Annotated in this window: 753 protein-coding genes, 8 tRNA genes, 1 other RNA gene, 20 pseudogenes and 3 riboswitches (2 of these 785 cut by a window edge); of the genes and pseudogenes, 418 read left to right on the top strand and 364 right to left on the bottom strand. The window is 73.5% G+C overall.

Going from position 1 to position 922,746, the window contains the following annotated elements; genetic code table 11:
* On the top strand, positions 1-261 hold the 3' end of the coding sequence (locus DMB38_RS10380) for an acyl-CoA dehydrogenase family protein (RefSeq protein ID WP_125934929.1). Its footprint begins 897 nt before the window's first position; 261 of the gene's 1,158 nt are visible here — the last part of the coding sequence; its start codon lies beyond the left edge, outside the window; its stop codon occupies positions 259-261.
* A 27-nt stretch (positions 262-288) separates the two neighbouring features.
* Positions 289-1,179: an acyl-CoA thioesterase II gene (locus tag DMB38_RS10375; RefSeq protein ID WP_101424411.1), complete on the top strand. Its 891-nt coding sequence runs from the start codon at positions 289-291 to the stop codon at positions 1,177-1,179.
* A gap of 57 nt (positions 1,180-1,236) precedes the next feature.
* Here DMB38_RS10375 and DMB38_RS10370 read toward each other — a convergent pair whose 3' ends face one another.
* On the bottom strand, positions 1,237-2,058 hold the full coding sequence (locus DMB38_RS10370; RefSeq protein ID WP_125934928.1) for a phosphatase: 822 nt from the start codon (positions 2,056-2,058) through the stop codon (positions 1,237-1,239).
* Positions 2,059-2,149: 91 nt separating this feature from the next.
* On the opposite strand from DMB38_RS10370, the gene speB reads away from it, so the two are divergent.
* Positions 2,150-3,121, top strand: a complete 972-nt coding sequence (gene speB / locus DMB38_RS10365; protein WP_125934927.1) for an agmatinase — start codon at positions 2,150-2,152, stop codon at positions 3,119-3,121.
* A gap of 130 nt (positions 3,122-3,251) precedes the next feature.
* Here speB and DMB38_RS10360 read toward each other — a convergent pair whose 3' ends face one another.
* Both DMB38_RS10360 and DMB38_RS10355 read right to left on the bottom strand, forming a co-directional pair.
* On the bottom strand, positions 3,252-4,154 hold the full coding sequence (locus DMB38_RS10360) for a helix-turn-helix transcriptional regulator (protein ID WP_164715957.1): 903 nt from the start codon (positions 4,152-4,154) through the stop codon (positions 3,252-3,254).
* An 84-nt stretch (positions 4,155-4,238) separates the two neighbouring features.
* Positions 4,239-4,499, bottom strand: a complete 261-nt coding sequence (locus DMB38_RS10355; RefSeq protein ID WP_101424414.1) for a DUF397 domain-containing protein — start codon at positions 4,497-4,499, stop codon at positions 4,239-4,241.
* A 150-nt stretch (positions 4,500-4,649) separates the two neighbouring features.
* Between DMB38_RS10355 and DMB38_RS10350 the strand changes: the two genes are divergently transcribed.
* The 3 genes from DMB38_RS10350 to DMB38_RS10340 all read left to right on the top strand — a co-directional run bounded on the left by DMB38_RS10350 (position 4,650) and on the right by DMB38_RS10340 (position 10,854).
* Complete coding sequence (locus DMB38_RS10350) at positions 4,650-5,198, top strand: ATP-binding protein (RefSeq protein WP_240662102.1); 549 nt, start codon at positions 4,650-4,652, stop codon at positions 5,196-5,198.
* Positions 5,199-5,475: 277 nt separating this feature from the next.
* Positions 5,476-9,237 carry an ABC transporter ATP-binding protein gene (locus DMB38_RS10345; RefSeq protein WP_240662100.1) on the top strand — a complete coding sequence of 1,254 codons (3,762 nt, stop codon included), beginning with the start codon at positions 5,476-5,478 and terminating at the stop codon, positions 9,235-9,237.
* 198 nt (positions 9,238-9,435) lie between these two features.
* A complete protein-coding gene (locus DMB38_RS10340) occupies positions 9,436-10,854 on the top strand; it encodes a S28 family serine protease (RefSeq protein WP_125934925.1) in 1,419 nt (472 codons plus the stop codon).
* Between the two features lie 99 nt (positions 10,855-10,953).
* Here the strand turns inward: DMB38_RS10340 and DMB38_RS10335 are convergent, their stop codons facing one another.
* On the bottom strand, positions 10,954-11,859 hold the full coding sequence (locus DMB38_RS10335) for a LysR family transcriptional regulator (protein ID WP_125934924.1): 906 nt from the start codon (positions 11,857-11,859) through the stop codon (positions 10,954-10,956).
* 88 nt (positions 11,860-11,947) lie between these two features.
* Here DMB38_RS10335 and DMB38_RS10330 point away from each other — a divergent pair, with 88 nt between their 5' ends.
* Positions 11,948-12,901, top strand: a complete 954-nt coding sequence (locus tag DMB38_RS10330) for an EamA family transporter (protein ID WP_125934923.1) — start codon at positions 11,948-11,950, stop codon at positions 12,899-12,901.
* Here DMB38_RS10330 and DMB38_RS10325 read toward each other — a convergent pair.
* From DMB38_RS10325 to DMB38_RS10295, 7 genes are all read right to left on the bottom strand, one after another.
* Entirely contained in the window at positions 12,873-13,328 is a 456-nt protein-coding gene (locus DMB38_RS10325; RefSeq protein ID WP_125934922.1) for a carboxymuconolactone decarboxylase family protein, read from the bottom strand. The two genes, DMB38_RS10330 and DMB38_RS10325, sit on opposite strands and share 29 nt — an antisense overlap.
* 34 nt (positions 13,329-13,362) lie before the next feature.
* Complete coding sequence (locus tag DMB38_RS10320) at positions 13,363-14,259, bottom strand: sigma-70 family RNA polymerase sigma factor (protein ID WP_125934921.1); 897 nt, start codon at positions 14,257-14,259, stop codon at positions 13,363-13,365.
* Between the two features lie 113 nt (positions 14,260-14,372).
* Positions 14,373-15,356 (bottom strand): hypothetical protein, encoded by a 984-nt coding sequence (locus tag DMB38_RS10315; protein WP_125934920.1) that lies wholly within the window; start codon positions 15,354-15,356, stop codon positions 14,373-14,375.
* Positions 15,341-15,973 carry a hypothetical protein gene (locus DMB38_RS10310; protein ID WP_240662098.1) on the bottom strand — a complete coding sequence of 211 codons (633 nt, stop codon included), beginning with the start codon at positions 15,971-15,973 and terminating at the stop codon, positions 15,341-15,343. The genes DMB38_RS10315 and DMB38_RS10310 overlap by 16 nt, the downstream gene beginning before the upstream one ends.
* A gap of 253 nt (positions 15,974-16,226) precedes the next feature.
* A complete protein-coding gene (locus DMB38_RS10305) occupies positions 16,227-17,024 on the bottom strand; it encodes a sugar phosphate isomerase/epimerase family protein (protein WP_125934918.1) in 798 nt (265 codons plus the stop codon).
* Between the two features lie 282 nt (positions 17,025-17,306).
* Positions 17,307-18,227, bottom strand: coding sequence for a helix-turn-helix domain-containing GNAT family N-acetyltransferase (locus DMB38_RS10300; protein ID WP_125934917.1), 921 nt, complete (start codon positions 18,225-18,227; stop codon positions 17,307-17,309).
* A 129-nt stretch (positions 18,228-18,356) separates the two neighbouring features.
* Entirely contained in the window at positions 18,357-19,400 is a 1,044-nt protein-coding gene (locus DMB38_RS10295; protein WP_125934916.1) for a LacI family DNA-binding transcriptional regulator, read from the bottom strand.
* A 248-nt stretch (positions 19,401-19,648) separates the two neighbouring features.
* Here DMB38_RS10295 and DMB38_RS10290 point away from each other — a divergent pair, with 248 nt between their 5' ends.
* The 3 genes from DMB38_RS10290 to DMB38_RS10280 are packed head-to-tail and all read left to right on the top strand — an operon-like array spanning position 19,649 to position 22,838.
* The gene (locus tag DMB38_RS10290) at positions 19,649-20,818 is read left to right on the top strand and encodes a Gfo/Idh/MocA family oxidoreductase (RefSeq protein ID WP_125934915.1); all 1,170 of its coding nucleotides are present in this window, start codon (positions 19,649-19,651) and stop codon (positions 20,816-20,818) included.
* The gene (locus DMB38_RS10285) at positions 20,815-21,990 is read left to right on the top strand and encodes a dihydrodipicolinate synthase family protein (RefSeq protein WP_125934914.1); all 1,176 of its coding nucleotides are present in this window, start codon (positions 20,815-20,817) and stop codon (positions 21,988-21,990) included. The genes DMB38_RS10290 and DMB38_RS10285 overlap by 4 nt, the downstream gene beginning before the upstream one ends.
* Positions 21,987-22,838, top strand: a complete 852-nt coding sequence (locus DMB38_RS10280; RefSeq protein ID WP_125934913.1) for a sugar phosphate isomerase/epimerase family protein — start codon at positions 21,987-21,989, stop codon at positions 22,836-22,838. Before DMB38_RS10285 ends, DMB38_RS10280 begins: the two co-directional genes overlap by 4 nt.
* A 110-nt stretch (positions 22,839-22,948) precedes the next feature.
* On the opposite strand, the gene DMB38_RS10275 is transcribed toward DMB38_RS10280, so the two are convergent.
* Positions 22,949-23,545 carry a DUF937 domain-containing protein gene (locus DMB38_RS10275; protein WP_125934912.1) on the bottom strand — a complete coding sequence of 199 codons (597 nt, stop codon included), beginning with the start codon at positions 23,543-23,545 and terminating at the stop codon, positions 22,949-22,951.
* Positions 23,546-23,827: 282 nt separating this feature from the next.
* On the opposite strand from DMB38_RS10275, the gene DMB38_RS10270 reads away from it, so the two are divergent.
* Positions 23,828-26,044, top strand: coding sequence for an ATP-dependent RecD-like DNA helicase (locus tag DMB38_RS10270; RefSeq protein ID WP_125934911.1), 2,217 nt, complete (start codon positions 23,828-23,830; stop codon positions 26,042-26,044).
* Between the two features lie 169 nt (positions 26,045-26,213).
* Entirely contained in the window at positions 26,214-27,503 is a 1,290-nt protein-coding gene (locus DMB38_RS10265) for a citrate synthase (protein WP_125934910.1), read from the top strand.
* Positions 27,504-27,882: 379 nt separating this feature from the next.
* On the opposite strand, the gene DMB38_RS10260 is transcribed toward DMB38_RS10265, so the two are convergent.
* Together DMB38_RS10260 and DMB38_RS10255 are read right to left on the bottom strand one after the other, a co-directional pair.
* Positions 27,883-28,110, bottom strand: a complete 228-nt coding sequence (locus DMB38_RS10260; protein ID WP_125934909.1) for a cation transporter — start codon at positions 28,108-28,110, stop codon at positions 27,883-27,885.
* A 96-nt stretch (positions 28,111-28,206) separates the two neighbouring features.
* Positions 28,207-28,875 carry a TetR/AcrR family transcriptional regulator gene (locus DMB38_RS10255; RefSeq protein ID WP_125934908.1) on the bottom strand — a complete coding sequence of 223 codons (669 nt, stop codon included), beginning with the start codon at positions 28,873-28,875 and terminating at the stop codon, positions 28,207-28,209.
* A 132-nt stretch (positions 28,876-29,007) separates the two neighbouring features.
* On the opposite strand from DMB38_RS10255, the gene DMB38_RS10250 reads away from it, so the two are divergent.
* Positions 29,008-31,323 carry an MMPL family transporter gene (locus DMB38_RS10250; RefSeq protein ID WP_125934907.1) on the top strand — a complete coding sequence of 772 codons (2,316 nt, stop codon included), beginning with the start codon at positions 29,008-29,010 and terminating at the stop codon, positions 31,321-31,323.
* Between the two features lie 43 nt (positions 31,324-31,366).
* Here the strand turns inward: DMB38_RS10250 and DMB38_RS10245 are convergent, their stop codons facing one another.
* The gene (locus DMB38_RS10245; RefSeq protein WP_047015878.1) at positions 31,367-31,567 is read right to left on the bottom strand and encodes a MerR family transcriptional regulator; all 201 of its coding nucleotides are present in this window, start codon (positions 31,565-31,567) and stop codon (positions 31,367-31,369) included.
* A gap of 232 nt (positions 31,568-31,799) precedes the next feature.
* On the opposite strand from DMB38_RS10245, the gene DMB38_RS10240 reads away from it, so the two are divergent.
* The 5 genes from DMB38_RS10240 to DMB38_RS10220 all read left to right on the top strand — a co-directional run bounded on the left by DMB38_RS10240 (position 31,800) and on the right by DMB38_RS10220 (position 39,608).
* Positions 31,800-33,293, top strand: coding sequence for a CoA-acylating methylmalonate-semialdehyde dehydrogenase (locus DMB38_RS10240; RefSeq protein ID WP_125934906.1), 1,494 nt, complete (start codon positions 31,800-31,802; stop codon positions 33,291-33,293).
* Between the two features lie 294 nt (positions 33,294-33,587).
* A complete protein-coding gene (locus DMB38_RS10235; protein WP_125938934.1) occupies positions 33,588-35,195 on the top strand; it encodes a von Willebrand factor type A domain-containing protein in 1,608 nt (535 codons plus the stop codon).
* Between the two features lie 230 nt (positions 35,196-35,425).
* Positions 35,426-36,544, top strand: a complete 1,119-nt coding sequence (locus DMB38_RS10230) for a helix-turn-helix domain-containing protein (RefSeq protein WP_125934905.1) — start codon at positions 35,426-35,428, stop codon at positions 36,542-36,544.
* 175 nt (positions 36,545-36,719) lie between these two features.
* Positions 36,720-37,451: a VTT domain-containing protein gene (locus tag DMB38_RS10225; protein WP_125934904.1), complete on the top strand. Its 732-nt coding sequence runs from the start codon at positions 36,720-36,722 to the stop codon at positions 37,449-37,451.
* An 84-nt stretch (positions 37,452-37,535) separates the two neighbouring features.
* Positions 37,536-39,608 carry an APC family permease gene (locus tag DMB38_RS10220; RefSeq protein WP_125934903.1) on the top strand — a complete coding sequence of 691 codons (2,073 nt, stop codon included), beginning with the start codon at positions 37,536-37,538 and terminating at the stop codon, positions 39,606-39,608.
* An 82-nt stretch (positions 39,609-39,690) separates the two neighbouring features.
* Here DMB38_RS10220 and DMB38_RS10215 read toward each other — a convergent pair whose 3' ends face one another.
* The 3 genes from DMB38_RS10215 to DMB38_RS10205 form a co-directional block, all read right to left on the bottom strand.
* A complete protein-coding gene (locus DMB38_RS10215; protein WP_125934902.1) occupies positions 39,691-41,022 on the bottom strand; it encodes a hypothetical protein in 1,332 nt (443 codons plus the stop codon).
* A gap of 178 nt (positions 41,023-41,200) precedes the next feature.
* Positions 41,201-41,929 carry a cupin gene (locus DMB38_RS10210; protein WP_125934901.1) on the bottom strand — a complete coding sequence of 243 codons (729 nt, stop codon included), beginning with the start codon at positions 41,927-41,929 and terminating at the stop codon, positions 41,201-41,203.
* A 276-nt stretch (positions 41,930-42,205) separates the two neighbouring features.
* Positions 42,206-43,066, bottom strand: a complete 861-nt coding sequence (locus tag DMB38_RS10205; RefSeq protein ID WP_125934900.1) for a polysaccharide deacetylase family protein — start codon at positions 43,064-43,066, stop codon at positions 42,206-42,208.
* Positions 43,067-43,463: 397 nt separating this feature from the next.
* On the opposite strand from DMB38_RS10205, the gene DMB38_RS10200 reads away from it, so the two are divergent.
* Both DMB38_RS10200 and panD read left to right on the top strand, forming a co-directional pair.
* Positions 43,464-44,603, top strand: coding sequence for a site-2 protease family protein (locus tag DMB38_RS10200; protein ID WP_125934899.1), 1,140 nt, complete (start codon positions 43,464-43,466; stop codon positions 44,601-44,603).
* A 182-nt stretch (positions 44,604-44,785) separates the two neighbouring features.
* Positions 44,786-45,205, top strand: coding sequence for an aspartate 1-decarboxylase (panD, locus tag DMB38_RS10195; protein WP_047015869.1), 420 nt, complete (start codon positions 44,786-44,788; stop codon positions 45,203-45,205).
* An 86-nt stretch (positions 45,206-45,291) separates the two neighbouring features.
* On the opposite strand, the gene DMB38_RS10190 is transcribed toward panD, so the two are convergent.
* Positions 45,292-45,837 (bottom strand): YceI family protein, encoded by a 546-nt coding sequence (locus DMB38_RS10190; RefSeq protein ID WP_125934898.1) that lies wholly within the window; start codon positions 45,835-45,837, stop codon positions 45,292-45,294.
* Positions 45,838-45,949: 112 nt separating this feature from the next.
* Between DMB38_RS10190 and DMB38_RS10185 the strand changes: the two genes are divergently transcribed.
* Positions 45,950-46,519, top strand: a complete 570-nt coding sequence (locus tag DMB38_RS10185; RefSeq protein ID WP_125934897.1) for a MarR family transcriptional regulator — start codon at positions 45,950-45,952, stop codon at positions 46,517-46,519.
* A gap of 111 nt (positions 46,520-46,630) precedes the next feature.
* Here the strand turns inward: DMB38_RS10185 and DMB38_RS10180 are convergent, their stop codons facing one another.
* Positions 46,631-47,593 (bottom strand): M28 family metallopeptidase, encoded by a 963-nt coding sequence (locus tag DMB38_RS10180; RefSeq protein WP_125934896.1) that lies wholly within the window; start codon positions 47,591-47,593, stop codon positions 46,631-46,633.
* 221 nt (positions 47,594-47,814) lie between these two features.
* Between DMB38_RS10180 and DMB38_RS10175 the strand changes: the two genes are divergently transcribed.
* From DMB38_RS10175 to DMB38_RS10150, 6 genes are all read left to right on the top strand, one after another.
* Positions 47,815-48,561: a polyphosphate--glucose phosphotransferase gene (locus tag DMB38_RS10175; protein ID WP_125934895.1), complete on the top strand. Its 747-nt coding sequence runs from the start codon at positions 47,815-47,817 to the stop codon at positions 48,559-48,561.
* Positions 48,562-48,645: 84 nt separating this feature from the next.
* Complete coding sequence (locus tag DMB38_RS10170) at positions 48,646-50,424, top strand: BCCT family transporter (protein WP_125934894.1); 1,779 nt, start codon at positions 48,646-48,648, stop codon at positions 50,422-50,424.
* A 148-nt stretch (positions 50,425-50,572) separates the two neighbouring features.
* Positions 50,573-52,807 carry an MMPL family transporter gene (locus tag DMB38_RS10165; protein WP_125934893.1) on the top strand — a complete coding sequence of 745 codons (2,235 nt, stop codon included), beginning with the start codon at positions 50,573-50,575 and terminating at the stop codon, positions 52,805-52,807.
* A 5-nt stretch (positions 52,808-52,812) separates the two neighbouring features.
* Positions 52,813-54,165 (top strand): sensor histidine kinase, encoded by a 1,353-nt coding sequence (locus tag DMB38_RS10160; protein ID WP_125934892.1) that lies wholly within the window; start codon positions 52,813-52,815, stop codon positions 54,163-54,165.
* A gap of 1 nt (position 54,166) precedes the next feature.
* Entirely contained in the window at positions 54,167-54,817 is a 651-nt protein-coding gene (locus DMB38_RS10155; RefSeq protein ID WP_125934891.1) for a response regulator transcription factor, read from the top strand.
* 102 nt (positions 54,818-54,919) lie between these two features.
* Positions 54,920-55,630: a S1 family peptidase gene (locus DMB38_RS10150; protein WP_125934890.1), complete on the top strand. Its 711-nt coding sequence runs from the start codon at positions 54,920-54,922 to the stop codon at positions 55,628-55,630.
* On the opposite strand, the gene DMB38_RS10145 is transcribed toward DMB38_RS10150, so the two are convergent.
* Positions 55,617-56,534, bottom strand: a complete 918-nt coding sequence (locus DMB38_RS10145) for an alpha/beta hydrolase (RefSeq protein ID WP_125934889.1) — start codon at positions 56,532-56,534, stop codon at positions 55,617-55,619. The two genes, DMB38_RS10150 and DMB38_RS10145, sit on opposite strands and share 14 nt — an antisense overlap.
* 133 nt (positions 56,535-56,667) lie before the next feature.
* On the opposite strand from DMB38_RS10145, the gene DMB38_RS10140 reads away from it, so the two are divergent.
* The gene (locus DMB38_RS10140; RefSeq protein ID WP_125934888.1) at positions 56,668-58,734 is read left to right on the top strand and encodes a BTAD domain-containing putative transcriptional regulator; all 2,067 of its coding nucleotides are present in this window, start codon (positions 56,668-56,670) and stop codon (positions 58,732-58,734) included.
* 6 nt (positions 58,735-58,740) lie between these two features.
* On the opposite strand, the gene DMB38_RS10135 is transcribed toward DMB38_RS10140, so the two are convergent.
* From DMB38_RS10135 to DMB38_RS10095, 9 genes are all read right to left on the bottom strand, one after another.
* The gene (locus DMB38_RS10135) at positions 58,741-59,226 is read right to left on the bottom strand and encodes a pyridoxamine 5'-phosphate oxidase family protein (RefSeq protein ID WP_125934887.1); all 486 of its coding nucleotides are present in this window, start codon (positions 59,224-59,226) and stop codon (positions 58,741-58,743) included.
* 105 nt (positions 59,227-59,331) lie between these two features.
* Complete coding sequence (locus DMB38_RS10130; protein ID WP_125934886.1) at positions 59,332-60,726, bottom strand: MmgE/PrpD family protein; 1,395 nt, start codon at positions 60,724-60,726, stop codon at positions 59,332-59,334.
* A 41-nt stretch (positions 60,727-60,767) separates the two neighbouring features.
* Complete coding sequence (locus DMB38_RS10125) at positions 60,768-62,045, bottom strand: aminotransferase class I/II-fold pyridoxal phosphate-dependent enzyme (protein WP_125934885.1); 1,278 nt, start codon at positions 62,043-62,045, stop codon at positions 60,768-60,770.
* Positions 62,042-62,746 (bottom strand): HAD-IA family hydrolase, encoded by a 705-nt coding sequence (locus DMB38_RS10120; RefSeq protein WP_125934884.1) that lies wholly within the window; start codon positions 62,744-62,746, stop codon positions 62,042-62,044. The genes DMB38_RS10125 and DMB38_RS10120 overlap by 4 nt, the downstream gene beginning before the upstream one ends.
* 68 nt (positions 62,747-62,814) lie before the next feature.
* Positions 62,815-63,372: a CGNR zinc finger domain-containing protein gene (locus tag DMB38_RS10115; RefSeq protein ID WP_047015857.1), complete on the bottom strand. Its 558-nt coding sequence runs from the start codon at positions 63,370-63,372 to the stop codon at positions 62,815-62,817.
* 66 nt (positions 63,373-63,438) lie between these two features.
* Positions 63,439-64,035 carry a flavodoxin family protein gene (locus DMB38_RS10110; RefSeq protein WP_125934883.1) on the bottom strand — a complete coding sequence of 199 codons (597 nt, stop codon included), beginning with the start codon at positions 64,033-64,035 and terminating at the stop codon, positions 63,439-63,441.
* 138 nt (positions 64,036-64,173) lie between these two features.
* The gene (locus tag DMB38_RS10105; RefSeq protein WP_125934882.1) at positions 64,174-65,160 is read right to left on the bottom strand and encodes a DUF3500 domain-containing protein; all 987 of its coding nucleotides are present in this window, start codon (positions 65,158-65,160) and stop codon (positions 64,174-64,176) included.
* Between the two features lie 88 nt (positions 65,161-65,248).
* A complete protein-coding gene (locus DMB38_RS10100; protein WP_125934881.1) occupies positions 65,249-67,180 on the bottom strand; it encodes a ricin-type beta-trefoil lectin domain protein in 1,932 nt (643 codons plus the stop codon).
* Positions 67,181-67,371: 191 nt separating this feature from the next.
* Positions 67,372-67,911: a hypothetical protein gene (locus DMB38_RS10095; RefSeq protein WP_125934880.1), complete on the bottom strand. Its 540-nt coding sequence runs from the start codon at positions 67,909-67,911 to the stop codon at positions 67,372-67,374.
* A 199-nt stretch (positions 67,912-68,110) separates the two neighbouring features.
* Here DMB38_RS10095 and DMB38_RS10090 point away from each other — a divergent pair, with 199 nt between their 5' ends.
* The gene (locus tag DMB38_RS10090) at positions 68,111-70,492 is read left to right on the top strand and encodes an excinuclease ABC subunit UvrA (RefSeq protein ID WP_125934879.1); all 2,382 of its coding nucleotides are present in this window, start codon (positions 68,111-68,113) and stop codon (positions 70,490-70,492) included.
* Between the two features lie 30 nt (positions 70,493-70,522).
* Here the strand turns inward: DMB38_RS10090 and DMB38_RS10085 are convergent, their stop codons facing one another.
* The 3 genes from DMB38_RS10085 to DMB38_RS10075 all read right to left on the bottom strand — a co-directional run bounded on the left by DMB38_RS10085 (position 70,523) and on the right by DMB38_RS10075 (position 74,708).
* The gene (locus DMB38_RS10085; protein ID WP_240662094.1) at positions 70,523-71,122 is read right to left on the bottom strand and encodes a tropomyosin; all 600 of its coding nucleotides are present in this window, start codon (positions 71,120-71,122) and stop codon (positions 70,523-70,525) included.
* 242 nt (positions 71,123-71,364) lie between these two features.
* Positions 71,365-72,756: a lyase family protein gene (locus DMB38_RS10080; RefSeq protein WP_125934878.1), complete on the bottom strand. Its 1,392-nt coding sequence runs from the start codon at positions 72,754-72,756 to the stop codon at positions 71,365-71,367.
* Complete coding sequence (locus DMB38_RS10075; RefSeq protein ID WP_125938933.1) at positions 72,753-74,708, bottom strand: FAD/NAD(P)-binding protein; 1,956 nt, start codon at positions 74,706-74,708, stop codon at positions 72,753-72,755. The genes DMB38_RS10080 and DMB38_RS10075 overlap by 4 nt, the downstream gene beginning before the upstream one ends.
* A gap of 201 nt (positions 74,709-74,909) precedes the next feature.
* Between DMB38_RS10075 and DMB38_RS36065 the strand changes: the two genes are divergently transcribed.
* The 3 genes from DMB38_RS36065 to DMB38_RS10065 all read left to right on the top strand — a co-directional run bounded on the left by DMB38_RS36065 (position 74,910) and on the right by DMB38_RS10065 (position 78,510).
* Complete coding sequence (locus DMB38_RS36065; protein WP_164715956.1) at positions 74,910-75,047, top strand: hypothetical protein; 138 nt, start codon at positions 74,910-74,912, stop codon at positions 75,045-75,047.
* A gap of 128 nt (positions 75,048-75,175) precedes the next feature.
* Positions 75,176-76,195 carry a YbhN family protein gene (locus tag DMB38_RS10070; protein WP_240662092.1) on the top strand — a complete coding sequence of 340 codons (1,020 nt, stop codon included), beginning with the start codon at positions 75,176-75,178 and terminating at the stop codon, positions 76,193-76,195.
* Positions 76,196-76,356: 161 nt separating this feature from the next.
* A complete protein-coding gene (locus DMB38_RS10065; protein ID WP_125938931.1) occupies positions 76,357-78,510 on the top strand; it encodes an APC family permease in 2,154 nt (717 codons plus the stop codon).
* 143 nt (positions 78,511-78,653) lie between these two features.
* Here the strand turns inward: DMB38_RS10065 and DMB38_RS10060 are convergent.
* Positions 78,654-78,726: transfer RNA gene (locus tag DMB38_RS10060), tRNA-Arg, on the bottom strand.
* A 294-nt stretch (positions 78,727-79,020) separates the two neighbouring features.
* Here DMB38_RS10060 and DMB38_RS10055 point away from each other — a divergent pair.
* From DMB38_RS10055 to DMB38_RS10025, 7 genes are all read left to right on the top strand, one after another.
* Positions 79,021-80,913: a GTPase domain-containing protein gene (locus DMB38_RS10055; RefSeq protein ID WP_125934877.1), complete on the top strand. Its 1,893-nt coding sequence runs from the start codon at positions 79,021-79,023 to the stop codon at positions 80,911-80,913.
* 1,038 nt (positions 80,914-81,951) lie between these two features.
* Complete coding sequence (locus DMB38_RS10050) at positions 81,952-83,733, top strand: GTPase (RefSeq protein WP_346429502.1); 1,782 nt, start codon at positions 81,952-81,954, stop codon at positions 83,731-83,733.
* A gap of 118 nt (positions 83,734-83,851) precedes the next feature.
* Entirely contained in the window at positions 83,852-84,355 is a 504-nt protein-coding gene (gene ssb / locus DMB38_RS10045) for a single-stranded DNA-binding protein (protein ID WP_125934876.1), read from the top strand.
* A gap of 428 nt (positions 84,356-84,783) precedes the next feature.
* A complete protein-coding gene (locus DMB38_RS10040; protein ID WP_164715955.1) occupies positions 84,784-86,196 on the top strand; it encodes a thioester domain-containing protein in 1,413 nt (470 codons plus the stop codon).
* 284 nt (positions 86,197-86,480) lie between these two features.
* Complete coding sequence (ettA, locus tag DMB38_RS10035; protein WP_047015847.1) at positions 86,481-88,145, top strand: energy-dependent translational throttle protein EttA; 1,665 nt, start codon at positions 86,481-86,483, stop codon at positions 88,143-88,145.
* Position 88,146: 1 nt separating this feature from the next.
* Positions 88,147-88,632: a thioesterase family protein gene (locus tag DMB38_RS10030; RefSeq protein WP_125938930.1), complete on the top strand. Its 486-nt coding sequence runs from the start codon at positions 88,147-88,149 to the stop codon at positions 88,630-88,632.
* Positions 88,629-89,387, top strand: coding sequence for a hypothetical protein (locus tag DMB38_RS10025; RefSeq protein WP_125934874.1), 759 nt, complete (start codon positions 88,629-88,631; stop codon positions 89,385-89,387). Before DMB38_RS10030 ends, DMB38_RS10025 begins: the two co-directional genes overlap by 4 nt.
* Positions 89,388-89,511: 124 nt before the next feature.
* On the opposite strand, the gene DMB38_RS10020 is transcribed toward DMB38_RS10025, so the two are convergent.
* The 11 genes from DMB38_RS10020 to DMB38_RS09970 all read right to left on the bottom strand — a co-directional run bounded on the left by DMB38_RS10020 (position 89,512) and on the right by DMB38_RS09970 (position 107,270).
* Positions 89,512-90,474: an ABC transporter ATP-binding protein gene (locus DMB38_RS10020; RefSeq protein WP_125938929.1), complete on the bottom strand. Its 963-nt coding sequence runs from the start codon at positions 90,472-90,474 to the stop codon at positions 89,512-89,514.
* 31 nt (positions 90,475-90,505) lie between these two features.
* On the bottom strand, positions 90,506-93,391 hold the full coding sequence (locus DMB38_RS10015) for a hypothetical protein (protein WP_125934873.1): 2,886 nt from the start codon (positions 93,389-93,391) through the stop codon (positions 90,506-90,508).
* 59 nt (positions 93,392-93,450) lie between these two features.
* Positions 93,451-97,221, bottom strand: a complete 3,771-nt coding sequence (locus DMB38_RS10010) for an FtsX-like permease family protein (protein ID WP_125934872.1) — start codon at positions 97,219-97,221, stop codon at positions 93,451-93,453.
* 132 nt (positions 97,222-97,353) lie between these two features.
* A complete protein-coding gene (locus DMB38_RS10005) occupies positions 97,354-97,758 on the bottom strand; it encodes a globin (RefSeq protein ID WP_125934871.1) in 405 nt (134 codons plus the stop codon).
* Positions 97,759-97,817: 59 nt separating this feature from the next.
* Entirely contained in the window at positions 97,818-98,885 is a 1,068-nt protein-coding gene (locus DMB38_RS10000; RefSeq protein ID WP_125934870.1) for an ABC transporter permease, read from the bottom strand.
* The gene (locus DMB38_RS09995; protein ID WP_125934869.1) at positions 98,882-99,607 is read right to left on the bottom strand and encodes an ABC transporter ATP-binding protein; all 726 of its coding nucleotides are present in this window, start codon (positions 99,605-99,607) and stop codon (positions 98,882-98,884) included. The genes DMB38_RS10000 and DMB38_RS09995 overlap by 4 nt, the downstream gene beginning before the upstream one ends.
* Positions 99,608-99,698: 91 nt before the next feature.
* Positions 99,699-100,973, bottom strand: a complete 1,275-nt coding sequence (locus DMB38_RS09990; protein ID WP_125934868.1) for an ABC transporter substrate-binding protein — start codon at positions 100,971-100,973, stop codon at positions 99,699-99,701.
* A gap of 2 nt (positions 100,974-100,975) precedes the next feature.
* On the bottom strand, positions 100,976-101,965 hold the full coding sequence (locus DMB38_RS09985; protein WP_125934867.1) for a hypothetical protein: 990 nt from the start codon (positions 101,963-101,965) through the stop codon (positions 100,976-100,978).
* Positions 101,962-103,434 carry a hypothetical protein gene (locus DMB38_RS09980; protein WP_125934866.1) on the bottom strand — a complete coding sequence of 491 codons (1,473 nt, stop codon included), beginning with the start codon at positions 103,432-103,434 and terminating at the stop codon, positions 101,962-101,964. The genes DMB38_RS09985 and DMB38_RS09980 overlap by 4 nt, the downstream gene beginning before the upstream one ends.
* Positions 103,435-103,458: 24 nt before the next feature.
* Entirely contained in the window at positions 103,459-105,921 is a 2,463-nt protein-coding gene (locus tag DMB38_RS09975; protein ID WP_125934865.1) for a tetratricopeptide repeat protein, read from the bottom strand.
* Positions 105,918-107,270 carry a serine protease gene (locus DMB38_RS09970; protein WP_125934864.1) on the bottom strand — a complete coding sequence of 451 codons (1,353 nt, stop codon included), beginning with the start codon at positions 107,268-107,270 and terminating at the stop codon, positions 105,918-105,920. Before DMB38_RS09970 ends, DMB38_RS09975 begins: the two co-directional genes overlap by 4 nt.
* A 90-nt stretch (positions 107,271-107,360) precedes the next feature.
* Between DMB38_RS09970 and DMB38_RS09965 the strand changes: the two genes are divergently transcribed.
* The gene (locus DMB38_RS09965) at positions 107,361-107,660 is read left to right on the top strand and encodes a trypco2 family protein (RefSeq protein ID WP_125934863.1); all 300 of its coding nucleotides are present in this window, start codon (positions 107,361-107,363) and stop codon (positions 107,658-107,660) included.
* Between the two features lie 176 nt (positions 107,661-107,836).
* On the opposite strand, the gene DMB38_RS09960 is transcribed toward DMB38_RS09965, so the two are convergent.
* The 8 genes from DMB38_RS09960 to DMB38_RS09925 form a co-directional block, all read right to left on the bottom strand.
* On the bottom strand, positions 107,837-108,832 hold the full coding sequence (locus DMB38_RS09960; protein ID WP_206337673.1) for an FHA domain-containing protein: 996 nt from the start codon (positions 108,830-108,832) through the stop codon (positions 107,837-107,839).
* Positions 108,833-108,860: 28 nt separating this feature from the next.
* On the bottom strand, positions 108,861-110,216 hold the full coding sequence (locus tag DMB38_RS09955; protein ID WP_125934862.1) for a VWA domain-containing protein: 1,356 nt from the start codon (positions 110,214-110,216) through the stop codon (positions 108,861-108,863).
* A gap of 123 nt (positions 110,217-110,339) precedes the next feature.
* A complete protein-coding gene (locus DMB38_RS09950) occupies positions 110,340-111,710 on the bottom strand; it encodes a PP2C family serine/threonine-protein phosphatase (protein ID WP_125934861.1) in 1,371 nt (456 codons plus the stop codon).
* A gap of 11 nt (positions 111,711-111,721) precedes the next feature.
* Positions 111,722-114,319, bottom strand: coding sequence for a serine/threonine-protein kinase (locus DMB38_RS09945; protein ID WP_206337672.1), 2,598 nt, complete (start codon positions 114,317-114,319; stop codon positions 111,722-111,724).
* A gap of 28 nt (positions 114,320-114,347) precedes the next feature.
* Complete coding sequence (locus tag DMB38_RS09940; protein WP_125938926.1) at positions 114,348-115,652, bottom strand: hypothetical protein; 1,305 nt, start codon at positions 115,650-115,652, stop codon at positions 114,348-114,350.
* Positions 115,653-115,742: 90 nt separating this feature from the next.
* Entirely contained in the window at positions 115,743-116,744 is a 1,002-nt protein-coding gene (locus tag DMB38_RS09935; protein ID WP_206337671.1) for a glutamate ABC transporter substrate-binding protein, read from the bottom strand.
* Positions 116,745-116,764: 20 nt separating this feature from the next.
* Entirely contained in the window at positions 116,765-118,270 is a 1,506-nt protein-coding gene (locus DMB38_RS09930; RefSeq protein ID WP_125934860.1) for a hypothetical protein, read from the bottom strand.
* A 296-nt stretch (positions 118,271-118,566) separates the two neighbouring features.
* Positions 118,567-119,103 (bottom strand): HNH endonuclease, encoded by a 537-nt coding sequence (locus DMB38_RS09925; RefSeq protein ID WP_047015830.1) that lies wholly within the window; start codon positions 119,101-119,103, stop codon positions 118,567-118,569.
* Between the two features lie 332 nt (positions 119,104-119,435).
* On the opposite strand from DMB38_RS09925, the gene DMB38_RS09920 reads away from it, so the two are divergent.
* The 7 genes from DMB38_RS09920 to DMB38_RS09890 all read left to right on the top strand — a co-directional run bounded on the left by DMB38_RS09920 (position 119,436) and on the right by DMB38_RS09890 (position 127,397).
* Positions 119,436-120,446 (top strand): mechanosensitive ion channel family protein, encoded by a 1,011-nt coding sequence (locus tag DMB38_RS09920; protein WP_125934859.1) that lies wholly within the window; start codon positions 119,436-119,438, stop codon positions 120,444-120,446.
* A gap of 166 nt (positions 120,447-120,612) precedes the next feature.
* On the top strand, positions 120,613-121,818 hold the full coding sequence (locus DMB38_RS09915; protein ID WP_125934858.1) for an ROK family transcriptional regulator: 1,206 nt from the start codon (positions 120,613-120,615) through the stop codon (positions 121,816-121,818).
* 108 nt (positions 121,819-121,926) lie between these two features.
* The gene (locus DMB38_RS09910) at positions 121,927-123,273 is read left to right on the top strand and encodes an ABC transporter substrate-binding protein (RefSeq protein WP_125934857.1); all 1,347 of its coding nucleotides are present in this window, start codon (positions 121,927-121,929) and stop codon (positions 123,271-123,273) included.
* A complete protein-coding gene (locus DMB38_RS09905; protein ID WP_125934856.1) occupies positions 123,273-124,220 on the top strand; it encodes a sugar ABC transporter permease in 948 nt (315 codons plus the stop codon). Before DMB38_RS09910 ends, DMB38_RS09905 begins: the two co-directional genes overlap by 1 nt.
* Positions 124,220-125,149 (top strand): carbohydrate ABC transporter permease, encoded by a 930-nt coding sequence (locus DMB38_RS09900; RefSeq protein ID WP_125934855.1) that lies wholly within the window; start codon positions 124,220-124,222, stop codon positions 125,147-125,149. Before DMB38_RS09905 ends, DMB38_RS09900 begins: the two co-directional genes overlap by 1 nt.
* Complete coding sequence (locus tag DMB38_RS09895) at positions 125,146-126,411, top strand: 6-phospho-beta-glucosidase (RefSeq protein ID WP_125934854.1); 1,266 nt, start codon at positions 125,146-125,148, stop codon at positions 126,409-126,411. The genes DMB38_RS09900 and DMB38_RS09895 overlap by 4 nt, the downstream gene beginning before the upstream one ends.
* The gene (locus DMB38_RS09890; protein ID WP_125934853.1) at positions 126,402-127,397 is read left to right on the top strand and encodes a BadF/BadG/BcrA/BcrD ATPase family protein; all 996 of its coding nucleotides are present in this window, start codon (positions 126,402-126,404) and stop codon (positions 127,395-127,397) included. The genes DMB38_RS09895 and DMB38_RS09890 overlap by 10 nt, the downstream gene beginning before the upstream one ends.
* Positions 127,398-127,421: 24 nt before the next feature.
* Here DMB38_RS09890 and DMB38_RS09885 read toward each other — a convergent pair whose 3' ends face one another.
* Positions 127,422-130,562 (bottom strand): beta-N-acetylglucosaminidase domain-containing protein, encoded by a 3,141-nt coding sequence (locus DMB38_RS09885; protein ID WP_125934852.1) that lies wholly within the window; start codon positions 130,560-130,562, stop codon positions 127,422-127,424.
* A gap of 606 nt (positions 130,563-131,168) precedes the next feature.
* On the opposite strand from DMB38_RS09885, the gene DMB38_RS09880 reads away from it, so the two are divergent.
* From DMB38_RS09880 to DMB38_RS09865, 4 genes are all read left to right on the top strand, one after another.
* Positions 131,169-131,390: a hypothetical protein gene (locus DMB38_RS09880; protein ID WP_047015821.1), complete on the top strand. Its 222-nt coding sequence runs from the start codon at positions 131,169-131,171 to the stop codon at positions 131,388-131,390.
* 135 nt (positions 131,391-131,525) lie between these two features.
* Complete coding sequence (locus DMB38_RS09875) at positions 131,526-133,718, top strand: 4-alpha-glucanotransferase (protein ID WP_125934851.1); 2,193 nt, start codon at positions 131,526-131,528, stop codon at positions 133,716-133,718.
* On the top strand, positions 133,711-135,366 hold the full coding sequence (locus tag DMB38_RS09870) for an alpha-L-fucosidase (RefSeq protein WP_125934850.1): 1,656 nt from the start codon (positions 133,711-133,713) through the stop codon (positions 135,364-135,366). The genes DMB38_RS09875 and DMB38_RS09870 overlap by 8 nt, the downstream gene beginning before the upstream one ends.
* 55 nt (positions 135,367-135,421) lie before the next feature.
* Positions 135,422-135,646 carry a hypothetical protein gene (locus DMB38_RS09865; RefSeq protein WP_018834246.1) on the top strand — a complete coding sequence of 75 codons (225 nt, stop codon included), beginning with the start codon at positions 135,422-135,424 and terminating at the stop codon, positions 135,644-135,646.
* A gap of 150 nt (positions 135,647-135,796) precedes the next feature.
* Here DMB38_RS09865 and DMB38_RS09860 read toward each other — a convergent pair whose 3' ends face one another.
* The gene (locus DMB38_RS09860) at positions 135,797-136,594 is read right to left on the bottom strand and encodes a VOC family protein (RefSeq protein ID WP_047015818.1); all 798 of its coding nucleotides are present in this window, start codon (positions 136,592-136,594) and stop codon (positions 135,797-135,799) included.
* Between the two features lie 94 nt (positions 136,595-136,688).
* Positions 136,689-137,216: a DUF1203 domain-containing protein gene (locus DMB38_RS09855; RefSeq protein ID WP_125934849.1), complete on the bottom strand. Its 528-nt coding sequence runs from the start codon at positions 137,214-137,216 to the stop codon at positions 136,689-136,691.
* Positions 137,217-137,341: 125 nt separating this feature from the next.
* Here DMB38_RS09855 and DMB38_RS09850 point away from each other — a divergent pair, with 125 nt between their 5' ends.
* The 7 genes and pseudogenes from DMB38_RS09850 to amaP all read left to right on the top strand — a co-directional run bounded on the left by DMB38_RS09850 (position 137,342) and on the right by amaP (position 142,255).
* Positions 137,342-138,751 (top strand): RNA polymerase subunit sigma-70, encoded by a 1,410-nt coding sequence (locus DMB38_RS09850; RefSeq protein ID WP_125934848.1) that lies wholly within the window; start codon positions 137,342-137,344, stop codon positions 138,749-138,751.
* A gap of 271 nt (positions 138,752-139,022) precedes the next feature.
* Positions 139,023-139,804 (top strand): annotated as a pseudogene (locus DMB38_RS09845) (SDR family oxidoreductase).
* Positions 139,805-139,972: 168 nt separating this feature from the next.
* Complete coding sequence (locus tag DMB38_RS09840; RefSeq protein WP_125934847.1) at positions 139,973-140,455, top strand: Asp23/Gls24 family envelope stress response protein; 483 nt, start codon at positions 139,973-139,975, stop codon at positions 140,453-140,455.
* Between the two features lie 42 nt (positions 140,456-140,497).
* On the top strand, positions 140,498-140,701 hold the full coding sequence (locus DMB38_RS09835; RefSeq protein WP_125934846.1) for a hypothetical protein: 204 nt from the start codon (positions 140,498-140,500) through the stop codon (positions 140,699-140,701).
* Positions 140,702-140,708: 7 nt separating this feature from the next.
* On the top strand, positions 140,709-141,089 hold the full coding sequence (locus tag DMB38_RS09830; RefSeq protein ID WP_125934845.1) for an Asp23/Gls24 family envelope stress response protein: 381 nt from the start codon (positions 140,709-140,711) through the stop codon (positions 141,087-141,089).
* On the top strand, positions 141,086-141,649 hold the full coding sequence (locus DMB38_RS09825; protein WP_125934844.1) for a DUF6286 domain-containing protein: 564 nt from the start codon (positions 141,086-141,088) through the stop codon (positions 141,647-141,649). The genes DMB38_RS09830 and DMB38_RS09825 overlap by 4 nt, the downstream gene beginning before the upstream one ends.
* Positions 141,650-141,655: 6 nt before the next feature.
* Positions 141,656-142,255: an alkaline shock response membrane anchor protein AmaP gene (gene amaP / locus DMB38_RS09820; protein WP_125934843.1), complete on the top strand. Its 600-nt coding sequence runs from the start codon at positions 141,656-141,658 to the stop codon at positions 142,253-142,255.
* 138 nt (positions 142,256-142,393) lie between these two features.
* Here the strand turns inward: amaP and pepN (DMB38_RS09815) are convergent, their stop codons facing one another.
* The 3 genes from pepN (DMB38_RS09815) to DMB38_RS09805 form a co-directional block, all read right to left on the bottom strand.
* Positions 142,394-144,976: an aminopeptidase N gene (gene pepN, locus DMB38_RS09815; RefSeq protein ID WP_125934842.1), complete on the bottom strand. Its 2,583-nt coding sequence runs from the start codon at positions 144,974-144,976 to the stop codon at positions 142,394-142,396.
* Positions 144,977-145,124: 148 nt separating this feature from the next.
* Positions 145,125-146,162 (bottom strand): aspartate-semialdehyde dehydrogenase, encoded by a 1,038-nt coding sequence (locus DMB38_RS09810; protein ID WP_125934841.1) that lies wholly within the window; start codon positions 146,160-146,162, stop codon positions 145,125-145,127.
* Between the two features lie 217 nt (positions 146,163-146,379).
* Positions 146,380-149,706 (bottom strand): S8 family serine peptidase, encoded by a 3,327-nt coding sequence (locus DMB38_RS09805; protein ID WP_125934840.1) that lies wholly within the window; start codon positions 149,704-149,706, stop codon positions 146,380-146,382.
* A gap of 366 nt (positions 149,707-150,072) precedes the next feature.
* Between DMB38_RS09805 and DMB38_RS09800 the strand changes: the two genes are divergently transcribed.
* The gene (locus tag DMB38_RS09800) at positions 150,073-151,845 is read left to right on the top strand and encodes a TIGR03767 family metallophosphoesterase (protein ID WP_125934839.1); all 1,773 of its coding nucleotides are present in this window, start codon (positions 150,073-150,075) and stop codon (positions 151,843-151,845) included.
* A gap of 127 nt (positions 151,846-151,972) precedes the next feature.
* On the opposite strand, the gene DMB38_RS09795 is transcribed toward DMB38_RS09800, so the two are convergent.
* The 3 genes from DMB38_RS09795 to DMB38_RS09785 all read right to left on the bottom strand — a co-directional run bounded on the left by DMB38_RS09795 (position 151,973) and on the right by DMB38_RS09785 (position 157,325).
* The gene (locus tag DMB38_RS09795) at positions 151,973-153,055 is read right to left on the bottom strand and encodes a hypothetical protein (RefSeq protein ID WP_125934838.1); all 1,083 of its coding nucleotides are present in this window, start codon (positions 153,053-153,055) and stop codon (positions 151,973-151,975) included.
* Between the two features lie 144 nt (positions 153,056-153,199).
* Complete coding sequence (gene pepN / locus DMB38_RS09790; RefSeq protein WP_125934837.1) at positions 153,200-155,803, bottom strand: aminopeptidase N; 2,604 nt, start codon at positions 155,801-155,803, stop codon at positions 153,200-153,202.
* 37 nt (positions 155,804-155,840) lie between these two features.
* Positions 155,841-157,325, bottom strand: coding sequence for an amino acid permease (locus DMB38_RS09785; protein ID WP_125934836.1), 1,485 nt, complete (start codon positions 157,323-157,325; stop codon positions 155,841-155,843).
* Positions 157,326-157,676: 351 nt separating this feature from the next.
* On the opposite strand from DMB38_RS09785, the gene DMB38_RS09780 reads away from it, so the two are divergent.
* The 4 genes from DMB38_RS09780 to DMB38_RS09765 all read left to right on the top strand — a co-directional run bounded on the left by DMB38_RS09780 (position 157,677) and on the right by DMB38_RS09765 (position 160,953).
* Positions 157,677-158,294 carry a biotin transporter BioY gene (locus DMB38_RS09780; RefSeq protein WP_125934835.1) on the top strand — a complete coding sequence of 206 codons (618 nt, stop codon included), beginning with the start codon at positions 157,677-157,679 and terminating at the stop codon, positions 158,292-158,294.
* A 24-nt stretch (positions 158,295-158,318) separates the two neighbouring features.
* Entirely contained in the window at positions 158,319-158,804 is a 486-nt protein-coding gene (locus tag DMB38_RS09775) for a ribose-5-phosphate isomerase (RefSeq protein ID WP_125934834.1), read from the top strand.
* 51 nt (positions 158,805-158,855) lie between these two features.
* Positions 158,856-159,665: a DNA-formamidopyrimidine glycosylase family protein gene (locus DMB38_RS09770; protein WP_125934833.1), complete on the top strand. Its 810-nt coding sequence runs from the start codon at positions 158,856-158,858 to the stop codon at positions 159,663-159,665.
* A 145-nt stretch (positions 159,666-159,810) separates the two neighbouring features.
* On the top strand, positions 159,811-160,953 hold the full coding sequence (locus DMB38_RS09765) for a PP2C family protein-serine/threonine phosphatase (protein ID WP_125934832.1): 1,143 nt from the start codon (positions 159,811-159,813) through the stop codon (positions 160,951-160,953).
* 66 nt (positions 160,954-161,019) lie between these two features.
* Here DMB38_RS09765 and DMB38_RS09760 read toward each other — a convergent pair whose 3' ends face one another.
* Complete coding sequence (locus DMB38_RS09760) at positions 161,020-162,213, bottom strand: cation:proton antiporter (protein ID WP_125934831.1); 1,194 nt, start codon at positions 162,211-162,213, stop codon at positions 161,020-161,022.
* A 300-nt stretch (positions 162,214-162,513) separates the two neighbouring features.
* Here DMB38_RS09760 and DMB38_RS09755 point away from each other — a divergent pair, with 300 nt between their 5' ends.
* Positions 162,514-163,323 (top strand): ABC transporter ATP-binding protein, encoded by an 810-nt coding sequence (locus DMB38_RS09755; protein WP_125934830.1) that lies wholly within the window; start codon positions 162,514-162,516, stop codon positions 163,321-163,323.
* Positions 163,320-165,866: an FtsX-like permease family protein gene (locus tag DMB38_RS09750; RefSeq protein ID WP_125934829.1), complete on the top strand. Its 2,547-nt coding sequence runs from the start codon at positions 163,320-163,322 to the stop codon at positions 165,864-165,866. Before DMB38_RS09755 ends, DMB38_RS09750 begins: the two co-directional genes overlap by 4 nt.
* Positions 165,867-165,981: 115 nt before the next feature.
* Here the strand turns inward: DMB38_RS09750 and DMB38_RS09745 are convergent, their stop codons facing one another.
* Positions 165,982-167,121, bottom strand: coding sequence for an acyltransferase family protein (locus DMB38_RS09745; protein ID WP_125934828.1), 1,140 nt, complete (start codon positions 167,119-167,121; stop codon positions 165,982-165,984).
* A gap of 622 nt (positions 167,122-167,743) precedes the next feature.
* Between DMB38_RS09745 and DMB38_RS09740 the strand changes: the two genes are divergently transcribed.
* Positions 167,744-167,938, top strand: a complete 195-nt coding sequence (locus DMB38_RS09740; RefSeq protein ID WP_018834270.1) for a hypothetical protein — start codon at positions 167,744-167,746, stop codon at positions 167,936-167,938.
* 108 nt (positions 167,939-168,046) lie between these two features.
* On the opposite strand, the gene DMB38_RS09735 is transcribed toward DMB38_RS09740, so the two are convergent.
* Positions 168,047-168,117, bottom strand: a tRNA-Gly gene (locus DMB38_RS09735).
* A gap of 234 nt (positions 168,118-168,351) precedes the next feature.
* Here DMB38_RS09735 and DMB38_RS09730 point away from each other — a divergent pair.
* The 5 genes from DMB38_RS09730 (at position 168,352) to clpX (ending at position 173,867) form a co-directional block, all read left to right on the top strand.
* Positions 168,352-168,425: transfer RNA gene (locus DMB38_RS09730), tRNA-Pro, on the top strand.
* 185 nt (positions 168,426-168,610) lie between these two features.
* Positions 168,611-170,020, top strand: a complete 1,410-nt coding sequence (gene tig, locus DMB38_RS09725; protein WP_125934827.1) for a trigger factor — start codon at positions 168,611-168,613, stop codon at positions 170,018-170,020.
* Between the two features lie 963 nt (positions 170,021-170,983).
* The gene (locus DMB38_RS09720) at positions 170,984-171,586 is read left to right on the top strand and encodes an ATP-dependent Clp protease proteolytic subunit (protein ID WP_107086199.1); all 603 of its coding nucleotides are present in this window, start codon (positions 170,984-170,986) and stop codon (positions 171,584-171,586) included.
* Between the two features lie 79 nt (positions 171,587-171,665).
* Positions 171,666-172,358 carry an ATP-dependent Clp protease proteolytic subunit gene (locus DMB38_RS09715; protein WP_027770125.1) on the top strand — a complete coding sequence of 231 codons (693 nt, stop codon included), beginning with the start codon at positions 171,666-171,668 and terminating at the stop codon, positions 172,356-172,358.
* 216 nt (positions 172,359-172,574) lie between these two features.
* Positions 172,575-173,867, top strand: a complete 1,293-nt coding sequence (clpX, locus tag DMB38_RS09710; protein WP_047015791.1) for an ATP-dependent Clp protease ATP-binding subunit ClpX — start codon at positions 172,575-172,577, stop codon at positions 173,865-173,867.
* Positions 173,868-173,974: 107 nt separating this feature from the next.
* Here clpX and DMB38_RS09705 read toward each other — a convergent pair whose 3' ends face one another.
* The gene (locus DMB38_RS09705; RefSeq protein ID WP_125934826.1) at positions 173,975-175,081 is read right to left on the bottom strand and encodes a hypothetical protein; all 1,107 of its coding nucleotides are present in this window, start codon (positions 175,079-175,081) and stop codon (positions 173,975-173,977) included.
* Positions 175,082-175,244: 163 nt separating this feature from the next.
* On the opposite strand from DMB38_RS09705, the gene DMB38_RS09700 reads away from it, so the two are divergent.
* Positions 175,245-177,863, top strand: coding sequence for a valine--tRNA ligase (locus DMB38_RS09700; RefSeq protein ID WP_125934825.1), 2,619 nt, complete (start codon positions 175,245-175,247; stop codon positions 177,861-177,863).
* 49 nt (positions 177,864-177,912) lie between these two features.
* Here DMB38_RS09700 and DMB38_RS09695 read toward each other — a convergent pair whose 3' ends face one another.
* On the bottom strand, positions 177,913-178,893 hold the full coding sequence (locus DMB38_RS09695; RefSeq protein WP_125938924.1) for a hydroxyacid dehydrogenase: 981 nt from the start codon (positions 178,891-178,893) through the stop codon (positions 177,913-177,915).
* Positions 178,894-179,044: 151 nt separating this feature from the next.
* Between DMB38_RS09695 and DMB38_RS09690 the strand changes: the two genes are divergently transcribed.
* The 8 genes from DMB38_RS09690 to rodA all read left to right on the top strand — a co-directional run bounded on the left by DMB38_RS09690 (position 179,045) and on the right by rodA (position 187,961).
* Complete coding sequence (locus DMB38_RS09690; protein ID WP_125934824.1) at positions 179,045-180,628, top strand: folylpolyglutamate synthase/dihydrofolate synthase family protein; 1,584 nt, start codon at positions 179,045-179,047, stop codon at positions 180,626-180,628.
* Positions 180,629-180,719: 91 nt separating this feature from the next.
* Positions 180,720-181,100, top strand: a complete 381-nt coding sequence (locus DMB38_RS09685) for a DUF4233 domain-containing protein (protein ID WP_125934823.1) — start codon at positions 180,720-180,722, stop codon at positions 181,098-181,100.
* 101 nt (positions 181,101-181,201) lie between these two features.
* Positions 181,202-181,615, top strand: coding sequence for a nucleoside-diphosphate kinase (gene ndk / locus DMB38_RS09680; protein ID WP_125934822.1), 414 nt, complete (start codon positions 181,202-181,204; stop codon positions 181,613-181,615).
* 250 nt (positions 181,616-181,865) lie between these two features.
* Positions 181,866-182,885, top strand: a complete 1,020-nt coding sequence (locus DMB38_RS09675; protein WP_047019910.1) for a rod shape-determining protein — start codon at positions 181,866-181,868, stop codon at positions 182,883-182,885.
* 55 nt (positions 182,886-182,940) lie between these two features.
* Positions 182,941-183,972, top strand: a complete 1,032-nt coding sequence (gene mreC / locus DMB38_RS09670) for a rod shape-determining protein MreC (RefSeq protein ID WP_125934821.1) — start codon at positions 182,941-182,943, stop codon at positions 183,970-183,972.
* 4 nt (positions 183,973-183,976) lie between these two features.
* Entirely contained in the window at positions 183,977-184,696 is a 720-nt protein-coding gene (gene mreD, locus DMB38_RS09665) for a rod shape-determining protein MreD (RefSeq protein ID WP_125934820.1), read from the top strand.
* Positions 184,693-186,765, top strand: a complete 2,073-nt coding sequence (mrdA, locus tag DMB38_RS09660; protein WP_125934819.1) for a penicillin-binding protein 2 — start codon at positions 184,693-184,695, stop codon at positions 186,763-186,765. Before mreD ends, mrdA begins: the two co-directional genes overlap by 4 nt.
* Positions 186,762-187,961: a rod shape-determining protein RodA gene (gene rodA / locus DMB38_RS09655; protein ID WP_125934818.1), complete on the top strand. Its 1,200-nt coding sequence runs from the start codon at positions 186,762-186,764 to the stop codon at positions 187,959-187,961. The genes mrdA and rodA overlap by 4 nt, the downstream gene beginning before the upstream one ends.
* A gap of 51 nt (positions 187,962-188,012) precedes the next feature.
* Here rodA and DMB38_RS09650 read toward each other — a convergent pair whose 3' ends face one another.
* On the bottom strand, positions 188,013-188,570 hold the full coding sequence (locus DMB38_RS09650; RefSeq protein WP_125934817.1) for a DoxX family protein: 558 nt from the start codon (positions 188,568-188,570) through the stop codon (positions 188,013-188,015).
* Positions 188,571-188,698: 128 nt separating this feature from the next.
* On the opposite strand from DMB38_RS09650, the gene DMB38_RS09645 reads away from it, so the two are divergent.
* The 4 genes from DMB38_RS09645 to DMB38_RS09630 all read left to right on the top strand — a co-directional run bounded on the left by DMB38_RS09645 (position 188,699) and on the right by DMB38_RS09630 (position 193,568).
* On the top strand, positions 188,699-190,330 hold the full coding sequence (locus tag DMB38_RS09645; RefSeq protein WP_125934816.1) for a CYTH and CHAD domain-containing protein: 1,632 nt from the start codon (positions 188,699-188,701) through the stop codon (positions 190,328-190,330).
* Between the two features lie 90 nt (positions 190,331-190,420).
* Positions 190,421-192,388, top strand: coding sequence for a TIGR03960 family B12-binding radical SAM protein (locus tag DMB38_RS09640; RefSeq protein ID WP_125934815.1), 1,968 nt, complete (start codon positions 190,421-190,423; stop codon positions 192,386-192,388).
* A 320-nt stretch (positions 192,389-192,708) separates the two neighbouring features.
* A complete protein-coding gene (locus DMB38_RS09635; RefSeq protein WP_125934814.1) occupies positions 192,709-193,020 on the top strand; it encodes a hypothetical protein in 312 nt (103 codons plus the stop codon).
* A 128-nt stretch (positions 193,021-193,148) separates the two neighbouring features.
* Complete coding sequence (locus DMB38_RS09630) at positions 193,149-193,568, top strand: rodlin (protein WP_125934813.1); 420 nt, start codon at positions 193,149-193,151, stop codon at positions 193,566-193,568.
* A gap of 192 nt (positions 193,569-193,760) precedes the next feature.
* Here the strand turns inward: DMB38_RS09630 and DMB38_RS09625 are convergent, their stop codons facing one another.
* Positions 193,761-194,222 carry a hypothetical protein gene (locus DMB38_RS09625; RefSeq protein WP_125938923.1) on the bottom strand — a complete coding sequence of 154 codons (462 nt, stop codon included), beginning with the start codon at positions 194,220-194,222 and terminating at the stop codon, positions 193,761-193,763.
* A gap of 177 nt (positions 194,223-194,399) precedes the next feature.
* On the opposite strand from DMB38_RS09625, the gene DMB38_RS09620 reads away from it, so the two are divergent.
* The 7 genes from DMB38_RS09620 to obgE all read left to right on the top strand — a co-directional run bounded on the left by DMB38_RS09620 (position 194,400) and on the right by obgE (position 204,398).
* Positions 194,400-194,954 (top strand): GNAT family N-acetyltransferase, encoded by a 555-nt coding sequence (locus tag DMB38_RS09620; RefSeq protein ID WP_047015776.1) that lies wholly within the window; start codon positions 194,400-194,402, stop codon positions 194,952-194,954.
* A 205-nt stretch (positions 194,955-195,159) separates the two neighbouring features.
* Positions 195,160-195,942, top strand: a complete 783-nt coding sequence (locus DMB38_RS09615; protein ID WP_125934812.1) for a TIGR03936 family radical SAM-associated protein — start codon at positions 195,160-195,162, stop codon at positions 195,940-195,942.
* 223 nt (positions 195,943-196,165) lie between these two features.
* Entirely contained in the window at positions 196,166-200,395 is a 4,230-nt protein-coding gene (locus DMB38_RS09610; protein WP_206337670.1) for an Rne/Rng family ribonuclease, read from the top strand.
* A 201-nt stretch (positions 200,396-200,596) separates the two neighbouring features.
* On the top strand, positions 200,597-201,946 hold the full coding sequence (locus tag DMB38_RS09605) for a phospholipase D-like domain-containing protein (RefSeq protein WP_125934811.1): 1,350 nt from the start codon (positions 200,597-200,599) through the stop codon (positions 201,944-201,946).
* Between the two features lie 193 nt (positions 201,947-202,139).
* Positions 202,140-202,463, top strand: a complete 324-nt coding sequence (gene rplU / locus DMB38_RS09600) for a 50S ribosomal protein L21 (RefSeq protein WP_101424543.1) — start codon at positions 202,140-202,142, stop codon at positions 202,461-202,463.
* 13 nt (positions 202,464-202,476) lie between these two features.
* Positions 202,477-202,734, top strand: coding sequence for a 50S ribosomal protein L27 (gene rpmA, locus DMB38_RS09595; RefSeq protein WP_027770102.1), 258 nt, complete (start codon positions 202,477-202,479; stop codon positions 202,732-202,734).
* Positions 202,735-202,952: 218 nt separating this feature from the next.
* A complete protein-coding gene (obgE, locus tag DMB38_RS09590) occupies positions 202,953-204,398 on the top strand; it encodes a GTPase ObgE (protein ID WP_125934810.1) in 1,446 nt (481 codons plus the stop codon).
* 191 nt (positions 204,399-204,589) lie between these two features.
* On the opposite strand, the gene DMB38_RS09585 is transcribed toward obgE, so the two are convergent.
* On the bottom strand, positions 204,590-206,701 hold the full coding sequence (locus DMB38_RS09585; RefSeq protein ID WP_125934809.1) for a hypothetical protein: 2,112 nt from the start codon (positions 206,699-206,701) through the stop codon (positions 204,590-204,592).
* Between the two features lie 350 nt (positions 206,702-207,051).
* Between DMB38_RS09585 and proB the strand changes: the two genes are divergently transcribed.
* The 5 genes from proB to DMB38_RS09560 all read left to right on the top strand — a co-directional run bounded on the left by proB (position 207,052) and on the right by DMB38_RS09560 (position 212,391).
* Positions 207,052-208,173: a glutamate 5-kinase gene (proB, locus tag DMB38_RS09580; RefSeq protein ID WP_125934808.1), complete on the top strand. Its 1,122-nt coding sequence runs from the start codon at positions 207,052-207,054 to the stop codon at positions 208,171-208,173.
* A 272-nt stretch (positions 208,174-208,445) separates the two neighbouring features.
* Positions 208,446-208,931 carry a hypothetical protein gene (locus tag DMB38_RS09575; protein WP_125934807.1) on the top strand — a complete coding sequence of 162 codons (486 nt, stop codon included), beginning with the start codon at positions 208,446-208,448 and terminating at the stop codon, positions 208,929-208,931.
* 178 nt (positions 208,932-209,109) lie between these two features.
* Entirely contained in the window at positions 209,110-210,417 is a 1,308-nt protein-coding gene (locus tag DMB38_RS09570; protein WP_125934806.1) for a glutamate-5-semialdehyde dehydrogenase, read from the top strand.
* A gap of 207 nt (positions 210,418-210,624) precedes the next feature.
* Complete coding sequence (locus tag DMB38_RS09565) at positions 210,625-211,107, top strand: hypothetical protein (RefSeq protein WP_125938921.1); 483 nt, start codon at positions 210,625-210,627, stop codon at positions 211,105-211,107.
* Positions 211,108-211,308: 201 nt separating this feature from the next.
* Positions 211,309-212,391 (top strand): hypothetical protein, encoded by a 1,083-nt coding sequence (locus tag DMB38_RS09560; protein ID WP_125934805.1) that lies wholly within the window; start codon positions 211,309-211,311, stop codon positions 212,389-212,391.
* A 153-nt stretch (positions 212,392-212,544) separates the two neighbouring features.
* On the opposite strand, the gene DMB38_RS09555 is transcribed toward DMB38_RS09560, so the two are convergent.
* Entirely contained in the window at positions 212,545-213,621 is a 1,077-nt protein-coding gene (locus tag DMB38_RS09555; protein WP_125934804.1) for a M48 family metallopeptidase, read from the bottom strand.
* A 240-nt stretch (positions 213,622-213,861) separates the two neighbouring features.
* On the opposite strand from DMB38_RS09555, the gene DMB38_RS09550 reads away from it, so the two are divergent.
* From DMB38_RS09550 to DMB38_RS09525, 6 genes are all read left to right on the top strand, one after another.
* A complete protein-coding gene (locus DMB38_RS09550; protein ID WP_164715954.1) occupies positions 213,862-214,041 on the top strand; it encodes a hypothetical protein in 180 nt (59 codons plus the stop codon).
* 5 nt (positions 214,042-214,046) lie between these two features.
* Positions 214,047-214,637, top strand: a complete 591-nt coding sequence (gene nadD / locus DMB38_RS09545) for a nicotinate-nucleotide adenylyltransferase (RefSeq protein ID WP_206337669.1) — start codon at positions 214,047-214,049, stop codon at positions 214,635-214,637.
* Positions 214,638-214,734: 97 nt separating this feature from the next.
* The gene (locus DMB38_RS09540; protein ID WP_125934802.1) at positions 214,735-216,423 is read left to right on the top strand and encodes an LCP family protein; all 1,689 of its coding nucleotides are present in this window, start codon (positions 214,735-214,737) and stop codon (positions 216,421-216,423) included.
* A 112-nt stretch (positions 216,424-216,535) separates the two neighbouring features.
* Positions 216,536-216,967: a ribosome silencing factor gene (gene rsfS, locus DMB38_RS09535; protein WP_047015762.1), complete on the top strand. Its 432-nt coding sequence runs from the start codon at positions 216,536-216,538 to the stop codon at positions 216,965-216,967.
* Positions 216,960-217,595 (top strand): histidine phosphatase family protein, encoded by a 636-nt coding sequence (locus tag DMB38_RS09530; protein ID WP_047019905.1) that lies wholly within the window; start codon positions 216,960-216,962, stop codon positions 217,593-217,595. The genes rsfS and DMB38_RS09530 overlap by 8 nt, the downstream gene beginning before the upstream one ends.
* A gap of 95 nt (positions 217,596-217,690) precedes the next feature.
* A tRNA-Ala gene (locus DMB38_RS09525) sits at positions 217,691-217,763 on the top strand.
* A 12-nt stretch (positions 217,764-217,775) separates the two neighbouring features.
* On the opposite strand, the gene DMB38_RS09520 is transcribed toward DMB38_RS09525, so the two are convergent.
* Complete coding sequence (locus DMB38_RS09520; protein WP_125938919.1) at positions 217,776-218,726, bottom strand: helix-turn-helix transcriptional regulator; 951 nt, start codon at positions 218,724-218,726, stop codon at positions 217,776-217,778.
* Between the two features lie 107 nt (positions 218,727-218,833).
* Here DMB38_RS09520 and DMB38_RS09515 point away from each other — a divergent pair, with 107 nt between their 5' ends.
* The 9 genes from DMB38_RS09515 (at position 218,834) to DMB38_RS09475 (ending at position 230,995) form a co-directional block, all read left to right on the top strand.
* Positions 218,834-220,327 carry an MFS transporter gene (locus DMB38_RS09515; protein ID WP_125934801.1) on the top strand — a complete coding sequence of 498 codons (1,494 nt, stop codon included), beginning with the start codon at positions 218,834-218,836 and terminating at the stop codon, positions 220,325-220,327.
* 246 nt (positions 220,328-220,573) lie between these two features.
* Positions 220,574-220,807: a hypothetical protein gene (locus DMB38_RS09510; protein ID WP_026276023.1), complete on the top strand. Its 234-nt coding sequence runs from the start codon at positions 220,574-220,576 to the stop codon at positions 220,805-220,807.
* A 39-nt stretch (positions 220,808-220,846) separates the two neighbouring features.
* Positions 220,847-220,919 (top strand) — tRNA-Ala (locus DMB38_RS09505).
* A 173-nt stretch (positions 220,920-221,092) separates the two neighbouring features.
* Positions 221,093-223,939: a leucine--tRNA ligase gene (gene leuS / locus DMB38_RS09500; protein WP_125934800.1), complete on the top strand. Its 2,847-nt coding sequence runs from the start codon at positions 221,093-221,095 to the stop codon at positions 223,937-223,939.
* Between the two features lie 197 nt (positions 223,940-224,136).
* The gene (locus DMB38_RS09495; RefSeq protein WP_125934799.1) at positions 224,137-224,898 is read left to right on the top strand and encodes a hypothetical protein; all 762 of its coding nucleotides are present in this window, start codon (positions 224,137-224,139) and stop codon (positions 224,896-224,898) included.
* Between the two features lie 112 nt (positions 224,899-225,010).
* On the top strand, positions 225,011-225,865 hold the full coding sequence (locus DMB38_RS09490) for a DegV family protein (protein ID WP_047015757.1): 855 nt from the start codon (positions 225,011-225,013) through the stop codon (positions 225,863-225,865).
* Between the two features lie 607 nt (positions 225,866-226,472).
* A complete protein-coding gene (locus DMB38_RS37660) occupies positions 226,473-227,165 on the top strand; it encodes a ComEA family DNA-binding protein (RefSeq protein WP_346429501.1) in 693 nt (230 codons plus the stop codon).
* Positions 227,166-227,310: 145 nt separating this feature from the next.
* A complete protein-coding gene (locus DMB38_RS09480; RefSeq protein WP_125938917.1) occupies positions 227,311-229,947 on the top strand; it encodes a ComEC/Rec2 family competence protein in 2,637 nt (878 codons plus the stop codon).
* Positions 229,948-230,110: 163 nt separating this feature from the next.
* On the top strand, positions 230,111-230,995 hold the full coding sequence (locus tag DMB38_RS09475; RefSeq protein ID WP_125934798.1) for a YceI family protein: 885 nt from the start codon (positions 230,111-230,113) through the stop codon (positions 230,993-230,995).
* 31 nt (positions 230,996-231,026) lie between these two features.
* Here the strand turns inward: DMB38_RS09475 and DMB38_RS09470 are convergent, their stop codons facing one another.
* Entirely contained in the window at positions 231,027-231,296 is a 270-nt protein-coding gene (locus DMB38_RS09470; RefSeq protein ID WP_125934797.1) for a hypothetical protein, read from the bottom strand.
* A gap of 60 nt (positions 231,297-231,356) precedes the next feature.
* Between DMB38_RS09470 and holA the strand changes: the two genes are divergently transcribed.
* Positions 231,357-232,370 carry a DNA polymerase III subunit delta gene (holA, locus tag DMB38_RS09465; RefSeq protein ID WP_125934796.1) on the top strand — a complete coding sequence of 338 codons (1,014 nt, stop codon included), beginning with the start codon at positions 231,357-231,359 and terminating at the stop codon, positions 232,368-232,370.
* A 267-nt stretch (positions 232,371-232,637) separates the two neighbouring features.
* Here holA and rpsT read toward each other — a convergent pair whose 3' ends face one another.
* A complete protein-coding gene (gene rpsT / locus DMB38_RS09460; RefSeq protein WP_027770079.1) occupies positions 232,638-232,904 on the bottom strand; it encodes a 30S ribosomal protein S20 in 267 nt (88 codons plus the stop codon).
* A gap of 192 nt (positions 232,905-233,096) precedes the next feature.
* On the opposite strand from rpsT, the gene lepA reads away from it, so the two are divergent.
* The 4 genes from lepA to hemW all read left to right on the top strand — a co-directional run bounded on the left by lepA (position 233,097) and on the right by hemW (position 241,310).
* Positions 233,097-234,962 (top strand): translation elongation factor 4, encoded by a 1,866-nt coding sequence (lepA, locus tag DMB38_RS09455; RefSeq protein WP_125934795.1) that lies wholly within the window; start codon positions 233,097-233,099, stop codon positions 234,960-234,962.
* A gap of 180 nt (positions 234,963-235,142) precedes the next feature.
* Positions 235,143-237,038: an AMP-dependent synthetase/ligase gene (locus tag DMB38_RS09450; RefSeq protein WP_164715952.1), complete on the top strand. Its 1,896-nt coding sequence runs from the start codon at positions 235,143-235,145 to the stop codon at positions 237,036-237,038.
* Positions 237,039-237,577: 539 nt separating this feature from the next.
* A complete protein-coding gene (locus DMB38_RS09445; protein ID WP_125938916.1) occupies positions 237,578-240,001 on the top strand; it encodes a SpoIIE family protein phosphatase in 2,424 nt (807 codons plus the stop codon).
* A gap of 88 nt (positions 240,002-240,089) precedes the next feature.
* Positions 240,090-241,310: a radical SAM family heme chaperone HemW gene (hemW, locus tag DMB38_RS09440; RefSeq protein WP_125934793.1), complete on the top strand. Its 1,221-nt coding sequence runs from the start codon at positions 240,090-240,092 to the stop codon at positions 241,308-241,310.
* A gap of 410 nt (positions 241,311-241,720) precedes the next feature.
* On the opposite strand, the gene DMB38_RS09435 is transcribed toward hemW, so the two are convergent.
* The 5 genes from DMB38_RS09435 to DMB38_RS09415 form a co-directional block, all read right to left on the bottom strand.
* Positions 241,721-241,918 carry a hypothetical protein gene (locus tag DMB38_RS09435; protein ID WP_125934792.1) on the bottom strand — a complete coding sequence of 66 codons (198 nt, stop codon included), beginning with the start codon at positions 241,916-241,918 and terminating at the stop codon, positions 241,721-241,723.
* Complete coding sequence (locus DMB38_RS09430) at positions 241,915-242,334, bottom strand: recombinase family protein (protein WP_125934791.1); 420 nt, start codon at positions 242,332-242,334, stop codon at positions 241,915-241,917. The genes DMB38_RS09435 and DMB38_RS09430 overlap by 4 nt, the downstream gene beginning before the upstream one ends.
* 96 nt (positions 242,335-242,430) lie before the next feature.
* Positions 242,431-243,684 carry a helix-turn-helix domain-containing protein gene (locus DMB38_RS09425; protein WP_276314949.1) on the bottom strand — a complete coding sequence of 418 codons (1,254 nt, stop codon included), beginning with the start codon at positions 243,682-243,684 and terminating at the stop codon, positions 242,431-242,433.
* Positions 243,685-243,826: 142 nt separating this feature from the next.
* Positions 243,827-244,651, bottom strand: a complete 825-nt coding sequence (locus DMB38_RS09420) for a DUF3097 domain-containing protein (RefSeq protein ID WP_125934790.1) — start codon at positions 244,649-244,651, stop codon at positions 243,827-243,829.
* A 10-nt stretch (positions 244,652-244,661) separates the two neighbouring features.
* Positions 244,662-245,366, bottom strand: coding sequence for an MBL fold metallo-hydrolase (locus DMB38_RS09415; RefSeq protein ID WP_125934789.1), 705 nt, complete (start codon positions 245,364-245,366; stop codon positions 244,662-244,664).
* A gap of 141 nt (positions 245,367-245,507) precedes the next feature.
* On the opposite strand from DMB38_RS09415, the gene hrcA reads away from it, so the two are divergent.
* From hrcA to DMB38_RS09375, 8 genes are all read left to right on the top strand, one after another.
* A complete protein-coding gene (hrcA, locus tag DMB38_RS09410) occupies positions 245,508-246,533 on the top strand; it encodes a heat-inducible transcriptional repressor HrcA (protein WP_125934788.1) in 1,026 nt (341 codons plus the stop codon).
* Positions 246,534-247,667 (top strand): molecular chaperone DnaJ, encoded by a 1,134-nt coding sequence (gene dnaJ, locus DMB38_RS09405; protein ID WP_047015746.1) that lies wholly within the window; start codon positions 246,534-246,536, stop codon positions 247,665-247,667. It begins immediately after the preceding gene.
* A gap of 154 nt (positions 247,668-247,821) precedes the next feature.
* The gene (locus tag DMB38_RS09400) at positions 247,822-248,916 is read left to right on the top strand and encodes a nitronate monooxygenase (RefSeq protein WP_047015745.1); all 1,095 of its coding nucleotides are present in this window, start codon (positions 247,822-247,824) and stop codon (positions 248,914-248,916) included.
* A complete protein-coding gene (locus DMB38_RS09395) occupies positions 248,913-249,662 on the top strand; it encodes a 16S rRNA (uracil(1498)-N(3))-methyltransferase (RefSeq protein ID WP_125934787.1) in 750 nt (249 codons plus the stop codon). The genes DMB38_RS09400 and DMB38_RS09395 overlap by 4 nt, the downstream gene beginning before the upstream one ends.
* Positions 249,663-249,852: 190 nt before the next feature.
* Positions 249,853-253,167, top strand: a complete 3,315-nt coding sequence (locus DMB38_RS09390) for a S41 family peptidase (RefSeq protein WP_240662087.1) — start codon at positions 249,853-249,855, stop codon at positions 253,165-253,167.
* A gap of 76 nt (positions 253,168-253,243) precedes the next feature.
* Complete coding sequence (locus DMB38_RS09385) at positions 253,244-253,603, top strand: histidine triad nucleotide-binding protein (RefSeq protein ID WP_047015743.1); 360 nt, start codon at positions 253,244-253,246, stop codon at positions 253,601-253,603.
* Between the two features lie 16 nt (positions 253,604-253,619).
* The gene (locus tag DMB38_RS09380; protein WP_125934786.1) at positions 253,620-254,525 is read left to right on the top strand and encodes a ribonuclease Z; all 906 of its coding nucleotides are present in this window, start codon (positions 253,620-253,622) and stop codon (positions 254,523-254,525) included.
* 177 nt (positions 254,526-254,702) lie between these two features.
* A complete protein-coding gene (locus tag DMB38_RS09375; protein ID WP_240662085.1) occupies positions 254,703-255,785 on the top strand; it encodes a PfkB family carbohydrate kinase in 1,083 nt (360 codons plus the stop codon).
* A gap of 68 nt (positions 255,786-255,853) precedes the next feature.
* Here the strand turns inward: DMB38_RS09375 and DMB38_RS09370 are convergent, their stop codons facing one another.
* Positions 255,854-256,204 carry a cytidine deaminase gene (locus DMB38_RS09370; protein ID WP_125934784.1) on the bottom strand — a complete coding sequence of 117 codons (351 nt, stop codon included), beginning with the start codon at positions 256,202-256,204 and terminating at the stop codon, positions 255,854-255,856.
* Positions 256,205-256,293: 89 nt separating this feature from the next.
* Here DMB38_RS09370 and DMB38_RS09365 point away from each other — a divergent pair, with 89 nt between their 5' ends.
* The gene (locus tag DMB38_RS09365) at positions 256,294-257,730 is read left to right on the top strand and encodes a hypothetical protein (RefSeq protein WP_125934783.1); all 1,437 of its coding nucleotides are present in this window, start codon (positions 256,294-256,296) and stop codon (positions 257,728-257,730) included.
* Between the two features lie 84 nt (positions 257,731-257,814).
* Here the strand turns inward: DMB38_RS09365 and DMB38_RS09360 are convergent, their stop codons facing one another.
* The 6 genes from DMB38_RS09360 to DMB38_RS09330 all read right to left on the bottom strand — a co-directional run bounded on the left by DMB38_RS09360 (position 257,815) and on the right by DMB38_RS09330 (position 264,141).
* Positions 257,815-259,131 (bottom strand): hemolysin family protein, encoded by a 1,317-nt coding sequence (locus tag DMB38_RS09360; RefSeq protein ID WP_125934782.1) that lies wholly within the window; start codon positions 259,129-259,131, stop codon positions 257,815-257,817.
* Positions 259,128-259,625: an rRNA maturation RNase YbeY gene (gene ybeY, locus DMB38_RS09355; protein ID WP_047015737.1), complete on the bottom strand. Its 498-nt coding sequence runs from the start codon at positions 259,623-259,625 to the stop codon at positions 259,128-259,130. Before ybeY ends, DMB38_RS09360 begins: the two co-directional genes overlap by 4 nt.
* Before the next feature lie 4 nt (positions 259,626-259,629).
* The gene (locus DMB38_RS09350) at positions 259,630-261,747 is read right to left on the bottom strand and encodes a PhoH family protein (protein WP_125934781.1); all 2,118 of its coding nucleotides are present in this window, start codon (positions 261,745-261,747) and stop codon (positions 259,630-259,632) included.
* A 250-nt stretch (positions 261,748-261,997) separates the two neighbouring features.
* Entirely contained in the window at positions 261,998-262,258 is a 261-nt protein-coding gene (locus DMB38_RS09345; protein WP_125934780.1) for a hypothetical protein, read from the bottom strand.
* Between the two features lie 96 nt (positions 262,259-262,354).
* Positions 262,355-262,765, bottom strand: a complete 411-nt coding sequence (locus DMB38_RS09340) for a hypothetical protein (RefSeq protein WP_125934779.1) — start codon at positions 262,763-262,765, stop codon at positions 262,355-262,357.
* Between the two features lie 443 nt (positions 262,766-263,208).
* Entirely contained in the window at positions 263,209-264,141 is a 933-nt protein-coding gene (locus DMB38_RS09330; protein ID WP_125934778.1) for a LysR substrate-binding domain-containing protein, read from the bottom strand.
* A gap of 61 nt (positions 264,142-264,202) precedes the next feature.
* On the opposite strand from DMB38_RS09330, the gene DMB38_RS09325 reads away from it, so the two are divergent.
* Together DMB38_RS09325 and era are read left to right on the top strand one after the other, a co-directional pair.
* A complete protein-coding gene (locus DMB38_RS09325) occupies positions 264,203-265,213 on the top strand; it encodes an aldo/keto reductase (protein ID WP_125934777.1) in 1,011 nt (336 codons plus the stop codon).
* A 174-nt stretch (positions 265,214-265,387) separates the two neighbouring features.
* Positions 265,388-266,317 carry a GTPase Era gene (gene era / locus DMB38_RS09320; protein WP_047019898.1) on the top strand — a complete coding sequence of 310 codons (930 nt, stop codon included), beginning with the start codon at positions 265,388-265,390 and terminating at the stop codon, positions 266,315-266,317.
* 114 nt (positions 266,318-266,431) lie between these two features.
* On the opposite strand, the gene DMB38_RS09315 is transcribed toward era, so the two are convergent.
* Positions 266,432-267,127, bottom strand: a complete 696-nt coding sequence (locus DMB38_RS09315) for a hypothetical protein (protein ID WP_047015731.1) — start codon at positions 267,125-267,127, stop codon at positions 266,432-266,434.
* 181 nt (positions 267,128-267,308) lie between these two features.
* Positions 267,309-269,075, bottom strand: coding sequence for a 2-isopropylmalate synthase (gene leuA, locus DMB38_RS09310; protein WP_125934776.1), 1,767 nt, complete (start codon positions 269,073-269,075; stop codon positions 267,309-267,311).
* A 288-nt stretch (positions 269,076-269,363) separates the two neighbouring features.
* On the opposite strand from leuA, the gene DMB38_RS09305 reads away from it, so the two are divergent.
* The 9 genes from DMB38_RS09305 (at position 269,364) to DMB38_RS09265 (ending at position 280,023) form a co-directional block, all read left to right on the top strand.
* On the top strand, positions 269,364-270,494 hold the full coding sequence (locus DMB38_RS09305; protein ID WP_125934775.1) for a M4 family metallopeptidase: 1,131 nt from the start codon (positions 269,364-269,366) through the stop codon (positions 270,492-270,494).
* Positions 270,495-270,504: 10 nt separating this feature from the next.
* Positions 270,505-270,771, top strand: a complete 267-nt coding sequence (locus DMB38_RS09300) for a protealysin inhibitor emfourin (protein WP_125934774.1) — start codon at positions 270,505-270,507, stop codon at positions 270,769-270,771.
* 229 nt (positions 270,772-271,000) lie between these two features.
* Positions 271,001-273,067, top strand: a complete 2,067-nt coding sequence (locus tag DMB38_RS09295) for an MMPL family transporter (RefSeq protein ID WP_125938914.1) — start codon at positions 271,001-271,003, stop codon at positions 273,065-273,067.
* Between the two features lie 162 nt (positions 273,068-273,229).
* Positions 273,230-274,591 carry a histidine kinase gene (locus DMB38_RS09290; RefSeq protein WP_125934773.1) on the top strand — a complete coding sequence of 454 codons (1,362 nt, stop codon included), beginning with the start codon at positions 273,230-273,232 and terminating at the stop codon, positions 274,589-274,591.
* Positions 274,588-275,292: a response regulator transcription factor gene (locus DMB38_RS09285; RefSeq protein ID WP_047015725.1), complete on the top strand. Its 705-nt coding sequence runs from the start codon at positions 274,588-274,590 to the stop codon at positions 275,290-275,292. Before DMB38_RS09290 ends, DMB38_RS09285 begins: the two co-directional genes overlap by 4 nt.
* A 101-nt stretch (positions 275,293-275,393) precedes the next feature.
* Entirely contained in the window at positions 275,394-276,086 is a 693-nt protein-coding gene (locus DMB38_RS09280) for a FadR/GntR family transcriptional regulator (RefSeq protein WP_047015724.1), read from the top strand.
* 186 nt (positions 276,087-276,272) lie between these two features.
* The gene (locus DMB38_RS09275) at positions 276,273-278,171 is read left to right on the top strand and encodes a sialidase family protein (RefSeq protein ID WP_240662079.1); all 1,899 of its coding nucleotides are present in this window, start codon (positions 276,273-276,275) and stop codon (positions 278,169-278,171) included.
* A gap of 118 nt (positions 278,172-278,289) precedes the next feature.
* On the top strand, positions 278,290-279,036 hold the full coding sequence (gene recO, locus DMB38_RS09270; RefSeq protein WP_125934772.1) for a DNA repair protein RecO: 747 nt from the start codon (positions 278,290-278,292) through the stop codon (positions 279,034-279,036).
* Positions 279,037-279,150: 114 nt separating this feature from the next.
* Positions 279,151-280,023 (top strand): isoprenyl transferase, encoded by an 873-nt coding sequence (locus DMB38_RS09265; protein WP_125934771.1) that lies wholly within the window; start codon positions 279,151-279,153, stop codon positions 280,021-280,023.
* Positions 280,024-280,057: 34 nt separating this feature from the next.
* Here the strand turns inward: DMB38_RS09265 and DMB38_RS09260 are convergent, their stop codons facing one another.
* The 4 genes and pseudogenes from DMB38_RS09260 to DMB38_RS09245 all read right to left on the bottom strand — a co-directional run bounded on the left by DMB38_RS09260 (position 280,058) and on the right by DMB38_RS09245 (position 283,308).
* On the bottom strand, positions 280,058-280,483 hold the full coding sequence (locus DMB38_RS09260) for a Fur family transcriptional regulator (protein WP_047015720.1): 426 nt from the start codon (positions 280,481-280,483) through the stop codon (positions 280,058-280,060).
* A 187-nt stretch (positions 280,484-280,670) separates the two neighbouring features.
* Positions 280,671-281,492: pseudogene (locus DMB38_RS09255) on the bottom strand (metal ABC transporter permease); the annotation flags it as partial.
* The gene (locus DMB38_RS09250) at positions 281,492-282,262 is read right to left on the bottom strand and encodes an ATP-binding cassette domain-containing protein (RefSeq protein ID WP_125934770.1); all 771 of its coding nucleotides are present in this window, start codon (positions 282,260-282,262) and stop codon (positions 281,492-281,494) included. The gene DMB38_RS09250 and the pseudogene DMB38_RS09255, both read right to left, overlap by 1 nt.
* 26 nt (positions 282,263-282,288) lie before the next feature.
* Positions 282,289-283,308, bottom strand: coding sequence for a metal ABC transporter substrate-binding protein (locus tag DMB38_RS09245; RefSeq protein WP_206337665.1), 1,020 nt, complete (start codon positions 283,306-283,308; stop codon positions 282,289-282,291).
* A gap of 197 nt (positions 283,309-283,505) precedes the next feature.
* Between DMB38_RS09245 and DMB38_RS09240 the strand changes: the two are divergent.
* Positions 283,506-284,887, top strand: a pseudogene (locus DMB38_RS09240) (glycine--tRNA ligase).
* Positions 284,888-285,121: 234 nt separating this feature from the next.
* Positions 285,122-285,355, top strand: coding sequence for a hypothetical protein (locus tag DMB38_RS09235; protein WP_125934769.1), 234 nt, complete (start codon positions 285,122-285,124; stop codon positions 285,353-285,355).
* Here DMB38_RS09235 and DMB38_RS09230 read toward each other — a convergent pair.
* Together DMB38_RS09230 and DMB38_RS09225 are read right to left on the bottom strand one after the other, a co-directional pair.
* The gene (locus DMB38_RS09230; RefSeq protein WP_125934768.1) at positions 285,344-286,048 is read right to left on the bottom strand and encodes a TetR/AcrR family transcriptional regulator; all 705 of its coding nucleotides are present in this window, start codon (positions 286,046-286,048) and stop codon (positions 285,344-285,346) included. The genes DMB38_RS09235 and DMB38_RS09230 overlap by 12 nt on opposite strands.
* Positions 286,049-286,243: 195 nt before the next feature.
* Positions 286,244-287,293, bottom strand: a complete 1,050-nt coding sequence (locus DMB38_RS09225; RefSeq protein ID WP_125934767.1) for an aldo/keto reductase — start codon at positions 287,291-287,293, stop codon at positions 286,244-286,246.
* Positions 287,294-287,417: 124 nt separating this feature from the next.
* Between DMB38_RS09225 and DMB38_RS09220 the strand changes: the two genes are divergently transcribed.
* Positions 287,418-288,557 (top strand): MBL fold metallo-hydrolase, encoded by a 1,140-nt coding sequence (locus tag DMB38_RS09220; protein ID WP_164715951.1) that lies wholly within the window; start codon positions 287,418-287,420, stop codon positions 288,555-288,557.
* 43 nt (positions 288,558-288,600) lie between these two features.
* On the opposite strand, the gene DMB38_RS37455 is transcribed toward DMB38_RS09220, so the two are convergent.
* Positions 288,601-292,119, bottom strand: coding sequence for a BTAD domain-containing putative transcriptional regulator (locus DMB38_RS37455; protein ID WP_276314948.1), 3,519 nt, complete (start codon positions 292,117-292,119; stop codon positions 288,601-288,603).
* A 179-nt stretch (positions 292,120-292,298) separates the two neighbouring features.
* Between DMB38_RS37455 and DMB38_RS09210 the strand changes: the two genes are divergently transcribed.
* Positions 292,299-294,032 (top strand): MFS transporter, encoded by a 1,734-nt coding sequence (locus DMB38_RS09210; protein WP_125934766.1) that lies wholly within the window; start codon positions 292,299-292,301, stop codon positions 294,030-294,032.
* Positions 294,033-294,253: 221 nt separating this feature from the next.
* Positions 294,254-295,951 carry a serine/threonine-protein kinase gene (locus tag DMB38_RS09205; RefSeq protein WP_125934765.1) on the top strand — a complete coding sequence of 566 codons (1,698 nt, stop codon included), beginning with the start codon at positions 294,254-294,256 and terminating at the stop codon, positions 295,949-295,951.
* A 7-nt stretch (positions 295,952-295,958) separates the two neighbouring features.
* Here DMB38_RS09205 and DMB38_RS09200 read toward each other — a convergent pair whose 3' ends face one another.
* The gene (locus DMB38_RS09200; protein ID WP_125934764.1) at positions 295,959-296,138 is read right to left on the bottom strand and encodes a helix-turn-helix transcriptional regulator; all 180 of its coding nucleotides are present in this window, start codon (positions 296,136-296,138) and stop codon (positions 295,959-295,961) included.
* A 120-nt stretch (positions 296,139-296,258) separates the two neighbouring features.
* Between DMB38_RS09200 and DMB38_RS09195 the strand changes: the two genes are divergently transcribed.
* The 6 genes from DMB38_RS09195 (at position 296,259) to dusB (ending at position 301,111) form a co-directional block, all read left to right on the top strand.
* Positions 296,259-296,528 (top strand): hypothetical protein, encoded by a 270-nt coding sequence (locus DMB38_RS09195; RefSeq protein WP_240662078.1) that lies wholly within the window; start codon positions 296,259-296,261, stop codon positions 296,526-296,528.
* A 5-nt stretch (positions 296,529-296,533) separates the two neighbouring features.
* The gene (locus tag DMB38_RS09190) at positions 296,534-297,886 is read left to right on the top strand and encodes a putative T7SS-secreted protein (RefSeq protein WP_240662075.1); all 1,353 of its coding nucleotides are present in this window, start codon (positions 296,534-296,536) and stop codon (positions 297,884-297,886) included.
* Positions 297,887-297,940: 54 nt separating this feature from the next.
* Positions 297,941-298,432 carry a hypothetical protein gene (locus tag DMB38_RS09185; protein ID WP_125934762.1) on the top strand — a complete coding sequence of 164 codons (492 nt, stop codon included), beginning with the start codon at positions 297,941-297,943 and terminating at the stop codon, positions 298,430-298,432.
* A complete protein-coding gene (locus DMB38_RS09180) occupies positions 298,425-299,249 on the top strand; it encodes a hypothetical protein (protein ID WP_125934761.1) in 825 nt (274 codons plus the stop codon). Before DMB38_RS09185 ends, DMB38_RS09180 begins: the two co-directional genes overlap by 8 nt.
* On the top strand, positions 299,246-299,845 hold the full coding sequence (locus tag DMB38_RS09175; RefSeq protein WP_125934760.1) for a hypothetical protein: 600 nt from the start codon (positions 299,246-299,248) through the stop codon (positions 299,843-299,845). Before DMB38_RS09180 ends, DMB38_RS09175 begins: the two co-directional genes overlap by 4 nt.
* A gap of 135 nt (positions 299,846-299,980) precedes the next feature.
* Positions 299,981-301,111 carry a tRNA dihydrouridine synthase DusB gene (gene dusB, locus DMB38_RS09170; protein WP_125934759.1) on the top strand — a complete coding sequence of 377 codons (1,131 nt, stop codon included), beginning with the start codon at positions 299,981-299,983 and terminating at the stop codon, positions 301,109-301,111.
* A gap of 215 nt (positions 301,112-301,326) precedes the next feature.
* Here the strand turns inward: dusB and DMB38_RS09165 are convergent.
* A pseudogene (locus tag DMB38_RS09165) lies at positions 301,327-302,112 on the bottom strand (LysR substrate-binding domain-containing protein); the annotation flags it as partial.
* A gap of 74 nt (positions 302,113-302,186) precedes the next feature.
* Here DMB38_RS09165 and DMB38_RS09160 point away from each other — a divergent pair.
* Both DMB38_RS09160 and DMB38_RS09155 read left to right on the top strand, forming a co-directional pair.
* Complete coding sequence (locus DMB38_RS09160) at positions 302,187-302,903, top strand: class I SAM-dependent methyltransferase (protein WP_125934758.1); 717 nt, start codon at positions 302,187-302,189, stop codon at positions 302,901-302,903.
* Between the two features lie 149 nt (positions 302,904-303,052).
* Positions 303,053-303,532, top strand: coding sequence for an NUDIX domain-containing protein (locus DMB38_RS09155; protein WP_125934757.1), 480 nt, complete (start codon positions 303,053-303,055; stop codon positions 303,530-303,532).
* A gap of 39 nt (positions 303,533-303,571) precedes the next feature.
* Here the strand turns inward: DMB38_RS09155 and DMB38_RS09150 are convergent.
* A pseudogene (locus DMB38_RS09150) lies at positions 303,572-304,110 on the bottom strand (DUF6879 family protein).
* A gap of 88 nt (positions 304,111-304,198) precedes the next feature.
* On the bottom strand, positions 304,199-304,468 hold the full coding sequence (locus tag DMB38_RS09145; RefSeq protein WP_125934756.1) for a hypothetical protein: 270 nt from the start codon (positions 304,466-304,468) through the stop codon (positions 304,199-304,201).
* Positions 304,469-304,795: 327 nt separating this feature from the next.
* On the opposite strand from DMB38_RS09145, the gene DMB38_RS09140 reads away from it, so the two are divergent.
* A complete protein-coding gene (locus DMB38_RS09140; RefSeq protein ID WP_346429500.1) occupies positions 304,796-305,092 on the top strand; it encodes a hypothetical protein in 297 nt (98 codons plus the stop codon).
* Positions 305,089-307,242, top strand: coding sequence for a tetratricopeptide repeat protein (locus DMB38_RS37450; RefSeq protein ID WP_125934754.1), 2,154 nt, complete (start codon positions 305,089-305,091; stop codon positions 307,240-307,242). The genes DMB38_RS09140 and DMB38_RS37450 overlap by 4 nt, the downstream gene beginning before the upstream one ends.
* Before the next feature lie 74 nt (positions 307,243-307,316).
* Here DMB38_RS37450 and DMB38_RS09130 read toward each other — a convergent pair whose 3' ends face one another.
* Positions 307,317-307,883 (bottom strand): dihydrofolate reductase family protein, encoded by a 567-nt coding sequence (locus DMB38_RS09130; RefSeq protein WP_125934753.1) that lies wholly within the window; start codon positions 307,881-307,883, stop codon positions 307,317-307,319.
* Positions 307,884-308,101: 218 nt separating this feature from the next.
* Between DMB38_RS09130 and DMB38_RS09125 the strand changes: the two genes are divergently transcribed.
* Together DMB38_RS09125 and DMB38_RS09120 are read left to right on the top strand one after the other, a co-directional pair.
* Positions 308,102-311,755: a chondroitinase-B domain-containing protein gene (locus tag DMB38_RS09125; RefSeq protein WP_276314947.1), complete on the top strand. Its 3,654-nt coding sequence runs from the start codon at positions 308,102-308,104 to the stop codon at positions 311,753-311,755.
* 205 nt (positions 311,756-311,960) lie between these two features.
* Complete coding sequence (locus DMB38_RS09120; protein WP_240662684.1) at positions 311,961-313,247, top strand: discoidin domain-containing protein; 1,287 nt, start codon at positions 311,961-311,963, stop codon at positions 313,245-313,247.
* A 13-nt stretch (positions 313,248-313,260) separates the two neighbouring features.
* On the opposite strand, the gene DMB38_RS09115 is transcribed toward DMB38_RS09120, so the two are convergent.
* Complete coding sequence (locus DMB38_RS09115; protein WP_125934751.1) at positions 313,261-315,249, bottom strand: glycogen debranching N-terminal domain-containing protein; 1,989 nt, start codon at positions 315,247-315,249, stop codon at positions 313,261-313,263.
* A 571-nt stretch (positions 315,250-315,820) separates the two neighbouring features.
* On the opposite strand from DMB38_RS09115, the gene ppdK reads away from it, so the two are divergent.
* Complete coding sequence (gene ppdK, locus DMB38_RS09110) at positions 315,821-318,685, top strand: pyruvate, phosphate dikinase (protein ID WP_125934750.1); 2,865 nt, start codon at positions 315,821-315,823, stop codon at positions 318,683-318,685.
* Positions 318,686-318,786: 101 nt separating this feature from the next.
* On the opposite strand, the gene DMB38_RS09105 is transcribed toward ppdK, so the two are convergent.
* The gene (locus DMB38_RS09105) at positions 318,787-319,518 is read right to left on the bottom strand and encodes an NAD(P)H-binding protein (RefSeq protein ID WP_125934749.1); all 732 of its coding nucleotides are present in this window, start codon (positions 319,516-319,518) and stop codon (positions 318,787-318,789) included.
* Between the two features lie 263 nt (positions 319,519-319,781).
* On the opposite strand from DMB38_RS09105, the gene DMB38_RS09100 reads away from it, so the two are divergent.
* Positions 319,782-321,971, top strand: coding sequence for a serine/threonine-protein kinase (locus DMB38_RS09100; RefSeq protein WP_125934748.1), 2,190 nt, complete (start codon positions 319,782-319,784; stop codon positions 321,969-321,971).
* 15 nt (positions 321,972-321,986) lie between these two features.
* Here the strand turns inward: DMB38_RS09100 and DMB38_RS09095 are convergent, their stop codons facing one another.
* The 3 genes from DMB38_RS09095 to DMB38_RS09085 all read right to left on the bottom strand — a co-directional run bounded on the left by DMB38_RS09095 (position 321,987) and on the right by DMB38_RS09085 (position 325,083).
* The gene (locus DMB38_RS09095) at positions 321,987-323,150 is read right to left on the bottom strand and encodes an alkaline phosphatase PhoX (RefSeq protein WP_125934747.1); all 1,164 of its coding nucleotides are present in this window, start codon (positions 323,148-323,150) and stop codon (positions 321,987-321,989) included.
* Between the two features lie 221 nt (positions 323,151-323,371).
* Positions 323,372-324,124, bottom strand: coding sequence for a glyoxalase (locus DMB38_RS09090; protein ID WP_164715950.1), 753 nt, complete (start codon positions 324,122-324,124; stop codon positions 323,372-323,374).
* Positions 324,125-324,276: 152 nt separating this feature from the next.
* Positions 324,277-325,083, bottom strand: a complete 807-nt coding sequence (locus DMB38_RS09085) for a CbiX/SirB N-terminal domain-containing protein (RefSeq protein ID WP_125934746.1) — start codon at positions 325,081-325,083, stop codon at positions 324,277-324,279.
* A 159-nt stretch (positions 325,084-325,242) separates the two neighbouring features.
* Between DMB38_RS09085 and DMB38_RS09080 the strand changes: the two genes are divergently transcribed.
* Entirely contained in the window at positions 325,243-327,348 is a 2,106-nt protein-coding gene (locus tag DMB38_RS09080) for a molybdopterin oxidoreductase family protein (RefSeq protein ID WP_125934745.1), read from the top strand.
* A 25-nt stretch (positions 327,349-327,373) separates the two neighbouring features.
* Here DMB38_RS09080 and cutA read toward each other — a convergent pair whose 3' ends face one another.
* Positions 327,374-327,694, bottom strand: coding sequence for a divalent-cation tolerance protein CutA (gene cutA / locus DMB38_RS09075; protein WP_125934744.1), 321 nt, complete (start codon positions 327,692-327,694; stop codon positions 327,374-327,376).
* Complete coding sequence (locus DMB38_RS09070) at positions 327,691-328,470, bottom strand: TSUP family transporter (RefSeq protein WP_125934743.1); 780 nt, start codon at positions 328,468-328,470, stop codon at positions 327,691-327,693. Before DMB38_RS09070 ends, cutA begins: the two co-directional genes overlap by 4 nt.
* A gap of 107 nt (positions 328,471-328,577) precedes the next feature.
* Here DMB38_RS09070 and DMB38_RS09065 point away from each other — a divergent pair, with 107 nt between their 5' ends.
* From DMB38_RS09065 to DMB38_RS09025, 9 genes are all read left to right on the top strand, one after another.
* On the top strand, positions 328,578-329,372 hold the full coding sequence (locus tag DMB38_RS09065) for an ElyC/SanA/YdcF family protein (RefSeq protein WP_240662683.1): 795 nt from the start codon (positions 328,578-328,580) through the stop codon (positions 329,370-329,372).
* 317 nt (positions 329,373-329,689) lie between these two features.
* The gene (locus DMB38_RS09060; protein ID WP_125934742.1) at positions 329,690-331,108 is read left to right on the top strand and encodes an FAD-dependent oxidoreductase; all 1,419 of its coding nucleotides are present in this window, start codon (positions 329,690-329,692) and stop codon (positions 331,106-331,108) included.
* Complete coding sequence (nirB, locus tag DMB38_RS09055; RefSeq protein WP_125934741.1) at positions 331,105-333,720, top strand: nitrite reductase large subunit NirB; 2,616 nt, start codon at positions 331,105-331,107, stop codon at positions 333,718-333,720. Before DMB38_RS09060 ends, nirB begins: the two co-directional genes overlap by 4 nt.
* The gene (nirD, locus tag DMB38_RS09050; RefSeq protein WP_125934740.1) at positions 333,717-334,100 is read left to right on the top strand and encodes a nitrite reductase small subunit NirD; all 384 of its coding nucleotides are present in this window, start codon (positions 333,717-333,719) and stop codon (positions 334,098-334,100) included. The genes nirB and nirD overlap by 4 nt, the downstream gene beginning before the upstream one ends.
* Before the next feature lie 104 nt (positions 334,101-334,204).
* Positions 334,205-335,485 (top strand): deoxyguanosinetriphosphate triphosphohydrolase, encoded by a 1,281-nt coding sequence (locus tag DMB38_RS09045; protein WP_125934739.1) that lies wholly within the window; start codon positions 334,205-334,207, stop codon positions 335,483-335,485.
* A 388-nt stretch (positions 335,486-335,873) separates the two neighbouring features.
* Complete coding sequence (locus DMB38_RS09040) at positions 335,874-337,139, top strand: FAD-dependent oxidoreductase (RefSeq protein ID WP_125934738.1); 1,266 nt, start codon at positions 335,874-335,876, stop codon at positions 337,137-337,139.
* A 141-nt stretch (positions 337,140-337,280) separates the two neighbouring features.
* Positions 337,281-337,733, top strand: coding sequence for a GNAT family N-acetyltransferase (locus DMB38_RS09035; protein WP_047015679.1), 453 nt, complete (start codon positions 337,281-337,283; stop codon positions 337,731-337,733).
* A 425-nt stretch (positions 337,734-338,158) separates the two neighbouring features.
* Positions 338,159-339,379, top strand: a complete 1,221-nt coding sequence (locus DMB38_RS09030) for a histidine kinase (protein ID WP_125934737.1) — start codon at positions 338,159-338,161, stop codon at positions 339,377-339,379.
* 270 nt (positions 339,380-339,649) lie between these two features.
* Positions 339,650-341,914, top strand: a complete 2,265-nt coding sequence (locus tag DMB38_RS09025) for a LuxR C-terminal-related transcriptional regulator (RefSeq protein WP_125934736.1) — start codon at positions 339,650-339,652, stop codon at positions 341,912-341,914.
* Positions 341,915-342,072: 158 nt separating this feature from the next.
* On the opposite strand, the gene DMB38_RS09020 is transcribed toward DMB38_RS09025, so the two are convergent.
* The 3 genes from DMB38_RS09020 to DMB38_RS09010 all read right to left on the bottom strand — a co-directional run bounded on the left by DMB38_RS09020 (position 342,073) and on the right by DMB38_RS09010 (position 346,156).
* Positions 342,073-343,845, bottom strand: coding sequence for an FAD/NAD(P)-binding protein (locus DMB38_RS09020; RefSeq protein ID WP_125934735.1), 1,773 nt, complete (start codon positions 343,843-343,845; stop codon positions 342,073-342,075).
* Between the two features lie 209 nt (positions 343,846-344,054).
* Positions 344,055-345,245, bottom strand: a complete 1,191-nt coding sequence (locus tag DMB38_RS09015) for a benzoate/H(+) symporter BenE family transporter (RefSeq protein ID WP_125934734.1) — start codon at positions 345,243-345,245, stop codon at positions 344,055-344,057.
* Between the two features lie 110 nt (positions 345,246-345,355).
* Positions 345,356-346,156: a class I SAM-dependent methyltransferase gene (locus DMB38_RS09010; protein WP_052770279.1), complete on the bottom strand. Its 801-nt coding sequence runs from the start codon at positions 346,154-346,156 to the stop codon at positions 345,356-345,358.
* Between the two features lie 193 nt (positions 346,157-346,349).
* On the opposite strand from DMB38_RS09010, the gene DMB38_RS36720 reads away from it, so the two are divergent.
* The 7 genes from DMB38_RS36720 (at position 346,350) to DMB38_RS08975 (ending at position 353,148) form a co-directional block, all read left to right on the top strand.
* The gene (locus tag DMB38_RS36720; RefSeq protein ID WP_164715949.1) at positions 346,350-347,369 is read left to right on the top strand and encodes a Gfo/Idh/MocA family oxidoreductase; all 1,020 of its coding nucleotides are present in this window, start codon (positions 346,350-346,352) and stop codon (positions 347,367-347,369) included.
* The gene (locus tag DMB38_RS09000; protein WP_125934731.1) at positions 347,359-348,216 is read left to right on the top strand and encodes a sugar phosphate isomerase/epimerase family protein; all 858 of its coding nucleotides are present in this window, start codon (positions 347,359-347,361) and stop codon (positions 348,214-348,216) included. The genes DMB38_RS36720 and DMB38_RS09000 overlap by 11 nt, the downstream gene beginning before the upstream one ends.
* Positions 348,213-349,508: a M20/M25/M40 family metallo-hydrolase gene (locus DMB38_RS08995; RefSeq protein WP_125934730.1), complete on the top strand. Its 1,296-nt coding sequence runs from the start codon at positions 348,213-348,215 to the stop codon at positions 349,506-349,508. Before DMB38_RS09000 ends, DMB38_RS08995 begins: the two co-directional genes overlap by 4 nt.
* Entirely contained in the window at positions 349,505-350,611 is a 1,107-nt protein-coding gene (locus DMB38_RS08990) for an Ldh family oxidoreductase (protein ID WP_125934729.1), read from the top strand. The genes DMB38_RS08995 and DMB38_RS08990 overlap by 4 nt, the downstream gene beginning before the upstream one ends.
* Complete coding sequence (locus DMB38_RS08985; RefSeq protein WP_125934728.1) at positions 350,601-351,560, top strand: Gfo/Idh/MocA family oxidoreductase; 960 nt, start codon at positions 350,601-350,603, stop codon at positions 351,558-351,560. Before DMB38_RS08990 ends, DMB38_RS08985 begins: the two co-directional genes overlap by 11 nt.
* Complete coding sequence (locus DMB38_RS08980) at positions 351,557-351,964, top strand: hypothetical protein (protein WP_125934727.1); 408 nt, start codon at positions 351,557-351,559, stop codon at positions 351,962-351,964. The genes DMB38_RS08985 and DMB38_RS08980 overlap by 4 nt, the downstream gene beginning before the upstream one ends.
* A gap of 296 nt (positions 351,965-352,260) precedes the next feature.
* The gene (locus tag DMB38_RS08975; protein WP_125938906.1) at positions 352,261-353,148 is read left to right on the top strand and encodes an AfsR/SARP family transcriptional regulator; all 888 of its coding nucleotides are present in this window, start codon (positions 352,261-352,263) and stop codon (positions 353,146-353,148) included.
* A 136-nt stretch (positions 353,149-353,284) separates the two neighbouring features.
* Here the strand turns inward: DMB38_RS08975 and DMB38_RS08970 are convergent, their stop codons facing one another.
* The 4 genes from DMB38_RS08970 to DMB38_RS08955 all read right to left on the bottom strand — a co-directional run bounded on the left by DMB38_RS08970 (position 353,285) and on the right by DMB38_RS08955 (position 357,898).
* Entirely contained in the window at positions 353,285-354,547 is a 1,263-nt protein-coding gene (locus tag DMB38_RS08970; RefSeq protein ID WP_240662070.1) for a nucleotide sugar dehydrogenase, read from the bottom strand.
* Positions 354,548-354,558: 11 nt separating this feature from the next.
* The gene (locus DMB38_RS08965) at positions 354,559-355,674 is read right to left on the bottom strand and encodes a DegT/DnrJ/EryC1/StrS family aminotransferase (protein WP_125934726.1); all 1,116 of its coding nucleotides are present in this window, start codon (positions 355,672-355,674) and stop codon (positions 354,559-354,561) included.
* Positions 355,671-356,861: a DegT/DnrJ/EryC1/StrS family aminotransferase gene (locus DMB38_RS08960; RefSeq protein WP_125934725.1), complete on the bottom strand. Its 1,191-nt coding sequence runs from the start codon at positions 356,859-356,861 to the stop codon at positions 355,671-355,673. Before DMB38_RS08960 ends, DMB38_RS08965 begins: the two co-directional genes overlap by 4 nt.
* 107 nt (positions 356,862-356,968) lie before the next feature.
* A complete protein-coding gene (locus DMB38_RS08955) occupies positions 356,969-357,898 on the bottom strand; it encodes an SRPBCC family protein (RefSeq protein WP_164715948.1) in 930 nt (309 codons plus the stop codon).
* A 176-nt stretch (positions 357,899-358,074) separates the two neighbouring features.
* Between DMB38_RS08955 and DMB38_RS08950 the strand changes: the two genes are divergently transcribed.
* From DMB38_RS08950 to dnaG, 3 genes are all read left to right on the top strand, one after another.
* Positions 358,075-359,145 carry a phosphotransferase family protein gene (locus DMB38_RS08950; protein WP_164715947.1) on the top strand — a complete coding sequence of 357 codons (1,071 nt, stop codon included), beginning with the start codon at positions 358,075-358,077 and terminating at the stop codon, positions 359,143-359,145.
* Between the two features lie 149 nt (positions 359,146-359,294).
* On the top strand, positions 359,295-359,906 hold the full coding sequence (locus DMB38_RS08945) for a TetR/AcrR family transcriptional regulator (protein WP_206337664.1): 612 nt from the start codon (positions 359,295-359,297) through the stop codon (positions 359,904-359,906).
* Positions 359,907-359,986: 80 nt separating this feature from the next.
* Positions 359,987-361,942, top strand: coding sequence for a DNA primase (dnaG, locus tag DMB38_RS08940; protein WP_125934722.1), 1,956 nt, complete (start codon positions 359,987-359,989; stop codon positions 361,940-361,942).
* Between the two features lie 25 nt (positions 361,943-361,967).
* On the opposite strand, the gene DMB38_RS36060 is transcribed toward dnaG, so the two are convergent.
* A complete protein-coding gene (locus DMB38_RS36060) occupies positions 361,968-362,141 on the bottom strand; it encodes a hypothetical protein (protein ID WP_164715946.1) in 174 nt (57 codons plus the stop codon).
* 292 nt (positions 362,142-362,433) lie between these two features.
* Here DMB38_RS36060 and DMB38_RS08935 point away from each other — a divergent pair, with 292 nt between their 5' ends.
* Together DMB38_RS08935 and DMB38_RS08930 are read left to right on the top strand one after the other, a co-directional pair.
* Positions 362,434-363,525: an RNA polymerase sigma factor gene (locus DMB38_RS08935; protein ID WP_125934721.1), complete on the top strand. Its 1,092-nt coding sequence runs from the start codon at positions 362,434-362,436 to the stop codon at positions 363,523-363,525.
* A gap of 337 nt (positions 363,526-363,862) precedes the next feature.
* Entirely contained in the window at positions 363,863-365,296 is a 1,434-nt protein-coding gene (locus DMB38_RS08930; protein ID WP_125934720.1) for an alpha-amylase family protein, read from the top strand.
* Positions 365,297-365,445: 149 nt separating this feature from the next.
* On the opposite strand, the gene DMB38_RS08925 is transcribed toward DMB38_RS08930, so the two are convergent.
* Complete coding sequence (locus DMB38_RS08925) at positions 365,446-366,486, bottom strand: LacI family DNA-binding transcriptional regulator (RefSeq protein WP_125934719.1); 1,041 nt, start codon at positions 366,484-366,486, stop codon at positions 365,446-365,448.
* A gap of 148 nt (positions 366,487-366,634) precedes the next feature.
* Here DMB38_RS08925 and DMB38_RS08920 point away from each other — a divergent pair, with 148 nt between their 5' ends.
* The 7 genes from DMB38_RS08920 to DMB38_RS08890 all read left to right on the top strand — a co-directional run bounded on the left by DMB38_RS08920 (position 366,635) and on the right by DMB38_RS08890 (position 378,586).
* Complete coding sequence (locus DMB38_RS08920) at positions 366,635-367,912, top strand: extracellular solute-binding protein (protein WP_125934718.1); 1,278 nt, start codon at positions 366,635-366,637, stop codon at positions 367,910-367,912.
* 27 nt (positions 367,913-367,939) lie between these two features.
* Positions 367,940-368,878, top strand: a complete 939-nt coding sequence (locus DMB38_RS08915; RefSeq protein WP_125934717.1) for a sugar ABC transporter permease — start codon at positions 367,940-367,942, stop codon at positions 368,876-368,878.
* Positions 368,875-369,786, top strand: coding sequence for a carbohydrate ABC transporter permease (locus DMB38_RS08910; RefSeq protein WP_125934716.1), 912 nt, complete (start codon positions 368,875-368,877; stop codon positions 369,784-369,786). Before DMB38_RS08915 ends, DMB38_RS08910 begins: the two co-directional genes overlap by 4 nt.
* 111 nt (positions 369,787-369,897) lie before the next feature.
* Positions 369,898-371,589, top strand: coding sequence for a glycoside hydrolase family 13 protein (locus DMB38_RS08905; RefSeq protein WP_125934715.1), 1,692 nt, complete (start codon positions 369,898-369,900; stop codon positions 371,587-371,589).
* Between the two features lie 171 nt (positions 371,590-371,760).
* Positions 371,761-372,411 carry an SLATT domain-containing protein gene (locus tag DMB38_RS08900; protein WP_125934714.1) on the top strand — a complete coding sequence of 217 codons (651 nt, stop codon included), beginning with the start codon at positions 371,761-371,763 and terminating at the stop codon, positions 372,409-372,411.
* 20 nt (positions 372,412-372,431) lie between these two features.
* Positions 372,432-376,565, top strand: coding sequence for an FtsK/SpoIIIE domain-containing protein (locus DMB38_RS08895; RefSeq protein WP_125934713.1), 4,134 nt, complete (start codon positions 372,432-372,434; stop codon positions 376,563-376,565).
* Positions 376,562-378,586, top strand: coding sequence for a metallophosphoesterase family protein (locus DMB38_RS08890; RefSeq protein WP_125934712.1), 2,025 nt, complete (start codon positions 376,562-376,564; stop codon positions 378,584-378,586). The genes DMB38_RS08895 and DMB38_RS08890 overlap by 4 nt, the downstream gene beginning before the upstream one ends.
* A gap of 124 nt (positions 378,587-378,710) precedes the next feature.
* Here DMB38_RS08890 and DMB38_RS08885 read toward each other — a convergent pair whose 3' ends face one another.
* Both DMB38_RS08885 and DMB38_RS08880 read right to left on the bottom strand, forming a co-directional pair.
* Positions 378,711-380,288, bottom strand: coding sequence for an FGGY family carbohydrate kinase (locus DMB38_RS08885; RefSeq protein WP_125934711.1), 1,578 nt, complete (start codon positions 380,286-380,288; stop codon positions 378,711-378,713).
* A gap of 132 nt (positions 380,289-380,420) precedes the next feature.
* Positions 380,421-380,741, bottom strand: coding sequence for a YtxH domain-containing protein (locus tag DMB38_RS08880; RefSeq protein ID WP_125934710.1), 321 nt, complete (start codon positions 380,739-380,741; stop codon positions 380,421-380,423).
* Between the two features lie 181 nt (positions 380,742-380,922).
* Between DMB38_RS08880 and DMB38_RS08875 the strand changes: the two genes are divergently transcribed.
* A tRNA-Asn gene (locus DMB38_RS08875) sits at positions 380,923-380,995 on the top strand.
* 220 nt (positions 380,996-381,215) lie between these two features.
* Positions 381,216-381,289, top strand: a tRNA-Ile gene (locus tag DMB38_RS08870).
* Between the two features lie 346 nt (positions 381,290-381,635).
* Here DMB38_RS08870 and DMB38_RS08865 read toward each other — a convergent pair.
* The 3 genes from DMB38_RS08865 to DMB38_RS08855 all read right to left on the bottom strand — a co-directional run bounded on the left by DMB38_RS08865 (position 381,636) and on the right by DMB38_RS08855 (position 385,578).
* A complete protein-coding gene (locus DMB38_RS08865; RefSeq protein ID WP_125934709.1) occupies positions 381,636-383,318 on the bottom strand; it encodes a carbohydrate-binding module family 20 domain-containing protein in 1,683 nt (560 codons plus the stop codon).
* A 589-nt stretch (positions 383,319-383,907) separates the two neighbouring features.
* Complete coding sequence (locus DMB38_RS08860) at positions 383,908-385,059, bottom strand: phosphotransferase (RefSeq protein WP_125934708.1); 1,152 nt, start codon at positions 385,057-385,059, stop codon at positions 383,908-383,910.
* A 156-nt stretch (positions 385,060-385,215) separates the two neighbouring features.
* Entirely contained in the window at positions 385,216-385,578 is a 363-nt protein-coding gene (locus DMB38_RS08855; protein ID WP_125934707.1) for a MerR family transcriptional regulator, read from the bottom strand.
* 110 nt (positions 385,579-385,688) lie between these two features.
* Here DMB38_RS08855 and DMB38_RS08850 point away from each other — a divergent pair, with 110 nt between their 5' ends.
* Positions 385,689-386,603 carry an NmrA/HSCARG family protein gene (locus tag DMB38_RS08850; protein ID WP_240662069.1) on the top strand — a complete coding sequence of 305 codons (915 nt, stop codon included), beginning with the start codon at positions 385,689-385,691 and terminating at the stop codon, positions 386,601-386,603.
* A gap of 71 nt (positions 386,604-386,674) precedes the next feature.
* On the opposite strand, the gene DMB38_RS08845 is transcribed toward DMB38_RS08850, so the two are convergent.
* Positions 386,675-387,325 carry a Rid family hydrolase gene (locus DMB38_RS08845; RefSeq protein ID WP_125934706.1) on the bottom strand — a complete coding sequence of 217 codons (651 nt, stop codon included), beginning with the start codon at positions 387,323-387,325 and terminating at the stop codon, positions 386,675-386,677.
* Positions 387,322-388,848: an FAD-dependent oxidoreductase gene (locus DMB38_RS08840; RefSeq protein WP_164716191.1), complete on the bottom strand. Its 1,527-nt coding sequence runs from the start codon at positions 388,846-388,848 to the stop codon at positions 387,322-387,324. Before DMB38_RS08840 ends, DMB38_RS08845 begins: the two co-directional genes overlap by 4 nt.
* 339 nt (positions 388,849-389,187) lie before the next feature.
* Between DMB38_RS08840 and DMB38_RS08835 the strand changes: the two genes are divergently transcribed.
* The 3 genes from DMB38_RS08835 to DMB38_RS08825 all read left to right on the top strand — a co-directional run bounded on the left by DMB38_RS08835 (position 389,188) and on the right by DMB38_RS08825 (position 391,321).
* Positions 389,188-390,405, top strand: a complete 1,218-nt coding sequence (locus tag DMB38_RS08835; RefSeq protein ID WP_346429499.1) for a hypothetical protein — start codon at positions 389,188-389,190, stop codon at positions 390,403-390,405.
* Between the two features lie 87 nt (positions 390,406-390,492).
* Positions 390,493-390,975 carry a hypothetical protein gene (locus DMB38_RS08830; RefSeq protein ID WP_125934703.1) on the top strand — a complete coding sequence of 161 codons (483 nt, stop codon included), beginning with the start codon at positions 390,493-390,495 and terminating at the stop codon, positions 390,973-390,975.
* Between the two features lie 34 nt (positions 390,976-391,009).
* Positions 391,010-391,321 (top strand): hypothetical protein, encoded by a 312-nt coding sequence (locus DMB38_RS08825; RefSeq protein ID WP_125934702.1) that lies wholly within the window; start codon positions 391,010-391,012, stop codon positions 391,319-391,321.
* A 23-nt stretch (positions 391,322-391,344) separates the two neighbouring features.
* Here DMB38_RS08825 and DMB38_RS08820 read toward each other — a convergent pair whose 3' ends face one another.
* The 6 genes from DMB38_RS08820 to DMB38_RS08795 all read right to left on the bottom strand — a co-directional run bounded on the left by DMB38_RS08820 (position 391,345) and on the right by DMB38_RS08795 (position 397,439).
* Complete coding sequence (locus DMB38_RS08820; protein ID WP_125934701.1) at positions 391,345-392,913, bottom strand: AMP-binding protein; 1,569 nt, start codon at positions 392,911-392,913, stop codon at positions 391,345-391,347.
* A gap of 320 nt (positions 392,914-393,233) precedes the next feature.
* Positions 393,234-394,406 carry a lactonase family protein gene (locus tag DMB38_RS08815; RefSeq protein WP_125934700.1) on the bottom strand — a complete coding sequence of 391 codons (1,173 nt, stop codon included), beginning with the start codon at positions 394,404-394,406 and terminating at the stop codon, positions 393,234-393,236.
* Between the two features lie 176 nt (positions 394,407-394,582).
* A complete protein-coding gene (locus DMB38_RS08810; RefSeq protein WP_125934699.1) occupies positions 394,583-395,200 on the bottom strand; it encodes an MBL fold metallo-hydrolase in 618 nt (205 codons plus the stop codon).
* Positions 395,197-396,282, bottom strand: coding sequence for an S-(hydroxymethyl)mycothiol dehydrogenase (locus DMB38_RS08805; protein ID WP_125934698.1), 1,086 nt, complete (start codon positions 396,280-396,282; stop codon positions 395,197-395,199). The genes DMB38_RS08810 and DMB38_RS08805 overlap by 4 nt, the downstream gene beginning before the upstream one ends.
* A gap of 94 nt (positions 396,283-396,376) precedes the next feature.
* A complete protein-coding gene (locus tag DMB38_RS08800) occupies positions 396,377-396,805 on the bottom strand; it encodes an NUDIX domain-containing protein (RefSeq protein ID WP_125934697.1) in 429 nt (142 codons plus the stop codon).
* A gap of 139 nt (positions 396,806-396,944) precedes the next feature.
* The gene (locus DMB38_RS08795; protein WP_125934696.1) at positions 396,945-397,439 is read right to left on the bottom strand and encodes a GNAT family N-acetyltransferase; all 495 of its coding nucleotides are present in this window, start codon (positions 397,437-397,439) and stop codon (positions 396,945-396,947) included.
* Positions 397,440-397,499: 60 nt separating this feature from the next.
* On the opposite strand from DMB38_RS08795, the gene DMB38_RS08790 reads away from it, so the two are divergent.
* Positions 397,500-397,835, top strand: a complete 336-nt coding sequence (locus DMB38_RS08790; RefSeq protein WP_125934695.1) for a hypothetical protein — start codon at positions 397,500-397,502, stop codon at positions 397,833-397,835.
* An 11-nt stretch (positions 397,836-397,846) separates the two neighbouring features.
* On the opposite strand, the gene DMB38_RS08785 is transcribed toward DMB38_RS08790, so the two are convergent.
* Complete coding sequence (locus tag DMB38_RS08785) at positions 397,847-398,725, bottom strand: sigma-70 family RNA polymerase sigma factor (protein WP_346429498.1); 879 nt, start codon at positions 398,723-398,725, stop codon at positions 397,847-397,849.
* Between the two features lie 127 nt (positions 398,726-398,852).
* Here DMB38_RS08785 and DMB38_RS08780 point away from each other — a divergent pair, with 127 nt between their 5' ends.
* From DMB38_RS08780 to DMB38_RS08770, 3 genes and pseudogenes are all read left to right on the top strand, one after another.
* On the top strand, positions 398,853-399,503 hold the full coding sequence (locus tag DMB38_RS08780; protein ID WP_206337662.1) for an HAD-IA family hydrolase: 651 nt from the start codon (positions 398,853-398,855) through the stop codon (positions 399,501-399,503).
* A gap of 276 nt (positions 399,504-399,779) precedes the next feature.
* A pseudogene (locus DMB38_RS08775) lies at positions 399,780-400,313 on the top strand (DUF1080 domain-containing protein); the annotation flags it as partial.
* Between the two features lie 182 nt (positions 400,314-400,495).
* Positions 400,496-401,803, top strand: a pseudogene (locus DMB38_RS08770) (PQQ-dependent sugar dehydrogenase); the annotation flags it as partial.
* 224 nt (positions 401,804-402,027) lie between these two features.
* Here DMB38_RS08770 and DMB38_RS08765 read toward each other — a convergent pair.
* Complete coding sequence (locus tag DMB38_RS08765; protein ID WP_125934692.1) at positions 402,028-402,915, bottom strand: sigma-70 family RNA polymerase sigma factor; 888 nt, start codon at positions 402,913-402,915, stop codon at positions 402,028-402,030.
* 134 nt (positions 402,916-403,049) lie between these two features.
* On the opposite strand from DMB38_RS08765, the gene DMB38_RS08760 reads away from it, so the two are divergent.
* Positions 403,050-403,493: a carboxymuconolactone decarboxylase family protein gene (locus tag DMB38_RS08760; RefSeq protein ID WP_125938900.1), complete on the top strand. Its 444-nt coding sequence runs from the start codon at positions 403,050-403,052 to the stop codon at positions 403,491-403,493.
* Positions 403,494-403,660: 167 nt separating this feature from the next.
* Here DMB38_RS08760 and DMB38_RS08755 read toward each other — a convergent pair whose 3' ends face one another.
* From DMB38_RS08755 to DMB38_RS08735, 5 genes are all read right to left on the bottom strand, one after another.
* On the bottom strand, positions 403,661-405,478 hold the full coding sequence (locus DMB38_RS08755; protein ID WP_240662682.1) for a SulP family inorganic anion transporter: 1,818 nt from the start codon (positions 405,476-405,478) through the stop codon (positions 403,661-403,663).
* A gap of 68 nt (positions 405,479-405,546) precedes the next feature.
* A complete protein-coding gene (locus DMB38_RS08750; RefSeq protein WP_047015629.1) occupies positions 405,547-405,891 on the bottom strand; it encodes a metalloregulator ArsR/SmtB family transcription factor in 345 nt (114 codons plus the stop codon).
* 1,185 nt (positions 405,892-407,076) lie between these two features.
* Complete coding sequence (locus tag DMB38_RS08745) at positions 407,077-408,108, bottom strand: LacI family DNA-binding transcriptional regulator (RefSeq protein WP_125934690.1); 1,032 nt, start codon at positions 408,106-408,108, stop codon at positions 407,077-407,079.
* A gap of 49 nt (positions 408,109-408,157) precedes the next feature.
* Positions 408,158-409,846 (bottom strand): discoidin domain-containing protein, encoded by a 1,689-nt coding sequence (locus DMB38_RS08740; RefSeq protein ID WP_240662067.1) that lies wholly within the window; start codon positions 409,844-409,846, stop codon positions 408,158-408,160.
* 186 nt (positions 409,847-410,032) lie between these two features.
* On the bottom strand, positions 410,033-411,145 hold the full coding sequence (locus DMB38_RS08735; protein ID WP_125934688.1) for a DUF1996 domain-containing protein: 1,113 nt from the start codon (positions 411,143-411,145) through the stop codon (positions 410,033-410,035).
* Between the two features lie 333 nt (positions 411,146-411,478).
* On the opposite strand from DMB38_RS08735, the gene DMB38_RS08730 reads away from it, so the two are divergent.
* The 3 genes from DMB38_RS08730 (at position 411,479) to DMB38_RS08720 (ending at position 414,338) form a co-directional block, all read left to right on the top strand.
* Entirely contained in the window at positions 411,479-412,087 is a 609-nt protein-coding gene (locus DMB38_RS08730) for a class I SAM-dependent methyltransferase (RefSeq protein WP_125934687.1), read from the top strand.
* Positions 412,088-412,211: 124 nt separating this feature from the next.
* Positions 412,212-413,195, top strand: a complete 984-nt coding sequence (locus DMB38_RS08725) for a hypothetical protein (protein WP_125934686.1) — start codon at positions 412,212-412,214, stop codon at positions 413,193-413,195.
* A 234-nt stretch (positions 413,196-413,429) separates the two neighbouring features.
* Entirely contained in the window at positions 413,430-414,338 is a 909-nt protein-coding gene (locus DMB38_RS08720) for a DUF4232 domain-containing protein (RefSeq protein ID WP_240662066.1), read from the top strand.
* Between the two features lie 229 nt (positions 414,339-414,567).
* Here DMB38_RS08720 and DMB38_RS08715 read toward each other — a convergent pair whose 3' ends face one another.
* From DMB38_RS08715 to DMB38_RS08705, 3 genes are all read right to left on the bottom strand, one after another.
* Positions 414,568-415,065, bottom strand: a complete 498-nt coding sequence (locus tag DMB38_RS08715; RefSeq protein ID WP_125934685.1) for a dihydrofolate reductase — start codon at positions 415,063-415,065, stop codon at positions 414,568-414,570.
* Positions 415,062-415,859, bottom strand: coding sequence for a thymidylate synthase (locus DMB38_RS08710; protein ID WP_125934684.1), 798 nt, complete (start codon positions 415,857-415,859; stop codon positions 415,062-415,064). Before DMB38_RS08710 ends, DMB38_RS08715 begins: the two co-directional genes overlap by 4 nt.
* Before the next feature lie 115 nt (positions 415,860-415,974).
* Positions 415,975-417,411 (bottom strand): MFS transporter, encoded by a 1,437-nt coding sequence (locus tag DMB38_RS08705; RefSeq protein ID WP_125934683.1) that lies wholly within the window; start codon positions 417,409-417,411, stop codon positions 415,975-415,977.
* A gap of 95 nt (positions 417,412-417,506) precedes the next feature.
* Here DMB38_RS08705 and DMB38_RS08700 point away from each other — a divergent pair, with 95 nt between their 5' ends.
* Together DMB38_RS08700 and DMB38_RS08695 are read left to right on the top strand one after the other, a co-directional pair.
* The gene (locus DMB38_RS08700) at positions 417,507-418,118 is read left to right on the top strand and encodes a MarR family transcriptional regulator (protein WP_240662065.1); all 612 of its coding nucleotides are present in this window, start codon (positions 417,507-417,509) and stop codon (positions 418,116-418,118) included.
* Positions 418,119-418,544: 426 nt separating this feature from the next.
* Positions 418,545-420,161 carry a carbohydrate binding domain-containing protein gene (locus tag DMB38_RS08695; protein ID WP_125934682.1) on the top strand — a complete coding sequence of 539 codons (1,617 nt, stop codon included), beginning with the start codon at positions 418,545-418,547 and terminating at the stop codon, positions 420,159-420,161.
* A gap of 15 nt (positions 420,162-420,176) precedes the next feature.
* On the opposite strand, the gene DMB38_RS08690 is transcribed toward DMB38_RS08695, so the two are convergent.
* The 3 genes and pseudogenes from DMB38_RS08690 to DMB38_RS08680 form a co-directional block, all read right to left on the bottom strand.
* The gene (locus DMB38_RS08690) at positions 420,177-420,704 is read right to left on the bottom strand and encodes a DUF1772 domain-containing protein (protein WP_125934681.1); all 528 of its coding nucleotides are present in this window, start codon (positions 420,702-420,704) and stop codon (positions 420,177-420,179) included.
* A gap of 3 nt (positions 420,705-420,707) precedes the next feature.
* Entirely contained in the window at positions 420,708-421,067 is a 360-nt protein-coding gene (locus tag DMB38_RS37445) for a heavy metal-associated domain-containing protein (RefSeq protein WP_125934680.1), read from the bottom strand.
* Positions 421,068-421,215: 148 nt separating this feature from the next.
* Positions 421,216-421,476 (bottom strand): annotated as a pseudogene (locus tag DMB38_RS08680) (nuclear transport factor 2 family protein); the annotation flags it as partial.
* 141 nt (positions 421,477-421,617) lie between these two features.
* On the opposite strand from DMB38_RS08680, the gene DMB38_RS08675 reads away from it, so the two are divergent.
* Complete coding sequence (locus tag DMB38_RS08675; protein WP_240662063.1) at positions 421,618-422,175, top strand: TetR/AcrR family transcriptional regulator; 558 nt, start codon at positions 421,618-421,620, stop codon at positions 422,173-422,175.
* A 235-nt stretch (positions 422,176-422,410) separates the two neighbouring features.
* Here DMB38_RS08675 and DMB38_RS08670 read toward each other — a convergent pair whose 3' ends face one another.
* Complete coding sequence (locus DMB38_RS08670; RefSeq protein WP_125934679.1) at positions 422,411-423,421, bottom strand: lytic polysaccharide monooxygenase; 1,011 nt, start codon at positions 423,419-423,421, stop codon at positions 422,411-422,413.
* A 314-nt stretch (positions 423,422-423,735) separates the two neighbouring features.
* Here DMB38_RS08670 and DMB38_RS08665 point away from each other — a divergent pair, with 314 nt between their 5' ends.
* Both DMB38_RS08665 and DMB38_RS08660 read left to right on the top strand, forming a co-directional pair.
* The gene (locus DMB38_RS08665; RefSeq protein ID WP_125934678.1) at positions 423,736-424,428 is read left to right on the top strand and encodes a haloacid dehalogenase type II; all 693 of its coding nucleotides are present in this window, start codon (positions 423,736-423,738) and stop codon (positions 424,426-424,428) included.
* Positions 424,429-424,832: 404 nt separating this feature from the next.
* Positions 424,833-426,647, top strand: a complete 1,815-nt coding sequence (locus DMB38_RS08660) for a 2TM domain-containing protein (RefSeq protein ID WP_125934677.1) — start codon at positions 424,833-424,835, stop codon at positions 426,645-426,647.
* An 88-nt stretch (positions 426,648-426,735) separates the two neighbouring features.
* Here the strand turns inward: DMB38_RS08660 and DMB38_RS08655 are convergent, their stop codons facing one another.
* Positions 426,736-427,755 (bottom strand): glycoside hydrolase family 6 protein, encoded by a 1,020-nt coding sequence (locus tag DMB38_RS08655; RefSeq protein ID WP_125934676.1) that lies wholly within the window; start codon positions 427,753-427,755, stop codon positions 426,736-426,738.
* A 196-nt stretch (positions 427,756-427,951) separates the two neighbouring features.
* On the opposite strand from DMB38_RS08655, the gene DMB38_RS08650 reads away from it, so the two are divergent.
* From DMB38_RS08650 to DMB38_RS08625, 6 genes are all read left to right on the top strand, one after another.
* Complete coding sequence (locus tag DMB38_RS08650) at positions 427,952-428,326, top strand: DUF6401 family natural product biosynthesis protein (RefSeq protein ID WP_125934675.1); 375 nt, start codon at positions 427,952-427,954, stop codon at positions 428,324-428,326.
* Positions 428,327-428,446: 120 nt separating this feature from the next.
* On the top strand, positions 428,447-429,499 hold the full coding sequence (locus DMB38_RS08645; RefSeq protein WP_125934674.1) for a Dyp-type peroxidase: 1,053 nt from the start codon (positions 428,447-428,449) through the stop codon (positions 429,497-429,499).
* Positions 429,496-430,293 carry a family 1 encapsulin nanocompartment shell protein gene (locus DMB38_RS08640; RefSeq protein WP_125934673.1) on the top strand — a complete coding sequence of 266 codons (798 nt, stop codon included), beginning with the start codon at positions 429,496-429,498 and terminating at the stop codon, positions 430,291-430,293. Before DMB38_RS08645 ends, DMB38_RS08640 begins: the two co-directional genes overlap by 4 nt.
* Positions 430,290-431,054 carry a potassium channel family protein gene (locus tag DMB38_RS08635; protein ID WP_125934672.1) on the top strand — a complete coding sequence of 255 codons (765 nt, stop codon included), beginning with the start codon at positions 430,290-430,292 and terminating at the stop codon, positions 431,052-431,054. Before DMB38_RS08640 ends, DMB38_RS08635 begins: the two co-directional genes overlap by 4 nt.
* 148 nt (positions 431,055-431,202) lie before the next feature.
* Positions 431,203-431,649, top strand: a complete 447-nt coding sequence (locus DMB38_RS08630; protein WP_125934671.1) for a hypothetical protein — start codon at positions 431,203-431,205, stop codon at positions 431,647-431,649.
* 156 nt (positions 431,650-431,805) lie between these two features.
* Positions 431,806-432,180, top strand: a complete 375-nt coding sequence (locus tag DMB38_RS08625; RefSeq protein ID WP_240662061.1) for a DUF6221 family protein — start codon at positions 431,806-431,808, stop codon at positions 432,178-432,180.
* A 12-nt stretch (positions 432,181-432,192) separates the two neighbouring features.
* On the opposite strand, the gene DMB38_RS08620 is transcribed toward DMB38_RS08625, so the two are convergent.
* The gene (locus DMB38_RS08620; protein WP_125934669.1) at positions 432,193-432,624 is read right to left on the bottom strand and encodes an SseB family protein; all 432 of its coding nucleotides are present in this window, start codon (positions 432,622-432,624) and stop codon (positions 432,193-432,195) included.
* Between the two features lie 165 nt (positions 432,625-432,789).
* Between DMB38_RS08620 and DMB38_RS08615 the strand changes: the two genes are divergently transcribed.
* Positions 432,790-433,452: an arsenate reductase ArsC gene (locus tag DMB38_RS08615; protein WP_240662059.1), complete on the top strand. Its 663-nt coding sequence runs from the start codon at positions 432,790-432,792 to the stop codon at positions 433,450-433,452.
* A 350-nt stretch (positions 433,453-433,802) separates the two neighbouring features.
* Entirely contained in the window at positions 433,803-434,378 is a 576-nt protein-coding gene (locus DMB38_RS08610) for a TNT domain-containing protein (RefSeq protein WP_240662057.1), read from the top strand.
* An 82-nt stretch (positions 434,379-434,460) separates the two neighbouring features.
* Here the strand turns inward: DMB38_RS08610 and DMB38_RS08605 are convergent, their stop codons facing one another.
* Positions 434,461-435,021 (bottom strand): XRE family transcriptional regulator, encoded by a 561-nt coding sequence (locus DMB38_RS08605; protein WP_125934667.1) that lies wholly within the window; start codon positions 435,019-435,021, stop codon positions 434,461-434,463.
* A 74-nt stretch (positions 435,022-435,095) separates the two neighbouring features.
* Between DMB38_RS08605 and DMB38_RS08600 the strand changes: the two genes are divergently transcribed.
* A complete protein-coding gene (locus DMB38_RS08600) occupies positions 435,096-435,914 on the top strand; it encodes an AzlC family ABC transporter permease (protein WP_346429497.1) in 819 nt (272 codons plus the stop codon).
* Positions 435,911-436,231: an AzlD domain-containing protein gene (locus DMB38_RS08595; RefSeq protein ID WP_125934665.1), complete on the top strand. Its 321-nt coding sequence runs from the start codon at positions 435,911-435,913 to the stop codon at positions 436,229-436,231. Before DMB38_RS08600 ends, DMB38_RS08595 begins: the two co-directional genes overlap by 4 nt.
* A 95-nt stretch (positions 436,232-436,326) precedes the next feature.
* Here the strand turns inward: DMB38_RS08595 and DMB38_RS08590 are convergent, their stop codons facing one another.
* The gene (locus tag DMB38_RS08590; RefSeq protein WP_125934664.1) at positions 436,327-436,890 is read right to left on the bottom strand and encodes an EF-hand domain-containing protein; all 564 of its coding nucleotides are present in this window, start codon (positions 436,888-436,890) and stop codon (positions 436,327-436,329) included.
* Positions 436,891-437,109: 219 nt separating this feature from the next.
* Between DMB38_RS08590 and DMB38_RS08585 the strand changes: the two are divergent.
* From DMB38_RS08585 to DMB38_RS37655, 3 genes and pseudogenes are all read left to right on the top strand, one after another.
* A pseudogene (locus tag DMB38_RS08585) lies at positions 437,110-437,721 on the top strand (N-acetylmuramoyl-L-alanine amidase); the annotation flags it as partial.
* 121 nt (positions 437,722-437,842) lie between these two features.
* Positions 437,843-438,325 carry an SRPBCC domain-containing protein gene (locus DMB38_RS08580; RefSeq protein ID WP_164715943.1) on the top strand — a complete coding sequence of 161 codons (483 nt, stop codon included), beginning with the start codon at positions 437,843-437,845 and terminating at the stop codon, positions 438,323-438,325.
* A 147-nt stretch (positions 438,326-438,472) separates the two neighbouring features.
* Positions 438,473-439,396 (top strand): annotated as a pseudogene (locus DMB38_RS37655) (glycosyltransferase family 39 protein); the annotation flags it as partial.
* 824 nt (positions 439,397-440,220) lie between these two features.
* Here the strand turns inward: DMB38_RS37655 and DMB38_RS08570 are convergent.
* The 5 genes from DMB38_RS08570 to DMB38_RS08550 form a co-directional block, all read right to left on the bottom strand.
* Positions 440,221-441,234, bottom strand: a complete 1,014-nt coding sequence (locus DMB38_RS08570; protein WP_240662055.1) for a metal-dependent hydrolase — start codon at positions 441,232-441,234, stop codon at positions 440,221-440,223.
* Positions 441,231-441,533 carry a hypothetical protein gene (locus DMB38_RS08565; protein WP_125934661.1) on the bottom strand — a complete coding sequence of 101 codons (303 nt, stop codon included), beginning with the start codon at positions 441,531-441,533 and terminating at the stop codon, positions 441,231-441,233. The genes DMB38_RS08570 and DMB38_RS08565 overlap by 4 nt, the downstream gene beginning before the upstream one ends.
* 238 nt (positions 441,534-441,771) lie before the next feature.
* The gene (locus tag DMB38_RS08560; RefSeq protein ID WP_125934660.1) at positions 441,772-442,743 is read right to left on the bottom strand and encodes a DUF6454 family protein; all 972 of its coding nucleotides are present in this window, start codon (positions 442,741-442,743) and stop codon (positions 441,772-441,774) included.
* 331 nt (positions 442,744-443,074) lie between these two features.
* On the bottom strand, positions 443,075-444,391 hold the full coding sequence (locus tag DMB38_RS08555) for a hypothetical protein (RefSeq protein WP_240662053.1): 1,317 nt from the start codon (positions 444,389-444,391) through the stop codon (positions 443,075-443,077).
* Positions 444,392-444,514: 123 nt separating this feature from the next.
* Positions 444,515-445,519, bottom strand: a complete 1,005-nt coding sequence (locus DMB38_RS08550) for a multicopper oxidase domain-containing protein (RefSeq protein WP_125934659.1) — start codon at positions 445,517-445,519, stop codon at positions 444,515-444,517.
* Positions 445,520-445,771: 252 nt separating this feature from the next.
* Here DMB38_RS08550 and DMB38_RS08545 point away from each other — a divergent pair, with 252 nt between their 5' ends.
* The 5 genes from DMB38_RS08545 to DMB38_RS08525 all read left to right on the top strand — a co-directional run bounded on the left by DMB38_RS08545 (position 445,772) and on the right by DMB38_RS08525 (position 455,260).
* Entirely contained in the window at positions 445,772-448,153 is a 2,382-nt protein-coding gene (locus DMB38_RS08545; RefSeq protein ID WP_240662051.1) for a ThuA domain-containing protein, read from the top strand.
* Positions 448,150-450,081 carry a family 16 glycoside hydrolase gene (locus tag DMB38_RS08540; protein ID WP_125934657.1) on the top strand — a complete coding sequence of 644 codons (1,932 nt, stop codon included), beginning with the start codon at positions 448,150-448,152 and terminating at the stop codon, positions 450,079-450,081. Before DMB38_RS08545 ends, DMB38_RS08540 begins: the two co-directional genes overlap by 4 nt.
* Before the next feature lie 207 nt (positions 450,082-450,288).
* Positions 450,289-451,206, top strand: coding sequence for an NADP-dependent oxidoreductase (locus DMB38_RS08535; RefSeq protein WP_346429496.1), 918 nt, complete (start codon positions 450,289-450,291; stop codon positions 451,204-451,206).
* 213 nt (positions 451,207-451,419) lie between these two features.
* A complete protein-coding gene (locus DMB38_RS08530) occupies positions 451,420-451,812 on the top strand; it encodes a hypothetical protein (RefSeq protein WP_240662049.1) in 393 nt (130 codons plus the stop codon).
* 10 nt (positions 451,813-451,822) lie between these two features.
* A complete protein-coding gene (locus tag DMB38_RS08525; protein ID WP_125934655.1) occupies positions 451,823-455,260 on the top strand; it encodes an NACHT domain-containing protein in 3,438 nt (1,145 codons plus the stop codon).
* 86 nt (positions 455,261-455,346) lie between these two features.
* Here DMB38_RS08525 and DMB38_RS08520 read toward each other — a convergent pair whose 3' ends face one another.
* Positions 455,347-456,318: a DMT family transporter gene (locus tag DMB38_RS08520; protein ID WP_125934654.1), complete on the bottom strand. Its 972-nt coding sequence runs from the start codon at positions 456,316-456,318 to the stop codon at positions 455,347-455,349.
* Positions 456,319-456,454: 136 nt separating this feature from the next.
* Between DMB38_RS08520 and DMB38_RS08515 the strand changes: the two genes are divergently transcribed.
* The 6 genes from DMB38_RS08515 to DMB38_RS08490 all read left to right on the top strand — a co-directional run bounded on the left by DMB38_RS08515 (position 456,455) and on the right by DMB38_RS08490 (position 462,982).
* Positions 456,455-457,060: a hypothetical protein gene (locus tag DMB38_RS08515; RefSeq protein ID WP_125934653.1), complete on the top strand. Its 606-nt coding sequence runs from the start codon at positions 456,455-456,457 to the stop codon at positions 457,058-457,060.
* A gap of 71 nt (positions 457,061-457,131) precedes the next feature.
* Positions 457,132-457,680, top strand: a complete 549-nt coding sequence (locus DMB38_RS08510) for a DinB family protein (protein ID WP_125934652.1) — start codon at positions 457,132-457,134, stop codon at positions 457,678-457,680.
* 715 nt (positions 457,681-458,395) lie between these two features.
* Complete coding sequence (locus DMB38_RS08505; RefSeq protein WP_125938894.1) at positions 458,396-459,619, top strand: extracellular solute-binding protein; 1,224 nt, start codon at positions 458,396-458,398, stop codon at positions 459,617-459,619.
* A gap of 188 nt (positions 459,620-459,807) precedes the next feature.
* Positions 459,808-460,764 (top strand): sugar ABC transporter permease, encoded by a 957-nt coding sequence (locus tag DMB38_RS08500; RefSeq protein ID WP_125933412.1) that lies wholly within the window; start codon positions 459,808-459,810, stop codon positions 460,762-460,764.
* Positions 460,761-461,696, top strand: coding sequence for a carbohydrate ABC transporter permease (locus tag DMB38_RS08495; protein ID WP_240662047.1), 936 nt, complete (start codon positions 460,761-460,763; stop codon positions 461,694-461,696). The genes DMB38_RS08500 and DMB38_RS08495 overlap by 4 nt, the downstream gene beginning before the upstream one ends.
* Before the next feature lie 179 nt (positions 461,697-461,875).
* Positions 461,876-462,982, top strand: coding sequence for a peptidoglycan DD-metalloendopeptidase family protein (locus tag DMB38_RS08490; RefSeq protein WP_240662045.1), 1,107 nt, complete (start codon positions 461,876-461,878; stop codon positions 462,980-462,982).
* Positions 462,983-462,985: 3 nt separating this feature from the next.
* Here DMB38_RS08490 and DMB38_RS08485 read toward each other — a convergent pair whose 3' ends face one another.
* From DMB38_RS08485 to DMB38_RS08450, 8 genes are all read right to left on the bottom strand, one after another.
* Entirely contained in the window at positions 462,986-463,201 is a 216-nt protein-coding gene (locus DMB38_RS08485) for a Trm112 family protein (RefSeq protein ID WP_125934651.1), read from the bottom strand.
* On the bottom strand, positions 463,198-464,292 hold the full coding sequence (locus DMB38_RS08480) for a DMT family transporter (protein ID WP_125934650.1): 1,095 nt from the start codon (positions 464,290-464,292) through the stop codon (positions 463,198-463,200). The genes DMB38_RS08485 and DMB38_RS08480 overlap by 4 nt, the downstream gene beginning before the upstream one ends.
* 3 nt (positions 464,293-464,295) lie before the next feature.
* Positions 464,296-465,087 carry a methyltransferase domain-containing protein gene (locus DMB38_RS08475; RefSeq protein WP_125934649.1) on the bottom strand — a complete coding sequence of 264 codons (792 nt, stop codon included), beginning with the start codon at positions 465,085-465,087 and terminating at the stop codon, positions 464,296-464,298.
* Complete coding sequence (locus tag DMB38_RS08470) at positions 465,084-466,472, bottom strand: condensation protein (RefSeq protein ID WP_125934648.1); 1,389 nt, start codon at positions 466,470-466,472, stop codon at positions 465,084-465,086. Before DMB38_RS08470 ends, DMB38_RS08475 begins: the two co-directional genes overlap by 4 nt.
* Positions 466,473-466,524: 52 nt before the next feature.
* Positions 466,525-471,219, bottom strand: a complete 4,695-nt coding sequence (locus tag DMB38_RS08465; RefSeq protein WP_125938892.1) for an alpha-(1->3)-arabinofuranosyltransferase family protein — start codon at positions 471,217-471,219, stop codon at positions 466,525-466,527.
* Positions 471,216-471,941 carry a class I SAM-dependent methyltransferase gene (locus tag DMB38_RS08460; RefSeq protein WP_125934647.1) on the bottom strand — a complete coding sequence of 242 codons (726 nt, stop codon included), beginning with the start codon at positions 471,939-471,941 and terminating at the stop codon, positions 471,216-471,218. The genes DMB38_RS08465 and DMB38_RS08460 overlap by 4 nt, the downstream gene beginning before the upstream one ends.
* Before the next feature lie 5 nt (positions 471,942-471,946).
* A complete protein-coding gene (locus DMB38_RS08455; RefSeq protein WP_125934646.1) occupies positions 471,947-473,239 on the bottom strand; it encodes a glycosyltransferase family 4 protein in 1,293 nt (430 codons plus the stop codon).
* A gap of 143 nt (positions 473,240-473,382) precedes the next feature.
* Positions 473,383-474,393, bottom strand: coding sequence for a DUF3068 domain-containing protein (locus tag DMB38_RS08450; protein WP_125934645.1), 1,011 nt, complete (start codon positions 474,391-474,393; stop codon positions 473,383-473,385).
* 123 nt (positions 474,394-474,516) lie between these two features.
* Here DMB38_RS08450 and DMB38_RS36055 point away from each other — a divergent pair, with 123 nt between their 5' ends.
* On the top strand, positions 474,517-474,660 hold the full coding sequence (locus DMB38_RS36055) for a hypothetical protein (RefSeq protein WP_018840808.1): 144 nt from the start codon (positions 474,517-474,519) through the stop codon (positions 474,658-474,660).
* A 217-nt stretch (positions 474,661-474,877) separates the two neighbouring features.
* On the opposite strand, the gene DMB38_RS08445 is transcribed toward DMB38_RS36055, so the two are convergent.
* Positions 474,878-476,935 (bottom strand): SpoIIE family protein phosphatase, encoded by a 2,058-nt coding sequence (locus tag DMB38_RS08445; protein WP_125934644.1) that lies wholly within the window; start codon positions 476,933-476,935, stop codon positions 474,878-474,880.
* 119 nt (positions 476,936-477,054) lie between these two features.
* On the opposite strand from DMB38_RS08445, the gene DMB38_RS08440 reads away from it, so the two are divergent.
* The 6 genes from DMB38_RS08440 to DMB38_RS36690 all read left to right on the top strand — a co-directional run bounded on the left by DMB38_RS08440 (position 477,055) and on the right by DMB38_RS36690 (position 482,978).
* Positions 477,055-477,543, top strand: coding sequence for a GNAT family N-acetyltransferase (locus DMB38_RS08440; protein ID WP_125934643.1), 489 nt, complete (start codon positions 477,055-477,057; stop codon positions 477,541-477,543).
* Positions 477,544-477,644: 101 nt separating this feature from the next.
* Positions 477,645-478,430 (top strand): IclR family transcriptional regulator, encoded by a 786-nt coding sequence (locus tag DMB38_RS08435; protein ID WP_125934642.1) that lies wholly within the window; start codon positions 477,645-477,647, stop codon positions 478,428-478,430.
* A gap of 130 nt (positions 478,431-478,560) precedes the next feature.
* The gene (locus tag DMB38_RS08430; RefSeq protein WP_125938891.1) at positions 478,561-479,397 is read left to right on the top strand and encodes an SMP-30/gluconolactonase/LRE family protein; all 837 of its coding nucleotides are present in this window, start codon (positions 478,561-478,563) and stop codon (positions 479,395-479,397) included.
* A 7-nt stretch (positions 479,398-479,404) separates the two neighbouring features.
* Positions 479,405-480,292, top strand: coding sequence for an aldo/keto reductase (locus DMB38_RS08425; protein WP_125934641.1), 888 nt, complete (start codon positions 479,405-479,407; stop codon positions 480,290-480,292).
* A 158-nt stretch (positions 480,293-480,450) separates the two neighbouring features.
* On the top strand, positions 480,451-481,881 hold the full coding sequence (locus DMB38_RS36695; RefSeq protein ID WP_240662043.1) for a hypothetical protein: 1,431 nt from the start codon (positions 480,451-480,453) through the stop codon (positions 481,879-481,881).
* Positions 481,770-482,978, top strand: coding sequence for a glycoside hydrolase family 172 protein (locus DMB38_RS36690; RefSeq protein ID WP_240662041.1), 1,209 nt, complete (start codon positions 481,770-481,772; stop codon positions 482,976-482,978). The genes DMB38_RS36695 and DMB38_RS36690 overlap by 112 nt, the downstream gene beginning before the upstream one ends.
* Before the next feature lie 76 nt (positions 482,979-483,054).
* Here DMB38_RS36690 and DMB38_RS08415 read toward each other — a convergent pair whose 3' ends face one another.
* From DMB38_RS08415 to DMB38_RS08375, 9 genes are all read right to left on the bottom strand, one after another.
* Positions 483,055-484,245 carry an aldose epimerase family protein gene (locus tag DMB38_RS08415; protein WP_125934640.1) on the bottom strand — a complete coding sequence of 397 codons (1,191 nt, stop codon included), beginning with the start codon at positions 484,243-484,245 and terminating at the stop codon, positions 483,055-483,057.
* A gap of 51 nt (positions 484,246-484,296) precedes the next feature.
* Positions 484,297-485,538, bottom strand: a complete 1,242-nt coding sequence (gene mmsB, locus DMB38_RS08410; protein WP_125934639.1) for a multiple monosaccharide ABC transporter permease — start codon at positions 485,536-485,538, stop codon at positions 484,297-484,299.
* Entirely contained in the window at positions 485,535-487,088 is a 1,554-nt protein-coding gene (gene mmsA, locus DMB38_RS08405) for a multiple monosaccharide ABC transporter ATP-binding protein (protein ID WP_125938890.1), read from the bottom strand. The genes mmsB and mmsA overlap by 4 nt, the downstream gene beginning before the upstream one ends.
* Before the next feature lie 17 nt (positions 487,089-487,105).
* Entirely contained in the window at positions 487,106-488,230 is a 1,125-nt protein-coding gene (gene chvE / locus DMB38_RS08400; RefSeq protein WP_125934638.1) for a multiple monosaccharide ABC transporter substrate-binding protein, read from the bottom strand.
* Positions 488,231-488,235: 5 nt separating this feature from the next.
* Positions 488,236-489,288: a hypothetical protein gene (locus DMB38_RS08395; protein WP_125934637.1), complete on the bottom strand. Its 1,053-nt coding sequence runs from the start codon at positions 489,286-489,288 to the stop codon at positions 488,236-488,238.
* A gap of 76 nt (positions 489,289-489,364) precedes the next feature.
* Positions 489,365-490,381: an alcohol dehydrogenase catalytic domain-containing protein gene (locus DMB38_RS08390; RefSeq protein ID WP_125934636.1), complete on the bottom strand. Its 1,017-nt coding sequence runs from the start codon at positions 490,379-490,381 to the stop codon at positions 489,365-489,367.
* On the bottom strand, positions 490,374-491,525 hold the full coding sequence (locus DMB38_RS08385; protein ID WP_125934635.1) for a mandelate racemase/muconate lactonizing enzyme family protein: 1,152 nt from the start codon (positions 491,523-491,525) through the stop codon (positions 490,374-490,376). Before DMB38_RS08385 ends, DMB38_RS08390 begins: the two co-directional genes overlap by 8 nt.
* Before the next feature lie 90 nt (positions 491,526-491,615).
* The gene (locus tag DMB38_RS08380) at positions 491,616-492,722 is read right to left on the bottom strand and encodes an aldose epimerase family protein (RefSeq protein WP_125934634.1); all 1,107 of its coding nucleotides are present in this window, start codon (positions 492,720-492,722) and stop codon (positions 491,616-491,618) included.
* A 59-nt stretch (positions 492,723-492,781) separates the two neighbouring features.
* A complete protein-coding gene (locus DMB38_RS08375) occupies positions 492,782-493,684 on the bottom strand; it encodes a GDSL-type esterase/lipase family protein (RefSeq protein WP_125934633.1) in 903 nt (300 codons plus the stop codon).
* 226 nt (positions 493,685-493,910) lie between these two features.
* Between DMB38_RS08375 and DMB38_RS08370 the strand changes: the two genes are divergently transcribed.
* Positions 493,911-494,405: a DUF3145 domain-containing protein gene (locus DMB38_RS08370; RefSeq protein WP_125934632.1), complete on the top strand. Its 495-nt coding sequence runs from the start codon at positions 493,911-493,913 to the stop codon at positions 494,403-494,405.
* Positions 494,406-494,470: 65 nt separating this feature from the next.
* Here the strand turns inward: DMB38_RS08370 and fabF are convergent, their stop codons facing one another.
* The 5 genes from fabF to DMB38_RS08345 all read right to left on the bottom strand — a co-directional run bounded on the left by fabF (position 494,471) and on the right by DMB38_RS08345 (position 499,460).
* Entirely contained in the window at positions 494,471-495,736 is a 1,266-nt protein-coding gene (gene fabF, locus DMB38_RS08365; protein ID WP_125934631.1) for a beta-ketoacyl-ACP synthase II, read from the bottom strand.
* Between the two features lie 109 nt (positions 495,737-495,845).
* Positions 495,846-496,094, bottom strand: coding sequence for an acyl carrier protein (locus DMB38_RS08360; RefSeq protein WP_101424732.1), 249 nt, complete (start codon positions 496,092-496,094; stop codon positions 495,846-495,848).
* An 80-nt stretch (positions 496,095-496,174) separates the two neighbouring features.
* Positions 496,175-497,209 (bottom strand): ketoacyl-ACP synthase III, encoded by a 1,035-nt coding sequence (locus tag DMB38_RS08355; RefSeq protein ID WP_125934630.1) that lies wholly within the window; start codon positions 497,207-497,209, stop codon positions 496,175-496,177.
* Positions 497,206-498,156 (bottom strand): ACP S-malonyltransferase, encoded by a 951-nt coding sequence (locus DMB38_RS08350; RefSeq protein WP_125934629.1) that lies wholly within the window; start codon positions 498,154-498,156, stop codon positions 497,206-497,208. The genes DMB38_RS08355 and DMB38_RS08350 overlap by 4 nt, the downstream gene beginning before the upstream one ends.
* An 89-nt stretch (positions 498,157-498,245) precedes the next feature.
* Entirely contained in the window at positions 498,246-499,460 is a 1,215-nt protein-coding gene (locus DMB38_RS08345) for a helix-turn-helix domain-containing protein (protein ID WP_125934628.1), read from the bottom strand.
* Between the two features lie 111 nt (positions 499,461-499,571).
* Here DMB38_RS08345 and DMB38_RS08340 point away from each other — a divergent pair, with 111 nt between their 5' ends.
* Together DMB38_RS08340 and DMB38_RS08335 are read left to right on the top strand one after the other, a co-directional pair.
* A complete protein-coding gene (locus DMB38_RS08340; RefSeq protein WP_125934627.1) occupies positions 499,572-500,243 on the top strand; it encodes a pirin-like bicupin family protein in 672 nt (223 codons plus the stop codon).
* A gap of 325 nt (positions 500,244-500,568) precedes the next feature.
* Complete coding sequence (locus tag DMB38_RS08335; protein WP_240662039.1) at positions 500,569-502,149, top strand: right-handed parallel beta-helix repeat-containing protein; 1,581 nt, start codon at positions 500,569-500,571, stop codon at positions 502,147-502,149.
* Here the strand turns inward: DMB38_RS08335 and DMB38_RS08330 are convergent.
* From DMB38_RS08330 to DMB38_RS08305, 6 genes are all read right to left on the bottom strand, one after another.
* A complete protein-coding gene (locus DMB38_RS08330) occupies positions 502,086-503,498 on the bottom strand; it encodes a UDP-glucose/GDP-mannose dehydrogenase family protein (protein ID WP_164715942.1) in 1,413 nt (470 codons plus the stop codon). The two genes, DMB38_RS08335 and DMB38_RS08330, sit on opposite strands and share 64 nt — an antisense overlap.
* Before the next feature lie 63 nt (positions 503,499-503,561).
* Positions 503,562-504,584, bottom strand: a complete 1,023-nt coding sequence (gene galE, locus DMB38_RS08325) for a UDP-glucose 4-epimerase GalE (protein WP_206337660.1) — start codon at positions 504,582-504,584, stop codon at positions 503,562-503,564.
* Between the two features lie 52 nt (positions 504,585-504,636).
* Positions 504,637-506,511 carry a glycosyltransferase family 2 protein gene (locus tag DMB38_RS08320; RefSeq protein ID WP_125934626.1) on the bottom strand — a complete coding sequence of 625 codons (1,875 nt, stop codon included), beginning with the start codon at positions 506,509-506,511 and terminating at the stop codon, positions 504,637-504,639.
* A gap of 118 nt (positions 506,512-506,629) precedes the next feature.
* The gene (locus tag DMB38_RS08315; RefSeq protein ID WP_125934625.1) at positions 506,630-507,652 is read right to left on the bottom strand and encodes a UDP-glucuronic acid decarboxylase family protein; all 1,023 of its coding nucleotides are present in this window, start codon (positions 507,650-507,652) and stop codon (positions 506,630-506,632) included.
* A gap of 327 nt (positions 507,653-507,979) precedes the next feature.
* The gene (locus tag DMB38_RS08310; protein ID WP_240662037.1) at positions 507,980-509,869 is read right to left on the bottom strand and encodes an ATP-binding cassette domain-containing protein; all 1,890 of its coding nucleotides are present in this window, start codon (positions 509,867-509,869) and stop codon (positions 507,980-507,982) included.
* A 108-nt stretch (positions 509,870-509,977) separates the two neighbouring features.
* A complete protein-coding gene (locus DMB38_RS08305; protein ID WP_125934624.1) occupies positions 509,978-510,898 on the bottom strand; it encodes an NmrA/HSCARG family protein in 921 nt (306 codons plus the stop codon).
* A gap of 105 nt (positions 510,899-511,003) precedes the next feature.
* Between DMB38_RS08305 and DMB38_RS08300 the strand changes: the two genes are divergently transcribed.
* The gene (locus tag DMB38_RS08300) at positions 511,004-511,573 is read left to right on the top strand and encodes a TetR/AcrR family transcriptional regulator (protein WP_125934623.1); all 570 of its coding nucleotides are present in this window, start codon (positions 511,004-511,006) and stop codon (positions 511,571-511,573) included.
* A 180-nt stretch (positions 511,574-511,753) separates the two neighbouring features.
* On the opposite strand, the gene DMB38_RS08295 is transcribed toward DMB38_RS08300, so the two are convergent.
* Positions 511,754-512,443, bottom strand: a complete 690-nt coding sequence (locus tag DMB38_RS08295) for a class I SAM-dependent methyltransferase (RefSeq protein ID WP_125934622.1) — start codon at positions 512,441-512,443, stop codon at positions 511,754-511,756.
* Positions 512,444-512,593: 150 nt separating this feature from the next.
* On the opposite strand from DMB38_RS08295, the gene DMB38_RS08290 reads away from it, so the two are divergent.
* Complete coding sequence (locus DMB38_RS08290; protein WP_125934621.1) at positions 512,594-514,126, top strand: alpha/beta hydrolase; 1,533 nt, start codon at positions 512,594-512,596, stop codon at positions 514,124-514,126.
* Between the two features lie 57 nt (positions 514,127-514,183).
* Here DMB38_RS08290 and DMB38_RS36050 read toward each other — a convergent pair whose 3' ends face one another.
* Positions 514,184-514,354, bottom strand: coding sequence for a hypothetical protein (locus tag DMB38_RS36050; protein WP_164715941.1), 171 nt, complete (start codon positions 514,352-514,354; stop codon positions 514,184-514,186).
* Between the two features lie 51 nt (positions 514,355-514,405).
* Entirely contained in the window at positions 514,406-515,245 is an 840-nt protein-coding gene (locus DMB38_RS08285) for a serine hydrolase domain-containing protein (protein ID WP_125934620.1), read from the bottom strand.
* Between the two features lie 86 nt (positions 515,246-515,331).
* On the opposite strand from DMB38_RS08285, the gene DMB38_RS08280 reads away from it, so the two are divergent.
* The gene (locus tag DMB38_RS08280) at positions 515,332-515,745 is read left to right on the top strand and encodes a MerR family transcriptional regulator (protein WP_125934619.1); all 414 of its coding nucleotides are present in this window, start codon (positions 515,332-515,334) and stop codon (positions 515,743-515,745) included.
* The gene (locus tag DMB38_RS08275; RefSeq protein WP_125934618.1) at positions 515,733-516,755 is read left to right on the top strand and encodes an aldo/keto reductase; all 1,023 of its coding nucleotides are present in this window, start codon (positions 515,733-515,735) and stop codon (positions 516,753-516,755) included. The genes DMB38_RS08280 and DMB38_RS08275 overlap by 13 nt, the downstream gene beginning before the upstream one ends.
* Before the next feature lie 241 nt (positions 516,756-516,996).
* On the opposite strand, the gene aceE (DMB38_RS08270) is transcribed toward DMB38_RS08275, so the two are convergent.
* Positions 516,997-519,744, bottom strand: coding sequence for a pyruvate dehydrogenase (acetyl-transferring), homodimeric type (gene aceE / locus DMB38_RS08270; protein WP_125934617.1), 2,748 nt, complete (start codon positions 519,742-519,744; stop codon positions 516,997-516,999).
* A 363-nt stretch (positions 519,745-520,107) separates the two neighbouring features.
* Between aceE (DMB38_RS08270) and DMB38_RS08265 the strand changes: the two genes are divergently transcribed.
* The 4 genes from DMB38_RS08265 (at position 520,108) to DMB38_RS08250 (ending at position 523,450) form a co-directional block, all read left to right on the top strand.
* Entirely contained in the window at positions 520,108-520,548 is a 441-nt protein-coding gene (locus DMB38_RS08265; protein WP_047015555.1) for a DUF3052 domain-containing protein, read from the top strand.
* A gap of 181 nt (positions 520,549-520,729) precedes the next feature.
* Positions 520,730-521,215, top strand: coding sequence for a peroxiredoxin (locus DMB38_RS08260; protein WP_125934616.1), 486 nt, complete (start codon positions 520,730-520,732; stop codon positions 521,213-521,215).
* 262 nt (positions 521,216-521,477) lie between these two features.
* On the top strand, positions 521,478-522,626 hold the full coding sequence (locus tag DMB38_RS08255) for a DUF475 domain-containing protein (protein ID WP_047015553.1): 1,149 nt from the start codon (positions 521,478-521,480) through the stop codon (positions 522,624-522,626).
* Positions 522,627-522,715: 89 nt separating this feature from the next.
* Positions 522,716-523,450 (top strand): Tellurium resistance, encoded by a 735-nt coding sequence (locus tag DMB38_RS08250; protein WP_125934615.1) that lies wholly within the window; start codon positions 522,716-522,718, stop codon positions 523,448-523,450.
* A 15-nt stretch (positions 523,451-523,465) separates the two neighbouring features.
* On the opposite strand, the gene DMB38_RS08245 is transcribed toward DMB38_RS08250, so the two are convergent.
* On the bottom strand, positions 523,466-524,254 hold the full coding sequence (locus tag DMB38_RS08245; RefSeq protein ID WP_125934614.1) for a TerD family protein: 789 nt from the start codon (positions 524,252-524,254) through the stop codon (positions 523,466-523,468).
* 203 nt (positions 524,255-524,457) lie between these two features.
* Here DMB38_RS08245 and DMB38_RS08240 point away from each other — a divergent pair.
* From DMB38_RS08240 to DMB38_RS08225, 4 genes and pseudogenes are all read left to right on the top strand, one after another.
* Positions 524,458-525,641, top strand: a pseudogene (locus DMB38_RS08240) (HpcH/HpaI aldolase/citrate lyase family protein).
* A 101-nt stretch (positions 525,642-525,742) separates the two neighbouring features.
* Entirely contained in the window at positions 525,743-528,919 is a 3,177-nt protein-coding gene (locus DMB38_RS08235) for a phosphoribosyltransferase (RefSeq protein ID WP_125938885.1), read from the top strand.
* Positions 528,916-529,725 carry an HAD family hydrolase gene (locus DMB38_RS08230; RefSeq protein ID WP_125934613.1) on the top strand — a complete coding sequence of 270 codons (810 nt, stop codon included), beginning with the start codon at positions 528,916-528,918 and terminating at the stop codon, positions 529,723-529,725. The genes DMB38_RS08235 and DMB38_RS08230 overlap by 4 nt, the downstream gene beginning before the upstream one ends.
* Positions 529,722-530,399 (top strand): O-methyltransferase, encoded by a 678-nt coding sequence (locus DMB38_RS08225; protein WP_125934612.1) that lies wholly within the window; start codon positions 529,722-529,724, stop codon positions 530,397-530,399. The genes DMB38_RS08230 and DMB38_RS08225 overlap by 4 nt, the downstream gene beginning before the upstream one ends.
* Here DMB38_RS08225 and DMB38_RS08220 read toward each other — a convergent pair.
* The 3 genes from DMB38_RS08220 to DMB38_RS08210 all read right to left on the bottom strand — a co-directional run bounded on the left by DMB38_RS08220 (position 530,377) and on the right by DMB38_RS08210 (position 532,727).
* Complete coding sequence (locus tag DMB38_RS08220) at positions 530,377-531,039, bottom strand: DUF4383 domain-containing protein (RefSeq protein WP_125934611.1); 663 nt, start codon at positions 531,037-531,039, stop codon at positions 530,377-530,379. The two genes, DMB38_RS08225 and DMB38_RS08220, sit on opposite strands and share 23 nt — an antisense overlap.
* Before the next feature lie 112 nt (positions 531,040-531,151).
* Positions 531,152-531,376: a zinc ribbon domain-containing protein gene (locus DMB38_RS08215; RefSeq protein WP_125934610.1), complete on the bottom strand. Its 225-nt coding sequence runs from the start codon at positions 531,374-531,376 to the stop codon at positions 531,152-531,154.
* A gap of 79 nt (positions 531,377-531,455) precedes the next feature.
* Positions 531,456-532,727 carry a hypothetical protein gene (locus DMB38_RS08210; RefSeq protein ID WP_125934609.1) on the bottom strand — a complete coding sequence of 424 codons (1,272 nt, stop codon included), beginning with the start codon at positions 532,725-532,727 and terminating at the stop codon, positions 531,456-531,458.
* Positions 532,728-532,867: 140 nt separating this feature from the next.
* Here DMB38_RS08210 and DMB38_RS08205 point away from each other — a divergent pair.
* A tRNA-Val gene (locus DMB38_RS08205) sits at positions 532,868-532,942 on the top strand.
* 177 nt (positions 532,943-533,119) lie between these two features.
* On the opposite strand, the pseudogene DMB38_RS36685 reads toward DMB38_RS08205, so the two are convergent.
* Both DMB38_RS36685 and DMB38_RS08200 read right to left on the bottom strand, forming a co-directional pair.
* Positions 533,120-533,338 (bottom strand): annotated as a pseudogene (locus DMB38_RS36685) (site-specific integrase); the annotation flags it as partial.
* 219 nt (positions 533,339-533,557) lie between these two features.
* A complete protein-coding gene (locus DMB38_RS08200; protein WP_125934608.1) occupies positions 533,558-535,081 on the bottom strand; it encodes an FG-GAP and VCBS repeat-containing protein in 1,524 nt (507 codons plus the stop codon).
* 196 nt (positions 535,082-535,277) lie between these two features.
* Between DMB38_RS08200 and DMB38_RS08195 the strand changes: the two genes are divergently transcribed.
* On the top strand, positions 535,278-535,475 hold the full coding sequence (locus DMB38_RS08195) for a hypothetical protein (RefSeq protein ID WP_125934607.1): 198 nt from the start codon (positions 535,278-535,280) through the stop codon (positions 535,473-535,475).
* Positions 535,476-535,519: 44 nt separating this feature from the next.
* On the opposite strand, the gene DMB38_RS08190 is transcribed toward DMB38_RS08195, so the two are convergent.
* From DMB38_RS08190 to DMB38_RS08135, 12 genes are all read right to left on the bottom strand, one after another.
* Positions 535,520-535,942: a hypothetical protein gene (locus tag DMB38_RS08190; protein ID WP_125934606.1), complete on the bottom strand. Its 423-nt coding sequence runs from the start codon at positions 535,940-535,942 to the stop codon at positions 535,520-535,522.
* A 416-nt stretch (positions 535,943-536,358) separates the two neighbouring features.
* Positions 536,359-537,201, bottom strand: coding sequence for an AfsR/SARP family transcriptional regulator (locus DMB38_RS08185; RefSeq protein ID WP_125934605.1), 843 nt, complete (start codon positions 537,199-537,201; stop codon positions 536,359-536,361).
* Between the two features lie 15 nt (positions 537,202-537,216).
* Positions 537,217-537,819 (bottom strand): TetR-like C-terminal domain-containing protein, encoded by a 603-nt coding sequence (locus tag DMB38_RS08180; RefSeq protein WP_125934604.1) that lies wholly within the window; start codon positions 537,817-537,819, stop codon positions 537,217-537,219.
* 139 nt (positions 537,820-537,958) lie between these two features.
* Positions 537,959-539,392, bottom strand: a complete 1,434-nt coding sequence (locus DMB38_RS08175) for an FAD-dependent monooxygenase (RefSeq protein WP_125934603.1) — start codon at positions 539,390-539,392, stop codon at positions 537,959-537,961.
* Positions 539,393-539,493: 101 nt separating this feature from the next.
* Positions 539,494-541,113, bottom strand: coding sequence for an AMP-binding protein (locus DMB38_RS08170; protein ID WP_125934602.1), 1,620 nt, complete (start codon positions 541,111-541,113; stop codon positions 539,494-539,496).
* Positions 541,114-541,270: 157 nt separating this feature from the next.
* Positions 541,271-543,502 (bottom strand): MMPL family transporter, encoded by a 2,232-nt coding sequence (locus DMB38_RS08165; protein WP_164715940.1) that lies wholly within the window; start codon positions 543,500-543,502, stop codon positions 541,271-541,273.
* A gap of 57 nt (positions 543,503-543,559) precedes the next feature.
* Positions 543,560-544,558 (bottom strand): alpha/beta hydrolase, encoded by a 999-nt coding sequence (locus DMB38_RS08160; protein ID WP_125934600.1) that lies wholly within the window; start codon positions 544,556-544,558, stop codon positions 543,560-543,562.
* Entirely contained in the window at positions 544,512-546,032 is a 1,521-nt protein-coding gene (locus DMB38_RS08155; protein ID WP_125934599.1) for an FAD-dependent monooxygenase, read from the bottom strand. The genes DMB38_RS08160 and DMB38_RS08155 overlap by 47 nt, the downstream gene beginning before the upstream one ends.
* A 5-nt stretch (positions 546,033-546,037) precedes the next feature.
* Positions 546,038-547,021: an NAD-dependent epimerase/dehydratase family protein gene (locus tag DMB38_RS36045; protein ID WP_164715939.1), complete on the bottom strand. Its 984-nt coding sequence runs from the start codon at positions 547,019-547,021 to the stop codon at positions 546,038-546,040.
* Positions 547,018-548,280 (bottom strand): nucleotide sugar dehydrogenase, encoded by a 1,263-nt coding sequence (locus tag DMB38_RS08145; protein ID WP_125934597.1) that lies wholly within the window; start codon positions 548,278-548,280, stop codon positions 547,018-547,020. Before DMB38_RS08145 ends, DMB38_RS36045 begins: the two co-directional genes overlap by 4 nt.
* 42 nt (positions 548,281-548,322) lie before the next feature.
* Positions 548,323-549,942 carry a class I adenylate-forming enzyme family protein gene (locus tag DMB38_RS08140; protein WP_125934596.1) on the bottom strand — a complete coding sequence of 540 codons (1,620 nt, stop codon included), beginning with the start codon at positions 549,940-549,942 and terminating at the stop codon, positions 548,323-548,325.
* A 27-nt stretch (positions 549,943-549,969) separates the two neighbouring features.
* Positions 549,970-550,920 carry a UbiA family prenyltransferase gene (locus DMB38_RS08135; RefSeq protein ID WP_125934595.1) on the bottom strand — a complete coding sequence of 317 codons (951 nt, stop codon included), beginning with the start codon at positions 550,918-550,920 and terminating at the stop codon, positions 549,970-549,972.
* A gap of 529 nt (positions 550,921-551,449) precedes the next feature.
* Here DMB38_RS08135 and DMB38_RS08130 point away from each other — a divergent pair.
* Complete coding sequence (locus DMB38_RS08130) at positions 551,450-552,676, top strand: PP2C family protein-serine/threonine phosphatase (RefSeq protein ID WP_125938884.1); 1,227 nt, start codon at positions 551,450-551,452, stop codon at positions 552,674-552,676.
* Positions 552,677-552,730: 54 nt separating this feature from the next.
* Here the strand turns inward: DMB38_RS08130 and DMB38_RS08125 are convergent, their stop codons facing one another.
* Positions 552,731-553,378 (bottom strand): glycoside hydrolase family 25 protein, encoded by a 648-nt coding sequence (locus DMB38_RS08125; RefSeq protein ID WP_125934594.1) that lies wholly within the window; start codon positions 553,376-553,378, stop codon positions 552,731-552,733.
* Positions 553,379-553,680: 302 nt separating this feature from the next.
* Between DMB38_RS08125 and DMB38_RS08120 the strand changes: the two genes are divergently transcribed.
* The 3 genes from DMB38_RS08120 (at position 553,681) to DMB38_RS08110 (ending at position 555,053) form a co-directional block, all read left to right on the top strand.
* Positions 553,681-554,007, top strand: coding sequence for a hypothetical protein (locus DMB38_RS08120; protein ID WP_240662035.1), 327 nt, complete (start codon positions 553,681-553,683; stop codon positions 554,005-554,007).
* Positions 554,004-554,210, top strand: coding sequence for a hypothetical protein (locus tag DMB38_RS08115; RefSeq protein ID WP_047015535.1), 207 nt, complete (start codon positions 554,004-554,006; stop codon positions 554,208-554,210). The genes DMB38_RS08120 and DMB38_RS08115 overlap by 4 nt, the downstream gene beginning before the upstream one ends.
* An 87-nt stretch (positions 554,211-554,297) precedes the next feature.
* Positions 554,298-555,053: an MBL fold metallo-hydrolase gene (locus DMB38_RS08110; RefSeq protein ID WP_125934593.1), complete on the top strand. Its 756-nt coding sequence runs from the start codon at positions 554,298-554,300 to the stop codon at positions 555,051-555,053.
* A 41-nt stretch (positions 555,054-555,094) separates the two neighbouring features.
* On the opposite strand, the gene DMB38_RS08105 is transcribed toward DMB38_RS08110, so the two are convergent.
* Positions 555,095-556,498 carry a pyridoxal-dependent decarboxylase gene (locus DMB38_RS08105; protein WP_125934592.1) on the bottom strand — a complete coding sequence of 468 codons (1,404 nt, stop codon included), beginning with the start codon at positions 556,496-556,498 and terminating at the stop codon, positions 555,095-555,097.
* A gap of 383 nt (positions 556,499-556,881) precedes the next feature.
* Between DMB38_RS08105 and DMB38_RS37440 the strand changes: the two genes are divergently transcribed.
* Complete coding sequence (locus DMB38_RS37440; RefSeq protein WP_125934591.1) at positions 556,882-557,853, top strand: hypothetical protein; 972 nt, start codon at positions 556,882-556,884, stop codon at positions 557,851-557,853.
* 28 nt (positions 557,854-557,881) lie between these two features.
* On the opposite strand, the gene DMB38_RS08095 is transcribed toward DMB38_RS37440, so the two are convergent.
* Complete coding sequence (locus DMB38_RS08095) at positions 557,882-558,484, bottom strand: VTT domain-containing protein (RefSeq protein WP_125938882.1); 603 nt, start codon at positions 558,482-558,484, stop codon at positions 557,882-557,884.
* A gap of 226 nt (positions 558,485-558,710) precedes the next feature.
* A complete protein-coding gene (locus tag DMB38_RS08090) occupies positions 558,711-560,786 on the bottom strand; it encodes an MFS transporter (protein WP_125934590.1) in 2,076 nt (691 codons plus the stop codon).
* Between the two features lie 215 nt (positions 560,787-561,001).
* On the opposite strand from DMB38_RS08090, the gene DMB38_RS08085 reads away from it, so the two are divergent.
* Both DMB38_RS08085 and DMB38_RS08080 read left to right on the top strand, forming a co-directional pair.
* Positions 561,002-562,183: a peptidoglycan-binding domain-containing protein gene (locus DMB38_RS08085; protein ID WP_125934589.1), complete on the top strand. Its 1,182-nt coding sequence runs from the start codon at positions 561,002-561,004 to the stop codon at positions 562,181-562,183.
* 2 nt (positions 562,184-562,185) lie between these two features.
* On the top strand, positions 562,186-562,851 hold the full coding sequence (locus DMB38_RS08080; protein WP_125934588.1) for a nitroreductase: 666 nt from the start codon (positions 562,186-562,188) through the stop codon (positions 562,849-562,851).
* A 35-nt stretch (positions 562,852-562,886) separates the two neighbouring features.
* Here DMB38_RS08080 and DMB38_RS08075 read toward each other — a convergent pair whose 3' ends face one another.
* On the bottom strand, positions 562,887-563,621 hold the full coding sequence (locus DMB38_RS08075) for an SDR family oxidoreductase (protein ID WP_125934587.1): 735 nt from the start codon (positions 563,619-563,621) through the stop codon (positions 562,887-562,889).
* A 141-nt stretch (positions 563,622-563,762) separates the two neighbouring features.
* Entirely contained in the window at positions 563,763-564,137 is a 375-nt protein-coding gene (locus DMB38_RS36430; RefSeq protein WP_276314990.1) for an ATP-binding protein, read from the bottom strand.
* Between the two features lie 506 nt (positions 564,138-564,643).
* On the opposite strand from DMB38_RS36430, the gene DMB38_RS08065 reads away from it, so the two are divergent.
* Positions 564,644-565,531, top strand: coding sequence for a helix-turn-helix transcriptional regulator (locus tag DMB38_RS08065; RefSeq protein WP_125934585.1), 888 nt, complete (start codon positions 564,644-564,646; stop codon positions 565,529-565,531).
* On the top strand, positions 565,518-565,721 hold the full coding sequence (locus tag DMB38_RS08060; RefSeq protein ID WP_125934584.1) for a DUF397 domain-containing protein: 204 nt from the start codon (positions 565,518-565,520) through the stop codon (positions 565,719-565,721). Before DMB38_RS08065 ends, DMB38_RS08060 begins: the two co-directional genes overlap by 14 nt.
* A gap of 77 nt (positions 565,722-565,798) precedes the next feature.
* Here DMB38_RS08060 and DMB38_RS08055 read toward each other — a convergent pair whose 3' ends face one another.
* Positions 565,799-566,392 carry a DUF2087 domain-containing protein gene (locus DMB38_RS08055; RefSeq protein WP_125934583.1) on the bottom strand — a complete coding sequence of 198 codons (594 nt, stop codon included), beginning with the start codon at positions 566,390-566,392 and terminating at the stop codon, positions 565,799-565,801.
* Complete coding sequence (locus tag DMB38_RS08050) at positions 566,389-567,897, bottom strand: amidase (RefSeq protein ID WP_240662033.1); 1,509 nt, start codon at positions 567,895-567,897, stop codon at positions 566,389-566,391. The genes DMB38_RS08055 and DMB38_RS08050 overlap by 4 nt, the downstream gene beginning before the upstream one ends.
* A gap of 114 nt (positions 567,898-568,011) precedes the next feature.
* On the opposite strand from DMB38_RS08050, the gene DMB38_RS08045 reads away from it, so the two are divergent.
* Both DMB38_RS08045 and DMB38_RS08040 read left to right on the top strand, forming a co-directional pair.
* Positions 568,012-568,635, top strand: a complete 624-nt coding sequence (locus tag DMB38_RS08045) for a TetR/AcrR family transcriptional regulator (RefSeq protein ID WP_125934582.1) — start codon at positions 568,012-568,014, stop codon at positions 568,633-568,635.
* Between the two features lie 99 nt (positions 568,636-568,734).
* Positions 568,735-569,397, top strand: a complete 663-nt coding sequence (locus DMB38_RS08040; RefSeq protein WP_125934581.1) for an HAD-IA family hydrolase — start codon at positions 568,735-568,737, stop codon at positions 569,395-569,397.
* A 961-nt stretch (positions 569,398-570,358) separates the two neighbouring features.
* Here DMB38_RS08040 and DMB38_RS08035 read toward each other — a convergent pair.
* Positions 570,359-570,940 carry a TMEM165/GDT1 family protein gene (locus DMB38_RS08035; protein WP_125934580.1) on the bottom strand — a complete coding sequence of 194 codons (582 nt, stop codon included), beginning with the start codon at positions 570,938-570,940 and terminating at the stop codon, positions 570,359-570,361.
* 192 nt (positions 570,941-571,132) lie between these two features.
* Complete coding sequence (locus DMB38_RS08030; protein WP_240662031.1) at positions 571,133-571,981, bottom strand: ABC transporter permease; 849 nt, start codon at positions 571,979-571,981, stop codon at positions 571,133-571,135.
* A gap of 186 nt (positions 571,982-572,167) precedes the next feature.
* Between DMB38_RS08030 and DMB38_RS08025 the strand changes: the two genes are divergently transcribed.
* The 5 genes from DMB38_RS08025 (at position 572,168) to DMB38_RS08005 (ending at position 576,661) form a co-directional block, all read left to right on the top strand.
* Positions 572,168-572,830, top strand: coding sequence for an HNH endonuclease family protein (locus DMB38_RS08025; protein WP_125934579.1), 663 nt, complete (start codon positions 572,168-572,170; stop codon positions 572,828-572,830).
* 196 nt (positions 572,831-573,026) lie between these two features.
* Positions 573,027-573,764: a hypothetical protein gene (locus DMB38_RS08020; protein ID WP_240662029.1), complete on the top strand. Its 738-nt coding sequence runs from the start codon at positions 573,027-573,029 to the stop codon at positions 573,762-573,764.
* Positions 573,761-574,450, top strand: coding sequence for a hypothetical protein (locus tag DMB38_RS08015; RefSeq protein ID WP_240662027.1), 690 nt, complete (start codon positions 573,761-573,763; stop codon positions 574,448-574,450). Before DMB38_RS08020 ends, DMB38_RS08015 begins: the two co-directional genes overlap by 4 nt.
* Positions 574,451-574,565: 115 nt before the next feature.
* Positions 574,566-575,255, top strand: a complete 690-nt coding sequence (locus DMB38_RS08010) for an ankyrin repeat domain-containing protein (RefSeq protein ID WP_125934577.1) — start codon at positions 574,566-574,568, stop codon at positions 575,253-575,255.
* A gap of 170 nt (positions 575,256-575,425) precedes the next feature.
* The gene (locus DMB38_RS08005) at positions 575,426-576,661 is read left to right on the top strand and encodes a hypothetical protein (RefSeq protein ID WP_125934576.1); all 1,236 of its coding nucleotides are present in this window, start codon (positions 575,426-575,428) and stop codon (positions 576,659-576,661) included.
* On the opposite strand, the gene DMB38_RS08000 is transcribed toward DMB38_RS08005, so the two are convergent.
* Positions 576,647-577,057, bottom strand: coding sequence for a DUF2000 domain-containing protein (locus DMB38_RS08000; protein ID WP_125934575.1), 411 nt, complete (start codon positions 577,055-577,057; stop codon positions 576,647-576,649). The two genes, DMB38_RS08005 and DMB38_RS08000, sit on opposite strands and share 15 nt — an antisense overlap.
* A gap of 79 nt (positions 577,058-577,136) precedes the next feature.
* Here DMB38_RS08000 and DMB38_RS07995 point away from each other — a divergent pair, with 79 nt between their 5' ends.
* Both DMB38_RS07995 and DMB38_RS07990 read left to right on the top strand, forming a co-directional pair.
* A complete protein-coding gene (locus tag DMB38_RS07995; RefSeq protein ID WP_125934574.1) occupies positions 577,137-577,979 on the top strand; it encodes an AraC family transcriptional regulator in 843 nt (280 codons plus the stop codon).
* Positions 577,980-578,098: 119 nt separating this feature from the next.
* Positions 578,099-578,716 carry a TIGR03086 family metal-binding protein gene (locus DMB38_RS07990; RefSeq protein ID WP_125934573.1) on the top strand — a complete coding sequence of 206 codons (618 nt, stop codon included), beginning with the start codon at positions 578,099-578,101 and terminating at the stop codon, positions 578,714-578,716.
* 95 nt (positions 578,717-578,811) lie between these two features.
* Here the strand turns inward: DMB38_RS07990 and DMB38_RS07985 are convergent, their stop codons facing one another.
* From DMB38_RS07985 to DMB38_RS07935, 11 genes are all read right to left on the bottom strand, one after another.
* The gene (locus tag DMB38_RS07985; RefSeq protein WP_125934572.1) at positions 578,812-579,651 is read right to left on the bottom strand and encodes a DUF899 family protein; all 840 of its coding nucleotides are present in this window, start codon (positions 579,649-579,651) and stop codon (positions 578,812-578,814) included.
* Between the two features lie 99 nt (positions 579,652-579,750).
* Positions 579,751-581,001, bottom strand: coding sequence for a SpoIIE family protein phosphatase (locus tag DMB38_RS07980; RefSeq protein ID WP_125934571.1), 1,251 nt, complete (start codon positions 580,999-581,001; stop codon positions 579,751-579,753).
* 253 nt (positions 581,002-581,254) lie between these two features.
* Positions 581,255-582,784 (bottom strand): UDP-N-acetylglucosamine 1-carboxyvinyltransferase, encoded by a 1,530-nt coding sequence (locus DMB38_RS07975; protein WP_125934570.1) that lies wholly within the window; start codon positions 582,782-582,784, stop codon positions 581,255-581,257.
* 38 nt (positions 582,785-582,822) lie between these two features.
* On the bottom strand, positions 582,823-583,626 hold the full coding sequence (locus DMB38_RS07970; protein WP_125938878.1) for an ECF transporter S component: 804 nt from the start codon (positions 583,624-583,626) through the stop codon (positions 582,823-582,825).
* Between the two features lie 145 nt (positions 583,627-583,771).
* Positions 583,772-585,433 (bottom strand): ABC transporter ATP-binding protein, encoded by a 1,662-nt coding sequence (locus DMB38_RS07965; RefSeq protein ID WP_125934569.1) that lies wholly within the window; start codon positions 585,431-585,433, stop codon positions 583,772-583,774.
* On the bottom strand, positions 585,430-586,647 hold the full coding sequence (locus DMB38_RS07960) for a CbiQ family ECF transporter T component (RefSeq protein ID WP_125934568.1): 1,218 nt from the start codon (positions 586,645-586,647) through the stop codon (positions 585,430-585,432). Before DMB38_RS07960 ends, DMB38_RS07965 begins: the two co-directional genes overlap by 4 nt.
* Positions 586,644-587,372: an SCO2322 family protein gene (locus DMB38_RS07955; RefSeq protein WP_240662025.1), complete on the bottom strand. Its 729-nt coding sequence runs from the start codon at positions 587,370-587,372 to the stop codon at positions 586,644-586,646. Before DMB38_RS07955 ends, DMB38_RS07960 begins: the two co-directional genes overlap by 4 nt.
* Positions 587,369-588,700, bottom strand: a complete 1,332-nt coding sequence (locus DMB38_RS07950; protein ID WP_125934567.1) for a prenyltransferase/squalene oxidase repeat-containing protein — start codon at positions 588,698-588,700, stop codon at positions 587,369-587,371. The genes DMB38_RS07955 and DMB38_RS07950 overlap by 4 nt, the downstream gene beginning before the upstream one ends.
* A gap of 168 nt (positions 588,701-588,868) precedes the next feature.
* Positions 588,869-588,945: riboswitch (cobalamin riboswitch) on the bottom strand.
* Positions 588,946-589,105: 160 nt separating this feature from the next.
* A complete protein-coding gene (locus tag DMB38_RS07945) occupies positions 589,106-590,176 on the bottom strand; it encodes a prenyltransferase (RefSeq protein ID WP_125934566.1) in 1,071 nt (356 codons plus the stop codon).
* The gene (locus tag DMB38_RS07940; RefSeq protein ID WP_125934565.1) at positions 590,173-590,898 is read right to left on the bottom strand and encodes a methyltransferase domain-containing protein; all 726 of its coding nucleotides are present in this window, start codon (positions 590,896-590,898) and stop codon (positions 590,173-590,175) included. The genes DMB38_RS07945 and DMB38_RS07940 overlap by 4 nt, the downstream gene beginning before the upstream one ends.
* Positions 590,899-591,103: 205 nt before the next feature.
* Entirely contained in the window at positions 591,104-592,435 is a 1,332-nt protein-coding gene (locus DMB38_RS07935; protein ID WP_125934564.1) for a glycosyltransferase family 4 protein, read from the bottom strand.
* Positions 592,436-592,596: 161 nt separating this feature from the next.
* On the opposite strand from DMB38_RS07935, the gene DMB38_RS07930 reads away from it, so the two are divergent.
* Positions 592,597-593,217 (top strand): TetR family transcriptional regulator, encoded by a 621-nt coding sequence (locus DMB38_RS07930; protein ID WP_125934563.1) that lies wholly within the window; start codon positions 592,597-592,599, stop codon positions 593,215-593,217.
* 106 nt (positions 593,218-593,323) lie between these two features.
* Positions 593,324-594,118 (top strand): maleylpyruvate isomerase N-terminal domain-containing protein, encoded by a 795-nt coding sequence (locus DMB38_RS07925; protein ID WP_125934562.1) that lies wholly within the window; start codon positions 593,324-593,326, stop codon positions 594,116-594,118.
* 136 nt (positions 594,119-594,254) lie between these two features.
* Here the strand turns inward: DMB38_RS07925 and DMB38_RS07920 are convergent, their stop codons facing one another.
* From DMB38_RS07920 to DMB38_RS07910, 3 genes are all read right to left on the bottom strand, one after another.
* Positions 594,255-595,148 (bottom strand): hypothetical protein, encoded by an 894-nt coding sequence (locus DMB38_RS07920; RefSeq protein ID WP_125934561.1) that lies wholly within the window; start codon positions 595,146-595,148, stop codon positions 594,255-594,257.
* Positions 595,149-595,359: 211 nt separating this feature from the next.
* Positions 595,360-596,268: an N-acetylmuramoyl-L-alanine amidase gene (locus DMB38_RS07915; RefSeq protein ID WP_125934560.1), complete on the bottom strand. Its 909-nt coding sequence runs from the start codon at positions 596,266-596,268 to the stop codon at positions 595,360-595,362.
* Between the two features lie 30 nt (positions 596,269-596,298).
* Positions 596,299-596,979, bottom strand: a complete 681-nt coding sequence (locus DMB38_RS07910) for a class I SAM-dependent methyltransferase (RefSeq protein ID WP_125934559.1) — start codon at positions 596,977-596,979, stop codon at positions 596,299-596,301.
* Between the two features lie 192 nt (positions 596,980-597,171).
* On the opposite strand from DMB38_RS07910, the gene DMB38_RS07905 reads away from it, so the two are divergent.
* Entirely contained in the window at positions 597,172-598,617 is a 1,446-nt protein-coding gene (locus tag DMB38_RS07905) for an MFS transporter (RefSeq protein ID WP_125934558.1), read from the top strand.
* A gap of 99 nt (positions 598,618-598,716) precedes the next feature.
* On the opposite strand, the gene DMB38_RS07900 is transcribed toward DMB38_RS07905, so the two are convergent.
* Positions 598,717-599,907, bottom strand: a complete 1,191-nt coding sequence (locus tag DMB38_RS07900) for a CapA family protein (protein WP_125934557.1) — start codon at positions 599,905-599,907, stop codon at positions 598,717-598,719.
* A 405-nt stretch (positions 599,908-600,312) separates the two neighbouring features.
* On the opposite strand from DMB38_RS07900, the gene DMB38_RS07895 reads away from it, so the two are divergent.
* Entirely contained in the window at positions 600,313-601,191 is an 879-nt protein-coding gene (locus DMB38_RS07895; protein WP_125934556.1) for a MaoC/PaaZ C-terminal domain-containing protein, read from the top strand.
* Between the two features lie 46 nt (positions 601,192-601,237).
* Here DMB38_RS07895 and DMB38_RS07890 read toward each other — a convergent pair whose 3' ends face one another.
* Positions 601,238-602,470, bottom strand: a complete 1,233-nt coding sequence (locus tag DMB38_RS07890) for a hypothetical protein (protein WP_240662023.1) — start codon at positions 602,468-602,470, stop codon at positions 601,238-601,240.
* 485 nt (positions 602,471-602,955) lie between these two features.
* Here DMB38_RS07890 and DMB38_RS07885 point away from each other — a divergent pair, with 485 nt between their 5' ends.
* The 3 genes from DMB38_RS07885 to DMB38_RS07875 are packed head-to-tail and all read left to right on the top strand — an operon-like array spanning position 602,956 to position 605,860.
* Positions 602,956-603,897, top strand: coding sequence for a Nif3-like dinuclear metal center hexameric protein (locus tag DMB38_RS07885; RefSeq protein WP_125934555.1), 942 nt, complete (start codon positions 602,956-602,958; stop codon positions 603,895-603,897).
* Positions 603,894-604,637 carry a C4-type zinc ribbon domain-containing protein gene (locus DMB38_RS07880; RefSeq protein WP_125934554.1) on the top strand — a complete coding sequence of 248 codons (744 nt, stop codon included), beginning with the start codon at positions 603,894-603,896 and terminating at the stop codon, positions 604,635-604,637. Before DMB38_RS07885 ends, DMB38_RS07880 begins: the two co-directional genes overlap by 4 nt.
* Positions 604,637-605,860 (top strand): bifunctional RNase H/acid phosphatase, encoded by a 1,224-nt coding sequence (locus DMB38_RS07875; RefSeq protein ID WP_125934553.1) that lies wholly within the window; start codon positions 604,637-604,639, stop codon positions 605,858-605,860. The genes DMB38_RS07880 and DMB38_RS07875 overlap by 1 nt, the downstream gene beginning before the upstream one ends.
* A gap of 32 nt (positions 605,861-605,892) precedes the next feature.
* Here DMB38_RS07875 and eda read toward each other — a convergent pair whose 3' ends face one another.
* On the bottom strand, positions 605,893-606,543 hold the full coding sequence (eda, locus tag DMB38_RS07870) for a bifunctional 4-hydroxy-2-oxoglutarate aldolase/2-dehydro-3-deoxy-phosphogluconate aldolase (RefSeq protein WP_125934552.1): 651 nt from the start codon (positions 606,541-606,543) through the stop codon (positions 605,893-605,895).
* A gap of 143 nt (positions 606,544-606,686) precedes the next feature.
* Positions 606,687-607,484, bottom strand: coding sequence for a peroxide stress protein YaaA (gene yaaA / locus DMB38_RS07865; protein WP_125934551.1), 798 nt, complete (start codon positions 607,482-607,484; stop codon positions 606,687-606,689).
* Positions 607,485-607,717: 233 nt separating this feature from the next.
* On the opposite strand from yaaA, the gene DMB38_RS07860 reads away from it, so the two are divergent.
* Positions 607,718-609,685 (top strand): right-handed parallel beta-helix repeat-containing protein, encoded by a 1,968-nt coding sequence (locus DMB38_RS07860; RefSeq protein ID WP_125934550.1) that lies wholly within the window; start codon positions 607,718-607,720, stop codon positions 609,683-609,685.
* A gap of 74 nt (positions 609,686-609,759) precedes the next feature.
* Here DMB38_RS07860 and DMB38_RS07855 read toward each other — a convergent pair whose 3' ends face one another.
* The 5 genes from DMB38_RS07855 to DMB38_RS07835 all read right to left on the bottom strand — a co-directional run bounded on the left by DMB38_RS07855 (position 609,760) and on the right by DMB38_RS07835 (position 617,774).
* Positions 609,760-610,791 carry a chitinase gene (locus DMB38_RS07855; protein ID WP_125934549.1) on the bottom strand — a complete coding sequence of 344 codons (1,032 nt, stop codon included), beginning with the start codon at positions 610,789-610,791 and terminating at the stop codon, positions 609,760-609,762.
* A 128-nt stretch (positions 610,792-610,919) separates the two neighbouring features.
* Positions 610,920-611,651 (bottom strand): chitinase, encoded by a 732-nt coding sequence (locus DMB38_RS07850; RefSeq protein ID WP_206337803.1) that lies wholly within the window; start codon positions 611,649-611,651, stop codon positions 610,920-610,922.
* Positions 611,652-611,749: 98 nt separating this feature from the next.
* Positions 611,750-612,259 carry a hypothetical protein gene (locus DMB38_RS07845; protein WP_125934547.1) on the bottom strand — a complete coding sequence of 170 codons (510 nt, stop codon included), beginning with the start codon at positions 612,257-612,259 and terminating at the stop codon, positions 611,750-611,752.
* Positions 612,260-612,338: 79 nt separating this feature from the next.
* The gene (locus DMB38_RS07840; RefSeq protein WP_125934546.1) at positions 612,339-616,826 is read right to left on the bottom strand and encodes a DUF6531 domain-containing protein; all 4,488 of its coding nucleotides are present in this window, start codon (positions 616,824-616,826) and stop codon (positions 612,339-612,341) included.
* Between the two features lie 105 nt (positions 616,827-616,931).
* The gene (locus DMB38_RS07835) at positions 616,932-617,774 is read right to left on the bottom strand and encodes a phosphotransferase (protein WP_125934545.1); all 843 of its coding nucleotides are present in this window, start codon (positions 617,772-617,774) and stop codon (positions 616,932-616,934) included.
* 379 nt (positions 617,775-618,153) lie between these two features.
* Between DMB38_RS07835 and DMB38_RS07830 the strand changes: the two genes are divergently transcribed.
* From DMB38_RS07830 to DMB38_RS07820, 3 genes are all read left to right on the top strand, one after another.
* Complete coding sequence (locus tag DMB38_RS07830; protein ID WP_125934544.1) at positions 618,154-618,987, top strand: methyltransferase domain-containing protein; 834 nt, start codon at positions 618,154-618,156, stop codon at positions 618,985-618,987.
* Between the two features lie 102 nt (positions 618,988-619,089).
* A complete protein-coding gene (locus DMB38_RS07825) occupies positions 619,090-620,223 on the top strand; it encodes a tryptophan dimethylallyltransferase family protein (protein ID WP_164715938.1) in 1,134 nt (377 codons plus the stop codon).
* 81 nt (positions 620,224-620,304) lie between these two features.
* Positions 620,305-621,294: a squalene/phytoene synthase family protein gene (locus DMB38_RS07820; RefSeq protein WP_164715937.1), complete on the top strand. Its 990-nt coding sequence runs from the start codon at positions 620,305-620,307 to the stop codon at positions 621,292-621,294.
* Positions 621,295-621,400: 106 nt separating this feature from the next.
* Here the strand turns inward: DMB38_RS07820 and DMB38_RS07815 are convergent, their stop codons facing one another.
* Positions 621,401-621,610, bottom strand: a complete 210-nt coding sequence (locus DMB38_RS07815; protein ID WP_206337659.1) for a hypothetical protein — start codon at positions 621,608-621,610, stop codon at positions 621,401-621,403.
* A 283-nt stretch (positions 621,611-621,893) separates the two neighbouring features.
* Between DMB38_RS07815 and DMB38_RS07810 the strand changes: the two genes are divergently transcribed.
* Positions 621,894-622,472, top strand: a complete 579-nt coding sequence (locus DMB38_RS07810) for a dihydrofolate reductase family protein (RefSeq protein ID WP_125934540.1) — start codon at positions 621,894-621,896, stop codon at positions 622,470-622,472.
* On the opposite strand, the gene DMB38_RS07805 is transcribed toward DMB38_RS07810, so the two are convergent.
* Entirely contained in the window at positions 622,454-623,164 is a 711-nt protein-coding gene (locus DMB38_RS07805; protein ID WP_125934539.1) for a helix-turn-helix domain-containing protein, read from the bottom strand. The genes DMB38_RS07810 and DMB38_RS07805 overlap by 19 nt on opposite strands.
* A gap of 655 nt (positions 623,165-623,819) precedes the next feature.
* Between DMB38_RS07805 and DMB38_RS36675 the strand changes: the two are divergent.
* From DMB38_RS36675 to DMB38_RS07790, 3 genes and pseudogenes are all read left to right on the top strand, one after another.
* Positions 623,820-624,060, top strand: a pseudogene (locus tag DMB38_RS36675) (hypothetical protein); the annotation flags it as partial.
* A gap of 101 nt (positions 624,061-624,161) precedes the next feature.
* Positions 624,162-624,491, top strand: a complete 330-nt coding sequence (locus tag DMB38_RS07795) for a hypothetical protein (RefSeq protein WP_125934538.1) — start codon at positions 624,162-624,164, stop codon at positions 624,489-624,491.
* 421 nt (positions 624,492-624,912) lie between these two features.
* The gene (locus DMB38_RS07790) at positions 624,913-625,443 is read left to right on the top strand and encodes a hypothetical protein (protein WP_125934537.1); all 531 of its coding nucleotides are present in this window, start codon (positions 624,913-624,915) and stop codon (positions 625,441-625,443) included.
* 405 nt (positions 625,444-625,848) lie between these two features.
* On the opposite strand, the pseudogene DMB38_RS07780 reads toward DMB38_RS07790, so the two are convergent.
* Positions 625,849-626,174 (bottom strand): annotated as a pseudogene (locus DMB38_RS07780) (transposase family protein); the annotation flags it as partial.
* Between the two features lie 242 nt (positions 626,175-626,416).
* Between DMB38_RS07780 and DMB38_RS07775 the strand changes: the two are divergent.
* The 11 genes and pseudogenes from DMB38_RS07775 (at position 626,417) to DMB38_RS07730 (ending at position 638,849) form a co-directional block, all read left to right on the top strand.
* Positions 626,417-626,827: a hypothetical protein gene (locus tag DMB38_RS07775; RefSeq protein WP_125934535.1), complete on the top strand. Its 411-nt coding sequence runs from the start codon at positions 626,417-626,419 to the stop codon at positions 626,825-626,827.
* A 54-nt stretch (positions 626,828-626,881) separates the two neighbouring features.
* The gene (locus tag DMB38_RS07770; protein ID WP_125934534.1) at positions 626,882-627,331 is read left to right on the top strand and encodes a hypothetical protein; all 450 of its coding nucleotides are present in this window, start codon (positions 626,882-626,884) and stop codon (positions 627,329-627,331) included.
* A gap of 324 nt (positions 627,332-627,655) precedes the next feature.
* A pseudogene (locus DMB38_RS36040) lies at positions 627,656-627,915 on the top strand (transposase family protein); the annotation flags it as partial.
* Entirely contained in the window at positions 627,907-628,401 is a 495-nt protein-coding gene (locus DMB38_RS36425) for a hemerythrin domain-containing protein (protein WP_125934533.1), read from the top strand. The pseudogene DMB38_RS36040 and the gene DMB38_RS36425, both read left to right, overlap by 9 nt.
* 313 nt (positions 628,402-628,714) lie before the next feature.
* A complete protein-coding gene (locus DMB38_RS07760; RefSeq protein WP_125934532.1) occupies positions 628,715-629,089 on the top strand; it encodes a hypothetical protein in 375 nt (124 codons plus the stop codon).
* A gap of 282 nt (positions 629,090-629,371) precedes the next feature.
* Complete coding sequence (locus tag DMB38_RS07755; RefSeq protein WP_125934531.1) at positions 629,372-629,707, top strand: zinc-ribbon domain-containing protein; 336 nt, start codon at positions 629,372-629,374, stop codon at positions 629,705-629,707.
* Between the two features lie 466 nt (positions 629,708-630,173).
* Positions 630,174-630,599, top strand: a complete 426-nt coding sequence (locus DMB38_RS07750; RefSeq protein ID WP_125934530.1) for a hypothetical protein — start codon at positions 630,174-630,176, stop codon at positions 630,597-630,599.
* A gap of 152 nt (positions 630,600-630,751) precedes the next feature.
* A complete protein-coding gene (locus tag DMB38_RS07745; RefSeq protein WP_125934529.1) occupies positions 630,752-630,937 on the top strand; it encodes a hypothetical protein in 186 nt (61 codons plus the stop codon).
* Positions 630,938-632,572: 1,635 nt separating this feature from the next.
* Positions 632,573-635,431 carry a BTAD domain-containing putative transcriptional regulator gene (locus DMB38_RS07740; RefSeq protein WP_125934528.1) on the top strand — a complete coding sequence of 953 codons (2,859 nt, stop codon included), beginning with the start codon at positions 632,573-632,575 and terminating at the stop codon, positions 635,429-635,431.
* Between the two features lie 107 nt (positions 635,432-635,538).
* Positions 635,539-637,158: a helix-turn-helix domain-containing protein gene (locus DMB38_RS07735; protein WP_125934527.1), complete on the top strand. Its 1,620-nt coding sequence runs from the start codon at positions 635,539-635,541 to the stop codon at positions 637,156-637,158.
* Positions 637,159-637,409: 251 nt separating this feature from the next.
* Positions 637,410-638,849 carry a hypothetical protein gene (locus tag DMB38_RS07730; protein WP_240662809.1) on the top strand — a complete coding sequence of 480 codons (1,440 nt, stop codon included), beginning with the start codon at positions 637,410-637,412 and terminating at the stop codon, positions 638,847-638,849.
* 283 nt (positions 638,850-639,132) lie between these two features.
* On the opposite strand, the pseudogene DMB38_RS36670 reads toward DMB38_RS07730, so the two are convergent.
* Together DMB38_RS36670 and DMB38_RS07720 are read right to left on the bottom strand one after the other, a co-directional pair.
* Positions 639,133-639,261: pseudogene (locus DMB38_RS36670) on the bottom strand (NADP-dependent oxidoreductase); the annotation flags it as partial.
* A gap of 54 nt (positions 639,262-639,315) precedes the next feature.
* Positions 639,316-639,411 (bottom strand): annotated as a pseudogene (locus tag DMB38_RS07720) (IS5/IS1182 family transposase); the annotation flags it as partial.
* Between the two features lie 756 nt (positions 639,412-640,167).
* Between DMB38_RS07720 and DMB38_RS07715 the strand changes: the two are divergent.
* Both DMB38_RS07715 and DMB38_RS07710 read left to right on the top strand, forming a co-directional pair.
* Positions 640,168-641,487, top strand: coding sequence for a hypothetical protein (locus tag DMB38_RS07715; protein ID WP_125934526.1), 1,320 nt, complete (start codon positions 640,168-640,170; stop codon positions 641,485-641,487).
* Positions 641,488-641,569: 82 nt separating this feature from the next.
* Positions 641,570-642,838, top strand: a complete 1,269-nt coding sequence (locus tag DMB38_RS07710) for a S1 family peptidase (protein ID WP_125934525.1) — start codon at positions 641,570-641,572, stop codon at positions 642,836-642,838.
* A 122-nt stretch (positions 642,839-642,960) separates the two neighbouring features.
* Here DMB38_RS07710 and DMB38_RS36665 read toward each other — a convergent pair.
* The 5 genes and pseudogenes from DMB38_RS36665 to DMB38_RS07685 all read right to left on the bottom strand — a co-directional run bounded on the left by DMB38_RS36665 (position 642,961) and on the right by DMB38_RS07685 (position 646,283).
* Positions 642,961-643,368: pseudogene (locus DMB38_RS36665) on the bottom strand (IS630 family transposase).
* Positions 643,365-643,739: a winged helix-turn-helix domain-containing protein gene (locus DMB38_RS07700; protein WP_125934524.1), complete on the bottom strand. Its 375-nt coding sequence runs from the start codon at positions 643,737-643,739 to the stop codon at positions 643,365-643,367. Before DMB38_RS07700 ends, DMB38_RS36665 begins: the two are co-directional and overlap by 4 nt.
* A gap of 319 nt (positions 643,740-644,058) precedes the next feature.
* Positions 644,059-644,460: RNase P RNA component class A (rnpB, locus tag DMB38_RS07695), an RNA gene on the bottom strand.
* Positions 644,461-644,615: 155 nt separating this feature from the next.
* Positions 644,616-645,332: pseudogene (locus DMB38_RS07690) on the bottom strand (DMT family transporter); the annotation flags it as partial.
* 120 nt (positions 645,333-645,452) lie between these two features.
* A complete protein-coding gene (locus DMB38_RS07685) occupies positions 645,453-646,283 on the bottom strand; it encodes an AraC family transcriptional regulator (RefSeq protein ID WP_125934523.1) in 831 nt (276 codons plus the stop codon).
* A 68-nt stretch (positions 646,284-646,351) separates the two neighbouring features.
* Between DMB38_RS07685 and DMB38_RS07680 the strand changes: the two genes are divergently transcribed.
* Both DMB38_RS07680 and DMB38_RS07675 read left to right on the top strand, forming a co-directional pair.
* Entirely contained in the window at positions 646,352-647,821 is a 1,470-nt protein-coding gene (locus tag DMB38_RS07680; RefSeq protein ID WP_125934522.1) for an aminotransferase class V-fold PLP-dependent enzyme, read from the top strand.
* Positions 647,822-647,883: 62 nt separating this feature from the next.
* A complete protein-coding gene (locus DMB38_RS07675; protein ID WP_125934521.1) occupies positions 647,884-648,762 on the top strand; it encodes a MerR family transcriptional regulator in 879 nt (292 codons plus the stop codon).
* An 898-nt stretch (positions 648,763-649,660) separates the two neighbouring features.
* Here DMB38_RS07675 and DMB38_RS07665 read toward each other — a convergent pair.
* Positions 649,661-651,337, bottom strand: a complete 1,677-nt coding sequence (locus DMB38_RS07665) for an RNB domain-containing ribonuclease (RefSeq protein ID WP_125934520.1) — start codon at positions 651,335-651,337, stop codon at positions 649,661-649,663.
* Between the two features lie 202 nt (positions 651,338-651,539).
* Here DMB38_RS07665 and DMB38_RS07660 point away from each other — a divergent pair, with 202 nt between their 5' ends.
* Positions 651,540-653,051, top strand: a complete 1,512-nt coding sequence (locus tag DMB38_RS07660) for an arylsulfotransferase family protein (protein WP_240662019.1) — start codon at positions 651,540-651,542, stop codon at positions 653,049-653,051.
* 19 nt (positions 653,052-653,070) lie between these two features.
* Here DMB38_RS07660 and DMB38_RS07655 read toward each other — a convergent pair whose 3' ends face one another.
* Positions 653,071-653,613, bottom strand: a complete 543-nt coding sequence (locus DMB38_RS07655) for an MOSC domain-containing protein (RefSeq protein WP_125934519.1) — start codon at positions 653,611-653,613, stop codon at positions 653,071-653,073.
* A gap of 141 nt (positions 653,614-653,754) precedes the next feature.
* Here DMB38_RS07655 and leuE point away from each other — a divergent pair, with 141 nt between their 5' ends.
* The gene (leuE, locus tag DMB38_RS07650; protein WP_125934518.1) at positions 653,755-654,426 is read left to right on the top strand and encodes a leucine efflux protein LeuE; all 672 of its coding nucleotides are present in this window, start codon (positions 653,755-653,757) and stop codon (positions 654,424-654,426) included.
* A 148-nt stretch (positions 654,427-654,574) separates the two neighbouring features.
* On the opposite strand, the gene DMB38_RS07645 is transcribed toward leuE, so the two are convergent.
* Positions 654,575-655,732 carry a beta-1,3-glucanase family protein gene (locus DMB38_RS07645; protein ID WP_125934517.1) on the bottom strand — a complete coding sequence of 386 codons (1,158 nt, stop codon included), beginning with the start codon at positions 655,730-655,732 and terminating at the stop codon, positions 654,575-654,577.
* A complete protein-coding gene (locus DMB38_RS07640; RefSeq protein WP_125934516.1) occupies positions 655,729-656,697 on the bottom strand; it encodes a glycoside hydrolase family 16 protein in 969 nt (322 codons plus the stop codon). Before DMB38_RS07640 ends, DMB38_RS07645 begins: the two co-directional genes overlap by 4 nt.
* Positions 656,698-656,841: 144 nt before the next feature.
* Here DMB38_RS07640 and DMB38_RS07635 point away from each other — a divergent pair, with 144 nt between their 5' ends.
* Positions 656,842-657,873 (top strand): LacI family DNA-binding transcriptional regulator, encoded by a 1,032-nt coding sequence (locus DMB38_RS07635; RefSeq protein ID WP_125934515.1) that lies wholly within the window; start codon positions 656,842-656,844, stop codon positions 657,871-657,873.
* Positions 657,874-657,936: 63 nt separating this feature from the next.
* On the opposite strand, the gene DMB38_RS07630 is transcribed toward DMB38_RS07635, so the two are convergent.
* Positions 657,937-658,410 (bottom strand): DUF3574 domain-containing protein, encoded by a 474-nt coding sequence (locus DMB38_RS07630; RefSeq protein ID WP_125934514.1) that lies wholly within the window; start codon positions 658,408-658,410, stop codon positions 657,937-657,939.
* Between the two features lie 166 nt (positions 658,411-658,576).
* Here DMB38_RS07630 and DMB38_RS07625 point away from each other — a divergent pair, with 166 nt between their 5' ends.
* The 3 genes from DMB38_RS07625 to DMB38_RS07615 all read left to right on the top strand — a co-directional run bounded on the left by DMB38_RS07625 (position 658,577) and on the right by DMB38_RS07615 (position 660,995).
* Complete coding sequence (locus DMB38_RS07625) at positions 658,577-659,758, top strand: hypothetical protein (protein ID WP_164715935.1); 1,182 nt, start codon at positions 658,577-658,579, stop codon at positions 659,756-659,758.
* 163 nt (positions 659,759-659,921) lie between these two features.
* Complete coding sequence (locus DMB38_RS07620) at positions 659,922-660,128, top strand: hypothetical protein (protein WP_125934512.1); 207 nt, start codon at positions 659,922-659,924, stop codon at positions 660,126-660,128.
* A gap of 138 nt (positions 660,129-660,266) precedes the next feature.
* Entirely contained in the window at positions 660,267-660,995 is a 729-nt protein-coding gene (locus DMB38_RS07615; RefSeq protein WP_125934511.1) for a DUF2382 domain-containing protein, read from the top strand.
* 17 nt (positions 660,996-661,012) lie between these two features.
* On the opposite strand, the gene DMB38_RS07610 is transcribed toward DMB38_RS07615, so the two are convergent.
* Positions 661,013-662,089, bottom strand: coding sequence for a Ku protein (locus DMB38_RS07610; RefSeq protein ID WP_240662017.1), 1,077 nt, complete (start codon positions 662,087-662,089; stop codon positions 661,013-661,015).
* Between the two features lie 31 nt (positions 662,090-662,120).
* Between DMB38_RS07610 and ligD (DMB38_RS07605) the strand changes: the two genes are divergently transcribed.
* Positions 662,121-663,044 carry a non-homologous end-joining DNA ligase gene (gene ligD / locus DMB38_RS07605; protein WP_125934510.1) on the top strand — a complete coding sequence of 308 codons (924 nt, stop codon included), beginning with the start codon at positions 662,121-662,123 and terminating at the stop codon, positions 663,042-663,044.
* A 376-nt stretch (positions 663,045-663,420) separates the two neighbouring features.
* On the opposite strand, the gene ligD (DMB38_RS07595) is transcribed toward ligD (DMB38_RS07605), so the two are convergent.
* The 3 genes from ligD (DMB38_RS07595) to DMB38_RS07585 all read right to left on the bottom strand — a co-directional run bounded on the left by ligD (DMB38_RS07595) (position 663,421) and on the right by DMB38_RS07585 (position 665,929).
* Positions 663,421-664,425: a non-homologous end-joining DNA ligase gene (ligD, locus tag DMB38_RS07595; RefSeq protein ID WP_125934509.1), complete on the bottom strand. Its 1,005-nt coding sequence runs from the start codon at positions 664,423-664,425 to the stop codon at positions 663,421-663,423.
* Between the two features lie 27 nt (positions 664,426-664,452).
* Entirely contained in the window at positions 664,453-664,809 is a 357-nt protein-coding gene (locus DMB38_RS07590) for a group 1 truncated hemoglobin (protein ID WP_125934508.1), read from the bottom strand.
* 100 nt (positions 664,810-664,909) lie between these two features.
* Positions 664,910-665,929, bottom strand: coding sequence for a DUF4429 domain-containing protein (locus DMB38_RS07585; protein ID WP_125934507.1), 1,020 nt, complete (start codon positions 665,927-665,929; stop codon positions 664,910-664,912).
* A 130-nt stretch (positions 665,930-666,059) separates the two neighbouring features.
* Between DMB38_RS07585 and DMB38_RS07580 the strand changes: the two genes are divergently transcribed.
* Positions 666,060-667,682, top strand: coding sequence for an alkaline phosphatase D family protein (locus DMB38_RS07580; RefSeq protein WP_125934506.1), 1,623 nt, complete (start codon positions 666,060-666,062; stop codon positions 667,680-667,682).
* Here DMB38_RS07580 and DMB38_RS07575 read toward each other — a convergent pair.
* The 3 genes from DMB38_RS07575 to DMB38_RS07565 are packed head-to-tail and all read right to left on the bottom strand — an operon-like array spanning position 667,603 to position 672,214.
* The gene (locus DMB38_RS07575) at positions 667,603-669,105 is read right to left on the bottom strand and encodes a hypothetical protein (protein WP_125934505.1); all 1,503 of its coding nucleotides are present in this window, start codon (positions 669,103-669,105) and stop codon (positions 667,603-667,605) included. The two genes, DMB38_RS07580 and DMB38_RS07575, sit on opposite strands and share 80 nt — an antisense overlap.
* Entirely contained in the window at positions 669,106-670,818 is a 1,713-nt protein-coding gene (locus DMB38_RS07570; RefSeq protein ID WP_240662016.1) for a lipopolysaccharide biosynthesis protein, read from the bottom strand.
* A gap of 13 nt (positions 670,819-670,831) precedes the next feature.
* Positions 670,832-672,214, bottom strand: a complete 1,383-nt coding sequence (locus DMB38_RS07565) for a glycosyltransferase family 4 protein (RefSeq protein ID WP_125934504.1) — start codon at positions 672,212-672,214, stop codon at positions 670,832-670,834.
* A 122-nt stretch (positions 672,215-672,336) separates the two neighbouring features.
* Between DMB38_RS07565 and DMB38_RS07560 the strand changes: the two genes are divergently transcribed.
* Positions 672,337-672,822, top strand: a complete 486-nt coding sequence (locus DMB38_RS07560; protein WP_125934503.1) for an adenylyltransferase/cytidyltransferase family protein — start codon at positions 672,337-672,339, stop codon at positions 672,820-672,822.
* Here the strand turns inward: DMB38_RS07560 and DMB38_RS07555 are convergent.
* Complete coding sequence (locus DMB38_RS07555; protein WP_206337658.1) at positions 672,782-673,507, bottom strand: CDP-alcohol phosphatidyltransferase family protein; 726 nt, start codon at positions 673,505-673,507, stop codon at positions 672,782-672,784. The two genes, DMB38_RS07560 and DMB38_RS07555, sit on opposite strands and share 41 nt — an antisense overlap.
* 179 nt (positions 673,508-673,686) lie before the next feature.
* Here DMB38_RS07555 and DMB38_RS07550 point away from each other — a divergent pair, with 179 nt between their 5' ends.
* Positions 673,687-674,673, top strand: coding sequence for a hypothetical protein (locus DMB38_RS07550; protein WP_125934502.1), 987 nt, complete (start codon positions 673,687-673,689; stop codon positions 674,671-674,673).
* Between the two features lie 125 nt (positions 674,674-674,798).
* Here the strand turns inward: DMB38_RS07550 and DMB38_RS07545 are convergent, their stop codons facing one another.
* The gene (locus DMB38_RS07545) at positions 674,799-675,542 is read right to left on the bottom strand and encodes a bifunctional DNA primase/polymerase (protein WP_125934501.1); all 744 of its coding nucleotides are present in this window, start codon (positions 675,540-675,542) and stop codon (positions 674,799-674,801) included.
* A gap of 455 nt (positions 675,543-675,997) precedes the next feature.
* Between DMB38_RS07545 and ddaH the strand changes: the two genes are divergently transcribed.
* Entirely contained in the window at positions 675,998-676,816 is an 819-nt protein-coding gene (gene ddaH / locus DMB38_RS07540; RefSeq protein WP_346429495.1) for a dimethylargininase, read from the top strand.
* 5 nt (positions 676,817-676,821) lie between these two features.
* On the opposite strand, the gene DMB38_RS07535 is transcribed toward ddaH, so the two are convergent.
* Both DMB38_RS07535 and DMB38_RS07530 read right to left on the bottom strand, forming a co-directional pair.
* Positions 676,822-677,793 (bottom strand): small ribosomal subunit Rsm22 family protein, encoded by a 972-nt coding sequence (locus tag DMB38_RS07535; RefSeq protein WP_206337801.1) that lies wholly within the window; start codon positions 677,791-677,793, stop codon positions 676,822-676,824.
* A 122-nt stretch (positions 677,794-677,915) separates the two neighbouring features.
* On the bottom strand, positions 677,916-679,556 hold the full coding sequence (locus tag DMB38_RS07530) for a hypothetical protein (RefSeq protein WP_125934500.1): 1,641 nt from the start codon (positions 679,554-679,556) through the stop codon (positions 677,916-677,918).
* A gap of 141 nt (positions 679,557-679,697) precedes the next feature.
* Here DMB38_RS07530 and DMB38_RS07525 point away from each other — a divergent pair, with 141 nt between their 5' ends.
* Positions 679,698-680,840, top strand: a complete 1,143-nt coding sequence (locus DMB38_RS07525; RefSeq protein ID WP_125934499.1) for a glycosyltransferase — start codon at positions 679,698-679,700, stop codon at positions 680,838-680,840.
* A 58-nt stretch (positions 680,841-680,898) separates the two neighbouring features.
* Here DMB38_RS07525 and DMB38_RS07520 read toward each other — a convergent pair whose 3' ends face one another.
* The 4 genes from DMB38_RS07520 to gmd all read right to left on the bottom strand — a co-directional run bounded on the left by DMB38_RS07520 (position 680,899) and on the right by gmd (position 685,406).
* Complete coding sequence (locus DMB38_RS07520) at positions 680,899-681,738, bottom strand: glycosyltransferase family 2 protein (RefSeq protein WP_125934498.1); 840 nt, start codon at positions 681,736-681,738, stop codon at positions 680,899-680,901.
* Between the two features lie 9 nt (positions 681,739-681,747).
* Complete coding sequence (locus DMB38_RS07515; RefSeq protein WP_125934497.1) at positions 681,748-682,206, bottom strand: hypothetical protein; 459 nt, start codon at positions 682,204-682,206, stop codon at positions 681,748-681,750.
* Complete coding sequence (locus DMB38_RS07510; protein ID WP_125934496.1) at positions 682,206-684,329, bottom strand: DNRLRE domain-containing protein; 2,124 nt, start codon at positions 684,327-684,329, stop codon at positions 682,206-682,208. Before DMB38_RS07510 ends, DMB38_RS07515 begins: the two co-directional genes overlap by 1 nt.
* 63 nt (positions 684,330-684,392) lie before the next feature.
* On the bottom strand, positions 684,393-685,406 hold the full coding sequence (gmd, locus tag DMB38_RS07505) for a GDP-mannose 4,6-dehydratase (RefSeq protein WP_125934495.1): 1,014 nt from the start codon (positions 685,404-685,406) through the stop codon (positions 684,393-684,395).
* A gap of 47 nt (positions 685,407-685,453) precedes the next feature.
* On the opposite strand from gmd, the gene DMB38_RS07500 reads away from it, so the two are divergent.
* Complete coding sequence (locus tag DMB38_RS07500; protein ID WP_125934494.1) at positions 685,454-686,443, top strand: GDP-L-fucose synthase; 990 nt, start codon at positions 685,454-685,456, stop codon at positions 686,441-686,443.
* 158 nt (positions 686,444-686,601) lie between these two features.
* Here DMB38_RS07500 and DMB38_RS07495 read toward each other — a convergent pair whose 3' ends face one another.
* From DMB38_RS07495 to DMB38_RS07475, 5 genes are all read right to left on the bottom strand, one after another.
* Positions 686,602-688,050: a sugar transferase gene (locus tag DMB38_RS07495; RefSeq protein ID WP_240662014.1), complete on the bottom strand. Its 1,449-nt coding sequence runs from the start codon at positions 688,048-688,050 to the stop codon at positions 686,602-686,604.
* Positions 688,051-688,342: 292 nt separating this feature from the next.
* A complete protein-coding gene (locus DMB38_RS07490; protein WP_125934492.1) occupies positions 688,343-689,884 on the bottom strand; it encodes an alpha-N-arabinofuranosidase in 1,542 nt (513 codons plus the stop codon).
* Between the two features lie 51 nt (positions 689,885-689,935).
* Positions 689,936-690,841 (bottom strand): carbohydrate ABC transporter permease, encoded by a 906-nt coding sequence (locus DMB38_RS07485; RefSeq protein ID WP_125934491.1) that lies wholly within the window; start codon positions 690,839-690,841, stop codon positions 689,936-689,938.
* Between the two features lie 3 nt (positions 690,842-690,844).
* A complete protein-coding gene (locus DMB38_RS07480; RefSeq protein WP_125934490.1) occupies positions 690,845-691,777 on the bottom strand; it encodes a sugar ABC transporter permease in 933 nt (310 codons plus the stop codon).
* A gap of 39 nt (positions 691,778-691,816) precedes the next feature.
* A complete protein-coding gene (locus DMB38_RS07475; RefSeq protein WP_125934489.1) occupies positions 691,817-693,220 on the bottom strand; it encodes an extracellular solute-binding protein in 1,404 nt (467 codons plus the stop codon).
* A 149-nt stretch (positions 693,221-693,369) separates the two neighbouring features.
* Here DMB38_RS07475 and DMB38_RS07470 point away from each other — a divergent pair, with 149 nt between their 5' ends.
* Positions 693,370-694,398 (top strand): LacI family DNA-binding transcriptional regulator, encoded by a 1,029-nt coding sequence (locus tag DMB38_RS07470; RefSeq protein WP_125934488.1) that lies wholly within the window; start codon positions 693,370-693,372, stop codon positions 694,396-694,398.
* Positions 694,399-694,422: 24 nt separating this feature from the next.
* On the opposite strand, the gene DMB38_RS07465 is transcribed toward DMB38_RS07470, so the two are convergent.
* The 3 genes from DMB38_RS07465 to map all read right to left on the bottom strand — a co-directional run bounded on the left by DMB38_RS07465 (position 694,423) and on the right by map (position 697,100).
* On the bottom strand, positions 694,423-695,415 hold the full coding sequence (locus DMB38_RS07465) for an aldo/keto reductase (protein WP_125934487.1): 993 nt from the start codon (positions 695,413-695,415) through the stop codon (positions 694,423-694,425).
* A gap of 49 nt (positions 695,416-695,464) precedes the next feature.
* The gene (locus tag DMB38_RS07460) at positions 695,465-696,121 is read right to left on the bottom strand and encodes a biliverdin-producing heme oxygenase (RefSeq protein ID WP_125934486.1); all 657 of its coding nucleotides are present in this window, start codon (positions 696,119-696,121) and stop codon (positions 695,465-695,467) included.
* A 118-nt stretch (positions 696,122-696,239) separates the two neighbouring features.
* Positions 696,240-697,100: a type I methionyl aminopeptidase gene (gene map, locus DMB38_RS07455; protein WP_047015409.1), complete on the bottom strand. Its 861-nt coding sequence runs from the start codon at positions 697,098-697,100 to the stop codon at positions 696,240-696,242.
* Positions 697,101-697,179: 79 nt separating this feature from the next.
* Here map and DMB38_RS07450 point away from each other — a divergent pair, with 79 nt between their 5' ends.
* Entirely contained in the window at positions 697,180-697,413 is a 234-nt protein-coding gene (locus tag DMB38_RS07450) for a hypothetical protein (RefSeq protein WP_125934485.1), read from the top strand.
* Positions 697,414-697,557: 144 nt separating this feature from the next.
* Here DMB38_RS07450 and DMB38_RS07445 read toward each other — a convergent pair whose 3' ends face one another.
* From DMB38_RS07445 to DMB38_RS07435, 3 genes are all read right to left on the bottom strand, one after another.
* Positions 697,558-698,898 carry an MFS transporter gene (locus tag DMB38_RS07445; protein WP_125934484.1) on the bottom strand — a complete coding sequence of 447 codons (1,341 nt, stop codon included), beginning with the start codon at positions 698,896-698,898 and terminating at the stop codon, positions 697,558-697,560.
* 86 nt (positions 698,899-698,984) lie between these two features.
* Positions 698,985-699,593: a hypothetical protein gene (locus tag DMB38_RS07440; RefSeq protein ID WP_125934483.1), complete on the bottom strand. Its 609-nt coding sequence runs from the start codon at positions 699,591-699,593 to the stop codon at positions 698,985-698,987.
* A gap of 766 nt (positions 699,594-700,359) precedes the next feature.
* Positions 700,360-701,517 carry an alkaline phosphatase PhoX gene (locus DMB38_RS07435; protein ID WP_164715934.1) on the bottom strand — a complete coding sequence of 386 codons (1,158 nt, stop codon included), beginning with the start codon at positions 701,515-701,517 and terminating at the stop codon, positions 700,360-700,362.
* A gap of 181 nt (positions 701,518-701,698) precedes the next feature.
* Between DMB38_RS07435 and DMB38_RS07430 the strand changes: the two genes are divergently transcribed.
* Positions 701,699-703,450, top strand: coding sequence for an NAD+ synthase (locus DMB38_RS07430; RefSeq protein ID WP_125934481.1), 1,752 nt, complete (start codon positions 701,699-701,701; stop codon positions 703,448-703,450).
* Between the two features lie 549 nt (positions 703,451-703,999).
* Positions 704,000-704,311: a MerR family transcriptional regulator gene (locus DMB38_RS07425; protein WP_125934480.1), complete on the top strand. Its 312-nt coding sequence runs from the start codon at positions 704,000-704,002 to the stop codon at positions 704,309-704,311.
* Positions 704,312-704,433: 122 nt separating this feature from the next.
* Here the strand turns inward: DMB38_RS07425 and DMB38_RS07420 are convergent, their stop codons facing one another.
* From DMB38_RS07420 to DMB38_RS07410, 3 genes are all read right to left on the bottom strand, one after another.
* Positions 704,434-705,471, bottom strand: a complete 1,038-nt coding sequence (locus DMB38_RS07420) for an endonuclease/exonuclease/phosphatase family protein (RefSeq protein WP_125934479.1) — start codon at positions 705,469-705,471, stop codon at positions 704,434-704,436.
* A gap of 125 nt (positions 705,472-705,596) precedes the next feature.
* On the bottom strand, positions 705,597-706,313 hold the full coding sequence (locus tag DMB38_RS07415; protein WP_125934478.1) for a TetR/AcrR family transcriptional regulator: 717 nt from the start codon (positions 706,311-706,313) through the stop codon (positions 705,597-705,599).
* A gap of 29 nt (positions 706,314-706,342) precedes the next feature.
* The gene (locus tag DMB38_RS07410; RefSeq protein WP_125934477.1) at positions 706,343-707,908 is read right to left on the bottom strand and encodes an MFS transporter; all 1,566 of its coding nucleotides are present in this window, start codon (positions 707,906-707,908) and stop codon (positions 706,343-706,345) included.
* A gap of 228 nt (positions 707,909-708,136) precedes the next feature.
* Between DMB38_RS07410 and panB the strand changes: the two genes are divergently transcribed.
* Together panB and DMB38_RS07400 are read left to right on the top strand one after the other, a co-directional pair.
* Complete coding sequence (panB, locus tag DMB38_RS07405; RefSeq protein ID WP_125934476.1) at positions 708,137-709,018, top strand: 3-methyl-2-oxobutanoate hydroxymethyltransferase; 882 nt, start codon at positions 708,137-708,139, stop codon at positions 709,016-709,018.
* Positions 709,019-709,204: 186 nt separating this feature from the next.
* Complete coding sequence (locus tag DMB38_RS07400; protein ID WP_125934475.1) at positions 709,205-709,528, top strand: hypothetical protein; 324 nt, start codon at positions 709,205-709,207, stop codon at positions 709,526-709,528.
* Between the two features lie 12 nt (positions 709,529-709,540).
* Here the strand turns inward: DMB38_RS07400 and DMB38_RS07395 are convergent, their stop codons facing one another.
* The 3 genes from DMB38_RS07395 to DMB38_RS07385 form a co-directional block, all read right to left on the bottom strand.
* Positions 709,541-709,780 (bottom strand): hypothetical protein, encoded by a 240-nt coding sequence (locus DMB38_RS07395; RefSeq protein ID WP_125934474.1) that lies wholly within the window; start codon positions 709,778-709,780, stop codon positions 709,541-709,543.
* Between the two features lie 152 nt (positions 709,781-709,932).
* Positions 709,933-710,637, bottom strand: coding sequence for an NADPH-dependent F420 reductase (gene npdG / locus DMB38_RS07390; protein ID WP_125934473.1), 705 nt, complete (start codon positions 710,635-710,637; stop codon positions 709,933-709,935).
* 40 nt (positions 710,638-710,677) lie between these two features.
* A complete protein-coding gene (locus tag DMB38_RS07385; protein ID WP_125934472.1) occupies positions 710,678-712,726 on the bottom strand; it encodes a hypothetical protein in 2,049 nt (682 codons plus the stop codon).
* 240 nt (positions 712,727-712,966) lie between these two features.
* Here DMB38_RS07385 and DMB38_RS07380 point away from each other — a divergent pair, with 240 nt between their 5' ends.
* From DMB38_RS07380 to DMB38_RS07360, 5 genes are all read left to right on the top strand, one after another.
* Positions 712,967-713,380, top strand: coding sequence for an HIT family protein (locus DMB38_RS07380; RefSeq protein WP_125934471.1), 414 nt, complete (start codon positions 712,967-712,969; stop codon positions 713,378-713,380).
* Between the two features lie 59 nt (positions 713,381-713,439).
* Positions 713,440-714,312, top strand: coding sequence for a hypothetical protein (locus DMB38_RS07375; protein ID WP_125934470.1), 873 nt, complete (start codon positions 713,440-713,442; stop codon positions 714,310-714,312).
* A gap of 389 nt (positions 714,313-714,701) precedes the next feature.
* Positions 714,702-715,436: a phosphatase PAP2 family protein gene (locus DMB38_RS07370; RefSeq protein ID WP_125934469.1), complete on the top strand. Its 735-nt coding sequence runs from the start codon at positions 714,702-714,704 to the stop codon at positions 715,434-715,436.
* Entirely contained in the window at positions 715,437-716,063 is a 627-nt protein-coding gene (locus DMB38_RS07365; protein WP_125934468.1) for a TetR/AcrR family transcriptional regulator, read from the top strand.
* A 65-nt stretch (positions 716,064-716,128) separates the two neighbouring features.
* Positions 716,129-718,195, top strand: a complete 2,067-nt coding sequence (locus DMB38_RS07360) for an AAA family ATPase (RefSeq protein WP_125934467.1) — start codon at positions 716,129-716,131, stop codon at positions 718,193-718,195.
* A gap of 57 nt (positions 718,196-718,252) precedes the next feature.
* On the opposite strand, the gene DMB38_RS07355 is transcribed toward DMB38_RS07360, so the two are convergent.
* From DMB38_RS07355 to DMB38_RS07315, 9 genes are all read right to left on the bottom strand, one after another.
* Positions 718,253-718,909, bottom strand: a complete 657-nt coding sequence (locus DMB38_RS07355; RefSeq protein WP_125934466.1) for a DUF11 domain-containing protein — start codon at positions 718,907-718,909, stop codon at positions 718,253-718,255.
* A gap of 200 nt (positions 718,910-719,109) precedes the next feature.
* Positions 719,110-722,241: a bifunctional [glutamine synthetase] adenylyltransferase/[glutamine synthetase]-adenylyl-L-tyrosine phosphorylase gene (locus DMB38_RS07350; protein ID WP_125934465.1), complete on the bottom strand. Its 3,132-nt coding sequence runs from the start codon at positions 722,239-722,241 to the stop codon at positions 719,110-719,112.
* Positions 722,242-722,374: 133 nt separating this feature from the next.
* Positions 722,375-723,298, bottom strand: coding sequence for an EamA family transporter (locus DMB38_RS07345; protein WP_240662013.1), 924 nt, complete (start codon positions 723,296-723,298; stop codon positions 722,375-722,377).
* A complete protein-coding gene (locus DMB38_RS07340) occupies positions 723,282-723,842 on the bottom strand; it encodes a MarR family transcriptional regulator (protein ID WP_125934464.1) in 561 nt (186 codons plus the stop codon). Before DMB38_RS07340 ends, DMB38_RS07345 begins: the two co-directional genes overlap by 17 nt.
* A gap of 97 nt (positions 723,843-723,939) precedes the next feature.
* Positions 723,940-725,301, bottom strand: coding sequence for a glutamine synthetase family protein (locus DMB38_RS07335; protein ID WP_047015385.1), 1,362 nt, complete (start codon positions 725,299-725,301; stop codon positions 723,940-723,942).
* 434 nt (positions 725,302-725,735) lie between these two features.
* Entirely contained in the window at positions 725,736-728,057 is a 2,322-nt protein-coding gene (locus DMB38_RS07330) for a hypothetical protein (protein ID WP_164715890.1), read from the bottom strand.
* Between the two features lie 80 nt (positions 728,058-728,137).
* Positions 728,138-731,257 (bottom strand): alpha-N-acetylglucosaminidase, encoded by a 3,120-nt coding sequence (locus tag DMB38_RS07325; protein ID WP_125934463.1) that lies wholly within the window; start codon positions 731,255-731,257, stop codon positions 728,138-728,140.
* 147 nt (positions 731,258-731,404) lie between these two features.
* Positions 731,405-732,055, bottom strand: a complete 651-nt coding sequence (locus tag DMB38_RS07320; RefSeq protein ID WP_125934462.1) for a response regulator transcription factor — start codon at positions 732,053-732,055, stop codon at positions 731,405-731,407.
* On the bottom strand, positions 732,019-733,311 hold the full coding sequence (locus DMB38_RS07315) for a sensor histidine kinase (protein WP_125934461.1): 1,293 nt from the start codon (positions 733,309-733,311) through the stop codon (positions 732,019-732,021). The genes DMB38_RS07320 and DMB38_RS07315 overlap by 37 nt, the downstream gene beginning before the upstream one ends.
* 309 nt (positions 733,312-733,620) lie before the next feature.
* Here DMB38_RS07315 and glnII point away from each other — a divergent pair, with 309 nt between their 5' ends.
* On the top strand, positions 733,621-734,640 hold the full coding sequence (gene glnII / locus DMB38_RS07310) for a glutamine synthetase (protein WP_125934460.1): 1,020 nt from the start codon (positions 733,621-733,623) through the stop codon (positions 734,638-734,640).
* A gap of 100 nt (positions 734,641-734,740) precedes the next feature.
* Positions 734,741-737,329, top strand: coding sequence for a hypothetical protein (locus DMB38_RS07305; RefSeq protein ID WP_125934459.1), 2,589 nt, complete (start codon positions 734,741-734,743; stop codon positions 737,327-737,329).
* A 24-nt stretch (positions 737,330-737,353) separates the two neighbouring features.
* On the opposite strand, the gene DMB38_RS07300 is transcribed toward DMB38_RS07305, so the two are convergent.
* Positions 737,354-739,042 (bottom strand): alpha/beta hydrolase, encoded by a 1,689-nt coding sequence (locus DMB38_RS07300; RefSeq protein ID WP_125934458.1) that lies wholly within the window; start codon positions 739,040-739,042, stop codon positions 737,354-737,356.
* 280 nt (positions 739,043-739,322) lie between these two features.
* On the opposite strand from DMB38_RS07300, the gene DMB38_RS07295 reads away from it, so the two are divergent.
* Positions 739,323-740,762 (top strand): FG-GAP-like repeat-containing protein, encoded by a 1,440-nt coding sequence (locus tag DMB38_RS07295; RefSeq protein ID WP_164715933.1) that lies wholly within the window; start codon positions 739,323-739,325, stop codon positions 740,760-740,762.
* 58 nt (positions 740,763-740,820) lie between these two features.
* On the opposite strand, the gene DMB38_RS07290 is transcribed toward DMB38_RS07295, so the two are convergent.
* Both DMB38_RS07290 and DMB38_RS07285 read right to left on the bottom strand, forming a co-directional pair.
* The gene (locus DMB38_RS07290; RefSeq protein ID WP_125934456.1) at positions 740,821-741,213 is read right to left on the bottom strand and encodes an MmcQ/YjbR family DNA-binding protein; all 393 of its coding nucleotides are present in this window, start codon (positions 741,211-741,213) and stop codon (positions 740,821-740,823) included.
* 82 nt (positions 741,214-741,295) lie between these two features.
* The gene (locus DMB38_RS07285) at positions 741,296-742,042 is read right to left on the bottom strand and encodes a uracil-DNA glycosylase (protein WP_125934455.1); all 747 of its coding nucleotides are present in this window, start codon (positions 742,040-742,042) and stop codon (positions 741,296-741,298) included.
* A 170-nt stretch (positions 742,043-742,212) separates the two neighbouring features.
* On the opposite strand from DMB38_RS07285, the gene DMB38_RS07280 reads away from it, so the two are divergent.
* The 4 genes from DMB38_RS07280 to DMB38_RS07265 all read left to right on the top strand — a co-directional run bounded on the left by DMB38_RS07280 (position 742,213) and on the right by DMB38_RS07265 (position 746,635).
* Positions 742,213-742,464, top strand: coding sequence for a hypothetical protein (locus tag DMB38_RS07280; protein WP_047015375.1), 252 nt, complete (start codon positions 742,213-742,215; stop codon positions 742,462-742,464).
* Between the two features lie 277 nt (positions 742,465-742,741).
* On the top strand, positions 742,742-743,803 hold the full coding sequence (locus tag DMB38_RS07275; protein WP_125934454.1) for a MoxR family ATPase: 1,062 nt from the start codon (positions 742,742-742,744) through the stop codon (positions 743,801-743,803).
* Entirely contained in the window at positions 743,800-745,707 is a 1,908-nt protein-coding gene (locus tag DMB38_RS07270) for a hypothetical protein (protein WP_125934453.1), read from the top strand. The genes DMB38_RS07275 and DMB38_RS07270 overlap by 4 nt, the downstream gene beginning before the upstream one ends.
* A gap of 88 nt (positions 745,708-745,795) precedes the next feature.
* A complete protein-coding gene (locus DMB38_RS07265) occupies positions 745,796-746,635 on the top strand; it encodes a class I SAM-dependent methyltransferase (protein WP_125934452.1) in 840 nt (279 codons plus the stop codon).
* 102 nt (positions 746,636-746,737) lie between these two features.
* Here DMB38_RS07265 and DMB38_RS07260 read toward each other — a convergent pair whose 3' ends face one another.
* Positions 746,738-747,961 (bottom strand): helix-turn-helix domain-containing protein, encoded by a 1,224-nt coding sequence (locus DMB38_RS07260; RefSeq protein WP_125934451.1) that lies wholly within the window; start codon positions 747,959-747,961, stop codon positions 746,738-746,740.
* 114 nt (positions 747,962-748,075) lie between these two features.
* Between DMB38_RS07260 and DMB38_RS07255 the strand changes: the two genes are divergently transcribed.
* Positions 748,076-748,990 carry an SGNH/GDSL hydrolase family protein gene (locus DMB38_RS07255; RefSeq protein ID WP_125934450.1) on the top strand — a complete coding sequence of 305 codons (915 nt, stop codon included), beginning with the start codon at positions 748,076-748,078 and terminating at the stop codon, positions 748,988-748,990.
* 142 nt (positions 748,991-749,132) lie between these two features.
* Here the strand turns inward: DMB38_RS07255 and DMB38_RS07250 are convergent, their stop codons facing one another.
* Positions 749,133-750,062: a LysR family transcriptional regulator gene (locus tag DMB38_RS07250; protein ID WP_125934449.1), complete on the bottom strand. Its 930-nt coding sequence runs from the start codon at positions 750,060-750,062 to the stop codon at positions 749,133-749,135.
* Positions 750,063-750,168: 106 nt separating this feature from the next.
* Here DMB38_RS07250 and DMB38_RS07245 point away from each other — a divergent pair, with 106 nt between their 5' ends.
* Positions 750,169-751,563 carry a hypothetical protein gene (locus DMB38_RS07245; RefSeq protein ID WP_125934448.1) on the top strand — a complete coding sequence of 465 codons (1,395 nt, stop codon included), beginning with the start codon at positions 750,169-750,171 and terminating at the stop codon, positions 751,561-751,563.
* A gap of 55 nt (positions 751,564-751,618) precedes the next feature.
* Here the strand turns inward: DMB38_RS07245 and DMB38_RS07240 are convergent, their stop codons facing one another.
* From DMB38_RS07240 to glnA, 3 genes are all read right to left on the bottom strand, one after another.
* Positions 751,619-754,054, bottom strand: a complete 2,436-nt coding sequence (locus DMB38_RS07240) for a hypothetical protein (RefSeq protein ID WP_125934447.1) — start codon at positions 754,052-754,054, stop codon at positions 751,619-751,621.
* Between the two features lie 99 nt (positions 754,055-754,153).
* Complete coding sequence (locus tag DMB38_RS07235) at positions 754,154-755,584, bottom strand: SWIM zinc finger domain-containing protein (protein WP_240662011.1); 1,431 nt, start codon at positions 755,582-755,584, stop codon at positions 754,154-754,156.
* 189 nt (positions 755,585-755,773) lie between these two features.
* A complete protein-coding gene (gene glnA / locus DMB38_RS07230) occupies positions 755,774-757,189 on the bottom strand; it encodes a type I glutamate--ammonia ligase (protein WP_047015365.1) in 1,416 nt (471 codons plus the stop codon).
* 273 nt (positions 757,190-757,462) lie between these two features.
* On the opposite strand from glnA, the gene DMB38_RS07225 reads away from it, so the two are divergent.
* Entirely contained in the window at positions 757,463-757,939 is a 477-nt protein-coding gene (locus DMB38_RS07225; RefSeq protein WP_125934446.1) for an RDD family protein, read from the top strand.
* 192 nt (positions 757,940-758,131) lie between these two features.
* On the opposite strand, the gene DMB38_RS07220 is transcribed toward DMB38_RS07225, so the two are convergent.
* The 4 genes from DMB38_RS07220 to lipB all read right to left on the bottom strand — a co-directional run bounded on the left by DMB38_RS07220 (position 758,132) and on the right by lipB (position 761,115).
* Complete coding sequence (locus tag DMB38_RS07220) at positions 758,132-758,827, bottom strand: DUF4191 domain-containing protein (protein WP_018837591.1); 696 nt, start codon at positions 758,825-758,827, stop codon at positions 758,132-758,134.
* Between the two features lie 126 nt (positions 758,828-758,953).
* Positions 758,954-759,187 carry a hypothetical protein gene (locus DMB38_RS07215; protein WP_125934445.1) on the bottom strand — a complete coding sequence of 78 codons (234 nt, stop codon included), beginning with the start codon at positions 759,185-759,187 and terminating at the stop codon, positions 758,954-758,956.
* Positions 759,188-759,332: 145 nt separating this feature from the next.
* Positions 759,333-760,271 (bottom strand): lipoyl synthase, encoded by a 939-nt coding sequence (lipA, locus tag DMB38_RS07210; protein WP_047015362.1) that lies wholly within the window; start codon positions 760,269-760,271, stop codon positions 759,333-759,335.
* Between the two features lie 61 nt (positions 760,272-760,332).
* Positions 760,333-761,115 carry a lipoyl(octanoyl) transferase LipB gene (gene lipB / locus DMB38_RS07205; RefSeq protein WP_125938869.1) on the bottom strand — a complete coding sequence of 261 codons (783 nt, stop codon included), beginning with the start codon at positions 761,113-761,115 and terminating at the stop codon, positions 760,333-760,335.
* 237 nt (positions 761,116-761,352) lie between these two features.
* Here lipB and DMB38_RS07200 point away from each other — a divergent pair, with 237 nt between their 5' ends.
* Positions 761,353-762,981, top strand: coding sequence for a regulator (locus DMB38_RS07200; protein ID WP_125934444.1), 1,629 nt, complete (start codon positions 761,353-761,355; stop codon positions 762,979-762,981).
* Between the two features lie 262 nt (positions 762,982-763,243).
* On the opposite strand, the gene DMB38_RS07195 is transcribed toward DMB38_RS07200, so the two are convergent.
* Positions 763,244-764,680 carry an NAD(P)/FAD-dependent oxidoreductase gene (locus DMB38_RS07195; RefSeq protein ID WP_125934443.1) on the bottom strand — a complete coding sequence of 479 codons (1,437 nt, stop codon included), beginning with the start codon at positions 764,678-764,680 and terminating at the stop codon, positions 763,244-763,246.
* 253 nt (positions 764,681-764,933) lie between these two features.
* On the bottom strand, positions 764,934-765,827 hold the full coding sequence (locus DMB38_RS07190) for a TIGR01777 family oxidoreductase (RefSeq protein WP_125934442.1): 894 nt from the start codon (positions 765,825-765,827) through the stop codon (positions 764,934-764,936).
* Between the two features lie 55 nt (positions 765,828-765,882).
* Between DMB38_RS07190 and DMB38_RS07185 the strand changes: the two genes are divergently transcribed.
* The 3 genes from DMB38_RS07185 to DMB38_RS07175 all read left to right on the top strand — a co-directional run bounded on the left by DMB38_RS07185 (position 765,883) and on the right by DMB38_RS07175 (position 768,102).
* Positions 765,883-766,425 (top strand): N-acetyltransferase, encoded by a 543-nt coding sequence (locus tag DMB38_RS07185; RefSeq protein WP_125934441.1) that lies wholly within the window; start codon positions 765,883-765,885, stop codon positions 766,423-766,425.
* Positions 766,426-766,524: 99 nt separating this feature from the next.
* On the top strand, positions 766,525-767,046 hold the full coding sequence (locus tag DMB38_RS07180; RefSeq protein WP_125938868.1) for a DUF4240 domain-containing protein: 522 nt from the start codon (positions 766,525-766,527) through the stop codon (positions 767,044-767,046).
* Between the two features lie 90 nt (positions 767,047-767,136).
* Positions 767,137-768,102: an SDR family oxidoreductase gene (locus DMB38_RS07175; RefSeq protein WP_125934440.1), complete on the top strand. Its 966-nt coding sequence runs from the start codon at positions 767,137-767,139 to the stop codon at positions 768,100-768,102.
* On the opposite strand, the gene DMB38_RS07170 is transcribed toward DMB38_RS07175, so the two are convergent.
* Positions 768,084-769,079 carry a WYL domain-containing protein gene (locus DMB38_RS07170; protein WP_125934439.1) on the bottom strand — a complete coding sequence of 332 codons (996 nt, stop codon included), beginning with the start codon at positions 769,077-769,079 and terminating at the stop codon, positions 768,084-768,086. The genes DMB38_RS07175 and DMB38_RS07170 overlap by 19 nt on opposite strands.
* Positions 769,080-769,145: 66 nt before the next feature.
* Between DMB38_RS07170 and DMB38_RS07165 the strand changes: the two genes are divergently transcribed.
* The gene (locus DMB38_RS07165; RefSeq protein WP_125934438.1) at positions 769,146-770,693 is read left to right on the top strand and encodes a sodium-dependent transporter; all 1,548 of its coding nucleotides are present in this window, start codon (positions 769,146-769,148) and stop codon (positions 770,691-770,693) included.
* Positions 770,693-770,800: a methionine/alanine import family NSS transporter small subunit gene (locus DMB38_RS07160; RefSeq protein WP_078563802.1), complete on the top strand. Its 108-nt coding sequence runs from the start codon at positions 770,693-770,695 to the stop codon at positions 770,798-770,800. The genes DMB38_RS07165 and DMB38_RS07160 overlap by 1 nt, the downstream gene beginning before the upstream one ends.
* 195 nt (positions 770,801-770,995) lie before the next feature.
* On the opposite strand, the gene aceE (DMB38_RS07155) is transcribed toward DMB38_RS07160, so the two are convergent.
* The 4 genes from aceE (DMB38_RS07155) to DMB38_RS07140 all read right to left on the bottom strand — a co-directional run bounded on the left by aceE (DMB38_RS07155) (position 770,996) and on the right by DMB38_RS07140 (position 777,178).
* Complete coding sequence (gene aceE, locus DMB38_RS07155) at positions 770,996-773,689, bottom strand: pyruvate dehydrogenase (acetyl-transferring), homodimeric type (RefSeq protein WP_125934437.1); 2,694 nt, start codon at positions 773,687-773,689, stop codon at positions 770,996-770,998.
* Positions 773,690-774,264: 575 nt separating this feature from the next.
* Complete coding sequence (locus DMB38_RS07150; protein ID WP_125934436.1) at positions 774,265-774,888, bottom strand: GntR family transcriptional regulator; 624 nt, start codon at positions 774,886-774,888, stop codon at positions 774,265-774,267.
* A gap of 135 nt (positions 774,889-775,023) precedes the next feature.
* A complete protein-coding gene (locus tag DMB38_RS07145; protein WP_125934435.1) occupies positions 775,024-776,406 on the bottom strand; it encodes a copper amine oxidase in 1,383 nt (460 codons plus the stop codon).
* Positions 776,399-777,178 carry a hypothetical protein gene (locus DMB38_RS07140; protein ID WP_240662010.1) on the bottom strand — a complete coding sequence of 260 codons (780 nt, stop codon included), beginning with the start codon at positions 777,176-777,178 and terminating at the stop codon, positions 776,399-776,401. Before DMB38_RS07140 ends, DMB38_RS07145 begins: the two co-directional genes overlap by 8 nt.
* A gap of 199 nt (positions 777,179-777,377) precedes the next feature.
* Between DMB38_RS07140 and DMB38_RS07135 the strand changes: the two genes are divergently transcribed.
* Positions 777,378-781,418: a hypothetical protein gene (locus DMB38_RS07135; RefSeq protein WP_125934434.1), complete on the top strand. Its 4,041-nt coding sequence runs from the start codon at positions 777,378-777,380 to the stop codon at positions 781,416-781,418.
* A 112-nt stretch (positions 781,419-781,530) separates the two neighbouring features.
* Here the strand turns inward: DMB38_RS07135 and sucB are convergent, their stop codons facing one another.
* The 6 genes from sucB to DMB38_RS07105 all read right to left on the bottom strand — a co-directional run bounded on the left by sucB (position 781,531) and on the right by DMB38_RS07105 (position 790,365).
* On the bottom strand, positions 781,531-783,393 hold the full coding sequence (gene sucB, locus DMB38_RS07130; protein WP_125934433.1) for a 2-oxoglutarate dehydrogenase, E2 component, dihydrolipoamide succinyltransferase: 1,863 nt from the start codon (positions 783,391-783,393) through the stop codon (positions 781,531-781,533).
* 53 nt (positions 783,394-783,446) lie between these two features.
* A complete protein-coding gene (gene lpdA / locus DMB38_RS07125; RefSeq protein WP_164715932.1) occupies positions 783,447-784,835 on the bottom strand; it encodes a dihydrolipoyl dehydrogenase in 1,389 nt (462 codons plus the stop codon).
* Positions 784,836-785,023: 188 nt separating this feature from the next.
* Positions 785,024-786,613, bottom strand: coding sequence for a leucyl aminopeptidase (locus DMB38_RS07120; protein ID WP_125934431.1), 1,590 nt, complete (start codon positions 786,611-786,613; stop codon positions 785,024-785,026).
* Positions 786,614-786,947: 334 nt separating this feature from the next.
* Positions 786,948-787,715: an adenosylcobinamide-GDP ribazoletransferase gene (locus DMB38_RS07115; protein WP_125938866.1), complete on the bottom strand. Its 768-nt coding sequence runs from the start codon at positions 787,713-787,715 to the stop codon at positions 786,948-786,950.
* 139 nt (positions 787,716-787,854) lie between these two features.
* Positions 787,855-788,946 carry a nicotinate-nucleotide--dimethylbenzimidazole phosphoribosyltransferase gene (locus tag DMB38_RS07110; RefSeq protein ID WP_125934430.1) on the bottom strand — a complete coding sequence of 364 codons (1,092 nt, stop codon included), beginning with the start codon at positions 788,944-788,946 and terminating at the stop codon, positions 787,855-787,857.
* A gap of 216 nt (positions 788,947-789,162) precedes the next feature.
* A complete protein-coding gene (locus tag DMB38_RS07105) occupies positions 789,163-790,365 on the bottom strand; it encodes a bifunctional adenosylcobinamide kinase/adenosylcobinamide-phosphate guanylyltransferase (RefSeq protein WP_164715931.1) in 1,203 nt (400 codons plus the stop codon).
* A gap of 105 nt (positions 790,366-790,470) precedes the next feature.
* On the opposite strand from DMB38_RS07105, the gene DMB38_RS07100 reads away from it, so the two are divergent.
* The gene (locus DMB38_RS07100) at positions 790,471-790,686 is read left to right on the top strand and encodes a hypothetical protein (RefSeq protein WP_125934429.1); all 216 of its coding nucleotides are present in this window, start codon (positions 790,471-790,473) and stop codon (positions 790,684-790,686) included.
* An 80-nt stretch (positions 790,687-790,766) separates the two neighbouring features.
* Here the strand turns inward: DMB38_RS07100 and DMB38_RS07095 are convergent, their stop codons facing one another.
* Positions 790,767-791,318, bottom strand: a complete 552-nt coding sequence (locus DMB38_RS07095) for a DUF3043 domain-containing protein (RefSeq protein WP_047015342.1) — start codon at positions 791,316-791,318, stop codon at positions 790,767-790,769.
* 318 nt (positions 791,319-791,636) lie between these two features.
* Here DMB38_RS07095 and DMB38_RS07090 point away from each other — a divergent pair, with 318 nt between their 5' ends.
* From DMB38_RS07090 to DMB38_RS07075, 4 genes are all read left to right on the top strand, one after another.
* On the top strand, positions 791,637-792,446 hold the full coding sequence (locus DMB38_RS07090; RefSeq protein WP_125934428.1) for a PspA/IM30 family protein: 810 nt from the start codon (positions 791,637-791,639) through the stop codon (positions 792,444-792,446).
* A gap of 37 nt (positions 792,447-792,483) precedes the next feature.
* A complete protein-coding gene (locus DMB38_RS07085; protein WP_125934427.1) occupies positions 792,484-792,762 on the top strand; it encodes a hypothetical protein in 279 nt (92 codons plus the stop codon).
* An 85-nt stretch (positions 792,763-792,847) separates the two neighbouring features.
* Entirely contained in the window at positions 792,848-794,329 is a 1,482-nt protein-coding gene (locus DMB38_RS07080; protein WP_125934426.1) for a histidine kinase, read from the top strand.
* Positions 794,326-795,048, top strand: coding sequence for a response regulator transcription factor (locus DMB38_RS07075; protein WP_125934425.1), 723 nt, complete (start codon positions 794,326-794,328; stop codon positions 795,046-795,048). Before DMB38_RS07080 ends, DMB38_RS07075 begins: the two co-directional genes overlap by 4 nt.
* 49 nt (positions 795,049-795,097) lie before the next feature.
* Here the strand turns inward: DMB38_RS07075 and DMB38_RS07070 are convergent, their stop codons facing one another.
* Both DMB38_RS07070 and nadA read right to left on the bottom strand, forming a co-directional pair.
* Entirely contained in the window at positions 795,098-795,973 is an 876-nt protein-coding gene (locus tag DMB38_RS07070) for a GNAT family N-acetyltransferase (protein WP_125934424.1), read from the bottom strand.
* Positions 795,974-796,026: 53 nt separating this feature from the next.
* The gene (gene nadA / locus DMB38_RS07065) at positions 796,027-797,211 is read right to left on the bottom strand and encodes a quinolinate synthase NadA (RefSeq protein ID WP_125934423.1); all 1,185 of its coding nucleotides are present in this window, start codon (positions 797,209-797,211) and stop codon (positions 796,027-796,029) included.
* Between the two features lie 307 nt (positions 797,212-797,518).
* Here nadA and erpA point away from each other — a divergent pair, with 307 nt between their 5' ends.
* On the top strand, positions 797,519-797,872 hold the full coding sequence (gene erpA, locus DMB38_RS07060; protein ID WP_018837629.1) for an iron-sulfur cluster insertion protein ErpA: 354 nt from the start codon (positions 797,519-797,521) through the stop codon (positions 797,870-797,872).
* 126 nt (positions 797,873-797,998) lie between these two features.
* Here the strand turns inward: erpA and DMB38_RS07055 are convergent, their stop codons facing one another.
* Both DMB38_RS07055 and DMB38_RS07050 read right to left on the bottom strand, forming a co-directional pair.
* Complete coding sequence (locus DMB38_RS07055) at positions 797,999-799,735, bottom strand: hypothetical protein (protein ID WP_125934422.1); 1,737 nt, start codon at positions 799,733-799,735, stop codon at positions 797,999-798,001.
* Positions 799,736-799,820: 85 nt separating this feature from the next.
* Positions 799,821-800,072, bottom strand: a complete 252-nt coding sequence (locus DMB38_RS07050; RefSeq protein ID WP_125934421.1) for a hypothetical protein — start codon at positions 800,070-800,072, stop codon at positions 799,821-799,823.
* 146 nt (positions 800,073-800,218) lie between these two features.
* Between DMB38_RS07050 and DMB38_RS07045 the strand changes: the two genes are divergently transcribed.
* Entirely contained in the window at positions 800,219-801,208 is a 990-nt protein-coding gene (locus tag DMB38_RS07045; RefSeq protein ID WP_125934420.1) for a carbohydrate kinase family protein, read from the top strand.
* A 96-nt stretch (positions 801,209-801,304) separates the two neighbouring features.
* Here the strand turns inward: DMB38_RS07045 and DMB38_RS07040 are convergent, their stop codons facing one another.
* Positions 801,305-802,690, bottom strand: a complete 1,386-nt coding sequence (locus DMB38_RS07040) for a cysteine desulfurase/sulfurtransferase TusA family protein (protein WP_125934419.1) — start codon at positions 802,688-802,690, stop codon at positions 801,305-801,307.
* A gap of 249 nt (positions 802,691-802,939) precedes the next feature.
* On the opposite strand from DMB38_RS07040, the gene coxB reads away from it, so the two are divergent.
* From coxB to DMB38_RS07020, 4 genes are all read left to right on the top strand, one after another.
* Complete coding sequence (coxB, locus tag DMB38_RS07035) at positions 802,940-803,938, top strand: cytochrome c oxidase subunit II (RefSeq protein WP_125934418.1); 999 nt, start codon at positions 802,940-802,942, stop codon at positions 803,936-803,938.
* Positions 803,935-805,686 carry a cytochrome c oxidase subunit I gene (gene ctaD, locus DMB38_RS07030; RefSeq protein ID WP_125934417.1) on the top strand — a complete coding sequence of 584 codons (1,752 nt, stop codon included), beginning with the start codon at positions 803,935-803,937 and terminating at the stop codon, positions 805,684-805,686. Before coxB ends, ctaD begins: the two co-directional genes overlap by 4 nt.
* The gene (locus DMB38_RS07025) at positions 805,683-806,081 is read left to right on the top strand and encodes a cytochrome c oxidase subunit 4 (RefSeq protein WP_047015330.1); all 399 of its coding nucleotides are present in this window, start codon (positions 805,683-805,685) and stop codon (positions 806,079-806,081) included. The genes ctaD and DMB38_RS07025 overlap by 4 nt, the downstream gene beginning before the upstream one ends.
* Before the next feature lie 114 nt (positions 806,082-806,195).
* Positions 806,196-807,449: an Ig-like domain-containing protein gene (locus DMB38_RS07020; RefSeq protein ID WP_206337655.1), complete on the top strand. Its 1,254-nt coding sequence runs from the start codon at positions 806,196-806,198 to the stop codon at positions 807,447-807,449.
* Positions 807,450-807,510: 61 nt separating this feature from the next.
* Here DMB38_RS07020 and DMB38_RS07015 read toward each other — a convergent pair whose 3' ends face one another.
* Positions 807,511-807,924, bottom strand: a complete 414-nt coding sequence (locus DMB38_RS07015; RefSeq protein ID WP_047015329.1) for a hypothetical protein — start codon at positions 807,922-807,924, stop codon at positions 807,511-807,513.
* Between the two features lie 146 nt (positions 807,925-808,070).
* On the opposite strand from DMB38_RS07015, the gene DMB38_RS07010 reads away from it, so the two are divergent.
* The 6 genes and pseudogenes from DMB38_RS07010 to DMB38_RS06985 all read left to right on the top strand — a co-directional run bounded on the left by DMB38_RS07010 (position 808,071) and on the right by DMB38_RS06985 (position 815,277).
* Positions 808,071-808,691 (top strand): heme-copper oxidase subunit III, encoded by a 621-nt coding sequence (locus tag DMB38_RS07010; RefSeq protein WP_125934416.1) that lies wholly within the window; start codon positions 808,071-808,073, stop codon positions 808,689-808,691.
* A gap of 63 nt (positions 808,692-808,754) precedes the next feature.
* Positions 808,755-809,566 (top strand): annotated as a pseudogene (locus tag DMB38_RS07005) (c-type cytochrome).
* Positions 809,563-810,636, top strand: coding sequence for a Rieske 2Fe-2S domain-containing protein (locus DMB38_RS07000; protein WP_125934415.1), 1,074 nt, complete (start codon positions 809,563-809,565; stop codon positions 810,634-810,636). The pseudogene DMB38_RS07005 and the gene DMB38_RS07000 overlap by 4 nt, the downstream one beginning before the upstream one ends.
* Positions 810,633-812,267: a ubiquinol-cytochrome c reductase cytochrome b subunit gene (locus DMB38_RS06995; protein ID WP_125934414.1), complete on the top strand. Its 1,635-nt coding sequence runs from the start codon at positions 810,633-810,635 to the stop codon at positions 812,265-812,267. The genes DMB38_RS07000 and DMB38_RS06995 overlap by 4 nt, the downstream gene beginning before the upstream one ends.
* A gap of 127 nt (positions 812,268-812,394) precedes the next feature.
* The gene (gene trpD / locus DMB38_RS06990) at positions 812,395-813,462 is read left to right on the top strand and encodes an anthranilate phosphoribosyltransferase (protein ID WP_125934413.1); all 1,068 of its coding nucleotides are present in this window, start codon (positions 812,395-812,397) and stop codon (positions 813,460-813,462) included.
* 113 nt (positions 813,463-813,575) lie between these two features.
* Positions 813,576-813,693, top strand: a riboswitch (SAM riboswitch).
* A 192-nt stretch (positions 813,694-813,885) separates the two neighbouring features.
* Entirely contained in the window at positions 813,886-815,277 is a 1,392-nt protein-coding gene (locus tag DMB38_RS06985; protein WP_125934412.1) for an aminotransferase class V-fold PLP-dependent enzyme, read from the top strand.
* A gap of 141 nt (positions 815,278-815,418) precedes the next feature.
* Here DMB38_RS06985 and DMB38_RS06980 read toward each other — a convergent pair whose 3' ends face one another.
* From DMB38_RS06980 to DMB38_RS06955, 6 genes are all read right to left on the bottom strand, one after another.
* A complete protein-coding gene (locus tag DMB38_RS06980) occupies positions 815,419-816,669 on the bottom strand; it encodes a glycerate kinase (protein ID WP_125934411.1) in 1,251 nt (416 codons plus the stop codon).
* Between the two features lie 49 nt (positions 816,670-816,718).
* Positions 816,719-818,143: an SLC13 family permease gene (locus DMB38_RS06975; RefSeq protein ID WP_125934410.1), complete on the bottom strand. Its 1,425-nt coding sequence runs from the start codon at positions 818,141-818,143 to the stop codon at positions 816,719-816,721.
* Positions 818,144-818,233: 90 nt separating this feature from the next.
* Positions 818,234-818,926: a response regulator transcription factor gene (locus DMB38_RS06970; RefSeq protein ID WP_125934409.1), complete on the bottom strand. Its 693-nt coding sequence runs from the start codon at positions 818,924-818,926 to the stop codon at positions 818,234-818,236.
* On the bottom strand, positions 818,926-820,341 hold the full coding sequence (locus tag DMB38_RS06965; protein WP_125934408.1) for an ATP-binding protein: 1,416 nt from the start codon (positions 820,339-820,341) through the stop codon (positions 818,926-818,928). The genes DMB38_RS06970 and DMB38_RS06965 overlap by 1 nt, the downstream gene beginning before the upstream one ends.
* A gap of 3 nt (positions 820,342-820,344) precedes the next feature.
* Positions 820,345-820,659 carry a hypothetical protein gene (locus DMB38_RS06960; RefSeq protein ID WP_125938863.1) on the bottom strand — a complete coding sequence of 105 codons (315 nt, stop codon included), beginning with the start codon at positions 820,657-820,659 and terminating at the stop codon, positions 820,345-820,347.
* 280 nt (positions 820,660-820,939) lie between these two features.
* Positions 820,940-821,221: an Lrp/AsnC ligand binding domain-containing protein gene (locus tag DMB38_RS06955; RefSeq protein ID WP_047015320.1), complete on the bottom strand. Its 282-nt coding sequence runs from the start codon at positions 821,219-821,221 to the stop codon at positions 820,940-820,942.
* Between the two features lie 177 nt (positions 821,222-821,398).
* Between DMB38_RS06955 and DMB38_RS06950 the strand changes: the two genes are divergently transcribed.
* The 6 genes from DMB38_RS06950 to DMB38_RS36660 all read left to right on the top strand — a co-directional run bounded on the left by DMB38_RS06950 (position 821,399) and on the right by DMB38_RS36660 (position 827,574).
* A complete protein-coding gene (locus DMB38_RS06950) occupies positions 821,399-822,757 on the top strand; it encodes an NYN domain-containing protein (protein WP_125934407.1) in 1,359 nt (452 codons plus the stop codon).
* 306 nt (positions 822,758-823,063) lie between these two features.
* Positions 823,064-824,086: an NlpC/P60 family protein gene (locus DMB38_RS06945; protein ID WP_125934406.1), complete on the top strand. Its 1,023-nt coding sequence runs from the start codon at positions 823,064-823,066 to the stop codon at positions 824,084-824,086.
* Between the two features lie 201 nt (positions 824,087-824,287).
* Entirely contained in the window at positions 824,288-825,328 is a 1,041-nt protein-coding gene (locus DMB38_RS06940) for an NlpC/P60 family protein (protein ID WP_125934405.1), read from the top strand.
* A gap of 193 nt (positions 825,329-825,521) precedes the next feature.
* Positions 825,522-826,772, top strand: a complete 1,251-nt coding sequence (locus tag DMB38_RS06935) for a hypothetical protein (RefSeq protein WP_125934404.1) — start codon at positions 825,522-825,524, stop codon at positions 826,770-826,772.
* Between the two features lie 65 nt (positions 826,773-826,837).
* Positions 826,838-827,431 (top strand): XRE family transcriptional regulator, encoded by a 594-nt coding sequence (locus DMB38_RS06930; protein ID WP_125934403.1) that lies wholly within the window; start codon positions 826,838-826,840, stop codon positions 827,429-827,431.
* Between the two features lie 17 nt (positions 827,432-827,448).
* A complete protein-coding gene (locus tag DMB38_RS36660) occupies positions 827,449-827,574 on the top strand; it encodes a DUF6126 family protein (protein WP_222439496.1) in 126 nt (41 codons plus the stop codon).
* A 28-nt stretch (positions 827,575-827,602) separates the two neighbouring features.
* Here the strand turns inward: DMB38_RS36660 and DMB38_RS06925 are convergent, their stop codons facing one another.
* Positions 827,603-828,844 (bottom strand): glycosyltransferase 87 family protein, encoded by a 1,242-nt coding sequence (locus tag DMB38_RS06925; protein WP_125934402.1) that lies wholly within the window; start codon positions 828,842-828,844, stop codon positions 827,603-827,605.
* Between the two features lie 104 nt (positions 828,845-828,948).
* Here DMB38_RS06925 and DMB38_RS06920 point away from each other — a divergent pair, with 104 nt between their 5' ends.
* Positions 828,949-830,172: a glycosyltransferase family 4 protein gene (locus DMB38_RS06920; RefSeq protein ID WP_240662009.1), complete on the top strand. Its 1,224-nt coding sequence runs from the start codon at positions 828,949-828,951 to the stop codon at positions 830,170-830,172.
* A gap of 147 nt (positions 830,173-830,319) precedes the next feature.
* Here the strand turns inward: DMB38_RS06920 and DMB38_RS06915 are convergent, their stop codons facing one another.
* On the bottom strand, positions 830,320-832,140 hold the full coding sequence (locus DMB38_RS06915) for an AMP-dependent synthetase/ligase (RefSeq protein ID WP_125934401.1): 1,821 nt from the start codon (positions 832,138-832,140) through the stop codon (positions 830,320-830,322).
* 144 nt (positions 832,141-832,284) lie between these two features.
* Here DMB38_RS06915 and DMB38_RS06910 point away from each other — a divergent pair, with 144 nt between their 5' ends.
* From DMB38_RS06910 to DMB38_RS06885, 6 genes are all read left to right on the top strand, one after another.
* Positions 832,285-833,046 carry a metallophosphoesterase gene (locus tag DMB38_RS06910; RefSeq protein ID WP_125934400.1) on the top strand — a complete coding sequence of 254 codons (762 nt, stop codon included), beginning with the start codon at positions 832,285-832,287 and terminating at the stop codon, positions 833,044-833,046.
* Between the two features lie 49 nt (positions 833,047-833,095).
* The gene (locus DMB38_RS06905; protein ID WP_125934399.1) at positions 833,096-833,578 is read left to right on the top strand and encodes an SRPBCC family protein; all 483 of its coding nucleotides are present in this window, start codon (positions 833,096-833,098) and stop codon (positions 833,576-833,578) included.
* Positions 833,579-833,586: 8 nt separating this feature from the next.
* On the top strand, positions 833,587-834,900 hold the full coding sequence (locus DMB38_RS06900) for an ArsA-related P-loop ATPase (RefSeq protein WP_125934398.1): 1,314 nt from the start codon (positions 833,587-833,589) through the stop codon (positions 834,898-834,900).
* 165 nt (positions 834,901-835,065) lie between these two features.
* The gene (locus DMB38_RS06895; protein WP_125934397.1) at positions 835,066-835,518 is read left to right on the top strand and encodes a DUF5304 family protein; all 453 of its coding nucleotides are present in this window, start codon (positions 835,066-835,068) and stop codon (positions 835,516-835,518) included.
* Positions 835,519-835,591: 73 nt separating this feature from the next.
* Positions 835,592-836,533 carry an ROK family glucokinase gene (locus DMB38_RS06890; RefSeq protein ID WP_125934396.1) on the top strand — a complete coding sequence of 314 codons (942 nt, stop codon included), beginning with the start codon at positions 835,592-835,594 and terminating at the stop codon, positions 836,531-836,533.
* Positions 836,534-836,695: 162 nt separating this feature from the next.
* A complete protein-coding gene (locus DMB38_RS06885; RefSeq protein ID WP_125934395.1) occupies positions 836,696-837,478 on the top strand; it encodes an endonuclease/exonuclease/phosphatase family protein in 783 nt (260 codons plus the stop codon).
* Between the two features lie 150 nt (positions 837,479-837,628).
* Here DMB38_RS06885 and DMB38_RS06880 read toward each other — a convergent pair whose 3' ends face one another.
* Both DMB38_RS06880 and DMB38_RS06875 read right to left on the bottom strand, forming a co-directional pair.
* Entirely contained in the window at positions 837,629-838,306 is a 678-nt protein-coding gene (locus DMB38_RS06880) for a hypothetical protein (RefSeq protein WP_125934394.1), read from the bottom strand.
* Positions 838,293-839,105, bottom strand: a complete 813-nt coding sequence (locus DMB38_RS06875; protein ID WP_125934393.1) for an alpha/beta fold hydrolase — start codon at positions 839,103-839,105, stop codon at positions 838,293-838,295. The genes DMB38_RS06880 and DMB38_RS06875 overlap by 14 nt, the downstream gene beginning before the upstream one ends.
* Positions 839,106-839,306: 201 nt before the next feature.
* Between DMB38_RS06875 and DMB38_RS06870 the strand changes: the two genes are divergently transcribed.
* From DMB38_RS06870 to DMB38_RS06855, 4 genes are all read left to right on the top strand, one after another.
* Positions 839,307-840,083 (top strand): lysophospholipid acyltransferase family protein, encoded by a 777-nt coding sequence (locus DMB38_RS06870; RefSeq protein WP_125934392.1) that lies wholly within the window; start codon positions 839,307-839,309, stop codon positions 840,081-840,083.
* A 36-nt stretch (positions 840,084-840,119) separates the two neighbouring features.
* The gene (locus DMB38_RS06865) at positions 840,120-841,358 is read left to right on the top strand and encodes a DUF5931 domain-containing protein (RefSeq protein ID WP_125934391.1); all 1,239 of its coding nucleotides are present in this window, start codon (positions 840,120-840,122) and stop codon (positions 841,356-841,358) included.
* Positions 841,359-841,884: 526 nt separating this feature from the next.
* Positions 841,885-842,529 carry a response regulator transcription factor gene (locus tag DMB38_RS06860; RefSeq protein ID WP_047015302.1) on the top strand — a complete coding sequence of 215 codons (645 nt, stop codon included), beginning with the start codon at positions 841,885-841,887 and terminating at the stop codon, positions 842,527-842,529.
* A 157-nt stretch (positions 842,530-842,686) separates the two neighbouring features.
* Entirely contained in the window at positions 842,687-843,715 is a 1,029-nt protein-coding gene (locus tag DMB38_RS06855) for a 6-phosphofructokinase (RefSeq protein WP_125934390.1), read from the top strand.
* Between the two features lie 158 nt (positions 843,716-843,873).
* Here DMB38_RS06855 and DMB38_RS06850 read toward each other — a convergent pair whose 3' ends face one another.
* A complete protein-coding gene (locus DMB38_RS06850) occupies positions 843,874-845,775 on the bottom strand; it encodes an anthranilate synthase family protein (protein ID WP_240662679.1) in 1,902 nt (633 codons plus the stop codon).
* 374 nt (positions 845,776-846,149) lie between these two features.
* Here DMB38_RS06850 and DMB38_RS06840 point away from each other — a divergent pair, with 374 nt between their 5' ends.
* Both DMB38_RS06840 and DMB38_RS06835 read left to right on the top strand, forming a co-directional pair.
* Positions 846,150-847,511 carry a 3-deoxy-7-phosphoheptulonate synthase class II gene (locus tag DMB38_RS06840; RefSeq protein ID WP_125934388.1) on the top strand — a complete coding sequence of 454 codons (1,362 nt, stop codon included), beginning with the start codon at positions 846,150-846,152 and terminating at the stop codon, positions 847,509-847,511.
* Between the two features lie 108 nt (positions 847,512-847,619).
* Positions 847,620-847,949, top strand: coding sequence for a (2Fe-2S)-binding protein (locus DMB38_RS06835; protein ID WP_125934387.1), 330 nt, complete (start codon positions 847,620-847,622; stop codon positions 847,947-847,949).
* Positions 847,950-847,971: 22 nt separating this feature from the next.
* Here the strand turns inward: DMB38_RS06835 and bfr are convergent, their stop codons facing one another.
* Positions 847,972-848,448 (bottom strand): bacterioferritin, encoded by a 477-nt coding sequence (bfr, locus tag DMB38_RS06830; protein ID WP_125934386.1) that lies wholly within the window; start codon positions 848,446-848,448, stop codon positions 847,972-847,974.
* Between the two features lie 159 nt (positions 848,449-848,607).
* Between bfr and DMB38_RS06825 the strand changes: the two genes are divergently transcribed.
* A complete protein-coding gene (locus tag DMB38_RS06825) occupies positions 848,608-849,222 on the top strand; it encodes a sulfite oxidase-like oxidoreductase (protein WP_125934385.1) in 615 nt (204 codons plus the stop codon).
* Positions 849,223-849,240: 18 nt separating this feature from the next.
* On the opposite strand, the gene DMB38_RS06820 is transcribed toward DMB38_RS06825, so the two are convergent.
* From DMB38_RS06820 to thiO, 5 genes are all read right to left on the bottom strand, one after another.
* A complete protein-coding gene (locus DMB38_RS06820; RefSeq protein ID WP_125934384.1) occupies positions 849,241-850,167 on the bottom strand; it encodes a deoxyribonuclease IV in 927 nt (308 codons plus the stop codon).
* Between the two features lies 1 nt (position 850,168).
* Positions 850,169-852,085, bottom strand: coding sequence for a Stk1 family PASTA domain-containing Ser/Thr kinase (pknB, locus tag DMB38_RS06815; RefSeq protein ID WP_125938860.1), 1,917 nt, complete (start codon positions 852,083-852,085; stop codon positions 850,169-850,171).
* A gap of 144 nt (positions 852,086-852,229) precedes the next feature.
* Entirely contained in the window at positions 852,230-853,102 is an 873-nt protein-coding gene (locus DMB38_RS06810) for a thiazole synthase (protein ID WP_276314944.1), read from the bottom strand.
* Positions 853,103-853,107: 5 nt separating this feature from the next.
* Entirely contained in the window at positions 853,108-853,368 is a 261-nt protein-coding gene (gene thiS, locus DMB38_RS06805; RefSeq protein WP_125934383.1) for a sulfur carrier protein ThiS, read from the bottom strand.
* Positions 853,365-854,633: a glycine oxidase ThiO gene (thiO, locus tag DMB38_RS06800; RefSeq protein ID WP_125934382.1), complete on the bottom strand. Its 1,269-nt coding sequence runs from the start codon at positions 854,631-854,633 to the stop codon at positions 853,365-853,367. The genes thiS and thiO overlap by 4 nt, the downstream gene beginning before the upstream one ends.
* Positions 854,632-854,744, bottom strand: a riboswitch (TPP riboswitch). (Overlaps the previous gene by 2 nt.)
* 197 nt (positions 854,745-854,941) lie before the next feature.
* Between thiO and DMB38_RS06795 the strand changes: the two genes are divergently transcribed.
* The 5 genes from DMB38_RS06795 (at position 854,942) to DMB38_RS06775 (ending at position 859,572) form a co-directional block, all read left to right on the top strand.
* Positions 854,942-856,129, top strand: a complete 1,188-nt coding sequence (locus DMB38_RS06795) for an FAD-dependent oxidoreductase (protein WP_240662677.1) — start codon at positions 854,942-854,944, stop codon at positions 856,127-856,129.
* Between the two features lie 121 nt (positions 856,130-856,250).
* Positions 856,251-856,616, top strand: coding sequence for an Rv2175c family DNA-binding protein (locus DMB38_RS06790; protein WP_125934380.1), 366 nt, complete (start codon positions 856,251-856,253; stop codon positions 856,614-856,616).
* 74 nt (positions 856,617-856,690) lie between these two features.
* On the top strand, positions 856,691-857,389 hold the full coding sequence (thiE, locus tag DMB38_RS06785; RefSeq protein WP_125934379.1) for a thiamine phosphate synthase: 699 nt from the start codon (positions 856,691-856,693) through the stop codon (positions 857,387-857,389).
* Positions 857,390-857,480: 91 nt separating this feature from the next.
* Entirely contained in the window at positions 857,481-858,398 is a 918-nt protein-coding gene (gene metF, locus DMB38_RS06780; RefSeq protein ID WP_125934378.1) for a methylenetetrahydrofolate reductase [NAD(P)H], read from the top strand.
* Positions 858,399-858,438: 40 nt separating this feature from the next.
* Positions 858,439-859,572 carry a hypothetical protein gene (locus DMB38_RS06775; protein WP_125934377.1) on the top strand — a complete coding sequence of 378 codons (1,134 nt, stop codon included), beginning with the start codon at positions 858,439-858,441 and terminating at the stop codon, positions 859,570-859,572.
* Between the two features lie 70 nt (positions 859,573-859,642).
* Here the strand turns inward: DMB38_RS06775 and DMB38_RS06770 are convergent, their stop codons facing one another.
* Positions 859,643-861,190 carry an NAD(P)/FAD-dependent oxidoreductase gene (locus DMB38_RS06770; protein ID WP_240662008.1) on the bottom strand — a complete coding sequence of 516 codons (1,548 nt, stop codon included), beginning with the start codon at positions 861,188-861,190 and terminating at the stop codon, positions 859,643-859,645.
* 501 nt (positions 861,191-861,691) lie between these two features.
* Here DMB38_RS06770 and DMB38_RS06765 point away from each other — a divergent pair.
* The 3 genes from DMB38_RS06765 (at position 861,692) to DMB38_RS06755 (ending at position 863,923) form a co-directional block, all read left to right on the top strand.
* Positions 861,692-862,168, top strand: a complete 477-nt coding sequence (locus tag DMB38_RS06765) for an SAV_6107 family HEPN domain-containing protein (protein WP_240662007.1) — start codon at positions 861,692-861,694, stop codon at positions 862,166-862,168.
* Positions 862,169-862,492: 324 nt separating this feature from the next.
* Positions 862,493-863,284, top strand: a complete 792-nt coding sequence (locus DMB38_RS06760) for a methyltransferase (protein WP_125934376.1) — start codon at positions 862,493-862,495, stop codon at positions 863,282-863,284.
* Positions 863,285-863,512: 228 nt separating this feature from the next.
* A complete protein-coding gene (locus tag DMB38_RS06755; RefSeq protein ID WP_125934375.1) occupies positions 863,513-863,923 on the top strand; it encodes a DUF3040 domain-containing protein in 411 nt (136 codons plus the stop codon).
* Positions 863,924-864,252: 329 nt separating this feature from the next.
* Here DMB38_RS06755 and DMB38_RS06750 read toward each other — a convergent pair whose 3' ends face one another.
* The 4 genes from DMB38_RS06750 to DMB38_RS06735 form a co-directional block, all read right to left on the bottom strand.
* On the bottom strand, positions 864,253-866,646 hold the full coding sequence (locus DMB38_RS06750) for a DUF3488 and transglutaminase-like domain-containing protein (RefSeq protein ID WP_125934374.1): 2,394 nt from the start codon (positions 866,644-866,646) through the stop codon (positions 864,253-864,255).
* Position 866,647: 1 nt separating this feature from the next.
* A complete protein-coding gene (locus DMB38_RS06745) occupies positions 866,648-868,027 on the bottom strand; it encodes a DUF58 domain-containing protein (RefSeq protein ID WP_125934373.1) in 1,380 nt (459 codons plus the stop codon).
* Entirely contained in the window at positions 868,027-869,061 is a 1,035-nt protein-coding gene (locus DMB38_RS06740; RefSeq protein WP_125934372.1) for a MoxR family ATPase, read from the bottom strand. The genes DMB38_RS06745 and DMB38_RS06740 overlap by 1 nt, the downstream gene beginning before the upstream one ends.
* 146 nt (positions 869,062-869,207) lie before the next feature.
* A complete protein-coding gene (locus DMB38_RS06735) occupies positions 869,208-869,768 on the bottom strand; it encodes a carbonic anhydrase (protein ID WP_125934371.1) in 561 nt (186 codons plus the stop codon).
* A gap of 295 nt (positions 869,769-870,063) precedes the next feature.
* Between DMB38_RS06735 and rsmH the strand changes: the two genes are divergently transcribed.
* From rsmH to DMB38_RS06655, 16 genes are all read left to right on the top strand, one after another.
* Positions 870,064-871,026: a 16S rRNA (cytosine(1402)-N(4))-methyltransferase RsmH gene (gene rsmH, locus DMB38_RS06730; protein WP_125934370.1), complete on the top strand. Its 963-nt coding sequence runs from the start codon at positions 870,064-870,066 to the stop codon at positions 871,024-871,026.
* A gap of 22 nt (positions 871,027-871,048) precedes the next feature.
* Positions 871,049-871,642: a septum formation initiator family protein gene (locus DMB38_RS06725; protein WP_125934369.1), complete on the top strand. Its 594-nt coding sequence runs from the start codon at positions 871,049-871,051 to the stop codon at positions 871,640-871,642.
* Positions 871,639-873,681 carry a penicillin-binding protein 2 gene (locus tag DMB38_RS06720; protein ID WP_125934368.1) on the top strand — a complete coding sequence of 681 codons (2,043 nt, stop codon included), beginning with the start codon at positions 871,639-871,641 and terminating at the stop codon, positions 873,679-873,681. The genes DMB38_RS06725 and DMB38_RS06720 overlap by 4 nt, the downstream gene beginning before the upstream one ends.
* Positions 873,682-873,794: 113 nt before the next feature.
* On the top strand, positions 873,795-875,462 hold the full coding sequence (locus DMB38_RS06715; RefSeq protein ID WP_125934367.1) for a UDP-N-acetylmuramoyl-L-alanyl-D-glutamate--2,6-diaminopimelate ligase: 1,668 nt from the start codon (positions 873,795-873,797) through the stop codon (positions 875,460-875,462).
* A complete protein-coding gene (gene murF / locus DMB38_RS06710; protein WP_125934366.1) occupies positions 875,459-876,886 on the top strand; it encodes a UDP-N-acetylmuramoyl-tripeptide--D-alanyl-D-alanine ligase in 1,428 nt (475 codons plus the stop codon). The genes DMB38_RS06715 and murF overlap by 4 nt, the downstream gene beginning before the upstream one ends.
* Positions 876,883-877,953: a phospho-N-acetylmuramoyl-pentapeptide-transferase gene (gene mraY, locus DMB38_RS06705; protein WP_047015277.1), complete on the top strand. Its 1,071-nt coding sequence runs from the start codon at positions 876,883-876,885 to the stop codon at positions 877,951-877,953. The genes murF and mraY overlap by 4 nt, the downstream gene beginning before the upstream one ends.
* A gap of 28 nt (positions 877,954-877,981) precedes the next feature.
* The gene (murD, locus tag DMB38_RS06700) at positions 877,982-879,418 is read left to right on the top strand and encodes a UDP-N-acetylmuramoyl-L-alanine--D-glutamate ligase (RefSeq protein WP_125934365.1); all 1,437 of its coding nucleotides are present in this window, start codon (positions 877,982-877,984) and stop codon (positions 879,416-879,418) included.
* 455 nt (positions 879,419-879,873) lie between these two features.
* Positions 879,874-881,265, top strand: coding sequence for a putative lipid II flippase FtsW (ftsW, locus tag DMB38_RS06695; RefSeq protein WP_240662006.1), 1,392 nt, complete (start codon positions 879,874-879,876; stop codon positions 881,263-881,265).
* Between the two features lie 43 nt (positions 881,266-881,308).
* Positions 881,309-882,403, top strand: a complete 1,095-nt coding sequence (gene murG, locus DMB38_RS06690) for an undecaprenyldiphospho-muramoylpentapeptide beta-N-acetylglucosaminyltransferase (RefSeq protein WP_125934364.1) — start codon at positions 881,309-881,311, stop codon at positions 882,401-882,403.
* A gap of 40 nt (positions 882,404-882,443) precedes the next feature.
* Positions 882,444-883,265, top strand: a complete 822-nt coding sequence (locus DMB38_RS06685; RefSeq protein WP_125934363.1) for an FtsQ-type POTRA domain-containing protein — start codon at positions 882,444-882,446, stop codon at positions 883,263-883,265.
* A 241-nt stretch (positions 883,266-883,506) separates the two neighbouring features.
* Entirely contained in the window at positions 883,507-884,721 is a 1,215-nt protein-coding gene (ftsZ, locus tag DMB38_RS06680; RefSeq protein ID WP_125934362.1) for a cell division protein FtsZ, read from the top strand.
* Positions 884,722-884,754: 33 nt separating this feature from the next.
* Positions 884,755-885,501, top strand: a complete 747-nt coding sequence (gene pgeF, locus DMB38_RS06675) for a peptidoglycan editing factor PgeF (RefSeq protein WP_125938856.1) — start codon at positions 884,755-884,757, stop codon at positions 885,499-885,501.
* Entirely contained in the window at positions 885,501-886,298 is a 798-nt protein-coding gene (locus tag DMB38_RS06670; protein WP_125934361.1) for a YggS family pyridoxal phosphate-dependent enzyme, read from the top strand. The genes pgeF and DMB38_RS06670 overlap by 1 nt, the downstream gene beginning before the upstream one ends.
* Positions 886,299-886,419: 121 nt before the next feature.
* Complete coding sequence (gene sepF, locus DMB38_RS06665) at positions 886,420-887,058, top strand: cell division protein SepF (RefSeq protein ID WP_125934360.1); 639 nt, start codon at positions 886,420-886,422, stop codon at positions 887,056-887,058.
* 63 nt (positions 887,059-887,121) lie between these two features.
* Complete coding sequence (locus DMB38_RS06660) at positions 887,122-887,409, top strand: YggT family protein (protein WP_018837714.1); 288 nt, start codon at positions 887,122-887,124, stop codon at positions 887,407-887,409.
* Positions 887,410-887,473: 64 nt separating this feature from the next.
* Positions 887,474-888,712, top strand: coding sequence for a DivIVA domain-containing protein (locus tag DMB38_RS06655; protein ID WP_125934359.1), 1,239 nt, complete (start codon positions 887,474-887,476; stop codon positions 888,710-888,712).
* Positions 888,713-888,931: 219 nt separating this feature from the next.
* Here DMB38_RS06655 and ileS read toward each other — a convergent pair whose 3' ends face one another.
* Both ileS and DMB38_RS36655 read right to left on the bottom strand, forming a co-directional pair.
* Positions 888,932-892,102 carry an isoleucine--tRNA ligase gene (ileS, locus tag DMB38_RS06650; RefSeq protein ID WP_125934358.1) on the bottom strand — a complete coding sequence of 1,057 codons (3,171 nt, stop codon included), beginning with the start codon at positions 892,100-892,102 and terminating at the stop codon, positions 888,932-888,934.
* Positions 892,103-892,526: 424 nt separating this feature from the next.
* Positions 892,527-893,024, bottom strand: coding sequence for a hypothetical protein (locus DMB38_RS36655; RefSeq protein ID WP_240662005.1), 498 nt, complete (start codon positions 893,022-893,024; stop codon positions 892,527-892,529).
* A gap of 49 nt (positions 893,025-893,073) precedes the next feature.
* Here DMB38_RS36655 and DMB38_RS36650 point away from each other — a divergent pair, with 49 nt between their 5' ends.
* The 4 genes from DMB38_RS36650 (at position 893,074) to DMB38_RS06630 (ending at position 896,949) form a co-directional block, all read left to right on the top strand.
* Positions 893,074-893,544, top strand: coding sequence for a TraR/DksA family transcriptional regulator (locus DMB38_RS36650; protein ID WP_240662004.1), 471 nt, complete (start codon positions 893,074-893,076; stop codon positions 893,542-893,544).
* 115 nt (positions 893,545-893,659) lie between these two features.
* Positions 893,660-894,328 (top strand): signal peptidase II, encoded by a 669-nt coding sequence (gene lspA / locus DMB38_RS06640; RefSeq protein ID WP_125934357.1) that lies wholly within the window; start codon positions 893,660-893,662, stop codon positions 894,326-894,328.
* A 58-nt stretch (positions 894,329-894,386) separates the two neighbouring features.
* Entirely contained in the window at positions 894,387-895,328 is a 942-nt protein-coding gene (locus tag DMB38_RS06635; RefSeq protein ID WP_125934356.1) for an RluA family pseudouridine synthase, read from the top strand.
* A gap of 22 nt (positions 895,329-895,350) precedes the next feature.
* Positions 895,351-896,949 (top strand): Na+/H+ antiporter, encoded by a 1,599-nt coding sequence (locus DMB38_RS06630; RefSeq protein ID WP_125934355.1) that lies wholly within the window; start codon positions 895,351-895,353, stop codon positions 896,947-896,949.
* Here DMB38_RS06630 and DMB38_RS06625 read toward each other — a convergent pair.
* Entirely contained in the window at positions 896,908-897,987 is a 1,080-nt protein-coding gene (locus DMB38_RS06625) for a mechanosensitive ion channel domain-containing protein (RefSeq protein ID WP_125934354.1), read from the bottom strand. The genes DMB38_RS06630 and DMB38_RS06625 overlap by 42 nt on opposite strands.
* 758 nt (positions 897,988-898,745) lie before the next feature.
* On the opposite strand from DMB38_RS06625, the gene DMB38_RS06620 reads away from it, so the two are divergent.
* Both DMB38_RS06620 and DMB38_RS06615 read left to right on the top strand, forming a co-directional pair.
* On the top strand, positions 898,746-899,123 hold the full coding sequence (locus DMB38_RS06620) for a hypothetical protein (RefSeq protein WP_125934353.1): 378 nt from the start codon (positions 898,746-898,748) through the stop codon (positions 899,121-899,123).
* Between the two features lie 356 nt (positions 899,124-899,479).
* Positions 899,480-900,085, top strand: a complete 606-nt coding sequence (locus tag DMB38_RS06615; protein ID WP_125934352.1) for a dienelactone hydrolase family protein — start codon at positions 899,480-899,482, stop codon at positions 900,083-900,085.
* Positions 900,086-900,140: 55 nt separating this feature from the next.
* On the opposite strand, the gene DMB38_RS06610 is transcribed toward DMB38_RS06615, so the two are convergent.
* The gene (locus DMB38_RS06610; RefSeq protein ID WP_125934351.1) at positions 900,141-900,938 is read right to left on the bottom strand and encodes a thioredoxin domain-containing protein; all 798 of its coding nucleotides are present in this window, start codon (positions 900,936-900,938) and stop codon (positions 900,141-900,143) included.
* 62 nt (positions 900,939-901,000) lie between these two features.
* The gene (locus tag DMB38_RS06605) at positions 901,001-901,642 is read right to left on the bottom strand and encodes a hypothetical protein (protein WP_125938854.1); all 642 of its coding nucleotides are present in this window, start codon (positions 901,640-901,642) and stop codon (positions 901,001-901,003) included.
* Between the two features lie 185 nt (positions 901,643-901,827).
* Between DMB38_RS06605 and dnaE the strand changes: the two genes are divergently transcribed.
* A complete protein-coding gene (dnaE, locus tag DMB38_RS06600) occupies positions 901,828-905,370 on the top strand; it encodes a DNA polymerase III subunit alpha (protein ID WP_125934350.1) in 3,543 nt (1,180 codons plus the stop codon).
* Positions 905,371-905,463: 93 nt separating this feature from the next.
* Here the strand turns inward: dnaE and DMB38_RS06595 are convergent, their stop codons facing one another.
* Entirely contained in the window at positions 905,464-905,649 is a 186-nt protein-coding gene (locus DMB38_RS06595) for a hypothetical protein (protein ID WP_125934349.1), read from the bottom strand.
* Between the two features lie 5 nt (positions 905,650-905,654).
* A complete protein-coding gene (locus tag DMB38_RS06590) occupies positions 905,655-905,840 on the bottom strand; it encodes a hypothetical protein (protein ID WP_125934348.1) in 186 nt (61 codons plus the stop codon).
* A gap of 236 nt (positions 905,841-906,076) precedes the next feature.
* Between DMB38_RS06590 and DMB38_RS06585 the strand changes: the two genes are divergently transcribed.
* Positions 906,077-907,345 carry an NYN domain-containing protein gene (locus tag DMB38_RS06585; protein WP_125934347.1) on the top strand — a complete coding sequence of 423 codons (1,269 nt, stop codon included), beginning with the start codon at positions 906,077-906,079 and terminating at the stop codon, positions 907,343-907,345.
* A 76-nt stretch (positions 907,346-907,421) separates the two neighbouring features.
* On the opposite strand, the gene DMB38_RS06580 is transcribed toward DMB38_RS06585, so the two are convergent.
* The 6 genes from DMB38_RS06580 to DMB38_RS06555 form a co-directional block, all read right to left on the bottom strand.
* On the bottom strand, positions 907,422-908,096 hold the full coding sequence (locus DMB38_RS06580; RefSeq protein WP_125934346.1) for a hypothetical protein: 675 nt from the start codon (positions 908,094-908,096) through the stop codon (positions 907,422-907,424).
* Between the two features lie 77 nt (positions 908,097-908,173).
* Positions 908,174-909,139 (bottom strand): ABC transporter permease, encoded by a 966-nt coding sequence (locus DMB38_RS06575; protein WP_240662003.1) that lies wholly within the window; start codon positions 909,137-909,139, stop codon positions 908,174-908,176.
* Positions 909,136-910,131 (bottom strand): ABC transporter ATP-binding protein, encoded by a 996-nt coding sequence (locus DMB38_RS06570; RefSeq protein WP_125938853.1) that lies wholly within the window; start codon positions 910,129-910,131, stop codon positions 909,136-909,138. Before DMB38_RS06570 ends, DMB38_RS06575 begins: the two co-directional genes overlap by 4 nt.
* Positions 910,132-910,423: 292 nt before the next feature.
* Positions 910,424-910,921: a Cys-tRNA(Pro) deacylase gene (gene ybaK / locus DMB38_RS06565; RefSeq protein ID WP_101425045.1), complete on the bottom strand. Its 498-nt coding sequence runs from the start codon at positions 910,919-910,921 to the stop codon at positions 910,424-910,426.
* A 17-nt stretch (positions 910,922-910,938) separates the two neighbouring features.
* Positions 910,939-911,676, bottom strand: a complete 738-nt coding sequence (locus DMB38_RS06560; RefSeq protein WP_125934344.1) for an LON peptidase substrate-binding domain-containing protein — start codon at positions 911,674-911,676, stop codon at positions 910,939-910,941.
* A gap of 30 nt (positions 911,677-911,706) precedes the next feature.
* Positions 911,707-913,308, bottom strand: coding sequence for an oxidoreductase (locus tag DMB38_RS06555; protein ID WP_125934343.1), 1,602 nt, complete (start codon positions 913,306-913,308; stop codon positions 911,707-911,709).
* A gap of 161 nt (positions 913,309-913,469) precedes the next feature.
* Between DMB38_RS06555 and hisD the strand changes: the two genes are divergently transcribed.
* The 8 genes from hisD to hisF are packed head-to-tail and all read left to right on the top strand — an operon-like array spanning position 913,470 to position 919,324.
* Positions 913,470-914,813, top strand: coding sequence for a histidinol dehydrogenase (gene hisD, locus DMB38_RS06550; RefSeq protein WP_125934342.1), 1,344 nt, complete (start codon positions 913,470-913,472; stop codon positions 914,811-914,813).
* A complete protein-coding gene (locus DMB38_RS06545) occupies positions 914,810-915,916 on the top strand; it encodes a histidinol-phosphate transaminase (protein WP_125934341.1) in 1,107 nt (368 codons plus the stop codon). Before hisD ends, DMB38_RS06545 begins: the two co-directional genes overlap by 4 nt.
* Positions 915,913-916,506: an imidazoleglycerol-phosphate dehydratase HisB gene (gene hisB, locus DMB38_RS06540; protein WP_047015249.1), complete on the top strand. Its 594-nt coding sequence runs from the start codon at positions 915,913-915,915 to the stop codon at positions 916,504-916,506. The genes DMB38_RS06545 and hisB overlap by 4 nt, the downstream gene beginning before the upstream one ends.
* A complete protein-coding gene (locus DMB38_RS36035) occupies positions 916,506-916,670 on the top strand; it encodes a hypothetical protein (RefSeq protein WP_047015248.1) in 165 nt (54 codons plus the stop codon). Before hisB ends, DMB38_RS36035 begins: the two co-directional genes overlap by 1 nt.
* 38 nt (positions 916,671-916,708) lie before the next feature.
* A complete protein-coding gene (gene hisH / locus DMB38_RS06535) occupies positions 916,709-917,377 on the top strand; it encodes an imidazole glycerol phosphate synthase subunit HisH (protein WP_125938852.1) in 669 nt (222 codons plus the stop codon).
* Positions 917,377-918,117, top strand: coding sequence for a bifunctional 1-(5-phosphoribosyl)-5-((5-phosphoribosylamino)methylideneamino)imidazole-4-carboxamide isomerase/phosphoribosylanthranilate isomerase PriA (gene priA, locus DMB38_RS06530; RefSeq protein ID WP_125934340.1), 741 nt, complete (start codon positions 917,377-917,379; stop codon positions 918,115-918,117). Before hisH ends, priA begins: the two co-directional genes overlap by 1 nt.
* Positions 918,117-918,539 (top strand): RidA family protein, encoded by a 423-nt coding sequence (locus DMB38_RS06525; protein WP_125934339.1) that lies wholly within the window; start codon positions 918,117-918,119, stop codon positions 918,537-918,539. Before priA ends, DMB38_RS06525 begins: the two co-directional genes overlap by 1 nt.
* Positions 918,536-919,324 carry an imidazole glycerol phosphate synthase subunit HisF gene (hisF, locus tag DMB38_RS06520; protein ID WP_125934338.1) on the top strand — a complete coding sequence of 263 codons (789 nt, stop codon included), beginning with the start codon at positions 918,536-918,538 and terminating at the stop codon, positions 919,322-919,324. The genes DMB38_RS06525 and hisF overlap by 4 nt, the downstream gene beginning before the upstream one ends.
* A gap of 21 nt (positions 919,325-919,345) precedes the next feature.
* Here hisF and DMB38_RS06515 read toward each other — a convergent pair whose 3' ends face one another.
* Together DMB38_RS06515 and DMB38_RS06510 are read right to left on the bottom strand one after the other, a co-directional pair.
* Positions 919,346-920,449 (bottom strand): ABC transporter substrate-binding protein, encoded by a 1,104-nt coding sequence (locus tag DMB38_RS06515; RefSeq protein WP_125934337.1) that lies wholly within the window; start codon positions 920,447-920,449, stop codon positions 919,346-919,348.
* Between the two features lie 51 nt (positions 920,450-920,500).
* The gene (locus tag DMB38_RS06510; RefSeq protein WP_125934336.1) at positions 920,501-921,130 is read right to left on the bottom strand and encodes a TetR/AcrR family transcriptional regulator; all 630 of its coding nucleotides are present in this window, start codon (positions 921,128-921,130) and stop codon (positions 920,501-920,503) included.
* 114 nt (positions 921,131-921,244) lie between these two features.
* Here DMB38_RS06510 and DMB38_RS06505 point away from each other — a divergent pair, with 114 nt between their 5' ends.
* The gene (locus DMB38_RS06505) at positions 921,245-922,417 is read left to right on the top strand and encodes a thiolase family protein (protein WP_125934335.1); all 1,173 of its coding nucleotides are present in this window, start codon (positions 921,245-921,247) and stop codon (positions 922,415-922,417) included.
* A gap of 58 nt (positions 922,418-922,475) precedes the next feature.
* Here the strand turns inward: DMB38_RS06505 and DMB38_RS06500 are convergent, their stop codons facing one another.
* On the bottom strand, positions 922,476-922,746 hold the end of the coding sequence (locus DMB38_RS06500; RefSeq protein WP_125934334.1) for a dihydrofolate reductase. 341 nt of this gene lie beyond the right edge of the window; only the last 271 of its 612 coding nucleotides appear in the window; its start codon lies off the right edge, out of view; the stop codon is at positions 922,476-922,478.

Below are 922,746 nucleotides of genomic sequence, written 5' to 3'. Positions count from 1 at the left end.
GCCATGGAGGCGTACGTCGACCGCGCGCTGGAGGCGCACGACGCGGGCGATCTGAGTGTCGCCGACGCCGCCGCCGTCAAGCTCTTCTGCACCGAGCGCGCCGCCGTCGTCATCGACAAGTGCCTGCAACTCCACGGCGGCTACGGCTACATGAACGAGTACCCCATCTCCCGCCTCTACGCCGACACCCGCGTCACCCGCATCTACGGCGGCACCAGCGAGGTCATGCGCTCCATCGTCGCCAAGTCGATGGGCCTGTAGGGCCGCGGGCTCTGCGAGACTCGCACCATGGACGACGCCGCGCTCACCGCACTGGTCGACCTGCTGGACCTGGAGCAGATCGAGCAGGACATCTACCGCGGCCACTCCCGCGCCGCCGTCGTCCCGCGGGTCTTCGGCGGGCAGGTCGCCGCGCAGGCGCTGGTCGCCGCGGGACGGACCGTGCCCGCCGACCGGCCGCCGCACTCGCTGCACGCCTACTTCCTCCGCCCCGGCGACCCCGGCGCGCCCCTCGTCTACACCGTCGACCGCATCCGCGACGGCCGCTCCTTCACCACCCGCCGCGTCGTCGCCGTCCAGCACGGCCAGCCGATCTTCAACCTGTCGGCGTCGTTCCAGCTCCACGAGGAGGGCCTGGAGCACCAGGTGCCCATGCCGCCGGCGCCCGACCCCGAGACGCTGCCCACCGCCGAGGAGGCGATGCCGCGCTACGCCGTCAACTTCCTCGACCCGGCCCTCGCGCGCCGGCTGCTGGAGGCGCGCGCCGCGGTCGACCTGCGGTACGCCGAGCCGCCGCCGTGGGGCGGTGAGGCCGGGGTGCCGCGGGAGCCGCGCTCGCAGGTGTGGTTCCGTACGAACGGCAAGCTCGCCGGCGCCATCGACACCCCGCTGCTGCACGTCTGCCTGATGACGTACGTCTCCGACATGACCCTGCTCGACTCCGTGCTGCTCGCGCACGGCCGCGGCGGCTGGGCCGTCGGCGACGTCGTGGGCGCGAGCCTGGACCACGCGATGTGGTTCCACCGGCCGTTCCGGGCGGACGAGTGGCTGCTGTACGACCAGGAGTCGCCGACGTCGCAGGGCGGGCGCGGGCTGAGCACGGGGCGGATCTTCACCCGTGACGGGCGGCTGGCGGCGTCGGTGATCCAGGAGGGCGTGATCCGGGTCCCGCGGACCTGACGGGCGCGGGGACCCGGCCCGTACGGACCGGGCGCCGCGCGGCCGGGACCGGCCCCGCTACGGCAGTTCCAGCCCCGCCGCCGCCAGCAGGTACGCCGTCATCGGCGCGTACGCCGCAGGATCCGCGACGTGGTCGTCCAGCGGCACCGCCACCGCGAGCGTGCCCTCCGCCTCGCCGAGGAACAGCGCCGGGTCGTTGCAGTCCGCGTACCCCACCGCGTGCACACCGCGCTGCGCCGCGCCGCCCGCCCAGCCGTGGTCGGCGACCACCAGGTCGGGCAGCGGCTCGCCGGCCCGCTCCAGCGCGTCGAGGATCTGCCGCACCGGCTGCGGCGCGTGCGTGTGCCACAGCGTCGCGCCCCGCTCCAGCACGGCCACGTCGCAGAACTGCTGGACGTTGCCGTACGTCCCGTCGTCGCCCTCGCCTGTCCGCAGCCCCGGCGGCACCGTGACGATGTCGCAGCCCGCCGCGCGCAGCGCCGCCGCCGTGCTGCTGTGCACCTCCAGCAGCCCGCCGGGGTGGCCCGTCGCCAGCAGCACCCGCTGCCGGCCCGCGGCGGCCTTGCGCAGCTCGGCCGCCATCCGGTCCAGGCCGTCGACGGTCAGCTCCGGGTCGATCCGGTCCTGGCCCTGGGTGTGCGCGGGGTCGGCGACGACGCCGACGCGCTCGGCCATGACGGCGAGCACGTCGCGCTCGTCGGTCCAGCGGTCGCCGAGGTCGAGGCCGAGCCAGAAGCGCAGGTTGCCCTGGCTCAGCTCGCGGTAGTGGCGCAGGTTTCCCTCGCGGGGCGTGGCGACGTCGCCCGCGATCCGGGTGCGTACGAGGTGGTCGACGAGGGCGGGGCGGCTGGGTGCGTCAGGCAGGGACATGAGGGCCATGGTGTCATTGTCACCCGGACACATGTGCGGGGGCGCAGGTGTCCACTCTGTACAGCGGCCACCGTGCTGCCCTGCGCTTATCGTCGAAGGCATGAGCAGCACCGGCACTCCTCGCGGCCCCGTCGACTCCTCCCGCGTCCCGCGCTACGCGGGCCCCGCCACCTTCGCCCGGCTGCCCCGCCTGGACGAGGTGGGGCGCACGGACGTCGCCGTCGTCGGCGTCCCCTTCGACAGCGGCGTCTCCTACCGCCCCGGCGCCCGCTTCGGCGGCAACGCGATCCGCGAGGCGTCCCGGCTGCTGCGCCCGTACAACCCGGCGCAGGACGCCGCGCCCTTCGCACTGGCGCAGGTCGCGGACGCGGGGGACATCGCCGTCAACCCGTTCGACATCGGCGAGGCGGTGGCCACCGTCGAGGGCGCGGCCGACGAACTGCTGGCCACCGGCGCCCGGCTGATGACCCTCGGCGGCGACCACACCATCGCGCTGCCGCTGCTGCGGGCCGTCGCCCGCCGGCACGGGCCGGTCGCGCTGCTGCACTTCGACGCGCACCTGGACACCTGGGACACCTACTTCGGCGCCGCGTACACCCACGGCACGCCGTTCCGGCGCGCGGTGGAGGAGGGCGTGGTCGACACCGCGGCGCTCTCGCACGTCGGGATCCGCGGGCCGCTCTACGGGCGCAAGGACCTGGACGACGACGAGAAGATGGGCTTCGGCATCGTCACCTCGGCGGACGTGATGCGCCGCGGCGTGGACGAGGTCACCGACCAGTTGCGGCAGCGGATCGGGGACCGGCCGCTGTACGTGTCCGTCGACATCGACGTCCTGGACCCGGCGCACGCCCCGGGCACGGGCACCCCGGAGGCCGGCGGGCTCACCTCGCGCGAGCTGCTGGAGATCCTGCGCGGGCTGGCCGGCTGCCGGCTGGTCTCCGCGGATCTGGTGGAGGTGGCGCCCGCGTACGACCACGCCGAGATCACGTCGGTGGCGGCGTCGCACACGGCGTACGAGCTGACGACGCTGATGGCGCGGCAGATCGCCGGTGAGCGGGACGCGGGTTAGCGCAGGACGCGAGCCGGAGAAGGACGCGGGCCGGAGCACCACGGACCAGGCGCCGCCGCGCCTGATTCCCTGATGCCGTGTGCGCAACCCTGCCGGGCGGGCCGTGGGTGCCCGGGGTGCCGGGAGTCCGTCAGAACTCGTCGGCCAGGCGCTCCAGTATCCGCATGCTGCCCGCGTGCGTCTCGGCAGTGGCGCAGAGCCGGTCCATGACCAGCTTGTAGTTCTCCACCTCGTCCGGCTTGTCCAGGTAGAGCGCGCTGGTGAGCTGCTCCAGATAGACGACGTCGGGCAGGTCGGGCTCGGTGAAGCGCATGATGTGTATCGGCCCGCCGGCCGCCGCGAGGCCGCCGATGTCGAAGGGCGCGATCTGGATGGTGATGTTCTTGCGGGTGCCCATCTCCAGCAGGTGCCTGACCTGGCCCCGCATGACGTCCGGCCCGCCGAGCGGACGGCGCAGCGCGGCCTCGTCGACGACGACCCACAGCTTCGGCGCGTCCGGCCGGTCCAGCACCTGCTGGCGGCGCAGCCGCACGTCGACCTTGCGCTGGATCTCCTGCTCGGGCGCGCCCGCGTTGGCCAGCAGCGTGACGGCGCGGGCGTACTCCGCGGTCTGCAGCAGCCCGGGGACGAACTGGACCTGGTAGTTACGGATCAGCCCCGCGGCCTCTTCGAGGCCGAGCAGCGTCTCGAACCAGCCCGGCAGCACGTCGCCGTACTTCTGCCACCAGCCGGGGGAGCTGGCGCGGCGGGCGAGGGCCAGGAACTCGGAGCGCTCCTGCTCGTCCGTGACGCCGTAGAGGCTGAGGAGGTCGGAGACGTCGCGCTCCTTGTACCCCACGCGGCCGAGCTCCAGGCGGCTGATCTTGGCGTGCGACGCCCGGATCGCATCACCGGCCGCCTCACGGGAGACGCCGGCGGCCTCCCGGAGCCGACGCAGGTGTGTGCCCAGCAGGATGCGGAGAACCGTGGGCCCTCCGTGCTGCTGAGAGAGTGCCCTGCGTACCGATGACGTCTGCTCCGGTGACGCTGACATCTGGCCTGCCCCTGTCCCGCGGTGTGGTGAATCGACCGCTCAGTCTCTCACTGTGGAGGGTGCGGTGTACAGCTACTACGGAGTTCAACCAGGGCCCCTCGCCGCGCTGTTGACGATCAGATCGTCGAACTGGCCGTCCTTCGCGCCGAGCAGGAAGGCGGTGATCTCCGCCTGTGTGTAGATGAGGGCCGGTCCGCCCGGATCGCGCGAGTTGCGCATCGCAATGTCCCCACCGGGGAGTCCGGCGACCTCTACGCACTCGCCGTTCGGATTGCTGAAGCGACTCTTCCGCCAGGTGATTCCCGCCAGTTGATCCGCCGGTACACCGTTCATGACCTGCTGCATCCTGTCTCCTTCTGTGATCGCGACTCCAATGTACGTGCACCTGTTCTTGCGAATGAAATTGCATCCGTACTTGCAGCGGCAAGTGCACATCGATCACTATGGCATCGCAACCTGTTTCATCAACGTGCACGTGAGACTGGGGAGTTGGAGATGACCGCACCGGCTGAAGGGTGGGTGACCGCCTCCGAGTTCGCAGCGTGCACGCTCGAGGACGACCCCCGGTCGATATCCATCGCCCGCAACGTCGCCAGGGCGACGCTCCGCGGGTGGCAGTTGGAGGACCTGGTCGACGACGTCGCCTCGGTCGCCTCCGAGCTGGTGGCCAACGCACTGCGGCACGGTCTCTGCGAACCGTCCTGGAGCCAGGCCCCCCACCCGGTCGTCCTCAGCCTGCTGCGCCGCGGCTCGGAGGTCGTGTGCGCCGTCTTCGACCCCGGGACCGGCGTCCCGCGGGTGTGCGTCGCCGACCCCTTCGCGGAGTCCGGCCGCGGGATGCAGATCGTGGAGTGCCTCAGCGACAGCTGGGGCTGGAGCGAGCCGGGCCCCTACGGCAAGGCGGTCTGGGCCCGCTTCTCCGCGGGCGGCAGGGCCGCGGCCCCGGCGGAGGAACACGGCGTCGAGCAGCCCCTCACCCGGTTACTGGTACTCGTCGAGGTGCTCACGGGCAGCAGCCCGCCCCAGTTGCAGGCAGTGGCCTGACCTGCGCCCGAGCGCCCGCAGCCGCAGGCGGGCAACATTCCGTACGCATCCGAGAAACAAAAACCGGCGCCCGTAGGTTGTGGATCCTGGACCAGGACCATCGACACTGAGGCGGAGGCGGCCGGTGGCGGAACCATCGGGGAAGATCCCTGCGGCACGGACCCCATCGGACGAGACCCCCGCGAACGGGAACACAGCCGGGCGGAAGCCTTCGCGGAAGGCACCCGAGGGCTGGGCCCGGCGGCTCCTCCGGCACTGTCTGCGCTATCGCCGCAACGTGCTGCTCTCCCTCGGCGCCTCCCTCGCCGGGATGGGCATCATGGCCCTCGTCCCGCTCATCCCCAAGCTGATCATCGACGACGTGATCGTCTCCGGCGACCGGGCGCTCGCGCCCCTGGCCGCCCTCATGGTCCTCGCCGCACTCGCCGTCTACGGCCTCACCTATGTCCGGCGCTACTACGGCGGCCGGCTCGCCCTCGACGTGCAGCACGACCTGCGCACCGAGATGTACGACGCGATCGTCCGGCTCGACGGGCGCCGCCAGGACGAGCTCTCCACCGGCCAGGTCGTCGGCCGCGGCACCACCGACCTGCAGCTCGTCCAGGGCCTGCTCTTCATGATCCCGATGATGATCGGCAACGTGCTGCTCTTCGCGGTCTCCCTGGTCGTCATGATCGTGCTCTCCCCGACGCTCACCCTCGTCGCCCTCGGCGTCGCCCCCGCCCTGTGGTGGATAGCCAACCGCAGCCGCACCCGTCTCTTCCCCGCCACCTGGTACGCCCAGCAGCAGGCCGGCACCGTCGCCTCCGTCGTGGACGGCGCCGTCGGCGGTGTCCGCGTCGTCAAGGGCTTCGGCCAGGAGCGGCAGGAGACCGGCAAGCTCCGCGCCATCAGCCGCAAGCTCTACGCCGCCCGGCTGCGCACTGTCCGCATGAACGCCCGCTACACCCCCGCCCTCCAGGCCGTGCCCTCCCTCGGCCAGGTCGGGATGCTCGCGCTCGGCGGCTGGATGGCCACCCGCGGGCAGATCACCCTCGGCACCTTCGTCGCCTTCTCCACCTATCTCGCGCAGCTCGTCGGCCCGGTCCGGATGCTCGCGATGATGCTCACCGTCGGGCAGCAGGCCCGCGCGGGCGTGGAGCGGGTCTACGAGCTGATCGACACCGAGCCGGAGCTGTCCGACGGGCCCGGCGCCCACGAGCTGCCGGCCGACGCCCCCGCCGACGTCGAGTTCGACGCCGTGACCTTCGGCTACGACCCCGGCCACCCGGTCCTCGACGGGCTGACCCTGCGCGTCGAGCCCGGCGAGACCATGGCCGTCGTCGGCGCCTCCGGCAGCGGCAAGTCGACGCTGTCGATGCTGATACCCCGCTACTACGACGTCGCACCCGACGGCGGCGCCGTCCGCATCGGCGGCCACGACGTACGCGACCTCACGCTGCCCTCCCTGCGGGCGGCCATCGGGCTCGTCCCCGAGAACAGCTTCCTCTTCTCCGAGTCCATCCGGGACAACATCGCCTATGGCAAGCCCGACGCCACCGACGAGGAGATCCGCGCCGCCGCCCGCGCCGCGCAGGCCGACGGCTTCATCACCGCGCTGGGCAACGGCGCCGCCGCGGCCTCCGCCGACGGTGCCGGAGCGGCGGACGGCACCCCCGGCACCGGCCTCCCCGAGGGCTACGACACCGTCGTCGGCGAGCAGGGCATGACCCTCTCCGGCGGCCAGCGCCAGCGCATCGCGCTGGCCCGCGCGATCCTCACCGACCCCCGGCTGCTGCTCCTGGACGACGCCACCTCCGCGGTCGACGCCCGCGTCGAGCACGAGATCCACGAGGCGCTCCGCAGCGTCATGGCCGGCCGCACCACCCTGCTCATCGCCCACCGCCAGTCCACCCTGGCGCTCGCCGACCGCATCGCCGTCCTCGACGGCGGCCGGCTGGTCGACGTCGGCACCCACGAGGAGCTGCAGGCGCGCTGCCCGCTCTACCGGCGGCTGCTGACCGACCCGGACGAGCTGGCGGACCGCGAGCGCGACCCCGCGGGACAGGTCGCCGCCGACACCCACGCCAGCGTCGACGGCGTCACCCCCGACCTGTGGGTGCGCAAGGAGACCGGCGAGAAGAGCGCCGAGGGGGGCGGCAACTCCACGGCCTCCGCAGGCGATCCCTCCGGTTTCGCCGGCATGCTCGCCGGCTCGCCCGGCAGCCCTGAGCTGCTGGCCAAGGTCGCCGCCCTGCCGCCTGCCACCGACACCCCGGACGTGGACGAGGACCAGGCCGAGGCGCCCGAGGTCTCGTACGGCCTGCGCCGGCTGCTGCGCGGCTTCGGCGGCCCGCTCGCCATCGCCCTGCTCTTCGTCGCCGGCGACGCGGTCGCCGGACTGCTGCTGCCCGTGCTCATCCGGCACGGCATCGACGACGGCGTCCAGCGGCTCTCCCTCGGCGCCGTGTGGACGGCCGCGGGCCTGGCCCTCGCGGTCGTGCTCGGCCAGTGGGCCGCCCAGGTCGGCGCCACCCGGCTCACCGGCCGCACCGGCGAGCGCGTGCTCTACGCCCTGCGCGTCAAGATCTTCGCCCAGCTCCAGCGGCTCGGTCTCGACTACTACGAGCGCCATCTCACCGGCAAGATCATGACCCGGATGACCACGGACGTGGACGCCCTGTCCACGTTCCTGCAGACCGGCCTGGTCACCGCCGTCGTCTCGCTCCTCACCTTCTTCGGCATCCTGGTCGCGCTGCTGGTCATCGACCTCCAGCTCGCCCTGATCGTCTTCGCCACCCTGCCGCCGCTGATCGTCGGCACGTTCTTCTTCCGGCGGCAGAGCGTCAAGGCGTACGAACTGGCGCGCGAGCGCGTCAGCGTCGTCAACGGCGACCTCCAGGAGTCGGTCGCCGGACTGCGCATCGTGCAGGCGTTCCGCCGCGAGGACGGCGGCGCCGCCCGGTTCGCCGAGCGCAGCGACGGCTACCGCAGGGCCCGCGTACGCGGCCAGTGGCTCATCTCCGTCTACTTCCCGTTCGTGCAGCTCCTCGCCTCCTTCGCCACCGTCGGTGTGCTGTGGGCCGGTTCCGACCGGGTGGCCGCGGGGACGCTCACCGCGGGGGCACTCGTCGCGTACCTGCTGTACATCGATCTGTTCTTCGCCCCCGTGCAGCAGCTCTCCCAGGTCTTCGACGGCTACCAGCAGGCGGCCGTCGCGCTCGGCCGCATCCAGGAACTGCTGCACGAGAAGCCGTCCACGCCGCCGCCCGCGAAGCCGCGGCCGGTCGGGCAGCTGAGCGGCGAGATCGCCTTCGACGACGTGCACTTCGCGTACGACGGGCAGACGGAGGGTGCCGCCGAGGCGGCGCTGACCGGGCTCGACCTGACGATCCCGGCCGGGCAGACCGTCGCGTTCGTCGGCGAGACCGGCGCCGGGAAGTCGACGCTGGTCAAGCTCGCCGCCCGGTTCTACGACCCGACCCGCGGCGCCGTCCGCGTCGACGGCACCGACCTGCGCGAACTCGACCTCACCGGCTACCGCCACCGCCTCGGCGTCGTCCCCCAGGAGTCCTACCTCTTCTCCGGCACCGTGCGCGACGCCATCGCCTACGGCCGCCCCGACGCCTCCGACGCCGAGGTCGAGGCCGCCGCGCGGGCCGTCGGCGCGCACGACATGATCGCCTCGCTGCCCGGCGGCTACCTCCACGACGTCGCCGAGCGGGGCCGCAATCTCTCCGCGGGCCAGCGCCAGCTCATCGCCCTGGCCCGCGCCGAGCTGGTCGACCCCGACATCCTGCTCCTCGACGAGGCCACCGCCGCGCTCGACCTCGCCACCGAAGCCGCGGTCAACAGCGCCACGGACCGCCTCGCCGGCCGCCGCACGACCCTCGTCGTCGCCCACCGCCTGACGACGGCGGCCCGCGCCGACCGCGTCGTGGTCCTCGACCACGGGCGCGTCGCCGAGGACGGCACGCACGAGGAACTGCTCGCCCGCGGCGGCCGGTACGCGGAACTGTGGCGGACCTACGCGGGCTCGGTGGAACCCGCGGCGGCGTAGCCGTCCGCACCATCGCCCCGGGTGGTTCCGCATCATCGCTCGGCCCTGCCTTCCCTCTCCCCGACCCTTCATTCCGCTACTCAGAGTAATCGAAGCAGCGCAATGCGTGGAAAGTTATCCACAGGGGGCTCGGCGTCCTTCTCCGGCGTGGCCAACGCGGCTAGGTTCCGAGGGTCATTGTGAACCCGGGGAGGGAAGATGCGCAGGAAGCTCGGATGGCTGCTGAGTCTGGCCGTGCTCACCGGCACGGCGGGGCTGGGCAGTTCGCCGGTCGGTGCCGCCACCGCGGACGAGGCCGACATCAAGGACCGGCTCCTCTCGATCAAGGGCATGAGCCTGATCGAGGAGAAGCCGGTCGACGGCTACCGCTACTTCGTTCTGAACTACACACAGCCCGTGGACCACCGGAAGCCGGACGGCCAGACCTTCCAGCAGCGGATCACCGTGCTGCACAAGGACACCGACCGGCCCACGGTCTTCTCCACCGGCGGCTACAACGTCTCCACGACGCCGTCGCGCAGCGAGCCCACGCAGATCATCGACGGCAACCAGGTTTCGATGGAGTACCGGTTCTTCACCCCGTCCCGGCCCGATCCCGCGGACTGGAAGAAGCTCGACATCTGGCAGGCCGCCAGCGACCAGCACCGCATCTTCCGGGCGCTGAACGACATCTACGACGAGAACTGGCTGGCCACCGGCGGCAGCAAGGGCGGCATGACCGCCACGTACTACGAGCGCTTCTACCCGCGTGACATGGACGGCGTCGTCGCCTACGTCGCGCCGAACGACGTGGTGAACCAGGAGGACTCGGCCTACGACCGGTTCTTCGAGCGGGTCGGGACAAAGGAGTGCCGCGACGCGCTCAACGCCGTGCAGCGCGAGGCGCTGGTGCGGCGGGACGCGCTCTCCGGGAAGTACGCGGCGTGGGCCGCGGAGTCGGGCGCGACGTTCACCACGATCGGCAGCCTGGACAAGGCGTTCGAGGCGACCGTCCTCGACCTCGTGTGGGGCTTCTGGCAGTACAGCTCGGCCGCCGACTGCGCCGACGTGCCGGACGCCGCCACCGTCTCCGACCAGGAGCTGTACGACTACGTCGACGCCATCGCCGGCTGGTCCTTCTACACCGACCAGGGGCTCGCGCCGTACACGCCGTACTACTACCAGGCGGGCACCGAGCTGGGCGCGCCCACCATCCAGTTGCCGCACCTGAAGGACCTGAGCCGCTACGGCTACCAGCCGCCGCGGAACTTCGTCCCGCGCGACATCGACATGCGCTTCAAGCCGTCGGTGATGAACGACGTCGACAAGTGGGTGCGCCAGAACGCCGACCGGATGCTCTTCGTCTACGGCGAGAACGACCCGTGGGGCGCCGAGCCGTTCCGCCTCGGGAAGGGCGCGCACGACTCGTACGTCTACACCGCGCCCGGCGCCAACCACGGCGCCCGGGTCAGCCAGCTCCCGGAGGCGCAGCGCGCCAAGGCCACCGGGCGGATTCTCGACTGGGCCGGCGTCGAGGCCGAGGCCGGCACCACGAAGGCGAAGCCGCTGGCCGCGTACGACAGCGGGCTGGACAAGGTGACGAAGAAGGAGCTGCGGGAGCAGTCGCTCCGGCCGTGATCCCGGGCCGCTGAGCCGCACGAAGCCGCGCCCGCGGGTGTCATCGCCCGCGGGCGCGGCCGCGCGGCCCGGACGTACGGGAGCGGTGGCCCCCTGCCGTCAGCCGACCCGTTCCTTCCACTCCCGACGCAGCAGCCGCACCGCCTCCCGGATCGCCGGCCGGCGTGCGGCGCCCGTACGCCACAGCGCGTACACCCGCCGCACCGGCACCGGCTCCAGCGGCACCGCGACCACCCCGGCCGGCAGCGGACCGCGGCCCAGCCGCGGCACCAGCGCGATGCCCAGGCCGGCCGCGACCAGCGCGAGCTGGGAGGCGTACTCGGCGACCTGGTAGGCGAGATCCGGCTCGTGGCCTGAGGTGCGCAGGGTGCGTACGAGCCAGTCGTGGCACGTCGAGCCGGGCGGCTGGCAGATCCAGCGCTCGCCCACGAGATCCGCCCGGACGAGCCCGTCGCGCCCGGCGAAGGGGTGGCCGGCCGGGACGCAGATGTCGCACAGGTCGTCGCCGATGGACGCCAGCTCCATCCCCTCGGGGGTGGGCAGCGGGGCGATGTCCCAGTCGTGGGCGACGGCGAGGTCGGCCACCCCGCGGGTGACCATGCCGGGGGAGAGGTGCGGGTCGGCCTCCAGCATGCGGGTGTCGAGCGCCGGGTGCTCCGCGGCGAGGGCGGCGAGCGCCGCGGGCAGCAGCCCGCGGGCGGCGGTCGCGAAGCAGGCCACCGTCAGCCGGCCCATGGGCCGGCCGCGGCGCTCCTCCAGCGAGGTCTCGGCCTCCTCGACGATCGCGAGCAACTGCTCCGCCGTGGCGGCGAGGTGCTGGGCGGCGTCGGTGAGCGTCACCCTGCGGCCGCGGCGCTCCAGCAGCGGCGTGCGGGTCTCGCGCTCCAGCTTGGCGATCTGCTGGGAGACGGCGGACGGCGTGTAGCCGAGGGCGGCCGCGGCGGAGCCGACGGAGCCGTGGACGGCGACGGCGTGCAGCGCGCGGAGCCGGGACAGATCGAGCATGGCCACTCCCAGATTTCAGCGTTCCTACATCCAATCATGAAGTAATACGTGCTGGTGCTTCACGGTCGTCCGGCCCGATCCTGGGTGCATGCGCCCGCTGCACATCGCACTCGCCGTCCTCGTCGCCTTCTTCTGGGGCCTGAACTTCGTCGTCATCGAGGTGGGGCTCGACCACTTCCCGCCGCTGCTCTTCACCGCCCTGCGCTTCCTGGTCGCGGCGCTGCCCGCGGTGTTCCTCGTCGGCCGGCCGCAGGTCGCGTTCAAGTGGATCCTGGCGGTCGGGCTGGTGCTGGGGGTGGCGAAGTTCGGGCTGCTGTTCGTCGGCATGGAACAGGGGATGCCGCCGGGGCTGTCGTCGCTCGTACTCCAGATCCAGGCGGTCTTCACGGCGTGCATCGCGGCGGCGGTACTGGGGGAGCGGCCGGGGCGGGTGCGGCTGGCCGGCATGGGCGTCGCGCTGTGCGGGGTGGCGCTGGCCGCGGTGGACGAGGGCGGCTCCGGGCCGCTGGGGGCGTTCGCGATCGTGCTGGCGGCGGCGTTCTGCTGGGGCATCTCGAACGTCATCATGCGCAAGGCCGCGCCGCCGGACGGGCTGCGCTTCATGGTGTGGGTGTCCTGCGTGCCCGTGCTGCCGCTGCTCGCGCTGTCGCTGGTGTTCGAGGGACCGGAGCGGGACTGGGAGGCGCTGCGGTCGCTGGACTGGGCGGGCGCCGGCGCGGTCGTCTACATCGCGTGGATCGTCACGATATTCGGCTTCGGCGTGTGGGGGTACCTGCTGCGTACGTACGACGCCTCGACGGTGGCGCCGTTCTCGCTGCTGGTGCCGGTCGCGGGGATGTCCTCGGCGGCGCTCTTCCTGGGCGAGGAGATCACGGGGCTGCGCTGGGTGGCGGCGCTGCTGCTGGTCGGCGGGGTGGCCGTGACGTCGCTGGGCGGCGGGCGGCGTGGTGCGCGCACGCACGGGAGCGGGGGCGGGGACCGCCGGGGCGGCCCCCGCCCGCCGCGGGACGACGTCAGGCCGGCGCGGGTGCCGGCCGGTTGACGAGCGCCACGTTCATCCAGAAGCCGGCCGCGGCGAGCAGCAGCATCAGCGTGGCCATCGCCTTGCCGTCGTAGTGCTTCGCGACCTCGGCGTACAGGTCGTCCGGCACGCGCTCCCCGCCGTGCGCGGCGGGGCGGAAGACGGCGTCGGTCAGTGCCAGCGCGGCCCGCTCGGCGCCGGTGAAGCACGGCGCGTCCCGCCAGGTCGCCACGGCGGCGATCCTGTCCTCGGACTCGCCCGCCGTACGCAGGTCGACGGAGTGCCGCAGTACCTGGTAGGTGCTGCCGACGATCTGGCCGGCACGGAGATACACCAGGCTGACGGTGGCCGCCGGCACCGAGCCGTTGCCGAGGGCCTTCGTCATCGTGCCGGCCAGTTCCTGGATCTCGGGCAGGTGCGCGTTGGCGTCGGGGATCCGTGAACCCACGGTGTCCTCCCTCGTGGTCGGGAAACCTGTCGCCCTATGAGCCCTCGCGCACCGGCGATGTGACGGGCGGCCTGGAGATTCCGGCGACGGCGGCGAAGCGGCGGACCAGCTCGGGGTCGCGGATCCCGTCGATGGCGGCGATCCGGTCGCCCGCGACGGTGAAGACGAGCACCGCGAACGGCCGGCCCTCGATGGTGATCAACCCGCCGACCGCGCCGTCGACCACCACCGGGTGCAGCCGGCCGCCGTACGGGCCGCGGGCCTGCCCGGCCACGGCCGCCGCGCCGCGGACGACGACACGCCGGCCGTCGTCCCCGAAGCCGGTGGTCAGCACGACGTCGGGGTCGAGAATCCGGACCAGGGCGTCGAAGTCACCGGCCCGTGAGGCCGCGTAGAAGGCGTCGACCACCTTGCGCTGCCGTGCCAGGTCCGGTTCGGGCGACGGCGCTTCGGCGCCGTTCATCCGTCGCCGTGCCCGGCTGGCCAGTTGCCGTGCCGCGGCCGGCGTGCGGCCCAGGATGCGCGCGATCTCGTCGTACGGCAGCGCGAACATGTCGTGCAGCACGAACGCCAGCCGCTCGGCCGGACCGAGCCGGTCGAGCACCACGAGCAGGGCCAGCCCCACCGAGTCGGCCAGCAGCGCTTCCTGCTCGGGGTCGAGCGCGCCGTCCGGGGGCACGGCCGGCCCGGTCGCGCGCGGCTCATCCCGCCGCCGGGAACGGAGGATGTGCAGGCACTCCCTGGCCACGACGGTGGTCAGCCAGCCGCCGAGATTGCCGATCCCCTCCCCGCCGGAACGCCAGAGCCGCAGCCAGGCGTCCTGAACCGCGTCCTCGGCCTCGGCCGCCGATCCCAGCATCCGGTAGGCCACGGCACGCAACCGCGGCCGGTGCTGCTCGAACCGCTCGGCCAGCCGCTCGGTCTCCTCCATCGCTCACGTCATCCCCTCGTCGAGACTCGGAGATATGAGCCCGCCGGGGCGGCGGATGTGACACGGGCCGGCGCGCCGCCGCGGGCGACGGCCGCCGGCTCCGGCTCAGCCGCTCAGCGCACCACCGTCTGGATCTCCTTGACCGTCACCGGGATTTCGGTGGTCGACTGGCCGTCGGGGAAGTCCTCGTGCACGGGCGTCCCGTCCGGGCTCCCGGTCGGGTTCCAGTTGACGTTCCAGGTGAGCGAGGCTTCCAGCTCGTACGTCCCCTCGCCGGAGGACTTGCGGTACGTGATGTTGCAGCCGGCGTCCTCGGTGTCCACGGCGAACCCGCCGCCCTTGCGCACGAGGTCGTACTCGCAGACGTTCGGATCCGCGTACTCCGTGCCGGCCTCCAGCCGCAGCCGCTGCGGGGTGGCGACGGTGGTGGCGGCGATCCGCTCCATGCCCGGCGGGTCGATGAAGGCGGTGACCCAGACGCGCTGCAACTCGGCCGGGTCGAGCACGGCGAGGGTCTCCAGGTTCACCACCTGGCGGTCGGCGTTGGGCTTCAGGTCCACCGGCGGGGCGGGCAGCTCGGTCTCGTTGTACGCGAGCGCCGCCAGGGTCTCCGGGTCGATCACGTCGGTGTTCGGCTCCGCGGGCTCCTCGGGCCCGATGAACATGAAGGACTTCGTCGCCGGGCACTCCTCGGCCGTCACTCCACCCTCCTTCGGGTAGGACAGCTCCCACCAGAGCCCTTCCTTGTCCTTGCGGAGGTCGAAGGTGCTGTCGTCGGTGACGAGTTCGGAGATCGCCGAGGTGGCGTTGTGCTCGGCGTTGTAGGTCTCGTGGACGTAGTCGTCCATCTGGTCCGGCGTGTAGCGCGGCTCGTACCAGCACGACGGCGGCGACCAACTGCCGCCGATCGGCGTCATGGGCGAGGTCTCGCCGGAGCCCGGGCTGCTGTGGGTGAAATCCACCCGGGAGCCGATCTGGTCGGAGCCGCCCTGGCCCGTCCCGTCGCCCGCGGTCGCGGGTCCGGCCGCCGCGAGGGCGAGGGCCGCGCCGGCTATGGACACCGCCGCCGTACGCCTGGTGCTCAGGAGGTTCCGCACTGCGCTGCTCCCTGTTCGTCGGACTCGTGGACCATCTGCCAGCGGCCGTCTGCCGTCTTGCGCATCGTCGAGACGTGCCGGATGAAGTCGTCGGCGCTCGGCTCGGTCTTCAGCACCTTGCCGGAGTCGGCGATCTTCGCGTACGAGTTCGTCTGGTCCTCGCAGTACACGACGGACGCCACGTCGCCCTTCCGCGAGGTGACTTCGCGGTCGTAGTAGCGCACGGTGCCGGAGACCGTCTTGCCGTCCTTGACGAACTCGTCGATGCCCGCGCGCCAGCCCAGCAGGGCGTCGCCGCCGAGGTACCGCTCCAGGACGTCCAGGCGCGGGTCCTGCTTCGCGTAGCCGAGGCGTATCGACTGCACGGCGTAGCCGTGGTCGCGCAGGATCGCGTCCTCGGCGGCGTCGCCCGTCGGCTCGCTCTCCACCTCGACCTTGACGTCGTCGGGGAAGTCGAACTCCGGTGCGTCGGCGCCGTCGTCCGCGGCCGGGGACGGCGAGGCGGACGAGGACTCCTCCGACTCCGTGGCGGTTTCCTTCGCGCCCGTGATCCGGTCCGGTTTGTCGTCCGACGACCCGCACGCCGTCAGCAGCGTGACCGCCGCTGCCAGTGCCACGGCACTCGCCGGTGCGCAGAGCTTCATGACGGATCGAACCCCCGTTTCCCCGTGTGCATGTGCAAGTCGCGCCTCAGCGTAGGCAGCGGCGCAAGGATTAGGCCAGTCGGCCCCTTGGTTTCACAACCGTCCTGTGACACAAGGCCGTCGGGGACCCGGCTCCGGCATCCGTGCCGAGGTGCAACGTTGCGCGATCACCCGCGGTCGCGGGCCGCCCGCCGGTGCCGGGCGCGCGCCGGGGAGGGCCGCCTATTCAGGCCACGTCGGCCAGCAGCCGGAGCAGATGCTCGCGGCCTCCGGCCAGCAGCGGCGCGAGCTCCCGGGCCTCGGGGAACCAGCGCTTCTCGTACTCCCAGCAGAGCCAGCCGTCCCAGCCCGCCTCCGTGAGCACCGCCAGGCACTCCGCCAGCGGGACCGTCCCCTCGCCCAGCGCCAGCGGCGCCAGCTCCTCCCGCGACGCCGCGTCCTTGACCTGCACGTAGCCGAGGTACGGGGAGAGCGCCGCGAAGGACTCCTGCGGCTCCTCGCCGCCGAGCCAGGTCTGCATCACGTCCCACAGCGCGCCGGTGGACTTGTGCCCGACGCCGTCCAGGATGCGGGCCACGTCCGCGCCGGTGCGGTGCGAGTCGTGCGTCTCCAGGAGCACGCGCACGCCGAGGTCCGCGGCGTACGGGGCCACGGCGGCGAGCCGCCGCGCGGCGGTGGGGTCCGCCTCCACGGCCGGCTGCTCCCCGCCGCGCGGGAAGACCCGGACGTGCGCGGCGCCCAAGTCCCGGGCGAGCGCCAGCAACGCGCGGATCTCGGTGACCACCGGCTCGTCGTCCCCGGCCGCGGCGACGCCCGCGTAGCCCGCCACCGTCAGGATCTCCACCCCGGCCGCGGCGAACTCCTCGACCACGTCGGCCCGCTCCCCGATCCCCAGCCCGGTGTGCACGGGCTCCTCGGGGTGACACCGCAGCTCCACGCCCTGGTAGCCGCTGTCGCGGGCGAACCGGGCGACCTCGGCGACGGGGAGCTGAGGCATGCCGAGGGTGGAGAAGGCGAGTCGCATGCCGTGAGTCGATCAGACCCCACCGCACCTGGCAACCCCGCAGCCACCTCCCCCGGAGCCCCGTCCGCGCCCGGGCCGTACGTCTGCCCACGCCCGGCCGCATCCGGCCGCCGCGCGCCCCGGACCCGGACGTTCGGCCGCCCGGCGGAAGCACCCTCGGTACGCCCTCGCCCCCCATAGCCGGACGCCCGCGCTCACCCCGCCCCGATCCGATCCGCCCTGCCCTGCCCGGCCACCGCCACCACCGCGGTCGCGCCCGCGGCGGCCATCCGGCTGAATCCGTCAGAGCGTCAGCCGCCAGTCCTGGCCCACCAGGTCGGCCCCGTAGCTGTGGTGCGGCTTCTCGGCCACCAGCTCGAACCCCGCCCGCTCGTAGAGGCGGCGGGCGGATTCCAGCACCGAGTTCGTCCACAGCACCAGCTCGCGGTATCCCGCCTCACGGGCGAAGCGGACGCACTCGTCGACCAGCCGCGCTCCCAGCCGGTGTCCCCGCACCTCCGGGTCCACCAGCAGCAGCCGCAGCCGCGCCGTCTCCGGAGCGTCGTCCCGCACGCACATGACCGTGCCGACCGGGCGGCCGCCCAGGTCCGCTATCCAGGTGCGCTCGCACGACGGGTCCCGCTGCGCGGCGTGGTCCGCGACGATCCGGGCCACCAGGGCCTCGAAGTCCGCGTTCCACCCGTACTCCTGCGCGTACAGCTCGCCGTGGCGCTTGACGATCCAGCCCAGCTCGCCGGGGCCCGGCTCGCGCAGCTCGGCCTCCTCGACCGGGCTCGGCACGACCGACTCCGACAGCAGCTCCCGCACCGTGCTCATGGCGGCCGCCAGCCGGGCGCGCCGTTCCAGCGGGACCTGCGCCAGCAGCGTCCCCACCTGCTCGCGCGAGCGCTCTTCCAGCAGATGCGCCGCCTCCCGCCCCCGCGGCGTCAGCTCCACCCGCTGCCGCCGCGCGTCGGCGGCCGACGGCCCGCGCGTGATCAGGCCGTCCTTCTCGAACTTGCCGAGCAGCCTGCTGAGGTACCCCGCGTCCAGCGTGAGCGCCCCGCGCAGGTCCGCGGCGTCGGCCTGCCGGGCATAACTCAGCTCGTAGAGCACGCGGGCCTCGGTGAGCGTGTACGGCGTGTGGAGCTGGCGGCTGTAATCGAGGGCGCCGATCAGATTCGTATAGAAGCGGTTGAACGAGCGGATGTCCTCGACGGTCACGGGAACCCCACCTCCTGGCGCGCACATTTCTTTGACTGAGTCAAAGATACCCCCATGCGCCGACCCCGTGCAGAGTTATCCACAGACCGTGTCGAGCGGTCGGATGATCGACCTGACGCCCGGCTTCCGCTACGCCCGCGGGGCGGCCGTCGATGCCCGCGCCACCAGCTCCGCCGGCACCATGTAGCGCCCGTCCGCCGGCGACTCCTCCCGCCCCAGCGCCAGCCGCGCCGCCCGCGCCGCCGCCTCCTGCAGCGGCAGCCGCACCGTCGTCAGCGCCGGCGTCGCGTCCGCGCTGAACGGCAGGTCGTCGAAGCCCGCCACGGAGATGTCGCCGGGGATGTCCAGACCTTTCTCGCGGAGCGCCGCGCAGATGCCCAGCGCCACCGCGTCGTTCGAGCCGACGATGGCCGTCAGGCCCGGCTCCCGGTCCAGCAGTTCGAGCGCGCCGTCGTAGCCGGACTTCCGGGAGTACGGGCCGTGCACCGTCAGCCGGCCGAGCTCGCCGGCGTCGCCGCCGAGACCGTGGGCGGCGAGCGCGGCCCGGTGGCCTTCGAGGCGGTGCCGGGTGGTGGTGCGGTCGGCGGGGCCCGCGACGTAGCCGATGCGGCGGTGGCCGAGGGAGATCAGGTGCTCGGTGAGCCGGCGCCCGCCCTCGCGGTTGCCGAACTCGACGGCGAACGCGGAGCCCTCGGGCGCGGCGCTCGCCGGCCGGCCGAGGAGGACGACCTGCGTGCCGTTCGCTGCGAGCCGCCCCACCTTCGCCGCGCTGGCCGCGGCGTACTCGGGCGTCTCGACGGCGCTTCCGGTGATCACGACGGCGGCGGCGCGCTGGCGCAGCAGGAGCGTGAGGTAGGTCAGCTCGCGCTCCGGGGAGCCGCCGGTGTTGCAGACGACCGCCAGTTTCTCGCTGCCCAGCTCGGACTGCACGGCGCTGGCCATGATGCCGAAGAAGGGGTCGGCGACGTCGTTGACGAGGACGCCGACGAGGTCGGAGGTGGCGGCGGCGAGCGCGCTCGCGGGGCCGTTGATGACGTAGTCCAGCTCGTCCACGGCGGCGAGCACGCGCGCGCGGGTGGCCTCGGCCACCGGGTAGTTTCCGCTGAGCACCCGGGAGACGGTCGCGGCGGAAACGCGGGCGCGTGCCGCGACGTCCGCGAGGGTGACTGCCATCGCTCTGCCTCCCGTTGGGTACGACGTTCCGGCCCGGTGGCCGGAATCCCCCGGGGCCCGCGCGGGCCCCGCCCGGCGCCGGTCGCCGGTCCGAACTGTGAGCGGAAGTCTTGCACGTCGCGGCGCCCGCGTCGCGAGAGTGGCAGGAGTGTGCACGCCTTTGTCCGTACCCGGTCGGGCTCTTGCGCTGCAGGCCGGGCGGGGATAGCTTTCTCCCGGGGCAGAAAGCGCTTACTATGGGAGACCAGATGCCACGTAGGACGCTGCGTATCGCCATGAACGGCGTCACCGGCCGGATGGGGTATCGGCAGCACCTCGTCCGTTCGATTCTTGCCATTCGCGAGGAAGGCGGGCTGGATCTCGGCGGTGGCGACGTGCTGTGGCCCGAGCCGGTCCTGGTGGGTCGCAGGGAGCACGCGCTGGAGGACATCGCCCGCCGGCACGACCTGCCGGAGTACACCACCGACCTCGACGCCGTCCTCGCGGACGACTCCGTGGAGCTGTACTTCGACGCCCAGGTCACCTCCGCCCGCGAGGAAGCGGTGAAGAAGGCCGTCGCGGCCGGCAAGCACATCTATGTGGAGAAGCCGACCGCCACCTCCGCCTCCGCCGCCCTCGAACTCGCCCGGATGGCCCAGGACGCGGGCATCAAGCACGGCGTGGTGCAGGACAAGCTGTTCCTGCCGGGGCTGCTGAAGCTCAAGCGCCTCATCGACGGCGGCTTCTTCGGCCGCATCCTGTCGGTCCGCGGCGAGTTCGGCTACTGGGTCTTCGAGGGCGACTGGCAGCCGGCCCAGCGGCCCTCCTGGAACTATCGCGCGCAGGACGGCGGCGGGATGGTGCTGGACATGTTCCCGCACTGGGAGTACATCCTGCACGAGCTGTTCGGCCCCGTACGCAGCGTGCAGGCCCACGTCACCACGCACGTGCCGCGCCGCTGGGACGAGCACGGCGAGGCGTACGAGGCGACGGCGGACGACGCGGCGTACGGCATCTTCGAACTCGCCGCGCCCGGCGGCCCCGTCGTGGCGCAGATCAACTCCTCCTGGACGGTCCGCGTCCACCGCGACGAGCTGGTCGAGTTCCAGGTCGACGGCACCGAGGGCTCCGCCGTCGCGGGCCTGCGCGGCTGCCGCGTACAGCACCGGGCGGCCACGCCGAAGCCGGTGTGGAACCCCGACCTGCCGGTCTCGGAGAGCTTCCGCGACCAGTGGCAGGACGTGCCGGACAACGCCGGGCCCGCCGGGTTCGCCAACGGCTTCCGCGCCCAGTGGGAGCTGTTCCTGCGGCACCTGATGCTCGACGAGCCGTACCACTGGGACCTGCTCGCGGGCGCGCGCGGGGTGCAGCTCGCCGAGCTGGGCCTCAAGGCCGCCGCGGAGGGGCGGCGCGTCGAGGTGCCGGAGCTGGCCCGATGACGACGATCCGGCTGCCCAGGCCCGGGGGCGTGCTCGAGGCGTACGAACCGCGCGCGGAGCCCGCTCCGGCGCTCGCGACCGGCGGCCCGCGCCCCTCCTCCCGTACGGTCTTCGCCGCCGCGCACGTCGTCGCCGACCCGTACGCGGACTCCAGCCCCGGCGACCCGGACAGCCCCGCCGCGGTCGACTGGGACGCCACCCTCGCATTCCGCCGCCACCTGTGGTCCCACGGTCTCGCCGTGGCCGAGGCCATGGACACCGCGCAGCGCGGCATGGGCCTCGACTGGACCCGCGCCGCCGAACTGATGCGCCGCTCCGCCGCCGAGGCCAGGGCCCACGGCGGCCGCGTCGCCTGCGGCGCCGGGACCGACCAGCTCGCGCCCCGGGGCGCGACCCTCGCCGGCGTGCGCGCCGCCTACGAGGAGCAGCTCACCCTCGTCGAGGACGCGGGTGCGCAGGCGGTGCTCATGGCCTCCCGCGCGCTGGCGGCGTGCGCCCGCGGGCCCGAGGACTACGTGGAGACGTACGGCGCGCTGCTGCGGCAGGCGCGCGAGCCGGTGATCCTGCACTGGCTGGGCGACATGTTCGACCCGGCGCTCGCGGGGTACTGGGGCAGCTCCGATCTCGACGCCGCCACCGGCACGTTCCTCGACGTCATCGCCCAGCACCCGGACAAGGTCGACGGCGTCAAGGTCTCCCTCCTCGACGCCTCGCGCGAGGTGGACCTGCGCCGCAGGCTGCCGCGCGGGGTGCGCTGCTACACGGGTGACGACTTCCACTACCCCGAGCTGATCGAGGGTGACGAGCACGGCTTCAGCCACGCCCTGCTGGGTGTCTTCGACCCGCTCGCCCCGCTGGCCGCCGAGGCGGTTCGGACCCTCGACACCGGCGACGCGGCCGGCTTCCGCAAGATCATGGACCCGACGGTGCCGCTGGCCCGCCACCTCTTCCAGGCCCCGACGCGCTTCTACAAGACGGGCGTGGTGTTCCTGGCCTGGCTCGCCGGCCACCAGAGCCACTTCACGATGGTCGGCGGGCAGCAGTCGGCCCGCTCCCTGCCGCACCTCGCGCGCGCGTACGAACAGGCCGACGCCCTCGGTCTGTTCCCCGACCCGCAGCTCGCGGCGGAGCGCATGACCTCCTTCCTCGCCGTCCACGGAGTCGCCCTGTGAGCACCGGACAGCCGGCCGGCGGGCCGGCCCGCCTCAGCCTCAACCAGGAGACCATCAGGCAGTGGTCGCTCCCCGAGCTCGCGGACGGCTGCACGGCGGCCGGGGTGCGCGGCGTGGGGCTGTGGCGCGCGCCCGTCCAGGAGTTCGGGGTGGAGGCCGCGGCCAAGCTGTTCCGCGACGCCGGGCTGACGGTGACGAGCCTGTGCCGCGGCGGGTTCTTCACCACCGGCGACCCGGGGGAGCGGGCCACGGCCCTCGACGACAACCGCCGCGCCATCGACGAGGCCGCCACGCTGGGCACGGACACGCTCGTGCTCGTCTCCGGCGGCCTGCCGGCGGGCAGTCGCGATCTGCACGGCGCACGGGAGCGCATCGCGGATGCCCTGGGCGCCCTCGCGCCGTACGCGGCGGAGCGCGCCGTGCGGCTGGCGATCGAGCCGCTGCACCCGATGTACGCCGCCGACCGGTGCGTGGTCTCCACCCTGGCCCAGTCGCTCGACCTGGCCGAGCGCTTCCCGGCGGACCGGGTGGGCGTGGTGGTGGACACGTACCACCTGTGGTGGGACGACACGGTCGCGGCGCAGATCACGCGCGCGGGGGAATCCGGCCGGATCGCCGCCTTCCAACTGGCGGACTGGGTGACGCCGCTGCCGGAGGGGGTGCTGCTGGGGCGGGGCCAACTGGGCGAAGGGAGCGTCGACCTGCGCTGGTTCCGGGAGCGGGTGGACGAGGCGGGGTACGCGGGCTTCGTCGAGGTCGAGATCTTCAACCCGGGGCTGTGGGCGCGCGACGGCGCGGAGGTGCTGGCGGAGATCGTCGAACGGTACGAGCGGCTGGTCGTGCGCTGAGCGGCCGGCCGGTGTGCCGTTGACGGTGTGTCGTCGGGTCGCGGCGGCCGGTCCGGGCGGCGGCGGGTTCCGGGCCGCTCGTCGGATACGGGCCGGTCCCCGCCGTGCCGTCAGGCGCGGTGGCGCCCGCCGCCGTAGGACTGCCCGCCGCCGAAGAGCCGTGCCAGCGCGCCGAGCGTCCCGCCCGGCCTGCGGGTCGCCTGCTGCTCCTCCCTGAGCATCTCGGCCAGCCCGTCCGCCCCGACGTTGCGGTTCCGCGCGGCCCGGGAGACGGCGGCCATGGCGACCGGGGTGAGGATCTTCAGCGCCCGGGACACCTGCGCCATGGGGATGCCCGTGCGCTGCGAGACCGCGCGGGCCACGGGCATGCTCGTCCTGCCGACGATCGTCGCCAGCATCCCGCCGCCGAGGGCACTCCCGGCGAAGGTCCCGGCGCCCGCCGGCGCGGTCGCCCCCTTCGCCGGGCGCGCGCCCGCTGCCGCGCCCGCGGGCGTCGCCCCCTGAGCCTCGTCGAGCGCCTGCTCGACCTCGTGCGCTCCGTGCGGAGTGGCGGCCTCTTCGGCGAGCGAGCCGGTGAGGGCGGCGACCGTCTCGCCGACGACCCGCTTCGCGCCCCGGCTGCCGGTGCCCAGCTCGGTGGCCACCTGGTGCAACTGCTCCGTGCCGAGGTCGTCCAGGACGGATTTGTGTACCGGTCTGTCCCTCATGCCGGAAACGTTACGGCCGATCACCGATGTCGGCACGTCGGGTTACAGATCGATAAAGTGCCGAAGCCGTGCAACCCTTCGCCGTCGATCGGGGTCGTATAGGGCATCAGGCTTCCCGGGGGGAGTACCAGGGGGGTGGGGGAGCCTTCGGAGGGGGACACGCGAGGGGGCCCGGCCGCAGAGGCCGGGCCCCCTCGCTGCGCCCGTCACGGGTTGTCCACAACCGGCGAGTAGTCCACAGGCCGGTCCGCGATGTCGGGGCCCGGCGATAGCGTCTTTCCCATGACGCAACTGGCGGTGGTGGAGGGGGTCCTCGAGCGGATCACGTACGCCAACGAGGACAACGGGTACACGGTCGCCCGCGTCGACACCGGCCGCGGCGGCGGCGATCTCCTCACGGTCGTCGGCGCCCTCCTCGGCGCCCAGCCCGGCGAGTCGCTGCGCATGGAGGGCCGCTGGGGCTCCCACCCGCAGTACGGCAAACAGTTCACCGTGGAGAACTACCGAACGGTCCTCCCCGCCACCGTCCAGGGCATCCGCCGGTATCTCGGCTCGGGGCTGATCAAGGGCATCGGGCCCCGCATCGCCGAGCGCATCGTCGACCACTTCGGCGTCGACACCCTCGACGTCATCGAGGAGGATCCCGCCCGGCTCGTCGAGGTCCCCGGCCTCGGCCCCAAGCGGACGAAGCTGATCGGCGCCGCCTGGGAGGAGCAGAAGGCGATCAAGGAGGTCATGCTCTTCCTCCAGGGCGTCGGCGTCTCCACGTCCATCGCCGTGCGGATCTACAAGTCGTACGGGGACGCCTCCATCTCCGTGGTGAAGAACGAGCCGTACCGGCTGGCGGCCGACGTCTGGGGCATCGGCTTCCTCACCGCCGACCGGATCGCCCGCTCCGTCGGCATCCCGCACGACAGCCCGGAGCGGGTGAAGGCCGGCCTTCAGTACGCGCTGTCGCAGTCCTCCGACCAGGGCAACTGCTTCCTGCCCGAGCAGCAGCTCATCACCGAGGCGGTCAAGCTGCTCCAGGTCGACACGGGCCTGGTCATCGACTGCCTGGACGAGCTGGTGAAGGAGGAGGGCGTCGTCCGGGAGACGGTGCCCGGGCCGGCCGGTCAGGAGGCCGTGCAGGGGATCTACCTCGTGCCGTTCCACCGCGCGGAGGTCTCCCTGGCGGCCCAGTTGCTGCGCCTGCTGCGCACCGAGCGGGACCGGATGCCCGCCTTCCAGGATGTCGACTGGGACCGGGCGCTGAGCTGGCTCGGCGGTCGCACCGGCGCGGAGCTGGCGCCCGAGCAGGAGCAGGCGGTCCGGCTGGCGCTGACGGAGAAGGTCGCCGTGCTCACCGGTGGCCCGGGCTGCGGCAAGTCGTTCACGGTCCGCTCGATCGTGGAGCTGGCCCGGGCCAAGCGGGCGAAGGTGGTGATGGCGGCGCCCACGGGCCGCGCGGCCAAGCGGCTGGCGGAGCTCACCGGCGCCGAGGCGTCCACGGTCCACCGGCTGCTGGAGCTGAAGCCGGGCGGCGACGCCGCGTACGACAGGGACCGCCCGCTCGACGCCGACCTGGTCGTCGTCGACGAAGCCTCGATGCTCGACCTGCTGCTGGCGAACAAGCTGGCCAAGGCGGTGCCGCCGGGGGCGCACCTGCTGCTCGTCGGCGACGTCGACCAACTGCCGTCCGTCGGCGCCGGGGAGGTGCTGCGCGACCTGCTGGCCGAGGGCGGTCCGGTGCCCGCGGTCCGGCTGACCCGGATCTTCCGCCAGGCCCGGCAGTCCGGCGTGGTGACGAACGCGCACCGCATCAACTCCGGGGTCCAGCCCCTCACCCAGGGCCTCGCCGACTTCTTCCTCTTCGCCGAGGACGACACGGAGGCCGCCGGCCGGCTGACGGTGGATGTGGCGGCGCGTCGGATTCCGGCCAAATTCGGCCTCGACCCGCGCCGCGATGTGCAGGTCCTCGCCCCCATGCACCGTGGCCCCGCGGGCGCCGGCGCGCTCAACGGGCTGCTCCAGGAGGCCGTCACCCCGGGCCGCCCCGGGTTGCCGGAGAAGCGCTTCGGCGGCCGTACGTTCCGCGTCGGCGACAAGGTCACGCAGATACGGAACAACTACGAGAAGGGGAGCAACGGGGTCTTCAACGGCACCGTCGGCGTCGTCACCGCCCTGGATGCCGACGAGCAGCGGCTGACGGTGCTCACGGACGAGGACGAGGAGGTGCCGTACGACTTCGACGAGCTGGACGAGCTGACGCACGCGTACGCCGTCACCATCCACCGTTCGCAGGGCAGCGAGTATCCGGCGGTGGTGATCCCCGTCACCACCGGCGCCTGGATGATGCTCCAACGGAACCTGCTGTACACGGCCGTCACCCGGGCCAAGAAGCTGGTCGTGCTGGTCGGCTCCCGCAAGGCCCTCGGCCAGGCGGTGCGGACCGTTTCCGCAGGCCGGCGTTGCACGGCGCTGGATCATCGGCTGCGTGGGCGAGTGGGTCTCCCATAACGCGCTCCGACAGGGCACGATGGTCCGTATGTGGCACGCAGTGCCGTATGTTGATCCGGCAGCCGACCCCGAGTGCACGGAAGAGCTCCGCATGGGGGAAGCTGGAGGGTAGTCAGGGCACCTCAAGCACACCTCAAAGAAGAGGCACGATACGTCGGGTGAGGACAGAGTGAGCGACAAATCTGCAGTACTTCGGTACGGCGACGGCGAGTACACCTTCCCGATCGTCGACAGCACCGTCGGTGACACCGGCGTCGACATCGGAAAGCTGCGCTCCCAGACCGGGCTGGTGACCCTGGACAGCGGCTACGGCAACACCGCGGCGTACAAGTCGGCCATCACCTATCTGGACGGCGAGCAGGGGATTCTGCGTTACCGCGGCTACCCCATCGAACAGCTCGCCGAGCGCAGCACGTTCCTGGAAGTCGCGTACCTGCTGATCAACGGTGAGCTGCCCAGCGTCGACGAGCTGTCGGTGTTCAAGGGCGAGATCACCCGCCACACCCTCCTGCACGAGGACGTCAAGCGCTTCTACGACGGCTTCCCGCGGGACGCACACCCGATGGCGATGCTGTCCTCCGTGGTCAGCGCGCTGTCGACCTTCTACCAGGACAGCCACAACCCGTTCGACGAGCAGCAGCGGCACCTGTCGACGATCCGGCTGCTGGCCAAGCTGCCGACGATCGCGGCGTACGCGTACAAGAAGTCCGTCGGCCATCCGGTGGTCTACCCGCGCAACGACCTCGGGTACGTCGAGAACTTCCTGCGCATGACCTTCTCGGTGCCCGCCGCCGAGTACGACCTGGACCCGGTCGTGGTCAGCGCGCTCGACAAGCTGCTGATCCTGCACGCCGACCACGAGCAGAACTGTTCGACCTCCACCGTGCGGCTGGTCGGCTCTTCGCAGGCCAACCTCTTCGCCTCCATCTCGGCGGGCATCAGCGCGCTCTGGGGGCCCCTGCACGGCGGCGCCAACCAGAGCGTGCTGGAGATGCTGGAGGGCATCCAGGCCACGGGCGGCGACGTCGACACCTTCATCCGCAAGGTGAAGAACAAGGAAGACGGCGTGAAGCTCATGGGCTTCGGGCACCGCGTCTACAAGAACTTCGACCCCCGGGCGAAGATCATCAAGGCGGCGGCGCACGATGTCCTCTCCGCGCTGGGCAAGTCCGACGAGCTGCTGGACATCGCCCTCAAGCTGGAGGAGCACGCGCTCGCCGACGACTACTTCGTCGAGCGCAAGCTGTACCCGAACGTCGACTTCTACACCGGCCTCATCTACCGCGCCATGGGCTTCCCGACCGAGATGTTCACGGTGCTCTTCGCGCTCGGGCGGCTGCCGGGCTGGGTCGCCCAGTGGCACGAGATGATCAAGGAGCCCGGCTCCCGGATCGGCCGTCCCCGGCAGATCTACACCGGTGAGGTGCTGCGAGACTTCGTCCCGGTCGAAGAGCGCTGAGCTGCCGGCCACCCGCACGCCGGCACGACGCACGAGAACGCGAAGGCGCCCCGTCTGCGATCCCCCCACGGATCAGTCGACGGGGCGCTTCGCTCTCCCGGCCCCGGTAAGGGCCGGGCGCCTTCATGCCGCCGGGACGCCGCCGCGGGAGGGGCCGCTCAATGCTCCTCGCACGTGCCGTCCCGGCCTCGTGCACGTCGACTCCGCCGGGTGTCGACGTCACCCGAATAGACACGCGAATGGCGCCGATGGTTACCCCCCGATCAGTGTGATCTAAGTCACTCGCCCAGGGTCGCGCAACCGGCGGCTCCGCGCGCCGACGCCGCCCCCGCGTCGCGCGTGCGGATGCGGGGGCGGCGTTCGCCGCGGACCGTACGGCTCAGGCCGTGCCGGTCAGTTCGTACCCGGCCTCGTCGACCGCGGCGCGCACCTTCTCCTCGTCGAGCGGGGCGGCGGAGGTGACGGTCACCTCGCCGGTGGCGGCCGCGGCCTTGACCGAGGAGACGCCGTCGAGTTCGGAGATCTCGGCGCTCACGGCGCCCTCGCAGTGGCCGCAGGTCATGCCGGTGACCTTGTAGACGGTGGTGACGGAGGTCTGAGCGCTCATGGGAGTCTCCCTTGTCGACGGTGGGCGCAGCCGTGTCCTGCTCCCTGCACTCCACAGTATACCCCCTAGGGGTATTTTCCCGCGCTGATCCCGCGGTCAGCCCGGCGGGGCTATGGCGTCGGTGCCGACGACCGGCGCGAGGTAGCCGAACAGGGCCCGCTTGATCTCCCCGCGGTACGGCTCCCGTTCGGCCTCCCCGGCGGTCATGAACAGCTCCAGACCCGCCTTGAAGATGCTGAACGACATGGCGGTGGTGCGGGCGATCTCGGTGCCCGAGAGCTCCGGGGCGCGCAGGGTGAGCATGCCCTCGACGGCGGCCACGATCGTCGTGTGCACCGCCTCGTGCTCCTCCGCGACCAGGCCCGGGGCGTCCGCGCTCTGCAGCAGCACCTCGAAGCCGGGGTTGGCGGCGCAGAAGTCGATCACCGGGTCGAGGGCGGCGTCGAGCATCGCGCCGAGCGGGAGTGCGGCGTTGGCGGGGGTGAACGCCTCGCTGTTCGTCTCCTGGAGTTCGTGGTTGTAGCGGCGGCCCAACTCGACCGCCACCGCCTCCTTGTTCGGGAAGAACTGGTACAGCGTGCCGGGGGAGACGCCGGCCTCGCGGGCGATGGCGTTCGTGGACGCGGCGGCGTATCCGCTGCGGGCGAACACGGCCGCGGCGGCGTCGAGCAACTGCTGCACGCGCCGCTCGCCGCGCGCCTGCCGGCGGCGGGGCGGCCGGTCGGCGGGGGCGTGTCCGCCGACGGCCGGTGCTGGATTCGACACGGCTATCCACAGCCTCCGGGTAGGAGTTGACAAACACGAGCGACCGCTCGCATTCTGAGTGAACGCGAGCGCGGACTCGTATTCCGGCTCGTGTCTCATTCTATTGCGCTGTGCAACGAGAGGGCGGGTCCGATGGCCGAGGGCACGAACGGGGGGACGGCCGGGGTGAGCCGCTGGACGCGGTTCGTCACGGCGCGGCCCAGGCTGTCGCTGCTGCTCGCGCTGGTCTTCACGGCGCTGGCCGTGGTGGCCGGGAGCGGGGTGGCGGACCGCATGAGCGGCGGGGGGTGGCAGGATCCTGCGTCCGAGTCGGCGTACGCCGCGGACGCGCTGGACGAGCAGTTCCCCGGCGCCCGGCCGAACCTGCTGCTGCTCGTGGACAGCGGCCGGCCGGACGGGGTGGACGACCCCGCCGTCGCCGCCGAGGCGGAGCGGCTGGCCGGGCGGCTGGCGGCGGTGGACTCCGTCGAAGGGGTGACGTCGTACTGGGCGGCGGCCCGGGCCGCAGGACAGGCGGAGGCCGGCCCGGCCGAGGGCGCGGCAGGCGCGGGCGAGGCGCGGGGCGCGGCGGCCGCGGCCGCCGGACTGCGGTCCGAGGACGGCAGCGAGGCGCTGATCGCCGCGCGGATCACCGGGGACGAGACGCGCAACAGCGAGGTCTTCGACGAGCTGGCACCGGACTTCCGCGGTGAGCACGGCCCGGTCGAGGTGCGCCTCGGCGGGCAGGCCGCGATCTACGACGAGTTGCAGGGCACCATCCAGGAGGACCTGCTGCGCGCCGAGATCATCGCCCTGCCGGTGACGCTCCTGCTGCTCATCGTGGTCTTCGGCAGCGCGGTCGCCGCGCTGCTGCCGCTGGCCGTGGGCATCATCGCCATCCTGGGGACGAACGCGGTGCTGCGCGGCATCACCGAGTTCGCGGACGTGTCGGTCTTCGCGCAGAACCTGACCACGGCCCTCGGCCTCGGACTCGCCATCGACTACGCACTGTTCATCGTCCGGCGCTACCGGGAGGAGCTGGCGGCGGGCGCGGATCCGCTCGGCGCGGTGGGCACCACGCTGCGGACCGCCGGCCGCACGGTGCTGTTCTCGGCGCTGACGGTCGCGGTGTCGCTCTCGGCGATGCTGCTCTTCCCGCAGTACTTCCTGCGCTCGTTCGCGTACGCCGGGATAGCGGTGGTGCTGCTGGCCGCGGTGGCGGCGCTGACGGTGCTGCCCGCCGCGCTGGTGCTGCTCGGCCCGCGGGTCAACGCCTGGCGCATCCTGCCCAAGCGGGGCGGCGGGGTGCCCGGCGGCGCCGAGAGCGGCCGCGGCTGGGCGCGGCTGGCCAAGGTCGTGATGCGCCGGGCGCCTGTCTTCGCGGTGCTCACGACCGGCGGGCTGATGCTGCTCGGACTGCCGTTCCTGGGAGTGCAGTTCGGTACGGCGGACGACCGGCAGCTTCCCGGGTCGGCCGAGTCCCACGTGGTGCAGGAGCACATCAGGGACGGCTTCCCCGGTACTCCCGGCGGGACGATCGAGATCTACGTCGAGGGCGGCCCGGCCGCCGCGGAGCTGGCCGCGTACCAGGAGCGGATCGCCGCGCTGGACGGGGTGGAGCGGGTCGACGGCTCCGCGATGAACGCCGGGGCCGGCTATCTGACCGTGACCGCCGAGGGCGAGGCGGTGGAGGCGTCCAGCCAGGACCTGGTGCGCGACATCCGGGACTTGGGGCCGCCGTTCGAGGCGTCGGTCGCCGGCTCGGCCGCCGACCTGGTGGACGCCAAGGACTCCATCCAGTCCGTCCTGCCCTGGGCAGCCCTCATGATCGTGCTGGCCACGCTGATCCTGCTCTTCCTCCTCACCGGCAGCGTGCTCATACCGTTCGTGGCCGTCGTGCTCAACGCGCTGAGCCTCACCGCGATGTTCGGCGCCATCGTGTGGGTCTTCCAGGACGGCAACCTGTCCGGGGTGCTGGACTTCACCGCCACCGGCGACATCGAGACGACGCTGCCGGTGCTGATGTTCTGCGTCGCCTTCGGCCTGTCCATGGACTACGGCGTCTTCCTGCTCTCCCGCATCAAGGAGGAGTACGACCGCACCGGGGACCGGGACGGGGCCGTGGTCTTCGGGCTGCGGCGGACCGGCGGGCTCATCACCGCGGCCGCGGTGATCCTCGCGGTGGTGATGTTCGCGATAGGCACCTCCCGGGTCACCAACACCAAGATGCTGGGCATCGGCCTCGCGCTCGCGGTGCTGATGGACGCGATGGTGGTGCGCGGGCTGCTGGTGCCGGCGGTGCTGAAGCTGACCGGGGCCGCCACGTGGTGGGCGCCCGGGCCGCTGCGCCGGTTCCACGAGCGCGTCGAGCGCAGCGGATTCGGCGAAGGCGGGCCCCGGGCGGCCGGTCAGGAGGAGGAGCGGCCGGCGGAGAAGTCCGACGACCTCACGCCTATCGGCGGGCGGTGACACCCGCCGGCCCGGGGAGCCGGCCCGGCCGCGGGGCGGGGCGTCACCGGCGGCCGCGGCGGGTGCGGCTGCTGGGCCGCTGGGCGACCCAGGCGCGCACCGTGTCCGGGTACCAGTAGGGCTTGCCGTGCTCGACGACGTCGGGCGCCGGCAGCATCCCGTGCTTCCGGTACGACCGCACGGTCTCGGTCTGCACGCCGATGTGTGCCGCGATCTCCTTGTACGACCACAGACTGTCCGTCATCTCTGTACCTCCCGGCGGGGCGCCGGGGCAGCGCCCCTGGTGATCAGTGACCCTGTGCCCGCCGGGAGACCCCCTCCGACCCTCGCCGGGGGGTTGTCGAGCACCTGTGGTGGGGAACCGACGTAACCGTGACATTGGTGACGAGACACGCACGCGGCGTGATCGACGCATGATTGACACGGCTCCTCGGCGGCGGTTAGACCGAAACCGTTGCTGGACGAAGGGATTGCCCATGAAGACCATCGGCCACTGGATCGGCGGCAAGGCAGTCGAGGGCGCGTCGGGACGGTCGGGGCCGGTCTACGACCCCGCCACCGGGGCGCAGGCCGCCGAGGTCGCGTTCGCCTCCGCCGCCGAGGTGGACGCCGCCGTCGCCGCCGCCCGCGAGGCGTTCGCGGAGTGGGGCGTGTCGTCGCTCGCGCGGCGCACCGCCGTGCTGTTCCGCTTCCGCGAACTGCTCGCCGCCCGCCGCGAGGACGTCGCCCGGCTGATCACCGCCGAGCACGGCAAGGTGCACTCCGACGCCCTCGGGGAGGTGGCCCGCGGGCTGGAGATCGTCGAGGTCGCCTGCGGCATTCCGCAGTTGCTCAAGGGCGAGCTGTCCACGCAGGTCTCCACCCGTATCGACGTCGCCTCGATCCGCCAGCCCGTCGGCGTGGTCGCGGGCATCACGCCGTTCAACTTCCCCGCGATGGTTCCGATGTGGATGTTCCCGCTGGCCATCGCCTGCGGCAACACCTTCGTGCTGAAGCCCAGCGAGAAGGACCCGTCGGCCTCCGGGCTGCTCGCGGAGCTGCTCGCCGAGGCGGGACTGCCGGAGGGGGTCTTCAACGTCGTCCACGGAGACAAGGAGGCCGTCGACCGGCTGCTGGAGCACCCCGACGTCGCCGCGCTCAGCTTCGTCGGCTCCACCCCGATCGCCCGGTACGTCTTCACCACCGGCACCTCCCACGGCAAGCGCGTCCAGGCGCTCGGCGGCGCGAAGAACCACATGCTGGTGCTCCCCGACGCCGATCTGGACGCGGCCGCGGACGCCGCGGTCTCGGCGGCGTACGGGTCGGCGGGGGAGCGCTGCATGGCGGTCTCCGCGGTGGTCGCGGTCGGGGACACGGGCGACGAGCTGGTGACGAAGATCGCCGAGCGGGCGCGCAAGGTCCGTATCGGCCCCGGCGACGACCCCGACTCGGAGATGGGCCCGCTCATCACCCGCGAGCACCGCGACAAGGTCGCCGGCTATGTGCGGGGGGCCGCGGCGCAGGGCGCCGAGGTGGTCGTGGACGGCACGGGCTACACCGTTCCCGGCCGCGAGGACGGCCACTGGATCGGGGTCAGCCTGCTGGACCGGGTGCCGGTGGAGTCCGAGGCCTACCGGGACGAGATCTTCGGGCCGGTGCTGTGCGTGGTGCGGGCGGAGACGTACGAGGAGGGCGTGCGGCTCGTCAACGGCTCGCCGTGGGGCAACGGCACCGCCATCTTCACCCGCGACGGCGGCGCCGCGCGCCGCTTCCAGCTCGAGGCCACCGCCGGGATGGTCGGCGTGAACGTGCCGATCCCGGTGCCCGTGGGCTACCACTCCTTCGGCGGCTGGAAGGACTCCCTCTTCGGCGACCACCACATCTACGGCGAGGACGGCGTCCGCTTCTACACCCGGGCGAAGGTCGTCACGACCCGCTGGCCCGACCCCGCTGACGGCGGCGTCGACCTGGGCTTCCCGACGTCCCGCTGAGACCGGTGCCGCCGTTGGGGAGGCAGATCGTGCGGCCGGGGGTACTTTGCGGGTAACGGTGCGACATGTCTGCGGCATCGGGATCCGGACGGTCCCGGTGTTCCGCACCGCCTCCACCATCAACCGTCGTGTGTGCGAGGAGCTGATGCCGTGTCACTGATGCCCCGGGCCGGGATCCGCGAGTCGACGGAGTAACGGCACCGAATCGCCCCCTCCTTCGTCACAGTCCCGATGAGGACGGCACGAGGGAGGGGCGCGATGAGACGCGCGGTGCTCACAGGACTGGCAGGAATGATGACGGTGCCGCTGTTGCTGACGGGCTGCAGCGGGGGCGGGGGCGATACGAGCGACAAGCAGGTGTCCCATGACCGGGCCGGCGGCGGGAGCGCGCCGCTGCCGGCTCCCGCGGCGCCCTCCGCGGCCCCGGGGGGTGCGTACGACGCCGCGCCGGAGGCCGCGGGCAAGGAACGGGCGGACTCCTTCGTACCGGAGCCCGACATGGTCTCCACCTTCGCGCTCGACGTGGACACCGCCTCGTACAGCTACGCCCGCCGCACGATCGACAGCGGGGCGCTGCCGCAGCCGGACACCGTGCGCCACGAGGAGTTCATCAACAGCTTCAGCCAGGACTACCCCGCGCCCGAGGACGACGGCTTCTCCGTCACCGCCGACGGCGCCCGCACGGCGGACGACCGCTGGTCGCTGATGCGCGTGGGGCTGGCGACCCGCCCGGAGAGCAACGAGTACGGCACGCAGGCGCGCCGGCCCGCCGCGCTGACCTTCGTCGTGGACGTCTCCGGCTCGATGGCGGAGCCCGGCCGGCTCAGCCTCGTACGGGAGGCCCTGCACACCGCGGTCGACGAGCTGCGCGACGACGACGCGCTGGCGCTCGTGGCGTTCAGCGACGAGGCCCGTACGGTGCTGCCGATGACGGCCGTCGGCGGGGCGGAGGACCGTATCCACGACGCGGTCGAGGAGTTGCAGCCCACCGAGAGCACCAACCTCGAGGCGGGCGTGGCCCGCGGCTACGACGAGGCGGTCGACGGCCACCGCAAGGGCGCCACCAACCGCGTCGTCCTGCTCTCCGACGCCCTCGCCAACACCGGCGCCACCGACGCGGAGACGATCCTCGACCGCATCGCCGCGGCCCGGGAGGACTACGGCATCACCCTCTTCGGCGTCGGCGTCGGCAGCGAGTACGGCGACGCGCTGATGGAGCGGCTGACCAACCAGGGCGACGGCCACACCGCCTACGTCTCCGGGACCACCGAGGCCCGCAAGGTCTTCGTCGAGGACCTGCCGCGCAACGTCGACCTGCGCGCCCGGGACGCCAAGGCGCAGGTCGTCTTCGACGCGGACGCCGTCTCCGACTACCGGCTGATCGGCTACGACAACCGCCAGGTCGCCGACGAGGACTTCCGCAACGACGCCGTCGACGGCGGCGAGGTCGGCCCCGGCCACACCGTCACCGCGCTCTACGCCGTCCGGCTCGCCGAGGGCGCCTCGGGCAGCGTCGCGACGGCCACCGTGCGCTGGCTCGACCCCGACACCCGCGCCCCGCACGAGGAGTCCAGCACCGTCGACGCGGGCGCCCTCACCGGCGACCTGTGGGGCGCGGCCCCGCCCCGGCTGCAGCTCACCGCGCTCGCCGCCTACTTCGCCGACGCCCTGCGCGGCGGCTCCGGCGCCGGCACCACCCCGACCCCCACCCCCGAGCCGTACGAGGACGGCAAGGAGAAGGAGGGCGCCGGTACCACGGGCGCCGGGTACCTGCCGCTGCCCGGGGCACCCACGGTCGACGACCTCGCCGGCCACGCCGAGGACCTGGCCGCCGAGACCGAGGACCCGGCCGTGGGCGACCTCGCCGAGACCGTCCGGCGGGCGGTCGAGCTGACGGGCTGAGGCAGAGGCTCCGCGGACGCGCCGGGAGGCCGGCGGACCGGCTCCGCGGACGAGGCGGCAGGCGGACTCGCCGGCCGGGCCGGGGCGGCGGGAAGCGGGTTCCCGCCGCCCCGGCCGCGTACGGGCCGCGCTTTCCCGCCCGAACCGCCGTGACGTACTCTTGGCGCCACATTTCCGGGACCCGGCAGCGACCGCGGTGTCCCGTCTCCAGGATCCGGCAACCGGGAGCGGTGGTGGCGCGAACGCGCGTGGCGGGGTCACCCCCCGATGTCCTCGTCGGCTACGCGGACCTGCTGGCCGACGTGTCCGCCACCGGCCGGCTGCTGCGCCGCCCCGAGCTGGACGCCCTGCGCGAGCTGGGCGAGCAGGCCGCCGAGTCGGGACGCAGCCTGCGCGAGCTGGTCGCGGGACACCTCGCCGAGACCCGCCGTACCTGGGCCGCCCTGCCCGGCGTGGCCAGGGCCGCGAGCGCCGCCGAGCGCGCCCGCAGCGGCGACGCCGTGCTGGCCGCGGTCGAGGCGGCCGTGAGCGCGCTCGGCGAGGGCCACGAGCGCGCCCAGCGGCTCGCGGTCCGGCAGGAGGAGGCCGAGCGCCGCGAGTTCGTCGACGACCTGCTCTACGGCCGCAGCGACCTCGGCCGGCTCGCCGAGCGCGCGGAGCGCTTCGGGCTGCGGCTGGCCCGCGCCCACGCCGTCGCGGTCGCCGCCGGCGAGGAGCCCTTCGCCGACGTCCACCCCCTGGTGCGGCGCATCGAGCGGGAGCTGCTGGGCCGCTTCGTCGAGCGCGACGTGCTGCTGACCACCAAGGAGGGCCGGCTCGTCTGCGTCGCCGGCAGCAGCGAGCGCGCCCTGCTCGACGCCTTCGCCAAGGTGGCCCTGGAGCCGGGCAGCGGCTATGCCGGCGCCACCCGCGTCGCCATGGGCCGCGAGCACGCGGGCCCCGGCGGGGTCGTACGCAGCTACGAGGAGGCCCTCGGCGCGCTCGACATGGCCGCCGTGCTCGGCCTCGCGCAGCCCGTGCTGCGGGCCGCCGAGCTGCTGGTCTTCCCCGTGCTGCTGCGCGACCGGGCCGCGATGGCCGATCTGGTACGGACCGTCCTCGGCCCGCTGACGCAGGCCCGCGGCGGCGCCGAGCCGCTGCTCGCCACGCTGCAGACGTGCGCCGCCGCCGGCTACGTCAACGCCGAGGCCGCCCGGCGGCTGGGCGTGAGCGTGCGGACGCTGTCGTACCGGCTGGACCGGATACGCACCCTCACCGGCTACGACGTGGCGGACTCCCTGCACCGCTACACCCTGGAGACCGCCGCCATGGGCGCCCGGCTCCTCGGCTGGCCGGAGGAGCCGGTCTAGCCCCGCGCCGCGGCGAGCCCGCGGCCCTCCCACCAGGCCCCCGCCGCCGCTCCCGCCCGCCTCCCCGCCCCTGCGCGCCGCGTCCGGAACCGGACGCACCCGGCTTGCGTTCTCCCCCGTAGGTGGCCCACTCTTCTCCCTGCCGCCCGTCCCAGATGTCTGGAGTCCCGAACCCATGAACACGCTCGCGCTCGGACCCGGATGGCTGGATCCCGACTTCCTGATCGACAAGTTCGGCGTGCTCGGCGTGCTCGTGATCGTCTTCGCCGAGTCCGGGCTCCTCATCGGGTTCTTCCTGCCGGGCGACTCGCTGCTCTTCACCACGGGCCTGCTGATCACCTCGGACGTGCTCGACTTCCCGCTGTGGCTGATGTGCGTGCTCATCGCCGTCGCGGCCGTCGTCGGCGACCAGGTCGGCTATCTCTTCGGCCGGAAGGTCGGCCCGGCCCTCTTCAACCGCCCGGACTCCAGGCTCTTCAAACAGGAGAACGTGCAGAAGGCGCACGAGTTCTTCGAGAAACACGGCCCGAAGTCGCTGGTCCTCGCCCGCTTCGTGCCCATCGTGCGCACCTTCACCCCGATCATCGCCGGCGTCAGCCGGATGAACTACCGGCAGTTCGTCGTCTTCAACGTCATCGGCGGCGTCCTCTGGGGCGTCGGCGTCACCCTTCTGGGCGCCGCCCTGGGCCGGATCGACTTCGTGCACGAGAACATCGAGGCGATCCTCATCGGCATCGTGCTGCTGTCGGTGCTGCCGATCGTCATCGAGTACCTGCGCGCCCGCAGCCGCGCCAAGAAGGCGCCCCCGGCGGGCCCTTCCGCGGACGAGCCGGAGGGCCACCCGGCCACCCCCGCCGCCGACGGCGGCGACGGCGGGCCGCAGCGCGGGCGGCACGCCCGGCGTTAGGGTCGCGTCAAAACATCGGCGCCGTCCTGGACAAAGCGCACTTCGCTGCCCAGAGCGGTATTTCGGATCACTTACGATCGCCCCGTGCCCAAGCTGACCGAACTGCCGAAGCGCATACTGATCGGCCGCGCGCTTCGCAGCGACCGGCTCGGCGAGACGCTGCTCCCCAAGCGCGTCGCGCTCCCGGTCTTCGCCTCCGACCCGCTCTCCTCGGTCGCGTACGCCCCGGGCGAGGTGCTGATCGTCCTGTCGATCGCCGGCGTCGGGGCGTACTCGTACAGCCCCTGGATCACCGCGGCCATCGTCGTGCTGATGGTCGTCGTCGTCGCCTCGTACCGCAAGACGGTGCACGCCTACCCCAGCGGCGGCGGCGACTACGAGGTCGCCACCACCAACCTCGGCCGCCGCGCCGGCCAGGTGGTGGCCAGTGCGCTCCTCGTCGACTACGTGCTCACCGTCGCGGTGTCGGTCTCCGCGGGCGTGGAGAACCTGGGCTCGGCCTGGGGGTTCGTCGCGGACAACAAGGTGCTCTGCGCGCTGATCGTCATCGGCCTGCTGACCACCATGAACCTGCGCGGCGTGAAGGAGTCGGGGACGCTCTTCGCCATCCCCACCTACGTCTTCGTCGGCAGCGTCCTCATCATGATCGTCTGGGGCGCCTTCCGCGCCCTCGTCCTCGACGACACGATGCGCGCCCCCACCGCCGACCTGGAGGTCCACAGCGAGCACGCGGGCGGCCTCGCCGGCTTCGCGCTGATTTTCCTGCTGCTACGGGCCTTCTCCTCCGGCTGCGCCGCGCTGACCGGCGTCGAGGCGATCAGCAACGGCGTGCCCGCCTTCCGCAAGCCCAAGAGCCGCAACGCGGCGACGACGCTGGCGATGATGGGGCTGCTGGCGATCGTCATGTTCGTCGGCATCATCGTCCTCGCGCTCCACACCGACGTGCGGATGGCCGAGCGGCCCGCCGAGGAACTGCTGCGGAACGGCGAGGCGGTCGGCTCCGGCTTCATCCAGAACCCGGTGATCGCGCAGGTCGGCGCGGCGGTCTTCGGCGACGGCTCGCTGCCGTTCGTCGTCCTGGCGGCGGCCACGGCGCTCGTGCTGTTCCTGGCCGCCAACACCGCGTACAACGGCTTCCCCGTGCTTGGCTCGATCCTCGCCCACGACCGCTTCCTGCCGCGCCAGTTGCACACCCGCGGCGACCGGCTGGCGTTCAGCAACGGCATCCTCTTCGTCGCCCTGCTCTCCGGGGCCCTCGTCTACGCGTTCAAGGCCGACTCCACCCGGCTGATCCAGCTCTACATCGTCGGCGTCTTCGTCTCCTTCACCTTCAGCCAGACCGGCATGGTGCGGCACTGGAACCGCGCGCTGTCCGCCGAGCACCGGCCCGACGAGCGCCGCCGCATCCTGCGGTCGCGGGCGATGAACGGCTTCGGCGCGGTGTTCTGCGCGCTGGTGCTGGTGGTCGTGCTGGTCACCAAGTTCAGCCACGGCGCGTGGATCGCGCTGGCCGGCATGCTCTTCTTCTACGTGGTCATGGCCGCCATCCGCCGCCACTACGACCGTGTCGCCCAGGAGGTCGCGGTCGCCGAGGGCGAGGCGGACGACGCGATGCCGCGTCCCGGGCACATGCACTCGATCGTGCTCGTCTCCCAGTTGCACCGCCCGACGATGCGCGCCCTGGCGTACGCGAAGCTCGTACGTTCCGACAAGCTGGAGGCGCTGACCATCGGGGTCGACGCCGAGGAGACCAGGCAGCTCCAGCAGCAGTGGGTGGACAGCGAGCTGGACGTGCCGCTCACCGTCATCGAGTCGCCGTACCGCGAGATCACCAGGCCGCTGATCGAGTACGTCAAGCGGCTGCGCCAGGAGAAGCCGGACACGGTGATCAGCGTCTACATCCCGGAGTACGTCGTCGGGCACTGGTACGAGCACCTGCTGCACAACCAGAGCGCGCTGCGGCTGAAGGCACGGTTGCTGTTCACGCCGGGTGTGATGGTGACGTCGGTGCCGTACCAGCTCGGCTCCAGCGAGCGCGCCAAGCGGCGGGCGCGGCGGAGCGCGGAGTGGCAGGCACCGGGCGCGGTACGGGGTCCGGCGCCGGCGGCGGCGCGGAAGCGGCGGGAGCCTTCGGGGCGGGAGTCGGCGGACCGGTAGCCGGGGCGGTGGCCGTCCGTCCGCCTCGGGTACGGGCGCCGTCCGGCCGGGCCGGACCTGTCGTGCGGCCGTCCCGCCGTGTTCAGAAGCCGCCGAAGCCGCCGTCCCCGAACCCCCCGCCGCCGAAGCCGCCGTCCCCGAAGTGGCCACCGCCGAAGCCGCCGCCGAAGTCGCCGGGGTCGAAGTCGGCGCCGGCGGGGTCCCCGTCCGCGTGGCCGCCCTCGCCCATGCCGTCCGCCGCCGCCCAGCCGCCCGCGGCGTACACCGCCTGCCCCAGCATCGTGCCCACGAGCAGCCCCGGGAGGAGGCCGCCGCCGAAGTAGCCGCCCGCCCAGGGGGCGTACGCCGGGCCGGCGTTCCAGTACGGCTGCGGGCCGCGGGAGGTGTGGACCGTGCGGACCATCGGCTCCTCGCCGGCGGCCAGCAGGTTCGCGTCCGCCGCGCACGCGGGTACGGTGCGCGCCGCGGAGCCCGGCGGGGTCCACTCCACGTCGTCGGTCGAAGGGCCGTGGCGGGGGTCGAAGAAGCACGGCGGGCGGCGCTCGGGGAGGGCGACGCCGGTACGGCGGGCCTCCAGGGTCGCCAGCGCGAACCACCCCTCCTCGAGTGCCTCCGTCACGCCGCGTACGTCGCCGGGGGCGCCGGCCGCGTCCATCCGGGACTTGGCCTTCTCGTACGCGTCGAGCGCCTTCTGGTAGTCCGCGCGCATCGCGTCGTCGGCGGCCGGGTCGGCGGGGTCGAAGGCGATACGGGTCATCGCCTCGCCGTAGGCGGTGATGTCCTCGTCGACGACGGTGCGCAGCCGCGCCAGCTCCGTCCTGGCCCGCTCCACGTCCCGCAGCCTGGCGCGCTGCCGGACGAAGAGGACGGCGCCGACGAGCAGCAGGAGCACGACGCCGACCGTGAGCGCCCCGGTACCGCCGATGCCCGTGCTGTCGCGCCAGCCGGACGGGGCGCTGCCGCCGGCCTGCCCGGCGGCGTCGTCGGCGAAGGTGACGAGCTGGCCGGTGGCGTCGCCGGGGTGGGCGCCGACGGCGGCGCGGCGGAGATTGTCGACGGCGCGGGCGGAGAGCACGCGATCGTCGGCGGCGGCGCCGAAGCCGTCGCCGAGGCGGACGGCGTAGACGCCGGCGATGCCGGTACGGGAGCGGAGGTTCGGCAGCACGTCGCGGGCGGCGACGTCCGAGTCCGCGGGGAGCACGGCGACGAAGACGGGGCTGTCCTCGTCCTTGATCCGGGCGGCGAGCGCGTTGGCCTGATCGACGGACATCTGGCCCCGGACGTCGGGGTGCACGTACACGGGCCGGTCGCGCAGCGCCTTGGCGGCGTCGCCGACGGGGTCCTGGGCGTGCGCGGGGGATGCCGTGAGGAGCGCGGCGAGCAGGGCGAGGAGCGGGGCCAGGAACCGGTGCATACCTGACATTCTTCTCGCGGGAGGGGCGGGCGCCACCCGGGTCGCGGCCGTTGCCGCGGTGTCAGAGGGGGCGCCTACCCTAGGGCGGGGTGTGCGGGGGACGTGGGGTGGGGGCGGCGCGGTGGTGAGGACCGCGGTCTCGGTCCGCCGTTATGTCCCCGCCGTTACGTGCCCGCCGTCACGTGCCCACCGTCACCGCGCCGTCCAGGTCGCACGCCTGGAGCCGGCCGCACATCCCGTACCGCGACTCCGCCCCCGTCCGCTGCACCGACGCCGACCGCAGATGGGCGCCGTCCGTGTGGAGCGCGGTCAGGTGCGCGTCCGTCGCCGCCGCGGCGGCGGCCGGACCCCGTTCCCAGCGCTCGCGCCAGTTGTCCAGGTGCGGCCGGACCAGCTCCACCGCCCGCGCGTGGAACGCCTCCAGCGGTGCCGGATCGCCCGCCCGCGCGGCCCCGGCCAGTTCGGCGAAGCCGGCCAGTGCCAGATCGCGGCGTGCCTGCGCGGACTTCTCCGGCTCCGCCGGGTCGAGCGCGGCGGCGCGGGCGTAGGCGTCGTCGTCGTACAGGACGTCGGACGGGAAGGGGAAGACGGCGTCGCCGGCCTCGGGCAGACCGGCGTTCTGCATGAGGACGAGGATGTCGAGCCGGCCGTCGGCGTTGACGAGCCGGTGGATGGTGCCCGGCGTGAACCAGACGACGGCGTCCTCGACCAGCTCGGTCTCGGCGTACCCTGAGGCGGTCAGGGTCTGCACGGCGCCGTGGCCGCCGAGGACGACGTACGCCTCGGTGCAGGCGAGGTGCAGATGCGGGGTGCCGCCGCGGAGGCCGTCGGGGGCCTGCCAGTCGTAGACGCGGAGCCGGGAGACGCTGACGCCGCCGGGGAGGGGCGGAAGTGCGGGATCGGCCATGGCACCAGCATGACGCAAGCGCTTTCTACGGGCCAGACCCCCGAGCCGTCCGATCTGCCGCACGGCCGCGCCGCGCCACGGGGGGCGGGTCCGCGGGCGTTGTGCCGGCGGGCGGTTCTGTCGGTGGGGGGCCTACCCTGGGGCGGGTGTGCGCGGGATATGCGGGGATGTGCCGGGTGTTCTCTGTGTGCCGTGTGTGCGGTGCGTGCCCTGTGCGCCACGTGGGAACCGGTGTGCCCGTGATGTCGGGAGTGGCCGGGGCGGGCTTTCGCTGGGCTACGCCGGCTGCACCAGCGTGTATCCCTCGTCCAGCAGCCGCGGCAGGTAGTACTCCAGCGCCCGTACCGTCGCCCACCTATTGCCCCCGCCGTCGTGCGCCAGCACGATCGCGCCCGCGTGCGCCTTCCTGAGCACGGTCCTCTCGATGAACGCCTGGTCCCGGTGGTCCCAGTCGAGCGTGTCGATGTCCCACTGGAAGGGCTCCATCTGCAGTTGCGCGCAGATCTCCAGGCTCGGCCCGTGCCACATCCCGTACGGCGCCCGCGCCACCCGCGGCGGCGCACCCAGTTCCTTCGCCACCAGCTCGCAGGTCTGCTCCAGTTCGGCGCGCACCCGCGGTGTGCTGATCAGGTCGAGCTGCGGGTGGGTGTAGGAGTGGTTGCCGACGACGTGGCCTTCGGCGGCGATCCGGCGCAGCACGTCGCGGTTCCAGGGGATGTTCTCCCCGATGACGAAGAACGTCGCGCGTGCCCCGTGGCGGCGCAGGATCCGCAGGATCTCCGGCGTCTGGGTCGCGTGCGGGCCGTCGTCGAAGGTGAGTGCGATCTTCTTGCCGGTCTCCCGGAGTGTGGTGTGCGCTGCCGCGCGCACCGCGACCGGCCGGGTGGGTCCGACGATACGGGCCATGCCGCCCGACGTCGTCATCGGCGCGGTGCCGGTGCGGCCGGCGGCCGGGCGCAGCCCGTACGAGGCGCGGCGGAGCGGCTTGCCGTCCGCCAGGCCCGTCCGGACGGCCGCCGTCCCCGATCTGGGGGCGTGCGCGTCGGGGGCGAGGGCGAGCTGGTACGCGCCGAGCAGGCCCAGGCAGAGCGCGGTGCGCCGGGACACCCCTCGCTTGGGGTATTTGTCGTATTTCATGACCAACTGCTCTCACGAGGTGGAGCCAGGGCCGGTCAGTGACACGGGGCGCCGCGCCGAAGCACCGGATCGGGCCCCGGCGAGTGGCGGGGAGATCCGGAACGCGGTAGTCACGGGGGCGCCTTGTGCGTGTCGTCCCTCCGCGGGGGCCGTCTGCGCGAGCGTCGTCCGGCGACGGCCGCCTGGCCGCGGCCGGGCCCCTGGCGGCGGCCCCCGCCGGGGCGGCGCCGCCCGTCCGCTACGCCGAATGGCCCAGGACGCGCCCCTTCGACAGCGTGCCGGAGCCGGGACCGGGCTTCACTGGAAGCGTCGATAACGGAGCCGGAGCCGGGAGCGTGGCCGTCACGAGGGCCCGCCGGACCGTCCCCGCGCCGAATGCGAGCTGAGGAGAGACGCCGTGCGGGCGACGTTCACGCTGGGGCGCATCGCCGGGATCCGGGTCGGGGTCCACTGGAGCGTGGTCCTGATCTTCGGCATCATCCTGGTCGGCCTCGCGCAGGGCCAGCTACCGGACTCGGATCCGGGCCGCCCCCGGGCGCTGTACTGGGCGGCGGGCCTGGTGGCCGCCCTGGTCTTCTTCGTCTCCCTCCTCGCCCACGAGCTGGCGCACGCCGTGGTCGCGCGGCGCAACGGCGTCGACGTGGAAGACCTCGTGCTCTGGCTGCTCGGCGGGGTGGCCCGGCTGAAGTCGGAGGCGTCGAGCCCGGGGGCGGAGCTGCGGATCGCGGGGATCGGCCCCCTGGTCAGCCTCGTGCTGGGCGGACTCTTCGCGCTGGGCACCTGGCTCCTCCACCACGCGTCCGCGCCGGAACTCGTGGTGCAGGTGATGGGCTGGCTGGCGGGCATCAACCTGCTGCTCGCCGTCTTCAACTCCCTGCCGGCCGCGCCGCTGGACGGCGGGCGGCTGCTGCGCGCGCTGCTGTGGTGGCGTACGGGGGACCGGCTGCGGGCGACCGCCGGCGCCACCGCGGCGGGCCGCGCGCTGGGCTGGCTGCTCATCGTGCTGGGCTTCGTGTGGTTCCTGAGAGGCGGCGGGTTCAGCGGCCTCTGGCTGGCGCTGATCGGCTGGTTCCTCATCGGGGCGGCCACCGCCGAGAGCAGGCAGGCGCAGTTGCGCGGTGTGCTCTCCGGTGTCCCCGTACGGAACGCCATGACGCCTGACCCGGTCGTGGTGCCCGCGAGCCTGGACGTCGCGCACCTGCTGGACAACCCGCTGTACCGGCACTCGGCGTTCCCCGTCCTCGGCGGGAACGGGGAGCCGGTCGGTCTGGTGACGCTGCGCGGCGCCCGGCACGTACGGCCCGACCACGGCGGGACGGTGACCGTGGGCGAGGTGATGGTGCCGCTGGCGGAGCTCGTCGTCGTCGGACCGGACGACTCCCTGGCCGATCTGCTGCCCCGCATGTCGCCGGGGCCCGAGCACCGCGTCCTGGTCACCGAGGAGGGCAGGCTCGTCGGGATCCTGTCGCTGTCGGACATCAGCCGGACGGTGAGGTACCTGGCCGAGACCACGCCCCGCGCGCGACAGGGCCCCTGACCGCGGGCCGCCGGCTCCTCGTCCGCCGTGGCCGTGGACGCCGTGCCGGTGCCAGTCTGTGCCCGGTGCCAGGCCGTGCGGTGGTGTCGCTCACAGTTCGCAGGCCGCGGGACCGGTGCGGTGCGGCGGCGCGGTTACCCTGGCGTCGCTCCCGTACCCCCCGACCGCAGGCGAGGCCGCACGTGTTCCGGACGATGCTGAAGTCCAAGATCCACCGCGCCACCGTGACCCAGGCCGACCTGCACTACGTCGGGTCCCTCACCGTCGACGAGGACCTCATGGAGGCCGCCGACCTGCTGGCCGGCGAGCAGGTCGACGTCGTGGACATCGACAACGGCGCCCGGCTCACCACCTATGTCATCCCCGGCCCGCGCGGCAGCGGCGTGATCGGCATCAACGGCGCGGCGGCCCGGCTGGTCAGCCCAGGCGACCTGGTGATCGTCATCAGCTACGCGACGGTGGCCGACGCGGAGGCGAAGGCGCTGCTGCCGCGGATCGTCTTCGTGGACGGCGACAACCGCCCCGTCCGGCACGGCTCGGACCCGGCCGAGGCGCTGCCCGGCACGGCAACGGTGCGGGGCGACTCCGTGGCCGGCGACTGAGCGGAAGTCACCGGCGAGGGGTCGCCCCGCACCGTGAGGGGCACAGCGGGCGGCGCCGCGGCCGCCCGCCGTCGTGTGCGTCGGCCTCAGGAACGGCCCGCCTCGATGTCCAGCGTGATCTTGATCTTGTCGCTCACCGCGGCACCGGCCGTGCCGCCGGTCACGCCGAAGTCGCTGCGGTTGATCTCGGTGCTCGCGGAGAACCCGACGACCGTGTGGCCCTCCTGCATGCCCGGCCCGAAGCCGCCGACCTCGGTCTCCAGGGTCACGGGGCGGGTCACGCCGCGCAGGGTCAGGTCGCCGTCGATCAGGTAGACGTCGTCCTTCACACGGATCCCGGTGGACTTGAAGGTCATCTCCGGGTACTTCTCGACGTCCAGGAAGTCCGCCGTGCGTACGTGGTCGTCACGCATGTCGTTGCGCGTGTTCACCGAGGAGGTCTGGATGACCGCGGTGACCTCGGACTGCAGCGGGTCCTCGTGGGTCACGATGGTGCCCTCGACATGGTCGAACGTGCCGCGGACCCGCGTGACGCCCAGGTGCCGGACGACGAACGAGACGTCGGAGTGCACCGGGTCGATGGTCCAGGTGCCGGTCTGGTAAGCGGGGATCCGGTCGGCGTGAGTGGTCATGGGGATATGCGCCTCTTCCGTAGCGGTGCCCACCACTGGGCAAGTGGTTGAACTTTCACTAAAAAGCGTAGCACTCTCTGGTTGAGGACTCAACTATAGGTATGCTGGACACATGAACGACGTACGCTGGCTCTCCGAGGACGAACAGCGGATATGGCGCCTCTTCATGGACGCGGTCCGTGACTTCAACGCGCATCTGGACCGCCAGTTGCGGCGTGACTCCGGGATGCCCGTGGCGTACTACGAGATCCTGGTGCACCTCTCCGAGGCCCCCGGGCGCAGCCTGCGCATGAGCCAGCTCGCCGAGCTGTGCCGCTCCTCGCGCAGCCGGCTGTCGCACGCGGTGGCGGCCCTGGAGAAGGCGGGGTATGTCTCCCGCTGCACCACCGACGCCGACCGCCGGGGGTCCGTGGCGCAGCTCACCGACGCCGGGTACGGCGTGCTGGAGGCGGCGGCGCCGGCGCATGTGACGGAGGTGCGCAAGCACCTCTTCGACGTACTCACGCCGGAGCAGCAGCAGCAGCTCGGTGAGATCAGCGGTGCGGTGAAGAACGGGTTGCGGCCGATCTGCGCGCAGGCGCGGGCCGAGGACGGTGAGGACGCCGAGGAGGCGGAGGTCACTGTGGAGGCCACCGCGGAGGGCGCCGCGGGCAAGGCGCGGGAAGCCGTCGCGGAAGCCTGACGCGCGCCGCCGCGTCCCGCCCCTCGGCCCGCCGCGGCGCCGGCCGCCGCGCGGGTGCCCGCCCCGCCGCCGGGGAGCGTGTCCGGAGCGGAGCGGGCAGGTGCGTACGCCTTACCCGGAGAGCGTCCATACCGCGTGCGCGAGCGCGTCGCTGTTCCGGTCGAGCGCCGTGTCGTTCACGTTCGACGTGGTGTCGCACGAGGAGTGGTAGCACCGGTCGAATGCCTGACCGGCCGTGCCGCCCCACTTCGCCGCCTGCGCCGAGGACTTCGTCCGGCTCGCGCCCGTGAAGAGCCCGCCGACCGGCACGCCCGCGCTCTTGAACGCCGCGTGGTCGGACCTGCCGTCGCCCTCGGTCTCGATCTCGGTGGGGACGCCGAGGCCGGCGTAGTAGTCCTTGAAGACCTTCTCGATCTGCGGGTCGTCGTCGTAGACGAAGTAGCCGGGGTTGGGCGAGCCGATCATGTCGAAGTTCAGATAGCCGGAGAGCGCGGCGCGGTCGGCGGCCGGCAGGTTGCCGACGTAGTACCGGGAGCCGACCAGGCCCAGTTCCTCCGCGCCCCACCAGGCGAAGCGCAGGTGCTCGCGCGGCTGGAAGCCGGACCGGGCGACGGCAAGCGCGGTCTCCAGGACGGCGGCGGAGCCGGTGCCGTTGTCGTTGATGCCGGGTCCCGAGGAGACCGAGTCAAGGTGCGCGCCGGCCATGAGGACCTGGTTCGCGTCGCCGCCGGGCCAGTCGGCGATGAGGTTGTAGCCGGTGCCGCCGCCGGCGCTGAACTGCTGGATCCTGGTGGTGAATCCGGCGGCGTCGAGCTTGCCCTTCACGTAGTCGAGCGAGGCCCGGTAGCCGGGGCGGCCGTGGGCCCGGTTGCCGCCGTTGGCGGCGGCGATGGACTGGAACTGCGACAGGTGCGCCTTGACGTTCGCGACGGGTATGTCCGGCGCCTGCTCGGGCGCGACGCGCGCCGCGGGTTCCGCGGCGACCGCGGCCGGCACGAGCAGCGCGGTCAGCAGACCGCCGGCGAGGAGCGCGGCGGCCGGCCGCGACCTGAGGCGTGCACGACGGAGGGGCATGGGTGCTCCCAACGGTGGGGGATTGTCGTGCACATGAGGCTGGCGGAGCTGTTGAGGCCGCGTCAAGAACCCATCCGGTCGCGCAAAACCGGTTATCGGACAGGTGGTGTACGCGGCCACCCGCCGTCGTACGCAGTCGCGCCCGGTCCCGCACCGGTTCGTACGACCCCTCCGGCCGTCCTCACCGGCGCCGGGCCCCCGTCCCCGTATCGTCTCTGGCTATGAACATCATGGGAGTCGACATCGGCGGCTCGGGCATCAAGGGCGCCCCGGCCGACCTGGACACGGGCACCCTCGCGGAGGAGCGGCACAAGGTGCTCACGCCGCACCCCTCGGGCCCCGACGCCGTCGCCGACGGCGTCGCCGCGGTCGTCGAGCACTTCGCCGGGCACGAGGGCCCGGTCGGCGTCACCTTCCCCGGCGTCATCACCGACGGCGTCGTACGCACCGCCGCCAACGTCGACAAGAGCTGGGTCGACGTCGACGCCGCCGCCCTCCTCGGCAACCGCCTCGGCCGCCCCGTCCACATCGTCAACGACGCCGACGCCGCCGGCATCGCCGAACTGACCTTCGGCGCCGCCCGCGGCCGTACCGGCACCGTCATCGTGCTCACCTTCGGCACCGGCATCGGCAGCGCCGTCTTCACCGGCGGCCGGCTCGTCCCCAACACCGAGCTTGGCCACCTGGAGCTGCACGGTCACGAGGCGGAGAAGCGTGCCTCCGCCAAGGAGCGCGAGGACAAGGAGCTGAGCTGGAAGCACTGGGCCCACCGGGTGCAGCGCTATCTCGCCCATCTGGAGATGCTCTTCACGCCCGAACTCTTCGTCATCGGCGGCGGCGTGAGCCGCAAGGCGGACAAGTTCCTCGACGACATCACCGGCATCCGCGCCGACGTCGTCCCCGCCGAGCTGCAGAACAACGCGGGCATCGTCGGCGCCGCGATGGCCGCCGCCGCGGCCGCGCGCTGACCCCGCCGGTCCCCGGCGCTCCGGCCGCTCTCCCCTATGGTGAGTGGGTTCTGCACACGGAGCGTAGGGAGAAGGTGACCGCACGTGCTCGACGAACGGGTGGAGACGCCCGCGGAAGGCGGCGGCGCACCGGGGCGCTCACCGCGTACCGACGCGGTGGTCTTCGGCGTCGCCGCCGCGCTGACGCTGGCGTTCGTGATCTGGGGCGCGGTGGCGACGGATTCCCTGGAGGACGTCTCCACGTCCCTGCTCAACGACACGATGCACTACGGCGGATGGGCCTTCGTGCTCGCCGCCTCCGGCTTCGTGATCTTCGCCCTGTGGCTGGCGTTCAGCCGCTACGGCCGCATCACCCTCGGCCGGGAGGGCGAACCGCCGGAGTTCCGCACGGTGTCGTGGGTGGCGATGATGTTCAGCGCCGGCATGGGCATCGGCCTGATGTTCTACGGCGTGAACGAGCCCCTCGCGCACTTCGCCACCCCGCCGCCCGACACCGTCTCCGCAAGCGCCGGTGCCGCCTCGCGGATGGAAGTCGCGATGGCGACCACCCTCTTCCACTGGACGCTGCACCCCTGGGCCATCTACGCCGCCGTCGGCCTCGCCATGGCGTACAGCGTCTTCCGCCGCAACCGCCGGCAGACCATCAGCGCCGTCTTCACCCCGCTCATCGGCCCGCGGCACGCCAACGGCGCCGTCGGCAAGGTCATCGACATCCTCGCCATCTTCGCCACCCTCTTCGGCTCCGCCGCCTCGCTCGGGCTCGGCGCGCTGCAGATCGGCAGCGGCGTCAGGGAGGTCGGCTGGACGTCGGAGGAGGTCGGCGAGGGGCTGCTGATCCTCGTCATCGGCGTGCTCACCGCCGCGTTCGTCGCCTCCGCGGTCTCCGGCATCGAACGGGGCATCCAGTGGCTGTCGAACATCAACATGGTGCTCGCCGCGCTGCTCGCCGTGTTCGTCTTCATCGCGGGGCCGACGGTCCTGATCCTCGACCTCATCCCGACCTCGATCGGGTCGTTCTTCGCCGACCTGCCGCAGATGATGGCGCGTACGGAGGCCAGCGGCGGCTCGGACGTCGCCGGCTGGCTGTCGGGCTGGACGGTCTTCTACTGGGCGTGGTGGATCTCGTGGACGCCGTTCGTCGGCATGTTCATCGCGCGCATCAGCCGGGGGCGCACCATCAGGCAGTTCGTCGGCGGCGTGATCTTCGTGCCCAGCGTGGTCAGCCTCCTGTGGTTCTGCATCCTCGGCGGCACGGCGATGCAGCAGGAGGCCCACGGGGCGGGCATCACCGAGGAGTCGACGCAGGAGGGGCAGTTGTTCGCGGTGCTGAACGCATACCCGATCGCCGGCGTCACGACGCTGCTGGTGATGGTCCTCGTCGGCATCTTCTTCGTCTCCGGCGCGGACGCGGCGTCGATCGTGATGGGCGCGCTGTCGCAGAAGGGGACACTGGAGCCGACGCGCATGGTGGTCGTCGTCTGGGGTGTGCTCACCGGCGCGGTCGCCGCCGTCATGCTGCTGGTCGGCGGCGGCGGGGACGCCGCGCTGACCGGGCTGAAGAACCTCACGATCCTCGTCGCGGTGCCGTTCACGCTGGTGATGATCGGGCTGTGCGTGGCGCTCATGCGCGACCTGCGGCACGACGAGCTGATCGTCATCGGCGAGCAGGGCGAGCAGGCGGTCGAGACGGCGGTACGGGCCGGACACCGGCACTACGACGGGGAGTTCGAGCTGCAGATCCGCGGACTCGCGCGGCGGCTGCGCGGCGGCCGGGGCCCGGGCCGGGACCGCGGCGACGGGGAAGGCGGGGGCGACGGCGGGGACACGGCGCCGGACCCCGAGGACGGCCGGCCCGCGGACTGAGCAACGGGGCCCGGCGCCCGGTGCGTACGAGCCGGCAGCCCGGCCCGTACGCACCGGGGCGCCCGGCGGGGGTCAACCGACCGGTGGACCCCCGGTTCCACCGGTCGCGGCTGTCGGGGGCAGGGGCGCGCTCGCGAGCATTTCCGGTATGAGAAATCTCCCCGTTCGCACAGCCCGCTGGAGCGCCCGGCATCCGTGGCGCGCGATCGCCGGCTGGTTCGTCTTCGTCGCCCTCTGCCTGGGCACCGGCATCGCCGTCGGCGGCAACCCCGCCACCACCGAGGACTTCCGGGTCGGCGAGGCCGGCCGCGCCGAGCAGATGGCGACGGAGGGCGGTCTGGAGCGCAAGCCCACCGAACACGTCCTCATCCGCGCCGAGTCCGGCCGCTCCCTCGACCACGCCGCCGCCCGCGCGGCCGCCCGGGACATCACCGACCGGATGGAGCGGCTTCCCGAAGTGGCGTCCGTCGCCGCGCCCGTACGCTCCGCCCACGGCGAGGCGCTGCGGGTGCCGGTCGTGCTGAAGGGGGCCGAGCTGGACGGGAAGAAGAACGTCGGGCCCTTGCTGGAGCAGACCGGGAAGGCGGCCGCGGCACACCCCGGCGTCGTCATCGAGGAGACCGGTTCGCCCGCGATCAGCAAGGGAGTCAACGAGCAGCGCGGCGAGGACCTGGCGCTCTCCGAGCGCATCTCGCTGCCCGTCACGCTCGTCACGCTGCTCGTCGTCTTCGGGTCCTTCGTCATGGCCGGCGTGCCGCTGCTGCTGGCGCTGACGTCGATCGCCGCGGCGCTCGGCCTGTCGATGCTCGCCTCCCACCTGCTGCCCGACCCCGGCGTCGGTACCAACCTGATCCTGCTCATCGGCCTCGCCGTCGGCGTCGACTACACGCTCTTCTACCTCAAGCGCGAGCGAGAGGAGCGCGCCCGCGCCGAAGGCAGGCTGTCGTCCGCCGCCCTCGTCGAACTGGCGGCGTCGACGGCCGGACGCGCCATCGTCGTCTCCGGCCTCGCCGTCATCGTCTCCACCGCCACCCTCTACCTCGCCACCGACGTCATCTTCTCCTCCCTCGCCACGGGCACGATCCTCGTGGTGGCCATGGCCGTCGTCAGCTCCCTGACGGCGTTGCCCGCGCTGCTCGTGACCATCGGCCGCCGCACCGAGCGGCGGGCCGCACGCCGGGAGGCGCGCGGGGCCACCCCGCGCCGGCGCCGGCAACGCCCCGAGCACGGCAGGGTCTTCGCCGCGCTGCTGCGGCCCGCGCAGCGGCGTCCCGCCGCCACCCTGATCGTCTCCGCGGTGGCCATGGCCGCGCTCGCCGTGCCCGCGCTCGGCATGAAGCTCGTGGACCCCGGCAAGGACACCTTCTCCCGCGACATCCCGGCCATGCAGACGTACGACCGGCTGACCGCCGCCTTCCCCGAGCTGAAGGTGGAGCACGAAGTCGTCGCCCGGGCCGCCGCGGAGCGCGCCCCCGAGGTGCGGCGGGCGCTGGCCGGGCTGGGCCGGCGGGCGTCGGCCGACCCGCTGTTCGTCCGGGACGCCGAGCCCGCGGTACGTACCTCACCGGACGGCCGGACCAGCGTGCTCGTGCTCTCCGTACCGCACTTCGCCAACTCCCGGCCCGCGAAGGACTCGCTGCGGCATCTGCGCGACGAGCACCTGCCCGCGACCGTCGGGCGGCTGGCCGGCGTCGAGACGGCCGTCAGCGGGGACGTCGCCCGCGGCACCGACTACGTGGAGGACGAGCGCGACAAGCTGCCGCTGGTCATCGGAGCCCTGCTGCTGCTCACCTTCGTGATGACGGTGATCGCGTTCCGCTCGGTGGTGATCGGGCTGCTCGGCGTCGTGCTGAACCTGCTCTCCGCCGCCGCCGCGCTCGGCGCGCTCGTCCTCGTCTTCCAGGGCACGTGGGCCGAGGGGTTGCTCGACTTCGACTCGATGGGCGCGATCGCCTCCCGGGTGCCGCTCTTCCTCTTCGTGATCCTCTTCGGCCTCTCGATGGACTACCAGGTGTTCGTGGTCAGCCGGATCAAGGAGGCCCGGGACACCGGGATGCCGGCGCGGGAGGCGGTGATCGCGGGCATCGGGGCGTCGGCGAAGGTCGTGACCAGCGCCGCGGTCGTGATGGTCACCGTCTTCGCCGGGTTCGTCGCCCTGCATCTGACCGAGATGAAGCAGATGGGCTTCTGCCTCGCGCTCGCCGTGCTGCTCGACGCGGTGGTGATCCGGTTGATGGTGCTGCCCGCGGCCCTGCTGCTCCTCGGCGAGCGGGCCTGGTGGCGGACGCCGCGCCGGCCCGCACCGCTCCCGGCGGCGGTGGTGCCGGTGCCGGTGGGCGGCGCGGACGGGGAGAGGGCCCGTACGGCCCGGAACGTACGCTGAACAGCATGCTTCCTCGGCCACGGCGCGGCGACCCCCTCTGGATCTGGATGCTGCACGGCTGGGACGTCTTCTCCTGGGCGATCATCGGCCTGCTGACACTGGTCACGATCCTCGGAGACGTCCCGGCCGGGGACCGGTACGGGTCGCTCGCGCCCGTGGCACTGCTCGCCCTCGGCTACGCGGTCGTGCGCAGCCGCCCCGGGAATCCGGTGCGGCTCGCGTACGGCTATCTCGTCCTGCTGATTCTCGTCCTGGGGTGGCTGTCGTGGCTCCGCGACGGCTACGGCGTGCTCTACACGGTGACGCTGGCCCAGTTCGTGATCTTCGTGGACGGCCTGCGGGGCGCCGTCGTCAGCAGCGCTCTCGGCGCCGTCGCGATCACTCTCGGCGGTGCGCTGCGCGAGGGCTGGGGCGTCGGCAGTCTCGCCACCAACGCCCTCTCGTCCGTCGCGGTCTACGCCGTCAGCGTCATGATCGCGCTGCTGACCCCCCGGGCACTGGCGGTACGCGACGAGCGCGCCCGGTTGCGCAGCCGGCTGGCCGACGCCGAACAGCAACTCGTGCGGGCGCAGAAGCGGCAGGGCGCCGCCGAGGAGCGGGAGCGCATCGCCCGGGAGATCCACGACACCCTCGCGCAGGGCTTCGCTTCGATCGTCGTACTCGCCGAGGCGGCGCGCGCCGGGCTGGCCGCCGAGCCCGCGAAGAGCGCGCAGCAGTTGCTTTCCATCGAACGCACCGCCCGCGAGAACCTCGCCGAGGCCCGCGTCCTCGTCGGCGCCGCCCCGCGCAGCGGTGTCGCCGCCGGTTCCGTCGCCACCACGCTGCGGCGCACCCTCGACCGCTTCGCCGAGGACACCGGGCTCGTGGTCGAGGCCCAACTGCCTGACGTCGACTGCGACCAGCCGACCCGGATCGCACTCCTGCGCTGTACGCAGGAGTCGCTGGCCAACGTGCGCAAGCACGCGGAGGCGTCGACGGTCGGGGTGGTGCTGACGGCGGGCCCGGAGGGCATCGAGCTGGAGATCACCGACGACGGGAAGGGGTTCGTACCAGGGGCGGCGGGGCCGGGCGCGACTCGCGGCGGCGGCGCCGGTGTCGACGACGGCGAGGCGGACGGCGCCGTGCCTGCCGGGGGCTTCGGGCTGGACGGGATGCGCCGGCGGCTCGCCGAGTTCGGCGGCGAGCTCACCGTGACCAGTTCCCCCGGTGACGGCACCCGCATACTCGTCACCGTGCCCGCCGCCGCGCCCACCGCGGACGGCGCCCTCCCGGACGGGACCCGTGCGGCCGGGGCCGCCGCCGTCACCGCCGCCGGCCCGACGGGCGCCACCGGAATCGCCACGGACGGACAGGTCTGAGATGCCGACACCCGTACATGCCACTCCGCTCCGCGTCGTCCTCGCCGACGACCACATCGTGATGCGCGCGGGCCTCGTCGCGCTCCTCGCCGCCGAGCCCAGCATCGAGGTCGTCGGCGAGGCCGGCGACGGCCGCGAGGCCGTCGCCCTCGTCGCCCGCCTCGATCCGGACGTCGCCCTGCTCGACCTGCGGATGCCGCAGCTCGACGGCGTCGGCGCCACCGCCGCGATCGTCGCGGCAGCGGCGCGTACCCGGGTGCTGATCCTCACCACGTACGACACGGACAGCGAGATCGAGCGCGCGGTCGAGGCCGGTGCCACCGGCTATCTGCTGAAGGACGCCACCCGCGCCCAGTTGGTCGACGCCATCCACGCCGCCTCCCGCGGCGAGACGGTCCTCGCGCCCCGCGTCGCCCAGCGCCTGGTGGCGAAGATGCGCAGCCCCGCGCCGGTGACGCTGACGCCGCGTGAGTCCGAGGTACTGGCCGGCGTGGCCGAGGGGCTGTCGAACGCCGAGATCGGCAAGCGCCTGTTCATCGGCGAAGCCACCGTGAAGACCCACCTGCTGCGCATCTTCGCCAAGCTCGACGTCAGCGACCGTACCCGCGCCGTGGTCGTCGCCCTGGAGAGCGGCCTGCTGCCGAGCCGCTGAGGCCCGGAGCTTACGGGCCGCTCCCGGCACGCCCCCTTCCTGCTTCCGCGCGGCGCGCGCACAATGCGGTCGACACCGTCGCCGCCCGGAAGGCAGGGACCCGTGAGCCGACGCCGTACCGCACCCCCGTTACGCACCACCGCCACCGCCGCCGTCCTCGCCGTGCTCGGCGCGCTGCTGACCGTGCTCGCCCCGCCCGCGTCGGCGTCCGACGCGGCGCGGCCCGCCGCGGCGACCGCGATGCGCGGCGGTGAGGCGCTGTACGGGCCCTCGTACGCCTGCACGCTGGGCTTCAACGCCGTGAGCGGCGGCACCTCGTACGGCATCATCGCCGGCCACTGCGCCGACGTCGGCAGCACGTGGGCCGTCGAGGCGGAGGGCGGCCGCGTGTCCGTCGGCGTGACCTCCGGGTCGGTCTTCCCCGGCAGCGACTACGGCGTCGTCCGCTACACCAACACCTCCGTGTCGTACCCCGGCGAGGTCAAGGGCAGCGGCGGCGCGCCGGTGGACATCACCGGCGCGGCCGACCCGGCGCCCGGCATGCCGCTGTGCCACTACGGGCGGGTCGGCGGCTACCGCTGCGGCACGGTGCAGGCGGTCAACCTCACCGTGAACTTCCCCGGCGGGACCGTCTCGGGACTCTTCCGCTCCACCATCTGCTCCGAGCCCGGCGACACCGGCGGACCCGCGTTCTCCGGCGGCCGGGCGGTCGGCATCATCGTCGGCGGCAGCGGCGACTGCACCAGCGGCGGCGTCACGTACTACCAGCCCGTCAAGGAGATCCTGTCCGCCTACGGCCTCACGCTGTCGTAGCCGCGGAGGTACGGGCGAGGAGGTCGCGCAGCGCCGCGGCCACCTCGTCCGGGGCCTCCTCGGCCATGAAGTGGCCGCAGTTCACGGTGGCGTGCCGCAGGTCGGGGGCCCAGGCGCGCCACCGCGCGGCGGCGTCGAAGCCGAGCGCGGCGCCCCAGTCCTGCTGGAGGACGGCGACCGGCATGCGCAGCAGGTTGCCGGCGTCGCGGTCGGCGGTGTCGTGCTCGACGTCGACGCCCGCGGAGGCGCGGTAGTCCGCCACGATCGACGGCACCGCTTCGCGGGACGCGGCGAGATACGCCGCGCGCACGTCGGTGGGGACGGCGTCCCCGCCACCGGACCAGATGTCGAGGAAGTGGCCGAAGAACGCGTCCGGGGCGGCGGCGATCATCTCCTCGGGCAGGCCGGGCGGTTGCGCCATGAGGTACAGGTGGAAGCCGACCGCGGCCGACACCCCGTGCATCACGTCCCACATGTCGAGCGTCGGCAGCACGTCCAGGCACGCCAGGTGGGTCACCGCGTCCGGGTGGTCCAGCCCCGCGCGGAACGCCACCAGCGCGCCGCGGTCGTGGCCCGCGAGCGCGAAGCGCTCGTACCCCAGCGCGCGGGCGAGCGCCACGACGTCCTCGGCCATCGTGCGCTTCGCGTACGTGCCGCCGCCGGGCCCGCCCGCTGCCTCGGCCGGCTTGTCGCTGGCGCCGTAGCCGCGCAGGTCGGGGCAGATGACGGTGTGGTCGGCGGCGAGCCGGGCGGCGACGTGCCGCCACATGAGGTGGGTCTGCGGGAAGCCGTGCAGCAGCACGACGGGGCTGCCGCCGGGGTTGCCGCCGACGGCGGCGCTGAGGGCGACGCCGTCGGCGACGGGGACGCGCCGGTAGTCGAAGCCGGGGATGCGGGGTGACATGGGGGATTCCCTTCGTGGCCGATCGTTGCCCCCAGCGTGCGCGGCGCGGATGAGCAGCGGATGAGCGCGCTGTACGGTGGCGCCCGGCGGGTCCCGGGCGGGTCCCGGGCCGGGTCTGGAGAGGTGGTCGGCGGTGCGGGTCCTTTTCGGCGTGCTGGGTCCTGTGACGGCCTGGGACGTCGACGGGGCCGGGTCCTCCGGCCCCGGGGGCGGCGGCGCGGAGGACGGAGTGATCGCGCTGAAGGGGCCGCGGCACCGGGCCGTGCTCGCCCGCCTGATCGTCGCGCGCCGCCGCGTCGTCCCGGTCGGCCTGCTGGTCGAGGACCTGTGGACCGACCCGCCCGCGGACGCCGTGGGCGCGGTACGCACCTTCGTCGCCGCGCTGCGCCGCGCCCTCGAACCCGGCCGCCCGCCGCGCGCGCCCGCGCGGCTGCTGGTCACGCAGGGCCCGGGGTACGCGCTGCGCGCCGCACCGGACGCCGTCGACGCCTGGCGCTTCGAGAGCGCGGTGGCCGAGGCGAGAGACCTGCCGCCGGGGGAGGCGGTGGCGCGCCTCGAAGAGGCGCTGGGCTGGTGGCGCGGCCCCGCGTACGCGGAGTTCGCCGACCTGCCGTGGGCCCGTACCGAGCGCTCCCGCCTCGCCGACCTGCGCCTGCACGCCGTCGAGTCGCACGCGGAGGCCCGGCTGTCGCTGGGCCGCGCCGCCGAGACCGCCGCGGACCTGGACGCCCACGTGGCGGAGCACCCCTGGCGCGAGGACGCCTGGCGCCTGCTGGCGCTGGCCCTGTACCGCGCGGGCCGCCAGGCCGACGCGCTCGCGGTGCTGCGCCGGGCGCGTACGACGCTGGGCGGGCAGTTGGGCGTGGACCCGGGTCCGGCGCTGCGGCGGCTGGAGACGGACATCCTGGCGCAGGCGGACCACCTGGAGGCGCCGGGCGGGGGCGACGAGGCGCGGCGGGTGTGGGCCGAGGCGGCGGCCGCGTACGACCGGGCCGTCGCCGGCGGGGCGCGGGCGCGGCTGGAGTCCACGGTCGGGCTGCTGCGCAGCCTCGCGGTCACCGGGGGCGGCGGGCTCCAGGCCGCGCGGCGGCACCGGGTGGCGGCCGTCGAGGCGGCCGAGGAGTCGGGCGACCCCGAGCTGACCGCCCGGGTGATCGGCGCGTACGACGTGCCCGCCGTCTGGACCCGCGTCGACGATCCGGAGCAGGCCGGCCGCGTCGTGGCCGCCGCCGAACGCGCCCTCGCCGCGCTGCCGCCCGCCGAGCACGCCGCCGTACGGGCCCGGCTGCTGGCCACCGTCGCCGTCGAGTCCCGCGGCACCCGCGCGGCGCGCGGGCCGCAGGCCGCCCGGGAGGCGGAGCGGCTGGCCCGCGGCCTGGACGATCCGGCGCTGCTGGCGTTCGCGCTCAACGGCGTGTTCATGCAGACCTTCGAGCGCACCGGTCTGGCCGCGGAACGGGACCGGATCGGCGCCGAGCTGGCCGGGCTCGCGGCGCGGCACGGCCTCGTGACGTACGAGGTGCTGGGCCACCTGATCCGGCTCCAGGCCCGCGCCGCGCTGGCGGACTTCCCGGGTGCGGACGAGCACGCCGCCGCGGCCGACCGGCTCGCCGAGCGCCACGAACTGCCGCTGGTCGCGGTCTTCACCGGCTGGTACGCCGCCCTCCGCCTCGCCGAAACCGGCACCCCGCCCCCGTACGCCGCGGCCCCGGCAGAGGCCGGACCCGCCGGCCGTGACGCGGCCGGGCGGTCCGAGGACGCCTACCGCGCCGCCGCCCGCCTCCTCGACGGGGCCGGGATGCCCGGTCTGGAGCGGGGGCTGCTCCCCTTGGCGCTGCTCTGCCTGCGGCTGCGGCGCGGGCTCCCCGTGGCCGTCGGCCCGGACTCCGACTGGGGCCCGTACGAGCCGTGGGTGCGGCCCCTCCTCCTGCTGGGCGAGGGGCGGCAGGCGGAGGCGGCGACGGCGCTGCGGACCGCGCCGGAGCCGCCGCGCGATCTGATGCAGGAGGCCGTCTGGTGCCTCCTCGCACGGGCCGCCGTCGAACTCGGCGACCGCGAGACCATGGCGCGCGCCCGCGACCGCCTCGCCCCCGCCGCGGACGAGATCGCCGGCGCCGGGACCGGGCTGCTCACCCTGGGGCCCGTCGCGGCCCACCTCGCCGCGCTCACCGCCGCACTGGGCGACACACCGCCCGCGTAGCCCGCGTCAGAGCCGGACCTCGCGGCGGGTGTCTATGCCCGTGCCGTACACCGGGTCGCGGCCCGGGACGTGGACTTCGCAGCTCGTCGCCCTGGCCCGGTAGAGCCGCAGTCCGGCGTCGCCGCTGAGGTCCGCGGGCCGGAACCGCGTGGCCCCGGCGGCGACGGCACCCCCGAACGCCTCGTCGCACGCCGCCGCGAGCTGTGCCTCCGGCACCTCCTCCGCCGTCGCGCCGACGTACACCGCGCGACCTTCACCGATCGCCGCGGTGGAGTCGTAGACGACGAACTCGACGCCGGGCCGGGCCGCGATGTTGGCGGAGTGCCGCGCGCGGGGCGAGGAGACCCAGTAGAAGGTGCGGTAACCGGCGTGCGTGAAGAACACCGGCGAGACCCGCGGCCGCCCGTCGGGCCCCGCGGTGCCCAGGGTGAGATAGCGGTTCGCGTCGAGCACGCTGCGCGCCAGCCCGGCCAGGTCGTCGGGAAGTGTCACGGCTGTCCCCCTTCACCTTTCGCGGCCGCCGCCGGCCGTCCGGCGACGGTATCCGACGCGACTGACAACCGCCGCCGGGCCGCCGTGGCGCCCCGCCCTCCCCGCTCAGTCCCGCGCCCCCACCGGCTCCGCCGCCAGCAGCGACGTCAGCGCGGCGATGTCCGCCGCACCGTCCAGCCCGTCCACCGCCGCCTTGATCTCCCGCGCCCGCTCCCCGCCGAGCACGTCCGCCGTCAGCGCCGCGAACTTGCGCTCCAGGTCCGCCTCCGACAGCGGGTTTTCGGGCGCGCCCAGCGGGTGTTCGACGTCGCGTACGTACGTCTCGCCCGAGCGCGTGGTCACTTCCGTCACCGACGCCACCGACTGCCGCAGCGCGCCCGCGCGTGCGTCCAGGGCCGCGTCCCCCGTGACCGTGATGCGCGCACTGAGCGCGGCGATCGCCGGGTCGGTGGTGCGCAGGTCGGCCATGATGTCGGCGAAGCCGACGTGGCCGCGGTGGGCGGCGACCGCCAGGACGTACTGCATGCAGTGGGAGCGCAGCGGGTTGGCGTCCACCACGTGGTACGAGGAGCGCGGGGCGCGGACGGCGACGCGGTCGATGTCGCCGGGGCGCAGGTCGTGGGAGCGCATGATGTCCAGCAGCCCGTCGAGGGCGGCGGGGATGAACACGCAGCAGGAGTTGCGCTTGAAGAACAGCTCCCCGACCGCGTACCGCTCGCCGATCCCGGCGAGCAGCGCCTCCTGGTCCCACTGCCCCGTGAAGGCATGCCCGAAGGGGTATTTGCCGCCGAAGACGTCCGCCGGACCGCGCAGCCCGATCCCCGCGAGCGTGGCGGCCTGCACCCCGGCCTGGGCGGCGAGGCCGATGTTGAGGGGGCGGGACTGCTCCGTGGGGTCGTCCACCCACGACAGCAGCCCGGACGCGCTCGTGCCCGCCAGCCCCAGCGCGGCCGCGAACCGCTCCTCGTCCAGGCCCAGCAGCAGGCCCGCGGCGACCGCGCTGCCGAACGTGCCCGCGACCGTCGTCGGGTGGAAGCCGCGCGCGTACTGGACGGCCGGGCCGAGGGCGTAGCTGACGCGGGCGGCGACGTCGATGCCGGCGACCGTGGCGGCCAGCACCCCGGCACCGGAGGAGCGCTCCCGCTCTCCCACGGCGAGCGCGGCGGGGGCGACGACGGCGATGGCGTGGACGTTGGCGGAGGGATGGTGGCTCTCGATGTCGCAGTAGTAGGCGAGGGTGCCGTTGGCGAGGGCGGCGGTGCTCGCGTCGGTGCGCAGCGCGGAGCCGAAGAGGCGGGAGGTGCCGGGGCCGGCTTCGGCGGCGGTCCGCTCCAGCAGGTCCATCACCGGGTAGCGGCGGGAGGTGGCGGCCAGCAGGGCGCCGAGGCAGTCGTAGAGCGCGTTCTTCGCCTGGCGGACGACGGGGGCGGGGAGGCGGTCGTACGCGAAGACGTCGAGGCGGTCGAGGAGTTGCTGCGTGCGGGTACGGGTGCGGGACATGGCGGGATCCTCCCGGGTGCGGTGGTACGGAATCGGCGCGATCAGCGCGCGAGCGCGCGCAGCACCGTGGTCATCCGGCCGAGGGCGGCCGCCCACACCGCCTCGTCGCGGGCATAGCAGACCCGCAAGGAGCCGATGCCGCGCGGCCCGAACTGGTAGCCGGGGCTGACCAGGACGCCCGCCTCGCGCACGAGCCGGTCGGCGAGGACGTGGTCGGGCACGCCGAGCGCGGAGGCGTCGACGAAGAGGTACGCGGTCCCCGGCGGCCGGGGGCCGCCCCGGGCCCGCAGCCCGAGGTCCGCCGCGTCCGCCAGCCACACCGCCGTCTGCTCGCGCAGGGCGCGCAGGTCGGCCAGCCGGTCCCGGACGAACTCCTCGTCGTCGCGGAGCCACCGGGTCAGCAGGTGCTGCGCGTAGGCGGGCGCCCGCAGGGACATCGCGGCGAGCACGTCCTCCGCACCGTCGGCGACGTCTCCGGGCGCGACGACGACGCCGACGCGGTAACCCGACAGGGACTCGGTCTTGGACGGCCCCGTGACGGTGGCGCACCGCCCGCGCATGCCGGGCTCGGCGATCAGACGGGGGAGCGGGGCGTCGTAGACGAGCCGGGCGTACAGCTCGTCGACGACGGCGAAGGCGTCGTGCTCGCGCACGAGCGCGGCGATCCCGGCGACGACCTCGGGCGGGTAGACCGCGCCGGTCGGGTTGTTGGGGTGCGAGAACAGCACGACGGAGGCGCCGCCGCGCAGCGCCGCGGCGAGCTCGTCCAGGTCGGGTACGAGGCCGTCGTGCGGTCCCGCGCCGGCCGGGCCCGGGACCAGCGGCACGTGGTGGACGTGCGCGCCGAGGAGCCGCAGGATGCGCTCGCTGAAGAGGTAGTCGGGATCGACGAGCGCGACCGTGTCGCCCGGGGAGACGAGCGCGGCGAGGGTGGCGAAGAGGCCGGCCTGCGAGCCGGGGGTGAGGAGCAGTTCGCGGTCCGGGTCGACGGGGATGCCGAGGCGGCGGCCCAGTTCCCGCGCCACCGGCCGCCGGACGGCCGCCGCGCCGCGGTACGGGGTGTAGGCGTGGGCCCCGTCCGCCGCCGCGGCGGCGAACGTCTCGGCGGCCCAGGGCGGCGGCGGGAAGCGGACGGTGTCGAAGTGCGTGGTGTCCAGCACGTCGCCGGTCACCCCGGCGGCCACGAAGCGGTCGGCCTCGCGGACGGAGAGGCCCAGGCGCCCGGCGCGCTCGGGCAGGTGGAGGCGGCGGACGGCGGTGGCGCGGCCGTAGCCGGGCTTCCGGTGCGTACGCCCGGATGCGGGCTCCGGGCTCCTCACGCCGCCTCCGTCAGGCCCAGCAGCTCCGGCAGGCCGCGCAGGTCGGGCAGTTGGGCAGTGGGCGCGGGGGTGGTGGGGCGCAGTTCCTGGCCCTGCCGGTTGATCCACACGGTCGGGATGCCCATCGGTACGGAGCGCGGCAGGTCGACGTACTGCGACTGGGCCACGTGCACCGCCTCGTGCGGCTCCACGCCCGCGCGGCCGAGGACGAGTTCGAAGAGCGCCCGGTGCGGCTTGTACGCGCCGACCGCCTCGCCGGTGAAGACGTACGTGAAGGGGTCGCCCAGCTTGCGCACGCTGACGTCGATGATGTCGCGCTGGCTGTTGGAGATCGTGGCCAGCGGAGCGTGCGCGCCCAGCAGGCGCAGCGTCCCGACGCTGTCGGCGAAGGGGTCGGCTTCGGCCATCACGTCGCCGAGCGCGGCCAGTTCCGCGTCGTCCGCGGTGATCCCGGCCTCCGCGGCGAGGGCCTCGGCCATGGTCGTGGCGAGCAGGTCGCGGTAGGGCAGGAAGCGGCCGTGGACGGCGGGCAGGGCGTAGCCGTAGTACCAGCGGCGGTAGAAGGCGGCGACGTCCGTGTCCTGCGCCCGTGCCGCGAACAGCGCGCGCAGGTGGGCGCGGAGGGCGCCGTCCCAGTCGATGAGGGTGCCGTAGGTGTCGAAGGTGATGAGCCGGGGGCGGGTCGGCAGCGGAGTGGGCATGGCTCGACCGTAGGACCGTTCATTGACATTGGTCAAGAGCTGATAACTCATGTACGAAGCGGGAGCGGCTAGCCGGCGCTCCGCGTGCGCTTGCGCTCCCGGTAGGCGGTGACGTGGGCGCGGTTGCCGCAGCTCTTGGTGTCGCAGTAACGGCGCAGCCCCGGGCGGGAGGCGTCGACGAAGACGTTGGCGCAGTCGGCGCCGTCGCAGATCCGCAGCCGCCCCGCGCCGCCGTCGGCGATCGCGGTCAGCAGCGCGACCACGCACGACGTCGCCACCCGCTCGCCCAGCGGCGCCCGCGGGCGGGCGTAGTGCCAGTGCCAGGCGCCGTCGTGGTCGGTGAGGTGGGGCTGCGCGCGCAGGTCGCGCAGGAGCGCGTTGAGGTCGGCGACGGACTTCTGCACGGGTGTGCCGCCGAAGACGAACCGCAGTCGCGGGCGCAGTCGCCGCAGCCGCTCCAGGTCGGCGGCGGAGACCGCGCGGCCGACGTCCCAGTGGTGCCGGGCGAGGAGCGCGGCCGCGTCCTCGCCGTCGCGCAGCCGGTCCCTGCCGGTGATGACGTCCAGGCTGTTGACCAGGTCGACGGCCGTGAGTGCGGCCTGCCCCGTGTAATCACTTACGGCCATGGTGACTTCCGCTCGTACCCATTACTTAAGGCAAAGATACCAATGGCGGCGGGTGCGGCCCGCCCGTCACGTGACGCCCAGCGCCGCCCGTCCCGCGAGCACCACTGCGGTGTGCCGCGCGACCCGTGCGCCCAGGTGCTCGGCGGTCGCGATGTCGGCCTTGTGCACGGCGTCGGTGCCCAGGTCGCCCATGGTGGTGGCGGCGGCGCCGTTGAAGTAGCCGAGGCGGTTGAGGTCGTTCTCGCTCTCGTGGCTGAGGTGCCAGCCCGGCGCGAGACCGAGGTTGACCCAGTGCATCTGGTGCTGGGCGGCGAGGGTCGCGAAGTACCCGAGGGTGATGTGCTTGTCGCCGGCCTTGCACGACGAGTGCGTGAAGCCCGCCCCGATCTTGTCCTTCCAGGACTGCGTCGACCAGCGCGTGCTGGTCGACTCGGCGAAGACGTGGAACGCGCCGGAGGCGGAGCCCATGAGCGTCGGCGCCCCGAACACGATGGCGTCCGCGGCGTCCAGCGTCTCCCAGTCGCCGTCCTGCATCTCCTCGACGAGGACCATCGCCACCGTGCTGCCCGCCGCCTCGGCGCCGGCCCTGACGGCCTCCGCCAGCACGTGGGTGTGGCCGCGGCGCGAGTGGTAGGCGATCGCGATGCTGGGTGACGTGTCCATCGAGTGGTTCCCCCGTTACCGGTCCATGGCCGATGCCGTAAGGGCCAGGATCGGGCCGGGAGGTTGGCCGAGACTAACCCCTGACTTGACGCCCACTTGGCGCGGCGGCGCGCGGTGAAGGGGGCAGGCTCCGGCCGCTCATCCGTGGCCGCTCTCGTAGTGGGCGCGGAGGAGGTCAAGACCCCAGTCGTGGCGCGTGTGGCGCCATACGGAGTGGGCGTGGTTGCCGTCGTCCTGGGTGTTGTCGTACTCGATGAGGAAGTCCGGGGCGCGCACGCAGTAGTAGTGCCGGTCGCCCGGGGCGAGGCCGCCGGCCCAGGCGAACGAGAGCCGCTCCAGGCCCCCGGCCACCGTGTCCGACCAGCATGCGCGCGCGTACGCCTCGGGTGCCCGCGCCAGGTAGCGGCGGACCAGGCGCTCCAGCAGCGCGCGCTGGGCCGGGGTCATGGCCGCGTACGGCAGGCCCGGCGGCAGCAGGTCCGGGTCGGCGAAGGGGTCGGCGCGGGTGAGGATGTCGTCCGGGGGCTCGGCGGAGTAGACCGCCGTGCTGCGGGCGGCGGTGTCCAGGTCCCTGACCAGTTCGCGGGCCAGGTCCTCCTCGGGTCCCAGCAGCCGTCCCGCCCGCGGTCCCGAGGCGACGACCGCGGGCTCCGAGCCGACGAAGTGCGGGGTGACCCGCAGCCAGGCGGGCGTGATCAGCACGTGTACGGCCAGGTGGTGGCCGTTCATCCGCCAGCCCCACGGTCCTTCGCCGTCCGGGTCGCCGAGCAGCCGCAGCCAGTAGCGGTCGGGCCCGGGGCGGCCGGCCAGCTCGCGGCGGTGGCGCTCCACCTCGATCGCCCCGGCCGCCAGCCGCCCTCCGTGCGCGCTGTGCGCCGCGGCGAGCAGCGCGTCGACGGCTTCGCGCTGCTTGCCGTCCAGTTCCTCGGTGGACAGCCCGGGTCGGGGTCCCGGCAGGTACGTCCACTCGCGCAGCTCCGGCGCGTCCAGCCGGGCGGGCCCGGCGCGCAGCTCCCGTACCTGCTCGGGCGCCAGCACCGATAGCAGCGCCCGCGCGGCCTCCCGCATCCGCGCCGCGGTCGCCGCCGTGCCGGCCGTCGCCGTTGGTTCGTCGGACCCGCCCACCCGTTCCTCCTGCCCGTCACGCGGTCACCGGGGGCGGCGCCCCCGGTGACCCATGGTGCAGTACGCGCGCAGCGCGCGCGGGCGGGGTTCACGCCGTGTTGAGCGTCCACTTCTGGTTGGCGCCGCCCGTACACGACCAGATCTGCGTCTTCGTGCCGTCCGCGGAGGTGTTGCCGGTGACGTCGAGGCACTTCCCCGAGCCCGCCCCCACGACGTCGTGGGTCACGGGATCGTACGACCACTGCTGCGCCGCGGTGCCGTTGCAGCCGTAGAGCTGGACGGCGGTGCCGTTCGCCGTGCCCGCGCCGGCGACGTCCAGGCACTTGCCGAGCGCCCGTACGGTGCCGTCCGCGCCCACGGTCCAGCGCTGCGCGGCGCTGCCGTTGCAGCCGTAGATCTGCACGGGGGTGCCGTCCGCGGTGGCGCCGCCCGCGACGTCGAGGCACTTGCCCGCGATGCCGGTCAGCGTGCCCGTACCCGTACCGGGTGCGGTGCCGGAGGGGGTGCCGGACCAGGTGAAGGTGGCGGTGGTGCGGGCGGGCAGGGAGTAGACGAAGGACTGGCCGCCCCAGTCGACGCGTACGGAGCGCGCGGACGTGCCCCCGTTGTGGGCGATCAGGGCCTTGGAGCCGTCGGGGTTGCGCCAGGCCACGTTCTGCACCGTGCTGCCGGCCGTGGAGGAGATGCGCCGGGCGCCGGGCTTGACGAACTTGGTGAGGTGGCCGGTGGTGTAGTACTCGATGGTGTTGTCGACCTGACCCGCCCGCGGGCCGCCCTCCTGGACCGTGACCAGGCCCGTGCAGGTGCCGCAGCCGCCGTTGTGCGGGCCCATGTCCTGGTTGAGCGCGAGGCTCCACTTGACCACGCTGCCGCTCCAGTTGCGGGTGTAGTTGACGATGTCGGCCATGTCCTCGTTGTGCTGGTTGCCGATCCAGGTGCCGCCGGAGTGCTCGGTGCTGAACTGCGGGACGTTCGGGTACTGCTGGTGCACCTGGCTGCCGACCGCCGGATCGCCGGCGTAGCCGTGCCACGCGATGCCGCCGAAGAGCGGGTCGTTCCGCACCCCGGCGTCGGCGAGGACGGCCTGCCCGATCTGGCCGTAGTCGCCGTAGTTCCAGTCGTGCACGAGGATCTTGGTGGTGAGGCCGGCCGCGCGGAACGCCGGGTAGACGTGGTTCTTGGTGAACTCGATGAGGCCGGAGGCGTTCCAGTTCATGCCGGGGTAGTTCATGGCGGTGGGGTTGCCCGCCTGGCAGCAGTTGGGCTCGTTCTGCACGGAGAGGTAGTCGACCTTGACGCCCGCGGCCTGGTAGCTCTGCACGTACTTGACCAGGTACTGGGCGTACATGGGGTAGTACTCCCACTTCAGCCAGCCCATCTGGTCCATCCGGCCGTTGTCCTTCATCCACCCCGGCGCGCTCCACGGCACGCCCTTGACCCGCAGCGCGGGGTTGAGCTGCTTGGCCTGGGCGGTGAGCAGGCGGACGTTGGTGTCGTAGCCGTTGGCGCCGAAGTCGTCCAGGGTGCAGCAGGTGTCGTCGAGCGAGACGTGCCCGGGCCGGGACAGGTCGGAGGCGCCGATCGGGTTGCGGACGAAGGAGAGCCCGATGCCGTCGGTCGGCGAGAACAGCCGGCGCATGACGGCGTCGCGGGTCTGGGCGCTGACCGGGCCGCCGCGCAGCAGGTACGCGGTGGTGTCGGTGATCGACGCGCCGCCGCCCTCGAACTGCTGGTACGTGGTGCCCTCGTCGACCCGGATCGTCTGGTCCGCGCCGCCACCGGCCGGGCCGAAGGCGAGCGGGGACTGCTGCTGGAGCCCGCGGGTGACGTTGCGGCCGCCGGAGTCGGAGGTGGTGGTGAGCCACACGTCGACGCGCTCGCCGGCCGCGGCGGCCCGCGGGGCGAGCCCGGGGGCCGCGAGGAGGGCGGTGGCCAGCAGCAGGACGGCGGCGAGCAGCGCCGGCAGGCGGCGGCCCGGGGAGTGGGGGGTGCGGGGGTGGAGCCTGGGTGACGGGATCATCGTGTGCCCTCTCGTGGAGGAGTGCCCGTGCCTTCGGAAGCTGAAGGGTTCGCGGCTCGACAGGCTTATTTCACGGCGTGATTAAACTGATATGCCATGCTCGCGTCAAGAGGTCGGAATGCGTCCGTCCAGAAGTCGACGGCGGTACACCCTGCCGCGCCACCCGCCGCGACGGAGCTACGCCGCCGGGCTCACCGCGCGTCCGCCCACCCGGCCGCGGCCACGACCTCCGCGGCGATCCCCGCCACCTCCCGCCCGTCCGTCCCCACCCGCACGGTGCCCGCGGCGGAGCTCTCCGCCAGCCGCCGGGCCATGAGCGTGCTGCGCCGCACCTGCTCCGCCAGCTCCGAGCCCTGTTCGCGGCCCGCCAGCCGGGCGCGGGCGGTGGCGTCGGAGGCGGTGAGCAGGACGCGTACGAACCGTGCGCCCTCGCCCAGGGCCCGCGCGTACAGGCCGCTCTCGCTCGCCAGGACGCACGCGGTGTTGGTGTAGATCAGCCGCCGGCAGCCGAGCGCGGCGTAGGTGCCCCAGACCGCCGCGAGGTTGCGCTCGGTGACCAGCGCGCGGTGCGGGTCGCCGGGCGGCGCGGGGTGGAGGTGATCGAGGGCATCGCCCTCGATCAGCGCGTGCCCGAGGTCAGCGGCTCGCAGCAGGGCCGAGACCTCGTAGCCGACGGTGGACTTCCCCACCCCGGACCGGCCTCCGATGAGCAGCACTTCGGTGATCGTCACCCGCGGAGCCTGTCACCGCGCCCGCCGGGGTGTCACCCGGATTCCCGGGCGCCGCCGCAGCCGCCGCCGATCCCCGCGGGGCCGGGCCGCCGGGCGCCGGGGCCGGGCGCTCCGGGCGGATTGTCAGAGGCAGGTTCTAGGGTGGCGGAGACCGCCGGCCGAGGGGGCCGCGCGACCGCTGACACACGGAGAGACGAGCATGGCCACCAGGAAGGACACGCCGGCGCCCGAGCAGCACGCCGCCGACAGCCACGACCTGATCCGTGTGCACGGAGCGCGCGAGAACAATCTGCGGAACGTCGACGTGGAGATCCCCAAGCGCCGGCTGACCGTCTTCACCGGCGTCTCCGGCTCGGGGAAGAGCTCGCTGGTCTTCGACACGATCGCCGCCGAGTCGCAGCGGATGATCAACGAGACGTACAGCACCTTCGTGCAGGGCTTCATGCCGACCCTCGCCCGGCCGGACGTGGACGTCCTCGAAGGGCTGACCACCGCGATCATCGTCGACCAGGAGCGCATGGGCGCCAACGCCCGCTCCACCGTCGGCACCGCCACCGATGCCAACGCGCTGCTGCGCATCCTCTTCAGCCGCCTCGGCGAGCCGCACGTCGGCCCGCCGAACGCCTTCTCCTTCAACGTCGCCTCCGCCCAGGGCACCGGCGCCGTCACCGTCGACCGCGGCGCGGGGGAGACGGTCAAGGTGGCCTTCACCAGCACCGGCGGCATGTGCCCGCGCTGCGAGGGCATGGGCAGCATCTCCGACATCGACCTCAGCGAGCTGTACGACGAGACGAAGTCGCTCTCCGAGGGCGCGATCACCATCCCCGGCTACAAGGCCGGCGGCTGGATGGTCCGCCTCTACGCGGAGTCCGGCTTCTTCGACCCCGACAAGCCGATCGGCAAGTTCACCGACAAGGAACTGCACGACTTCCTCCACCACGAGCAGACCAAGCTCAAGGTGAGCGGCATGAACGTGACCTACGAGGGTCTCGTCCCGCGGGTGCAGAAGTCCTTCCTCTCCAAGGACCGCGAGTCGATGCAGCCGCACATCCGGGCCTTCGTGGACCGGATCGCCACCTTCACCGCCTGCCCCGAGTGCGAGGGCACCCGGCTCAGCGCGGCCGCCCGCTCCTCCAAGGTCGCCGGCATCAGCATCGCCGACGCCTGCGCCATGCAGATCAACGACCTGGCCGAGTGGGCTCGCGCACTGGACGAGCCCTCCGTGGCGCCGCTGCTGAAGACGCTGCGGGAGACGCTTGACTCGTTCGTGGAGATCGGCCTCGGCTACCTGTCGCTCGACCGCCCCTCGGGCACCCTCTCCGGCGGCGAGGCGCAGCGCACCAAGATGATCCGCCACCTCGGCTCCTCGCTCACCGACACCACCTACGTCTTCGACGAGCCCACCACCGGGCTGCACCCGCACGACATCCGGCGGATGAACGACCTGCTGCTGCGGCTGCGCGACAAGGGCAACACGGTGATGGTCGTCGAGCACAAGTCGGAGGTCATCTCGATCGCCGACCACATCGTGGACCTCGGTCCCGGCGCCGGCACCGCCGGGGGCACGGTCTGCTTCGAAGGCACGGTGGACGGGCTGCGCGCCGCCGGGACGGTCACCGGCCGCCACCTCGACGACCGCGCCGGGCTCAAGGACACCGTGCGCAAGGCCACCGGCGCCCTGGAGATCCGCGGTGCAAGCACGCACAACCTCCAGAACGTCGACGTCGACATCCCCCTCGGCGTCCTCTGCGTGGTCACCGGCGTCGCCGGCTCCGGCAAGAGCTCGCTGGTGCACTCCTCGCTCCCCGCCGGCGCGGGCGTGGTCTCCGTCGACCAGGGCGCCATCCGCGGCTCCCGCCGCAGCAACCCGGCGACGTACACCGGGCTGCTCGACCCCATCCGCAAGGCGTTCGCGAACGCCAACGGCGTGAAGCCGGCGCTCTTCAGCGCCAACTCCGAGGGCGCCTGTCCCGCCTGCAAGGGCGCCGGCGTGATCTACACCGACCTCGGCATCATGGCCGGTGTCTCCACCACCTGCGAGGAGTGTGACGGCAAGAGGTTCCAGGCGTCCGTCCTCGACTACCGCTTCGGCGGGCGCGACATCAGCGAGGTGCTGGCCATGCCCGTCGCGGAGGCCGAGGAGTTCTTCGCCCAGGGCGAGGCCCGTACCCCCGCGGCGCACCGGATACTCCGGCGGCTGACCGACGTCGGCCTCGGCTACGTCAGCATCGGTCAGCCGCTGACCACCCTGTCCGGCGGCGAGCGGCAGCGGCTCAAGCTGGCCACGCACATGGGCGACAAGGGCGGGATCTACGTCCTGGACGAGCCGACGACGGGACTGCACCTGGCGGACGTGGAGCAGTTGCTCGGACTGCTCGACCGGCTGGTCGACGGCGGCAAGTCGGTCATCGTCATCGAGCACCACCAGGCCGTGATGGCGCACGCCGACTGGATCGTCGACCTCGGCCCCGGCGCCGGCCACGACGGCGGCCGGGTCGTCTTCGAGGGCACGCCGGCCGACCTGGTCGCCGACCGCTCGACGCTCACCGGGGAGCACCTCGCGGAGTACGTGGGGGCGTAGCGCGGCGGCGGGGCGGACCCGCCCGGGGCGCTAGCGCGCGCCCTCCAGCCGGGCCGAGCGGGCCGCGGCGGCCTCCGCGACCCGGCGGCTCTCCCGTGCGGTGCGCTCGGCGTCCGCCAACCGCTCGCGGGCCGCCTCCACCTGCCAGTTCGCCGTGTCCCGCGCCGCGCTCGCCGCCTCCATCTCGCGTTCCAGGACGGCGATGTACTCCTGTGCCTGGCGCAGCCCGGCCTCGGCCCTGGCCCGCTGCTGCTCGGCCTGGCGCACCTCGCCGTCCAGCCGGACGGCCTGCCACTGCGCCTCCTCGGCCTCCTGGCGCGCGCTGAGCATCTCCAGGAAGCCGGCGAGGTTCCGCACCGCGCCGGCCATCTGCTGGAGCATGAACGCGGCGGCCGCCACGTCGTGCACCTCGAAGTTGTTGGCGCTGCCGGTCTCGTCCGACACCCGCAGGAACGGCCGCCCGGGACTGCCGTCGGTCAACGAGTACGCGCACAGATCCACATCGAACCCCACTGTCTGGCGCGGGTCGCCCCGCCCCTGGAACATCGCCCCGGCATTCCAGCCCAGGTGCAGCACCCGGGTCAGGTCGTCACCGAGAGCCCCGAAATGGTCTTCCGGTGAGTCGGCCATGTTGCACCACGGCGGACAGACGAATTGGAGGCATTCATCCATGACGGTCACCCTCTTCGTATCGTCACGAACCGCACCCGACTGGAGTGTTGTCGCCCGCAGGGGGTAAGAGGGGCGGGAGTGGCGATGACGCGGAGGGTCGAACTCGCCGCGTACGGACCGGTGATGGCGGTGCCCGCGGCCCGGGACGCGCCTGCACGCGCATGCGTACGCGACGCCAAGTCCCGTGCCACGGAGCGGAGTTAGGACTTCGCGAGCGCCCGGTCCACCAGCGGCCCGGCCGCACCGGTGTAGGAAGCGGGGTCGAGGAGCGCCGCCAGCGCCGGTTCGTCGAAGTGTTCGGCGATCGCGGGCACGGCCGCGAGGAGCCCCGGCATGCCCGCGCCCGTACGCTCCGACTCCGCCGCCGCGTCGGTGAGCAACTGCTTCGCCCGCGCCTTGCCGAGCAGCGGCGCGAGCACCGCCGCGACCCGCTCGGAGGTGACCAGGTTCTCCGTCAGCCGCATGTTGGCGCGCATGCGTTCGGGCCTGACCTGGAGCCCCTCGGCCAGTTCGACGGCGGTGTGCGCCGCGCCGCCCGCCAGCCGCAGGCACTCGCGCAGCAGATGCCACTCGGCGTGCCACGCGCCGGCGGAGCGCTCGTCCTCGGTGACCATGCACTGGGTCACCGCGGCGGCCAGCGCCGGGACCTGGAGGGAGGCGCTGCGGATCAGGGTGGCAAGGACCGGGTTCCGCTTGTGCGGCATCGCGGACGAGCCGCCGCGTCCCGCGACCGCGGGCTCGGCCACCTCGGCGACCTCGGTCCTGCCGAGGGACTGCACGTCGACGGCGATCTTGCCGAGCGCCCCGGCGACGACCGCGGTGACGGCCGCGACGTCGGCGATCGGGGTGCGCAGCACGTGCCAGGGCAGGGTGGCGGGCGCGAGCCCGGTCTCGTCGGCGAACGCCGCGGTCAGCCGCTCGACGTAGGCGCCGGAGTCCTCCGCGCCCGCGCCGTCCAGCGCCGCGTACTCCAGGTACCCGGCCAGCGTTCCCGCCGCCCCGCCGAGCGCCACCGGCAGCCCGCCGGCCAGCACCCGCTCCAGCCGCTCGGCCGCGTCCAGCACCAGCGCCCGCCAGCCGGCGGCCTTCAGCCCGAACGTCGTCGGCACCGCGTGCAGGGTGAGGGTCCGCCCGGCCATCAGCGTGTCGCGGTGGCCGGCCGCCAGCTCGGCCAGGGCGCCCGCGGTGCGCAGCAGGTCGCCGTGGACGAGGCGCAGCGCCCGGTCGCACACCAGCATCGCGCCGGTGTCGAAGACGTCCTGGCTGGTCGAGCCCCGGTGCACGTACTCGGCGGCCGCGGGGTCGCGTTCGGCCACCACCCCGCTGAGCGCCTTGACCAGCCCGACGACCGGGTTCGCCGTCTCGCGGGCGGCGCAGGCGAGCGCGCGCAGGTCGAGCAGTTCGGCGCGGGCCGCGGCCGTGATCGCGGCGGCGGCGGTCGCGGGCATGGTGCCCGTACGGGCCTGGGCGCGCGCCAGCGCCGCCTCGGCGTCCAGCATCGCCTGGAGCCACGCGCGGTCCGACACGGCGGCTTCGACGGGGGTGCCGGCCCGTACGGGGGACAGGAGGCCGGCGTCGAGGTCGGTGGTCACGAAAGCTCCTCGGTGGCATGGGGGCGCGGGCCGTCCGCGGGGGTGAGGGCGAGGACGGCGCGGGCGATGGCGTCGGAGTCGCCGAGCGTCACGGAGTTCACCCCGGGGCGTATGCCCGCGGCGGTCACCCAGTGCACGGCCTCGGTCGGCACGCCGTAGGCGAAGCGGCGGGGGTGGAGCATTCCCGCCGCGTCGAGCAGCCGGTACGGGCGCTCGCCGACGGCCAGTCCGCCGGTCACCACGTCGGCGCCGGAGTCGCTGGAGATGCGGTACGGGCGGCACTGGCCGGTGGCGAGGAGGTGGGTGAGGAGCGGGTCGGCGGTGCGCCGGATGTCGGGCTCGGGCAGCCGCGCCTCGATGAGCGCCCCGGCCCGCACCGGCGGGCCCTTGACCCGGCTCGACTCGGCGACGAACGCCGGTTCCGCGCCCGTACGGTCGATGCGTACGCGCAGCTCCGGACCCATGAACTCCAGGATGCCCGCGTTGGCGAGCGCGATGGTCTCCTCGATCCGGGAGGCGGGCGGGCCGATGGACAGGTAGGCGTTCAGCGGCGTGTACCAGTTCTGCAGGTCGTCGCGGTACGAGATGCCTTCCAGACCGCCGTGGTCGACGACGAGGCGGATCTCGTTGCGCAGGTCGCGCAGCACGTCGAGCGCCGCCTTGAGCGGCCCGCTGACGTTGCCCTCGCGGGCCTCGCGGACGTCCTCGGCGAGGTGCCCGAGCAGCCAGTCGCGGAACTCGTCCCGGCTGGCGAACTCGCGTGTCGCGTACGGGCGGTCGATGCGTTCCCAGTCCCAGCGGTCCGCGGCGGGGATCTGGTGCTCGTCGAGCAGCGCGGCCTCCACCTCGGCGGTCGGCGCGGCGAGGTACCGCGCGACGAACGCCTCCCGCTCCTCTCCCCGGCCCCGCGCCGCGAGGAGGGCGCCGTAGTAGACGCTCGCGACCTCCTTGGCGATCAGCGGCCACAGGTCGACGGCGAAGTACACCCGCCGGCCCGCGGCGCCGCGCTCGCGCAGCCGGGCGATGACCTCGGGGGTGAGCAGCCGCGGCTCGTAACGGCCGTGCGCGCCCTTCTCGTTGTGGCCGCGCGCGTGGTACGGAACGCCGCGCCGGGAGCCCGCGAACAGCCGCGGCTCGCGGCCCGACGGCCGGTACACCAGCCGGTCGCCGCTGCGCTCGAACCGGCCGCCGCGGCCGGTGGTGAGGAGGGCGAGGTGGTCGAAGAAGTTCAGCCCGAGCCCGCGCAGCACCACGTTCTGCCCCGGCTTGATCCCGGACAGGTCGGCGTCGGCCGGGTTCACGGGCGTGACGAGCACGAGCCCGCACGCGGCCGCCTCCCGCGCCAGCTCCTTCTCGCTCTCGGTGGCGCGTGCCGGCAGGTGCCCCTGGGCGAGGACGACGGCATCGAGGTGATGTAAGCGGGTGCCGTCCGCGAGGGCGAGGCACTGGCCGGCCCCGTCCTCCTCCTCGTCCAGCGCGATCGCCGTGGACCGGTGGACGAGCACGGTCACGTGCTCGGGGGCGCCCGCCACCACCCGGCGGAAGGTGTCGCCCAGGTAGTGCCCGTAGAACGCCCGCGTCGGATAGTCGTCGGGCCCCAACTGGCGCGCCTCGGCCAGAGCACCGCCCGGCAGCTCGGGGCCGCCCCCGTCGCCCCGCACGACGGACCGCGCCCACTCGTACAGGCTGGGCCCGGCCTCGATCGGCCCCTCCATCTCCACGCTGTCGTCGGTGTAGACGGTGACCTGGGAGGCGACGGTGTTCATGAGCAGCAGATCCGGCTGGTCGGTGCGCCACACCCGGCCCGCCCCCGGTGGGTGCGGGTCGACGACGTGAACGCGCAGCTCCCCGTGGGACGGGGACTTGCGCTCGTTGGCGCAGATCCGCTCCAGGACCGACAGGCCACGCGGCCCGGCGCCGACGACGCAGACGTTCAACTGCCCGTTGGACATGGACACCTACTCCTTGGAAGCGATGTACAGACCCTTGGGCGGGAGAATTCCACAATGCCCGACCTCACAGCGATGACAAGTTCCTGTGAGGTGTCCGGGGCGGGCTCCAGCGGCAGGGCGCTGACGTGCGGATGAACGCCTCGGCGGGCCCCTTGATGGGGGAGGAAGGCCGGGGCGGTCGTCGGCGGGGAGGGGGTGCGGGTGGAGAACGTCCTTCCCGGCGTGGTGGGCGCGCTCACCGGACTGGCGGGGGTGCTGCCCGGCACCTGGCCGACGGGGCGCGGCGGGATCCGGCCGGACGGGCGCCGGCGCGGGCCGCGTACCGCGGCCGGGCGCTGACCGCGCACCGGGCCGGGAGCCGTATCCTCCGCGCGCCGGCCGGGGGAGCCGCCCCGCCACGTCGGGCCCGGCCCGCCGTCGTCACGCGATAGCGTCGGCCGAGTGCGCTACGTGATCACCGTCCCGGTGTGCCGGTCGTGAATCCGGGCAGTACGGGCTCGCGTACCCGGTGGACGCGCATCGGCCGGCTCTGGTGGGTGCCGGCGGCCGGGCTGATCACGGTGGGGCTGCTGCTGGCGGTCTCGCAGCGCGGCGAACTGCGCCGCGCCCTCGAACTGCTGACCCACGTGAGCCCGGCCAAGGCGCTGGTCGCGTTGGTGTGCCAGGCGGGGTGCCTGGCGTGCCTGGCCGGGCTGCAGCAGTGGCTGCTGGCGGTCGGCGGGGTGCGGGTGTCGCCGGCCGTGATGGGCCGGTTGGTGCTGGCGGCGAACGCGATGGCCGGTGCGCTGCCGGGCGGCGCGGCCTTCGGCACGGCCTGGCTCTACCGGGAGTTCCGGCGCCGGGGCGCGGACCGGGCGCTGACGGCGGGGGTGCTGGCGGCCTCCGGAGTGTTCTCCGCGCTGGCCCTGGTGGTGGTGATCGTGCTGGGCGTGCTCCTGGCCGGGACCCGGGGGCCGGGCACGACTCTGCTGTGGGCGCTCGCCGTCCTGGCGCTGCTGGCCCTGGCCGGCCTGATCGTGCTGCGCTCACCGGCCGTACGGGAGGCGCTCGGCCGCCGCTGGGAGCGGATCGCGGCCCGGCACGAGGGCCTCGGCTCGGCCGGCCGGGCGACCCGGGACCTCATCGCGCACGCCCGCACGGTCCGGCCCGGGCTGCGGCCCTGGCTGACGCCGGCCGCGCTGGCCCTGCTCAACTGGCTGCTCGACGCGGCCTGTCTGCTGGCCAGCCTGTGGGCGCTGGGCCTCCCGGTGCCCTGGAGCGGCCTGCTGCTCGCCTTCGCGCTGGTGCAGATCCCGGTGAGCGCCCGCATCACCCCCGGCGGGCTGGGCATCGCGGAGGCCAGCCTGACGGGCCTGCTGGTCGTCTACGGGCTCCACCCCGGCCAGGCGTTCGCCGCCACGCTGCTCTACCGGATCTTCAGTTACTGGCTGCTCGAACCGATCGGCGGGGTCTGCTGGCTCGTCACCGCGCTGGAGCGCAAGCGGTGAGCGGGCCGCCGGTGCTCCGGATGCGGGGGCGCCGGGGGACGCCGGGTGAAGGGGCGGTGTCGCTGAGCCACCGTCCGGGATCGGTGGACCACGCTTGCCGGGTGACGGGAACGACGGGGCGCGTGGGCGGCAGCACGGCGGGTCCGCCGGGGCCCGCCGCGGTGCTGCCGAGCCTGAGCGAGGAGCAGGTCCGGGCGCTGCGGCGGGTCGGCAGGGCCTGGGGGCGGGTGTCGGCGGCCCCCGAGGTGTGGCGGGAGGCGCTGCCGGTGGAGCCGGACATCGGATCGTTCCCGGCGAAGGCGGAGGCGAGCACCGCGTGGTTCGGGCGGGTGGTGCCGCTCACCCCGCTGCGGGCGCGCGCCGCGGAGGGCCGGGCGGTGCCGGTGCCGGAGGGCGGCGGTCCGGCGGAGGCGGGCTCGCTCGTGCGCCGGGTGCTCATCGGGGCGCCGCTGGCGAGTTCGGCGTTCGTCAAGGAGCGGATGCGGAAGCTGGTCGCGCTGCCGGTGCTGTCGGCGGACGTGCTGTCGTCGGTGGCGTACGCGCCGGAGGCCATGCTCGCCGTGCTGGTGCTGGCGGGTACGGCGGGCCTCACGTACTCGCTGCCCATCGCCGCGATCGTCGTCTTCCTCATGCTGGCGGTGGGCGTGTCGTACCGCCAGACGATCCGCGCCTACCCGCACGGCGGCGGCTCGTACATCGTCGCGGGCGACAACCTGGGGCCCGTCGCGGGGCTGGTCGCCGCGGCCGGGCTGATGACGGACTACATCCTCACCGTCGCGGTGTCGATCGCCTCCGGGATCGCCGCCGTCACCTCCGTGCTGCCGGGGCTGCGGCCGCTGACGGTGCCGCTGGGCGTCCTGGTGATCATGGTGCTCCTCGCCGGGAACCTGCGGGGCATCCGGCAGGCCGGCAGCCTCTTCGCCGCCCCCACCTACGCGTTCATCATCGCCATGCTCGTCCTGATCGGGTACGGGCTCGTCGACGCGGCGCGCGGAGGCTTCCACCGGGTGCCCGCGCCGCACGTGCCCGTCACCGAGGCCGTCGGTGTGCTGCTGATCGCCAGGGCCTTCTCCTCCGGTGCGACGGCCATGACCGGAATCGAGGCCATCTCCAACGCCGTCCCCGCCTTCCGGCCGGTGGAGTGGCGCAACGCCCGTACCACCCTGACCTGGATGCTGGGCCTGCTGATCACGATGTTCGTCGGCATCGTCGCGCTGATCCACCTCACCGGGGTGGTGCCGACCAGCAGGGAGACCGTGCTCTCCCAGCTCGCCCATCTCTCCTTCGGGAACGGGTGGTTCTACGTCTACGTCCAGGCGGCCACCGCCGCCGTGCTCCTCCTGGCCGCCAACACCGCGTTCAACGACTTCCCCCGCGTCCTGTCGCTGCTGGCGCGGGACGAGTACGTGCCCAAGATGTTCCTGCGGCTCGGCGACCGGCTGGCGTACAGCGGCGGGATCGTGCTGCTGTCCCTGGCCGCGGCCCTGGTGTACGTCGCCTTCGACGGCAGGACCAACGCCCTCATCCCGCTCTACGCCGTCGGCGTGTTCCTCGCCTTCACGCTCTCCCAGTCCGGCATGGTCGTGCACTGGTGGCGGCGGCGCGACCCGCACTGGCGCAAGAGCCTGGTCTTCAACGCCACCGGTGCCGCACTGGCCGGGCTGGTCCTGCTCACCGCCGGGATCAGCAAGTTCACCGCGGGGGCCTGGGCCGCGCTCATCGCCATCGCCCTCTTCCTGCTGGTGACCACGAGCATCAAGCGCCACTACGTCACCGCGCGCGAGACCCTGCGGCTGCGGCCCCACGCCGTCGACCTCCCCACGCGCGTCGAGGCCGGACCGCTGGCCCCCGCCGCCCGCACCGCGGACGGGCTGCAGGCCGACCGCGAGACCGAGGAGATCCCCGGGGAGATCCACCACCTGTCGGTGGTCCCCATCGCCACCATGGACCTCGCCGGCATGCGCACGCTCGCGTACGCCGCCTCCCTCGGGCAGCCCGTGCTGGCCGTCCACATCAGCGTCTCCGAGGAGGAGGAGCGCCGCTTCCGCGCCTACTGGAGCCTGTGGGGCAACCACCTCCCGCTCCAGACCGTCCTGTCGCCGTACCGCGCCCTCGTCGCCCCCCTGGTGCACTACATCGAAACCCTCCACCGGCTCAATCCGGACCTGACCCTGACGGTGATCCTCCCGGAGGTCGTCACGCGGCACCGGCGGCACCAGATCCTGCACAGCCGCACGGCGGGCAGGCTGCGGCGGGGTCTGCGCCATCTGCCGAAGATCGTCATCACGACGGTCCCGTTCCACCTGCCGTGCTGAGGGCCGGCCCGGCGGGCCGGCGGGATGCCGCACGACTTCCGGGAATGGGGGCGGCGAATCGGGGGAGGCGAGGCGCAGGGAGCGCGGTGACCGGCGGCGGGGTCCGCAGGTTGGGCCCTCCCTGGGGGAGGAGGGCAGCCCTGCGCCCCCGGCAGGACTCGAACCTGCGACCAAGCGCTTAGAAGGCGCCTGCTCTATCCGCTGAGCTACGGGGGCCGGTGTGGCGTGGAACGGTGGCCGGGCTCGGCGGATCCGTGACCTTGCCAGGGGTCAAGGATAGGGCTCCGTTGAGCCACACCCGGTAGCTTCACTCCGGCACCACCTTGTGGAGGTTCAGTGAAGCGTCCCGATAATCGCAGGCGAGTGCGATTCGCGCACCGCTTTTTTCCGGGTGATGCCGGTGGTGTTGTGCAGTCGTTATGCCCGCGTGGCGGGAGCTTCCGGGTTGAAGAAGGCGCGCTGCGGGGCTAAACGCTTTCAAATTCGGATGGAAGCGGGCATTCTTCGCATGTGGTGACCTCGGACGTACGGCCTGACCTGCTGAACGCACTCTCCACGCTCCGCGAGTGCGTCGCCGCCGCGCGCTTTCCGCTCCCCCTTCCGGGGGCGGACGGAGCGCGGCGCAGCAGAGCGGAACTGCTGGCCCAGCTCGACGACTACCTGGTGCCCAGGCTGCACCGGCCGGACGCGCCGCTGCTCGCGGTGGTGGGGGGATCGACGGGGGCAGGAAAGTCGACGCTCGTCAATTCGCTTGTCGGCAGATGCGTCAGCGAGTCCGGCGTGTTGCGGCCCACGACGCGGATGCCGGTCCTGGTCTGCCACCCCGACGACCAGTCGTGGTTCGCCGGGCAGCGGGTGCTGCCGCATCTGACGCGGGTGTGGATGCCGCGGCAGGACGGGGCCCACGGGCGCGTCGAAGCCTATGAGTCGTACGGCGCGTATGAGGCCCAGGAGGTCGACGAGCCGTACGGGGACGGTGGGGATGCGGGGGACGGCGACGGGGCGCGTCAGTCGTTCGGGGGTGGTGGTTCCCGTGCGGCGTACGGGGGGAGTCCGCGAGAGGCGTACGGGGCGAACAGGGGTGCCTCCGGTGCGTACGACATCCGTGACCCGTACCCCCCGCGGCACGGCCCGGCGCGCGACGGTCTGACGCCGGACGGTGTGACGCGGCGCGGTCGTGCCCGCGGGGCGGCGACCTTCGGCGAGGGCGGCGGCGGGCCCGACGGGACGCTGCTGCGGATCGAGGTCGACGAGAACGTCCCCAGCGGGCTCGCCCTCCTCGACGCCCCCGACATCGACTCCCTCGCCGGGCACGCGCGTGAGCTGGCCGCCGAGCTGGTGTGCGCCGCGGACGTGTGGGTGCTGGTGACGACCGCCTCGCGGTACGCGGACGCGGTCCCCTGGCACCTGCTGCGTACGGCGAAGGAGTACGACGTCAGCCTGGTCACGGTGCTCGACCGGGTGCCGCACCAGGTCGCCGGTGAGATCTCCCTGCAGTACGCGACGCTGCTGCGCAAGGCCGGACTCGGCGACGTGCCGCGCTTCACCGTCCCCGAACTCCCCGAGTCCGCCGGCGGCGGCAGCGGGCTGCTGCCCGCCACGGCGGTGCGGGAGCTGCGCGAGTGGCTCGCCCACCGCGCCCAGGACCCCGCGGCCCGCGCGGAGGCGGCCGTACGGACCGCGAACGGCGTGCTGGCGTCGCTGCGTTCGCGGGTCACGTCGCTGGCCGGTGCGTGCGCCGCGCAGCACGCGGCGTCGTCGCGGATGGCGCACCGCGTGGAGCGGTCGTACGAGGAGGCCGCGGAGCAGGCGCACGCCGACCTCGTCGGCGGGGCCGCGTTCGCCGGCGACGCCCTGGCGCACTACCGCAACCGCGCCCTCACCGGTGCCTCCGGCGCCCTCCTCGACGCCCTGACCGGCAGCGTCGCCGCCGTCCTGTACTGCGCGGTGGCCGCCGCCGACGAACGGTTCACCGCCGAGCTGCGCCGCGAGCCGGGCGCGGCGGCGGTGCCGTTCGGCGAGGCGGGCGAGGGCGCGCAGGAGCGGGTGGGCGTGCTCGTGCGGCGCTGGCAGCGGTGCCTGGAGGAGCTGGCCGACGAGGCGCTGCGGGCGGCGGAGCGGCCCGGCGACGCGGACCCGGAGGAGGTCGCGGCGCTGCTGGCGGTGGCGCTGCTCGGCGGTGAGAACGGGCAGGGGGCGGCGGACGAACTGGCGGCGCTGCTGGGAGCGAAGGACGGGCTGCGGCTGCGGAGCCGGGGCGGCGGGCTGCTCGGCACGTACTTCGAGCGGGTGCTGGACGGCGAGCGGGATCGCCGGCTGGCGGCGATCGACGCCTTGGAGGCGCAGTCGGGGCAGCAGGCGCAGTTGATCGCGGCCATGTCGGTGCTGCAGCGGGAGAAGTGACGGAAGAGGTGCGCGACGTGACGGGCGAGGTGCGCGGGGTGACGGGTGAGGTGGGCGAGATGTCCGGCGAGGTGGGCGCGATGCGCGCGGAGGAGACGCCGGGGCGCGGCGAGTCGGCGGAGGTTCCGGTTCCAATTGGGGAGGCTGCGGAGCCGGTCGCGAGGGCCGGTGGGGTCGATGGGCCGGGTGAGATGGCTGAGTTGTGTGGGGTCGCGGGGGCGGATGACTCCGGTGGGGATGTGGGTGGGGACGCGCGTCGGGACGCGCGTGGGGTGGGGGACGAGCGCGGCGCGGCCGGTGCGGGGGCGGTGGCCGCGGCCGGGGGATGTGGGACGACGGGTTGATCGCGCGGCGCGCGGCGCGCTGGGGCGTGCGGCGGGAGCGCCGGGAGGCGGTACGGGCGGAGGGCGGCGCGGTGGGCGACTCGGTGCCGGTCCCGGTCCCGGTGTCCGCGCCGGGGGTCGAGGGGGAGGCGGGCGACGCGGCCGGGTCCCGCGGCGGGGCGGTGACGACTGCCGCGGGGGACGGGGCGGTGGGGGCCGCCGGGGCTGTTCGGGCCGACATGGCTGTACGGGCTGACGGGGGTGTACGGGCTGACGGAGTGGCTGAGCCGGGGGGTGCGGTCGCGGGGTCCGGGGACCGGGCCGCGGCCGACGTGGATACGGGGGGCCGTTCCGGCGCCGGGTTCGGTGCGGAGCGCGGGGGTCCGGCGGATGGCGGTGGGCGAGAGGGCGGTGTCGCGGAGATGGGTGCGGACGGCGGGTCGGACGCAGGGGCGGAGGAGGTGCCGGAGCCGGCGGGCGGTGCGGCGGCGGGGCCGGCGGAGGGGGCGGCGGCGGTGCGGGTGCCGGTGCGGAGGACGGTGGGCGGCCGGGCACCGGCGCCGGTTTCGGTACGGGCGCCGATGCGGATCCGGGTTCCGGCGCCGGTGCCGACTCCGGTACGGGGCCGGGCGACGGCGGCTCCGGGGCGGGCCGGGAGGACGGGGACTGCGCGGACGGCCCGGGGCGCGGCGGCGCGTACGACGGTGACGGCGCCGTGCCGCGTGCCGCGGTCCCGGGGCGCGGCGGGGCGCGCGCGGGGTACGGGGCGGACGCGGGGGCGACCGGAGGATTCGTACCGCGTGCCGAAGGCCCCCTGCGCGGGCGCCTCGACGCTCTGCGCGAACTCGTCGGCCTCTCCCGTACGCGACTCGACGGGCGCACGCTCGCCGAGGCCGGCCGCGTCCTCGACGAGGCCGCCGACCGGCAGCGGCTCTCCCTCGACCACGCCGTCGTCGCCATCGCGGGCGCCACCGGCAGCGGGAAATCCAGCCTCTTCAACGCGCTCGCCGGTGCCCCCCTCTCCGAGGTCGGCGTGCGCAGGCCCACCACCTCCGTGCCCGCCGCGTGCGCCTGGCGCGGCGCCGGCGACCACGCGCCGACCCTGCTCCTCGAACGCCTCGGGCTCCCGGCGCGCGCCGCCCGCCCGCTCCGCGACGACCTGGGGCTGCGCGGGCTCGTCCTGGTCGACCTCCCCGACCACGACTCGGCGGTGGACGAGCACCGCCGCCGCGTGGAAGACCTGCTGCGCCGCGTGGACGCGGTGATCTGGGTGGTCGACCCGGAGAAGTACGCGGACGCGGCGCTCCACGAGCGCTACCTGCAACCGCTGGCCGGCTACGCCGAGGTGATGTTCGTCGTCCTCAACCAGGTCGACCGGCTGCCCGCGCACGCCGTCGGGCAGGTGCTCGACGACCTGCGCCGCCTCCTCGACGAGGACGGCCTGGCGCTCGGCGAGCACGGCGAGCCCGGCGCGTGCGTGCTGTCGCTGTCCGCGCTCACCGGCGAGGGCGTGGCCGACCTGCGCGCGGAGCTGGTGTCGTTCATCGCGGAGCGCCGGGCGGCGGAACGCCGGCTGACCGCGGACGTGGACGAGGCGACGGCGAGGCTGCGCGAGGTGTACGTCGGCGAAGGCGGCGGGGGCGGTCTCGACGAGCAGGTCAGGGCGGAGTTCGAGGACCGGCTCGCGGAGGCGGTCGGGGCGGCGGCGACGGGGCAGGCGGCGGAGCAGTGGTGGCTCCGCGAGGCGGAACAGGCGTGCGGGGCGCGGCTGGCGGAGCTGTGGCGGCGCCGGCGGGCGGGTACGGCGCCGGGCGGGGCCAGGGGACGGGCTCGCTCAGGCGATGCGGGGGACCGCCAGAGCCGACCCGGATCGGACGGGCGGCCGGCGGACGTCGGCGCGCTGATGCCGGAACCCCGGGACGGGCAGCAGGGGCTGGTCCCCGCGCGGGCGGTGGTCGAGCAGGCCGTACGGACCGTGGCGGACGAGGCGGGCGCCGGGTTGCCGGCGCCGTGGGCGAAGGCGGTGCGCGAGGCGGGTGTGCGCGGCGCGGAGGGGCTCGCGGACGGGCTGGCGCGGCAGGCGGCGGACCCGGAGGCGGGGGCGGAGCCGCCGGGGCCCGATGGGCCCGGGGCCGTGCCGCGGCCGCGGTGGTGGTCGGTGGTGGGTGCGGTGCAGCGCGGGCTGCTCGGCGCGCAGGCGCTGGCGGTCCTGTGGCTGGTCGCGGCGCTGTCCGGCGTCGCCGGAGTGCCGTGGCCGCTGCCCCTGGCCCTCGTGGCGGTCACCGCGGCCGCCGGCCCTGGGCTGGCGCTGGCCTGCCGGTTCGCGGCGCGCGGCGCGGCGCGGCGGTACGGCGAGGAGGCGGAGCGCCGCCTGCGCGAGTCGGCGGCCGCGAGCGGGCGGGCACGGGTGCTGGAGCCGATGGCGGCGGAGCTGCTGCGCTACCGCGAGGTGCGGGAGCAGTACGCCGTCGCGTCAGGCGGCGGCACACGGCCCTGACCTGCTGCTACGCGGCCCGGTCCGGAGTTATCCACAGGGGTCGCGGGGGCGGGGCTGAGCGGGCAGCATGTGGGTCAGCGGGCAGGTGACGTGCCCGGACGGGGGAGGTGCGTGGGAGATGAACGAAACGATGGTGACCGTCGTGGGGAATGCGGCCACGAGCGCGGATTACCGCACGACGCAGTCAGGAGTGCCCGCGGTGCGTTTCCGCCTGGCGGCGACGGTGCGGCGGTTCGACCAGGCGACCGGTAGCTGGAGCGATTCATATACAAATTTCTTTACGGTCTGGGCGTGGCGCCAGTTGGCGGACAATGTGGCGGCTTCCGTGTCCATCGGTGAACCGCTGCTGGTGCGGGGCCGATTGCGGGTCAGGGAGTACGAGAAGGAAGGCGTGCGCTGCACGGACCCGACGATCGACGCGACGGCGGTGGGCCACGACCTCGGCTGGGGTACGGCGGCGTTCCGCCGGGTCTCGCGGCTCAGGCCGTCCTTCGCGGACCCGGCGAGGACGGACCTGGACGTCGCGGTGCGGGACGCGCTGACCCCGGCGCTGGAGTCCGGTACACCGGACGCGGCGGACCGGGAGCCCCGACAGCCGGTGCTCACACCGGACTTGGGCTGACGCGAACCCCCCCGGGCCAGGGCCCGTACCGGGTCCGGGGGACCCGGGCCGGGCCCGGAAACAGAGGTCCCCGGTGCGGGGGCGGAGCCGGCTGCCGGGCGCCCGGCAGCCGGGCCCGACTCCCGGGCCCGGCAGCGGAGTTGCGTGGCCGCCGGCCGGCCTCGCGGGCGCCGGACGGTGACGGTTCCGAGACGATCAGTTCGACTGAGGCGCGAGAACTTCTGCCGGTCCGCTGGGGTCTGCCCGAAATAGTCGTTGCCCCATGTAACGATTGCGTTCTAAAAACCTGTTCCCTTGGGGCATTTGAGGTTCGCGGGACGAGGGGAGTCCATAGGATTCCGAGCGGCTCGACGAGCCCGGAGCGAAGGCGTTCTTACGGCGGGGGCAATCCGAGCCTTGACCAACCCGCCCGGAGGGGATTTTCGACCATGACTTCTGTTCGGAGGCCGTCGCATCGGCGGTCTGCTCGGCTCACCGCGGCTGTGCTCGCCGCGGGCCTGGCCACTGCCGGTGCGATAGCCGGTGCCGCTCCCGCGGCGGCGCAGGACGCGCCGCCGGCCAACGGGGCCACCGCCACCCTGGGCGGGCTCACGATCAAGGACACCGCCATCGTCGACGGCGGCAAGGAGATCGGTGCCGGTCTCTTCGAGATGGCCGTCGACGACGGCGGCACCATCCAGACCTACTGCATCGACTTCGGCAACCCGACCCAGCCGGAGGCCAAGTACCAGGAGGTGCCCTGGAGCGCCTCCTCGCTGCAGAACAACCCCGACGCGGGGAAGATCAACTGGATTCTGCAGAACTCCTACCCGCAGGTGGACGACCTCTCCGCGCTCGCGGAGGCGGCCGGCGCGGGTGAGCTGACCGAGAACACCGCCGCGGCGGGCACCCAGATCGCCATCTGGCGCTTCTCCGACAAGGTGAACGTCGAGGCCAAGGACCCCGAGGCGGAGAAGCTCGCCGACTACCTGGAGGCCGGTGCCGAGGCCGTCGAGGAGCCCGCGCCCTCGCTGAACCTCGGTCCGACCGCGGTCTCCGGCAAGTCCGGTGAGAAGCTCGGCCCGGTCACGGTGAACACCGACGCCGCCGAGGCCAGCCTCTCGCTGTCGCCCGAGGCCGAGTCCGCGGGCGTCAAGGTCGTAGACGCCGACGGCAAGGCGCTGACCAGCGCCCCCGACGGCGCCGAGGTCTTCCTCGACGTGCCCGCCGGTACCCCGGACGGCTCGGCGACGCTGACCGCCCAGGCCACCACCCAGGTGCCCGTCGGCCGCGCCTTCGCCGGCGTCGGTGAGCACGCGAAGAGCCAGACCCAGATCCTGGCCGGCTCCAGCGACACCACCGTCACCGCGCAGGCCACCGCGAACTGGGCGAGCGAGGGTCCGATCCCGGCCCTGTCCGCCGACAAGAACTGCGCCAAGGGCGGCGTGGACGTGACCGCCGAGAACAAGGGCGACCAGCCCTTCTCCTTCGAGCTGGCGGGCGAGTCCCACACCGTGGCGCCGGGCGAGTCCAAGACCGTGCTGGTCGAGGTCGCCGAGGACCAGGCGTACGAGATCACCATCAACGGTGACGACGGCTTCAGCGAGAAGTTCACCGGCGTGCTCGACTGCGAGACCGCGGGCAACGACACTCCGGCGCCCAGCGAGCCGAGCCCGGCCTCCGCGGGCGGGTCCGCCGGCGGCGACGACGCCGGTGACGACGAGGGCGGCGACCTGGCGAACACCGGTGGCAGCAGTGCCACCCCGGTGATCGCCGGTGTGGCCATCGGCCTGGTCGTGGTCGGCGGTGCGACCGTCTTCCTGCTCCGCCGGCGCGGCAGCGGCGGCGCGGACGCCGCCTGACGACGGCCCTCCGGCCGGCGCCGGGAAGCGCGTAGCAGCGCCGAACGGTGCCGGCCGGCGGACGCCGGCTGACGGCTGACGCCCCGCACGGCACAGGGGCCGGATCCTCCGGGATCCGGCCCCTTCGCATGCCCGCCCGGCGGCCCCGGCGCCGCCCCGTGCCCGCCCCGCGCCCGTCCCTGCCGCCGCCGGCGACGGGCGGGACCGGGGGCGTTTTCGTGCGGGGGCGCCCGTGCGGCAAGATGGGTGCATCTGCCCACCTCGGATCTGCCGGACGGTTTCTCTTGGCTGAGTTCATCTACACCATGCGCAAGGCACGCAAGGCGCACGGCGACAAGGTCATCCTTGACAACGTCACCTTGAACTTCCTGCCCGGCGCCAAGATCGGTGTCGTGGGCCCCAACGGCGCCGGGAAGTCCACCGTGCTCAAGATCATGGCGGGCCTGGAGCAGCCGTCGAACGGCGACGCCTTCCTCTCGCCCGGCTACAGCGTCGGCATCCTCCTCCAGGAGCCCCCGCTCAACGAGGAGAAGACCGTCCTCGAAAACGTCCAGGAAGGCGTCGCCGACACCAAGGGCAAGCTCGACCGGTTCAACGAGATCGCCGAGCAGATGGCGACCGACTACACCGACGAGCTGATGGAGGAGATGGGCAAGCTCCAGGAGGAGCTGGACCACGAGAACGCCTGGGACCTCGACGCCCAGCTCGAACAGGCCATGGACGCCCTCGGCTGCCCGCCCGGCGACTGGCCCGTCACCAACCTCTCCGGCGGCGAGCGCCGCCGCGTCGCGCTCTGCAAGCTGCTGCTGGAGGCCCCCGACCTCCTCCTCCTCGACGAGCCCACCAACCACCTCGACGCCGAGTCCGTGGCCTGGCTGGAGCAGCACCTCGCGCAGTACGCGGGCACCGTCGTCGCCATCACCCACGACCGGTACTTCCTCGACAACGTCGCCGGCTGGATCCTGGAGCTGGACCGCGGCCGTGCCTTCCCCTACGAGGGCAACTACTCCACGTACCTGGAGACCAAGGCCGCGCGCCTGAAGGTCGAGGGCCAGAAGGACGCCAAGCGGCAGAAGCGGCTGAAGGAAGAGCTGGAGTGGGTCCGCTCCAACGCCAAGGGCCGGCAGGCGAAGTCCAAGGCGCGCCTCGCCCGGTACGAGGAGATGGCGGCCGAGGCCGAGAAGATGCGCAAGCTCGACTTCGAGGAGATCCAGATCCCGCCGGGCCCGCGCCTGGGCAACGTCGTGGTCGAGGTCGAGAAGCTCAGCAAGGGCTTCGGCGACAAGCTGCTCATCGACGACCTCTCCTTCACGCTGCCGCGCAACGGCATCGTCGGCGTCATCGGCCCCAACGGCGCGGGCAAGACGACCCTGTTCAAGATGATCCTCGGCCAGGAGAAGCCGGACTCCGGCAGCATCCGCGTCGGCGACACCGTGAACGTCAGCTACGTCGACCAGACCCGCGGCAACATCGACGCCAAGAAGACGCTCTGGGAGGTCGTCTCCGACGGCCTCGACTACATCAACGTCGGCCAGGTCGAGATGCCCTCGCGGGCGTACGTGTCCGCCTTCGGCTTCAAGGGCCCGGACCAGCAGAAGCCGGCCGGCGTCCTCTCCGGCGGCGAGCGCAACCGGCTCAACCTCGCGCTCACCCTCAAGCAGGGCGGCAACCTGCTGCTGCTCGACGAGCCGACCAACGACCTCGACGTCGAGACCCTCTCCTCGCTGGAGAACGCGCTGCTGGAGTTCCCGGGCTGCGCCGTGGTCATCACCCACGACCGCTGGTTCCTGGACCGCATCGCGACGCACATCCTGGCGTACGAGGGCGACAGCAAGTGGTTCTGGTTCGAGGGCAACTTCGAGTCGTACGAGAAGAACAAGATCGAGCGGCTCGGCCCGGACGCGGCGCGCCCGCACCGGGCGACGTACAAGAAGCTCACCCGTGGCTGACGTGGCCCGGCACGTCTACCGCTGCCCGCTGCGGTGGGCGGACATGGACGCGTACGGCCACGTCAACAACGTCGAGTTCCTCCGCTATCTGGAGGAGGCCCGGATCGACTTCATGTTCCGGCTGGCGCCCGGCGAGGGCGCCGGCGGGGGCGGTACGTCCTTCGCGGGCGGGTCGGTCGTGGCCCGGCACGAGATCGACTACCGGCGCCAGCTCGTGCACCGGTACGAGCCGGTGACGATCGAGGTGTGGGTGACGGAGATCCGCGCGGCGGCGGCGACGCTGGCGTACGAGGTGAAGGACGCGCCCGGGGACGGCGGCGCGGTGTACGCGCACGCGTCGACGGTCATCGTCCCGTTCGACTTCGCGGCCGGCCGGCCGCGGCGGATCACGGCGGAGGAGCGGGCGTTCCTGGAGAAGTACCTGGGGCCGCCCCCGCCCGCGGGATCGGGGAAGCCCGGAAGGCCGGGGGAGGCAGCGGCGGCATGACGCGGCGGCTGGTGTTCGCCGAGGGACGGCAGGCGGAGAGCCTGGCGGTGTTCCTGGGGCGGCTGTTGCGGTACGACAGGGGCGCGGCGGTACGGCTGCGGGTGGCCGCCGGCGCCGGGGGCGGGACCGGGGGAGCGGCGCTGGCCGTCTTCGGGCACGCACCGGCGCTGGAGGTGATCGTGGTCCGTACGGCGCTGCTGACCACGGCGGCGGAGCTGGACGAGACGGTGTCGGCGGGGGAGCTGGCGGAGGCGATCGACGCGGCGAACGCCGGGGCGGGATCTGCGGAGAGCGCGGCCGCGGCCCCTGGTGCCGGATCCCCGGCCCCGGGGCGGGAGTCGGCCGTGGACCTGCCGCAGCCGGTGAGCGGGCCCGGATGGGCCGGGCTGCTGCCGCCGCGGAGCGGCTGGGAGCCGGTGGCGGGGCTGCCGCGGCCGGAGGAGTTGCGCGTCGCGGTGGTGGCGGGCGTCGCGGAGTTCAAGTCCCGGGTGGAGGCGCTGCCCGAGGAGAAGCGGACGCGCTCGGAGGTGGACCGCATAGGCGGCGACATCTGGAGCCGCCCGCTGGGCGGGACCCCGCTGCCGCTGCGCGCCGCGCACGCCGCCCGCGTCTTCGGCCTCCTGCCGCACCCGGAGGACCCGGCCGAGCCGGCGTTGCTCGCCGCCGGCAACTGGCTGCGCCTGCGCACCCCGTACGGCTCGGTGGCCCTCCGCCGCACGGGCGGCCTGGGCCGCCTGGGCGTCACCCCGGTCTGACCGGGTCCGCGGGTTGCCGCCCGGGCGGCACCTGAGCCCGTCACGGTCGCACGCACGGTACGCAACCCGCGGACATTGCGCGGCCTGCCCGCCGTTCGCGCCGCGTCCGCTCCTGCGCCCCCGGTTACTCCCCGTCCTCCCGGTCCGGGCTCACCCTGATGTGGTCCTCCTCCAGGTCCAGGACCACCCGGTCGCGGATGTCCAGCGCCTCCGTGTACTGCTGGGGGAGCTGGAGGCGGCCCGTGCGGTCGACCGCGGCGTACTCGCGGGCCACCACCCGCTCCTCGCCGCTCGCGTCGACCTCCGTGCGGCGGACCACCTCCGACGCCATCCGGCCGTCGCGGATCGCCACCGTGCGGCGGACCTGCGTGGCCACCGCCTGGTCGTGGGTGACGATGACGATCGTCGTGCCCAGTTCCTCGTTCGCCGTGCGGAAGGCGGCGAAGATCTGCTCCGCCGTCGCCGAGTCCAGCTCGCCCGTCGGCTCGTCCGCCAGGATCACCGCCGGGGAGTTGGCCAGCGCGACCGCGATCGCCGCGCGCTGCTGTTCGCCGCCCGACATCTGCCGCGGGCGGCGGTCGCGGCAGTGGGCGAGGCCCAGGAGGCCGAGGAGGTCCTCGGCGAACGCCACCCGGCGGCGGCGCGCGTGGCGGCCGCCGCCGCCCTCGCTGAGCTGCATCGGGAGCACGACGTTCTGCACGGCCGTCAGGTACGGCAGCAGGTTGCGCGCGGTCTGCTGCCAGACGAAGCCCACGACCTCCCGGCGGTAGCGCAGCCGGGCCCGCGCGTCCATCGCCAGCAGGTCGAAGCCCGCGACGGTGGCGGTGCCCGCGGTGGGGACGTCGAGGCCCGCGAGGATGCCGAGCAGGGTGGACTTGCCGCTGCCGGAGGCGCCGACCAGGGCCAGCAACTCGCCCTCGGCGACCAGCAGGTCGAGGCCCTGGAGCGCCTGCACCTCCACGCCGTCGGTGCGGAAGATGCGGACGAGCTGGTCGCAGGAGATCAGCGCGTCGTGCCCGTACGCCGGCCTGGCGCGCTGCTCCGCCGCCCGCCGCTCCAGGTCCTCCAGCGTCGTCCCGCTCCTCATACCGCCCGTGCTCTCTTGCGTCTGGGCCATCTCACTCCCTCTCCCCGGCCCGCAGTTCCTGTACGGCCCGCCGTCTGCCGCCCCACCACGCCTGCACCAGCACCGCCGCCAGCGCCAGCGCCGGCACCGCCAGGGACGGCAGCGCCAGCGCCAGCGGGTCCGCCCGCAGCTCCGCGCCGCCGGGGCCGAGCAGGTCGGGGCTCTCCTCGCCGAGCGCGAGCGCGCTCAGGTCGATGCCCGGCCCCAGCAGCCGTACGGTGACCAGCCCCGCCAGCGCCCCGACCAGACCGGCCGCCACCAACTGCGGCAGTGCCTCCAGCACCAGCAGCCGCCGCCCGTGCCGCCGGCTGAAGCCCATCGTGCGCAGCCGCGCCAGCAGCGCGACGCGCTCGGGGGCGGCGCGCAGGAGCGACAGCAGGACGGCGAGCAGCGCGTAGCCGGTGGCGGCGACCGCGGCGGCGGCGTAGAGCCGCTCCGCGCCGCGCTGGAGCTCCGAGGCGGCCAGGTCGTCCGTCACGTCGTCGCGCAGCAGCAGGCCGGCGGCGGGCGCGGAGTCGCGGACCAGCTCCCGCAGCGCCGCGCCGTCCAGGCCGCCGCCGGCGGCGGAGAGCAGCAGCGTGTCGAGGCGGGCCTCGGTGACCGACTCCGTGCCGGGCAGTTGCCGGGCCACGCTCTCGGCGTCCACCACGGCGAACTGGCCGCCCGTCAGCGCCGGCGTCATGGTCCGTACCGCGGCGACCTCCGCCGTGATCCGGCCCCGGGACGACTGGAGCCCCAGCGTGCCGTCGCCGATCAGGTCGGCGACGCCGGGGGAGACGAGCGCGGGCAGCGCCCTGCCGCCGTTCCCGTCCCGCAGCCGGCCGGCGTCGAAGGGGCCGAGGCCCAGGTCGGCGCTGAGGCGCGCGTACGCGGCCGCGTCGACGGTCAGCAGCGTGAGGTCGCCGCTCAGCCCGATGACCTGCAGTCCGCTCTCGGTGCTCACGGCCGCCACGTGCCGTACGCCGCCCACCTTCTCCGCCTGCGCGGCGAGACCGCCGGGCAGCGGTGCGGCCGAGGTGAGGCGGGCGTCGCCGCCGACGCTGTGGAGCGACGCCGTCGCGCGCGCGTCGGCGACGCCCGTGAGCACCGAGCCGCCGAACGAGGCCGTCGTCAGCGCCACGAGCAGCGCCAGCAGCGGCAGTGCCGACGCCGCGGGGGCGCGCCCGGCGCGGGCCAGCGACAGGAAGCCGAGCGCGCCGCGCGCCCACGCCGCCGGCCGGGCGGCGAGCCGCAGCGGCAGCGGATAGAGGCGTACGAACACCGTCGCGGCGACCGCCCCGACGAGCACCGGCGCCGCGCTGACCAGCGCGTCGGCGCCGCCGTCCGCGTCGCCCCTGCGGCGCAGCACCACGATGGCGGCCACCGCGAGCACCACCGCCGTCACCTCCGCCACCAGCCGCTGCCGCGAGGGCCGCGCCCTGACCAGGTCGGTACGGACCGGGGGCCGGGGCCGGCGGACGGCGGCCACCGCGAGCAGCGGCAGCGCGCACAGCGCCAGCGCGGCCGTCGCGCCCGCCGCGAGCAGCGCGGGCGCGTGCCGGGCGCCGGGCAGCAGCAGGACGGCGAGGCCGTAACCGGCCGCGGCGGCGGGCAGCACGGCGGCGGCGTTCTCGGCGAGGAGGCGGGTGGCGATGCCCCTAAGCGAACCGCCGCGGGAGCGGAGCAGCGCCAGCTCGGCGCGGCGCCGGGAGGCGGCGAGGCCGCCGCTCATGCCCAGCACCACCGCCGCGACCGCGCCGACTCCGAAGGCGGCCACGGCCACGATGGGCGCGATGGCGTCGCGCGCCCCCGTGTAGCCGGCGAGCAGCCCGGTGGCGCCGGTGGAGACGTCGAGCGTGCCGCCGGACCGCTGGGCGAGCCGCTCGAAGCCGGGGCCCTCCTGGAGGGTGGACAGGGCGTCGAGCACCGAGGCCACGTTCCGGCCGCGGAGCGCGCCGCCGGCAACGGGCACGTTCCAGTACGGTGACGTGCCCGCGTCCTCGAAGGACGGGCCGAACGACTGCGTGCCGGCGAAGAGCGCGGGGCCGCTGTCGGGGTGGAGAAGGAAGGCGGCGGTCCAGTAGCGCTGCGGATCGAGCGACTCCGGCCGCTGGCGCAGCTCGGGGGTGCGCAGGAGCGGGTCGACGGACCAGTAGTCGCTGTCCGGCGCCTTCGGCTCCAGGATGCCGGTGACCTCGACGGTGACCGTGCCCTCGGACCGCGGGATGTGGACGCGGGAGCCGACGCGCAGGCGCAGCTTGTCCGCGGTGGCGGCGGTGACGGCGGCTTCGAGGGCGACGTCGCCGCCGCCCTCGGCCTCGTACGCCGTCGGCTCCGGCAGCCGGCCCTCGACCACCCGGGCGCGCTCCCCGACCCCGGCGCGCGCGTCGAGCTGGACCTCGGGCCGCTGCCCGTCGGTCTTCGGCAGCCACGGGTCGTCGGTGACGAGTACCGGCTTGGTCCGTACGCCGTACGAGACCTGCCCGCGCTCCGCCCGCAGCGGTTCGCGGAACTCCCCCAGCACCGGTTCCACGAACCGCTCGACGACCCGCCCGCCCATCGACTCGGCCCGGTCCTCGAACCTCGCCTCGGGGTCCGGCTGCGCGGTGAGCGCCACGTTCCGCTCGGCGGCCGTGGCGCCCTCGATCAGCCTTCGGGCCTCGCGGTCCTCGTAGGTGTCGACGCCGCGCGGGAACGCGGCGGCGAGGAACGCGGTGACGAGCACGAGCAGCGCCAGCGCGACCGCGCCGCCGGGCGCGGCCCGCAGCCGGGTCCGCACCCAGGGGGCGGCGCCGGGCGGGCGGGGGCCGCGCGGCGGGTCCGCGGGTGCGTCCGGGGCGTTGGCGGCCTCCGGGACGTCCGGGGACTCGGGCGCCTCCGGCGGGTCCTGTGCGGGCATGTCACCGGCCTCCCGGTGTCGACGGGGCGGGCGAGGCAGCGGCGCGGGCGGGCGGCATGTCACTCGCCTCCCAGGCGCAGTGCCGTCGCCGGGTCGCCGCGGCGCAGCGCGACGAGCACGGTGACGAGGACGGGAACGGCCGCGACCGCCGCGAGCAGCCCCGCCACGGACCCCGCGGGCAGCTCCACCACGACCGGCGGTACGGGCTGCGCCGCCCGTCCTGTGAGGGTGATGAGCGGGATGACGGAACGGGCCAGCGCCCAGCCGAGCAGCATCCCGGCGGCCAGCGCGAGCGCGATGAGCACGCCCTGCTCGGCGGCGAACGTGCGCGCCAACTGCCGCTGCGGGGCGCCGAGCGCGCGCAGCACCGCGAACTCGCGGGTGCGTTCGCGTACGGACGCCGCCGCGCTGACGGCGAAGCCGAGCGCCGCCAGCACCGCCGCGGCGACGGCGGTGGCGGCGAGGGCGGCCTGCGGCCCCGCGCCGAGCGGGTCGCCGTCGAGTTCGCCGGCGAGCTCGTCGCGTACGAGGACGTTGCCCGGATCGGTGTCGGCGCGGTCGCGCAGGGCGGCGACGGTGGTGTCCGTCTCGCCCGGCCGCGTCGTCAGCCACCACTCCGAGGGCAGCAGCGTGGCCAGGCCGCGCTGGGTCAGCGCGGCGTTGGCGGTGGGCAGGTCGATCAGCAGGGCGCCGCCGAACCGGGCGCGCGAGGGCTCCGCCGCGGCCGCGGGGGAGCCGGGTCCCGTGGTCGGCAGCTCCTGCACCGAGCCGGTGATCTTCGCGGAGAGGCTGCCGCCGGGGACGGGGACGCTGATCGTGTCGCCGACCTTCGCGCCGGTGGACTTCAGCATCTCGTCGGTGGCCAGCGCGGTGAGCGGCGGGGTGGCGCCGCGCGCGGCGGTGACGGTGAGGGTGACGAGGGGCGGTCCCGTCCAGGTGTCGTAGAACTGGTCGCCGGTGTCGTAGCTCAGGGAGAGCGCGGAGTCGCCGGTGGCACGGGGGCGGTCGGCGACCGCCGCGGGGATCTCGTCGTGCAGCGCCTCGGGTTCGGAGACCGCGCGGGCGTGCCACCTGAACCCGTCGGGCAGGGGCACTTCCCGAGGGCCGGCGGCCGTGTCCTCCGCACCGAGGGGCTCGGCGACCTCGATGCGCGCGACGTCCAGCCGGCGCTCCCCGCCGTCCCTCGGCTGCGGGTGTACGAGCCGGAGCCCCGTGAGCCGCAGCGGCCCCGCGGGGCGGCCGTCGGGGGCGGCCGCGGCGGCGGCGACGTCGGCGGTGAGGGTGTGCGTACGGTCGTCGGCCGGGAGGTCGCCGGCGGGCAGCTCGTACGCGGCCCCGTAGCGGTCCTCGACGAGCACGGTCACCGCGGCCCGCCCGCGGGCGGTCGCGTCCGCGTCGAGCCGCGCCACCACCCGCACCTCCCCGGGCAGGCCGGGCAGCTCCAGCCCGCCGGCGCGGGTCCGCTCCGCGGGGGCCGCGGAGGCAACGGGGGCCGCGGCGCCCGCGCCTCCGGTACGCGCCGCGGCCGGGGCCGCGTGGTCCGGCGAAGCCGGTCGGTCGACCGGGTCCGGGTCGCCGACGGCGCGCTCCGCGCCCGCGGCGGGCCGGGCCGCGGTGTCTGCGGGCGCGGTTTCCGCGCGCCACGAGTCCGGAGGCGGGCCGCCCGCAGGGCGCTCCGCGCCCGGGACAGAGTGCCGCGTGCTGTCCGCGGCGCCCGTGCTGTCCGCGGCGCTCGTCGCGCCCGGGGCGTACGCGCCGGAGCCTGCGTCTTCCGCGCCCGCGGCCGACTCCCGCTTCTCCTCCGGTCCCGGCGCCGACTCCTGCTTCCCCACCGGACCCCCCGGGGCCAGCTTGCGCAGCAGCTCCGCGCCCTCCGCGCCGTCCGCCAGGTCGGGGCGCAGCCGCAGGCCCTCCGCCGCCTGTGCCGTGTCCAGGGCCAGGACCTCCGCGGAGCCGCCGCCCGACAGGCTCATGCCCCACCGGGCCGCCGGGGCCGCGGCGGCCACACCCGGGACGCGCTCCATCATGCCGCCCTGGCCCAGCTCGGGGAGCCGGCTGGTCAGGACCCGTACGTCGGTGCCCGCGTGGAAGTCCGCCTGGTCGCGCTGCGAGCGGTCCCAGGACGCGCCCTGGGCCAGCGCCAGCATGCCGATCGCCACCGCCAGCACCAGCAGCAGCACGGGACCCGCGCCGCGCAGCGGGCGGCGGCTCAACTGCCAGCCCGCGAGCGCCGAGGGCAGCCCGCGCCCCGCCGCCGCGCGGCGCTCCGCGAGCCGGGCGACGGGCGGCAGGAGGCGCAGCGTCAGCACCGTCCCGGCCAGCAGCGCCAGCGCGGGCGCGGCGACCAGCACCGGGTCGATGCCCAGGGTGCCGGAACGGTCGCCGCTCAGCGCGCCGCTGCCGGAGGTCTGCCGGTCCAACTGCCAGTAGGCCACGCCCGCCACCACCAGCAGTGCCCCGTCCGCGCCCGCCCGCAGCGGTGCGGGCAGCGGCTTGGCCCGTACCGTACGGCCCGCGGACAGCACCCCGTCGGCGCCGCCGCCGCGCAGCAGCGTCGGCGCGACGACCGCCGCCGCGCAGCCCAGCGCGCAGGCCGCGGCGACCAGCCAGGTGCCGCGGCCCGCCGCGGAGTCCGGGGTGAGCCCCGCCCGCTCCAGCGGGCCCCGCGCGGAGAGCAGCCGGATCAGCGGCCCGGCGAGCAGCGGCGCGGCGATCGCGGCGGGCAGCGCGAGGAGCAGCGACTCGGCGGCGGTGAGCACGCCGATGCGCTGCCGCGAGCCGCCGCGGGCGCGCAGCAGGTCTGTCTCGCCGCGACGCTCCGCGCCCAGCAGCCGGGCGACGAGCATCAGCGCGTACGCGGCCAGCAGCACGAGCTGGAGGGCGACGATCAGCAGCGTCGACCGGCTGACGAGCAGGGCCCGTTCGGTGCCGTCGAGGAGCTGCGGGAGCCGCGTGGTGGCCACGGCGCGGCCGTCGAAGACCGGCTCGTCCGCGAGCGCGCCGGAAGCCTTCTTCACCGACGCGCGCAGGGCGTCCGCCCGGCCCGCGGTCATCTCGCCGAAGTCGCCGCGCAGCACCCACGCCCCGGCGGCCTGCGCCACCCGGCCGGAGGCGAAGGAGCCGGGGTCGGTGAGGAGGGGGCCGTAGGTGGTGTAGCCGCCCTGCTGGACGCCCTTGCCGTGGAGTTCGTCGGCGAGCCAGTACGGGGCCTCGCGGTCGCGGGGGCGGTAGACGCCGGTGATCTCCACGGGCAGCGGCGGGTCGTCGTCGCTCCGTCCGGCGAGGGCGAGGGTGTCGCCGGGGGCGAGGCCGAGCCGGTCGGCGGCGATCTGCGGCACGGCGACCTGTACGGTGCCGCCGTCCCGCGCGTCCGAAGCACCCGGCGCGTCGGGTGACGTGGCCGCCGCCCCCGGCCAGCGGCCCGCGGTCAGCGCGACCTCCGACCGCTCCAGCGCCCCCAGATGCGTCAGGTCCGGGTCCTCCCCGGCCCGCGCCGCCGGCGGCTGGAGCCGGCGCGGCAGCTCGTAGGGCCCGGAGCGATCCAGGCTCTGGACCCGTACCGGCAGGCCCGCGAAGGCCGCGCGCGCGTTGTCCTCGACCGCCTTGCCCGCCGCCTCCCGGTCCGCACCGGTCAGATACGGGACCTCCAGGGTCAGCGCCGCGTCGGCCGCCGCGTCACCGGCCAGCGTGCGGCGCAGCGCGGCGTCGCCGACCGTGCCGGAGAAGGCGGCGAGCGTGGCCAGCACGGCGGTGGTGAGCAGCACGGCGAGGAGGGCCGCGGCGAGGAGCAGCCGGTGGGCGCGTGCCCGCAGCAGAACGAACCCCGTCACGCATCCCCCAGACACCACCGTCGAATTGTGTGGATGCTGTCAGAGCGCGTTCGCACGCGGTAGCGAGTGACGGGGGAATTTGACCGGATCGTGACCGGCCCCGACCCGCGGGTACGGAGCGGAATCCGCCGGTCAGCCGGGGGTGTTGACCATCGACGCCGCGGCGTACACGAGGTAGTCCCAGAGCTGCTTCTCCTGCGCCGGGGGCAGCTCCAGCTCGTCCACCGCCGTGCGCATGTGGCGCAGCCAGGCGTCGTGCGCCGCGCGGTTCACGGCGAACGGCGCGTGCCGCATGCGCAGCCGCGGGTGGCCGCGCGCCTCGCTGTACGTGCGCGGGCCGCCCCAGTACTGGATGAGGAAGAGCGTCAGCCGCTCCTCCGCGGGCCCGAGGTCCTCCTCGGGGTACATCGGGCGCAGCAGCGGATCCTCCGCCACGCCCTCGTAGAACCGGTGCACGAGGCGGCGGAACGTCTCTTCGCCGCCCACCTGCTCGTAGAACGTCCCGGGCGGCGGCGGCCCCACTGGAATCTCTGTCATCGGATCCATCGTCTCATCCCGCCCGGCCGAGTACGGAAGTCGTAGGACCCCGCCGGGAGCTACGCCGCGTCCCAGCGGAAGAACCGGTGCGCCAGCGCCGTGAACACCGCAGCCGTCAGCAGCAGCACGCCCATCGTCGGCAGCGCGTCCGACCAGCTCCCGCCGCGCGTCAGCACGTCCTGCACGGCCTGCACCAGGTGCTTCAGCGGCAGCGCCTCCGAGATCGTCCGCACCCACGGCGGCGCCTCGTCGAGCGGGAAGAACGAGCCGGACAGGAAGGCCATCGGCAGCACGACGATCTGCGCCAGCCCGTTGGCGGCGTCCTCGGTCTTCGCCCACGCGCCGATCGCGAAGCCGATCGACATGAACGCCACGCTGCCGCAGGCCACCAGCGGGATCACCAGCCACCAGTCGCCGGTCAGCTTCAGCCCGTAGAACGGCACCGTGGCCACCAGCAGGAAGATGGCGGTCTGGCCGAAGGCCAGCAGCATGTTGACGCCGAGGCGGGCGAAGATCACCGGGCCCGCGCGCACGGGCGCCAGCCACAGCCGCCGCAGGATGCGCTTCTTCCGCCAGCTCACCAGCCCGAGTGCGGCGCTGAACACCCCGCCCATCGCCACCGCCCAGCCCAGCAGCCCGGGGGTGAAGTACTGGATCGCCTGCAGCGACTCGTCCTCGACCTGCCCGCCGGTCAGCGTGTACGCGGGCGGCTGCCCGGTCGCCGCGATGCTCGCCTGGTCCACGACGGACCTGAGGACCCCGCCGACGCTGCCCGCCTGCACCGGGTCGGCGGCCGAGACCCGCATCTGCACCTTGCCGCCCGGCTCCTCCCACACGGCGGCGTCGGCGTCCCCGTCCCGTACCTTCGCCAGCGCCTCGGCCCGGTCCCCGGACTTCTCGATCTCCAGTACGTCGTCGAGGCCGGCCCGCGCCTTCGCCGGCATCTCGTCGAAGACCTCGACGGCCCCGACCTGCACCACCGTGGCGCGGGCGACGCCCGCGTCCTTGAAGAGCACGCCGAAGAGCGCGAGGAACATCAGCGGGAAGACCAGGATGAAGAAGACGGAGGCCCGGTCGCGCAGGAGCCCCAGGGCCATGGCCTTCGACAGGCTCACGAACGGCTTCACTCGCGGTACTCCCGCCCGGTCAACTGCAGGAAGACGTCCTCCAGCGAGTCCACTTCCAGCTCCGCGGCCAGCTCCGCGGGCTTCCCGACGCGCAGGATGCGGCCCGCGTCCATCACCGCGACGCGGTCGCAGAGCACCTCGGCCTCGTCCATGTAGTGCGTGGTCAGCACCACGGTGCGGCCCGCGGCGTTGATACCGCGCAGCAGGTCCCACAGGTTGCGCCGGGCCTGCGGGTCGAGTCCCGTGGTCGGCTCGTCGAGGAAGACCAGCTCGGGGTCGTGCACCAGCGCGCAGGCGATCGACAGCCGCTGCGCCTGGCCGCCGGAGAGCTTGTCCTCGCGGGTGCCGGCCTTCTCGGTGAGGCCGACCTCGGCGAGCATCGCGTCGGCCCGCTCGTCGGGGATGCCGTAGAGGGAGGCGAAGGTGCGTATCTGCTCGCGGGCGGTGAGCTTCTCGAAGAACGCGGACGCCTGGAGCTGGACGCCCATGCGCCGCAGCAGCGCCGGGTTGCGCGGCCAGGACGGCTCGCCGAGCAGCACCGCCCGGCCCTCGTCGGGGCGGCGCAGGCCCTCGACCATCTCCAGGGTGGTGGTCTTGCCGGCGCCGTTCGGCCCCAGCAGCCCGAAGAACTCGCCCTCGCGGACCTCGAAGCTCACCCCGTCGACGGCGCGCACGTCGCCGTAGCGCTTGCGCAGGCCGGTGACGGAGATCGCGGCGGTCATGGGGCCGACCCTAATGGCGGAGCGATCGTTCCGGGAGGGGCGGGGAGTGCCGTTTCTGCAGTTCGGGGTGGTACGGGCGCGAGGGCGCGGGTCAGCCGCAGATGCCCGTCATCCACGGCCGCTGCTTCTCGAACTCCTGCACCTTCTGGACGTTCTGCAGCCACGGCAGCGGGTCGAGCTCGTCCGCGGCCAGGTACCGCAGCACCGCGTTGTAGAACGCGTCCCGCACCGCCGGCGGCATCACGTCGGAGGCGTCCAGACAGCGCGGCAGGGCGGTGTCCTCGAGGTCGCGGACGATCCGCTGCGTCACCGGTTTCTCCGATTCCGGCATGCCCCGCTCCGCGTTGGCGCTGTAGACCGGCGCGTCCGAGAGCCCGGCCCAGGCCCGCTGCCCCTCCGCGGAGGCGAGGAACCGGAACACCTGCCGCGTCTTCTTCCGGTCGTCGAAGAGGGCCGCGAAGTCCCCGCTCACCTCCCGCCCGCGCGGCACGGTCGTGCCCGGCAGATACGGGGTCGAGGGCGTGTAGTCCGCCCGGCCGGCGGCGTCCCCGTACAGGTCGCGGGCGAACGAGCCCTGGTGCTCGGCCACGCACCACTCGTCGGTCCGCACCCGCCCGCCGAAGAGCAGCCCGTTCGCGTCGTCGGCACCCCGGTAGTCGTTGAGCAGCGCCCAGCGCGCGGGCCCCGTGCCCTCCGACTTCATCAGCGTGCCCCACGCGGTCCAGGCGCGTACGACGGCCTCGTCCGTCCACTCCAGTTCGCCGCGCGCCCAGCGGGCGTACGTCTTCGCCCCGGCGGTCTGGAGCAGCAGGTCCTCGATCCAGTCGCTGCCGGGCCAGCCGGCGGCGCCGTCGTCGCCCATGCCCACGCACCACTGCCCGGCCCCGACGGACTCCGGCCTGCCGTTGGCCGCCCGGTACCAGACGATGCTCTTCAGGGCCACGCGGACCGGCACCCAGTACACGCGCTCGCCGGACTTCCCGGTGGCCCGCGGGATCCACGGGGCGTGGTACTGGTCCTCGTCGTACAGCTTCCACTCGTCGAGCGGCTGGAGCCGGTCCTCGGCGGCGTACTCCGCCAGTTCGCCGGTGCCCGGCATGATCACGATGTCCGGCGGGGTGCCGGCCTGCGCCTGGGAGAGCAGCACTTCGCGCTGGGCGGCGGTGCCCTGGTAGACGTAGTCGAAGCCCTGGCTCTTCAGCAGCTTCTCGAAGGTCTCCTCCTGCGGGCCCGTCCACGGACCGAGCACCGTGACCGGGCGGTCCACCGCCTCGTCGACCGGCGGCTGGCCGCCGACGCAGCCCGCGAGCACGGCCGTCGCGGCCCCCGCCACGAGAACCCGGCGCAGCCGGGACGGTCGGAGCACGGCTAGTCCCTCCCGTAGTCGTCGTAGAGCCGCCAGAGCAGCCCGCCCGCGGCGCACACGACCGCCAGGCCGCAGCCCGCCGCCAGCCACGGCAGCGCGCGGGTGGCCGCCGAGGTGGACGCGATGCTCTCGCGCACGTTCTCGGCCTCGTCGTCGATGGCGTTCTGCTCGTCGGTGCCGTCGACGCGCACCAGCGCGGTGTGCACCGCGTCCAGCTTGTGCTGGGTGTCGTACGTCGCGGCCAGCGGCAGCACGGCGAGGACGCCGACGAGCACCAGCGCCACGGCCAGCCAGCCGCTGAACAGCCGCCCGCAGCTCCGCCACAGCAGCCGCCAGGCCAGCAGCAGCACGAGCGCCAGCAGCGACAGCGCGGTCAGGGCGACGATCCAGCCCGCCTTCTCGGCCGCGGTCACGTCCGTCTCGTCCTCGATGGTCGCGAGCTGATCGTGCTGGAGTTCCTCCAGCCGCGGCAGGATGCCCGTGACCTCGCGCCGCAGCACCGTCTCGGCCTCGTGCAGCTTCTCCTCCCGCATCGGCAGGTTCTCCTCACCCCGGTAGTAGGCGGCGGCCTCGTTGACGGCGTCCTGGTACGCGTCGTGCAGGACGTTGAGCACCTCGACGACCCGGCGGCCGTCGTCGCCCTCGATCTGCCGGTCGGACAGCCGCGACAGCGCCTGGCGGGCGGCGCCGCTCTGCTGCTTGTAGCGCTCGCCGGGACCCACGGTGTCCATCAGGCCGTCCACGTACGACCGGTGCACCTGGTTGTCCGCCTCGCCCAGCGCCTTGCGGAACGCCACCGCGTCCTGGACCGCGGGCACCGAGCGCGCCTGCAACTCCGCGGGCACGCGGTGCACCGTGTCGTACGAGACGAGCAGCGCGGTGCCGCCGACCGCACCCAGGACCAGCACCGCCGCGAGGTGGCGCAGCAGCCGGAACTTGACGGTCTCCGGCAGCAGCAGCGCGCGCAGGAGCCGCCGCAGCCGCGCCCTCACCGCGGGCTCCCCGCTGCGAGCCGCGTGCCGCAGGCGACGCAGAAGGCGGCCGCGGCGGTGGAGAGCCGGCCGCAGCCGGGGGCGGGGCAGGGGATGCCGGCGGGCGCGGGCGGGGCCAGGTCCAGGGGGCGGTCCTGGCCGCGCGACAGCCGGCTGCGCAGCACCGCGGGACGGTCGACCGCGGCGTCCGCCCGTACCCGTACGACGCCGTTGGCCGCGTCCAGCACCTCGGCGACCCGGTTCAGATCGCGGTCGAGGAAGTCCCGGTCCTTCAGCGCGTACGCGAGCTTCGCCGCCGCGCCCAGCATCTCCGCCGCCGTGCGCAGGTCACCCCGGGAGATGGCGGTGCAGCCCGCGTTGAACGCCTCGGCCAGATCGTCCCGCAGCAGGTACGTCGCGCTGGCGCCGCGCGCCCGCACCCGGCCGGGGGCCGCGTCGTACGACCAGCGCACCCGCACCGCCGCCGCCCCGCGCCCCGGCAGCGCCGCCACCGCGGGGCCGAGCGCGACCTGGGCCAGCAGCAGGTCCGCCTCCAGCATGTCGGCCTCCCGCCCGGCCGCCGGGTCGCCGTCCGGGCGGGCCTCGACGGAGAGGATGTAGCGGCGGGTGCCCGCGGCCCACAGCCGGGTGCTGAAGACCTGCCGCCACGGGTCCGCGCCCGCGGGCCGCGGGTCGGGCCGCAGCTCCCGGCTGACGGGGGCCGCCTCGCGGAAGGACCGCAGCGTCACGCCGGTACGCAGCCGCACCTCGACCGGCACCGCCGGCACCCGCGTCGCGCGCAGCCGGCCGACGATGTCCGTGAGCCGGGCGGCCAGCGGCTCCGCGCCCTCCGCCAGTTCGGCCCGGCCGTGCAGCCGGGTCGCGATCCGGGCCGGCAGCGCCGGCTCCCAGTCGTCGCCGACGCCGATGACGTCGCACGTCAGCACCTCGGCGCAGGCGTCGATCGCGGCGTCGAGACGGCCGTCGTCGTGGCCGCGGCCGTCGGTGACCATGAGCAGGTGGGCGATCCGGCGCGGCTCGCGGGCGACGTGCGCGCGGGCGGCGTCGAGCCACGCCGCGTAGCCGCCGGTGCCGCCCGCGGACGCCGCGCCGCCTTCGGGCAGCAGCCGCTCCGCCTCGAAGCGCGCGATGTTCCGGCTGATGCCGTCCGCGTACGCCCAGACTTCACCGGCGTCGTACGGGTAGCGGATCCGCGGCGCGCCGCCGCCGTGCAGCACCGCGAACGCCATGCCGTCCGGCAGCGCCGTGATCGCCGCGGCGACCGCCCTGCGGGTCTCCGCCAGCCGCTCGGGCGCGAAGTCCACGGCCACGACGACGCCGGTGCCGGCGGCTCCCGGCAGCGGCCCGCCCGCGGCCTCCGCGGTGATCTCCACGGTGGCGTCGACGGTGTGCGCGGCCACGTCGGCGCGCAGCCGGTGCTGCGCCTCCGCCGCGTCCGCGAGCGTGACGCCGAACCGCAGCGTGTCCATCGGGGTGCGCCTCCAGGGGGCGGGTCAGACGACGGTGGGCGGGCGGACCGCGTTCTGCAGCTCGATGAGCTTCGCGCGGTCGTCGTCCCGGCAGTGCCGGGAGAGCTTCCGGTAACAGGCGGCGAGCAGCAGCCGGATGGTCCGCTCGGGGGTGTCGCGGGCGGCGGCCGGGCGGGACGGCAGCACGCGGGGGAGGAGGCGTTCACCGGCGCGCGGGCGGTACGGCTCACCGAAGAGCCGGCCGTACGGGAAGCCGTCGCCGCCGCCCGCCGCGTCCGGCCCCGTGACCAGGTCCAGCGCCCACTCCAGGAACTCCGCCTCCAGCAGCAGCCCGTGCTCCTGCGCGAGATGGAGCGGCGCCGCGCTGCCGGTGTCGGCGGCGTCGGCGAGCCGCGCGCGGGCCCGGCCGATCTCCGCGAGCGGCGGCAGCGCCGGGCCGCCGGCAGCCAGGCGCGCCGCCGAGACCCGCAGGGTCGCGATCCACGCGGCGCCGTGGTCGGGGGAGTCCATCGGCATGTTGTCCAGCACGTCGACCGCCTCCCGCCGGCTGCCGCGGGCGAGCGCGAGCCGGGCCAGGCCGAACGCCCCGTTGCCCTGCATCCGGTTGCGGTACCAGACGGTGCGGTAGTGGTCGGTGGCTATCCGGCGCAGCTCCTCCGGCGTGCGCCCGCCGGCCGTCCCGGCCGGGTCGGCCGCCGCGGCGGCGGCCAGCCGCTCGGCGCAGTAGCCGAGCGCCAGCTTCGGCGCGTACTCGCCGGGCAGCCGCCGGTAGACCGCCTCGTAGTGGCGGTACGCCCGGTTCAGCGCCGCCACTTCGGGTGACACCGCGTCGCCCGGGCCCTGTTCACCCTCCGGGAGGACCCGGGCCCCGCCGCCGTCCGCGGCGGTCTGCGCCCGCACCAGGTCGAGCAGCCCCTCGTACCAGTCCAGTTGCCAGGTCCTGTGCGGGCTGCCCGCCAGGATCTCGCGCGCCTCGGCCAGCTCCGCCGCCGCCTCCGCGAGCCCGGGCGCCGGCACCGACTGCAGATGCATCCGCACGTTGTGGAAGCAGATCTCGGCGGACGGCTCATCCGGCGGCTGGTGCAGCTTCCTCCCCGGATCGGTAGTCGAGAGCCCGAACAGGCCGCGCTGGCCGTCCTCCGCGTGCGGCCTGGGCACCGGCAGCGCGGCAGCCACGTCGCCCGCCGCCGGCGGCCGGGTGTCCAGTGGCTCGGAGACCTGCCGCGCGCTCCGCCGCGGCGCCGGCCGCTCCAGCCAGCGGCGCAGCGGCGGCAGTTGGCCGAGGCCGGCGTCGAGCAGCCGCCGCACCGGCACGAACAGGGCGGACGGCTCGGGCCGGTCGGGCTTGCCGCGCAGCGCCCGGATCTCCCGCAGCACGCCGCGCAGTTGCTCGCTCATCTCGGCGGCGGAGGCGAACCGGTCGCCCGGCTCGGGCGCCGTGGCGCACCGCACGACGTACCGGAAGGACGTGATGCCGGTGCCGGGGATGTCGCGGGTCGCGGCGAAGCGGGCCAGTTCCTGGAGCGTACGGCCGACGGTGTGCAGGTCGTGCGCGACGGTCGGCCCGGTGCGGTCGACCTCCGGCGCGGCGTAGCCGGCGGTGCGCACGGGCGCGGTGGCCTCGCTGATGCGGCGGACGCCGCCGAGGTCGATGACCTTCAGTCCGTCGCGGTAGTGGATGACGTTGGACGGCTTCATGTCGCAGTACGCCAGCGGCCCCATGGGCTCCTTGCGCCGGTGCAGGTGGTCGAGCGCGTCGAGGATCCGGCAGCCGTAGGTGATGACCTCCTCGATGTCGAGCCCGCGCCGGCCGCGCCGCACCTCCGTGACGATCTTCTCCAGGGTGTTGCTGCCGACGTACTCCATGACGATGTAGTGCATCGGCTGCTCGGTGCCGCCGCGCGTCTCGCGCAGATAGTCGAGGATCCGCACGATGTCCGGGTGGTCGAGGGCGATGAGGTAGCGGCGTTCGCTCTCCGCCAGCTCCGCCAACTGCTTGTCGTGCCGGTTCAGCAGCTCCTTCACCGCGACCTGGGTGTCCTCGAGGCGGGTGTTCTCCGCGAGGTGGACCCAGCCCTGGCCGCCGTGGGCCAGGCAGCCGAGCACCCGGTACTGGCCGAGCATGTCGCCCTCGCGCAGCCGCGGCACGAACGAGTAGCGGTGCCCGCAGGCCGGGCAGTGGCCCTCGTTGGGCACGGGCGGCTCCACCAGCGGCGGCGCGAGCAGGGCACCGCACGCCTCGTTGCCGCAGCGCTTGCCGTACGCCAGCGGCGCGTTCTCCGGGATCACCGAGTCGTACGCGTCCTCCGCGGGCAGCTCCGGCAGCACCAGCGGCTGCGCCGGGCCGCCGTCGGGCTCCGGCAGCCGCGGCGCGTCGCGGTGCCGGCCGCAGCTCGTGCAGTAGCCGGAGGGCAGCAGCTCGCCCGTGCAGCCGGCGCCGGAGAACAGCCGGTGCGGGCAGTCGGTCCGTACGCCGGGATCCGTCATCGGGGGCCCTCCAGGCGGGCGATGTCCGCGTGCAGCAGCCCGGTCAGCTCGCGGAGCACCGCCACCGGGTCGCGGGCGCAGTCGTGCGCGGTGAGCGCGGCGTTGCGGGCGTTGGCCACCCGCGGTCCGGTACGGCCGCGCTCCAGGGCGATCACCCGGCGGACCAGCCCGCGGGCGTACGCGCGCAGCGCCGGGCACTCCACCCGCCGCTCCGCCTCCTTGACGAACTCGGTGCCGGGGCGGCGGAGCACGACCAGCAGCCGGACGCCCAGCGCCGCCAACTGCGCCAGCACGCCGAGGGCCGCGAGCGGCTCCGCCGCGGTGTCGGCCCCGGCCACGGCGACCCTCACCGGCAGGTCGAGCTGCCGGCCCGAGTCGCGCAGGGCGGGCCGCGGGCCGCCGCCGCGCAGCCAGGCGGTGAAGGCGCTGCCGTACGGCTCCGGCAGCCGCAGTCGCTCGCCCAGCGCGTACGCGAGGTCGTCCGCCCTGCTCCCGGCGGCGTCCAGGGCGATCTCCATCCGGCCGAGACCGGCGGTGAAGGCGAGGTCCCGGGCGGAGCCCTCGGGCGCGGTGACGAGCAGCACGGGCGGCCCGGCGCCCGCGGCCCAGCCTGCGAGCCGCGCGGCCAGCACGGGGTCCGCGCCCGTGCCGGGGCGGGCCGGCACGACGGCGGAGAGCGCGGCGTCGCGCGGGGCGGGCCCTTCGATGAGCCCGCGCACCTCCGGCAGCAGCTCGGCGATCCGGTCCAGCGGGATCATGTGCCCGTGCCGCTTCTCGAACTGCGGCACCTGCCCGTCGTCGTAGAACCGGCTGACGACCATGCCCAGGACCTCCGGCGGCGGCTCGGGGGAGACCTGGTCCAACTGGGCGTTGGCGACGCCCGCGCCGCTGAAGCCCGCTTCGAGGACCATCACCTGGTTCTCCGGCGTCAGTTGCCACCAGGCGCCGTACGGGCCCTCCACCCGGGCCCGTACCCATAACCCCTCGTCGCCCTTCGCGGGGAAGCCGCCGATGAGCACCTTCGCGCCGGTGTAGCGGGGGATGAGGCGCAGCGGTGCCGGGCGGGCCTTAGTGCGGGGCGGGTCGAGGGAGAGCAGCGCGACGTCGCCGTCGGCCGGTTCGGTGCCGCAGGGCCTGACGGAGCCGGGCAGCGGGCGGGCGCGGCTGGGCGGGACGGCGCCGTGGTAGTCGGCGTAGTCGACGGTCAGTTCGCCGTCGGTGCCGTCGAGGGCGTGCGCCGAGGTCAGGGCCCGGTCGGGGGCGATGAGGATGCCCGCGCCCAGCACTTTGCCGCCGGCGCGCAGCCGCAGCCGCCAGCCGTTTCCCTCCGCGGCAGCCCGATCCCCCATGACGGCTGACGATAACGCTCCCGGCGGCTCCCCCTCTACACTCTGGCACGGCTCACTGACAGATAGTCATGACGTGAAGGGGGCTCGCTGATGGCGCTCGAGGCGCGGAGCGATGAGTTGGTGGGGCTGGCGGAGGCGATCGCCGAGGTGCGGCGGGAGCTGGTGCGGGCGGAGCGCGAAGGGGAGCGGAGCGACTGGCGGTTCCGGGTGGAGCGGGTGAGCCTGGAGTTCGCGGTGGAGCTGCACCGTACGGGGGAGGGGCGGCTGTCGCTGCGGCTCGGCGTGGTGGAGGCGGGTGCCGGGGGATCCGCGACCCGGGTGGGTACGCACCGGGTGCAGCTCGATCTGGTGCCGCACGGCGCGGCCGGGGACCGGCCGATCAGCCGCTGAGGGCGCCTCGCCGTCGAGGCGGCGGTGGTGCGGGTGGTGCGGGTGGTGCTGGGTCCCGCGGTGGTGCGGGGTCCGGCGGTGGCGTACGGGATGGGGTCCGTACGACATCGCCTCTGCCGTCCGGCTCGGAACGATTCGGCACCGGGCCTTCCGGGTCCTGCGGGCGGAACGGGCGGCTAGCCCCGCTCGATGCGGATCGTCGTCCACGCGCCGACGTGCACCCGGTCGCCCTCTTTCAGCGGCACCGGGACGAACGGCTGGATCGGGTCGGCCGCGCCGTTGACGGTCGTGCCGTTGGTGCTGTTCTGGTCGACCACCGCCCAGCCGCCCTCCGGCTGCTCCACGAGCATCGCGTGCTTGTGCGAGACACCCGGGTCCTCCGGAGGTCTGGCGAGGTCGATGTCCGGCACCTCACCGGTCGACTGCCGTTTGCGGCCGATCGCGATCTGCGGCCCGACCAGCGGCACCTTCTGCTCGGGCGAGTACGCCGGCAGGTTCAGCCCCTGCGCCTCGGGACCGCTGCGCGACATCATCGCCGCGAAGTACTCCCGGTCCGGCGCGACGACCGCCACCCAGCCCCCCGGCTGCGGCGGCGGCCCCTGGCCGGGGAACTGCTGCCCGTGCTGCCCGTGCTGCGGCGGCGGCTGGGCGGAACTGGGCGGCGTGATCACGAAGTCGCCGCCCATCCGCGGGTCCGGCTGCGGCGGCGCCTGCGGCGGTACGCCGAGCCCGGGTCCGGGCGGCGGCGGGGGCGGCGGAGGCGGCGGCGCCTGCGCCGCGCCGGTGTCCGGGCCCAGCGGCTCGGGGCCGCGGTGGACCTGCGAGGGCCCCGAGGGCTGGTACGTCAGCCCCTGCGGGTGCTGCGGATGGAAGCCCTGCGAGAAGCCCTGGGCCATCGTCGGCGGCACGTACGGCTGGGCGCTCTGGGTGACGAAGTTGTACCGGCACTCCTCGCAGAACTGCGCCTGCCCCTCCCGGGGCGTGCCGCACGACGGGCAGGGCTCCGCGGCATGGGTGGGCTCGCCGGCGGGGGGACCGGGGTAGCCGTAGCCCCCCGGGCCCGGCGGCGGGACCTGGGCGGCCGGTGGCGGGACGGCGCCCGGCATGCGGATGCCGCACACCTCGCACCAGTCCTCGGCTCCTGACGGGTGACCGTTCGGGCAGGTCGCCATCTCGGTGGATCCCCCTGTCTCACTCTCGTCACTTCTTGACGCGGACGGTCTTCGTCGACCGTGTCTCCAGTGTCATCTCGTCGGCCTCCGCGACCTTGGCCTTCAGACGCACAGTACCGCTCGCCGCGTCCACCACGTCCACCACCTTCGACAGTAGCTTCGCGGTGTCCGCGTTGCCGGAGGCGCTCGCGAGCTGGACCGCGCGCCCCAGTTTCGCCGTGGCGCCGTCCATGTCGCCGGCCTTGCGGTCCTCCAGGCCCGCCTGGATGACCTGGGCGAGTTCCGCCTGTCCCGTGTAGTGCGCGACCTGCGCGTTGATACGGGTCGAGGCCGCCATGTCGTCCGTCCACACCGCCCGGATCAGCCCCTGGGAGAGGGTCTGCGCACTGCCGTCGGGGCGCGGCAGGATGAGCGAGACGCGGGCGGCGAGCATCTCCTGGCCCACGGAGGCGGGGGGAACCTCGACGCAGACGTGGTAGTCGCGGGACTCGTCGCCCCACGAGCCCGTGGGGTAGTCGCCGGCGCGCGGGCCGGCCTCCGTACGCCGCTCGGTGAGTTCCTCGACCGTGGGGGCGACCTGCTTGACGAACTTTATGACCGAGCCCTGCGGCGTCCAGAGCCGCAGCGCCACGTCCGCGACCTCCTTGCCCATCGCGGTCTCCATCATCTGCGTGAAGTCCGCGGCCAGGCCGGCCGGGTCGGCGACGATGTCGGCGGTGCCGAGCAGCGCGGAGGCGATGCCGGTGACCTCCTTCACCTCCCAGTCCGTGCCGACGCCGCGGGCGTCGCAGGTGAACCGGCCGGCGCAGGCGTCGAGCGCGGCGCGCAGGTCCTCCGGCGACTCGTGCTCGTTGCGGCCGTCGGTGAGCAGGATGCCGTGCCGGATCGCCACCTCGGAGGAGCCCAGCAGCTTGTCCGCGAGCCGCAGCCAGGTGCCGATCGCCGTACCGCCGCCGGCGCTCAGCTTGCGCAGCGCCTCCTTGGCCTCGGTACGGGTCGCGGCGTCGGCGACCGCGAGCCGGCCGCCGCCGGGGTAGACCTCGCGGGCCACGTGGGTGCCGGCGACGACGGCGAAGGCGACGCCGTCGCGTACCGTCTCGATCGCGGCGGCCGTGGCGTCCCTGGCATTGCGCATCTTGGTGGGGGGATAGTCCATCGAACCCGAGCAGTCGACCATGATCACCACGCCCGCGTCGGGGCCCGCGGAACCGAACTGCGTCCGCCCCGGATCGGCGGCGGGCAGCGGCATCCCGCCCGTCGTGCCGCCGCCCGTCGAGGCGACGGTGACGATCGCGTTGACCTCGCGGCCGCCCTCGGGCAGGTACTCGTTCTGGTAGACCTCGACCGAGAACTCCGGCGCGTTCGACTTCGAGAAGTTGGCCATCTCGTCCCCTCCCACTGATGGTATTTAGATCTATGTAGACAATTCACCGGGCAAGAGAGGCTGACTACGTTACGCGCGCGCCGCCCCCCGTGGCGGATCACACCCCCTCGCGTTCCCCCTCCGTCACGAAGGGCCTGCCCCGCCCGCCGGTCCCGGGAACGGGAGCACCGCCACTGTTACGTTGTCGTGGCCGCCCCCGTCCAGCGCGTGGCCGACGAGCACCTGGGCCGCGTGCAGCGGCCGGGTCGCGGCGTCCTGGGGCACGGCGGCGGCCAGTTCCGCCGCGGCCTCCGCGTAGTTCCAGAGCCCGTCGGTGCACACGATCACCACGCCGGGCCCGTCCGGCTTGAACGAGGCCGTGTGCGGGTCGAGTTCGTGCGCGTCCGCGCCCAGCCAGCCGGTGATCGCGTGCGCGCGCTCGTCCGCGTAGGCGTCCGCCTCGGACATGAGCCCGGCGGCGACCATCTGCGCGGCCCACGAGTCGTCCTCGGTGAGCCGGGCCGACGGCGCGGCGCGGTCGTCCGGCACCCAGTACGCGCGCGAGTCGCCGACCCAGCCGACGGTGAGGATGCCGCCGGCGATCACCGCGCTGACGATCGTGCAGGCCGGCGCGTTCTGGTGGCTCAGCGGCGAGTGCTGCGCGGCCAGTTCGTTGACGGAGCCCGCGGCGGCCAGCAGCGCCTCGTGCATCGCCTGCTGCGGATGCAGCCCGCGGCCCAGCGTGGCCTGCAGCGATGCCCCCGCGGCGACGCTGGCGGCGGCGGACGCCTCGTCCGGGCGGCCGGCCGAGGACACGCCGTCGCAGACGACGGCGACCGTGGCCGGCGCGCCGTTGGGCAGGGCGGTCCCGGCGATGGCGAAGAAGTCCTCGTTGCGGTGGTGGCGCAGGCCCCGGTCGCTGACCGCGGCGACGCCCTCCACCTCGTGCTCCATGTGGTCCCGCTCGCGCGGCTGCGCGTGGCCGCAGCGCTCGCAGTAGCCGTCGGCGTCGATCGCGCCCGTACGGCACGCGATGCAGCGCCGCCCGGGCGGCACCTGACCCGCGGCCGGCGCCTCGGCGGCGGCCGGGGCGTCCGGGGCGGCGGTGCCGAGCGCCGCGCGCGGGTCGGCGCCCTGCGGCGCCACCGGCTCGGCGATGCGGTAGTGCTCCGGGTCCTCCGCGGGCGTGTCGAGGAGGAACTCGCCGGAGTCCCCGCCGCCCTGCGGGGCGGTTCCGGGGCCCGCGATGCGGTAACTGCCGGTGCGCTGCCCGTCGGAAGGCCGGCTGTCCGGCGCGGCGACCTGGCCGGCGGGCGGCGCGCCCGGAGCCGCGGCGGGCGCGGCTCCGTTGGGGCCGGCCGAGGGTGCCGCGGCCGCCGGTGCGGCCGCCGCGGGCGCGGGGGCGGGCGCGGCGAGATCCGCACCGCACGCCCCGCAGAACAGGTCACCCTCCTCCAGCGGCTCCTCGCACGAGGGGCACGAGTGCAGTTGGGATACGGGAGGTGTGTTCGCCATGGGCTTTCCTCTCATACCCAGGTCTTCGGCCGGTAGCGGTTGGCCCGTTCGACCATGTCGATCCGCTCATGGCCGTGCTGCGCGAGACGGGCCAGCACCCGGAAGGAGTTTTCCAGACCGAGCCGCAGCCCGTCCTCGTCCAGCGTGCACCCCAGCAGCGGCTGCTGCGGCGGACCCGCCGGTGCGGCCGGGTGCTGACCGGCCCCGGTGCGGCCGGTGAGCACCCAGTCCAGCGCGCTGCCCAGCACCTCGGTGGCGAGCCGGGCTCTGCGGCCCGCGTCCAGGCCCACGTCCTGCAGCCGCTCGACCTGCGTACCTGCCGCCTGCAGATCGGTGAGCAGCGGCTCCTGCGGGGCGCGCTGGCGCAGCCGGGCCCTGATCGCCGCGACCCGCGCCGCGGTGTAGTGGATCGACGCCTCCGGTACGGACTCCAGCGCCCGTACCGCACCGGACCTGTCGGCGGCGGCGAGCCGCACCCGGGCGAGCCCGAACGCGGCGCTGACGTAGGCGGGGTCGGTCGTCCACACCAGCCGGTAGTACTCGGTGGCGTTGTCGAGCTGGCCCAGCACCTCGGCGCAGATGCCCAGCGCCAGCTTCGGCGCGGGCTCGCCGGGGAAGGCGTCGTAGATCGCGTCGAAGGAGAGCGCGGCGGTCTCGAAGTCGCGGGTGGCCAGCGCCTGGAGCCCGCGGTACCAGACGATCCGCCAGTCGTCGGGGTGCTGCTCGCCCAGCTCGGCCAGCGTGGAGCCGGTCGCGGCCAGGTCGCCCAGCTCCAGGTGGGCGCGTACCCGGCGCAACTGCAGCTCGATGGAGTCCGTCGGCGCGTTGGCCAGCGCCGCGGTCAGCTCCGCCGGCGCGGACGCCATCAGGCCCGCGAGGAAGCCCGCGTTGGGGTCGCTGGGGCTCACCCGCGGCACCGGCAGCGCCAGCGCCGCGGCGGGGGAGTCCAGCGGCAGCGTGTCCGCGATCTGCGCGGGCAGCGCCACCTGCGTGCCCATCCCCGGCCCGCCGCCCGGCAACTGCGGCGGTACGCCCTGCGCGGGCGGCAGCGCCGGAACGCCGTTGCCCGCGGCCCGCGCCGCGCGCTCGCGCTTGCTGACGGGCCGGGCGCCGAGCTGCGAGGTCTCGCCGGTCGCCGGCGGGAACAGCTCGGTGTCCACCACCCGCAGCTCGGGACCGAAGAGCGTGGAGAGCGCCGGCTGCGGCTTGCCCGTCTGCAGCGCCACGACCTCCCGCAGCACGCCCGTCAGTTGCTCGGACATCTCCGCGGCCGAGGCGAACCGGCGGGCCGGGTCGGGGTCGGTGGCGCGGACCAGCAGGCGGTAGAAGGACTCGTACCGGTTGAAGACGTCGATCGAGTCCGGGTCGGGCAGGGTGTCGACGAAGACGTTGGTGTAGCCCTGGAAGTCGAAGGTGAGCACGGCCAGCGTGCGCGCCACCGTGTACAGGTCGGAGGCGATGGACGGGCCGACGTCGGCCACCTCGGGCGCCTGGTAGCCCACCGTGCCGAAGATCGCGGACTCGTCGTCGTCCATGCGGCGCACCGCGCCCATGTCGATGAGCTTGAGCTGGTCGCCCTGCTGGATGGCGTTGTCGACCTTGAAGTCGCAGTACAGCAGGTTGCGGCTGTGCAGGTGGCCGAGCGCCTCCAGCGCCTCGATGCCGTACGCGCACGCCACCTCGACCGGCAGCGGGTCGCGCTTGCCGTCCGGCGTGCGCCGCTCGTTGGCGATCTCCTTCATCGACTTGCCGCCGACGTACTCCATCACGATGTAGCCGTCGAGGCTGCCGGTGCGCTGGTCGAGGTGCTCGACGAAGTTGTAGATGCGCACGATGCCCGCGTGCTCGATCTCCGCGAGGAACCTGCGCTCGGAGACGGCCGCCGCGATGGCGTCCTCGTCACCGGTGTTCAGCAGGCCCTTGAGGACCACCCAGCGGTCGGCGACGGCGCGGTCGATCGCCAGGTAGATCCAGCCCAGGCCGCCGTGCGCGAGGCAGCCCGCGACCTGGTACTGCCCGTGGACGATGTCGCCCTCCTGGAGCTTGGGCACGAAGGAGTACGGCTGCCCGCACTTGGTGCAGAAGCCCTCCGTACGCCCCGGCCGCCCGCCGCGCGAACGGCCCACCGGCGCCCCGCACTCGCTGCGGCTGCAGTACCGCTTGCGCTCGGGCACCTCGGGGTTCGCCAGCACCGCCGTGCGCGGGTCGGGCCGCGGCACCTCCGGCACCGAGACCAGGCCCGCGCCCAGCTTGCCGCGGGAGGCCACCGCGGACGTACGCGAACTCTTCACCGAGACGGAACGGCCCGTCGACTCCCCGGTCAGCGCGCGCGACAGCCGCCCGGACACCGACCGGCGCGACGCCCGCGAACTACTCCGCGACGTGCTGCTCGACCGGCTCGACGCGCTGGAACCGCTCGACGAGGAACTGCCCCGGCTGCCCCGGCTGCCGCGGCGGTGCCCGGTCACCCCGGTGGGCGCCGAGCCGACCACGCCGTCCGGCGAGACGACGGGGGCGAGCCCGCAGGTGTCGCAGTACAGCTCGCCGCCGCCGACGTCCTCGTACGTGCCTCCGCAGCCCGGCCGCTGACATGCCTGCGCGTTGCTCATGACTCCCCCAACTCCGTTCCGTCCAGCCTCACGCCGTGCCCCCGGGCCGATCGACCGGTCCCGCCGCCAGCACCTCCGCCGTGGCCCGCTGGTAGCGCAGCACCGCCTGCTCCGCCGCGATCAGATCGCAGGGCGCCGACCACAGCAGCCGGCGCGCTGCGTCGTACCGCTCCACCAGGATGCGGTCCTCGGCGAAGCCGTGCCGGGCCACCTTCGCCTTGTACGCGTCCAGCCGGCCGCGCAGCTCCGCGCGCACGGCCAGCGGCGCGGTCACCGCCGTCAGCGACTCCCGCGCCCGTAGCAACTCCTCCTCGGCCCGCTGCTCCAGACTCTCCAGCAGCGGCGAGAGCCGGTGCCACTGGGCGCGCCTGCGGAACTCGACCGCGGTGGCCAACTGCTCGTTCAACGCGGTCGGCGGGCCGCTGACCGCCGGCACCTCGGACGCCGCTATCTTCGCCAGCACCTCGCCGCGCGCCCGCCGCGCCTCGCCCAGCGTACGGTCCGCGCGCGACAGCACGTCGCGCACCTTGATCAGCCGCTCCTCCGCGTCCTGCCGGACGTGCAGCACGGCGTCGATCTCCCGGCGCACGTCCTCCAGGCCGCGCGCCGCCGCGTCGTAGCGCGTGGTGTCCGGCGTGCCGCCGCCGGGCGCCGCGCCGGGGCTGCGCCCCGCGGGCCGGGACCAGAACGCCAGCGGGTCGCGCACCACCTCGTCGCGGAGCGACGCCAGTTCCGCGGTGATCCGCTCCAGGTCGTCGCCCGCCGGGTGCTCCCCGGAACGTACGCCGACGGAGTGGGCCAGCGACCGGGTGCGCTGCAGCTCGGCGGCGAGCAGGTCGATGCGCGCGGGCAGCGCCGACCACACGGAGTCCGCCGCCGCGACGACGTCGATCACCTCCGCGTACCACCGGTTCATCCGCTCCACCAGCTCGTCCAGCTTCAGCGACTCCGACAGCCGGGCCGGCCCCGTCAGCGACGCCGGATAGCCGCCGGCGACGGTACGCGGCAGGGCCGCGGCGCCCGGCGCGATGGTGACGCCGTGGTCCCGCAGCAGCGCCGTCAGCTCGGCCAGCTCCGCGGCGCCCGGCGAGCGGCGCCGGGCCCGGATCTCCCGGGCCGAGCCCAGCGCGCCGGTGTACGCGTCGAAGTGCGCCCAGAGCAGCGAGATCGCCTGCTCGGCGGCGGCCCAGCGCTCCTTGGTCGTACCGGACAGCTCGGCGCCCTCCAGCAGCCGGCGTCCCGCGTGGTCCTGGAGCGCGAGCAGCGAGGTCTCGATCGCCTCGTGCTCGGCTCCCAGCCGCGCGAGCGCACGATCGACCTCCTCGCGGTCCATCGAACCCCGTGGCGGGAGCGGCATCTGTTTCCCTCCGTGCTGCCGTACTCTGCCCGTTGCCCTGCTGTTCCTGCTCCGGCGTGCGCCGGCTCAGTCCTTGTACTTGGGGGCCGGCGGTCCCTCGATCCCCGGCATGGCGTCGGCCAGCCACTTGTCGTAGGCGTCCTGCCAGCGCCCGTCCTTGCGGTAGTCGTCGAGCAGCTTGTTGACCCGGCGCACCAGATCGTCGTCGTCCAGGTTCATCGCCACGCCGTAGGGCTCGGGCTGGTCCAGGGTGCCGAAGAGCTTCATCGACGGGTCCTGCGCGGCCTGGCCCGCCGCCAGCGCGTTGTCGGTGACGACCGCGTCGGCGTCGCCGAGCTGCACCCGCACCAGGCAGTCGAGCTGGTTGGGCACCAGCATGACCTTTGCGCCGTACGACTCCTCCTCCAGGGCGGCCTGGCCCGTGGAGCCGTCGGCGGTGCAGACGCGCTTGCCGTCCAGGCTCTCGTCGAAGCCGGTGATCTCCGAGTCGGCGGGCGCCAGCACCGCCTGGTCCCCGGTGAAGTACTCGGTGGAGAACGCCACGTCCTGGATGCGCTCGCAGTTGATGGTCATCGTGCGCACCACGATGTCGACGTCGTTCTTCTGGAGCGCCGGGATGCGCTGGCTGGTCGGGATGGAACGGAAGACGATCTTCTTCTCGTCGCCGAGGATCTCCTCGGCGATGGCCCGCGCCAGGTCGATGTCGAAGCCTTCGAGATCGCCGGTGAGCGGGTTGCGGTACCCCCACTGGAAGCTGTTCTGGTCGATGCCGGCGATCAGGTACTCGCGCTCCTGGATCCGCTTGACGCCGTCGCCCGACGCGGTCGCGGACGGCCGCAGGCTCGCCTCCGGCGTCTCGCACTCCTCCTGGCCCGCCTTCGCCGCCTTGGCCGGCTGCGCCGCGACCGCGCCGCCGGCGGCGCGGTCGTCCGCCGCGCCGTCCTGGCGGCCGTCGCCCGTGAGACCGGGCAGCAGGGCGGCGGTGAGCGCGACGGCCGCCGCCGTCCCGGCCACGCCGCCCCAGCCGCGCAGGTTCCGCCTCGTCCTCGGTGCCTTCGCCGTCCGCATCGCTGCCTCCCCCTTCGCCGTCATCGGTACTCCGAGAGCCTGCGGCCGATGCCGAACACCGCGCCGGCCGCGCCGAGCACGGCGAGCACCCCGGCGCCGATCCACAGCCCGGAGAGCGCCCCGCGGCCGTCCTCCGCCGCGGACTCGAACTCCCCGCGCTCGTGCTCCAGGGCCTCCCTGAGGCTCTCGTCGACCTGGTCGAAGAACTCGCTGGTCGACTTCTCCCCGTCACCGCCGATGACCATGTCCTTGGCGCCCTCGTAGTCGCCCGCGACGTTCTTCTCCTGCGCCTCGCCGTGCAGCTTGCGCCATTCGCGCACCTTGTCGGCGGCCTCGGCGACCGGCTCGCGGCCCTGGTCGTCGTCGGCCAGCTCCAGGGCGCGGCCGAGCAGGCTCTGCTCCGGCGCCGCCTTGGCGCCGGCTTTCTTGCCGGCCAGCTCGGTCATGCCCTTGAGGTAGCTGTCCTCGTACTTGTCGAGGCCCTCCTCGGTGGTGACGGCACCGCGGTTGACGTACGTCAGGTTCTCGTCCGCGCGGGCCCGCAGGGTGTTGATCCGCGCCTCGTTGAGCGCGTGCATCGACTGGGCGCCGTGCCGGTCGGAGTCGCCGAGCCCGGAGCGGGCGAAGGTGTGCCCGACGGAGAGCCAGAGCAGCACGATCACGGTGGCCGCGGAGGCCGCCAGCAGGCCGTGGTTGAACACCCGGTTCGTACGGAGGTAGTGGCGGCGCTGCGCCCAGAACAGGACCCCGAGCGCGAGCAGTCCGCTGGCAAGCGCGGCCCACGGCCATGACTTGGCGTCGGAGTAGTCCTGCTCCAACTGGCCGGTCTCGGAGAGGTAGAGCTGCTCGGCGGCGGGCAGCAGCGTCTCGCGCATCTGCTCGTCCGCGTAGCGCAGGTACGCACCGCCGAGGGGCAGGCCCTGGCGGTTGTTGGCGCGGGCCGTCTCGACCAGCGAGGTGTAGACCGGCAGCGCCTGGTTCAGCTTCTCGATCTGCTTCTGCGACTCCGCGGCGCCCTGGGAGTTGGCCGCGGCCTTCACCAGCAGCTTCGACGCCTGCTGGATGTCCGCGTCGTACCGCTCGCGCACCTGGGCCGGCTCCTGCCCGCCCTCCAGGAAGCCGCTGGACGCCGTGGTGTTGGCCCCGGCCAGCGAGCGGTAGATGTCGGCGGCGTCGGCGCTCAGCGGCTGGCTGCGGTTGATGACGTCGTCGGCCGCGGCGGCACGGTCGGACACCTGCCAGGCGGTGAGCGCCCCGAAGAGCACGACCAGCGCCGCCAGTACGGCCCCGATGATCCGCAGCCGGCCCGGCTCGGTGGTGGCGGCGGCGCGCAGCCGGTCGACGCCCTCGGCGAACGCGGAGCGCCGCCCCGGCGGCACGGCGGGCGGCGGCGGTGCGGCGGAGCCGCCCGCGGGGGAGCCCGGCTGCGGTACGAGTGGGCCGTCGGGGCCGGCCTGCGCGGGAAACGCTGGCGCGGTCCGATGCTCCGGCGGCGCGGCGCTGCCGGCCGGCGGCGGGTACGTCACGTGACCTCCCCCTGGGTCGCTGGCTGTTCGCCCGGTTGCGTGGGCGGGTCCAGTCCACCCCGGGCACGTCGGCAAGTATGGCGGCCCGCTCAGGCCGTCACACCGCGATTCCCGGGATCTTGTTCGGATCGGTACCGTAGCGCGCTGCACGAGCGGGCGTCGGGGCCCATCCTGCCCTTCTTCACGCGCAGCGCATCCGTTCGGTTCCTGTTCCGACCGGCTTCTGCGCCCCGGGGGGAGTGCCGGGGTGCCGGGGCCGCGGCGGGGGTCGCCGCGGGCATAACAAAGGCCCGGTTCTAGGCAGAGATGCCGTCGATCCGGGCCAGGGCCTCGTCCGCGCCGTATGGCTGCAGGTAGGGCAGCCAGCGCGGGTCCCTATGCCCTGTCCCGATGATGCGCCAGGCCAGTCCGGACGGCGGCGCGGGCTGATGGCGCAACCGCCAGCCCAGCTCGTGGATCGCCCGGTCGGCCTTCACGTGGTTGCAGCGGCGGCAGGCCGCCACGACGTTGTCCCAGCGGTGCTGGCCGCCGCGGCTGCGCGGGATCACGTGGTCGACGCTGGTGGCCACTCCGCCGCAGTACGCGCAGCGCCCGCCGTCGCGGGCGAAGAGCGCCCGGCGCGTGAGCGGAACGGGCCCCCTCACGGGGACCCGTACGAACCTCTGCAGGCGCACGACGCTTGGCGCCGCTATCACCCGCGTGGCGCTGTGCAGGAAGGCACCGGATTCCTCCAGGCTGACCGCTTTGCCGTTCAGCACCAGCACGAGCGCGCGGCGCAGTGGCACGACGCCGAGCGGCTCGTAGGAAGCATTGAGGACGAGGACGTGCGGCACGGTGCCTCCTTGTACGCCGGCGGCGCGTGGCTCGCGCCGGGACGATCTGGTCAACAGTGTGTCCTGCACCCCCGCCTCCGCGCCACCACGATCAGGTAAACGGGCCAACCGCCCGGCAAGGTTCCGCGGCCGTCCCCGTGATGTTGATCCCCCCATCCGGCCCGCCCTACGCCTGCTCCCACCGGGCGGTAACCGGACCGCAACACGGGCGCCGCCGAGGGGCCCCACGGCGCCCGCCGGACGGTCCCGCGACGGTAAAGCGACGCTAAAGGAGCAGGCCGGAGCGGCGGGTAGGGTGAGGGCGTCCGCCCCTGAACGGAAGGTTCCACGCCGTGTTCGCCACCGCTCGCCCGGCTGCCGAGAGCCCCTCCCCGACGCCGCTTGAGGACTCGCGCAAGAGCGCGGAGGAGACGGCCGGGTGGATCCAGGAGAACTGGGCCTCCTGGCTGGGCGTGGGCCTGCGGATCCTGCTCGTCGTCGTGATCGCGTACGTGCTGCGGCGCGTGGTCCAGCGCATGATCACCAAGCTGATAACGCGGATGACGCGCACCGCGGACGCCGTGGACGGCACCGCCCTCGGCGGGCTCCTCGTCAACCACGAGAGACGCAGACAGCGGTCCGAAGCACTCGGTTCCATCCTGCGCAGCAGCGCCTCCTTCGTGATTCTCGGCACAGCCGCCCTCACCGTGCTCTCCGCCCTCAAGATCGACCTGGCACCGCTGCTGGCCAGCGCCGGCGTCGCGGGCGTCGCGCTCGGCTTCGGCGCCCGCAACCTGGTGATGGACTTCCTCTCCGGCGTCTTCATGCTCATCGAGGACCAGTACGGGGTCGGGGACACCATCGACGTCGGCGAGGTCACCGGCGAGGTGATCGAGGTCGGGCTGCGCGTGACCAAGCTGCGCGGCGACAACGGGGCGATCTGGTACATGCGCAACGGCGAGGTCAAGCGGATCGGCAACCTCAGCCAGGGCTGGGCGACGGCCGTCGTCGACGTGCCGGTGGCCGCAGGCGAGGACCTGGACCGGGTGCGCGACGTGATCGCCGCCGCCGGCGAGGAGTTCGGCGTCACCGAGCCGTGGAGCGAGCAGTTGTGGGGCGAGGTCGACGTGCTCGGCCTCACCGCCGTCGCGCAGGGCACCGCCGTCATCCAGGTGCAGGTCAGGACGATGCCGGGGAAGTCCATCGGGGTCGAGCGGGAGCTGCGCTGGCGGATCCGGGAGGCGCTGCTCGCGGCCGGGGTCGTCATGTCGGACGTACCGCCGGGAGCGATCGTGCCGCCCCGGGCGGAGCAGGTGGCGGTGGTCCGGCAGGCGCCGTCGGGCGGCGGTGGCGGCGGGGAGTAGTCCCGTCCCCCGGGCAGCCGCGGGCGGCCCGGCGCGCTTTTCGCCCGTACTCTTGACGCGCTTCGTCCACGGCATTACTTTCGCCGCACTCCGATAGGAAAGTTTCCTAACCATTCGGAGCGGCGAGCGGTACGGCACCCGTCCGGACCGGGGAGAGGTGACGCCCATGGCCGGTGGCCCGGGGACGCTGCGCGCGATGAACGACCGCGCCGCGCTGGAGCTGCTGCTGGAGCACGGCACGCTCTCGCGCACCCGGCTCGGCAAGCTCACCGGCCTCTCCAAGCCGACCGCCTCGCAGTTGCTGGCCCGTCTGGAGGCGGCCGGGCTGGTCGTCGCCACCGGCACCAGCGAGGGCAGCCCGGGACCCAACGCCCAGCTCTACGCCCTCAACCCCGCCGTCGCCCACGTCGTCGGGCTCGACGTCACCGCCGCCCGGATCCGCGCGGCCGTCGCCGACGTCACCGGGCGCACGGTCGGCTCGTACGAGCTGGCCACCGCCAAGCGCACCGGCGGCGGCGCCGCGGAGGGGACCGTGCGCCGCGTCGTCCGCGCCGTCGACGGCGCCGCCAAGGACGCCGGGCTCACCCGCGCGGAACTCCACCGCGCCGTCATCGGCACCCCCGGCGCCTTCGACCCCGGCACCGGCCGCCTGCGCTACGCCTCCCACCTCCCCGGCTGGCACTCCCCGACGCTGCTGGAGGAGCTGGCCGCCGCCCTGCCCATGCCGCTCGCCTACGACAACGACGTGAACCTCGCCGCCGTCGCCGAGCAGCGCCGCGGCGCCGCCCGCGGCCACGACGACTTCGTCCTGCTCTGGAACGAGGAGGGCCTCGGCGCCGCCGTCGTCATCGGCGGCCGGCTGCACCGCGGCGGCACCGGCGGCGCCGGCGAGGTCGGCTTCCTGCCGGTGCCCGGCGCCACCCTCGTCCGCCAGGTCACCCGCGCCAACAGCGGCGGCTTCCAGGAGCTGGCCGGCGCCCAGGCGCTCGCCCCGCTCGCCCGCGAACTGGGCCTCACCCCCGGCCGCGGGCACTACGCCGAGGTCGCCGCGGACCTCGTCGCCCGCGCCGCCGCCGCACCGGAGGAACCCGGCCACGCCGAACTGCTCGACCGCTACGCCCAGCGCCTGGCCGTCGGCCTCGCCTCCGTCGTCGCCGTCCTCGACCCGCAGCTCATCGTGCTCTCCGGCGCCGTGCTCACCGCCGGCGGCGACCGGCTGCGCGCGCTCGTCCAGTCCGAGCTGGCCGAACTGGCCGCGCCCCGGCCGCGCCTGGTGACGGGCGAGGTCGAGCGGCACCCGGTCCTCACCGGCGCGCTGGAGAGCGCGCTCGCCACCACCCGCGACGAGGTCTTCGACACCACCGCCCGCTGACACCCGCCCGGCCCCTCTCTCCGTACGCCGGTCCCACCCGCCCCACCCCCTGCCCGGCTCGCCGGCACCCACCCGATTCCCCTGCATCCGCCAGGAGGTACGACGACCATGCCCACGACCCGTCCACGCGGCCGCGCCGTCGCCGCGGTCGCCGCCGCGGCCGCGCTCTCCCTCTCCGTCGCCGCCTGCACCGGCGGCAACGACTCGGGCGCCGCGAACGACGACCCCGACGCCGACGTCACGCTCACCTTCTGGCACGGCTGGAGCGCGCCGTCCGAGGTCGAGGCGATCGAGGCCAACATCGACGCCTTCGAGGAGAAGTTCCCCAACATCACGGTGAAGTCCGTGAAGGGTGTCAACGACGACAAGCTCAACCAGGGCCTGCGCGCCGGCGGCTCCAACGGCCCCGACGTGGTCTCCTCGTTCACCACCGACAACGTCGGCCGCTTCTGCTCCTCCCACGTCCTCGCCGACCTCGACCCGTTCCTGAAGAAGTCCGGCATCAGCCCGGAGGAGACCTTCCCGGCGCCGATGCTGGAGTACACCCAGTACGAGGGGAAGCGCTGCGCGCTGCCCCTGCTCGGCGACGCCTACGGCCTCTACTACAACAAGGACGCCTTCGCGGAAGCCGGCATCGACGCCCCGCCGAAGACCCTCTCCGAGCTGGACGAGGTCGCCAAGAAGCTCACCAAGCCCGACGGCGACGGCTACGAGCAGCTCGGCTTCATGCCCAACTTCCAGGGCTACGAGACCACCGTCGAGCACTACGGCGGGCAGTTCGGCCTCACCTACTTCGACGACGAGGGCAAGTCCAACGCCGCCGGCGACCCGAGGATGGCCGAGCTGTTCGAGTGGCAGAAGGGCATGGTCGACGCCCTCGGTGGCTTCGAGAAGCTGCGCAAGTACCGCAACACCTTCGGCGACGAGTGGGGCCCCAAGCACCCCTTCCACACCGGCCAGGTCGCCATGCAGATGGACGGCGAGTGGCGCGGCAAGATGGCCGCCGACGCCGGCGTCGGCTTCGAGATAGGCGCGGCCCCCTTCCCCGTCCCCGACGACCAGGCGGACTCGTACGGCAAGGGCTACCTCTCCGGCACCATCACCGGCATCGCCACCACCAGCGAGAAGAAGAACGCCGCCTGGGAGCTGGTGAAGTACCTCACCACGGACACCGACGCCGTCGTGGACTTCGCCAACGCCATCCACAACGTGCCCTCCACGCTCGCCGCGCTGAAATCCCCGAAGCTCAACGACGACCCGGTCTACCGCACGTTCGTCGACATCGCCCAGCACCCCGGGTCCAGCCACGCGCCGCCCTCGAAGAACGGCGGCGCCTTCCTGCTCACGCTCCAGGACTACGGGCTGAAGTACGAGAAGGGCGAGGAGGACGATCTGCGGTCCCTGCTGGAGCAGGCCGACGAGCAGATCGACAAGGACAACGCGCAGGCCGGCTGATGGCCGCCGCCGTCCACACCCTGGGTGCGCGGCGCCGCCGCGCGGCGCTGCGCACCCTCGGGTTCCTCTCGCCCTGGCTCGTCGGCTTCGGCGTCTTCTTCGCCTACCCCCTCGGCGCGACCGTCTACTTCTCCTTCATGAAGTACGACGGGTTCACCGACCCCGTCTGGGTGGGGCTGAAGAACTGGCGCTACGTCCTCTTCGACTACCCCTTCTTCTGGCCCGCCCTGACCAACACCCTGTGGCTGGTGGCCGTGATGGTCACCCTGCGCACGGTCTTCGGGCTCGGCATCGGCCTGCTCATCACCAGGATCAAGACGGGCGCGGGCGTCTTCCGCACCCTGTTCTACCTGCCGTACCTGGCGCCGCCGGTCGCCGCCACCATGTCGTTCGTCTTCCTGATGAACCCCGGCACCGGACCGGTCAACACCGTCCTCGGCCGCCTCGGCCTGGGCGAGCCGGGCTGGTTCAACGACGCGCAGTGGTCCAAACCGGCGCTCACGGTCCTCGCGCTGTGGTGCGTCGGCGACCTCATGGTCATCTTCATGGCGTCGCTGCTGGACGTGCCCAGGGAGCAGTACGAGGCCGCCGAGCTGGACGGCGCCGGCGCCTGGTCCCGCTTCCGGTACGTCACCCTGCCGAACATCCGGCCCGTCGTGCTCTTCGCCGTCGTCACCGGCGTGATCGCCACGATGCAGTACTACACCGAGCCCATCGTGGCCGCGAAGGTCGCCAGCGGCGTCATCGGCGGCTCGGGACAGCACTTCGAGCCCGGCTACCCGGAGAAGTCGACCCTCACCGTCCCGCAGAGCGTCTACCACCTGGGCTTCCAGCGGTTCGACACGGGCGCCGCATGCGTCGTCGCCCTCGTGCTCTTCGTCCTCGCGATGGGCTTCACGTACGTGCTCATGCGCCGCGGCAGCGGCTTCCTGAAGGAGGACGGCTGATGGCCGCGGTACATCCGGTCGAGCGGAAGCGGCCGGCGGCGGCGCGCCCCGCGACCCGGGGGCGGCGCCCGCGGCGCGGTCCCGCGACGAACGCGCAGGCGCGCCGCAATGAGCTGCTGAACCGGGTCGCGGTGCACGCCCTGGCGATCGCCGCCGCGCTCTTCTTCGTGCTGCCCTTCGTCTTCGTCTTCCTCACCGCCGTGATGAGCGACGACCAGGCGCTCACCCGGGCGCTGTGGCCGCGCACCTGGGAGTGGGGCAACTTCGGCACCGTGTGGGAGACCCCGGGCTTCCTCACCTGGTGGCGCAACACGCTGCTCTACGCGGGCCTGGGCACCGTGCTCGCGGTCGGCTCCAGCCTCCCCGTGGCGTACGCGCTGGCCACGTTCCGCTTCCGCGGCCGGAACCTGGCGATGATGATGGTCATCGCGGCCATGATGCTGCCCCCGCAGGTCGTCATCGTGCCCATGTACCTGTTCTGGTCCCGGCAGATGGACATGACCGGCACGCTGTGGCCGCTGATCATCCCCTTCGCCTTCGCCAACCCCTTCAGCGTCTTCCTGCTGCGCCAGTTCCTGCTGACCATCCCGCGCGAGTACACCGAGGCCGCACGCATCGACGGCTGCGGCGAACTGCGCATCCTGCTGCGCATCGTGGTCCCGATGGCCAAGCCCGCCATCGCCGCCGTCGCCCTGTTCCACTTCTTCTACTGCTGGAACGACTACTTCGGGCCGCAGATCTACGCCTCGGAGAACCCGGGCTGGTGGACGCTGAGCTATGGCCTCGAGTCCTTCAAGGGTGCCCACCAGACCGACTGGAACCTCACCATGGCGGCCACGGTCCTGGTCATGGCCCCGGTGATCGTGGTGTTCTTCTTCGCCCAGAAAGCCTTCATCGAGGGCGTCACCCTGACAGGAGTCAAAGGTTGAAACTCGCAGTGGTAGGCGGCGGCTCGACCTACACGCCCGAGCTGGTCGACGGCTTCGCGCGGCTGCGCGAGACGCTGCCCGTCGACGAACTGGTCCTCATCGACCCCGCCGCCGAGCGGCTGGACCTGATCGGCGCCCTGGCGCGGCGGATGTTCGCCCGGCAGGGCCACGACGGGCGGGTCGTCACCACCGCCCGGCTGGAGGAGGGCGTCCAGGGCGCGGACGCGGTGCTCCTCCAACTGCGCGTCGGCGGGCAGGCGGCGCGGCAGCAGGACGAGACGTGGCCGCTGGACTGCGGCTGCGTCGGGCAGGAGACGACCGGCGCGGGCGGGCTCGCCAAGGCGCTGCGCACCGTGCCCGTGGTGCTCGACATCGCCGAACGGGTCCGCAAGGCCGCCCCCGACGCCTGGATCATCGACTTCACCAACCCCGTCGGCATCGTCACCCGCGCGCTGCTGCAGGCCGGGCACCGCGCGGTCGGCCTCTGCAACGTCGCCATCCACCTCCAGCGAACGTTTGCGCGACTCTTGAATGCCCCGCCCGCGGACGTCCACCTGGAGCACGTCGGCCTCAACCACCTCACCTGGGAGCTGGCCGTACGCCTCGGCGGCCCCGGCGGCGTCGACGTGACGCCGAAGCTGATCGGCGAGCACGGCGCCCGGATCGCCGGGGAGCTGCGGCTGCCGCCCGGCCTGCTCACCCGGCTCGGCGTCGTGCCCTCGTACTACCTGCGCTACTACTACGCCCACGACCAGGTCGTACGCGAACAGCGCGAGGGTCCCTCGCGGGGCGCGCAGGTCGCAGGGATGGAGGCCGAGCTGCTGCGGATGTACGCCGACCCGGCGCTCGACACCAAGCCGGAGCTGCTGTCGAAGCGCGGCGGCGCGTACTACTCCGAGGCCGCCGTCGCACTCGCCGCGTCGCTGCTGGGCGGGGCGGCGGGCGCGGTGCAGGTCGTCAACACCCTCAACCGCGGCACCCTGCCGTTCCTCCCCGACGACGCGGTCGTCGAGGTGCAGGCCGAGGTCACCGCCGAGGGCGCGAGGCCGCTGCCGGTCCCGGAGCTGGACCCGCTCTTCGCCGGCCTCGTCGCGCACACCACCGCGTACGAGCGCCTCGCGCTGGAGGCGGCGCTGGCGGGCGGGCGCGAGCGCGTCTTCCGCGCGCTCCTCGCGCACCCGCTGGTCGGCCAGTACGACCGGGCCGAGAAGCTGACGGACGCCCTGATCGCGCACAACCGGGAGCATCTGCCGTGGGCCTGAGCCCGGTCGCCGTGCTGGCGATCGACGCCGGGAACAGCAAGACGGACGCGGCGCTGGTCGCGGCGGACGGCACGGTGCTGGGCCAGGGGCGCAGCGGCGGCTTCCGGCCGCCGGTGACCGGGGCGGCGGCCGCGGTCGACGTGCTGGCGGAGGCGGTGGCCGGGGCGGTACGGCAGGCGGGGGGCGACGGCTCCGGCGGTGCCGTCGCCGCGCATGTGTCCGCGTGCCTGGCCAACGTCGACCTGCCCGTGGAGGAACGCACCGTCCGCGCGGAACTGGAGGCGCGCGGCTGGGGCCGCACGGTCGCCGTCCACAACGACACGTTCGCCCTGCTGCGGGCCGGCCTGCCGCCGGGCGCGCAGCCGCGCGGCGTCGCCGTCGTCTGCGGTGCCGGCATCAACTGCGCCGGGCTGCTGCCCGACGGCCGCACCCACCGGTTCCTCGCCCTCGGCAGGCTGTCGGGCGACTGGGGCGGCGGCGCGGGGCTCGCGGCGGAGGCGGTCTGGTACGCGGCGCGGGCCGAGGACGGCCGCGGCGAGCCGACCGCCCTGGCGACGGCGGTGCCGGAGCACTTCGGCCTCGGCACGATGTACGAGCTGATCGAGGGCGTCCACCTGGGCCGGGTCCCGGTGGCGCGCACCCAGCGGCTGGCGCCGCTGCTCTTCGCGGTGGCGGCGGCGGGCGACCCGGTGGCGCGGTCCATCATCGACCGGCAGGCGGACGAGGTGGTGGCGCTGGCGGCGGTGGCGCTGGAACGGCTCGGCCTGCTGGACGAGGAGGTGCCGGTGGTGCTCGGCGGCAGCGTCCTGGCCGCGGGCCACGCGCAGTTGGACGACCGGATACGCACCCTGCTCACGGCCCGCGCCCCGAAGGCGGTCCCCCGGGTGGTCACGGCCCCGCCGGTGCTGGGCGCGGCGCTCCTGGGCCTGGACCGCACGGACGCCCCGGAGGGAGCCGAGTCCCGCACCCGCGCGCACTACGGCTGACCGCCGGGCGGCCCCGCCCCGCGGTCAGTCGCGGACGGCCCGTACCTCCAGGGCGTAGAGCGAGTAGCCGAACTCCGTCGCGCGCTCCACGCCCTGGACGCGGACGTAGCGCACCTCGCGCTCGTCCATCCGGACCGACTCGCGGCCGCCCCCGCCGTCGTTCACCGCCGCCGCCGTGCGCCAGCGGCGGCCGTCGGCGGAGACCTGCACGCGGTAGCGCTTCGCGTACGCGCTCTCCCAGCGCAGCGCCACCTCGCCGACCCGCGCCGGCTTCGCGAGCCGCACCTGCACCCAGGCGCCGTCCTCCGCCGGCGACGACCACCGCGTCTCCGGGTCGCCGTCCGCCACCGCCGCCGCCGGGAAGTCCGGCGTCTCGTCCGCCGACGACGACGCGCGGCCGTCGCGCGCCAGGTCGGGGCCGCCCACCGCGGGGTAGGCGTGCACGGTGACGGTACGGACCTGGGCCTTGCCGCCGTCCTCCAGCTTCACCGGGATCTCGTACGTGCCCGGCGGCACGTCCTCCGCCGCCCGGATCTCGATCGGGGCCCTGGCCGTCGTGCCGCGGGCTATCCGCACCTCGCCGGGGGCCCGCGCCTTCAGCCCCTCCGGCGCCTTCGCCGTCACCGTGCCGCCCGCGTCACCGGGGCGCCGCGCGGACAACTCCGCGTCCACGACCACCGGATCGCCGCCGATCGTCACGTCCGCCTCGTCGCGGGAGAGCGACAGCCGGGCGCCGGGCTCCGCCGCGGACCACGGCACCACCTCGTGCACCACGGGCGCCGTGGTGTCGGCGGCCCACACGAGCCGTACGGCGTCGGCGTCGGCGCGCTCGGCGGGCAGCTCCGTCCAGCCGCCGCCGTCGAGTTCGCCCACCGCGCGCCAGGCGGTCCCGCCGCCGTCGCGTACCCGGATCTGCACCTCGGCGCGGGTGCCCGTGCCGGGCTGGGTGAGCACCGTCACCGCGCGCAGGGGCCGCCGGTCGAACTCCACCACCAGCGCCTCGTGCGTGCCGGGCGACGGCGGCCGGGCGGCCTCGTACGCCGTGGCCGGCTTGCCGTCGGCCGCCGCGGCCACCGACGAGCCCTCCAGCGGCTCCGCGCCGCCCGAGACGGCCGCCCCGGCGCCGGCGGGGCGCTCGGCGCCGCCGCCAGCGCCCAGCCAGGAGTCCGAGTCCGTCAGCGCCCGGCTGAGGAAGGCGTCGAGCACGCCCGCGCCCACCACCCCGCCGCCCGGGGGTACCGCCTCGCCGGCCAGGCGCTGCAGTTCCAGCCGCGCCTGCCACGCCTCCTCGTTGCGGCCCGCGGCCTGGGCGGTGACCATGTCCACCGCCCGCTCGCCGGCCGCGCCGTACCGCGCCAACTGCGTCAGCCACGGCCGCACCTCGTCACCGAACGTGCCGTCCGCCAGCGGCGCGAGGTCCTCCGGCGCGCGGCGCATCACGGTGAACGCCTCCCGGAGCCGCGCCGCCGCCTTCTGCCCGTCCCGCCTGCCGCCCGCCGCGCTCTCCCGCTCCCGCCAGAAGTCCGCGATCAGCGGCCGCAGATACGCCGACTCCCTGGCGCCCAGCTCCGACGACGCCGAGTTCCCGGCCAGCGCGGCGAGCGCGGCGCCCGCCTTCTGAGGGTCCGGGGCGTCCGCGGCGAGGTCGCGCACGGCGGCCCGCCAGGAGGCGTCCGGGTCGTACGCGCGCGGGTTCCAGGCGTAGTCGGCGACCGTGAAGAGCGGCACCCGGGAGGCGGCGGGCTGCTCCATCGCACCGGCCAGCACGCCGGCGGAGCCGGCGGCGACCGCCGGGTCGCGGCCGTCGTACGGGCCGAGGAAGATGCGGTCGCGGGCGTAGTCGTTGACGGGGTAGTTGTCCTGCGTGACCAGCGGGTGGCCGCCGAACGCGGCCTGGTTGTCGCGCAGTTGGCCGCCGCTGATCTCCTTGGGCACCGCGCCGACGCCGGACCAGGCGACCTCGACCCGCTCGTCCAGCTCGCCGGCGAGCGCCGAGCGGTAGTCGGTGGTGCCGTCCTGGTAGTACTCGGTCGGCAGCAGCGACAGCGGCGCCGCGTCCGGGTGCCGCCGGGAGAGGTGCGCGGCCAGCGCGTTGGCGGTCTCGGCCTGCGCGCGGGCGGCGGCCTCGGGCCCTGAGCCGTACTCGTCGGCGTCCTCGCCGCAGGCCCACTCGCTGTAGCTGACGTCGTGGAACTGGAGCTGGAAGGCCCGTACGCCCAGCGCCCACATCGCGTCCGCCTTGGCGAGCAGGTCCTTGCGGTCGCGCGCCGAGGAGAAGCAGAAGTCCTGGCCGGGCGCCACGGCCCAGGCGAGCGTCACGTGGTTGGCGCGGGCCCGCTCGGCCAGCTCGCGGAACCGGGCGCGCTGCGCTGCCGGGTACGCCTCGCGCCAGCCGGCCTGGCGGTACTGGTCGTCGCCGGGGGAGTAGAGGTAGCGGTTGAGCTTCGTGCGGCCCATGAAGTCGAGCTGCGCCAGGCGCTGTTCGTGGCTCCAGGGGCGGCCGTAGTGGTTCTCCGCGATGCCGCGCACGGCGGTGCCCGGCCAGTCGCGTACGGAGACGGCGGGCAGCGTGTTCTCCGTGCGGGCCGCGCGGGCCAGTTCGCGCAGCGTCTGCACGCCGTGGAAGAGGCCCTCGGCGTCGGTCCCGGCCAGCGCGACGACGTCGCGGCCCTCGTGCTGCCCGGCGGCCAGCCGGTAGCCGCCGGCCGGCAGGTCGGCCTGCTCGCCCGCGCCCAGGGCGCGCAGCGCGGCGTCGGCGGGGGAGCGGCGCGGCGGGGGGCCCGCGACGCCCGCGGCGCCGGCCGGCGACTGGTCGGCGTAGACCACGAGCCCGGTCGCGGGCAGCGCGGCGCCGGGGCGTACCTGCGTGAACTCCCGTACGCCGACCGCCCGCAGCACCTCGTGCAGCTCCGCGAGCGCCCGCGAGTCCGCGTCCTCGGGGGTGACGAGCACCGCCTGTCCGCCCGCGTGCACCTCGCCGGCGCGGGCCCGCAACTGCTGCGGGCGCGGCCACACCGCGTCGCGCAGCGCCTCCTCCGCGGCGGGCGTCTCGGCCGACTCCGTGCCGCCCGCGTCCGGCTGCTGCGGCTGGGCGGTGGCCTCCGGCGCGCGGCCGCCGAGCAGCCCGCCGATCACGGCGGCGGACAGCGCCGTCGCCGTGGCCACTCGCCGCCTGGCAGCTCCGCCCAACTCCGCCGCCCTCCGTCCGTTTCCGGTCCGCACCCGGCTGCCGGCCGTCTTCGCGACCGTACGCCGACGCTGTCGACTGCTCATCGCCCGTGCGTTTCACGGCGGTTAAGGATGCGCGTACGTGTGCCGTACACCAGTCCCGCGCCGCCCATGCCCTCGCGGGGCGCAGGCGGAGAGCCCACCACCGCGATGCCGCCGCTGTCAACGAGCCGGTCGGCCCCGATCCGCCGGACGAGCGAGCCAGGGTACCCGCGCCGCACCGCCGCGGCACCCCCGGCCTGCGCGGGAGCCGGTGCGCGGGTCCGCCACGGCGAGGCAGGGCGCTCCGCCTGTCGCGCGGCCCGGTGCACGTCCCGGTGCGCGGTCCCGTGCGCGGCCGTCTTCCGTCCCGCCCGCCCCGGCGGAAAAAGCGGGCCGGGAGGGCGCACGTGCCCCAGCTCTTGCGTTCTACAGGCCCCCCTACAGTGAATTCGCCCGTTCCGGGTACTGTGACGTATGGCACGAACGCGTGTCGCCACGACTGCCGGGCCCTTGATCGGGTAGCGGCGGACGTGACCAGCCGCCGACCGAGGAGGATCCGCGGTGACCGCTCCCGCTCCGTTCGAAGTCAGCCACGACCATCACCTCAAACCCGTCGAGGGCGCCGACCCCGACTACGGCCTGGCGGGCTCCTGCTCCTGCGCCGAGCTGCCGCTGACCAGCGAACCCCCGCTGGCCGCGGGCACTCCGCTCACCAGCGAGCCGCCGCTCGCCGCCGAGGACAACCTCATCAGCGAGCCGCTGCCGCCCGTTCACTTCACGTGACGGCCTGCTGACGGCGCGCGGCTGCCGCAGTACGATCAGCCTTCCGGTTCACCCCGGCGGCGACCCTCCGGGGCCCGCGACCTGGTAGGTGGGTGGCGCCGGAGCCGATGACGTCGCATACCACCTGGGGGTGGCATGTCTCTGGCGCGGTTAGCTGCGCTGCACGGAGTCGCGGTCTCGTACGCACGCACGCCTGGCCGCGCCGTCCCGGTCCCCGAGGGCACCCTCGTCGCCGTCCTCGCCGCGCTCGGCGTGGACGCCGCCGGGCCCGCCGCCGTCGCCGCGTCGCTCGCGGCGTACGAAAAGGCCGAACGGGACCGTCTCCTGCCCGCGACCCTCGTGCCGCGCGCGGGCACCGTCCTGGACCCCGGGCCGCTGCCGCCCGGCACCGTGACCGCCCTGGCCGGCGAGGACGGCGCGGAACTCGACCCGCGCGCCCCGCTCCCGCCCGGCGTGCACACCCTCACCGCCACCGCCCCCGGCGGGCGCACCGGCAAGGCCACCGTCATCGCCGCCCCCGCGCGCGTGCCGCAGCCGGCCGGGCGCGGTGCCGGGCTCGCGCTTGCGCTGCCCACGCTGCTGTCGGCCCGCTCCTGGGGCATGGGCGACCTCGGCGACCTGGCGGAGCTGGCCGCCTGGTCGGCGCGCACCCACGGCCTGGACTTCGTGCAGTTGGGCCCGTTGCACGCCGCGGTCCCCGGCGCCGCGGGCCGGCCGGCGGACCCGTCCCCGTACCTGCCGTCCTCCCGGCGCTTCACCGACCCCGTGCACCTGCGGATCGAGGACATACCCGAGTACCGCTACCTCGCCCCCGACGACCGCGCCCAGGCCGCCGAACTGGCCGGCCGCGCGGCCGCGTTGCGCGACCAGGTGCGCGCCAAGGGCGGGCTCGTCGACCGCGACGAGGTGTGGCGGCTGAAGCGCGCCGCGCTGGAGCTGCTGCTGCGCGTCGAGCTGACGCCCGGCCGCCGCGTCGCGTACCACCACTTCCTCGCCGAACAGGGCCAGCCCCTCGACGACTACGCCGCCTGGTGCGCGCTGGCCGAGATCCACGGCCCCGACTGGCGCTCCTGGCCCGGCGGCCTCTCCGACCCGCGCTCCACCGCCACCACCCGCGCCCGGCACGACCTCCTCGACCGCATCGACTTCCACTGCCGGCTCGCCTGGCTCACCGACAACCAGCTCTGGCGGGCCCAGCGGATCGCCCGGGACGCGGGCATGGCCGTCGGCGTCATCCACGACCTGGTGGCCGGCGTGCACCCCTCGGGCGCCGACGCGTGGGCGGAGCAGTCCGTCCTCGCCGCCGGCTGCACCGCGGGCACCGCGCCGCGCGAGGACGACGCCCGCGGCACCGACCGGGGCGTGCCGGTATGGCGGCCCGACCGGCTGGCCGCGGCGGGCTACGGCCCGTACCGCTCGGTGCTGCGCGCCACGCTGCGGCGGGCCGGTGCGCTGCGCGTCGGGCACGTGGGCGGGCTGTTCCGGCAGTGGTGGGTGCCGGCGGGCCGGCCGCCGGCGGAGGGCACGTACGTCTCGTACGACGCGGACGCGATGCTCGGCGTGCTCGCGCTGGAGGCGCACCGGGCGGGTACGCCCGTGATCGGAGACGACCAGGAGGACCCGGCGGAGCCCGCGGTACGGGACGCGCTGGCCGCGCGCGGCGTGCTGGGCACGTCGGCGCTGTGGACCCAGCGCGAACCGGCGCCGGAGACCCCCGGCGGCGTGCCGTGCCCGCGGCCGCCGGAGCGCTGGCGGGCCGACGCGCTCGCCTCCGTCACCGGGCACGGCCTGCCGCCCACCGCCGCCCGGCTCAGCGGTGCGCACCTGACGCTCCGCCACGAACTCGGCCTCGTCGAAGGGCCGCTGCCCGCCGCCCGCGCCGCCGACGCGGTGGAGGTCGGCGCCTGGCTCGACCTGCTCGACCGGCTGCGGCTGCTGCCCGGCGGCCGGGCCGACGAGGCGTCCGTCATCACCGGCCTGTACCGCTTCCTCGCCCGCACCCCCGCCCGGCTCGTCGCCGTCTGGCTGCCGGACGCGGTCGGAGACCGCCGCCCGCAGCACGTGCCGGGCGCGGGAGCGGCGTACCCGGGCTGGCGGCTGCCGGTCGCCGATCCGGACGGCCGCACGGTCCTCCTGGAGGAGCTGGCCGACGCGCCGCGGACGCACCGGCTGCTGGCGGAGGTGGTGCGCGAACTCGGCGGCCGGGCCGGCGCGCGGCCCGGTGGTGACGTGTCCGGTGGCGACGTGTCCGGCGGTGACGTGTCCGGCGGCGCGGAGTCCAAAGGCGCGGGACCGGGCCGTACGAGCGAGGAGGCACCCCGTGCGTAGAGCCGCCCGCTCCGTCGGCACCGGAGCCGCGGCCGTCGCCCTCACGGCGACCGCCCTGCTGCCGGCCGCCGGCGAGCCCGCGGCCGCCGCCGACGAGTGCACCCGGCCGATCGAGCCCGCCTCCCGGATGACCGTCGAGGACTGCGACACCCCCGAGCGCATCGTCGCCAAGGCCGCCCACATCGTGCCCACGCGCGGCCAGCTCGCCTGGCAGGGGCGCGAGGTGACCGCCTTCACCCACTTCGGCATGAACACCCTCACCGACCGCGAGTGGGGCTCCGGCGCGGAGGACCCGGCGCTCTTCGACCCGGGGCGCGTCGACGTCGCCCAGTGGATGCGCACGTACAAGGCGATGGGCGCCGAGATGGCCATGCTCACCGCCAAGCACCACGACGGCTTCAACCTCTACCCGACGCGCTACTCCGACCACTCCGTGGCCGCCAGCCCGCACAGCCGCGACCTCCTCGGCACGTACGTCAAGGAAGCCCGCAGGGCCGGGCTCGGCGTCGGCGTCTACCTCTCGCCGTCCGACGGCGCCGAACTGCCGCACGCCTGGCACGCCGGCTGGCTCGCGGACCTGCGGGAGAAGCAGGAGGCCGGCGAGCCGCTGACGAGCGTCGAGCGCACCGCGCTCGCGGACGGCGGTCCGCCCTCGGGCCACGGCCGCTACGGCAACGGCAGCCCCGTGCGCACGCACACCATCCCCACCCTCGCCGAGGGCGACGACCGCGCCGACGACGTGGCGGCCGGGCGGCTGCCGACGTTCACGGTGCGCGCGAACGACTACGACGCGTTCTACCTGAACCAGGTCTACGAACTCTTCACCGAGTACGGCCCCATCGACGAGCTGTGGCTCGACGGCGCCAACCCGTGGCGGGACGCGGGCATCACGCAGGAGTACGACTTCCGGCAGTGGTACGAGCTGATCCACGCGCTCTCCCCCGACACCGTCGTCTTCCAGGGCCCGCAGGGCATCCGCTGGGTCGGCAACGAGCGCGGCGTCGCCCGCGAGACCGAGTGGAGCGTCACCCCGCACACCGTCGACCCCCGGTCCACGCACGGCGCGCTGCCCAACGACTCCACCGACGCCGACATCGGCTCGCGCGCGCGGCTGCTGGCGGACGGTGTGCGGTACCTGCAGTGGTATCCGGCGGAGGCCGACGTCTCCAACCGCCCCGGCTGGTTCCACCACCCCGGGGAGCGGCCGAAGACCGCGGACGAACTCTTCGCGCTCTACGAGCAGAGCGTCGGCCGCAACGCCCCGCTGCTGCTCAACGTGCCGCCCGCGCGCGACGGCCGGATCGCCCCCGAGGACGTACGCGAACTGCGCGCCTTCGGCGACCGGGTGCGCGCGGTGTACGGCGAGAACCTGCTGGACCGGCGCGGGCCGCAGACCTTCGACCGGGTCCGTCTCGCGGAGGACATCCGGCACGGCCAGCGCGTCGAGCGCTTCGCGGTGGAGGCGCGGGATCCGGCGACGGGCCGGTGGCGCCGGATCGCGGCGGGCACGACGATCGGCGCGTACCGGATCCTGCCGCTCGCCGCCCCGGTGACGGCGGACGAGCTGCGGGTACGGGTGGAGGAGGCGCGGGGCGAGCCGCGGCTGCTCCCGGTGACGGCGCATCTGAGCACGGCGGGGAGCGCGTAGCGCGTTAGACGACCCCGGGCGCGCGGGTGGCGGCGGTGTTCGCTACGGTTTGAGCGTGGACAGGAAGAAGACTCTGCGCGCCGGCGCGCTCGCCGCCGGGACGGCGCTGATCATGCTGATGTCGTCCCCCGCCGCCTCCGCGCTCAACCGCGACGACGGCGACGACCCGGGCCCCGGGCTGAGCGTTGCGGAGACCCTCGGTCTCTTCGTGCTCACCCCGCTGGTGGCCTTCGCGGTGATCGCCGGCCTGGTGGTCGCGGCGGAGAAGAAGAAGAGCTGACGCGGGCGGGCGTATCCGCCGCGCGCCGGCGCCTGCTCCGTGCCCCGGGGCAGGCGCTTTTGGCGTGCCCGCGCGGGCCGCGGCGGCTGCCGCGCCCGGTGGGCCGGGGCCCGGCGCCTCGGCACCCGGCCCCGGCCGCTGCCGCCCGCCTCAGGCGAATTCCGGCATGTCACCGACCGTGCGGTTGACGTCGATCACGGTGAACGACGCACCCTGCGGGTCCTCAAGGGTCGCCATCCGCCCGAACGGCGAGTCCTGCGGCCCGAACGTCACGCTGCCGCCGCGCCGCCGCGTCGTCTCCACGGCCCGGTCGCAGTCGTTCACCGCGAAGCAGACGCCCACGTGCGGGGGCGTGCCCGCCGGGAAGACGTTGCCGCTCATCTCCGCCCGGCCGATGAGCGGGTCGCCGTCGCCGACGCTCCACACGGCGTAGTCCATGGTGTCGTCCTGCATCTTGCGCACCCGGTAGCCGAAGACCTCGGGGAAGAACTCGTCGGCGTGAGCGGGGTTGTTGGTGTCGACCTCGGCCCAGCAGAAGGTGCCGGGCTCGCCGATCGCGGCGAAGCCCTCGTGGCTGCCGGACTCCCACAGGCCGAACCGGATGCCGTCCGGGTCCTCCGCGATGGCCATCGTGCCGTACGGGCCGACCTCCATCGGGCCCATGAGGACCCGGCCGCCGTGCTCGCCGACGTGCGTGGCGGTGGCGTCGGCGTCGGGCGTGGCGAAGTAGAGCGTCCAGCCCGCGGGGGCCTCCTCCGCTCCCGGCATGGGGGGCGCGAGACCGGCGGCGACGCCGCTCTCCGCCATGGCCTGGGTGTAGTGCCCGGAGGCCTCGCCCCCGTCCTCGAAGGTCCAGCCGAAGACGTCGGCGTAGAAGCTCTTCGCGGCCTCGAGGTCGGGGAAGGTCGCGTCCGCCCAGGTGGGTGCGCCTTCGGGTCGTACGGTCATGATCTGTCGCCTCCTCTGAGGCTGGGGGGTATTGCGCGGATTCGTGCGCACTTCTCACGCTAGCCCCGCGGCGCGCCGCTCGCGCGCGGACGGCTCAGGGGCGCGGTACCTCGTAGAGGAAGCAGCCGTACTCCACCGCCCGCACGTGCACGAACGCGACCTCGGGCGCCGCGAAGGCCGCCGCCAGCGCCCGCACGGTCGCCGCCTCCGCCGCGGCCGGGTCCTCCGGCAGCCGCAGCGCGGCGCCGCCGACGATCCGGCCGCCCGCGTCGTAGCGCCGGAACGCCCGCAGGGCGGCGGTCTCGGCGAACGGACAGCCGCCGCCGGGCACGGGCCCTGCGCACTCCCCGGCGTGCACGAAGACCGGGCCCTGCTCGTCGTACGCCCCGGGATCCACCCCGGCCGCGGCGGCCCAGCGGCGCAGGGGCGCGTACGACACGAGCGCGATCCGCTCCCCGGCCCGGCTCCGCCGCAGACAGCAACGCAGCGGCGCACCACCCTCACCGTCGGTCACCTCCCGGGCGGGGCGCCCGGCGTCGTCGGCTTCGCGGAGCCGTGCGAGGACGGCCGGCGGGATGGGAGCGGGGCGGTAGGCGGCGGGGGCTTCCGATGTCGTCGTCATGCCGTCCAGGCTGCGCGCCGCGGGCCGCGGACGCTGGCGGGAATCCGACGTCAGGTTCGGTGTCGGCGGGCGCTGGCAGAATTGCGTCACGCACCGACCGCGTGACGCAGACCAGGGGAGGAACCGTGTCCGCACCGGACGCCACGTGCCCGGCCTGCGGCGGCCCCGTGCCCGCGCGCACCGGCCGCCGGGGCCGCACCTCCGTCTACTGCTCCGCCGCCTGCCGCCAGCGCGCCTACCGCGAGCGCCGCGCCCCCGGGGCGGCGGGGTCCGTGCGGGAGCTGATATCCGACGTCGCCGAGCGCGCCGGGCGGCTCACCCCGCAGCCGCCGGAGACGTTCTACGCGGACGTGACGGAGCTGTCGTCGTCGGTGGGCCGGCTGCGGCGCATCGCGCGCACGGCCAGGGACGCGGCGGGGACGGCGGAGGACGTCACGCCGGAAAACGTCACGCCGAAGAGCGTGACGGTGGAGAGCGTGACGCCCGGGGAAGCGCCCGAGAACGTCACGCCGCTACCCGTGACGCATGAGGAGCCGGGCTCCGGCGCCCCCGGCGACGCGGACTTCGCCGCCCTGATGGAGGCGTACCGCCGTGAACTGCAGGTCCACTGCTACCGGATGACCGGCTCGTACGACGAGTCGGAGGACCTCGTACAGGAGACGTTCCTCAAGGCGTGGCGCCGCCGCGAGACCTACGAGGGCCGTGCCGCCGTGCGCGCCTGGCTCTACCGCATCGCCACCAACACCTGCCTCGACCACCTCCGCCGCCACTCCCGCACCCCCGCCCGCTACGAGCGGCTGCCCGGCATGGCACACGGCGACGCCGAGCCGCCCGCGCGTATCACCTGGCTCCAGCCCTACCCCGACGAACTGCTGGCCGACGTGCCCGCGGCCGACGCGGGCCCGGAGGCCCAGGCCGTCGCCCGCGAGACCGTCGACCTGGTCTTCCTCGCCGCGCTCCAGCACCTGCCGCCCCGCCAGCGGGCGGCCCTCGTGCTCCGCGACGTCGTCGGCCTGCCCGCCGCGGAGACCGCCGGGCTGCTGGACCTGAGCACGGCCGCCGTCAACAGCGCCCTGCAGCGCGCCCGACCCGCGCTGCGCGCGCACCTGCCCGCGGGGAAGCGCGCGGAGTGGGCGCCCCTCACGCCGCCGACGCCGGAGGAGCTGGCCGCCGTCGACCGGTACCGGGAGGCGGCCGAGCGGCTCGACATGGCGGCGATGGCGGCCCTGCTGACGGAGGACGCGACGCTGACGATGCCGCCGAACCCGTTCTGGTTCGTCGGGCGGCAGACGATCGTGGACTTCGTCTCCCAGTCGCTCGACCCGGCCCTGCCCGGCTTCTTCGGCGACTGGCGGCACGTGCCGGCCCGCGCCAACGGCCGCCCGGCGGTCGCCGGTTACGTGCGCCGGCCGGGCACGACCGTGTACCGGGCGCAGACGCTGGAGGTGCTGAGGGTCGAAGGAGGGCGGATCGCCGAGATCACCACGTTCGAGCCGCATCTGCTGCCGGCCTTCGGGCTGCCGCTGACGCTCTGAGCAGCGGCCTCTTCCCACCGTACGGCAGAGGGCGGGCGCCCCGGCGGCTACGGGTCCGGGCCCGTGTGCCCCGGCATCGTGGACCCGGATCCGGGAACCCCCCCCGCCGCACACACCCCTCACCCCGATGGCGCCGGAGTTCCGCTCGGCGGGGGCATTCGGGCGAACACCGGGGGCCGTGCCGCGGACGCCGGGCGGGGAGCGATGACTGCCGCGGCCCGCGTGCGTCTCAATGGCCGACATCACCCGATGACGACAGCCAGGAGAGACCATGCTGCTGCAGGAGAAGAACGCGATCGTCTACGGCGCCGGCGGCGCCATCGGTGCCGCGGTCGCCCGTACCTTCGCCCGCGAGGGCGCCCGCGTCCACCTCACCGGCCGGCACGCGGCCAACGTCGAACTGGTGGCGAGGGACATCAACGAGTCCGGCGGCACCGCCCACGCGGCCGTCGTGGACGCGCTGGACGAGCACGCGGTGGAGGAGCACGCGGCCCGGGTGGCGGAGGAGGCGGGCTCCCTCGACGTGAGCATCAACCTGATCACCCGCAACGACGTCCAGGGCACCCCGCTGGTCGACCTCTCCGTCTCGGACTACGTCTCCTGCGTCACCCGCGGCCTCACGACCAACTTCGTCACCGCCCGCGCGGCGGGCAGGCGGATGGCGGCGCAGGGCTCGGGCGTCATCCTGGCGCTCAACAGCGGCTCGTCCCACACCAGCCCGATGATGGGCGGCACCTGCCCCGCGGACGCGGCGATCGACACCCTCATCCGCTCCCTCGCCCAGGAACTGGGCCCCAGCGGCGTCCGCGCCGCGGGTCTGTGGGCGGCCGGCGTCCCGGAGACCCTCACCCCGCAGAAGCTCGGCGCGGTCAACCCGGCGATGGCCACCCCGGAAGCCCTCCGCGGCGTACTCGACACCCTCGACGGCCTCCGCATGCTCCCGGCCTCCCCCGGCTCCAGGAGATCGCCGACCTGGCCGCCTTCCTCGCCTCCGACCACGCGGGTGCGGTCACCGGCACCTGGGTGAACGCCACGGCGATGTTCCCGAGCTGACCGCCCCCGGAGACCGGCGGCGACCCCGCCGGTCCCGCTTCGACCGTCACGGCCGACCGGAATCTTCACCTCATTGACGCACAAAGATGACGACAACTGTCTGAAATGCCGCTTTCAGTGCAAAGTATGTAAAAGTTATCTTTTTGATCGAGTGGGAGGTGGCTTGGGATGGCCGACGAGGCGGAAGAGGCGCGGTCCGGGGGCCGTCAGAGCGGTGAGGGCCGGGCGGGCAGCGCCGGCAGGCACGTCGCGCCGGGTGATCGCGGCCGGACCACCATCGCCGACGGCGTGGTGGAGAAGATCGCCGGGCTGGCCGCCAGGGACGTGCCGGGCGTGCATGCCATGGGCGGCGGTATGGCGCGTACGCTCGGCGCCGTCCGCGACCGGGTTCCCGGCGATTCGAGAAGCAGGTCGTCCGTCACCCGCGGCGTGAAGGCCGAGGTCGGCGAGGTCCAGTGCGCCCTCGATCTCGATCTCGTGGTCGATTACGGCTTCGCCATCGCGGATCTGGCCTCGGAGGTCAGGCAGAGCGTCATCGCCGCGGTGGAGCGGATGACGGGCCTGGAAGTCGTCGAGGTCAACATCGCGGTCGACGACGTCAAACTGCCCGACGAAGAGGACGAAGAGGGCGATGGCAGAACGATCAGGTAGTCCGGTCCGCTGCCGGCCCCGGCTCCGAGTGGGGAGCACGCGATGAGCATGGCCGTGGTCGGCATGGCGGCCGGGATGGCGGCGGGTTTCGCCGGGTACTTCGGCGGCTTCGGAGCCTTCATCGTGGTGGTGGTGCTCGGCCTGATCGGGTTCTTCCTCGGGCGGTTCGCCGACGGCGACCTGGAGCTGGGCGACTTCTTCGGAACCCGCGGCGGAAGCGGCGACCGCTTCGACCGGCGAAGGTGAAGGCCCGGTGACGACACCAGAAGCCTCACGTGTGGAGGCCGGAGCCCGGGGCGCGACCCGTGTCGCGGACCGGGTGGTAGCCAAGATCGCCATGCAGGCGGCGCGCGAAGCGCTGCGCGCGAGCAGCCCGGCCGACGGCCCCGTGAGGGCGAACGCGCGCGCCAAGGCATCGGTACACCGCCAGGGCGGGAACGGCCTCGGTCAGGCGCACGTCCAGGTCGACGTCGACCTGGACTACCCCGCACGGATCGGCAGCCAGTGTGCCGAAGTCCGCCGGCACGTGCGCGAACGCGTCGAACACCTGGCGGGCATGTCCGTGCGCCAGGTCGCCGTCAGTGTCGAGCGTCTGCACGGGCCGCAATCGTCTGACGTGGAGCGGGTGCGATGAGCGAGGAGCACTTCCCCGACGGCCGCGCCCGGCGGTTCTGGTCGGCCCGCAGGGTTCCCGCGGGCATCGTCGCACTCGTCGTGCTGGTCGCCTCCGGGTTCCTGCTCTACGACGTGGTATCCGTACGCGCGGGCCGGCCCGGGATGTACTGGCGCCGCTGGCTCGCCCACAAGCTGTCCACCGTCCACCTGGACAACACCTGGGTCCTGGCCAGCAGCGCGGCGATCGCCGCGATCGGACTCTGGCTCCTGGTCATGGCGCTCACTCCCGGACTGCGCCATCTTCTGCCGATGCGGCGACCGTGCGCTGACATCCGCGCCGGCCTCGACCGCTCGGCGGCCGGCCTGATCCTGCGTGACCGTGCCATGGAAGTCCCCGGCGTCCAGTCGGCGAAGCTGTCCGTCGGCCGGCGACGTGCCAAGGCGCGCGCGGTCTCCCACTTCCGCGACCTGGACGACGTACGCAACGAGCTCCGCACCACCCTGGACCAGGAACTGCACCACCTGGGGCTGGCCCGCCGGCCGGCGGTCTCCGTCCGTGCCAGACGAGCGAAGAAGTGAGGTGACATGCGCCAGGCACGCCTGATCGTCAATCGGCTGCTGCTCGGGGCCTGCGGTCTGGTCCTTCTCGGCTTCGGCGGGACTGCGCTGCTGGGCGGGCTGGACCTCCTGCGCCGGTGGCATTTCCCCGACGCCTGGCCCTGGGACCGCCCGCAACAAGTCCTGCTCAGCAACGCCGACCGAACCCGGTGGCGCGATGAGGGATGGTGGTGGCCCGTCGTCATCGCCGCCCTGGCCGTCATCCTCCTGCTCTCTCTCTGGTGGCTGCTGGCCCAGGTGCGCCGGCGTCAGTTGAGCCAGGTGCTGGTGGACACCGAGGGCGGGGAAACGGCCCAGGTCAGGGCCCGCGCCCTGGAAGACGCCCTGTCTGCGGAGGCAGGCTCTTTTCCCGGCGTCGACCGGGCCACCACCCGCCTGGTCGGCCGGCGCACACACCCCCGCACCTGGCTGTCCCTGCGCCTGGCCCCGCACGCCGATCCCGCCGGAACCCTCGTGCGGCTCGCCGACGAGGCGCTGGTCCACGCCCGCGACGCCGTGGGGACGGACCGGCTACCGACGGAGGTCCGGCTTCGGGCAACCTCACACCGTGCGGGCCGCGTCCTGTGAATGCTCCCGTACCCCTGACTGCGGGCCGGCTCCTCGCCCGCCGTGGCCGGGTACGGGTCGTGGCCGGGACGCCCGGCCCCGGCCAGTCCTCCTCCGCTCGATCCGCGGCTCCGTCCGGGAAGGGACCGCCCGCCCGGGTCAGGACGTCGCGGCAGCCGCGTCGGCCTGCTGGGCTCTCAGGGCGCGTTCCACGCCGGCGCGGGATTCCGTCACCATGCGGCGCAGGGCCGGGGACGGCTGGGTCTCCGTGAGCCAGGCGTCCGTGGCGTCCAGGGTGGCCTGGGAGACCTGGAGGGCCGGGTAGAGGCCGACGACGATCTGCTGGGCGATCTCGTGGCTGCGGGAGTCGAAGACGTCCTTCACCGCGTCGAAGTACTTCGCCGTGAACGGGGCCAGCAGTTCGCGCTGGTCGGTCTGGACGAAGCCGGCGATCACCGCCTCCTGCACCGCGTTGGCCAGGTTGCCCTCCTCCACGACCTCCGTCCACGCCCGCGACTTGGCCGCCGCGGTCGGCCGGGCCGCCCGGGCGGAGGCCGCGTGGCGTTCGCCGGCCGCGGTCTTGTCGCGCTCCAGCTCCGCCGCGATGGCGTCCTCCCCGGCCCGTCCGGTGGCGGCCAGGCGGTGCAGCAGGGCCCAGCGCAGCTCGGTGTCGACCTCGAGCCCCTCGATCGTGCGGGAGCCGTCGAGGAGGCCGGCGAGCAGGTCGAGTTGGCCGTCGGTGCGGGCGGTGGCCGCGAGGGCGCGGGCCCAGGCGAGCTGGTGGTCGCCGCCCGGCTCGGCGGCGTGGAGCCGGGTCTCGGCCTCGGCCGACCAGCGGGCCAGGCCGGTCTCGCGCCAGTCGGGGGCGGCGTAGAGGTCGAGGGCCAGCTTCACCTGGCGGTGCAGGGACTGCACCACGCCGATGTCGCTCTCCTTGCGGATGCCGGAGAGGACGAGGTCCAGGTAGTCGCGGGTGGCCAGCTCGCCGTCGCGGGTCATGTCCCAGGCGGACGCCCAGCACAGCGCGCGCGGCAGCGTGGTCTCGAAGTCGCCGAGGTGCCGGGTGACCACGTCCAGGGAGGCGGGGTCGAGCCGGACCTTGGCGTAGGTGAGGTCGTCGTCGTTGAGCAGGACGACCGCGGGGCGGGGGCGGCCCGCCAGTTGCGGCACGTCGGTCAGCTCGCCGTCGATGTCCAGCTCCAGCCGGTCCGTACGGACCAGCCGGCCGTCCTTCAGCTCGTACAGCCCGACGGCGATGCGGTGCGGGCGCAGCACCGGCTCGCCCTTGGCGCCCGCGGGCAGCGCCGGGGCCTCCTGGCGGATGGCGAACGACGTGACCACGCCGTCGGCGCCGGTCTCCAGCTCGGGCCGCAGCACGTTGATCCCGGCGGTCTCCAGCCACGCCTTGGACCAGGCCGCCAGGTCGCGCCCGCTGGTCTCCTCCAGGGCGCCGAGCAGGTCGCTCAGCCGGGTGTTGCCGAAGGCGTGGCGCTTGAAGTACGCCTGCACGCCGCGGAAGAACTCGTCCTCGCCGACGTACGCCACGAGCTGCTTGAGCACCGAGGCGCCCTTGGCGTACGTGATGCCGTCGAAGTTGACCAGCACGTCGTCGAGATCGGTGATCTCGGCCATGATCGGGTGGGTGGAGGGCAACTGGTCCTGGCGGTACGCCCACGTCTTCATCTGGTTCGCGAACGACGTCCACGCGTGCGGCCAGCGCGAGCCGGGCGCCTGGGCGAGGCAGGCGGTGGAGGAGTAGGTGGCGAACGACTCGTTCAGCCAGAGGTCGTTCCACCACTCCATGGTCACCAGGTCGCCGAACCACATGTGGGCCAGCTCGTGCAGGATCGTGTCGGCCCGCATCTCGTACGCCGCGTCGGTGACCTTGGAGCGGAACACGTACTGGTCGCGGAAGGTGACCGCGCCCGCGTTCTCCATCGCGCCCGCGTTGAACTCCGGGACGAAGAGCTGGTCGTACTTCTCGAACGGGTACGGGTAGTCGAACCGCTTCTGGAACCAGTCGAAGCCCTGCCGGGTGACGTCGAAGATCGCCTCCGCGTCCAGGAACTCGGCGAGCGAGGGCCGGCAGTACACGCCCAGCGGCACCGTCCGCCCGTCGCCCTCCCAGGTGCCGTGCACCGACGTGTAGGGGCCGGCGATGAGCGCGGTGATGTACGTCGACATCCGCGGCGTGGGCGTGAAGCGCCACACCCCGGCCACCGGCTCCGGGGACGGCGAGTTGGAGATGACCTGCCAGCCCTCCGGCGCGGTCACCGTGAAGGCGAACGTCGCCTTCAGGTCCGGCTGCTCGAAGTTGGCGAACACCCGGCGCGCGTCCGGCACCTCGAACTGCGTGTACAGGTACGTCTCGCCGTCCACCGGGTCGACGAAGCGGTGCAGACCTTCACCCGTATTGGTGTACGCGCAGTCGGCGACGACCCGCAGCTCGTTCTCCCCCGCGCGCAGCCCCCGCAGGGCGATCCGGGAGTCGGCGAAGACCTCGGCGGCATCCAGCGCGGTGCCGTTCAGCACCACCTCGTGCACCTCGGGCGCGATGAGGTCCGCGAAGGTCTCCGCGCCCTCCTCGGCGGCCGAGAACCGCACCGTCGTCACCGACCGGAAGGTGCCCCCCTCCGCGGCCTCCTTGGCGCCGGAGATGTCGAGATCGATCTCGTACGCGTCCACCTTCAGCAGGCGCGCGCGCTCCTGCGCCTCTTCCCGGGTCAGATTCGTGCCAGGCACCTGGGCTACTCCTTACCCCTACGACTGACCGCAATCCTCGCACGCCGGCCCCCCGCGCGAAGCGGCCTGTGGATGACGGCGGCACCCCCGCCCGTACGGCCCGTGCCGGCCTGTGGAAAACCCGGCCGGACGGAGGCGCGCCCCCGGCTCAGGACCGTGCTTCGGCCGCCACCAGCTCCGCGATCTGCACCGCGTTCAGCGCCGCGCCCTTGCGCAGGTTGTCGCCGGAGAGGAAGAGCGCCAGCCCGTTCTCCGCGGTCTCGTCCCGGCGGATGCGCCCGACGTACGACACGTCCCGCCCGGCCGCGCCCAGCGGCGTCGGCACGTCCGCGAGCGCGACGCCCTCCGCCCCGGCCAGCACCTCGGCGGCCCGCGCGGGGCTCAGCGGCTCCGCGAAGCGGGCGTTGACCTGGAGCGAGTGGCCGGTGAAGACGGGGACGCGGACGCAGGTGCCGGAGACCTTCAGCTCCGGGATCTCCAGGATCTTGCGCGACTCGTGCCGCAGCTTCTGCTCCTCGTCCGTCTCGTCGAGCCCGTCGTCGACGAGGGAGCCGGCCATCGGCAGCACGTTGTACGCGATCGGGGCCACGTACTTCGCCGGCTCGGGGAAGGCGACCGCCGCGCCGTCCCGCGTCAGCTTCGGCGCGTCCTCGCCGGCGGCGCGGACCTGCTCGTACAGCTCGTCCACGCCGGCCAGGCCGGAGCCGGAGACCGCCTGGTAGGTGGCGACGACCATGGAGACCAGGCCCGCCTCGCGGTGCAGCGGCTTGAGCACCGGCATCGCGGCCATCGTGGTGCAGTTCGGGTTGGCGATGATGCCCTTGGGGCGGTCGGCCACCGCGTGCGGGTTGACCTCGGAGACCACCAGCGGCACCGCGGGGTCGCGGCGCCACGCGGAGGAGTTGTCGATCACGACGGGGCCCTGTGCGGCGACCTTCTCGGCGAGGGCCCTGGAGGTGGCGCCCCCGGCGGAGAAGAGCACGATGTCGAGCCCGGAGTAGTCGGCGGTGCCGGCGTCCTCCACCGTGACCGTACCCCCCGGAGCGTCCCGCCACGGCAGCGTGCGCCCCGCGGACCGGGCCGACGCGAACAGGCGAAGCTGGTCGGCCGGGAAGGCCCGCTCGGCGAGGATGTCGCGCATCACTCCGCCGACCTGGCCGGTGGCTCCGACGATTCCGATCTTCATGGCTCTCCGTTCACGGGTGCGGGTCCGCCCACCATGATGCCGGGCGCCGGGCGGCTGGCTCCAGTCGTTTCCCCTGCCCAGCCGCCCGCCGCAGGTGCGCTCGCGCGTGGGACTGAGACGCACGCCACAGGGGCGGGACACCGGCTGGTCCGGCGTCCCGCCCCCGCGGGTGGTCGTCAGAGCGTACGGGCGGCGCCCACGGCGTACGCCGGGCGTGCTACGGCACCACCGTGCCGATCCGCACGCTGCCCGCGCCCGCCACCGTGCCGCGGGCGTTCCGCAACTGCACCTCGCCGAAGAACTCGCGCCCCTCGGGCCCGGGCGCCGCGACCGTGACCTCGGCACCGACCTCGGCGCTCGCGCCGCTGTCCAGCTCCACCGGCTCGTCGGCGACGCTCACCTCGCCCAGCGCCGGGGAGAAGTACACGTCGCGGTAGTCGTACGCCGTCGTGCCCGCCGGCACGTCGTAGGCGTAGACCTCCACCGTGTACGTCCCGGGCTCCGGGTCGGTGAGGGTGACGCCCTCCTCCGAGTCGGCGTCCGCGGACTGCGCGACCGGCTCGCCGTCGCGGTAGACCGTCAGGTCCAGGTCCGCGTTGGCGTCCGAGGTGGCGCCGATCACCGCGTCGAACCGGGTGACGCCCTCGCCGACCTCGACCGTCGTGGTGTTCGTGTCACCGTCGGCGATCTCGGGCCGGGTCGCCAGACCGGAGCCGAGCGGGCCGCCGGCGAGCTTGCCGGCCACCGGGGCGAACCCGTTGGTCACCGTCCACTCCACCGGGCTCGGGGTGCCGACCTTCGCCTCGTCGATCGTCTGCACCTCGGGGTCGAAGGCCGCGCCGAGCACGGCCGCGTCGACCGTGAAGGGGTTGTCCAGCTCCGGCGAGGTGCGCCGCGACTCGACCTCGATCTCCCAGACGCCCGGCATCGGGTTGTCGTAGGAGCGCAGGTCGGGGCGGCAGGTGTTGGCCGGGTTGTCGTAGTTGTTGTAGCAGAACGGCGTCGACGTCTCGTCGGCCGGGATGCCCCAGGGGTCGATCGCGATCCAGCGGGTCTGGCTCTTGCCCTTGAGCCCGCTCATCGCCACCTCCAGGGTCTTCGCGCCCTCGGGGACCTTCACGAAGTACGAGCGCGTGGAGTTGCGCTGCACCTCGTTCGAGACCTGGTGGCCGTACGCCGGCGCCGCCAGCTCCTGCGAGGTGACGACGGTGGTCAGCACCCGGTGGTCGATGCCCTCGGTGCGCTTGCCGTCGACCAGCAGGGCCGCGCTGTGCAGCCCCGCCGAGCGCGGCTTGGCCTGCACCTTCACGGTCACGGGCTGGCCGCGGCGCAGCGTGACGTCGTCGTCGCCGAGCAGCTTGAACGTGCCGTCGTTGCCCTGCCACTCCAGCTCGTGCGGCGTGCCGCCGGCCGGGCCGGAGGTACGGGTGAGGGTGATCTCGTACGTCTCGGACCCGCCGCGCGCCGGGCCGCTCTCGCGGTCGTAGACGCCGGTGCCCACGCCGGGCGTGGCGAGGAAGCCGTCGAGGACGGTGTCGACGGGCGCCTCGACCTTGTACTCGTACGCCGTGGCGCCGTCCTCCAGGGACTCCCAGGCGTCGACGACGTCGACCAGGCCCGCGCCCTCCGCGTACGTCTGCACGCCGGGGATGTGGTCGGCGGTGGACGTCAGCGCGGTGCGCAGGGCGTTCGGCGTGACGTCGATGCCCTCCCGCTCGGCGGCGGACAGCAGCAGCGCCGCGGCGCCCGCGGTCTGCGGCGAGGACATCGAGGTGCCCTGGAGCATGCCGTAGCCGGGCGGCAGTGCGTACCCGGCCTCGGCGACCGGCGAGCCGGGCTGCCAGGTCGGGATGGTGTTGACCGACGCGCCGGGGGCGGTGATCGTCGGGGTGGCGCCGCCGTCCTCGCGCGGGCCGCGGGAGGAGAACGGCATCATCGCGTACGCCGTCTTCACCTGGCTGCCGTAGTTGGCGGCCCAGGTCTCGCGGGACACGGCCGCGCCGACGCTGATGACCTTGTCGGCCAGGCCGGGGTCGCCGATGGTGTTGGCGCCGGGGCCGTCGTTGCCCGCGGAGATGACGAGCTGCACGCCGTAGGTGTCGATGAGCCGGTTGTAGAGCGCGGCGCGGGCGTTGTTGCCGTCGTTGAGCGGCGGCAGGCCGCCGATGGACATGTTGACGACGTCGACGCCGCGGTTGGCGACCAGGTCGATCATGCCCTCGGTGAGCGCGACCGCGGTGCAGCCGCCGCTCCAGGTGCAGGCCCGGGAGGAGACGAGCTTGGCTCCGGGCGCGGCGCCGTTCATCCTGCCGCCGAAGAGGCCGTTCGCCGCGGTGATGCCGGCGACGTGGGTGCCGTGCGCGCCCTCGACGACGCCGATGTTGACGAAGTCCTCCTTCTTGCCGATCCAGTCCCCGCCGTACGGGTCCATCGGCACGTCCTTGCGGATCTCCACGACGAACGGGATCGCCTCGGCGATCGCCGTGCCCGGGTCGTCGGCGCCGAAGTACCGGAACTCGTGGTCCTCGCCGTACGGCGCCATCGGCTTGTCGTTCGTGAAGTCGCCGTCGTCGCCGAGGTCGACGCGCACGGTCCCGGCCGCCGCGTCGTACAGCAGCGCCCAGGAGTCGGTGGTGTCGCCGTCGCGGTTCAGGTCGCCCTGCATCTCGCCGCCGAGCGTGGCGTTCTCGCTGAAGAGGCTGATGGAGTAGTCGCCGCGCGGGGCGGTGTACTCGCGGTCGTTGAACGTGAAGGCGGGGCCCGAGACGTCGGTGACCATCGGGCGCCAGGTGCGGTCGCCGTCGACGATCGGGTCGGTGGCCGTCACCCAGTCGGTGATCTTGCGCTCGCCGGTGGTGGTCTTGCGCAGCGCGGGGTGGGCGAGGTCGACGCCGGAGTCGAGGATGCCGATGGTGACGCCGCGGCCGTCGGCCTTCGGGTGCTTCTCGACGAAGTCGACGGCGCCGGTCTCGTGGGCCGGCTGGTACGGGTTCTCGGCCGGGGTCGAGCGGCCGGGGGCCGGGTAGGCGCCCTGCGCGCCGCTGCCCTTGCCACCCTTGTCGCCTTCGGCCCGGTCGGCTTCGGGCCGCGGATCGGGCAGCTCGATCTCCTCGTTCAGATCGATGCCCTGGACCGCGGCGAGCTTCGCGGCGCCGGCGATGGCGGCGTCGGCGCGGCCGGTGGGCACGGTCGCGCGGACGTAGCCGAGTCTGTCGTGCGTACGGCCGACGGAGGCGCCGCGTACGGCGCGGAAGGTGTCGGCGACCTCGGCGGCCTGCCCGGGCTCGACGGCGACCAGCAGCGTGACGTTCTTGTCGCCCGCGGCCTTCGCCTCGGCGAGCAGTTCGGCGTCCTTCGCGCCGAGCTTGTCCGCCGCGGCCTTGGGCCGGTCGGGCTCCGGTGCGCCCTCCGCGGCCTGGGTGGCCGCCGAGCCGGTCGCGGTGAGCGCGGCGGCCAGCCCGGCCGCGAGGGCTATTCGGGCGGCGGCGCGCGGCCGTCCGCCCCCCGGTATGCGTCCGGGCGTGCGTCTGGGAGAGATCGTCATCTCTTGTTCAACCCCCACCTGTGTGGAAACCGGCATCCGGTGCCGGCTGTCCGCATATTTATCAGCAAGGAACGCGTGCGCGGGGGGAGTTGAGAGTGGCGGATTGCGGCGTTGGCGCATAGCCGCCAGGAGGGTGCGCGCGGCGCTTTCCCGCCGCGATGAACCCACGGTGACCGTCGCCACTCGAACGGGCGAGGATCGCGTGTCCATTGCGCGGTGTTTTCAACCGGTGAAGGTATTTGTGGGCTACCCGGCCGCCGTCGTTCCGGTTGCGTTAAGTAGCAGGTCACCCGGCGTGCCAAGGCTCCGAGTGTACGGGTGACCCACCCGCGCCGAAGCCTCCCGCTCATCCCCCCAGGAGCGCTGATGCACCGCGAACGCACGTCCACCATGCCTCCGGGCCCCCGCCGGCGCGCCGTCCTCCTGGGCGCCGCCGGGGCCGCGGGTGCGGCCGCCGGACTCGGTCTCGCCCTCGGCCCCGGCCAGCCGCGGGCGACCGCGCGGTCCGCCGGGCCGCCGGCGCTGGCCTCGCGGGGCGGCGCCCGGGGGCTGGCGCCCGGCGCGCCGCCCGCGCCGTCGTCGGCGGGCACCACGATCCGTACGACGGCCACCGCCGCCGGGTCCGGCGGCTACCGGAACCTCACGGAGGGCGCGGGCTGGCCCCGGGTCGTACGCGCGGAACTCGGCGCCGCGGGCGCGCGGCGCGAGGAGAAGCGGACCCCGCTCGCCGCCTTCGTCCAGCTCACCGACCTGCACATCGTGGACGTACAGACGCCGCTGCGCTCGGAGTACTTCCGCGAGCACCAGGGCGACGGCTGGCGCCCGCAGGAGGCGCTGAGCGTGCCGGGCGCGATCGCGCTCATCGAGCGCGTCAACTCGCTGACCGCCGGGCCCGCCACCGGGCTCGCGCTCGGCTGTGCGGTCACCACCGGCGACAACACGGACAACAACAACGGCCTGGAACTGGAGTGGTACCTCACCGCGATGAGCGGCGGCCGGATCGTGCCCAACAGCGGTGACCCCCGGTCCTACGAGGGCGTCCAGAACAGCGGCGTCGACCGCTACTGGCACCCGGAGAGCCGGCTGCGCGACGCCGACAAGGCGCTCGGCTTCCCGCGCGTCGACGGCTTCCTCGACGCGGCGATCCGGGAGGTCGCAAGCCCCGGGCTGCACCTGCCGTGGTACTCCACCGTCGGCAACCACGACCTGCTGCCCGGCGGCTGCTACGCGGCCCGCCAGCCGTACTTCACCGAGTACGCGACCGGCGACCGGAAGCTGATGACCCTGCCGGAGTCGATCGCCGGGCCGCTCTTCGACGCCCTGCGCGCGGGCACCGACCCGCGGGGCGAGGCGTTCGCCGAGATGCTGCGCACGCAGCGGCACCTGATGCGTACGGTCACGGCGGACGAGCGGCGGGCGCCCTTCACGTCACAGGAGTACGTGGCCGCGCACCTCCAGGAGCGCTTCACCGGGGCGGGGCCCGTGGGCCACGGCTACACGGAGGCCCACCGCGCCTCCGGCGAGCTGTACTACGACTTCGCCCTCGGCGAGGCGGGACCGGGCGTCGTCGGCATCAGCCTGGACACCACCGACCAGGGCGGCGACTACCGCGGCTCGCTGGGCACGGCGCAGTTGCGCTGGCTGGAGCGGAAGCTGGCGGAGCACGCGCACGCGTACGTCGTCGTCTTCAGCCACCACACCAGCAAGTCGATGAACAACACGACACCCGACCCCTTCCGGCCGGACGACAAGCGGCACACGGGCGGGGAACTGCTCGGGCTGCTGCTGGCCCACCGCAACGTGGTCGCGTGGGTGAACGGGCACAGCCACCGCAACGAGATCACCCCGCACGGCGACGCCGAGGGCGGGCTGTGGGAGATCACCACCGCCTCCCACGTGGACTTCCCCCAACTGGCCCGGGTGGTGGAGCTGGCGGACAACGGCGACGGGACGCTGTCGCTCTTCACGACGCTGATCGAGTCGGCGGCCCCGTACCGCGCGGACGGCGGCGAACTGAGCCAGGCGGGCCTGGCGTCCCTCTACCGCGAGCTGGCCCTGAACGCCCCCCACTCCCCGCGCCGCCGCGCCCTGTCGGGCCTGGAGACGGACCGCAACACCGAACTGCTGCAGACCCGCTGACCCCGTGCGCCATACCCGTGAAAAGACATCGGGGCTACTCCCGTTCCGTACGTTGCCCGCGTCGTCGGCGGTGACAACGACGACGCCCCGATATCCCTTCCCACCGGTGACGACGGCGGTGCGGCGCTCAGCGCGGCAGGACCACCACGTGCGTGGCGTGGTCCCGTTCCGCCGAGGCGATCATCGCGGCCCGTACCACCTCCGCCTGCTGCTCCGGCGCCTCGCGCAGCGCCCGCGGGGTGACGTGGACGACCGTGATGCCCAGGCGCTCCAGCGTCTCCCGCTTCCTCGCGTACTGGGACCACAGCGCCTCCTCGTCGTGGGAGGTGCGGCGCGGGGTACGGGCGTCGATCTCCACGGCGACCGCGTGGTCCGGCCAGTAGGCGTCGACGCCGCCGAGGTGGGGGCCGCCGGGCAGGCGGAGGTCGACGTTCCAGAGCGGGTCGGGCAGGGCGTGGGCGTCGACCATGGCGTACAGGCGGCCCTCGGCCAGCGCGCGGCCCTCCGCGATCAGGGTGTCGACCGCGTCGATCACGTGCGCCCGGCCCAGCAGCCGGGCCCGGCTCAGCTCGCGTACCACCGCCGCCGCCTCGCAGTGCCCGCCGCGCACCGCCTCCGTCAGCAGCCGGTGCACGTCGGCGGCGTCGGTGAGGACCGCGACCGTGTCGGCGAGGGCGCGCGGGACCGGGGCGACGGGCAGGCCCGTGATGCGGTCGGGGCGCGGGAGCGTGTGGGCGCGGACGAGGCGGACGGAGCCGGTGGAGCGGAGCCGGCGGGTGCGGGGGAGGAGGACGTCGATCCGGGCGAGGGCGAGCAGCGGCGGGGCGGCGGTGAAGCCGTGCAGCGCGAGCGCCGCGAGGCCGGTGATCATCGCGTCGCCGTACGGCGCCGGTGCGGCGTCCCGCGCCGGGGCGGAGGCGGTCCTGCCGCGGGTCTGGGCGGGTACGGTGGCGCGGCCCGGCGGCCGGCCGGCGTAGAGCAGGGCCGCGTGCAGCCGCTCCGCCGGCGTCGGTGGCCCCGCGTGCAGCAGGTAGACGCCGGGCAGGAGTTGCTGCCACGGGCCGCCGGGGCGGCAGCGCTGCGCGGCGTCGGCGGCGGCGATGCCGTGCTCGCGCAGTTGCCGGGCGGTCATGACCTGGTCGCGGGCGCCGGCGGCCTCGCGGAGCGGGCGCGGGCTGAGCGGTGCGGGGGAGGCTGAGTTCGCATTCATGGCCGCTGGATTCCCGGCGCCCCACCCTCCCCTAACCGCTGTTACAGGGCCGTCGAAGAATACGGACAAGCCGGGGCCAATGACCACACGTTCGACTGTCGAGCAGAGGTGCCGCCGGCCCGTACGGGCCGCGCCCCCGGCGGCTCACTCCTGCCCGTCGCGCTCCTGCGCGCGCAGCGCGCGCGCCAGGTCGTCGCGCGCCTCCCACACCAGCCGCCGCAGCGCCGGCGGCGCCGTGCCGTCGGTCTCCCGCAGCCAGGTGTCCGTCGCGTCCAGCGTCCCCCGGTGGGCCTGCAGCGCCGGGTAGAGGCCCCGTACGACCGCCATGGCGCTCTCGATCGTCCGCTCCCGCCAGATCCGCTCGATCGCCTCGAAGTACCGCGGCGCGTACGGCGCGAGGAGGTCCCGCTGCCCCGGCCGGGTGAAGCCGGAGATGGTCGCCTCGACCATCGCGTTGGACAGCTCGTCGGAGTCCACGACGGCGGTCCACGCCGCCTCCTTCACCCGCGCGTCGGGCCGGGCGGCCAGGCAGCGCACCTGGTGGCGCTTGCCGGACGCGGTGTCGTCGCGGGCCAGTTCGGCGTCGACGGCCGCCGCGTCGGCGGCGCCGTGGGCGACGAGCGGCAGCAGCACCTCCCAGCGCAGCTCCTGGTCGACGTCCAGCCCGTCGATCTTCGCCTGGCCGTCGAGGAGGCCGCGGAGCAGTTGCAGGTCCTGCTCCGTACCGGCGACGGAGGCGAAGAAGCGCGCCCACGCCAACTGGTGGTCGCTGCCGGGCGGCGCGAGCCGCAGCTCGCCCAGCGCGCCCTCGGCGAGGGCCTCTTCCGCCGCGGCGCGGTGCCCGGGGGCGGCGTAGTGGTCGACGGTGTAGTGCGCCTGCTGGTGCAGCCCCTGGAGCACGCCGATGTCGGTCTCGCGGCCGGCGAAGCGCAGCACGAGGTCGAGGTAGTCCCGGGCGGGCATGAGGCCGTCGCGGGTGAGGTCCCACGCGGTGGCCCAGAGCAGGGCGCGGGCGAGGGGGTCGGAGACGTCGTCGAGCCGCTCGCGCACGGTGTCGAGCGAGTCCTCGTCGAAGCGGGCCTTGCAGAAGGTGAGGTCGTCGTCGTTGACGAGGATCAGCTCGGGGCGCGGCTGTCCGGCCAGCTCCGCGACGACCGCGTGCCCGTCGGTGACGTCGGCCTCGGCGCGCGCGTAGCGCACCAGCTCGCCGGAGGCGTCCGCCTGCCCGTAGAGACCGACGGCCACCCGGTGCGGCCGCGGGGCCGGGGCGGCGGCGCCCGGGCCGGTCTCGGGGCTCTCGCGCAGGATCGCCAGCTCGGTGATCCGCTCGTTCGCGTCGTACGTCACCTGCGGCGTGAGGGTGTCGACGCCCGCGGTCTGCAGCCACGGCCCGGCCCACGCCGACATGTCCCGGCCCGACGTCTCCTCCAGCGCGGCCAGCAGGTCGGCGAGGCGGGTGTTGCGGAAGGCGTGCCGCTTGAAGTAGCGGCGGGCGCCCTCCATGAAGGCGTCCCGGCCGACGTACGCGACGAGCTGCTTGAGCACCGCGGCGCCCTTGGCGTACGTGATGCCGTCGAAGTTGAGCTTGGCCGCCTCCAGGTCGTGGATGTCGGCCGTGATCGGGTGGGTCGTCGGCAGTTGGTCGGCCCGGTACGCCCACGCCTTGCGGCGGTTGGCGAAGGTGATCCAGCTCCCGGTGAACCGGGTGGCCTCGGCGAGCGCCAGCGCGCCCATGTAGTCGGCGAACGACTCCTTGAGCCAGAGGTCGTCCCACCACTCCATGGTCACCAGGTCGCCGAACCACATGTGCGCCATCTCGTGGAGCACGACGTTCGCCCGGCGCTCGTACGCCGCGTCGGTGACCTTGCCGCGGAAGACGAACTCCTCGCGGAAGGTGACGAGACCGGGGTTCTCCATCGCGCCGATGTTGTACTCCGGCACGAACGCCTGGTCGTACTTGCCCCAGGGATAGGGGTAGTCGAAGTGGTCGTGGAAGAAGTCCAGGCCCTGCTTGGTGACGGTGAAGACGTCGTCCGCGTCGAAGTGCCGGGCGAGGGACCTGCGGCAGAGCGCGCCGAGCGGCACGACCAGCTCCCGGCCGTCGTCGAACGTGCGCGTGTAGCGGTCCTCCAGGTGGGCGTACGGTCCGGCGAGGACGGCCGTGATGTACGTGGAGATCGGCTTGGTCGGCTCGAACCGCCAGGTCGCCGATGCGTCCTGGTGCCGCTCCACGGGGCCCGCGAGCGCGCCGCCGGAGAGCACCGTCCAGTGCGCGGGTGCCGTGACGGTGAAGGTGAACGGGGCCTTGAGGTCGGGCTGTTCGAAGGTGGCGAAGACCCGGCGGGCGTCGGCCGGCTCGTACTGCGTGTAGAGGTAGACCTCGCCGTCCTCCGGGTCGACGAAGCGGTGCATGCCCTCGCCGGTGCGGCTGAACGCGCAGCGCGCGTCGACCACGACCTCGTTCTCCGCCGCCAGGTCCTCCAGCGTGATCCGCGACCCGTCGAAGACCGCGCCCGGGTCGAGGTCCCGCCCGTTGAGGCTCACCGCGGTCACGTCCGGCGCGATGAGGTCGAGGAAGGTCGCCGCGCCCGGCTGGGCGCAGCGGAACCGCACGGTGGTCACCGACCGGAAGGGCCCGGGCGCGGGGGCCACCGCCGTGCGCAGGTCGAGCTCGACCTCGTACGCCTCGACCTCCAGCAGCCGTGCGCGCTCCCGGGCCTCCTCGCGGGTCAGGTTCTCACCGGGCACGGGGTGACTCCTTCGTCTCGCAGGTCCGATGGCGAAATCATGTCATGCGGGTACCCCGCCGGCGGTGCTGACGTACCAGGCCCACGAGGGAGAGCGCCGCGGTCAGACCCGCCGTGGTGAGGAGCTGGGTGCGCGAGTCCGGCTCGCGCAGCATGAGCACCAGGATCCCGCCCATGGCGGCGAGCGCCGCCCAGGTCAGGTACGGGTACGCCCACATCCGTACCGTCAGCAGCTCCGGCGCCTCGCGCTCCAGCCGGCGGCGGGTGCGCAACTGGGCGACGGCGGTGAACGCCCAGACCACGAGGATCGCGGCGCCGACCATGTTCAGCAGCCACTGGAAGAGCGTGTCGGGCCAGCGGTAGCTGAGCAGCACGGCGGCGAAGCCGAAGGAGCAGGTGGCGACAACCGCGCGGCGCGGCACGCGGTGGGTCAGCCGGCCGAGGAAGCGCGGGCCCTGGCCGCGGGCGACCAGGGAGTACGCCATGCGCGAGGCGCCGTAGATGTTGGCGTTCATCGCGGAGAGGAGCGCCACCAGCACGACGACGTTCATCACCTGGCCCGCGGCCGGGATGCCGAGGTGGTCGAGCGCGGCGGCGTACGGACCCGACTTCACCGCCGGGTCGTCCCACGGGATCAGCGCGACGACGACCAGCATCGAGCCGACGTAGAAGATCGCGATCCGGTACATGGCGGTACGCACCGCGCGGGCGACGCCGCGCCGCGGGTGCTCCGACTCGGCGGCCGCGATGGTCACGTTCTCCAGCCCGCCGTACGCGAAGACGGAGGCGAGCAGGCCGACGAGCAGCCCCTCGGAGCCGTTGGGCAGGAAGCCGTCGCCGTCGCCGGTGAGGTTCGCGGTGCCGGGCGAGTCCGTGCCCGGGAGCAGGCCGAGCACGGCGAGGAGGCCGAGGGCGAGGAAGGCGGTGATCGCCGCGACCTTCAGCCCGGCGAACCAGAACTCGGCCTCGCCGAAGTTGCCGACGGCCGCCAGGTTCGTGACGCAGAAGACGGCCATGAACAGCAGGACCCACATCCACGACTCGGTGCCCGGCAGCCAGCCCGTGACGATCTGCGAGGCGCCGATCGCCTCCGCGGCGATGGCGACGCCCAGCAGCGTCCAGTACATCCAGCCGGAGGTGAGCCCGGCCCACGGGCCCAGCGCCCGCTCGGCGTGCACGGAGAAGGAGCCGGAGGCGGGGTGGGCGGCGGACATCTCGCCGAGCATCCGCATCACGAGCATGACGAGCAGCCCGGAGACGGCGTACGCGAGGACGATGCCGGGGCCCGCGGCGGCGATGCCGGCGCCGGAGCCGACGAAAAGGCCCGCGCCGATGACGCCGCCGAGCGCGATCATCGTCAGGTGGCGCTGCTTGAGGCCGGTGCCGAGGGCGGACGGCACCGCGGGTGCCCCCGCGGCCGGTGCGGCGGCGTCGGCGGTGGCCGGTGCGGGGATGCCTGCGGGGTCTGCGGGGGCGCCCGCGGGGGCGCCGGCGGTGCCGTCGGGGTGGGGGGATGCGCTCATGCTGGTGTCCTGGGGGGTAGTGCGTGGGGACGATTCAGTCTGCGGCATCGCGCCGGGCGTGCGCCGCGGCCGGCGAGCCGGCGTTGGAGGGGTTCCACAGCGGGAGTCGGGCGTACGGCCGGGCAGTTGGCCCGGCGCGAAACCCGGTCACCGTGTGGCGTATCTCACGTGACCTGCTCGGATGCCGGAATCGCAGTCCCCGGGCCGGTAGCCGCGGGGGTGCGGGGGAGTGACAGGTATGTGCGGCGGGGATTGGCACCTTTCCACGGTGATCGGCCCGAGGCCGTCGGCTAGCGTACGCAGCGTCCCCGTACCCCGTGACGGACCCGCGAACCGAGACCGGAGAACCCGATGAGCACTGCCGCCGTCTCCTCCCCGCACCGCGCGCGCCCCGGCGCCGTACTCGCCGACGTGCTGCCCGCCTCGACCGCGGCCCGCGCCCGGCTGCGCGACATCGCGCTCGTCGCCGGCGGCGCGGCGCTCACCGGCGCCGCCGCGCAGTTGTCGGTGCCCGTGCCGGGCTCGCCGGTGCCGGTCACCGGGCAGACCTTCGCCGCGCTGCTCGTCGGCGCCTCGCTGGGCACCGGGCGGGCGTTCCTCTCGCTCCTGCTCTACGCGGTCGCGGGCATGGCGGGGATGCCGTGGTTCGCGGAGGGCTCCTCGGGCTGGGGCATGCCCTCGTTCGGCTACGTCCTCGGGATGCTCCTCGCCGCCGCGGCCGTCGGCGCGCTGGCCCGCCGCGGCGGCGACCGCGACGTGTGGCGCACGGCCGGGACGATGGTCCTCGGCAGTCTCGTCATCTACGCCGTGGGCGTGCCCTACCTGGCGCTCTCGCTCGACGTCTCCCTGGGCGAGGCGGTCTCCCTCGGCCTCACCCCGTACCTCCTCGGCGACGCCCTGAAGGCCGCCCTCGCGATGGGCGCGCTCCCCGCCGCCTGGCACATCGCCGGGCGTGCGCACCGGGGCTGACCCGGGGCCCGTAGACTCCGGGCCATGCGCGTGTACCTCGGCAGCGACCATGCCGGCTACGAACTCAAGGAACACCTCCTCGTCTGGCTCCGGGAGCACGGGCACGAGCCCGTCGACTGCGGCCCGCTGATCTACGACGCCGCCGACGACTACCCGCCGTTCTGCCTGCGCGCCGCCGAGCGCACCGCCGCCGACCCCGGCAGCCTCGGGGTCGTCATCGGCGGCTCGGGCAACGGCGAGCAGATCGCCGCCAACAAGGTCGCGGGCGTGCGCTCGGCGCTGGCGTGGAGCGAGGAGACGGCCCGGCTGGCGCGCGAGCACAACGACGCCAACGTCGTGAGCGTCGGCGCCCGGATGCACACCCGCGACGAGGCCACGAGCTTCGTCGAGGTCTTCCTCGCCACCCCGTACGCCGGCGAGGAGCGCCACCAGCGGCGCATCGACATGCTCAGCGCGTACGAGCAGAGCGGCAAGCTCCCCGACGTGCCGGCGCACCACCCGCAGCCGTAGCGGCGGCCACGAGCAGGACGGGCGGGAGAGGACAGGACCGAGAGGGGGCGTATGCCCGAGGGCCACACCATCCACCGGCTGTCCGTCGAGTACGGCGTGCGCTTCGGCGGCCGGGCGGTCCGCGCGGCCAGCCCGCAGGGCAAGTTCGCCGACGGCGCCGCGCTCATCGACGGCTGCCGGCTCACCGGCACCGACGCCCACGGCAAGCACCTCTTCCTCGGCTTCGGACCCGTCGGCCACCTCCACGTCCACCTCGGGATCTACGGCAAGGTCGGCTTCGGCGACGGCCCCGCGCCGCCGCCCGTCGGCGCCGTCCGGCTGCGGCTGGCCACCGGCGCCGGCTACGCGGACCTGCGCGGCCCCTCGGCGTGCGAGCTGGTCACCGAGGAGGAGAAGGACGCCGTGCACGCCCGGCTCGGCGACGACCCGCTGCGCGCGGGCGACGACGGCGAGGCGGCGTGGGCGCGGATCTCGCGCAGCCGCGCGCCGGTCGCCACGCTCCTCATGGACCAGCGGGTGATCTCCGGCGTCGGCAACATCTACCGCACCGAGGTCCTCTTCCGGCACGGCATCGACCCCTACCGCGCGGGCCGCGACCTCGGCCGCGCCGCCTGGGAGGCGGTCTGGGCGGACCTCGCGGCGCTGATGCGCGAGGGCGTGCGCACCGGGCGCATCGACACCGTACGGCCGGAGCATCTGCCCGAGGCGATGGGCCGCCCGCCGCGCGTCGACGAGCACGGCGGCGAGGTGTACGTCTACCGCCGCGCGGGCCGCCCGTGCCACCTCTGCGGCACCGACGTACGCACCGCCACGCTCGCCGCGCGCAACCTCTTCTGGTGCCCCGGATGCCAGCCCACGTGACCCTCGTCCCAACTGCGTTCGCGCAGGCCCTCCTTCGTTCAAAACTCCGTGAATTCGCATACGATTCCGGCAGTGCCGCCCGAAGAGTGCGGTCGGCACGCCGTGAATCGACGCCCGGCGCGGCGGGTGGATAGGGTCCCGGGGCATGGCCGGAGGTGCGGGTTCCACCTCGCAAGCGGCCCGGTGGCACAAGGCGCTGCACCGGGCCCGCGTCGGCGTGCGCAGGGCCGGTGTCGACTACTTCCGCGGTGAGGGCTCCGACTGGATGGCCCTCGTCGTCCTCCTGCTGACCATCCCGGCGCTCGCCGCCGGCACGATCCTCTCGGCGGCCTGGATCTCGCCGGCCGCGCTGGTGCTGCCGATCTTCATCGGCGGGCTGGTGCTGCGACCGGCCAGCCTCCTCGCGCTGTACGCCGCCTCCGCCACCGCGCTCATCGTCGAGGCGATGCTCCTCGGCCCGTACGCGGAAGGCCCCGCCCGGGTCACTCCCGGCACCGTGCTCGTGATCGCCTCGGTGGGGCTGACGGGCCTGACCGTCGCGCAGTTCCGCAGCCGCGTGGGCGTGCCGTGGCGGCGCGGCGGCACGATGCTCTTCGACCTGCGCGAGCGGATCCGGGTGCAGAGCAAGCTGCCCCGGCTGCCGCGCGGCTGGCACGCGGAGATGTCGCTGCGCCCGGCCGGCGGCCAGTCCTTCTCCGGCGACTTCGTCGTCGCCTCCCGCACCCACGGCGGCCAGATCCTGGAGGCCGTGCTCACCGACGTCTCCGGCAAGGGCATGGCGGCGGGCTCGCGGGCGCTGCTGCTCTCCGGCGCCTTCGGCGGGCTGCTCGGCTCGCTGCCGCCGCACGACTTCCTCCCCGCCGCCAACGGCTATCTGCTGCGCCAGGAGTGGCAGGAGGGCTTCGCCACCTCCGTGCACCTGGTGCTGGACCTGGAGTCGGGCGACTACGAGCTGTTCTCCGCGGGGCACGTGCCCGGCGTGCAGCTCAGCGCCGGCACGGGCCGCTGGGAGGAGAAGGGCGCGGAGGGGCCGCTGCTCGGCGTGGTGGAGGAGGCGCAGTTCGACCCGCTGAAGGGCACGCTGCGCCGCGGGGACGTGCTGATGCTCTTCTCGGACGGGCTGGTCGAGGCGCCGGACCGGGATCTGACCGAGGGCATGGACCGGCTGATAGGCGAGGCGGACCACTACGCGTCGAGCACGTTCCGGGGCGCGGCCTGGCACCTGATCGAGAAGGTGGCCAAGGACGTCAAGGACGACCGGGCGCTGCTGCTGATCTGCCGCGAGTGAGGCGGACGGGCCGGGACCGGGGCGCTCACGCGTCGCCGTCGCGCGCGTACGCCCCGGTCCCCGGGGTCACTTGGCCCCGGCCGTCTCCGGCTCGGGTTCCAGTGCCGCCCCGCCCGCGGGCGGTTTGCCACCGGGCAGGAAGCGGGCCAGCCAGTGGGACCGCCCCGCCGCCAGCGGCGCGAGCACGGCGAGCACCAGAACGTACCCGGCGATGAACGGCGACAGCCGCCGGTCGAGCCCTGCCGTGGCCGCCATCGTGGCCAGGATGAGCGCGAACTCGCCCCGGGCCAGCAGCGTCAGCGCGATGTTCGAGGCGGGCGCCGCCCCGAACCCGTACAGCTTCGCCGCGGCGAGGCCCGCGCTGATGTTCATCACGATCGTCAGCAGCACCGCGAGGGCCACGGGGGCGGCGACCGAGGGCAGGTCGCCCGGGTCGATCGAGAGCCCGAAGCCGAAGAAGAAGATGGCGCCGAAGGCGTCCCGCAGCGGGTGCACGAGCGTGCGGATCCGCTCCGCGGACGTCGTACTGCCGAGCATCAGGCCGACCATGAACGCGCCGATGGCGTCCGCCACCCCGAACCACTCCGAGATCCCGGCGACGAGCACCGCGGCGCCGAGGAAGGAGATGACGAGCAGCTCGTTGTCGCGGGTGTCGAAGAGCCGGCCGATGACCTTCGTGCCGAAGCGCGCGATCGTGGCCAGGACGAGCAGGAAGGCCATCGCCTTGCCGGCTTGCAGGGCGGCCTCGCCGGGGCCTTCGGCGCCGGACAGGACGGGCTGCAGCACGGCCAGGTAGATGGCGAGGAAGATGTCCTCGATCACGATGATGCCGAGGATCGGTTTGGTCTCGCCGTTCCCGATCCGGCCGAGGTCGACGAGGATCTTCGTGACGATGGCGGACGAGGAGATGCCGAGCACACCGGCGAGCACCAGCGCCTCGGACGTGCCCCAGCCGAGCGCGAAGCCGAAGCCGGCTCCGGCGCCCACGTTGAGCAGCAGATAGATGCCGCCCGCCACGGCCATGCGGCGACCGCCCGACTTGAGGTCGTCCATGTGGAATTCGAGACCGAGGTAGAACAGCAGCAGGACGAGGCCCAGAGCGGTGAGCATCTCCAAGTCGTGCGGGTCCTTGACCAGCACGATGCCGGGGGTGTTCGGGCCGAGCAGGATGCCGGCGAGGATGAAGAGCGGGATGGTGGGCAGCCCGATGCGGCTGCCGATACGGGCGAGGATGGCGGCTGCCATGAAGGCGCCGCCCATGGCAATCAAGGTGTCTGCGTGTCCGATGGGTTCCTCCCGGGGTCGTGGGGACGGCCGTTCCGGGACCTGAGCCCTTTACTTACTTTACCTCATTGTTGCCCTGGCAATTAATCCACCGAGCGCACTTCCCCCGCTCTTCCGCCCCCGGCCACCGCCGCCACCTCGGGTTAACCCCACCCCGGGTCCGCCAGCAGCCGCCATGGCCCCGCGTACCCCCGCTCCGTAGCGTCGACACCACGATGACCAGGGCGGCAGCCCCGGCGACACCACGGCGAACGGCACGGAAGAAGGGCGGACGACATGCGGCTGCGGACCAGGGGAGAGCGGCAGGACCACGGGGCACCCGCCGCCCCCGGCCACGCCGTCGAACTGCGCGGCGTACAGCGGCGCTACGGCCGCGGCGCCGGCGCGGTCCACGCGCTGCGCGGCATCGACCTCGCCCTCCCCCGGGGCACGTACACCGCCGTCATGGGCCCCTCGGGGTCCGGCAAGTCCACGCTCCTGCAGTGCGCCGCGGGCCTCGACCGGCCCACCGCGGGCTCGGTGCTCCTCGGCGGTACGGAGCTGACGCGGCTCGGCGAGAACAAGCTCACCGAACTGCGCCGCAGCCGCCTGGGGTTCGTCTTCCAGGCGTTCAACCTGCTGCCGTCGCTCACCGTCTCGCAGAACGTCCTGCTGCCCATGCGGCTCGCCGGGTTCCGCGCCGACCACGCGCGGGCGGCGGAGGTGCTGGCGCAGGTCGGCCTCGCGGCGCACGGCAGGCGGCGGCCCGCGGAGCTGTCCGGCGGCCAGCAGCAGCGGGTGGCGATCGCCCGGGCGCTGGTCACCAGGCCGGACGTGATCTTCGCGGACGAGCCGACGGGGGCGCTGGACACCCGCACGGCGGGGGAGATCCTGGCGCTGCTGCGGCACGCGGTGGACTCCCTGGGCGCGACGGTGGTCATGGTCACGCACGACCCGGTGGCGGCGTCGTACGCGGACGTGGCGCTCTTCCTCGCCGACGGCGCCCTGGCGGGCAGCCTTCAGCGGCCCACGGCGGAGCAGGTCGCGGCCCGGATGACGGCGCTGGACCCGCGGGACGCGGCGCGCGGGGCGGAGCGGGCGGCGTGAGCGGCGGTCTCGCCGGGGCGGGGGTGCGGGCGCGTACGAACGGTCTTGCGCGGGCCGCGCTCCGGTTCCGGCCCGCCGGCTTCGCCGGGACGTTCGTCGCGCTGATGATGGCGGCGCTGATCGTGTCGGCGTGCGGGATCCTGCTGGAGACGGGCGTACGGGCCTCGGTGCCGCCGGAGCGGTACGCGCACGCGCCCGTGGTGGTCGCCGCGGACCAGCGGGCGCACATGACGGTGGGCAGCGGCGACGGCGCGTACGACGCCTCGGAGCAGGTGCCGGACCGGGCCCGGGTGGGGGCGGGGCTGGCGGAGCGCGTCGCGTCCGCGCGGGGCGTCGCGGCGGCGGTCCCGGACGTCACGTTCCCGGCCCGCCTGGCGGCCGGGGAGGGCGCGCCGGACGGCGCCGCGCTCACCGCGCAGGGCTGGGGCTCCCACGCCTTCACCGGCACCTCGCTCGCGGCGGGCTCGGCACCGGGGACGGACGAGGTGGTCCTGGACCGGGCGACGGCCCGTGCGGCGGGCGCGGCCGTGGGGGACACGATCGCACTCGTCCTCCCGTCGGGACAGCAGGAGTTCCGCGTCTCCGGCATCGCGGCGGCCGCGTCGGCGCGGACCTCGGGTGCCGCGTACCTCGCCGACGACGCCGCCGCCCGGGCCGCCGGGCACCCGGGGCGGTTCGACGCCGTCGCCGTGCTGGCCGCGGACGGGGTCGGCGCCGGGCAGCTCGCCGACGCCGTGCGCGGCGTCGTGGGGGACCGGGCCGAGGTGCACACGGGGGACGGGCGCGGGGGCGTCGAGGACACCGGGGTCGCGGCGGCCGAGGAGCTGCTGACCGGGCTCGGCGGCTCGTTCGGCGGCATCGCCGCCACCGTCGCCGTCTTCACCGCCGCCGGCACCGTCGCCCTCTCCGTGGCGCAGCGCAAGCGCGAGTTCGCCCTGCTCCGGGCCATCGGCGCCACCCCGCGGCAGATCCGCCGCTCCGTGGCCGCCGAGGCGCTGCTCGTCGCGCCGGTCGCCGGGCTCGCCGGGCTGCTGCCCGGCATCGGGCTCGCCTCCTGGTGGTTCGGCCAGCTCAAGGACCGCGGCGCCGTGCCGGCCGCCGTCGACCTGCACGTCTCCCCGGTCCCGCTCGCCGTCGCCGTGGGCACGGCGCTGCTCAGCGCGCTGGTCGCCGGCTGGGCGGCCGCCCGCAGGCCCGCGCGGACCAAGCCCGGCCAGGCGCTCACCGAGGCGTCCGTGGAGCGGCTGCGCCCCGGGATCGTCCGTACGGTCCTCGGGCTCGGCGCCGTCACCGGCGGCATCCTGCTCAGCGGCGTCGCCGCCCGCTCCGCGGGGGACGACGCGGCCGAGGCGGCGCTCGGCGTCGTGATGCTCTTCATGCTCGCCGTCGCCCTCCTGGGGCCGCTGATCGCGCGGCTGGCCGCCGGGCTGTTCGGCCTGCCGCTGCGCGCGGGCGACGCCAGCGCGGAGCTGGCCGCCGCCAACTCCCGTACGAACGCCCGCAGGCTGGCCTCCGCGATCACGCCGATCGTGCTGGCGACGGCGTTCGCCTCGGTGCTGGTCTTCATGCACACCAGCGAGGACCACGCCACCGCGGCCCAGCAGCGAGCCGGCGTCACCGCCGACCACGTCGTCACCCATCCCGGCGGCCTGCCCGCCGACGCCGCCGAGCGCGCGGCGCGGCAGCCCGGGGTGGACGCGGCGGTGGGCGTGCTGCGCTCGGAGGTGCTGGTGCCGGTCGGCGGCGGGGGCGACCGGTGGCTCCAGGGCGCGACGGCGCAGGGCGTCTCCGGCGACGGGCTCACCCGCGTCCAGGACCTCGACGTCCGCCAAGGCTCCCTGGACCGGCTGCCGGAGCCCGGCACGGTGGCGCTCGACGAGAACCTGGCCCGCTCCGCGGGCACCGGCGTCGGCGAGCGCGTCGAACTGCGGCTGCCGGACGGCACGTCGGAGAAGGCCGAGGTGGTGGCCACGTACGGGCGCGGCCTCGGGCTCGCCCAGGTGACGCTCGACCGCGGGGCGCTGGCCGGGCACGTCACCGCCGGGTACGACACGGACCTGCTGGTCAGCGGCGGCAGCGCCGCCGGCCTCGGCGCCCTGGGCGGCGCCGGCACCGCGGTGACCGACGCGGCCGGCTACGCGCAGCAGCAGGACGTCGACCGCAGCCTCAACCGCTGGGCGAACTTCACCATGGCCGGCGTCCTCGGCGGCTTCGCCGCCGTCGCCGCGCTCAACACCCTCGTCATGACGGTGCTGGACCGCCGCCGCGAGCTGGGCATGCTGCGGCTGATCGGCTCCACCCGGCGCCAGGTGCTGGGCATGATCCGCTGGGAGGGGCTGCTCGTCGGGGTCGCGGGCCTGGTGCTGGGCGGGGCGATCGCGGCGGCGACGCTGGTGCCGATGGTCCGCGGGATCACCGGCGGGGATCCGTACCTGCCGCCGCTGACGGTCGCCGCGTTCACGGCGGGCGCGGTGGGGCTGGGGCTGCTGGGCACCGTGCTGCCGGCCCGTGCGGCGCTGCGGCGGGCGGAGCCGGCGGGCTGAGGGGCCGCCTGTACGGGCGGGGGCGCGGCCCGTACGGGCGGGGACACGGGAACGCGAGCGGCCCGGGGCGCCCTTCCGCGAGGAGGGGCGGCCCGGGCCGCGTGCCGTACGGGACTCAGCGGGAGGCGGTCGCCCGCTCCCGCTCGGGGGTCTGCTCCGCCTTCGCCGGCTCGGCGGCCGGCGAACCGCCGCGGCCGCCGCCGTCGTCGGACCTGAACAGCCAGTTCATCTTCGGCTCCATCGTCCACCGGAACATCCGCCGCACCGGCGGGGTGCAGAGCACCGTGACGATCACGGCCGCGATCGCCGTCACCGCGATGGCGCCCAGCGGGGTGTGCGCGAAGTCGTTGTCGTACCAGCCCCAGAAGCGCGAGCCCTTGGCGAGGAACCCGTGCAGCAGGTAGCCGTACAGCGTGCCGGCGCCCAGCACGGTGAACCACATCGTGCGCCGCGGCACCCAGGCCAGGAAGCACACCGTGAGCACCAGCGCACAGCCGAACATCGCGAACGTCATCACCGGACCGGCCCAGATGGGCGCGCCCAGCTCCTGCGCGGAGTCGCGGTGGTAGAACCAGCCGGCGTTCATCCGCGGCACCGCCCAGTAGGCGACGACCGCGGCCATGAGGCCCACGGGGACGGAGAGCAGCCGCACCTCGCGCCTGCGCACCAGGTCGAAGTGCTCGGGCCTGAGCATCAGACCGAGCACGAAGAAGGGCATGAACTGCAGCACGCGCTGCAGGTCGAGGTCGTTGCCGACGGTGTCGCTCATGGACGCCGCGGTGGCGATGACCAGCGCCAGCGGCACCGGCCAGCGCACCGCCTTCCACAGCGGCGTCGTCATCCGCCAGACGAACAGGGCGATGAGGAACCACGTCAGGTACCACGGATCGAGGATGCTGATGCGGTAGCCGGGGACGTCGCCCGCCCAGCGGTTGAAGAACGTGTACGCGGTCTCGAAGATCACGTACGGCACGAGGACGCCGGTGACCAGGCGCTGCACGCGCCCCGGACGGCCGAGGTCGAACGAGCGGGACATATAGCCGGAGATGAGGATGAACGCCGGCATGTGGAACGAGTAGACGAGCATGTAGAGCGCGGATGCGGCGCGGCTGTCGTCGCGCAGCGGCTCCCACGCGTGGCCGAGCGCCACCAGCACGATGGCCAGGTACTTTGCGTTGTCGAAGAAGGGATCGCGGGTCTTCGGCTTGCCGGAGTCGCCGGCCGGACGAGCCGCGGTCTGCGGCAGGTGGGTCACGAAGCCTCCAGGTACGAGTCCGGCGGCGGAACCCGGAACCGCACCGGCGGGTTGGGGTCGAGGGGGGATCGGAACATCGTCGGCACCCTAGCGCCCGGGAGTCGGGCCCGTAAATTCGAAGTCAGCGTCGGGAATTTCATAGACATGGAGACAGGCGGCCTGGTCAGCGAGCATCACTGTATGCCAGTTTTGTCCTGAATGAACCGGACATAGGGGTACGAAACTTCGGCGTGTCCTGTGATCAGTTTTCGGCCGGTTCCGGATGCCCGCGGACCGTTCGAATGGAGAATTCCGAGCGGGCGGAACGCCCGTCCGCGTACCGCTTATTACGCATATCCGTGCGCCTGGAACACGGAATTCGGATTCGCCGCTCCGGTTTCCGCACGGTCGCCGCCGGGGATGGACCGCATGGGCGCGCCACCGGCGCGGAGGTCGTGCGGCGTCCCGCGTTCGGCGCTCCGCGTGCGCCGTGGGCGCAGATCGGTGTAAGGGGCGCGAGATATCAGCCAGTTGGGCATCCCACGCACCCCCGTGCACCTCTTGGTGGCACGATGGATCCACCGGGGTGTGCGGGCGGCGGGTGCCCTGGGTGGGTGAACGAGAACCTAGGGGTGATCAGGGCGTGGCTATCTCACTGTCATTGGTGCTGCTGATGGGGATCATCCTGGTCGTGCTGATCCGTGGCGGCTCGATCAAGGTGGGCCCGGCGATCGTTGCGGTGCTCTTCGGCTTCTTCCTGGCGTCCACCAGCGCCGCACCGGACATTCAGGACGCCCTCGACGAAATAAGCCAGAGCATCAGCGACATCGGCACCTGACGGTGCCGCCCGGGGCGACCCGGCCGCCGCGCACACGACAACGGCCGGGGCCCCGGCCCGCGCACGTCCCCGGGACGCGGCGCGGACAGGGCCCCGGCCGTCTCGCGGAGCGGGTGACGGGAATCGAACCCGCGTAGCCAGCTTGGAAGGCTGGAGCTCTACCATTGAGCTACACCCGCAGGCGCCACCCGCGGCGGGTGGCACGCCCAGCATCGTAGCCGCTGCGCCCCCGGTCCCGCACGCCGCTATGCCTTCCGGGTTGCCTGCGGGCGGCAGGGCGCGTACCCGCGCGCGGCGCCGCCTGTCGCGTACGGGTCAGGACCCCGGCCGGGCGCGGGCCGCGTACGGCGTCACCAGGGACGTAATCCGCCGCGCCGCGGCTGTGCGGGCATGTACCCTACTGCTCGCACATGCGGGGTGTGGCGCAGCTTGGTAGCGCGTCCGCTTTGGGAGCGGAAGGTCGTCGGTTCGAATCCGGCCACCCCGACCGCGCGGGGACCTTCGTGACGAAGGTCCCTTTATGGGGAGCGGACCCGGCACCGGTACTATGCAAGCTGCGTTCCTGCGTGCCTGGACCGGGCCGCTCCACGCTTCTGCCGGAAGCCGGACGCAGCCGCAAGAAGTCCAGAAGAAGTACAGCACTTCCCAGACGCCATCCCAAGGAGACCGACCGTGAAGAGCGCCGTGGAGACCCTGAACCCGACCCGGGTTCGGCTCACTGTCGAGGTGCCCTTCGAGGAGCTCAAGCCCAGCCTCGACGCGGCGTACAAGAAGATCAACCAGCAGGTCACGGTGCCGGGCTTCCGCAAGGGCAAGATCCCGGCCCGCATCATCGACCAGCGGTTCGGTCGCGGCGCCGTCCTGGAGGAGGCCGTCAACGACGCGCTGCCGAAGCTCTACGAGGACGCCGTCAACGAGGGCGACCTCAAGCCGCTGGGCCGGCCCGAGGTCGACATCACCGAGCTGAAGGACAACGAGACGCTGACCTTCACCGCCGAGGTCGACATCCGCCCCGAGTTCGAGATCCCCGACTACTCCGGCATCAGCGTCGAGGTCGACGCCATCGAGGTGCCCGACGAGGACGTCGACAAGTCGGTCGAGCAGCTCCGCGAGCGCTTCGCCTCCACCACGCCGGTGGAGCGGCCCGCGGCGGAGGGCGACGTCGTCACCATCGACCTGGAGGCGAGCGTCGACGGCAAGGTGCTGGACGACGGCGTCGCCAGCGGCGTGACGTACACCATCGGCTCCGGCGAACTGCTCGACGGCATCGACGAGGCCGTCACGGGCCTGGAGGCCGGCGGCTCCGCGACCTTCGCCTCCGAGCTGAAGGGCGGCTCCGCGGCGGGCCAGGAGGCCCAGGTCAAGGTCGAGGTCACGCAGGTCGCCGAGCGCGAGCTGCCGGAGCTGGACGACGAATTCGCCCAGATGGCCAGCGAGTTCGACACGCTGGAGGAGATGCGGGCGGACAGCCGCAAGCGGCTGGAGCAGATGAAGCGCTACGACCAGGCGCAGCAGGCCCAGGAGAAGGTGCTGGACGAACTGCTCGGCCTGGTGGAGATCCCGGTGCCGGAGAAGCTGCTGGAGGAGGAGATCTCCACACGCCGGCACAACCTGGAGAACCACCAGCTCGCGCAGATGGGCATGAACCTGGAGGGCTACCTGAAGCTCCAGGAGAAGACCGCCGAGGAGTTCGAGACCGAGCTGAAGGAGCAGGCGGAGCGCGGCATCCGCACCCAGTTCGTCCTCGACGAGCTGGTGGGCAAGGAGCAGGTGAACGTCGGCCAGGAAGAGCTGACCGAGCACCTGATGCGCCGCGCCCAGTCCTCGGGCATGAGCCCGGACCAGTTCGCCCAGGCGGTCGTCGAGGGCGGCCAGGTCCCGGTCCTGGTCGGCGAGGTCGCCCGCGGCAAGGCCCTGGCGGTCGTGGTGGAAGCCGCGACGATCAAGGACACGAACGGCGAGCCGGTGGACCTCTCGGACGAGGACGAGACCGCGGAGACGGTCGAGGCCGCGTCGGAGGAGACCGCGGAGGCGACGGACGCCGAGGCGACCGAGGAGAAGCCGGAGAAGGCAGAAGCCTGACCCGCCCCCCACCACGCGGGCCCCGCGCACCAGCCGCCGGGGCCCGCAGCACGCCCCCTCCGCAGACGGCGCCACCCCGCCACCACCCGCACTCCGCAGCGGTAAGCCCACGCGCCCCGCACGGTGCCGGCGCACGGCCCCGGCCGTCGTCACCCCCCCGGCGCACACCGGCCACCGGCCGGGGCGGTCCGGCACGGGGAATGCGGCTCTACCCGGCAGAGCGGCACGCGCACCCCACCGCCCCCGGCACACGGCTACCCTCCGGGCGCCTGCCCCCGGCTACGCGGGCGCGGCGCCGCGAGGAGCGGGGCGTACGCTCCCGTACCCGGTAGCCGGGCGCAGCCACCGGGCCCTGGCCAGCCGCTGCGCAGCGCCGCCCACAGGCCGCGCACCCACGCGCGGCCTGCGGGCGGCGCACAGCCCCGGCCGGCCCCTGCGCGCAGCGCGGCGGGCTACGACCAGGCCCGGTGCCGGGAATGCCGTCCTGTCCGGCAGGCCGCACCTGCACTCCGCCGCCCCCTGCGGACGGCCGCCCGCAGGGCGCCTGCCCACGCCCGCTACGCGGCCGCCAGGAGCGGGGCATACCTCCCGGCCCCGGTACCCGGGCGGACTCACTGGGCCTTGGTCAGCCGCCGCGCAGCGCCGCCCCAGGGTGCCTGCCCACGCGCAGCGCAGAGCCCCCGCCGCGGCCGGGATCCCGCTCCTCTCCGCCGCGCCGCCCGCAGGGCGCCGGCGCCGGGTAGGGTGGCGGGTCCGGCTTGCACCGTCACCCGCCACCCCGCCGCGCCGCCCGCAGGGCACCCCGCCGGGGCCTGCGCTCACAGCGAACAGTTCCGGAACCGGGATGGCCGCCGCCTACCTGCGCGTTAGGGTCCATAAGCAAGTCAGGCAACTCAGGAACGTACAGTCAGACGGCCTCAGGCGGCCGTCACAGAATGAGCAGGTGGACACGTGACGAACCCGATGCTTTCCGGCCCGGGCGAGCCGTCCTTCGGCGGCCTTGGCGACCAGGTCTACAACCGGCTGCTCAACGAGCGCATCATCTTCCTCGGCCAGCCGGTCGACGACGACATCGCCAACAAGATCACGGCGCAGCTCCTCCTCCTCGCCGCCGACCCGGACAAGGACATCAACCTCTACATCAACAGCCCGGGCGGCTCCGTGACCGCAGGCATGGCGATCTACGACACGATGCAGTTCATCAAGAACGACATCGTCACCATCGCCCTCGGCCTCGCCGCCTCCATGGGACAGTTCCTGCTCAGCGCCGGCACCCCCGGCAAGCGCTTCGCGCTGCCGAACGCCGAGATCCTGATCCACCAGCCGTCCGCCGGCCTGGCCGGCTCCGCGACGGACATCAAGATCCACGCCGAGCAGCTCATCCGGACCAAGAAGAAGATGGCGGAGCTCACCTCGCTGCACACCGGCCAGACTGTCGAGCAGGTCACCCACGACTCCGACCGCGACCGCTGGTTCTCCGCGGAGGAGGCTAAGGAGTACGGCCTGATCGACGAAGTCATGCCGTCGGCCTCGGGCATCCCCGGCGGCGGCGGCACCGGCGCCTGAGGTCCGGCGCCCGGCCGGCGACCCGCAACAGCCCGCGCAGCCCTTCACAGCCGCACTGCCACCAGGACGGAACACCACGATGCAGAACTTCCCCGGACGCGGTCTCTACGACCGCATGGCCGACGAGGCCGCCGACGCCCGTCGTTCGCTGGGCGCCGAGTCCCGCTACGTCATCCCGCGCTTCGTCGAGCGCACCTCGCAGGGCATCCGCGAGTACGACCCGTACGCGAAGCTCTTCGAGGAGCGCGTCATCTTCCTCGGCGTGCAGATCGACGACGCCTCGGCGAACGACGTGATGGCCCAGCTCCTGTGCCTCGAGTCGATGGACCCCGACCGGGACATCTCGGTCTACATCAACAGCCCCGGCGGCTCCTTCACGGCGCTCACCGCCATTTACGACACCATGCAGTTCGTCAAGCCGGACATCCAGACCGTCTGCATGGGCCAGGCCGCCTCGGCCGCCGCCGTGCTGCTGGCCGCCGGCACCGAGGGCAAGCGCATGGCCCTGCCGAACGCGCGCATCCTCATCCACCAGCCGTACACCGAGACCGGCCGCGGCCAGGTCTCCGACCTGGAGATCGCCGCGAAGGAGATCTTCCGGATGCGTAACCAGCTCGAAGAGATGCTGGCCAAGCACTCGACGACGCCGATCGAGAAGGTCCGTGACGACATCGAGCGGGACAAGATCCTCACCGCCGAGGAGTCCCTCGAGTACGGGCTGATCGACCAGATCGTCTCCACCCGCAAGCTGTCCGCCGGCATCGGCGGCTGACGGCTCGCGGCCGGCTCCCGGCTCCGTATCCGCGGCGCCGGACCTGACGTCCGGGCCCTTGTCCTCTGGACAGGGCCGCCCGTGGAGCGGTCCCCTGGGAAGCGAACCAGTGAGTTGGGCCCAAGGGGACCGCTCGGGGCTCCGGGCAAGGTACCGTCGATACGCAACCAGGTTCCGCCCCCCAAGAGCGGATCCCAGGCGAAGGGGAAGCACCTCGTGGCACGCATCGGTGACGGCGGCGATCTGCTCAAATGCTCGTTCTGCGGAAAGAGCCAGAAGCAGGTCAAGAAGCTCATCGCAGGACCCGGTGTCTACATCTGCGACGAGTGCATCGACCTCTGTAACGAGATCATCGAAGAGGAGCTGGCGGAGAGCTCCGAGGTGCGCTGGGAGGAACTGCCCAAGCCCCGCGAGATCTACGAGTTCCTGGAGGGCTACGTCGTCGGCCAGGAGGCCGCCAAGAAGGCGCTCTCCGTCGCGGTCTACAACCACTACAAGCGGGTCCAGGCCGGCGAGAACGGTGCCGCGGCGCAGAACCGCGAGGACGGCATCGAGCTGTCGAAGTCCAACATCCTGCTGCTCGGCCCCACCGGTTCCGGCAAGACGCTCCTGGCGCAGACCCTGGCCCGGATGCTCAACGTCCCCTTCGCCATCGCCGACGCCACCGCCCTCACCGAGGCGGGGTATGTCGGCGAGGACGTCGAGAACATCCTGCTGAAGCTCATCCAGGCCGCCGACTACGACGTCAAGAAGGCCGAGACCGGCATCATCTACATCGACGAGATCGACAAGGTCGCACGGAAGAGTGAGAACCCGTCGATCACCCGTGACGTCTCCGGCGAAGGCGTGCAGCAGGCGCTGCTGAAGATCCTGGAGGGCACGACGGCCTCCGTGCCGCCGCAGGGCGGCAGGAAGCACCCGCACCAGGAGTTCATCCAGATCGACACGACGAACGTGCTGTTCATCGTCGGCGGTGCCTTCGCCGGTCTGGAGAAGCTCATCGAGTCCCGGGCGGGCGCCAAGGGCATCGGCTTCGGGGCCACCATCCGCTCCAAGCGCGAGCTGGCGAACGAGGACCCGTTCCAGGAGGTCATGCCCGAGGACCTGGTGAAGTACGGCATGATCCCCGAGTTCATCGGGCGGCTGCCGGTCATCACCAGCGTGCACAACCTGGACCGGGCCGCCCTGCTGAAGATCCTCGTCGAGCCGCGGAACGCGCTCGTCAAGCAGTACCAGCGCCTCTTCGAACTCGACGGCGTCGAGCTTGACTTCGACCGTCCGGCGCTGGAGGCCATCGCCGACCAGGCCATCCTCCGCGGCACCGGCGCCCGCGGGCTCCGCGCCATCATGGAGGAGGTGCTGCAGTCCGTGATGTACGAGGTGCCGTCGCGCAAGGACGTCGCCCGCGTGGTCATCACGGAGGAGGCGGTCCACTCCAACGTCAACCCGACGCTGGTGCCCCGCTCCCGCGCCGCCGAGCCGGAGCAGCGCCACCAGGAGAGTGCCTGAGCCGCACGCCGTCTCCGGCCGGTACGGTCCCGTACGAGCCGGACGCACCACCCGATACGGAAAGGGGCCGCCCACCGGGCGGCCCCTTCGCGTGTGTGCCCCGCGGCTCAGCCGAGCGGCACGCGGACGTCGTTGCGGACCTCCGCGGTGGTGGTCGCGGCCTCGTCGATGCTCGTCTCGCCGCCGGTGATGATCAGCGTCGGGTCGGTCATCGCGATGTAGCCGATGGTGCTGCTGTCGGCCCAGGCGCAGGTCGGGAAGTTGAAGCTGTCGACCGGTGCGCCGGAGTCGTCGCTGGAGAACTTCACGTACTGGCACTTCATCGAAGCGCCCTCCTCCAGCCCGTCGGGATTGACCTCCTCCGGGCTGCCGACCAGCTCGGCCGTGTCGCCCCCGCCCGCTGACGGGTCGGCGGCGGCCTCCTTGGCCATGTACGTGAAGAACGCGTCGAGGACCATGTCCGGGTTGGAGATGTCGCCGTAGACGCCCTGGAACTGCAGGATCTTGGCCGTTGCCTCCGTGCCCGCCGTGTAGCCGGCGCCGACGTCCTTCGGGTTGGAGACGCCGATCGTCTCCAACTGGTCGATGTCGCTGGAGTTCAGTTCGCCGCCGGGGGCGGAGTCGTCCTTCTGGTACTCGGAGGCGACCGTCTCGGGCGTCGTCAGCTTGTACTTCTTGCCGTCGTCGGCGGGCGGGTCGTCCCCGCTGTCGCCCCCGTCGTCCGTCTTGTCGCCGTCGTTCTGCGAGTTCTTCGACTCGTCCTTCTTGCCGTCATCGTCGTCGTCGCCACCGATGAGGAAGAACGCGGCCACGGCTATGAGCGCGACCGCGACCACCGCGCCGACGACGACGAAGAGGGTCTTGTTCTTGCCGCCGCCGGGCGGCGGGGGCGGCGGGGCCTGGCCGTACCCGGGCTGCTGCTGACCGTACGGACCCGCCTGCTGCTGGCCGTACTGCTGCTGGCCGTAACCCCCGGGCTGCCCGTATCCGCCCGGCTGTTGCTGCTGCTGCCCGTAGCCCTGGTCGCCGCCCTGCTGCGGGTAGCCGTAACCGGGCTGGCCCGGCTGACCGCCCTGACCGGGCTGGGCGTAGGGGGACTGCGCGGGCTGCTGCGGTTGCTGGGGCTGGCCGTAGGGACCGGGCTGCCCGTACGGGCCTGGCTGCTGCCCTCCACCCCCGTACGGTCCGGGTGGCGGCGGCTGGTTGTGACTCATTACGGTCCCCTCCGTGAGTTAATGCTGCTCCGCCCATACTGTCGGATCGCGCCGCGTTGCGCTGCCTCGGGTCTCGATCGGCGGAGGCGCGGTCGTCCACAAGGACGCAGCCCGTCCACAAGTGGTTCGCAGCGGGGCGTGACGCGGCTCTACACTGACCGTCGTGACCGACGCAAAGAACCCGCAGAGCAGCGCAGCAGAACTCCCCACGCAGTACACGCCCGGCGAGGTCGAGACCTCGCTGTACGAGGGCTGGGTAGAGCGCGGTTACTTCGCGGCGGACGCCAAGAGCGACAAGCCCCCGTACGCGATCGTCATCCCCCCGCCGAACGTCACGGGAAGCCTGCATCTCGGCCACGCCTTCGAGCACACGCTCATCGACGCCCTCACCCGCCGCAAGCGGATGCAGGGGTACGAGACGCTGTGGCAGCCCGGCATGGACCATGCCGGCATCGCCACGCAGAACGTGGTGGAGCGCGAGCTGGCCAAGGAGGGCCTGTCGCGGCACGATCTGGGCCGCGAGGCGTTCGTCGAGCGGGTGTGGAAGTGGAAGGCGGAGTCCGGCGGGCAGATCGCCGGCCAGATGCGCCGCCTCGGCGACGGCGTGGACTGGAGCCGCGACCGCTTCACCATGGACGAGGGCCTGTCCCGCGCCGTCCAGACCATCTTCAAGCGGCTCTTCGACGACGAGCTGATCTACCGCGCCGAGCGCATCATCAACTGGTGCCCCCGCTGCCTCACCGCGATCTCCGACATCGAGGTGGAGTACCAGGACGACGACGGCGAGCTCGTCTCCATCCGCTACGGGGAGGGCGAGCAGTCCATCGTCGTGGCCACCACCCGCGCCGAGACGATGCTCGGCGACACCGCCGTCGCCGTCCACCCGGACGACGAGCGCTACCGCCACCTCGTCGGCACGGAGATCGTGCTGCCGCTCACCGGCCGCCGCATCCCCGTCCTCGCCGACGAGCACGTCGACCCCGAGTTCGGCACCGGCGCCGTGAAGGTGACCCCGGCGCACGACCCGAACGACTTCGAGATCGGCCGCCGGCACGACCTGCCGATGCTCACGATCATGGACGAGCACGCGGTCATCACCGCCCACGGGCCGTTCCAGGGCCTGGACCGGCTGGAGGCCCGCTCGGCGATCGTCGCCGCGCTGCGCGCCGACGGCCGGATCGTGGCCGAGAAGCGGCCTTACACGCACTCGGTGGGTCACTGCTCCCGCTGCAAGACCACGATCGAGCCGCGGCTGTCCATGCAGTGGTGGGTGAAGGTCGGCCCGCTGGCGAAGGCCGCGGGCGACGCGGTGCGCGACGGCCGGGTCGCCATCCACCCCAAGGAGATGGAGTCCCGCTACTTCGGCTGGGTCGACCACCTCAACGACTGGTGCATCTCCCGCCAGCTCTGGTGGGGCCACCGGATCCCCGTCTGGCACGGCCCGGACGGCGAGCTGGTGTGCGTCGGCCCGGACGAGGAGCCGCCGAGCGGCGAGGGCTGGACCCAGGACAGCGACGTGCTGGACACGTGGTTCTCCTCCGGCCTGTGGCCCTTCTCCACGCTGGGCTGGCCGGAGGAGACCGAGAGCCTGGCGAAGTTCTATCCGAACTCCGTCATGGTCACGGGCTACGACATCCTCTTCTTCTGGGTCGCGCGGATGATGATGTTCGGGCTGTACGCGATGGACGGCGAGATCCCGTTCCGCACGATCGTGCTGCACGGCATGGTCCGCGACGAGTTCGGCAAGAAGATGTCGAAGACCTTCGGCAACGTCGTCAATCCGCTGGAGTGGATGGACAAGTACGGTGCCGACGCCGTCCGCTTCACCCTCGCCCGCGGCGCCAACCCGGGCACCGACGTGCCGATCGGCGAGGACTGGGTGCAGGGCTCGCGCAACTTCGCGAACAAGGTGTGGAACGCCACGCGCTTCGCGCTGATGAACGGCGCCACGGTCGAGGGGCCGCTGCCCGCCGAGGCGGACCTGTCCACCACGGACCGCTGGATCCTCTCCCGGCTCGGCGCCGTCGTCGCCGAGGTCGACGCGCTCTACGACGACTACCAGTTCGCGAAGCTCTCCGACGTGCTGTTCCACTTCGCCTGGGACGAGGTCTTCGACTGGTACGTGGAGCTGTCCAAGACCACGTTCGCGGCCGGCGGCCCCGCGGCCGACGCCTCGCGCCGCGTCCTCGGCGAGGTCCTGGACGTCACGCTGCGGCTGCTGCACCCGGTGGTCCCGTTCGTCACCGAGACGCTGTGGACGACGCTGACGGGCCGCGAGTCCCTGGTGATCGCCGACTGGCCCGCGGACTCCGGCTTCCGGGACGCGGCGGCCGAGGCGGAGATCGTGAAGCTCCAGGAGGTCGTCACCGAGGTCCGCCGCTTCCGCGCCGACCAGGGCCTGCAGCCGGGCCAGCGGGTGCCCGCCCGGGTGGAGCTCTCCGGCGCGGGACTGGAGGAGCACGAGGCCGCCATGCGGCAACTGCTGCGCCTCCAGCCGGAGGGCGGCTCCTTCGCCGCCACCGCGTCGCTGCCCGTGGCCGGGGCGACGGTCGCGCTGGACCTGTCCGGGACGATCGACGTGGCGGCCGAGCGCAAGCGGCTGACGAAGGACCTGGCCGCGGCCGAGAAGGAGAAGGCGCAGGCGGAGGCGAAGCTCGGGAACGAGGGCTTCCTCGCCAAGGCGCCGGAGCCGGTCGTCGCCAAGATCCGTACCAGGCTGGCGAAGGCCGAGGAGGACATCGTCCGCATCGGCGCCCAGCTGGAGCGCCTGCCGCAGGCGTAGCGCGTGCGGGTACGGGCCCGGGGCGCCTGCCCCGGGCCCGTATCCGCGGCTACGCGCTGTGGCCCAGGGACTCCGGCCGCACCGGGTGCGCGAAGGGCAACCCGGCAGCGTAGCGGGCCAGTTCGCCGGCCGCCGCCCGGCCCAGCCGCGGCAGCTCGCCCGCCAGCGACCCCGCGACATGCGGCGTCAGCAGCACGTTCGGCAATTCGTACAGCGGCGAGCCGGCCGGCAGGAACTCCGGCTCGGTCACGTCCACCACGGCGTGCAGCCGCCCCGAGACCAGCTCCTCCGTCAGCGCCTCCTGGTCCACCAGCGAGCCGCGGGCGGTGTTGACGAGCGTCGCACCGTCCCGCATCGACGCCAGCCGGGCGCGGCTGATCAGATGCCGGGTGCTCGGCAGCGCCGGCGCGTGCACGGAGACCACGTCCGCGGTGGCGCACAGCTCGTCGAGCCCCGCCGGGGTGGCGCCGAGGGCGCGCAGCTCGCCGTCGTCCGCGTACGGGTCGTAGACGAGCGCCGACAGGTCGTACGGGCGCAGCAGCTCCAGCACCCGCCGCCCGATCATCGAGGCGCCGACGATGCCGACGGTGCGCCGGTAGTTGCCGGCGCCCGGGTGGTCCGCGTACCAGTCGTACGGGCCGCGCCGCCGCCGGTACTCCTCCCGTACCTCCAGCACCCGCTTGTTGGCGAAGAGCACCGCCGCGACGGTGTACTCCGCCACCGGCAGCGCGTTCGCCCAGGCCGCCGAGGAGACCGCGATCCCGCGCCGCCACACCGCCTCGGTGACGTGGTGCTTGACCGACCCCGCGGCGTGCACGACGGCCCGCAGCTCCGGCGCGGCGGCGAGCGCCGCCTCGTCCAGCGGCGGGCAGCCCCAGCAGGTGACCAGCACCTCCGCGCCCGCCAGCGCCGCGGCGGCGCGCGGCACGGTGAAGTCCGCGGCGACCAGACCGGGTTCGAGGTCCGCGACCTCGGCGAGCCGGTCCCGCGTCGCCGCGTCGAAGAGCCGCGGCAGGACGTCGGGGCTCATCGCGAACAGCGCGCGCGGGCGGCGCCCCGCACCGTTCGGGGGGTCGTTGGGGGACACGCGGTGGCCTCCTGTGTCGAACGTGCGATCCGAAGCTGCTTCTCGTGCACCCGCCGGTCGGGGGACTGTCGTAGCCGGACCCTAGACTGACACCGTGAGCGCCCGCGAAGAACCCGCTGGTCCCGACCCGGACGAGACCCCCGGCAGCCCGGACACCCCGGGCGGCCCCGAAGACGATGCCTTCGAGGAGATCGTCGGCACGGAGACCGACCGCGATCCCGACCTCGCCGTCATCGAGGCCGGCAGCCGCACGCTGCGCGCGCAGGGCGGCCCGCCCGCCGGTGACGGCGTGCCCGCGGTGCCCGCGGACCCCGAGGTGGCGCGCGCGCTGCGCGAGGCCGAGGCGGAGCTGCTGGCGCGCTGGCCGGAGACGCGCATCGACCCGTCGCTGGAGCGCATCCAGGCGCTGCTCGACATCCTCGGCGAGCCGCAGCGGGCCTATCCCTCGATCCATCTGACGGGCACGAACGGCAAGTCCTCCACGGCCCGCATGATCGAGGCCCTGCTGGTCGCCTGCGACCTGCGCACGGGCCGCTTCACCAGCCCGCACCTGCAGTCGATCACGGAGCGGATCGGCCTGGACGGAACGCCGATCGACGCGGAGCGGTTCGTGGAGACGTACCGCGAGCTGAAGCCGTACGCGGAGCTGGTCGACGCCCGGCAGGAGCACCCGCTGTCGTTCTTCGAGATGCTCACCGCGATGGCCTTCGCCGCGTTCGCCGAGGCCCCGGTGGACGTGGCGGTCGTCGAGGTCGGCCTCGGCGGCACCTGGGACAGCACGAACGTCATCGACGCCTCCGTCGCCGTCGTCACCCCCATCGCCGTCGACCACAGCCGGCTGCTGGGGGACACCCCGGGCGCCATCGCCGCGGACAAGGCGGGGATCGTCAAGAAGACCGCGACGCCCCCCGGCGGCGGCACGGGCACCGTCGTGATCATGGCCCAGCAGCCCGTCGACGCCGCGCAGGTCATCCTCAAGCGGGCCGTCGAGATGGACGCGACCGTGGCCCGCGAGGGCATGGAGTTCGGGGTGCTGAGCCGGGAGGTCGCGGTCGGCGGGCAGTTGCTGACGCTGCGCGGCCTCGGCGGCGAGTACCCGGAGGTCTTCCTGCCGCTGCACGGCGAGCACATGGCGCACAACGCCGCGGTGGCGCTCGCCGCCGTCGAGGCGTTCTTCGGCGTCGGCTCCGAGCACGCCCGCAGCCTCGACGCGGACACCGTCAGGCGCGCGTTCGCCGCCGTCACCTCGCCGGGCCGCCTCGAGGTCGTACGGACCTCGCCCACCGTCATCCTCGACGCCGCCCACAACCCGGCCGGCGCGCTGGCCACCGCCGCGGGCGTGCAGGAGGCGTTCGGCTTCAGCCGGTTGGTCGGCGTCGTCGGCACCAGCCGGGAGAAGGACGTGCGCGGCGTGCTGGAGGCGTTCGAGCCGATCTTCTCCGAAGTCGTCATCACCCGGAACTCGACCACCCGCGCCATGGACCCGGACGAGCTGGCGGCCATCGCCGTCGAGGTCTTCGGCAGCGAGCGGGTCCAGGTCGAGCCGCGGCTGGACGACGCCCTGGAGGCGGCCATCACGCTGGCGGAGGAGGAGGACGAGTACGCGGGCGCGGGCGTGCTGGTCACCGGCTCCGTCATCACCGCCGGAGAGGCCCGGCTGCTGCTGGGCGCAAAGTAGCGGGGGACTACCCTGGCGGGGAGGGACGAGCGCGCCGGTGCCCGCCGCGCCGGGTCCGTCACCCCGCTGGAACCGAAGAGAAGGGCGAGCGATGCGCACGCTCTGTGCGAGCACGCTGATCGGCGAGATCCTGGTCGTCGGCCTGACGGGTCTCGTCGCGATGCAGCAGTCCGACCTGTCGAACGGCACGATCTGGGGGGTCAGCGGCGCCGCCATGGTGCTGTGCGTGCTGCTCTGCGGGATGCTCGGGCGCCCCGGCGCCGTGCAGGTCGGCTGGGGGCTGCAGATCGCGCTGATCGCCTCCGGCTTCGTGGTGCCGTCGATGTTCTTCCTGGGCGCGGTCTTCGCCGCCCTGTGGTGGGCGTCGGTGCACTACGGCCGGATCGTCGACGAGGCCAAGGCGGCGCGCGCCCGCGCCGCCGCGGAGCAGACCGGCGGCGCCCCCGCCGAACCCGGCGGCGCCCCGGCGTAGCCGCCGTGGCCGCCGGAGGCCGGGATGCGTGCGGGCGCCCGCGGGGGGCCGGGTAAGGTCGGATTCCCCCGAATCCAGCAACGCACTGCCAGGAGCCGTACATGAGCCAGCGCACGCTCGTCCTCCTCAAGCCCGACGCGGTCCGCCGCGGGCTGGTCGGCGAGATCATCGGCCGGATCGAGCGGAAGGCCGACTGGTCGATCGCCGCGCTCGAGCTGCGCACCCTCGACCGCTCGATCCTGGAGCAGCACTACGCCGAGCACGTGGGCCGCCCGTTCTACGAGCCCCTGGTGGAGTTCATGGCCTCGGGACCCGTCGTCGCGCTCGTGGTCGAGGGCGAGCGGGTCATCGAGGGAGTCCGCGCCCTGTCCGGGCCCACCGACCCGATCGCCGCCGCGCCCGGCAGCATCCGCGGCGACTTCGGCACCGTCGTCCGTGAGAACCTCGTGCACGCCTCGGACTCCGAGGAATCCGCCGCACGCGAGCTGAAGCTGTTCTTCCCCGACCTCGCCTGACGTCCCCGCAGGTCGGCAGCGGACCCGTGCCCCGGAGAGGCGACCGGATCATTCGGTCGCCTCTTGGCATGTGCAAGCGAAAAGGGGGCATGCGCAACCGACACGGTGCCGTATTGACTGCGACACCCTCGCTCCCTCCGCGACCTCGCGAGACTACGATGGCCCCTACGGGCCGTAGCGCGCGTCGCCCTGCTGCCGACCCCCGTCCGCCATCACCCTGGAAGGCCAGACGTACCCCATGGCGAACAACATGAGCTTCATCGGCCGTGACATGGCCGTCGACCTTGGGACCGCCAACACGTTGGTGTACGTCAGAGGCCGGGGCATCGTCCTGAACGAGCCGTCGGTCGTTGCCATCAACACCAACACGGGCGGCATCCTCGCGGTCGGCGCCGAGGCGAAGAAGATGATCGGCCGCACCCCGGGCAACATCGTGGCGGTGCGCCCGCTGAAGGACGGCGTCATCGCCGACTTCGAGATCACCGAGCGGATGCTGCGCTACTTCATCCTGAAGATCCACAAGCGCCGCTACCTCGCCCGTCCGCGCGTCGTCGTCTGCGTCCCCTCCGGCATCACGGGAGTCGAGCGCCGCGCGGTCATCGAGGCGTCGACCCAGGCGGGCGCGCGCCAGGTGCACATCATCGAGGAGCCCATGGCGGCGGCCATCGGCTCGGGGCTCCCGGTGCACGAGGCGACGGGGAACATGGTCGTGGACATCGGCGGCGGCACCACCGAGGTCGCGGTGATCTCCCTCGGCGGCATCGTCACGGCGCAGTCCATCCGGGTCGCCGGGGACGAGCTGGACAACGCGATCATCCAGCACATCAAGAAGGAGTACAGCCTCCTGCTCGGCGAGCGCACCGCAGAGAACATCAAGATCACCATCGGCTCCGCGTACGACACCGACCGCGACGAGCACACCGAGATCCGCGGCCGCGACCTGGTCAGCGGGCTGCCGAAGACGGTCGTGATCTCCTCCGCCGAGGTCCGCAAGGCCATGGAGGAACCGCTCAACGCGATCGTCGACGCGGTCAAGACGACGCTCGACAAGTGCCCGCCGGAGCTCTCCGGCGACATCATGGACCGCGGCATCGTGCTCACCGGGGGCGGCGCGCTGCTGGCCGGCCTCGACGAGCGGCTGCGGCACGAGACGGGGATGCCGATCCACCTCGCCGAGGAGCCGCTCGACTCCGTCGCGCTCGGCTCCGGCAAGTGCGTCGAGGAGTTCGAGGCGCTGCAGCAGGTGCTGGACGCGCAGCCCCGTCGTTAGCCCCCCAAGTCCGCACCCCACCGCCGGGACACCCAGGAAGGCGCTTCGGAAGCACGTGAGGGACACACGAGAGAGCCGGGTCCTGCTCCTGCTGCTCATCACCATCTCGTTCGCGCTGATCACGGTCGACATCCGGGGCGGGGACGACTCTCCCCTGGACGCCACGAAGCGGGGGGCCGCGGCGGCGTTGGGGCCCGTCGAGAACGGCGTCGCGACGGTGGTCGACCCGGTGGGCAACGCGATCGAGGCGGTCCGCGAGTCGGGGGACAGGCACGACAGGATCGCCGAGCTGCAGCGGCAGAACGCCGAGCTGAAGCAGCGACTCGGCAGCGACGACCGCAACCGCGCCCGCGCCGCCGAGCTGGACAAGATCCTCAAAACCGCGGGCGCCGGGCGCTACGGAATCAAGGGGGCCCAGGTCATCGCCATAGGAGCGGCCCAGGGCCTGTCCTGGACCGTGACCATCGACGCCGGCTCCCGGGACGGCCTGGAGCGGGACATGACCGTACTCAACGGCGACGGCCTCGTCGGCCGCGTCACCACCGTCGGGCCGTCCACGGCCACCGTGCTGCTCGCCAACGACCCGGACTTCACCGTCGGCACCCGGCTGGAGAAGACCAGCGAGCTGGGCTTCGCCACCGGCCAGGGCGACCGGCCCATGAAGGTCGAACTGCTCAACGGCAAGCTGAAGGTGGCGAAGGGCGACCGGCTGGTGACCTTCGGCTCCAGCGAATCGCGGCCGTTCGTGCCGGGCGTGCCGATAGGAGTCGTCTCGTCGGTCGAGCCGGTCGGCGACGTCACCCGCACCGTGTACGTCGAGCCGTACGCCTCCTTCACCCGGCTCGACATCGTCGGGGTCGTCGTCCAGCCGCCCCGTGACGACCCGCGCGACACGGTCCTGCCGCCCGCGCCGAAGGCCACCCCGACGCCCACCGTCACCGTCACCGTCCCCCCGGGCGGGGAGGGCGAGACGGACGGCGGCGCGGCCGAGGGCGAGACGGACGCCGGGGCCGGTGCCGGCGCCGGCGAGGACCCGGCGGCCGATCCCGCCGCCGGGGGCCCCGCAGCCGGAGAGGACGTGAACTGACCGCATGAGGCACGTGAACCGCGTCCTGCTCTGCGCCTCGCTGCTGGTGACCGCCCTCGTCTTCCAGGTCACCGTGCTCGCCAGGCTCCATCTGCCCGGCGCCGTACCCGATCTGACGCTCCTCGTCGTCCTCGCCCTCGCGATGGTCTACGGGCACGTCGGCGGCGCCCTCGTCGGCTTCACCGCAGGACTGCTCGCCGACATCGCGCCGCCCGCCGACCACGCCGTGGGCCGCTACGCCCTCGTGCTCGCCGTCATCGGCTACCTCGCCGGGCTCATCAAGCCCGAGACCGGCCAGGTGCGCAGCGCCGCGGGCCCGATGATGGTCGTCGGCTGCGCCGCCGTCGGCTCCACGCTGCTCTACGCGGGCGTCGGCGCCCTCGTCGGCGAGGGCTCGGTGCGCGGCGTGGGCCTGGGCAGCCTGGTCTTCACCGCCGCGATCTACGACCTGCTGCTCGCCCCGTTCACCGTGCCGCTGGTGATGGCGCTGGCCCGCAAGGCCGACCGGGGCACGACCGCCGAGGCCGCCGAGACCGCCACCGGCGGCTCGGCCGCGGGCGACTCCTCGTACCGCTGGCTGGCCGGCGGCACGGTCAGCCGCACCGCCGTCAAGCGCGCCCGTTCCTACGGCCGCGGCGGCATCGGCCGGCAGCGCGGCAACCTGTTCGGCCCCAAGTCCAAGTCCGCCAAGGCCACCCGCATCAAAGGGGTGAAGCGGCTGTGACCAACATCCCGGAGACCGGCAAGTCCACCCGGGTCACCGTCCGGCTCGTCGGCATCCAGGTCCTCGTGCTCTCGCTGCTGCTCACGCTCGGCGGCCGGCTGTGGTACCTGCAGATCCGCAACGGCGACGAGTACGAGGCGGAGGCCGCCGGCAACCACGTCCAGCAGGTCATCGAGCCCGCCGTACGCGGCTCCATCCTCGACTCCCGCGGCGAACCGCTCGCCGACAACGAGACCCGCCTCGTGGTCTCCGCCAGCCGCACCGACCTGATGAAGATGGACGACGACGGCGAGGCGATACTGACCAAGCTCGCCGACGTGCTCGGCATGGACCCCAAGACGGTCATGGAGCGGGTCCGGCTCTGCGACGCCAAGACCCCCAAGCCCTGCTGGAACGGCTCCCCGTACCAGCCGATCCCCATCACCGACGAGGCCACGGCCCGCCAGGCGCTGCAGATCCGCGAGCGTGCCGAGGAGTTCCCCGGCATCACCGCGGAGCCCAGCGCCGTCCGCCGCTATGGCTCGCCGAACGACGCGAACACCGCCCAGGTGCTCGGCTATCTCTCCCCGGTCACCGACGAGGAGATCGCCGACGCCGAGGACAGCGACAACCCGCTGCTGCGCACCGACCAGATCGGCCGCTCGGGCCTGGAGCGCTCCTACGACTCCGAGCTGCGCGGCCAGGCCGGGGTGACGAACTACCGCGTCGACAAGCTCGGCCGGGTGATAGGAGAGGCCGACAAGCAGCCGGGCGTGCCCGGCTCCAACCTGGTCACGAGCATCGATTCGCGGGTGCAGGCGCTGGCCGAGGTGGAGCTGGAGAAGGCGATGGAGAAGGCCCGCACCGAGTTCGACGACAACACCGGCACGAACTACAAGGCGGACTCCGGCGCGATGGTGGTGATGGAGGCCGACACCGGCCGCATCGTCGCCATGGCGTCCAACCCGTCGTACGACCCGAACGACTGGGTCGGCGGCATCGACTCCGGCACGTACAAGAGGCTCACCGGCAAGAAGGCCAACTATCCGCTGCTCAACCGGGCGATCCAGGGCCAGTCGGCCCCCGGCTCGATCTTCAAGCCGATCCCGACGGCGGCCGCGGTCAACGCCGGGTACGACTTCGACGGCAGCTACGAGTGCAGCAGCGACTACAGCATCGGCGGCCAGGTCTTCAAGAACTTCGAGTCGCAGAGCTACGGCGCCATCGGCCTCGGCCGCGCGCTGGAGGTCTCCTGCGACACGGTCTACTACCGGCTGGCGCACCAGGAGTGGCAGAACGACGGCGGGATCAAGCCGAAGAAGAAGCCCGACGACTGGTTCTACAAGACCGCGCACCAGTTCGGCCTCGGCGCGGAGACCGGCGTCGACCTCCCCAACGAGGTCCCCGGCCGGGTGCCCGACCGGCAGTGGAAGAAGGACTACTGGCGGGCCAACAAGGACGCCTGGTGCAAGCAGGGCAAGAAGGACGGCGACTACGCCCAGCGCATCGCGTACGAGAACTGCCGGGAGGGCATGCAGATGCGCGCCGGTGACTCCGTCAACTACTCCATCGGTCAGGGCGACACGCTCGTCACCCCGATACAGATGGCGACGATGTACGCGGCCCTCGCCAACGGCGGCACGCTCTACAAGCCGACCGTCGGCAAGGCCATCGTCAGCGCCGACGGCAAGAAGGTCGACATGATCGAGCCGGAGGAGCACGGCAAGCTGCCGATGGACAAGGAGACGCGCGCGGCCATGGACGATGCCCTCGCGGGCGTCGCCACCCGCGGCACCGCCGCCTGGCGCTTCGGCGGCTGGCCGCAGGAGAAGATCCCGATGCACGCGAAGACCGGCACCGCAGAGGTCTACGGCAAGCAGACGACCTCGTGGTTCGCGACGTACACCGACGAATACGCGATCGTCATGACCATGTCCCAGGGCGGCACCGGCTCCGGTGCCTCGGCGCCCGCGGTCCGCGCCGTCTACGACGCGCTCTACGGTGTCGGCGGCAAGAAGAAGGCGCTGCTGCCCGAGCCGGAGAAGAAGCTGCCGAAGATCTCGCCGGACGGCAGGATCGAGGCGCGATGACGGCCGCAGAGGGGTACTCGGTCCGGCGCTTCACCCCCGAGCTGGGCACGTGGGGCAGGCTGACCGCGCGCGACTCGCTGGTGCGCCGGGTCGACTGGATGCTGATGTTCTCCGGGCTCGCCCTCTCCGTCCTGGGCACGGCGCTGGTCTGGTCGGCGACCCGCAACCGCGACGACCTCACCGGCGGCGACCCGTACTTCTTCGTGATAAGGCACGCGATCTTCACCACCATCGGCATCGCGCTGATGGCCGCCACCATCTGGGTGGGCCACCGCACGCTGCGCGGGGTGGTGCCCGTGCTCTACGGTCTGTCGCTGGTGCTCGTCGCGATGGTGCTCAGCCCGCTGGGCAGCACCATCAACGGCTCCCGCGCCTGGCTCGACCTCGGCGGCGGCTTCACGGTCCAGCCGGCCGAGTTCACCAAGATCACGATCATCCTGGGGATGGCGATGATCCTCGCCGCCCGGGTCGACGCGGGCGACCGCGAGCACCCCGACCACCGCACCGTCGTCCAGGCCCTCGGCCTGGCCGCGGTGCCCATCGGGATCGTCGTGCTCATGCCGGACCTCGGCTCGGCGATGGTGCTGACGTCGATCGTGCTGGGCGTGCTGCTGGCCTCCGGCGCGTCGAACCGCTGGGTGCTGGGGCTGGTGCTGGCGGGCGTCGGCGGCGCGGCGCTGATCGTCTCGCTGGGCATGCTCGACGAGTACCAGGTGGCCCGCTTCGCCGCCTTCGCCAACCCGGCGCTCGACCCGGCGGGCGTCGGCTACAACACCAACCAGGCCCGTATCGCCATCGGCTCCGGCGGCGCGACCGGCAAGGGCCTGGGCGAGGGCAGCCAGACGACCGGCCAGTTCGTGCCCGAGCAGCAGACCGACTTCATCTTCACGGTCGCGGGCGAGGAACTGGGCTTCGTCGGCGCGGGACTCATCCTGGTGCTGCTCGGCGTGATGCTCTGGCGGGCCTGCCGGATCGCGCGGGACGCCAGCGACCTGTACGGCACGATCGTGGCGGCGGGCGTGGTGGCGTGGTTCGCGTTCCAGGCGTTCGAGAACATCGGGATGACGCTCGGCATCATGCCGGTGGCGGGCCTGCCGCTGCCGTTCGTCAGCTACGGCGGCTCGTCGATGTTCGCGGTGTGGATCGCGGTGGGATTGCTCCAGTCCATCAAGGCGCAGCGGCCCCTCTCCGCCTGAGCGCCGCTGCGAGGTGAGGCCCCGGCGCTACGGAGCCGGGGCCCGCCCGCGCTACAGCCGCCGCAGGAAGAGCACGCCCACCCCCGCCGCCACCCCCAGGAGCACCGCGGCCACCCCCGGCGCGAGCCGCCCGCCGCGCCCGAGCGCACCGTCCACGGAGACCAGCCCCGCCCCGGTCAGCGCCAGCGCCACGCCCGCGGCGCCGAGCAGGAACTCGTACTCGATGCCCCGCGGATCCGTCGCCGCGATCGGGCCGCTCCAGTCGTAGCCCCACTTGAGGGCGACCGCGTTGATCATCACGCCGATCACCGCGGCGGCCGCCAACGGCGTGAGGAAGCCGATGACCAGCGCGAACCCGCCCACGATCTCGCTCAGCCCCAGCACCCACGTCATCGTCCGCCCGGAGGGATAGCCGGCCTGGGCCAGCGTCGCCGCCGTCGCGTCGAACCCCGGGCCATCGAACCAGCCGAGGAGCTTCTGCGCCCCGTGCCCCGCCAGGATCACGCCGACCACCGCCCGCAGCACCAGCAGCCCGGCGTCCACACCGGTCACGCCCTCGTCGATGTCCTCGGCGTAGCTGATGGCGGGGATGGTGCGCGTCTGGGCCATGGGCGAGCTCCTTGTCGTTCCAGGCGCGACGCTAGGACACCCCCGGGACCCTCGCCACCCGGCACATTCCCGTGATCCGGCGCCGCGCACCTCATGACCCCTCGCCCATCCGCGGCTAAATTCGTTTCATGGTGGACACGGTGCGCGAGATCGAGCGGAAGTACGAGGCCACGGCGGGCACCCGCGAACTGCCCCCGCTGCCGGACCTGACGGGCGTCGACGGCGTGGCGTCGGTGATCGACCAGGGCACCGCTCTGCTCGACGCCGTCTACTACGACACGGCCGCCCGCCGGCTGGCGGCCGACGGCATCACCCTGCGCCGCCGCACGGGCGGCGACGACGCGGGCTGGCATCTGAAGCTGCCGGTGGCCGCGGGCGTACGCGACGAGATCCGCGCCCCGCTCGGCGAGGGCATCCCGCGCCGCCTCGCGGCCCTCGTCCGCTCCCGTACGCGCGACGCCGAGCTGGCGCCCGTCGTCCGCATCCGCACGGAGCGGGACGTCCACCAACTGCTCGACGCCGACGGCGAACAGGTCGCGGAAGTCTCCGTCGACCGGGTGACCGCGGAGCGGCCGGAGACGGGGGCGACGGCGCGGTGGGCCGAGGTGGAGGCCGAGCTGAGCGCCGGGGGAGACCCGGAGGTGCTGGACGCGGTGGACGCGGCGCTCACCGGGGCGGGGCTGCGGCGTTCCACGGCGCCGTCGAAGCTGGCGCGGGCGCTGGCGGAGACGGAGGAGCGGAAGGAGAAGGGCGACAAGAAGAACGACAAGAAGCCGAAAACCGGCAAGGGCGGCAAGGACGGCAAGAAGAAGAGCGCGGACAAGCAGAAGCCGGGCAAGAAGGGCGCGGGCAAGAAGGGGGACAAGAAGAAAGCCGCCGGCAAGCAGCCCCCCGAGCCCGCCGCCCGCACCGCCGGCGACCTCGTCCTCGACTACGTACGCGCCCAGATCACCGCCGTCGTCGAACTCGACCCCGCCGTCCGCCGCGACCAGCCCGACGCCGTGCACCAGATGCGCGTCGCCAGCCGCCGGCTGCGCAGCACCTTCCGCAGCTACCGCGCCGTGCTCGACCGCACCGTCACCGACCCGGTCTCCGCGGAACTCCGCTGGCTGGCCGGCGAACTCGGCGTCGACCGCGACCGCGAGGTGCTCACCGAGCGCATCCACGCCGCTCTCGCGGAGCTGGACCGCCCGCTCGTCCTCGGCCCCGTCCGCGGCCGGCTGCGCACCTGGTCCGCCGCCCGCCGCACCGGCTCCCGGCGCCGCATCGTCGCCGTGCTCGACGGCCGCCGCTATCTCGCCCTGCTCGACGCCCTCGACGCGATCCTCTCCGACCCGCCGCTGCGCACCGCCGCGGAACGCCCCGCGGAGCCCGTGGTACGCAAGGCCGTCGACCGCCAGTACCGCCGCTTCGCCGGCTCCCTCCAGGAGACCTTCGACCTCGCGCCGGGCCCCGACCGCGACACCGCCATCCACGAGACCCGCAAGGCCGCCAAGCGCACCCGCTACGCGGCCGAGGTCGCCCGCCCCGCGCTGGGCCGGGAGGCCAAGACCGTCACGTCGCTGATGCGGGAGGTCCAGGAGTTGCTGGGCGACTACCAGGACGGGGTGCTGGCGCGGTCCGCGCTGCGCGAGATCGCGGTGCAGGCGCAGGCCGCGGGGGAGCCCTCGTTCACGTACGGCGTCCTCTACGCGCGTGAGGAGGCGCGCGCGGCGGAGCTGCGCGACCGGCTCCCGCGGTTGTCCCGGAAGCATCTCTGAGCAGCGTGAAGAGGGGCACGCGCGGGGCGCGCGCTACGCTGGATGGTCACCCGCGTACGTACCACAGGACCGACGAGGACAGCTTTCCCGATGACTGCCGTGCCCGCACCCACCGTCGAGTCGGTCTTCCCCCGCCTGGAAGCCCTCCTCCCGCACGTCCAGAAGCCGATCCAGTACGTCGGCGGTGAGCTGAACTCCACCGTCAAGGACTGGGACGCGGTCGACGTCCACTGGGCGCTGATGTACCCGGACGCCTACGAGGTCGGCCTCCCCAACCAGGGCGTCATGATTCTCTACGAGGTGCTGAACGAGCGCGCGGACACCCTCGCCGAGCGCACGTACAGCGTGTGGCCCGACCTGGAGGAGCTGATGCGCGCGCACGACGTGCCGCAGTTCACCGTGGACAGCCACCGTCCCGTGCGCGCCTTCGACCTGCTCGGCGTCTCCTTCGCCACCGAGCTGGGCTACACCAACCTGCTGACCGCCCTCGACCTCGCCGGCATCCCGCTGGCCGCCGCCGACCGCGGCGACGACGACCCGATCGTCGTCGCGGGCGGGCACGCCGCGTTCAACCCGGAGCCGATCGCCGCCTTCGTGGACTGCGCGGTGATCGGCGACGGCGAGCAGGCGGTGCTGACGATGACCGACATCGTCAAGGCGTGGAAGGCCGAGGGCCGTCCGGGCGGGCGCGAGGAGCTGCTGCTGCGGCTGGCGAAGACCGGCGGGGTGTACGTCCCGTCCTTCTACGACGTGGAGTACCTGCCCGACGGCCGCATCGCCCGGGTCGTACCGAACCGCTCCGGCGTGCCGTGGCGGGTCTCCAAGCACACCGTCATGGACCTCGACGAGTGGCCGTACCCGAAGCAGCCGCTGGTGCCGATGGCCGAGACCGTGCACGAGCGGATGAGCGTCGAGATCTTCCGCGGCTGCACCCGCGGCTGCCGTTTCTGCCAGGCGGGCATGATCACCCGGCCGGTACGGGAGCGCAGCATCACCGGCATCGGAGAGATGGTCGACAGGGGCCTGAAGGCCACCGGCTTCGAGGAGGTCGGCCTGCTGTCGCTGTCGTCGGCCGACCACAGCGAGATCGGCGACGTCGCCAAGGGCCTCGCCGACCGCTACGAGGAGGAGAAGGTCGGCCTGTCGCTGCCCTCCACCCGGGTCGACGCCTTCAACATCGACCTGGCCAACGAGCTGACGCGCAACGGCCGCCGCTCCGGCCTCACCTTCGCCCCCGAGGGCGCCACGGAGCGCATCCGCAAGGTCATCAACAAGATGGTCTCGGAGGAGGACCTGATCCGCACCGTCGCCACCGCGTACGGCAACGGCTGGCGGCAGGTCAAGCTCTACTTCATGTGCGGGCTGCCGACCGAGACCGACGAGGACGTCGTGCAGATCGCGGACATGGCGGCCAAGGTCATCGCCAAGGGGCGCGAGGTCGCGCGGTCCAACGACATCCGCTGCACCGTCTCCATCGGCGGCTTCGTGCCCAAGCCGCACACGCCGTTCCAGTGGGCCCCGCAGCTCTCCGCCGAGGACACCGACGCCCGTCTCGAGAAGTTGCGCGACCGTATCCGCGCCGACAAGCGGCACGGCCGCGCCATCGGCTTCCGCTACCACGACGGCAAGCCCGGCATCGTCGAGGGCCTGCTCTCCCGCGGCGACCGCCGCGTCGGCGACGTCATCCGCGCGGTCTACGAGGACGGCGGCCGCTTCGACGGCTGGCGGGAGTACTTCTCGTACGAGCGCTGGATGCGCTCCGCGGAGAAGGCCCTGCCGGCGCACGGCGTGGACGTCGACTGGTACACGACCCGCGAGCGCTCCTACGAGGAGGTCCTGCCCTGGGACCACCTGGACTCCGGCCTGGACAAGGACTGGCTCTGGGAGGACTGGCAGGACGCGCTCGACGAGACCGAGGTCGAGGACTGCCGCTGGACGCCCTGCTTCGACTGCGGCGTCTGCCCGCAGCTCGACACGGAGATCCAGATCGGCCCGACGGGCAAGAAGCTGCTGCCGCTGAGCGTGGTCAACGGCCGGACGGGCGCAAACGAGGGGTGACGCGGGCCGGCCTTCGGGCCGGCGGACGAGGCCCGTACACGCGGGCGACAATACGGGTGCGCCCAGGGCCTGAATGCCGGCCCTGGGCTTTTCCGTGCCCGTCCTGGGTGGCATTTCATGGCATTCGGCCGCCGCTTTTCCGCGTTACGCCGACAATCGCATCATTGCTCCGCACGGGGGACTTGTACGCGATTATTTCCCGTGCCGTGTCGTCGGCGCGCCGCCCTCGTTTCGACTAACGAAGGTGGGGTTTCGGGAGAACGGCCGTCGCTTCGACGGTGAGGAGTTCGCCCGAAGACTCCGTGGCGGAAAGGATGCCGATGAAGTACGTCAAGTCTGCCGTGGTCCTGTGCGGTGCCGCCCTGGCACTCGGCGCCGCGGGGCCGGCGGGCGCAGTCGACCCCGGACTCACCAGCCCGGACCTCAGTCTGGACGCCGCGGCCCAGCAGGCCGTGGAGGGTCTGGTCAACCAGCCGCCGACCGAACTGGTGCAGCACAACCTGCCGGTCGACGGGCCTGCGGTCCGGGAGCTGACCCGGCCGGTCGACGATGCGGCGCACGATGTCATCCAGGGCGCCCTGCCACAGAACACCCTGGCGCCCGCCGGTGCGGAGTCGCGCGGCGGCTCCTGAGCGGTCGGTTTCGCTCCGGACACAATCCGATCGTCCGAACGGGCGGTTCCGGATAACTCACTCAAGGGTGCGGAGTTGTACAGCGTGCCCGCATCGTTGTTCCCTCAGGTGGAAAAGGAAAGAACATCATGAAGAAGTACCTGAAGACCGCGGCGGTTGCCGTCACCATGCTCGGCGCCTCGGCGATGGCCGCCCCGCAGGCGTTCGCCGCCGACGACAGCGGCGACGGCCCGTACGCCAACGGCAACGGCTCGACGCAGGCCTACGGCAATACCCAGACGGGCGGCTACATGAGCCCGAACATGGCCCTGGTGAACGGCTCGCTCAACGAGCCCTGCATCGCACTGCCGCAGGCCGCGAAGAATGCGAAGCAGCTCGTCAACGTCATCAACCTCGCCAACGTCGGCGTGGACGAGATCCTGGCCCAGAACCAGAACCAGACCTGCGCCAAGAACTCCAGCGCGGACCAGGGCGACGCCCCGCTGTCCCACCTGCTGGACGACTTCCCGATCCTCTCGGGCAACGGCGCGGGCAACGACGCCGGCTGAGTCCGCACCATACGGGGAAACCCGGTACCCGGCCCGGGGCGAGTCCTGCTCGCCCCGGGCCGGCGCCTTGTGCGGGGCGCGTACGGCGGGGACGTACGACGGCGGCGGGCCCCGGCGCACGCGGACGGCCCGCGGAGCGAACTCCGCGGGCCGTCCGCGCCGGTCCTCCGCCCGGTTCCCGGGCGGCCGCCCTCAGTCGACGAGGCCCGCGACGACCGGGCCGGCCGTCGGCAGCTCGCCCAGCGAGGCGCCCTCGGCCAGCGGCCCGGTGACCGCGGCCGTGCTCACCGGCGCACCGCCCTCGCCGACCGCGGTGCCCACCGAGTTGTCCAGCGGGTCGGAGCCGGTCTTGGCCATCGGGTTGAGCTGGAGGGCCGTCAGCGGCCGGAGCGCGTTCTGCCTGGTCGTGTCCAGGCCCTGGGAGACGCCGGCCAGGGCCGCGGCCACCTGGTCGGTGTCGATCCTGTTGTCCTCACCGACCTTCAGCTCGTCCAGCGTGTCGAGCACCCTGCTCGTCGGGCCGTCCGCGGGCGCCGCGGCCGCCCCGGCGGCTCCGCCGGCCGCGAGCGCGGACCCGGCCGCCGCCGCGGTCAGGCCGGCGCGCAGCAGGGCGCGTTGTGTACGGGAGGGGAATCGGGAGGCGTGCTGGCCCATGGTCACCACCAGTGAGGGAAACGACACTTTCAGTGTCATGCTTCCACAAACCCCTTGATTACCGGAAATTCTCCCTTGCGCCTCACCGTGCGCATCCGCCTCAACTGATTTGTGAATACGCTGTGACCTCCGGTTATCCGGTTGCCGCGGCCCTCCGAACGCCGTAAGCATGGGGCGATGCCGCAACTGACCACCCCCCACATTCGATTCCGCGCCTCCTTCGCCGGGGCGATGAAGGAGTTCGAGGCCGAGGGCAGGGGCGCGGTCGGCGACGACACGTCCATCGGCCAGGACCTGCGCCGCTGGCGCCGGCGCTGGCACGACCCCGCGGTCTTCGCCTCGTACGTCGCGGGGCTGCGCGCCGAGGCCGACGAGACCATCCCGATGATCCGCCCCGGCTGGGTGCACTGCACCACGCTCTGGTATGTGGACGGGGACGCCTACCTCGGCCGGATCGCCATCCGGCACTCGCTCACCGGCTGGCTGCGGGAGCAGGGCGGGCACATCGGCTACGACGTCCGCCCCACCGCCCGCCGCCGCGGCCACGCCACCGCCATGCTGCGCGAGGCGCTGCCGGTGGCGCGCGGTCTGGGGCTTGCGGAGGTGCTGGTGACCTGCGACCACGACAACGTCGCGTCGCGGAAGGTCATCGAGGCCAACGGGGGCGTGTTCGAGGACCGGCGGGGGCTCAAGCTGCGGTACTGGGTCGCCACGGGGGAGCCGAAGGAGTAACGCGGCGGGCGGCCCGCGGCGGCGCGGGCGGCCGGGCGCGGCGTCCGTACGACGCAGAGGGAACCCAGAGGAGCAGCGGAAGGTCCGACTGAGCGGAGCCGCCGGAAAAGCGGGCACGTACCCTTGGGGCAGGACAAGCTCACGGACGAAGGACTGAACGACTCTGGGCAAGCGACAGCCCGAAGGCCCGCCGCCCGCACCCGCGGTGCAGCGCATCCGACTCCGCTACACCAAGCGCGGCCGCCTCCGGTTCAACAGTCACCGCGACTTCCAGCGCGCCTTCGAGCGGGCGCTGCGCCGGGCGGAGGTGCCCATGGCGTACTCCGCGGGATTCACCCCCCACCCCAAGGTCTCGTACGCGAACGCCGCCCCCACGGGGACGGCGAGCGAGGCCGAGTACCTGGAGATCGCGCTCACCGAGGCCCGCGACCCGGAGCTGCTGCGCGCGCTGCTCGACGAGTCCCTGCCCGCCGGTCTCGACGTCGTCGACGCCGTCGAGGCCCGCGCCCCGGGACTCGCCGACCGGCTGGGGGCGTCGGTGTGGGAGCTGCGGCTCGACGGCGTGCCGCCCGCCACGGCGCAGGAGGCGGTCCGCGCCTTCCTCGCCGCGGAGACGGTCGAGGTGGAACGGCAGACGAAGAAGGGGATGAGGACCTTCGACACGCGCGGCGCGGTGGCCGCGCTCGATGTGCTCCCGGACGGGGGCGATAGGCCGCAGGCGGGTCCTTGTGCGATACTGCGCCTGGTAGTGCGGCACCTGACACCTGCCGTACGACCCGACGACGTCCTGTCCGGCCTGCGAGTCGCGGCTGACCTGGCGCCGCCGGTCCCGGCAGCGGTGACCAGGCTGGCGCAGGGGCCGCTCGACGCGGAGACCGGCACGGTGACCGATCCGCTCGCGCCGGACCGCGACGATGCCACGGCCCTCGCCGCCACACCGCAGGTCGCGAGCGGAACCCCGCCCATGGCAGGGGACGGCACCGGGTAGGGACGGTGTCGAAGCGCCGCCGGTGGACGAGGGAGCCACCCCGGGCCCGGCAGGCGCATGGACCAGCAGACTTTCGCCGGTCCGCCCGAGGAGGGCGGGTCCGGCGAGCGAGACAAGAGCCCTCGCGCGGCGCATACGTCCCGGGCGGTGGCCCTGTGCACGGCACGGGCGCCGCCGCCGTACGGGAGGTGGCGCCCGGGGGCGTGACGGGAGAACCGCCCGCATGCTCGAACCGATTGAGCCTTCGGAAGCGCAGTCGCCTTCCGCGGGCATCACCGGCGATGGTGGAGCCGCCGTCGGCGGCCCGCTCGACACCCCCAGTGACCGCCTGCCCTTCCGCCGCCGGCGTGCGGCGGCGGAGCCGGCGGGGGAGGTGCCGCAGAGAGCGACGGAGCCGACCACCGGGGGACCGGGGCCGGCGCTGACGTATGAGCCCGCAGGGGAGCCGGCGGGCGCGCCCGCGCCCGTGCTCGCCGAGCCGGCCGTGGACGTAGCAGAGGCCGCCGGGTCGCCCGCGGCCGTCGACAGGGAGACCACCGCCGGGACGGCGGCGGCGGAGCCGGGTTCCGGCACCGCGGCCGCCCCGCCGGCGAGGCGTTCGCGGCGCAGGGTCGTACGCGACGCCGGCACGCCGGAGGCTGCCGCACCGGACACCGTCGTGGTGCCGGTGGGCGAGCAGCCCGGCTCCGCGGCGTCCGGGCACACGGTGCCCGTGTCCGGCCGGGAACCGGCCGCCGAGGCCGCGCCGCCGCGGAGGCGGCGGGTCGTACGGGACGCGGGGACGCCGCAGGCGGCGGCCGCCGCCGAGCCCGTACCGCAGCCCGCCGCGGCCGGTGACGCCACCACCACAGACCACCATGACAGCACCAACGAGGGAGCCCACACCGTGGCCGACAACGAAACAGAGGCCGACGGCGCCGACTCTTCCGCCGATTCCGGCCCGCGCCGCAGGCGCCGCCGGGTGACCCGTACGGTGGCCACCCCGGCCGCCGGCACGGAGGCTCCGGCGCAGCCGGCGGCACCGGAGCAGGCCGGCGAGGCCGCGCCGCAGGCGGCGGAGGAGACGACGGAGGCCGGGACCGGCCCCGCCGCCGCGGAGTCCCGGCCGGAGCCGGACGCCGACGCCGCCCCGAAGGGGCGCAAGCGCCGCCGGGTCGTACGCAGCGCCGGTACGCCGGAGGCCGCGGAACCGGCCGCCGCCGAGCCGGCCGCCGACGCCGCCCAGGCCGCGCCCGCCGAGACCCCGGCGGCCGACGAGGAGCCGGCGCCGCGCACCCGCCGCGTACGCCGCCGCAAGACCGACGCCGAGGCCGCCGGCACCGCGGAGACCGCGGACGGCGCCGCGCCCGGCGAGGACCAGACCACCGCCGCGCCCGCCGCCGAGGACGCCGACGGGCCCGCCGCGGGCACCCGGCGCCGCAGGTCCCGCCGGGTCACGGCGCCCGCGGGCGAGCCCACCCACGTCGAGCCCGCCGCCGAAGCCCCGGCGCCCGCCGCCGACTCCGCTCCGGCCGCCGCCGCTGCCTCTGCTGCCGAGAGCGAGCCCGCTGCCGAGGCCGAGCCCGCCGCCACCGGCCGCCGCCGCACCCGCCGCGCGACCGCCCCCGCGGGCGAGCCCGCCGCCGGGGCCGGTGCCGCCGCCGAGCAGGCCGCCGACGAGACCCCCGCGGAGTCCGGCACCTCCCGCCGCCGTACCCGCCGGGCCACCGGCGCGGCCGCCGAGGAGGCCGCCGACGCCGACGCCGCGCCCCGCCGCCGTACCCGCCGGGCTGCCGCCGCCGCGGAGGAGCCCGTGACGGGCGACCGGCCCGCGCCCGCGGAGGCCGCCGCGGAGCCCGACTCCGCGCCCCGCAGGCGTACCCGCCGCGCCGCTGCCGCCGCCGAGCCGGCCGTGGACGACACCGCCGGGCAGTTCTCCGACGGCGGCGAGCAGCCGCCCGGCTTCGGCGCCGCGCCGCTCGCGCTCTTCCAGGCGCCCGTCTTCACCGAGCCCGCGTTCCAGACCCCGCAGCGCGCCGCCGCCGAGGCGGCGGTGGGGCCGGAGGAGGCCGAGGAGCCCGAGGACGCCGACGAGATCGAGGCCGGCGCGGAAGCCGCCGCCGAGGCACAGGGCGAGGCCGAGGAAGCCGCCGCGGAGGACCGCGACGAGCAGGACGAGGACGGCGAGGACCGCGGCCGCCGCCGGCGCCGCCGCGGCGGGCGGCGCAGGCGCCGCGGCGAGGGCGCCGAGGACGGCGACCGCGGCGACGAGGCCGCCGAGGACGGCGAGGAGGCCCGCGAGGCCGACGCCGAAGCCGCGGAGGGCGAGGCCGAGGAAGGCGAACGCGCCAGGGGCGGCTCCTCCAGCACCAGCAGCCGCAGGCGCCGCCGCCGGCGCCGCCGTACCGAGGGCGCGGAGGGCGCAGAGGGGGCGCCCGACGACCCGGAGCGCACCGTCGTCAAGGTCCGCGAGCCCCGCGCCAAGGCCGAGCCCAGCGACGAGGTGCAGTCCATCAAGGGCTCCACCCGGCTGGAGGCCAAGAAGCAGCGCCGCCGCGAGGGCCGCGAGCAGGGCCGGCGCCGGGTGCCGATCATCACCGAGGCCGAGTTCCTGGCCCGCCGCGAGGCGGTGGAGCGCGTGATGGTGGTGCGCCAGCAGGGCGACCGTACGCAGATCGGCGTGCTGGAGGACAACGTCCTCGTCGAGCACTACGTCAACAAGGAGCAGTCGGCGTCGTACGTCGGCAACGTGTACCTCGGCAAGGTGCAGAACGTCCTGCCCTCCATGGAGGCCGCGTTCGTCGACATCGGCAAGGGCCGCAACGCCGTCCTCTACGCCGGCGAGGTCAACTTCGAGGCCCTCGGCCTCGCCAACAGCCCCCGCCGCATCGAGCACGCGCTGAAGTCCGGCCAGTCCGTCCTGGTCCAGGTCACCAAGGACCCCATCGGCCACAAGGGCGCCCGCCTGACCAGCCAGGTCTCGCTGCCCGGACGCTACCTCGTGTACGTGCCCGAGGGCTCGATGACCGGCATCAGCCGCAAGCTGCCCGACACCGAGCGGGCCCGGCTGAAGACCATCCTCAAGAAGATCGTCCCCGAGGACGCGGGCGTCATCGTCCGTACGGCCGCCGAGGGCGCCAGCGAGGACGAGCTGCGCCGGGACGTGGAGCGGCTGCAGAAGCAGTGGGAGGACATCCGCAAGAAGGCGAAGAGCGGGAACGCGCCCACGCTGCTCTACGGCGAGCCGGACATGACCGTCCGGGTCGTCCGCGACATCTTCAACGAGGACTTCTCGAAGGTCATCGTCAGCGGCGCGAAGGGATGGGACACCATCCACGGCTACGTCTCGCACGTGGCCCCGGACCTCGTCGAGCGGCTGTCGAAGTGGACGTCCGAGGTGGACGTCTTCGCCACGTACCGGATCGACGAGCAACTGATGAAGGCGCTGGACCGCAAGGTGTGGCTGCCGTCGGGCGGTTCGCTGGTGATCGACAGGACCGAGGCGATGGTCGTGGTCGACGTCAACACCGGCAAGTTCACCGGCCAGGGCGGAAACCTGGAGGAGACGGTCACCAGGAACAACCTGGAGGCGGCCGAGGAGATCGTGCGGCAGCTCCGGCTGCGGGACCTCGGCGGCATCATCGTGATCGACTTCATCGACATGGTGCTGGAGTCCAACCGGGACCTGGTGCTGCGCCGGCTGCTGGAGTGCCTGGGCCGCGACCGGACGAAGCACCAGGTCGCGGAGGTCACGTCGCTGGGTCTGGTGCAGATGACCCGCAAGCGGGTCGGGCAGGGCCTGCTGGAGTCGTTCTCCGAGCCGTGCGCCCACTGCAACGGGCGCGGCGTGATCGTGCACATGGACCAGGCCACGGCGGCGGGGGCCGGCGGCGGCAAGCGGAAGAAGAAGGGCAAGGAAGGCAAGGAGGCCAAGGAGGCCAAGGAGGCGGCGAAGGACGTCAAGGAGGTCCAGGTCGGCGGCGAGGCCGCGGCGGTCGAGGCCGCGCCCACGGAGCCGGCGGCCGAGCCCGCCGAGGCGGAGCGGCCGGAGGCCGGCGAGCCCGCGGAGGCGGTACGCCCGGCCCGTACGCGGCGGCGGGTGACCCGTAAGGCGATGTCGCCGGGCGGCCCGCCGCAGGCGGCGGAGCCGGCGGGCGCGGAGCCCGAGGCGGCGCCGCCCGCGGAGGCGCCCGCGGAGCCCGCGGAGGCCCCGGAGGCGGCCGCCGCTGAGGCGGAGGCCGCGGAGAAGCCCCGGGCCCGTAAGAAGACGGCGGCCAAGCGCGCCTCCGCCAAGAAGGCCACGGCGAAGAAGGCCGCGGCCAAGAAGACGGCGAAGACCACCGCGAAGAAGGCCGCGACCAAGTCCGCCGCCACCAAGACGGCGACGAAGGCCACGGCCAAGAAGTCGGTGAAGAAGACCGCCGCGGCCGAGCAGGGCTCCCCGCCCTCGGTCTCCGTCACCACGGAGGACTGACGCCGCCCAGGCCGATGCCGTACGCCCCTCGCCCCGCCGGTCCGCCGGCGGGGCGAGGGGCTTTTGCCCCCTTTGTCCGTGCGCTTGACATCGGTTGCGGCGCCCGGTTTGGATACACCGCACTCGAACGCGCGGGCGCCCCCACCGCACGGCAGTCGAGGCAGCAATCGGCAGCCGTGCACCCAGGGGGTCGTTCCTTCCATGTCCGTGTTCAAGCCCACCGGACGCCACCGGGCCGTCTCGCCGCGCAAGGGCGCGCGCCAGGCCGTCGCGCTGGCCACCGTCCTGTCCGCGGCCGGCGCACACGCCGTGAGCAGCGCGGGCGGCGCGGCGGCGGAGCCGCGGGTCTGGATCGAGGGGCCGATCTTCAACGACCCGCTGGGCACGGTGGACGAGCAGCACGCGATCCGCACCCGGCTGATCGAGCTGACCGACGCGGCGGTCCCGGGCTCGGTGATCAAGGTGGCGGTCTACCACATCTGGGAGCAGCCGGTCGTGGACGCGCTCGTACGCGCCCGGGCGCGCGGCGTGAACGTGCAGGTGCTGCTGGACGAGTCGAGCCGCAGCGACCGGCCGGACAACACCATGTACGCGAGCCTGAAGGCGGCGCTCGGCACCAGCACGACGGCGGGGTCGTTCGTCAAGCTCTGCCCGGTCGACAAGTCCTGCCTCGGCGACCCGAAGTTCGGGGCGTCGATCATGCACAACAAGTTCTGGCTCTTCTCGGAGGTCGAGGGCGCGCGGAACGTCGTCGTCCAGACGACCTCCAACTCCACCCCCTCCGCGCACACGAAGTTCTTCAACGACGCCCTGCTGCTGCCGGACAACCCGGCGATGTACGGGGCGTACTCGGAGTACTTCCGCGACATGGTGGGCGCCCAGTGGTCGACCTGGCGCTACCGCGCGGTGACCGCCAGCAACGGCCTCTACAAGGCGTACTTCTTCCCCCGGTCCGGCACCACCAACAGCACGGACACGATCCACGCCGTCCTCGACAACGTGCGCTGCACGTACAAGGACTCCGCGGGCGTGACCCAGCGCACCCTGGTCCGGGTCGCGATCTTCAAGATCACCCGCAAGGCGATCGCCGACAAGCTCGTCGCGCTGAAGAAGGCGGGCTGCGGCGTCAGCCTCGTCTACGCCGAGTCCGACAGCGCCAGGAGCCAGGGCGGCACCCGCGGCACCTGGGACGTGCTGCACGCCTCCGGCGGCCCTTCGCTGCGCTGCTACAACGACGACCGCGACCCGCAGAACCCGGGCCAGAAGCTGACCACGCCGTACATCGTGCACAACAAGTACGTGCTGATCGACGGCATGTACGCCGGCTCCCGGGACAAGCTGGTCTTCACCGGCTCGCAGAACTTCACCGGCCCCGCGCTGCGCGAGAACGACGAGGCCGTCGTCAAGATCGACAGCGATCCGGTGCACGACACGTACCTCGGCCACTACACCTCGGTGCGGGATGTGGCGTGGCCCGGCACCGCGGACAAGACGAACCTGTGCCAGGGCGTGAAGTCGCTGCCCCAGGACGGCGAGCGCGCCCTCCGTTAGACCGGTTTGACCAGGCGGTCAAGGGGCCCGTAATCTGGATCGTCGGCGTGTCTGTATGACGCGCCAGGCTCCTGAGCAACTCCCTCCCGCAGTCTCCTCGTGAGCGGCGGGAGAGGCCGCTCATCCCATGCGTTCCAGCCGGGCGGCTGGCATCAGGGGTCTCCGTCGCGACTGAGGAAGAGAGCTGAAGCGCGTGTACGCGATCGTGCGCACCGGCGGCCGCCAGCAGAAGGTTTCTGTGGGCGACGTCATCGAGGTAGACCGGTTGGCCAGCAAGAGCGTCGGCGACAGCGTCGAGCTCTCCACCCTGCTCGTCGTCGACGGCGAGACCGTGACCAGCGACCCCTGGGTCCTGGACGGGGTGAAGGTCCAGGCCGAGGTCGTGGACCACCACAAGGGCGACAAGATCGACATCCTGAAGTACAAGAACAAGACCGGTTACCGCAAGCGGATCGGTCACCGCCAGTTGCACACCGCGCTGAAGATCACCCAGATCCCCGCGCCGGCCGCCAAGTAAGGACTGAGGAGAGATGGCACACAAGAAGGGCGCATCGTCCACTCGGAACGGTCGCGACTCCAACGCCCAGCGGCTCGGCGTCAAGCGCTTCGGCGGCCAGGTCGTCGGCGCCGGCGAGATCATCATCCGGCAGCGCGGCACCAAGTTCCACCCGGGCACGGGCGTGGGCCGCGGCGGCGACGACACGCTGTTCGCGCTCATCCCCGGCTCGGTCCAGTTCGGCACCAGCCGCGGCCGCAAGGTCGTGAACATCGTCCCGGCCGCCGAGTAAGCACCGGCTCCGGACACCACACACCTGATCCGAGGGCGGTCCGCCGCTCCGCACGTGCCACGGACGACGTGCGGGGAAGCCGGGCCGCCCTCGGCGCGTTCCCCTGACGTCGTACGGCACACGCGCGCCGTACGGCACGAGCATCCCGTACGGCGCGAGCGTTCCGTACGACGCCGAACGACCCCCGATCGCACCTCAACGCCGGGAGGCACACCCTCATGACCACCTTCGTGGACCGCGTCACCCTGTACGTGGCCGCGGGCAACGGGGGACACGGCTGCGCCTCCGTTCACCGCGAGAAGTTCCGGCCGCTCGGCGGCCCCGACGGCGGCAACGGCGGTCACGGCGGTGACGTCATCCTCACCGTCGACCAGAACGTCACCACCCTGATCGACTACCACCACACCCCCCACCGCAAGGCCACCAACGGCAAGCCGGGCGAGGGCGGCGACCGCGCGGGCGCCAACGGCAAGGACCTCGTCCTGCCGGTGCCGGACGGCACGGTCGTCCTCACCAAGGACGGCGAGGTGCTCGCGGACCTCGTCGGGCACGGCACGACCTTCGTCGCCGCCCAGGGCGGCCGCGGCGGCCTCGGCAACGCGGCGCTCGCCTCCCAGCGCCGCAAGGCCCCCGGCTTCGCGCTGCTCGGCGAGCCCGGCACCGCGCGCGACGTGGTGCTGGAGCTGAAGACCGTCGCCGACGTGGCGCTCGTCGGGTACCCGAGCGCGGGCAAGTCGTCCCTGATCAGCGTGTTGTCCGCGGCCAAGCCCAAGATCGCCGACTATCCCTTCACCACCCTGGTGCCCAACCTCGGCGTCGTCACCGCGGGCGCCGTGACGTACACGATCGCGGACGTCCCCGGCCTCATCCCGGGCGCCAGCGAGGGCCGCGGCCTGGGGCTGGAGTTCCTGCGGCACGTCGAGCGCTGTTCGGTGCTCGTGCACGTGCTGGACACCGCGACCCTGGAGTCCGACCGCGACCCGGTGAGCGACCTCGACGTCATCGAGGAGGAGCTGCGCGCGTACGGCGGCCTGGACGACCGGCCGCGCGTGGTGGTCCTCAACAAGATCGACATCCCGGACGGGCACGACCTCGCCGAGATGGTCCGCCCGGACCTCGAAGCGCGCGGCTTCACGGTCTACGAGGTCTCGGCGGTCGCGCGTACGGGCCTGAAGGAGCTGTCGTACGGGCTCGCCGGGATCGTCGGCGAGGCGCGCGCGGCCCGGCCCAAGCAGGAGTCGACGCGCATCGTCATCCGCCCGCAGGCCGTCGACGAGGCGGGCTTCTCCGTCGTCCGCGAGGGCGGCGACGCGGACGGGGCCCTGTTCCGTATCACCGGCGAGAAGCCGGAGCGCTGGGTGCGCCAGACCGACTTCGGCAACGACGAGGCCGTCGGCTACCTCGGCGACCGGCTCAACCGGCTCGGCGTCGAGGACCAGCTCCGCAAGGCCGGGGCGAAGCCCGGCGACGACGTCGTGATCGGCACCGGCGAGGACGCCGTCGTCTTCGACTGGGAGCCGGCCATGGCCTCCGGCGCGGAGATGCTGGGGCGGCGCGGCGAGGACCACCGCTTCGACGCCCCGCGGCCGGCCGCGCAGCGCCGCCGGGAGCGGGACGCGGAGCGGGCGGAGGAGGAGTACGAGGACTTCGACCCCTTCGCCTGACCCGGACCATCCGGGCCCTGACCCTGACCCGGCCCGGCCCCTGACGAACGACGGCGGCGGCCCGCGGGAAGTGCTCCCGCGGGCCGCCGCCGTTCACGGCACCGGATCCGGATCGCCATCCGGGTCGACGCTCGCCTCCGCGATCGGGTCGACGCTCTCGTCCGTCACCGGGTCCGTGTCCGGGACGCGGCCTAGACGCCCGCCGGCTCCTCCGGCTCCAGCTCCAGCTCCTCCGCCGCGTCCCGACGCTGAGAAGGGATATCGGACTCCCCTCGCGCTTCGATGCGCGCCGCGCGCGCGTCCGCCTTCGCGCACAGCGCCACCGCGGCGGCGTTGAAGCGCACCAGCGACGGCGGTTCCGACGGCCCGAGCAGGTGCTCCTTGAGCTCCGCACGGGCCCGTACCAGCGTGTCGTGCTCCGGGTCGCGGACGGCCTCCAGCAGGGCGGGGATCTGCTTCGCCTTCGGGCCGAGGATGGTCCCCGCCCGTACGGTCGGGAACTCCGCCTTGAACTCCGCCTCCGTCATCCCGCTGGTGTTGGCGACCGCGTACGGCTTCTCGCTGGTCAGGTAGTCGGAGATGACGCTGGAGACATCGCTGATCAGCACGTCCGCCACGTTGAAGCAGGCGTAGATGCCGGGGCGGGAGTCGGTGATGATCTGGTGCTCCCAGGCGGGCAGCGAGGCCCAGTACGCCTCCTCCCAGGCGGCGGTCGCGGCCTGTACGGCCTCGGCCCTGCCGGCCTCGGGGGAGGACTGCATGAGCATGCGCTCGACCTCGTCGGCGCCGGTGCGGAAGGTCGTGGTGGCCAGTTCGTCCAGCTCCGCCTGGACCCGGGCCAGCTCGGCGGCGGCCTCGGGGCCCGGCCGCTCGGCGCCCCGGCCGCCCGCGCCCTGGCCGCCCGCGGCGGCCTCGGCGACCATGGCCGCGTTCGCCTCGGTGATCATCGCCTGGATCCGCTTGTTGGCCTCGCCCGCGCGCGGGTCGACCGAGCCGGTGAGCGGGTGCGGCTTGTACAGCAGCCGCACCCGGGGGTCGGCGAGCAGCTCGCGCACGATGTTCTCGCCGGCCAGCACGACGGAGGTGTTGCCGGGGTTGCCGTCCCAGCCCTCCCAGGTGGGGGCGTACAGCACGGTGGTCAGGCCGCCGGCGGGCGGCGGTCCCGCGTACGGGCGGATCGGCGCGAGCTGCGGGCGGCCGACCTCCACCACGTCGCGGTCGTCGACGCCGATGTCGGCGAGCTGGTAGCGGGCGCGGGCCGCGGGGCCCGCCACCCACACCTCGTCGTACGCCTTGGCGTACGGGTTGCAGCTCGACAGCTTGTCGCTCTCGCCGTGGTTGGTGAAGGCGTGCTTGATGGTGGGGATGCGCAGCACCTGCGAGGTCTTCCCGGAGTTCGCCGGGTGGAGCAGCATCTTCAGCGTCGAGTGCTCCAGCAGCATCAGGTCGGCCACCTTGGGCAGGCAGACGATCGGCACGTCGGTGGCGGTGATCTTCTGCACCATGAAGCGCTCGCGGAGCACGATCAGCGGCTTGCCGTCGAGGGCGGCCAGTGTGGAGACCCACATGTTGGCCTGGTACGCCGAGGTGGCGCCGCCGGAGAAGTAGAGGCCCACCGTCGGCCGGTACTCCTGCAGCCAGCCGGCGAACCACTCGCGCACCCGCTCGTCGTCGGCCGTGCGCTTCGCGGGCAGCAGCCAGGTCGCCAGATACAGGGCGCCGCCCCCGCTCAGCGCCAGCGAGATGCCGAGGCCCAGCACGCCCCACACCGCGTCCGTGGTGGCGGCGGTGGTCAGCAGCCCGACCGTGACCGGCACGGAGAGGTACAGCAGGCGGTGGCTGGAGCGGCGGGCGAGGATCCGCGGCGGCGCGGGCGCGAGGCCCAGCGCGGAGACGTCGACGTTCCGGGTGACGATCGGCACGGTCCGGTCCCGGCGCACCATGATCGTGACGCCCTGGATGAGGAAGTGCACGAGGTACGACGAGAGCAGCATGACCGTCAGCGCGGACTGCTCCCGCAGCGGCTCGATGCCGTCGATCTGCAGCAGGCCGAAGAGGATGAGCATGTCGCGCAGTAGCTGGCGGACCATGACGTCGAAGCGGACCCTGCTGAGCAGGGAGAGCAGCCCGGGCTGCCGGTGCTGCAGGTAGAGGTCGAGGGCGAGCCCGCCCGCGGCCGCGGCGACGAGCAGGGGCACGTTGGGCTTGAGCGCGCCGACGAGCTGCGCGCAATACGCTGCTAGCAGCGTTGTCAGCGCCATGAGCTGCACGGCGCGGCGGGGGGCGATACCGGCGAAAGGCACGGGTGCTGACTCCTGGCAGGGAGGTCGTGAGGACAGTCCCGGGACCGCCTGGTTCCGGGGGTGGTAGGGAGTTGACCCCAGACCGTATGACGGTCATGGGGCAGGAGACAATTCTCCACCCGGCATGGGCCGCCAATCGGGCGCAAATGCGTGTAGCGGCCCTTGAGAGCCATTTCGTTTCTGATATCAGCCCAGGAATGGGGGGGCGGGCGCACCCGCGGCGGCCCGCGGGGGCGTATTCCGGGCGGGGTGTCCGTACCGTGGGACGGCGCCGCGGGGCGGCCGGGCGGTGGCGTAGATTCGCAGTTCCGTAGGTATGGGACGCGGGCCGGGAAAGCGCAGGGGTACAGGTGGCAGGGGCGAGTCGGGAAGCCGCGGCGGTTGCCCGCAGGGTCGTCGTGAAGGTGGGGTCGTCCTCGCTGACCACCGCGGCCGGCGGGCTGGACGCGGACCGGGTCGACGCCCTGGTGGACGCGCTCGCCAAGCACGGCGACCGGGAGATCGTGCTGGTCAGCTCGGGTGCCATCGCCGCCGGGCTGGCGCCGCTCGGGCTCGGCAAGCGCCCGCGCGACCTGGCCAGGCAGCAGGCGGCGGCCAGCGTCGGGCAGGGGCTGCTGATGGCCCGCTACACCGCCTCGTACGCCCGCTACGCCAGGCGCGTCGGGCAGGTGCTGCTGACCACCGACGACATGAGCCGCCGCACCCACTACCGCAACGCGCAGCGCACCCTGGAGCAACTGCTCGCCATGGGCGCCGTGCCCGTGGTCAACGAGAACGACACCGTGGCCACCGAGGAAATCCGCTTCGGCGACAACGACCGGCTCGCCGCCCTCGTCGCCCACCTGGCCCGCGCCGACCTGCTGGTGCTCCTCTCCGACGTCGACGGCCTCTACGACGGCCCGCCGGGCGCCCCCGGCGCCTCCCGCATCGCCGAGGTGCGCCACCGCGGCGAGCTGGCCGGGGTCCGGCTGGGGACCGCCGGGCGGGCCGGGGTGGGCACGGGCGGCATGGTGACCAAGGTGGAGGCCGCCAGGATCGCCACCGGCGAGGGCGTGCCCGTGGTGCTGACGTCCGCCGTGTACGCGGACGCGGCGCTGGCCGGGCAGCCCACCGGCACGTACTTCCACCCCACCGGGCGGCGCGCCCGCGGCCGGCTGCTGTGGCTCGCGCACGCCTCCACCCCGCTGGGGGCGCTGGTGCTGGACGACGGCGCCGTACGGGCCGTGACCGAGCGGCGGACGTCGCTGCTGCCGGCCGGGATCAAGGAGGTGGAGGGCAGGTTCACCGCGGGCGACCCGGTGGAGCTGCGGGACACCTCGGGCCGGGCGGTCGCGCGCGGGCTCGTCGCCTTCGACGCCGAGGAGCTGCCGCGGCTGCTCGGGCGCTCCACCCGCGAGCTGGCCAAGGAACTGGGCCCGGCGTACGAGCGCGAGGTCGTGCACCGGGACGACCTGGTGGTGCTCGACAAGTGAGGCACGAGCGTGCGGCGCGGCAGGCGCGTGCGGCAACTGAAGTGCCGCAAATGGCGGGCGGCAACTGACGGTTGACCGGCCGCGGACGGTACGTGCCGCGCGACCGGTGCCGTACCCCGCGTGAGACCGGCGCGCGGCGCGCGAAAAAACCGGTGTCCCGGCAGAGACCTTGGGCAAAAGCACCACGGGCGGGCGCGTCGGCTGGTCAACTTTGTTGTATGGGGCTGCCGCGGCGCGCAGCCCGTTGCAGACTCGTATTCAGGAGGCCGCCCGTGACACAAGGGCGTCCAGGGGCGCTGCCCCGGGGAACGGCACAGCGGACGTTGACCAGCGTCCAGGGGACCGGAGGTGGGCATGCGGGCAGCGCGGAGGAGCCGGGGGCCGTGGCGGACGCCGACGGGCCCGCCGCCGGCGGTGCCCACCGGCTGTGGCACGTCACGCTGAGCGTCGCGGGACCCGAGGCACCGCTGAAGGAGATCAGACGCGGCCTCGAACGGCTGGCGCACGACCATCCCTTCCTGCTGACCAGCCGTTATGCCAACGACCACGCCGAGATCCGCTACTGGGAAGAGGCCCGCGACCTGCACGACGCGGCGGCGGTGGCGCTGCGGCTCTGGGGGGAGCACCGGGCGTCGGCGCAGTTGCCGCCGTGGGAGATCGTGGGGCTCGAGGTGATCGCCCGGGAGACGTACCACCAGCGCATCGCCGACGGGTACGGGCCCGCCCCGGCGGTGCCGGTGGGGGTCCATCCGTTCTGAGCCGCGCCGGGCGACCGGGGCGGCAGCGGTCCGTAGCGGGCGATACGGGGGCGTACGCTCCGGCGCGCGCGGCAGCGTCCGCGCCCCGGGGCGGCTACCGGCGCACGCGCACGAGGTGAAGCGCGGGAGCACGCACCCGCCGGTGCCGTGTCTCGCGGAGTGATACGGCCCGTCCACGATGCCGGCACCGCCGACTACCCTGCACGGCATGAGCAGCGAAACCCAGTCCCCGGTCCGCCAGGCCGCCCAGCGGGCGCGTACCGCGGCGGCGATGATCGCCCCGCTGCCCCGCGCGGCCAAGGACGCCGCCCTGCTGGCCGTCGCCGACGCGCTTCAGGCGCGCGCCGCGGAGATCGTCGCGGCCAACGCCGAGGACGTCGCCCGCGCGCGGGCCGACGGGGTCTCCGACGCGATCGTGGACCGGCTGACGCTCACCGAGGAGCGCGTCGCGGGCATCGCCTCCGACGTCCGGGACGTCGCCAAGCTGCCCGACCCCGTCGGCGAGGTGGTCCGCGGCTCCACGCTGCCGAACGGCCTGGAGCTGCGCCAGGTGCGGGTGCCGCTGGGCGTCGTCGGCATCATCTACGAGGGCCGGCCCAACGTCACCGTGGACGCCGCCGCGCTCTGCCTGAAGTCGGGCAACGCGGTGCTGCTGCGCGGCTCCTCCTCCGCGTACGCCTCGAACACCGCCCTCGTCGCCGTGCTGCGTGACGCGGTGGCCTCGGCCGGGCTGCCGCCGGACGCGGTGCAGTTGGTGCCCGGGCAGGGCCGGGAGTCCGTGCACGAGCTGATGCGCGCCCGCGGCCTGGTCGACGTGCTGATCCCGCGCGGCGGCGCCGGCCTCATCCGCACCGTCGTCGAGGAGTCCACGGTCCCGGTGATCGAGACCGGCACGGGCAACTGCCACGTGTACGTGGACGAGCACGCCGACCTCGACCTCGCCGAGAAGATCCTCGTCAACTCCAAGGCGCAGCGCCCCAGCGTGTGCAACGCCGCCGAGACCGTCCTCGTCCACCAGGCCGTGGCCGACGCGTTCCTCCCCCGCGCCCTGCGGGCCCTTGAGGCCGCGGGCGTCACCGTGCACGGCGACGACGCCTGGGTGAAGGCGGGCGCCGCGGCCGGCGTGGAGGTGCGGCTCGCCGACGACGAGGACTGGGCCACGGAGTACCTGTCGTACGACATCGCCGCGGCCGTGGTGCGCTCCCTGGACGACGCGGTGGCGCACATCCGCCGCTGGTCCTCCGGGCACACCGAGGCCGTCGTCACCCGCGACACGGGCGCGGCCCGCCGCTTCACCGCCCTGGTGGACTCCGCCGCGGTCATGGTGAACGCCTCCACCCGGTTCACCGACGGCGCGGAGTTCGGCTTCGGCGCGGAGATCGGCATCTCCACCCAGAAGCTGCACGCCCGCGGCCCGATGGGGCTGCCGGAGCTGACCTCGACGAAGTACGTCGTCACCGGCGACGGCCAGCTCAAGGGCCAGTAGCCGGGCGCGTCGCCGCCGAACGGCCCAGTGGGACGCCACGAGTCCGCGCGGACGCCTCCGGGCCGCGAGGAGGCCGTACAGGCGCCTTCCGGGGCCCGTTCCGCCCGCCGCGCGGGCCCGCCGGAGTGGCCGGGACCCGTGTCCGGTTCCCGCGCTGCCTGGCGCATCCCGACTGTCCCGGTTTACGCTGGTCGGGTGCCGGACGATGTGGGGGGCAGGCCACCGTACGCCGACGGTGACGAGCCCGACAGCCACCACCACGGAGGCGCGGACGAAGAGTTCGCCGCCGTGGTGCTCGACGAGGACTTCGTCCGTTCGGCCCACTTCCACGAGCCCAGTGCCGTGGAGCGCATGGTCGGAGCCGCGGAGGCGCGGGCCCAGGCGGAGGCCGTCCTCGACGACGTGGCGAACGACGACCGGATCTACGACGGCTGGGACGACCCGGACGCCCCCGACCCGTACGGCCCCTACGGCGGCGCCCTGCGCCCGTACCGCGGCCACGGGCACTGGCAGCGGCCCGTCGCCCTGCTGCTCGCCCTCCTCCTCGGCGTCGGCATAGTCGCGCTCTCCTTCGCCGCCGTGTACCGTTCCGGCACCGACGGCCGCGACGACGCCCCGCCCCCCGGCGGCTCCAGCCCCTCGGCCACGACCGGCGCGGACGCCCTCGAACCGTCGCTGACACCGCGCTGACCCCTGCGGAACCCGTGCGGAACCCCTGGCGCGACCTCCGCGCGAGCGCCGCCGCCGATCTGCCGCAACCGCTTCCGCCCGTTTGATCCTCGCCCTCCCCCTACGCCCTGCGGGCGTGGGCGGTGCCCCCACACGGCGCAGCGGCAAGTTGGCGTTGACGCGCCGGTTTACGGGGGGCGCCGCGGACCTACTCTTCTGTATATGGCCGGGCACGAAGGCCCGCCCGACGGGACACCCGAGCGCGCCCCCGGAGGCGGAGACGACGAATACCGCTCCATCGTCTTCGATGAGGCGTTCGTCAAGGCTGCCCGCCTGGAGGAGTACTCCGCCAGCGAGCGCGTCGGCGACCACGCCCCCGCCGTACGCAGCCGCCGCCCCCAGCGGCCCGGCGCCTCCCGGCAGGCCCTGGTGCTCGTCCTGCTCATCGCGCTCGCCTTCGGCACCGCCATCTACATGGGCGTACGCATGCCCTACCGGCAGCCCGGCGCCCCCGCCGCGGCGCCGCTGCGCAGCACCGTCGTCCCGCTGACGCCCGACGGCCCGGTGCCGGGCGGCGAGCCCGGCGAGCTGATCGCCGGCAGCCCCGCCGCGGACTTCGGCACCGGCGCCGACGGCATCGATCTCCCGGATCCGGACGCGACCCGGAACTTCACCGAGGAGCAGGTCGTCCAGGCGCTCACCGCCAGCAAGGACTACCTCGTCACCTCCGCGGTCGACGCCCGCACCCTCACCGGCGGCAACGTCCGCGACGTGCGCATCCAGCTCGACCCGCAGCAGCACGGCCAGTTCGACCAGAGCCTCGCCCGCCCCGCCGACGACGGCAGGCACGCCGCGACCGGCTGGATGGTCCGCTTCGACCCCGAGCACGTGCGGCTGGCCGACCGGAAGGTACGGGTCGACGGCGCGGTGACCTTCTCGGAGGTCAGCGACGAAGAGCTGGAGGTGAGCGCGGACCACGTCTTCGTCTACGTGCTGCGCCCCGCGAAGGCGTCCGGCGGGACCCCCGAGGCGAAGGCGTCGCTCTTCACCGTGCGCCGCCAGGTGCGCATCCGCTTCGACCACGACGACCTGCGCGACCGGCAACTGGAGCTGGCCGAGACCGCGCTGACCGCCGGGCCGCTGGCGTGCACCGCGGATGCCTCGGCCTATCTGCGGCCGCTGCTGGCCGGCGAGCGGGACCCGCGGAAGACGCCGCACGGGACGAACCCGTTCGCGACGCCGGGGCAGTTGAGCGGGTCGCTCTGCGGGGTGCTGGACACGGGTCAGGCGGCGAAGGTGTCGTAGGCCCTGTCCGGCGCGCGGGGGTACGGGCCGAAGGCGCGGAGCGCGCGCCCCGTACGACGGCGGCACACGCCGTACGAACGACGCCGCCGCCCCCGGGACGAGGGGGCGGCGGCTTGCGTACGGTGAGCGCTCGCTGAGCGGAGGGGACGGTGCTCAGTTGGGCGAGGGGTCCGCGGGGCCGGAGCCGTCCGCCGGGGCGGAGCCGCCGGAGCCGCGGTTGTTGAAGCGGTCCCGCAGCTTGCCGCCTATGTCGGCGGTGCCGCCCGCGATGTCGTTCACGAGCCGCAGCAGCGGGTCCTTGCTGTTCTTCACGGTGTCGGCGTAGCTGCTGGCCGACTCGCGGAAGGACTCGCGCGCGGAGGCGTCCTTGTCCTCGTCGCGCCGCGGGTAGTGGCCGTCCATGATCCGCTGGTAGTCGCGGCTCTCCGACCACTTCTTCAGCTCGGCGGCGCGGATGGTGGTGAAGGGGTGGCTGCGCGGCAGCACGTTGAGGATCTTCAGGACGGAGTCGCGGACGTCGCCGCCCCGGTCGTACTCCTCGGCCTGCTGGAGGAACGCGTCGACGTTCATCTCGTGCAGGTGGTTGCCGCCGGCGAGCTTCATCAGCCCGCGCATCGACGCCTCCAGGTCCTGCCCGACGAGCAGCCCCGCGCGGTCCGCGGACAGCTCCGACTTGCGGAACCACTCCAGCAGCGCGGCGATGATGGCCCGTATCGCCAGGGCGCCCAGCGGGATCCAGGCCAGCGCGAGGGCGAGGTTGGTGAGGAAGAGCATGATCGTGCGGTACACCGAGTGGCCGGAGAGCGCGTGGCCCACCTCGTGCCCGACGACGGCCCGCATCTCCTCCTCGTCGAGCAGCTCGACGAGGCCGGTGGTGACGACGATGATCGGCTCGTCCATGCCGATGCACATCGCGTTGGGCTGGGGGTCCTGCTTGACGTACATCTGCGGGACCTTGTCGAGGTCCAGGATGTAACAGGCGTCGCGCAGCATGTCGTGCAGGTGCTGGAACTGCTGGTCGCTGACCCGCACCGAGTCGGAGAGGAACAGCAGCCGCAGCGAGCGCTCCGGCAGCATGCCGCTGATCGCCTTGAAGACCTTGTCGAACCCGGTGAGCTTGCGCAGCGAGACGAGCGCGGAGCGGTCGGCCGGGTGCTCGTACGCCCGGGACGAGATGCCGGGGAACCTCCGGCGTTCTCGGCTCGGCACGTTCTTGTTGAGTTCAGGCATGTCTGTCCGTCCCCTCCCCGTACGGCTGACCCCCAAGGCTAGTGCGACAACGGGCCGGCGCGGCCGGGAGTTCCGTAGCAGGTTCGTCACGGCATCCGTACTCCACGGTGACCTCGGCGTCCGCGGCGCCGGCCGCGCCCGGCGCCCCCCGATGGCGGAGCCGACGTGGGAGCGGGCCGCGGACCCGCTTACGATGTCGAGGCACGCCCACCCGACGACACCGGATTGGCCACCGTGACCATGAGCGCTCTGACCGCCGCCCACGACCTCGCCGTGACCCTCGCCTCCGCCTCCGAGAGCGGTGGCGGCGGCGGGCACGAGGGCGACTCCAGCCCCAACGCGTACTTCGTCGGCGGGAGCACGCTGTTCATCCTGCTCCTCCTCCTCTTCATCACCACCCGCTTCAACCGGGACCGCTGAGGGCGGTGAGACGCAGACTGGGCGTGATGGGCGGGACGTTCGACCCCATCCACCACGGTCACCTGGTGGCGGCGAGCGAGGTCGCCGCCCGCTTCCACCTCGACGAGGTGATCTTCGTGCCCACGGGCGAGCCGTGGCAGAAGAGCGACAAGGCGGTCTCGCCGCGCGAGGACCGCTATCTGATGACCGTGATCGCCACGGCGTCGAACCCGCAGTTCTCGGTGAGCCGCATCGACATCGACCGCGAGGGGCCGACGTTCACCATCGACACCCTCCGGGAGCTGCACGGGCTCGAACCGGACGCGGAGCTGTTCTTCATCACCGGCGCGGACGCGCTCTCCCAGATCTTCACCTGGCGGGGCGCGGAGGAACTCTTCTCGCTGGCCCACTTCATCGGGGTGACCAGGCCGGGTCACCGGTTGCACGACCCCGGGCTGCCCGAGGGCAGGGTGTCGTTGGTCGAGGTTCCCGCGCTCGCCATCTCGTCCACGGATTGCAGGGAACGGGTGGCTCGCGACGAACCCGTCTGGTATTTGGTGCCTGACGGCGTTGTGCGCTACATCAACAAGCGAAGGCTTTACCGCGACGGCGATTGACGCGCAGGATCTACGGAGCGGCGGGGGCCGCACGGGGAGCGAAGGGTAAGCACGGGGGGACCGTGGGCGGGGATTGCCCATTATGGAAGGGGCACCAGTGAACGACGGATACCGCGGCCCGCAGGGCCACGAGCCGTACCAGGACCCCTACGCCCGCGGCTACGACCCGTACGGACAGCAGGGCTACGACTACGACCGGCAGGGCGCCCCCCAGGAACCCGGGGCCGAGGGCTACCGGGATCCGTCCTCCGGCTACGGGTACGACTATGACCCGTACGCCCAGCAGCCGCCCCCGCCCCAGCAGGGCGCCGTCTACCCGCCCCAGGCCCCCCGGGCACAGCAGCAGCACTACGCCCCGCAGGCCCCGCCCCCGGCCGTCGGGTACGACTACGACTACGACCCGTACGGCCCCGCCGCCCACTCCGGCGAGCAGCCAGTGACGCCCGTACCGCCCGACGGCGAGTGGGGGCGCATCCCGCAGCAGCGGCCGCCGGGGGAGGAGCCCCCAGGCCGCGGCGGGCCGGCGCACGAGCCCCGCGAGTACGCCACCGAGCAGTTCTCCTTCGTCGAGGACGAGACCGAGTCCTCCGAAGACGTCATCGACTGGCTGAAGTTCACCGAGAGCCGCACCGAGCGCCGCGAGGAGGCCAAGCGGCGCGGCCGCAACCGCCGCGTCGCGCTGCTGCTGGCCATGGTCCTCGCCGTGCTCGGCGGCACCGGCTATCTCTGGGCCACCGACCGCCTTCCCTTCGTCGGCGGCGACTCGGCGCCGGCGGAGGCGGCGGAGGAGAAGCGCGACACCCTCGTGGTGCACCTGCACGACACCGACGGCGGCGGCAGCGCCACCGCGCTGCTCGTGAACAACGCCACCACCGGCAAGGGCACCACCGTGCTGCTCCCCAACGACCTCGCCGTCTCCGGCGACGACGGCACCGCCACCACGCTCGGCCAGGCCGTCGACGAGCAGGGCGCGGGCGCCACCCGGGACGCGATCGACGCGCTCCTCGGCTCGCAGATCAAGGGGAGCTGGCGGCTGGACACGCCGTATCTGGAGATCCTCGTGGAGGGCGTCGGCGGCGTCACCCTCGACGCCGACGCGACCGTGCCGGGCGCGAAGAAGGGCGAGGAACCGCTGGTCGAGAAGGGCGAGAAGCGCAGGCTCAACGGCGAGCAGGCCATCGCCTACGCGACGTACCAGGCGGACGGCGAGCCGCAGACGGCGCAGTTGCGGCGCTTCGGGCAGGTCATGCAGTCCGTGCTGAAGCAACTGCCGAGCGACACCGCGGGCGCCAAGAGCCTGGTGAAGTCCATGGGCATGGTCCTGGACCCGTCCCTGTCCGAGGCCGAGCTGGCCGCGTCGCTCGCGTCGCTGTCGGAGCTGGCCAAGGAGGGCGCGTACGCGACCGAGACGCTGGAGGTCGGGGGCGACGGGCGGCCGAGCGAGCAGGCCACGCAGAAGGTCGTCGAGGACGTCCTGGGCGGCACGGTCAAGAACCCCGGCGGGGCCACGGCGGCGCGGGTCAGCGTGGAGAACGGCGCGGGCAGCGCGAAGCCGGCGGAGTCGGCGAAGGTCGCGCTGGTGAACGGCGGCTTCACGTTCGTCGACGGCGGCCAGGCGGCGGAGCCGGCTGCGGCCTCCGAGGTGCGCTACGCGGACGCGGCGGCGAAGGAGCAGGCCGTGCAGGTCGCCAAGACGCTGGGGCTGCCGGAGAAGGCGGTGACCAAGGGCAGGACGCCGGCGAACGCCGACGTGGTGGTCGTCCTCGGGCAGGACTACGAGGGGTGACGGAGCCGGGAGCCACGGCGCTGTCGTACGGGCGTGAGATCCTGGAATACGTATCCGCAGCGATACCCCAGTTCCGGACAGAGATTCCCGACAGAAGTGGACAGCCCCGCCCGTGACCGCAACGGACCGCTCCATCGACCTGGTCAGCACCGCGGCCCAGGCCGCCGCAGACAAGCTCGCGCACGACATCGTCGCGTACGACGTCAGCGACGTCCTCGCCATCACCGACGCCTTCCTGCTCGCCTCGGCGCCCAACGACCGCCAGGTCAAGGCCATCGTGGACGGCGTCGAGGAGGCGCTGCTGAAGGAGCGCGGCGCCAAGCCGGTGCGGCGCGAGGGCGAGCGGGACGGCCGCTGGGTGCTCCTGGACTACTCGGACATCGTGGTCCACGTGCAGCACTCCGAGGAGCGGGTGTTCTACGCCCTGGAGCGGCTCTGGAAGGACTGCCCCGAGCTGGACCTGCCGCCGGACGCGGTGGCCACCCGCGGCCGCGCCGCGGAGTACGCGGAGGCCCACGGCGACGGGGCCCGGCGGGATGCGTGACCGCCGGATCGTCCTGTGGCGGCACGGCCAGACGGCCTGGAACCTGGAGCGGCGCTTCCAGGGGCAGACCGACATCGAGCTGACCGAGGCGGGCGTGCTGCAGGCGCGGCGCGCCGCCCGGCTGCTGGCGGCGCTGCGGCCGGACGCGATGATCTGCTCCGACCTGCTGCGCACCCGCGCCACGGCGGCGGAGCTGGCGTCGCTGACGAACCTCGAGGTGACGTACGACAGCGCGCTGCGGGAGACGTACGCGGGCGTCTGGCAGGGGCTCACGCACGAGGAGATCATCGCGCGCCACGGCGAGCAGTACGCGGCGTGGAAGCGCGGCGAGCCGGTGCGGCGCGGCGGCGGGGAGCTGGAGACCGAGGTCGCGGACCGGGCGGCGCCGGTGGTGCTGGCACACGCGGACAAGCTGTCGGAGGCCGGCACCCTGGTGGTGGTCAGCCACGGCGGCACGATCCGGACGACGATCGGGCGGCTGCTGGGCATCGAGCCGCGCAACTGGGAGGCGCTGGGCGGGCTGTCGAACTGCAGTTGGTCGGTGCTCGGGGAGTCGGTGCGCGGCTGGCGGCTGCTGGAGCACAACGCGGGCAGCCTGCCGGAGCCGGTGCTGGGCGACGACACGTAGCTCCCGGGCGGCCTCCGGTAACCGATTTTTGTTTCCGGGCCCCTTCCGGCTAAGCTCTACCTCGTTCGCCCCGCGGTTCGGCAGGGCGACTGCAAGGGGCTATAGCTCAGTTGGTAGAGCGCTTGCATGGCATGCAAGAGGTCAGGAGTTCGATTCTCCTTAGCTCCACGCGAACGTTCTTCAGGATCCCGTCCCGCTGGGGCGGGATTCGTCGTTTTCCGGCCCCTTCAGCGCCGCCTGGCGGGCGCGCTCCTCGGAGAGGGGGCGCGCGTGGGCCGGGCAGCCGATCAGAGGGTCCGCCAGCGTCCGCAGGCAGTCGAGCAGCTTGCGGCTCGTCTCGTCCGCGGGGGTGTAGACGACGATCCGGGTCTCCGGCGCGCCCGTGATGGACAGCGACGTCGACACGCAGCGCAGCTCGCCGACCGAGGCGTGCTGCACGACCTTGATGCGCGAGCCCGGCGGCGCCACGTCCCCGCTGCGCCACATCTCCGCGAAGTCCTCGCTGGTCTCGGAGAGGGTGCGGATCAGCCGCTCCCAGGAGGGCTCGCCGACGTGCCGCCCGTACGCCCCGCGGAACGTGGCGACGAGGATCGGCAGCTCCTCGTCCCGGTTGACCATCGCGCAGCAGCAGGCGCGGGCGGAGAAGAGCTGCCACAGCACGTTCCGGCCCTGCGGCCCGGCGGCGCGGACGGCGGGGAACATCCGCTCGTACAGCTCGTTGGCGGCGAGCACGTCATAGCGGGAGTTGTAGACCGCCGCGGGCAGGTCCATGGCGGCGAGGATCCCCAGCACCTCGGGGCCGACGGACTGGGCGGCGGCGGCCGGCTCGGGCGCGTACGGCACCTCGGCCAGGTGGTAGAGGTGCTCGCGCTCCATCGCGTCCAGGCGCAGGGTGCGCGCCACCGCGTCGAGCACCTGGGGGCTGGCGTTGATGCGCCGGCCCTGCTCCAGCCACGTGTACCAGGTGACGCCGACGCCGGAGAGCTGCGCGACCTCCTCGCGGCGGAGCCCCGGGGTGCGGCGCCGCGGTCCCGGCGGCATGCCGACGTCCGCGGGGGTGATACGCGCCCGGCGGCTGCGGAGGAAGGCCGCCAGCTCCGGCCTGCGGCGTCCGGCCGCCATCGTCGTCATGCTCATCTCTCCAGGGTCAGGGCGTTGCGCCCGCCGTGCCAGGTGCTGTCAATACCAGCATCAGCAGACTCTCACTACCAGTACGACGCTCGGGGGATGCTCGCTGCATGCCTGACACCACCACGACGTCCCCCGGCGGCGGGAGCGCGCCGGGCGCCGCCGCCGTCTCCAGTAAAGCGCGCGGCACCGACAACGCACCCGGCACACGTACCGGCTGGCTCCTCGGCATCGTCCTCGCGGGGCAGTTCATGGCGCTGCTCGACGTCTTCATCGTCAACGTCGCCGCCCCCACCATGCGCACCGACCTGGGCACCTCGGGGGCCGAGCTGCAACTGATCATCGCCGGGTACGTCATCTCGTACTCGGTGCTGCTGATCACCGGCGCCCGGCTGGGCGCCATGCTCGGCCACCGCCGCATGTACCTCGGCGGCCTCGTGCTCTTCACCGCCGCCTCCCTCGCCTGCGGGCTGGCCGCCACCTCGGGACAGCTCATCGCGTTCCGGCTGGTGCAGGGCGCGGGCGCGGCGGCGATGATCCCGCAGGTGCTCAGCCTCATCCAGCGCAACTTCACCGGCACCGAGCGGGTCCGGGCCCTCGGCGTCTACGCGGCCGTCCTGGCCACCGGCGCGGCCGCCGGGCAGATAGCCGGCGGCCTGCTGGTGAGCGCCGACCTCTTCGGTTGGAGCTGGCGCCCGGTGTTCCTGGTGAACGTGGTGGTGGGCGTGCCGCTGCTGGTGCTCGGCGCCCGGCTGCTGCCGCGCGACGAGCCGCGGTCCGCGGCGGGCGGCGCCCCGTACGGCGGCGTCCTCGACCGCGGCGGGCTGGTGCTGCTGGCGGCCGCGGTGACCCTCTTCACCGTGCCGCTGGTGCTCGGGCAGGAGCTGGACTGGCCCGTCTGGGGCTGGGTGATGCTGGGCGGCAGCGTCGCGGCGGCGGTGGCCTTCGCGGCGTACGAGTCGGGCCTGGCCCGGCGCGGGGGCGTGCCGCTGTTCCCTCCGCGCGTGGTGCGTGCGCCGGGGATGCCCGTGGCCGTGGTGCGCTCCGGGCTTGCGATGGTGCTCAACGGCGCGTTCATGTTCGTCATGGCGCTGCACCTGCAGTCGGGGCTGGGCTTCGGCCCGCTGCGCGCCGGGCTTACCTTCGTGCCGACCGCCGTCGCCTTCGGGGCCGCCGGGCTGACCTGGCAGCGGCTCCCGGAGCGGCTGCACCCGGCGCTGGTGCCGGCGGGCTTCGTGACGCTCACGGTGTCGTTCCTGGCGGTGGGCCTGGCGATGCGCGACGCCGGCGAGGGCGGCCCCGGCTTCTACGCCGGGCTGACCGGCGTCGGCCTGGGCCTCGCGCTGGCCTTCAGCCCCAACCTGACGGCCGCGCTCGCGCTCGTACGCACCGAGGACGCGCCGCACGCCAGCGGGCTGCTGACGACCACCGCACAGCTCGGCGGGCTCATCGGCGTGGCGACGATCGGCACCCTGTATCTGGAGCGCGTGGGGGCGCTCACGGCGCGTAGTTCAGCGGACGCGGTGTGGTACGCGCTGCTCGCGCTGGCCGCTGTGGGGGTGCTCGGGCTGCTTGCGGGGGTTCGGTACCGGTATCGGCGCTGACCACCTCGGCCGCGCGTGGCAGAATCACAGCATCCTCACAGGGCGGAAGCCGAAGGGAGGGGCTGCGAGATGCCTTCGTGCGCCACCAGGAGGCAGCCGGCGGCCGGGTCCCGCCGGCCGGGAGCCATCCGCGCCTCCGCCCTGCACTGTCCAGCCTGCGGTTCCTCGCACGTCGCGCAGGTGCTCGGTGACAACGGCGGAGTGTCCTATGTGTGCACGGCCTGCGGCCATAGCTGGAGCTGAGTGATGGGAGCACACAGCAGGAAGTGCGACTGGTGCGGAAACGGCACCCCCATCGTGCGCGACATGGAGCCGCTCAACCCCGACTACCAGTACTGGTGCGAGGAGTGCGCGCGGGCGCTGATCATAAAGGGCGATCCCATCGAGACGTACCGCGAGCTGGAGGGCGAGCCGATCTACGGCCGGCTGCTGGACGAGCACTGCACGCTCAAGCGCTTCTACTCGTTCGCGACCGCCTGATCCGCCACCGCCGCGGTGGGGTAGGGTGAAGCCCGCCCAGGGGCTATAGCTCAGTTGGTAGAGCACTTGCATGGCATGCAAGGGGTCAGGAGTTCGAATCTCCTTAGCTCCACTCGGCTCCCCTTCAGGCTGCGATATCCTGAGCGCATGCGTGCCCGACGCCTTCTGCTTAGCGGGCCGCGCTGACGGCAGGAAACACTCAGCGCGGCGTCCCCTCCTGTGCGAGGGGTTTTTTCGTTTCCGCATCCGGACCGCAGGCAGAGACCACCAGGAGCTTTGAGGACGATGAGCAGCGAGACGACCACCGCCGCCGCCACCGAGTCGGTGCCGCCGACGGCACCGCACCGCTACACCGCGGCCCTGGCGGCCGAGATCGAGGGACGCTGGCAGGACTTCTGGGAGCGCGAGGGCACGTACGCGGTGGACACGGCCGCGGCGTCGGACCGGCCCCGGAAGTTCATCATGGACATGTTCCCGTACCCCTCGGGCGCGGGCCTGCACGTGGGCCACCCGCTGGGGTACATCGCCACCGACGTCTTCGCCCGCTACGAGCGCATGACGGGCCACGACGTCCTGCACACCATGGGCTTCGACGCCTTCGGCCTGCCCGCCGAGCAGTACGCCGTGCAGACCGGCACCCACCCCCGGGTCACCACCGAGGCGAACATCGTCTCCATGCGCCGCCAACTGGGCCGCCTGGGCCTGGGGCACGACCGGGACCGGTCGTTCGCCACGATCGACCCGGACTACTACAAGTGGACCCAGTGGATCTTCCTGCAGATCTTCGAGTCCTGGTACGACGAGGAGGCCGGGGCCGCCCGCCCGATCGCCACCCTGGTCGAGCAGTTCGAGACCGGCAAGCGCGAGACGCCCGACCGGCGACCCTGGGGCGAGCTGACGCCCGAGGAGCGCGCCGAGGTGCTGAGCGGCTACCGGCTGGCGTACGCCTCCGACTCCCCGGTCAACTGGTGCCCCGGCCTGGGCACCGTGCTGGCCAACGAGGAGGTCACCGCGGACGGCCGCTCCGAGCGCGGCAACTTCCCCGTCTTCAAGGCGAATCTGCGGCAGTGGATGATGCGGATCACCGCCTACGCCGACCGGCTGCTGGCCGACCTGGACGAGCTGGACTGGCCCGAGGCCATCAAGCTGCAGCAGCGCAACTGGATCGGCCGCAGCGAGGGCGCCCGCGTCGACTTCCCCGTCGACGGCCACGAGGGCACGCGGGTCTCCGTCTTCACCACCCGCCCCGACACCCTGTTCGGCGCCACCTACATGGTGCTGGCGCCCGAGCACCCGCTGGTCGACGGCATCATCCCGGCCGGCTGGCCGCAGGGCACCCACGAGGTGTGGACCGGCGGGCACGCCACGCCCGCGGAGGCGGTGGAGACGTACCGCGCGCAGGCCGCCGCCAAGTCCGACGTGGAGCGGCAAGCGGAAGCCAAGGAGAAGACCGGCGTGTTCACCGGCGCGTACGCCCTGAACCCCGTCAACGGCGAGCGCGTACCCGTCTTCATCGCCGACTACGTCCTGATGGGCTACGGCACCGGCGCCATCATGGCCGTACCCGGACAGGACCAGCGCGACTGGGAGTTCTCCGAGGTCTTCGAGCTGCCCATCATCCGCACCGTGCAGCCGCCCGCCGACTGGGACGGCAAGGCGTACATCGGCGAAGGACCCGCGATCAACTCCGCGGGCGACGGCATCGACCTGAACGGCCTGGAGATCGCCGACGCCAAGCGGAAGATCATCGCCTGGCTGGAGGACAACGGCGTCGGTGAGGGCACGGTCAGCTTCCGGCTGCGCGACTGGCTCTTCAGCCGCCAGCGCTACTGGGGCGAGCCCTTCCCGATCGTCTACGACGAGAACGACGTCGCCCACGCCCTGCCCGAGTCGATGCTGCCGCTGGAGCTGCCCGAGGTCGAGGACTACTCGCCGCGCACCTTCGACCCGGACGACGCCGGCAGCCGCCCCGAGACGCCCCTGTCGCGGAACGCGGACTGGGTGAACGTCACGCTGGACCTGGGCGACGGCTCGGGGCCGCGGCGCTACCGGCGCGAGACCAACACCATGCCCAACTGGGCCGGCTCCTGCTGGTACGAGCTGCGCTACCTGGACCCGCACAACGCCGAGCGCCTGGTCGACCCGGCGATCGAGCGCGCCTGGATGGGCCCGGCCGAGGGCAAGCCGCACGGCGGCGTCGACCTGTACGTCGGCGGTGCCGAGCACGCCGTGCTGCACCTGCTGTACGCCCGCTTCTGGTCCAAGGTGCTGTACGACCTGGGGTACGTCTCGTCCGCCGAGCCGTTCCACAAGCTGTTCAACCAGGGCATGATCCAGGCGTACGTCTACCGCGACGCCCGCGGCTTCCCGGTGCCCGCCGCGGAGGTCGAGGAGCGCGACGGCGGCTACTGGTACGGCGGCGCGCAGGTCAGGCGCGAGCTGGGCAAGATGGGCAAGTCCCTGAAGAACGCCGTCACGCCGGACGAGATCTGCGCCGAGTACGGGGCGGACACGCTGCGGCTGTACGAGATGGCGATGGGCCCCCTGGACGTCTCCCGGCCCTGGGACACCCGCGCGGTCGTCGGCCAGTACCGGCTGCTGCAGCGGCTGTGGCGCAACGTCGTCGACGAGTCGACCGGCGCGGTCGCCGTCGTGGACGCCGAGCCGGACGAGGCGACGCTGCGGGCGGTGCACAAGGCCGTCGACGGGGTCACCAGGGACATGGCGGGGCTGCGCTTCAACACCGCCATCGCGAAGGTGACGGAGCTGAACAACCACGTCACCAAGCTGCCCGCGGTGCCGCGGAGCGTCGCCGAGACGCTGGTGAAGCTGGTCGCGCCGCTGGCGCCGCACGTCGCCGAGGAGCTGTGGCACCGGCTGGGGCACGGCACGACGGTGGTCTACGAGCCGTTCCCGGTCGCCGATCCGCGGTACGTGGCCGACGAGACGGTGACGTGCGTGGTGCAGGTCAAGGGCAAGGTCAAGGCCCGGCTGGAGGTGTCGCCCGAGATCACCGAGGCGGAGCTGGAGGCGGCGGCGCTGGCGGACGAGTCGGTGGTGCGGGCGCTGGGCGGGGCGCAGGTGCGGAAGGTGATCGTACGGGCGCCGAAGCTGGTGAACGTGGTCATCTGAGGCCGCCCGGCGCCTTCGTGCGAGACGCGGGAGCGGCCGCGGGCGGGTCCCCGGGGGGCGTTCCCTAAGGGACGATTCCGGGAAGGCCGGGGGCCTGCGGGGCCGCCCGGCCTTTCCCGTACCCGTACGCTGGAGGGCAGACCGCCTGCCGTGGCCGCCCGGGGCTGCGCGGCCCGAGATGGAGGGATGCGGACCTCATGGACGTCGTCGTCGCTCTGCTGGCGCTGTTCTTCGTGCTCTGTGTCGCGGCGGGCGTGGTCCTGACCGTGAAGGCCACGCGGGCGGTGAAGCGGGGCGTCGAGCGCACGGTGGCCGACACCCGCAGAACGGTCCAGGAGACGACGCTCAGGGCCCGCCGCGCGGTGCAGCCCGGCGCGGCCGGCGACATCGCGGGCCTGCGGCTCTCCCTGCGCAACTCCATCGACGCCACCCGCCGCGAGCTGGAGCACGCGGTGCAGGGCGACCCCGGGCTGCGGGAGTCGATCGGCCTGCTCGACCGGCTCCACGAGTACGCGCGCCAGGTCGACGGCGAACTGCGGCACCTGGAGCGCGAGCCGGACAAGTCGCGCATCGCCGAGCGGCTGCCGGAGCTGCGCGGCCGCGCGGAGCGGATCGCGCAGTCGGCGAACTCGCTGCGCTGGGCGGCGCAGGACCGCGCGCGGCACACGGCCCAGGACGAGGACGGGCTGGACGCGCTGACGACGCAGATCGACCTGGAGACCGGCGCGTTGCGGCACTGGACGCCGGCTGACGGGCAGGAGACCACCGCCCCGGGCGCCGCGTCGTCCGAGGGGCCGTCCGAGGCGGCTCCCGGTGAAAAGGCGCGGCCGGCGGACGGCGCGGGCCGGTCGCCGAAGCAGCCGCCGGCGCTGTCGTCCGGTGGGACGCCGGAGGGGCAGGACGCCTTCCAGGCGCTGCTGTCGAAGATCGAGAAGATGCGCAAACCGGAGTCGGCGTAGCGCTGTCCGCGGCCGGGACACCGGGCGTGACCTGGGCGGGACCGCCTAGCCCGTACGCGCCGTGCGGGCCCTCGGATGCGGGGTGTTCGGCAAGCCCAGTAGTGTCTTGGGCATGTCCTCCGATGTCGCGATCGTCGCCGATTCCACGGCCTATCTGCCTCCCGAGGCGATGCGGCGGCACGGCATCATCTCCGTCCCGCTGACGGTCGTGCTCGGTGACCGGGCGCTGGAGGAGGGCACCGAGATCTCCGCCCGCTCACTGGCCGAGGCGCTCCGCAAGCGGAACCCGGTGACGACCTCGCGGCCCGGTCCGGCGCTCTTCGCGGCGACGTACCGGAAGGCGGCGGAGGCGGGCGCGCGGGGCATCGTGTCGCTGCACCTGTCCGCGGAGTTCTCCGGGACGTACGACGCGGCGGTGCTGGCGGCGAAGGAGGCGCCGGTGCCGGTGCGGGTGGTGGACACCCGCATGGTGGCGATGGCCCTCGGCTTCTGCGCGATCGCCGCCGCGGAGGCGGCGGAGGCGGGCGGCACCGTGGACGACGCGGTGGAGGCGGCGGAGCGGCGGGCGGCGGGCACCTCGGCGTTCTTCTACGTCGACACCCTGGACTACCTGCGCCGCGGCGGCCGGATCGGCACCGCCCAGGCGCTGCTGGGCTCGGCGCTGGCGGTCAAGCCGCTGCTGCGGCTGGACGGCGGGCGGATCGAGCTGCTGGAGAAGGTCCGTACGGCGAGCCGGGCGATCCTGCGGCTGGAGGAGCTGGTGCTCGAACGGGCGGCGGAGGGCCCGGTGGACGTCGCGGTGCACCACCTGGCGGCGGCGGAGCGCGCGGCGGAGCTGGCGGACCGGCTCCGGGAGCGGGTGCCGGGGCTCGGGGAGCTGCATCTGAGCGAGGTGGGCGCGGTCATCGGGGCGCACACGGGGCCGGGGCTGCTGGGCGCGGTGGTGTCGCGACGGGGCGGCGCGTAGCCGCGGGTTGTCCACAACCGGCGAGTTATCCACAGGAATTGCCGGTGATCAGCGGGGGTGGGGGCGGGGCTCGTACCTTCGGGCCATGAGCGCACGAACGGGTACGGAGACCAGGGGACCGGGCCGCCACGAGCCGCGCGGCCGCCGCCGGCGGGGGAGCGGGCCGGCGGGGACGCCGCGGACCACGTCGCGGGAGCACCTGCGCCAGAGAGCAACGACGATGCTCGGCCCGCCTGTCCGCCACCCCACGGACGACCCGCGCCCGCATCTCCGCTGGACGAGCAAGGACCCGCCCCGCTTTCCTCCGACAGGTACGGCGGGTGCGGAGGGGCCGGGGCCGGCGAAGCCGGGACGGTCCGCCGAAGGCCGGCGTACGGCGGGGGAGCCGCACGGGCCGCAGCCCGCGGAGCCGGCCGCGCCGCCGGGGTGGCGCCGGGGCGCTCCGCCTCCAGCGGCGGAGGAAGCGGGCCGAGCGGCGCCCGGTGCCTCGCCATCGCCCTCGCGCTCACGCCCGGACGGCACCGATCGGCAACCGCCCGAGGGGGACGGCGGCCAACCGGCCCGCGACCGCGGGGAGGTGGGGCGATGGGAGCGGTGGGGGGTCGCGGTGCGGGAGCGGTTGCCGGTGTGGATCCGGCTGCGGTGCGGGCTGGAGCCCGGGACGTGCGCGGCCCTGGTGCTGGTGCTCGTCGCCGGGGTCGCGCTCGCCGCGTATCACTTCTGGTCCGGCCGCCCCCAGCCCGTACACCCTCCGGAGGCACGCGGCTCGGCGCCATCGCCCGCCGCGGAGGCGGCGGTGCCGGATGCCGCCGGGGAGCCCGGCGCCAGTGCGGCGGCGGACGTGGTGGTGGACGTCGTCGGCAAGGTGCGCGAGCCGGGTGTCCACCGGCTGCCTGCCGGGTCCCGCGTCGAGGACGCCGTACGTGCCGCGGGCGGTGTCCGCCCCGGCGCCGAGGCGGACGGACTCAACCGGGCGCGGCCGCTGGTCGACGGCGAGCAGATCGTCGTCGGCGAGCCGCCGCCCGCGGCGTCGGGCGCGCCACCGGGCCCACCGGCGACGGGCCCGAGCCCACCGGCGGGAGGCGGTTCGCCGGCGACCGGACCGAGCGCGGTGGTGAGCCTCAACTCCGCGACGCTGGAACAGCTCGACGCCCTGCCGGGCATCGGCCCCGTGCTGGCGCAGCACATCATCGACTTCCGCGACCAGAACGGAGGCTTCACCGACATCGAGCAACTCCGCGACGTGAACGGCATCGGTGACAGCCGCTTCGCGGACCTCCGCCCCCATGTCCAGCCGTGACCCCGCCCCGACCACGGCCACCGCCGCACCTGGCCGGTCCCCGGCACCCCGGGGCCGGTTACCCGGCCCGCCGCGGGCGGACGGTACGGCGGGCCGGGCCCCCGCGGCGGAGGGGCCGGTCGATCTGCGGCTGGTGCCGCCCGCGCTGGCCGCCTGGGCGGCGGCGGCGCTGGCGCTGGGCCGGGAGGGCGCGGCGGTGCCGGTGGCGTGCGGTCTGGCAACGGCCGTCGCGCTGGCGCTGCTTGCCGCCGCCCGCCTCCGCGGGAGGTGGCACGGGCTGCGCCCGGGACGCGGCGCCGCCACCGTCCGCCCGGCCGCCGCCGCGCGGTCGCGGGTGCTGGTGGCCGGGGCGGCGGCGCTGCTCTGCGGTGCGGCGGGGGCGGGCGTTGCGGCGCTGCACGGTGCCGACCTCCACCGGGGGCCGCTGCCCGCGGTCGCCGAACGGTACGGGCAGGCCACCGTCGAGATGGAGGTGACCTCCGACCCCCGGCTCACCCGCCCGCAGGCCCGCGGCCCGGCCGCCGTCCCCGCCGCCGTACTCCTCAGGGCCGAAGCCCGCCACGTCACCACCCGCCCCACGGACACGCCCCGGGCGTCGCCGAAGAGCCCCGCACCACAGACCGCCGCCGGCCCCCCGGCCGCCCTTCCCGCACCGCAAGCCGCCGCTCCGGAGCCGACCACCTCCGCCGATCCGACGCCGACTCCCCCCGCCACAACGGCCGTCGGCGCACCCCCCGAAGCCGCCGGCCCGGCTCCCACGCCACCCGCCACCGCCCCGCAGACCGCCCGCGTGCGGACACCCGTGCTGGTCCTCGTGCAGCCCCGTGACGCCGCCGCGCGGGACGCGTGGCTGGGGCTTCTGCCCTCGACCCGGGTGCGGGTCGACGCGCGGGTCTCGCCGGACTCCGGGGGCGGCCGGGCCGTGGGGGCCGTGCTGCGGGTCGCCGGGGACGGGCCGCCGGACGTCGTGGGCGGGCCCAGCGCCGCGCAGCGCGCCGCGGGCGCGCTGCGGGCAGGGCTGCGCGAGGCCACCGACGGGCTCACCGCCGACGCCCGCGCGCTGCTGCCCGGGCTCGTCGTCGGCGACACCTCCCGCATCCCCGCCGAGCTCCAGGACGCCTTCCACGCCACCGACCTCACTCATCTCCTCGCCGTGAGCGGAGCCAACTTCACGATCCTGCTCGCCCTGCTCATCGGACCGCCCCACCTCGCCGCCCGCGCCGAGCGCCGCGGGCTCGCGCCGCGGCTCGGCATTCCGCTGCGCGCGACGGCGCTCCTCGGCGGGCTCCTCACCCTCGGCTTCGTCGTCGTCTGCCGCCCCGAGCCCAGCGTCCTGCGGGCGGCGGTCTGCGGGCTCCTCACCCTGCTCGCCCTCGGCACCGGCCGCCGCCGCTCCCTGCTGCCCGCCCTCGCCGCCGCCGTCCTGCTGCTCGTCCTCTACGACCCGTGGCTCGCTCGCGAGTACGGCTTCCTCCTCTCCGTCCTGGCCACCGCCGCGCTGCTCACCCTCGCGCCCCGCTGGAGCGCGGCGCTGCGCGCCCGCCGGGTGCCGCCGCGGCTCGCCGAGGCGCTGGCAGCGGCCGGGGCCGCGCAGGCGGTGTGCGCGCCCGTCGTCGCCGTGCTCGCGGCGCGGGTCTGCCTGGTCGCGATTCCGTGCAACCTGCTCGCCGAGTTCGCCGTCGCGCCCGCCACCGTCCTGGGGTTCGCGGCGCTCGCCGTCGCCCTGCCCGCGATGCCCGTCGCCGAGGTGCTGGCGACGCCCGCGGGCTGGGCGGCGGAGTGGATCGCCGCCGTCGCCAGGACCGGGGCGGCGCTGCCCGGCGCCACGTACGGCTGGCCGGGCGGGTGGTACGGCGGGCTGGCCCTGGCCGCCGCGACGCCTCCCCTCCTGCTCGGCTTCCGCCGCCTGGCCCGCCGCCGGTGGCTCTGCGTCGCCTGCGCCCTCCTCGTGCTGCTCGCCGTCCTCCGCCCCGTCCCCCTCACCCGGGTCCTCACCGGCTGGCCGCCCGCCGGCTGGCGCCTCGTGGCCTGCGACGTCGGCCAGGGCGACGCGCTCGCGCTGGCCGCGGGCGACGGGGAGGCGGTCGTCGTGGACACCGGACCCGACCCCGCGCTGGTCGACCGCTGCCTGCGCGACCTCGGCGTCCGCCGTATCCCGCTCGTCGTCCTCACCCACTTCCACGACGATCACGTCGCCGGTCTGGCCGGCGTGCTGCGGGGCCGGGCCGTGGGCGCCATCCAGGTCGGCGGCCTGGACGAACCCCCGGGCCAGGCGGCCGCGGTGCGCCGTACGGCCGCCGCCGCGGGCGTGCCGGTGGTCCGCGCGCGTCCGGGGGAGCGGCGCCGGGTGGGCGGGCTGTCGTGGCAGGTGGTGTGGCCGGCGGCGGGCGCACCGCCCCCGGCCGAGCCGAACGACGCCAGCGTCACCCTCCTCGTGGAGACGGCCGGGCTCACCGTGCTCCTCCCCGGGGACCTGGAGCCGCCCGCCCAGCGCGCGTTGCTCGCCGCCGTCCCCCGGCTGCCCCGCCTCGACGCGCTGAAGGTGCCGCATCACGGCTCGGCGTACCAGGACCACGAGCTGCTACGGCGCCTCAGACCCCGCTTCGCCCTCGTCAGCGCGGGCGCCGGCAATCCGTACGGCCACCCCTCGCCCCGTACCGTCGCCGCCCTGCGCGCCCAGGGCGCCGCGGTGCTCCGCACCGACCTGCACGGCCCGCTCGCCCTCACCGCCGAAGGAGACGCAGAGGACCGCGCCCCCGCCGCCACCCTCGGCGGCAGCTAGCCGGGCCGGAAACGGATCCGAACGGGCCGGTGAACTCCGGCACTTGACCCAAGCCCGCCCCAGCCGTCACAACCTGGCGGTGAACCCCCGGTTTGCATAGAAAGCAGAACCAGTGCTCGAATGAGTGCCCGAGCCACTGAAATTCCACGGGGGTGGATGCTTCATGATCGGTCGTCTTCGGCGCAGATCCCCGGCCACGGCAACCCGGCGCGGCGCCGGTCTGGTCGGCGTGCGGGTCCCTGCACACGCGGGGGTGCTGAGCTGCCGCGTGCTCGACCCCGTCGACCAGCCGCTGCCGCAGGCGGAGATCGTGCTCGCCGACGCCGCCGGGCGCAAGGTCGTCAGCGGCGAGAGCGACCCGTTCGGCACCTTCGTCGTCGCGGTCCCGGCCGGGAGCTACCGGCTCTCGATCAACGCCGAGGGCTTCACCCCGTACCGCGGCGAGATCGAAGTCGCGGAAGGAGCCCACAACTCCCTCGGCGACCTCGCCCTCGGCCCCTCCCCGCTGCCGCAGCTCCCGCCGCCCGGCGACTGGGAGATCGACCCGGCGCACACCACCATCGCCTTCGTCGCGCAGCACATCGGCATGGCGCGCGTACGCGGCCGGTTCAACGCCTTCAACGGCGCCCTGCGCATCGGCCGGCGCATGGAGGACTCGGCCATGCGCGTCGCCATCAAGGCGGCCAGCATCGACACCAACATCAAGATGCGCGACGACCACCTGCGCTCCCCGGACTTCCTCGACGTCGAGCGCTACCCGGCGATCGAGTTCGCCAGCGACCGCTTCCTCCACCGCGGCGGTGCCCGCTGGGCCGTCACCGGCGCGCTCTCCATCCACGGCGTCAGCCGCACCGTCACGCTCGACACCCGCTACCTCGGCACCGGTTACGGCATGGAGGGCGAACTGCGCGCCGCCTGCCGGGCGACGGCCGAACTGCACCGCGAGGACTTCACCCTCAACTGGCAGCACATGCTCGCCCGCGGCATCGCCGTCGTCGGCTCCAGCATCCAGATCGAACTGGACATCCAGGTGGTGGCGGCAGGCTGACGCCACGGGCCCGCGCCGTGCGCCCGGCCGGTCAGCCAGCCGGGTCGTCCGGCACGGTCGCGGAGCCCTCCAGCCAGCCGTCGTACGACTCGGCCAGTTCCTCCAGACCCGCCGCCGCCTCCTCCCGCGCGTCCTCGACGACGACGAGCCACTGCGCGTCCTCCGCGTCGTCCTCGCCGGCCAGGGCGTCGCGGATCAGTTGCGGCTCCCCGGCCAGACCGAAGCGCTCCACGGCCAGCCCGGCCACCTCCTCCGCGGCGTCGCGGTCGGGCAGCACGAGTACGAAGGTCAGGTCGCTCACGCCGCCCATTGTGCCCGCGGCCGCGGGCGGTGTCGTACCGGCGTGGGATGCTGTACGGCGATGGCAGCCACGACGCGGAACCCCAGGACCAGCAAGGGCGGCAGCGCCGGCGGCGACCCGCTCACCCCCGTCACGCTCGCCGTGGGCCAGGAGGACCTGCTGGTCGACCGCGCGGTGCAGGAGGTCGTGGCCGCCGCCCGCGCCGCCGACCCCGACACCGACGTGCGCGAGCTCACCCACGACGCCCTCCAGCCCGGCACGCTCGCCGAGCTGACCAGCCCGTCGCTCTTCGCCGAGCGCAAGGTCGTGGTGGTGCGGGGCGCGCAGGACCTCGCCGCCGACGCGGTGAAGGACGTCAAGGCGTACGTGGCCGCACCCGCCCCCGAGATCACCCTGGTGCTGGCGCACGCCGGCGGCGCCAAGGGCAAGGGCCTGCTGGACGCGGCGCGCAAGGCCGGCGCCCGCGAGGTCGACTGCGCGAAGGTGACCCGCCCCGCGGACCGGCTGGCGTTCGTGAAGGCCGAGTTCCGGGCCGCGGGCCGCACCGCGACGCCGTCCGCCTGCCAGGCGCTGGTCGACGCGATCGGCTCCGACCTGCGGGAGATGGCCGGCGCCTGCGCGCAGCTCGCGGCCGACGTGGAGGGCACGATCGACGACGCGGTCGTCGCGCGCTACTACACGGGCCGGGCCGAGACCTCCGGCTTCGAGGTGGCCGACCGGGCCGTCGAGGGCCGTACGGCCGAGGCCCTGGAGGCGCTCCGCTGGGCGCTGGGCACGGGTGTGGCCCCGGTCCTGCTCACCAGCGCCCTCGCCCAGGGGGTCCGCTCCATCGGCCGCCTCGCCTCGGCCCCCCGCGGCATGCGCCCCGCCGACCTGGCCCGCGAGCTGGGCATGCCGCCGTGGAAGGTGGACCGCGTCCGCCAGCAGATGCGCGGCTGGACCGCGGACGGCGTGGCGACGGCGCTCCGCGCGGTGGCCCAGGCGGACGCGGACGTCAAGGGCGGCTCGGACGACCCGGCCTACGCGCTGGAGAAAGCCGTGGTCACCATCAGCACAGCCGCCCGCCCCCGCTGACCGGGCACCTACGGGTCCGGGAGCCACCGGGGAACGACCGCGGCGCCCGGTCCGCCTCCGTGCCGTGGCCCGGGCCCGACGCGCCCATGCGCAAGGCCCCGCCGGGGCCCTGGGGAGGGGCTGGGACGGGGCCTTGCGGAGTTGCTGTGCGCCGCACCCGCGTGGCGAACGCAGGCCGCGTGCGGCGTGGTGTTCTCGGTGCCCGACCGGAGCGGAGTGAGAGGGCTCGCGACTGCCGGCCGGGGGTGGGCCCCCGGGGGCCCGGGGTCAGGACTGGAGGGCCTGGACGCGCTTGGCCAGGGCGGCCTTCTTGTTCGCCGCCTGGTTGCGGTGGATGACGCCCTTGCTGACCGCCTTGTCCAGCTTGCGGGCGGCGGCGCGCTGCGCCTCCACGGCCTTCTCGGCGTCCCCCGCCTCGACGGCCTCGCGAGTACGGCGGATCGCGGTGCGCAGTTCGGACTTCACGGCCTTGTTGCGCAGCCGGGCCTTCTCGTTGGTCTTGATCCGCTTGATCTGGGACTTGATGTTCGCCACGTAGCTGCCTCTTGAGAGATGTTCGTCGATCGTCCTGTGGGACCTGAACTGCCGGACCTCACCGGGTCCAGGCACAGTGGCTCAGGCTACCAGCAGCCAGGACGGCCGCCCAAACCGCTCCCGGCCCCGCGCGCATGGGACCATGGGGGCGACGAGTGCAGACACGCCCCTCCCTCCCGACAGGACCCCTAGGTGCCCGCGACCGAAACCACCGTGCCGCAGCCCAGCCGTACCGAGCCCGCGCTGATCCGCAATTTCTGCATCATCGCGCACATCGACCACGGCAAGTCGACGCTGGCCGACCGGATGCTCCAGATCACCGGAGTCGTCGACAAGCGCCAGATGCGCGAGCAGTACCTCGACCGTATGGACATCGAGCGCGAGCGCGGCATCACGATCAAGTCCCAGGCCGTACGCATGCCGTGGTCGCCCTCCGAGGGCGAGAGCAGCGGCCGGGCGCACATCCTCAACATGATCGACACCCCGGGGCACGTCGACTTCACCTACGAGGTCTCCCGCTCGCTCGCCGCCTGCGAGGGCTGCGTGCTGCTGGTGGACGCCGCGCAGGGCATCGAGGCGCAGACCCTCGCGAACCTCTACCTCGCGATGGAGAACGACCTCACGATCATCCCGGTGCTGAACAAGATCGACCTGCCCGCCGCGCAGCCGGAGAAGTTCGCCGCCGAGCTGGCCGGGCTCATCGGCTGCGACCCCTCCGACGTGCTGCGCGTCTCGGCGAAGACCGGGGAAGGGGTCGAGGCGCTGCTCGACGAGGTGGTCCGGCAGGTGCCGGCGCCGGTGGGGGTGAAGGACGCCCCCGCCCGCGCGATGATCTTCGATTCCGTATACGACTCGTACCGCGGCGTCGTGACGTACGTGAAGGTCGTCGACGGCACGCTCGGCAAGCGCGAGCGGATCAAGATGATGTCGACCGGCGCCCAGCACGAGCTGCTGGAGATCGGGACGAACTCGCCCGAGATGACCCCGGCCGACGGCCTCTCCGTCGGCGAGGTCGGCTATCTGATCACGGGCGTCAAGGACGTCCGCCAGTCCAAGGTCGGCGACACCGTCACCCGGCTCACCAAGGGCGCCACCGAGCCGCTCGGCGGCTACAAGGACCCCAAGCCCATGGTGTTCTCCGGGCTCTACCCGGTCGACGGCTCCGACTATCCCGAGCTGCGCGACGCCCTCGACAAGCTCCAGCTCAACGACGCCGCGCTGGTCTACGAGCCGGAGACCTCGGCGGCGCTCGGCTTCGGCTTCCGCGTCGGCTTCCTCGGCCTGCTGCACCTGGAGGTGATCAGGGAGCGGCTGGAGCGCGAGTTCAACCTCGACCTGATCGCCACCGCGCCCAACGTGATCTACCGCGTCGTGCTGGAGGACCGCACCGAGCACGTCGTCACCAACCCCAGCGAGTTCCCCGTCGGCAAGATCGAGGAGGTCTACGAGCCGGTCGTACGGGCGACGATCCTCACCCCGAGCGAGTACATCGGCTCGGTCATGGAGCTGTGCCAGAACCGCCGCGGCACGCTGCTCGGCATGGACTATCTCTCCGAGGAGCGCGTCGAGATCCGCTACACGCTCCCGCTCGCCGAGGTCGTCTTCGACTTCTTCGACCAGCTCAAGTCGAAGACCCGCGGCTACGCCTCCCTCGACTACGAGCCCACGGGCGAGCAGAGCAGCCAGCTCGTCAAGGTCGACATCCTGCTCCACGGCGACAAGGTCGACGCCTTCTCCGCGATCACGCACAAGGACAAGGCGTACGCCTACGGCGTCCGTCTCGTCGCCAAGCTGAAGGAGCTGATCCCGCGGCAGGCGTTCGAGGTGCCCGTGCAGGCGGCCATCGGCTCCCGCGTCATCGCCCGCGAGACCATCCGCGCCATCCGCAAGGACGTCCTCGCCAAGTGCTACGGCGGTGACATCTCCCGGAAGCGGAAGCTGCTGGAGAAGCAGAAGGAGGGCAAGAAGCGGATGAAGATGGTCGGCAACGTGGAGGTGCCGCAGGAAGCCTTCATCGCGGTCCTCTCCTCGGACGAGGACGGCAAGGCGAAGAAGTAGCGGCTGCCGCCCCGGGCGGCGCGAAGCGGAATCGTACGGACCGGGCCGGGCGCGGGACCCCCCGCCCGGCCCGGCTTCGAGACCTATCCGAGCCTTGCAGACCCTTACGCCGTTCGATGTCACCCTCTAATCTGCTGGTTACTCGCCAGTTACCAGCGAAGAGCAGGGCCGGAGGATGCAGTGACCGAGACCGAAACCCAGACGAAGCTGGACAGCCGCCCGCCGTCCGTCGCCACGCTCTTCCTTGACCGCGTCGAGTCCACCCCCGACCGGGAGGCGTTCCAGTACCCGGTGCCCGCGGCCACCGCCGGCGAGGGCGACGAGTGGCGGTCGCTGACCTGGGCGCAGTCCGCCGAGCGGGTCTTCGCCATCGCCGCCGGGCTGCTCGACCTCGGCCTGCAGCCCGAGGAGCGGGTCGCGCTCGCCTGCAACACCCGGCTGGAGTGGATCCTCACCGACCTCGGCATCCTCTGCGCCGGCGGCGCCAACACCACGGTCTACCCCAGCACCAACGCCGAGGAGACCGCGTACATCCTCGCCGACTCCGGCAGCCGCGTGCTCGTCGCCGAGGACGCCGCCCAGCTCGCCAAGGCGCGCGAGATGCGCGCGGGGCTGCCCGACCTGGCGCACGTCGTCGTGGTGGAGGCGGCGGACGCCGTCGCCGCCGAGGGCGACCCGGACGGCTGGGTGCTCTCCCTCGCCGAGCTGGAGCGGCGCGGCGCCGACTATCTGGAGAAGCACCCCGAGGCGGTACGGGAGCACATCCGGGCCCTGCGCCCCGAGCAGCTCGCCACCCTCATCTACACCTCCGGCACCACGGGCCGTCCCAAGGGCGTGCGGCTGGCGCACGACGCGTGGTCGTACATGGGCTACGCGATCGAGGGCATCGAGCTGGTCATGCCGGAGGACACCCAGTACCTCTGGCTGCCGCTCGCGCACGTCTTCGGCAAGGTGCTCACCGCCGGGCACATCAAGGTCGGGCACGTGATGGCCGTCGACGGCCGGATCGACAAGATCATCGAGAATCTGCCGGTGGTCCGGCCCACCCAGATGTGCGGCGTCCCGCGGATCTTCGAGAAGGTCTACAACGGCGTGGCCGCCAAGGCGAAGGCCGGCGGCGGCGCCAAGTACAAGATCTTCCTGTGGGCCGCCGAGGTCGCCCGCGAGTACGCGCGCGTCACGCAGGACAACCACCGCCGCACCGGCAAGCGCACCGCGCCCGCCGGCCTGGCGGCCAAGCACGCCCTCGCGGACAAGCTGGTCTACGGCAAGTTCCGCGCCGCCTTCGGCGGCCGGATGCGCGGCATGGTCTCCGGATCCGCCGCCCTCGCCCCCGAGATCGGGTACTTCTTCGACGGCGCGGGCGTCCCCATCCTGGAGGGCTACGGGCTCACCGAGTCCGCCGCCGCCAGCTTCTGCAACCGCCTGGAGACCTACCGCACCGGCACCGTCGGCAAGCCGCTGCCCGGCTGCGAGGTGCGGATCGCCGACGACGGCGAGATCCTGCTGCGCGGCCCCGGCATCATGCAGGGCTACCACGGACTGCCGGAGAAGACCGCCGAAGTGCTGGAGGACGACGGCTGGTTCCACACCGGCGACATCGGCGAGCTGTCCGACGACGGCTTCCTCCGCATCACCGACCGCAAGAAGGACCTGATCAAGACGTCCGGCGGCAAGTACATCGCGCCGAGCGAGGTCGAGGGCCAGTTCAAGGCCGTCTGCCCGTACGTCGGCTCGATCCTCGTCATCGGCGCCGACCGCAACTTCTGCACCGCGCTGATCTCCCTCGACGAGGTGGCGCTCACCGGCTGGGCGAAGGAGAACGGCCTGGCGGACAGGTCGTACGCCGAACTGGTCGCCTCCCCGGAGGCCCGGGAGCTGGTCGACGGGTACGTGCAGCAGCTCAACGAGCGGCTGCAGCGCTGGCAGATGATCAGGAAGTTCCGGATCCTGCCGCGGGACCTCGACGTCGAGCACGGGGAGCTGACGCCGAGCCTGAAGCTGAAGCGTCCCGTGGTGGAGAAGGAGTACGCGGACCTCATCGAGGACATGTACGCGGGCGCCAGGGAAGCCTGAGCCCTGGCTGTTTTTCGACGCGCCCCCGGGGCCGGAAGTGCCGTGCGGCGATGGCCGCTTGCGGCCGGTCCGCGGGGGCGCGTCCGTTGCCGTACACGGGGACTGGAAGGGTGTTCAGGGGTGTGCGGGCGGCGTGTGCGTCGCCGGTCGCGCCCCTCGAACGTGTGACGTACGCGATCCCGTTGACGGTGGCCGCGGGCCCCGCGGCAGGGCGGTGAGAGAGCCGCTCCCGGGAGTGCGCAGGTCTCGTACGCACGCGTGTCCACCGCGGTGAGCTGTGTCTTCGCCGTGACGGACGGTGCGGCGGTGCCTCACCGGCGGCCCGTGGGAAGGGCCGGGCGGGGGTGGCCGGAGGGGGTAGTCCGGGGGGTGAGGCGGGGGTCGGATGGGCCATATCCGGTCACCAGTTGTGTCACTTGGTGCATCTGGGCGAGCTCAGTCTGTCACCCTGGTACGTGGGGAACGCCCGTATGCCGGGATTGGGCCGGGAGAGGACAGTGGGGACGACCTTCGCAGTGCAGGCCGTACGTCGATCCACCGTGGTGTCGGTCGTGCGAAGAGAGCCCGCGGAGCCGGACGGCGGGGCAGGCGGGGACGGCGGAGGCGGCACGGAAGGTGCCGACGACGCGGACGGTACGGACGGTGCGGACGACGTGCCGGCATCCGGCGGGGAGACCCGCGGCGGCGCCCGCGGAGCGCACCGTACGGCCGCCCGGGGCGACGCGGACGGCGAGGCCGCGGACGACGGCGGTGACGGCGGCCGGGACGGCTCGGGGGAAGACGGCGCGGACGCACGGGCGGACGGCTCCGCGGGCACCCGCACGGAGGGTCCCCCGGACGGGAACACGGACGACGGGATCGAGGGCCCGGCGGAAAGCCCCGCCGTGGGTGCGGCCGCGGACGCCGCCCCCGGCCCGCAGGGCGTGACCGACGTCGCCCTGACCCTCGCCGCCGGAATGCCCGCGGCCGCGGCGGCCCGCCGGTTCGTACGCGAACTTCTCGCCGGCCGCGCCGGGCCCGAGGTCGACGACGCCGAGCTGCTCACCAGCGAGCTGGTCACGAACGCCGTGGTGCACGCCGGCACCGACGTACGGGTCCGCTGCCGGCTCGTCACCGAGGACGCCACCGCCGCGGGTCTCGCGCGCGACGGCGCCGCCGCCGGCGGTCCGGCCGCGGAGCCGACGCTGCTGGTGGAGGTCACCGACGGGCACGCGGCCCGGGTGATGCCGCTCCCGGCCCCCGAGGAGTCCTACGGCTACGGGCTGCAGCTCGTCGCCGCGCTCGCCGACGCCTGGGGCGTGGAGCACCGGCGCAGCGAGAAGACCGTCTGGTTCCGGATGGGCCCGCTGCGCGAGGTCGCCGACGAGCCTGCCGACGAAGACCCGGCCGCCGCGGCACCCGGCCGGGAGACGGGCGCGGCGCACGGCGGGCCGGGCGCGCACGGCACGGGCGCGGTACCCGACGACGCGGCCCACGGCCGGGGCGTACCGCATCACGCGGACGGCTCCGGCGGCGACACCGTCCGCGGCGCGCACGACCTCGCCGACGACGACCCCGCCGACTCGTACACCGACCCGTACGCCGCCCACTCCGCACCGTTCCGCCTGCCCAGCCAGGCCACCGCGCACACCCCGCGCAGCGCCACCGACCCCGAGCTGCGCGGCGGCGGCCCCTGGGCCGGCGTCGGCGCCTTCTCGTTCCTCGCCGAGACCTCCGACATGCTCGCCGGGCAGTTCGACGAGGACATGGTCGCCTCGCTGGCGACCCAGCTCCTCGTCCCCCGGCTCGCCGACTGGAGCGCCGTCTGGCTCGAAGGCGCCGACGGCGCCGAACCCCGCCTCGCGCAGGTCTGGCACGCCGCCGAGGAGCGGATCTCCCCGCTCCGCCATGCCCTGGAGCAGTGCCCGCTGCCGCCGCCCGACGCCCGCCCCGTACCGGTCGCGTGGCCCGGCGGCAGCGGCGGCGTCGCCCGCGGCCCCGGAGACGCCGGCTACGGGCTCGGCGGCCCCGCGCTGGCCTGCCCGCTGGTCGCCGGCGGCCGGCGCGTCGGCACGCTGCTCTTCGGCCGCGCCGGCGTCGCCCGGATCGGCGGCGACGTCGTCGCCGTCGTCACGGACTTCGCGCGCCGCGTCGCGCACGCCGTCTCCGCCGCCCGCCAGTACACGCGCCAGGTGACCATCAGCGAGGTGCTCCAGCGCGGTCTGCTGCCCAGCGGCATCGCGGAGATGCCGGCCATGGACACGGCCGTCGTCTACGAGCCGGCCGAGGGCGCCGCCGCGGGCGGCGACTTCTACGACCTCTTCCCCAGCGGCAGCGACCGCTGGTGCTTCGCCCTCGGCGACGTCTGCGGCCAGGGCCCGGAGGCGGCGGTCGTCACGGGCCTGGCGCGCCCGGTGCTGCGGCTGCTGGCGCGCGAGGGCTACGGCGTCGCCGACGTGCTCGCCGGCCTGAACCGCACGCTCGTGGAGCACGCCTTCGAGGCCGTCGAGGCGGCCACGGCGTTCGGGCTGCCGCCGGAGCAGGCGCGGTTCCTGTCGCTGCTCTACGGGGAGCTGGTGCCGTACGAGCACGACGGCGGCGGCGTCCGCTGCACCGTGGCCAGCGCCGGCCACCCGCTGCCGCTGCTGCTGCGCAGCGACGGCGGGGTGCGGGCGGCGGCGGACGCGCAGTTGCTGCTGGGGGTGCTGGACGACGCGGAGTACTACAGCCAGTCGTTCGACCTGGAGCCCGGCGACACGCTGCTGTGCGTGACGGACGGCGTGACGGAGCGGCGGTACGGGGACCGGCTCTTCGACGACGGGGACGGGCTGGCGGAGGCCCTGTCGTGCTGCACGGGGCTGGGCGCGGCGGCGGTGGCGGAGCGGATCAGGACGGCGGTGCACGATTTCGCGCCGGCGCCGCCGCGGGACGACCTGGCGATGATGGTGCTCCAGGCGCGGGGGACGGAGCCGGGCGGGTACTGAGCCGGGGCCGGACCGGAGCCGGGGCTGCGCCGGGGGCGGCGTACCGGGGAGTCCGGGCCTTGCCGGCGGGCGGGGGACAATGGGGCGTATGCCCTCCGTACTGCCCGATGGCGAGCCCGCGCCCGAGGACGGGACCCTGCCCGCCCACGCGCTGGCCGGGGCCGCCGGCCGCCCCCTCGGCTTCTACGCCCACGTTCCGTACTGCGCCACGCGCTGCGGCTACTGCGACTTCAACACGTACACCGCCTCCGAACTGCGCGGCACCTCGCGCGACGACTACGCCGCCACCTTCGCCGAGGAGGTCCGCCTGGCCCGCAAGGTGCTCGGCGACGATCCGCGCGAGGTCGAGACGGTGTTCTTCGGCGGCGGCACGCCCACGCTGCTGCCGGCGGCGGACCTGGGGCGGATGCTGGCGGCGATCCGCTCGGAGTTCGGCCTGGCGGCGGACGCGGAGGTGACGACGGAGGCCAATCCGGAGTCGGTCGATCCGGCGTATCTGGCGGAGCTGCGGGAGGCCGGGTTCAACCGGATCTCGTTCGGGATGCAGAGCGCGCGGGAGCACGTGCTGCGGGTGCTGGACCGTACGCACACGCCGGGGCGCCCGGAGGCGTGCGTGGCGGAGGCGCGGGCGGCGGGGTTCGCGCACGTGAACCTGGACCTGATCTACGGCACGCCGGGGGAGACGGACGACGACTGGCGGGCGTCGCTGGCGGCGGCGCTGGCGGCGGGTCCCGACCACGTGTCGGCGTACGCGCTGATCGTGGAGGAGGGCACGCAACTGGCGCGGCGGATCCGGCGGGGGGAGGTGCCACCGACGGACGACGACGTACACGCGGACAGGTACCTGATCGCGGAGGAGGTGCTGTCGGCGGCGGGGATGGAGTGGTACGAGGTCTCGAACTGGGCGGTGCCGGGGGACGGCGCGCGCTGCCGGCACAACGAGCTGTACTGGACGGGCGCGGACTGGTGGGGCGCGGGCCCGGGGGCGCACAGCCACGTGGGCGGGGTGCGGTGGTGGAACGTCAGGCACCCGGGCCCGTACGCGTCCGCGCTGGCGGCGGGCCGGTCGCCGGCGGCGGGCCGGGAGGTGCTGACGGAGGAGGACCGCAGGGTGGAACGGATCCTGCTGGAACTGCGGCTGTCGGCGGGCTGCCCGCGGTCGCTGCTGCGCCCGGCGGGGGCGGAGGCGGCGTCGCGGGCGGTAGGGGACGGCCTCCTGGAGCGCGGTCCTTACGAGGAGGGGCGTTTGGTGCTGACGCTGAGGGGGCGGCTGCTGGCGGACGGGGTGGTCCGGGACCTGGTGGACTGAGGGCCCGCCCGGCGCCCCACCGCGCACAGAACGCACGATCTCGCGTGATCCCCGTGATTCCCGCAATCCCCACGATCCCCGCACACCCGCCCAAGGGTATGCGTCTCCGCTGACAACGCGGGTTTCACCGAGGCCGGAGCGGAGCCGGGCATGGGGTTGCGGTCGGGTCCGCAGGCGGGTGCGTGCGGAGGGGCGGAAGTCGGCCGGCGAGGGCGGAAACGGGCCGAATCAAGGGCTGTTACCGCGAGTTACGACCGGATTCCTCCGCCGATCCCGCACGCGTACGCCGCCCCCGCCCGCCGGACCCATGCGGCGGGCGGGGCGCCCGCCCCGGGGCGGGCCTGAGTACCGTCGCCCGCCCCGGGTCCGCCTCTCGGCCGCGGTCTGCCCCGGCGACCGGGAGGCGGGTTTCAGTGGGGATGGCGGCGGATGAGGACGTTGGCGTCGCTCACCGCCGACCAGTCGCCCTTCCCGCGGGCCGCGGCCCGGCCCGCCGCCAGTTCGGCACACCTGCCGCAGCCGGGGGCCGGAGCGGCGTCCGCGGGCGGGAACACGTCGGACAGGTGGATCGGGTCGGCCGCGGAGGTACGGCGCGGGGGAGTGGTCACGGTCGTCCCTTCAGTGACAGCGGGGCGCTGACGGTGATTCGCCCGTGGCTCAGTTCGAGGTCGTTCTCTCCCGCGGTGGTGACGCAGTAACCGCCCGCCCGGTGAACCGCGTGGCGCAGGATCGCACTGTCCCCTCGGTCCCAACTGATGCGGTCCCACGTGGCCACCAGGCACACCGCGGAGTCGGCGGCCTGGCGCATCGCGTAGACGAGCATCCCCCACTGCGCCCGCTGCCAAGCGCACAGCGCCTGGTCCCCGCGGTCGACCCACTCCCCGGCCACCACCCAGCCCTGCTCGGCGGCATACCGCCTGCAACGCACTATGCGCTCGTCCAGGGCCGCGGTCGTCAGTGTGGCGTGCCGGTCGTAGATGAACGCCAGCGTGGGCCGGGGCGGGTGGGTGTCAGGGGTCTCCATCACGCTCGCCTGTCGTCGGTGATCAGGTCGTCACCGACGGTAGGGGCGGCCGGAGCGGGGAAGGGGCAGAGATCCTGCCCCTCGCATGCCCGTTCGCTACGCGGCCAGGAGTCCGATCTTCGTCGCGAGCGAGGCGGCGCGCCTCCTGCGCGCAGGACTCTTGGCCTCGGACTCCTCAAGGATGATCCGGCGGGCGTACCCGTTGTAGCGGATCGTCTCGGGAGCTGCGGCGTTGGCCTTCTCCAGCGTCGCCAGGGCGACGTCGGGCTGGCCGTTGAGCTGGTAGGCGCGGGCCTCTTCGATGCGGTGCCGGGCCCGTCGCGGGTGGCTGGGGATGACGACGGCGTCAGTGCGCGCCGCTTGCCGTACGGACTCGCCTCCGGCGTGCAGCTCCACCGCCACCGTGACCGCGTGCGCGCCCATGATGGCCGCGCCGAAGCTGGTGACGGGGTGGTAGTAGCCGGCGGGGAGGTGCCCGGCCTTGGCGCGTGCGTCGTCCCAGTGCGCCCAGGCCACACCGGAGGCGCCCCGGCGGGCGGCGGTGTAGCCGAGCTCGAAGTCGAGCGCACCGGCGATGGCCAGCACGCGGTCGTCGGCCTCGGCCAGCAGCGGGCGGAGGTAGTCGATGGCCGCGCGGTTGACGTCGTCGGCGGCGTCGAAGTCCCGCGGGCCGGCGTCGCGGTGGGCCTGGGCGAGCAGCCAGGCGGCGGTTCCGATGGCGTGCGGGTCCTCGCTCTCCTGGGCGGCGACCATGCCGCGGTCGGCGACGCGCCAGAGGAGCGAGCTGTCGGGCTGGTAGGCGAGGAAGAACTGCGCCAGCGCGTACGTCTCGGCGAGCAGCGACTGCGCGCGGCGGCGCTGTGCGGCGGTCTCGGCCTGTCTCGTGGCGAGATGCGCGTCCAGAATCAGGTCGGGCAGCAGTGCGCCGATGACTTCGCGGTGGTCGGGGGCGGAATGGCGGGCGCTCCACGCTCGGTCAAGGCGGGCCCGCAGGTGCGGCAGGCTCGGGGCCTGGCGGTCGCCGGGCAGCGGGAAGCGGTTGAGGGCGTCGCGGACCGCGGGGAGCCTGGCGTGTCCCGGGCCGATGAACATGCCGACGCGCATGGACTGGTCGCCGGTGAGGTCGGCGAGATCGCGTACGCGCAGCACCTCGGCGATCCGCAGGATCATGGGCAGCTTCGGCAACTGGAGTTTTCCGGTCTCCACTTGCTTCACCCACGACGGCGACTTGCCGAGCAGCCCGCCCAGGACGGGCCGGCTCATGCCGCGGCGCTCGCGCAGGATCTGCATCCGCTGGCCGAACGCGAGTGGTTCCGTGAGCGGGTCGGGGGCAGCGTCTGATGACGTCACGGCCTTACCTCTTCTCTGCGGCTCGACAATGCCAGGGTAGGAGGCGGGGCCGGTTCTGTGCGCGGTCGGACACAAAGAGTGCGGTTTCGGGGAACGTGAGACAACGCCGTCCGCCACGGGGGTGGTCTTCTCCCCGGAACCCTCAGGAAGCCGGGGCCGTGACGAAGTCGATCAGTTCCTCCACCCGGCCCAGCAGTGCCGGTTCCAGGTCGCGGTACGTCCGTACCGAGTCCAGGATCCGGCGCCACGCCGCGCCCGTGTCCGGGGGCCAGCCCAGTTCCCGGCAGACGCCCGTCTTCCAGTCCTCGCCCCGCGGGATCCTCGGCCACGCCGCGATGCCCACAGACGCGGGCTTGACCGCCTCCCAGACGTCCACGTACGGGTGGCCCACCACCAGCGCGTGGGCGCTCGTCACCGACTCCGCGATGCGCCACTCCTTCGTGCCCGGCACCAGGTGGTCCACCAGCACTCCCAGCCGCGCGTCCGGGCCGGGGGCGAAGGCGGAGACCACCGACGGGAGGTCGTCCACGCCCTCCAGGTACTCGACCACCACGCCCTCGACCCGCAGGTCGTGGCCCCAGACGCGCTCCACCAGCTCCGCGTCGTGGCGGCCCTCGACGTAGATGCGGCCGGCGCGGGCCACGCGCGCCGTGTGGTCGCGGACCGCGATCGAGCCGGAGGCCGAGAGCAGGGGGCCCGCGGGGCGGGTACGGCCGGGGCGTACGAGCGTCACCACCCTGCCGTCGATCATGAAGCCCCGCGGGGTGAGCGGGAACACCCGGTGCTTGCCGAAGCGGTCCTCCAGCGTCACCGTCGGGCCCTCCGCGGTCTTCTCCGTGCGGATGACCGCGCCGCAGAAGCCCGTCGCCACCTCCTCCACCACCAGGTCGGGCTCGGCCGGCACCTCGGGGGCGGGCTGCTGCGGCTTCTTCCAGGGGGGCGTGAGGTCGGTGTCGTAGCGGCGCACGGAAGTGAGATTACGACAAGCGCCGCGCCAGTTCGTCGCGTTGGGCCCGTACGAAGTCCGCCCCGACCGCCGCCCCGTGCCCCGGCACGTACACCGCCCCGGAACCGCCCAGCTCCAGCAGCCGGTCCAGCGCCGCCGGCCAGCGGGCCGGGTCCGCGTCCCGGCCCGCCTGCGGGGGTCCTGACTCCTCGACCAGGTCGCCGCAGAAGACGACGGCCGGGCGGCCCGGGACGCAGACCGCCATGTCGTGCGACGAGTGCGCCGCGCCGAGCTCGGCCAGGAGCACCTCCCGGCCGCCCCCCAGGTCCAGCCGGTACGTGCCGGAGACCGCGTGCCGCGGGGCGACCAGGACGTCGACGGCCTCCGCCGCCGCGTCGCGGTCCAGCCCGTGGCGTACGGCGTCCGCGCGCAGCTCGTCCGCGCCGGGGCCGCGCAGGTGCGCGGCCATGCCCGCCGGGCCGTAGACCTCGGCGCCGGCGAAGGCCGCGGTGCCGAGCACGTGGTCGAAGTGCGGATGGGTGAGCGCGATCCGGGTCACGGGGCGACCGAAGCGCTCCCGTACGGCCCGCCGCAGCTCCGCGCCCTCCCGCAGCGAGGCGCCCGTGTCCACGAGCAGCACGCCTTCCGCTCCGCCCACCGCACCCGCCGTCGCGTCCCAGCGGGGCAGCCGGCGCCGCAGGACGTCCGGGGCGAGCTCTTCCCAACCGCCACCCATGCCCCGACGCTATAACGTGACCGGCCGCCTTGCCCGGGCTGCCCTACCCGGCCGTACACTGGCCCCGAACCCTGGCACTCCCCGCCGTCGAGTGCCAGCGGCGGAACGACCGGACGGACCCCGAGTGCGGAGGTGGGCAGCATGCTCAGCGAGCGTCGGCTCGAAGTGCTGCGCGCCATCGTCCAGGACTACGTGGGCACGGAGGAGCCGGTCGGCTCCAAGGCGCTCACCGAGCGGCATCACCTGGGTGTCTCCCCGGCCACGGTGCGTAACGACATGGCCGCCCTGGAGGACGAGGGGTACATCGCCCAGCCGCACACCAGCGCCGGCCGCATCCCCACCGACAAGGGCTACCGGCTCTTCGTCGACAAGCTCGCCGACGTCAAGCCGCTGAGCGCGGCCGAGCGGCGGGCGATCCAGAACTTCCTCTCCGGCGCCGTCGACCTCGACGACGTCGTGGGGCGCACGGTGCGGCTGCTGGCGCAGTTGACGCGGCAGGTGGCGGTGGTGCAGTACCCGTCGCTGACCCGTTCGACCGTGCGCCACGTCGAGCTGCTCCAACTCGCCCCGGCGCGCGTGATGCTCGTGCTCATCACCGACACCGGCCGGGTCGAGCAGCGCGTGATCGACTGCCCGGCGCCGTTCAGCGAGGACTCCCTCGCCGACCTGCGCGCCCGGCTCAACAGCCGCGTCGTCGGCCGCCGGTTCTCCGATGTGCCGCGGCTGGTGGCAGACCTGGCCGACCCCTTCCCCGCGGACGACCGGGGCACGGTGCAGACCGTGCTGTCGGTGCTGCTGGAGACGCTGGTGGAGGAGACGGAGGAGCGGCTGATGATCGGCGGCACCGCCAACCTCACCCGGTTCGACCACGACTTCCCGCTCACCATCCGGCCGGTGCTGGAGGCGCTGGAGGAGCAGGTGGTGCTCCTGCGGCTGCTCGGTGAGGCGAAGGAACCGGGCGTGATGGTGCGTATCGGCCATGAAAACGACCACGAGGGGCTCACCTCCACCTCGGTCGTCTCCGTCGGATACGGTTCAGGCGGCGACACCGGTGAAGCCGTCGCCAAGCTCGGCGTGGTCGGACCTACCCGCATGGACTACCCCGGAACGATGGGAGCGGTACGCGCAGTGGCACGGTACGTCGGACAGATCCTGGCGGAGTCATAAGTGGCCACGGACTACTACGCGGTCCTCGGCGTCGGACGTGACGCGTCGCAGGAAGAGATCAAGAAGGCGTTCCGCAGACTCGCCCGCGAGCTGCATCCGGACGTGAACCCGGATCCGAAGACCCAGGAGCGGTTCAAGGAGATCAACGCCGCCTACGAGGTGCTGTCGGACCCGCAGAAGAAGCAGATCTACGATCTCGGCGGCGACCCCCTGTCGCAGAACGGCGCCGCGGCCGGCGGCTTCGGCGCCGGCGGCTTCGGCAACCTCTCCGACATCATGGACGCCTTCTTCGGCCAGGCGGGGCAGCGCGGGCCGCGCTCGCGCACCCGCCGCGGCCAGGACGCCATGATCCGGCTCGAAATCGAGCTGGAGGAGGCGGCGTTCGGCGCCACCAAGGAGATCCAGGTCGACACCGCGGTGGTCTGCGGCACCTGCAACGGCGAGGGCGCGGCGCCCGGCACGTCGGCGCAGACGTGCGACATGTGCCGCGGCCGCGGCGAGGTCTCGCAGGTCACCCGGTCCTTCCTCGGCCAGGTCATGACCTCCAGGCCCTGCCCCCAGTGCCAGGGCTTCGGCACGGTCGTGCCCACGCCGTGCCCCGAGTGCGCGGGCGACGGCCGGGTGCGCTCGCGGCGCACGCTCACGGTCAAGATCCCCGCGGGCGTCGACACCGGCACCCGCATCCAGCACGCGGGCGAGGGCGAGGTCGGCCCGGGCGGCGGCCCCGCGGGCGACCTGTACGTGGAGATCCGCGAGCTGCCGCACCCGATCTTCCAGCGCCGCGGCGACGACCTGCACTGCACGGTGACGATCCCGATGACGGCGGCCTCTCTGGGCACGAAGGTCAATCTGGAGACGCTCGACGGTCTTGAGGAGGTCGACATCCGTCCCGGTACGCAATCGGGGCAGTCGATTCCGCTGCACCAGCGCGGTGTGACGCATCTGCGCGGCGGCGGCCGGGGCGACCTGGTCGTGCACGTGGAGGTCGAGACGCCGCAGAAGCTGGACCCGGAGCAGGAGCGGCTCCTTCGCCAACTCGCCCAGTTGCGCGGCGAGGAGCGGCCGCAGGGCCAGTTCAAACCGGGCCAGCAGGGGCTGTTCTCGCGGCTGAAGGACGCCTGGAGCGGTCGCTAGGCCCCGCCAGGGGACCTCGCCGGGCCGCCTCCGTGCGGCCCGTGCGACGGGTGTTGCGGGTGGGACGTCAGCCGTCCCCAGGTGCGCGAAGACGCGCGGATTCCACGATCCGGCGCGGGCCGCCGGCGTCCGACCTGCATGACAGGATTGAGCCATGCCCACCGAGCTGAACGATCTCTTCACCTTCCCGATCGTGCAGGCGCCCATGGCCGGTGGCGCATCCTGCCCGCAGCTCGCCGCCGGGGTGCTGGAGGGCGGCGGCCTGGCGTTCCTAGCCGCCGGCTACAAGACGCCCGAGGCCATGTACGAGGAGATCCGGCAGCTCCGGGCCGTCACCGACCGGCCCTTCGGCGTCAACCTGTTCATGCCCCAGCCCCCCTCGCCGCCCGACCCGGCCCAGATCGAGGCGTACGCGGAGCAGTTGGCCGGCGAGGTCGAGTGGTACGACACGGCGCTGGGGGACGCCGAGGCCGGCACGGACGACGCCTTCGACGCCAAGGTGGCGATACTCCTGGACGAGCCGGTGGCGCTGGTGTCGTTCACCTTCGGCTGCCCCGAGGCGGCCGTGCTCGACGCCTTCGCCCGCGCCGGGACGTACACCGTCGTCACCGTCACCAACGTCGTCGAGGCGCGCCGCGCGCAGGCCGCCGGGGCCGGCGCCGTGTGCGTGCAGGGCGTCGAGGCCGGCGGCCACCAGGGCGGCTTCCGCAACGACCCGCGGGACGACGACGTGGGCCGCGGGCTGCTCACGCTCCTCGCCGAGGTGCTGGAGGCCGTCGACGTGCCCGTGATCGCCGCCGGCGGGCTGATGCGCGGCGGGCAGATCGCCGCGGTGCTCTCCGCGGGCGCCGCCGCCGCGCAGCTCGGCACCGCGTTCCTGGTCTGCCCCGAGTCCGGCGCCAACGCGCTGCACAAGCGGGCCGTCACCGGCGGCGTGTTCACGCGTACGGAGCTGACCCGCGCCTTCTCCGGCCGCCCCGCGCGCGGGCTGGTCAACCGGTTCGTACGCGAGCACGGCCCGTACGCCCCAGCCGCCTACCCCCAGGTCCACCACCTGACCTCCCCGCTGCGCGCCGCCGCCGCCCGCGTCGGCGACCCGCAGGGCATGGCGCTCTGGGCGGGCCAGGGCTACCGGCTGGCGCGGGAACTGCCCGCCGCGGAGCTGGTCGAGGTGCTGGCCCGGGAGCTGGCCGACGCGCTCAGCGGCACGACGAAGCCGGCCGGCGACGCCTCGGGCGGCCTGCTGTGACCGCCCCGGTGTTCGTCGCCGAGCCCGCCGTGCTGGACGCCGCCCGCCCCGGCGCGGTGCTGGCGCTGACCGGCCCCGAGGGGCGGCACGCGGTGTCCGTACGGCGGCTGCGGGCCGGCGAGGACGTCGTGCTCACCGACGGCGCGGGGCGCGGCGCGTACGGCACCGTGGCCGGCGCGGAGGGCCGCGACCGGCTGCTGGTGACCTGCGCCGAGGTGCGCGAGGAGCCGGCGCCGCGCCCGCGGCTGACCGTCGTGCAGGCGCTGCCGAAGGGCGACCGCGGCGAGCTGGCCGTCGAGACCATGACCGAGACCGGCGTGGACGCGGTGGTGCCGTGGGCGGCGGCCCGCTGCGTGACCCAGTGGCGCGCGGAGCGCGGGCAGAAGTCCCTGGCCAAGTGGCGCGCCACCGCCCGCGAGGCGGGCAAGCAGGCCCGCCGGCTGCGCTTCCCCGAGGTCGCCGGGCTGCACTCGACGAAGGAGCTGCTGCCGCTGCTCGCGGACGCGGCGTTCACGGCCGTGCTGCACGAGGAGGGCGCCGCGCCGCTGGCCGCCGCCGCGCTGCCGGCGGAGGGCGAGATCGTGCTGGTGGTCGGCCCGGAGGGCGGGGTCGCGCCGGAGGAGCTGGCCGCGTTCGAGGGCGCGGGCGCGGGGGCGTACCGGCTGGGCCCGAGCGTGCTGCGCACCTCCACGGCGGGGACGGCGGCGGGCGCGGTGGTGCTCGCCGCGACCGGGCGGTGGTCCTGAGCGAGCGGAGCGAGACGTTCCGTACGCCCGGATCTTCACCCTCCGCGCGCGGGAAACAGGGGGTTTTCCCAAGGTGTTCACAATTAAGTCCCGATTCGTTCCATCCCCGGACGGGGCGGGTACAGGACGAAGGTCACACCGCACCGCAAAGCGGTGGTGAGTACCGCTTCCGCATGATGGGATGATCGACGTGACTCAGCCTGCTTACCTGCGATTCCCGCACCTGCACGGCGACTTGATCACCTTCACGGCGGAGGACGACGTCTGGGCCGCGCCCCTCGACGGCGGCCGGGCCTGGCGGGTGAGCGCCGACAACATGCCGGTGGACCATCCACGCATAGCCCCCGACGGCACCCGCGTCGCCTGGACCTCCACCCGCGACGGCGCCCCCGAGGTCCTCACCGCACCCGTCGACGGCGGCGCGCCCGTCCGCCTGACGTACTGGGGCAGCGGCAAGACCTCCGTACGCGGCTGGACGCCCGACGGCGACGTGCTGGCGCTCACCACCCACGGCCAGTACTCGCTGCGCCGCACCTGGGCGCGCGCCGTGCCGCCCGACGGCGGCCCCGCGCATACGCTGCCGTTCGGCCCCGTCGGCAACGTCGCGTACGGGCCCGAGGGCCGCGTCGCGCTGCTCACCGCGGGCATGGGCCGGGAGGCGGCGTACTGGAAGCGCTACCGCGGCGGCACCGCGGGCCGGCTCTGGCTGCGCACCGCCGCCGACGCGGAGTTCACCCGCCCCGCCGAGCTGGACGCCGTCCTCGGCAACGCCGAGTACCCGCTGTGGGCCGGCGGGCGGCTCGCGTTCCTCTCCGACCACGAGGGCACCGGCGCGCTGTACTCCGCCGACACCGACGCCCCCGACGCGTACGCCGCGCTGCGCCGCCACACCCCCCTCGGCGGCTTCTACGCCCGCCACGCCGCCACCGACGGCACCCGCGTCGTCTACGCCAGCGCCGGCGAACTCTGGCTCCTCGACGGACTCGACGAGGGCACCGAGCCCCGCCGCCTCGACATCCGCCTCGGCGGCCAGCGCACCGACCTGCGCCCCCGCCCGCTCCGCGCCCGCCACAACCTCGGCACGGCCCGTCCCGACCACACCGGCCGCGGCAGCGCCGTCGAGATCCGCGGCACCCTGCACTGGGTGACCCACCGCGAGGGCCCCGCCCGCGCGCTGGCCGCGGAGCCCGGCGTACGGGCCAGGATGCCGCGGGTCTTCCGCGCCGAGGGCGCCGAGCACGTCGTGTTCGTCACCGACGCCGAGGGCGAGGACGCGCTGGAGTTCACCCCCGCCGCCGGCCGCGACGCCGGCGCCACGCCCCGCCGCGTCGCCGCCGGGCGCCTCGGCCGGGTCACCGGGCTGGCCGTCGCGCCGGACGGCAGCCGCGTCGCCGTCGCCTCGCACGACGGCCGGGTGCTCCTCGTCGAGCGCGCCTCCGGCGACGTACGCGAGGTCGACACCAGCGCGTACGGCGACGCCGGCGGGCTGGTCTTCTCGCCCGACTCCGCCTGGCTGGCCTGGTCCCACCCCGGCCCCGGCGAGCTGCGGCAGTTGCGCCTCGCGACCACCGACGGCCTCGCCGTCGCCGAGGCCACGCCGCTGCGCTTCCGCGACTACTCCCCGGCGTTCACCGCGGACGGCAAGCACCTGGCGTTCCTCTCCGAGCGGGCCTTCGACCCGGTCTACGACAGCCACGTCTTCGACCTGTCGTTCCCGTACGCCTGCCGCCCCCACCTGATCACGCTGGCCGCCGAGACGCCCTCGCCGTTCGGCCCGCAGCGCCACGGCCGGCCCCCCGAGCGCGGCACCTCCGACGACGGCGACGACGCCGGCTCGCCTTCCGGCGACACCCCGCCGGTCACCCGCATCGACCTCGACGGCCTCGCCGACCGCATCCTGCCCTTCCCCGTCGAGGCCGCCCGCTACTCGACCCTGCGCGCCGCGGAGGGCGGCCTGCTGTGGCTCGTCCACCCGCTGCGCGGCGTCCTCGGCACCGACGCCGCGGGCCCCGAGGACGACGGGCCCACCAGCCGGCTGGAGCGGTACGACCTCGGCAAGCAGCGCGTCGAGGAACTCGCCGACGACGCCGAGGGCTTCACCGTCACCGGCGACGGCACCCGGATCCTGCTGCGCACCGACGGCAAGCTGAAGGTCGTCCCCGCCGACCGCAAGGCCAGCCACGTCGACGACGGCGACGGGGACAACGTCACCGTCGACCTCACCCGCGTACGGCAGTCGCTCGACCCGGCCGCCGAGTGGCGGCAGATGTACGCCGAGGCCGGCCGGCTGATGCGGGACCACTTCTGGCGCGCCGACCTCGGCGGCGTCGACTGGGACGGCGTGCTGGAGCGCTACCGGCCGCTGCTGGAGCGCGTCGCCACCCACGACGACCTGGTCGACCTGCTCTGGGAGGTGCAGGGCGAGCTGGGCACGTCCCACGCGTACGTCATCCCCCCGGGCGGCGGCGCGCCCGCGGGCGCCCCGGAGCGGCGGCAGGGCCTCCTCGGCGCCGACCTCACCCGCGGGGACGACGGCACGTGGCGCGTCGAGCGGATCCTGCCGTCCGAGACCTCCGACCCGCACGCCCGCTCCCCGCTGGCCGCGCCCGGCGCCGCGGTCCGCCCCGGCGACGCGATCGTCGCCGTCGACGGCCGGCCCGTCGACCCGCTGGCCGGGCCCGCGCCGCTGCTGGTGGGCGCCGCGGGCAAGCCCGTCGAGCTGAGCGTGCTGCCCGCCGACGGCGGCGACGTGCGCTACGCGGTGATCGTCCCCACCGCCGACGAGGAACCGCTGCGCTACCACGCATGGGTCGCCGGCCGGCGCGCGTACGTGCACGAAGCCTCCGGCGGCCGCCTCGGCTACCTCCACGTACCCGACATGCAGGGCCCCGGCTGGGCGCAGCTCCACCGCGACCTGCGCGTCGAAGTCGCCCGCGAGGGGCTGGTGGTCGACGTCCGCGACAACCGCGGCGGGCACACTTCGCAGCTCGTCGTGGAGAAGCTGGCGCGGCGCGTCGTCGGCTGGGACGCGGGCCGCGGGCTCCGGCCCGTCAGCTATCCGATGGACGCACCGCGCGGTCCCGTGGTCGCGGTGGCCAACGAGTTCTCCGGCTCGGACGGCGACATCGTCAGCGCCGCGATCCGGGCGCTGGGCATCGGGCCGCTCGTCGGGCGGCGCACCTGGGGCGGGGTCGTCGGCATCGACAGCCGCTACCGGCTGGTCGACGGCACGCTGGTGACGCAGCCGAAGTACGCCATCTGGCTGGAAGGGCCGGGCTGGGGCGTGGAGAACCACGGCGTGGAGCCGGACGTGGACGTGCAGCTCACGCCGGAGGACTGGGCGCAGGGGCGCGACCCGCAGTTGGAGACGGCGGTGCGGCTGGCGCTGGAGGAACTGGAGCGCAGCCCGGCGGCGGTGCCGCCGGAGGTGCCGGGCGCGGTACGGGACACGCCGGAGGCGGCGTCCTCCGAGCCGTCGTCTTCCGGGTCCCCGGCGGGGGAGTAGCGGCAGGGCACCGGGTACGGGCCGCGGGGTACCATGCGGCCCGTACCGCCCGACTCGTACGAAGGAGGCCGGGAACATGGCCGGGGAGCCGCAGGCAGACTGCCTGTTCTGCAAGATCACCGCGGGCGAGGTGCCCGCGACCGTCGTCCGCGAGACCCCGACGACGATCGCCTTCCGCGACATCAACCCGCAGGCGCCCACGCACGTCCTCGTCATCCCCAAGGCCCACTACCCGGACGCCGCCGCCCTCGCCGCCGCGGAGCCGCAGCTCCTCGCGGACGTGCTGCGCGAGACGGCCGAGGTGGCCGTCGAGGAGAAGATCGACGCCACCGGCTACCGCGTCGTGTTCAACACCGGCGCGGGCGCCGGCCAGACCGTCTTCCACGCGCACGCCCACGTGCTCGGCGGCCGCGGTCTGAACTGGCCGCCCGGGTAGCGCGGGCCGCCCGCACGTGGCCGCCCGCGAACTCGTCGTCCTCGGCACCGCCAGCCAGGTCCCCACCCGCCAGCGCAACCACAACGGCTACGTGCTGCGCTGGGACGGCGACGCGATCCTCTTCGACCCCGGCGAGGGCACCCAGCGCCAGATGCTGCGCGCCGGCGTGGCCGCGTACGGGCTCACCCGCATCTGCGTCACCCACTTCCACGGCGACCACTGCCTCGGCCTGCCCGGCGTCATCCAGCGCATCAACCTGGACCATGTCCCGCACCCCGTGACCGTCCACTTCCCGGCCAGCGGGGAGCACTTCTTCGAACGGCTGCGGTACGCCAGCGTGTACCGGGAGAGCGCGCGGATCAAGGCGGGGCCCGTCGAAGGCGACGGCGTGATCGCCACCACGCCCGCGTACAGCCTTCAGGCCCGCCGGCTGCACCACCCCGTGGACGCGTACGGCTACCGCCTCGTCGAGCCCGACGGCCGACGGATGCTCCCCGGCCTCCTCGCGCGCGCGGGCATCGCCGGTCCCGACATCTCGCGCCTCCAGCGCGAGGGCGAGCTGCGCGGCGTGCGGCTGGAGGAGGTCTCGGCGCCGCGCCGGGGACAGCGGTTCGCGTTCATCATGGACACCGGGCTGTGCGAGGGGGTGTACGCGCTCGCGGAGGAGGCGGACCTGCTGGTCATCGAGTCGACGTTCCTGGGCGCGGAGACCGAGCTGGCCATCGAGTACGGGCATCTGACGGCGGCCCAGGCGGCGGGGGTGGCGATCGCGACGGGCGTACGGCACCTGGTGCTGACGCACTTCTCGCAGCGCTATCCGGACCCCGAGGACTTCGCGCGGGAGGCGCGCGAGGCGGGGTACGAGGGGCCGCTGACGGTGGCGACGGACCTGGGCAGGGTGGCGGTGCCGGCGCGGCGCTGAGGGCGGCGGGGCCGGGCGCGGAGGGCCGTTGTCAGTGGGCTGAGGCAGACTGAAAACAGTCGGACAAGTGTTCCGTTCTCGGCGCGGAGGCCCGGTGGGGAAGGAGGCGCTCACGTGACCACCCATCCGTCCGCTTCAGCCTCTGCGGCCGATTCCGCTGTCACGGGCGGTTCAGCGGTGGCGGGCGTGGACCCGCTCAAGCACGTGCGCGGCCCCGGCGACCCGGCCGTCGACGTCTACCTGACGGGGACCGTCTTCCTGGACATCGTCTTCACCGGCCTGGACAGCGCCCCCGTCCGCGGCACCGAGTCCTGGGCCCGCGGCATGGGATCCAGCCCCGGCGGGGTGGCGAACATGGCCACGGCCCTGGCCCGCCTCGGCCTGCGGACGTCGCTGTCGGCCGCCTTCGGCGACGACGTCTACGGCGACCACTGCCAGGAGGCCCTGGCGGGCGAGGGCATCGACGTGTCCCTCTCCCGCACCTGCCGCGGCTGGCACTCGCCGGTCACCGTCTCCATGGCGTACGACGGCGAGCGCACCATGGTCTCCCACGGCCACGAGGCGCCGCCGCCCGACGAGCCCCCGCGCTGCCCCCCGCCGAGCCGCGCCTGCGTCGCGTCCCTCGACCCCGGCCGCCGCCAGCCGTGGATTGAGCAGGCCGCGCTGCACGGCAGCCGCGTCTTCGCCGACGTCGGCTGGGACGACACCGGGCGCTGGGACCTGGCGGAGATACCGGAGCTGGCGCACTGCGAGGCGTTCCTGCCGAACGCGGCGGAGGCCATGCGCTACACCGGCACCGCCTCGCCGCGCGCGGCGGCCCACGCGCTCGCGGAGCACGTGCCGCTGGTGGTCGTCACGATGGGCGCCGACGGGGCGTACGCGGTCGACGGGCGTACGGGCGAAAGCGCCGAGGTGCCGGCGATATCGGTGGCGGCCCTGGACACCACCGGCGCCGGGGACGTCTTCGTCGCCGGCTTCGTCACCACGTCGCTCGCGGGCTACCCGCTGCCCGACCGGCTGGCGCTCGCGGGACTGACGGCGGCGCTGTCGGTCCAGGAGTTCGGCGGCTCCCAGTCGGCCCCCGGCTGGACGGAAGTGGCGGCCTGGTGGGAGCAGATACGCACGGTCGAGGAGCAGGACCCGCAGGCCCTCGCCCGCTACGCGTTCCTGGACGGCATCACGCCGTGCGCCCCCCGGCACTGGCCGCTGCGCCGCGCGGTCCCGACGATCGGCTTCCGCCCGGAGCCGCAGGGCGGGTAGCGGACGGAGGCCGTACGGAGCCGCACGGCCGGCGCTGCGCGCGGCCACCGACGCCGTACGGCGGGCCCTCAGGCCCGGACCGTGTCGCGCAGTTCGCCGTCCGGGGCGGCCAGCAGGACCGGGGTGCCCGGGCCGCCGAGGTCGCGTACCGCGGCGAGGTCCGCCTCCGCGGGGCCCGCCGCCTCGGTGACGACCGCCGCCGCCTCCAGCGACGTGGCGCCGCTGGCGACGGCCATCGCCACCGCGGTCTGCAGCGCGGTCAGCCGCAGCGAGTCCAGCGCCACGGTGCCCGCGACGTAGGTGCGGCCGGTCTCGTCCCGCACGGCCGCACCCTCCGGCACGGCGTTGCGCGCACGCGTGCTCCGGGCCAGCGTGACGATCTTGCGGTCTTCCGGATCCAGCGAGCTGCTCTCGTTCATACCGGCGAGCATACGAACCCCGTAGGGCGGCCGCTCCACGGGCCGCCTCCACCGCCTGCGTTGTCGTAGGCGGCTGCCAGGGTGACGGCATGGACAACACGTACCGGATTCACGTCGTACACGCGGATGCCCCGGCAGGCCCGGTGCGCCTGCGCGTGCTGCTCGTGCACCACGAGCCGTGGTGGGACCAGACCATGCTGCTGCCGTCCGACCCGGGGTTCTTTCTGCAGGTGCTGCGGGAAGCGGCTGACGGCGACGCCGGCCGGCCCCGGGGGCCGTTGGCCGGGGAGGTGGGTGAGGCGCAGTTGCTGGACGCCGCGTTCGTCCGCGCCAACGCGCACCGGTTCGTCGCGGACGTCGAGCGCGTAGCCGTGCGCCATCATCCCGTCGACGACGCGCTGGCCGAGTTCTACCGCAACGCCTACGACACTCTTGATCACCTGTACTACGCGGGGACGTTCAACGGCCGCTACCGCCCCGGCGAGCACGGCGCGCTGGAGGAACGCCTCGTCCAGGCGGAGTACGACGTCCGGCCCACCGACTCGCGCTGGACGCAGACGCTCCGGGCCGGCCAGTGCTGGGGCACCCGCGCATGGGGGCCGATCACGCAGGCCGAGGCATCGGTGCGGCTCGGGTGGATGCTGTGGGACGACGACCCCGAGGGGGCCGCCGCCGCGTTCCGCCACGCCATCGAACTCGAACACGGCGACCCGTACGCCAAAGTGGAGGCGCGTCTGCACCTCGACGCCCTGCTCACCGGGCAGGACCAGTACGCCGTACAGGACCAGGGTCCGGAAGCACCCCTGGAACTGGCCCTCCGGCTCCACTCGGAGGGGCACGAGGCGGAAGCGCGGGCAGCCTACGCGCAGGCGGTCTCCCGGGGCGACTGTTCCGTGGGCGGCGTTTTCCTGGGCGGCGCTTCGGTGATCGCCGAAGCACGCCGGCGGGCGGGTATGGAGAGCCCGGCCGAGTACGGGCACCGCCTCGCACAGGCAGGTGACCTGTCGCGGGCGGCGGCGGAGCTGCGCAGGATCTACGACGACGGTTCCGCACGGGTGGCCGCCTTCGCGCTGGCCCTCTGCGAAGGGGCATTCGACCGGGCCGACGAGATCTCGGGGGGAAGCCTCGAAGGAGACCTGGCGGGAACGTGGATGGGCCAGTTCGCGATGGACCTGGCCTTCGTGCACGCTCGCGCCGGCCATACCGACACGGCCCGCCGGCTGGCGGACCTGGCCGATGAAGGGCTCAACAGTGGGCCGTTCCTGCACGCGTTGGCCAGCGGTTCGGCCCGCCCGGCGGAGCTGGCCGTGGAGATGGGGACCGCCCTGGTCGACAAGATCGTCAACCCGGCGTGGGACGACGGCATCGAGGCGATCGTCGACGTGGCACGCGTACACCTCCCCGAGCTGGCGGTGTACGCCTGTCGTGCCCAGGCCGCTTGCGAGTCCGCGTACGGGCAGGAGGAGAACGCCGCCCGCTGGCGGACGCGGCTGGCGCGCCTGGAAGCCGCCGGCCCCCTCCACTGAGCGCACACCACCGGCCGTGCCGGACGCCAGGGCCGTGCCGGGTGTCGCGGAGGCGCACGTGAGGAGGTGGCCCGGGGGAGGGGGCTACGCCTCCTCGTCCTGTTCCACCGGCGTCTCCCGCACCGGCTCCACCAGGACCGTCACGATCTTGTTCCGCCGCCCCGCCGGCGACTCCGCCGTCAGCCGCAGCGCCCGCAGCCCCGGGTCGGACCCGTCGTGGGTCACGTCGACCTCCGCCGTCGCGCCCGCGATCGGCACCCGCCCCAACTGCTTGGCCAGCAGCCCGCCGACGGTCTCCACGTCCTCGTCGTCCAGCTCCAGGTCGTACAGCTCGCCCAGGTCGCCGATGTCGAGGCGGGCCGTGACCCGGAAGCGGCCCTCGCCCAGCTCCGTCGCCGGCGGCAGCTCCCGGTCGTACTCGTCGGTGATCTCGCCGACGATCTCCTCCAGGATGTCCTCGATCGTCACGATGCCCGCCGTCGACCCGTACTCGTCGATGACGACCGCCACGTGGATCCGCTGCTGCTGCATCTCCCGCAGCATGTCCGCGGCCTTCTTCGTGTCCGGCACGAACGCCGCCGGCCGCATCGCCGTCGACACCAGCTCCGACTCGGCCTCCCGGCTGATGTGCACCTTGCGCGCCAGATCCTTCAGATACACCACGCCGACGACGTCGTCCTCGCTCTCACCCGTCACCGGGATCCGCGAGAAACCGGAGCGCAGCGCCAGCGTCAGCGCCTGCCGGAGCGTCTTGTACCGCTCGATGGTCACCACGTCCGTCCGCGGCACCATCACCTCGCGCACCAGGGTGTCGCCGAGCTCGAAGACCGAATGGACCATGCGCCGCTCGTCGTCCTCGATCAGCGACTCCTTCTCCGCCAGGTCCACCATCGCGCGCAGCTCCGCCTCCGAGGCGAACGGCCCCTGGCGGAAGCCCTTGCCCGGCGTCAGCGCGTTGCCCAGCAGGATCAGCAGCCGCGGCACCGGGCCCATGACCCGGGCCAGCGGCAGCAGCACGTACGCGGAGGCCGTCGCCGTCGCCACCGGGTGCTGGCGCCCGATGGTGCGCGGCGAGACGCCGATCGCGACGTACGAGACGAGGACCATCGCGGCGATCGCGACCGTCAACGCCTCCCAGGTGCGGTCGAAATGGCGCAGCGAGGCGTACGTGACGAGCGCACCCGCGGCCATCTCGCAGCCGACCCGCACCAGCAGCGCCACGTTCAGATAGCGCACCGGGTCCGACGTCACCGCCAGCAGCTTCGCGGAGCCGCGCCGCCCGGCCCGTACCGCGTCCTCGGCGGCGATCCGCGTCGTCCGCGCCAGCGCCGTCTCGGCGCACGACGCCAGCCAGCCGACCCCCACGAGCAGGACCGCCGCGGCGATCAGCCGGGCGGTCATCGCTCGGTGGGCGCCGGCGAAGGACCGGTCACGCCGCGCTCGGCGCGCCAGCCGTCGACGATCGCCTTCTGCAGACCGAACATCTCGGCCTTCTCCGCGGGCTCCTCGTGCTCGTAGCCGAGGAGGTGCAGCACCCCGTGCACCGTGAGCAACTGCAGCTCCTCGTCCATGGAGTGCCCGGTCGGCGCCGCGGCGCCCTGCCGGCGGGCGACCTCGGGACAGAGCACGATGTCACCGAGGAGCCCCTGCACGGGCTCCTCGTCGTCCTTGGCGGGCGGACGCAGCTCGTCCATGGGGAAGGACATCACGTCCGTCGGCCCCGGCTCGTCCATCCACTGCACGTGCAACTGCTCCATCGCGGCGGGGTCGACGAGGATCACCGACAGCTCGGAGAGCGGATGGATCCGCATCCGCGCCAGCGCGTACCGGGCGACCCCGAGCACGGCCTCCTCGTCGGCCTCGACCCCGGATTCGTTGTTGACCTCGACGGACACGGGTCTAGGCCCTGCCGTTCCTGTCGTCGCGGCTCCTGACGTCGAACTTGTCGTACGCCTCGACGATCCGGCTCACCAGCTTGTGCCGCACGACGTCCTTGCTGGTCAGCGTGGAGAAGTGCACGTCCTGCACCCCGTCCAGGATCCCCTGCACCTGCCGCAGCCCGCTCTTCGTCCCACCCGGCAGGTCGACCTGCGTGACGTCACCGGTGACGACGATCTTGGAGTTGAACCCGAGCCGGGTGAGGAACATCTTCATCTGCTCGGGATTCGTGTTCTGCGCCTCGTCGAGGATGATGAACGCGTCGTTCAGCGTGTTGTGCGTGAGCAGGTAATCCTGCGTGACGTACAGCGAGTCCTCCGCCGCCACCTGGATGCACACGGTCTCCTCGCGGCCCGCCGGCTCGATGCTGTCGATGAACCGCATGGGACGGCCGCCGCCTCCGGCGGCGTGGTACTTCTCGCGCTTGCGCGCGAGCCGGAAGGGCTCGATGCCTTCGGGGAGTCGGATGTCGACGATGTGCGCGTCGCGACGGTGGTACACCTCGCGACCCCGTGCCCGCCCGGGCTTCCGGCCTTGGGCCGCCCGGCGACGGGTGTAGGCGACGCCCCCCAGGGACTGCACGAGGGAGATGACGTCGTCACGGAGCAGAATCGACGCGGTCGTGTACTGAATGCGGCAGGTCCGGTCGGACTGGGTGACCGGTCCGCCATCGCTGTCGAGCAGCCCCTGAAGCAGAGCCAGCCGGACCTCGGGGGTGTTGTAGAGGTAGTCGTCCGGGATGAACTTCGAGACGGAGCGTGAGCCGAGCAGGCCGAGTGTGCGCAGGTCCCTGGTGACAGGATTCGCCAGCGTGATGACGTCGCCCGGAGCGCTCTCGCGGTTGAGGACGTAGTCGATCGGGCCTTTCCGCCGGACCTTGACGCCGGGCAGAGCCAGCTCCAGCGCCGACACCAGCTCCGGATCGGCGGTGGTGAAGCCCGGCGTGGTGGTACCCGTGATGCAGCCGTCACCCAGCAGCAGACCCAGCGCGTACGGGTCCATCGGCACCTCGCGGGCCGGGAACTGCGCCGGTCCGGTCAGCGTCGGGAGCTCGTACCGGCGGGCGTGAGCGGCGCGCAGATTGCCGATCATCTCCCGGGTCTCCAGGACCCGCCAGGGCTTGTTGCGCCGCTTGTCCGCGGCGGTCCTGACCGTCCACAGGTGCTCGCCGCAGCACAGCGTCCACGCGCCGTCCTGCGCGGTGACGCGGTAGATGTCCCGCTCGCCCTGGGGATACACCCCCAGCACGGGGGTCGGCTCGCCATTGGAGCCGATCACCAGGTCGCCGACCTGGAGGTCGCCGATGGGGCGCCAGCCGTCCGGCGTCAGCACATTGGTCCAGACCGGTTGCGCCCTGCCCCTCATGTATGCCAGGGGGGCGACCTCGATCGTGCCCGCGGCCATCAGGCGCGGGATCGAGTCCGGGTCCAGCATGTCGTGCAGTGCGTCGTACAGCGGGCGCAGGTACGGGTCGATCTTCTCGTACAGCGTGCCCGGCAGGAAGCCGAGGCGCTCGCCGGCCTCGACCGCGGGGCGGGTGAGGATGATGCGGTTGACCTGCTTGGACTGCAGGGCCTGGACCGCCTTGGCCATGGCGAGGTACGTCTTGCCGGTGCCCGCGGGGCCGATGCCGAAGACGATGGTGTGCTTGTCGATGGCGTCGACGTAGCGCTTCTGGTTCAGCGTCTTCGGGCGGATCGTCTTGCCGCGGTTGGAGAGGATGTTCTGCGTCAGGACCTCGGAGGGGGCGTGGTGGCCGCCGGCCTCGTCGTCGCGGTCGGATTTGAGCATGGCGATCGTCCGCTCCACCGCGTCCTCCGTCATGGGGGCGCCGGTGCGGAGGACGAGCAGCATCTCGTCGAAGAGGCGCTGCACGAGGGTGACTTCCTCGGATGCGCCGACGGCGCTCACCTCGTTGCCCCGGACGTGGATGTCGGTGCTGGGGAACGCCTTCTCGATGACCCGCAGGAGGGAGTCTCCGGAGCCCAGCACGGTCACCATGGGGTGCTTCGCGGGGATGGTGATGTGGGCGCGGGCCTGTCCCTCTTCGGGGGTGCGGCTTACGGGTGTCTGTGTCATGGGCCGGCCCTCGGGCCTGAATCTCATCCCACTTCTTCGCTCGCGGAACTGTGAGAGGGCCCGCCGGACGGACCACGCCCGGGGTCCCGACGCCTGCTCCACACGCAGGCCCTGACGCCATCGTAACGGGGGGAGGTGCGGCTGTGGCCAGTGAGTTTCGAGGACGGTACGCCAGACGTGTGGGAGAAGTGCGGGTGCCTGCTCACGGGCCACCGCGGTACCGCGGTGACCCGTGAGCGGCGGGGTGCCGTTACGCCGGCAGCGGAGCCCCCGGCGGCTCGGGCGGGACGTCGGGGGCGGGGCGGACGGCGTCGGCCTGCGGTTCTGCGGGGGCGGGGCGGTCGGTGGGGCCGGGGGCGGCGTCGGGTCCGGGTGCCGGGCCGTGGCCGGCGGCGCGGCCTTCCCGGGGCTCGGCGGCGGGTGGCTGGTCGGCGGGCTTGTCGGCGGGCGGGGGCGGGAGGGTCTGGGCGCGCACGTACGCTTCGAGCGCGCGCGAGAGGTCGATAGGCATGGCGAACTCCGGCTTGCCGCTGGCGTGCTGACGTGGGGGGTACGGGCAGCAGGGCAGGCGTCCGCCGTACGCGAACGGGCCGCCCCGCGGGCCCCGTCAGCAGCGCAGTACGGCGTACCGCGTCCGGGCGGCGGCAAGGACCGCCGCCTCCGGGGCGTACGGGCACCACGGGGAGCCGGTCTTCTCGGCGCCCGGCGCCGTCCGGGGCACGGGCCGGACGGCGGCCGCCACGTGGCCGGCCCGGTCGATGTGCCCGGCCTTCGCCGTCCGCGGCCCGCGCCGGGCAAGGGCGGGCGCCGGGCCGGTGTCCTCGCCGGGGGCCGCCTCGCCCGCGGCTCCGGCCGCCCCGGCCGCCCCGGCCGCCCCGGGGGCGGCGGAGGACGTGGAGTAGCCGTCCGCGGCGCTCGCGCGCTCGGCGGCTCCGCCGGGCACCAGCAGCACCCCGAGGAGCAGCGCGAGCACGGCGCGCAGGGCGAGCCCGCGGACGAGCGCGGCACGGACGATCACGACTTCAGGTAACCACGGTGCTACGTTCCGTACAGTCCATCCTGAGGGTGATGTTCCGCGCGCCGCCGCGCCCTCCACCCGGCGCCCGCGCCGCCCGCCCGGCCCCCGCACGCGCGGCGCACGCCCGCGCCCCGTGCGTACGCGACAAGGCACCCCCGCGCCCCGGCCACGGGGGTGCCTTACGCTCGCGCTGGCCGCGCTGGCCGCGCTGGCCGCGCTGGCCGCGCTGGCCGCGCTGGCCGCGCTGGCCGCGCTGGCCGCGCTGGCCGCGCTGGCCGCGCTGGCCGCGCTGGCCGCGCTGGCCGCGACGGCCGCGACGGCCGCGACGGCCGCGACGGCCGCGACGGCCGCGACGGCCGCGACGGCCGCGACGGCCGCGACGGCCGCGACGGCCGCGACGGCCGGGCCGCGACGGCCGCGACGGCCGCGACGGCCGCGACGGCCTATGTGTGTTCCCTCGTGCTCCCCCGGGCCCCGCCGCCCCCGCCCGCGGGCGGGGGCGGCGGGGCCTCGCGGAACGCCGCCGCGAACTCCGCGACCTCCCGCCGCCCGTCCGCCGTCCGCCACAGCAGCGCCAGCTCGCACGGCGCCAGTCCCCGTACCGGCACCGACACCACGTCCGGACGCGGGTACAGCCGGGCGTTGCCCTCCGCCAGCAGCACCACGCCCAGGCCCGCGCCCACCGCCTCGAACACCTCCTCCGGCGCCGACGCCTCCAGCGCCACCACCGGCTCCCGCCCGCCCCGCTCCGCCGTCCCCAGCCAGAAGTCGCGCAGCACGCCCGCTGACCGCGGCAGCGCCACGAACGGCTCGTCGAGCAGTTCCGCGAAGTCCACCGCCGTCCGGCCCGCGAACCGGTGGCCCAGCGGCAGCGCCACCCAGCGCTCCTCCCGGGCGAGGACCTTCGCCGTCAGCTCCGTGCCCACGCCCGGCACCGGCAGCCAGCAGAACGCCGCGTCGGCGCCCCCGCCGGCCAGCCCCGCCGTGGGGTCCTCCCAGTTGACCAGCCGCAGCGAGATCCGCCAGCCCCGCTCCCGGAACCGGCCCAGCACCTCCCGTTGCAGGTCACGGCCGACCGCCGTCTGCATGCCCACCGCCAGCGACTCCGCGGGACCGGCCGTGCGCGCGGCCCGTACCGCCTCCGCCCAGCCCGCCGTCAGCTCCCGCACCGCCGGCAGCAGCGCCGCGCCCTGCGGGGTGAGCGCGATCGTGCGCGCCCGCCGCTCGAAGAGGGGGAAGCCGAGCTGCCGCTCCAGCGCCCGGATCTGCTTGGAGAGCGCGGGCTGCGAGACGTACAGCCGCTCGGCGGCGCGGGTGAAGCTCAGCTCCTCCGCGACCGCCGCGAAGTAGCGCAGATCGCGAACGTGGGCGTCCATAACCACCCGTTATAGCCATAGGTCTTGGACGCCGCCACGCAATTCCGCGGAGGCTGCGGGCATGACCACAGCTTCGAACCCCGTCCCCTCCCGCACCCTCGGCGCCCTGGAGTCCCCGGCCATCGGCTACGGCGCGATGGTGCTCTCGCCCGGCGTCTACGGCGAGACCGACGACGACCGCGGCGTCGCCGCGCTGCACGCCGCCCTCGACGCGGGTGCCACGCACGTCGACAGCTCCGACGGCTACGGGCCCGACGGGCACAACGAGCGCCTGATCGGCCGGGCGCTGCGCGGGCGGCGCGACGAGGTGGTGGTGGCCACGAAGTTCGGGCTGACCCTGCCCGAGGGCGTCGAGGGCCGCGCGCATCCCGTCAGCTACGCCTTCGGCAACCTCACCGTCAACGCCGAGCCGCGGTACGTGCGCGGCTACGCCGAGCGCTCGCTGCGCAACCTGGACACGGACCGGATCGACCTGTACTACGTGCACTTCCCCGACCCGGCGGTGCCGATCGAGGACACGGTGGGCGCGATGGCCGAGCTGGTCGCCGAGGGCAAGGTGCGCCACCTGGGCCTGTCCAACGTCACCGCGGACCAGTTGCGCCGCGCGCACGCCGTGCACCCGGTCGCGGCGGTGCAGGCGCAGTGGTCGATGTGGACGCCGGTCGACCCGGAACTGCACGCGGCGGCGCGCGAGCTGGGCGTGGGCGTCGTCGCCTGGGGGCCGCTGGGTACGGGCTTCCTCACCGGCTCCGTGACGGACGTCGCGGAGGGCGACTTCCGGCGCAACATCGGCGCCTTCGACGCGGCGAACCTCAAGGCCAACCACGACCGCTTCGCGCCGCTGCGCGCGGTGGCCGCCGACGTGGGGCTGACCCCGGGGCAGCTCGCGCTGGCGTGGCTGCTGCACCAGGACGACCACGTCGTGCCCATCCCCGGCAGCCGGACGCCGGCGCACATCGAGGAGAACATGGCGGCGGCGCACGTCGAGCTGCACCCCGACACCCTGGCACGGATCGACAAGGTCCTCGCCGGGCTGGCCCCGGAGGGCGGTGCGCGGCTGCTGGGCGCGTAGCACCCGCCGCGGGCCGTACGCCGACCGCCCGCCCGCTGCCCGACCGCCGACCGCCCCGCTGCCCGCCCGGCGACCGCCCCGCCGACCGCCCGCCGACCGCCGCGGGTGCGGGCCGCGGTCGCCGGGACCGGAGCGGCGGCGGGTGCCGGGCGGCGGTCGGGGACAATGCTCCCCATGACCACCCCTGACACCGGGCACCGCTCCGGCTTCGCCTGCTTCGTCGGCCGGCCCAACGCCGGCAAGTCGACCCTGACCAACGCGCTGGTCGGCCAGAAGGTGGCCATCACCTCCAGCCGGCCGCAGACGACCCGGCACACCGTGCGCGGCATCGTCCACCGCCCCGACGCGCAGCTCGTGCTCGTCGACACCCCCGGCTACCACAAGCCGCGCACGCTGCTCGGCCAGCGGCTCAACGACGCGGTGCGCGCCACCTGGGCGGAGGTCGACGTGATCGGCTTCTGCGCGCCGGCGAACGAGAAGATCGGCCCGGGGGACCGGTACATCGCCGGCGAGCTGGCCGCCCTGCGGCGTACCCCGAAGGTCGCCGTCGTCACCAAGACCGATCTGGCCGACTCCGACACGGTCGCCGCGCAGCTCGTGGCCGTGGACCGGATGGCGAAGGACCTGGGCTTCGAGTGGGCGGAGGTGGTGCCGGTCTCGGCGGTCGAGGGCAAGCAGGTCGGCCTCCTCGCGGACCTGCTGGTGCCGCTGCTGCCGGAGGGCCCGGAGCTGTACCCGGACGGGGAGCTGACCGACGAGCCGGAGCAGGTGATGGTCGCCGAGCTGATCCGGGAGGCGGCCCTGGAGGGCGTACGGGACGAGCTGCCGCACTCGATCGCGGTGGTGGTCGACGAGATGGAGCCGCGCGAGGACCGCCCGGCGGACCGGCCGCTGCTGGACATCCACGCCAACCTGTTCATCGAGCGCGACAGCCAGAAGGGCATCGTCATCGGGCCGAAGGGCAAGCGGCTGAAGGAGATCGGCACCAAGGCCCGCGGGCACATCGAGGCGCTGCTGGGCATGCCGGTGTACCTCGACATCCACGTGAAGGTCGCCAAGGACTGGCAGCGGGACCCGAAGAAGCTGCGCCGGCTGGGCTTCTGAGCCCCGAGGAGCTTGAGGGGCCCGAGGGGCCCGCGGAGTACGGCGGGCGGGGGGCGGCCGCGGGGGCGCGTGGAGGCGCGCGGGTCCCGCGCGCCCCTTATGGCGGCGTGCGCGTTATGACGGCGTGCGCGCGGACGTCAGCAGCCGCTCGACATCCGAGGCGGGCAGCAGCAGCGCGTCGCCGACGACGACGAGGGTCTCCCACTCCGGCGGCGTGTACGCCCCGTCCGCGAGTGCGATGCGCGCGCCGCTCAGCAGGATCGACTCCCGCCCGACGGGCACCAGGTGCGGCGCCAGCGGCGCCAGCGTCTCGCGCAGCTCCGCCTCGAAGTTCCGCTGCTCCGGCGGGAGGTCGGCGCAGAGTTCCGGCATCCGCCCCGAGTCGGCCTCGATGGCGGCCAGCAGCGTCAGCAACTGCTCCTCGGTGCAGTCGTCGTAGCCCGCGGTGCGCACGGCGGTGACGGCGGCGCAGCGGACGGCGGAGGAGGAGGTGCCGCCGGCGTGCAGGACGGCGAGGGCGACGGCGTGGGTGGCGTCGCGCAGCAGCAGCGCGAAGCGCGTCGAGGTGGGCTCCGCCAGGGACGTGAGGCCGAAGTGGCCGCCGCAGTCGGCGCATTCGACGACGGGCCCCGCGGCGCCGCGCGGCAGCACGGGTACGCCGAGGACGGTGAACCGCCGTCTGCCGCTGCGCCGGCGGTAGTTGCGGTCGCCGCCGCAGCCGGGGCAGAAGAACTCACCGTCCGACTCGGTGTGCCAGGACGTCCGCACGCCGGCGAACCGGCGGAGGATATGCGTCACGTCGACCTCCATCACGCTTCGGCAACGCTGCCGCGCTGACGTGATGCTAACCACACCGGCCGACATCGTCAGCCCTCGTACACGTCAAGGCGGCGCGAACGAGCCGCGCCCCGCGCCCCGTCCGCGGTCGGACGGCGCGCGGGGCGCTCGGCGCTCCGGGGGTGCTGCGGGAGTGCCGCGGGTGCCGCGGCGGTCAGCGGGCGGCGCGGTTGACCGCGGAGACGACGGCCTTCAGCGACGCGCGCGTGGTGTTGGCGTCGATGCCGATGCCCCACAGCACCTTGCCGTCGACGGCGACCTCGATGTACGAGGCGGCCTGCGCGCTGGCGCCCTCGCTCATCGTGTGCTCCTGGTAGTCCAGGAGCCGCGCGTCGATGCCGATGCCCTGGAGGGCGTGGAAGAACGCGGAGATGGGGCCGTTGCCGGTGCCGACGAGGGTGGTCTCGGCGCCGTCGACGTCGGCCTGGACGGTGAGGGTGTCGACGCCGTCGCGGTCGGTGGTGGTCTGCCCGCCGCGGAGCTGGATGCGGCCCCAGGCGTTGCCGGGGTTGGGCAGGTACTCGTCGCGGAAGACGTCCCAGATCTGCGCGGGGGTGACCTCGCCGCCCTCGGCGTCGGTCTTGGTCTGGATGATGCGGGAGAACTCCACCTGCATGCGCCGCGGCAGGTCGAGGCTGTGGTCGTGCTGGAGCACGTACGCCACGCCGCCCTTGCCTGACTGGGAGTTGACGCGGATGACGGCCTCGTAGGAGCGGCCCACGTCCTTGGGGTCGATGGGCAGGTACGGCACCGCCCACTCCAGCTCCTCGACGGGCTTGCCGGCCTGCGCGGCCCTGGCCTCCATCGCCTCGAAGCCCTTCTTGATGGCGTCCTGGTGGGAGCCGGAGAAGGCGGTGTAGACGAGGTCGCCGACGTAGGGGTGGCGGGGGTGGACGCCCATCTGGTTGCAGTACTCGTAGGTGCGCCGGATCTCGTCGATCCCGGAGAAGTCGATCATCGGGTCGACGCCCTGCGAGAAGAGGTTCATACCCAGGGTGACCAGGTCGACGTTGCCGGTCCGCTCGCCCTGCCCGAAGAGGCAGCCCTCGACGCGGTCGGCGCCCGCCATGAGCGCCAGCTCGGCGGCGGCGACGGCGGTGCCGCGGTCGTTGTGCGGGTGGACGGAGAGGCAGACGTGCTCGCGGCGGGACAGATTCCGCGACATCCACTCGAAGCGGTCGGCGTGCGTGGAGGGCGTGGAGCGCTCGACGGTGGCCGGCAGGTTGAGGATGATCTCGCGGCCGTCCTCGGGCTGCCAGACGTCCATGACGCCCTCGCAGACCTCCAGCGCGAAGTCCAGCTCGGTGTCGGTGAAGATCTCCGGGCTGTACTGGTAGCCGAAGGTGGTGCGGTCGTCGAGCAGCTTCTCGGCGTACTCCACGACCAGCCGGGTGCCGTCGACGGCGATCTGCTTCACCGCGTCGCGCGAGCCGCGGAAGACGACCTCGCGCCAGACGGGCGCGGTGGCGTTGTACAGGTGGACGGTGGCGCGGCGGGCGCCCTTCAGCGACGCCACGGTGCGCTCGATCAGCTCTTCGCGGGCCTGGGTGAGGACGGAGATCGTCACGTCCTCGGGGATGGCGCCGTCCTCGATGATGGAGCGGACGAAGTCGAAGTCGGTCTGCCCGGAGGAGGGGAAGCCGACCTCGATCTCCTTGTAGCCCATGCGTACCAGGAGGTCGAACATGGCGCGTTTCCGCGCCGGCGACATGGGGTCGATCAGGGCCTGGTTGCCGTCGCGCAGGTCGGTGGAGAGCCACCGGGGCGCGTGGGTGATGCGGTTGCCGGGCCAGGTGCGGTCGGGGATGTCGACGGCGTCGTACGGGCGGTAGCGGTGCACGGGCATGCCGGAGGGCTGCTGGCGTACGGTGGCGGCGGTGACGGGCGTACCGCGGCCGACGGTGTTACCGGGACGGTCCATGGTGGCGTGGGCTCCTTCGCGCGAGCTGGTCGTCGACCGACGGGTGGCAGCACCGGACTCCGCGGGGAGGGGGTCGGTCTACGACAGCAGACCCTCGCCGCGGCGGCTAAGAAGAAGCAGCCCGTAACGCACGATGCCGACCAATGTAGCCCAGCCGCGGCGGCGCCGGCCGATCAGTATCACGATGCGAGACCCCGCGCCGGGCCCGCGGTGGGCCCCGCCACCCGAAATCGCGAAGAATTCGCTGCGGGGAGTGACAAGTCGATTACTCAGTGACACATTGCAGGGATGGACGCATCCTCACGTACCCCCGTGTTCTGCACGATCGTGCCGCCCCACATGCTGGACAAGCTGGCCCGTACGGACGACGCGGCGCTGTCGGCCCGCGCCCGCCGCACCCTGGAGCGCGACGCGCTCCAGCGCACCCGCCGCCGCATCACCACCGTCCGCCGCGCGGCCGCCGCGCCGGCCGCGCGCCGGGCGGCGGACGACGCGAAGCCGAAGCGGACGATCTACGACGCCGGGCAGACCCAGGACCTGCCGGGGACGGAAGTCCGCAAGGAGGGCGGGGCGGCGGTCGACGACGCCACCGTCAACCGCGCCTACGACGGCCTCGGCGCCACCTTCGACCTGTTCCTCAGCGGCTTCGCCCGCGACTCCATCGACGGCGCCGGGCTGCCGCTGAACGCCACCGTCCACTACGGCGAGGACTACGGCAACGCCTTCTGGGACGGCGAGCAGATGGTCTTCGGCGACGGCGACGGCGAGGTGTTCCTCGACTTCACCCTCGCCGTCGACGTCATCGGCCACGAGCTGACGCACGGCGTCACGCAGTACACCGCGAACCTGGAGTACTTCGGCCAGTCCGGGGCGCTCAACGAGTCGGTCTCCGACGTCTTCGGCTCCCTCATCAAGCAGTACGTCAAGGGCCAGAGCGCCGCCGACGCCGACTGGCTCATCGGCGCCGAGCTGCTCGCCCCCGGGGTGTCCGGCGAGGCGCTGCGCTCGATGAAGGCCCCGGGCACCGCCTACGACGACGACGTCCTCGGCAAGGACCCGCAGCCGGCGACGATGGCCGACTACGTCGACACCTCCACCGACAACGGCGGCGTCCACATCAACTCCGGCATCCCCAACCACGCCTTCTACCTGCTGGCCACCGAACTCGGCGGCAACGCCTGGGAGCGCGCCGGCCGCATCTGGTACGACGTGCTGACCGGCGGCGCCCTCACCACCACCGCCGACTTCGCCGCGTTCGCCGCCGCCACCGTCGCCGCCGCCGAGGCCCGCTACGGCGACGGCGCGGAGCGCACCGCGGTGCTCTCGGCGTGGTCGCAGGTCGGGGTGGACGCCGACGCGGAGGCCACCGTGCCGCGGCAGACCCCGGCCCGGGAGGGTGCGGCGCCGCAGGCGGGGTAGGCGTGGGGGCATGCGCATCACCGTCACCCGCACCGGGGGCTTCGCGGGCCTGACCCGCGAGGCCACCCTGGATACGGCCGGCCGCGCGGACGCGGCCGGCCTGGAGGCGCTGGCAGGACGGGCGCTCGCGGAGGGCAGCGTGGCCCCGCCCGCGGGCGTGCCGGACGGCTTCGCGTACCGGCTCACGGCCGGCGGCCGCACCGTGCACTTCGCCGACCCCAAGCTGACCGACGCGCAGCGCGCGCTCGTACGGACGGTGCTGAAGGAGGGCGGGTGAGTACTCCCCGGGGTACTCCCCGGGAAGCAGCGGTGGCCGGAGGCCACCCCGTGCAGTAGGCGAGGTCTCGCACCCGGGAGCGAAGCCCCGTGCCGGATCTCCGGGGGAAGCTGGGCGCAGTCCAGTTGCCTCCCCGGAGGGAGAGCCCGCCATGGGCGCCGTATCCGCACCACCGAAAGCGCCGCCAGGCCCCGCGACGAGACCGGGGCGCCGCCGGCTGCCCTGGGTCGTGCTCGGCCTGTGGGTCGCGATCCTCGCCCTGGCCATGCCGTTCGGCAGCAAGCTCGGCGACGTCAGCCGCGACCGCGCCGTCGACTACCTGCCCGGCAGCGCCGACTCCACGCAGGTGTCGCGGACCGCCGGGGAGATGCCCGGCGGCGACACCCTCGACGGCATCCTCGTCTACCAGCGCGACGGCGGCATCACCGCCGCCGACCGCGAACTGGCCGCCGGGCACGCCGGCGCCGTCGCCGACCGGTTCGAGCTGGCGAAGGACGGCACGCCGCGGGCCGTGCCCGCCGAGGACGGCAGCACGCTGATGCTGCCGTTCTCCGTCGTCGGACTGCCGGACGAGGATGCCCAAACGGCGGCCGTCGAGGAGATCCGCGAGGAGATCGTCGCGGATCCCCCCGAGGGCCTGTCCGTCGAACTCGGCGGCCCCGCCGGCATCCAGGCCGACTCCGAGGCGGTCTACGAAGAGGTCGACGGCACCCTCATGTACGCCACGGCGGGCATCGTGACGATCCTGCTCATCCTCACCTACCGCAGCCCGTTCCTCTGGCTGCTGCCGCTGGTCTGCGTCGGCGTCGCGTCGATGAGTGCCATGGCCCTCGTCTACGGCCTCGTCCAGGCGTTCGGCCTGACGGTCAACTCGATGAGTTCCGCGGTGATGACGGTGCTCATCTTCGGCGCGGGCACCGACTACGCGCTGCTGCTCGTCGCCCGGTACCGCGAGGAACTGCGCCGCACCACCGACCCGCAGGAGGCGATGCTGACGGCCGTACGCAACTGCGGCCCGGCGATCCTCGCCTCCTCCGGTACGGTCGCGGCGGGCCTGATCTGCCTGCTGGCCGCGGACCTCAACTCCAGCGCGGGCCTCGGCCCGGTCGGCGCGGTCGGCGTGGTGTGCGCGCTGGCGGTGATGACGACGCTGCTGCCGGCGCTGATGGTCCTCTTCGGCCGCCGCGTCTTCTGGCCGCTGGTCCCCGCCTACGGCAGCGAGCCCAAGCGGCGCGGCTTCTTCGACCGGATGGGCTCCTCGGTGGGCCGCCGCCCGGCGGCGATCCTCCTGGGCGGCGTGGTGCTGCTGGGCGCGCTGGCGCTCGGCGCGTTCAACCTGCCGGGCAACCTCAAGCAGGAGGACGCCTTCACCGACAAGCCCGAGTCGATCACCGCGATGGAGAAGCTGAAGGACGCCTATCCCGAGCAGAGCGCCCAGGCCATCGTCGTCGTCGCCGAGGACGCGCGGGCGGACGCGGCGCTGTCGGCGGCGCAGGGCGTCGAGGGCGTCGCCTCCGCGGAGATGGCGCGCTCCGGCAACGGGTACAGCGAGATCACCGTCTACGCCGCCGACCCGCCGCAGTCCGCGGGGGAGGACCGCACGATCGCCGGCCTCCGCGCCGAACTGGGCGCCCTCGACGGCGCCGATGCCCTGGTCGGCGGGCCCAGCGCCGAAGCACTGGACCTGGCGGAGGCCAACTCCGGCGACCGCAAGCTCGTCATCCCCCTCACCCTGGCCGCCGTCCTGGTCATCCTCATCGTCCTGCTGCGCAGCCTGGTGGCGCCGCTGGTGCTGACCGTCGCCGTGGTGGCGTCGTGGGGCGCGGCGATGGGCATCGGCGGCCTCATCTTCGAGCCGGTCATGGGCTATCCGGGCATCGGCGGCGAACTGGCGCTGCTGACCTTCGTCTTCGGTGTGGCGCTCGGCGTCGACTACGGCATCTTCCTGCTGCACCGGATGCGCGAGGAGGCCACCAACGGCGCCGGCACCCGCACCGCGGCGCTCACGGCGCTGCGCCGCACCGGCGGCGTGATCGCCTCGGCGGGCCTGGTGCTGGCGGCGACGTTCGCGGCGCTGGCGACGATGCCGATGGTGATGATGTTCGAGCTGGGCTTCGTCGTCGCGGTCGGCGTGCTGCTGGACACGTTCCTGGTGCGCACCTACCTGGTGACGTCCGCGAGCTGGCTGCTGGGCAAGAAGATCTGGTGGCCGGGGCCGCTGTCGAAGCGGGAGGAGGCGCCGCCGCCCGCTCCCGGGGAGCAGCGGGAGCCGGAACCGGCGGGCGCGGCGCGTTAGCATCCCCGCCGCGGCCGTACGCACCGTACGGCCCCCGCCCAGGCCGGGCGGCGGTCCAGCGGGACCGCCGCCCGGCCGGGACCTGTCCGTTTCCGCGCCCCGCGGGCGTGCGGGAACGGCCCGCCCGTACCGAGAGTTCCGCCTGTGGAGCCGTAGGCGAGGATGGTGGTCATGCAGTCAGCGAGGGCCCGGCTGAGCGGGCTGAAGCGGCCGACGCGCCGGGACGTTCTCTTCACCGCGTTCGTCGGCGTCGTCGTCGCGTGCCTGGCGCTCTTCGGCGGCGTCGGGGAGTCGGCGCACCGGCCGGACGTCTTCGGCTGGGGGCTGCTGTTCGTCATGGTGGCGGTGCTGGCCTGGCGCCGCCACTACCCGATGGCCGTCTTCCTCGTCTCCGTCCTCCCCGAGGCGCCGTACCACATCCTCGACAACATCCACAGCGCGCCGACGCCCACGATGATGGTCGCCGTCTACTCCCTCGCCGTCGCCGGGCCGCGGCTGCGGACGCTGCTGATCACCTGCGGGCTCGTCGTCCTGGCCGTCACCATGCTGACGCTGCACAACGCCGACCAGGGCGCGGACCTGCTGCGCAACTCCGGCTGGGTCATGTCGGTGGCGCTCCTCGGCGAGGCGGTGCGGGTGCACCGCAACTACGTCGGCGCCATCGTCGAGCGCGCCGAACGCGCCGAGCGCACCCGGGAGGAGACCGCCGCCCGCCGGGTCGCCGAGGAGCGGCTGCGCATCGCCCAGGACCTGCACGACCTGCTGGCGCACAGCATCACCCTCATCGGCGTGCAGACGTCGGTGGCCGCGCACCTGCTGGTCGCCGACCCCGGCCGGCTGGACCGCGCGGCGCTGGCCGACGCCCTCGACGGCATCGCGGGCACCTGCCGCGACTCCCGCGCGGAGCTGCGCACCACGCTCCAGGTGCTGCGCGGCGGCGACTCCGTGGACGGCACCCGCCCGCCGCCGGGCCTGGCGGGCCTCGACGACCTGGCGGCGGCGGCGCGCTCCGGCGGCGCCGAGGTGCGCCTGGACGTCGCCGACGCCGCCGTCGACGTGCCGCGGGGGGTCGGGGCGGCGGCGTACCGGATCGTGCAGCAGTCGCTCACCAACGCGGTGCAGCACGCCGGGTCCGCGGTGCACGTGCGGATCTCCGTCACCTACGACGAGGGGGCGGGCGAACTGCGCATCGCCGTCGTCGACGACGGTCCCGCCCACCCGGAGAAGGCCGCCGCCGCGGCCGCGGGCGCCGGTGCGCACCCCGGGTACGGCATCGTCGGCATGCGCGAGCGGGCCCGCAGCGTCGGCGGCACCCTGGAGGCGGCCCGCCGCACGGACGCCGCGGGCTTCGCGGTCACCGCCGTGCTGCCGTGCGTACCGGCCGGCCCCGACGGCGTCGAGACCGTGGAAGCGGATCCTGCAGGACCCGCCGCCCCGGCGGAGCCCGCCGCCGGCGACCATGCCGCCCCCGCCGACCGGCCCGGGGCCCGTACCGCCTTCACCGACAGGAGCCGCACCGCATGACCGCGCAGCCCATCCGCGTCCTGCTCGCCGACGACCAGACCCTGGTGCGCAAGGCGTTCGCCATGCTCGTCGACTCCGCCGCCGACATGGAGGTCGTCGGCGAGGCGGGCAACGGCCGCGAGGCCGTGGCGCTCACCCGCAGCGAGCGGGTCGACCTGGTGGTGATGGACCTGCGGATGCCGGAGCTCGACGGCATCGAGGCGACCCGGCTCATCGCCGCGGACGAGGACCTGGCGGGCGTGCGGGTCCTCGTCCTCACCACCTACGACACCGACGAGCACATCATGGCCGCGCTGCGCGCCGGCGCCTCCGGCTTCCTCGTCAAGGACACCCAGCCCGCGGCGCTGCTGGAGGCCATCCGCACCGTCGCCGCCGGCGACGCGCTGCTCTCGCCCGGCCCCACGGCCCGCCTCATCGAGCGCCTGGTGCGGCTGCCGGAGGCGCCGCAGCCGGCCGCGACGCAGCACGGCGGGGCGGCGCTGGGCGCGCTGTCGGAGCGCGAGCGGCAGGTGCTGGTGCTGGTGGCGCGCGGGCTGAACAACACCGAGATCGCCGAGTCGCTGGCGCTGTCGCCGCTGACGGCCAAGACCCATGTGAGCCGGATCATGGGCAAGGTGGGCGCCCGCGACCGGGCGCAGTTGGTGGTCATCGGCTACGAATCGGGGCTCATCACTCCCGGATCTTCCTCATCTTCCGGATGAACCTCCCGTTCCACACGTAGGATGTCCCTCCTTGTGCGTACGATACCGCCATGCCCCAGGAGCTGAAGCACCCCCAGCCGCGTTCGGACCGCAGGAAGCGCATGGGCGGCCAGATCCAGCGCGAGATCATGCAGCTCATCCTCGACCGGGGGCTGCGCCCCGGCGCGGTGCTGCCCACCGAGACCGAGCTCATGGACGACCTGGGGGTGAGCCGCAACTCGGTGCGCGAGGCGCTCAAGGCGCTGCAGGCCCTCGACATCGTCGAGATCCGCCACGGCTACGGGACCTACGTCGGCGAGGCGTCGCTGACGCCGCTCGCCGACGGGCTGACGTTCCGCACCCTCGTCCAGCTCGGCGGCGACGACGCGCACGCCCTCACCGAGATCCTCCAGGTCCGCGAAATACTCGAAGAGGGCCTGATCAGCCGGGTGGTGGAGAGCATCCCCGAGGCCGACCTCGACGCGCTGGACACCATCGTCGCGCGCATGGAGACCCGCGCCGGGCAGGGCGAGGTCTTCCCCGAGGAGGACCGCGAGTTCCACGAGGTCCTCTACCGCTCGATAGGCAACACCCTGGTCCCGCAGCTCCTCGGCGCGTTCTGGAACGTCTTCCACCGCGTCGCCGGCGCCCGCGGCTGGGCCGACGACCCCTCGCCGCTGGGCACCGCCCGCCGCCACAAGGAGATCGTCGCCGCGCTGCGGGCCCGCGACCGCGAGCACGTACGGGCCGCGATGACCACCCACTTCCGCGGCATCGAGGCGCGCGCCGGGAAGGCCATGCGCGGCGTCGGGTGAGCGGCGCAGGCATGAGCGGAAGGTGAACTGCGGGTAGCCGCGGACGGACCCTTGACCGTACGGGGGGCTGCCTTTACGTTACCGGACATCCCACGTCCCACGTAGGACATGGGCTATCCACCGCTGTCCGCGTCACCCCGACGTGCCCCATGTGCCCGACGTATCCCGACGAAAGCGAGACGCACCATGCAGCCACGCCTCGCACCCGCCGCAGGCCGCTCCCGCCGAAGAAGCCCCCGCCGCGCCACCGCCCTCGCGGCGTGCGCCGCGGTCCTCGGAGCCGGCCTGACCGCACTCGCCCCCCACGCCAGCGCAGAGGACCCCGCAGCAGCACCCGAGTTCAGCCAGGAAGTGCTCTTCCAGGGCGGCACCGGCGGCTATTTCTGCTACCGCATCCCCGCCGTCGTCGAAGCCGCCGACGGCACCCTCCTCGCCTTCGCCGAAGGCCGCGTCGACAGTTGCGCCGACAAAGGCGACATAGACATCGTGCTGCGCCGCTCCACCGACGGCGGCGCCACCTGGAGCGCCCCGCAGGTCGTCCTCGCCGGCGACGGCGACACCCGCGGCAACCCCGCCCCCGTCGTCGACCGCGAAACCGGCCGCATCTCCCTCCTCAGCACCCACAACCCCGGCGCCGACGACACCGTCCGTACCCCCTACCTCCAGCACTCCACCGACAACGGCCGCACCTGGAGTGCCGCCCGCAACATGGGCGCCGAACTCTCCAAGCCGGAATGGGACCGCTGGTACGCCACCGGACCCGGCCACGGCCTCCAGCTCACCACCGGCGACCACGCGGGACGCCTCCTCGTCGGCGGCAACCACCAGGGCCTCGACGGCCGCCAGGGCGCCCACCTCCTCTACAGCGACGACGGCGGCCTCACCTGGCGGCTCGGCGCCGACGACACCCGCGCCGTCCAGCCGCCCGACGTCAAACCGCAGGAACTCAGCCTCTTCGAACGCCCGGACGGCTCCGTCTACGCCGCCGCCCGCGACGAACGCGGCACCGACCCCGGCAACCGCGCCGCCGCCGTCAGCAGTGACGGCGGCACCACCTTCGACGCCCCCTTCGCCACCACCCCCGACCTCGTCAGCCCCGTCGTCCAGGGCGCCACTCTCCGCCACGGCGACCAGGTCCTCGCCTCCCTGCCCGCCCACCCCGCCGACCGCAAGGTCATGTCCGTACGCGCCTCCCGCGACGACGGCGCCACCTGGGAACCCTGGCAGCAGGGCCGCGTCATCCACTGGGGCCCCTCCGCCTACTCCGACATGGCCGGACTCGACGGCGACCGCGTCGGCCTCCTCTACGAAGCCGGCACCGCAGGACCGTACGAGACGATCCGCTGGGCGCGCTTCAACGACGCCTTCCTCGACCAGCCGGGCGACGACCCGCCGCAGCCCCCCGCCCCCGCCCCCGGAGCGACCACCCCCGACGTCTCCGGCAGCGGCAACACCGCCTACGTCCGCGGCAGCTCCCACCTGCGCCCCGGGCGGTTCGGCCAGTCCCTCTACCTCGACAACGCCGCCCCCCACGTCGACGCCCGCGTCGAGGTCCCCTGGAACGACTCCCTCGACGTCGGCGACGGCGACTTCACCTGGACCGGCTGGTTCAAGTACGGCCGCACCAACGGCGCCCACGCGATCATGTGGGCCTACGGAGTCGGCGGCAACGCCCCCTCCGTCTGGCTGCGGGCGGAACCCGAGCAGAACCGCATCATCGCCCGCATGCAGATGGAACAGGCCGCCGTCAGCGTCCAGACCACCGGCGCGTACAACGACAACGCCTTCCACTTCGTGACCCTGCAGCGCGCCGGCGGAAAACTCACCCTCAGCGTCGACGGCACCTCCTACGCCGCCGACGCCCCGCCCGGCTCACCCACCGCGGGCAGCGAGTTCGGCATCGGCGGCATCGACGTCGGCCAGCGCCTCGACGGCGCCAACCGCTTCCACGGCTACCTCGACGACATGCGCGTCTACGACCGCGCCCTCACCCGCGGCGAGCTGACCGCCGTCCGCAAGGACAACGCCCCCGTCCCCCGGGGCCAGCAGCTCCGCCTCCCCCTCGACACCGTCACCCCGCAGTAGCGACCCGGCGACGCCGGCCCGGGCAGCCACAGCCCGGGCCGGCCCCGCCCGCCACCCGCCGCCCGCCGCCCGCACCGCGCCGGGCGCGAACCCCGCCGCGTAGGCAAGAATGGGGCCCATGACCCTGTTCCGCGACGACGGCATCGTGCTGCGCACCCAGAAACTGGGCGAAGCGGACCGGATCATCTCCCTCCTCACCCGCGGCCACGGCCGCGTCCGCGCCGTCGCCCGCGGCGTACGGCGCACCAAGTCGAAGTTCGGCGCCCGCCTCGAACCCTTCAGCCACGTCGACGTCCAGTTCTTCGCCCGCGGCAGCGACCTCGTCGGCCGCGGCCTGCCCATGTGCACCCAGACCGAGACGATCGCCCCCTACGGCGCCCCCATAGCCGCCGACTACGCCCGCTACACCGCCGGCACCGCCATGCTGGAGACCGCGGAACGCTTCACCGACCAGGAAGGCGAACCCGCCACCCAGCAGTACCTGCTCCTCGTCGGCGCCCTGCGCACCCTCGCCGGCGGCGCCCACGCCCCCCAGCTCGTCCTCGACGCCTACCTGCTGCGCTCCCTCGCCGTCAACGGCTACGCCCCCAGCTTCGGCGACTGCGCCCGCTGCGGCCTCGACGGGCCCAACAGGTTCTTCTCCGTCAACGCGGGGGGAGTGCTGTGCGGCGATTGCCGCGTGCCCGGTAGCGTCGTACCGTCACCCGAGGTACTCGCGCTGCTCGGCGCACTCCTCACCGGCGACTGGCACACCGCCGACCGCTGTGGAGCACATCACGTCAAGGAAGGCAGCGGCCTCGTCGCCGCCTATCTGCACTGGCACCTGGAGCGGGGCCTGCGCTCGCTGCGCCACGTCGAAAGGTAGCCGGACGGAACCGGCCCGCCATGGGACGGGCCCCGGGCGGGCAGAAGCCGGGCAGCGATGAGAAGACGGACGGGAACGACACGGCCCACGCCGAGGAACGGGAGAGCACGGCACATGGCACGACGAGGGATCCGCGGCACCTCCCTGACGCGGCACCGCCGCTCCTACCGGCCCCCCGAGCCGCACCCCTCCGGCGCCCGCGCGCCGAAGCTGCCCGGCGAACTGGTCCCCGGACACGTCGCCATCGTCATGGACGGCAACGGCCGCTGGGCCAAGGAACGCGGCCTGCCGCGCACCGAAGGCCACAAGGTCGGCGAAGCCGTCGTCCTCGACGTCGTCAAAGGCTGCCTCGAACTCGGCGTGAAGAACCTCTCCGTCTACGCCTTCTCCACCGAGAACTGGAAGCGCTCACCCGACGAGGTGCGCTTCCTCATGAACTTCAACCGCGACGTCATCCACCGCCGCCGCAGCGAACTCGACGCCATGGGCGTACGCATCCGCTGGGCCGGCCGCATGCCCAAACTGTGGAAGAGCGTCGTCCAGGAACTCCAGGTCGCCGAGGAACAGACCAGCGACAACGACGCCATGACCCTCTACATGTGCGTCAACTACGGCGGCCGCGCCGAGATCGCCGACGCCGCCGCCGGCATCGCCCGCGACGTCGCCGCGGGACGCCTCGACCCCAAGAAGGTCAGCGAACGCACCTTCGCGAAATACCTCTACCACCCCGACATGCCGGACGTGGACCTCTTCATCCGGCCCTCCGGCGAGCGGCGCACCTCCAACTACCTCATCTGGCAGAGCGTCTACGCCGAGATGGTCTTCCAGGACATCCTCTGGCCCGACTTCGACCGCCGCGACCTGTGGCGCGCCTGCGTCGAGTACGCCTCCCGCGACCGCCGCTTCGGCGGCGCCATCCCCAACGACACCGACACCGGAATCGGTGAGGGCCTCAACGGCTTCGGCAGCGAGGCACACACCCGCTGACACCGGCGCGCGCGGCGCGCCCGCACCGCCGCGGTCAGTCCCGCGCCCGCGCCTGCGCCGCGCACTCCGCGCACGTACCGAAGACCTCCACCGTGTGCGCCACGTCCACGAACCCGTGCTCCGAGGCGATCGACTCCGCCCAGCGCTCCACCGCCGGACCGTCGACCTCCACCGCCTTCCCGCACACCCGGCACACCAGATGGTGATGGTGCTCACCTGTGCTGCACCGGCGGTACACCGCCTCACCCTCCGTCGTCCGCAGCACGTCCACATCGCCCGCGTCCGCCAGCGACTGCAGCGTCCGGTACACCGTCGTCAGCCCCACCGACTCGCCACGATGCCGCAGCATGTCGTGCAGCTCCTGGGCGCTGCGGAACTCGTCGACCTCCGCCAGCGCCGCGGCCACCGCCGCCCGCTGACGCGTCGACCTGCCGCGTACCGGGGGACCTGCGGTCGTCACCCTTGCCTCCTGCTGCTCGCTCGAAGCCCTGTCCGCCCCACGAGCCGCCATTGTGCCAGCAGCACCCACGGAAACGGACACAGCCGCCGCAGCCGTCCTCACCGCGCCCCGCCTCCGGCCCGCACACCGGCCCCCGCACCCGGCCCCGCCGCGACCGGCCCCCGGCCCCGGCCACCGCCGCGCCACCCGACCGCGACCGCACCCTCGCCAACGGCACCGCCAACGCCGTGACCAGCAGAAACAGCCCGAGAGCAAAGAGTACGATCGTCGCCCCCGGCGGCACGTCCACGTAGTACGAGAACACCGTCCCCGACAGCGTCGTCACCACCCCCATCGCCACCGCCAGCGCCAGCGTCGCCGCGAACGCGCGCGTCGCCTGCTGCGCCGCCGCCACCGGAATCACCATCAGCGCACTGACCAGCAGCAACCCCACGACCCGCATCGCCACCGTCACCGTCACCGCCGCCGTCACCGCGAGCAGCAGATTCAGCGACCGCACCGGCAGCCCCGTGACCTTCGCGAACTCCTCGTCCTGGCAGATCGCGAAGAACTGCCTGCGCAGCCCCAGCGTCACCAGCAGCACGAACACCGACAGCCACAGGATCGCCGTCACATCGGAATCCGACACCGTCGTCACCGAACCGAAGAGATACGTGGTCAGGTTCGCCGTCGACCCGTTCGGCGCCAGATTGATCAGCAGCACACCGCCCGCCATGCCCCCGTAGAAGAGCATCGCCAGCGCCAGATCACCGCGCGTGTGCCCGTACGAGCGGATCAGCTCCATCGCCACCGCGCCCGCCGCCGCCACCAGCACCGCCGTCCACACCGGGCTCGTGTTCAGCAGGAAGCCCAGCGCCACCCCCGTCAGCGCCACATGCCCGATACCGTCACCCATGATCGCCTGCCGGCGCTGCACCAGATAGATGCCCACCGCCGGCGCCGCGATCCCCACCAGCAGCGCCGCCAGCAGCGCCCGCTGCATGAACGGCGGCTCCAGGAACTCCAGCATCATGTCAGCAGCCCCGTCCTGTCCGCCGCGGCCGGCTCACCCGCACCGCCCGGGTGCGGATGGCACGCCAGATCGTGCACCCGCGCCGCCGCGTCCGCCTCACCGCGCCCGTACTCCCGCACCACCAGACCGTCGCCCAGCACCACCGTGCGGTCGATCAGCGGCTGCAGCGGCCCCAGCTCGTGCAGTACCAGCAACACCGACGCACCACCCTCCACCTGCCCGGCCAGCGCCTCCGCCAGAATCCGCTGGCTCGGCAGATCCACCCCGCCCAGCGGCTCGTCCATGATCAGCAACTCCGGCTCCGCCGCCAGCGCCCGCGCGATCAGCACCCGCTGGTGCTGCCCGCCGGACAAACGATTCACCGACTCCTTCGCCCGGTCCCCGAGACCCACCACCTCGAGCGCCCGGTCCACCGCCGCCCGGTCCGCCCGCCCCAGCGGCCGCAGCCGCGACCGCGACAGCCGCCCCGACGACACCACCTCACGCACCGACGCCGGCACCCCCGACGCCGCCGTCGAACGCTGCGGCACGTACCCGATCCGCCGCCACTCGCGGAACCGTCCCAGCGGCGTCCCGAAGAGCTCCAGCTCACCCGACGTCAGCGGCACCCGGCCCACCACGGCCCGCACCGTCGTCGACTTCCCCGAACCGTTCGCCCCCAGCAGCGCCACCACCTCGCCGCGGCCCACCGCCAGATCCACCCCGCCCAGCACCGCGCGCCCGCCCAGCGACGCACGCCCACCGCGCAGACTCACCACCGGCTCCACGCCCGCTCCCTCCGCCGAGACCCCGCTCACTTCGCCCCCAGCGCCCGCTGGAGCGCCCCGAGGTTCGCCTCCATGATCTCGAAGTAGTCGTCACCCCTCGACTTGTCCGTCACGCCCTCGATCGGGTCGAGCACATCCGTCTGAAGATCCAGGTCACCCGCGAGAGTGCGCGCCGTCTTGTCGCTGACCAGCGTCTCGAAGAACACCGTCGTCACCCCGTCGTCCGCCGCGATGTCCTGCAACTGCTGCATCCGCGCCGCGCTCGGCTCCGACTCCGGGCTCAGCCCCTTGATCGACTCCTGCACCAGGCCGTAGCGGTCGGCGATGTAGCCGAACGCGGCGTGCGTCGTGATGAACGTGTCCGTACGCCGGTTCTCCAGCCCCGCGGCGAACTTCCCGTCCAACTGCCGCAGCCGGTCCGCCAGCTCCGCGGCGTTCTTCTCGTACGCCTTCGCGTGCTCCGGGTCCGCCTCCGCCATCGCCTCGCCGACGCCCTCGGCGACCTCCGCGTACCGCACCGGGTCCAGCCAGATGTGCGGGTCGGTCCCCTCCTCGCCGCCGTGGTCGTGCCCCTCGTGCCCGCCGTCGGCCTCCTCCGCGTGGCCGCCCTCCTCCTCCGCGTGGCCCCCGTCGCCGTCATCCTCGCCGTGCTTCTCCAGCGACGTGAACTCCGACGCCTCCACGACATGCTCCGCGCCCGACTGCTCGATGGCCTCGTCCACCGCCGGCTGCATGTCCTTCAGGTAGACGATCAGCCCCGCGTCCGCCAGGTCCCCCGTCTGCCGCGGGCTCAGCTCCAGATCGTGCGGCTCCGTCCCCGGCTTCGTCAGCGTCGAGACCTCCGCGTTCTCGCCGCCTATCTCCTCGGCCAGGAACTGCATCGGATAGAACGACGCGGTCACCCGCAGCCTGCCGTCCTCCGTCGTGGTGCCCGAAGCCCCGTCGCCGCAGGCGGACAGGGCCAGCAGCGCGGCCGCGGACAGCGCCGCTGCGGCGGCGGGGGTGAGACCGGATATGGACCGGCGGGAAGCTCTCATGACACTCATTTTCATCAAAGATGGAAACGATTGTCAAAAATATTGACGGGCGGTACCCTCCGGGCCACCCGGCACCCGCCCGCGGCCCACCCGGGAGTGGCCCGCCGCCCTCCGCACCCCCGCCCCGCCCGCCCCCGATTTGAAACCAAGGGCACCGCCGCCGGTAACCTGGAGCACCGCTTCGTCGTCGTAATGAAGAGAGCACCGTGGCCGCCGACAAGATCGACACCATCGTCAGCCTGAGCAAGCGCCGTGGCTTCGTCTACCCGTGCAGCGAGATCTACGGCGGCCAGCGCGCCGCCTGGGACTACGGCCCCCTCGGCGTAGAGCTCAAGGAGAACATCAAGCGCCAGTGGTGGCGCTCCATGGTCACCTCCCGCGACGACGTCGTCGGCCTCGACTCCTCCGTCATCCTCGCCCGCGAGGTCTGGGAAGCATCCGGTCACGTCGCCACCTTCACCGACCCCCTCACCGAATGCACCTCCTGCCACAAGCGCTACCGCGCCGACCACCTCGAAGAGGCCTACGAAGCCAAGCACGGCCACCCCCCACCGGCGGCCTCGCCGACATCAACTGCCCCCACTGCGGCAACAAGGGCGGCTTCACCGAGCCCAAGCAGTTCTCCGGCCTCCTCGCCACCCACCTCGGCCCCACCCAGGACGCCGGCTCCGAGACCTTCCTGCGCCCCGAAACCGCCCAGGGCATCTTCACCAACTTCATGCAGGTCCAGACCTCCTCCCGGAAGAAGCCCCCCTTCGGCATCGCCCAGACCGGGAAGTCCTTCCGCAACGAGATCACCCCCGGCAACTTCATCTTCCGCACCCGCGAGTTCGAGCAGATGGAGATGGAGTTCTTCGTCAAGCCCGGCGAAGACGAGACCTGGCACGAGTACTGGATGCAGCAGCGCTGGAACTGGTACACCGGCCTCGGCATGCAGGAAGCCAACCTCCGCTGGTTCGAGCACCCCAAGGACAAGCTCTCCCACTACTCCAAGCGCACCGTCGACATCGAATACCGCTTCGACTTCGCCGGCAGCCAGTGGGGAGAACTCGAAGGCATCGCCAACCGCACCGACTTCGACCTCAAGGCCCACTCCGCCGCCTCCGGCCAGGACCTCTCCTTCTTCGACCAGGAAGCCGGCGAACGCTGGACCCCCTTCGTCATCGAACCCGCCGCCGGCGTCGGCCGCACCATGCTCGCCTTCATGCTCGACGCCTACGTCGAAGACGAAGCCCCCAACGCCAAGGGCAAGATGGAAAAGCGCACCGTCATGCGCCTCGACCCCCGCCTCGCCCCCGTCAAGGCCGCCGTCCTCCCCCTCTCCCGCAACCCCGAACTCTCCCCCAAGGCCAAGGGCCTCGCCGCCGACCTCCGCGGCCACTGGAACATCGAGTTCGACGACGCCGGCGCCATCGGCCGCCGCTACCGCCGCCAGGACGAAATCGGCACCCCCTACTGCATCACCGTCGACTTCGACACCCTCGACGACAACGCCGTCACCGTCCGCGAACGCGACACCATGAAGCAGGAACGCGTCTCCCTCGACCAGGTCGGGACCTACCTCGGCGGCCGCCTCCTCGGCTGCTGACCACACCCGCCACACCGCCACACCACGACGGCGCCCCCGCCCGGGGGCGCCGTCGCCGTATACGCGGACCGCACGCAAGCCGCCCACCGGACCGTACGGAAGCCCTGTGCCCGGACCGTACGGAAAAACGTGCAGCAAGCTGCGGCACGCGCACCCCTTGCTGCACACTGAGCCCCACCGCCAGGCCAGAAGGAGCCACGCACAGCACGAACAAGCAGCAGCAGGAGGCGCGCCATGCACGCGAGGGCCACCAGCCGGGTCACCGCCACCGACCCCGACGGCCGCGAACACACCGTCCACGTCACCGGCGCCGGCGCCCGGCGCACACTCCACTGCGAAAGCTGCGACTGGACCAGAGCCGCCCAGTTCCTCCCCTGGCTCAAAGCAGAAGAACACCTCGCGGAAACACACCAAGCCGCCGCCGGAACCGGACCCGACGACGGTGCGGCGCCCGCGTCAGGGACGTAGACCCCGCACCACCACATCCACCACCAGCGCGAACTCCGCCGCCACCCCCGGCTCCTCCCAGTCCGGCGCGAACGCCGGATCATGGAACCGGCGCGTCGCATCGAACACCGCCCGCGCCACCCCCTCCACCGAACGCCGCGCCGCCTGCGCCACCGCCGTCGACTCCGCATCCCCCGCCGCCACCGCCGGCGGCACCGACAACACCCCCTGACGCACCCCGTCCTCCAGGATCAGCGTCAACTGCCCCGTCAGCTCCGCGACATGCCGCGCCACCACACCGGCCACCGTCGCAGAACCCGCCGCGCCCGCCGCCCCGGCCGCCGCCGGGCCCGCACGGCCCGCGGAGGCGCCGTCACCGATGAGCGCCATGTACGTCGCGAACATCTCCGGATCGTCATGCGCCTTGTGCCGCTTCGCGTCGAACAACTCCGCCAGCCACCGCCGCAACCGCACATCCGCGGGACCCTCCGCCGCCGCGACCTTCTCCAGCGCCGCCGACGTCCGGTCCAGCCACCGTGCCGCCACCGCCGCATGCAGCGCCGCCTTGCTCGGAAAATGCCGGTACACCGAGCCGTGGCTCACACCCAGCACCCGCGCCACGTCCACCACCGTGGCCTTCGCCGGACCATAGCGGCGCAGCACGTCCTCCGTGGCTTGGAGGATGTGCTCGGGGGTCAGGGTCTCGGACGGCATCGGCGCTCTCCGGCTCTCGGGCTCTCCCGACTGGCGTCGGCTCTGCTACCAGCTTCGCAGCCGCCGCCGACAACGACACACCCGCCGCCGTGACCCGCCCCGCCCGGCGACGGCACGGGCGGGACCGGGATCGTGGCCGTGGACGTGGCTGGGACCGGGACCGGGGCCGGGCGGGGGACCGGGGGCGGCGTCCGGCTACGCGCCGGCCGTACCGCCGGACCCGTCGCTCGTCCGCTCGCTGTCCAGCATCGCCATCTGCTCCGGCGCGTATCGCTCGCCCGCCGCCGCGCCCGGCGGCACCGCCTCCTCGATCGCGGCCAGATCCGCCGCGTCCAGCGCCACGTCCAGGGCGCCGAGGGACTCCGCGAGCCGGTCCCGGCGCCGGGCGCCGACGAGCGGCACGATGTCCTCGCCGCGGCCGAGCACCCAGGCGATGGCGATCTGCGCCACCGTCACGCCCTTGCCGTCCGCGACCCGCCGCAGCGCGTCGACGAGCGCCAGGTTCCGGTCGATGTTCTCCGCGGCGAACCGGGGGGAGTGCGCCCGGAAGTCCTGCGCGCCGAGACCGCGCACGCTCTCGCGGGTCATGTGCCCGCTGATCAGGCCGCGGGAGAGCACGCCGTACGCGGTGACGGAGACCCCCAGCTCGCGGCAGGCGGGCAGGATCTCGTCCTCGATGCCGCGGGAGATCAGCGAGTACTCGATCTGGAGATCGGCGACGGGCGCGGTGGCGGCGGCCCGGCGCACGGTCTCCGCGCCGACCTCGGAGAGCCCGATATGCCGCACGTAACCGGCGTCGATCAGCTCCTGCACGGCGCCGACGGTCTCCTCGACCGGCACGTCGGGGTCGAGGCGGGCGAGCCGGTAGACGTCGATGTGGTCGGTGCCGAGGCGCTGCAGCGAGTACGCGGCGAAGTTCTTCACGGCGGCGGGCCGGCCGTCGTAGCCGAGGAAGCCGCCGGCGGGGTCGCGCAGGGCGCCGAACTTGACGCTGACGACGGCCTGGTCGCGGCTGCCGGGGCGGGCGGCGAGGGCGTCGCGGATGAGCAGCTCGTTGTGGCCCATGCCGTAGAAGTCGCCGGTGTCGAGGAGGGTCACGCCGGCGTCGAGGGCGGCGTGGATGGTGGCGATGGACTCCTTGCGGTCGACGGGCCCGTAGAGCGCGGACATGCCCATGCAGCCGAGGCCGAGGGCGGAGACGCGGGGGCCGGTGGTGCCGAGAGGGCGAGTCGGAATCGAAGTCATGGTGACAAGTATGGAATGACGAATGACAGATGTCAAAATCTGTCAGCGCTATATTCTCACGTGCTCCGGAACACCGCCGTCCCCGCCGCCGTTGACCCCACAGTCCGAGACCAAGGAGTAGCCCATGCGTCGAGTTCGCCCCGCGTCGTTCGGCGCCGAGCCGGCTGGTGCCCGGCTGGCGCGGATCCTCAACTCGCCGAACTACGACCCGGAGGCCGGCGCCTTCCGCAACCCCGTCCCCGCAGGCATCGGCCCGCAGCCCGGCGGCGGTTCCCGCGGCGAGATGTTCCGCGCCCTGCTCCGCCGCGACGGCCGCAAGCCCGCGGGCCCCATCCCCGTGCAGCGCCCCGACCTGTCCGCTCCGCCCGCCGACGGGCTGCGCCTGACCTGGCTCGGCCACGCCACCGTCCTCGCCGAGATCGACGGCCGCCGGGTCCTCTTCGACCCGGTCTTCGGCGAGCGCTGTTCGCCGTTCTCCTTCGCCGGCCCGCGCCGCCTCCACCGCGTGCCGCTGCCGCTCGGCGAACTCGGCCCGCTCGACGCGGTCGTCATCTCCCACGACCACTACGACCACCTGGACATGTCGACCGTCCGCGAACTCCGCAAGGCGGTCGCCCCCGACGTGCTCTTCGCGGTGCCCCTCGGCGTCGGCGCGCACCTGGAGCGCTGGGGAGTCCCGCAGGACCGCATCGCGGAACTGGACTGGAACGAGACCACCGAGGCCGCGGGCCTGACCCTCACCGCGACGCCCGCCCGCCACTTCTGCGGCCGCGGCATCCGCAACAAGCAGCGCACGCTGTGGGCGTCCTGGTCCGTGCGCGGCCCGGAGCACCGGGTGTTCCACAGCGGTGACACCGGCTACTTCCCGGGCTTCGCCGAGATCGGCGCGGAACACGGGCCGTTCGACGCGGCGATGGTGCAGATCGGCGCGTACAGCGAGTACTGGCCGGACATCCACATGACCCCGGAGGAGGGCCTACGGGCCCATCTCGACCTGCGCGGCGGGGTGCTGCTGCCGATCCACTGGGGCACGTTCAACCTCGCCCCGCACCGCTGGGAGGAGCCCGCGGAGCGCACCGCCGCCGCGGCGGCGGCAGCGGACGTCCGCGCGGCGATCCCGCGCCCGGGCGAGCCCTTCGAGCCGTCGGCGCAGACGCTGCCGACGACGCCGTGGTGGCAGGAGATCGCCGCCCCCGAACGCACCCCCCAGCCGGGGGGCGGCCGCAAGGCTGCCGCGAAGCCGAGCCCGGCGACGGAGCAGTAGCGGGGGAGCGAGCGCCCGGTGGCGGTGTGCCGCCCCCGTGACGCTAGGGGCTGGTTGCCGGGTGGGCCGTCAGCGGCATCTCCTGGCCCTCCTCGTGGGCCTCGGTGAAGGCTTTCCGGCCCACGGCCCTCGTGGCGCGGGCTGTGATGCGGTCGACGTCGCCGCGCTCCGCCGTCGGCAGCGGGGCGCCCGCCGCCGTGCGGAGGGCGGCTGCGGTGCCGAGGAGGCGGGCGGCGGGCAGGTGGTTGCCGGTGAGCGTCTCGACGCCCGCCAGCCCCTCCAGCGCCAGCGCCGCGGCCCGCGGGTCCTCCGAGGCGAGCGCCGCCGCCAGCCCTTCGCGCTGGAGGGCGCGCGCCTCCTCCGCGTCGCCGCGCTGCTCGGCGATGAAGCCCAGCTCCGCCGCGATGAGCGCCACCCCGCGCGGTGCCGCGGAGCAGTCGAGCCCGCGCCACCACTCCAGCCAGGGGCGCAGGTGCGCTTCGGCGGCCCCGGGCCGGCCGGCCCTGCGGGCGACCATGCCGAGGCCGATCTCGGCGAACTCCTCGCCGACCGGGTCGAAGTGCGCGACGGCCAGCGCCATGGCCTCCTCGTGCAGCCGCCGCGACTCGGCCAGGTCGCCGGTGAGCATCGTGATCCGCCCGAGCCCGGTGAGGCGGTACGACTGCTGGGCCCACAGGCCGAGTTCCTCCGCCCGGCGGGCGTCGTCGCGGTGCAGGCGCGCGGCGCGCGCGTAGTCGCCGGTGATCTCGGCGTGCCCGGCCATGGCCTCGCCGGCTTCGAGCCGGCCCCAGTCCTCGCCCAGTTCGCCGAAGATGCGGGCGGCGGTCGCGGAGTTCCGTGCGAGCGCGGCCAGTTCGCCGCGGAAGAGCGCCACGGTCGCCTGGACGACGAGCGCGGCGGCCTCGCCCCAGCGGTCCCCGCGCGTACGGAACTCGCCCAGTGCCCGGTCGGCGAGCGCCCCGGCGCGCGGGATGCTGCCGAAGCCGGCCTCGGCGAAGGCGAGGAACCACACCGCGCGCGTGTCGGCGTCGTCCCCGGGGAACTCCGGGCCGTCGCCCGGGGAGCGGGCGGCGCTGTCCTCGTGCGTCCCGTTCTCCGAGGGTGTCCCGTTCTCCGGGGGCGTCCCGTTCTCCGGGGGCCTGTCGTACGGGCCCTCCGTACCGGCTCCGCCGGGCTCGCCGGGCCGGGCCGGGGTGCGGATCGCGGAGTCGAGCAGGGCGAAGCCGGCGTGCCAGGCGGCGGCCGTGGCCCGCGGCACGGTGACGTCGGCGGCCTCGCCGTCAGGGGTGCTGGTCGCCGTGCCCGTTTCCAGGGCGCGTGTCAGCGCTCTCGTGCCTTCGCGGTGGCGGCCGCGGAGGAACCAGTACCACGCCAGCGCGTTCGCCAGCCGCAGCGCCAGGGCGGCGGCGCCCGTCGTGGTGGCGGTGTCCAGGGCGCGGCGCAGGTTGGCCGACTCGGCGTCGAGGACGGTGAGCCAGCGGGTCTGGGTGCGGGTGCAGAGGTGGGGGGCGGCGCGTTCGGCGAGGTCGGTGTAGTGGGTGGCGTGGTGGTGGAGCGCGCGGGGGTGTTCGCCTGCGGCGGTGAGTTCTTCGAGGGCGTAGGCGGCGACGGATTCCAGCAGCCCGTAGCGGGGTCCTTCGGGGCCGGGGGTGGTGACGACGAGGGAGCGGTCGACGAGGCGGGCGAGGAGGCCGGCGACGTCGGCGGGCTCGATGTCCGTACCGGCGCAGACGGCTTCGGCGGCGGGCAGGGTGGTGCCGGTGGCGAAGACGGAGAGCCGGCGCAGGACGGCCTGTTCCGCGGGGGTGAGGAGTTCCCAGCTCCATTCGATCGTCGCGCGGAGGGTGCGCTGCCGTTCGGGCGCGTCCCGCCGGGTGCCGGAGGCGGCGAGGAGGCGGAAGCGGTCGTCGAGGCGTTCGGCGAGGTGGTGGACGCCGAGGGCGCGGACGCGGGTGGCGGCGAGTTCGAGCGCGAGGGGGATGCCGTCGAGGCGGCGGCAGATGGCGGCGACGGCGGCGGCGTTGCCGGGTTCGAGCTGGAAGCCGGGGGCCGCGGCGGCGGCGCGGGCGAGGAAGAGCCGTACGGCGCTGGACTCGTGCAGGCACGCGGTGGCGGGGGTCTCGGTGCTCGCGGCGGGGGTACCTGCGGCGGTGGTGTGTGCGGGCGGGGCGGCGGGGTGGGGGAGGTCGAGGGGCGGTACGGCGTAGAGGGTTTCGCCGGCGATGGCCAACTGCTCCTGGCTGGTGGCGAGGATGCGCAGGCCGGGTGCCGCGCGCAGGAGGCGGGCGGCGAGCGGGGCGACGGCCTCGACGAGGTGCTCGCAGTTGTCGAGGACGAGGAGGAGGCGTTTGGCGCGTACGGCGTCGGCGAGGACGTCGTGGGTGGGGCGGCCCTCGGTGTCGTGGACGCCGAGGGCCTGGGCGATGACGTCGGCGGGGTCGTCGTAGCAGCGGCGGCCGGCGAGTTCGGCGAGCCACACGCCGTCGGGGAAGTCGCCGGGGAGGCCGGCAGGGGCGTCGGTGAGGGCCTGGGCGGCGGCTTCGAGGGCGAGCCGGGTCTTGCCGACGCCGCCGGGTCCCGCGAGGGTCACGAGGCGTTCGGTGTGGAGGAGTTTGCGTACGTCGGTCAGTTCGCGGTCGCGGCCGATGAGTTCGGTGACGGGCGCGGGGAGGTTGGACGGCGGCGCGGCGGGTGCGGGGCCGGGCGTGCCGGCGGCGGGGCTCGTCGTTCCCGGCGCGGGGGCGGCGGCTGTGCCCGCTCTCCCCGGGGCCGCCGCCGTCCGCGCGCCCGCGGCCTCCGTGCCCGCGGGAAGCAGCGCCGGGTCCTGCGCCAGGATCGCGCGTTGGAGCGAGGCGACCTCCGGCCCCGGCTCCAGGCCCAGTTCGCGGGCCAGGTGCCGGCGCAGGTCGCCGTAGGCGGCGAGGGCTTCGCTCTGCCGGCCCGCCCGGTACAGGGCGGTCATGTGTGCGGCGCGCAGCCGTTCCCGTAGCGGATGGCGGTCCACGAGATCGGCCAGTTCGGCGGCGAGCGGGCCGTGCTCGCCGAGGGCGAGCCGGGCGTGGGCCAGCTCCTCGACGGCGGTGAGCCGGGTCTCCTCCAGCCGGGCGGCTGCGGCGCGGGCGAAGTCCTGGTCGGCGACGTCCTCGTAGGCGCCGCCGCGCCACAGCGCGAGGGCTTCGCGGAGTCCCGCCGCCCGTTTCTCCGGGTCTTCGGCCGTACGGGCCCGGGCGAGGAGGGCCGCGAAGCGGCCGGCGTCGGCGGATTCGGGGGGCGCGGCGAGGCGGTAGCCGCCGTGTGCGCGTACGACCAGGTCGCGGGCGCCGGGCTCGGCGGTGGCGAGGGCGCGGCGCAACTGCCAGACGCGGGTCTGGAGCGTCGCGGCCGGGTTCGCGGGGCGGCTGCCGGGCGGCCACAGGTCCTCGATGAGGCGGCCCGCGGAGACGGTGCGGCCCTCGTGCAGCAGCAGGTCGGCGAGGAGCGCGCGGACCTTGCGCTCGGCGACCTTGACCGGTTCGCCGGCGTCCGTCCACACCGCCAGCGGACCGAGGACCCCGTATCGCATGCCTCAACGGTACGCAGCCGGTCTGACATCCCGTCCCGCCGTGTCCCGGCCGTCACCCGGTGTGCGCTGGGCGCCGTTCCCGGGTGCCGGCGCCGGGCCGAGAGCGGATCTGGAGTGGACCGAGAGAGGCGGGTCGCACAGTCGGGTCCGTAGCACCCGGCCACCTCGAAGGGATTCCCGTGAACACCGACCTCACCACCGGCAGCGACGCCCCCGATACCGGCGGCTCCGGCGAACGCGCCGGGCTGCGCGCGTGGGCCGGGCTCGCGGTGCTGGCCCTGCCCACCCTCCTGCTGGCCCTCGACGTCTCCGTGCTGCACCTGGCGGTGCCGCATCTGGCGGCCGATCTGCAGCCCAGCAACACCCAGATGCTGTGGATCATCGACATCTACGGCTTCATGATCGCCGGCTTCCTGGTGACCATGGGCACCCTCGGCGACCGTGTCGGCCGCCGCCGGCTGCTGCTGATCGGCGCCGCCGCCTTCGGCGCCGCGTCCGTCGCCGCCGCGTACGCCCCGAGCCCCGAGGCGCTCATCGCCGCCCGGCTGCTGCTGGGGGTGGCCGGTGCCACGCTGATGCCGTCGACGCTCTCCTTGATCAGCAATCTCTTCCCCGACCCGCGGCAGCGGGGCCTGGCGTTCGCGATCTGGGCGGCGATGTTCTCCCTCGGCGTCGCGCTGGGGCCGGTGCTGGGCGGCGCGATGCTGGAGCACTTCTGGTGGGGTTCCGCCTTCCTGCTGGGCCTCCCGGTGATGGTGCTGCTGCTGGTGGCGGGGCCGGTGCTGCTGCCGGAGTCGCGGGATCCGGACGCGGGCCGGGTGGATGCGCCGAGCGTGGTGCTGTCGCTGGCGACGATGCTGCCGGTGACGTACGCGATCAAGGAGCTGGCGCACGGCCTCGCGGTGCTGCCGCTGCTGGCGGCCGTCGTGGGGGTGGCGGCGGGGACGCTGTTCATACGCAGGCAGCGGCGGCTGGCGAACCCACTGCTGGATCTGGGGCTGTTCGCCGACCGGTCGTTCCGCAGCGCACTGCTGATCATCCTGGTGGGGACGGTCGCGGTGAGCGGCACGTACCTCTTCGTGACGCAGTACCTGCAGATGGTGGAGGGCCAGTCGGCACTCCGCGCGGGGCTGTGGCTGCTGCCGCCCGCGGGGGTGCTGATCGCCGCTTCCGTGACGGCGCCGGTGTTCGCGCGGCGGTTCGGTCCGGGGCCGGTGATGGGTGCGGGGCTGGTGGCGTCGGCGGTGGGGTACCTGCTGCTGACCCGGGTCGAGCCGGGTGACGCGGGGGCCATCGCGCTGATCGTCGTGGCGTACGCGCTGGTGAACTCCGGTATCGGGCCCGTGCTCGCGCTGGGTACGGAGATGGTGGTGGGTTCGGCGCCGCCGGAGAAGGCGGGGGCGGCGTCGGCGATCAGCGAGACGAGTTCGGAGCTGGGCGTGGCGCTGGGCGTCGCGGTGCTGGGGAGCGTGGGCACGGCGGTGTACCGGTCGGATGTCGGCGGCGGGGTCCCGGAGGGCACGCCGGTGGCGGTGGCGGAGACGGCGCGGGACACTCTGGCGGGCGCGGTGGCGGTGGCGGAGGAGCTGCCGGGGGAGCGGGGCGCGGAGTTGCTGGGCGCGGCGCGGGAGGCGTTCGCGGGGGGTCTTGCGGCGGTGGGCGTGATCAGCGCGCTGCTGGCGCTGTCGGTGGCGGTGCTGGCGTTCACGGCACTGCGGGACGCGGAGGACGCGGAGGGCGCGGAGGGCGCCGGAGGCGGGGACGAGGCCGGAGGCGTGAAGGCGGCCGGAGGCGAGAGCAGGGCCGGAGGCGACGACGGGTCCGGCGCCGAGGACTTGGCCGGTGCCGGAGCGGGCGCCGGTGCCGCTGCCGAGGTCCGGGCCGGAGCCGGGGACGGGGGCGCGGGGAAGTGAGCCGGGGGCGTACGGGGGCGTACCCCGCCCCCGTACCGCCGCGTACTCCGCGCCCCGGCTGACGCTTCCGACTCCGTTGTCATCCGGGCCCGTTAGGCTGCCTCCCGAAGCATGGACACAGTGCGCGCATCGGACACGGTGCGCGCACCGAACGGCAGAGGGCGGCTGTGGGGGAGAGCGAAGCGGGGGCCGGCCGGCGGCTCGCCGGACGGTATCGCGTGGTGGGGCAGCTCGGCCGCGGCGGCATGGGCACGGTGTGGCGTGCCGTGGACGAGGTCCTGGGCCGCGAGGTCGCGGTGAAGGAACTGCGGGCGTTCGGCGAGGGCGCCGCGCATGACGCGGGCGAGCTGCGGTTGAGGATGCAGCGGGAGGCGCGGGCCGCGGCCCGTGTCGACCACCCGGGCGTGATCGCCGTCCACGACGTCACGGAGCACGAGGGCCGGCCGCTGATCGTCATGGAGCTGGTCGACGGACCGTCGCTGGACGACGTCATCCGTGAACGGGGCGTGCTCGACCCCGCGGAGGCCGCCGGTATCGGCGCGAAGGTCGTCGACGCGCTGGCCGCCGCCCACCGGGCCGGCGTCCTCCACCGCGACGTGAAGCCGGCGAACATCCTGCTCGCCCGCAGCGGCCGCGTCGTCCTCACCGACTTCGGCATCGCCGCGATGGACGACCCGGGCGACGACGGCACGACGCGGCTGACGGCCCCCGGCGAAATGGTCGGCTCCATCGACTACCTGTCGCCGGAGCGCGCCCGCGGCGACCTGCCGGGACCGCCGTCCGACGTGTGGTCCCTGGGCGCGACGCTGTACGCGGCGGTGGAGGGCATGTCGCCGTTCCGCCGCTCCTCCACGTGGTCGACGATCAGCGCGATCGTCGTCGACCCGCTGCCGGAGCCGCAGCGCGCGGGCGCGCTGACCGGTGCGCTGCGGGAGTTGATGGAGAAGGACCCGGACCGCCGCGCGGACGCGCTGCGCGCGGGCCGGCTGCTGGCGGCGGTGGCGGCGGGGGAGCCGCTGCCGGACCCGGCGGAGACGATGCGCCTGGGCGGCCCGATCACTGCTAGCGGCGGCGGTACGGGCGGTTCCGGCGGCGGTGCGGGGGCTGGGGGTGCCCCCACGCCCCCGGGCGTAGGGGGAGGGTTCGGGCCCGCGCCGGAGTCGCATACGCCGTCGATGCCGCCGGAGGCCCTGAACGCGGCGGCGGGCCGTGAGGCGGCCGCCCCGTACGGCCAGGGCGGACAGCCGCAGTTCACCCCGAACGGCCAGGGCGGCTCTCCCGGCTCGGCGGAGACCTCCCCCGGGCGGCGACCGCCGCGGCGCCGCCGCCCCCTGGTGCTGGCCGGTGCGGCGGTCGCGGTGGCGGCCGTGGCGGCTGCCGCGTTCACGGTGCCGGGGTGGGTGGGCTCCGACGACGGCGACGAGAACGCCGCGGGGGCGGACCGGAGTTCGAGCGCCCCGGCCGGGGAACAGAAGCAGCGGGGCGACATGAAGCCGTCCGAGGAGAAGGAGGACGGCAAGGAGCCGGCATCCCCGTCCCCGAGCCCCTCCGTCGCAGGCACCTCCGAGCCGGCCGAGACCCCCGGAAGGACCGCCGGCCCCACCTCCGAGCCCACGCGCCCCGACGCGACCTCGGCGAAGCCGACGAGCGGACCGACGACCTCGGCCCCGCCCGCGGACCCGTGGGACTCCTGCACGTACTACTCGGGCACGGCCCTCACGCAGCGGGGCGACAACGGCGAACGCGTGGTGCAGGTGCAGTGCATCCTCCACGCGCGCGGCTACGACCTCGGCTCGGCCGGCGTCGACGGAGCGTTCGGCCCGAGCACGGAGGCGGCGGTGAAGAAGTTCCAGGGCGCCGAGGGCTTGGCGGTCGACGGCCAGGTGGGCCCCGATACGTGGGGTGCGCTGCGGGGTTGAGTTCGGGCTAGAACTCGTCGTTCTTCACGGCGCAACTCTCGAAGTGAGCGATGTACGCCGGTGAGCAGAACACCCGCTCACTGAGCCGTTCTTGTGACAATCCCGCATCCTCGCGCAGTCGGCGCAACTCCGCTCCAGAGAACGTGCGTGGTGAGTCGCAGGGATCCGGCGGTCGTATCTGTTTCATGCGACCGAAGGTAGTGACTCATGTGCCGTACGGAGTCGGTACATGCGCGGTTGTCCGGCCGCCGGTACCCTGCCGCCAGCGACGTAAGACCTCAGGGGGACGAACATGGGCGATCTGTGCGTGGACTACGAACGCCTTCAGGTGATCGAGCGTGATCTCGGCATCGTGAAGCGGGAGTTCGAAAGCTGCGAGGATCATCAGGAGCAATTGCGCGGAATATGGGGATCCGGCACCGTCGCCGATGCGATGGAGGATTTCACCACCAACTGGGACCGGCACCGCAAAGAGGTGCTGGAGTCCGTGAAGTCCGTCGGCGAGATGGCGAGCAGCGTCCATCAGTCGTTCCTGAAGACGGACAAGAAGCTTGAGCAGGAATGCAAGGGTGAGTGACGGTCATGGCCCGCCCCACCGACTGGCAGCCGCTCGCCGACTCCGATCCCGTGCCGGGGAACGTCGAGGACATACGCGATGAGGCCGCCCGGCTGAAGAAGATCGGCGAGACGATCGAGTCGCAGGTCGGCAAGTTGCGCGACATCGGCAAGGACGGTGCCCTGAAGGGCAAGTACGCCGACAAGCTGCGCAGTGCCGCCACCGATCTGGCCGGGAAGATGGAGAAGACCTCCGGACGGTACAAGGAGGTTGCCGGGCATCTGTCCTCGTGGGCGGGTGATCTGGACGAGGCGCAGAAGGCGGCCGAGCGGGCGCTGACGAAGGCGCAGAGCGCCGCCGGGACGATGGCGCAGAACAAGCCGCCGGACCAGGCGTCCTCGCCGGACGCACCGAAGCCCACCGACGACGAGAAGGAAGCGGAGAAGCGGCGGGAGAAGGCGTACGGTGCGGCCGAGGGGGAGCTGGAAGAGGCGCGCCGGATGCTCGGGCGGGCGACGTCCGCGCGGGACAGTGACGCCGACACCGCCGCCGGGCGGATCAAGAAGTCCATCGACGACGATGTCAAGGACAGTTGGTGGGACAACGTCAAGGACTTCGTCGACAAGCACGCGAAACTCATCAAGATCGTCATCGACGTGATCAGTTGGATCGCCACCGCGGTGGCGATCATCTCGCTCTTCATCCCGGGCCTGAACGTGGTGGCGTTCCTGCTGATCGCGGGATTGCTGGTGGTCGGGGGCAGAGCCCTGCTCGCGGCCACGGGCAACGCGAGCTGGATGGAGGTGCTGGTCGACGCCGTCGGGCTGCTGACCATGGGGCTCGGCCGTGCCGGGATGGCCGCGCTGAAGGGCACCAACGCGCTGACGAAGACGGCGGCGACCGGGGCCCGTTCGCAGCAGGTCGCCCAGAACCTCGCCCGGTCGTCCGCGCAGCGGCAGGCGCTGGGCCGGGTGCTCAGCAGCCGTACGGCGAGTCCCGCCGCGAAGCGCTCGGCCCGTGCGCAGATCGACGCGCTGAAGGCGCAGGCGCGGCGGCAGGCGACGAGCGTGCCGCAGAACCTGCCGTCGGTGGGGCGCCTGGGCAAGATCCTGAACATGGGCGACACCGAGGGCCTGGCTCTCATCCGCAACATCGGGCGGATCTCGGACCGGTTCCCCGGCCTGGTCAGCGGCGGTACGGCGGCGAAGGCGGGCGCCGCGTACTCGGCCTCTCTGGGCGCCGCCTGGGGCGGTACGATCGTCGACCTCGGCGACAAGGCGTTCGGCAGCAGCGACATGATGCCCTTCAAGTGGGCCAACGAGTCGTACAACAACTGGAAGGGCGACACCTGGCAGGCGCCGATCGGCTCGACGTGGTGAGGCAGCCGGCGCCGTAACGCCCGGAGGCCGGGCACCCGACGTGAAGAGGAGCCGATGGTCTTCCTGCCCCGCCGCACCACCCCGTCCGCGCGAGGGCGCGCCGACGGGCCGCTACTCGTGGCCGCGCGCGCCGCCGTGCTCGTGCCGCTCGCGGCGGGGGCGGTGCTCGTCGCGCTGGCGGCCGTCTTCGACGGGACCGCCGACGCGATGGTCTGGGCCGAGCGGGGGCTGCTCTGTGCGGCGGTCGCGGTGCTGGTGTGGTCGGTGGTCACGGCGGCGGTACGGAACGTGGGCGACGGCGAGCTGGAGGTCACCGCCGTCTTCGGGTCGGTGCTGCTGATGATCGCCGCGTACTTCACGGGTCCTGTGGCGCTGGTCGCGGTGCCGGGGGTGGCGCTGGTGACGGGGGTGGTGTCCGCGGTGCGTACGGACCGGGCGGAGCGACGGCGCAAGCGGGAGCGGCGGGAGCGGGACGCGCGGGTGCGGGCGCACCATGCGGAGAAGAAGCGGCGCAAGAGGGAGAGCGGGGGAGCAGGCGGTGGCTGAGCGGGCGGGACGCATCGACTACGTCAAGCGGCCGGGGCGTACGGAACGGGCCGGGCAGCCGGAGCGTACGGAACGGCCGGGGGACGCGGCGCGCACGGAATGGCCGGAGGACGCGGCGCGTACGGAACGGCCGGAGGACGCGGAGCGTACGGAACCGTCCGGGCGGGCAGCGTCCGCGGACCGTACGGAGAGGTCCGTCAAGGACCGGGACGAGGGCGCCGCCGTCGGCTACACCCTCGTGCTGCCGCCCAACTGGTCGCGCATCCCCCTGCGCGACGGCACGGACGAGGCGATCATGCGGATCGTCGACGACGCCGTCGCCGACCTGCCCGACGACATGCCGCGCGACCGGATACCGCAGGTGCGCCTGGAGCTGGTACGGCGGCTGCGCAAGGCCGCCGCCGACGCCCGCAAGAGCGGCGGCCTCGACCTCTACCTCCCCGTCCAGCAGATGCACGGCGTGACGGTCGCCGCCTCGTTCGTCGTCTCCGAGATCACTCTGGCCACGGGCGCCGACCCGTCGCTGATCCTCGCCCGGCTGCTCGCCGACGCGGAGAAGTCGCAGCCCGCGGCCGTCGACGGATCCGTCGGCTACCGCAACGAGCGGGTCGCGCGCGGCTCCGGCGAGGAGGGCGGGGAGTACGCTTCGCGGCGCGTCGACTACGTGCTGGCTGTCCCCGAGGACGACACCCGGTGGGTGACGGTGGGGTTCAGCACGCTCGCGGACGGCGATCCGAAGGGGCAGTTCGCGGACGTGCTGGTCGAGCTCTTCGACGCCCTGATGACCACCTTCCGCTGGACGAGGAGCAGCCGGTGAGCTGGATCGAGGTCGACTACGACGACGCCAAGTGGCTGTGGGTGCCGCAGCAGTGGGAGGGCATGCCGTGGCCGGGGCCCGCGGAGTGGGCGGAGGCGTTCGCCGAGGCGTGGTGGACGCTCGCGGACGTCGAGCCGGGCGACGAGGAGGAGGTGGCGCGGCTGCGGGACGCGCTGCTGGAGTTCGCGACCCGCGCCGGCACGGTCTTCCCCGGCCAGGACCTGTACCTGTATCTGCCGGACCCGCGGCAGGCGCCCGTGCCGCTGGCGGTGTGGGGGCTGGCGATGGCGGGGGAGCGCAACGACCGGCTGCGGGAGCTGGTGCGGTCGATGGACGCCGAGGCGGTGGAGGCGCCCATCGTGGAACTCTTCCGCCACCCGCACCTGGGAAACGGGCTGCGGGCGATGCGCTACTTCACCGACCCGGGCGACGGCACGCTCGGCTGCTCGCTGAACTACGCGTTCCGCTCCGAGCCGCACGGCGTGGACGTCCTGGTCCGCGCCCTCAGCTCCGACGTGGGGCGGCTCGCGGCGGCGGCGCAGGACATGGACGAGCTGGCGCTGGCGGTACGGGTCCGGCGGGACGAGGACCGCTGAGGGCGCGCTGACGGGCCGGTGCTCAGGGGCCGCGGGCCGGTGCGTACGCGGTCCTGCCCGCGGTGAGGGACAATGGAGGGTCCGTCCCCGTCCCGACCCTGTCCCGTCCCCGTACGCAACGAGGTAGTCCGTCCCATGTCCGAGCTGCAGATCGGCCCGCACACCGTCTCCCCGCCCGTGGTGCTCGCGCCCATGGCGGGGATCACGAACGCGCCGTTCCGTACGCTGTGCCGGGAGTTCTCCGGCGGTCGGGGCCTCTTCGTCAGCGAGATGATCACCACGCGGGCGCTGGTGGAGCGGGACGCCAAGACGATGCGGCTCGTCCACTTCGACGGCACGGAGAAGCCGCGGTCCATCCAGCTCTACGGGGTGGACCCGGTGTACACCGGCCGGGCGGCCCGCATGATCGCCGACGAGGACCTCGCCGACCACATCGACCTCAACTTCGGCTGCCCCGTCCCGAAGGTGACCCGCAAGGGCGGCGGCTCGGCGCTCCCGTACAAGCGGAACCTGCTGCGGGCGATCCTCCGCGAGGCGGTGGCCGGCGCCGGGGACCTGCCGGTGACGATGAAGATGCGCAAGGGCATCGACGACGACCACCTCACCTACCTGGACGCGGGCCGGATCGCCGTCGAGGAGGGCGTGACGGCGATCGCGCTGCACGGCCGCACGGCGGCCCAGCACTACGGCGGCACCGCGGACTGGGACGCGATCGCCCGGCTGAAGGAGCACGTGCCGGAGATCCCGGTGCTGGGCAACGGGGACATCTGGTCGGCGGCCGACGCGCTGCGGATGGTGCGCGAGACGGGATGCGACGGGGTGGTGGTCGGGCGCGGCTGCCTGGGGCGGCCGTGGCTCTTCGGCGACCTGGTGGCGGCGTTCGACGGGTCGTCCGAGCCGTCGGCGCGGCCGGCGCTGAAGGAGGTCGCGGGGGTGATGCTGCGGCACGCGGAGCTGCTGGGCCAGTGGCTCGGCGACGAGCGGCGGGGCGTCATCGACTTCCGCAAGCACGTGCCGTGGTACACGAAGGGCTTCTCGGTCGGCAAGGAGCTGCGCCACCGCATGGCGATGGCGGGCACGCTGGCGGAGCTGGACGACCTGCTGGGCACCCTCGACCTGGACCAGCCGTGGCCGGAGGGCGCGGAGGGCCCGCGGGGGCGCACGGCGGGGCGGAACAAGGTGGTGCTGCCGGAGGGTTGGCTGGGGGACCCGTACGAGTGCGCGCAGGTCGACGCGGCGGCGGAACTGGACACGTCAGGGGGCTGAGGCGTGGGATGGTCCCCGCCCCCGCCCCCGCCCCTTCCCGGAACCGGGGGCCGGGCCCCCCGAACATCCGCCTCCTGCGCGCTATGGCCCGGCGCTCCCGGCCCGCTCCCCCGGTACCGGTGAGGTGACCGCAGAGGTTCACCGGATCCCGTGGCTGCCCAGGCGGCGGCGATCAAGGGGCGGTGGAGATCGGTGCGCCGGATGCACGCGCCGATGGTGAGTTCGCCGGGGCCGGACGGGGCCGGGGCGGCATGCAGCCGGTGCTGGATGCTGCAGTGCTGCAGGACGAGGTCGGGGACGATGCCTGTGCCGTAGTCGAGAGCGACCAGAGTGAGCAGGGCTTCGTGTCCGTCGGCCTCCGCGGCTATGCGGGGGGTGATGCCGAGGCGGCGGAACCACCGGTTGGCGATGTCTCGGACCAGGCCCTGTCCGGGGAGTACGAACGGCTCGTCGGAAGCAGGGAACTGCGCGCCCGGCCGTGAGGGGCCGGCCCGGACGAGGACGAGGGGGGTGCGGGCGACGGTGCGGGCGAGGAGGGTGGCCGGAACCCGGGAGGGCAGGGCTGCGACTGCGAGGTCGGCCTCGCCTTCGTCGAGGAGCGCGAGGGCGGCTGCCGCGTCACCGGTGCGCACCGAGATCTGCACCCGGGGATGGGCGTCTCGCAGCGGTGCGAGCAGGTCGGGCAGCAGGCCCTGGCAGGCAGTGACCGAGGCGAACACCCGTAGCCGGCCGCCGAGCTGGTCCCGTGTGAGGTCGTCGTCGCAGTAACGGCCCCACAGCTCCAGGGCTTCGGCCGCGTAACGGCGGAAGCGGTGGCCGTGCTCGGTCAGTGCGACGCCGTGTGGGCCGCGGTCCAGTAACCGGTGCCCGGTAGAGGTTTCCAGCCGCTGCACGGTACGGGACAACGTAGCGGGGCTGACGTGGCAGTCGGCCGCGGTGCGGGTGAAGCTCAGCGTGGAGGCGAGATGGAGGAAGAGGCGGTACTGGTCGTGGTCCTGCATCTTTCACCTTCCGGAACGCCATGCTGCGGATGTTGCCGTTGCCGTCGGACCTGCCCGGACCCTACAAACAGGTCATGCCACGAAGCGACACCACTCGCCCACGCCCCGCCTGGTTCTTCCGCGAATACGAGCCCGTCGGCGTCGACCTGGGCAGCCCGGCCGCGGTGGCCGCCTACGACCGCAACCAGGGCACCGACTCGGACGCCGACGACGCGCTGCTCGACCGGCTCGGCGTCGTCAGGGGCAGCCGCTTGGTCGATCTGGCCTGCGGCACCGGCTCGCTGGTGGTGCAGGCGGCACGGCGCGGGGCCGAGGCCCACGGCGTCGACGTCTCGGCGGAGATGCTCGCCTTCGCCCAGACCAGGGCGGAACGGGCCGGTGTCGGCGCACACTGGCACCGGGCCGGGTTCCTCGACTACGCCCACCGCGCGGCGCCCGCGGACGTGGTGACCACCACGTCGGCCCTGCACCAGCTCCCGGACTTCTGGAAACTGCAGGCGCTCCTCAACGCGGCCGGCATGCTGCGGCCGGGCGGCACCTTCTACCTGTGGGACGTCCTCTTCAGTTTTGAGCCCGCCGAGGCCGCAGAGCATCTGCAGCGGTGGATCGACACCGCGGGCCGTCCCGAGGGCCGGGGTTTCACCCGCGCGGACTTCGAGGCGCACGTTCGGGAGGAGTTCTCCACATACGCCTGGATCCTGGAGGGCATGCTGGAGCGGGCCGGTTTCGACATCGTCTCGCGCGCGTCCCGCACACCGACGCACGGTGAGTTCCTCTGCCGCCGCCGGTAGCTGCTCCGCTTCGCACACCGAGGTCCTGGTCGGTCGAGCTGTCTTGTCCAGCAGACGTGCGTGCACCTCCGCGGGCATACAAGCGCGCCGCACGACAGGAAGCCGCCGGCAATCCGGTGGACCTCCGCGGTCACAGCACTAGCCTCGGAGTGGTGGACGCGACCCATCGGCCCGCCGCGCGGGTCATCTGCCTCGACGCCGCCCAGCGCATACTGCTGCTGCGCTGGCGCGACCCCTTCGACGGTGCGCTGATCTGGGAGCCGCCCGGCGGCGGCATCGAGCCGGACGAGACGCCGCTCGCCGCCGCGCGGCGCGAACTCGCCGAGGAGACCGGGCTCGACCCCGCCGCCGTGGCGGAGCGGGGCGTGCCCGTGGCGCGTGACTTCCACTGGAAGGGCACCCACTTCGTCGGCACCGAGCACTTCTTCCTCGCCCGCTACCTGGACGACCGCCCCCCGCTGCGCCGCACCGGTCTCCTCCCCGACGAGCAGGTCACCCTCGCCGGCCACGCGTGGATCGCCTGGCCCGACATCCCCGCACTCCCCGACCCGCTCGAACCCCCGCACCTGAAGGCCGTCCTCGCCGACCTCGCCCCGAACGGCCCCTGGAGCAGCACCGCAAGCGGCTAGCGGCGTATCGCGACGCGCGCGGTGGTTCCGGACCATCCGCTACGGCGTGGAGCGGCCGGCGTCCCCGCAGGCGACCGCGGGCGCGGCGAGCGGGGCGATCTCCCTGGCGAAGAAGTCGTGGAAGTCGTCGCCGCGTTCATACAAGGCGTCGAACCCGGCCGATGTTTCTTCGATCAGGGCGCGATCGGTGAAACGATGGCACCCCATCGCGTTTCCGTCGTCGTCGTAGAGCACCTCGTACATGGAGACGTCCCGAGAATCACCACTTCGGGAACGGGGCGGTGCTTTTCGATGTCCGCGATCTTGCTGGCATCCAGCACCCTGATGTTGTCACCTAATTCCACGCGTACGCGCAGCACATGGAATTCCCACTGCACGTAGGGGGTCACCGGGAATTCCACTACGCGAAGGCGGCGCTGCACGACTCCGAGCCGGGCTGCCTCTTGGAACTGTTCTGCGTAGGTGTCGCGCCTTTCGTCGGAGAGGGAGAGGGCGCGGTCCCACTCACCTGCCGCGAAGGCTTCCCAACTGGCGAATCCGCGCTCTTTGAAGTGCTGTCCGCGTTCGAGCTTTCTCATGTGGCGGATTCCACTGGCGAAGACCCGATGGTAATCCGCGTGGTACGTGGGCCGGTCCAGGCGCTCTGAGACGCCGTGTGGGAAGGAATCAAACACTCGGGATGTCCTGTTTCGCGGCGATCAGCATGTTCCTGGGGATGACGACGAGCCGTTCGTCCGCACCGACGGAGACGCCGGACGGCAGATTCCTGCCGAGGGACTCCGTGAGGTCGCGGCCGATGACGACGATGTCGCCGTTGTCCAGCTCCCAGATGTCGGGGCAGTCGGGGCCATCAGTCGTGGTGCCTAACTCCTGCGGCGATTTACCCAGGCGCCGCTTGAATGTCGTCGCCGGATCGGCTTCCCACGGCCTGGCCATGACTTTCTCCCCTCGTTCCTGAAGATTCGGGGCGACGCTAGCACCGAAACACGGGGACCAGCCAGGTCAAAACCGGACACGTCGAAGTGGGGCCGCGGCTCCAGTTGCCCTTTCCGGCTCCTGAACGCGATGATGACCGGTGGCGAACCGAGTCAACAGGCACATGTATTCGGCTTACAATCCTAAGACCGGACGTTTGAGGTAGGGGGAAACGTGGACCCGGAGGCAGCCTTACTCGCACAGAGCGCGGGAATCACGCTGGTCACGCTGATGACAACCGATGCCTGGCAGCGCACCCGAGAGGGAATCACGCAACTCTGGCGCCGAATGCAGCCACACCGTGCGGAGGGCGTCGCCGCCGAACTGGAAGCCACCCGCGACGACGCTCTGGCGGCGAGAGAGGCCGGGGACCAGGCGACGGTCGACGAACTCCACGCCGAGTGGCAGGGGCGGCTGCGGCGGCTGCTCGTCGCGCGGCCCGATGCCGCCGCGGAGTTGCGGGCGCTCCTCGACGAACTCGCACCGGGGGGTGCGGCGGGCTCCGTCGTCGTGCTCCGGGCGCGGGCGTCCGGGCACGGGCATATCCAGCAGGCCGGGCGAGACCAGCACATCACCGAACGATGACGGGTGGGATGGACGGCCGCGCCGAAGACCGGGGACGGGTCTACCAGGCGTCCGGCGATCAGCACATCACCGAACACCACCACCACGGCGACGGGTCCGCCGTGCCCGGCGGTCCCGACTCCGTCCGCCGACCGGCGGTCGGCAGGCCCCCCGCCGTCCTCCGCGACCGCGCCGAGGTGCTGACGCGGCTGCGGGAGAGCGTGGCGGCCGGGCGGGGCGGCGAGGCGTACGTGCTGTACGGCATGGGCGGGTGCGGGAAGACCGCCGTCGCGTACACGCTCTTCCAACTGGCCACCGGGGAATACGGCCGGGTCGGCCTCTGGGTCAGCGCCTCCGACCGCTCAAGCCTGCGTGCCGGGATGCTCGCCGTCGCCGCCGACCGGGGCGCCGGGGACGGCGAACTGCTGGCAGCCCGCGGAGGTCTGCGCCCCGCCGCCGACCTCGTCTGGCAGCACCTCGACCGTTCCGCGGAGCCCTGGCTGCTCGTCCTGGACAACGCCGACGAACCCGAGATCCTCCGCGACGGAAGCTGGCTGCGCACCAGCCCTCGCGGCACGGTCGTGGTGACGACGCGCCGCTCGGCCGCCCGTTGGTGGCCGGGGGCCGAGCTGCAGCACATCGGCGTGCTGCCACGCGAGGACGCTGCCCGGGTGCTGCAGGACCTCGCCCCGCACAGCGGCACCCAGCAGGAGGCCGACCGGATCGCCGAGCGGCTGGGGCGGCTGCCCCTGGCTCTCACCTTGGCGGGCGGCTTCCTCTCCCAGCAAGTCCTCGACCCCTGGACGATGGAGACGTACGGGCGCCGGCTCGACGAAACAGAGGGGGTCGAACTCATCGACCAGGGAGCGGACCCGCTGTCACCGGAGGACCCCCGGCACCTCGTGGGCCTCACCTGGCAACTGACGCTCGACGCCTTCGAGGCCCGCGGGCTGCCGGAGGCGACCGCGCTGCTGCGGCTCCTGGCTCGGTTCTCGCCCGAGCCGCTGCCGCTGTCGCTCCTCGACCACCGTGAGATCGGCGGCATCCTGCCCCACGATCGCTGCGAAACGGCGCTGCGGGCGCTGCTCGACCAGTCGCTGACCGAACTCGTCGACGTCGGCGTTCGCTGCACGCAGAGCCACGGGGTGCTGCTCGACAGCGTCGCCGCCGCCACACCGGCGGACAAGGTGCCGCCGCTCGACACCACGGCGGTCCGCCTGCTCGACGCCGCCGTGCCGGCCGTGCCTGACGCGGGCCCGTACGAACCGCGTTACCGGCTGCTGGTGCCTCATGTGCTCGCCCTGCTCCGACGCGCCGCCGATCCGCGCACGGCCGCCGACGCGCTCGCCGTGGCGATCCGGCTGTCCGTCGCCCTGCACCGCACCGGCGACTACCAGGCCGCCTGGGAGACCGCCCGGACCGCCGCGGACCTCGGCGAACGCCGACTCGGCCGCCCGGGGCACCGCCTCGTCCTGGCGGCCCACTCCCGGGCCGGCCGGTCACTCTTCAGGCTGGGGAGGTACGCCGAGGCCGAGGGGCTGCTCCGCCGGATCCGTACCGCCCAGGAGACGTTGCTCGGAGCCGACGATCCCGACACCCTGGACAGCGGCCAGGGCCTGCAACTCGTCCTCGGCAACCTCGGCAGACGTGACGAGGCCGCCGCCCTGCTCCGCGCCACGGTCGCCGGCAGGCGCCGGGCCCTGGGCCCCGACCACCCGCTGACGCTGCGTTCCCGTACGAGTCTGCTGGCCCTGCTGCCTGCGGCGGACATCGCCGCGGAAGACGACGGGACGCTGCTGTCCCTGCCCGAGGAGTGCACCCGCATCCTCGGCCCTGACCACACCGTGACCCTGGGCGCCCGGCACAACCGCGCCTGGACGCTGTACCGACTGGGCCGCTTCGATGCGGCCGAGCGGGAAACGCGGCTGGTCACCGAGGCGTACCTGCGGCGCTTCGGACCCGACTACCCGATCACGCTCTCCGCCCGGCAGTTGCTCTCCCGCACCCATGTCGCACGGGGCCGCGTGGCCGCGGGGATCGAGATCATGACGGACGTCCTGGCGAGGCGGGAGCGCAGCCTGGGAGCCGACCACCCCTTCACCGTCGCCAGCCGGGAACTGCTCGGGGACTTCACGTCGCGGCGGGGGCAGACCGACACTGCGTCGTCGTGAGGGCGTTGAGGAGGACCAGACGGGGCTGCCAGGACTGGGCGGCAGGGGTCGCCGAATGACACGGGGGAAACGACCTAGCGGCGTACGCGGTGGTGGAGGTAGACGACGCCGGAGTCGAAGGTGCGGGTCTCCACCAGTTCCAGATCCACCTGGCGCTCGATACGGGCGAAGAACGGCGTGCCGCCGCCGAGCAGCACCGGGTTCACCCTGATCCGGTACTCGTCGATCAGCCCCAGCTCCGCCGCCTCCGCGGCGAGCGTCGCCCCGCCGATCGCGATGTCCCCCTCATCCGGCTCCTCACGCAGCCGCGCGATCTCCTCGGCCAGCCCGGCGGAGGCCAGCCGCGCGTTGCCCTCGACCTCCGTCAGCGTGTGGGAGAACACGACCTTGGGCAGCGGGTTCCACAACCTGATCCACTCCCGCTCCGTCTCGCTGAGTGAGGAGGGGTCCTGCGCGGCGGTCTCCCAGTAGAGCATCGTCTCGTAGAGCCGCCGCCCCATCAGATGGACGCCCACGTCCTGGATCTCCTCGATGGAGTGGCGGAAGACCTCCTCGCTGGGCGCCCCCCAGTCGATGCCGCCGTCGGGTCCGGTGACAAAGCCGTCGAGTGAAACAGCCATCGAATACGTCACGCTGCGCATCGCACGTCCTCCTCGGTAAGGGATTCGACAGTAAGACCGGCGAACTCCCGCGGACTCATCGCAACGCGCGGCCCACTCCCCCTTGACGGCATCCGGGTGCGGCGTTCGGGGACCGGTCCCCACCCGCGTCTGACAGCGTGGCCCGGATTCTGAAGCCCAGCGGGTCATCCCCTCAACCACAGTGAGGCCCTGTGAGACGAATACATCGTGCGCTTCTGGTGGGGCTGTTAGCCCTCGGAGTTTCGGCCACCTACCACCCCGTCGCGTCGGCCGAGGCGGGTCCCCGATTGGAGGTCGCGGGAGTCACGGCGAGCGCCCATGACGGCAACGTGCCCGCCAACACCCTCGACGGCGATCTGAGCACCCGCTGGTCCGCCCAGGGTGACGGGGTGTGGATCCGCTACGACCTCGGCTCGGCGACGACCGTCGGGTCGGCGTCGATCGCCTGGCACCAGGGGAACACCCGGAAGAACACCTTCGACGTCGAGGTCTCCGACGACGGATCGTCGTGGACGCCGGTCCTGTCGCGAAAGACCAGTAGCGGCACCACGCTCCAGCCGCAGGACTACGACTTCGCCGACACCACCGCCCGGTATCTGCGCATCGTCGGCCACGGCAACACCTCCAACGACTGGACCAGCATCACCGAGACGGCGATATACGGAGCCGACGGCGGCGGCGAGTCCTGTGACTACCCGGCCGACGTACTGGACCTGACGGACTGGTACATCGGGCTGCCGGTCGGCGAGGAGGAGTCGCCGACCAACGTCTACCAGCCGGAACTCGCCACGTACGCGAACGACCCGTGGTTCACCGCCACGCCGGACTGCGACGCCGTCCAGTTCCGCGCCGCCGTCAACGGGGTCACCACCAGCGGGTCCAACTACCCCCGCTCGGAGCTGCGCGAGATGACGGACTCCGGGGAGACGAAGGCGAGCTGGTCGTCGACCTCCGGCACGCACACGATGGTGATCGACCAGGCCATCACGGACCTTCCCGCGGACAAGCCGCACGTCGTCGCCGGGCAGATCCACGACGCCGACGACGACGTGTCGGTCTTCCGCCTGGAAGGCAGCAAGCTCTACGTCACCTCTCCCGACGACAGCAACTACAAGCTGGTGACGGACGACTACGCGCTGGGCGACAGGTTCCAGGCGAAGTTCGTGGTCGGCGACGGTGAGATCAAGGCGTACTACAACGGCGTGCTGCAGACCACGATCGCGGCCGACTTCGAAGGCGGCTACTTCAAGGCGGGCGCGTACACCCAGGCCAACTGCGAACGCTCGTCGCCGTGCAGCGACGACAACTACGGCCAGGTGGAGATCTACGACCTGAGCGTCACCCACGACGACGGCCAGGGGGCCGGGGACCCGACGGAGGCGGCCGAGCGGTACGGCTGGGGCGAACCGCTGCCGATCTCCGACGAGTTCGACTACACCGGACCGGTCGACCCGGAGAAGTGGGACGTTCCCTCGGGCACCGTGGGCGGCACCGCCCAGTGCTGGGAAGGGCACGCCGGGAACGGCCGCAGGTGCGCGAAGAACAGCACCGTCGCGGACGGAATCATGACCATGCGCGGCGAGGCGAACGGCGACACGGGATGGATCAGGCAGAACCGTGACACCCAGTACGCGCGCTGGGAGATCCGCTCCCGCTCGCGGAACACCGGCTCCTCCGGCGGGCTCTACCACCCCCTGCACCTGATCTGGCCCACCGCCGGCGACCGGCTCAAGAACGGGGAGTACGACTGGGTCGAGTACTCGAACCCCGACGCGCAGTGTCTCTCGGCGTTCCTGCACTACCCGGAGAGCCCGTCGGACGAGAAGGAATACCGCGAGCTCTGCCCGGTGGACATGACGCAGTGGCACAACTTCGCGTTCGAGTGGACGCCGGACGCGCTGGTCGGCTACGTCGACGGTGCCGAATGGTTCCGGCTGGCGGACGGCGCGAACTCCGACCGCGGGGACATCCAGAAGATGCCGCTGGGGAACCTCGTCATCCAGCTCGACAACTTCACCGGCGACAGCGGTCTGCGCCCGGCGGTGTACGAGGTCGACTGGGTGAGGACGTATCCGGTCACGCCGGGAGGGGACTCCCCGGGTGCTCCGGTGCCGGTCACGGGAGTCACGGCGAGCGCCCATGACGGCAACGTGCCCGCCAACACCCTCGACGGCGATCTGAGCACCCGCTGGTCCGCCCAGGGCGACGGGGTGTGGATCCGCTACGACCTCGGCTCGGCGAAGACCGTCGGCTCGACGTCGATCGCCTGGCACCAGGGCAACACCCGGAAGAACACCTTCGACGTCGAGGTCTCCGACGACGGATCGTCGTGGAGACCGGTCCTGACCCGCCAAACCAGCAGCGGGACCACACTCCAGCCGCAGGACTACGACTTCGCCGACACCACCGCCCGGTATCTGCGCATCGTCGGCCACGGCAACACCTCCAACGACTGGACCAGCATCACCGAGACGGCGATATACGGAGCCGACGGCGGCGACGGCGGTGATCCCGGTGACCCCGGTCCCGGCCGTACCGTCGAGGTCGCCGACTCCGACCAGTTGCGGGACGCGATGGGGGACGCGCGCGCCGGGGACCGCATCGTCCTCGCTGACGGCGAGTACACGATCGGCAAGATGAGCGGCAAGAACGGCACCGCCGACGCGCCCATCACCGTCGTCGCGGAGAACCGCGGCCGGGCGGTGGTCACGGACGGGCAGCTGGAGGTCGCCGGTTCCTCGTACGTCACCTTCGAGGGCCTGAAGTGGACGAACAGCGACACGCTGAAGATCAGCGGCTCGAACAACGTGCGCCTGACCCGCAACCACTTCCGGCTGACCGAGGAATCCTCGCTGAAGTGGGTGATCATCCAGGGCGCGAACAGCCATCACAACCGGATCGATCACAACCTCTTCGAGGAAAAGCACCAACTGGGAAACTTCATCACCATCGACGGATCCGAAACCCAGCAGTCGCAGCACGATCTCATCGACAACAACCACTTCCGCAACATCGGCCCGCGTGCGGCCAACGAGATGGAAGCCATCCGGGTCGGCTGGAGCGAGATCTCCCAGTCGAGCGGATTCACCGTCGTCGAGTCGAACCTCTTCGAGGACTGCGACGGTGATCCGGAGATCGTCTCCGTGAAGAGCAACGACAACATCGTCCGCCACAACACGTTCCGCACCTCGCAGGGCGTGCTGTCACAGCGGCACGGAAACCGCGGCGCCTTCTACGGCAACTTCTTCCTCGGGGAGGGAAAGGCGGGAACCGGGGGAATCCGGCTCTACGGCCAGGACCACAAGATCTACAACAACTACTTCGAGGGCCTCACCGGCACCGGCCACGACGCCGCGCTGCAGATCGACGGCGGCGACGTCGACACCTCGGGCGCACTGAACGCGCACTGGCGCGTCTACCGGGCGACCGTCGTGAACAACACCTTCGTGGACAACGTGTCGAACATCGAGGTCGGCGCCAACTACCGGCTCGCCCCTGTCGACTCGGTCGTCGCCGACAACGTGGTCACCGGCGGCACCGGCAAGCTGTTCAACGAACTCAAGGCGCCGGTGAACATGACCTACGTCGGCAACATCGCGTGGCCCACCGGATCGGCGACGATCGGCGTCACCGTGCCCTCCGGCGCCGTCAGGGCGGCCGATCCGCTGCTGGCCCCCGACGGGCCGGTGCACCGGATCGGCGCGGGAAGCCCGGCGATCGACGCCGGCACCGGCCGCTTCGCGTTCGTGACCGACGACATGGACGGCCAGGCCCGCACCGGCGCCGTCGACGCCGGAGCCGACGAGCGGTCGTCGTCCGCCGTCACGCGAGCCCCCCTCACCGCGGCCGACGTCGGCCCGAGCGCCGCGTAGGACGCACCGCACGACCGGTGGCGGCCCAGCCGCCACCGGTCGTCGCCCGTCGTGCCGGCCGATCAGGTCCGGCACGGGTGCCGCTTCCCGCCCGTACTCCAAGGAGACGCACGTGAACGATCCGAACACCCGGACATTTCCTCCGGTCTTACACCCCTCCCCGCGCACGCCTGCGGCGCGGAGGAAAGGCGCATCGGTGAGGCGCATGCTCACCGCCGCGCTCTGCGCCTGCACCGCAGTCGGCTCGGTGGCGCTGCTCGCCCCGGCCGCATCGGCGGCGACCCTGCCCATCTCGGCGGCGACCGCCAGCTCCCACGACGGCAACGTGCCGGCCAACGCGATCGACGGCGACCTGTCCACCCGGTGGTCGGGGGCCGGTGACGGAGTCTGGATCCGCTTCGACCTCGGCTCGGTCACCACCGTCGACTCGGTGGCGCTCGCCTGGTACGTCGGGGACAGCCGGAGGTCGACGTTCGACGTCCAGCTCTCCCAGGACGGCTCGACGTGGTCGACCGTGCTCTCCCGGGAGACCAGCAGCGGCACCACGCGCAGCCTGGAGACGTACGACTTCGCCGAGGGGTCCGCCCGCTACGTACGGATCGTCGGGCACGGCAACGACTCCTCCGACTCGTCCAAGTGGACGAGCATCACGGAGGCGGCCGTGTCCGGGGAGCCCGGTGGCGATCCGCAGCCTCCCGGGCAGTCCCTCGGCGTCGGCGGGGTGGCGACGCCGCCCGGGGCGATCCTCGTTCCCGACCGGGATTCCCGGTTCGAGATCGAATCCGGCGGCACCTCCGCCGCGCCCAAGGTCTACGACTGCCAGGGCAACACCATCCGCGGCGGCGTCCTGATCGACGCCGACCACGTGGTGATCCAGAACTGCCGGGTCGACGCCGAGCAGCAGTACGGCATCTACTCGGACGACAACACCGACGTGACCATCCAGAACAACGACATCAAGGGCGTCGAGGGCCCCGGCGACCTGAACGCCATCACGTTCTTCGGCAACCGGCACAAGATCCTCTACAACACCGCCGTCGACTTCGTGACCGGCGACCCGGGCGACAGCCACACCGACTTCATCCAGACGTGGGTGTCCAGCTCGCACCCCATCGCGAGTGACGACGTGCAGATCCGCGGCAACAAGGCCGTCGGCCCGGCGAACCCGGACCGCGAGAACAGCGTGCCGAGCATCCACCAGTGGCTGATGGCCGAGGACTACGGCCGCGGCGGGAACTCCGGCGGCAACACCGACGGCATGAAGAACTGGATCGTCGCGGACAACGAGATGGGCGATAGCTGGAACCAGTCCATCAAGCTCGACGGGCCGGACGACGTGTCGATCACCCGCAACGATTTCGTGGGCTCCTCGACGCGGGTCATGGAAGTCACCTCGGCCTCGACCGGCGTGAAGTTCTACGGCGACAACCACGTCGGCCCGGACTACGGGTCGGTCGGCATGACGGTCACCCCGGGCGCAGGGCCCGCCTGACGGAACACCGCCCTCACGACGGCAGACCCCCCGACGGGTCCCCCGCCGTCGTGAGGGCGGTGAGCAGGGCGAGGGGGGCGGCCGCCGACCAGGACTGCGGGGAGGAGGCGTGGGGGAAGGGCACCGGGGTGGGCTGGGAGGCGCGGGGGTAGCCGGCGGTGGCCTCCGGGAGGCGGCCCGCGCTGTGGGCCGCCAGGTCGGTGAGGGCCCTCGCCACCGTACGGGCCTCCTCATGGAGGCCGTAGCGGGCCAGACCCAGGGTGAGGATCGCGTTGTCGTGCGGCCAGACGCTGCCGCGGTGGTAGGCCATCGGGTGGTACGCCCCCTGCCCCGCGGCTATGGTCCGCACCCCCCAGCCCGAGAAGAAGTCCGGCTCCAGCAGCCGCCGTCCCACCCGCCTCGCCCGCTCGGGGTCCAGCAGCCCGGACCAGAGCAGGTGCCCGGCGTCGGAGGCCAGCGCGTCGGCGGGGCGGCCCGCGCCGTCGAGGGCCAGGGCGGGGAAGTCCTGGGCGGAGAGCCAGAAGTCGGTGAGGAAGCGGGCGCGGAGGTCGTCCGCGGCGGCGGTGAGGCGGTCGGCGAGCCGCGGGTCGGCCCAGGCGGTTTTCGCGAGGCGGGCGGTGTGGACGAGGGCGGCGTAGGCGTAGCCCTGGGGGGCGGCGGGCGCGAGGGCGCCGGTGACGCGGGTGCCGTCGGCGCCGCAGAGGGCGCCGGGGGAGTCGCGCCAGCTCTGGTTCGCCGGTCCCGTGCCCGCGCGGCCGTCGTCGGCGCGGTGGCGCAGGTAGCCGGAGTCGCCGAGGCCGCCGTCGCGGAACATCCACTCCACCGCGGCGCGGGCCTGCGGCTCCAGACGGCGGGCCGGCTTGTCGTCGCCGGTGTGCTCGGTGAGCGCGCCGAGGAGGACGAGGAAGAGCGGGGTGGTGTCGACGGCACCGTAGTAGCGCCCGTACGGCACCTGGCCGAAGTGGGCCAACTCGCCGTGGCGCACCTCGTGCACGATCTTCCCCGGCTCGCCGTCCGCCTCCCCCGCCTGGGTCGCGGCGAGCGCGAGGAGCGTGGCGCGGGCGAGCGCGGGGCGGTGGCCCAGTGCGAAGAGCGACGTCACGAGCGCGTGCCGGCCCACGAGCGCCAGGTACCACGGCACCCCGGCCGCCGGCACCCGCACCTGCTCGCCGCCGGGTCCGGCGGCGGGGATGAGGAGGCCGTCGAGGTCGGCGAGGCCCTGCTCGGCGGCCTGGGCGAGGCCGGGCCAGGGGGCGGGGTGGTGCGATGCGGGGACGGCCCGGGCACCGGCGTCCGTGGCCGCCAGGCGTGCGACTGCGTCCGCGGCCGGGGTCTCCTCCGCCGGATCCTCCGTCCCCGCCCCCGGTCCCGCCGTCGGCAGCGGGCCCGCTCCAGGCCGGGCCGCGGCACGGAGTGTCAGCTCCGTGGTCTCGTGCGGGTCCAGTTTCAGGTGCCACACCAGGCGTCGTGCGCCGCTCCCCGTCTCCTCCACCGCATCCGGCGGCGGCTCCGCCGTGACCGTGGTACTGGCCTGCCAGCCGCCGCGCCGGTAGCGGAACTCCACGCCCGCCGGCAGCACCTCCCGGTCCCGTACCGCGTGCGACTTGCCGTAGACGCGGTGGTCGGCCCGTAACTCGAACTGGTCGGCGAAGTCCGCGTCCACCGTGAGCGCGAGCCACAGCTTCTCCGGCTCCGCGCGGTTGGAGGTGATGCGCAGGACGTCGACCAGCGCGCCGCCCTCGACGCGCTGCTCGCGGAAGACCGTGTGCGGCGGCGGCTCGTCGCGGCCCGTGGGCGGTACGAGGACGGCCGCGGCGGGCTCCGCGACCAGCAGGGTCGGTACCGCGCCGTCCACCGTCAACTGCCAGCGGCTCAGATGCCGGGTGTCCCCGAGGAAGAAGCCGTCCGGCTGCGTCCCCCGGGCGCCGGTGATGTCCCCGGCGCGGGTCACCGCGGCGAACGCCCCGCCGTGGAAGAGAAGACGGTGTTCCACGCCGCTCATGCGAGCGCCTCCCTCGGCGAGGTGTCAACGCGTCATCGCGCTATTAAGTCTGGTTGGCACGCAAAACTAGCGCGCGGCTGTCGGGTCGACAAGCAGAACCGGGGGCGCACGTACGCACGTTGCGGGAGCATGCCCCGCCCGCCTCCGGCTCCGGCCGGTCCCGCCCGCGTTTCGCACGGTCCGCTGTCCACATCGTGAGATTCTGCCCGCCCGATCGCGTGATTCTCCCCACGCTTGATAGGTCTTGCGCTCAAACGAGCGCTCAAATGGGGACGTCATCTCTCGTATGCGCGGCACTGAGTGCCACTCTCATTCCTTCACCCTTCGAAGCCACCGACGCGTTCCGTAACGCGGATGACCCGCCCCGGCTTGCCGATGACCGCCCGTCCGGGATCGTCGTTAAGAGAAGTGAAGAAGGGGCGCGGCTCCCGGTCGCCGACAGGATCCCAGGTGTGAGGGCCGAACCCCCTCGTGATCGTCTACGCCTCATCCCCGGGAGCCTTCGATCTGGGTATGTTCCTCGCCGTCAGGGCAACTCCCCGCCAGGGGTCCCACACGAGGAGTCGATCCCGTGCCGGAAACGAAGCCGGATAAGAAGAAGGCAGCGAAGAAGTCCCCGGGGAAAGGGGCCGCCTCCGCCGAGGCCGCCGCGGTCAAGTTCGTCTACGACTTCCACGAGGGCAACAAGGACCTCAAGGACCTCCTCGGCGGCAAGGGCGCCAACCTCGCCGAGATGACGAACCTCGGCCTGCCCGTCCCGCCGGGCTTCACCATCACCACCGACGCCTGCAAGGTCTACCTCGCCAGCGGCGCCGAGCCCCCGGCCCTCCGCGACGAGGTCAGCGCCCACCTCGACGCCCTCGAACGGCGCATGGGCAAGAGGCTCGGCCAGGCCGACGACCCGCTGCTGGTCTCCGTACGCTCCGGCGCCAAGTTCTCCATGCCCGGCATGATGGACACCGTCCTCAACATCGGCCTCACCGACGCCTGCCTGCCGGGACTCGCGGCCCAGGCCGGCGACGAGCGGTTCGCCTGGGACTCGTACCGCCGCCTCATCCAGATGTTCGGCAACACCGTGCAGGGCATCGACGGCGAGCTGTTCGAGACCGCCATCGAGGACGCCAGGCGCGCCAAGGGCGTCGCCACCGACGTCGAGCTGGACGCCGCCGACCTCGAAGCCCTCGTCGGCACGTTCAAGGACATCGTCGCCAGGGAGACGGGACGGCCGTTCCCGCAGGACCCGCGCGAGCAGATGGACCTCGCCGTCCGGGCCGTCTTCGAGAGCTGGAACGGCGAGCGCGCCAAGCTCTACCGCCGCCAGGAGCGCATCGCGGGCGACCTGGGCACCGCCGTCAACATCTGCTCCATGGTCTTCGGCAACCTCGGCCCCGACTCCGGCACCGGCGTCGCCTTCACCCGCGACCCCGCCAGCGGCCAGCAGGGCGTCTACGGCGACTACCTGCAGAACGCGCAGGGCGAGGACGTCGTCGCCGGCATCCGCAACACCGTGCCGCTCGCCAAGCTCCAGGACCTGGACGAGAAGTCCTACGACGAGCTGATGCGGATCATGGAGACGCTGGAGACGCACTACCGCGACCTGTGCGACATCGAGTTCACCATCGAGCGCGGCAAGCTGTGGATGCTCCAGACGCGGGTCGGCAAGCGCACCGCGGCGGCGGCGTTCCGTATCGCCGTGCAGCTCGTGGACCAGGGGCTGATCACCGAGGCCGAGGCGCTCCAGCGCGTCAACGGGGCGCAGTTGGCGCAGCTCATGTTCCCGAGGTTCGACAACGGCCACAAGGGCGACCTGCTCGCCCGCGGCATCGCCGCCTCGCCGGGCGCCGCCGTCGGCAAGGCGGTCTTCGACTCGTACACCGCGGTGAAGTGGTCGCGCTCCGGCGAGAAGGTCATCCTCATCCGCCGCGAGACCAACCCCGACGACCTCGACGGCATGATCGCCGCCGAGGGCATCCTCACCTCCCGCGGCGGCAAGACCTCGCACGCCGCCGTCGTCGCCCGCGGCATGGGCAAGACGTGCGTGTGCGGCGCGGAGGAGCTGGAGGTCGACACCAAGCGGCGGCAACTGACCGCGCCCGGCGGCGAGGTCATCGACGAGGGCGACGTCGTGTCCATCGACGGCTCCAGCGGCAAGGTCTACCGCGGCCGGGTGCCGGTCGTGCCGTCGCCGGTCGTGGAGTACTTCGAGGGCCGCATGCACGCGGGCGCCGAGGACGCCGACGAACTCGTCGTCGCCGTGCACCGCCTCATGTCGTACGCGGACCGCATCCGCCGGCTGCGCGTCCGGGCCAACGCCGACAACTTCGACGACGCCGCCCGCGCCCGCCGCTTCGGGGCGCAGGGCATCGGGCTGTGCCGCACCGAGCACATGTTCCTCGGCGAGCGGCGCGAGCTGGTCGAGCGGCTGATCCTCGCCGACACCGAGGAGGAGCGCGACGCGGCGCTGAAGGAGCTGCTGCCGCTCCAGCAGCGGGACTTCGTGCAGCTCTTCGAGGTGATGGACGGGCTGCCGGTCACGGTGCGGCTGCTGGACCCGCCGCTCCACGAGTTCCTGCCGGACATCACGGAGCTGTCGGTACGGGTCGCGCTCGCCGAGTCCCGCAAGGACCACAACGAGAACGACCTGCGGCTGCTCCAGGCCGTCCACCGGCTGCATGAGCAGAACCCGATGCTGGGCCTGCGCGGCGTGCGCCTCGGGCTGGTGATCCCGGGGCTCTTCACGATGCAGGTGCGGGCCATCGCGGAGGCGGCGGCGCAGCGCCTGGAGGCGAAGGGCGACCCGCGGGCGGAGATCATGATCCCGCTGGTGGGCACGGTGCAGGAACTGGAGCTGGTACGGGACGAGGCCGAGGCCGTCATCGCGGAGGTGGAGGCCGCACGGGGAGTGGAGCTGAAGCTGTCGCTGGGCACGATGATCGAGCTGCCGCGCGCCGCGCTGACGGCGGGGCAGATCGCGGAGTCGGCGGACTTCTTCTCGTTCGGCACCAACGACCTGACGCAGACCGTGTGGGGCTTCTCGCGCGACGACGTGGAGGCGAGCTTCTTCACCGCGTACCTGGAGAAGGGCATCTTCGGCGTCTCCCCGTTCGAGACGATCGACAAGGACGGCGTGGGCGCGCTGGTCCGCGACGCGGTGGAGGCGGGGCGGGCGACGCGCCCCGACCTGAAGCTGGGCGTCTGCGGCGAGCACGGCGGCGACCCGGAGTCGGTGCACTTCTTCCACGACGTGGGTCTCGACTACGTCTCGTGCAGCCCGTTCCGTATCCCGGTGGCCCGGCTGGAGGCGGCACGGGCGGCGGCCCACGCGGCGGCGAACGGGACGCGGAACGGCGCTGCGCCGAACGGCACTGCGCGGAACGGGACTTCCCCGAACGGCAAGCCGGCCCGCGGCGCGAGGAAGCCGCAGCGGGCCACCTGAACCCCCGGCCACCGTCGGCGTTCGCCCTGACCCTCACCCGACGGCAGACCGGTTCCCAGAGGGGCGGCGCCCGTGCGGGGGCGCCGCCCCTCGACCCTGGTTCAGGCGAGCCACTCGCGGTAGCGGGTGGGGGCGATGCGGGCGTCGGGCGGGGGGAGGAGGGCGTCGCCGGGGGCCGCGGCGAACATGCCGGCGGTGGTGTCGGTGACGACCGCGCGGCCGTCGGGGCGGGCCGTCAGGGTGATCCGGCCGAGTTCGTCCAGGGGGAAGACGTCCGGTCCCGCGATGTTCACCGTGCCGTTCAGGGGGCTGCCCGCGGCGACCTCGGCGACCGTGTCGGAGACGTCCTGGGCGGCGATCGGCTGGACCGGGGTGGAGGGGAGGCGGACGGTGTCGCCGTCGGTGGTCATGGCCAGGGTCGGCGCCATGAACTCCATGAACTGGGTGGCGCGGACGATGGAGTACGGGATCGGGCCGGCCTTCAGGATGTCCTCCTGCAAGGACTTGGCCCGGTAGTAGTCCAGGCCGGGCACCCGGTCGACGCCGACGATCGACAGGATCACCGCGTGCCGCACCCCGGCGTCCCGGCACGCGGCCAGGATGTTGTCCATCGAGGTCTGGAAGAACGCCCGGGAGGCGTCGTCGAACGTCGGGGAGTTCGTCAGGTTGACGACGACGTCGGCGCCGGCCACCGCCCCGGCCAGGCCCTCGCCGGTGATCACGTCCACTCCCGTGGACGGCGAGAGCGGCACGGCCTCGTGTCCCGCCGCGGTCAGCTTCTTCACGACCTGCGACCCGATCAGGCCGGTTCCGCCGATGACTGCGATCTTCATGGGTCACCTTCCGTCGAGCACACGGCAGTCAGGGCGGCGCGCCGCGCCGCCTGCGGTACGCACACCCCCGACCACCGTAAACGCGCCCGATCCACCGCGCCCGCCGACACGAAGGCGCTCCGTACGGGAAGGGAGGCCGGCCGCTCACCGCGAGGACCGCGGGTGGGGCGGGGTTCGTTACGCTGTCGCTCGCTCTACGGGGCCGCGGGTGGCGGTTCCGGGCAGGCGAGGCGGTCGGCAGGCCGCCGGGGGTGAGGGGGAGCATGTCCCGACCGGACGAGTCGGCCGTGCCGCACGGCCGTACGGGGGACGCGGGGTGGTCCACGGTCGCGCCGCCGCACCTGCCGCTGGGGGCGGCCGACCCCGCCGTGGCCGGCCCCTACCGGCTGGAGGCGGTGCTCGGCGCGGGCGGCATGGGCCGCGTCTATCTGGGGCGCACGCCGGCGGGCAGCGCGGTGGCGGTGAAGCTCGTGCACCGCGAGTACGCGGGCGACGCGGCGTTCCGTCAGCGCTTCGCGCAGGAAGTCGCCGCCGCCCGGCGGGTGCAGGGCCTCTACACCGTGCCCGTCGTCGACGCCGACCTCCAGGCCGACGAGCCCTGGCTCGCCACCGCGTACGTGCCCGGGCCCTCCCTCCAGCACGCGGTCGCCGAGAGCGGGCCGCTGCCCGCCGACGCGGCGCTGGCGCTCATAGCCAGGGTCGCCGAGGCGCTGCAGTCCATCCACGCCGCCGACGTCGTCCATCGCGACCTCAAGCCCTCCAACATCCTGCTCACCGCCGACGGGCCGAAGGTCATCGACTTCGGCATCGCCAGGGCCGCGGACCTCACCGCCCTGACCGCCACCGGCGTACGCACCGGCACGCCCGCCTACATGGCGCCGGAGTACATCCGGGGCCAGACCGTCACCGAGGCGGGCGACATCTTCGCCCTCGGCGGCGTCGCCCACTTCGCCGCGACCGGCGAGCACGCCTTCGGCGGCGGTACGGACCACGGCGTGGTCTACCGGATCCTGGAGCAGGAGCCCGACCTCGACGGCAGTCCCGAGCCGGTACGGGCCGTCGCCGCGGCCTGCCTGGCGAAGGACCCGGAGCGGCGGCCGACGCCCGCCGAGGTCATCGAGATGTGCCGCCGGGCCGCGGGCGACGGGGACGTAGGCGGGGGCGGTGACGGAGGCGGGGCCGGGCATCCGGTGACCGTCGCCGACGTGCCGCCGCCCCGTACCGCACCGGACGCCGCGGCGGCCACCGCCCCCGGCACCCCCGACCCGTACGCCCTCACCCGGACCGCCGCCCCGGCCACGCCGTCCCCGCCGCCCGGCCCCGACCCCGGGTCCGAGGCCCGGAGCGGGACCCTCGGGCCCGTGGTCCTGCTGCTCGGCGGGGTCGCGGCCGTCGTGCTCGTCATCGTCCTGGTCGCCGTCCTCCTGCCCTCGTCCGGCTCCGGCGAGCGGCAGCAGCCGAGTTCGCCGTACAAGACGTACGAGCCCACCGGCAGCCTCGCCTTCCCCGCCCGCGCCCCCGGCCCCGCCGGCATCGGCTTCAGCCCCGACGGCAGGACGCTGGTCACCGGCGGCGAGGACGGCAAGATCCGGTTCTGGGACGTCGCGAGCCGCAAGCAGACGGACGTCGTCACCCAGAAGAACACCATCAGCAACTACGTGCCCGCGGTGCTCAACGTCGCGTTCAGCCCCGACGGCAAGCTGCTCGCCACCGGCACGGGCAACGGCGGTACCGGCCTCTACGACGTGGCCGGGCGGCGGTGGCTCAACTTCCTGGATCTGGGCGGCGAGAAGGTGGAGTTCTCCCCGGACGGCAAGCTGCTCGCCATCGGCAGCAGGACGGGCTCGGTGTTCCTCTTCGACCCCGCCGAGCGCGGTGACGACATCGTCGCGTACTTCGACCACGAGCACGACGTCACGGGCATCGCCTTCAGCCCGGACGGCAGGACGCTGGCCTCCGTGGGCGACGACTCCGAGAGCACCTCCGGCCGCGACGACACGACCCGGCTCTGGGACGTCGCGGGACGCGACCCGGAGCCGTACGGCCAGGGCGACCCCGCCAAGGTCCTCGACCAGGCGTGGGAGGCGACGGCAGTGGCGTTCGGCCCGGACGGCAGGACGCTCGCGGTCGGTTACCCCGACGGCGAGGTGTGGCTGTGGGACGTGAAGACCGGGAAGAAGAAGGCGAGCCTGCGCGACGACCACCTCACCGACGTCGCCGACCTGGAGTTCAGCCCCGACGGGAAGACGCTCGCCACCGCCCCCGAAAGCGGCGGCGGCGTGCTGCTGTGGAACGTGGCCCGCGGCAAGCCGGGCGCGCGGCTGGTGAGCGGCGAGGAGGACGGGAAGGGCAAGGGCCTCATCGAGGAGGTGGCGTTCAGCCCGGACGGGAAGCTGATCGCGGGCGCCGACCGCAAGGACGGCGCCGTTCGGCTGTGGCGGAACCCCCGGTGACGGGGGCGGGCGGGCTCAGGTGCGGAACGGGCCCGTTATCTCGTACGTGAGGCCGCCCGAGGAACTGCCCGTGGTGCCGCGCTGGCTGGAGAAGTAGAGCCGGGTGCCGTCCGGGGTGAAGGCCGGGCCGGTGATCTCCGAGCCGTCCTGGCCCTCGACGCGCAGGAACGGGGCGACGACGTCGTCGGGGGTGATGAGGCAGATCTCCATGTTGCCGCCGTCCTCGGCGACGTAGAGGTCGCCGGAGCGGCTGCCGGTGACGTTGTCGACGCCGGTGAGCGGGGCGGTGCCCGGTACGAGGGAGTCGTCGTACGCCAACTCCAGGGTCTGCGCGGCCGCGTCGTACTGCCAGACGCGGCCGTCGCCCTTCGTCGTGAACCAGCAGATGCCGCTCTCGCTCGCGTAGTGGCAGCCCTCGCCGCCGTCGAACCGCTTCGCGCCCGCGACCTGGTTGCGCGTCGCCGCCGACGCGCCGCTCGGGTCCGGCACCTGCGCCCACGTCACCGGGCCCGAGGTGCCCGAGCCCATCCGCAGCACCTCCAGGGTGCCGGCGGAGAGCGAGCCCCAGGTGGTGGGCCGGAAGCGGTAGAAGCAGCCGTCCGAGACGTCCTCGGTCAGGTAGACGACCCGCCGCTCCGGGTCCGCGGCCGCCGCCTCGTGCTTGAAGCGGCCCATCGCGTCGCGGCGGACCGCGGCCTTCGCGCCCCAGGGGTCGGTCTCGTAGACGTAGCCGCGGTCGACCTCCTCGCAGGAGAGCCAGGTGTCCCACGGCGTCTTGCCGCCCGCGCAGTTCTGCCGGGTCCCGGAGAGGATGCGGTACGCGCCCGCCACCTCGCCGGCGGCGGTGAAGCGGATCGAGCCGGCGCCGCCCGAGGGGGTGACCTCGGAGTTGGAGACGTAGATCCAGCCGTCGCCGTCCGCGAAGCAGGCGCCGCCGTCGGGCGCGGGGTGCCAGGTGTACGACGTCCCCGCCACCTGCTGCCCGGAGCGGGCCACGACCCGGCTGGTGAAACCCTGCGGCAGCCGGATCCCGTTCCCGTCCGCCTGACCCGGCGCCCCGTACGGGCCGGCCCCCGGCTGTGCCGGATCCGCGGCGGCGGAACCCCGCCACAGACTGCCGCCGAACGCCGCGGACGAACCGCCGACGACCGCTCCGCGCAGGAAAGAACGGCGCTCCACGACCATCCACTCCTTGAGGTGGGGGAGCCCGGGGACAGCCGCCCGCGAGCCGCCTTCGCACCATAGAACTGCGAGGTTGACGGAGCGGCAACAGTCCGGTTACGCAGAGCTGTCCACCGGCCGCCATTACCGGGTGGGAGGGAGCGGGAAACGCGGAAAGCGCCGCCGGCAGGAGGGGCGCCGCCGGAGCACGGCGGTGCGCGCCCGGACGTCGGTGTGGGTCAGCCGCCGATGTCCGTCCCGGTGTGCCGCAGGCGGAGGTCTTCGGCAGTGCGCAGACCTTCCACGGCCCGGTGGCGTTCGGCGTCGGTGAGGTCGAGGGCGGTCAGCCGGCGGCGCCATTCCGCGACGCCGTCGGTTTCCTCCAGCGCGGTGGCCAGCTCGATCAGGGTGGCCAGCGTCCGGGCCAGGTCCACCGGGGCCGCATCGGGCCCGTGCCTGCGCAGGGCCGTGGTGAGGATCCGGAGGGCGGTGCGGTCGTCGTTCTTGAACTCGCTGAAGATCCGGGCGTTGTCGAGGGCTCTGGCCAGCCCCGCGAGGCTCTTCGAGCCGCCGTACTCCAGTTCCGCGGGCTCGTCCCGCCGGATGAAGATGATCGAGTTCCCGGACGGGTCGACGACGGTGAACCGGCTCGCCCCGGGCCGGAACCGGGTGATCCGCGGCCTGCCCTTGGCCGGGACCTTCCCGTAGGCGGCGCGCAGGGCCCGTGTGAACTCCGCGTGATACGGCGCGACGTCGTCGACCATGACCAGGCAGCCTCCGGTGTCCTCCCGGCTCGGGTCGATGTTCTTCGGCGGCGTACCGAAGTGCAGGGCGAAACCGCTCCACTCCAGAGCCAGATAGAGGTAGGGGCGGGTCTGCTCGTAGGTGACCTCGAACCCGAGGGCCCGGTAGAACTCCAGCGTCTCCGCCGCCGACACGCACGGCATCACCGGCACCGTGGTCTCGTTCGCCCGCACCGTCGCCTCCGTCATGCCCGCCACCCCTCGACCGCCGTGCTGAAACCGGACGTCCGAGGGTGCCGCAGATGCGGACTCCGCGCCTATGGAGCTTTTATCGCGCCTTTATCGCCGCAGGCCGAGGGGAGAAACCGCGGCCGGCGCGGTGCACACGGGCCGGGCGCGTGTCAGGCCGCGGTGCGGGTCGGGGTGCGGGCCGGGGTGCGCAAGGCGGCGAGTTCTTGGTCGTAGCGGTGGAGTATGAGCTGGGCGAGTGCCGGGTGGGCGCCGAGCGGCGCCGCCACGGTCAGGCCGAGGCCGCGGGCGGTGGCGGCGGTGCGGGTGGCGAAGAGGCCGGGGGCGGTGAAGCAGCAGGCCACGCCGATACGGCGGCAGCCCCGGGCGGCGAGGGTGCGGGCCGCCTCCGCGACGGTCGGCGCGGCTGCGGAGGCGTACGCGGGCAGCACGGGCACCCCGAGCCGGCCGGCGAGGAGCGCGGCGGTGGCGGCCGTGTCGGCCGCCGCCGGGGCCGCCCGCGAACCGGCGGCGGCGAGCACCACCCCGTCGCCGCGCCACCCGGCTTCCGCCAGCCGGCCGGCGAGCGCGGCGGCGAGGAGGGGATGGGGCCCGAGGGGGCCGGCGACGCGGGCGGAGGGCCAGACCCCCGCCGCCCGTACCGCGTCCGGGATGTCCCTCGTGACGTGGTGGCCCCGGGCGAAGAGCAGGGGGACGAGGACCGCGTCGCCCGTCAGCGTGCTCAACGTGTCCCGCAGCAGCGGTTCGTTCAGCTCCACGTGGGCCGGCCGCACCCGCAGCCCCGGGCGCTGCGCTCGTACGGCCGCCAGCAGCGCCCGTACCGTGCGCGCCGCCGCCGGGTCCCGGCTCCCGTGCGCCACCGCCACCAGCGCCGGGCGCCCCCGTCCCCTGCCCGCCGCCGCAAGACCCGTGCTCAGCTCGGCGGTGATCCTGCTCATCAGCTCTGCCGCGGTCGTCATACGGCGAGCCTGCCCCACCGCCGTTGCGGCGTCGTTTCCGCACAGCTTCACCTTGTTGACGGCTGCTCACTCCCCTTCGCCCCCGCCGCTGAGGACGGCGAACCCCGCCCGTAATACCCCCGTCCACCGGGGGTGACATCTGTCCCGCACCCTCACCCCATGACCGTCGACACCCACTGCCCCTACTGCTCCCTCCAGTGCGGCATGACGCTCGCACCGGCCGCCGCCGGCGGCGGGCTCGACGTGCGGGAGCGCCCGGCGTTCGACGTCAACCGCGGCGCCCTGTGCGGCAAGGGCCGCACCGCGCCCGCCGTCCTCGGCTCCGCCGCCCGGCTGACGCAGCCCCTCGTACGCGACGGCCGCGCCGGCCCCGGCGCCCCGCTGCGCCCCGCCTCCTGGGCCGAGGCGCTCGACCGCGTCGCCGCCGGGCTCGCGGCGGCCCGGGACGGGCACGGGGCGGACGCCGTGGGGGTCTTCGGCGGCGGCGGGCTGACCAACGAGAAGGCGTACGCGCTCGGCAAGTTCGCCCGCGTCGTCCTCGGCACCTCCCAGATCGACTACAACGGCCGCTTCTGCATGTCGTCCGCCGCCGCCGCGGGCACCCGCGCCTTCGGGCTCGACCGCGGCCTGCCCTTCCCCCTCGCCGACATCCCCCGCACCGGCTGCGTGATCCTCGTCGGCGCCAACCCCGCCGAGACCATGCCGCCCGCCCTGCGCTACTTCACCGAGCTGCGCGCCAACGGCGGCACCCTCGTCGTCGTCGACCCGCGCCGCACCCGCACCGCGGAGCAGGCCGACCTGCACCTCGCGCCCCGCCCCGGCACCGACCTCGCGCTCGCCCTCGGGCTGCTCCACCTCGTGATCGCCGAAGGCCGCACCGACGACGCCTACATCGCGGAACGCACCGCCGGCTGGCCCGCCGCCCGCGCCGCCGCCATGGCCCACTGGCCGGAGCTGGTCGAGCGGATCACCGGCGTGTCCGTACCGCAACTGCGGCAGGCCGTCGCGCTCTTCTGCGACCCCGAGGCGGCCATGGTCCTCACCGCCCGCGGCCCCGAGCAGCAGTCCAAGGGCACCGACACGGTCGGCGCGTGGATCGACCTCTGCCTGGCCACCGGGCGTCCAGGACGCCCCTTCTCCGGCTACGGCTGCCTCACCGGACAGGGCAACGGGCAGGGCGGCCGCGAACACGGCCAGAAGGCCGACCAGCTCCCCGGCTACCGGCTGCTCACCGACCCCGCCGCCCGCGCCCACGTCGCCGCCGTCTGGGGCGTCGACCCCGGCACGCTCCCGGGCCCCGGGCGCAGCGCGTACGAACTGCTCGACGCCCTCGGTGCCCCCGGTCCCGACGGGGTGCGGGCGCTGCTGCTCATGGGCTCCAACCCGGTGGTCTCCGCGCCGCGCGCCGCGCACGTCGAACGGCGGCTGCGGTCGCTGGACTTCCTGGCGGTCGCGGACGTGGTGCTGTCGGAGACGGCGGCGCTCGCGGACGTCGTGCTGCCCGTGGCGCAGTGGGCGGAGGAGACCGGCACGCTCACGAACCTGGAGGGGCGGGTGCTGCTGCGCCGCCGCGCCGCCGACCCGCCGCCCGGCGTACGCGGCGACCTCGACGTGCTGCGCGGCCTCGCCGAGCGGCTGGCGCCGGCGCGGGCGGCGGGGTTCCCGGTGGCGGCGGAGGAGGTCTTCGCCGAGCTGCGGCGGGCGTCGGCCGGGGGGAAGGCGGACTACTCGGGGATCACGTACGCGCGGATCGAGGCGGAGGGCGGCGTGTTCTGGCCGTGCCCGGAGGGCGGCGAGCCGGTGCCGCGGATGTTCCTCGACCGGTTCGCGACGCCGGACGGGCGGGCGCGGTTCTCGGGGGCGCAGCACCGGCCCGCGGCGGAGGAGACGGACGCGGAGTACCCGGTGTGGCTGACGACGGGCCGGGTACTCGCCCAGTACCAGTCGGGCGCCCAGACGCGCCGGGTGAGCGAGCTGAACGCGGCCTCACCGGGGCCGTACGTGCAGATGCACCCGGAGCTGGCCGCCCGCGTGGGCGCCGACGAGGGCGACCCGGTCGCGGTTCTCTCCCGACGCGGCCGGGCCGTGGCGCCGGCCCGGATCACCACGGCGATCAGGCCGGACACGGTGTTCATGCCGTTCCACTGGCCGGGCGCGGGGCGGGTGAACACGGTGACGAACCCGGCGCTGGACCCGGTGTCGCGGATGCCGGAGTTCAAGGTGTGCGCGGTGCGGGTCGAGCGGGAGGGTCCCGCGGGGGAGTAGCGGCGGGTGCGTCCCGTACGCGGCGTCAGGCCGTCGTTTGCCGCTCCACCCACGCGAGGTACCCGGCGCTGCCGTGGGTCACCGGGGTGGCGATGATCTCCGGCTCGTCGTAGTCGTGCGCCTCGCGCAGGTGGGCCTCCAGCTCCGCGTACCGCGCCGTCGTCGTCTTGAGGAGCACCTGCCACTCCCGGGTCTCCTCGACCGCGCCCTGCCAGCGGTAGACCGACGTGACCGCCGCGCTCACCTGCGCGCACGCCGCCAGCCGCGCCTCCACCGCCCCGCGCGCCAGCCCGTCGGCCTTCTCCCGGGCGTCCGTCGTCGTGAGCACTGTCAGGAAGTCCGTCATGACCACTGATCGTAGGCGAGCTTGGCGACCAGACCGACGACCGTGACGACCAGGACGCCGCGGACGAAGCCGCTGCCCTTCTTCAGCGCCATGTGCGCGCCGAGCCAGCCGCCGCCCAGGTTGAAGACCGCGAGCAGCGCGGCCAGCGACCACAGGACCGTGCCCTGGACCGAGAACATCACCAGCGCGCCGAAGTTGGTGCAGACATTGACGATCTTGGCGGTGGCGGACGCCTGGACGAGGTTCATCTGCAGCACGGCCGTGAGCGCGAGCACCAGGAACGTGCCCGTACCCGGGCCTATCAGCCCGTCGTAGAAGCCGATGCCCAGCCCCGCGAGCGCCACCGCGGCGGCGACCCGGCGCGGCGTCACCGGGCCGGTCGCGGGTGCGTCCGTGCCGAACGACGGGCGCAGGGCGACGAACGCGAGCACCGCGAGCAGCACCACCATGATCACCGGCCGCAGCACGTCGCTGCTCACCCCGGCCGCGAAGAACGCCCCCAGCGCGGAGCCGGCGAGCGCCGCCGCCCCGATGCGTACGGCGAGCCGTACGTCGACGGGGGACTTGCGGGCGTACGTCACCGCCGCGGCGGAGGTGCCGACGATGGCCACGGCCTTGTTCGTGCCGAGCAGATACGCGGGCTGGAGATGCGGATACCCCAGCAGCAGCGCGGGCAGCAACAGCAGCCCGCCGCCGCCGACCACGGCGTCGATCCAGCCTGCCGCGGCGGCGGCGAGACAGAGCATGACCAGGGTCAACAGGGGTATGTCGGGCATCGTCGGGCGAGCGTAACCCCCGGTGGGGAGGCGTCCGGGAGGCGGGGTGGAACCGGGATCGGGGGCGGCTTCGTTTCAGGGGACGGGGAGGGGAGTTCCGCGTGGGGATGCTGTGGGGGGACCGGGCGAGACGGGCCGCGGTGGCCGTACGGGAGCGGCTGCCGGGGGCGGGGGCGCGCCGGCCGGCGGGGCGGGCGCGGCCCGGTGTACGGGCGCGCGGGCCGGGTGGCGTGCCGCGGCCGCGGTGGCCGCGCACGCGGGCCGGGCAGCGGCGGGCGCTGCGGGCCGCGGTGCTGGCGTGCGTCCTCGCGCTGCTGCCCCCGGCGTGGCTGTTCGTCGCCGCCGGCGACCGCGTCGTGGCCGCGGAGCGCGCGCCGCGCGCGCCCGTGGCGCTCGTCTTCGGCGCCGGGCTGTGGGGCGAGGATCCGTCCCCGTACCTCGCGCACCGCCTCGACACCGCCGCCGAGCTGTACGAACTCGGCAAGGTCGACGCCATCCTCGTCAGCGGCGACAACAGCACCCGCGGCTACGACGAGCCCACCGCCATGCGGCGCTACCTCGTCGGCCTCGGCGTCCCCGCCGCCGCCGTCGTCCGCGACCACGCAGGCTTCGACACCTGGGACTCCTGCGCCCGCGCCCGTCGCGTCTTCGGCGTCGACCGGGCGCTGCTCGTCAGCCAGGGCTTCCACATCCGCCGGGCGCTGGCGCTGTGCCGGGCGGCGGGCATCGACGCGTACGGGGTCGGGGTGGACGAGCCGCGGCGCGGGGCCTGGTACTACGGCGGCCTGCGGGAGATCCCCGGCGCGGCGAAGGCGGCGTACGACGCGGTGTTCACGCCGGACCCGCGCCATCTGGGCCCGCGGGAGCGCGGCGTGGACGAGGCGGTGGCCGCGGCGCGGTAGGAGGCGGTCCCGGGGGCGGGGGAGTCCGCGGAAGGGTGCGGCGGCGGTCGGGGGTGCGGCGTCGGTCGCTCCCCGCCGCGCGTGCGCCGGCCGCGGCGGACCGGTCGCGCATCGCCGCGCGGGCGCGCGGTCACGCGTCGGCCTCTCCTGTACGTCCGCCGGGTACGGAGCTGCCCCCGGACGCCGGGTTCCCTCGCGACGACCGCGTGCGCGGTGCCCGGCGCTCACAGTGCCGTCCGGGGGGTGCTGAGGGCAGCGTTGCGCGGTGGAAACCGGGGGGATGCGGTGGGGTAACGGCCTCGCCGCAGGGTGGGTGCATGAGCCTGACCGAGCCCGTAGCCGACCGCCCCGCCGGGGGGCGCCGCGTCGTGATCGTCGGCGGCGGCATGGCCGGTACGCGGCTCGCGCGGCAGCTCGCCGGTGCCGGGGCGGGCGTGACGGTCGTCGGGGAGGAGCCGCATGCCCCGTACAACAGGGTGCTGCTCGCCGACGTCCTCGCCGGGCAGTACGCGCCGGACGTGATCCGCCTCCCCGACCTTGCGGCGGGCCCCGCGGTCCGCGTGCTGCGGGGCGTGCGCGCGGTGCGCGTCGACCGGGCCGCGCGCCGGGTGGAGTGCGACGACGGGCAGGCGGTGCCGTACGACGTGCTGGTCCTGGCCACCGGCGCCTGGCCGGTGCTGCCGCCGCTGCGCGGGCTCTTCGACGACGACGGCGACGACGCCGGCGGTGCCGGTGTCGCCTTGCCGGCGGGGGTGCACGCCTTCCGGACGATGGACGACTGCCTCGCGCTCGCCGCGGCGGCGACCCCGGACGCCGCCGCGGTCGTGGTCGGCGGCGGGCTGCTCGGCGTCTCGGCCGCCCGGGCGCTGGCCCGCCGCGGCGCGCGGGTGGTGCTGGCGCAGCAGGGGGAGCGCCTGATGGAGCGCCAACTCGACCCGGCGGCGGCCGGGCTGCTGCGGACGCACCTGGAGGAGCTGGGGGTGGAGGTCCACACGGAGTGCCGGGTACGGGGCGTGCGGACGCGCGCCGCGGCGCCGGGGCGCCCGCGCCGTACGGCACCGCCCCCGTCCCGCAGGGCCGACGGCGACGGCTCCGCCGCGCGCCCGGCCGGCTCTGCCGCCACCCCGCGCCCGGCCCCCGCCGCCCGCGTCGTCACCGGTGTCGAACTCGCCGACGGCTACGTCCTCGACGCCCGCCTCACCGTCCTCGCCTGCGGTGTCCGGCCCCGCGTCGGGCTCGCCAGGGCCGCCGGGCTCGACGTGGACGCGGGCGTCGTCGTCGACGACGCGCTCCGTACCTCCGATCCCGCCGTCCACGCCATCGGCGACTGCGCCCAGCACGCCGGGGTCCTCTACGGACTCGCCGCCCCCGCGCTCGACCAGGCCGACCTGCTCGCCCGCATCCTCACCGGGTCCGGCCCCCGGGAGCCCCGCTACACCGGCACCCGCGCGCTGACCCGCCTCACCCTCTCCGCCGCCGACGCCCCCCTCGACCTCGCCGCCTTCGGCGAAACCGAACCGGCCCCCGGCGACGACGTCGTGCACCTCGCCGACGCCACCCGCCGCGTCTACCGCAAGGTCGTCGTCCGCGCCGACCGGCTCGTCGGCGGCATCCTCCTCGGCGACCTCGCCGCGGTCGGCGCCCTCGCCCGGGCCTGGGAGGGCGACGCGCCGCTGCCCGCGGGCACCCCGCTGCACCACCTGCTCACCGACCACCTCGGAGGTTCCGGACGATGACCGCCGCCCCGCACTCCCGCACCCTCGTGCTCGTCGGACACGGCATGGTCGGGCAGCGCTTCCTCGAAGCCCTCGCCGAGCACCGCGTCACCGGCACCCACCGCGTCGTCGTCTTCTGCGAAGAGCCCCGGCCCGCCTACGACCGCATGCACCTCACCTCCTACTTCTCCGGCACCACCCCGGAAGGGCTCTCCGTCACCCCCGACGGGTTCATGGCGGAGCACGGCATCGAACTCCACGTCGGCGACCCCGCCGTCGCCGTCGACCGCGCCGCGCGCACCGTCACCTCCGCCGCGGGCCGCACCGTCCCGTACGACGTGCTGGTGCTGGCCACCGGCTCCTTCCCCTTCGTCCCGCCCGTCCCCGGCAAGGACGCCCGCGGCTGCTTCGTCTACCGCACGGTCGAGGACGTCCTGGCCATCGAGGCGTACGCGCAGGGGGCGAGCGCCGGCGTCGTCGTCGGCGGCGGACTGCTCGGGCTCGAAGCGGCGGGCGCGCTGCGCGGGCTGGGGCTGGCGACGCACATCGTGGAGTTCGCGCCGCGGCTCATGCCCGTCCAGGTCGACGAGGGCGGCGGCGCCGCGCTCCGCCGCACCATCGGCGACCTGGGGCTCGACGTGCACACCGGGGTCGCGGGGAAGGAGATCCGCACCGACGCCGCCGGCGCGGTGACCGGGATGGAGCTGTCGGACGGCTCGGTGGTCGCCGCGGACCTCGTGGTCTTCTCCGCGGGCGTACGCCCCCGGGACCGGCTCGCCCGCGAGGCGGGCCTGGACGTGGGCGAGCGCGGCGGCGTCGCCGTGGACGAGCGGTGCCGGACCTCCGACCCGGCGGTCTTCGCCATCGGCGAGTGCGCGCAGGCCGCGGACGGCCGGGTCTACGGGCTGGTCGCGCCCGGGTACGAGATGGCGGAGACCGCCGCCGCCGCGATCGCCGCCGCACAGGCCCCCGCCGCCGCCCCCAAGACCTTCACCGGCGCCGACACCTCCACCAAGCTCAAGCTCCTCGGCGTCGGCGTCGCCTCCTTCGGCGACGCCCTCGGCACCGCGGACGACTGCCTCGACGTCGTCTACTCCGACTCCCGCGCCGGCCTCTACAAGAAGCTCGTCGTCGCCCGCGACGGCACCCTCCTCGGCGGCGTTCTCGTCGGCGACACCGACGCGTACGGCATGCTCCGCCCGCTCACCGGCAGCGTGCCGCCCGTGCCGCCCGAGCAGTTGGTGCTCCCCCCGGGCGCCGGCGCCCCCGCCGCCCTCGGGCCCGCCGCGCTCCCCGACGACGCCGTGGTCTGCAACTGCCACAACGTCACCAAGGCCGCCATCCGCGGCGCCGTCGCGGAACACGACTGCACCACCGTGCGCGAGGTGGAGAAGTGCACCCGCGCGGGATCCGGCTGCGGCTCCTGCGAGAAGGTCCTCACCGCGCTGGTCAACGACGAGCTGGCGGCCCGCGGCGTCGCCGTCGACAAGGGCCTGTGCCGCTGCTTCGCCCACACCAGGACCGAGCTGTACGAGATCGTCCGCGTCAAGCGCATCAGCTCCTACGTCCGCCTCCTCGACGAGCACGGCCGCGAGGAGGCGCGCAGCGGCGACGGCTGCGAGGTGTGCAAGCCCGCCGTCGCGTCGATCTTCGCCTCGCTCGCGCCCGAGATCGGCGCCGCCGGCTACGTGCTCGACGGCGAGCAGAGCGCCCTGCAGGACACCAACGACCACTTCCTCGCCAACCTCCAGCGCAACGGCTCGTACTCCGTCGTCCCGCGCGTGCCCGGCGGCGAGATCACCCCCGGCAAGCTCATCGTGCTCGGCGAGGTGGCGCGCGACTTCGGGCTCTACACGAAGATCACCGGCGGCCAGCGCATCGACCTCTTCGGCGCCCGCGTCGACCAGCTCCCCGCCATCTGGGCCCGGCTGGTCGAGGCCGGATTCGAGTCCGGGCACGCCTACGGCAAGGCGCTGCGCACGGTGAAGTCCTGCGTGGGGTCGACCTGGTGCCGCTACGGCGTGCAGGACAGCGTCCGCATGGCCATCGACCTGGAGCTGCGCTACCGCGGGCTGCGCTCGCCGCACAAGCTGAAGGCCGCCGTCTCGGGCTGCTCGCGCGAGTGCGCGGAGGCGCAGGGCAAGGACTTCGGCGTCATCGCCACCGCGAACGGCTGGAACCTGTACGTCTGCGGCAACGGCGGCGCCACCCCCCGGCACGCGGACCTCCTCGCCCAGGACCTCGCCGACGACGAGCTGATCCGGCTCATCGACCGGTTCCTGATGTTCTACATCCGCACCGCCGACCGGCTGGAGCGCACCTCCGTCTGGCTGGAGCGGCTGGAGGGCGGCCTCGGCCACCTGCGGGACGTCGTCGTCGCCGACTCCCTCGGCATCGGCGCCGAGCTGGAGGAGCAGATGGCCGCGCACGTCGCGCACTACCGCGACGAGTGGGCCGCCACCCTGGCCGACCCCGAGCGGCTGGCGCGCTTCGTCTCGTTCGTCAACGCGCCGGGCGTGCCGGACCCCACCGTGCGGTTCGTCCCCGAGCGCGACCAGGTCAAGCCCGACCTCACCCTGCTGTCAGGCCCCGCCATCCCGGTGCGCGGGACGCTGGAAGGAGCCTCCGCATGACCACGACGGCATACGCGCCCGCCCGGACCGTCCTGCGCGTCGAGATCCGCACCGCGGCCGGCTGGCACCCGGTGTGCGACCTCGCCCTGCTCACCCGCGGCCGCGGCGTCGCGGCGCTGCTGCCGGACGGCACGCAGGTCGCCGTCTTCCTCGGCCGCACCGGCAACGCCTACGCGATCGGCAACCGCGACCCGTTCACCGGCGCGTACGTGCTGTCGCGGGGGCTGCTCGGGTCGGCGCCCCCGGCCGAGGGGGGCCGGCCGTTCGTGGCGTCGCCGCTGCTGAAGCAGCGGTTCGACCTGGCGACGGGGCGGTGCCTGGACGACGAGGAGGTGGCGGTGCCGGCGTACGAGACGCGGATCGCGGAGGTGGCGGCGTAGCGGGCGGCACACGACCGGCGCCTGAGGCGCCCCTCCCGTACGAACCGGGCGTCCGGCCCGTACCGCCCGAACCCCCGCGCACCGCCCCGGCTACCGTTCCGTGCATGGGGTACACCGACGCCGACCTCGAACGCTGGGCCCCCGAGCCCGACAAGCGCCCCGGCCGCACCGCCTTCCAGCGCGACCGCGCCCGCGTGCTGCACTCCGCCGCGCTGCGCCGGCTCGCGGGCAAGACCCAGGTCGTCACGCCCGGCGTGAGCGACGACGGCGTGGGCGGCCAAGCCCTGACCTTCGCCGACGCCACGCCCCGCACCCGGCTCACGCACTCGCTGGAGTGCGCCCAGGTCGGCCGCGAGCTGGGCGCCGCGCTCGGCTGCGACCCCGACCTCGTCGAGACGGCCTGCCTGGCGCACGACCTCGGGCACCCGCCGTTCGGGCACAACGGCGAGCAGGTGCTCGACGAGCTGGCCGCGCCCTGCGGCGGCTTCGAGGGCAACGCGCAGTCGCTGCGGCTGCTCACCCGGCTGGAGCCCAAGCGGTTCACCGACGACGGCAGGTCCGTCGGGCTGAACCTCACCCGGGCGGCCCTGGACGCCGCCACCAAATACCCCTGGCGGCGCGGCGGCCACCCGGCGGGCCCGGACGCGGTGAAGTTCGGCGTGTACCCCGACGACGTGCCGGTCTTCGACTGGCTGCGCGCGGGCGCGCCCGGCGGTCCCGCGGGCCGCACCTGCTTCGAGGCGCAGGTCATGGACTGGTCCGACGACGTGGCGTACTCCGTCCACGACGTCGAGGACGGCCTGCACGCCGGCCACCTGGACCCCGCGGTGCTCCTCGCCGGTCCCGAGCGGGCCGAGGTCTTCGCCGTCGCCGCCGGACGGTACGCCCCGGGCACGGACGCCGCGGAACTCGCCGAGGCCCTCGACCGGCTGCTGGCCCAGGAGTGGTGGCCGCACGGCTACGACGGCACCGCCGCCGCGCAGGCCCGCCTCAAGGACGCCACCAGCCAGCTCATCGGCCGGTTCTGCCTCGCCGCCGAGGGCGCCACGCGCGCCGCCTACGGCACGGGGGCGCTGTCGCGCTACGCCGCCGAGCTGATCGTGCCCCGGGCGGAGCGGCTGGAGTGCGCGGTGCTCAAGGCGGTCGCCGACCGGTTCGTCATGCAGCGCCCCGACCAGGCGCGGCTGCGCGCGGACCAGCGGGTGGTGCTGGGGGAGCTGGCCGGGGCGCTGACGGCGGGGGCGCCGGCGGGCCTGGACCCGCAGTTCCGGGCGCTGTACGAGGAGGCCGCGGACGACGCCGGGCGGCTGCGGGCGGTGGTGGACCAGATCGCGGCGCTGACGGACGCGGCGGCGCGGCGGCTGCACGCCCGGCTGACCGGGTAGTACCCCGTACGCGGCGGCGGCGCGCCCCCGCACCACGACCGCCGCCGGGGTGAACGGCGAGTTCCGGCCACCGGCGCGTCGTCGGGCACGGGGGCGGGCGGGAAGCCCGGAGCGCCCCCGGTCGGGTACCGGGGTCCCGCCCCGCCCCCGTACCCGCCCATCACCGCCCCCACCAGCCCGTTCTCCCACCACCCGCCCCTGCACCGCCGCCGCTCGCGGCCCGCCCCCGTACCCGCCCGTCCCGTCCGCCGCCCCGCCCGTCCGCCCAGCCCTGGCGCGCCTCCCCCTTCCGCCGTCACGCCCCGGTGCGGGAGGCTCGCGGTGTCGGCAACGCAGCCGAGGACACGGCAAAATGGATGGTCGGGGCCAGGGAGCTAGGAGGCGTGAAGTGGTCGACGCACATCAGACGTTCGTCATCGTCGGTGGAGGACTGGCCGGTGCGAAAGCAGCAGAGACGCTGCGATCGGAAGGGTTCACCGGCCGGGTCATCCTCATCGGCGACGAGCGCGACCACCCGTACGAGCGACCGCCGCTGTCCAAGGGCTACCTCCTCGGCAAGGAAGAGCGCGACAGCGTCTTCGCGCAGCCGTCAGGCTGGTACGCGGAGGCGGAGGTCGAGCTGCACCTCGGGCAGACCGTCACCGCGCTCGACCGCGCCGCGAAGACCGTGAGCCTCGGCGACGGCACCCGGGTGCACTACGACAAGCTCCTCCTCGCCACCGGCGCCGAGCCCCGCCGCCTCGACATCCCCGGCACCGACCTCGCCGGCGTCCACCACCTGCGCCGCCTCGCCCACGCCGAGCTGCTGCGCGGCGTCCTCGCCGCCCTCGGCCGGGACAACGGCCAGCTCGTCATCGCGGGCGCCGGCTGGATCGGCCTGGAGGTCGCCGCGGCGGCCCGCACGTACGGGGCGGAGGTCACGATCGTCGAGCCGGCGCCCACGCCGCTGCACGGGGTGCTCGGCCCGGAGATCGGCCAGGTCTTCGCCGACCTGCACGGCGAGCACGGGGTGAAGTTCCACTTCGGCGCCCGGCTCACCGCGATCACCGGCAAGGACGGCATGGTGCTGGCCGCGCTCACCGACGACGGCGAGGAGCACCCGGCGCACGACGTGCTGGCCGCCATCGGCGCCGCCCCGCGCACCGCGCTCGCCGAGGCCGCCGGGCTCGACGTCGCGCCCCGCGCGGAGGGCGGCGGCATCGCCACCGACGCCTCGCTGCGCACCTCCGACCCCGACGTCTACGCCACCGGCGACGTCGCCTCCTTCCCCCACCCCGCCGCCGGGGGCGGCCGGCTGCGGGTGGAGCACTGGGCGAACGCGCTCAACGGCGGCCCGGCCGCGGCCCGCGCCATGCTCGGGCAGGACGTGACGTACGACCGGGTGCCGTACTTCTTCTCCGACCAGTACGACATGGGCCTGGAGTACTCGGGGCACGCGCCGCCCGGCTCGTACGACCAGGTGGTGTGCCGCGGGGACATGGGGCGGCGGGAGTTCGTCGCCTTCTGGCTGAAGGAGGGCCGGGTGCTCGCGGGCATGAACATGAACGTGTGGGACGTCACCGAGGACATCCAGAACCTGGTCCGCTCCGGCGCCCGGGTCGACGCGGAGCGCCTGGGCGACCCGGCGGTGCCGCTGGCGGACCTGATCGCGTAGGGAGCGGACCGTGCCGCGGCGGGCCCGCCGGCCGTCCACCCGACGGTCGCGGGCCCGGGGCGTGCGGCGGGAAGGGCGCCGCCGTACGGGCAACGCCCCCCGCCGGGCGGGAGTCCCGCGGGCCCGGCCTATGCTCGGCGCATGGCCATCCGCACCGCCCGGGTCGACGTCGCCGAGATCTTCGCACTGCGCCACTCCGTGCTGCTGCCCGGACGCCCGCCCGCCGAGGCGGAGTTCGCGGAGGACGGCGCGCCGGGCGCCTTCCACCTCGCCGCGTACGACGAGCGGGGCGCGCTCGCGGCCTGCGTCTCCTTCTGCCCCGAACTCCTCCCCGGCGACGGCACCCCCGCCTACCGCTTCCGCGGCATGGCCAGCGCCCCCGCCGTCCGCGGGCGGGGCTACGGCGTCGCCGTCCTGGCCGCGGGGCTCGCCGAGGCCGCGGCCCGTGACGCGCACCTGGTCTGGTGCAACGCCCGTACCTCGGCGGCCGGTTTCTACCTGAAGCACGGCTTCGAGGTGCGCGGCGCCGAGTTCGACATCGAGGGCGTCGGCCCGCACGTGGTGATGACCAGGAAGCTCACCCCCGGCGGCTGACGGGGTGCGCACTACTACCGGCGGGTACTCCCGCGGGAGTAGCGGCCCGCCAGGGCCGCCCGGGGCAGTAGCGCCGGTCTCGGTCGTGGGAGCGAGGACACCTGCCCGGGCTGCCGGGACGCTGGATACGTACGAGCACAGGAACATCAGTCGTCCCGAACGGGTGGGGGAGGTGTCCGGGTAGCGGCGGCGCGTCCGCCTCCTGTGCGGGCCCGCTCCCCCCGGCCGGGTCCGCGACGGGCGGCGTCCGGCGGCCGGCGCGGTGCTCAACCCACCAGCCTGCGGGCTCCGGTTCCCCCGGCCGGAGCCCGCGGACCCCGCCCCGCCGGGCGGCACCCCCAAGGGCTGCCCGGCGGGGCTTCCACCGTCGCCCGGGACCCTCCCCGCGACGACACGACCGGGCCGTCCGGGTGAGGAAGAACCGCATGCCGTCACCGATATCGGTACAGGGACGGTTCGTGATGCCCCTCCGCAGGGACATGGCCCTCGCGGTGGCCGTGGCGGCGGTGTCGGCCGGGCTCGCGCTGCTGGCGGAGGTCGAGGAGGGTGCGCACCGGCCCGACGCGGTGGGCTGGGTGCTGCTGGCCGCCATCTGGGCGGCGCTCGCGTGGCGGCGGCCGGCCCCCATGGCGGCGTTCGCGGCGGTGATCGCCCTGCAACTCCCGTACCACGCACTGCAGAACGTCCACCACGCGCCGGTGCCCGCCACCGTCGTCGCCGTCTACTCGCTCGCCTTCGCCGGGCCCCGGCTGCGGACCGCGCTGGTCGTCGGCGGGCTGCTCGCCGCGCTCACGGGCGTGCTGACGACGGTCGACATGAGCCGGGCCATGGACATCCTGCGGATCTCCGGCTGGATCATCGCCGTCGCCCTCTTCGGCGAGGCCGCCCGGGTGCACCGCAACTACCTCTCCGCGATCGTCGAGCGGGCCGAACGGGCCGAGCGCACCCGGGAGGAGACCGCGGCCAGACGCGTGGTCGAGGAGCGGCTGCGCATCGCCCGCGACCTGCACGACCTGCTCGCGCACAGCATCACGCTGATCGGGGTGCAGACCTCCGTCGCCGCCCACCTCCTCGTCTCGGACCCGGACCGGCTCGACCGCAAGGCCGTCGCCGAGGCGCTGGACGGGATCGCCGGCACCTGCCGGCACGCCCGCGCGGAGCTGCGCACGACGCTCCAGGTGCTGCGCAGGGGCGACGGCGGCCAGGACGCCACCGGGCCGCTGCCAGGGCTCGCGGGACTCGAAGGGCTGGCCGAGGCGGCGCAGTCGGCGGGCGCGCGGGTGCGGTTGGAGGTCGCGGCGGAGCCGGAGGTGCCGCAGGCGGTGGGGGCGGCCGCGTACCGGATCGTGCAGCAGTCGCTCACCAACGCCGTGCAGCACGCGGGGCCCGGCGTGCGGGTGCTGGTCGAGGTGCGCTACGACGAGGACGCGGAGGCGCTGTCGGTCTCCGTCACCGACGAAGGACCGGCCGGCCGCGGCAGGGAGCCGCTGCCGGCGGCGGGCCCGCGGCGCGAGGGCTACGGCATCGCGGGCATGCGGGAACGCGCCCGCAGCGTGGGCGGGTTGCTCACCGCGGGCCACCGTCCGTGCGCGGCCGGTTTCGCGGTGGCCGCCGTGCTGCCGTGCGCCCGGGAACCGGACGCCTGAGCCGGCCGCGGCACCGCCGCCTTCGGGCTGCCGTACGCGGCCGGCGGCCGCCCGCCGCCGGGGGACCCCCGCCCGCCGGCCCCCGCCTCCGGGCGCACCTGCGCGGATACGCGTGACCGGGCCTGCTCTTCCACCGATCCTTCAGCGGTTCTGGATGTGCGGAGCGCACGCTGGTCACGCGATTCGGGGAGATGAGATGCACCGGAAAGAGGCGACGTTGTTGGTGCTCTCGGGGGACCACCTGATCGACGCTGCCAAGGGGGCAATCTGGTGAGCATTCTCGTGGAACTGACTCGCTCTACGGCACCCGGCGAGTGGGACGCCGACCTCGCTCCGGAGGGGCCTCCGGGGCTCCACGACACCCTGATCGGCCGGGAGCGGGAGATCGCCGACGTCCGGGCCCGGCTGGCGGCCCCCGGCTGCCGGCTGCTGACGGTCACCGGCCTGGCGGGCGTGGGCAAGAGCGCCCTCGTACGCGCCGCGCTCGCGGACCGTACCGGCACGGACCCCGGCGCCGCGGTGAGCGTGGACCTGGCCGCCGCCGCCGACGCGGACGGCGTCTGGACGCGGGTCGCGGCGGCCCTGACCCGGCCGCCGGACGGCGACGCCCGGGAGGCGGCCTGGACGGCGCTCGCCGACCGCGCGGCCGACCGCGAGCTGCTGCTCGTCCTCGACAACGGGGACCTGGCCGCCCGCGCCGTCGCCGGGGACATCGCCGTGCTGCTGCGGCGCATCCCCAGGCTGTGCGTGGTGTTCACCAGCCGGGTCGCGCTCGACATCCACGCCGAGCGGATCTTCCCGCTCGGACCGCTGGCCACCGGGTCCGCCGGGGCGGCGGGACCGTCCGCGGCGTCCGACGCGGCGCGGCTGTTCGTCGCCCGCCTCCAGCCGCACTACCGCTGGGCCGTCACCTCCGCCGCGGACCGCGACGCCATCGCGGAGATCTGCGCGCTCCTGGAGGGCGTGCCGCTGGCGGTGGAGGAAGCCGCCCGCGCGGTCGGTGCCCTCAGCCCGCGCCGGATGCTCCAGCGCATACGCGACGGCGAACAGCTCTACAGCAGAAGGCTGGTGGACATACCCTCCCGGCACGGCTCCATGGACGCCGCGCTCTCCTGGGGCGACGCGGCGCTCACCGCCGGCGAGCTGCAACTGCTGCGCCGCCTGTCGGCCTGCGAGGCCGCCTTCGACCTGGCCGTGGCCCAGCAGGTCGCGGGCCTCACCTGGGCGCAGACGGTGCAGGGCCTGGACGCGCTGGTCCGCAAGAGCCTGCTGCACAGCGTCAAGCGCGAGGGCGCGGAGCCCGAGTTCCGGATGTTCCGCGCCACGCGTCAGCACTACCGCGCGCGGCTGGCCGCGGACCCCGCGGACCTGGCGGCCACCCGGGCGCGGCACGCCACGCACACGCTGGAGTTCGCGCTCCAGGCCCGGCAGGGGCTGCGGCTGCCGAAGGAGCGCGCGTACTGGCTGGAGCTGGTGGCCGAGCGCACGCCCGATCTGTTCGCGATCGCCCGGCTGAACCAGGAGGCCGGCGAGCACGCCGCGGCGGCCCGGATGCTGCTGGCGCTGGAGGAGGCGTGGACCGTACACGACCTCCTCGGGACCGCGGGCGCACTGCTCGACGGCTCCCTGGCGGCGCTCACGGGCGCCGAGGGTGCCCAGGCCACGGAGGCCGCGGCCCGCTGGGCGCTGACGGAAGGCGACTGGGCACGCGCCGAGGCGTACATCGAACGCCTCGGCCGCTCCCTCGACGCCGCCGCCCGCGCCGCGGCGTTCCGCGCCGAGCTGATGCTGGGCCGCGGCGACGCCGTGGGCGCCCTCCAGCAGGCCGCGTTCGCGCTCGCCGGCAAGCGCGCCCCGGGCGGCACGGTCGCGGCCGCCCGCGTGCTGCGTACGCTCGCCGCCGCGCGCGCCGCCATCGGCCGGCGGCAGCCGGAGGAGCCGCTGGTGAAGGCGGCGCGCGGGCTGCTGGAGCTGGGCGAGCCGCGGCAGGCGGCGCTGACGCTGGCCGCGCTTGCCGTGGCGCAGCGCGGCCACGCCCGGGCCAGGGCCGCGGCGGGCGAGGCGGTGGAACTGCTGCTGGCGCACGCCGCGCCGGTACGGGACGTCCGCGCCGTGCTGCTCGCGGCCGCCGGGACGGTACCGGCCGGCGGGGAGGCGTACCGGCGGCTCGGCGCGCTGGCCGACCGGATCCCGGAGCGGGGCGACGACGCGCCGCAGGGGGCGCCGGAGCCCGCGGCCCCCGACGGCCGCGGGGGCGTGCTCCTCGCCGCGCGCGCCGCGCTGGCGGAGGCCGCGCGGGAGGAGGCGGAGGCCGCGCCCGCGGGCGGTCTGGAACGGCTGACGCACCGTCAGCTCCAAGTGGCGGAGCTGGTGGCCGAGGGGATGACGAACCGGCAGATCGCCCGCGCGCTGGAACTGTCCGAGTGGACGGTGGTCAACCACCTGCGGCAGGTCATGCAGCGGCTCGACTGCCCGTCCCGGGTGCATGTGGCCCGCATCGTGCAGGGCCGCGCCACCGCCCGGCTCTCGGGCTGAAGCCCCCGCCCCAGGACCCGCGCCCGTCGCCCGCAGGCGGCGGGCCGCCGGGGCGGGCGGATCCGTACGACAGGGAGCACCGGCCCCCGCGCGACGGCGCGGGGGCCGGTGGTTCCTGTCCGGGTACCGGGCACCCCCCGTGGTGCCCGGTACCCGGCTCAGCCCCGCCGTGCTTCTTCCGCCCGGCGGTTGCTGTGGTCGTCGCGCCCGCGCGGAGGCGGTCCCGCCGGGGCGAGGACGGCGCAGGCGATGGCGTCGGTGTCGGTGAGCGTCGCCGAGCCCACCGCCGGGCGGATCGCCGCCGCGGTGACCCCGTCCGCGGACTCCGTGGGCACGCCCACGGCGAACCGCCGCGGGTGCGGCACCCCGTCGCCGTCCACGACGTGGAACGGCCGCCCGGTGACGGCGAGTCCGCCCGCCACGTAGCCGGTCCTGCCGGGGCCCAGCCCGTACGGGCGGCACTGCCCGGTGTCGAGCAGGTGCCGCAGCAGCGGGTCGGCGGTGCGGCGCAGGTCGACGCCGGGAAGCCGGCCCTCGACGAGCACCCGGGCGGTCTCGCGCGAGCCGCTCACCCACGGCGACTCGCAGGCGAACTTGCCCGCCTCCCGGTCGGCCGCCACCTGCATACCCGGGCCCACGATCCGGGCCACGCCCGCGCGGACGAGCGCGATCAGCTCCTCGGTCCGCCGGGCCGCGGGGCCGCCGGAGAGGTAGGTGCCGAGCGGGGCGAACCAGCCGTCGAGGTCGCGGCGGCGCGACTCGCCGCCCAGACCCGCGTGGTCGACCGCGAGCCGGACCTCGTCGCGCAGGTCGTGCAGCACGTCGAGGGCGGCCTCGACCGGCCCGCCCGCGGCGCCCCCGCTGGTTTTGGTGCCCGGGTGGACGCCGTGGAGCACCGGCGCCCGCTCCGGCCGGTCGCGGCCGGGGAGCAGCGCGGTGTAGTACGCGGACTCCATCTCCCGGGCGATGAGCGGCCACAGGGACTCGCGGAAGTCGAGCGGCCCGTCGCGCTGCGCGCGCAGCCGGGCGGTCAGCTCCTCGGTGAACACCCGCGGCAGGCGCCGGCCGCCGCCGTTGCGGTGCCCGCCGCCCGTCCCGTACGGGACCGCGCGGCGGGCACCGCACAGGATCCGCGGCTCGCGGCCGGACGGCCGGTAGGTGACCCGGCCGTCCCGGTCGCGGTCGAACCGGCCGCCGCGCCCGGTGGTCAGCAGCGTCAGGTAGTCGAAGAAGTTCAGCCCCAGACCGCGCAGGACGACCGGCTCACCGGGGGCGATGGCGCTCAGGTCGGCGTCCGCGGGGTTCCCGGGGGCGACGTAGACCAGGCCGAACTCGGCGGCGAAGGCGGCGTACCCGCGCTCCTGCGCGGTCGGCAGCACCGGCATCCGGCCCTGTGCGAGCACCACGGCGTCGAGGCCGGTCAGCCGCCGGCCGCCGGCGAGCCGGATCTCCTGGGTGCCGCCGGGCCCGTCGTCCAGCGCCACCGCCTGCGCCGCGTGCACCCGCAGCGCGAGGGACTCCGCGCTCGCCACGGCGACCTGCCGGAACACCCACCGGAAGTAGCCGCCCGCGAGCGCCCGGGACGGGTACGAGTCCGGGCCGAGCCGGCGCGCCTCGGCGGCGTCCGCGCCGCCGGCTCCGGAACGGGCCAGCGCCCGCGCCCACTCGTACAGTCCCGGCCCGCGGCGCTGCGGCGCGTCCGCCGGCGTCACGCCCTCGCCGGCGAACGCCGTCACCCGGCCCGCCGTCCTGTCCAGGAGCAGCGAGCGGTCCTGCCCGGTGCGCCACTCCCGGCCCGCGCCCGGCGGCAGCGGGTCGATCAGATGGACGGTCACCGTGCGCCCCGCGGCGTGCGCGGCGAGCCGCTCGACCACCGAAAGGCCGCGCGGCCCGGCGCCGACGACTCCCACCACGAGTGACTTCTCGCTCATCAAAGGATCTCCCTCTCCGGGGAGTTCACCCCCGGTGCGCGGGGTCGGAGCGTCGCGGGTCAAACCCCAGCCATCCTGAACGCGCGGACCGGTGCGGGACAGCGGCTGATTCTTGCTAGCCCGCGGGGCGGAATGGCGGGGCCATTGCCATGTCGCCCGCCCGGCCGCGGTCGTACGCTGCCCGGCCGCTTACCGGGGAGGGCGCCCGGTCACTCCGCCCGCCGGTGCAGCGCCAGGTGCGTCAGCACCCCGGCCAGCAGCCCCCAGAACGCCGCCCCGACGCCGAGGAGTTCGATGCCCGAGGCGGTGACGAGGAACGCGACGAGCGCGCTGTCGAGCCGGCTCCCGTCGCGCGTCGCCGCAGCCAGCGCGCCGCCGGTCGCGCCCAGCAGCGCGATGCCGGCGATGGCCGCCACCAGCGCGGCCGGGAGGACCGCGAAGAGGCCGAGGAACGCCGAGCCGAAGACCCCGACGACGACGTAGCCGACGCCGGCCGCCACCCCGGCCCCGTACCGCCGCTCCGGGTCCGGATGGGCCGAAGGACCGCTGCAGATGGCCGCGGTGATCGCGGCGAGGTTGATCCCGTGCGCCCCGAACGGCGCCAGCACCAGCCAGGCGGCGCCGGTCGAGGTGACCAGGCGGTCCGCGTCCGGGCGGTAGCCCGCGGCGTTGAGCACGGCGAGCCCGGGGGCGTTCTGCGACGCCATGGTGACCAGGAACAGCGGCAGCGCGATGCCCACCGCGGCGTCCACGGTGAACTCCGGTGCCGTGAACGCCGGCACGGCCACGCCCACCTCGCCCGACCAGGTGCCGAAGTCGCCGGTGGCGGCGGTCCAGGCGCAGCCGGTGAGCAGCGCGCAGGCGGTCGCCCAGGAGGCGGCGAAGCGGCGTCCGGCGAGATACGCGCCGAGCATGAGGACGACCAGCGCCAGGTCGCCCTCGGCGGTACGGAAGAGCCGCAGCCCGAACTCCAGCAGGATCCCGGCGAGCGTGGCCGCCGCGACCTCCGGCGGCAGCAGCCGCATCAGCGCGCCGAAGAGCCTGCTGAGGCCGAGCAGCACGGTGAGCACCGCGGCGATCACGTACGCGCCGGTCGCCTCGGCGAAGGAGTGCGTGGTCAGCGCCGTGACCAGCAGCGCCGCCCCCGGAGTCGACCAGGCGGTGAGCACCGGGGCGCGGTACGCCAGGCTCAGCAGCACGCACGTCACGCCGCTGCCCAGCGACAGCGCCCAGAGCCACGACTCCACTTGGCCGGCGGTGAGGTCCCCGGCGCGCGCGGCCTGGAGCACCACGGCGACCGGACCCGTGTACGAGACGACCACCACGACGATGCCGGCCACCACCGTCGAGACGGTGAGGGCCGGCCGACGCTTGGCCGCGGGTGCCGCGTCAGGGGTCAAGGGGCGCTCCGGTCAGGCGGGTGCGGCGAGCAGGTCGGGGCCGGTCGGCACCGGCACGCCCCCGGCGGGTCCGGGCGCGGCCGTGCGGCCACGGCCACGGTAGCCGCCGCTCAGCGCGGCCGGCGGCCGTACGTGGAGATGAGGATCTGGCTCAGCCAGCGGTTCGCCGGGTCGGCCATCTCCTCCAGCGCGGCGTCGATCCGCGCGTCGTCGAGGAGCCCGGCGCCGGTGATCCGCGGGCGCATGAACTCCAGCCAGAGCTGGTAGTGCCGCGCCTGCGGCGAGCCGCCCTGCATCATCACCGTCCGGCCCTCCGCGGACACGTCCTCCAGGCCGCACTCCAGCACCGCCTGGAGGTCGAAGTGGCCGCCGCGGGGCTCGTGCCCGGACTCGCGCATCAGCCCGTAGCCGGCCGCGCGGACGTCCTGGAGGAAGTCCTCGGAGACCACGCTGCGGAAGAGCGGCAGCGAGTCGGTGTCCTCCAGGAAGAGCCAGCCGCCCGGCTTGAGCGCGGCGACCATCTTGCGGACGGCGGCGGGGCGGTCGGGCAGGTGCTGGACGAGCATGCGGGAGTGGACCAGGTCGAACTGCCCGGCGGGCAGCTCGTCGGTGGTGATGTCGACCTGGAGCACCTCGATGCCCTTGTCCTTCAGCCGCGCCAGCCGGCCGGTCTCCAGGTCGGCGGCGGTCACCCGGCCGGTGGGGCCCACGAGTTCGGCGAGCCGCTCCGCGGTGCCGCCGTAGCCGGCGCCCACCTCCAGCACCGACCAGCCGGCGGCGACGCCGAGCCGGTCCAGCCGCTCACTGGTACCGGGATCCCAGATCGCCTCGTTCGTCAGCAGCCGTTCGGTCTCCTGGTCCCACAGCGGGTCGAAGACATAACGCTTGGCGGGCTGTTCTGAGTTGGACACACACGCCCCCAGAGATAATCCGGCTTTCGCGTGGGGAGCGTAGGAGCCGGAATTGCCGGACGGCCATGGCAATTCCATGTCCCCGGGCCGGACGGGACGGCAGATATCTGCCACCACCCCGGCTCCGCCTCCCGCCGTAGCCTGCTGACGTACCTCGCTTTCGTACCGGACGGACGACCGTAAGGAATGCGTGTTGCGTACGTTCATCGTCGGTTTGGGACGCTCCGGCCGCGAGCTCCATCTGCCGGTCCTGCTGCGACTGCGGCGCCGGTTTCCCGATCTCTTCTCCGCCTCACCGCCGCTCGGGTACGACACGGGGCCGGCCGGCGGCCCGGACGACGACCCGGAGATCGAGATTGTCGGCTCCCTGGCCGCGGCCCGGCTGCGGCTCGACCCGGCGGCGACGCTGGTGCACGTGTGCACCCCGCCCGGCGAGCGGGCCGGCGTGCTCGCCGCCCTCGGCGAGCTGGGGTTCGTCAACGTCCTGGTGGAGAAGCCGCTCGCGGACACCGCCGAGGCGCTGGCCGAACTGGCGGCGGTCCGGGAGAAGTACGGGCTGCGGATGGCCGTGGTCGCGCCGTGGCTGCACAGCACGCTCACCGAACGGCTCGCCGACCTCGTCGAGAGCGGGCGCTTCGGCCCGCTGCGGCACATCCGGATACGGCAGCACAAGCCCCGTATCCACCGCACCCTCAACAGCGCCGGGCACCGGACGGCCTTCGACGTGGAGCCGCCGCACGCGGTCGGCGTCGCGCTGCGGCTGGCCGGCGACGCCGACGTCACCGGCGCCGCCCTCACCGACGTGGACGTCGGCGGCCGGCGGGTGCCGGGCATGGGCGGGGCCGAGCTGACGCTGCGCCACCACTCGGGCGTGGTGAGCCGGCTGGAGTGCGACCTCACCTCGCCCCGCCGGGAGCGCCGGATCGAGCTGGACTTCGCGTCCGGCCGGGTCGTCGGCCACTACCCCGTCGGCAGCGAGGACCACTACGCGCACCTCACCGCGAGCCCGGTGGACGGCCCCCCGGCGGAGTCCGTCTTCCCGGACCTCGCCCTCGACGCCTGCCTGCTCGACGCCTACCGGCACCTCGCCGGCGACGACCCCGACGACGCCGTGCTGGACGCACGGGTGCGGCGCCAGATGCAGGTCGTCCGGCTGCTCGACGCGGCCAAGCACATGTCCGGCTCCAGGACGGAGGCACGTGATGCCGGCTGACACCCTCCCGCTCTGCGGAATCGGCGACGAGGCGGGCGCCCCGGCGGCGGTCCAGACCGGCGCCCTGAACGAACTCGGCTGGCCGCTGATCGAACTGCGGTCCGTCGACGGCGTCGCGCTCGCCGACCTCGACGACGCCGCCTTCGCCGAGCTGGCCGGCTCGGTGCGCGCCGCCGGTCTCGGCGTGCACTGCGTCGACTCCCGGATCGCCAACTGGGCCCGCCCCGTCACCGGCGACTTCGACGAGGACCTGCACGAGCTGGACATCCTCGCCGAACGCTGCGCCACGCTCGGCACCCGGTACGTACGCGTCATGTCGTACCCCAACGACGGGCTGAGCCCCGGCGCCTGGCGCGCCGTCGTCCTGCGGCGCATGGCGATCCTCACCGAACGCGCCGAGCGCGCCGGGCTGGTGCTGCTCCACGAGAACTGCGCCGGCTGGGCCGGCGCCAGCGCCGACCGCATGCTCCAGCTCCTGCGGTACGTCGACAGCCCCGCGCTGCGCCTGGTCTTCGACACCGGCAACGGGCCCGCCTACGGCTACCGGGCGTACGACCTGCTGCCCCAGCTCACGCCGTGGATCGAGCACGTCCAGATCAAGGACGCCGTCGTCGAGGGCGACGAGATCCGCTACACGCTGCCGGGACACGGCGAGTGCCGCGTCCTGGACTGCCTGCGGCACCTGATCGACCGCGGCTACACCGGCGCGCTGTCGATCGAGCCGCACGTCAAGGTGCGCCCGCACGAGTCCGCGACCGCGGGCGACGACGAGACCCGCGCGGCCTTCGTCGCCTGCGGCCGGGCGCTGGAGGAACTGCTCGCCCGGATCGGCAAGGTGACCGTATGACCACGGCGCAGGTACGGATGTCGCGCGCGGACCGCGACCTGTTGCTCGATCTGGTCGGGTTACCGACCGCCGGGCCGATGGAGACCGGCCCGGACGCGGAGCCGCCGCGGCTGCGCGAGGCGCAGATGCGCTACGCCAGGGCCGCGGCCGAGCTGGGCTTCGAGGTGGCGTACCACGCCGCGCCGGGCCCCGAGTGGCTGGACCGGCCCGACGTGCCCGCGCAGGTGCGCGACATGGCGCGGCGGGTCGACGGGTTCCTGGACAACCAGCCGAGCCTCGTGCTGCGGCTCGGCGGCGCGCTGCCCCGGGCGCGCACCCTGATGTTCAACGTGCACCTCGACACGGTCGCCGGCGGCAAGCCGCCGCACCTGGCCGGCGACCGCTTCCACGGCCGCGGCGCCGTCGACGCCAAGGGGCCCGCCGTCGCGCTGCTCGCCGGGCTGCGGGCCGCGATCACCCGGGTGCCGGCGCTCGGCACCGACGTGGGCGTGCTCATCCAGGCGGTCTCCGGTGAAGAGGGCGGCGCCATGGGGGTCTTCGGCACCCGGCCGCTGGTGGAGCAGGGCTGGACGGGACGCATCAACGTGTTCTGCGAGCCGACCCGCGGCCTGCTCGTGCCCCGCGCCACCGCGGCGGCCACCGCCCGGATCGCCGTCGCCGGCGCCGACTCCATCGACGACCACCCCGACGCCGGCCACAACGCCTCCGTGCTCCTCGGCTTCCTCGCCCAGCGGCTCGCCCGCACGCTGCCCGGCGCGGTGGCCGAGGGCCGGGTCTGCGTCGCCGGGCTGCACACCGGCGCCGCGCACAACAAGGTCTACGGCACCGGCGCCCTGCTGCTGAACCTGGCGTACCGCACCGCCGCGGCCGGCCGGGCGCAGGAGGAGGCGCTGGAGCGCGAACTGACCGCCGGGATCGACGAGTTCGCCGCCGTCTTCGGCGGGCTGCCGGACTTCGCCCGCACCGCACGGGACGCCCGCCGGATCACCCGGCTGGCGTGGCTCAAGCGCGGCCTGCCCGCGCTCGACAACCGCGACGCCTGGGCGGAGCAGGTGCTGACCGGGGCCGGTCTCGAGTACGCCCCGCCGGACGCCCCCGCCTGCACCTGCGACGCCATCTGGGCCCACGCCCTGCCGCACGCGTACACGGTCGTCTACGGCCCCGGAGACCTCGACGCCAACGGCGCCCACGCCGCGGACGAGTACGTCGACGCCGCCGACCTGGAGCGCTACGCCGACGGCATCGCCTCCATGGTGGCCGCCTTCGCCTCCGCTACGAACGGATCGTCATGACCCTGCTGCCGTACCACCAGCTCACCGACTTCACCACCGAGGTCTTCCAGGCCCACGGCGTACCCGAGGACCGGGCGCGTACCGCCGCGGAAGCCCTCGTCTACGGCGACCTCGTGGGCATGCGCTCCCACGGCCTCGCCAACCTCACCCGCCTCTACCTGCCGCTCTTCACCTCCGGCCGGGTCGCGCCCGCCGCCGAGCCCGAGGTGCTCGCCGACCGCGGCGCCACCGTGCTGCTCGACTCCCGCAAGGGCCTGGGGCTGTGGGCCGCCGCGGAGGCCATGGACCTCGCCGCCGAGCGGGCCGGGCAGTACGGCATCGGCATGGTGTCCGTACGCGACGCGACGCACCTCGGCTGCGCCGGCTTCCACGCCGCCCGCGCCGTCGAGAACGGCATGATCGGGCTGGTCGCCTCGAACTGCGGCCGGCAGCGCATCGCCCGCCCGCCGGGCGGCCGGGTCGCCATGCTCGGCACCAACCCGCTCGCCGCCGCCGCCCCCGCGGGCCCCGGGCAGGCGCCGTTCGTGCTGGACATGAGCACCACCGTCGCCCCCACCGGCAAGGTGCGCGAGGCGGCGCGGGCCGGCCGGTCCATACCCGAGGGCTGGCTGCAGGACGCCGAGGGCCGCTGGGTGACGGACCCGCACGCGCTCGACCGCGGCGAGGGCTTCCCGCTCTTCCTCGGCGGCCACCCGGAGACCGGCGGCTACAAGGGCTACGGTCTCGCGCTGCTGGTCGAGGTGCTGGCCGCGCTGGTGCCCGGCGCCGGGCTCGGCCCGGACCCCGAGGCGTACTCCGGCACCGGCGGCCCGAGCGGCCGCGACGACGACATCGGCTTCTTCGTCCTGGCCGTCGCGCCCGCCGCCCTCCGCCCCGAGGAGGACTTCACCCGCCAGGCGGCCGGGCTCTTCGCCGCCCTCACCGGCAGCCCGACGCTGCCGGGGACCGACAAGGTCGTCTACCCGGGCTGCCGGGAGGCGGACCTGAAGGCCGCGGCGCTGGCCGAAGGCGTGCCCGTGGCGGACGCGCTCCTCGGCGAACTGCGCTCCGTCGCCGACGACCTGGGGCTGAAGCTCCCGGAGGGAGACCGCAATGACCGGTGACGACATCACCCGCCCGCTGCGCATCGGGCTGATCGGCCTGGGCGTGATCTCCCGCTTCTACGCCGCGGCGCTGGAGGAGGTGCCGGGGGTCGAACTGGCCGCGGTGTGCGACCTGCGGGACGAGGCGCTGGCCCCGTACCGCGACCGCGTCCCCTGCTTCACGAGCCACGCGGACCTGCTCGAGGCCGGCGGTCTGGACGCGGCCGTCGTCAACGTGCCGAACGACGCGCACGCGGCGGTGTGCGGCGACCTGATCGCCGCCGGGTTGCCGGTGTGTGTGGAGAAGCCGCTGGCCACCAGCCTTTCTGACGGCCGCGCGCTGGTACGCGCGGCCCGCGACCGCGACGTCGTGCTCTTCACCGCCTTCCACCGGCGCTACAACGGCAACGCGCTCGCGCTGCTGGAGGCCATCCCGCCCGGCGTGGGCATCGAGTGGATGGTCGTGCGCTACCTGGAGAAGATCGAGGAGCACGCCGGCGCCGACGCCTGGTACCTCGACGCCGACCGCTGCGGTGGCGGCTGCGTGGCGGACAACGGGCCCAACGCCTTCGACACCGTGCGCCAGTTCCTCGGCCCGGTCGAACTGGAGTCGGCCGAGGTGGTGCGCGACGAGGCGGGCACCGACCGGCAGGCGCAGGTGTCGCTCACCGCCGCCTCCGGCGCCCGCGGCCGGGTGGAGCTGGACTGGTCGTACGAGGGCGAGCGCAAGGACGTCACGGTCCGGCTCACCGACGGCTCGCTGCACAGCGCCGACATGCTCGACGGCTACCCGGAGTTCAAGCAGTCGCTGTGGCACGAGTACCGGGGCATCGTGACCGACTTCGCGCAGGCCGTACGCGCCGGGGAGGACCGCGCCGAGGGCGGGCTCGCGGCGCTGGAGCTGGTCGCGGAGATCTACCGCAGGGAAAGCACGGCCGGCGAGCCGACGACGACGGGAGCAGCGCGGTGAACCCGCAGGAGGACGGCGACAAGCTGACGGTGACCGGACGGCTGGTGAAGATCCTCATCCACCGCCGCGAGGACCGCGGGATGTCGGTGGACGAGTGGGCCAGCCGCTGCGTCCGCAGCGGCGAGGTGCACGAACTCGTCACCACCGACCAGCACGACACCACGACGGGCGCGCGGGTCGACCGGGTCGGGTTCCTCGGCTTCGTGGAGATCTCCGAGGCCGGCGTCGTCGACCGCGGCGACCCGGTGGTGATCGACGGCAAGCGGGTCGGCTCCGTACTCGGCTTCGACTCCTGCCACTTCCCCAACCACTACAACATCCTCATCGCGGTCGACGCGACCGTCACCGGCCGGGAACTCGGCCTGACGCCCGACATGAAGGTGTCCATCGGCCCGCAGCCGTGATCCGGGCCCTCTTCCTTTCACCGCCGGGCGGCGGCGGCCCGCAATGATCCGCGCGCTGAAGGACACCTTGCGCGGTGCTTGGGAACCAATTGCGGCCGACTTGGCGCCGAGTTGCCGACGGGGCCCGCCACCCCTGGTCGGCGGGGACCGGCAACCCGGCCGCCTGTGACACTGCTTGTGCCGAACCATGCGGTCGGTTACTCTCCCGTGAGGTCTCTGGGGGATATCACGGGGGAGTGATCACCGATCGAGCCTCCGTTTACGTGCACGAGTTATCGGAAGGGTTCGAGAGCGCGATGGAATTTTCCCTACTCGGTCCACTGCGCATGCACGAACAGGGGTGCTCTTATACTCCGACGGCGCCCAAACAACGACAGCTACTCTCGTTGCTCCTGCTCAACGCCAACCAGGTTGTCTCGACGCGCACATGCATAGAGGAACTCTGGGAGAACACTCCGCCCAACACCGCGCTCTCGACGGTCCAGTCCTACATCCTGCAGTTGCGGCGCATCCTGCGCCGGGTGCCGCGGGTGGGCAGTCTGGAAGCGGCCCGGCGGATACTGGAGACACGGGACGGCGGCTATCTGCTCACGGTGCGCGGGGACGAGCTGGACACGAACACCTTCGCCACGCTCGTGGCCAGCGGCCGGTCCAAGCTGTACACCGACGACGTCGCGGCGACCGAACTCCTGGGCCGGGCACTGGCCTTATGGCAGGGGTCGGTGCTGGCGGACGTCCAGGTCGGGCCGGTGGTCAGGGCGTACGCGGTCGGACTCGAAGAGGACCGCATGAGCGTCCAGGAGCAGCGCATCGACGCCGACCTGCGGCTCGGCCGGCACCGCGAGGTGCTCGGCGAACTGAGTTCGCTCACCACCAAGCTGCCCACCCGGGAGAGCCTGCACGCCCGGCTCATCCTGGCGATGTACCGGTCGGGACGGCGCAGCCAGGCCCTGGAGGTCGTCCACCGGCTGCGTACGACGCTCCGTGAGGAACTGGGCCTGGAGCCCTCACCGATGATCCGGAATCTGCAACAGGCGGTGCTGACCTGCGACCCCGAATTGGACGATCTCCTGCGCGGTCCCGACCTGACGAAATCCGTCCACGCCGGTCCATTCGACCTCGTGGCGCCCGGCCGGGTGGAGCAACACGCGCTGGCGTCCGCCGCTTTCGGTAGGGACGTATAGCGGGGCCCGGATTCCGTGTCCTCCGGAAAAGCACCTTCGGCGTTCGCGCCGGGGGTGCTTTTTCCCTGTCCGTATGAACTCGGCGATAAGTATTTCGGAACTGCGGTATACAATGTCCTGAAATTCGCCCCGCGGCTCAGAGGGATTCCACATGGTCCGCGGCCGGCACCCGGTGCCGGCAGTCGAAGATATAGCCGGCCGTCGCCACGAGGTGCGCGTAGTCGAAGGCGTCGTGGTCCGTGGCGACCAGCACGACATGCGCCGCCCGGACCTCCTCGTCCGACAGCTCCACCCGCACCAGCCCCGCGACCCCCGGGTCCTCCGAGACCACGGGGTCCGCGACCCGCACCTGGGCGCCCTCCGCGAGGAGCTGCTCCGCGAGGCGGACCGCGGGCGACTCCCGTACGTCGCCGGTGTTCGGCTTGTACGCCAGCCCCAGCATCAGCACCCGGGCGCCGTGGAGCGTCTGGCCGCGCCTGCCGAGGCCCCGGGTGACCCGGCGGACCACGTACTCGGGCATCTGCGTGTTCAGCTCGTCGGCCAGCGCGACCATCCGGAAGGGCCTGCTGAGATCCTGCTCGACCTTCCACGACAGATACAGCGGGTCGACCGGGAGGCAGTGGCCGCCGACCCCGGGGCCCGGGGTGAAGCGCATGAAGCCGAACGGCTTGGTGGCGGCGATGTCCAGCGCGTCCCACACGTCGACGCCGAGCGCCTCCGCGTGCATGGCCAGCTCGTTCACCAGGGCGATGTTGACGTGCCTGAACGTGTTCTCCAGCACCTTCGCCATCTCGGCCACCCGGATCGTGGGCGCCGGCACGACCGTGTCGACGATCGAGCCGTAGAAGTCCGCCAGCCGGCGGCGGGAGCGCTCGTCGACCCCGGCCACGACCTTCGGCGTGGTGGTGAACGTCCAGCGGGTGTTGCCCGGGTCGATGCGCTCCGGGCTGTAGCCGAGGTGGAAGTCGGTGCCCGCGGCCAGTCCGGACAGCCGCTCCAGCAGCGGGGCGAGGACGTCGCCGGTGGTGCCGGGGTAGCTGGTCGACTCCAGCGAGACCGCCGCCCCCGGCCGCAGCCAGCGGGCGAGGGTGGTGCCGGCGGCCTCGATGTACGACAGGTCGGGCAGGCCGTCGCGCATCGGGGTGGGCACGGTGATCACCGCGAGGTCGAAGCCGGCGAGGTCGTCCGGCTCCATCGTGGGCCGGTACGCCCCGCTGTCCAGCAGCGCGGCGAGTTGCGCCGAGTCCACGTCGCCGACGTACGACTCGCCCACGGCGAGCTTCTTCACCCGGTCCTCGTCGACCTCGAAGCCGACGACCTCGTACCCGCGCTCCGCGGCGGCGACGGCCAGCGGCAGGCCCACGTAGCCCTGCCCCATGACGACGACCTTCTCGCCCATGCCCGTACCCCCTAGTCGAAGAATTCGCACACCGAGTCGGCGATGAACTCCACCTGGAAGTCCGTCAGGTGGGGCCAGATCGGGATGGCCAGGTTGCGGGCGCTGACCTGCCGGGCCCGCGGCCAGTCGGCGCCTTCGGGGGCGTACTTCGCGAACGCGGGCTGGAGCGGCAGCGGCACCGGGTAGTAGATGTGCGTGCCGATCTGCTTCTCGGTGAGCCAGGCGCGCAGGTCCTCGCGCCGCTCGACCAGGAGCGAGTACACGTAGTAGCAGCGGCCGTTGCGGCCCGCGGGCGGGGCGACGAGGCCGCGGTCGGCGAGCGGGGCGAAGCGCTCCGTGTAGTAGTCGGCGATCCGGGCCCGGCGCTCCAGCCGGTCCGCGAAGCCGCCGATCCGGTGCAACTGGAAGGCGGCCAGGATCTCGTCGAAGCGGCTGTTCTGGCCGATCTCGTGGTGCAGGAACCGGGTGATGCCGTCCTGGCCGTGGTTGCGGAGCATCCGCACCCTGCGGGCCAGGTCCTCGTCGTCCGTGACGACCATGCCGCCCTCGCCGGCCGTGCCGAACGCCTTGACCTGGAAGTAGGAGAACACCCCGAGGTCGCCCCAGGCGCCGGACGGGGTGCCGTCGAGCACCGCTCCCTGCGCGACCGCGGCGTCCTCGATCACCGTCAGCCCGTGCGCCCGGCCGATCTTGTTCATGGCCGGCATGTCGGCCATGATCGAGAAGACGTGGGCGGGCATCAGGGCCCGGGTGCGCTCGGTGATCAGCTCCTCGGTGCTCGCCGGGTCCATCACCATCGTGTGCGGGTCGACGTCGGCGAAGACCGGGGTCGCGCCGAGGTTCGCCACCGAACTGGCCACCGGCTGGCAGCAGAACGCCGGGACGATCACCTCGTCGCCGGGGCCCACGCCCACCGCCTGGACGGCGAGGTTGAGCCCGCCGGTCCCGCTGGAGCAGGCGACGGCGTGCTCGACGCCCGTCGCGGCGGCGGTCGCGCGTTCGAGTTCCGCGGTGCGCCGGCCGAGGATGAACTTCTGCTCGTCGTCCGTGCCGACCTCGTAGAGCAGGTCGAGGAACGCCTGCCGGTCCTGCTCGAAGAGGTCGTCGGGGAAGAACGGGATGGTCACCGTCCGGCACCTCCGGCGTAGAAGTCGGCGACGGCCCCGCAGACGATGTCCACCTGGTCCTCGGTGAGGTCCGGGTAGAAAGGCAGGGCCAGCGTGCGCTTGCAGGTCCGCTCCGCGACCGGCAGCGAGCCCTCGGGGTGCTCGGGCCCGGCGTAGCAGGGCTGGAGGTGGAGCGGGCGGGGGTAGTACGTCTCGGTGCCGATGCCGCGGGCCGCGAGGAACTCGACCAGCTCGTCCCGCTGCTCGACCTCGATGAGGTAGACGTAGAACACCGGGTCCGCCTGCGCCGGACGGGGCACCAGCCGGGGCAGGGAGTGGATGCCCTCCTGCCCGCGCAGCCGCTCGTCGTACGCGGCCGCCAGCTCCCGGCGCCGGGCGATGTCGGCATCCAGCCGGGTGAGCTTGGCCAGCAGCACCGCGGCCTGGACGTCGTCCATCTTGCTGTTGGTGCCGGAGACGCCGGAGAGGTTGGAGATGCCGGCGATGTGGTCCAGCGTCTTGCCCATCCGCCCGTGGTGGCGCAGGATCGCGGCCTGCTGGGCGATGTCGTCGTCGTCCGTCAGGATCATCCCGGCGTCGCCCAGGGCGCCGAGGGTCTTGGTGGGGAAGAAGCTGAGCACGCCGCCGGCGCCGAGCAGCCCGGCGTGCACGCCGTCCCAGCGCATGCCGATGCCCTCGGCACTGTCCTCCAGCAGCTTCAGGTCGTGGCGCCGCGCCAGCTCCGTGAGCCGGTCCATCGCCGCGAGCTGGTGGAAGAGGTGTACGGGCATCACGGCCTTGGTGCGCTCGGTGACGAGCGCCTCGGCGGAGTCCGCGTCCAGCGCGTAGTCGCCGTCCGCCGTGATGTCGGCGAAGACGGGACGGGCGCCGGCCATCGTGACGGACGACGCGGTCGCGAAGAAGGTGAACGCGGGCACGATCACCTCGTCCCCGGGGCCGATGCCGGCGGCCCTGAGCAGCAGGACGAGGGCGTCGGTGCCGCTGTTCACGCCGAGGGCGTGCCGGGCGCCGGTGTACTCGGCGACGGCGCGCTCCAACTGCCCGACCTGGCGGCCGTGGGAGTACTTGCCCCGGTCGAAGACGGCGTTGACGTGGTCACTGATCTGCGGCCACAGCTCGGTGAAGCTCCGTGCCTGGGAGAAGAACGGCACAGGTGGGGCCGCAGCTTCGGAGTGGGTGAGCGCCATACGCGCCAGCGTAGGGAGCGATTCCGGGGGCGGCCACGGACAAGTTGTTGCCTGCACGGAACGCACCCGGGGTGACAGTCCCCGGGGTAGGAGCGGCTTCTACGGCTCTACCGCTCTACCGCCGCCCGCGCGCAGCGCAGTGTCTCCCGGCTGGCCGTCCCCAGCGCCTTGCGCACGTGCGCGCGGGCCCCGGCGAGCGTCGCCCCCGCCCCCGGGAAGTCCGGCACCGCCTCCGGCCGCAGCACGGCGGTGTGCCGGTGCACGGCCCGTACGCCGCCGGCCGTCTCGGTGAACGACCATTCGGTGAGGTGCGCGGCCAGCAGCGCCGGCAGCCGCAGCCGCTTGGCGACGATCCGCCCGGGGCCGGGGCGTACCCGTACCGACTCGGTGGTGTGCGTGCTCCCGTCGGGGAGCACCGTGTCCAGCTCCAGGAGCTGCGCCCGCGGCGAGACCTCGGTGAGCGCCGCCCGGGCGACGTGCGGCACCCGCTCCGCCCAGGCGCCGGCGCGCCAGAGGAAGTCGTGGACGGCCGCCGGCGCGGCCGCGATCTCCAGCTCGTCGGCGAAGGTGAGCAGCACGTCGCCGATGCGGTCGGCGTGTTCGGCGGCCTGCTTCAGGCTCTCCAGCCCCGACTTGGCGTCCGCCTCGGCCGCCGCGCGGAGCCAGGCCAGTCGCTCGGGGTCGTCGCCTGCCGCCGCGTACGCCTGGTCGAGCACCACCTCGCAGCCGCCCGCCGCCGGGCGGATCCGCCAGGTGCCGCTCCGGCCGGCGGCCGGGGGGCGCGGTCCTTCGTACCGGAAGCCGAGGGTGAGCGCGTCCGGGTCGGGCGTGAGGCGTACGCGCACGTCGTCGACCCCGCCGTCCGCGGTCGTCCAGAGCCGCAGCACGTCCTCGCCGCCCTCCGCCGGGTCCCGTTCGGCGTGCACGACGGCGGGGAAGAGCCGGGACCATCCCGGCACGTCGGAGAGGAGCCCGTACACGACGATCGCGGGCGCCGCGACGGTGCCGGTGTGCCTGACATGGTGGGAGTGCGCCATGGTGGATCGTCCCCTTCTCCGCCGGACGTGCCGTGGCTTCGATCGTGAAGAGCGGCAGTGAGGATTCGATCGTCTCTTGCTGGTGGCTCGACGGAGGCTGCCTCCACTCACCATCGCGGCACCAGGCCGGGGTGGACCATCGGGGACGCGTACGTCCGTCGTCCGCAGGAGGTCACGTGCCCGAACCGCCGCAACGAGACATCGAGACCACCCGCCGCAGCCTTGCGCGGTGGCTCGCCGGCCGGCTGCCGGAGGCCGGGACCCCCGAGGTCGGGGTGGAGGCGCCGCGCGGACGGGGCTTCGGTCCCGAGACCTTGTGGGCCGTCGCCGAGTGGCAGCGGACCGGGACGCGGCGGGACTTCGCCGTACGGGTGGCGTCCACGCGGTATCAGGTGCTGCCCGAGTCCCGGCTCCTCGACGAGTACCGGGTGCTGCGCGCGCTGGCGCCCACGCCGGTGCCGGTGCCCGCCGTGCTGGGCTACGAGGCCGACCCCGCCGTGCTCGGGGCGCCGTTCTACGTCACCGAGCGCGTCCGCGGGTGGACGCCCGCGGAGCGGCCCCCGTACCGCTCGGGCGGCGCGCTCGCCGACCGCGACGAGGCGGGACGGGCGGAGCTGTGGTGGGCGGGCCTCGGCGTGCTCCGGACGCTGCACGGCCTGGACGGGGACCGGCTCAACGTCGCCTTCCTGGAGCACGCCGCCGGCGCACCTAGCGGCCTCGGCGGCCAGCTCGACTTCTACGAGCGGCACTTGGACCACTTCGCCGCCGACCGCTCCGGCGTCGTCCTCGCGGCGCTCGACTGGCTGCGCGAGACCCTCCCGGAGCCCGCGGGCCCGCCCCGGCTGCTCTGGGGCGACGCCCGGCTCGGCAACATCGTCTTCCGCGGCGCCCGCCCCGCGGCCGTACTCGGCTGGGAGACGGCCTTCCTCGGCCCGCCGGAGGCGGATCTCGCCTGGTTCCTGCACGTCGGCCGCCACCTCGCGGGCGACGGGCCCCGGCTCGCGGGCCTGCCGGGACGGCAGGCTACGATCGACCGCTACGAGGAGTGGCTGGGCCGGCCGATCGCCGGACAGTTGCCCTGGCACGAGGTGTTCGCCGGCTTCCGCTTCGCCCTCGTCGCCGCCCGCACGGGCCGGCTGCTGGCCGAACAGGGCCTGGCCGACGGAGCGTCGGAGGTCCCCTTCACACGCGCCGCCGAGCGCCTGCTCGCGGCGATCCTCGCACCCCTCGATGCCGTCGCCGTCTGATTCCGGCGGGTCCGCGGCGGGCCCCTTCAGCAATCAAGGTCGGCGATACGGCGCCGACTTTGGGACAAGGTGTACGGATTCCTCCGAGTGAGGCCGTACGTGATCGTCAGCCAGCCCCGGGCCTCGGGGTCACGCGGGATGGAGTCCTGTTGTCGCCTCGAACCGGCACGAGGTCTTCGGGCCTGGAGCGCGGACCCGATCCGAGAGCCGTACGCAGCCGGGCCGCCGCCCTCGACGCCGCGCGCGCCCTGCTGGTCGAGCAGGGCTGGGCCGCCGTCACGCACGTGTCGGTGGCCGCCCGCAGCGGCGTCGGCCGCACCACCCTCTACCGCCACTGGCCCGACCCCGCGGAGATGATCCGCGACGCCATCACCGAGGGCCTGACGATCGCGCACGTCCGCCGCACCGGGGAGCTGCGGCGCGACCTGCTGGGCGAGCTGAACGTGGTCCGCCGCTGGCTGCACGACCCCACCGCGGAGCGCGCGCTGCGTGCCGTCATCGAGCGGGTCAGCGTCGACCCGGCGTACGGCGAGCTGAAGAACTCCCTCTACACCGCGGCCTCCGAGGGGCTGCGCGCCATCGTCGACGCCGCCAGGGAGCGCGGCGAACTGCCCGCGGGGCTCGACACCGACCTGGCCGTCGACCAGCTCTCGGGCCCGCTGATGTTCCGCCGGCTGGTGGCCGAGCGGACCTTCGACGGCGGGTTCGTGGAGTCCGTCGTCGACTTCTTCCTCAGCGCGTACGACGACACCTCCTCCTGAAGCTCCTGAAGCCGCCGTTTCCCCGGGCCGCCGCGGCGGCGGGGCGCGGGGCTGTCGGCGCCCGGCCGTAGACTGCACTCGTGGCAGGCAGGATCAACGACGACGACGTGCGGACGGTCAGGAACGCGGTTCCGATCGACGCCGTCGTCTCCGAGTACCTGCAGCTCCGTCCCGGCGGCGGGGGCAATCTCAAGGGGCTCTGCCCCTTTCATGATGAGAAGTCCCCTTCCTTCCACGTGAGTCCGGCCAAGGGCCTGTACCACTGCTTCGGCTGCCAGGAAGGCGGGGACACGGTCGACTTCGTCATGAAGGTCGAGCACCTGTCCTTCTCCGAGACGATCGAGCGCCTCGCCGCCCAGGCCGGCATCACCCTGCGGTACGAGGAAGGGGGCTACACCCCCGGCCGCCAGCAGGGCGAGCGCACCCGGCTGCTGGAGGCGCACAAGGTCGCCGCGCAGTACTACGCCGAGCAGCTCGGCTCCGCGGAGGCCGAGATCGGGCGCGGGTTCCTCGCCGACCGCGGCTTCGACCAGGCGGCGGCGGAGCGCTTCGGTGTGGGGTACGCGCCGGCGGGCTGGGACCACCTCACCCGCTTCCTCCGCGGCCGGGGCTTCACCGACAAGGAGCTGACGCTCTCCGGCCTCTCCCAGGACGGCCGCCGCGGGCCCATCGACCGGTTCCGGGGGCGGCTGATGTGGCCGATCCGGGACATCACGGGCGAGGTCGTCGGCTTCGGCGCCCGCCGGCTGCGCGAGGACGACAACGGGCCGAAGTACCTGAACACGCCGGAGACCCCGATCTACCGCAAGTCCCAGGTGCTGTACGGGATCGATCTGGCCAAGCGGGACATCGGCAAGCAGGGCCGGGCGGTCGTCGTCGAGGGCTACACCGACGTGATGGCCTGCCACCTCTCCGGGGTGACCACGGCCATCGCGACGTGCGGCACGGCGTTCGGCGGCGAGCACGTCAAGATCCTGCGCCGGGTGCTGACGGACAACTCCCGCTCCGAGGTGGTCTTCACCTTCGACGGCGACGCGGCGGGGCAGAAGGCGGCGCTGCGCGCGTTCGAGGACGACCAGAAGTTCGCGGCCCGTACGTCGATCGCGGTGAGCCCGGGCGGCATGGACCCCTGTGACCTGCGTCTCGCCAAGGGCGACGAGGCGGTGCGGCAGCTCATCGAGGAGCGCTCGCCGCTGTTCGGCTTCGCGATCCGCTCGTTCGTCACGCAGCACAACCTGGACACGGCGGAGGGCCGTTCGGCGGCGCTGGAGCAGGCGGCGCCGGTGGTGGCGCGGATCAAGGACGTAGCGATCCGGCACGAGTACGCGGTGCAGCTCGCGGGGATGCTGGGGATCCTGGACGAACGGTTCGTGGTGGACCGCGTACGCCAGCTTGCGCGGTACGCGGCGCAGGGCGGCGGTGGCCGGGGCAGGGGCGGCCAGGGCCAGGCGCAGGGCCAGGGCCGCGGCCCCGGGCAGGGGCCCGGCGCGGGCGCGCCGCCCGCGGGGCCGGGAGCCACGACCCGCGCGGCCGGCGCTTCCGGCGGCCCGGCGCTGTACATGCGGACCCCGGCGCTGCACCGCGAGCGCGAGTTGCTGAAGCTGGCGCTCCAGCACCCCAAGCTGGTCGCCCCGGCCTTCGACGCCTACCTCGCCGACGAGTTCACGGCCGCCCCGTACGCGACCGTCCGCGCCGCCATCGAGGCGGCCGGCGGCGTCGCCGCCGCCGACGACAGCGCCGCGTACCTGGCCCGGGTCCGCGACGCCGCGCCGGACGACGGCGTGCGCTCGCTCATCACGGAGCTGGCGGTGGAACCCCCGCGCAGCCGCCGCGACCCGGACGCGATCTACGCGGGCGAACAGCTCGCGGGCGTCCGCCTGGCCGCGGTCGACCGCCGCATCGACGACGTCCGCAGCACGGTCCACCGCCTGGGCGCCCAGGGCCCGCCGGACCAGTTCGAGTCGGCCCAGCGCGAGTTGTGGACACTCCAGCAGTACCGCGAATCCCTCCGCGCCCGCGGCGCGGCCGCGCTCTGACGCGGAGGCGGAGGCTCGGCGCCGGTCAGCCGCCCCCGGCGGCCGCCTCCGGCGGGTTGATGCCGAGATGCTCCATGATGGCCACCTGCCCGGACACCAGTACACCGAGCACCTGGCTGTACTCCAGGAGGGTCTTGCCGTGCGCCTCAAGGACCTTGCCCGAGGGCGCAAGTCTGACCGGAGGACGCATGGTGGTCAAATCACCAGTGTGACCATAGGGTTACGCTGCGCGAGCGGGCGCGCTGCCCCAAGCGTGCACATTCGTCCGTTGCGTAACCGTCCGGTCACGAGCCGGACACAAAATGTGGTCGCACGACCCTACTGCCGGGCGTGTGTCGTACCCCACACTGGGGGCGGTGCCTGAGTCCTCGGAGCGTGGCGGGGTTGTCCAAAACGGGCGACGAGCCGCCAGGGATCCGCTATCCACGATCGGGACGGAAGGCGGCGAGTCCGCCGCTGCCGTTCCGCTGCCCCACGTCCCCGAACCGGCAGTGACCACCCTGGAGGTCGCCCCCGTGCAGACCCAGACCCTCAACACTTCCGTACGGGCCGGGCGCGAGGCTGCGCCCGACGTCCTGACCCTGCCGAACGGGGCTCCGGCGGGGCTCGACGAGCCCGGTGCCGCGCCCGCGCCGCCGCCTCCGGCATCCGCCGTGCGGCCCGATCGGGGCGGGCCCACGTCCGACCTGTTCCGGCAGTATCTGCGCGAGATCGGCCGGATTCCGCTCCTCAGCGCCGCCGAGGAGGTGGAGCTGGCGCGGCGGGTCGAGGCCGGGCTCTTCGCCGAGGAGAAGCTGGCCGCCGAGCCGGACCTGGTCACGCCGCTCGCGCTGGACCTGGACAAGCTCGTCGTGCTGGGCCGGATGGCCAAGCGCCGGCTGATCGAGGCGAACCTGCGGCTCGTCGTCTCCGTCGCCAAGCGGTACGTGGGCCGCGGGCTGACGATGCTCGACCTGGTGCAGGAGGGCAACCTCGGGCTGATCCGCGCGGTGGAGAAGTTCGACTACGCCCGTGGCTACAAGTTCTCCACGTACGCGACCTGGTGGATCCGCCAGGCCATGTCCCGCGCCCTCGCCGACCAGGCCCGGACGATCCGCGTCCCGGTGCACGTCGTCGAGCTCATCAACCGGGTCGTGCGGGTCCAGCGCCGCATGCTCCAGGAGCGCGGCTACGAGCCGACGCCCGAGGAGGTCGGCGCCCATCTCGGGCTGCCCGAGGAGCGGGTGAGCGAGGTGCTGCGGCTGGCGCAGGAGCCCGTGTCGCTGCACGCGCCGGTCGGCGAGGAGGAGGACGTCGCGCTCGGCGACCTCATCGAGGACGGCGACGCCGCCTCGCCCGTGGAGTCGGCGGCGTTCCTGCTGCTGCGCGAGCACCTGGAGGCGGTGCTGTCCACGCTCGGCGAACGGGAGCGCAAGGTCGTCCAGTTGCGGTACGGGCTGATCGACGGCCGGCCGCGGACGCTGGAGGAGATAGGCCGCATCTTCGGGGTGACCCGCGAGCGGATCCGGCAGATCGAGTCCAAGACCCTCAACAAGCTGCGCGATCACGCCTTCGCCGACCAGCTCCGCGGCTACCTGGACTGATCCGCGGTACGGCACCGGCACGGGCTCCGGCCGTGAGGCGCCGGAGCCCGCTTCCGCATGGGTGGAACCGGTCCGGCCGAGCGGGCGCGTGGGGCCTGCGAAGGACCCCCGCCCGGCCGGACCGGGGTCGGGGGAACGCCTGGGTGAAGTTAGCATCGCCGGGGCGGTGTTGAAAGACTTTGCAAGCGTCTTTCCCACGGGTTGACCGTGCTCTGTTCCGCCCCCTACCGTCATCCGGGAACGCGGATCCGGATCGTTCTGCAAAATCTTGCGATCCTCGGTTCCGCAGACCGATGTGGCTGTGGCGCGTCAGCTCTCCGAGACCAGGAGGGTACACATGGCTCAATCGGTACGGAGGCGGCTGCGCGGCTCGCGCCTGCTGCCCGGGACGGCGCTCGCCGCTCTCGTGCTCGGGCTGCTGCCCGCCGCCACGGCGCACGCGAGCACCGAGGCGGTGGCGAGGGACACGGCCGCGGGGAACGACGTGATCGCCAACCTGTGGTCGTGGAACTGGAAGTCGGTCGCCGCCGAGTGCACCGACGTCCTCGGGCCCGCCGGCTACGGCGCCGTGTGGGTGGCGCCGCCCGCGGAGTCGCTGTCCCACCCCCGGCACCACTGGTGGGACGTCTACCAGCCGTACAGCTACGGCCTGAGCGGCCGCTTCGGCACCGAGGCCGACTTCACCGCCATGACCGCCGCCTGCAACGGCGCGGGCGTCGCGGTCTACACCGACGTCGTCGTCAACCACACCGCCGCGCAGACCGGCACCGGCTACGCCGGCACCGCGCTCGGCGACAAGTACGCGCCGCCCATGTACTCCCGGGCGGACTACAACGTCGACGTCTGCAACCGCGAGATCAGCGACTGGGACGACAAGTGGGAGGTCCAGAACTGCGAACTGCTCGGCCTGCCGGACCTGAAGACCGGCAGCGACTCCGTCCGCGACAAGATCGCCGGATATCTGAACTCCCAGATCGCGCGGGGCGTCTCCGGCTTCCGCGTGGACGCCGCCAAGCACATCCCCGCCGCCGACCTGGAGGCGATCGCCGGCCGGCTGGACGACACCGCGGACGGCTCGCGGCCGTTCGTCTTCCACGAGGTCTTCCCCGGAAGCACCCCCGCGCCGGACGAGTACTACGGCAGCGGCCGGGTGCTGGACTTCGCCTTCGGTGACCGGGTGAAGGCCGCGTTCCAGAGCGACATCGCGCAACTGGAGAACCTCGGCCCCGGTCAGGGGCTGCTGCCCGCGGGGAACTCGGTGTCGTTCGTCACCAACCACGACACCGAGCGCAACGGCCGCCATCTGACGTACAAGGACGGCGACACCGCCGTGCTGGCCAACGTCTTCCAGCTCGGCTGGACGGAGGCGCCGCCCACCGTCTACGCGGGCTTCGCGTTCGCCGGCAACGACGACTCGCCGCCCGCCGGCGCGGACGGCTTCGTCACCGGCACCGACTGCGCCGCCGGCTGGTACTGCCTCGACCGCGACCCGCGGATCACGGGGATGGTCGGCTGGCGGAACGCGGCCGGGGACGCGGAGGTCACCGACTGGCAGTCGCCGCGCGGCAACGTCGTCGGCTTCGGCCGCGGGGACCGCGGGTTCGCCGCGCTCAACAACACGGGAGAGCCGGTGACCCAGGAGTTCGGCACGGCGGTCCCGGACGGCGTGTACTGCAACGTGCTCGACGACTGCGCCGGCAAGGTCACCGTCGCCGGCGGCAGGGTCACGCTCGACCTGCCGGCCAGGGGCGCGGTGGCCTTCCACCCGTAGGAGCGGCCGAGGGGGTCTGGGGGCTCCGTCTCCAGACCCTCTTCGGACGCCGGGGCCGTCGAGCCGTGCCTGACCGGCCGGCCCAGGCAGGGGGGTCTGGGGGCAGCGCCCCCAGGATCCTTTCGGCACCCGGCCCCCGGCGGAGCCGCTTACGCGGGCGCCGAGGCCGTCGAGCCGCGGACCACCAGCTCCGGGTGGAAGACGAACTCGCTGTGCGGGGCCGGGGTGCCGCCGATCTCCTCCAGCAGGGCCCGGACCGCGGCCTGGCCCATCGCCGTCACCGGCTGGCGGACCGTCGTCAGCGGCGGGTCGGTGAAGGCGATCAGCGGGGAGTCGTCGTAGCCGACGACCGACACCTGCCGGGGCACCGCGAGCCCGCGCTGCCGGGCCGCGCGGATCGCGCCCAGCGCCATCATGTCGCTCGCGCACACGATCGCCGTGCAGCCGCGGTCGAGCAGCGCCGCCGCCGCGGCCTGCCCGCCCTCCAGCGAGTACAGCGAGTGCTCGATGTCCGCCCGCGCGTCCGCCTCCGGCACGGACAGCACCTCGCGCATCGAGTCGAGGAACCCCTCGACCTTCCGCTGTACGGGCACGAAGCGGCCGGGCCCGAGCGCGAGCCCGATGCGGCGGTGGCCCAGGGAGGCGAGGTGGGTCACCGACAGCCGCATCGCGTCCCGGTCGTCGGGGGAGATGAACGTGCCCTGGAACTTCTCCGAGTAGCCGTTGATCATCACGAACGGCACGCCCTTGCCGCGCAGTCGCGTGTAGCGCTCCATGTCGGCGGTGGTGTCGGCGTGCAGCCCGGAGACGAAGACGATGCCGTCCACGCCGCGCTCCACCAGCATCTCGGTCAGCTCGTCCTCCGTCGAGCCCCCCGGGGTCTGCGCGGCCAGCACCGGGGTGTAGCCCTGCCGGGTCAGCGCCTGGCCGATGACCTGGGCGAAGCCGGGGAAGATCGGGTTGTCCAGCTCCGGGATGAGGAGCCCGATCAGGCCCGCGCTGCGCCGGCGCAGCTTCACCGGCCGCTCGTAGCCGAGCACGTCGAGCGCGGCCAGCACGGCCTGCCGGGTGGTGTCCGCCACGCCCGGCCTGCCGTTCAGCACCCGGCTGACCGTCGCCTCGCTCACCCCGGCCTGGGCCGCGATGTCGGCGAGCCGCGCGGTCGCGGGACCTGACTGTTCCTGGCGCACGTCGTGCCTCCCTTGTTCTCGCTGAGACCGTAACTCCTTGCAGAAATTACTTGCAAGGTCTTTCGGTCGCATGTCAATCCTGTTAGCTTCCTCGGCGTCCGGCGCCGCGCTGTGCGGGCGCGGTTCCCTGCCTGAAGGAGAGTTCACTATGCGACGTGGCATAGCCGCCACCGCCCTGGCCGCATCACTTGCGCTGGTGGCGACGGCCTGCGGTGACGACGGCGGCGACGGCGGGAGCGCCGGCGGCCAGGTGACGATCACCTGGTGGGACACCTCCAATGCCACCAACGAGGCCCCGACGTACAAGGCGTTGATCAAGGAGTTCGAGAAGGCGCACCCGGACATCAAGGTCGAGTACGTCAACGTCCCCTTCGACCAGGCGCAGAACAAGTTCACCACCGCCGCCGGCACCAAGGGAGCCCCCGACGTCATCCGCACCGAGGTCGGCTGGACCGCCTCCTGGGCCAAGTCGCAGTTCCTCGCCCCGCTCGACGGCACCGCCGCACTCGAGAAGCAGGACGACTTCACGCCGTCGCTGCTGAAGCAGGCGCAGTACGAGGGCACGACCTACGGCGCCCCGATCGTCACCGACACGCTCGCGCTGATGTGGAACAAGGACCTGCTGAAGAAGGCCGGCCACGACGCGCCGCCCGCCGACTGGGACCAGCTCATGGACGTCGCCGCCGACGTGGAGAAGAAGACCGGCGCCGACGGCTTCTGGCTCCACAAGGACCCGTACTACACGCTGCCGTTCCTCTTCGGCGAGGGCACCGACATGGTCGACGCCGAGGCGCAGAAGATCACCGTCAACTCGCCCGGGGCCGTCACCGGCGTGGAGAAGGCCAAGGAGATCGTCGACGCACCGGGCACCGCCGACCTCGACGTCACCGCCGACGCCTACGCCCACATGCAGGACGCCTTCGTCAACGGCAAGGTCGCCATGATCATCCAGGGGCCGTGGGAGCTGACGAACGTCTTCGCCGGGCCCGCCTTCAAGGACAAGGCCGACCTCGGCATCGCCCCCGTCCCGGCCGGCTCCACCGGCAAGGCCGGCGCCCCCACCGGCGGACACAACCTCTCCGTCTACAACGGCTCCGACGAGGCGCACAAGGAAGCCGCGATCGAGTTCACCGGCTGGATGACCTCCGCGGACACCCAGGCGAAGATCGCGCTGAAGAACGGCACCCTGCCCACCCGCGCCTCGGCCTACACCGCCGAGGTCAAGGCCGCCCCCGGCGTCGCCGACTACCAGCAGGTGCTCGCCGACACCGCTCAGCCGCGCCCCGCGCTGCCCGAGTACAGCACCCTGCTCGGCGACGACTTCGCGCAGAACCTCGCCGCCGTCCTCAAGGGCGACACCGGCGTCAAGGCCGGACTCGACGCCACCGCCGAGAAGTTCGGCGAGCTGGTCCCCGACTTCTCGTAGCGCGGCAGCGGTCCTGAAGGGCACCGAATGATCAGCAGCCTGAAGCAGTCGTACAGCCGCCACTGGTACGCCTACGCCATGGTGGCCCCGGTCGTCGCCGTCCTCGGCGTGCTCGTGGCCTACCCGCTGGGCCGCGGCGTCTACCTGTCGCTCACCGACGCCACGAGCGACAACGTCGGCCGCACCATCGGGGTCAACGAGATCCCGGACAGCTTCTCCTTCGTCGGCTTCGACCACTACGTCGAGATCCTCACCGGCAGCGCCGCCGACACCTTCTGGAAGCAGTTCGCCTGGACCCTCTTCTGGACCGCCGCCTGCGTCGCCCTCCACTACGGCATCGGACTGGGCCTCGCCGTCCTGCTCAACCGCAGGATGCGCGGGCGCACCCTCTACCGGCTCGCGCTGATCCTGCCGTGGGCGGTGCCGACGTTCGTCACCGTCTTCTCCTGGCGGATGATCCTCGCCGACGGAGGCGTGCTGAACTCCGTGTTCGCCTCCGTCGGCATGCCGGAACCGGCCTGGCTCAGCGAGCCGTTCTGGCAGCGGACGGCGGCGATCGTCGTCAACACCTGGTGCGGCGTGCCGTTCATGATGGTCTCGCTCCTCGGCGGGCTCCAGTCGATCCCGAACGAGCTGTACGAGGCCGCCGAGACGGACGGCGCCACGCCCTGGCAGCGCTTCCGCTACGTGACGCTGCCCGGACTGCGCGCCGTCAGCAGCACGGTGATCATGCTGGGCGTCATCTGGACGTTCAACCAGTTCATCGTCATCTTCCTGCTCTTCGGCTCCACCGCGCCCGACACCGAGATCCTGGTCACCTGGGCCTACCGGCTCGGCTTCGGCCAGACGCCCCGGGACTATGCGGGCTCCGCCGCGTACGGCGTGATCATCCTGTCCATGCTCGTCGTGCTGGTGTCGGTCTACCGGCGCTGGCTGAACCGCAACGAGGAGGCGGCCGTCCGATGAGCCAAGCAACCACCTCCCGCCCGGCCCGCTCCGCCGCCTCGCGTCCTGCCCGCCCTGCCGCCGCCCGCCCGCGCCGGCGCGGCGAGCGCAGCACGGCCGCCTCCGTCGCGCTGCACGGCACGCTGCTCCTGGCGAGCTTCGTGGCGCTCTTCCCGGTCGCCTGGCTCGCGTGGATCTCGCTCGGCCCCGACAAGACCGACTTCCTGCACGCCGGCGAGATAGCCGGGAAGGTCAGCCTGTCGAACTACACCACCGTGCTGTCCGACACCGACTTCCTGCACTGGGTCGGCAACTCGCTGATCGTCAGCCTCGGCACGTGCGTGATCGGCGTCTTCGTCTCCGCCAGCGCCGCGTACGCCGTCTCGCGCATGCGCTTCCCCGGCCACCGGCAGCTCATGTGGACCTTCCTGGTCACGCAGATGTTCCCGTTCGCGATCCTCATCGTGCCGCTGTACAACATCCTCGCCGGGCTCGACCTGCTGGACACGTACTGGGCGCTGATCGCGGTCAACCTCACCCAGGCCGTGCCGTACTGCGCCTGGCTGCTCAAGGGCTACTTCGACACCATCCCGCACGAGATCGACGAGGCGGGCCGCGTCGACGGGCTCACGCCCTTCGGCACCTTCTGGCGGCTGGTGCTGCCGCTCGCCCGGCCCGGCATGGCGGTCGCGGCGTTCTACACCTTCATCACCGCGTGGGCGGAGTTCGCCTTCGCCTCGGTATTCCTCCTCAGCTCCGACAAGTACACGCTGCCGATCGGCCTGGCGACCTTCGTCAGCGAGCACGACCAGCAGTGGAACCTGATGGCCGCCACCGGCGTGCTCATCGGGCTCCCGGCGGCGGCGTTCTTCTACCTCGTCCAGCGCCACCTGGTGACCGGTCTGACGGCCGGCGCCGCCAAGTCGTAAGCGCTCCGCCCCCTCCGCCCCTCCGCTCAGACCCCTCCGCACAGCCCCTCCTCCCGCAAGCCACTGGACGCGGCCCGCACGCCGCCCGCCCACCGACGACCCGGGGAAGACATGACCCAGCACCTGGCCGCCCGTACGGCCACCGACTCCGCCGCCGACCTCGACTGGTGGCGCGACGCCGTGATCTACCAGGTCTACCCGCGCAGCTTCGCCGACGGCGACGGCGACGGCACCGGCGACCTGCCCGGCATCCGCGCCCGGCTGCCGTACCTCGCGAAGCTCGGCGTCGACGCGGTGTGGCTCAGCCCGTTCTACGCCTCCCCGCAGGCGGACGGCGGCTACGACGTCGCCGACTACCGCGCCATCGACCCCGTCTACGGCACCCTCCACGACGCCGACGCCCTCATCCGCGACGCCCACGAACTGGGCCTGCGGATCATCGTGGACGTCGTGCCCAACCACTCCTCCGACCGCCACGAGTGGTTCCGCCGCGCCCTGAGCGAGGGCCCCGGATCCCCGCTGCGCGCCCGCTACCACTTCCGCCCCGGCAAGGGCGCGAACGGCGAACTGCCGCCCAACGACTGGGAGTCCATCTTCGGCGGCCCCGCCTGGACCCGGGTCCCGGACGGCGAGTGGTACCTGCACCTCTTCGCCCCCGAGCAGCCCGACTTCGACTGGGAGCACCCGGCGGTCGCCGACGAGTTCCGCTCCATCCTGCGCTTCTGGCTCGACATGGGCGTCGACGGCTTCCGCGTCGACGTCGCCCACGGCCTGGTCAAGGCCGCCGGGCTGCCCGACGTCGGCGGAACGGGACAGCTCGGGCTCCTCGGCAACGCCGCCATGCCGTTCTTCGACCAGGACGGCGTGCACGACATCTACCGGAGCTGGCGGCGCGTCCTGGAGGAGTACCCCGGCCGGCGCATCGCCGTGGCCGAGGCGTGGACGCCGACCGTCGAGCGCACGGCCAACTACGTCCGCCCCGACGAGCTGCACCAGGCGTTCAACTTCCAGTACCTCGGCACCTACTGGGACGCCGCCGAGCTGCGCCCCGTCATCGACGCCTCGCTGGCCGCCATGCGCCCCGTCGGCGCGCCCGCGACCTGGGTGCTGTCCAACCACGACGTCACCCGGCACACCACCCGCTTCGCCAACCCGGCCGGCCTGGGCACCCAGTTGCGCTCCGCCGGCGACCCCGTCCGCGGCCTGCGCCGCGCCCGCGCCGCGACGCTGCTGATGCTCGCGCTGCCCGGCTCCGCGTACCTCTACCAGGGCGAGGAGCTGGGCCTGCCGGACGTCACCGACCTGCCCGACGAGGTGCGGCAGGACCCGGCGTTCGCGCGCGGGGCGGGGCAGGACGGGTTCCGCGACGGATGCCGGGTGCCGATCCCGTGGACGGTGACGGGGAGTTCGTACGGCTTCGGGGACGGCGGTAGCTGGCTGCCCCAGCCGGCCGGGTGGGGCGAGCTGAGCGTCGAGGCGCAGACCGGCACGCCGGGCTCGACGCTGGAGCTGTACCGCACGGCACTGGCGGTACGCCGGGCGCACCCCGCGCTGGGCGCGGGGGACGCGGTGGAGTGGCTGCCGGCACCGGACGGGGTGCTGCTCTTCCGGCGCACGTCGGGGGACGCGGCGTTCGTCTGCGCGGCGAACACCACGGGCGCGCCGGTGCGGGTCACGGTCCCGGCGGGGCGGCTGCTGCTGGCGAGCGCGGAGCAGGCCGGCGGCGAGCCGGGCGGCCCGGGCGGCGGCGAGGTGGAGCTGCCGGCGGACACCACGGTGTGGTGGTCGGCCGGGGAGTCCTGAGCGGTACGGACCGGGGGAGCACCCGGTGCGTACGGAGCGGGGGAACGCCCGTGCCGTACGCACCGGGTGCACGCCCCTTCGGGTGGCGGGTTCCTCCCGTCCGCCGCGCCCCGGCCCGCCGGTTGCCGATAGCCTCGGTGAGCTGGACTGGGGCGAGTGCGGAGGCAGTTGATGCCGGGTCGGGAGACGGGGAGGCCGGGTGCCGGGGGCGGCCGGGGGAGACGCCGCGACCTGCGGAGCCGCCCCTTCCCGGGCGCAGCGCTCGAACAGGCGGGCGGGCAGGCCGAGATCCTGCGGGAACTGCGCACCTGGGCCGAGCACGAGGCCGAGGACGCCATCGAGTGGTATCTCGACGACAAGCGCCTCAAGCGCCGCGGCTCCCGCGTCATCAGCGCGCTGACGATCCTCCTCGCCGTCGCCGGCACCCTGATCCCGCTGGCGAGCGTCATCTCGGGCGGCCCGCCGCAGGGCTGGGGCTACGTCCTGCTGGCGCTGGCGGCGGGCTGCAAGGGCTTCGACCACTTCTTCGGCCTGTCGTCCGGCTGGATGCGCGACATCACCGCGGCGCAGGCGCTGCGCGCGGAGCTGAACGACTTCCGGATGGCCTGGGCGGCCGAAGGGCTCCGCGCGGCGGACGGGGCCGCATCGGGTGACACCCTCGACCCGGCGGCGCTGGAACGCCGGCTCGCGCTGCTGACGTCGCTGGTGGAGGCCGTACGGCGGCAGGTGGAGTCGGAGACGGCGGAGTGGCTGAACGAGTTCCGCGCGACGGCCCAGCAGTTGCAGGACAACGCGGGACTGCCGCCGGGCGAGCGGGGGTGAGGGGGGTGGCCACGGAGCGGATGCTGACGGTTGTCCTGCCGGGGGGTGCGGAGCGGGACGTGGTCCTGGAGGCGCCGGACAGCGCGCCGGTGCGGCTGGTGGCACGGCAGCTCGGACAATGGTGCGGTCGGCACCCGGGCCCAGGCCCGGAGCGGCTGTTCCTCGCCGATGCCACGGAGCTGCTGACCGATGCCACGCTCGCGGACGTGCCCGTACGCCCGGGCACCCGGCTCTGGCTGGGCGAGCCACCGGCGGATCCGATGTGGAGCCACGTCACGCCCGAGGCCATCCATGACCGACTTGTCAGTAACGGCCTTGCAGAACCGCGCGACGGCGGCACGCTCCTCGTCTCCCATCGGCGAGGTAAGGCGGACGCCCCTGGGCTTGAGCGCAGAGGCTGGCGGCGACTGCTGCCGGGTGGACAGCGCCGTCCGGACATCAGGTCTATTTACAAGCCGCGCTTTGAGGATCCCCGCAATCTACTCGAATCGGCCGAGCCGTGGCATCGGACACCGGACAGCGTGCCGTTCCTTCGACTTGTGCTGGGCTACGACTTCGACTCCCCCAAGCTGAAGCGTTTGGTGCCGGTCTCGGTGGACCTGACCGACGTCGGGGTCCTCGGCATCGCCGGGGAGCAGGCGGACGGGGTCGGGACGTGGGTAGTCGCCTCTATCCTGGCCACGTACAGTCCTGTGCACGTCGACGTGCGTGTCTTAACGATCGGCCCGGACCTCGGCGTCTGGGACTTCCTCCGCCTGCTTCCTCACACCTCCTCCGGCCCGAGGATCGCCTACGACGCCGAGACGTCGGCCCGGCATATCCATGACCTCCTCAGCCACGGCTCCGCCCCGCCTGGGAGCACCAAACCGGCCGCGAGCGTGCTCGTTCTCGACGGAGCGCGCAGGCTGCGTGCGCTGCCTGCGGTGACGGAACTACTCCGGAGCGGACCCGAGTACGGAGTGTTCTCGATCTGCCTGGAGGAGCACACGCGGCTTCTGCCCCCCGAATGCCGTGCGGTAGCCGAGATCGACGAGGGCTCCCGTCTGCTGCAGGAGGGTGGGCCCGTACGCGAGGGCTGGAGTCCACTCCGGACCAGCCGTGCGCAGACCGACCGTATCGCCCGCATCCTCGCGCCGCTGCGCGATCCCGCCTCCGCACAGCCGGACAGCCCCCGGCTGCTCGACCTGCTCGATCTGCCGCCGTACGGCACTGGGGCACTGCGCCGGCGCTGGGCGCGTCCCTCCCACGGGCTCTCCGCCCCGATCGGCGAGTCCCAGGGCGTGCCGGTGGCCATCGACCTCGTACGCGACGGGCCCCACGCCCTCGTCGCCGGCACGACCGGTTCCGGCAAGACGGAGTTCCTGCGCACCTGGATCGCCTCGATGGCCGCCAGCCACCCGCCCGACGCCGTGTCGTTCGTGCTGGTGGACTACAAGGGCGGCAGCGCCTTCGCCGACTGCGCCCGGCTGCCGCACACCGTCGACGTCATCGTCGACTTCGACGCGTACCTCGTCGAACGCACCCTCACCGGACTCGCCGCCGAGCTGCGCAGGCGCGAAGAGCTGCTGACGAGGACCGGAGTACGTGACGTCGGCGACTACATCGACCTGTTCAGAGCGGGTCACGTGCCGCCGACCGAACCGCTGCCGCGGATGGTGCTCGTCGTGGACGAGTTCGCCTCGCTCACCCGTGAGTTCCCCGACTTCATCAGCGGCCTCGTGGACATCGCCCGGCGCGGCCGCTCCCTCGGCGTGCACCTCGTGCTCGCCACCCAGCGCCCCGGCGGCGTGGTGACCCCCGACATCCGGGCCAACACCAACCTGCGGATCGCGCTGCGCCTCGTGGACCGGAACGAGAGCACGGACGTGATCGACCAGCCGGACGCGGCCTGGCTCGGCAAGTCGGAGCCGGGGGCCGCGTACGTGCGCACCGGGGCGGAGACCCTCGTGCGCCTGCGCACCGCGCGCGTCGGCGTCCGCCACGCGCCCGACCCCGCGCACTGGTCGGACGTGCGGGTACGGGACGCGCACGGCGACCCGGAGGACAGCGGCTCGCTGCGCGTGGAGTCCGAGCCCACCGGCATGACGGACCTCACCAGCCTGGTCCACCAACTCGACGCCGCCGCCACCGCCCTCGGCATCCCCCGGCCGCCCGCCTTCCTGCCGCCGCCGCTCGCCGACGTGATCCAGCTCGACGCGCCGCTGGCCGAGACGGACCTGCCCGAGCGCGGCCGCGACCTCGTGCCCGTTCCCATCGGCCTCGCGGACGTGCCGGAGGACCAGTTCCGTACCGTCGCCGTGCTCGACCTCGCCGACAAGCTGCCGCTGCTCGCCGCGGGCGGCCCGCGCAGCGGGCGCTCGCAGCTCCTGCGCACCGTCGCGGGCTCCGTCGCCCGCCAGCACAGCAGCGCCGACGTGCACCTCTACGGCATCGACTGCGGCACCGGCGCCCTCCAGGCGCTCACCGAACTCCCGCACTGCGGCGCCGTCGTCTCCCGCAACGAACGCGACCGGCTGACCCGGCTGCTGGACCGGCTCACCACCACCGTGCGGGTCCGGCAGTCGGAGCTGGCCGCGGAGGCGTTCGCCGACGCCGCCGCGCAGCGGCAGGCGGTGGCGGCGCACCGGCGGCTGCCGTACCTGCTGGTGTTCGTGGACGGCTGGGAGGGCTTCGTCGACGCGATGGAGGACGTCGACTACGGCAGGCCCGTCGAGGACTTCCTGCGGCTCTGCCGGGAGGGCCCGCGGGTGGGGGTCTGCCCGGTCGTCGTGGGCGGGCCGCAGGTGCTCCACGGCCCGATCAGGGCGGCGGCGGCGGACGTGCTCGTGCTGCGGCAGGCCGACGAGACGGACTACCTGGACGCGGGCATCCGCCCCCGGCTCGTGCCCGGCCGCATGCCGCCGGGGCGCGCGCTGTACGCCGAGGGCAGGGACCGTACCGTCGTGCAGATCGCCCTCCTGCCGGGGGGCGCCGAGACCGGCCGCGGCCAGGCCGAGGCGCTGGCGCGGATCGGCGCGGCGGCGCGGGAGCGGGACGCCGCAGTGCCGTCCACGCGGCGGCCGTTCCGGGTCGACGCGCTGGACCTGGCCGCCGACCGGTTCCACGTCGGCGGCGGTACGGGCCGTCCGGTCGGCCGCGACGCGGAGCTGTACTGGCTGCGCGACCGGTACGCCACCGGCACCTCCGTCGCACTGCTCGGCCCGCGCCGGGCGGGCAAGACGTGGGTGCTCGGCGAGCTGGAGCGGCGCCTCGTCGCGGACGGCGCAGGACAGGTCCGCAAGCTCACCGTCCCGCACCGCGCCAGCCCCGTCGACAGCCCCGACCAGCTCGCCGCCCTCCTCGACCCCGCCGTGCGCGGCGCGGCCAGCCCCGCCGAGGCGCTGCTCACCCGGGCCGCCGCCCGCGCGGCGCGCGCCGACCGGGAGGCGTTCCTCCTGGACGAGGTCGGCCGGCTCGCCGAGTACCACCCCGCGGCCGTCTCCTGGCTGCGCGACCTCGGCCAGGCCGGCGCCTGGCTCGTCTACACCGGCACCGAGAAGGACTGGCAGACCGTCGTCCGCTCCGCGCTCACCGCCCCCGGCTCCAGCTTCGGCAACGACGTCGACAAGCGCATCCTCGGTCCCCTCGGCGAGCCGCACGCGCTGGCGTTCCTCACCGGCACCGCCGCGAACCTCGGCGTCGACATCGCCCCCGACCGCGCGGGCGCGCGGATCCTCGCGCTGGTCGGCACCTGGCCGTTCTACCTCCAGGTGATGGGCGACGCGGTCGTACGGGCCGTGCAGGCGGACGACCGCCGCCCGCTGACGAGCGGTCCCGCCCTCGAAGAGCTGTGCAGGCAGGAGCTGCTGATCGGGCGCAGCGAGCAGTTCCAGTCCCGCTGGGCGGAAATCGGCCCCGCGGGCCGCGCCGCGCTGCTGCACACGCCCGGCGCGCCCCCGCCGGAGCCGGCGCCCGCGCAGCGGATGGAACTGCGCGACGTGGGGCTGCTCCGGCCGGGCGACGTGTGGCTGGCGGACCGGCCGTTCTTCGACTGGATCGCGCTGAGCCAGGTGTCGCTGCGGGACGAGTCGTTACGGGGCGGGGGACGGCGCGTACCGCCGGGAGAAGAACCACGGGCCGAGGGCCCCCGAACCGATGAGGAGCAAGCCCCATGAGCCGCTTCCGGCCGAGCCGGGCCTACCAGCCCGAGCTGGACGTCCGGTTCCCCGGCGACCACGTGCCCGGCTGGGCGCGCCCCCTGGTCGAGGGCCAACTGCCCAACTCCGCCGCGTGGCTGGTGGAGCTGCCCCGGCGGGCGGGCAAGACGTGGCTGGCGCACGCGGTCGAACGGGCCCGGGCGGAGCGGCCGTCGCTCCGGGTCGACCTGCGCTCGACGCCCGGGGCGGTGCGGCGCAGCGGGCTCGGGTGCCTGACGGGCGGCAAGCAGGCGCCGCGGGTGGCGCCGGGGTGCGTGGTGCTCGTCGACGAACCGGCGGTGGCGCGGGGCGCGGAGAACGGCGCCAGGACCCGTACGCGGAACGCCCCGGCCGCGCCCGGCCGCCCCGCCCTGGGCGGCGTCGACCCCGCGGCGCTGGCCGCGGGCCTCGAACAGGTGCGGGACGCGGGCGCGGTGCCCGTCGTCTTCGCCACCCCCGCCGAGCAGTTGCTGCTCGCCCCGCACCTCGGCGCCGACGCGCCCAAGGACGTGCTCCGGCCGCCGCGGCTGGCCGACGGCGAGTGCGCGCGCATGGCCGGGCGCGCCCCGGAGTGGGCGCCCGCGGTCGTCGAGCTGCTGCGGGCGGCGGAGCCCGCCTGGCTGCAGACCCCGTTCCTCCTCGAACTCGCCCTGCAGACCGCCGAGGAGCACCCCGCGCTCCGCACCGACGCGGCGCGGCTGGCGACGGCCGCGTACGAGGAGGCGTGCGGCCGGCACCAGTACGTGCCGCAGTGGTTCCACGACGGCCTCGCCGCCGAGCACCGGGCGGCGCTGCGGGCGCGGCGGTGGCACGACGCGGGCGTGGAGATCGCCGTACGGGCCGCGCACACGCCCGCCGACGACCCCGTCCTCGCCCGGCACCTGCCCGACGTGCTCCGCATCCACCACGTCACCGACCTCCACCACGGCGGCGGACTGCGCGCCAACGTGGACGCCAAGGACACCTCGCAGGCCGGGCAGCGCCTCGCCGAACTGGCGGGCGCCGGCTCGCCGCTGGACGCGTACCTGGACCACGTGCGCCAGCTCGCGGACCAGGGCCGGGCGCCGCACCTGGTCATCGCCACCGGCGACCTCGTCAACCGGCCCGTCGACGCCGACGGCGAGACGGCCCTCGCCTGGCTGCGCGCGCTGGAGGACCTGCTCGCCGGCCACCCGGACCTGCGCCCCGGCGACCCGCGGGTGCTCCTCACCGGCGGCAACCACGACGTGTCCTGGGAGCTGTGCCTGGACGACGACCCGCAGGCGCGGCACCGCTGGTTCGCCCGGATCTTCGCGGCCTATCCGCACCCCGACCTGCACGAGCCCGACACCGCGGCCCGCCGCGTCTACGTCACGTACCCGGACGCCGGACTGCGGGTGGCGCTCCTCGGCACCGCAGAGTCCGGCGGCGAGCCGGCGCACGACCGGGACCGCGAGCGGCTGGAGCGGTTCCGCGAGACGTACGTGGCGGCGGCGGACGCGGCGGACGAGGACGCCGTACGCCGCATCGTGCTGGAATTCGAGCGCCACGACCCCGGCGTCATCGCCCGGGGCGTACTCGACCGGCTGACGCGCGAACCCGGCTACGTCACCCTGGCGGCCCTGCACCACCCGCTGTCGCCGGTGCCCGCGGTGGAGATCGCCCCGTACTCGGGGGTGGTCAACGCGGGCCAGGCGAAGTGGACCATGGCGGAGGCCGCCACGTCCCTGGTCCTCCACGGCCACACCCACCTGGGCTTCACCGCGGCCGAGCGGCTGCTGGGCACCGCCCGCCCCTGGACCACCCGCATCGCGGGCGCCCCGGCGCTCGGCAGCCGGGAGTCGGACGAGCGCAACGGGTACAACGAGGTGTTCGTCGCCCGCGAGGGCGGCGAACACGCGCTGGCGCTCCGCACGGTCCGGTACGAGGCCGGCACCTGGACCCCGGGCCCCACCGTCGGCTTCACCCCCGGCGCGCCGGACGAGACCCCCCTGGCCCTCCTCTGCGGCGACCGCGCCTGACCCTGGCGCGCCTGAAGGGACGTCGCCGAAGCCGCCGGCCGCCTCTGGGCGTCCCAGCGACGCACGAGCCCGCCCGGCCCCCGGGGCACGCGTCCTGGCCTTACGTCCCGCAGGCCGACCTGGCTCAGCTCTGCGGCACTTCCTGCTCCGCCCGCTGTTCCTGGTCCTCCGACCCGGGCTGCCCGGACCCCGGCTCGCCGCCGGCCGTGTCCCCGGCCGCCGCCGCACCCGCCGTGCCGGCTGCAAGCCCGAGCGCACCGGGGTACACCGACTCCCGTACGGCCGCGTACTGCTGCCGTACCGCCTGACCCAGGGCCTCCTCCTCGTCCGCCTCGAACGTCTCGTGCGGCCCCGTCTCCCACACCGGAGGAGCGTCCGCACCGAGCCGGCCCTCCGCCACCCCCAGCGCCCAGGCCGCCTGCCGGGCCGCGCCGAGGGCCGCGTAGTCCGCGGACGCCGGGACCACGACCTGCGCCTGGAAGATCGCCGGCGCCAGCGCCTGCACCGCCGGGAGGCCCGCCGCGGCGCCGAGGAGGAAGACGCGGCGCACGCTCACGCCCCGGGCGCGCAGCACCTCCAGCGCGTCCGCGAGGCCGCACAGCATGCCCTCGAAGGCCGCGCGCGCCAGGTGCTCGGGGCGCATGCTCTCGCGGCGCAGGCCGTGCAGGGAGCCCGCGGTCTGGGGCAGGCTCGGGGTCCGCTCGCCGTCGAGGTACGGCAGGAGCACGAGCCCGTGGGCGCCGGGCGTGGAGGTGAGCGCCAGCTCGGAGAGCCGCTCCAGGTCGGTCGGCGCCAGGCCCAGCAGCTCGGCGGCGCCGCGCAGGGCCCGGACGGCGTTGAGGGTGTGCACGACCGGCAGGTGCATGCCGGTGGCGTCGGCGAGCGCGGTGATGGTGCCGCCGGCGTCGGGCAGCGCCGTGTCGTGGACGGCGTAGACCGCGCCGGAGGCGCCGAGGGTGACGACTGCGTCGCCGGTGCCGAGGCCGAGGCCGAAGACGGCGGCCATGGTCTCGCCGGTGCCGGCGGAGATCAGCAGCCCTTCGGGGGTGCGCCCGGCGGCCTCGGCGGGGCCGAGCACCTCCGGCAGCCCGGCCTCGTGGCCCAGGGCCAGCTCGACGAGGTCGCGGCGCCACTCGCCGGCGTGTGCGGACCAGTAGCCGGTGGTGGAGGCGGAGCCGCGGTCGGTGGTGCGGCGGGCGGGCTTGCCGAGCAATTGCCAGACCAGCCAGTCGTGCGGCGTCATGAGCTGCGCGGTGCGCTTGGCGTGGTCGGGCTCGGTGGCGGCGAGCCGGCGCAGCTTGGTGACGGGCAGCTTCGCGTCCGGCACGGCCCCGACGGCCTCGGCCCACGCCGCCCGGCCGCCCAGCTCGCCGGCGAGGTCGGCGGCGGCGCCCTGGGCCCGCTTGTCGTTGCCGGTGAGCGCGTGGCGTACGGGCGCGCCCGCGGCGTCCAGCGGTATGACCGCGTGCTGCTGGGCGGCGACCCCGATGGCCTGTACGCCCTCCAGCACGCCGCCGTCGGCGGCCTCGCCGAGCGAGAGGAGCCACGTCTGCGGGTCGGCCTCGTACGCCGCCGTCTCGTCCGCGGACTCGGACACCGGGTGCGGCGCGTAGCCCTGCTTGAGCACCGCGCCGGTGTCGGCGTCGCAGACGACGATGTTGGTGCCTTCAGGCGAGCTGTCCAGACCGGCGACTATCCCCATGCCGCAGATGATGCCCTATCCGGGGGGCCGCTCGGGCACCGGCGGGGATTCCACCGGCGGGACGGACGGGATCCGGCCCGCCGGGCGCGGCGCCGGCTCGAACCGGTGCGCGCCCGGCGGGCGCGCCCGGGATCAGGTGTTCGTCGTACCCCAGTCGTCGGACTCCTCGCGCCGGCCGCGCGTGCCGTTCGCGTGCCCGTTCCCGAGGAAGTGCACGCGCGAGGCGACGTTCTCAGGCACCACGTCCGCGAACTTCGTGGAGAGCGTGCTCGCCGCCTTGGTCACGGCGTCCCGGCTGGTCAGCGCGGCGGCCTCGGCGGCGTTGCGCACCGCGGGGGACTCGCTGAACTGCTGAGCCGCCTTCCGCAACTGCTCGTAGCGCTCGCGTCCGGCCCGGCTGCCCAGGACGTACCCGACGGCGATCCCCGCAACGAAGCTCACCCGGTACCGCATGGTCTCCACCTTCCCTCGGACTTCCTCGACTGGGCTGTTCCCACCCTGCTGTCACCGGTACGGGTACCCGGAGGAGGGGAGGGGTGAATACCGATTTCGGAGCGGACCCAGCCATGCGCTAATGTATGGCGAGCAGCACAGGAGCGCCCCCGGAAGCCGGAAGGGCCTCCGTGCGGAGCAGTCCTCCGTAGCTCAATCGGCAGAGCAGCCGGCTGTTAACCGGCAGGTTACTGGTTCGAGTCCAGTCGGGGGAGCAGGTACGCGAAGGCCCCGAACGGGGCCTTCGTTCCTTTCTGCCCGTACGACCCTGTCGGCCCCCCGCCGCCCCCCGGAACCGGATGCGGTCCACCCGCGTCTTTCCGGGCATGCGCAGCGGCCCGGCCCCACCCCGGCGACGGGGTCTCCGGGCGACAGATCGTATGAGCGGCTATGCTGCGGCAGACGGCGCGCACATCTGTACGTGACGCGCCGGACGGGGCGGTAGCTCAGCCGGTTAGAGCAACGGACTCATAATCCGTCGGCCGTGGGTTCGAGTCCCACCCGCCCCACCCAGAGACCTCCGAGAGGGATCGTTTCGACCAGGGATTTCCTGCCGACCGCCCCCCGGTGTCCGGCTCCGGCAGCCGCAGAGATCGTCAGCCGGCCCGCTGCCGGCCCGAGCGCCACACGATCACGCATTCGGCCGTGCCGTGGGAGGACGCGTGCCTCGGCCCGGACGGGCGCAGCCGGCGGCGCTGGGACTGGGACGGCGGTCACCGAGCAGGCACCAGCCCCGCGGGCGCGGGGAGCACCGGCGTACGCCGTGGTCGGCGATGAGCCGGGACGGCTTGTCCGCGAAGTCCCGGTCGCCGGCGCCCTCGGGGAGGAGGGCGCCGGCCGGTCGGGGGCCGGGTGTCAGGTGCGCCAGGTGTCGCTGAGGGTGAGGGAACTGCTTGCGGGGACGGTGGCTTGCCGGTTGGAGCCGGATTCCCACGTGACGCCGGTCTGGCCGTCCCAGCGGCGGATGTACTTGTACTCGAAGGTGGTGCCGGCCGGCAGCGGGATGGTGTGCTTCCAGACGGGGTAGTCGGCACTGCTGAGCTTGATCGCCTGGGCGGGGTCCCAGGCGCCGAGCTGCGGGATGCTGCCGACCACGTAGATGTTCTCGCCGGGCTGGGTGGTGGCGTTGACGTTGAAGGAGGTGCCGCCGACCGGGTTGCCGCCGCCGTCGCAGTCGCGGGCGCCGGTGTGCAGGGCCAGCGCCGTGTCGGCACCGAGCGTGGCGGTGAACCGACCGGAGCCGTCGACCGTTACGGCGCGGTCGCTCTGGACGTCGCAGTAGGTGCCGGCGGCCAGGGAGGTCTGGAAGGTGCGGGTGAGGGAGCCGGATTCGTGGTTGATGGCGACGTAGCCCTGGCTGCCGCGGCCGAAGGCGATCGCGTCGCCGCCGTTGTCCCACCAGTCGGTGACGCCCTGGCCGCGGGCGGCGTTGCGGAAGCCGACCATGGACTCGATCTCGGGCCAGGCGTGCTGGCACTTCCAGCCGTCCTGGTAGCACGCGTTGACCGCGCCGTTGTTGGGCGGGCCCGCGTCGTTGTTGCCGAACTCGTAGCCGGAGTGGACGTCGGGAGACCCGTAGGGCCAGGCCAGCATGAAGACGTTGGCCAGGGTGTAGTCGGCGCCGCTCTTGTAGCTGAGGGTGGAGCCGTTGCGCTCGGTGTCGTGGTTGTCGACGAAGACGGCGCTGCTGCCCGAGGGCATGTAGTTCCAGCCCTCGCCGAAGTTCTTCAGGTAGGCGAGGTTCTCGTTCTCGAAGACCCGCTTCAGGTCACGGCCGTAGCGGAACTCCTGGACGTCGCCGGTGCCCCGGTACTCGTCGGGCTGGATCGGCTCGCCGGCTCCGAAGATGGCCTCCTGCTTCCAGTAGGCGTTCGGGTCGGTGAGCCGGGATTTGATGTCGGCGAGGTCGCCGGCCGGGATGTGCTTGACCGCGTCGACCCGGAAGCCCGCCACGCCCAGTGAGAGCAGGTCGTTGAGGTAGCCCGCGATGCGGCCCCGGACGTAGTCCTTGCCGGTGTTGAGGTCGGCCAGTCCCACCAGTTCGCAGTTCTGCACGTTGGCGCGGTCGCCGTAGTTGTCGCCGATCTCCCGGCGGCAGGTGTTGAAGTCCCAGTCGCTGTAGGGCGCGTCGGGGTAGTGGTACTTGGTGTAGTTCGAGCCCGCGGTGCCGGTGCCGGAGCCGGCGGACATGTGGTTGATCACCGCGTCCACCACGACGCCGACCCCCGCGTTGCGGCAGGTGTCGACCATGTTGCGGAACTGGTCGCGGTTGCCGAGGCGGCTTTCGATGCGGTAGCTGACGGGCTGGTATGCGGTCCACCACTGGCCGCCCTGGATCTGCTCCTGGGGCGGGGAGACCTGGACGTAGCCGTAGCCGGCCGGGCCCAGGCGCTGGGTGCATTCGCGGGCGATGGAGTCGAATTTCCAGTTGAACATCACCGCGGTGACGTCCTTGGACCCGGACGGTGCCGCCTGGGCCGCGGGGGTCGTGACGGTCATCGAGAGGACGCTGCCCGAGACGGCGATCAGGCCGGCCATGAACGCGCCGATGGACCTCTTCCAGCCTGGAGTTCCGTGTCTGCGTTGACGACGAGCGAACAAGACTCCTCCTGGGGATGGACGGGTTGAGGCCGCGAAGGCAACGCGCCATGCCCGACAGCCCGGAGCACACCCTTGCGGGGTTGCTGCAAGAGCTTGCATGGTGGACCGTAGAGTCGGCTCTCAGGCCGGTCAAGAGTTCTGACAGGCACGTCGAAACGAGCCGCCGAGCCGGGCGTCCGCATCAGCGAACCCGACGGCTTCCTGACGGCAGGTGGCTTCGGGCCCGGGTGGCTGCCTAGCGGTATGCCGCTCTGACCAGCGGAAAACGGCCGTCGACCGGAAGTGGACGCGCGGGCGCCACCCGCCGCCGCCTCCTTTCGTGAACCGGTGGATCATGCTCCCGGGGTGAGTCGGCGTGGAGTTGCCGGTTGCGTGGGGTGGTGCAAGGAATTGCAGGCACGGCGGGAAGACTGCGGTACGTCGACACCCTCCCACCCACCCCGGGAGCCGACACCGCCGGGCCTGGCCGGTCCGGAGGGCCCGCGGCGACCCCCGCTGCCGGCCCGCTCCGGCGGGGCTCTGCGCCTCAGGGGTGGCGCGGTGTGTACGGCGGGAACGCGGCGGGGTCGGTGAGGTCCAGGTCCGCGTCCGGCCAGCGGTGGCGCAGCAGGGCCGCGGTGCGGCGGGCCCAGCCGGCGAGGTGGGGAAAGGCGCGATGGTGCTCGGCGGTACGGGCCGCGGCCTCCAGCGTCTCGATGAGCTGGGGGCGGCTGGGGTCCCCCTGTACGCGGGCGTCGAGTGCGCCGAACCGTTGCAGGCGGGAGATCGCCCAGAACAGACAGGCCGCCGCCAGCCCGGTTCCGTACCGCCGGTCGTCCTCGGCTTCGGGCACGCCGCGGGCGAGGGCACGGCGGTGGAGGTCGGCGAGTCCGGTGGCGACGGGGTCGCCGACCGTCATCCACGCGGGACCCGGTACGTGGAGGCAGACCGCGTCGAGGAGGGCATGGGTGTAGGCGGCCGACTCGAAGTCGATGAGACGGGCGTCGGCGGCGCCCGACTCGTGGACGAGGACGTTGTTGGTCTCCGCGTCGCCGTTGCTGAGCGCGCCGAACGGGCCGGGGTCGCTCAACTCGATGAGAACGGTGTCGAGTTCGGTCGCGACTCGCCCGGAGAGGGGCACACCGAGCGCCGCGGCCTGCCCGGGCGCCCGGCTCCGGAGCCGGGCGAACAGGGCCGTGCCGGATGACCCCGGGTCCTCCGGCCCGAGGGACGTCCGTCGCAGGAGGTATCTGCCGGCGTGGCCGGCGGTCGACGCGCCGAGTTCACCGCGGGCGCGGGCGAACGCGGCCAGGCGGTCGGCGTGGGCGGCGGCGCCGTCCCGGCGGAGCAGCAGGTCGAGCGCGGTGCGAGGGGCCAGGTCCTCCAACACGACGAGCCCGCCGGAAAGGTCGGCGGCGAGGACGCGCGGGGCGAGCGCCAGACCGAGGTCGTCGGAGAGATGACGGAGTGCGGCCACCTCGGTGGGCAGGCGCCAGGGCTCGGTGCGCGTCGAGCCCGGCCCGTCACGTACCCACTTGACGACGACGGTCGGCAGAGCGGCGATGCCACGGAGCGTCACACGCGCGATCGCCCAGGGCTCCAGCCGCTCCCAGGCGACGACGCGGACGGGCGAGGAATGGAGATCCGTCAGGAGCGCTTCGACGATGGCGCGCCGCGGAGTCGCGCCGGAGGCAGGCATCGGGGGAGTGTACGGCGCCCCGCAGCGAACCGGGCGCCGGCCACTACGAGATGTACGACGAGCCCGAGTACGTCGACGCCGCCGTCGAACGGCTCACCGACTTCTACGTCAGCAACCTGTAAGCATGCTGCCGGCTCGGGCCGCCGCGCCCCCGCTTCAGGAGGAATCTCCTGCTCGGTCATGAGGGCGTGCCCCGGTGATGCAGTCGTGCAGCCGTCTGCGCGCGTCCCGGAGCTCCGTCATCCGCCGGTCGAGGCGGTCGCGTTCGCCCGCGAGCAGCTCCAGAAGTTCCGGTGAGACCTCACCGGAGTCGGCGAACGGCAGCACCTCGCGAATCGTTCTGCTGGGCAACCCCATGGCGTAGAGCTGCTGGATCAGCCTGACCCGTTCGACGGCACCGTGCGGGTACCGGCGCTGGCCACCCGGGTTCCGGGAGGAGTGGAGCAAGTCCTGCTGCTCGTAGTAGCGCAGCGCCCTGACGCTGACGCCCGCCTGCGCGGCGACTTCTCCGATCCGCATCCCGACCTCCTGACTCGACTCCACGTCCCGCTTGCACCTGACGTTGGCGTCAGGTTTTAGCGTAGCGGACACCGGTACGAACCAGCCCTCCGAGTCCTGGAGCACACGGCATGACCCACCGCATGACCCACAGCGGCAAAACCGTCGTCGTCCTGGGTGCCACCGGGCAGCAGGGAGGATCGGTCGCCGCGGCGCTGCGGGCCGACGGGTGGGGGGTGCGCGCGGTCGTGAGGAATCCGTCCGGCGACCGGGCCCGGTCCCTCTCCGCCGCCGGCGTGGAAACCGTACGCGGTGACCTCCGCGATCCGGAGTCGCTCCGCGCCGCTTTCTCCGGCGCCCACGGCGTCTTCAGCGTTCAGCCGAACTCCGGCCAGGCCGGCGCCGGCGTGACCGACGAGGACGAGGTCCGCTTCGGTGCGGCGGTGGCCGAGATCGCCGAGCGCTGCGGCGTCGCCCACCTCGTCTACAGTTCGGCGGTCACCGCGGGTTCGGCGACGGGCGTGGACCATCTCGACACCAAGAGCCGTATCGAGGCCCATGTCCGGAACCGGGACACCGCCGGCACCATCATTCGGCCGGCCACGTTCATGGAACTCCTGGTGACCCCCGGCATGGGCCTCGACCGGGGACACCTGTCCTTCCTGATGCGTCCGGACCAGGCCATGCAGTTCATCGCCGTACGCGACATCGGCCGCATCGCCGCCGCGGTCTTCGGCGCACCCGATCGCTACGCCGGTCGCACCATGGAGATCGCCGGTGACGCTCTCACCGGCAATGCCCTGGCCGAGGGCCTGTCCCGGGCCGCGGGCCGGACGATCAGCTACAGCCGCCTGCCGACGACCCTGCCGGAGCAGGACGCGGTCCTGGGCAGACTGGCAGCACTCGTGGACGACGGCAGGCTGGCGGGAAGCGCGAACCTCGACGCGCTGCGCGCGGAGTTCCCCTTCCTGCTGCGCTTCGACCGCTGGCTGGCAGGCCCTGGCGCGGGCCTCCTCGACAAGGCGCTGCGGCCTCCGAGCGGCTGACCGGGGCGGCCGGCGACGGGGTGGAGCCGGTCGCAGCCGGTTCCACCCCGTGCCTCTCTTCCGTGCCGTCCTCACTTCCTGTGATAGGCCGCCGTCACCTCGACCTCGACCAGCCAGCCCGGCACTGCGAGAGAGGCGACTTCCATGGTCGCCCGGGCCGGGCGGGCCCTGTTGACGAGGATCGGCGGCTTCGGCGCCGAGGTGCCCATCGGCGCCGGGACCGTTTCACCGGAGGCCAGATCGACGTTGGCGTAGAACTGCCGGTACGCGCGGTTCCAGCCGGCGTAGTCGGCGAGTTCGGCGCGCGGCGGCTTCATCAGATAGCACTTCATCGTGAGGACGTCGGCGGGAGCCAGTCCGGCCACGGCGAGGTTGTCGGAGATCTTGCGCAGTACCACCAGCGCCTGCGCCTCGGTCACCGTGACGCCCTCGGCGCCCTCGGTCATCGACGGGTCCGTCCAGTTCTCCGGCGTACCCGCGGGAGCGGCCGGGTTGAGCGCGTCGGGGCCGAGGCCGCTGCTGGCGTAGAGAGCGACGGACTCACCGGTCGCCACCCCGGTGGCGATGGCCGGGTTGCTCTGCCCGGTCGGCAGCATGACCTTGACCTGGCGCGGCCCTGGCCGCCAGCCGCGTGCGGCCGCGAAGGCGGTGGCGGAGGTGAGCAGTGCGCCCCCGGCGCCGGCGGCGGTCAGCATCACGGCGCGTCGCTTCGGTGCGTTCATCCCAGCATCACTCTCTCGTGCAGTTCCGTGACGACCTTGCGGGCCGAGGTGATGGCTCCGTGCTGCCAGGCGATCGCGTGGCTGAGCCAGTCGCCGGCGAAGTACACGTGGCCCGCGGGCTCGAGCAGCCGCCGGTACTCGGGGCCGGTCTGCGACTCCCAGCCGACCCATCCGCCCTCGATGAAGGGGGTGCGGTGCCAGGCGACGCTGAAGGAGGCGGCGAGTTCGGCGCGGTACTTGTCGCCGTGGATGCGCACACCCTGACTCACCGCCCGCGCCTCCCGCTCGGCGTGCGTGAGCCGGCCGTAGGCGAGGGCGTCCGCCCCGAAGTTGTAGTAGCCGATGATCGTGCCCCGCCGGCCGTGGTAGCCGTACGAGGGGTACCAGATGGTGGCCAGGTCGGTGTCGGTCGGGGTGATGCCGCCGTAGAGGTGTTCGTCTGTCTCCCACCAGCGGCGGCGATACTCCAGGCCGATCTTGCCCACGGGGAGGGCGGAGGGAGTTCTGAGCGCGGCGGTGACCTCGGCGCCCAGGTTGTGGTCGAGCCGGGCGGCGATCATCGGCGGGATCGCGGAGACGACGAAGTCGGCGCGCTCGGTGTGGTTGCGGCCGCGGGCGTCGCGCCAGGTGACCTCCGCGCCGTCGGGGCGGTCGGTGACGGCGGTGGCCTCGGCCCCGTAGACGATCCGCTGGCGGCCGACGGCCTGCGCCAGCGCGTACGGTATCCGGTCCATGCCGCCCTTGGGCTGGAACATCAGCATGGCCTGGTCGTAGCCGAACTCGAAGGTGAAGCGGTGGCCGATACGGCTGGCGAAGACGTCCGAGAGAGAGGGGACGGGGTCGAGAACGGTGCCCGCCTCCAGGCCGGCGCCGGGCTCGACGGAGTAGCCGCGGCGTTCGCTGCCGGAGTACGCCCAGCCGTCCGCGCGCCCTCCTATGCCGCCGAACTCCTCCAGGAACGCCAGCAGCCGCTCCTTGTCGTCGGCGGTCAGCTCCTCGTCCAGGGCGCCCTGGTCGGTGGCGGTGGCCAGCAACTCGGAGACGTAGCCGTAGACGTCGGCCTTGGCGGTGCGCCAGCGCACCGGCTTGCCGGCGAGCGAGCCCGCGGTGTTCTCGTGGTAGATGTAGGCGTTCGCGTTCTGGTTGGTGAAGACCTCGAGCTCCACGCCCAGTTCGCGGCAGTACTCCAGCGTGACGTGGGACTGCGGCAGCCGGGCCGGGCCGGCGTTCATGTACTGGTCCTTCGAGAACGTCGCGTGCTGGGTTCGTCCGTCGAGGTCGGTCAGGGTGGTGCCGCCGCGCACCGTCCAGTTGCGGCCGCCCGGCCGGTTCGCGGCCTCCAGGATCCGCACGTCGTAGCCCGCCTTGCCCAGCTCGTACGCGGTGACCAGCCCCGCGATGCCGGCGCCGAGCACGATGACCGAGCCCGCGGCCCGGCCGGAGAGGGTGAAGTCGCCGCGCCGCGGCGGGCGGAACTCGGTCGCGGCCGCCTCGACGACGGGGGCCAGGCCGAGTGCGCTCATCGTGGAGTACAGCACTCCGGCGCCGCCGGCGGCACCGACGGAGCGCAGGAAGTCCCGGCGGGTTGCTGAACCTGCCAAAGTCTCCTCCTTGCCCGCGGCCGCCCCGAGAACCGGCGGCCACGTGTTCGTGGATCGGTCCGGCCCTGGGGGTGGGGAACCGGCGTGCGAGAGGAGCCTCTCCCCGGCGTGTTTCCCGCATATGCCGACTGCATCAACGGCCGGTTGAAGCCTTGACCGCCCCGTGCGGGGACTCGGCGGGCGGCGTGCACCAGGTCCGACGAGGCGTTACCGCAGGCCCCGAGGGGGGCCGCGGCCAGGATCACGGTCTTCGACTCCCGCGTGGCTGGAATCCCTGGGCATCGGAAGCGTGCCCGAGGCGGAGGCGTACCTGCGCGCGGGGCGGTACTACGACTGGCTGAGACTGCCGCCCGGCAAGCGGCTGCTGCTGGCCAGTCTGGAGTGGCGGCCGGGCCGCACCCCCACGGCCGCGCCCGGCGGCGAGGCGCCGACCCACCCGGCGTACACCCTCGGCCGCTTCCTCACGCTGCGGGACGAGGAGTTGCCCGCGCGGGAGCGGGCGCGCCTCACCGCGGAGCGGAACGACCAGATCCGTACCACGTTCGTACGGACCCTGGAGCCCTCGCTCGCGCCGCGCCCGCCGGGGCGCTCGCCCGGGTCGAGGCGGCACACCGGCGGCGGGACCTGCGGAGCAGGACGATCCTGCGGCGCGTCTTCCTCCTCCTCCAGTGCGGCCTCCAGGTGTACCGGGACGGTGCCCCGGGCGGCCACCGGCCCCTGCTCGGCACGGATGTGGCCCGCGCGCTGGCCCACGGTGGCCGGGTCAACATCCGTATCCCGCAGTGCGATGGGGCCGCAGCGCCGTACGCCCTCCTGGACTGGCTCGGGCTGACCGCGGACGGCCGGGACGCGGATCCGGCCGAGCGGCGCCGGGCCGGCTCCCACCACATGCGGATCGGCCGGAACGGAGCCGGGGCGGGCTCGGAGACGTTCGAGGAACTGGGCGGTCACGGCGCCTCGGCGCGGAACGCCGTGCGCAAGCTGTTCGGCCCCAGGAGGGTGCGGCTGTACGGCGTCGACCTCGCGGCCGGCGGCCTGGGCACCGCGGACTTCAACGGCGACGTGGTCGTCCCCGACGGAAGCCACGGCCACATGTTCCTGGGCTTCACCCCGCCGGGCCGCCACCACGACGGCGCGCTCCAGGTCGGCGTCGAAACCATCGCACCGGGTGCGCCCAGTCCCGTGGGATACCGGCACACCTGGCGCTCCACGGAGGCCACGGCGAACCCGGAGTCCCGCTTCTTCGGCTTCAAGCAGGACAAGATCGGCGACGGCGGTCTGCCCCTGAGCTCACGCTACGTCGACCTCGCCGCCCTCCGCACCGCGGAGGGCGGCGACTGGCCCGCGTTCCTCGCCGCCGCCGAACGCCGGCTGACGGAACTCGCCGACGACGCGGCCGCCGCGGGCCCGGCCCGCCTGGCGGCGCTCTACGACCACCTGACGGGCCCCCGCACACCGCTCTTCCAGCCACGGGGCTGACCGGGGGCCGGAGGGACAGAACCACGGACCACGCTTCCGCCGTCTCCACTGTTCCCCGGCCTCACCGCCACCGCAACAGGAGCAACCGTGGACCTGACCGGATACCCCACCGACTTCGTCGCGGACCTCGGCTTTCCCGGGGCCGCGCGGCGATTCCTGGAGCGGCGGGCGCGGCACTGGCCGCGGCTCTTTCTGAACGGGGTACCTCTGGACGACACGGCGCTGGGCGGTTGGCAACTGCCTGAGGAGCCGGACACGTCCGAGTCGAGCATCCTCGGCTTCGCCCGTGACGCCGCGATGGAGCAGCACTGGGAGGACGAGGGGTACGCGCTGGACGACACCGGCGAGGGGCCGTTCGCCCTCTTCTACTCGCGCTACGGCAGGCCGCTGAGGGCCGGCGCGATCACCGGTGTCGCCGGCGTACCGGAGCAGGTCGCCGAGTCCGTCGAGTCCATCGGCCTCATGCTGAGCGGCTTCTTCGTGGTCAGCCTCCTCACCCCGGACGACCCGGCCACCGACCCCTTCTCCGAAAGCGTTCTCCGCGACCTGCGCGAGAGCTTCGCGGAGTGAAGCCTGCGGCGGGAGCAGAGAGGCCGGCCGGACCGTGACGGAAGAATTCACGACGGACCTCGACGACGGAATGCTGAAGTATTTCCGGTCCATCGCCGATGTCATCGTGCAGCGCATCGGCATCTCACGGGCCGAGGCCGTGGCCCGGATCAACAGGGCGTACGGCGGCATGGACATCGGGCCGTACCCCGACCTCATGTGCCACGAGCTGCCCGAATTCTGGGCCTACGGCCTCTGCTACGCGGGCGACGTGCCGTACTGGGAGCCGGACGCGGACCCCTCCGGCTGGGAGGTCCGCGAGGCGCCGCCGCGCGGCGGGCCGGAGTGGACGCTGCCGGAGGGGTGAGCCTTCGGGCGGCCGTTCGGGGGTCAGAGGCGGTCGTGGAGGAGGCGGGACAGTTCTACGCGGCGGGTCTTCAGGGTCGCCGTGCGGGGGAGTTCGGCGAGCGGGAGGTGGACGGGCGCGCCGAGTTGGGGGTAGTCGGCCGTCGCCGCCTGCCAGCGGGCGGGGGCCAGGGGCTCGTCGTCGCGGGTGCAGAGCACGGGGACCGGTTCCGCGTCGGGGCCCTGGACGACGACGAGTTCGACGAGTTCGTCGAGGCGGTCCAGGACGGCGTCCTCGATCTCCAGGCTGGAGCCGACGCCGGGGATGGTGTCGATCTCGCGGTCGAGCATGTGCAGGCAGCCCGCGCGGGTGCGGTAGCCGACGTCGCCGGTGCGCCACCAGCCGTCGTGGACGTTCTCGTCGTAGCGCTCCTGCTCGCCGTGGTACGTCTTGGCGATGCCGTCCCAGCGGACCTCGATGAACCCCGGGTTCGTCGCGGAGACCCGCCGGTCGTTCCTGGGGACGACGCGGACCCGGGCGCTGCCCGGCAGCGGGAAGCCGACGCAGCGGCCGTCCATGCGGTGGGTGTCGCGGCGGAAGTAGGGGCGGCCCACGGCGGGGCCGACCTCGGACTGGCCGTAGATCTGGAAGAACTGCGGCGCGCGGCGGCGGGAGGCGTCGAGGAGGCGGCGTACGGTGCGCGGGTGGATGGCGTCGAAGGTGGAGGAGAAGTACTTCACGGACGCGAGGGGCCGGCGCGGGTCGTCGGCCAGGCCCTCCCAGGCGAGGAACGAGTTGGGCAGCGCCTCGATGAGGCCGGGCCGGTTCTTCAGGAAGAACGTCGCGACGGCCGCGGGCTCGTGGTTGTTGAGCAGCAGCGTCGGCATGCCCTTCATGAGCACCAGCGACATCGCCGCGAACAGCCGCGAGTGCACGAACGGCACGCTGACCGCGACCGTCTCGCGGCGGCGCAGCAGCGCGAGCATGACGAGCTGCGGGCGCAGCCGGGTGCGCATGGTGCGCGGGGTGTGGACGACCAGCTTCGGTACGCCCGTGGTGCCCGAGGTGTGCGTGATCATCGCGGGCTCGTCCAGCCCCTGGTACACGGGCGGTACGGGCGGGGAGCCGGCGAGCCGGGCCAGCGACGCGACGCCGCGTCCCGCGCCCGCCACGCCGATCACGGAGGTGGCCAGCTCGTCGAGGGGCAGGCCGGCCAGCTCGGCGAGCTTCGGGCCGTCGGTGAGGAGGTGGGGGCGGTGCGGGCCGTGCAGCCGCCTGAGGAGGGCGGCGACCGTGGGCGCGGGCAGGGCGGGGGAGAGCAGGACGGGGATCGCGCCGAGCCGGGCGGCGGCGGTGGCGAGCAGCCAGGCGTCGAAGTTGGCCCGCTTGTAGACGACGACGTGCTCCCCGGCCCGTACGCCCGCCGCCGCCAGCCGGTTCGCCAGGTCGGCGGCGAAGACCGCCACCTCGGCGACCGTCAGCCGGCGGCCGGCCGCGGGGAGGGCGTCGAGGTCGTGGTCGAGGGTGAGCAGGGTGGCGCCGTGCTTCGCCGCGGCGCGCTCCGGCACCGTACCCAGATAGAGGCCGCGCTTGTGGTTCGGAATCTGGCTCATGAGCCCTCCACCCAGACCGGCGTCACGTTCCGTTACGCGGGGGCGGCGGGCCGCCCGGGGTCGCGCGCCGACAGTGTGGGGCGGCCGGCTTGGCCGCCACCAGGGGACGACTTGGCGTCTACTTGAGCATTCGTCATGGGAAAGGCGACATAGAAGACACGCCTGACCTCTCGGGCGCCCGAGTCGGGGTGTGAGGTCGTGTTTGATTATCCGTTCGAGTTCGGTCGTCCGGTGCCCGCGTGCTCCGGCGCGGCTCCGGAGCCCCCGTGGCCCGGCATGAGGTGACCCTACGTGACGGGCCCGGGGGCGGCCGGGCGCGCTCAGGTGGGCAGGACGCAGCCGGTGGACGCCGTCGCGAACGGCTCGCCCGACGCCGTGAGCGCGCCGGTATCGGCGTCCACGGTGAACACGCCGATGGTGCGGCCCCGTTCGTTGGCCGAGTAGAGCAGCGCGCCGTCCGGCGAGAGCGTGATGTGCCGCGGCCAGTTGCCGCCGCAGGGCACGGTGTCCACGAGGCGCAGCGCGGCGCCGCCGTCCTCGACGGCGAGGCGGGCGACGCTGTCGTGGCCCCGGTTGGAGAGGTAGACGAAGCGTCCGTCCGCCGAAATGGTGATCTCCGCGGGGTAGTTGCCCTCCGGGTCCACACCGTCGGGGAGGGTCGGCACGCTCGCCAGCCGGGTCAGCGCGCCGGTCGCCGCGTCGTGGGCGTACGCGGTGACGGTGCTGTCCAGCTCGTTGGCCACGTACGCGTGCGTGCCCCGCGGGTGGAAGACCATGTGCCGCGGCCCGGCGCCCGGCACGGACTTCACCTCCGACACCGCCGACAGCGCGCCGCTGCCGGTGTCGAGTGCGTACGTGTAGACGGAGTCGGTGCCCAGGTCCACGGCGTAGACGAAGCCGCCGGCGGGGTCGGTGACGATCTGGTGGGCGTGCGGGCCCTCCTGGCGGTCCGGGTCGGGCCCGGAACCGGAGTGCTGGACGAAGCCGGTGCGCTCGCCGACGCTGCCGTCCGCCTCGATGGCGTGCGCGGCGACGCTGCCGCTGCTGTAGTTGGCGCTGAGCAGATACCCGCCGCCGGGGTGCACCGACAGGTGCGTGACGCCGGCGCCGCCGGTGGACTGCACGCCGCCGAGCGCGCTGAGCACGCCGTCCGCGCCGATGGCGTACGCCCGTACGCCGCCCTCGGCGCCGCCGCCGACGGTGGAGTAGAGGACGCCACCGGCGGGGGAGAGGGCGAGGAAGTCGGGGTTGGTGACGTCGCCGAAGCCGCCGTCGGCGGCGGCGAGGGCGCCGGTTTCGGTGTCGTAGGTGCAGGCGAGGATGCCCTGGCCGTAGGTGCCGAGGTAGAGGGGGCGGCTTGCGAGGGGGCGGGCGGTCCGCGGCGGGCCGGCGTGGGCGGTGCCGGTGCCCGCGGTGCTGATGCCCGCGGTGCCGAGTGCGCCTAAGCCCGCGGCGCCGAGGAGAACGGCGCGGCGTGTGGGACGGGACGGCATGGAGACCTCCAGTGGGGGATGGAGTGACGTGGGGTGGCATGTCCCGGCCATGAAGCATGCCGGGACGCCCGGGGCGGGTCAACGGCGCCCGGGGCCGTTGCGTCCGGGCGCCGCGCCGGGGCCGATCCCCCGGGGGATGGGGACGCCCGTTCCGTACGGCCCCATCCCCCGGGGGATCACCAGCTCTCGGCGCCCGCCGCCTCCGCCGCGATCGTCGTCGACTCGCCGTGCCCGGTCCGTACCACCGTCTCCGGCGGCAGCGTCAGCAGCCGCGCGCGGATCGACGCCTCGATGGTCGGACGGTCGGAGTACGAGCGTCCGGTGGCGCCCGGGCCGCCGTGGAAGAGGGTGTCGCCGGTGAAGACGGTGCCCAGCTCCGGGGCGTAGAGGCAGACGGCGCCCGGCGCGTGGCCGGGGGTGTGCAGGACCGTCAGCTCCGTGCCCGCGACGGCCAGCGTCTGGCCGTCGGCGAGGGCGGCGTCCGGGGCGCGGTCGGGGTGGGTCATCTCCCACAGCACCCGGTCGTCGGGGTGGAGCAGCACCGGCGCGCCGGTCTTGGCGGCCAGCGCCGGGGCTGCGTCGATGTGGTCGTCGTGCGCGTGGGTGCAGACGATCGCGGTGACGCGGCGGTCGCCGACGGCGGCGGCGATGGCGTCGGAGTCGTGGGCGGCGTCGATGACGAGGGCCTCGGTGTCGTCGCCGACGATCCACACGTTGTTGTCGACGTCCCAGGTGCCGCCGTCGAGCGAGAACGTACCGGAGGTGACCAGGTGGTCGATGCGGGCGCGGCTCACAGGACCACCACCGAGCGGAGCACGTCGCCGGCCTGCATCCGGGCGAAGGCGGCCTCCACGCCGTCGAGTTCGATGGTCTCGGATACGAAGGCGTCGAGGTCGAGGCGGCCCTGCCGGTAGAGGTCGATGAGCATGGGGAAGTCGCGGGACGGCAGGCAGTCGCCGTACCAGGAGGACTTCAGCGCGCCGCCGCGGCCGAAGACGTCGAGCAGCGGCAGCTCCAGCTTCATCTCGGGCGTGGGCACGCCGACGAGGACGACGGTGCCGGCGAGGTCGCGGGCGTAGAACGCCTGCTTGTACGTCTCCGGGCGGCCGACCGCCTCGATGACGACGTCGGCGCCGTGGCCGCCGGTGAGGTCCCGTACCGCCTCGACGGGATCGGCGGCGCGGGCGTCGACGGTGTGGGTGGCGCCGAGGCGGGTCGCGGTGGTCAGCTTCCGCTCGTCCACGTCGATCGCGATGATCTTCCCGGCGCCCGCGAGCCGCGCCCCCATGACGGCGGCTCCGCCGACGCCGCCGCAGCCGATGACGGCGACGGAGTCGCCGCGGCCGACGTCGCCGGTGTTGAGCGCGGCGCCGAGGCCGGCCATCACGCCGCAGCCGAGCAGTCCGGCCGCGGCGGGGGACGCCTCCGGGGCGACCTTCGTGCACTGGCCGGCGGCGACGAGGGTCTTCTCCGCGAACGCGCCGATGCCCAGCGCGGGCGACAGCTCGGTGCCGTCCTGGAGGGTCATCTTCTGCGTGGCGTTGTGGGTGTCGAAGCAGTACCAGGGCCGGCCCCGCTCACACGCCCGGCACCGGCCGCACACGGCACGCCAGTTGAGGATCACGAAGTCGCCGGGCGCCACCTCGGTGACGCCGTCGCCGACGGACTCCACGATGCCGGCCGCCTCGTGGCCGAGGAGGAAGGGGAAGTCGTCGTTGATGCCGCCCTCGCGGTAGTGCAGATCGGTATGGCACACCCCGCACGCCTGCACCGCCACCACCGCCTCCCCGGGCCCGGGGTCGGGCACGACGACGGTGGCGATCTCCACCGGCTCGTTCTTCGCACGCGCGACGACGGCTCGTACGTCCTGGGGCACGGGGCGCTCCTCTCGTGGCGGGGCTCATACAGTACGTCGCCGACCTCTCCGGAGGGGCGAGGCGGGCGCCAGCGAGGCGAACGGAAGACGCCGCCTACCGGACGAGCCCGACGAACTCCCCCTGGTCCCCGGCCAGCAGCCCGCCGGCCCGCTCCAGGGGGACGAAGAAGCACCGGAAGACCATCCCCCGGTCCTCGTCGCCGCTGACGACGGTGTGCATCCAGTCGTCCCGGGTCTCGGCGGTCTCCGCCTGGAAGTAGACGGTGATCTGCGGCTGCCCGGTATGAGGATGCGGACTCTGCTGCACGGCCAGCGCCGCCCCCAACGCGACTCCCGCCACGCCGGTCTCCTCGGCGATCTCCCGCAACGCGGCCGCGGCGAGCAGTTCCCCGCCCTCCACACCCCCGGCCGGCACCTGGGTCCCCGCCTCCGGGAAGTCCCGGTGATCGAACACCAGCAACTCCGGCCCACCCGGCCGCCGGCGGATCACGTAGGCGGCAGTCCTGACACGAGCGATGTACATCGGGAACCTCCGGTCAGAGCCGAGCACATCGGCCGGCACGAGTCCGGGCCCACGCTACGGCGCGGCGGGCGGGCCCGGACCGGCGGCGACGGAAGGCGTACGGCGTGGGGACAGCGAACTCCGATGGCACATCCTGTGATCAGGAGTCCGTGTGCCGGCGGGCGGTGGGTCGGGGATGGAGGGGTGTAGTGGCGATGCTCATCAGGGGGAGGTTCCGACCGGGGAAGGTGCCCGAGGGGATCGTGCCGGTCCGGGTGGCTCCCATGGCGCGGTAGAACGGTTCGGCGTGGGGCTCGGATCCGATCTCCAGCCGGGTGAAGCCGAGGGCTTCGGCGACCGCGACCGCGTGCTGGAAGAGCCGCCGGCCGACGCCGGTTCCGATGGCCGGCGGGTCGACGAAGAGCATGCCCAGTTCCCCGTGCGGCGGGTCGCCCTGGACGGTGACGAAGCCGAGGATCCGGCCCCCGTGCTCCGCCACCGAGGTGCGGCGCCGTTCGATGTCGCCGGGCGCCAGCGTCAGCTCCGCGCTGCACCGGGCGAGGAAGTCCCGGTCGTATCCCCAATGGCCCTTGGAGCGCAGGGCCAACTCGCTCAGCTCTCCCGCTTCGTGCGGCCGGGCTGCTCTGATCTGCATGGGTGGCTTCCCTTCTGCGGTCGGCGGAGCCCCGGCGGCGGGGTGTGTGAGCATGGGCTGATGGTGGGCGGGCTTCGGGGCGAGGCGTCGATCCTCATTCCCGAGGACGAGTTGCGGTGGGAGCTTCCCGCCGATCCCGCGGTCGGCCGGGCCGATCCCACCCTGGGCGGCTTCCGCACCGTCCTCACCGTCGACACCACCGCGTGCGCCGCCCTGGATGCGCGGCAGCGGCAGCGGATCCGTGAGCGGGTCGCGCGGTTCCGGCGCAGCGGGGACGTCGTCGTGGCGAACGTCGACGGTGTCCTCACCGTGACCGTCGACTGGATCGCCGGCCCTCCGGAGTCCGGGCGCCTCGCCCGGGAACATCTGGCCGCGGTGCTGCGCGACGCCCTCTGACCCGGGCGGGCTCAGGTGAGGACTTCCAGCTTCAGCCCGTCGATCCGGCTCCTCTCCGCGGTGAGGCCGATGCTCGTGATCAGGCCGCCCACGATGCCGAACCTGAACACCACCAGCGGGCGGTCGTCGCGGATCCAGACGGCGCCCACGTCGCCGTCGACCAGGGCGAGCTTCGCGCCGCCCGCGCGGCCGAAGAGGAACCGGCCCGCGGCCACCGAGCCGAACGCCTCCTCGGGGGCGCCCAGCCGTACCGCGGGGGTGTCGGCGCGCAGGACGACGTCGGGGTCGAGGACGCCGAGGAGGGCTTCGAAGTCGCCGCCGCGGGAGGCCAGCAGGAAGGCGGAGACGACCTCGCGGCTGCGCTTGGCGTCGGCCGCGGGCGGCGTCGCCGCGCCCTGGATGCGGCGGCGCGCGCGGCTGGCGAGCTGCCGGGCCGCCCCCGGCGTGCGCTCGATGATCCGGCCGATCTCGTCGAACGGTACGTCGAAGAGGTCGTGCAGGACGAAGGAGAGCCGCTCCGCGGGGCCGAGCGTGTCCAGGAGGACGATCAGGGCCAGTCCGACCGAGTCGGTGAGGACGGCTTCCCGCTCGGGATCCGGTGCCTCCCGGCGGTCCCGTTCCGGCTCGTGGACCTGCTCGTCCGTGAGGTCCTCGCGCCGCGACCGACGGGCGCGCAGCATGCTGAGGCAGACCCGCGTCACCACGGTCGTCAGCCAGGCGTCGAGGTTGCGCACCTGGTCGGTGTCCGCGCGGCAGAGCCGCAGCCAGGCTTCCTGGACCGCGTCCTCCGCGTCGCCGGACGAGCCGAGCATGCGATAGGCGATCGCCTGCAGGCGCGCTCTGCGGACCTCGAACAAGTCCGCCTGCAACTGCTGTGCGTTCACTGTCACATGTCCCTCCCGGCGCGCGTCATGGTAGTGACCCGCGCGAAGCCCGGCAGTATGAACAGCAACATACGGGATATTCCGAGCTTATGGGTAATTCTGCCCCATGTCGGACCGCTCTACGCTGCTGTTCATGAGGCGAAGCGCTGTGGAACTGGTGATCTTCGACTGCGACGGCGTGCTCGTGGACAGCGAGCGGATATGCATCAAGGTCGACGCGGTCGTCATGGCAGACCTGGGATGCGCCTTCACCGAAGCCGAAATGGCCGAGCTGTTCGTCGGCTCGTCCGCCGAGGTCTACACGGCGGTCGTCGAGGAACGGTTCGGACGGCGGCTGGAAAAGGGCCGGCACCGGCAATACGACCACCTTTACCGGGCGGCGCTCGAAGAACAACTGACCGCGGTCGACGGCATTCCGGAAGTCCTCGACGGACTCACCACGGGCTTCTGCGTCGCGTCGAACGGTGACCACGCCGCCATCCGGCGCAGCCTGACGACCACCGGTCTCCTCCGCCATTTCGGGAACCGCATATTCAGCGCGGCCGACGTTCCGCGCGGCAAGCCCGCTCCCGACCTCTTCCGGTACGCCGCCCGCGTCATGGGCGTGCCGCCCGACCGCTGCGCGGTGGTCGAGGGCAGCGTCTACGGCGTGCGGGCGGCCCGGGCCGCGGGGATGCGGGCCTTCGGCTACTGCGGCGGGCTCACGCCGGCCGCGCGGCCGGCGGGGCCGGGCACGGTCGTGTTCGACGAGATGCGCGACCTGCCCGCGCTGCTGGCGGACTGACCGCGGGGGCGGAGCGGCGCGGGCTTCGCCGCGGGCCCCGACTTCCCGTACGTACCGGGGCGTTGACCCCGGGCGGCAGGAGGCTTACGTTGACAGAGCACAGTCAGAAAGCGCTTTCTTCTCGATCTCAGGAGAACCACTGTGCCCACCCCCCACCGCCGCATCCCCCTCCGGGCCGCCCTCGTCGCAGCCGCCGCCGGCTGCCTCCTCGCCGCCGCCCCCGCCCCCGTACCCGCCGCCACGACTCCGCCGGCCCCGGCCGCCGAACGCCTCGTCCTCTTCGACGGCACCGGCACCGAAGGCTGGAGCCAGGCCGGACCCGGCGGGTTCACGCTCGCCGACGGCGCGCTCACCTCGTACGGCGGCCTCGGCCTCATCTGGTACTCCGGCCGGGAGTTCGGCACCCGCTACCACCTGACCCTCGACTGGCGCATGGCCGGTGACGACAACTCCGGTGTCCACCTCGGCTTCCCCGCCGGTGACGACCCCGCCATCCGCAACAGCGGCTTCGAGGTCCAGATCGACGCCACCGACTCCCCCGACCGCACCACCGGCGCGGTGTACGGGTTCCAGTCGCCCGACATCGCCGCCCGCGACGCCGCGCTCCGGCCGCCCGGCGAGTGGAACACCTACGACCTGCGGGTCGACGGCGACCGGCTCACCGTGGAGCTCAACGGCGTGCGGATCAACGACTACACCGACACCGTCCCCGAACGCCGGCTCGGGCCCGGCCACATCGGGTTGCAGAACCACGGGACCGGGGACGAGGTCTCGTTCCGGAACATCGTGATCGAGGTCTATGGCAAGTGACGAGCAGGCGGGGACCGTCGTCCCGCCGCACCGCCTCCACCGTTGGGAGCCCCATGAGCCGCACGATCAAACCCCTGTCCCTCGTCGCCGCGCTCACCGTCCTGCCCGCCTTACTGGTGGCGACGCCCTCCGCCGTGGCCGCGCCCGAGCCCACCGGCACGAGCGCACCGAACGCGGCCGGGTTCACCCGCACCGCGCTGGTCGACTCCGACCTCGCCGACCCGTTCGAGCTGGCCGTCACGCCCGACGGGCGGGTGCTGTACGCGCAGCGCACCGGTGAGCTGAAGATCATCGACCAGGAGACGCGGGAGGTCACCACCGCGTACGACTTCGACTATCCGCTGGAGTTCACCACCCAGTCCGACGGGCTGATCGGGCTCACGCTCGACCCCGCGTTCGCGCAGAACCACCGGCTGTACGTCATGCACTCCGACAAGGCCGAGAAGAAGGTCAACATCTCCCGGTTCACCCTCAAGGGCGACCGGCTCGACCCCGCCTCGCAGAAGGTGCTGCTGTCCATTCCCACCTGGCGCGGCGAGGGCCGCGCCAACGTGCACATGGGCGGCTCGCTGGCCTTCGACAGCAAGGGCAACCTGTACGCCGCCACCGGCGACAACACCGACCCCTTCGAGTCGGACGGCTTCACCCCGACCGACGAGCGCGCCGGCCGGCACGCCTGGGACGCCCAGTCCACCGCCGCCAACACCAACGATCTGCGCGGCAAGGTGCTCCGCATCAAGCCCACCAAGGGCGGCACGTACACCGTGCCGAAGGGCAACCTCTTCCGGAAGGGCGAGACGAAGACCCGGCCGGAGATCTACGCGATGGGCTTCCGCAACCCGTTCCGCATCTCCGTCGACCCCGCGACCGACGCGCTGATGGTCGGCGACTACGGCCCCGACTCCCGCACGGCGAACGAGAACCGCGGCCCGGCGGGCATCGTCGAGTACAACCTCATCTCCAAGGCCGGCAACATGGGCTGGCCGTACTGCGTCGGCAACAACATCCCGTTCAACGACTACGACTTCGCCGCCGGCACCTCCGGCGGGAAGTTCGACTGCGCCGCGCCCGTGAACGACTCGCCGAACAACACGGGCAAGACGCAGTTGCCGCCGGCCACCGCCGCGCAGGTCTGGTACTCGTACGCGGCCTCCGCCGAGTTCCCGCAGCTCGGCTCCGGCGGCGGCGGCCCGATGGGCGGCCCGGCGTACGACTTCGACCCGGACCTCGACAGCGCGACGAAGTTCCCCGAGGCGTACGACGGCAAGTGGTTCAACTACGAGCTGACCCGCAAGTGGTTCAAGACGTTCTCGTACGCGGACGGCAAGCTGGAGTCGATCGACCCGGTGTTCGAGGGCATGAGCTGGATCCAGCCCTTCGACGCCGAGTTCGGCCCTGACGGCTCGCTGTACGTCATCGACTTCGGAGCGGGCAGCGGCGTCGGCCGCGGGAGCACCAACACGGACGCCGGTATCTACCGCATCGACTACGCCGCGGGCGCAGCCGACTAGGCGGCACGGCACGGGCGCAGCCCGTGGCCATGGCCGACGGGTGCCGCCGGGCGATTCTCTCCCCGCCCGGCGGCACCCCCGGCCGTCCCTGGCCAGCCCCGGGGACGGCCGTACGGGCCGCGCCCCCCCGGCGGCCCACACGCGACCTCGGCGGTCCCGGGGGACGGCCGTACGCGACCGGCCCCACGGGTGTGCCGGACCGGCTACTCCAGCACCGCTATGTCCAGCTCCTCCAGCCGGCCCGGCTCGCCCACCAGCTCGATCGCCGTGATCCTGCCGTCCTCCAGGGTGAAGCCGAACGCCACGATCGTGCGCGCCTTCGCCTGCCACACGGCGCCCACGGCCCCGTCGACGAGCGCGAGCCGCGCCCCCTGCGCTCCGCCGGAGAAGATCCTCGCCACCCCCTCGGCCCCGTGCGTCGCCTGCGCCGCGCCGATGCTCACCGCGGTGGCGTCGGCCCGCATCGCGACGTCCGGCGCGAGCAGCGCCAGCAGCCGGTCGAACTCGCCCTTGCGGGCGGCGGTGAGGAACGCGCTCACGACCTTGTGCTGACGCCGCAGGTCGGGCAGCGGAGACGCGCCCTGGACGCGGCGGCGGGCCCGGCTGGCGAGCTGCCGCGTGGCCGCCGGGCTGCGCTCGATGACCGCGGCGATGTCGGAGAACGGCACGGCGAACATGTCGTGCAGCACGAAGGCCAGCCGTTCGTCCGGCTCCAGCGTGTCGAGCACGACCAGCAGCGCCTTGCCCACCGAGTCGGCGAGCAGGGCCGCCTGCTCCGGGTCGGCGGCCTCGTCGGCCGGGGCGGCGGGCGGGGGGTCGGCGTGCTGGTCGAGCAGTTCCTCGAAGAGTTCCTCGCGCCGGGTACGGGCCCGCAGGATGTCCAGGCAGACGCGGCCGACGACGGTGGTGAGCCAGGCGTCGAGGTTCTCGACGGCCGCCACGTCGGCGCGCTGCAGCCTGATCCACGCCTCCTGCACCGCGTCCTCGGCCTCCTCCGCGGAGCCGAGCATGCGGTGGGCCACGGCCTGGAGCCGCGGGCGCTTCTCCTCGAACCTGCCGGCCAGCAGTTCGCTCTCGTACATGGCCACCATCATCCTCCTTGCCGGTGCGGCCGCGCGGCGGGACGGTGTCACACCCTCCCGCCGGCAGACGTCGTAGCAGTGTGCACGCCGGAATCCGGCGGCACCGCAATTTCCATGAGGAGTGATATTCCATGCAGCCGCGAATGCAGAATCCGGCCATGATTCTCGACGCCATGCAGCCCGTCGGGGACATTTACAAGGCCGCTTTTTCCGGCGGGGTTCCGAAAACCACGCTCGACCTGGTGCACCTGCGCGCCAGCCAGATCAACGCGTGCAGTTCGTGCGTCGACTCCGGCGCCCGTAACGCCCGCAAGAGCGGCGAGACCGACGAGCGGCTCGCCAGCGTCGCCGCCTGGCGGGACGCACCGTATTTCACCGACGAGGAGCGCGCGGCGCTGGCGCTGACGGAGGCCACGACGCGGATGGCCGACCGCAGCGACCCGGTGCCCGACGCCGTCTGGGACGAGGCCGCCAAGCACTACGACGAGAAGGGCCTCGCGGCCCTCGTGCTGACGATCGCCGTGACCAACCTGTTCAACCGGCTCAACGCGACCACCAAGCAGGTGCCGCAGGACTGGAGTTCCTGACCGGGGCTTCGCACACCGGCCCGGTCCGCGGGCGGCGGACCGGGCCGAGTGCTGTCCGGGTGGGCTCTGTCCGGGGCGGCTGCCGTCCGGGCGGGCTGCTGTCCGGGCGGGCTGCCGTCCGGGGTGGCGGACAGCGGACCTGCCCTCCTCCGCGGGGATACTCCGCGCTAGCGGTTCGGCTCCTCGACGAGCGTGGCGGCGCGGGGGTCGGGGTGCGGGGCGGTGCGCGGTGCGGTGCGCGGGGCGGGGAGGATGCCGGCGCCGTGGAGGTGGCGGCGGGCGGCGGCGACGGCGTCGGGGGTCGTGGCGTACTCGCGGCCCTCGGCCCGTAGCAGATCCAGCGCGCCCACGGAGTCGAGCGCCCGCCGGTGCTCGGGGCGGATGCCGGAGGTGAGGACGACGATGCCGCGGCGGTCGAGGGTCTCCACCGCGTCCTTGAGGACGAGGGCGCCGGTGGCGTCGATGGTCGAGACCCGGGACATCCGCAGGATCACGACGCGTACGTCGGCGATGTCGGTCAGCTCCAGCAGGAAGCGGTGCGCGCCGGCGAAGAAGAGGGGCCCTTCGAGGCGGTACTTGACGATGTGCTCGGCGAGCAGCGAGTGCTCCTCGTCGGTGTGGTCGCCGGGCAGGTGGGCCTTGAAGGAGACCTGGTCGAGCCGCGCCTGCCGGGCCACGTCGCGCAGCGCGAGGGCACCGGCGACGAGCAGGCCGATGATCACGGCGTAGACGAGGTCGAGGGCGAGGGTGGCGCCGGCGGTCAGCACGAGCACGGCGGCGTCGGAGCGGGTCGCCCGCGCCATCGCCCGCAGCGAGGCGACCTCGACCATGCGCACGGCGGTGGCGAGCAGCACCCCGGCGAGGGCGGCGAGGGGGATCTTCGACACGAGCGGCGCGGCGGCGAAGACGATGACGGCGAGGACGGCGGCGTGGGTGAGGGACGCGAGCCGGGAACGGGCGCCGGTACGGACGTTGACGGCGGTACGGGCGATGGCGCCGGTGGCGGGTACGCCGCCGAAGAGGGGGGCGGCGATGTTGGCCAGGCCCTGGCCGAGGAGCTCTTTGTCGGGGTCGTGGTGCTGGGGGGCGGGGGCGGGGGCGGGGGCGGTCTTGTCCTTCCGGCTCGTCTGGCCCGTCTGCGCTGCCTGGCTCGTCTGCGCTGCCTGGCTCGTCTGGCCCGTGTGGCCCGTCTGCGCTGCCTGGCTCGCCTGTGCGGTGGCCATGCCGTCTGCGACCTGCGCCGAGAGCAGCGACTCCAGCGCGGCGAGCGCGGCAACGGCGACGGCGGGGGCGAGGAGCGTACCGAGGTCGCCCATGTCGAGGAAGCCGAGGGAGGGGGCCGGGAGGCCGGCGGGCAGCTCGCCGATCGGCTTCGCATCCGTGAGGTGGAACGCCTGCGCGGCGAGGGTGGCGGCGATGACGGCGACGATGGAGAAGGGGACGGTGGGCCGCCAGCGCGCCCCGGCGAGCATGACGGTGACGACGGCGGCGGTGAGAGCGACGGCGGTCCAGTTGGGGGCGGCGGCGAACTCCTCCAGCGCGCGCCAGGTGACGACGAGGACGCGCTCGCCTTCGGGCTTCTCGACGCCGAGGGCGTTGGGCATCTGCTGCAGTGCGATCACGCACGCGATGCCGAGGGTGAACCCCTCGACGACGGGGGCCGGTACGTACCGCATGTACCGCCCCGCGCGCGCCACCGCGAGCCCGACGAGCATCACCCCCGCGAGCAGCCCCACCGCGAGCACCCCGCCGGGCCCGTACTGGGCGACGATGGGCACCAGCACGACGGTCATGGCCCCGGTCGGCCCGGAGACCTGGAAGCTGGACCCTCCGAAGAACGCCGCCACCGCCCCGGCCACGACGGCGGTCGCGAGTCCGGCCTCGGCCCCGAGCCCGGAGGAGACCCCGAAGCCGAGCGCGAGCGGGAGCGCGACGATCGCGACGGTCAGCCCGGCGAGCAGATCCCGCCGCGGCTCGCGCCCCATGTCCCCGAGGTCGGCGCGTGCGGGCAGCAGCGCACGAACCGGGCGCCAGACCCGGAGGAGGAATGCGTTCACCGCGCCTCGGCCTCGGCTTCCCGCAGTTCGGCGAGGAGTTCGTTCTGCCCGGCGAGCATCTCGGTGAGGATCCGCCGCGCCGCGCGCATCAACTCGGCGACGTCACCGCCGGCGAGGGCGTATATGACGGTGGACCCTTCGCGGGTGGCGGTGACGATGCCGGAGCGGCGGAGGACGGCGAGCTGCTGGGAGAGGGCGGGGGCTTCGATGCCGCCGATCTCGGTGAGGAGGTCGCGGACGGCCATGGGGCGGTCTTGGAGGAGCTCGAGCACGCGGATGCGGACGGGGTGGCCGAGCATGCGGAACAGGTCGGCTTTGGCTTGGTAGAGCGGGACCTGCACGTGAGTCGACTCCAAGTGATCGGGTGGCGACTACATGATGTAGCAAATTGCAGAGTATTGCAATTTGCGAACCTGGGGCAGGGGCAGGGGCAGGGGCAGGGGGCAGGGGGCAGGGGGTGTGGGGGGGTGGGGGGGTGTGGAGGTGTGGGGTCTGAATTTCCCCTCACGCCCACCCAAGGGTATGCGGCTGCTCTGACAGTGCGGGGGCGGTGGGGCGTTGAGCTGGTACGTCGTGGCGGTGGGGCGGGCCGGGTGCGGGGGTGCGGTGTCGGGGTGGGGGTGCTTCGTTGGGGTGCCGGTGTACGGGGGTGGCGGCGAGGGGAGTGGCCGTGTCGTAAAGGCTCCCCCCGGGCCACCCCGGTTTTGAGTGTGCGGGCCTGCGTCCGGTGTCAAGGGCGCTCCTCTCCGCTTCGCTGCGAGGAGCGTCGCTGCGCGATGGGGCTTCGCCCCACCCTTGACACCGGACTCCGGCCCGTAAAAGACCGGCGGCTATGGGTGGCCCGGAGGGAGCGGGCGCCCTCCGACTGGGACTACGGATGCCGTGCCCGGCGGACGGGGCAGCCCACGGAGCCGGGGCCGCGCCGATCGCCGGTATCCCCAGCGGACGGGGGCGGGACCCCGGTGCCGGGTCTGTCCCGATCGCCGATCCCCCCTGCGGACGGGGCGGGCGGGCTGCCGCGCGCCGGGTCTTCCCCGAGCGCCGATGCCCCAGGCGGACGGGGGCCGGGCCGCCGGACTCCGGGTTTGTCCTGATCGCCGATCTCCCCGGCAGGCTGGGGGCGGAGGCCGGGGTGGGCTGCACTTCCTCGCCGCTCGCCCCGGCGGGCGGGGCGGCGGGCCCCATGGCTCCGGGCTCAGGCCGGTCGCCGGTCCCTCCGGCAGGCGGAAGGCCAGGGCGGTGCCGGCGGAAGTGGGCGCGGGGCTCCCGTCCGGCCGGGGTCCCGCGCGTGGGTGTCGTTGGGCGAAAGTCGGGCTCCGGGGGCCTATTTGGCCCGTATCCGGGGGTGTTACCGCAGGTTACGACACAAGCTCTCCGCTTGGGCGTGCGGGCGGTGGCCGCCTGGCCTCGGAACGGCTGCGTGCGCGTCTGTGGGCGAAAGTCTGGCCGTGTGGGTGAGTTGCCCCGGTTTGGGCCCGCTGTTACCACGAGTTACGGTCCAATTCCTCCGCCCGGGCCTCTGCCCCCTACGCCGACTCCCGTACCACCAGGTCCGGTTCGAAGATCACCGATCTCGGGCTTGCCCCCGGCGACTCCAGTGCCGTCAGCAGCAGGCTCACCATCTCGCCCGCCATCTCCTCCACCGGCTGCCGCACCGTCGTCAGCTCCGGGCGCGTCGACGTCGCCGCGCTGCTGTCGTCGAAGCCGATCACCGCCACATCCTCCGGGACCCTTCTGCCCTGCTCGCGCAGGACCTGCACCGCCGCTCGCGCCATCAGGTCGTTCGCCGCGAAGACACCGTCCAGGTCCGGGTGTTCCCGCAGCAGGCGGGTCATCGACTGCTCGCCGCTCGCCGCCGTGAAGTTCCCCTCCGCGCACGGGACGTACGCGTGGCCGTGGCGGGCCATCGCCTGGTTGAAGCCGTCGAGTCGCTCCTGGCCCGCCAGTACGTCCAGGGGGCCGCATATCGTCACCGGGCGGCGGCAGCCGCGGGCGAGGAGGTGTTCCGCGGCCAGGCGGGCGCCGTCGCGGTGGGCCAGGTCCACGTAGCCGGCCGGGACCGGGCGGGCCGGGCGCGCGAACAGCACCGTCGCCACGCCCGCGGCCGTCAGCATGCCCGGCAGCGGGTCCTCGCCGTGGGTGGAGACCAGCAGCGCCCCGTCCGCGATGCCCTGGCGCAGGTGCGCGACGACCTGTTCGCGGGCCTCCGCCGTCTCGGCGAGCATCAGCATCGGGTGCATGCCCCGCGGGCGCAGCGCGCCCATCACGCCGTCGACCACGCGGCCGAAGAACGGATCGGAGAAGACGTAGCGCCGGTACGCGGCCTCGTCGCCACCCTCGCCCGCGCCGGAGATCACCAGGCCCACCGCACCTGTGCGCCGGGTGACGAGGGAGCGGGCCGCGCTGTTGGGTGCGTACCCGGTCGTACGGACCGCGGCGCGGACGGTCTCCTGGATCGCCGGGTCGACGTTCCGGGTGCCGTTGATCACGCGCGAGACCGTGGCCCGGGACACTCCGGCGACCCGGGCCACGTCCTCCAGCGTCGGCGGTCGGCCCATACGCGCCTTTATAGCACGCGCCGGAAACCGCTCTCCAACACCTGATCGATCAGCGGTACACGCCGAACTCGTAGAGCGAGTACCCGTATCCGGTGCCCCGCGCGGTGCCGTTCATCCGCACGTAGCGGCCGGTGCCCGAGACCTCCAGGTCGTCGATCCCGCCATTGCCCGCGGTCGTCTCGTACACCGTCCGCCAGTTCTGGCCGTCGTCGGAGACCTGGATCGCGTACGACCTCGCGAACGCGGCCTCCCACGCGAGCTGGACGTGCGTGAACGTCGTCCGCTCGCCGAGGTCGACGCTCAGCCACTGCGGGTCGGCCCACGCGCTGGCCCAGCGGGTCGTGTAGCTGCCGTCGGTGGCGTCGCCGGCCTCGCAGGGGCAGCCGCCGTAGGCGTCGGTCTGCTCGGTGGACGCCGTGGACGGCTTCCCCCGTGCGACGTTGGTGCCGTCGACCGGCGGCGGGACGACCTTCACCGACAGCGTCTCGATGCCGACGTTGCCCCTGCCGTCCGTCGCGCGCAGGTACACCTTCCACACGCCGAGCCGGTCCGGCGCCGTCACCGCGAACGTCCCCGCGCCCGTCTGCCGGAACTGCGCCGGCCGCAGCGCCTTGTCCTGGTCGATGTAGTTGCTGTTGACGAGCACCCCGTACGTCAGCGCGTCCCCGTCCGGGTCGGCGATGTCCGCGGAGAGCGTGAACTCCCTGCCCGCCGGCACCGCGCCCGCGTCCCCGACGCGCAGGCCGGAGATCACCGGCGGGGTGTTGTCGCCGCCCGTGTCGCGCCCGTACGCCTCCTTGACCGCGTAGTACGACAGCCGCCGCTGCTTGTCCGGCGTGAGGTTGAACCACACGCCGCCGAAGTCGTTCTCGATGCCGTAGTGGAAGAGGGTGGCGCCGAGCGCGACGCCGCGGTGGCCCGTCACGCAGTCCCACGCGCGCTCGTAGCCCTCGGCCTTGGCGACGTCGGACGGCTCCGCCGGCACGCCGTTGGCGTCGTCCTCGACCTCCCACTCGCCCGGCGGGCCGCCCTCGGTGACGATGTACGGCTTGTCGTAGCCGCCGGCCTCCCAGGCGGCGCGCACGTCGCAGACGGCGGCGTACGCGTTGACGGCGTACAGGTCGAGGTCGGGGGCGTTGCGCTGGTAGTACGGCCAGGCGCCGACCCAGGCGTCGGTGGAGGTCACGGGGTGGTTCGGGTCGACCTGGTGGATGCGCTCGGCGACGTCGTTCACGAAGCCGGTGTACGCGTCGCGCTGGCGCTCCAGCTCGGCGCCCTGGTAGCAGTTCTGCAGGCCGAGGACCGACTCGTTGCCGACGTTCCACATCAGCACCCCGGGGTGGTCGCGGTACGTCTCGACCCAGCGGGGGAACTCGGCCAGCATGTCGTTCTTGTACGCGGTGTCCGCGACGTAGTCGACGCAGCCGCCGCTGCCCGGGCCGCCGCCGGGCTGGAGCCAGAAGCCGGCGATGACCTTGACGCCGTTGGCCGCGGCGGCGTCGAGGAGCGGGCGGGTGGTGGCGTCGGTGCCCCAGGTACGTACCGTATTGGCGCCCAGGGACGCGACGTCCGGCATGTACGAGGCGGCTTCGGCTACGGGCGGGCCCCAGGTCAGGCCCTTGACGGTGTACGGCTGGCCGTCGACGGTGAGCTGCCACGCGCCTTGCGAGCCGGTGACCTTGACGACGCTCCCGGCGGCGGCTTCGGGGCCCGCGGCTCCGGAGGCGGGCGCGGTCACGGAGGCGGGCTCCGGGGCCGGCTGTACGGCGGCGGCCGGGAGCGCGGTCGTCAGGCCGGCCAGCAGCGCGCCTGCGGCCAGGACGGCGGGCAGTGCGGCGGGCAGGCCCCTGGCGCGCCGGGGTCTCGCCGCGCCGGGGGGTGCGGGGGGTCGGGGTGCATGGGGGGGATCCTCCAGCGGTGGGGGTCAGGGAAGCTCGTAGTTCTCGTCGAGGGCGGCGCCCGCTTCGGGGTGGGTCTCGTCGTAGCCGCGCGCGTTGCACTGGAGCGCGCCGACGACGCAGTGGTCGACGAGCGCCCTGAGGGTGGCGTCGTCCCAGACGTTGATGAAGTCGTAGTGGAAGGAGTAGCCGCGGCCGCTGGAGAGCGCGATCCGTGACATGTCTCCGTTGACCGGGAACGCCATCTTGAACTCGATCATCGGCAGCGCCACCGGGTGGCTCTGCGGGCAGACGTCGTTGTTCGTACCGGCCTTGACCACGGGGTACGCCATGTGGCTCTTGTGGTCGGGGGTGTCCAGGTAGCGGCCGTCCCAGCAACTGGGCGCCTGCATCCGGATGTTGAGCTGGGTGTCCCGGGTGCCGGGGCAGGTGGCGGGGAAGTCGACGTTGAAGTAGCTCTCGCCGCATTCCCAGCCCTCCACGAAGCCCGGGTGGTCGCGGAACTCCTCGGCGCTCTGCAGCGGGCTGCCGACGACGAAGCGCAGGCCCTTGGGGAACGGGCGGACGCTGGTGTAGTCGGTGACGCCGGCCTTGTAGTAGATGACCTGCTCGCCGACCGGCAGTACGGGCCGGCCGTCGTTGAGGACGGTGGGCATCCAGTAGCCGGACTTGTCGCCGGGCGCCTTGCACTCGGTGCCGCCGGCGTCCAGCGAGGCGGTGGTGCTGTGGGCGTCGGTGGTGTCGTTGCCCATGAAGGTGTGGTCGTGGGACTTGCCGGGCTGGCCGGGGTAGACGATGGGGTCGTCCGGCTTGGTGTGGGTGACCGAGCAGTTGGCCTGGAACTCGTGGAAGTAGCGGTGCGGCGGCTCCTTGTCGGACGGTACGACGCCGGTGACGGGCGGTTCCGCGGGGATGTAGCCGTCGCCGTCGGGGTCGTCGCCGGAGGCGACGGGGCGGGGCTGGGCGTGGGCGGCGTGGGCCGCGTGGGCGGCGTGGGCCGGGTCGCCGGCGCTGCCGTCTGCCGTGACCGTGCGGGCGCGGGCCTTCTCGCCGGTGGCCGCGATGGCACCGAGTGCGGTGACGCACAGGGCCAGGGCCAGGGCCGGCAGGAGTACGGCGTAGAGCCGCGATCTCCTCATCGGGGGCCTCCTGGGGGGTGGGGGAGGAGAACGGGAGAGCGCTCTCCCGTTGGCCTGGATGGTTACGCTCCGGAGAACAGCCGTCAAGAGAGCCGGCACGGACGCATGGGCCGATACGCGGGAACGCGCCAAATGCCGGACCCGATACGGCAGTTGGGCGCGCGTCCGTGGTGGGTACGGGATGATTCGGCGATGGTGTGCCGGTATAGGCCGTACGCCCCGTACGTCGCGGCGCTTCCCGTACGTCCGGCGCGCGCCCGGGAGTGCCCGCGCGCGTACGCCGTCGTCCGCCTGCTCTCGCGCCCCCGCGCCCCCCGTCCGTACCATGCACCGGTGCCGGACTCCGACCTGACGCCGTACTGGAACACCAACGTCGCCCACCACCCGGGCATCCTGCGCGCCGTCCCGGAGGGCTGCCACGACGCGCTCGACGTCGGCTGCGGCGACGGCCTCCTCGCGCGCAAGCTCGTCGCGCGGGCCGAGCGCGTCACCGGCGTCGACAACTCTCCGGAGATGATCGCCACTGCCCGCGAAGAGGCCGCCGACCGGCCCGGGATCGACTTCGTCGCGGGCGACTTCCTCACCGCCGACCTGCCCGCCGCCGGCTACGACTTCATCTGCTCGGTCTCCGCCGTGCACCAGATGGACTTCACCGCCGCCCTCGCCCGCATGCGCGAACTGCTGCGCCCCGGCGGCGTCCTCGTGGTCGTCGGCCTCGCCCGCGAGGCGAGCGCCGGCGACTGGGCCGTCACGGTCGCCGCCGCGCCCGTCGTCCGCGCCGCGAAGGTGCTGCGGCGCGCCTCCTTCCCCACCGGCATGCCGTTCATCAGCCCGCACATGAGCTACGGCGAGGTCCGCGCCGAGGCCCGCCGCGTACTCCCCGGCGTGCGCTACCGCCGCCACGTCCTGCGCCGCTACAGCCTCACCTGGCACGCCCCCTGACCGGCCGCCGCCCGGCGGCCCCCGACCGGATCCTGCCCGCCCCACCTCGCCCACGTGCGAGTTCACCTTCCCGTCACGTTGCGCGGTCTACGTCCCCGGCCGCCGGGCTCCTAGGCTGATCAGCATGCCGACCCACCGCATCAGCGCGCCCCTGCCCGCCTTCGACCCCGCGCAGGGGGAGGTCGTCATGCTGCCCGAGGCTCCCGAAGCCGGGTACTGGACCGGCTGTCCCGGGGTGCTGTACGAGCCCGAGCGGGGGCGGTGGCTGATGACGTACCGGCGACGGCGGCCGCGGGGGCACCCGGACGGCGAACGCGGCTGGCGGTGCGCGGTCGCGGTGAGCGAGGACGGGGTGGACTTCACCGACGTGTGGAGCGTGGAGAGCCGGCAGTTGGGCACCGACTCGATGGAGCGCTTCAGCCTGCTGCCCACCCCCGGCGGCTATCAGCTCTATCTCTGCTACGTCGACCCCGCCGACTCCCGCTGGCGCATCGACGTCGTCGACGCCGCCGCGCCCGACGCCTTCGACCTCGCCGGGGCCCGCCCCGCGCTCACCGCCGCCGGCACCGGCACCGAGGGCGTCAAGGACCCGTACACACTCCGGCACGGCCCGGTGACCTACCTCTTCGCGAGCTACGCGGCCGCCGGGATCGCCGCCGCGGACGCCGACCGCGCGCACGCCACCGCCGACGTCTTCAACACCGGCGTCACCACCCACCCCACGGGTCTCGCCCTCTCCCTCGACGGCGGCGCGACCTTCGCCTGGCAGGGCGAGGCCATGCCCACCGGCAGCGGTTGGGACGCGTACCAGACCCGGCTCAACTCCGCCGTCCCGCTCGGCCCGGGCGCCGGCTGGCTCGGCTTCTACGACGGCATCGCCTCCCACGAGCAGAACTACGAGGAGAACTGCGGCCTCGCGGTCTCGTACGACCTGCGCACCTGGCACCGGCTCAGCACCGAGGGGCCGTGGGCGGCCGTCCCGTACGGCACGGGCTCGGTGCGCTACGTCGACGCGGTGGTGGCCGAGGGCACGTGGCACCTCTACTTCGAGGCCGCGCGCCCGGACGGGGCGCACGAACTGCGGCTGGCGCGCGTGCCGGTGGGCTGAGCGGGGGTGCGGGTCCGCGGTCGGGGGGAGCCCGGTCCGCGGTCGGGCCGCGGGCTGTCTCCCCGGTCCGGCTCCGGTCCCTGGCTGAGCCACAGGGCCGGTCTGTGGCTGAGCCCGGGGCCGGTCAGTGCTGAGCCACGGGGCCGGTCCGCGGCGCGGAACTGTGACCGTGCTGTGGCCGACGGAGTGACCCCCGTCACGGCCGCGGCGCATCCGCCCTGGTCAACTGGGCGGATGCGCCCCGCCACCCGTGCCACCCGGCCGTTCCGTACACGTCAGGCCGGCCCCCGGGCCGGCGCCCTCGCCCTCGGGCTCGCCGCCGTACTGCTGCTCGCCGGCTGCGGCACCGAGCCGGCGGACGGCACCGTGGACGCCGGAGCCCCGACCGCGCCGGGCAACCCGACCCCGGTGGAGGTCGACGGCGTGACCGTCACCCGCGTCCACACGAACCCGGAGACCGCGGAGCCGGTGCGGGTGGAGTTCGAGATCGCCAACCGCGGGTCGGAGGCGATGACGTACACCGTCGCCTTCGAGGTCCGTACCGCCTCCGGCGAGGTGCTGGCGCACCCGGAGAAGATCGTGGAGTCGGTCCCGGCCGGCCGTACGGTGCCTGACCAGGCGGACGTCACCGCCGCGATGTCGGGCGGGCGCGGGGCCCAGGTGCAGATCGGCGAGGTGCGCAGCGTCCCGGCGGACGAGGCGCCGTCGACGGGCGGTCCGTGCCCGCCGACGGGGGTGCGGCTGTACGCGGACGAGGGCGATGCCGCGATGGGCCTGCGGGTCGTCGGGCTGCACCTGGAGAACTGCGGCACGGAGGTGCACCGGCTGGAGGGCTATCCGCGCGTGCAACTCCTCGACGAGGAGCACGCGGAGGTCACCGGCGTACGCATCCGCCGCGGCGGCGCCGCCATCGCCGCCGGCACCGGCGCGGACGCCCCGCCGCGGCCGCTGGCGCTGCAGCCGGGGGAGCGGGCATCGACGCAGTTGGTGTGGCGCAACACGGTCGAGGCGGGCGAGGCGGTCGACGTCCCGTACGTACGGCTGTGGGCGAAGCCCGATGCCGCACCGGTGACGGTGACGCCGGAACTGGACCTCGGCACGACGGGCGAACTCGGCGTCGGCGCCTGGCAGAAGACCGACTGACCTGCACCATCTCTTCCCGACTCTTCCCGCACGCCCGCCCAAGGGTAGCCGCGCGCTGTGACATCGCCGCGGGGCCGCGGCGGCGATGCCCCCGGAGGGGCGTGGGCTGCGCGAGATGTCAGAGGAGGCGCCTACCCTTGGGCGGGCGTGCGGGGGCGGTGGGCGGGGTCGGTGGCGCGTTTCGGGGTGAGCGGGCCGGTGCGCGGCGCCGGGTGCGCGCGGTCCGGGGTCACCTCGTGAGCGTACGGATGCGGTACCGCAGGCCCGACCTGCTGAGCTGCCAGCCGCCGTCCTCGGCGACCCGCCACTCCGGTCCCGGCACCGGCGCGTACGTGTCGCCGCCCGCCACCTCCGTGTCGACCTCCGTCACCGAGAGCGTCGTGGCGTGCCCCAGCGCGGCCCGGTAGACCTCCCCGCCGCCGATCACCCACACCGCCGTGACGCCCGGCGAACCCGCGGCCAGTTCCAGCGCCCCGTCGACGGACCCGGCGCCGACCGCGCCCTCCGCCGCCCACCGGGGATCGCGCGTCACCACGACGTTGCGCCTGCCCGGCAGCGGGCGGAACCGCGGCGGCAGCGAGTCCCAGGTCCTGCGTCCCATCACCACCGGGTGGCCGAGGGTGGTCGCCTTGAAGTGCGCCATGTCCTCGGGAAGGCGCCACGGAATGCCGTTGTCCGCGCCGATCACGCCGTCGCGCGCCTGCGCCCAGATGAGCCCTACGTTCACACCGCGACCGGGGCCTTGATGGCCGGGTGGTGCCGGTAGCCGACCACCTCGACGTCCGCGTAGGCGTAGTCGAAGAGCGATTCCGCCCGGCGCAGCCGCAGCTCGGGGAACTCGTACGGCGTGCGCGAGAGCTGCTCCGTCACCTGGTCGACGTGGTTGTCGTAGATGTGGCAGTCGCCGCCGGTCCAGATGAAGTCGCCGGGTTCGAGGCCGGTCTGCTGCGCCACCATGTGCGTGAGCAGCGCGTAGCCGGCGATGTTGAACGGAACGCCGAGGAAGAGGTCCGCGCTGCGCTGGTAGAGCTGGCAGGAGAGCCTGCCCTCGGCGACGTAGAACTGGAAGAAGGCGTGGCACGGCGGCAGCGCCATGTTCTCCAGCTCGGCGACGTTCCAGGCGGAGACGATCATGCGGCGCGAGTCGGGGTTGCGGCGGAGGGTGTCGAGCACGTCGCTGATCTGGTCGACGTGCCTGCCGTCGGGGGTGGGCCAGGAGCGCCACTGGACGCCGTAGACCGGGCCCAGTTCGCCGTCCGGTCCCGCCCATTCGTCCCAGATGCTGACGCCGTGCTCCTGGAGCCAGCCGACGTTGGAGTCGCCGCGGAGGAACCACAGCAGCTCGTACACGATGGACTTCAGATGCACCCTCTTGGTGGTGATCAGCGGGAAGCCCTGCGCGAGGTCGTAGCGCAGTTGGTGCCCGAAGACACTCCGGGTGCCGGTGCCCGTCCGGTCGGCCTTGGCCGTCCCGGAGGTGAGCACGGTTCGCAACAGGTCTTCGTACTGGGTGTCCGCCACAGCGGCGAGTCTACTGCCGCCCACCAGGCGGACCGCGAAACGGAGCCCCCGCCACCGCCCGGCGGCGGGGCCGGCCCCGGGTGCCGTACGGAACGGGCGCCCGGGGCCGTACGCGCTACTTGCGGCCGTGCCGCAGCCCGTGCACCGCGGCGATGGCCGCCGCGGCGCCGGCCGAGAGCCCGGCGATGACGAAGCACAGGACGTACGCGTCGACAGTCGGCACCTCGGTGCCGTCGATGACCTGCGCCGCCAGCACGGCCGCGGTCGCGGCGCTGGCGATGCTGCCGCCGGCGGTGCGCACGAGGGAGTTGATCCCGCTGGCGATGCCGCTCTGGTCCATGGGTACGTGCTGGACGGCGAGCGTGCCGAGGGCCGCGTAGGCGATGCCGATGCCGAGGCCCTGGATGCCGCTGAAGATCATGATGTCGAGCGCGGAGTCGTGCATGAGCGCGAGCCAGGCGTACGCGACGCCCGCGATGACCGAGCCGGTGGCGAGGGTCCAGGCGGCGCCGATCCGGGCCTCGATGCGGCCGGAGAGCGCGGAGAAGACCAGCATGGTGAGGGTGCTCGGCAGCATGTACAGGCCGACGTCGAGCACCGAGCCGGTGAGCCCGTAGCCGACCTCGGCCTCGGGGGTCTGGATGAAGTTCGAGATCAGGGTGAAGGCGGCGAACATCGAGAAGCCGAGGAGCAGCGACGCGAGGTTGGCCGAGAGCGACTTGGGGCCGACGAGGATCTGGAGCCGTACGAGCGGCTCGCGCATCTTCAGTTCGACGGCCACCCAGACCGCGCACAGCACGACCGCGGCGGCGAAGAGGCCGAGGATGCGGGCGTCCGTCCAGCCCCACGAGTTGCCCTGGCTGATGCCGATCAGCAGGCTGACCAGCCAGCCGCCGAGCAGGGCGGCGCCGATGAGGTCGGGGCGCCCGCCGGCGCGGCGGCCGGAGTCACGGGTGCAGAAGAGCACGAAGAGCAGTCCCACGGCGGCCATGGCGGCGGCGATCCAGAAGACCGGGTGGTGGGAGTCGGTGTTGTCGGCGATGAGACCGGTGACGAGCATGCCCACGGCGCCGCCGACGCCGAGGGTGGCGCTGACGACGCCGATGGCCGTCGTGACCTTCTCGCGCGGGTAGGAGTCGCGGATCATCCCGATGGCAAGGGGGATGACGGCCGCGGCGGTGCCCTGGAGCGCGCGGCCGACGATGAGGAGGGCGAGCGAGTCGGCTATCGCGCAGATGACGGAGCCGGTGACGAGCAGGCCCATCGTCACCGAGATCATCTTCTTCTTGCCGTACATGTCGCCGAAGCGGGAGAGCAGCGGTGTGGCGACCGCCCCGGCGAGCAGCGTCGCGGTGAAGACCCACGAGACGGCGGCGACCGAGATGTCGAACGTCTGCATGAGCTGGGGGAGCAGGGGCAGCACCAGCGTCTGCTGCAGCGATACGACGAGCCCGGCGGACGCCAGCGCGAGCAGCGTCAGGCCGGGTCCTGAGGACTGTCCCGGCCGGGCGGCGCGGCCGTCCTCGGCCACCGTGGTGGCGGTGTCTGTCATCGGGGTGGACTCCTGCGACGGGAAGTGGATTACTTGACTTACGCAAGCATGTGATACTTAGTTGAGTCAAGCAAATTAAGGTTAAAGTGATCCCCATGTCTGTCCGGCCGCCTGAAGCCACCCACGTCTCCTCGGACGTGGCCGAGATCGAGCGTGCCCTCAGCCGTATCGCCTATCTGAGCAGCCGGGCGCGGCAGCACGACCGGCTGATGGCGCTGGCCGAGGTGCCGCTCGACCGGGCGGCGGTGGCGCTGCTGCGGCAGATCGACGACTCCGAGCCGCTGCGCCTGGGCGAGCTGGCGGACCGGCTCGGGGTGGAGGCGTCGCACGTGACGCGGCAGGTGCAGCAGTTGCAGAAGGCGGCGTACGTGTCCCGCGTCCCGGATCCGGACGACCGCCGGGCGCAGCGCATCCAGCTCACCGACGCCGGGCGCGAGGCGATCGGGCGCATCCGCGCGGTGGCGTGCCGGGGGATGCAGGGGGCGCTGGCGGAGTGGTCGCCGGAGGATCTGCGGACGCTCGCGGAGCTGTTCCACCGGATGGTCGACGACTTCGTCGCGCACGTCGACGAGTGGGCGGCCGAGGTGGAGCAGCTCTCCGGCGGCGGGCCGGACCGGCCGGACCGGGCAGGCGAGGCGGGCGGGGTGGGCGGGGCCGGTCCCGCGAGCCCCTCCGACGGCGGCGCCCCGGAGGGGGCCGGGGCCTGACGGGGGCGGAGACTCGTGTGGACCGGCTTCGGGGTCGTCCATCGCTGACGACTCGTCAGGATCGCCCGGCCCGCGGCGGCGACCGCGTCCCCTTGCCGGGCTTCGGCGGACGGGTGCCGCGCGTGGCCGATCTGCTCCAGCTCGCGCACCGGCTCGGAGGCTGAACCGGGACGTGTCCCGCGATGGCCCCGCCGAACGCCGGCTCTCTGCCGCGGTCACCTGACCCGTGCGGCCGGGGGCTTGACGGCGTGGGGAGGCTCGGCTTCAATCCGGTAATAGGTCCAGACCAATAGCTCCACACCCCCTCCCTGTTCGAGGCGGCCCCATCCCCGGCCGCTGGAAATGTCATGCTCGCGTCATGCATGCCCATGCCGGCGCCGCCCTCGACCGGCCCTGGGCGCCCACCCCACCGCACTGGGAGGACCCGTGCGTATCCGAAACCGCTTAGTCGCCTACCTGAGCGCCGCGCTGCTCGCCGGCGCCGGCGCGGTGGCCCTGCCCGCCCCGGCACAGGCCGCCAACCTGCTGAACGACCCGGGCTTCGAGTCCGGCAGCCTGGCGAACTGGACGTGCGCCGACGGGGCCGGCTCCGTCGTGAGCAGCCCCGTGCACAGCGGCACCAAGGCGCTCGCCGGCGCCGCGAGCGCGAGCAGCAACGCGCGCTGCGCCCAGACCGTCGCCGTCCGGCCCGGCACCACGTACACCCTGTCCGGCTGGGTACGCGGCGGGTACGTCTATCTCGGGGTGACCGGCGGCAACGCCACCTGGACGGCCTCCGCCGCCGACTACACCGAGCTGACCGCGTCGTTCACCACCGGCGCCAACCAGACCAGCGCCGAGGTCTACGTCCACGGCTGGTACGGCCAGGGCACCTACCACGCCGACGACATCAGCCTCGACGGCCCCGGCGGCGAGCCCGACACCGAGGCGCCCGGTGCCCCCGGCACCCCCCGCGTCACCGGCACGAGCGCCACCTCCGTCTCGCTCGCCTGGGACGCCGCCACCGACAACGTCGGCGTCACCGCCTACGACGTCTACCGCGACGGCACCCTCGCCACCACGGTGACCGGCACCACCGCCACCGTCACCGGGCTGACGCCCAGCACCGAGTACGCCTTCACCGTCCGCGCCAGGGACCGGGCCGGCAACGCCTCCCCGCCGACCGCCGCGGTGCGCGCCACGACCGGCAAGGACGGCGGCGGCAGCCCTGCCTTCGTCCAGGCCGCGCCGTACCTCTACCTGGGCTGGGGCAACCCGCCGAGCCCCACCGAGGTGATGAGCGCGACCGGCGTCACGTGGTACACGATGGCGTTCATCCTCGCCCAGAACGGCTGCAACCCGGCGTGGGACAGCCAGCGTCCGCTCACCGGCGGCGTCGACCAGAGCAGCATCAACGCCATCCGCGCGGCCGGCGGCGACGTCGTCCCGTCCATCGGCGGCTGGAGCGGCAACAAGCTGGGCCCCAACTGCTCGACGGCCGAAGCGCTGGCCGGCGCCTACCAGAAGGTGATCGACGCCTACGACCTGAAGGCGATCGACGTCGACATCGAGAACACCGACGAGTTCGAGAACCCCGCGGTGCAGGACCGCATCCTGACCGCGCTGAAGATCGTCAAGCAGAACAACCCCGGGCTGCGGACCATCCTCACCTTCCCCACCCTCAACACCGGTCCCAACTCCTGGGGCAACCGCCTGATCGAGCGGGCCCACGCCCTCCAGGCGGACGTCGACAACTTCACGATCATGCCGTTCAACTTCGGCGGCCACGCGGACATGTACGGCAACACCGTCCGGGCCACCGAGGGGCTGAAGGCCAAACTCACCTCCGTCTTCGGCTGGAGCGACGCCGAGGCGTACGCGCACATCGGCATCTCGGGCATGAACAACACCAGTGACGTGGGCGAGGTCACCACGCCGCAGATCTGGACCCAGATCCGCGACTGGGCCAACTCCCACCACATCGGCCGGATGGCCTTCTGGGCGGTCAACCGCGACCGTCCGAACTGGGAGTTCACCCGCATCACCGCCGGCTTCACCGGCTGAACCACCCGCACACCGCTACGAGTGCGCCGGCACCCCCGGGGTCCGCTCCGGGGGTGCCGCCGCGTCCGCCGCGTCCGCGGGGCGTGCGGCGCGACGGCGCAGGGCGAGGGTGATGAGCAGGGCGAAGGCGACGACCGCGGTGAGCGTCCGCAGGTTGTTGTACAGATCCCAGCGCCGGAGTATCTCCGCGTGGTCCGCGGGGGCCGAGGAGGCGGCCCACTTCTTGATGTCGGAGTTGATCGGGACGTTGCCGAACCGGGTGATGAGGAACGAGGCCAGCGCCAGCAGCGCGGCCCCGGCGGCGAGCAGCCGCTCGCGGCCGCGGTGCAGCGCGGCGAGGGCCAGCGCGCTGAGCGCGGTGAGCGTCATCGCCGTCTGCATCACGGGCGAGTTCATCTTCATCAACTCGGCGTGGAACGACAGGCGGGTCTCCAGCGGCACGGCGTCGAACGTCGGGCCGAGGTTCACCGCGCCGTAGCCGAATGCGCCGGCGAGCAGCCCGGCGGAGAGCAGGGCGACGGCGGTGAGGATACGGATGGGCACGTGCTAACTCCGTGGCGTCGGGGGCGGTTCGGCGGGTGGTGGCGCGGCGTGGGGCCGGGCGGTGCCGGGCGGGGCGGTGCCAGGCCGTGCCGTGCCGGGTGGTCCGGTGTCGCGCGGGGTGGCGCCAGGCGGGGCGGTGCCGGGTGCGTCGGGCGGGGGCGGGGCCGGGGTGTAGCCGGCCTCCTCCACGGCGGTGTCGATGTGCGCCCGCGGCACCGGGCGGTCCGCCCGTACGACCACGGTCTCGGCCGCTATGTCCACGCGCACGTCCGTGACGCCCGGGATCCGGCCGATCTCCTCGCCGACGATGGCCGCGCAGTGGCTGCACACCATGCCCAGCACGGTGTGACGGGTCTCGATCACGAGCCGTCCCCCTCCTTGCCCGTCTCTTCCCCCCGGGGGCTCCTCCCGTCCGCCCCGGGTCCTTGATGGTCCTGCTGAGCTGGTGCGTCCTGCGTATCCGGCCGTCCGGGGCCAGCTCGCCGAAGAGATGGACCTCCGTGGCCGTCCGCCGGCCCCTGCGGTCCGTGGCGTGGATGGTGAAGCGGGCGGCGATCCGCTCCCCGTCCCGCAGCGCCTCGTGCACCTCGAAGGCGAAGTCCGCCAGGTTCTTGCGGACCGGGCGGATGTGCGCCACCAGCCGCTCCCGGTCGATGCGGATCCCGTCGGCCGTCTGCACGATGTCCGGCGTGTAGTACCGGTCGACGACCGGGCCCGGGTCGCTGCCGTCCGCCGTGATCTCCCGCGTGAAAGAGGTGAAGAACTCCGTCATGAACTGGCGGGCTGTGTCTGTCATCTCGCTCCCCCCGGTGGCGGGCGGGCCCGCGCGCACGGCGGCCTGGCACCCGCAGGCGCTATCTCTTACACTCCGTAAGATATAGCGCCCGAGATAACTTTGACAAGGTGTAAGACTTTGCCGTCCAAGGAATCCGGCGGACCCGCCGAGTCCGCGGGCCGCCGGCCCGCCCCGCGCCGCCGCCGCGCCGACGCCGAGCGCAGCAGGTCCGCCATCGTCGACGCCGCCGTCCGGCTGCTCGGCGAGCGGCCCGAGGCCAGCGTCGAGGCCATCGCCGCCGCCGCGGGCGTCACCCGCCAGACCGTCTACGCCCACTACCCCTCGCGCAACGAGGTGCTGTCCGCCGTCTTCGACCGCGTCACCGCGGAGACCGACGCCGCGCTCGACGCCGCCCGCCTCGACGAACTCCCCGCCGCCACGGGTCTGCTGCGGCTGCTCGACGTGAGCTGGGAGATCGCCGACCGCTACCCCGGCCTCCGGCACGCGGAGCCGCCCCCGCGGACCGCCGGCAGGAGGACGAGCAGCACCGGCCGATCACCGACCGGCTGGAGCGGATCGCCCGCCGCGGCCAGGAGTCGGGGGAGTTCGCACGCGACGCCGAGCCGCACTGGCTGGCCGCCGCCACCGTCGCCCTCGGCCACGCGGCAGGGGCGGAGGTCGCCGCGGGCCGGATGACCCCGGCCGCGGCGGCGGAAGCGCTGCGCGTGGGGGTGCTGCGGCTGCACGGGGCGGAGGCGGAAGCGGACGCGGAGCTCTAGCGCCCCGAGGGTGCGTACGGGTACGACCCGCGGCCCGGGCCCGTCGGCCCGGGCCGCGGGGGCCCTTCGCGAGGCCGGGCGCCCCCGTGCTCGCCCGCCCCGCGCGGCGTCGCCCCTCGGCGCCGCCGTCCGTGCCGCCCCCGTCGCGGCCGTCAGGCCTGCTGCCTCCCCGGGCCGTTCCGGCGCTGGTTGTACACCAGTGCGCCGCCCGCGAAGATCACCGCGCCCGCGCCCGCCAGCGCCGCCGGCAGCACCGCCGAGGAGTCGTCGGACGAGGCGGCCAGGTTCGACTCGCCCTCGTTCAGCGTCTCCACCGCCTGCGCCTGCGGCGCCGCCGCGCCGTGGTCGCCGTGCGCGCCCTTGACCGGGTCGGCCTTGGTGTTCTCCTGGCCCGCACCCAGCGCCTTGACCTCGTCCGCCGACATCGCGCCCGGCGTCAGCCCGGTGACCTGGCCGTTGCCGCCGTCGAAGACGACGTCCGAGCAGGAGAAGAAGTTCTCCTGGCTGTCCGAGCGGATCCACTGGATGAACAGCATGTGCTGCCCGCTGCGCTGCGGCAGTTGCAGGTTCCAGTAGTAGTGCCCGCCGTCCGAGCCCGCGCCGCCCGCCTGCGGCGGGTTGGTGACCGTCTGCAGGTGCGTCAGGTCGCCCCAGGCCAGCGTCTTGGACGGGCTCCAGCCGTTGTTGGTGATGTAGACCTCGAACCGGCCCGGGTGGTGCGCCCAGTTGCTGTACTGGAGGTTGATGTTCGCGCCGGAGGTGAGGTGCGTGAGCGGCCAGTCGGTGCGGGCCGCGTTGTACGGCGAGAAGTTGTACGGGCTGCGGTCGCCGGCGCTGCAGAGCTTGCCGTCCGGTACGTAGCCCTGGGCGCGCCCGCCGGCGTTGGAGTCCAGCACGGCGAACCAGTTGTACAGCGGCGTCGTGCCGGCGGACTGCACCGCCGCCTTGCACGCCGGGTTCTGCGGCATCTGCGTGGAGCTGTTCGCGATCAGATCCTTGTAGCACAGGAACGTGCGCGAGCCGGGCACCATCGCGACGCCGTGGGCCGACGCGGGTGTGGGCACCGCCAGCGCGGCGGTCGCGACGCCCGCGACCCCGGCGAGTGCGAGCGTGCGCCGGAGCCGGAGTGATCGTGCGGCGCGGACGAGTCGTTGGACAGCCATGGTCTGGTCTCCTTCGGGTTCTCCCTGAGCGCTGACGCGAGAGCCCGCGACTTCGGTGCGCGTGCCGGGCCGCCGGGCCGTCCCGGAGCACGGGGCTCGGGCCCGGGGCCGGGGCGGGCGACCGACCTGGCAGGGGGTCTCACGTTCGTCGTGAACAGGTCAATGGGAGCGCTCCCATTGACGGTAGCGCGGGATTACACGGCTGTAAACGGAATGTGCGCCCGCGTGTCGACATCTCTTCCCCTCCTGAGGGCATGGACCGGCCGGCGGCGTTGTTGCCGATCACGACAGCCCGCCGTGAACAGGAGAGACACATGCCCGAGATCCGCGACGCCCAGGTCGTCGTCTTCGACGTCCTCGGCACGCTCGTCGACGAACCCGGCGGGCTGCGCGCGGAGATCCGCGCCGCCGCGCCCGCCGCCGACGACACGGCGGCCGGCGAACTCCTCGCCCTGTGGCAGCGGCACGTCGAGACCGAGCAGGCGCGGATGGCCCGGGGCGAGCGCCCGTACGCCGACAGCGAGACCGTCGACCGCGAGGCCGCCGAGCTGGTGGCCGCACGCGCCGGGGTCACCGACCCGGCGGCCGTCGCCCGGCTGGCCACCGCCACCCGGCGGCTGCCCCCGTGGTCCGACTCCGCCGCCGGACTCGACCGCATCGCCCGGCGCTTCCCCGTCGCCGGGCTCTCCAACGCCTCGGGCCCCGCGCTGCTCCACCTCGCCGCGCACGGCGGGCTGCGCTGGCACCAGGCTCTGTCGGGCGCGGCGGTACGGGCCTACAAGCCGGCGCCCGAGGTCTACGGGCTCGCCGCCCAAGCCGCCGACTGCCCGCCCGAGCGGGTGCTGATGGTCGCCGCCCACGCCTGGGACCTGCGGGCGGCGCAGGAGAACGGGCTGCGGACGGCGTACGTCCCGCGGCCGGCCGGTGATCCCCCGGCGGCGACGGACGCGTTCGACTGGCACTTCGACGGGATGGACGGCCTCGTCCGGGCACTGACGGCGCAGTAGGGCGCACGGCGGGGCGCGTCGGCGGAAAGGCGTGGCGCTACGGGTGGGCCCGTAGCGCGCAGACGGTGGGCATACCCGCGACCGGACGGCAGCCGGGTGGCGGATGTGCCGCAGCGCGCGCTGCGGCACATCCGCCGTCGCTCCTACGCCGCCGCAAGCGCACTCCGCAAGTCCTCACAGGTCCCACTCGGCGCACCCGCCCCGTGAGGGGCGCGCGGCGCCGGGTGCGCTTCCGTGACCCGCGGCAAGGCCGGGTTCTGCCTGTTCGGCGGGGCCGCGATGGGCCACGATCTCCCTGGCGGCTCATGTGCCCGCCGGGGGGCGGGTGTTCCGGGACCCCTCCCGGCTCCGGTGCCGAAAGATGGGGACGGCCCGCCGGTGGCTCGCCCGAGAAAGGGATCACGATGGAAGCGTTTCCCCCGATGCCCAGCGAGCCGCCCGCCGAACCCGAACGGGGCGCCGGCTCCGGGCAGCAGCCCACCGAACCCGACATCCTCGCGTTCGGCCCCGACCGCCCGGTGTTCGAGCTGGCGCCCGTGCCCGTACGGGCCAGGGACCCGTACGCCGTCGGGCTCGCCAACGCCTCGCTGCTGGGCATCGGTTACGGGATGCTCCGCAGGCCGCGGATCGCCTTCGGCGCCGCGGGCGTGTCGGTCATGCTCGTCATCCTGCTGGCGACGGCCGGACGGAACGCATGGTTCCAGGCCGTCGTGCTGGCGTGGTGGATAGGCGTCACCGTGCACGGCTGGTATCTCGCCGGGGGCCGCCTGCCCCGCCGCGGCGCCGCCGCGCCGGAGGCGTCCGCGCAGGCCACGGAGGTACAGCCGGCGGAGCCCGCGCAGCCCGTCGCAGCCGCGCACGCCGCGGAGCGCGAGCCCGCCGACGCGCCCCCGCCCCCCTCCGCACCCCCCGTCCTCCCCGCGAACGTGCGCCGCGACCGCCTCATCGCCCTCCTCGTCGCCGCTCCCGTCCTCCTCGCCTGCACCGCCCTGCGCCTCGACGCCTCCCGGATCGAGGGCAACGCCGCCGACGCCCACCGCGCGGGCGAATGCGCCCAGGCCGTCTCCGACCTCGAAGGACTCTGGTTCGGCCACCGCCTCGCCGACGCCCCGCTGACCGCCCGCGCCGAGGATGGCACCGAGGCGTGCGAGCTGCTGCTCAAGGCCGAGCGCCAGGCGGAGGACGACCGCATACGCGGCGCCCGCACGCTCAAGGCGTACGCCGACCACCCCGGCGCGCTCTGGGACGGCGCCGCCGGCCGCCGGGCCGACCTCCTCCTCGCCCAGGCCGAGGACGAGCTGGACGCCGGACTGACCGGCGACACCGACGCGCTGAGCGCGGGTTTCGGCCATCTCGCCACCGTCCTCGACGAGTACGCGGGCGGCGACGCCGAAGGCGGCGAGGACCGCAGCGGCGACGTCGACAAGGCGCTCGACGGGTTCCTCGGCGCGCTCCCCACCGACGACGCCTGCCAGACCAAGGAGGTCACCGACTGGCTCGGCGCCCATGAGACCGGGGACGACGGCCTGGCGCGCGCCGCCGACGTCGTGCCCGAGGTCGCGCCCGCCGCGATCGTCGACTGCGGCGACGCGCTGATGGCCGACGACACCTGGAAGCAGGCCCGCACGCAGTACGAGCAGCTCCTCGACGAGTACCCCGACAGCGAGCTGGCCGGTGCGGCGAAGGACGGGGTCGAGCGCGCGGACCTGGCCATCCAGCTCGACAAGGTGCGCGGCCTGCTGAAGCCCGGCGAGTACGGAGAGAAGCCCGCGTACTGCGACAACCCGGCCCCGTACCGCGGCGCCAAGCCCTACCGCGGCGAAGGACCGCACCGCGCGATGCTCATCGGCCAGGGCAAGCACCGCTCGAAGCTGCCGTCCTCCTGGCTCGCGAAGGACCCCAAGGACGCGGTGGCGATCATCTGCGCGGGCTCCTCGAAGCACGGCGCCACGGTGGCGAACTGCCCGTACGAGGACGACCTGGCCATCGGCGGCTCCGTCAACGTGGCCTTCAAGAACCGGGAGATCCCCGTCCGGGTCTACGAGCTGCGCACCGGCAAGCTGGCGAAGAAGACCACCGTCGAGATCGGCGGCGCCAGTTGCCCGGCCGTGCTGGAGTACACGTACTACGGCGTCGACACCGGCCCGCCGTCCGAGGTGTACGTCAAGTCCTCGGAGTCCGACGTGCGCGCGGGCTACGAGCCGCTGATCTATCCCTGAGGGCCACCCCTGAGGGCCGGGTCCGGTCCGGGTCGGTGGCGGCCGCCCCGGACCGGCCCGGCTGAACGCCGGCCGGTGGCAGGCGGGCTCAGTTGGTCGCCAGCGCGTACGCCAGGTCGGGGACGAACTGCCCCGCCCGCGCCGCGCAGCCGTCCGCCTCGCCGGGCGGCTTGACCCACAGCAGCGCGTCCACGGCGTCGTCGCCGGTCGTGAGCGTCGGTTCCGCGCCCAGCGCGCGGCCCGAGGGGTCGCACCACTGGCCGTTGGAGCCGTTGCCGTTGCGGCTGGTGTCCACGACCAGGCTGAGGTCCGGGTCGCCGAGCGCGGCCAGGATCTGCTTGCCGTACGCCACCTCCTGCGCCGTGGTGCGGAAGTTGGAGACGTTGGTGAACACGCCGTCCGCCTCCGCGACCCCGGACGCCGCCAGCCGGGCGGCCTGGTCGCCGGGGGAGTGCCAGGCGGAGTGGCCGCCGTCGAGGTAGACGTGGGTCTGCGGGCCCGCGGCCTTCAGGGTGGTGACGGCCTCCCCCAGCGCCGCGTGCCGGGCGTCGCGGCCCGCCTGGTCGAGGCAGTCCTCCAGGGCGAGCGCGTCGGTCTCCAGGATGATCACGACGGGGTGGTCGCCGAGGCCGGCGGCGATGAGCCGGATCCAGTTCTGGTACGAGGGGAGGTCGGGGGCGCCGCCGGAGCTGGCGCCGCCGCAGTCGCGGTTGGGGATGCCGTAGACGGAGAGCACGGGCAGGGCGTCGCCGGCGGCGGACATGTAGCCGGCGACCTCCTGCTGCACGGTGCCGGGGTTGTACTGGGAGAGCCAGCGGGCCTGCGGCTGGGAGGCGATGCGGTCGGCGATGACCGGCTGCCGCCAGTCGCCGGGGTTGGCCGCGGTCCACCGCCGGACCTGGGAGTCGGGGTCGACGTACAGGGGGCCGGGCAGTGCGGCGGAGGCGTGCGGGGCGGCGGCGGCCCCGGAGTCCGGCTCGGCCGCACGTGCCGCCGGGGCCACCGGGGCCGCCGGTGCCGCGGTGGCGAGGCCGGCGAGGGCCAGGCCGGCGCCGAGGAGGCCGGTGAGTGCGGTGCGGCGCCATCGGCGCAGGATGCGTACGCGCATGGTGGTCCGTCCTTGTCGCGTCTGCCGGAGACGGGGGTCTCCGGGTGGGAGGTGTGCGGTTCTGGGAGCGCTCCCATGCGCTGCCGGAGCATAGTGGCGGACCGCCGGGTTGGAAACACCGCCCGCGCGCGGGACGACGGCGCGTGGGACGTACCTCACGACGGGAGGCCCGCGGGATCCGGGTTACAGTCGACCGGTGAACGTGGGAGGACCCGGGGATGAAGCCGTCGGCTGCCCGCTGACCGCCGTCGCCGCCAGGTACCTGCCCCGGCTGTCGGAGTTCGCTTTCGAGCCGGGGCTCGTCGCGGCCGTCGACCAGCACGCGGCCGCCGTACGCGACGCGATCGTGCCCCGGCAGCGCCGTCCCTGGCACGACCTCCTGCCGCAGCGGATCGAGCGCGTCTGCGCGCCGCAGCGGATGCGCCGCGAGGATCTGACGGACTATGTGGTCGGGTTCACCGACGTGCTGGCCGAGAGCGACTGGCGCGAGCCGGTCGGCTACGACTTCGCGGTGCTGCGGCTGACGGCGGTCTGCTGGCTGATCCGCGAGTACGACCTCCTGTCGGGCTGACCCGGCGAAGTCCCCCGTACGACTCCCCGCCGCACGGGCGGGTGAACGCGGCCCGCCGCCGGATTGCGCTGTCCTGTGTGTCCCGTATCGTCACGAATGCCCCCGTGACCAGGAGGGACCGTGCCCGAACCCCAGCCCGTGCTGGCCCCGCCCGCCACCGCCGCGGTGTTCCTCGTCGTCACCGTCGCGCCCGGCGGCGAGGACACGATCCGCGACGTCCTCGAAGACCTCCCCGCGCTCCAGCGCGCCGTGGGCTTCGGCGCCCCCGACGACGATCTGACGTGCGTCGCGGGCATCGGCGCCGCCGTCTGGGGCCGGCTCTTCCAGGGCCCGCGCCCGGCAGGGCTGCACCCGTTCCGCGAGCTGGCGGGCGAGCGCCACCGCGCCGTCGCCACCCCCGGCGACGTGCTCTTCCACATCCGCTCCCGGCGCATGGACCTCTGCTTCGAGCTGGCCAGACGGCTGCGCGCCCGGCTCGGCGACGCCGTCGCGGTCGCCGACGAGGTGCACGGCTTCAAGTACTACGACATGCGCGACCTGCTCGGCTTCGTCGACGGCACCGAGAACCCGGTCGGACGGGCCGCCGGCGCCGCGGTCTTCACGGGACCCGAAGACCCGCGGTTCGCCGGCGGCAGCTACGTGATGGTGCAGAAGTACGTGCACGACCTCGACGCCTGGGAGGCGCTGAGCACCGAGGAGCAGGAGCGGGTCATCGGGCGCACCAAGCTGGGCAACACCGAGCTGCCGGAGGGCGTGCAGCCGGAGGACTCGCACGTCGCGCTCAACACGATCACCGGCCCCGGCGGCGAGGAGCGCCAGGTCGTACGGGACAACATGCCGTTCGGCTCCGTCGGCGAGGGCGAGTTCGGCACGTACTTCATCGGCTACGCGCGCGAGCCCGGGGTGCTGGAGGAGATGCTGGAGAACATGTTCCTCGGCCGCCCGCCCGGGACGTACGACCGGATCCTGGACTTCTCCACGGCCGTGACCGGCTGCCTGTTCTTCGCCCCCGCGGCCGGCTTCCTCGACGACCTCCCCGCCCTGCCGGCCGCCCTCGGCGCGGCGGCGGCCGCCGTTGCGGACCCCGTCGCCCCGGCCCCCGTACCCGACCCGCAGGGCGCCGGTGACGGCTCGCTGGGGATCGGCGGCCTCAAAGGAGCACCCGCACGATGAACAACCTGCACCGCGAACTCGCTCCGATCACCCAGGCGGCCTGGGCGGAGATCGAGGAGGAGGCCCGGCGCACCTTCCGCCGCCATGTCGCGGGCCGTCGCGTCGTCGACGTCACCGGGCCCGAGGGCCCGGAGCTGGCCGCCGTCGGCACCGGGCACCTGGAGGAGATCGCCCCGCCCGCGCCCGGTGCGACGGCGCGGCTGCGCGCGGCGCAGTCGCTGATCGAGCTGCGGGTGCCGTTCACCGTCAGCCGCGACGCCGTGGACGACGTGGAGCGCGGCTCCCGGGACTCCGACTGGCAGCCGGTCAAGGACGCCGCCCGCACCGCAGCGTTCGCCGAGGACCGGATGATCGCCGACGGGTACGCGGCCGCAGGCGTCGAGGGACTGCGCACGCGCAGCTCGCTGCCCGAGCTGAGCCTGCCCGCCGAGGTCCGCGACTACCCCGACACCGTCAGCCGGGCACTCTCCGCGCTGCGGCTGGCCGGGGTGGACGGCCCGTACTCGCTGCTGCTGGGGGCGGACGCGTACACGGCGGTGAGCGAGACCGCCGACCACGGCTATCCGGTCGCGCAGCACATCTCCCGGCTGCTGGACGGCGAGCTGATCTGGGCTCCGGCGATGACCGGCGGGCTCGCGCTCTCCACCCGCAGCGGCGACTTCGAGCTGCGCCTCGGCGAGGACCTGGCCATCGGGTACACCGCGCACGACGCGAAGACGGTGCAGCTCTACCTGCACGAGACGCTGACGTTCCTGACGTACACGGACGAGGCGATCGTCGTCCTACGGGCGTGAAGGACGGGCGCGACGAGGCCGACGACGTCCGGGGCGACGGCCGCGACGGCGCCCGGGGCGACGGCCGCGACGGCGCCCGGGGCGAGGGCCGCGACGGCGCCGGGGGCGGTGACCGGGACCCCCGCGCGCAGGGCCGCCGCCGGGATCCGCTGCTCCCCTGGCTGCGCGAGGCCGTACCCGTGGCGATCATGGTCGTCGCGTACTTCCTGCTGCCCCTGCATCTCCTGGGCGCGGAGCGGCCCGAGCTGAGCTGGACGCTCTTCGTGCTGGCGCTGGGCGCGGTGACCCTGCTGCTGCTCCGCGAGATCCGGGCGGTGCTGATGGACGTGCCGCACGCCAGGCCCGGGGTCACCATCCCGCTGCTGATGATCGCCTCGCTCCTCGTCTTCTCCGCCGCGTACAGCTCGATCGCCCGGCAGTCGGGGGAGTTCCACGGGCTGCGGACCCGGGTCGACGCGCTCTACTTCACGGTCGCGACCGTGGCGACCGTCGGCTACGGCGACATCACCGCGCAGGGGCAGACGGCCAGGATCCTGGTGATGGGGCAGATCACGTACGGCTTCATCTTCCTCACCGCCGCCGCGACCGCGCTGAGCCGCCGGCTGCGCCGGGCGCTCGGGGAGCGGCAGACGCCGGACGGGCGGCGGCACGGCCGGGGGCGGCGCGGGCGGCGGCACGGCGACCGGCGGCGCGGCGGCGGTACGGGGCCGGGCGGCGGCCGGCCGGACGGGGGCGCCGGCCGGGGCACGGGGCGGGCCTGAGGCGAGGCGCGGGGCCCGGGCGCGTGCGGCGCCGGGGCCACGGGGCGTTCACCCGTACGGCCGTCACGGGATCGTCCGCCCCGGGCCGCGGCGTGATGCTGGGACTCCTGGCCACCCCCCGGCGGCCCTCGGTAAGGAGTGTGTTCCGATGACCTCCCCCACCGCCTCCTCCCACGGCACGACGTCGTCGAGCCCCACCCCACCGCACCGCGGCGGCAGCCCCTGGGCGACAGGGGGCACGGTGTTCGCCGGGGTGATGATGCTGGTGTACGGCGTCCTCGCCGTGTTCCAGGGCATCGCGGGCATCGCCCACGACGACGTGTACGCCCGGCAGGGCGACTACGTGTTCAAGTTCGACCTGACGACCTGGGGCTGGATCCACCTGATACTCGGCGTCGTCGTCGCCGCGGCGGGCCTGGGCATCCTCATGGGCAACGAGTGGGCCCGGCTGCTGGGCGTCGCGCTGGCCGCCCTGGCGGTGATCGCCAACTTCGCGTGGCTGCCGTACCTGCCGGTGTGGGCGATCGTGAACATCGCCATCGGCGTCTTCGTGATCTGGGCGCTGTGCACCGACCGGTCCCGCTCGCTCGTCTGAGGCTGCGCGGACCGCGGCGGCCCCGGCGGCGGGCGCCTCCGCTCCCCCCTGCGGAAGCGCCCGCTCCGGCCGGTACGGTGTGACACCTTTCCACGCGGCGACGCTGAACAACGGGAGCCCCGTCGTGTGGAGGTGTGCACCGTCAGCGCCGCAGACATGAACAACGGTTTCCACGAGCCGGCCCACCGCGCCCGCGATCTGGTCGCGTTCCTCCGCGAGCGGTACGCGGAGCAGCGCAGGACCGCCGTCGAGCAGCGGTTGCAGCACTGGCAGCGCGAGGTCGCCGAGCTGAACGCCAAGCAGGCCGTCGTGGACCACTGCGAGCGGTGGACCCTCATGGCCGACGAGGCGGGCCGCAGGATCGCGGAGCGGTCCGCCGCCGGGCTCGGCGTCGAGCCGGCCGAGGCGCTGGAGGCGGCCCGGCTGGACGGCTGCGCGACGGCGGTGATCCACGTCGTGGCGACGCTGGCGCTGCCGTTCCAGCGCCACCCCGGGTACCGGGAGGCGTGGCGCCCGCCGCCGGTGCCGTAGGGCGTGGCGGGGTCAGCCGCCGGAGCGGCCGAGGAGGGTGCGTACGCCCGCGGCGCTCAGGGTCAGCGCGCCGGGACTGCCGGTGTCGATGGTCAGATACACCTCGTCCGACGGCCAGGCGTTGGCCAGCAGCACCAGCGGCAGCTTGCGGTACTTGTCGACGGAGGGCAGCGCGTACCCCATCCGGGACTCGGACGTGAAGACGGGCACGAGCCGGTCGCCGTTCGGCTGCTCCATCACCGGCAGCATCATGCTCTCCTCGGCGCCGGCCCGCTCCTGCTCCGCGCTCTCCTCCTGCTGACCCGGTCCTTCGTCCGGCACGGGCACGAGGACTTCGCTGTGGGCCAGCGCGTGCAGCGCCGCCGGGTCCTTGGCGTCGGTCGCCAGTGCCTCCAGCGCCCGCTGAGTGGTCGAGGGGTCGCTCCCCTGCGGTGCCTCGGTCATGGTCCTTCGCTTCCTCCGGTGTGCCGCGGCGCGCAGTCCCTTCCGGCCCGCCCGCGGCATTGCCTACCCCGTACAGCGTCGAACGTGCCGCCGCTGTCACTCCCGGAGCGGGTGACGGAGCCGTTCCGGGTGTGCGCGCGGCCCGGAGGGACCATAATCCGGGCGATGAGTGACCCCGGGGGCCAGGCACGACCCGATCCCAGAGCCGGTCACCGGCTCGCGCTGCACACCGCCGCCAAGAGGTTACGGACGGAGTTCCAGGGGGTGTTCGGCGAGCAGACCATCGAGCGGTTCCTGTACGGCGCGTACGGGGACATAGCGGTACGCGGCGCCCCGCCGGACGACCTGCCGCGCCTCACCGAGCGCTACGCGCGCCGCCGGCTGCACGCGCTGGCCCGGGTGGAGGGGGTGAGCGGCGACGGGCGGCCGGTCGTGCTCTTCCTCTGCGTGCACAACGCCGGGCGCAGCCTGATGGCGATGGGCCTGACGGCCCGGCTGGCGGGGAACCGCGCGGTGGCCTGGTCGGCGGGCTCCGCGCCCGGCACCTCGGCCAACGCGGCGGCCGTGGCCGTGATGGGGGAGCGGGGGATCGACATCTCCGGCGAGTTCCCCACGGCGTGGACGGACGAGGTCGTCCGGGCGGCGGACGTGATCGTCACGATGGGCTGCGGGGACGCCTGCCCGGTGTTCCCCGGCAAGCGGTACGTGGACTGGCCGCTGGCCGATCCGCGCGGGTGGGCGGTGGCGGAGGTGCGGCCGCTGCGGGACGAGATCGAGCGGCGGGTCCGCAAACTCCTCGCGGACCTGGGCATACCGCCCCGCGGCTGACGGCGGCGGACGGCCGCGCCCGCCGGTTCCGTACGCCCGCCCGGGCGCGCCCGGTTCACCCGAAGGGCGGGCGGTGGCGCGCGTGTTGGTCTGCGGGCCCGCCGCCCGACCTGCGGATCATGGTGGGGCCGCCGACCGCCGAGCGCGAAGGGCCCCACCGTGAAGCGAACCCCCACCGTGACGCGAACCCGCACCGTACGCACGGCACTTGCCGTCCTCGTCGCCGCCGCGGGGCTGGCCGGCGGCGTCCCCGCCGCGGCGGGCGCCGCCGGGCACCCCGACCCCGCGACCCGCCCCTCGGCCGTCCACCCCCGGCCACCGGCCGCGCGGCCCCCGTGCCCGCGCCCGCCGTGGGGGCCTCCCTCCGGGCCGCGCCCGTCTGCACCGGCGAGCGGTTCGGCGACGCCCGGCTGGGCCCGGAGCACCTGCCGGGCCGGTGGGAGCCGCGGGTGGGGCCGCTGCTGCAGGGCTGGCATCCCACCGGTTCGCTCACGCCGGCCGCGTTCCTGGAGAAGTACTGGACGGGCCCCGCCGAGGGCGGCACCTGGAAGTACCCGCCGAACGACGGCTTCGCCGAGGTCAACGGCACCGTCGACCGGGAGGCGACGCGGCTGGAGGCCGGGCAGCTCCTCGACCGCTTCGGCTCGGAGTACGGCGGCTACCTCGCTCCCGCCGGCGACCGCTACGCCGAGCGCGCGCTGCCTCCGCAGAACCTCAACACCCGCGATCCCGACGCCCCCTGCGACTACCGCGTCTACCAGGTCACGAAGCCGTTCTGGGTCTGGCAGGGGGCGGTCGCGCCGTGGTTCGAGCAGCCCGGCGGGGGCGAGCAGATCAAGCTCGACCCGGTCTTCCTCGACCCGGGCGAGGGGCAGCGGCTGAACGTCACCTGGCTGCTGGAGCACGGCTACCTGGCGCCCGCGTAACGCCTTGTGCCTGTGCGACGCCCGGCGGTCCCGGCAGGCCCGCAGGCCGGCTGACCGGCCGGCCCGCGGGGACGGCGCGGCGTCAGTCGTGCTCGGAGACGAGGACGGCGACCGTGTCCGGCGCCAGGGCCTCGAAGACGTGCGGGACGTCGGCAGGGTACGAGGTGTAGTCGCCGGGCTCCAGGTCGACCGGTTCTTCCGCCACGCCCACGCGCGCGTGCCCGCTGCTGAGTATCACGTGCTCCACGACGCCGGGTGAGTGCGGATCCGAGCGGCGCGGGACGCCGGGCTGGATGGTGACGAGGTAGATGTCCCGGCGGGCGTGGGCGGGGGAGGAGGCGAGCAGCGTCGCCGCGTAGTCGGCGTGCTCGGAGGGCACGGACGGGCCCTCGCCGCGGCGTATGACCTGCACTCGCGGGCGGGGCGGCTCGACCAGCCGGGAGAAGGGCACGTCGAGCGCGACGCTGAGGGCCCACAGGGTCTCCACGCTCGGGTTGCCGGTGCCGGATTCGAGCTGGGAGAGCGTCGACTTGGCGATGCCCGCGCGGCGGGCCAGCTCCGTCAGCGTCAGCCCCGTACGGCGGCGCTCGCGCTGGAGCGACGCCGCGATGGCGTCGAGGGGGGCTCCTCCGCTCGGGACCATGGCACGCTCCGTTCGCTTCGTCGGTCGTTTATTCGACTTGACGAACAGAGTAGCGGATGTTCAGCATGGCAGTCATGCGTTCGATATGGCGAACCCTGCGCGGCGACCTCGCCCGCGACATCGCGCTCGTCTGCGCCGCCGACACCCTGGTCGGCGTCTCGTTCGGGGCCATCGCGGTCGGCGAGGGGCTGCCGCTGTGGCTGCCGGTGCTGCTGTCGGTGGTGGTCTTCGCGGGGGCGGCGCAGTTCATGTTCGTCGGCATCGTCGCCTCCGGTGGTACGGCGCTGGCGGCCGTGGCGGCCGGGCTGCTGGTCAACGCGCGGCACGTGCCGTTCGGCTTCACCGTCGGCGACGCGCTGGGCGGCGGGAGGCTGCGGCGGCTCGCCGGCAGCCATCTGATGATCGACGAGACCGTGGCGTTCGCCCTGGCCCAGCGGGACCCGGTGCGGCGGCGTGCGGCGTACTGGGCGTGCGGCGTGGGGCTGTTCGTCTGCTGGAACGCGGGGGTGGTGCTCGGTGCCCTGGGCGGTACGGCGGTGAGCGACACGGACGCCTTCGGACTGGACGCGGCGTTCCCCGCGGTGCTGCTCGCGCTGGTACTGCCGTCGCTGCGCGAGGCGGGTACGCGGCGGGCGGCGCTGGTGGGGGTGGGCGTCGCGCTGGCGGCGGCGCCGTTCCTGCCGGCGGGGGTGCCGGTGCTGCTGGCGCTGGCGGGGCTCGCGGTGGCGGGGACCGGTGGTGAGAGGGCGCGGAAGCAGGGGAGCGGTGCGGTGGCGGAGGGCGGTCCGGTGAGCGGCCGAGTGGCTGAGGGAGGCGTGCCGGGGGGCGGCGCGCCGGGCGGCGGTGACGACGAGCCCGGGACCGGTTCGTACGACGAGGAGCGGGTGCCGTGAGCACGACGACCCTGGTGCTCGCCGTCTTCGTGCTCGGCGCCGGCACGTTCGCCTTCCGCTTCGCAGGACCCGCGCTCCGCTCCCGCGTGCGGCTGGAGCCGCGGGTGGAGCGGCTGATGACGGTCGCGGCCATCGTGCTGCTCACCGCTCTGGTCGGCACGCAGGCGCTGCTGGACGACGGCGGCTTCGCGGGGGTCGCGCGGCCGGCGGGCGTCGCGGTCGGCGGCGTCCTGGCATGGCGGCGGGCGCCGTTCGTGGTCGTGGTGGTCGCCGCGGCGGCCACGGCGGCGCTGCTGCGGCTGGTCGGCGTCGACTGACCTGCCGCCGTCGGCGGCAAGCCGCCCGTGCCCTACGGTCCGGCCGCCCCCGGTGCCGTACGGGCACGGGGGAGGCACGGGGGTCCGGCCGGGTGTCAGACGGGGTCGAGGGGGCCCAGGAGCCAGCTTCCGGCCGAGGCGGGGTCGTCGTCGAAGTAGTAGTCCCTGATGGCCGCGAGCAGATCGGCGGTGGTGACGCGGCCGTCCCCGTCGGTGTCCAGCCGGCGGAAGACCTCGCGGGCGTCGTGCGCCGGGAGGTTCATCAGCGCGCCCGTCCAGCGCACGTGCTCCTCCTGGTCGAGCGCGCCGTCGCCGTCCACGTCGGCGATCGCCATGATCGCCTCCAGGAACTCCCCGTAGCCCGCGGCGAAGTCCTCCGGCGTCTCCAGCAGCCCGGCGGCGAACGCCGCCGCGTACTCGGCCTGGTCGACCCGCCCGTCCCCGTCCGTGTCCGCGGCCCGTACGAGCCGCTCCCACACCCCGAGGCACAGCTCCTCCACCCGGCGCCGCGCCGGCGAGTCGGGGCCGTGGCCGAACTCCTCGCCCAGTTGCCGGGCGGCGCGTTCGAAGTCCGCGCGGTCGACATAGCCGTCGCCGTCCGTGTCGTACGTGCGGAAGCGCCGCGCGAGCTTCCGCGCCAGGAACGTCGATACCTCCACGAGCCGTCCTCTCCGCAGGAATTGCCGCCGGTGCACGACGCTACGGCCGGTCCACCGGGGCGCACAGGGGCGCCTGGGCGGGCGCACGGTGGCCTGGAGACGGATGGGGAGCCGACCCCTTTACGGAGAGTGAGCAAGGGTTTACGATGAGTGGGTGACGGCGCCGAAGGCCGGCGCGGACCGACGTCACCGGCCAGGGAAAACCGGGGGGTTGCTCGCATGGCAGAACCACTGTCCGCCGCCGTCGTGCTGCGCGCGCTGAAGCGCGAGGGGCTGACGATCGTCGAGCACGGCGAATGGCGCACGCACAATCGCAACGGCGTGGGCCCGTGGGGCCCGGTGCACGGCGTGGTCCTCCACCACACGGCCACGTCCGGCACGGACGACAGCGTCCGGCTCTGCTACCGCGGCAGGTCCGACCTGCCGGGCCCGCTCTGCCACGGCGTCATCGACAAGAGCGGCCGGGTTCACCTCGTCGGCCACGGCCGGGCGAACCATGCGGGCCTGGGCGACGACGAGGTGCTGCGCGCGGTGATCGCCGAGCGGTACGGGGAGCGCCCGCCCTCGCCCAACGAGCAGAACACCGACGGCAATGCACGCTTCTACGGCTTCGAGTGCATCAACCTCGGCGACGGCGAGGACCCGTGGCCCGACGCGCAGGTGGAGGCCGCCGAGCGGGCCGCGGCGGCGCTGTGCCGGGCCCACGGCTGGCAGGCGAAGTCGGTGATCGGCCACAAGGAGTGGACGGACCAGAAGATCGACCCGGTGGGCTTCGGCATGCCGGGGATGCGCGAACGCATCGCCAAACGCCTGGCGGGCAAGCCGGAAGGCGAGCCCCCGGCCCCACCGGATCCCTCAGGCTCCGCACCCTGACCCGTCCCCCGGGAAGCCTCGGCGTGCCGTGCGGGTTGCATGTGGCGAGCACGTACGCCGGCCACCCAGCGGAGGCACCGTGACAGCATCGCCCGCCGAGACGACCGCGCCGCTCGTCGTCCGGGACCTGCCCGCGCCGCCGCCGCTGGTCCACCGGGCGTGGACGGAGGCGGACCTGCTGGCGCGGTGGATCGGTCCGCGGGGCTACACCGTTCCGCGCGACACCGTCACCGTCGAGCCGTACGTCGGCGGCCGCTTCGACTACTGCATGGTCGACGCGGCCGACGACACCGAGGGCGACACGACCGACCGCGGCCGCCACTGGCTCCGTAACCACATCACCGAACTCGCCGCCCCCCACCTCCTCGTCCTCACCTCCGCCCCCATGGTGGAGTACGGCATCCCCGCCCCGGTGAACACCCGCATCTACCTGGCCCCGGCCCCGCCCGGCACCCGCCTGACGTTCACCCGTCCCTACCCACCCGAGCGCCGCCCCACAGCCCGCGCGACATGGACCACGTCGTTCGACAACCTCGAAGCACTCCTGCGCACCCTCACCTGACCCGGGACGAGTCGGTCCGGGGCCCACCCTCCGCAGGTGCGGCGGCGTGTGCGGGGTGCCCCCCGCAGCTCCCCGTCGCCCCCGGCGGAGTAACCGGCGCGCCCGGCGGGGTTGCGGTGCGTCGGCGTGCCCGGCTCGTGCCGCAGCATGCGCAGCATGTACGCGAACCGCTGCACCGGTCCTGCGGCCGGATCCGGCGCCGTTTTCCGGCGACCCCTCGCGTTCCCGACCCCCTTTCACGCCGGCCGATTCGAGAGGCCGGTCGAGTGGGGCCTGCCCGGCGAACGGGTGGCCGCCGGGCTCCGGGGAGCCCTGATCTTCTTCCCGCCGGAGCCCGCCGTCGCCGCCGTCCAGCGCCGCGGCCTCGCCCCCGCCCCCGGCGCGGAGCCCCCGGGCCACCGCCCGGCCGCCACCGCCCTCGCCGAAGCCGTCCGGGGGCCGGGCCGCGGCGTGGCCGCCGCGCCCCTCGTCCTCGCGCCCGCCGCGCTCGCGCTCGTCCTGGGCCTCTGGGGCCTGGGCCGGCAGGGCACGATGTGGCGGGACGAGGCCGTCACGTACGAGATGGCCCACCGCGGCCTGACCGCGCTGTGGCAGACCCTGCCGCACTTCGACGCCGTGCACGGCCTCTACTACCTGCTGATGCGCGGCGTCTTCGGCCTCTGGGACGGCGGTCTCCTCGCGCTCCGGATGCCCTCCGTGCTGGCGACGGCCGCCGCCGCGGCCGGGGTCGCGCTCCTCGGCCGCCGGCTGGCGGGCCCGCGGGCGGGGCTCGTCGCCGGGCTGGTGTACCCGCTGGTGCCGGACGTGCAGCGGTACGCGCAGGAGGGGCGGTCGTACGCGCTGGTCGCCGCCTGCCTGGTCTGGGCCGGCTGGCTCTTCGTCCGCGCCCTCGACGAGCACGGCCCCCGGCTCTGGGCCGGCTACGCCGCGCTGATGCTGGCGGCCGGGCTGCTGCACGAGTTCGCGGTGCTCGCGATGGCGGCCCACGGCGTGACCCTGTGGCTGCGGCGCCCGGGGCCCGTGGCCCGGCGCGGCTGGTGGGTGGCCGTGGGGTGCGTCGCGGTGGGGCTGACGCCGCACGCGGTGCGCAGCGCCGGGCAGTCCGCGCAGGTGGACTGGATCGCCATGCCGGGCCCGGTCGCGCTGCTGAAGTACGCCGCGATCGTGGTCCTCGGCTTCGGGCTCGCCGGGTTCGTCCCGCGCGCCTCGCGCCGCCTCACGCACTTTGCGCTGCCGCTCGCGGTCCTCCCCGGCGCCCTGCTCCTCCTCGCGACGCCGCTGCGCCCGCTCTACGTCGACCGCTACGTCCTCTGCTACGCCACCGGCCTCGCCCTGCTCGCCGGGGCGGCGCTCGACGCGGCGTTACGCGCCGGGGTGCAGGGCCCGGCCCGGGACCGCCACCCCGCCTCCGGCGCCGCGGCCCCGGCCGGGGCCGCGGGACCGCGTACCCGGCGGCGCGTGACGGCCGTGGCCGTGGTCGCCGTCCTCGTCGCGCCGCTGCCGGCGATGTTCCACCTGCGGACGCCCGCCAGCCGGCTGGACGACGTCTCCGCCGTCGCCCGCGCCGTGCAGGCGCAGAGCAGGCCCGGTGACGGGCTGCTGTTCCTGCCCGCCAGGCGGCGCGTGTGGCTGCACGGTGCGCCCGGGGCGTACGACGGGCTCGTCGACCTCGCGCTCGCCGCGCCCGCCGCCGACTCCCGCACCCTGTACGGCGTGGAGCTGCCCGCCGCGCACCTCCGCGCCCGGCTGCTGGCCGCCGACCGGATCGTCGTGCTGCGCGACCCGCCCGGGCAGACGTTCGACGCCGAGCCCGGCGAGGCGGCCAAACGCGCCGTGCTGCGCGAGCACTTCAGGGAGTGCGGGACCCGGAGCGTCCGGGGCGCCCGCGTCTCCCTCTACGCGCGGTCGGGGCTCTGCCGCACCGGCTCCACGTCCGGGTCCGGCTCCACGTCCGGGTCCGGCTCCGCGTCCGCGGAAGCCTCGTCGTCCCCGTCGTCCCGGTCGTTCTCCTCCGAGTAGCGCGGCCGCGGCACCGAGGTGCGGACGAACTCCACCTCCGCGTACGGCGGCGTATGCAGCCACAGCCGCCGCCCCACCGCGAGCCACACCACCCAGCAGAACGCCACCAGTCCCGTCAGTCCCACCAGCGTGTTCGAAAGGAACTCCGTCACCGGCGGATGCTCCACCGTCGCCTTGTCGACCCAGTACGGGCCGCCCCACTTCCAGTCCATCGGGGCGTCCTCGGACGCCTGCGCCCAGATGGTCCAGGCGAATATCCGGCACGCGCCGTAGAGGAAGTAGGCGTGGTAGAGCGCCAGCAGGAAGCGGTCGGAGAGGCCGACGCGGTGGCGCAGCCAGCCCCAGGCGGGGTCCGCGGGGTAGACGTGCTGCCTGAAGTACTTGGCGGTGAGCGAGCGGTAGTTGTACGCGAGCATCGCCAGCCAGAAGAGATCCCAGGCCAGGCCCAGACTGCCGTAGTACGCGGCGGCGTCCCCGTAACGGCCCTCCTGCGCCGCGTACGCCCACATCCCCGTCGAGTAGTGCTGGTCGGTGAAGGGGAAGAAGAGCATCACGCCGACGCTGTCGAAGCAGTCGGTCAGCACGTGCGCCCACTGGCCGATCAGCAGGCCGAGCGCCCACTCCCGGCTCTTGAAGATGAGCAGCACCGCCAGCGCGAGCACCACGCCCCACACCAGCGTGTGGGTGAAGCCGACGCCCGGCCAGCCGCGGTGGTAGTCCCAGGCGTTCTCCGGCTTGAAGGAGAAGCTGCCTATCTCGAAGCCGTAGACGGTGCCCTTGGTGCCCATGTCGGGCAGGAAGCAGCCGAGGAGGATCGCCAGGTACGAGACCTTGACCTTGGTGTGCTTGTGGAGGATGTAGCTCTCCAGCTCATGTGCCGCCCAGCTCACCGGTCTTCCCCCTCGCCGCCTCCGTCGCCGCCGCCTCCGTCGCCGCCGCCTCCGTCGCCGTCCCGGCCGTCGTCCGGCTCGTCGTCCCCGGGGTGCCGCCGGGCGCGTACCTTGTCGACGGCCCAGCCGGTGAGGAGGATCGCCGCGATCGCGACCACCGGGCCGCGGGTCCAGGTGAGAATGCCGCGGGTGAAGATCGCGCCGCCCGCGACGAGGGCGATCACGGCGGCCGTGTAGCCGGCGACGTCGCCGGCGCGGGTGCGGCGTACCGGCCGCAGGAACGCCGGGCGGCTAGGCACCGGCGGTCACCCCCGCGGCGCGGCCCGCCTGCCCGGGGTGAGCCGTCCGTATGTGTACGGGCCCGCCCCCGCGTCCCGTTCCGCTTCCGCGTACGGCCACGCCGTCGCGTATCGCACCCTCACCGTGCACCGCGCCCCACCGTTCCGTCGTCCGCCGGCGCGCCTCCCCGGCCGCGCAGGCCCCCCCTCGGTCGTCCGGGATCTTACGGGATGGGGCACGGTGCCCGACATTCCGGAGTCAGCTCGCGGGCCTCGTCTCGTAGACCAGCAGTTCCGTGCCCGCGGGGGAGGCGCCGTCGTCGGGCGCCGCCCACATGCGCAGTCCTTCGCCGCGCAGCGCCTCCAGCAGCACGGGGTTGCGGGTCGCGACGTGGCCGCCGGTCGACCAGAGCTGCACCGGCACCTCGTGCTCGATGTCGAACGTGCGCAGGTCGATCGTCGCGATGCCGCCCAGCTCGAAGTCGGCGCCGGAGGCGTTCTTGAAGCCGGTGATGCCGGTGCAGAGCATCTTGCGCGAGTCGGCGTACGCGCAGTCCTGGTAGTCGACGAAATGGCTCTGGTTCGTACGCCGCTGTATCTGGCGGCCCTGCCGGTCCCAGGTGTAGAGGGTCCGCGAGCCCCACGAGACGCCGTGCACCTTGCCGGTGCGCGGCTCGGGCACCACGCCGCCGACATGGTCGTCGACCCGGAACTCCTCGGTCACCTTCAGCGTGCGGACGTCGACGCGGTAGACGACGGCGGCGCTGTCGGGCCGGTACTCGGCGACCGGGACCCAGACCGAGCGGCCGTCGGTGTCGATGCCGCCGGGGTGGTACATGTCGCCCTCGCCCAGCGTGATGTCCTCCAGGAGCCGGCCCTTGAGGTCGAGGACGAAGAGGTGGCCGACGCCGCGGCCGGGGCTGCGGTCGTAGCCGTCGACGGGCTCCGGGTAGCGCACCGGCGGTTCGATGACCTCGACGCTGGAGAGGAACAGCCGGTCGCCGACGCGGGTCATGCCCTGCGGGTGGTACGTCTCGAAGTCGAGCGGCAGCTTCTCGACCAGTTCCCACTTGCTGTTGCGGTCCAGCTTCGCGACGGCCTCGACGACGGGGGCGTCGCGCTCGGTCCCGTGGCCGCCGCCGGGCCGCGCGGCGGGGGCGGCGGAGGCGGCGACGGTGCCGAGCAGGGCCGCGGCCAGGGCGGTGACGCCGAGCGTCCTGACGTACCTCATGTGCATCGATCCTCTCCCTCGCGGGCCGGCCGGGGCGGCGGGGTGCTCCCCGCGGCGCCCGCCGGCCGGCGCCCGATGATGGCGAGGCCATCCTGCCCGTACGTGGCGGCGGGGCAATCCCGCGGCGAACAGCGGGACACGGCGACGGAACACGGCGAAGGGACAGGAGTCGAGACACGGAGCGACAGGCGGATACGCGGTACCGCGACCGGCCGCGGCGAGGGTGACACCGCGCCGCCGCGGGGAGGGACGGCGGCGCGGCAGGTGACACGGCGACGGGACACCGCGCCGTCCGCTGATGTCCCGCCACCGCGGTCCGGGTGCCCCTTTCTCAGCCCGCCATGCCCAGCACCGTCAGCGAGTACGGCGTGAAGCCCAGCTCCATCGTCCGCGTCACCTCGAACCCCTCGCTGGCCACCTCCGCCTCGATGAGCGAGCCGGTGAACGGATCGGTGACGTACACCGACTCCTCGCCCGGCGCCAGTGCCGCCTGGTTCTTGGTCCAGTCCTCCGAGACCTCGAACGGCTCGGTCACCTTCGAGGAGGCGACGACCTTCGCGCCCTTCGGGTCGACCCCGTGCAGCTCACCGTCCGCGGTGAGCGCGAGGCCCCGGTCCCAGTACGGGTCCCAGGTGAACGCGGCGCGCGCGGCGGGCAGTTCGACGCGGCGCATGGTGCGCTCGCCGAGGTCCAGCGCGGCCATCGCCTCGTCGCCGAAGGTGCCGAGGACGGCGTCGCCGCTGTGCCCGGCGAAGGAGCTGACGCGCTCCTCCTCGCCGCTGCCGGCCGGGTTGGGGATCTTGTCGGCCTTCCACTTGCCGCCGTCGCCGCGCTCCAGCACCAGCACGCCGTCCAGGCAGCCGAAGAGCAGCAGATCGTCGCCGACGGCGTGTTCGCCGTGCAGTTCCGGGCAGTCGCGGAAGGCGGCGAGTTCGCGGTTGTGGGCGTCGTGGACCCGTACGCCGACGGGGAGGTCCTCCTCCGTCTCGCCGGGGATGGTGAGGGCCATCTCGCCGTTCTCCAGGGTCACGGCGACGCCGTGGTGCGGGCCTTCCGCCTTCAGCTCGCGCTCCGGTTCCGTGCTCGCGTCCTCGGCGCCGACGTGCAGCACCCGGGCCGTACCGGTGCCGTCGTCGAAGACGGTGACGTGCTCGCCGTGCGGCACGGCGTGCGAGGGGTACTCGCCCTTCAGGCTGCCCAGGAGCCGGGGGCGTTCGTGGTGCGCGTCCTGGTGGCCGCCGTGGTCCTCCCAGCGGATGCCGGCATCCAGGAGGTGCGTGACGCCCTGCTCCCCCTGGGGCAGCAGGACGTGGGTGTCGTCCTCGGTCCGCACGGGCCTGGACTGGCCCTCCACGCGCAGCGTACGCACCGTCCCTCCGTCGGCGAGGCCGATGACCCGGACGGCGCCCGAGCCCTGTTCGGTGACGACGGCGCGCAGTTCCGGGGCGCCGTGGGCGGTCTTCTCCGCGGGCCAGCCGGAGCGGTCGGCGCCGGCCTGCTCGCCGCCGGCCGCGTCCGACGCGCGGCCGGCGCCGGGCTCTCCGCCGCCCGGATCGTCGTCGTTCTCCGCACATCCGCCGGCCAGCACGAGGGCTATCGCCGCCACGCCTGCGGCGAGCGTCTTCCTTGTCTTCGTAATGACAATCATTTTCATGACGATAGCAGGAGTGTGCGCGGGCGTCCGCCACGGGGGCGTCCGGGCATGCGAAAAGCCGGCGGCCCCACCCAGCGGGGCCGCCGGCCGGTCTCGCGGCTCGGCGTGTGCCGTGCCTCAGTTCGTGTCGTGGCTGCCGTGGGCCGGTGCGTCGCGGGTGGCCTTCATCGCGTCCGCGTTGTGCGTCCCGGCGACCGTGCCGTTGGGGTTCGTCACCACCAGCAGGCCCGCCATGCCCATGTCCGCGTGGCTCTGGACGTGGCAGTGGTACATCCACCGCCCCGAGCCGACGAGTTCGCCCGCGATGAACTGGAAGCCGAACGAGTCGCCCGGTCCGCAGATCTTGTTGTCGATGATCGGCGTCGGGTCGTCCACGCTGGTCAGCATGCCCGTACGGTTGTCCGCCCAGCGGTGACCGTGCATGTGGAACGTGTGGTAGAACTCGCCGTGCGTGATCATGATGACCTCGCAGCGGTCGCCGAGCGTGGCGGTGAAGTCGGGCCCGTGCCCGGTGATGTTGTTGATCGTGTTGTCGTTGAAGACGATCACGAACTGCTTGTCGGGCAGCTTGTCGCCCTTCCGGCGGACGATCAGGCCGCCGTAGAGGCCGCGCCTGACGCCGCCGGTGCCGTGCGGGGTGCCGACCGCGTGGTCGTGGTAGTGCCAGTAGCCCGCGCTGCCCGGCTGGATGGTGCCGTCGCGGCGGGTGCCCGCGGTGTGCGAGTGCCAGACGTAGGTGCGCGAACCGCCCGGCGGCACCGCGCTGTTCGTCATCGGCGTGCCGTCGTTGTCGATGTCGTAGTCGACGCCGTGGACGTGCAGGCTGGCCTCGACGTCGAGGTTGTTGACCAGCTTGATCATCATGCTGTCGCCCTCGTACATCTCCAGCAGCGGGCCGGGGATGGAGGGCTTGCCCGGTTCGAGGCCGTAGCCGAGCTGGCCGTCCGGCATGGCCTCGGCGTACATGGTGATCCGCTTGATCTCGCCGAGAGGCTGGGGTTGGGGTTTGTCGTCGGACGCCGTGACCGTCGCTCCCGAGGTGGACAGGGCGACCGGGGTCGCCAGTGCGGCCGCGGCCGCACCGCTGGTGAAGGACCTTCTGGAAAAAGCGTTGCGCGGCATGGTGGCCCCCGCCTTCTCGCGCGTTTGTGACTCGTCCCTGACAGCCGCTCATGGTAAGGGCTTGCGGAGGCTTTGCCCATCCTCAGGACAAAGTTCGGACCGAATCCGGCTGTAGGCATTGGCAGTTCGCGAAAAGGGGTCTAACTTCCTACGGCGGCGCAGCTATCCCGCAGCATCCCGGGACGAGGTGGGAGGACCATGCGACGCAGGGGAAACGCCCTACGCTGGGCGGCCGGCGCATCGGCGGTGGCCATGGCGGCAACGCTCCTGGCAGGAGCGGAAGCCGTGGCAGGACCGTCGGACGCAGGACCGCTGGCGGCCGGCAGCCCGCCGGGCAAGGCGAACGCTTCGGTACTCGTGTTCTACCGGGTCGACGGCGACCAACACGCCGTGACCCGGGCGGGCATCGAGGCCATCAAGGCGATCGGTGCCCAGGGGCCCGAGACGTTCACGGTGACCGCGACCGACGAGGTCACGGCGTTCACCGACAAGAACCTGGCCAAGTACAACGCGGTCGTCTTCCTGTCACCGGGCAGCGACCGCCTCAACACCATGCAGGAGCAGTCGTTCCAGCGCTACATCAAGGCGGGCGGCGGGTTCCTCGGCATCCATGACGCGGCCCGCTCGGAACCGGAGTCCGACTGGTTCACGGGCCTGATCGGCAGCCGCCCCGCCGGCACCTCCGGCGGCGCGCAGGAGGCCGTCGTCGAGGTCGGCGACCGGCTGAACCCGGCCACCAAGGAGCTGCCGCTGGAGTGGAAGCGCAGCGACGTGTGGACCAACTGGGAGAAGAACCCGTCCGGCAGCGTCCACACCGTCGCCCGGGTCCGGGAGAACACGTACCAGCCGGGCTCGACGGCCAACGGCTGGGACCACCCGATCTCCTGGTGCCGCGACTACGAGGGCGGCCGCTCGTTCTACACCGGCATGGGCGGCACCGCCGCCGGCTTCGCCGAGGAGAACTTCCGGTCGCACCTGCGCGGTGCCCTGCTGTGGACCACGCGCCAGGCGCGCGCGGACTGCCAGGCGAGCATCACCGCCAACTACGAGGCGACCCGGCTGACCCAGCCGAACCAGGCGAACCAGCTCGACCAGATCGGCGAGCCGCACGGCATCGACATCGCCGACGACGGCAAGGTCTACTACATCGGCCGCGGCGGCCGCTGGTCCGGCGCGCCCGTCGACGTCGACTGGAACAGCCCGGAGATGGGCAAGGGCCCCGGCACGATCCACATGTGGGACCCGGAGACCGAGAAGGTCACCGCGGTCGGCACGCTCGACGTCTTCGGCAACAAGGGCGGCGGCGACGAGCTGGTCAAGGTCGAGGAGGGCCTCCTCGGCATCGCCCTCGACCAGGACTTCGCCGACAACGGATACGTGTACCTGCACTACACGCCGCACTCCGGCGTCGACCGTGCCGCGCACATGGCCGAGCGGCGGGTCTCCCGCTTCACCATCGACCAGGAGACGCAGAAGCTCGACACCGCCTCCGAGAAGGTCGTGCTGTCCTGGCCCGTCCAGGTGCACAGTTGCTGCCACGCGGGCGGCGACATGGAGTGGGACTCCAAGGGCAACCTGTACATCGCCACCGGTGACACCAACTCCTCGCGGTTCAGCGACGGCTACTCCGGCAACAACCCGGAGCCCAACTTCGGCGGCGTGTCCTTCGCCGACGCGCGCCGCACCGCGGGCAACACCAACAACCTCAACGGGAAGATCCTGCGGATCCACCCCGAGGACGACGGCACGTACACCATCCCCGAGGGCAACCTCTTCACCGGCGACGAGGGCGACGGCGACCAGGCCAGGCCCGAGATCTACGTGATGGGCGTGCGCAACCCGTCCCGCATCGAGATCGACGCGGACGACCGGCTCTACGCCGGCTGGGTCGGCCCGGACGCCGGCGCGCCCAGCACCACCTGGGGCCCGGCCAAGTACGACACGTTCGCCGTCATCACCAGCGCGGGCAACCAGGGCTGGCCGTACTGCATGGGCAACTCGCAGCCGTACCGCGACCGCAACCTGCCCGACCCGTCGCAGCCGCTCGGCTGGTACGACTGCGACAACATCAAGAACACCTCGCCCAACAACGACGGGCTCACGGACCTGCCGCCGGTCCGCGACAACAACATCTGGTACTCGCCCCAGGGCGGCGGCCCCGACTACCCGCGCAACGCGGACGGGGTGCCCAGCTACAACGTCGACGAGGCGCAGTACCGCCTGCCCTGGCTCAAGGGCGGCGGCCAGGCGGCCATGACGGGCCCCGTCTACCGCTACGACGCCTCCTCCGACAGCGACGTGAAGTGGCCGGAGTACTGGAACGACAAGTGGTTCGTCGGCGACTTCTACGACGGGGACCAGCCGCGGCACGCCGTGGTCATGGACCCGGACAACGCCGGTGACGGCGGACTGCCGGTGCACGCCGAGTCGCTCGACAAGATCATCCCGGTCGGCAACGGCGGCATCCGCAACCTGATGGACTGGAAGTTCGGCCCCGACGGCGCGCTCTACGTGCTCGACTACGGCCGCGGCTTCTTCAACGCCGACTCGGCGTCCGCGCTGTGGCGGGTGACGTACAAGGGCGGGCCGGCGACGCCGCTGCCCGGGGACCTGATCGGGAAAGGGAGCCAATGAGATCCGGAGCTCTGACCGCGGGCGGACTGCGGCGGGCGCTGATCATTCTGGTGGCGGTCTGCCTGGCGCTGCTCGCGCCGGGCGGCCTGCCCACCGCGGGCGCGGCGGCGCCCGACGAGGCCCGGGCGGCGCAGACGCTGACCTGGACCGCGGGTGACAGCATCACCGAGTACACCTCCGCGCCCACCACGGCGGTGGCGGGGGAGACGACCATCGTCTTCGAGAACAGCGCCGCCACCGGCAACACCACCGGCATGGTGCACACGCTGACGTTCGACACGTTCAGCGACGGCTACAACAAGGACGTCAGCCTCAACCTCCAGGCGTCCCCGAACGACGAGAACAACGGCAAGTGGCAGGCGACGGTCAACCTCTCGCCGGGCAAGTACCGCTACTTCTGCGCGATCCCCGGCCACGGCTCGATGGTCGGCGAGCTGATCGTCACCGACGGCGGCGGCGAGGACACCACGGCGCCCGAGACGGCCGCGGAGGTCAAGGGCGAGCAGGACGCGAACGGCGCGTACCTGGGCAGCGCGACGGTCGAGCTGTCCGCCACCGACGACATGTCGGGGGTCGACCGCGTCGACTACGCCCTGGACGGGGCCACGGACTGGACCGCGTACGAGGCGCCCGTCGTGGTCAACACCCCGGGCGAGCACACCGTCAGATACCGCGCGACCGACAAGGCGGGCAACACCAGCGAGGAGAAGTCGGTGACCTTCACGGTCACCGAGGCGAACGACACGACGCCGCCCACGGTCACCGCCTCGGTGAGCGGTGAGCGGAACGCCGACGGCGCGTACCTGGACATGGCCATGGTCACGCTCAAGGGGGCCGACACCGGCGGCTCCGGCCTGGACCGGGTCGAGTACTCGGTGGGCGGCAGCGCCTTCCAGAGATACACCGAGATGCTGCACGTCATGACCGTCGGCGAGCACACGGTCAGCTACCGGGCCACCGACAAGGCGGGCAACTCCTCCGAGGTCGGGACGGTCACCTTCACGATCGTCGAGAAGTACCCCAACCCCGACCCGGACTGCCCGGAGCTGGACTCCCGTCCGATCGTCTTCATCGGCCAGTACGACACCCACGTGCCCAACCGCGTCACCAGGAACGGCTGCACGATCAACGAGGTGATCGAGGACGAGAAGGCGTGGCCGAAGCAGAAGGCGTTCCTGGACCACGTCCGGGACGTCACCGACGAGCTGTACGCGGACGCCGTGATCAACGGCGAGGAGCGCCAGATCATCCGCGACACGGCCAGGGAGTCGGGGATCGGCAAGCCGGGCCAGAACGAGGGCTACACGCCGCTCTTCACCGGCACCGAGAACTCCTTCTCCAAGTGGCAGCAGGTCGGCGGCGGCAGCTTCAACCTCAACGAGGACGGCTCGATGACGAGCGGGACGACCGTCGGCGGGATGGGCATGCTGTGGTACCCGCAGGCCCAGTACGGCGACTTCTCGCTCAAGCTGCAGTGGCGCGACGACGCGCCGGGCACCGGGCGCACCAACTCCGGCGTCTTCGTCCGCTTCCCGGACGTGCGCGACCACCCGGACGAGTCGCGGCCCGAGTGGGTGGCGATCAAGTACGGGCACGAGGTGCAGATCTTCGACTCGGAGGCCGGCGACCAGTACAAGACCGGCTCGGTCTACGGCTTCGACCGGGTCGACCACGGCTCGGCCGGGGTGGTGCCCAAGGGAACGTGGAACGACTACGAGATCCGGGTGGTGGGCCAGAAGTACTCGATCTACCGCAACGGCGTGCTCCTCAACGAGTTCGAGAACTCCCCGGGGCAGCTCTTCTCGCCGCCGCGCGGCGACGACCCGGGCACGGACGGCCGCCAGCACGCGAAGGGCTACATCGGCCTCCAGGTGCACGGCACGACGGACGTGGTCTCGTTCCGCGACATCCGGATCAAGCCGCTGTGACGTATACGGTCGGCTGAGCCGGATCGGGTCCCGGTGGGGGGCGGTGGACACACCGCCCCCCATCAGGCGTTCCGGGGGGTGTACCAACGGGCGCCGGGGCCGAAACGCCTGTTCGCCACGGGATCGAAAGCCCACCGCTGCCCGTACCTCGGTGGGATAGTCGGTCCGTTCGGTGTCCACGGTCCCGAAGGAAGGTGATGGCCCGTGGTGTTCGCCATGGGATTCTCCGAGTACGGCGGCCCCGAGGTGCTGCGCCCCCTCGACGTCGAGGTGCCGGCGCCGGCCGCCGGCGAGGTGCGTGTGCGCGTCCGCTGCGCGGGGGTCAATCCGCTGGACTGGAAGCTGCGCGGCGGGCGGATGGCGGCGGCCAGGACACTGGCGTTCCCGTACGTCCTGGGGCTGGAGGCCGCGGGCGTCGTCGAGTCCGTGGGCGAGGACGCGGGGCCGTGGCGGGTGGGCGACGAGGTGCTGGGGCCGGTGACCGCGGGGTACGCGGTGCAGACGCTGGCACGCGCGGACCGGCTGGTCGCCAAGCCGCCGGGGTTGCCGTGGGAGCTGGCGGGCGGGCTGCCGATGGCGGCGGAGACCGCGTACCGCACGCTGACGGCGCTCCGCGTGGCGAAGGACGACACGCTGCTCGTGCACGGCGCGGCGGGCGGGGTGGGCAGCCTGGCGGTGCAGTTCGCGGTCTCGGCGGGGGTACGGGTCATCGGCACCGCGAGCCCCGCGAACCACGACTACCTGCGCTCCCTGGGCGCGGAACCGGTCGCGTACGGGGAGGGCGTGGGCGCGCGGGTACGGGAACTGGCCCCGGACGTCGACGCGGTCCTGGACGCCGCGGGCCGCGGCGTGCTGCCGGAGTCCGTGGACCTGGCCGGCGGTCCTGCCCGGGTCCTGACGATCGCGGACGCGGCGGGCGCGCAGACTCTGGGCGTACGGTTCTCACGCCAGTCGGACGGCGAGGACCAGTACGTGCCGGGGATCGAACGCGCCCTGGCGCTGTACCGCGACGGCCGCCTGCACCTGCCGGTGTGGCGCGCCCTGCCCCTGGCGGAGGCCCCGGACGCCCACCGGGCGAGCGAGGAGGGCCACTTGCGGGGAAAGATCGTCCTGGTGGCGGACTAAGGCCTTTCGCCTGGATCGGGCCGCGCGCATCGCACGGCGAACAGGGAGCCGTGACGGAGCCTGGTGACCGATACTGGCGCGTCGGCCCGCGAGCCCGGCGTGATCCCGACGAGTGTCCACGCCCTCATGCCCCGCGCCTGGTTGACTTCGGTTGGCCGGGGGCACGTTTGGTGTCAGGGATGTTGTCCACCGCAGGGGCGGAGGGGGTCTCTCGTGGAACCTGTGGCGGCCGAGCTGCTGATGGCGCTGGCGAGTGGAGCGCTGGGAGCGGCGGGGCAAAGTGCGTGGGAGCGGTTACGGGGGCTGGTACGGCATCCGGACGGAGAGCCGGGGGACGGCGCACCGGTCCTCGGCGAGGGCGAGTTGACGGCGCTGGGTGAGGCGGTCGGCGACGCGGGGCGTGCGCGGCGGCTCGCGGAGGTGCTGGCGCAGCGGGCCGCCGAGGACCCCGCCTTCGCGCAGGCGCTCTCGGCATGGCGTCGGGAGGCGGAGGTGGCCCGCGACGCGCACGTGTCGTCAGGCGGCCAGCACCAGGAGATATCCGGAGGCACCCAGGCGCGAGTGGTCTTCCTGCGTGACGTGAACGGGAACGTCAACATCGGCTGAGGGACGCCAGGTGGAGCGCGACGGGCGCGGCCGGTCCCCGCAGGAGCAGGGGATCTGGGGTGGCACGCAGGAGAACGTCGTGTTCGCCCGGGACATCCGGCATGTGGAGATCCACGAGCACGGCCGGGGCAGCGCTGTCCAGGGCCGCTCGCTCTGGCGCGCCGCGGTCGTGGCGGGCGTCCTGGCCTTGTTCTTCCTCCGGCCAGAGTTGCCGCTGCACGCCCGCTGGGACCCGGGGCCAGTGGTGGCGGGCTGGGTACTGCTGGCCGGAGCGGCGGCCGTGGAAGGGGCCGTGTGGATACGGAAGGCGGCGCGGCGCAGGCGGGCGCGCGCCTGGCGGACCCCGAAGAACCTCACGCGGGCCGTCGAAGCGCTCGCCGACAGCCTGTTCCTCCGCTACGACCGGGACGAACGCCTGCCGCAGATCCACGATCCCCGGCCCATCGAGGTGACCTGGACGACCCTGACGGAAGACCCCGGGGAAGCTACCGGCCCGTACACCTCCCTCGCCGACCACTACACCGCGCTGTCCGCAGGCCGCCTCGTCGTCCTCGGTGGTGCGGGCGCCGGAAAGTCCGTCCTCGTGCTGCGGCTTGCGCATGATCTGCTGCGGCGCCGCACGGATGGTCCGCGGGAGCCGGTGCCCGCGATCGTGTCCCTCGCCTCCTGGGATCCCAGGCGGCAGGGGCTGATGGGCTGGGTGGCACGGCAGTTGGCGGACGAATACCCCGAGGCGTGCGAGCCGGTGCCGGGGGCGCCCCCTGTCGACGTCGCCTTCGCACTGATCCTGGACCGCAGGGTGCTGCTCGTACTCGACGGCTTCGACGAACTCCCGGCCGAGAACCGCAGAGCGGCCATGGAGCAGATCACCGGGACCGTGCGCGGCGGTGTCCCCTTCATCCTGACCAGCCGCGAGCCCGAGTACCGCGAACACGCGCCCGAGACGACCGTCTTCGAGCGGACCGAGATCACCCTCAGCCCGCTGACCGCCGAGACGGTCCGCGCGTATCTCAGCCCCGGCACGGCGCCGACCCGCTGGTCCCCGGTGCTCGCCCGGCTCGCGGACGAGCGGGACCGTGCGCCCGAGGTGCGGCGACTGCGCCGGGTGCTGAGTGTGCCGCTGATGGTCGCGCTGGCCCGGGTCGCGTACGCCGATCCTGCCACCGACCCGGCCGAACTCCTTGCCCCGGGCCGCTTCCACCGCGCCGCAGACCTCGAACGGTACCTGTACGACGTGTACTTGGACGTCGCCTACAGCAGGTCCCACGACATCAGGGCCGCGTACGGCGGCTGGGACCCGGTACGCGCCCGTGCCTGGGCGGGCTTCCTCGCTGCCCGGGGCAAGGCCGAGCAGCGGCAGGACATCGCATGGTGGCGGCTGGACGAGGGGCTGCCTGGTGTGGTGCGGCTGGCCGGACTCCTCCCCGCGTACGCGGTGAGCACCGCGGTCCTGGCCCTGCTCGACTTCGGGCCGGCGGTTTGGCACGACTGGCTGCCGGTCCCGCTGTGGGCCGGGTTCCTGCTGCTGTGTCTGCTGCGGCTGCTGCTCACGGGACTGATCGGCATGGACGGCTGGTCCGACCCGCCGCGCCGCCTGACCCGGCCGGTCGCCGCCGAGATCAGGACGGTGCTCGGCCGCCGCCGGGTCCGTGCGGTGGCGGCGATCACTGTACTCGCGGTCGGCGGGGGCTGGGCGGCTGCGTATCCGCCGGGCTCGTCGAGGCTCTGGCGCTGGACGATGGGCCTGCTCACCGTCTACATCCTGTGGCGCTGTGCCATTCCGGCCGTCAGGTCCGTGGTACGCCCTTCCGACCCGGCACTCGCGCCCTCCCCGGCCGCGCTGCTCCGAGCCGACCGGAGGTCCGTCCTCGCCCTCGGCTGGCTCCGGCCGGTACGTGCCAAGGTGGATGACACCCCGGCGGCACTGGTGCTGCTGCCGCTCGTCCTCCTCTTCGGCTGGGGCGGGCTGGGCGGCCGGGACATCGTCGGGACCCGGGAGTGGGTGCTGGCCGGCGCGGGCACGCTGCTGTCCGGGGTGCTCTACGGGCATGGGGTGTCCGCCTGGGGCCGGTTCACGGTGGCCCGCGCGTATCTCGCCCTGACCGGGCGGCTTCCGTGGCGGCTGATGGCATTCCTGGAGGACGCACACGCGCGGGGGGTGCTGCGCCAGTCGGGGGCCGCGTACCGGTTCCGGCACATCGAACTGCGGGACCGGCTGGCGCAGGACGCGCCGAGCGTTCCGGCACGGCCGGGCCGACGCCCCGCGTGGCTCCGGACGGCGATGGCGGTGCCGGTGGGCGGGGCCACCCTCGCGGTGCTCCTGGGTGTGGGCGTGCAGATGGTGCTGGAAAGTCCGGGACCGGTACGGCACCTTCCGCCCGCGTGCCAGCTCCTCGCACACGCCGACCTCGACACGCTGATGACCGATCCGGCGACCGCGCCGTCGGCGGGCGGCCGGATGTGCGCGGCGGGGGAGCAGTTTCCGTTCGCCCGGAACACCCAGCTCGAACTGCGGGCATGGGTCGAGGCCAGCGACGGGGTGGACAGTGGGCCCGCCGAGGCGGGACTCGTTCTCGATCGTCTGAAGTCGACCACGGATACCCCGGACGGCACGGTCCGTACGGTCGCCGGTCTCGGCGACGCCGGCTTCCTGGCGGTTCAGCCCCGTCCGGCAGTTGTCGACCATCCGGCAGAGCAGGGGTACACGGATTCCTGGATGGCATCGGTAGGGGTGCGGGTCGGGAACGCGCTCGTCTTTCTCACCTACCGCGAGGAGTTCGCGTCCCGGGAGCGCGTGGCGGAGGTCGCGGAGGTGCTGGCGCGGACGGTGCTGCGGCGTGCAGACCTGGACCCGGCGCCCCCGGGTGAGCGGCGGCTGTCCGCGATACCGCGCCCGACGCCCGCGTCGGTGGACGGCACCCGTTTCGACACCTACGCGCGTCGCCCGGCGCGATCCCTGACCGGAGCCACCTATGGACCGGACGAACGCTCCTACCTGTGGCATCTGGTCAGTGTCCCCTTCGCGTTCCGCGCGCCGAAGCATCTCGACTGCGGGGAGGCGGACCTCGCCAGCGACGGGACGGCGTCCTACACCTGCACGTCCTGGCCGGAGAACGTCCGCGCCGGGCACCTGCCGGAACTGCGCGTGTCGATCCGCTCCCACTACTGCGGCGCGTCCTGCTCCCCCAAGGAGACGGACGCATTCCGGCGCGCGATCCCCGACGAGGCAACCACTCCCTGGCGGAAGGTGGACGACGCGACGTCCTACGCGGCGCAGGACGATGTCGCGGGGCGGTACCGGATGTCGCTGTACCGGCAGTGGGGGTGGACCGCGGAGTCCCGTAGCCACGCCTTTCTGCTCTGGGCCCGGGTGGATGCGCCCAAGTCCGCTGAGGAGTGGGCCCAGCAGCCGATCAACGACATCTTCACGCAGACGACCATCGATTGAGGCGTCACCGCTGTGCCGCCCGCGGTGGGCGGATCCGCAGCGGTCGGGTGCGGGGGCGGCGCCGGCACGCGGGCCGGGGCCGGCGGTCAGCGGGCCAGGCCGAAGGTTTCGGCCGGGCGGGCGGCGGGGCGCCGTGCCCAACCGGGGGCCCGGCCCGCCGCCTTGGCGGCCGGACGCGGCAGCGCCGCCGCGGCGCGGTGCTCCGCTGCCGCCGGAGTCCGGGCCGCCGTCTCGCCGGGGCGGGAGAGCAGGACCACGCCGTGGGTGGCCAGGGCCGTCGCCGTCAGGGCGGCCGCCACCCCCACCGCGCCGCCGGTCAGTTGCTCGCCGAGCAGCGTCAGGCCCACCGCCGCGCAGACCGCGGGGTTCACCAGGGTCACCGTGGCCAGGGGCGCGCCCAGCCCGTCGCGGTAGGCCGCCTGCGAGAGCATCAGCCCCGCGGGGGCCAGTGCCGCCACCGCGAGCCCCGTCAGCACCGTGAAGGCGTCCGGTCCCGGGCGTACCGCGACCGTCTGGGTCAGCACCGAGCCCGCGCCGAAGGCGATGCCCGCGGCCGTGGCGTACGCGATCCCCGCGGCCCGCGGCCCCGCCCGGCGCGCAGCCGCGGCCAGCGCCGCCAGCGCCGCCGCGGTGGCCGCGACCGCGCCGAGGACCTGCGCCGGGGTGAGCACCTCGATCCGCCCGCCGCCGCGCACCAGCAGCAGCACCCCCGCGAGTCCCGCCAGCGTCAGCGCCGCGCCCCGCCACCGGACCGCGCCGACCGCCCGCCCGCTCACCGCCGCCTGCAGCGGCAGCGCGAGGACCAGCGTGAGGGCGCCCAGCGGCTGTATGAGGGTCAGCGGCCCGTACCGCAGCGCGAGCACGTGCAGCGCCGCGCCCGCGACGTTCAGCCCGACCGACAGCCACCACGAGCCGCGCCCGAGCGCCGCCCACACCCCCGCGTCCGTCTCCCGGCCCGCCCCCGCGATCCGCTCCTGGAGCACGGCGGCCCCCGCGTACGCGGCGGCGGACGCGAGGGCCAGCACCAGTGCTGCCGCGAGGCCGTTCATGCCGTTCATGTCCCCTCCGGTGGTCGAACCCGTCCCCGGACGGTATCGAGCCTTGCGGACAGATCCTGTCCGGAAGTCGTCGCTGCCGTCGTGTTGGTGGACTGCCCGCGGCACCGGAACTCATCGGCGGGGAATCATGGGGCGCGTGGCCTCCCTCCTGTACGACGACTCCGCCCCGCCGCCCGGCCCCGTGCAGTTCCAGCTCGTCCTGCTGCGCCGCATGAAGGACTTCCAGCCTGACCTGGTCGCCGGTGCGCTGCGCGCCCTCGGTGTGCCCCGTACCGCCATGCGCGAGGCCAACCGCCGCTGGCAGGGCCGGCTCCGCGCCCGCGGCGGCCCGGCCGCCGGCGCCGCGCGGGCCCGTGACTTCGCCGCGCTGCTCGGGCCGCCGGCGTCGGTGACGCGGCGCGCGCACGGCGACATGGCGCTGGACGTGCACGTCTGGCCGGTGCCGCTCTGGCCGGACCTGCGGTTCGAGGCCACCTGCGGCGTGGGCGGCGTGGCGCTCAACGCCTGGCTCGTACGGGCGCCGGACGCGGCGGGCCCCGCGCTGCGCACGCTCGCCGATCTGGCGCCCTGGGGCTGCACCGTCGACGAGGTGGCGCGGGCCGTCCCGCCCGCGGCGCCCCGCGAGACGGCCGCAGCCCCCCGCTTCGCGCTGGCCTTCACCGCGCCGGACGCCGCCGGCGAACCGCGCGCGTGCACCGCGGAGTTCGCCTGGGGGCTGGTGCAGCGGTGGACCATCGATTAAGCGTCGCTTACCGATCCCTTGAACGGATTCTCGCTGGTGCTGCACAGTCCTCCGCGGGGAGACTGGTCGGCATGATCACACCGGACACCAAGGACTGGACCTGGGTCCTGGACCGCCCCTGCCCCGAATGCGGCTTCGTGGCGGCGGAGACCCGCGCGCAGGACGTCCCCGCGCTGGTACGGAAGAGCGCCGTGCGCTGGGTGCAGGTGCTGGCCGACGAGCCGGAGCGGCTGCGGGCGCGGCCGCGGCCCGACGTGTGGTCGGCGCTGGAGTACGCGTGCCATGTGCGCGACGTGTTCCGGCTGTACGACGAGCGGCTCGACCTGATGCTCACCCAGGACGGCCCGACGTTCGCGAACTGGGATCAGGACGAGACGGCGGTCGCGGAGCGGTACGGGGAGCAGGACCCGCTCCGGGTGGCGGCGGAGCTGTCGGCGTGGGGGGAGACGCTGGCGGAGCACCTGGACGAGGTGGGCGAGGGGCGGTGGCAGCGGACGGGATTCCGCAGCGACGGGGCGGCGTTCACGGTCGACACGTTCGCGCGGTACTTCGTGCACGACGTGATCCACCATCTGTACGACGTGGGCGCGCTGGACCGCTCCGCGGAGGGCCGGGGGTGAAGAACTAGCCCCGACGGGGGCTGCGCCCCTCGCCCCCCGGGGCCTTGGCGCTCGGTTGTTCAGTTCTCTGAGCTCGGCGGGTCGGTTCATCCCCTGGCCCGGCCCGCCGTTTCTTCTGCCCGCCGCGGGCGGCCCGCCCGCGTGGCTGGGCGTGTCGCCGGTGGTCTCGTCCACCACCGGCTTCTGCCACTCCGCGCCCTCGGCCGCGGGCTGTTCGCACCGTGCGTGAAGCGGACCACCTCGTCCTGGCTCCGCCAGTCGCCCCCGGCGACGATGCCCGCTCCGCCGCCCGCTTTCGTCACCGTACGTAGGTCGGGCCGGATTCCGCCGCGGGCGGGCCGGCGGCCCCCGCGTACCCGTGAAGCCGTGCCGGGACGTCGATCCCCGCCGCGGCCACCTCGGTTCTCCCGCGCCCCGCGGCGGTGGTGGGCGGAGGGCGGCGGCGGCCCCGACCGCGGTCCGAACGCGGTCGTGAAGATCGCGCCGACGACTACCGTGCGTTGCCGCCGAGAACGAAACGGAAGCAGTCGGAAGCCCCTGATTGCAGCCAGGTCACGGCAGTGGCCTAGACCTGTTCGCGAGAGGCGCCCGTCGGTAGGCTGACGCCCAGCGCACGCTGGATGATCTTCATCTGGTCGTAAACCAGCGCCGAGGACAAAGGGGTTCAACAGTGAGGACAGTACGGTTGATCAGTGCCGGCGCAGCCGCCTCTGCGCTGGTACTGGGGCTTGCGGCATGTGGTGACGACGGGGGCAGCTCGGACGGGACCACCACGATCAAGTTGGTGGCGGCCGACTACGGGGACAAGGCGTCGAACGCGTCCAAGGTGTACTGGGACGATGTGGTCAAGCGCTTCGAGGCGAAGAACAAGGACATCAAGGTCGATGTTCAGGTGATCAACTGGAATGACATCGACACGAAGGTCAAGACGATGATCCAGGGCGGGAACGTCCCGGACATCCTGCAGACCGGCGGCTACGCGGACAAGGTCGCCGACGATCTGCTGTACGAGGCGGATGAGGTGCTGTCGCCGAAGACGAAGTCGAACCTGATCGAGTCGTTCGCGAAGGCGGGTGAGGTCGACGGTACCCAGTACGGCATCCCGTTCGTGTCCTCGGCGCGGTTGATGTTCTACAACAAGGAAGTCCTCGACAAGGCCGGTGTGGAGGTCCCGCAGAGCTGGGACGATGTCGCCGCCGCGGCGCAGAAGATCAAGGACAAGAAGGCCGCGGAGATTCCGTATGCGTTGCCGCTGGGTCCGGAGGAGACGCAGGGCGAGTCGATGATCTGGGAGATCGGCAACGGCGGTGGTTACACCGACGCCGAGGGCAACTACACCATCGACAGTGCGCAGAACGTCGAGACGTTCGAGTGGCTGAAGGAGAACCTGGTCGACCCCGGTCTGACGTATGAGAACCCCGCCACCACCGACCGCAAGACGGCCTTCGCCGACTTCGCCGCCGGCAAGGTGGGCATGCTCAACGGCCACCCGACGCTGATCCAGATGGCGAAGGACGGCGGTGTCGACTACGAGGTCGCGCCGATCCCCGGCAAGGACGGCCCGCTGGATTCCACCCTCGGCGTCGCCGACTGGATGATGGCGTTCAAGGACGGCGGCAAGCAGGAAGAGATCAAGAAGTTCCTGGACTTCGCGTACTCCAAGGAGAACACGCTGAAGTTCGACGAGATGTACAACCTCATGCCGGTGACCACGGACACCCTTGAGGAGATGCAGTCGAGCGGCAAGCACAAGGACCTGGAGCCGTTCTTCGAGGTGCTGCCGGCCGCCCAGTTCTACCCGCTGGGCAGCACGAGCTGGGACGTGGTCTCCGCGGAGATCAAGAAGTCGGGCGGCAAGGCCGTCTCCGACGACCCGTCCAAGGTGCTGGGCGAGCTTCAGCAGAAGGCCGAGGACACCGCCGCCGACATGGGCGAGTGACCCGGCACGGGTGCTGAACCGCCCTCGGTGACCCCACCGGGCCGCCGCGCCGTAGCCGCGCGGCGGCCCGCCCCGGGCGCCGTCGCCCGGGCATCCCGTGCTCTCGCGCGGCCCGCGTACGACGCGCCGCCGCGCCCCCGTAGCCCCTAGTGCGGTCCCTCAACCGCCGTATCCGCAAGGAGTCCCCCGTGCCCGTCACGGTCAAGGAGCCCGCGGCCGCTGCCGGCCCCGGGCCCGGCGGGCGGAAGACCGGGCCGCAGCGCCGCCGCCGTCGCGGTGGTCTGGCCCGGCTCGGTCCGCTGCCCTGGATTGCCCCCGCCATCCTGCTGATCGTCGTGGTGGTGCTGTGGCCCATCTACGAACTGATCCGCACCTCGTTCCTCAACGTCAGCATCAGCGGCTTCGTCCGCGGCTCGGCCGGCACCGAGAAGTACCGCCAGCTCTTCGACGAGTCCGGCTTCTCCAGCGTGCTGACGATGACAGTGGTATGGACCGTCGCCGTCGTCGGCGTCACCATGCTCCTCTCCCTCGGCCTGGCCCAGCTCTTCAACAAACCCTTCCCGGGCCGTACGGTCACCCGCTGGGCGCTCATCGCACCATGGGCCGCCTCCGTGCTGATGACCGCCATCGGCTTTCGCTGGATGCTCGACCAGACCGCCGGCGTCCTCAACACCCTGATGACCGACCTCGGTCTGATAGACGGGCCGAAGGACTGGCTGGGCGATCCCGCGACCGCCTGGCCGTGGATGATGTTCGTCGCGGTCTTCGTCTCGCTGCCCTTCACCACGTACACGCTCCTCGCCGGCCTGCAGACCATTCCGCACGAGGTGTACGAGGCCGCCCGCATCGACGGCGCCAACTCCCGCCAGACCTACTGGCGCGTGACCGTGCCGCTGCTGCGGCCCGCGTTCCTCGTCGGCTTCGTCATCAACCTCATCAACGTCTTCAACTCCTTCCCCGTCATCTGGGCCATGACCAAGGGCGGGCCCGGCAGCGACACCGCCACGACCACGGTCTTCATGTACCAGCTCAAAGACACCGACATCGGCGAGTCCGCCGCGATGTCCGTCGTCAACTTCGCCATGGTCGTCGTACTCGTCCTGATCTTCCTCAAGGTCAGCCGCTGGAACAAGGAGGACGCATGACCCTCTCCGCGCCCTCACACACCCCCGAAAACGAACCCGTCACCAAACAAGCCGACGGGAAAAACGGCCACCGCGGCCGGGCAGCCAACAGCCGCAAGAGCGCCGCCAAGCGCAGGAAGTACGGTCCGCGCACCCTGGTCACCGCCGCGAGCGCGTGGATGCTGGCGGTCATCTTCATCGCACCGTACCTGGAGATGATCATCACCGCGCTGCGGCCCGCGGACGAACTCCGCGACCGCACCTACCTGCCCACCTCCTTCGAGTGGAAAAACCTCGTCGACGTCTGGGAGGAGTCCACCCTCGGCGACAACCTCCAGGTCACCCTCCTCATCGCAGGCGGCGCCACGCTGCTCGTCCTGCTGGTGTCCCTGCCCGCCGCGTACTACACCGCCCGCGTGCGCTACCGCGGCCGCAAGGCATTCCTGCTGCTGGTCCTCGTCACCCAGATGTTCCAGCCGACCGCGCTGCTCATCGGCCTCTACCGCGAGTTCCACCAGTTGGACATGCTGAACTCGACGTGGACGCTGATCCTGGCCAACGGCGCGTTCAACCTCGCCTTCGCCATCTGGATCCTCACCGCCTACATCTCCTCCATCCCGGCGGAGCTGGAGGAGGCCGCGATGGTCGACGGACTCGGCCGGTTCGGCGCGCTGTTCAAGGTGACGCTGCCGCTGGCCATGCCCGGCGTGGTCACGGCGATCATCTTCACGTTCATCTCGTCCTGGAACGAGTTCGTGATGGGCCTGACGCTGATGACCGAACCGGAGAAGCAGCCGCTGACCGTCGGCATCAACAACTTCATCGGCAACTACACCGTCGAATGGAACTACCTCTTCGCCGCCTCCGTCGTCGCCATCATCCCCGTCGTCGTCCTCTTCGCCTTCATCGAACGACACGTCGTCTCCGGCCTGACAGCCGGCTCGGTGAAATAGGTCCCGGCACCGCACTACCCTGACCCGCACCCCGCCCGCCGGCGCCGCCGGCCGGCGGGGTGCGGCGTACACGGCCGGGGGAGCGCGGGGGCGCGGGCGACTGCGCCGGACGGGCGATATACACCGACACCCCGTGTTCCCTGCGTCGTGCCGCGCCGTAGGTCGGTAAGTATCAGCCGATGCGACGAATTATCACACAAACGGGAGCGACCGCGGCCCTGTGCGTCGCCCTTGCCGTGCCCGCCGGCGTTCCGCACGCTGCCGCCCGCCCCGACCCGGGGACCGACGGCAAGGCCGGGGTACGGGCGGTGCGCGGCACCGTCGACCGGCTCTTCCGGGACGCCGCCGCGGCCACCGAGCGCTACGAGGCCGCCCGCCGGGCGTCCGCCGCGCAGCGCGTGAAGATCGCCAAGCTCCAGCGGGCCGTCCGCGCCCAGCACCGCAGGCTCGTCGTGCTGCGCGGCCGGATCGGGCAGCTCGCCGCCCACCACTACCGGTCCGGCGGCCTCGGCCCCACCGCCGCGCTGATGTCCGCGCGCACCCCCGAGGACCTGCTCGACCGGGTCTTCCTGCTCGACAGGGGCGAGCAGGCCGCGGCCGGCCTCTACCACCGCGCCGAGCAGGCCGAGCGGCGGCTCGCGGACGAACGCGAGCGCCAGGCCGTCGCGCTCGCCGACCTGCGGGCGGAACTGCACACGCAGGCGCGGGTGAAGCGGTTCATCGAGCGCAAGCTGGAGCGGGCGCAGGGCCGGCTCGACGACCTGCAGGGCGCGCAGGCCGCCCGCTCGCGCAGCTCCGCCTGCCCGCGCGGCGTGCGCTCCCGGGCCGTGACGCTGAGCGCGGACGGCAAGGCGCTTGCGGGCCGCAAGTGGACGGCTCCTGTGGGCCGTTACACCCTCTCCTCGCGCTTCGGCCAGGCCGGCGGGATGTGGTCCTCCCGGCACACGGGCCTCGACTTCGCCGTCGAGGAAGGCAAGCCGGTGGGCAGCGTCGGCTACGGCGTGGTGTACGAGATCGGCTGCGACGACGCCTTCGGCAACTCCGTCACCGTCCGGCACGACGACGGCTACTACACCTTCTACGCCCACCTCTCCGAGGTCCGCGCCAAGCCCGGCGAGCGGGTCTTCCCCGGGCAGCCCCTCGGCCGCGCCGGCACCACCGGCAACTCCACAGGGCCGCACCTGCACTTCGAGGTCCGGGTGACACCGCAGTTCGGCTCGGGGATCGACCCGGAGCCGTGGCTGCGGGGCAAGGGCGTACGGCTGCGCGAGGCGCCGGCGGAGTAGCGCTCAGGCCCCAGGCTGCGGGCCGCCGGTGATCCGCTCGTGCTCCTCGTCCGACACCGCCTCGCCGGAGGCCGGCAGCAACTGGGGTATGCCGTCGCGCACCGGATAGCGGCGCCGCAGCCGCGGGTTGTAGAGCGCGTCGCCGGAGTCCAGCAGGGTCAGCGGGCCCTTGTCGAGCGGGCAGACGAGGATCTTCAGCAGCGGGTCTTCGGGGTTCACGGGACGGGTCCTCCACGGTGGGGGGTCGGTACGGGGGCGGGCGGCAGGGCGGCGGGAGGCCGCCGCTCCGGCGGCTCGGGCGCGGCGCCGGGTTCCGGTGCGGAGCCGGGCAGTGCGCCGCGTACGGCCTCCGGCTCGTCGCCGCCCGCGGCCTCCGGCTCACCGTCGCGTACGGGCCCGGGGCCCGGCGCGTCGCCGGCCGGCTCCTCCGGAGCCGGCTCGTCGTGGCGCGGGAGCGCCAGCAGCACCGACACCGCCAGCGCGATCCCGCCCAGCCGCAGCAGCAGCCGCGGCGCGTCGTGCGGCAGCGGCTCGCCGAAGACGAACGTGCCCGCGGCGACGGCGTGCAGGCAGTTGGCCGTCGTGCACACCGGCACGATCAGCGACGCCCGGCAGCGCTGCAGCGCCGCCTGCGACATCACCAGCCCCGCCACCGCGGTGAACGCCAGCGTGTACGGGTACGGCGACGCCAGCAGGTCGCCCGCGATGCCGAGCACGTCGGAGCCCGACACGAGACCCGAGACGCCCTTGATCGTGAGCGAGCTGACCCCGTACAGGAAGCCCACCCCGACCCCGTACGCGATGCCCGTCGTCGGGATCCGGTGCCGCCGCTTGGCGCGCAGCTCCGCCGCCAGGTACAGCCACACCCCCGCGGCCAGCGACGGGAGCGCGACGAGCAGGAACCGCCCGGCCGGCGCCGAGGTGCTGACCGTGTCCGCGTCCTGGTCCAGGGAGAGCACGATCATCCCCAGCGAGAGCAGGATCGCGGCCACCCCCGCCAGTTCGCGCGCGCTCAGCCGCTCGCCGAGGAACCGCGACGACAGCAGGACCAGCAGCACCAGCCCCGAGACGAGGATGCCCTGCGCGGCGGCCAGCGGCAGCGTGCGGTAGCAGAGCAACTGGGCCGCGAACCCCAGCCCCAGGCTGAGGCAGCCCGCCAGCCAGAGCGGGCTGGACACCAGCACCCGCACCATGCGGGCCGGCCGCTTCACGCTCAGCTCCGGCAGCGCCGACAGGGCCCGTTTCTCCAGCACGAAGCCGCAGCTGATGAAGACGTTCGCCAGCAGCGCCGCGGCAACCCCCCACCACATCGACTACTCCCGCCTGGCGTGGACGAGCAGGATCGAGGCCAGCGACGGCGCCCGGCACAGGGCGCGGTCGAACGGCCGCAGCGGCCTGGGCACGTCGTGGTACGGCGCGCCGGCCACCTTCTCCACGGTAAAGCCGGAGGCCGCCAGAAAACCCCGGAGTGCGCGGGCCGTGTAGAGCCGGAGGTGGCCGACGACCTGGCTGCCGGGGCGGCCGTGGATGCCGCGCAGGCTGACCTCCGAGAACACCGGCTGCACGCCGGCCAGCAGCAGCGCACGGTTGTACCAGGCCGCGAGGTTGGGGGTGGAGAGCAGCAGGTGGCCGCCGGGCCGCAGCACGCGGCGCAGTTCGTCGAGCGCGGCGTCCGGATCGACCAGGTGCTCCACGACCTCGCTGAAGAGCACGGCGTCCGCGCTGCCCGCGGCGAACGGCAGCCCCGCGGGCTGCGCCGCGCCGTCCGGCAGCCCGCCGCGGACGACGTGGACCGGTGTGCCGGGGGCGGCGTCGCGGGTACGGGTCCTGGCGCGGCGCAGCGCGTCGTGCGACCAGTCGACGGCGACGATGCGCTGCCCGCCGGGGCGGCGCGCGTCGAGCACGCCCGCGGCCACCGCGGCGGCGGAGCCGTCGCCGCACCCGACGTCCACGACGACCGCGGGCGCCGCGCCGGTACGGAACGGGCCCAGGGCGTCCGCCAGCATGCGCGCCTGCCGCCGGCTGCGGGCGTCGCCTGAGGCGACGGGGACCGCCGGGTTCTCGTAGAACTCCCGCAGCGAGGCCGGGGCTTCGGCCCGGCTCACGCCGGATCCCCCGCGTCCTCCGCGCAGGCCGCGAGACCCTGCTGCATCAGCTCGCCGATGCGGACGGCCGCGGCGTGGTCGAGGAGGGCACGGGAGTAGCGGATGGCCAGGTGCAGCCGGCCCGCGGTGGACGCGGCGGTGATCGCGAGACCGCGCGGCATCCGGGAGGGGGCGGAGAACCACACCGCGGTCGGGCGGCCGGCGTCGCCGAAGTCCAGCGGGTAGACGATGCGGCCGATGTTGGAGAGCAGGGTGGTCGACATCAGCGGCGCGGCGGCGCTGCGCAGCGTACGGGCCAGCACGCCGCGGACGCCGACGGGCAGCACCGGCGCGGTGAGCAGCCTCCCGTAGAGGCCCAGCGGGTGGCTCGGCTCGGACTTCAGCGTGTGCGTACGGGCCATGGTGGCGCGCAGCAGCCGCTCGACCGCCGCCCGGTCAGGCGCCTCGCCGCCGCTCAGCGCCTCCGCGTCGGCCCGCTCCCCGGGGCCGAAGCCGACCTCGGTCAGCCGGGTGCCGTTGCCGATCAGCATCTCCGCCGACTCCCGCGCGCGGTTGTCGACGGGCATGGTGATGCGCACCGGGGCGGTGCGGGCGCCGTGCGCGCGGTTCCAGCGGGCCGCGGTGAGGCAGGTGGCGACGAGGAGCTGGTCGTTGACAGTGGCGCCGTAGGAGGTGCGGCGGGGGGCGGGCAGGTCGAGGAGGAGCAGGCCGTTGCCGGTGCCGGGAGCCCCGGAAGACGACGTGTCGCCCGCGATGCGGGCGGGGCGGGCGGGGCGCGAGCGGCCGGCGTCGGCGGCCGGGGGCGGGGGCGGGGGCGGCGCGGAGGCCGCCTTCGGTCCCGTACGGGCCGGGGAGGTGCCGCCGGGGGAAGGCGCCGGCTGCGGTTCGCCGCCCGTGTACACCTCCGCCGCGGTCGCCAGCACCCGCAGGCAGGAAGGGCCGTCCATGGCCGTGTGGTTGACGGTGGCCATCAGGACCGTGCCGCCGTCGCCGGTCTCGACGGCCTCGATGCGCACCGGCGGCGCGGCGTCCAGCGGCGGGCAGTCGGTCAAGGTCCGCTCGCGCGCCGCCTCCAGCACGCCGGGCCCCGCCGGCAGGAACGTGACCGGGTCGACGTCGGCCTCCGGGGTCACCTGCCACTGGTAACGGCGGTGCCACCAGCGGCTGGCGGCCTTGCGCTGCTGGAACCGCGGGTGCCTGCGCGCGGCCTCGGCGAGCGCGGTGCGCAGCCGCTCGGGCTCGAACCGCCCGGGGAAGTGGAGCTCGATGTGCACGGTCTCCGGCTCCACCGGATCCGTGCAGTGCAGCGAGACCTCGTCCACCGTGGGGAACGGGACCCGTCCCGGCGCCGCGGGGGCGGGCCGGGCGGGCTGCGTCACCGTCATCTACGCCTCTCCTTCGCGGTGGGCGCCCCGGGTGCGGGGCGCCCACCGGTGTTCACTTGCCGTTCTCCTCCCGCCGGCCGGCGGGCGTGCCGTCGTCCGGCGGGGTGTCCGCGGGCGGTGCGTCCGCGGGCGGGGTGTCCTGTACGTCGTCCGCCGGGCCGGCCGGATCCGCCGCGTCCGGCGCCTCCGCCGTGCCGCTGAGCGGGATCGGCGGCTTGGGCACGAAGACGTCGCGCGGCTCGTCCTGCGCGGTGCCCAGCGGCGGGGTCGCCGAGTCGTCCGCCGCCGCCCGCTCGGTGCCGAGCGCCGGCGTCCGGTCGGCGCCGGACTCCGCGGCTGCCGCCGCCGCGGCGCTCGCGCCCGCGGACCTGCGGCGCCAGAAGCGCTGCGTCGGCCGGTCCGGTTCCGCCTGCGGCACGGCGCCGGGCTCCGCCGCGACGGCCGTACGTCCGGGCGGCCCGCCGGGCCCGGGCGGCGGACCGCCCGCGGCACCGGCCGCACCCGCCGCGGGCACACCCGCGCCGTACGCGGGGAACGCGGCCGTCTCCGCCTCCGGGTCGACGTCGGGGCCGTACCCGGTCTCCGGCCCGGCCGGCTCCGGCCGCTCCGCGGTGACCAGCGCCGCGGCCAGCGCCAGCACGGCGAGCGCCTGCGCGACGCCGCTGAAGGCTCCCTCGTCCATGCGGACAGCCTCGCCCGCGCCGGTCAGCGCCGCAACACCCGCGCCGGCCATGGCCACCAGCGCCAGCGGCGCGAGCAGCCCGGCCCGGGTCCGCGCCAGCAGCGCCAGCGCCGGGACGATCAGCGCGTACGGCCCGGCCACCACGGCGACCACGGCGGTGAGCACCAGCGCGCCCAGCACCCAGCCCGGCGCCGGCGGCGCCGGCTCGGCGACGACCACCTCACGCCGCCCGGCGCGGACGAACGCCAGCCCGAGCAGCGCCAGGATCGCGGCGACGCCGGCGAAGATCCCGGCGTCGTACCAGGCCGCCGGCTTGTACTCCAGCTTCACCTCGCCGCTCTTGTCGGCGGGCACCAGGAAGCCCTGCTGCCAGCCGTCGAGCCGCACCGACTCCAGCTCCTCGCCGTCGAGCGTGGCCTTCCAGCCGTCGTTGTAGTTCTCGTACGTCGTGAGGTACGCGTCCTGGCCCTCGCCCACCGTCACGGCGCGCTCGTCGCCCGCCCAGTCGGTGGCCTCCACGTCGCGCCCCGCGGCCGCCGCGGCGGGCTCGCCGCGGGTCAGCGTCAGGTCGGTGACGGCCAGCGCCTCGCCGTCGCCCGCGGCGACCGCGTGCCGCCCGGCGGCCAGCTCCACGGGACCCGCGGTCTCGCCGTCACCCGGGCACAGCTCGATGTCGACGGGCCGGCGGTCGACCAGGTCGCCCAGCGTGCCCTCGGCGCGGGTGTTGAGCAGTTCCCCGTCCACCGACACCACCGGGCCGCTGCCGCACTCCAGCTCGAACGGCTCGTCCTTCTTCACCGGCTCGGTGCGCAGGTCCTCCTCCGCGTCCTCGCCGAGCGCCGGCACGTAGACCTCGGTGAGGCCCACGGGCAGTTGCACGTCGCGGTCCGCGAACGGGTTGTGCACGGAAAGCGACTCGGTCTCGGTGACCTTGATGTCGATCCTGTCCGTCGTCACCGGCGGGATCCGCACCCAGCCGTTGGCGTCCACGCCCACGGTCTGCGCCCCGGTCGGGGTGCTCACCTCGACCTCGGTCGGCCGCGCCGACAGGCCGCCGGCGGGCGCGAGCACGAACTCGCTGATCTCGGTGGCCTCCGGCCAGGTCAGCGTCAGCGACTCGTCGGCCCCGGCGATCCAGGCCGTGGTCAGGTCCTTGTCGACCAGGTTGCGCGGGCTCAACTGCGGGCTCAGCGGCATCGTGGAGCCCGCGGTGACGTTGATCCGCTCCTCCGGCAGCGCGCTCAGGTCGTCCAGCAGCGCGTCGAGTTCCTGCCCCTGCACGGGCAGCGCCCTGCCGGTGACGGTGTACTCGCCCTCCCCGGACTCGAAGCGCCGCTGCAGACCCGTCTCGGCCGCGGCCGGGTTGAGGCCGCCGAGGTCGCTGCCGCGGTGCAGGGAGATCTGCTCCGCGTCCGCCGCGACCTGCTTGGCGTCCGCGGGCAGCCGGAGCTGCCTGCTGACCGGCGAGACGCCGGGGATCTCGACCTCGGCGAAGCCGGCGCCGGCGAAGCCGGTGCGGGCGCCCTCGGTCTTGCGGATGGTGATCCGCAGCCAGTCCGCCTGCCCCTCGGGGGACTTGACGGTCTGCGTCCGGCCACCGGCCTGCAGCGTGCTCACCTCGCTGCCCCGCGGGGTCTCCACCTCGACCTCGACGGGCTCGGGCCGGATGCCGGCGCCGGGCAGCGGCGTCAGGTCCAGCGTGCCCTCCAGGTTCGTGGGCTCGGTGAAGTCGATCTGCAGCCACTCGCCCTTGGACGTGTCCGGGTTGCCCTCGGCCCAGCCGGTCTGCGGCACGCCGTCGAAGGCGTTGACCGGGTCGAACTGCGGCAGGTGGAACATCCAGTTGCCGCTGGTCGACGCGGTCACCGAGGCGGCGCCGTCGAGGACGGCGGTCGTCTGGTGCTCGGTGCCCTTCTCCGGCACGATCATCCGCGGTTCGTCACCGGGGTCCTGGAGGCTCTCCTCCGGGTTCTTCTCGTCCTCGGTGTAGGTGTACGAGGTGTTGTTGTTGACCACGCCGAACCGGGTGTCCGCCCGGCGCAGCCCGTCGGCCTGCACCTTGAGCGCCGGCTCCTCGACGCCGGGGTGGGCGTCGCCCGCGAGCACCGCGGGCCGGCCCTGCCAGTCGGGGTCGGCGGAGAGCCGCAGCAGCGACTCGGGACCGCCGCTGAGGACGGCGGTGTCAGCGGCGTTGAGCGTGCCGGCCGGTCCCGGACGCAGGTCCTCGCCGTCGGCGGGCTGGTAGATCTCCACCGCCCGCTGGCGCGAGAACAGCCCCTCGATCTGCAGCGGCGTGCCCTCGGGGATGCGGCCGCCGGTCAGCTCGGGGCCGAACTCGGCGACCTTCTCGTAGCCGGAGGACGTGAGGGTCTGCTTCACGGTGGTCGGCGGGACGTAGCCGACCTGGTCGGGGTCGAGGTCGTTGCGTACGACGACGTAGTGCAGGCCCGCGCGGGCCAGGAACGCCTGGAGGCCCGGCACTTCGCCGCCGGTCATCAGCGCCTGGTCGACGGCGTCCATCGCGCGCCGCGAGCCCGCCGTGCCGAACGGCACGTAGTCGCGCTGCGCCCAGCGGGACTCGGCGAGCACGTCCAGCGGCTGGTCGATCGGCTTGCCCCACTCGTACGTGCCGTGCGCGGTCGCCGGCACCACCAGGGCCCGGCTGTCGGGGGAGTACTCCTCCAGCCAGTCCGCCGTCTGCTCCCAGTGCCTGGGCAGCTTGTCGAACCCGCCCGGCTGCAGCACGTCGCCGTTGGCGTACGGCAGCACCAGGCCGGGCAGCACGACCAGGGCCGCGATCGCGGGCACCCACGCGCTGCGCCGCGGGTTGGCGCGGGTGCCGCGGCGCTCGGCGGCGACCGCGACGATGTGCGCGAGGCCCAGGGCGAGCGCGAGGGCCAGACCGGGCTGGAACTTGTAGATGTTGCGGAACGGGCTCAGCCAACTGTCCAGCGCGTCCTGCACGCCGCCGGAGAACGGGGCGCCCAGCGCGCCGCCGTAGCCGGCCAGGGTGAGCAGCGCGACGACCATCACGGTCAGCACCAGCCAGCGCCGCTCGGGCAGGTCACGCCGGGCCAGGCCCGCCAGACCGAGTCCCGCGGCGAGCACGGAGGAGAGGATCGGCAGCCAGCCGGTGGCGACGGTCCAGCCGCCGGGCAGCCACGCCTCGCCGAAGTTCAGGTACGCGACCCAGTTGCCGGTGCCGCGCAGCACCTCGGTTGCCGACATGGTGGTCGTGGTGTTCTGCGCGGTCTCGATGAACGGCAGGAAGTTCTCGCCGTAGATGCCGAGGAGCAGCAGCGGCACGATCCACCACAGGCACGCCAGCAGTACCCCGGGCAGCCACCACGCCAGCAGCCTGGTGCGGCGCGAGCCGGTGCGGGTGCACACGTACAGCAGCGCGGGCAGCAGCGCCGCCAGCGTGGAGGCCGCGTTGACGCCGCCCATGAACGGGATGATCAGCGCCGAGCGGGCGGCGGCGACCCGCGGCGTCAGCCGCTCGTCGAGCAGCGGCAGCAGCACCCAGGGCAGGACCGCGCCGGGCAGCGCGCCGGCGGAGGTGGAGCCGACGATGATGGTGAACACGGGCCACAGCGCGTACGCGACGGCGCCCAGCACCCGGGTCCCCGGGGTGCCGAAGCCCAGCCGGTCGGCCAGCTTCAGCGCGCCCCAGAACGCGGCGGTGACCACGAGCGACAGCCACAGCCGCTCGGCCAGCCACGTCGGCATCTGCAGCACGTCGGTGAGCAGGTAATACGGCAGCATCGGGAAGGCGTAGCCGAAGTACTGGTCGTGGATGCCGCCGAAGCCGTTCTGGTCGTGCCACAGCTCGCCCAGGTCACCGGCGAACTTCCACGGGTCGACCACCACGCCGAGCTTCGTCTCGAACGTCGTCTTCCCCGCCGAGGGGATGAGCCAGGCGACGAAGGCGAGCGCCCAGAAGCCGAGCGGCCAGCGCCAACTGCGCCGGCTCTCGGGCGGCCGCGCCCCTGCCGGCCCCGAGGGGGGCGGTGGTGAGTAGGGCCGGCCGGGCGTGGCCGGCTGCGCGGGGAGCGTGGAGGTCATGGGCACCGCCGGAGTATGAGAAGAAGGTTCCAGGTGGCGAACTCGCGTACGCCGGGGACACGGACGACGGCCTCGGCGAGGAAGGGCCAGTAACGGGACCGGGCCGCGACGACCTCGACGTCGTCCCGGGCCCGTACCGCCTTGAGCGTGGGGCCTATGTGGATGGCGAAGAGGTTCTCGCCCAGGGTGTGCTTCGGGGCGCGTCCGGTGCGCCGCGTGTAGCGGCGGCGCGCCCGGTCCGCGCCCAGGTAGTGCCAGGGCGCCTGCTCGTGGCCGCCCCAGGGGGAGAGCCAGTTGGTGAACGCCACGTACAGCAGGCCGCCGGGCTTGGTGACCCGGATCAGCTCGCTGAGGAAGGTCTCGGGGTCGGCGACGTGCTCCAGCACGTTGGAGGAGAACGCCACGTCGGCGACGCCGTCGGCGAGCGGGAGCAGATAGCCGTCGGCGACCACCGCACCGGTGGTCACGTCGGAGCCGGCCGCCATCTCGCCGGCGTCGCAGTCGAAGAGGTACGCCTCGGCGCCCCGGCTGCGGAACTCCTCCGTGAACCAGCCCCCGCCGCCGCCGACGTCGACGACCAACTGGCCCTTGAGCGGCGTGATCCGCTCGACCTGGTCCGCCGCGTCCCGCGCCAGCAGGCCGTACGCGCGGGCGGGGTCGTCCTGCTCCTTCATGAAGGCGCGGAAGAGGGCGACAGAACGCCGGATGGAGGGGTCCCGCACCGCCGTCACCCTCCCCGCTTGTCGTGCTGCCCGGCGCGGGCGAGCGCCTCGTCGGCGACGGCGCGGAAGTCGCGCACCGTCGCCTCCCAGCTCAGCCGGGTGGCGCGCCGCCGGGCCGCGGCGCCGAGGGCGGCGCGCCGCTCCTCGCTGAGCGCCAGCGCGCACCAGTGGGCGGCGAACGCGCTCTCGCCGCGGGCCAGCATGCCGGTGTCGCCGTCGCGGATGGAGTCGCGCAGGCCGGGGATGTCGAAGCCGATCGCGGGCGTGCCGCGCACCGCCGCCTCGGTCACCACCAGGCCCCAGCCCTCGACGAGGGAGGGGTGCAGCAGCAGCCAGGAGGAGGCGAGGAGGCGGTGCTTCTCGCCCTCGGAGACATGGCCGGTGAAGGTCACGCCGGGACCCGCCATCGCCTCCAGCCGGCCGCGCTCGGGCCCGGTGCCGACGATGACCAGCCGGCCGCCGGTGACCGGGCGCACCCGCTCCCACAGCCGCAGCAGCAGGTCGATGCGCTTGTACTCCACCAGCCGGCCCATCGCCAGGAAGAGCGGCTCGGGCGACTTCTGCGGCAGCGGGCCCGGGTCCTCGACGCCGTTGTGGACGACCCGTATCCGCTTGGGGTCGACGCCTATGTTGCGCAGCGCGGTGGCCGTGGAGGAGGAGACGGCGACCAGGAGGTTGCCGCGGTGCGCGCCGGCGAGCGCCCAGTGCTCCAGCCGGCGGCCGAGGCGGGCGAGGGGGCCCGGGTAGCGCATCGCCCACAGCTCGGTGTGCACGTGGTTGACGAGGCAGAGCGACGGGCCGCTGTGCCAGAGCGGCGCCAGGTAGGGCATGCCGTTGCAGACCTCGACCAGCAGGTCGGTGCCGCCGACGTGGCGGGAGAGCGCGCGGCGCGCGCGCAGGAAGTGGCCGGCGTCGCCGCCCGCGGAGACGACGCGGTAGTCGCGGTACGCGGCCGGGCCGCCGCAGACGAGGGTCACCTGGTGGCCGTGGTCGGTCAGCCCGCCGGCGAGCCGGTCCACGAGCAGTTCCGAGCCGCCCGCGGCGGGGTTGCCGAGGTCCCGCCGGGCGAGGAAGGTGATCCGCCGGGCGGCGTGGCCGCCGCCGTCGCCGCCGCGGCCGTCGGCCGCGCGGGTGCCGGCGGTACGGGCGCCGCCGTCCTCGGGGCCGCGGCTGCCGCGGCGCTGGGCATCGTGGCCTTCCGCGCCCCGGCTCGCGGGCACGCCGGCGGTCCCGGCCGGGTGCGGGTGCGTACGCCGGAGTGCGTCCGCGTCCAGGGACGGGGGTACGTGCTGGGGCATCGGTGCTCCAACTCGTCTCAGGGTGCGGGCGGGTGGTTCAGGGCCGTTCGTGGGGTGCGGCATGGCTGTCGGGTGGACGGGGGCGACGGGGACGCCGGCCGGGGGGACCGGCGCCCCCGTCACGGGGGTGGGGGTGAGGGGCATCAGGCCGCGACCGGCTGGGGCGGGACGCCGTCCGGCTCCCGGTCGCGGTCCGGCTCGTCCCGCCGGCCGCCGCGGGCCAGCAGCACGGCGCCGGCGCCCGCGAGTACGAAACCGGCCACCAGCGCGACGACCGGCAGGGTCTCGCCGACCAGCTTCAGCCTGCTGCTGTCCTCGTCGGCGAGGTCGACCTGTTCCTTCTGGGTCTCCTCGGTGAACGCGATGCCGTCGCTCTGCAGCAGCGTGACCTCGTCGGTGCCGCCGCCGGGCTGGCGCAGCGTCTTCTTCGGCGCGATGGAGGCGTAGATGATGCGGCCGGTGCGCTCGTCGGCGACCAACTCGATCTTCTCGTTCGCGTACCACTCGTCCGCGAACACCTGCTCCTTGTCGGGCAGTCCGACCATCACGCCCGGCACCTGCCGGGTGCCGGTCTTGACGGGCTCGACCTCGCCGGTGAAGGCGAGCCCGGTGTAGCCCTGGATCTTCCGCGTGCCGTCGTACTGCAGCGCCACGGTGTCCTGGGCGGTGCTGTCCCACCAGCGGTACGTACGCTTCTCGACGTCGAAGGGGAACTTCAGGTACGCGTCGCCGCCGAACCGGTTGCCGTCCACGCCGGTGTCCTCGTCGCAGCAGTGCTCCGGCGCGTTCGTCTCGCGGTTCATGACCCAGCGCTCGGTGGTGAACTGGAACGCCCGGCGCGGGTCGTCGATCTCCCGCGTCAGCGGGGTGTCGATGGTGGTGGCCGCGTCCCAGACGGCGGTGTCGTCGTCGCTCGCCGCCACGTCGCCCAGCACCCGCCGGACGATCGTCAGCTCCTGGTTCTTCCGTTCCTTCTGCGTTTCGGTGTCGTAGAAGGTGCCGGTGCCCTCGTAGCGCGTCGTCGACTCGATGTCGACGGGATTCAGCTTGGCCCGCGGCTCGACGTAGAACGCGAGCATGGGGGCGAGCACGAGCAGGAAGACGCCCAACCCCAGCAGGATGAGGGACAGGGGTGACGCGGTACGGCGGCTCATGCTGCACTCCCGGCAGGGGCTGGTTTACGACGCTGGTTTTGTCACCGCGGTGCAAGTTCTACGGGTCGGTAACGTAAGGCTGTGCTTGACAGGGTGTCAATGCTGCTCCCACACTCAGCGTCCATGCAGAACCGACTGGTAGCCGCCGTGGTGACCAGCGTCGCCGCCGCCGCTCTCGCCGTGGGCGCCGCCCTCGGCCTGGTGGCCGCGCTGAACGCCACGCCGGAGCAGCCCAACGTCCCGCTCATCAGCTTCGACGGTCGCTGACCTGGTATTCGTCCCCGCCGCGGAGGCCGCGGCGGGGGCTTTGCCACGCCCGGGCGGCCATCGTCGCGCAGAGGGCGACACGCCGAGGACACGGTGTCGTATCGATGTCCAAAAATTGTCGACCAGGTGACAAGTAGTCACCGTCCGGTGGCGCGGCGCACCGGTGGCCGGCGGCGGTACGCGGCACGCGCCGCGCCCCGCGTCCGCGCGGCGGTCATCAGCCGAACTCGGCCCACACGCACTTGTCGTTGCCGCGCGGCTCCACGCCCCACACGTCCGCCAGCCGGTCCACCAGCAGCAGCCCGCGGCCCGAGACGCCCGCTTCGCCCGGTTCGCGGCGGTGGGGCAGCGCACTGGAGCGGTCCTCGACCTCGACGCGCAACCTGCGCTCCGGCGTACTCAGCGGGCGGATCGTCACGATCGCGGGGCCGTCGGTGTGCAGCAGCGCGTTGGTGATCAGCTCGTCGGAGACCAGCTCGATCTCGTCCGCCCGCTCGCCCGCACCCCAGGAGCGCACCGCGCTGCGGATCATGTGCCGGGCGGCGGAGAGCGCGTCGGGGTCGGAGGGCGGGATGTACTGGCGCAGCCGGCTGCCGGGCTGCGCGGTGTCGCCCGCGGTGCGGCGGAGCATCACCAGCGCCATGTCGTCCTCGACCTGCCGCTCGTCCACCACGTCGCACAGCCGGTCGGAGAGTTCGTCGATGTCGCGCGGCCCGGTGCGTACCAGCTCGGCGAGTTGGGCCATGCCCTGGTCCAGGTCGGTGCCGGGGGCCTCCACCAGGCCGTCGGTGTACATCAGCAGCGCGTCGCCGGGGTCGAGGACCATGGTCGTCACGGGGTAGTCCAGCGGGCCGAACGTCGCGGAGAGCCCCAGCGGCAGGCCGCCGGGGACCGGCAGCACGCGGCAGCCGCCGTCCGCGTGCCGCACCAGCGGGTCGATGTGGCCGGCCCGGACCAGTTGCAGGGCGCCGGACGACAGGTCGATCTCCGCGTACGTGCACGTGGCGAAGCGCTCGGTCTCCAGCTCGCGGAGGAACTCCGAGGCCCGCGCCATCACGGTGGCGGGCGCGTGGCCCTCGCCCGCGTACGCCCGCAGCACGATGCGCAGTTGGCCCATCACCGCGGCGGCCTGGGTGTCGTGTCCCTGGACGTCGCCGATGACGACGCCGACCCGGCCGCCGGGCAGCGCGATCACGTCGTACCAGTCGCCGCCGATGCCCTGCCCCTCGTGCGCCGCCCGGTAGCGCACGGCGACCTCCGCGCCCGGCACCTCGGGGATGCTGCGCGGCAGCATGGCCTGCTGGAGGTCCTCGGCCAGCCCGTGCTCGCGGTCGTGCAGCTTGGCGCGCTGGAGGCTCTGCCCGATGCCGCTGCTCAGCGAGACCAGCAGGTTGCGCTCCTCCGGCGAGAAGGCGCTCTTGTCGCGGTACGAGAGCCCGAGCGCGCCGATGACGCGGTCCTCGGCGATGAGCGGCAGATACGCGGCGCAGTCGATGCGCAGGGACTCCACGTACGGGTAGAGCCGCGGGTACGCGGCGGCGAACTCCGCCCGGGAGAGCACCAGCCGCGGCCGGCCCGTGCGCACCACCTCGCTCAGCGGCAGCCCGGGCTCGTCGACCCGGGTGAAGTCCGCGAGCTGGACCTCCGTGCCTTCACCCATGGTGATGATCTGGATCCGCCCGGCGTCCACCAGCCCCAGCACCATGTTCACCGCGCCGAGCCGGGCCAGCCCTTCCTCGTCGCCGAGCACGCCGATCACGTCGTGCACCGTGGTGGCGTTCGCCAGCGCCGCGGTGGTCTGCTGCACGACGCCGGTCTGCCGGCGGCGCTCCTGGTCGAGCGCGAACTGCTGCGCGGAGTAGTTCAGCTCCAGCGTCGCGTCGCGGACCATGCCCACGACGCGGTGCGCGCGGCCGCCGTCGTCGCGCAGGATCACGCCCTGGGTGTGCGTCAGCCGGGACGTGCCGTCGCGTAGCTGAACGCGCAGGTACGCGCTGTAGGCGGGGCGGTCCTGCGCGATGGCCCGGGAGATCAGCGCGTCGAGCCGCGCACCCTCCTCCCGGGTGACGCGCGAGCCGAGTGTCTGCGGGTCGCCGTCGTACTCCTCCGGCCGCAGGTCGAACACCCGCAGCGCCCCGTCGTCCAGGTGCATCTGCCCGCCGTCGAGGTCCCAGTCGAAGCTGCCCATGCGGTTCAGCTCCATGCTGACCACCGCGGGCGCGGGCCAGTCGCCTGCCTCCGGGGCCGGCGCAGCCGTGCCTCCCCGCTCGCTCATGCCGTTACTTTCACACTTTTTGTACGGATATTCGAGTGATCCGCCATTCTACGCCCCGCGGAGCCACCCGCAGAACAAAGCGGTGGCGCCCCCGCCCGCCGCCCCGGCATGCTGACCCCATGCTGATCAGGGACGCCACCGCCGACGACTGGCCCGCCATCTGGCCGTTCTTCCACCGCATCGTCGCCGCCGGCGAGACCTACCCGTACCCGCTGCACATGAGCGCCGAGCAGGGCCGCGAGGTGTGGCTGCCGCCGCCCCCGGACCGGACGACCGTCGCCATCGACGACGAGGGCCTCATCGTGGGCTCGGCGAAGATGAACGCCAACCGGCAGGGCAACGGCGACCACGTCGCCAGCGCGAGCTACATGGTCGATCCCGACCGGCACGCGCGCGGCGTCGGCCGCGCGCTGTGCGAGGACTCCCTGCGCTGGGCCCGCGCCCGCGGCTTCCTCTCCATGGAGTTCAACGCCGTCGTCGAGACGAACATCTACGCCGTGAAGCTCTACGAGTCCCTCGGCTTCCGCATCACCGGCACCCAGCCCCGCGCCTTCCGCCACCCCAGCGAGGGCCTGGTCGGCCTGCACTGCATGCACGTCGATCTCTGACTCCGGTCCCCATTGCCCGCCGTGAAGGCGGGCGTTACGCTGCGTTCGTCATTTCGATAACTGGTCGAGATTTCGGACCTTCAAGGGGTGGGTGAGCGCGCATGGGGCGACTCGTACCGGCCGTGACGCGCGCTCTCGACATCCTAGAGCTCTTCCTCGACCGGGACACGACGCTCTCCGCTCCCGAGATCACCCGCAAGCTGGGCCTGCCCAGGACCACGGTGCACGAGCTGGTCACCACCCTGGCCGCCCGCTCCTACCTCGGCGCCGTCCCCGGCCAGCCGGGGCGCTACCGGCTGGGGGTGCGCACGTACCAGCTCGGCGCCACCTTCGGCGAGCAGCTCGACCTCGCCGCCGAGGGCCGGGAGGTCGCCCGCGAGGTCGCCGAGACCTGCGACGAGACCGTGCACATCGCGATCCTCGAGGACACCGACGTCATCTACATCGCGAAGGTCGACAGCACCCGCGCGGTCCGGATGGTCTCCGCCACCGGCCGCCGGCTGCCCGCGCACTGCACCGCCGTCGGCAAGATGCTCCTCGCCTCGCTGCCCGAACAGGCCCTCGACGCGCGGCTGCCGGAGAGCCGGCCGCTGGTCGCGATGACGGACCGCAGCCTCACCTCCGTACGCGACCTGCGCCGCCACCTCGCCGGGGTGCGCGAGCGCGGCATCGCCGTCGAGGAGCGCGAGTCCAACCCGGACGTGAGCTGTGTGGCGGCGCCGGTGCACGACTCCGCGGGCCGGGTGGTCGCCGCGCTCAGCATCTCGGTCCCGATGATCCGGTGGAGCGGGGAGCGCAGGGACGAGCTGGCGGAGCTGGCCGCGAAGGGCGCGAGCCGGCTGTCGGAGCGCCTGGGCCACCGGGGCGGCAGGGCCGGGACCAGGTGAGCCGGGGGCACGGCCGGTACGGCGGTCCCGGGCGGACCGGGGACGCGGGCCGGGCGCGTACACGGGAAGTGAGCCGGGGACGCACCCGGAGACGAGAGCCGGGGCGTACCCGGGAAGGAGCCGGATGACGATGCTGGACGTGGCCGTACGCACGCGCGCCGAGCTGGGCGAGGGGCCCACGTGGGACCCCGCGGCCGGCCGGCTGATCTGGGTCGACATCCTGGGCGCCCGCATCCACGCCTACGACCCGGCCACCGGCAGGCGCACCGTGCAGACCACCGAGCAGCACGTCGGGTCGGCCAAGCCGCGTGCCGGCGGCGCCGGTTACGTCGTCAACCTCCGTGACGGCGTCGGGCTCTACGACGCGGACGGCGCGTTCCGCTGGCTCGTCCACGAGCCGGTCCCGGGACGCCGCGGCAACGAGGCGATGGTCGCCCCCGACGGCGCCCTGTGGGCCGGCACCATGCGCTACGACTCCACCCCCGGCGGCGGCACCCTGGCCCGGGTCACCGGCGACGGCACGCAGACCGTCGTCCTGGACGACGTCACCGTCAGCAACGGCACCGGCTGGAGCCCGGACGGCCGGCTCATGTACTACGCCGACACCCCCACGGGCCGCATCGACGTCTTCGACACCGACGGCGTGGAGGTCACGGGCCGGCGCCTGTTCGCCGCCGTGGAGGACACCCCCGGCTCGCCCGACGGGCTCTGCGTCGACGCCGAGGGATACGTGTGGGTGGCGCTGTGGGACGGCGCCGCCGTGCGCCGGTACGCCCCGGACGGCACCCTGGACCGCACGGTGGAGGTGCCCGTACGCCGCCCCACCTCCTGCGCGTTCGGCGGCCCTGAGCTGACCGACCTGTACGTCACCTCCTCGTCGCTGGCCGACGCGCACCCGCTGGCGGGTTCCGTCCTGGTCCTGCCGGACGCGGGCCGCGGGCTGCCGCAGGCGCCGTTCGAGGGGTGAGGCGCGGATGACCGCGGAGACGGCGGCGGGGACGTTCCGCATCGGCGGCGACCTGGAGGTCGGCCGGCTCGGGTTCGGGGCGATGCAGTTGCCCGCCGGACCGGCGGACGCGCGGGCGGCGTCGGTGGCGGTGGCGCGGCGGGCGGTGGAGCTGGGCGTCACGCTCATCGACACGGCGCACCTGTACGGCGGCGGGGCCAACGAGGAACTGCTGGCCGAGGCGCTGTACCCGTACCCCGAGGGGCTGTTGATCACCACGAAGGTCGGTGTCGCCCGCTCCGCCGAGACGGGGGAGTGGGGGCTGGACGGCCGGCCCGAGGTGCTGCGCGAGCAGGTGGACCACGCCCTGCGGCGGCTGCGGGTGGAGCGGATCGAGCTGCTGCAACTGCACCGCATCGACCCGGAGGTGGACCTCGCCGAGCAGTTGGGGGCGCTGCGGGAGCTGCAGGAGGCGGGGAAGGTCGCGCGGCTGGGTCTCTCCGAGGTGACGGCCGGGGAACTGGCCCGGGCGCGGGAGCTGGTGGACGTCGCGAGCGTGCAGAACCGCTACAGCGTGGGCGACCGGGAGCACGAGGCGGTGCTCGACGCCTGCGCGGCGGCGGGGATCGCGTTCCTGCCCTGGCGACCGGTGCTGGGCGCGGTGCCGCCGGCGGACGCCGCGGGCGCTCCGGACGCCGGGGGCCCGGAGGCTCCGTACCGGGTGATCGGGGCGGTGGCCCGCGAACTCGGCGCGACGCCCGTGCAGGTCGCGCTGGCCTGGCTGCTGGCGCACTCGCCCGTGGTGCTGCCGATCCCGGGGACGGCGAAGCTCGGGCATCTGGAGGAGAACGTCGCGGCGGCGGGCGTACGGCTGGAGCCGGCGCACCTGGAGCGGCTGGACGCGCTGTCGTCGTGAGGCCCGCGGGGCTGCGGCCCCGATTTCTGAAATCGATTGCGTGCCGGAGGGCTTGACAGTCCCTCCGTTCAACTCCCGCTCTCTGCACACCCCTTGACCGACTCGCCGACCGCGCCTAGCTTCTCGTGAAATCGATTTCGAGAAGACTGGGAGGCACCGTGGACAGACATGGCCGGATTCGCGGCGGCATCGCCGCCCTCCTCGCCGTGGTGACGGCGCTGGCGACCGGGGGCCTGGCGGCGGCCGCGCCCGAGGCGCCCGAGCCGCGCGGCGGCCCCGACCGGGCCGCCGCCAAGGGGCCCGTCGGATGGGACACGTACCGGCAGCTCGACCGGCTCTCCGACCTGCCGGCCGGGGTGCACACGAAGCAGTTCTCCAGCTTCGACCGCACCGGCGGCAACGCGCACGACGGCTTCGACGGCAAGTACTCCTGTCTGCGGACGACCGCCGCCGGCTGCGTCATCGCCGAGCAGGCCGGGGCCGGCGAGATCGGCGCCATCTGGTTCACCCGCGACGAAGGCGACGTCAGCAGGACGGGCCGGATCACCATCGAACTCGACGGCGAGAAGGTCGTCGACGCACCGCTCCAGGACCTGGTCGACGGCAAGCTCGGCGCCCCCTTCGTCAGCCCGCTGGTCGCCAACGCCGACCAGACCTCCGGCGGCGTGGTGATCGAGGTGCCGATGCCGTACCGCGAGTCGATGCGGATCACCACCGAGCACAACCCGCTCTTCCACCACGTCTCGTACCGCACCTTCGCCGACGCCGAGGGCGTCACCACCTTCGACCCGGACGACCCCGCCGCCGACGTGGTCGCCGCCCTGCGCGCCGCCGGCACCGCCGACCCCAAGCCGGCCGTGCCCGGCGCGCGCACGCAGCGCACGGGTCTCTCCCTCGCGCCCGGCGCCTCCCAGACCCTCGCCCGCGCCGACCGGCCCGGGCTCCTCACCGAGCTGCGCCTGAAGCTCCCGCAGGCCCCCTACGTCCAGCCGCGCAGCGAGACCGACGACGGCAGGGCGTACGGCGCGGGCGGCGGCAGCGAGTTCACCCTCGCGATCGACCCCGGCAACGAGGGCGTGCGGCTCACCCGCCGCTACGACCCGATCATCGCGAACCAGGTCGCCACCGTGTACGTCGACGGCCGCGAGGCGGGCACCTGGGGCCCGACGCCACAGGCCGGCGGCGGGCTGTGGGGCGAGGACAGCGTGGAGCTGCCCGCGGAGCTCACCGCGGGGAAGTCGGAGATCACCGTACGCAACGCCTTCGTCTCCTCCGACCTCGACGTCAACGAGTTCACGTACTGGGCCGACAGCCGCGTCGGCGGCGAGACGCGCCGCACCGACACCATGGACGTCGGCGACGCCGCGAGCGAGACCGCCCACGGCTACGCCATCACCGCGCCGAACTGGCAGGGCGTGCGCACGTACGACTACCCCTCGGCGACGGTGAGCGCGCCGAACTCGCCGCGGCCCAGGACGTGCTCCAGGGCCTCCGGCTGCGCGCCACCTTCGACGGCGAGCGCACGGTCGACGCCCCGCTCGGCGAGTTCTTCGGCTCGGGCCACGCGACCGCGCCCGTACGGGCCCTGATGTACGGCATCGACGCCGAAGCCGCGGGCGGGCCCGTCCTCACCTCCTGGTGGCCCATGCCGTTCGCGCGGAACGCGAAGGTCGAGCTCTACAACGGCTCCGACACCGCGATCACGTCCGGCACCGCCGAGGTCACCGCCGCCCCGTCCCGCACCCACGCCCAGGCCGTCGCCTCCGGCGACGCGGGCCGCTTCCGCGCCACGTCCCACGCGGGGCCGACGGTGCCGGGGGAGAGCTGGGACTTCCTCGCGACGGCCGGCACCGGCAAGTTCGCCGGCGTCACCCACACCATGACCGGCGAGCTGAACCGCAACTACCTGGAGGGCGACGAGCGCGTGTACGTCGACGGTGCCCGCACCCCGCAGATCCACGGCACCGGCACCGAGGACTTCTACCAGAGCGGCTGGTACTTCAACCGCGGCACCTACGCCCAGCCCTTCAACGGCAACCCCACCCACCTCGGCCCGCCCACCGGCTGCGCGGCGGACCGGGACTGCACGGGCACGTACCGGCTGATGATCCACGACGCGGTGCCGTTCACCCAGGCCATCGACTTCGACATCGAGCACGGCTTCGTCAACGACAAGCAGGCGGACTATTCGTCGACCGCGTACTGGTACGGCGAGAAGGAGGCGACCGGCGCGAAGACCGACACCCTGGACGTGGGCGACCCGAAGAGCGAGGAGGCGCACGGCTACGCGTCGGACGCCCCGGGTGACGTCACCGGGCTGGACTCCGTCTTCGAAGGCGACGCGCAGAAGCCGCTGCGCCTCACCGCCGACACCCGCGCCACGACGGCACCGGTCAGCTTCACCCTGCGCGTCGACCGCGGCAACGCGGGCGTGGAACTGCGCCGCACGAGCGACCAGGCGGCGCCGTACCAGCGCGCGGCGGTGCGGGTCGACGGGAAGCGGCTGCCGGACTGGCTCCAGCCCCTGGGCAACGCGGAGCGCCGCTGGCTGGACGACACGTACCAGATCCCGGCGAGCGCGACGGCGGGCAAACGGCAGATCACGGTGACGCTGGCGCCGGCGGCGGACGCCCCGCCGTGGTCGGCCGAGTCGTACGAGGCCCACAGCCTGCGCGACGGCGGCTGACCCCGTCCGCCCCCTCAGGCGGGGAACAGCGGGTGGCCGTCCCGGGCACGGGAGGGCCACCCGCCGGCGTGCCGGGTCAGTCCGTGCCGAAGGAGTGCACGGTGGTGGAACGGTAGGTGTCGCCGGGCCGGAGGACCGTGGAGGGGAACGACGGCTGGTTCGGCGAGTCGGGGAAGTGCTGGGTCTCCAGGCAGAAGCCGTCGCCCTGGCGGTAGACCCGGCCCGAGGTGCCCGTGAAGGAGCCGTCGAGGAAGTTGCCGCTGTAGAACTGCAGACCGGGCTCGGTGGTGGCGATGCTCATCGTGCGGCCCGAGGACGGCTCCCGGACGGTGGCGACGCGTTCGGGGGCGCGGGTGATGCCCTTGTCCAGGACCAGGTTGTGGTCGATGCCCTTGCCGTAGAGCAGTTGCTCGTGGTCGTCGCGGAGGTCCGCGCCGATCGTCTTCGCGCGCCTGAAGTCGAAGGGGGTGCGGGCGACCGGAGCCAGTTCGCCGGTGGGGATGAGACCGGCGTCGACGGGGGTGTAGCGGGAGGCCGCTATTCGCAGCTCGTGGCCGTAGACGTCGCCGCTGCCCTCGCCGGCGAGGTTGAAGTAGACGTGGCTGGTGAGGTTGACGACCGTCGGCGCGGAGGTGGTGGCGGCGTAGTCGATGCGCCAGTCGCCCTCCGCGGTGAGGGTGTAGTCGACCCTGGTGGTCAGCGCGCCCGGGTAGCCCATCTCGCCGTCGCCGCTGACGTAGCGCAGCGTCAGGCCCACGCCCGCGGCGGAGGTGAACGGCTCGACGTCCCACACCCGCTTGTCAAAGCCCTTGTCGCCGCCGTGGAGGCTGTGGTCGCCGTCGTTGAGCGGCAGTTGGTAGGTCCGGCCGTCGAGTGCGAAGCGGCCTGCGGCGATGCGGTTGCCGTAGCGTCCGATGAGCGCGCCGAAGTACGGGCTGAGGGCGACGTAGTCACCGAGGCCGCCGAAGCCGAGCGACACGTTGGCGTACCGCCCGTGCCGGTCGGGCACCTCCAGGGACTGCACGATGCCGCCGTAGGACAGCACTCCGAGCCGGGTGCCGCCGTTGCTCAGCGTCCAGCGGTCCACGCGGGTGCCGTCGGCCAGCGTGCCGAACGGCTCGCGCACCGGCTTGCGGGGGCGGCCCGCGGTGTCCGCCGCGGCGGGGGCCGCCAGGCCGGCGGCGGCGAGGCCCCCGGCCGTGGCGGCGAGTAACGTCCGTCTGCTGGTCGCCGAAGGCGCGGCGACCGGTGCTCGGTCCTGGGTCATGTCGATGCAGCTCCTCGTTGAGGGAAGGGGGCAGGACGCACGGGTCACGCCCTACGCGCCCGCCCGGCGTTTGTTCCAGATGTCGAAGCCCACCGCCGCCAGCAGCACCAGGCCCTTGATGACCTGCTGGTAGTCCGTGCCGAGGCCCACCAGCGACATGCCGTTGTTCAGCACGCCCAGCACCAGGCCGCCGATGACCGCGCCGAACACCGTGCCGATGCCGCCGCTCATCGACGCGCCGCCGATGAAGGCCGCCGCGATGGCCTCCAGTTCGAACATCTCGCCGGCCTTCGGGACGCCCGCGTTGAGGCGGGCCGCGTAGACGCAGCCGGCGAGGGCGGCGAGGACGCCCATGTTGACGAAGACCAGGAAGGTGACGCGCTTGTCCTTGACGCCCGACAGCGTCGCCGCCGCCCGGTTGCCTCCCAGGGCGTAGACGTGGCGGCCCACGACGACGTTGCGCATCACGTAGCCCAGCGAGACCAGCAGGCCCGCCATGATCAGCAGGACCACCGGGACGCCGCGGTAGCTGGCGAGCATCAGGGTGGCGACGACGACGGCGGCGACGATGAACGCGCACTTGCCGAGCCACAGGGGGTACGGCAGCACGTCCAGTTCGTACGACAACTGGCGGCGGCGGTCACGCCACTCCTGCCACAGCAGGAACAGGCCGACGCAGAGCCCCAGCAGCAGGGTCAGGTTGTGGTAGTTGGTCTCGGGGCCGGTCTCCGGGAGGAAGCCCTGGGCCATGTTCTGGAAGCCCTTGGGGAAGGGGGAGAGCGACTGGCCTTCGAGCACGATCTGGGTGAGGCCGCGGAAGACCAGCATGCCCGCGAGCGTCACGATGAATGACGGGATGCCGACGTACGCGATCCAGAAGCCCTGCCACGCCCCCGCCGCCGCGCCGATGAGCAGCGAGCAGACCAGCGCCAGCGGCCACGGGAAGTCGTGGTTGACCATCATCACGGCCGACATCGCGCTGGCGAACGCGCACAGCGAGCCCACCGACAGGTCGATGTGCCCGGCGATGATGACGATCATCATGCCCATCGCCAGGATCAGGATGTAGCTGTTCTGCTGGACGATGTTGGAGACGTTGCGCGGCAGCAGCAGCGTGCCGTCGCTCCATACCTGGAACACCACGACGATCAGTCCGAGCGCGACGAGCATGCCGTACTGCCGCATGTTGTTGCGCATCGCGTCCAGCAGGGCGCCTGCGAGCGCGCCGCGGGATCCGCCGGCGGCGGGGGCGGCGGGCGGGGTGTCGCGCTTCTCGGTGGTGAGCGGGCTCATCCTTCGTCCCTTACGTGCGTGGTCATGTGGCGCATGAGGACTTCCTGAGTGGCTTCCGACCGCGGCACCTCGCCGGTCAGCCGGCCCGCGGCCATGGTGTAGATCCGGTCGCACATCCCGAGCAGTTCGGGAAGCTCCGAGGAGATGAAGACCACCGCCTTGCCGCGGGCGGCCAGCCGGTCGATGACCGTGTAGATCTCGTACTTCGCGCCCACGTCGATACCGCGGGTGGGCTCGTCCAGGAGCAGCACCTCGGGGTCGGCGTGGATCCACCTGCTGAGCACGACCTTTTGCTGGTTGCCGCCGCTCAGCCGGTTCACGGGCTCGAAGACCGTCGGGGTCTTGATGTTCATCGACGTGCGGTAGCCCTCGGCGACCCGCCGCTCCTCGTGCTCGTCGACCGCGCCGCGGCGGACCAGCTTCGGCAGGGCGGAGAGCGTGATGTTGCGCATGACGTTGTCGATGAGGTTGAGGCCGTACGTCTTGCGGTCCTCCGTGACGTACGCGATGCCGTGCCGCACCGCGTCCGGCACGGTGCGGGTGTCGACCTCGCGGCCGTCGACCCGTACCGTGCCGGACTCGTACCGGCCGTAGGAGCGGCCGAAGACGCTCATCGCCAGCTCCGTGCGGCCCGCGCCCATCAGGCCCGCGATGCCGACGATCTCACCGCGCCTCACCTCGATCGAGACGTCGTCGACGACCTTGCGCTCGTGGTCGATGGGGTGGCGCACGGTCCACCCCTCGACGGCGAGCGCGACCGTGCCCGCGTCGTCGCCCCGGTAGTGGGAGCGCTCGGGGAAGCGGTGGTCGAGGTCGCGGCCGACCATCGCGCGGATGATGCGGTCTTCGGAGAGCGCCGGACCCTCGCCGCCCGACTCCGCATCCCGTACGGCCAGCGTCTCGATCGTCCGGCCGTCGCGCAGGATCGTCACCCTGTCCGCGACCTGCCGGATCTCGTTCAGCTTGTGCGAGATGAGGATGCAGGCGATGCCCTGGTCCCGGAACTCCCGGATGAGGTCGAGCAGTTTGCGGCTGTCCTCGTCGTTGAGTGCCGCGGTGGGCTCGTCGAGGATGAGGAGCTTCACCTTCTTCGACAGGGCCTTGGCGATCTCCACGAGCTGCTGCTTGCCCACGCCGATGTCCGCAATCCGGGTCTGCGGCTTCTCCGCGCCCAGACCGACGCGCTTGAGCAGCGCGGCGGCGGCGCGCAGCGTCTCGTTCCAGGAGATGACGCCGCGCTTCGCCTGCTCGTTGCCGAGGAAGATGTTCTCCGCGATGGACAGGTACGGCACCAGGGCCAGCTCCTGGTGGATGATGACGATGCCGCGCTCCTCGCTGGCCCCGATGTCCTTGAAGGCACAGGGTGCGCCCTCGAAGAAGATCTCGCCCTCGTAGCTGCCGTGCGGATGGACTCCGCTGAGGACCTTCATCAGCGTCGACTTGCCGGCGCCGTTCTCGCCGCAGACGGCGTGTATCTCGCCGGGTGCGACGGTGAGGCTGACGCCGGCCAGCGCCGTGACCCCGGGGAAGGTCTTGGTGATGGCGCGCATCTCAAGGACCGCAGCGGTCACGTGAGGTCCCCGGCCTTGTAGTAGCCCTCCTCGACCAGCAGGTCCGTGTTGGTCTTGTCGATGCTGACGGGATCCAGCAGGAACGCGGGGACGACCTTGACGCCGTTGTCGTACGTGTCGGTGTCGTTCACCTCCGGCTTGCCGCCGGTGAGCACGGCGTCGGTCATCTGCACGGCCTGCTTGGCGAGCTTGCGGGTGTCCTTGTAGACGGTCTGCGTCTGCTCCCCGGCGATGATGGACTTCACCGACGCCAGCTCGGCGTCCTGGCCGGTGACCACCGGCAGTTCCTTGCCGCCGCTGCCGTAGCCCGCGCCCTTGAGCGCGGAGAGCACGCCGATGGAGATGCCGTCGTACGGGGAGAGCACGGCGTCGACGTCCTCGGCGCCGCCGTAGTTGCCGCTGAGCAGGTCGTCCATGCGCTTCTGCGCGGTGCCGCCGTCCCAGCGCAGGGTGGTGACCTGGTTCAGCTTCGTCTGGCCGGAGCGCACCGTGAGCTGTCCGGAGTCCAGGTAGGGCTGGAGTACACCCATGGCGCCGTTGAAGAAGTAGCGGGTGTTGTTGTCGTCGGGGGAGCCCGCGAAGAGCTCGATGTTGTACTCGGCGTCCTTGTCCTCGTCGAGCTTCAGCGCGTCCACGATGTACTGGCCCTGGAGCCTGCCGACCCGCTCGTTGTCGAACGAGGCGTAGTAGTCGACGTTCTCCGTCTCCAGGATCAGCCGGTCGTACGCGATGACGGGGATGTCCGCCTCCTTGGCGTCGGCCAGCACCTCCGTCAGCGAGGTGTTGTCGATCGCCGCGACGACGAGCGCGTCCACGCCCTTGGTGATCATGTTGTCGATCTGCGAGACCTGGTTCTCGACCTTGTCCTCGCCGTACTGGAGATCGGTCTCGTAGCCGGCGGCCTCGAACTGCTTCACCATGTTCTCGCCGTCGGCTATCCAGCGCTCCGACGACTTCGTGGGCATCGCTATGCCTATTGTGCCGCCGCCCTCGGCGCCGTCCTTCTTCTCCTCGCTGCCGCCCTCGCTGTCCTGGCCGCAGGCGGCGAGGGCGAGGGCGAGCGCGGAGACGGCGGCGGCGGTCCGCAGACGGGCGATTCGGGGCGTGCGGGGGGTGCGCATGGCGGTCAGTTCCCTTCGGATACGGAGGCGGGGGAGGACTCGGAGGCGGAAACGGGGGCGGGGGCGGGGACGGACCCGGGAGCGGGCGATCCGGTCCCGGGAGCGACACCGGACCCGGCCCCCGGGAACCTGTGCAGCGCCCCCGGCAGCCGGGACCCGGGCGGCGACATCGCACCGCCCGCGCCGAGCCGGTCGAGGAGGTCCAGGACCAGCCGCCCCCGGCGCACCCGCTCGCGCGCGGTGGCGAGCACCGTCTCGCGCATGTGGGCGCCGTACGGGTAGATCCCGGGGGCCTTGGAGAGGCCGAACTTCAGGTACAGCGGCGCCCCGCGGCGGATCAGCTCGGCGGCGTCGTACATCCGCACGTAGCCGCCGAGGTCGTCGGGCGCCTCCACGTACAGGTCCATCGGCGCCGCGCTCACCCGGCGGATCTCGGTGAGCTGCTGGAGCGAGAGGTCCGAGGGGATGTTCAGCGAGTCGGCGCCGAGCCGTTCCCACACCGCGTACGCGGCGGGGTTCACCGGGCCGACGAGCGCGGAGACCTTGAACGTGGTGTCGGCGGGCAGCTCGCCCATCTCGCGCAGCCCGTGCAGCAGCCACAGCACCCCCTCGTCCGCGACGAGCAGGCACCGCACGCCCAGCCGGGCGGCGCGCAGCGCGTCCTCCACGCAGCCTGCGAGCTGGTCGTGCCCGCGGGCCCGCAGCCCCGCGCCGCCGGAGGGGCTGCGGGTGGCGCCACCGGTGTCCCAGGTGCCGCGCGGGCCGGTGAACAGCGACAGCTCGATGTCCCGCGCCGCGCAGGCCGCGACCATGTCGGCGATCTCGGCGTCGGTGAGCATCCACACGCCGCTGCCCTGGCTGATCCGGTGCACGGGCACCCCGAGGCGGGTGCTCTCCTCCAGCACCGCGGCCAGCGCCTCCGGTCCCTCGACGGAAGGGATCTCGGTGCGCCAGCGGCCGCCGTCGGGGAAGGCGTGCGGCGAGGTGTCGGCGGGATCGGGCGGCGGGGCCGCGAAGCCGAGGCGGCCGAGGGCCGGTTCACCGGGAGCGTGAGGCACGGTACTCCTTCGTTCGTCATGTCGGACGTCGTTCGGTTTCGTACCGATGGGAAGGCCGTGGCGGCCGGACGCGCACCTACGGCCGCAGCAGCACCTTGCCCACCGCCGGATCCCCGCCGCCGACCAGGCCGACGGCCTTCTCGTACGCGTCCAGCGGCAGTTCGTGCGTGATGAGCGCCGCCGGGTCCATCCGCCCGGCGCTGAACGCCCGCACCGCGTACGACCACGCCGCCGACGAGGCACCGAAGACCCCGTACACGGCGATCTGCCGCATCGCCAGCGCCACCGGGTCGACCCCCGCGGCCCCGCCGGGCGGGATGCCCGCGACGACGACCCGCCCCCCGCGCCGTACCAGCTCCACCGCGGCCGCCGCGGAACGCTCCGCCCCCGCCGTCTCCACCACCATGTCGTACGCCCCCGCCAGGTCCCCGGCAGCGCCGGGCGCCACCGCCCGCGCGCCGAACCCCCGCGCCGCCTCGGCCCGTTCCGCCCGCGGCTCCACCACCAGCAGCTCCGCCGGCGCGTACCCGGCGAGCAACTGCACCGCCAGCAGCCCCAGCGTCCCGCCCCCCACGACGGCGACCCGCTCACCCGGCAGCGGCGCCCCGCGCAGCACCGCCGCCGCGGCGACGGCCGCCGGCTCCAGCAGCGCGGCGGCGCGCAGGTCGGCGTCGTCGTCCAGGACGTGCAGCAGCCGCGCCGGCACCGTGACCGTCTCCGCGAACGCCCCGGCGCGGGTGAACCCCGTCTCGTCGTACGGCCCGGCGCACAGGTTCGTCTCGCCGGCCCGGCAGCGCGCGCACACCTGGCAGCAGCGGAACCCCTCCGCCACCACCCGGCGCCCGGCCAGCGCCGCGTCGGCGCCGGGCCCGACCTCCGCCACCGTGCCCGACCACTCGTGGCCGGGCGTCAGCGGGTAGGTGACGTAACCGGCCGGCCGGGTGCCGTCGTACACCTCGCGGTCGCTGCCGCACACCCCGGCCGCGTACACCCGCACCCGCACCTCGCCGGGCCCCGGCGGCGGCGACGCCACGCTCGCGACCCGCGCCCGCCCCGGTTCGCGCAGCACGACCGCGCGGTGGGACTCAGTCATCGGGGTTCCTCTTCTCCCAGCCGTCCGCCCACAGGTCGAAGTGCGCCCGCTGCTGGGGGAACTCCGCCGCCGCGTCGGTGTCCAGCTCCACCCCCAGGCCCGGTGCCTCGGAGCGCGTGAAGTAGCCGTCGACCACCTCGGGCGCGCCCTTGACCACTTTCTTGATCTCCGCGTCGGCGAAGTCGTTGAAGTGCTCCAGGACCTTGAAGTTGGGGGTGGAGAAGCCGACGTGCAGGGAGGCGGCGGTCAGCACCGGGCCGCCGACGTTGTGCGGTGCGAGCAGCACGTAGTGGGTCTCGGCGGTGGCGGCGAGTTTGCGGGTCTCCAGGATGCCGCCGACGTGCCCCACGTCCGGCTGCACGATGTCCGCGGCCTGGCTCTCGAAGAGCTCCCGGAACTCGATCCGGTCGTGGATCCGCTCACCTGTCGCCACCGGCACGTCCACCCGCCCGGCCACCTTCGCCAGCGCCTTGAGGTTCTCCGGCGGCACCGGCTCCTCCAGCCACGCCGGCCGGAACGGCGCCATCTCCCGCGCCAGCCGCACCGCCGTGGCCGGGGAGAAGCGGCCGTGCATCTCCAGCATCAGCTCCGTCTCGTCGCCGACGGCGTCGCGCACGGCCTCGATGAGGGAGACCGCGTAGCGCGACTCGGCGTGGTCCAGCTCCAGGCGGCCCGCGCCGAACGGGTCGATCTTCAGCGCCCGGTAGCCGCGCTCGACCACCCGGCGGGCGGCCTCGTGGTACGCCTCGGGCGTGCGCTCGGTGGTGTACCAGCCGTTGGCGTACGCCTTGACCCGGTCGGTCACCGCCCCGCCGAGCAACTGCCACACCGGCACGCCCAGCGCCTTGCCCTTGATGTCCCAGCAGGCCGTTTCCACGCACGCGATCCCCGACATCACGATCTCGCCCGCCCGGCCGAAGTCGCCGTACTTCATCCGGCGGACCAGATCCTCGATCGCGAACGGGTCCGAGCCCGCGATGTGGTTCACCTCCGCTTCGCGGAGATAGCCGACCAGGGCGTCGGTGCGGCCCAGCATCCGGGTCTCGCCGACCCCGGTGAGGCCCTCGTCGGTGTGCACCTGGACATAGGTCAGGTTCCGCCAGGGGGTGCCGACGACGTGCGTGCTGATTCCCGTGATGCGCACGGCTGGTGGCTCCTTCACCGCGTTCGAGATTTCGTCAGGCGTTCGAAATACAGGCGTGACGGTAAGGAGGCGGGCGGCGGGTGTCAACGGTCAGCGCACGGCGAACTCGTAGACCGTGGCCGAACGGTAATGCTCGCCGGGCCGCAACACGGTCGAGGGGAAGTGCGGGTGGTGCGGGGAGTCGGCGAAGTGCTGGGTCTCCAGGGCGAGTCCGTCGCCGGGACGGTAGGCCCGCCCGGACGGCCCGGTGAACGACGGGAAGACGAAGTTCGCGGTGTAGAGCTGCAGTCCCGGCTCCGTGGTGAACACCCGCAGCGAACGCCCCGAGGCGGGCGAGGAGACCTCGGCCACCGGCTCGGGCGCGGCGGTGACGCCCTTGTCGAGCACGAGGTTCTGGTCGTACCCGAGGCCGATCAGCAACTGGGGGTGCCCGGAGCGCAGTTCCGCGCCCACCGGGCGCGCGGTGCGGAAGTCGAACGGCGTGCCCGCCACGTCCGCGATCTCGCCGGTCGGCGCCGAGGTGGGGGAGTTGACGGTGAACCGGCTCGCGGCGACGCGCAGCCGGTGGTCCTCGATGCTGCCGCTGCCCTCGCCGTCGAGGTTGACGTACGAGTGGTTCGTCAGGCTCACCACGGTCGGCGCGTTGGTGGTCGCCTCGTAGTCGAAGCGCAGGGCGCCCTCCGCGGTCACGGTGTACGTGGCCCGCACGTCGAGGGTGCCGGGGAAGCCCTCCTCGCCGTCCGGGCTCGTCCGCGAGAGCAGCAGCGCGGCTGCCCCGGGTGCGGCCGGCGCCGCGGCGGCGGCCCACACCCGCTTGTCGAAGCCGCGGGCACCGCCGTGCAGGCAGTTGGGGCCGTCGTTGGCGGGCAGCGGGTAGGTGCGGTCGCCGAGGGTGAAGGCGGCGCCGGCTATGCGGTTCGCGTACCGCCCGATGAGCGCGCCGAAATACGGGTCCGGATGCTCCACGTACTCGTCCACGGTCGCCAGCCCCAGCACGACGTTCGCGTAACGCCCCGCCCGGTCCGGCACCTCCACGGACTGCACGATCCCGCCGTACGACAGCACCCGCACCCTGGTGCCGCCCGCGACCAGCGTCCACCGCTCGACGGGCGTGCCGTCGGCGAGCTTCCCGAAGGGCTCGGCGGTCACGGAGGGCGCCGGCACGGCGCCGGGCGGGGGCAGGGGAGTCTCGGCCATGACAAAACCCTATGCGGCCCTCCGGGCCGTCCCCAGACCGCCGCCCGCCGCCCGCTCGCCTATCCCTCCCGGGCCTCCCGGAGCTTTTCGTACGCGATCTCCGCCAGGACGTTCTGGCCGTCCTCGTCCGGGTGGAAGGAGTCCCAGCGGCTCAGGTGGTCGCCGGTGAAGGCGTACCGGAACGCCGCCCCGTCGTCGTACACGCAGAGCGGATGCTTCCCGCACTCCTCCGCCAGCACCGCGTTGTACGCCACCACCCGGTCCTGCACCTCCTCGCGCCGGCCGCTGGCCGTCGTGCCGAGGTCCGAGGGGTCCGCGAGCATCGACTGGCAGATGCCCAGCGACCAGACCTGCCGGGTCACCATGCTGCCCCGGCCCACCTCCCACAGCCGCATGAGGCTCGGCACGCTGGACACGTACACCTGCGTCCGCGGCAGGTCGGCCTCCAGCCGGTCCAGCGAGTCCGCCACGGCCGTGCGGTAGTCCGCCACCGGAGTCATTTCCTCCGCGCTCTCCGTACAGGCGTCGTTGGCCCCCATGAGTATCGTCACGAGATCCGGCCTGCGGGCGATGGCCTCGCCCGTCTGGACCGGCAGATCCGCCACTTGCGCGCCCGAACGGGCGAAATTCCACGTGTGCCCCGACGGCTTCTCCAGCAGCCGCCGCGCGAGGCTCTCCACGTCCTTCGAATCGCCCGTCGACCAGGACTTCTCCGGGCAGTCGGTGAGCGGCTCGCAGGCGTGGAACCCGCGGGTGATGGAGTCGCCGAGGGCGGCCACCGACTTCGGCGGCCGGGGCGCCGCCCGGGCCTCCCGCGAGGGCGCGCCCGCCTCCTCCGCGCCGCCTGACGGCGCGGCAGATCCCTTGTCCTTCCCCTGTGTCGCGCCCTCGCCGGTGCAGCCGGCGAGGACCAGTGACATCGCGACCGCCCCCGTGAAGACGAGTGCCGCCCCTTTGCGCATCCCTGCGCTCCCTCCCGCCCCCGAGGTCCTCCTCCGAACGTAGGTCAGCATGCCCAGGACCGACCGTACGGCACGCGCGTGGTGCGACAGCACGGTAGCTTGGCTGATGCTCAACGGGCCGTATCGCGGCGGGATCGCACCCGGTAACGGAGTGTCCTGTTTACCCGGAAAGGCGACCCGTGGTGTTTACTCTAGGCAACTTCGAGCCCGCGGATGGAGGCCCCCGGTGACGACACGTGGAGTTCTGTTCGTCCACTCTGCCCCGCGGGCACTCTGCCCGCACATCGAGTGGGCGGTCGCCGGCGTCCTCGGCGGCCGGATCAGCCTCGACTGGATCCCCCAGCCCGCCTCGCCCGGCACCTGGCGCGCGGAGTTCTCCTGGCAGGGCGAGCCCGACACCGCCTCCCGGCTCGCCTCCGCGCTGCGCGGCTGGCACCTGCTGCGCTTCGAGGTCACCGCCGAGCCGTACGCCACCGCGGAAGGCGAGCGCTACAGCTCCACCCCCGACCTCGGCATCTTCCACGCGGTCACCGGCGTGCACGGCGACATCCTCATCCCCGAGGACCGGCTGCGCGCGGCGCTGGCCCGGGCGCAGCGCGGCGAGACGCACTTGGAGGCGGAGATCGCCAAGCTGCTGGGCAAGCCGTGGGACGACGAGCTGGAACCCTTCCGCCACGCGGGCGAGGGCGCACCCGTCCGCTGGCTGCACCAAGTGGTGTGACCCGGCGGGCCGTCGGGCCCACCGGGTCGCGGTGAGGACAAGCGGGGACGGGCGGGGCCGCGCCGTCAGACCGAGCGGAACGCCAGCACCACGTTGTGGCCGCCGAAGCCGAACGAGTTGTTCAGCGCCACGATCGGTCCCTCGGCCGGCAGCGGCGTCGCCCGCACGGCGATCAGCGCCGGGTCGACCTCGTCGTCGAGGTCCTCGACGTTGATCGTCGGGGGCGCGACGCGGTGCTTCACCGTCAGCACCGCCGCCACCGACTCGATGCCGCCGGCGCCGCCCAGCAGATGGCCGGTCATCGACTTCGTACCGGAGACCAGGACGTGCCCCAGCTCGTCGCCGAAGACCTTCTCCATGGCCTTGATCTCCGCCACGTCGCCCTGCGGAGTCGACGTCGCGTGCGCGTTGACGTGGACGACCTCGGCGGGCGTCAGGTCGTTCTGCGCGAAGAGGTTCTCCAGCGCCGCCGCGATGCCGCGGCCGCTCGGCTCCGGCTGCGCGATGTGGTGCGCGTCCGCCGAGAGGCCCTGGCCGACCGCCTCGCAGTAGACCTTCGCCCCGCGCCGCTTCGCGTGCTCCGCGGACTCCAGCACCAGCACGCCCGCGCCCTCGCCGAGGACGAAGCCGTCGCGCGCCTTGTCGTACGGGCGGGAGGCGCCCTGCGGGTCGTCGTTGTTCTTCGACATCGCCATCATGTTGGCGAACGCCGCGATGGGCAGCGGGTGGATCGCCGCCTCCGTGCCGCCGGCCACGACGACGTCGGCGCGGCCGGTGCGGATCATCTCCACCGCGTACCCGATCGCCTCCCCGCCGGAGGCGCAGGCGCTGACGGGCGTGTGCACGCCGGCCCGGGCGTTGATCTGCAGGCCGACGTTGGCCGCCGGGCTGTTGGGCATGAGCATCGGCACGGTGTGCGGGGAGACCCGCCGGGCGCCCTTGTCCCGGAGGTTGTCGTACTGCTCCAGCAGCGTCGTCACGCCGCCGATGCCGGAGGCGACGACCGCCCCCAGCCGGTCGGGGTCGACCGCCGCGTCCTCGCCCGCCTTGGCGGTGAACCCGGCGTCGGCCCACGCCTCCCGGGTGGCGACGAGCGCGAACTGCGCCGCCCGGTCCAGCTTGCGGGCCTGCGGCCGCGGGATGATCTCGGTGGGCTCCACCGCGACCTCGCCCGCGAAGTGCACGGGCAGTTCCGCGGCCCAGTCGTGGGCCAGGTCGGCGATGCCGGAACGGCCGGCCACCAGGCCGTCCCAGGTGGAGGCGCTGTCGCCACCCAGCGGTGTGGTGGCGCCGATTCCGGTGACGACCACGGTGCGATCGGTCGCGTTCACGTCGATGCTCACTCCGAAGGTTGAGGTGTTTCTACGGCACCACCGCGGGCCGCCGCCCGCGCCCGGGGGGCGCGGGGGAGGGGGTGGCGACAGCGGGAGAGCCGGGCGGTCAGCTCTGGTGCTTGAGGATGTAGTCCGTGGCGTCGCCGACGGTCCTGAGCGCCTTGACGTCGTCGTCCGGGATCTTGACGTCGAAGCGCTCCTCGGCGGCGACGACGACCTCGACCATGGAGAGCGAGTCGACGTCCAGGTCGTCGGTGAACGACTTGTCCAGCTGGACGTCCTCGACCGGGATGCCGGCGATCTCGTTCACGATCTCCGCGAGACCGGCGACGATCTCTTCCTGAGTGGCGGCCATCTTGGGGACTCCTTCTTTCCGTTCCTTGAGGGTTCTCATGGGAGTGAGCTGCGCGGCGGCCGGGGCGCCCCGGCCGCGGGTCAGGGCAGGGTCACGACCGTGGCGGCGTAGACCAGTCCGGCCCCGAACCCGATGACGAGGGCGGTGTCCCCGCTCTTCGCCTGCCCGGTCGCCAGCATCCGCTCCATGGCCAGCGGGATGGAGGCGGCCGAGGTGTTGCCGGTGGTCTCGATGTCGCGGGCGACCGCGACATGCTCCGGCAGCTTGAGGGTCTTCACCATCGAGTCGATGATCCGCATGTTGGCCTGGTGCGGGATGAAGACGTCCAGCTCGTCCGGCGTGATGCCGGCGGCGTCCAGGGCCTCCTGGGCGACCTTGGCCATCTCGTAGACCGCCCAGCGGAAGACCGTCTGGCCCTCCTGGGTGAGCGCGGGGAACTTCACGTCGCCGTTCTCGTCCAGGGGCAGTTGCCCCGGGTCGCCGACGCGGAAGCGGTCCCACGGCACGGTCTGCTTGATGGTCTCGTGCTTGTCGCCCTCCGAGCCCCACACCGAGGGGCCGATGCCCGGCTCGTCCGCGGGGCCGACGACGACCGCGCCGGCGCCGTCGCCGAAGAGGAAGGCGGTGGTCCGGTCGGACTTGTCGGTGAGGTCGGAGAGCCGCTCGACGCCGACGACGAGCACGTGCTCCGCGCTGCCCTCCACGATCAGGCCCTTGGCGAGCGTCAGCCCGTACCCGAAGCCGGCGCAGGCGGCGGAGATGTCGAACGCGGCCGGCTTGCCGGCGCCCAGCAGATGGGCGATCTCGGTGGCCACCGACGGCGTCTGCATGAAGTGCGAGACGGTCGAGATGATCACGGCGTCGACCTGCTCGGCCGTCACGCCCGCCGCCGCGAGCGCCTTGCCGGCGGCCTCGACGGACATCTGCGCGACGGTCTCGTCGGGCCCCGCCCAGTGCCGGGTGGTGATGCCGGAGCGGCTGCGGATCCACTCGTCGGAGGAGTCGATGTACCGCAGGATCTCCTCGTTGGGCACGACGCGGGTCGGGCGGTAGCCGCCGACGCCCATGATGCGGGCGTACGGAGCACCCTTGGTGGGGCGGATCTTCGCGGTCATGCGCTCTCCTCCGCGGCGGCGGCCGTCCCGGCGACGGCGGCACGGGCCTTCTCGATGTCCTCGGGGGTCTTCAGCGGAACCGCCGCCACGCCCTTCAGCGCGCGCTTGGCGAGTCCCGTGAGCGTGCCGCCCGGGGCGGCTTCCACCAGTGCGGTCGCGCCGTGCGCCGCGAAGGTCTCCATGCACGCGTCCCAGCGCACCGGGCTGGCGACCTGCGCGACCAGCCGCTCGACGACCTCCGCGCCCGAGGCCACGACCCGGCCGTCGCCGTTGGACACGTAGGGGATCCGCGGGTCCGCGGGCGTGAGCTGCCCGGTCTTCGCCGCCAGCGCGGCCACGGCGGACTTCATGTGCTCGGTGTGGAAGGCGCCGGCGACCTTCAGCGGCACGACGCGGCGCGCGCCCTCCGGCTTCTCCTCGGCCAGCTCGGCGAGCTGCGCGGCGGTGCCGGCGGCGACGATCTGCCCGGCGCCGTTGACGTTGGCGGGGGTGAGGCCGAGGCGGTCCAGGTGCGCGAGCACGGTGTCCTGCTCGCCGCCGAGCACGGCGGACATGCCGGTCTCCGTGACGGCGGCGGCCTCGGCCATGGCCAGGCCCCTGGCCCGTACCAGCGCGATGGCCTCCTCGTCCGTGATCACCCCGGCGAGCGCGGCGGCGGTCAGCTCGCCGACGCTGTGCCCCGCGACCATGCCGACCTGCCGGTGCAGCGGCCCGGGGCCCTCGAAGAGCGCGTACGCGCTGACGAGGCCGGCGGCGACCAGCAGCGGCTGCGCCACCGCGGTGTCGCGGATCTCGTCCTCGTCCGCCTCGGTGCCGGCGCGGACCAGGTCGAGCCCGGCGACGTCCGACCAGGCCGACAGCCGCTCGGCGACGCCGGGGAGGTCGAGCCAGGGGGTGAGGAAGCCGGGCGTCTGGGCGCCCTGGCCGGGAGCTACGAGTACGAGCACCCTTCAACCTTCTCTTGTCGGGGGTGTCTGCCGCCCGTGGGGACGGGGACGAAGAACACCGGAGGGATTTGTTGAGTCCGAACAAATGACTACGGCTGGGGTTCCGTGTCCGTCAGCCGGCCGAGGATCAGTGCGATACGCAGAGTAAACGCCGAACGGACATCGGACGGGGACCACCCCGTGACATCGGTCACACGTCGCAGCCGGTAGCGAACGGTGTTGGGGTGAACGAACAACATCCGTGCGGCGCCTTCGAGGCTCGACGCCTGCTCCAGGTAGACGCTCAGCGTCTCCAGCAGCGCGGAGCCGGCCTCCGCGAGAGGACTGTAGATCTCCTCCACCAGTTGTTCACGCGCCGCCGGATCGCCGGCGATCGCCCGCTCCGGCAGCAGGTCGTCCGCCAGCACGGGCCGCGGCGCGTCCTCCCAGGCCGAGCACGCCTTCAGCCCCGCCGCCGCGGCCTGCGCGGAGCGCGTGGCGGCCAGCAGGTCGCCGACGACAGGGCCGGCCACCACCGGACCCTGCGCGAACGGGCCGATGAGCGCCTTCGCCGCCTTCAGCGGCTCCGCGCTGCCGCCCGCGATGACCACGAGCCGCGTGCCCAGCACCCCCGTCAGCACCTGGAGCTTCGCGTGCCGCGCCGCCCGCCTGATCGCCTCCACGGTGAGCTCGCTGTCGCCGTCCGGCGCGGTGCCCAGCACCACGCACACGTGGTCGGGCGAGCTCCAGCCGAGCGCCGCCGCGCGGGACACGGCGCCCTCGTCGGCCTCGCCGGAGAGCACCGCGTTCACCACCAGCGACTCCAGCCGGGCGTCCCACGCGCCGCGGGCCTCCGCGGCCTGCGCGTAGACCTGGGCGGTGGCGAAGGCGATCTCGCGGGCGTAGACGAGCAGCGCCTCGCGGAGCGCGGACTCGTCGCCGGGCGCGGCGACGTCCTCGATCGCGGACTCCATCACCTCGATCGTCGTACGCACCATCTCCACGGTCTGCCGCAGCGTGATCGCCCGGGTCAGCTCCCGCGGCGCCGTGCCGAACACGTCGGTCGAGATGGCCTGCGGCGTCTCGGGATGCCGGAACCACTCCGTGAAGGCCGCGATGCCCGCCTGCGCGACCAGCCCGATCCACGAGCGGTGCTCCGGGGGCATGGCCCGGTACCAGGGCAACTGCTCATCCATCCGGGCGATGGCGGCGGCGGCCAGTTCCCCGGACGACTTCTCCAGCCGGCGCAGGGTCGCGGTGTGCGGATGCTGCAACCGAGCGGCGTCTCGGTCGGGCGGCTCGGGTGTCTCGGTCGGTTCAGGCACGGGTCTAGCCTGCCCTATCCGGGTCGCGTCGGACGAAAGCGGCGTCTTTCCGCGGTGACTCCGGCCGCTTCGCGGGGCTTCGGGCGGCTTCGGGCGGCGTACGGTGGCGGGGTGATTCAGCTACGGCGGGGGCGGGGGCGCTACCGCGGCGGGGACGCGGGCGCCGGAATCGAGACGCTGCACGCGTTCTCCTTCGGCGGCTTCTACGACCCGGAGAACGTCCGCTTCGGCGCGCTCGTCGCCTGCAACGAGGAGCGGCTGCGGCCCGGCGCTGGCTTCGCCGAACACCCGCACCGCGACATGGAGATCGTCACCTGGGTCCTCGACGGCGAGCTGACCCACGAGGACTCCGCGGGACGCACCGAGACCGTCCGCCCCGGGGACGTCGCGCGGCTCTCCGCGGGCACGGGCATCCGGCACGTGGAGCGCAACGCGGGCCCGGCGCCGCTGGCGTTCCTCCAGATGTGGTTGATGCCGGCGGCGCCGGGCGGCGACCCGTCGTACGAGGTGGTCCGCGGCATCGCCGACGGCACGCCGCTGGCGGTCGAGCGGGCGGCGTCGGTCCTGCACGTGCGCCGGCTGCGCGCGGGGGAGCGGACGGCGCTGCCGGACGCGCCGTGGGTGTACGTGCACGTGGTCCGCGGCGCGGTCCGCGTCGGCGGCGAGTCCCCGGCGGCGGGGCCGGGGGACGCGGCCCGTATCGCCGGCTGCGAGGGACTGGACCTGACGGCCGAGGAGCCGGCGACGGCGCTGGTGTGGGAGATGCAGCCGGCCGGGGAATAGGGCCGCCGGTGCGGGCGCTTGATGCCGGAAAGCGCCTTGCCCTGCTTCATTCCTATGCGTCATGTCGCTCATGAAACGGAGCCGTGGCCTCTGGCAGGCTGATCTCCCCGTCGAAGAGCCACCGTTCCCGAAGGCATCGAGCCGCTGCCGCCCAGGGGACCCGTGAGGCAACCAGGGAGCCAGTGTGCCGGTTCGGACAGGGATGCAGGAGCCCGACGGGTCGTCCGGTCGTGAGGGAGGCGTTTCCGCCGGTTCGTCACGGCACCGGATGCTGGCGGGCGGGTCGGCCGCCCTCGTATGCCTCCTCCTTTTCGGATGCGAGGTGATGCCCAAGCCGTACGCCCCGCCGAGCAAGAACTCCGGCGGCGGGTACACGTACTACGTCAGCCCGGACGGCGACGACGGCAATGACGGCATGTCCCCGTCGAAAGCCTGGCGGTCCCTGGAGCGCGCCGACGAGGCGAGGCTCGAACCGGGGGACCGGCTGATGCTCAGGGCCGGCGCGCGCTTCCGCGGCGGGCTGCGCTTCGGCGAGCGGGACGCGGGCAGCGCCGAGGCTCCTGTGCGCATCGAGTCCTACGGCAGCGGACGCGCCACGATCGCGGCCTCCGGCGAGACGGGGATCTCCGTCCACAACACGGGCGGTATCGAGATCCGCGACCTCAGGATCGTGGGGAACAGGAAATCCTTCAGGAAGCGGACCGGTATCAATCTCTTCGCCGACACACCCGACGGCAGGAAACTGGATCACGTCACGGTGTCGGGCGTCGAGGTGTCGAACTTCAGGACGGGGATCGGCATCGGCGCCGGGAAGGGCACCTCGGGATTCCGGAACGTGCGGATCAGTGACTCCACGGTGCACGACAACAAGGACGCCGGCCTTTCCAGCTACGGGCCCGACTTCGACGCCGGGGACCCGAAGTACGCGCACGAGTCGGTGACCGTCTCCCGGGTCAAGGCGTACGGCAACGACGGAGATCCGGCGGCCCACGGCCGCAACACCGGCAGCGGCATCGTCCTCGGCAGCGTCCGCCGCGGCAGAGTGCAGCGGGCGGTCGCCCACCACAACGGGGCGAAGTCGGCCGCCAGGGCGGTGGAAGGGCCCGAGGGAATCTGGACCTACGACTCGACCCGCATGGTCATCGAGCACAGCGTCTCCTACGCCAACCACACCGGATCGCGTTCGGACGGGGGCGGGTTCGGCCTGGACAACAACGTGTCCGCGTCGGTCCTCCAGTACAACCTGTCCTATCGCAACGACGGCCCCGGCTACCTGGTCTACACGGCCGTCGACAACCGCGCGCAGAAGGACAACACCGTCCGCTTCAACCTCAGCGGAAGCGACTCCCGGAAGCTGTACATGTACGGCGGAATCGTGGCCTACGGGGAGTGGGTCAAGAATGTGAACATCTACCACAACACCGTGGTGCAGGAGGCGAACGGCCCCTACCCGGTGCCGGCCCTCCGCCTCCAGGCAGGGCTCACGGGTGCCAAGGTGCGCAACAACATCTTCGTCACGGACGGAGCGCCGCTGGTCGAGTCGTCGACGGCGTACACGCCGGCGGAGGTGAAAATCCAGGGCAACAACTACTTCAGTACCGGTGACTGGCAGGTGACGTGGGGTGCCCGGACGTACGGCGCGCTGAGCCGGTGGCGCACGGCCGCGGGTCAGGAACGGCTCGGCTCCACGGCGACGGGGACCAGCGAGGATCCCTGCCTCCCGGTGACGTCGGCCCCGATCACGAGTGTGACCGGGGCCGACGGGATGGTGCCCGGGTGCGCCGACGGGGTGGCGGGTGCGGTGGACCTGAGGGCACTCGGCGTCGACCCCGGCCCCGTGGACTACTTCGGGGAGAGGCTCAGCGAGTCGGCGACGGCCGGAGCGGCGCAGCCCGAGGCACCGTGAGGAATGACGACGCGCGGGGGCTGCCCGCCGGCGGCCGGGGCCGGCCGTCCGAGCGCGTGCACGGTCCAGCCCGCGGCGCGCCACCGGTCGGCTTCGAGACCGTTCCGTGCGTCCAGGACCTTCGGCGCGCGTACGACCGCCGCCAGTGCGACGGGATCGAGGCGGCGGTAGTGACTCCACTCGGTGAGATGCAGCAGCAGGTCGGCGTCCCGGCACGCCGCGCTCACGTCGGTGGCGTACCGCAGGTCCGGCAGGACCCTCCGGGCGTTGTCCAGGCCCTGCGGGTCGTGGACCCGCACCTCGCCGCCCTGGTCGTGGATCGCGGCCGCGACGGCGAGCGCGGGTGAGTCGCGCACGTCGTCGCTGTCCGGCTTGAACGTCGCGCCGAGGACCGCCACCCGGCGTCCGGTGAACGTCCCGCCGGCCAGGTCCCTGGCGAGGGCGACGGTGCGGCTGCGCTGCCGCAGGTTGATCTCGTCGATCTGCCGCAGGAACGCCACCGCCCGGCCCACGCCGAGCTCCTCGGCGCGGGCGGTGAAGGCCCGGATGTCCTTGGGGAGGCAGCCGCCGCCGAAGCCGAGACCGGCGGAGAGGAAGCGCCGGCCGATGCGGGTGTCGTGGCCGATGGCGTCGGCCAGGGTGACCACGTCCGCCCCGGCCGCGTCGCACACCTCGGCCATGGCGTTGATGAACGAGATCTTCGTCGCGAGGAACGAGTTGGCGGCCACCTTCACCAGTTCGGCCGTCGCCGGATCGGTGCCGATGTACGGAACGCCCGCCGCCAGCATGGGTGCGTACACCGCGCGCAGCGTCTCGTCCGCCCGGCTCGAACCGGTGCCGACCACGAGGCGGTCCGGTTCGAGGGTGTCCCGGACCGCGAAGCCCTCCCGGAGGAACTCGGGGTTCCAGGCGACCTCGGCGTCGACCCCCGGGGCGCGTTCCCGCAGCCGGGCGGTGAGCCGGTCCGTCGTGCCCACCGGGACCGTGGACTTGCCCACGATCAGGCACGGGCGGTGCAGATGCGGCGCGAGGGAGTCGATGACCGCGTCGACGTAGCGCAGGTCCGCCGCCTGGGAGCCGCGCTGCTGCGGGGTGCCCACGCACACGAAGTGGACCTCACCGACATCGGCGGCCTCGCGCAGCGAGGTGGTGAACCGCAGCCGCCCCGCGCCGACGTTGCGGGTGAGCACGTCGTGCAGACCCGGCTCGAAGAAGGGCGGCGTGCCTTCGGCCAGAGCCCTGATCTTCCGGGCGTCGACGTCGACGCCGAGGACTTCGTGCCCGATGTCCGCCATGCACGCGGCATGCACGGCTCCGAGGTATCCCGTACCGATGACCGTCAATCGCATACCTGTCCCTGTCTGTAGAACGTCCGACTCCTGACACCGACGACACTGCTGACTGCGGAGGGATCAGCCGGGGTAGCCCGACGGGTTCAGCTCCTGGAACGCCCACGCGTCGCGGCACATGGCGGCGAGATCGCGGGTCGTGGTCCAGTTCCAGGCCCGGGCCACGGCGCCCGGGTCGGCGATGAGCGCGGCCACGTCACCCGGCCGGCGCGCGGTGATCTCGTACGGGATGGGTCTGCCGCACGCCCGTGTGAACGCCGCGACGAGTTCGAGGACGGAGGTGCCGACGCCGGTGCCGAGGTTGAAGACGCGCATCCCGTTCTCGTCTCCGAGATGTTCGAGAGCGACCCGGTGTCCTTCGGCCACGTCCCGCACGTGGATGTAGTCGCGGACCCCGGTGCCGTCGGCGGTCGCGTAGTCGTCGCCGAAGACGCGGAGCCCCGGGAGCCGCCCGACCGCGACCTGGGCCAGGTACGGCATGAGGTTGTTCGGCACCCCCCGCGGGTCCTCGCCCAGCAGCCCGCTCTCATGGGCACCGACCGGGTTGAAGTACCGCAGCGCCAGGACGCTCATGTCCGGCAGCCGCCGGCAGGTGTCGGCGAGCACCTGCTCGCAGAGCCACTTCGTCGTGGCGTACGGGTTGGTGGGCCGGGCCGGGTCCGCCTCGGTGAGCGGCACCCGGGTGGCGTCGCCGTAGATCGAGCACGACGAGGAGAACACCAGGCGGTGCACGCCGTGCTCGCGCATGGCGGACAACAGCGCCGTGGTGCCGCCGACGTTGGTGTCGTAGTACTCGACCGGCTGCTGTACGGACTCGCCGACCGCCTTCTTCGCGGCGAAGTGGATCACCGCGTCGAAGGAGTGGGCGGCGAACACCTCGGCCAGCGCGCGCCGGTCCCGCAGGTCGCTCTCGTACACCGCGGTCAGCGGCCGGCCGGCGACCTTGGCGACGCGCTCCAGGGCGCGGGGCGAGCTGTTGGAGTGGTCGTCGACCACGACCACGCCGTAGCCGTGCTCCAGCAGCTCGACGCACGTATGGCTGCCGATGAACCCGGCACCGCCGGTCACCAGCACTGTTGCGGACATGGGAGTACCTCTTTCGACCTCGTCACGGGTTGCGGGGGAAGCGGGGCCGGTCTCACCAGCCGATGACGCCTGCCAGGTAGACCGGGTACATCGAGAGGGCCCAGGCGAGCGGGACGAGCAGCGCGGCACCGGCGAGGAGGGGCGGGCCGGCCGTGCCCAGCGCGCGGCGAAAGCGCACTCCGGCCGCTCTGGCCGTCTCGGCGACGTGCAGCACCGCGACCACCAGGGTGACCAGCGCGTACGAGACGGCGCCGGCGAGGCAGAGGAAGACGTAGCCGACGGCGGGACCGGTCAGCTCGCCGACGATGGCCGCACCCGTCAGCACCGACGCGATGAAGAGATGGGGGGCCACCAGCCGCAGCGGCAGGGGCTCCAGGCCGTCACGGCTCTTCGGCGTGACCTTGAAGACGACCGTCCTGGGGCGCAGCCGCTGGAGTACGGCCGTGCCCACCCCCCAGACGACGAACGGCCAGCGGGAGACGCTGAACAGCCAGTTCTCCCAGCTCACCACCGGGGCGTCCCGGGGACGCAGCAGGCCGCGCCGGCGCATCATCAGGGCCAGGAGGACCATCCACACGGTCATCGCCCAGAAGTGGCCGAGGAACGCGAAGTAGTTCACGTCGATCCACGGCAGCCCGGTGACGGCCGCGACCGGAGGCAGCGTGAGTCCGACCGTCGACGTCAGTGCCAGCAGCGGGTAGTACGACAGCGCCAGTACGAACCGTGCACGCAGCCACCCGCTCATCCGGCCCAGGTGCCGGGGCACCAGGTCCATCATCATCACCGCGAGACTGCGCGACCACTGGAACTCCTGGGTGGCCATCGCCGCGAAGGTGATCGGCCCGTCGCCGTGGGCCTCGGCGTCGATGGCGAACGCCCCCTGCCAGCCCGCCGAGTTGAGCAGGAAGGCGGTGGAGAAGTCCTCGGCCAGCTCGGGGCCGATGCCGCCGATGTCGCGCAGGGCCCGGGTGCGCACCGCGTAGTGGGAGCCGATGCAGACGGGAGCGAGTCCCTCGGAGTGCCCGAGCTGGACGGCGCCGTGGAACATGGCCTCCCGGTGCAGCCGGCCCCGGGCCGACCACGAGGCCGCCGCGTTGGCGTCGCACACGCTCGGGGCGGCCACGTAGCCGACGGCGGGATCGGCGAACGGCCGGATCACCTCGGTGAGATAGCTCCGGTGCGGCACGTGGTCGCAGTCGAGCTGGGAGACCACGTCGTAGTCGCGGTACCCCCAGTGGTCGTAGAAGAAGGCGAGGTTGCCCTCCTTGCAGCGCGTCCGCCGCGGCCAGGTGGCCCGGTGGTAGTCCGCCCGGCCCCGCCGGCACGACACCCGCACCCCGTTCGCCGCGCACCACTGGAGAACCTCCGCGGACGGGTCCTCGTCGCAGAGCCACACGTCGTACGGGTACGGGAAGTCCTGCGCCAGCATCGCCAGGAGCGTGCCGCGGGCCAGCTCCCACTGCTCCGACGGCGCGCGCGTCACCACGAACGCGGCGCGCACGTGCGGAACGCCGATCGCCGGACTGAATCTGCGCAGCCGCAGGACCGGGACGAGGAAGTGCAGGGGCATGAGCGACAGGTACATCAGGAGCGCGCTGTTCACGAGGAACCCCACCCAGCCGATCCGGTGCGCGGGCTGCAGCCACCACACCCAGAACCAGACCAGGCACACCAGCCAGCCTGTCACCAGGATCGTCACCTTCCGCCGGTCGGCCCGGGAGAAGACGGGGGCGAAGCTGCCGGCCCGGGTGCGCAGGGACGGTGAAGGGCGGCCGAACGTCGGTCCGCCGGCGGGGATGCGGACGACGTTGCCGTCCGAGAGTGCGAGGATCCGGGCACGCAGGTCTTCGTGCGAACCGGCGGCCGCCGTGCGGCTTCCGCCGGTGGCAACAGTCTGACCTGCGAGTCCTGACTCTGCCTGCGTCATGGGAAGGTGCTCCGGGAGTGGTCTCGGCGCGGCGACGCGAGAGGTCCGGGCCGCGCTGGGCGAAGGGGGTGCCGGCCGGAACCGCGTGACGTCCGACGGTTCCGGCCGGGGGCGTTCGTCAGAACCCGGCCTCGGCGGCCGTTCCGGCGGACATGACGGCGGGACCGTCCTGCTGCCCGCCCCTGATCGCCGCGGCGCCGGCCGCCACGTCCCGGGGCCGTGCGGCGAACCACTCGACCGTTCGCCGCAGCCCTTCCTCGATACCCACCTCCGGGTACCAGCCGAGCCGTTCCTGCGCGCGGGTGATCACCGGGCGGCGCCGGACCGGGTCGTCGACGGGGAGCGGGTGGTACTGCAGCTCGGACGTGGCACCGGTGATGCCCAGCACGAGTTCGGCAAGCTCCGTGACGGTCCGTTCCGCCGGATTTCCCAGATTGAACGGACCGGCTTCGGGCGAGTCGAGCATCGCGACGATTCCGCGGACCAGATCGTCCACGTAGCAGAAGCTGCGCGTCTGCTTTCCGTCGCCGTAGATCGTCAGCGGCTCGCCGGCGAGGGCCTGGGTGATGAAGCTGGACACCACGCGGCCGTCCTGCGGGCGCATCCGGGGGCCGTAGGTGTTGAAGATGCGGAGGATGCCGGCGTTCACCGAATGGCTCCGCCGGTAGGCCGCCGAAACCGCCTCGGCGTACCGTTTCGCCTCGTCGTACACACTTCTGGGGCCGACGGGGTTGACGTTTCCCCAGTAGTCCTCTCCCTGCGGATGGACCAGGGGGTCCCCGTACACCTCGCTCGTCGACGCCAGGACGAAGCGGGCATCGTGACGCCGGGCGAGGCGGAGGCAGTTCTCGGTGCCGCGGCTGCCCACGGCCAGCGTCTGAAGTGGCCTGCGCAGATAGTCGGGCGGCGACGCCGGGCTCGCGAGATGCGCGACGGCGTCGATCCGCCCCGGGACGTCCACGGCGACGCTGACGTCGGTGTGGAGGAATTCGAAGGCGGGATGCGCCCTCAGGTGGGCGATGTTCTCCGGCTCACCGGTCGAGAAATTGTCCAGGCACACTACGGAATCCCCGCGCCGCATCAGTGCTTCGCACAGATGCGAGCCGAGAAAACCGCCGCCACCGGTCACGGCAACGCGCATGTCTCTCTCCACGAATCAAGGATGAAACCTCGGCTCCGCGACCGGGCACGCCCCACCCCTTTCGCGGCGGGGAAGTCCCTGGATTGGAGACGGCTCTCGGTGAACCGCAGAAAAAGCATAGGGGCATTAATAGGATATTCATCAAAGGGTGTCGGGCGTGCTGGGCCGATCAGCCGTACGCCGAGTGGCCCACCCACCGCTGTGATCACTGACGGGATTTCTCCGGAAGTCCGGCTCCGCCTCGTCCGGCTCACTCTCGCGAGTGAACCGGCCTCGCGCGCGTCGCACTGCCGCGGCGGCTCTCCCGTCCCGCGGATGGCCCCCGGGTCACCGGTCTTCCTGGAGCCTGAGCAACTCGGCGAAGACCGAGTCCCGGCCGCGGGCGACGAGTTCGTCGAAGGTGCCGGTCTCCACGACGCGGCCGCGGTCGAGGACGACGATGCGGTCGGCGATGCGGGTGTTGACCAGGCGGTGGGTGATGAACACGGTGGCCCGGCCGGCGGCGAGCGTCTTCAGCCGGGTGTACACGCGGTGTTCGCCGCGGGCGTCGAGCGCGGCGGTCGGCTCGTCCAGGACGAGCACGGGGGCGTCGCGGTGGAAGGCACGGGCGACGGCGATGCGCTGCCACTGCCCGCCGGACAGGTCGTGGCCGCCCCACCACGAGCGGGCGAGCGAGGTGTCGAGCCCGCGGGGGAGTTCGGCGAGCACGCCGTCGGCGCCGGCCGCCGCGGCGGCGGCGTGCACGGCGGCGTCGCCCTCGGGGCGGGGCTGGCCCAGGGTGATGTTCTCGCGGGCGGCCAGCGGCCAGCGGGTGTAGTCCTGGGGCACGTGCGCGATACGGGAGAGCACGGCGGCCGGGTCCGCGTCCGCCAGGTCCGTGCCGTCCCAGCGCACGGCGCCCCCGGTGGCCACGTACAGCCCGGTGAGCAGCCGGGCCAGGGTGCTCTTGCCGGCGCCGTTCTCGCCGACGAGGGCCAGGACCTCGCCGCGCCTGAGGTCCAGGTTCACGCCGGCCAGCGCGGGCCGGTCGGCGCCGGGGTAGGTGAAGGAGACGTCCCGCGCGGTGATCAACTGCGGCCCGTCCCCGGCGACTTCGGCCGCGCCGCGGCGGTTCGCCCACGTCTCGGCGAGGGCCAGGAAGCGCGCCCAGTCGTCCAGCGACAGCGACGTGCGGAAGAGCCGCGCCCCGGCCCGTACCGTGGTGTCGAGCGCCGCCCCCGAGGCCCGCACGGCGAGCGCCGCGGTGCCCGCCGCGGCCGGCTCCATGTGCCCGGCGGCCACGAGGAACACGAGCACACCCCACGTCGCGGCGGTGCCGAGGGCGGTGAGCGCGTCGCCGACGCCCTGCACGAGGAGCGCCTGCCGGGTGGCGGCGAGCTGCTCGGCCTCCAGCCGGGCGGAGATCACGCGGTACTGCCGGACGAGGAACCCGGCCATGGTGCCCGCCCGCACCTCGTCGGCGTGCCTGCGGTCGGTGGTGTACGAACGGAAGACGCTGCGCAGCCGGGTGTCGCTGAGATTGCGGTGGTGCGCGGCGTGCTCGATGCGCGCACCCCGTACGGCGCCCCAGGCGCACGGCACCACGGACGCGACCAGCAGCGGCAGCATCACCGGGTGCAGCACGGTGACGACGGTCGCCGCGGCGGCCAACTGCGCGGCGGCGGACGTCAGCACCTGCGCGTCGAGGATCAGCTCGCCGGTCTTCTCCGCCCCGTCCGACGCCGCCTCGTGCGCGTCCTCGAACCCCGGGTCCTCGTACGCCACCAGCTCGGCGTCGGTCGCCGCGGTGATCACGGCGAGGTCCGCCTCCCGCACCACCTTCGGCGCCAGCCGCGCGGCGGCCGCCCGCGCCCCGGCGTCCAGCACGTACCGCCCGCACGCGGCGAGCACGAGCGCCACCACGGCCCCGGCGCTGCCCCGCAACCCGTCGGCGACGTCATCCCCGCCGAAGACCCCGGCGAGCACCCGCGCCGTCGCCGCCAGCGCCAGGGCGGTGAGCACGGCGGCCCCGATCTGGCACCCGAGCAGCGCCACCAGGGCCCGCCGGTCCGTCCGCCACCCGAGCCGCCCGGCTTCGGCGAGGGTCCGGGGCAGCCGGCGGGCGATGGTCCAGGTGGACAGGTTGACGCCGGCGTCGAAGTGCCGGTCGGAGTCGAGCCGCATGAGCGGCGCCTGCCCGGCGGCGGCGACGGGCGGTAAGGAGGCGGAGTTACTCACGCCCCCATTGGGGCCCGCAGGCGCCCGGCGGGCAACGGTGTTGTTCCGGCCACGCACCCGCCGGGCGGTCGCCGGGCAGCGGACGGCGGCCCGGGGGAGCGCCTTGCGTCAGCGGCCCGCCGGCAGGTGGTCGCGGGCCCACTCCTCGAAGGTGGTGAGCGGGATGCCGAGGTCCGTGGCGTACCGGGGGCGGCCGGGCTGGCCGGCGGTGTTCAGCCACTCGTGCGTGACGCCCATCGGCGGCATGCCGGCGGCGAGGGCCTGCTCGGCGGTCATGTCCGGGGCGGGCAGGTGCGTACCGAGGACGCGGGAGAGGACTCCGGCGATCTCCGTCATCGACAGGTAGTCGCTCGCCAACTCCAGCTCGACGCGGTCGAACCGCTCCGGCTCGGCGATCGCCGCGGCCGCCGCGCGGCCGATGTCGGCCACCGCGACCAGGGACAGCCGCGTCCCGGGGTCGAGGACGCTCACCAGGCCGCCCTCGATGCCGCGCGGGAAGAGAAACCGCATGGAGGGGAGGAAGTTCTCCATGAAGGTGCCCGGCTTGAGGAGCGTCCAGCGTGGGAAGCCGGCCGCGCGGAGGCGGTCCTGGACCGCCGCCTTGGCGGTGAGGCTGTCCTCCACCGCCCAGCGTCCCTCGGCCCAGCCGGGGGTCTCGGTGTGCTGCCCGGCGCCGGTGACGGAGGTGTGCACGAACTGCCGGACCCCGGCGGCCTTCGCGCCCTCGATGAGGTTGACGCCCTGGGCCACCTCCCCGTCGAAGTCGAAGCCGTCCGCGGTCATGGCGGGCATCTGGACGGAGAACACCGCCCGGGCCCCGGTCGCGGCCCGGATCACGGAGTCGCGGTCGCGGAGATCGCCGGCGACCACCTCGGCGCCGAGCGCCGCGACGGCGCGGGCGCGGTCGCCGTCCGGGTCCCGTACCAGCGCGCGGACGGGAACACCCGCCGCCCGCAGGGCGCGTGCGGTGGCGCCGCCCTGCTTGCCGGTGGCGCCGGTGACCAGGACGGGCGCGGAATCTGCGGACATGGCGCTCCTCGGATGCTCGCCGGAACCTAAACGGCGGGGCCCGCCGTTTAGGTTCCGGGTACGATACGGCGGGCCCCGCCACTTAGCAATCCCGGAGGCGACACCATGCCCGGAACCGGCCGGCGCGCAGACGCCCGGCGCAACTACACGCGCATCCTCGCCGTGGCCGAGGAAGAGGTCGCCGCGCACGGCGCGGGCGCCTCCCTGGAGCAGATCGCGCGCACCGCAGGCGTCGGCTCCGCGACCGTACGGCGCCACTTCCCCACGCGCCGCGCCCTCTTGGAGGCGGTCTCCAGGGAGCGGATCGAGGCCCTGTGCCGCCGCGCCCACACCCTGGCCGGCAGGGCGGACAGCCGCGGCGCGCTCCTGGAATGGCTGGACGAGGTGGTCGCGTACTGCGTCTCGGCCCGCGGCCTGGCCGCCGCCCTCTCCTACGACACCGCCGGGACCGACCCCGTACGCGGCAACACCTGCGCGGCGGCACTGGAAGAAGCGGCGGCTCCGCTGCTGCACCGGGCGGTCCGGGACGGCAAGGCGACCCCGGACGCCACGGTCGCCGACCTGATCACCCTCATCGTCGGCATCACCCTGGCCACGGAACACCACCCGGCCCCCGCCACCGAGGCGCACCGCCTCTTCCACTTGGCGGTAACGGGCCTGAGCCCGCGGACCTGACGGATGCCCTCGGCGGGTGGGGCCGCGGCGCCGCTGCCCGGGTCCTCGACTCCAGCGTCCTGCTCGGACTGCTCGACCCCGGCGACACGCTGGTGACCGCCAAAGGAACGGCTACGGGCGCGTTCGCGGTGCTGACCGGCGACAGACGCTAGGACGGCGTGGACCCGCCGGTGGAGATCGTCACCCCGGACGAACGGTGACCTGAACGAGGGACGACAGCATGCCGGTCATCAGCAGGGTCTGGCCCTCCTGGCGGGTCGTGGTGTGGGCGAAGCCCGCTCGGGCGAGCTGGTCGGCCCAAACGCGGGGCTGAAGCACCCAGCGGTGCATAGTCGTTGCGTCGCCCGCGGGTGTTCTGGCCGGGATGCCGACGCGTACGACGTCCGCCTGCGCGGGAGCGCCGCCCGCGTGGTGGGCAAGGGTGGCGAACACCAGCCGCCCGCCGGGGCGCAGGGCGGCGGCCGCTGCCGGGAGCAGCGTGCCGGGGTCGGTGAAGTCGACGGCGCCGAAGATGCTGTAGAGCACGTCGTACGTGTCCGGTGTCCTGCGCAGGTGGGTGGCCGCATCGGCGTGGACGAGCCGGAGCCGGGGGGCGAGGTGCGTGTACAGGGTGGTGGCCAGGGCATGTTGGGCGGGGGAGGCGTCGATCGCGTCCACCCGGGCGGGGCGACGGCGCGCCGCCAGGTACGCGGCCTGCCGCGCCGACCCGGCCCCCAGATCACCCACCCGCAGGCCGGTGACATCCCCCAGGATCTCCGCGCCCGGTCCGCCGTCCCCGGCCCACGTCCAGCGGAAGGCGTCCGGAACCGCGCGGTCTCGCTCCGCGCGGACGCGGCCGTAGTGGTGCCAGAGGTCGGGCGTCGTCTCCACCTGCCCCATCATGTCGGGTAGGGCACCCGGGGGTTATCCCCCTGCGGGGGACGGGAGTTGGCCTGATGGTCGTGGGGCACGTTCGCGCCGTAGCTTCGGGGCGCCGGCCCGCTGACCCGGCGCCCCCTTGGCATCCTCCCGAGGAGCACCATGCGCAGAACCTCCCTCATCTCCCTCGCCCTGCTCGCCGCCACCACCCTCACCGCCACCCTCTCCGCCGCCTCACCCGCCACCACCCCCTCGCCCGGCGGGCGCCAGGCCATCGACTGGGGGCCATGCTCCGCCCAGCGGCACCCCGGCCTGGTGGAAGCCGGGGCCGAGTGCGGGCGGCTCTCCGTGCCCCTCGACTACGCCGCACCGCACGGCCGCACCATCGACATCGCCGTCTCGCGCATCCGCGCCACCGCCGAGCCTTCCCTGCGCCGCGGCATCCTCCTCGCCAACCCCGGCGGACCCGGCGGGCCCGGACTCGACTACCCCCTCGCCCTCAGCCCCGTGCTGGGCGACGTCGCCGACCGCTACGACCTCATCGGCTTCGACCCCCGCTTCCTCGGCGACAGCACCCCCCTCGCCTGTACGCCCCCCGCAGGCCCGCCCGCCCCGGCCGCCGGCAGCCGCCGGCAGCTCTTCGACGCCACCGTCGCGTCCGCCCGCGACATGGCACAGCGCTGCGGCCGGCCCCGGGGCAACACCGCGCTGCTGCCCCACGCCACCAGCCGCAACGTCGCCCGCGACATGGACGCCATCCGCGCCGCCCTCCGCGAGCCCGCGCTGTCGTACTTCGGCGTCTCCTACGGCGCCGACCTCGGCGCCGTCTACACCCAGCTCTTCCCCCGCCGCGCCGACCGCATCGTCCTCGACAGCGGCACCGACCCCTCGCTCACGCAGTACGAGCTGTTCCAGGCCACCGGCCCCGCCGCCGAAGCGGGACTCGACGAGTGGGCGGCGTGGACGGCGGCCCGCCACGGCACGTACCGCCTGGGCCGCACCGCCCCGCGCGTCCGCGCCACCGTGGAAGGGCTGGTCACGCGGGCGGAGCGGCAGCCGATCACCATCGGCGGCCACGTCGCGGACGCCGGCCGGCTGCGCCTGATCATGCACCAGTTGGTGCAGTACGAGGAGAACGACCCGGCGCTCGCGCGCATCGTACGCAACCTCCGCGACGCCCTCGACGGGCATCCGGTCGAGCCCGACCCGGTACTCGCGCAGTGGCTGGCGCTCCTCGGCTCACCCGAGGCCGACGCGCTGTTCGCCGTCCCCTCGTTCACCATGTGCGCGGACGGCGGCTGGCCCGCGGGCGGCTGGCCCGCCGGCACGCACGCCTACTGGCGCGCCACCCAGCAGAGCCGCGCGACCCAGCCGGTCTTCGGCCCCCAGGCCAACGCCCTCTCCGCCTGCACCTTCTGGCCCGTCGAACCCGGCGACAACGGCACCGTCATCGACAACGACGTACCCGTCCTCATCCTCCACGCGACCCGCGACAACAACACCCCGTACGCGGGCGGCGTCGCCCTGCACCGCGCGCTCGGCGGCTCCCGCCTCCTGACCGCCGACATCCGCAGCCACGGCGTCTACGCCAACGCCATCAGCGGCAACCGGCCCGTCCGATGCGCCGACAGGGCGGTCAACACCTACCTCGCCGGCGGCCCCCTGCCCCAGACCGACCGCACCTGCACACCCTGACCACCCCGGCCGGCCACCGCGGTCGCGGATGTCCGGGGCGGCCGTCCCGGACGCCCCTCACGCCTCCGCGGGGCGGGCGTCCTCGGGGCCGGCGTCCGCGGGCGGGGCGTCCGCCGCCGCGTCCGCCGGTTCCGTCTCCTCGGCCAGTTTCACCACCGCCACCGCCGCGACCACCACCCCCGCGACCGTGACCAACTTCTCCAACGCACTGCCGAATCCGAAGAGCATGCGTACCTCCCCCTCACCGCCCACCAGCCTAGCGCCGGCCGGTGACAGAGGTCACTTGCCCGCGGCCAGCTCCGCCAGCACCCCGTCCGTGAACGGCGGCCACGCCTCCGTCGCCCAGTCGCCGAAGCCCCTGTCCGCCAGCGCCACGCACGCCGCCCCGCGCCCCGCCGCCGTCGGCGCCTCCGGGTCCACCCACAGGAACGTGCCCGACTGGCCGAAGTGCCCGTACGTGGCCGGGGACGACGACGCGCCCGTCCAGTGCGGCGACTTCCCGTCGCGGATCTCGAAGCCCAGGCCCCAGTCGTTCGGGTTCATGTGGCCGTAGCCCGGCAGCACGCCCTTCAGGCCGGGGAAGCAGACCGACGTCGCCTCGGCGTGCGTCTCGTCCGAGACCAGCCGCGGCACCAGCAGCTCGCCCGCGAACCTGGCCAGGTCCGCGACCGTCGACGTGGCGTCCTTCGCCGGGGAGCCGTCCAGCGTCGTCGCCGCCATGCCCAGGGGCACGAACACCGCGTCCCGCACGTACTCCGCCAGCGGTATGTCCGTCGCCTTCGCGAGGTGGTCGCCCAGGACCTCGAAGCCGGCGTTCGAGTACAGCCTGCGGGTGCCCGGCGCGGCCATCACCCGGTGCTCGTCGAAACCCAGGCCGGACGTGTGCGCCAGCAGGTGGCGCACCGTCGAGCCCTCGGGCCCGGCCGGTTCGTCCAGCTCGATCGCGCCCTCCTCGACGGCCACCAGCGCCGCGTACGCCACCAGGGGCTTCGTCACCGACGCCAGAGGGAAGCGGTGGTCCGCCGGGCCGTGGGACCCGGCGAGCGAGCCGTCGGCGCGTACCGCCGCGGCCGCCGCCGTACCGACGGGCCACGACTCGATCACAAGCAGGCTGTCCATGCGCCGAGCCTAACGCGCGCATATCTTGTTGCTTGGAGTGCACTCGAAGTCAGTAGCGTCGACGCGTCGAGAGTGGGGAGCCTGCAATGAGCCTGACCACAGCGGCCCGGGTACGCCCCGAGGGCCAGGAGCACTTCTCCATCAGCGAGGTCGTCTCCTTCACCGGACTGAGCGCGCACACCCTGCGCTGGTACGAGCGCATCGGACTGCTCAACGACGTCCGCCGCTCGCACACTGGCCAGCGCCTTTACACCAACGACGACCTCGACTGGCTCGACTTCGTCCGCAAACTGCGGCTCACCGGGATGCCGGTCGCCGACATGGTGCGCTACGCCGAGCTCGTCCGGGCCGGCGACCAGACGATGACCGAGCGCACGCAGCTCTTCCGCGAGCACCGCGAGGTGGTCAGGCAGCAGATCGCGGATCTGCAGACGACGCTCGCCGTTCTCGACTTCAAGATCGAATTCTACGAGGGAGCAGCTTCCGGATGCACTCCATGAACACCCCCGTCGCCACCGTCCCCCTCGGCACCGACGGGCCCCTGGTCGGGGTCCAGGGCCTCGGCTGCATGGGCATGAGCTTCGCGTACGGGCCCACCGACGCGGACGCCGCCCGGGCCACCCTCGACCGCGCCCTCGAACTCGGCATCACCCTGTACGACACCGCCGACATGTACGGCGACGGCGAGAACGAGAAGTTCATCGCCCCCTTCATCCGCGCCAACCGGGACGCCGTCACCCTGGCGTCCAAGTTCTCGCTCTCCACCGACCCCGAGGACCCGCAGAAGCGGGTGATCCGCAACGACCGGCCCTATCTGCGCTCCTGCATCGAGGGCAGCCTGCGCCGGCTCGGCGTGGAGACCATCGACCTGTACTACATGCACCGCCGCGACCTGCGCGTCCCGATCGAGGACACGGTCGGCTTCATGGCCGAGCTGGTCCAGGAGGGCAAGGTGCGGCACCTCGGGCTGAGCGAGGTCACCGGCGCGGAGCTGCGCGCGGCGCACGCGGTGCACCCGATCGCAGCGGTGCAGTCGGAGTGGTCGGTCTTCAGCCGGGACGTGGAGCGGACGGCGGTGCCCGCCGCCCAGGAGCTGGGCGTCGCCTTCGTGCCGTACTCGCCGCTCGGCCGGGGCTTCCTCACCGGGGCCTTCGTCAACGCCGAGGAGGACCTGACCGCCGACGACTTCCGCCGCACGATGCCGCGCTTCACCGGCGGCAACGGCGCGAAGAACGCGGAACTGCTCGCGCCGCTGCGGCAGGTCGCCGAGGCGCACGGGGCGACGCCGGCGCAGATCGCGCTCGCGTGGGTGCACGGGCAGGCGGCGCTCCGCGGGATGACGGTCGTGCCGATCCCGGGGACGCGGAAGCCGTCGCGGGTGGAGGAGAACGCCGCGGCGACGGTGATCGAGCTGACGGAGGCGGAGCGCGCGCTGCTGGAGCCGCTGGCCGGGCAGGTCGCGGGTCCGCGGTACGCGGACGTCACCTTCACCTCGGCCGGCAGGGAGTAGGGCGCCGGTACGGTGACGGGCCGCCCGGCGCGGCTCCGGCCCACCGGGCCGGCCCGTCCGCGGGCGTGCGGCCCGGTACGCCCGGCGGCCGGTACGCCGTGCCGCCCGATACGCCGCCGGCCGGCCCGTACGAGGCGTACGGGACCGGCCGGAGTGCGTGTCACCGTCCCGGGCGCGGCCCCCGGCAGGACAGGCGCCGCCGCCCGTCCCCGCCGGTCCCGGCGCCCCCGGGCGGGAGGTGTCAGGCGTCGCCGCCCGCCGCCCCCGGATCGGCCGCCGCCACGTCCAGAAGCTGGTACCGGTCGATCGCCTGCTTCAGTACGGACCGGTCCACCTTCCCCTCCTTCGCCAGCTCCGTCAGCACCCCCACCACGATCGACTGCGCGTCGATGTGGAAGAAGCGCCGCGCCCCGCCGCGGGTGTCCGCGAAGCCGAAGCCGTCCGCGCCCAGCGACTGGTACGTGCCCGGCACCCACCGCGCGATCTGGTCGGGTACGGACCGCATCCAGTCCGACACCGCCACGAACGGCCCCTCGGCCCCGGCGAGCTTCCGCGTCACCCACGGCACCCGCTGCTCCTCCTCCGGGTGCAGCAGGTTGTGCCGCTCGGTCTCCACGGCCTCCCGGCGCAGCTCGTTCCACGAGGTGGCGGACCACACGTCGGCGCGTACGTCCCACTCCTCGGCCAGGATCCGCTGCGCCTCCAGCGCCCACGGCACGGCCACGCCGGACGCCATGATCTGCGCCGGGATCCGGCCCGCGGCCCCGGGGGACAGCTTGTGGATGCCCCTGACGATGCCCTCGACGTCGACGTTCTCCGGCTCGGCCGGGTGGATGATCGGCTCGTTGTACACGGTCAGGTAGTAGAAGACGTCCTCGCCGTGCGGGTGCTCGGGCGACGAGCCGTACATCCGCCGCAGGCCGTCCTGCACGATGTGCGCGATCTCGAAGCCGAACGCCGGGTCGTACGCCACGGCCGCCGGGTTCGTCGACGCCAGGAGCTGGGAGTGGCCGTCGGCGTGCTGGAGGCCCTCGCCGGTGAGCGTGGTGCGGCCGGCGGTGGCGCCGATGACGAAGCCGCGGCCGAGCTGGTCGGCCATGGCCCAGAACTGGTCGCCCGTGCGCTGGAAGCCGAACATCGAGTAGAAGACGTAGACCGGGATCAGCGGCTCGCCGTGGGTGGCGTACGCGGTGCCGGCGGCGGTCAGCGCGGCCGTACAGCCGGCCTCGGAGATGCCGTCGTGCAGGAGCTGCCCGGTGGGCGACTCCTTGTAGGCGAGGAGCAGCTCGCGGTCCACGGACTCGTACGTCTGGCCCAGCGGGTTGTAGATCTTGGCGCTCGGGAAGAAGGAGTCCATGCCGAACGTGCGGTACTCGTCCGGCGCGATCGGCACGAACCGCTTGCCGATCTCCTTGTCCCGCATCAGGTCCTTGAGCAGCCGCACGAACGCCATCGTGGTGGCGATCGCCTGGCTGCCGGAGCCCTTCTTGACGGCCGCGTAGGTCTTGTCGTCCGGCAGCTTCAGCGGCTGGGAGCGCACCACGCGCGTCGGCACGTAGCCGCCGAGGGCCTGCCGGCGGTCGTGCATGTACTGGATCTCCTCGGAGTCCCGGCCCGGGTGGTAGTACGGCGGGAGGCCGTCTTCCAGGTCCTTGTCCGGGATGGGGAGGTGCAGGCGGTCGCGGAAGCGCTTGAGGTCCTCGACCGTGAGCTTCTTCATCTGGTGCGTGGCGTTGCGGCCCTCGAAGTTCGGGCCGAGGGTCCAGCCCTTGATGGTCTGGGCGAGGATGACCGTCGGCTGGCCCTTGTGCGCGACGGCGGCCTCGAAGGCGGCGTAGACCTTGCGGTGGTCGTGGCCGCCGCGGCCGAGGTGCAGGAGCTGGTCGTCGGTCATGTCCTCGACCATCTTGCGCAGCCGCAGGTCGTCGCCGAAGAAGTGCTCGCGGATGTACGCGCCGGATTCGGTGGCGTACGTCTGGAACTGGCCGTCCGGCGTCGTGTTCAGCTTGTTGACCAGGGCGCCGTCGCGGTCCTGCGCGAGCAGCGGGTCCCAGGAGCGGTCCCAGACCAGCTTGATCACGTTCCAGCCGGCGCCGCGGAAGTACGACTCCAGCTCCTGGATGATCTTCCCGTTGCCGCGGACGGGGCCGTCGAGCCGCTGGAGGTTGCAGTTCACGACGAAGGTGAGGTTGTCCAGCCCCTCGCGGGCGGGCAGGGACAACTGGCCCAGCGACTCCGGCTCGTCCATCTCGCCGTCGCCGAGGAACGCCCACACGTGCGAGTTCGAGGTGTCGGCGATGCCGCGGGCCTGCATGTAGCGGTTCATCCGGGCCTGGTGGATGGCGCCCAGCGGGCCGAGGCCCATGGAGACCGTGGGGAACTCCCAGAAGTCCGGCATGTTCCGCGGATGCGGGTAGCTGGAGAGGCCGTTGGGCGCCTTGGAGTGCTCCTGCCGGAAGCCGTCGAGCTGGGCTTCGCTGAGGCGGTCGAGGAGGAAGGCGCGGGCGTAGATGCCGGGCGAGGCGTGGCCCTGGAAGAAGACCTGGTCACCGCCGTCGCCGTGGTCCTTGCCGCGGAAGAAGTGGTTGAAGCCCACGTCGTAGAGCGACGCGGACGAGGCGAAGGTGGCGATGTGCCCGCCGACGCCGATGCCGGGGCGCTGGGCCCGGGAGACCATCACGGCCGCGTTCCAGCGGGTCGCGTTGAGGACCTTGCGCTCGATCTCCTCGTTGCCGGGGAAGAACGGCTCGTCCTTGGTCGCGATGGTGTTGACGTAGTCCGTGCTCCGCATCTCGGGCACTGCCACGCGCCTCTCGCGGGCGCGTTCGATGAGGCGGAGCATGAGATAGCGGGCTCGTTCCCGGCCCCGCTCGTCGACGGCCGCGTCGAGCGAGTCGAGCCACTCCTGGGTCTCCTCGGGATCGAAATCCGGGACCTGGCTGGGAAGGCCGCCAATGATGATCGGGTTGCGATCGGATCCGGAAGCCACGCTGTTCCTTCGCTGTACGTATCGGTAATCGGACTGCTCGCAGATGAGAGGTCTCGCGCTGATTCCCATCGTCTACCGCGGTTGCGGCCACGTCATCTCTACTGTTTGGTAACCCTGTATTCGTTCCACCGGGGCTCGACCGACACGGCCGTGGAGGGGCCGTACGGGCTGATCGCCAGCGTACCCGCAGGCAACCCGGGCGACTGCGCCCCCTGGTCGAGGGGTGCCCTCCATAGGGCGGGATCGGCCGCCGGGTACTTGCGCGATTCGCCCGGCACGTGTGGACTACGCCCATCGCCTCGCGTGCGCGCGAGCGTGATGGCTGATTTCGGAAGATCGACGGACACGAGCAGGAGGCAATCCGTGAGCGCGACCGCGGACCACGCGGAGGAGCGGACCAACCCCGCCACCAGGCTGGGTTTCCAGGCCGGAGAGGTGGTCCAGGAGATCGGTTACGACGACGACACCGATCAGGAGCTTCGCGAGGCCATCGAATCGATCACCGGGCAGAACCTCGTCGACGAGGACTACGACGACGTCGCGGACGCCGTCGTGCTCTGGTTCCGCGAGGACGACGGCGATCTGACGGATGCGCTGGTGGACGCCACCACCATGATCGACGAAGGCGCCCCGGTCTGGCTCATGACGCCCAAGACCGGCCGTGACGGCTACGTCGAGCCCAGCGACATCGGCGAGGCGGCGCAGACCGCCGGTCTGGCCCAGACCAAGAGCATCAACGCGGGTACGGACTGGAGCGGCAGCCGGTTGGTCACCCCGAAGGGGGCCCGCTCGACCAAGCGCTGACACGTCTTTTCACCGGGACTGCCCGTGCGGTCCCGCACTTCTGCGCGGGCGCTCCCGCGGTGCTGCACGGCCGGGCTCCCGGCCGGCGCGGCGGCATCCCGGCGCGGAGCGGCACCCGCCACGCCCGTACGCTCGTGACCCGGCAGAGGTTCGCTGGACCGGGAGACCGGAGGTCACGGATATGGCACTGGACGGGATCGAGGCGCTGGCGCCCGGCGCCGAGGCGCCGGACTTCGCGCTGCGCAACGAGCACGGCGAGACCGTGCGGCTCTCGGACTACCGCGGCGAGAAGGCGGTCGTCCTGCTCTTCTTCCCGTACGCCTTCACCGGCGTCTGCACGGGCGAGCTGTGCGCGCTGCGCGACCGGCTGCCCGCCTTCGTCAACGACGAGGTCCAGCTCCTCGCCGTCTCCTGCGACACGCCGTTCGCCCTGCGCGTCTTCGCCGACCGGGAGGGCTTCGGCTACCCGCTGCTCAGCGATTTCTGGCCGCACGGCGCCACGGCGCGGGCGTACGGCGTCTTCGACGGGGAGAAGGGCTGCGCGGTCCGCGGCACCTTCATCATCGACACCGCAGGCACGGTCCGGTGGACGGTCGTCAACGACCTGCCGGACGCCCGGGACCTCGACGAGTACGTGGCGGCGCTGAAGGCGCTCGCCCCCGCCTGACGTCCCGCGGCCGGGCGGCGCCGCGTTCGTTCGGGTGTTCGGCAGGTGGACGTGTGTGGCCGGAATCCTGCACTATCCGGCAGTGGCGCGGCTCCTGACGCTTCCGGACCCGGGAAGTGTGGGGACTTGACACCGCCGGGGAAGATGGGGTCACGACCTACGTGCCGGGTGCGGGTGAACCGTGCGGGTACGGTGACGAAAGCCCGGTGGCGTGCAGCGTCCCGGAGACGGACGGACACACGATGAGAATGGACGACTGCCAGTGGTGCTGAAAACCTTCGGCTGGTCTTTCGCGGTGACCGCCGCGGGCCTCGCCTGTGCCGCGATCTTCTGGGGGTGGGAGGCGTTCGTCCTGGTGGCGATCCTGTCCATCCTGGAGATCTCGCTCTCCTTCGACAACGCGGTCGTCAACGCCGGCGTGCTGAAGAAGATGAACGCCTTCTGGCAGAAGATCTTCCTCACCGTCGGCATCCTCATCGCCGTCTTCGGCATGCGCCTGGTCTTCCCCGTGGTGATCGTCGCCATCACCGCCAAGGTCGGGCCGATCGAGGCGATCGAACTGGCCGTGGACGACCCCGACCACTACGAGCAGCTCGTCACGGACGCGCATCCGTCGATCGCCGCCTTCGGCGGGATGTTCCTGCTGATGATCTTCCTGGAGTTCCTCTTCGACGAGCGGGAGCACAAGTGGATCCCGTTCATCGAGAAGCCGCTCTCGAAGGTCGGCCGGATCGACGCGATCTCCGTGTGCATCGCCCTGATCGTGCTGCTCACCACCGCGATGACGATCGCCACCAGCGCGATCCAGCACGGCGGCGGACATGTGGACAAATCAGGCACAGTCATGTCCGCGGGCATCGCCGGTCTCATCACGTACCTCATCGTCGGCGGCCTCTCCGGGCACTTCGAGAACAAACTCGAAGAGGAAGAGGAACGGGAACACGAGGCGGAGGAGGCGGCGAAGCGCTCCGGCCAGCAGCAGTCCGCCGTCGGGCTGGCGGGCAAGGCCGCGTTCTTCATGTTCCTCTACCTGGAGGTCCTGGACGCGTCGTTCTCCTTCGACGGCGTCATCGGCGCCTTCGCCATCACCAACCACATCTTCTGGATGGCGCTGGGCCTGGGCATCGGCGCGATGTACGTCCGGTCGCTCACGGTCTACCTGGTGCGGCAGGGCACGCTCGACGAGTACGTGTACCTGGAGCACGGCGCGCACTACGCGATCGGCGCCCTGGCGACCATCCTGCTCATCACGATCAAGTGGCACATCCACGAGGTCATCACCGGCGTCATCGGCGTCGCCTTCATCGGCCTCTCCCTCTACTCCTCCATCCGCCGCAACCGGCGCATCGCACATGAGGGCGGCGGCGGAGACGACGAACCGGCCGAAAAGGAGCTTCCCTCCCGCGTGTAGGTTCCGCGCGGTCCGAGATGCGGAAGGATTCCCCTCGGGGCCGGTCGACCGACCGGGCCCGAGGGGTTTCCCACGTCTGGGGGTACGAGGTGTCGTTCTGGGGCAACTGGCGGCGGGAGGGGGTGCCGCAGTTCGACAGCGCCGGTGCGTCGTACGCGGTGCAGCTCACCAAGCGCAAGCCGCTGCTCTCGCTGAGCCGGCAGGGATCCGACACCGGCAACCTGCGCATCAACCTGTCCTGGCGGATGCGCACCTCCGACCTCGGCGGCCGCACCCGCAGGAGCGGCGGGACGCTGCTGCACCCGGCGAAGCTTTTCCGGCCGGAGATCGTGCAGGCGCAGGGTCCGGCCGTCGTCAACGTCGACCTCGACCTGGCGTGCATGTACGAGCTGGAGGACGGCACCAAGGGCGTGGTGCAGCCGCTGGGCAACCTCCTCGGCGACATCAACGACCCCCCGTACATCAAGCTCAGCGGCGACGACAGGTTCGGCTCGGGCTCGGGCGAGACGGTGTACGTCAACCTCGACCACAAGGACGCGTTCCGGCGGCTGCTGGTCTTCGTCTACATCTACGACGGCACCCCCGCGTTCGACCGGACGCAGGCCGTCGTCACGCTGTACCCGTCCAGCGGGCCGCGGGTGGAGATCGCGCTCGACGAGCGGGCGCCGGAGGCGCGGTCGTGCGCGGTGCTGCTGATCGAGAACAAGAAGGGCGAGCTCACGGTGCGGCGCGAGGTGCGCTACGTGTACGGGTTCCAGTCTGAGCTGGACCGCCTGTACGGCTGGGGGCTGGTCTGGGGGCGCGGGTACAAGACGAAAACGTGAGCGCCCGCGCGGCGGTCAGCGGCCGATGAACTGCGGGCCCTGGGGCGGGAGGGTGAACGCCGGAGGGTAGCCGTACGCGATGGGCGGCGCCGGCTGCGGCTGCGGCTGGGCGGCGGCCGGCTGGGGGCTCTGCGGGGCCTGCTGGGCCTGTGCGGCTTGCTGGGCCTGTGCGGCCTGCGCGGCGCCCGGCGCGGGCCGGCCGCCGGAGGCCGGGTCGTTCCCGGAGTCGGGCGTCGGGTGGTGCCCGGTGTCCGTCTCGTCCACCGAGATGCCGAACTCGCCGGCGACGCCGACCAGGCCCGTGGCGTACCCCTTCGTCACCGCCCGGAACTGCCAGCCGCCGCCGGCCCGCCGCAGCTCGCCGCAGATCAGCGCCGACGACGCGCCGCCGTCGGGCTGGATGTCCACGTACGCGAAGGGCTCCCCGCCCGCCGCGTCGCCGCTCCCGGCGTCGTGCAGCTCGACCCGCAGGTTCCGCACCCGCCCGAGGGTGCCGCCGTCGGCCGAGGCGATCAGCACCATGCGGTCGACCGACGGGTCCTGCCGGGTGAGCTGCGCCTCGACGGAGTCGGTCAGGCCCTCGCCCTGCCGCTTCTTCGGCAGCTTGCGGGCGAGCCCCGAGGGGTGCCGGGGCTGGTTGTAGAAGACGAAGTCGGCGTCGGAGCGCACCCGGCCGCCGTCGTCGAGGAGGATGACGCAGGCGTCGACGTCGGGGACGCCGGCCCCCGGGGTCCAGCGCAGCACGGCCCGTACCGCAGGCACGGATACGGACATGTCGGATCCCTGCGCCATGGCGTGCGTCATGCGGGCTATCCTGCCCTGTCGCCCGCGGCGGCCACAATGCGGGGCGATCGGGGAACGGTGGAGGGCTCCCGGACGTCCCTTTTACCGAATCATCGCCTTCCCTCGACCTTCCTTTACCCGCCTCACCCCGTCCGCCTCCTCACCCCGTCTTCCCCCACCCACGCCGGCCCCGCCCCGGCCGCGTCGACCCTTGGGAGCACCGCATGCGCCACTTCGGGCACGTCTCCCCGGACGTGCGTGCCGGGCTGTTCCACCGCGAGCCGGCCGAGTTCACCGCCGAAGCCCCGCCCGCCGAGCTGGCCATGGCCCTCGGCGCGACCCTCTACAGCCCCGCCACCCGCCCGCAGCTCGCGCGCGACATCCGCGTCCAGGCGGCGCGGGGGTGGTGTCGATGGTGCTGTGCCTGGAGGACTCCATAGCGGACGACGAGGTGCCGGAGGCGGAGGCCAACGTCGTACGGCAGCTCAGGGAGCTGGAGCGGCAGGGCGCCGGCGGTGCCCTGCCGCTGCTCTTCGTCCGCACCCGGGAGGCGGGCCAGATCCCCGATCTGGTGGCCCGGCTGGGGCCCGCGGCGCGGCTGCTGTCGGGGTTCGTGCTGCCGAAGTTCACGGCGGTGCAGGGGGTGGCGTTCCTGGAGGCGGTGATCAAGGCGGAGCAGGTGCTGCCGCCGGGCGGGCGGCGGCTGTACGCGATGCCGGTGGTGGAGTCGCCGGAGGTGCTGCACCTGGAGTCGCGGGCGGCGGCGCTGCGGGGGATCGCACGGGTGCTGGAGCAGTACCGGGAGCGGGTGCTCGCGGTACGGCTCGGGGTCACGGACTTCTGCGCCGCGTACGGGCTGCGGCGGTCGCCGGACATGACGGCGTACGACGTGCAGTTGGTGGCGGCGGCGATCGGGGACGTGGTGAACGTCTTCGGGCGGGCCGACGGCAGCGGCTTCACGGTCACGGGGCCCGTGTGGGAGTACTTCCGTCAGCAGGAACGATTGTTCAAGCCGCAGTTGCGGAGCAGCCCGTTCGCGGCGGGGCGGGCGGAGGAGCTGCGGGCCGCGCTCATCGAGCACGACATGGACGGCCTGCTGCGGGAGATCTCGCTGGACCGCGCGAACGGGCTGCAGGGCAAGACGTGCATCCACCCGAGCCATGTGGCGCCGGTGCACGCGCTGTCGGTGGTGAGCCACGAGGAGTACGTGGACGCGACGGACATCGTGCGCAAGTCCGGTGCGGGCGGCGGGGTGATGCGGTCGGCGTACACGAACAAGATGAACGAGGCGAAGCCGCACCGTGCGTGGGCGGAGCGGACGCTGCGGCGGGCGCGGGTGTTCGGGGTGGCGCGGGAGGACACGACGTTCGTGGAGCTGCTGGCGGCGGCGGGACGGGGGGAGAGCTGATGGCCGGGAACGCGGGCACGGGCGCGGGTCCGGCTTCCGGGGCGGGTCCGGCTTCCGGCGCGGGGCCGGGCGCCGGTTCCGGGGTGTGGCCGGGGGAGTGGGTGGAGAGCCGGCTCGGGGTGGAGCTGTCGGGCCCCGCGGAGCTACGGGACCTGGTGGGCCTGGCGCTGCGCCGCAACCCGCGCCGGGCGCACCTGCTGGTCTCCACGGTGCTGGGCAAGCACGTCCCGCAGCGCCCGAGCCGCATCCACGGCGCGGGCCTGCGCCTCGGCGGCCTCGCCCGGGACCTGCTGGGCCCCGGGCCCGCGGCCCGGGCGGTGGTCCTCGGCTACGCCGAGACGGCGACGGGCCTGGGCCACTGCGTGGCGGACGGCCTGGGGGCGAGCGCGTACCTGCACTCCACCCGCCGTGCGGTCCCGGGAGTACGGCGGGCGGCCGGCTTCGAGGAGGAGCACAGCCACGCGACGGAGCACCTGCTGCTCCCGGCGGACCCGGGGCTGCTGACGGGTGAGGGCCCGCTGGTGCTGGTGGACGACGAACTGTCGACGGGCCGCACCCTGCGCAACACGATCGCGGCCCTGCACGCGGCCCGCCCCCGGGCCCGGTACGTGGTGGCGGCCCTGACGGACATGCGCTCGGAGGAGGACCGCAGGGCCCTGGAGAAGTCGGCGGCGGACCTGGGCACGCGGGTGGACGTGGTGTCGCTGACGTCGGGAACGGTACGCCTGCCGCCGGACGTGCTGAGCCGCGGCGCGGAGCTGGTGGCCCAGCACGAACCGCCTGCCGCGGGCACGGCGGGGTCGGGGGTTGGCCGTGGTTCGGTGACCGGGTCGGCTGATGCCGGTGGTCAGGAGCGTGAGGGGCCTGTGGCGGGTGGGATGGATGCGGCGGGGGTCGGCCGGGGGCTGGGTCGGGTGGCTTCGCCGGGTGGTCGCGAGGGCGTGGCTCCGGGGGGTTCGTCGGGCGGTGCGGGCGCGGCGGGGTCGGGGGTTGGCCGTGGTTCGGTGTCCGGGCCGGCTGATGCCGGTGGACAGGAGCACGAGGGGCCTGCGGTAGGCGGGTCGCATGCGGCGGGGGTCGTTCGCGGTCCGGTGACCGGGTCGGCTGGCGTCGGTGGCGGGGAGACCGAGGCGCCTGGGGCGGAGGCAGCGCCCGCCGCGTGGGATCCGGCGGGGGCGACGGCGACGGGGTCGGCGGAAGTTGCGCAGCCCGGCCCGGCCGACGCCGCGGGGCGGGCGGCGGGCACGGTGGCGCCCCGTGTCATTGGCGGCCGGGCGGCCGGGCGCTCCGCGCCCTCGCCGGCCGGCGCCCCTTCCGCCTCCGACCGCCCCTCCGCCTCCGACCGCCCCTCCGCCTCCGGCGCCCCCTCCGCCTCCGGCGCCCCTTCCGCCTCCGGCGCCTCTTCCGCCTCCGGCGCTTCTTCCGCCTCCGGTGGTGGGCTGCCGGAGGGCCCGGGGGGCTCGGGGGCGGAGCCCCTGAGTTTCGGGAAGGGGCGGGGTCGGGGAACAACTGCCGTGCGCCGCGTTGCGCTGGGGTGGCCCGCCGGGCTGCCCGACGGGGGGCGGCACGGATTCGGCGCCGGGCATCGTGCGCGGCTCGATGACGCCCTGCCCGGCATGGCCGGCCGTGTCGCCGGTGCCCTCGGCCTCCCCGCGGCCCCGGCGGAGCCGCCGCGCCTCCTCGTCCTCGGGACCGAGGAGCTGATGTACGCGCCCCTCCGGCTCGCCACCGCGCTGGAAGACCTTCTCCCCGGCGCCGACGTGCGGTTCTCCTCCACCACCCGCTCGCCCGTGCTGCCCGTCGACCACCCCGGCTACGCCATCCGCAGCCGGCTCACCTTCCCCGCCCACGACACCCACGACGCCCCCGGGGCCCCCGGCGCCCAAGGCGGCACCCGCTACGCCTACAACGTCACCGGTGACGACGCCTACGACGCCGTCGTCGTCGTCACCGACTCCGCCGCCGACACCCCCGCCCTGCACGCCCCCGGCGGGCTCCTCGACGTGCTCGCCGCGCACACCGACCGGGTACTCCTCGCCGTGATCCCCTCCTACACACCCCCCGCCGAGTCCGGGACCGAGGCCGAGGCAGGGCCCGGGGCCGCCGGCCCGGCCGAGCCCCTGCGCGGGCCCGCGTTCTCCTCCTACGCCCCCGACGAGGTCGGCTGGCTCCTCAAGGACCTCTCCGACGTCCCCCTCGAAGCCCCCACCGAGGAGCGCGAGGAGGCCATCCAGCGCGGCGGCGCCCACTACGCCGAGTCGCTGCCCGTCGAGTACCAGCCCAGCCCCGACTACGTACGTCTCTTCCACTCCGCCCTCGACGCCACCGCGGGCCGCATCGCGGACGCCGTCGCCACCGTCACCGAGACCGTGCTCGCCGAGCGGTCGCCCGCGCCCGTGCTCGTCTCCCTCGCCCGCGCCGGCACCCCCGTCGGGATCCTGATGCGCCGCTGGGCCCGGCACGCCCACGGGCTCGACCTGCCGCACTACGCCGTCTCCATCGTCCGCGGCCGCGGCATCGACACCGCCGCCCTGCGCCGGCTCGCCGCCCACCACGACCCCGCCGACGTGGTGTTCGTCGACGGCTGGACCGGCAAGGGCGCCATCGCCCGCGAACTCGCCGCCGCCCTCCGCGACTTCCCCGGCTTCGACCCGCGGCTCGCCGTCCTCGCCGACCCGGGCCGCTGCGTGGACACGTACGGCACCCGCGAGGACTTCCTCATCCCCTCCGCCTGCCTCAACTCCACGGTCTCCGGCCTCATATCCCGCACCGTGCTCCGCGCCGACCTCATCGGCCCCGCCGACTACCACGGCGCGAAGTTCTACCGCGAGCTGGCCGGCGACGACCTCTCGGGTCACTTCCTCGACGCCGTCACCGCCCGCTTCCCCGACCCCGCCGCCGTCCGCCCCATGCCGGCCGCCGCCGGGCGCGAGCCGACCTGGGCGGGCTGGGCCGCGGTCGAGCGGATCAGCGAGGCGTACGGCATCGGGGACGTGAACCTCGTCAAGCCCGGCGTCGGCGAGACGACGCGCGTGATGCTGCGCCGGGTGCCGTGGCGCGTGCTGGCGCGGCGCGGCGCGGGGGCCGACCTGGACCACGTACGGCTGCTCGCGGAGCAGCGGGGGGTGCCGGTGGAGGAGACGGACGATCTGCCGTACACCTGCGTGGGGCTCATCCACCCCCGGTACACCCGCGGGGCGACCGGCGCGGACGGCACCGCGGCCGCGGCGGCCCCGGGCGCCCCCGTCCCCGACGTCCCTGGAGCGCCTGCCCCGTGACCATCATCGCCAGCGACCTCGACCGCACCCTCATCTACTCCCCGGCGGCCCTCGCCCTCGCCGTGCCCGACGCCGCCGCGCCGCGCCTGCTGTGCGTCGAGGTCTACGAGGGCAGACCGCTGTCGTTCCTCACCGAGACCGCCGCCGCGTTCCTCGCGGACCTCGCCGGGCGGGCCCACTTCGTACCGGTGACGACGCGCACCCGCGAGCAGTACGGCCGCGTCCGGCTGCCCGGGCCGCCGCCGCGGTACGCGATCTGCGCCAACGGCGGCCACCTGCTGGTCGACGGCGAGGCCGACGCCGGGTGGCGGGCGCGGGTGGGCCGGGAGCTGGCGGCGGGGAGCGCGCCGCTGGCGGAGGTCCGCGCGCATCTGGAGCGGGCGGCGGACCCGGCGTGGCTGCGGAAGCTGCGGACGGCGGAGGACCTGTTCGCGTACCTGGTGGTGGAGCGGGCCGCGGTGCCGGAGGAGTGGCTGAAGGAGCTGGGGGAGTGGGCGGAGGGCCGGGGGTGGTCCGTCTCCGCGCAGGGGCGGAAGGTCTACGCGGTGCCGCGCCCGCTGACGAAGAGCGCGGCGGTGGCGGAGGTCGTACGGCGGGTGGGGGAGCCGGCGGCGGACGGCGTGCTCGCCGCCGGGGACTCCCTGCTCGACACCGATCTCCTCCTCGCCGCCGACCGCGCCTGGCGCCCGGGGCACGGCGAGCTGGCCGCCCGCGGCTGGACCGCGCCGCACGTCACGGCGCTCGACGAGCGCGGGGTGGCCGCGGGCGAGGAGATTCTGCGGCAGATGGCAGGATGCCTCCCATGACCTCTCCCTCTCCCGCGGGCCGGGACAAGCGACCTGACCAGACGCCGGAGCTGTACCGGTACGTGCTGGAGCACAACCCGCCGCTGGACGCCGTGCAGCGCGACCTGGTGGAGCTGACGCACAGCCGCTTCCCGGACTCGGCGAGCATGCAGTCCGCGCAGGAGCAGGGTCCGCTGCTGGCGTTCCTGGTACGTCTCGTCGGTGCCCGGCACATCGTGGAGGTCGGCACCTTCACCGGGTTCTCGTCGCTCTCCATGGCGCAGGCGCTGCCCGCCGACGGGAAGCTGGTGGCGCTCGACGTCTCCGAGGAGTGGACGGCGTACGCGCGCGAGGCGTGGGAGAAGGCCGGCGTCGCGGACCGGGTGGAGCTGCGGATCGGGCCCGCGGCGGACTCGCTGCGGGCGATGCCGGCGGAGCCGCACATCGACCTGGCGTACCTGGACGCGGACAAGGGCGGCTACGTCGGGTACTGGGAGGAGCTGGTGCCGCGGATGCGGCCCGGCGGGCTGATCGTCGCGGACAACGTGCTCTTCCACGGCCGGGTCGTCGACCCGGACGCCACCGGCGGGGCGGCGGCGATCCGGACGTTCAACGACCACGTGGTCGCGGACGACCGGATGGACTCGGTGCTGCTGACGGTCGCGGACGGTCTCACCGTCGCGCGGCGCCGGTAGCGGCTCCGGCCTCCTCGTCTTCCGCGGCCTCCTCGTCCTCCGCGGCGGCCTGCTCCTCGTTGCGGGTGCGCCAGTACGGGTTGTCGTGGGGGAGCCGGCCGCTCACGCGCCCGTACATCCCGAACACCGCCAGGACCAGGCCGAGGATGAAGCTGAAGAACACGTTCTGCATCCTGAAGGCGAAGAAGTTCCAACTGGTGTCCAGGACGGCGAGGTTGACGAAGCCGCTGAGGACGAACAGCCCGCCGAGGACCATGTTGAGCGTCGAGGCGAAGTTGCCGCCGCGGACCATGCCGTAGAGCAGCACCACGCCGGCGACGATGGACAGGACGCTCAGCGCGCCGTTGCTGTTCAGGCCGAGGGTCTGGTGGCCGCCGGTGTCGAAGAACCCGATGCGGTCGATGAGGCCCAGGATGCCGAACACCAGCAGGAAGACGCCGGCGAGGCCGGCGCCCGCGCGGTAGACGTTGCTGAGGTGGTGGTCGACGGGCAGGTGCTCGTCGAGCTTGGTGTGCTGGTGCGCGGGATGCCCGACGTTGACGCGGTCCTTGAGGGCTTCGCGGCTGCCCGGCACGTGCTCCTTGGGCGGTTCGGCCAGGGGATGCGGCAGGGACTCCATGACGTGATCCTGCTCGGCCATGGCGGACCTCCTTACGGCGGTCGTGCTGCAGTGCCGTAATCCAGGATCAGCCCTGTGCGCATTCAGGGGCAAGTCGCCCAGGTCGGGCGCCGTACGCTACGACGCCCCGCGACTACGCGCAGCAACCGCCGCCGCAGCACCCGCCCCCGCCGCCACCGCCGCCCTGCGGCGCGGCTCCGGCGCCGGTGGCGGCGCCGCCGACGGCGACGGTGGAGAGCAGCTTGACGGTGTCGTCGTGGCCCTGCGGGCAGTCCGCGGGGGCGGAGGACTCGGCCATGGGGCGGCTGACCTCGAAGGTCGTCCCGCAGGACCGGCAGCGGTACTCGTATCGCGGCATGGCGGACAGCATATCGCCGGTACGGAACGGGCCGTAGGGCGCGACGGCGCCGGGGGAGGGCGGGAAACGGCGGCGGGGATCAGCGGGCGGTGCCGGCACCGCGTTCTGCCCGTATCGCCTGGACCACCTCGGCGACCGTCTCGCGGACCGCCTCCAGCTCCTCCAGGAAGCTCCAGTAGTCGGGATGCCGCCCCGTGAGGGCCGCCTCCGCCCGGTCGACGCGCTCGACGGCCGCGTCCAGAGGCCCCGCGTGCCGGGGGTCGGGGCGGTCGCGGCCGGCCATCGCGAGGCGCTGCGCGTCGCGGATGGCGAAGCGGGTGCGGTTCACCTCCGAGGTGCGGTCCTTCTCCACCGCGTCGAGGCGGTGCAGCCGGTCGCGGGTGGCGTCCACGGCCTCGTCGGTCTGGTTCAGCAGCGCCCGTACGCTCGCCAGCAGCGCGATCGCGTCCGGCCAGCGCTGCTCGCGGCGGGCCCGGGAGGCGTCGGCGATCTTCTCCTCCGCCTCGGTGACGGCCTGCGCGGCCCGGTCGGGCACCTCCTGCAGATCGCGCCAGCAGGCCAGCGCGAAGCGCCGGCGCAGCTCGCTGAGCACCGGCTTGACCTTCTCGGCGCGGGTGGCCAGCGCCTGCGCGCGGGTGCGGAGGCTGACCAGGCGGCGGTCGATCTCCTCGGCGCGCTGCGGCAACTGCTCGGCCTCGCTGCGCAGCGCCTCCGCGTCGCGCTGCACGCCCACGGCGCGGTGGATGGTCTCCTGCACGCCGTGCCGCCCGGCGCCCTCGTTGAGCTTCGTCAGCTCCGGTCCCAGCCCGGCCAGGCGGGCGGCCAGATCGTCGGCCTGGAAGCCCTTGCCACGCACCTCGTCCAGCGCCGTCGTCGCCGCCAGCAGCGCCTGCCGGGCCCGCTCCACGGCGGGCGCGAGCCGGGCGAGCTGGCTCTCGGCCTGGTCGAGGAGGGGGCCGAGGCCGTGCGCGAAGTGGTTGAGGTCGGAGCGGACCTTCTCCAGCCCGTTGGTGGCCTGCTGCAGCTCGTGCCGGGCGCGGGAGGCGGTGCCGTGGTCGAGGTCGTCGCGGTCGAGGTCGTAGGAGTCGACCGCGCTGATGTACGTGTGGCTGACCTCGTCGATGCGCCGGCCCAGGGCGGCGAAGTCCGCGGTCGCCTTGCGGGCGGCCGGCGAGTCGTCGACGGCGGCGATCGTCTCCACGGAGATGCGCAGATCGCGCTGCGCGGTATCCAGCTCGTAGAACGCGGTCGCGGCGGCGTCCTTGGCCGCCTGCGCCTCGGCCCGAGCCCCGTCACCCCGGTCTCCCCAGCCCCACCGCCGGGTGCCGCCTCCGCCTCCGCCGAATGCCACGAGACCCCTTTCCGTGCCCTGCGCTCCCCTGGAGACTCATTCTCCCACCAGGGGTGAACGAACACACGGCCCACGACGATCCCCGCGGCCCCCGCAGGTCGATCGCCGCCGGCGGGGCACGATACGCTGTCCCCGCATCCGGGCGCGTAGCTCAGCGGTAGAGCGCTGCCCTTACAAGGCAGATGTCGGCGGTTCGAACCCGTCCGCGCCCACCAGGGGAGCTCACATTCTCCCGCTCACCATCGGCCCCGGACCACCGCTCCGGGGCCGTTGCGTGAGCGTCAGCACTGGCGATCTTCTCCTTCGGGGCCGTCGGCAGGCTGTCCCGCTGCGGCGGGACAACGGCCGCCGCCTCCGCGACGGCCCGGTCGACCTGCGGCAGCCGGTGCGCATAGGTCGACGTCCGTCCACCGCTGCCCGCACGCCTCCCCGCGGCGCCACCCGCGGAACGTGATCAGGTGAAACAGCGCATACAGGCGGTCACCGGCCGCGTGGTCGAGGAACGCACCGATCATCTGCGGCGGCCACACCATGACCGGGCTCGGCTGCTCCCCGGTCTCCGGCCACCGGCGCACGTGCTCGTCGGTCCACCGCACGCCCTTGGGCCATCGTGAAGTTGCTGGTCGTGGTGGTGGCGTGATCGGTGTCGGGGGTGCTCGTGCTGGTCATGGGCGGTAGTCCGGGGGCAAGATCGTTGGTCAGCGGGCGACTTCGGTGTGGGTATGCCGGAATCCTCCGTGTCGGGTACGGGATGAATCGATCCTCGCGGGGCGGTTGATGTGCGGGGATTTCCGGTCGGCGGTCGGCAACGGTCGCCGGGGCCCGCCGCCCTACAGTGCGAAACCCTGAGCGAAGTCCTCCTTGGCGGGGGCTTCATGGTTGTCCGGTCCAAGGGAGCGTGCACCCTTCCCCGTCAGCCCTTCGTCCGTGCCGAGCAGCACCCGTACTGCTCCTTCGGACTCGTTCTCCTCGGGGGCGTTCGCCGCCAGGTCCGACCTGCCGTCGCCGTCGGAGTCGAGCAGCCGCACGCCTGGGAGCCCGCCGTAGAGCTGCCCGTCGCCTGCGGAACCGCCGCTGAACTCGTCGCCCCGCTCGATGTCCGCGGGCTTTCCACCGGTGGCCTGGTCGACCTTCTGCACGCGGTCGCCCGACAGCCCGTCCGGTCCGCCCGTGGCGACATAGGCGGTGCCGGCGCTCGCCTTCCCCTCGACGCTCGCGCCGGGGGACGCGATGGCGACGTCGGCGTAGCCGTCGCCGTTCACGTCACCGGTGTCCAGCGCCTCGCCGAAGTCGCCGTCCTCCACCTCGTCCAGTTCGCCTCCGGCCTCCGGGCCGAGCTTCGTCGAACGGGCCTTGTCCGGGCCGTCCTTCTTGCCGTGGAGCACCCGGAGGGCGCGGGGTTCGCCGCTCTCGGGGTCGGTGTCCTCGGGCCGTTCACGCACGATCAGATCCCCTGTGCCGTCGCCGTCGACGTCGCCCACGGCCGCCTGGTCGCCTCTCGGCACACGCTTGGTGTCCGGCTTCTCGAACCCGTCCGCACCGCCGGCGATGAACTCGGGCCGCCGGGCCGGCTCCCACGGGTAGTTCCCCACGTCGTGGAAGGCGACGAGGTCGTCGGCCCCGTCACCGGTCATATCGCCCGCGACCACGACCGACTGGTCGTTCCCCTCCGAGCCTGGGACCCGCTCCGTCCCCGCTGAGGCTCCGTCGCGCGTGAACGGGCCCTTGAGCAGGCCCTTCTTCTCACCGACGCCCAGTGCCAGATCCGCCTGCCCGTCGCTGTCGAAGTCCCCTCCGACGAGCTGGTATTGGCTTGCCACGCCCTTGGCGTCCTTGAGCTCCGTACTGTCCTTCAGACCGTCGGCGGAGCCCCAGACGACGATGACGCCGGACTCTTCGTCGTGCACTCTCACGGAGACGCTCAGGGCAAGGTCGGTATAGCCGTCGCCGTCGAAGTCGCGGGCGACCGCCCGCTGCCCGAGTGCACCCTTGCCTGGTTCGCCCGGCACCCCTTCGGAGCCCTGGGTGATCACCCGGTATCCGGCGGGGTCGATGCCCTTGTCGGAGCCGTAGTCGACGGTCACGTACCCGGCCCAGCGGTGGCCGCCGGCCTTGGCCGCGGACGAGGTGGAAACCAGATCCGCCTTGCCGTCGCAGTTGAAATCGGCCATCGGCGCTGCGCCGACGTCCTTCGCCTGCTTCTTGCCGGCACCGCTCTGCTTGTTCTTACAGCGGTCAGGGCCGTCGTCGGCCGGGCCGAGGATGCCCCAAGCCGGCCAGGCCACGGCGACGACCGCCACGGCCGCGGCTGCTATCAGGACGGTGTTCTTCTGGCGGGGGGTGATTGTTGGCACTGCGTGCTCCACACATACGACTGGGTCAGTTGGGATACGCGCCGTCGGATCGGCGCGCTTGCCTTTCCTTACGTCTACGACCCACCGGAGCCCGCGCGCAGTTGCAGCCGCGGGCGATTGATCGCCGGCAGCTCAAACCGCATGGGATCAACACACATGCAGGGTCGTCCGGGGCGCTGGAGAGGAGGCACACCCGATGACGCTCGCGAACTTGCTGACGATCACCCCCGCCGTGTGGGGCGACCCGGGCGACGAGGACGACAACACCGACATCGAGGACGGCGACGGAGGCGGCGGCGGCTCCGGCTCCCGCCTCGACATCATGAACACCGCCTGGCGCCTGCGCCTCGACCGCCGCATCACGCTGGACAAGCCCGCCCGCCCGGTCGGATAGCGGCACGCGAGCGGAGCCCGGCAGCCGCGTCGCGCCCGCCGCGGCTACGCGGCAGGCGTCGGCGGTTCCGGGCGGCCCGGTTCCGGGCGGCCCGGGTCCGGGTGCGGGGGCCAGGGGAGGCGGACTTCGGGTTCGGGGGGTCGCCACGGGCGGCGGCGCCGGGCGGCGCGCGCGGGGAAAGCGAGCGGTAGGCAGCACAGGGTTGCCTGAACGGTCACGGTGATCCAGAAGCCGTGCGTGATCCCGAACCAGATGACCAGCGGGGGCGTCGCCAGCAGCGCCGCGGCGCCGACAGCCAGCCCCGCCCGCCAGGCGAAAAGCTTCCGCCGGCCCGGAGGACGGTGCTGCTTGTATCGCCAGCCGATGCTGAGCAGGCAGTAGAAGGAGACCATCCCGCAGAGCTGCGTCCACAGCAGCAGCGCCTTGCCCAGTGCGATGTCAAGGAGCCAGTGCAGCAGCAGTCCCATGTGGGGAGTGTCTTCCCCGCGGCTTCCGCCGGCATGAGTACCCGTACTCATGGAACGGCACGTACGCCAACTCCCCGACACCGCCGCCCCGCGCCCCGGTTCAGGTGGGTATCGGCTCCTGCGCGCCGCCCCGGCGCCCCCCAAGCACAGGCGAGGACGGCCCCTGGAGCGTGTACATCCACTCCCGGGGCCCTTCCGTGCGCGCGTGGGCGACGTCCGGGCAGGGGAGTGGGAGAAGGGAATGCGGGCAGGTCAGCGCCGGTTCGGACCACCGGGCTTGCGTGAGCGGAGGTCCCGGAGACACCCGGAATCGCCGGAGTGACCCGCGGAGGCGGTGGTGGCCCGGGCGGCCGTCGGTGGTGGGCGGCCGGCCCGGGCGGCGGGGTCGTTCCCGGGTGGGAGGACCGACCCCGGGTCTAGCCCGCTCGGGCGGCTCCGTGCGGGAGGGAGCCGGCGTTCTCGGGGTGTTCCGCTCGCCATGCCGACGGGTGCAGGAGCAGCAGGTCGCCGTTGAGGACGCGGCGGTGCAACTGCTGCATCTGGATGCCGGGTTCGATGGCCAGCTCCTTCACCAGCGTCGCGCGCAGCTTGGCGAAGGTGCTCAGCGCGTCGGCCTGGCGGCCCATCCGGTAGAGGGCGACCATCAGATGGGCGTGGAACTGCTCGTGCATGGGCAGTTCGGTGACCAGGGTCTGCAGGTCGCCGACCACCTCGTGGTGCCGGTTCAGGTGCAGCGCGGCGCTGATGCGCTGTTCCAGGGCGGAGATACGGGTCTCGCCCAGGCGGACGGCCGTGCTGTTGAGCAGGGGGCCGTGGGGGATGTCGGAGAGCATTGGGCCCCGCCACAGCTCCAGTGCGCTGCGCTGCAGCTCCGCGGCTAGCTCGTAGTCCCCGCGGTCCATGGCCTTGCGGCCCTGCGCGTACAGCTCCTCGAACCTCACCAGGTCCAGTTGCGCGTCGTTCAGCAGCAGCATGTATCCGGGCGCGCGGGTCACCAGGGCCTTCCGGCCGCCTTCGGCGTCGGCCTCCTGGAGGACCTTGCGGAGCTGGGAGACGTACACCTGCAGCGTGGTCATCGCGGTACGCGGCGGCTCGTCACCCCACAGCTCGTCGATGAGCCTGTCGATCGAGACGACCTTGTTCGCCCGGACGAGCAGTGTCGCGAGTACGACACGGAGCTTGGCGGCCCGGGGGGTCAGGTCGCCCCCGCCGGCCCGCCGCGCGTGCACTTCCAGCGGGCCCAGTATTCTGAACTCCACTGCTCTCCTTGCCCCTCAGTCGGTACGGTCCGGGCGCGACGCCAGGCCGCCCACGGCGTGGTCGGCGAGGGAGGCGCCGAGTTCGGCGGTGAGCGTTCCGGTGCCGAGGAGCAGACGGAACCAGATCGGGCCGAAGACCATGTCGATCGCGGCGTCCAGATCGAGGTCCCGCCGGACCTGACCCGCCTCCTGAGCAGCGCGGAAGCGCTTCGAGGCGGCCGCGCGGTTGGGGGTGAAGACCCGGTCCAGGAAGACCTTCGCGAGCATCCGGTCGGTGTTGGCCTCGGCGGCGAGGGCCGCGATGTGGGGACCCACACCGGGGTCTCCGAACGCCTCCGCGATGGACGTCAACTGCGACCGCAGATCGGCCTCGAAGTCGCCGGTGTCCGGGAACACCAGCCGGGGGGCGACCTCGCCGAACAGCGCCTCGACGACCATCAGGCTCTTCGTGGGCCATATCGCCCGCAGTTGCTGCTCGTCATGGCCGGCCAGCTTGGCGACGTCGGCCGGTTGTATGTCCTCGTACACCCGCTCCCGGCACAGCTTCACCACAGCTCGCAAGAAGTCCTGCCGCGCACCGGGGGACGGCTCAGCCACCGCAACCTGTTGCTCAGTCATGGGCCGAGTCTAGAGTTCGGCTTTCTCGGGCAGCAGCGATCCAGGTATGGCAAGGATCTGCCGTTTGGCTACGGAGCGCTGGCCTCCCCGCACGCGGCTGGTGCACGGCGCCGGCGGCCCGGCGCCGTGCCCGCCGGGTTCAGCGGTTGCCGCTGGGGACGCCCGGTCCCTCGTCGTCCGTCTGCGCCCCCGCGAGTACGGGTTCCGGCACCGTGATCGAGGCGCCGCGGCGCCGGAGGGCGGCCAGCACCACCCCGGGGCGGAAGAGGTGGGTCGGCGGTTCGAGGAGCATCACCACGCTGAAGAACGCCTTGCCCGCCACGGGGTTCACCAGCGCCTCCGCGCTGACGCGCTTGACGTACCAGTCCAGCATCCGCTCCAGGGCGTTGGGGCGGCCGCCGCCGACCGTCGTCGGGTAGCGGCGGTCCTCGCTCGTGGCCATGGTCCAGGGGTTGCGGATCGTCCGCGCGACCATCTTCTGCGCCTTGCGGGTCATGCCCTTCCCCGCGCCGTGCTTGGCCAGCAGCTTGCGCAGGGCGAGCCCCTCGAAGCAGGCCACCGACATGCCCTGCCCGTAGACCGGGTTGAAGGTGCAGGCGGCGTCGCCGAGCACCAGGAAGCCGTCCGGGCGCCGGCTGAGCTTCTCGTAGTAGCGCCGCCGGTTCTGCGTGTTGCGGAAGCCGAACACGTTGGTGGCGGGCTCCGCGTTCTCGATCATCTTGTAGATCATGGGGCTGCGCAGTTCCTTCGCGAACCGCGTCCAGTCGTCGGACTCCGTCGGCGGCTCGTAGCCGCGCAGCCCGCCGAGTGCGACCAGCCAGCGGTTGTCCTCCACCGGGATGAGGAGCCCGAAGCGCGGGGTGGAGAGCACCGGCTGGATCATCACGACATTGAACGACTCCTTCTCCGACTCCGGCGTACGGTGCAGCAGCCGCGAGGCGTACGCCATCCCGGAGTCGATCAGCTCCTCCTTCGGCTCCGGATACCCCAGCTCGCGGAGCCAGCGCGGCGCGTTCGAACCGCGCCCGCTCGCGTCGATCACCAGCGGGGCCTTCAGCTCCTCCGGCTCGCCGCCCTTCTCCTGTGCGACGACACCGCGCACCGCGTCCTCGGAGCAGAGCAGCGCGGAGACCGTCACGCCGTGGCGGACGGTGATGCGCGGGCTCTTGAGGACCCGCGAGCGCACGATCCAGTCGAGCATCGGCCGCGTGCAGGTGAGGAAGGAGCCCGCGCCGCCGCGGATGGCGGTGCCGCGGTCGTTCCAGCCGGCGTAGTCCAGCCAGAGCAGTTCGGCGGGCAGCTTCGTCCGGGTCGCGCCGGCCTCGACGAGCTCGTCGATGATGCCGGGGAGCAGCTCCTCGAGGGCCCGCTGGCCGCCCTCCATGAAGGCGTGCGCGTGCCGGCCCTGGGGTACGCCCGGCCGGAACTCGGGACCGGTCGGCTCCCGGTCCCGTTCCAGCACGGTGACTTCGTCCATCACCTCGGCGAGGGCCCAGGCGGCGAGCATGCCGGTCAGCCCTCCGCCGATGACGATGGCGCGCCCGCCCCTCGCTCCGGTGGATATGTCAGTCATCCGATTCTCTCCCCTGCGTTCCGAGTTCAGGTTCTTGCCGACCTGTGGGCACGCCTCATCACGGAAAGACGGCCTGTCTCCCTCGGCTCCGGGCCGTCGTCTCAGGTCCAGCGGCCGGTGCCGAAGGTCTCCTCGCTGTTGAGCATCCGGTTGCGCAGTTGGGGCCGGCGGACCTTCCAGGTGCCGGTCCGCGGGAAGTCCTCCCACGGGATGACCCGCGGTTCGTCGAGCTCGGGCAGGTCCGCGGTGGCCCGCCGCCACTCCTGCGGGTCGAGGGGGGAGCCGTCGTAGGTGCTGACCACGGGGAGGGGCAGCCCGTTCGGGTTGCCCAGGACGATGGCCTCGGTGACCGGTTCGAGGCGCTCGATCAGCAGGCTCTCCAGTTCGAGGCTGCTCATGCCGGGGATGCTGTCGACCTCCCGGTCGAGGATCTCCAGGCTGCCGGTCCGGGTGTGGACGCCGATGTCCCCGGTGTTCCACCAGCCGTCCCAGTCCTTCTCCCGGTGGCGCTCGGGCTCGCCGAGGTAGGTGAGGCAGCGGCCCTTGGTACGGATGAGCACGAGCCCCCGCTGGCCGCGCCGCTTCGGCTTGCGCGTCTCGGGGTCGACGACCCGGATGCGGGTGACGAAGGGGATGGGGCGGCCGACGTTGTTGGTGATCGGCCCGCCGCGGCTGCCCTCGGAGCGCATCACCTTGCGCTTCGGGTAGACGGCCAGGGTCGCGGGCCCGATCTCGCTCTGGCCCCAGCTCTGCCCCCACACCGCGCCGCGGCGCTTGGTGGCCGCCATGAAGGCGCGGACGGTGCTGGGGTGGATGGCGTCGAAGGTGCTGAGGTACGCCCGTATGTTCGTGAACAGCTCGGGGTTCGTCCGGATCAGGTGCTCCCACAACTGGTAGATGTTGGGGCACGCTTCCAGCGTCGTCGGACGGTGCTTGCTCAGCGTCTCCACGACCGTCGACGGGTCCGCCTGGCTGAGCACCACGGCCTTCGCCGGCGGGAGCGCGAACTGGGCGAAGGTCCAGGTGACCGCGCGCGAGTGCACGAAGGCGATGCACGAGGCGATGGTGTCGTCGGGGCGCGTGGAGAGGAACGGGATCCGGAGGGTCTCCAGCTTGGAGAGCACCCCGAGGAGCGTGTTCGCGGAGTGCGCGACGAACTTGGGCACGCCGGTGGTCCCGGAGGTGTGCGTGCAGAGCATCGGATCGCTGTTGTCCACGATGTCCGGCTGCGGGACGTCCGCACCGGCGAACTCGGCCAGCGGCGTCACCCCGGACGGGCTGTCCGGCGCACCGTCGACGCAGACCACGCGGGTGGACTTGTCCACCAGCTTGATGCCCGCCCGGTCCGCGGCGCCGAGCACCTCCTCGGAGGCGACCAGCAGCTTCGGTTCGAGCCGCGGCATCATCCGGGCCAGCGTCTCCGAGTCGAACGTCGAGGTGATCATGGCCGGCAGGGCGCCGAGCCTGGCCACCGCGGCGGCCAGGACGATGGTGTCGAGGTGGTTGTTCTTGACGAGGGCGACCCGGTCACCGCGCCGCAGCCCGGCCGCCTTCAGCCGTCCCGACATGTCGGATACCAGGTTCGCCAGCGACGTGGCGTCGTGGGTCCTGGTGTCCGGCGCGATGGAGAACGGTATGTCCAGGTGCCATTCCGGCGCCGGAGACCCGGCGTAGTGCTCGAAGAGCAGCCCGATGTTCTTGGGACGTGGGTTCTTTGGCATCGCGGAATCCCGCTTCGTAGAGGAAACGTGGGCATGGGCCGGCACGAGGTGCCGGGGCGGCGGCCCGGGTGGGGCGTGAGGCGCCCCACCCGCGCCGCCGGGCACCGCGGTTCCCCAGGGAGCCGGGCGGCGCGGTGAGCGGCCGTACGAGGTGGTGCTACTGCTTCTGCGCGGCCAAGGAGGCGTCGGTGTCGGTGCCGGTGGCGGCCGGCGCCGGGGCCATCTCCTCCCCCTCCCTGATGCCGAAGCGGGTGTGCAGCGCCTTGAGGGGCTTGGGTGCCCACCAGTTGGCGCTGCCCATGAGCTTCATGAACGCCGGCAGCAGGCCGCCCCGGATGAGCGTGGCGTCCATGACGATCGCCAGCGCCATGCCGATGCCGATGGCCTTCATGTAGCTGATGCCCGAGGTGAGCAGGACGAGGAAGACCAGCGAGAGCAGCAGCGCGGCGTAGGTCACCACCTTGCCGACCCGCTCCAGGCCGGAGGCGACCGCCAGTTCGTTGTCACCGGTGCGGTCGTACTCCTCCTTGATGCGGGAGATCATGAAGACCTCGTAGTCCATGGAGAGCGCGAAGGCCATGGCGAAGATCATGATCGGTGCCGTCCAGGTGATGCCGCCGGTTTCGACGAAGTCGCCGACCAGCCACATCAGGTTGCCGTCCTGGAAGATGAACACCAGCGCGCCGAAGGTGGCGGTGAGGCTGAGCGCGGTGAGCACCATCGCCTTGAGCGGCAGCAGGATGCTCCCGGTGAGCAGGAACAGCAGGATGAACATGATCACGAAGAGGATCGCGCCGGCGATCGGCAGCCGGTCCACCAGCGTGTCGAACGTGTCCGTGCTCACGGCCGCCTGCCCGCCGACCTGTACGTCGAACGGTGCCTTCTCCGCCCGGACGTCCTCGACCAGGTCGGTGCCGGCGTCCGAGTACGGGTCCGCGGCGGGAATCATCGAGAAGTACACGCCGTCGTCCACGGCGAACCGGGCGGACGCCGGGCCGGGTTCGGCGGCGAGCTGCCCGTCCTGGTACGTGCCGGTGACGGTGTCCACCCGGGTGGCGCCGGGCAGTTCGGAGAGCCGCTTGGCGTAGTCGTCGATCTCCCCGGTCTGCTGGTCCGGTGCGCCCGTGTTCGTCGCGACGATCTGGACCGGCTGCTGCTCACGCGAGTCGAAGTCCTCGCGGAGCACCGAGGCGACCTCGGCGGACTGGGCGTCCGTGGCGAGCACGCTCTCGTCCGGAAGCCGCAGGTTCATGTTGAGCGCGGGCAGGCCGAGGGGGATGACGATGGCGAGGACCAGCACGGTCACCGCGATGGGGCGGCGCATCACGCCGGTCGCCAGCTTGTGCCAGGAACCGCCGCCGTCCTCGGACGGGTCGGACTTGCGCCGGATCAGACGCCACTTCTCGATCCGCGGGCCGAGCCACTTCAGCAGCCCGGGCAGGAGCACCACCGTGAGGAACGCGGCCAGCAGCGAGGTGACGATGCAGCCGATGGCCAGCGACCTCATCATGGTGAACGGCAGCACCAGCAGCCCCAGGAAGGCGGCGGCGACGGTGAAGGCGGAGAAGAGCACCGTCCGGCCCGCGGTGTGCAGGGTGGTGCTGATCGCCTCGCCGATCTCCTTGCCGCGGCGCAGCTCCTCGCGGTACCGGGTGACGAAGAGCAGGCTGTAGTCGATGCCGAGGCCGATGCCCAGGAACGTGGTCGTGTTCACCACCACGTTGGAGGTGTCCATGGCGAACGTGATGCCGAAGAGGACACCCATCGACGTCAGCATCGCGCATATCGCCACGGAGAGCGGCAGCAGGGCGGCCACGACGCCGCCGAAGATGATGATGAGAACGAGGAGGACGAGCGGGAAGACCATGAACTCGGCCTTGGTCGCGTCCTCGGCGGCCTTGGTGGTGTTCTCCAGCCACATCATGGCGGAGCCGCCGGTGGTCACCTCGAGGCCGTCCACCTTGCCGGTGTAGTCCTCGTCCAGCTTCTCCACCCGGTCGATGACGTCGTCGAAGTCACCGGTGATCCGACCGAGGACGAGGGCCTGTTCGCCCGACTCCCCGCGCAGCGCGGGCGCCTGGTCCGAAGACCAGTAGGACACCACGTTGGTGACGTCCGCTTCGTCCGCCAGCTTCTCGGTGAGCCGGCCGCCGGCCGCCGCCACCTCCGGGTCGTCCACGCCACGGGCGTCCTCGACGACGAGCGCGAGGTTGGGCTCCCCCTGCTCGAACGTCTTCTCCAGTTCCTGGGCCGCCTCGTACGACTCGGTGCCCGTGGACTCGTACCCGCCCATGGTCAGCCGGTCCTGCAACCCCGCCGAAGCCCCACCGAAGAGGAAGACGACCAGTAAGGTCAGTCCCACCACCTTCTTCGGTGATGTGAGCGCCATGCGCGTCAGTCGATCAAACATCACTTACCTTTCGCATCATCAACTCCGCCACGGGAACTACCCGGAGAGCTTCCGGTCCACCCAGTCCCGGACGATGGCGTAGCTGTCGGTGGCATTTCGGTGAACGTTCAGGGAATGGCCCGCGCCTGGGATGACGTGTGCCTCCAGCTCCGACTCCGCCGCGTAGAAGTCCGCTTCAAAGGCGAGAACGGCCTCGCCCGTTGCCGCGAAGTCCACGTCCGCACTGCTGAACAAGGCGTCATGCTCTCCCACCACCAACAAGACCGGGACCTTGACCGCACGGGAATGTTCGGGCAGATAGGTCTTTGGCAGGCTCTCACCCTCGCCGATGGTGGCGGTGGACTTGATCTTTTCGTTATGGGCGGAGAGCTCGGGGTCCATGCCGTCGGCGTGCTCGAGCATCCGGGCACGCAGACCGGGGCGTTGGGTCATGTACCACTGCGGCAGGGAGGCGTCGTTCAGGACCGGGTCCTGGGAGCCCGGGTGGAAGAAGTTGATCACCTCGTCGTAGAGCGGCGAGGTGGTGTGCAGCATGCCGGTGACCACGAGCGCGTCGATGTCGGCGTGTGCGGCCGCTTCCATGATGGCGATGCCCGCGCCGTAGGAGTGCCCGACCGAGACGATCTTGCCGAAGGAGTGCCCGGCCGGGGTGCCGGAGCGGAGCTGCTGTATCACGTGATGGATGGTCTCGACGTGACTGTCCGCGTGGAGTTGCGTCGCCGGAGGCCTGCTGCTCGCTCCCGTTCCCACCCGGTCGAGCAGCAACACAGCGTATCCGGCTCGGAGCATATGGTCACAGTAGTCGTACTCGCCCGGCACCTGCCAGTAGCGCCTGTCGTACGTGAGACCGGGCAGCAGCACCTGGACGGTGTCGGCGCCGCCCTCGGGTATGACGAGCTGAGCGCTGAGTTCCCATTCGTTCTCCGGGTCGGCGCTCGTCCGGATACGGAACGTCAGATCCTCGGTAATGTGGCCGGTTTCCGATCCCTCACCCGATGTCATATCCGGCGCCTTGTCTGTGGACTGAGTCGACATCAGCTACTCCTTGTTTTCCGGTTGGAGGGCGAAGAGATCGCCCGGTCGTCCGCTCCGGGAGCGGTCGGGGCGCCGTGCGGCGCGCGCGGGGGTCGGTGGACACGGGCCCGCGGGGCCCGCGGAGCGCCGACCTGAGCACGCGCGGCCGGAACACCGCGGTCGGTGCGGCCAGGAGCTGGGCCAGCTCCAGGACCACCCGGGCCGCGTCGTGGTCGGCCGGCGCGGCGGCGCCGACGCGGTCGACGTAGCGCATGCCGAGCCGGGTCGGCAGGTCGGGCGGGCTCGCCTCGGCGGCCCAGGGGTAGTGCAGGTCGATGGCGGTGGCCAACTGCCAGGCGACGGCGACCTGCTTGGCGAGGGCGCGGCGGAGCCGGTGGGTGCCGCCCCCGTTCGTCCCGCGGCTTTCCAGCATCCTGTCGAGGAGCAGCGCGCTCTGCACCGCGACGGACATCCCCTGCCCGTACGAGGGGTTGAAGGCCGCGAGCGCGTCGCCGATGACCAGGAACCGGTCGGGCCAGCGGCGCAGCTTCTCGAAGTGGCGCCAGCGGTTCTCGGTGCGGCCGGAGCCGTACACCGGGCCGACGGGAGTCGCGTCCTTGATGGCCTCGTACACGACGGGGTGGCGCAGCGACTTGGCGCCCTCCAGCATCCCCTCGTGGTCCGTGGGCGGGCGGTTGCCGCCGCTCGCGGAGACCGAGACCATCCAGCGCCCGTCCTCGATGGGGTTGAGGATGCCCTGCCGGGGGTTCTCGGGGGTGGCCAGCAGCAGGATGCACTTCCAGTCGGCGGCGTGTCCTGCGGGCGGCTCGTAGACGGTGGTGCCGTACGCGGTCTTGGCGTCCACCACGCTCTCGGCGGGCTTGTCGTAGCCCAGTTCGCCGAGCCACTGCGGTGCGCGGGACTTGCGGCCCGCGGCGTCGACGACGAACTCCGCGGCCATGGGCTCCGGTTCGCCCCAGCCGCCCTTGGCGTCCTTGTCCTTGGCGCGTACGCGGACACCGCTGACGGAGTCGCCGGGGCCGCCCTGCAGCCCGACCACCTCGTGCTCCTGGAGGAAGGTCACCTTCGGCTCGGCACGCAGCCGGTCCCGGACGACCGCGTCGACGATGTCGCGGGTGCCCGTCATCATCGTCATGCCGGTCTCGAACCGGGGTATCCAGCCGCCCGGGGCGAGCATGAGCATGTCCTCGGGAACCCGGACCGACACCATCTGCGCGTCGAGCAGCTCCTGCTGGATCCCGGGGAACAGCTTGCCCAGGCCCTGGTGCCCGGCGGCCATCAGGTTGTGGGCGTGCCGCGACTGGGCGACTCCGGGACGCCACTGCGCGTCGCTCGGCAGCCGGTCCCGCTCGATCACGGTGACCCGCTCCATGTGACGGGCCAGCACGGCGGCAGCGGTGAGCCCGGCGAGGCTGGAGCCGATCACGATGGCGTGGCCCGCACCGTCCCGCGTGCCGCTCAGGTTCCTACTCATCTGCCTCACCTTCCGCGCTGCTTCGTGGAGGAGCCGTGTGGTGGTAATGCGGCCGCGCCGGCCGCGAGGGCCTCCAGGGTTCCGGGCAGGCCCTCGGCCACGGTGGGGTGGGCCGGTGCCCAGCCGAGGTCCGCGCGGGCGCGGCGGTTGGACACGCGGTACGACGTCATGAGCGAGGCGGCCACCGGGCGGCCCAGCGCCAGGGAGGCGGCGAATCCCGGCACCCGCGACACCCGGGACACGCCCATCTCGCGGGCGATGGCGCGGGTGAACTCGGCGAGCGGCAGCGGCTCGTCGTCGACCAGGTTGTAGCCGCTGCCCGCCGGGGCCCGGTCCAGCGCGGCCAGGTAGCCGGCGGCCAGGTCGGACAGGTGGACGCAGCTCCAGTGGTTCCGGCCGTCGCCGGGGTGGCGCAGCCGGCCGGCGCGCCCCTGGTCGTAGAACGCGGCCTTGAAGTTGCCGCCGGGACCGTAGACGAAGCCGGCGTAGAGGACCACGGAGTCCAGGCCCCGCGCCGTCAGGGCGCGCAGCCGGGCGGCGCCGTCCGCGTGGCCGGCGCCCAGCGGGGCGGGGGTGTGCGGGGTGGACTCGTCGATCCACTCGGCGCCGTGGTCCCCGTACACAAACGTTCCGGCGGCGTAGAGGAACCGGTTCCCGGCCTTCAGGCATGCCTGGGCCAGGGCGTCGGACATCACGCGGTCCGCCTCGTGCATGCGGGCGAGCGCGGCTTTCGACATCCGTCCGCCGACGCGGAGCTGGGCCGCGTGCACCACGGCGTCCACGCCGTCCACCAGCGGCACGTACGTCTCCGGGCGCAGCATGTCGCCGGTGTGCAGGTCGGCGCCGGCCTCGGCGAGCCCTTCGGCCCGGGAGGTGTCGCGTACCAGTGCCGTCACCTCGCGGCCCGCGGCGAGCAGCGCCCGGGTCACCGCGCCGCCGACGAAGCCGGTCGCGCCGGTGACCAGGATGCGCTGCGGCGGCCCGCTCACAGGTGCTCCACCGTCGGGCCCGCGGGCAGCCGGCGCCGGCAGTCCAGGACGTACGGGGCGTGCTCGACCACCAGTTCGTAGTCGAACGAGGAGTGATCGGTGATCAGCAGCACGGCGTCGGCCTGCGCGATCTCCTCGGGGACCAGCTCGGCGCGCATCACCCGGTCGTCGATGGTGATCGGCTCGACCACGTGCGGATCCACCGCGCGCACCTTCGCGCCCATCCGCAGCATGGCCTCGATGACCCGTACCGCCGGCGACTCCCGGGCGTCGCCCGTGTCCGGCTTGTACGCGAGTCCCAGCACCAGGACGCGGGCGCCGTTGACCGACATCCGCCGCTCGTTGAGCGCGGAGATCAGCCGCTGGACCACGTAGCCGGGCATGTGGTCGTTGACGTCGTTGGCCAGCTCCACGAAGCGGAAGCGCTGCCCCAGGGCCCTGTTCACCCGCCAGGACAGATAGACCGGGTCGACCGGCAGGCAGTGGCCGCCGACTCCGGGCCCCGGGGTGAACCGCATGAAGCCGAAGGGCTTGGTCGAGGCCGTGTCGATGGCCTCCCACACGTCGATCCCGAGTTCCCGGGCGTAGATCGCCAGCTCGTTCACCAGGGCGATGTTGACGTGGCGAAAGGTGTTCTCCACCAGCTTGGTGAGCTCGGCGACCCGGGTGGAGCCGACCGGGACGGTGTTCTCGATGAGCCCGCCGTAGAAGTCGTCGACGGCCGCCAGCGACTTCTCGTTCACCCCGGAGACGACCTTGGGCGTACGGTCCAGGGTCCAGGTGCGGTTGCCCGGGTCGATCCGCTCCGGGCTGTAGCCGAGCTGGAAGTCCTCGCCCGCGATCAGTCCCGAGCGCTCTTCGAGGATGGGGGCGACCAGTTCCTCGGTGGTCCCGGGGTACGTGGTGGACTCCAGCACGACGGTGGCGCCCGGGCGCAGGAAACGCCCCACCGTGTCCGTCGCCGACTCGATGTGCCGGAGGTCCGGCGCCCCCTCGCGCAGCGGCGTGGGAACGCTGATGACCGCGACGTCGAATCCGTCGATCTGCTTCTCGTCGGTGGTGGGCCGGTAGTTGCCCGACGCCAGCGCAGCGGCCAGCTGCTGCGGTGCGATGTCCTCGACGAAGGACTCGCCGGCGCACAACCTCTTGACCCGCTCCTCACTGACGTCGAAGCCGACGACCGTGTCGCCCGCTTCCGCAGCCAGCATGGCGAGCGGGAGACCGACGTAGCCCTGGCCCATGATGACGATCTTCTTCATCGCCTGGTCCGTTCTCTGGTGGCGGTTGAGGTGACGGTCCGCTCAGGTCCAGCGGCCGGAGCCGTACGTGGCCTGGGAGCCGAGCACTTGCTGGCGCAGGTCGAACCGCCGGACCTTCCAGGTGCCGGTGCGGGGGAACTCGTCCCAGTCGATGATCTCCGGCTCGGCGAGCTCGGGAAGCCCCTCGGTGGCCTCGCTCCACTCCTCCTTGCCGAGCGTGCCGCCGCCGGAGAGGCTGATCACCGGGACCGGCAGGCCGCCGGGGTTGCCGAGCACGATCACCTCGGTGGACCTCTTCAGCCGCTCCAGCAGGATGCTCTCCAGCTCGATGCCGCTCGTCCCCGGGATGACGTCCACCTCACGGTCGAGGATGCGCAGCAGCCCGGTGCGCGACCGCACGCCGATGTCGCCGGTGTTCCACCACCCGTCCCAGTTCTTCTCCCGGTGCCGCTCGTCCTCGCCGAGGTAGGTGAGGCACAGGCCCTTGGTGCGCACCAGGACCAGCCCCTGCTCCCCGCGGGCCACCGGCTTGCGGGTCTCCGGGTCGGCCAGCTTGATCCGGGTCACGAACGGGACGGGCCTGCCCACGTTGCTGGTCACCGGGTTCAGCGCGCCCGCGTTCTTGCGGATCTTGTTCCGCGAGTAGAGCGCCATGGCCACGGGACCGGTCTCGCTCTGGCCCCACACCTGCCCCCACACGGGCCGGCTGCGGCGGCTGGCCTCCATGAACTTGCGCACCGTGGAGGGGTGGATGGCGTCGAAGGTGTTGAGGTAGGCCCGGATCCGGCTGAACGCCTCCGGGTCGCTCTCGGTGAGCGGCTCCCAGCGCTGGTAGAGGTTGGGGCAGGTCTCCAGGACCGTGGGCCGGTGCTTCTTCAGCGTCTCGGCGACGAGCCGCGGTTCCGAGCCGCCGAGGACGACCACCTTCTTGGGCGGCCGGGCGAGCTGGGCGTACGTCCAGGTGATGGCCCGCCCGTGGACGAAGGCGATGCAGGAGGCGAACACGTCGTCCTTGCGCACCGCGAGGCCCGGTATGGGCAGCGTCTCCAGCTTGGTGAGGACGCCGATGAGGGTGTTGGCCGAGTGCGCGACGAGCTTGGGCACGCCGGTGGTGCCGGAGGTGTGCGTGCAGATCATGGGTTCGTCGTCGGCGCGCAGATCCATGGGGGGAACGTCGGCGCCGGCGAGGTCCGCGAGGGCGAGCGATCCCGGCGCGAGCGAGGTGTCGCCCTCGATCGCGACCACCTGGGTCTTCTCGCCGGTCATCGTCACGTCCGCGGCCGCGGCGGCGGCGAGCACCGAGTCCGAGGCGATGAAGACCCGGGGGTCGAAGCGCTCCATCATGGTGGCGAGCGTCGCGGGCGCGATGGACGTGGAGATCATCGCCGGCAGGGCGCCGATTCGGGCCGCGGCCGCCGCCAGCAGCACGACGTCGTGGTGGTTCTCCTTGACGATGGCCAGCCGGTCACCGCGCCGCAGGCCCGCCTCCCGGAGCCGCCCCGACATGTCGGCCACCAGCCGCGCGAGCCCCGAGACGTCGTACTCCCGGCCGCCGTCGGGCGCGATGTCGAAGGGACGGTCGAGGACCCACTGCGGCGTCTGTGCGCCCGCGTAGGACTCGAGCAGGCCGCCGAGGTTCTTCGGACGTGGTGCTTTCTTCATGATCCACCTTGCTTTCCCCGACGTGGGTCAGACGGCGAACAGGTTGGCGACGATGATCAGGACGACACCGAGCCGGTGCGCCTGACCGCCGAGCTTCCGGGCTTTCAGAGGGTCGTGCCGGACCAGGCCGGTCGCCATCTGGACGACGCGCACCGCGACCAGCGGGGCGAGGAAGAACCCGAACCACCACGGCACCGCGCCGAGAGCGCAGGCGAGCACGATGACGACGGTCTCGGAGAGGCTCAGCAGGGCGATGACCCCGCGGTACGCGGGCGGAGGGAGCATGATCGCGAGGTTCCTGCGGCCCGCGGCCCGGTCCCCCTCGACGTCGTTGATGTTGGAGTAGACGGAGACCAGCAGGCTCCAGAGGCCGAAGAGGTACGCCTCCAGGGCCACGATGCCGGTCAGCTCCCCGTGGGTCAGGCCGTAGGGGATCAGCACCACCAGACCGGTGCTCAGCAGCAGCACCAGCTCCTGCCCGCCCCGGTAGCTCAGCCGCAGCCCGTACGAGTACTGCACGCTGATGAAGACGAGGAAGACGGTGAGCAGCAGCGCCCAGACCGGCCGGTGGGGCGAGGTCAGCACCGCGAGCCCCAGCCAGACGAGGCCGGTGAGCAGCGCGGCGTAGCCGAACCGCACGGCCTCCCGCTCGGTCAGCCGCCCGTCCAGGAGCGGCTTGCGCTTGCGGCTGCGCAACTGCCCCTGCCCGGGGTCGTAGTTGAACTGGTCGCTGCCGTCCCGGAAGCCCGTGACGTCGTCGAACGCGACGGTCGCCGCACACACGCCCACCCAGCCCAGGGTGAGCACGGCCAGCGTCCACACGGCGCCCAGGTCGTCCCGGGTCCCGGGTGGCAGCATCGTCCACACCACGAACGCGGACAGGTAGTAGTCGAAGAACGACAGCTTCGCCAGACTGACGAAGGCGCTCAGCCTCTTCCCGGCCGGCGCCGCCCGTCCTTCTTGCAGGGTCTCGCTCATGAGATACCTCTGCTTCCAGGCCGTCAGGCAGCCAGTGGCCCGCGGCCGGTGGGGGATATCAGGACCGAGTCGCAGACCGGGCGGCTGAACGCGGAGGAGGTCCGTGGCGGTCTGAGGGCCGTCGCCTGGGCGAAGCAGGGCACCTGGGGGGTGCCGGCCTGGGCCGGTGTCGTCGCACCTGTCACGCTTTTCCCTTCCAGACGTACGGACGGACTGCTTGCGCCCGGCTCCCGGGAGTGCTCAGCCCGGGTGCGCGCGCGGGAGGACGGCCGGAGCCGGATCCGGAACAGGTGGCCCCGGACGTGCCCGCGCCCGGCCGAGTATCCAAAGCAGTCCATGGACGGGACTAAAGCCGCTGCTCACAGGCCCTGTTGGTGCGCGAACACGCGTGCGGGAGCGGATTCCGCAACCCGGACGGCGCGGGCCGACATGCCCTGTATTGGCGTAATGAGCCTCTCGGGCGGTTCGGCAGGTCACCTTGTACCCGGACGGTGACCGTGGTGACAGGAAGGGCGTGGCGAACCGGGCCATGGGCGAGGACATCGTGGACCGATCGGAGGGTTTCGGCGAGCGGCTGCTGGGTCTGCTGCTGGACAGGGCGCGGTTGTTGCCGCCGCAGCTCATCGCCCCGCTGATTGCGGATGAGGTCGCCAGGATCGGCGGCCGTGACGTCTCCATCCTGCTCCAGGACTACGCGCAGGAGCGGCTGGTGCCGTTGCCGGGCAAGAAGCTGCACGTCAGCGAGGCTCAGGCGATCAGCGACTCCCAGGCCGGCCAGGCATTCCTCAGCGCGGCTCCCGTCGAGGCACCGCAGGCCGGCGGCGGCGTCCGGATGTATCTGCCCTTGCTGGACGGCAGCGATCAGGTGGGCGTGATGGCCCTGACCCTGGACGCCGTCGGCGACGACATCCGGCGCCTGCTGCGCCGACTCGCCGGCCTGGTGGCCGACATGCTGGTCACCAAGAGCGCCTACACCGACCAGTTCTTCCTGGCCCGGCGCAGGGAGCCGATGAGCGTGTCCGCGGAGATCCAGTGGAACCTGCTGCCGCCGCTGGCGATGACGGTGCCGCAGATCTCGGTGGCAGGGGTACTGGAGCCCGCCTACCGCGTCGCCGGCGACAGCTTCGACTACGCCCTCAACGACAACATCCTGCACATCGCGGTGATCGACGCGATGGGCCACGGCCTGGACGCCGCCACCATGGCGACCGTGGCCATCGGCGCCTACCGCCACGCCCGGCGCGTGTTCATCAGCCTCGCGGAGAAGTACGCGTTCATGGACGCCGCCATTTCCCAGCAGTTCGGGCCCGACCATTTCGTCACGGCGCAGCTCATGCACGTCAACATCGCCACCGGCCAGATGGAGCTGGTCAACGCCGGCCACCCCGCACCTCTGCTGATCCGCGGAGGCGAGGTCGTACGGCAACTGGAGAGCGCGACGACACTGCCCGTCGGCTTCGGCGGCGAGGAGCCCAAGGTCAGAGAGCACACGCTCCAGCCGGGCGACCGGGTGCTGTGCTACACCGACGGCATCATCGAGGAGCACCTCGAACACGAGGAACCGTTCGGCGAGGAGCGCCTCATCGGTTGCGTCAACCGCCTGCGGGAAGAGCCGTCACAGAGCCTGCGGGCAGATCTGCGCCGGCTCTCCCACACGCTGAAGAAGCAACGGGGCGGGCGCACCAGCGACGACGCCACCCTTTTCATGATCGAGTGGCGCGGGGGCGCCGCCGACCACCTCGCGGTCCCTGACTGAGCACGCCGACCCCAAACCAAGATCCGGAGGAGACGGCCTGGGTCCGCCGCACCCTCATTCCTGGTCCTCGGCTCCTCCTCCGGCCGCGGTCCCGGCCGGCTCGCCGGCCTCCGTCCCGTCCGCCGTGAGCTTCGCGTCGAACCGTTCCCGCGCCCACGAGCGCAGCGCCGAACGCGAGCTGAAGCGGCCCACGTTCGTGTCGATCGGCGACGACGTGTACTGGTGGAACCGCCACGACGCCTGGATGTCCGGCTTGCCGGGCTTGCCGTTGTACTGGGCGATCCAGAGGCCGTCCCCGGCGTAGCTGGTGGTGTCGCGGTTGAGCCAGAAGTCGCGGTTGCAGTAGAGGAGCACCTTGTGGCGCGGGCGCAGCCGCTTCACCTCCTTGATGAAGGCGTCCTTCTCCTTGTTGCTCGCCGCGGTGCCCTCGCTCGTGTGCTCCCAGTCGCAGGCGAGCATGTCGCCCGGCTTCTCCTTCGCCTTGTCGACGAAGTACTGGGCCTGTGCCTTGATGTTGCCCGGCCAGAGGAAGTGGTAGAACCCCAGCACCAGGCCCGCCTCGCGGCCGTGCGCGGCCTGGTCGCCCTGCTTGGGGTTGACGTAGCTGCGGCCTTCCGACGCCTTGACGAAGACGAAGTCCATGCCTCGCGTGGAGTAGTTGCCTGACTGGTGTGAACTGACGTCGATGCCCTTGATGGTCATCACTCGTCCCTTTCGAGTGGGGGTCGGGACGGGACGGTGGCCAAATCCCTCGCGCTGTCTTTCGCGTTCTTTGCCGTCCTTGCCGTCTCGTGCGTTTCTCCCCTCATCCCCGCTGCGGGCGCCGCGCAAGCGCCGCCGTCGAATCACGCGTTCGCCGAGTGCGCCCCCAAAGGGCCGCCGTGCCGGGGGAGTTCGATGCGGAAGAGGACGTTCAGGTTGTGGTTCAGGGGGCCGCTGTGCGGGCATCTCCCGTGTGAGAAGGCCGCTTTACCCTAGGTGGCCGCGGATCGGGGGATCTGACCATGAATCTCTACATCTCTGTCTTACGTACCCTGGTGCCGCTGCTCGTCGGCTGGGTCGTGACCGCGGCCGGTGCCTTCGGCGTCGACGCCGACTCCACGACCGTGACCGCCGGGGTCACCGCGCTCGTCACCGCCGTGTACTACGCGGTGTTCCGGGCGCTGGAGGAGTGGGCGGCGAAGCGGGACTGGAAGCCGCTGCGGCTCGTCGCGGGCGTGCTGCTGGGCTGGGCGCGACCGCCGGAGTACCCGGCGCGGGCGTCGGCGCGGCAGTCCGCGGCGCCGGTGGCCGCCGTACCGCCGCCCGACCCCGAGGGGCGGCCGGCGTGAGCGGGTCCGACTGGATCTGGGGCGGACTGCTCGCCCTCGGCGCGGTGGTGGAGGTCGTCGCGCTGTGGACCCCGAAGAAGGGCGACACCCTCTCGGAGCGGACCCGGGCGTGGTTCCGGGTGCGCACGCCGGTGGGCAAGGCGGTCTTCGTCGCGGCCTGGGTGGGCTTCGCGGGCTGGTTCCTGGTGCACATCGCCTGGTGACAGGCCCCGCGCGGACACGGAGGGCGGCCGCCGCTACCGTGGCGCACGGAGGCGGATCCGCCTCCGTGCGCGTACCGGAGGAACGGCATGAAGCTCACCGTGCTCGGCGGCCGCGGCGCCTGGCCGACCGCGGACGCCGCCTGCAGCGGCTACCTCGTCGAGCACGACGGGCACCGGCTGCTGCTCGACCCCGGGTACGCGGTGATGCCGCGGCTCCTGCGGCACCTGCGGCCCGGGGACGTCGACGCCGTCGTCGTCACCCACGGGCACCCCGACCACTGCGCCGACCTCAACCCCCTCCTCCGCGCCCGCGCGCTCGCCGACCGGCCGGCGCCCGCGCTACCGGTGTACGCTCCGGCCGGTGCGCTCGACGCGGTGCTGGCGCTGGACCGGCCGGGGATGCTGCGCGGCTCGTACGAGCTGCGCGCGTTCGACCCGGCGACGGAGCCGGAGTTCACCTCCGGCCCGTTCCGCGTCCGGACCCGCGCGCTCCCGCACCACGTCCCCAACGCCGGGCTGCGGCTGACGGCGGCGGGCCGTGTGCTTGCGTACACCGGTGACACCGGCCCGAGCCCGGCGCTCGCGGAACTCGCGGACGCGGCGGACCTGTTCCTCGCGGAGGCCACGTACCCGGAGGAGGTGCCGGAGGAGGACGCGCCGTACCTGTCGAGCGCCCGCCAGGCCGGCGAACACGCGGCCCGCGCGGGCGCGGAGCGGCTGCTGCTCACGCACCTGTGGCCGGGCGGGGACGAGGCCGAGGCGATCGCCGCGGCGCGCCGGGGGTTCGGCGGGGAGACGGGGGTGGCGCGGCCGGGGACGGTGGTGGAATTCGGGGCGGAGTGAGGGAGCCGACCGGCGACCCCGCTGCCGTTCCCGGGTGTCCGCTACACGCTCCGGGCCGCGGTCAGCACCGCCGTCACCGCGCGGTCCACGTCCTCCGGTCCCGTACGCCAGTTGCTGAACGCCGCCCTGAGGCCGTGCGTCCCCCCGTACACCGTCGGCGTGACCACCGCCTCCCCGCTCGCCGCCACCGCCGCCGCCAGCGCCGCCACCCGCTCCGGCGTCGGCTCCGCCGCGAGCGTGAAGCACACGACGTTCAGCCGCACCGGCGCCAGCAGCCGCAGCCCGCCCCCGGAGTCGCCCGCGACCCCCGAGCCGAAGCGACGCGCCAGCGCCGCGTTGCGCTCCACCACCTCCCGGTGGCCCTCGCGCCCGTACGCCGCCAGCGTCAGCCACGTCGGCAGGGCGCGCAGGCGGCGGGAGTTCTCCGGGGTGAGGTGGACGAAGTCGGGGTCGTCGCCCGGCTGCGCCATGTACGCGGCGGCGTTGCGGAAGACACGGACCTGGAGGTCCCGGCGGCGGGTGAACTGCACCGCCGCGTCGTACGGGACGTTCAGCCACTTGTGCAGGTCCACGCAGACGGAGTCCGCCGCGTCCAGCCCCGCCACCAGGTGCGCGTGCTCCGGCGACAGCGCCGCGAACGCGCCGAACGCCGCGTCCACGTGCAGCCAGAACGGATACCGCTCCCGCAGCGCGGCGATCGCGCGCAGGTCGTCGAAGTCGACGGTGTTGACCGTGCCGCTGTTCGCCACCACGATCGCCGGCCTGCCGTCCAGCGCCGCCAGTTCGGCGGCCAGCAGGTCCACGTCCACGGCCTCGCGCCCCGGCAGCGGCGGCACCGCGCGCAGCGCGTCGCGGCCGAGCCCGAGGAGGGACAGCGCCTTGGGGACGCTGGAGTGCGCGGCGCCCGACAGGACCGCGACCTCGCCCAGCGCCCCCGCCCCGGCGTCCGCGACCGAGACCCCGAGCCGTTCGCCCAGCCACTCCCGGGCGACGGCCAGCCCCACGGCGTTCGACATCGTCGCCCCGGACACGAACGCGCCGGCGTGCGCCTCGCCGAGACCGAACAGCTCGCGCAGCCAGCCCACCGTCTCGCGCTCCAGGTCCGTCGCGGCGGAGTCGCACGCGGCGACCACGTTCTGGTCGTACGCACCCACCAGCCAGTCGCCCGCCACCGCCGCCGGCGTCGCGCCGCCGGTCACGAACCCGAGGTAGCGCGGCCCCGCGCTGCCCGAAAGGCCCGGCTCCCAGCGCTCCCCGAAGCGGGCGAGCGCCGCCGCACCCCCGGCGCCGCGCTCGGGCAGCGGCTCGTACGGGCCGGGGGCGTGCGGCGCGGGGGCGGCGACCGGGCGGTCGGCGAGGCCGCGGAGGGCGGCGACGGCGCGGGCGCGGGCGGCGTCGAGGAGCTGGTCGAAGCGGTCGAGGTCGGCGGCGAGGGCGGGGTGCACGGGGCCTCCTGGGGCGTACGGCGGGCGGGGCGGCGGCCGGCGGGCGACGCCCGCAAGACGGCGGCCAACCCCGCCGCGACCTGCGGCGACGCGCCGTACGCCGACCACGTTCCGTACGCTACGACCCCGCACCCGCCCCGGTCCGTGGCCACTTCCGTCCCACTGGACCGCTGACCGCGAGGCACCCCTCATGGCCGTCGTGGGCCTGACCCTCAGAGGCATCTCGTACGTCACGGGCGGGACCGGCGGCGTACGAGGCGGCGACCGGGCGGCATCCGGCCCGAGTCTGCCGCCCGTTGCCGGAAAGGGCCGAACGGCCTCGACCCGGAGGCGGTCGACTCCCTACCCTACTGGCCAGTTGTCACCGCGTGCCGGAGGACCTGATGGAGACGAAGCGCTGGGCCGGGCCCGTGCTCGCCGTGGCGTTGGTGGCCGTGGCCATCGGCTGGGGCGCGGTGTCGCGCTCCGACGGCGGCGAGGCGGGCGGCGACACCGTGGACAGCGCGGTACGCGACCAGGCGCCCGACCGCTCCCGTTTCACGCCCCCCGACCCCGCCACCCCGGGGCCGGGCGACTCCGGCTCCGCCCCGGCCGATCCCGGTGCGCCCCCGCGCGCCCCGCAGGACGTGCTCTACCTCGGCGACTCCCTCGCCATGGAGGCCCAGGACATCCTCGGCAGCCGGCTCGAACGCTCCGCCCGCGTCGGCTCGTACAGCAGCGAGCCCGTCGCCGGCGTCACCGTCTGCGACTATCTCCAGGGCCGTCCGGGACGTTCCCTCGTCCCGGCCGAGGACAAGGCCGCCGCCCTGGTGAAGAAGCGCGAACCGGGCGTGATCGTGCTGCAGTTCTGGGGCAACACCTGGGGCTACACGCCCTGCATGGAGGGCGTCGAGTGGGGGACGTCCGCGTACTACGAGCGCTACGCGGAAGACCTGCGCGCCCTCACCGGGCAGATCACCGACGCCGCACGCGAAGCGGACGTGCCGCGGCCCCGGATCGTCTGGGTGCAGCAGCCGCCCGACGCCCTGCACCCCGACCGGATCGAGCAGGTCAACGACCTGTACGAGCGGCAGGCCGCCGCGTCGGGCGACCTGCTGGCCGACGGGGGCCGCGAACTGCGCGACGGCGACGGGAAGTGGACGCAGTACCTGCCGTGCAACGACTACGAGCAGCGCACCGCCGGCTACTGCACCGGCCCCGGCGGCACCGCCCGACTGCACCGCGACGACGACCCGTTGCACTTCTGCCTCGCGCCGACCCCGGAGGGCGGGCGGCCGTGTCCGGCCAAGTCCCCGGGGCTGGAGCGCTACACGCGGGCGATCGAGGACGAGGTCGACGCCTATCTGCGCGGCTGACGCGCCCGTACGCGCGCGGGGCGGGCGGTCAGTCGGAGGCGGCCGGCTGCGGGCGCGGCCTGCGCACCAGGTATGCCGCGCCGAGCCCGCCGACGAAGAGCGCCAGCACCGACACGCCCGTCGCCAGCCACCCGGCGCCCAGCCAGCGGCTGCCGAAGTACCCGAGCGTCACGCCGTACGCCGCCCACAGCAGCCCGGCGAGCACGGACCACGGCAGGAACTCCCGCACCTGCCGGTGCATCGCGCCCGCGCCGAGCATCACCACGCTGCGCCCCGCGGGCGCGAACCGGGCCAGGACGACGATCCCGCCGCCCCGCCGGCCGCTGAGGTGGTGGCCGAGGCGCTCCTGCGCGCGGACCAGGAGGCGGGAGTTGGCGAACTTCTCGCGGCCCCTGCTGGCGAGCCGGAAGGCGAGCATGTCGCCGAGGACCGAGGCGGTGGCGGCGCAGAGCATGAGGGCCAGCAGCTCGGCGAGGTGGTCGGCGGCGGGCAGGGTGGCGCCGTTGCGTACGGCGTCGGCCGCGGTGGTGGTGCCGGCGGCGGCGGTGGCGGCCATTATGACGAGCGCGCCGCTGGGCAGCAGCGGCAGGAAGACGTCGAGGAGGACGGAGGTGGCGACGATGGCGTACATCCACGGGGTACCGCTCAGTGACCCCACAAACTCCACTGTTCCCCTGCTCCCCGTGTCCCGGTGGTCATCCGGTGATTTTCCGCCGCGGACGAGAGCGCCGGGCGGATCACAGCGTACGCCTGGCGCGTCGCCGGAATTCGCACGGGGGGACCAGATGTAACCTGCATCACTCCTGAGGGCCCGCTCATCTGCTGTCACCCGGATGCCGTACGGCACGGAGTGCCGCTCAAGCGGGGGGTTTCGGCGGGGAGTCCGGGTCGGGCCGCCATTTCTCCACCGCCTCGCCGGGCGGCGCCTCGTCGTCGGAGCCGCACAGCTCGGCGGACAACTGCTCCACCAGTTCGGTGAGGTCCGTGGGCCGGTCGGGCGTCCACCAGTCGCCGAGCATCTCGGCCAGCGCCGCCTGCCGCGCCGCCGAGAGCCGCTTCGCGGCCCGGGTGCCGTCCTCCGTGCAGAGCACCGGCGGCCCCTCCCGGCGGGTCAGGCCCCGCTCCTCCAACTCCTGTGCCGCGCCGAGGACCACGTCGAGCGGCAGCCCGGTGCGCTCGGCGAGCGCCACCGGCTCGGTGGACTCGTACCGCTGGACGCGCAGCAGCAGCCAGCTCGACGCGGGCCGCAGGTCGAGGCCCGCGCGGCGGGTGATGTCCTCGTACAACTCCCGCCGCCCCTCCCGGGTGCTGAGCGCGCTGAGCGCGCGGCACACCTCGTCGTGGGGGGAGCGCTCGACGGGGTTGGTGGCGACGGTCTCGCTGCCGTCGGGGACGGTGACGGTGCCGCGCAGCGGGTCCTCGCGGAGGAAGAGCGCGATGAGGAAGGCGAGGAAGGCGACGGGGGCGGCGTAGAGGAAGACGTCGGTGATGGAGGTGGAGTAGGCGTTCACCACTTCCTGCCGCAGGGAGGCGGGGAGCCGGACGATCGAGCGGGGGTCGGACTCCAGCGTCTTCATGCTGATCCCGCCGGGCAGGGACACGCCGCTCAGCTCGGTGTCGAGTTTGTGGCGCAGCCGGCTGGTGAAGACGGTGCCGAAGACGGCGACGCCGAAGGACGCGCCGATGGAGCGGAAGAAGGTGGCGCCGGAGGTGGCGACGCCGAGGTCGCCGTAGGAGACGGCGTTCTGCACGGCGAGCACGAGGACCTGCATGACGAGGCCGAGGCCGAAGCCGAAGACGAAGAAGTAGCCGCTCAGCTCCCAGTTGTTGCTGCCCTGGTGCAGCCGGTGGAGCAGGAGGAGGCCCGCGGTGGTGACGGCGGTGCCCAGGACGGGGAAGACCTTCCACCGGCCGGTGCGGCTGATGAGCTGCCCGGAGCCGGTGGAGGCGATGAGCATGCCCGCGACCATCGGGAGCATGTGGACGCCGGAGGTGGTCGGGGAGACGCCGCGGACGACCTGGAGGAACGTCGGCAGGTACGTCATGGCGCCGAACATCGCGAAGCCGACGACGAACCCGATGACCGAGCAGAGCGTGAAGGTGCGGATGGCGAAGAGCTTCAGCGGGATGACCGGCTCCGCCGCCCGCCGCTCGACCCGGATGAACGCGGTGAGCAGCGCGATCGCCAGCAGCCCGGCCACGACGACCTCCCAGGAGCCCCACGCCCAGGTCGTACCGCCGAGGGAGGTGACGCCGACGAGGCAGATGGCGAAGGAGGCGATGAGGGCGGTGCCGAGGTAGTCGATGCGGTGCCTGGTGGCGCGGCGCGGGATGTGCAGGACGACGGCGATGACCACGAGGGCGGCGAGGCCGATGGGCAGGTTGATGTAGAAGACCCAGCGCCAGCTCAGGTGCTGGGTGAAGATGCCGCCGAGGAGCGGGCCGAGGACGCTGGTGGTGCCGAAGACGGCGCCGAACAGGCCCTGGTAGCGGCCGCGTTCGCGCGGCGGCACGATGTCGCCGACGATCGCCATGGCCAGCGACATGAGCCCGCCGCCGCCGATGCCCTGGAGGGCGCGGAAACCGATGAGCTGGCCCATGTCCTGCGCGATGCCGCAGAGCGCGGAGCCGACGAGGAAGATGACGATGGCGGTCTGGAAGAGCTTCTTCCGGCCGTACTGGTCGCCCAGCTTGCCCCAGAGGGGGGTGCCGGCGGTGGCGGCGAGGAGATAGGCGGTCACCACCCAGGACAGGTGCTCCAGCCCGCCGAGGTCGCTGACGATGGTGGGCAGCGCGGTGGCGACGATGGTCTGGTCGAGTGCCGCGAGGAGCATCCCGGACAGCAGGGCGCCCATGGACACCAGGACGGCCCGCCGGGGCAGGCCCTGCCCGGGGACCTCGGGGGCGGGCGGGGCGCCGGCGGTCCGGGACATGCGCGGCTCCCCTCTGGTGGTGTGACCGTGCGGCGGGTGGTGCTTGTGAGGCTCGTGGTGCCGGTGATGCGCGGGGCGTTTGCCTCATCGTCGCCCGGATGCGTCGATACGGCCCGCCGGGGCGGTCCGCTCGGGCCGGGTTGCGGCCGGGGTGCGGTGCGCAGGGTTCCGCGGGGTCTGCATAATCGCCTCCAGCCCACAGGAGGGGGAGCACGGTGATACCTCGCGCATGCCGCACCTGCGGCGAGCCGCCCCGGGAGGACGGCGGGCGAGGCTGCGCCTGCGGCGCGGAGAGCGGTGCGGAGGACGGCGCCGAGGCGGGCGCGGGGGGCCGGCGGGAGCAGGACAGACCGCTGCTGCGGCCGTACGTCATGAAGGCGCCGGGTCCGGTCGGGGGATGGGACGGCGACGGGGCTGGCACCGCGCCCGAGGGCTACGGCCCGGAGGCGCCGGAAGCCGGGTGGGGAGAGCGGGATCCGGCGGCGTACGGCGCGGTGCCGGGCGCCGCGGCGGCCTGGGCGCCCGGCACCGTACCCGAGGGGGCACCCCCATCTGACGGACCTCCCCCGGGGTCACCGCCCCCTGACGCCACCCTCGCCGCCCCCTACGGCCCCATCGGCGCCGCGCCGGAGGGGCCCGCGGACGCCGACCTCGGCCTCTTCGCCGACGACCCGGCCGCGCCGCGCGCCGCCCGGGACCCGTACGACGCGGACGACCCCCGCGACCCGTACGACCCGCGCCGCCGGGGCGACCGCCTCGCCGCCCGCCGGCGCCGCCGCCTGACGCTGGTCCTCACGGTCGGCGGCGTCGTGGCCGCGCTCAGCGTCGGACTGGTGGGCTCCGGGCTCTTCTCGGACGACGGGGCGGACGACCGCGCCGTACCGAAGCCCGACACCATCACCGCCGTCCCCACCGGAGGCGGCACGAAGCCCGGTATCGACGACGCGCACAGCGGCGCCCCCACCGCCCCCGCTGACGGCGACGACCCGGCGGAGCCCAGCGCCGGCGAATCCGACCCCACCGGTTCCGCGTCGGCCGACCCGGACGAGGCACCCACCGAGCGCACCGAGGCCGGCCAGGTCACCGCCGCCCCGCCCGACTCCGACCCCAGCACGCCGAGTGACCCCGACCCCGGCACCACCCCCGAGGACCCGGACCCGCCCCCGCCGCCGCCCACGTTGCGGGAGGGCGATACGGGCCCGGAGGTCGTCGAGTTGCAGAAGCGGCTCGATGACGCGGGCTACGACAAGTTCCTGGACTCCGAGGGCGAGTACGGCCACTTCACGGGAGTGGCGGTCGGCCGCTTCCAGCGGGACCACGACATCGACGGCGACGAACGCGGCGTCTACGGCCCGGAGACGCGCCGCGCGCTGGAGTCGATGACGAAGGAACCCTGAGCATGGACGTGTACGAGGCCGTGGACAGCCGCCGGGCCGTGCGGGCGTTCAGCGACGAGCCCGTACCCGTGGAGATCCTCCGGCGGGTGCTCTCCGCGGCCGCCCGCGCCCCGTCGAGCGGGAACCTCCAGCCGTGGCACCTGTACGTGGTCACCGGGGAGCCGCTGGCCGGCCTGAAGAAGCGCGCGACGGCCAGGGCGCTGGCCGGGGACCCGGGCGACGAGCGGGAGTACCCGATGTACCCGGCCGACCTCGGCCCGCCGTACCGGGACCGGTTCACCGCGGCGGCGGCCCAGCGGTACGCGGCGCTGGGCATCGAGCGCGACGACCCCGGGAGGCCGCGGAAGATCGCCGCCCTGAACGCGGGGGCGTTCGGGGCGCCGGTCGTCCTCTTCTGCTATCTCGATCGCGCGATGGGTCCCGGGCAGTGGGCGGACGCGGGGATGTATCTGCAGACGGTCATGCTGCTGCTGCGGGCGGAGGGGCTGCACAGTTGCCCCCAGGTGATGTGGACGATGTACCGGCGGACCGTCGCCGAGGCGGTCGGGGCCGGTGACGGGCTCGTGCTGCTGTGCGGTGTCGCGGTCGGCCACGCGAAGCCGGGCGTGCCGCCGCTGCGTACGGACCGGGCGGACCCGGCGGAGACGGTGACCTTCGTGGGGACGTGACGGCCCGGAGGCGGGCAGCAGGGGCGGACGGGTCTTCAGGCGGATGCCTGTTCGAAGTGGAACGCCTTGATGAAGCAGTCCCGGGGCTGTCCGAGGGCGAAGAACACGCACTCCGCCACCGAGTGGGCCGTCAGCATGTCGCCGGGGCCGCGCGGCGTGCTCTCCCACTCCGGGGACAGCGGGTCCGGGTTGCTGAAGTCCGGCGGGTAGAGCGAGATGACCCGCACCCCCCGGGGCCGTAGCCGGGTGGAGAGGATGTCGGCGAAGCCGGCCTGTGCGCTCTTGGCGGCGTAGAAGGCGTCGTGTGCGTCGGAGCGCTGGTGGGCCGGGAGCCCGGCGGCTGAGATCACGTTGACGATGTCCGGCCTGTCGGATGCGAGCAGCAGCGGCAGCAGGCGCTTGACGACGAGGATCGTGCCGGTCGCCCCGGCGGCGACGGTGTCGATCACGTCCTCGTCGGAGGCGGAGAGGAGATCAGGACCGCCCAGCCAGCGTGCGCCGTTGTTCACCAGCACGTCCACCCGGTCGGTGCGCTGCACCACGTCGGCGGCGAACCGGCGGACCGAGGCGGGGTCCGCCAGGTCGCAGACGAGGGCGTGCACCTGGGTGTGGCCCAGGTCGCGGATCTCGTCCGCCACCCGTCGCGACGCCGCCAGGCTGCGGGAGGAGACGAAGACCTCGGCACCCCGCTGGGCGAAACGGATGGCGAGAGTCCGGCCGAAGTCCCGGGACGCGCCGGTGATGACGACGCGTTGTCCTGCGAAGGTCATGTGGTTGCCTGCCGCCCCTGGGATGTCCGTGCCGCCCTGCCGCCCTGCTGTGATCGGGTACGTCGACACCATCACACGCCGGCCGGGCAGGGGAACGAGACCTTCGGCCTAGGTCCTCAGGCCCAGGGGCGCGCCGCGGCCTCATCGAAGGGCGAACTCGGCCCAGACGGCTTTCCCGGGCCCCGACCGCTCGGCCACGCCCCACTCGTCGGCGAGCGCGGCGACGACGAGGAGCCCGCGCCCGTGGTCGTCGTCGTGTCGCGGCGCGCGCGTCCGCGGACATCCGTCGCCGGTGTCGTGGACCTCGACCCGCACCGTGTCGTGCAGGGTGACGACGCGGACCAGGAAATCCCGGCCGGCCGGCCCGTACCGGACGGCGTTGGTGGCCAGCTCCGAGGTGCAGAGCCGGATGTCGGCGAGCAACTCGGCGCCCGCGATGCCGCCGAGCGCCGCGGCGACGAAGTCGCGCGCCCGGCCGACCTCACCCGCGTCGCGGGCGAACTGCCGCTTGTGCACGGGTTCCAGCGGGATCGGCCGCCGGGCCCGGGAAGCGGGCTGCGATCGCCCGCCGCTACGGGCGGAGCGGTGGCCGCCGCCGGGGCTGCCGGTGCACCGGCCGGTGCGGCAGGCGCGATACCGGATGCCGGCGCCGCTGATGCGGTGCGGCAGCGCCGCGCGGGCGTCGGCGGGCCAGGCGCCCGGCGAACCGTGCGTTTCGTGGTGGCACTTGGGAATAACCGGTTCTTCTGCGGCCATGGGCACGTCTCCTCGTCTTCCGCGCGTGGCCGTAGGCGTACGAAAAAGGCAGGGGTTCAAGTAGCGTTCTACGCGGCGGGCTTGACACGCTGAGCTATCGGAAGACTAGAGTGCCGCCGCCTTTTGAATTCTGCAAGACCGGATTCCGTGAATCCTGGCCGGGCACTCGAACGAGTGAAGTTCATTGTGAATTCGGGGACCCCGGTGCTTTCATTTCGAGCGTCGGAAGTCCTTCACTTTGAATGACATGGGGAAGGGGAAAACGCATGGCGGAACGGGCGACGGGATCGACGGTGCCGCGGAGGCAACTCGGCCGGTACTTACGTGACCTGCGGAATCAGGCGCGGCTCACGGTGCGCTCGGCGGCGCACCAACTGGAGTGGTCGGAAGCGAAGATGTGGCGCATCGAGACGGGACAATCGTCGCTGCGCAGCTTCGACGTGGAGACCATGTGCAAGGTGTACGGGGCGCCGGATGATATCACCGAGGCGCTCATGGGGCTCGCGAAGGAGACGAAGGCGAAGGGGTGGTGGCACGCTTACGGCGACGTCATTCCGGAGGGCTTCGACGTGTACATCGGGCTTCAGGAGGCGGCGTCGAGTCTCACCTCGTACCAGAGCGATCTGGTACCGGGACTGCTCCAGACGGAAGACTACGCGCGGGCAGTCATCCGTTACCACAATCCGGACGAGACGGAAGCGGAGATCGACCGTCGGGTCCGGCTGCGTATCGAACGGCAAACGCTTCTCACCCGGCCGACCGCGCCCCCGTCCCTGCGGCTGGTGCTCAACGAGGCGGTGCTGGCGCGGCCCGTGGGCGGACCGGAGGTCATGGCCGGGCAGTTGGCGTACCTCGCGGAGGCGGCCGAGCGCTCCAACATCGCGATCCGGGTGGCACCTTTCGCCGCCGGGCTCCATCTGGGCATGCTGTCGGGGTCCTTCGTCGTCCTTCGCTTCCCGGCGAACGGCGACGGCACGGAGACGGAGCCCCCGACCGTCTACTCGGACGGCTTCACCGGAAGCCTGTACCTGGACAAGCCGAGCGAGGTGCAGAGCTACCAGGAGGCGTTCGACGACGTCTGGGAATCATCGCCCGATGAGCAGGTGTCACAACGCCTGATCGCAGACACGGCAGGGAGTCATGGACAGGTCTGATCTCGCAGATGTGCACTGGTACAAGTCGAGCTACAGCGACGGACAGCGCGATTGCATCGAGGTGGCGGTCGCCGACGGCGTCGTCGCCGCGCGTGACAGCAAGGACCCCTCCGGCCCGGTGCTGACGTTCGCCCCCGACGCCTGGCGCGCCTTCGTCGCGTCCGTGCGGGGCGGGGAGTACGGCCGGTAACGGAACCGCAGGACCGCAAGCGCCCCACCGCCGGCGGCCGTCCGGCGGCGGGGCGCCCGCCGGTCACCGGCCGCCCGTCACGCGCGTTCGTACGCGGTGCCGGACTCGTTCCGCCGCAGCAGGCCCTCGTCGACCAGGGCGCGGCGCAGGGTCACCCAGTCGTCGAGCCATTCGCCGCAGATCGCGTTCACCTTCGCCTCGGAGTACGTGGTGCCGGGCGCGAACGAGTCCTTCACCACCGCCAGCACCCGGCTCCGTACCTCCGCGCTGCCCGGGATCGACGTCAGCCGGCCGCGGCGGAAGTACCCGCCCGCGCCGTCGCCGCCGCCCCGGCCGGTGAGCCGGACCTCGGCCTGGACCGCGAGCCGGAAGGTGTCGTCGCGCAGGGTGTACGCGCGGGTGGCGGCGTCGAAGGCGGCGATCCCGCCCGCCGTGAGCTTCTGGAGCGCTGCCGCGGCGGCCGGAGGGCGGAGCCCGGTGCGGGCGGCGACGTCCGTCACCGACGTGGCGCCGAGGGCGAGGGCGGCGTAGGCGGCGCGGCGGTCGGTCTGGGCGAGGAGGCCGACGAGGTCGCGGCAGGAGGGCGGGTGGCCCTCGGGGGCGGCGGCGTCGGCGGAGGAGTCCTCGGCGGAGGCGGCGGCGTCGGAGGCGGCGTCGGAGGCGGCGTTCATGGAGCGTTCCATCCCGTCGTGGTGCCGGTGTCGTCCCGTACACGTACCGCGTCCCCCGGCCCGCCCGAAAGTCGTTTTCCCCCGCCCCGCCCGGCCTCCGGGTCGATCGGCGTCAGCACCCCGAGCCGGTCCTCGACCGCCTGCGCCGCCTCCAGGCACAGGTCCTCCCGGAACGCCCGCCCGACGATCTGCACTCCCACGGGCAGGCCGTCCACGACACCGGTCGGTACGGCCACGCCCGGCACCCCCACGAAGCTCGTCGCGCTGCAGAGCCGCATCGCCGAGGTGACCCGGTCCAGGCCCGCCCGGTCGCGGGACTCCAGCCCCGGTTCGACGGGTGGCTCGGTGAACGACGGGCCCAGCAACAGCGGATGGGCGTCGAGGAATTCGGCCCACGAGCGGCGGAGGGACATCCACGTGCCCATGAGCTTCACCAGTTCGTCCGCGGTCGCGGGCGGGGTCCGCTCCATCGCCATCGCGATGTAGCGGTCGCCGCCCTCGCCGAGCAGCGTCCGCACCGCCGGCCAGGTCGGCGCGAACTCGGTGACGGTCAGCCGCCCGTACGCCTCCAGCACCTCGTCCAGCCGCGGCACGTCAGCCACCTCGCGTACGGCGTACCCCGCGTCGCGGAGCGCGTCGGCCGCGCTCTCGACGGCCCCGCGGATCGCGGGGTGGACGCCGCGGCCGCCCGGATCCGCCACGACCGCGACCGTCAGCGGTCCGGGGAGCGCTTCGCCGTACGGCGGCACCGGTACGGCTCTCGGGTCGCGCGGGTCGGTCCCGGCCAGCGCCTCGTACGCGAGCCGCAGGTCGGCCACCGTCCGGGCCAGCGGTCCTTCGGTGACGAGCAATTGGGATGCCGGGCCCGGGTCGTCTCGGCCGAGCACGCGGTGGTCGGCCGGGAACCTGCCCGTGGACGGCTTCAGCCCGGCGACTCCGCAGAACTGTGCCGGTATCCGCACCGAGCCTCCGGAGTCGTTGCCGAGCCCCAGCGCCGCCATGCCGGTGGCCACGGCGACCGCGTCGCCGCCGCTGGACCCGCCGGGGGTGCGGCTGCTGTCCCAGGGGTTGACGGTGTCGCCGAAGAGTTCGCTGCGCGTGTGCATCCCCGCGAGGATCAGGGTGGGGATGTTGGCGTGTCCGATCGGGATGGCCCCGGCCGCGCGCAGCCGCGCCACCGGAGGCGCGTCGGCGGCGGCCACGAGATCGCGGAAGCGCGGCACCCCGAACGTGGTCGGCACCCCCTCGACGGGGGTGCTCTCCTTCACCGTGAAAGGCACACCCGCCAGCGGTCCGAGCGCCACCCCGGCGGAGCGGAGGCGGTCGGTCCTGGCCGCGGCCTCGCGTGCGCGCTCCGCGAGGAGCTGGGTGACCGCGTTCACCTGCGGGTTGATCGCGGCGATGCGGTCGAGGTGGCTGTCGACCAGTTCGACGGCGGAGATGTGTGCGCCGCGTACGGCTTCCGCCTGTGCGGCGGCCGGCAACTTCCAGAGGTCGTCGGGCATGGCCTTTCTGGTTCCTCTCTTCTTCCTCGTTTGCTTTCCGATGCGACTGCATCGGAACGGCCACCGTACTCTGGATCCGATACAAGCGCATCGAATAAGGAGGCGGCCGGGAGCATGCCCAGACAGGTGGATCACGAGAGCCGGCGCCGCATCATCGCCGAGGCCGTCTGCCGTCTCGCCGACGAACGCGGGCTGGAGGGCGTGACCCTGCGCGACGTCGCCGCCCGCGCGGAGGTGTCCATGGGGGCCGTGCAGCGGTGCTTCCGTACCAAGGAAGAGATGCTGGTGTTCGCGCTCGGGTACGTGGGCGAGCGCATCGGCGAGCGCGTACGGGCCCGTCTCGTCCGGAGCCCGGCCCAGTCGGCGGGCACGGCGCTGGGGCACGCCGCGGCCGAGGTGTCACTGCTCGGGGACGAGCACCGCGCCGAGGCCAGGGTCTGGCTCGCCTTCGTCGCCCAGGCGGCGGTCAGCGAAGCTCTCGCCGGGACGCTGCGGGCGAACTATGCGGGGCTGCACGAGGTGTTCGCCCGGCTCGTGGCGGAGGCGGGTGGGGGTGCGGGGCTGGGGGAGTCCGGGGGCCCGGCGCCCGAGGGGGTGGAATCCCTCGATCCGGAGCGCGAGGCCCGTACGCTCCTCGCCCTCGCAGACGGCCTCACCGTCCACGTCCTCGTCGGTCATCTCACCCCGCATGAGGCGCACGAGGTTCTGCATGCGCACCTGGCCGGCCTCTGGGGGTGAGCGGGCTCAGGTGACTCTTGGCTGGGGGTGCCGCGTTTTGTATCGTGTGTTTTGTATCGTCGGGAAACAAACGCGGTTCTCCACCCCTGGGGGTTACGTATGGGCAGGCCCATGGACATAGGTGTCTTCAAGGCACTGCTCCTCGACATGGACGGGACGCTCCTCAACTCCGACGCCGTCGTCGAGCGCATCTGGCGCCGCTGGGCAGCGGAAAACGGGAAGGACCCCGAGGAGATCCTGCGCCACGCCCACGGCCGGCAGGCGCACGCCACCATGGCGCACCTCTTCCCCGAGCGGCCCGTCGAGCAGAACCTCGCGGACAACGCGCGCATGCTCGCCTGGGAGACCGCAGACACGGACGGCATCGTGCCGGTGCCGGGTGCGCCGGAGTTCATGGCGGGTCTGGCCGGGCTGCCGCACGCGCTCGTCACGTCGGCGGACCGGGCGCTGTCGCAGGCGCGGATGGCCGCGGCGGGGCTGCCGGTGCCGGCGATCTCCATCACGGCGGAGTGCGTGAGCGCGAGCAAGCCGGACCCGGAGGGGTTCCTGAAGGGGGCGGCCGACCTGGGGTTCGCGCCTTCGGAGTGCGTCGTGTTCGAGGACGCGGCGGCGGGCATCGCGGCGGCACGGGCGGCGGGGATGCGGGTCGTGGGGGTCGGCCCGCGGGCGGCGGGGGAGGGGACGGACGTCCACGTGGAGTCGCTGGCGGGGGTGCGGGTCCGCCCTCTGGGCGGGGGCGCGCTGCGGTTGACGGTGGGGTAGGCGGGGGCGGGGGGCGGTGGTTTGGGCGGCGCGGGGTTGCGCTGGTTCCGGCGCCGGGCCGTGCGGCTGGTCTGATGCGTTCGCTCGCGCCAGCGCGTCCTCTCACGCCCGTCCCAGGTAATGCGCCGGGATCGGTGCGTCCCTCGCCCGTACGTCCCCTCACACCCGCCCAAGGGTATGCGCCCGGACTGACAACGCGGGAGGCAGCAGGGCGCTGAGCTGGTACGTCGTGTTTGTGCGGGCCGGGTACGGGGGTGCGGTGCCGGGGTGGGGGTGCTTCGTTGGGGGTGCCGGTGTGCGGGGGTGGCGGCGAGGGGAGTGGCCGTGTCGTTGGGGCTCCCCCCGGGCCACCCCGCATGTGAGTGTGCGGGCCTCCGTCCGGTGTCAAGGGCGATCCTCTCCGCTTCGCTGCGAGGAGCGTCGCTGCGCGATGGGGCTTCGCCCCACCCTTGACACCGGACTCCGGCCCGAAAGACCGGCAGCTAAGGGTGGCCCGGAGGGAGCGGGCGCCCTCCGACTGGCACTACGCCGGCGGAGGCCCGCGGACGGGGCAGCCCAAGGAGCCGGGGCCCGCCGAACGCCGGTATCCCCAGCGGACGGGGGCGGGACCCCGGTGCCCGGTCTGACCCGATCGCCGATCTCTCCGGCAGGCGTGGGGTCGAGGTCGGAGGCGGGCTGCGCTCCCTCGCGGCGTCCCCCGGCGGACGGCCCCCGCGTGCCACGCTACGCGTGTCGCCGAGACGAACTCGCGGTAACCCTCACTCAAAACGGGACAAACGACTCCCGGGTGGTCGACTTTCGCCCATCGACGCACCCGCGGTTGCTCCGAGGTCCAGCCGCCGACCCCCGGCAGTCCCCGACCGGAGAAATCGTGTCGTAACCCGCGGTAACACCTCGGGATACGGCCCAAAACGGGCCCCGGAGCCCGGCTTTCGCCCCACGGCGCGCACGCACCGACAGGTCAGCCCGTGATCGCCTCATAGATGCTGAAGCCGGCCAGGACCAGCATCACGCCCGCCGCCACCTTCGTGATCAGCTTCAGCGGTACGTACCGCATCAGCGTTCGCCCGCCCAGGATCCCGATCGCCGCCACCGCCCACAGCGCCAGCACCGCGCCGATGCCGACGGACAGCCAGTCGTCGTAGCGCGCGGCCAGGTTCGCCGTCATGATCTGCGTCAGGTCGCCGAACTCGGCGACCAGGATCAGCATGAAGCCCGCCCCCGCCACCTTCAGGAAGCTCTGATCGGCGGGGGCCTTGACCTCTTCCTCGTCGTCGTCCTTCTTCAGCAGCAGGACCAGCGCACCGGCCAGGAACAGCGCGCCGACGATCCCCTGCACCGGACGCTGGGGGAGCTGTGCGAGGAGGCTGCCCGCGGCGATCGCGAGGCTCACGTGGACGACGAAGGCGGCGGCGACGCCGGCGAAGACGTAGGAGGCGCGGTAGCGGGTGCCGAGCATGAGTCCCGCGAGCGCGGTCTTGTCGGGGAGTTCGGCGAGGAAGACGACGCCGAAGACGATCGCGACGGTGCTGAGGCTGAGCAATGTTCCTACTCTCGGTCGGGCGCCGTACCGAGAGCGTAAGCGCATGGCAGACCTCGGCACGGCAGCGTCAACGGACACTGCGGCCGAAGGTCTCGCCGGCGCGGAGATCCCGCGGCCTGCCGGCCGTGCGGTTCCGCGCTCCGGGCGCCGGCCCAGCGGGCTGGGCAGTATGTCGACGACACCGGCTGAGGGCTACTCCCCTTCAGACGTCCCCGAGTCTAGGCGATGCACCCGGCCCCGGGCGACCAGCTCCAGCACCACCGCGACCGCCACCGCCTGCACCGCCATGAGCGCGACCAGCACGAAGAGCTGTACCGCACCGGCCTCTACGGGGGACGCGCCGCCCATGAGCATGCCGACGTACGCGCCGGGGAGTGTGACGAGGCCCACGGTGCGGGTCTGGTCGAGGCCCGGGATCAGGGCGTCGGAGGCGGCCGGGCGGGCTATCTCCAGGCGCGCCTCGTGCTCCAGGAAGCCGAGCGCCAGCGCCGCCTCCACCTCGCCGTGCCGGGCGGTCAGCTCGTCCAGCGCGCGGCGGCCGGCGAGTACGGTGCCGGTCAGCGCGCCGCCGATGAGGATGCCGCTGACCGGGATGAGGGCGATGTCGTCGACCCTGACGAGGCCGGTGAGCAGCAGCGTCGCGACGACCGGGGTGACCCCGGCGGCGATGGGGACGGCGGCCCAGCGCCAGGTGCGGTTATGCGTGATGCGGCGGCCCGCCGTCCAGGCGGCGACGGCGAACATCAGCGCCACGAAGGCGAGGAGCAGGGGCACGGCGCGTACGACGTAGCCGATGACGACCGAGACCGCGGCGAGTTGGGCGGCGGCGCGCAGCCCCGCGGTGGCGATGGCGCGCGCGTGTGGTGAGCCCCCGAGGGTTATTCGGCTCTTCCCGCCCCCTCGTTTCCCCCCGCCTGCGCCGCCTTTTCCCCTCTGCCGCCGCTCGTTCCCCTCGCCGAGCCGGGCCACCGCGGCGACGGTGACGGCGGCGGCCAACAGGGCGGTGAGCACGGCCGCGAGGGTGACGTTGACGGGCAACACCACCCGAGCGTAGTCCGGTCGGGGGGCGGCGGCTCCGGGGGCGTGGCGAGGGCAAACCCGGTATGCGGTCTTGCGGATGACATGGCCATGTCCTCAAGGTGTTACCTGGCGCCTGCAGAAACGACACTTCGCGGCGCCAGCATCACGTGCACACGCACAACACCCCCCATAGATCCGGGAGTTCGTATGTCCGGCATTTCTCAGCGGCCGCTCACGCGGCTGAAGGTCTACGCGCGTCACCTCGCCGCGCCACTCGCGGCGGCGGCGCTGCTGCTGACCGCGGCGCCCAGCGCCCAGGCCGAGCCGCCCGCCCCGCCCAGCGCCGACACCGCCCTCGGCTACCTCGCGGAGATCACCACCGCGCCCGAGGGCTCCTCCGACGGCTACGACCGCGACCTCTTCCCGCACTGGAGCACCCAGTCCGGGGCCTGCAACACCCGCGAGGTCGTCCTCGCACGGGACGGCGAGAACGTCGAGCAGGACGCGAGCTGCGCCGCGGTGAGCGGTTCGTGGTACTCGCCGTACGACGGCGCGACCTGGACCCAGTCCTCCGACGTCGACATCGACCACATGGTGCCGCTCGCCGAAGCCTGGCGCTCCGGTGCGAGCGCGTGGAGCACCGGCGAGCGCGAGCAGTTCGCCAACGACCTCCAGATCGCGCAACTGCTCGCGGTGACCGACAACGTCAACCAGTCGAAGGGCGACAAGGACCCGGCGGAGTGGATGCCGCCGTCGACCGGCTACCACTGCACCTACGCGAGCATGTGGGTGTGGGTCAAGCACACGTACGACCTGACCGCCGACGACGCCGAGAAGGCGAAGCTGGAGTCCGTCCTCTCCGGCTGCTGACGGGCCCGAGGGGCTGCGGGCCGAGAGCCCGAGGGCCCGGTCCCGCAGTCCGGCGGCACGCGGGCGCGGCGCGGAACTCCCGCGCCGCGCACCGCGGTTCGCACGCCACCGGCCCGTGACCCGGTCGTACCGTGCACGGCCGGCCCGCGGCCGTACGGCCGTGTTTGCGGCGGACGATACGGGCTAGCCGCCCTCTATGACTGTGTGGCTGATCATCATCGTGGTCGTGGCCGCCGTCGCAGCAGCGGCCCTGTTACTGATGCGCACCCCTGGCGGTATCGCCGCCCTCGGCCTGCCCCGCGGGCCGCGAGGGCTGCGGCGGCGCTTCGGACCGGAGTACGACCGGACGGTCGAGCGCCACGACGGCGACCGCAAGGCCGCCGAGAAGGAACTGGCCCAGCGCGTCCGCGCGTACGGCAAGCTGCGGACCGTACGGCTCGATCCCGCCGCCCGCGAGCGCTACGACGCCGAATGGAGCCTGATCCAGCAGCACTTCGTCGACTCGCCCGTGCGCGCCGCCGCGGAGGCGGACGCGCTGATCGCCCGGCTCGCGGGCGAACTCGGCTACCCCGCCGAGGAGTACGACGAGCGGGTCTCCGCCCTTTCCGTCCACTACCCGCGCCACATCGGCGACTACCGCCGGCTGCACCGGCTCGCCCAGCGCGAACCCGGCCGGGCGGGCGGGGAGCCGCCCACGGAGGAGGCCCGCACGGCGCTGCTCCGCACCCGGGAGCTGTACACGGAGCTGGCGGGCCGGCCGGGCACTTCCGCCACCCTCCCGAAGGCGCCGGATGCGCCGGAGGCGCCCGGGACCCCGGAGAACGAGAAGGCGGCCCCGGCCCGCGAGGGCGGCGGCGGGCGCCGGCTGGCCGGCCGCGTGCCCACGCCGTGGGCGATGCGCCGCGGCGACGGCCGGGGCGGGAGCGCTTCGTGACCGGCGCGGGGGAACGCGACGAGACGGCGGGCAAGCCGGCCGGCAACTCCCGCGACAGGGAAGGCGAGCACGCCGGGGCGGCTGCGCGAGGAGCCGTGGCGCCGGGGGGCGGTTCCGGCGAGAACGCGCCCGAAGGGCCCGGCGGCGCGGCGGAGCCCGGCGTGCCGCTGGCCGGAGAGCCGTCCCGCACCGGGTCCCCCGGTGTCCTCGTACCGGCCGCCGCGGCGGCGGACCGGGCAGGCCCGGCGAAGGGCGGCCCCGCGACCACGGATCCCGTCGCGACCGCCGGCCACGTGGCCGCCGACCCGGTGGCGGTCGCGGACCCCGTGGCCCCCGCGCCCGCAGCCGCCCCCGCCCCCGCGGCGTCCCCCTCCGCGACCGGCCACGGCCGCGCGCCGGACGGCCCCCTCCTGCCGCCGTCCGAGCGGGACGAGTGGGGTGAGCGGCTGCACCGGGCGACGGGCCGCTTCGTCGACGATCCGCCGGGGGCCGTCGACGACGCCTGCGCCGTCCTCGGCGATCTCGGCGAGCGCATCGCCGCGCTGCTCGCGGAGCGCCGCGACGCCTCCCGGGACCTGACCCGCGAGGCCAGGACCACCGACGGCGAGGCGAACGCGCAGACCGAGCGGCTCCGCCTCGCCCTCCGTGACTCACGCGACCTCGCGGAGCGGCTGCTGACCCTGTAGACGGCGGGCTCCCCAGGACCGCTCCCGCCCCAGGACCGCTCCCGCCCCGGGAGCGGTCCCGGGGCGACCGGGCGACACTGCCTCCACTCCCGACCGCGGAGAAGTGGAGGGCCCCGTGCTGGGTCTGCTGATCGCACTCGTGACGTGTCTCGTCCTCGCCGTGTCCCGCTTCCGGCGGCGCCGCCGCAGCACCGCGTTCCTCGGTGCCGTCCTGCGCGGGGACCCCGCCGAGGTGCGCGCGCTGGTGGACCGCGGCTACGGCCTCGGGATCTCCGACGCCCGGGGCGACACGGCGCTGCACTACGCCTACTACGCGGGCGACCACGAACTCGTCCAGACGCTGCTCGCCCTCGGCGCGCGCGAGGAGTCGTACAACCGCGACGGGCTGCTGCCGCACCAGCTCGCCGAGGTGGCCGAGGCGGAGCTGCGCATCGAGGAACTCGTCGACCTCCTCCGCCGGTACGACGGTGAAGCGACCGCCCGGGCCGCGGAGCTGGCCGAAGAGCTGCGCCCGTACCACCGCGCCCCCGTCTATCCCGCGGCGCTGACCAACGTCCTCGCCAGGACCGGGGACGGCGAGCCGCTGCGCGCGGTGCTCCTCACCGCCATCCGGGTCGGCCGCCCGGACTTCCTCGCCGTGCTGGAGGAGGAGCTGGGGCGCCGCGGGGACCGCGAGATCGCCGAGGACTACCTCAACAGCGGTTCCCCGCGGCTCGGATACGCGGCCCAGCGGTGGGCCGAGGGACACCGCTTCGCGATCACGGACCACGGCGAGGGCGCCCGCGCCGGCTGGGGCCGCCTCTGACGCCGCCGCCCCCGGCTCTGACGCACCGCCACCCCCGGCCGCGTAGCGCATCAGGCCCAGGTCCGTCGTCCGGGCGGTCTACGCGCTCGGGCATCCGGGTGAGCATCCGGTATTTGTATGTTTTTCGGGTTATCACTCCAGCGAATTGGCGCGGGAGAGAGAGGTGACCCATGGGCAGGGCGAGGCGTGCGGTCGTCGGCGCGTGCGCGGCGGCGGTGCTGGTGCCGGTGGCGGCGGCCGGGTGCACGGCGGGGCCGGGGGACAGCGGGGGCAAGGCCGGGGAGCAGAGCGGCGAGCACGCGGACCCCGGGACAGACGCCCGCGCCGCCGCCCGGAAGAGCACGAGCGCACACCTCATCGGCGACGGCTCCACCGCCTGGACCGGCGCGCAGCCCGCGCAGCCGCGGGTGCGCAAGCTCGCCCCGGGCGAGAAGCCGCCGCAGTTCGTCGTCTTCTCCTGGGACGGCGCGGGCGAGACCGGCGACGGCCTCTTCCGGCACTTCCGGGAGGTCGGGCGGAGGTACGACGCCGCCATGACGTACTTCCTCTCCGGCATCTACCTCCTGCCCGAGTCCAAGCGGTCGCTGTACGAGCCGCCCGGCCACGCCCCCGGCGCCTCCGACATCGGGCTGCTCAGCGACGCGCACATCGAGGAGACCGTCGACCAGGTCCGCGGCGCCTGGCTCGACGGCAGCGAGATCGGCACCCACTTCAACGGCCACTTCTGCGGCCCCACCGGCGTCGCGAGCTGGTCGAAGGAGGAGTGGAAGAGCGAGATCGCGCAGGCCGAGCAGTTCGTCAAGCGGTGGAAGACGAACACCGGGATGCGCGACGCCGCGCCGCTGCCCTTCGACTACGACAAGGAGCTGACCGGCGCCCGCACCCCCTGCCTCGAAGGAGCCGGCAACCTCCGCGCCGCCGCCCGCGAACTGGGCTGGCGGTACGACACGAGCGGCGTGAGCGAACAGGTGTGGCCGGCGAAGGAGGACGGCCTGTGGGACCTGTCGATGCAGCTCGTGCCGTACCCCGGCAGCGACCGCGAAGAGCTGACCACGGACTACAACTTCAAGGTCAACCCCCTCACCACCCCCGCCAACGCCCAGTCGCAGATGCGCGACGGGCTGCTCGCCGGCTTCCGGCGCGCGTACACGGGCAACCGCGCGCCGCTCATCGTCGGCAACCACTTCGAGACCTGGCACGACGGCGCGTACATGCGCGCGGTCGAGGAGACCATCAAGGAGGTCTGCCCCCGCGAGGACGTGCGCTGCGTGTCCTTCCGGCAGCTCGCCGACTGGCTCGACGCGCAGGCCCCGCGGACCCTGCGGGCGCTGCGGGGCCTGGAGGTGGGGCAGGCGCCGGAGGGCGGCTGGGGCGCGCTGGGCAGACGCGGCTCAGGTGTGCAGTGACAGGCCCTTGACCGTACGGTCGACGGCGTTCCTCGGCCCGTGGACCGCGAGGCCCGCCAGGGTCAGGTCGGCGGCGGGGACGTCGCGGACGGCGGCGCGGTTGTCGTCGTCGTTGCCGGTGGCGAAGAGCTCGTCGGTGTAGAGGGCGGTGGCCAGACCGCGGGACAGCGCCCGGGTGTGGGTACGGGTCAGGCCCGCGGCGTCGGCGGCGAAGACGAGGACGGGCTCGCGGAACATCGGCAGGTACCGGTTGCCGGAGCCGTCCTCGTACGGCTTGCCCATGATGTCGTCGGCGGCGTGGGCGACGCCGCTGCACAGGAAGGCGGTGACGTTCAGCCGCTGCCAGGCGGCCAGGTCGTGCCGGACGACCACGGCGATCTTGGTCTCGAAGCGCATGCCGCCAGCCTGGCCCCGCGGGCGGCGGCGGTCTTGAACGCTGGTGCGGCACCGCGGTGCGCTCACCTGGTGCGGCACCATGGAAGGCGTGAGCGACTGGGTCTCCTACTGGCGGGACGCGCAGCGGCCGGTGGAGGCCATGCGCGCCCACTTCGAGGAGCACGTCTTCCACCGCCACAGCCACGACGCCTACTCCTTCGGCCTCACCGAGACCGGAGCCCAGCGCTTCGTCTGCCGCGGCGGCTCGCACACCTCCGCCGCGGGCCTCGTCATGGCCTTCAACCCCGACGACCCGCACGACGGCGAGTCGGCGGCCGAGCTGGGGTTCACGTACCGGATGGTGCACATCGGCCCCGACGTCGTACGGGACGTCCTCGCCGACGCCGGCGCTCCCGACGGCGCCGCCGCCCTCCCGCTCTTCGCCGACCCCGTGCACCGCGACCCGCCGCTGTGGCGCGCGCTGCTGAGGCTGCACGCGGCGCTCACGGAGGGCGCGGGCCCGCTGGTACGCGACGAACGGCTCACCGCCGCCGTGACGGCCATGGTCCGCCGCGCCTCGACGGCCCCGCCGCGCCCCCGAACGCTGCGCCCCGGCGGCCCGCAGGCCGGCGCCGCCCGGCGGGCGCGGGCGGTGCTCCGGGAACGGTTCGCGGAGGAGATCCCGGCGGCGGAGCTGGCCGCGGCGGCGGGCTGCAGCCGCTACGCGCTGTACCGGGCGTTCCAGACGGAGTACGGCATGTCCCCGAGCGACCTCCAGCGCCTCTTCCGCCTCCGCGACGCCCGCCACCGGCTGACGGCGGGGGAGAGCGCGGCCGGGGCCGCGGCGGCGTCGGGATTCGCGGACCAGAGCCACCTGCACCGCTGGTTCGTCCGCACCTACGGCATCACCCCGGGCGCATTCGCCCACGCCGTACGGCGGTAGCGCGCCGGGGGCGGCGGCGAGTTCGGCGCGGGTGGGAGGGCGGGGCGGTTCGGCGATGAGTTTCGCGTCCCGCGCGAGTCATGATCGGTGGAGGCAGTACGCCACGGAAGGAACTCCGCATGACCGACGCAAACCCCGCCGCACCGGCCGCCCACCCGGACCTCGGCCCGCAGACCGGAGTCGTCGCCCGGCTCGCCGCCGGCGTCCCCGACGACCGGCTGGAGGACCCCACGCCGTGCGAGGGCATGGCCGTACGCCACCTGCTGGGCCACCTGGCCGGCCTGACGGTCGCGTTCCGCGACGCGGGCCGCAAGGACCTCGGCCCCACCACCGGCACCGACCCGAGCTCCGCGCCGCGCCCCGACATCGGCCCCGGCTGGCGCGAGGAACTGGCCCGGCAGCTCCCCGAGCTCGCCGAGGCGTGGCACGACCCGGCGGCCTGGGAGGGCGACACCCAGGCAGGCGGCGTCGCGCTCCCGGCCGCGGTGGCCGGCCGAGTCGCCCTCAACGAGCTCGTCCTGCACGGCTGGGACCTCGCCCGCGCCACCGGCCTGCCGTACGAGCCGGACGACGAGGCGCTGCGCGTCTCCTACGACCTGCTGGCGGCCACCCCCGACGGGCCCGCGCGGGGAGGAATGTTCGGGCCGGTCGTCGCCGTGCCGGAGGACGCGCCGCTGCTGGACCGGGTGGCGGGGCTCAGCGGCCGCGACCCCGGCTGGACGCCTCCCGGACGCTGACGCCCGTCCCCCTGGGACGATCCGGCCGCAGCGTGGGCGCGGAGGCGTGTCGATCCGGGTCGGCCACCACATCGGCGAGGACACCGCCGTCAAGCTCAGTGGCAGTGGCCGGGCTCGGTTGCCGGGCCGGTTCCGGCGGTGCCCAGGTCGTCGGAGCGGCCGGCGTCGATGCGCGGCCACTGCGCTGTGGGACGTCCGCCCGGCCACTCCCACAGCGGCGGCCAGTCGGGGGCCCCGCCCAGGGTCCGTGTGGCCTGCCCGAGACGCGGCCAGCCTGCCGGTGAGTCCTCCCAGTCCTCCTGACGCCCGAACACCGTGAGATCCATGAGCGCGTAGCTGTAGTCCACCGCCTCGGCCCCGCGGCGCTTGGTCCAGTACGTTTCGAAGACACGGTCGCCGTCGCGCAGGTAGCACACCAGGTGGAACAAGCCGAGCTCCCGGCCGACGAGAAGCGCTCCGAGCGAGGGCTGGGCGGAGTACCAGGGCATCGTCCAGCCCATGAAGTCCCGGTAGCGCAGGCTCTCGTCGTAGGAGGTCTGGGCGTCTCCGAAGCCGTAGGCGGTGTTCCGCCCCTGACAGAACACGGCGAAGGTGATGTCGCGGGAGTGCAGATAGGCCAGCTCGCCTACGTGGCTCATCACCCAGGTGCAGCCTTCGCACTGCTCGGCGGCCGGCCGGCCCGGCCACCACATGAAGTAGTAGGCGATCATCTGACGCCGGCCTTCGAACGCGTCCAGGAGCGTCGTGGGGCCGTCCGGCCCCAGCAGTCGGCTGTCCGCGGCCACCTCGACCATCGGGAGCCTGCGGCGCGCGGCGGCGATCCCGTCGCCTTCGCGGGTGTGGGCCTTCTCCCTCGTCCGCAGCTCCTCCACCTGCTGCTCGAAGGCCGCGCGGCCGACCACCGGCGGTTGCGCCTTACTCGGGTTCTCGACCATCACTGGCTCCTGGGATCGCTTCGTTGTGACCACGCATCGCTTCTCAGCAACGTAGTCTCCGGTCCCCGACGACGCCCTCGGGGACCCGCGGGAGACCCCTCACAGGCGGACGATGATCAGGGCGATGTCGTCGCGGGCGCCGCCGGCCACGCCGAGGCGGGCGAGGAGGGTGTCGGCGAGGCGTTCGGTGCCGAGCGTGCCGTAGCGGGCGAGTGTGTCGGTCAGCCGGTGCAGGCCGGCGTCGATGTCTTCGCCGCGCCGCTCGATGAGCCCGTCGGTGTACAGGACGAGGGTGTCGCCGGTGCGGTAGGGCAGGCTGGCGTGGGGGCGCGGGATGTGCCGGGGACGTGTGCCCAGCGGCGGGTCGGTGGACTTGTCCAGCAGATCGCAGGTGCCGTCGGGGTGGAGCAGGATCGGCGGGAGGTGGCCGGCGCTGCTGTAGGTGATCCGGCAGCCGTCGGGGTCGATGACGGCCTTGACGGCGGTGGTGGCCATCGCCCCTTCCACGGCGTAGGAGTACAGGTCCAGGAGATCCAGCGCCCTGCCCGGTTCGCGGAGTGCCCGGACTCCGGCGGACAGTGCGCTGCGCAGCATGCCCATGGTGGCCGCGGCTTGCAGGCCGTGGCCGACGACGTCCCCGACGGCGACGGCGAAGCCGTTGTCCGGGAGATCGATGACGTCGTACCAGTCGCCGCACACGTTCAGGGAGCCGGAGGCGGGCAGGTAGCGCACGGTGATGTGCGGGTGGTGTGCCAGGTCCGGCGAGCGGAGCATGGTCTCCTGCAAGGTGACGGCGACCTGCCGTTCCCGGGCGTGGGCACGGCGCAGTTCCTCGTTGAGCTGCTGCAGCTCTCGCGCCCGCACGTACAGCTCGGCGTCCATCGCTTCCCGTTCGCTGAGGGCCCGGTCCTGGTCGCCGTTGCCGGCCGACTGGGCTGCGCGGGCCAGGATGAACGGGGTCACGTCCTCTACGCGGTGGATGATCCAGGCGACCTGTCCGTCCGGCCCGAGGACGGGGGTGTTGATGGGAGACCACCACCGCTCCTCGAACGTCCCGGGCCTGCCGGGGCGGGGGATGTCGTACTTCGTCAGCGCCAGGGTGTCCGGCTGCTTCGTGCGCAGGACCCGGTGCAGCGAGCCCTCCAGGTCCTGAATTCCGGTGGCGTGCGGGTCTGCGGGATTGCGGGGGAAGGCGTCGAACAGGTACTGGCCGATGAGGTCTTCCCGGGTCCGGCCGGTCGCCCGCAGGTATGCCTCGTTGACGTCGACGATCACCAGATCAGGGCCCAGCACCAGGTTCGGATCGGGCGCGGCCGTGAACAGCGCTTCGTAGTCGATCTGCGAGGTCACAGGTCCGTACCAGCCCTTTCCACCCCCGGAAGAATGCCGACCTGCCACCCCGCTGCCAATCTAGAACGGGCGGAGCGGTCGTACCCGCCGTAATCCGCCAAACGGACGTGACCGGCGAGGCAGGCCGTCAGACCACCCGCGGACCGGCCACGGCTCCGCTCCGGCGGCGCGCGAACGAGGGCGCGGAGCGCGGCGCCGCGGCAGGGGGGCGGGCCGGGTACGAGAGTCGAGGCGAGGCGCGAGTACCTGTATGTCAGATGTCGCGGAAGGTCTCGATGCGGGCGCCGACCGAGTTGAGGCGGTCGGCCAGGGACTCGTAACCCCGGTTGATGACATAGACGTTGCGGAGCACCGACGTGCCCTCCGCCGCCATCATGCCCAGCAGCACCACCACCGCGGGGCGGAGCGCGGGCGGGCACATCATCTCCGTCTCGCGCCACCGCGTCGGGCCCTCGACCAGCACGCGGTGGGGGTCGAGGAGTTTGACGCCGGCGCCCAGGCGGGTCAGTTCCGTGAGGTAGATGGCGCGGTTGTCGTAGACCCAGTCGTGGATGAGGGTCGAGCCCTGTGCGGAGGCGGCGATGGCCGCGAAGAACGGCACGTTGTCGATGTTGACGCCGGGGAACGGCATCGGGTGGATCTTGTCGGTCGGCGCCTGGAGCTTCGACGGGCGCACGGTCAGATCCACCAGCCGGGTACGGCCGTTGTCGGCCGCGTACTCCGGGGTGCGGTCGAGGTCGAGGCCCATCTCCTCCAGCACCGACAGCTCGATCTCCAGGAACTCCACCGGCGCCCGCCGCACCGTCAGCTCCGACGACGTGACGACCGCCGCCGCCAGCAGGCTCATCGCCTCCACCGGGTCCTCGGACGGGGAGAAGTCGACGTCCCTGTCGATGTACGGCACGCCGTGCACCCGCAGCGTGGTCGAGCCCACGCCGTCCACGCGCACGCCCAGGTGCTCCAGGAAGAAGCACAGGTCCTGGACCATGTAGTTGGAGCTGGCGTTGCGGATCTCGGTCACGCCGTCGTGCCGGGCCGCGGCCAGCAGCGCGTTCTCGGTCACGGTGTCGCCGCGCTCGGTCAGCACGATGGCCCGGTCGGGGCCGATGTCCGAGACGACCTCGCAGTGGTAGACGCCCTCGGTGGCCGTCACGTCCAGGCCGAAGCGGCGCAGCACGGCCATGTGCGGCTGCACGGTCCTGGTGCCGAGGTCGCAGCCGCCCGCGTACGGGAGTTTGAAGCGCTCCACCCGGTGCAGCAGCGGGCCGAGGAACATGATCACGCTGCGGGTGCGGCGCGCCGCCGCGTTGTCCATGGAGTCCAGGTCCAGTTCCGCCGGGGGGACGACCTCCAGGTCGGCGCCGTCGTTGATCCAGCGGGTCCGCACCCCGATGCTGTTCAGCACCTCCAGGATGCGGAAGACCTCCTCGATCCGCGCCACCCGGCGCAGCACCGTACGGCCGGAGTTCAGCAGCGTGGCGCAGAGCAGCGCGACGCAGGCGTTCTTGCTGGTCTTCACGTCGAGCGCGCCGGACAGCCGGCGGCCGCCGCTCACCCGCAGATGCATCGGGCCCGCGGTGCCCAGGGCGACGATCTCGCTGTCCAGTGCCTCGCCGATGCGGGCGATCATCTCCAGGCTGATGTTCTGATGGCCGCGCTCGATGCGGTTGACGGCGCTCTGACTGGTGCCCAGCGCCGCGGCGAGCTGACTCTGCGACCATCCGCGGTGCTGCCGGGCGTCACGGATGAGCCTGCCGATGCGCACGAGGTAGTCGTCTGCCATGACTTGGACGCTATCTCACATATGAGATGCCCGCGCATTCAGGGGTTTCGCGCCTCGAATGTCACCGGAGTACTGAATGCGGCCTTTCGGGTGGCGCGGCGCAGCGCGGCGAGCACGGCCCGGCCGAGGGTGAGCGTGCACACCGCCGTCACCACCGCGCGCGGCAGATCCCAACCCAGGGACGTGGCGAGGCAGTACGCGACGAAACGGGCCAGGTTCTCCGGCAGCGGATCGCCCGCGACGAACGACACGCCCGTAGACATACCGCTCAGATATGGCCACCCCTGGAGATTCATGACCGTGCCGTAAAGAACTGAAGCGATTGCTCCATACGAGGCAAGCAGCCACAACTCCCGGCGCCCCCGCAGCCGCTCCGCCCCGGGCAGCAGCCCGGCACCCATCGCGACCCACCCCATGGCCAGCATCTGGAACGGCATCCAGGGCCCGACCCCGCCCGTGAGCAGGGCGGACGCGAACATCGTCACGGCCCCGAGCACGAACCCGAAGCCCGGTCCCAGCACCCGGCCGGAGAGCACCATGAGGAAGAACATCGGTTCGATCCCCGCCGTCCCCGCCCCGAGGGGCCGCAGCGCGGCGCCCACGGCGGCGAGGACGCCGAGCATCGCGACGGCCTTGGCGTCGAGCCCGGAGTCGGCGATGGTCGCGCCGACCACGGCGACGAGGAGGGGCAGGAGGGCGGCGAAGAGCCAGGGGGCGTCGCCGGAGTGGGCGAGGCCGGAGTCGGGCCCGGCGAGCAGCGGCCAGCCGAAGGCGGCGACGCCGATGACGGAGACGAGCAGCAGGGCGGCGGCGGAGACGGGGCCGAGACGCACCACGCGCAGGCGGGGGGCGCGGGCGGGGGCGGTGGCCGGAGGGCTGCCGGCGGGGCCGGGCGTGCCGGGAGTGCCCGCGGTGTCCGCGGTGTCCGGGGGTTCGCGTACGTGTCGCCGCCCGGTGTCCCGGGTACGGCTCCGGGCTCCTCCGCCGTCATGCCGCCGCCTCCAGGGCATGCCGGACCTGGGCGACCGTCAGCCACGTCCTCCCCGCCGCCGTGCCGCCGCCCACCGTGCCGCTGCCCGCCGGGCTGAGGATCTTCGCCACCTGCGGCGCGAACGACGGCGAGGCGACGACGACCTCCGCCGTCGGCCCGTCCGCGACCACCTCGCCGTCCGCCAGGATCACCACCCGGTGCGCCAGTTCCGCGGCCAGCTCCACGTCGTGCGTCGCCAGCACGATCGCGTGGCCCGCCGCGGCGAGCCCGCGCAGCACGCCGACGAGCCGCGCCTTCGCGGCGTAGTCGAGGCCGCGGGTCGGCTCGTCGAGCAGCAGCAGCCGGGGGCGGGCGGTGAGGATCACGGCCAGGGCGAGCGCGAGCCGCTGGCCCTCCGACAGGTCGCGGGGGTGCGCCTCGTCCGGTACGCCGGGCAGCAGCTCGGCGACGAGGGCCCGGCAGGTGCCGGCCGCGGCCCCCGCGTCGCCGTCGGCGGCCGCGCACTCCGCGGCGACGGTGTCCGCGTACAGCAGATCCCGCGGATCCTGCGGTACGAGCCCGGCGTGCCGCAGGAGTTCGGCCGGGCGGGTGCGGTGCGGGGCGAGGTCCCCGAGCCGTACGGAACCGGCGGCCGGCCGGTGCATGCCGACGAAACCGGCCAGCAGCGTGGACTTCCCCGCGCCGTTGCGCCCCATGACCGCGACGGTCTCGCCCGCGGCGACGGAGAGCGACACCCCGCGCAGCACCTCCGCCCGCCCGCGGCGCACGGTGAACCGCTCCGCGACGGCGACGGGCCCGGCGGCCCGCCCGTCCGGTCCGCCCTCGCCGCCGCCCGGAGCCAGCCCCGCCAGCCGTTCCCGCAGCGGCGCCGCGCGCCTGCGCGCGTCCCGTACCGTCAGCGGCAGCGGCGACCAGCCCGCCAGCCGGCCCAGCGCGACCACCGGGGGGCGTACCGGCGAGACCGCCATCATCTCCGCCGGCGCGCCCGTCTCCGGTGCCGCGCCCGGGGACGGCAGGACGATGACCTGGTCCGCGTACTGCACCACCCGCTCCAGCCGGTGCTCCGCCAGCAGCACCGTCGTGCCCAGGTCGTGCACCAGCCGCTGGAGCACCGCCAGCACCTCCTCCGCCGCCGCCGGATCCAGCGCCGACGTCGGCTCGTCCAGGACCAGCACCCGCGGGTGCGGCGTCAGCACCGAGCCGATCGCCACCCGCTGCTGCTGGCCGCCGGAGAGCGAGGCGATCGGCCGGTCGCGCAGCTCGGCGAGGCCCAGCAGGTCGAGCGTCTCCTCCACCCGCCGCCGCATCGTGTCGCGCGGCAGGCCCAGGGACTCCATGCCGTAGGCGAGTTCGTCCTCGACCGTGTCCGTGACGAAGTGCGCCAGCGGGTCCTGGCCCACCGTGCCGACGACGTCGGCCAGTTCGCGCGGCGGGTGCGTACGGGTGTCGCGGCCGTCGACGGTGACGCGGCCGCGCAGGGTGCCGCCGGTGAAGTGCGGCACGAGCCCGCAGACGGCGTTCAGCAGCGTCGACTTGCCGACTCCGGAGGGGCCGACGAGCAGGGCGAGTTCGCCCTCGGGGACGGTGAGGTCCACGCCCCGGATCGCGGGCTTCGCGGCGCCGTCGTAGACGACGGACACGTCCTCGAAACGGATCACTGGGCGGTCTCCTCGGTGGTTCTCGGGGCGCGTGGTTCGCGCGGCCGCGGCGGTACGGGGGCGACGAGCGCCGGCAGCAGGCCGAGCAGGCAGCTCGCGGCCGGCCACAGCGGCAGTTCCGGCGCGGTCAGCGGTACGGCGGTGGGGTGCAGGGCGTCGGGTCCGTAGGAGTTGGCGTAGATCATCAGGCCGCCGACGGCCGCGCCGGAGGCGGCGACCAGCCAGGCGCGCGGGCCGAAGCGGTCGGGGCGGTAGCGGCTGCGCACCGCGCGGCGTCCGCCGAGCCACAGCCCGCAGGCCGCGGCGGCGGCGCCGAGCGCCAGCACCGGCAGGCCGTAGCCGGCGCCGGAGGCGGCGAGCAGCCCGTACGTGCCGGCGCAGATGCCGAGGAGCCCGCCGAGGGTGAGTGCGGCGGTGGTGATCCTGACGGCGCGGGGGAGCCGGGCCGTACGGCCGTATCCGCGGGCGTCCATCGCCGCGGCCAGCGCCACCGAACGCTCCAACGCGCCCTCCAGCACCGGGAGTCCGACCTGGACGAGAGCCCGCGGGCCGCGGTCGTCGCGGCCGCGCAGCCGGCGGGCGCGGCGCAGCCGGGCGACGTCGGCGACGAAGTGCGGGGCGAAGGTCATCGCGACGACGACGGCGACGCCGAGTTCGTACAGCGCGGCGGGCAGGGACTTCAGCAGGCGGGCGGGGTTGGCGAGGGCGTTGGCGGCGCCGACGCAGATGAGGAGGGTGGCGAGCTTCATGCCGTCGTAGAAGGCGAACGTCAGTTGCTCGGCGGTGACCCGGCCGCCGAGGCGCACCCCCTGCGCCCACTCGGGGAGGGGGACCTCGGGGAGGGTGAAGAGCGTGTGGGTGCCGGGGATGGGGGAGCCGAGGAAGGTGGCGAAGAGGAGCCGGACGGCGATGACGAGGAGGCCGAGCTTGAGGAAGAGGGCGTACGAGCGGGCCCACGGCGCGTCGGTGCGGCGGGCGGCGACGACGTAGCCGGCGACGGCGACCAGGAGGGCGAGGAGGAGGGGGTTGGTGGTGCGGGAGGCGGCGGTGGCGAGGCCGAGCGCCCAGAGCCACCAGGCCCCGGCGTGCAGGGCGTTGGCGCGGTCGGCGAGGGGCGGCCGGAGGACGCCGCCCCCGCGCACGGCCTGCGCGGGCGCGCTCCGCCCCTCGGCGGTGCGCGGGGAGCCGGGGCGGTGGGGGGCCTCGGGTGTCATGTGCGGCGGCGGCGCAACTGCCAGACCGTGAGGCCGGCGAGGACCGCGACCATGACGAGGCCGCCGACCGTGCCGGTGGACGGGCCGGAGTCGCCGTCGTCGGCTTCGTCCGCCGGCACGGTGGAGATGTCGACCTTGTCGCGCGCCTCGCCGGCGCCGGCGCCGGCGTCGGACGCCGCCGGCTCGGCGCAGCCGCTGCGCGGGTAGCCGTCGATGGCGCAGAGCAGGCCGTTGGAGTCGTAGCGCAGCGGCTCCGCGACGGCGGCGAGCGCGTCGCCGAGGGTGGCGTCCTCGGCGACCGAGGCGCATTCCGTACGGGCCGGGGGCGGGGTCCGGCCGCCGGGGGCGTCCGCGGCGGTGCCGAAGTCCAGGACGAGGGCGACGCGTTTGCCGCCGTCGCCGGGCGGGGTGTCGCCGCAGATGGCGTCGAAGCCGGCGGCCCCGCGGGGGCGCGGGCCGCCGCCGGACTCCTCGCTGACGGCGAACCGCACGCCGTGCACGTCCCCGTCCGCGGGCCGTTCGAGCCCGGGGCCCTTGGTGGCGTAGACCCAGGAGTCCCCGTCCCGGTCCCAGAAGGACCAGTACCGGTACCCCTCCGCGGCCTGCGCCCCCGGCGCACCCGCCCCGAGCACCAGCAGAGCACCCCCGGCCGCGGCAACGAGCCCCCGCCGTATCGCCTGCCGTATCGTCCGCCGCCCGCGGCGCGGTTGCCCGCCGCCCGTCATGCGCGCTTCTTTCTGCGGGCGCTCGCCAGCAGGCCGATGCCCACGCCCGCCGCCAGGCCCACCGCCAGCAGCGACCAGACCGCCACACCCGGGCCGCCGTCGTCGTCCGACGACTCCTGTGACGCCGCCGGGTCCGTCGCCGGCTTCTCCGCCGTCGGCTGCGGGCCCGTGGCGTTGAGGCTCGCCACCAGGTCCGTACCGCCCGCGAAGGCGCTCGGGTCGGCGTCCACCGCGTCGGCGGCGAGGATGAGGGTGGCCAGGGCCGCCGGGTTCTCCTTCGACCAGGACAGGGTGCTCTTGTCGCGCTCCAGCCAGCCGTACGGCTCGCGCGCCGCGCTGCCGTGGCCGCCCGCGGCAAGTGCCAGCACGGCGACGGCGGTCGCGTTGTGGTCGGGGCCCTCGCCGGTCACCATCGGGAGGTGCCCGTCGCCGGCCGCCAGCTTCTGCGCCAGGTATGCCGCACCCGCGTCCGCCGCCTCCGCGGGGGACGGGTCCTCCGTGCAGGCGCCCGCCTCGACCGGCTCGTCCTTGCCGCCCCCGGCGCCCCCCTTCGCCAGGCCGGCACCGAGGCCGTTGCCCGTGCCCGCGAGCACGGCCGCCGCGGTCGCGTAGTCGTTGGGGAAGAGCGCGCCGTCGTCCTCCGGCTGGTACGCGTACGCCCCCCGCTCCGCCTTCTTCGCGTCGCAGCCGAGTTGGAGCGTCGCCAGCGCGTCGTACGGGCTGCCGCCGCCCGCCGTCGTCTTCTCCGGCTCCTCGCCGACCGCGGCGAGCGCGCCGATCACGACCGCGGTCGAGTTGGCGTCCGTCGGGCCGCCGGGGTTGAAGCCCCAGCCGCCGTCCTCGTTCTGGATCTCCTTCAGCCAGGCCACGCCCTCGGCCACGGCCTTGCGCTCCCCGCCCAGCGCGCTCAGCGCCTGCACCGCGGCGGCCGTGGCGTTGGTGTCCTCGGCCGCCTCGTCGCAGGGCTTCGCGACATCCGCGCGGTACGCGGCGAAGCCGCCGTCCGCGCACTGCTGCCCGGTGAGGAAGGCGACCGCGGCCGGAGCCGGGCGCAACTGCTGCGAGCGCTGGGCGAGAAGGGCCAGCGACTGCCGCCAGACGCCGTCGAACTCGGGGTCCGCGGTGCCGTATAGCCCCTCGGGCAGCTTCTTCTGTGCGGGTACGGCCTGCGCGGGCGTGCCCTGCGCGGCGACCCGCGGTGCCGCCTGCGGCGCGGTGGCGGCCGAGGCCGCCGACGCCGGGCCGGCGACGGTGAGGGGCAGCAGCACGGCGGCGGCGAGTGCGGCGCGCGTGCCGCGGGCGGCGGCGGTCCGGCCTATCGGAGCCATGGCGGAGCGGGGGCCTTTCGGGACGGGGCGGCCGGCACAGCCGGCCGCGGCCGCCCGACCGCGCTCGACGCGCGCCGGGGGACCGGGCTCAGCTCCGCATACCGCGACGGACGGGGCCCGGGCCGGCATCGGTACCGGCGGGGCCCCTTTGAGCCTGCCGCGCCTCGCGGGTGCTCCGGCTCGCACGGCCAGGGCGGCCGCACTCACGGTTGCGGGTCAGCGCCGGTTTCGCACCGGCTTCCCCTGCGGGGCGCGATTGAAGTTGTCGCCGCTCACCTTACCGCCCCGTACCCGCGGAGGTCAGCGCCGGTCCCGGCCGGGAGGCGGCTGACGAGGGCGGTTGCGGTGCGGATCCCGTACGGACCGGGCCTTCGGGGCCCGTACGAACGCCCCGTCCCGTCCCCCTCAGCAGCAGTCCGGGTCCAGCCCCCGCGGCAGCCCCGCCCCGCCGAACACCGCGCCCGTCGCCTCCTCGCCGCCGACCGCCGCCAGCGCGAGCAGCAGCGCCCCCGCCGTCCACGACGTGCGCTCCGCGGGCCAGATCGCGTCGTCCTCGAAGACGTACCCCGTCCAGTACATGCCGTCCTCCGCCCGCAGGTGCTTCAGCCAGCGCAGCACCTCCAGCGCCCGGTCGCCGTCGCCCGCCGCCCAGAGCGCGAGCACCAGCTCCGCGCTCTCGCCGCCGGTCACCCACGGCCGGTCGCCGACGCAGCGCACGCCGAGCCCGGGGACGACGAAGCGGTCCCACTCGCGCTCGATGCGCGCGGTGGCCGCGGGGCCGGTGACCGCGCCGCCGAGCACCGGGTAGTACCAGTCCATCGAGAAGCGGTCCTTGTCCAGGAACCGCTCCGGATGCCGCCGGATCGCGTGCCCGAGCCGGCCGAGGGCCAGCTCCCAGCCGGGCTGCCGCTCGCCGAGCCGCTCGGCGGCGGCCAGCGCGCAGCGCAGCGCCTGGTGCACGGACGAGGAGCCGGTCAGCAGGGCGTCGGTGAGCACCTCGCCGTCCGCCGCCTCCCGCTTCCAGCCCACCTGGCCGCCGGGCTGCTGGAGCCGCAGCACGAACTCCACCGCGCCCCGCACCACCGGCCACATCCGGCGCAGGAACGCCTCGGACCCGGTGGCCAGATAGTGGTGCCAGACGCCGACCGCGGGGTACGCGCAGAAGTTCGTCTCCCGGCCGCGGTCGGTGGGCCGGGCGGCGTCCCCGTCCGCGTACGCCGCGTACCAGGACCCGTCCGCGAGCTGGTGCCGGCGCAGCCACTCGTACGCCGCCTCCGCGCGCGCGTGCTCGCCCGCGGCGTCCAGGGCCATCGCCGCCTCGGTGTGGTCCCACGGGTCGAGGTGGTGCCCCCGGAACCACGGGATCGCCCCGTCGTCCCGCTGCACCGCGGCGATTCCGGCGACGGTCTGCGCCACCTCGGCGGCGTCCAGCACGCCGGGCAGGACCAGGTGCTCGGTGCGCTCGGAGCTGGTCACCGGCCGCCCTCGTGGGGCTTGGTCGCGTAGACGACGACGCTCTTGCCCATGACCGGGTTGAGCAGCCGCTCGGCGAGGCGGGTCGCGAGCGGCTTCTTCATGATGTCCCAGACCAGCAGCTTGTGGTACGCGCGGACGGCGGGTGACGTGTCGTTGTCGACGCCGACGGCGCACTTGATCCACCAGTACGGCGAGTGCAGCGCGTGCGCGTGGTGCAGCCCGTACGGCTTGAGGCCCGACTCGCGGATCCTGCCGACCAGTTCGTCCGCCTTGTAGATGCGGATGTGGCCGCCCTCGACCTCGTGGTACGCGTCCGAGAGCGCCCAGCAGACCTTCTCGGGGCCGTAGCGCGGCACCGTGACCGCGATCCGGCCGCCGGGGCGCAGCACGCGCACCATCTCGGCGAGCACGCCCTTGTCGTCGTGGATGTGCTCCATCACCTCGGAGACGATGACGACGTCGAAACTGTCGTCGGGGAACGGCAGCGCGAGGGCGTCGCCTTCGACGGCGGTGGCGGTGGCACCCGCCGGGGCCTCGCCCGCCTCCTTCATCGCCGCGAACCAGCGGGCGACTTCGCGGATCTCGTCGCCGTCGCGGTCGAGGGCGACGACGCGGGCGCCGCGCCGGTAGCACTCGAAGGCGTGCCGCCCGGCGCCGCAGCCGAGGTCGAGCACGCGGTCGCCGGGCGCGAGCGGAAAGCGGGTGAAGTCGACGGTCAGCACATCTCCTCCGGAGGGGTGGGCGGGAGGCGTACGGGGGCGGGGAGGGGCGGGGGAGAGGAGTGCGCGAGGGCGCGGGCGGCCGGGGCGTCGTCGCCACGGGGCGGGGGAGCGGGGGAGAGGGCACGGCGGTGCGGCGCCGCGGCGCGTGGCCGCTCGCGACGGCGGGCGGGGAGCGCGTCGCCAGGCTCCCCCTCCCCGCGGGGCATCAGCGGTCACCGCCTGCCGCGCGCATCCTTGCCGTCGCCGGGCCGCCCTTCGGCCGGGGGCGGGCGGCCGTCGCCGCGTGGGCCGCGATCGTCTCCCGGTAGCGCTCCGCGGTCTGCTTCGCCGCCTGGGCCCAGGTGAAGCGGGCCAGCACCCGCTCGCGGCCCGCCGCGCCCAGACGGGCCCGCAGCGGGGCGTCGGCGAGCAGGCGGGTGAGGGCGCCGGCCAGGGCGCCGGCGTCTCCCGGGGGAACCGCCAGGCTCGTCTCGTTGTCCGGGCCCGCCACTTCGGGGATCGCGCCGCCCGTCGTGGCGACCAGGGGCGTGCCCGTCGCCATCGCCTCGGCGGCCGGCAGCGAGAAGCCCTCGTACAGCGAAGGCACGCACGCGACCTGCGCGCTGCGCAGGAGGCCGACCAGCTCCTCGTCGCTGATCCCGGTGACGAACCTGATCGCCCCGCCGAGCCCGAAGCGCTCGACGGCCTGCGCGACCGGCCCGTCCTCCGCGCGCTTGCCGACCACGACCACGTGCGCGTCCGGCTGCTCGGTACGGATCTTGGCCAGCGCCTCGACGAGGTGCACGAGACCCTTCAGCGGCACGTCCGCGCTCGCCGTCGTGACGATCCGGCCCGGCACCCGCGGCACGGAGGGGTCGGGCGTGAACAGCTCGGTGTCCGCGCCGATCGGCACCACGTGCACCCGCTCGGGGCGCGCCCCGAGCTGGGCCGTGATCTGCGTACGCGACGAGCCGGAGACCGTCAGCACCGCGGGCAGCCGGCGGGCGACGCGGCGCTGCATGCGCGTGAACCCGTACCAGCGGCGCACCGAGTAGCGCCGCCGCCAGTCGGGCGCGGCGGCCAGCTCCAGGTCCCGGTCGACGGTGATCGGGTGGTGCACGGTGGTGACGAGCGGGGCGCCGAGGGCGCGGGCGCCGCCGAGGAGGCCGTAGCCGAGGGTCTGGTTGTCGTGGACGACGTCGAACTCCCCGCGGCGGGCGGCCAGATGGCGGCGGGCGCGGAGGCTGAACGTCAGCGGCTCGGGGAAGCCGCCGGTCCACATCGTGCCGACCTCGAGCAGGTCGATCCAGTCGCGGTACTCGCCGCGCGCGGGGGTGCGGAAGGGGTCGGGCTGCCGGTAGAGGTCGAGGCTGGGCAGCTCCGTCAGGGTGACGCCGGGGTCGAGCACGGGGTAGGGCTGGGCGCCGATCACCTCGACCCGGTGGCCGAGGCGGGCCAGCTCACGCGAGAGGTGGCGGACGTAGACGCCCTGTCCGCCGCAGAAGGGGTTGCCCTTGTAGCTGAGCAGGGCGATGCGCAGTGGCACCTCGGCGGTCACGTACGGCCCCCTTCTCACTGCAGTTTCGCCGGAGCGTAACCGCTCGCGCTAATCTAGAACAAGTTTCAGGCAGACGTTCGGCGGCTTCGAATCTACCCGTTGGTAGCGAGAGCTGCCCGCCGGAGCTGCCGTCGGGGGAAGCACGGCACAGATCGGGACACATGACGACAACATCGAGGGCGGGCAGGGCGCGGCTCACCGAACGGCAGGAGGCGCGCCGCCGCCGCATCCTCCAGGCCACCGCGGAGCTGGCCGGCCGCGGCGGGTTCGACGCGGTGCAGATGCGCGAGGTCGCGGAGCGGGCGGGCGTCGCGCTCGGCACGCTGTACCGGTACTTCCCGTCCAAGGTCCACCTGCTCGTCGCCACCCTCCAGGACCAGTTGCGGCAGTTGCACGAGACGCTGCGCAAGCGCCCGCCGACCGCCGCCGAGCCGGGCGCCCGGGTGGCGCAGACGCTGCTGCGCGCCTTCCGCGCGCTCCAGCGCGAGCCGCAGCTCGCGGACGCGATGGTGCGTGCCCTGATCTTCGCCGACCGGTCGGCGAGCCCGGAGGTCGAGGTCGCCTCACGGCTGACGTCGGCGATCATCCTGGACGCGATGGGCGCCGGGGGCCGGCCGGCGCCGGAGCAGTTGTCGGTGGCGCGGGTGATCGAGCACACGTGGCACGCGGCGCTCATCACCTGGCTGTCGGGGCGCGCGTCGAGCGCGCAGGTGCGGACCGACATCGAGACGGTCTGCCGGCTGGTCGACGTGCCGGGGAGCGGCCCGAGGCGGCACGGCTAGGACGCGCGCGGGCGCGGCCGGTGCCCGTAGAGGTGCGGCCGGTGCCCGCGGAGGCGCAAGTGGCGGGCCTGGGGGTGGCCGGGGCGCGCCCGTAGAGTGCGCTGGCATGAGACTTCCGTACGAGCGCTACTGCGCCGAAGTCGGCGCGCAGACCGGCCTGCTGCGCCGCACCGTCCGCGGCGCCGACCTCGCCACCCGCGTACCCACCTGCCCCGACTGGGACCTGGGCGAACTCGCCGTGCACGTCGGCGGCGCGCACCGCTGGGCGGCCGAACTCGTCAGGACCCGCGCCACCGAGGAGCTGGCCGAGGAGACGGTGCCGGGCTACACCGGACCCGAGCCGCGCACCGCCGCCGCGCTCGACGACTGGCTCGCCGAGGGCGCGGACCTGCTCGCCGCGGAGCTGCGCGCGGCGGGCGCGGACGCCGGGGTGTGGACCTGGGCGGCGGAGCAGCGGGCCGCGTTCTGGGCGCGGCGGATGACGCACGAGACGGTGGTGCACCGGGCGGACGCGGACGGGGCGGCGGGGGTGGAGTTCGCGGTCGGCGCGGACGTGGCGGCCGACGCGATCGACGAATGGCTGGAGATCCTGGAGTTCGCGCAGCGCGGCGGCGACCCGGACCTGGAGCCGCTGCACGCCCCGGAACTCGCGGGCTCCGGCATCCACTTGCACGCCACCGACACGCCCCCGGAGGCGGGCGCGGAGTGGCTGATCGAGCTGGCGCCCGGCGGGTTCCGCTGGCGCCGGGAGCACGCGAAGGCGGCGGTGGCGGTGCGCGGGCCGCTGGCGGACGTGCTGCGGGTCTTCTACCGGCGGCTGCCGCCGGACAGCGGCCGGGTGGAGGTGCTGGGCGAGGCGGGGGTGCTGGACACCTGGCTGGCGGCGACGGCCTGGGGGTGAGCGCGGGGCCGTACCGCGGGGGCGTACGGCGGGGGCGGGACGTACCGCATGCGGCCGTCGCTCCACCGCGCGCACGCGACGGCCCCCGCCCGAAGTGTCGGGCGAGGGCCGTCGGATGAGTCGCCAGGCGCGGGCGTCAGGCGCCGCGCTGGATTCCCGTGGTGTCCTGCAGCACGCCGCGGCGGCCGTCCTGGGTCTGCGCGACCAGCGCGGCACCGCGCTGGTCCACCGCCAGGTACCAGATGCCCGGGGTCAGCTCGGCGATCTGCGCCGACGAGCCGTCCTCCGCGAACAGCGGCCGGGCCGCCGGCACCGCGAACCAGAACGGCGCGAACGAGCCGCCGGCCGCCGGCTGCGGCGCGGCCTGCGCCTGCGGCCTGGCGCCCGCCGGGGCACCGCCCTGCGGGCCGCCCGGCTGCGGGCCGCCCGCGCCGGGACCGCCGCCGAAGGGAGCCTGCTGACCGCCGCCGAACGGGGCGCCGCCCTGCGGGCCGCCGGGGCCGCCGGGACCGGGCTGGCCGCCGCCGGGGTAGCCGTAGCCGGGCTGCGGCTGGCCGCCGCCGTACGGGGCGCCGGGCGCCGGGGCGCCACTGCCGAGCAGGTTCGCCTTGAACGCCGGGAGGGTCTGGCTGAGGATCGCGCCCGCGGTCAGCGCGAGGTTCGCGATGAGCGCGAGGATCAGGCCGATGCCCATGCCGAACACGTCTTCACCGGTGGCGTCGTTGGCCATGCTGCGGGCGCCGCCGAAGAGGGTGAACAGCGAGCTGAAGAGGGCGGCGGCCGCCAGCGCGGTGCCCCACTGGTTGAGCGTGAGCCCGGCGAGCTGCTTGTCGTCGCCGCGCATCCGGCCGACGACGATGAGCGCCGCGGCGATGATGCCGGTGAGGAAGACCGCGGGCAGCAGGGGGAACTGGTCGGAGTCCCAGCCGTTGGGCACCTCCATGCCCCCGCAGTCGGCGCCCGTGGGGCAGTCCACCGAGATGCTGTCGAGGAACGAGGCGATAATCAGCAGCAGCGCTGCTCCGATCACTACGCCGTCGCCCCGAGTGAGTGAGCGGATGTTCACGAAATGTCCCTTACGTATTGGTCGTTGTCGCTGTTGCTGGTGCAGATCCCCACGCTGCGGAGCGTGAAATGAGGCCCCATCGTACGGGTCCGCTGATCGGCCACATCGGGCCCCCTGGCCACGAGTCCCCCTTGTTCCCCCGGTGTGCATTTCCTGGTCTGTCGACGGCTTGCGCCTACCCTGCCAGGAAAGCCCCGATGCCGTTCGTGATTCCGTGCGCCGCCCGCTGCCGCCATGCGGCGTCCGTCAGCCGGTCGGCGTCCTTAGCGTCCCGCATGTTGCCGCATTCGATGAAGACTTTGGGCACAGTCGAGAGGTTCAGTCCGCCCAGATCGGTGCGGACCGTGAAGCCTGTGTCGTTGCCCACATAGTTGGAGGGCTTACTTCCGGTTTCCTCCGCGAAGTGTGACTTCAACTCTTTGCCCAGCTTTCGCGAGGGCTTCACGATGGCGGTGGTGTCCGCCTTTCCCGCGTTCACCTCGCCCGGCAGGATCACGTGGAACCCGCGCGAACCCGGTCCGCCGCCGTCGGCGTGGATGGAGACGACCGCGTCGGCCCCGGCCTTGTTGCCGGCCTCGGCGCGCTCGTCGACGCACGGCCCGAACTCCCGCTTGCCGTCCTGCGTGAGCCGCACCTCCGCGCCCTGTGCGCGCAGCAGGGTGCGGGCGCGCCGGGCCACGTCCAGGGTGAAGTCCGCCTCGGCATAACCGCCGTTGGTGGCGGTGCCGGTGGTGTCGCACTCCTTGCGCACGGTGCCTATGTCGACTTGGCGGTTGATTTCGGCAGCGTGGTCGCGGTTGTTCGGGTTGTGCCCGGGGTCCAGCACGATCACCTTTCCGGCCAGCGGCATCTCGCCCACCTCCGGGTCCTTCGCATCCTTCGCATTCTTCGAGTCGTTCGAATCCTCGGCGGTGGGCCGGGTCGGGGAGGAGGACGCCGGCGGAGCCCCGCCGGGTTCCCGCCCGTTCCCGCCGGAACCGTCGCCGTCCGCCGACTGCCACACGAGGACACCGGCGAAGGCCAGCGGTGCCACGGGTGCGAGCAGGAGATAGGCGCGGAGAGGCCGCCGGTTCTGGCTGGACATCCGTGCGACCGTAGCAGAAGAATCCGACGGTCAAATTCCGGTGCCGGTACGGCGCAGTACCTTAAGGCTTCCTTGCGCGGCGCTCTCCGTGAACGCCCCGGAGTCCAGCGCGCGCCGGTAGATACGGTACGGTGCCTGCCCGCCCTCGGCCGGGTCGGCGAACACGTCGTGCACGGCCAGCAGCCCGCCCGGCGCGACGTGCGGGGCCCAGCCCTCGTAGTCGGCGGTGGCGTGCTCGTCGGTGTGGCCGCCGTCGACGAAGACCAGCCCGAGCGGCCGGTTCCAGAGCGCGGCGATCCGCGGCGACCGGCCGACGACCGCGACGACGTGGTCTTCGAGGCCGGCCGCGTACAGCGTGCGGCGGAAGGCCGGCAGGGTGTCCATCAGGCCGGTGGCGGGGTCGACGAGCGCGGGGTCGTGGTACTCCCAGCCGGGCTGCTGCTCCTCGCTGCCGCGGTGGTGGTCGACGGTGACGGCCACGACGCCGGGGCGGGCGGCCGCGCGGGCGGCGGCGGCGAGCAGGATCGTGGAGCGGCCGCAGTACGTGCCGACCTCCAGCAGGGGGAGCCCGAGGCCGGCGGCTTCGGCGGCGGCGGCGTGGAGCGCCAGGCCCTCGTCGCGGGGCATGAAGCCGGGGGCGGCCTCGAACGCGGCCAGTACGGCGGGGGCGGGCGGGGACGGCAGAGTGGGGGCGGGCGGGGGCAGCTCCATCGGCGGTGCCTTTCCTCGGCCGGCGGGCGACGTGTCCTGCGCGGCGCCACCGGTGCCGCGTACGGGCGGGTAGGCGCCACCGGTGCCGCGTACCCGCCGGAATCCTGCCTCATGGGCGTAGGACCCCGGTCGCATGGTCCATACACCGATATGCCCGTGCGCGGTGTCGGAGGCTGGTGCGACCATGGCGGCATGCACCAGTCACCACCCGGTACCCGGCTGCCCGAGGGGGCCGGGCGCCGTTCCGCCGCACCGCTGTGGGTCGTCGTGCTCACGGCGTGCGCGGGCCAGTTCCTCGTCGTGCTCGACGTCTCCGTCGTCAATGTCGCGCTGCCGTCCATGCGCGAGGACCTGGGGATAAGCGCGTCGGGGCTGCAGTGGGTGGTGAACCTGTACACGCTGGCCTTCGCGGGACTGATGCTGCTCGGCGGCCGGGCCGGGGACATCTTCGGCCGCAAGCGCGTCTTCCTCGTGGGCCTCGCGGTGTTCACCGCCGCCAGCCTCGCCGGGGGACTCGCGCAGGAGCCGTGGCACCTGCTCGTCGCGCGGGCCGTGCAGGGCGTCGGCGCCGCGGTGCTGGCGCCCTCGACGCTGACGCTGCTCACCTCGTCCGTGCCCGAGGGGCCGGTGCGGGTGCGCGCGATCGGGACGTGGACGGCGGCGGGCGCGGGCGGCGGGGCGGCCGGTTCGCTCGTCGGCGGGGTGCTCACGGACGCGCTGTCGTGGCGCTGGGTGCTGCTGATCAACGTGCCGGTCGGCGCCGTGGTCCTCACCTGCGCGGCCCTGTGGCTGGCGGAGAGCCGCGGCGGGCCGCGGCGGCGGCTCGACATCCCGGGCGCGGCCCTGGTCACCGCCGGGATCGGCGCCGTGTCGTACGGGATCGTGCAGACCGAGAGCCACGGGTGGACGGCGGCCGCGGTGCTGCTGCCGCTCTGCGGCGGGCTGGCGCTGGTCGGGGCGTTCCTGGTGGTGGAGGCGAGGACGCGGGCGCCGCTGATGCCGCTGGGGCTCTTCCGGCTGCGGTCGGTGTCGGCGGCCAACACGGCGATGTTCGTGACCGGCGCGGCGATGTTCTCGTCCTGGTACTTCCTCTCGCTCTACATGCAGAACGTCCTGGACTACACGCCGATCGAGGCCGGCTTCGCCTTCGTGCCGCACTCGCTGACGATCGTGGCCGCGTCCAAGCTGGCGCCGCGGGTGCTGGCCCGTACGGGCGCGAAGGCGCTGGCGATCGCGGGCGTGCTGATGGCCGCCGGCGGCTATCTGTGGCAGAGCACGGCGGACGCGGGCGGCACGTACGTCACGGACATCGCCGGGCCCGGGATCCTGATGATGGCCGGGGTGGGCTTCATGGCCACGCCGCTGGCCCACCTGGCGACCTCGGGGGCGCCCGCGGGGGACGCGGGCGTGGTGTCGGGGGTGATGAACACGTCGCGGACGATGGGCGGTTCGCTGGGCCTCGCGGTGCTTTCGACGGTGGCCGCCACGCGCATCGGCGGCGGGTCCGGGCCCGAGGCGCTGGCCTCGGGGTACTCGCTGGCGTTCCAGACGGGCGTCGGGATCCTCCTGGGCTGCGCGGCGCTGATGCTCATAGCCCTGCCCCGCCCGGCCGCCGTGCCGGGGCCGGCGAAGGCGTGATCCGGGCGGGGCGAGGGGTGTGCGTACGGCGCTGCCGGGCGGGGTTTTGGGCGGGGGCGCCGGCCGGGGCCTTTCCGGCGGCGGGTGAGCGGCCGGGGGTCAGCGGGGAGTGGTCAGCCCGTCCGCGGCCGCGCCGCGGCTGAGGACGACGTCGCTGATGCGGTCGCGTACGCGCTGGTAGCGCTCCGGGGCGTCGCCGTCGGCGAGTTCGGCGTTCAGGTCGACGACCCGCGGCGGGCCCGCGCGGTCGTGGTCCATGAGCTGCGGCAGGTACTCCGCCTTGGTCACCCGCCAGCGCGCGCTGTCCGGCGCGGGCGGGGAGAAGGTGAAGCGGGCGATGGTGCCCTGGTTGCCGCGAGGGTCGCGGGCCCCGGCGTTGTTGATCATGCGGCCGGCGATCTGGTCGCCCATGCCGTAGACCACCCAGGTGCCGTTCACCTTCTCGTACGCCTGCGGCACGTGCGCGTGCGTGCCGAGGATCAGGTCGACGTCCGGCGCCCCCGCCGAGCGCGAGCTGGTCAGCTCGCGGGCGAGCTGCCGCTGCGTCGCGTCCGGCGCGTCCTGCCACTCCGTGCCCCAGTGCAGGCTGACCACGACGATGTCGGCGCCCGCCCGGCGGGCCCGGCGCGCGTCCGAGACGATCCGCTCGGGGTCGGTGATGTTGACCGCCCACGGCTGGTCCTGCGGCGGCTCGATGCCGTTCGTGCCGTAGCTGTACGCGAGTTGGGCCACCGTCGCGCCGCCCGCCTCCAGCAGCGCGGGCCGGTGCGCCTCGGCGGGGGTGCGGGCCGACCCGGTGTGGGCGACGCCGGCGGCGTCGAGGGCGTCGAGGGTGCGGACGACGCCCTGGGAGCCGGCGTCGAGGGTGTGGTTGGAGGCGGTGGAGCAGGAGTCGTAGCCGGTGTCCCTGGCCGCGGCGGCGAGTTGGGGCGGGGAGACGAAGGACGGGTAGCCGCTGAACGGGCCGCCGGCCGGCCCGTAGACGGTCTCCATGTGGCAGATGGCCAGGTCGGCGGCGGAGATGACGGGCTTCACGCCGGCGAGCATGGGGCGGAAGTCGTGGCCCTTGCCGCGGGCGTCCCGGTTCGCCTGCTCGATCACCGAGTCGTGCGGGAGGATGTCGCCCGTGGCGACGAGGGTGAAGGGCGCCCGCGCCTCCTTGCCGGGGGTCTTGCCCTCGTCGGACGTGGTGCCGACGGGACCGGGGGCACAGGCGGTGGCGGCGGCGAGCAGGGCGGCGCCGAGCGCCAGTGCCGTAGCGGTCGTACTAGTCCTTTTATATCCGCGCATGTGTCGAATGCACAGGAGCGGGATAAGGCATACAAGAAGCCTTGCCGGGGCTGTCCCCTGAACGGCCGCCCGGGATCGCGCGTATGCATCGTCGACTGCCCGTGTGCTCGAATGCTGACGGAGTATCAGTAAAGGGGCTTTACGGTCTTCCCAACCGCGGAGGACTGCGTTATACATATATCCGGCGGCGAGAACGTGTTCTTGTTGCACGGTCCGGCCGCGCCCCGAGAGCGACCCCGGCGTGCCGACTGGTGCGGACGGCACGCCGGGGTCTTCTCGCGCTCTCGGCCGCCGTGCCCGCGTACCCATGCACCCCCGTCCCCACGGCCGCGCCGGGCCCGCGGCCCCTTGCCGACACCTCGGGCCGCCGGCGCCCCCGCGGCCGGTGAAGGAGCCAGCGCCACCATGCCCATCGACGCCGCCCGGGCCCTCGCCGCCGCACCCCGCGAGACCAGGATCGCCTGGACCCGCAAGGACGTCCTCCTCTACCACCTCGGCATCGGCGCGGGACGCCCCGCCACCGACCCGGCCGAGCTGCGCTACGTCCTGGAGGACCGGCTGCGCGTGCTGCCCGCCTTCGTCACCGTCGCCGGCGACGGCGGCGTGGCCGGCGAGGGCGCGGGGCTCGACGCCCCCGGCGTCGACGTCGACCTCACCGCCGTACTCCACGGCGCCCAGCGCATCGGACTCCACCGCCCGCTGCCGCCCGCCGGGGAGGCGACCCGCACCTCGCGCATCGCCGCCGTCCATGACAAGGGCAAGGCCGCCGTGCTGGTGCTGCGCACCGAGGCCGCCGACGCGGACGGCCCGCTGTGGACCTCCGACACCCAGCTCTACGTCCGCGGCGAAGGCGGCTTCGGCGGCGACCGCGGCCCGTCACCCCGCCTGCCCGCCCCCGAGGGCCCTCCGGCGCACGTCGTCGACCGCGGCATCCGCGAGGATCAGGCGCTGCTCTACCGCCTCTCCGGCGACTGGAACCCGCTGCACGCCGACCCGGAGTTCGCCGCCCTCGCCGGCTTCGACCGGCCGATCCTGCACGGGCTGTGCTCGTACGGCATGGCGCTGAAGGCGGCGGTGGACACGGTCCTGGCCGGCGACCCCGGGCGGGTGCGGTCGTACGCGACGCGGTTCGCGGGGGTGGTGTACCCGGGCGAGACGCTGCGGATCCGGCTGTGGCCGGAGGCGGGCGCGCCCGCGGGGACCGGGCGGATCCGGCTCACCGCGAGCGCCGTGGAGCGGGACGAGTCCCCGGTGCTGGCGGACGCGCTCATCGAGCACGACTGAGCCTTCCCCGCCCCGGGGGATGCGCCGCCGGGGCGGGGAAGGGGCTTCAGAGCGGCGCGTGCCGGAGGGGGACGGGACGGGTGGGGGTGTCCTCCTCGGGGGGCGGCTCGCCGGTCTCGTCCGGTGCGCGGTCGGGGGGCGGGTCGCTCAGGGGCGGTGCGTTCAGCAACTCGGCCGCCGACGGGTCGGGGATCGCCAGGCGCGCCAGGCCGCAGGGGTGGGCGGGGGTCGCGTACGGCAACCGCAGCTCGCCCCACTGCGTCCACAGCCCGCTGCCGGTGATCCACCCCGGCAGCGGCGGCAGTTGGACCAGCCGCCGCGCCGCCGGCCGCCACACGCCGAGCCGGCAGCCGCCCGGTCCTTCGAGCCGCAGCGCCACCCCGCAGTGCTCCGGCGTCAGCACCTGTCCCGGCTGCACCGCGAACGGCGTCACCGCCGTGTCCCGCGGGCACAGCGCGTCCGGGAACCGCACCGGGCGCCCGCTGCCCAGCACCCCCCACCCCAGCCGGTCGCGGCCCGGGGCGTCGGAGCGCAGGAGCAGCAGCCCGCTGTCGGGGTCGGCGAGCAGCAGACGGTCGTTGCTCTCCTCGGTGAGCATCAGCAGCGGGCTGACCTCCACCCCGCCGTGCAGCCCGACCGTCACGGCCTTCGTCCGCCCGTCCAGTTCCTGGTCGACGGCGAGCGCCCGGCCCGTACGGTCCAGCCAGCCGCGGCCCGCGCACCGGCCGGGGATCTCGCCGATCCGCTCCGGGTGCGCCGTGCCGGCGCCGGCGAACCCGCCCCCGTACACCCGCCACACGGCGGTCGTCTCGCCGCCGGGCTCCGGGGGCGCCAGCGCGTACACCTCGGCGCTCTCCGGCGCGGGCGGTACGAGCGCGAGCCGGGGCGCGGTCACCGAGCCGAGGGTCTGCTCGGTGGTGTCGGGCCCGGAGGGGTGCAGAAGGGAGAACGTGTGGTCGGTGCCACCGACGAGCCGGCGGACCAGCACGCGGCCGTCGGCCAGCGGCAGGACCGTGGTCCCCGGCTCCTCCGGCTGCGCGCAGGGGAGGGGGACGGTGTACGCCTCGGGGCCGTGCAGGGTCCACCGTTCGGGGAACCAGTTGCCGTCCGCGTCGGCGGCGAGGCAGGCGCCGTACGTGCCGTCGGCGGTGAGGGTGAATCCGGCCCGTCCCACGGGGCGGCCGGGGGCGGCGGCCGGGGGAGCGGCGGTCGGCGGGGCGGCGTGGCGCCCGGGGGGTGCCGGGAGCCGCGGGGGCGACGTCGCGGTGACCGCGACCATCGCGGCGGCGTTCCCCGCTGCGGCCGGTGCGGCGGTCCCCGCTCCCGCTGCGGGCCCCGCCCCCGGCCGGGGTGCCGGGTCCGCGGCGCCGGGCCGGCGCGCAACGGCCCGCGCTCCCGCAGGCGTCGGCGGTCCCTGGTCCGCCGCTGCCCCGGCGGCCGCCGCCCCCGTCTCCGTACCCGCGGCCGCCGCGTCCCGACCCGGTACCGCATCCGGCGCCCGCGTCCCGTCCGCCGCCGCCGTCGTCGGGGCGGGCGTCGCCGCCGTCCCCGTCGTCACTGAAGGAATCGATTCTGCAATGGGCCTCATCCGGTTCCCTCACCTCCGCACGTGAAGGTAGTTTTCGCACGTCACAGCAATCGGCGCGGCGCCGGTCACTTCACACATACGGGTGGCGGATCCGCCGTTCCGCTTCGCCGCGCCGCCCCCTGTGCTTGCCGGTGGGCGCCGCACCGGGGCCCTGCCGGCGGAGGTAGCCTTGCCCCGTGCCTGCACTTGCCGACGTCGTCGCCGCGCTCGAAGCCCTCTGGCCCGCCGGCCGCGCCGAGCCGTGGGACGCGGTCGGCACGGTGTGCGGCGACCCGGACGCCCGCGTGGAGCGCGTGCTCTTCGCCGTCGACCCGGTGCGCGAGGTCGTCGACGAGGCCGTCGAGTGGAGCGCCGACCTGCTCGTCACGCACCACCCCCTCTACCTGCGCGGTACGTCGACGGTCTCGGCCGGCACGTTCAAGGGCCGCGTCGTGCACACCCTCATCAAGAACGACGTCGCGCTGCACGTCGCCCACACCAACGCCGACCGCGCCGACCCCGGCGTCTCCGACGCCCTCGCCGGCGCCCTCGGCCTGCGCGTCACCGGGCCCCTGGTGCCCGACGCCGACGACCCCGCGGGCCGCCGCGGCCTCGGCCGGCTCGGCGAGCTGGACGCCCCGGTGCCGCTGCGGGAGTTCGCCGACCGCGCCGCCGCGGCCCTGCCCCGTACCGCCACCGGACTGCGCGTCGCCGGCGACCCGGAGGGCGAGGTCCGTACGGCCGCCGTCTGCGGTGGCTCGGGCGACGGGCTCTTCGACGCGGTGCGCGCCGCGGGCGTCGACGTCTACGTCACCGCCGACCTGCGCCACCACCCGGTCTCCGAGGCGCAGCAGCACGCCGCGCTCGCCGCCGGCGGCCGCCCGTACCTGATCGACGCGGGCCACTGGGCCACCGAGTGGCCCTGGTGCGAGCAGGCCGCCGCGCAGTTGGACGCGATCTCGGACCGGAACGCATGGGGTCTGCGCACGCGCGTGTCGCGTATCGTGACCGACCCCTGGACCACGCACGCGCCCGCACCTGCGGCACGATCCACCTCTGCCGCACCGTCCGCGGGCACCGCGGGGTCCCCCGCACCCCACGCCAGCCTCGCCCCTACGAGCCCGGAGCAGCCAGCTTGAACGCAGCGCCCGCCGACCAGATCCGCCTGCTGGACGTCCAGGCCCTCGACGTCCGCCTCACCCAGCTCCAGCACCGCCGCCGCACCCTCCCGGAACACGAGGAGGTCGCGGGACTGGAGGCCGACCTCGCACACCACCGCGACCTGCTCGTCGCCGCGCAGACCGAGGAGAGCGACACCGAACGCGAGCAGGTCAAGGCCGAGAAGGACGTCGACCAGGTGCGCCAGCGCGCCGCGCGCGACCAGCAGCGGCTGGACTCCGGCGCGGTGACCTCGCCCAAGGACCTGGAGAACCTGCAGAGCGAGATCGCCTCGCTGGCCCGGCGGCAGAGCGACCTGGAGGACGTGGTCCTGGAGGTCATGGAGCGCCGCGAGACCGTGCAGGAGCGGGTGGCGGAGCTGACCGGCCGGGTCGAGTCGGTTCAGGCCAAGATCGCGGATGCCACGGCGCGGCGTGACGCGACGGTCGGCGAGATCGACGCCGAGGCCGGCGAGGTCGCCAAGGAGCGCGCGGCCGCCGCCGGCGAGATCCCGGCGGACCTGCTGAAGCTCTACGACAAGCTGCGCGAGCAGCAGGGCGGCGTCGGCGCGGCCCGGCTGTACCAGCGGCGCTGCGAGGGCTGCCGGCTGGAGCTGAACATCACGGAGATCAACGAGGTACGGGCCGCGGCCCCCGACACCGTCGTACGGTGCGAGAACTGCCGCCGGATCCTGGTCCGTACCCCCGAATCCGGCCTCTGATGGCAGGACCGGCCCGGCGCGTGTTCACCGTCGAGGCGGACGGCGGCTCGCGGGGGAACCCGGGGCCCGCGGGGTACGGCGCCGTGGTGCGCGACGCGGACGGCGCGGTGCTGGCGGAGGACGCGGCGCACGTGGGGGTGGCGAGCAACAACGTCGCCGAGTACCGCGGGCTGATCGCCGGGCTGCGGGCGGCGCGCGGGCTCGACCCGGACGCGGAGGTCCGGGTGCGGATGGACTCCAAGCTCGTCGTCGAGCAGATGTCGGGGCGCTGGAAGATCAAGCACCCCGGGATGCGCGAACTGGCCGCGGAGGCGCGCGAAATCTTCCCGCCGGGGCGGGTGACGTACGAGTGGATTCCGCGGGAGCAGAACAAGCACGCGGACCGGCTCGCGAACGAGGCGATGGACGCGGGCAGGCGCGGCGAGCGGTGGAGCGCGGAGGCGTCGCGGGCGGAGCTGGACGCGGCGACCGGCGCCGCCGGGTCGCGGGAGGGCTCGGAGGCGCGGGGCGAGGGTTCCGGCATGCGGGCCGAGGGTGGCGTACGGGCCGGGGAGGCCGGCAGGACCGCGAGCCCGGCGGTGGGCTGGGGCACCGACCTCGGGGCGCCCACCACGTTCCTCCTGCTCCGCCACGGCGAGACCGCCCTCACCCCCCAGAAACGGTTCTCCGGCACCGGCGGCGGCGACCCCGCGCTCTCCGCCACCGGCCGCGGCCAGGCCACGGCCGCCGCCGGACTCCTCGCCGCCCGCGGCACCGTCCAGGCCGTGGTCAGTTCCCCGCTGCGCCGCTGCCGGGAGACCGCGGAGGCTGCGGCCGGGCGGCTCGGGCTGGAGATCCGGGTCGAGGACGGGCTGCGCGAGGCGGACTTCGGCGCCTGGGAGGGGCTGACGTTCGCGGAGGTACGGGAGCGCCACCCCGATGACCTCGCCGCCTGGCTGCGTTCCACGAAGGCCGCGCCGAGCGGCGGCGGGGAGTCCTTCGCCGAGGTCAGCCGCCGCGTCGCGGTCGCGCGCGACAAGCTCCTCGCGCGGTACGCGGGCCGCACCGTGCTGCTCGTGTCGCATGTGACGCCGATCAAGACGCTGGTCCGGCTGGCGCTGGGCGCGCCGCCGGAGTCGCTGTACCGGATGGAGCTGTCGCCGGCGGGGGTGTCGGAGGTCGCGTACTACGCGGACGGGCACGCGAGCGTGCGCCTGCTGAACGACACGTCGCACCTGCGCTGAGACCGCCTTTTCGCTGATCCCACGCCGCGGGCTCACCCCCTGCCGAGCGCCGCGGCCTCCGCCGCCAGCTTCTCCACCGTCGCCCAGTCCTTCGCCGCCAGGGCCGCCTTCGGCAGCATCCATGTGCCGCCCACGCAGCCGACGTTCGGCAGCGCCAGGTACCGCGGCGCCGACTGGGCCGTGATGCCGCCCGTCGGGCAGAACCGGGCGCGGGGCAGCGGGGAGCCGAGGGACTTCAGGTACGCGATGCCGCCCGACGCCTCCGCCGGGAAGAACTTCATCTCCGTCAGCCCCCGCTCCAGCAGGCCCATCGCCTCCGACACCGTCGACACCCCGGGCAGGTACGCCAGGCCCGACGCGTCCATTGCCGACAGCAGCCCGTCCGTCGATCCGGGGCTGACGAGGAACCGGGCGCCCGCGGCGGCGGAGGCGTCCACGGCCGCCGCGTCCAGCACCGTGCCGGCGCCGACGACGGCGTCCGGCACCTCGGCGGCGATGGCCCGGATCGCGTCGAGCGCCGCCGGCGTGCGCAGGGTCACCTCGACCGCGGGCAGGCCCCCGGCCACCAGCGCGCGCGCCAGCGGCACGGCGTCGGCGGCGTCGTCGAGGACGACGACCGGGATGACGGGCGCGAGGCCCAGCACGGAGGAGGGGACGGACGCGGAGGCGGAGTCAGTGGTCACGCCGTCATCGTGCCTCCGTGACCACGCCGGTGCAACGCACGTTGCGTACCGTGCAATACGGGCTCTCCGGCCGGTGCGCGCCGGTCCTGTCTGTCAGCGGGGCGGCCTACCCTGGGGCGGGAGTGCGGGGAGGGCGGGACGTTCTACAGCTCCGTCACCACCACGTCCAGCTCCCACGGCTGCCCCGCCCGCCGCGGCGGCTCGCCCTCCACCCGGTATCCCAGGTCGTGCAGCGCCGTCAGCAGCGCCGCCGGGGTGCGGGGCTTCGCGCCGGAGGTGAGGAGGTCGCGGAGCAGCCGGCCCTTCGTCGCCTTGTTGAAGTGGCTCACCACCGAGCGCTTCTCCACCCCGTCCACCACCGTCGCGTGCAGCACCCGCACCGCGGCCGTGCGCGCGGCCAGTTCGCCGCGGGGCCGCCAGGCCGTCGCGTACGCCGACGAGCGCAGGTCGAGCACGAGCCCGCGCCCGGCCGCCGCCGGCAGGGCGGCGTCCAGCGGCCCGCGCCAGTACGCGCCGAGCGCGCCCGCGGCCGGCAGCCGTACGCCCATGGAGCAGCGGTACGCCGGGATGCGGTCGCCGATGCGCACCGCGCCCCACAGGCCCGAGAACACCAGCAGCGACGCCGACGCACGCCGCTTCGCGGCGGCGTCGAGCGTGGCGAGGCCGAGCGCGTCGTAGAGCACGCCGGTGTAGATCTGCCCGGCGGGGCGGGTGGGCGCGGTCCGCAGCCGGGCGTTGCGCGCCACCTCGCCGCGCAGCCCTTCGGTGAGGCCCAGCACGTCGGCGGCCTTCTCCTCGTCGGCGGCGCAGAGTGCGACCAGTTCGTCGAGGACGGTCTCGCGGGCGGCGGTGAGGCCGGGCAGGGAGAGCGAGTCGAGCTTCAGCGGGGCGCCGCGCCTGCCCTCGGCCTTCCCCTCGGACGGTGGCAGCAGTACGAGCACGAATCCTCCCGCGGTGACGTTTCCGGTTCCCCCTCCGCCCTCCGGCAGCCTACCCGCGCGGCGCGGGCGGCCCGGACAGGGCGCCGTGCGCGGACCATTGACAAACCCGCGGGGTGCCTCAAAACTCTGACTGCCAATCAGCAAGACATCGACTCTGTTACGCAAACTTACGTTGATTTCTTGCAAGGAAAAGGCATGCGCACTCTGTCAGCCCCCACAGAACAGAGGACACCATGAAGTGGAAGCACCTCAGACGGCGTGTGGCCGTCGGGATACCGGCGCTCGGCCTCGTCGCGATCGGGGTCCTGCCCCTCTCCGGCCAGGCCATGGCCGGCGTCGCCCCCGAGGGTGACGGGACCGCCGCCGCGGAGACCACCGCCCCCGGCGAAGCGGCCCCGGGCAGCAGCGCGGCCGCGGCCGGCGCGGAGCTGCCCTACGTCGAGTACGAGGCCGAGACCGGCACGTACGACGGCACCCTGCTGGAGGCCGACGCGAAGCGCACCTTCGGGCACACGAACTTCGCCTCCGAGTCCTCGGGCCGCAAGTCGGTGCGGCTGGAGAACACCGGGCAGTACGTCGAGTTCACCTCGACCTCCCCGGCCAACTCCATCGTCGTCCGCAACTCCATCCCCGACGCCCCGGGCGGCGGCGGCACGGAGGCGACCCTCAGCCTCTACGCCGACGGCGCGTTCGTGCAGAAGCTGGACCTGTCGTCCAAGCACAGTTGGCTGTACGGCAACACGGACGACCCCGAGGGCCTGACCAACACCCCGCAGACCGACGCCCGCCGGCTCTTCGACGAGTCCCACGCCCTGCTCGACGAGAGCTACCCGGCCGGCACCACCTTCCGCCTCCAGCGCGACGCCGGTGACGACGCCGCGTTCTACGTCATCGACCTGATCGACCTGGAGCAGGTCGCGCCGCCGAAGGAGAAGCCGGCCGCGTGCACGTCGATCACCGAGTACGGCGCCGTGCCCGACGACGGCAACGACGACACCGCGGCGCTCCAGGCGGCCGTCACCGCCGACCAGAACGGCGAGATCGAGTGCGTCTGGATCCCGCCGGGCCAGTGGCGGCAGGAACAGAAGATCCTCACCGACGACCCCGAGGGCGGCCAGTACAACCAGGTCGGCATCAGCAACGTCGAGATCCGCGGCTCCGGCATGTGGCACTCGCAGTTCTCCACGCTGACCCCGCCGCACGAGGCCGGGGGCATCAACCACCCGCACGAGGGCAACTTCGGCTTCGACATCGACAAGAACACCAAGATCTCCGACCTCGCCATCTTCGGCTCCGGCACCATCCGCGGCGGCGACGGCGGCCAGGAGGGCGGCGTGGGCCTCAACGGCCGGTTCGGCGTCGGCACGGAGATCTCGAACGTGTGGATCGAGCACGCCAACGTCGGGGTCTGGGTCGGCCGCGACTACTCCAACAAGCCGGAGCTGTGGGGCCCGGCCGACGGGCTGACGTTCAGCGGGATGCGGATACGCAACACGTACGCCGACGGCATCAACTTCACCAACGGCACCCGCAACTCCGAGGTCGTCAACTCGTCCTTCCGCACCACGGGCGACGACTCGCTCGCGGTCTGGGCCAGCAAGTACGTGAAGGACCAGGCCGTCGACATCGGCCACGACAACCACTTCCGCAACAACACCATCCAGTTGCCCTGGCGCGCGAACGGGGTCGCGATCTACGGCGGCTACGGCAACACCGTCGAGAACAACCTGATCTCCGACACCGCGAACTACCCGGGCATCATGCTCGCCACCGACCACGACCCGGTGCCGTTCACCGGCGAGACGGTGATCTCGGGCAACTCGCTCCACCGCTGCGGCGGCGCGTTCTGGGGCGAGGCGCAGGAGTTCGGCGCGATCACGCTCTTCCCCGCGGGCCAGCCGATCCCGGGCGTGACGATCAAGGACACGGACATCCACGACTCGACGTACGACGGGATCCAGTTCAAGACGGGCGGCGGCGAGATGCCGAACGTGAACATCTCCAACGTGTCGATCGAGAAGTCGAACAACGGCGCCGGCATCCTCGCGATGGGCGGCGCCCGCGGCAGCGCGAACCTCACGAACGTCACCATCACCGGCTCCGCGGAGGGCGACGTGGTCGTCGAGCCGGGGTCGCAGTTCGTGATCAACGGCTGGCCGGGGGCGGAGAACGGCACCCCGGCCCGGAGCGGACGGGACTGAGGACCGGGAGTTACGGGGGCGGGGCCGGCCGGGACGGGAAGTCCCGGCCGGCCCCGCTGTCTGCTCCCGTACGGTTACGGCAGTTGGTCGACGTGCGGCCCGACCGTGTCCGACCAGGCGTTGCCGTCGGCGGCGTCCCAGTTGGTGGACCAGGTCATCGCACCGCGCAGCTCCGGGTACGTCTTCTCCGGCTTGAAGGAGCCGCAGCCGGTGCCCCGCGTGAGGCAGTCGAGCGCGTCGGTCACCACGCCCGGCTCCACGTACCCGCCGCCCGCCGCCCGCGACGAGGCGGGGGTGCCGAGGCCGACCTGCGAGGGGGCGAGCCCGTTCTCCAACTGGATGCAGGCCAGGGCGGTGAGGAAGTCGACCGTGCCCTGCGAGTAGACCTTCCCGTCGCAGCCCAGCATGGAACCGCTGTTGTAGTACTGCATGTTGACGACGGTGAGGAAGTCCTTGATGTTCAGCGCCGTCTTGAAGTACTCGTTCTCCGGCGACTGCATGTCGATGGTCTGCGGCGCCATCGTCACCACCAGGCCGTCGCCGGCGCCCGCGTGGATCGCCTTCAGGGCCTGCGTCATGTACGTCGAGTCGAGCCCGTTCTCCAGGTCGATGTCGACGCCGTCGAACCCGTACTCCTCCATGAGCCCGAGGATGCTCGTGGCGAACGCCTCCGCGCTTGCCTCGTCGTTGACCGAGACCGCGCCGCGCTCGCCGCCGACGCTGATCACGACCGACTTGCCGCTCTCCTGCTTCGCGGCGACGTCCGCCTTGAAGGCGTCCTCGGTGTAGTCGAGCGCGGGATCGACGGTGAAGTCGACCTGGCCGGGCGTACCGGTCGCGTCGGCGAAGGCGACGGCGATGATGTCGTACGCCTCGGGGACGTCGGCGAGGGTCTGGACGGTGGCGCCGTTGTCGAAGTTCTGCCAGTAGCCGGTGACGGCGTGCGCGGGCACCGCGGCGGCGCCGTGGGTGACCGGCTCGGGGTCGGCGGCGGCCTCGGTGGCGACCGCGGCGGCGAGCGCGCCGGCGGTGAGCGACGCGGCGGCGAGGGCGCCGACGAGGCGTTTGCGTGTCTTCCGGAACTTGTGTGTACGTGCGCGTGCCACAACTGCCTCCGGGTGGGGGGTGGTTACGTGGGGGGAACGGCCGGGCGCGCGACCCACCCGGGAAGGGCGGGACCGGGCCGCGCACCCGGCCGGGATCGGTCGGACCGGGCCGGTCGGGCCCGGCCGGGTCAGCAGCTCAGGTTGTCGCCGGGGGTCGTGCCGAGGATCTGCACGAACTGCGTGTACTTGTCGATCCGGCTCTGCACCTGGCCGGGGTTGCCGCCGTTGCACTCCAGCGACCCGTTGATGGCCCGGATGGTCTCGCCGAACCCGTGCCCGCCGGTGATCGCGTCGTGCGCGGGCATCGACCCGGGCCCGGACTGCGTCATCCAGTACCAGATGCCGGTCTTCCACGCGACGGCGGCGTTCCGCTCCACCTGCCAGGGGTCGTTCAGCAGGTCGATGCCGAGGGCGTCGCCGGCGGCCTTGTAGTTGAAGTTCCAGCTGAGCTGGATGGGCCCGCGCCCGTAGTACGCGGCCTGCCCGGCGGGACAGCCGTAGGGCTGCGACGCGTCGCAGTAGTGCGGGTAGTTGTCCTGGTTCTGCTCGACGACGTGCACGAGCCCGCCGGTCTCATGGCTGACGTTCGCCAGGAAGGCGGCGGCCTCCCGCTTCTTGGTGGTCTCGTCACCGGTGTTGGCGAACGCGGGGTACGCGCTGAGCGCGTCGGTCAGCCCCTGGTACGTGTAGAAGGCGTTCCGCCCCGGGAACATCTGCTCGAACTGCGCCTCGCTGACAATGAACTCCGCGGCCACCGCCTTGTCCGCGCCTCCTTCGCCCGCCGTGCCGCCCTCGCCTGCCGACGCGGTCACGGGCACCACGACGGCGAGCGCGGCGGCCAGCGCCCCGATCGCGAGCATGGCCTTGACCTTCGTTCCGAGTTTCCTCAGCACCTCATCACTCTCCTGGTGGGGGGTCACCGGCGCGAACGCCGGCGTTGGAGCTTGACGGGGCGCAGTCAATCACCTTGGTCTGCACCAAGACAAGGTGTAGACCAATGACTTCTGATCAGGTCGACTTGTCGGCATTCGCCGCCGGCGGACCGCTCACGCCTCCGCGGGCGCCACCGTGATCGACCAGATCCCCCGCGGGGGATGCGGTAGTCCGCATCGGGCCGCGGATCGGTGAGGACGTACACCGCGACGCGCCCGCTGGGTGACGTGAACTGGCTGAATTCCCTGTCGGAATAGCTCTCCACCTCGGTGAGGGACAGGCCCGCCGCCGCCAGGGAATCGGTCAGCTCCCCGAGGGGCACGCTGCTGCGGAAATCGCCGTACGCGTCCCGCAGGCACGCCGGGACCGGCCCCCCGCCCGCCTCGGCGAGCCGGTGCACCTGGATCGTGAAGCCGGAACCGCTCCACTGCCGGTCCACCCGGGCGAAGAAGACCTCGACGAGGCCGTAGTCCCAGCGCATGAACTTCTTGCGCCTGTCCTCCAGGTGATCGCCGGGAAGCGCGCGTTCCCACACCTCGGGCGTGGAGTCCGCGGTCGCCCCCCGAGGGTCTCGTGCCGCACGACCCGGCTGTACAGGTCGAGGTCCGTCGCCGTCACATCTTCTCCAGCGCCTTGATCAGGAAGTGAATTTCGAGGGCCCGGTTCACCTTCGTACCGTACTCACCCGCATTCATGGACGCGCGCGCGGACGACGCCTTGGCGATGAGGTCCTCGCGCATTTTCGGATTGACCCGGATCTCCTCCAGGACCCGCTCCACGTCACGCGGAGACGCCACGTTTCCGTTCGACAGCCTGATCGGCTCGCCGCCGACCCCGCCGGCGCCGTCGGGGAACACCCGGACCTCCCGGCTCCCGATGTGGACGTGTGCGCCCTTGTTCCCCCAGTCGCTGCTGGCCACGGAGGCATGGATGTACGGGGCGAGCCCGTAGGGGTCGGTCCAGGTGTGTGGGTTGTGGACGTACGCGACCGGGTTCGGAGCGGGCGCGAGGCCGAGCGGGTCGGGGGTCGTGTACCGGGCGTTGGCGGGGTCGTAGTAGCGGAAGAGGTTGTAGTGCAGGCTGGTCTCGGGGTCGGCGTACTGGCCGGGGAAGCGCAGCGGGGTGTGCGCGGTGGAGCCGGACGGCCAGGAGAGGGTGCCCCAGAGCGTGGTGTGCGTGCGCCAGGCGATGTCGCCCTCGGGGGTGAGGAGTTCGCGGGGTGTGCCGACGAGGTCCGTGACGATGGCGAAGAAGCGGGCGTCGATCTCGTCCTGGGTGGTGGCGTCCGTGATGCGCTCGGTCTGGGTGATCGGGACGAGCCCCTGGTGGTTCCACGTGAGGGTGACCGGCTGCGGGAACGGGCCGCCGGTGCTGGTCTGCTCGATGAGGACGGGGCCGTCCCAGGTGAAGACGGTCTCCTCGGCGACGCCCCGGCCGTCGGCGGTGAACTTCTGCTTGGCGGTGCGGCGGCCGAGCGGGTCGTAGCGGTAGGCCCACCGGACGCCGTCGGGGGTGCGGGCGCCGGTGAGACGGTCTTCCGCGTCGTACGCGAAGTGCCAGGTCTCGGGGGACTTGGACAGCCGCTTGCGGGTGCGCGTGACCAGGCGTCCGGCGGCGTCGTGCCGGAAGCGGTAGGTGCCTGCGGCGGTGAGGGTGGTGGCGGTGTAGGTCCGTTCGCCGAGGGCCGCGTCGTGGCCGTTGCCCGTGGGCCACGTGCCGTGGGTGAGGTTGCCGAGGGAGTCGTAGGCGTAGGACTCCGCCCAACCGGGGGCGGTGACGCTCGTCACCCGGCCGACGGCGTCGAGTCCGAAGCGGTGGTCCCCGTTGAGGCGGTCGTCGAGCCCGGCCAGGTTGCCGTCCGGGGCGTAGGCGTAGGAGCGCTGCTGAGCGATACGGCGCTCGGGGCCCGCGGTGACCGACTGGCGGGCGAGGCGCCCGGCGGAGTCCCAGGCGGAGTTCACCGTCAGGGCGCCGAGGTGGCGCTCGGTCTCCCGGCCGGCGGCGTCGAAGACGAGGTCGGTGGTGTGGCCGTTGGTGGTCACCGATGTGCCGCGGCCGGCGGCGTCGTACGCGTAGTGGGTGGTCAGGCCGGTGGGAGTGGTCCGCCGCGTGCGCTGCCCGAGGAGGTCGTGCTCGTAGGTGGTGGTGCGGCCGTCCACGGTCTCGGCCACGATGCGCCCCATCGCGTCGCGCAGGTAGACCAGGCTGCTCTGCGGGTTGGCGGCGGAGCGCAGGCGGCCGGCGGAGTCGTAGGCGTAGACGGTGGTCAGCTCGCCCACCGTCTTGTGCGCGATGCGGCCCGCGGGATCGTAGCCGAAGGTGACGGTCTCGCCGGCGGCGTTCGTACGGGCGACGAGCTGTCCGGCCGCGTCGAAGGTGCTGGTGAGGGTGCGGCCGTCGAAGTCCTCCTCCGCCACCATCCGGCCCGCGGGGTCGAAACGGTAATGCCAGCTCTGCCCCTGGGGGTTGCGCACCTCCGTCAGCCGCAGTCCCGCGTCGTACGTGAACTCGTGCCGCGTGCCGTCCGGTTCGACGCGGGCGGAGAGCATGTCGAAGTGGGTGTACTCGAAACGGGTGGTTGCCCCGTCCGCGCCCACCTGGGTGAGGCAGTTCCCCTCCGGGTCGTACGTCCACGTCTCGGCCGGCCCGCCGGCGCGGGTACGGCGCACGAGGTGCCCCTCGACCGACCAGGTCAGCGACTCGTTCACCCCCGTGGGGTCGGTGACGTGACTCGTCCGTCCGAAGGCGTCGTAGCGGAAGCGCATCACCGCGCCGAGGGGGTCGGCGACTTCTTCGGGCATGCCGGCGGGGACGCAGCGGACGCGGGTGGTGTGGCCGAGGGCGTCGATCCGCCCGGTGAGCCGGCCGCCGTCGTCGCGCGTCAGACGGGTCGTGGCCCCGGAGGGGTCGGTCTGGGAGACGAGGTTGCCCCGGGCGTCGTACTCCCACCGCCATGCCGTTCCGTCCGGCATGAGCGTGGCGGTGTGGCAGGCTGACTCGTCGTACTCGTAGCGGACGACCGAGCCGTCCGGGTGGGTGATCGCGGTCGGCTGTCCGAGGGAGTTGTTCTCGTACCGGGTCGTGTGGCCCAGGGCGTTCGTCTCGGAGAGCAGGTTGTGGTGCCGGTCGTACTCGGTGCGCGACACGTGGCCGAGGGCGTCGATCTCGGCGACGACCTGACTGTTGTCGTTGACGACGAAGCGGGTGGTGGCGCCGTCGGCGGTGGTGAGGGCGGTGACCGTGCACGCGGGCCAGGCGGGGTCCTCTCCCCCGTAGGTGAGGGTGAGAGCCACGTGGCCCGCCTCGCCGCCCTCGGCGGTGCAGCGGTCGTGCTCGTCGTAGGTGTAGGAGTAGGAGCGGTCGTTGCGGTCGGTCCACGAGGTGACGCGCAGGCGGTCGTCGTAGGCGAAGGTCAGCGGCAGGCCCGAGGAGTTGCAGTCCTCGGTGAGGTTGCCGGCGGCGTCGTAGCCGAAGCGCTTGACCTCCACGTCCGAGCCGTCGCCGGCGGCGTTCGCGAGATGGAGGGCGGTGACCCGGTCGCCCTCGGCCGTCAGGCGGAGGTGGTAGCCGGATGAGTGGCGGATGTCGGTGGGGACGCCGTCGGCGTCGTAGGCGAAGGTGACCATGTGACCGTTGCGGTCCGATATCCGGTGCAGCAGAGCCACGTCGTCGGAGACGGGGGCGTGGAAGTGCCGGATGTGGCCGGTGAGCGGGTCGGTGATCGTGTAGCCACCGGTCTCCAGGCGGGCCAGGGTCCAGCGCGGACCCGACTCGGGCAGCACCTCGTCGGTGCCGTGGGGGTGGGGGTAGGCGAGCAGGCGTCCGTCTTCGGTGATGAAGACGATGCCGTCCTCGTCGATCTCCAGCCGCTGGTCGACGGTGGACGTCCAGGTGGGACCGAACCACAGGCCACACCGGTAGGACGAGCCCAGCCGGCGGCTGAAGGTGAGGGGGAGCAGGCCGGGGAGTTCGACATCGGTCTGCGCGAGGTACATCTCGCCGGTCGCCAGGTCGACGGGGTCGGTGAGCTTGTTGACGACGTTCCTGAGCCGGTTGCGTGCGCCCTGGGCGGCGTCGCCGAGCATGGTGCGGCCACGCTTGGCCAGGCCCAGGACGCCGGCCTTCATGGCCCTCAGGCCCGCCATGGCCTTCATGCCGCCCTTGGCCATCTTGGCCAGCCCGCCGAGGGTGGTGAGGCCCTTCATGCCGGGGATGCAGTCGAGGGCGGCGAAGGCGACGTCCCAGAGGGAGGCTTCGCCGTTCATGTACTTGTAGAGGGTGTCGGCCAGGACCACGAGGGCGGCGGCGAGGACGACCCAGGCGAGGGGTCCGCCGATGATGAGGACGACGATGCCGAGGACGGCGACGATGACCTTGCAGACGTTGACGATGGTGTCCCAGTTGTCCTTGACCCAGTCGACCGCCTTCTCCCACCACTTCCGGTTCTGAATACCGGCATCCGACGCCTCTTCGAGCTTGTCCTTCGCCTCGGAGGCGGCGTCCTCACGCATCTTCTTCGCGTCGGCGGCCATCTTCTTGGCGGCTTCGAGGCCGCCTTGGGCGTTGTCGACGGCCGTCTGGGCGGAGGCGCGGGCGGACTTGGCGTCGGTGGCGTTGCGGGTCGCGGCGCGTACCTCGGACTCGTCGGGCTTCTCCTTGCCCTCCTTCCCGTCGTACTCCTCCGTCTTCTTCGTCGCCCGATCCACCCACGAATTCGCCGAATCCAGCCGCCCGTTCGCGGCGGTCAGATCACTCTGCGCCTCACGGCCCTTCGCCAGCGCCTTGTCCGCCAGCGACTGCGCCCGCTCCAGCTTCGGCCAGTACGCCGCCAGGGCATCACCCGCCAAGTCGTACGACCGCTGAAGCTTCTTGAGATTCTTCGGGACTTCCTCGAACTCGTCCTGGAACGCCTTCGCCGTCTTCCCCGCCCACCGCAGCAGCGCGTCCTCACCGGCCATCCCCTTGATCTGCCGCAACGCATCCGCCACGTCATCGGCGAAATCATGCAGCTCACGCGCCAACTGCTTCACCCGCTCCGGATCACCCGGCGTCGGGTCGTCATCGAGATCGAGTACGTGCCAGTCCGTCGGACGATTCCCCACGCCGGCTCCCCCCTTGCCACTCGGTCACCGTAGTCATTGACGATCACACGGGTTGGGGCGGTTCCTTCGCTGCGCGTCGGCGGCTGTGGTACGGCCGTTCCGCGTTCAGCCGGGCCCGCGGGGCTCGAGTGCGGTGCGAACCCGTCGGAGACCTTCCGTCCGCCAGTGGGCCCGGTCGGGCATCTGGTCTTCTTGGCGCCAGCGCCAGGCGGAGAAGATCGCCCAGCCCAGGGCTCGGCATCGGTGGATCAGGGCGGGATCGGCTCCCGCGTAGTGCATTCCCACGTCTTCCGGCGCGTGGGCGAGGTCGAACTCGACCGGTCCGCGGCAGCACGTGGCGAGGTCCACGAAAAGCGGGCCCCTCCTGGTGTTGAGGAGGTTGCCCGGGTGCGGTTCGCCGTGCAGGAGCTGGTCTCCGGAACTCCCGGCGCTGATCGCGGCGCTCAGTCCGCTGAGTGTGCCGCTGAGGAATTCCCGGTCGGCGTCGGGCAGTTCGGGGGAACGCTCCGTGTCGTTCACCTCTCGCAGCGCCCCGGCGACCCGGTCGGTGAAGTGCGGTGCGTCCAGGTCGATCCGGCGCAGGGCGGCATGGTGCCGTACGAGCGCGTCCGCGTAATCGGCCGGTGAGATCTCCGCACCCACGGGTTCGTAGTAGCGCCAGAGCGAGACCGCGAAAGCGCCGTGCACGTAGACGCGCGGCTCGGCCCGAGGCTCCAGCTCGGCCAGCGGCGCGTCGACGTCGGCGAGACGGCGGGCAACCTCTACTTCGAAGCGGGAATCAGCCAGGTGCTCCGAAGGCGCCACCCGAACCAGCACATCGCACGGGAGCAGGCGCAGTACGACACGGTCCGAGTTGTGGATGGTGACCGCGTCGTCGGCCCGAAGGCCCAGTTCCGCAGCGGTCGCCTGGGCCGCGTCGACCGCGCGCCCGAGCTCCCACGGCTCCACACCGCCCTCCCCTCATGTCCACGCTCCCCGCACACCCCAGGCCGAGAGTAGTCGAGCACGGCGGCTCCGGTGGCGCCGGCCGCAGGCCGGGAGCGAGGCCGGCACCCGGCACGGCATCGAGCCAAACCCCTCGATCAAGTGGTCCGGAGGCGATGCCACACCTGGTGGCACCTCCGTCGTGCGCCCCGGGCGCGCAAGGGAACCAAGTGACTCCGCTTCCATGTGTCACGCGTGATATTCGAGTGAATACCTTCAGGGGAGAGTGTCGCCGGCGCCGGTGAGACGTTCACCGGTCTCCCCTGCCGAAAGAGGAAATCGAAGCCGACTTCGAATCTGTCGTAATGACGGTGCACTTACTTCTTCTCTTGAGGAGAGCCGGATGGCCCAACGTCCCGCGCGCACGGAAGAATCGGACGATAAATTCTTCGATTCGCTCACAGGGATTCTCGCCGAGGCGTACGGCAGCCATCTGCATTTCGGGTACTGGGACGCCTCCGGGGACGGGTCACTCGCCGCGGCCACCTCGTGTATGACGGATCAGGTGATCAAGCGCACCCGGGTGCGCGCCGGGCAGCGGGTGCTCGATATCGGCTGCGGTACCGGTGCGCCCGCGCTGCGCCTCGCCCACGTCTGCGGCGTGGAGGTGGTCGGCGTCTCCGTCAGCGCGCGCGAAGTCGACCGCGCCAACGAGCGCAGCCGACGTGAGGGGCTGGCGCACCGAGTGCGCTTCGAGAGCGCGGACGCCATGGCGCTGCCGTATGCCGACGGATCCTTCGACGCGGTGTGGGCGATCGAGTCGATGAGCCACATGCCGGACCGCGGAAGGGTGTTCTGCGAGATCGGCCGTGTGCTTGCTCCCGACGGCCGGCTGGTGATCGCGGACGGATACCACCGCGGCGCCGACCCAGAGGCAAGCAGCGCCCTGATGGACACCATGTGTACGGCGTTTCGTATGCACTCCCCTCCGACTCTGACGGGATACGAAGATCTCCTCACCGCGGCCGGCCTCCGAACTCTCGAAACTCTCGACCTCTCCGACCACGCCTGGCGCTCGATCGGCTACCTGACCGAGACCCTGCGCGCGCGATCGCCGGAGTTCGCCCACGTGCTGGGGGAGGCGGCCTTCACGCACCTCATGGAGTGCCTGAAAGAAGCCGATGCCGCCGAGATCTTCGGGTACGTGCTGCTCACCGCGGAACGCAAGGGGCTTTGACAGCAGCCCATGGCGGAGAGGCATGCCATCGCCGGGCCGGACCCGCCGGGCCCGGCTGGGGACCCGGGTAATGTCGACAGAAAGCGGAAGGTGAACATGCGAATGGATGCCAGGAGTTCACGGATTCCTGACGCCCGGCTGCGTCCCGAGACCACATTCACCGAGTACACGATCCCCACGCTGAAGCGGCTCCTGGCCGCTACGGGGCTCGACGCCGAGTCGGGAGCGGCGACGGTGCGTAACATGCTCGCGTCCTGGGGCGATCAGCCCATCGGAACGGAACCGATCTGGGGATCTTTCATCACCACCGACACGTCACCGGTGGAATTCTCCGCCGCGTTCGGTCGCACCGGCACCGAAGTGCGGGTCTGCGTCGAAGCGCAGCCTTCTCGCGCCACCACGGCCGACGCGCAAGACACCGCATCCCGCCTCACCCGCCGCCTCGTCGACCACGCCGGCATCTCCACCCGCAAACTCGACGTGATCCGGGACCTGTTCCTCCCCGAGCAGGACGCCCACGGGTGGGCCATGGCCCACGCCGTGGGCCTTTCCGAAAAGTCGGCGCCGGCATTCAAGGTCTACCTCAATGCAAACGCTTCGCCCGCGATGACACCGGATGACCGCGTACGGGCCGCACTTGAGAGGCTGGGGTTCGGCCGGGTGTGGGAGCCCCTTCGCGCCTTCGCCGACCGCGGCAGCGACCTCGACCCCGTCGTGTACATCAGTCTGGATCTCTCGGACGCACCCGACGCGCGGGTCAAGGTCTACTTCCTGCATCGCCACATCACCCCTGCCCTGTGGGACAGCAAGCTGGCAGCCTTCCCGGAGCACCGCGCGGGCTCGGTGGAAGAGTTCGCCACCGAACTCACCCGGTACACCGGGGCGCAACCGGTGATCACCAACTTCACCTTCACGGCGCGGGGCGGGCAGCGACCTGAATCGGCCACGGCGTACGTTCCGCTCTGGCACTACGTCCCCAACGACCAGGTCGCCTGCGACCGCGTCAGGCGTGCGCTCGCGACCCATGAAATCCCCGACCAGGACTACCAGGCGCTGCTCGCGCAAGTGGCTCGAAAGCCGCTCGACGAGAGCTGGGGAATTCACAGTTTCGCCTCCATGCGCACCGGCCGCAGTGGATCACCGATCACGGTCTACCTCTCGCCCATGTTCTACGGCAAGAGTCTGATCACCCGGCGGGAGATCACCGAGCTGTTCCCCGACCTCGATGAGACCTGACGGCTGCACCACACCCGAAGTTTGGGCTCATCCGATCGTCAATCGCAAGCGAAACGGCCGATACCTCATCTGGGAGAACGCGTGCGAACTCGTGAACTCGTAGCTGCCGGGGTGCGCACGGGAGCACTCGTCGAAGCCTATACATGCTGCGGAAAATTCCTGTCCAGGAACAACTCGGCAGCGTATCCGGCGGCGCGGGCACTGCTGTACCCGGCGATCCGGCCGTACTACGACGCCATTCTCGCCTTCTGCGGGTACGCCGACGAACTCCTGGACGACGAGGCGACACCGATCAGCGAGCGGGAGGCCGCGTTCGATGCCTGGACGGCGGCGTTCTTCGACGGCTCCTACGAGCCGGACACGGACGGTGCGCACTCTCTCGACGGGCGGCAGGGACGACTGATCTCCCGAGCGTTCCGGCACGTCATCGACACCTACGGCATCGAACTCGAGAGCGTGCGCGAGTTCCTCCACACGATGCGCGGTGACCTCCATGTCACGTCCTACGCCACCTACGCCGACCTGAACGGGTACATGAGCGGAATCAGCGGCGTGCACGCAGGATGGATGAACGCACTCTTGGAGACACGTCACGACGACGCCCAGCGCATCGCGTCCTCGCTCGGATACGGCGTGTACCTCCTGGACTTCCTCGCCGATCTCCGCGAAGACCTCGAACTGGGGCGCGTCTATCTCCCGACGGAAGACCTCGAGCGGTTCGGACTGGATCGCGCCGGGTTTGAACAGATCGTCTCACGTGGCGTCATGACACCGTCCTTGCGCGAACTCGTCCAATTCGAAACGGTCCGAGTGGGGCAGTACTTCGAGACAGCCGATGCGTGGTGGCGTCACGTCCACCCCTCGTCGCGCGAGTTGCCCCGTCAGTACCTGGCCCTCGGACGCCTCAGCCTCCAGCAGCTCATCCGCTCTGATTACGACGTCTTTCGGAACCGTCCGCGAGGCTGGCTTCTCGGCACGGCCCGCGCCCGCGCCGGTACCGGGGTTTCCTATCTCAGGGCACGCAGGGACCACCGCAGGCACGCCCGTGGCTCAGCCGCTGTCCCCACGTAACAGCCCACGTTCACGAGGCCGTTCCCCCACACCCGTACGGTGAGCCGCCGCTGCCCGGGGCGCGCCCCGGGCAGCAGCAGACCTCATCTCCCTACGGCCTCACGGGTCAGAGGACCACCGGGAACCCGTCGAACCTCCCGCCCTCGCACTTGTAGCCGATCGGCGGGGTGGTGCCGTCGTGGACGACCTTGCCGCCGCCGTCCACGCACAGTCCGGCGGGGATGGGAGGCTCCTGGGCCGCGGCGGCGGTGCTCGCGCCGAGCAGGGCACCGAGAGCCAGTGCCGCGGTGGCCAGGGACAGAGTGAGACGACGCATGGCGTCCTCCAAGAGTCACAGGGGAGACACGGCTCCCCGGAGTGATGTGATCACTCTCCCTGTCCCCGCTGATCGCGCAGGCATGGCGGATCCCCGTCAACCCCACTCGATCCACCGAGCGCACCCGCGGCTCGACTGCACCGAATGCCCCATCCACGCCCCCGGCGTACAACCGTGAGCGGTGCCCCGAGGGCTCAACGTGCTGTCGTTTTCGTCCAAGACCGCCGCCGCGGCCGCGATCTAGCCTGGCCCGGTACTCGCCTGATCACGAGGAGACAGCACCATGCGCGACCTGGTCTACACAGCCTTCATATCCCTCGACGGCGTCGTGGACTCGCCCGGGGGCGGGCCGGGAGAGGAGCACCGCAGCGGCGGATGGGTGGTGAAGGACCTCGAGTTCGTCCCGGAAGCCTGGTCGCTGAAGGGCGAGGAACTCGCCGACACGACGGCGCTGATGTTCGGCCGCCGCAGCTACGAGGCGTTCGCGCCGGTCTGGCCCGGCTCGGAGGACCACGCCGCCTACAAGGAGCTGCCCAAGTACGTGGTGTCGACCACGCTCTCCGACGACGACCTCGTCGACGGGTGGGGGCCGACGACCATCCTGCGCTCGACCGAGGACGTCGCCGCGCTCAAGGAGGGCGAGGGCGGCGCGATCTTCATCCACGGGAGCGCGGAGCTGGCCCGGCGGATGTCGGACGCGGGCCTGATCGACCAGTACAACCTGCTCGTCTTCCCCGTGCTGCTCGGTGCCGGGAAGAGCCTGTTCGGCCGGGCCGACCGCGACAAGCAGATGCTGACGCTGCGGGAGTCGGAGACCTACTCGAACGGGATCATGAAGCTGATCTACGACGTCAGGCGCTGATCCGGATGGAGGGCGATCGCGCCGCCGGCGCCCTCGCGCAACTGCCGCGCCGTGCGTCCGACGTAGGAGCGCAGCGCCCGGGCCAGGTGCGGCTCGTCGAAGTAGTCGAGCTTGGCGACGACGGAAGCGGCCGGCGCGCCGAGGGCCAGCAGTTCCGCCGCGGTACGGGCCCGCGCGATCTGCCGGACGGCCCCCCGTGTCAGCCCGGTCGCGGCGCGGAACCGGCGTTCGACCGTACGCTCCGAGACGGCCGGGCGGTGCCCCCGCAGCACCTCCGCGACGAGCGGGTCACGGACCACGATCCCGGCCCGGACGAGCCGCCCGACCAGAGCCTCGGCGTCGTCGGCGCGGGGCGTCTCCCACCGTGCGCCGTCCAGACGGAACGTCCGGCGGGTGGTGTCGGGCAGCTCGACGCCGCCGTCGACCAGCGCGGGCGTGGGCAGGGCCCGCAACGAGGTGCCCAGGGCGAACTCGATGCCGGTGAATTCCGCGCCCTCCGGCACCGGAGCCGTCCCAGTCCGGGTCTCGGGACCGGTGACGCCCGCGTACGCCCGGCCGTCCTGCCTCCAGAAGACCAGGCCCCAGTGCACCCCGGCGACGGACGTCATCGCCGTGACCTGCTCGCTCGTGCAACTCCACACGGTGTCGACCCAGGGCGAATCCGACCGGCGGGTCTCGAAGCGCAGCTCCACGGGCGAAGGATAAGGCGCGCCGCGGCCGACGCACCCCGCCGGACGGATCGCGAATCCCCGCAGGATCTTCCTGGCCTCAGGAAACCGGCAGGCCGGAGGGGGAGAGGCGGACGAGTCGGCCTGTACGCCGGGGCCAGTTGTGCCTCTCGCGTTCTTGCGCCTGACCTGGCGTTTCTCATGCTTCACTACGGTCCATTACACATAGCGGACTGCCCGTGAAAACATTTGCCGTCGATCAGGAAGAACGCCCTGGGGCACGGCGCCCTGCTGTCGAACACAGAGGCGCCAGGCGTGTGCAGGGTCTTTGAGGAGTGATCTCATCTCCGGGTTCGTCAGGACCTTCAGAGGCCGGCCATGACGCGGGGCAAGTGCGGGTGCGGATCTTCGAGGGCGTCCTCGTGGAAGGTGTGGTCGCGAACGTGGTGGAGTTCCGCTTCAGGGTGTAGCCGGTGATGTAGCGCCACGTCGCTGATTTGACAAACATGCAGGTCAGCGAGGGGCCGGCTCTTCGAGGTCGGTGGGCCCTTAGCCTTTTCCCGTGCAGGGATGGCTGACCCCTCGTCATCTGTCGTCATCCCCGGTCATCCGTACCGTGCTGGGATACCTGCCGCTCGATGCCTGCGGGCGGCATCGAGCGTGGTGCTTTTCGGGGGGTATGGGTGAAACGACGTCCAGCATCGGGGAAGGCTCGGCGATGCGGGTGAGCCTGTCGTGCCCGGAGGGACCGCAGCGGCGATTCGGGCGCGAGTCGGCAAGTGGGAGTTCTCCGCGTTCATCGCCGAGGCTGTCGAGCGTGAGCTGCGTGGGCAGGTCCTTGACGAGTACTTGGCGGGACTATGAGAGCCGCAGGGGAGCCGATCTTCGAGCCGGCACGGCAGCGGGCGCGGGAGGTCTTCGCAACAACGAGACTCACTGCGTCTGGCGTAGCCACACCAGTAGGCTGCGGTCACGGACCGGGGCTGGCGGTTACTGTCCATCGGGCGGAAAGGAGGAGGCCATGGCGCTGGTCAAGAAGGGCTCACGCCGCATCACCGTCGACGGCGTCCCCTATCGATGGAGGGTTCGAGCGCGACCGACTTATGGTCAGGGGCTGGTGTGGAGTCCGTTGATCTACGCCGTTGAGCAGGCCGGGACACGAGGCACCATCCTCGTGGTGACCACCAACCAACCGCATCCGAGCAACTGGTTCGAGATCCCCGGCAGGCCGGTGCTGCCCGCGGAGGTGGCCGCCACGATCCGCATGGCTCGCGCCGCTGGCTGGACGCCGGACGAGCCCGGAAGCCCTTTCCTGCTCGACCGTTCCCAGGGCTTCGTGCCTGCTGGATAACCGGCGCAGTCGTCGTACCGACGGCGTTCGACATCTCCCTGGCGCCGTTGTAGATTTTCGCGGCCCAGTCGCCGGCGTGTCGCCTGTTGTCGGCGTAGGCGGCGATGCCCACATCGAGCGTCCTCCTGATCGTCGCCCGGATGCTCTTGACCGGCTGGACTTGGGCGAGCTGCTCGATCACGCTCTTGCTGAGCCGGGAGTGAAGACGTTCGATCAGGACGCTGCCGGGCACTCGCCGCTATAGCCGTGGCGCTTGCACCAGGCTTCCAGCCACCCGGCGGTACGAATAGGCCCAGGTAGTGCGGGTGCGTGGCGTGCACTCCCCGGTGTCGCGGATTGGAGAACGGTGTACGGATACGGCGACCTCGTACTGCGCCCGGCTCGCAGAAACCACTCCCGGACGCAGCTCATCTTCCTGTGTGTGTGGCTGTTCATTTTGGGTGGCGGCACCGCTGGCGTCGGGTTCGCCATGGGTGGTCCTGCGGTCGCACTGATCGCTCTTGCGGTGCCTGCCGTTGCGGCGCTCCTTGGCTGGGGATCCTTGAGGTCCAACCGGATCGTCGTGACTCCGCACGAGATTGCCGTACTCGGCTTGTTCGTCCGACGGCGCGGGCAGCGCGTTCGTGCTGCGTCAGTCGTTCGGGCCGACGTTATCCAGCAGCGTGGGGGACTGATCTTTGACACGGTGTTCGTACTCGATGCCGCCGGTGCGGTCGTGATCCGCATCAACGCAAACAACTACGAACCTGCGGACATTGATCTTCTCGTCCGGTCTCTGGGCCTGCCGTGGAACGGCCCCGACGCACCTGTGACCGCGCCCCAACTCTCCTCGGTCTACCCCGGCATGGTGCCCTGGTACGAGGCACATCCGGTCCAGTTCGCCATGGCGGGTACGGGCGCCGCCGTGCTATTCGCCGTCGTTCTGACGATCCTGTTGCAGCTTTCTCTCTGATGCATCGGCGCCCTCGTCGGGATCGGCACGTACAGTCGGGCCCGTGAAAACTCCAGAGCCCACTGATCCGCAGGACCTGAGCTGGCTGGCCCGGCACTGCTACCGCGGCGAGGGCGCTACGGATGAGGACAGGGACCGTTGCGGAAGACTTCGGTTCCGTGCCAGTGCGGCCTTGCACAAGCACGCACCCTCTGGCTGATGGTCGGGAAGGTGTGCGGGTGAGCCGGGGTGAGACTCGAGAGCAAAGCGTCAAGCCGTTCCGCAGGAACCCGTGGCCACAGTTCCCCGGACGTTCCAGAACGGCGGCCGAAGGCACAGTGGTTCGGCTGACCGAGGAGATCTTCAGCGCCCTCGACGAGCAGACCGTCACCGTCCCCGGCACCGACGTGGCCGCACTGATCGTTCCTAGCCTTGCCTGGTCAGTGAGCCTCTTCGGCGTTGCAGCTCCGAGGTGAGAAGGGTCTTGGCGGTTGAGGTCATGCGGGCGGGGCTGCATCGGGAGCGGCGGAAGATCCGCCATGATTTCAGGCGGGCAACGCCGTGTTCGACGGGTGCCCGTGCCGCGGCCGGGACCGGTTGCGGGTTCTCCGGGTGGGGGTGAGTTCCTGCAGGGGCCTGTGTTTGATGCCCGTGGTCCGATCGGCCACGATGGGAACGCCCTGGCGCTTGCAGATTCGGATGATCCGGTGGGTGTGGGCGGCGGTCAGGTCGTGGGTGCGGCCCGGCAGTGATCGATGACCAACGAGGCCCCCGAGCAAGATGATTGAGACGTCAGACATCTCGATCAACAGCCCGGGGCGCCTCGCTCGTCGCCGCCCGCGAACCGTCACCTGATCGGTGACCACCTCGAAGAAGCTCACTGAGCACTGTGCACAACCAGCGCCCGGAATTGAGCGCCGTGCATATTGGCCTGCGGGTGTGTTTCTTCTTACCCTGCTACCAGGTCAATCGAGGCGGATCACTTGAGGGATGAATGCGACGACAAATCACCCTGACGGCAGCAGCCCTTGTTGCTGCAGGCGCGGCTCTCGTTTCCACGCCGACGGCCGCGGCGCCGACCGCAGCCAAACCGGAGGCGGCGGAAATTCAGATTCCAGAACGGTGCAAGGTCCTCAGTAACGGCAAGCTCTGCGTCAGGCTTCTCGAAGAACCCGAACGAATCCAGGTCTTCTACCAGAAGGTCTCCGGAAGCAAGATCACAGCCCGGCTCGGTCTCAAGACTGAGACTTCGAGAACCAGGTGGGACGAGTGGCACTCCGTCGCTGCCGGAGACATCCTCAGTCAGGTGTGGAAAAGTAGCTGGGGATGTTTCGCCGAGGGATGGGTCGGAGTGTTGCAGGTGGAGGGGGTGGGTACGTTCCAGACCCCGCCGACCAGCTGCTGATACTCGATTATCAGTTCTTTCACCTCACAACACCCGCTGATTGCGAGGATAGAGATGGAAAGAAAGAAGACGTTCGTGGCCGGGATTGCGGCGTCGATAGCCGTCTTAGCTTTCATGGCCGGCCCGGCGTACGCGCAAAGCGCCGATCCCGCCGCGGAAATATCACGCCAGGCTCCCACGGGAGCAGTGGGAGTTCTGGATACGAAGTGTGGCGGGCCGAGCAATGGCGAACTCTGCGTCAACCTGTTCCGGGATTCTCAGGGACAGGGCATCCTCGTGCGGTATGACAAGTGCTGCGGCAGTGAGGTCACCGCAAGGGTGGGCTGGAAGAGGGCAGGCAGCAGCGACAGCACGGCCACCTGGGATTCAACCTGGTACAAAGTGGAGAGAAACGAGTACATTGTAAGGACGTGGCGCGTCAGCTACCCGTGCAACTACGAATACGAGGGGCTGCTCCAAGTGTCCGGTCAGGGCATCTTCCGTACCCCCGACACGGCCTGCTGAGTTGGTGTGACCGGCCCGACGTGGTGATCGAACGGACGCCGGCTCGTGTGGTCTTCACGTAACGGCGGCATGAGGCAGGGCCCCGCGGTGGCTCGGAGCGCGATTCCGACCGAGTGCCGGAAGGCCCTGTTGCCACAGTTGCCACCGTCCTTGGCCGGGGCGAACGCACCGTCTGAAAACTGTGCACTGGCCGTCAGTGAGCTTCTTCGAGGTGGTCACCGATCAGGTGACGGTTCGCGGGCGGCGACGAGCGAGGCGCCCCGGGCTGTTGATCGAGATGTCTGACGTCTCAATCATCTTGCTCGGGGCCTCGTTGGTCATCGATCACTGCCGGGCCGCACCCACGACCTGACCGCCGCCCACACCCACCGGATCATCCGAATCTGCAAGCGCCAGGGCGTTCCCATCGTGGCCGATCGGACCACGGGCATCAAACACAGGCCCCTGCAGGAACTCACCCCCACCCGGAGAACCCGCAACCGGTCCCGGCCGCGGCACGGGCACCCGTCGAACACGGCGTTGCCCGCCTGAAATCATGGCGGATCTCCCGCCGCTCCCGATGCAGCCCCACCCGCATGACCTCGAACTTCAAGCACCAACTGCTGCTCCACCACACCGTGGAGGACGACGTTCTGTGGCCGCGCCCGACGGATAAGGTGGCGCACCCGCCCGACTACCGGCTCCTGCTGGCGGACATGGAGGCCGAGCACGCCCGTATCGACCAGCTGCTGGCCTCCGTCGAGGCGGCCCTGGAGGAACCGGCCGCCGACCTCGTCGAGCAGGTGGACCGCCGGAGGAAGTCGCTCGTGGAGCGCCTCGATCACGAGGAGAAGAGCGCACTGCCGCTCATCCAAGAAGTGCTGACACCGGCTGACTGGCGCGTCTTCGCAAGCAGGATGCGCGAGCGCCAGGGCATACGGGGCGCGGCGGTCTACGTACCGTGGATCACCGACTCGATGCCTGCCGCCGACCGGGAGCGATTCCTCGCACACCTCCCACCGCCGGTGCGCGTCGTCAACCGCAGGCTGTGGGAGCCGCGCTACGGAAAGAGCGGGATGTCGGCCGTCTGAGGCTGCCGGGCCCGGGCCGGGCAGCATTGCCGCTCCTGGTGGTGCATGGTCAGTTGCCGGCAGAACCGCATGAGATAGCGGCACTCCTGCGGCTCTCGGGCGTCCGCAAGTCGATCACGGGCAGCACCTTGGACACGCGTCGGCTGATCTGCGTCGCGAAGTCTGCTACTCAGGTCGGTCAAGGACATGGGCGGATACTGCCCGGGGCAGCAGCAATCGGCGTCTGATCCCGTCAAGTTCCCATCAAGGTCGTCCTGGGATGCTCCGGGAACAGGCTCGTGCGACGGGCAAGGTTTTGCGTGAGGGGATAACAATGAAGGCGCTGGCACAGCGTGTGGTGGAGCCGGCCGCGGTGAGTATTGCGGCCGCGGCGATTGCGTTGGGCACGGTTGGACCGGCGTCCGCGGACTCACCGACCATCCCGTACGGCGGCTGTGATGTAATGTGGATTTCGTCGCCCCGTATGTTCCTGATCTGGGACACGGACGTCAACGGCAAGCAGTGTGCCGTCCAGTACTCGTACAAGGCTGACCACACACCCAACAAGTGGATCTACCATCCGAAGGACATGTCCGGCTACGACTCGTATCCGGTAAGCAATCCGGACGGCGATAAGTGGGTCTTCTTCCGTGTGTGCGAAGCTGTCAGCGCCTTCAGCTGCACCTCCTGGAAGCAGTACGCCACCTGACACGCAGATGCAGGCCTCCCGGGGAGCGGCCTTTGCGGCAGGGATTGATCTGGGTCTCGCGGACCGGCGACGTGATGGACCGCTGGCTCGTTGGCCGCGGACGGACCGGTGTCGGACAGGTGGCGGACTCAGAGGCTGTGGTCGAACGAAGTGAGTGACGTGCCCGTTCGAATCCTGTATACCGTTGACGGGTCACCGGCCAGAGATTCCTCACTCTCCACGACGATGAATCACTCACCCCGAGGATCGCGAGACGGTACTCCCGAAGGAACGGACAGAACAATGATCATCTTTGGCACCCGGAGCACCGCGGTCCAGCTCGCCGTGATCAACCTCTTGTGCGGCATGTGCGGGAACCCGGCGGCACACAGCCTGCTCAAGCGGGTCACGAAGTTCACGCTGTTCTTCATCCCGCTGTTCCCTGTCTCGACAAAATACTTCACCCAGTGCACGTTCTGTGGGGCGTCGGGCCAGATAACCAAGGAGCAGTCCGAGCAGTTCCAACTGCAGGCGGCACCGCAGTCGTCGCCCCAGCAGGATACCGGCAACCCTTTCGCCCAGGAGCCCGCACCTCAGCAGCAGCCGCAGACCGGCGGCCGGAACCCTTACAGCTCGTGAGAACGGCCCATCGAATGACAACTCCTGGTATGGCGTTTCGTGTTGCTGAAGTCGCGAGACTCCACACCTGCTGAGCTTCAAAGCTGGTGTCGTGCGGGCTGATGCCTCATGATCGCGGCGGTATGCCGGATGCGTGAGGTTCGCGTGGGCCGCGGGCTTACCGATGAACGGGGGGCCGTCCGCGAGAAGTCAGGCCGTGGTGCGCCAGGCCACGCCTGGTATCAGGCATGCCCCTACCTGGCATCGCCGGGCGGAGCCGGCCCTCATCTCGGTGGCCAGCCTTGACAACGGCCGGCCGCGGGCGGCGCTCCTCGCTCGGCGGGCGGTCTCGGCCGGGCCGGTGAGTAGGTGGCGGCCGCGTCAGGTCGCTTCACGATGGCGTACAAGGTGCCGGCCGCATACTCGATGAGGCCGTGCCACCGTGGCCTCATCAGGGAGTTCCGCTTCTGCATACGGAGGATGACTCATGGCAACAGTACAACGACGTGCCGCGGGTTTCGGCGCCGGTCTTGTCGCCGCCGCGGCGCTGCTCACGTCCGGGGCGGCGAACGCCGCCGACAGCGATGAGATGACCGTCAAGGCTCTCTGTAGCGACTACCAGACGCAGCAGGATCTCGACCCGACCCCCAATGGCAGCTATGCCAAGTGGGATACGGGCCAGCACACCGGTCCTGCGTACACATGCGGTCGGGTCCGAGTTGTGGACAGCAACGACGGCCTCGACTACCACTGCGCGACCGACAGCCGCGACAGCAACGGGTACCGCTGGACCCACGTGCGGTTCACCGCCGCCGATCCGGATCTGAAGAGCTCGTACGGGTGGATCCGCAACGACAAGCTGACCAACGGCGGGAGTTCGGAGTCCTGCCTCAACCAGCCGACTTTCCCCTGACTGATCCCCACACCGAATTGTCGGGCCTGGTGCCGCTCCACGGAGCGCGGCGCCGGTCGCACGCGCATGGCGAGGGTCACGCGCGGTCTGCCAGGCATTGCGCATCATCTCAAGGATCCTGGGCGTCGTCGCCGTCGCCACCGGAGGGCATTATGGCCGCTACCGCCGCCCCGGCCCTCGCCGACGGCATTCCCTTCGCGAAGACGGCGGCCTGCACCACGCAGGCTGTCGTCGGCTCTGGCGCCCGGGCCACGCTTACCAGTTGCACGGACGACGGCACGATTCGGGTGACCGGACAGTTGCAGAGCACCTGGACGACGGCGAATGCACGCGCCTGACCGTACGGATCGGCCGTTACAGCGACAACTGGACTGTGTGCGATGGCGAGTCGGAGCAAGTCGACACCGGAGAGCAGACCGGAACGAGCGCCACCTACAGCCTGGCCACCCTATAGCGGAGTTCATCTCCGCTCCACCATCGTCGGCCTGACGACGCCGCCCATACCCCCGTTAAGCGGCGCCGGGGCCGACAGGACCCCGGCGCCGATTGAGCCCCCGTTCGGCGGCGCCGGGGTCATCAGCAATGCACAAGCGAACAGCGGTCGGCGATGTCGGCTGTAACCGGCAGTCACGGCGAAACCGCCAACCTCAGCAGCCTGCCGTGACGCCGGTCGATGGAGGGCGAAGGGGTCTTCGCCGCATGACCGGCGTGGCGATACGCCGAGAACGTCGCTTCGTGTCCCCAGGAGACGGATGACCCGACCCGAAGATCCGAAGCACAGGGAAAGCTCGGGCATCGTGGCTCTCGGGGGTCTGGAGGCGCACGGTGCTCGCTGCAGGCCGCGTGCGACCCTCGCCATGCGCGTCGGACCCGGCGCCGCGCTCTGTTGAGCGGTGCCGGGTCCAACGTGCTCACGGTCTTTGGATCGATCAGGGGAAAGTCCCTCCTTGACGAGACTTGACACGGCCGTACCGAAGGCGCACCTAGCGGTGCGGGAAATGCGCAGGGTCTCTACGACAGGCACCCCGATCCGCCCCCAAGTGGCTCGACCGGGACAGTCGCCTGCGGCCAGGGCCGCTTGCGGCCCACATCTGAGAATCTGGGCATCGTACGTGCCTCGGCCTCAGGTGCCGCGCGACCTGAGTGGTCCCGGGGTCGGAGGCCATGCCAGACGCCCTTGCATGCACCGTTGACGCCGTCAGCCATGGGGGGAGAGAGCCATGTCACCAGAGGTGTCGCAGCCATGGTTGCTGTCGAAGCCTCTGGTCGCCTGGCCGCGGATGGCACCGGACCAGCGTGCTCGCCCCGGCATACGCCACGACCAGCTTCCCGCATCCTCGCCGCCCTGCCAGCCTCCGAGCAGTATGAGCATCGTGCACAACCGGAACCCGGAATTGAGCACCGTGCACATTGCCCCCTGGGTAGGGCCTCGCCTACCGTCACGGTGACGGTCCATCTGATGCGCAGTGAACGAAGACGCCCGTCCAGCGAGTGCGGTCTGTTCATCGAACCGAAGAGTGAACTGGTCGATGTCCACCGTGTGTAAGTAGCTTTCGACCAGTCGACAACTTCCCGTCAAGGAGAGCGTCGTGGCAACTGGCAGGGAAATCTCGCTCACCGGACTGGCCGTAGCACGCTATGCCGACCTGGCGCTGACCCTTGCAACAGAAGGAACGGCCCCGTGGCATTGTCGACGCCTCCCGCAGAGCGTCGTCCTCAGCCGCGGGTGAGGCGAGTATGCGCAACATGATCTCGTGGCGACGTGGGCGATCGACCATCGACCTAACCAGGCATTGTTCTTCTTCGGTCAAGACATTCTTGTATCCGACGGTTTCTCATACCCGGGCATGGGTCTCACTGTGTAACCCCCGCACCGTCGTTACCTTCTGCTGCAGCCTGACGTCCTCGTGCCGTCATGACCGTGGTTTCGGGCGGCGCTCTCGCCGACGTGGGCCGAAGAGCCGAAACAGAGAATGTGGAGGATCGACGGCGTGAGCGAGTTACGGCTGCTGGGCCCGGTGGAACTCCGCGGGGCGGACGGTCGGCGATTCCCGCTGGGGCCGCCGCAGCAGCGGTCTGTACTGGCTGTGTTGGCGATGTCACCCGGACGGCCGGTCATGGCTGAGACGCTGATTAGGCACGTCTGGCGGGATGAGTCGTCTGGCGGCGCGCGTGACGTGCTGTATACGTATATCTCCCGGCTGCGTGGTTTGTTGCGGGAGGCCGCACAGGATAGTCCGCACGCTCCGATGTTGCGCCGCGGCAACGGCGGATACGTGCTGGACATCTTGCCTGAGAGCGTCGATCTCCAACGCTCTCGCGCACTGGCGGATCAGGGAAGGTCAGAGCGGGCCGACGATCTGGAGCGGGCGGCGAAGTTGCTCGGCGAGGCGGGCGCGCTGTGGCGTGGTACGCCGCTGGCCGGGCTGCGCGGGCAGTGGGCGGAGCAGGTGCGGGCCGGGTTGGAGCGGGAGCGGGTCACGCTGCTGACAGAGCGGTACGAGCTGGAGCTGGAGATGGGCCGGCATGCGGAGTCGGTGGCGGGCTTGTCGGCGGAGGTCGTGGAGAACCCGTTGGCGGAACCACTGGCTGGGCAGTTGATGGTCGCTCTGTTCCGTTCCGGGCGGCAGTCCGACGCTCTACAAGTTTACGCTCGTACCCGCCGGGCGCTCGTCGATGAGATCGGCGAGGAGCCGGGTCCGGAGCTGCGCCGGCTGCACGAGCAGATTCTCCGCCGGAGTCGCGATCTGAACTGGCGTCAGGAGCCGCACAAACCCGGCGCGGAGCAGTCCCAGGTCCCGCCTCGCGATGCCCCGCCGGCCGTGCGCCCTGCGCAGTTGCCGCCCGCTGTGGCCGGGTTCACCGGGCGGGAGACGTACCTCGACCGATTGGACCGATTGTTGCCGGGAGCGGGCGGAGGCTCGTCGGACGCGACGATCTGTGCTGTGGTCGGCACCGCAGGGGTGGGGAAGACTGCGCTGGCAATGCACTGGGCCCATCGGGCGGCGGAGCGATTTCCCGACGGGCAGTTGTACGTGAACTTGCGCGGGTTCGCAGCGGCGGACAGTCCCGCCGAGCCGGCGGAGGTATTGAGGGCCTTTCTGCAGGCCCTGCAGATCCCGGACAGCCAGATCCCCGAGGGCACCGAGGCACGCACCGGGTTGTTCCGCAGCCTGCTGGCGGGCCGGCGGGTACTGGTGGTTCTCGACAACGCCCGCGACGACTGCCAGGTGCTGCCGCTGATGCCCGGAGCACCGGGATGCGCCACCCTGATCACCAGCCGGCACCGGCTGCCCAGCCTCGTCGCCGAGACGGGTGCGGATCAGATCGTGCTGGAGCCGTTCAGCACGGAAGAAGCACGGCAGCTGCTCGTCCGGCGCCTGCCAGCCGAGCAGTTAGAGGGGCGGCAGGACGCGGTGTCGGACGTCGTGAACGGCTGCGTACGGCTGCCGCTGGCCCTGGCCCTGGCCGCCGCCCACCTCGCCGCACGTCCGGGCATCACTCTCACCGCGCTGGCCGACCGTACGCCCGACTCCGGCGGCTGCGAGCTGACGGCGGACGTACGGACGGTCCTCTCCTGGTCGTACCGCGTACTGAGCCCCGCCGCCGCCCGGCTGTTCCGGCTGCTCGGCCTCCACCCGGCACCGGAGTTCAGCACCGGCGCGGCAGCCGCCCTGGCTGGTATCGGGCCGCCGCAGACCCGCCCTCTCCTACGCGAGTTGACCTGGGCCAGCGTGCTCGACGAGCGAATGCCCGGCAGGTTCGCCATGCACGACCTGCTGCGTGACTACGCCGCCGAGCTGGCGCGCGAAGAGGAGGAGGAAGAACAGCGCCGAGCAGCCGTGGGGCGGGTGCTCGATTACTACCTGCACTCGGCGCACGGCGCGTGCCGGACCCTGTGGGCACACCGTGACCGGCTCACGGACCTCGGCCCTGCCCCGTCCGGTGTCACTCCCGAGGTGTTCGCCGAGGCGGGTCCGGCCTTCGCCTGGTTCGCCACCGAACGGCGCACGCTCACCGACGCCGTGCGACTCGCCGCGAGCGCCGGGCTCGACGGCCACGCCGTCCGCCTGGGCCGCAGGCTGGGCACCTACCTCGACCGTGACGGGCGCTGGATCGAGCAGGGCCGGCTGTTGCGGACTGTCCTCGCGACGGCCCGCCGGACGGGCGGCGACCCCGCGGGCGACGCCGAGCTGGCCGCCGTCCTGTGCGACCAGGCCCGCTCCGCCTTCCGCCTGGGCGACCTCGATCAGGCCCGCGAACGTCTGGACAGCGCCTACGAGCTCTTCCGCGCCCATGACGACCTTGCCGGTCAGGCGGAGGTCCACCACTACATAGCCAACCTGCACGAGGTGCAGGACGACCCGGTGCCGGCCCTCCGGCATGCACGCACATCCCTCGCCCTCTACCGCCAGGCCGGTGACCGCCGCGGCCAGGGCCGCGAACTCAACATCATCGGCTGGATCCACGGCCTGCTCGGAAAGCCCGAGTTGTCGCTCGCCCGCTCTCGGCTGGCACTGGCCGTACAGGAGAGCGTGGGCGACCTGTACTTCATGGGCATCACCTGGGACACCCTGGGCCGCGCCCACCACCGCCTCGGCGATCCACACGAGGCGATCACCTGCTTCAGGCGCGCGATCGAACTGCTGGAATCACCCGACGCCGCGGACCTGCTGAACGCAGCCAAGGCACACACCGCCCTGGGCGACGCGCAGGCCGACATCGGCGACACCCCCGCCGCCCGGGCCTCCTGGACACGAGCCCTGCGCATCTTCGAAGACCTCCGCCACCCGGCCGCCGCCGAACCCCGCTCCCGCCTGCAAGCCGCGTAGGCGACCTCTCCGCCGTCCGGCCTCTGGACCGGGCCCGTCCAGGTTCCGTCAAGAGGCTTCCGCCAGAATGCCGATACCGGTCCCGCCCGTCAGAGTTGGGAGCGAGTATGGCCGTGCAGACCTCGGAGGGTCAGGTGGGATCGGTGGCCGGCAATCCGCAGGTTGGCGGTGTTCTGGCGAAAACGGAGCGCGGGGGTCGGCAGAGGCGGGTGGGGCCGGTGGACGCGGCAGAGGCGCGTGGGGATGGCACAGGGCTCGACGGGCTGCTGCGTGAGGTGAGACGCCAGGTATACCGCGGACACAGGCCGGACACGCGGGAGGTCTTGGACTGGCTGCACCGGCACACCGGCGTGGACTTCGCGCTGGTCGCTGAGGACGGAAACACGGTGGAGTCGTCCACCGCAGGCTTTCCCCGAGAGATTCTGCCTGCGCTCACTCCGCTGCTCGCGCGAATGGGTGTCGGGCAGTTGGCCGCGGCCGCTGCCCAGGCCGACCTGTGGAACGTACGCTGTGAGACTGTCGGCGTGCACGACTCGCGCTCTGTACTGGTGGCTGCCGATCGGTCGGTGCTGAGTTCGGAGACCACCGCGCTGATCTCGCACACCGGCACTGTCATCGCGCTGCTGCGCCGTGCCACGGACGGCGAGCGGACCTGGCGCGGTTTCCAGTACAAGGCGCGCCAGGTGAGGTTCGGCGTGCTCTCGGCGCTGCTGGCGGGCGAGCCGCTGCTGGCCCGTCGCATGACGACCGGCGCCGTCCCACCATTGCTGGAGGCCGACCGACTGCGAGTCCATCTGCTGCACTGCCTGCCGGCCGACCGCGACCGGATCGTACGGGCCTACCAGGATCCCTCCGGCTACCACGGCCCCGACCTGATGGTCCACTGCCCTGTCTTCAAAGAGCACCTGATCTGCCTCATCGCCGACGACGCAGGTGCCGGGGGTGGGAACGGGCAAGGCTCCGGCGGCCGCACCGGTGGCCTGGGCCCGGTGCTCCGCCGTCTGGTGCGGGACAACCCCGGTTACGCGATGGGTGTCAGCGGTCCGCATCCGCTCGACGCGACAGCCGAGGCGTACGGCCAGGCCGCCCACGCCCTGGCCGCCGCCCGCACCACCTCCGGCCGGGTGATCTTGTACCAGGGCCAGACGCCGCTCAACGGTGTCTTGCCCCGCCGGGCCGCTCTGGCCTGGGCGCATGCACTCCTGCGGCCGCTGGACTCTCTTCCGAAGACCACCGTCACCATCACCCGTCTCCTGATGAGCATGCCCCGAGCGGCGGTGGCCCGCCTGCTCGACCTCAGCCGCAACACCGTCACCGCCCACATCAGACGTGCGGAACGGGCCCTCGGCCTGGATCTCGCCGATGTCCGCTCCCGCGCCACCGTCCATCTCGCCCTCGCTCTCACTGGTGGCTGCACCACGAACGAGCCCGATGAGCCCCAAACACCACCCACCCTGGACGACTTGCTGCGCACCGAACCCGCCGCAGCCTGGGCCCGTACGTTCCTGCTGCCGCTGCAACCCCTGCAGCGCCGCACCCTTCATGCGTGGATCGACGCCAACACCGACGGTCAGCAGGCCGCCCGCCACCTCGGCATCAGCCGCAACACCGTCCGCGCCCACCTGCGCACCGCCGAAGCCCATCTCCGCCGCGATCTGCTGACCGCCGGGGCCGGCATCCACGACGTCGTCCACGCTCTCCACATCAGTACCGCCCGGGCCGTCTGACCACCGTGCACTGCAAGGCTTTGGCTAGAACCGTCTGCCCGGCCCAGGCCGCTTCATCAGGAGGAGACGCGCATATCTGCTGGCCGCAATTCAATGCAGCACGCATCTGCGCCCGCTTGGGCGTAATCGGCCGCCTGCAAGCCGCTCGCCCAGCCGCGCAGCTTGCATCCTCGTCGATAGGAGGCTCAGCTTGCCGCACGAGTAGCGGGCGTCTGTAGGGTGGCGCGCTGGATCGGTGGGATCGGCGGATCGTGGGGGAGTTCATGCGGATGGTGTCGGTGGTCGGGACCGTGGCGGTGCTTGGTCTGATCGCGGCCTGCGGGTCCGGTTCCGGGGGCGAGGAGGACGGCTCCGGCGGTCCCGGCAAGGCGGGGGCGACAGGCGGGGCGGAAGGCGGGCAGGCGGCCGGGCGGGTGGGGGACGCACCGGTGCCGAAGGCCTACGACAAGGGCAAGGGCTGGTCGCAGCCGCTGGAGTGGATGGCGGGGTCGACCGCGCCGGCGATGCCCGTGACGGTGGCGCCGCGGGCGGACACGGTGGCGTATCTCCTCGGCGCCTCCGGCGGCTTCACCGTCGAGGCCCGTGACGCGGGTTCCGGCGAGCTGCGCTGGTCGAGCAAGCCGTGGACCCCGCCGTCGCCGGTCGAGGAGCCGTCGGCGGACGGGGCAGCGGGGGTTCCGAGCGTGGCCACGGTGGAGCAGGACGGCCGCGAGTACGTCGTGGTGTGGGCCCACGGCATGGAGGGCAAGGACGAGTTGCACGACGGCAAGGAGGTCGTGCGCCTGGCGGTCTTCCCCGCGGACGGCTCCGGCGACGGGACGGTGCCCGCGCGGCAGGTCTCCGTGCCGGTGGACGCCCCGTCAGGGGTGCAGGTGCGCGACGGCGGTGACGGGGCGCTGGTCACCTGGGATCCCGTCGGCTCGGACACCTACGGCGTGTCCGTGGACCTGACGACCGGCAAGCGCAACGCATTCGGCTACGAGGACCTGGACATGCCGCAGTGCGGCCCGGCGTCGTGCATCGGCGGCGGGAAGGTCGTCGGGGCGGGCGGCGAAGGGCCCGTGGTGAGCATGGAGACCGGTGGCTTCGGCATCCCGGGGCGCTGGTTCAACGAGGACTTCGCGCCCGAAGGGGTGTGGAAGGACCCGTACGGCGACGAGATCAACGGCCGGGTGACGGCCGCTTCCCCCGGGCATGTGGCCGCCGCGTGGCGGGTCGGCGAGGCGGGGATCGACGGCCGGTGGAAGTGGTCGCTGCACGACGCGCGGACCGGGGAGCTCCAGGCGCAGGTGGACTGCGACGCGGACGACGTGGCGGAGCAGGGGAGCCTACGGGAACGGGGATCCGGCCGGACGCCGGAGCTGTCCGTGTCGCCCGGCGGCCGCTACGCGGCGGCAGGTCCGGCGGCGTTCGACCTGAAGACCGGCGAGGGCGTCTGCGTGGCCGGTGACGGCGACCGCAAGGAGATGCACCTGCTCTCCGTCACCGACGACGGGATCGGCTACGGGTACGTGACCGAGGAGACCGAGGGCCCGCAGACCGGAATCCAGGTCGACCTCGCCGACGGCGAACCCGAGGCCCTCCCACCCGGCACCGACCTCCCCTTCCGCCCGCTGCGCGACACCGCGCTGTTCCTCCCACTGATCGGCGGCGGCGACACCCCGGCAGTCCAGGTCCTGCACAGGCGCTAGGACTGCTCACGACGCGGCCTTCGCCGACCACCTGCACCTTGCCGTCATTGTCGCCCGCGAGCTGTCCCGGCCCACCAGCGTAGTCGGCCAGGTCCGGAAGACACGTTCGTGGCCGGCGAGCAGGTTGGTGAGAGCGTTCGATACGTCGGCATGTCCGTCGCGGAGGAGGAGACGTGCGTGCACGACATCGACCGGCGCGGTGAGGTGGATGAAGGCGCCGTTGCGCTGGGTGACAGCTTCGGCGAGGTCGAGGGGGTATCACCCGGCTCATGTAGCCGTGCAGGATCTTCCAGTCGACCGGGTTGACACCCGAGGCCCGCACCGCGAGCCGCACCTGTCCGGGGCCCGCGGTGGGCGGCGGAACGTCGACGACACGCAGTACGTCAGCCGTGCCGTACTCGGAGAACTGCATTGGGAGGGACAACGGCTAATACCATGAGCTGGGTTGTCGATGGGTGATGAGGCATCAGGCGAGTTTGAGGAACGCTTCGTGGATGTCGGCCCTGCGTTCCCAGCGGCTGCGCAGGCGTCGGAAGCCGTGAAGCAAGGCGAGGCCGCGGTCCTGACCTCGCCCACCCGCAGACGTCACCCACCGCGAACTCGTTCCCCCCAACGGCCGCGAACTCCTCGTCATCCTGCGCGTCAACCGCACTCCCGGTACCCCGCCGCGACGTCGACCACGTCCTGCACTGGTCCGCCTCGCGCTGCCGCCACCAGCATCGAGCCGCAGCCTGCCACCGGCGCTGGAACAACATCACCGCAGCAGCAACTACTGACACCACCGCGACGATCAAGACTTACGGCTGCCGTGCCGACGCATCTGACGGGCACCGGTTCTTGCAGAAACCTTAACGGATTCTGGCAAGAGCCGGTAACCTCTTCCGTCGCCTCCTGCCTTGCTGTTAACTGCTTTCGAGAGCAGCATTGCCGCAGTTCAGCCGGTCCGGCGCGTTTCCCGTCGCCTTCGAATCATTTGAGCACCGGCAAGCGCTGCCTCAACGCCTGGGGAAATCGCGCCTCGACAAAACAGTAGATCCCGTCCGCGATCTCGCTCAACCGGCCGCGCTTGCCGGGATGCCAGCGGATCACGCACGGGATGGCCTCAGCGGGTATCCACGACGGTGGTCCCACTCCCTCGGCGGTCCACGATATCCCCGTGTTCAAGATGTTCGTGGGCCGTCATCCCCGTCGGTTGCCTCAGCCGGATTGGCGCACCGCGATCCCCCTTTATCCGTCATGACCTGGACCGGCGTGTGTCAAGGAGTCTGCAACCCGCTCTGCGGAGAACCCCGAGATCTGGACGTAGGAGAGGAACAGAATGGCTAAGATACGAGGAAGATGGCGGACGACGCTCGCGGTTGCGGCTGCCGGGGGCGTCGTCGGCGGCGCGTTGTACGTATCGCCGGCCAGTGGGGCGATCGGGCAGGACGGCGCCGCGGCTATCGCCGGTGCGGGTACCGTCACCGACCTGACCGCCGAAGACCAGGATGCCGTTCGGGCTTTCCAGGAGGCGTTTCCCGGAGTGGACGATGCGGATGCCTGGCGGCGAATAAAAGCCGAAGACGGACGGGTCGCCCTCATCACGAAGCTGGCGGAGGACGACGCCGACACGTTCGGCGGCTCCTGGTACGACGGGGCGACCGACACTCAGCACCTGCAGGCCACCACCCCCGAGGCCGCCGGCCGGTTTACGGTGCTCGCCGCGGACAGGGGGATCAAGGCCGAGGTCCACCAGGTGGATTACAGCTATGCGCGGCTGACGGCCGAAGCCGATCAGGCGCGCGCGGGTGAGCATCCGGTGCTGGGCGATGCCGCCAAGGGCGACGCTGCCGTGGACGTGAAGGCGAATCGGGTGGTGGCAGGGCTGACGAACTCCGACCTGAAGGCGGCGCGCACGCGCAGCGACGTCCTGGCCGTGCCGGACACCTTCAAGGTCAAGCCACGAAGCACCACCGACCCGGCCGGAAATCCGATCGTCGACGAAGTGTGCAATTCGAGGTTCAACTGCAGCAAACCGCTGCGCAGCGGCATCGAGGTGACGAACGTCCGCCACGACCCCGACCTGGGCTGCTCGCTGGGCTTCACCGCCTACGAGAAGAACCATCCGAAACGCAAGTTCGCGCTCACCGCAGCCCACTGCGGTGAGCCGGGCGCCCTGTTCAAGCACAACAACTGGTCGATCGGGCACCTCGACAAGCAGATCGATGACGGCGCCAATTTCGACGTGGCCAGGGTCAGAATCGAGAATCCGCACTGGCTGGACTTGCCGCTGGGCTGGATCTACAACTCCAAAAACAAGGACAACCCGTACAAGGTGACCGGCCGGCTGACCAGCGAGGCCGGAATTCAGGCCGGGCAGACCGTGTGTCTGGCCGCGAAGCACAACGGAAGCACGGGCGTCTGCGGCACGATCAACGGTCTCACCGGGGCCGGCTTCTACTTGGTGACGGGACACGACGCATGCCCCGGTGACAGCGGTGGCGGGTGGTACCGGAAGACAGACAACGGGCGGATCGCCTACGGCATTCACAAGGGCGGATCCGAAGGCTGCCACGGCGACCAAGGCGGCAGCTACGACATCTTCACCCCCATCGGAAAGACCCAGGCTTATCTGGATGTGACCGTCCACACCCGCTGACCGGCTTCGGGACCTGACTGGGCCACGTGTCCGACGGAAGGAGCACGACGTGCCAAGAGCACGAGAGTGGCGACGAGCGCTGGTGGCGCTCACGGCGGCGGCGATGGCCGTGGGCGGAGCGTTGTACGCATCCCCCGCGGGCGCATTCGCGGAAGCGTCATCACGCGTGTCCACGGCGGCCGGCCCGGCATCGGAGCCGGCCGCCGAGACCGGGGAGGCGATTCGGGCGTTCCAGCGTGCGTTCCCAGGAGTGAGCGACGAGGACGCCCGGCAGCGGATAAACGCCGAGGACGCCCGGGCCGCGCTGATCAGCGATCTGGCGACGGCCGATGCCACGACGTTCGGCGGTTCGTGGTACGACGGGGCGACCGGTACCCAGCACCTGCAGGCCACCACCGCCGAGGCAGCCGACCGCTACGCCGGGCTCGCCGCGGACAAGGGAATCAAGACCAAGGTCCACCAGGTGGAGTTCACGCAACGCGACCTGACCGCCGATATGAACCGGCTCCTCGCGGGCACGCACCCCGTGCTCGGCAACGCGGCCAGGGGTCACGCGGGCATCGACGTCCAGGCCAACCGGGTCGTCGTGCAGCCGACGGACGCCGATCTGGCCGGGCTGCAAGGGCGCCGTGCGTCCATCCCGGACAGCATCGCCGTCCAGCCGCGGGAGAAGGACCTTGATGTCGTCGCGGACGCGTGCCCGAGCCGGGCGCACTGCGACCGTCCGCTGCGCAGCGGCCTGGAGCAGTGGAAGGGGGAGCAGGACAACCGGACGTGCTCGCTGGGATTCACCGCCCGCGACACAGTGAACCCGGGCCGCAAGTACGTCATCACCGCAGGCCACTGCGGCGGGATCGGCGATACGTTCGGACATTACACGCACGAGTTCGGAAAGGTGGAGGAGCATCAGAACTCCGGTGACGTCGACGCGCTGGCGATCCGGATCAGCAACCCGTACTGGCTGAATGCCAGCTTCGGCTGGATCTACCGGCCGAACGGCGACGGCGAGCCGCCCTTTGCGGTGAACGCCCGCATCGACAGCGAGAGTGCGATGCAGGCAGGCCAGACCGTGTGCCTGACGGCACGGAACTCCTCGGCCGGAAACCGCTGCGGAGTGCTGGACGCGGTCAACAGCAGCCATCGGGGCATGGCGCGGGTGAGCGGCCTGGACGCCTGCCGTGGTGACAGCGGAGGCGGGTGGTACCGCAAGTCGGACGACCGGCGTACGGCGTACGGCATCCACAGCGACAGCTCGGACGGCTGCCACACAGCGGACGGCGTGTCCTATTTCAGTACGCTGCCGGCTGTGCGGGACGCCCTCGGGAAGGAGGTGGAGATCCGGATTTCGTAGCTGGGTGCGCAGGTTGGTGAGGGTGGTGGTGCCGCGGGCGGTTCCGGCGCCGCCAAGCTGGTCCATGGGGCAATTCGTGTACAGCACTTCGCAGCGTCGCAGGATCCGCCCCACGTATACGATCAAGGTCCTCGATCTGAGGCCCTTCCGCGCTTCGTGAACGGCTCAAGATCGCGCTCAGTCACGTCGGGGCGGTATGGGAGCTTGCGTAGCCCTTGGCGGACGGTGGTGGTCAGGTCGTCGGGGTTGGCGAAGGCGCGGTTGGCCAAGGTGGTGCGCCGCAGCGCACGATCGGTCCGCCGAGTTGGTGGTGGGCGGTCTGGATCAGGTCGCGGAAGTGCTTCCAGGAGAAGTGCTTGCGGCCGTCGGGCCGGGCGTCTGGGCAGGGCCGGTAGATCAGCCGGGGCGTCGGCCGGGCTTGTGGCAGACCAGGGCGGCCACCGATAAGCGGCGGCGGGAGCGGCCCCGCACCGCGGACAACGGGGGGTGTGGCCCCGGCGGGACCAGGTGCGGGTCGTCGGCGGCGTCATCGAGAATCCGGCTTCGTCTTCGAAGACCAGCCAGGCGCCGAGCGCCGCCGCGGTCCTTCCACCTGTGGCCAGGTCTCCTTCACCCGGCCGGCCACCGCCGCCTCGTTGCGCTCCCTCGCGCGGCGGGCCGGGACCTGGCAGCTCCAGCCGTGCCGCTTGAACAGCGCGGCCACGCCCTGCACGGTGTAGCTCTTGTGGAACCGGCGCCCGATCAAGGTCTTGATGCGCGACAGGGGCCAGGTCTGGTCCGGCCAGCCGTGCAGGTCACGGGCGATCACCGCGTTGTCGTCGCCGGCCCTGAACCGCTCGGCCGCCTCAAGTCGTAACTTCTCGCGGAAGGCCCGCCGTTCATCGGTCAGCCCACACGACACCACCCTTTGAAGCTCAGTAACTTCGCTGGCAAGGAAGCCCGAACGACTGGGTTCGCTGTCAACCGCCTCGATTGGATGACAGGGGACAGCCACCGCGAAACTACTCCCGCGCTGAGATACGACGCCAAGCGGCTCCACCCAGTGGCCTACGAGGGCGACAGCAGGGCCGTTCTCACTGCTGCCCCAAGCCAAGATCGCGTTACACATCCCTTACACATACGCGCGGGAACTCCCGGGAAATCGCAGGTAGAGACGTTGCGTATCTTGGCGTGGAAAACGGCCCTGATCCAGGTAAACACCCAGGTCAGGGCCGTGGAGGCGGACGAGTCGGCCTGTACGCCGGGTTCTGTCTCCCGGGGGCCTTGCGGCCGCCGGGGAGGCGGTCATCCATCTGGGACCGGTGTTGCCACCGGCCTCGTGCGGTCTACCCGCGGACTCGGGCGGGCCGCCCTCCATCGTCCGCGCAGGGCCGCTTCCGCGGCCCCTCTTGACCTTGCTCCGGGTGGGGTTTACCTAGCCGCCCGGGTCACCCCGGGCGCTGGTGGTCTCTTACACCGCCGTTTCACCCTTACCGGGAGCTGCACGCCCCCGGCGGTCTGTTTTCTGTGGCACTGTCCCGCGGGTCACCCCGGGTGGGTGTTACCCACCACCCTGCCCTGTGGAGCCCGGACGTTCCTCGGCGATCCCTGGGTGGGACCGACGCGACCGCCCGGCCGGCTCGTCCGCCGTACGGCCCATGGTAGTCGCAGCGACGGTCTCCTCGCCGCCGCCCGGGTCCGCGCCCGCGCCCCCGCCCGCCGTCGCGCCCGCGGCGGTGGCCAGGAAGGAGCCGGCCAGGATGAGGACGAAGGCCGCGGCGATGGAGCCCGTCAGCGGTTCGTCGAGGAACGCGACGCCCGCCGCGACCGCGACCGCCGGGTTGATGTACGTGAAGACCACCGCGCGCGTCGGGCCCACCTCGCGGATCAGCTCCAGGAAGACCACGAACGCCAGCGCCGTGCAGAGCACGCCCAGGCCCACGAGCGACGCCAGCACCTTGCCCGACGGCGTCGTGTCCGGCCAGGTGGCGATCCCCGCGGGGGCGTAGACGATCGCGGCCAGCAGCAGGCAGGGTGCGATGAGCTGCAGCGTCGGTACGTCCTTCAGCCGGCGGGCGATGATCAGCGGGGCGGTGGCGTAGCCGAGGGCGGTGAGCATGACCTCCGTGATCGCCCACGCCGAGCCGCCGCTCAACTCCGGCGCCGCCAGCACCGCGACGCCCGCCAGGCCGAGACCGAGGCCCAGCCAGCGGCGGCGGCCCAGGCGCTCCTCGTCGCCGAGGAGCCGGGCGAGGATCACGCCGATCGTCGGCACGGCGGCGATCAGCAGGCCGGCCATGGCGCTGGAGAGCTGGCGTTCGGCGTCGGTCAGGGTCCACCACGGGCCGATGATCTCGATGCAGGCGAACGCCAGCATCGGCGCCCAGTGCGTCCGTACGGTACGGACCAGCCCCCCGCCGCGCAGCGCGAGCGGCAGCAGGACGAGCGCGCCCAGCGCGCATCGTACGAAGACGACTCCCGACGGCGACACCGCGTCCACCGCCACCTTGATCATCAGATACGGGACTCCCCAGATGACGCCCATGAGGAGGAACAGGACCCAGCCGCGTGCAGTCATGCCGTCCAGCCTCCGGGGCGGAAGCACCGCTGTCTTGAATGCCGTTGCGGCCGGTCCCTACGTCCGCACGCTCCTGCTGTACGCCGCCGGCGTCGCCCCCAGCACCCGCCGGAACCACCGCGTCAGATGCGCCTGGTCCGCGAACCCCACCAGACCCGCCACCTCCGCCGGCCGGTGCCCCGCCTCCAGCAGCCCGCGCGCCCGCTCCACCCGGTGCTGCGCCAGCCAGGCGTACGGGGGCATGCCCATGGTCTCCCGGAACGCGCGCAGCACCTGGTACCGGGAGAGCCCCAGGTCGCAGCCGATCGCCGCCAGCGACGGCGGGTCCGTCAGCTCGTCGGCCAGCCGGTCCCGTACCGCACGGGCCACGCCGCTCCCCAGCGCCGCGGTGGCCGCCGGGCGGGCGCGGCCGTGCCGGCGGGCCAGCGCCGCGAGCAGCCACGGCAGCCGCGACTCCGCCTCCAGCGGCTCCGCGCCCCGGTCGACGGCGACGTGCGCGGCGCGGAGCGCGGCGGCCAGGGCCGGGTCGTCGATGACGGGCTCGGCGAAGTGCGCGTCGGTGCAGGCGCCGTCGGTCAGCAGCGCCATGGAGGGGTAGAACGCGCGGTACGCGTACCCCTCGTCGCCCGCCGGGCCGCCGGTGTGCGCCTCGCCGGGGGCGAGGACGACGATGCTGCCGGGCCGGGCCCCGATCCGCTCGCCGCGGTAGTCGATGACCTCGGCGCCTTCCGTGCACACCCCGACGGCGAACTCGTGGTGGGCGTGCGGCGCGTAGCGGTGGGCGGTGAAGCACGCCGTCATCAGGTACAGGGACTGGCCCGCGCCGAGCGGTGTCCGCGTCCAGCGCGCGTACTCCCCGGGGCTCCGCCCGCCCCCCTCGCCGCTCATGCGTCGCATTGTGCGCGATGCCGTACGCCCCTTGCCAGCGGGATTCCGCGGCTGCCTACGATGCGCGGATGTCGCAGCGAGATCTGTCCCCAGAAGAGTTCCGCGAGCTCGGCCACGCCTACGTCGACTGGATCGCCGACTACCGTGCCCGCGTCGGCGACCTGCCGGTGCTCCCGGGCGTCGAGCCCGGGTGGGTGCGCGAGCGGCTGCCGGCGAAGCTCCCGGAGGAGGGCGAGCCGCTGACCGAGGTGCTGGCGGACATGGACCGCGTCGTGGTGCCCGGCTCCACGCACTGGCAGCACCCCGGCTTCTTCGCGTACTTCCCCGCGAACGCCTCCCTCGCCTCCCTCCTCGGCGACATGCTCTCCACCGGCCTCGGCTCCCAGGGCATGCTCTGGTCGACGTCCCCGGCCTGCACGGAGCTGGAGCAGCACCTGCTCGACCAGCTCGCCGACGCCACCGGACTGCCCGCCGAGTTCACCTTCGCCGGCGGTGGCGGCGGCGTCATCCAGGACTCGGCGTCCTCGTCCTCGCTGGTCGCGCTCCTCGCCGCGCTGCACCGCACCTCCGGCGGCGCCTGGCGGACGGCGGGCCGGGACGGGCGCGAGGTGCTGTACGTCTCGGCGCACACCCACTCCTCGCTGGAGAAGGCGGCGATCGCCGCGGGGCTGGGGGCGGACGCGGTACGGATCGTGCCGCCCGGCGGCGACGGCGGCCAGACGATGGCGCCCGACGCGCTGGCCGCCGCCGTACGCGAGGACCTGGCGGCCGGCCGCCGCCCGGTGATGGTCTGCGCCACGATCGGCACCACCGGCACCGGCGCCGTCGACCCGGTGCGCGAGATCGCCGCGGTCTGCGCCGAGTACGGCATCTGGCTGCACGTCGACGCCGCGTGGGCCGGCGCCGCCGCGTTCTGCCCCGAGCACCGCGGGCTCTTCGACGGCGCCGGGCTGGCCGATTCGTACAGCACCGACGGGCACAAGTGGCTGCTCACCGCCTTCGACTGCAATCTCTTCTGGACCCGCGACACCGCCACCCTCGTCGGCGCTCTCACCGTGCTGCCGGAGTACCTGCGCAACGCGGCCAGCGAGTCCGGCGCCGTCGTCGACTACCGCGACTGGCACCTGCCGCTGGGCCGCCGCTTCCGCGCGCTGAAGCTCTGGACGGTGCTGCGCCGCTTCGGCCTCGCCGGCATACGGGACCACGTGCGCCGGCACGTCGGGCTGGCCGCGGAGCTGGAGTCGTGGGCGGCGGCCGACCCGCGCTTCGCGCTGGGGGTGCCGCGGAGCCTGGCGCTGGTGTGCCTGTACGCGGTCACCGGCCGCGGCACCGACGCCGACAACGCCGCGACGAAGGCCGTGCTGGAGCGGATCAACGCGAGCGGGCGCTCGTACGTCACCCACACCGTGGTCGACGGACGCTATCTGCTGCGGGTCGCGGTCGGCGGGCTGGAGACCGAGGAGCGGCACGTACGGGTGCTCTGGGACGACCTGTGCGCCGCGGCGGACGCGGTGAGGAGGGAGACCCGCACCGCCTGACCGGCCGGTGGCCCCGGCCCGTCGCTTGACCTTGTCGCGACGTCAACGTTTCTACTGAGGTCATGCGAATCGGAGAGCTCGCCGCGCTCGCCGGGGTCACCACCCGAACCGTGCGGCATTACCACCGCATCGGGCTGCTGCCCGAGCCCGCCCGCCGCGCCAACGGCTACCGCGTCTACACGCTGCGCGACGCGGTCGAGCTGGCCCGTGTGCGCCGCCTCACCGAGCTGGGCCTCAGCCTGGACGAGGTCCGCGACGCGCTCGCCGACGACATCGGCAAGGAACTGCACGAGATCCTCGCCGAGCTGGACGCCGACCTGGCCCGGCAGGAGGCCGCCCTCCGGCAGCGCCGCGCCCGCCTCGCCGAGCTGCTGCGGCACGCGGAGGGCGGCGGGCTGACCGCCGAGGGCCCGGTGTCGCCGGAGCTGGCGGCGGTGTTCGCGGACATGTCCCGCACCTCCGCGGCGCTCGGCGTCCCGGAGCCGGCGAGCGCCGCGAAGGAGCGGGAGCTGCTCGCGCTGCTGGACACCACCGCGGACGACGCGCACCGGGGCTGGCTCGGCGCGCTGCTGCACGCGCTCAGCGCCGACCCGGACGCGATGAGGCGTGCGTACGAGATCTACGCCCGGCTCGACGAACTGGCAGACGCCGAGGTCACGGACCCGCGCGTCGCGGAGCTGGCGCGGGACGTCGTCGCGGTCATGTCGGACGAGGCGCTGGCGCTGATGGCCGCGGGGCCCGACGCGGCCGGCACCGGTGCGGCGGAGGACGGCGACGAAGGCCGGGAAGCCTTCGCGGAGATGTTCTTCGCGGACTTCCCCCCGGCGCAGGCCGAGGTCATGCGCCGGGCGATGGCCCTGCTCGAAGAGCGGTCGGGCGGGGCCGGCGAGGCGGGCGGGGCCGGGCGCGCGGACCGGCGGCGCGGGGAGAGTGCGTCGTGAACGCGCTGCGCCGTACGGTCCGCTGGGCCCTGGCCTCGCTCGTACCCGGCGAGCTGGTGCTCGTGCTCTGCCTCGCCTCCGGCGTCCGCATCCCGGACCCGGTGATGCTCGCCGTCGAGGTGGCCGTCCTGCTCGTCACCGCCGCCCTGGTCACGCTCCTGGCCGCCGACTACCGCCGCCACCGCGGCGCGGGACTCGCGCCCCGCGCGGCGGGTCTGGAGGCCGTACGGGACAGCGTCCCCGCCGCCGTGCGCAAGCTGACCGTGCACGAGGTGAAGCTCTTCACCGCCACCCTGCGCTGGCTCGCCCGCCGCCCGAAGCACGGGATCGGCCCCGGCGACACCGCCGTCCCGTACGCCTCGGGGCAGGCGTTCACGTTCTACGGCTTCCTCTTCGTCTCGGTCATCGAGACCGTGGCGCTCGCCCTCGTCATCCCCTGGCCGGTGGTGCACGCTGTCGTGCTCGTCCTCGACATCTGGGGCATCTACTTCATCCTCGCGCTCCAGGCGGCCTGCGTGGTACGGCCGCACGTCGTCGGCGCGGACGGCTCGCTGCGCGTACGGTACGGGGTCCTGCTGGACATCCCCGTACCGGCCGGGCTGATCGCGAACGCCCGGGTGGACCGCCGCTTCCCCGACGGGGGCGGGCTGCTGCGGCTGGACGACGACGGCACGGCGCACCTCGCGGTCGGCGGGCAGACGTCGGTGACCGTCGAGCTGACGGAGCCGGTGCCGTTCGTGCGGCCGCTGGGGAAGCCCGCGGAGGCGCGGGTGCTGCGGTTCTACGCGGACGACCCGCGGCCGGTGGTCGACGCCCTGCGCGCGGCGGGGGCGGCGCGCGAGGAGGCGGGGGAGCGGACGGAGGGGCAGGAGGAGCCCGGTGGTGCGCCGCTGCCCGCTCAGGGCTCGGGCGCGAAGCGCACCGGGGACACCCCGGGCTCCGCCGCCGTGAGCCGCACCCGTACGCGGTGGCCGAGCGGCAACGGCTCGCCGGGGGCGGGCCAGGCGCGGACAGGGGGACCTGCGGCGTCGGCGGGCTCCACGCCGTCCACGGGCTCCGCGGAGTAGGCGGGTTCCGCGGACTCGGCGGGTGGCGCACCGGCCGAGGGCGCCGGGGGCTCCGTGCCTCCCGGGGGTTCGGCGCCCCCAGCCCCCTCCGCGCCTTGTGCGTCCTCCCCGGCGTCCCCGGCCGCCGGGAACACCGTGCCGCCCTCCGCGTCCTCCGTATCGACGCGGCCGATGACCGCCGGCTCGTAGAGCTGCACCGTCCCCCGCGTCGGGCGGCGCTCGTCCACCGCGACCACGTACCCGTCGAAGACCTCCCCGATCCGCCCGCTCATCAGCGCCGCCTCCACCAGGTCCACGCACTCCCGCTCCAGCCGCGCCGCCCGCTGCGCGCCCCGCACCATCAGCTCGGGGAGGCCGCCCAGCGCCTCGCGCACCCACTCCGGCGCGGGCTCGCCGGCCGCCGCCGCCACGCACAGTTCCAGGGCATACCGGTCGGCCAGCCGCCGCAGCGGCGCCGTGCAGTGCGCGTACTCGCCGGCCACCGCGGCGTGCACCGCGTCCTGCCGCGCCGGCGGTTCGCCGTCGAAGACCGTGTATCCGGCGCCGCGCAGCAGCGTGGTGCAGTCCTGGAGGAACGCCGCGTGGTTGGCCATCTGCGGGTTGAGGGAGCGCAGCAGCTCGGGGTAGTCCAGCCCCTCGGGCCAGTCGATGTCCAGCGCGCGGGCGATCCGGTGCAGATACGTCAGGGCGCCGTGCCGTGCGGGCGGCACCGTACGCAGGATTCCGGTGCCGGAGGCGAGCATCAGGTCGGCGGCAGCCATGCCGGTGAGGAGGGACACCTGCGCGTTCCAACCGTGCGCGGGCAGGGGGGCGCGGTACTCCAGCGTGTAGCGGCCGTCGCGCCGCACCACCTCCTGTTCCGGTACGCCCAGGGAGATCCCGCCGCGTTCGCGCTCCACCTCCTCGCGCAGCAGCCCGACGTCGCGCAGCAGCGCCACCGGCTCCTCCGCGGTGCCCTCGTCGATCGTCTGCTGGACGCCGCCGTAGTCGAGCCGCGCGCGGCTGCGCACCAGCGCGCGGGCGACCGTGGCCTCGGCGACCTGGCCGCTGGAGTCCAGATCGATCTCCCAGAGCAGCGCGGGGGTCGTCTGGTCGGGGAGCAGGCCGGCGGCGCCCTCGGAGAGCTGCCGGGGGTGGAGGGGGACGCGGGTGTCGGGGAAGCAGAGCGTCGTCACGCGGCGGTGGGCCTCGGCGTCGAGGGCCCCGCCGGGGGTCACGAAGGCGGCGACGTCGGCGAGGGCGTACCGGATACGGAAGCCGCCGCCGCCCCTGCGGGCGACGTGGAGGGCCTGGTCCAGATCGCGGGAGCCGGGCGGGTCGACCGTGTAGAACGGGATGTCGGTCGCGTCCCGCTCGGGCAGCCGGGGCGCCTTCGCGGCGCGGTCGGCCTCGGCGAGCACCTCGGGCGGGAACTCCGCGGGTACGTCCTCCGCGGCGCGCAGCCGGCGCAGGGCGGCGCGGAGCGGGGCGTCCTCGGCGTCGGCGGTGTGCAGGATGCGTTGGGGCACGCATATCAGCCTAATTCGGACGGGCGCCCCAGGCGCGCCACCGCGGCCGGAGCCGCCCCCGCGCCCCAGGAGTGACCGCTCTGTCACCGCGCGGTTGGTAGACGTGGAGGCCCCCACCTCCGGGAGAGACATGCCCACCCCTCATGCGTCCCGTCGCGTATCCCGCCGTGCGTCCCGTCGGCTGTCGCGTACGTGCACCGCGATGGTCCTCGGCGCTCTCGTCGCCACCCTCCCGCCCGCGGCCGCCGCGGAAGAGACCGCCGAGCAGGCCGTGGCACCGGCCGCGGCACCGGACGCCGTGCGCGGCGCGGCCGTACCCGCCGCCGAGGAGCCGCCCGAGCCGCCGCCCCCGCCCCTCGACGTGCTGGAGCGCCGCCCCGGCACGGGCGAGGGACTGCTGTTCGTCGGACCGCAGAAGAACCCCGGCCGGGTCGGGCCGCCCGGCGAGGAACCCCCGCCCGAGGCAGGCCGCGGACCCCAGATACTCGACGACCGTGGCCGCCCCGTCTGGTACCACCGCATCCCGCAGGACGAGTACGTCGCCGACTTCCGCGTGCAGGAGTACCGCGGCCGCAAGGTGCTGACCTGGTGGCAGGGGAAGAGCGACAGCGCGGGACTCGGCGAGGGCGTCGGCTACATCGCCGACGAGAACTACGACATCATCGCCACCGTCCGCTCGCCCGACCCGGAAGAGAGCATCGACCTGCACGAGTTCCGGCTCACCCCGCAGGGCACCGCCCTGGTCGTCAGCTACCAGCAGCGGCCCTACGACCTCACCCCGGTCGGCGGCCCCGCGGACGGCGACGTGCTGGAGAGCGTCGTGTGGGAGCTGGACCTCGCCACCGGGGAGCCGCTGCTGGAGTGGCGCAGCCTCGACCACGTACCGCTGCAGGAGTCCGACGAACGGCCCACGGGACGCGCCGGCACCCGCCCCTTCGACTACCTGCACACCAACTCGGTCTCGCTCGACACCGACGGCGACCTCCTCGTCTCCGCCGTCGGCACCAGCACCGTCTACAAGCTCGACCGAAAGACGGGGGAGATCGTCTGGCGGCTCGGCGGCAAGAACAGCGACTTCCGGCTCGGCGCGGGCGCGCGCACCATCGCCCAGCACGACGTCGTGGCCGTCGGCGACGGCACGTACCGCATGTTCGACAACCAGAACCTGCACTCCGACGGCTACGAGAGCCGGGTCGCCTGGCTGCGCGTCGACCCGCGCCGCGGCACCGCGGAGCTGGAGCGCCAGCTCGTGCACCCGGACCGCGTCTCCACCGCCGTCACCGGCGGCAGCCAGGGCCTGCCCGGCGGCAACACCCTGGTCGGCTGGGGTTCCGCGGGCCGGATCTCGGAGTTCGACGCGGCCGGGCGGCTGGTGTTCGACGCCGTCTTCCCGGAGGAGTACCTCTCGTACCGCGCCTACCGCGACGAGTGGGAGGGCGAGCCCGGGACCGCGCCGGAGGTACGGATCGACGGCGCGTCCGGCGACGCGCACGCGGTGTGGAACGGCGCCACGGAGGTCGCCGCCTGGCGGGTGCTGGCCGGCGACGCGCGGGACGGCCTGCGGCCCGTCGCCCGCGAGCCGTGGGACGGGCTCGACACGGACGTCGACCTGCCGGCGGACGCGGCGGACGCGGCCTACGTGCAGGCGGAGGCGCTGGACGCGGACGGCGAGGTCATCGGCGCGTCCGCGGTCACGGAGACCGGCGCGGGCTGAGCGCTTCGGGAGCGGGCGCTCAGACCTTCTCCAGCGGGCGGTGCGGCGCGTCCGGCAGCACCACAACGACCGGGTCTCCCGGACGTACCACGCCGCCCGTCAGCACCACGCTCATCACGCCCGCCTTGCGCACCACCTTCCCCGCCGCGTCCCGGCCGACGACCTGCTTCAGCAGCCCGCTCCGGAAGTCGTCGATCTGGTGGCAGGGGTTGCGCAGCCCGGTGACCTCCACGACCGCCTCGGCGCCGAGGTGCAGCAGCGTGCCGGTGGGCAGGCCGAGCAGGTCGACGCCGCGGGTGGTGACGTTCTCGCCCAGCTCCCCGGGGCGTACGGTGAAGCCCGCCTCGGCGACCTCGGCGAAGAGCTCCTCGTGCATCAGGTGCACCTGCCGCAGGTTCGGCTGGGACGGGTCGCGCGCGACCCGGGAGCGGTGCTTGACCGTGACGCCGGCGTGCGCGTCGCCCTCGACGCCGAGGCCGGCGAGCAGGGTGATCGCCTCGCGGGCCGGCTTGTGGAAGGTGTACTCGCCGCTGCTGCAGACCGCTGTGACCGTGCCGTTCATGCCGTACGGGCCCCCTCCGCCGTGACCGGTGATCCACGGACGAGCCTAACCGGCCGGTGCCCGGGACCGCCCCTGTCCGGCATGCGGGACCGCCCGATAATCGATTCGTCGGATCAGCGGGTACGTGGCAGCCTGGCCCGCATGCTTGGAGTCACGGATCTGTCGACGTACCTCGCCGGGCTCGCCCTGATCATCCTGCTCCCGGGCCCCAACTCCCTCTACGTCGTCTCCGTCGCCGCCCGCCGCGGCGCCCGGGCCGGCTACCGCGCGGCCGGCGGCGTCATGTGCGGCGACATGGTGCTCATGGTGCTCTCCGCGGGCGGCGTGGCCTCGCTGCTCCAGGCGAGCCCGACGGCGTTCGCCGTCGTCAAGTTCGCGGGCGCCGGGTATCTGACGTGGCTGGCGGTCGGGATGCTGCGCGGGGCGTGGCGGATGTGGCGCGAGCGCGAGGCGCGGGCCGTCGCGCGGGCGGAGGGGGAAGCCGGGCGGCCGGAGCCGGCGCGGGAGGAGATGGAACGCCCGTACCGCCGGGCGTTCGTCGTCAGCCTGCTGAACCCGAAGGCGATCCTCTTCTTCGTCTCCTTCTTCGTGCAGTTCATCGACCCGGCGTACGCGCACCCGGAGCTGACGTTCGTCGTGCTCGCGGCGTGGGCGCAGTTGTTCAGCATCACGTACCTGACGGCCCTGATCTTCAGCGGTACGCACCTCGCCGCGCTCTTCCGCCGCAGGCGGCGGCTGACGGCGGGGATGTCGGCCGCGGCGGGGACGGCGTTCCTGGGCTTCGCGGCCAAGCTGTCGATGGGCAGCGCGTAACGTTCCGCCGCCGGTCCCGGCGCGGCGGGCCGCGCGCGCCGCGGGCTGCCCGGCCCTGACCACCGGACAGCCCCCGGCGTGCCGCGGCTCCCGCGGCCCCGCGGAAGCCGGCGGGCTCCCGCTGCCCCCCCGCCGGCTCCCGTGGGTGTCAGAAGGGCGTCAGCGTCAGCGTGAGCCGCTGCGGCGCCCGGTCCTCGATGTACGACGCGAAGCCGGACACGTCGTCGAAGGCGAACCCGTACGCCCGCCCGTCCTCCGACACTTCGTGCATCACCCGCGCGTAGTGGTTGGAGATGTCGGTGCCGTAGAAGGCGGAGGCGTCGGTGACCGGCTGGTCCGCGTGGTCGCGCAGGGTGGTGCGGTTGAGCGCGGCGCCGAGGATGGCCGCGACGGGGCCCGTGGTGCCGTCGTTCGGGGCGGCGAGCTTGCCGTCGCAGAAGAGCACGTCGCGGGTGGGCGGCCGGTCGAAGGCGACGTCGGCGGGGCCGGTGAAGGAGAGCCGGTCGCCGGCGACGCGGCCGGTGAAGGTGCCGGCGTTCGTGGTGACCTTCAGGTCCTTGCCCGTGTACGCCGACCAGACCTCGTCCACGTACCCGTCGAGGTACGAGCCGTCGAAGAGCCCGGTGTCCAGGCCGTGCCCGGGGGCGATGACCCGCAGCCCGTCCGCGTCCACCAGCCGGTCGAAGCCCTCGGTGCCCGCCAGGGTGTCGAACACCTGCTGCCTGGCGCCGTCCTTGAGCGTCCCGGTCGTCTGGTCGTCGGCGCCCGTCAGATGGATGGACATCGGCACGCTGAACATGTCGACCATGGTGGTGTTGCAGAACATGCCCGCGTCGTTGAGCGTGAACTCCATGCAGTCGTGCACCACGGGGTAGTTGGGGTCGGTGGAGACCCAGCCGGCGGGGTACGCGAGCGCCGCGTTGCCGGCGCCGTCGGTGACGGCCTTCATCTTCAGCTTGCCGCCGAGGGCCACGTAGAGGCGGCCGGACATGTTCGGCAGGGTGAGGCTCGTGTCGCCGCTGCCGGCGAAGGGGATGGCGTAGTCGGTGTAGCCGTCGGGGCCGTTGTCGCCGGTCTCGATGGGCGCGAGCGACCCGTCGGGCGTGAGGCGGACCTGCCGGCCGCCCTCGTTGCCGACGACGTAGATGCTGATCGAGGAGTTCTCGTACGCGCCCGTCTTGTTGACGACGGTCACGTCGAGGGCCGCGGCGGCACCGCCCGCCCGCGCCGCGGAGAGCACCAGAGGTGTCCCCGCGGCGGCGGACGCGACGGCGAGACCACCCAGCAGCCTGCGTCGCGAGATCATTCGGCGGCACCTCCGGACTGCTCGACGGACACGTAATCGACGGTCATGGGCACACCGGGACGGGTGGCGTCGGTGGGGGTGGCGTGGCCGGCCACGCCGTCGGGGAAGGCCCCGCCCATGGCGACGTTGAGGAGGAGGAAGTGGCCGTGGTGGGCGAGGTTCGCCCAGGTCTCGGCCCCTACCTGGTCGGCGTTGACGGAGTGGTACTGCTGGCCGTCCACGTACCAGCGCAGCTCCTCGACGGGGCCGCTGCGGTCCAGCTCCAGGGCGTACTCGTGGAATCCCGACTGGCAACTGCCGCCCGGGCAGGCGCGGGAGGCGCCGAGGCCGTTGTTCTCGTTGCACGGCCCGCCGGGCGCGGTGCCGCAGTGCAGCACGCCCCAGACGCTGTCGATGCCGTTGACGTTCTCCATGATGTCGAACTCGCCGATGCCCGGCCAGTTCCAGTAGTTGCCGCGGTAGGCGTCGCCGAGGGTCCAGAACGCGGGCCAGTAGCCGAGGGCTTCGGCGCCGGTGACGTTCGGCATCTGGATCCGCGCCTCGATGCGCATCAGACCGCCGGCCGGGGCCTGGAAGTCGGTGCGCTGGGTCTCGATGCGGGCGGAGGTCCAGCCGCCGGAGCCGTTGCGGCGGGGGGTGATGGTGAGGTTGCCGTTGCCGTCCTTCTGGAGGTTCTCCGGGCTGTCGGTGTACGTCTGGATCTCACCGGTGCCCCAGTTGGCGGGGCCGCCGGGGTAGGAGGTGCCGGTGTCGACGATCCAGTTCGCGGCGTCGGGCAGGGAGCCGGCGGCGCCGTCGAAGTCGTCGCGGAAGACCTCGGCGAGGGGCGCGGGACCGCTTGCCGCGGCCTTGTCTCCCGCGTCCTCGCCGGCCGTCGCGGAGGGCAGGGTCAGGGCGCTGACCGCGGCGATCGCCGCGACCGCGCCGAGCAGGCTCCTGCGCCACCGTATTCGTGTTGCGTGCATGTCTGGCTGCTCCTCGAGGTGTGGGGGGATGAGGAGGTTCTCCCCTGGGGATGCGCCCGTTTGAGAGCGCTCTCAGGTTGTGTTGAGGCACACTGCCGAGTGGGCGGGCTACTGTCAAGGCCCACCGAGCGAAGAGGAGTTGAGGTGTCCGGGAACCGCCCCACGCTGGAGGCCGTGGCCGCCCGCGCCGGAGTGTCGCGGGCCACGGTGTCGCGCGTGGTCAACGGCGGCGCGGGGGTGCGCGAGCCGCTGCGCGAGCGGGTGCACCGCGCCGTGGCCGAGCTGGGCTACGTACCGAACCAGGCCGCGCGCACGCTCGTCACCCGGCGCACCGGCGCGGTCGCCGTCGTCATCGCCGAGCCCGAGAGCCGGGTCTTCGCCGACCCGTTCTTCGCCCGGCAGTTGCGGGGGATCAGCGGGGCGCTGGCGGCGGCGGACACGCAGTTGGTGCTGCTGTACGTCGCGGACCGGGCGGACTATCCGCGGATCGGCCGGTTCCTGGCCGGCGGGCACGTCGACGGCGCGCTGATGTTCTCGCTGCACCGCGACGACCCGCTGCCGGGCCTGGCCGCGGCGGCGGGACTGCCCGTCGTCTACGGCGGCCGCCCGGGCTGGCCGGGGGCGGCGGGGGAGCGGGGCCTGCTCTACGTGGACACGGACAACCGGGCGGGCGCGGAGCTGGCGGTGCGGCACCTGCTGGGGCGGGGCCGGCGGCGGATCGGGCACATCGCGGGGCCGCTGGACCAGACGTCGGCGGTGGACCGGTTGGCGGGGTACCGGGCGGCGCTGGGGGTGGGCGGAGCCGCCCCGGGCGGCCACGAGCTGGTCGCGGAGGGCGACTTCACCCCGGCCGGCGGCGAACGCGCGATGGCCGAGCTGCTCGCCCGCGACCCCGGCCTCGACGCCGTGTTCGCCGCGTCCGACCTGATGGCCACCGGCGCGCTGCGCACCCTGCGCGCCCACGGCCGCCGCGTCCCCGCGGACGTCGCGGTCGTCGGCTACGACGATCTGGACCCGGCGACCTGGACGGAGCCGCCGCTGACCACGGTGCACCAGGACGTCGAGGGGATGGGCGGTGTGATGGCCCGCCTGCTGCTGCGCAGTCTGGCGGGCGGGCAGGAGGAGCAGGAGCCGGTGGTGACGGCGCCGCGGCTGGTGGTGCGGGAGTCGGGCTGAGGGCGGGCGGGGGAGCGCTCGCGACGGCGGGTTCGTGCCAATGGGCCGCGGGGACGGCCCGGGTCAGAAGCCGGCGCGGGCGGGCTCGTCCACCCGGGCCACCGACTCCTGCGCGAACCGGGCCGTGTAGGCGTCGCGGATCTCCTCGATCCGGGCGTCCTGCTCCTGCGCCTCGGTGAGCGGGTAGAGCAGGTAGACCTCGTACGAGCGCTCCCGCTCGATGGTGCCGTGCCGGTCGCGGTACTGGCCCCGTACCTCGTCCACGGTGAGTCCCGCGGGGAAACGCGGGGTGACGACCTCGTCCACGAACGCCCGGAACTGCCGGTCGGTGACGTCCGGGCCGCCGTCGGGCCGTACCGTGCCGAACATCAGGTGCGTCTGCACGTACGGCTCCAGCTCCGCGGCCTGCGACAGGGCGACCGGCGGGGTGGGGTCGCCGTCCGCGAGGGCGGCGGGGGCGGTGGCCGCGGCGGCGCCGGCGAGGGCGGCGGCGAGCGCGAGGGCGGCGAGGCGAAGGCGTGGCTTCGTAAGGTTCACGACCGGGGAAACGATCACCGGGAGCGAAAGTTGCGCGGCCGGGCCGGGGGCCGTTTGTTTGCCCGTTGTTCGGCCTGACCTCACCGGCCGGTGGCCACGCCGTTGCAGAATCGAGGCCCTCCTCCGGAACACGAAAGGCCCTTCCATGCAGGAAGAGCGATGCACCGTGCCCACTCCACCGGGCACGAGACTGCTGCACATCGGCCCCCACAAGACGGGCACCACCGCCCTCCAGGCCGCTTTCCACCAGGCCCGCGACACCCTCAGGGAGCACGGCGTCGTCTACGCCGGGCCGGGCCGCCAGGCGAAGGATCCGGCGGTCGCGATCGCCAGGAAGGACCCGACGGCGGCGGAGCGGGAGCCCTGGGAGGCGTTCTGCCGGGAGGCTGCGGAGGCGGGTGACCTGCGGTTCTTCGCGAGCAGCGAGTTCTTCGCGACGGCTTCCGCGGACGCGGCGCGAAGGGCCGTGAAGGAACTGGCGGGCGTCGGCGGCGCGAGCGGCGTGCACGTGGTCGTGACGCTGCGGCCGCTGCGGAAGATCATGCCGTCGCACTGGCAGCAGTACGTCAAGCACGGGCTCTGCGAGTCGTACGAGACCTGGCTCGACGCCATGCTGCGCAAGCCTCCGTACGAGGAGCCGACGCCGGACTTCTGGCACCTGCAGCGGCACGACGAGCTGATCGAGCGCTGGGCGGCGGCCGCGGGTCCCGAGAACGTGACGGCGGTGGTCGTGGACGAGGCGCGGCCGCTGTGGCAGTTCCGCGTCTTCGAGCAGTTGCTGGACTTGCCGGAGGAGGTGCTGCAGCCGCAGGAGAGCGGCGGGAACTCGTCGCTGACGCAGAGCGAGGTTGAGCTGCTGCTGCAGCTCAACCGCAAGCTGCGGGACCGCAACTGGAGCACGTGGCGGCAGGGCAAGGTGATCCGCGAGGGCGTGGTCCCGCGCCTGCAGTCGTACGAACCGGCGCCGGACGAACCCCGCATCACGACTCCGGAGTGGGCGGAGACGGCGGTGGCGGAGGTGGCGGAACGCGTGGCGGCGGGCATCGCGGCGTCGGGGGTCCGGGTGGTGGGTGACCTGGCGGCGCTCTCCCGGCGGCCGGCCACCCCGGCGGAGCCCGTGACGCCGACGGAGATCCCGACGGAGATCCCGACGGAGGTGGCGACGGAGGCGGTCCTGGGCGGAATACTGGCGTCGGCGGCCCTGGCGGCGAAGGCGTCCCCGCCGGCCCCGGCACCGGAGGTGCCGGAGGCGCGTGGGGCGCTGGAGGACCGGCCGGTGCGGAACGTGCCGGTGAAGGACCTGGTCCGGGTGGTCGCCCGCAGGGCGGTACGCCGGATGCGGGGGTGAGCGGGCGGGGGCCTGGGCATCCCTCCCCACCCCGCTGCCGGGGCTCCGTCTCCTCCGTTCGACACGCCCATCCCGGCGCGTTTTCATGGAATCGCCGGACTTCCCCCGGTTCGTACCTCCGGGGAAGCCGCGATCATCCCCTACCTCCGGCGGGAGGCGACCCGTGCATACCGACAAGCGTCCGACCAGCGGTTCCGGTCATGAGGACGGCGGCCGGGGTGAAGGACAGCCGTCGCGGGACGCGTACGACGACGAGCGGGATGAGGCCATCGACGCCGATCCGCAACTGCGTGAGATCGGGCGGGCCCGGTTGCGGAAGCGCACGGATCGGGCGTCCCGGGGTGAGCAAGGCGGTGGCGCGCGGCGCTGAGCCGCCTGCGAGCTGCGGATTACTCCCTCCGGTCGACACCTGAACGGCGGAGGCGTTACATGGGTGATATGCCGGTTTCGTCGAGATTGAGTCGGCGGACCGCTTCTATCCCTGCACGCACCACCAGCGGGAGGAACTGTGCAGACCGACAGGAACACAGCCAGTGGCGGCAGTGGCAAGGCCGCGGAAGCCGCGGGGGTAGGGCGCGAGACCGACGCCGCCGCTGCGGCGGGCGGCGGCGGCCAGGGTGAGCAGAGCCGGCGCGGTCAGCAGCCCGAGAGCGCGCAGCGCGGCGGCGCGGCGGAGGACCAGCGTGTCGTCGCGTACCGCGAGCGGCTCCAGGTCGAGCCCGTCGACCGGCGGCAGCCCATGGGCGAGGCCGAGGTCACGATCCGGGTGCGGGAGACCCCGCAGCGGTTCGAGGTCACGCGCGGCCACGACGAGTGCGTCGTACGGCGCAGCGACGTCGACGGCAAGGAGGGCAACCTGATCGCCGGCGACCACCACGAGTTCGTGGAGCGCAGCGTGAAGGTGCCGCTCTACGGCGAAGACGCCGAGGTCGTCGTCCACAAGGTGTCCGAGCCCTACGCCGTCGCCGACATCGGCACCCGGCGCATCGAGGACACCCAGACCTTCGAGACCGTCCTCAAGACCGAGGAGATCGTCGAGAACGTGCCGGCCGGCTCGAACGCGTCGATGAGCGTCCGCGAGGTGCAGGAAGGCTACGACCTGCGCGAGGGCGCCCGCCGCCAGCAGCAGGAGCAGAGCAGCGGCACGTCCGGCCACGCCGCCGCGCCCGAGACCGCCGACACCCCCGGCGCCGCCGAGGACATCGGGGAAGGCAAGGGGCGCGGTCGCTGGTTCTGACCACGACGGCGTTCCCGTCATGCCCCCGGCGCGGGGGCCCGCCCACGTGCGGGCCCCCGCGCTCCGTCTCTCCGGAGTCCGCGGCCGGCTCCGGCGGTCCCGGCGCCACCGCCTCCGTCAGGCTGCCTTGCCCGGCTTCTTCGCCGTCTTCTTGGCCGTCTTCTTCGCGGCCGTCTTCTTCCCCGCCGTGCCGGTCTTCTTCGCCGTCGTCTTCTTCGTCCCCGCCGTCTTCGCCGTCGTCTTCTTCCCCGTCGTCTTCTTCGCGGCCGTCTTCTTCGCCGCCGCCTTCTTCCGCGGCGCCGCCGTCCCCCGCGCTTGTCCTTCGCCGCCTGGACGCTCGCCTCCAGCGCCGACATCAGGTCGATCACCTGCCCCCGCTCCTCGCCGGCCGCCGCCTCCTTCGGCAGTGGTGCGATCCCCTCCTTGCTCGCCACAAGCGCCTCGACCGCCTCGCGGTACTCGTCCGTGAACTCCTCCGGGTCGTAGCCGCCCAGCGCGTCCATCAGCGAGTCGACCATGTCCAGCTCCTGCCGGCGCACGGTCACCTTCTCGTCCGGCGCCACCGCCTGCGCCGAGCGCACCTCGTCGGGCCAGAGCATCGTGTGCAGGACGAGCACGTCCTCCTCCTCCAGCACCCGTACGAGCGCGGGCGCCTCCCGGTTGCGGAGCGCCACCTTCACCACCGCCACCCGCCCCGAGCGCTTCAGCGCCTCGCGGAGCAGGACGTACGGCTTGGCGGCCGCGGCGTCGGCGGCCTTGACGTAGTACGCGCGGGAGAACTGAATGGGGTCGAAGTAGCCGACCTCCTCGAAACCCACCACGTCGATGATCTTCTTGCTGGGCAGCGGCAGCTCCGCGAGGTCCTCGGGGGTGAGCACGACGAGTTCGCCGTCCTCCGTCTCGTACGCCCTGGTGATCTCCGCGTACTGCACCTCGCGGTCCTCCAGCTCGCAGAAGCGCCGGTAGCGGATCCGGCCGCCGTCCGCCGCGTGCACCTGCCGGAAGGACACGCCGCGCTCCTCGGTGGCGGAGTAGAGCTGGACCGGAATGCTGACCAACCCGAAGGAGATCGCACCCTTCCATATAGATTTCATCCATATGTCCTCTCTCCCGGAGGTTCAGCATATGCCGGTCACCGAGGTCGAAGGACGCCGCCTGAAGCTCAGCAACCTCGACAAGGTGCTGTGGCCCGAGTACGGCTTCACCAAGGGTGAGGCGCTGCACTACTACGCCCAAGTCGCCGACGCCCTCCTGCCGCACGTGCGCGACCGGGCCGCCTCCTTCCTGCGCTTCCCGGACGGCGTGGACGGGGAGCGGTTCTTCGCCAAGAACGCCCCCGCGGGCACGCCTGAATGGGTGAGCGTCGCGGATGTCGAGCTGACCCGGAGCACCGTGCACCACGTGCTGGTCCAGGACCTGCCGACGCTGCTCTGGGCGGCGAACCTCGCCGCGCTGGAGCTGCACGTACCGCAGTGGAAGGCGGCCGATCCCGGCGCGGCGCCGGCGGCCCCGGTCAGGGCGGACGAACGCCTCGCCGACCGGATCGTCTTCGACCTCGACCCCGGCGCGCCCGCCACCGTCGTCGAGTGCTGCCGGGCCGCGCTGCTGGTGCGCGAGGCGCTGCGCGCCGACGGGCTCGACGCCTGGCCGAAGACCTCCGGCTCCAAGGGCCTGCACCTGTACGTGCCCCTCGCCCCCGCCTCCGCCGAGGCCACCAGCGCGTACGCGAAGTCCCTGGCCCGGCGGCTGGAGGAGGAGCATCCGGAGCTGATCCTGCACCGGATGGCGCGCAAGCTGCGCCCGCGGAAGGTCTTCGTCGACTGGAGCCAGAACTCGCGGGCGAAGACCACCGTCGCCCCTTACGTGCTGCGCGCCAAGGCCCGGCCGACCGTCTCCACCCCGCTGACCTGGGACGAAGTGGAGGCATGTGCGGATCCCGACGAGCTGGTCTTCCTCCCCGGTGACGTGACGGAGCGCATCGCGACGCATGGTGACCTGCTCGCGCCGCTGCTCGACGACCACTTCGACCTGCCGGATATGACTGATTAGTCCATTCGTGGGACAGTGGAGAGTGCACCGGCAGGGCGGGAACGCCGCCTTTCAGGAGGCGATGAACGCCAGGGACGAGTGCGGCGCAGAAGCCCGGCGGCAGTCCTCGGTGGCGGCGCAGAACGACGCCACGTGGCAGAGGAGCAGGATGACTCCGCAGGTCGCGCGGCGCGGTGCGCCGGGACCGCGGAGAGCGAACGATCCCTGCCGCCGGCCGCGGGCGCGTTCCGCAGGGCCGTCCCCTTCGCCGCGCGGATGCGCCCCGGCCGCGTGCCCGGCGTGCTCGGGGCGCCGGGCACGCGGCGGGCCCGGAGGCTCGGGGCGTCCGGCCGGCCCGTACGCGGACGAGGGCCGCTCCCGCGCGTACGGGCACCCGCTACGCCTCCGGCCGCCGCGCCTCCTCCGGGCTCTTGTCCGGCCGCAGCCCCCGCCACACCGGGTGCCGCAGCACGCCCGTCGCCGTCCACTCCCCGTACGTGACCTCCCCCACCAGTTCCGGCTCCACCCAGTGCACCGCGCCGCCCGCCCGCACGTGCCGGTCCGCGACCGGGCCGGCGAACGGGCTCGTCTCCCGGGCCAGCCCTGCCAGCCGCTCCCGCAGCACCTCCAGCGCGTGCCGGGAGAAGCCGCTGCCCACCGTGCCCGCGTAGGCCAGCTCGCCGGCCTCCGTCCAGACGCCCATCAGCAGCCCGCCGACCGCGTCCGACCTGCTGCCCGCGCCCTCCGTCCAGCCCCCGACGACGACCTCCTGGGTGCGGACGTTCTTGATCTTCAGCCAGAGGTCGCTGCGCCGCCCCGGCAGATAGGGCGACTCCAGCCGCTTCGCGAGCAGCCCCTCCAGCCCGTACCGCCCGGTCATCTCCCACGCCTCGGTGCCGTGGCCCTCCCAGTGCGGGGGCGTGCGCCAGTGCGGCCCTTCGAGACGCAGGTCCGCGAGGAGCGCGCGGCGTTCGCGGTACGGGAGGCGCAGGGTGGACTCGCCGTCGAGGTACAGCACGTCGAACGCCATGTAGTCGACCGGCACCTCGGTGGCGAGGCGGGCGATGACGGCGCCGCGGGTGAGGTTCATGCGGCGCTGGAGCGCGCCGAAGGAAGGGCGGCCGTCGGCGCCCAGCGCGACGATCTCGCCGTCGAGCACGCAGGCGTGACCGGCGGCGGCGAGGGCCTCGCCGAGCGGGGCCAGCTCGGGGTAGCGGGCGGTGACGTCGTTGTCGTTGCGGGTGCGCAGCGTCAGCGAGCCGTCGCCCGGGGCGTACGCGACGGCGCGGATGCCGTCCCACTTCAGCTCGTACGCCCACGAGGGGTCCGCGGCGGCCGTCGGCAGGCTGCCGGAGACCGCCAGCATGGGCGGGACGTGCGGCAGCCCGCCGGGGTCGGTCATGCGGGCAGAGTAAGTTCCGGGCCTGCGCTACGCCTCCTGGGCGATGTCCGCGCGCAGCGGCTCCAGGGTGGCGCCGATGGTCTTCACGGTCTCGTCCGGAACGCCGAGACCGATGAGCGTGGCCGTCAGATGGTCGACCACCCGCTCGAAGTGGGCCGGCGTGATGCCGAGCCCCTCGTGGGCCTTCCGCATGCCGCGGCCGTTGTAGCCGCCGGGACCGCCGAGAGCGGCGCCGATGAAGGCGCGCTGGTGGCGCTTGAGGCGCTGGACGTCGATGCCGTCGAAGAACGGCTTCAGCTCCGGGTCGTCGAGCACTCGGTCGTAGAAGTTGTCCACGGCGGTCGCGACCGCCGTCTCCCCGCCGATCGAGTCGTAAATAGTCATGGGGCCCGATTATTGGGGCCTGTGGGGCTGGAGTGAAGAGCGTCGAACGTTTAATTCCGGCCCAAGTTTTCGCCAACCGCACGCCGGGTGGCGCGCGTTGTCAGCCGTTTCCGCCCATGCGCTGCAGGATCGCCCGCTTTGCGGCTGCGAACTCCTCGTCCGTCAGCACCCCGGCGGCGTGCAACTCGCCCAGCTCGCGCAGCCGGCGCAGCACGGCGTCATGGTCGCCGCCCGGAACCGCGGCCTCCGAACTCGCCCGCGCCGCCGCCGCTTCGGCGGGGGCCGCCGACGCCTCCGCGGACGCCGCGGGCGGCTCCTTGCGGAACTCCGGCGGCACCGCGTCCGCCGGCTCCTCACCGGCTGCGGGCAGCGCCGCGGCCGCCTGCCCGGACCCGCCGCCTGCCGCGTCCTCCGGCGCGTGGGGGTGCGGCAGCCGTACGGTCACCGCCGCCGCCAGCAGCACCGCCTCGCCCAGCTCCCTCTTCGTCCCCCACAGCGCCAGCGTGTGCGGATCCTTGTCCACGGCGAGGAAGACCACCGTCCGGTGCGGCCGGAACCGCAGGCCGCCCATCCCCATGCCCGCGGCAGGTATCCACTCCGCCGCCGCCAGGTCGGCGAGGCGGAGCGTCCTGTTCCCCGTGGCCTTCTTCACCTCCTCGACCAGGCCCTTCCACTCCACCCGGATCCGTTCGCCGTCGAACGTCGCGTTGCCGTCCATGCCGGACACGGTCAGCGGCACCGCGGGGCCCGGCAGCAGATAGCGGTCGACGGGCCCGTCCGGCACCTGGTCCAACAGCAGTGCCCTGCGCACCTCTTCGGCGAAGTACTCCGCCACCCCGCCGCGGTCGCGCTCCGGCCGCAGCAGGTACGGGCTCGCCGCCTCCGGCAGCCGGCCGCCCGCGGCCCGCAGCAGCGGGCACGCGCCGTCGCGCAGCCGCAGCCGCAACACCCCGCCCTTGCGCCCGGGTTCGTACGCGATCCCCGCCACCGCCGGCAGCGGCACGGCGACCTCGCCGAGCAACTGCCGCAGCTTGTGCACCCCCCGATCGCGGCCCGGGATGATCCGTATGATCTCGCCGTCGAACTCCCAGCTACCGTCCTTCGCGATCACCTCGGCCATGCCGTGAGTCTATGGCGCGCTCACGTGAACGTCAGTTCGCCTGGAATCCGCTCTAGACGTCAACGCTCTGTCACCTTGCCGACGCACCGGGTATGGACAGCGGTTGCCCCCAGCAATTGCAATACCGCGCATGACGCCTCCGAACCCGCAAGACGCCCTGCGTGCCGCCGCGGCGCACGTGAGCCGCCGCCGCTTCCTCACCGTCACCGGTGCCGCCGCCGCGCTCGCCTTCTCCGTGGGTCTGCCGCAGGCCCACGCGGACGAGCCGGCGGACCCGGCGACGATACGCCAGGAGCCCTTCACCCTCGGCGTCGCCTCCGGCGACCCGGCCCCCGACGGCGTGGTGCTGTGGACCCGGCTCGCGCCCGCGGCGTTCGAACCCGACGGCGGGATGCCGCCGGCCCCCTTCCTGGTCGACTGGGAGATCGCCCACGACGAGGGCTTCCGCCGTGTCGTCCGGCGCGGACGGGAGCTCGCCCACCCCGAGTTCCACCACACCGTGCACGTCGAGGCCGACGGACTCGCGCCCGGGCGCCCGTACTACTACCGCTTCCGGCTCGGCCCCTGGATCAGCCCCGTCGGCCGTACGAGCACCGCGCCCCCGCAGCACGCGCGCAACTCGGCCATGCGCTTCGGCGTGGTCGCCTGCCAGAACTACCCCGGCGGCTACTACACCGCCTTCAAGCACCTCGCGAACGAGGACCTCGACGCCGTCTTCCACCTCGGCGACTGGATCTACGAGGGCGCCGTCGCCTCCACCGGCGGCAGCCGCGCCTACCCCGCGGGCACCCTCCCCGCCGTCTTCAACCACGAGACGGTCACGCTGGAGGACTACCGGCTGCGCTACGCGCTCTACCGCAGCGACGCCGACCTGCGCGCCGCCCAGGCAGCCCACCCCTGGATCCTCACCTGGGACGACCACGAGGTCGAGAACAACTACGCGGGCGCCATCTCCCAGGACAACCTGCCGCCCGACGAGTTCCTCGTCCGCCGGGCCGCCGCCTACCGGGCGTACTGGGAGAACCAGCCGCTCCGCAGGCCGCAGCGCCCGCGCGGTGCCGACCTGCGGCTGTACCGGCGGCTGCACTACGGCACGCTCGCGCAGTTCGACGTCCTCGACGGCCGGCAGTACCGCAGCGACCAGGCGTACGGCGGCGCCTGGGCGCGGCCGGGGGGCGACGCGGACGACCCGGCGCGCACGATGCTCGGCGAGCGGCAGGAGCACTGGCTCGCGGACGGCTGGCGCGACTCGCGCGCGCGGTGGAACGTCGTGCCGCAGCAGGTCGTACTCGCCGAGCGGCGCAGCGAACCGATCGAGGAGTACACCGTGAGCATGGACGCCTGGGACGGCTACACCGCCGCCCGCACCCGGTTCCTGGACGCGGCCGAGGCGGCGGGGGCGGAGAACCTCGTCGTCCTCACGGGCGACGTGCACGTGCACTACGCGATGGACGTCAAGCGCGACTACGCCGACCCGGCCGCGCCCGCCGTCGCCAGCGAGATCGTCGCCACCTCCATCAGCAGCGGCGGCAACGGCGCCGAGCGGCCCGCGAGTTACGACCGGCTCACCCAGGCCAACCCGCACCTGCGGTTCTACGACGGCCGCCGCGGCTACGTGACCGTCGCGCTCGACCGCGAGCAGTGCCGCGCGGACTTCCGCGTCGTGCCGTACATCACCACCGAAGGCGCCCCGGTCGCGACCGCGGCTTCCTATGCGATCGAGGCCGGGCGGCCGGGACTGCACCGGGTGTGACGGTCCCGCCGACGGGCGCGTGGCCGCCCGCGTGAGCGGACCCGGCACCGCCGCCCGACCCGGCGGTGCCGCCCGAACCGCCCGCACCGCCCGGGCCGGTGGCGGCGAGCGAGCGGCTGACGGCCGCGACCCTGAGCCACAGGGCCGCGGCCTTCAGCGCGGAACCGGCGCACAGGCCCCAGGCCGCGCCGAGTACGCCCCCGGCGGCGTAGCCGGTGAGCATGCAGCCGACCGAGAGCAGGGAGAAGACGACCTGGATCGGCAGCGTGCTCTCCGGCCGCAGCACGCGCAGCGTGAGCAGCGCGCTGGTGCCCAGCGCTATGCCCGCGTATTGGCTGCCGGTCGCGGGCAGCAGCGAGGACGTGGACGCCCAGGTGTCGCCGAGGAGTTCGCGTCCCGCGGAGTCGGGCAGCAGGACGAGCACCGTCGTCCAGGCGGCGGCGGTGCCGGCGAGCAGGACGGCGAGGGCGGCGGCGGAGCGGAGCTTGCCGCGCAGGTTCGGGATCCGGTTCATCACCGGCGGGCCGAAGGAAGTCGCCGAGTTGTAGAGGACGTTCATCGGCCCGTAGAGCGTCGTCGCACCGCGCAGCGCGCCGACCGCGAGCTGGCTGGCGACGAGCCCGAGGCCGATGACCGACAACTGGGTCGCGCCGTTGCCCACCGCGAACTCCACCACGAACCGGCGGCCCAGGTGCCCCCGGCGCAGGTACCGCCGCCAGTCGCCGCGGGCGCCGCGGAGCCGGTACCCGGCCAGCGCCAGGCAGAGCAGCAGCGCGGGCAGCGCGGACGCGCCCCACACGGCGATGAGCCGGGCCGGGGACGAGCCGTCCGGCTGCAGTACGAGCGCCGGGACGGCGACGACGAGCCGCAGCAGGTCGGCGAGGAGCGCATGGTGCGGCAGCCGGAGCGCGGCGAAGCAGTACCGCAGCACGTCGTGGAGGAGGACGACGGGCAGCACCACGCCGAGCATGGCAAGACCGTGTGCCAACTCGCCCGGCACCAGCGCGAGCAGCAGCGCCGCCGTGCCGCCGACCGCGGTGGACGACAGCGCCGAGAACGTCACCGCGGAACGGCACGCGGACGCGACGCCGGTGGGCGGCGGGCGCGGCGCGTCGGGGTCGGGCTCCGCCCAGGACGGGATGACCGGCCCGTCCTGGGTGGCGCCGGCCCCGTCGGGCCCCGCGCCGGAACCGCCCGCGCCCGCCCGGCCGTTCTTGCCGCCGTCGCGCTCCAGCACCAGCGCCTGACCCACGAAGCTGCTCTGCACGCCCAGCACGACGGTGAACGTCATGTAGACGAGGGAGAAGACCGCGAACCCCTCCGCCGACGACTCCCGCGCCGCGACCACCAGCACCGCGATGTTCGTCAGCGCCGCCACGCCCTGGTCGGCGACGGAGGAGGCGATCGCCCAGCGGGCGCGCATCTACCGCCGCGAGGAGCGCACGGCCCGGCTGTCGGCCGGGTAGTCCGCCCCCGTGGCCTCGGCCGGCGGCGCCGGCACCCCCGTGCCCGCACCGGCCTCGCCGCCGCGCCCGTCGCCCCGGGCGCCGCCGCGGCCCCCGCCTCTGCCGGACCGGCCGCGCCCGCCGGCGTCGGGCTCGCCGCTGCCGTGCGAGTGCAGCACCGCGCCGAGCACCGTGCCGCCCGCGCCCGATATCAGCTCGCGGATGCGCGCCAAGTCCTCGCGGTGCACCTGCCGTGGGTCGCAGACGACGAGCACGCCGTCGACCCGGTCGGCGAGCGCCAGCGCGTCCGCGTACGACAGCACGGCCGGCGCCAGCACCACCACGACGGAGCCCGGCGCGTCCGCCTCCGAGATCAACTGCGTGGCCGGTGCGGACGTCAGGGCCCGCGCGGCGTTGCGCACCCGGGTGCCGGGGATGAGGTCGAAGGCGCCGGACTCGCCGGCGTCGATCGGTATCTGCAGGCCCGTCGGCCAGCCGCCGTCACCGCGCGCGGGCGTACGGGCCCAGCCGGGCCGCACCCCGTCGGCGGCGCTGAGCCGCGCCGACAGGCTCGGCGTGCGCAGGTCCGCCTCAACGAGCAGCACCTCGTGCCCCATCTCCACGAACGACGCGGCCAGGTTCACCGAGACCGCGGCGGGGATGTCTATGCTGCCCCGCGGCGCCACCACCAGCAGCCGCCGCCGGTCGGCGAACCGCTGGTCGTACGCCAGCCGGAAGGCCATCGAGCGGTACTCCTCGGCGACCCGGCCGGTGGCCAGCAGCCCGCCGGGTCTGCGGGTGCGCGGCAGGGTGCCCAGCACCGGGGCGTGCAGCGCCCGTACGACATCGCTCTCCGAGCGGGCCGTGGGGTCGAAGACCAGCCGCACCCAGGCGACGAGCAGCCCGAGGCCCACGCCGAACGCGGCGCCGAGGCCCAGCAGCATGAAGATCCCCGGCCCCGCCGGCTCGGCGGGCGGCGTGGCGTCCCGCACGACGTGCCCCGGGGTGGTGTCCAGGGCCTGGAGCTTGGCGCGGTCGGCGGTGATCTGGCCGATGCTCTGGCTGAGCGAGGAGCGCGCGGAGAGCGCCGACTCCAGCGCGCGGCCCTCGCCGAGCGACTCGATCTCGCTGTCGAGCGCGTCCCGCTCCGCGATCAGCGGTTTGACCTGGTCGTCATAGGCCTCGACCATGTTGTCGATCGTCCGCTTGCTCTTGTCCTCGCGGTACGCGAGGTAGGCGGCGGCGAAGGCGTTGGAGCGCTCGGCGGCGGTCTCGGGGTCGTCGGCGCTGTAGTCGAAGCGGAGCACCAGCGTGTTCGGCGGGTTGGTGACCTGGAGGCCGTGCTGGAGCTTCTCGCCGTCCTCGGGGTGGTCCACCTCGTCGGCGACGATCTTGGCGACCGCGTTGCTCGCGGCGGTCTGCCGCTCGGTGCCGATGTTCTCCTTGATGGCCGTCGCGTCGCTGCCGGAGGAGAAGGGGTCGAGGCTGACCTGGCGGAGCGTGACCTCGCTGGACGCGATGTACTCGTCGCCGGAGGCGAGGGCGATCCACCCGCCGCCCAGCAGCCCGAGGACGACGCCCAGGACGATCATCCCGCGGTACCGCAGCAGTTGCCGGAACTGGTCGCGCAGCAGGTCGGGCTCGTCCTGCGGCTGCATGCCGTGGCTCTCGCCGGGAACGTGCTGTGACATGGTCTCGGCCCCCTCAACCGGTCTTGTCAGTATGCGCGACGGACCCCCCGGCCGGCTCCCCGGCCGCCTTCCGCCTGTGGATAACCGGCCGGTTGTGGACAACCGCCGCCTCGTCCGCGGCCCCGTCTCCCGCCCCGTCCGCCGCCTCGTCCCCGGCCCCGCCGGCCGCCCCGGTCCGAGCCCCCTCCAGGGCCTCGTCCAGCAGCGCCGTGATCCGGCCCAGACCCGCCTCGCTGCTCAGGTGCTCCCGCACGTACACCGGCCCCCTGGCCCCCAGCGCGTCGGCCGCCTCCCTGTCCGCGGCCAGCGTACGCACCGCCTCCAGCAGCGCCGCCGGGTCCTCCGGCGGCACTACGACCCCCGCGCCCGCGCGCCGCATCTCCTCCGCCGTGCCCCCGCCGTCGGCGACCGAGGCGACCACGGGCCGTCCGGCGGCGAAGTACGAGGTGAGCTTCGACGGCACGCTCATGTCCAGCACCGACGAGCGCTGCGTGACCGCCAGCACGTCCGCCGCGGCCAGCACGTCGGTGAAGTCGACGGAGTCGGCGGGCGGCAGGAAGTCCAGGTTCGGCAGCCCCGCGCCCAGCGCGGCCAGGTGCGCGCGCTGGTTGCCGTCGCCCATCAGCACGACCCGCAGCGAGGGGGCCGTACGGGCCGCCTCGACGAGCACGTCCAGGCCCTGCTTCAGCCCCATGTTCCCGGAGTGCAGCAGCACCGTCTGGCCCTCGCGCCACCCCAGCCGGGCGCGCATCTCGGCGCGCGGCCGGGTGGGCCCGGTCACGTGGGACCAGTTGGGGACGACACGTATCCGCTTCTCGTCGACGCCCATCGCGGCCACGCGCGGAACGAACGTCTCGTGGATCACCCCGACCAGCGCCGCCCGCCGCAGCACCCGGGACTCCACAGCGCGCGCCGCCGCGGCCGCGCGGCCCCCGCCGCGGATGCCGCTCTGCGCCGCCGCGGCGCCCATCAGGTCCTGGACGACGGGTATGTACGGCACCCCGTGGCGGCGGGCGAGGCGGGCGCCGAGCGCGCCCCCGGCCAGGCTCGGCAACTGCGCGACGACCGCGTCGGGTGCGGGCATGCGGGGCGGCGCGGCGATGCCGTGGGCGAGGATCGACGCCTCGTAGAGCGCGCGCCGTACGGCGGTCTGCCGTGCGGGGACGGAGTGGCGGCGGCGGTGCAGGCGGACGCCGGCCCGCTCCTCCTCCTTGCGCCAGAGACCGCGGTACTCCTCGGCGACGCGCCAGTTCGGGTAGTGCGGCATGCCGGCCAGCACATGCACCTCGGCGTGACCGGTCTCGACCCAGTGCTCCGCGATCTGTGTCGCATATGGCCCGATTCCTGCCTGTTCCGGCGCATAGTTGGTCGAAACCAGCAGTACTCGCGTCACCATGCCATCCCTCGTTTGCCTTCCCGAAGCCCGGGTTGCACCTTATCCGCACCTGCCCGTTATGGTTGACACTCCTGGCGCGCTGGGGGTTGCGCACATATCAGGGGGAATACTTGGGGGGTGCCGTGGCGCACACGGTCGGCTATGCACCTGGGGTCTACGACCTCTTTCACGTCGGACACCTGAACATCCTCAGGCACGCCCGCAGCCGCTGCGACTATCTCGTCGCGGGCGTCGTCTCCGACGAGATGGCGCAGTTGGCGAAGGGCCGGGCCCCGGTCGTGCCGCTGGTCGAGCGGCTGGAGATCGTACGCAGCATCCGGCACGTGGACGCCGCGTTCGTCGAGACCGTGCCCGACAAGCTGGAGACCTGGCAGCAGGTCCGCTTCGACGTGATCTTCAAGGGCGACGACTGGCGGGGCACGCCCAAGGGGGACAAGCTGGAGGCCGACTTCAGGACGGTGGGCGTGGAAGTGGTCTATTTCCCGTACACCGTGCACACGTCGAGCACCCAACTGCGCCGCGCACTCGACGCGCTCGCGGACCGCGGCCCGCGCGGCGAGACCCCCGTCAGCTCGTCGCAGACAGCTCCCGGAACCATTTCGCCATAAACGCGATCAGGAACAGCGCCGCCGCCACGGCCAGCGCCGTATAACCGGCGAGAAAGGCGCTCTCGCTGCCCAGCAGCAGGAACACCACGCAGAAAACGCCGTAGTCGACGGGCAGCAGCGCCACCGCGCGCAGCCGCGAGGGCGGCGGGGCGGGCGCGGGGGCGGCGCCCGGGGCGGGCTTCGGCTTGAGCTTGTCGGCCAGCAGCCCGCCGCAGAAGATCAGCACGGCCGCGAGCTGGAAGCCGAGCGGCAGCAGCAGCCAGGCGTCCGACGAGAGGTCGAAGAACCGGTAGAACGAGACGAGGACGGCGGCGTGCACGGCGGTGACCTTCGCGCAGTCGACGACGTGGTCGAGCCACTCGCCGGCCGCGCTCGACTCCCGGCGCAGCCGCGCGAGCTGGCCGTCGGCCGAGTCGAGGGCGAAGCCGACGACGAGCAGCGCGTACACCGCGAGGGCCAGGCCCCAGCCGGGGCGCACCAGCGCGACGGCGGCGATCCCGCCGCCGGTGAACGCCGCGCTGAGCAGCGTCACATGGTTCGGCCGCAGCCCGAGGACGTACGCCCCCGCCGCGAACACCCGCCCCAGCGGCCGGTTGACGTGGCGCGAGTAGAGCGAGACGCCCTTCGCCGTTTTCTGAGCATTGCGCAACTCGCTCAGTGCTGCCCCGAATGTCATGCGCAGCATGATGATCGCTCGGACCCGTCCCGGGGAAGGGTTTTGGCCCGCCGGAGGGGAATGAGAGCCGAATCACTGCCCGCCGGGACGCCCGCCCCGGCAGATCCGGTCCCGATCCGATGACCGGCCCCGGAACCGGTAAGGTGACGCCGTTCCCAGGCCCCGCGCAGGAGTCGGAGAAAAAGATCATGCCGATACGCCGCTTCCGGGTGGCCGTCGCCGCGGTGCCGATGCTGGCCGCGCTGCTGACGCTCACGGGCTGCGTCACGGTCCACGGCGAGGAGGTGCTCCAGCCCGCCGTGAGCACGGACGAGGCGGGCCGCGTCCTCGACCGGTTCGGGAAGCTGAACAACAAGGCCAACGAGGACTACGACCTCGAGGTCAACTCCCGCATCGAGGCCGGCGGGCTCCGCGAGATCGACCAGGCGGGCCTGACGGTGCGCAAGGCGGACTACCCGGAGGGCAACCCCGACTACGAGCCGCTGGAGTTCAGCGACACCCGGTATCTGATACCCCAGCAGCGCGGCTGGCCGCGGTGGTTCGTCGCCGACACCCTCACCAACCGCAACGAGCTGCGCTGGCTCCTGGTCTTCGTCAAGGAAGGACCGGAGGCGCGCTGGCACGCGACGCACCTGTCGCTGCTGGACGAGACCGAGCAGGCCGAGATCGGCAAGTTCGCCGAGGACGAGGACGGCCACGTCCGCCGTGTGCCGCTGGGCGCCTCCGCCGGGCTGACGGTCGCGCCGGGGCAGGTGGGCAAGGCGTACGCGGCGTATCTGAAGGACGGCCGGGGCGACGACTTCGCGCCGGGGCAGCACACCTCCGAGCGCGTCGGCGCGCGCGATCAGTACCGGCGCACGCCGGAGTACGTCACGCAGTACGTCGACGAGGCCACCCCCGAGTACCCGCCGGTCGCGCTGCGGCTGGCCGACGGCGGTGCGCTGGTGCTCTTCACTACCCGGCACTTCGTCAAGCAGACGGTGGCCGAGGGCCGCGAGGTCGAGGTGCCGGCGGCGGCCGAGCCGCTGATGAAGGGGGAGGGGACGCCGGAGAAGTCGCTGACGATGGAGCGGGTCTCGCAGCAGGCGGCGGTGGTGCCGCCGCGCGAGGACAAGGGCGACGGAATCGTTTTCTACAACCGCCTGGAAGGGCTCGTGGGCGCCGAGGGGAGCTGAGCCGGGAGGAGTTGCGGGCGGAATGCGGCGTACGCGGACGAACCGTCGGCCCGCCGCGCGGTTGCCCGGCGCGGTGCGCGTGCCGTCAGCCGGGAGTGCGTGCCGTCAGCCGGCGCCGCTTGCCCTCAGCTCAGCGGCCAGGCCGCCTCGCGCTCCCGCTCCGCGCCCGCGTACGCCGCGCACGCATCCGTCAGCGCCTCCAGCAGCGTCAGCGGGTCCGGCAGCGGATGCTCGGGACCGCGCAGCCACGTCACGCCGTCGTCCCCCGGCAGCCGCGCCGGCGGCACCAGCACGTAGCTGCCGCGGCAGTGCCAGCGCAGCCCCGGGTGCTCGTCCATGGTCTCCGGGCGGCAGTCCAGCTCGCAGGGCCACCACTCGTCCTCGTCCTCCGGCGTCCCGCGGGTGGAGGTGAAGAAGAGCATCCGCCCCGGCCCCGGCGGCTCCGGGCTGACGGCCACCGGGCCGACCGCGACACCTTCCCCCTCCAACTGCGCCAGCGCCCGCGTGCCCGCCTCCTGCGGCACGTCGAGCACGTCGTGGCTGCGGCCCGTGGCGGTGATGAAGTTGGCCTCGGGCTGGGCGGCGAGCCACCGCTCGACGCGCTGCGCGTCGGCGCTGGCCTGCGTCTGCCAGGCGAAGGAGACGGGATGGCGGCCGGGGGAGGGACAGCCGATGCGGTCGCAGGAGCAGCCGTAGCCCTCCGGGTACGCGGCGGGCGCCAGCGGCAGGCCCGCGTCGGCGGCGGCGAGCAGCAGTTCCCTGCGCTCCGCGGCGGCCGCCTGCAGGCGCTCCGCCGCGGCGGCACTGCCGCGCGTCCGGCCCCGGCGGGTGCCGGGAAGCCACTGCGGAAGCCTGCGTACTCGTGCCATGCGTCCCCTCACCTCGGCCCGTCGTCCCTAGGACCCGATCCTCATGCTGCCACCGCAGCGGGTGCCCGTAGGCCGACCCTGTGCCACGGTATGCCATCCGGTCCGCGGGCCGCCCTCAGGTACCGAGGGCGCGGATGCCGCCCCGGCGGCGCCTCGCGGCCCGGCCCATACGCCCGGACCTGCGCGGATGCGGCCGATCCCGGGCCACGGGGCCGCCGCCCGCCCGCCGCCGTACGCGATGAAAACGTGACCACCGGTCACCTGTGCGTATGGCGCTAAATGCGCCTTTGGCGGGCCGCACTCCTCGTCCGCACCCCCGCGCCCCGCGGCGCGACCCCGGCCACCCGTGCCGCACTACTGCGCGCGCGGCCGTTCACCGGGCACCATTCGGTTACGTGCGTCGGCGTGCGCGATCCGCGGGCCGGCGCTTGGACGTCAGCAGTGAGGAGCCCTCGTTGTTGCGCACAGCCTCGGCGCGCCGGTACCTGATGTGCCCACCGGCACACTTCGCCGTCACGTACTCCATCAACCCGTGGATGGACCCCGCCAAACCCGTCGACCTCCAGCTCGCGCTCGCGCAGTGGGAGGACCTGGTCGCCCGTCAGCGCTCCCTCGGCCACACCGTCGAACTGCTGGAGCCCGACCCCGCCCTGCCGGACATGGTCTTCGCCGCCAACGGCGCGCTCGTCGTCGACGGCCGCGTGCTGGGCGCGCGCTTCGCGTACCCGCAGCGCAGCGGCGAGGCCGCCGCCCAGCGCCGCTGGTTCCGCGCGCACGGCTTCGCCGACTACCACCTGCCGGAGCACGTCAACGAGGGTGAGGGCGACTTCGCCGTCACCCGTTCCTGGATCCTCGCGGGCCGCGGCTTCCGCAGCAGCCCCGAGTCGCACGCCGAGGCGCAGGAGTACCTGGGCCGCCCGGTCATCGGCCTCGACCTGGTCGACCCGCGCTTCTACCACCTCGACACCGCGCTGTGCGTCCTGGACGACTCCACCGACACCGACGTCATGTACTACCCGGCCGCGTTCTCCCCGGGCAGCCGCGACGTCCTCGCCCGGCTCTTCCCCGACGCGCTCCTCGCGGCGGAGGAGGACGCGCTCGCCCTCGGCCTCAACGCCGTCAGCGACGGCCGCCACGTGCTGCTGCCGCAGGCGGCGGCCGGGCTGGTCGCGCCGCTGCGGGCGCGCGGCTTCGAGCCGGTCCCGATGGATCTCACGGAACTGCTCAAGGGCGGCGGCAGCGTGAAGTGCTGCACGCTGGAGCTGCGCGACTGAGCCGGCTACGCCCCGTCGTGGCCGTCGTCCCCGGGCGGCGGCCACGCGTCCCCCCACCGCACGTCCCGGGCGGCGCGGTAGCGGGGGCCCTGCCGCTTGGACACGGTGGCACGGGCCAGCCCCTCGCCGGCCGTGCACAGCTCCAGCAGCACCAGACCCTTGCGGAGCTGCGGATGCCGTACGACGCGCGCGGGCGCCGGCGCCCCGGCGGGGGCCCGTACCGCCGCCACGTACGAGAACTTCTCGTCCTCGTGCCCCAGCTCGCCGCCCTTGACCCGGCGGTGCAGCGCGGAGCGCTGCACGCGGGCGGCGAAGTGGCACCAGTCGGCGGTCCCCTCCATGGGGCACCGCGCGCTGTGCGGGCACGGCGCCAGCACCTCGTAGCCGGCTTCGACGAGCTGCCGCCGGGCCGCGAGCACCCGCAGACAGCCCTCCGGAGTCCCCGGCTCCACGACGACGACGGCCTCCTCCGCCGCCTCTGCGGCGGAGGCGACGACCTCGCGCCGTACCTTCTCGGGCAGCTCGCCGAGGAGGTACGACACGGTGACGAGCCCGGCCGGGGCCCACCCGGGGCCCGCCGGGGCGGCGCCGAGTGCGCGGCGGCGCCACTCGGCCCCGCGTACCGCGGGGGCGGCGGCGCCTGCGGCCAGTGCGCCGCCGAGCGCCAGCGCCGGCTCGGCCTGGTCGAGGACGACGGTCGGGCGCGGCCCGGTCGGCCAGACCGCCGCGGCCGCCCAGACGGCTGCGCCGGTCCCGCCGCCCACGTCGAGGTGGCTGTCCGGTGCCCAGCCGGGCGTGGCTTCGGCCAGCGCGCCGAGCGCGGCGCGTACGGCCTGGAAGGTGGCCGGCATCCGGTACGCGGCGTACGCCGCCACGTCGTCCCGGTCGCGCAGCGCCGGGGCCGGGCCGCCACCCCGGTAGCCGGCGATGAGCCGCTCCACGGCCGCCGCCGCCCGCCGGGTGCCGACGCCCTCCAACTGCCGTCCGAGCGCGCCCCGAAGATCATCCTCGACATCCACGCTCCGAGCCTACGGCCCGCGCCCGCGCCCCGGCGCACCCGGCCGTTCGCACGTCACCCGGCTTTGGGCACGACGGCGCCTCAGCGCAGCCGCTTGCGCTCCTCCGGCCGGAACGTCGTCACCAGCGCCAGACAGAGCACCGCGATCCCGATCCGCCCCGTGGCCTGGAGCAGCGGCCCCCGCAGCAGGATGAACGAGTACCCCGCGATCAGCGGGACCACCGTCGCCATCACGTTCCCCGGGTCCCGCGACATGTGCCCCGACTCGGCGAACCTCCGGTCCGTACGCGCCGCCGCGTACCCCACCAGCAGCAGCCCGCCCGCCATGCCCAGCGGCCCGAAGTCGAGCCACAGCTCGGTCCAGAGCGGCGAGGACAGGTTGACGTTCGTCATCCCCATCCACGTGCCGACCTTGACGCCGGAGTCGAGCTGCTTGTCCTCCCACACCGACCGGGGGACGAAGAAGAACGCCGACGACGCCAGTTGCTTGCCGTACGTGTGGCCCGTGCCGGAGTCCACGTACGAGATGGTGTTCGCGAACATCACCGTCTGGTCGTAGTCCTTCATCACCAGCGGCTCCAGCACCGAGCCCGACTGCGTCTGCTTCCGCCCGCCCTCGTCGTAGCGGAACTTGTCCGCGAAGGGGAAGAGCAGCACCGCCAGCGCCACGCCCCCCGCGAGCGCCGCCCGGTACACCACGGGACTGCGCGGGAAGGCGGTGAAGAGCAGCGCGAAGGCGACGGTGAGGAACCAGTACCGCGGGTTGGAGATCGGGTTGTTGACGATCGCGTTGATCAGGACGAGCCCCGCCCACGGCAGCACCACGGCCGGCTGCCGCCGGGCCCGCCGGGACACCACCAGCCAGCGCGTCATCATCAGCAGCGCCAGCAGTGCGGGCACCGTACCGAAGCCGCGCAGGAACGCCGAGCCGACCTGGGAGTCGGACGTGCCGCCCGCGGTCAGCTCGTCGCTGATCGCCTGGCGGCTGCCGAAGAACGGCGCGGGGCCGCCGAAGGACGCGATGAGCAGGGCGCTGCCGGCGTACGCGAAGATCACCAGCAGGTACAGGCGGCGCTTGTTGACCGAGGCCACCGGGCGCGGCCGGCTCAGCCGGGCCTCGGAGGCGTGCCGCGACAGCAGCGCGCCGACGTCGAAGGCGACGAACCCGGCGAGGACCAGCGCCACGGCCATCGTGAAGTCGCCGCGGGTGCCGACGACCGGGGTCGGGGTCTGCTCCAGCACGATCTGCGCCAGCGGCGCGACCCCCATCGCGACGTAGCAGAAGAGCCAGACGGTGCCCTGGATGAGCCGCCGCCGGGTGGCGAGGACCATCGCGGAGAGGCGGGCGCCCGCGTAGCAGGTGGTGGCGAGCTGGAGCCAGAACACCGCGTCGCGTACGTCGGGCTGGGAGCGGCCGGCGACGGCCAGGGGCAGGACGAAGACGAGCGCGACGACGAGCGGGACCGCCAGCGCGCGGGAGAGGACGGCGCGGGGGGCGGGGCTCTTGGGGATGACGAAGGGGGTGATCGGGCGCCGGACGCGGGTGGCGGTGGCGGTGGCGGTGGGGCTCGGGTCCGGGGTCGCGGCGCGGGCGCGGCGGGCGGCCTTGGCGGCGAGCGGCGCCATGCGGATCTGCACGGTCTCGTCGAGCGGCACCCGGGCCCCGCCGTCACCGCCGTCCCCGCCTGCGCCGGGCCGCGGCCCGTCCGTTTGGTCTGCCATCGCCCCGAACTGCCCCCGCCCCGTATCGCCCCGTATAGCCGTCCCGCAACCGAAGACAGTCTAAATAGGCCCGGGGTTGTGCGGCGGGTAGGCTCCGGGAACATACGTACGGTGCCGGGGGGTGCCGGGGAGGGGACCGTCTTGAGAGTTCTGCATGTCGTCACGCTGCACACGCCCACGAACGACTTCGGCGGGCCCACGCGCGTCGCGCTCAACCTGTCCCGGGGGCTGCGGGCCCGGGGCGTCGACTCGCGCATCGCCACCCTCGGCGACGGCTTCGAGGGCCCGCTGCCCCGCGACATCGACGGCGTGCCCGCGTTCATGTACCAGGCGAAGCACGTGCTGCCGCGGTTCGAGGTGAGCGGCATCACCTCGCCGGCGCTGCTGGCCCGCGCCCGCCGCCTCGTCCGCTCCGCGGACGTCGTGCACGTCCACCTCATGCGGGACCTCATCACGCTGCCGTTCGCGCTCATCGCGCAGCAGGCGGGGGTGCCCGTGGTGCTCCAGACGCACGGCATGATCGACCCCACCGAGAAGCCGGTGGCCCGCGCCGTCGACGTGCTCGGGCTGCGCCGGGCGCTGCGCAAGGCGGACGCGACGCTGTACCTCACGGAGTTCGAGCACGGCGAGATCCAGGCCGTCATCCCGGACACCCCCCTGAACCGGCCCCGCCGCCTCGTCAACGGCGTGCTCCCGCAGGAGCGCAGGCCCCCCCGGACGTCCGGGCCGCCCACGGTCACGTACGTCGCGCGGGTGCAGGAGCGCAAGCGGCCCGAGGACTTCATCCGGGCGATCCCGGTGGTGCTGGCGAAGTACCCGGACGCCCGCTTCGTCCTCGCAGGACCCGACACCGGCGCGCTGGCCGAGCCGATGATGCGGCTCGCGGCGGAGCTGGGGGTGGCGGACTCGGTGTCGTACGTCGGCTCCCTCGCTCCCGCCGAGGTCCTGGCCCAGCACCGCAGGTCCGACGTCTACGTCCTGCCGTCGGTCGTCGAGCCGTTCCCGGTCTCGGTCCTGGAGGCCCTGTCGGTCGGCCTCCCGGTCGTGATCACCCGCACCTGCGGCCTCGGCCCCGACGTCGCGGAGGCCGGCGCGGGCCGCGTCCTCGACAGCCGCGCCGACACGGACAACGGCCCCCTGGTGGGCCAGGCGGTCCTGGAACTCCTGGACCCCGCCGCCAACGAGGAAGCCTCCAAGGCCGCCTGGCAGCTCATCAACGACCGCTTCGCCATCGACGGCGTGGTCGACACCCTCCTCGGCGTCTACGACGAGGTCCGCCGCTGAGACGCACGCGGAAGGGGCGGCCGGAGCCGGCCGCCCCTTCGTGACGCAGCGCCCGGGGTCACGCGCGCTCCTCGCGGGTCTTCAGGCCGATCTGCCAGCGGTAGAAGCTCATCGCCAGGGCGTAGTCCAGGCCCGCGCGGCCGTCGAGGAAGCCGCGCTTGTAGACGTAGGCGTACGCGAACGACACCAGGGGCTTCAGCGGGGCCTTGTGGAAGAGCTGACCCTGGCGGGTCTTGGCCTGGCGGATCTCCTCGCGGACCTCCGGGTGGAGCTCCAGCCACGCCTCCCAGTCCGAGTAGCGGTTGTGGCGCTCGAACCACGTGCGGACCGGGTCCAGGTCCTCGTGCTCGATCGTGGCGCGCAGCCGGACCACCGGGCCGTCGGCGAGGGGCTGGTAGTGGCCCTCCTGCTCGCCCATGCCCGGGGCTTCCAGGTCGCCCAGCTCCGGGAAGCGGACGCGGGTGCGGTCCATCAGGGCGCGTTTGACGATGGTGTAGCCGTGGCGCAGGCGCTTGCCCGCGAACCAGTAGCCCAGCGGGATGTCGAACGCCGCCGGGGCCACCTTGACCGAGCCGTCGGCCGCCGGGTCGAAGATGCGGTGGAGTTCGGCGATCAGCTCCGGGCTCGGGGTCTCGTCGCCGTCGACGAACAGCATCCAGTCCAGCTCGGGATGGATGTGATCCAGGCACCACTGCTTCTTCTTCGGGTACTTGCCGTCCCAGGTGTACGGGACGATCTCGGCGCCCTGGTCCGCCGCCAGGGCGCGGGTGTCGTCCGTGCTGTCCGAGTCGACCACCACCACGGCCTCGAAGTGGTCGATGACGGACCGCACCGTCGTCGCGATGTTCTCGGCCTCGTTCTTGGTCGGTATCGCGACGACGATGGGCAGTCTCTTCAAGCCGAACTCCTACAGCAGGTCTTCGTACTGGGGGCAGAGGGTGTGGATCGCGTCCTCCGCGTGGGCGATGTCGCCGGAGCGGATGGCCTCCCGGGCCAGCTCGTCGTCCGTCGCCGCCGCGCTCTCGATCTTGGCGCAGGCTTCCTCGCCCGCCTCCAGGATCGCCGCCGGGTCCACGCCCTCGGGCACCCGGTCCTTCAGATACGTCTTCTCCTTCTCGGAGAACTCGCCCTCGGCGGGCTCCAGGTCCTCCTCCGGCACCTTCTCGGTGCCGTCGGCCTTTTCCTCGTCCGCCGGGCCCGGGTCCTTCGTGGCGCGGTCGCCCTCCTGCTGGGAGGCCGGGGGCTTCGCGGCCGCGTCGTCCTCGTCGCCGCCGCCGCTGCAGCCGGCCAGGGCCAGGACGGCGGCCGCCGCGGCGGCCACCGTCGCGAGCGCCGCCCGGGACCTTGGTGTCGTACGGGCCGCCATCAGCCCGCTCCGAACGTCAGCGTGAGCTTCGGCGCGTACGAGGTCTCGCGCGCCCGCACCCACCAGGCGTCGGTGCCGTCGCTGGTCAGCGCCACGTCCAGGGTGTCGCCCAGCGAGCCGCTGAGCTGGGCGGCCGAGAGCGACGCGGTGTGGTCGGTGTCCAGCTCCGTCGCGCCGGTGAACGTGCCGAGCACCGTGGACGACAGCTCGGGCCGCCCCGCGTACGTCACCTCCGACTCCGACCAGGCGCCGGTGACCGGCTGCACGCTGACGGTGTCCGGGGTGCCGGCACTGGCGTCCGCGGTGGTGCGCAGCGTCAGCTTCGCGGACTTCAGCGTCATCCCGCTCGGCGCCTGGGGCAGCGAGAACCGCAGGTAGCTGAGGTACGGGGAGGTCTTCCTCACCAGGAGCTGGTTGTGCGAGCCGTAGTTGGTGCTCGCCGCGGAGCCGTTGACGTAGGCGTCGGCGGTCGCGGTGCGCTCCACCGTGGTCTCCGCCGGCGTGCCCGGCGTGGTCACCGTCACCGCCGCGGACTTGGCGGTGGTGTTGCCGGCGGCGTCGCTCGCGGTGATCTGGTAGCTGTACGTCGTGCCGGGCTTGACCGTGCTGTCGGTGAAGGTGCCCTGCGGCAGCGTCCAGAAGGTGGAGTCCAGCGTCGGCTTGGTCGCCAGCGCCTCGCCGTTGCGGTAGATCGTGTACGTGAGCTTGCTGTCGTCCCGGTCCCAGCCGGCGGTCCACCGCACCCGCACGCCGCCCGAGACGTTCGCCGCGGTCACGCCGGTGGCGCCGGCGACGGGCTTGCGGGAGTCGGGGGTGTTGGCGAAGCGGACCAAGCCCTGCTGGAGCTTGTTGCCGTTGGACTGGATCCGGGTGAACTCGCCGCCCACCCACATGTAGTCCTTGCCGCCGCTGGACGAGGTGACCATCACGCGCGGGCCGATCTGCTCGGTGCCGGACGGGCCGTCGTCGGTGTCGGGGAACCAGGAGAGCAGCGGCTTGGGGTTGTCCACGGACTCGGCGAGCAGGTGCTGCCGCTCGTTCAGCTCCGGGAACTGGCCCATGCTGCTGCAGTTGTGCGCGTGCGAGACGCTGTACAGCACGTCCTTGTAGACGGTGACGTCCTGGGTGGCGCCCAGGCAGGTGTCGCGCCAGCGCTGGGTGAAGGTGCTGTTGAGGTTCATCGCGAGCCGGCCGTCGAAGACGCCGCCGCCGTGGCCCTCGTGCGCGGTGTAGATCCCGGACTCGTCGATGTGGATGCCCTTGACGAGGGAGTTCCAGTGCAGCTCGTACGGGTTGTTCTGGTTGTTGTTCACGCCCTTGAAGGCCCGTACGGTCGCGCCGGTGTCGGCCCGGACGACGGCCAGGCCGTGCACGCTCGCGTCGCCGTTGAGCCCGTTGAAGTCGCCGCCGACCACCACGTGCTGCCCGTTCGGGGTCTCCTCGATGACGCGGCCGGCCCGGTCGGGACCCGCGTTGGCCTTCCAGGAGTTGAGCGCGCCGGTGGTCGCGTTGACGGCGGCGAACTTCACCCGGCTCTCGCCGCGGACGGTCTTGAAGTCGCCCGCCAGGTACAGCCGGCCGCTCGCCGCGGCGTCGAGACCGTAGACCCGGGCGGAGACGGCGCCGGCGTTGAAGCCGGTCTTCACGGTGCACGACGCGATGTCGATGGCCGCGACGCGGCTGCGCGAGACGCCGTTGACGGTGCCGAACTCGCCGCCCGCGTAGAGCGTCTTGCCGTCGGGGGAGACGGTCAGCGCGCGTACGGTCGCGGTGCCGGAGCCGATCGTGAAGTTCAGCTTGCAGTCCGTCGGCTCACCGGTCGCCGCGTTGAAGGCGGCGAAGTTCGCGACCTTCGTCTCGCTGGTGCCGGCCGCCGCGCCGGGCGGGCGGATGGCGGAGAACGTACCGCCGGCGAAGACCACGCCGTTCGACTCGGCCATGGACCAGACCACGCCGTTGGTCTGCCAGGTCGACAGGTCGTCCGCGGTCATCGCCACCGGCGGCGTCACCGCCTCGGCCTCGGGCGAGGAGTACGTGACGCCGACCGCCACGAGCGTGCCCGTCACCACCGCGAGGGCGACGCCGAGCGCCCCCCACTTCCGCGTCCTTCTGTGCTTGTGCATGTGCCCCCCTGGGCCGTCGTCCCCTGCGGCCGCGCGTCGCGAGTCCGGGGAGAGAATATCCGGTTACCTGTCGATCCTGACGGTGGCGCCGGCGAGTTCGGCGTCGAGCGCCTCGATGTCCGCCTCCACCATGATCCGTGCCAGCTCCGGCCACTTGACCTGCGGCTTCCAGCCGAGCAGGTCGCCTGCCTTCGAGGCGTCTCCGATGAGCGCGTCGACCTCGCTGGGGCGCTCGTACTTGGGGTCGAAGCGCACGTACTCCGTCCAGTCGAGGCCCGCGGTGCCGAACGCGGCCTCCAGGAACTGGCGGACGCTGCCGGCCTCGCCGGTGGCGACCACGTAGTCGTCCGGCACGTCGCGCTGGAGCATCAGCCACATCGCCTCGACGTACTCCGGGGCGTAGCCCCAGTCGCGTACCGCGTCGAGGTTGCCCATGTAGAGGCGGTCCTGGAGGCCCGCCCTGATCCGCGCCACGGCGCGGGTGATCTTCCGGGTGACGAAGGTCTCACCGCGGCGCGGCGACTCGTGGTTGAAGAGGATGCCGTTCACCGCGAAGAGGCCGTACGCCTCCCGGTAGTTCACCGTCGACCAGTAGCCGAAGACCTTGGCGCAGCCGTACGGGCTGCGCGGGTGGAAGGGGGTCCGCTCGTTCTGCGGCGGCGGGGCGGAGCCGAACATCTCCGAGGACGACGCCTGGTAGAGCCGGGTGTCGATGCCCGCGGCGCGTACCGCCTCCAGCAGCCGCATGGAGCCGAGGCCGGTGACGTCCGCGGTGTAGAGCGGGGCGTCGAAGGAGACCCGGACGTGCGACTGGGCGCCGAGGTTGTAGACCTCGTCGGGCGCCAGGTCGCGCAGCAGGTTCACCAGCGCGACGCCGTCGGAGAGGTCCGCGTGGTGCAGCACCAGGCGGCGCCCCGGCTCCTGCGGCTCCTCGTAGATGTGGTCGATGCGCTCGGTGTTGAACGACGACGAGCGCCGCACGAGACCGTGCACCGTGTAGCCCTTGGCGAGCAGCAGTTCGGCGAGATACGAGCCGTCCTGGCCGGTGACGCCGGTGATGAGGGCCGTCTTGCCCATGGGATCCTTCCCCCTGATCATTCCGCCGGATGGCAGAATTCGTACTTATGACGCCATCGAACGAACTGTCCTCGCCCGCGGGCGCTGACGGACTCCCGCCCGCCGCCCGGAGCCTCCTCCCGCCCGGCGCGCGCGTCTTCGTCGCGGGCCACCGCGGTCTGGTCGGCTCGGCCGTCGCCCGCCGGCTGACCGCCGACGGCTACGACGTGGTCACCCGCACCCGCGCCGAGCTGGACCTGCGCGACGCGGAGCGGACGGCGGCCTGGCTGGCGGCGGTCCGGCCGGACGCGGTGGTGCTGGCGGCGGCCAAGGTCGGCGGGATCATGGCGAACAGCCGCTTCCCGGTGCAGTTCCTGGAGGACAACCTGCGCATCCAGTTGAGCGTCATCGCCGGCAGCCACGCGGCGTCCGTACGGCGGCTGCTCTTCCTCGGCTCCTCGTGCATCTACCCCAAGCTCGCCGGTCAGCCGATCCGCGAGGACTCGCTGCTGACCGGGCCGCTGGAGCCGACGAACCAGCCCTACGCGCTGGCGAAGATCGCCGGCATCGAGCAGGTGCAGGCGTACCGCAGGCAGTACGGCGCGGCATACATCTCGGCGATGCCGACGAACCTGTACGGCCCCGGCGACAACTTCGACCTGGAGACGAGCCACGTCCTGCCGGCCCTCATCCGCCGCTTCCACGAGGCGCGGGAGACGGGCGCGGAGGAGGTCGTGCTCTGGGGCACGGGAACGCCCCGGCGGGAGTTCCTGCACGTGGACGACCTGGCGGCGGCGTGCCTCACGCTGCTGCGGGGCTACGACGGGGACGGTCCCGTGAACGTCGGCTGCGGCGAGGACCTGACGATCCGCGAACTGGCGGAGACCGTACGGGACGTCGTGGGCTACCGGGGCCGCATCGCCTTCGACACGAGCCGCCCGGACGGCACGCCGCGCAAGCTGCTGGACGTCTCCCGCATCACGGAACTGGGCTGGCGCCCGGAGATCGGACTGCGGGAGGGCATCGCGGCGGTCTACGAGGACTGGCGTAAGTCCTGAGGGGCTGCGCCCCTCAGCGACCCCGCGGCGGGGATCCGAGGGGCTGCGCCCCTCGGGCACCCCGCCCGCCGCCGCGGCTTCGCCGCGAGCGGCTGGGGCGGGCGTCGGCCGCGCCGCCTCAACGGCCGCGCGACGCACGCAGAGTGGTGTCCCGCGTCTCAATACGCCCCCCGGCCGTCGACGACCGCGCGCAGGGTACGGGCCATCACGTCCATGTCGTGGGCGAAGGACCAGTTCTCCACGTAGTGCAGGTCGAGCGCGATCGTCTCGTCCCAGGTGAGGTCCGAGCGGCCGCTGACCTGCCACAGGCCCGTCATCCCCGGCTTCACCGCCAGCCGGCGCAGCTCGGTGTCGCTGTAGCGGGCGACCTCCTCCGGCAGCGGCGGGCGCGGGCCGACCAGGGACATCTCGCCGCGCAGCACGTTGAACAACTGCGGCAGCTCGTCCAGCGAGCTGCGGCGCAGCACCTCGCCGACCCGCGTGACCCGCGGGTCGCGGCGGATCTTGAAGATCGGGCTGCCGTCGTGGTCGTTCACCACCGACAGCGCGGCCTTCTGCTGCTCCGCGTCCTCGACCATGCTGCGGAACTTCCACATCGTGAACGGCGCCCCGCCCCGCCCGAGGCGGGTCTGCCTGTGGAACACCGGCCCCGGCGAGGTGAACTTCACCGCCGCCGCGATCACCGCGAAGACCGGCGCCAGCAGCACGATGCCGATGGCCGCGGCCACGCGGTCGCTCGCCGCCTTCAGCGCCGACTGCGCCCCCCGCCGCAGCGGCGGCGCGATGTGCAGCAGCGTCAGGCCCGCGACCACCGACAGCCGCAGCCGCCGCTCCGCGACCTCCGCGATGCCCGGCAGCACGGCCAGCGGCAGCCCCGCGTCGTGCAGCGCCCAGGCCAACTGCCGCAGCCGGGCCGCCGGCAGCAGCGGTCCGGGAGCGGCGAGGACCAGCTCGGCGCCGTGCTCCCGGGCGGCGGCCAGCACCGCCTGGGCGTCCCAGCCCGCCCGGTCCGAGGGGACCGGGCCCAGCCGGGCGGCCTCCGGGGCGCCGCAGGACAGCGGCGCCTCGCCGACCGGGACGACGCCGACGACCACGTACTCGTGGTCCGTACGCGCCGCCAACTGGCCGACGACGTGGTCGGCCGTGGCCGGCTCGGCGACCACCAGCACGCGCCGCACCGCCTGGCCCTCCCGCCGGGACGCGACGAGATGGTGGTGGAGCAGCTTGGCGGTGACGACGGTGAGCACCAGCGCCGGCAGCAGCGCGAGCAGCGCCGGCTGCGGTTCCGCGGCGCTGTCGGCGGTGAACGCGCGGACGACGGCGAGCACGCCGAAGAGCAGGAGCCAGTCCTGCAGCAGCGGCACCACCGCGCCCGACTCGCCGAGCTGCCGCGCGGAGTAGCGGCGCCGCGCGGCCCGTACGGCGAGCCAGCCCCCGGCGGCCAGCGCGGCGCAGAGCGCCGGATACGGCTGCCGGGTGGTGAGGAAGACGAGCACGACGGGGACCGCGATCCCCGCCGCGTCGGTGACGAGGACGGCAGGCAAGTACCACGCCGGCTTCGCTGCGGCGGAGCGGACGCGGGTCCCGCGTCTCGGCTCCGCCGTCATGATCCCGGTATCGGCTACTCCGATACGCCGCATGTTCCCCCCTGGCACATCGCGACTGATGAGGCGCACGCGATCCTCCCCTGGTCGACGCGCGCCTTCGCTCCCGGAACTTTAGGCCACATTTGCGTAGAACGCCCATGGTTCGTGCAAAAACGGCCTAGATGTAGCGAGCTTCACACCAGGTCGGCGCCGTGCCGCGGCTTGCACCGTGCGGCTCACGACGTACGACTCCCGAGAGGGGCCGAGGGATGTACGGAGTTTTACGGCAGTTTCGATTGCCTACGGCATCCCGTCACGCACCCCGCTTCCGCAGCCGGAGCACGTTCCAGGATACGCACGGCAGTTCGGCCTCAAGCTCGCCGTCTGCGCTGATCCGCGCGGTGCCGACGGACCGCGGCAGCACCCGCCCCGGATCCGTCTCGGTATTCGCCGCGTCCGGGTCGTCGTCGGCGAGGACCAGGTGTTCGATCACCGTGTACCCGTCCGCACCGCCGTCCTTGCCGAACCCGCGCAGCGCGACGGACAGCCGCAGCGGCTCGTCCTGGGCCCGGTTGACGGCCAGGATCGTCAGGTCGCCGCTCTCCTCGTCGTACGTCACCACGTGGTCGAGCGCGGGGACGTCGCCGTGCCGCGGGGTCTCGATCCGCGAGCCCGTGCGGTCCGCCTCGGTCCGCAGCACCGTGCCGCGCGCGAACCGGGCGGCCTGCGCGAACGGATGGAAGACGGTCTGCCGCCAGGCGGGACCGCCGGGCTCGCTGCGGATCGGCGCGATGACGTTGACGAGCTGCGCCAGGCAGGCCACGGCGACCCGGTCGGCGTGCCGGAGCAGGGTGATGAGCAGGGAGCCCACGACGGCCGCGTCGGTCACGGAGTACGTGTCCTCGATGAGCCGCGGCGTCTCGGCGGTGGCCAGGTTCCGCTCGCCGGGGAAGCGGGCCGCGTACCAGACGTTCCACTCGTCGAAGGAGAGCCGGATCCGCTTGTCCGCGCGGCGTACGGCGCGGACGTGGTCGGCGGTCGACACCACGTCGGAGATGTACTGGTCCATGTGCGCGCCGGAGGCGAGGAAGCTCGCGCGGTCGCCGTCGAGTTCCTCGTAGTACGCGTGCAGCGAGAGATAGTCGACCTCGTCGTAGGTCTCCTCCAGCACCTCGCGCTCCCAGGTGCCGAAGGTCGCCATCTGCGCGTTGGAGCTGCCGCAGGCGACCAGCTCGATCGACGGGTCGACCTGGTGCATGGCCTTGCCGGCCTCGGCCGCCAGCCGGCCGTACTCGCGCGCCGACTTGTGGCCCGTCTGCCACGGGCCGTCCATCTCGTTGCCCAGGCACCACAGCCGCACCCCGTGCGGCTCGGTGACGCCGTGCTTGATCCGCAGGTCGGACCAGGCGGTGCCGCCGGGGTGGTTGCAGTACTCGACGAGCGCGCGGGCCGCGTCGATGCCACGGGTGCCGAGGTTGACGGCCATCATCGGCTCCAGTCCCAGCCCCCTGGCCCAGGTGAGGAACTCGTTGGTGCCGACCTCGTTGGTCTCCACCGACCGCCAGGCGAGGTCGAGCCGGCGCGGCCGCTCGGCGACCGGGCCGACGCCGTCCTCCCAGTGGTAGCCGGAGACGAAGTTGCCGCCGGGATAGCGGACCAGGCCCGTGCCCAGCTCGCGGACGAGCGCGGCGACGTCGCCGCGGAAGCCGGCGGCGTCGGCGGTCGGGTGGCCGGGCTCGTAGATCCCGGTGTAGACGCAGCGGCCCATGTGCTCGACGAACGTTCCGTACAGGCGCGGGTCCACCTCGCCGATGACGAACTCGGGGTCGACGGTGAACCTGGCGGTGTGCGGCATGCGGTGCCTTCCTCGGGGGGCGTTGACGGTGGTTCTCGGGGGCGTACGGGCCTACTTCAGGCCCGTACCGGCGATGCCCTCGACGATGCGGCGCTGGAAGAGCGCGAAGACGACGAGCAGCGGGATGGCGCCCAGCACGGCGGAGGCCATGAGCTGCGCGTACGGGATGCCGAAGGCGTCCTGTACGGAGTTGAGCCCGACCGGCAGCGTCATCATCTCCGGGTCGGTGACGACCAGCAGCGGCCAGAGGAAGTTGTTCCACACGGCCACGAAGACGAAGATCGTCACGGCCGACACGGCGGGCCGGGAGACGGGCATCACGATCTGCCAGTACGTGCGCAGCCAGCCGGCGCCGTCGGCGCGCGCGGCCTCGATCAGCTCCCTGGGGATGCCGTCGAAGAACTGCTTGAAGACGAAGACGGCGACGACGTTCGGCACCTGCGGCAGGACCACGCCCCAGTACGTGTTGAGGAGACCCACCTCCTGGAGCGCCAGGAACTGCGGGATCATCAGCACCTGCATCGGGATCATGATCCCGGCGAGCAGCAGCAGGAAGACCCCGCGGCGGAAGCGGAAGCGCACCTGGGAGAGGCCGAAGGCGGCGAGCGAGGCGGTGACGACGGTGAGCACCGTGGTCAGCAGCGAGACGATGAAGCTGTTGGCGTACCAGTAGGGCAGCTTGCCCTTGTCGAAGAGGTCCTCGTACGCCGCGAAGGTGGGGTTCGAGGTGAACCAGGAAGCCGGGTCGACGGCTATCTCGTCGGCGGGACGGATGGATATCGCCGTCGCGAAGAGCAGCGGCACCAGCCACAGCAGCGCGAAGGCGACGAGGACGCCGAGCGCGACGCGGTTGAAGAGCTTCTCGGCGTCGTAGCCGCGGCGGGGCGCGGGGTCCTTCGCTTCCGCGCGGGCGGGCGCGGCGGCGGTGGCGGCGGGGCCTTCTTTGGTGTGGGCCATGGCTCAGCTCTCCTTCTCTGCCCGGCGGACGAGGAAGAACCAGACCAGGGAGATCAGCAGGATGACGAGGAAGAGGAAGAGGGAGACGACCGAGGCGTAGCCGGTGCGGCCGTCGGTGAAGCCGGTGTCGACGATGTACTGCAGCGTGGGCCGGGTGGAGCCGTCGGGGCCGCCGCCGGTCATCATGTAGATCTGGTCGAAGACCTTCAGCGAGGCGACGATCTGGAGCACGGTGACGAGCGTCGTCGTCCGCCCCAGCATGGGGATGACCACGTGCCGGATCCGCTGCCAGGGGCCGGCGCCGTCCATGGCGGCGGCCTCGTGCACGTCGCGGGGGATCTCCTGCAGACCGGCGAGGTAGAGCACGAAGTTGAAGCCGATGGTCCACCAGACGGTGACGCCGGCCATCGACCACATCGCCCAACTGGGATCACCCAGCCAGGACGGCGGCGAGCTGACGCCGATGGCCTTCAGCCAGTCCTGGGCCAGGCCGGTCTGGTCGGCGAGCACGCCCCACATGAAGATCAGGGAGACCGACGCGGACGGGATGACGTACGGCGCGAAGAAGGCGAAGCGGATGAACCACCGGCCGCGTACGAACCGGTCGGCGAGGATCGCGAGACCCAGCGCCAGCAGCACCAGCGGGATGGTGGTGAGCACGGTGAACCACAGGGTGTGCTTCAGCGTGCGCCAGAACTCGGAGTCGCCCAGCACGTCCGCGTAGTTGGAGAAGCCGACCCAACTGCCGAAGCCGTCGCGCAGCAGGCTGCCGTTGAAGAAGCCCGCCACGAAGGTGTAGAGGAGCGGACCGAGGAGGAAAACGATGTAAAAGAGCGCGAACGGCGCGACCAGGGCCGGGCCCGCGAGCCGGCCGCGGGTTTCGCGGGGGCGTGACCGGTCGGGGGTGAGGGCGCCGGTGCCGACTGTGCTCGCCACGGGGATGCCTTTCGTTCGAGGGGGTGGGGGCGGCGGGGGTCAGATCGGGGACTCGACGTCCGCGAGCGTGCGCAGCTCCTCGCGGACCCGGGCCGCGGCTGCGCGCGGCGTCGACCGGCCGGCGAGCGCGGCACTGACCGCGTCGCCCACCCGGTTCTGCAGATTGCTGCCCGCGCCGCCGTACCAGGCGACGGGGTCGTAGACGGCGCCCTCGGCGGCTTCGGTGTAGTGGGACTGGGGCGTCAGCTCCCGGTACGCGGCCGAGCGCTGGGTCGGCAGCCACGCGGGGACGTGCCCGCCCTCCGCCCACAGCTTGCTGTTCGCCAGCAGCGAGGCGGTGAACTCCAGCGACAGGTCGAGGCGGCCGTCGTCCTGCTTCGGCTGCCGGGGCAGCACCAGGGCGTGGCTGTCGGCGAAGCAGGCGTACGGGGCGTCGTCGAAGACCCGCGGCAGCGGCCGCATGTCGAACTTCGCCCCCGAGTCCAGGACGGCGACGATCTGCCACACGCCGTCCATCAGGAACCCGGCCTCGCCGGTAGTGAGCAGGGTGATGGCGGCCTGCCCGTTGGCGCCCGTGGGTATCAGCTTCTCCTTGCCCAGGCGCTGGATGTACGCGAGCGCCTCCTCGGCGGCGTCGAGGTCGACCGTCACGGTGGCGCCGGCGTCGCCGACCAGGGGCCGGCCGCCGAGCTGGGTGTAGAAGGACAGGAACATGCGGAACTGGGTGGCGGTGTCCTTGATCGAGGCGACCGAGCCGCCCCAGACGCCGGTGACCTCCTTCGCGGCACGCAGCGCGTCGGCGAACTTGTCCGCGCCGTCGATGTCGACCAGTTCGCCGCCGTCGAGCAGGCCGGCCTTCTCGGCGACGTCGGTGCGGAAGTACAGCGCGAAGGGGTGGGTGTCGATCGGGATGCCGTAGAGGCGGTCGTCGACGTGGGACTTGCGCCAGGGCTTGGCGTCGAACTTCTCCGGCGTCATGCCCTGCTTGGCGAGCGCGTCGGCGGGCAGCTCGCTGAGGAGCCCGGCCTGGGCGAGCACCGGTAGCTTCGACAGGTGCGCGATGGCGACGTGCGGGGGGCGCTCGCCGATGGTGGCGAGGCTCAGCTTGGTGTAGTACGGGTTGCCCCAGACGAAGGTGGTGGCCCGCAGGGTGCTGTCCGGGTGGTCCTTCTCGTACAGGTCCTGCATGGCGACCATGCGTTCGCCGTCGCCGCCGGTGAAGGGGTTCCAGAAGTTCAGCCGGTCCGCGGGGGGTTCGCCGCCGGTGAAGCCCTGGGCGATGGTGGTGCCGCAGCCGGTGAGCGCCGCGGTGGCGGCGGCGCCCGCGGCGAGGCCCGCGCCGCCGCGCAGCAGGGCGCGGCGGGAGGGTGCGTACGGGGCTGCAGGTGTGCCGCGGGCGGGGTCGGGGGCCGGGCGGCCGGGGGAGTCGAGGCGTCGGAGCATGGCGGATGTCCCTTTCCGCGGCGAACTTGTACAACGTTGTAATGCGCTCTTGGTGGAACGTTGTATATCGCCGTGCGCACCACGTCAACAGCCCGCGCAGAAGGCGTAGGGTGTGCGCACCAGAACCTCGGAGGAATCGGGAGGAAGCCGTGCCCGGGGCCCGCCTCAAGGACGTCGCAGAGCGCGCCGGTGTCTCGATCAAGACCGTCTCGAACGTGGTCCGCGGCGCCGCGCGCGTCGCCGAGCCGACCCGCGAGCGCGTGCTGCGCGCCATCGACGAACTCGGCTACCGCCCGCACGCCTCCGCCCGCCACCTGCGCACCGGCCGCAGCGGGGTCATCGCGCTTGCCGTACCGGAACTCGTCGCGCCGTACTTCGCGGAGCTGGCCACCTGCGTCATCGCCGCCGCCAAGGAGAGCGGGCAGACCGTCCTCATCGAGGTCACCGACGGCGACCCGGCGGAGGAACTGCGGCTGGCCTGCGGCCTCGGCGACCCGCTCATCGACGGCGTGCTCCTCAGCCCCCTCGGCCTGGACCAGACGGCGCTCGCCGCCCGCGAGCGCCGCGTCCCGCTCGTGCTGCTCGGCGAGCGCGACTACGAGGTCCCCGCCGACCACGTGCTCATCGACAACGTCGCCGCCGCCCGCGACGCCACCCGGCACCTCGTCGGCCGCGGCCGCCGCCGCATCGGCGTCATCGGCTGGCAGCACGACGACCGCACGACGGCCACCGCCCTGCAGCGCATGCAGGGCCACCGCGAGGCGCTGGCCGAGGCGGGCCTCGCGTACGACCAGGCGCTGGCGCCCGCCGTGGGGTCGTACACCCGCGCGGGCGGGGCGGCGGCCATGCGGGAGCTGCTGGCGCTCCGGCAGCCGCCCGACGCGGTGTTCTGCTTCACCGACATGATGGCGTCGGGCGCGATGCGCGTCGCGCACGACGAGGGCCTGGCGATCCCGGCCGACCTCGCGGTGGTCGGCTTCGACGACATCCAGGAGGCGCGGTACATGGTGCCGTCGCTGACCAGCGTGGCGCCCGACAAGCAGGAGCTGGCCAGGCTGGCGGTGAAGGCGCTGCTGGCGCGGATCGAGGGCCCGGCGGAGGCGCCGCCGACGACGCTGCTGGCGCCCTACGAGCTGGCGCTGCGCGAGTCGAGCGCCCTGCCGCAGGACCGGCCGTAGCGGAGTCGGCGGGGTCGCGGCGGGCTACGTCAGCAGCCCGTCGATCTCCGCCAGTTGCGCCGCGGTGAGCGGGCCCGCGGCCAGGGCGCCCGCGTTCTGCGCCGCCTGCGCCACCGTGCGGAAGCCGGGGATCGGGACCGTGTGCGGGCTGCGGGCCCAGATCCAGGCCAGCGCGCCCTGCGCCACGGTGCGCCCGCCGGAGGTGAGGATGTCGCGGATCGCCTCGATCCGCGGCAGCCACCCCGGCGCCACCCGCCCGTCCGCGCCGAAGTACGTCAGCCACGCCGGCGGCGTCGCCCGGATGTCGCCGGCGCCGACCCGCGAGCCCGCGTCGTACGCGCCTGAGAGGAGCCCCATCGCCAGCGGGCTGCGGTTGACGCTGGCGAGGTCGCGATCCGCGCACAGCGCCAGCATCTCCGGGGCGTCCTCCAGCACGTTGAGCCGGTGCTGCACCGCCGCGCAGTGCGGGCCCTCGGCGAACGCCGCGGCACGCGCGGGGTCGTCGGTGCTCCAGGCGTACGCGCGGATCAGCCCCTCGCGGACGAAGTCCTCGCACGCCTCGCGCAGTTCCGCCGCCTCCGCGAAGCCGGCGTCGCCGATGTGCAGTTGGTACAGGTCGACGCGGTCGGTGCCGAGCCGGCGCAGCGAGTCGGTGAGCGCGCGGCGCGCGTAGCCGGGGGAGAGGTCGCGGGAGAGCAGCGTCCTGCGGTCGGCGTCGAAGACGTTGCCCCACTTCGTGGCGATGACGACGTCGTCGCGGCGGCCCGCGAGCGCGCGGCCGAGCACGGTCTCGCTGTGTCCCGTGCCGTAGACGTCGGCGGTGTCGAAGAAGGTGACGCCGCCGTCGAGGGCGCGGTGCACGGCCCGTACCGACTCGTCGTCGTCCACCTTGCCCCAGCCCAGCGGGTCGCCCCCGGCGTCCCACCACTCGCCGCCGATCGCCCAGCAGCCGAAGCCGAGGGCGCTGACCTCGATGCCCGAACGTCCCAGAGTGCGCTTGTCCATGGTCACGACCATGCACCCTCCAGTGCACTCCAGCGCAAGGGGGCGGCCCCGGCCGGGCGGGTCAGGCGGTCAGCGGGTCCGCGGGCTCCAGGGCGCGGAAGAGGTCCGTGTTGAGGGTGAACGCGCGGCGGCACTCCTCGACCACCCGCTGCTTCTCCAGGTCGTCCACCGGCAGCTCGTCCAGCAGCCGGCGGTAACCGCGCTTGTACGCGGCCGGATTGGGCACGCCCTCGAAGACGTAGAAGCGCACGCCGTCGCCCTTGCGCTCGAAGCCCCACTGCTTCTCCGCGGTGCCGCGGATGATCTGGCCGCCGGAGAGGTCGCCGAGGTAGCGGGTGTAGTGATGGGCGACGTAGCCCGCGGGCCAGTCGCGGGCGCACTCCTCGATCCGGGCCGCGTACGCCTCCGTCGCCGCCAGCGGAGCGGCGGCGCGGCGCCAGCCGGGGCCGCCGTGGAGGAAGTCGAGGTCGCGCTCCAGCTCGGGCACCCGGGCCAGTTCGGGCTGGACGAAGGGGCCGGCGACCGGGTCGGCGGCGAGCGCGCCCCAGTGACGCTCCAGCGCGCGGTAGACGAACCAGAGCTGCTCGGTGTAGCGGCGGTAGGCCCCGATGCCCAGCGCCCCGCCCAGCAGTTCGCTCATGAAGGCCGACTGCTCGGCCTCGGTGTGCCGGTCGTGGGATTCGGTGCGCAGCAGGGTGGAGAACGGCGTCGCGTCCAAGGCGGGCCTCCGGGGCACGGCGGGGCGGTGGGCGTGACGATTCTCTTTGGTTAGGCTTACCTAAGTCAATAGGTTCCCGACGCCGTGTCGGTATCACCCGGGAGCCCTCAGACCATGCTCACGGCAGGGTCAGCACCTCCGCGCCCGACTCCGTCACCACCAGCGTGTGCTCGAACTGGGCGGTGCGCCTGCGGTCCTTGGTCACCACGGTCCAGCCGTCGTCCCACATGTCGTACTCGTGCGTCCCGAGGGTCAGCATCGGCTCGATCGTGAAGGTCATCCCCGGCCGCATCACGGTGGTGGCGCGCGGGTCGTCGAAGTGCGGGATGATCAGGCCGGAATGGAAGGCGGTGTTGACGCCGTGGCCGGTGAAGTCGCGCACGACGCCGTAGCCGAAGCGCTTGGCGTACGACTCGATGACCCGGCCGATGACGTTGACCTGCCGGCCGGGGCGGACGGCCTTGATGGCGCGGTTCAGCGACTCGCGGGTGCGCTCGACCAGCAGCCGGGAGGTCTCGTCGACCTCGCCGACGAGGTAGGTGGCGTTGTTGTCGCCGTGCACGCCGCCGATGAACGCGGTGACGTCGAGGTTCACGATGTCGCCGTCGCGCAGCACCGTGGAGTCCGGAATGCCGTGGCAGATCACCTCGTTGACCGAGGTGCAGAGCGACTTGGGAAAGCCCCGGTAGCCGAGGGTGGAGGGGTACGCGCCGTGGTCGCACAGGTACTCGTGCGCCACCCGGTCCAGCTCGTCCGTCGTCACCCCGGGCGCGATGTGCTCCGCGGCGGCGGCCATCGCCCGCGCGGCGATCCGCCCGGCGGTGCGCATCCGCTCGACGGTCTCCGCGTCCTGGACCTCCGGTCCGGTGTAGGGTGCGGGCCCCTTCTTCCCGACGTACTCGGGGCGGGGGATGGCGGCGGGAACGGCGCGGGGCGGGGAGAGCGTACCGGGCGCGAGCAGCGACGACTGGCCAGACATGGATCCGAGTCTATCGGCGGCGGATCGGGCACGATGGGCGGCGGCAGACCGCGCAGACACGCCGCAGATGAGGAGCGAGATGGCGCTGTTCAAGAAGAAGACGGCGGGCAAACCGGGCGAGTGGTACTACTGCCTGGAGCACAAGAAGGTCGAGGAGGGCCCGCAGTGCCGGGCCCTGAACCGGCTCGGGCCGTACGTGACGCCGGAGGAGGCGGCGCGGGCGATCGAGACGGCGGAGGCGCGCAACGAGGAGTGGGACGAGGACAGCCGGTGGAACGACGAGGGGGACCGCGAGGGCGGGGCGGGCCGCTGAGGGGGTAGAGGCGGCCGGGGCGCCGGGCGGGGTGCCCGCACCCGCGGCCGCACGGCGCGACGGCGATGCGGCCGGCGACGGTGCGGCTGTGCGCGGCGGGTGGCCGTCGCCGCGGTCCTCCCCGGTCCTCTTCGGTCCGCGGCGTCACGTCGCCGGGTCCGGGGCCGGTACGCCCTCCGGGCCGCCCTTCCCCGCCTTCTCCGCCGCCGCCGTGGCGCGGCGGTCCCGCTCCCGTACCGCGTGCTCGTTCGTGCGGGCGTCGTACGTCATCAGCTTCGGCAGGCACGCGGCCAGCAGCACCACCGCGCCCGCGCACATCACCCCGCCCGACCAGATCGACGTCCGCACGCTCGTCAGCGCCGCCACCCCGCCGGAGCGGAACTGCCCGGCCACCGGGCCGACCGAGTACGACAGCAACTCGATGCCGGCGAGTCGGCCGCGTAGCTCGTCGGGGATGGTCTGGTTCCACATCGCCGCCCGGAACACCCCGCTGACCATGTCGAACGCGCCCGCCACCATGAGCAGCAACAGCACCGCCCAGGCGTTCGGCATCATCCCCGCCGCCGTGATCGCCAGCCCCCAGCCGACCGCCGACAGCATCACCGCCCGGCCGTGCCGGTGCACCCGCCGGGTCCATCCGCTGGTGAGGCTCACCAGCAGCGAACCGGCGGGCAGCGCCGCGTACATCAGCCCCAGCGCCCACGGCGCGTCCAGGTCGTCGGCGAGGAACGGGAACAGCGCGAGCGGGAAGGCGAAGAACATCGCCGCCAGGTCGATGGCGTACGTGCCGAGCAGTTCCTTGCGGTTCCACGCGTAGCGCGCGCCCTCCGCTATCGCGCGCAGGCTCGGCGCCACCGCCTCGCGCGCGGCGGGGGACGGGGCGAGCATCAGCGCGAGGCCGACGGAGACGGCGAACGTCCCGGCGTCCAGCGCGTACGCCCAGGGCAGCCCGGCGTACGCGACGATGAACCCGGCGAGCGCGGGGCCGGCGATGCCGCCGAGCTGCCAGCGCAGGGAGTTGAGCGCGGCGGCGGCGGGCAGGTGCTCGTGCGGCACGATGCGCGGGACGATCGAGTCCAGGGCCGGGCGCTGGATGCCGGTGAGCGCGCTGGTGAGCGCGGCGACGACGTAGAGGGGCCAGAGCATCGGCTCGGGCAGCAGGCTGTTGACGAGCAGGACGGCGGAGACGAGGCCGAGCCCCGCCTCGCTGTAGAGGATCAGCTTCCGCTTGTCCATGGCGTCGGCGAGGGCGCCGCCGTAGAGCCCGAAGACGATGAGCGGGACCAGCTCGACGGTGCCGATGGCGCCGACCGCGAGGGCGGAGCCGGTCAGCTCCTTCACCTGCACCGGGAGGGCGACGAAGGTGAGGAAGCTGCCGAAGGCGGTGATGAGGCCGGCGACCCACATGAGGCGGAAGTCGCGCGAGGCGTGCCAGGGGGCGAGGTCGGGGAGGAGGTCGCGGTAGGCGCGGGATTCGTCGGCCACGAGGGGCCATGGTCGGGTGGGCGGGGGGCGGGCCGCAAGAGAATTACGGCGGGGCCCGGCCGGTTGGCCGGCGCCGTCCGGCCGGGCTACCAGCGGGGCGGGGGCGGGGAGGACAGCACCTCGGCGAGGCGGGCGAGGCGGTCGCGGAAGCCGGAGCGGGCGGAGGCGGCGGGCGGGGCGCCGTTCTCGCCGGCGGCGGCGCTGACGAGGTGCTGGACGGTCTCCAGGTCGATGTCGCCGCTGTCGCCGGGGACGGTGAGCAGTTCGTGGGCGAGGCCGGGCAGTTCGGCGGAGCCGCCGTCGAGCGCGAGCACCGCGGCGCCGGCGCGGCGGGCGTCGCCGACGCGCTCCAGCAGCGCGTCGCCGGGCTCGTCCGGGGCGACGACGAGCAGGGTCTCGCGGCGGCCCGCGGCCTCCAGCCGGCCGAGCCCGACGCCGAGGTGGGCGGGGCCGGAGGCCGGGACCCGGTGGCGTACGAGGGTGGGGGAGAGGGCGGGGAGGCCCGACCAGGCGGCTTCGTCGTCGAGGTGGGCGGCGAGGTGCCACGGCTCGTACGCGGCGGTCCCCACGAGGAGCAACCCCCCGCCCTGCGCTTCGACGGCGCCCCGCAACACCCCGGCAAACCGCCGCGCGGCCCCGGGCCACTCGGTCCCGGCCAGCACTTCCCGCAGCAGGGCCACCCGCACGGCATCCATACCGGGGATGCTGCCGCACCCGCCCGCCACCCCGCAGCGAAACCCCGCGGGGCTCACCGTTTCGGGTCTGACCGATGGGAGGGGTCTCGGGGGCTGCGCCCCCAGACCCCGACCGGGGGCTGCGCCCCCAGACCCCGACCGGGGGCTGCGCCCCCAGACCCCGACCGGGGGCTGCGCCCCCAGACCCCGACCGGGGGCTGCGCCCCCAGACCCCGACCGGGGGCTGCGCCCCCAGACCCCGACCGGGGGCTGCGCCCCCAGACCCCGACCGGGGGCTGCGCCCCCAGACCCCGACCGGGGGCTGCGCCCCCAGACCCCGACCGGGGGCTGCGCCCCCAGACCCCGACCGGGGGCTGCGCCCCCAGACCCCGACCGGGGGCTGCGCCCCCAGACCCCGACCGGGGGCTGCGCCCCCAGACCCCGACCGGGGGCTGCGCCCCCAGACCCCGACCGGGGGCTGCGCCCCCAGACCCCGACCGGGGGCTGCGCCCGCTCCCCCCCGCTGCCGCGGGGCGCGGTCCCACCGGGCCGTGCCCAGGGCGCGCTTCGCCGTGGGTGGCGGGAACTGCGGCCGTACCTGGTCGTCTTGCCCCGCTCCAGACCCTCTTCGGTCACGGCCTCCGGTGCCCCGCCGGGATGCGCCTCACCACGCCCCTGCCCCTGCCCCTGCCCCTGCCCAGAGCCTCTTCGGGCTTCGTCCCCGCCGTCCCCGGGCTGTGCCCGGCCAAGCCCCGGCCGAGCCTCCGGTGCTCCTCCCCAAAGCCCGCTACGCCCGGAACGGGCCCCTCACCTCGTACGTCACGCCGTCCGTGCCTGCCGCGAAGCCGCTTTCGCCCCTCTGGGACGAGAAGTACAGCCGCGACCCGTCCGGGGAGAACGCCGGGCCCGTGATCTCCGACTCCGGGTGGCCGTCGATGCGGACCACCGGGGCCACCGTGCCCGCGGGGGTGATGATGTTGATCTCCATGTTGCCGCCGTCCTCCGCGACGTACAGGTCGCCGCCCGCCCGGCCCGTGATGTTGTCGACCGTGCCCAGCGGCTCGTCCGCGTCGTAGACCACCGCGAGGGCGTTCGCGCCCGCGTCGTAGGCCCAGACGCGGTTGTCGCCCTTCGTGGTGAAGTAGCAGACCCCCGCCTGCGGCGAGTAGTAGCAGCCCTCGCCGCCGTCGAAGTGCAGCGCCTCGTCGACCTGTGCCCGGGTCTGCTCCCAGGGCCACGGCGCGTCCGGGTCCGGGACCTCCCGCCACTCCACCGCCCCGCCGCCCGCGTCGCACAGGACGTCGAGGCGGCCGGACGACAGCGCGCCCCACGCTCCCCAGGACGCCGGCGTGAAGCGGTAGAAGCAGCCGTCGTCCTCGTCCTCCGTGAGGTAGACGACCCGGCGGTCCGTGTCGCACGCCGCCGCCTCGTGCTTGAAGCGGCCCATCGCGCCGTACGAGGACGCCGAGCGGTTGCCGTACGGGTCCGTCTCGTACACCTTGCCGCGGTACGTCTCCTCGCACGACAGCCACGTGTTCCACGGCGTCGCCCCGCCCGCGCAGTTGAGGTTCGTGCCGTCCAGGATGCGGCGGGCCGCCGTCACCGTCCCGTCCGGGCCGAAGCGGAGCGCGGAGACGCCGCCGATCAGCGGGAGTTCGGAGTTGGAGACGTAGATCCAGCCGTCGCCGTCGGGGAAGCACGCCCCGCCGTCCGGCGCGCCGTGCCACGTGATGCCGCCGACCGCCCGCGTGGAGCGGGCGACGACGCGGCCCGTGAAGCCCTGCGGCAGCGCGAGTCCGTTGGCGTCGGGGGCCAGCAGCGGGCCGTACGGGCTGTCCGCCGCGGCGGCCGCCGCCGGGGTCGCGGCGGCGTGCCAGAGGCCGCCGGTGACGGCGACGGCGCCGGTGCCTGCGGTCACTGCGCGGAGAAACGAGCGGCGCTCCATGGGGGGTCCTCCCGGTCCGGGTTCTGCGGCTGCGTACGGGCGAAGGGGTGCCCGCGTCACGATGCCGACCGGGCCGGGAGCGGTGAACTGGTCCGGGTCACAAATCTGGGCGAACATTCTGTGACGCAGGCCGCCCGGTTCCCGGCGCGGCATTGCGTCAGACAGACGATAAAATGGGTCCGTGCCTCAATTTCGCCTCGCGCTGAATCAGATCGACGCCACCGTCGGCGACCTCGCCGGCAACGCCGACGCCGTCGTCCACTGGACCCGGCACGCGGCCGACCGCGGCGCGCACTTCGTGGCCTTCCCCGAGATGGTCCTCACCGGCTATCCCGTCGAGGACCTGGCCCTGCGCTCCTCCTTCGTCGAGGCGTCCTGCGCCGCGCTGCGCGCGCTCGCCGGGCGGCTGGCCGCCGAGGGGCTGGGCGAGACGCCCGTGCTCGTCGGCTACCTCGACCGCAGCGGCGAGCGCCACCGCTACGGGCAGCCCGCGGGCTCTCCCAAGGACGCGGCAGCCGTGCTCCACCGCGGCGAGGTCGTCCTCTCCTTCGCCAAGCACCACCTGCCCAACTACGGCGTCTTCGACGAGTTCCGCTACTTCGTCCCCGGCGACACCATGCCCGTCGTGCGCGTCGCCGGCGTGGACGTCGCGCTGGCCATCTGCGAGGACCTGTGGCAGGACGGCGGCCGGGTGCCCTCCGCGCGGATCGCCGGCGCCGGCCTCCTCGTCACCGTCAACGCCTCGCCGTACGAGCTGAACAAGGACGACACCCGCCTCGACCTGGTCCGCAAGCGGGCCCAGGAGGCGGGCTGCACGACGGCGTACGTCGCGATGACCGGCGGCCAGGACGAGCTGGTCTACGACGGCGACTCGATCGTCGTCGACGCGCGCGGCGAGGTCGTCGCGCGCGCCGCGCAGTTCACCGAGGAGTGCCTGCTGGTCGACCTCGACCTGCCCGCCGCGGCGGCGCGGCCGCCGGCCGGGATCGCCGACGACGGACTGCGCATCGAGCACGTGACGCTGTCGGCGGAGCCCGTCGCGCCGTACCCCCGCCGGTACCCGGGGGTCGTCGCCGACCGCCTCTCCGACGAGGAGGAGATGTACACCGCGCTGGTCACGGGGCTGCGCGCGTACGTCGAGAAGAACGGCTTCGGCTCCGTCCTCGTCGGCCTCTCCGGCGGCATCGACTCCTCCCTCGTCGCCGCCGTCGCCTGCGACGCGCTCGGCCCGGACCAGGTGTACGGGATCTCCATGCCGTCGCGGTACTCCTCCCAGCACTCCCGCGACGACGCCGCGGAACTCGCCCGCCGCACCGGGCTGCACCTGCGCAGCGTCCCCATCGGCCCGATGTTCGACGCCTACATGGAGTCCCTGGGGCTGGCCGGACTGGCCGAGGAGAACCTGCAGTCCCGGCTGCGCGGCACGCTGCTGATGGCCGTCTCCAACCAGGAGGGCCCGCTCGTCCTGGCCCCCGGCAACAAGAGCGAGCTGGCCGTGGGCTACTCGACGCTCTACGGCGACTCGGTCGGCGCGTACGGCCCGATCAAGGACGTCTACAAGTCGGTCGTCTTCCGGCTCGCGAAGTGGCGCAACGCGGCCGCCGCCGAGCGCAACGAGATCCCGCCGATCCCGGAGAACTCCATCTCCAAGCCGCCCAGCGCCGAACTCCGCCCCGACCAGCTCGACACCGACTCGCTGCCGGACTACGACGTGCTCGACGCGATCCTGGAGCTGTACGTCGACCGCGACCACGGCAGCGCGCAGATCGTCGCCCGCGGGTACGACCCGGAGCTGGTGGAGCGGGTGTTGCGGATGGTCGACACGGCGGAGTACAAGCGCCGGCAGTACCCGCCGGGCACGAAGATCTCCCCGAAGGGCTTCGGCAAGGACCGGCGGCTGCCGATCACCAACCGCTGGCGGGAACGGGTCTAGCCGGTCAGCCGGTCCACCGGGCGCCCGCGCGACGCGGCCCCGCCCGCTCCACGTCAGCGGTCACGGGGCGGTGGTCGGTTATCTGCGCGTCCAGGACGCGAAAACCTCTCCTCGCTGGAGTAGACATTGGGCGTCGGTGTGGGTATGGTTTCTCTTGTAGTCAGAGATCAATGAGGTCTGGCAGAGATGAACTGCCGGCCAGCAGTAAGCGGCCCGCCATGGCCAAGGGCCGTCGTAGTACAGAAGTGCAGTTCGCAGGACCAGCAGTAAGTAAGTGATCCCAGAGGAAAGAAACGGAGGAGCCAGGCACCATCAGGATCGCCCGGGCGCATGTCTGGGCCCGGGTACCGCAGGACATCGATAGTGAGGTGGTCTCCGGTCAAGCAACCGCGATCCCCGCGCTCCCGGCAGCGTGCTGCCCGGGCCCGCGGAAAGAGAAAGCCGGCGCCCTGTGAGGGCCGGCAGATGGTGTAGCAGTTCCTTCGGGGCCCTGGTGCCATTCGGCACCAGGGCCCCTCGACGCATTCCATGTAGTCACCAAGAGGTTTGATGACAGCAGATGATTCGTTCGGCCGTCTCGACGACGACGACTACCCCGCCTACACCATGGGGCGGGCCGCCGAGATACTCGGCACCACTCCGGGCTTCCTCCGAGCCCTCGGCGAGCACCGCCTGATCACCCCGCTGCGGTCCAAGGGCGGCCACCGCCGCTACTCCCGCTACCAACTGCGCATCGCCGCCCGCGCGCGCGAACTCGTCGACCAGGGCACCCCCATCGAGGCTGCCTGCCGGATCGTGATCCTGGAAGACCAACTCGAAGAAGCCCAGCGCATCAATGCCGAACGCGATCGCACCGACTGAACGGCACCTCCCACCCGCAGTCCGGGCAGCCGGAAGCCGGCGTGCTCAGGAGCCTGCGGGGCATGTTCACGGGCCCGGCGGGTTCCGCGACCCGCCGGGCCGGCGGGCGGGCGCCCGCCGCGTCACAGGTCCACCGAGGCGCGTACCGGGCGGTGGTCGCTGCCCGTCTCGCCGAGCACGTCGGAGCTGACCGGCTGCACGCCGCGCAGCAGGATCTGGTCGATCCGCGCCATCGGGAAGTCCGCAGGCCAACTGAAGCCGAAGCCGCTTCCCGCCGCGCCCTGCGCGGAGCGCAACTGCGAGGTGACGTTCGCCAGCGCGCTGTCGTTCATCGTGCCGTTGAGGTCGCCGAGGAGCAGCACGCGGTCGATCGGCTCGTTCTTGATGGCCTCGCCGAGCGCGTCGGCGCTCGCGTCGCGCTGGTTGGCCGTGAACCCGGCGTCGAGCTTCACCCGCACGGACGGCAGGTGGGCGGTGTAGACCGCGAGCCGGCCCCCGTCGGTGGTGACGGTGGTGCGCAGGGCGCGGGTCCAGCCCATGTGGATGTCCACGGGCCGGGTGTCCGACAGCGGGTACTTGCTCCACACCCCGACCGTGCCCTCCACCTCGTGGTACGGGTACGCCTCCGCCAGGCCGTCCTCGTACGCGGACCTGTTGTCCTGCGTGACCTCCTGGAGGGCGAGCACGTCGGCCCCGGACTCGACCAGCTTGCGCGCGGTGCCCGCGGCGTCGGTGTTCTCCTCGGCGACGTTGTGGCTGACGACGGTGACGTCGCCGCCGCCCCCGGACTTGTCGGTGAGCAGCCCGCCGAAGAGGTTGAACCAGACGAACACCGGCAGCACCAGCGCGCACATCGCGGTCAGCGACCGCCGCCACAGCGCGCACACCAGCAGCACCGGGACGGCGAGGCCGAACCACGGCAGGAACGTCTCGACCAGACTGCCCAGGCTGCCGACCCGGTTGGGGATCGCCGCGTGCCCCATCATCACGATGCCGTCGAGCAGCGCGAGCGCGGCGACCACCAGGCCACGCCGCCAGGTGCCGGGGCCCAGGCCCTCGCGGAGCCTGCGGCGCCAGTACACCGCGCGCGACTCCGCGGGGGCGGCCGCCTGCGTGTTGCCCGTGCTGCGCCCGGTCTCCGCCATGTCCACGTGCGTCATGCGCTGTTCCTCACGTCACTGCACTCGCCGGTCTGCCCCCGTTACCCCTTACCTGACGAACGGACCGGCGCCGCGAGTTGCGGACGGGGCGTGCCGGAAGGTCACCGTAGCGAAACCGGGACATTTCATCGGTCAGGTGAACGGGCCCCGTCCAGCAGGGCGTCGACGATCCGCGCGGCGGGCCCCGCGGGCGGCGGCTCTCCCGGGTAGAGCACGGCGCGGGCCAGCACGGGGCCGGTGAACAGGTCGGTCAGCAGCTCCGGGTCGAGGTCGGCGCGGAGTTCGCCGCTCGCGACGCCGCGGCGCAGCACCTCGCGCACCGCGGCCCTGCGGGGCGCGAGGACCGTCTCGCGGTAGCGCCGGGCGAGCGCGGGGTGGGCGCCGGCCTCGGTGAGGGCGAGGTGGAGCAGGGCGGCGGAGCGGCGGTCGAGCGCCTGGGCGCGGAGGAAGTCCACGAGCGCGACGAGGTCGTCGCGTACGGACCTGCCGCGCGGGCGCGGCGGCGGCCCCTCCACCGCGGCGAGCACGTCGGCCAGCAGCTCGTCCTTGCCGGGCCAGCGGCGGTAGATCGTGGCCTTGCCGACGCCCGCGGTGCGGGCGATGCGCTCGACGGAGAGCCCGTCGGGCGAGACGCCCTCGTCGGCCAGGCGCAGCACGGCGTCGGCGATGGCGCGTTCGACGGTCCGGCTGCGCGGCCGGCCGCGCCGCGGCCCGGGCGGTCCCGGCGGCCTGCCGGTCTCGGAGGCGGGCGCCCCGTCGCGTACGCCGCTACGCGCGCGGTCCCCGTACGGCGCGTCCTGCCGCCGCCCGTGCACTTCGCCGTGCCGCTCCGTGAGAGCCACCGTGCCGTCCGCCTGCCCTTCGTCCGCCGCTACTTCCGGGTGGAAGGCTCATTCTCCCCGGTCCGTACCGGCCCCTGCGTCCCCCGGTCCTTCGCGGGCATGAACGCCGCGGCCACCACGGCGCCCAGGACCGCCGCGCCCGCCGCCGCCATCGACGTCACGTGCATCGCGTCGATGAACGCGGTGTTGGCCTCGGAGATCAGCTTCTTCCCGGCCGCGCCGGCCTTCTGCGCGAAGGTGCGGGTGGCCTCGATGGACTCGCCCGCCGCGCTCGGCGCCCCCGCGGGCAGGGTCACCTTGCCGCGGTAGACGGACGACAGCAGCGAGCCGAGCACGGCGACCCCGAGGGCGCCGCCGACCTGCCGGAAGGTGTTGTTGACCGAGGATCCCGCGCCGGCCTTCTCGCGCGGCAGCGACTGCATGATCGCGGTGGTGGCCGGCGGCATGACGTGCGCCATCGCGGTGCCCATGACGAAGAACAGCACCTCCAGGATCCACAGCGGCGACGTCTCGTCCAGCAGCAGGAAGCCGGCGAAGGCGACGGCGACGCCGAGCATGGCCACCGTGCACACCGCCCGGGCACCGAACCGGTCGACCACGAGCCGGGACCGCGGCGCGAAGATCAACTGGGCGATGGCCAGCGGCAGCAGGAGCAGCCCGGAGTCCAGCGGCGAGAGGCCGCGCACGCTCTGGATGTAGAAGACCATGAAGAACGTCACGCCCATGAGCGCGAAGAACACCAGGCCGATGACGGCGACCGAGGCCGAGAAGCGCGGGTTGCGGAACCACCGGATGTCGAGCGCGGGGTGCCGGCTGCGGCGCTCGTACCAGACGAAGAGGCCGATGACGACCGCGCCGGCGAGGATCGCGCCCCAGACCTCCGGGGCGCCGAAGTCGGCGCGCTGGCCGCCCCGGACCACGCCGTAGACGATCAGCACCAGGCCGGCGATGGACAGCAGCACGCCGGTGGGGTCGAGCCGGCCGGGGTTCGGGTCCTTGGAGTCGGGGACCAGCAGCACCATGCCGATCAGCGCGATGCTGATGATCGGCACGTTGACCAGGAAGACCGAGCCCCACCAGAAGTGCTCCAGCAGCAGCCCGCCGGTGATCGGCCCGATGGCGATGGCCAGGCCCACGGCCCCGGCCCAGATGCCGATGGCCCGGGGCTGCTCGTCGCGCTCGAAGACGTTCACGATGATGGCGAGCGTGGCGGGCAGGACGAACGCGCCGCCCAGCCCCATCAGGGTGCGGAAGGCGATCAGCTCGGCCGGGCTGCTGGAGAACGCGGCGAGCACCGAGCCCACCCCGAAGACGACCAGGCCAGCCAGCAGCACCCGCTTGCGCCCCAGCCGGTCGCCCAGGACGCCCGCGGTGAAGAGCAGGCCCGCGAAGGCCAGGGTGTACGCGTCGATCGCCCACTCCAGCTCGCTCTGGCTGGCGCCGAGGCCGGTGGGGGCGGGGGTGGCGATCGTCTTCATCGCGACGTTGAGGATGGAGTTGTCGAGGACGACGATGAGCAGGCTGAAGATGAGGACGCCGAGGATGAACCAGCGGCGGCGGTGGACGGCCGGGGGGATCTGGTGCGCGGTGTCCATGAAATCCACGCTAGCCTGCATTCCGAGACGGCGCCGTTCCGTAACGCCAAGCCCTCGCAAAGGCGCGGTCACGGAGGAAAGCGCAGGTCACAGGTTCGACATGCGGGGGCGTGCGACCTTGCGCACAGGTGGCGGGGCCGGGGTGTCGTTCGCCGTCGCGGCGTGCCAGCATGGAAGTGGTCCGGGGACGCCGTAAGGGCGCCTCGAGATGACGAAGGAGCGTTTGCGATGACGCACGTTTCGCATGCCCGCAAGACGCCCGGCGGGGCCGATTCCGCCCCGGCGCTGTACGGCGGGGACGGGGGCAACCGCGGCCGCCGGGTGACGATCCGGGACCTGGCCGCCGCCAAGCGGCGCGGCGAGAAGTGGCCCATGCTGACCGCGTACGACTCGACCACCGCCGGCATCTTCGACGAGGCCGGCATCCCCGTGCTGCTGGTCGGCGACTCCATGGGCAACGTCCACCTCGGCTACGACACGACCGTGCCGGTGACGCTGGACGAGATGACGATGCTCTCCGCCGCCGTGGTCCGCGGCACCCGGCGCGCCCTGGTCGTCGGCGACCTGCCCTTCGGCTCGTACCAGGAAGGCCCGGTCCAGGCACTCCGCTCGGCGACGCGGCTGGTCAAGGACGCCGGCGTGGGCGCGGTGAAGCTGGAGGGCGGCGAGCGGTCGCTGCGCCAGACGGAGCTGCTGGTGGAGTCCGGCATCCCCGTGATGTCCCACCTCGGGCTCACCCCGCAGTCCGTCAACGCCATGGGCTACCGCGTCCAGGGCCGCTCCGACGAGGACGCCCACCGGCTGGTGCGGGACGCGAAGGCGGCGCAGGAGGCGGGTGCGTTCGCGGTGGTACTGGAGCTGGTGCCGGCGGAGGTGGCCGCCGAGGTGACGCGCTCGCTGGAGATCCCGACGATCGGCATCGGCGCGGGCATCGACACCGACGCGCAGGTGCTCGTCTGGACGGACATGGCGGGGTTGACCGGCGGCAAGCTTCCGCGCTTCGTCAAGCAGTACGCGGACCTGCGGCAGAGCCTCGGCGACGCGGCCAGGGCCTTCGCCGAGGACGTCGGCTCGGCGGCGTTCCCGGCCGAGGAGCACACCTTCCACTGAGCCCGCGGGGGCGGCGGGCACTCCCGGCGCGGAGGATGCGCCGATGCGGTGATCTTATTAACTGCATGCGGGTGCCCGCCGTCGTGCCGACACGGCACCGGGCGGGGCCGCGCGGACGCTGACGGAAAGAAACCCCCGTCGGCGGTCCCTGCCGGCCCCGCCGGCCCGTGGAGAGGAACCCCGCCCATGCCCCCCGGACAATCCGGTCGCCGCCTGCTGCTCACCGGCCTCGCCGCGCCGCTGCTCTGGGCGGCCGTCACCGCCCCCGCCGAGGCGGTGTCCCTGCCCGCCGCGCCGCGGGCCGCCGCCTCCGTCCCCGTACAGGAAGACGCGCCGCACACCACGGGCGACGGCAAGAACCCCGGCCGCGCACCCGCGATGGGCTCGCCGGGCGCCCCGGCCGTCCGCGGCGACGACGCCTGGCCCGCGATCACCGCAAGCGGCGTCTTCGCCGTCTCGCTCGGCGCGGCCGTGTACTTCTTCGGCTGGGGCCGCCGCCGCACGGCCTGACCCGGCGCGGGCCTAGTGCGCCGGGCCCTCGTTCCGGTCCCGGGCGCGGGTCAGCCGTGCGCGGCGTACGTAGAACCACGTCATGTTCGACGAGAGCCCGGCCAGCAGCACCCAGATGGCCCCGATCCAGTAGCCCTTCGCGAACGACACCACGGCCGCGGCCACCGACAGCACGCACACGACGGCGGTGAAGACGGCGAGCCGGTCGGCCTGCGCGAGCAACGACGGGGTCTTGCGGGGCTCGGACGGCATGGGGGCGGGCTCCTCGGGGGTATGGCGTGCGGGTCCATTGTGCCCCCACGCCCTGCCCGCCCCGCACCGCCCCCGGGCGTCGCTCCGGTCGCCTCCCGGCCGGCCGTCGGGGCACCTGCCGACCGTCCGTCAGGACGCCTCGCGGCCGCCCCTCAGACGTCGGTCAGCCGCACCCCGGCGTGCGCGCGGTAGCGGCGGTTGACCGAGATCAGGTTGGCCACCATCGCCTCGACCTGGTGCGCGTTGCGCAGCCGGCCCGCGTACACGCCGCGCATCCCCGGGATCAGCCCGGCCAGCGCCTGCACGGTGTCCGTGTCCTCCCGGGACTCGCCCAGCACCATCACGTCCGTCTCGATCCGCTCCACCTCCGGGTCCTGGAGCAGCACCGCCGACAGGTGGTGGAACGCCGCCGCCACGCGCGACTCCGGCAGCAGCGCCGCCGCCTGCTCGGCCGCGCTGCCCTCGGCGGGCCGGATCGGGTACGCGCCCTTCTTGTCGAACCCCAGCGGGTTCACACAGTCCACGACGAGCTTGCCCGCGAGTTCCGCGCGGAGCGACGTCACCGTCGCCTCGTGCCCCTCCCACGGCACCGCGACGATCACCACGTCGCTGCGGCGCGCGCACTCCGCGTTGTCCGCGCCCTCGACGCCGTTGCCCAGCTCGGCCGCCGCCGCCTCGGCCCGCTCCGCCTTCCGGGAGCCGACGACGACCCGCTGCCCGGCCCGCGCCAGCCGGTAGGCCAGCCCGCGGCCCTGGTCGCCGGTGCCGCCCAGGACGCCGACGACCAGGCCGGAGACGTCGGGCAGCGCCCACGGGTCCTTGCGGGCGGGCGGGGTGTTCTGCTCACTCGAAGTCATGCGCCGATCGTACGGTGATCACCCGCGCACCGGCAGCGGCTCACCCCGCGGGGGCGGCCGTGCAGGGCGCGTCGCCGCAGACGTCCACGATCCTGCCGGTGTTGAGGAACTCGGCCATCTGCCGCTGCGCCGCGGGCTCGTCGCGCGGGTCGGAGTGCGGGTCCCGGCCCTCGCCGGGCGGGGTGTTCGTCAGCGGCTGGTACGGGCTGCCGCTGTCCCAGACCAGCATCCCGGAACCGGCGTACGGGTAGCGCAGGTGGCGCAGCCCCCAGTACGGCTCCTCATCGGGGCTGCGCCCCTCGGCCACGGTGGGGGCGTGGATCCGGGCGCCGACCGTACGGGCCTGGACCTCCGCTGCGGTGGGGGAGACCTGGTGGTCCCCGTACGCGACGTGCATCAGCACCTGGTGGCGCGGCGTGCGCGGCAGCGGGTCCGACGTCATGTGCTGGGCGTAGCCGTTGGCCTCGCCGCGGTCCCAGACCATTTGCATGAGCGCGAAGCCGAGTTGCTGCCGCAGCTTGTCGGGGTACGCCCCGTCCAGGATCTGCTGGAACGGCGCGAAGTCGACGCTGCGGTTGAGGAGCGTGCTGTAGTTCATCCCCGGCACGCCGAGCACGGAGCGTGTGCTGTCCTGCGCCACGGCGGTGTAGATGCCGCCCATGATGCCGCCCTGGCTGTGGCCGGCGTAGCCGAGCCCGGCCCGGACGTCGATCGCGCTCGCGCCGCCCGCGCCGCGGAAGGCGTCGTCCGCGGCGAGGCCGTCCGCGTGCCGCATGAGGCGGCCGAGCCAGAGGGTGTTGAGCACGCCCTGCTGGAGCCGGTCGGCGACCGCGGGGAAGCGGCTGAGGTCCTGCAGCGTGCTCGCGACGAACGGGATGTCCTCGTCGGCCATGCCCTGCCACTTCGTGGCGCACATGACGAAGTTGCCGCGGACCGCCAGCTCGCGCTGCGTACGGGAGCCGACCTGCGTCTCGTTGCCGAGGAGCCCGTGGCCGTAGAGGACGGGCCGCGCGGCCCTGCCGCGCTCGCCGGGGCCGCCGAGGGCGGCGCGCGGTATCTCGCACTGGAACGGCACCACCTGGTTGTTGCCCGGCAGCCGGGCGGGCAGCGCGTCCTTGCCGCCGCCGGCGCGGTGGAAGCCGGATCCCGGCGGGCCGCCGGGGGCGTCGAGGTAGCTGGGGACGTTGTAGACGCCGCGGACCGTGCGGGCCACGGGGTCGTCCGCGGGGTGGTCCTTCACCTCGTACACCAGATGCTCCGGTACGCCCTTGCCGAGGCCGGCGAAGGCGTCGTCGCGGATGTGCAGCAGCCGCTCGCTCAGGCTGCGTTCGCTGGCGACGGTGAAGTCCCAGGCCAGGTAGAGCCCGCGGGAGGTGACGCCGGCGCGGGCGAGGTCGCGCCGGACCTGGCGGTGGTCGCGCTGGCGCTCGTAGAGCGGGTCGCCCTCGCGCAGCGCGGGTCCGTCGACGCGGCGGAAGGCGTCGGGCGCGGGGAGGGTGCGGCCCCCGGCGTCCTTGAGCCGGCGCAGGGCGACGACGTAGCGGTGGCCCTCCGCGAGGTTGCGCGCGGGGCGGACGATGAGGGCCCGGCGGGCGGGGTCCGTGGCGTTGGCGTCCAGCTCCGCCCAGTACGGGTGGCGCTCGCCGGTGTCGGCGTCGAGGAGCACGATCGGCGCGTCGCGGTCGAGGGAGGCGCCGATGTCGGTGAGCGGCGCGGCGCGGGTCTCGCCGAGGTCGACGCCGGGCACGTGGGCGAGGATCATCGAGCCGGGCGAGAAGCCGTCACCGCGGTTCCACTCGGCGGGGTCGATGCGGGTGCCGGCGGCGTTGGCGGGCATGGCGGAGGGCTCGAACGCGATCCGGCGGCCGGTGTCCGTGCGGGGGTCCCGCTCGGTGTACCAGTCGTTGGGGAACGGCAGCAGGCACTCCGCGGGGCCGATGGGGTCGCACCCGGCGCGGTCGCCGCCGCGGGGCTGCTCGGCCCGTACCGACCGCGGGGACTCCGCGCCCTGCCCGGCGAGGGCGGTGGGGGCGAGCAGGCCCAGCGCGAGCGCCGCGACGGTGGTCAGGACCGTGAGCCGAGCGCGCACCGGGGCCTCCAGCGGGTGGTTACCGAACAGTTAACCGAGGTACTTAGTCAGGGCCGCTGGTGCTGTCAATGGCCGGGGCTTCAGCGATTACGCACGTGGTTCTCACCCAATCCTCAGACCGGAAGGGGACATTGGGAGTCATGAACGCGCTTGTACCCGTCTGCCCGAACTGCGGCCGCGTCCGCTGCATCTGCCCGCCGTGCGCCCTGCGAGTCCCCACGACCGGTGTTGACTGGAGAGGTGAACTGCACCTTCTGCGCCATCGCGAGCGGTGAACTCCCGAGCCACCGGGTCTTCGCGGACGAGGTGGCGGTCGGCTTCCTCGACGCCCGGCCGCTCTTCCCCGGACACGTCCTGGTGATCCCGCGCCACCACGTGGAGACCCTCACCGACCTGCCGGAGCCCGAGGTCGGCCCGTTCTTCGTCCGGGTCCGGCGGCTCACCGGCGCCGTGGAGCGCGGCACGGCGGCGGCGGGGTCGTTCGTCGCCATGAACAACCGGGTCAGCCAGTCCGTGCCGCACCTGCACGTCCACGTCGTACCGCGCAACCGCAAGGACGGCCTGCGGGGCTTCTTCTGGCCCCGTACGCGCTACCGGGACGAGGAACACGCCGTCGAGACGGCCCGGCTGATCCGGGCGGCGCTCGACGGCTGAACCGCCGGGCGCCGCGGGCCCCGAGGGAACCCGATCCGGAGCGGCGCCGTCCGAGAGGCATGAACCGAACGACCCCCCTACGCACCTCGGCGGCCACCGCCGCCGCCCTCGCCACCGCCGTGCTGGCCGCCGGCTGCGGCTCGGAAGACGCCTCCGGGTCCGCCGGCGACGGCAGCCGCGGGGACGTCGACCCCGGCGCCCGGCTCTACCGCGTCCAGGCCACGGTCCTGGCGAACGGCGAGCACGGCCCGCAGCTCTGCCGCACCCTCGCCGAGTCGATGCCGCCGCAGTGCGGCGGCCCGGACATCGTCGGCTGGGAGTGGGACGACGTACGCGCGCACCGCGCGAGGGACACCACGTACACCGATCCGCTGGACCTCGTCGGCACCTGGGACGGCGAGCGCTTCACCCTGGCCGAGAAGCCGCGGCCCGCCGGCGGGGATACGGAACCGGGCGCGCCGAAGGCCGCCGCGGACTTCGACACGCCCTGCGCGGACCTGAAGGACGGAAAGGACCCGAAGGGCGGGCAGGACGCGGCCGGCTCCGACGGGGCCGCCCGGCAGCGGGTGCTGGACAAGGCCGGGAAGATGCCCGGCTACGCCGGCTCCTGGCTCGACGGCGACGTCGTCAACATCAGATTCGCCGAGGCCGGTGAGGGCGGCGGCCCCGAGACCGCCGAGCGCGAGCTGCGCGGCGTCTGGGACGGCCCGCTGTGCGTCGTCGGCGCCGAGCACACGGAAGAGGAGCTGAACCGCGTCCAGCGGCAGGTCGACGAGGACGTCGAGGGCATGCTCAGCTCCGCCGTCGACCCGGTGCGCAACGCCGTCACCCTCGAAGTCGTCGCCGCCACCCCCGAACTGCGGCGCGAGCTGGACCGCACGTACGGCGAGAACACGGTGCGGCTGAGCGGCTGGATGGAGCCCGTCGCCTGATCGCACCACCCCCGTGAACCGGGTCCCGCGCCGTCCTCCCCATCCGGCGCGGGACCCGCCGCGGCCCGCCGGGAACCGCGGCGGGCCGCGGTCTGGGGCGGGGCCGCGGCGGTCCGGCGGACCGTGGCGCGCCACCGCGGCCTACCGCCCCGGGAGGAGATACCCGCCCCAATGCGGCACCGGGGGATGATCTGACGACCCCTCTCCGTCTGGCAAACTGTCTCCCCATGGGCGCGTCGTATTCCCGGGACCTTGCACCCCGGCCAGCGAAGATTGCGAGGACTCTTCAGGACCGGCGGACACCCGTCCCCTCGACCGATACGGACGCCGACGAGAAACGAAGAGACCTGGCCCCCTCCCGGCAGCGCCTGCGCGCCCTCTTCGACCGGATGCGCTCGCCGCGCCCGCCGCGGCTGTGGTTCGAGATCATGCTCGTCGCGCTCGTCTACTGGACGTACTCCCTCATCCGCAACGCCGTGCCCGAGCAGGAGGCGCAGGCGCTGAAGAACGCGGACCGCATCTGGAGCTTCCAGGAGAGCCTGGGGCTGGCCTTCGAGCGCTCGCTCAACCATGCGGTCGACGGCGTCACCTGGCTCGTCGTGTCGATGAACTACTACTACGGCACGCTCCATTACGTCGTCACGCTCGGCGTGCTCGTCTGGCTCTACCGCTGGCAGCCGGGACGCTACGCCGCCGTCCGCCTCGCGCTCGCCATCACCACCTGCTTCGCCCTCGTCGGCTACTACAGCTTCCCGCTGGCGCCGCCCCGGCTGATGGAGGGCATGGACTTCGTCGACACCGTGCGGGTGCACGAGACCTGGGGCTCGATGTCCTCGGGCAACCTCGCCAACGTCTCCAACCAGTACGCCGCCATGCCCTCGATGCACGTGGGCTGGTCGGTGTGGGCCGGCATCACCATCGCCGTCCTGGCGAAGCCGCTGTGGGTGAAGCTGCTCGGGGTGCTCTATCCGACGCTGACGCTGCTGGTCATCATGGCGACGGCGAACCACTTCTGGATGGACGCGGTGGGCGGGATCATCTGCCTCACCTTCGGCTTCGCGGTCTCGTACGCCTGGTACGGCACGATCGCCTACCGGCTGCCACAGAAGGTGGCGTCCGCCTAGGTGGCCGACCCCGGTACCCCCGTCCCCGGTCTGCGCGAACGCAAGAAGCAGCGCACGCGGCGGCTCCTCTCCGAGACCGCGGTCCGGCTCTTCCTGGAGCGGGGGTACGACGCGGTGTCCGTGGCGGAGGTCGCGGCCGCGGCGGAGGTGTCGAAGCCGACGCTCTTCCGGTACTTCCCGTCCAAGGAGGACCTGGTGCTGCACCGGTTCGCCGATCACCAGGACGAGGCGGCGCGGGTCGTGACGGCCCGCGCGGAGGGCGAGTCGCCGCTCGCGGCGCTGCGGCGGAACTTCCTGGACGGCCTTGAGCGACGCGACCCGGTGACCGGGCTCTGCGACGACCCGGCGGTGATCGCCTACCAGCGGCTCCTCTACGGGACGCCATCCCTGGTCGCGCGGCTCGCCGGCTGGCAGGAGCGCTCGGAGCGGGTGCTCGCCGACGCGCTGGGCGGGCCCGCGGTGCGGGCCCGGCTCGCGGCCGGGCAGATCGCGGCGGTGCAGCGGATCCTCGCCGAGGAGAACGTGCGGCGGATCGCGGACGGCGAGAGCGCGGACGCGGTGGCGCCGGATGCGAAAGAGGCGGCCGAACTGGCGTTCCGGCAGCTCGCGAAGGGGATCGAACCCTGACGGCCCCGCCCCCCCCATAACGTGACCGTGTAAAAAATGTTACCAAGTTGCGTTATGTTGAGTGCATGGGCACCGCACACACCCTTGCCGCGACCTCCCTCGCCGACGAACGCCGCTATCACGAGACCTGCCGCGCCGCCCTCGACGCGATGCGCGCGGGCGCCGACCGGCAGGTGGTCATCGGCGAGCACGCGTCCGCGTCCGGCGCCGACGCCGAGGTGCTCGGCTACGAGCTGCGCAGCCAGGCCAAGGACCTGCACGAACTGCCGCCAGGGCCGCTGTTCTTCGGCCGTCTCGACTTCGCCGACGACGCCGGGCGGGCGGGCGACCACGCCGGACAGCATTACCACATCGGCCGGATGCGCATCACCGAGGACCCGTCCGCACCGCCCCTCGTCGTCGACTGGCGCGCACCGGTCTCGCGCGCCTTCTACCAGGCGGGCCCGGAGGACCCGCAGGGCGTCGAGATCCGCCGCCGGTTCGGCTGGGCGCCCGGCGCCACCGGCGACTCCGGCGAGCTGACCGGCCTGGAGGACGAACGGCCCGCGGCGGAGACGACCCGTGGCGGCCGCATCCTGACCGGCGAGATCGAGCGCCCCCGCACCGGCCCGATGCGCGACATCGCCGCCACCATCCAGCCCGACCAGGACGACCTGGTACGCCGCGAACTCGGCGTCTCCGTCTGTGTGCAGGGCGCCCCGGGCACCGGCAAGACCGCCGTCGGACTGCACCGCGCCGCGTATCTGCTCTACACCTACGCGCGGCAGATCCGGCGCGGCGGTCTGCTCGTCCTCGGCCCGAACCGCACCTTCCTGTCGTACATCTCGGCCGTCCTGCCCGCGCTCGGCGAGACCGGGGTGCGGCAGTCGACGGTCGGGGAACTGGTCGCGGGGGAGCGGCAGGCGGGCGCGGAGGACGGTGCGGCGGCCGCCGCGCTCAAGCACGACGTGCGGATGGCCGAGGTGCTGCGGCGGGCGCTCTACGCACGGGTGTCGGCGGACGGGATCAGCGAAGGGGTGGCGGTCCGGGACGACTCCGCGTGGTGGCGGGTGCCGCCCGCGGAGCTCGCGGAGATCGTCGCGGGCGTGCGCGACGAGCGGCCCCCGTACGCGATCGGCCGCGAGCGCGTGCGCAGCCGGATCGTGGACCGTATCCAGCGGCAGGCCGAGCGCCGGGCCGTGACCATCACGGCCGCCTGGGCGCAGCGGGTCGGCCGAGCCCGGCCGATCGGCGCCTTCCTGGACGCCGCCTGGCCCAAGGTGAAGCCCGCCGAGGTGCTCGCCGCGCTCTTCACCGATGCCGGGGTACTGGCCCGCGCCGCCCACGGCATCCTGGACGCCGGCGAACAGCGGGCACTGCTCTGGGCGAAGCCGCCGCGGTCCTTCACGTCGGCGAAGTGGAGCGCCGCCGACCACGTACTCCTCGACGAGCTGTCCGGGCTCCTGGACCGCCCCGAGGGCTACGGCCACATCGTCGTCGACGAGGCGCAGGACCTCTCGCCCATGGAGGCGCGGGTGATCGCGCGGCGCGCGGAGTTCGGCTCGCTGACGGTGCTCGGCGATCTGGCACAGGGCACCACGCCGTGGGCCGCGCGCGACTGGCCCTCCCTCCTTGCCCATCTGGGCCGGCCCGACGCCGAGATCGCGACGCTCACCACCGGCTTCCGGGTACCGGCCGCCGTGGTCGACCTCGCCAACCGCCTCCTCGGCCACCTCGACGTCGACGTCCCCGCCGCCCGCTCCCTGCGTCAGGACGGCGCGCTGCGGATCCTGCCCACCCCGGACGTCCTCGCCGCGACCCGGGACGCGGTACGGCAGGCTCTCAGCAGCGAGGGCTCGATCGGGGTGGTCGCCGCCGCGGCGGACGTCGACCGGGTGCGCGCGGTGCTGGAGGAGGCGGGCATCGTGACGGCGGGCCCCGACGACCTCGCCGCCCGCGTCACCGTCCTGCCCGCGACCGCCGCCAAGGGCCTCGAATACGACCATGTCGTCGCGGTCGAACCGGCGGCGATCACCGGCGCCGAGGACGGGCCGACCGGCCTGCGCCGCCTGTACGTCGTGCTGACCCGCGCCGTCTCCCGCCTCGACGTGGTGCACAGCCGCCCGCTGCCGTTCCCGGCGAAGGCCGGCTGAGAGCGGTGCTGCCTGCGACCACCGAACCCCTCGCGGCGGTCGTCCGGCGCCCGCGCGTCACTGCGGGCCGTCGTCCTCCGCGTCCCGGGAGCGGCGGCGGCGCAGGATGATGATGCCCGCGGTGCCGACGAGGAGGGCGGCGGCGGCGCTGCCGACGGCGTAGACCTTGTTCGAGGAGACCCAGGGCTCCGGTGACCACTCGTCGTCGGCGCTGGTACAGGTGAGCCATTCGCCGCGGGTGCCGCCCTGGAAGCAGACCGTGGTGGCGGCCGTGGGCGCGCGGTCACCGGCGCCGGCGTCCCCCGGGGCCCGTACGTCGCCGGCCGTGTGGGCGGCGCGGAGGTCCCGGCCGTCCCGCTCGGTGCGGTCCGGGGCGGCGGTCACCTTCAGCACCCGGGTCGTGCCCGCCGGCAGCGTGATCTCCCACGTCACCTGCTGCCCGGTCGTCTCGGCCCGGGGGCTCGCGGAGACGTAGTCCAGGGATTCGGGGAGGAGTTGGGTCACCCGGCCGTTCGGCGCGTCCGCCCCCGACGTGTTGTGCACCGTGATCGCGTACGTCGTGCCGCCGTCCGGTGCGGACCGGCGCTCCAGGGCGAGGCGGACCGGCGACGACGGCAGCTCGGCCGGGGGCGCGTCGGGGGAGAGCGGCGGGGAGGGGGCGAGGGACGCCAGCAGCCCGGCGACCAGCGCCGCGGAAGCGATCGCCGTACGCATTCCGTGCCACCTCGCTGTCCGGGCTGCCCTGTCCCTGCCCGGCCGGTCTACCAGCGGGCCACCCAAAGAAAAAGGGCAAATCGCACGAACAGCGTGCCATGCTACGAACGGACCGCCGAACCGTCCCTCGTCCGGACGAATTGGCCCGCGACGGTCTCCGGCGGATCCACCCGGTGGGCCGGTCGGTGGGCCGGGCCGCCTCAGTCGCCGTAGAAGAGCCGCTCCACGACCGCGCGCGCCCGCCGCGTCGTCCGCCGGTACTCCTCGGGCAGCTCGCCGGCCTGCCCCGGCCCGTAGCCGAAGTAGCGTGCCACCGCGCCGAGTTCGCGCTCGGCGGCGGGGAAGGTGTCGCCCGGCCGGCCGCGGACCAGCATCACCGCGTTGCGCAGGCGCGTCGCCAGCAGCCAGGCGTCGTCCAGTATCCGCGCGTCCTCCGCGTCCAGCAGCCCCGCCTCCAGGGCCGCGGCCAGCGCCGCGCGGGTGCGGGGCGTCCGCAGCGCGGGCACCTCGCGACCGTGCTGCAACTGCAGCATCTGGACCGTCCATTCCACGTCCGCGAGCCCGCCGCGCCCCAGCTTCGCGTGCAGCGCCGGGTCCGCGCCGCGCGGCAGCCGCTCCGCCTCCATCCGCGCCTTCAGCCGCCGGATCTCGCGTACGGCGTCCTCGTCGAGCCCGCCCACCGGGTAGCGCAGCGGGTCGATCAGCTCCGTGAACCGCGCGCCGAGGCCCGCGTCGCCCGCGACCGGCTCGGCGCGGAGCAGCGCGTGGCTCTCCCAGGTCAGCGACCAGCGCCGGTAGTACGCCGCGTACGAGGCGAGCGTGCGCACCAGCGGCCCCGACTTGCCCTCGGGCCGCAGGTCGGCGTCGATCAGCAGCGGCGGGTCGGCGCTGGGCAGCTGGAGCAGCCGGCGCAGCTCGTTGGCGACGGCGAACGCCGCCGCGCCCGCCTCCTCGTCGGACACGCCCTCGCGCGGCTCGTGCACGAAGAGCACGTCGGCGTCCGAGCCGTAGCCCAGTTCGTGACCGCCGAAGCGGCCCATGCCGATCACCGCGAACCGCGTCGGCAGCGTGTCGCCCCAGCGGGCCGCGGTCGCGGCACGGAGGGCGCCGGCGATGGTGGCGGCGTTGAGATCGCTGAGCGCGTCGCCGGTGCGGTCGACGGCGGCGGCGATCCGGGCGTGCTCGTCCCCGTCGTGCTCGTCCCGGTCGTGCTCCCGTCCGCCCTCGGCGCGCTCCTCGTCCTCCTCGCCGGGTGCCGTGTGCGCCCCGTACGCCGTGATGAGGTCCGCCGCCGCGGTACGGAAGAGCTCCCGCCGCCGTACCCCGCGGGCCGCCGCCACCGCCGTCTCCGGGTCCGTGTGCCGGCCGACGGCCGCCAGGATCTCCTGCTCCAGGTGCGCCCGCCCGCGCGGCCGCAGCCCCTGCTCGTCGCCGAGCAGCGCCACCGCCTCCGGCGCCCGCAGCAGCAGGTCGGGCGCGAGCCGGCCCGAGGACAGCACCCGCGCCAGGTTCTCCGCCGCGGCGCCCTCGTCGCGCAGCAGCCGCAGATACCAGGGCGTGCTGCCCAGCGCGTCCGAGACCTTGCGGAAGTTCAGCAGCCCCGCGTCCGGGTCGGCCGAGTCGCCGAACCAGCCCAGCAGCACCGGCAGCAGCGTCCGCTGGATCGCCGCCTTCCGGCTCATCCCCGACGTCAGCGCCTCCAGATGGCGCAGCGCCGCCGCCGGGTCCTCGTACCCGAGGGCCACCAGCCGCTCCCGGGCGGCGTCCGGCGTCAGCCGCACCTCACCGGGCGCCAGCCGGGCGACGGCGTCGAGGAGCGGGCGGTAGAACAGCTTCTCGTGCAGCCGCCGCACCTCGAAGGAGTGCCGCCGCCACACCTTGCGCAACTGCGACACCGGGTCGCCGCGGCCCTCGTCGGGCAGCAGCCGCGCCAGCGAGCGGCCGAGCGCGCGCAGCTCGTGCTCGCTCTCGGGCACCAGGTGCGTGCGGCGGAGCTTCTGGAGCTGGATGCTGTGTTCGAGGGAGCGCAGGAAGCGGTACGCGTCGTCCAGCGCGGCGGCGTCGGCGCGGCCCACGTACCCGCCGGCGGCGAGCGCCTCCAGCGCGTCCAGGGTCGTGCCGCTGCGCAGCGAGGCGTCGGCGCGGCCGTGCACGAGCTGCAGCAACTGCACCGCGAACTCCACGTCCCGCAGCCCGCCGGGGCCCAGCTTCAGCTCCCGGTCGAGCTGCGCCGCCGGGATGTTCGCCACCACCCGGCGGCGCATCTGCTGCACGTCGGGGACGAAGTTCTCCCGCTCCGCCGCCTGCCACACCATCGGCGCGATGGCCTCCGCGTACGCCGCGCCCAGCGCCGCGTCGCCCGCGACCGGACGGGCCTTCAAGAGCGCCTGGAACTCCCACGTCTTGGCCCAGCGCTGGTAGTACGCGAGGTGCGAGGAGAGGGTGCGCACGAGCGGGCCGTTGCGGCCCTCGGGGCGGAGGTTGGCGTCGACGGGCCAGATGGTGCCCTCGGCGGTGGTGTCGGAGCAGACGCGCATGAGGCGGGCGGCGAGCCGGGTCGCGGCCTGCATCGCGGCGCGCTCGTCCGCGGCTTCCGCCCCCCTGCCGTCGCCCGGGCCGTCCTCGCGCGGCTCGGCGACGAAGATGACGTCGACGTCCGAGACGTAGTTCAGCTCCCGGCCGCCGCACTTGCCCATCCCGATCACCGCGAGCCGGCACAGCGCGGCGTCCTCGGGCTGCTCCTCGGCGGCGATCTCCAGCGCCGCCCGCAGCGTCGCCGTCGCCAGGTCCGCCAGCTCCGCCGCGGCCTGCACCACGTCCGTCGTCCCGCACACGTCCCGGGCGGCGATCCCCAGCAGCGCCCGCCGGTACGCGACCCGCAGCGCGTCCGCCCGCGGCATCTCCGCGCCCCGCGGCCCCCACACGCCCTCCGCGAGCGCCTGCTCGAACTCCGCGGTCGTCGGGTGCAGATCGGCCGCCTCGTACGTGACCAGCGACTCCCAGTCGTCCGGGTGCCGCGCCAGATGGTCCCCCAGCGCCTCCGACGCGCCGAGCACCCCCAGCAGCCGGTCGCGCAGCGGCTTGGCCGTCACCAGCGTGTCGAGCAGCGCCTGCCGCCGCTCGGGGCCCAGCGCCTCCGCGAGCCGCACCAGACCGAGCAGCGCCCGGTCCGGATCAGCGGTGCCGCCCAGCGCGTCGAGCAGCACGGGATCGTCCCGTACGCCGTCGAGCACCGCGGACTCCAGCAGCCGCCCGGCGTCGGCCGGCTCCCCGAACCCGTACCGCAGCAGCCGGGTGAACGCACTGCTCCTGCGCCCCTGCGGAACCGCCATCGCGCGCCCCGCCTCCCTTCCCGTGATCGCGCCGGGCTACGAGCTTACGACGGCGCCCGCGCCGCGGGGACGGCCGCGGTGGCGCTTCCGCGGGGGCGCGGCGGAGCGGCACGGGACCGCGCCGCCCGCGCGCTCACGCCACCGCGATCAGCCCGATCGCCGCTCCCGCGCACACCAGCCCGGCCGCCTGCGGCAGCGTCAGCCGCTCCCGCAGCACGAGCAGCGCCAGCAGCACCGGGATCGCCGGGTAGAGGGCGGCGAGCACGGTCGCGACGGCCATCAACTCCGCGCGGGCCGCGTAGAGGTACAGCACGGTCGCGAGGGTGCCGAGCGCGCCCGCGGCGGCCACGTGCGGCGCGCATCGCCGGGGCAGGCGCCACGGCGCCCGGTCGCCCAGCACGGCGAGCGCGACGACGGCGACCGACACGACGCGGCTGACGGTGATCGCCCACAGGTCGCCCTCGGCGGGCATCCGGGCGATGGCGACGAAGTGCGCGGCGAACCCGGCCCCGGCGATCAGGGCGTCCGCCGGCGCGGATCCGCGCGCCCGGCGGGCGGCCGGCGCCGGTCCGCGCTCCTCCCGGCACGGCACCGGAGGAGCGTGCCCCTCCAGGCCCGCGGTCCCGTCCTGCCGGTCCGGTCCGCGCGAGACCAGCCACAGGGCGGGGAACGCCGCGGCGATGCCCGCGAGGGCGGCCGCGGCCGGGCGTTCGCCGAGGAGGCTGATGCCGATGACGACCGGTACGGCCACGGCCGTCACGTCGCTGACCGGCACCACGACGCTCATCGCCCCCTTGGCCAGGGCGCGGTAGAGGAAGGCCACCCCCACGCCGGTGCCCACACCGGACACCGCGCCCCAGCCCAGCCCGGCGGCGGTCAGGGCGCCCGCGCCCGGGACGGCCAGCGCCGCCGTCACGCTCACGGCCGTCCCGCACACCTGCGCGTAGAACGCGACCGTCACCCCTGCCGTGCGCCGGGCGGCGAGCCCGGCGACGAAGTGCGTGAGGCCGAAGCTGACGGCGGACGACAGCGCGAGCAGTTCACCCACCGCGCTCACCCCGTTCGGTGTGAGCGGCCTGCTCGGCACGCGCGGCCTGCCCGACGGGGCACAGGTGGCCCGCGGCCAGGCAGGCGCCGCGGTCGCAGAGCCGGCACAGCACGTCCTCCGAGCCGACGTCCCCGTACACCTCGGTGAGCAGCAGTTCCAGCGCCTCCGTCAGGCCGGCGGCCTGCTGCGCGGGAAGCCCCGCGAGCACCCGGCGCAGCCCGTCCCGGCGCGCCGCCTCCGCCCGCGCGGCAGCGGCTGTCCCGGCCTCCGTGAGCCGCAGCGCCACCCCCCGCCCGCCACTCCGCTCGCGCTCGACCAGCCCGCGGCCTTCGAGTTGGTCGAGCATCCGGGCGCACGCGGGCTGGCTCAGCCCGATGCGCCGTCCGAGTTCCGTGACCCCGATGCCCTCCGCCCCCCGCAGCGTGACCAGCGCGGCGGTGCCGCTGACACTCACCCCGGCCGCCCCCGCGGCCGCGGCCGTCATGCGGTCGGCCACGGCGAGCGCGGCGGCGCCGAGGAGGTTCGCGGTCCGGATCTCGTCGCTTTCATGCATAACTCATGCATAGCTCATCGCGCGTACATCCTCAACCGCCGGCGCGCGACCGACACGGGATCAGCAGGCGTACGGGAACGGCGGGCGGAAGCGGGCCCTACAGCACCGGGAGGCTCTTGCGCAGCTCGAAGGCGGTGACCTCGGAGCGGTACTCCTCCCACTCCTGCTTCTTGTTCCGCAGGAAGAAGTCGAAGACGTGCTCGCCGAGCGTCTCCGCGCAGATCTCGCTCCGCTCCATCAGCCCGATCGCCTCGCCGAGGTTCTGCGGCAGCGGCTCGATGCCCATCGCGCGCCGCTCGCCGTCCGTCAGCGCCCACACGTCGTCCTCGGCGCCCGGCGGCAGCTCGTAGCCCTCCTCGATGCCCTTCAGGCCGGCGGCCAGGAGCATGGCGTACGCCAGGTAGGGGTTGCAGCCGGAGTCGATGGAGCGGACCTCGATGCGGGTGGAGCCGGTCTTGCCGGGCTTGTAGAGGGGGACGCGGACGAGGGCGGAGCGGTTGTTGTGGCCCCAGCAGATGTACGAGGGGGCCTCGCCGCCGGCGCCCGCGGTGCGCTGGGAGCCGCCCCAGATGCGCTTGTACGAGTTCACCCACTGGTTCGTCACCGCGGACACCTCCGCGGCATGCCGCAGCAGCCCGGCGATGAAGGAGCGGCCGACCTTCGAGAGCTGGAACTCCGAGCCGGACTCGTGGAAGGCGTTGCGGTCGCCCTCGAAGAGCGACAGGTGGGTGTGCATCCCGGAGCCCGGGTACTCGGAGAACGGCTTCGGCATGAACGTCGCCTGCACGCCTTGCTCCAGCGCCACCTGCTTCATGATCAGCCGGAACGTCATGATGTTGTCGGCGGTGGCCAGCGCGTCCGCGTAGCGCAGGTCGATCTCCTGCTGGCCCGGCGCGCCCTCGTGGTGCGAGAACTCCACCGAGATGCCCATCGACTCCAGCATCGTGATCGCCTGCCGGCGGAAGTCCATGCCGACGTTCTGCGGGGTGTGGTCGAAGTACCCCGAGTTGTCCGCGGGCACCGGGCGGCTGCCGTCGACCGGCTTCTCCTTGAGGAGGAAGAACTCGATCTCGGGGTGGGTGTAGAAGGTGAAGCCCAGGTCGGAGGTCTTGGCGAGGATCCGCTTCAGCACGTACCGCGGGTCGGCGAAGGACGGCGAGCCGCCGGGCATGAGGATGTCGCAGAACATCCGCGCCGTGCCGGGCGTCTCCGCGCGCCAGGGCAGCACCTGGAACGTGCCGGGGTCGGGCTTGGCCAGCATGTCCGACTCGTGCACCCGGGCGAAGCCCTCGATGGCGGAGCCGTCGAAGCCGATGCCCTCGTCGAACGCCTGCTCAAGCTCGGCGGGGGCGACGGCGACGGACTTCAGGAAGCCCAGCACATCGGTGAACCACAGACGCACGAACCGGATGTCGCGCTCCTCCAGGGTCCGGAGCACGAACTCCTGCTGCTTCTCCATGGTCCACATCCTCGCAGGTGACTCGGTGGCGCGGGCGCGAGCCCTCAGTATCACGGTAGGGAGTTTCCGCCGCGTTTCGCACCCCGCGGGTTCGCCTGCGGCGGGCGAAGCGGGGCGGGGGTGTGCGACGGGTGGCGCGGGCGGGAGTCCTCAGTATCGCGGCAGGGGGTGTCCGCTGCGTTTCGCACCCTGCGGGTTCGCCTGCGGGGGGCCTTCAGTATCGCGGTGGGGGGCTCCGCTGCGTTTCGGCGGTGCGAGCCCTACGGGCGGGATGCTCCGGGCAGGTGTCGGGTCGTGCGGGTGGGGCGCGTTCCGGCGGGTGCCGGGTGCCGGGTGCGGTGTCCGGCGTGGTCCTGCCCGCGTGATCGCGCGGTAAGACGGTCTGTAGCGGCTCCGGTGAAGCGCTCGCCGTCCTCGCCGCCCCCGCGTCGCCGCTACGACGGGGGGCGGAGGGTCGTGCCGTCCGGGAGGGTCGCGGTCAGTCTGGCGCGGGCGCCGCGGTCGGCGGCCGTGGCCAGGAACCGGCCTTCCGCCACGCCGCTCACGCCGCCGGAGGCGGTGACCGACGTGACGTCGCGGCTGCCCGCCGCCAGCACGTACCACCTGCCGGAGCGCGCCTTCCACAGGACGCCCGCCAGCGCGTGCGGCGCCCGTACGCCGCACGCCGTCGTGTCCCGCGCGCGGGCCGCCACCGCGCCCTGCTGCAGCGGGTCGGTCGCCGGCGGCTGGAACTGCGCCAGGGTCACCCCGCCGGTGCCGCGCCAGGTGTCGGCGCGGGTGCACACCCAGGCGGCGGTGCCGCCCGCCTCCGGCAGCGGCTGGCCGGCGAACGTCCAGGAGTTCACGGACCGTACGCCGTGGGCGCGGAGTGCGGCGAGGTGGCACGCGGTACGGGCCCAGCGGTCGCGGGCCGCGGCGCCGGCGACGTCCGTGGCGGCGGCCGGCGGGCCGTACGTCAGCCTGGCCGGCACCAGTTCGCCGAGGTCGGTCGTGAGCTGGGCGGGTGCGCCGGCACCCGCGGAGGGGCGGGTGCGCAGCTCCAGGCCGGGCCACGTGGTGCAGGGCTGCTCGGCGGTGTCCCGGGAGCCGCCGGGGGTGCCGTCCGGCGGGCTTTCCGCCGCGGGTGCGTCGGTCGTCGCGGTGTCGTCCGCCGCCCCGTCCGCCGTCCCGCCGGGTGCTCGCGTGCCGTTCCGCGCGCCGCCCGCGTCCGGCTCGTCGCCGGGGGCGGCGGTGCCCGGTTCCGCGGGGGCGGTGGTGGGGAGCGGGGGGCTGGGGACGGGGGCGGTGACGCCGTCCGTGTCGCGGTCGACCCGCTCCGCCTCCGCCGCCGGGTCCAGCAGCTCGCGCAGCGAGACCCCGGAGACCCACGGCGCGGTCAGATAGCGGACCTTGCCGTCCGTGCGGCCGACGACGACGGCCAGCGCGCTCGCCGCGTCCGCCGCGTCGGCGCGGGCGAAGTCCAGCACCGCGGCGCCCGGTTCGCCCCGCACCTCCGCGTACCGCGCCAGCCGCAGGCCGTCGTGGAAGAGGACGACGGTCGCCCGGTCGACGTCCCCCGCGTACAGCAGCCGCGGCGGTCCCGCGGGCGGCCCCGCGGCGGTGCCGGGCGTCGCCGAGACCCGTACGGACTCGCCGGGCCGGGCCCAGACGGCCAGCGCCCGGCGCAGCAGCGCCGCGTCGCGGGTGCGGGCGCCGCGGGCCGGCCAGGCGGCGAAGTCGGCGCGGCCGGTGCGCTGCCAGTCGTCGCGGCCCGCGACGGCGAGCCGCGCCGGGTCGAGGGCCTCTTCCGCGAAGGCGTTGCGGGCGTACGGGGCCGCCGCCGCGTCGTCCGCGCCGCCCCCGGTGCCGGGGACGCCGAGGAGGGCGACGACGGCGACGAGGGCCGCGGCGGCGGCGAGCGCGGCGCGGGTGTGCTGGCGGCGCCGCAGCAGGTCGGTGGGGCGGGCCTGGAGCGCGCAGGGGTCGAACTCGGGGGAGAGCAGCAGCCGCCGCTCCGCGCTGCCGGGCGGCTCGGCGACGCGGTCGGCGGCGGCGAGCGCGGCCCCGGGGTCCTCGGCACCGGCCGCCGCGAGGAGCCGGCGCACGGCGGGGTCCGGCAGCGCTTCGAGGCCGCGCAGCACGTACGCGGCGCGGGCCGGGGCGGGGAGCGCCGCGAGGGCGCGGTCGAGGGCCAGTTCGTCGGAGCCGCCCGGGCGCGGGTGGAGCCGCAGCCCCCAGAGCCGGGGCAGCGGGCTCGGCAGGCCGCCGGGGCGCGGCAGCCGGAGCGGGCGGCGTGGGCGCCCGGCGTCGAGCGCGGCCCGGACGATCCGGAGCCGCACGTAGGCGTAGCCGGCCCCGGCGTCCCCGTCGTTCCGCCAGGGCGCGCCGGGGCCGAACCGCACCTCGGCCCCGTGTGCGGCGTCCGCGGCACCGGGGCCCCGGGCAGCGCCGCCGCTCCCGTCCGCCCGCTGGCCCGGCACGGCGCCCGGCGGCACTCCGTCGCGCTCGCCCGGCATCCCGTCGTGCACTCCGCAGTCCGGTGCCCCCGGCGCCGTACGCCCCCGCGGCAGCGAGCGCTGCACCAGGCCGTGCGCGGCCAGCACCCGCCTGCCGCGGTCCTCCTCCGCGGGCAGCAGCAGATAGGCCAGCCGCGTCAGATGCGCGTAGTGCTCGACGACGGCGGCCTCTGCCTGCTCGACGTCGACGGGCGGGGGGACGGTGTCCGCGGGCGGTGGCGGCTTCGCGGCGCCCCGGGCGGTGACGGCCTGCTGATCCACGCTGGGTTGAACGAGTGAATCCTCAGATGGTCACTCCGCCGCGGTGCCGGGACCGGCCGCCCCGTCCGGCGGCCGGGTCCTCATCCGCTCGTCCACCCGCCGAACTCCACCGTCCCGCGCACGCCCGCCGCCGCCGACATGAAGAGCCCCGCGTCCTGCGTCCCCGCGGTCCCCGGCACGGTGACCGTCGCCACGGTCCGCCACGTCGCACCGGAGTCCGTCGAGCACGCGCCCGTGAACGTGTCGCCCGCCCGCGTCAGCCGCAGCGTGACCGGCGCCGTGACGCCCGTGATCCGGCGGTACGTGTCCAGCGTGCCGTCGCCGTTCGAGTCGTACGACAGCACCACGCCGTTCGCCGGCGTCACCGCCAGGTTGAGGAACCCGGCCGCGCCCGCCGTGCGCAGGTCGTTGCGGGCGACGATGCCCGCCCGCGCCCACGGGCCCGTCGGCGCCTGCGCGTCGACGGTCAGCGTCACCGTGCCGCCGGAGGCCAGCGACCCCGGCCGGAAGACCGCGCCGAACTCCGCCGTCGCCTTCCACATGTCCGCCCCGCCTCCGTCGACCGCCCAGCGGTCGCCGAGCTGCCCGAAGACGGCCGCGTTGGTGGTGACCGTGGCGACGCTGTCGTCCAGCGGCCCGGCGACGAACAGCGTGCCCGGCGTGTGCACCGTCACCGGGGCCTGCCCCGCCATCCCGTACGCCGTGCGCACCTCGTACGCCAGCGGCGTCAGCGGCTTCGCGGGCGGCCCGGCGGGCGCCCGTACCTCCCACGCGTGCTCCGCCCGCCCCGCCGCCGGCACCGCGGGCAGCGAGACCGCCCCGGGCGGCGCGGCGTCGAGGCCGGTCAGCTCCAGTTCCACGGCGCCCGTGGCGGCCAGCCCGCACATGTTGCGGAACCCGGCGGTCAGCCGCCCCGTCCCGCCCGGCGCGAGCGCGGGGGGATCCGCCACGGCCGTCACCACACCCTGGTACGGGGCCGTGGCCAGCACCTCGTGGACGCGGCGCGCGAGGGTGTGCGCGTCGCCGGAGGGGCGCTCGGGGTAGCGGTCGCGCCGCCGCGTCCAGGGGTCCTCGACCGCGTACCAGTCGAAGGGCTCCGGCTCCCGCCCGGCCGCCAGCGCGTCCTGCAACTCCTCCAGGTAGGCGCGCCAGCGCGGCGCGTGGAAGTCGCGGATCAGCCCGGACCAGTCGCGGTTCGCGTAGTCGGCGAGATGCCCGCCGTCGGCGGTGGGGCGGTCGGCCCAGGTGGTGACGAGGACCCGCGCGGTGCGCTCCAGCAGCGCGGCCTCCGCGTCGTCCGCGGCCCTCCGGCGGGCGTCGGCGAGCCACGGGCCGAGGAGGAACGCGCGGTGCGCGCCCGTGATCTCGTCGCTGAGCGCCATCAGCTTCAGCCACAGGTCGGACAGGGTGCGGAAGGTGGCCACTGCCTCTGCGTCCCCCCGCCCGTACGCCGCCTTGAGCTGCGGCAGCAGCACCCGGGACCGGCTCGCGAGCGCCTGCCGGGCGAGGTCGACGAGGTCGTGCCGGTACGCGTCGGAGGCGCGCAGCGCCGGGGCGACGCCCAGCAGCGCGCCGAACGCCTTGTCGAACTCGGCGAGGTCGAAGGCCGGCGTCTTCGTCGCGTAGTACGCGCCGGAGCGGGCGTCGAGCGACGGGCGGGCGGCGAAGATCGAGTCGTGCGGGCGGCCGTCGGCGCTGGAGATCGCGTACGCCGTCTCGCGCAGCGCCGCGAACGCCGCGCGCGCCGCCGGGTCCGCGTCGCCGTAGCGCACGGCCGCGTACTCCTCGAACCACTCCTTCCGGTCCACCGGCTCGTCCCGCCACGCCAGTTCGCAGAAGAGCTCCAGCGCCGCCGGGTCGCGCTCGGCGGCCTCCGGCATGTACGCGGTGCCCACGCACGCGCTGCCCGGCTTGTCCCGCCAGGCGGCGAACCGCTCCGCCCACATGTGGGTCTTGGCGCCGATCGTGGTGCGGCCGCCGAAGTTGGGGATGGTGCCGAAGGCGTACGGCACGCCGCCCCAGTCCGCCTCGCGGTCGGTGACCCGCTCCAGGTCGGACAGGCCGTCGACGACGAGCATCCGGTCGGGGTGGGCGAGCCCTTCGAGGAGTTCGCGCCGCGGGTTCTCCTGCCAGCCGAGGATGACCCACGTGGCGCCGGGGCGGGCGGTCTGCAGCGCGGTCTCGACGGCGCGCGCGGCCTCCGGCACCGGGACGTCGCCGGGGTCGCCGCCCTCGTGCAGCAGGTCCATCTTCAGGTGCCGTACGGGCCCGAAGAGGTCTTCCTGGTGGCGGTAGAACGCGGCGGCGACGTCGCGGAAGACACCGGTGCGCGGGTCCAGCCAGTCGGGGCGGGGCAGGCCCGCCCAGGTGCCCTGGGGGACGGTGCGGGCGCCCGGGTTGCGGTCGGCGAAGCCGCCGGGGACGGTGCCGAAGTAGCCGGGCAGGACGGGGGAGATGCCCAGCTCGCGCATGCGGTCCGTGATGCGGCGGCCGAGTTCCGTGCGCTCGGCCAGCAGCGCGGGGGAGACGGGGCCGCCGTAGCCGCTCATGTTCTGCAGCAGCCACCACGGCTGGTGGCTGGGCGCGGGCAGCCAGGCGCGGGCCTCGGCGTCGGAGTAGCCGAAGTCCTGGAGCAGCCGGTGGTAGACGGCCTCGGTGCCGGGGGTGACGAGGACCTGGTTGCAGCCGTGCAGCGCGAGCACGTCGATGAACCGCTCCCAGCGCGCCCAGTCGTGGTACGGGCCGGTGTAGCCGTCGTGCGTGTCGTTGAGCGCGAACCGGGCCGGGACGGTGGCGCGGCGCTCCACGGGCGCGGCGGGCGCGGGGAGGCGGCGGGGGAGCCGGGTCTGGCTCCCGGACCAGGAGACGACGGCGCGGCAGGTGTACTTCAGGTACCAGTGCACGCCGGTGAGGAGCACCGCGGGGCTGGTGCCGCCGACCTCGATCCGGCCGGCCCGGCCGCGTACGGTGAACCGCTCCTCGCCGTCGAGGGCGGTGAGCGCGAACTGCCCGGCGTGGTCGGGCAGCAGCCGCGCCAGCGCCTCGCCCGCCGCCGCCACGTCGAACCCCCTGCCCGCGGCCGCCGCCGTGCCGCCTCCGGCCGTCACGCTACGGGCCTGCGCCTGCCCGCCGGCGAGTGCCGCGCCGGCGCCGAGCGCGCCGGCCGTGCCCAGGATCGTGCGTCGCGTCATGTCCGTCATCAGCGGACCGTAGCCACGCGCGGGGCGAGGGGGCAACGGAGGGAATCGGGTGAAAAGTGACCGCCCACGGCCCGGCGCCGCAAGCGCTCTCTTCCGGGCCCCCGCGCCGCGGGCCGGGATCCGGGCGCGGGCCCGGCCCCGCCTCCGTCAGCCGCGGTCCAGGTAGGCCAGCACGGCCAGCACCCGGCGGTTGTCGTCGTCCGACGGCGGCAGCCCCAGCTTGCCGAAGATGTTCGACGTGTGCTTGGCCACGGCCCGTTCCGTGACCACCAGCCGCTCCGCGATCGCCGCGTTGGACCGGCCCTGCGCCATCAGCTCCATCACCTCGCGCTCCCGCGGCGTCAGCGTGTTCACGGGCTGGTCCTGCGCCGCCCGCCGGCTGAGCAACTGCGAGATGACCTGCGGGTCCATCGCCGTACCGCCGCCCGCCACGCGCCGTACCGCGTCGATGAACTGGTCGGCGTCGAAGACCCGGTCCTTGAGCAGGTACCCCACCCCGCCCCGCTCGTCCGCCAGCAGCTCGCGCGCGTACAACTGCTCCACGTGCTGCGAGAGCACCAGCACCGGCAGCCCCGGCCGCTTCGCCCGCGCCTGGAGCGCGCACTGCAGGCCCTCGTCCGAGAACGACGGCGGCAGCCGGACGTCGACCACCGCGACGTCCGGCTCCAGCTCGTCCAGCGCCCGCGCCAGCTCCGGGCCGTTGTCCACCGCGGCCAGGATCTCGAAGTCATACGCTTCGAGCATGCGGACGAGACCGTCCCTCAGAAGGAAGAGGTCTTCGGCGATGACAGCGCGCACGGAATCTCCAGGGTCACCATCGTGGGGCCGCCGACCGGGCTGTTGACGGCCAGTACGCCGTCGAATGTACCGAGCCTGCGCTCCACCCCGGCCAGCCCGGAGCCCTTGTCCAGCGACGCGCCGCCGCGGCCGTCGTCCGTGATCGCGATCCGCAGCATGCCGTCGCGGTGTCCCATGTCCAGCCAGACGCGCTGCGCCTCCGCGTGCTTGACCGCGTTCGTCAGCACCTCGCTCACCGCGAAGTACGCCGCCGACTCCACCGGCTCCGCCGCCCGCCCCGGCGGCGTACCCAGGTCGATGTCCACCTCGACCGGCACCGGCATGCGCAGCGCCAGCGCCCGCACCGCGTCCGCGAGGCCGCGCTCGGCGAGCACCGGCGGGTGGATGCCCCGTACCAGGTCGCGCAGCTCCGTCAGCGCCTCGGCGGACTCGCCGCGCGCCCGCGAGACCAGCTCCTTCGCCTTGGCCGGGTCCTTCTCGATGAGCGCCTCGATGGTGCCCAGGCTCATGCCCATGGCGACCAGCCTGGCCTGCGCGCCGTCGTGCAGGTCGCGCTCGATGCGGCGCAGCTCGGCGGCGGAGTTGTCGACGGCGTCCGAGCGGGTCTCGGTGAGCCGCGCGACCCGCTCGGCCAGCTCGACCTCGCGCGGCGCCAGCACGCCCTTGGTCATCTGGAAGTGCAGGCCGATCAGGCGGTGGCTGGTGAAGAGGCCGACGGCCAGCAGCGCGGTGCCGAGCCCGGCGGCCATGAGCGCGGTGGCCTGCGAGGACACCGGCACGAAGCCGTACCAGTAGGTGGTGTCGCCGCCGCTGGTGAGGGGGTCCCAGACGCCGGCGGCGATCACGTACCCCTCCAGCGGGTAGAAGGTCAGCGCGACCGTCACGACGGCGAGGACCGTGCCCGCGATCATGTCGGTGAAGAGCCAGCGCAGGTCGCGCCAGGTCGACGGGTCGGTGAGCAGGTGCCGGGTGCGCTGCGCCTGGCCGATGAGCCCGCCGTGCAGGTCCGGCGGCCAGGGGCGGTACGTGGCGGGGATGCGCACGTCCGACCACTGCGCGGCGAGCAGCCGGCGCAGGTTGGCCTGCATCCGCACGCCCTCCAGCACCCAGGGCGTGGTGACCAGGCCGATGCCGAGCACGGGGATGAGCACGACGGAGACGAGGGTGAGCACGAAGAGCGTGATCGAGACCGCGGTGCACAGCACCGTCAGCGCCAGCGCCCGCACCCCGGCGAGCGCCCAGTTCCGGAAGATCATCTCCGTGTCCCCTCTGTTCCCGCTGCTCCCTGCCGGTCCCGTGCCCGTTCCTGCGCGGGGCCCGGCTCGCGCGGCCCGCTTCTCCGGCCGCACGTCACAGTCTGCCGCGCGGCTCGGACAGGGGCACGGGGCCGTACCCCCGGGCCGGGGTGTAGCTAGCACCACCACGCCGTACGGGACGGAAGAGACACACCGGGTTTACATCCGGGCAACGGACGGGAAACGGCGGCTTGCGACGCTGCCCGCGGCGGGCGCGCGTGCCCGCCGCCCCGCACAGCCCCGCACCTGTACGAACGAAGGACGGCGACCGTGAGCTACAAGGCCGAGTACATCTGGATCGACGGCACCCTGCCCACCGCCAAGCTGCGCTCGAAGACCAAGATCGTCGAGACCGGCGCCGAGCCGCCGCTCTGGGGCTTCGACGGCTCCAGCACCAACCAGGCCGAGGGCAGCTCCTCCGACTGCGTCCTCAAGCCCGTCTTCACCTGCCCCGACCCGCTGCGCGGCGGCGCCGACGTGCTCGTACTCTGCGAGGTCCTCGACACCGACCTCAGCCCGCACTCCTCCAACACCCGCGCCGAGCTGCGCGAGGTCGCCGGGCGCTTCGCCGGCCAGGAGCCGGTCTTCGGCATCGAGCAGGAGTACACCTTCTTCCGCGGCTCGCGCCCCCTCGGCTTCCCCGAGAACGGCTTCCCGGCCCCGCAGGGCGGCTACTACTGCGGCGTCGGCGCCGACGAGATCTTCGGCCGCGAGGTCGTCGAGGCCCACCTCGACAACTGCCTCAAGGCGGGTCTCGGCCTCTCCGGCATCAACGCCGAGGTCATGCCGGGCCAGTGGGAGTTCCAGGTCGGCCCGCTCGGCCCGCTGGAGGTCGCGGACCAGCTCTGGGTCGCGCGCTGGCTCCTCTACCGCACGGCCGAGGACTTCGGCGTCTCCGCCACCCTCGACCCCAAGCCCGCGAAGGGCGACTGGAACGGCGCGGGCGCGCACACCAACTTCTCCACCCGGCGGATGCGCGAGGGCTACGAGGCGATCGTCGCCGCCTGCGAGGCGCTGGGCGAGGGCGACAAGCCGCTGACGCACGTGCGCGCGTACGGCGCGGGCGTGGAGACCCGGCTGACGGGGGCGCACGAGACGGCGCCGTGGGACGAGTACTCGTACGGGGTGTCGGACCGCGGGGCGTCGGTGCGGATCCCGTGGCAGGTCGAGAAGGACGGCAAGGGCTACATCGAGGACCGGCGGCCGAACGCGAACGTCGACCCGTACGTGGTGACGCGGCTGATGGTGGACACGTGCTGCACCGCCCTGGAGAAGGCCGGCCTGGACTGAGCACGGGCCTCGGCGCCCGGTTGGTGCAACCGGCTCTTTCGCTCGCCCTATCGGCCGCGTCGCGCTGGCCTGGGGCCGGGGAGATGCCGAGGCTGAAGGCATGTCAGGGGCGCGGCGGGTCTGGACGGCGGTCGCCGCCGCCCTGCTGAGCGCGCTGACGGTGCTGCTGCTGTGCCGGTACACGGTGGCCGACCCCGCGTACTACACGGGCGCCGTGCGGGAGGCCGACGGCTACCAGCGCGTCTACGACGAGGTGCTGGCGGACCCCGCCGTCCGCCGGGCCCTGCGCACGGGCGCCCTGGGCGTCCCACTGCGCAGCGACGCGGTGGTCGACAACCTGCCGCTGCTGGTCCCGCGCCCCGCGCTGGAGCAGGCGGCGGACCGGCAGGCGCGGGCCCTGGTCGCGGCGCTCACCGGCAGCGCGGCGGCCGGCGACGACTGGCGCGGGCCGGTGACGGAGAGCGCGACGGAGGCGGGCAGCGAGCAACTGCGCGCGCTGCGCGCCGACGCGGATCCGGCCGCGGCCCGCGGCCTCACCCATCTCATGACCCGCCTCCGCGAGTACGTCACCCCCGGCCGGCAGTCGCCGACCCCCACGTCGGCGCTGCGGGAAGCGGTGGCGACGTTCGTCCACGACACGTGGCCGCCGGCGACAGCGCGCCGCATCATGACGGCCCTGGACGAGATCCTGCCGGGCACGGAAGGGCCGCACACCCGTACGGCCAGTGCTGCGGACCGGGGGGCGGTTCCGGAGGCGCGGCCGCCGCTGGTGGCGCGGGGGGATGCGGTGGGGCGGCCGGGCCTGTGGCCGGCGGGGCGGGAGAGCGGCGCGGCGGGCGGGGAGTCGCACGGGCGGTCGGTGGTGGGGGCGGAGGGGCGGCCGCCGTTGGTGAGGGCTCCGGGTTCCGAGGCGCCGGTGGCGCCGGGGGCGGAGGGGCGTGGGCCGTACGCCGCGGGAGCGCGGCCGCCGCTCGTGGCGTCGGGAGGTGCCCCGGGGGACGGGCGGGGAGAGGCCGACGGTACGGGCGGGGGAGCCCCGGCGGTCGGGAACGGCAGGGTGCCGTTGGTGGTGGAGGACCGGGCCGGGGGCGGTACGGACCCGGCGTCCGCGGCCTCGCCGGAACTGCCGGGCTGGGGGCCCGAACGAGGCGCGGTGGTACGGACCGTGCTGGCCGCGTCCGCGTCGTGGTGGGCCGTCGCCGGGGTGGCCGCCGCGGCGGCCGGGGCCGGGGTGCTGGCGCTGCGCGCGGCTGCCCGCGGCGGGCGCCTCCGGGCGCGTACCGCCGCGGCGGCGTGCGCGGGCGCCGGGGTGCTGACCGCCGTCGCGGGGGCGGCGGTGTGGGCGGCGCTGCCGGCGTCCGCGGGGCTGGTGCCGGACGGCCTGCCGCCGAGCGTGGCGGCGCTGCTCACGGACGTGGTGGCCGGCCTCTACCGCGAGGCCGCCGTGGCCTGGGCCGCGGCCCTGCTCACCCTCACCCTCACCGCCGCGGCCCTCACCACCTCCCCGACGGCCCGCAGAACCCTCTGCCGCGCCCTCACCCGCACCGCGGGCACTCCGGCGCCCGCCGCAGCGCCCGGAGCCGTACCGGCGCACCCGCACCGCGCCCCCGGCACCCCCGCGCCGACCGCGGCCGAGCCGGGGACGGCCACCGGCCCGCAGCCCTCCACGGCACCGCCCCCGCCGAGCCGTCCCGCCACCCCCCGCCCCCGCTGGGCGCGGCGGCTCGGGCTCGGGGGCGCCGGATTCGCCGCGCTCGCCCAGATCTGGATGCTCGCCGGGGTGCCGGCCGGGGACGCGCTTGCCTGCAACGGCGACGTCGCCCTCTGCGGGCGGCCGTACGACCGGGTCGTGCAGGTCGGGGCGCACAATGCCATGGCCACCGTGCCCGACGGGTTCCTCGGCGCGCACCAGGACGTCTCCCTCACCGGGCAGCTCGACCGCGGTGCCCGCGCGCTCCTCCTCGACACCCACTACTGGGAGACCGCCGAGCGGCTCGTGCCGCCCGCCGGCACCGGAGGGCTCGACGCCGCCTCCCGGGCGACCCTCGTACGGGCCGTGGACTCCGTCGTACGCCCGCGCCCCGGCACCTGGCTCTGCCACGGCCCGTGCCGGATGGGCGCCACGCCCCTCACCGCGCAACTGCGCGAGCTGCGCGACTGGCTGGAGGAGCACCCCCGGGACGTGGTGACCCTGATCCTCCAGGACGCCATCACCCCCCGCGACACCGCCCGCGCCTTCCGCGCCGCCGGCCTCGGGCCGTATCTGCACCGCCCCGACCCCGATCCCACCGCGCCCTGGCCGACGCTCGGCGAGATGACCGACTCCGGGCGGCGGCTCGTCGTCTTCGCCGAGGAGGCCGACGGGCCCGCGCCCTGGTACCGCAACTTCTACGAGTACGCCGTCGAGACCCCGTACCGCGCCCGCGAACCCGGCGACATGAGCTGCGCGCCCCACCGCGGCGGCAGCGACCCCCGCAAGCGGCTCTTCCTCCTCAACCACTTCGTCACCCACGGCACGGGCGCCCCCCGCGCCGAGGCCGCCGCCGTCAACGACGCGGACGCCATCGTCCACCGCGCCCGGACGTGCGCGCTGCTGCGCGGCCGGATGCCCACCATCGTCGCGGTGAACCACATGACCCTCGGGGACGCCGTCGGTGCCGTACGGCGCCTCAACTCCGAGATGTCCTGAGCCGCGAGCTGCGAGCGGCGGCCGTCAGCCGCAGCGCGTGCCCTTCTTCGGGCGCTTGCCGTCGAGCAGGAAGTCGTCCACGTTCCCGTCGACGCACGCGTCCCCGGTGAGGTAGCCGGTGTGCCCGACGCTCTCGAAGGTGAGGACGACGGAGTCGTTGTCGAGTTCCTTCGCCATGTCCGCGCCGCCCTTGTACGGGGTCGCGGGGTCGCCGGTGGTGGCGACCAGCAGCGCGGCGGGGGCCTTCGTGGCGCGTACCCGGCGCGAGTCGTTGTCACCGGGTACGGGCCAGCCCGTGCAGGTCAGCATCTGGCCGGCCATGAACGTGCCGAAGACCGGGGACGCCCTGGTGAACTCGCCCTTGGCCCGCTCGACGTCCGCCGCGGTGTAGCGGTCGGCGGTGTCGCGGCAGGTGACGGCGGTGAAGGCGGCGTCCGCGTTGCCCTCGGCGGCACCCGCGAGCACCGCAGCCGGGGCCCCGGCCCCCGGCACCCCGGCCCCCGGAACCTCCGCCCCCGGCTCCCCGGCGCCCCGCACCCCCGCGCCACCGCTGCCGCCCGCCAGCCGGACCATCGGCGCCCCGTTGCCGTCCCCGAGCGCGCTCAGCGCGTGCCGCAGGTCCGGCCAGAGCTTCTCCGAGTACATCGCGTTCTTCAGCGCGTCGACGAACGTCGACTGGTCCAGTTCCCCCGCCCTGGTGTCGATCTCCCGCTCGTCGAGCAGGTTGAACAACTGCCGCGTCTCCTTCCTCGCCCTCGCCGCGTCGCCGCCCAGCGGGCACTCCGACGCCCCGCGCTCCGTGCAGTCCTTCGTGAAGTCGTCCAGCGCGCGCTGGAAGGCGTGCGCGTTGGCGAGGTAGGTCTGCTCGCTGTTCTTCATCGGGTTCTCGACGCCGTCGAGGACGACCCGGCCCGTCTTGCGCGGGAAGAGATGGAGGTAGTTGGCGCCCAGCGTGGTGCCGTAGGAGAAGCCCATGTACGTGAGCTTGTCCTCGCCCAGCGCCCCCCGCAGCACGTCGAGGTCGCGGGCGGAGTCGCCGGTGCCGACCCACGGCAGGAGCCTCCCGGAGTCCTCCTCGCACAGCTTGGCCTGGAGCTCGCGGTACGCGGCGAGCCGGTCGATCTCCGTGCGGTCGTCGGGGGAGCGGTCCAGGCTCTTGGCCTGCCGCGCGGTCGGGCTCGCGCACCGTACGGCAGGCGTGCTGTCGCCGACGCCGCGCGGGTCGGGGGCGACGATGTCGTAGCGCTCGTTGAGCTTCGTGAACTTCGCGCCGAGGCCGGCGAGGCCCTCGACGCCCGACTCGCCCGGGCCGCCGAAGTTGAGCACGAGGGAGCCGATCCGGTCGCTCTTGCCGCCGGTCGCGGGCAGGCGGGCGACGGCGAGGCGGAGGTCGCCGCGGCCGGTGGCCGCGTAGTCGCGGGGGACCCGCACGCGGCTGCACTGGAGCCGTTTGAGGTAGCCGGGGGGCTTGCGGCCGGTCTTCTTCGCCGCCTCCGCGACCTTGCGGCCGCAGTCGGTCCAGTCCACGGACTGGTCGTAGTACGAACCGAGCGCCCCGCCGTCGGCGGCTGGGCGCTTCGCGGGGGCGCCGGCCGGGCTCGCGGCGGTGAGGGCGAGGGCACCGGCGACCGGCAGGACCGCGACGACGAGGGCGGCGCGGCGGCCCGCGCAACGCCGCCGACCTTCGGGGGATATGTGGTGGTTCGCTCCCATAGGGCACACGCTACGGGCGGCCCCGCACCTCCGCACCCGCGGCGCGGAGGTACGGGGCACCCGTTGCAGCACCGGGCAGGTCATCCTCGACGACGTCGACTGGACCGTACGGGCCGGGGGCCACCACCACGAGGGCCGCCGGCAGGCCCGCTCCCCCCGCCCGTTGCCGACCACCCCCGCGCGTGTCCCAACTGCCTTACGGCCGTACAACCTTCACCCCGCCACACAGGTCTTCCCCCACACCCGCGGAGATCGTCCGCCACCGACCGGGAGGCCCCAGGTGATCCGTCAGCCCCGCCGCCGTGCCCTCGTGGCGCTCGCCACCTCCGTCGCCCTCGCCGGCGGCGGCCTGACGGCGGTGGCCGCACCACCCGCCGCGGCGGCCCCGAGCGGGCTCAAGGGCGACTTCGACGGCGACGGCTACCGCGACGTGGTGATCGGAAACCCCGCGGCCACCGTGTCCGGCAAGTCCTACGCCGGGGCCGTGGCCGTGCTCTACGGCTCCGCGGCAGGCCCGGACGGGAGCCGGCGCGCCGTGTACCACCAGGGCACCGCCGGCGTCCCCGGCGCGCCGGAGGAAGACGACTACTTCGGCGAGACCGTGGCCGTCGACGACTTCGACCGCGACGGCTACGCCGACCTGCTCGTCGGCGCGTCGCGCGAGAACGTGAGCGGGGACGTCGACCGCGGCACCCTGACCCTGCTCTGGGGCGGGCCCCGGGGGCTGAGCGGCGGCGCCGCGGTGAAGGTGGCGAACGTCCCGGACACCGGCTGCAACCTCGCCGAGGGCCTGTACGCCGGCGACTTCGACGGCGACGGCGCGCCCGAGATCAGCGTGGCCGCCCGCTGCGCGGCCTTCCACCTCCTGGGGCCCTTCACCCGCGAAGGGCGGCCGCAGAGTCAGCGGCGCGATCCCCTGTTCGGCACCACCCGCGGCGGTGCCTACGGGAACGTGGACGCCGACCCGCAGGCCGAGCGCATCGTGTTCGTCGGTCTGATCAGCGGCAACCCCGGCGGCCGCATCTACGTCGACGACTGGACCGGCGACGGCTACACCCGCACCCGCCTCACCGACGCCGGCGGCCTGACCGGCGAGGTCGGGGACGTCGACGGCGACGGCTACGGCGATCTGGTGACGGGATACCCGGACGAGCCGCGCAACAGCCGGCAGCCGTGGGCCGTCGGCGGCACGGTCCAGGTCTGGTACGGCGGCCCGGACGGCATCGACGAAACGCAGCGGCCGCAGCGGATCCACCAGGGCACCGCGGGCATCCCGGGCGGCGGCGAGCCGGACGACCGGTTCGGCGCGTCGGTCGGGGTCGCGGACACGGACGGCGACGGCCGCGCCGAGGTGGCCATCGGCGTACCCGGCGAGGACTTCGACGGCAAGTCGTTCGCCGGGACCGTCACGCTGCTGCCGGGCACCGCGAACGGGCTGACCGGCGCCGGAGCCCGGCTGCTCCACCGGAACACCGCGGGGGTGCCGGGGGCCGCCGCGAAAGGCGACGGGTTCGGCAACGAGGTCGCGCTCGGCGACCGCAACCGCGACGGCAGGGCCGACCTGACCGTGGGCGCTCCGTGGAGGGCAGCCGGAGGCTTCGTCTGGCACGGCCGGGGCACCGCCGGCGGCATCACGACGACCGGCTCCTTCAACGTCACCGCCGCTCGCGCCGGGTTCGGCGGTGAGTTCCCGGGCTTCGGCGAGGTGATCGCCCGGTAGCCGGGCGGCCCGCCGCCACCCGGCGCGCGGCCCCGCCCGCGGCCTCCGCGCGCCCCGGCTACGCGCCCGGGGGCGGGCGGTGGCGGTCGCCCGGCCAGTCCAGGGTGAGGCGGTGGGCGCGGGGGAGCTTGGCCACCACCAGGTCGTACGAGTCCTCGATCATCTCCAGCACCAGCTCCTCGGGGACGGCGCCGTCGAGGCGGACGGTGTTCCAGTGGCGCTTGTTCAGGTGGTACCCGCCGACGATCTCGGGGTGCGCGGCGCGGAGTTGCACCGCCAGGTCCGGCTCGCACTTCAGGCTCACCGACAGCGGCGTGGCGGCCAGCTCGCTGAGCGCGAACATCTTGCCGCCGACCTTGAAGACGGAGATCGCCTGATGCCGGTCGAAGGGCCACTCCTCGACGGCCCCGTTCGGCTCCAGGCAGGCGGCGCGAAGCTGGTCAGGTGTCATGCGCCCCAGTATGGGAGCTCCCACTGACACCGCACGGCGAGCGCCCGGCCGCCCCGGCCCCCGCTTGCCGCCGCGCCCCCGGCTACAGCCCCGCCGCCGCCCCCGCGGCCGCCAGCACCTCCTCCAGCATCGCCGGCGTCAGCCGCCCGGTGAAGGTGTTCTGCTGGCTGACGTGGTAGCACCCGTACAGTTCCAGCGGCGCACCCCCGTCCGGCCGCCGCAGCGTCGTGTGCGCGCCGTGGCCGAAGACCGGCCGCGGGCGCGGGACCTCCCAGCCCGCCGCCGCCAGCACCGGCAGCGCCGCCTGCCAGCCGAACGACCCGAGCACCACCACCGAGCGCAGCGTCGGCCGCAGCAGCTCGATCTCGCGGACGAGCCAGGGGCGGCAGGTGTCGCGCTCGGTGGGCGTCGGCTTGTTCTCGGGCGGGGCGCAGTGGACGGGGGCCGTGATGCGGACGCCGCGCAGGGTCAGGCCGTCGCCGCGGTGGGTGGCCGTGGGCCGGCTGGCGAAGCCGGTGGCGTGCAGGGCGGCGTACAGGACGTCGCCGGAGCGGTCGCCGGTGAACATCCGCCCGGTGCGGTTGCCGCCGTGGGCGGCGGGCGCGAGTCCGATGATCAGCATCGCGGCGTCCGCGGAGCCGAAGCCGGGCACGGGGCGGCCCCAGTAGTCCCAGTCGGCGTACGCCTTGCGCTTGGTCGCCGCGACTTCCTCCCGCCAGGCGACGAGCCGCGGGCAGGCGCGGCACTCGCACAGCCGCCCGTCCAGTTCTGCGACGGTACGGGTGCGGGGGGCGGTGACGGCGGGGAGCGGGGGTTCTGTGGTGGTCATCGGTGCCAGCATGCCGCAAGGCGGCGGACGGTGCCGAACGGGGCCCCAGTGCACCTCTGCGCATTCGAACTGGTATCCCGAAATGACCTGTGACCAGGGGAGTTTGTCAGTCGGAGGCGGTAGAATAGAGGGAGTGAAGACGGGCCAAGACGAGGCCGAGGAGGTCGCCCATGCCAGTGGCGTACGCCCCGACACCCCTGCCCAAGAAGCCGCTTCCGGCAGGTATGCCGCGTGAGTGGTATGTCGCGCACAACCGCATGCTGAAGGCCATGCGCATCGCCATCGCCCTGCTCGACACCGGGGTCTACACCCCGCAGCGCGCCCGCAACGAGGTGATACGCCACACCGCCGAGCGCATCGGCGTCCACCCGCCCTCGCTGACGACCTGCCGGCTGGTGCGCAGCCTGCTCCCGCTCATCTGACCGCGCCGCGAGCATCCTGACCCCGCGCTGATTCCGCGCTGACCCCACGCCGACCCGATCCGGCCCGACCGCGAACCGGGCGCGGGGCACGGCCCGTAGGCCAGAAGCCTTCGTGCCGTACGCCCCGCGCCCGCGCACACGCGTCCCCCGCCCACGCGTCCCCCCGCCCACCGGAAAACCGGCTGCGCCGCGTGCCGTCCACCGCCCACACTGGAGGTCCCGACACGGCGCACACTCCCTGCGCGCGCCGCACCCGACCGAATCAGGAGCCCGCCGCGTGCAGGCAGCCGTCACCGTCACCCCCGCCCGGATCCCCGAGCTGCTGCTCGGGCTCGCCACCGTGCGCCCGGTCTTCCTCTGGGGCGCTCCCGGCATCGGAAAGTCGTCGCTGGTACGGAAGTTCGCCGACTCCCTCGGCCTCGACTGCGTCAGCCTCATCGGCACCCAGCTCGCCCCGGAAGACCTCATCGGCGTCCCGCAGATCCGCGACGGGCGCAGCGTCTTCTGCCCGCCGGAGGCCATCGCCCGCGACGAGGCGTACTGCCTCTTCCTCGACGAGCTGAACGCCGCCACCCCCGACGTGCAGAAGGCGTTCTACTCCCTCATCCTCGACCGCCGCATCGGCACCTACGAGCTGCCCGAGGGCAGCATCGTCATCGGCGCCGGCAACCGCGCCACCGACAACGCGCTCGCCCGCCCCATGGCCTCCGCGCTCGTCAACCGCCTCGCCCACGTGCACCTGGAGGCGTCCGCGACCGACTGGCTCGTCTGGGCCGGCGAGCACGGCATCCACCCCTGGGTGACGGACTACCTCACCGACCGCCCCGACCACCTGTGGGCCAAGCCGCCGAAGACCGAGGAGCCGTTCTCCACCCCGCGTTCGTGGCACATGCTCTCCGACGCGCTGCACTCCTTCGGCCCGGCCCTCGACGACGCCACCCTCAAGACCGTCGCGCACGGCACGCTCACGCCCGCGCACGCCGTCTCCTTCTGCGGGTACGTCAAGATCGTCCGGCACCGGTACGGGGTCGAGGCCATCCTCAAGGGCGACGCCTCCTGGCCCCGCCGGACCGAGGACCGCGACCTGCTCTACTACCTCGCCGAGGCGTTCCGCGGCCGGCTCGTCAAGGAGCTGCCCGCGAGCAAGGAGCACGCCTCGCCGGCCGTGCGCGAGACCGCGTACCGCGCGAAGGCGCTCCTCGTCCAACTGGCCGAGATATCGGTGGAGGTGGCGCAGACCGTCATCGCCGAGGACCCGGACGGGCAGCCGGTGCTGCCCGCCTGGTTCCTGGTGGAGGCGGCCAGGGACATGCCGCGGCTGGTGGAAGCCCGCAGATGAGCCGTACGAACCGGGCGGCGGGCCGGCGCGGGAAGGCCAAGGCGCAGCAGCGCGACGACCCGGCCACCCGCGCCTTCTCCGCCGGGCTCGCAAAAGCCATGCAGAACCCGGCCCTGCGCGCCCTCGGCGCACAGGTCGTCCGCAAGGGTGCGGCGGGCACCGGCGCCGCTCCGGGCGGCACCGGCACCGGCGGCACCACGATCGTCTCCGGCACCGCCGACCCACTGGCCCCCGCCCACGGCCTCGCCCGCGTCGACTCGTACGGCACCGTCCACGCCCACCCCACCCGCCGCGCCGAGCCCGCCGAGTGGACCTGGGCGCTGGCCCACTGCCTGCTGCACCTCGGCTTCGGCCACGCCCCCGCCGCCCGCGGCGAGCGCACCCAGCCCGACCGGTACGAGCAGGCCGCCCGCTGCACCGTCGTCAACCGCTTCCTTCTCTCCTTCGGCACCGGCCGCCCGCCCGCCGACCTGCCCGCGCACTACCCCGGCGGCGGCGAGGAGGAACTCGCCGCCCGCTGGCGGCGCGACGGCATCCCGCCCGAGTACGAGCGCTGCGGCGCCGCGGGCGACGAGCCCGACGTGCTGCTGCTGCCGTGGGACGGCTGGCCCGGCACCGCGCCGCCGGACTGGCAGAAGGACTTCGCGCACGCCCTCGCCCGTACGATGTCCGCCGCCATGGAGGTCGCCGGCGGCCGGCGCGACTCGCTCACCGGCGCGCGGGCGCCGCGGCGGCCGTGGGAGCGGGCGCTGGAGTGGTTCGTCTCCTCCTACCCGCTGCTCGGCGGGATCGCCGCGGGCATGACCGTCGTCGCCGACGCCGAACTCGCCCGCGCGCACGACATCTCCGTCGCCGCCGTCGACGCCGCCGCGGGCGAGATCTACGTCAACCCGCTGAAGGACCACTCCGACGAGGAATGGCGCTTCATCCTCGGCCACGAGATGCTGCACGCCGCGCTGCGCCACGGCGAGCGCCGCGGGGCGCGGGACCCGTACCTCTTCAACATCGCCGCCGACTTCGTCGTCAACGGCTGGCTGCTGGAGATGCGCGTCGGCGAGATGCCCGCCGGGCTGCTGCACGACCCGCGGCTCGCGGGCCTCTCCACCGAGGAGGTCTACGACCGCCTCGCCGCCGACCTCAGGATCCAGCGCCGCCGGCTCGCGACGCCGCGCGGCCGGGGGCTCGGCGACGTACTCGGCGAGCCGCTGGTGCCGCGGGATCCGGCGGCCGCGTACGTCGACCTCGACGAGTTCTACCGGCGCGGGCTCCAGCGCGGGCTCGACCTGCACGAGCGCGGCCAGGACCGCGGGCTGCTGCCGGCCGGGCTGATCGAGGAGATCCGGGCGCTCGCGCAGCCGCCGCTGCCGTGGGACGCGCTGCTGGCCCGCTGGTTCGACGAGTTCGTGCCCCGGGCGGAGCCGGTGCGCACCTTCGCGCGCCCCGCCCGCAGGCAGGCCGCCACCCCGGACATCCCGCGTGCGGGCCGCTACTTCCCGCCCGAGGAGGTCGCCCGCTGCACCTTCGGCGTCGTCCTCGACACCTCCGGCTCCATGAGCCGCACGCTGCTCGGCAAGGCACTGGGTGCCATCGCGTCGTACGCGGATGCGCGTGACGTGCCCGCGGCGCGGGTCATCTTCTGCGACGCCACGCCGTACGACGCGGGCTATCTGCCGCCGACGGAGATCGCCGGCCGGGTGCGGGTGAGGGGCCGGGGCGGGACCGTCCTCCAGCCGGGGCTCGACCTGCTGGAACGGGCGGACGACTTCCCGGGCGCGGCGCCCGTGCTGGTGATCACCGACGGCATGTGCGACGTGCTGCGGGTGCGCAGGGAGCACGCGTATCTGATCCCGGCGGGGGCGTCGCTGCCGTTCGTCGCGCGGGGGCCGGTGTTCCGTGTGAGGTGACGGCCTCGGCGGGCTCGGTACGGGCGTACGGTGACCGTCAGCAGCGGCGGCAGGGGCGGATCGGGCGGAACGGCGGGAGGCGGCGGACGTGGCGGAGAGCGCGCGGACCCTCGACTGGAACGGGGCCAACGGCGACCACTGGGTCGCGTACGAGGACAAGTACAACGCGGCGATGTTCCGCTACAGCGAGCGGCTGTTCGCCGGCGCGGACGTGCAGCCGGACGACCGCGTCCTCGACGTCGGCTGCGGCTGCGGCCAGACGACCCGGGTGGCCGCGGCGCTCGCCGCCGAGGGCTCGGCGCTGGGCGTCGACCTGTCCGCCGCGATGCTCGCGCAGGCGCGCGCGAGGGCGGCGGAGGAGGGCGTCGGGAACGTGCGCTTCGAGCAGGCGGACGCGCAGGTGCACGACTTCGCCGGCGGCGCGTACGACGTGGCGATCAGCCGGCACGGCGTGATGTTCTTCGCGGACCCGGTGGCGGCGTTCGCCAACGTACGGCGTGCGCTGCGGCCGGCGGGGCGGCTGGCGTTCGTGTGCTGGCGGGCGCCGGAGGAGAGCGAGTACTCGGCCGTGCCGCGCGCGGCCCTCGGCCGGTACGTCACGGTGCCGAAGTCCGGCGGCGTGAACGAGCCGGGCCCGAACTCGCTGGCCGACCCCGACCGGGTGCGGGAGGTGCTGGGCGGGGCGGGCTTCGTCGACGTACGGCTGGAGGCGGAGAACGAGCCGATGGACCTGGGGGCGGGGGTCGGGGAGGCGCTGGACTTCGTCCTCAACCGGCCGCATGTGCGGGAGGCGATGGCGGACCTCGACGGGGGGACGAAGGCGAAGGCGACCGAGGCCCTGCGCGAGGCCCTGACCCCGTACGCGACCCCGGAGGGAGTCCTGCTCAGGGCCCCGGCCTGGCTGGTGACGGCGCACAACGCGGCGTGAGGGGCCGCGTGCCGCGTGCCGCGTGCCGCGTGTGTGGGTACAGCCTGACCCCCCTTTGGCCACCGGCTCCACGCCCGGGCTCCCCCCCCCGCCCCCGGGCCGTCAGGCCCGTAACGTGCGGCGGGCCACCAACGCCGCGCTCAGGCGGCGGGCGTCCGCCGGGACCGTCGGGGTGAGGCCCGTGAGGAGGGCGATGCGGCGGATGCGGTAGTCGACCGTGTTGGGGTGCACGTGCAGCGCGGCGGCCGTGCCGCGGCGGTCGAGGTCGCGCGCCAGGTACGTCTCCAGGGTGTGCAGCAACTCCGGGCGGCCGGCCAGCGGTTGCAGCAGGCCGGCGAGCCCGGTCAGCGCCTCGCTCGGGCGGCTGAGCTGGTAGTCGAGGAGCACGTCGGCCAGCCGGTACAGGCCCGGCGGCCGGTCCGTACGCCGTACCAGCTCCACGATGTCCGCCGTCTGCGCCACCGCCGCCGGCAGCCCGTCCGGCGCCGCCCCGGCCGCCGCCGCCGTCACCGCCGCCCCGACCGCCGTCTCCGTACGGTCGATCAGCCCGCACAGCGCCGCCCACGGCGGCTCCTCCGCCACCGGCAGCAGCGCGGTGCCGCCGCCGGCGTCGAGCGCGGTGAGCGCCGTTTCGCCGGCGAAGCCGTTGAGCGCCGTCTGCAGCCGGCGGATCTTGCGCCGGGCGGCGATGCGGGACCGCGGTCCGGGGGAGTGCTCGTCGGGGTGCGGGGCGACGTACAGCGTCATCGCGACGTACCGCGGCGCCGGCCGCAGCCCCGTGCGGCGGGCGATGCCCTCCAGGGGCTCCCCGGCGAGCAGCGCGGCCAGCAGCGCGTGCCGCGGCGCGTGCTCCTGGACGTCGAGCACCTGCCGGGCCTCCAGATACGCGGCGCTGACCGCCGCCACCAACTGCCGCTGCAGCACGAAGAGATGCCGCAGCACCTCCTGCGCGTCGGCGAAGTCCGCGGGCCGCGCCTCCGCCGAGATCTCCTCCCAGCCCATGGCCGTGCCGATCTGGTACGCGCTGAGGATGGCGTCCAGCGGCACGCCCTCCTCGGCGCGCTGCGCGGCCGACTCCCGCTGCCGTACCAGCTCGTCGTCGCGCGCCGGGCCGCGGCGCTGCAGCACGTCGGCGAAGAGACGCAGGCTGCGCTGCACGATGTCGGCGATGTCGCCCGCGACCTCCTCGGGCGGCAGGGCGGCGTACACGGGCAGTTCGGTGAGCAGCCGGTCGACGACGCGGTGGGTGAGCGCGGGCACCCGGGCCCGCAGCCGCGCGTCGACCGGGCTGCCGCCGATACACAGCGGTGTGTTGTCACGCGTCACAACGGCTCCCGGAGAAGTCTGCGTTACTGACCAGTTAAGCGCAGCCCGGCCCGTCTGCATCATGTGCACGACACAACTTTCCGCCCCACCCACCCCCACCGCCGGGAGCCGCCGATGAACGTGCTGCCGAAACTCCTCAAGGGCGCGCTGGGCGCCGCCGCGGCGACCGGCCTCGTCGTCGCCGGCACGGCCGCCCCGGCCGCCGCGGACTCCGCCGCCGCGGACTCCGCCGCCGCGGACTCCGCCGCCGGCGAGGTCTACGTCGCCCTCGGCGACTCGATGGCCTCGGGCCCGCTCATCCCGCTCCCCACCGGACCGCTCGCCTGCGGGCGCTCCACCGAGAACTACCCGCACGAACTGGCGGACCGGCTCGACGTCGCCGAACTGCGCGACGTCACGTGCAGCGGCGCCAAGACCGACCACATGACGCAGCCGCAGTCGCTCTCGCTGCTCGACGTGGACATGGGCGAGGCACCCCCGCAGTTCGACGCGCTGAGCGCGGACACCACCCTGGTCACGCTGACGATCGGCGGCAACGACGCCGGGCTCGTCGGCGTCGCGCAGGACTGCATGCAGCTCAACCCGCTCGGCGACCGGTGCAAGGACGGCTTCATGGAGGGCGGCGTCGACACCGTCGCCCAGCGCATCGAGGCCATGGGCCCCAAGCTCGGCGCCGTCCTCGACGGCATCCACGCCCGCGCCCCGCAGGCCCGTGTCCTGGTCACCGGGTACGGCGACTACATCAAGCCGGGCGGCTGCTGGCCGTACCAGCCGGTGCTCGCTCCCGACGCCGACTGGCTCCAGGGCAGCGTCAACCACATGAACCGCGTCATCGCCGACCGCGCGGCGGCCCACGGCGCCGAGTACGTCGACGTCTTCACCCCGAGCCGCGGCCACGACTCCTGCCAGTCGCCGGAGAAGAAGTGGGTCGAGGGCTACGTGCCCACCGCACCGGCCGCACCGCTCCACCCCAACGCCCGGGGCGAGGAGGCGTACGCCGGCATCATCCACGACCGACTGACCGGCTGACCCCCGTCCCCGGCCGGCCCGACCGGCGGGGACGGGCCGGCCACCGACGTCCCTCACCCCCCGAGGGGACGCACACACGCCGGCCCGGCGCGGACTCTCCGCGCCGGGCCGGCCGTGTCGGTGCGGCGACCGGGCGGCGGGGTCAGCGGTCCGGAACGGGAACGGGATCCGCGGGCCCGGCGTGCTCGGCGCGGCACACCTCCCGTACGACGCGCAGGAAGGCGTGGAGCACGGGATCGCGGTCCGTACGCCGCCAGATCACCGAGGTGTCGACGGTCAGGCCCGGCCCGGCGAGGGGCCGGTAGACGACGCCGTCGCGGCGCAGGTTCTCCAGCGAGGCGGGCAGCAGGGACGCCCCGAGCCCGGCGGCCACGAGGCCGATGACGGTCTGCTTGGGCGAGGCTTCGCGCAGGGAGGGCGGGGTGTAACCGGCGGCCCGGCACAGGGCGACGATGTCGTCGAAGAGCGGCGGGTTGATCTCCCGCGGGAACTGGATCAGCGGCGTCCCCGCCAGCTCGGCGACCTCGACCCGGTCCCGTACGGCGAGCGGATGCCCCGCGGGCAGCGCCACCGCCAGTTCCTCCGTGAACACCGTCTCCACCGCCAGCCGCGGATCGGGCACCGGCGGGTGGACGAACCCCGCGTGCAGCCGGCCCTCCGCCACCTCGCGGATCTGGTCGGGGATGCGCAGCTCCGTCACGCTCAGCTCGACGCCGGGGCGGACCTGCGAGAACCGGCGCACCACGGGCGGGATGACGCTGTAGATGGCCGCGTCGATGAAGGCCACGGCCAGTTGCCCCGTCTCGCCGCGGGCGGCCCGCAGGGTCAGCTCGACCGCGCGGTCCGCCTGCCGGACGGTCGCCCGCGCCTCGGCCAGGAAGACCCGCCCGGCGGCGGTCAGCGCGACGCTGCGGCGGCTGCGGTCCAGCAGCCGGGCGCCCACGGCCCCCTCCAGCAGGCGGATCTGCCGGCTGAGCGGCGGCTGCGCCATGTGCAGCCGGGCGGCGGCGCGGCCGAAGTGCAACTCCTCGGCGACGGCGATGAAGTACCGCATCTGTCTGAGGTCGACCACGTGTCATATCCGTTCTGTCTCAGAGCCCGTGAAACGGGTATTGGACCCGGCTTGGTTCCGCCCCGGACGCTGGTGCCACCACGCCACGGAAGATGCGGAGGGGCCGATGACGGACAGGCAGGGGATATCGCGCCGGGGTGCGCTGCGGGCGTCACTCGCGGGCGCGGCGGCGGGCGCTGCGGGTGCCGCGGCGCCGGGTACCGCGGCGGCCGACGGGGGTGCGGCGGCGGCCGTGCCGGCCGGCCGGGCCCGTCACGTCGAGGCGGTCGGCTACAGCGACTTGGAGCACCGGCCGGCGTTCAAGATGGCCGTACGGGAGAAGCGCGGCCGCTGGTACCTCTACACCGGGCACTTCTGGGACTCCGGCTGGAGCGTCGTCGACGTGACCGACCCCGCGCGGCCCGAGGTCGTCGCCTACGTACCGGGGCCGGAGAACACCTGGACCCTCCAGGTCGACCTGCACGGCGACACCATGGTCACGGCACTGGAGCAGGTCTTCCCCAACTTCGGCGGCGACCCCGCGGCGCCCTTCGAGGAGGGCGTGCTGATCTGGGACATCGCCGATCCCGTACGCCCGCGCCGGCTGGGCCACTACCGCACCGGCGGCACCGGCACCCACCGCAACCTCTACCCGGGCGGCCGCTACGTCCATCTGGCCGCCGGCGCACCGGGCTTCAGCGGCAACATCTACGTCATCCTCGACATCTCCGACCGGTCCCGGCCGCGGGAGGCCGGCCGCTGGTGGGTGCCGGGCCAGCGGGACGACGAACCGGCCCCGGCGGGCCCGGGACGGGGCGAGGCCGGCGAAGCAGGCGCGGGCGGCTTCTGCTGCTCGGCCGGCCACGACGTGTCCCTGCACGGACCGCCGTATCCGGTGGGGAACCTGGTCTACCTGCCGTACGGCGGCGCGGGCCTGGTGGTCCTCGACATCGCCGACCCCGCGCGGCCCCGGCAGGTGGGACGCCTGTCGTTCAGCCCGCCGTTCCACAGCCGCTTCGGCGTCCACGGCGTCCTGCCGGTCCCGGGCCGGAAGATCGCCTTCGCCAACTCCGAGGACATCTCGTACGGCACGGGCCCGGCGCACCATGCCTCGATAGTCGACATCTCCGACCCGCGGCAGCCCTTCCTGCTCTCCCTGCTCCCCGTGCCGACGCCCCCGCGGGGCGCCGGCTACCCCGACTTCTCCACCCGCGGCGGCTGGAGCGGCCCGCACAACATCAACCACCACCAGCACCACCCCGACGTCCAGCGCCACGACGGCCTGCTCCACGTCGCCCACTTCAACGCGGGCCTCCGCGTCTACGACGTCTCCAACCCCCGTCTCCCCCGGGAAGCCGGCCACTTCATGCCCCCGGAACCGACCCGCCGCTACGGCCCGATGCCGGAAGGCGAACTCGCCCTGCAGACGGAGGACGTGGTGGTGGACCGCCGCGGCTACATCTACATCACCGACAAGAACCAGGGCCTGTGGATTCTCCGCTACACGGGCCCCCGCCCCTGACCGGAGGCCGCACGCCGCCGAAGGCCGGGGGCACCACCGCGCCCCCGGCCGGTCGTCACCCGGCCAGCACACCGTGCAGCCGGCGTGCTTCCTTCACCAGGCGGGACTTCGGCGGCCGGGACGCCACCTCCGCCAGGCCGGGGATCTCTTCGCGCGCCCCGGCACGGACGGCGAGGTCCGTGGCCAGGGCCAGCAGATCGCCCAGGCCGCGGACGCTCGCGCCGGACGGCAGCAGCCGCGGAAGGAAGCCCGGCAGCACGGGCCACACCCGCCTCGCCCCCACGGCCGCCGAGGCGTCCCGCAGCGCGGACGCGAGGCGCGCGGCCATCGGCACCGTCAGCTCACCGAAGGCCGCGGCCAGCCGGCCATGGTCCAGCTCGTCGCGCGAGACCATGACCACCAGGGCGTCGACCGCGGCCGCCCGGCTCTCGCGGCGGTCGTCGTTCAGCCCCGCGGCCAGTGCGCGGTGCGTCGCCTCGCCCTTGGGGCCGGGCAGCGCGGCGAGCCGCACCAGGTGCGGGCAGTCCATGCGTGCGCCGTTGCGGCGCGCGAGGTACCACGCCCAGTCGGCCTGGACGTCGGGGTCGCACGGGAGATCCTCCGGGCGGCAGGGGAACACCGAGGACGCATGAACCGGGCTGCGTCCTTTCGCGGGGCCGGGGCCTGCCAGGAGGGTGGCGAACGGCTCGGGGAAGGCGCCCGGATGCGGGTTCCGCCCACCGCTCCCGAGCCGGTCCGCGAGCCGCCGCCCCGCGGGTGAGGCAAGCGCGTCAGCGGCCGTCCGCGTGGCCGGATCGGCCTCCGGTACGGTCCGCAGCAGCGCCTCCGCCAGGTCCACGGGTCCGGGCTCGACGCCCAGCCGTTCGTACTCGGCGATCCGCGCGACGAGTTCGGCCGTCTCTATCGTGCCGTCGTCGTGTGTGGCGGTGGCCAGGGGGAACGGGGTAGGGATGCCCCTGCGTAGCCGGTCGACCAGCTCCCGGCCCCGGATTTCCACCATCGTGTCGTGTATCGATCCGCTGCCCGGATACGGCACCCCGCACACGGCTGCCGCCACCCCCAGGAGGTTCCACGGTTCGTGCGCGACCCGGGAGAACCAGTCGAGGTGATCGGCGATCCCCGCCTGCAGCGCCGCCGCGAGTGCTTCGTGGTCCCGGTGGGCGTGCCGGATCAGGCGGTCCAGCAGGGCGTCCTCGAACGGGCCGTCGTCCTGGTGGCGGCGCCACCAGACCCGCAGGGCCGCCGCGACGTCCTCCGGGGCGTCGTCCGCCGGGCCGTCGAGCCGCGAAGCCTTCGGCGGCGGGGGCGGGGTGACATCGGGTTCGGGTTCCGGGAGCGCGGTCGGTGCGGGCGCCTCGGCGCCCCGTGGCAGGTGACGGGCGATCAGCTTCTCCACCCGCTCCCGCAGCGCCGCGTCCTCCAGCGCCTCCCGGGCCCCGGCCAGTACCTCGACCGCGGCCCCCCTGGTCGCCGGCTCCTGCCGGACGACCCCGTCGAGCCAGGCCAGTTGGGCCCGGACGAGTTTCTTCTCCGGGCGGAGCAGCACGTCGCGCGATACGTCGACGACCCGGGCCGGGGTGAGGATCCCGCGCAGCACCTGCTGGGCGTGGGCGGCGACGGTGGACGGGCCGTCCAGGAGCAGCCGGACGTAATCGTCCTCGTACGCCGCGCACTCCTTGGCCGGGGGCGCCAGCTCCTCCAGCGTCCACAGCCGGAACCGGACGTCCGCGGCCGCTCCGGTGCCCCGGACCAGGGACGCGAGCACGGCGTCGTGGAGACGCCCGGCGTCCAGCTCGCCGTCGCGGGCGAGCGCCGTGAGCGCGGCGGGCCAGGAGTACATCGGGTCGTCGCGCTCGTACGGGCTCAGATTCGTGTAGCCCGGCACCCCGTCGATCTCGAAGAGGCGGTAGGCGAGGGGCCGCAGGAACGGGTCGTCCGCGAGAACGGTGGCCAGCGGACGTTCGTCCCAGGTCGGCGGCGTGGTGTCGATGTCGTAGCGGCCGGCCGTCTCCCTCGCCCACGTCAGGACGAACGCGTCCGACGTCGGCACCGGGCAGCCGGAGCGCCGGATGAGCTCGACGACCAGGCGGTAATAGGGCAGTTCGCCCTCGTCGAGGCGGCTGTCGGCGAGCCGGCGGACGAGTTCGGCCTGGAACCCGGCATCGCGGGTGTCGGGCCCGTCGGCGAAGAGGCAGGCGATGAGGGCCGTGTCGGGCCGCCAGCCCGGAATGGAGGTGACCCGGGTCTTGCCCTTGAGCAGCCACTCGGCGACGGCCGGGGCAGTGGCGAGGCACCCGGCGCCGGCGAGCTGGACGGCGATGCGACGCGGGTCGTCGTAGGTCCACAGGGTGACCCTGCTGAGCGAGGAGCGGGCGGACTTCAACCCGGGAACCACCAAGCGGCGCTCGTCCGCCGTCATGGCGGCGAGGGCATCGGGGACGGCGAGATAGTCCCCCTTGTCGATGAGCGTGAACAGCGGATGGTCGGACATGTGCGGCGGCGCTCCTCCGTGCGGTGATGCGGTCGGTACGTCGTGGGGCCCCGACGCGATGCGGTGCGCGCCGGGCGCGCCGCGCGGGTGCCGGGTCGGTCAGCGGCTCCGGACCGCTTCCGGGCCGTCAGGAGTCATCGCTCCGGTTCCCGGGGCGTCCGTGGCGATGCGTACGGCGAGGGCGTGACTGCAGGGCCCGCGGCGGCCCTCGTGCTCGGCCCACCACTGGCAGGTGCACGCGAACGCGGCACCGGCGGTTCCGGCGTCCCCCCGCACCCGGTGCGTGTGCCCGTCGGCGGTCGTGACCTCCGCGCGGCCGGGGCCCAGGCCGCGCACTCCGCCCGCGGCGAGGATCGCGCGTGCGGCCCGCAGCCGCGGGTTGTGGTCCTCGGTCCGGCCGGGGACGAACGGCAGCTCGCGGTGGAAGTACGCGGCCGCGGCGGGGTCGTAGCCCACCCGGCCGTCGACTCCGAGGCGGGTGAGCGCGGCACGGGTCCTTCCGACCGTCAGCCCGGCTCCGGCGGCCAGCTCGGCGGTGTCGATCCGGGAGTCCCAGGCGAGCAGCACGGACAGCAGCTCCGCGTCGGCCTCGACGTCCGGCCCGCTGAGATCGTCCAGCACCGTCCCCTCCCCGGAGAACCCCCGGCCCGTCTCGGGCGACAGGGTGAGCGTCAGCCGGAGGCCGGCCGGGAGTGACACCTCCCACGCCGCGGCCTGCGCGGCGCTGCGGGTGGTGACCGGCGGTCCGTAGAGGCGCAGACCCCGGGCGTGGCGCAGCACGCGGCGCAGCGCGGTGAGGCGCTGCGGCCCGGGCAGGCACACGGCCCCCGGCGCGGGCCGGGACGTGGTGCGCAGTCGCCCGTTGGCGGCGACCACCCACTCCGCGCCGCGCGAGGCGTTCCCGGAACCGGCTCGCGGGAGGGCGCGCAGGAAGCGGACGGCCTCGGCGGCGGGCAACTCGGCGCGGAGGTCGAACCGGGAGACGATGACCGGCGTTTCGGCGAAGCCGCGTATCCAGCGATCGGGCAGCGGGACCTTCTTCTCGACGATCGGATCGCCGCCGGCCCGGACGGTGAGTTCGCCTGGTCCCACGGTGAGGCCGAGCGGCTCACGGCCGGCCAGCCGCCCGAGGGCGTCCCGCAGGGGGAGATTGACGTCGACGTTCGTGGTGCCGCGGCCGACCTCTCCGCCGTCCAGTCCGGCCGGGGGTACGTCGAGCCGGGCGTGCACGCCGCAGCAGCCCGAGAACGACTCGAACCGCAGCCAGCCGCCCCCTGCCGTGACCACGGGATCGAGGCTCGCGGAACCCGCCGGCCGGGGATCGTGGTACCGAGCGGCCGCCACATCGGCGACGGCCAGCAACGCGGCGGCCGACGCCTGGGACTCGACGAGGGTCCCGTCGAAGAAGTGGGGGTGGGCGGCGGCACCGGCCGGAGTACGTCCGCCGCTCGTCTGCAGCGCCAGGGCGTGCACGGCGGAATCGAAGGCGGACGAGGCCCGGTAGCTGTACGTCGTCGTGGCTGAGGGCATGTGACGGAACATTAGACGCGGGCTCTGACACCCCGTCGCTCACGGGCCGCCGCCGTCACCGGCTTCACCTGGCGCCCGCCCCCGTGAGCCGACGAGGGCCGTGCCCCCACTCCAGGTGGGGGCACGGCCCTCGCGGCACAGTGCACGGCCGGCTCCCAGGGCTTCCGCCCGGGTCGCCGGCCCTGCTCTTTAGACGTCGAAGTACAGCTCGAACTCGTGCGGGTGCGGGCGGAGCTGGATCGGGGCGATCTCCTGGGTGCGCTTGAAGTCGATCCAGGTCTCGATGAGGTCCGCCGTGAAGACGCCGCCCTGGAGCAGGAACTCGTGGTCGGCCTCCAGGGACTCCAGCACCGCGGGGAGGTTCGTCGGGACCTGGGGGACCGCCGCGTGCTCCTCGGGGGCCAGTTCGTAGAGGTCCTTGTCGACCGGCTCGGCGGGCTCGATCTTGTTCTTGATGCCGTCCAGGCCCGCCAGCAGCATCGCGGAGAAGGCCAGGTACGGGTTGCCCGAGGAGTCCGGGGCGCGGAACTCGATGCGCTTGGCCTTCGCGCTGGCGCCGGTGATCGGGATGCGGATCGCCGCCGAGCGGTTGCGCTGGGAGTAGACCAGGTTGACCGGGGCCTCGAAGCCGGGGACCAGGCGGTGGTAGGAGTTCACCGTCGGGTTGGTGAAGGCCAGCAGCGCCGGGGCGTGGCGGAGGATGCCGCCGATGTAGTAGCGGGCGGTGTCCGACAGGCCCGCGTAGCCCTGCTCGTCGTAGAAGAGCGGCTCGCCGCCGGCCCAGAGCGACTGGTGACAGTGCATGCCGGAGCCGTTGTCGCCGAAGATCGGCTTGGGCATGAAGGTCGCGGTCTTGCCGTTGCGCCAGGCGACGTTCTTCACGATGTACTTGAAGAGCATCAGGTCGTCCGCCGCGGCCAGCAGCGTGTTGAACTTGTAGTTGATCTCCGCCTGGCCCGCGGTGCCCACCTCGTGGTGCTGGCGCTCGACCTGGAGGCCGGACGCGGCGAGTTCGAGGGAGATCTCCGCGCGCAGGTCGGCGAAGTGGTCGACCGGCGGGGCGGGGAAGTAGCCGCCCTTGTAGCGGACCTTGTAGCCCCGGTTGCCGCCGTCTTCGATGGCCCCGGTGTTCCAGGCGCCGGCCTCGGAGTCGATGTGGTAATAACCGGCGTTCGCCTTGGTCTCGAAGCGGACGTCGTCGAAGACGTAGAACTCCGCCTCCGGGCCGAAGTACGCGGTGTCGGCGATGCCGGACGAGGCGAGGTACGCCTCGGCCTTTTTGGCCACGTTCCGCGGGTCGCGGCTGTACTGCTCGCCGGTGATCGGGTCGTGGATGAAGAAGTTGACGTTGAGCGTCTTGTCCTTGCGGAACGGGTCGAGGCGGGACGTGGAGAGGTCCGGCACGAGCGCCATGTCGGATTCGTGGATGGCCTGGAAGCCGCGGATCGACGAGCCGTCGAACATGAGCTGGCCGTCGGGCTCGAAGACGTCCACGGGCACCGTGAAGTGCTGCATGATGCCCGGCAGATCGCAGAAACGCACGTCGACGAACTTCACGTCGTTGTCCGCGATGTACTGCTGGACCTCGTCGGCGTTCTGGAACATCCCACTCCTCCTATGTCCCGCCGCGAGGGGACGGGTAAGCCTGCAGAGCCTGCGCGAGGTGCGCGTGCCGGCGTGCCGGCATGCTCGCCCGAGCCTAGGCACCCGGGATTTCTCGGGCATGACCCGTTTGTTTCGCCGATGTTAACCACCGCCCCCGGCCAGGCCGGGGAAGGCGGCCCCGGCGGCCTTCCGGGTGGCCGGAATCGTATGCGGTCCCGGGCCGTCGGCAGGGGGCGAGGAGGGGCCGCGTGCGCCGGGCAGTACCGTGGATACGTGGATGACGCGGAGAAGCGGCAGGCAATAGGTTCGTGGCTCTCCGGCCCCCGCTCGGCGGCCGAGGACATGGGCGTCGACTTCGGCTACCGGGGCCAGCGCCTCGGGATGCCCGAGACCGGGCCCGGCTCGGTCGCGCCGGTCGGCCGGCGGATCGCGGCGCTGGTCGTCGACTGGCTGCTCTGCCAGCTCATCGCCTACGGACTGTTCGCCGGCGGCGACAGCCGGTCGCTCGGGCTCTGGACCATGGTCGTCTTCTTCGTGATGACCGTGCTGCTGGTCGGCACCCTCGGCTTCACGCCGGGCAAGCGGATCATGCGCATCCGCGTCGTCGCCGAGAGCGGCGCCCGGCTCGGCTTCGTCGGCACCGTCGTGCGCTCGGTGCTGCTCTGCCTGCTGATCCCCGCCGTCGTCTTCGACCGCGACACCCGCGGCCTGCACGACCGGATCGCCCGCGCCGTCGAGGTGCGGTTCTGAGCGAGGCCGGCGCGGGCCGGCGCCCGGGCCGGGTGCCGGGCCGGGGGTCTTCTCGCTCGGGGTTTTCCGGCTTTCCGGGTCTGGCCGGCTTCTGACGCGGGCCTTCTGCCGAGGTCGCTTCTCCCGGCGCCGCAGCCCCCCTCGCGGGGGCTGCCCCGTCCCCGTACGGTCCCCGTACGCGATCCGCCGCGCTCAGCGCAGCTTCCCGCCGCCCTTCGGCATCCGCATGCCCTTCGGCATCGGGCCCTTCGGGATCGGCATATTGCTCATCAGGTCGCCCAGCGCCTTCAGCCGGTCGTTGACCTGCGTGACCTGCGGGCCCTGGAGCACCCGGGGCAGCTTCACCAGCGTGGCCCGCAGCTTCTTCAGCGGCACCTGGCCCTCGTCGTTGCCGACGACGATGTCGTGGACCGGGACGTCCGCGACGACCCGGTTCATCTTCTTCTTCTCGGCCGCCAGCAGGCCCTTCAGCCGGTTCGGGTTGCCCTCGCCGACCAGGACGATCCCCGCCTTGCCCACGGCCCGGTGCACGACGTCCTGCTGCCGCGTCATCGACACCGCGGGGGTGACGGTCCAGCCCCGCTTCATGTTGTCCAGCACCGCCGCGGCCGCGCCCGGCTGGCCCTCCATCTGCCCGAACGCCGCCGCCTCCGCGCGCCGCCCGAAGACGATCGCCATGCCGAGCAGGGCGAGCAGGAAACCCACGATGCCCAGGTAGATCGGGTGCCCGATGAGGAAGCCGATGCCCAGGGCGGCACCGAGGACCAGGATGCCCACGCCCGCGACGATCAGACCGACCTTGGGGTCGGCCCGCCTGGTCATCTTGTACGTGAGGGCGATCTGCTTCAGACGCCCGGTGTTCTCGGGTGTGGGTTCACTGCTGGCCATGCCGCGAATTCTACGGCCAGCCGGGCCCGGGGTCAGACCGGGCCCGGCTCCGGACGGCCGGATCGGGGCGGTGCCGGGAGCCGGGCGGGGTGCGGACGGGGTCCCGGCGGTGGCGGGGCGGGGTGGCTACCGGGGCAGAGCGGACGTACCGCCCGGCGGCGGGTCCGCCTGCGACACCGCCGACTCCGATTCCCGGCGGGCGCTGGCCCGGCGGCGGTCCTCCAGGACGGCGTCCCAGGCGTTACGCCGTGCGGTGCGCTGCTCGCCGCGGAGCAGCACCCCTTCGATCGTGCGCAGCAACCCGGCGACGGTGGGCCGGTGCGGCGGCCAGGACGGTAACGACGACGGTGACGACGGCATGACGGCCCCCCTCGGCGGTCGGGAAGTCAAAGCTGGGTTCCATGCTCACCCCGAGGTGTTACCAGGGCATGGCCCGGCGGTCAAAGCGGGGTGAAGACCGCCGGGGCGCCCGGGCCGGCGGCGCTGCCGGCCCGGTTCCCGGGGCTCACGCCGCGGGCTGCGCGCGCTTCTCCATGGCCTGCTTGTACAGCCGTCCCGCCCGGTACGAGGACCGCACCAGCGGCCCGGACATGACGCCCGCGTAGCCGATCTCCTCGGCCTCCTGCTGCAGCTCCACGAACTCGTGCGGCTTCACCCACCGCTCCACCGGGTGGTGCCGGGGCGACGGCCGCAGGTACTGCGTGATGGTGATCAGCTCGCAGCCCGCCTCGTGCAGGTCCCGCAGCGCCTGGCTGACCTCCGCGCGCTCCTCGCCCATGCCCAGGATGAGGTTCGACTTCGTCACCAGGCCGGCCTCGCGGGCGCGCGTGATGACCTCCAGCGACCGCTCGTAGCGGAACCCGGGGCGGATGCGCTTGAAGATCCGCGGGACGGTCTCGATGTTGTGCGCGAGCACCTCGGGGCGGGAGGAGAAGACCTCCGCGAGCTGCTCCGGCTCGGCGTTGAAGTCGGGGATGAGCAGCTCCACGCCGGTGCCCGGGGTGGTGGCGTGGATCTGGCGCACGGTCTCCGCGTACAGCCAGGCGCCGCCGTCCTCCAGGTCGTCGCGGGCGACGCCGGTGATCGTCGCGTACCGCAGCTCCATGCGCTGCACGGACTCGGCGACCCGGCGCGGCTCGTCGCGGTCCAGCTCGGCCGGGCGGCCCGTGTCGATCTGGCAGAAGTCGCACCGCCGGGTGCACTGCTCGCCGCCGATCAGGAACGTCGCCTCGCGGTCCTCCCAGCACTCGAAGATGTTGGGACAGCCGGCTTCCTGGCAGACCGTGTGCAGGCCCTCGTCCTTGACGAGCTTCTGCAGCGCGTTGTACTCGGGCCCCATCTTCGCGCGGGTCTTGATCCACTCGGGCTTGCGCTCGATGGGGGTCTGGCTGTTGCGGACTTCCAGGCGGAGCAGCTTGCGACCGTCGGGTGCGACAGCGGACACGTCCGGGCTCCTAGCTTTCGATTCCTCGGCGTTCTCCAGCGTACGCCTCTGAAATGGGGAGTCAGACCGCGCGGGGGAGCGGCTCGGCCGTCTCCAGGATCTCGCGCAGATGCTTCTCCACGACGGGGAGAACCTCCGACACCGGTACGTCTCTTCCCAGCTCGCCGGAGAGCGAGGCCACACCCGCGTCGCGGATGCCGCACGGCACGATCCGGTCGAACCAGGTGTTGTCCGGGTTGCAGTTCAGCGAGAAGCCGTGCATGGTCACGCCCTTGGCGACGCGGATGCCGATCGCGGCCAGCTTGCGGTCCTCGCGCCGCTGGCCGGCGTTGGACGGCGCGTACTCGGGACCGGCCAGGCGCGGGTCGTACTCCTCGTCCGAGAGGCGGGGGTCGAAGTCCAGCGCCAGCCCGCCCAGCTCCGCGCGCTGCTCGACGGGGTCGCCCAGCACCCAGACGCCGCTGCGGCCCTCGATCCGGGTGGTCGCCAGGCCGAAGTCGGCGCAGGCGCGGATGAGGGCCTCCTCCAGCCGGCGTACGTGCGCGACGACGTCCACGGGGCGCGGCAGCTTCAGGATCGGATAGCCGACGAGCTGGCCGGGACCGTGCCAGGTGATCTTCCCGCCGCGGTCGACGTCCACCACGGGGGTGCCGTCGAGCGGGCGCTCGTCCTCGGCCGTGCGGCGGCCCGCGGTGTAGACCGGCGGGTGCTCCAGCAGAAGACAGGTGTCGGGGATCTCCTCGGCGAAGCGGGCGGCGTGCACGCGCCGTTGCTCCTGCCAAGCCTCCAGGTACTCCACGGCGTTCTCGCCGAACCCCAGGTGAACGAAGCGCAGCTCGCCCACGGTGCCCTCCTCGCGCTGTTCGCGCAGCTCGCGCCGGGCGGCGTGTGTGCCTCCGCTCGGCATATGCGGCTGGCGGTATTCCAGCCGACCCTCTGCCACTGTACGGCGGTATACGTTCCCGCCCTGCACCCAGGTCTCCTCACACGATCGAATGAAGCTGGGACGAAAGCGGCGAGTGAGGCTTGTTTCGCCGCTACATTCGCGCCGTTCCCGGAGGCCAGGCAGGAGACCCCACAGGTGACGACGGAACGACCTTCACAGCGGCCCCCCAACCGCCAGCTCGCGGCACTCATCTCCGAGGCCGGGTTCTCCAACGCGGGGCTCGCCCGCAGAGTCGATCAGCTAGGGCTCGAACACGGCCTCGACTTGCGCTACGACAAGACGTCGGTGACCCGATGGCTCCGCGGCCAGCAGCCGCGCGGCACGACACCTGCGCTGATCGCCGAGGTGTTCACCCGGCGGCTCGGCCGCCGGCTGACCGCGCAGGACCTCGGGCTCGACGCGTGCGCACCGGTGTACGCCGGACTGGAGTTCGCCGCGACGCCCACCGAGGCGATCGACATCGTGAGCGGGCTGTGGCGCAAGGACACGGGCAGTCAGGCGGAGCTGCGGAAAATCGCGTTCACTCCTGCGGGTCTTGTTGTGCCGAGCCGGGATTGGCTCATCGGCAGGCCGGACGAGAAGGTGGCGCGGGAGCTGCAGCAGCGCGGGGCACCCGGTGCCGCGGTGCCGGCCGGGCCGCCGGGCGCGGTGCGGGTGCCGGCGCAGGGGCGCGGTCCCGGGGTGGGCCTCGGCGGCGGTGTCGCCGTCGGCGTCGGTGCCGGTGTCGGCGTCGGTACGGGGCCGGGCGCTTCGGGCGGACCCGGGGGCGTGGCGGGTGCGGGCGTTGCCGGCGCTGTGGCCGCCGGGCGCGGGGACCCGGGGCCGGGCTGGGGCGGGCCGGGAGCGCGGGCGCCGGGACAGCGGGTCACCCAGGGGGACATCGGGGCGATGCGGTCGGTCGCCGAGATGTTCCGGGCCCTGGACAACGCCTACGGCGGCGGGCACGCGCGGCAGGCCCTCGTGCGGTATCTGGAGCACGAGGTCGAGCCGATGCTGCGCGGCACGTACAACGAGGCGACGGGGCGCCGGCTGTTCTCCGCCGCCGCGGACCTGACGCGGCTGGCGGGCTGGACGTCGTACGACATCGCGGCCCACGGGCTGGCCCAGCGGTACTTCGTCCAGGCGCTGCGGCTGGCGCAGGCGTCGGGGGACCGGGCGTACGGCAGCTACGTGCTGGTGACGATGAGCCGCCAGGCGGTCTACCTGGGGCACGGCCGGGAGGCGGTGCAGTTGACCCGGGTCGCGCAGCAGGGCGTCGGCGGGGGTGCGCCGCCGGTGGTGCAGGCGCTGCTGCACGCCGCGGAGGCGCGCGGGCACGGGCTGCTGGGCGAGGTGCGCGCGTGCACGACGTCGCTGGCGCGGGCGGAGCGGGCGCTGGAGTCGGCGCGGCCGGGGGAGGAGGCGCCGCACTGGGCGCGCTTCTTCGACGAGGCGCAGCTCGCGGACGAGTTCGGGCACTGCCACCGGGACCTCCAGCAGTACCGGGCGGCGGCGCAGCACGCGGAGCGCTCGCTGCAGCTTCGGGCGGCGGGATTCGCGCGCAGCCGGGTCTTCTGCCGGCTGGTGCTGGCGACGGCGCGGCTGGGTCTGGGCGAGGTGGAGCAGGCGTGCGTGCTGGGCGCGGAGGCGGCGCAGCAGGCGGCGGAGATGCGCTCGGCCCGGGCGGCGGAGTACGTCCGCGACTTCGAGCGCCGCCTGGAGCCGTACCGCGACGCGCCTCCGGTACGGGCGTACCGGGAACGGGTCGCGGCCCTGGCGGTGTAGGCGGGCCGCCCCGCGGCCGCGCTGTGCGGGGCGGCCGCGGGGCCGGCGGGCGGTCGCGCCGGACCGGTGCTCCCGATGCGGAGCACCGCTCTCTCGGTGCGGCGGTCCCGTTTCGGAGCGCTCCTCCGGCCCCGAAGCGGTGCTTCCGTCGCGGAGCAGTGCTCTCGATCTGGAGCGCTGCTCTCGCTACGGAGCGATGTCCCCGCTTCGGAGCGGTGCTCTCGGCGGGGAGCGCCGCTCCGGGGATGGAGAACCGTTCCTGCTAGGCGACTGCCGGGACGGCTGTCGTGGTCGTCGTCGGGGTGAGGCCGAAGTCGCGGAGGAGGGACCGGGCGGCGCGGCGGCCCGAGTGCAGGGCGCCCTGGGGGCTGCTCGTGTCGCGGTGGTCGCCGCAGACGTAGAGGCCGCACAGCACCCGTACCGGCCGACGCAGGTCGTGCGGCGCCGGCATCGCCGGTATCGCCTCCGGGTCGTGGTGCGCTCCCACCAGCTCCCAGTCGAACGCCGACGTCCCGTACAGCTCGCTCAACTGCCGCCGCGCCGACTTGTCCAGCACCCGCGCCGGCCGGCCCGCGTCCTCGCCCAGCACCACCGAGCTGACCAGCGCCCGCCCCCGCGGCGCCCGCGACGCGTCCGCGCCGCTGACCACCGCCGTGTGCGACACCGGCCCCCGCGCCCCCTCCGCGTCCACCAGCAGCGCCGCCTGCCGCAGGTCGCCCGGGATCTGCCCCCGTACCCCGGCCGAACGCGCCTCGAAGTCACCCGCCGGCGTACCGTCCGCACCGGCCTCCCCCTCCGCCGGCCCGTCCCCGCCCGGCAGCGACGCCACCGGGGCGCTGTGGTGCAGCACCGTCACCGGGTGGAACCCCGGCAGCCGCAGCCCCGGCAGCAGTCCCGCCGCCGCCCGCGCGCCCGTGGCCACCAGCACAGAACGGCACCGCAGCACCCCGTGCTCCTCCGTCCGCACCGCGGTCGTCGACACCGAGACCGCCCGCACTCCCGTCCGCACCGTCCCGCGCGGCAGCCCCGCCGCCAGCTTCCGCGGCACCGTCGCCGCGCCGCCCACCGGCAGGCACAGCCGCCCCCGCGCGAACGACCGCAGCGCCAGGTCCGCCGAGCGGCTCGACGTCGTCAGCGCCGGGTCGTTGAGGAGCGCCACCAGCAGCGGCCGCAGGAATCCCGCCGCCATCCGCGGCGGCAGCCCGCGCGCCGCCAGCGCGTCCGCGGCCCGGCGCTCCGGCCGGGCCAGCAGCCGCGCCGTGGGTACGGTCGCCAGCCGGGCCAGCGCCGTGGAGAGCCACGCCTGGTCGATGACGGCGCCCCGGGGCGCACGCGCGGCGCTGGCCAACGCGCTCGCCGCCGTGAACGCGCCCCCCGTGCCTCTCGATCCGCCGATACGCTGCCGCCGCCCGCCCCCGCAGACCACCACGTCCCCGTCGAGCGGGCACAGCGGCACCTCCGCGAGCCCCGGCAGGCGACGCAGTTCCGGGTACGAGGTGTTGAGCAACTGCAGCGAGCGGTCCAGCCGGAATCCGTCGACGTGGTCGGTGGTCATCCGCCCGCCGACCTGCTCGTCCGCCTCCAGCACCGTCACGTCGAGGCCCGCTCCGACGAGGTGCTGGGCCGCGGAGAGACCGGCGAGTCCTGCGCCTACGACGACGACGTCGACGGGGTCCGTGCTTCCTGCGGCATGGGGCACGGGTGCCTCCCGGGGTTGTGCGTCCGCGGCCGAGCGCTGTCGCATGCCGCCGGACGCCTGTTTGATGCCCAACTGGGCATGGCCGTATCCGCGTTCCCCCGTGGACGCGTTCCGATGACGATAGGCCGGATGGTGACGCCGGCCAGGTGCGCACCACAAGGGCACTGACGCACACCCGGCGCAACCAGCCGCGACACCGCCCCCGCGCAGCCCCCGAAGTGCCCCGCCGGAACTCCCGCCGGACCCCGCCCGCTCAGCGCCGCAGCGCCGCCCGCAGCGCCTCGTCGATCCCCGGGAACGCGAACGCGAACCCCGAGTCGAGCAGCTTGCGCGGCACCACCCGCTGGCTGCCGATCACGTCCTCCGCCAACTCGCCCAGCGCCACCCGCAGCGCCGCCGCCGGCACCGGGAACGGCGTCGGCCGGTGCAGCACCCGCCCCATCGCCGCCGTCACCTCGCGGTTGGTCACCGGCTCCGGGGCCGTGAGGTTCACCGGCCCGGCGAGCGACTCGGTGTCGATGAGGTGGCGCAGCGCCGCGATGTGGTCGTGCAGGGAGACGAAGCTCCAGTACTGCCGTCCGTTGCCGAGCCGCCCCCCGAGACCCGCCCGGAAGAGCGGGAAGAGCCGCCCCCACGTCCCGCCCCTGCGGGAGACCACCAGGCCCGTACGCACGTGGACGGTGCGGATTCCCGCCTCCTCCGCCGCGTGCGTCGCCGCCTCCCACTCCTGGCACAGGTCGGCGAGGAAGCCCCGCCCCGGTGGCGCGGTCTCGTCGACGCGGCGGTCGCCGGTGTCGCCGTAGTAGCCGATCGCGCTGCCGCAGACGAAGACGGACGGCGGCCGGTCGAGGGAGGCGACGGCGTCGGCGACGGCCGCCGTGCCCAGCACCCGGCTGTCGCGCAGGACCCGCTTGTAGTTCTCGGTCCAGCGCCGGTCGGCGATGCCGGCGCCGGCGAGGTGCACGACGGCGTCGCAGCCGTCGAGTCGGCCGGCGTCGACGTACCCCTTCCCGGGGTCCCACCGCACCTCGTCCGGCGCGGTCGCCTCCCGCCGCACCAGCCGCAGGACGTCGTGCCGGTCGGTCCGCAGCGAACCGACGAGGGCGGAGCCGATGAGTCCGGAGGAGCCGGAGACCGCGATGCGCATGGGCCCATCCTGCCCTCCTGTGCCGTGCTTCGGCAGCACATGCCACAGTGAGCGCATGACTGACGTGCACGGCGGCGGGGCGGTCGGCGGCGGCGAGCTGCGGATACGTCCCGCGTGCGCCGCCGACGGGGAGCTGCTCCGTGAGCTGGACGCCGCGACCTGGTCGCATCTGCACGCGGTGACCGCGCCGCCCGACACCGACGCCCCCTTCTTCGACGAGCGCCACCACCCCGACGACTACCTCGTCGCCGAGCTGCCCGGCGCCACCCCCGCCGCCCCGGCCCGCGTCGTCGGCTACATCTGCGTCGTCCCCCCGACGTCACTGGCGGTCAACGGGCACGTACGCCAGATCCAGGGCCTCGTTGTCGCCCCCGAGGCCCGCGGCGCGGGCGTCGCACGGGCGCTGCTGCGGGCGGGCGCGGAGCACGCCCGCGCGGCCGGTGCCCGGCGGCTGACGCTGCGCGTGCTGGGGCACAACGCACCCGCGCGGCGGCTGTACGAGTCGGAGGGGTTCGCGGTGGAGGGGGTGCTGCCGGAGGAGTTCCTGCTGGACGGCACGTACGTGGACGACGTTCTGATGGGGCGCACACTCCTCTGAACCGCGCGCCCCCGGCGCGAGCCCGTACGGGCCCCGATACGTCCCGATCCCGCCGCTCCGCGTGCGTACGCGCGCCTGAGGGCAGATGCTGGATCCGTGATGGAGGAGTCGGAGTTCTGGGAGCTGGTCGACACCGCCCGTGAGGCCGCCGAGGGCGACCCCGCGGACCAGGCCGAGCTGCTCGTCGACCGGCTGACCGGCCTCGACCCGGACGCCGTCACCGACTTCGCCTGCCACTTCGAGTCGCGGATGAACCGCGCGTACCGCATGGACCTGTGGGGCGCCGCGTGGGTGCTGCTCGACGGGGTCAGCGACGACGCCTTCGACTCCTTCCGCGGCTGGCTCGTGGGCCAGGGCCGGACGGTCTTCGAGGGGGCGCTGCACGAGCCGGACGACCTCGCGGACCTGCTGGAGGACTTCGACGAGGAGACGGACGGCGAGGGGGAGGACCTGGCGTACGTGGCGGACGAGGCGTACGAGCGGCTGACCGGGCTGAAGCTGCCGGAGCTGGGGCTGCCCGAGGGTCCCGCGGAGCCGGTGGGAGAGCCGATCGACTTCGAGGACCCGGGGGTGCTGGCGCGGCGCTACCCGAAGCTGTGGGCGCTGTACCGCGAGGACTGACCGGGGGGAGACCGGCCGGCGGGACCGGCCCGGAGGACCGGCCGGAAAACCAGACAGAAGGTGTCCGGATTCGCTGTCACGGTGGTCCGCATGAGCGAAGAGCAGAACCGAGACAAGCCCGTACCGCACACCGCCGACAAGCCGCTGCGCGGGAAGGTCGCCCTGGTCGCGGGCGCCACACGGGGCGCGGGCCGGGCCATCGCCGTGGCCCTGGGCACCCTCGGCGCCACCGTGTACGCCACCGGCCGTACGACCCGGGAGCACATCAGCGAGGTCGGCCGCACCACCGAGACCATCGAGGAGACCGCGGAGCTGGCCACCGCGGCCGGCGGCGAGGGCATCGGCGTCCGCGTCGACCACCTCGAAGCCGATCAGGTACGGGACCTGGTCGCCCGCATCGAGCGCGACCACGGCCGGCTCGACGTGCTGGTGAACGACATCTGGGGCGGCGAGCACCTCGTCGAGTTCGGCAAGAAGATGTGGGAGACCGAACTCGACCGCGGCCTGCGCATGCTGGAGCTCGGGGTCAAGACCCACATCATCACCAGCCACTGCGCGCTCCCGCTGCTGCTGCGCACCGGCGGCGGGCTGGTGGTCGAGATCACCGACGGCACGGCAGAGGCCAACAGGCCGTACCGCGAGGACTTCTTCTACGACCTCACCAAGAACGCCCCGATCCGGATGGCGTTCAACCTCAGCCACGAGCTGAAGGACGCCGGCGCCACCGCCCTCTCCCTCACCCCCGGCTTCCTCCGCTCGGAGCAGATGCTCGACCACTTCGGGGTGACCGAGGAGAACTGGCGCGACGCGATCGCCAAGGAGAAGCACTTCGCGCTCTCCGAGACTCCCGTACTCGTGGGCCGCGCGGTGGCGGCGCTGGCGGCGGACCCGGACAAGGCGCGCTGGAACGGCACGTCGCTGTACAGCGGGCAGGTCGCCAAGGAGTACGGGTTCACGGACACCGACGGCACGCTGCCGGACAGCTGGCCGTACTTCCAGCGCGCGATGGCCGGCGAGGATCCCGGCGACCCGGAGAGCTACCGGCTGCGCCCGTAGAGCGCGGCGCTGCGGGCCGCCGCCGCCGCGAACCGCGCGCGCAGCTCCGGCGGCCCCAGCAGCTCCGCGTCCGGCCCGAGGGCGAGGAGCTGGGTGTACGCGACGTCCGCGGACTCCACCCGCAGCCGGACGGCCGTCCAGCCCCGCTCGTCGGGCTCGCCGGCCCCGGCCACGGCGTCCTCGGCGGCGAGCCGGTCCGTGACGTGCGGCAGCCGCCGCAGGCCGTCGGGGGAGAGCCGCAGGGTCACCTCGTCCCGCAGGATCGACCGCGCGAACGCCGCGGCCCGCTCCGCCCAGAAGCCCGGCAGGTCGAACTCCTCGTCCCGCTCGAAGCCCGCCCCGCCGCCGACGCCCGCGGCCCGCTCGAAGCGCTCCACGCGGTAGACCCGGTACGCGCCTCCCGCCCCCGGCACCCGCGCGACCAGGTACCAGACGCCCGCCTTCAGCACCAGCCCGTACGGCTCGACCTCCCGCTCCACCGCTTCCGCCCCCGGCCGCCGCCGGTACGTCACCGCCAGCGTCCGGTCCGCCCACACCGCCTCCGCCACCGCCGGCAGCAGCTCCGGCACGTCCGGCTCCCGCCACCACCCCGGGGCGTCGAGGTGGAACCGCTGCGCCGCGCTCTCCGGCGCGCCGCGCAGCTCGGGCAGGAGCGCCGCCGACACCTTCAGCCGCGCCGCGGACGCCGCGTCGGCCAGCCCCATGTCCCGGAGCGCGCCCGGCACCCCGGAGAGGAACAGCGCCTCCGCCTCGGTCCGCCCGAGCCCGGTGAGCCGGGTGCGGTAGCCGCCGACGAGCCGGTAGCCGCCGGTCCGCCCGCGGTCGGCGTAGACCGGCACCCCCGCCTCCCCGAGCGCCTGCACGTCCCGGGCGACGGTCCGCTCGGAGACCTCGAGCCGCTCCGCCAGCTCGGCGGCGGTCATGGAGGGACGGGACTGGAGCAGCAGAACGAGGTGGATGAGGCGGGCGGCGCGCATGACAGCCATCTTGCAGCGGCTTGATAGCGTCCTTCGGTACTGCACCAAAGAATAAGAGAGTTTTATATGTCCAACGAGCCTCGTGAGCGTTGGGGAAACCGGGCAGGCTTCCTCTTCGCCGCGATCGGATCCGCGGTCGGTCTCGGCAACATCTGGCGCTTTCCCTACGTCGCCTACGACAACGGCGGCGGCGCCTTCCTCCTGCCGTATCTCGTGGCGCTGCTGACGGCGGGACTCCCGCTGCTGATCATGGAATACGTCATCGGCCGCCGCTACCGCTCCTCCCCGCCCGGCGCCTTCCGGCAGCTCTCCCGCCCCGCCGAGGCCATCGGCTGGTGGCAGGTGGCGATCTGCTTCGTGATCTCCGCGTACTACGCGGTGATCCTGGCCTGGGCCGTCCGCTACGTCGGCTTCTCGATCGACGAGTCGTGGGGCGACGACCCCAACGCCTTCTTCTCCGAGGACTTCCTCAAGGCCGGCGAACCGGGCACCGTCTCCACCTTCGTGCCCGGCGTGATGTGGCCGCTGCTCGGGGTGTGGCTGGTCACCCTCGTCATCCTCTGGCTGGGCGTGCGCCGCGGCATCGAGTGGGCCAACCGCGTCTTCATCCCCGCGCTGCTGGTCTTCTTCGGCATCCTCGTGGTCCGCGCGGTCACCCTGGACGGCGCGGGCGAGGGCCTGGACGCCCTCTTCAAGCCGGACTGGGGGGCGCTGGGCGAGGGCAGCGTGTGGGTCGCCGCGTACGGCCAGATCTTCTTCTCGCTCTCCATCGGCTTCGGCATCATGATCACCTACGCCTCGTACCTGGGCCGGAAGTCGGACCTGTCCGGCTCGGCGCTCGTCGCCGGCTTCGCCAACAGCTCGTTCGAGATCCTGGCCGGCATCGGCGTGTTCTCGGTGCTCGGCTTCATGGCCGCGCAGCAGGGCGTGGGCGTGAGCGAGCTGGCGACCTCGGGCGTCGGGCTGGCGTTCGTGGCGTTCCCGGCGATCATCTCCAGCATGCCGGGGGGCGCGTTCTTCGGCGTGATGTTCTTCCTCTCGCTGGTGATCGCCGGCCTGACCTCGCTGGTGAGCATCGTCCAGGTGCAGGTCGCGGCGGTCGAGGACCGTACGGGCCTGTCCCGCAGGGCGGCCGTCGCGCTCGTCGGCGGCGTGCTCACCGCGGTGTCCGTGCTGGCGTTCGCCAACGACGGCGGGCTCTCGCTGCTCGACGCCGCCGACCACTTCATCAACCAGTACGGCATCGTGCTCGCCGGCCTCGTGTCGGTCGTCGTCGTGGCCTGGGTGCTGCGCCGGCTGCCGCTGCTCCAGCGGGACGCCAACGCCACGTCCGCGGTGCGGATGGGGCGCGTGTGGCTGGTGTGCCTGGGCATCGTCACGCCGCTGGTGCTCGGCTGGATGATGGTCGACAGCCTGCGCACCGAGCTGGACGAGAACTACGGCGGCTACCCCGGCTCGTTCCTCGGCTGGGCCGGCTGGGGCGTCGCCGCCGGTGCGCTGCTGGTCGGCGTGCTGGCCGCGCTGGTCCCGTGGCGGCACCACGGCGACATCGGCGGCCGGGCGCCGGAGGCGGAGCCCGTGGAGGATCCGGAACCGGTGAAGGAGGGCAACTGATGTCGGCGAGCGCCATCGTCATGCTGGTCGTCGCGATCGTGATCGTCTGGGGCGGCCTGGTCGCGGCGCTGCTGAAGCTGCGCAGCTTCCCGGACCAGCCGGACTAGCGCACGGCGGCCGCCCGGACGGGGTCCGGGCGGCCGTACCGGGCCGCGGGCCGGTACGGAGCCCGCGGGCCGGTACGGCACCGACCGGCGGTACGCGGCCACCGGCCCGGTACGGACCGCGGCCGGTACGGGCCCGGCCCGCGCGCCCCGCGGGCCGGGCCCGTACGCCGTGCGCCGCGGGGCCCGGGCCCGGCCTCAGGCCAGCCCGTACTTCGCCGCCGCCGCCGCGACCGTCTCCTTCTTCACCTCGCCGCGCCGCGCCAGCCGGTCCAGCACCGCCACGACGATCGACTCCGGGTCGACCCCGAAGTGCCGCCGGGCCGCGTCGCGGGTGTCGGAGAGGCCGAAGCCGTCCGTGCCCAGCGAGGTGTACTCCTGCGGGACCCACTGCGCTATCTGGTCGGGCACCTGCCGCATCCAGTCGCTGACGGCGAGAACCGGGCCCGGTGCGCCTTCCAGAGCACGGGTGACGTAGGGGACCCGGTCCTCGCCGCGAAGCTGCGCCGCGTCACAGGACAGGGCGTCACGGCGCAGCTCGCTCCAGGAGGTGGCGGACCAGACGTCGGCCGCGACACCCCAGTCCTCGGCGAGCAGTCGCTGGGCGTCGAGCGCCCAGTGGATGGCGGTGCCGGAGGCGAGCACCTGGGCGCGCGGGGCGTCCTCGGCGGCGGCCCCGGCGGGGGAGTCGGCGGTCCGGTAGCGGTAGAGGCCGCGGACGATGCCCTCCTCGACGCCCGCGGGCATCGGGGGCTGGACCTTCGGCTCGTTGTAGACGGTGAGGTAGTAGAAGACGTCCGGGTCCTCGCCGGGGGCGGCCTCGCCGTACATGCGGCGCAGCCCGTCCTTGACGATGACCGCCACCTCGTACGCGAACGCCGGATCGTAGATCAGCGCCGCGGGGTTGGTGGAGGCGAGCAGCGGGGAGTGGCCGTCGGCGTGCTGCAGTCCCTCGCCGGTCATGGTGGTGCGGCCGGCGGTGGCGCCGATGACGAAGCCGCGGCCCAACTGGTCGGCCAGCGCCCAGAACTGGTCGCCGGTGCGCTGGAAGCCGAACATCGAGTAGAAGATGTAGAAGGGGATCATCGGCTCGCCGTGGGTCGCGTACGACGTGGCCGCGGCCGTGAAGGACGCCAGCGAACCGGCCTCCGTGATGCCCTCGTTGAGGATCTGCCCGTCCGCCGCCTCCTTGTAGTACAGGAGCTGGTCGCGGTCGACGGGGTCGTAGGTCTGCCCGCGCGGGGAGTAGATCCCGGCGCTCGGGAAGAGCGACTCCATGCCGAACGTACGGGCCTCGTCCGGCACCACCGGCACCCAGCGGCGGCCGGTCTCCTTCTCCCGCATGAGGTCCTTGACCAGGCGGACGAACGCCATGGTCGTCGCGATCTCCTGGCTGCCGGAGCCCTTCGCGAGCGCGTCGAACGGCTTCGCCGCCGGCTCCGGCAGCACCACCGGGTGCACCCGGCGGGCCGGCGCGGGGCCGCCGAGGGCGGCGCGGCGCTCCTGGAGGTAGCGCACCTCGGGGGAGTCGGGACCGGGGTGCGCGTACGGCACGAGGTCGCCGGCGAGCGCGCTGTCCGGGATGGGCAGCTCCAGCAGGTCCCGCATGTCGCGGAACTCGGCGCCGGTGAGCTTCTTCATCTGGTGGTTGGCGTTGCGCGACTCGAAGCCCTTGCCGAGGGTGTGGCCCTTGACGGTCTGCGCCAGGATCACGGTCGGCGCGCCCTCGTGCGCGACGGCGGCACGGTACGCGGCGTAGACCTTCCGCGGCTCATGACCGCCGCGGGAGAGGTGGAAGCACTCGAGGATCTTGTCGTCGCCGACCAGCTTCGCCAGCTCGGCGAGCGCGGGCTCGGCGCCGAAGAAGTGCTCGCGGATGTACGCGGCGTCGCGGGTGGCATACGTCTGGAACTGCGCGTCCGGCACCTCCCGAAGCCGGCGGGCGAGCGCGCCGGTGGTGTCGAGCGCGAGCAGCTCGTCCCAGGCGGAGCCCCACAGCGACTTGACGACGTTCCAGCCGGCGCCGCGGAACTGGGCCTCCAGCTCCTGTACGACCTTGAAGTTGGCGCGTACGGGGCCGTCGAGGCGCTGAAGGTTGCAGTTGATGACGAAGGTGAGGTTGTCGAGCCGCTCGCGGGCGGCGAGGGCGAGCGCGGCGGTCGACTCGGGCTCGTCCATCTCGCCGTCGCCGAGGAAGGCCCACACGTGGCTGGCGGAGGTGTCCTTGATGCCGCGGTGGGCGAGGTAGCGGTTGAACCGCGCCTGGTAGATCGCGGAGATCGGGCCGAGGCCCATGGAGACGGTCGGGAACTCCCACAGCCACGGCAGCCGCCGCGGGTGCGGATACGAGGGCAGCCCCTCGACGGCACCGGGCGCGGCCTCCTGGCGGAACCGGTCCAGGTGGGCCTCGGTGAGCCGGCCGTCGAGGAAGGCGCGGGCGTAGATGCCGGGGGAGGCGTGGCCCTGGATGTAGAGCTGGTCGCCGGAGCCGGGGGCGCGGGGGTCGTCCTTGCCGCGGAAGAAGTGGTTGAAGCCGGTCTCGTAGAGCCAGGCCGCGGAGGCGAAGGTGGCGATGTGCCCCCCGAGCCCGAACCGGGACCCGCGGGTCACCATGGCGGCGGCGTTCCACCGGTTCCACGCCGCGACCCGCCGCTCCAGCTCCGGGTCGCCGGGCAGCTCGGGCTCGGCGGCGGTGGGGATGGTGTTGACGTACGGCGTCTCCAGCAACGCGGGCACGTCCAGACCGGCGTCCCCGGCGTGCGCGACGGTACGGCGCAGCACCTGCGCGGCCCGGTCGGGCCCGGCGTGCCGCACCACCGCGTCCAGGGACTCCCGCCACTCGGCGGTCTCCTGCGGGTCGCGGTCGGGGAGCTGGTCGAGCTGACTCTGCATGGCAACTACCTCCTCGACCGAACTGTAAGTCTCCGATCGATGATCGATCAAAGGTTGGACGGCAAAATACTTCCGGAACCAGAAACTAGGCATGCCGTGCCACCCGTCGCTGCACGCGGTGCCTGCCGCCGGCACGGCGGATTCCCGGGCCCGGGGCGGGCTCGTACGCTGCGGAACCCGGCTGCGGGCGTTGCCCGCCGGGGGCGGAGAGGGCCGAGCCGACAGGGCAGGCGGCGCGTGGCACCGACGGTGCGGGCAGCAAGCGCCCCCGGGCCTGGGGCCTGCGGCGCGCACGGCAGGCAATCCCGGACCGGAAGGGGGCCGTACGCCCGTGGGGGCAGGGGTCAAAGCCGCGAAGGGGCGGGCGCGCGTCCCTGCGGGCACGGGACGCCACACCGCAGGGCATCCGGCCGGTCCTGGCCCGGCTCGGGACGAGCCCCTCGGGGGCGTGGGGCGGAGCCCCCGGTCCGGTCTCGGCGTCGTACCGCGAGACGGTGTCCGGCGCAGCCCCGCGGGGGCGGGGGCGCGGCCCCCGGGCCGGGCCGGCGCGCGGGGTGGCGGGGCGGGGCCCCGGGTTAGGCGGGGGCGCAGCCCAGGACGTGGGACTTGACCAGTTCCGCGATCGCCGGGTCGCGGCGGCGGAAGGCTTCGACGATGTCCGCGTGCTCCTCCGCGTACGACTGCTGGCGCGTGCCCAGCCAGCGGATCGCCAGCGACGTGTAGATCTCGATCCCCAGCGACTCCCACGTGTGCAGCAGCACGCTGTTGCCCGACGCCCGCACCAGCTCCCGGTGGAACGCCACCGTGTGCCTCACCTGGGCCCCGCCGTCCCCCTTCGCGTCCGCCTCCCGCAACGCCGCCACGTGCGGCTCCAGCGCCGAGACGTCCGTCGCCAGCCGCGGCGCCGCCAGCTCCGCCGCGATCTGCTCCAGGCCGGCCCGTACCGGATAGATCTCCTCCAGATCCGCCGCCGTGAGGTCACGGACCCGCACGCCCTTGTTCGGCGCCGACTCGATCAGCCGCATGCTCTCCAGCTCGCGCAGCGCCTCGCGCACCGGCGTCTGGCTCACCTCCAGCTCGACCGCGATCCGCCGCTCCACGATCCGCTCGCCCGGCTTCCACCGGCCGCTGACGACGCCCTCCACGATGTGCTCGCGGATCTGCTCGCGCAGCGACGGATGGACGACGGTAGGGGGCATCGGCATCTCCTCGGGTGCTCACACAGACGCGCAGGTGGTGGAGACGAGAATACGGCGCCCCCGCCCGGACCGGAGCCGGACGGGGACGCCGCGGAGGTGCGCGTCAGCGTGGGTCAGCACACCTGGTGACCTCGCTCAGTCGAAGGGGTCGCCGTTGTACTGCGGCTTGCGCAGCCGGTCGGGCGTGAGCGGGCTCATGTCCGTCACGTCGCGCGGCGAGAGCTGGAAGCCCTGCCAGTGCACCGGCATCGGCGTCTGGTCCTCGTCGCGGGCGATGTGGTGGAAGCCCACGTTCACCCAGACGATCGGGTGCTTGAGCTGCTCGCCGTCGGTGGCGGCGACGATGTCCTTCGCGCAGTTGGAGTCCCACCGCCGGTTGTGGTTCGGGAACTTCTCGCACTTCTTGTACTGCGTGAAGTACACGTCCTTGCTGGTGAACTTGCGCCCCGTGTAGCGCGCGCTGTTGCTGTGCACCAGCTCCCAGGACCGGGTGTGCCCGTCGCCGTTCTTGCCCGCCGTGCCGCTCACGCGCCACCAGCGGTGCTGGCCGGAGTTGCCCGACGTCTCCTTGGTGACGTTCTTGCGGGTCGTCTCCTGCGCCGGGTAGCCCCCCTCGCCGGTGCCGGAGCGGTTCGTGTCGTACTGCTGGATCTTGGCCGGGCGGGAGCTGTCCGTCTGGAAGTCCAGCCGCCAGAAGATGTTGTGCTGGTGGCTGGTCGCGCGGTCGCGCGACTCCTTGCCGATCGGCCAGCCCTGCTTGTCCGAGGCGTCGAAGTCACCGGGGGAGAGGTTGCCGGTGGCGCCCTCCTTGGCGGTGATGGTGCCGTCGTCGGAGAAGTTCCACTGGGTGATGTAGTAGTAGTAACCCGCCGAGTGGATCGTGTAGACGACGAGGTCGTCGCCCTGCGCGCTGTCGTCGCGGCCGTTCTCCTCGCCGACGTCCCAGCTGTTGCCGAAGTGCGCGAAGCCGCGCGGCTGCTGCGTGACGCACACCGCGTCGTACGCCTCGCCGCCGACCTTCACCGGGCGGCGGGTGCCGCCGGGGCAGTCCTTCTCCTTCAGCGACACGGGTGACGTGCCGAGCGAGATGTCGGTGACGTCGTAGTACTCGATGCCGCCGTCGTCGTACGGCACGTGTATCTGGCCCAGCCGGGCGCTGTTGAGCACCGGGACGGCGCTGCGGGCGCCCTTCGGCTTGTACGAGATGTCCTCCAGGACCAGGCCCGCGTAGTCGTTGTTCCGGTAACACATCTGCCACTCGGTGCCGTTGGGCAGCTTGTGCGTGATCCGGTACTCCTCGCTGCAGTCCGGCGCGGCGGCCTGCGGCGCCTTGGGCGTCGCGGCGCCGGCCGTGGGCAGCGCCGCGGGTGCCGCGGCCGGGAGGAGCAGGACCAGGGCGGCGACGGCGCCCCCGCGCCAGGTCGCGGGGCGGCGCCAGAACGCGCCCCCGCGCCGGCCGGCGGGTGCGCCGGAGCCGGCGTCCGGCGCGTCCGGCCCGTGGGTCGTGGGGTTACGCATGGTGCACCTTCCGCTCGCTCAGGTCGATGACGAAGTCGCGGGTGTCGATCCACGGGCCGTCCTTGACCCGGGTGAAGAGCCGCACGCAGCGGTGTTCGCCGCACTTTTCCAGCCCGCCGGAGTCGCCCGGCCGCGCCGTGTACGTCATCCCCTGGACCTGCAACTGCCCGGCGCCGGTCAGCTCCTTGCCGGTCGCCGACTTGTAGTCCTGCCGCAGTCCCGCCCCGACGGGGCTGTCCACCAGCAGGTCGGCGGCGGCCTCCGCCTCCGGCGCGGCCGGCGGCGGCTGCGCGCCGGTGGACTCGACGGTGTCCACGACCTCGTTGCTGCTGAGGTTGACGCTCTTCTGGACGAGCGTGTCCCGCGCGTAGTCGTAGAAGTACACCTCGGCGATCCGGTCGTCGCCGGCGCTCACCGAGGAGTCGGCGAGGTCGGTGTTGACGAGCTGCGGCATGCCCTCGCGGCCCCTGACCCCCTCGCTCTCCGTACGCAGCGGCCGGTCCCCGGCGAGCGCCAGCTCCTCGGCGCGCTGCTCCTCGTCCGGCGTCAGCGGGTCGCTGCCCGTGCCGGTCTTGCCGGTCGGCAGCGGAGCGGTGCCCGGTCCCCCGGCACCCGGCGTCTCCAGCGCGCCGGGCGCAGGGGACGACGCGGACGCCCCCGGATCCCCGTCCTGTTGGTCGTCGCCCGCCGCGCCGAGCGGCAGGGCCACGACGACGGCGGCCGCGGTGCCCGCGACGGCCGTCAACGCCCCCCATACGATGCGCTGTCGCATGCGGCGGCGGCCTCCCCCCGATGTGCTCATGGGAAGTCCCTTCATTTTGTTCGGTCTCGACCGATTAGATCGGCAGAACCGTTGTTCAGCACCCCCTTTCGGCCCTTCTGAACAATCCCCGAGGGCCGTCGTACGGCGTCGGCGGCGCGGTTTATCGTGGGGAGCGACCTGGGGGAGCAGGGAGCGAGGGGGTCCGCCCATGGGGCGGCGCGAGAAGCCCGTGGATCCGTCCGCGGGCCCGGTCCAGCGCTTCGCGTACGAACTGCGCAAGCTGCGGACCGAAGCAGGGGGACCGACCTACCGGCAGCTCGCCGCGCGCGGGCCGTACTCGGTGACGGCGCTGTCGCAGGCCGCCGCCGGCGACCGGCTGCCGTCGCTGCCGGTGGCGCTGGCGTACGCGGAAGCCTGCGGCGGCGACCGCGGCGAATGGGAGTGGCGCTGGCGGCAGGCGGCCGCGGAGGACGCGGAGCAGCCGCTGCCGCACGGCGGCGCGGCGCCGCCGTACCGGGGCCTGGCGCGCTTCGAACCGGGCGACCGCGACCGGTTCTTCGGCCGCGACCGGCTCACGGCGGACCTCGTGGAGCTGGTCCGCGCCCGCCGCTTCGCGGCGGTCTTCGGCCCGTCGGGGAGCGGGAAGTCGTCGCTGCTGCGCGCGGGGCTCGTACCGGCGCTGCAGTCGGGGGGCGTACGGGGACGGGACGGCGAGGGGGCGGAAGGGACCGAGCGGGGCGAGCGCGGGGAGCCGCCGGCGGGGGAGCCGGGCGGGGACGGCGGGGAGCCGGTCTGCCCGCCGCCCGCCGCGCTGCGGATCCTCACGCCCGGCGAGCATCCGGCGCGCACGCACGCCGACGTGCTCGACGCCGCTCCCGGGGAGGGCGACACGTACCTCCTCGTCGACCAGTTCGAGGAGGTCTTCACCCTCTGCCAGGACCCCGGGGAGCGCGCCGCCTTCCTCGACCGCCTCCTCGCCGCCCGCGACCCGGCGCGCCGGCTGCGGGTGGTCGTCGCCGTACGGGCCGACTTCTACGGCCGCTGCGCCGAGCACCGCGCGCTCACCGAGGCGCTGCGCGACGCCCAGTTGCTCGTCGGCCCGATGTCGCCCGCGGAGCTGCGCGAGGCGGTGGTCAAGCCCGCGGCGGCGGAGGGCCTGATCGTCGAACGGGCCCTGACGGCGCGCATCCTCAAGGACGTCGACGGCGAGCCGGGCGCGCTGCCGCTGATGTCGCACGTGCTGCTGGAGACGTGGCACAGGCGGCGCGGCCGGGCGCTGACGGAGGAGGCGTACGAGGCGGCGGGAGGCGTGCGCGGCGCCATCGCGCGGACGGCGGAGCGGGTCTACGGAGAGCTGACGCCGCCGCAGCAGCGGGTCGCCCGCCGCGCACTGCTCCGCCTGGTCTCGCCCGGCGAGGGCTCCCAGGACACCCGCCGCCCGGCACCGCGGGCGGAGCTGGCGGAGATCGCGGCGCATGCCGGTGCCCCGGGCGGGGCCGGGCGGGACGACGGGCGTACGGGCGGAGGGACCCGGCGGGGGCGGTGGGCCCGGCCTGGCGGCGAGAGCATGGCTGCTGCGGGTGGCGCGGGTCCCGGGTTCCGGGAGGGGGCGGGGCCGGGGAAAACCTCCCGCCCGTCACCCCAATCCGATACGCGCGCCGACCCCGCCCCCGACCCCGGCGTCGTACACCGCCCTGCCCAGGACGATCCCGCCGCCGACGTCGGGTACGTGCTCGAACGGCTCGTCGAGGCCCGGCTGCTCACCCTCGACGACGACGTCGTCGACCTCGCCCACGAAGCCCTCCTCACCGCCTGGCCCCGCCTGCGCGCCTGGATCGAGGAGGACCGCGAGCGCATGCGCGCCCTGCGGCGCCTCACCGAGGCCGCCCACGGCTGGGAGGAGCTGGACCGTGACCCCGGGGCGCTCTACCGGGGCAGCCGGCTCGCGCAGGCCGAGGAGCTGTTCGCGGACCGGCCGCAGGAGCTGACCGGCGGCGAGGCCGCCTTCCTCGCCGCCAGCCGGGCCGCCCGCGGCCGGGAGCGGCGGCGCTTCCGCGGCCTGCTCACCACCCTGGTCGCGCTGGTCGTCCTCGCCCTGGTCGCCGGCTCGTTCGCCTGGCAGCAGGACCGCGCCGCCGACGCCGAGCACCGCCGCGCCGAGGCCCGCCGCGTCGCCGCCGTCGCGGGGAGCCTGCGGTTCACCGATCCCGTACGGGCCATGCAGCTCAGCGTCGCCGCCTGGCGGCTCGCCGACACCCCGGAGACCCGCGGCGCCCTGCTCGGCGCGCTGCACCAGCGCGAGTCCGACTCGTTCGCCCTCCCCCAGGACGGCGAGCCGCGCGCGCAGCGCTTCCTCAGCGCCGACGGCCGCACCGTCACCAGCGTCGGCCAGGACCGTACCGAGCGCTGGGACGTCGCCACGCACCGCCGGCTCGACTCGGGGCCCGGCCTCGGCCACCCCGTCGACGAGTCCGACTTCGACCTCTCGCCCGACGGCCGCGTCCTCGCGGTCGCCGACGACGACGGCGGCGTGCGGCTGCGCCCCGGCCGCCGCGGTGAGATCCCCGGCTCGACGGGCTGGTTCGGCCCCAGCGGCCGGACGTACGTGTCGAGCACCTGGTCCTTCGACGGCGAGCGGACGCATCTCGCGCTCTACGACGTACGCAGCGGCAAGAGGCTCTTCTCCTACGAGACGGGCGCCGGCGACACCGGCTGGTTCAGCCAGGTCAGCCCCGACGACCGGCTCGTCGTCGTGTGCCCGGACAGCGGCGTGCCCGAGGTGTGGCACACGGGCGCGGGGCAGCGCATGCTGCGCGCGTACCCCACCGCCCGCGGCGCCTGCGGCGCCGACACGACGGCGCTGGAGTTCACGCCCGACAGCCGCGGGCTCGTCGTGATGAATGACTCCGGCTTCCGCGTGCTGGACGTGGCGACGGGGCACAAGCGGCTGGAGGTGGAGCGCGAGGGGCTGTCGGAGATCGAGTTCAGCCGGGACGGCTCGCTGGTCGCCGCCGTGGGCCCGGACGAGCTGATCGTGTGGCGCACGGCCGACGCCTCGGCGCCGGTGCTGCGCCATCCGCTGGTCAGCGAGTACGCGACGGAGCTGCGGGTGACGCCGGGCAACAGGGAGCTGCGGTATCTCAGCGGCCTCTCCGGGCACGTGGTGCGGACCGTGCGGCTGGACGGCATCGCGGGCACCGGCTGGCACGAACGGCGGCTGGAGGGCGCGGCGTTCAGCCCGGACGGCGGCAAGCTGGTCACCGCCCGCCGCTCGGGGGCGCGCGGCGTCTTCGAGGTGCGCGACATGCGCGGCGGCCGGACGCCGCAGACGCCGCCCCCGCTGCCCTGCCGGGTGCCGGAGGGGCTGGATCCGGTCGCGGACTTCTGCATTCCGTTGATGGCGTTCAGCCCGGACGGCCGGCGGCTGGCGTACGCGCTGCCGAGCGTGATGGGCGACGAGCCGGAGCGGGTGCACGTGTGGGACACGGTGAAGGGCCGGATCGTACGGACGCTGGTCGTCACCCCCGATCCGGCGCGTGCCAACCCGCTGAACAGCCTGGCGTACGGGGCGGGCGGCAAGCTGATCCTCTCCCGGATACCCGACCGGGAGTCGCTGGAGGTGTGGGACGTCTCGCGCGGCGAGCGCGTGCGGCGGCTGCGCGACACCGGCGGCGATCCGCTGGCCCTGCACCCCGGCGGCGCGCTGCTGGCCACGGGCGACGACCAGCTCGTCGCGCTGCGCGGGGGCCGGGTGACGCCCCGGCCGCTGGCGCAGGACGGGGTGCGCTCCGTGGAGTTCAGCCCGGACGGGCGGTTCCTCGCCGCGGGCGACGACTCCGGCCGCATCACGCTGTGGGACGGCGAGGGCCGGCGCCGCCTCGGGGTGCTGCCCGGTACGTACCGGGGGATGCAGACGGGCGCGGCGGAGCCGGCGACGGCGCTGGCGTTCTCGCCGGACGGGCGCACGCTGGCGGTCGCGGGGCACTCGGGGACGCTGCGGCTGTGGGACACCGCGTCGAACCAGTCGCTGGGCGGCAATCTGCCGACCGCGGGCGACGAGCTGCTGGCGGTCTCCTTCAGCCCCGACGGCAGCGAGGTCTACGCGGTCGGCCGGCAGACCGCGCCGCGCGCCTACCCGGCGGATCCGGAGCGGGCGCGGCAGGCGGTGTGCGCCCGCGCCGGCGGCGGTCTGTCGCGGGCCGACTGGGAGGCGTACCTGCCGGGGACGCCGTACCGGGACACCTGCTGACCGGGCCCCGCCTCCTCCCGCACCCGCCGGGAACACGACCGCGCCCCCGCTCCGGGCTGATGCCCGGAGCGGGGGCGCGGCCGGTGCGTACGGACCTACCGGACCGCTCGCCTCACAGGCCGATCTCGCTCTCGAACTCGCCCGCCTCCAGCAGGCCCTTGACCGTCCCCAGGTAGCGGGCGGCGTCGGCGCCGTCCACCAGGCGGTGGTCGTAGGAGAGCGTCAGATACGTCATGTGCCGCACGGCGATCGTCTCGCCCAGCTCCGGGTGGTCGACGACCGTCGGGCGCTTGACGGTCGCGCCGAGACCGAGGATGGCGACCTGGTTCGGCGGCACGATGATCGTGTCGAACAGCGCGCCGCGCGAGCCCGTGTTGCTGATGGTGAAGGTCGCGCCGGACACCTCGTCCGGGGTGATCTTGTTGTTGCGGACCTTCTCCGCCAGCTCCGCCGTCTTCCTGGCGATGCCCGCGATGTTGAGGTCGCCCGCGCCCTTGATGACCGGGGTCATCAGGCCCTTCTCCGTGTCCACCGCGATACCGACGTTCTCGGTGTCGAAGTAGCTGATCGTGCCCTCGTCCTCGTTGATACGGGCGTTGACGACCGGGTGGGCCTTCAGCGCCTGGACGGCGGCCTTGACGAAGAACGGCATCGGCGAGAGCTTCACGCCCTCGCGCTGGGCGAACGCGTCCTTGGCCCGGGCCCGCATCCGCATGATGCGGGTGACGTCCACCTCGACCACGGTGGACAACTGGGCCTGCTCGTGCAGGGCGCGCATCATGTTGTCGCCGATGAGCTTGCGGATGCGCGGCATCTTCACGGTCTGGCCGCGCAGCGGCGACGCCTCCAGCACGGGCGCCGCGGGCCGGCCCGCCGACGGCGCCGCGGTGGCGGCGGCCGGGGCGGAGGCGGCGGCGCGGGCGGCCTGCTCGGCGGCGGCGACGACGTCCTGCTTGCGGATCCGGCCGCCGACGCCGGAGCCCTTGACGGTGGCCAGATCGACGCCGGACTCGGCGGCGAGCTTGCGCACCAGCGGGGTGACGTACGCGCCCTCGGCGGCGGGCACGGGCGCGGGCGCCGGAGCCGCGGCGGCGGGTGCCGGAGCGGCCGGTGCCGGTGCCGGAGCGGCAGCCGGGGCGGGCTGGGCGGGCTGCGCGGGCGGGGCCGGCTGTGCCGGAGCCGGCGCGGCGGGTGCCGCGGCCGGAGCCGGGGCCGGGGCGGGTGCCGCGGCCTCGGGTGCGGGCGCCGGAGCCGCCGGAGCGGGCGCCGGGGCGGCCGGAGCGGCGGGCGCGGCGGCCGCGGGCGCGGCCGCGCCGCTGCCGATGACCGCCAGCTTCGCACCGACCTCCGCCGTCTCGTCCTCCTGGACCACGATCTCCAGCAGCGTGCCGGACGCCGGGGACGGGATCTCGGTGTCGACCTTGTCGGTGGAGATCTCCAGCAACGGCTCGTCGGCCTCGACCTGCTCGCCGACCTGCTTCAGCCAGCGGGTCACCGTGCCTTCGGTGACCGACTCGCCCAGCTCGGGCAGCGTGACGTCGGTGCCCTGGGCGCCGCCTGCGGCCTGCGCGGGCGCGGGCTGCTGGGGCGCCGCGGGCGCGGGTGCGGCCTCGGCCGGAGCCTGGGCCTGCGCCGGAGCCTGGGCGGGCTCCGGAGCCGGTGCGGCGGCGGGCGCGGGCTGCTGGGGCGCCGCGGCCTGCTCTGCGGCCGGCGCGGGCGCCGCCTCCGCGCCGCCGGTGCCGTCGTCGATCACGGCCAGTTCGGCGCCGATCTCGACGGTCTCGTCCTCGGCCACCTTGATGGAGGACAGCACTCCGGCGGCGGGGGAGGGGATCTCGGTGTCGACCTTGTCGGTGGAGACCTCGAGCAACGGCTCGTCGGCCTCGACGCTCTCGCCCTCGGCCTTGAGCCAGCGCGTGACGGTGCCCTCGGTGACGCTCTCGCCGAGCGCCGGCAGGGTTACGGAAACCGCCATGGTTTCGGTTGCTCCTAACGATCTTTGCGGGATGGTGGGCGTGTGTCCGTGGCTCAGTCGTGAGCGTGGAGCGGCTTGCCGGCCAGTGCCAGATGGGCCTCGCCGAGCGCTTCGTTCTGCGTCGGGTGTGCGTGGACGAGCTGGGCCACCTCGGCCGGCAGCGCCTCCCAGTTGTAGATGAGCTGCGCCTCGCCGACCTGCTCGCCCATGCGGTCGCCGACCATGTGCACGCCGACCACGGGGCCGTCCTTGACCTGGACGAGCTTGATCTCGCCCGAGGTCTTGAGGATCTTGCTCTTGCCGTTGCCCCCCAGGTTGTACTTCAGCGCCACGACCTTGTCGGCACCGTACGTCTCCTTCGCCTTCTCCTCCGTGATGCCGACGGACGCGACCTCCGGGTGGCAGTACGTCACCCGCGGCACGCCGTCGTAGTCGATCGGCACCACGTCGAGCCCGGCCAGCCGCTCCGCGATGAGGATGCCCTCGGCGAAGCCGACGTGCGCGAGCTGGAGGACCGGGGTCAGGTCGCCGACGGCGGAGATGGTGGGCACGTTGGTGCGCTTGTACGCGTCCGTCAGGACGAAGCCGCGGTCCATGGCCACGCCCTGCTCCTCGTAGCCCAGACCCTGCGACACCGGGCCGCGGCCGACCGCGACCAGCAGCAGCTCGGCCTCGAACTCCTTGCCGTCGGCGAGGGTGACCTTGACGCCGTCCTGGGTGTACTCCGCCTTCTCGAAGAAGGTGCCCAGGTTGAACTTGATGCCGCGCTTGCGGAAGGCCCGCTCCAGCAGCTTGGAGCTGTTCTCGTCCTCGGCCGGGACCAGGTGCTTGAGGCCCTCGATGATCGTCACGTCCGCGCCGAAGGACTTCCACGCGGAGGCGAACTCCACGCCGATGACGCCGCCGCCCAGCACGATCGCCGACTTCGGCACCCGGTCCAGGGTCAGCGCGTGCTCCGAGGCGATGATGCGGTCGCCGTCGATCTCCAGGCCCGGCAGGGACTTCGAGTACGAACCGGTGGCGAGCAGCACGTGCCGCCCGGTGTACCGCTGGCCGTTCACGTCCACCGAGGTCGGCGAGGACAGCCGGCCCTCGCCCTCCACGACGGTGACCTTGCGGGAGGCGATGAGTCCCTGCAGCCCCTTGTAGAGGCCGGCGACCACGCCGTCCTTGTACTTGTGCACGCCGGCCATGTCGATGCCGTCGAGCGAGGTGTTCACCCCGAAGGATGCGCCTTCGCGCGCCTGGTCGGCGAGCTCCCCGGCGTGCAGCAGCGCCTTCGTCGGGATGCATCCTCGGTGCAGGCAGGTGCCGCCCACCTTGTCCTTCTCGATCAGGGCGACGTCAAGACCAAGCTGAGCGCCTCGCAGGGCGGCGGCATAGCCGCCGCTGCCGCCTCCGAGGATCACCAGGTCGAAAACGGTGCTGGCGTCGTTCGCCACGTCACGTCCTCCATGCATGTGCGCCGGTGGCCGGCCGTGGTGCGGCCGGGCGGCGGCTCCTTATCGGCCGCTCTACTACTGAGGCCCTGTCCTGCCACCAGCCATCTTCGCACTTGTCGACGGAAGACGGAGACGCGGGCCGCACCCCGCCGGTCCCGGGACCGGTCACCGGCGGGCTGCGGTGCACGTCAGACCAGGTCGCCGTGCGCCGCCTCCTCGGCGATCGCGACCAGCGTGCGGACCGCGGACCCGGTGCCGCCCTTCGGGGTGTAGCCGAAGGGACCCGAGGTGTTGAAGGCCGGGCCCGCGATGTCCAGGTGCGCCCAGGTGATGCCCTCGCCGACGAACTCCTCCAGGAAGAGCCCAGCCACCAGCCCGCCCCCCATCCGCTCGCCCATGTTCGCGATGTCGGCGATCGGGGACTCCATACCCTTCTTCAGCTCCGGCGGCATCGGCATCGGCCAGGACTGCTCACCCGCCGCCTCGGCGAGGACGTGGATCCGGGTCCTGAAGGCGTCGTCGTTGGCCATGATCCCGAAGGTGCGGTTGCCCAGCGCCAGCACCATCGCGCCGGTGAGGGTGGCCACGTCGATCATGTAGTCGGGCTTCTCCTCCGACGCCTTCGTCAGCGCGTCGGCGAGGACCAGCCGGCCCTCGGCGTCGGTGTTCAGCACCTCGACGGTCTTGCCGCTGTACATCCGCAGCACGTCGCCGGGGCGGGTGGCGGAGCCGGAGGGCATGTTCTCGGCGAGCGCCAGCCAGCCGGTGACGTTCACCGGCAGCTCCAGCCGGGCGGCGGCGGAGACGGCGGCGAGCACGGCCGCGGCGCCGCTCATGTCGCACTTCATCGTCTCGTTGTGGCCCGCGGGCTTGAGCGAGATGCCGCCCGAGTCGTACGTGATGCCCTTGCCGACCAGCGCGATCGTCTGCTCGGCCTTCGGGTGCCGGTGCTCCAGGCGGACCAGCCGGGGCGGGGTCTGCGAGCCCTGGCCGACGCCGAGGATGCCTCCGTAGCCGCCCTTGGCGAGCGCCTTCTCGTCGGTCACCGTGACCTTGAAGCCGTGCTCCTTGCCGGCCTGCTGGGCGGCGGCGGCGAAGCCGGAGGGGTCGAGGTCGTTGGAGGGGATGTTGACCAGGTCGCGGGCCCGGTTGACCTCGTCGGCGAGCACCGCGGCGCGCTCGACGGCGGCGCGGTGGGCCTTGTCGCGCTTGGCGCCGAGGAGGGCGATCTCGCCGAGCGCGGCCTTGGCGCCCCCGTTCGCCTTGCCCTTCGCGGCCTTGCCGCCCTTGGTGCCCTTGGCACCCTTCTCGTCCTTGTCGCCCTTGTCGTCGGCGGCCGTGCCGCCGCGGTAGGTGTTGAAGGCGTACGCGCCCAGCAGCGCGCCCTCCGCCACGGCGGCGGTGTCGTCGGCGACGTCCAGCGGCAGCGCGAACGCGGCCTTCTTCGCTCCGGCCAGCGCGCGGGCGGCGCTGCCCGCGGCGCGGCGCAGGGTCTCCGTGTCGTAGCCGGCGCCCTTCTCGGGCACGGCGCCGAGGCCGACGGCGACCACGACGGGCGCCTTGAGGCCGTCGGGGGCGGGCAGCTTCGTGACCTCGCCCTCGCCGCCGGACGCCCCGAGGGCCTCCAGTACGGCGCCCAGCTTCCCGCCGTACGCCTCGTCGACGGCCTCGGCGCCGGGGGCCGGCACGGGACCCTTGGGGCCCTTCGCCACGCCCACGACGACGGCGTCCGCACGCAGGCCGGTGGCGGACGAGGAACTGAGAGTCAGAGCAGTCACGGTGGTGGTGATCCATTCTCGGTGCGGGTTTCGGGGGGTGTACGCGGCATCGTATGCGGTACGCCGCCCGCGGAGGGCGGCGGGTTGAGGCGGGTTTCCCCGCGTACGGGCAGGTGGCGGGGACCCGCCGCGGGGCGCCCGCGGGCGCCTGCGGGCGGGGGTGCCGATCCGGTGCCGGTCTCGCGGCGGTCCGGCGCCGTTCGCCCGAAGTGGGACGGCAGGAGGTTGACGCCGGGTCCCCGGCGGGCCGGGACGGCGGTGAACGGCGGGCGGGCGCGGCGGTCTTGGGGAGCGCGGCGGACGGCCGGGACGGGGCGCGGGGTGCCGTGAGTTCTCAGGCGGGGCCCAGGACGGCGGCGATCAGGGCGGCGGTCGCGGCGGTCTCGGCGAGCGCGCCGAAGACGTCGCCCGTGACCCCGCCGAGGCGCCGTACGCAGTGGTGCCGCAGCAGTTCGGCCGCGGCCAGCCCCGCGGTGACCGCGAGCGCGGTGTGCAGCGCCGCGTACGGGCCGGAGAGGAGCCCGGCCGCCGCGGCGAGGACGGCGGCGGCAACCGCCGTACAGGCTACGGCCGTACGCGCGGACAGCACCCCCGCCACCGCGGCGCCCAGCCCCTCCGGGCGGGCCGGCGGCACGCCCGTGCGGGCGGCGAGGGTGAGGGCCGCGCGGGCGGCGACGGCCGCGGCGGTGACGGCGACCGCGGCGCGGATCGCGGAGCCGTCGCCGTACAGTTCGGCCACCGCGGCGACCTGCCCGAGCAGCACCAGCAGCAGCGTGATCACGCCGAACGGGCCGATGTCGGAGCGCCGCATGACCGCCAGCGCCCCGGCCGCGGGCCGCCCGCTGCCCAGCCCGTCGGCGGTGTCGGCGAGCCCGTCGAGATGGAGCCCGCGGGTGAGCACGGCGGGCACGGCGACGGTGACCACGGCGGCGAGTGCCGCCCCGGCCCCCGCGAGCAGCAGGAGCCGGCCGGCCCCGGCGGCGAGTGCGCCGAGCAGGAGCCCGACGAGGGGTGCGGCGGCCATGCCGCCGCGGGCTGCGGCCCGGTCCCAGCGGTGCACGCGCACGGGCAGAGCGGTGAGGGTCCCGAACGCGAACCGCAGGCCATCGAGGGGAGACGAGGCGCGCGCGCCGGCTTCCGGCTGGTCGTGCGCGGCCCGGCCGGCCGCCGGGGCGGGACCGGCCGTCCCGTGCGGCTCCGCCGGACGGGCTTCGTCCCGGTCCCCCGGAGGGGGCGCCGGGTCAGGTGATGTCGTCAACCGCTTCCTCGGCCGCGGCGTCCTGGCCGGGCGTGTTCTCCGGCAGGTCCGCCCAGAGTTCCGCCGCCGCCTGGAGGAACGGCAGGGCCAGCAGGGCGCCCGCGCCCTCGCCCGTCGTCACGCCGTGGTCGAGCAGCGGGTCGATCGCGATGCGGTCGAGCGCCTTCTCCTGCGCCGGCTCGCCGCTCGCCTGGCCGGCCAGCCACCAGTCCGGCGCCCGGAACGCCACCCGCTGCGCGACCAGCGCCGCCGCCGCCGAGACCACCCCGTCGAGCACCACCGGCGTGCGGCGCACCGCCGCCTGCAGCAGGAAGCCCGTCATCGCGGTGAGGTCCGCGCCGCCGACCGTGGCCAGCAACTGCAACTGGTCGCCCAGCACCGGCCGGGCACGGCGCAGCGCGTCGCGGATCGCGGCGCACTTGCGCATCCAGGCCAGGTCGTCGATGCCCGCACCGCCGCGGCCGGTGACCACCGAGGCGTCGGTGCCGCAGAGGGCCGCGACGATCGCGCCCGCCGCCGTGGTGCCGCCGACGCTGAGGTCGCCGAGGAGGAGCAGGTCCGTACCCGAGTCGGCCTCCTCGTCCGCCACCGCCATGCCGGCCCGGAACGCCTCCTCGGCCTCCTCCGCCGTCAGCGCGTCCTCGACGTCGATACGTCCTGACCCGCGGCGTACGCGATGCCGGGTGACCTCCTTCGGCAGCGACTCCGGGTCGCAGTCGAGCGCCATGTCGACGACCCGCAGCCCGGCGCCGAAGCGGCGGGCGAGGATCGCCGAGGCGCTGCGGCCGTCGAGCGCGGCGCGGGCCAGCGCGTCGGCGGTGCCCGCGGCGCGGCCCGAGACGTCCAGTTCGGCGACGCCGTGGTCGCCGGCGAAGAGCACGAGGCGCGGGGCCGCGACCGGCTTGGCCGGCACGCCGCCCTGCGCCGCGGTCAGCCACTCGCCCAGGTCGTCCAGGCGGCCGAGCGCGCCGGGGCGCGGGCCGTGGGTCGCCCGCCACTCCTCCGCATCCCGGCGGATGGCCGAGTCGGGGCGGTCGATGTCGTTGATGAAGTCGTCCAGATTCAGGCCGCTCACGGGCGCAGATTACCCGCAGGGCGCGCCGCCGACTCCGCTGCCCCCGAGGTTGGCCGCCCGGGCACGGGCGCGGACGCCGCCGCTCCGGCGGGCCTTCGCCGCGCCCGCGGGGACCGGTGCCCGGCCGGTTGGTCCGCATCCGGTGCGGTATCGGAACGGGCCGTACGGGAGGGAGCGGCTGCCCCGGTCCGGCGCCCGCCGCGCCCGCGGAATCGATCACCCCCGGAGGATCTGCACCTGCCCCGCCACCACCAGCAGCACCTGCTCGCACTCCGCCGCCACCCCCGCGTTCAGCCGGCCCAGCTCGTCGCGGAAGAGCCGGCCCGCCGGGGTGGCCGGGACGACGCCCGAGCCGACCTCGTTGCTGACGGCGACGACCGTGCGGCGGGTGGCGCGTACCGCCGCGACCAGCTCGTCGATCCGCGGCCGTACGTCGCCGCCCTCCCACGCCCCCGCCCGGTCCATGGCGTCCGTGAGCCACAGCGACAGGCAGTCGATCAGCAGCGGCGGCGCGCCGTCCGCGGCGAGCAGCGGCACCAGGTCGCAGGTCTCGGTGGTACGCCAGCTCGCCGGCCGGCGCTCGCGGTGGACGGTGACCCGCGCCGCCCACTCGGCGTCCCCGTCGCGGGTGCCGCCGGTGGCCGCGTACTCGACCTCGGGGAACGCCGCGAGCCGCCGCTCCGCCTCCACCGACTTGCCCGACCTGGCGCCGCCCAGCACCAGCGTGCGCCGCGGCACGACGGGGCTGTCCGGGCCGTGTCCCGCGACGAGGCTCACCCCGTCCGGTACGGCCCTGGCCCCCGCGGCGGCGAGCCGGCGGTGGAGTTCGGGCCCCGGCGGCGGAGTCGGCCCCGAGGCGTCGCCGGAGTGGCCGCCGAGGTGGACGGCGACGACGTCGGTGGCGGGGGCGACGGCGCCGTGGGCGCGGAGCCGGGCGAGCGCGCCGGGGCGCCCGCAGACGTCGAGCAGCACGATGTCGTACGGCTCCACGGGACCCTCGAGGCCCGCGGGCGCGGCCCCCGGCGGCAGATACAGCAGCCGCCGCCCGCCGGGCCCGGTGATCTCGTACCCGGTGCCGGGGTGGTCGACCGCCACGGCCCGCACCCGGTGGCCGCTGATCAGCGTCACGTCCTGCCCCTCCGGCGCCCGGGACGGCGCCGGCACGCCCGCCGGGGATGCCAGGGCCGGGCCGTCGTGCGGGTGGCTGAGCAGCACCTGCATGACGCCGGAGAGCGTCCGCCCGGCGCGCGCCGCGGCGAGCGCGGTGCCCGGCGTGAGGTCGAGCAGCACGATGCCGTCCACCAGGACGGACGTCGCCGCCCGCGCCTCGGGCCCGACGGCGGCGGCGCACGCCGCGCAGGGGCAGCCGGGGCGCGGCAGCCCGGCGGGCGCACCGGTGCCGAGGAGGGTGATGTCCACGCCCCGATCGTCTCGCGAGGGGCGGTCCCGCGCCCGGGCGGGGCGGCGCTTCAGCGCTCTCGGTTACGCTGCCAGCGCACTATCCGGCGTGGGACGGAGGCATGCATGGCAGCGTGGACCTGGCGGTTCGAGAAGGCCGACGGCACGGAGACGACCCCGGCGGTGGAGCCGGAGGACTTCACGACCCAGGGTGACGCCGAGTCGTGGCTCGGCGAGTTCTGGAAGGAGCTGCTGGCGGGCGGCGTCGAGCAGGTCAGGCTGCTGGAGGACGGGGCCGAGGTCTACGGCCCGATGAGCCTGGCGGCGGCCGAGGGCGCGTAGCGACGGGCCCGGGACCCGGGCGGCGGCGTTCGGCTCGTACGGGCGTACGCGGCGGTCTCCGCCCCGTACGCCCGCCGGCGTCAGGGCCGCTCGCCCCGCTTCACCTGCGGCTTCGGCAGCCGCATCCGGCGAAGCTGTAGCGTGCGCATGAGCGCGTACGCCCGGGCGCCGCGGTGGCTCTCGTCCGGGAAGCGCGCCTTGAGCTGCTTCTTCACCTGCACCGAGATCGCGATCGAGTCGAAGACGATCAGCACGATCACGAAGAGCCACAGCAGCAGCGAGATGTTCTTCAGCCCCGCCGACGGCGTGATGCTGAGCAGGAGGATGACGATGGCCAGCGGCAGGAAGAACTCCGCCACGCACCACCGCGAGTCCACGTAGTCCCGCACGAACTTGCGCACCGGGCCCTTGTCGCGCGCGGGCAGGTACTTCTCGTTGCCCGAGGCCAGCGCCTCGCGCTGGCGGGCCATGTCGGCCCTGCGCGTCTCCCGCGCGCGCTTCGACGCCTCCTTGCGCGTCACCGGCGTCTTGGCCATGGCGCGGCGCTGCGCCTGCGACTCGCTGCGCTTGGGCGTGGGCCTGCCCTTGGGGGCCTCGGCCGGACGCACATGCTTCGACTCCACTTCGCTCACCTCGGGCTCAGTGGACTGGTCATCCTTGGAACGGCTTCCGAACACAAGCCCAAGAATAGGGGCAGTCGGGTGTACGACCCAGAGCGAGGGGGAACGATCCGGCAACGGCGTGCGTGTCACTACCTGTGGGGGCGCGTGAACCGGGAGCCCCTACGGTCGTCTACTCCCTGGGCGGGAGGACGGACCCCTGGCGGTTCGTCCCACAGGAGGAGCGCATTGGCGCCCAGGCAGTGCGGTAATAGAAGCAGGGCCCGTACTGTGGGTTCTGCAGAGTATGTGCCGAGGCTGAAGTCCGTCAGAAGGGGGCGCGCGAGGCCCATGAGCGGTGTCATGAAGCGGATGGGGATGATCTTCCGCGCGAAGGCCAACAAGGCCCTGGACCGGGCCGAGGACCCGCGCGAGACCCTCGACTACTCGTACCAGAAGCAGCTCGAGCTGCTCCAGAAGGTGCGCCGGGGCGTCGCCGACGTGGCGACGTCGCGCAAGCGCCTGGAGCTCCAGCTCGGCCAGTTGCAGAACCAGTCCGCCAAGCTGGAGGACCAGGGCAAGAAGGCCCTCGCCCTCGGCCGCGAGGACCTGGCGCGCGAGGCGCTGTCCCGCAAGGCGGCGCTGCACCAGCAGGTCACCGACCTGGAGACGCAGCACCAGACGCTCCAGACCGAGGAGGAGAAGCTCACCCTCGCCGCCCAGCGGCTGCAGGCCAAGGTCGACGCCTTCCGGACGAAGAAGGAGACCATCAAGGCCACGTACACCGCGGCGCAGGCGCAGACCCGGATCGGCGAGGCGTTCTCCGGCATCTCCGAGGAGATGGGCGACGTCGGCCTGGCCGTGCAGCGCGCCGAGGACCGTACGGCGCAGATGCAGGCCCGCGCCGGCGCGATCGACGAGCTGCTGGCCTCCGGTGCGCTGGACGACCCGACGGGGATGGCGAAGGACGACATCTCCGCCGAGCTCGACCGGCTCTCCGGCGGCGCGGACGTCGAGCTGGAGCTGCAGCGCATGAAGGCCGAGCTGGCGGGCGGTCCCGCCGAGCAGCAGCAGGCGATCGAGGGCGGCCAGCAGGGCGCCCAGACGCCGCCGCAGCAGCAGGCTCCGCCGCAGGACGCCCCGCGGTTCGACAAGCAGTGACTGCCCCGCGACGGGCTCGGAAGAACGGGAGAAAGCCGTGATCGTACGGATCATGGGGGAGGGTCAGGTGAAGCTGGACGACAGCCACTTCGCCGAACTCGACAAGCTGGACGACGAACTGCTCGCCGAGATGGAGGGCGGTGACGAGGCCGGCTTCCGGCGGACCCTCGGCGCCCTGCTGGACGCCGTGCGCTCCCTGGGCACCCCGCTTCCGGCCGACGCGCTGGAGCCCTCCGAGCTGATCCTCCCGGGGCCCGACGCCTCCCTGGACGAGGTGAGGGAGATGCTCAGCGACGACGGCCTCATCCCCGGCTGACTCCCGTCGCCTCACGTACGCCTCGGCCGCTTCCCGCCCCGGTCGTCAGGACCGGGGCCGGCCCTCCTCTGCACCCCACGCTGCCGTGACCTCACTCGCCGCTCTGCCCCGCTGGCTGCGGGCGCACCCCCTCGCGGCCGACGCCCTGCTGGCGGCGGTCGCGCTCGCCGCCATCCTCATCAGCTCCGTGTACCCCGACCGCGGGGCGAACGCGCCGCCGCCCGCCGACCTCGGCGCCGCCGAGGTCGTGCTCGCGACCGCGGCCTGCGCCGTCCTCGTGCTGCGCCGGCGGGCGCCGTGGGCCGTGCTCGCCGCCACGATGACGCTCACCATCGCGCACGTCATCGCCTCCGCGGGCGACCCGCGCTCGCCGATCGCGCTCAGCGTCGTCGTCGCCCTCTACACCGTCGCCGCCCGCACCGACCGGCACACCACCTGGCGCATCGCGCTGCTCACCATCGGGGTGCTGACGTTCGCGATGATGCTCTTCGGCGACCGCCCCTGGTACGCGGACGAGAACCTCGGGGTCTTCGCCTGGACCGGGATGGCCGCGGGCGTCGGCGACGCGGTGCGCAGCCGCCGGGCCGTGGTCGACGCCATCCGCGAGCGCGCCGAGCGGGCCGAGCGGACCCGCGAGGAGGAGGCGCGGCGGCGGGTCGCGGAGGAGCGGGTACGGATCGCGCGCGAGCTGCACGACGTCGTCGCGCACCACATCGCGCTGGTCAACGTCCAGGCGGGGGTGGCCTCGCACGTGATGGAGAGCCGCCCGGACCAGGCCAAGGAGGCGCTGGCGCACGTACGCGACGCCGGCCGCACGGCGCTGGAGGAGCTGCGCACCACGGTGGGGCTGCTGCGCCAGTCCGGCGACCCGCACGCGCCTACCGAGCCCGCGCCGGGGCTGGCGATGCTGGCGGAGCTGGTGGAGGGGTTCGTCCGGGCGGGTACGCCGGTGTCGGTGGAGGTCGCCTCGGAGCTGGGCCCGCGCAGGACGGCGGTGACGACGCGGGTGGAGCGGGCGGCCGAGGTGGTCGGCGGGCTCCCGGCGGCGGTGGACCTGGCCGCGTACCGGGTGCTCCAGGAGGCGCTGACGAACGTGCACAAGCACGCGGGGGCGGAGGCGCACGCGGTGGTGAGCCTGTCGCGGGAGGCGGACGGGCTGGAGATCGCGGTCCGCGACGACGGCCCCGGCACGGCCGGGACGGGACCGGACGACGGGCGGGACGGCGGCGGAAAGGACGGGGCGCGGCGCGACGGCGGTGCGAAGGACGGCGCCGAGGGGGACGCGGGCGGTGAGCGCGCGGGCGGGCTCGGGCTCGTCGGCATGCGCGAGCGCGCCGCCGCACTGGGCGGCCGGTGCACGGCGGGAGAGCGTACGGACGGCCGGACGGGCTTCGAGGTACGGGTACGGTTGCCGCTGCGGGTCGCCGCGGACGCGAACACGGGCGGGACCCCGGCCGCCGGCGGCCCGGGGACGGCCAGGCCGCCGCGGGAGCGGGAGGCGAACGGGACGCGGGCGTCCGGCTGTCTGCGCCGCGCGTCCGGTGAGGCGATCAAGGAGCAGGGGTGAGCGAGGTCCCGCCGCCGCGGACGCGGCCGATCCGGGTGGTGCTGGCGGACGACCACGCGCTGATGCGCAGCGCGTTCCGCGTCCTGGTCGACTCGGAGCCGGACATGGAAGTCGTCGGCGAGGCGGGTGACGGCGCGGAGGCGGTGCGGGTCGTCCGCGAGACGGGCGCGGACCTGGTGCTCATGGACATCCGGATGCCCGGCACCGACGGCCTGACCGCCACCCGCGCGATCTCCGAGGACGCCGGCCTCGGCCACGTGCGCGTCGTCATCCTCACGACCTTCGAGGTCGACGAGTACGTCATCGAGGCGCTGCGCGCGGGCGCCTCCGGCTTCCTCGGCAAGGGCGCGGAGCCCGGCGAGCTGCTGGCCGCGATCCGGGTGGCCGCGGACGGCGACGCGCTGCTGTCGCCCACGGCGACGAAGGGGCTCATCGCCCGCTTCCTGGCGGGCGGCGACAGCCCGCCGGGCGGCACGGCCGACGCCACCGGGCGCGCGGAGGCGACGGACCGCCTCGCCGCGCTGACGAGCCGGGAGCGCGAGGTGCTGGGGCTCGTCGCCCGCGGCCTGGCGAACGACGAGATCGCCGGCCAGTTGGAGGTCAGCCCGCTGACGGTGAAGACGCACGTCAACCGCACGATGGCCAAACTGGGCGCCCGCGACCGGGCCCAACTGGTGGTCCTGGCCTACGAGTCGGGCCTCGTCCGCCCGGGCAGCTAGGCCCGCACCCAGCCCGCCCCGGCACGCCCGTTCCCCCGGCCCCGTACCGCTACAGGAACATCCCCGACGGGATGTACGGCGCCGGCGGCCGCATGCCCCGTACGCACACGTACCCCGCCGTCGTCAGCTCCAGCCCCGCCGCCAGCCCCACGTCCACCGCCCACTCCTGGTCCGCCGTCAGATGCGCGACCCGCGCCGCCGCCCCCGGGGCCAGGCTCAGCAGCGCCGCCGTCAGCAGCCGCGCCGCGATCCGGCGCGACGTCGCCGCCAGCATCTCGACCTCGCCGTCGCGCAGGTAGGCGTACCCGCTGCCCGCGAGGTCGTCGGAGACGATGCACTGGTAGTGCCGCAGCAGCTCGGTGTGGTCGGGGCCGTGGGCGCCGCCGCGGAGCCTGCGGTCGACGGAGTCCATGAGGTCCCGCTGGCCCGGGCCGCCCTCGACGACGGCGCCCGTGGGCGGTTCGAGACCGGCGTGGTCGACGGTGCCGCGCAGCCGCATGGCCGGGTGCAGGGTGAAGCCCGCGGCGCGGTAGGCGCGGGCGGCGTGCGGGTGGCGGGAGCCGCAGATGAGGCCGCGCAGGCAGCCGCGCCCGTACGCGAGCGTGCGCGCCAGCAGCGCCTTGCCGATCCCCTTGCCCTGCGCCTCCGGTGTGACGACCAGCAGCGAGAGGCCCCAGGTGCCCTCGCGTCTGGTGGACAGCGCCGCGCCCAGCGTCCTGCCGGTGTCGTCCAGCGCCAGCCAGCAGCCGCTGGGGTCGGTGCGCGCCAGGTGCCGTACGACGCTGCGCAGGAGGATCGCGTCGCTCTCGTCGGCCTCCTCCGGCGGGTCGCCCTTGGCGGCGTGCGAGGCGGCGAACGCGGCGTAGGCGGTCGCGCGTACGGCCTCGGCGTCGTCCTTGGAGTCGCGGACCTGGCGCAGGATCATGAGGTCAATCCTCTGCCCTGCGCCGGGCCCGCGTCACCCCCCGCATCCGGACGTCAGGGCAGCGCCAGCATCCGCTCCAGCGCGAGCTTGGCGTGGTCCTCGGTCTCCTTGTCGACCTCGATGCGGTTGACGAGCTTGCCGTCCGCCAGCGACTCCAGCGCCCAGACCAGGTGGGGCAGGTCGATGCGGTTCATCGTGGAGCAGAAGCAGACGGTGCGGTCGAGGAAGACGATCTCCTTGTCGGGGTGCTGCTTCGCCAGCCGGCGGACGAGGTTCAGTTCCGTGCCGACGGCCCACTTGGAGCCGGCCGGGGCCGCGTCGAGGGCCTTGATGATGTGCTCGGTGGAGCCGACCTGGTCGGCGGCGGCGACCACCTCGTGCTTGCACTCGGGGTGGACCAGCACGTTCACGCCGGGGATGCGCTCGCGTACCTCGTTCACCGAGTCGAGCGAGAAGCGGCCGTGCACGGAGCAGTGCCCGCGCCACAGGATCATCTTCGCGGCGCGCAACTGCTCCGCGGTGAGGCCGCCGTCCGGCCGGTGCGGGTTGTAGACGACGCAGTCGTCGGGGGAGAGGCCCAGGTCGCGTATCGCGGTGTTGCGGCCGAGGTGCTGGTCGGGCAGGAACAGCACCTTGCCCGCACCGGCCGGGCGCTGGTCGAACGCCCAGTTCAGGGCCCGCTCGGCGTTGGAGGAGGTGCAGATGGTGCCGCCGTGCCTGCCGGTGAACGCCTTGATGTCCGCGGAGGAGTTCATGTACGAGACGGGGACGGTGACGTCCGCCACACCGGCCTCGGTGAGCACGTCCCAGCACTCGGCGACCTGCTCGGCGGTGGCCATGTCGGCCATGGAGCAGCCGGCCGCCAGGTCGGGCAGGACGACCGCCTGGGAGTCGGAGGTGAGGATGTCCGCGGACTCGGCCATGAAGTGCACGCCGCAGAAGACGATGTACTCCGCCTCGGGGCGGGCGGCGGCCTGCTGCGCGAGCTTGAACGAGTCGCCGGTCACGTCGGCGAACTGGATGACCTCGTCGCGCTGGTAGTGGTGGCCGAGGACGAAGACCTTCTCGCCGAGCCGCTCCTTGGCGGCGCGGGCGCGCTCGACCAGGCCGGGGTCGGAGGGGGCGGGCAGGTCGCCCGGACAGTCGACGCCGCGCTCGCTGGAGGGGTCGGCCTCCCGCCCGAGCAGCAGCAGGGCGAGGGGCGTGGGGGTCACATCAAGGTCCTGGGCGGTGGTCACAGCGCACTCCACCCTTTCTCTTCGGCTCTCGGCGGGCTGCCGGCGCATCCATTTTCGTCACATTGACGTTATTCATCATATCCCCTTCGCGTCAGGTTGACGATGGTGCTCGTGTCAATGTGACGAATGCCGCGCGCAGGTCCGGGCCCGGTCCGTACGCCCTCCTCCGGCCTCGGGCGGATGACCCGAAGTGGTGGCGTATGCGAGCATGAAAGGAGCAAGAAAACGCGCCCCCGGCCGGAATGAATCGGGAGCGCGGCCGGTTGGACTCGATCGGCAAGCAGTCCACAACCCGGGAGACATGCGAATGACCGTTCAGGGCGAGACCACCGCAGTCGACGGCATCATTCTGTCCGACGCCGCTGCGGCGAAGGTCAAGAGCCTGCTGGAGCAGGAAGGCCAGCCGGATCTCAAGCTCCGCGTCGCCGTTCAGCCGGGTGGCTGCTCGGGCCTGCGCTACCAGCTCTTCTTCGACGACCGCGACCTCGACGGCGACGTCGTCAAGGACTTCGGCGGCGTCTCGGTCGTGACCGACCGGATGAGCGCCCCGTATCTGACCGGCGCGTCCATCGACTTCGTCGACACCATCGAGAAGCAGGGCTTCACGATCGACAACCCGAACGCCACCGGCTCCTGCGCCTGCGGCGACTCCTTCAGCTGAGGAGCCCGCCGGAGCGCACGGGCCGCCGGCCCGTTACCGGCATGAGGAAGGCGGCGGAAACCCCCACGGTTCCGCCGCCTTCCGCTTGTGTGGGCGTCGCCGCCCGGCGTGGCACGTTCTTACTGGCTACTTGGCGGCCACCCGCTCTCCCGTTCGCGCGTCCACGACCTTGCGGCCGTCGAGCGGTGCGGACAGCTCCACCGTCTCCGTGAAGCGCTTCGCGATCTTGATGCAGACCTCGCCCGGCTCGTCCTCCCCGGTGAGCCGCACCGTCACCGCGCCGCCCGCCTCGTCGGCGGTCGCCGCGTACTCGGTGCAGACGCCGCCCCAGAAGTGCAGCTTGAGGGTGCGCCCGTCCACCGAGTAGGACTCGATGCCCACGGGGCTGCCCACCGCACCGCCGCGGCTCTCCGGCTCCTCGGCGGGCGCGGACGACGGCGGCTGCGCGGGCTCGGCGGGCCCCACCTGACCGGGCGAACCCTGCCCCGAGTCGCTGCTCTCCGACGGCGCGGGGCTGCCGGGGCGGCCGGCGGAGCCGCCGCCGGCGGTGGGCTCGGCGCCCGGGGCGGACGTCGGCGGGGCCGGCTCGGGGACCGCGGGCGTGCTCGGTTCCGCCTCGGTGACGTACTCCGGCGCGACGGCCAGTTGCGGCCAGACGACGGTGCCCGGCTTGCCGTCGTGGAACGGGGTCGGCGCATCGCTCGTCACCTGGAACAGCCAGGACGGCACCAGCACCGGCCGCCCCTCCACCGACTGCGCGGAGAGCCCGAACTCGGCGCCGCGCACCTTGGTCGCCTCCATCTTGCCGAGGCACGGGTCGACCTTGCCGGCCGGCGGCTTGCCGGGCCCCGTGCCCTCCTCGTACGGCACCGCCGAGGCGCATGCCGGGGCGATCGCCGGCTCCCCGCCGCCGCCCGAGGGCTTGGCCAGCTCCTCGAAGGCCGCGTCCGCCGTGATCACCGGGTACGTGTCCGCCTCGGCGGGGTCGACCAGGTAGCCGTTGCCGCCGGTCACCTGTCCGTCCCCGGCTATCTGCAGCGACGTCTGCCAGCCGGTCGTCGGCAGCCCGCCGACGACCGGCTCCGCCGTCACCGTACGCACGGCGCCGAACGGCTCGGCCGCCGCCACCTCGGCATCCTCCTGGCCCACCGCCGCGAGCACCGGCTCGGCGGCCTTCTCCGCCGCGGCCGCCGGCACCGGGGCGTCCGCCTTCGTCCGGGGCCGGGGGACGGGGACCTCGCACGCGGAGGTCACCGCCGCGTCCGGGCCGGCGCCGTCCGGCTCCGCAGGCAGCGGGAGGTCGCAGGCGGTGCCGCCGTACTGCTGGTACGTCCAGGCGCCCGGCGCCTCGGCCTGGACCTGGAGCAGCGGCCCCTGCCCGTCGCGCGAGACGCCGACGCGCCAGCCGCCGCCCTCCTCGCGGGGCTTGCCGTCCATCCCCAGCGCCGCCGCGAGCCGCGCCACGTCGGCGGCCTCGACCCGGCCCGCGGGCTCGAACACCGGCGCCTCGTCAGGACCGTCCGGCAGCTCGCCGACGAGCCGCAGCGGCGCGCTCCCGCCCCTCGCCGCGGCCTCCATGGAGAGCCCGTCGAGCCGCAGCGGCGGCGGCTCGCCGCCGTCGGAGCCGGCGCCGCCGCCGTCGTCCGTCCGGTCCACCAAGTACGCGACCCCGCCGCCGGTGAGCATCACCGCGGCGGCGACGGCCGCCGCCACGAGCACGCCGGGGCGGCGCCTGCCGCCGTCCGGGCGGCCGGGCTCGCCGGCGCCGCCCGGGTCTTCGGCGTCCCGGCCGTCAGGACCGGCCGCGCGGGCGTGCGCGGGCTCGGGCTCAGGCACGGGACCTGGGGTGTGCTCGGTGCTCACCGTTCGGCTCCTTCGTCGGGGATGCCGATGGGACGCCGGTCATGCGGATCCGGTTCCCTCCGGGGGAGCCGACCGGGCGGCGGGGTCAGTCGCCGTACTCGGACATGCCGCGGAGCAGGTCCGCTGATGCCGACGGCACCATGATCCGCGCCAGAGCGCTGATCCGGGTGTCCGGCACGTGCCCCGCGGGGCTGTGCGGGTGGCCCGACCAGTGCGGCGCCATCCGGGCGCAGTCGGTGCGCAGCTCGGCGAGACCGCCGTCCAGCTCCAGCGGCGCTGCGCTCGGGAAGGCCGACGACGGGAGGGGGGTGGCGGAGGCCCGCGAGTCCTTCTGCATGTCTCGACCGTACGCACCCGCGGCGAGGAGTGGTAAGACCTACTATCAGGTAGTTTTGGCCGGGCAGAACCCGTCCGGAGGCCGGTGTTCAGCCGGTAGCGTGAGCACTACCCGCGTTACCTGCCCCGCCTACAGGAGCGTACGCCGTGCATATTGCCGTTTCCGGCTCCATTGCGACCGACCATCTCATGACCTTCCCCGGTCGGTTCTCCGATCAGTTGGTCGCCGACCAACTGCACACCGTCTCGCTGTCGTTCCTCGTCGACAAACTGGACGTGCGCCGCGGCGGAGTCGGACCCAACATCTGCTTCGGCATGGGCCAGCTCGGCGCCCGGCCGATCCTCGTCGGCGCGGCCGGCGCCGACTTCGGCGAGTACCGCGACTGGCTGGACCGGCACGGGGTCGACACCGGCTCCGTACGCATCTCCGAAGTGCTGCACACCGCGCGCTTCGTCGTCACCACCGACGCCGACCACAACCAGATCGGCTCCTTCTACACCGGCGCCATGAGCGAGGCCCGGCTCATCGAGCTGAAGACCGTCGCCGACCGCGTCGGCGGCCTCGACCTCGTCTCCATCGGCGCCGACGACCCCGAGGCGATGCTGCGCCACACCGAGGAGTGCCGCACCCGCGGCATCCCCTTCGCCGCCGACTTCTCGCAGCAGATCGCCCGCATGGAGGGTGACGGCATCCGCACCCTCACCGAGGGCGCCGCGTTCCTCTTCTCGAACGAGTACGAGAAGGGGCTGATCGAGACCAAGACCGGCTGGGGCGACGAGGAGATGCTGACCCACGTCGCCACCCGCGTGACCACCCTCGGCGCCCGCGGCGTGCGCATCGACCGCGCCGGCGAGGAGCCGATCCTCGTCGGCTGCCCGGAGGAGGAGCGCAAGGCGGATCCCACGGGCGTCGGCGACGCCTTCCGGGCCGGCTTCCTCTCCGGGCTGAGCTGGGGCGTGAGCATGGAGCGGGCGGCGCAGCTCGGCTGCATGCTGGCGACGCTGGTCATCGAGACCGTGGGCCCGCAGGAGTACGAGCTGCGGCGCAGCAACTTCGTCGCCCGCTTCACCAAGGCGTACGGGGAGGAAGCCGCCGCCGAGGTGCAGGAGCACCTGCCGGAGTCGGTGCAGGACTGACGGAGCGGGACCGGCAGACCAGCAGTGCGCGCGGGCGCCCGGCGGGCAGGACCGCCGGGCGCCCGCCGCGCGCCCCCGGTACGGGCCGGGCGCCGCTCAGCCCCTGCGCCGCACCCTGTAGCCCGTGCCGCCGCCCGCCGCCGGCTCCTCGCCGGCGTACTCCTGCCCGCGCATCTCGCACCACGCCGGGATGTCCAGCCGCGCCGCCTCGTCGTCCGACAGCACCAGCGCCGTGCCGCCCACCGGCACCCGGTCGAAGACCTTCGCCAGCTCTATGACGGGGATGGGGCAGCGCCGCCCGCGCGCGTCGATCACCAGCTCCCCGCCCGGCGTCTCCTCCGCCGCACCGCTCACCGGCGCGCCCAGCTCGGCCCGCACCCCGGCGACCGCGTCCTGCAGCGCCCCCAGGAAGCCCTCCACGTCCTCCACCGACGTCCCCTGCGGCAGCGACACACGCACGTTGCCCTCGGACAGCACGCCCATCGCCTTGAGCACATGGCTCGGCGTCAGCGTGCTCGACGTGCACGAAGACCCGGACGAGACGGAGAACCCCGCCCGGTCCAGCGCGTGCAGCAGCGCCTCCCCGTCCACGTACAGGCAGGAGAACGTCACCAGATGCGGCAGCCGGCGCTCCGGATCGCCGACCACCTCCACGTCCGCGACCGTCTCCGGCACCCGCGCGCGGATCCGGTCCACCAGCGCCCGCAGCCGCGCGTCCTCCGCCGCCGCCTCCCCGCGGACGGCGCGCAGCGAGGCGGCGGTCGCGACGATCGCCGGGATGTTCTCGAAGCCGGGCGCGCGGCCCGACTCCCGCTCGTCCGCGGGGCCCGCGGGCGCGAAGCGCGTCCCCTTGCGCACCGCGAGCAGCCCCACGCCGGGCGGGCCGCCCCACTTGTGCGCGCTGGCCGCCAGCAGCGACCACGGTCCCTCGGTACGTCCCCAGCCCAGCGACTGCGCCGCGTCCACCAGCAGCGGCACCCCCGCGGCCCGGCACTCCTCGGCCGCCTCGGCGACCGGCTGCTCCGTGCCCACCTCGTGGTTGGCCGACTGCAGACAGGCCAGCGCGGTATCGGGGCGCAGCACCTCGGCGTACGCCCCGGGCGCCACCCGGCCGCCGCGGTCCACCGGCACGTACGTCACCTCCCCGCCCGCCGCCTCGTGGCGCTCCGCCGCGTGCAGGACCGCGGAGTGCTCGACCGACGAGACGACGAGGTGCCGCCCGGCGCGGCGGCGGCCCGCCAGCGCCCCGGCGATGCCGTCGTGCAGCGCGCGCGTGCCCGAGGACGTGAACACCAGCTCGTCCGGGCGGCAGCCGACGAGGTCCGCGGTGGTCTCGCGCGCGGCGTCGAGCAGCCGGCGCGCCCGGCGGCCCTCCCGGTACAGCCGGGCCGGATCGGCCCAGCCCTCGTCGAGCGCGGCGAGCAGGGCCTGCCGGGCGATCGGGTGAAGGGGCGCGGACGACGCGGCGTCGAAGTACGGCACGCGACCACGCTAACCCCTGGTCCACGCCTCCGGGCCCGCGACGCCTGCGCCCGGGACGGGCCCCGACGGGGGACCGGCGGGACCGAGTTGACGGCCGCCGCCGCACCATAGGAGTGCCCCCGGCGCGCCAGGGCACCCTCCCCGAGCGACCCCAAATGGCGTCCAGTAGGGTTTGGTCCGCGTAAACATCCAAACCTGCTGCCCGCGCGCCCGAAGGGACCGTGGGCGAGACTCTCGGGAAGGCGCTACGTGAGTCACAACGGCTCCGACCTCCCCCGCGGCCACAAGGCGGCCGCGGGAGGTACCCGCTCGCCGCGGCGCACGATGCGGCGAAGGCTGCCGCAGGCGCTGGCCGCGGGCCTGGTCCTGGTCACCCTCTCCGGCTGTACCTACAAGGACTTCCCCCGCCTGGGCATGCCGACGCCGGCCACCGAGGAGGCGCCGCGGATCCTCTCCCTGTGGCAGGGATCCTGGGCGGCCGCCCTGGCCGTCGGGGTCCTCGTCTGGGGCCTGATCCTGTGGAGCGTCATCTTCCACCGCCGCTCCAGGACCAAGGTCGAGGTCCCGGCCCAGGTCCGGTACAACCTGCCCATCGAGGCGCTGTACACGGTCGTCCCGCTGATCGTCGTGGCGGTGTTCTTCTACTTCACCGCGCGCGACGAGAGCAAGCTGCTGGAGACCTCGGAGAAGCCGGACCACGTGATCAACGTGGTCGGCTACCAGTGGAGCTGGGGCTTCAACTACCTGGAGAACCTGGACGGCGACGCCGCCACGCCGGCGAAGCGGCCCAAGGAGCTCGACGCCATCCCCGACCGGGACTTCAAGGCCGTGCCGAAGGGCGCCGAGGGCGTCTACGACTACGGTGTGCCGGCCAGCGAGAACGAGCAGACCGGCAACCCGGGCCCCACGCTGGTCCTCCCCAAGGGTGAGACGGTCCAGTTCGTGCTCACCTCCCGGGACGTCATCCACTCCTTCTGGGTGGTGCCGTTCCTGATGAAGCAGGACGTCATCCCCGGCCACACCAACGTCTTCGAGGTGACCCCCAACAAGGAGGGCACCTTCCTGGGCAAGTGCGCCGAGCTCTGCGGCACGGACCACTCCCGGATGCTCTTCAACGTGAAGGTGGTCTCCCCGGAGAAGTACCAGGAGCACCTGCAGAAGCTGGCCGACAAGGGCCAGACCGGGTACATCCCGGCGGGCATCCCCCAGACCGACGCCGCTAGGAATGCGGAGACCAACTACCAATGAGCATCCTCAACGAACCCCAGGGTGCGGCGGCCGCCGGCGCGGGCGAAGACGCATACGAGGACGAGGTGCCCGCGCGCCGCCGCCAGCCCGGCAACGTCGTGGTCAAGTGGCTGACGACCACCGACCACAAGACGATCGGCACGCTGTACCTGGCGACGTCGTTCTTCTTCTTCATCATCGGCGGCATCCTGGCGCTGTTCATGCGCGCCGAGCTGGCCCGGCCGGGCACGCAGGTGATGAGCAACGAGCAGTTCAACCAGGCGTTCACGATGCACGGCACGATCATGCTGCTGATGTTCGCGACGCCGCTCTTCGCGGGCTTCGCGAACTGGATCATGCCGCTGCAGATCGGCGCGCCCGACGTGGCGTTCCCGCGGCTGAACATGTTCGCGTACTGGCTGTACCTCTTCGGGTCGCTGATCGCGGTCGCCGGGTTCATCACCCCGCAGGGCGCGGCCGACTTCGGCTGGTTCGCGTACACGCCGCTCTCCGACGCGGTGCGCTCGCCGGGCGTCGGCGCCGACATGTGGATCATGGGTCTGGCGTTCTCCGGCTTCGGCACCATCCTCGGCTCGGTGAACTTCATCACGACCATCATCTGCATGCGGGCGCCCGGCCTGACGATGTTCCGCATGCCGATCTTCACCTGGAACGTGCTGCTCACCGGCGTGCTGGTGCTGCTCGCCTTCCCGGTGCTGGCCGCCGCGCTGCTCGCGCTGGAGGCGGACCGCAAGTTCGGGGCGCACATCTTCGACCCGGCGAACGGCGGTGCGCTCCTCTGGCAGCACCTCTTCTGGTTCTTCGGCCATCCAGAGGTGTACATCATCGCGCTGCCGTTCTTCGGCATCATCTCCGAGGTCGTCCCGGTCTTCAGCCGCAAGCCGATGTTCGGCTACATCGGCCTGGTGGCCGCCACGATCTCCATCGCCGGTCTGTCCGTGACCGTGTGGGCGCACCACATGTACGTGACAGGAGGCGTACTCCTCCCGTTCTTCGCGTTCATGACGATGCTGATCGCGGTGCCGACAGGAGTGAAGTTCTTCAACTGGATCGGCACGATGTGGAAGGGATCACTGAGTTTCGAAACACCGATGCTCTGGTCCATCGGCTTCCTCGTGACGTTCGCCTTCGGCGGTCTGACCGGTGTCATCCTGGCCTCGCCGCCGCTGGACTTCCACGTCTCCGACTCGTACTTCGTGGTGGCCCACTTCCACTACGTGGTCTTCGGCACCGTCGTCTTCGCGATGTTCGCGGGCTTCCACTTCTGGTGGCCCAAGTTCACGGGCAAGATGCTCGACGAGACACTCGGGAAGATCACCTTCTGGACGCTGTTCATCGGCTTCCACGGCACGTTCCTGGTGCAGCACTGGCTGGGCGCCGAGGGCATGCCCCGGCGGTACGCGGACTACCTCGCGGCCGACGGGTTCACCGCCCTGAACACCTTCTCGACGATCAGCTCGTTCCTGCTCGGCATGTCGATGCTGCCGTTCTTCTACAACGTGTGGAAGACCGCCAAGTACGGCAAGAAGATCGAGGTCGACGACCCGTGGGGCTACGGCCGCTCCCTGGAGTGGGCCACCTCCTGCCCGCCGCCGCGGCACAACTTCACCTCGCTGCCGCGCATCCGGTCCGAATCGCCGGCCTTCGACCTGCACCATCCCGAGATCGCGGCGGCCCAGGTCGGGCAGAGCCACGGCGCCGGTGACAAGACGCTCGTCGGCGGCGGCAGCGAAGGGGAAGCGAAGTGAAGATCCAGGGCCACATGTTCGGCTGGCTCGCCGCCTTCGTCCTGGTCGCGGCGATCGTCTACGGCTACTGGTCGAAGGAGCCGGTCGGCACCACCGCGCTGTTCCTGGCCTTCGGCCTCACCGCGATGATCGGGTACTACCTGGTCTTCACGGCCCGCCGGGTCGACACCGGGGCGCAGGACAACAAGGAGGCGGAGGTCGCCGACGACGCCGGCGAGCTGGGCTTCTTCAGCCCGCACAGCTGGCAGCCGCTGTCGCTGGCCATCGGCGGCGCGCTCGCCTTCCTCGGCATCGTCCTCAACTGGTGGCTGCTGTACTTCTCCATCCCCGTGATCCTGGTCGGCCTCTACGGCTGGGTCTTCGAGTACTACCGCGGGGCGGACCAGAACCAGTAGCGCACTACAGCACAGCTCCACCGACGGGGCCGCGGCACGCCGAACGGGTGCCGCGGCCCCCTCGTATGGCCCACACACCGCGCGTCGCGTGGAGCATCTGCCTAGCGTGTGATCATGAGCCAAACGCCCCATCGCCGTACGGCAGTCAGTTGTTCCCTGCTGTTGGTCGCCCTCGCCCCGGGCCTCGCCGCATGCGGCGCCGGCGGCCATCCGCTGGCCCGCGAACCGGGAGAGCCCGCCGGCCGGATCACCCTCTCCGGCGTGGCCGACGACAGCGGTCTCGCCGACCCCTCGGAGGACCTGGAGGTCACCGCCGAGGGGCAGGCCCGCATCACGGACGTCACGGCCGTGGACGAGAGCGGCCGGTACGTACGCGGCCGGCTGTCCGCCGACGGCCACACCTGGCGCAGCACCGTGCCGCTGGCCGCCCGGTCCCGGTACAGCGTCGAGGTGAGCACCGAGAACGACGACGGTGCGCCCGGCCGCAAGCGGCTGACGTACCGCACCTCCAAGGTCAGGACGAAGAAACCGATGAAGGTCGAGCTGGGCCCCGAGAAGGGCACGTACGGCGTCGGCCAGCCGCTGACGGTCAAGCTGAACCGGGCCGTGAAGACCCAGGCGGAGCGGTCCGTCGTCGAGCGCGGGCTGAAGGTCAGCTCGACGCCGGTGGTCCAGGGTGCCTGGTACTGGGTCGGCGACAAGGAACTCCACTACCGCCCCAAGGAGTACTGGCCCGCGGGCGCCCGGGTCCGGCTGGAGAGCCGGCTGGAGGGCGTCAAGGTGCGCGAGGGCGTCTACGCGAGCGCCGCGAAACCCCTGGAACTGAAGATCGGCGACCGCATCGAGGCGGTCACCGACGCCTCCACGCACGAGATGACCGTGTACCGCAACGGAAAAGAGATCAACACCATCCCGGTCACCACCGGCAAGGCGGGCTTCGAGACCCGCAACGGTAAGAAGGTGGTGCTGGAGAAGCAGTCGAGCGTCCGGATGACCGGCGCCAGCATCGGCGTCGGCGGCACCGGGGAGGACTACGACCTCCAGGTGTCCTGGGCGACCCGCGTCACCTGGAGCGGCGAGTACGTGCACGCCGCCCCCTGGTCCGTGGGCTCGCAGGGCTCCGCCAACGTCAGCCACGGCTGCACCGGGATGAGCACCGAGGACGCCGCCTGGTTCTTCAAGACCGTACGGCCGGGCGACATCGTGGAGGTCGTCAACAGCTACGGCGAGGACATGGCCCCGTTCGGCAACGGCTTCGGGGACTGGAACCTCTCCTGGACCAAGTGGCAGGAGGGCAGCGCCCTGACGCCCGGCGTACGCGACGGCGGCGGCCCGGCGGAAGCGGGCCGGCTGCGGCCGGGAATCTGAGCCGCCCGCCGGGCCGTACGGCCCGGCGGGGGAGCGCCGGATCCCCCGGCGCCCGCCGCCCTCAGGCGCGTACGGCCTGCCGCAGCCGCAGCACTTCCGCCAGACCGTCCGCGAGCGCCGCCGGGTCGACCGGGTGCGCCACGGTGGCCTCCGCCCGGCTCCAGGTCGCCAGCCAGGCGTCCTGCGGGCGGCCGATGATCAGCAGGACGGGCGGGCACTGGAAGATCTCGTCCTTGATCTGCCGGCACACCCCCATGCCGCCGGCGGGCACCGCCTCGCCGTCGAGCACGCAGGCGTCGATCCCGCCCCGCTCCAACTCCGCCAGCACCGCGGGGAACGTGGCGCACTCGACGTACTCCACCGGCGGCAGGTCCGCCGCGGGGCGGCGCCCGGCGGCGAGCCGGACCTGCTCGCGCGTGTTCGCGTCGTCGCTGTAGACCAGTACGTTGACCGGTCCTGCGGCCGTCGACTCCATGGTTCCTCCGGTGGTTCTCGGGCACCGCTCTCACCGCGGATGCTACTCCGCCCGGGATGCGGCGGTGCAGTCCAGGGCCCCTCTGCGGCGCCCTGACACTCCGAACGGCACCCCCCGGAGTGAGGCGGGGATAAGGGACCGACATAATGTCGGACGTGGCGACAGCAACAGCAGCAGTAGAGACCGGGCACGCGCACCCGTCGGTCAACCGGCCGAACCTCACCAGCGTCGGAACCATCATCTGGCTGAGTTCCGAGCTGATGTTCTTCGCGGCCCTCTTCGCGATGTACTTCACCCTGCGTTCGGTGATGGGGGCGGACTTCTGGAAAGACCAGGCCGACACCCTCAACGTTCCGTTCGCGCTCGGCAACACCACGATCCTGGTGCTCTCCTCCCTCACCTGCCAGCTCGGCGTCTTCGCCGCCGAGCGCGGTGACGTGAAGAAGCTGCGCATGTGGTTCACGGTGACCTTCATCATGGGTGCCGTCTTCATCGCCGGGCAGGTCACCGAGTACGTCGAGCTGGTGCACGAGGGCATCACGCTCTCCTCCGGCCCGTACGGCTCGGTGTTCTATCTGACCACCGGCTTCCACGGCCTGCACGTGACGGGCGGTCTGATCGCCTTCCTGCTGGTCCTGGGACGCACCTACGCGGCCAGACGGTTCACGCACCAGCAGGCGACGGCCGCGATCGTGGTGTCCTACTACTGGCACTTCGTCGACGTGGTCTGGATCGGCCTCTTCGCCACCATCTACTTGATCAAGTAACCGGCCGGGGAGCCGGCACCGAGAAGCACACCGACGCTGAAGATCCTGATACCGGGGTAATCCGTGAAAAAGCTCTCCGCACGACGGCGCCATCCGCTGGCGGCGCTCGTCGTCCTACTCATCGCGCTGGCGGCCACCGGGGGCTGTACGCCACATTCGCGCCCACCGGTAAGGCGCAGGCCGACGAGACCAGCGCACAGTCCCTCGCCGTCGAAGAGGGACAGAAGCTCTTCCGGGTCGGCTGCGCGAGCTGCCACGGCACCGGCGGGCAGGGCTCCAGCGACGGCCCCAGCCTCGTGGGCGTCGGCGCGGCCGCGGTGGACTTCCAGGTCTCCACCGGCCGGATGCCCCTGCAGCAGCAGGGCGCCCAGGCGCCGAAGAAGCCGAGTGTGTACACCCAGAAGGAGATCGACCAGCTCGCCGCGTACGTCGCCTCCCTGGGCCCGGGCCCTGCGGTCCCCGAGGAGAGCCAGTACGACCCGGCGGGCGGCGACGTCGCCCGCGGCGGTGACCTGTTCCGCACCAACTGCGCGCAGTGCCACAACTTCACCGGCAAGGGCGGCGCCCTCACCGACGGCAAGTACGCGCCGAACATCGACGGCGTCGATCCGAAGCACATGTACGAGGCGATGCAGACGGGGCCGCAGAACATGCCGTCCTTCCCCGACAAGCTGCTCACCACCTCGGACAAGCAGGACATCATCGCCTACCTCGACGAGGTCGGCGGCGACGAGGCCGAGTCGCCCGGTGGCTTCAGCCTCGGCGGCCTCGGCCCCGTGAGCGAGGGTCTGTTCGCCTGGGTCTTCGGGCTCGGCTCCCTCGTCATCCTGACGATCTGGATCACCGCCCGCTCTGCAAAGGCCAAGAAGTCATGAGTAGCCAGCCTGGCTCCGAGAACGAGAACAACGGCGAGCACCTGCCGACCGTCCGGGAGGGCGAGGAGAGCGGGGGCGTCGCGGTCGAGGAGCGCGACCCGTTCGCCAACCCCGGCCTGCCGCCGCACGAGCCGCGCAAGCAGGACATCGACGAGCGCGCCGCCAAGCGCTCCGAGCGCACCGTCTCGCTGCTCTTCACGGTGTCGATGCTGGCGACCGTCGGCTTCATCGTCTCGTTCGTCGCGATCGACGTCGACAAGATCGTCTACATCTTCCCGCTCGGCCACATCAGCGCGCTGAACTTCGCCCTCGGCGTCACCCTGGGCCTCGCGCTGTTCTGCATCGGCGCCGGTGCCATCCACTGGTCCCGCACGCTGATGTCGGACGTGGAGGTCATCCAGGAGCGGCACCAGATCGAGTCCTCCGAAGAGACCAAGGCCATCACCAAGGCCCAGTGGCGGCAGGGCACCGAGGAATCGCAGATCGGCAGCCGCAAGATCATCCGCCGCACCATGCTCGGCGCGCTCACGCTGGTGCCCCTCGCCGGTGTCGTGCTGCTGCGCGACCTCGGCCCGCTGCCGGGCACCAAGCTGCGCCACACCCTGTGGGGCAAGGGCAAGCTGCTCATCAACATGAACACCGACGAGCCGCTGCGCCCCGAGGACATCACCGTCGGTTCGCTCTCCTTCGCCAAGCCCGAGGGGCTGAAGGAAGGCGACCACGACTTCAACACCGAGATCGCCAAGGCGGCGCTGATGCTCGTCCGGATCCACCCGGGCGACATCAAGGACAAGAAGTCGGCGGACTGGGGACACGAGGGCATCCTGGCCTACTCCAAGATCTGCACGCACGTCGGTTGTCCCGTCAGCCTGTACGAGCAGCAGACGCACCACGTGCTGTGCCCGTGTCACCAGTCGACGTTCGACCTGTCCGACGGCGCGCGCGTGCTCTTCGGCCCGGCGGGGCACCCCCTGCCGCAGCTTAGGATCACGGTCAATGACGAGGGCTACCTGTACGCGCTCGGCGACTTCGACGAGCCGGTAGGCCCCAGCTTCTGGGAGCGCGGATGAGCACCACCACGACAGACACACGCCGCAAACCACCCGGCAGAGGTGAGAGAGTCGCCGACTGGGCGGACGCCCGGCTCGGACTGCACGCCGCCGGCCGCAAGAACATCCGCAAGGTGTTCCCCGACCACTGGTCCTTCCTCCTCGGGGAAGTGGCCATGTACACCTTCCTCATCGTGCTGCTGACCGGCGTGTACCTGACGCTGTTCTTCAAGCCGAGCATGGCGGAGATCACCTACCACGGCTCGTACGCGCCGATGAACGGCGTGCACATGACGGAGGCGTACGCCTCCACGCTGGACATCAGCTTCGACGTCCGCGGCGGGCTGCTCATCCGGCAGATCCACCACTGGTCCGCGCTGATCTTCATCGCCGCCATGGCGACGCACATGATGCGCGTCTTCTTCACCGGCGCGTTCCGCAAGCCGCGCGAGGTCAACTGGCTCTTCGGCTTCACGCTGCTGGTCCTCGGCTGCATCGCCGGCTTCACCGGCTACTCGCTCCCCGACGACCTGCTCTCCGGCACCGGCGTCCGCTTCATGGAGGGCGCGACGCTGGCGACCCCGGTGGTCGGTACCTACCTGGCGTTCTTCCTGTGGGGCGGTGAGTTCCCCGGGACGGACATCATCCCGAGATTCTTCGCCATCCACGTGCTCCTGGTGCCGGGCATCATGCTGGGGCTCTTCGTGCTCCACCTGATCCTGGTCTTCTACCACAAGCACACCCAGTTCGCGGGCGCCGGGAAGACCAACGACAACGTCGTGGGCGCGCCGTTCATGCCGATCTACGTGGCGAAGGCGGGCGGGTTCTTCTTCCTCGTCTTCGGCGTGGTCGCGGTGATCGCGGGCATGTTCACCATCAACCCGGTCTGGGATCTGGGACCGTACCGACCAGATCTGGTCTCCACCGGAGCCCAACCGGACTGGTATATGGGCTGGACCGAGGGGCTGATCCGGTTCATGCCCGGCTGGGAATGGGTCATCCCCGGCGGATACACGATCAACTTCGGGGTGTTCATCCCCCTGATGATCGTGGGCGTCGTCCCGATCGCGATGGTCGCCTACCCGTTCTTCGAGACCTGGGTGACCGGCGACCACCGCGAGCACCACACCCTGGACCGCCCGCGGAACGTGCCGACCCGTACCGCCTTCGGGGTGGCCTGGCTGACCTGGGTCTTCGTGCTGCTGATGGCCGGCGGCAACGACCTGTGGGCGACGCACTTCCACCTCTCGATCGAGTCGATCACGTGGTTCGTGCGGGTCTCCTTCTTCGTCGCCCCGGTGGTGGCCTTCTGGATCACCCGGCGCATCTGCCTCGGGCTGCAGCGGCGGGACCGCGAGAAGGTCCTGCACGGCCGGGAGACGGGCATCATCAAGCGGCTGCCGCACGGCGAGTTCATCGAGGTGCACGAGTCGCTGTCGCAGGAGGAGATGCACAAGCTCACCGCGCACGACCAGTACACGCCGCTGGAGCTCGGCCCGACGGTCGACGACAACGGCGTGGTGCGCAAGCAGGGCCCGGTGGAGAAGCTGCGGGCCAGGCTGTCGCAGGGCTACTACGGCGAGGCCGGCCAGATCGCGAAGCCGACCCGGCACGAGTACGAGGAGATCACCAGCGGCCACGGGCACCACTAGGGCCTGTCCGCCGCCGGGCGATCACCGCCGGGGCCCCCGTCCAGCAGTTGGACGGGGGCCCTTCGGCGTACTCTGCGGTCGATAGGCTGACGCCCGACAACTGAGACGACCCCCGGGACGGTGTGCCATGAGCGTGCAGACGGCAGCAGGAGGCGACAGCACGGCGGCGCGTTCCTGGCCGGATGTCATCAGCGCGCTGATCGCCGGGCAGGACCTCAGCGCCGAGGACACCGCGTGGGCCATGGACCAGATCATGTCGGGCACCGCGAGCAACGCGCAGATCGCCGGCTTCGCGGTCGCCCTGCGGGCCAAGGGCGAGACGGTCGCGGAGATCTCCGGGCTCGTGCGCACGATGTACGAGCACGCCAACACCATCGCCGTCCCGGGACCGACCGTGGACGTCGTCGGCACCGGCGGCGACCGGGCCCGTACGGTCAACATCTCCACCATGTCCGCGATCGTCGTCGCCGGGACCGGCGCGAAGGTCGTCAAGCACGGCAACAGGGCCGCGTCCTCCGCCTCCGGCGCCTCCGACGTGCTGGAGAAGCTGGGGGTCAACCTCGACCTGGCGCCCGAGCGGGTCGCCGAGGTCGCGGAGGAGGCGGGCATCACGTTCTGCTTCGCGGTCAAGTTCCACCCCGCGATGCGGCACGTCGCGCAGACCCGCAAGGAGCTGGGCGTCAGCACCCCGTTCAACTTCCTCGGCCCGCTCACCAACCCGGCGAGGGTCGGGGCGCAGGCGACCGGCGTCGCGGACGCCCGGATGGCGCCGATCATGGCCGGGGTGCTGGCCGAGCGCGGCACCTCGGCGCTCGTCTTCCGCGGCGACGACGGGCTGGACGAGCTGACCACGACGGCCACCTCCCAGGTGTGGACCGTGCGCGGCGGCGCGGTGCGGCAGGAGCGCTTCGACCCGCGGGACGTGGGCATCGAGCTGGTGCCGGTGGAGGCGCTGCGGGGCGCGGACGCCTCGTACAACGCCGATGTCGCCCGCCGGCTGCTGGCCGGCGAGACCGGCCCGGTGCGCGACGCGGTGCTGCTGAACGCGGCGGCGGCGCTCACGGCCCTGGACGCCGACGCGGACGGCCCGCTGCCGGACCGGATCGCGGCGGGCATCGTGCGGGCCGCGGAGTCGATCGACTCGGGCTCCGCGCTGCGGGCGCTGGAGCGCTGGGTCGCGGCCAGCAACCGCTGAGGCGCAGGCGGGGGTCTGCCGGTACGGGCCACCTCCGCCGATATCCGGAGAGTTGCGGACAGTCCGGGCAACAGGGTTGCGCCGCGGCTCTCCGGTGCGCATACTCCTGACCAGGTCACGAGCGACAGCGATCAAGGCCCCGGCCCGCTGTCCGGCAACCCTCCGTCCGTGGCGGGGTGCCCCGGGTGATGACCGGGCCGCAGGCAGCGAGGTCTGCGGCAAGCGCGGACCCCTCGCGAATCCAGGGGTCCTGGTCGGCCGAGGGAGTACCGCCGTGAGCAAGCGAATGCGCTAGGGGCTTTCCGCCCCTCGCCGCCGCGCGCGTCCTTCCGCAGCGTCTCCGCCGAGCGTCGCGCGCGTCCTTTCCGGGCCGTACGGGCCCGTCACCCCGCACATCTCGACGCCTGCTCACGGGAGTTCCGCATGTCCGCGTCCACGCTCACCCCCGCCTGTCTGCCCGTCCTCGGCCGGGACGTCCGCGCCCCGCTCGTCACCGGCGGCGACGCCGAGTACGCCGCCCTGGACTACGCCGCCAGCGCCCCGGCGCTGCAGCGCGTCTGGGACGACGTCGCCGCCTACGCGCCGTACTACGGCAGCGTGCACCGCGGCGCCGGCTACCTCTCGCAACTCTCCACCGAACTCTTCGAGTCCAGCCGGGCGACGGTCGCCGGGTTCCTCGGCTGCCGCCCCGACGACCAGGTCGTCTTCACCCGCTCCACCACGGACTCGCTCAACCTGCTGGCGACCGCGCTGCCGCCGGGGACCGAGGTCTACGTCTTCGAGACCGAGCACCACGCCGCCCTGCTGCCCTGGCAGCACGGTGGCTCCGCGGCCGGCCGGGTCACCGTGCTCGCCGCGCCCGCCAGCCCCGGGCAGGCCGTGGCGGCGCTGGACTCGGCGCTGGCGGCGCGGGTCGGCGACGGTCCGGCGCTGGTGTGCGTGACGGGCGCCTCGAACGTCACCGGCGAGCTGTGGCCCGTACGGGAGCTGACCGCGGCGGCGCACCGGCACGGGGCGCGGCTGGTCCTGGACGCGGCGCAGTTGGTGCCGCACCACCCGGTGGACGTGGCGGACCTGGGCGTGGACTGGGTGGCCTTCTCCGGCCACAAGCTCTACGCGCCCTTCGGCGCCGGCGTCCTCGCGGGGCGGGCGGACTGGCTCCAGGCCGCGCCGCCGTACCTCGCGGGCGGCGGCGCCAGCCGGCGGGTGCTGCGGGCGGCCGACGGGGGAGTGGACGTCGAGTGGCAGACGAGTGCGGCGCGGCACGAGGCGGGGTCGCCGAACGTCATCGGCGCGTACGCCATCGCGTCCGCGTGCAAGGCGCTGACGGAGGCCGGGTTCGGCGAACTGGTGGCGCGGGAGCGGGCGCTGGTGGCGCGGGTACTCGACGGGCTCGCGGAGCTGCCGGGGGTGCGGGTGCTGTCGCTCTTCGGCGCGGACGCGGCGCGGGTCGGGGTGATCTCGTTCGTGGTCGAAGGATGGAGCAGCTCGCATCTGGCGGCGGCGCTGTCGGCGGAGCACGGGATCGGGGTGCGCGACGGGCTGTTCTGCGCGCACCCGCTGGTGCGGGCGCTGCTCGGCGAGGCGGGGGAGTCGGCCGAGTGCGGGGGAGGCGCCGGGGACGGGGAGCGGCCGCTGAACGCGGTGCGGGTGAGCTTCGGGGCGGGCACGCCGGACGAGCACGTGGACCGGTTCCTGGCGGCGCTGGGGTCGCTGGTGCGCGACGGGGCGCGGTGGTTGTACCGCACGGTGGACGGCCGCTGCGTCCCCGCCTCCGCGGTACCGGCCGCGGGCGGGGCCCCGCAGGCGGCCTGACTCCGCGGGCGGCTGCCGGCCGGGTCCGGCTGCCGGCCGGGTCCGGCTGCCGGCCGGTGCGCTTGCTTCCGGCTGCGGGTCGGGGACGGGACCGGGGGCACGTCCTCGCGCGGCACCGACACTTCCGGCCGCCATTGCTGCTCATCCCCGCGCTGCGGGCGCACCCCCGCCCCCTCCGTCCCGCTCGCGACCGCCGGCCGAGCGCCCCTCCGCCGTCCTCACCGGCTCGGGCGCCGGCCGCACGGCCATCGCGCCGATCAGCACCATGCGCAGCGTCCTCTCGGCCGCGTCCGCCAGGAACTCCCGGGCGCGCAGCAGCGCTTCGGGCAGCGCCATCGGGCCCGGGATGATGGTCCCGTAGGCGTCGACGCCCGTGCCGTGGACCTCCTCCGCGCCCTCGCCGATCGTGCCGGCGAGGGCCAGGACCGGGCGGCCGTGGAGCTTGGCGCGGCGCGCCACCTCCGCCGGCACCTTGCCGCGCGGGGTCTGGTGGTCGAGGGCGCCCTCCGCGGTGATGACGAGGTCGGCGGCGGCCAGCCGGGCGTCGAGATCGAGGTGGCCGAGGAGCACCTCGAACCGCGGCAGGAGACGGGCGCCGACCGCCGCGAGGCCCGCGCCGAGGCCGCCGGACGCGCCGGTGCCGGCGCCCAGGCGCAGGTCGGTGCCGGGGGCCGGGAGGTCGCGGGTGAGGACGTCCGCCCAGCGGTCGAGGGCGGCGGCCAGCTCCTCGGCCTGCTGCGGGGAGGCACCCTTCTGCGGGCCGAAGACCCGGGCGACGCCGCGGGGTCCGCAGAGCACGTTGTACGGGTTGCAGGCCACCAGCAGCTCCGTCCCGGCGAGCCGGGGGTCGAGCCCCGCGGCGTCGATGCGCGCGAGGCGGGCGAGGGCGGCGCCGCCGGGGGCGAGGTCGCGGCCTTCGGCGTCGAGGAGCCGGGCGCCCAGGGCCGTGAGGGCGCCGGCGCCGCCGTCGGAGGTGCCGGAGTCGCCGCAGCCGACGATGATGCGGCGTACGCCGTGGTCGAGCGCGGCGCGGATGAGCTCGCCGACCCCGTACGTCGTGGTGCCGCCCGGGTCGCGCCGCGGGCGCGGCACCAGCGCGAGGCCCGCGACGGCCGCCATCTCGACCACCGCGGTGGTGCCGTCGCCGAGGAGGGCGAAGTGGCTCTCCAACCGGTCGCCGAGCGGTCCGGTGGCCGGGTACGGGACGAGCCGCCCGCGGGTCGCGGCGGCCAGCGCCTGCGCCGTACCCTCGCCGCCGTCGACGAGCGGGATCAGATCGACGGCGGCGTCCGGCAGCACCCGGCCGACCCCCTCGGCGATGGCCTCGGCGGCGGCCTCGGCGGACAGGGACTCCTTGAAGCCGCTGGGGGCGACGACGACGCGGTCGAGCATGAGGTCTCCTGAGGGTCGGAGGGGTGTACGGGGGTCGGTGGCCTGCGGCTCACTCGTCGAGGACGGGCACGCCGAGCAGCGGCCAGACCGCGAGGGCGAAGAGCAGCACCAGCGCTGCCGTCAGCGGGGCCAGCACCGCGGCCGTACGCAGCAGGTCCCGGGGCGTGTACGTCGCCACGCCCGGTATGTCGGAGAAGAGCGCGACGGGCTTGGCGGACGCCGGCAGCGTCTGGCAGAAGCCGGCCGCCGCGGTGGACGCCAGCGCGGCGGCCACCGGGTTGACCCCGGCGGCCAGCGCCGCGGCGATGACCAGCGGGACGAGCACGCTGGAGCGCGCGGAGCGGGACTGCAGCACGAGGTGCGCGGCGGTGCTCACGGCGACCACCCCGGCGAGGAACGCCCACGCGGGCACGGAGGAGCCGCCCGGGAGCCCGGAGACCAGCCACGCGGCGGCCTCCGACTCCGACAGCGCGATGCCCATCGCCATCGTCGCCGCCATGAACAGCAGCAGCGACCACGGCACCGTGCGCAGCGCGTCCTTCAGCCGTACGGTCCCTATCGCCGGCGACGCCGCGACCACCGCGCCGATGAGCGCCACCACCGCGGGCGGCACCCGGTGCAGCGGCTCGCTGCACCAGAGCACCACCACCGTGCCGAGCAGCAGCGCGCAGCGCGCCTCGGCCTGCGACAGCGGCCCGGTGACCGGCTCTTCCGTGTGCTCCTGGATCTGCTCGGCGGTCAGGTGCACCGGGCCCTTGCGGTCCGCGCGCTTCGTCATCGTCAGCAGCACCACCTCGGCGGCGAGATGGGCGGTGGCGACCGCCAGCGGCAGCCCGAGCAGCAGCCACTCGGTGAAGCCGAGCTGCTCCCCGGTCGCCTCCCAGAGCACCGACACCGTGATCAGGTGCGCCCCGGCGCCGATGAGGGTGGCCACCGCGGAGAGGAGGATGACGGTGGGGAAGAGCAGCGCCAGCATCACCACCAGCCGCTTCCGCTCGCCCAGCGCCTTGGCCAGGGCGAGGAAGACCGGCAGCGCGAGCGCCGCCCGGCCGGAGGTGGCCGGCACGGCGAAGGCGGTGACGACGAGCGCCGCCGTCGTCAGATGCACCAACTGCCGTACGGTGCGCGCCCCGGTGACCAGGAAGACCGCGGCCCGGCCCGCGAGGCCCGTGCCCGCCACCGCTGCGGCGAGCACGAACGCGCAGATCAGCAGCCACACCGTCTCGTCGCCCAGGGTGCCGAACAGCGTCTCGCTGTCCAGCACCCCGGTGACGACGAGCGCGAGCCCCGCGCCCAGCGCGATGAACGTGTCGTCGATCGGCGTGCCGATCCAGGCGCAGGTCGCCAGGGCGAACACCGCGAGGGTCAGGCGCCCGTCGGCCGTCAGCCCCGGGGCGTTGCCCGGGACGGCCAGCAGGGCGCAGATGCTGAGGGCCACGCACAACGTCGCGGTCTGGCGCAGGGAGAGGCTCACGGGAAAGAGCCTCCGGGGCGGCCGTGAGCCTCCGATGAGCCGAAGATTAAGGAGATTTCACCTTTTACCCGGGCGTCACCCGAACGGGTGTCAGCGCGACGGCTCCGGTTCATCAGGCCGGCGGGCGGGCAGCCGGTAGCCCATGCCGCGTACGGTCTCCACCCGCTCGGCGCCCATCTTCTTGCGCAGCGCGCGCACGTACACGTCCACGATGTTGGAGCCCGGGTCGAAGTCGTAGCCCCACACGTGGGAGAGGATCTGCTCGCGCGAGAGCACCTGCCCGGGGTGGCGGAGGAAGAGTTCGAGGAGCACGAACTCCCGGGCCGTCAGGTCGACCATGCGCCCGCCCGCCTGTGCCCGCCGCGTGCGCAGGTCGAGCGAGAGGTCGCTGCTGCGCAGCACCGTCACCTCCGGTGCCCGCGCGGCGGTACGCAGGCGCAGCCGCACCCGGGCGAGCAGCTCCTCGAACCGGAACGGCTTGGTCATGTAGTCGTCGGCGCCGCCTTCGAGGCCCGCGACGGTGTCGGTGACCGACGCCCGCGCGGTGAGCACGATCACCGGCACCGTCGAGCGCGCCTCGCGCAGTTGGCGCAGCACGGTGAAGCCGTCCCGTCCCGGCAGCCCGATGTCGAGGACGACCAGGTCGAAGCCGCCGGTGAGGGCGTACTCGTACGCGGTGTCGCCGTCCGCGGCGACGGTGGTGGTGAAGCCGTTGGCGCGCAGCCCCTTCTCCACGAAGGAGGCGATGCGTTCCTCGTCCTCGGCGATGAGAATCCGGTTCATCACAGACCCTCCTGAAGGATCAGGGTGAAGGTGGCCCCGCCGCCGTCGGTGGGGCTGAGTCCGACGTGGCCGCGGTGGCCTTCCGCGATGGCCTTGACGATGGCCAGGCCCAGGCCCGCGCCGCCGCCGCGGGAGCCGCGGCGCGCGGTGCCGCGGCGGAAGCGCTCGAAGATGAGGTCGGCGTCCTGCGGCGGGATGCCGGGGCCGCTGTCGGCGACGTACAGCTCGACGTGTCCTTCCGCGGTCCGCGAGCCGATCCGGATGCGCCCGCCGGGCGCGGTGTGCTGCACCGCGTTCTGGGCGAGCTGCACCATGGCCTGCGTGACGCGCTGCGGGTCGAGGCGCGTCTCGCCCTCGGCGACCTCGCTCAGCTCCCAGTCCCGCTCGCCCAGCGTCCTGGCCTTGACGAACACGTCCGCGGTCAGCTCCGCCAACTGCACCGGCTCCGGCTGGACGAAGTCCGGCCGCTCGGCCTTGGCGAGCAGCAGCAGGTCCTCCACGATCCGGGTCATCCGGTCCAGCTCGTCGGTGACCAGCCGCAGCGTCTCCTCGCGCTCCGCCGGGTCCTCGCCCATGAGCTCCAGGTGCCCGCGCACGATGGTGATGGGCGTACGCAGCTCGTGCCCGGCGTCGTCGACGAACTCCCGCTGGGCGGCGAACGCCCGCTCCAGCCGGTCCAGCATGGCGTTGAACGTCGCGGCGAGCGCCGCCGTCTCGTCCCGGTCGGCGCGCCCGCGCACCGGGATCCGACGGGTCAGGTCCTGCTCCGTCAACTGCGCGGCGGTCTCTCCCACCAGCCGTACGGGCGCGAGGATGCGGCCCGCCACCGCCCAGCCGATGGCGCTGACGACCACCAGCGCCATGGCGGAGATCATCAGCATGATGACGAACACATCGCTCACCTGTTCGCGTTCGCGCTCGGTGTGGATGGCGACGACGAACGCCGCCGCGTCCGGCTCCTCCTTCGCGCCGATGCCGACCTTGGCCCAGCGCACCTCGCCCGAGGGCCGGTCGAGAAAGCCCGTGCGGTCGCCGGACTCGAAGATCGCCCGGCGGCCCGCCTCGTCGTTCTCCAGCGGCCGGGACATCGTCAGGTCCCGCGGCTGGACGAGCTGCTTCGGCCCGTCGCCGTGCTGGCGCACCAGGCCGAGCAGCTCCTCGTCCGGGTCGGCGTACTGCCGCTCCAGGAAGACCGTCAGCAGCCGTTCCGGGTCGGTGAAGGGCCGGCTCGTCTCCGGGTCGACGCCCCGCTCGTAGAGGCTGGCGAACTCCCGCGTCTCCTGCGCCAGCAGCCGGTCGACCCGGTGCTCCAGGTCGCGCAGCAGGATGGAGCGGGTGGTGCCGGCGACGGCGGCGAGGGCCGCCGTCATCACCACCAGCAGCAGAAGGAGGATGCGGGCACGCGCGGAGATCATCGATCAGTCGTCGAACTCATCGTCGTCGTTGCCGCCGCCGGAGTCGTCCCCGGTGTCGTCGGCGTCGTCGCCGCTCGCGCTGCCCGACGGATCCGTGGTGGGGCCGTCGCGCACCGGCGGCGGCGAGACCGTCTCCTTGCCCGTCTCCCCGCCGGGGGACGTGCCGGTCGACGGCGAGGTGGACCCCGGCGGGGAGGACGTGCCGCCCTCCATCTCCACCCGGGCGGGCGGAGTGGGGTCCTCCGGGTCGTCGGTCAGGGCGTAGCTGGTCGCGGCGATGCCCAGCGGGATCGCCACCACGGCGGTCAGTGCGGCCATGCGCTTCGAGAAAGCCATGTGTCCGAGGCTGCGGCCGGCGGATGCCGCACAGCGTGAAGGACGGATGAGAGATTCTTCATCTAGGGCCTGTCGTCAATCTCGCGTCGTTCGCCCGCAGGGCGGGCGGTGCGGCGTCTGGTGCGTGCGATCGCAAGGCGGAGGGTCGACCGCATAGTGGGCCTATTCGGTCGATCCGACAACGCAGCGAGCGTGCGTGCCAGGCGTCGCACCGCAGACGGGAGATTGACGACAGGCCCTTGGGCCCCGAGCGCGCACCCCGCTACTCCTCCAGGCCGATGGCGAACGCGGCTTCGAGGTCGTGCTGCGAGTACGTACGGAAGGAGATGTGCGTCTCGGTCCCCGCCACGCCCGGGACCTTGCTGATCCGGCCCGGGATCACGTCGGCCAGGTCGTCGTGGCGCGCCACCCGGACGATGGCGATCAGGTCGTGCGCCCCCGTGACCGAGTACACCTCGCTGACCCCGTCGATCGCGGCGATCGACTCCGCGATCTCGGGAATGCGGTCCACGTCGGTGTTGATCAGAACGATCGCAGTGATCATGTGTGCGCTCTCCCTCTCGGACCCGCGTGCGGCGCTCACTCTATCTGTCTGCCTAAGACCTCGCTCCAGGTCGTAGGGTGGGGGCACGGCCTGCGACGAGGTCGGTGCGCCGGGCCGGCGCCGGCGCCGGAAGGACCGGCCGAAGCCGCGGGGATCGCTGAAGCGGAAGGGTGACCGGTGGTGGAGCCGAGGGAAGGCTCGGGCGTCTCCTCCGACGAGGACGCGGCCGAGGTGCTCGACGGCCCGCTGCCCGAGGGGGTGCGCCGCCGGATCGTCACCCTGGCCGACGAATCCTTCGGCGGCCTGACCATCGCGGAGCTGCCGCCGCAGTTGCGGCAGTACGCCCGCTTCACCCCGTCCCGCCGCGTCAAGCTCGCCGGCAACGCCATCGCCGCCGCGCTGGAGGCCGACGCCGCCTTCCGCGACCGGATCGCCCTGCGCGCCGCCGAGCTCCAGCCCGAGCTGGCCGCCGCGCTGCGCGGGGGCAGCCCGCCGGCCGCCGCCGAGCCCGTCGACGTCGCGGCCCTCGCGTACCTGCTGCGGCCCCCCGGCTGGGTGAAGCTCATCGCCGCCGCCGGCGAGGAGGAGCAGCGCGCCGGCGCCGAGCGGGCCGGTGAGGAGGCCGCCCGCGAGCTGGCCCGGCTGCGTACGGAGCTCTCCGAGGCCCGCGCCGCCGCCCGCGGCGAGTCGGAGCGCACCCGGCACGAACTGGAGGCGCTGCGCCGCGAGAACGAGGGCCTGCACCGCCGGCTGCGCAGCGCGCTCAGCGACGTCAAGCGCGGCGAGGCCGCCGTCCGCAAGCTCCAGCAGGAGGCCGCCGCGGGACGCGAGGAGGCCGCCGCCCACCTGGCCGCCGCCGAGAGCGAGGCCCGCCGCCTCCGCGCCCGCCTCGGCGAGGCCGAGTCCGGTCTGGAGGCCAGCCGCCGGGCCGCCCGCGAGGGGCGCAGCGTGGAGGACATGCGCGTACGCCTCCTCCTCGACACCGTGCTCGACGCCGCCCAGGGGCTCCGCCGCGAACTCGCCCTGCCGCCCACCCGGATGACCCCCGCGGACACCGTCGGCGCGGTCGAGCCCGGCACGATCTCGCCGAAGGACGTGGCCGCCCGCGCCCTCTCCGCCACCGACCCGGCGCTCCTCGACCAACTGCTCGCGCTGCCGCAGGCGCACATGGTCGTCGACGGCTACAACGTCACCAAGACCGGCTATCCCACGCTCCCGTTGGAGAAGCAGCGCCTGCGCCTCCTCGGCGGCCTCGCCGGCCTCGCCGCGCAGACGGGCGCGGAGGTGACGTGCGTGTTCGACGGCGCGGAGCTGGCCGCGCCGGTGCTGCTCGCGCCGCCGCGCGGGGTGCGGGTGCTCTTCAGCAAGCCGGGCGAGACCGCGGACGAGCTGATCCGCCGGCTCGTCCGGGCCGAACCCACCGGCAGACCCGTCGTGGTGGTCTCCGCCGACCGCGAGGTCGCCGACGGCGTCGCCGCCGCGGGCGCCCGGCCCGTATCGTCCGCGCTGCTCCTCAAGCGGCTCGCCCGGAGCTGACAACCCGGGGAAACACGGGCGAGTTCGGACAACCCCGCCGTCCCTCGCGGGTGCGGACAGTTCGCCTCTCCGAGTCCAACTCGTTGTCGAACAGTGACTACTGGCCGTGTGATGTGAGTAAAGAAACGCGCTTCGGGGGGACTTTTTTGCCGGAGGGATTTGAACGGATCGCCCGTGCCTCGTTAGTGTCTGGCCCGAACCTTCGTGCAGTCGATCGCTCATCCGGGGCGATGGCGAAGGTCCCGCCGGTACCGGGGCATCCCCAAAGCCACGGTCGGGCGGCTGGAGGAAGAGGAGCTCGCCTTCGTGGCGTCCCACCGTCGACCGAAGCAGCCGAACCGGGCCAGGGTCACCGTCTTCACCGCGACCGCCGCCGCGGCCGTCGCCCTCTCCACCCAGAGCGCGCAAGCCGCCCCCGACAAGGACGACGTCAAGCGGCAGGTCGACAACCTGTACGAGGACGCCGAGCGCGCCACGGAGAAGTACAACGGCGCCAAGGAGCGGCAGGACAAGCTCGAAGAGGACGTCAAGGAGCTCCAGGACAAGGCCGCCCGCGGCCAGCAGGAGCTCAACGACCTCCGCGACGGCCTCGGTTCGCTGGCCACCGCCCAGTACCGCAGCGGCAGCATCGACCCCTCCGTGCAGCTCTTCCTCTCCGCCGACCCGGACACCTACCTGGACAAGGCGTCCACGATGGACCGGGTCAGCGGCAAGCAGGCCGAGTCGCTGGAACGCATCGCCGACAAGCAGCGCAGCCTCGCGCAGCAGCGCCAGGAGGCGAGCGAGAAGCTCAAGGACCTGGAGGAGACCCGCAAGGAGCTGGGCTCCCAGAAGAAGAAGGTCCAGGACAAGCTGAGCGACGCCCGCGCGCTGCTCAACCAGCTCACCGAGGAGGAGCAGGCCGCGCTCGCCGAAGAGGAGCAGCGCGCCAGCCGCGAGGCGGAGGACCGCGTCGACCTCGGCGACGTCGCCCCCGGCTCCTCCCACGGCGCGGCGGCCCTGTCCGCGGCGCAGAGCAAGCTGGGCGCCCCGTACGTCTACGGCGCCACCGGCCCCAGCTCCTTCGACTGCTCGGGCCTCACCGGCTGGGCCTTCTCGCAGGCCGGCGTCGCGCTGCCGCGCATCTCGCAGGACCAGGCCAACGTCGGCACCCGGATATCCTCGGTCAGCCAGCTCCAGCCCGGGGACCTCGTGTTCTTCTACAGCGACCTGCACCACGTCGGCATCTACGCGGGCAACGGCCAGATCATCCACGCCCCGAAGCCGGGCGCGGTCGTCCGCTACGAGGCCGTCGGGAACATGCCGTTCATGTGGGGCGCGCGCGTCTGACGCCGGCCGCGGCGCCCGCCGCGGCCCCCGTTGGGCACGCCGCGGCTTTCGTTACGGCCACCGTGCCGCCCGTTCGGGCGAATTGCCGACACCGCGCGTTTCGAACGCCCCGCGGGTGACCTGCGTCGGCACCCGGGCGCCGACATCGCGCCCGGGGGCGGTTCTTGGTCGGCGCGTAGTCGCGTGGTTACTGTCTGCCGCGTGTCAGCACATCGACGATCCACCCGGCCCTGCGGTGCCGGTCGGCTGCGTACCGGCGTCCTCACCGCCGCCGCGGCGGCGGCGCTGTCCGGCTCGCCCGCCGTCTTCTCCGGCCTCTCCGACGCGGCCCTGGCCGCCCCCGACGACCACGCCGCGGCCAGGGAGCGGGTCCACGACCTCTACGCCCAGGCAGAGCGGGCCACCGAGAAGTACAACGCGGCCAAGGAGCGCACCGAGGAGCTGCGCCGCAAGGCGGCCCTGCTCCAGGACCGCGCCGCCCGCGACCTCGCCCGGATCAACCGGATGCGCACCGAACTCGGTTCGCTCGCCGGCGCGCAGTACCGTTCCGGCGGCATCGACCCGAAGCTGACCCTGATCCTCTCGGAGAGCCCCGAGGGCTATCTGGAGAAGGCCTCCGCCCTGGAGCGCATCGGCAACCGGCAGAGCGGCCGGCTGCGCCAACTCGTCGGCCTCCAGCGCGGGCTGGAGCAGCAGCGGGTACGGGCCGGGGACACCCTCGCGGACCTGGAGCGCGAACGCGACGCGCTGGCCGGGCACAAGCGCGAGGTCACGGACCGGCTCGCGGAGGCGCGGCGGCTCCTCAACTCGCTGCCGAAGGAGGAGCGTCCCGACACCGGCGGCAACCGTGCCTCCCGCTCCGCCCAGGCGCCCGACCTCGCCCCGGCACCGGCCTCCGGCCGCGGCGCGCTCGCGGTGGCGGCGGCACGGGGCGCGGTCGGCACGCCGTACGTGTGGGGCGGCGCGGCGCCCGGCGGGTTCGACTGCTCGGGCCTGACGCAGTGGGCCTACGGCAAGGCCGGGGTGTCCATCCCGCGCACGTCGCAGGCGCAGCGCTACGCGGGCCGCCAGGTGCCGCTGGGCCAGGCGCAGCCGGGCGACCTGGTGACGTACCGGGCGGACGCGAGCCACGTGGCGATGTACGTGGGCGGCGGCCAGGTCGTCCACGCCCCGTACCCGGGTGCGTCGGTGCGCTACGACCCGGTGGGGATGATGCCGGTCGCCTCGGTGACCCGGCCGTAGAACCGGACGGGGGCGCGGCTCGCCGTCGCGCCCCCACGCCCGCCACGTCCCCGGCACCCCCCGCACCTCCTTCGTCCCCTTCATCCCCTACGTCCCCCGCACTCCCGCCCAAGGGTAGGCCGCCCCTCTGACAACGCCGCCCCGGTCACCCGCGCCGCACCCCCGCCCGCCGGAGCGACGTACGCTCGTCGGCGTGGCAGGCGTGCGGCGGACCGTGGTGCTGATGCTCTGTGGCGGGCTGGTCGCCGTGCTGCTCGGCGGATGCGGCGGGGCCGGAGAGGGCGGAGGGGACGGCGGGGGCGGCGGGCCCCGCGACGCCACCCGCGCCATCGCCGACCTGCTACGGCAGCGCTCCGCCGCCGTCCGGGACGGCGACGAGGCCGCGTACCTGCGCACCGTCGACCCGCACTCCGGCCCGTACCGGCAGCGGCAGCGCACCGTCTTCCGCAACCTCGACGCCCTCCCGCTCGCCGCCTGGACCCTCCGTCTCGACGACCCCGCCCGCGTCACCGTGCCCGCCACCGCGGAACGCACCACCGCCGACGTCCGCCTGGCCTACCGCCTCCGCGGCTACGACACCGGCGACGCGACCGCCGGCCAGCGGCTGGAGTTCGTACGCCGCGACAGCCGCTGGTACGTCGCGGGACCGGCGCCCGGCAGCCGCCCGCAGCCGTGGGACCAGGGCCCGCTCACCGTCGTACGCGGTACGCACAGCCTCGTGCTCGGCGCCGGCCGGCCCGAGGCCAGCCTGCGCGGCATCGCCGCCGTCGCCGACCGCGCGGTGCCCGAAGTCTCCGCCGCGTGGGGCGGCACGTGGGCGCGCCGCGTCGTGGTGCTGGTGCCCGCGTCGCAGGCGGCGATGGGGGAACTGCTCGGCGAGGGACCGACGGCCTACGCGGGCGTGGCCGCCGTCACCACCGGCCGGCACCGGGACCGCACGCCCGCCGACCGCGTCGTCGTCAACCCCGAGGCGTACGACACGCTCGGCACCCTGGGGCGCCGCATCGTCCTCACCCACGAGACCGTCCACGTCGCCACCCGCGCCGACACCTCCCCGGCCACGCCCCTCTGGCTCTCCGAGGGCTTCGCGGACTGGGTCGCCTTCCGCGGCACCGGCCGCGATCCCCGCGAGGGCGCACCCGAACTCGCGCGCGCGGTGGCCGCCGGCCGGCTGCCGGACTCCCTCCCCGCCGACGCCGACTTCGCCCGCCCCACGGACGGCGACGGCGACCGGGTGGCGGAGGCGTACGGCGAAGCGTGGCTGGCGGCACGGATGGTCGCCGACGAGTGGACCCCGGACGACCTCGTGGCGCTCTACCGCGCCGTGGGCGGGGCGGAGTCCCGCGAGAAGGCCGTCGGCCCGGCCCTCCGCACGGAGCTGGGCGTGAGCCTCACGGAGTTCACGGCACGGTGGCGGACGTACCTGGACCACGAGCTGGGCTGAGGCCGCCCACGGCACTTTTGCCTGAGAGGCAAGATGTTTGACTCTGAGGCACGGGCGGTGGCTCAATGGGCGGTATGAGCACCGAGCATCCCCAGGCGCCCCACCTGCGCGAGCTGCGCCGGCGGGCCGGGCTGACACTGGAGGCCGCGGCCGCCAGGGCCGAGCTTTCGCCGGCCCATCTCTCCCGGCTGGAGACCGGGCAGCGGCAGCCCTCGCTGCCGGTGCTGCTCAAGCTGGCCCAAGTCTACGGTACGACGGTTTCCGAGCTGCTCGGCGAGGTGTCCTCGGCGCAGACCTCCGTCGTGCGGGGGGCCGAGGTGCCGGTGCGGGAGGCCGGGGGGTGGTCGTACCGGCAGGCCGGGGGGACGGACCGGGGGATGCAGGCGCTGCGGGTGTTCGTGCCGTACGACGCCGAGCACCGCGACCTCGTCCGGGTCCATCCCGGCGAGGAGTGGCTGTACGTGCTCGACGGGCGGATGCGGCTCGTGCTCGGCGACCGCGAGCACCTGCTGGACCCCGGCGACAGCGCCCAGTTCGACTCCCTCACCCCGCACCGCATCGCCGCCGCCGAGCCCGGCGGGCTCGGGCTGCTCTTCGTCCACACGCTGCTGCAGAGCGCCGTCACCGGGCTGTGCCTCGGCGACGGCACCCGGCACTGACCCCCAAGGAGACCGCCGTGTCCAAGCGGATCGAAGAGAGATTCCCCCGCGGCCTGGTGATCCGCCTCATCGTCTACATCTTCGTCGGCCACCTCTTCGCGGCGTTCCTGCTCCTCCTCTTCAAGGCGGGCGGCGGCGCGTAGCCTCCGCAGGGGACGGGGTACGCGGACGTCACCACGTCAGCAGGTCGTCCTCCCGCGCCGTACGCTGCCGCGGCACCGCAGCCTCCCCGCTCCCCGGCCCCGCGGGCGCCGCCGTCGACCGCCACAGCCGCCGGCACGCCACCACCGTCGCCACGACCAGCAGCCCGTTCCGGAACGCCAGCAGCGCGATCCCGAACCCGGTGCTCCCCACGACCTCCCCGAACCACACCGGGAACTCCGCCAGCGTCACCCCCGTCGCCGCCAGCACCAGGCCCGCCGGCAGCGCCATCCGCGCCGCCCGCAGCGTCAGGCACACCGCCGCCAGGCCGACGAGCCAGAGCAGGTACTGCGGGCTGATCACCCGGCTCGTGGTCGTGAAGAGCAGCGCCCCCGCGAACGCCGCCTCGCACCCCGTCGTCGCCGTGAACTCCCGCGCGCGCAGCCGCCACAGCACCAGCCACCCCATCGCCACCACCGAGAGCCCCAGCGCCAGATCGCTGACCAGGCCGACGCCGGGACCGAGGAACTCCATGGAGCCGTAGTGCAGTTCCACCGTCCCCTCCCAGCCGTGGTGCCTGCCGACGTGGAAGACCAGCGCCCCCAGCGACTCCACCTCCGTGCCGCGGTCGCGCTGTGCCGTGACGAAGTCGAACGCCCCCGGCATCGCCACGGCCGCCAGCAGCGCCACCCCCGCCGCCGTCCCCGCCGCCGCGCCCCACGACAGCCGCGTCGCCCGCCCGCGCGCCGCGCCCAGCAGCACCAGCACCGGCCACACCTTCAGCATCGCGCCGAATCCCGCCAGCGCCCCCGCCACCGCCGGCCGCCGGGCCGCGGCCAGCAGCGCCGCGACGGCGACGGCGGTGACCATCACGTCGTAGCGCGCGTACGCGGTCGGCCCCAGCAGCGGCACTCCCGCCACCCAGAACCACGCCCCCGCCCGCGACCGCCCGGCGCCGCCCCCGGCCCGCAGCAGCAGCGCCAGCACCGCCGCGTCCGCCGCGCAGGCCATCGCGTAGAAGGCGGACGCGTAGCCGAGGAACGGCAGCAGCCCGGGGGAGAGCACCGGGAGCGCCGCGCCCGGCGGGTACTGCCAGCTCACGTCGTCGACCGGGAACGTGCCGGTGCGCAGCACCTCGTACCAGCCGCGGTAGATCACCTCGACGTCGCTGGTGACGTCGGGCCCGGGCAGCGTGACCATGCCCAGGACGAGCAGCAGCAGGCCCACGCGGGTCAGCGCCCACGCCGCCACCGGCGCCGCGACCCGTGCCATGGCTCGACCTCCGCCCCGCCCCCGTGTGCGTCCGACGACACTACGACACGGCTCCGCCCGGCCGCAGGTCCCCGGCCCCGCGGGCCCCGGTACTGTCGGCCGCGATGCACACGCCACCGCCCCGCAAGCCGCCCCCCGGCGACCCGCCTCCCGGCGGACCGCCGGCCCACCGGCCGCCGCACAAGACCCTCGTCGTCACCAACGACTTCCCGCCCCGCCCCGGCGGCATCCAGAACTTCCTGCACAGCATGTGCCTGCGGCTGGACCCCGAGCAGGTCGTCGTCTACGCCTCCACCTGGAAGCGCGACGCCGAAGGCCGCGCCGCCACCCGGGACTTCGACGCCCGCCAGCCCTTCGAGGTGATCCGCGACCGCACCACGATGCTGCTGCCCACCCCGCGTGTCACCCGCCGCGCGGCCGGGCTGCTGCGCGCGCACGGCTGCCGCTCGGTGTGGTTCGGGGCCGCCGCGCCGCTGGGGCTGATGGCGCCGGCGCTGCGGCGCGCGGGCGCCGAGCGGATCGTGGCCACCACGCACGGGCACGAGGCGGGCTGGGCGCAGTTGCCGGTGGCGCGGCAACTGCTGCGGCGCATCGGCGAGTCGGCGGACACGCTCACGTACCTGGGTGAGTACACCCGCGCCCGGATCGCCCGCGCGCTCACCCCCGAGGCCGCCGCGCGGATGGCGCGGTTGCCGCCGGGCGTCGACGAGACCGCGTTCCACCCGGGCTCCGGCGGCGACGCCGTCCGCGCCCGCCTCGGGCTCGCGGACCGGCCGGTCGTCGTCTGCGTCTCCCGGCTCGTCCCCCGCAAGGGCCAGGACACCCTGATCCGTGCGCTGCCCCGGATCCTGGCCGCGCAGCCGGAGGCGGTGCTGCTGATCGTCGGCGGCGGCCCGTACCGCGGTGACCTGGAGAAGCTCGCGGCCGCCACAGGCGTCGCCGGCTCGGTGCGCTTCACGGGCGCGGTGCCGTGGGAGGAACTGCCCGCGCACTTCGGCGCGGGCGACGTGTTCGCCATGCCGTGCCGCACGCGGCGCGGCGGACTCGACGTGGAGGGGCTGGGCATCGTGTACCTGGAGGCGTCCGCGACCGGCCTGCCGGTCGTCGCGGGTGACTCGGGCGGGGCTCCGGACGCGGTGCTCGACGGCGAGACCGGGTGGGTGGTGCGCGGCGGCGCGGAGCGGCAGGCGGCGCAGGCGGCGGAGCACATCGTGACGCTGCTCGGCGACGCGGACCTGCGCGCGCGGATGGGCGCGCGGGGGCGGGCGTGGGTGGCGGAGCGGTGGCGCTGGGACCTGCTGGCGGAGCGGCTGACGTCGCTGCTGTGAGGGCGCGGAGCGGCGCGTACGGTACGGGCCGGGGGCTCGCGGCCGTACGCACCGGCCCCACTGGTCCCGTACGCGACCGGCGTGGGGCGCCGGCAGCCGGCCGGCGTGCGGCGCCCGCCCGCGAGCTGCCCCGTACGCCCCCGCCCCCTATCGCTCGTACAGCGCCTCGATCTCCTCCGTGAAGTCCTTCGCCACCGCGCCCCGCTTCAGCTTCAGCGACGGCGTGAGATGCCCCGACTCCTCCGTGAACTGCCCCGGCAGGATGCGGAACTTGCGCACCGACTCCGCCCGCGACACCTGCGCGTTCCCGTCGTCCACCGCCAACTGCACCGCCGCGAGCAGCTCCGCGTCGTCCGCCAGCTCCGCCGCCGTGCGGCCCTGCTTGCCGTGCTCCTCCGCCCACCGGGCGAGGAACTCCTCGTCCAGCGTGATCAGCGCCGCGACGAACGGGCGCGCGTCGCCGACGACCATGCACTCCGCCACCAGCGCGTGCGCCCGGATGCGGTCCTCTATGACCGCGGGGGCGACGTTCTTGCCCGCCGCCGTGACGAGGATCTCCTTCTTCCGCCCGGTGATGGAGAGATACCCGTCCTCGTCCAGGCTCCCGAGGTCACCGGTGCGCAGCCACTCACCGTCCAGCGCAGCGGCCGTCGCGTCCTCGTTGGCCCAGTACTCCTCGAAGACGTTGCCGCCGCGCACCAGCACCTCGCCGTCGTCGGCGATGCGGATGGTGCAGCCCGGCAGCGGCTGTCCCACGGTGCCGATCTTCGGGCGCTGCACCGGGTTGACGGTGATCGCGGCGGCCGTCTCGGTGAGGCCGTAGCCCTCCAGGACGGTGAAGCCGATGCCGCGGTAGAAGTGCCCGAGCCGCTCGCCGAGCGGGGCGCCGCCGGAGATCGCGTGGGTGGCGCGGCCGCCGAGGACGGCGCGCAGCTTCGCGTAGACGAGCTTGTCGAAGAGCGCGTGCCGCAGCCGCAGTCCGAAGGCGGGGCCGCCGGTGTCCAGGGCGCGGCTGTACGCGATGGCCGTGTGGGCCGCCTTGTCGAAGATCTTCCCCTTGCCGTCGGCCCCGGCCTTGGCGCGGGCGGAGTTGTAGACCTTCTCGAAGACGCGGGGGACGCCGAGCAGCAGCGTCGGCTTGAAGGCGGCGAGGTCGCCGGTGAGGTTCTTCACGTCCGACACGTGCCCGAGCTTCATCGGGGCGACCATCGCCGCGATCTCCACCAGCCGGCCGAAGACGTGGGCGAGCGGCAGGAAGAGGAGGATGGAGCTGTCGCCGGAGCGGAAGAGCGGGCGCAGTTGCTCCACCGCGTTGCCGCACTCGGCGAGGAAGTGGCCGTGGGTGAGGACGCAGCCCTTGGGACGGCCGGTGGTGCCGGAGGTGTAGACGAGCGTCGCGGGGGAGTCGGCGCCGGCCGCGGAGCGGTGCTCCTCCAGCGTGGCATCGGACACCCCGGTCCCGGCGGCGGTCAGCTCGGCGACGGCGCCCTTGCCGTCCCCTTCACCGCCGGATGCGCCCTCGATCTGCCACACCTGGCGCAGCAGCGGCACCCGGCCGCGTACCGACTCGACCGCGGCGGCGTGCTCCGCGGTCTCCACCACGCACGCCACGGCGCCCGAGTCGCTGAGGATCCAGTGGATCTGCTCGGCCGAACTCGTCTCGTACACCGGGACCGTCACGCCGCCCGCGGTCCAGATCGCGAAGTCCAGCAGCGTCCACTCGTACCGCGTACGGGACATCAGCCCGATCCGGTCCCCCGGCCGCAGCCCGGCCGCGACCAGGCCCCTGGCCACCGCCTCCACCTCCGCGAGGAAGTCCGCCGCGGACACGTCCCGCCAGTCGCCGGCCGCGGTCTTGCGGGCGACGACGGCCAGGTCGGGGGTGCGGGCGGCGTTGGTGCGGACGAGGTCCGAAAGGTTGGCGTCCGCCGGGACCTCGTACAGGGCGGGAAGGGCGAACTCTCGCAAGACGCTGCTCCTCGACGTTCCGGTGGGCCACCTGCGACCCTATCCCCACGGGGGCGCCTTGCGGCAGTGGCGCCGCTCACCGCCGTGCGGCTGCCCGCACGGGCGCCGTGCGGGCGCCGTGCGCGCCGGAAGTAGGGTGATCGCATGAGGGTCCACGTGGTCAGCGACGTGCACGGCAACAGCGCGGATCTGGCCCGCGCGGGCGACGGCGCGGACGCGCTGGTCTGCCTCGGCGACCTCATCCTCTTCATCGACTACGCCGACCATTCGCGCGGCATCTTCCCCGACCTCTTCGGCGTCGCGAACACCACGCGCAGCGTGGAGCTGCGCACCGCCCGCAGATTCGACGAGCACCGGGAGTTCGTGGGCTCGCTGTGGGCCGGGATGGACAAGCGCGGGGAGATCGAGAAGGCGGTGCGCAAGCAGTACGCGGAGCTGTTCGCGGCCTTCCCCACGCCGACGTACGCCACCTACGGCAACGTCGACATCCCGCGGCTGTGGCCCGAGTTCGCCCGCGAGGGCACCACGGTCCTCGACGGCGAGCGGGTCGAGATCGGCGGGCTGGTCTTCGGCTTCGTCGGCGGCGGACTGCAGACGCCGATGCGCACGCCGTACGAGATCGACGACGAGACGTACGCCGCGAAGGTCGCCGCCGTCGGGGACGTCGACGTGCTCTGCTCGCACATCCCGCCCCTCGTCCCCGACCTCTGTTACGACACGGTGGCGCGCCGCTTCGAGCGCGGCAGCGAGGCGCTGCTGGAGGCGGTGCACAAGGTGCGGCCGCGGTACGCGCTCTTCGGCCACGTCCACCAGCCGCTGGCGCGGCGGATGCGCATCGGGGCGACGGAGTGCGTGAACGTCGGGCACTTCGCGTCCCGGGGGAAGCCGTGGGTTCTGGAGTGGTGAACCGGGCGCGGTAACCTTCAGCGCGGACGGTTGACGGAGGAGCCAAGGCATGGCAGAGCACACCAGGTCGAGCATCACCATCGACGCCGCGCCGGATGCGGTGATGACGGTGATCGCGGACTTCGACCGCTACCCGGAGTGGACCGGCGAGGTGCGGCGGACCGAGGTGCTCGAAGCGGACGAACAGGGGCGCGCGGTGCGCGTGCTGCTGGTGCTGGACGCGAAGACGATCCGGGACGAACAGACGCTGGCGTACACCTGGGCGGGACCGCACGAGGTGCGCTGGACGCTGGAGAAGTCGCAGATGCTGCGCGCGCTGGACGGGGCGTATCTGCTGCGGCCGCTGGCGGGCGGCGAGCGCACCGAGGTGACGTACGAGCTCACCGTCGACGTCAAGATCCCGATGCTCGGGATGATGAAGCGCAAGATGGAGAAGATCATCATCGAGCGGGCGCTGGACGGGCTGAAGCAGCGCGTCGAGAGCGTGCCGGGCGCTTCCGCGGACTCCGGCTCCGGCTCCGGCACGGACTGACGGGCCGCGTGCGTACTCTCCTCGTCACCGGCGCGGCCGGCGCGGGCCGTACGACGGTCGCGGCGGCGACGGCGCTGCGGGCCGCGCGCGACGGGGCCCGGGTGCTGCTGCTGACGGCGGACCGGGAGGCGGGCGGGCTGCTGGCGGGCACGCCGGAGGCGCGGATCCCGGGCCAGCGGCCGGCCGCGGAGCCGGCGGCCGAGCGGTCGGAGGAGGCACCGCCGTGGACGGATCCGGTGCGGGTCGAGACGGGGCTCTGGGCGGCGCGGCTGCGCGGGGCGGAGTCGGCGACGGAGTCGCTGGCGCTCTGGCAGGAGCGGTACGAGGACACCCTGGACCTGCTCGGCGCGACGCCGCTGGCGGCGGAGGAGCTGACGCCGCTGCCGGGCTCGCGCGAGTTCGCGGTGCTGCGGGCGCTGGTGGCGCTCTACGAGACCGGGCCGGCAGCCGGCGATGTATCCGCGGCCGGGGACTCCGCCGCGTCCGCACCGTGGGACCTGGCCGTCGTGGACATGCCCGCCGCGTGGGAGACCCTGCGGGCGCTGGCGCTGCCGGAGCAGTTGGTGCGCTACCTGCGGCGGCTGCTGCCCGCGGAGCGGCAGGCGGCGCGGGGACTGCGGCCGCTGCTGGGGCGGCTGCTCGGGGCGCCGGTGCCGGCGGGGCGCGTGTACGAGGCGGCGGCCCGCTGGGAGCACCGGCTGGAGACCGTACGGGAGGCGGCCGAGGCCGCCGGGACGCGGGTGCGGCTCGTACTGGAGGCCACTCCGCGCGGGGCGCGCGAGCTGCGGCGTACGCGCGCGGCGTACGCGCTGCAGGGCTGCGCGGTCGAGGCCGTGGTGGCGAACCGGGTGCTGCCCGGGGGCTCGGACGACGCCTGGTACGCGACGCTGGCGGACGAGCAGCACCGTGTCGCCAAGGAACTGGGTGCGGAGCTGCGCGAGGCCGGCACCAGGTTCTGCGTGCTGCCGCACCTGGGCCCGGAGCCGAAGGGCCCGGTGGCCCTGGCGGTGCTGGCGGAGGCCGTGGCGCCGCCGGGCGCACGGCCCGCGGCGATCGACCCCGGGGACCCGGCGGAGGTGGACGACCTGCTGGCCGACGAGGGCGTGCTGCTGTACCGCCTGCCGCTGCCGGGCGTCGAACGGGGGGACCTCACCCTCGTACGCCGCGGCGACGAACTCCTGGTCACGGCGGCCGGCCACCGCCGCGCCCTGCCGCTGCCGGCGGCACTGCGCCGCTGCACCATCACCCGCGCCGGCCTCCACGAGGCCGAACTCCACATCCGCTTCACCCCGGACCCGGCGGTCTGGCCCCAGCCGGGCTGACGACTCCACCCGCCTCATCGCCCCCGCCCCGCTCCGTCCCGTCCCCCTCTCCACCCGCCTCCGCAGCGCGGCACACCCCCCGCCTCCCCCGCCTCCCTCCTCCCCGGGCCCACAACCCGCTGCGCGGCAGTGAACGTGAAGTCGGCGGTCGGGTACCGTCGATGTATGAGTGATGCCATCGAGCGCCCTGAACCCGGTGCGGCGTCCACCGTCCCGGACCCGGACGCGTGGGCCCAGGCGTGTGCCGAGGACTTCGCCGCCGAGCAGGCCCGGCGGCGCGCGGTCTACGGGCCGGAGCCCGTCAGCGCCGCGGAGGAGCTGCGCCGCTTCTTCGACTCCCTCTCCGACAAGGTCTCCGAGCTCCGCGCCCCCGGCGCGACCGGCGGTGCCGCCGCCGTCGCGCAGACCGCCGCGCAGCAGTTCGCCAAGCAGTTCCTCGCCTCCGTGAAGACCGTCGTCGAGCCCGTCGTGGAGCGCAATCCGCAGGTCTTCGACCACCTCGCCTCCGCCGGCACGGAGATCGCCGCCGCCTACCGCGCCGCAGTTCAGCGGCAGGAAGCCGACTGGTCGCGGGACGACGAACCGCCCAGCAGCCCCAAGCAGATCGACCTCGACTGACGGCCGGGCCCCGCGCCGCCTCCGGTAATGTGAGGAGGCGCAGCGGGGTTCGAACCGAATAACCGAGGGAGACATGGGACTCACCATCGGCGTCGACATCGGCGGCACCAAGATTGCGGCCGGTGTGGTCGACGAAGAGGGCTCGATCATCCGGACGAGCACGGTACCGACCCCCGAAACACCCGAAGGCGTCGTGGACGCCATCTGCGCGGCGGTCCAGGAGGTCACGTCCGCCACCCCGGCCGAGGCCGTCGGCATCGGCGCCGCCGGGTACGTGGACGACAAGCGCGCCACCGTGCTCTTCGCCCCGAACGTCAACTGGCGCCACGAGGCGCTCAAGGACAAGGTCGAGCAGCGCATCGGCCTGCCCGTCGTGGTCGAGAACGACGCCAACGCCGCCGCCTGGGGCGAGTATCGCTTCGGCGCGGGACAGGGCCACGACGACGTCGTCTGCATCACCCTGGGCACCGGCCTCGGCGGCGGCGTGATCATCGGCGGCCGGCTGCACCGCGGCCGCTTCGGCGTGGCCGCGGAGTTCGGTCATATCCGCGTCGTGCCCGACGGGTTGCTGTGCGGCTGCGGCAGCCAGGGCTGCTGGGAGCAGTACGCCTCCGGCCGCGCCCTCGTGCGGTACGCGCGCCAGCGGGCCGCCGCCACCCCCGAGTCCGCCGAGATACTGCTCTCCCTCGGCGACGGCACGCCCGAGGGCGTCCAGGGGCGGCACGTGAGCGAGGCCGCCCGGCGCGGCGATCCGGTGGCGGTCGACTCGTTCCGGGAGCTGGCCCGTTGGGCGGGCGCGGGGCTCGCGGACCTGGCGTCGCTCTTCGACCCGTCGGCGTTCATCGTCGGCGGCGGCGTCTCGGACGAGGGCGATCTCGTCCTCGACCCGATCCGCAAGTCGTTCCGGCGCTGGCTCGTCGGCAGCCAGTGGCGCCCGCACGCGCAGGTGCTCGCCGCCCAACTCGGCGGCCGCGCCGGGCTCGTCGGCGCCGCCGACCTGGCCCGCCAGGGCTGACACCCGGCGGCACGGATGACGTGACGGCCCGCGTGCCGGACGGTGCGAGCACCCGAAGGCACGAGGGCCCACGGCTCGCGGTACGGGACGGCCCCCGGCTTCCGCGACGCCGCGGCCCGCGGAGCCCGCCGCCCACGGCCGTACCCCGGTAGTCTCACCTCCGTGCTGCTGCCCGATCTGCCCGCCTCGCGCACCGAGCCGGACGGCTCCGCCGTCGTCCGGCTGCTCAGCTACAACATCCGCTCCATGCGCGACGACACGGCCGCCCTCGCCCGCGTGATCCGCGCCTGCGCCCCCGACGTCGTCTGCATCCAGGAAGCGCCGCGCTTCTTCCGCTGGCGCAAGAAGGCCGCCCGGCTCGCCCGCGCCACCGGCCTGCTGTACGTCACCGGCGGCGCCACCAGCGCCGGGCCCATGCTCCTCGCCGGCCTCCGCGCCCACGTGGAGCGCACCGACGAGACCCTGCTGCCCCGCACCCGCGGCCTGCACCAGCGGGGTCTGGCGACGGCGGTTCTGCGGTTCGGCGACGCCCGGCTGGCCGTCGTCAGCACGCACCTGAGCCTCGCCAAGGCGGAGCGCTACGAGCAGGCCGGGCTGCTGCTCGCGCACGTGCGCGCCCTCGGCGAGCCGCACGTCGCGGTCGCCGGGGACCTCAACGAGCGCCCCAAGGGCCCGGCGTTCCGCCGGCTCGCCGCCGAACTGCAGGACGGCTGGGCCGTCAGCCCCTGGGGCGGGCGGCACACCTCCACCGCGCTCAACCCGCGCAAGCGCATCGACGCCGTGCTCGCGACCGACGGGGTCGAGGTGCTGAGCTGCGGCGTCCCGGAGGGCCTGCCGGGCGTCTCCGCGGCCGACCTCCGCGTCGCCACCGACCACCTCCCGGTCCTGGCGGTACTCCGCGTCCCCGCCCCGCCGCCGGCCGGAACCGCGGCCGCCGGCCGCTGAGGCGCGTACCGGCTCCCCCGGCCGGACCGTCCTCGGCCCGCGGCCGGTGGGCCTGCGCTCCCGGCTGCCCGCAACCGGGCCGTGCACCACTACTCCGCCGGGGCGGCCGAAGAGGTTCCGTCGCGGGGACGGGGAAGTCCCCGGGTCCGGCTAGACCACCGCGCCGCCGCCCGGCGGCTCGTCGTCATCGTCGCCTCCCGGGCGCATCCGCGCGACGAGGGTGGCGAAGCCGCCGAGGAAGCCGCCGATGCCGAGCACCGAGGCCCACCAGGTCATCGGCTGCTGGAAGATGAGCATCCCCAGCAGGAGCAGCGGGCCGCCGAGGACCGCGAGCCAGGCGAACTTGGTCGTCGTGTCGGCCTTCGGCAGCGGCGGCGGCTCCGGCGGTACGAAGTGGCCCTCGTCGGTCTCGTCGAGGTCGTCGTCCGACGCCTCGGCGGCCTCCCAGTCGCGCGGTCCCGTACCGGCGGAGAAGACGATGAAGCTCGCGCCGTCACCGCCCCCGGGCCCGCCGCTCTTGGCGGCGGCCCCGGGACCGCCGTCCTCGTCCTGGTCCGCCGGGCCCGCGGTGGCGGCACCGCCGCTGGCGTCCGCCGGGCCGCCCTCCGCACCGCCCGCGGGGCCCTCGCCCTCGGCCGCCGCACGCGCCGCCCGCTCGTGCGGCGGCTCCACGGAGTCCTCGTCGAACGCCGCGACGATCTCCGCCCACGCGGCCTCCTCGTCCAGCGGCGCGCCGCTGGACCCCGTCGGCTCCGCGCCCGCCGGCTCCGTCTCCGCCGGCCCGTCGCCCTGCTGCGGGTCCTCCCGGTCCGGGTTACGCTCCGCCACGGGCCCGGGCTCCCTTCCGCTGCTCGCTCTTCCGCTGCTCGCTGCCGTCGGCCGGCGGGGTGAGCCGGTCGATGAAGTCGTCGGTGGCCGAGAAGATCCGTTCCGCATCGTGGTCGAGCGTGGCGATGTGGTAGCTGTCCTCCAGCACCGTCTCCGTGACGTCCCGGGACGAGACCCGGCCGAGGATACGGGCCGAGTCCACCGGCGAGACGACATGGTCGACCCGGCTGTGCAGCACCAGCAGCGGCTGCGTCACCTGGGGCAGCTCGCCGTCGACGCGGGCGAGGAGCTGCCGCAGCGAGTGCGCGGCGTGCAGCGGCACGCGGTCGTAGCCGGTCTCGGCGGCGCCCTCCTTGGCGATGTCGTTGATCACGCCCGGCGAGGTCCGTACCAGGAAGCGGGCCGCGGGCAGGGCCTTCGGCAGCACCCCGTGCAGCTTGTTCAGCGGGTTGACCACGACCACGCCGGCGACCGCGTCCCCGTGCAGGGCGGCGAGCCGCAGCATCAGCGTGCCGCCCATGGACAGCCCGCACAGGAAGACCCGCGCGCACTGGCCGGACAGCTCGCGCAACTCCCGGTCCACCGTCGCGTACCAGTCCTGCCAGCGGGTCACCTGGAGGTCCTGCCAGCGCGTGCCGTGCCCGGGCAGCAGCGGCATGGAGACCGTCAGGCCGCGGGCGGCGAGATGCTCGGCCCATGGCCGTACCGACTGAGGGGAGCCGGTGAAGCCGTGGCAGACAAGCACTCCGGTCTCGCCACCCGGCTGGCGGAACGGCTCGGCTCCGGAAAGGACCGGCATGACGGGACTCCGATCGTGTCAGGCGGGCGGCGGATACGTGCCTGGCGCTGCCCTTGAGCGTACTGCCCCGTACGGACGGACGGTCCCCCGCGGAGACCCGGCGGGCGCCCCGCGCCGCCCCCGGACGGGGCCCGCGCCCCCGGATACCGCTCTCCTACCAGGAGCGCTATGGTCACACGAGCGGATCGCAGGAGGCCCCGGTTGTTCTACAGCGCGATGAAGATGTCTCTCGGCAACAGCCTGAGGCTCGTCTTCCGTCCCTGGGTGGAAGGTATGGAGAACGTGCCCGAGACCGGTGCCGCGATCCTCGCGAGCAACCATCTGTCCTTCTCCGACTCCTTCTTCCTGCCCTCGATGCTGCACCGCAAGGTCACCTTCATCGCGAAGGCGGAGTACTTCACCACCCCGGGCGTGAAGGGCCGGCTGACGGCGGCGTTCTTCAAGGGCGTCGGGCAGTTGCCCGTCGACCGCTCCGGCAGCCGGGGCGCCGGCGAGGCGGCGATCAAGAGCGGCCTCGAGGTCCTCGAACGGGGCGAGCTGTTCGGCATCTACCCCGAGGGCACGCGCTCGCCCGACGGCCGCCTCTACCGCGGCAAGCCCGGCGGGCTCGGCCGGCTGGCGCTGCTCAGCGGGGCGCCGGTGCTGCCGGTGGCGATGATCGACACGGAGAAGATCCAGCCGCCGGGGCAGGTGGTGCCGAAGGTCATGCGGCCGGGCATCCGGATCGGCAGGCCGCTGGACTTCACGCGCTACCAGGGCATGGAGCACGACAGGTTCATCCTGCGTTCGGTGACCGACGAGGTCATGTACGAGATCATGAAGCTCTCCGGCCAGGAGTACGTGGACGAGTACGCGACGGCGGCCAAGCGGCGGATGGCGGACGAGGCCAAGCGGCGCAAGGCGGAGGAGAAGGCGGCCGAGAAGGCCGAGAAGTCCGACGGCGGCTCCGGTGCCGGCGGGCGGAAGGACGCCGCCTAGCGCGGCGGTCCGCGTGCGGGAGGGAGAGTCGGGGCGATGGCCGGGCAGAGCAAGCGGCGGATGTCGGTGGAGCAGCCGCTGTGGCAGGCGCTGACGTACTTCCGGGTGCTGACGCTCGCGTACGCGGTGGCGCAGTTCGCAGTCCGCCACGACGACGTCGCGCGGCCGGCGCTGGGCTGGGCGTACTTCGCGGTCCTCACGCTGTGGACGCTGGTCACCTTCCGCCGGGTCTCGTCGGCGGAGCGCTGCACGTACCCCTTCCTCGCGGCGGACATCACGCTCACGCTCACCGGCATCCTGCTGACGATCCCGGTGGAGACGCAGGCGCGCATCGACGACGGCGCGACCACGCTGCCGTCGATCTGGGCGGCGGGCTCGGTGCTGGGCTTCGCGGTCAAGGGCGGCTGGCGCTGGGGAGCGGCGTCGTCGGCGGCGGTGGGCCTGTCGAACATCGTGCAGCGCGGCGAGGTCGTGCAGGACAACTTCCACAACATCGTGCTGCTGATGGTCGCGTCGACGGCGATCGGCTACATCGTGGAGGTCGCGCGGACCAGTGAGCGGACGCTGGCGCGGGCGCTGCAGATCGAGGCGGCGACGCGGGAGCGGGAGCGGCTGGCGCGCGACATCCACGACAGCGTGCTGCAGGTGCTGGCGCTGGTGCAGCGCCGCGGGGCGGCGATCGGCGGTGAGGCGAAGGAACTGGGCCGGCTGGCGGGCGAGCAGGAGGCGGCGCTGCGGACGCTGGTGATGGGCGCGACGCTGCCGGGTCAGCGGACGGCCCCGGCGGCGGAACGTGCCGCCGGTCCGGCGGGCGGTGGTGCGCCGGACGGCGGTGCGTCGGACGGAGGCCCGGAGGGGGAGACGGGGGAGATCTCCCTGCGGCTGCTCCTGCTGTCGCTGGGCGGCCCGAACGTCTCGGTCGCGGAGCCGGGCACGCCGGTGGCGCTGCCGGCGCACGCGGCCCGGGAGCTGGCGGCGGCGGTGGCGGCGGCGCTGGACAACGTACGGGCGCACGTGGGCCCGGAGGCGCGGGCGTGGGTGCTGCTGGAGGAGGAGCCGGACGGCACGGTGGTGGTGACCGTACGGGACGAGGGCCCCGGCATCCCGCGGGGCCGCCTGGCGGCGGCGGAGGCGGAGGGCCGCCTGGGGGTGGCGCAGTCCATCCGCGGCCGCCTGCGGGACCTGGGCGGCACGGCGGAGTGGGTCTCCACCCCGGGCCAGGGCACGGAGGTGGAACTCCGCCTCCCGCCACACAACGCCCCGCTCCCCGGATGACCCCACCCCACGCGAGCGACGGCTCCCCCTTTCGGGTACGCCCGGGCCGACGGCTTGGCGACGCCCGCGCCGGTTCGCCGGATGCCGCCCCGTGTTCCGCCGGTGCGGCCCGCGGAAGGCAGGCAAGCGGACACGAGGCGCGCACGCCACGGGGGCCCCGGGCGGTGCCGGTCCGGTGGTGCCGTGCCCGCGCTGGCCGCGCTCTTTCACCCGCCCCGGCTCCCGCCGGAGGCGGTGCGTGTCGAGACGTGCCGCCGTGGTTCCCGGGCGGTGTCGGTCCGGTCGGTGCCGTGCCCGTGCCACTCGCGCTCTTTCACCCGTCTTTCATCCTCCCGCTTCCGCCGGAGGCAGGGCCCGTACCGGTCCCGGCCGATGCTCCGTCGCGCCCTCGTCCGCACGTCCCCGCGGGAGGCGACACGTGCTGAGGTGAGATACATGCGCCACCATGGTTCCCGGACGGTGTCCGTCCGGTAGTGGCAGGGAGGGAGTCGAGGTGGGCGGAGAAGGCAGCGGTGGGGTCCGGGTGATGGTCGTCGACGACCACCCCATGTGGCGTGATGCCGTGGCCCGGGATCTGGCGGCCGCCGGGTTCGACGTGGTGGCCACCGCCGGCGACGGGCCGCAGGCCGTGCGGCGGGCGCGGGCCGCCGCGCCGGACGTGCTCGTGCTGGACCTCAACCTGCCCGGGCTGCCCGGCGTGCAGGTCTGCAAGGAGGTCCTCGGCGCCCAGCCCGGCGTGCGGGTGCTCGTGCTCTCCGCCAGCGGCGAGCACGCCGACGTCCTCGAAGCCGTCAAGTCCGGCGCCACCGGCTACCTCGTGAAGTCCGCCAGCACCGAGGAGTTGACCGACGCCGTCCACCGGACCGCCCAGGGTGACCCGGTGTTCACCCCCGGCCTCGCCGGACTCGTGCTCGGCGAGTACCGCCGCCTCGCCGGCGAGCCCGTCGCCGAGAACGCCGACGAGCCCGAGGTGCCCAAGCTCACCGACCGCGAGACCGAGGTGCTGCGCCTCGTCGCCAAGGGCCTCTCGTACAAGCAGATCGCCGAACGCCTCGTCATCTCCCACCGCACGGTCCAGAACCACGTGCAGAACACCCTCGGCAAGCTCCAGCTCCACAACCGCGTCGAGCTCGTCCGCTACGCCATCGAGCGCGGCCTCGACGACGACTGAGCCGCCACCCTCATACCCTCCCGGTCCCCCCTCCGGGTGATGTCCGCCCCCGAATTGACAGGTTGGTGCGTGAATCCCGCTCGCTCCGTGTCGTGTGAGGTGGATCACCGTTAGCGTTGCTGCAGCGGGGTCACGACCGTCAGAAGGGAAACCTGTGATGCGGGTAGGAGTACTGACCGGTGGCGGTGACTGCCCCGGGCTCAACGCGGTCATCCGGGCCGTCGTCCGCAAGGGCGTCCAGGAGTACGGGTACGAGTTCACCGGCTTCCGGGACGGCTGGCGCGGACCGCTGGAGGCCGACACCGTCACCCTGGACATCCCCGCCGTCCGCGGCATCCTGCCGCGCGGCGGAACGATCCTCGGGTCGTCGCGCACCAACCCCCTCAAGGTCGAGGGGGGCATCAAGCGCATCAAGGAGAACATGGCGAAGCTGGAGGTGGACTCCCTCATCGCCATCGGCGGCGAGGACACCCTCGGCGTCGCCCAGCGGCTCGCCGACGAGTACGGCATCAAGGTCATCGGCGTCCCGAAGACCATCGACAACGACCTCTCCGCCACCGACTACACCTTCGGCTTCGACACCGCGGTGAACATCGCGACCGAGGCCATCGACCGGCTGCACACCACGGCCGAGTCCCACATGCGCGTCCTCGTCGTCGAGGTGATGGGACGGCACGCCGGCTGGATCGCCCTGCACTCCGGGCTCGCCGGCGGCGCGAACGTGATCCTCATCCCCGAGCAGCGCTTCGACGTCGAGAAGGTCTGCGGCTGGGTGACCTCCCGCTTCAAGGCCAGCTACGCGCCGATCGTGTGCGTGGCGGAGGGCGCGATGCCGAAGGACGGCGAGATGGTGCTCAAGGACGAGTCCCTGGACGCCTTCGGCCACGTCCGCCTCTCGGGCGTCGGCGAGTGGCTGGCCAAGGAGATCGAGCGGCGCACCGGCAAGGAGGCCCGCACCACGGTCCTGGGGCACGTGCAGCGCGGTGGTACGCCCAGCGCGTACGACCGCTGGCTCGCCAGCCGCTTCGGGCTGCACGCGATCGAGGCGGTGCACGACGAGGACTGGGGCAAGATGGTCGCCCTCCAGGGCACGGACGTGGTGCGGGTGCCGCTCTCCGCCGCCACGGCGCGGATCAAGACCGTGGACCCGAAGCTGTACGAGGAGGTCGGCGTCTTCTTCGGCTGACGGGGTCGGCCGCCGGAAGATGACTTCCGGCGGCCGTGTCCCCGCGGCTGCGGGAGCAAACGCCCTGCGTGGGCCGGGCTTGGCCGGTGTGCAAGGACCATCCCCGCGCCGGCGGGGAGCAAGGGCTGCCGGCCAGAACGAGCGTTGGGGTTCCCGCGTTACGCGGCAGCCGCCGCGAGCGCCTTCAGGAGTTCCGCCAGGATGTGCGCGCCGTTCAGGCTCAGCACCGACTCCGGGTGGAACTGTACCGACGCGAAGCGCTCGCCGCGCAGCGCGTGCACGTCGCCCGTGCGCGGGTCGCGGCTCAGCTCGACGCCGCGCACCGCCGCCAGCGCGGCCGCGGCGGCGTCGTCGCAGCGCGCGGTGTAGGTGCTGTAGAAGCCGGCCGTCTCGGGACGGCCGAAGAAGTCGATCTCCTCCTGCGCCCCCTGGTACGGCACGTCCTTGCGGACCAGGGGCAACCCCAGCTCGGCGGCGAGGAGTTCGTGGCCCAGGCAGACGCCGAGCAGGCCGTGCCGGTGTCCCGCCAGCAGCTCGCCGGCCAGCTCCCGCAGGAAGCGCATCTTCGGATCCGCGGTGTCCGCCGGGTCGCCGGGGCCGGGACCGAGCACGACCGGGCCCTCGTGCGCCAGCGCCGCGTCCCGTACGCCGGGCGCGTCGAAGCGGCGCACGTCCACCTCCGCGCCGGACGCGCGCAGGACGTGGGCGAGCATCGCGGTGAACGTGTCCTCGCCGTCGACCACCAGCACCCGCCCCGGCACCGGACCCGGCGCGGCCGGGTCCTGCACCCGCTGCATGCGCAGCCAGAACGGCGACAGGTGCGTCCTGCGGGCCGCCAGCGCCGCCTGCACCTCCGGGTCCGCGGCGAAGCGCGGCCCGCCCCCGCCCGCGGGCCTTGGGCGCGCGGGCCGTACGCCGAGCGCGGCGAGCACCCCGGCGGCCTTGGCGTGGGTCTCGGCGACCTCGTCGGCCGGCCGGGAGCCGCGGACCAGCGTGGCGCCGACGGGCACTCGCAGCAGGCCGTCCGCGCCGATGTCGGCGGTGCGGATGAGGATGGGGGAGTCCAGGGTCTGCGCGCCGCCGGCGTCGCGGCCGAGGAGGGCGAGCGCGCCGGCGTAGTAGCCCCGGCCGCCCGCCTCGTAGCGCTCGATGACGCGGCAGGCGTTCTGCACGGGCGAGCCGGTCACCGTCGCGGCGAACATCGTCTCGCGGAGCACGTCGCGCGCGTCGAGCGCGGTGCGCCCGCGCAGCTCGTACTCGGTGTGCGCCAGGTGCGCCATCTCCTTCAGCCGCGGCCCGACGACCACCCCGCCCTCCCGCGCGACCGTGCACATCATCTTCAGCTCCTCGTCGACGACCATGGAGAGCTCCTCGATCTCCTTGGCGTCGTGCAGGAACGCCAGCAGGCCGCTTCTGTCCGGGCCGCCGGGCGGGTAGCGGTACGTGCCGCTGATGGGGTTCATCACGACGGTGCCGCCGGTCATCCGCACGTGCACCTCGGGGCTGGCGCCGACGAGGGTGCGCACGCCCGGGCGGTGCACGACGAAGGTCCAGTACGCGCCCTGCTCGCCGGCCAGCAGCCGGCGGAAGAGGGCGAGCGCGTCGGCGGCGCCGAAGCCGTCGACGCGGCCCTCGTAGGTGCGCCGGATGACGAAGTTGGCGCCCTCGCCGGTGCCGATCTCGTCGGCGAGGACCCGGCCGACGATGCCCGCGTACTCCTCGTCCGGCACGTCGAAGCCGCCGCCCTCGACGCGGACGCCGTGGGCGGGCAGGGCGTCGAGCAGCGCGGCGGCGGGCAGCTCGTGGACCTCGTCGGGGACGAGCACGGCCAGCGGCGTGCCGTCGTCGCGGACGTCGAAGCCGCGCTCGCGGATCTGCCGGTACGGCACGAGCGCGAGCGCGCCGACGGCACCGGGCGCCGGGCTGCCGGGGATGTCCGCGAGCCGGTCCACCTCGTGGACGGCGCCGAGGAGGACCTCGACGGGCGCGTCGGGGCGGCCCGGGGTGCGGCGGCGGAGGACGGCGAACGGCGGGGCGCCGTCGGCCAGCAGCCGGCGCACCAGGGCGGCGGCGTCCGGAGCCGGGTCCCGGGCGGTGTCCGGGGCGGGGGCGCCGGGCTCGCCGTCCCCGTCCTCCGGCCGGTCCTGCGGGTGTGACCTGGGGGGATGCTGCACGGGTCGTTCCTTCCTGCGACGGAGGGACCGACCCGCGGAAACACCGAAGGCCGCCCCTCGGGCGGCCTTCGCGGAGTCTTCGTGGGTACGCGCGATCAGGTGGCCGCCGGTCGGACGGGCCACCACCAGGTGCGGACATCGAGCGCGTACATGGCGGAAACCATAGCCCACCGCGGCGCGTCCAACCGCTCACTGTCTGCTCCGTCTCATCTGTCGGTCACCTGCCGGGACCGTGCGGGCGACCCCGTAATCTTGGACCCGTGACTGTCAACGCCGAACCCGCCACGAGCGCCGCCGGTATCCCCCAGACCTGGCGCGACCTGCCCGCGGCACAGCAGCCCGACTGGCCGGACCCCGCGGCTCTGCGCGACGTGACCGCCGAGCTGCAGTCGTATCCGCCGCTGGTCTTCGCCGGCGAGTGCGACCAACTGCGTGACCAACTGGGTGCCGTCGCCCGGGGCGAGGCTTTCCTGCTCCAGGGCGGTGACTGCGCGGAGGCGTTCGACGCGGTCTCGGCCGAGCACATCAGGAACAAGCTGAAGACGCTGCTCCAGATGAGCGCCGTGCTCACGTACGCCGCGTCCGTCCCGGTCGTCAAGGTCGGCCGGATCGCCGGGCAGTACTCCAAGCCCCGCTCCAAGCCCACCGAGACCCGCGACGGCATCACCCTGCCCGTCTACCGGGGCGACTCCGTCAACGGCTTCGAGTTCACCCCCGAGTCCCGCACGCCGGACCCGCAGCGGCTGAAGCGGATGTACCACGCCTCGGCCGCCACGCTGAACCTGGTGCGCGCCTTCACCACCGGCGGGTACGCCCACCTGCGCCAGGTGCACGCCTGGAACCAGGACTTCGTCCGCTCCTCGCCCTCCGGCCAGCGGTACGAGGCGCTGGCGCGCGAGATCGACCGGGCGATGAGCTTCATGCACGCCTGCGGCGTGGACCCGGAGGAGTTCAAGACCGTCGAGTTCTTCTCCTCGCACGAGGCGCTCATCCTCGACTACGAGTCGGCGCTCACCCGCACCGACTCGCGCACCGGCGAGCTGTACGACGTCTCCGGGCACATGGTCTGGATCGGCGAGCGCACCCGGCAGCTCGACCACGCGCACATCGAGTTCGCCTCGCGGATCAGCAACCCCATCGGGGTCAAGCTGGGCCCGACGAGCACGCCGGAGGAGGCGCTCGCGCTGATCGACCGCCTCGACCCGGAGCGGATCCCGGGCCGGCTGACCTTCGTCACCCGGATGGGCGCCGACAAGGTGCGCGACCGGCTGCCCGCGCTGGTGGAGAAGGTCACCGCGTCCGGCGCCCAGGTCGCGTGGGTCTCCGACCCGATGCACGGCAACACCTTCGAGGCCGCCTCGGGCCACAAGACGCGCCGCTTCGACGACGTGCTGGACGAGGTCAAGGGCTTCTTCGAGGTCCACAAGGCGCTCGGCACCCACCCCGGCGGCATCCACGTGGAGCTGACCGGCGACGACGTGACCGAGTGCGTGGGCGGCGGGGACGAGATCTTCGTGGACGACCTGCACCAGCGCTACGAGACGGCGTGCGACCCGCGGCTCAACCGCAGCCAGTCGCTCGACCTGGCGTTTTTGGTCGCCGAGATGTACCGGGGCCAGTGAGCGGTCCCGCCGCGGCGTAACGCAGGTCACGGCAGGGCGGCTCTTTCACGGGACCCCCGCGCCGGGTAAGGTTAGGGTTACCTAATCGTCCCGGCCCGGGGGTTCCGCGTGTTCGTGTGCTCGTGCTTCGGCATCACCGAGGAGCAGGTGCGCGCGCACGCCTCGGCCGGGCGGTGCACGCCCCGCCAGATCGCCTCGGAGTGCAAGGCGGGCACGGACTGCGGCTCGTGCGTGCGCCGGATCCAGGCGCTGCTCGGCCGCGGCGCGGACTGCGCCCGCCGGGAGCTGCTGGAGGGCCGGCAGCCGGCCGGCGAGGGCGCGGTGCCGGTGGCGGCCGGCAGTCAGGCGCTCGCCGGGAGCCAGGTGACCTCGGAGAACGCGGTCGCGGCGGATGCCCCGGCCACCGTCGACGCCGCGCTGCTGCGCGAGGCCGCCTGACCCCGGTCCGTACCCGGAGGGCTCAGTCCGGCTGCTCGATCTGCTGCGCGAGGTAGAGCGCCTCGCCGAGCTTCTCGATGAGATCGAGCTGGGTGTCGAGGTAGTCGATGTGGTGCTCCTCGTCCTCCAGGATCGCCTCGAAGATGTTCGCGGACGTGATGTCGCTCTTGGCGCGCATCAGCTCGATCCCGCGGCGCAGCCGGTCGATCGCCTCCACCTCGATCTGCCGGTCGGCCTGGAACATCTCGGTGACCGTCTGCCCGACCCGGACGTGGAAGAGCCGCTGGTAGTTCGGCAGCCCCTCCAGCAGCAGAATGCGGTCCGTCAGGATCTCCGCGTGCTTCATCTCGTCGAACGACTCGGACCGGGTGTACTTCGCCAGCTTCGTCCAGCCGAAGTTCTCCTGCATCTTCGCGTGCAGGAAGTACTGATTGATCGCCGTCAGCTCGGCCGTGAGCTGCTCGTTCAGGAATTCCAGCACCTCGGGGTCACCCTGCATAACCGGGACTCCTCTCCGCGTGGGTCGGGCAGGTCAGGGGCGCATCCTCGCACCCGGGGCCCGGACGATCCAGTAAGTGCAGGCTTATCCGGGTTGCCCTCGTCCGGCCCCGCCCGCCCCCGGTCATGACCATGCGCAAGCGTCTGCCACCATGGGGTCATGGGTCAGCCGGAGCGCCACGAGGGGGATCTGCCTCCTGGCCAGCGACTGCAGCGCGGCTGGCCCGTGACGCACTACGGCCCGGTGCCGCGGTTCAAGCCCGACCGCTGGGAGCTCCAGGTCTTCGGGGCCACGGCGGACGGCGCGAAGCGCTCCCTCACGCACGACGAGTTCACGGCCCTGCCGTACGCGACCGTGGTCGGCGATCTGCACTGCGTGACGAAGTTCAGCATGCTCGGCGCCGAGTGGGGCGGGGTACTGGCCCGTACGCTGCTGGCGCTCGCACCGCCCGCGCCCGGGGTCACGCACGTGATGGTGTGGGCGGAGTACGGCTTCAGCTCCAATCTGCGGCTGGCCGACTTCGCCGACGAGCGGACGATCTTCGCCACGCACAAGGACGGCGAGCCGCTCACCGCCGAGCACGGCTTCCCGGTCCGGCTCGTGGTGCCGCACCTGTACGCGTGGAAGGGCCCCAAGTGGGTGCGGGGCGTCGAGTACATGACGGCCGACCGCCGCGGCTTCTGGGAGGAGCGCGGCTACCACAACGTCGGCGACCCGTGGCGCGAGCAGCGCTACTCGTACCAGGAAGAACCGGGCGACGGCCCGGACCTCTAGCTTTTCCCGCGGCCCCCGCTACGGCCCCGCCGGCTCCCGCAGCTCCTTCAGCAGGGCGATGTCCGCCGCCGCCTTCGGGCCCTCCGGGCCGCCGCCGGGGGTCTCGATGATCAGCGGTACGCCGGCCATGGCCGGATGGCGGATCAGCTCGCGGAACGCCTCGGCGCCGATCTGCCCGGCCCCGATGTTCTCGTGCCGGTCCAGGCGCGATCCCACCGCGGCCTTCGAGTCGTTCGCGTGCAGCAACCGCAGCCGCCCCGGTCCCGCCACCTCCACCAGCTCGTCCAGCACCTGCTTCGCGCCGCCGCTCGCCGCCAGGTCGTGGCCCGCGGCGAAGACGTGGCAGGTGTCGAGGCAGACGCCGAGCCGCGGGTGCCGGTCCAGCAGGTCCAGATAGGCGCCCAGCTCCGGCAGCCGGGAGCAGAGCGAGAAGCCCTGCCCCGCGGTCGGCTCCAGGAGCAGCGCGGGCGCGTCGGGGTCGTCGTCCAGCTCGTCGAGGAGCGGCAGGGTCAGCTCCCGTACCTGCGCGAGCGCGGTCTCGCGGGGCCGCCCGCCGGTCGCCGAGCCGGTGTGCACCACGACCCCGCGGGCGCCGATCGCCCGGCCGCGGCGCAGCGAGTGCCGCAGCGAGGCGACGGAGTTCGCCGCGGTCGCCGGGGTGTGCGAGCCGAGGTTGATCAGGTACGGGGCGTGCACGTACACCGGGATGCCGTCCTCGGCGCAGCGCCGGAGGAACTCCTCGTCCTGCGCCGGGTCGCCGGGCGGTGTGGCCCAGCCGCGGGCGTTGGCGACGAAGACCTGGACGGCCTCCGCGCCGATCCTGCGCGCGTGCGCCAGGCCCTTCGCGGCCAGCCCGCCGGCGACCCGCACATGGCTGCCGACGGGGTTGCGGAGACGGGCGGCGGACCCGGCGGAGCGTCGTTCATCGGGCGTACGGGAGGACACGTCACCTCACCCAGAGGGTGATCTCGCTGCCGCGCGGCGCCTCGTCCCCGGCGTCGGGGGACTGCCGCCAGACGCTGTCGCCGAAGAAGATCTGGTTCACGTCCGCGCTGAAGCCGGCGTCCTCCAGCGTCTGCTCGGCGTCGTCCACGCTCATGTCGACCACGTCCGGGACCTCCAGCAGCTCGGGGCCCTTGGAGATCGTCAGCGTGACCTTGTCGCCCTCGCCCAGCTCCGTGCCCGGCTCCGGCGAGGTCTCGGCGACGGTGCCGGCGTCCTCCTCGGAGTAGACCGTCTCCGTGGCGACCTCGACCGTCAGGCCCTCCTCGCGCAGCTCCTCCGCCGCGTCGCTCTGGTCGTCGCCGACGACGTCCGGCACCTCGATCGGCGCGCCGCGGCTGACGACCATCGCCACCGCGCGGCCCGCCTTGATCTTCTCGCCGTCCTCCGGGTCCGTGCTGATCACGCGCCCGGCGGGCAGCTCCTCGCTGAACGCCTCCCGCGTCACGCCCGGCTTCAGCCCGGCGTCGCTCAGCTTGTCCTTGGCCTCGTCGAGCGGGACCGCGTACAGCTCGGGGATCTCGACCATCTCCGGGCCCTTGGAGAGCACGAGCGTCACGGAGTCGCCCTGGCGGATGCGGTCGCCGCCCTCGGGGTCGGTACGGAGGACGAGGCCGGCCTTCACCGTGTCGCTGAAGTCCTCCCTGACGTCCGCGTCCAGGTCCTCGCCGGAGAGCATGCTCCGCGCCTCGGCCTCGGTCTTGCCGAGCACGAAGGGGACCTTGGTGAACTGCCCGGAGTTGATGTACCAGACGCCCGTGCCGACGCCCAGCACGAGAACCGCCGCCAGCAGCGCCAGCAGCCCGAGCCGCGGCTTGGGGCGGCCGGGCCGGGCCGGGTCGCCGGGCGCCGGCGGGCCCGGCGGCCGGGCGGCGGTGGTGCCCGGGGGCGCCGCGGCGGGCGTCTCCAGCACGCTGGTGACGTTCAGCCGCTCCTGCGCCGGCGTGACGGCCGGGCTCGGCACCACGGCCGTACGGTCCTCGGAGCCGATCCGCTCCTCGGCGAGGGCCTGCGGGGGCACCGCGTCCAGCTCCTCGTCGGTGAGCTCCGCGCGGGCGCTCCGTACGGCCGACAGCAGCTCCACGGCGTCCGCCGGGCGCTCCTCGCTGCGGCGCGCGGCGGCGGTGGCGACCAGGTCGTCCAACTGCGCGGGCAGCCCCGGGACGACGGCGGACGGCGGCTCGACGTCCTCGTGCAGGTGCTGGTAGAGCACGTGCGCGGCGTGCTCGCCGGCGTGCGGCTTGGCGCCGGTGAGCATCTCGTAGAGCATCACGCCGCAGGCGTACACGTCGACCCGGGGGTCGGCGGCGCCGCGCTCGATCTGCTCGGGCGCCAGATACGACACGCTGCCGAGCACGGCGCCGGTCGAGGCGGTGGTGTGGGTGTCGACGGCGCGGACGAGCCCGAAGTCGGCGACCTTGACCCGGCCGTCGTCGCCGATGAGGACGTTCTCCGGCTTCATGTCGCGGTGCACGAACCCGGCCCGGTGCGCGGCGCCGAGCGCGGCGAGCACGGGCTCCAGGATGTCCAGCGCGGCCCGCGGCTGGAGCGCGCCGCGGTCGTGCAGCACGTCGCGCAGGGTGCAGCCCGGGACGTACTCCATGGCCAGGAAGACGTGCGGGCCGTCGGTGCCCTGGTCGTAGACGCCCACGACGTTCGGGTGGGCCAGGCCCGCGACCGACTTGGCCTCCAGGATGAACCGCTGGACGAAGGAGGCGTCGGCGGCGAGCGACGGGTGCATGACCTTGACGGCGAGCACCCGGTCGAGCCGGGTGTCCAGCGCGCGGTAGACGGTCGCCATGCCGCCGGCGGCGATGCGTGCGTCGACGCGGTAGCGCCCGTCGAGCATCTGCCCGACCATGGGGTCTCCCCACCCTCCCGGCGGATGGGGGGACGGGTCCAGAGTCGTGTCCACGAACGGCAGTCTACGAGGTGAGGGACGCGTTCCCGTCACCGTTGTGCTGCAGTACGTTCCCGAAGGCGTGCCGCTACGGGGCCGGGCAGTTCACCCGAACGCGGGCCGCTCCGGGTCCGGCCCGGGACCCTCGTCCCGGCCGCCCCCGGGGCCCAGCTCGGCGACGCCCGCCCCCGGGGAGGACGCGCGCGCGAAGTGCCGGCGCGGGATGCGCCCGGCGCGCGCGGCGAGCCGGCCCGCGGCGATCGCGTACCGCATCGCCTCCGCCATCAGCACCGGCTCCTGCGCCCGCGTCACCGCGGACGCCAGCATCACCGCGTCGCAGCCCAGCTCCATCGCCAGGGCGGCGTCCGAGGCGGTGCCCGCCCCGGCGTCGAGGATGACGGGCACCCCGGCGGCCTCGGTGATGAGCTCGAAGTTGTGCGGATTGCGGATCCCGAGCCCGGAGCCGATGGGGGAGCCCAGCGGCATCACGGCGGCGCAGCCGGCGTCCTCCAGCCTGCGGGCGAGCACGGGGTCGTCGTTGGTGTACGGGAGCACGGTGAAGCCGTCGTCGACGAGCGTCTCGGCGGCGGCCAGCAGCTCGACCGGGTCGGGCAGCAGAGTCCGCTCGTCGGCGATGACCTCCAGCTTCACCCAGTCCGTGCCCAGCGCCTCGCGGGCCAGCCGGGCGGTGAGGACGGCCTCGCCCGCGGTGTAGCAGCCGGCGGTGTTCGGCAGCACGCGGATGCCGTGGCGGCGCAGCACGTCGAGCACGGAGCCGTGCACGCCGGGGTCGACGCGGCGCATCGCGACGGTGGTCAGCTCGGTGCCGGAGGCGAGGAGGGCGCGCTCCATGAGGTCCAGGCTGCTCGCGCCGCCGGTGCCCATGATGAGGCGGGAGGAGAAGCGGACGCCGGCGATGGTGAGCGGGTCGGCGCCGGTGAGGTCTGCGGGGACGGGGGCGGGGACGGTGCTGGTCACGGTGGTCAGCCTCCCTGGACCGCGGTGAGGATCTCGACGCGGTCGCCGTCGCCGAGGGTGGTGGTGGGCCAGTCGCCGCGCGGCACGACGTCCTCGTTGACGGCGGCGGCGACGCCGCGGTGCGCGGCGGTGAGGGTGGCGACGAGGGCGTCGAGGGTGAGGCCCGCGGCGATCGTGCGGGGCGCGCCGTTGACGGTGATGGTGGGCGCGTGGGCCGGGGAGTCGGTACGGGGGTCGGTACGGGTCTGCGTGGCGTCCTGGGTCATGCGTGCTGCCGCCCTTCGTGCTGCTGGTGCGTACGGCCGAACCGGGTGGCCGCGAACGGGCGGGCCACGTCGGGGAGTTCGCCGCCGGTGAGGACGGCGGCGAGTGCGTCGCCGGTGACGGGGGTGAGGAGCACCCCGTTGCGGTAGTGGCCGGTGGCCAGGTGGAGCCCCGCCAGGGCGGTGGGGCCCAGCAGCGGCGCGTTGTCGGGGGAGCCGGGGCGCAGCCCGGCGCCGGTCTCCACGAGCGGCAGCTCCGTCAGCCCCGGCAGCAGCTCGTGCGCGTCGCGCAGCAGCTCGTACACGCCGCCGGCGGTGACGGTGGTGTCCCAGCCCAGCTCCTCGCTGGTGGCGCCGACCACCAGCTCGCCGCTCTCCCGTGGCACCAGGTACACGCTGCTGCCGCGCACCACGGCCCGTACCGTACGGGACAGGAACGGCGTCCCGGCGTCGGGCATCCGCAACCGCAGCACCTGCCCCTTCACCGGCCGCACCGGCGGGCGTACCGCCTCCGGCACCCCCGCCAGGCTCCCGCTGCGGCTGCCCGCGGCGAGCACCGTCTGTCCGGCGTCGAGCCGGGTGCCGTCCGCCAGCTCCGCGCCCGCCGCCCGCTCGCCTTCGCCCGCGCCGGCGATCCGCAGCCGCGTCGCGACGCCACGGTGGAAGGCGACGCCGGCCCGCTCGCACGCGGTGACGAGCGCCGCGGTCAGCAGCCGCGGGTCCGTCTGGTGGTCGCCGTCGACGCGCAGCCCGCCGCGTACCCCCGGCGCGAGCATCGGCTCCAGGCGGCGGCACTCGCTGCCGCTGAGCCACTGCGCGGAGAGCCCCAGCCGCTGCTGGAAGCCGTGGAGTTCGCGCAGTTGGGCGCGGTCGTCCGCGTCGAGCGCGACGGACAGCGCGCCGCAGCGGCGGTAGCCGATGTCCCGGCCGGACGCCTCCGCCAGTTCGGCGGCGAACGCCGGATAGCGTTCCGCGGCGGCCAGGTTGAGCGCCAGCAGCGCTTCCTCGCCGTAGTGGAGTTCGGTCACGGCGGCGAGCATTCCGGCCGCGACCTGCGCGGCGCCGCCGCCGGGCGCCGGGTCGGCGACGGCGGTGGCCAGCCCGCGGCGCGCCGCCTGCCAGGCGGTGACCAGGCCGATGACGCCGCCGCCGACGACGAGGACGTCGTATGCGGCATCCGCCGTGCGCGGCGCGCCGGTTGGGCCCGCCGCGGGCGCCGCGGAGGGTGTCGTGGTGGGTTCCGTCGGGGGTGTGTCGCGTGGCTGCATGGGCGCGTTCGCCCCTCCCTTCGCCGGCATGACCCGGATCAGGTTCGTACGGTCGGGGGCCGCCAGCCCCCCTCTCAGCCCGGTGCGCGCCGGGCTCCCGCGAGTCTTCCCGGCCACCCTAACTCCGTACGCCCGGCCGCTGTAAGGGAGCCTCGCGAGCGGGCCGGCACGAGCGGCGGCCGACCGGTGCGGCATACAGTGATCGTGTGACCGACGCCGAACCCGACCGCGTGCCCGCCGACCGGGCCGCCAGCCGCCCCAGCCGCGCCGCGGACCCCGCCGCGGGCACCGTCGTCGTCGGCGCCGGCATGGCCGGCGTGCAGACCGCCGTGGCGCTGCGCGAGCAGGGGTACGCGGACGCCGTCACCCTCGTCGGTGCGGAGCCGCACGATCCGTACGACCGGCCGCCGCTGTCGAAGGCGGTGCTGCTGGGCAAGGCGGAGGGCTCGGCGTTCGAGGTGGACTTCGCGGAGTACGGCATCGGGCTCCGGCTGGGGCTGCACGCCGACCGGCTGGACACCGAGGGGCGGGTGCTGGAGACGGACGCCGGGCCGGTGCCGTACGGGAACCTGGTGCTCGCCACCGGCGCGGCGCCGATCCCGCTGCCGGGCGCCCCGGCAGGCGCCACGCCCGGCGTGCACCTGCTGCGCACCCTCGACGACGCGGCGCGGCTGCGCGCGGTGCTGGTGCGGCGCAGCCGGGTCCTGGTGGTCGGCGCGGGCTGGATCGGCGCGGAGCTGACCACCGCGGCGCGCGAGCAGGGCTGCGAGGTGACGGTCGTGGAGGCCGCCGGGCATCCGCTGGCGGCGGCGCTGCCCGCGGCGGTCGCGGCGCCGATGGCCGCGTGGTACGAGGAGAGCGGCGCCCGGCTGCTGACGGGGCGCCGGGTCGAGCGCGTCGAGAGCGCGGGCGAGCACGGCCCGGTCGCGGTGGTCCTCGACGACGGTACGGAGCTGACCGCCGACGCCGTCGTCGTCGGCATCGGCGCCCGCCCCACCACGGCCTGGCTCGCCGGCTCCGGCGTCGCGCTGGGCGGCGACGGGGCGGTGCGGGCCGACGAGCGGCTGCGTACGAACGTGCCCGGCGTCTGGGCCGTCGGCGACTGCGCGTCGTTCCCGTCCGCGCGCTACGGGGAACGGCTGCTGATCCACCACTGGGACAACGCGCTGCAGGGCCCGACGACGGTCGCCGCGGACATCGCGGGCGCGCCGGGCGCGGTGTACGACCCGGTGCCGTACTTCTGGTCCGAGCAGTTCGGCCGCTTCGTGCAGTACGTCGGCCACCACACGGACCGCGACGAGCTGCTGTGGCGCGGCGACCCGGACGGCACCTCGTGGTCGGTGTGCTGGCTGCGCGCCGGCCGGCTCATCGCGCTGCTGGCCGTGGGCCGGCCGCGGGACCTCACCCAGGGGCGCAAGCTGATCCACGCCGGCGCCGCGCTGGACCGCGAGCGGGCCGCCGACGCGGCCGTACCGCTGAAATCGGCCGCGCTCTGACGTCCGCGGCACTGCCGGGGGCCGCGCCGGCCCCCCTGCATACGGGGATGCTTCGCGGTGATATGCCTCCCTTTGGCGCTGCCCTGTACCGGCAGGCGGTCCGAGATGGCAGGCTGGGGGTGTGACCGAGATTGATGCGAAGATCGATGCTCTCGTCCCCTCCTGGCTCACCCTTCCCGACGTCGCGGAGAAGCTCGGCGTCGAGGTGACCCGCGTGCGGCAGTTGGTGAAGGAAGGCCAGCTGATCGCGGTGCGGCGGGGTGAGAACAACGCGCTGCACGTGCCCGCCGAGTTCATCGGCGAGGGGAAGGTGATCAAGGGCCTCACCGGCACCCTGACGCTGCTCAAGGACGACGGCTTCAGCGACGCGGAGGCGCTGGAGTGGCTGTTCACCCCCGACCCCTCGCTTCCGGGGACTCCCGCGCAGGCGCTGCGCGAGAACCGCGGGACGGAGGTCAAGCGCAGGGCGCAGGCACTGGCTGTGTAACCTCGCGGGGCCGGGCGCGCAGCCGCGGGTCCGGCCCCGCGACCGTACGGGACCGTACGAGGGGGGAGTGCCGCATGAAGGCAGGAACCGCCGCCCGCGCCACCGCGGACGCCCGCGCCCGGCTCGGCGCCGCGCAGCTCTATCTCTGCACCGACGCCCGCACCCGCCAGGGCGACCTGCCCGAGTTCCTCGACGCCGTGCTGGCCGCGGGCGTGGACATCGTCCAACTGCGCGAGAAGGGCATGGAGGCGCGCGAGGAGCTGGCGCACCTGGAGGTGTTCGCCGACGCCTGCCGCCGGCACGGCCGGCTGCTCGCCGTCAACGACCGCGCCGACGTGGCGCACGCCGCGGGCGCCGACGTGCTGCACCTGGGCCAGGGCGACCTGCCCGTGCCCGCCGCCCGCGCCATCCTGGGCGCCGGGCCCGAGGACGTGCTGATCGGCCGCTCCACCCACGCCGAGGCGGAGACCCGCGCCGCGGCCGCCGAGCCCGGCGTCGACTACTTCTGCACCGGCCCGTGCTGGCCCACGCCCACGAAGGCCGGGCGCCCCGCGGCCGGCCTCGGCCTCGTCCGGTACGCGGCGGGGCTCGGCACCGACCGCCCGTGGTTCGCCATCGGCGGAATCGACCTCGGAAACCTCGACGAGGTCCTGGCGGCCGGTGCCCGCCGCGTCGTCGTCGTGCGCGCCCTGACGGCCGCGGAGGACCCCGGAGCTGCGGCGGGTGAGTTCGTACGGCGGCTGCGCGCGGCCCGGAACGGTGACGTCCGGTAATCGCCGGGGCGGCCCGGGGCGCCGGGTCCCGGCCGGGCAATTGAGCTGGCCGTCTTGGGTCCGGAGGTGACAGGCGGTTAACCTGCCGCGTATGGCCACCGGCATCGCTTCGACCAGGAATGATCGCGCAGTCACTGTTCGTGAACTGCTCGCGTCCGGCAAGCAGTCGTTTTCGTTCGAGTTCGCCGCCCCGAAGACCGACAAGGGGGAGCGGACCCTCTGGAACGCCGTACGGCGCATCGAGGCCGTACAACCGACCTTCGTCTCCGTGACGTACGGCGCCGGCGGCTCGTCCCGCGAGGGCACCGTCCGCGCCACCGAGCGCATCGCCACCGACACCACGCTCACGCCCGTGGCGCACCTCACCGCGGTCGACCACTCCGTCGCCGAACTGCGGAACGTCATCGGACAGTACGCGGACGCCGGCATCCGCAACATGCTCGCGGTCCGCGGCGACCCCCCGGGCGACCCGATGGGGGAGTGGGTCGCGCACCCGCAGGGGGTGTCGTACGCCGCCGACCTGGTCCGGCTCATCAAGGAGTCGGGCGACTTCTGCGTCGGCGTCGCCGCCTTCCCCGAGCGGCACCCGCGGTCCACGGACTGGGACAGCGACATCCGGCACTTCGTCGACAAGTGCCGCGCGGGCGCGGACTACGCGATCACCCAGATGTTCTTCCACGTCGAGGACTACCTGCGGCTGCGCGACCGGGCGGCCGCCGCCGGCTGCGCGACGCCGATCATCCCGGAGATCATGCCGGTCACCAACGCCCGGCAGATCCAGCGGTTCGCCGAGCTGAGCGGGGCCACGTTCCCGCCGGAGCTGGCTGATCGGGTTCTCGCGGTCGAGGACGACCGCGCCGCGGTACGCTCCATTGGCATCGAGTACGCCACGGACATGTGCGAGCGGTTGCTGTCCGAGGGAATCCCCGGACTGCACTTCATTACGCTGAACCACTCCACGGCAACGCTGGAGATCTACCAGAACCTCGGACTGCACCGGCGGTCCTGAGGGCAGGCACCACCTAGCGGGGGCGGAAGAGAGGCACGTGATGGGCGACTTGGCCTGGTTGGCCCTCTATGCCATGTTCGGGCTCGTCGCGCTGTGGCTGCTCTGGGAAGTGCTGATGCAGTACAAGGCCCCGCTGCGCTGGCGCGCGCTGGCCTTCGTCGGCTTCCTCTGCGTGGTGCTCGGCGTGCTCATGCCCTCGGTGGTCGTGATCGGCCTCGGCGTGGTGGTGTTCGCGCTCGGCCAGGTCAAGGTCACGCTCTCCTACCGCAGCGGCTACTCCGGCGGCTGGGCGGTGAACAGGCGCGGGGAGGACGAGGACTACGGCGGCGGACACGAGGCGCAGGGGTACGACGCGCAGGGGTACGACGACGGCGCGTACGACGGCCGCCAGGCGCCGCCGCCCCCGGAGCACGCCGCCCCCTACCCGGCGTACGAGCCGGAGGGCGCGCCGGGCGCGGCGCAGGAACAGACCTCGCAGTTCTCGCCCTTCGGCGACGAGCAGGCCCTCGCGGGCGCCGCCCCCGGCCAGCAGACGTACGCGGGCGGCTACGACGCGTACGGCAACGGGAGCAACGGCGCCGGCTACGACTCCGGCAGCTACGCGACCACCTCCGCCTACGACTCCGGCAGTTACGCCACCACGTCGGCGTACGACACCGGCAGCCACGCCACGACCTCCGCCTACGACACCGGCAGCCACGCGACCACCTCCGGCTACGAGGCCGGGGGCTACGCCACCAACGGCGCCGGCATGGACGGCTACGGGCAGGACCAGCAGATATACCCGGACACCGGCGGCTACGGCACGGAGCACCAATACGCCGGGTACGACGCGGCCGCGCCCGCCCCCGGCGGCTACCCGGACCCCTACGGCGGCTCGGAGTACGCCGCCCCGGCCCCGCCGCAGTACTACGACTCCACGCAGGGCGGCGGGCAGCAGTACGACACGGGCGGCGCCGGCTACCCCGGCTACGACCAGCAGCAGTACGGCCAGCAGTACGCGGAGGGCTACGACACCGGCCGGCAGCCCGCGTACGGCCAGGAGAGCTACGGGACGGCGGGCGACAGCGTCTGGATGCCGCAGCAGCGCGACGCGGACCCGCTGGGCACCGAGGACCCGTACGCACAGCAGCAGGGCTACCCCGGCTACGAGCAGCAGCAGTACCGCTACTGACCCCCGGCGGTCACCCGCCCCCACTGACCGTCCCGACCGGCCGCCCCGCGCCCCGCCCCGGCCGCGCGCCTCAGCGGGAGCCGCGGAAGTCCGCGCCCTCCATGATCAGCCCGGCGACCAGGGCCCCCGACATCCCCGCGTGCGCAAGACCGCCGCCCGGGTGCGCCCAGCCGCCGACCGCGTAGAGCCCCGGCACTGCCGTGGTGTTCGGCAGCGGCAGATACGCGCCCCCGGCCCCCGCCAGCGCGGGCCCCGGCACCGCGCCGCCCGGGGCGCCCGTCTCGGCGGCGGTGTCCGCGGGCGTACGCACCTCGCGCCACAGCACCCGCTCCGCCAGCCCCGGCACCGCCCGCCCGGCCGCCGCCACCATCCGGTCCGCGAACGCCTCCGCGGCCTTCTCCGCGCCCTCGGCCGCCCACGCCCCGGCCGGGACGACGGCGGTCACCGTCACGGCCTCGTGCCCGGCGTCCGGGCGCTGCGCGGGGTCGTCGGGGCGCAGCACGGTGACGGTGGGTTCCGGGTCGGTCCCGGGGTTCTCCCCGTCGAAGATCCAGGCCAGTTCGCGCGCCGGGTCCGGGGAGTGCACGACGGTCCGGTGCACGGCGTCGCCGTCCCGCGCGCCGCGCAGCGCCAGGCAGACGGTCATCCGCGCCGGTACGGCCCGCGCCGCCGCCGGGGTCCCGCCGCCCCCGTACGCGCCGGGCGCCAGCTCCGCGAGCCGGGCCCGCGGCACCCCGGCGATCACGACGTCGGCGTCCGCACGCCCGCCGCCGGCCAGTTCGACGCCCGCGGCCCGGCCGTCCCCGCCCACCCGGACGGCCACCACCTCCGCGCCGAACGCGAACTCGATCTTCCGCTCCCCGCAGCGCTCGTACAGCGCGTCCGCCAGCGCCCGCATGCCGCCCCGCACGTACCAGCCGCCGAAGGTCTCCTGCACGTACGGCAGCATCGCCGCGCCCGCCGGGGCGTGCCGCGGGTCGAACCCGTACGCCAGCGCGTGCTGCGCGAGCATCGTCCCCAGCGCGGGGTACGCGCCCAGCTCGCCCGCGGCGACGTCGGCCACGGTGGCGGGCGGTGCGGCCGGGCGGGCGCCGCGCAGGCGGCGCAGCAGCCCGCGTCCCGCGGGCGGCGGGGGCGCGGGGTAGAAGTCGGCGGCCAGCGCGCCCGGGTCGGCGGGCAGGGGTTCCTCGACGAGCGGGCGGCGGGCGGCCTCCCAGACCCGGCGGCCCCGGTCGAGGAGGGCGGTCCACGCCTCGCCCGCGCCGGCGCCCGTGGCGGCGTCGAGGGCCCGTACGACGCCCGCGCGGGAGGCGTTGGGCAGGGTGGCGGCGGTGCCGTCGGGGAAGACGTGCCGCTCGGCCGGGTCCACCGGCACGAGGTCCACGCACTTCTCCAGCTTCCGCCGGCCCGTCTTGAGGAACAGGTCGCGGTAGACCGCGGGGAGGTACAGCACCCCGGGGCCGGTGTCGAAGCCGAAGCCGTCGCGCTCCAGCCGCCGTACGCCGCCGCCGTGGGTGCCGGAGCACTCGTGGACCGTCACCCGGTGGCCCGCGAGGGCCAGCCGCGCGGAGGCGGCCATGGCGCCCATGCCCGCCCCGACTACCGCGATCTCTGCCATGGCCCGGACTTTATCCCCCGCCCCGCGCGGGCCCGCGGGCGGGCCGAGCGGGGCTGGGGGTGCGTACTCAGTCGTAGGTACGCGTACTCAGATCCCTGCTTGAGTATCCGAGCGGATGGGCCCCGACCTGCACAAACGGCAGAGTGAAGGACGTGGGACGGACGCAGTACGGGGCCACGGACCGCCGACACGGGGTGGCGGAACGGGACCCCGGTGCCGGCCCACGAGGGGGGATCGGGGGAAGAGGGGGGAAGCTGCCCCGGTGGTGGAGCGACGGGGGATCGCTTCGCGCCGGGGCAGCGCCCGTTTCCAGGGTGCCCGCCCCGGCCGGGGCGCGGCTCCACCCCGGGGCGGCACCAGCCGGCGCCGTTGCCGCGGAGGGTGCGGTCGGCGGCATCGTCGCAGGTAGCGGGGGAGTTCAGGTCGATTGTCAGTGGGGTGCGCCACGATGGGCACATACGAACGAACGACTGAAGGACTGACGCTGACAGGAGGCAAGCCATGGCAGCCGAGCCGGCTTACGCCCCACCGAGTGATGTCCACCCCGTCCTGCGCCCGGGCACTGCGCCCAAGGCGGCGCTGGAGCTCCTCGCGCAAGCCCACGCCGGTCTGGCGGAGGCGGCGGAGATGGAGACGGCGAACGAGCGCTACTCACTGGCCCATCTCGCCGCGCTGCGCACTGCCGCGGCGGTCCTGGCGGTGCGCGGGCGGCCGGAGCCGACGCCGCGGCGCCGGCAGCGGATCCGCAGCGCGTGGGAGGTGCTGCCGGAGGTCGCGCCGGAACTCGCCGAGTGGAGCGCGATGTTCGCGGCCGGCGCCCGGCTGCGGGCCCGCGCGGAGGCGGGCATCAGGGATGCGGTCGACGCGCAGGAGGCGGCCGATCTCCTGCGCGCGGCAGGCATGTTCACGCGCATAGTCGAGCGGATGCTCGTCGTCCAGCCGCTGATACGCCCCCAACCGGGCCCGGAGCCGCGCTGAGGCGCGCTGAGCGCTGCGCGGCGGCCGGGGGCGGGAAACGCGGGTCCGGCGGGCGTGGGCCGCCGCCGGCCCGCGGGCACACGGTGTGCCGGATGCCGGACGCGGCGCCGTGCGCGTCCGCGGTCGCCTGCCGGCCCCGGCCGTGTGCTCGCAGTCCCGGGCGCCGACGCGGTACCGGGCACTTCGCCGCGTCCGTCGCCCCGTTCGGGTCGCGGGCGTGCGCGGAGGCCGTCCGCCAGGGGGTGCCGGGACCGTCCGCTCGGGCACGGGGCGCCGGTGCGCAGCCTCTAAGCTGGGCCACGCCCGATCTTCGAGGAGCGCTCCATGCCCCGTACGACACCGCACGACCACCTGCCGCGCGCGTCGCTGCGCGCCGCCGTCGTCTGGGAGGCGCTGGAGGACGCCCTGGCCCGGCACGGGGCCGACGGGCAGGGCGGCGTGGACGCCGCGGCCGGCGGCCGGGCGCTCGACGTGCTGGACACCGGGGGCGGCACCGGCGGCTTCGCCGTGCCCGCGGCCCTGCTCGGGCATCGGGTGACGGTCGTCGACCCCAGCCCGAACGCGCTTTTCGGGCTGCAGCGCCGTGCCGCGGAGGCCGGCGTCGCCGACCGGGTGCGGGGCGTGCAGGGCGACATCCACGCTCTGTTCGACGTCGCCGAGCCCGGTGCGTACGACGCGGTGCTCTGCCACGGTGTCCTGGAGTACGTCGACGACCCCGCCGCGGGCCTCGCCAACGCCGTCGCCGCGCTGCGGCCCGGCGGCCTCCTCAGCGTGCTGGCGGCGGGCGTCGGCGGCGCCGTGCTGGCCCGCGCGCTCGCTGGGCACTTCTCCTCCGCCCGCCGCGCGCTCACGGGCGGAGACGGCCGCTGGGGCGAGGCGGACCCGGTGCCGCGCCGGTTCACCCCGGAGGAGCTCACCCGGCTCGTCGCCGCCGCCGGCGTGGACGTACGGGCCGTGCAGGGCGTACGCACCTTCTCCGACCTGGTGCCCGACGGCCTCGCCGAGTCCGAGCCGGGCGCGCTCGACGCGCTGCTGGAGCTGGAGCGGGCCGCGGCGGAGTCGCCGGCGTTCCAGCCGGTGGCGGCGCAGCTTCATGTTCTGGGCGGCCGGAAGTGATAACCGGTCCCCCCGCGGGCAAAGGTGCAGTAGGCCACAGGCCACCCGTTCGGCCCCGGCGCGCCGTATGATCTGAGTCAAGGCCTGCTACGGCGGGCAGGCCCAGATCCGCGCCGCGGATCGGCGGATTTGGCGCAGAGGGGCGGGTTTCACGGGGGCGCATACCTGCCTATCCTGGAGGTGCCGCGTCCCGGTCGCCCCCAAGCGACCGACGAGTAGGAGGACTCCGTGCCGCTCTCGGAGCACGAGCAGCGCATGCTCGAGCAGATGGAGCGAGCGCTGTACGCAGAAGATCCCAAGTTTGCGACAGCGCTTGAGGGAAGCAGGCTGCGCACGTACACCCGCCGTCGGGTGTACCAGGCCGTAGCCGGTTTCCTGGTGGGTATCGCGCTCCTGATGGCCGGAATGGTCGCGCAGCAGATCTGGGTCAGCGTGGTGGGCTTCCTCGTCATGCTGGGATGTGCGGTGCTCGCCGTCACCGGTTGGCGCAGGACTGCGAACCCGGGCGAACAGCAGCAGCAGCCGGGCGAAGCCGCGGCCCCCCAGGGCGGTCAGCAGCGTCGCAGGACCCGGCAGCGCCGTTCCATGATGAACAGGATCGAAGAGCGGTGGCAGCGCCGCCGCGACGAGGGACGCTAGGCCACCAGGTCCCTCCCCGTGCAGAGCTCCCCGGGCCCGGCCCGCGGGAGCTCTCAGCACGCGGTACCCCCTTCGGTCCTGCCGGGTGCCCGTAGTCCGGGCACGATCTGCTCCCAGGCGACCGCACCTCGCGGAGTGTGCCATTCCCGTTACGCCCTCCGCGGACGAAGTCCGCGCACGACCGTCCGTACGAAGACCGTCCGAGACGTGTCCGTACGAAGACCCCGCGAGCCGTGTCCGTCCCCGGTCGCAGCCCCCCCCGTGCCACCCGAACGGCCCCGCCGCGCAACCGCGCGACGGGGCCGTTCCGGTCCGCTTCGGGCTGGGCCCTACGCCCGCTGCCGCGACGGCCGCAGCGCCGCGCCCGCGCGCCGTAGCGCCCCGCGCCAGCGCCCCGTCAGCGCCGCCCAGCGCGCCGACACCGCCCACAGCAGCCGCACCGACGAGCGCGGCGCCACCGCCGCGCGCAGCCGCGCGGCCGCGCCCGCGTCGCGGCCCATCGCCGCCCGCGCTCTCCGTACGTCCTCCGCCAGCCCGTCGACCTGCCGCGGGCGCGGCGCGTAGAGCGTCTGCTCCACCGCCCCCGCCACCCGCAGCGCCGACTGCGCCGCCGCACCGTCCAGGCCGCCGAACCTGATGAGCGCCGCCGCCGTCGTCCGCGGCGTCTGCGACTCGTCGGGCGGCAGCCCGAAGTCCCAGGCGGAGTCGATCAGTTCACGCCAGGCCGCCAGCGGCCCCGTGCCCGGGCGGAGCCTTCTGCCCCGTTCCCGTACGCGCCAGATGGCCGGCAGCGACGGCAGGAGCAGGAGCAGCAGCACCCCAGCCGCCCCCGCCGCGATGCCCGCCGCCGGCGGCCCGCTGTCCGTCGGGCCCGCGGCCCCGCCGCCCGCCGCCTCGTCGTCCGGGCAGCCGTCCACCCGCCGCAGCGACGCCGGGCACTCGTCCTCCGAGGCCGAGGGGGTCGGGGTCGGGTCGGCGGAGCTGCCGGGGTCCGGCAGCTCGTTCGCGGGGTCGCCGCCGCCGTTCGGCTGGTCCTCCATCGTGTAGTCGGGCAGCGTGCCGCGGGTCGGGGTCGGCTCGAAGCGGGTCCAGCCGGCGCCCTCGAAGTACAGCTCGGGCCAGGCGTGCGCGTCCTGCAGCCCCACCGACATCGACCCGTCGCTCTGCGCCGTGCCCGGCACGAAGCCGACCGCGACCCGGGCGGGGATGCCGAGGGTCCGCGCCATCGCGGCCATCGTGAAGGAGAAGTGGACGCAGAAGCCCTGCTTGTCCTCCAGGAACCGCAGGATCGCCTCGGGGTCGGAGGCGTCGAGGTCGGTCTCCGTGTCGTAGACGAAGTTGGTGGTGAAGTAGTCCTGCAGCGCCAGCGCCCGCTCGTAATCGTTCGCCGAGCCGCGGGTGATCTCCTGTGCCTGCCGGCGGACTTCGTCCGGCAGCGAGTCGGGCACCTGCGTGTACTCCTCGCTCAGTGCCGGGTCCGGCGGCGGCGCGGTGGCCAACTGGCGCGCGGTGGGCGCCATGAGCAGGCTGGTGACCTGGTATTCGGCGCCGCCCGTGGTGGTGCCGCCGTCGCCGACGACGGACCGGCCCTCCGGCTCGTAGCGCCAGTCGCCCCCTATGCGCACCTGGTACGCGGGGTACGGCATCGGCAGCCACTGCTGCCGGAAGTCGTCGTCGGCCCGCACGTTCAGCGTGAGGGGCGTGGACCTGATCTGGCTGTTGGAGTAGCCCTGCGGGGTGGGCAGCGGGTCCGGGATGTCCTCGATGCTGCGGCGCGAGGGCTGCCAGGAGGTGCCGTCGAACCGGTCGAGGGCGACGAAGCGCATGTACAGCGCCTGGTTCTGGGCGCCGTCCTCGGCGCGGTAGCGGAAGATCTCGCGGTTCTCCGGCTGGTTCAGGCTCTGCTGCAGCCGCACCACGGGGTTGATCGCGGTGACCGTACCGCCGCCCGGACCCTGCCCGGGACCGGTGGTCTTGCCGTCCAGCAGCCCGCCGTCCAGCGTCGGCAGCGCCGCGGGGACGACGAGCGCGAAGCCCAGCGCCACGGCGCCGATCCGCCGGCCCGTACGCACCGGGGCCACCGGCCGGCCGCCCCCCGGCTCCGCGGCCCCCGGCGCGCCCACGGACTGCCCGCCGCCGAACATCCGCCCCCACTGCGCCAGCCGGTCCCGCCCCTCGGCGAGCAGCAGCAGCAGGTAACCGGCGCCGGCGAGCAGGAACGTCAGCCAGCTCCCGCCCTGGTTGAGCCCGGCGGCGACGGAGTACAGCGCGAGCAGCGGCAGCCCCGCGGGCGCGGCGCTGCGGAACGTCACCGCCACCGCGTCCACCAGCAGCGCCACCCCGGCGATGCCGGAGAGCAGCATCAGCTCTATGCCGTCGGTGACCGGGGCCGGGATGGAGTAGCGCGAGACATCGTCGCCGCCCTCCTGGAAGAGCTGCCGGAACTCCTCGATCGCCGCCGGGTTGGGGAGCACTCCGCCCGTCGCCTGGTCGGCGGTGAAGAGCATCGTCAGCAGCACCACCGTGACCGCGGTCTGCGCCAGCACCGTCAGCGGGCGCGCCAGCGGGATGCGGCGGGCGATCATGCCGACGCCGCCGATCACGACGACGATGAAGATCGCCTTGAAGAACCAGGTCATCCTGTCGGTGAGCGGCAGCAGCGCGGTGGCGGCCAGCAGGGATGCCGCCGCCGCGCAGATCGTGAGCCGGGCCCGTCCGCTCATCTCAGCTCTCGCCTCCGCGTGCCGCCGCGGCGAGCCGGCCGGCCTGGTTGCCGGCCTCCCGCCACAGGTCGCCCATCGTCATACCCGGCCGTACGGACAGCACCGTCCAGCCCGCCTCGCGGAGCTGCCGCACCCGCTCGGCCCCCTCCGCCGCCGCGCCGTTCTGCCCGCCGGGCGCCGCCGCGCGCGACTCCCAGGCCGCGCCGTCCGTCACGAACGCCACGCCCGCGGCCGTACGCTGCCGCATCCGCGCGGCGAGCGCGGCCTGTTCCTCGTCCAGCTCGCCGAAGAACGCCACGAGCAGCCCCTCGTGCCCGCCGCGCAGCACGTCGTACGCGGCCGAGACCGTGTCCCGCTCGGAGTGGTCGATGACGGCGAGGGTGTCCAGGAGTATCCCCGCCGCGTCGGCCGACTCGCCGCCGCGGGAGTTCAGCGCCCCGTCGACGCCGGCCCCCAGCTCGCCGCCGTCGGTGAGCAGCCGCACGGTGTAGCCGCGCTCCAGCATGTGCAGCGCGACCGAGGCGGCGCCGGAGACGGCCCACTCGAAGGGCGAGTCGGGTCCCGCGCCGGTGTAGGCGTCGCGCCGGGTGTCCAGCAGCACCGTGCAGCCCGCGCGCTGCGGCTGCTCCTCGCGGCGGACCATCAGCTCGCCGTACTTCGCGGTGGAGCGCCAGTGCACCCGCCGCAGGTCGTCCCCGTGCCGGTAGCCGCGGGGGATGACGTCGTCCTCGCCGGCCAGGGCGAGGGTGCGGTGCCGGCCGTCGCCGTAGCCCGCGGCCTCGCCGGCCAGCCGGACGGGGGCCAGCGCCTCGGTGCGCGGCACGACGGTCAGGGTGTCGTACGCGCTGAAGGAGCGGGTCATCTCGCACATGCCGAACGGGTCGGAGAGCCGCAGTTGCAGCGGGCCCAGGGGATAGCGCCCGCGCAGGTCGGAGCGGACCCGGTAGGTCACCTCGCGCTTGCCGCCCGGCTCCACCCGGTCCAGCACGAAGCGGGGCCGGGGGCCGAGCACGTACGGCAGCCGGTCCTGGAGCATGAGCAGCCCGGTGGGCAGCCGGGAGACGTTCTCCAGCCGCAGGTGCACCCGGGCCTCGGAGCCCGCGGGCACCCGGGCGGGCGAGAGCCTGCGGCTGCCGCCGACGCGGTAACGGGTGCGGTGCAGCACGGCCGCGCACACCAGCGGCAGCGCGGCCAGCAGCAGCCCCACCCGCAGCAGGTCGGGCTGGCCCAGTATGTAGCTGCACGCGCCGGCCGCGAGCCCGGCGGCGAGGAACGAGCGGCCGCGGGTGGTGGTGCCGGCCAGGGCCGTACGCAGCCCGCCCGCCTGGGCGTCCTGGCCGGCGGGCGGCGCGGCGGGGGCGGGCGGGGGCTGGCCGGACATCAGAACCGCCGGCCGTCCGGGCTGTGCGCGCCGCCGTACGCGGGCGGCATCTGCGGCGGCCGTTGCATGTCGGCGGCCGGCACCGGCACCTGCTGCAGGATCTCGGCGACGATCTGCTCGGCCGTGCGCCGGTTGAGCTGGGCCTGCGCCGTGGGCAGCAGCCGGTGCGCGAGCACGTGCACGGCCAGCGCCTGCACGTCGTCGGGGAGCGTGAACTCCCGCCCCGCCAGCGCGGCGGCGGCCTTCGCCGCCCGCAGCAGGTGCAGCGTGGCCCGCGGCGAGGCGCCGAGGCGCAGCTCGGGGTGCTGCCGGGTGGAGGTCACGAGGTCGACCGCGTAGCGCCGGACGGAGTCCGCGACGTGGACCGTGCGCACCGCGTCGATGAGCTTGACGATGTCGTGCGCGTGCGCGACGGGCTGGAGGTCGCCCAGCGGCGAGACCCCGCCGTGCACGTCCAGCATCTCCAGCTCCGCGTCCGGGCTGGGGTAGCCGATGGAGAGCCGGGCCATGAAGCGGTCGCGCTGCGCCTCGGGCAGCGGGTACGTGCCCTCCATCTCGATGGGGTTCTGGGTGGCGACCACCATGAACGGGCTGGGCAGCTCGTACGTCTGCGTATCGATGGTGACCTGCCGCTCCTCCATCGACTCCAGCAGCGCCGACTGGGTCTTCGGGGAGGCCCGGTTGATCTCGTCGCCGATGACGATCTGGGCGAAGATCGCGCCGGGCTTGAACTCGAAGTCCCGGCTCTGCTGGTCGTAGACGCTCACGCCGGTGATGTCGGAGGGCAGCAGGTCGGGCGTGAACTGGATGCGGCGCACGGAGCAGTCGATGGACTTCGCCAGCGCCTTGGCGAGCATGGTCTTGCCGACGCCCGGCACGTCCTCGATCAACAGGTGGCCTTCGGCGAGCAGGACGGTCAGCGACAGCCTGACCGCCTCGGGCTTGCCCTCGATCACGCTCTCCACCGACCGCCGGACATCGTCCGCGGTACTGGTCAGATCGCTGAGGCTCGCTCGCTCGTCATACGTCGTCACCGGCCCTCCTCGGCCCGTCGCACGGGCCGTGCGCCGCGGTCGCGGTCCGGCCCTCCCCGATACCGTGGTGCCCCGTGCGCCGCCGGCCCGGCCGGGGCGTAACGGAGCCACCACACCCGCATTCTTGCTGCCGAATGCCGGTTTCGTCAGTCGCCCGCCGTGATTTGCTCCGCGGACACCTCGCGGAGCAGCCCCGTGCGCACGTCGAACACGAAGCCTCGCACGTCGTCGGTGTGGAGCAGGAACGGGGAGGTCTCCACCCGGCGGATCGACTGGCGCACGTCCTGGTCCAGGTCGCGGAACGACTCCACCGACCAGGCCGGCCGCTGGCCGACCTCGGCCTCCAGCTCGAAGCGGAACTCCTCGGTGATGCGGAGCAGGCCGCAGTCGGTGTGGTGGATCAGGACCACGCTGCGGGTGCCCAGGGCGCGCTGGCTGATCGTCAGTGAGCGGATGGTGTCGTCGGTGACCACGCCGCCGGCGTTGCGGATCGTGTGGCAGTCGCCCAGCTCGAGGCCGAGCGCGGCGTGCAGGTCGAGCCGGGCGTCCATGCAGGCCACCACGGCGACCCGGAGGACGGGCTTGGCATCCATGCCGGGGTCCTCGAAGCCGCCCGCGTACCCGCGGTTGGCGGCGAGGAGCCGGTCGGTGACGGTGGGGGCGGCGACGGCGTTCTCAGCGGTCGACGTGCTCTCAGCGGGCGTCATGCATACGACGGTATCCGGGCCGGGGCGCCGCTGCCCGGCCCGCGTGAGGTAGCCCACAGGGAGCAATCCCAACGGCATGCGCCCGCGGCCGGGACGGGGGCGCGCCTTCGGTGCTTGATTGACCGGGGGGTGCAGTGGGCTAAAGTGACGCGAAGTGGGAGCCGTGGCGCCCCCTTTCATGCGGTTCGCCCGTCGCCCGTGCGGCCGGCGGCCCGCTCCGGGCCAGGCCGGCGCCGCCGCGCAGGCGGCTGCGGCCGCTCCCCTTCGGCGATCGGGCGGGACAGGAGGCGGCACCGTGAACGACGCACGCGCCGCTGTCCACGTCCCCGTCATGCTCCGCCGCACCACGGAACTGCTGGCCCCCGCGCTGTCCGCGCCCGGCGCGGTCGCCGTCGACTGCACGCTGGGCCTCGGCGGCCACAGCGAGGCCCTGCTCGCCGCCCACCCCGGCCTGCGGCTCGTCGCGCTGGACCGCGACCCCGCCGCGCTGGAGCTGGCGGGCCGCCGGCTGGCCCCGTACACCGGGCGGGTGACGCTGGTGCACGCGGTCTACGACGAACTGCCCGACGTGCTCGACAAGCTGGCCGTGGGCCACGTGCAGGGGATCCTCTTCGACCTGGGCGTGTCGTCCATGCAACTGGACGAGGCCGGCCGCGGCTTCGCGTACGCGCAGGACGCGCCGCTCGACATGCGAATGGACCAGACCAGGGGCGTGAGCGCGGCCGAGGTGCTGAACACGTACCCGCCCGGCGAGCTGGTGCGCATCCTGCGCGCGTACGGCGAGGAGAAGCAGGCGCGGCGCATCGTCGAGGCCGTGGTCAGGGAGCGGGAGAAGGAGCCGTTCGCGCGCAGCGCGCGGCTGGTCGAGGTGATCCGGGAGGCGCTGCCGCAGGCCGCGAAGCGCACCGGCGGCAATCCCGCGAAGCGGACGTTCCAGGCGCTGCGCATCGAGGTCAACGGCGAGCTGGCGGTCCTCGAACGGGCCGTGCCCGCGGCCGTCGCGGCGCTGGCCGTCGGCGGCCGGATCGCCGTCCTCGCGTACCAGTCGCTGGAGGACCGGCTCGTCAAACGGGTGCTGGCGGCCGGTGCCGCGAGCACCGCCCCGCCCGGACTGCCGGTGGTCCCCGAGCACCACCAGCCGCGGCTGCGGCTGCTCACCCGCGGCGCCGAGCTGCCGGCGGAGGAGGAGATCGCGGAGAACCGCAGGGCCGCCCCCGCGCGGCTGCGGGCGGCGGAGCGGATCCGGGAGGACGTGTGAGCCGGAGCGGAACGGGTGCGCCGTGAAACGGCCGAGGATCGCGTTCCCGCGCGAGGGCGGCGCCCGGCTGCTGGGCGGCAGCTCGGCGGCGCGCACGCCCTTCGTGCTGCTCGTGGTGCTGCTCCTGGGCGCCGGTCTGCTCGCGCTGCTGCTGCTCAACGCGGCGGTCAACCAGGGCTCGTTCCGCGTCGGCAACCTGAAGAAGGAGACGACGCGGCTGACGGACGAGGAGCAGCGGCTGCGCCAGGAGGTGGAGGAGCAGTCGGCGCCTGACGCGCTGGAGAAACGGGCCCGGGAGCTGGGCATGGTGCCGGGCGGGCCGCCGGTCTTCCTCTCGCCGGTGGGCGGTGTCAGGGGCGAGCCGTGGACGGCGACGGGCCCGCCGCCGCCCGCGCCGAGCCCGGCCGACGCCGCGAAGCCGTCGCCGGAGGCCGGTGACGCCGAGGCACGGGCGGCCGAGAAGGCAGAGGCGGCCGAGAAGGCCGATCAGGCGAGGGCCGGCGAAGCGGGGCAGGCGGAGGGCGCCGCGGCCGGGCCGCCGGTGTCCCCCGCACCGGGAACCTCCGCCTCCCCCTCGGCCGCCGCCCCGCGGCCCACCGCCGAGGAGGCACCGTGACGACCCGCGACTCCGGCAGCTCCTCCCGCGACGGCCGCGACGCGCGCCGCCGCGTGCCGCGCCCCGCGAGCGGTGGCCGTGGCGGTGCCGCCCGGCCCCGTTCCCGTACCCGCGCGTCCACCCCCGGCCCACGGCCCTCCCGCCCCGCCGGAGGCGGTCCGCGCATCCGCCTCGCCTCGCCGCGCCCCCGGCTGCGCCTCGTCAGCGTCGGCCTCACCCTCCTCCTGCTGGTCTTCACCGCAAGGCTGCTCCAGGTCCAGGCCGTGGACGCCGGCGAGTACGCGGAGAAGGCCCAGGTCAACCGGTACGTGCCGATGACGCTCAGCGCCGAGCGGGGCGTCATCACCGACCGCAACGGCGTCGAGCTGGCCACCACGGTCGACGCGTACGACATCACCGCCGACCCGTACCTCTTCACGCCCAGGCAGGCCGACGTGAAGGACGCGCCCCGGCGGGCCGCCGAGGCGCTGGCGCCCGTGCTGAAGGCGGACGCGAAGGACCTGGAGGCCAAGCTCGCCACGCCCGGCTCGCGCTATGTGAAGCTCGCGTCGAAGCAGACGCCGCAGGTCTGGGACGAGATCAAGAAGCTGAAGTCGGAATCCGCCGAGCGCGAGGCGGCGGGCGGCAGGCAGGACGTGCTCGGCGGGGTGTTCGCGGAGGAGCGGAACAAGCGCGTCTATCCGAACGGCGATCTGGCCGCCGGGATACTGGGCTTCGTCAACGCCGAGGGCGAGGGCGGCGGGGGCGTCGAGCGGCAGCACGACAAGCTGCTCGCCGGCAAGGACGGCAGGCTCGTCTACGCCCAGTCCGCCGGCCGCCGCATCCCCACCGCGGACGCCGAGGAGAACCCCGCCGAGCCCGGCTCCGACGTCGAGCTCACCATCGACCGCGACATCCAGTGGGCCGCCCAGACCGCCATCGAGAAGCAGGTCGACGCCTCCGAGGCGGACCGCGGCTACGTCATCGTGCAGGACACCCGCAGCGGCGAGATCCTGGCCATGGCCAACGCCCCCGGCTTCGACCCCAACGACCTGTCCGGCGCCACCCCCGGCGCCCTCGGCAACCCGGCCCTGGAGGACGCGTACGAGCCCGGCAGCGTCAACAAGGTCATCTCCATGGCCGCCGTGCTGGAGGAGGAGGCCGCGACCCCGGACACCCGGGTCACCGTGCCGAACGTGCTGCCGCGCGGCGGCCACGCCTTCCACGACGACGTCGAGCACCCGACCTGGTACCTGACGCTGAACGGCGTGCTCGCCAAGTCCAGCAACATCGGCACCATCCTCGCCGTCGAGCAGTTGGGGAAGAACCAGCGGCAGGCCAACAAGGTCCTCCACTCCTACCTCAGCGACTTCGGCCTCGGCCGGCGCAGCGGCCTCGGCGTCGCGGGCGAGACCCCCGGCCTGCTGAAGCCCGCGGCCGAGTGGGACGCGGCGCAGCAGTACACGATCCCGTTCGGCCAGGGCCTGTCCGTGAACGCCATGCAGGCCGCCTCCGTCTACTCGACCGTCGCCAACGGCGGCGTACGGATCGAGCCCTCCCTCGTCCGCGGCAGCCGCGGCCCCGACGGCCGCTTCGACCCCGCGCCCGAGCCGGAGAAGGACCGCGTCGTCAGCCGGAAGACGGCCAGGACGCTCTCCCGGATGCTGGAGTCCGTCGTCGACGACGAGGAGGGCACCGGCGTGAAGGCCCGGATCCCGGGCTACCGCGCGGCCGGCAAGACCGGCACCTCCAACAGGGTGGATCCGCAGACCGGCCGCTACAACGGCTACACGGCCTCGTTCGCGGGCTTCGCGCCCGCGGACGCGCCGCGCGTGACCGTGTACTGCGCGATCCAGAACCCCACGGAAGGCAGCTACTTCGGCGGCCAGATCTGCGGCCCCGTGTACAAGAAGGTCATGGAGTTCGCGCTCAAGACGCTCCAGGTGCCGCCCACGGGGGTCGAGCCGCCGCCGATGCCGGTCACGTTCGGCCCCGGCACCGACGGCACGGGCGGGGACGGCGAGGGTACGGACGCCGGCGGCGTGGCCGACGGCGGATAAGAACGGAAAGATCGGACCTGCGCAGTGAGCACAATCACGGACGATCCGGGGAACCGCGAACCGCGCCCCCCTGGCTTGGCGGTGCGGCAGGCGGGCCCGGTACGCTGCCCGCCGTGCCCCACCCCGATCAGTCCCCCCAGGAAGCGTCGGGCGCCCCGGCGAAGCATCCGGGGGCGCCCCGTCCCGCCGAGGTCGACCCCGTCCCGCTCACGGAGCTGGCCGACCGGCTGGGCACCGGAGTCACCGGCGAGGCCGGGGGCGTCACCGTCACCGGCATCACCCACGATTCCCGCGCCGTACGCCCCGGCGACGTCTACGCCGCGCTGCCCGGCGCCCGGCTGCACGGCGCCGACTTCGCCGCCCAGGCCGCCGACCTCGGCGCCGCCGCGGTGCTCACCGACCCGGCCGGCCTGGAGCGGGCCGCGGGCACCGGGCTGCCGGTGCTGGTCGTCGGCGACCCGCGGGGCCGGATGGGGGAGCTGGCCGCGGCGGTCTACGGCGAGCCGGGCCGGGACCTGCTCCAGCTCGGGGTCACCGGCACGTCGGGCAAGACCACGACCGCGTACCTCGTCGAGGGCGGGCTGCGGGCGGCGGCCGAGAAGGACGGCGCCGGGCTCACCGGCCTCATCGGCACCGTCGAGATGCGCATCGGCGACGAGCGGCTGAAGTCGGAGCGGACCACGCCGGAGGCGACCGACCTCCAGGCGCTCTTCGCCGTCATGCGCCAGCGCGGCGTCGCGTCCGTGGCGATGGAGGTCTCCAGCCACGCGCTGGTGCTCGGCCGGGTCGACGGCGTCCTCTTCGACGTCGCCGTCTTCACCAACCTCAGCCCGGAGCACCTGGACTTCCACACCGACATGGAGGACTACTACCGGGCGAAGGCGCAGCTCTTCACCCCGGCCAGGTCGCGGGCGGGCGTCGTCAACATCGACGACGAGTACGGGATGCGCCTCGCCGAGGAGGCCGCGGCCCCCGAGGGCGGCGGCAGCTACCCCGTGACCACGTACTCCGCCGAGGGCCACCCGGACGCCGACTGGCGCGCCGAGGACGTGGAGATCGGCGTGCTCGGCTCCACCTTCACCGCGGTCGGCCCCGGCGGCATCGCGGTCCCCGCCGAGGCCCCGCTGCCCGGCACGTTCAACGTCTCCAACACCCTCGCCGCCATCGCCGCGCTCGTCACCGCCGGCATCGACCCGGCCACCGCCGCGGGCGGCGTGGCCGCCGTGCCGGGCGTGCCGGGCCGGCTGGAGCGGGTCGACGCGGGCCAGGGCTACCTCGCCGTCGTCGACTACGCGCACAAGCCCGACGCGCTGGAGTCCGTGCTGTGGGCGCTGCGCAAGGTCACCGAGAACCGGCTGCACGTCGTCGTCGGCTGCGGCGGCGACCGCGACCCGCACAAGCGCGGCCCCATGGGCGCCGCCGCCGCCCGGCTCGCCGACACCGCGGTGCTCACCTCCGACAACCCCCGCTCCGAGGACCCCCTCGCGATCCTCGCCGCGATGCTCGCCGGCGCCGCGGAAGTGCCGGTCTACGAGCGCGGCGACGTGCTGGTCGAGGCCGACCGGGCGGGCGCCATCGCCATCGCGGTGGCCCGCGCGGGCGCCGGCGACACGGTGCTGATCGCCGGCAAGGGCCACGAGCAGGGCCAGGACACGGCCGGCGTCGTACGGCCCTTCGACGACCGCGACGAGCTGCGCAGGGCGATCCGCGAGCGGGCGGGCGCCGGCTCCGCGGACCCCGGGCACCCGGATTCCGCCGAACCCGCCGGAGGCGTACGGTGATTCCGCTCAGCCTCGCCGAGGTCGCCGAGCTGACCGGCGGCGAGCTGCACGGCGTGCCGGATCCGCAGGCGCTGGTCACCCGCCCCGTGGTCATCGACTCGCGGCAGGCGGAGCCGGGCAGTCTCTTCGCGGCGTTCACCGGCGAGCACGTCGACGGGCACGACTACGCCGCCCTCGCCGTCGCCGCCGGCGCGACCGGCGTCCTGGGCACCCGCCCGGTCGAGGGCGTGCCGACCGTCGTGGTCCGCTCCGTGCCCCCGGCGCTCAGCGCGCTGGCCAAGCACGTCGTCGCCCGCCTCGACGAGACCCTCACCGCGCTCATCGCGCTCACCGGCTCCTCGGGCAAGACGTCCACCAAGGACCTCCTCGCCCAACTGCTGCAGCGCCTCGGCCCGACGGTCTACACCCACGGTTCCTTCAACAACGAGATCGGCCATCCGGTCACGGCCCTCCAGGCCGCCCCCGACACCCGGTACCTGCTGCTGGAGATGGGCGCGCGCGGCCTCGGCCACATCCGCGATCTCGCGGAGGTGACGCCGCCGCGCATCGGGCTCGTCCTCAACGTCGGCACCGCGCACATCGGCGAGTTCGGCGGCCGGGAGCAGATCGCCGCGGCCAAGGGCGAGCTGGTGGAGGCGCTGCCGGCGGGGGCGGACGGCGGGGTCGCGGTGCTCAACGCCGACGATCCCCTCGTCCGCGCGATGGCGTCCCGTACCCGGGCGCGCATCATCTACTACGGCGAGGCGCCCGAGGCGGACGTACGGGCCGCCGACGTCCGGCTCACCGAAGACGGGCGGCCGGAATTCACCCTGCACACGCCTGCCGGCAGCGCCGGTGTGATCATGCGGCTGTACGGTGAGCACCACGTGTCGAACGCGCTTGCCGCCGCCGCCGTCGCGTACGAGCTGGGCATGCCCCCGGCGCGGATCGCCGAGGCGCTCTCCGCCGCCGAGGCCCTGTCCGGCCGGCGCATGGAGGTCAGGCGGCGGCCGGACGGCGTGACGGTCGTCAACGACGCGTACAACGCCAACCCCGAGTCCACGCGGGCCGCGCTGCGCGCGCTCGCCGCCATGGGCCGGGGCAGCACGGTGCCGGGGGGCCGGACGTTCGCCGTGCTGGGCGCGATGGCCGAGCTGGGCGACCACGCCATGGTCGAGCACGACGGCGTGGGCCGGCTGGCCGTCCGCCTGGGCATCAGCAAGCTCGTGGCAGTGGGCCGGCAGGAGGCCGCCTGGCTGGACATGGGCGCGAAGAACGAGGGTTCGTGGGGTGAGGAGTCGGTGCACGTGTCCGACGTCGACGCGGCTGTCGACCTGATGCGCGGCGAGCTGCGGCCGGGAGATGTCGTGCTCGTCAAGGCGTCCAGATCCGAGGCGCTGTGGCGCGTGGCGGAAGCGCTGCTCGAGGAGGGCGCCGCCCGATGAGGCAGATCCTCTTCTCGGGGGCCCTCGGCCTCTTCCTCTCCCTCCTCGGCACTCCGCTGCTGATCAAGCTCCTGGCCCGGCGCGGCTACGGGCAGTACATCCGGGACGACGGGCCGCAGGCGCACCACAGCAAGCGCGGTACGCCCAGCATGGGCGGCATCGCGTTCATCCTGGCCACGATCATCGCGTACGCGATCACCAAGGTGGTCACGAGCAGTTCGCCCACGTACTCCGGGCTGCTGGTGCTCTTCCTCATGGCCGGCCTGGGCCTGGTCGGCTTCCTCGACGACTACATCAAGATCATCAAGCAGCGCAGCCTGGGCCTGCGGGCCAAGGCGAAGATGCTCGGCCAGTTCATCGTCGGCATCGCCTTCGCGGTGCTGTCGCTGAACTTCGAGGACGCCCGCGAGCTGACACCGGCGTCCACGAAGCTCTCCTTCACCCAGGACTTCGGCTGGTCGATCGGCCCGGTGCTCTTCGTCATCTGGGCGCTCTTCATGATCCTGGCGATGTCCAACGGCGTGAACCTCACCGACGGCCTGGACGGCCTGGCCACCGGCGCCTCGGTGATGGTCTTCGGCGCGTACGTCTTCATCGGCGTGTGGCAGTACCAGGAGTCCTGCATCAACGCCGACACCCTCACCAACCCGGCCGCCTGCTACGACGTACGCGACCCGCTCGACCTGGCCGTCGTCGCCTCCGCGCTGATGGGCGCGTGCTTCGGCTTCCTCTGGTGGAACACCTCGCCCGCGAAGATCTTCATGGGCGACACCGGCTCGCTGGCCCTCGGCGGCGCGCTCGCGGGCCTGGCCATCGCCTCCCGCACCGAACTGCTCCTCGCCATCCTCGGCGGCCTCTTCGTCCTCATCACGCTCTCCGTGGTGATCCAGGTCGGCTCGTTCCGGATGACCGGGAAACGCGTCTTCAGAATGGCGCCACTACAGCACCACTTCGAGCTGAAAGGCTGGAGCGAAGTGCTCGTGGTGGTGAGATTCTGGATCATCCAGGGCATGTGCGTGATCGTCGGCCTGGGCATCTTCTACGCCGGCTGGGCGGCCAGAAGGTGAGCGGCCGGGGCCCGGACGGGGAGCCGGCATGAGCGAGTTCGAGGGCCGCCGTGTGACCGTCGCGGGGCTCGGGGTGAGCGGCGGCCCCGCCGCCCGCGCGCTGCACCGGCTCGGCGCGGAGGTCACCGTCGTCGACGGCGCGGACCACGACCGGGCCCGGGCGCAGGCCGCGGAGCTTGAGCCGCTCGGCGTGACCGTACGCCTCGGCGACGGCGACACCCTGCCCGAGGGCACGGAACTGGTCGTCACCACGCCCGGATGGAAGCCCTCCGCCCCGCTGTTCGCCGCCGCCGGGGCGGCCGGGGTGCCGGTCTGGGGCGACGTCGAGCTGGCCTGGCGGCTGCGCGCCACCTCGCCCGGGGGCCGGCCGCCCGCCGAGTGGCTGGCGATCACCGGCACCAACGGCAAGACCACCGCGGTGAAGATGCTCGCCGCCATGCTCGCCGCCGCCGGGCTGCGCACCGCCGCCGTGGGCAACATCGGCGTCCCGCTCGTCGACGTCGTCACCGGCCACGGCCCGTACGCGGACCTCGACGTGCTCGCCGTCGAGCTGTCCAGCTACCAGCTCCACTGGGCCACGTCCGTACGCGCCCACTCCGCCGCCGTCCTCAACCTCGCGCCCGACCACCTCGACTGGCACGGCTCCATGGAGGCGTACGCCGCCGACAAGGGCCGGATCTACGAGGGCAACCGGGTGGCGTGCGTCTACAACGCCGCCGACCCGGTCACCGAGGAGCTGGTGCGCAAGGCCGACGTCGAGGAGGGCTGCCGCGCGGTCGGGTTCACCCTCGGCGCGCCCGCCCCCGGGCAGCTCGGGGTGGTCGACGGGCTGCTGGTGGACCGGGCGTTCGTGCCGGACCCGCAGCGCACCGCGCAGGAGCTGGCCGCCGTCGCCGACGTCCGGCCGCCCGCCCCGCACAACGTCGCCAACGCCCTTGCCGCCGCGGCCCTCGCGCGCGCGTACGGCGCCGGGCCCGCGGCCGTACGCGAGGGGCTGCGCGCCTTCCGTCCCGAGCCGCACCGCATCGAACGCGTCGCCGAGATCGGCGGCGTGACGTACGTGGACGACTCCAAGGCCACCAACACCCACGCCACCGAAGCCTCGCTGGCCGCGTACGACGGGATCGTCTGGATCGCCGGCGGTCTCGCCAAGGGCGCGACCTTCGACGACCTCGTCGCGGGCGCGGCGAAGCGGCTGCGCGCGGCGGTGCTGCTGGGCCGGGACCGGGCGCTGATCGCCGGGGCGCTGGCGCGGGAGGCGCCTGAGGTGCCGGTGGTGGACATCGCGCGGACGGACTCCGGCGCGATGGCGGTAGCCGTCGCCGAGGCGGCGCGGCTGGCCCGCGACGGCGACACCGTGCTGCTGGCGCCGGCCTGCGCGTCGATGGACATGTTCACGAACTACAACGTGCGCGGCGAGGTCTTCACCGCCGCCGTGCACGAACTCGCCGCCGACGGGGCCTAGGCCCTGTCTGACAAATCCCGCCTGCGTCTGGGGGTACCGCCCACGCGCGCGCAGCGCGCTGTGGGGGAGCCTGGCACGCACGCTCACTGCGTTGTCGGGATCGACCGAATAGGGCCCACTATGCGGTCGACCCTCCGCCTTGCGATCGCACGCACCAGACGCCTGGGGGTACCGCCCACGCGCGCTTGCGCGCTGTGGGGGAGCCCGCCCACAGGGCGGACGGCGCTCTTTGCCAGACAGGGCCTAGGCTCCCCGGCACACCTGCTTTCGGCCGAAGGACGGCGCCGCGCGCGGGCCGTACCCCGGCCGCGTACGGGAGATCGGCGGCGGACTCCGGGGCCCGGACGACCCGAAGGCGACCGCGCACCGTCGCGTCGTGGCCCCGGCCGGGGCGTCGGCGTGGCAACCTCGTTGCCCATGGGCGGAGTGCGGCGGTGCCAGCGAGGAGACGGCGGATGAGCAGAGCGGACCAGGAGGGGCGCGCGCGGCGGCCCGCTGCCGCGCGCGGCGCGGTGTCGAAGACCCCGCCGCGGCCCGCCCGCGGCGGGACCGTCCCCGCGGCCCGCCCGGCCCGAGGCGGGGGCGTGGGGCCCGCCGGCATGCGCCGGTTCGCGCGCCGCGTGCGCCGGGCCTGGGACCGGCCGCTCACCGCGTACTACCTGCTGCTCGGCGGCAGTCTGCTGATCACCGTGCTGGGTCTGGTGATGGTCTTCTCCGCCTCCCAGATCGAGGCGCTCAACAGCGGCCTGGCGTCCACGTACTACTTCCGCAAGCAGCTCGTCGCCGCCGCCCTCGGCACCGTCCTGCTGCTCGTCGCGGCCCGCATGCCGATCCGGCTGCACCGCGCGCTGGCGTACCCGATCCTGGCGATGTCGCTGTTCCTCATGGCGCTGGTGCAGGTGCCGGGGATAGGGCAGTCGGTCAACGGCAACACCAACTGGCTGAACTTCGGCGGCCCGTTCCAGCTCCAGCCCAGCGAGTTCGGCAAGCTGGCGCTGGTGATGTGGGGCGCCGACCTGCTGGCGCGTAAACAGGACAAGAAGCTGCTCACCCAGTGGAAGCACATGCTGGTGCCGCTGGCGCCCGTCGCGATGCTGCTGCTCGGCCTCATCATGCTCGGCGGCGACATGGGCACCGCGATGATCCTGGGCGCGATCCTGCTGGGCCTGCTCTGGGTCGCCGGCGCCCCCACCCGGCTCTTCGCCACCGTGATCGCGGTCGGCGCGACGCTGACCGTCGTGCTGTTCACCTCCAGCCCGCACCGGATGGACCGGCTGCGCTGCATCGGCGCCACCGAGCCGGGCCCCGGAGACGTCTGCTGGCAGGGCCTGCACGGCATCTACGCCCTGGCGTCCGGCGGCTGGTTCGGATCGGGACTCGGCGCGAGTATGGAAAAATGGGGCGAACTCCCGGAACCGCACACCGACTTCATCTTCGCCGTGACCGGGGAGGAACTCGGCCTGGCGGGGACGCTGTCGGTGCTGGCACTCTTCGCGGCTCTAGGCTATGCGGGTATCCGCGTGGCCGGACGTACGGAGGACGCCTTCGTAAGGTACGCCGCGGGGGGCGTGACCGCCTGGATCATGGCGCAGGTCGTGATCAACATCGGTGCGGTCCTGGGGTTGCTGCCCATCGCCGGCGTCCCGCTCCCGCTGTTCTCCTACGGAGGCTCCGCCCTGCTGCCGGCGATGTTCGCCGTGGGGTTGCTGATCGCGTTCGCGCGCGAGGAACCCGCGGCGCGGGCGGCGCTGGCCATGCGGCCCGCGGGGGTGCTGCAGTCTGCTAGAAGAGTGCTCGCCGGAAAAAGGCCGGAGAGCACGGCCAGGAGAGCCAGGAAAACAAGGTGACGGGCCGCCGGCGGGCGGCCGTCGCGGAGAGCGGTGAAATTCGGTGCATGTCGTACTCGCCGGTGGGGGGACCGCCGGCCACATCGAGCCCGCGCTCGCCCTCGCCGACGCCCTGCGCAGGCGGGACCCCACGGTGGGCATCACGGCGCTCGGTACCGAGCGCGGGCTCGAGACCAGGCTGGTCCCGGAGCGCGGCTACGAACTGGCGCTGATCCCCGCGGTCCCGCTGCCGCGCAAGCCCACGCCGGAGCTGATCACCGTCCCCGGACGGCTGCGCGGGACCATCAGGGCCGCCGAGGAGGTGCTGGAGCGCACGAAGGCCGACTGCGTCGTCGGCTTCGGCGGCTACGTCGCCCTGCCCGGCTATCTGGCGGCCAAGCGCCGCGGCGTGCCGATCGTGGTGCACGAGGCCAACGCCCGCCCCGGCCTTGCCAACAAGATCGGCTCGCGCTACACGAAGCTCGTCGCGGTCTCCACGCCGGACAGCAAGCTGCGGCACGCGAACTACATCGGCATCCCGCTGCGCCGCTCCATCGCCACCCTGGACCGCGGCGCCGTGCGCGCCGAGGGGTGCGCCGCGTTCGGGCTCAACCCCAACCTGCCGACGCTGCTGGTCTCCGGCGGCTCGCAGGGCGCCCGGCGGCTGAACGAGGTCGTCGAGTCGGTGGCGCCGTACCTCCAGCGCTCCGGCGTGCAGATCCTGCACGTCGTCGGGCCGAAGAACGAGCTGCCGCAGGTCGACAATATGCCCGGCATGCCGCCGTACGTTCCCGTGCCCTACGTGGACCGGATGGATCTCGCCTACGCCGCGGCCGACATGATGCTCTGCCGCGCCGGCGCGATGACGGTCGCCGAACTCTCCGCGGTCGGGCTTCCGGCCGCGTACGTCCCGCTGCCCATCGGCAACGGCGAGCAGCGGCTCAACGCGCAGCCGGTGGTCAAGGCCGGCGGCGGGCTGCTGGTCGACGACGCGGAGCTGACGGCGGATTGGGTGCGCCAGGAGGTGCTGCCCGTGCTCACCAACCGCCAGCGGCTGCACGAGATGTCCTGGGCCGCCGCGGAGTTCGGCCGGAGGGATGCCGACGAACTCCTCGTCGGCATGGTGTACCAGGCTGTGGACGGCCGGCGGGGATCATAGGGCGCGGCGATCTCACCACACCAGTCAAGGGGGTACGGGGATGGCCGGAGCGGTCCGCGAGAAGGCGGCGGCCGGCCGCGAGGAGCGTGGCGGCGGTGCCGGGTCCAGCGGCCCGCCCGCCGCCCGGCGGCCGGCCGGCGGCCGCGGCCGGCTGCGGCCGCCGCGCCGCCGGGTGGTGGTCGCCGTGCTGCTGGCGGTGATCGTGCTCGGCGGGTTCGCCGTCTGGGCCCTGTACGGCTCGAACTGGCTGCGGGTGGAGCGGGTCACGGTCTCCGGCACCGACGTGCTCAGCGCCGACGAGGTGCTGGACGCGGCCCGGGTCTCGGAGGACGTGCCGATGGCCACCGTCGACACCGACGCGGTCGAGGCGCGGCTGGCGGCCGAGTTGCCGCGTATCGGCACCGTGGACGTCGACCGGGTCTGGCCGCACCGGATCGCGGTGCAGGTCACCGAGCGGCAGCCGGCGGTGCTGTTGCGCAAGGGGGAGTCTTTCGTGGAAGTCGACGACGAGGGTGTGCGGTTCGCCACGGTGCGTACGGCGCCCGAGAACGTGCCGATAGTGGAGATGCAGGTGGCGGACTCCCCGAGCCTCGACCGTTTCGGCAGGCAGCGGCTGCGCGAGAGCGCGGTACGGGTCGCGGGCGCGCTCTCCGAGAGCGTGCGCCGTGACACCCGTACTATCCTTGTGCGTTCATATGACTCCGTCACGCTCGAGCTGTCCGGAGGCCGGACCGTGCTGTGGGGCAGCGCGGAGCGGGGCGCGGCGAAGTCGAAGGCGCTCGCGGCGGTCATGAAAGCGGAGCGCGATGCGCGGTACTTCGACGTCAGCGTTCCCAGCGCCCCCGCGGCGTCGTCGAGTTGACGTACATATGCGCAGTTCAGACCCCCCGTGAGGGGTCGCAACGCCTGATCACATAGGGTGAAAAGAAAAACGGGAGGTTCGGCGTGTTCATTGAACGCGGAAGCCTTGTCGACTTAGTGTCTCGTTCCAAGAGTCCAGGTACGGGATGCTGCGGTAACCCTAAACTTCACGCTTAGGGTTCGACCGGCGTTCGGGGACCCCCACAAACGGCAGACGTAACTCGAGGCGAGAGGCCTTCGACGTGGCAGCACCACAGAACTACCTCGCGGTCATCAAGGTCGTCGGTATCGGCGGCGGTGGCGTCAACGCCATCAACAGGATGATCGAGGTCGGTCTCAAGGGCGTCGAGTTCATCGCGATCAACACCGACGCGCAGGCACTGCTGATGAGCGACGCGGACGTCAAGCTCGACGTCGGTCGCGAGCTGACCCGCGGACTCGGCGCGGGCGCCAACCCGGATGTCGGCCGCAAAGCCGCCGAGGACCACCGGGAGGAGATCGAGGAGGTGCTCAAGGGCGCCGACATGGTCTTCGTCACGGCCGGCGAGGGCGGCGGCACCGGCACCGGGGGCGCGCCCGTCGTGGCGAACATCGCCCGCTCGCTGGGCGCGCTCACCATCGGCGTCGTGACCCGCCCGTTCACCTTCGAGGGCCGGCGCCGCGCGAACCAGGCCGAGGACGGCATCGCCGCGCTGCGCGACGAGGTCGACACCCTCATCGTGATCCCCAACGACCGGCTGCTGTCGATCTCCGACCGCCAGGTGAGCGTCCTCGACGCCTTCCGCTCCGCGGACCAGGTGCTGCTCTCCGGTGTCCAGGGCATCACGGACCTCATCACCACCCCGGGCCTGATCAACCTGGACTTCGCGGACGTCAAGTCCGTGATGTCGGAGGCCGGTTCCGCGCTCATGGGCATCGGCTCGGCGCGCGGCGACGACCGCGCGGTGGCCGCGGCCGAGATGGCGATCTCCTCGCCGCTGCTGGAGGCGTCCATCGACGGCGCCCGCGGTGTGCTGCTCTCCATCTCCGGCGGCTCGGACCTGGGGCTCTTCGAGATCAACGAGGCGGCCCAGCTCGTCAGCGAGGCGGCCCACCCGGAGGCGAACATCATCTTCGGCGCCGTGATCGACGACGCCCTCGGCGACGAGGTGCGCGTCACGGTCATCGCCGCCGGCTTCGACGGCGGCCAACTGCCGTCGAAGAACCGGGACAAGGTCCTCGGCTCGTACGGCGGGCGCGACGATGCCCCGGCCGAGTCGGTCGCGGACCCCGGGCCCGCCCGGTCCACGGAGCCCGAGCGCCCCGCGTTCAGCGGCCTCGGCTCCCTCTCCGGCGACAGCACCGCGGACAGCACCCCGGCGCCCGTCCCGCCGGCCGCCACGCCGCAGGTGCCGGCGGCCCGGCCGTACCAGGACAGCGAGGCCGAGGAGCTGGACGTGCCGGACTTCCTCAAGTGACCGGCGCGTTGATCACGTAACGTACGACCCGTGATAGGGCAGACATACGCGACAGGCGGCGCTCACTTCGCCTTCACCGACCGGTGGGGCGGCGTGAGCGCCGCTCCGTACGCCGAGCTGAACCTCGGCGGCGCCGTCGGCGCCGGTGCCGCCTCCGACAGTCCGGCGGCGGTCGCGGTCAACCGCGAGCGCGCCGCCCGCTCGCTCGGGGTGGAGCCCGCGCGGGTGGTGTGGATGCACCAGGTGCACGGGCGGGACGTCGCCGTCGTCGACGGGCCCTGGGGGGACGCGCCCCCGCCCGCCGTGGACGCCGTCGTCACCCGAGCCCGGAACGTGCCGCTCGCCGCCCGCGGCGCCGACTGCGTCCCGCTGCTCCTCGCCGACCCCGGCGCGGGCGTGGCGGGCGCGGCGCACGCCGGCCGGCCCGGCATGGTCGCCGGGGTGGCCGGGGCCGCGGTCGAGGCGATGGCGGAGCTGGGCGCCGAGCCGGCGCGGATCGTCGCCCACCTCGGACCGGCCGTCTGCGGGCGCTGCTACGAGGTCCCCGAGGCGCTGCGCGAGGAGGCCGCCGGGCAGGTGCCTGCGGCGCGGGCGACGACGAGCTGGGGGACGCCGGCACTGGACATCCGTGCGGGTGTGGTCGCGCAGTTGGAAGCGCTGGGTGTGGGAATGATCACAGTGTCCGACGTGTGCACGATGGAGTCCGGGGACCACTTCTCCTACCGGCGCGAGGGTGCCACGGGCAGACACGCGGGGTACGTCTGGCTGGACGGGGAATGATGGCCGACTTCACGGGGGACGGCGGAGTGCAGGAGGCAGCGGACCGGGAGCGCCGCGGCGAGTTGGCGGCGAACCTGGCGGCGGTGGAGGAACGTATCGCCGGCGCGTGCGCCGCGGCGGGCCGCAAGCGCGAGGAGGTCACCCTCGTCGTCGTGACCAAGACCTACCCGGCGAGCGACGTGCTGCTCCTGGCGGACCTGGGCGTACGGCACGTGGCCGAGAACCGCGACCAGGAGGCCGCGGGCAAGGCCGCGTGGTGCGCGGAGCGGGGCGCGGGCGCACCGCTCACGTGGCACTTCGTGGGCCAGTTGCAGACCAACAAGGCGCGCTCCGTGGCCCGCTACGCGGACTACGTGCACTCCGTCGACCGCCCCCGGCTGGTCACCGCGCTCGCCGCCGCCGCGGCGCGCGAGGGCCGCGAGCTGGGCTGTCTGCTCCAGGTGGCGCTCGACAAGGACGCGGCGCCCGGCGAGGATTCGGGCCGCGGTGCGACGGCGGACCGCGGCGGCGTCGCGCCCGGCGACGTACCGGCGCTCGCGGACGCGGTGGCGGCGGCCCAAGGGCTGCGGCTGTGCGGGCTGATGACGGTCGCGCCGCTGGCGGGGGCGTATGCGGGCCGGCAACGGGCGGCGTTCGAGCGGCTGATGGAAATCTCATCCAGCCTGCGCGTCGCGCATCCGGCTGCAACCATGGTCTCGGCGGGGATGAGCGGGGACCTGGAGGAGGCAATTGCCGCAGGAGCGACACACGTACGCGTCGGCACCGCGGTACTCGGAGTCCGGCCTCAGCTCCGGTAACGTCGCCAAACGAGTCGGACGACAGTAGAAAATAAGCTTCATTCCCGGTCAATTCAGGCAGGGCAGCGTGGATCACGTCACTGGCGAAGGTCGATCCACCGCAGAGCGGAGGGCGTAGAGCATGGCCGGCGCAATGCGCAAGATGGCGGTCTACCTCGGCCTCGTGGAGGACGATGGGTACGACGGCCCGGGGTACGACCCCGACGACGAGTTCGAGCCGGAGCCCGAGCCCGAGCGGCGCCACCGCCACCAGGCCGCCCCGCAACCGCCGCAGCAGGAGGAGCCGCCGCGGGCGATCGCTTCGCCGCCGGCGCAGCGGGAGCGGCCCACGGACCGCGAGCCGGCGGGGCGTTCACCCGGACTCCTGCCCGAATCGGGGCGTTCGGGGCGAATCGCTCCCGTGTCTTCCATCACACCTGACCGTCCCAGCCTGGAGAAGAGTGCGCCGGTGATCATGCCCAAGGCCGTGTCGGAGCGGGAGCCTTACCGGATCACGACGCTCCACCCGCGTACGTACAACGAGGCACGTACCATCGGGGAACACTTCCGCGAGGGTACGCCTGTGATCATGAACTTGACCGAGATGGACGACACGGACGCGAAGCGACTTGTCGACTTTGCGGCTGGACTCGTCTTCGGGCTGCACGGCAGCATCGAGCGAGTGACTCAGAAGGTGTTCCTGTTGTCGCCTGCTAACGTCGACGTAACAGCGGAGGACAAGGCCCGCATCGCAGAGGGCGGGTTCTTCAACCAAAGCTGAGCCAAGCAACACTGTGCGAGCGGCCGTGGGGCCGGAACGCGAAGGGGAGAGGACCACAGCGAGATGGACGTCGCGCTTCAAGTGATCTACATCGCGCTGTTCGTTTTCCTGATCGTGCTGATCTTCCGGTTGATCATGGACTACGTGTTCATGTTCGCCCGCTCCTGGGAGCCGGGCAAAGCCATGGTGGTGTTGCTTGAGGGCGCCTACACGGTCACGGATCCACCACTCAAGCTCCTGCGGCGGTTCATTCCGCCACTGCGTCTAGGGGGCGTGGCGCTGGACCTGTCCTTCTTCGTCCTGATGATCATCGTCTACATCCTGCTCACCGTGGTGGGCGGGGCGAGGTGATGATGAAGCGGGACGGAGAGTGTCGATATGCCGATGTCGCCGATGACTACGTTGAGGTGAAGAAATGCCGCTGACCCCCGAGGACGTGCGGAACAAGCAGTTCACGACCGTCCGACTCCGAGAGGGCTACGACGAGGACGAAGTCGACGCGTTCCTCGACGAGGTCGAGGCCGAACTGACCCGGCTGCTCCGCGAGAACGAGGACCTGCGGGCCAAGCTGGCCGCGGCGACCCGGGCCGCGGCGCAGAACCAGGGGATGCGCAAGGGCCCCGAGCCCCAGGACCGGCCGGGACCCCCCGGACACGGCGGGCCGGTGCCCGCCGCCATATCGGGCCCGCAGCCGGTGCCGCCGCAGCAGATGGGCCCGCCGCAGGGCGGCCCGCCTCAGTTGCCTTCCGGCGCACCCCAGCTGCCCGCAGGTCCCGGTGGCATGGGCCCGGGTGGGCCCGGTGGCCCCGGCGGTCCTCCCGGTCACGGTCCGCACGGCCCCGGCCCGATGGGCCCCGGTGGCCCGGGCGGGCACGGTGGCCCCGGCGGTCCCGGTGGCCCGGTGCACGCCCCGCACGGCGGCCCGCCGCAGCAGCAGCACGTCGGCGGCCCGCCCCAGCAGCAGCACCCCGGGCCCGGCCCGCAGCAGGGCGGTCCCGTCGGCGGTGACAGTGCCGCCCGGGTGCTCTCGCTGGCCCAGCAGACCGCCGACCAGGCGATCGCCGAGGCCCGCGCCGAGGCCAACAAGATCGTCGGCGAGGCCCGCAGCCGCGCCGAGGGTCTGGAGCGCGACGCGCGTGCCAAGGCCGACGCCCTGGAGCGGGACGCGCAGGAGAAGCACCGCGTGGCGATGGGCTCCCTGGAGTCCGCGCGCGCCACGCTGGAGCGCAAGGTCGAGGACCTGCGCGGCTTCGAGCGCGAGTACCGCACCCGGCTGAAGTCGTACCTGGAGTCCCAGCTCCGCCAGTTGGAGAACCAGGCGGACGACTCCCTGGCCCCGCCCCGTACGCCCGCGGCGGCCTCGCTGCCCGCGGCGTCGGCGCCCGCACCGACGCCTTCGATGGCCCCGGCCGGTGCCGGTGCCATGAGCGGCCCCCCGAGCATGGGCGGCGGCTCGATGGGCGGCGGGTCCATGGGCGGCCAGCAGGGCATGCCGACCCGGCAGGCGCCGGCCGGCGGCCCGTCGTACGGCAGCCAGCAGCAGATGTCCCCGGCCATGACGCAGCCCATGGCGCCGGTGCGCCCCCAGGGCGGTCCGATGCAGCAGCCGCCGTCGCCGATGCGCGGCTTCCTCATCGACGAGGACGACAACTGAGCACGGCCTGACGGCCGTCGGCATATCGCAAAGGGCCGGGTCCCGCGGATCGCTCGCCGCGGGGCCCGGCCCTTTGCGTGGCCGTATACGGGGCCGGACGCCCCGGGGGCCGGGGGAGCGGGTCCGGTACGGCGCCGAGGCGGGACCGGACCGCTGACGCGGACGGCGCCCCGCCCCCGCGGCTTCACGGGAACGGGGCGCCGCCGGTGCGCTGCGGGATCAGGCCCGTACGAGCCGGAAGGTGAGGGAGAGCGGCTCGTCGGTGAACGGCTCGCCGTAGCCCTCGGCTTCCGCCGCCTCGCCCGCCGCGAAGTCCGTCGCCAGGACCTCCTCCGCGATGAGCCCGGCGTGATCCGTGAGCGCCTGGCGGACCTCGGGGTCGGTCGTCGACCAGCGCAGCCGGATCCGGTCCGCGACGTCCAGGCCGGAGTTCTTCCGCGCCTCCTGGACCAGCCGGATCACGTCGCGGGCGAGGCCCGCGCGGCGCAGCTCGGGGGTGATCTCCAGGTCGAGCGCCACCGTGGCGCCCGAGTCGGAGGCCACCGACCAGCCCTCCCGCGGGGTCTCCGTGATGATGACCTCCTCCGCGGAGAGGGCCACCGTCTCGCCGTCGACCTCCACCGTCGCGCTGCCGCCGTCGCGCAGCGCGGCCGACAGCGCCGCCGCGTCCGCCGCCGCGACGGCCTTGGCCACCTCCTGCACCCGCTTGCCGAACCGCTTGCCGAGCGCGCGGAAGTTGGCCTTCGCGGTGGTGTCCACCAGCGAGCCGCCGGCCGCGCCGCCGGTGGCGTCGGAGAGCGTCGCGAGCGCGGTGACGTTCAGCTCCTCGGTGATCTGCGCGCGCAGCTCCTCCGGCAGCGCCGCGAAGCCCGCGGCGGCCACCAGCGCCCGCGACAGCGGCTGGCGGGTCTTCACCCCGGACTCCGCCCGCGAGGCCCGGCCCAGCTCCACCAGGCGCCGGACGAGCTGCATCTGCCGCGACAGCTCCGGGTCGTACGCCGCGGCGCCGGAGCCGGCCGGCTCCGGCCACGTCGCCAGGTGCACCGAGGCGGGGGCGTCCGGCACGACGGGCACCACCAGGTCCTGCCAGACCCGCTCGGTGATGAACGGCACCACCGGGGCCAGCAGCCGGGTCACGGTCTCCAGTACGTCGTGGAGCGTGCGGAGCGCCGCCGGGTCACCCTGCCAGAACCGCCGCCGGGAGCGGCGCACGTACCAGTTGGACAGGTCGTCGACGAAGGCGGACAGCAGCTTGCCGGCGCGCTGGGTGTCGTAGCCGTCGAGGGCGTCGGTCACCCGGGTCGTCAGCGCGTCCAGCTCGCCGAGCAGCCAGCGGTCCAGCAGCGGCCGGTCCGCGGGCGCCGGGTCGGCGGCCGAGGGCGCCCAGCCCGCGGTGCGGGCGTAGAGCGCCTGGAAGGACACCGTGTTCCAGTACGTCAGCAGGGTCTTGCGCACGACCTCCTGGATCGTCCCGTGACCGACCCTCCGGGAGGCCCACGGGGAGCCGCCGGCGGCCATGAACCACCGCACCGCGTCCGCGCCGTGCCGCTCCATGAGCGGGATGGGCTCCAGGATGTTGCCCAGGTGCTTGGACATCTTGCGGCCGTCCTCGGCGAGGATGTGGCCGAGGCAGACCACGTTCTCGTACGAGGACCTGTCGAAGACGAGGGTGCCGACGGCCATCAGCGTGTAGAACCAGCCGCGGGTCTGGTCGATGGCCTCGCAGATGAACTGCGCCGGGTAGCGGGTCTCGAAGACGTCCTTGTTCCTGTACGGGTAGCCCCACTGCGCGAAGGGCATCGAGCCCGAGTCGTACCAGGCGTCGATGACCTCGGGCACCCGCTCCGCGCGCAGCGCGCAGCCGTCGGCGGGGCAGGGGAAGGAGACCTCGTCGATGTACGGGCGGTGGGGGTCGAGGGACGACTGGTCGGTGCCGGTCAGCTCGGTGAGCTCGGCCAGGGAGCCGACGCAGGTGAGGTGGTCCCCGGCGCAGCGCCAGATGGGCAGCGGGGTACCCCAGTAGCGGTTGCGGGAGAGGGCCCAGTCGACGTTGTTGTCGAGCCAGTCGCCGTAGCGGCCGTGCTTGACGGAGTCCGGGTGCCAGGTGGTCCGCTCGTTCTCGCGCTGCAGGGCTTCCTTGACGCGGGTGGTGCGGATGTACCAGGAGGGCTGCGGGTAGTAGATCAGCGGCGTGTGGCAGCGCCAGCAGTGCGGGTAGCTGTGCTCGTACGGCTCGTGGCGGAAGAGCAGGCCGCGGGCGTCGAGGTCGGCGACCAGCGTCTCGTCGGCCTTCTTGAAGAACTGGCCGCCGACGAGCGGCAGGTCCTCGCCGAAGGTGCCGTCGGCGCGTACCGGTACCTCGACCTCGATGCCGTACTGCCGGGAGACCTTGAAGTCGTCCTCGCCGAACGGGGCCTGGTGGACCAGGCCGGTGCCGTCCTCGGTGGTGACGTAGTCGGCGTTGACCACGTAGTGCGCGTCCCGGAGGTCCACCAGGCCGAAGGGCGGTCGGTACGTCCAGCGCTCCATCTCGGCGCCGGTGAACGACTGTCCCGTGGTCTCCCAGCCCTCGCCCAGCGCTTTGCCGGCCAACTGCTCGGCGACGACCACCTTCTCGTTGCCGTCGGTGGCGACGACGTAGGTGACCTCCGGGTGGGCCGCGACCGCGAAGTTGGCGGTGAGCGAGAACGGCGTGGTGGTCCAGATGACCAGGGACGCCTCGCCGGCCAGCGGGCCGGAGGTGAGGGGGAAGCGGACGTAGACCGAGGGGTCGACGACGGTCTCGTACCCCTGCGCCAGCTCGTGGTCGGACAGGCCGGTGCCGCAGCGCGGGCACCAGGGGGAGACCCGGTAGTCCTGGACGAGCAGGCCCTTGTCGAAGATCTGCTTCAGCGACCACCAGACGGACTCCACGTACTCGGAGTTCATCGTCCAGTACGCGTCGTCCAGGTCGACCCAGTAGCCCATCCGCTCGGTCAGCTCGGCGAAGGCGTCCGTGTGCCGCTGGACCGAGGCGCGGCACTTGTCGTTGAACTCGGCGATGCCGAACGCCTCGATGTCCTGCTTGCCGTTGAAGCCCAGCTCCTTCTCCACGGCCAGCTCCACCGGCAGCCCGTGGCAGTCCCAGCCGGCCTTGCGCGCCACGTGGTAGCCGCGCATCGTGCGGAAGCGGGGGAAGACGTCCTTGAAGACGCGGGCCTCGATGTGGTGCGCACCCGGCATGCCGTTGGCGGTGGGCGGACCCTCGTAGAAGACCCACTCGGGCCGGCCCTCCGACTGCTCCAGGGAGCGGGCGAACACCTTCTGCTCGCGCCAGAAGTCGAGCACGGCGTGCTCGAGGGCGGGCAGGTCGACCTGGGCGGGTACCGGGCGGTACAGGGGCGTGGTCATCGGGGACTCTTCCTCCGGCTGGCGTGCTGACGGCCGAACCGGAGGGACGAGAGCCGGGGCTCCCGCGGTACCACCCTCCTTGGCGGCGGAGCGCGCGGGGCGCGCCCACCGCCCCCTCATTGGGGCAGCGGCTGCCGGTTCTACTCGCCCAGGGGCTTTCCTCCGGCGGCTCCGGGGTGATCTTCGCTCCGCGCACACCGCCCGGGCTCGCACCGTCCCCGGGTCGCTCCTCGGCTGCGTACGGAGGTACTCGTCCCCATCCACGCCTGTCGCTGCCGACAGTGTACGGCCCCGGGGCACGCGCCGCCGACCGGGTTTCCGCGGCGGGGCGCTGGGCCGTTCGGCCCAGCGCCGGCAAACCGCACGTGCGAGCGGAAGCCCGGGATTACCCGGCGCGGGGCTGGGCACAACGTTTTGAGACCGGTCAGCCATGGCGTGCCCTGTTGCCGCGGACCCAGTGTCGATTTATCGTTCCGGCACCGTTCGCGAACAAGATCACAATATGTGAAGGGGTCCCGGCCATGGTTGCGAAGAAGACCGCGCCGGCGGCGAAGAAGTCCACAGCGAAGAAGACCACGGCGAAGCAGGCGGCAAAGAAGGCGCCGGTGCGGAAGGCCGCCGCGGGCCGGGCCACGGCCCCGGGGGAGCGGGCGGCGAAGAAACAGGCCGCGAAGAAGGTCACGAAGAAGGCCGCGAAGAAGACCACGAAGAAGGCTACGAAGAAGGCCACGAAGAAGACGGCGGGGAAGAAGACGGCGGCGACCGCGGAGGCGGCCGGCGCGGCCGCCCCCGCCGGGAAGTCGCCGCCCGCGAAGAAGGCCGCGGCCAGGAAGGCGCCGGCCGCAGGGACCGAGCCCGCGAGGAAAACCGCGGCACGGGCCGCCGCTCCGGCGCGTAAGCCGGCGAAGAAGGCGGCGGCCAAGAAGACGTCCGCCAGGACGTCTCCGGGGAAGAAGACGGGAGCCAAGACGGTGGTCGCAAAGAAGACGCAGGTGGTGGAGGCCCCGGCGGCCGAGACGGCGGGCGGGACGGCAGCCCCGGCCGAGCCGGGGGAGCTGGCCGTGCGTCCGGGGGAGGACCCCTGGACTCCCGAGGAGATCGAGGAGGCCCGCCAGGGCCTGCTGGACGAGGTCGCGAGTTTGCGCTCGGAGATCCGCGCCTCCGAGGAGGCCGTCAGCGGGCTGATGCGCGACTCCGGCGGCGGTGCCGGGGACGACCAGGCCGATACGGGGACGAAGAACATCTCCCGCGAGCACGAGATGGCGCTCGCCGCCGGCGCCAGGGAGCGGCTGGTGCAGACCGAGCGTGCCCTCGTCCGGCTGGAGGACGGCACGTACGGACGGTGCGAGTCCTGCGGCAAGCCGATCGGCAAGGCGCGGATGCAGGCGTTCCCGCGGGCCACCCTGTGCGTGGAGTGCAAGCAGCGGCAGGAACGCCGCTGAGGGATCGCCGGAGGCGCTGACGGGGCCGGACGGCGGCGGTTGCGGGCTGTGGTGCGACGGCTCGTACGAGTGTGTCGTACGCTCGACCCCAGTCAGCGCACCGGAGGGCACACACGTGACAGAGGCGGAGCGGATCAGCGGGGACGCCACGGAGCCCCGCGGGGAGGACGAGGCAGCTTCCGCCGCGGACGAGAAGGCCGTGGCCGACGCCGACACCGCCGACCCGGCCGGGAAGGCGACCGCGGGCGACACGGCCGCGGAGGCCGGGGACGGTGCGCCGGAGGCGGCGGCCCGCGGGCCGCGCCGCATCGGCGTGCTCCTGGGCGTCGCCGCCCTCGTCTACGCCCTCGACCTCGTCACGAAGCTGATCGTGGTGGCCCGGCTGGAGCCGGACAACCGCTCCGTCGAGATCGTCGGCGACCTGCTGCGCTTCCAGGTCGTCCGCAACGCCGGCGCGGCGTTCGGCATCGGCGAGTCGATGACCGTGATCTTCACGCTGATCGCCGTCATCGTCATCGGCGTCATCGCCCGGCTGGCGCGCAAGCTCTACAGCCTGCCCTGGGCCATCGCGCTCGGCCTGCTGCTCGGCGGCCCGCTCGGCAACCTCACCGACCGGCTCTTCCGCTCCCCGGGCTTCTTCGAGGGCCACGTGGTGGACTTCATCGCCCCCGAGCACTTCGCGGTCTTCAACCTCGCCGACTCCGCGATCGTCTGCGGCGGCATCCTCATCGTGATCCTCTCCTTCCGCGGCCTCGACCCCGACGGCACCATCCACCGCGGCTGAACGGCACGATCCACCGCGGCTGAACGGCACGCCCGTACGCGCCTGCGATACTTCCCGGGTGAGTACCGTGCCCGAGATCCGCACCCTGCCCGTACCCGACGGCCTCGAAGGCGAGCGGCTCGACGCCGCGCTCGCCCGGATGTTCGGGTTCTCCAGGACCAAGGCCGCCGAACTGGCCGGCGCCGGCAAGGTCCTCGTCGACGGGCGGGAGGCCGGGAAGTCGGACCGGGTCACGGCGGGCGCCTGGCTGGAGGTCGAGATGCCGGCGCCGGCGGCGCCGGTGCGGATCGTCGCCGAGCCGGTGCCCGGGATGGCCGTGGTCTACGACGACGACCACGTGGTCGTCGTGGACAAGCCCGTCGGCGTCGCCGCCCACCCCAGCCCCGGCTGGAGCGGGCCCACCGTCGTCGGCGGCCTGGCCGCCGCGGGGTACGCCATCTCCACCTCCGGCGCCGCCGAGCGGCAGGGCGTGGTGCACAGGCTGGACGTCGGCACCTCGGGGCTGATGGCGGTGGCCAAGTCGGAGCGCGCGTACACGCTGCTGAAGCAGCAGTTCCGGGAGCGTACGGTCGACAAGCGCTACCACGCGCTGGTCCAGGGCCACCCCGACCCGCTCAGCGGCACCATCGACGCCCCCGTGGGCCGCCACCCCGTGCACGACTACAAGTGGGCCGTCGTCGCCGACGGCAAGCCCAGCGTCACGCACTACGACCTCGTGGAGGCGTTCCGCGCCGCCAGCCTGCTCGACATCAAGCTGGAGACCGGCCGCACCCACCAGATCCGCGTGCACATGTCCGCCCACCGCCACCCCTGCGTCGGCGACCTCACCTACGGCGCCGACCCGGTGTTCGCCAAGCGGCTCGGGCTGGACCGGCAGTGGCTGCATGCCGTACGGCTCGGCTTCGAGCACCCCGAGGACGGCCGGTGGGTCGAGTTCGAGTCGGACTACCCCGAGGATCTGCGGCAGGCCCTGGAGACCGTACGCGCGGACAGCGCCTGACGGCCGCGGCAGCGCGACGGCCATGGACCAGTTCACGCTGCTGCTGACCCTGGTGCTCGGCGCCCTGATCACCGTCCCCGTCGCCCAGCGGCTCGGGCTGCCGGCGCCGGTGCTGATGACGCTGCTCGGCGGGGTGCTGGCGCTGCTGCCCTTCGTGCCGAACGTCGAGATCCCGCCCGAGTTCATCCTGCCGCTGGTGCTGCCGCCGCTGCTCTACGCGGCCGTGCAGCGCACCTCCTGGCGGCAGTTCGCGCACAACGTACGGCCCATCCTGCTGCTCGCCGTCGCGCTGGTCTTCGTCACCACCGCCGCCGTCGCGGCCACCGTGCACGCCGTCGTCCCCGGGCTGCCGCTGGCCGCCGCGGTGGTGCTGGGCGCGCTGGTGGCGCCGCCCGACCCGATCGCCGCCACGTCCATCGCCGGGTCGCTGGGGCTGCCGCGGCGGCTGGTGTCGATCCTGGAGGGCGAGGGGCTGTTCAACGACGTCACCGCGATCGTGCTCTACCACGTGGCGATCGCCGCGACCGTCTCCGGCAGCTTCTCGGTGGCCGGCGCCGCGGGGCTGCTGGCGCTCTCCACGGTCGTCGCGCTCGCCGTCGGCTTCGGCCTCGGCTGGGCCGCGGAGCGGCTGATGCGGCTGCTCGACGACCCCACGCTGAAGATCGGCTGCACGCTGCTGGTGCCGTTCGCCGCGTACGTGCTGGCGGACGAGCTGAAGGGCTCAGGGGTGCTCGCGGTGCTCGTCACCGCGCTCTACCTGTCGGAGTACGCCACGGACCCCGACGACGTCCTCGGCCGGCTCGCGGAGCGCAGCTTCTGGGACGTCGTGGACACCCTCGTCACCGGCATCGCCTTCGGCCTGATCGGGCTCGAGCTGCACACCGTCGTCGCCTCCGGCGACTTCGACGGGGCGCTCGTGGGCGCGGCCGCCGCCGTCGTCGGCGTGGTCGTGGGCGTACGGCTGCTGTGGCTGCTGCCCGCAGCCGCGCTGGCGCAGCGGCTGCACCAGCGCGGCGGGCACCCGGACGAGGACGAGGAGATCCCCACGACCTGGCGGGAGACCGTCGTCATGTGGTGGTCGGGGATGCGCGGTGTGGCCTCGGTGGCGCTGGTGCTCGCCATCCCGGTCACCGTGGAGGGCGGCGGCCCGTTCCCGCACCGCGGCGACCTGCTCTTCATCGCCTTCGCCGTGGTCCTGGCCACCCTGTTCTGCCAGGGCCTGACGCTGCCCTGGCTGGTCCGGCGGCTCGACGTGGCCGCCGACGCCGAGGCCGAGCGGCGGTTGGAGCGCCAACTGGCGCTGCGCGCCGCGAAGGCGGCGCGGGCGCGGCTGGCGGAGATCGAGCAGGTGCAGGAGCTGCCGGAGGAGATGGCGGAGCAGTTGCAGCGGGCCGCGTACGGCATCGCCACCCGGCTCTACCCGGACCTGGTGGACGAGGACCGCCGCGAGGCGCACGCCCAGCGTCTGGAGCGGCTGCGCACCGGCCGGAAGATCACCGGGGAACTGCTCTCCGCGGCCCGGCACGAACTGCTCGCGGCCCGCAGCGAGGGCTACGACCCCGAGATCGTCGACCGCGTCCTACGGCACCTCGACGTCCGGGCCCTTCCGGGCGCCGTCTAGGGGCGCCTGCGCCGTCATCACCTTCGGCAGCGCGTAGGGGTGCTTCTCCCGCAGCCAGGTGATCAGTTCCTCGCGCACCATGCACCGCAGGTCCCACAGCGCGTCCGCGTCCCGCGCGGTGGCCAGCGCCCGTACCTGCATCGTGGTCGGCGTGGTGTCCGTGACCACCAGGCTCCAGCCGCGCCCGTCCCAGTGCGCGCAGCCCAGCAGCACCTCGTGCAGCCGCTCGCGCAGCTCGCGCACGGGCGTGGAGTGGTCGAGGTGGAAGAAGACCGTGCCGGTCAGCTCGGGGCCGCCGCGCGACCAGTTCTCGAAGGGCTGGCTGGTGAAGTACGACACGGGGATGGTGATGCGGCGCTCGTCCCAGGTCTTCACCGTCAGGAACGTCAGCGTGATCTCCTCGACCGTCCCCCACTCCTCCTCCACGACGACCGTGTCGCCGATGCGCACCAGATCGCCGAAGGCGATCTGCAGCCCCGCGAAGAGGTTGCCCAGCGTCGACTGGGCGGCGATGCCCGCGATGATGCCGATGACCCCGGCGGACGCGAGCATCGAGGTGCCCACCGCGCGCATCTGCGGGAACGTCAGCAGCATCGAGGCCACCGCGACGGTGCAGATGACGAACACCACCACGCGCTGGATGAGCGTGAGCTGCGTGCGCACCCGCCGGCGGCGGGCGGAGTCGCGGGCCTTGGCCTTGTAGCGGTGGTACGTCAGCTCCACGGCGGCCGCGAGCACCTTCGTCAGCAGCCACGCCAGGGACGCGATCAGCAGCAGCGTCAGCACGCGGGTGACGATCGTGCGGCTGTCGTCGCTGTGCGCCAGGTCCGCGCGCTTGTACGTGCCCAGCAGGATCGACGTCAGCAGGGCGAACTGCAGCGGCGCCCGGCAGCTTCGCAGCAGGCCCCATATCGGGGTCTCGGGGTGCCGGGCGTCGGCCCGGCGCAGCAGCAGGTCGACCACGACCCCGGCGATCGCGGTGACCGCCACGGCGCCGCCGATGACCAGGACGGGCCGGAGCACATCCTCGGTGGACACGTGAGCCTCCTTCGTACGCGGACCTTCCCGACCGTATCTGCCACGATCCGTGGGGAGCGAGGCGGCAGCACTGGACCTCGCCGACGGGTACGCGTCAGCGGACGGAGAGGACGGCAGGGCGCAGGAGCGAGATCTACGTGGATGAGCTGATCCTTGCATGGGTCGTCAAGACGGTCAGGTCGTATTCAGACGGTCCAGCCCGTGATCACGTGGTGAACCGATTTTCTTCGGTGGATGGGCCGAAGAGGCAATCGTCGAGTCGATCTTGGAACCACGTGGTGACCAACAAAAATCGGCGAGCCCACGGAGGGGCTTCACATGGGGAAAGGGAGTTCTGGGAGCATGCGGATGGGTCCGCTCGCCGGTGAACTCCTGGTGGGCGCGTGAGCGATGGGGTGCCGCCAGGGGTCTCGGCGGCTGCTCCGCGAGGCTGGACAGAACGAGGTCGGCCAGTTCGGTGGTAACAGGGCGACGACGTGCGACAGAGGCCGGAACGTTGGTACACCTCATGATCCAGGGCGTCTTGGGGGCGCTGCCGCCAAAAGGATCAACGTGAACGCCTTCGTGAGGTGGGGCTCAGACCGAAGGGATTCCCACCTGGGATTTCATCACTCAGGAATCTCGAGATCGCATGGTTCTGCAGCATTCCAAGACAAGCGATCTCTTGTTTGGCTGAAATTAACCCACATTTACATGCTCGTTTGTCTTGGTTACTGTTCTGCCCGTTCCAGCGTGCTCATGCCTGAAGGGGAGGAAAGATGCGTTTCAGGAAGATGGTTGCGGCCATTGCTGCTGTAGCGGCAGTGCTGGGAGGGGGGATGCTGGGTGGGGCAGCATCAGCCAGTGCTGACACCGGCACCGGCAGCGGTGTTGCTGCCTACGACTGCGGGGATAACGGACATAACAACTCTGACGGCGTGTTAGAGGTTTATGTCGGTCATATGCGCAGTGGCCCGTATGAGTCGTGCGCACAGACTCAGTCTGTGAGAAACGGCGCGACATTTTATGCCTGGTGCGGTGTGTATAACCGGTATGGAAACTGGTGGGTGTACGGGCGCATCGCGGGTACTGAAACGAAGGACTGGATCTACGGCCAGAACTTGATCCTGAGGTCCGGATCAGTTCGTGTGTGCTAGCCAGGGGCGAGGATGTAGCCCGCGAGGGCTGCCGCCTGGCGTCGCTGATTGAGCATGCGCGGAGACCTTCGGTGTGGTGAAGCTGACGAGCCTTCATCACCCCGAGGGTCCTCGTGCAACAGGTCGCGCCACAGACTCTTGCCGCGCGGGTGGCTGGGAGCTGTCTTCGTGTGCGGGTCGTGGCGGGACGGCCTTTGCTGTGGTGGTCAGGGCGACGTGTGTCACCGCCCGTCGGGTCGGCGTCGGCTGCGTGAGCGTAGGCCATACCGTGCCGGTCGGCTGGTTGGCAGAATCTTCGCAGGGCCCCAGGAGCGCCTCGCGATGGTCAGAGGATCGGAGTCTGTCAGGATTGGGCCATGGCGATTCTGCTCTTCCATTCCACGTACGGGCTGCGGCCTGCAGTACAAGTAGCAGCGGAGCGGTTGCGTGCAGCCGGACACGAGGTCGTGGTACCCGACCTGTTCGGCGGCCTGGTCGTCGACACGGTCGAGGATGGCCGAGCGATCCGGGACGAGCTCGGTGTTGACGAACTGCTGGCTCGCGCAGTCAGAGCGGCGGCGCCGCATCTGGAGAGCGGATTGGTGTACGCCGGGTTCTCTCTTGGTGCTGCCCTCGCGCAGAATCTCGCTTTGGCGGACGAGAATGCCCGCGGCCTATTGCTCATGCACGGCACCTCGGACATTGCGGATGGGACACGGGCAGCCTCCGGTGAACTTCCCGTGCAATTGCACGTCGCCGACCCGGACCCCTTCGAGCCGCATGACTGGCAGACGGCCTGGTACCTGCAGATGCAGCGAGCCGGGGGCGATATCGAGGTCTACCGCTATCCCGGGGCCGGACACCTGTTCACGGACGACGGGCTGGCCGACTATGACGCCGAGTCGGCGGAGTCGGCTTGGCGGCTGGCGATGGAGTTCGTCGCAGAGACGTCCGGACGGGCTGACTCCGCCGCAGCCCGATAGTCCAGGCGGTCCTGGCCGCGAAGAGCCTCGCGGCCAGGACCATGGTCACCCTGCTCTACAGTTTGACACCGAGTTCCTCGAGCTTCGTGGGCAGTTGGCGGGTGTCGACCACTTCGCCGTCGATCTTGACCGTCGGCGTGCCCTCGATACCGGCATCCTCGAAACTGTTGATCATTTCCAGGGCCCACTTGTCGAACGTGCCCTTGTTGACGTCCTTCTGGAACTGCTTGTTGCCCTTCAGCTCGTCGACGTTCTTGGCGACGTCCAGCAGGTACTCGTTGTCGGCGAACTTGTCCTCGTTCTCCGGCGGGTGGTGATCGGCTGAGTAGAGCAGCCCGTGGTACTCCTTGAAGGCCTCCGTGCTGACATTCAGCGCTGCACCCAGGGCGCTGGCCGCGTTCTTGGAGCCGCTGCCGCCGAACCTGCCGTCGATGATCGCGCCGAGGTGGATGTTGAGTTGGTACTTGTCGTCTTCCGCGCCCTTCTTCATCGGCTCGCCCAGCTGCTGCTCGAACTGCGCGCACGCGGGGCAGCGCAGGTCCTCGTAGACGTCGACGGTCTTCTCGGCGTCCTTGCCGCCGAGCACGACGGTGGTGCCCTTGTCGCCCTCGGCGTTCGCCGGCTGGACGAGCTTGGCGTTCTTCGCAGCGCCCCAGTCCTTGTCGCTGCCGTCGTCGCCGCCGAGCGTGGTCACCGCGAAGGCGACGCCGCCGACGACGGCCAGCAGACCGACGACGGCGCCGCCGACGAAGAGCTGCCGGCGCACCTTCTCCTTCTTGGCCTGCTTCTCGCGCTCGATGCGCAGCCGCTCGCGCGCGGCCCGCTTGGCTTCCTGGCTGTTTCGCTTGCTCATGGTGGGAGGTCCCTCTGCGGTCGGTGTGGCTCTGTCCGTGCTTCTTCGGCCTGGCTGCCGGATCAGGCAGCGGCCGGGCACGGCGGACCACGCCGCAGGACCGAGTGGAGCAGGTGCGGCCGGGGGCGGGCGGCGCGGGTACGGTCCGACCGGCGGCCGGGGCGGCCGGTGCTCCGCACCGGGGCGACGGTGACGATCGCGACGGCCAGCAGCAGCGGCCGGAAGGCGACGGCCGCGGCGGCGCGCAGCAGCCCGGCCAGGGCCGCCTCGCCGCGGCGCAGCCAGGCGGCGGCGACCAGGCCGACGCCGACGTGGGCGCCGAGCAGCAGCCAGGGGCTGGCGGCGGTGCCCGCCAGGGCCTCGCCACGGGCGGTCATCCGGGCCAGCGGGGTGCCGAACTCGCCGGAGCAGAGGAGATCGAGTCCCAGGGAGCGCATGGAGCCCGCGACCGGGCCGCCGGACTGGCCGTAGCAGGTGTGCTGGCCGGTGGTGAAGACGGTGTCCGCCGCCAGCTCCAGCGGCACGAGCAGGGCCGCGATGCTCCAGTAGCCGCGCTCGCGGCGGCCGGCGAGCAGAAAGGCGACGGCGAAGACGCCGGCGGAGAGCGCGGCCAGCATGCCCAGGGGCAGGGGGTTGGCGGAGAGGAGCACGTGGGCGCCCGCGGACAGGCTGATGCACAGCGCGGTGAAGACCGCCGCGCGCATCACCCTGATCGTTACGGCCGCGTGTTCCATCGTGCGTGATTGTGCCACGGCGGACCGTAAACCGGTGCTAAAGGGGAGGCGTGGGTTCAGTGCGGCCGGGGGACCGCGGTGTCAGTGCCGCGTCCTAGACTTCCCAGCGTCCTGCCCGAGCCCTCGCGCCCACCGTCTGCTGGAGGTCCTCCGTCGTGGCCAAGCCGCCTTTTACGCATCTGCATGTGCACACGCAGTATTCGCTGCTGGATGGGGCGGCGCGGTTGAAGGATATGTTCGCGGCGTGTCGTGAGATGGGGATGTCGCATATCGCGATGACGGATCATGGGAATCTTCATGGTGCGTATGACTTCTTTGTGCAGGCGTCGGCGGCGGGGGTGACGCCGATCATCGGTATCGAGGCGTATGTGGCGCCGGAGTCGCGGCGGAACAAGCGGAAGGTGCAGTGGGGGCAGCCGCATCAGAAGCGTGATGACGTGTCGGGTTCCGGTGGGTATACGCACAAGACGATCTGGGCGTCTTCGCGTACGGGTTTGCATAATTTGTTCCGGTTGTCGTCTGATGCGTACAAGGAGGGGTGGCTGCAGAAGTGGCCGCGGATGGACAAGGAGGTGATCGCGGAGCATGCGGAGGGGTTGATCGCTTCTACGGGGTGTCCTTCGGGTGAGGTGCAGACGCGGTTGCGGCTGGGGCAGTTCGACGAGGCGCTGGCGGCGGCGGCGTGGTATCAGGAGGTGTTCGGGAAGCAGCGGTATTTCCTGGAGCTGATGGATCACGGGATCGAGATCGAGCGGCGGGTGCGGGACGGGCTGCTGGAGATCGGGCGGAAGCTGGGGATTCCGCCGCTGGTGACGAATGATTCGCATTACACGTATGCGCAGGAGGCGGGGGCGCATGATGCGTTGTTGTGTATTCAGACGGGGAAGAATCTTTCCGATCCGGATCGGTTCAGGTTCGATGGGACGGGTTATTACCTGAAGTCGACCGAGGAGATGTATGCGGTCGATTCGTCGGATGCGTGGCAGGAGGGGTGTGCGAACACGCTGCTGGTGGCGGAGCAGATCGACACCTCGGGGTGGTTCGAGAAGCGCGACCTGATGCCCCGCTTCGAGGTCCCCGACGGCTACAGCGAGGTCACCTGGTTCCAGGAGGAGGTCCGCCGCGGCATGGCCCGCCGCTACCCGGGCGGCGTGCCGGAGGACCGCCAGCGGCAGGCCGAGTACGAGATGGACGTCATCATCCAGATGGGGTTCCCGGGGTACTTCCTGGTGGTCGCGGACTTCATCATGTGGGCGAAGAACAACGGGATCGCGGTCGGTCCCGGCCGCGGGTCCGCGGCGGGTTCGATCGTGTCGTACGCGATGGGGATCACCGACCTGGACCCGATCGAGCACGGGCTGATCTTCGAGCGGTTCCTCAATCCCGAGCGGGTGTCGATGCCGGATGTCGACATCGACTTCGACGAGCGCAGGCGGGCGGAGGTGATCCGCTACGTCACGGAGAAGTACGGCGCCGACAAGGTCGCGATGATCGGTACGTACGGCACGATCAAGGCGAAGAACGCGATCAAGGACTCCGCGCGGGTGCTGGGCTATCCGTACGCGATGGGTGACCGGATCACCAAGGCCATGCCCGCCGACGTGCTCGGCAAGGGCATCCCGCTCTCCGGCATCACCGACCCCGACCACCCCCGGTACTCCGAGGCGGGCGAGGTCCGCGGGCTCTACGAGAACGAGCCGGACGTGAAGAAGGTCATCGACACCGCGCGCGGCGTCGAGGGCCTGGTGCGCCAGATGGGCGTGCACGCGGCCGGCGTGATCATGTCCAGCGAGCCGATCGTGGACCACGTCCCGGTCTGGGTGCGCCACAGCGACCAGGTGACGATCACGCAGTGGGACTACCCGACCTGCGAATCGCTCGGCCTGCTGAAGATGGACTTCCTCGGCCTGCGCAACCTCACCATCATGGACGACGCCGTCAAGATGGTGAAGCAGAACAAGGGCCGGGACATCGAGCTGCTGTCGCTGCCGCTCGACGACCCCAAGACCTTCGAGCTGCTGGGCCGCGGCGACACCCTCGGCGTCTTCCAGTTCGACGGCGGGCCGATGCGCTCCCTGCTGCGCATGATGAAGCCCGACAACTTCGAGGACATCTCCGCGGTCTCGGCGCTCTACCGGCCGGGTCCCATGGGCATGAACTCGCATATCAACTATGCGCTGCGCAAGAACGGCCAGCAGGAGATCACCCCGATCCACCCGGAGCTCGAGGAGCCGCTGAAGGAGGTCCTCGACATCACCTACGGCCTGATCGTGTATCAGGAGCAGGTGCAGAAGGCCGCGCAGGTGCTCGCCGGCTATTCGCTGGGCCAGGCGGACCTGCTGCGCCGGGCGATGGGCAAGAAGAAGAAGGAAGTCCTCGACGCCGAGTTCGTCAACTTCCAGAAGGGCGCCCGCGAGAAGGGCTACAGCGACCAGGCCATCCAGGCCGTCTGGGACGTCCTGGTCCCCTTCGCGGGGTACGCGTTCAACAAGGCGCACTCCTCCGCGTACGGCCTCGTCTCCTATTGGACGGCGTATCTCAAGGCGAACTATCCGGCCGAGTACATGGCCGCGCTGCTGACGTCCGTGCGCGACGACAAGGACAAGTCCGCGGTCTATCTCAACGAGTGCCGGAAGATGGGAATCAAGGTGCTCCCGCCGGATGTCAACGAGTCCGACGCGAACTTCACTCCCCGCGGTGATGACACGATCGTGTTCGGTCTGACCGCCGTGCGCAACGTCGGGCAGAACGTTGTGGAGTCGATCGTTCGCAACCGCAAGGCCAAGGGGCGCTACGCGTCGTTCCCCGACTTCCTCGACAAGGTCGACGCCGTCGTCTGCAACAAGCGCACCGTCGAGTCGCTGATCAAGGCGGGCGCGTTCGACGCCCTCGGGCACACCCGCAAGGGCCTCACCGCGCAGTACGAGCCGATGATCGACAACGTGGTGTCGGTGAAGCGGAAGGAGGCGGAGGGGCAGTTCGACCTCTTCGGCGGCATGGGCGACGAGGCCGCGGCGGACGAGCCGGGCTTCGGGCTCGACGTGCAGTTCACCGACGAGGAGTGGGAGAAGTCCTATCTGCTCGCCCAGGAGCGGGAGATGCTCGGGCTCTACGTCTCCGACCACCCGCTCTTCGGCATCGAGCACGTCCTGGGTGACAAGGCCGACGCCTCCATCGCCGCGCTCAACGGCGGTGATCACGCCGACGGGGCGATCGTCACGATCGGCGGCATCATCTCCGGACTGCAGCGCAAGATGACCAAGCAGGGCAACGCCTGGGCCATCGCCACCGTCGAGGACCTCGGCGGCTCCATCGACTGCATGTTCTTTCCGGCCACGTACCAGTTGGTCTCCACCCAACTCGTCGAGGACGCCATCGTCTTCGTCAAGGGACGGCTCGACAAGCGCGAGGACGTGCCCCGGCTGGTCGCCATGGAACTCGCCGTCCCCGACCTGTCGGAGGTGTCCGCGAACGCGCCGGTGACGATCACGATCCCCACGGTCAAGGTCACTCCGCCGCTGGTGGAGAAGCTGGGCGAGGTGCTGTCGCAGCACCGCGGCGGCACCGAGGTGCGGGTGAAGCTTCAGGGCTCCCGCACCACCACCGTGCTCCGCCTCGACCGTCACCGGGTGACGTCGGATCCGGCGCTCTTCGGCGACCTGAAGGCGCTCCTCGGGCCGTCCTGTCTGGCAGGCTGACGGGCGCCGGCCGCCGGGCCGGGGACGGCCCGGTCCGGCGGCCGCGCGCCGGCATGCGGGCGCGCCCGCGAAGGGTGCGCCCGCCGGCCGCGTTCAGTTGTGACCGAAGCGCTTCTCCTTGTGCTTCTGGGTCTTGTGGCTCCCGGAGCCGGGATTCACGGCTTCGCTGACCTGGTCGGGCGGCGGGCCGCCCGCCGCGGGGGAGTCGGTCTCCATGCCGCGCTCCTCCTGCGGGGAGGCGGCGCGGTCGTTCTGGCGGTTCCTGTTCTTACGGCTCATGGGGCTCACCGCTCCCCGGCCCGGGGACGCGCGCCGGCGTCGCCCGCGGGCGCCTGGGCCCGGGTCTCAGGCGGCGGCTCGTCGAAGGACTGCCGCCGGCCGCGGTCGGGTATGCCCGCCGGCGAGCCGGCGTACTTGTCCCGGTGGGAATGCTGTTGCTGCTTTTTCTCGCGGTTCTTGCGCTTACCCATCACTGATCCTTTACAGGCGCGGACCCCCGCGGAGATCACCTTCGCACGGCCTGAGATGCCTCGCATGTCGGATAATTACCGTGCGTAGTACGTGCTGTTCATGGCCGGGCATCGGTGTCCGCCACGCCGATGATCGACGCCCTGCTGTTAACCACCCCTCAGTGGGGCAGACTCGAAGGCAACCCGACGTGAACTCCGCGGCTCGGGCCCGGAACCGGCTGAGAAGAGGGTGAATCGTGGACCGCTGCGTCGTCCTGGTGGACGCGGGCTACCTGCTGGGCGCCGCCGCGAGCCTGCTCGCCGGAGAGCCAGCCCGCTCCCGGATCACCGTCGACCACCCCGCGCTCATCCAGGGCCTGCGGGACCAGGCCGAGGCCGACACCGGGCAGCGGCTGCTGCGCATCTACTGGTTCGACGGCGCCCCCGACCGCGTACCGCAGCCGGAGCACCGGCGGCTGCGCGTGATGTCCCGCGTCACCGTCCGCCTCGGCGCGCTCACCCGCAGCGACGGCCGCTGGGCGCAGAAGGGCGTCGACGCCGCGATGCACGCCGAGCTCACCGAGCTGGCCCGCAACCGCGCCTGCGCCGACGTCGTGCTCGTCACCGGCGACGGCGACCTGCTGCCCGGGATGATGTCCGCGAAGGAGCACGGCGTCGCCGTGCACCTGTGGGCGGTCCAGGCCGCCGACGGCGACTACAACCAGTCCGAGGACCTGGTCGCCGAGGCCGACGAGCGGCGCGTGCTCGACCGGGCGTGGATCACCCGCGCCATGCAGGCCAAGGACCTCAACGGCATCTGCGCCCCCAGCCCGGTACCGCGGCCCGAGATCGCCGCGATCCTCTCCGCCCCGCCCTCGGAGACCTCCGTCGCCGGCAAGCAGACGGCCGTCGCCAACGGCACCGCGCAGGCCACCGCCCCGGTCACCGAACGCCGCCACGACGACGCGGGCACGGCCCCCGACGCCGTACCCGAGGACGAGGACGACCCCGGCGCCAAGGGCGGCGTGCCCACCCCGAAGGACCTCGCGAGCCTGGGCCGCCCCGCCGTGCCGGAAGGCCGCCACGGACACCCCGTGGGCAACGCCACCCTGCGCTGGTCGTCCGATCGCGGCTGGGTGGAGCGGCCGGGCGTGGAGCCCGCGGATGTCGCCGGGCTGCCCACGCTCGCCCAGCTCACCACCGCGGAGCAGCGCTGGGCGGACCGCGAGGAGGACATCACCGTCATCGGCGGCGACCCGTTCGAGGTCGGTCAGGTCTTCGCCAGGCGCTGGATGGAGCGGCTGGCGGACCAGGCGAAGCTGCGGCTGCTGGCCGGCCAGTACCCGCGCATCCCGCATCGCATCGACGGCGAGCTGCTGCGCTACGCCGCCCGCTTCGGGCTGCTGGCGCACAAGGACGACCAGATCGACGAGCGCGACCGGTACGCGATCCGCGCCGGGTTCTGGCGCGAGGTGGACGTCAGCTCCGCCACCGAGCACGCGCAGGCCGCGGAGCCGGAGGCCTAGGGCCCTCGGCGGGCGGTGTCGTGCACCGCCCGTGAGCGCGTCCTACGTACCGGCCGCCGCCCCCGTCAGCTCCGCCTCAGGACGTCGGGGAGCCCCAGCCTCCCCAGCCGCCCGTGGGCGGCGGGAGCGTCTGCGGCTCCGGGTCGCGCGGCCCGAAGAGCCCGGTCAGCACCAGGTGCACGGCCATCGCCGCTCCCGGCCAGGCAAGCAGCGCGCCCTTGGCCTTCAGCTCCAGCGGCGCGTCGAAGCCGCTGCCGTCGCTCATCTCCCTGGCCCGCTGCTCCACGTTCCCCGGCGGGCCCAGCCAGATGCCGAACCGCCAGGCCACCACCGCCCCGATGAGCGAGCCCAGCGCCAGCCCCAGCACCAGTGGCAGCCCGCCGCGGCGCCGCCACAGGAAGACCGCCGCCGCGGTCACCACGCCGAAGGCGAGCCCCAGCAGCGCGAAGGTGCCGTCGATGGAGATGGCGTCCTCGCTCTCGCTCTCCTTCAGCCAGGCATCGCCCCCGCGCACCACCAGCGGCACCCGCGGCGCGAACTGCTCCCACAGGAAGCCCAGCAGCAGGCCCAGTGCCGCCACGCCCACCATGAGCAGGAACGCCTGCCACAGCTCCCCGGCGAGATCGGTGTCGTCGTCGGCCCCGGACTTCCGGCCGCCCTTTCCGCCGCCGGAGGCGGGCGGGTACTGCCAGGGGTTGTGGCCCGGTTGCTCGTGCGGGGGTTGCTCGTGCGGTGTCAGGGGAGCTGTCACCCCGTCATCGTGCCAGGGCCGGGGCCGCGCGCCGTAGCCAGGACGGTCGTTCGGAATGTCGCCGTGACCGCCGGTCCTCACGAGCGCAGCGCCGCCCGGCGGTACGCCCACGTCGCCGCCGCCAGCGCGGGCACCCCGACACCGGCGCAAACCCCCAGGTCCGCGAGGACCGCGGCCCACTCGGGGCTGGGCGCGAAGGTCTCCATGAGCGCCTCCACGCCGTACGTGGACGGCAGCAGGTCGCGCGCGAAGGAGACCGGCCCCGGCATCCGCTCCGCGGGCAGCACCCCGAGCAGCAGCGCCGCCGACATGCCGAGCTGGCCGCAGAGCGTCGCCAGCTCGGGCCGCGGCGCCAGCAGCCCGAGCACCGCCCCGAGCCCGGCCAGCGCGGCGCCGGACAGCGGTACGACGGCCGCGAGGATCCACAGGTGCGTCAGCGGCAGCTTGAAGAGCAGGCTGCCGGTCACGGCCGTGACGACCGTGCCGGGCACGGTGAACGAGGCGTACGCGCCGGCCGCGCCGAGCACCACCGCGGCGGGCGGCACCGGGAGCGTCGCGTAGTGGTCGAGGCCGCCGGTGGCGCGCAACTGGCCGAAGTACTGGGCGAGCAGGTTCAGCGCCACGAACGCCACGATGAGCACCGTCGACCCGGCGACCACGGCGTGGGCCTCGGAACTGCGCGCCTCGGCGTCGACCACGCCGCGCATCAGGACCATGATCCCGATGGACTGGAAGGTGGCGACGAAGAGCAGCGGCAGCCGGGCGACCCTGGCGCGGGAGAGCTGGGCGCGGTAGACGGCGGCGAGGGCCGGGAGGAGCGGCACGCGGGGCGCGAGCGGGACGGAGGCGGCGGCCCGGGCGGAGCCCTTGCCGTTGCTCCCGGCGGCTCCCTCGGCCCCGGCGCCCCCGCTGGCTCCGTTCGGCATGGCGGTCCCCCCTGCGGTCCCGTTCGCGGGGGCGGGCCCGGGTACCGCCGGTCCCGCAGCCGCGGGACCGGAGCCGCCGGGCGGGGCCTGCGCCAGGCCGAGGTGTCCGTCCGTCATGCCTTCACCAGTCCCTCGTCCCGCCCGCCGAGGGCCAGGTACACGTCCTCCAGGCTCGGCGTCGTCAGCGTGAAGTCGTCCAGCGCCGCGAACGCCGGACCGCCCGTGACCGCCGCGACCGCGGCGCGCGCCGCGTCCTCCGGCAGCCGCAGCGTCCAGCGGCGGCCCGTGCGGCGGGCGGTGCGGGCCAGCTCCGCGATCTGCGGCAGGTCGAGCGGCGGCTCGTCGCGCCAGACCAGGTCCACCCGGACCTCCCCGCCCACCAGGGCCTTCAGCCCGGCGGGGGAGTCGCAGGCGATGACCCGGCCGCGGTCGAGCACCGCGACCCGGTCGAGCACGGTCTCGGCCTCGATGACGTTGTGCGTGACGAGCAGCACGGTCGCGCCCCGCTCGGCCCGGCGCCGGTCGATCGCCGCCCACACGGCGCGGCGGGCCACCGGGTCCATCGCCGTCGTCGGCTCGTCCAGCACCAGCAGCGGGCGCTCGCCGACCAGCGCCGCCGCCACGCACGCCAGCCGCCGCTCGCCGCCGGAGAGCCGGCGCAGCGGGCGGTCGGCGAGGCGGTCGAGGCCGAGTTCGCCGAGCACGGCGTCGCGCTCCGCGCGGGCCGCGGCCGCGGGCAGGCCGCGCAGCCGGGCGGTGGTCTCGGCGGCCAGCGCCACCGTCAGGTCGTCCAGCGCCGTGGACTCCTGGCCGAGGTACGCCAGCAGCCGCGCGGCCAGCTCCGGGCGGCGTACGAGGTCGTGGCCGAAGAGCTCGATGCCGCCGGAGTCGGGCCGCAGCAGGCCGGTGAGCTGGCGTACGAGAGTGGACTTGCCGGCGCCGTTGGGGCCGAGGAGACCGAAGATCTCGCCCGCGTGGATGTCCAGCTCGACGCCGTCACTGGCCCGTACGGGACCGGCGGGGGCGGCGGGGGAATCGGGCCCCTCGGCGTCCCTGCGCCGCCGGCGCCTCTCGCGGGGCGCCGGATAGGTCTTCACGAGCGCGCGCACGGCACACACCACCGCGCCCGGCGGGGTGGCGGTCCCGGCCGCGGCAGGACCCGCCGCTTCGCTGCGCGTACTCACGAACTACGAGGGTACGCGGTGCCGAACGGCCCGCCCGCCGGGGGGAGGGCTGCGCGGTGCCTGGACGGATTCCGTGCACTCCGGTATGACCTGGACATGTCGAAGAAGACGCGCAAGCGCAAGTGGCGTACCCGCAAGGGCAAGGCCAACCACGGCCGCAGGCCCGCCTGAGGGGACCCGGGCCCGCCCGGCGGGGATCCGGCCCGCCCGCGCCGCGTCAGCGGCCGTCGCGCGCGATGGGCGCCACGACCGCGCCCGTCAGCTCCGCCAGCACCGTCGGCGACAGCTCCACCTCGAGGCCGCGCCGGCCGGCGGAGACGCAGACCGTCGGCCGCCCGGCGGCCGAGGAGTCCAGCACCGTCGGCAGCCGCTTGCGCTGGCCCAGCGGGGAGATGCCGCCGCGGACGTAGCCCGTGGTGCGTTCGGCGTGCGCCGGGTCCGCCATCACGGCCTTCTTGCCGCCGGCCGCCGCGGCGAGCGCCTTGAGGTCCAGCGCGCCCGAGACCGGCACGATGGCGACGGTCAGCGCGCCGTCGACCTCGGCGACCAGGGTCTTGAAGACCTGGCCCGGATCGACGCCGAGCGCTTCCGCCGCCTCCTCGCCGTACGACGCGGCGGCGGGGTCGTGGGCGTACGCGTGGACGGTGAACTCGGCGCCGGCCTTGGTCAGCGCCACCGTGGCCGGGGTGGATCCGGCCTGCTTCTTCTTGGCCATGGGAAAGGGCACCGGGGTCAGTTGGGGCTCGTCGGATGCCGCGTCAGGTCGACCGCGGGCAGCGACGGGAGCTTACCCAGCACCGCGCTCTCCCGCCGCAGGATTTTCAGCTCCGCCGACAGCCGCGAGGCGGTGTCCCTGGCCTGGAGGAGCTGCTGCTTCGACGGGGTGTCCAGCACGGCGGCCGCGGCGACGAGATACGACAGCACCGACGGCTCGTCCGGTAGCTCCGTGGCCGCACCCAGGGAGCGCTCGCGGGCGCCGGCCAGCCTCTTCTGGTACGTCCTGAAGGCCCGTACGACCGCCGCGGACAGCACGCCCGCGCCCTCGCCCGACTGCTCCGGCAGCGCCTCGACCTCACCGGTCAGGTACTCGCCCGCGGTGTCCACCGACAGCAGCCGGAACCTGCGGGTCCCGGTGACCAGCACCTCGTACCCGCCGCTGTCCTTCTCCCGGATCGTCGCCGCGTCCGCGACGCAGCCGACGCCGTAGAACGCCTGCATCGGGTCGGCGCCGAAGCCCGCCGCGGGACCGCGCTGGGGCAGCGCCGTCTGGTCCGGCAGCCCCGGACCCGTGGGCGCGACCTCGCGGCCGTCCCGGATCGCCACCACGCCGAACCGCCGCTCCGCCTCGGGCAGCTTGCGCAGGTCGCGCATCATCGCCCGGTACCGCTCCTCGAACACGTTCAAGGGCATGACGAGGCCCGGGAACAGCACCGCGTTCAGCGGGAAGAGGGGCAGGCGTGCGGTGGTCACAGGCGGATCCTAACGGTCCCGGCCGGTACCTCACTGGCGGCGCAGCGCACGGGAGACGCCGGCCGCCACCGTGGTGGCGAGCACCCAGCCGGCGAGCACGAGCACCGTGGCCGTCCACTGGTAATGCCCCGACTGATGCCAGGCGTTGTCCTGGCCCAGGTCGATGACGGGCAGCAGCAGATCGAGCACGTAGAGCGGCGGGCTCCACTCGGGCCCCTCGCCGGGGCGCAGCGCGCGCGGCTCCTGCCGGGCGAAGTACAGCGTGCCGACCGCCCAGAGGACCGCCATCCACACCACGGCGCGGGTGGGGCGGTAGCCGTACGCGACCGTCCAGTCCTGCAGCAGGCCCCACGCCTTGCCGGTCACCGGCAGCGTCTCGCGCTGGCGGCGGTGCTTGGCGAGCATGACCTCGCGCGCCTCGTGGTCCTCGCCGGTGTTGCGCAGGACGGCGGCCAGCAGCTCGTACGGCTCGGGGGAGAACTCCGGGGTGGCGGCCTCCACCCACTCCAGCCGGTGCACCAGCGGGAAGGCGCCGACGGGTATGAGGTGCTCGTAGAAGAAACCGGCCATCGCCAGCCGGCCGGGACCCGGCCAGCTCGTGTACTTGTCGCGGAGGTTGACCACCCGGGCGCCGGAGAGCACCACCCTGCCGCCCTCCGGCTCGCGGCCCATGAAGCGCAGCTCGGGCGTCTGGATCCGGCGCAGGGACATCTCCTGCTCCGGATCCATCACGAAGCGCGCGCCGTCGAGGTCGATGGAGTCGCCGAAGCGGCCGTCGTCCAGGCGCAGCCCGCCGTGGCACTCGAAGCGCTGCATCCGCGTGCCGCGCGGCGGGGTGTGGCCGCTGATGCCGTACGGGGGCGTGGCCCCGCCCGTCGCGGCCTCGGGGACCGCCGCCGGGCCCATGTGCAGCGAGCGCTCGACGGTGAGCTGCGGCGCGTTGAGCGCGCGCTTGCCGTACGGGTTGCGCAGGACGCTGCCGCTCAGGTTCAGCGAGACGCCGACGGTCGCGCCGCGCATCCGCAGCTCGCCGTGCGCCTGGAGCAGATCGGCCTGGAGGTCCTGGCCGACGGTGATGCCGTCGGCGGCGACGGCCACGCCCCGCCGGTCACGGCCGACGGTGAGCTGGCTGAGCAGCAGGTCCGTGCCTATGTGGGCGTCGGTGAGCCGGATGCCGCCGTCCACGGTGCAGCGGGGCATGTGCATGTCGCCGCTGGTGGTCAGCCGGGCGGCCTCCAGCCGCGGGACCGAGCACTCCACCAGGCGCAGCGTGGCGAAGGAGCACTCGGGCAGCAGCATCTCGTTCTCGAAGCGGCAGTTGCGCAGCTCCACGTACGGCTCGACGCTGCCGCCGGAGAGGTCGAGCGTGCCCGTGACGTACGCACCGGCCAGCTTCAGTGACGAGACGCGGCCGGGACGGGCCGGCGGTCCGTGCAGCAGGAGCCGGGCGAGTAAGGAGGCGCGCACGCTGCGCTCCGGCCCCCAGATGTGCAGCCCCGCCGGGTCGTTCTGCCCGGGATCGCGCGAACGCAGATCGTATGTCGCTCCTTCCTGGAAGGCTTCCCACAGCCCCCGCTCCGTCGCCGAAAGGTCCTCGGGCGGCACCGCCCGGTCGTGCTGTGCAGCGGTCAACGACACGCTCCCCTGGTCTGCCCGCGTCCGTCCCGTACGGCTCTGATTCCCCTCGGGGCGGCACACTGAACGCTAGTACCAGGTACTGACAGTGACGAGTTTGCGGTCCAGCCTGTGGACTACCGGGCCGCGGCCCTGGGCCGTCTGAGAGACTTGGAGGCGTGATCTCCCGAATCGATCTGCGCGGCTCCGCCGCCGCTTCCGATGCAGGCGGCGGCATCGACCGCGACCTGCTGCCCCGTGCCGAGCTCGACGTCGAGGCCGCCCTGGAGAAGGTGCGCCCGCTCTGCGAGGACGTCCGGCATCGCGGCACCGCGGCGGTGATCGAGATCACAGAGCGTTTCGACAGAGTGACGCTGGAGCGGCTGCGGGTGCCCGCGGAGGCGCTGCGGCGCGCGCTGGCCGAGCTGGACCCGGAGGTGCGCGCCGCGCTGGAGGAGTCGATCCGCCGCGCCCGCATCGTCCACCGCGAGCAGCGCCGTGCCGACACCGCGGTGCGGGTCGTCCCCGGCGGGACGGTCACGGAGCGCTGGCTCCCGGTCGCCCGCGTCGGGCTGTACGTGCCGGGCGGCCAGGCCGTGTATCCGTCCTCCGTCGTCATGAACGTGGTCCCGGCCCAGGAGGCGGGCGTGCCGTCGCTCGCCGTCTCCTCGCCCCCGCAGAAGGACGTGCCGAACTCGTGGGGCGCGGGACTGCCGCACCCGGCGATCCTCGCCGCCTGCGCCCTCCTCGGCGTGGAGGAGGTGTACGCGGCGGGAGGCGCCCAGGCCGTCGCCATGTTCGCGTACGGCACGGACGAGTGCGCCCCCGTCGACATGGTCACCGGCCCGGGGAACGTGTATGTGGCCGCCGCCAAGCGCCTGTTGAAGGGCCGGATCGGCATCGACGCCGAGGCGGGTCCCACCGAGATCGCCGTCCTCGCCGACGACACCGCGGACCCCGCGCACGTCGCCGCGGACCTCATCAGCCAGGCCGAGCACGACGAGCTGGCCGCCGCCGTGCTGGTCACGCCCTCGGAGCGGCTGGCGGAGGCGGTCGAGGCCGAGCTGAAGACGCAGGTGGCCGCTACCCGGCACGTCGAGCGGATCACCGCCGCGCTGGGCGGCCGGCAGTCCGGCATCGTGCTCGTGGACGACCTGGAGGCCGGCCTCCGCGTCGTCGACGCCTATGCCGCCGAGCACTTGGAGATCCAGACCGCGGACGCGGCGGCGGTCGCCGCCCGGGTGCGCAACGCCGGCGCGATCTTCGTCGGCCCGTACGCCCCGGTCTCGCTGGGGGACTACTGCGCCGGCTCCAACCACGTGCTGCCCACCGGCGGCTGCGCCTGCCACTCCTCGGGCCTGTCCGTGCAGTCCTTCCTCAAGGGCATCCACGTCGTGGACTACACGCGCGACGCCCTCGCCGAGGTCACCGCGCACGTGGTGAACCTCGCGGAGGCCGAGGACCTGCCCGCCCACGGCGCCGCGGTGAAGGCGCGGTTCGGATGGAAGGTGCCGCAGCAGTGACCGCGATCGACGACCTGCCCGTCCGCGACGAACTGCGCGGCAAGTCCCCGTACGGCGCGCCCCAGCTCGACGTGCCCGTCCGGCTGAACACCAACGAGAACCCCTACCCGCTGCCCGAGCCGCTGGTCCGGCGCATCGCCGAGCGCGTCACCGAGGCCGCCCGCCACCTCAACCGCTACCCCGACCGGGACGCGGTCGAGCTGCGCACCGAGCTGGCGCGCTACCTGTCGCGCACCGCGGGCCACGAGGTGACCACCGCCCAGGTCTGGGCGGCCAACGGGTCCAACGAGGTCATCCAGCAACTGCTGCAGACCTTCGGCGGCCCCGGCCGCACCGCCATCGGCTTCGAGCCGTCGTACTCGATGCACGCGCTCATCTCCCGCGGCACCGGCACCGGTTGGCTCTCGGGCCCGCGGCGCGAGGACTTCACGATCGACGCCGCCGCCGCCGAGCGCGCCATCGCCGAGCACCGCCCCGAGGTGGTGTTCGTCTGCTCGCCGAACAATCCCACCGGCACCGCCGTGGACCGCGAGACGGTCCTACGGCTGTACGAGGCCGCGCAGGCGGCGGGCCCCTCGATGGTCGTGGTGGACGAGGCGTACGGCGAGTTCAGCCACCGCCCGTCGCTGCTGCCGCTGATCGAGGGCCGCCCGCGGCTGGTCCTCACCCGCACGATGTCCAAGGCGTTCGGCGCCGCCGGCCTGCGGCTGGGCTATCTCGCCGCCGACCCCGCCGTGGTCGACGCGGTCCAGCTCGTCCGGCTGCCGTACCACCTGTCCGCCGTCACCCAGGCCACCGCGCTCGCCGCCCTGGAGCACACCGATACCCTGCTCCAGTACGTCGAACAGCTCAAGCAGGAGCGGGACCGGCTGGTGTCGGAGCTGACCGCGCTCGGCTGCGAGGTCACCGAGTCCGACGCCAACTTCGTCCAGTTCGGCCGCTTCCCGGACGCGCACGCGGCATGGGAGCGGCTGCTGGACGCGGGCGTGCTGGTCCGTGACAACGGCGTGCCCGGCTTCCTGCGCGTCAGCGCAGGCACACCGGCGGAGAACGACGCGTTCCTCGATGCGGTGCGCGCGCTGAAGAAGGAGAGCAACTCATGACCCGCGTGGGCCGCGTCGAGCGCACCACGAAGGAGACCTCGGTCGTCGTCGAGCTGAACCTCGACGGCCGCGGCGAGGTCTCAGTGTCGACGGGCGTCGGCTTCTTCGACCACATGCTCGACCAGTTGGGCCGCCACGGCCTCTTCGACCTCACCGTCAAGACCGACGGCGACCTGCACATCGACAGCCACCACACCATGGAGGACACCGCGCTGGCCCTGGGCGCCGCCTTCCGGCAGGCCCTCGGCGACAAGCGCGGCATCGTGCGGTTCGCCGACGCCTCCGTGCCGCTGGACGAGTCGCTGGCCCAGGTCACCGTCGACCTGTCCGGCCGTCCGTACCTGGTGCACACCGAGCCCGAGGGCATGGCCCCGATGATCGGTGCGGACTACGACACGACGATGACCCGGCACATCCTGGAGTCGTTCGTCGCCCAGGCGCAGATCGCCCTGCACGTCCACGTGCCGTACGGGCGCAACGCGCACCACATCGTCGAGTGCCAGTTCAAGGCGCTCGCCCGCGCCCTGCGCTACGCGGCGGAGATCGATCCGCGGCAGACCGGCATCCCGTCGACCAAGGGCGCGCTGTAATGAACGGCCTGTCGATACTGCTGATCTTCGTGGGGCTCTTCCTGCTCGGCGGCGTCATCTCCTTCGTCAAGCAGGGCCAGTCGAAGAACGTGATCGCCGTGCTCGCCATCGGCGCCGCGATGGCGCTCGCCGCGGGCGTCCTGCGGCTGGGGGTGTGGGGTTGACCGACCGCGCCGCCGCCACCGCTCCCACCGCCTCCGCCGTGCCCGCCGCCCGCCGCGGCGAGGGCGGCGGCGGGCGCAAGAGCGTCGTCGTCTTCGACTACGGCTTCGGGAACGTCCGCTCCGCCGAGCGCGCCGTCGCCCGCGCGGGCGCCGAGGTGGAGATCACCGGCGACTACGACCGGGCGATGGCCGCCGACGGCCTGCTGGTGCCCGGCGTCGGCGCCTTCGCCGCCTGCATGGGCGGGCTGAAGGAGGCCCGCGGCGACTGGGTCGTGGAGCGCCGGCTGGCCGGCGGCCGGCCCGTGCTGGGCATCTGCGTCGGCATGCAGATCCTCTTCGAGCAGGGCGTCGAGCACGGCGTACGGACCGACGGCATGGGCGAGTGGCCCGGCACGGTCGAGGCGCTGCGGGCCGACGTCGTGCCCCACATGGGCTGGAACACCGTCGAGGTCGGGGCCGGCTCCCGGATGTTCGCGGGCATCGACGCCGGGGAGCGCTTCTACTTCGTGCACTCCTACGCCGCCCGCCGCTGGGAGCTGGAGGTGCACAACCCGCGCATCTCCGCGCCCGCCGTCACCTGGAGCACCCACGGCGAGCCGTTCGTCGCAGCCGTCGAGAACGGACCCCTGTGGGCCGCCCAGTTCCACCCCGAGAAGTCCGGCGACGCCGGTGCCCTCCTCCTCAAGAACTGGATCGAGACCCTCTGATGACGCCCCGCGAGATGACCACCGCCCTGGAGCTGCTGCCCGCCGTCGATGTCCGCGACGGTCAGGCCGTACGCCTGGTGCACGGCGAGTCCGGCACCGAGACCGGCTACGGGGACCCGCTGGAGGCCGCGCTCACCTGGCAGCGCGCCGGAGCCGAGTGGCTGCACCTGGTCGACCTCGACGCCGCCTTCGGCACCGGCGACAACCGCGCCCGTATCGGCGAGGTCGTCGCGGCGATGGACCTCAAGGTCGAGCTCTCCGGCGGCATCCGCGACGACGCGTCGCTGGCCGCCGCCCTCGCCACCGGCTGCACCCGCGTCAACCTCGGCACCGCCGCCCTGGAGTCCCCCGAGTGGGTCGCCGCGGTCATCGCCGAGCACGGCGACCGCATCGCCGTCGGCCTCGACGTCCGCGGCACCACGCTGCGCGGCCGCGGCTGGACCCGTGACGGCGGTGACCTGTACGAGACGCTGGCCCGTCTCGACGCCGAGGGCTGCGCGCGCTACGTGGTCACCGACATCAACAAGGACGGCACCCTCCAGGGCCCCAACCTGCAACTGCTGCGGGACGTCTGCGCCGCCACCGACCGGCCTGTCGTCGCGTCCGGCGGCGTCTCCTCCCTCGACGACCTGCGGGCTCTCGCCACGCTCGTCCCGGAGGGAGTCGAGGGGGCGATCGTCGGGAAGGCGCTCTACGCGAAGGCGTTCACGATGGAAGAGGCGTTGGAGGCGGTGTCCTGATGGCCGGTGGCGGAGTGCGTCGAATCTCGTCCGGTGCCCCCTGGGAGGAGGAGTTCGGCTACTCGCGCGCGGTGGAGCTGCCCAACGGCCTCGTGCTGGTGGCCGGCTGCACGTCCGTGGTGGACGGCGTGATCGTCGGCGAGGGCGATCCGCACACCCAGGCCATGACCGCCTTCGGCGTCGCCTTCGAGGCGCTGAAGCGGGTCGGCCTGGAGCGCGAGGACGTCGTGCGGACCCGGATGTTCCTCACCCACGCGCGCGACGTCGAGGCGGTCGGCGGGGCGCACAAGGAGCTCTTCGGCACCATCCGCCCCGTCGCGTCGCTGATCATCGTCTCCGGCTTCGTCGACCCGCGGCTGGTCGTCGAGGTCGAGGTCGAGGCGTACCGCCCAGGCGGCTCCCGGGAAGCGGCCGGCGCATGAGCCTTGCGGTACGGGTCATCCCCTGCCTCGACGTGGACGGCGGCCGGGTCGTCAAGGGCGTCCACTTCCGCAATCTGCGCGACGCCGGCGACCCCGTCGAGATGGCCAAGGTGTACGACGCGGAGGGTGCGGACGAGCTGACGTTCCTCGACATCACCGCGTCCTCCGGCGACCGCGAGACGACGTACGAGATCGTGCGCCGCACCGCGGAGCAGGTCTTCATCCCGCTCACGGTCGGCGGCGGCGTGCGGACGGTCGAGGACGTGGACCGGCTGCTGCGCGCGGGCGCCGACAAGGTCGGCGTCAACACCGCGGCGATCGCCCGCCCGGAGCTGATCCGCGAGATCGCCGAGCGCTTCGGCAGCCAGGTGCTGGTGCTCTCGGCCGACGCGCGGCGCTGCGGCGACGGCGCGGCGACGCCCTCGGGCTTCGAGGTGACGACCCACGGCGGGCGGCGCCGCACGGGCCTCGACGCCGTCGAATGGGCCGAGCGGGCCGCCGGGCTGGGCGCGGGCGAGATCCTGCTCAACTCGATGGACGCCGACGGCACCAAGGACGGCTACGACACGGAGATGATCGCCGCCGTCCGCAAGCGGGTGACGGTCCCGGTCATCGCCAGCGGCGGCGCGGGCCGCCTCGACCACTTCCCGCCGGCGATCGACGCGGGCGCGGACGCGGTGCTGGCGGCGTCGGTGTTCCACTTCGGGGACCTGCGGATCGGCGAGGTCAAGGAGACGCTGCGCACCGCGGGCCGTGCCGTACGGGCCACGCCGCCCCGGGCCTGAGCGGGCCCCGCGGCGGCCGGCTCAGCCGGTGTGCAGGACCCGGAAGCGGCCGGGCTCCGCCGGATCCCGGTCGACGATCTGGACCGGCGGCCAGGCCCACTGCCACACGTCGATCCCGGGCACGCGCGAGAACCGTATCGGCCCCCGGGTCCCGTCGACCGCGACGTCCCCCCAGGCGGCGGTGCGCGCGCCCGCCCCGCCGCGGAGCGCGGCCGCGAGGACGGCGAGCGTGTCGTAGCCCTCGAAGGCGACGAACGAGGGCGTCCCGGCGAGCCGTTCGCGCAGCGCCGCCTCGACGCGTACGCCGAGGGACGTCAGCCGCTCCGGCAGATAGCGCAGGAAGGGGACCCCGGCGCCCTCGGCGCCCAGCAGCGCCGCCCACTCTGCGAACTCGGGCTGTCCGGCCGGGGCGCCGAGCAGCAGCCCGGCCAGCCGCGGGTCGCGGCGTACGGACCGGACGAGCGGCACCGCGGGCTCCGGGTGGCCGACGAGCAGCAGGAGGGCCGTCGCGCCACCGGCGGCGAGCGCGTCGCACAGGGCCTCGGGGGTGAGCGCACCCACGTCCAGCTCCGTCACCGTGCCCCCGTGCGGGGCGAGCCGGTCGTGCAGGATCCGGGTCCCGGACGCCCAGTAGACGCTCGGCTGGGCGGCCACGGCGAGACGGCGGTGGCCCGCGCCGAGGAGGAAGTCCGCGTACAGCCGCCAGCCGTGGGACTGCGCCGGGGCGATCCGCGCGATGCCGTCGGCCGGCTGCTCGGTCAGCGCGTCCAGGACCGCGGACGAGCACAGGAACGGCACGCCGAGGGCGTCGGCCTGGGCGGCGGCGGTACGGGCGACGACGCTGTGGTACTCGCCCGCCAGCGCGGCGACGCCCAGCCCGGCCAGCTCGTCCACCGCCGCCGCGGCACGCCGCGGGTCCGCGGCCGTGTCCCGTACCAGCAGCTCCAGGGGGCGCCCGGCGATCCCGCCGGCGTCGTTGACCTCGCGGGCAGCCAGTTCGAGCCCGGCGACCAGATGCCGGCCCGCCTCCGCCCAGCCGGGCGGGGTGAGCGGGGCGAGGGCGCCGATGCGCACGGGTTCGTCGTCTCGTCGCGGCGGGGGCGCCTGGGTGACCATGGCGGCCATTGCACAGGTCAACGCCCCCGCCGGCAACCGATTATCAGTCCGCGGACCGGCTCACCCCGCGCGGCCCACGGGCGCGCCCGGCAGGGCCGCCACCAGCCGGTCCACCTGCCGCAGCGACGCCGCCAGCACCGCGTCCGGGTCCGGCGCGTGCGCCACCGCCATCGCGCACTCGCAGAGCGCCCCGAAGACCACCGACGCCATCGCGTCCAGCTCCACCGCCGAAACGGCGTCTTCACCGCCGTGCAGGACCGCGCCGACCGCCTGCTCCAGCCCGCGCCGCGTCATCGCCCGGCAGTCCGCCTGCACCTCGCGCATCACGGCCCAGCCGAGCGCCCCCGGGGCGTCGAGCAGCGTGATCCGCTGGGTGCCGGGCTCGATGGAGCCGGTGAGGAACGCGCGCTGGCCCGCGCGCAGGCCGTCCCACGGGTCCGGGCAGGCGCGGAAGGCGTCGGCGATGGCGTCGCGCAGCCGGTGCTGCTCGGCCGCGTAGACGGCGTGGAAGAGGGTCTGCTTGTTACGGAAGTGGTGGTAGAGCGCACCCTTCGTGATGCTCGCCTGGGCGCAGATCGCGTCGAGGGAGGCGGCGGCGTAGCCGTCCCGGGCGAAGTGCACGCGGGCGGCGCCGACCAGGCCCTTCGTCGTCGTCGCCGTGCGCTCCTGCTGCGTTCTGCGGGTCTTCATGCGGGCATTCTAGGCGGCGTACCCTGTACATACGTACTCCCGGTATGTAACTCTGCGGTAGCCAGGCCAGGCCGAGAACCTGACGCCGCAGAGCGAGAGAGGGGCCCGACGCCCATGACCACCACCGCAGTCGTCGTCGACGCCGTCCGCACGGCCTCCGGCAAGGGCAAGCCGGGCGGCGCCCTGTCCGGCGTCCACTCCGTCGACCTGCTCGCCGAGGTGCTGCGCGCGCTCGTCGACCGCAACGGGCTCGACCCCGCGCGGCTCGACGACGTGATCGCCGGCTGCGTCACGCAGGCCGCCGACCAGTCGTTCAACATCGCCCGCAACGCCGTGCTCGCCGCCGGCTTCCCCGAGTCCGTGCCCGGCACCACCGTCGACCGGCAGTGCGGCTCCTCGCAGCAGGCCGCGCACTTCGCGGCGCAGGGGGTGATGGCCGGGGCGTACGACATCGCCGTGGCCGCCGGCGTCGAGTCGATGAGCCGGGTGCCGATGGGCACCGCCGCCGTGGGCCGCGACCCCTTCGGCGACCGGCTCGCCGCCCGCTACCCGGGCGGGCTGATCGCCCAGGGCCACTCCGCGGAGCTGATCGCGGCGCGCTGGGGGCTGGGGCGTACGGAGCTGGACGCGTTCTCCGAGCGCTCGCACCGGCTGGCGGTACGGGCCTGGGAGCGGGGCGCCTTCGACGCGGACGTCGTGCCCGTGGGGGAGCACCGCAAGGACGAGACCGTACGGCCGTCGACTTCCCTGGACGGGCTCGCCGCGCTCAAGCCGTCCTTCTACGACCCGGCCGTCGCCGAGCGCTTCCCCGAGATCGGCTGGCACATCACGCCCGGCAACTCCTCGCCGCTCACGGACGGCGCCTCCGCCGTGCTGATCACGAGCGAGGAGCGGGCGGCGGAGCTGGGCCTCACGCCGCGGGCGCGGTTCCACTCCTTCGCCGTGACCGGCGACGACCCGGTGCTGATGCTGATGGGCGTCGTACCGGCGACGCGGAAGGTGCTGGCCAAGGCGGGCCTGACGATCGGCGACATCGACGCCTTCGAGGTGAACGAAGCCTTCGCGCCGGTGCCGCTGGCCTGGCAGCGCGACGTGGGAGCGGACCCGGAGCGGGTCAACGTCCACGGCGGCGCGATCGCCCTGGGCCACGCGCTGGGCGCGTCGGGCACGCGTCTGCTGGGCACGCTGCTCGGCGCGCTGGACGCGGTGGACGGCCGCTACGGGCTGCAGGTGATGTGCGAGGCGGGCGGCCTGGCGAACGCGACGATCGTGGAACGCCTCCGGTAGCGCTGCGCGGAGTTCCGCCGGAGGCGTCGCAGCCGCGAAGGAAGCGGGCGGCGAGCCCCTAGCGGCGTACCTTGAACTTCAGGTGCAGCACTCCTTCGCCCTCGATGACGACGTGCGGATCCTCCAGCAGGTGCTGCCCGCGGATGCCGCCGAAGTAGCGTCTGCCCGATCCGAACACCACCGGGACCACGTCCATCGCCACCTCGTCCACCAGACCGGCCGCGAGCGCCTGGGCACCGGCTTCGCCGGCGTTCACCGCGACCACCCGCTCCCCGGCGAGCTCCCGGGCCTTGCCGATCGCGCCCGGCACGCTGTCGGCGAAGTGGCAG

This window comes from Streptomyces sp. WAC 06738, from assembly GCF_003945505.1.
In the GTDB taxonomy this organism is placed as follows: Bacteria; Actinomycetota; Actinomycetes; order Streptomycetales; family Streptomycetaceae; genus Streptomyces.
The sequence above is the reverse complement of the archived record's forward strand: the minus strand, read 5'-3'. Positions and strand labels throughout refer to the sequence as shown.

Coding starts and splice junctions, on each gene's coding strand:
- DMB38_RS10375 (WP_101424411.1), top strand. CDS start 289: ATGGACGACGCCGCGCTCACCGCACTGGTCGACCTGCTGGACCTGGAG.
- DMB38_RS10370 (WP_125934928.1), bottom strand. CDS start 2,058: ATGGCCCTCATGTCCCTGCCTGACGCACCCAGCCGCCCCGCCCTCGTC.
- speB (WP_125934927.1), top strand. CDS start 2,150: ATGAGCAGCACCGGCACTCCTCGCGGCCCCGTCGACTCCTCCCGCGTC.
- DMB38_RS10360 (WP_164715957.1), bottom strand. CDS start 4,154: ATGTCAGCGTCACCGGAGCAGACGTCATCGGTACGCAGGGCACTCTCT.
- DMB38_RS10355 (WP_101424414.1), bottom strand. CDS start 4,499: ATGCAGCAGGTCATGAACGGTGTACCGGCGGATCAACTGGCGGGAATC.
- DMB38_RS10350 (WP_240662102.1), top strand. CDS start 4,650: ATGACCGCACCGGCTGAAGGGTGGGTGACCGCCTCCGAGTTCGCAGCG.
- DMB38_RS10340 (WP_125934925.1), top strand. CDS start 9,436: ATGCGCAGGAAGCTCGGATGGCTGCTGAGTCTGGCCGTGCTCACCGGC.
- DMB38_RS10335 (WP_125934924.1), bottom strand. CDS start 11,859: ATGCTCGATCTGTCCCGGCTCCGCGCGCTGCACGCCGTCGCCGTCCAC.
- DMB38_RS10330 (WP_125934923.1), top strand. CDS start 11,948: ATGCGCCCGCTGCACATCGCACTCGCCGTCCTCGTCGCCTTCTTCTGG.
- DMB38_RS10320 (WP_125934921.1), bottom strand. CDS start 14,259: ATGGAGGAGACCGAGCGGCTGGCCGAGCGGTTCGAGCAGCACCGGCCG.
- DMB38_RS10305 (WP_125934918.1), bottom strand. CDS start 17,024: ATGCGACTCGCCTTCTCCACCCTCGGCATGCCTCAGCTCCCCGTCGCC.
- DMB38_RS10295 (WP_125934916.1), bottom strand. CDS start 19,400: ATGGCAGTCACCCTCGCGGACGTCGCGGCACGCGCCCGCGTTTCCGCC.
- DMB38_RS10290 (WP_125934915.1), top strand. CDS start 19,649: ATGCCACGTAGGACGCTGCGTATCGCCATGAACGGCGTCACCGGCCGG.
- DMB38_RS10285 (WP_125934914.1), top strand. CDS start 20,815: ATGACGACGATCCGGCTGCCCAGGCCCGGGGGCGTGCTCGAGGCGTAC.
- DMB38_RS10275 (WP_125934912.1), bottom strand. CDS start 23,545: ATGAGGGACAGACCGGTACACAAATCCGTCCTGGACGACCTCGGCACG.
- DMB38_RS10270 (WP_125934911.1), top strand. CDS start 23,828: ATGACGCAACTGGCGGTGGTGGAGGGGGTCCTCGAGCGGATCACGTAC.
- DMB38_RS10260 (WP_125934909.1), bottom strand. CDS start 28,110: ATGAGCGCTCAGACCTCCGTCACCACCGTCTACAAGGTCACCGGCATG.
- DMB38_RS10250 (WP_125934907.1), top strand. CDS start 29,008: ATGGCCGAGGGCACGAACGGGGGGACGGCCGGGGTGAGCCGCTGGACG.
- DMB38_RS10245 (WP_047015878.1), bottom strand. CDS start 31,567: ATGACGGACAGTCTGTGGTCGTACAAGGAGATCGCGGCACACATCGGC.
- DMB38_RS10240 (WP_125934906.1), top strand. CDS start 31,800: ATGAAGACCATCGGCCACTGGATCGGCGGCAAGGCAGTCGAGGGCGCG.
- DMB38_RS10235 (WP_125938934.1), top strand. CDS start 33,588: ATGACGGTGCCGCTGTTGCTGACGGGCTGCAGCGGGGGCGGGGGCGAT.
- DMB38_RS10225 (WP_125934904.1), top strand. CDS start 36,720: ATGAACACGCTCGCGCTCGGACCCGGATGGCTGGATCCCGACTTCCTG.
- DMB38_RS10215 (WP_125934902.1), bottom strand. CDS start 41,022: ATGCACCGGTTCCTGGCCCCGCTCCTCGCCCTGCTCGCCGCGCTCCTC.
- DMB38_RS10210 (WP_125934901.1), bottom strand. CDS start 41,929: ATGGCCGATCCCGCACTTCCGCCCCTCCCCGGCGGCGTCAGCGTCTCC.
- DMB38_RS10205 (WP_125934900.1), bottom strand. CDS start 43,066: ATGAAATACGACAAATACCCCAAGCGAGGGGTGTCCCGGCGCACCGCG.
- DMB38_RS10190 (WP_125934898.1), bottom strand. CDS start 45,837: ATGACCACTCACGCCGACCGGATCCCCGCTTACCAGACCGGCACCTGG.
- DMB38_RS10185 (WP_125934897.1), top strand. CDS start 45,950: ATGAACGACGTACGCTGGCTCTCCGAGGACGAACAGCGGATATGGCGC.
- DMB38_RS10180 (WP_125934896.1), bottom strand. CDS start 47,593: ATGCCCCTCCGTCGTGCACGCCTCAGGTCGCGGCCGGCCGCCGCGCTC.
- DMB38_RS10175 (WP_125934895.1), top strand. CDS start 47,815: ATGAACATCATGGGAGTCGACATCGGCGGCTCGGGCATCAAGGGCGCC.
- DMB38_RS10165 (WP_125934893.1), top strand. CDS start 50,573: ATGAGAAATCTCCCCGTTCGCACAGCCCGCTGGAGCGCCCGGCATCCG.
- DMB38_RS10160 (WP_125934892.1), top strand. CDS start 52,813: ATGCTTCCTCGGCCACGGCGCGGCGACCCCCTCTGGATCTGGATGCTG.
- DMB38_RS10155 (WP_125934891.1), top strand. CDS start 54,167: ATGCCGACACCCGTACATGCCACTCCGCTCCGCGTCGTCCTCGCCGAC.
- DMB38_RS10145 (WP_125934889.1), bottom strand. CDS start 56,534: ATGTCACCCCGCATCCCCGGCTTCGACTACCGGCGCGTCCCCGTCGCC.
- DMB38_RS10130 (WP_125934886.1), bottom strand. CDS start 60,726: ATGTCCCGCACCCGTACCCGCACGCAGCAACTCCTCGACCGCCTCGAC.
- DMB38_RS10120 (WP_125934884.1), bottom strand. CDS start 62,746: ATGCCCACTCCGCTGCCGACCCGCCCCCGGCTCATCACCTTCGACACC.
- DMB38_RS10115 (WP_047015857.1), bottom strand. CDS start 63,372: ATGGCCGTAAGTGATTACACGGGGCAGGCCGCACTCACGGCCGTCGAC.
- DMB38_RS10110 (WP_125934883.1), bottom strand. CDS start 64,035: ATGGACACGTCACCCAGCATCGCGATCGCCTACCACTCGCGCCGCGGC.
- DMB38_RS10100 (WP_125934881.1), bottom strand. CDS start 67,180: ATGATCCCGTCACCCAGGCTCCACCCCCGCACCCCCCACTCCCCGGGC.
- DMB38_RS10090 (WP_125934879.1), top strand. CDS start 68,111: ATGGCCACCAGGAAGGACACGCCGGCGCCCGAGCAGCACGCCGCCGAC.
- DMB38_RS10085 (WP_240662094.1), bottom strand. CDS start 71,122: ATGGCCGACTCACCGGAAGACCATTTCGGGGCTCTCGGTGACGACCTG.
- DMB38_RS10075 (WP_125938933.1), bottom strand. CDS start 74,708: ATGTCCAACGGGCAGTTGAACGTCTGCGTCGTCGGCGCCGGGCCGCGT.
- ssb (WP_125934876.1), top strand. CDS start 83,852: ATGAACGAAACGATGGTGACCGTCGTGGGGAATGCGGCCACGAGCGCG.
- DMB38_RS10040 (WP_164715955.1), top strand. CDS start 84,784: ATGACTTCTGTTCGGAGGCCGTCGCATCGGCGGTCTGCTCGGCTCACC.
- DMB38_RS10025 (WP_125934874.1), top strand. CDS start 88,629: ATGACGCGGCGGCTGGTGTTCGCCGAGGGACGGCAGGCGGAGAGCCTG.
- DMB38_RS10020 (WP_125938929.1), bottom strand. CDS start 90,474: ATGAGGAGCGGGACGACGCTGGAGGACCTGGAGCGGCGGGCGGCGGAG.
- DMB38_RS10015 (WP_125934873.1), bottom strand. CDS start 93,391: ATGCCCGCACAGGACCCGCCGGAGGCGCCCGAGTCCCCGGACGTCCCG.
- DMB38_RS10005 (WP_125934871.1), bottom strand. CDS start 97,758: ATGACAGAGATTCCAGTGGGGCCGCCGCCGCCCGGGACGTTCTACGAG.
- DMB38_RS09995 (WP_125934869.1), bottom strand. CDS start 99,607: ATGACCGCCGCGATCTCCGTCACCGGCCTGCGCAAGCGCTACGGCGAC.
- DMB38_RS09980 (WP_125934866.1), bottom strand. CDS start 103,434: ATGGACACGCTGCGGTTCGGCGTCACGCTCGCGGACGCGGCGGAGGCG.
- DMB38_RS09975 (WP_125934865.1), bottom strand. CDS start 105,921: ATGACGGATCCCGGCGTACGGACCGACTGCCCGCACCGGCTGTTCTCC.
- DMB38_RS09970 (WP_125934864.1), bottom strand. CDS start 107,270: ATGGGGGATCGGGCTGCCGCGGAGGGAAACGGCTGGCGGCTGCGGCTG.
- DMB38_RS09965 (WP_125934863.1), top strand. CDS start 107,361: ATGGCGCTCGAGGCGCGGAGCGATGAGTTGGTGGGGCTGGCGGAGGCG.
- DMB38_RS09960 (WP_206337673.1), bottom strand. CDS start 108,832: ATGGCGACCTGCCCGAACGGTCACCCGTCAGGAGCCGAGGACTGGTGC.
- DMB38_RS09955 (WP_125934862.1), bottom strand. CDS start 110,216: ATGGCCAACTTCTCGAAGTCGAACGCGCCGGAGTTCTCGGTCGAGGTC.
- DMB38_RS09950 (WP_125934861.1), bottom strand. CDS start 111,710: ATGGCGAACACACCTCCCGTATCCCAACTGCACTCGTGCCCCTCGTGC.
- DMB38_RS09945 (WP_206337672.1), bottom strand. CDS start 114,319: ATGAGCAACGCGCAGGCATGTCAGCGGCCGGGCTGCGGAGGCACGTAC.
- DMB38_RS09940 (WP_125938926.1), bottom strand. CDS start 115,652: ATGGACCGCGAGGAGGTCGATCGTGCGCTCGCGCGGCTGGGAGCCGAG.
- DMB38_RS09935 (WP_206337671.1), bottom strand. CDS start 116,744: ATGCGGACGGCGAAGGCACCGAGGACGAGGCGGAACCTGCGCGGCTGG.
- DMB38_RS09915 (WP_125934858.1), top strand. CDS start 120,613: ATGGCCGGTGGCCCGGGGACGCTGCGCGCGATGAACGACCGCGCCGCG.
- DMB38_RS09910 (WP_125934857.1), top strand. CDS start 121,927: ATGCCCACGACCCGTCCACGCGGCCGCGCCGTCGCCGCGGTCGCCGCC.
- DMB38_RS09905 (WP_125934856.1), top strand. CDS start 123,273: ATGGCCGCCGCCGTCCACACCCTGGGTGCGCGGCGCCGCCGCGCGGCG.
- DMB38_RS09900 (WP_125934855.1), top strand. CDS start 124,220: ATGGCCGCGGTACATCCGGTCGAGCGGAAGCGGCCGGCGGCGGCGCGC.
- DMB38_RS09875 (WP_125934851.1), top strand. CDS start 131,526: ATGTCTCTGGCGCGGTTAGCTGCGCTGCACGGAGTCGCGGTCTCGTAC.
- DMB38_RS09860 (WP_047015818.1), bottom strand. CDS start 136,594: ATGACCGTACGACCCGAAGGCGCACCCACCTGGGCGGACGCGACCTTC.
- DMB38_RS09855 (WP_125934849.1), bottom strand. CDS start 137,216: ATGACGACGACATCGGAAGCCCCCGCCGCCTACCGCCCCGCTCCCATC.
- DMB38_RS09840 (WP_125934847.1), top strand. CDS start 139,973: ATGGCCGACGAGGCGGAAGAGGCGCGGTCCGGGGGCCGTCAGAGCGGT.
- DMB38_RS09835 (WP_125934846.1), top strand. CDS start 140,498: ATGAGCATGGCCGTGGTCGGCATGGCGGCCGGGATGGCGGCGGGTTTC.
- DMB38_RS09825 (WP_125934844.1), top strand. CDS start 141,086: ATGAGCGAGGAGCACTTCCCCGACGGCCGCGCCCGGCGGTTCTGGTCG.
- amaP (WP_125934843.1), top strand. CDS start 141,656: ATGCGCCAGGCACGCCTGATCGTCAATCGGCTGCTGCTCGGGGCCTGC.
- DMB38_RS09810 (WP_125934841.1), bottom strand. CDS start 146,162: ATGAAGATCGGAATCGTCGGAGCCACCGGCCAGGTCGGCGGAGTGATG.
- DMB38_RS09805 (WP_125934840.1), bottom strand. CDS start 149,706: ATGACGATCTCTCCCAGACGCACGCCCGGACGCATACCGGGGGGCGGA.
- DMB38_RS09800 (WP_125934839.1), top strand. CDS start 150,073: ATGCACCGCGAACGCACGTCCACCATGCCTCCGGGCCCCCGCCGGCGC.
- DMB38_RS09795 (WP_125934838.1), bottom strand. CDS start 153,055: ATGAATGCGAACTCAGCCTCCCCCGCACCGCTCAGCCCGCGCCCGCTC.
- DMB38_RS09785 (WP_125934836.1), bottom strand. CDS start 157,325: ATGAGCGCATCCCCCCACCCCGACGGCACCGCCGGCGCCCCCGCGGGC.
- DMB38_RS09780 (WP_125934835.1), top strand. CDS start 157,677: ATGAGCACTGCCGCCGTCTCCTCCCCGCACCGCGCGCGCCCCGGCGCC.
- DMB38_RS09775 (WP_125934834.1), top strand. CDS start 158,319: ATGCGCGTGTACCTCGGCAGCGACCATGCCGGCTACGAACTCAAGGAA.
- DMB38_RS09770 (WP_125934833.1), top strand. CDS start 158,856: ATGCCCGAGGGCCACACCATCCACCGGCTGTCCGTCGAGTACGGCGTG.
- DMB38_RS09765 (WP_125934832.1), top strand. CDS start 159,811: ATGGCCGGAGGTGCGGGTTCCACCTCGCAAGCGGCCCGGTGGCACAAG.
- DMB38_RS09760 (WP_125934831.1), bottom strand. CDS start 162,213: ATGGGCGGCGCCTTCATGGCAGCCGCCATCCTCGCCCGTATCGGCAGC.
- DMB38_RS09755 (WP_125934830.1), top strand. CDS start 162,514: ATGCGGCTGCGGACCAGGGGAGAGCGGCAGGACCACGGGGCACCCGCC.
- DMB38_RS09720 (WP_107086199.1), top strand. CDS start 170,984: ATGCTTTCCGGCCCGGGCGAGCCGTCCTTCGGCGGCCTTGGCGACCAG.
- DMB38_RS09715 (WP_027770125.1), top strand. CDS start 171,666: ATGCAGAACTTCCCCGGACGCGGTCTCTACGACCGCATGGCCGACGAG.
- DMB38_RS09705 (WP_125934826.1), bottom strand. CDS start 175,081: ATGAGTCACAACCAGCCGCCGCCACCCGGACCGTACGGGGGTGGAGGG.
- DMB38_RS09695 (WP_125938924.1), bottom strand. CDS start 178,893: ATGAGCCCCGACGTCCTGCCGCGGCTCTTCGACGCGGCGACGCGGGAC.
- DMB38_RS09685 (WP_125934823.1), top strand. CDS start 180,720: ATGCGCACGCTCTGTGCGAGCACGCTGATCGGCGAGATCCTGGTCGTC.
- ndk (WP_125934822.1), top strand. CDS start 181,202: ATGAGCCAGCGCACGCTCGTCCTCCTCAAGCCCGACGCGGTCCGCCGC.
- DMB38_RS09675 (WP_047019910.1), top strand. CDS start 181,866: ATGAGCTTCATCGGCCGTGACATGGCCGTCGACCTTGGGACCGCCAAC.
- mreD (WP_125934820.1), top strand. CDS start 183,977: ATGAGGCACGTGAACCGCGTCCTGCTCTGCGCCTCGCTGCTGGTGACC.
- rodA (WP_125934818.1), top strand. CDS start 186,762: ATGACGGCCGCAGAGGGGTACTCGGTCCGGCGCTTCACCCCCGAGCTG.
- DMB38_RS09650 (WP_125934817.1), bottom strand. CDS start 188,570: ATGGCCCAGACGCGCACCATCCCCGCCATCAGCTACGCCGAGGACATC.
- DMB38_RS09645 (WP_125934816.1), top strand. CDS start 188,699: ATGGTGGACACGGTGCGCGAGATCGAGCGGAAGTACGAGGCCACGGCG.
- DMB38_RS09640 (WP_125934815.1), top strand. CDS start 190,421: ATGACTGCCGTGCCCGCACCCACCGTCGAGTCGGTCTTCCCCCGCCTG.
- DMB38_RS09635 (WP_125934814.1), top strand. CDS start 192,709: ATGAAGTACGTCAAGTCTGCCGTGGTCCTGTGCGGTGCCGCCCTGGCA.
- DMB38_RS09630 (WP_125934813.1), top strand. CDS start 193,149: ATGAAGAAGTACCTGAAGACCGCGGCGGTTGCCGTCACCATGCTCGGC.
- DMB38_RS09625 (WP_125938923.1), bottom strand. CDS start 194,222: ATGGGCCAGCACGCCTCCCGATTCCCCTCCCGTACACAACGCGCCCTG.
- DMB38_RS09620 (WP_047015776.1), top strand. CDS start 194,400: ATGCCGCAACTGACCACCCCCCACATTCGATTCCGCGCCTCCTTCGCC.
- DMB38_RS09610 (WP_206337670.1), top strand. CDS start 196,166: ATGCTCGAACCGATTGAGCCTTCGGAAGCGCAGTCGCCTTCCGCGGGC.
- DMB38_RS09605 (WP_125934811.1), top strand. CDS start 200,597: ATGTCCGTGTTCAAGCCCACCGGACGCCACCGGGCCGTCTCGCCGCGC.
- rpmA (WP_027770102.1), top strand. CDS start 202,477: ATGGCACACAAGAAGGGCGCATCGTCCACTCGGAACGGTCGCGACTCC.
- obgE (WP_125934810.1), top strand. CDS start 202,953: ATGACCACCTTCGTGGACCGCGTCACCCTGTACGTGGCCGCGGGCAAC.
- DMB38_RS09570 (WP_125934806.1), top strand. CDS start 209,110: ATGCCGGCACCGCCGACTACCCTGCACGGCATGAGCAGCGAAACCCAG.
- DMB38_RS09560 (WP_125934805.1), top strand. CDS start 211,309: ATGGCCGGGCACGAAGGCCCGCCCGACGGGACACCCGAGCGCGCCCCC.
- DMB38_RS09555 (WP_125934804.1), bottom strand. CDS start 213,621: ATGCCTGAACTCAACAAGAACGTGCCGAGCCGAGAACGCCGGAGGTTC.
- DMB38_RS09550 (WP_164715954.1), top strand. CDS start 213,862: ATGAGCGCTCTGACCGCCGCCCACGACCTCGCCGTGACCCTCGCCTCC.
- DMB38_RS09530 (WP_047019905.1), top strand. CDS start 216,960: ATGCGTGACCGCCGGATCGTCCTGTGGCGGCACGGCCAGACGGCCTGG.
- DMB38_RS09520 (WP_125938919.1), bottom strand. CDS start 218,726: ATGACGACGATGGCGGCCGGACGCCGCAGGCCGGAGCTGGCGGCCTTC.
- DMB38_RS09515 (WP_125934801.1), top strand. CDS start 218,834: ATGCCTGACACCACCACGACGTCCCCCGGCGGCGGGAGCGCGCCGGGC.
- DMB38_RS09510 (WP_026276023.1), top strand. CDS start 220,574: ATGGGAGCACACAGCAGGAAGTGCGACTGGTGCGGAAACGGCACCCCC.
- leuS (WP_125934800.1), top strand. CDS start 221,093: ATGAGCAGCGAGACGACCACCGCCGCCGCCACCGAGTCGGTGCCGCCG.
- DMB38_RS09495 (WP_125934799.1), top strand. CDS start 224,137: ATGGACGTCGTCGTCGCTCTGCTGGCGCTGTTCTTCGTGCTCTGTGTC.
- DMB38_RS09490 (WP_047015757.1), top strand. CDS start 225,011: ATGTCCTCCGATGTCGCGATCGTCGCCGATTCCACGGCCTATCTGCCT.
- DMB38_RS09475 (WP_125934798.1), top strand. CDS start 230,111: ATGATCGGTCGTCTTCGGCGCAGATCCCCGGCCACGGCAACCCGGCGC.
- holA (WP_125934796.1), top strand. CDS start 231,357: ATGGCAGCCACGACGCGGAACCCCAGGACCAGCAAGGGCGGCAGCGCC.
- hemW (WP_125934793.1), top strand. CDS start 240,090: ATGCCCTCCGTACTGCCCGATGGCGAGCCCGCGCCCGAGGACGGGACC.
- DMB38_RS09430 (WP_125934791.1), bottom strand. CDS start 242,334: ATGGAGACCCCTGACACCCACCCGCCCCGGCCCACGCTGGCGTTCATC.
- DMB38_RS09415 (WP_125934789.1), bottom strand. CDS start 245,366: ATGGGTGGCGGTTGGGAAGAGCTCGCCCCGGACGTCCTGCGGCGCCGG.
- hrcA (WP_125934788.1), top strand. CDS start 245,508: ATGCTCAGCGAGCGTCGGCTCGAAGTGCTGCGCGCCATCGTCCAGGAC.
- DMB38_RS09400 (WP_047015745.1), top strand. CDS start 247,822: ATGCCCACCGAGCTGAACGATCTCTTCACCTTCCCGATCGTGCAGGCG.
- DMB38_RS09385 (WP_047015743.1), top strand. CDS start 253,244: ATGGCCGGGGAGCCGCAGGCAGACTGCCTGTTCTGCAAGATCACCGCG.
- DMB38_RS09370 (WP_125934784.1), bottom strand. CDS start 256,204: ATGAACGAGAGCAGCTCGCTGGATCCGGAAGACCGCAAGATCGTCACG.
- DMB38_RS09365 (WP_125934783.1), top strand. CDS start 256,294: ATGGACAACACGTACCGGATTCACGTCGTACACGCGGATGCCCCGGCA.
- DMB38_RS09360 (WP_125934782.1), bottom strand. CDS start 259,131: ATGACCGCCCGGCTGATCGCCGCGGCGGTCCTGCTCGTGGGGGTCGGC.
- DMB38_RS09350 (WP_125934781.1), bottom strand. CDS start 261,747: ATGACACAGACACCCGTAAGCCGCACCCCCGAAGAGGGACAGGCCCGC.
- DMB38_RS09345 (WP_125934780.1), bottom strand. CDS start 262,258: ATGCCTATCGACCTCTCGCGCGCGCTCGAAGCGTACGTGCGCGCCCAG.
- DMB38_RS09330 (WP_125934778.1), bottom strand. CDS start 264,141: ATGGACGCCCACGTTCGCGATCTGCGCTACTTCGCGGCGGTCGCGGAG.
- DMB38_RS09325 (WP_125934777.1), top strand. CDS start 264,203: ATGACCACAGCTTCGAACCCCGTCCCCTCCCGCACCCTCGGCGCCCTG.
- era (WP_047019898.1), top strand. CDS start 265,388: ATGACCACCCCTGACACCGGGCACCGCTCCGGCTTCGCCTGCTTCGTC.
- DMB38_RS09315 (WP_047015731.1), bottom strand. CDS start 267,127: ATGGAGGTCGACGTGACGCATATCCTCCGCCGGTTCGCCGGCGTGCGG.
- leuA (WP_125934776.1), bottom strand. CDS start 269,075: ATGGACCGTCCCGGTAACACCGTCGGCCGCGGTACGCCCGTCACCGCC.
- DMB38_RS09305 (WP_125934775.1), top strand. CDS start 269,364: ATGGACGCATCCTCACGTACCCCCGTGTTCTGCACGATCGTGCCGCCC.
- DMB38_RS09300 (WP_125934774.1), top strand. CDS start 270,505: ATGCGCATCACCGTCACCCGCACCGGGGGCTTCGCGGGCCTGACCCGC.
- DMB38_RS09290 (WP_125934773.1), top strand. CDS start 273,230: ATGGTGGTCATGCAGTCAGCGAGGGCCCGGCTGAGCGGGCTGAAGCGG.
- DMB38_RS09285 (WP_047015725.1), top strand. CDS start 274,588: ATGACCGCGCAGCCCATCCGCGTCCTGCTCGCCGACGACCAGACCCTG.
- DMB38_RS09280 (WP_047015724.1), top strand. CDS start 275,394: ATGGGCGGCCAGATCCAGCGCGAGATCATGCAGCTCATCCTCGACCGG.
- DMB38_RS09275 (WP_240662079.1), top strand. CDS start 276,273: ATGCAGCCACGCCTCGCACCCGCCGCAGGCCGCTCCCGCCGAAGAAGC.
- recO (WP_125934772.1), top strand. CDS start 278,290: ATGACCCTGTTCCGCGACGACGGCATCGTGCTGCGCACCCAGAAACTG.
- DMB38_RS09265 (WP_125934771.1), top strand. CDS start 279,151: ATGGCACGACGAGGGATCCGCGGCACCTCCCTGACGCGGCACCGCCGC.
- DMB38_RS09245 (WP_206337665.1), bottom strand. CDS start 283,308: ATGAGTGTCATGAGAGCTTCCCGCCGGTCCATATCCGGTCTCACCCCC.
- DMB38_RS09235 (WP_125934769.1), top strand. CDS start 285,122: ATGCACGCGAGGGCCACCAGCCGGGTCACCGCCACCGACCCCGACGGC.
- DMB38_RS09230 (WP_125934768.1), bottom strand. CDS start 286,048: ATGCCGTCCGAGACCCTGACCCCCGAGCACATCCTCCAAGCCACGGAG.
- DMB38_RS09225 (WP_125934767.1), bottom strand. CDS start 287,293: ATGACTTCGATTCCGACTCGCCCTCTCGGCACCACCGGCCCCCGCGTC.
- DMB38_RS09220 (WP_164715951.1), top strand. CDS start 287,418: ATGCGTCGAGTTCGCCCCGCGTCGTTCGGCGCCGAGCCGGCTGGTGCC.
- DMB38_RS37455 (WP_276314948.1), bottom strand. CDS start 292,119: ATGCGATACGGGGTCCTCGGTCCGCTGGCGGTGTGGACGGACGCCGGC.
- DMB38_RS09200 (WP_125934764.1), bottom strand. CDS start 296,138: ATGAAACAGATACGACCGCCGGATCCCTGCGACTCACCACGCACGTTC.
- DMB38_RS09190 (WP_240662075.1), top strand. CDS start 296,534: ATGGCCCGCCCCACCGACTGGCAGCCGCTCGCCGACTCCGATCCCGTG.
- DMB38_RS09185 (WP_125934762.1), top strand. CDS start 297,941: ATGGTCTTCCTGCCCCGCCGCACCACCCCGTCCGCGCGAGGGCGCGCC.
- dusB (WP_125934759.1), top strand. CDS start 299,981: ATGTCCGAGCTGCAGATCGGCCCGCACACCGTCTCCCCGCCCGTGGTG.
- DMB38_RS09160 (WP_125934758.1), top strand. CDS start 302,187: ATGCCACGAAGCGACACCACTCGCCCACGCCCCGCCTGGTTCTTCCGC.
- DMB38_RS09145 (WP_125934756.1), bottom strand. CDS start 304,468: ATGGCCAGGCCGTGGGAAGCCGATCCGGCGACGACATTCAAGCGGCGC.
- DMB38_RS09140 (WP_346429500.1), top strand. CDS start 304,796: ATGCAGCCACACCGTGCGGAGGGCGTCGCCGCCGAACTGGAAGCCACC.
- DMB38_RS37450 (WP_125934754.1), top strand. CDS start 305,089: ATGACGGGTGGGATGGACGGCCGCGCCGAAGACCGGGGACGGGTCTAC.
- DMB38_RS09130 (WP_125934753.1), bottom strand. CDS start 307,883: ATGCGCAGCGTGACGTATTCGATGGCTGTTTCACTCGACGGCTTTGTC.
- DMB38_RS09120 (WP_240662684.1), top strand. CDS start 311,961: ATGCTCACCGCCGCGCTCTGCGCCTGCACCGCAGTCGGCTCGGTGGCG.
- DMB38_RS09115 (WP_125934751.1), bottom strand. CDS start 315,249: ATGAGCGGCGTGGAACACCGTCTTCTCTTCCACGGCGGGGCGTTCGCC.
- DMB38_RS09105 (WP_125934749.1), bottom strand. CDS start 319,518: ATGAAGATCGCAGTCATCGGCGGAACCGGCCTGATCGGGTCGCAGGTC.
- DMB38_RS09100 (WP_125934748.1), top strand. CDS start 319,782: ATGTCCCGACCGGACGAGTCGGCCGTGCCGCACGGCCGTACGGGGGAC.
- DMB38_RS09090 (WP_164715950.1), bottom strand. CDS start 324,124: ATGACGGAGGCGACGGTGCGGGCGAACGAGACCACGGTGCCGGTGATG.
- DMB38_RS09085 (WP_125934746.1), bottom strand. CDS start 325,083: ATGACGACCGCGGCAGAGCTGATGAGCAGGATCACCGCCGAGCTGAGC.
- DMB38_RS09080 (WP_125934745.1), top strand. CDS start 325,243: ATGACCGTCGACACCCACTGCCCCTACTGCTCCCTCCAGTGCGGCATG.
- cutA (WP_125934744.1), bottom strand. CDS start 327,694: ATGACGGACTTCCTGACAGTGCTCACGACGACGGACGCCCGGGAGAAG.
- DMB38_RS09070 (WP_125934743.1), bottom strand. CDS start 328,470: ATGCCCGACATACCCCTGTTGACCCTGGTCATGCTCTGTCTCGCCGCC.
- DMB38_RS09065 (WP_240662683.1), top strand. CDS start 328,578: ATGCTGTGGGGGGACCGGGCGAGACGGGCCGCGGTGGCCGTACGGGAG.
- DMB38_RS09060 (WP_125934742.1), top strand. CDS start 329,690: ATGAGCCTGACCGAGCCCGTAGCCGACCGCCCCGCCGGGGGGCGCCGC.
- nirB (WP_125934741.1), top strand. CDS start 331,105: ATGACCGCCGCCCCGCACTCCCGCACCCTCGTGCTCGTCGGACACGGC.
- nirD (WP_125934740.1), top strand. CDS start 333,717: ATGACCACGACGGCATACGCGCCCGCCCGGACCGTCCTGCGCGTCGAG.
- DMB38_RS09045 (WP_125934739.1), top strand. CDS start 334,205: ATGGGGTACACCGACGCCGACCTCGAACGCTGGGCCCCCGAGCCCGAC.
- DMB38_RS09035 (WP_047015679.1), top strand. CDS start 337,281: ATGGCCATCCGCACCGCCCGGGTCGACGTCGCCGAGATCTTCGCACTG.
- DMB38_RS09030 (WP_125934737.1), top strand. CDS start 338,159: ATGCCGTCACCGATATCGGTACAGGGACGGTTCGTGATGCCCCTCCGC.
- DMB38_RS09020 (WP_125934735.1), bottom strand. CDS start 343,845: ATGAGCGAGAAGTCACTCGTGGTGGGAGTCGTCGGCGCCGGGCCGCGC.
- DMB38_RS09000 (WP_125934731.1), top strand. CDS start 347,359: ATGCCGGCTGACACCCTCCCGCTCTGCGGAATCGGCGACGAGGCGGGC.
- DMB38_RS08995 (WP_125934730.1), top strand. CDS start 348,213: ATGACCACGGCGCAGGTACGGATGTCGCGCGCGGACCGCGACCTGTTG.
- DMB38_RS08990 (WP_125934729.1), top strand. CDS start 349,505: ATGACCCTGCTGCCGTACCACCAGCTCACCGACTTCACCACCGAGGTC.
- DMB38_RS08985 (WP_125934728.1), top strand. CDS start 350,601: ATGACCGGTGACGACATCACCCGCCCGCTGCGCATCGGGCTGATCGGC.
- DMB38_RS08975 (WP_125938906.1), top strand. CDS start 352,261: ATGGAATTTTCCCTACTCGGTCCACTGCGCATGCACGAACAGGGGTGC.
- DMB38_RS08970 (WP_240662070.1), bottom strand. CDS start 354,547: ATGGGCGAGAAGGTCGTCGTCATGGGGCAGGGCTACGTGGGCCTGCCG.
- DMB38_RS08960 (WP_125934725.1), bottom strand. CDS start 356,861: ATGGCGCTCACCCACTCCGAAGCTGCGGCCCCACCTGTGCCGTTCTTC.
- DMB38_RS08955 (WP_164715948.1), bottom strand. CDS start 357,898: ATGGCGCACTCCCACCATGTCAGGCACACCGGCACCGTCGCGGCGCCC.
- DMB38_RS08930 (WP_125934720.1), top strand. CDS start 363,863: ATGGCTCAATCGGTACGGAGGCGGCTGCGCGGCTCGCGCCTGCTGCCC.
- DMB38_RS08920 (WP_125934718.1), top strand. CDS start 366,635: ATGCGACGTGGCATAGCCGCCACCGCCCTGGCCGCATCACTTGCGCTG.
- DMB38_RS08915 (WP_125934717.1), top strand. CDS start 367,940: ATGATCAGCAGCCTGAAGCAGTCGTACAGCCGCCACTGGTACGCCTAC.
- DMB38_RS08910 (WP_125934716.1), top strand. CDS start 368,875: ATGAGCCAAGCAACCACCTCCCGCCCGGCCCGCTCCGCCGCCTCGCGT.
- DMB38_RS08905 (WP_125934715.1), top strand. CDS start 369,898: ATGACCCAGCACCTGGCCGCCCGTACGGCCACCGACTCCGCCGCCGAC.
- DMB38_RS08900 (WP_125934714.1), top strand. CDS start 371,761: ATGCCGGGTCGGGAGACGGGGAGGCCGGGTGCCGGGGGCGGCCGGGGG.
- DMB38_RS08895 (WP_125934713.1), top strand. CDS start 372,432: ATGCTGACGGTTGTCCTGCCGGGGGGTGCGGAGCGGGACGTGGTCCTG.
- DMB38_RS08890 (WP_125934712.1), top strand. CDS start 376,562: ATGAGCCGCTTCCGGCCGAGCCGGGCCTACCAGCCCGAGCTGGACGTC.
- DMB38_RS08885 (WP_125934711.1), bottom strand. CDS start 380,288: ATGGGGATAGTCGCCGGTCTGGACAGCTCGCCTGAAGGCACCAACATC.
- DMB38_RS08880 (WP_125934710.1), bottom strand. CDS start 380,741: ATGCGGTACCGGGTGAGCTTCGTTGCGGGGATCGCCGTCGGGTACGTC.
- DMB38_RS08865 (WP_125934709.1), bottom strand. CDS start 383,318: ATGGCCGGCCTGATCGCCGTCTCGGGCAGCGTCCTCTCGATGACCGTC.
- DMB38_RS08860 (WP_125934708.1), bottom strand. CDS start 385,059: ATGCCTGCCTCCGGCGCGACTCCGCGGCGCGCCATCGTCGAAGCGCTC.
- DMB38_RS08855 (WP_125934707.1), bottom strand. CDS start 385,578: ATGCGGATCGGAGAAGTCGCCGCGCAGGCGGGCGTCAGCGTCAGGGCG.
- DMB38_RS08850 (WP_240662069.1), top strand. CDS start 385,689: ATGACCCACCGCATGACCCACAGCGGCAAAACCGTCGTCGTCCTGGGT.
- DMB38_RS08845 (WP_125934706.1), bottom strand. CDS start 387,325: ATGAACGCACCGAAGCGACGCGCCGTGATGCTGACCGCCGCCGGCGCC.
- DMB38_RS08840 (WP_164716191.1), bottom strand. CDS start 388,848: ATGAGCGCACTCGGCCTGGCCCCCGTCGTCGAGGCGGCCGCGACCGAG.
- DMB38_RS08820 (WP_125934701.1), bottom strand. CDS start 392,913: ATGAGCCAGATTCCGAACCACAAGCGCGGCCTCTATCTGGGTACGGTG.
- DMB38_RS08815 (WP_125934700.1), bottom strand. CDS start 394,406: ATGCCGTCCCGTCCCACACGCCGCGCCGTTCTCCTCGGCGCCGCGGGC.
- DMB38_RS08800 (WP_125934697.1), bottom strand. CDS start 396,805: ATGTACATCGCTCGTGTCAGGACTGCCGCCTACGTGATCCGCCGGCGG.
- DMB38_RS08795 (WP_125934696.1), bottom strand. CDS start 397,439: ATGCAGATCAGAGCAGCCCGGCCGCACGAAGCGGGAGAGCTGAGCGAG.
- DMB38_RS08790 (WP_125934695.1), top strand. CDS start 397,500: ATGGTGGGCGGGCTTCGGGGCGAGGCGTCGATCCTCATTCCCGAGGAC.
- DMB38_RS08780 (WP_206337662.1), top strand. CDS start 398,853: ATGAGGCGAAGCGCTGTGGAACTGGTGATCTTCGACTGCGACGGCGTG.
- DMB38_RS08765 (WP_125934692.1), bottom strand. CDS start 402,915: ATGGTGGCCATGTACGAGAGCGAACTGCTGGCCGGCAGGTTCGAGGAG.
- DMB38_RS08760 (WP_125938900.1), top strand. CDS start 403,050: ATGCAGAATCCGGCCATGATTCTCGACGCCATGCAGCCCGTCGGGGAC.
- DMB38_RS08755 (WP_240662682.1), bottom strand. CDS start 405,478: ATGGGGCGCGAGCCGCGGCGGGATCTGCTCGCCGGGCTGACCGTCGCG.
- DMB38_RS08745 (WP_125934690.1), bottom strand. CDS start 408,108: ATGGGCCGACCGCCGACGCTGGAGGACGTGGCCCGGGTCGCCGGAGTG.
- DMB38_RS08735 (WP_125934688.1), bottom strand. CDS start 411,145: ATGAGGAGATCGCGGCTCTACGCCGTACTCCTGCCGGCCCTGGCCCTG.
- DMB38_RS08725 (WP_125934686.1), top strand. CDS start 412,212: ATGCCGACCCACCGCATCAGCGCGCCCCTGCCCGCCTTCGACCCCGCG.
- DMB38_RS08720 (WP_240662066.1), top strand. CDS start 413,430: ATGCGCCCCGCCACCCGTGCCACCCGGCCGTTCCGTACACGTCAGGCC.
- DMB38_RS08705 (WP_125934683.1), bottom strand. CDS start 417,411: ATGACAGACACCGCCACCACGGTGGCCGAGGACGGCCGCGCCGCCCGG.
- DMB38_RS08700 (WP_240662065.1), top strand. CDS start 417,507: ATGTCTGTCCGGCCGCCTGAAGCCACCCACGTCTCCTCGGACGTGGCC.
- DMB38_RS08670 (WP_125934679.1), bottom strand. CDS start 423,421: ATGGCTGTCCAACGACTCGTCCGCGCCGCACGATCACTCCGGCTCCGG.
- DMB38_RS08665 (WP_125934678.1), top strand. CDS start 423,736: ATGCCCGAGATCCGCGACGCCCAGGTCGTCGTCTTCGACGTCCTCGGC.
- DMB38_RS08660 (WP_125934677.1), top strand. CDS start 424,833: ATGGAAGCGTTTCCCCCGATGCCCAGCGAGCCGCCCGCCGAACCCGAA.
- DMB38_RS08655 (WP_125934676.1), bottom strand. CDS start 427,755: ATGCGCGTACGCATCCTGCGCCGATGGCGCCGCACCGCACTCACCGGC.
- DMB38_RS08640 (WP_125934673.1), top strand. CDS start 429,496: ATGAACAACCTGCACCGCGAACTCGCTCCGATCACCCAGGCGGCCTGG.
- DMB38_RS08630 (WP_125934671.1), top strand. CDS start 431,203: ATGACCTCCCCCACCGCCTCCTCCCACGGCACGACGTCGTCGAGCCCC.
- DMB38_RS08625 (WP_240662061.1), top strand. CDS start 431,806: ATGAACAACGGTTTCCACGAGCCGGCCCACCGCGCCCGCGATCTGGTC.
- DMB38_RS08620 (WP_125934669.1), bottom strand. CDS start 432,624: ATGACCGAGGCACCGCAGGGGAGCGACCCCTCGACCACTCAGCGGGCG.
- DMB38_RS08615 (WP_240662059.1), top strand. CDS start 432,790: ATGAGTGACCCCGGGGGCCAGGCACGACCCGATCCCAGAGCCGGTCAC.
- DMB38_RS08605 (WP_125934667.1), bottom strand. CDS start 435,021: ATGGTCCCGAGCGGAGGAGCCCCCCTCGACGCCATCGCGGCGTCGCTC.
- DMB38_RS08600 (WP_346429497.1), top strand. CDS start 435,096: ATGCGTTCGATATGGCGAACCCTGCGCGGCGACCTCGCCCGCGACATC.
- DMB38_RS08560 (WP_125934660.1), bottom strand. CDS start 442,743: ATGAGGTACGTCAGGACGCTCGGCGTCACCGCCCTGGCCGCGGCCCTG.
- DMB38_RS08555 (WP_240662053.1), bottom strand. CDS start 444,391: ATGATTGTCATTACGAAGACAAGGAAGACGCTCGCCGCAGGCGTGGCG.
- DMB38_RS08550 (WP_125934659.1), bottom strand. CDS start 445,519: ATGCCGCGCAACGCTTTTTCCAGAAGGTCCTTCACCAGCGGTGCGGCC.
- DMB38_RS08545 (WP_240662051.1), top strand. CDS start 445,772: ATGGCGGCAACGCTCCTGGCAGGAGCGGAAGCCGTGGCAGGACCGTCG.
- DMB38_RS08540 (WP_125934657.1), top strand. CDS start 448,150: ATGAGATCCGGAGCTCTGACCGCGGGCGGACTGCGGCGGGCGCTGATC.
- DMB38_RS08520 (WP_125934654.1), bottom strand. CDS start 456,318: ATGAACGGCATGAACGGCCTCGCGGCAGCACTGGTGCTGGCCCTCGCG.
- DMB38_RS08510 (WP_125934652.1), top strand. CDS start 457,132: ATGATCACACCGGACACCAAGGACTGGACCTGGGTCCTGGACCGCCCC.
- DMB38_RS08495 (WP_240662047.1), top strand. CDS start 460,761: ATGACCCTCTCCGCGCCCTCACACACCCCCGAAAACGAACCCGTCACC.
- DMB38_RS08490 (WP_240662045.1), top strand. CDS start 461,876: ATGCGACGAATTATCACACAAACGGGAGCGACCGCGGCCCTGTGCGTC.
- DMB38_RS08480 (WP_125934650.1), bottom strand. CDS start 464,292: ATGTGGTGGGGGGTTGCCGCGGCGCTGCTGGCGAACGTCTTCATCAGC.
- DMB38_RS08470 (WP_125934648.1), bottom strand. CDS start 466,472: ATGACGGTGACGCAGCCCGCCCGGCCCGCCCCCGCGGCGCCGGGACGG.
- DMB38_RS08465 (WP_125938892.1), bottom strand. CDS start 471,219: ATGACCTCCACGCTCCCCGCGCAGCCGGCCACGCCCGGCCGGCCCTAC.
- DMB38_RS08455 (WP_125934646.1), bottom strand. CDS start 473,239: ATGCCCCAGCACGTACCCCCGTCCCTGGACGCGGACGCACTCCGGCGT.
- DMB38_RS08450 (WP_125934645.1), bottom strand. CDS start 474,393: ATGAGCCGCCGTACCGCGTCACCCCTGTCCCTCATCCTGCTGGGGTTG.
- DMB38_RS36055 (WP_018840808.1), top strand. CDS start 474,517: ATGCAGAACCGACTGGTAGCCGCCGTGGTGACCAGCGTCGCCGCCGCC.
- DMB38_RS08445 (WP_125934644.1), bottom strand. CDS start 476,935: ATGAGCGAGCGGGGAGGCACGGCTGCGCCGGCCCCGGAGGCAGGCGAC.
- DMB38_RS08440 (WP_125934643.1), top strand. CDS start 477,055: ATGCTGATCAGGGACGCCACCGCCGACGACTGGCCCGCCATCTGGCCG.
- DMB38_RS08435 (WP_125934642.1), top strand. CDS start 477,645: ATGGGGCGACTCGTACCGGCCGTGACGCGCGCTCTCGACATCCTAGAG.
- DMB38_RS08430 (WP_125938891.1), top strand. CDS start 478,561: ATGCTGGACGTGGCCGTACGCACGCGCGCCGAGCTGGGCGAGGGGCCC.
- DMB38_RS08425 (WP_125934641.1), top strand. CDS start 479,405: ATGACCGCGGAGACGGCGGCGGGGACGTTCCGCATCGGCGGCGACCTG.
- DMB38_RS08415 (WP_125934640.1), bottom strand. CDS start 484,245: ATGACCCAGGACCGAGCACCGGTCGCCGCGCCTTCGGCGACCAGCAGA.
- mmsB (WP_125934639.1), bottom strand. CDS start 485,538: ATGAGCCCGCTCACCACCGAGAAGCGCGACACCCCGCCCGCCGCCCCC.
- mmsA (WP_125938890.1), bottom strand. CDS start 487,088: ATGCGCGCCATCACCAAGACCTTCCCCGGGGTCACGGCGCTGGCCGGC.
- chvE (WP_125934638.1), bottom strand. CDS start 488,230: ATGCGCACCCCCCGCACGCCCCGAATCGCCCGTCTGCGGACCGCCGCC.
- DMB38_RS08390 (WP_125934636.1), bottom strand. CDS start 490,381: ATGACTGAGTCCCACCGCGCGGTCGTGCTGCGCGAACCGGGGCGGGCG.
- DMB38_RS08380 (WP_125934634.1), bottom strand. CDS start 492,722: ATGGCCGAGACTCCCCTGCCCCCGCCCGGCGCCGTGCCGGCGCCCTCC.
- DMB38_RS08375 (WP_125934633.1), bottom strand. CDS start 493,684: ATGCGCAAAGGGGCGGCACTCGTCTTCACGGGGGCGGTCGCGATGTCA.
- DMB38_RS08360 (WP_101424732.1), bottom strand. CDS start 496,094: ATGGCCGCCACTCAGGAAGAGATCGTCGCCGGTCTCGCGGAGATCGTG.
- DMB38_RS08355 (WP_125934630.1), bottom strand. CDS start 497,209: ATGACCGCGAAGATCCGCCCCACCAAGGGTGCTCCGTACGCCCGCATC.
- DMB38_RS08335 (WP_240662039.1), top strand. CDS start 500,569: ATGCCCAAGCCGTACGCCCCGCCGAGCAAGAACTCCGGCGGCGGGTAC.
- DMB38_RS08330 (WP_164715942.1), bottom strand. CDS start 503,498: ATGCGATTGACGGTCATCGGTACGGGATACCTCGGAGCCGTGCATGCC.
- galE (WP_206337660.1), bottom strand. CDS start 504,584: ATGTCCGCAACAGTGCTGGTGACCGGCGGTGCCGGGTTCATCGGCAGC.
- DMB38_RS08320 (WP_125934626.1), bottom strand. CDS start 506,511: ATGACGCAGGCAGAGTCAGGACTCGCAGGTCAGACTGTTGCCACCGGC.
- DMB38_RS08315 (WP_125934625.1), bottom strand. CDS start 507,652: ATGCGCGTTGCCGTGACCGGTGGCGGCGGTTTTCTCGGCTCGCATCTG.
- DMB38_RS08305 (WP_125934624.1), bottom strand. CDS start 510,898: ATGTCCGCAGATTCCGCGCCCGTCCTGGTCACCGGCGCCACCGGCAAG.
- DMB38_RS08300 (WP_125934623.1), top strand. CDS start 511,004: ATGCCCGGAACCGGCCGGCGCGCAGACGCCCGGCGCAACTACACGCGC.
- DMB38_RS08290 (WP_125934621.1), top strand. CDS start 512,594: ATGCGCAGAACCTCCCTCATCTCCCTCGCCCTGCTCGCCGCCACCACC.
- DMB38_RS36050 (WP_164715941.1), bottom strand. CDS start 514,354: ATGCTCTTCGGATTCGGCAGTGCGTTGGAGAAGTTGGTCACGGTCGCG.
- DMB38_RS08285 (WP_125934620.1), bottom strand. CDS start 515,245: ATGGACAGCCTGCTTGTGATCGAGTCGTGGCCCGTCGGTACGGCGGCG.
- DMB38_RS08280 (WP_125934619.1), top strand. CDS start 515,332: ATGAGCCTGACCACAGCGGCCCGGGTACGCCCCGAGGGCCAGGAGCAC.
- DMB38_RS08275 (WP_125934618.1), top strand. CDS start 515,733: ATGCACTCCATGAACACCCCCGTCGCCACCGTCCCCCTCGGCACCGAC.
- DMB38_RS08260 (WP_125934616.1), top strand. CDS start 520,730: ATGGCACTGGACGGGATCGAGGCGCTGGCGCCCGGCGCCGAGGCGCCG.
- DMB38_RS08245 (WP_125934614.1), bottom strand. CDS start 524,254: ATGACGCACGCCATGGCGCAGGGATCCGACATGTCCGTATCCGTGCCT.
- DMB38_RS08225 (WP_125934612.1), top strand. CDS start 529,722: ATGACCTCTCCCTCTCCCGCGGGCCGGGACAAGCGACCTGACCAGACG.
- DMB38_RS08220 (WP_125934611.1), bottom strand. CDS start 531,039: ATGGCCGAGCAGGATCACGTCATGGAGTCCCTGCCGCATCCCCTGGCC.
- DMB38_RS08215 (WP_125934610.1), bottom strand. CDS start 531,376: ATGCCGCGATACGAGTACCGCTGCCGGTCCTGCGGGACGACCTTCGAG.
- DMB38_RS08195 (WP_125934607.1), top strand. CDS start 535,278: ATGACGCTCGCGAACTTGCTGACGATCACCCCCGCCGTGTGGGGCGAC.
- DMB38_RS08190 (WP_125934606.1), bottom strand. CDS start 535,942: ATGGGACTGCTGCTGCACTGGCTCCTTGACATCGCACTGGGCAAGGCG.
- DMB38_RS08180 (WP_125934604.1), bottom strand. CDS start 537,819: ATGACTGAGCAACAGGTTGCGGTGGCTGAGCCGTCCCCCGGTGCGCGG.
- DMB38_RS08175 (WP_125934603.1), bottom strand. CDS start 539,392: ATGACTGACATATCCACCGGAGCGAGGGGCGGGCGCGCCATCGTCATC.
- DMB38_RS08170 (WP_125934602.1), bottom strand. CDS start 541,113: ATGCCAAAGAACCCACGTCCCAAGAACATCGGGCTGCTCTTCGAGCAC.
- DMB38_RS08165 (WP_164715940.1), bottom strand. CDS start 543,502: ATGGCGCTCACATCACCGAAGAAGGTGGTGGGACTGACCTTACTGGTC.
- DMB38_RS08160 (WP_125934600.1), bottom strand. CDS start 544,558: ATGTCGACTCAGTCCACAGACAAGGCGCCGGATATGACATCGGGTGAG.
- DMB38_RS08155 (WP_125934599.1), bottom strand. CDS start 546,032: ATGAGTAGGAACCTGAGCGGCACGCGGGACGGTGCGGGCCACGCCATC.
- DMB38_RS08145 (WP_125934597.1), bottom strand. CDS start 548,280: ATGAAGAAGATCGTCATCATGGGCCAGGGCTACGTCGGTCTCCCGCTC.
- DMB38_RS08140 (WP_125934596.1), bottom strand. CDS start 549,942: ATGAAGAAAGCACCACGTCCGAAGAACCTCGGCGGCCTGCTCGAGTCC.
- DMB38_RS08135 (WP_125934595.1), bottom strand. CDS start 550,920: ATGAGCGAGACCCTGCAAGAAGGACGGGCGGCGCCGGCCGGGAAGAGG.
- DMB38_RS08130 (WP_125938884.1), top strand. CDS start 551,450: ATGGGCGAGGACATCGTGGACCGATCGGAGGGTTTCGGCGAGCGGCTG.
- DMB38_RS08125 (WP_125934594.1), bottom strand. CDS start 553,378: ATGACCATCAAGGGCATCGACGTCAGTTCACACCAGTCAGGCAACTAC.
- DMB38_RS08120 (WP_240662035.1), top strand. CDS start 553,681: ATGAATCTCTACATCTCTGTCTTACGTACCCTGGTGCCGCTGCTCGTC.
- DMB38_RS08110 (WP_125934593.1), top strand. CDS start 554,298: ATGAAGCTCACCGTGCTCGGCGGCCGCGGCGCCTGGCCGACCGCGGAC.
- DMB38_RS37440 (WP_125934591.1), top strand. CDS start 556,882: ATGGAGACGAAGCGCTGGGCCGGGCCCGTGCTCGCCGTGGCGTTGGTG.
- DMB38_RS08095 (WP_125938882.1), bottom strand. CDS start 558,484: ATGTACGCCATCGTCGCCACCTCCGTCCTCCTCGACGTCTTCCTGCCG.
- DMB38_RS08090 (WP_125934590.1), bottom strand. CDS start 560,786: ATGTCCCGGACCGCCGGCGCCCCGCCCGCCCCCGAGGTCCCCGGGCAG.
- DMB38_RS08080 (WP_125934588.1), top strand. CDS start 562,186: ATGGACGTGTACGAGGCCGTGGACAGCCGCCGGGCCGTGCGGGCGTTC.
- DMB38_RS08075 (WP_125934587.1), bottom strand. CDS start 563,621: ATGACCTTCGCAGGACAACGCGTCGTCATCACCGGCGCGTCCCGGGAC.
- DMB38_RS08065 (WP_125934585.1), top strand. CDS start 564,644: ATGGCGGAACGGGCGACGGGATCGACGGTGCCGCGGAGGCAACTCGGC.
- DMB38_RS08060 (WP_125934584.1), top strand. CDS start 565,518: ATGGACAGGTCTGATCTCGCAGATGTGCACTGGTACAAGTCGAGCTAC.
- DMB38_RS08055 (WP_125934583.1), bottom strand. CDS start 566,392: ATGAACGCCGCCTCCGACGCCGCCTCCGACGCCGCCGCCTCCGCCGAG.
- DMB38_RS08050 (WP_240662033.1), bottom strand. CDS start 567,897: ATGCCCGACGACCTCTGGAAGTTGCCGGCCGCCGCACAGGCGGAAGCC.
- DMB38_RS08045 (WP_125934582.1), top strand. CDS start 568,012: ATGCCCAGACAGGTGGATCACGAGAGCCGGCGCCGCATCATCGCCGAG.
- DMB38_RS08040 (WP_125934581.1), top strand. CDS start 568,735: ATGGGCAGGCCCATGGACATAGGTGTCTTCAAGGCACTGCTCCTCGAC.
- DMB38_RS08025 (WP_125934579.1), top strand. CDS start 572,168: ATGTCCGGCATTTCTCAGCGGCCGCTCACGCGGCTGAAGGTCTACGCG.
- DMB38_RS08020 (WP_240662029.1), top strand. CDS start 573,027: ATGACTGTGTGGCTGATCATCATCGTGGTCGTGGCCGCCGTCGCAGCA.
- DMB38_RS08005 (WP_125934576.1), top strand. CDS start 575,426: ATGGGCAGGGCGAGGCGTGCGGTCGTCGGCGCGTGCGCGGCGGCGGTG.
- DMB38_RS08000 (WP_125934575.1), bottom strand. CDS start 577,057: ATGCGCTTCGAGACCAAGATCGCCGTGGTCGTCCGGCACGACCTGGCC.
- DMB38_RS07995 (WP_125934574.1), top strand. CDS start 577,137: ATGGAAGGCGTGAGCGACTGGGTCTCCTACTGGCGGGACGCGCAGCGG.
- DMB38_RS07990 (WP_125934573.1), top strand. CDS start 578,099: ATGACCGACGCAAACCCCGCCGCACCGGCCGCCCACCCGGACCTCGGC.
- DMB38_RS07985 (WP_125934572.1), bottom strand. CDS start 579,651: ATGGTCGAGAACCCGAGTAAGGCGCAACCGCCGGTGGTCGGCCGCGCG.
- DMB38_RS07975 (WP_125934570.1), bottom strand. CDS start 582,784: ATGGCAGACGACTACCTCGTGCGCATCGGCAGGCTCATCCGTGACGCC.
- DMB38_RS07960 (WP_125934568.1), bottom strand. CDS start 586,647: ATGACACCCGAGGCCCCCCACCGCCCCGGCTCCCCGCGCACCGCCGAG.
- DMB38_RS07955 (WP_240662025.1), bottom strand. CDS start 587,372: ATGACGGGCGGCGGGCAACCGCGCCGCGGGCGGCGGACGATACGGCAG.
- DMB38_RS07950 (WP_125934567.1), bottom strand. CDS start 588,700: ATGGCTCCGATAGGCCGGACCGCCGCCGCCCGCGGCACGCGCGCCGCA.
- DMB38_RS07930 (WP_125934563.1), top strand. CDS start 592,597: ATGACGACAACATCGAGGGCGGGCAGGGCGCGGCTCACCGAACGGCAG.
- DMB38_RS07925 (WP_125934562.1), top strand. CDS start 593,324: ATGAGACTTCCGTACGAGCGCTACTGCGCCGAAGTCGGCGCGCAGACC.
- DMB38_RS07915 (WP_125934560.1), bottom strand. CDS start 596,268: ATGTCCAGCCAGAACCGGCGGCCTCTCCGCGCCTATCTCCTGCTCGCA.
- DMB38_RS07910 (WP_125934559.1), bottom strand. CDS start 596,979: ATGGAGCTGCCCCCGCCCGCCCCCACTCTGCCGTCCCCGCCCGCCCCC.
- DMB38_RS07905 (WP_125934558.1), top strand. CDS start 597,172: ATGCACCAGTCACCACCCGGTACCCGGCTGCCCGAGGGGGCCGGGCGC.
- DMB38_RS07900 (WP_125934557.1), bottom strand. CDS start 599,907: ATGCGCGGATATAAAAGGACTAGTACGACCGCTACGGCACTGGCGCTC.
- DMB38_RS07895 (WP_125934556.1), top strand. CDS start 600,313: ATGCCCATCGACGCCGCCCGGGCCCTCGCCGCCGCACCCCGCGAGACC.
- DMB38_RS07890 (WP_240662023.1), bottom strand. CDS start 602,470: ATGGTCGCGGTCACCGCGACGTCGCCCCCGCGGCTCCCGGCACCCCCC.
- DMB38_RS07875 (WP_125934553.1), top strand. CDS start 604,637: ATGGCAGGACCGGCCCGGCGCGTGTTCACCGTCGAGGCGGACGGCGGC.
- DMB38_RS07860 (WP_125934550.1), top strand. CDS start 607,718: ATGAAGTGGAAGCACCTCAGACGGCGTGTGGCCGTCGGGATACCGGCG.
- DMB38_RS07850 (WP_206337803.1), bottom strand. CDS start 611,651: ATGCTCGCGATCGGGGCGCTGGCCGCCGCGCTCGCCGTCGTGGTGCCC.
- DMB38_RS07830 (WP_125934544.1), top strand. CDS start 618,154: ATGGCCCAACGTCCCGCGCGCACGGAAGAATCGGACGATAAATTCTTC.
- DMB38_RS07825 (WP_164715938.1), top strand. CDS start 619,090: ATGGATGCCAGGAGTTCACGGATTCCTGACGCCCGGCTGCGTCCCGAG.
- DMB38_RS07815 (WP_206337659.1), bottom strand. CDS start 621,610: ATGCGTCGTCTCACTCTGTCCCTGGCCACCGCGGCACTGGCTCTCGGT.
- DMB38_RS07810 (WP_125934540.1), top strand. CDS start 621,894: ATGCGCGACCTGGTCTACACAGCCTTCATATCCCTCGACGGCGTCGTG.
- DMB38_RS07795 (WP_125934538.1), top strand. CDS start 624,162: ATGGCGCTGGTCAAGAAGGGCTCACGCCGCATCACCGTCGACGGCGTC.
- DMB38_RS07775 (WP_125934535.1), top strand. CDS start 626,417: ATGCGACGACAAATCACCCTGACGGCAGCAGCCCTTGTTGCTGCAGGC.
- DMB38_RS07770 (WP_125934534.1), top strand. CDS start 626,882: ATGGAAAGAAAGAAGACGTTCGTGGCCGGGATTGCGGCGTCGATAGCC.
- DMB38_RS36425 (WP_125934533.1), top strand. CDS start 627,907: ATGACCTCGAACTTCAAGCACCAACTGCTGCTCCACCACACCGTGGAG.
- DMB38_RS07760 (WP_125934532.1), top strand. CDS start 628,715: ATGAAGGCGCTGGCACAGCGTGTGGTGGAGCCGGCCGCGGTGAGTATT.
- DMB38_RS07755 (WP_125934531.1), top strand. CDS start 629,372: ATGATCATCTTTGGCACCCGGAGCACCGCGGTCCAGCTCGCCGTGATC.
- DMB38_RS07750 (WP_125934530.1), top strand. CDS start 630,174: ATGGCAACAGTACAACGACGTGCCGCGGGTTTCGGCGCCGGTCTTGTC.
- DMB38_RS07745 (WP_125934529.1), top strand. CDS start 630,752: ATGGCCGCTACCGCCGCCCCGGCCCTCGCCGACGGCATTCCCTTCGCG.
- DMB38_RS07740 (WP_125934528.1), top strand. CDS start 632,573: ATGTGGAGGATCGACGGCGTGAGCGAGTTACGGCTGCTGGGCCCGGTG.
- DMB38_RS07735 (WP_125934527.1), top strand. CDS start 635,539: ATGGCCGTGCAGACCTCGGAGGGTCAGGTGGGATCGGTGGCCGGCAAT.
- DMB38_RS07715 (WP_125934526.1), top strand. CDS start 640,168: ATGGCTAAGATACGAGGAAGATGGCGGACGACGCTCGCGGTTGCGGCT.
- DMB38_RS07685 (WP_125934523.1), bottom strand. CDS start 646,283: ATGAGCGGCGAGGGGGGCGGGCGGAGCCCCGGGGAGTACGCGCGCTGG.
- DMB38_RS07680 (WP_125934522.1), top strand. CDS start 646,352: ATGTCGCAGCGAGATCTGTCCCCAGAAGAGTTCCGCGAGCTCGGCCAC.
- DMB38_RS07675 (WP_125934521.1), top strand. CDS start 647,884: ATGCGAATCGGAGAGCTCGCCGCGCTCGCCGGGGTCACCACCCGAACC.
- DMB38_RS07660 (WP_240662019.1), top strand. CDS start 651,540: ATGGTCCTCGGCGCTCTCGTCGCCACCCTCCCGCCCGCGGCCGCCGCG.
- DMB38_RS07655 (WP_125934519.1), bottom strand. CDS start 653,613: ATGAACGGCACGGTCACAGCGGTCTGCAGCAGCGGCGAGTACACCTTC.
- leuE (WP_125934518.1), top strand. CDS start 653,755: ATGCTTGGAGTCACGGATCTGTCGACGTACCTCGCCGGGCTCGCCCTG.
- DMB38_RS07645 (WP_125934517.1), bottom strand. CDS start 655,732: ATGATCTCGCGACGCAGGCTGCTGGGTGGTCTCGCCGTCGCGTCCGCC.
- DMB38_RS07640 (WP_125934516.1), bottom strand. CDS start 656,697: ATGCACGCAACACGAATACGGTGGCGCAGGAGCCTGCTCGGCGCGGTC.
- DMB38_RS07610 (WP_240662017.1), bottom strand. CDS start 662,089: ATGAAATCTATATGGAAGGGTGCGATCTCCTTCGGGTTGGTCAGCATT.
- ligD (WP_125934510.1), top strand. CDS start 662,121: ATGCCGGTCACCGAGGTCGAAGGACGCCGCCTGAAGCTCAGCAACCTC.
- ligD (WP_125934509.1), bottom strand. CDS start 664,425: ATGACCGACCCCGGCGGGCTGCCGCACGTCCCGCCCATGCTGGCGGTC.
- DMB38_RS07590 (WP_125934508.1), bottom strand. CDS start 664,809: ATGACTATTTACGACTCGATCGGCGGGGAGACGGCGGTCGCGACCGCC.
- DMB38_RS07585 (WP_125934507.1), bottom strand. CDS start 665,929: ATGGCCGAGGTGATCGCGAAGGACGGTAGCTGGGAGTTCGACGGCGAG.
- DMB38_RS07580 (WP_125934506.1), top strand. CDS start 666,060: ATGACGCCTCCGAACCCGCAAGACGCCCTGCGTGCCGCCGCGGCGCAC.
- DMB38_RS07575 (WP_125934505.1), bottom strand. CDS start 669,105: ATGCGCGCCCGCTGGGCGATCGCCTCCTCCGTCGCCGACCAGGGCGTG.
- DMB38_RS07570 (WP_240662016.1), bottom strand. CDS start 670,818: ATGTCACAGCACGTTCCCGGCGAGAGCCACGGCATGCAGCCGCAGGAC.
- DMB38_RS07565 (WP_125934504.1), bottom strand. CDS start 672,214: ATGGTGACGCGAGTACTGCTGGTTTCGACCAACTATGCGCCGGAACAG.
- DMB38_RS07555 (WP_206337658.1), bottom strand. CDS start 673,507: ATGCTGCGCATGACATTCGGGGCAGCACTGAGCGAGTTGCGCAATGCT.
- DMB38_RS07550 (WP_125934502.1), top strand. CDS start 673,687: ATGCCGATACGCCGCTTCCGGGTGGCCGTCGCCGCGGTGCCGATGCTG.
- DMB38_RS07545 (WP_125934501.1), bottom strand. CDS start 675,542: ATGGCACGAGTACGCAGGCTTCCGCAGTGGCTTCCCGGCACCCGCCGG.
- DMB38_RS07530 (WP_125934500.1), bottom strand. CDS start 679,556: ATGGCAGACCAAACGGACGGGCCGCGGCCCGGCGCAGGCGGGGACGGC.
- DMB38_RS07515 (WP_125934497.1), bottom strand. CDS start 682,206: ATGGCGGCCCGTACGACACCAAGGTCCCGGGCGGCGCTCGCGACGGTG.
- DMB38_RS07510 (WP_125934496.1), bottom strand. CDS start 684,329: ATGCACAAGCACAGAAGGACGCGGAAGTGGGGGGCGCTCGGCGTCGCC.
- gmd (WP_125934495.1), bottom strand. CDS start 685,406: ATGGGCAAGACGGCCCTCATCACCGGCGTCACCGGCCAGGACGGCTCG.
- DMB38_RS07500 (WP_125934494.1), top strand. CDS start 685,454: ATGACGCCATCGAACGAACTGTCCTCGCCCGCGGGCGCTGACGGACTC.
- DMB38_RS07495 (WP_240662014.1), bottom strand. CDS start 688,050: ATGACGGCGGAGCCGAGACGCGGGACCCGCGTCCGCTCCGCCGCAGCG.
- DMB38_RS07490 (WP_125934492.1), bottom strand. CDS start 689,884: ATGCCGCACACCGCCAGGTTCACCGTCGACCCCGAGTTCGTCATCGGC.
- DMB38_RS07485 (WP_125934491.1), bottom strand. CDS start 690,841: ATGGCCCACACCAAAGAAGGCCCCGCCGCCACCGCCGCCGCGCCCGCC.
- DMB38_RS07475 (WP_125934489.1), bottom strand. CDS start 693,220: ATGCTCCGACGCCTCGACTCCCCCGGCCGCCCGGCCCCCGACCCCGCC.
- DMB38_RS07465 (WP_125934487.1), bottom strand. CDS start 695,415: ATGGTCGTGACCATGGACAAGCGCACTCTGGGACGTTCGGGCATCGAG.
- map (WP_047015409.1), bottom strand. CDS start 697,100: ATGTCTGGCCAGTCGTCGCTGCTCGCGCCCGGTACGCTCTCCCCGCCC.
- DMB38_RS07450 (WP_125934485.1), top strand. CDS start 697,180: ATGGCGCTGTTCAAGAAGAAGACGGCGGGCAAACCGGGCGAGTGGTAC.
- DMB38_RS07440 (WP_125934483.1), bottom strand. CDS start 699,593: ATGGATGCCGTGCGGGTGGCCCTGCTGCGGGAAGTGCTGGCCGGGACC.
- DMB38_RS07435 (WP_164715934.1), bottom strand. CDS start 701,517: ATGGAGCGCCGCTCGTTTCTCCGCGCAGTGACCGCAGGCACCGGCGCC.
- DMB38_RS07425 (WP_125934480.1), top strand. CDS start 704,000: ATGACAGCAGATGATTCGTTCGGCCGTCTCGACGACGACGACTACCCC.
- DMB38_RS07420 (WP_125934479.1), bottom strand. CDS start 705,471: ATGACGCACGTGGACATGGCGGAGACCGGGCGCAGCACGGGCAACACG.
- DMB38_RS07410 (WP_125934477.1), bottom strand. CDS start 707,908: ATGGACACCGCGCACCAGATCCCCCCGGCCGTCCACCGCCGCCGCTGG.
- panB (WP_125934476.1), top strand. CDS start 708,137: ATGACGCACGTTTCGCATGCCCGCAAGACGCCCGGCGGGGCCGATTCC.
- DMB38_RS07400 (WP_125934475.1), top strand. CDS start 709,205: ATGCCCCCCGGACAATCCGGTCGCCGCCTGCTGCTCACCGGCCTCGCC.
- DMB38_RS07395 (WP_125934474.1), bottom strand. CDS start 709,780: ATGCCGTCCGAGCCCCGCAAGACCCCGTCGTTGCTCGCGCAGGCCGAC.
- npdG (WP_125934473.1), bottom strand. CDS start 710,637: ATGACTTCGAGTGAGCAGAACACCCCGCCCGCCCGCAAGGACCCGTGG.
- DMB38_RS07375 (WP_125934470.1), top strand. CDS start 713,440: ATGAACCGAACGACCCCCCTACGCACCTCGGCGGCCACCGCCGCCGCC.
- DMB38_RS07370 (WP_125934469.1), top strand. CDS start 714,702: ATGCGCTCGCCGCGCCCGCCGCGGCTGTGGTTCGAGATCATGCTCGTC.
- DMB38_RS07360 (WP_125934467.1), top strand. CDS start 716,129: ATGGGCACCGCACACACCCTTGCCGCGACCTCCCTCGCCGACGAACGC.
- DMB38_RS07355 (WP_125934466.1), bottom strand. CDS start 718,909: ATGCGTACGGCGATCGCTTCCGCGGCGCTGGTCGCCGGGCTGCTGGCG.
- DMB38_RS07350 (WP_125934465.1), bottom strand. CDS start 722,241: ATGGCGGTTCCGCAGGGGCGCAGGAGCAGTGCGTTCACCCGGCTGCTG.
- DMB38_RS07340 (WP_125934464.1), bottom strand. CDS start 723,842: ATGCATGAAAGCGACGAGATCCGGACCGCGAACCTCCTCGGCGCCGCC.
- DMB38_RS07335 (WP_047015385.1), bottom strand. CDS start 725,301: ATGGAGAAGCAGCAGGAGTTCGTGCTCCGGACCCTGGAGGAGCGCGAC.
- DMB38_RS07325 (WP_125934463.1), bottom strand. CDS start 731,257: ATGACGGACATGACGCGACGCACGATCCTGGGCACGGCCGGCGCGCTC.
- DMB38_RS07315 (WP_125934461.1), bottom strand. CDS start 733,311: ATGATCTTCCGGAACTGGGCGCTCGCCGGGGTGCGGGCGCTGGCGCTG.
- DMB38_RS07305 (WP_125934459.1), top strand. CDS start 734,741: ATGTCAGGGGCGCGGCGGGTCTGGACGGCGGTCGCCGCCGCCCTGCTG.
- DMB38_RS07300 (WP_125934458.1), bottom strand. CDS start 739,042: ATGGGAGCGAACCACCACATATCCCCCGAAGGTCGGCGGCGTTGCGCG.
- DMB38_RS07290 (WP_125934456.1), bottom strand. CDS start 741,213: ATGACACCTGACCAGCTTCGCGCCGCCTGCCTGGAGCCGAACGGGGCC.
- DMB38_RS07285 (WP_125934455.1), bottom strand. CDS start 742,042: ATGACCACCACAGAACCCCCGCTCCCCGCCGTCACCGCCCCCCGCACC.
- DMB38_RS07280 (WP_047015375.1), top strand. CDS start 742,213: ATGCCAGTGGCGTACGCCCCGACACCCCTGCCCAAGAAGCCGCTTCCG.
- DMB38_RS07270 (WP_125934453.1), top strand. CDS start 743,800: ATGAGCCGTACGAACCGGGCGGCGGGCCGGCGCGGGAAGGCCAAGGCG.
- DMB38_RS07255 (WP_125934450.1), top strand. CDS start 748,076: ATGAACGTGCTGCCGAAACTCCTCAAGGGCGCGCTGGGCGCCGCCGCG.
- DMB38_RS07245 (WP_125934448.1), top strand. CDS start 750,169: ATGACGGACAGGCAGGGGATATCGCGCCGGGGTGCGCTGCGGGCGTCA.
- DMB38_RS07240 (WP_125934447.1), bottom strand. CDS start 754,054: ATGTCCGACCATCCGCTGTTCACGCTCATCGACAAGGGGGACTATCTC.
- DMB38_RS07235 (WP_240662011.1), bottom strand. CDS start 755,584: ATGCCCTCAGCCACGACGACGTACAGCTACCGGGCCTCGTCCGCCTTC.
- glnA (WP_047015365.1), bottom strand. CDS start 757,189: ATGTTCCAGAACGCCGACGAGGTCCAGCAGTACATCGCGGACAACGAC.
- DMB38_RS07220 (WP_018837591.1), bottom strand. CDS start 758,827: ATGGCCAGCAGTGAACCCACACCCGAGAACACCGGGCGTCTGAAGCAG.
- DMB38_RS07215 (WP_125934445.1), bottom strand. CDS start 759,187: ATGCCGTCGTCACCGTCGTCGTTACCGTCCTGGCCGCCGCACCGGCCC.
- DMB38_RS07190 (WP_125934442.1), bottom strand. CDS start 765,827: ATGCGCATCGCGGTCTCCGGCTCCTCCGGACTCATCGGCTCCGCCCTC.
- DMB38_RS07185 (WP_125934441.1), top strand. CDS start 765,883: ATGACTGACGTGCACGGCGGCGGGGCGGTCGGCGGCGGCGAGCTGCGG.
- DMB38_RS07180 (WP_125938868.1), top strand. CDS start 766,525: ATGGAGGAGTCGGAGTTCTGGGAGCTGGTCGACACCGCCCGTGAGGCC.
- DMB38_RS07175 (WP_125934440.1), top strand. CDS start 767,137: ATGAGCGAAGAGCAGAACCGAGACAAGCCCGTACCGCACACCGCCGAC.
- DMB38_RS07170 (WP_125934439.1), bottom strand. CDS start 769,079: ATGCGCGCCGCCCGCCTCATCCACCTCGTTCTGCTGCTCCAGTCCCGT.
- DMB38_RS07165 (WP_125934438.1), top strand. CDS start 769,146: ATGTCCAACGAGCCTCGTGAGCGTTGGGGAAACCGGGCAGGCTTCCTC.
- DMB38_RS07160 (WP_078563802.1), top strand. CDS start 770,693: ATGTCGGCGAGCGCCATCGTCATGCTGGTCGTCGCGATCGTGATCGTC.
- aceE (WP_125934437.1), bottom strand. CDS start 773,689: ATGCAGAGTCAGCTCGACCAGCTCCCCGACCGCGACCCGCAGGAGACC.
- DMB38_RS07150 (WP_125934436.1), bottom strand. CDS start 774,888: ATGCCCCCTACCGTCGTCCATCCGTCGCTGCGCGAGCAGATCCGCGAG.
- DMB38_RS07145 (WP_125934435.1), bottom strand. CDS start 776,406: ATGCGTAACCCCACGACCCACGGGCCGGACGCGCCGGACGCCGGCTCC.
- DMB38_RS07140 (WP_240662010.1), bottom strand. CDS start 777,178: ATGCGACAGCGCATCGTATGGGGGGCGTTGACGGCCGTCGCGGGCACC.
- DMB38_RS07135 (WP_125934434.1), top strand. CDS start 777,378: ATGGGGCGGCGCGAGAAGCCCGTGGATCCGTCCGCGGGCCCGGTCCAG.
- sucB (WP_125934433.1), bottom strand. CDS start 783,393: ATGGCGGTTTCCGTAACCCTGCCGGCGCTCGGCGAGAGCGTCACCGAG.
- DMB38_RS07100 (WP_125934429.1), top strand. CDS start 790,471: ATGGCAGCGTGGACCTGGCGGTTCGAGAAGGCCGACGGCACGGAGACG.
- DMB38_RS07090 (WP_125934428.1), top strand. CDS start 791,637: ATGAGCGGTGTCATGAAGCGGATGGGGATGATCTTCCGCGCGAAGGCC.
- DMB38_RS07070 (WP_125934424.1), bottom strand. CDS start 795,973: ATGATCCTGCGCCAGGTCCGCGACTCCAAGGACGACGCCGAGGCCGTA.
- erpA (WP_018837629.1), top strand. CDS start 797,519: ATGACCGTTCAGGGCGAGACCACCGCAGTCGACGGCATCATTCTGTCC.
- DMB38_RS07050 (WP_125934421.1), bottom strand. CDS start 800,072: ATGCAGAAGGACTCGCGGGCCTCCGCCACCCCCCTCCCGTCGTCGGCC.
- ctaD (WP_125934417.1), top strand. CDS start 803,935: ATGAGCATCCTCAACGAACCCCAGGGTGCGGCGGCCGCCGGCGCGGGC.
- DMB38_RS07020 (WP_206337655.1), top strand. CDS start 806,196: ATGAGCCAAACGCCCCATCGCCGTACGGCAGTCAGTTGTTCCCTGCTG.
- DMB38_RS07015 (WP_047015329.1), bottom strand. CDS start 807,924: ATGGAGTCGACGGCCGCAGGACCGGTCAACGTACTGGTCTACAGCGAC.
- DMB38_RS07010 (WP_125934416.1), top strand. CDS start 808,071: ATGTCGGACGTGGCGACAGCAACAGCAGCAGTAGAGACCGGGCACGCG.
- DMB38_RS07000 (WP_125934415.1), top strand. CDS start 809,563: ATGAGTAGCCAGCCTGGCTCCGAGAACGAGAACAACGGCGAGCACCTG.
- DMB38_RS06995 (WP_125934414.1), top strand. CDS start 810,633: ATGAGCACCACCACGACAGACACACGCCGCAAACCACCCGGCAGAGGT.
- trpD (WP_125934413.1), top strand. CDS start 812,395: ATGAGCGTGCAGACGGCAGCAGGAGGCGACAGCACGGCGGCGCGTTCC.
- DMB38_RS06985 (WP_125934412.1), top strand. CDS start 813,886: ATGTCCGCGTCCACGCTCACCCCCGCCTGTCTGCCCGTCCTCGGCCGG.
- DMB38_RS06980 (WP_125934411.1), bottom strand. CDS start 816,669: ATGCTCGACCGCGTCGTCGTCGCCCCCAGCGGCTTCAAGGAGTCCCTG.
- DMB38_RS06970 (WP_125934409.1), bottom strand. CDS start 818,926: ATGAACCGGATTCTCATCGCCGAGGACGAGGAACGCATCGCCTCCTTC.
- DMB38_RS06965 (WP_125934408.1), bottom strand. CDS start 820,341: ATGATCTCCGCGCGTGCCCGCATCCTCCTTCTGCTGCTGGTGGTGATG.
- DMB38_RS06960 (WP_125938863.1), bottom strand. CDS start 820,659: ATGGCCGCACTGACCGCCGTGGTGGCGATCCCGCTGGGCATCGCCGCG.
- DMB38_RS06955 (WP_047015320.1), bottom strand. CDS start 821,221: ATGATCACTGCGATCGTTCTGATCAACACCGACGTGGACCGCATTCCC.
- DMB38_RS06930 (WP_125934403.1), top strand. CDS start 826,838: ATGGGCGGTATGAGCACCGAGCATCCCCAGGCGCCCCACCTGCGCGAG.
- DMB38_RS06925 (WP_125934402.1), bottom strand. CDS start 828,844: ATGGCACGGGTCGCGGCGCCGGTGGCGGCGTGGGCGCTGACCCGCGTG.
- DMB38_RS06920 (WP_240662009.1), top strand. CDS start 828,949: ATGCACACGCCACCGCCCCGCAAGCCGCCCCCCGGCGACCCGCCTCCC.
- DMB38_RS06910 (WP_125934400.1), top strand. CDS start 832,285: ATGAGGGTCCACGTGGTCAGCGACGTGCACGGCAACAGCGCGGATCTG.
- DMB38_RS06905 (WP_125934399.1), top strand. CDS start 833,096: ATGGCAGAGCACACCAGGTCGAGCATCACCATCGACGCCGCGCCGGAT.
- DMB38_RS06895 (WP_125934397.1), top strand. CDS start 835,066: ATGAGTGATGCCATCGAGCGCCCTGAACCCGGTGCGGCGTCCACCGTC.
- DMB38_RS06890 (WP_125934396.1), top strand. CDS start 835,592: ATGGGACTCACCATCGGCGTCGACATCGGCGGCACCAAGATTGCGGCC.
- DMB38_RS06875 (WP_125934393.1), bottom strand. CDS start 839,105: ATGCCGGTCCTTTCCGGAGCCGAGCCGTTCCGCCAGCCGGGTGGCGAG.
- DMB38_RS06865 (WP_125934391.1), top strand. CDS start 840,120: ATGGCCGGGCAGAGCAAGCGGCGGATGTCGGTGGAGCAGCCGCTGTGG.
- DMB38_RS06860 (WP_047015302.1), top strand. CDS start 841,885: ATGGTCGTCGACGACCACCCCATGTGGCGTGATGCCGTGGCCCGGGAT.
- DMB38_RS06855 (WP_125934390.1), top strand. CDS start 842,687: ATGCGGGTAGGAGTACTGACCGGTGGCGGTGACTGCCCCGGGCTCAAC.
- bfr (WP_125934386.1), bottom strand. CDS start 848,448: ATGCAGGGTGACCCCGAGGTGCTGGAATTCCTGAACGAGCAGCTCACG.
- DMB38_RS06825 (WP_125934385.1), top strand. CDS start 848,608: ATGGGTCAGCCGGAGCGCCACGAGGGGGATCTGCCTCCTGGCCAGCGA.
- pknB (WP_125938860.1), bottom strand. CDS start 852,085: ATGGTCGGGCAGATGCTCGACGGGCGCTACCGCGTCGACGCACGCATC.
- thiS (WP_125934383.1), bottom strand. CDS start 853,368: ATGACCCAGGACGCCACGCAGACCCGTACCGACCCCCGTACCGACTCC.
- thiO (WP_125934382.1), bottom strand. CDS start 854,633: ATGCAGCCACGCGACACACCCCCGACGGAACCCACCACGACACCCTCC.
- DMB38_RS06795 (WP_240662677.1), top strand. CDS start 854,942: ATGGCCGGCGTGCAGACCGCCGTGGCGCTGCGCGAGCAGGGGTACGCG.
- thiE (WP_125934379.1), top strand. CDS start 856,691: ATGAAGGCAGGAACCGCCGCCCGCGCCACCGCGGACGCCCGCGCCCGG.
- metF (WP_125934378.1), top strand. CDS start 857,481: ATGGCCACCGGCATCGCTTCGACCAGGAATGATCGCGCAGTCACTGTT.
- DMB38_RS06775 (WP_125934377.1), top strand. CDS start 858,439: ATGGGCGACTTGGCCTGGTTGGCCCTCTATGCCATGTTCGGGCTCGTC.
- DMB38_RS06770 (WP_240662008.1), bottom strand. CDS start 861,190: ATGGCAGAGATCGCGGTAGTCGGGGCGGGCATGGGCGCCATGGCCGCC.
- DMB38_RS06765 (WP_240662007.1), top strand. CDS start 861,692: ATGGCAGCCGAGCCGGCTTACGCCCCACCGAGTGATGTCCACCCCGTC.
- DMB38_RS06760 (WP_125934376.1), top strand. CDS start 862,493: ATGCCCCGTACGACACCGCACGACCACCTGCCGCGCGCGTCGCTGCGC.
- DMB38_RS06750 (WP_125934374.1), bottom strand. CDS start 866,646: ATGAGCGGACGGGCCCGGCTCACGATCTGCGCGGCGGCGGCATCCCTG.
- DMB38_RS06745 (WP_125934373.1), bottom strand. CDS start 868,027: ATGTCCGGCCAGCCCCCGCCCGCCCCCGCCGCGCCGCCCGCCGGCCAG.
- DMB38_RS06735 (WP_125934371.1), bottom strand. CDS start 869,768: ATGACGCCCGCTGAGAGCACGTCGACCGCTGAGAACGCCGTCGCCGCC.
- mraY (WP_047015277.1), top strand. CDS start 876,883: ATGAGGCAGATCCTCTTCTCGGGGGCCCTCGGCCTCTTCCTCTCCCTC.
- murD (WP_125934365.1), top strand. CDS start 877,982: ATGAGCGAGTTCGAGGGCCGCCGTGTGACCGTCGCGGGGCTCGGGGTG.
- ftsW (WP_240662006.1), top strand. CDS start 879,874: ATGAGCAGAGCGGACCAGGAGGGGCGCGCGCGGCGGCCCGCTGCCGCG.
- DMB38_RS06685 (WP_125934363.1), top strand. CDS start 882,444: ATGGCCGGAGCGGTCCGCGAGAAGGCGGCGGCCGGCCGCGAGGAGCGT.
- DMB38_RS06670 (WP_125934361.1), top strand. CDS start 885,501: ATGGCCGACTTCACGGGGGACGGCGGAGTGCAGGAGGCAGCGGACCGG.
- sepF (WP_125934360.1), top strand. CDS start 886,420: ATGGCCGGCGCAATGCGCAAGATGGCGGTCTACCTCGGCCTCGTGGAG.
- DMB38_RS06660 (WP_018837714.1), top strand. CDS start 887,122: ATGGACGTCGCGCTTCAAGTGATCTACATCGCGCTGTTCGTTTTCCTG.
- DMB38_RS06655 (WP_125934359.1), top strand. CDS start 887,474: ATGCCGCTGACCCCCGAGGACGTGCGGAACAAGCAGTTCACGACCGTC.
- ileS (WP_125934358.1), bottom strand. CDS start 892,102: ATGACCACGCCCCTGTACCGCCCGGTACCCGCCCAGGTCGACCTGCCC.
- DMB38_RS06630 (WP_125934355.1), top strand. CDS start 895,351: ATGGACCAGTTCACGCTGCTGCTGACCCTGGTGCTCGGCGCCCTGATC.
- DMB38_RS06620 (WP_125934353.1), top strand. CDS start 898,746: ATGCGTTTCAGGAAGATGGTTGCGGCCATTGCTGCTGTAGCGGCAGTG.
- DMB38_RS06615 (WP_125934352.1), top strand. CDS start 899,480: ATGGCGATTCTGCTCTTCCATTCCACGTACGGGCTGCGGCCTGCAGTA.
- DMB38_RS06610 (WP_125934351.1), bottom strand. CDS start 900,938: ATGAGCAAGCGAAACAGCCAGGAAGCCAAGCGGGCCGCGCGCGAGCGG.
- DMB38_RS06605 (WP_125938854.1), bottom strand. CDS start 901,642: ATGCGCGCGGCGGTCTTCACCGCGCTGTGCATCAGCCTGTCCGCGGGC.
- DMB38_RS06595 (WP_125934349.1), bottom strand. CDS start 905,649: ATGAGCCGTAAGAACAGGAACCGCCAGAACGACCGCGCCGCCTCCCCG.
- DMB38_RS06590 (WP_125934348.1), bottom strand. CDS start 905,840: ATGGGTAAGCGCAAGAACCGCGAGAAAAAGCAGCAACAGCATTCCCAC.
- DMB38_RS06575 (WP_240662003.1), bottom strand. CDS start 909,139: ATGACGGACGGACACCTCGGCCTGGCGCAGGCCCCGCCCGGCGGCTCC.
- ybaK (WP_101425045.1), bottom strand. CDS start 910,921: ATGGCCAAGAAGAAGCAGGCCGGATCCACCCCGGCCACGGTGGCGCTG.
- hisB (WP_047015249.1), top strand. CDS start 915,913: ATGACCCGCGTGGGCCGCGTCGAGCGCACCACGAAGGAGACCTCGGTC.
- DMB38_RS36035 (WP_047015248.1), top strand. CDS start 916,506: ATGAACGGCCTGTCGATACTGCTGATCTTCGTGGGGCTCTTCCTGCTC.
- priA (WP_125934340.1), top strand. CDS start 917,377: ATGACGCCCCGCGAGATGACCACCGCCCTGGAGCTGCTGCCCGCCGTC.
- DMB38_RS06525 (WP_125934339.1), top strand. CDS start 918,117: ATGGCCGGTGGCGGAGTGCGTCGAATCTCGTCCGGTGCCCCCTGGGAG.
- hisF (WP_125934338.1), top strand. CDS start 918,536: ATGAGCCTTGCGGTACGGGTCATCCCCTGCCTCGACGTGGACGGCGGC.
- DMB38_RS06515 (WP_125934337.1), bottom strand. CDS start 920,449: ATGGCCGCCATGGTCACCCAGGCGCCCCCGCCGCGACGAGACGACGAA.
- DMB38_RS06510 (WP_125934336.1), bottom strand. CDS start 921,130: ATGAAGACCCGCAGAACGCAGCAGGAGCGCACGGCGACGACGACGAAG.
- DMB38_RS06505 (WP_125934335.1), top strand. CDS start 921,245: ATGACCACCACCGCAGTCGTCGTCGACGCCGTCCGCACGGCCTCCGGC.